The 912,899-nt window shown below is 70.7% G+C and carries 807 protein-coding genes, 20 tRNA genes, 3 rRNA genes, 1 other RNA gene, 28 pseudogenes and 3 riboswitches (2 of these 862 only partly in view); of the genes and pseudogenes, 434 read left to right on the top strand and 425 right to left on the bottom strand.

Annotated elements, in window-relative coordinates; genetic code table 11:
* Nucleotides 1-835 carry the 5' portion of a DEAD/DEAH box helicase gene (locus OHB00_RS27220; RefSeq protein WP_406438396.1) on the bottom strand. It extends 656 nt beyond the left edge of the window, so 835 of the gene's 1,491 nt are visible here — the first part of the coding sequence; the start codon lies at nt 833-835; the stop codon falls past the left edge of the window.
* A 177-nt stretch (nt 836-1,012) separates the two neighbouring features.
* Entirely contained in the window at nt 1,013-1,216 is a 204-nt protein-coding gene (locus OHB00_RS27215) for a cold-shock protein (RefSeq protein ID WP_030939356.1), read from the bottom strand.
* Between the two features lie 901 nt (nt 1,217-2,117).
* On the opposite strand from OHB00_RS27215, the gene OHB00_RS27210 reads away from it, so the two are divergent.
* Nucleotides 2,118-4,088, top strand: a complete 1,971-nt coding sequence (locus OHB00_RS27210; protein ID WP_406438394.1) for a protein kinase domain-containing protein — start codon at nt 2,118-2,120, stop codon at nt 4,086-4,088.
* 280 nt (nt 4,089-4,368) lie between these two features.
* Nucleotides 4,369-5,103, top strand: coding sequence for a DUF4232 domain-containing protein (locus tag OHB00_RS27205; RefSeq protein WP_406438392.1), 735 nt, complete (start codon nt 4,369-4,371; stop codon nt 5,101-5,103).
* A gap of 124 nt (nt 5,104-5,227) precedes the next feature.
* On the opposite strand, the gene OHB00_RS27200 is transcribed toward OHB00_RS27205, so the two are convergent.
* From OHB00_RS27200 to OHB00_RS27190, 3 genes are all read right to left on the bottom strand, one after another.
* Nucleotides 5,228-5,806: a hypothetical protein gene (locus OHB00_RS27200; RefSeq protein WP_406438391.1), complete on the bottom strand. Its 579-nt coding sequence runs from the start codon at nt 5,804-5,806 to the stop codon at nt 5,228-5,230.
* A gap of 95 nt (nt 5,807-5,901) precedes the next feature.
* Nucleotides 5,902-7,896, bottom strand: a complete 1,995-nt coding sequence (locus tag OHB00_RS27195; RefSeq protein WP_406438389.1) for an FtsX-like permease family protein — start codon at nt 7,894-7,896, stop codon at nt 5,902-5,904.
* On the bottom strand, nt 7,893-8,642 hold the full coding sequence (locus OHB00_RS27190; protein ID WP_406438387.1) for an ABC transporter ATP-binding protein: 750 nt from the start codon (nt 8,640-8,642) through the stop codon (nt 7,893-7,895). Before OHB00_RS27190 ends, OHB00_RS27195 begins: the two co-directional genes overlap by 4 nt.
* 118 nt (nt 8,643-8,760) lie before the next feature.
* Here OHB00_RS27190 and OHB00_RS27185 point away from each other — a divergent pair, with 118 nt between their 5' ends.
* Together OHB00_RS27185 and OHB00_RS27180 are read left to right on the top strand one after the other, a co-directional pair.
* Nucleotides 8,761-10,017: a sensor histidine kinase gene (locus OHB00_RS27185; RefSeq protein ID WP_406438385.1), complete on the top strand. Its 1,257-nt coding sequence runs from the start codon at nt 8,761-8,763 to the stop codon at nt 10,015-10,017.
* Entirely contained in the window at nt 10,014-10,715 is a 702-nt protein-coding gene (locus OHB00_RS27180; RefSeq protein WP_406438383.1) for a response regulator, read from the top strand. Before OHB00_RS27185 ends, OHB00_RS27180 begins: the two co-directional genes overlap by 4 nt.
* Before the next feature lie 7 nt (nt 10,716-10,722).
* On the opposite strand, the gene OHB00_RS27175 is transcribed toward OHB00_RS27180, so the two are convergent.
* Nucleotides 10,723-11,061 (bottom strand): DUF4333 domain-containing protein, encoded by a 339-nt coding sequence (locus tag OHB00_RS27175; protein WP_406438381.1) that lies wholly within the window; start codon nt 11,059-11,061, stop codon nt 10,723-10,725.
* A 430-nt stretch (nt 11,062-11,491) separates the two neighbouring features.
* On the opposite strand from OHB00_RS27175, the gene OHB00_RS27170 reads away from it, so the two are divergent.
* Nucleotides 11,492-12,112 (top strand): RNA polymerase sigma factor, encoded by a 621-nt coding sequence (locus tag OHB00_RS27170; RefSeq protein ID WP_406438379.1) that lies wholly within the window; start codon nt 11,492-11,494, stop codon nt 12,110-12,112.
* Complete coding sequence (locus OHB00_RS27165; protein WP_406438377.1) at nt 12,109-13,077, top strand: hypothetical protein; 969 nt, start codon at nt 12,109-12,111, stop codon at nt 13,075-13,077. The genes OHB00_RS27170 and OHB00_RS27165 overlap by 4 nt, the downstream gene beginning before the upstream one ends.
* A 353-nt stretch (nt 13,078-13,430) precedes the next feature.
* Here OHB00_RS27165 and OHB00_RS27160 read toward each other — a convergent pair whose 3' ends face one another.
* Nucleotides 13,431-14,474, bottom strand: a complete 1,044-nt coding sequence (locus tag OHB00_RS27160; RefSeq protein ID WP_406438376.1) for a LacI family DNA-binding transcriptional regulator — start codon at nt 14,472-14,474, stop codon at nt 13,431-13,433.
* Between the two features lie 603 nt (nt 14,475-15,077).
* Between OHB00_RS27160 and OHB00_RS27155 the strand changes: the two genes are divergently transcribed.
* The 9 genes from OHB00_RS27155 to OHB00_RS27115 all read left to right on the top strand — a co-directional run bounded on the left by OHB00_RS27155 (nt 15,078) and on the right by OHB00_RS27115 (nt 26,537).
* Nucleotides 15,078-16,430, top strand: coding sequence for an ABC transporter substrate-binding protein (locus tag OHB00_RS27155; protein ID WP_406438374.1), 1,353 nt, complete (start codon nt 15,078-15,080; stop codon nt 16,428-16,430).
* 97 nt (nt 16,431-16,527) lie between these two features.
* Complete coding sequence (locus tag OHB00_RS27150; RefSeq protein WP_406438372.1) at nt 16,528-17,511, top strand: carbohydrate ABC transporter permease; 984 nt, start codon at nt 16,528-16,530, stop codon at nt 17,509-17,511.
* Nucleotides 17,508-18,410 (top strand): carbohydrate ABC transporter permease, encoded by a 903-nt coding sequence (locus tag OHB00_RS27145; RefSeq protein ID WP_406438370.1) that lies wholly within the window; start codon nt 17,508-17,510, stop codon nt 18,408-18,410. Before OHB00_RS27150 ends, OHB00_RS27145 begins: the two co-directional genes overlap by 4 nt.
* A 56-nt stretch (nt 18,411-18,466) precedes the next feature.
* Nucleotides 18,467-19,987 (top strand): alpha-N-arabinofuranosidase, encoded by a 1,521-nt coding sequence (locus tag OHB00_RS27140; RefSeq protein WP_406438368.1) that lies wholly within the window; start codon nt 18,467-18,469, stop codon nt 19,985-19,987.
* 95 nt (nt 19,988-20,082) lie between these two features.
* Nucleotides 20,083-22,128 carry an RICIN domain-containing protein gene (locus OHB00_RS27135; RefSeq protein ID WP_406438366.1) on the top strand — a complete coding sequence of 682 codons (2,046 nt, stop codon included), beginning with the start codon at nt 20,083-20,085 and terminating at the stop codon, nt 22,126-22,128.
* Nucleotides 22,129-22,223: 95 nt separating this feature from the next.
* Nucleotides 22,224-23,888, top strand: a complete 1,665-nt coding sequence (gene araB / locus OHB00_RS27130) for a ribulokinase (protein ID WP_406438364.1) — start codon at nt 22,224-22,226, stop codon at nt 23,886-23,888.
* An 11-nt stretch (nt 23,889-23,899) separates the two neighbouring features.
* Nucleotides 23,900-25,417 carry an L-arabinose isomerase gene (gene araA, locus OHB00_RS27125; protein ID WP_406438362.1) on the top strand — a complete coding sequence of 506 codons (1,518 nt, stop codon included), beginning with the start codon at nt 23,900-23,902 and terminating at the stop codon, nt 25,415-25,417.
* A 14-nt stretch (nt 25,418-25,431) separates the two neighbouring features.
* Nucleotides 25,432-26,157 carry an L-ribulose-5-phosphate 4-epimerase AraD gene (gene araD, locus OHB00_RS27120; RefSeq protein ID WP_406438360.1) on the top strand — a complete coding sequence of 242 codons (726 nt, stop codon included), beginning with the start codon at nt 25,432-25,434 and terminating at the stop codon, nt 26,155-26,157.
* Complete coding sequence (locus OHB00_RS27115) at nt 26,154-26,537, top strand: VOC family protein (RefSeq protein WP_406438358.1); 384 nt, start codon at nt 26,154-26,156, stop codon at nt 26,535-26,537. Before araD ends, OHB00_RS27115 begins: the two co-directional genes overlap by 4 nt.
* Nucleotides 26,538-26,732: 195 nt before the next feature.
* Here OHB00_RS27115 and OHB00_RS27110 read toward each other — a convergent pair whose 3' ends face one another.
* Nucleotides 26,733-27,611, bottom strand: a complete 879-nt coding sequence (locus OHB00_RS27110) for a helix-turn-helix domain-containing protein (protein ID WP_406438357.1) — start codon at nt 27,609-27,611, stop codon at nt 26,733-26,735.
* 195 nt (nt 27,612-27,806) lie between these two features.
* On the opposite strand from OHB00_RS27110, the gene OHB00_RS27105 reads away from it, so the two are divergent.
* Nucleotides 27,807-28,730 (top strand): alpha/beta hydrolase, encoded by a 924-nt coding sequence (locus OHB00_RS27105; protein ID WP_406438355.1) that lies wholly within the window; start codon nt 27,807-27,809, stop codon nt 28,728-28,730.
* A 385-nt stretch (nt 28,731-29,115) separates the two neighbouring features.
* Here the strand turns inward: OHB00_RS27105 and OHB00_RS27100 are convergent, their stop codons facing one another.
* The 6 genes from OHB00_RS27100 to OHB00_RS27075 all read right to left on the bottom strand — a co-directional run bounded on the left by OHB00_RS27100 (nt 29,116) and on the right by OHB00_RS27075 (nt 36,969).
* Nucleotides 29,116-29,298, bottom strand: coding sequence for a hypothetical protein (locus tag OHB00_RS27100; protein ID WP_406438353.1), 183 nt, complete (start codon nt 29,296-29,298; stop codon nt 29,116-29,118).
* A 132-nt stretch (nt 29,299-29,430) separates the two neighbouring features.
* Nucleotides 29,431-30,915, bottom strand: a complete 1,485-nt coding sequence (locus OHB00_RS27095) for an MFS transporter (RefSeq protein ID WP_406438351.1) — start codon at nt 30,913-30,915, stop codon at nt 29,431-29,433.
* A gap of 87 nt (nt 30,916-31,002) precedes the next feature.
* The gene (locus tag OHB00_RS27090) at nt 31,003-32,046 is read right to left on the bottom strand and encodes a zinc-binding dehydrogenase (protein WP_406438349.1); all 1,044 of its coding nucleotides are present in this window, start codon (nt 32,044-32,046) and stop codon (nt 31,003-31,005) included.
* A 55-nt stretch (nt 32,047-32,101) separates the two neighbouring features.
* Nucleotides 32,102-32,863: an SDR family NAD(P)-dependent oxidoreductase gene (locus OHB00_RS27085; protein ID WP_406438347.1), complete on the bottom strand. Its 762-nt coding sequence runs from the start codon at nt 32,861-32,863 to the stop codon at nt 32,102-32,104.
* A gap of 253 nt (nt 32,864-33,116) precedes the next feature.
* Nucleotides 33,117-33,470: a hypothetical protein gene (locus tag OHB00_RS27080; RefSeq protein ID WP_406438345.1), complete on the bottom strand. Its 354-nt coding sequence runs from the start codon at nt 33,468-33,470 to the stop codon at nt 33,117-33,119.
* Between the two features lie 688 nt (nt 33,471-34,158).
* Complete coding sequence (locus OHB00_RS27075; RefSeq protein WP_406445999.1) at nt 34,159-36,969, bottom strand: AAA family ATPase; 2,811 nt, start codon at nt 36,967-36,969, stop codon at nt 34,159-34,161.
* 31 nt (nt 36,970-37,000) lie between these two features.
* Between OHB00_RS27075 and OHB00_RS27070 the strand changes: the two genes are divergently transcribed.
* Nucleotides 37,001-39,673 (top strand): LuxR C-terminal-related transcriptional regulator, encoded by a 2,673-nt coding sequence (locus OHB00_RS27070; protein WP_406438343.1) that lies wholly within the window; start codon nt 37,001-37,003, stop codon nt 39,671-39,673.
* 309 nt (nt 39,674-39,982) lie between these two features.
* Here the strand turns inward: OHB00_RS27070 and OHB00_RS27065 are convergent, their stop codons facing one another.
* From OHB00_RS27065 to OHB00_RS27055, 3 genes are all read right to left on the bottom strand, one after another.
* Nucleotides 39,983-41,182, bottom strand: coding sequence for a HupE/UreJ family protein (locus tag OHB00_RS27065; RefSeq protein ID WP_406438342.1), 1,200 nt, complete (start codon nt 41,180-41,182; stop codon nt 39,983-39,985).
* A 137-nt stretch (nt 41,183-41,319) separates the two neighbouring features.
* Nucleotides 41,320-42,321: a DUF3500 domain-containing protein gene (locus OHB00_RS27060; RefSeq protein ID WP_406438340.1), complete on the bottom strand. Its 1,002-nt coding sequence runs from the start codon at nt 42,319-42,321 to the stop codon at nt 41,320-41,322.
* A 1,131-nt stretch (nt 42,322-43,452) separates the two neighbouring features.
* Complete coding sequence (locus OHB00_RS27055; RefSeq protein WP_406438338.1) at nt 43,453-45,114, bottom strand: carboxylesterase/lipase family protein; 1,662 nt, start codon at nt 45,112-45,114, stop codon at nt 43,453-43,455.
* Between the two features lie 790 nt (nt 45,115-45,904).
* On the opposite strand from OHB00_RS27055, the gene OHB00_RS27050 reads away from it, so the two are divergent.
* Nucleotides 45,905-46,713 (top strand): IS5 family transposase gene (locus tag OHB00_RS27050; protein ID WP_406438336.1). Its coding sequence is split into 2 segments (ribosomal slippage): nt 45,905-46,252 and nt 46,255-46,713, totalling 807 coding nucleotides; the frame shifts between segments, so codons are not numbered across the junction.
* 431 nt (nt 46,714-47,144) lie between these two features.
* Entirely contained in the window at nt 47,145-49,799 is a 2,655-nt protein-coding gene (locus OHB00_RS27045) for an RICIN domain-containing protein (protein WP_406438334.1), read from the top strand.
* Nucleotides 49,800-50,329: 530 nt separating this feature from the next.
* On the opposite strand, the gene OHB00_RS27040 is transcribed toward OHB00_RS27045, so the two are convergent.
* From OHB00_RS27040 to OHB00_RS27025, 4 genes are all read right to left on the bottom strand, one after another.
* Nucleotides 50,330-51,481: an ABC transporter substrate-binding protein gene (locus tag OHB00_RS27040; RefSeq protein ID WP_406438332.1), complete on the bottom strand. Its 1,152-nt coding sequence runs from the start codon at nt 51,479-51,481 to the stop codon at nt 50,330-50,332.
* A gap of 117 nt (nt 51,482-51,598) precedes the next feature.
* Nucleotides 51,599-51,979 (bottom strand): nuclear transport factor 2 family protein, encoded by a 381-nt coding sequence (locus OHB00_RS27035; protein ID WP_406438330.1) that lies wholly within the window; start codon nt 51,977-51,979, stop codon nt 51,599-51,601.
* 35 nt (nt 51,980-52,014) lie between these two features.
* Nucleotides 52,015-52,425, bottom strand: coding sequence for a nuclear transport factor 2 family protein (locus OHB00_RS27030; RefSeq protein ID WP_406438328.1), 411 nt, complete (start codon nt 52,423-52,425; stop codon nt 52,015-52,017).
* Nucleotides 52,426-52,427: 2 nt separating this feature from the next.
* Complete coding sequence (locus OHB00_RS27025; protein WP_406438326.1) at nt 52,428-53,234, bottom strand: MBL fold metallo-hydrolase; 807 nt, start codon at nt 53,232-53,234, stop codon at nt 52,428-52,430.
* 609 nt (nt 53,235-53,843) lie between these two features.
* Here OHB00_RS27025 and OHB00_RS27020 point away from each other — a divergent pair.
* Together OHB00_RS27020 and OHB00_RS27015 are read left to right on the top strand one after the other, a co-directional pair.
* A complete protein-coding gene (locus tag OHB00_RS27020; protein ID WP_406438324.1) occupies nt 53,844-54,281 on the top strand; it encodes a MarR family winged helix-turn-helix transcriptional regulator in 438 nt (145 codons plus the stop codon).
* A gap of 657 nt (nt 54,282-54,938) precedes the next feature.
* Complete coding sequence (locus tag OHB00_RS27015) at nt 54,939-55,280, top strand: hypothetical protein (protein WP_406438322.1); 342 nt, start codon at nt 54,939-54,941, stop codon at nt 55,278-55,280.
* Between the two features lie 18 nt (nt 55,281-55,298).
* On the opposite strand, the gene OHB00_RS27010 is transcribed toward OHB00_RS27015, so the two are convergent.
* Nucleotides 55,299-56,252, bottom strand: coding sequence for an ester cyclase (locus tag OHB00_RS27010; RefSeq protein WP_406438320.1), 954 nt, complete (start codon nt 56,250-56,252; stop codon nt 55,299-55,301).
* A 436-nt stretch (nt 56,253-56,688) separates the two neighbouring features.
* Between OHB00_RS27010 and OHB00_RS27005 the strand changes: the two genes are divergently transcribed.
* From OHB00_RS27005 to OHB00_RS26995, 3 genes are all read left to right on the top strand, one after another.
* A complete protein-coding gene (locus tag OHB00_RS27005; protein WP_406438318.1) occupies nt 56,689-56,898 on the top strand; it encodes a hypothetical protein in 210 nt (69 codons plus the stop codon).
* A gap of 156 nt (nt 56,899-57,054) precedes the next feature.
* The gene (locus tag OHB00_RS27000) at nt 57,055-57,585 is read left to right on the top strand and encodes a SigE family RNA polymerase sigma factor (protein ID WP_406438316.1); all 531 of its coding nucleotides are present in this window, start codon (nt 57,055-57,057) and stop codon (nt 57,583-57,585) included.
* Nucleotides 57,582-58,367 (top strand): hypothetical protein, encoded by a 786-nt coding sequence (locus OHB00_RS26995; protein ID WP_406438314.1) that lies wholly within the window; start codon nt 57,582-57,584, stop codon nt 58,365-58,367. The genes OHB00_RS27000 and OHB00_RS26995 overlap by 4 nt, the downstream gene beginning before the upstream one ends.
* A gap of 354 nt (nt 58,368-58,721) precedes the next feature.
* Here the strand turns inward: OHB00_RS26995 and tnpA are convergent, their stop codons facing one another.
* Nucleotides 58,722-59,102 carry an IS200/IS605 family transposase gene (tnpA, locus tag OHB00_RS26990; RefSeq protein WP_406445997.1) on the bottom strand — a complete coding sequence of 127 codons (381 nt, stop codon included), beginning with the start codon at nt 59,100-59,102 and terminating at the stop codon, nt 58,722-58,724.
* Between tnpA and OHB00_RS26985 the strand changes: the two genes are divergently transcribed.
* Nucleotides 59,052-60,278, top strand: a complete 1,227-nt coding sequence (locus tag OHB00_RS26985) for an RNA-guided endonuclease InsQ/TnpB family protein (protein WP_406438312.1) — start codon at nt 59,052-59,054, stop codon at nt 60,276-60,278. The two genes, tnpA and OHB00_RS26985, sit on opposite strands and share 51 nt — an antisense overlap.
* A complete protein-coding gene (locus OHB00_RS26980) occupies nt 60,268-60,606 on the top strand; it encodes a non-reducing end alpha-L-arabinofuranosidase family hydrolase (protein ID WP_406438310.1) in 339 nt (112 codons plus the stop codon). Before OHB00_RS26985 ends, OHB00_RS26980 begins: the two co-directional genes overlap by 11 nt.
* A 126-nt stretch (nt 60,607-60,732) precedes the next feature.
* Here the strand turns inward: OHB00_RS26980 and OHB00_RS26975 are convergent, their stop codons facing one another.
* On the bottom strand, nt 60,733-62,430 hold the full coding sequence (locus OHB00_RS26975; protein WP_406445996.1) for an RICIN domain-containing protein: 1,698 nt from the start codon (nt 62,428-62,430) through the stop codon (nt 60,733-60,735).
* Between the two features lie 755 nt (nt 62,431-63,185).
* On the opposite strand from OHB00_RS26975, the pseudogene OHB00_RS26970 reads away from it, so the two are divergent.
* Nucleotides 63,186-64,232: pseudogene (locus OHB00_RS26970) on the top strand (helix-turn-helix domain-containing protein).
* A pseudogene (locus OHB00_RS26965) lies at nt 64,229-64,420 on the top strand (YdcF family protein); the annotation flags it as partial. The pseudogenes OHB00_RS26970 and OHB00_RS26965, both read left to right, overlap by 4 nt.
* 332 nt (nt 64,421-64,752) lie before the next feature.
* Here the strand turns inward: OHB00_RS26965 and OHB00_RS26960 are convergent.
* Together OHB00_RS26960 and OHB00_RS26955 are read right to left on the bottom strand one after the other, a co-directional pair.
* Entirely contained in the window at nt 64,753-64,953 is a 201-nt protein-coding gene (locus OHB00_RS26960; protein ID WP_406438308.1) for a hypothetical protein, read from the bottom strand.
* A 587-nt stretch (nt 64,954-65,540) separates the two neighbouring features.
* Nucleotides 65,541-65,614 (bottom strand) — tRNA-Gly (locus OHB00_RS26955).
* Nucleotides 65,615-65,898: 284 nt separating this feature from the next.
* Between OHB00_RS26955 and OHB00_RS26950 the strand changes: the two genes are divergently transcribed.
* The 3 genes from OHB00_RS26950 (at nt 65,899) to OHB00_RS26940 (ending at nt 67,252) form a co-directional block, all read left to right on the top strand.
* Nucleotides 65,899-66,060 (top strand): hypothetical protein, encoded by a 162-nt coding sequence (locus OHB00_RS26950; protein WP_177233016.1) that lies wholly within the window; start codon nt 65,899-65,901, stop codon nt 66,058-66,060.
* Nucleotides 66,061-66,159: 99 nt separating this feature from the next.
* On the top strand, nt 66,160-66,735 hold the full coding sequence (gene dcd / locus OHB00_RS26945; protein WP_406438306.1) for a dCTP deaminase: 576 nt from the start codon (nt 66,160-66,162) through the stop codon (nt 66,733-66,735).
* A 10-nt stretch (nt 66,736-66,745) separates the two neighbouring features.
* A complete protein-coding gene (locus OHB00_RS26940) occupies nt 66,746-67,252 on the top strand; it encodes a phosphoribosyltransferase (RefSeq protein WP_406438305.1) in 507 nt (168 codons plus the stop codon).
* A 74-nt stretch (nt 67,253-67,326) separates the two neighbouring features.
* Here the strand turns inward: OHB00_RS26940 and OHB00_RS26935 are convergent, their stop codons facing one another.
* From OHB00_RS26935 to OHB00_RS26920, 4 genes are all read right to left on the bottom strand, one after another.
* Nucleotides 67,327-68,358: a YIP1 family protein gene (locus OHB00_RS26935; RefSeq protein WP_406438303.1), complete on the bottom strand. Its 1,032-nt coding sequence runs from the start codon at nt 68,356-68,358 to the stop codon at nt 67,327-67,329.
* A gap of 35 nt (nt 68,359-68,393) precedes the next feature.
* Nucleotides 68,394-69,818, bottom strand: coding sequence for an FG-GAP-like repeat-containing protein (locus OHB00_RS26930; RefSeq protein ID WP_406438301.1), 1,425 nt, complete (start codon nt 69,816-69,818; stop codon nt 68,394-68,396).
* Between the two features lie 50 nt (nt 69,819-69,868).
* Entirely contained in the window at nt 69,869-71,338 is a 1,470-nt protein-coding gene (locus OHB00_RS26925; protein WP_406438299.1) for an FG-GAP-like repeat-containing protein, read from the bottom strand.
* Between the two features lie 130 nt (nt 71,339-71,468).
* A complete protein-coding gene (locus OHB00_RS26920) occupies nt 71,469-72,947 on the bottom strand; it encodes an FG-GAP and VCBS repeat-containing protein (RefSeq protein WP_406438297.1) in 1,479 nt (492 codons plus the stop codon).
* Nucleotides 72,948-73,276: 329 nt separating this feature from the next.
* On the opposite strand from OHB00_RS26920, the gene OHB00_RS26915 reads away from it, so the two are divergent.
* From OHB00_RS26915 to OHB00_RS26900, 4 genes and pseudogenes are all read left to right on the top strand, one after another.
* Nucleotides 73,277-73,606 (top strand): antibiotic biosynthesis monooxygenase family protein, encoded by a 330-nt coding sequence (locus OHB00_RS26915; RefSeq protein WP_406438295.1) that lies wholly within the window; start codon nt 73,277-73,279, stop codon nt 73,604-73,606.
* 664 nt (nt 73,607-74,270) lie between these two features.
* On the top strand, nt 74,271-74,576 hold the full coding sequence (locus tag OHB00_RS26910; protein WP_406438293.1) for a hypothetical protein: 306 nt from the start codon (nt 74,271-74,273) through the stop codon (nt 74,574-74,576).
* A 14-nt stretch (nt 74,577-74,590) separates the two neighbouring features.
* Nucleotides 74,591-74,830, top strand: a complete 240-nt coding sequence (locus OHB00_RS26905) for a hypothetical protein (RefSeq protein WP_406438291.1) — start codon at nt 74,591-74,593, stop codon at nt 74,828-74,830.
* A gap of 57 nt (nt 74,831-74,887) precedes the next feature.
* Nucleotides 74,888-75,193: pseudogene (locus OHB00_RS26900) on the top strand (hypothetical protein); the annotation flags it as partial.
* 46 nt (nt 75,194-75,239) lie between these two features.
* Here the strand turns inward: OHB00_RS26900 and OHB00_RS26895 are convergent.
* Complete coding sequence (locus tag OHB00_RS26895) at nt 75,240-75,842, bottom strand: hypothetical protein (protein ID WP_406438289.1); 603 nt, start codon at nt 75,840-75,842, stop codon at nt 75,240-75,242.
* Between the two features lie 365 nt (nt 75,843-76,207).
* On the opposite strand from OHB00_RS26895, the pseudogene OHB00_RS26890 reads away from it, so the two are divergent.
* Nucleotides 76,208-76,279 (top strand): annotated as a pseudogene (locus tag OHB00_RS26890) (antibiotic biosynthesis monooxygenase); the annotation flags it as partial.
* Nucleotides 76,280-76,300: 21 nt separating this feature from the next.
* Here the strand turns inward: OHB00_RS26890 and OHB00_RS26885 are convergent.
* The 3 genes from OHB00_RS26885 to OHB00_RS26875 form a co-directional block, all read right to left on the bottom strand.
* Nucleotides 76,301-77,524 carry an NAD(P)/FAD-dependent oxidoreductase gene (locus OHB00_RS26885; protein WP_406438287.1) on the bottom strand — a complete coding sequence of 408 codons (1,224 nt, stop codon included), beginning with the start codon at nt 77,522-77,524 and terminating at the stop codon, nt 76,301-76,303.
* A gap of 163 nt (nt 77,525-77,687) precedes the next feature.
* Nucleotides 77,688-78,632 carry an RNA polymerase sigma-70 factor gene (locus tag OHB00_RS26880; RefSeq protein ID WP_406438285.1) on the bottom strand — a complete coding sequence of 315 codons (945 nt, stop codon included), beginning with the start codon at nt 78,630-78,632 and terminating at the stop codon, nt 77,688-77,690.
* 10 nt (nt 78,633-78,642) lie between these two features.
* On the bottom strand, nt 78,643-79,671 hold the full coding sequence (locus tag OHB00_RS26875; protein ID WP_406438283.1) for a hypothetical protein: 1,029 nt from the start codon (nt 79,669-79,671) through the stop codon (nt 78,643-78,645).
* A 198-nt stretch (nt 79,672-79,869) separates the two neighbouring features.
* Here OHB00_RS26875 and OHB00_RS26870 point away from each other — a divergent pair, with 198 nt between their 5' ends.
* Entirely contained in the window at nt 79,870-81,984 is a 2,115-nt protein-coding gene (locus OHB00_RS26870) for a SpoIIE family protein phosphatase (protein ID WP_406438281.1), read from the top strand.
* Between the two features lie 392 nt (nt 81,985-82,376).
* Complete coding sequence (locus OHB00_RS26865) at nt 82,377-84,776, top strand: SpoIIE family protein phosphatase (RefSeq protein WP_406438279.1); 2,400 nt, start codon at nt 82,377-82,379, stop codon at nt 84,774-84,776.
* Nucleotide 84,777: 1 nt separating this feature from the next.
* Here the strand turns inward: OHB00_RS26865 and OHB00_RS26860 are convergent, their stop codons facing one another.
* Together OHB00_RS26860 and OHB00_RS26855 are read right to left on the bottom strand one after the other, a co-directional pair.
* Nucleotides 84,778-85,176, bottom strand: a complete 399-nt coding sequence (locus tag OHB00_RS26860) for a hypothetical protein (protein ID WP_406438277.1) — start codon at nt 85,174-85,176, stop codon at nt 84,778-84,780.
* Nucleotides 85,177-85,223: 47 nt separating this feature from the next.
* Nucleotides 85,224-86,405 (bottom strand): MFS transporter, encoded by a 1,182-nt coding sequence (locus OHB00_RS26855; RefSeq protein WP_406438275.1) that lies wholly within the window; start codon nt 86,403-86,405, stop codon nt 85,224-85,226.
* 137 nt (nt 86,406-86,542) lie between these two features.
* On the opposite strand from OHB00_RS26855, the gene pip reads away from it, so the two are divergent.
* Nucleotides 86,543-87,523, top strand: coding sequence for a prolyl aminopeptidase (gene pip / locus OHB00_RS26850; RefSeq protein ID WP_406438273.1), 981 nt, complete (start codon nt 86,543-86,545; stop codon nt 87,521-87,523).
* A gap of 36 nt (nt 87,524-87,559) precedes the next feature.
* On the opposite strand, the gene OHB00_RS26845 is transcribed toward pip, so the two are convergent.
* Nucleotides 87,560-88,579, bottom strand: coding sequence for an aldo/keto reductase (locus OHB00_RS26845; protein ID WP_406438271.1), 1,020 nt, complete (start codon nt 88,577-88,579; stop codon nt 87,560-87,562).
* A 130-nt stretch (nt 88,580-88,709) separates the two neighbouring features.
* On the opposite strand from OHB00_RS26845, the gene OHB00_RS26840 reads away from it, so the two are divergent.
* A complete protein-coding gene (locus tag OHB00_RS26840) occupies nt 88,710-89,288 on the top strand; it encodes a TetR/AcrR family transcriptional regulator (protein ID WP_406438269.1) in 579 nt (192 codons plus the stop codon).
* 528 nt (nt 89,289-89,816) lie between these two features.
* Here the strand turns inward: OHB00_RS26840 and OHB00_RS26835 are convergent.
* The gene (locus OHB00_RS26835; RefSeq protein ID WP_406438267.1) at nt 89,817-90,365 is read right to left on the bottom strand and encodes a MarR family winged helix-turn-helix transcriptional regulator; all 549 of its coding nucleotides are present in this window, start codon (nt 90,363-90,365) and stop codon (nt 89,817-89,819) included.
* A gap of 151 nt (nt 90,366-90,516) precedes the next feature.
* Between OHB00_RS26835 and OHB00_RS26830 the strand changes: the two genes are divergently transcribed.
* Together OHB00_RS26830 and OHB00_RS26825 are read left to right on the top strand one after the other, a co-directional pair.
* Complete coding sequence (locus tag OHB00_RS26830) at nt 90,517-90,774, top strand: hypothetical protein (protein ID WP_406438265.1); 258 nt, start codon at nt 90,517-90,519, stop codon at nt 90,772-90,774.
* Nucleotides 90,775-91,030: 256 nt separating this feature from the next.
* On the top strand, nt 91,031-92,929 hold the full coding sequence (locus OHB00_RS26825) for a chloride channel protein (RefSeq protein WP_406438263.1): 1,899 nt from the start codon (nt 91,031-91,033) through the stop codon (nt 92,927-92,929).
* A 384-nt stretch (nt 92,930-93,313) separates the two neighbouring features.
* Here the strand turns inward: OHB00_RS26825 and OHB00_RS26820 are convergent, their stop codons facing one another.
* Nucleotides 93,314-93,907 carry a TetR/AcrR family transcriptional regulator gene (locus OHB00_RS26820; RefSeq protein ID WP_406438261.1) on the bottom strand — a complete coding sequence of 198 codons (594 nt, stop codon included), beginning with the start codon at nt 93,905-93,907 and terminating at the stop codon, nt 93,314-93,316.
* 96 nt (nt 93,908-94,003) lie between these two features.
* Between OHB00_RS26820 and OHB00_RS26815 the strand changes: the two genes are divergently transcribed.
* A complete protein-coding gene (locus OHB00_RS26815; RefSeq protein WP_406438259.1) occupies nt 94,004-94,435 on the top strand; it encodes a 4-oxalocrotonate tautomerase family protein in 432 nt (143 codons plus the stop codon).
* The gene (locus OHB00_RS26810) at nt 94,428-95,483 is read left to right on the top strand and encodes a zinc-binding dehydrogenase (RefSeq protein WP_406438257.1); all 1,056 of its coding nucleotides are present in this window, start codon (nt 94,428-94,430) and stop codon (nt 95,481-95,483) included. Before OHB00_RS26815 ends, OHB00_RS26810 begins: the two co-directional genes overlap by 8 nt.
* 24 nt (nt 95,484-95,507) lie before the next feature.
* On the opposite strand, the gene OHB00_RS26805 is transcribed toward OHB00_RS26810, so the two are convergent.
* On the bottom strand, nt 95,508-96,671 hold the full coding sequence (locus tag OHB00_RS26805; protein WP_406438255.1) for an FAD-dependent oxidoreductase: 1,164 nt from the start codon (nt 96,669-96,671) through the stop codon (nt 95,508-95,510).
* A 117-nt stretch (nt 96,672-96,788) separates the two neighbouring features.
* Between OHB00_RS26805 and OHB00_RS26800 the strand changes: the two genes are divergently transcribed.
* The 3 genes and pseudogenes from OHB00_RS26800 to OHB00_RS26790 all read left to right on the top strand — a co-directional run.
* Entirely contained in the window at nt 96,789-97,700 is a 912-nt protein-coding gene (locus OHB00_RS26800; protein ID WP_406438253.1) for a TetR family transcriptional regulator, read from the top strand.
* Between the two features lie 29 nt (nt 97,701-97,729).
* Nucleotides 97,730-98,605 carry a PhzF family phenazine biosynthesis protein gene (locus OHB00_RS26795; protein ID WP_406438251.1) on the top strand — a complete coding sequence of 292 codons (876 nt, stop codon included), beginning with the start codon at nt 97,730-97,732 and terminating at the stop codon, nt 98,603-98,605.
* Nucleotides 98,606-98,690: 85 nt separating this feature from the next.
* Nucleotides 98,691-99,101 (top strand): annotated as a pseudogene (locus OHB00_RS26790) (ATP-dependent endonuclease); the annotation flags it as partial.
* On the opposite strand, the gene OHB00_RS26785 reads toward OHB00_RS26790, so the two are convergent.
* Entirely contained in the window at nt 99,088-99,540 is a 453-nt protein-coding gene (locus OHB00_RS26785; RefSeq protein ID WP_406438249.1) for a hypothetical protein, read from the bottom strand. The pseudogene OHB00_RS26790 and the gene OHB00_RS26785 sit on opposite strands and share 14 nt — an antisense overlap.
* 126 nt (nt 99,541-99,666) lie before the next feature.
* On the opposite strand from OHB00_RS26785, the gene OHB00_RS26780 reads away from it, so the two are divergent.
* On the top strand, nt 99,667-100,839 hold the full coding sequence (locus tag OHB00_RS26780; RefSeq protein WP_406438247.1) for a right-handed parallel beta-helix repeat-containing protein: 1,173 nt from the start codon (nt 99,667-99,669) through the stop codon (nt 100,837-100,839).
* 75 nt (nt 100,840-100,914) lie between these two features.
* On the opposite strand, the gene OHB00_RS26775 is transcribed toward OHB00_RS26780, so the two are convergent.
* Both OHB00_RS26775 and OHB00_RS26770 read right to left on the bottom strand, forming a co-directional pair.
* Nucleotides 100,915-103,449: a YncE family protein gene (locus OHB00_RS26775; RefSeq protein WP_406438245.1), complete on the bottom strand. Its 2,535-nt coding sequence runs from the start codon at nt 103,447-103,449 to the stop codon at nt 100,915-100,917.
* Between the two features lie 188 nt (nt 103,450-103,637).
* The gene (locus tag OHB00_RS26770) at nt 103,638-104,696 is read right to left on the bottom strand and encodes a chitinase (protein ID WP_406438243.1); all 1,059 of its coding nucleotides are present in this window, start codon (nt 104,694-104,696) and stop codon (nt 103,638-103,640) included.
* A 198-nt stretch (nt 104,697-104,894) separates the two neighbouring features.
* Between OHB00_RS26770 and OHB00_RS26765 the strand changes: the two genes are divergently transcribed.
* Nucleotides 104,895-105,935 (top strand): NlpC/P60 family protein, encoded by a 1,041-nt coding sequence (locus OHB00_RS26765; protein WP_406438241.1) that lies wholly within the window; start codon nt 104,895-104,897, stop codon nt 105,933-105,935.
* A gap of 187 nt (nt 105,936-106,122) precedes the next feature.
* Here OHB00_RS26765 and gndA read toward each other — a convergent pair whose 3' ends face one another.
* A complete protein-coding gene (gndA, locus tag OHB00_RS26760) occupies nt 106,123-107,562 on the bottom strand; it encodes an NADP-dependent phosphogluconate dehydrogenase (RefSeq protein WP_406438239.1) in 1,440 nt (479 codons plus the stop codon).
* A 79-nt stretch (nt 107,563-107,641) separates the two neighbouring features.
* A complete protein-coding gene (locus OHB00_RS26755; protein WP_406438237.1) occupies nt 107,642-108,607 on the bottom strand; it encodes a zinc-binding alcohol dehydrogenase family protein in 966 nt (321 codons plus the stop codon).
* A 95-nt stretch (nt 108,608-108,702) separates the two neighbouring features.
* On the opposite strand from OHB00_RS26755, the gene OHB00_RS26750 reads away from it, so the two are divergent.
* The 3 genes from OHB00_RS26750 (at nt 108,703) to OHB00_RS26740 (ending at nt 111,235) form a co-directional block, all read left to right on the top strand.
* Nucleotides 108,703-109,191, top strand: a complete 489-nt coding sequence (locus OHB00_RS26750; RefSeq protein WP_406438235.1) for a MarR family winged helix-turn-helix transcriptional regulator — start codon at nt 108,703-108,705, stop codon at nt 109,189-109,191.
* An 88-nt stretch (nt 109,192-109,279) separates the two neighbouring features.
* Nucleotides 109,280-110,191: a peptidoglycan DD-metalloendopeptidase family protein gene (locus OHB00_RS26745; RefSeq protein ID WP_406438233.1), complete on the top strand. Its 912-nt coding sequence runs from the start codon at nt 109,280-109,282 to the stop codon at nt 110,189-110,191.
* A gap of 96 nt (nt 110,192-110,287) precedes the next feature.
* Complete coding sequence (locus OHB00_RS26740; RefSeq protein ID WP_406438232.1) at nt 110,288-111,235, top strand: glycoside hydrolase family 26 protein; 948 nt, start codon at nt 110,288-110,290, stop codon at nt 111,233-111,235.
* A 112-nt stretch (nt 111,236-111,347) separates the two neighbouring features.
* Here the strand turns inward: OHB00_RS26740 and OHB00_RS26735 are convergent, their stop codons facing one another.
* The 8 genes from OHB00_RS26735 to OHB00_RS26700 form a co-directional block, all read right to left on the bottom strand.
* Entirely contained in the window at nt 111,348-112,214 is an 867-nt protein-coding gene (locus tag OHB00_RS26735) for an NADase-type glycan-binding domain-containing protein (protein WP_406438230.1), read from the bottom strand.
* 596 nt (nt 112,215-112,810) lie between these two features.
* Complete coding sequence (locus OHB00_RS26730; RefSeq protein ID WP_406438228.1) at nt 112,811-113,371, bottom strand: phage tail protein; 561 nt, start codon at nt 113,369-113,371, stop codon at nt 112,811-112,813.
* A 28-nt stretch (nt 113,372-113,399) separates the two neighbouring features.
* On the bottom strand, nt 113,400-115,361 hold the full coding sequence (locus OHB00_RS26725) for a putative baseplate assembly protein (protein WP_406438226.1): 1,962 nt from the start codon (nt 115,359-115,361) through the stop codon (nt 113,400-113,402).
* Between the two features lie 5 nt (nt 115,362-115,366).
* Nucleotides 115,367-115,810 carry a GPW/gp25 family protein gene (locus OHB00_RS26720; protein ID WP_406438224.1) on the bottom strand — a complete coding sequence of 148 codons (444 nt, stop codon included), beginning with the start codon at nt 115,808-115,810 and terminating at the stop codon, nt 115,367-115,369.
* A gap of 40 nt (nt 115,811-115,850) precedes the next feature.
* Nucleotides 115,851-117,761, bottom strand: coding sequence for a VgrG-related protein (locus tag OHB00_RS26715; RefSeq protein WP_406438222.1), 1,911 nt, complete (start codon nt 117,759-117,761; stop codon nt 115,851-115,853).
* Nucleotides 117,761-118,483 (bottom strand): LysM peptidoglycan-binding domain-containing protein, encoded by a 723-nt coding sequence (locus tag OHB00_RS26710; RefSeq protein ID WP_406438220.1) that lies wholly within the window; start codon nt 118,481-118,483, stop codon nt 117,761-117,763. Before OHB00_RS26710 ends, OHB00_RS26715 begins: the two co-directional genes overlap by 1 nt.
* Before the next feature lie 42 nt (nt 118,484-118,525).
* The gene (locus OHB00_RS26705) at nt 118,526-118,948 is read right to left on the bottom strand and encodes a phage tail protein (protein ID WP_089100302.1); all 423 of its coding nucleotides are present in this window, start codon (nt 118,946-118,948) and stop codon (nt 118,526-118,528) included.
* Between the two features lie 39 nt (nt 118,949-118,987).
* Nucleotides 118,988-119,530: a hypothetical protein gene (locus OHB00_RS26700; RefSeq protein ID WP_406438218.1), complete on the bottom strand. Its 543-nt coding sequence runs from the start codon at nt 119,528-119,530 to the stop codon at nt 118,988-118,990.
* Between the two features lie 1,528 nt (nt 119,531-121,058).
* Here OHB00_RS26700 and OHB00_RS26695 point away from each other — a divergent pair.
* On the top strand, nt 121,059-122,558 hold the full coding sequence (locus OHB00_RS26695) for a hypothetical protein (RefSeq protein WP_406438216.1): 1,500 nt from the start codon (nt 121,059-121,061) through the stop codon (nt 122,556-122,558).
* On the opposite strand, the gene OHB00_RS26690 is transcribed toward OHB00_RS26695, so the two are convergent.
* The 4 genes from OHB00_RS26690 to OHB00_RS26675 form a co-directional block, all read right to left on the bottom strand.
* Nucleotides 122,498-122,665, bottom strand: a complete 168-nt coding sequence (locus tag OHB00_RS26690; RefSeq protein WP_355721179.1) for a DUF6760 family protein — start codon at nt 122,663-122,665, stop codon at nt 122,498-122,500. The two genes, OHB00_RS26695 and OHB00_RS26690, sit on opposite strands and share 61 nt — an antisense overlap.
* Nucleotides 122,662-123,132, bottom strand: a complete 471-nt coding sequence (locus OHB00_RS26685) for a hypothetical protein (protein ID WP_406438214.1) — start codon at nt 123,130-123,132, stop codon at nt 122,662-122,664. Before OHB00_RS26685 ends, OHB00_RS26690 begins: the two co-directional genes overlap by 4 nt.
* Nucleotides 123,132-123,575: a phage tail protein gene (locus OHB00_RS26680; protein WP_351494137.1), complete on the bottom strand. Its 444-nt coding sequence runs from the start codon at nt 123,573-123,575 to the stop codon at nt 123,132-123,134. The genes OHB00_RS26685 and OHB00_RS26680 overlap by 1 nt, the downstream gene beginning before the upstream one ends.
* Before the next feature lie 62 nt (nt 123,576-123,637).
* Nucleotides 123,638-125,221, bottom strand: a complete 1,584-nt coding sequence (locus OHB00_RS26675) for a phage tail sheath subtilisin-like domain-containing protein (protein ID WP_406438212.1) — start codon at nt 125,219-125,221, stop codon at nt 123,638-123,640.
* A 235-nt stretch (nt 125,222-125,456) separates the two neighbouring features.
* On the opposite strand from OHB00_RS26675, the gene OHB00_RS26670 reads away from it, so the two are divergent.
* The 3 genes from OHB00_RS26670 to OHB00_RS26660 all read left to right on the top strand — a co-directional run bounded on the left by OHB00_RS26670 (nt 125,457) and on the right by OHB00_RS26660 (nt 130,565).
* Nucleotides 125,457-127,595 carry a DUF4157 domain-containing protein gene (locus OHB00_RS26670; protein WP_406438211.1) on the top strand — a complete coding sequence of 713 codons (2,139 nt, stop codon included), beginning with the start codon at nt 125,457-125,459 and terminating at the stop codon, nt 127,593-127,595.
* Between the two features lie 95 nt (nt 127,596-127,690).
* A complete protein-coding gene (locus tag OHB00_RS26665; protein ID WP_406438209.1) occupies nt 127,691-129,115 on the top strand; it encodes a hydrolase in 1,425 nt (474 codons plus the stop codon).
* A gap of 4 nt (nt 129,116-129,119) precedes the next feature.
* Nucleotides 129,120-130,565 (top strand): RICIN domain-containing protein, encoded by a 1,446-nt coding sequence (locus OHB00_RS26660; protein WP_406438207.1) that lies wholly within the window; start codon nt 129,120-129,122, stop codon nt 130,563-130,565.
* Nucleotides 130,566-130,659: 94 nt separating this feature from the next.
* On the opposite strand, the gene OHB00_RS26655 is transcribed toward OHB00_RS26660, so the two are convergent.
* The 3 genes from OHB00_RS26655 to OHB00_RS26645 form a co-directional block, all read right to left on the bottom strand.
* Nucleotides 130,660-132,630: an ATP-binding protein gene (locus OHB00_RS26655; RefSeq protein WP_406438205.1), complete on the bottom strand. Its 1,971-nt coding sequence runs from the start codon at nt 132,628-132,630 to the stop codon at nt 130,660-130,662.
* A complete protein-coding gene (locus OHB00_RS26650; RefSeq protein WP_406438203.1) occupies nt 132,627-133,286 on the bottom strand; it encodes a DUF4255 domain-containing protein in 660 nt (219 codons plus the stop codon). The genes OHB00_RS26655 and OHB00_RS26650 overlap by 4 nt, the downstream gene beginning before the upstream one ends.
* Nucleotides 133,287-133,421: 135 nt before the next feature.
* Nucleotides 133,422-134,072 (bottom strand): LuxR C-terminal-related transcriptional regulator, encoded by a 651-nt coding sequence (locus OHB00_RS26645; protein WP_406438201.1) that lies wholly within the window; start codon nt 134,070-134,072, stop codon nt 133,422-133,424.
* Nucleotides 134,073-134,507: 435 nt separating this feature from the next.
* Between OHB00_RS26645 and OHB00_RS26640 the strand changes: the two genes are divergently transcribed.
* Nucleotides 134,508-137,240 (top strand): LuxR C-terminal-related transcriptional regulator, encoded by a 2,733-nt coding sequence (locus OHB00_RS26640; RefSeq protein ID WP_406438199.1) that lies wholly within the window; start codon nt 134,508-134,510, stop codon nt 137,238-137,240.
* Between the two features lie 56 nt (nt 137,241-137,296).
* Here the strand turns inward: OHB00_RS26640 and OHB00_RS26635 are convergent, their stop codons facing one another.
* Nucleotides 137,297-138,532 (bottom strand): amidohydrolase, encoded by a 1,236-nt coding sequence (locus OHB00_RS26635; protein WP_406438197.1) that lies wholly within the window; start codon nt 138,530-138,532, stop codon nt 137,297-137,299.
* Between the two features lie 173 nt (nt 138,533-138,705).
* Between OHB00_RS26635 and OHB00_RS26630 the strand changes: the two genes are divergently transcribed.
* Nucleotides 138,706-138,921 (top strand): antitoxin, encoded by a 216-nt coding sequence (locus OHB00_RS26630; RefSeq protein WP_406438196.1) that lies wholly within the window; start codon nt 138,706-138,708, stop codon nt 138,919-138,921.
* Nucleotides 138,922-138,970: 49 nt separating this feature from the next.
* On the opposite strand, the gene OHB00_RS26625 is transcribed toward OHB00_RS26630, so the two are convergent.
* Together OHB00_RS26625 and OHB00_RS26620 are read right to left on the bottom strand one after the other, a co-directional pair.
* Nucleotides 138,971-139,906, bottom strand: a complete 936-nt coding sequence (locus tag OHB00_RS26625) for an MIP/aquaporin family protein (RefSeq protein WP_406438194.1) — start codon at nt 139,904-139,906, stop codon at nt 138,971-138,973.
* Nucleotides 139,907-140,039: 133 nt separating this feature from the next.
* The gene (locus OHB00_RS26620; protein ID WP_406438192.1) at nt 140,040-140,705 is read right to left on the bottom strand and encodes an SDR family NAD(P)-dependent oxidoreductase; all 666 of its coding nucleotides are present in this window, start codon (nt 140,703-140,705) and stop codon (nt 140,040-140,042) included.
* 103 nt (nt 140,706-140,808) lie between these two features.
* Between OHB00_RS26620 and OHB00_RS26615 the strand changes: the two genes are divergently transcribed.
* Together OHB00_RS26615 and OHB00_RS26610 are read left to right on the top strand one after the other, a co-directional pair.
* Nucleotides 140,809-141,162, top strand: coding sequence for a VOC family protein (locus tag OHB00_RS26615; RefSeq protein WP_406438190.1), 354 nt, complete (start codon nt 140,809-140,811; stop codon nt 141,160-141,162).
* A 202-nt stretch (nt 141,163-141,364) separates the two neighbouring features.
* On the top strand, nt 141,365-141,700 hold the full coding sequence (locus OHB00_RS26610) for a helix-turn-helix domain-containing protein (protein WP_406438188.1): 336 nt from the start codon (nt 141,365-141,367) through the stop codon (nt 141,698-141,700).
* 18 nt (nt 141,701-141,718) lie between these two features.
* On the opposite strand, the gene OHB00_RS26605 is transcribed toward OHB00_RS26610, so the two are convergent.
* Both OHB00_RS26605 and OHB00_RS26600 read right to left on the bottom strand, forming a co-directional pair.
* Nucleotides 141,719-142,513: a hypothetical protein gene (locus OHB00_RS26605; RefSeq protein ID WP_406438186.1), complete on the bottom strand. Its 795-nt coding sequence runs from the start codon at nt 142,511-142,513 to the stop codon at nt 141,719-141,721.
* 488 nt (nt 142,514-143,001) lie between these two features.
* Nucleotides 143,002-143,670, bottom strand: coding sequence for a hypothetical protein (locus tag OHB00_RS26600; RefSeq protein ID WP_406438184.1), 669 nt, complete (start codon nt 143,668-143,670; stop codon nt 143,002-143,004).
* 179 nt (nt 143,671-143,849) lie between these two features.
* On the opposite strand from OHB00_RS26600, the gene OHB00_RS26595 reads away from it, so the two are divergent.
* Nucleotides 143,850-144,797 (top strand): formylglycine-generating enzyme family protein, encoded by a 948-nt coding sequence (locus tag OHB00_RS26595; protein WP_406438183.1) that lies wholly within the window; start codon nt 143,850-143,852, stop codon nt 144,795-144,797.
* A gap of 16 nt (nt 144,798-144,813) precedes the next feature.
* Here the strand turns inward: OHB00_RS26595 and OHB00_RS26590 are convergent, their stop codons facing one another.
* Entirely contained in the window at nt 144,814-145,554 is a 741-nt protein-coding gene (locus OHB00_RS26590; protein ID WP_406438181.1) for a DUF4232 domain-containing protein, read from the bottom strand.
* Nucleotides 145,555-145,696: 142 nt separating this feature from the next.
* Complete coding sequence (locus OHB00_RS26585) at nt 145,697-146,416, bottom strand: DUF6445 family protein (RefSeq protein WP_406438179.1); 720 nt, start codon at nt 146,414-146,416, stop codon at nt 145,697-145,699.
* Nucleotides 146,417-146,630: 214 nt separating this feature from the next.
* Here OHB00_RS26585 and OHB00_RS26580 point away from each other — a divergent pair, with 214 nt between their 5' ends.
* Nucleotides 146,631-147,455 (top strand): DUF4142 domain-containing protein, encoded by an 825-nt coding sequence (locus tag OHB00_RS26580; RefSeq protein ID WP_406438177.1) that lies wholly within the window; start codon nt 146,631-146,633, stop codon nt 147,453-147,455.
* A gap of 6 nt (nt 147,456-147,461) precedes the next feature.
* Here the strand turns inward: OHB00_RS26580 and OHB00_RS26575 are convergent, their stop codons facing one another.
* Nucleotides 147,462-149,108: a glycoside hydrolase family 13 protein gene (locus tag OHB00_RS26575; protein WP_406438176.1), complete on the bottom strand. Its 1,647-nt coding sequence runs from the start codon at nt 149,106-149,108 to the stop codon at nt 147,462-147,464.
* 349 nt (nt 149,109-149,457) lie between these two features.
* Here OHB00_RS26575 and OHB00_RS26570 point away from each other — a divergent pair, with 349 nt between their 5' ends.
* A complete protein-coding gene (locus tag OHB00_RS26570) occupies nt 149,458-150,408 on the top strand; it encodes an LAETG motif-containing sortase-dependent surface protein (protein ID WP_406438174.1) in 951 nt (316 codons plus the stop codon).
* Nucleotides 150,409-150,496: 88 nt separating this feature from the next.
* Here OHB00_RS26570 and OHB00_RS26565 read toward each other — a convergent pair whose 3' ends face one another.
* The 4 genes from OHB00_RS26565 to OHB00_RS26550 form a co-directional block, all read right to left on the bottom strand.
* Entirely contained in the window at nt 150,497-150,988 is a 492-nt protein-coding gene (locus OHB00_RS26565; protein ID WP_406438173.1) for a hypothetical protein, read from the bottom strand.
* 92 nt (nt 150,989-151,080) lie between these two features.
* Entirely contained in the window at nt 151,081-152,103 is a 1,023-nt protein-coding gene (locus tag OHB00_RS26560) for an ArsR/SmtB family transcription factor (RefSeq protein WP_406438172.1), read from the bottom strand.
* A gap of 110 nt (nt 152,104-152,213) precedes the next feature.
* Nucleotides 152,214-153,197: a nucleoside hydrolase gene (locus OHB00_RS26555; RefSeq protein ID WP_406438171.1), complete on the bottom strand. Its 984-nt coding sequence runs from the start codon at nt 153,195-153,197 to the stop codon at nt 152,214-152,216.
* Between the two features lie 483 nt (nt 153,198-153,680).
* Nucleotides 153,681-153,986 (bottom strand): hypothetical protein, encoded by a 306-nt coding sequence (locus OHB00_RS26550; protein ID WP_406438169.1) that lies wholly within the window; start codon nt 153,984-153,986, stop codon nt 153,681-153,683.
* A gap of 188 nt (nt 153,987-154,174) precedes the next feature.
* Between OHB00_RS26550 and OHB00_RS26545 the strand changes: the two genes are divergently transcribed.
* The gene (locus OHB00_RS26545; RefSeq protein WP_406438167.1) at nt 154,175-154,957 is read left to right on the top strand and encodes a hypothetical protein; all 783 of its coding nucleotides are present in this window, start codon (nt 154,175-154,177) and stop codon (nt 154,955-154,957) included.
* 6 nt (nt 154,958-154,963) lie between these two features.
* Here the strand turns inward: OHB00_RS26545 and OHB00_RS26540 are convergent, their stop codons facing one another.
* Together OHB00_RS26540 and OHB00_RS26535 are read right to left on the bottom strand one after the other, a co-directional pair.
* Nucleotides 154,964-155,089: a hypothetical protein gene (locus OHB00_RS26540; RefSeq protein ID WP_406438165.1), complete on the bottom strand. Its 126-nt coding sequence runs from the start codon at nt 155,087-155,089 to the stop codon at nt 154,964-154,966.
* 32 nt (nt 155,090-155,121) lie between these two features.
* A complete protein-coding gene (locus tag OHB00_RS26535; RefSeq protein ID WP_406438163.1) occupies nt 155,122-156,465 on the bottom strand; it encodes a tetratricopeptide repeat protein in 1,344 nt (447 codons plus the stop codon).
* 111 nt (nt 156,466-156,576) lie between these two features.
* Between OHB00_RS26535 and OHB00_RS26530 the strand changes: the two genes are divergently transcribed.
* Nucleotides 156,577-156,786, top strand: coding sequence for a hypothetical protein (locus tag OHB00_RS26530; protein WP_406438162.1), 210 nt, complete (start codon nt 156,577-156,579; stop codon nt 156,784-156,786).
* 536 nt (nt 156,787-157,322) lie between these two features.
* Nucleotides 157,323-158,087 (top strand): NPP1 family protein, encoded by a 765-nt coding sequence (locus OHB00_RS26525; RefSeq protein ID WP_406438161.1) that lies wholly within the window; start codon nt 157,323-157,325, stop codon nt 158,085-158,087.
* A gap of 34 nt (nt 158,088-158,121) precedes the next feature.
* Here the strand turns inward: OHB00_RS26525 and OHB00_RS26520 are convergent, their stop codons facing one another.
* Nucleotides 158,122-159,177: a hypothetical protein gene (locus tag OHB00_RS26520; protein WP_406438159.1), complete on the bottom strand. Its 1,056-nt coding sequence runs from the start codon at nt 159,175-159,177 to the stop codon at nt 158,122-158,124.
* 721 nt (nt 159,178-159,898) lie between these two features.
* A complete protein-coding gene (locus OHB00_RS26515) occupies nt 159,899-161,020 on the bottom strand; it encodes a PP2C family protein-serine/threonine phosphatase (protein ID WP_406438157.1) in 1,122 nt (373 codons plus the stop codon).
* A gap of 123 nt (nt 161,021-161,143) precedes the next feature.
* On the opposite strand from OHB00_RS26515, the gene OHB00_RS26510 reads away from it, so the two are divergent.
* The 3 genes from OHB00_RS26510 (at nt 161,144) to OHB00_RS26500 (ending at nt 163,562) form a co-directional block, all read left to right on the top strand.
* Nucleotides 161,144-161,584 (top strand): hypothetical protein, encoded by a 441-nt coding sequence (locus tag OHB00_RS26510; RefSeq protein WP_406438155.1) that lies wholly within the window; start codon nt 161,144-161,146, stop codon nt 161,582-161,584.
* Nucleotides 161,585-161,873: 289 nt separating this feature from the next.
* Nucleotides 161,874-162,854: a hypothetical protein gene (locus OHB00_RS26505; protein WP_406445994.1), complete on the top strand. Its 981-nt coding sequence runs from the start codon at nt 161,874-161,876 to the stop codon at nt 162,852-162,854.
* Nucleotides 162,855-162,968: 114 nt separating this feature from the next.
* The gene (locus OHB00_RS26500; protein ID WP_406438154.1) at nt 162,969-163,562 is read left to right on the top strand and encodes an HAD family acid phosphatase; all 594 of its coding nucleotides are present in this window, start codon (nt 162,969-162,971) and stop codon (nt 163,560-163,562) included.
* Here the strand turns inward: OHB00_RS26500 and OHB00_RS26495 are convergent.
* On the bottom strand, nt 163,541-164,905 hold the full coding sequence (locus tag OHB00_RS26495; protein ID WP_406438152.1) for a PLP-dependent aminotransferase family protein: 1,365 nt from the start codon (nt 164,903-164,905) through the stop codon (nt 163,541-163,543). The genes OHB00_RS26500 and OHB00_RS26495 overlap by 22 nt on opposite strands.
* Nucleotides 164,906-164,981: 76 nt before the next feature.
* Between OHB00_RS26495 and OHB00_RS26490 the strand changes: the two genes are divergently transcribed.
* The 7 genes and pseudogenes from OHB00_RS26490 (at nt 164,982) to OHB00_RS26460 (ending at nt 174,557) form a co-directional block, all read left to right on the top strand.
* Nucleotides 164,982-165,770: an alpha/beta fold hydrolase gene (locus OHB00_RS26490; protein WP_406438151.1), complete on the top strand. Its 789-nt coding sequence runs from the start codon at nt 164,982-164,984 to the stop codon at nt 165,768-165,770.
* Nucleotides 165,771-165,933: 163 nt separating this feature from the next.
* Nucleotides 165,934-166,854, top strand: a complete 921-nt coding sequence (locus OHB00_RS26485) for an endonuclease/exonuclease/phosphatase family protein (protein WP_406438149.1) — start codon at nt 165,934-165,936, stop codon at nt 166,852-166,854.
* A gap of 26 nt (nt 166,855-166,880) precedes the next feature.
* On the top strand, nt 166,881-168,836 hold the full coding sequence (locus tag OHB00_RS26480; protein WP_406438148.1) for an FUSC family protein: 1,956 nt from the start codon (nt 166,881-166,883) through the stop codon (nt 168,834-168,836).
* Between the two features lie 289 nt (nt 168,837-169,125).
* Nucleotides 169,126-170,877 carry a VWA domain-containing protein gene (locus OHB00_RS26475; RefSeq protein WP_406438146.1) on the top strand — a complete coding sequence of 584 codons (1,752 nt, stop codon included), beginning with the start codon at nt 169,126-169,128 and terminating at the stop codon, nt 170,875-170,877.
* 108 nt (nt 170,878-170,985) lie between these two features.
* On the top strand, nt 170,986-172,602 hold the full coding sequence (metG, locus tag OHB00_RS26470; RefSeq protein ID WP_406438144.1) for a methionine--tRNA ligase: 1,617 nt from the start codon (nt 170,986-170,988) through the stop codon (nt 172,600-172,602).
* Between the two features lie 89 nt (nt 172,603-172,691).
* Nucleotides 172,692-172,910: pseudogene (locus OHB00_RS26465) on the top strand (methionine--tRNA ligase); the annotation flags it as partial.
* A gap of 144 nt (nt 172,911-173,054) precedes the next feature.
* Nucleotides 173,055-174,557 (top strand): polysaccharide pyruvyl transferase family protein, encoded by a 1,503-nt coding sequence (locus tag OHB00_RS26460; protein WP_406438143.1) that lies wholly within the window; start codon nt 173,055-173,057, stop codon nt 174,555-174,557.
* On the opposite strand, the gene OHB00_RS26455 is transcribed toward OHB00_RS26460, so the two are convergent.
* Together OHB00_RS26455 and OHB00_RS26450 are read right to left on the bottom strand one after the other, a co-directional pair.
* Nucleotides 174,466-174,750, bottom strand: a complete 285-nt coding sequence (locus OHB00_RS26455) for a DoxX family protein (RefSeq protein WP_406445992.1) — start codon at nt 174,748-174,750, stop codon at nt 174,466-174,468. The two genes, OHB00_RS26460 and OHB00_RS26455, sit on opposite strands and share 92 nt — an antisense overlap.
* 34 nt (nt 174,751-174,784) lie before the next feature.
* Complete coding sequence (locus tag OHB00_RS26450) at nt 174,785-176,137, bottom strand: polysaccharide lyase family 1 protein (RefSeq protein WP_406438141.1); 1,353 nt, start codon at nt 176,135-176,137, stop codon at nt 174,785-174,787.
* 210 nt (nt 176,138-176,347) lie between these two features.
* On the opposite strand from OHB00_RS26450, the gene OHB00_RS26445 reads away from it, so the two are divergent.
* On the top strand, nt 176,348-176,821 hold the full coding sequence (locus tag OHB00_RS26445) for a hypothetical protein (RefSeq protein WP_406438139.1): 474 nt from the start codon (nt 176,348-176,350) through the stop codon (nt 176,819-176,821).
* A gap of 249 nt (nt 176,822-177,070) precedes the next feature.
* Nucleotides 177,071-177,403 (top strand): annotated as a pseudogene (locus OHB00_RS26440) (hypothetical protein); the annotation flags it as partial.
* Here OHB00_RS26440 and OHB00_RS26435 read toward each other — a convergent pair.
* Together OHB00_RS26435 and aspS are read right to left on the bottom strand one after the other, a co-directional pair.
* Nucleotides 177,313-178,227: an intradiol ring-cleavage dioxygenase gene (locus OHB00_RS26435; protein ID WP_406438137.1), complete on the bottom strand. Its 915-nt coding sequence runs from the start codon at nt 178,225-178,227 to the stop codon at nt 177,313-177,315. The pseudogene OHB00_RS26440 and the gene OHB00_RS26435 sit on opposite strands and share 91 nt — an antisense overlap.
* Nucleotides 178,228-178,360: 133 nt before the next feature.
* Nucleotides 178,361-180,124 (bottom strand): aspartate--tRNA ligase, encoded by a 1,764-nt coding sequence (aspS, locus tag OHB00_RS26430; protein WP_406438135.1) that lies wholly within the window; start codon nt 180,122-180,124, stop codon nt 178,361-178,363.
* A 169-nt stretch (nt 180,125-180,293) separates the two neighbouring features.
* On the opposite strand from aspS, the gene OHB00_RS26425 reads away from it, so the two are divergent.
* Nucleotides 180,294-182,408, top strand: a complete 2,115-nt coding sequence (locus OHB00_RS26425; RefSeq protein ID WP_406438133.1) for a SpoIIE family protein phosphatase — start codon at nt 180,294-180,296, stop codon at nt 182,406-182,408.
* Here OHB00_RS26425 and OHB00_RS26420 read toward each other — a convergent pair.
* The 4 genes from OHB00_RS26420 to OHB00_RS26405 all read right to left on the bottom strand — a co-directional run bounded on the left by OHB00_RS26420 (nt 182,405) and on the right by OHB00_RS26405 (nt 187,706).
* Entirely contained in the window at nt 182,405-183,463 is a 1,059-nt protein-coding gene (locus OHB00_RS26420) for an AI-2E family transporter (RefSeq protein ID WP_406438131.1), read from the bottom strand. The genes OHB00_RS26425 and OHB00_RS26420 overlap by 4 nt on opposite strands.
* Before the next feature lie 501 nt (nt 183,464-183,964).
* Entirely contained in the window at nt 183,965-184,942 is a 978-nt protein-coding gene (locus OHB00_RS26415; RefSeq protein ID WP_406438129.1) for a pirin family protein, read from the bottom strand.
* Nucleotides 184,943-185,054: 112 nt separating this feature from the next.
* Nucleotides 185,055-186,995 (bottom strand): YncE family protein, encoded by a 1,941-nt coding sequence (locus OHB00_RS26410; protein WP_406438127.1) that lies wholly within the window; start codon nt 186,993-186,995, stop codon nt 185,055-185,057.
* Between the two features lie 237 nt (nt 186,996-187,232).
* Nucleotides 187,233-187,706, bottom strand: coding sequence for an SseB family protein (locus tag OHB00_RS26405; RefSeq protein ID WP_406438125.1), 474 nt, complete (start codon nt 187,704-187,706; stop codon nt 187,233-187,235).
* Between the two features lie 175 nt (nt 187,707-187,881).
* Here OHB00_RS26405 and OHB00_RS26400 point away from each other — a divergent pair, with 175 nt between their 5' ends.
* The 5 genes from OHB00_RS26400 (at nt 187,882) to OHB00_RS26380 (ending at nt 192,888) form a co-directional block, all read left to right on the top strand.
* The gene (locus OHB00_RS26400; protein ID WP_406438123.1) at nt 187,882-189,708 is read left to right on the top strand and encodes an acyl-CoA dehydrogenase; all 1,827 of its coding nucleotides are present in this window, start codon (nt 187,882-187,884) and stop codon (nt 189,706-189,708) included.
* A 76-nt stretch (nt 189,709-189,784) separates the two neighbouring features.
* Nucleotides 189,785-191,083 (top strand): M18 family aminopeptidase, encoded by a 1,299-nt coding sequence (locus OHB00_RS26395; RefSeq protein WP_406438121.1) that lies wholly within the window; start codon nt 189,785-189,787, stop codon nt 191,081-191,083.
* A gap of 77 nt (nt 191,084-191,160) precedes the next feature.
* The gene (locus tag OHB00_RS26390) at nt 191,161-191,409 is read left to right on the top strand and encodes a DUF6458 family protein (RefSeq protein WP_406438119.1); all 249 of its coding nucleotides are present in this window, start codon (nt 191,161-191,163) and stop codon (nt 191,407-191,409) included.
* A 183-nt stretch (nt 191,410-191,592) separates the two neighbouring features.
* Nucleotides 191,593-192,699, top strand: coding sequence for a glycosyltransferase family 2 protein (locus tag OHB00_RS26385; RefSeq protein WP_406438117.1), 1,107 nt, complete (start codon nt 191,593-191,595; stop codon nt 192,697-192,699).
* 30 nt (nt 192,700-192,729) lie between these two features.
* Complete coding sequence (locus OHB00_RS26380; RefSeq protein ID WP_384045606.1) at nt 192,730-192,888, top strand: hypothetical protein; 159 nt, start codon at nt 192,730-192,732, stop codon at nt 192,886-192,888.
* Between the two features lie 93 nt (nt 192,889-192,981).
* Here OHB00_RS26380 and OHB00_RS26375 read toward each other — a convergent pair whose 3' ends face one another.
* Both OHB00_RS26375 and OHB00_RS26370 read right to left on the bottom strand, forming a co-directional pair.
* Entirely contained in the window at nt 192,982-194,811 is a 1,830-nt protein-coding gene (locus OHB00_RS26375; protein ID WP_406438115.1) for a thioredoxin-like domain-containing protein, read from the bottom strand.
* Between the two features lie 103 nt (nt 194,812-194,914).
* Entirely contained in the window at nt 194,915-195,760 is an 846-nt protein-coding gene (locus OHB00_RS26370) for a calcium-binding protein (protein ID WP_406438113.1), read from the bottom strand.
* A gap of 191 nt (nt 195,761-195,951) precedes the next feature.
* On the opposite strand from OHB00_RS26370, the gene OHB00_RS26365 reads away from it, so the two are divergent.
* Complete coding sequence (locus OHB00_RS26365) at nt 195,952-196,446, top strand: LURP-one-related/scramblase family protein (RefSeq protein WP_406438111.1); 495 nt, start codon at nt 195,952-195,954, stop codon at nt 196,444-196,446.
* Here OHB00_RS26365 and OHB00_RS26360 read toward each other — a convergent pair.
* Nucleotides 196,443-197,240, bottom strand: a complete 798-nt coding sequence (locus OHB00_RS26360) for a carbon-nitrogen family hydrolase (protein ID WP_406438109.1) — start codon at nt 197,238-197,240, stop codon at nt 196,443-196,445. The two genes, OHB00_RS26365 and OHB00_RS26360, sit on opposite strands and share 4 nt — an antisense overlap.
* Nucleotides 197,241-197,423: 183 nt before the next feature.
* On the opposite strand from OHB00_RS26360, the gene OHB00_RS26355 reads away from it, so the two are divergent.
* Together OHB00_RS26355 and OHB00_RS26350 are read left to right on the top strand one after the other, a co-directional pair.
* Entirely contained in the window at nt 197,424-198,248 is an 825-nt protein-coding gene (locus OHB00_RS26355; protein ID WP_406438108.1) for a maleylpyruvate isomerase family mycothiol-dependent enzyme, read from the top strand.
* 93 nt (nt 198,249-198,341) lie between these two features.
* Complete coding sequence (locus OHB00_RS26350) at nt 198,342-199,106, top strand: SAM-dependent methyltransferase (protein ID WP_406438106.1); 765 nt, start codon at nt 198,342-198,344, stop codon at nt 199,104-199,106.
* A 295-nt stretch (nt 199,107-199,401) separates the two neighbouring features.
* Here the strand turns inward: OHB00_RS26350 and OHB00_RS26345 are convergent, their stop codons facing one another.
* Together OHB00_RS26345 and OHB00_RS26340 are read right to left on the bottom strand one after the other, a co-directional pair.
* Complete coding sequence (locus tag OHB00_RS26345) at nt 199,402-200,703, bottom strand: nitrate/nitrite transporter (protein ID WP_406438104.1); 1,302 nt, start codon at nt 200,701-200,703, stop codon at nt 199,402-199,404.
* Nucleotides 200,700-201,350 (bottom strand): GntR family transcriptional regulator, encoded by a 651-nt coding sequence (locus OHB00_RS26340; RefSeq protein ID WP_406438102.1) that lies wholly within the window; start codon nt 201,348-201,350, stop codon nt 200,700-200,702. Before OHB00_RS26340 ends, OHB00_RS26345 begins: the two co-directional genes overlap by 4 nt.
* A gap of 197 nt (nt 201,351-201,547) precedes the next feature.
* On the opposite strand from OHB00_RS26340, the gene OHB00_RS26335 reads away from it, so the two are divergent.
* The gene (locus OHB00_RS26335; protein WP_406438100.1) at nt 201,548-202,447 is read left to right on the top strand and encodes a D-alanyl-D-alanine carboxypeptidase family protein; all 900 of its coding nucleotides are present in this window, start codon (nt 201,548-201,550) and stop codon (nt 202,445-202,447) included.
* A gap of 67 nt (nt 202,448-202,514) precedes the next feature.
* On the opposite strand, the gene OHB00_RS26330 is transcribed toward OHB00_RS26335, so the two are convergent.
* Complete coding sequence (locus tag OHB00_RS26330; protein WP_406438098.1) at nt 202,515-203,321, bottom strand: dienelactone hydrolase family protein; 807 nt, start codon at nt 203,319-203,321, stop codon at nt 202,515-202,517.
* Nucleotides 203,322-203,403: 82 nt separating this feature from the next.
* Nucleotides 203,404-203,694 (bottom strand): Scr1 family TA system antitoxin-like transcriptional regulator, encoded by a 291-nt coding sequence (locus tag OHB00_RS26325; RefSeq protein WP_406438096.1) that lies wholly within the window; start codon nt 203,692-203,694, stop codon nt 203,404-203,406.
* Between the two features lie 372 nt (nt 203,695-204,066).
* Between OHB00_RS26325 and OHB00_RS26320 the strand changes: the two genes are divergently transcribed.
* From OHB00_RS26320 to OHB00_RS26310, 3 genes and pseudogenes are all read left to right on the top strand, one after another.
* Complete coding sequence (locus OHB00_RS26320; RefSeq protein WP_406438094.1) at nt 204,067-204,414, top strand: hypothetical protein; 348 nt, start codon at nt 204,067-204,069, stop codon at nt 204,412-204,414.
* Nucleotides 204,411-204,665, top strand: coding sequence for a type II toxin-antitoxin system RelE/ParE family toxin (locus OHB00_RS26315; RefSeq protein WP_406438092.1), 255 nt, complete (start codon nt 204,411-204,413; stop codon nt 204,663-204,665). Before OHB00_RS26320 ends, OHB00_RS26315 begins: the two co-directional genes overlap by 4 nt.
* Nucleotides 204,666-204,880: 215 nt before the next feature.
* A pseudogene (locus tag OHB00_RS26310) lies at nt 204,881-205,816 on the top strand (Bro-N domain-containing protein).
* A gap of 180 nt (nt 205,817-205,996) precedes the next feature.
* Here the strand turns inward: OHB00_RS26310 and OHB00_RS26305 are convergent.
* The 3 genes from OHB00_RS26305 to pdhA (OHB00_RS26295) are packed head-to-tail and all read right to left on the bottom strand — an operon-like array spanning nt 205,997 to nt 209,635.
* Nucleotides 205,997-207,418 carry a dihydrolipoamide acetyltransferase family protein gene (locus tag OHB00_RS26305; RefSeq protein ID WP_406438091.1) on the bottom strand — a complete coding sequence of 474 codons (1,422 nt, stop codon included), beginning with the start codon at nt 207,416-207,418 and terminating at the stop codon, nt 205,997-205,999.
* A 10-nt stretch (nt 207,419-207,428) separates the two neighbouring features.
* Nucleotides 207,429-208,409 (bottom strand): alpha-ketoacid dehydrogenase subunit beta, encoded by a 981-nt coding sequence (locus OHB00_RS26300; protein WP_406438089.1) that lies wholly within the window; start codon nt 208,407-208,409, stop codon nt 207,429-207,431.
* Between the two features lie 2 nt (nt 208,410-208,411).
* Nucleotides 208,412-209,635, bottom strand: a complete 1,224-nt coding sequence (gene pdhA / locus OHB00_RS26295) for a pyruvate dehydrogenase (acetyl-transferring) E1 component subunit alpha (protein WP_406438087.1) — start codon at nt 209,633-209,635, stop codon at nt 208,412-208,414.
* Between the two features lie 545 nt (nt 209,636-210,180).
* Between pdhA (OHB00_RS26295) and OHB00_RS26290 the strand changes: the two genes are divergently transcribed.
* The gene (locus OHB00_RS26290) at nt 210,181-211,197 is read left to right on the top strand and encodes a phosphotransferase (RefSeq protein ID WP_406438085.1); all 1,017 of its coding nucleotides are present in this window, start codon (nt 210,181-210,183) and stop codon (nt 211,195-211,197) included.
* 105 nt (nt 211,198-211,302) lie between these two features.
* On the opposite strand, the gene OHB00_RS26285 is transcribed toward OHB00_RS26290, so the two are convergent.
* Nucleotides 211,303-212,895 (bottom strand): protein kinase domain-containing protein, encoded by a 1,593-nt coding sequence (locus OHB00_RS26285; protein ID WP_406438083.1) that lies wholly within the window; start codon nt 212,893-212,895, stop codon nt 211,303-211,305.
* Nucleotides 212,896-213,213: 318 nt separating this feature from the next.
* Here OHB00_RS26285 and OHB00_RS26280 point away from each other — a divergent pair, with 318 nt between their 5' ends.
* A complete protein-coding gene (locus OHB00_RS26280; RefSeq protein WP_406438081.1) occupies nt 213,214-214,851 on the top strand; it encodes a protein kinase domain-containing protein in 1,638 nt (545 codons plus the stop codon).
* Between the two features lie 109 nt (nt 214,852-214,960).
* Here OHB00_RS26280 and OHB00_RS26275 read toward each other — a convergent pair whose 3' ends face one another.
* Nucleotides 214,961-215,500, bottom strand: coding sequence for a bacterial proteasome activator family protein (locus tag OHB00_RS26275; RefSeq protein ID WP_406438079.1), 540 nt, complete (start codon nt 215,498-215,500; stop codon nt 214,961-214,963).
* A gap of 188 nt (nt 215,501-215,688) precedes the next feature.
* Between OHB00_RS26275 and OHB00_RS26270 the strand changes: the two genes are divergently transcribed.
* Complete coding sequence (locus OHB00_RS26270; protein ID WP_406438077.1) at nt 215,689-216,315, top strand: hypothetical protein; 627 nt, start codon at nt 215,689-215,691, stop codon at nt 216,313-216,315.
* 4 nt (nt 216,316-216,319) lie between these two features.
* On the opposite strand, the gene OHB00_RS26265 is transcribed toward OHB00_RS26270, so the two are convergent.
* The 7 genes from OHB00_RS26265 to pdhA (OHB00_RS26235) all read right to left on the bottom strand — a co-directional run bounded on the left by OHB00_RS26265 (nt 216,320) and on the right by pdhA (OHB00_RS26235) (nt 224,394).
* Nucleotides 216,320-217,300 carry an NAD(P)H-quinone oxidoreductase gene (locus tag OHB00_RS26265; RefSeq protein ID WP_406438076.1) on the bottom strand — a complete coding sequence of 327 codons (981 nt, stop codon included), beginning with the start codon at nt 217,298-217,300 and terminating at the stop codon, nt 216,320-216,322.
* 47 nt (nt 217,301-217,347) lie between these two features.
* Nucleotides 217,348-218,445, bottom strand: coding sequence for a potassium channel family protein (locus tag OHB00_RS26260; RefSeq protein ID WP_406438074.1), 1,098 nt, complete (start codon nt 218,443-218,445; stop codon nt 217,348-217,350).
* A complete protein-coding gene (locus OHB00_RS26255; RefSeq protein WP_406438072.1) occupies nt 218,442-219,827 on the bottom strand; it encodes a molybdopterin molybdotransferase MoeA in 1,386 nt (461 codons plus the stop codon). The genes OHB00_RS26260 and OHB00_RS26255 overlap by 4 nt, the downstream gene beginning before the upstream one ends.
* The gene (locus OHB00_RS26250; protein ID WP_406438070.1) at nt 219,824-220,750 is read right to left on the bottom strand and encodes an NTP transferase domain-containing protein; all 927 of its coding nucleotides are present in this window, start codon (nt 220,748-220,750) and stop codon (nt 219,824-219,826) included. Before OHB00_RS26250 ends, OHB00_RS26255 begins: the two co-directional genes overlap by 4 nt.
* 193 nt (nt 220,751-220,943) lie before the next feature.
* Complete coding sequence (locus OHB00_RS26245) at nt 220,944-222,248, bottom strand: dihydrolipoamide acetyltransferase family protein (RefSeq protein ID WP_406438068.1); 1,305 nt, start codon at nt 222,246-222,248, stop codon at nt 220,944-220,946.
* Nucleotides 222,248-223,252, bottom strand: a complete 1,005-nt coding sequence (locus OHB00_RS26240) for an alpha-ketoacid dehydrogenase subunit beta (RefSeq protein WP_406438067.1) — start codon at nt 223,250-223,252, stop codon at nt 222,248-222,250. The genes OHB00_RS26245 and OHB00_RS26240 overlap by 1 nt, the downstream gene beginning before the upstream one ends.
* A complete protein-coding gene (gene pdhA / locus OHB00_RS26235; RefSeq protein WP_406438065.1) occupies nt 223,249-224,394 on the bottom strand; it encodes a pyruvate dehydrogenase (acetyl-transferring) E1 component subunit alpha in 1,146 nt (381 codons plus the stop codon). The genes OHB00_RS26240 and pdhA (OHB00_RS26235) overlap by 4 nt, the downstream gene beginning before the upstream one ends.
* 175 nt (nt 224,395-224,569) lie before the next feature.
* On the opposite strand from pdhA (OHB00_RS26235), the gene OHB00_RS26230 reads away from it, so the two are divergent.
* Entirely contained in the window at nt 224,570-225,070 is a 501-nt protein-coding gene (locus tag OHB00_RS26230; protein ID WP_406438063.1) for an Lrp/AsnC family transcriptional regulator, read from the top strand.
* Nucleotides 225,071-225,072: 2 nt separating this feature from the next.
* On the opposite strand, the gene OHB00_RS26225 is transcribed toward OHB00_RS26230, so the two are convergent.
* Complete coding sequence (locus OHB00_RS26225; protein ID WP_406438061.1) at nt 225,073-225,660, bottom strand: TetR/AcrR family transcriptional regulator; 588 nt, start codon at nt 225,658-225,660, stop codon at nt 225,073-225,075.
* Entirely contained in the window at nt 225,657-227,171 is a 1,515-nt protein-coding gene (locus OHB00_RS26220) for a 3-hydroxyacyl-CoA dehydrogenase (protein WP_406438059.1), read from the bottom strand. The genes OHB00_RS26225 and OHB00_RS26220 overlap by 4 nt, the downstream gene beginning before the upstream one ends.
* Before the next feature lie 147 nt (nt 227,172-227,318).
* Here OHB00_RS26220 and paaN point away from each other — a divergent pair, with 147 nt between their 5' ends.
* On the top strand, nt 227,319-229,025 hold the full coding sequence (paaN, locus tag OHB00_RS26215; protein WP_406438057.1) for a phenylacetic acid degradation protein PaaN: 1,707 nt from the start codon (nt 227,319-227,321) through the stop codon (nt 229,023-229,025).
* 243 nt (nt 229,026-229,268) lie between these two features.
* Here paaN and OHB00_RS26210 read toward each other — a convergent pair whose 3' ends face one another.
* The 4 genes from OHB00_RS26210 to pepN all read right to left on the bottom strand — a co-directional run bounded on the left by OHB00_RS26210 (nt 229,269) and on the right by pepN (nt 234,842).
* Nucleotides 229,269-230,012, bottom strand: a complete 744-nt coding sequence (locus OHB00_RS26210) for a TrmH family RNA methyltransferase (RefSeq protein WP_406438056.1) — start codon at nt 230,010-230,012, stop codon at nt 229,269-229,271.
* Complete coding sequence (locus tag OHB00_RS26205) at nt 230,009-231,220, bottom strand: HTTM domain-containing protein (RefSeq protein WP_406438054.1); 1,212 nt, start codon at nt 231,218-231,220, stop codon at nt 230,009-230,011. The genes OHB00_RS26210 and OHB00_RS26205 overlap by 4 nt, the downstream gene beginning before the upstream one ends.
* Complete coding sequence (locus OHB00_RS26200) at nt 231,217-232,002, bottom strand: DUF5819 family protein (RefSeq protein WP_406438052.1); 786 nt, start codon at nt 232,000-232,002, stop codon at nt 231,217-231,219. Before OHB00_RS26200 ends, OHB00_RS26205 begins: the two co-directional genes overlap by 4 nt.
* Nucleotides 232,003-232,406: 404 nt before the next feature.
* Nucleotides 232,407-234,842, bottom strand: a complete 2,436-nt coding sequence (gene pepN, locus OHB00_RS26195; RefSeq protein ID WP_406438050.1) for an aminopeptidase N — start codon at nt 234,840-234,842, stop codon at nt 232,407-232,409.
* Nucleotides 234,843-235,002: 160 nt separating this feature from the next.
* Between pepN and OHB00_RS26190 the strand changes: the two genes are divergently transcribed.
* A complete protein-coding gene (locus OHB00_RS26190) occupies nt 235,003-236,169 on the top strand; it encodes an acyl-CoA dehydrogenase family protein (protein ID WP_406445990.1) in 1,167 nt (388 codons plus the stop codon).
* 135 nt (nt 236,170-236,304) lie between these two features.
* Here OHB00_RS26190 and OHB00_RS26185 read toward each other — a convergent pair whose 3' ends face one another.
* The 6 genes from OHB00_RS26185 to OHB00_RS26160 form a co-directional block, all read right to left on the bottom strand.
* Nucleotides 236,305-236,634: a rhodanese-like domain-containing protein gene (locus tag OHB00_RS26185; protein ID WP_406445988.1), complete on the bottom strand. Its 330-nt coding sequence runs from the start codon at nt 236,632-236,634 to the stop codon at nt 236,305-236,307.
* A gap of 49 nt (nt 236,635-236,683) precedes the next feature.
* A complete protein-coding gene (locus OHB00_RS26180) occupies nt 236,684-237,496 on the bottom strand; it encodes a hypothetical protein (RefSeq protein ID WP_406438049.1) in 813 nt (270 codons plus the stop codon).
* A 9-nt stretch (nt 237,497-237,505) separates the two neighbouring features.
* A complete protein-coding gene (locus OHB00_RS26175; protein WP_406438047.1) occupies nt 237,506-237,970 on the bottom strand; it encodes a hypothetical protein in 465 nt (154 codons plus the stop codon).
* Between the two features lie 43 nt (nt 237,971-238,013).
* Nucleotides 238,014-239,477, bottom strand: coding sequence for a DUF2252 domain-containing protein (locus tag OHB00_RS26170; protein ID WP_406438045.1), 1,464 nt, complete (start codon nt 239,475-239,477; stop codon nt 238,014-238,016).
* Between the two features lie 283 nt (nt 239,478-239,760).
* Nucleotides 239,761-240,420 (bottom strand): response regulator, encoded by a 660-nt coding sequence (locus OHB00_RS26165; RefSeq protein WP_406438043.1) that lies wholly within the window; start codon nt 240,418-240,420, stop codon nt 239,761-239,763.
* Entirely contained in the window at nt 240,393-241,658 is a 1,266-nt protein-coding gene (locus OHB00_RS26160; protein WP_406445986.1) for a sensor histidine kinase, read from the bottom strand. Before OHB00_RS26160 ends, OHB00_RS26165 begins: the two co-directional genes overlap by 28 nt.
* 257 nt (nt 241,659-241,915) lie before the next feature.
* On the opposite strand from OHB00_RS26160, the gene OHB00_RS26155 reads away from it, so the two are divergent.
* The 3 genes and pseudogenes from OHB00_RS26155 to OHB00_RS26145 all read left to right on the top strand — a co-directional run.
* Nucleotides 241,916-242,647, top strand: coding sequence for an ABC transporter ATP-binding protein (locus tag OHB00_RS26155; protein WP_406438041.1), 732 nt, complete (start codon nt 241,916-241,918; stop codon nt 242,645-242,647).
* Nucleotides 242,641-245,097: an ABC transporter permease gene (locus tag OHB00_RS26150; RefSeq protein WP_406438040.1), complete on the top strand. Its 2,457-nt coding sequence runs from the start codon at nt 242,641-242,643 to the stop codon at nt 245,095-245,097. The genes OHB00_RS26155 and OHB00_RS26150 overlap by 7 nt, the downstream gene beginning before the upstream one ends.
* A 236-nt stretch (nt 245,098-245,333) precedes the next feature.
* Nucleotides 245,334-245,546 (top strand): annotated as a pseudogene (locus OHB00_RS26145) (site-specific integrase); the annotation flags it as partial.
* 64 nt (nt 245,547-245,610) lie between these two features.
* On the opposite strand, the gene OHB00_RS26140 reads toward OHB00_RS26145, so the two are convergent.
* Entirely contained in the window at nt 245,611-246,435 is an 825-nt protein-coding gene (locus OHB00_RS26140; protein WP_406438039.1) for an SDR family oxidoreductase, read from the bottom strand.
* A gap of 392 nt (nt 246,436-246,827) precedes the next feature.
* Here OHB00_RS26140 and OHB00_RS26135 point away from each other — a divergent pair, with 392 nt between their 5' ends.
* Both OHB00_RS26135 and OHB00_RS26130 read left to right on the top strand, forming a co-directional pair.
* Nucleotides 246,828-247,808, top strand: a complete 981-nt coding sequence (locus tag OHB00_RS26135; RefSeq protein WP_406438038.1) for an IS110 family transposase — start codon at nt 246,828-246,830, stop codon at nt 247,806-247,808.
* Nucleotides 247,809-247,878: 70 nt separating this feature from the next.
* Entirely contained in the window at nt 247,879-248,427 is a 549-nt protein-coding gene (locus tag OHB00_RS26130; protein WP_329600405.1) for a helix-turn-helix domain-containing protein, read from the top strand.
* A 280-nt stretch (nt 248,428-248,707) separates the two neighbouring features.
* On the opposite strand, the pseudogene OHB00_RS26125 reads toward OHB00_RS26130, so the two are convergent.
* From OHB00_RS26125 to OHB00_RS26115, 3 genes and pseudogenes are all read right to left on the bottom strand, one after another.
* Nucleotides 248,708-249,506 (bottom strand): annotated as a pseudogene (locus OHB00_RS26125) (transposase family protein).
* A 64-nt stretch (nt 249,507-249,570) separates the two neighbouring features.
* Nucleotides 249,571-249,900, bottom strand: coding sequence for a hypothetical protein (locus tag OHB00_RS26120; RefSeq protein WP_406438037.1), 330 nt, complete (start codon nt 249,898-249,900; stop codon nt 249,571-249,573).
* Nucleotides 249,901-250,055: 155 nt separating this feature from the next.
* Nucleotides 250,056-250,907, bottom strand: coding sequence for an alpha/beta fold hydrolase (locus OHB00_RS26115; protein ID WP_406438035.1), 852 nt, complete (start codon nt 250,905-250,907; stop codon nt 250,056-250,058).
* A gap of 174 nt (nt 250,908-251,081) precedes the next feature.
* Here OHB00_RS26115 and OHB00_RS26110 point away from each other — a divergent pair, with 174 nt between their 5' ends.
* The gene (locus OHB00_RS26110) at nt 251,082-251,693 is read left to right on the top strand and encodes a TetR/AcrR family transcriptional regulator (RefSeq protein ID WP_406438034.1); all 612 of its coding nucleotides are present in this window, start codon (nt 251,082-251,084) and stop codon (nt 251,691-251,693) included.
* Nucleotides 251,694-251,826: 133 nt separating this feature from the next.
* Nucleotides 251,827-252,042 (top strand): hypothetical protein, encoded by a 216-nt coding sequence (locus tag OHB00_RS26105; RefSeq protein WP_406438033.1) that lies wholly within the window; start codon nt 251,827-251,829, stop codon nt 252,040-252,042.
* A 350-nt stretch (nt 252,043-252,392) separates the two neighbouring features.
* Here OHB00_RS26105 and OHB00_RS26100 read toward each other — a convergent pair whose 3' ends face one another.
* Nucleotides 252,393-253,430, bottom strand: coding sequence for a hypothetical protein (locus tag OHB00_RS26100; protein ID WP_406438031.1), 1,038 nt, complete (start codon nt 253,428-253,430; stop codon nt 252,393-252,395).
* Between the two features lie 266 nt (nt 253,431-253,696).
* On the bottom strand, nt 253,697-254,515 hold the full coding sequence (locus tag OHB00_RS26095) for an SDR family NAD(P)-dependent oxidoreductase (RefSeq protein ID WP_406438029.1): 819 nt from the start codon (nt 254,513-254,515) through the stop codon (nt 253,697-253,699).
* A gap of 406 nt (nt 254,516-254,921) precedes the next feature.
* Between OHB00_RS26095 and OHB00_RS26090 the strand changes: the two genes are divergently transcribed.
* The gene (locus OHB00_RS26090; protein WP_406438027.1) at nt 254,922-255,791 is read left to right on the top strand and encodes a hypothetical protein; all 870 of its coding nucleotides are present in this window, start codon (nt 254,922-254,924) and stop codon (nt 255,789-255,791) included.
* A 126-nt stretch (nt 255,792-255,917) separates the two neighbouring features.
* Here OHB00_RS26090 and OHB00_RS26085 read toward each other — a convergent pair whose 3' ends face one another.
* Both OHB00_RS26085 and OHB00_RS26080 read right to left on the bottom strand, forming a co-directional pair.
* Entirely contained in the window at nt 255,918-256,340 is a 423-nt protein-coding gene (locus OHB00_RS26085; protein ID WP_406438025.1) for a hypothetical protein, read from the bottom strand.
* 91 nt (nt 256,341-256,431) lie between these two features.
* Complete coding sequence (locus tag OHB00_RS26080) at nt 256,432-256,884, bottom strand: hypothetical protein (RefSeq protein ID WP_406438023.1); 453 nt, start codon at nt 256,882-256,884, stop codon at nt 256,432-256,434.
* Between the two features lie 167 nt (nt 256,885-257,051).
* Here OHB00_RS26080 and OHB00_RS26075 point away from each other — a divergent pair.
* Nucleotides 257,052-257,513, top strand: a pseudogene (locus OHB00_RS26075) (TniQ family protein); the annotation flags it as partial.
* Between the two features lie 500 nt (nt 257,514-258,013).
* Here the strand turns inward: OHB00_RS26075 and OHB00_RS26070 are convergent.
* From OHB00_RS26070 to OHB00_RS26025, 10 genes are all read right to left on the bottom strand, one after another.
* The gene (locus OHB00_RS26070) at nt 258,014-258,931 is read right to left on the bottom strand and encodes an enoyl-CoA hydratase-related protein (protein WP_406438022.1); all 918 of its coding nucleotides are present in this window, start codon (nt 258,929-258,931) and stop codon (nt 258,014-258,016) included.
* A gap of 199 nt (nt 258,932-259,130) precedes the next feature.
* Nucleotides 259,131-260,630: an MFS transporter gene (locus tag OHB00_RS26065; RefSeq protein ID WP_406438021.1), complete on the bottom strand. Its 1,500-nt coding sequence runs from the start codon at nt 260,628-260,630 to the stop codon at nt 259,131-259,133.
* Nucleotides 260,631-260,728: 98 nt separating this feature from the next.
* Nucleotides 260,729-261,742: an NAD(P)/FAD-dependent oxidoreductase gene (locus tag OHB00_RS26060; protein WP_406438019.1), complete on the bottom strand. Its 1,014-nt coding sequence runs from the start codon at nt 261,740-261,742 to the stop codon at nt 260,729-260,731.
* A 196-nt stretch (nt 261,743-261,938) separates the two neighbouring features.
* Nucleotides 261,939-262,127, bottom strand: a complete 189-nt coding sequence (locus OHB00_RS26055; protein WP_406438018.1) for a hypothetical protein — start codon at nt 262,125-262,127, stop codon at nt 261,939-261,941.
* Nucleotides 262,128-263,109: 982 nt separating this feature from the next.
* The gene (locus tag OHB00_RS26050; RefSeq protein ID WP_406438017.1) at nt 263,110-263,625 is read right to left on the bottom strand and encodes a DUF302 domain-containing protein; all 516 of its coding nucleotides are present in this window, start codon (nt 263,623-263,625) and stop codon (nt 263,110-263,112) included.
* Between the two features lie 52 nt (nt 263,626-263,677).
* Entirely contained in the window at nt 263,678-264,556 is an 879-nt protein-coding gene (locus tag OHB00_RS26045) for an alpha/beta fold hydrolase (protein WP_406438015.1), read from the bottom strand.
* Nucleotides 264,557-264,784: 228 nt separating this feature from the next.
* A complete protein-coding gene (locus OHB00_RS26040) occupies nt 264,785-265,135 on the bottom strand; it encodes a UBP-type zinc finger domain-containing protein (protein WP_406438014.1) in 351 nt (116 codons plus the stop codon).
* Nucleotides 265,132-266,616 carry an ATP-binding protein gene (locus OHB00_RS26035; RefSeq protein ID WP_406438013.1) on the bottom strand — a complete coding sequence of 495 codons (1,485 nt, stop codon included), beginning with the start codon at nt 266,614-266,616 and terminating at the stop codon, nt 265,132-265,134. The genes OHB00_RS26040 and OHB00_RS26035 overlap by 4 nt, the downstream gene beginning before the upstream one ends.
* Complete coding sequence (locus OHB00_RS26030) at nt 266,613-268,253, bottom strand: FAD-dependent oxidoreductase (protein WP_406438011.1); 1,641 nt, start codon at nt 268,251-268,253, stop codon at nt 266,613-266,615. The genes OHB00_RS26035 and OHB00_RS26030 overlap by 4 nt, the downstream gene beginning before the upstream one ends.
* Before the next feature lie 114 nt (nt 268,254-268,367).
* A complete protein-coding gene (locus tag OHB00_RS26025) occupies nt 268,368-269,183 on the bottom strand; it encodes an oxidoreductase (protein WP_406438010.1) in 816 nt (271 codons plus the stop codon).
* A 139-nt stretch (nt 269,184-269,322) separates the two neighbouring features.
* On the opposite strand from OHB00_RS26025, the gene OHB00_RS26020 reads away from it, so the two are divergent.
* Together OHB00_RS26020 and OHB00_RS26015 are read left to right on the top strand one after the other, a co-directional pair.
* A complete protein-coding gene (locus tag OHB00_RS26020; protein ID WP_406438009.1) occupies nt 269,323-269,946 on the top strand; it encodes a TetR/AcrR family transcriptional regulator in 624 nt (207 codons plus the stop codon).
* A 198-nt stretch (nt 269,947-270,144) separates the two neighbouring features.
* Nucleotides 270,145-270,915 carry a methyltransferase domain-containing protein gene (locus OHB00_RS26015; RefSeq protein ID WP_406438008.1) on the top strand — a complete coding sequence of 257 codons (771 nt, stop codon included), beginning with the start codon at nt 270,145-270,147 and terminating at the stop codon, nt 270,913-270,915.
* 216 nt (nt 270,916-271,131) lie between these two features.
* On the opposite strand, the gene OHB00_RS26010 is transcribed toward OHB00_RS26015, so the two are convergent.
* Entirely contained in the window at nt 271,132-271,410 is a 279-nt protein-coding gene (locus OHB00_RS26010; protein ID WP_406438006.1) for a hypothetical protein, read from the bottom strand.
* An 89-nt stretch (nt 271,411-271,499) separates the two neighbouring features.
* Between OHB00_RS26010 and OHB00_RS26005 the strand changes: the two genes are divergently transcribed.
* Nucleotides 271,500-271,715: a hypothetical protein gene (locus tag OHB00_RS26005; protein WP_406438005.1), complete on the top strand. Its 216-nt coding sequence runs from the start codon at nt 271,500-271,502 to the stop codon at nt 271,713-271,715.
* Nucleotides 271,716-272,079: 364 nt separating this feature from the next.
* On the opposite strand, the gene OHB00_RS26000 is transcribed toward OHB00_RS26005, so the two are convergent.
* The 3 genes from OHB00_RS26000 to OHB00_RS25990 all read right to left on the bottom strand — a co-directional run bounded on the left by OHB00_RS26000 (nt 272,080) and on the right by OHB00_RS25990 (nt 274,678).
* A complete protein-coding gene (locus OHB00_RS26000; RefSeq protein WP_406438004.1) occupies nt 272,080-273,102 on the bottom strand; it encodes an NAD(P)H-binding protein in 1,023 nt (340 codons plus the stop codon).
* Nucleotides 273,103-273,458: 356 nt separating this feature from the next.
* Nucleotides 273,459-274,286: an alpha/beta fold hydrolase gene (locus tag OHB00_RS25995; protein WP_406438003.1), complete on the bottom strand. Its 828-nt coding sequence runs from the start codon at nt 274,284-274,286 to the stop codon at nt 273,459-273,461.
* 104 nt (nt 274,287-274,390) lie between these two features.
* On the bottom strand, nt 274,391-274,678 hold the full coding sequence (locus OHB00_RS25990; RefSeq protein WP_406438001.1) for a hypothetical protein: 288 nt from the start codon (nt 274,676-274,678) through the stop codon (nt 274,391-274,393).
* 136 nt (nt 274,679-274,814) lie between these two features.
* On the opposite strand from OHB00_RS25990, the pseudogene OHB00_RS25985 reads away from it, so the two are divergent.
* The 5 genes and pseudogenes from OHB00_RS25985 to OHB00_RS25965 form a co-directional block, all read left to right on the top strand.
* Nucleotides 274,815-274,946: pseudogene (locus OHB00_RS25985) on the top strand (TetR/AcrR family transcriptional regulator); the annotation flags it as partial.
* A gap of 80 nt (nt 274,947-275,026) precedes the next feature.
* Nucleotides 275,027-275,224 (top strand): hypothetical protein, encoded by a 198-nt coding sequence (locus OHB00_RS25980; RefSeq protein WP_406445985.1) that lies wholly within the window; start codon nt 275,027-275,029, stop codon nt 275,222-275,224.
* A gap of 48 nt (nt 275,225-275,272) precedes the next feature.
* Entirely contained in the window at nt 275,273-275,461 is a 189-nt protein-coding gene (locus OHB00_RS25975) for a hypothetical protein (RefSeq protein WP_406438000.1), read from the top strand.
* A 58-nt stretch (nt 275,462-275,519) separates the two neighbouring features.
* Nucleotides 275,520-276,314, top strand: coding sequence for a maleylpyruvate isomerase family mycothiol-dependent enzyme (locus OHB00_RS25970; protein ID WP_406437998.1), 795 nt, complete (start codon nt 275,520-275,522; stop codon nt 276,312-276,314).
* Between the two features lie 224 nt (nt 276,315-276,538).
* Complete coding sequence (locus OHB00_RS25965; RefSeq protein ID WP_406437997.1) at nt 276,539-276,769, top strand: hypothetical protein; 231 nt, start codon at nt 276,539-276,541, stop codon at nt 276,767-276,769.
* A 310-nt stretch (nt 276,770-277,079) separates the two neighbouring features.
* On the opposite strand, the gene OHB00_RS25960 is transcribed toward OHB00_RS25965, so the two are convergent.
* Nucleotides 277,080-278,321: an FAD-dependent monooxygenase gene (locus OHB00_RS25960; RefSeq protein WP_406437995.1), complete on the bottom strand. Its 1,242-nt coding sequence runs from the start codon at nt 278,319-278,321 to the stop codon at nt 277,080-277,082.
* 426 nt (nt 278,322-278,747) lie between these two features.
* On the bottom strand, nt 278,748-279,689 hold the full coding sequence (locus tag OHB00_RS25955) for an alpha/beta fold hydrolase (protein ID WP_406437993.1): 942 nt from the start codon (nt 279,687-279,689) through the stop codon (nt 278,748-278,750).
* A gap of 294 nt (nt 279,690-279,983) precedes the next feature.
* On the opposite strand from OHB00_RS25955, the gene OHB00_RS25950 reads away from it, so the two are divergent.
* A complete protein-coding gene (locus tag OHB00_RS25950) occupies nt 279,984-280,604 on the top strand; it encodes a TetR/AcrR family transcriptional regulator (RefSeq protein ID WP_406437991.1) in 621 nt (206 codons plus the stop codon).
* A gap of 1,536 nt (nt 280,605-282,140) precedes the next feature.
* Nucleotides 282,141-282,533 carry a hypothetical protein gene (locus OHB00_RS25945; protein ID WP_406437989.1) on the top strand — a complete coding sequence of 131 codons (393 nt, stop codon included), beginning with the start codon at nt 282,141-282,143 and terminating at the stop codon, nt 282,531-282,533.
* 251 nt (nt 282,534-282,784) lie between these two features.
* Here OHB00_RS25945 and OHB00_RS25940 read toward each other — a convergent pair whose 3' ends face one another.
* Complete coding sequence (locus tag OHB00_RS25940; RefSeq protein ID WP_406437987.1) at nt 282,785-283,009, bottom strand: multiprotein-bridging factor 1 family protein; 225 nt, start codon at nt 283,007-283,009, stop codon at nt 282,785-282,787.
* Between the two features lie 183 nt (nt 283,010-283,192).
* Between OHB00_RS25940 and OHB00_RS25935 the strand changes: the two genes are divergently transcribed.
* Complete coding sequence (locus tag OHB00_RS25935; protein ID WP_406437986.1) at nt 283,193-284,116, top strand: hypothetical protein; 924 nt, start codon at nt 283,193-283,195, stop codon at nt 284,114-284,116.
* A complete protein-coding gene (locus OHB00_RS25930; protein ID WP_406437985.1) occupies nt 284,113-285,912 on the top strand; it encodes a hypothetical protein in 1,800 nt (599 codons plus the stop codon). The genes OHB00_RS25935 and OHB00_RS25930 overlap by 4 nt, the downstream gene beginning before the upstream one ends.
* 194 nt (nt 285,913-286,106) lie before the next feature.
* Here the strand turns inward: OHB00_RS25930 and OHB00_RS25925 are convergent.
* Nucleotides 286,107-286,190 (bottom strand) — tRNA-Leu (locus OHB00_RS25925).
* A gap of 418 nt (nt 286,191-286,608) precedes the next feature.
* Between OHB00_RS25925 and OHB00_RS25920 the strand changes: the two genes are divergently transcribed.
* From OHB00_RS25920 to OHB00_RS25890, 7 genes are all read left to right on the top strand, one after another.
* On the top strand, nt 286,609-287,478 hold the full coding sequence (locus OHB00_RS25920; RefSeq protein ID WP_406437983.1) for an FhaA domain-containing protein: 870 nt from the start codon (nt 286,609-286,611) through the stop codon (nt 287,476-287,478).
* A 10-nt stretch (nt 287,479-287,488) separates the two neighbouring features.
* Complete coding sequence (locus OHB00_RS25915) at nt 287,489-288,013, top strand: FHA domain-containing protein (protein WP_406437982.1); 525 nt, start codon at nt 287,489-287,491, stop codon at nt 288,011-288,013.
* A gap of 98 nt (nt 288,014-288,111) precedes the next feature.
* Nucleotides 288,112-289,677 (top strand): Stp1/IreP family PP2C-type Ser/Thr phosphatase, encoded by a 1,566-nt coding sequence (locus OHB00_RS25910; protein WP_406445983.1) that lies wholly within the window; start codon nt 288,112-288,114, stop codon nt 289,675-289,677.
* Nucleotides 289,678-289,704: 27 nt separating this feature from the next.
* Nucleotides 289,705-291,144: an FtsW/RodA/SpoVE family cell cycle protein gene (locus tag OHB00_RS25905; protein WP_406437980.1), complete on the top strand. Its 1,440-nt coding sequence runs from the start codon at nt 289,705-289,707 to the stop codon at nt 291,142-291,144.
* Nucleotides 291,141-292,631 carry a peptidoglycan D,D-transpeptidase FtsI family protein gene (locus OHB00_RS25900; protein WP_406437978.1) on the top strand — a complete coding sequence of 497 codons (1,491 nt, stop codon included), beginning with the start codon at nt 291,141-291,143 and terminating at the stop codon, nt 292,629-292,631. Before OHB00_RS25905 ends, OHB00_RS25900 begins: the two co-directional genes overlap by 4 nt.
* A 169-nt stretch (nt 292,632-292,800) precedes the next feature.
* Nucleotides 292,801-294,789, top strand: coding sequence for a Stk1 family PASTA domain-containing Ser/Thr kinase (pknB, locus tag OHB00_RS25895; protein WP_406437977.1), 1,989 nt, complete (start codon nt 292,801-292,803; stop codon nt 294,787-294,789).
* A 203-nt stretch (nt 294,790-294,992) separates the two neighbouring features.
* On the top strand, nt 294,993-296,024 hold the full coding sequence (locus OHB00_RS25890; protein WP_406437975.1) for a restriction endonuclease: 1,032 nt from the start codon (nt 294,993-294,995) through the stop codon (nt 296,022-296,024).
* Between the two features lie 96 nt (nt 296,025-296,120).
* Here the strand turns inward: OHB00_RS25890 and OHB00_RS25885 are convergent, their stop codons facing one another.
* The 6 genes from OHB00_RS25885 to OHB00_RS25860 are packed head-to-tail and all read right to left on the bottom strand — an operon-like array spanning nt 296,121 to nt 300,302.
* On the bottom strand, nt 296,121-296,870 hold the full coding sequence (locus OHB00_RS25885; RefSeq protein WP_406437973.1) for a class E sortase: 750 nt from the start codon (nt 296,868-296,870) through the stop codon (nt 296,121-296,123).
* 13 nt (nt 296,871-296,883) lie between these two features.
* The gene (locus OHB00_RS25880) at nt 296,884-297,954 is read right to left on the bottom strand and encodes a class E sortase (protein ID WP_406437972.1); all 1,071 of its coding nucleotides are present in this window, start codon (nt 297,952-297,954) and stop codon (nt 296,884-296,886) included.
* Nucleotides 297,951-298,589: an aminodeoxychorismate/anthranilate synthase component II gene (locus OHB00_RS25875; protein ID WP_406437970.1), complete on the bottom strand. Its 639-nt coding sequence runs from the start codon at nt 298,587-298,589 to the stop codon at nt 297,951-297,953. The genes OHB00_RS25880 and OHB00_RS25875 overlap by 4 nt, the downstream gene beginning before the upstream one ends.
* On the bottom strand, nt 298,586-298,747 hold the full coding sequence (locus tag OHB00_RS25870) for a hypothetical protein (RefSeq protein WP_351956793.1): 162 nt from the start codon (nt 298,745-298,747) through the stop codon (nt 298,586-298,588). The genes OHB00_RS25875 and OHB00_RS25870 overlap by 4 nt, the downstream gene beginning before the upstream one ends.
* A 52-nt stretch (nt 298,748-298,799) precedes the next feature.
* Complete coding sequence (locus tag OHB00_RS25865; RefSeq protein WP_406437968.1) at nt 298,800-299,486, bottom strand: class E sortase; 687 nt, start codon at nt 299,484-299,486, stop codon at nt 298,800-298,802.
* A gap of 27 nt (nt 299,487-299,513) precedes the next feature.
* Complete coding sequence (locus tag OHB00_RS25860; protein ID WP_406437966.1) at nt 299,514-300,302, bottom strand: DUF881 domain-containing protein; 789 nt, start codon at nt 300,300-300,302, stop codon at nt 299,514-299,516.
* Between the two features lie 153 nt (nt 300,303-300,455).
* Between OHB00_RS25860 and crgA the strand changes: the two genes are divergently transcribed.
* Complete coding sequence (gene crgA, locus OHB00_RS25855; RefSeq protein WP_046727637.1) at nt 300,456-300,710, top strand: cell division protein CrgA; 255 nt, start codon at nt 300,456-300,458, stop codon at nt 300,708-300,710.
* Between the two features lie 285 nt (nt 300,711-300,995).
* Here crgA and OHB00_RS25850 read toward each other — a convergent pair whose 3' ends face one another.
* Entirely contained in the window at nt 300,996-301,895 is a 900-nt protein-coding gene (locus OHB00_RS25850) for a rhomboid family intramembrane serine protease (RefSeq protein WP_406437965.1), read from the bottom strand.
* A 98-nt stretch (nt 301,896-301,993) separates the two neighbouring features.
* A complete protein-coding gene (locus tag OHB00_RS25845; RefSeq protein ID WP_406437963.1) occupies nt 301,994-302,527 on the bottom strand; it encodes a peptidylprolyl isomerase in 534 nt (177 codons plus the stop codon).
* A gap of 292 nt (nt 302,528-302,819) precedes the next feature.
* On the opposite strand from OHB00_RS25845, the gene OHB00_RS25840 reads away from it, so the two are divergent.
* Nucleotides 302,820-303,521, top strand: a complete 702-nt coding sequence (locus tag OHB00_RS25840; RefSeq protein WP_406437962.1) for a DUF5324 family protein — start codon at nt 302,820-302,822, stop codon at nt 303,519-303,521.
* Between the two features lie 128 nt (nt 303,522-303,649).
* Here the strand turns inward: OHB00_RS25840 and OHB00_RS25835 are convergent.
* Nucleotides 303,650-303,722: transfer RNA gene (locus OHB00_RS25835), tRNA-Ala, on the bottom strand.
* Nucleotides 303,723-303,907: 185 nt separating this feature from the next.
* On the opposite strand from OHB00_RS25835, the gene OHB00_RS25830 reads away from it, so the two are divergent.
* Together OHB00_RS25830 and OHB00_RS25825 are read left to right on the top strand one after the other, a co-directional pair.
* Nucleotides 303,908-304,456, top strand: a complete 549-nt coding sequence (locus OHB00_RS25830; protein ID WP_181803462.1) for a DNA-binding protein — start codon at nt 303,908-303,910, stop codon at nt 304,454-304,456.
* Nucleotides 304,457-304,620: 164 nt separating this feature from the next.
* Complete coding sequence (locus tag OHB00_RS25825) at nt 304,621-306,246, top strand: protein kinase domain-containing protein (protein WP_406437961.1); 1,626 nt, start codon at nt 304,621-304,623, stop codon at nt 306,244-306,246.
* Here the strand turns inward: OHB00_RS25825 and OHB00_RS25820 are convergent.
* Together OHB00_RS25820 and OHB00_RS25815 are read right to left on the bottom strand one after the other, a co-directional pair.
* Nucleotides 306,210-307,541: a hypothetical protein gene (locus OHB00_RS25820; RefSeq protein ID WP_406437960.1), complete on the bottom strand. Its 1,332-nt coding sequence runs from the start codon at nt 307,539-307,541 to the stop codon at nt 306,210-306,212. The genes OHB00_RS25825 and OHB00_RS25820 overlap by 37 nt on opposite strands.
* Nucleotides 307,542-307,761: 220 nt before the next feature.
* Nucleotides 307,762-307,890, bottom strand: coding sequence for a DLW-39 family protein (locus OHB00_RS25815; protein WP_003999697.1), 129 nt, complete (start codon nt 307,888-307,890; stop codon nt 307,762-307,764).
* A gap of 350 nt (nt 307,891-308,240) precedes the next feature.
* Between OHB00_RS25815 and OHB00_RS25810 the strand changes: the two genes are divergently transcribed.
* The 3 genes from OHB00_RS25810 to OHB00_RS25800 all read left to right on the top strand — a co-directional run bounded on the left by OHB00_RS25810 (nt 308,241) and on the right by OHB00_RS25800 (nt 310,315).
* Entirely contained in the window at nt 308,241-308,579 is a 339-nt protein-coding gene (locus OHB00_RS25810) for a DUF6344 domain-containing protein (protein WP_406437958.1), read from the top strand.
* Between the two features lie 189 nt (nt 308,580-308,768).
* Nucleotides 308,769-309,557 (top strand): GntR family transcriptional regulator, encoded by a 789-nt coding sequence (locus tag OHB00_RS25805; RefSeq protein ID WP_406437957.1) that lies wholly within the window; start codon nt 308,769-308,771, stop codon nt 309,555-309,557.
* Nucleotides 309,554-310,315 (top strand): glycosyltransferase family 2 protein, encoded by a 762-nt coding sequence (locus OHB00_RS25800; RefSeq protein WP_406437955.1) that lies wholly within the window; start codon nt 309,554-309,556, stop codon nt 310,313-310,315. Before OHB00_RS25805 ends, OHB00_RS25800 begins: the two co-directional genes overlap by 4 nt.
* A gap of 73 nt (nt 310,316-310,388) precedes the next feature.
* On the opposite strand, the gene OHB00_RS25795 is transcribed toward OHB00_RS25800, so the two are convergent.
* The 3 genes from OHB00_RS25795 to OHB00_RS25785 are packed head-to-tail and all read right to left on the bottom strand — an operon-like array spanning nt 310,389 to nt 312,784.
* Entirely contained in the window at nt 310,389-311,315 is a 927-nt protein-coding gene (locus OHB00_RS25795) for an FkbM family methyltransferase (RefSeq protein WP_406437954.1), read from the bottom strand.
* A 3-nt stretch (nt 311,316-311,318) separates the two neighbouring features.
* Nucleotides 311,319-311,534, bottom strand: a complete 216-nt coding sequence (locus OHB00_RS25790; RefSeq protein ID WP_406437953.1) for a ferredoxin — start codon at nt 311,532-311,534, stop codon at nt 311,319-311,321.
* A 38-nt stretch (nt 311,535-311,572) separates the two neighbouring features.
* Nucleotides 311,573-312,784, bottom strand: coding sequence for an amidohydrolase family protein (locus OHB00_RS25785; protein WP_406437951.1), 1,212 nt, complete (start codon nt 312,782-312,784; stop codon nt 311,573-311,575).
* 214 nt (nt 312,785-312,998) lie between these two features.
* On the opposite strand from OHB00_RS25785, the gene OHB00_RS25780 reads away from it, so the two are divergent.
* The 4 genes from OHB00_RS25780 (at nt 312,999) to OHB00_RS25765 (ending at nt 319,173) form a co-directional block, all read left to right on the top strand.
* Nucleotides 312,999-313,448 carry a DoxX family protein gene (locus OHB00_RS25780; RefSeq protein ID WP_406437950.1) on the top strand — a complete coding sequence of 150 codons (450 nt, stop codon included), beginning with the start codon at nt 312,999-313,001 and terminating at the stop codon, nt 313,446-313,448.
* Nucleotides 313,449-313,602: 154 nt separating this feature from the next.
* On the top strand, nt 313,603-314,070 hold the full coding sequence (locus OHB00_RS25775; RefSeq protein ID WP_406437949.1) for a hypothetical protein: 468 nt from the start codon (nt 313,603-313,605) through the stop codon (nt 314,068-314,070).
* A gap of 374 nt (nt 314,071-314,444) precedes the next feature.
* On the top strand, nt 314,445-318,512 hold the full coding sequence (locus OHB00_RS25770; protein ID WP_406437947.1) for a hypothetical protein: 4,068 nt from the start codon (nt 314,445-314,447) through the stop codon (nt 318,510-318,512).
* 292 nt (nt 318,513-318,804) lie between these two features.
* Nucleotides 318,805-319,173 carry a hypothetical protein gene (locus OHB00_RS25765; protein ID WP_406437946.1) on the top strand — a complete coding sequence of 123 codons (369 nt, stop codon included), beginning with the start codon at nt 318,805-318,807 and terminating at the stop codon, nt 319,171-319,173.
* Nucleotides 319,174-319,266: 93 nt separating this feature from the next.
* Here the strand turns inward: OHB00_RS25765 and OHB00_RS25760 are convergent.
* The 9 genes from OHB00_RS25760 to dnaA all read right to left on the bottom strand — a co-directional run bounded on the left by OHB00_RS25760 (nt 319,267) and on the right by dnaA (nt 332,109).
* Nucleotides 319,267-319,343 (bottom strand) — tRNA-Ile (locus OHB00_RS25760).
* Between the two features lie 111 nt (nt 319,344-319,454).
* The gene (locus OHB00_RS25755) at nt 319,455-320,222 is read right to left on the bottom strand and encodes a DUF3566 domain-containing protein (protein ID WP_406437945.1); all 768 of its coding nucleotides are present in this window, start codon (nt 320,220-320,222) and stop codon (nt 319,455-319,457) included.
* A gap of 19 nt (nt 320,223-320,241) precedes the next feature.
* Nucleotides 320,242-322,836: a DNA gyrase subunit A gene (gene gyrA, locus OHB00_RS25750; protein ID WP_406437944.1), complete on the bottom strand. Its 2,595-nt coding sequence runs from the start codon at nt 322,834-322,836 to the stop codon at nt 320,242-320,244.
* A gap of 42 nt (nt 322,837-322,878) precedes the next feature.
* A complete protein-coding gene (gene gyrB, locus OHB00_RS25745; protein ID WP_406437942.1) occupies nt 322,879-324,948 on the bottom strand; it encodes a DNA topoisomerase (ATP-hydrolyzing) subunit B in 2,070 nt (689 codons plus the stop codon).
* A gap of 385 nt (nt 324,949-325,333) precedes the next feature.
* Nucleotides 325,334-325,867, bottom strand: a complete 534-nt coding sequence (locus tag OHB00_RS25740; RefSeq protein ID WP_406437940.1) for a DUF721 domain-containing protein — start codon at nt 325,865-325,867, stop codon at nt 325,334-325,336.
* Nucleotides 325,864-326,985, bottom strand: a complete 1,122-nt coding sequence (gene recF, locus OHB00_RS25735) for a DNA replication/repair protein RecF (RefSeq protein ID WP_406437939.1) — start codon at nt 326,983-326,985, stop codon at nt 325,864-325,866. Before recF ends, OHB00_RS25740 begins: the two co-directional genes overlap by 4 nt.
* Before the next feature lie 50 nt (nt 326,986-327,035).
* Nucleotides 327,036-327,911 carry a phosphogluconate dehydrogenase (NAD(+)-dependent, decarboxylating) gene (gene gnd, locus OHB00_RS25730; RefSeq protein ID WP_406437937.1) on the bottom strand — a complete coding sequence of 292 codons (876 nt, stop codon included), beginning with the start codon at nt 327,909-327,911 and terminating at the stop codon, nt 327,036-327,038.
* Nucleotides 327,912-328,089: 178 nt separating this feature from the next.
* A complete protein-coding gene (gene dnaN, locus OHB00_RS25725) occupies nt 328,090-329,220 on the bottom strand; it encodes a DNA polymerase III subunit beta (RefSeq protein ID WP_181801349.1) in 1,131 nt (376 codons plus the stop codon).
* Between the two features lie 921 nt (nt 329,221-330,141).
* Complete coding sequence (gene dnaA, locus OHB00_RS25720; RefSeq protein WP_406437935.1) at nt 330,142-332,109, bottom strand: chromosomal replication initiator protein DnaA; 1,968 nt, start codon at nt 332,107-332,109, stop codon at nt 330,142-330,144.
* Between the two features lie 374 nt (nt 332,110-332,483).
* On the opposite strand from dnaA, the gene rpmH reads away from it, so the two are divergent.
* The 9 genes from rpmH to OHB00_RS25675 all read left to right on the top strand — a co-directional run bounded on the left by rpmH (nt 332,484) and on the right by OHB00_RS25675 (nt 339,463).
* Entirely contained in the window at nt 332,484-332,621 is a 138-nt protein-coding gene (gene rpmH / locus OHB00_RS25715; RefSeq protein WP_015659252.1) for a 50S ribosomal protein L34, read from the top strand.
* 21 nt (nt 332,622-332,642) lie between these two features.
* Entirely contained in the window at nt 332,643-333,014 is a 372-nt protein-coding gene (rnpA, locus tag OHB00_RS25710) for a ribonuclease P protein component (protein WP_089100455.1), read from the top strand.
* Nucleotides 333,011-333,373: a membrane protein insertion efficiency factor YidD gene (gene yidD, locus OHB00_RS25705; RefSeq protein ID WP_406437933.1), complete on the top strand. Its 363-nt coding sequence runs from the start codon at nt 333,011-333,013 to the stop codon at nt 333,371-333,373. The genes rnpA and yidD overlap by 4 nt, the downstream gene beginning before the upstream one ends.
* A gap of 3 nt (nt 333,374-333,376) precedes the next feature.
* Complete coding sequence (gene yidC / locus OHB00_RS25700; RefSeq protein WP_406437931.1) at nt 333,377-334,690, top strand: membrane protein insertase YidC; 1,314 nt, start codon at nt 333,377-333,379, stop codon at nt 334,688-334,690.
* Between the two features lie 15 nt (nt 334,691-334,705).
* Complete coding sequence (locus tag OHB00_RS25695) at nt 334,706-335,218, top strand: protein jag (RefSeq protein WP_406437929.1); 513 nt, start codon at nt 334,706-334,708, stop codon at nt 335,216-335,218.
* A gap of 118 nt (nt 335,219-335,336) precedes the next feature.
* A complete protein-coding gene (gene rsmG, locus OHB00_RS25690; protein WP_406437928.1) occupies nt 335,337-336,053 on the top strand; it encodes a 16S rRNA (guanine(527)-N(7))-methyltransferase RsmG in 717 nt (238 codons plus the stop codon).
* Nucleotides 336,054-336,351: 298 nt separating this feature from the next.
* Nucleotides 336,352-337,425: a ParA family protein gene (locus tag OHB00_RS25685; protein ID WP_406445982.1), complete on the top strand. Its 1,074-nt coding sequence runs from the start codon at nt 336,352-336,354 to the stop codon at nt 337,423-337,425.
* Entirely contained in the window at nt 337,422-338,540 is a 1,119-nt protein-coding gene (locus OHB00_RS25680; RefSeq protein WP_406437926.1) for a ParB/RepB/Spo0J family partition protein, read from the top strand. Before OHB00_RS25685 ends, OHB00_RS25680 begins: the two co-directional genes overlap by 4 nt.
* A gap of 305 nt (nt 338,541-338,845) precedes the next feature.
* Complete coding sequence (locus OHB00_RS25675; RefSeq protein ID WP_406437924.1) at nt 338,846-339,463, top strand: GNAT family N-acetyltransferase; 618 nt, start codon at nt 338,846-338,848, stop codon at nt 339,461-339,463.
* Between the two features lie 61 nt (nt 339,464-339,524).
* On the opposite strand, the gene trxA is transcribed toward OHB00_RS25675, so the two are convergent.
* The 7 genes from trxA to OHB00_RS25640 form a co-directional block, all read right to left on the bottom strand.
* Entirely contained in the window at nt 339,525-339,857 is a 333-nt protein-coding gene (trxA, locus tag OHB00_RS25670) for a thioredoxin (protein WP_181801339.1), read from the bottom strand.
* A gap of 46 nt (nt 339,858-339,903) precedes the next feature.
* A complete protein-coding gene (gene trxB, locus OHB00_RS25665) occupies nt 339,904-340,872 on the bottom strand; it encodes a thioredoxin-disulfide reductase (RefSeq protein WP_406437922.1) in 969 nt (322 codons plus the stop codon).
* Between the two features lie 204 nt (nt 340,873-341,076).
* On the bottom strand, nt 341,077-341,970 hold the full coding sequence (locus OHB00_RS25660; protein ID WP_406437920.1) for an anti-sigma factor family protein: 894 nt from the start codon (nt 341,968-341,970) through the stop codon (nt 341,077-341,079).
* The gene (sigM, locus tag OHB00_RS25655) at nt 341,967-342,692 is read right to left on the bottom strand and encodes an RNA polymerase sigma factor SigM (RefSeq protein WP_406437919.1); all 726 of its coding nucleotides are present in this window, start codon (nt 342,690-342,692) and stop codon (nt 341,967-341,969) included. The genes OHB00_RS25660 and sigM overlap by 4 nt, the downstream gene beginning before the upstream one ends.
* Before the next feature lie 35 nt (nt 342,693-342,727).
* Nucleotides 342,728-344,449 (bottom strand): protein kinase family protein, encoded by a 1,722-nt coding sequence (locus OHB00_RS25650; protein WP_406437917.1) that lies wholly within the window; start codon nt 344,447-344,449, stop codon nt 342,728-342,730.
* Between the two features lie 119 nt (nt 344,450-344,568).
* Entirely contained in the window at nt 344,569-346,905 is a 2,337-nt protein-coding gene (gene murJ, locus OHB00_RS25645) for a murein biosynthesis integral membrane protein MurJ (protein WP_406437916.1), read from the bottom strand.
* Nucleotides 346,906-346,950: 45 nt separating this feature from the next.
* Nucleotides 346,951-349,431: a DUF6049 family protein gene (locus tag OHB00_RS25640; RefSeq protein ID WP_406437914.1), complete on the bottom strand. Its 2,481-nt coding sequence runs from the start codon at nt 349,429-349,431 to the stop codon at nt 346,951-346,953.
* A gap of 288 nt (nt 349,432-349,719) precedes the next feature.
* Between OHB00_RS25640 and OHB00_RS25635 the strand changes: the two genes are divergently transcribed.
* On the top strand, nt 349,720-351,186 hold the full coding sequence (locus OHB00_RS25635) for a CCA tRNA nucleotidyltransferase (RefSeq protein ID WP_406437912.1): 1,467 nt from the start codon (nt 349,720-349,722) through the stop codon (nt 351,184-351,186).
* A 99-nt stretch (nt 351,187-351,285) separates the two neighbouring features.
* Here the strand turns inward: OHB00_RS25635 and OHB00_RS25630 are convergent, their stop codons facing one another.
* The 3 genes from OHB00_RS25630 to OHB00_RS25620 all read right to left on the bottom strand — a co-directional run bounded on the left by OHB00_RS25630 (nt 351,286) and on the right by OHB00_RS25620 (nt 354,530).
* Nucleotides 351,286-352,581, bottom strand: a complete 1,296-nt coding sequence (locus OHB00_RS25630) for an MFS transporter (RefSeq protein ID WP_406437911.1) — start codon at nt 352,579-352,581, stop codon at nt 351,286-351,288.
* 139 nt (nt 352,582-352,720) lie between these two features.
* Complete coding sequence (locus tag OHB00_RS25625) at nt 352,721-353,803, bottom strand: inositol-3-phosphate synthase (RefSeq protein ID WP_406437909.1); 1,083 nt, start codon at nt 353,801-353,803, stop codon at nt 352,721-352,723.
* Nucleotides 353,804-353,846: 43 nt separating this feature from the next.
* The gene (locus tag OHB00_RS25620; protein ID WP_406437907.1) at nt 353,847-354,530 is read right to left on the bottom strand and encodes a PadR family transcriptional regulator; all 684 of its coding nucleotides are present in this window, start codon (nt 354,528-354,530) and stop codon (nt 353,847-353,849) included.
* A 746-nt stretch (nt 354,531-355,276) separates the two neighbouring features.
* Between OHB00_RS25620 and OHB00_RS25615 the strand changes: the two genes are divergently transcribed.
* Both OHB00_RS25615 and OHB00_RS25610 read left to right on the top strand, forming a co-directional pair.
* Nucleotides 355,277-357,532, top strand: coding sequence for a transglycosylase domain-containing protein (locus OHB00_RS25615; RefSeq protein WP_406437905.1), 2,256 nt, complete (start codon nt 355,277-355,279; stop codon nt 357,530-357,532).
* Nucleotides 357,533-357,661: 129 nt separating this feature from the next.
* Nucleotides 357,662-359,161: a glycosyltransferase family 87 protein gene (locus OHB00_RS25610; RefSeq protein ID WP_406437903.1), complete on the top strand. Its 1,500-nt coding sequence runs from the start codon at nt 357,662-357,664 to the stop codon at nt 359,159-359,161.
* Nucleotides 359,162-359,239: 78 nt separating this feature from the next.
* Here OHB00_RS25610 and OHB00_RS25605 read toward each other — a convergent pair whose 3' ends face one another.
* From OHB00_RS25605 to OHB00_RS25595, 3 genes are all read right to left on the bottom strand, one after another.
* Nucleotides 359,240-360,271: an alanine racemase gene (locus tag OHB00_RS25605; protein ID WP_406437901.1), complete on the bottom strand. Its 1,032-nt coding sequence runs from the start codon at nt 360,269-360,271 to the stop codon at nt 359,240-359,242.
* 84 nt (nt 360,272-360,355) lie between these two features.
* The gene (gene femX / locus OHB00_RS25600; RefSeq protein ID WP_406437900.1) at nt 360,356-361,477 is read right to left on the bottom strand and encodes a peptidoglycan bridge formation glycyltransferase FemX; all 1,122 of its coding nucleotides are present in this window, start codon (nt 361,475-361,477) and stop codon (nt 360,356-360,358) included.
* Between the two features lie 163 nt (nt 361,478-361,640).
* A complete protein-coding gene (locus tag OHB00_RS25595) occupies nt 361,641-361,943 on the bottom strand; it encodes a hypothetical protein (protein ID WP_406437898.1) in 303 nt (100 codons plus the stop codon).
* Nucleotides 361,944-362,206: 263 nt separating this feature from the next.
* Here OHB00_RS25595 and rpsF point away from each other — a divergent pair, with 263 nt between their 5' ends.
* The 4 genes from rpsF to rplI all read left to right on the top strand — a co-directional run bounded on the left by rpsF (nt 362,207) and on the right by rplI (nt 363,909).
* Nucleotides 362,207-362,497, top strand: coding sequence for a 30S ribosomal protein S6 (gene rpsF / locus OHB00_RS25590; protein ID WP_005482942.1), 291 nt, complete (start codon nt 362,207-362,209; stop codon nt 362,495-362,497).
* A 77-nt stretch (nt 362,498-362,574) separates the two neighbouring features.
* A complete protein-coding gene (locus OHB00_RS25585; protein ID WP_406437896.1) occupies nt 362,575-363,159 on the top strand; it encodes a single-stranded DNA-binding protein in 585 nt (194 codons plus the stop codon).
* A gap of 48 nt (nt 363,160-363,207) precedes the next feature.
* Entirely contained in the window at nt 363,208-363,444 is a 237-nt protein-coding gene (rpsR, locus tag OHB00_RS25580; protein ID WP_003949403.1) for a 30S ribosomal protein S18, read from the top strand.
* 18 nt (nt 363,445-363,462) lie between these two features.
* Nucleotides 363,463-363,909, top strand: coding sequence for a 50S ribosomal protein L9 (rplI, locus tag OHB00_RS25575; RefSeq protein ID WP_355929535.1), 447 nt, complete (start codon nt 363,463-363,465; stop codon nt 363,907-363,909).
* A gap of 193 nt (nt 363,910-364,102) precedes the next feature.
* Here rplI and OHB00_RS25570 read toward each other — a convergent pair whose 3' ends face one another.
* A complete protein-coding gene (locus OHB00_RS25570; protein WP_406437894.1) occupies nt 364,103-365,440 on the bottom strand; it encodes an MATE family efflux transporter in 1,338 nt (445 codons plus the stop codon).
* 458 nt (nt 365,441-365,898) lie between these two features.
* Here OHB00_RS25570 and dnaB point away from each other — a divergent pair, with 458 nt between their 5' ends.
* Both dnaB and OHB00_RS25560 read left to right on the top strand, forming a co-directional pair.
* Entirely contained in the window at nt 365,899-367,374 is a 1,476-nt protein-coding gene (gene dnaB / locus OHB00_RS25565; protein WP_406437892.1) for a replicative DNA helicase, read from the top strand.
* A gap of 82 nt (nt 367,375-367,456) precedes the next feature.
* On the top strand, nt 367,457-368,842 hold the full coding sequence (locus OHB00_RS25560) for a serine hydrolase domain-containing protein (RefSeq protein WP_406437890.1): 1,386 nt from the start codon (nt 367,457-367,459) through the stop codon (nt 368,840-368,842).
* A gap of 80 nt (nt 368,843-368,922) precedes the next feature.
* Here the strand turns inward: OHB00_RS25560 and OHB00_RS25555 are convergent, their stop codons facing one another.
* Together OHB00_RS25555 and OHB00_RS25550 are read right to left on the bottom strand one after the other, a co-directional pair.
* Nucleotides 368,923-369,375, bottom strand: a complete 453-nt coding sequence (locus tag OHB00_RS25555) for a GNAT family N-acetyltransferase (RefSeq protein WP_406437888.1) — start codon at nt 369,373-369,375, stop codon at nt 368,923-368,925.
* A gap of 9 nt (nt 369,376-369,384) precedes the next feature.
* Nucleotides 369,385-369,843 (bottom strand): MarR family winged helix-turn-helix transcriptional regulator, encoded by a 459-nt coding sequence (locus tag OHB00_RS25550; RefSeq protein ID WP_406437886.1) that lies wholly within the window; start codon nt 369,841-369,843, stop codon nt 369,385-369,387.
* Nucleotides 369,844-369,984: 141 nt separating this feature from the next.
* Here OHB00_RS25550 and OHB00_RS25545 point away from each other — a divergent pair, with 141 nt between their 5' ends.
* Complete coding sequence (locus OHB00_RS25545; protein WP_406437884.1) at nt 369,985-371,193, top strand: MFS transporter; 1,209 nt, start codon at nt 369,985-369,987, stop codon at nt 371,191-371,193.
* 46 nt (nt 371,194-371,239) lie between these two features.
* A complete protein-coding gene (locus tag OHB00_RS25540; RefSeq protein ID WP_406437882.1) occupies nt 371,240-371,659 on the top strand; it encodes a heme-binding protein in 420 nt (139 codons plus the stop codon).
* A gap of 68 nt (nt 371,660-371,727) precedes the next feature.
* On the opposite strand, the gene OHB00_RS25535 is transcribed toward OHB00_RS25540, so the two are convergent.
* Nucleotides 371,728-372,594, bottom strand: coding sequence for a GNAT family N-acetyltransferase (locus OHB00_RS25535; protein ID WP_406437880.1), 867 nt, complete (start codon nt 372,592-372,594; stop codon nt 371,728-371,730).
* Nucleotides 372,595-372,785: 191 nt separating this feature from the next.
* Between OHB00_RS25535 and OHB00_RS25530 the strand changes: the two are divergent.
* Nucleotides 372,786-373,417, top strand: a pseudogene (locus OHB00_RS25530) (HAD family hydrolase).
* 306 nt (nt 373,418-373,723) lie between these two features.
* The gene (locus OHB00_RS25525; RefSeq protein ID WP_406437878.1) at nt 373,724-375,145 is read left to right on the top strand and encodes a globin domain-containing protein; all 1,422 of its coding nucleotides are present in this window, start codon (nt 373,724-373,726) and stop codon (nt 375,143-375,145) included.
* Nucleotides 375,146-375,149: 4 nt separating this feature from the next.
* Here OHB00_RS25525 and OHB00_RS25520 read toward each other — a convergent pair whose 3' ends face one another.
* The 5 genes from OHB00_RS25520 to OHB00_RS25500 all read right to left on the bottom strand — a co-directional run bounded on the left by OHB00_RS25520 (nt 375,150) and on the right by OHB00_RS25500 (nt 378,886).
* Nucleotides 375,150-375,632 (bottom strand): NUDIX domain-containing protein, encoded by a 483-nt coding sequence (locus OHB00_RS25520; RefSeq protein WP_406437877.1) that lies wholly within the window; start codon nt 375,630-375,632, stop codon nt 375,150-375,152.
* Between the two features lie 109 nt (nt 375,633-375,741).
* The gene (locus tag OHB00_RS25515) at nt 375,742-376,647 is read right to left on the bottom strand and encodes a LysR family transcriptional regulator (RefSeq protein WP_406437875.1); all 906 of its coding nucleotides are present in this window, start codon (nt 376,645-376,647) and stop codon (nt 375,742-375,744) included.
* A 229-nt stretch (nt 376,648-376,876) separates the two neighbouring features.
* A complete protein-coding gene (locus tag OHB00_RS25510) occupies nt 376,877-378,007 on the bottom strand; it encodes a cystathionine gamma-lyase (RefSeq protein WP_406437873.1) in 1,131 nt (376 codons plus the stop codon).
* The gene (locus OHB00_RS25505; RefSeq protein ID WP_406437871.1) at nt 378,004-378,501 is read right to left on the bottom strand and encodes a low molecular weight protein-tyrosine-phosphatase; all 498 of its coding nucleotides are present in this window, start codon (nt 378,499-378,501) and stop codon (nt 378,004-378,006) included. The genes OHB00_RS25510 and OHB00_RS25505 overlap by 4 nt, the downstream gene beginning before the upstream one ends.
* A 7-nt stretch (nt 378,502-378,508) precedes the next feature.
* Nucleotides 378,509-378,886 (bottom strand): phage holin family protein, encoded by a 378-nt coding sequence (locus tag OHB00_RS25500; RefSeq protein WP_365799312.1) that lies wholly within the window; start codon nt 378,884-378,886, stop codon nt 378,509-378,511.
* A gap of 59 nt (nt 378,887-378,945) precedes the next feature.
* On the opposite strand from OHB00_RS25500, the gene OHB00_RS25495 reads away from it, so the two are divergent.
* The 4 genes from OHB00_RS25495 (at nt 378,946) to OHB00_RS25480 (ending at nt 381,177) form a co-directional block, all read left to right on the top strand.
* Entirely contained in the window at nt 378,946-379,263 is a 318-nt protein-coding gene (locus OHB00_RS25495) for a cupin domain-containing protein (protein ID WP_181808054.1), read from the top strand.
* A gap of 165 nt (nt 379,264-379,428) precedes the next feature.
* The gene (locus tag OHB00_RS25490; RefSeq protein WP_089100495.1) at nt 379,429-379,641 is read left to right on the top strand and encodes a DUF5326 family protein; all 213 of its coding nucleotides are present in this window, start codon (nt 379,429-379,431) and stop codon (nt 379,639-379,641) included.
* 262 nt (nt 379,642-379,903) lie between these two features.
* On the top strand, nt 379,904-380,641 hold the full coding sequence (locus OHB00_RS25485) for an IclR family transcriptional regulator (protein WP_406445980.1): 738 nt from the start codon (nt 379,904-379,906) through the stop codon (nt 380,639-380,641).
* A gap of 98 nt (nt 380,642-380,739) precedes the next feature.
* Nucleotides 380,740-381,177 carry an SsgA family sporulation/cell division regulator gene (locus OHB00_RS25480; RefSeq protein ID WP_365799309.1) on the top strand — a complete coding sequence of 146 codons (438 nt, stop codon included), beginning with the start codon at nt 380,740-380,742 and terminating at the stop codon, nt 381,175-381,177.
* Nucleotides 381,178-381,316: 139 nt separating this feature from the next.
* Here OHB00_RS25480 and OHB00_RS25475 read toward each other — a convergent pair whose 3' ends face one another.
* Nucleotides 381,317-382,900 carry a YibE/F family protein gene (locus tag OHB00_RS25475; protein WP_406437868.1) on the bottom strand — a complete coding sequence of 528 codons (1,584 nt, stop codon included), beginning with the start codon at nt 382,898-382,900 and terminating at the stop codon, nt 381,317-381,319.
* 71 nt (nt 382,901-382,971) lie between these two features.
* Nucleotides 382,972-383,148, top strand: a riboswitch (TPP riboswitch).
* Here OHB00_RS25475 and thiC point away from each other — a divergent pair.
* Nucleotides 383,141-384,943, top strand: coding sequence for a phosphomethylpyrimidine synthase ThiC (gene thiC / locus OHB00_RS25470; RefSeq protein WP_406437866.1), 1,803 nt, complete (start codon nt 383,141-383,143; stop codon nt 384,941-384,943). It overlaps the preceding riboswitch by 8 nt.
* A gap of 63 nt (nt 384,944-385,006) precedes the next feature.
* On the opposite strand, the gene OHB00_RS25465 is transcribed toward thiC, so the two are convergent.
* On the bottom strand, nt 385,007-385,444 hold the full coding sequence (locus OHB00_RS25465) for an NUDIX domain-containing protein (RefSeq protein WP_406437864.1): 438 nt from the start codon (nt 385,442-385,444) through the stop codon (nt 385,007-385,009).
* 34 nt (nt 385,445-385,478) lie between these two features.
* Nucleotides 385,479-386,417, bottom strand: a complete 939-nt coding sequence (locus OHB00_RS25460; protein ID WP_406437862.1) for an NADP-dependent oxidoreductase — start codon at nt 386,415-386,417, stop codon at nt 385,479-385,481.
* Nucleotides 386,418-386,511: 94 nt separating this feature from the next.
* Between OHB00_RS25460 and OHB00_RS25455 the strand changes: the two genes are divergently transcribed.
* Nucleotides 386,512-386,928 (top strand): winged helix-turn-helix transcriptional regulator, encoded by a 417-nt coding sequence (locus OHB00_RS25455; protein WP_406437861.1) that lies wholly within the window; start codon nt 386,512-386,514, stop codon nt 386,926-386,928.
* Nucleotides 386,929-386,972: 44 nt separating this feature from the next.
* On the opposite strand, the gene OHB00_RS25450 is transcribed toward OHB00_RS25455, so the two are convergent.
* From OHB00_RS25450 to OHB00_RS25440, 3 genes are all read right to left on the bottom strand, one after another.
* Nucleotides 386,973-387,842: a hypothetical protein gene (locus tag OHB00_RS25450; protein ID WP_406437859.1), complete on the bottom strand. Its 870-nt coding sequence runs from the start codon at nt 387,840-387,842 to the stop codon at nt 386,973-386,975.
* Between the two features lie 180 nt (nt 387,843-388,022).
* Nucleotides 388,023-389,111 carry a metallophosphoesterase gene (locus OHB00_RS25445; RefSeq protein WP_406437857.1) on the bottom strand — a complete coding sequence of 363 codons (1,089 nt, stop codon included), beginning with the start codon at nt 389,109-389,111 and terminating at the stop codon, nt 388,023-388,025.
* 255 nt (nt 389,112-389,366) lie between these two features.
* Nucleotides 389,367-390,479 (bottom strand): LacI family DNA-binding transcriptional regulator, encoded by a 1,113-nt coding sequence (locus OHB00_RS25440; RefSeq protein WP_406437855.1) that lies wholly within the window; start codon nt 390,477-390,479, stop codon nt 389,367-389,369.
* Nucleotides 390,480-390,917: 438 nt separating this feature from the next.
* Between OHB00_RS25440 and hisC the strand changes: the two genes are divergently transcribed.
* The 4 genes from hisC (at nt 390,918) to cydD (ending at nt 398,644) form a co-directional block, all read left to right on the top strand.
* Nucleotides 390,918-391,997, top strand: a complete 1,080-nt coding sequence (gene hisC / locus OHB00_RS25435; protein ID WP_406437853.1) for a histidinol-phosphate transaminase — start codon at nt 390,918-390,920, stop codon at nt 391,995-391,997.
* 235 nt (nt 391,998-392,232) lie between these two features.
* Entirely contained in the window at nt 392,233-393,741 is a 1,509-nt protein-coding gene (locus OHB00_RS25430) for a cytochrome ubiquinol oxidase subunit I (protein WP_406437851.1), read from the top strand.
* A gap of 18 nt (nt 393,742-393,759) precedes the next feature.
* Entirely contained in the window at nt 393,760-394,767 is a 1,008-nt protein-coding gene (gene cydB, locus OHB00_RS25425) for a cytochrome d ubiquinol oxidase subunit II (protein WP_406437849.1), read from the top strand.
* Nucleotides 394,768-394,858: 91 nt separating this feature from the next.
* Nucleotides 394,859-398,644, top strand: coding sequence for a thiol reductant ABC exporter subunit CydD (cydD, locus tag OHB00_RS25420; protein ID WP_406437847.1), 3,786 nt, complete (start codon nt 394,859-394,861; stop codon nt 398,642-398,644).
* 19 nt (nt 398,645-398,663) lie between these two features.
* Here the strand turns inward: cydD and OHB00_RS25415 are convergent, their stop codons facing one another.
* The 7 genes from OHB00_RS25415 to OHB00_RS25385 form a co-directional block, all read right to left on the bottom strand.
* Nucleotides 398,664-399,551: an HAD-IIB family hydrolase gene (locus OHB00_RS25415; RefSeq protein ID WP_406437846.1), complete on the bottom strand. Its 888-nt coding sequence runs from the start codon at nt 399,549-399,551 to the stop codon at nt 398,664-398,666.
* A gap of 114 nt (nt 399,552-399,665) precedes the next feature.
* Nucleotides 399,666-400,568, bottom strand: a complete 903-nt coding sequence (locus OHB00_RS25410; RefSeq protein ID WP_406437845.1) for an LLM class flavin-dependent oxidoreductase — start codon at nt 400,566-400,568, stop codon at nt 399,666-399,668.
* A gap of 64 nt (nt 400,569-400,632) precedes the next feature.
* On the bottom strand, nt 400,633-401,115 hold the full coding sequence (locus OHB00_RS25405) for a hypothetical protein (protein WP_406437843.1): 483 nt from the start codon (nt 401,113-401,115) through the stop codon (nt 400,633-400,635).
* Nucleotides 401,116-401,133: 18 nt separating this feature from the next.
* Entirely contained in the window at nt 401,134-401,709 is a 576-nt protein-coding gene (locus OHB00_RS25400; protein WP_406437841.1) for an RNA 2'-phosphotransferase, read from the bottom strand.
* A 400-nt stretch (nt 401,710-402,109) separates the two neighbouring features.
* On the bottom strand, nt 402,110-402,319 hold the full coding sequence (locus OHB00_RS25395) for a hypothetical protein (RefSeq protein ID WP_406437839.1): 210 nt from the start codon (nt 402,317-402,319) through the stop codon (nt 402,110-402,112).
* 154 nt (nt 402,320-402,473) lie between these two features.
* The gene (locus OHB00_RS25390; protein WP_406437838.1) at nt 402,474-404,234 is read right to left on the bottom strand and encodes an SDR family oxidoreductase; all 1,761 of its coding nucleotides are present in this window, start codon (nt 404,232-404,234) and stop codon (nt 402,474-402,476) included.
* A complete protein-coding gene (locus OHB00_RS25385) occupies nt 404,231-405,079 on the bottom strand; it encodes a M24 family metallopeptidase (RefSeq protein ID WP_406437836.1) in 849 nt (282 codons plus the stop codon). The genes OHB00_RS25390 and OHB00_RS25385 overlap by 4 nt, the downstream gene beginning before the upstream one ends.
* A 228-nt stretch (nt 405,080-405,307) precedes the next feature.
* On the opposite strand from OHB00_RS25385, the gene OHB00_RS25380 reads away from it, so the two are divergent.
* The 6 genes from OHB00_RS25380 to OHB00_RS25355 all read left to right on the top strand — a co-directional run bounded on the left by OHB00_RS25380 (nt 405,308) and on the right by OHB00_RS25355 (nt 409,497).
* Nucleotides 405,308-406,273, top strand: coding sequence for an ABC transporter ATP-binding protein (locus tag OHB00_RS25380; protein ID WP_406445978.1), 966 nt, complete (start codon nt 405,308-405,310; stop codon nt 406,271-406,273).
* Nucleotides 406,263-407,171 carry an ABC transporter permease gene (locus OHB00_RS25375; protein WP_406437834.1) on the top strand — a complete coding sequence of 303 codons (909 nt, stop codon included), beginning with the start codon at nt 406,263-406,265 and terminating at the stop codon, nt 407,169-407,171. The genes OHB00_RS25380 and OHB00_RS25375 overlap by 11 nt, the downstream gene beginning before the upstream one ends.
* Nucleotides 407,168-408,079 (top strand): ABC transporter ATP-binding protein, encoded by a 912-nt coding sequence (locus OHB00_RS25370; RefSeq protein ID WP_406437833.1) that lies wholly within the window; start codon nt 407,168-407,170, stop codon nt 408,077-408,079. Before OHB00_RS25375 ends, OHB00_RS25370 begins: the two co-directional genes overlap by 4 nt.
* Nucleotides 408,080-408,089: 10 nt before the next feature.
* Nucleotides 408,090-408,809, top strand: a complete 720-nt coding sequence (locus OHB00_RS25365) for an ABC transporter permease (RefSeq protein ID WP_406437831.1) — start codon at nt 408,090-408,092, stop codon at nt 408,807-408,809.
* 79 nt (nt 408,810-408,888) lie between these two features.
* The gene (locus OHB00_RS25360; protein WP_406437829.1) at nt 408,889-409,086 is read left to right on the top strand and encodes a hypothetical protein; all 198 of its coding nucleotides are present in this window, start codon (nt 408,889-408,891) and stop codon (nt 409,084-409,086) included.
* A 306-nt stretch (nt 409,087-409,392) separates the two neighbouring features.
* A tRNA-OTHER gene (locus tag OHB00_RS25355) sits at nt 409,393-409,497 on the top strand.
* 119 nt (nt 409,498-409,616) lie between these two features.
* Here the strand turns inward: OHB00_RS25355 and OHB00_RS25350 are convergent.
* From OHB00_RS25350 to OHB00_RS25310, 9 genes are all read right to left on the bottom strand, one after another.
* On the bottom strand, nt 409,617-410,414 hold the full coding sequence (locus OHB00_RS25350; protein WP_406437827.1) for an HAD family hydrolase: 798 nt from the start codon (nt 410,412-410,414) through the stop codon (nt 409,617-409,619).
* Nucleotides 410,411-411,688 carry a serine--tRNA ligase gene (gene serS, locus OHB00_RS25345; protein WP_406437825.1) on the bottom strand — a complete coding sequence of 426 codons (1,278 nt, stop codon included), beginning with the start codon at nt 411,686-411,688 and terminating at the stop codon, nt 410,411-410,413. The genes OHB00_RS25350 and serS overlap by 4 nt, the downstream gene beginning before the upstream one ends.
* A gap of 530 nt (nt 411,689-412,218) precedes the next feature.
* Nucleotides 412,219-413,154: a prephenate dehydratase gene (gene pheA / locus OHB00_RS25340; protein ID WP_406437823.1), complete on the bottom strand. Its 936-nt coding sequence runs from the start codon at nt 413,152-413,154 to the stop codon at nt 412,219-412,221.
* Nucleotides 413,155-413,277: 123 nt separating this feature from the next.
* The gene (efeB, locus tag OHB00_RS25335; protein ID WP_406437822.1) at nt 413,278-414,558 is read right to left on the bottom strand and encodes an iron uptake transporter deferrochelatase/peroxidase subunit; all 1,281 of its coding nucleotides are present in this window, start codon (nt 414,556-414,558) and stop codon (nt 413,278-413,280) included.
* 8 nt (nt 414,559-414,566) lie between these two features.
* Nucleotides 414,567-416,600, bottom strand: a complete 2,034-nt coding sequence (locus OHB00_RS25330) for a copper resistance protein CopC (protein WP_406437820.1) — start codon at nt 416,598-416,600, stop codon at nt 414,567-414,569.
* A 14-nt stretch (nt 416,601-416,614) separates the two neighbouring features.
* Nucleotides 416,615-417,085, bottom strand: coding sequence for a copper chaperone PCu(A)C (locus tag OHB00_RS25325; protein ID WP_406437819.1), 471 nt, complete (start codon nt 417,083-417,085; stop codon nt 416,615-416,617).
* Complete coding sequence (locus tag OHB00_RS25320) at nt 417,082-417,735, bottom strand: SCO family protein (protein WP_406437818.1); 654 nt, start codon at nt 417,733-417,735, stop codon at nt 417,082-417,084. Before OHB00_RS25320 ends, OHB00_RS25325 begins: the two co-directional genes overlap by 4 nt.
* Before the next feature lie 106 nt (nt 417,736-417,841).
* Nucleotides 417,842-418,591 (bottom strand): YcnI family protein, encoded by a 750-nt coding sequence (locus tag OHB00_RS25315; protein WP_406445976.1) that lies wholly within the window; start codon nt 418,589-418,591, stop codon nt 417,842-417,844.
* Nucleotides 418,592-418,820: 229 nt separating this feature from the next.
* On the bottom strand, nt 418,821-419,690 hold the full coding sequence (locus tag OHB00_RS25310; RefSeq protein ID WP_406437817.1) for a hypothetical protein: 870 nt from the start codon (nt 419,688-419,690) through the stop codon (nt 418,821-418,823).
* A gap of 261 nt (nt 419,691-419,951) precedes the next feature.
* Here OHB00_RS25310 and OHB00_RS25305 point away from each other — a divergent pair, with 261 nt between their 5' ends.
* From OHB00_RS25305 to OHB00_RS25290, 4 genes are all read left to right on the top strand, one after another.
* Complete coding sequence (locus OHB00_RS25305; RefSeq protein ID WP_089100542.1) at nt 419,952-420,401, top strand: ATP-binding protein; 450 nt, start codon at nt 419,952-419,954, stop codon at nt 420,399-420,401.
* A gap of 38 nt (nt 420,402-420,439) precedes the next feature.
* A complete protein-coding gene (locus tag OHB00_RS25300) occupies nt 420,440-421,015 on the top strand; it encodes a GNAT family N-acetyltransferase (protein ID WP_406437815.1) in 576 nt (191 codons plus the stop codon).
* 99 nt (nt 421,016-421,114) lie between these two features.
* Nucleotides 421,115-422,059 (top strand): intradiol ring-cleavage dioxygenase, encoded by a 945-nt coding sequence (locus OHB00_RS25295; RefSeq protein WP_406437813.1) that lies wholly within the window; start codon nt 421,115-421,117, stop codon nt 422,057-422,059.
* A gap of 10 nt (nt 422,060-422,069) precedes the next feature.
* Complete coding sequence (locus OHB00_RS25290) at nt 422,070-422,891, top strand: triphosphoribosyl-dephospho-CoA synthase (protein WP_406437811.1); 822 nt, start codon at nt 422,070-422,072, stop codon at nt 422,889-422,891.
* Nucleotides 422,892-423,010: 119 nt separating this feature from the next.
* Here OHB00_RS25290 and OHB00_RS25285 read toward each other — a convergent pair whose 3' ends face one another.
* Together OHB00_RS25285 and OHB00_RS25280 are read right to left on the bottom strand one after the other, a co-directional pair.
* On the bottom strand, nt 423,011-424,480 hold the full coding sequence (locus tag OHB00_RS25285; protein ID WP_406437809.1) for an aminopeptidase P family protein: 1,470 nt from the start codon (nt 424,478-424,480) through the stop codon (nt 423,011-423,013).
* A 158-nt stretch (nt 424,481-424,638) separates the two neighbouring features.
* Nucleotides 424,639-426,033, bottom strand: a complete 1,395-nt coding sequence (locus tag OHB00_RS25280) for a PP2C family protein-serine/threonine phosphatase (RefSeq protein ID WP_406437807.1) — start codon at nt 426,031-426,033, stop codon at nt 424,639-424,641.
* Nucleotides 426,034-426,679: 646 nt separating this feature from the next.
* On the opposite strand from OHB00_RS25280, the gene OHB00_RS25275 reads away from it, so the two are divergent.
* A complete protein-coding gene (locus OHB00_RS25275; RefSeq protein WP_406437805.1) occupies nt 426,680-427,354 on the top strand; it encodes a bifunctional DNA primase/polymerase in 675 nt (224 codons plus the stop codon).
* 54 nt (nt 427,355-427,408) lie between these two features.
* Nucleotides 427,409-427,975, top strand: a complete 567-nt coding sequence (locus OHB00_RS25270) for a hypothetical protein (RefSeq protein ID WP_406437803.1) — start codon at nt 427,409-427,411, stop codon at nt 427,973-427,975.
* A gap of 245 nt (nt 427,976-428,220) precedes the next feature.
* Here OHB00_RS25270 and OHB00_RS25265 read toward each other — a convergent pair whose 3' ends face one another.
* The 3 genes from OHB00_RS25265 to OHB00_RS25255 all read right to left on the bottom strand — a co-directional run bounded on the left by OHB00_RS25265 (nt 428,221) and on the right by OHB00_RS25255 (nt 431,118).
* The gene (locus OHB00_RS25265; protein WP_406437801.1) at nt 428,221-429,210 is read right to left on the bottom strand and encodes a DUF5926 family protein; all 990 of its coding nucleotides are present in this window, start codon (nt 429,208-429,210) and stop codon (nt 428,221-428,223) included.
* Nucleotides 429,211-429,425: 215 nt separating this feature from the next.
* Nucleotides 429,426-430,064: an ATP-binding protein gene (locus OHB00_RS25260; protein WP_406437799.1), complete on the bottom strand. Its 639-nt coding sequence runs from the start codon at nt 430,062-430,064 to the stop codon at nt 429,426-429,428.
* 226 nt (nt 430,065-430,290) lie between these two features.
* Nucleotides 430,291-431,118, bottom strand: coding sequence for a glycerophosphodiester phosphodiesterase (locus OHB00_RS25255; RefSeq protein ID WP_406437798.1), 828 nt, complete (start codon nt 431,116-431,118; stop codon nt 430,291-430,293).
* A gap of 257 nt (nt 431,119-431,375) precedes the next feature.
* Between OHB00_RS25255 and OHB00_RS25250 the strand changes: the two genes are divergently transcribed.
* Complete coding sequence (locus tag OHB00_RS25250; protein WP_406437796.1) at nt 431,376-432,854, top strand: S1C family serine protease; 1,479 nt, start codon at nt 431,376-431,378, stop codon at nt 432,852-432,854.
* Between the two features lie 60 nt (nt 432,855-432,914).
* Nucleotides 432,915-432,999: transfer RNA gene (locus OHB00_RS25245), tRNA-Ser, on the top strand.
* A 137-nt stretch (nt 433,000-433,136) separates the two neighbouring features.
* Here the strand turns inward: OHB00_RS25245 and OHB00_RS25240 are convergent.
* The gene (locus OHB00_RS25240; RefSeq protein WP_406437794.1) at nt 433,137-433,415 is read right to left on the bottom strand and encodes a hypothetical protein; all 279 of its coding nucleotides are present in this window, start codon (nt 433,413-433,415) and stop codon (nt 433,137-433,139) included.
* 41 nt (nt 433,416-433,456) lie between these two features.
* On the bottom strand, nt 433,457-434,212 hold the full coding sequence (locus OHB00_RS25235; RefSeq protein ID WP_406437792.1) for a GntR family transcriptional regulator: 756 nt from the start codon (nt 434,210-434,212) through the stop codon (nt 433,457-433,459).
* Between the two features lie 78 nt (nt 434,213-434,290).
* On the opposite strand from OHB00_RS25235, the gene OHB00_RS25230 reads away from it, so the two are divergent.
* The 5 genes and pseudogenes from OHB00_RS25230 to OHB00_RS25210 form a co-directional block, all read left to right on the top strand.
* On the top strand, nt 434,291-434,569 hold the full coding sequence (locus tag OHB00_RS25230; protein ID WP_366357908.1) for a hypothetical protein: 279 nt from the start codon (nt 434,291-434,293) through the stop codon (nt 434,567-434,569).
* 593 nt (nt 434,570-435,162) lie between these two features.
* Complete coding sequence (locus OHB00_RS25225; RefSeq protein ID WP_406437790.1) at nt 435,163-435,477, top strand: hypothetical protein; 315 nt, start codon at nt 435,163-435,165, stop codon at nt 435,475-435,477.
* Between the two features lie 853 nt (nt 435,478-436,330).
* The gene (locus OHB00_RS25220; RefSeq protein ID WP_406437789.1) at nt 436,331-436,975 is read left to right on the top strand and encodes a DUF6000 family protein; all 645 of its coding nucleotides are present in this window, start codon (nt 436,331-436,333) and stop codon (nt 436,973-436,975) included.
* A 37-nt stretch (nt 436,976-437,012) separates the two neighbouring features.
* Entirely contained in the window at nt 437,013-437,636 is a 624-nt protein-coding gene (locus OHB00_RS25215; protein ID WP_406437788.1) for a hypothetical protein, read from the top strand.
* A 303-nt stretch (nt 437,637-437,939) separates the two neighbouring features.
* Nucleotides 437,940-438,677, top strand: a pseudogene (locus OHB00_RS25210) (tyrosine-type recombinase/integrase); the annotation flags it as partial.
* A gap of 232 nt (nt 438,678-438,909) precedes the next feature.
* On the opposite strand, the pseudogene OHB00_RS25205 reads toward OHB00_RS25210, so the two are convergent.
* Nucleotides 438,910-438,996: pseudogene (locus OHB00_RS25205) on the bottom strand (GntR family transcriptional regulator); the annotation flags it as partial.
* A 57-nt stretch (nt 438,997-439,053) separates the two neighbouring features.
* Here OHB00_RS25205 and OHB00_RS25200 point away from each other — a divergent pair.
* Complete coding sequence (locus OHB00_RS25200) at nt 439,054-439,932, top strand: GNAT family N-acetyltransferase (protein WP_406437786.1); 879 nt, start codon at nt 439,054-439,056, stop codon at nt 439,930-439,932.
* Nucleotides 439,933-439,985: 53 nt separating this feature from the next.
* Here the strand turns inward: OHB00_RS25200 and OHB00_RS25195 are convergent, their stop codons facing one another.
* Together OHB00_RS25195 and OHB00_RS25190 are read right to left on the bottom strand one after the other, a co-directional pair.
* Nucleotides 439,986-440,420 carry a hypothetical protein gene (locus OHB00_RS25195; RefSeq protein ID WP_406437784.1) on the bottom strand — a complete coding sequence of 145 codons (435 nt, stop codon included), beginning with the start codon at nt 440,418-440,420 and terminating at the stop codon, nt 439,986-439,988.
* Between the two features lie 43 nt (nt 440,421-440,463).
* Entirely contained in the window at nt 440,464-441,339 is an 876-nt protein-coding gene (locus tag OHB00_RS25190; RefSeq protein ID WP_406437782.1) for a bifunctional DNA primase/polymerase, read from the bottom strand.
* 372 nt (nt 441,340-441,711) lie between these two features.
* On the opposite strand from OHB00_RS25190, the gene OHB00_RS25185 reads away from it, so the two are divergent.
* From OHB00_RS25185 to OHB00_RS25150, 8 genes are all read left to right on the top strand, one after another.
* On the top strand, nt 441,712-442,029 hold the full coding sequence (locus tag OHB00_RS25185) for a hypothetical protein (RefSeq protein WP_406437780.1): 318 nt from the start codon (nt 441,712-441,714) through the stop codon (nt 442,027-442,029).
* A gap of 218 nt (nt 442,030-442,247) precedes the next feature.
* Entirely contained in the window at nt 442,248-443,435 is a 1,188-nt protein-coding gene (locus tag OHB00_RS25180) for an acyl-CoA dehydrogenase family protein (protein ID WP_406437778.1), read from the top strand.
* Nucleotides 443,413-444,369: a bifunctional MaoC family dehydratase N-terminal/OB-fold nucleic acid binding domain-containing protein gene (locus OHB00_RS25175; protein WP_406445974.1), complete on the top strand. Its 957-nt coding sequence runs from the start codon at nt 443,413-443,415 to the stop codon at nt 444,367-444,369. Before OHB00_RS25180 ends, OHB00_RS25175 begins: the two co-directional genes overlap by 23 nt.
* 1 nt (nt 444,370) lies before the next feature.
* Entirely contained in the window at nt 444,371-445,441 is a 1,071-nt protein-coding gene (locus OHB00_RS25170; RefSeq protein WP_406437776.1) for an acyl-CoA dehydrogenase family protein, read from the top strand.
* Nucleotides 445,431-445,883 (top strand): MaoC family dehydratase, encoded by a 453-nt coding sequence (locus OHB00_RS25165; RefSeq protein WP_406437774.1) that lies wholly within the window; start codon nt 445,431-445,433, stop codon nt 445,881-445,883. Before OHB00_RS25170 ends, OHB00_RS25165 begins: the two co-directional genes overlap by 11 nt.
* The gene (locus OHB00_RS25160; protein ID WP_406437772.1) at nt 445,880-447,046 is read left to right on the top strand and encodes a lipid-transfer protein; all 1,167 of its coding nucleotides are present in this window, start codon (nt 445,880-445,882) and stop codon (nt 447,044-447,046) included. The genes OHB00_RS25165 and OHB00_RS25160 overlap by 4 nt, the downstream gene beginning before the upstream one ends.
* Before the next feature lie 194 nt (nt 447,047-447,240).
* Nucleotides 447,241-447,810, top strand: a complete 570-nt coding sequence (locus OHB00_RS25155; RefSeq protein WP_406437770.1) for a SigE family RNA polymerase sigma factor — start codon at nt 447,241-447,243, stop codon at nt 447,808-447,810.
* 135 nt (nt 447,811-447,945) lie between these two features.
* Nucleotides 447,946-449,589 (top strand): long-chain fatty acid--CoA ligase, encoded by a 1,644-nt coding sequence (locus OHB00_RS25150; RefSeq protein WP_406445972.1) that lies wholly within the window; start codon nt 447,946-447,948, stop codon nt 449,587-449,589.
* Nucleotides 449,590-449,715: 126 nt separating this feature from the next.
* On the opposite strand, the gene OHB00_RS25145 is transcribed toward OHB00_RS25150, so the two are convergent.
* Nucleotides 449,716-453,810, bottom strand: a complete 4,095-nt coding sequence (locus tag OHB00_RS25145) for a PAS domain-containing protein (protein ID WP_406437768.1) — start codon at nt 453,808-453,810, stop codon at nt 449,716-449,718.
* A 315-nt stretch (nt 453,811-454,125) separates the two neighbouring features.
* Nucleotides 454,126-454,542 carry an SSI family serine proteinase inhibitor gene (locus tag OHB00_RS25140; protein WP_406437766.1) on the bottom strand — a complete coding sequence of 139 codons (417 nt, stop codon included), beginning with the start codon at nt 454,540-454,542 and terminating at the stop codon, nt 454,126-454,128.
* 172 nt (nt 454,543-454,714) lie between these two features.
* On the opposite strand from OHB00_RS25140, the gene OHB00_RS25135 reads away from it, so the two are divergent.
* Together OHB00_RS25135 and OHB00_RS25130 are read left to right on the top strand one after the other, a co-directional pair.
* Nucleotides 454,715-454,805 (top strand) — tRNA-Ser (locus OHB00_RS25135).
* Between the two features lie 291 nt (nt 454,806-455,096).
* Nucleotides 455,097-455,169: transfer RNA gene (locus OHB00_RS25130), tRNA-Arg, on the top strand.
* Nucleotides 455,170-455,564: 395 nt separating this feature from the next.
* On the opposite strand, the gene OHB00_RS25125 is transcribed toward OHB00_RS25130, so the two are convergent.
* Nucleotides 455,565-458,153 (bottom strand): ATP-binding protein, encoded by a 2,589-nt coding sequence (locus tag OHB00_RS25125; protein ID WP_406437764.1) that lies wholly within the window; start codon nt 458,151-458,153, stop codon nt 455,565-455,567.
* A 313-nt stretch (nt 458,154-458,466) separates the two neighbouring features.
* On the opposite strand from OHB00_RS25125, the gene OHB00_RS25120 reads away from it, so the two are divergent.
* Nucleotides 458,467-458,976, top strand: a complete 510-nt coding sequence (locus OHB00_RS25120; RefSeq protein WP_406437762.1) for a hypothetical protein — start codon at nt 458,467-458,469, stop codon at nt 458,974-458,976.
* Between the two features lie 87 nt (nt 458,977-459,063).
* Here OHB00_RS25120 and OHB00_RS25115 read toward each other — a convergent pair whose 3' ends face one another.
* Both OHB00_RS25115 and OHB00_RS25110 read right to left on the bottom strand, forming a co-directional pair.
* Nucleotides 459,064-459,369, bottom strand: coding sequence for a hypothetical protein (locus OHB00_RS25115; RefSeq protein WP_406437760.1), 306 nt, complete (start codon nt 459,367-459,369; stop codon nt 459,064-459,066).
* A 320-nt stretch (nt 459,370-459,689) separates the two neighbouring features.
* Nucleotides 459,690-460,181 (bottom strand): MarR family winged helix-turn-helix transcriptional regulator, encoded by a 492-nt coding sequence (locus tag OHB00_RS25110; RefSeq protein ID WP_406445970.1) that lies wholly within the window; start codon nt 460,179-460,181, stop codon nt 459,690-459,692.
* Between the two features lie 146 nt (nt 460,182-460,327).
* Between OHB00_RS25110 and OHB00_RS25105 the strand changes: the two genes are divergently transcribed.
* From OHB00_RS25105 to OHB00_RS25070, 8 genes are all read left to right on the top strand, one after another.
* Nucleotides 460,328-460,726 carry an HGxxPAAW family protein gene (locus OHB00_RS25105; protein WP_406437758.1) on the top strand — a complete coding sequence of 133 codons (399 nt, stop codon included), beginning with the start codon at nt 460,328-460,330 and terminating at the stop codon, nt 460,724-460,726.
* 102 nt (nt 460,727-460,828) lie between these two features.
* Complete coding sequence (locus OHB00_RS25100; RefSeq protein WP_406437757.1) at nt 460,829-461,701, top strand: DUF2797 domain-containing protein; 873 nt, start codon at nt 460,829-460,831, stop codon at nt 461,699-461,701.
* A 265-nt stretch (nt 461,702-461,966) separates the two neighbouring features.
* A complete protein-coding gene (locus OHB00_RS25095) occupies nt 461,967-462,707 on the top strand; it encodes a response regulator transcription factor (protein ID WP_046583764.1) in 741 nt (246 codons plus the stop codon).
* Complete coding sequence (locus OHB00_RS25090; protein ID WP_406437755.1) at nt 462,704-464,383, top strand: ATP-binding protein; 1,680 nt, start codon at nt 462,704-462,706, stop codon at nt 464,381-464,383. Before OHB00_RS25095 ends, OHB00_RS25090 begins: the two co-directional genes overlap by 4 nt.
* A 14-nt stretch (nt 464,384-464,397) precedes the next feature.
* A complete protein-coding gene (locus tag OHB00_RS25085; RefSeq protein WP_406437754.1) occupies nt 464,398-465,903 on the top strand; it encodes a glycosyltransferase in 1,506 nt (501 codons plus the stop codon).
* Nucleotides 465,900-468,185, top strand: coding sequence for a glycosyltransferase family 39 protein (locus OHB00_RS25080; RefSeq protein WP_406437753.1), 2,286 nt, complete (start codon nt 465,900-465,902; stop codon nt 468,183-468,185). Before OHB00_RS25085 ends, OHB00_RS25080 begins: the two co-directional genes overlap by 4 nt.
* A 107-nt stretch (nt 468,186-468,292) precedes the next feature.
* Nucleotides 468,293-469,675 carry an MFS transporter gene (locus OHB00_RS25075; protein WP_406437751.1) on the top strand — a complete coding sequence of 461 codons (1,383 nt, stop codon included), beginning with the start codon at nt 468,293-468,295 and terminating at the stop codon, nt 469,673-469,675.
* A 155-nt stretch (nt 469,676-469,830) separates the two neighbouring features.
* Nucleotides 469,831-470,649 carry a TetR/AcrR family transcriptional regulator gene (locus OHB00_RS25070; RefSeq protein ID WP_406437750.1) on the top strand — a complete coding sequence of 273 codons (819 nt, stop codon included), beginning with the start codon at nt 469,831-469,833 and terminating at the stop codon, nt 470,647-470,649.
* Between the two features lie 17 nt (nt 470,650-470,666).
* Here OHB00_RS25070 and OHB00_RS25065 read toward each other — a convergent pair whose 3' ends face one another.
* Nucleotides 470,667-471,140, bottom strand: coding sequence for a PPOX class F420-dependent oxidoreductase (locus OHB00_RS25065; RefSeq protein WP_406437748.1), 474 nt, complete (start codon nt 471,138-471,140; stop codon nt 470,667-470,669).
* A 115-nt stretch (nt 471,141-471,255) separates the two neighbouring features.
* Here OHB00_RS25065 and OHB00_RS25060 point away from each other — a divergent pair, with 115 nt between their 5' ends.
* Entirely contained in the window at nt 471,256-471,777 is a 522-nt protein-coding gene (locus OHB00_RS25060) for a hypothetical protein (protein WP_406437746.1), read from the top strand.
* Here the strand turns inward: OHB00_RS25060 and OHB00_RS25055 are convergent.
* The 3 genes from OHB00_RS25055 to OHB00_RS25045 all read right to left on the bottom strand — a co-directional run bounded on the left by OHB00_RS25055 (nt 471,774) and on the right by OHB00_RS25045 (nt 475,891).
* Nucleotides 471,774-472,595, bottom strand: a complete 822-nt coding sequence (locus OHB00_RS25055) for a YceI family protein (protein WP_406437745.1) — start codon at nt 472,593-472,595, stop codon at nt 471,774-471,776. The genes OHB00_RS25060 and OHB00_RS25055 overlap by 4 nt on opposite strands.
* Nucleotides 472,596-472,727: 132 nt before the next feature.
* Entirely contained in the window at nt 472,728-475,280 is a 2,553-nt protein-coding gene (locus OHB00_RS25050) for an MFS transporter (RefSeq protein WP_406437744.1), read from the bottom strand.
* Nucleotides 475,281-475,300: 20 nt separating this feature from the next.
* Complete coding sequence (locus OHB00_RS25045; protein ID WP_406437742.1) at nt 475,301-475,891, bottom strand: MarR family transcriptional regulator; 591 nt, start codon at nt 475,889-475,891, stop codon at nt 475,301-475,303.
* Nucleotides 475,892-476,095: 204 nt separating this feature from the next.
* On the opposite strand from OHB00_RS25045, the gene OHB00_RS25040 reads away from it, so the two are divergent.
* Nucleotides 476,096-476,302, top strand: coding sequence for a hypothetical protein (locus OHB00_RS25040; RefSeq protein WP_181808630.1), 207 nt, complete (start codon nt 476,096-476,098; stop codon nt 476,300-476,302).
* 69 nt (nt 476,303-476,371) lie between these two features.
* Here OHB00_RS25040 and OHB00_RS25035 read toward each other — a convergent pair whose 3' ends face one another.
* From OHB00_RS25035 to OHB00_RS25015, 5 genes are all read right to left on the bottom strand, one after another.
* A complete protein-coding gene (locus OHB00_RS25035; protein ID WP_406437740.1) occupies nt 476,372-477,160 on the bottom strand; it encodes a hypothetical protein in 789 nt (262 codons plus the stop codon).
* A 50-nt stretch (nt 477,161-477,210) separates the two neighbouring features.
* Nucleotides 477,211-478,137, bottom strand: a complete 927-nt coding sequence (locus OHB00_RS25030; protein ID WP_406437739.1) for an RNA polymerase sigma factor SigF — start codon at nt 478,135-478,137, stop codon at nt 477,211-477,213.
* A gap of 329 nt (nt 478,138-478,466) precedes the next feature.
* Entirely contained in the window at nt 478,467-479,324 is an 858-nt protein-coding gene (locus tag OHB00_RS25025) for an RNA polymerase sigma factor SigF (protein ID WP_406445968.1), read from the bottom strand.
* 184 nt (nt 479,325-479,508) lie between these two features.
* Nucleotides 479,509-479,802, bottom strand: coding sequence for a Dabb family protein (locus OHB00_RS25020; RefSeq protein ID WP_406437737.1), 294 nt, complete (start codon nt 479,800-479,802; stop codon nt 479,509-479,511).
* A 17-nt stretch (nt 479,803-479,819) separates the two neighbouring features.
* On the bottom strand, nt 479,820-479,996 hold the full coding sequence (locus OHB00_RS25015; RefSeq protein ID WP_406437736.1) for a hypothetical protein: 177 nt from the start codon (nt 479,994-479,996) through the stop codon (nt 479,820-479,822).
* A gap of 255 nt (nt 479,997-480,251) precedes the next feature.
* On the opposite strand from OHB00_RS25015, the gene OHB00_RS25010 reads away from it, so the two are divergent.
* The gene (locus OHB00_RS25010) at nt 480,252-480,464 is read left to right on the top strand and encodes a PLDc N-terminal domain-containing protein (protein ID WP_406437734.1); all 213 of its coding nucleotides are present in this window, start codon (nt 480,252-480,254) and stop codon (nt 480,462-480,464) included.
* A 60-nt stretch (nt 480,465-480,524) separates the two neighbouring features.
* On the opposite strand, the gene OHB00_RS25005 is transcribed toward OHB00_RS25010, so the two are convergent.
* The 4 genes from OHB00_RS25005 to OHB00_RS24990 all read right to left on the bottom strand — a co-directional run bounded on the left by OHB00_RS25005 (nt 480,525) and on the right by OHB00_RS24990 (nt 482,287).
* Nucleotides 480,525-480,609 (bottom strand) — tRNA-Ser (locus OHB00_RS25005).
* 66 nt (nt 480,610-480,675) lie between these two features.
* Complete coding sequence (tadA, locus tag OHB00_RS25000) at nt 480,676-481,107, bottom strand: tRNA adenosine(34) deaminase TadA (RefSeq protein WP_406437732.1); 432 nt, start codon at nt 481,105-481,107, stop codon at nt 480,676-480,678.
* A 56-nt stretch (nt 481,108-481,163) separates the two neighbouring features.
* Nucleotides 481,164-481,691 (bottom strand): hypothetical protein, encoded by a 528-nt coding sequence (locus tag OHB00_RS24995; protein ID WP_406445966.1) that lies wholly within the window; start codon nt 481,689-481,691, stop codon nt 481,164-481,166.
* 389 nt (nt 481,692-482,080) lie between these two features.
* Nucleotides 482,081-482,287, bottom strand: coding sequence for a hypothetical protein (locus tag OHB00_RS24990; protein WP_406437731.1), 207 nt, complete (start codon nt 482,285-482,287; stop codon nt 482,081-482,083).
* A gap of 115 nt (nt 482,288-482,402) precedes the next feature.
* On the opposite strand from OHB00_RS24990, the gene upp reads away from it, so the two are divergent.
* On the top strand, nt 482,403-483,038 hold the full coding sequence (gene upp / locus OHB00_RS24985) for a uracil phosphoribosyltransferase (RefSeq protein WP_406437729.1): 636 nt from the start codon (nt 482,403-482,405) through the stop codon (nt 483,036-483,038).
* 281 nt (nt 483,039-483,319) lie between these two features.
* Here the strand turns inward: upp and OHB00_RS24980 are convergent, their stop codons facing one another.
* Both OHB00_RS24980 and OHB00_RS24975 read right to left on the bottom strand, forming a co-directional pair.
* Nucleotides 483,320-483,982, bottom strand: a complete 663-nt coding sequence (locus OHB00_RS24980) for a LytR C-terminal domain-containing protein (RefSeq protein ID WP_406437728.1) — start codon at nt 483,980-483,982, stop codon at nt 483,320-483,322.
* Between the two features lie 111 nt (nt 483,983-484,093).
* Entirely contained in the window at nt 484,094-484,390 is a 297-nt protein-coding gene (locus OHB00_RS24975) for a type II toxin-antitoxin system VapB family antitoxin (RefSeq protein ID WP_003955420.1), read from the bottom strand.
* 174 nt (nt 484,391-484,564) lie between these two features.
* Here OHB00_RS24975 and OHB00_RS24970 point away from each other — a divergent pair.
* Nucleotides 484,565-484,876: pseudogene (locus OHB00_RS24970) on the top strand (helicase HerA-like domain-containing protein); the annotation flags it as partial.
* Between the two features lie 41 nt (nt 484,877-484,917).
* On the opposite strand, the gene OHB00_RS24965 reads toward OHB00_RS24970, so the two are convergent.
* The 4 genes from OHB00_RS24965 to OHB00_RS24950 all read right to left on the bottom strand — a co-directional run bounded on the left by OHB00_RS24965 (nt 484,918) and on the right by OHB00_RS24950 (nt 487,260).
* A complete protein-coding gene (locus tag OHB00_RS24965) occupies nt 484,918-485,052 on the bottom strand; it encodes a hypothetical protein (RefSeq protein WP_406437726.1) in 135 nt (44 codons plus the stop codon).
* Between the two features lie 59 nt (nt 485,053-485,111).
* Nucleotides 485,112-485,456 (bottom strand): hypothetical protein, encoded by a 345-nt coding sequence (locus tag OHB00_RS24960; RefSeq protein ID WP_406437725.1) that lies wholly within the window; start codon nt 485,454-485,456, stop codon nt 485,112-485,114.
* 459 nt (nt 485,457-485,915) lie between these two features.
* Nucleotides 485,916-486,566, bottom strand: a complete 651-nt coding sequence (locus OHB00_RS24955) for an HdeD family acid-resistance protein (RefSeq protein WP_406437724.1) — start codon at nt 486,564-486,566, stop codon at nt 485,916-485,918.
* Nucleotides 486,567-486,654: 88 nt separating this feature from the next.
* Nucleotides 486,655-487,260, bottom strand: a complete 606-nt coding sequence (locus OHB00_RS24950) for an HhH-GPD-type base excision DNA repair protein (protein WP_406437722.1) — start codon at nt 487,258-487,260, stop codon at nt 486,655-486,657.
* A 134-nt stretch (nt 487,261-487,394) separates the two neighbouring features.
* On the opposite strand from OHB00_RS24950, the pseudogene OHB00_RS24945 reads away from it, so the two are divergent.
* Both OHB00_RS24945 and OHB00_RS24940 read left to right on the top strand, forming a co-directional pair.
* Nucleotides 487,395-487,656: pseudogene (locus tag OHB00_RS24945) on the top strand (penicillin acylase family protein); the annotation flags it as partial.
* Nucleotides 487,657-487,915: 259 nt separating this feature from the next.
* On the top strand, nt 487,916-489,829 hold the full coding sequence (locus OHB00_RS24940; RefSeq protein WP_406437720.1) for a copper resistance CopC/CopD family protein: 1,914 nt from the start codon (nt 487,916-487,918) through the stop codon (nt 489,827-489,829).
* A 27-nt stretch (nt 489,830-489,856) separates the two neighbouring features.
* Here the strand turns inward: OHB00_RS24940 and OHB00_RS24935 are convergent, their stop codons facing one another.
* The 3 genes from OHB00_RS24935 to OHB00_RS24925 form a co-directional block, all read right to left on the bottom strand.
* On the bottom strand, nt 489,857-490,366 hold the full coding sequence (locus OHB00_RS24935) for a DinB family protein (protein ID WP_406437719.1): 510 nt from the start codon (nt 490,364-490,366) through the stop codon (nt 489,857-489,859).
* Between the two features lie 178 nt (nt 490,367-490,544).
* Nucleotides 490,545-491,354 carry a hypothetical protein gene (locus OHB00_RS24930; RefSeq protein ID WP_406437717.1) on the bottom strand — a complete coding sequence of 270 codons (810 nt, stop codon included), beginning with the start codon at nt 491,352-491,354 and terminating at the stop codon, nt 490,545-490,547.
* A gap of 88 nt (nt 491,355-491,442) precedes the next feature.
* On the bottom strand, nt 491,443-492,075 hold the full coding sequence (locus OHB00_RS24925) for an RNA polymerase sigma factor (RefSeq protein WP_406437715.1): 633 nt from the start codon (nt 492,073-492,075) through the stop codon (nt 491,443-491,445).
* A gap of 146 nt (nt 492,076-492,221) precedes the next feature.
* Here OHB00_RS24925 and OHB00_RS24920 point away from each other — a divergent pair, with 146 nt between their 5' ends.
* From OHB00_RS24920 to OHB00_RS24910, 3 genes and pseudogenes are all read left to right on the top strand, one after another.
* Nucleotides 492,222-492,701, top strand: a complete 480-nt coding sequence (locus OHB00_RS24920) for a DUF1877 family protein (protein WP_406437713.1) — start codon at nt 492,222-492,224, stop codon at nt 492,699-492,701.
* Between the two features lie 151 nt (nt 492,702-492,852).
* Complete coding sequence (locus tag OHB00_RS24915; protein ID WP_406437712.1) at nt 492,853-493,614, top strand: hypothetical protein; 762 nt, start codon at nt 492,853-492,855, stop codon at nt 493,612-493,614.
* Nucleotides 493,611-495,863 (top strand): annotated as a pseudogene (locus OHB00_RS24910) (bifunctional polysaccharide deacetylase/glycosyltransferase family 2 protein). The gene OHB00_RS24915 and the pseudogene OHB00_RS24910 overlap by 4 nt, the downstream one beginning before the upstream one ends.
* A gap of 29 nt (nt 495,864-495,892) precedes the next feature.
* On the opposite strand, the gene OHB00_RS24905 reads toward OHB00_RS24910, so the two are convergent.
* Nucleotides 495,893-496,492: a cation transporter gene (locus OHB00_RS24905; protein WP_406437710.1), complete on the bottom strand. Its 600-nt coding sequence runs from the start codon at nt 496,490-496,492 to the stop codon at nt 495,893-495,895.
* Between the two features lie 37 nt (nt 496,493-496,529).
* On the bottom strand, nt 496,530-497,963 hold the full coding sequence (locus OHB00_RS24900) for an ATP-binding protein (protein ID WP_406437709.1): 1,434 nt from the start codon (nt 497,961-497,963) through the stop codon (nt 496,530-496,532).
* Between the two features lie 628 nt (nt 497,964-498,591).
* Between OHB00_RS24900 and OHB00_RS24895 the strand changes: the two genes are divergently transcribed.
* The gene (locus OHB00_RS24895; RefSeq protein ID WP_406437707.1) at nt 498,592-501,444 is read left to right on the top strand and encodes a SpoIIE family protein phosphatase; all 2,853 of its coding nucleotides are present in this window, start codon (nt 498,592-498,594) and stop codon (nt 501,442-501,444) included.
* Nucleotides 501,445-501,698: 254 nt separating this feature from the next.
* On the opposite strand, the gene OHB00_RS24890 is transcribed toward OHB00_RS24895, so the two are convergent.
* Complete coding sequence (locus OHB00_RS24890) at nt 501,699-501,971, bottom strand: hypothetical protein (protein WP_406437706.1); 273 nt, start codon at nt 501,969-501,971, stop codon at nt 501,699-501,701.
* Nucleotides 501,972-502,240: 269 nt separating this feature from the next.
* On the opposite strand from OHB00_RS24890, the pseudogene OHB00_RS24885 reads away from it, so the two are divergent.
* A pseudogene (locus OHB00_RS24885) lies at nt 502,241-502,527 on the top strand (tyrosine-type recombinase/integrase); the annotation flags it as partial.
* 303 nt (nt 502,528-502,830) lie between these two features.
* On the opposite strand, the gene OHB00_RS24880 reads toward OHB00_RS24885, so the two are convergent.
* Nucleotides 502,831-504,066, bottom strand: a complete 1,236-nt coding sequence (locus OHB00_RS24880) for an SWIM zinc finger family protein (protein ID WP_406437704.1) — start codon at nt 504,064-504,066, stop codon at nt 502,831-502,833.
* On the bottom strand, nt 504,063-506,909 hold the full coding sequence (locus tag OHB00_RS24875; RefSeq protein ID WP_406437703.1) for a DEAD/DEAH box helicase: 2,847 nt from the start codon (nt 506,907-506,909) through the stop codon (nt 504,063-504,065). Before OHB00_RS24875 ends, OHB00_RS24880 begins: the two co-directional genes overlap by 4 nt.
* A 264-nt stretch (nt 506,910-507,173) precedes the next feature.
* Here OHB00_RS24875 and OHB00_RS24870 point away from each other — a divergent pair, with 264 nt between their 5' ends.
* From OHB00_RS24870 to OHB00_RS24855, 4 genes are all read left to right on the top strand, one after another.
* Nucleotides 507,174-507,485, top strand: a complete 312-nt coding sequence (locus OHB00_RS24870) for a calcium-binding protein (protein ID WP_406437701.1) — start codon at nt 507,174-507,176, stop codon at nt 507,483-507,485.
* A 150-nt stretch (nt 507,486-507,635) separates the two neighbouring features.
* Nucleotides 507,636-507,884: a hypothetical protein gene (locus OHB00_RS24865; RefSeq protein ID WP_406437699.1), complete on the top strand. Its 249-nt coding sequence runs from the start codon at nt 507,636-507,638 to the stop codon at nt 507,882-507,884.
* Nucleotides 507,881-508,282 (top strand): DNA-binding protein, encoded by a 402-nt coding sequence (locus OHB00_RS24860; RefSeq protein WP_406437697.1) that lies wholly within the window; start codon nt 507,881-507,883, stop codon nt 508,280-508,282. Before OHB00_RS24865 ends, OHB00_RS24860 begins: the two co-directional genes overlap by 4 nt.
* A gap of 1,457 nt (nt 508,283-509,739) precedes the next feature.
* On the top strand, nt 509,740-510,186 hold the full coding sequence (locus tag OHB00_RS24855; RefSeq protein ID WP_406437695.1) for a hypothetical protein: 447 nt from the start codon (nt 509,740-509,742) through the stop codon (nt 510,184-510,186).
* 554 nt (nt 510,187-510,740) lie between these two features.
* On the opposite strand, the gene OHB00_RS24850 is transcribed toward OHB00_RS24855, so the two are convergent.
* Nucleotides 510,741-510,935 (bottom strand): hypothetical protein, encoded by a 195-nt coding sequence (locus tag OHB00_RS24850; RefSeq protein WP_406437693.1) that lies wholly within the window; start codon nt 510,933-510,935, stop codon nt 510,741-510,743.
* A 1,001-nt stretch (nt 510,936-511,936) separates the two neighbouring features.
* On the bottom strand, nt 511,937-512,641 hold the full coding sequence (locus tag OHB00_RS24845) for a hypothetical protein (RefSeq protein WP_406437692.1): 705 nt from the start codon (nt 512,639-512,641) through the stop codon (nt 511,937-511,939).
* Between the two features lie 492 nt (nt 512,642-513,133).
* Here OHB00_RS24845 and OHB00_RS24840 point away from each other — a divergent pair, with 492 nt between their 5' ends.
* The 7 genes and pseudogenes from OHB00_RS24840 (at nt 513,134) to OHB00_RS24810 (ending at nt 517,643) form a co-directional block, all read left to right on the top strand.
* Nucleotides 513,134-513,784 (top strand): DUF2637 domain-containing protein, encoded by a 651-nt coding sequence (locus tag OHB00_RS24840; RefSeq protein ID WP_406437690.1) that lies wholly within the window; start codon nt 513,134-513,136, stop codon nt 513,782-513,784.
* A 266-nt stretch (nt 513,785-514,050) separates the two neighbouring features.
* Nucleotides 514,051-514,242 (top strand): mobile element transfer protein, encoded by a 192-nt coding sequence (locus tag OHB00_RS24835; RefSeq protein WP_406437688.1) that lies wholly within the window; start codon nt 514,051-514,053, stop codon nt 514,240-514,242.
* Nucleotides 514,243-514,258: 16 nt separating this feature from the next.
* A pseudogene (locus OHB00_RS24830) lies at nt 514,259-514,452 on the top strand (hypothetical protein).
* A 25-nt stretch (nt 514,453-514,477) separates the two neighbouring features.
* Complete coding sequence (locus OHB00_RS24825; RefSeq protein ID WP_406437686.1) at nt 514,478-514,726, top strand: SpdD protein; 249 nt, start codon at nt 514,478-514,480, stop codon at nt 514,724-514,726.
* 159 nt (nt 514,727-514,885) lie between these two features.
* Nucleotides 514,886-516,173: pseudogene (locus OHB00_RS24820) on the top strand (replication initiator).
* The gene (locus OHB00_RS24815) at nt 516,166-516,393 is read left to right on the top strand and encodes an excisionase family DNA-binding protein (RefSeq protein WP_406437684.1); all 228 of its coding nucleotides are present in this window, start codon (nt 516,166-516,168) and stop codon (nt 516,391-516,393) included. Before OHB00_RS24820 ends, OHB00_RS24815 begins: the two are co-directional and overlap by 8 nt.
* A 10-nt stretch (nt 516,394-516,403) precedes the next feature.
* Nucleotides 516,404-517,643: pseudogene (locus OHB00_RS24810) on the top strand (tyrosine-type recombinase/integrase).
* A 332-nt stretch (nt 517,644-517,975) separates the two neighbouring features.
* Here OHB00_RS24810 and OHB00_RS24805 read toward each other — a convergent pair.
* Nucleotides 517,976-518,182 (bottom strand): hypothetical protein, encoded by a 207-nt coding sequence (locus tag OHB00_RS24805; protein ID WP_406437682.1) that lies wholly within the window; start codon nt 518,180-518,182, stop codon nt 517,976-517,978.
* Nucleotides 518,183-518,568: 386 nt separating this feature from the next.
* On the opposite strand from OHB00_RS24805, the gene OHB00_RS24800 reads away from it, so the two are divergent.
* The gene (locus tag OHB00_RS24800) at nt 518,569-519,189 is read left to right on the top strand and encodes a restriction endonuclease (protein WP_406437680.1); all 621 of its coding nucleotides are present in this window, start codon (nt 518,569-518,571) and stop codon (nt 519,187-519,189) included.
* 178 nt (nt 519,190-519,367) lie between these two features.
* Here the strand turns inward: OHB00_RS24800 and OHB00_RS24795 are convergent, their stop codons facing one another.
* The 3 genes from OHB00_RS24795 to OHB00_RS24785 form a co-directional block, all read right to left on the bottom strand.
* On the bottom strand, nt 519,368-519,862 hold the full coding sequence (locus OHB00_RS24795) for a hypothetical protein (RefSeq protein WP_406437678.1): 495 nt from the start codon (nt 519,860-519,862) through the stop codon (nt 519,368-519,370).
* A 21-nt stretch (nt 519,863-519,883) separates the two neighbouring features.
* Entirely contained in the window at nt 519,884-520,273 is a 390-nt protein-coding gene (locus tag OHB00_RS24790) for a hypothetical protein (RefSeq protein ID WP_406437676.1), read from the bottom strand.
* A 231-nt stretch (nt 520,274-520,504) separates the two neighbouring features.
* The gene (locus OHB00_RS24785) at nt 520,505-521,569 is read right to left on the bottom strand and encodes a hypothetical protein (RefSeq protein ID WP_406437675.1); all 1,065 of its coding nucleotides are present in this window, start codon (nt 521,567-521,569) and stop codon (nt 520,505-520,507) included.
* 350 nt (nt 521,570-521,919) lie between these two features.
* Here OHB00_RS24785 and OHB00_RS24780 point away from each other — a divergent pair, with 350 nt between their 5' ends.
* Nucleotides 521,920-523,077 carry a hypothetical protein gene (locus tag OHB00_RS24780; protein ID WP_406437673.1) on the top strand — a complete coding sequence of 386 codons (1,158 nt, stop codon included), beginning with the start codon at nt 521,920-521,922 and terminating at the stop codon, nt 523,075-523,077.
* Nucleotides 523,078-524,306: 1,229 nt separating this feature from the next.
* Here OHB00_RS24780 and OHB00_RS24775 read toward each other — a convergent pair.
* Both OHB00_RS24775 and OHB00_RS24770 read right to left on the bottom strand, forming a co-directional pair.
* On the bottom strand, nt 524,307-524,558 hold the full coding sequence (locus OHB00_RS24775; protein ID WP_406437671.1) for a DUF397 domain-containing protein: 252 nt from the start codon (nt 524,556-524,558) through the stop codon (nt 524,307-524,309).
* The gene (locus OHB00_RS24770; protein WP_406437669.1) at nt 524,555-525,436 is read right to left on the bottom strand and encodes a helix-turn-helix domain-containing protein; all 882 of its coding nucleotides are present in this window, start codon (nt 525,434-525,436) and stop codon (nt 524,555-524,557) included. The genes OHB00_RS24775 and OHB00_RS24770 overlap by 4 nt, the downstream gene beginning before the upstream one ends.
* Before the next feature lie 224 nt (nt 525,437-525,660).
* Between OHB00_RS24770 and OHB00_RS24765 the strand changes: the two genes are divergently transcribed.
* The gene (locus tag OHB00_RS24765) at nt 525,661-527,001 is read left to right on the top strand and encodes a hypothetical protein (protein WP_406437668.1); all 1,341 of its coding nucleotides are present in this window, start codon (nt 525,661-525,663) and stop codon (nt 526,999-527,001) included.
* Nucleotides 527,002-527,056: 55 nt separating this feature from the next.
* The gene (locus OHB00_RS24760; protein ID WP_406437666.1) at nt 527,057-527,761 is read left to right on the top strand and encodes a 2'-5' RNA ligase family protein; all 705 of its coding nucleotides are present in this window, start codon (nt 527,057-527,059) and stop codon (nt 527,759-527,761) included.
* Here OHB00_RS24760 and OHB00_RS24755 read toward each other — a convergent pair.
* Complete coding sequence (locus OHB00_RS24755) at nt 527,642-528,202, bottom strand: ATP-binding protein (protein WP_406437665.1); 561 nt, start codon at nt 528,200-528,202, stop codon at nt 527,642-527,644. The genes OHB00_RS24760 and OHB00_RS24755 overlap by 120 nt on opposite strands.
* A 212-nt stretch (nt 528,203-528,414) precedes the next feature.
* On the opposite strand from OHB00_RS24755, the gene OHB00_RS24750 reads away from it, so the two are divergent.
* From OHB00_RS24750 to OHB00_RS24720, 7 genes are all read left to right on the top strand, one after another.
* Nucleotides 528,415-528,822: a hypothetical protein gene (locus OHB00_RS24750; RefSeq protein WP_406437663.1), complete on the top strand. Its 408-nt coding sequence runs from the start codon at nt 528,415-528,417 to the stop codon at nt 528,820-528,822.
* Nucleotides 528,822-528,998 carry a hypothetical protein gene (locus OHB00_RS24745; RefSeq protein ID WP_406437662.1) on the top strand — a complete coding sequence of 59 codons (177 nt, stop codon included), beginning with the start codon at nt 528,822-528,824 and terminating at the stop codon, nt 528,996-528,998. Before OHB00_RS24750 ends, OHB00_RS24745 begins: the two co-directional genes overlap by 1 nt.
* A 197-nt stretch (nt 528,999-529,195) precedes the next feature.
* Nucleotides 529,196-529,414: an FxLD family lanthipeptide gene (locus tag OHB00_RS24740; RefSeq protein WP_406437660.1), complete on the top strand. Its 219-nt coding sequence runs from the start codon at nt 529,196-529,198 to the stop codon at nt 529,412-529,414.
* Between the two features lie 80 nt (nt 529,415-529,494).
* Nucleotides 529,495-532,548, top strand: coding sequence for a lantibiotic dehydratase (locus OHB00_RS24735; RefSeq protein WP_406437658.1), 3,054 nt, complete (start codon nt 529,495-529,497; stop codon nt 532,546-532,548).
* Entirely contained in the window at nt 532,545-533,720 is a 1,176-nt protein-coding gene (locus OHB00_RS24730) for a lanthionine synthetase C family protein (protein WP_406437657.1), read from the top strand. The genes OHB00_RS24735 and OHB00_RS24730 overlap by 4 nt, the downstream gene beginning before the upstream one ends.
* 87 nt (nt 533,721-533,807) lie before the next feature.
* Nucleotides 533,808-535,031, top strand: a complete 1,224-nt coding sequence (gene fxlM / locus OHB00_RS24725) for a methyltransferase, FxLD system (RefSeq protein ID WP_406437655.1) — start codon at nt 533,808-533,810, stop codon at nt 535,029-535,031.
* A 251-nt stretch (nt 535,032-535,282) separates the two neighbouring features.
* Nucleotides 535,283-536,203, top strand: coding sequence for a DUF4238 domain-containing protein (locus tag OHB00_RS24720; RefSeq protein WP_406437653.1), 921 nt, complete (start codon nt 535,283-535,285; stop codon nt 536,201-536,203).
* A gap of 120 nt (nt 536,204-536,323) precedes the next feature.
* Here the strand turns inward: OHB00_RS24720 and haaN are convergent, their stop codons facing one another.
* From haaN to OHB00_RS24690, 6 genes are all read right to left on the bottom strand, one after another.
* Nucleotides 536,324-536,803 (bottom strand): cyclophane-containing RiPP N-acetyltransferase HaaN, encoded by a 480-nt coding sequence (gene haaN, locus OHB00_RS24715; protein ID WP_406437651.1) that lies wholly within the window; start codon nt 536,801-536,803, stop codon nt 536,324-536,326.
* Nucleotides 536,804-536,895: 92 nt separating this feature from the next.
* Nucleotides 536,896-538,056, bottom strand: a complete 1,161-nt coding sequence (locus OHB00_RS24710) for an FxsB family cyclophane-forming radical SAM/SPASM peptide maturase (RefSeq protein WP_406437650.1) — start codon at nt 538,054-538,056, stop codon at nt 536,896-536,898.
* A 13-nt stretch (nt 538,057-538,069) separates the two neighbouring features.
* Nucleotides 538,070-538,273, bottom strand: coding sequence for a HaaA family cyclophane-containing RiPP peptide (gene haaA, locus OHB00_RS24705; RefSeq protein ID WP_393794232.1), 204 nt, complete (start codon nt 538,271-538,273; stop codon nt 538,070-538,072).
* Nucleotides 538,274-538,400: 127 nt separating this feature from the next.
* A complete protein-coding gene (gene haaT / locus OHB00_RS24700) occupies nt 538,401-541,169 on the bottom strand; it encodes a cyclophane-containing RiPP biosynthesis TPR protein HaaT (RefSeq protein ID WP_406437648.1) in 2,769 nt (922 codons plus the stop codon).
* Nucleotides 541,170-541,760: 591 nt separating this feature from the next.
* On the bottom strand, nt 541,761-542,312 hold the full coding sequence (locus tag OHB00_RS24695) for an ImmA/IrrE family metallo-endopeptidase (RefSeq protein ID WP_369223967.1): 552 nt from the start codon (nt 542,310-542,312) through the stop codon (nt 541,761-541,763).
* Nucleotides 542,309-542,842: a helix-turn-helix domain-containing protein gene (locus OHB00_RS24690; protein ID WP_406437645.1), complete on the bottom strand. Its 534-nt coding sequence runs from the start codon at nt 542,840-542,842 to the stop codon at nt 542,309-542,311. Before OHB00_RS24690 ends, OHB00_RS24695 begins: the two co-directional genes overlap by 4 nt.
* A gap of 137 nt (nt 542,843-542,979) precedes the next feature.
* On the opposite strand from OHB00_RS24690, the gene OHB00_RS24685 reads away from it, so the two are divergent.
* From OHB00_RS24685 to OHB00_RS24670, 4 genes are read left to right on the top strand one after another with little or no spacing between them, the layout of a single operon-like run.
* Entirely contained in the window at nt 542,980-543,243 is a 264-nt protein-coding gene (locus tag OHB00_RS24685; RefSeq protein ID WP_393794229.1) for a hypothetical protein, read from the top strand.
* A gap of 15 nt (nt 543,244-543,258) precedes the next feature.
* Nucleotides 543,259-543,702: a hypothetical protein gene (locus OHB00_RS24680; protein WP_406437643.1), complete on the top strand. Its 444-nt coding sequence runs from the start codon at nt 543,259-543,261 to the stop codon at nt 543,700-543,702.
* Entirely contained in the window at nt 543,699-544,199 is a 501-nt protein-coding gene (locus OHB00_RS24675) for a hypothetical protein (protein WP_406437641.1), read from the top strand. The genes OHB00_RS24680 and OHB00_RS24675 overlap by 4 nt, the downstream gene beginning before the upstream one ends.
* Nucleotides 544,189-545,670 (top strand): ThiF family adenylyltransferase, encoded by a 1,482-nt coding sequence (locus OHB00_RS24670; RefSeq protein ID WP_406437639.1) that lies wholly within the window; start codon nt 544,189-544,191, stop codon nt 545,668-545,670. The genes OHB00_RS24675 and OHB00_RS24670 overlap by 11 nt, the downstream gene beginning before the upstream one ends.
* 130 nt (nt 545,671-545,800) lie before the next feature.
* On the opposite strand, the gene OHB00_RS24665 is transcribed toward OHB00_RS24670, so the two are convergent.
* The 4 genes from OHB00_RS24665 to OHB00_RS24650 all read right to left on the bottom strand — a co-directional run bounded on the left by OHB00_RS24665 (nt 545,801) and on the right by OHB00_RS24650 (nt 551,129).
* Complete coding sequence (locus OHB00_RS24665; protein WP_406437637.1) at nt 545,801-547,525, bottom strand: relaxase/mobilization nuclease domain-containing protein; 1,725 nt, start codon at nt 547,523-547,525, stop codon at nt 545,801-545,803.
* Nucleotides 547,522-548,151: a plasmid mobilization protein gene (locus tag OHB00_RS24660; RefSeq protein WP_406437636.1), complete on the bottom strand. Its 630-nt coding sequence runs from the start codon at nt 548,149-548,151 to the stop codon at nt 547,522-547,524. Before OHB00_RS24660 ends, OHB00_RS24665 begins: the two co-directional genes overlap by 4 nt.
* A 123-nt stretch (nt 548,152-548,274) precedes the next feature.
* Entirely contained in the window at nt 548,275-549,228 is a 954-nt protein-coding gene (locus OHB00_RS24655; RefSeq protein WP_406437634.1) for a DUF2637 domain-containing protein, read from the bottom strand.
* A gap of 374 nt (nt 549,229-549,602) precedes the next feature.
* Complete coding sequence (locus OHB00_RS24650) at nt 549,603-551,129, bottom strand: DnaB-like helicase N-terminal domain-containing protein (protein ID WP_406437632.1); 1,527 nt, start codon at nt 551,127-551,129, stop codon at nt 549,603-549,605.
* 330 nt (nt 551,130-551,459) lie between these two features.
* Between OHB00_RS24650 and OHB00_RS24645 the strand changes: the two genes are divergently transcribed.
* From OHB00_RS24645 to OHB00_RS24635, 3 genes are all read left to right on the top strand, one after another.
* Complete coding sequence (locus OHB00_RS24645; RefSeq protein WP_406437630.1) at nt 551,460-551,984, top strand: helix-turn-helix domain-containing protein; 525 nt, start codon at nt 551,460-551,462, stop codon at nt 551,982-551,984.
* Nucleotides 551,985-552,107: 123 nt separating this feature from the next.
* A complete protein-coding gene (locus OHB00_RS24640; RefSeq protein ID WP_261678392.1) occupies nt 552,108-552,407 on the top strand; it encodes a helix-turn-helix domain-containing protein in 300 nt (99 codons plus the stop codon).
* 10 nt (nt 552,408-552,417) lie between these two features.
* Complete coding sequence (locus OHB00_RS24635; protein ID WP_406437627.1) at nt 552,418-554,184, top strand: tyrosine-type recombinase/integrase; 1,767 nt, start codon at nt 552,418-552,420, stop codon at nt 554,182-554,184.
* A 102-nt stretch (nt 554,185-554,286) separates the two neighbouring features.
* Here the strand turns inward: OHB00_RS24635 and OHB00_RS24630 are convergent, their stop codons facing one another.
* The 3 genes from OHB00_RS24630 to OHB00_RS24620 form a co-directional block, all read right to left on the bottom strand.
* Nucleotides 554,287-556,863, bottom strand: coding sequence for a DEAD/DEAH box helicase (locus OHB00_RS24630; protein WP_406437626.1), 2,577 nt, complete (start codon nt 556,861-556,863; stop codon nt 554,287-554,289).
* Complete coding sequence (locus OHB00_RS24625; RefSeq protein ID WP_406437625.1) at nt 556,863-558,962, bottom strand: site-specific DNA-methyltransferase; 2,100 nt, start codon at nt 558,960-558,962, stop codon at nt 556,863-556,865. The genes OHB00_RS24630 and OHB00_RS24625 overlap by 1 nt, the downstream gene beginning before the upstream one ends.
* A gap of 347 nt (nt 558,963-559,309) precedes the next feature.
* Nucleotides 559,310-559,394, bottom strand: a tRNA-Ser gene (locus tag OHB00_RS24620).
* Nucleotides 559,395-559,466: 72 nt separating this feature from the next.
* Between OHB00_RS24620 and ffs the strand changes: the two genes are divergently transcribed.
* The 6 genes from ffs to OHB00_RS24590 all read left to right on the top strand — a co-directional run bounded on the left by ffs (nt 559,467) and on the right by OHB00_RS24590 (nt 568,325).
* Nucleotides 559,467-559,565: signal recognition particle sRNA small type (ffs, locus tag OHB00_RS24615), an RNA gene on the top strand.
* A 45-nt stretch (nt 559,566-559,610) separates the two neighbouring features.
* The gene (locus tag OHB00_RS24610) at nt 559,611-561,803 is read left to right on the top strand and encodes a DNA polymerase III subunit gamma and tau (protein ID WP_406437623.1); all 2,193 of its coding nucleotides are present in this window, start codon (nt 559,611-559,613) and stop codon (nt 561,801-561,803) included.
* Between the two features lie 358 nt (nt 561,804-562,161).
* Nucleotides 562,162-563,418, top strand: a complete 1,257-nt coding sequence (gene purD, locus OHB00_RS24605) for a phosphoribosylamine--glycine ligase (protein WP_406437622.1) — start codon at nt 562,162-562,164, stop codon at nt 563,416-563,418.
* A 276-nt stretch (nt 563,419-563,694) separates the two neighbouring features.
* Nucleotides 563,695-565,494: a hypothetical protein gene (locus OHB00_RS24600; RefSeq protein WP_406437620.1), complete on the top strand. Its 1,800-nt coding sequence runs from the start codon at nt 563,695-563,697 to the stop codon at nt 565,492-565,494.
* Nucleotides 565,495-565,836: 342 nt separating this feature from the next.
* Nucleotides 565,837-567,333 carry a N,N-dimethylformamidase beta subunit family domain-containing protein gene (locus tag OHB00_RS24595; protein WP_406437618.1) on the top strand — a complete coding sequence of 499 codons (1,497 nt, stop codon included), beginning with the start codon at nt 565,837-565,839 and terminating at the stop codon, nt 567,331-567,333.
* A gap of 92 nt (nt 567,334-567,425) precedes the next feature.
* Nucleotides 567,426-568,325 carry a phosphoribosylaminoimidazolesuccinocarboxamide synthase gene (locus OHB00_RS24590; protein WP_406437616.1) on the top strand — a complete coding sequence of 300 codons (900 nt, stop codon included), beginning with the start codon at nt 567,426-567,428 and terminating at the stop codon, nt 568,323-568,325.
* Between the two features lie 102 nt (nt 568,326-568,427).
* Here the strand turns inward: OHB00_RS24590 and OHB00_RS24585 are convergent.
* The 8 genes from OHB00_RS24585 to OHB00_RS24550 all read right to left on the bottom strand — a co-directional run bounded on the left by OHB00_RS24585 (nt 568,428) and on the right by OHB00_RS24550 (nt 572,986).
* Nucleotides 568,428-568,500, bottom strand: a tRNA-Gly gene (locus OHB00_RS24585).
* Nucleotides 568,501-568,522: 22 nt separating this feature from the next.
* Nucleotides 568,523-569,137 (bottom strand): response regulator, encoded by a 615-nt coding sequence (locus OHB00_RS24580; RefSeq protein ID WP_406437614.1) that lies wholly within the window; start codon nt 569,135-569,137, stop codon nt 568,523-568,525.
* Nucleotides 569,134-570,375 (bottom strand): sensor histidine kinase, encoded by a 1,242-nt coding sequence (locus tag OHB00_RS24575; protein ID WP_406437612.1) that lies wholly within the window; start codon nt 570,373-570,375, stop codon nt 569,134-569,136. The genes OHB00_RS24580 and OHB00_RS24575 overlap by 4 nt, the downstream gene beginning before the upstream one ends.
* Nucleotides 570,376-570,392: 17 nt before the next feature.
* Nucleotides 570,393-571,223, bottom strand: a complete 831-nt coding sequence (locus OHB00_RS24570) for an ABC transporter permease (RefSeq protein ID WP_406437610.1) — start codon at nt 571,221-571,223, stop codon at nt 570,393-570,395.
* Nucleotides 571,220-572,149, bottom strand: a complete 930-nt coding sequence (locus tag OHB00_RS24565) for an ABC transporter ATP-binding protein (RefSeq protein WP_406437608.1) — start codon at nt 572,147-572,149, stop codon at nt 571,220-571,222. The genes OHB00_RS24570 and OHB00_RS24565 overlap by 4 nt, the downstream gene beginning before the upstream one ends.
* 156 nt (nt 572,150-572,305) lie before the next feature.
* Nucleotides 572,306-572,381, bottom strand: a tRNA-Gly gene (locus tag OHB00_RS24560).
* Between the two features lie 80 nt (nt 572,382-572,461).
* A tRNA-Gly gene (locus OHB00_RS24555) sits at nt 572,462-572,533 on the bottom strand.
* Nucleotides 572,534-572,668: 135 nt separating this feature from the next.
* Entirely contained in the window at nt 572,669-572,986 is a 318-nt protein-coding gene (locus OHB00_RS24550) for an Lsr2 family protein (RefSeq protein WP_181803544.1), read from the bottom strand.
* Between the two features lie 326 nt (nt 572,987-573,312).
* Here OHB00_RS24550 and purS point away from each other — a divergent pair, with 326 nt between their 5' ends.
* The 3 genes from purS to purL are packed head-to-tail and all read left to right on the top strand — an operon-like array spanning nt 573,313 to nt 576,508.
* Complete coding sequence (purS, locus tag OHB00_RS24545) at nt 573,313-573,576, top strand: phosphoribosylformylglycinamidine synthase subunit PurS (RefSeq protein WP_007383088.1); 264 nt, start codon at nt 573,313-573,315, stop codon at nt 573,574-573,576.
* Nucleotides 573,573-574,253, top strand: a complete 681-nt coding sequence (gene purQ / locus OHB00_RS24540; protein WP_406437605.1) for a phosphoribosylformylglycinamidine synthase subunit PurQ — start codon at nt 573,573-573,575, stop codon at nt 574,251-574,253. The genes purS and purQ overlap by 4 nt, the downstream gene beginning before the upstream one ends.
* Nucleotides 574,250-576,508, top strand: a complete 2,259-nt coding sequence (purL, locus tag OHB00_RS24535; RefSeq protein WP_406437604.1) for a phosphoribosylformylglycinamidine synthase subunit PurL — start codon at nt 574,250-574,252, stop codon at nt 576,506-576,508. Before purQ ends, purL begins: the two co-directional genes overlap by 4 nt.
* 55 nt (nt 576,509-576,563) lie before the next feature.
* Here the strand turns inward: purL and OHB00_RS24530 are convergent, their stop codons facing one another.
* Nucleotides 576,564-577,148 (bottom strand): Uma2 family endonuclease, encoded by a 585-nt coding sequence (locus OHB00_RS24530; RefSeq protein WP_406437603.1) that lies wholly within the window; start codon nt 577,146-577,148, stop codon nt 576,564-576,566.
* 145 nt (nt 577,149-577,293) lie between these two features.
* Here OHB00_RS24530 and OHB00_RS24525 point away from each other — a divergent pair, with 145 nt between their 5' ends.
* On the top strand, nt 577,294-577,806 hold the full coding sequence (locus OHB00_RS24525; RefSeq protein ID WP_406437601.1) for a GNAT family N-acetyltransferase: 513 nt from the start codon (nt 577,294-577,296) through the stop codon (nt 577,804-577,806).
* A gap of 12 nt (nt 577,807-577,818) precedes the next feature.
* Here the strand turns inward: OHB00_RS24525 and OHB00_RS24520 are convergent, their stop codons facing one another.
* Nucleotides 577,819-578,283 (bottom strand): Clp protease N-terminal domain-containing protein, encoded by a 465-nt coding sequence (locus OHB00_RS24520; protein WP_406437598.1) that lies wholly within the window; start codon nt 578,281-578,283, stop codon nt 577,819-577,821.
* 7 nt (nt 578,284-578,290) lie between these two features.
* Nucleotides 578,291-578,494, bottom strand: a complete 204-nt coding sequence (locus OHB00_RS24515) for a helix-turn-helix domain-containing protein (protein WP_351485525.1) — start codon at nt 578,492-578,494, stop codon at nt 578,291-578,293.
* A 230-nt stretch (nt 578,495-578,724) separates the two neighbouring features.
* On the opposite strand from OHB00_RS24515, the gene OHB00_RS24510 reads away from it, so the two are divergent.
* The 6 genes from OHB00_RS24510 (at nt 578,725) to purM (ending at nt 585,304) form a co-directional block, all read left to right on the top strand.
* Complete coding sequence (locus OHB00_RS24510; RefSeq protein WP_406437596.1) at nt 578,725-579,069, top strand: hypothetical protein; 345 nt, start codon at nt 578,725-578,727, stop codon at nt 579,067-579,069.
* Nucleotides 579,066-581,084, top strand: a complete 2,019-nt coding sequence (locus OHB00_RS24505) for an esterase-like activity of phytase family protein (protein ID WP_406437594.1) — start codon at nt 579,066-579,068, stop codon at nt 581,082-581,084. Before OHB00_RS24510 ends, OHB00_RS24505 begins: the two co-directional genes overlap by 4 nt.
* A 24-nt stretch (nt 581,085-581,108) precedes the next feature.
* On the top strand, nt 581,109-581,906 hold the full coding sequence (locus OHB00_RS24500) for a sterol carrier family protein (RefSeq protein WP_406437592.1): 798 nt from the start codon (nt 581,109-581,111) through the stop codon (nt 581,904-581,906).
* An 83-nt stretch (nt 581,907-581,989) separates the two neighbouring features.
* Complete coding sequence (locus OHB00_RS24495) at nt 581,990-582,421, top strand: META domain-containing protein (protein WP_406437590.1); 432 nt, start codon at nt 581,990-581,992, stop codon at nt 582,419-582,421.
* A gap of 242 nt (nt 582,422-582,663) precedes the next feature.
* Nucleotides 582,664-584,193, top strand: coding sequence for an amidophosphoribosyltransferase (purF, locus tag OHB00_RS24490; RefSeq protein ID WP_406437588.1), 1,530 nt, complete (start codon nt 582,664-582,666; stop codon nt 584,191-584,193).
* Nucleotides 584,194-584,233: 40 nt separating this feature from the next.
* The gene (gene purM, locus OHB00_RS24485) at nt 584,234-585,304 is read left to right on the top strand and encodes a phosphoribosylformylglycinamidine cyclo-ligase (RefSeq protein ID WP_406437586.1); all 1,071 of its coding nucleotides are present in this window, start codon (nt 584,234-584,236) and stop codon (nt 585,302-585,304) included.
* A gap of 139 nt (nt 585,305-585,443) precedes the next feature.
* Here purM and OHB00_RS24480 read toward each other — a convergent pair whose 3' ends face one another.
* Both OHB00_RS24480 and OHB00_RS24475 read right to left on the bottom strand, forming a co-directional pair.
* Entirely contained in the window at nt 585,444-585,707 is a 264-nt protein-coding gene (locus tag OHB00_RS24480; RefSeq protein WP_046733692.1) for a DUF3073 domain-containing protein, read from the bottom strand.
* Nucleotides 585,708-586,007: 300 nt separating this feature from the next.
* Nucleotides 586,008-587,099 carry a Leu/Phe/Val dehydrogenase gene (locus OHB00_RS24475; RefSeq protein WP_406437584.1) on the bottom strand — a complete coding sequence of 364 codons (1,092 nt, stop codon included), beginning with the start codon at nt 587,097-587,099 and terminating at the stop codon, nt 586,008-586,010.
* A gap of 255 nt (nt 587,100-587,354) precedes the next feature.
* Here OHB00_RS24475 and OHB00_RS24470 point away from each other — a divergent pair, with 255 nt between their 5' ends.
* Nucleotides 587,355-588,197 (top strand): hypothetical protein, encoded by an 843-nt coding sequence (locus OHB00_RS24470; RefSeq protein WP_406437582.1) that lies wholly within the window; start codon nt 587,355-587,357, stop codon nt 588,195-588,197.
* Nucleotides 588,198-588,827: 630 nt separating this feature from the next.
* The gene (gene bldC, locus OHB00_RS24465; protein WP_003949541.1) at nt 588,828-589,034 is read left to right on the top strand and encodes a developmental transcriptional regulator BldC; all 207 of its coding nucleotides are present in this window, start codon (nt 588,828-588,830) and stop codon (nt 589,032-589,034) included.
* A gap of 505 nt (nt 589,035-589,539) precedes the next feature.
* Here bldC and OHB00_RS24460 read toward each other — a convergent pair.
* The 4 genes from OHB00_RS24460 to OHB00_RS24445 form a co-directional block, all read right to left on the bottom strand.
* A complete protein-coding gene (locus OHB00_RS24460; RefSeq protein ID WP_406437580.1) occupies nt 589,540-589,731 on the bottom strand; it encodes a DUF6274 family protein in 192 nt (63 codons plus the stop codon).
* 947 nt (nt 589,732-590,678) lie between these two features.
* A tRNA-Asp gene (locus OHB00_RS24455) sits at nt 590,679-590,753 on the bottom strand.
* 93 nt (nt 590,754-590,846) lie between these two features.
* Nucleotides 590,847-594,791, bottom strand: a complete 3,945-nt coding sequence (gene hrpA / locus OHB00_RS24450) for an ATP-dependent RNA helicase HrpA (protein WP_406437578.1) — start codon at nt 594,789-594,791, stop codon at nt 590,847-590,849.
* Between the two features lie 296 nt (nt 594,792-595,087).
* Entirely contained in the window at nt 595,088-595,381 is a 294-nt protein-coding gene (locus tag OHB00_RS24445) for a hypothetical protein (RefSeq protein WP_406437577.1), read from the bottom strand.
* A gap of 382 nt (nt 595,382-595,763) precedes the next feature.
* Between OHB00_RS24445 and OHB00_RS24440 the strand changes: the two genes are divergently transcribed.
* Nucleotides 595,764-596,246 (top strand): PH domain-containing protein, encoded by a 483-nt coding sequence (locus OHB00_RS24440; protein WP_406437576.1) that lies wholly within the window; start codon nt 595,764-595,766, stop codon nt 596,244-596,246.
* Nucleotides 596,247-596,284: 38 nt separating this feature from the next.
* On the opposite strand, the gene OHB00_RS24435 is transcribed toward OHB00_RS24440, so the two are convergent.
* The 5 genes from OHB00_RS24435 to OHB00_RS24415 form a co-directional block, all read right to left on the bottom strand.
* A tRNA-Phe gene (locus OHB00_RS24435) sits at nt 596,285-596,358 on the bottom strand.
* Between the two features lie 24 nt (nt 596,359-596,382).
* Nucleotides 596,383-596,457: transfer RNA gene (locus OHB00_RS24430), tRNA-Asp, on the bottom strand.
* 37 nt (nt 596,458-596,494) lie between these two features.
* A tRNA-Glu gene (locus OHB00_RS24425) sits at nt 596,495-596,567 on the bottom strand.
* 80 nt (nt 596,568-596,647) lie between these two features.
* Complete coding sequence (locus tag OHB00_RS24420) at nt 596,648-598,228, bottom strand: metallophosphoesterase (RefSeq protein ID WP_406437574.1); 1,581 nt, start codon at nt 598,226-598,228, stop codon at nt 596,648-596,650.
* Between the two features lie 51 nt (nt 598,229-598,279).
* On the bottom strand, nt 598,280-598,630 hold the full coding sequence (locus OHB00_RS24415; protein WP_406437573.1) for a metallopeptidase family protein: 351 nt from the start codon (nt 598,628-598,630) through the stop codon (nt 598,280-598,282).
* Between the two features lie 202 nt (nt 598,631-598,832).
* Here OHB00_RS24415 and OHB00_RS24410 point away from each other — a divergent pair, with 202 nt between their 5' ends.
* Nucleotides 598,833-599,762 carry a TolB family protein gene (locus tag OHB00_RS24410; protein ID WP_406437571.1) on the top strand — a complete coding sequence of 310 codons (930 nt, stop codon included), beginning with the start codon at nt 598,833-598,835 and terminating at the stop codon, nt 599,760-599,762.
* Nucleotides 599,763-599,766: 4 nt separating this feature from the next.
* Here the strand turns inward: OHB00_RS24410 and OHB00_RS24405 are convergent, their stop codons facing one another.
* Entirely contained in the window at nt 599,767-600,354 is a 588-nt protein-coding gene (locus OHB00_RS24405) for a hypothetical protein (protein ID WP_406437569.1), read from the bottom strand.
* A 134-nt stretch (nt 600,355-600,488) separates the two neighbouring features.
* Between OHB00_RS24405 and OHB00_RS24400 the strand changes: the two genes are divergently transcribed.
* The 9 genes from OHB00_RS24400 (at nt 600,489) to OHB00_RS24360 (ending at nt 610,847) form a co-directional block, all read left to right on the top strand.
* The gene (locus tag OHB00_RS24400; RefSeq protein ID WP_406437567.1) at nt 600,489-601,013 is read left to right on the top strand and encodes a hypothetical protein; all 525 of its coding nucleotides are present in this window, start codon (nt 600,489-600,491) and stop codon (nt 601,011-601,013) included.
* 418 nt (nt 601,014-601,431) lie between these two features.
* Nucleotides 601,432-603,591 (top strand): DEAD/DEAH box helicase, encoded by a 2,160-nt coding sequence (locus tag OHB00_RS24395; RefSeq protein WP_406437565.1) that lies wholly within the window; start codon nt 601,432-601,434, stop codon nt 603,589-603,591.
* 140 nt (nt 603,592-603,731) lie between these two features.
* The gene (locus tag OHB00_RS24390) at nt 603,732-605,852 is read left to right on the top strand and encodes an FG-GAP repeat domain-containing protein (RefSeq protein ID WP_406437564.1); all 2,121 of its coding nucleotides are present in this window, start codon (nt 603,732-603,734) and stop codon (nt 605,850-605,852) included.
* 82 nt (nt 605,853-605,934) lie between these two features.
* The gene (locus OHB00_RS24385; protein WP_406437562.1) at nt 605,935-607,464 is read left to right on the top strand and encodes an amino acid permease; all 1,530 of its coding nucleotides are present in this window, start codon (nt 605,935-605,937) and stop codon (nt 607,462-607,464) included.
* A gap of 109 nt (nt 607,465-607,573) precedes the next feature.
* Nucleotides 607,574-607,646, top strand: a tRNA-Lys gene (locus OHB00_RS24380).
* Between the two features lie 318 nt (nt 607,647-607,964).
* Nucleotides 607,965-608,978 carry an STAS domain-containing protein gene (locus OHB00_RS24375; RefSeq protein WP_406437560.1) on the top strand — a complete coding sequence of 338 codons (1,014 nt, stop codon included), beginning with the start codon at nt 607,965-607,967 and terminating at the stop codon, nt 608,976-608,978.
* 105 nt (nt 608,979-609,083) lie between these two features.
* Nucleotides 609,084-609,212, top strand: a complete 129-nt coding sequence (locus OHB00_RS24370) for a hypothetical protein (protein ID WP_406437558.1) — start codon at nt 609,084-609,086, stop codon at nt 609,210-609,212.
* 28 nt (nt 609,213-609,240) lie between these two features.
* Entirely contained in the window at nt 609,241-609,573 is a 333-nt protein-coding gene (locus OHB00_RS24365; protein ID WP_406437556.1) for a DUF5994 family protein, read from the top strand.
* 80 nt (nt 609,574-609,653) lie between these two features.
* Nucleotides 609,654-610,847, top strand: coding sequence for a PP2C family protein-serine/threonine phosphatase (locus OHB00_RS24360; protein ID WP_406437554.1), 1,194 nt, complete (start codon nt 609,654-609,656; stop codon nt 610,845-610,847).
* A 41-nt stretch (nt 610,848-610,888) separates the two neighbouring features.
* Here OHB00_RS24360 and OHB00_RS24355 read toward each other — a convergent pair whose 3' ends face one another.
* Complete coding sequence (locus OHB00_RS24355; protein WP_406437552.1) at nt 610,889-611,371, bottom strand: DUF5994 family protein; 483 nt, start codon at nt 611,369-611,371, stop codon at nt 610,889-610,891.
* A 243-nt stretch (nt 611,372-611,614) separates the two neighbouring features.
* On the opposite strand from OHB00_RS24355, the gene OHB00_RS24350 reads away from it, so the two are divergent.
* On the top strand, nt 611,615-611,899 hold the full coding sequence (locus tag OHB00_RS24350) for a hypothetical protein (RefSeq protein ID WP_406437550.1): 285 nt from the start codon (nt 611,615-611,617) through the stop codon (nt 611,897-611,899).
* Nucleotides 611,900-612,120: 221 nt separating this feature from the next.
* Here the strand turns inward: OHB00_RS24350 and OHB00_RS24345 are convergent, their stop codons facing one another.
* The 3 genes from OHB00_RS24345 to OHB00_RS24335 all read right to left on the bottom strand — a co-directional run bounded on the left by OHB00_RS24345 (nt 612,121) and on the right by OHB00_RS24335 (nt 614,139).
* Complete coding sequence (locus OHB00_RS24345; protein WP_406437548.1) at nt 612,121-612,708, bottom strand: O-methyltransferase; 588 nt, start codon at nt 612,706-612,708, stop codon at nt 612,121-612,123.
* A gap of 89 nt (nt 612,709-612,797) precedes the next feature.
* On the bottom strand, nt 612,798-613,439 hold the full coding sequence (gene ribA / locus OHB00_RS24340) for a GTP cyclohydrolase II (protein WP_406437546.1): 642 nt from the start codon (nt 613,437-613,439) through the stop codon (nt 612,798-612,800).
* A gap of 178 nt (nt 613,440-613,617) precedes the next feature.
* Nucleotides 613,618-614,139, bottom strand: a complete 522-nt coding sequence (locus OHB00_RS24335; protein ID WP_406437544.1) for a MarR family winged helix-turn-helix transcriptional regulator — start codon at nt 614,137-614,139, stop codon at nt 613,618-613,620.
* 66 nt (nt 614,140-614,205) lie between these two features.
* Here OHB00_RS24335 and OHB00_RS24330 point away from each other — a divergent pair, with 66 nt between their 5' ends.
* The 4 genes from OHB00_RS24330 to OHB00_RS24315 all read left to right on the top strand — a co-directional run bounded on the left by OHB00_RS24330 (nt 614,206) and on the right by OHB00_RS24315 (nt 618,116).
* The gene (locus OHB00_RS24330; RefSeq protein WP_406437542.1) at nt 614,206-615,327 is read left to right on the top strand and encodes a dihydrofolate reductase family protein; all 1,122 of its coding nucleotides are present in this window, start codon (nt 614,206-614,208) and stop codon (nt 615,325-615,327) included.
* Nucleotides 615,328-615,504: 177 nt separating this feature from the next.
* A tRNA-Met gene (locus tag OHB00_RS24325) sits at nt 615,505-615,578 on the top strand.
* 310 nt (nt 615,579-615,888) lie between these two features.
* A riboswitch (cyclic di-AMP (ydaO/yuaA leader) is annotated at nt 615,889-616,049 on the top strand.
* A gap of 7 nt (nt 616,050-616,056) precedes the next feature.
* Nucleotides 616,057-617,073, top strand: coding sequence for a M23 family metallopeptidase (locus tag OHB00_RS24320; protein ID WP_406437540.1), 1,017 nt, complete (start codon nt 616,057-616,059; stop codon nt 617,071-617,073).
* A gap of 80 nt (nt 617,074-617,153) precedes the next feature.
* Nucleotides 617,154-618,116 carry an aldo/keto reductase gene (locus tag OHB00_RS24315; protein ID WP_406437538.1) on the top strand — a complete coding sequence of 321 codons (963 nt, stop codon included), beginning with the start codon at nt 617,154-617,156 and terminating at the stop codon, nt 618,114-618,116.
* Between the two features lie 350 nt (nt 618,117-618,466).
* Here the strand turns inward: OHB00_RS24315 and OHB00_RS24310 are convergent, their stop codons facing one another.
* The 4 genes from OHB00_RS24310 to OHB00_RS24295 all read right to left on the bottom strand — a co-directional run bounded on the left by OHB00_RS24310 (nt 618,467) and on the right by OHB00_RS24295 (nt 623,526).
* Nucleotides 618,467-619,783, bottom strand: coding sequence for a PrsW family intramembrane metalloprotease (locus OHB00_RS24310; protein WP_406437536.1), 1,317 nt, complete (start codon nt 619,781-619,783; stop codon nt 618,467-618,469).
* 10 nt (nt 619,784-619,793) lie between these two features.
* Complete coding sequence (gene trmB, locus OHB00_RS24305; RefSeq protein ID WP_406437534.1) at nt 619,794-620,660, bottom strand: tRNA (guanosine(46)-N7)-methyltransferase TrmB; 867 nt, start codon at nt 620,658-620,660, stop codon at nt 619,794-619,796.
* Between the two features lie 41 nt (nt 620,661-620,701).
* Complete coding sequence (lhgO, locus tag OHB00_RS24300; RefSeq protein WP_406437532.1) at nt 620,702-621,922, bottom strand: L-2-hydroxyglutarate oxidase; 1,221 nt, start codon at nt 621,920-621,922, stop codon at nt 620,702-620,704.
* 179 nt (nt 621,923-622,101) lie between these two features.
* Entirely contained in the window at nt 622,102-623,526 is a 1,425-nt protein-coding gene (locus OHB00_RS24295; protein WP_351485478.1) for an MFS transporter, read from the bottom strand.
* Nucleotides 623,527-624,263: 737 nt separating this feature from the next.
* Here OHB00_RS24295 and OHB00_RS24290 point away from each other — a divergent pair.
* Complete coding sequence (locus OHB00_RS24290; protein ID WP_406437529.1) at nt 624,264-626,342, top strand: asparagine synthase-related protein; 2,079 nt, start codon at nt 624,264-624,266, stop codon at nt 626,340-626,342.
* A gap of 345 nt (nt 626,343-626,687) precedes the next feature.
* A complete protein-coding gene (locus tag OHB00_RS24285) occupies nt 626,688-629,984 on the top strand; it encodes a BTAD domain-containing putative transcriptional regulator (protein ID WP_406437527.1) in 3,297 nt (1,098 codons plus the stop codon).
* On the opposite strand, the gene OHB00_RS24280 is transcribed toward OHB00_RS24285, so the two are convergent.
* Entirely contained in the window at nt 629,971-631,806 is a 1,836-nt protein-coding gene (locus OHB00_RS24280) for a sigma-70 family RNA polymerase sigma factor (protein WP_406437525.1), read from the bottom strand. The two genes, OHB00_RS24285 and OHB00_RS24280, sit on opposite strands and share 14 nt — an antisense overlap.
* Before the next feature lie 280 nt (nt 631,807-632,086).
* Nucleotides 632,087-632,866: a TetR/AcrR family transcriptional regulator gene (locus OHB00_RS24275; protein ID WP_406437523.1), complete on the bottom strand. Its 780-nt coding sequence runs from the start codon at nt 632,864-632,866 to the stop codon at nt 632,087-632,089.
* A gap of 399 nt (nt 632,867-633,265) precedes the next feature.
* On the opposite strand from OHB00_RS24275, the gene OHB00_RS24270 reads away from it, so the two are divergent.
* Nucleotides 633,266-634,645, top strand: a complete 1,380-nt coding sequence (locus tag OHB00_RS24270) for an NAD(P)/FAD-dependent oxidoreductase (protein WP_406437521.1) — start codon at nt 633,266-633,268, stop codon at nt 634,643-634,645.
* 192 nt (nt 634,646-634,837) lie between these two features.
* Nucleotides 634,838-636,484, top strand: a complete 1,647-nt coding sequence (locus tag OHB00_RS24265) for a SpoIIE family protein phosphatase (protein WP_406437520.1) — start codon at nt 634,838-634,840, stop codon at nt 636,482-636,484.
* 190 nt (nt 636,485-636,674) lie between these two features.
* On the opposite strand, the gene OHB00_RS24260 is transcribed toward OHB00_RS24265, so the two are convergent.
* Nucleotides 636,675-637,961, bottom strand: coding sequence for an MFS transporter (locus OHB00_RS24260; RefSeq protein ID WP_406445965.1), 1,287 nt, complete (start codon nt 637,959-637,961; stop codon nt 636,675-636,677).
* Between the two features lie 128 nt (nt 637,962-638,089).
* Here OHB00_RS24260 and OHB00_RS24255 point away from each other — a divergent pair, with 128 nt between their 5' ends.
* From OHB00_RS24255 to rrf, 4 genes are all read left to right on the top strand, one after another.
* Nucleotides 638,090-638,638 (top strand): MarR family winged helix-turn-helix transcriptional regulator, encoded by a 549-nt coding sequence (locus OHB00_RS24255; protein WP_406437518.1) that lies wholly within the window; start codon nt 638,090-638,092, stop codon nt 638,636-638,638.
* 662 nt (nt 638,639-639,300) lie between these two features.
* Nucleotides 639,301-640,825 (top strand): 16S ribosomal RNA (locus OHB00_RS24250).
* Nucleotides 640,826-641,116: 291 nt separating this feature from the next.
* Nucleotides 641,117-644,223 (top strand): 23S ribosomal RNA (locus tag OHB00_RS24245).
* A gap of 93 nt (nt 644,224-644,316) precedes the next feature.
* Nucleotides 644,317-644,433: ribosomal RNA gene (gene rrf, locus OHB00_RS24240) — 5S ribosomal RNA — on the top strand.
* Together the 16S, 23S and 5S rRNA genes form the textbook arrangement of a ribosomal RNA operon.
* 72 nt (nt 644,434-644,505) lie before the next feature.
* Here the strand turns inward: rrf and OHB00_RS24235 are convergent.
* Nucleotides 644,506-645,054 carry an isochorismatase family protein gene (locus OHB00_RS24235; RefSeq protein WP_406437516.1) on the bottom strand — a complete coding sequence of 183 codons (549 nt, stop codon included), beginning with the start codon at nt 645,052-645,054 and terminating at the stop codon, nt 644,506-644,508.
* A 72-nt stretch (nt 645,055-645,126) separates the two neighbouring features.
* Here OHB00_RS24235 and OHB00_RS24230 point away from each other — a divergent pair, with 72 nt between their 5' ends.
* Nucleotides 645,127-645,699 carry a GNAT family N-acetyltransferase gene (locus OHB00_RS24230; protein WP_406437514.1) on the top strand — a complete coding sequence of 191 codons (573 nt, stop codon included), beginning with the start codon at nt 645,127-645,129 and terminating at the stop codon, nt 645,697-645,699.
* Here OHB00_RS24230 and OHB00_RS24225 read toward each other — a convergent pair.
* The 9 genes from OHB00_RS24225 to OHB00_RS24185 form a co-directional block, all read right to left on the bottom strand.
* Nucleotides 645,696-647,219: a type VI secretion protein gene (locus OHB00_RS24225; protein WP_406437512.1), complete on the bottom strand. Its 1,524-nt coding sequence runs from the start codon at nt 647,217-647,219 to the stop codon at nt 645,696-645,698. The genes OHB00_RS24230 and OHB00_RS24225 overlap by 4 nt on opposite strands.
* A gap of 12 nt (nt 647,220-647,231) precedes the next feature.
* Entirely contained in the window at nt 647,232-648,647 is a 1,416-nt protein-coding gene (locus OHB00_RS24220; protein ID WP_406437510.1) for an ATP-binding protein, read from the bottom strand.
* Nucleotides 648,648-648,661: 14 nt separating this feature from the next.
* A complete protein-coding gene (locus tag OHB00_RS24215) occupies nt 648,662-650,221 on the bottom strand; it encodes an SCO6880 family protein (RefSeq protein WP_406437508.1) in 1,560 nt (519 codons plus the stop codon).
* Nucleotides 650,218-651,576: a hypothetical protein gene (locus tag OHB00_RS24210; protein WP_406437506.1), complete on the bottom strand. Its 1,359-nt coding sequence runs from the start codon at nt 651,574-651,576 to the stop codon at nt 650,218-650,220. The genes OHB00_RS24215 and OHB00_RS24210 overlap by 4 nt, the downstream gene beginning before the upstream one ends.
* Nucleotides 651,566-652,399 (bottom strand): hypothetical protein, encoded by an 834-nt coding sequence (locus tag OHB00_RS24205; RefSeq protein ID WP_406437504.1) that lies wholly within the window; start codon nt 652,397-652,399, stop codon nt 651,566-651,568. Before OHB00_RS24205 ends, OHB00_RS24210 begins: the two co-directional genes overlap by 11 nt.
* A gap of 141 nt (nt 652,400-652,540) precedes the next feature.
* Entirely contained in the window at nt 652,541-652,849 is a 309-nt protein-coding gene (locus OHB00_RS24200; protein ID WP_181804900.1) for a hypothetical protein, read from the bottom strand.
* Between the two features lie 335 nt (nt 652,850-653,184).
* Nucleotides 653,185-654,492, bottom strand: a complete 1,308-nt coding sequence (locus OHB00_RS24195) for a peptidase S8 (RefSeq protein ID WP_406437502.1) — start codon at nt 654,490-654,492, stop codon at nt 653,185-653,187.
* Between the two features lie 423 nt (nt 654,493-654,915).
* Nucleotides 654,916-656,289, bottom strand: a complete 1,374-nt coding sequence (locus tag OHB00_RS24190; protein ID WP_406437500.1) for a peptidase S8 — start codon at nt 656,287-656,289, stop codon at nt 654,916-654,918.
* A 296-nt stretch (nt 656,290-656,585) separates the two neighbouring features.
* Nucleotides 656,586-657,188, bottom strand: a complete 603-nt coding sequence (locus OHB00_RS24185; RefSeq protein WP_406437498.1) for a TetR/AcrR family transcriptional regulator — start codon at nt 657,186-657,188, stop codon at nt 656,586-656,588.
* 54 nt (nt 657,189-657,242) lie between these two features.
* On the opposite strand from OHB00_RS24185, the gene OHB00_RS24180 reads away from it, so the two are divergent.
* From OHB00_RS24180 to OHB00_RS24160, 5 genes are all read left to right on the top strand, one after another.
* Nucleotides 657,243-658,151 (top strand): oxidoreductase, encoded by a 909-nt coding sequence (locus OHB00_RS24180; RefSeq protein ID WP_406437496.1) that lies wholly within the window; start codon nt 657,243-657,245, stop codon nt 658,149-658,151.
* A 114-nt stretch (nt 658,152-658,265) separates the two neighbouring features.
* Nucleotides 658,266-659,033 carry an SDR family oxidoreductase gene (locus OHB00_RS24175; protein WP_406437494.1) on the top strand — a complete coding sequence of 256 codons (768 nt, stop codon included), beginning with the start codon at nt 658,266-658,268 and terminating at the stop codon, nt 659,031-659,033.
* Between the two features lie 135 nt (nt 659,034-659,168).
* Nucleotides 659,169-659,942, top strand: a complete 774-nt coding sequence (locus OHB00_RS24170) for a trypsin-like serine peptidase (protein ID WP_406437492.1) — start codon at nt 659,169-659,171, stop codon at nt 659,940-659,942.
* 87 nt (nt 659,943-660,029) lie between these two features.
* Nucleotides 660,030-661,049, top strand: coding sequence for an NlpC/P60 family protein (locus OHB00_RS24165; protein ID WP_406437490.1), 1,020 nt, complete (start codon nt 660,030-660,032; stop codon nt 661,047-661,049).
* Between the two features lie 193 nt (nt 661,050-661,242).
* Entirely contained in the window at nt 661,243-661,935 is a 693-nt protein-coding gene (locus OHB00_RS24160; RefSeq protein WP_406437488.1) for a phosphatase PAP2 family protein, read from the top strand.
* Between the two features lie 144 nt (nt 661,936-662,079).
* Here the strand turns inward: OHB00_RS24160 and OHB00_RS24155 are convergent, their stop codons facing one another.
* Nucleotides 662,080-663,642, bottom strand: coding sequence for an FAD-binding oxidoreductase (locus OHB00_RS24155; protein ID WP_406437486.1), 1,563 nt, complete (start codon nt 663,640-663,642; stop codon nt 662,080-662,082).
* Between the two features lie 362 nt (nt 663,643-664,004).
* Between OHB00_RS24155 and pstS the strand changes: the two genes are divergently transcribed.
* The 4 genes from pstS (at nt 664,005) to pstB (ending at nt 668,160) form a co-directional block, all read left to right on the top strand.
* The gene (gene pstS, locus OHB00_RS24150) at nt 664,005-665,135 is read left to right on the top strand and encodes a phosphate ABC transporter substrate-binding protein PstS (RefSeq protein ID WP_406437485.1); all 1,131 of its coding nucleotides are present in this window, start codon (nt 664,005-664,007) and stop codon (nt 665,133-665,135) included.
* A 144-nt stretch (nt 665,136-665,279) separates the two neighbouring features.
* Complete coding sequence (pstC, locus tag OHB00_RS24145; protein ID WP_406437483.1) at nt 665,280-666,290, top strand: phosphate ABC transporter permease subunit PstC; 1,011 nt, start codon at nt 665,280-665,282, stop codon at nt 666,288-666,290.
* Nucleotides 666,287-667,345, top strand: a complete 1,059-nt coding sequence (pstA, locus tag OHB00_RS24140; protein ID WP_406437481.1) for a phosphate ABC transporter permease PstA — start codon at nt 666,287-666,289, stop codon at nt 667,343-667,345. The genes pstC and pstA overlap by 4 nt, the downstream gene beginning before the upstream one ends.
* A gap of 38 nt (nt 667,346-667,383) precedes the next feature.
* Nucleotides 667,384-668,160 (top strand): phosphate ABC transporter ATP-binding protein PstB, encoded by a 777-nt coding sequence (pstB, locus tag OHB00_RS24135; protein ID WP_406437479.1) that lies wholly within the window; start codon nt 667,384-667,386, stop codon nt 668,158-668,160.
* A gap of 110 nt (nt 668,161-668,270) precedes the next feature.
* On the opposite strand, the gene OHB00_RS24130 is transcribed toward pstB, so the two are convergent.
* From OHB00_RS24130 to OHB00_RS24120, 3 genes are all read right to left on the bottom strand, one after another.
* On the bottom strand, nt 668,271-668,651 hold the full coding sequence (locus OHB00_RS24130) for a hypothetical protein (RefSeq protein ID WP_406437477.1): 381 nt from the start codon (nt 668,649-668,651) through the stop codon (nt 668,271-668,273).
* A gap of 148 nt (nt 668,652-668,799) precedes the next feature.
* Nucleotides 668,800-669,798: an anion permease gene (locus OHB00_RS24125; RefSeq protein ID WP_406437475.1), complete on the bottom strand. Its 999-nt coding sequence runs from the start codon at nt 669,796-669,798 to the stop codon at nt 668,800-668,802.
* 7 nt (nt 669,799-669,805) lie between these two features.
* Nucleotides 669,806-670,426: a DUF47 family protein gene (locus OHB00_RS24120; protein WP_366364526.1), complete on the bottom strand. Its 621-nt coding sequence runs from the start codon at nt 670,424-670,426 to the stop codon at nt 669,806-669,808.
* A gap of 197 nt (nt 670,427-670,623) precedes the next feature.
* Between OHB00_RS24120 and OHB00_RS24115 the strand changes: the two genes are divergently transcribed.
* Nucleotides 670,624-670,965, top strand: coding sequence for a metal-sensitive transcriptional regulator (locus OHB00_RS24115; protein ID WP_406437473.1), 342 nt, complete (start codon nt 670,624-670,626; stop codon nt 670,963-670,965).
* 25 nt (nt 670,966-670,990) lie between these two features.
* Here the strand turns inward: OHB00_RS24115 and OHB00_RS24110 are convergent, their stop codons facing one another.
* The 10 genes from OHB00_RS24110 to OHB00_RS24065 form a co-directional block, all read right to left on the bottom strand.
* Complete coding sequence (locus OHB00_RS24110; RefSeq protein ID WP_406437471.1) at nt 670,991-671,158, bottom strand: hypothetical protein; 168 nt, start codon at nt 671,156-671,158, stop codon at nt 670,991-670,993.
* Nucleotides 671,159-671,262: 104 nt separating this feature from the next.
* Complete coding sequence (locus OHB00_RS24105) at nt 671,263-672,117, bottom strand: hypothetical protein (RefSeq protein ID WP_406437469.1); 855 nt, start codon at nt 672,115-672,117, stop codon at nt 671,263-671,265.
* Nucleotides 672,118-672,539: 422 nt separating this feature from the next.
* Entirely contained in the window at nt 672,540-672,956 is a 417-nt protein-coding gene (locus OHB00_RS24100; protein WP_406437467.1) for an NUDIX hydrolase, read from the bottom strand.
* Nucleotides 672,953-673,975, bottom strand: coding sequence for a CHAD domain-containing protein (locus tag OHB00_RS24095; protein WP_406437465.1), 1,023 nt, complete (start codon nt 673,973-673,975; stop codon nt 672,953-672,955). Before OHB00_RS24095 ends, OHB00_RS24100 begins: the two co-directional genes overlap by 4 nt.
* Nucleotides 673,956-676,313, bottom strand: a complete 2,358-nt coding sequence (locus OHB00_RS24090) for an RNA degradosome polyphosphate kinase (RefSeq protein WP_406437463.1) — start codon at nt 676,311-676,313, stop codon at nt 673,956-673,958. The genes OHB00_RS24095 and OHB00_RS24090 overlap by 20 nt, the downstream gene beginning before the upstream one ends.
* Before the next feature lie 195 nt (nt 676,314-676,508).
* Nucleotides 676,509-676,643: a hypothetical protein gene (locus OHB00_RS24085; RefSeq protein ID WP_406437461.1), complete on the bottom strand. Its 135-nt coding sequence runs from the start codon at nt 676,641-676,643 to the stop codon at nt 676,509-676,511.
* Between the two features lie 100 nt (nt 676,644-676,743).
* Nucleotides 676,744-677,616, bottom strand: a complete 873-nt coding sequence (locus OHB00_RS24080; RefSeq protein ID WP_406437459.1) for a hypothetical protein — start codon at nt 677,614-677,616, stop codon at nt 676,744-676,746.
* 8 nt (nt 677,617-677,624) lie between these two features.
* Entirely contained in the window at nt 677,625-678,539 is a 915-nt protein-coding gene (locus OHB00_RS24075; protein WP_406437457.1) for an ABC transporter permease, read from the bottom strand.
* Entirely contained in the window at nt 678,536-679,417 is an 882-nt protein-coding gene (locus tag OHB00_RS24070; protein ID WP_406437455.1) for an ABC transporter ATP-binding protein, read from the bottom strand. Before OHB00_RS24070 ends, OHB00_RS24075 begins: the two co-directional genes overlap by 4 nt.
* A complete protein-coding gene (locus OHB00_RS24065) occupies nt 679,414-679,800 on the bottom strand; it encodes a GntR family transcriptional regulator (RefSeq protein WP_406437453.1) in 387 nt (128 codons plus the stop codon). The genes OHB00_RS24070 and OHB00_RS24065 overlap by 4 nt, the downstream gene beginning before the upstream one ends.
* Nucleotides 679,801-679,911: 111 nt before the next feature.
* Here OHB00_RS24065 and OHB00_RS24060 point away from each other — a divergent pair, with 111 nt between their 5' ends.
* From OHB00_RS24060 to OHB00_RS24045, 4 genes are read left to right on the top strand one after another with little or no spacing between them, the layout of a single operon-like run.
* Nucleotides 679,912-680,472: an RNA polymerase sigma factor gene (locus OHB00_RS24060; protein WP_406437451.1), complete on the top strand. Its 561-nt coding sequence runs from the start codon at nt 679,912-679,914 to the stop codon at nt 680,470-680,472.
* Nucleotides 680,469-681,278: a zf-HC2 domain-containing protein gene (locus OHB00_RS24055; protein ID WP_406437449.1), complete on the top strand. Its 810-nt coding sequence runs from the start codon at nt 680,469-680,471 to the stop codon at nt 681,276-681,278. Before OHB00_RS24060 ends, OHB00_RS24055 begins: the two co-directional genes overlap by 4 nt.
* Before the next feature lie 36 nt (nt 681,279-681,314).
* Nucleotides 681,315-682,175 (top strand): ABC transporter ATP-binding protein, encoded by an 861-nt coding sequence (locus OHB00_RS24050; RefSeq protein ID WP_406437447.1) that lies wholly within the window; start codon nt 681,315-681,317, stop codon nt 682,173-682,175.
* Complete coding sequence (locus OHB00_RS24045; protein WP_406437445.1) at nt 682,172-683,713, top strand: ABC transporter permease; 1,542 nt, start codon at nt 682,172-682,174, stop codon at nt 683,711-683,713. The genes OHB00_RS24050 and OHB00_RS24045 overlap by 4 nt, the downstream gene beginning before the upstream one ends.
* Before the next feature lie 33 nt (nt 683,714-683,746).
* Here the strand turns inward: OHB00_RS24045 and mshD are convergent, their stop codons facing one another.
* The gene (gene mshD, locus OHB00_RS24040) at nt 683,747-684,676 is read right to left on the bottom strand and encodes a mycothiol synthase (protein ID WP_406437443.1); all 930 of its coding nucleotides are present in this window, start codon (nt 684,674-684,676) and stop codon (nt 683,747-683,749) included.
* A 169-nt stretch (nt 684,677-684,845) separates the two neighbouring features.
* On the opposite strand from mshD, the gene OHB00_RS24035 reads away from it, so the two are divergent.
* Complete coding sequence (locus tag OHB00_RS24035; RefSeq protein ID WP_406437441.1) at nt 684,846-686,642, top strand: bifunctional metallophosphatase/5'-nucleotidase; 1,797 nt, start codon at nt 684,846-684,848, stop codon at nt 686,640-686,642.
* Nucleotides 686,643-687,465: 823 nt separating this feature from the next.
* On the top strand, nt 687,466-689,253 hold the full coding sequence (locus OHB00_RS24030; protein WP_406437439.1) for an ABC transporter ATP-binding protein: 1,788 nt from the start codon (nt 687,466-687,468) through the stop codon (nt 689,251-689,253).
* Nucleotide 689,254: 1 nt separating this feature from the next.
* Here the strand turns inward: OHB00_RS24030 and OHB00_RS24025 are convergent, their stop codons facing one another.
* Both OHB00_RS24025 and OHB00_RS24020 read right to left on the bottom strand, forming a co-directional pair.
* Nucleotides 689,255-689,968, bottom strand: a complete 714-nt coding sequence (locus tag OHB00_RS24025; protein WP_406437437.1) for a response regulator transcription factor — start codon at nt 689,966-689,968, stop codon at nt 689,255-689,257.
* Nucleotides 689,969-690,035: 67 nt separating this feature from the next.
* Nucleotides 690,036-690,779, bottom strand: coding sequence for a PH domain-containing protein (locus OHB00_RS24020; RefSeq protein WP_406437434.1), 744 nt, complete (start codon nt 690,777-690,779; stop codon nt 690,036-690,038).
* 555 nt (nt 690,780-691,334) lie between these two features.
* Here OHB00_RS24020 and OHB00_RS24015 point away from each other — a divergent pair.
* The 3 genes from OHB00_RS24015 to OHB00_RS24005 all read left to right on the top strand — a co-directional run bounded on the left by OHB00_RS24015 (nt 691,335) and on the right by OHB00_RS24005 (nt 692,401).
* A complete protein-coding gene (locus tag OHB00_RS24015) occupies nt 691,335-691,556 on the top strand; it encodes a DUF397 domain-containing protein (RefSeq protein ID WP_406437432.1) in 222 nt (73 codons plus the stop codon).
* Nucleotides 691,557-691,691: 135 nt separating this feature from the next.
* Complete coding sequence (locus OHB00_RS24010) at nt 691,692-692,042, top strand: hypothetical protein (RefSeq protein ID WP_406437430.1); 351 nt, start codon at nt 691,692-691,694, stop codon at nt 692,040-692,042.
* Nucleotides 692,039-692,401 carry a hypothetical protein gene (locus OHB00_RS24005; protein WP_406437428.1) on the top strand — a complete coding sequence of 121 codons (363 nt, stop codon included), beginning with the start codon at nt 692,039-692,041 and terminating at the stop codon, nt 692,399-692,401. The genes OHB00_RS24010 and OHB00_RS24005 overlap by 4 nt, the downstream gene beginning before the upstream one ends.
* On the opposite strand, the gene OHB00_RS24000 is transcribed toward OHB00_RS24005, so the two are convergent.
* The 6 genes from OHB00_RS24000 to OHB00_RS23975 form a co-directional block, all read right to left on the bottom strand.
* A complete protein-coding gene (locus OHB00_RS24000; RefSeq protein WP_406437426.1) occupies nt 692,364-693,797 on the bottom strand; it encodes an ATP-binding protein in 1,434 nt (477 codons plus the stop codon). The two genes, OHB00_RS24005 and OHB00_RS24000, sit on opposite strands and share 38 nt — an antisense overlap.
* Nucleotides 693,794-694,528: a response regulator transcription factor gene (locus OHB00_RS23995; RefSeq protein ID WP_406437424.1), complete on the bottom strand. Its 735-nt coding sequence runs from the start codon at nt 694,526-694,528 to the stop codon at nt 693,794-693,796. Before OHB00_RS23995 ends, OHB00_RS24000 begins: the two co-directional genes overlap by 4 nt.
* Before the next feature lie 102 nt (nt 694,529-694,630).
* Nucleotides 694,631-694,891 carry a hypothetical protein gene (locus OHB00_RS23990; RefSeq protein WP_406437422.1) on the bottom strand — a complete coding sequence of 87 codons (261 nt, stop codon included), beginning with the start codon at nt 694,889-694,891 and terminating at the stop codon, nt 694,631-694,633.
* 39 nt (nt 694,892-694,930) lie between these two features.
* The gene (locus OHB00_RS23985; RefSeq protein ID WP_406437420.1) at nt 694,931-696,073 is read right to left on the bottom strand and encodes a S1C family serine protease; all 1,143 of its coding nucleotides are present in this window, start codon (nt 696,071-696,073) and stop codon (nt 694,931-694,933) included.
* Nucleotides 696,074-696,401: 328 nt separating this feature from the next.
* Nucleotides 696,402-697,424, bottom strand: coding sequence for a LacI family DNA-binding transcriptional regulator (locus OHB00_RS23980; protein WP_406437418.1), 1,023 nt, complete (start codon nt 697,422-697,424; stop codon nt 696,402-696,404).
* Between the two features lie 107 nt (nt 697,425-697,531).
* Nucleotides 697,532-698,311 (bottom strand): response regulator transcription factor, encoded by a 780-nt coding sequence (locus OHB00_RS23975; RefSeq protein WP_406437416.1) that lies wholly within the window; start codon nt 698,309-698,311, stop codon nt 697,532-697,534.
* A gap of 179 nt (nt 698,312-698,490) precedes the next feature.
* Here OHB00_RS23975 and OHB00_RS23970 point away from each other — a divergent pair, with 179 nt between their 5' ends.
* From OHB00_RS23970 to OHB00_RS23935, 8 genes are all read left to right on the top strand, one after another.
* Nucleotides 698,491-699,327 (top strand): alpha/beta hydrolase, encoded by an 837-nt coding sequence (locus tag OHB00_RS23970; RefSeq protein WP_406437414.1) that lies wholly within the window; start codon nt 698,491-698,493, stop codon nt 699,325-699,327.
* 62 nt (nt 699,328-699,389) lie between these two features.
* Entirely contained in the window at nt 699,390-699,644 is a 255-nt protein-coding gene (locus tag OHB00_RS23965) for a MoaD/ThiS family protein (RefSeq protein WP_093501288.1), read from the top strand.
* A 9-nt stretch (nt 699,645-699,653) separates the two neighbouring features.
* The gene (locus OHB00_RS23960; RefSeq protein WP_406437412.1) at nt 699,654-700,724 is read left to right on the top strand and encodes a hypothetical protein; all 1,071 of its coding nucleotides are present in this window, start codon (nt 699,654-699,656) and stop codon (nt 700,722-700,724) included.
* 406 nt (nt 700,725-701,130) lie between these two features.
* Nucleotides 701,131-701,868, top strand: coding sequence for a DUF2993 domain-containing protein (locus tag OHB00_RS23955; RefSeq protein ID WP_406437410.1), 738 nt, complete (start codon nt 701,131-701,133; stop codon nt 701,866-701,868).
* A gap of 201 nt (nt 701,869-702,069) precedes the next feature.
* Complete coding sequence (locus OHB00_RS23950) at nt 702,070-702,150, top strand: Ms5788A family Cys-rich leader peptide (RefSeq protein ID WP_350751515.1); 81 nt, start codon at nt 702,070-702,072, stop codon at nt 702,148-702,150.
* Between the two features lie 119 nt (nt 702,151-702,269).
* Nucleotides 702,270-703,109, top strand: coding sequence for a sulfurtransferase (locus tag OHB00_RS23945; RefSeq protein ID WP_406437408.1), 840 nt, complete (start codon nt 702,270-702,272; stop codon nt 703,107-703,109).
* Nucleotides 703,110-703,166: 57 nt separating this feature from the next.
* Complete coding sequence (locus tag OHB00_RS23940) at nt 703,167-703,454, top strand: DUF1416 domain-containing protein (protein WP_093501297.1); 288 nt, start codon at nt 703,167-703,169, stop codon at nt 703,452-703,454.
* Nucleotides 703,455-704,058: 604 nt separating this feature from the next.
* Nucleotides 704,059-704,322 (top strand): DUF3099 domain-containing protein, encoded by a 264-nt coding sequence (locus OHB00_RS23935; RefSeq protein ID WP_406437407.1) that lies wholly within the window; start codon nt 704,059-704,061, stop codon nt 704,320-704,322.
* Between the two features lie 12 nt (nt 704,323-704,334).
* On the opposite strand, the gene OHB00_RS23930 is transcribed toward OHB00_RS23935, so the two are convergent.
* Nucleotides 704,335-705,240: an alpha/beta hydrolase gene (locus OHB00_RS23930; RefSeq protein WP_406437405.1), complete on the bottom strand. Its 906-nt coding sequence runs from the start codon at nt 705,238-705,240 to the stop codon at nt 704,335-704,337.
* 41 nt (nt 705,241-705,281) lie between these two features.
* Here OHB00_RS23930 and OHB00_RS23925 point away from each other — a divergent pair, with 41 nt between their 5' ends.
* A complete protein-coding gene (locus tag OHB00_RS23925) occupies nt 705,282-705,770 on the top strand; it encodes a MarR family winged helix-turn-helix transcriptional regulator (protein ID WP_406437403.1) in 489 nt (162 codons plus the stop codon).
* Here OHB00_RS23925 and OHB00_RS23920 read toward each other — a convergent pair.
* Together OHB00_RS23920 and OHB00_RS23915 are read right to left on the bottom strand one after the other, a co-directional pair.
* The gene (locus OHB00_RS23920) at nt 705,767-706,129 is read right to left on the bottom strand and encodes a DsrE family protein (protein WP_406437401.1); all 363 of its coding nucleotides are present in this window, start codon (nt 706,127-706,129) and stop codon (nt 705,767-705,769) included. The two genes, OHB00_RS23925 and OHB00_RS23920, sit on opposite strands and share 4 nt — an antisense overlap.
* A 72-nt stretch (nt 706,130-706,201) precedes the next feature.
* On the bottom strand, nt 706,202-706,570 hold the full coding sequence (locus OHB00_RS23915; RefSeq protein WP_406437399.1) for a hypothetical protein: 369 nt from the start codon (nt 706,568-706,570) through the stop codon (nt 706,202-706,204).
* A 176-nt stretch (nt 706,571-706,746) separates the two neighbouring features.
* Between OHB00_RS23915 and OHB00_RS23910 the strand changes: the two are divergent.
* The 3 genes and pseudogenes from OHB00_RS23910 (at nt 706,747) to OHB00_RS23900 (ending at nt 708,233) form a co-directional block, all read left to right on the top strand.
* Nucleotides 706,747-707,587, top strand: a pseudogene (locus tag OHB00_RS23910) (helix-turn-helix domain-containing protein).
* On the top strand, nt 707,569-707,841 hold the full coding sequence (locus OHB00_RS23905) for a DUF397 domain-containing protein (RefSeq protein ID WP_406437397.1): 273 nt from the start codon (nt 707,569-707,571) through the stop codon (nt 707,839-707,841). The pseudogene OHB00_RS23910 and the gene OHB00_RS23905 overlap by 19 nt, the downstream one beginning before the upstream one ends.
* Complete coding sequence (locus tag OHB00_RS23900) at nt 707,841-708,233, top strand: maleylpyruvate isomerase N-terminal domain-containing protein (RefSeq protein WP_406437395.1); 393 nt, start codon at nt 707,841-707,843, stop codon at nt 708,231-708,233. The genes OHB00_RS23905 and OHB00_RS23900 overlap by 1 nt, the downstream gene beginning before the upstream one ends.
* Here the strand turns inward: OHB00_RS23900 and OHB00_RS23895 are convergent.
* Nucleotides 708,224-708,460, bottom strand: a pseudogene (locus OHB00_RS23895) (LysR family transcriptional regulator); the annotation flags it as partial. The gene OHB00_RS23900 and the pseudogene OHB00_RS23895 sit on opposite strands and share 10 nt — an antisense overlap.
* Nucleotides 708,461-708,753: 293 nt before the next feature.
* On the opposite strand from OHB00_RS23895, the gene OHB00_RS23890 reads away from it, so the two are divergent.
* From OHB00_RS23890 to OHB00_RS23865, 6 genes are all read left to right on the top strand, one after another.
* Nucleotides 708,754-709,491, top strand: coding sequence for a hypothetical protein (locus OHB00_RS23890; protein WP_406437394.1), 738 nt, complete (start codon nt 708,754-708,756; stop codon nt 709,489-709,491).
* A complete protein-coding gene (locus tag OHB00_RS23885; RefSeq protein WP_406437392.1) occupies nt 709,488-710,504 on the top strand; it encodes a hypothetical protein in 1,017 nt (338 codons plus the stop codon). The genes OHB00_RS23890 and OHB00_RS23885 overlap by 4 nt, the downstream gene beginning before the upstream one ends.
* Nucleotides 710,501-711,361, top strand: coding sequence for a hypothetical protein (locus OHB00_RS23880; protein WP_406437390.1), 861 nt, complete (start codon nt 710,501-710,503; stop codon nt 711,359-711,361). The genes OHB00_RS23885 and OHB00_RS23880 overlap by 4 nt, the downstream gene beginning before the upstream one ends.
* Before the next feature lie 232 nt (nt 711,362-711,593).
* Nucleotides 711,594-712,169, top strand: a complete 576-nt coding sequence (locus OHB00_RS23875) for an FABP family protein (protein WP_406437388.1) — start codon at nt 711,594-711,596, stop codon at nt 712,167-712,169.
* Between the two features lie 34 nt (nt 712,170-712,203).
* On the top strand, nt 712,204-712,671 hold the full coding sequence (locus tag OHB00_RS23870) for a Fur family transcriptional regulator (protein WP_406437386.1): 468 nt from the start codon (nt 712,204-712,206) through the stop codon (nt 712,669-712,671).
* Nucleotides 712,672-712,681: 10 nt separating this feature from the next.
* Nucleotides 712,682-713,647 (top strand): YgfZ/GcvT domain-containing protein, encoded by a 966-nt coding sequence (locus tag OHB00_RS23865; RefSeq protein ID WP_406437385.1) that lies wholly within the window; start codon nt 712,682-712,684, stop codon nt 713,645-713,647.
* 130 nt (nt 713,648-713,777) lie between these two features.
* Here the strand turns inward: OHB00_RS23865 and dtd are convergent, their stop codons facing one another.
* Nucleotides 713,778-714,203: a D-aminoacyl-tRNA deacylase gene (gene dtd / locus OHB00_RS23860; RefSeq protein WP_406437383.1), complete on the bottom strand. Its 426-nt coding sequence runs from the start codon at nt 714,201-714,203 to the stop codon at nt 713,778-713,780.
* Between the two features lie 156 nt (nt 714,204-714,359).
* Between dtd and OHB00_RS23855 the strand changes: the two genes are divergently transcribed.
* The 3 genes from OHB00_RS23855 (at nt 714,360) to OHB00_RS23845 (ending at nt 717,647) form a co-directional block, all read left to right on the top strand.
* Complete coding sequence (locus OHB00_RS23855; RefSeq protein ID WP_406437381.1) at nt 714,360-714,953, top strand: aerial mycelium formation protein; 594 nt, start codon at nt 714,360-714,362, stop codon at nt 714,951-714,953.
* A gap of 130 nt (nt 714,954-715,083) precedes the next feature.
* Nucleotides 715,084-716,364, top strand: coding sequence for a GNAT family N-acetyltransferase (locus tag OHB00_RS23850; protein ID WP_406437380.1), 1,281 nt, complete (start codon nt 715,084-715,086; stop codon nt 716,362-716,364).
* Between the two features lie 368 nt (nt 716,365-716,732).
* Nucleotides 716,733-717,647, top strand: a complete 915-nt coding sequence (locus OHB00_RS23845) for a winged helix-turn-helix domain-containing protein (RefSeq protein WP_406437379.1) — start codon at nt 716,733-716,735, stop codon at nt 717,645-717,647.
* A gap of 14 nt (nt 717,648-717,661) precedes the next feature.
* Here the strand turns inward: OHB00_RS23845 and OHB00_RS23840 are convergent, their stop codons facing one another.
* Nucleotides 717,662-717,853: a hypothetical protein gene (locus OHB00_RS23840; RefSeq protein WP_406437378.1), complete on the bottom strand. Its 192-nt coding sequence runs from the start codon at nt 717,851-717,853 to the stop codon at nt 717,662-717,664.
* Nucleotides 717,854-717,998: 145 nt separating this feature from the next.
* Between OHB00_RS23840 and OHB00_RS23835 the strand changes: the two genes are divergently transcribed.
* The 5 genes and pseudogenes from OHB00_RS23835 to OHB00_RS23815 all read left to right on the top strand — a co-directional run bounded on the left by OHB00_RS23835 (nt 717,999) and on the right by OHB00_RS23815 (nt 724,406).
* Nucleotides 717,999-718,868 (top strand): FadR/GntR family transcriptional regulator, encoded by an 870-nt coding sequence (locus OHB00_RS23835; RefSeq protein ID WP_406445963.1) that lies wholly within the window; start codon nt 717,999-718,001, stop codon nt 718,866-718,868.
* Entirely contained in the window at nt 718,817-719,656 is an 840-nt protein-coding gene (locus OHB00_RS23830) for an HAD family hydrolase (protein ID WP_406437376.1), read from the top strand. Before OHB00_RS23835 ends, OHB00_RS23830 begins: the two co-directional genes overlap by 52 nt.
* Before the next feature lie 450 nt (nt 719,657-720,106).
* Nucleotides 720,107-722,287 carry a phosphotransferase family protein gene (locus OHB00_RS23825; RefSeq protein WP_406437375.1) on the top strand — a complete coding sequence of 727 codons (2,181 nt, stop codon included), beginning with the start codon at nt 720,107-720,109 and terminating at the stop codon, nt 722,285-722,287.
* Between the two features lie 24 nt (nt 722,288-722,311).
* Nucleotides 722,312-722,911 (top strand): TetR/AcrR family transcriptional regulator, encoded by a 600-nt coding sequence (locus OHB00_RS23820; RefSeq protein ID WP_406437373.1) that lies wholly within the window; start codon nt 722,312-722,314, stop codon nt 722,909-722,911.
* 50 nt (nt 722,912-722,961) lie between these two features.
* Nucleotides 722,962-724,406 (top strand): annotated as a pseudogene (locus tag OHB00_RS23815) (hypothetical protein).
* A 206-nt stretch (nt 724,407-724,612) separates the two neighbouring features.
* Here the strand turns inward: OHB00_RS23815 and OHB00_RS23810 are convergent.
* Complete coding sequence (locus OHB00_RS23810) at nt 724,613-725,113, bottom strand: NUDIX hydrolase (protein ID WP_406437372.1); 501 nt, start codon at nt 725,111-725,113, stop codon at nt 724,613-724,615.
* 221 nt (nt 725,114-725,334) lie between these two features.
* Here OHB00_RS23810 and OHB00_RS23805 point away from each other — a divergent pair, with 221 nt between their 5' ends.
* The 3 genes from OHB00_RS23805 (at nt 725,335) to OHB00_RS23795 (ending at nt 726,951) form a co-directional block, all read left to right on the top strand.
* On the top strand, nt 725,335-725,778 hold the full coding sequence (locus OHB00_RS23805) for a helix-turn-helix domain-containing protein (protein WP_406437371.1): 444 nt from the start codon (nt 725,335-725,337) through the stop codon (nt 725,776-725,778).
* 77 nt (nt 725,779-725,855) lie between these two features.
* Nucleotides 725,856-726,491, top strand: a complete 636-nt coding sequence (locus tag OHB00_RS23800) for a hypothetical protein (protein ID WP_406437369.1) — start codon at nt 725,856-725,858, stop codon at nt 726,489-726,491.
* A 109-nt stretch (nt 726,492-726,600) separates the two neighbouring features.
* Entirely contained in the window at nt 726,601-726,951 is a 351-nt protein-coding gene (locus OHB00_RS23795; RefSeq protein ID WP_351498124.1) for a DUF2516 family protein, read from the top strand.
* Nucleotides 726,952-727,109: 158 nt separating this feature from the next.
* Here OHB00_RS23795 and OHB00_RS23790 read toward each other — a convergent pair whose 3' ends face one another.
* The 3 genes from OHB00_RS23790 to OHB00_RS23780 all read right to left on the bottom strand — a co-directional run bounded on the left by OHB00_RS23790 (nt 727,110) and on the right by OHB00_RS23780 (nt 730,799).
* Nucleotides 727,110-728,420, bottom strand: coding sequence for a PP2C family protein-serine/threonine phosphatase (locus OHB00_RS23790; protein WP_406437367.1), 1,311 nt, complete (start codon nt 728,418-728,420; stop codon nt 727,110-727,112).
* A 289-nt stretch (nt 728,421-728,709) separates the two neighbouring features.
* The gene (locus OHB00_RS23785; RefSeq protein WP_406437365.1) at nt 728,710-729,822 is read right to left on the bottom strand and encodes an NlpC/P60 family protein; all 1,113 of its coding nucleotides are present in this window, start codon (nt 729,820-729,822) and stop codon (nt 728,710-728,712) included.
* Between the two features lie 182 nt (nt 729,823-730,004).
* Nucleotides 730,005-730,799: a class I SAM-dependent methyltransferase gene (locus tag OHB00_RS23780; RefSeq protein ID WP_406437363.1), complete on the bottom strand. Its 795-nt coding sequence runs from the start codon at nt 730,797-730,799 to the stop codon at nt 730,005-730,007.
* A gap of 290 nt (nt 730,800-731,089) precedes the next feature.
* Between OHB00_RS23780 and mshA the strand changes: the two genes are divergently transcribed.
* The 3 genes from mshA (at nt 731,090) to OHB00_RS23765 (ending at nt 734,698) form a co-directional block, all read left to right on the top strand.
* On the top strand, nt 731,090-732,427 hold the full coding sequence (gene mshA, locus OHB00_RS23775) for a D-inositol-3-phosphate glycosyltransferase (protein WP_406437361.1): 1,338 nt from the start codon (nt 731,090-731,092) through the stop codon (nt 732,425-732,427).
* Nucleotides 732,420-732,920, top strand: a complete 501-nt coding sequence (locus OHB00_RS23770) for a YbjN domain-containing protein (protein WP_406437360.1) — start codon at nt 732,420-732,422, stop codon at nt 732,918-732,920. The genes mshA and OHB00_RS23770 overlap by 8 nt, the downstream gene beginning before the upstream one ends.
* A gap of 146 nt (nt 732,921-733,066) precedes the next feature.
* Complete coding sequence (locus OHB00_RS23765; protein WP_406437358.1) at nt 733,067-734,698, top strand: glycosyl hydrolase family 28-related protein; 1,632 nt, start codon at nt 733,067-733,069, stop codon at nt 734,696-734,698.
* A gap of 145 nt (nt 734,699-734,843) precedes the next feature.
* On the opposite strand, the gene OHB00_RS23760 is transcribed toward OHB00_RS23765, so the two are convergent.
* Nucleotides 734,844-735,080, bottom strand: a complete 237-nt coding sequence (locus OHB00_RS23760) for a hypothetical protein (protein WP_406437357.1) — start codon at nt 735,078-735,080, stop codon at nt 734,844-734,846.
* A gap of 19 nt (nt 735,081-735,099) precedes the next feature.
* On the bottom strand, nt 735,100-735,717 hold the full coding sequence (locus OHB00_RS23755) for a TetR/AcrR family transcriptional regulator (protein WP_406437355.1): 618 nt from the start codon (nt 735,715-735,717) through the stop codon (nt 735,100-735,102).
* Between the two features lie 84 nt (nt 735,718-735,801).
* Between OHB00_RS23755 and OHB00_RS23750 the strand changes: the two genes are divergently transcribed.
* From OHB00_RS23750 to OHB00_RS23735, 4 genes and pseudogenes are all read left to right on the top strand, one after another.
* Nucleotides 735,802-736,539 (top strand): SDR family oxidoreductase, encoded by a 738-nt coding sequence (locus OHB00_RS23750; protein ID WP_406437353.1) that lies wholly within the window; start codon nt 735,802-735,804, stop codon nt 736,537-736,539.
* A gap of 244 nt (nt 736,540-736,783) precedes the next feature.
* The gene (locus OHB00_RS23745; RefSeq protein ID WP_406437351.1) at nt 736,784-736,918 is read left to right on the top strand and encodes a helix-turn-helix domain-containing protein; all 135 of its coding nucleotides are present in this window, start codon (nt 736,784-736,786) and stop codon (nt 736,916-736,918) included.
* A gap of 12 nt (nt 736,919-736,930) precedes the next feature.
* Nucleotides 736,931-737,353 (top strand): annotated as a pseudogene (locus OHB00_RS23740) (helix-turn-helix domain-containing protein); the annotation flags it as partial.
* 83 nt (nt 737,354-737,436) lie between these two features.
* A complete protein-coding gene (locus OHB00_RS23735; RefSeq protein WP_406437349.1) occupies nt 737,437-738,243 on the top strand; it encodes a hypothetical protein in 807 nt (268 codons plus the stop codon).
* Nucleotides 738,244-738,256: 13 nt separating this feature from the next.
* On the opposite strand, the gene OHB00_RS23730 is transcribed toward OHB00_RS23735, so the two are convergent.
* Entirely contained in the window at nt 738,257-739,072 is an 816-nt protein-coding gene (locus OHB00_RS23730) for a helix-turn-helix domain-containing protein (protein ID WP_406437347.1), read from the bottom strand.
* 49 nt (nt 739,073-739,121) lie between these two features.
* On the opposite strand from OHB00_RS23730, the gene OHB00_RS23725 reads away from it, so the two are divergent.
* On the top strand, nt 739,122-739,577 hold the full coding sequence (locus OHB00_RS23725; RefSeq protein WP_406437346.1) for a DUF2000 family protein: 456 nt from the start codon (nt 739,122-739,124) through the stop codon (nt 739,575-739,577).
* 111 nt (nt 739,578-739,688) lie between these two features.
* Complete coding sequence (locus tag OHB00_RS23720; RefSeq protein ID WP_406437344.1) at nt 739,689-740,804, top strand: hypothetical protein; 1,116 nt, start codon at nt 739,689-739,691, stop codon at nt 740,802-740,804.
* Nucleotides 740,805-740,906: 102 nt separating this feature from the next.
* Here OHB00_RS23720 and OHB00_RS23715 read toward each other — a convergent pair whose 3' ends face one another.
* Nucleotides 740,907-742,166, bottom strand: coding sequence for an MDR family MFS transporter (locus tag OHB00_RS23715; protein ID WP_406437342.1), 1,260 nt, complete (start codon nt 742,164-742,166; stop codon nt 740,907-740,909).
* Nucleotides 742,167-742,343: 177 nt separating this feature from the next.
* Between OHB00_RS23715 and OHB00_RS23710 the strand changes: the two genes are divergently transcribed.
* The 3 genes from OHB00_RS23710 to OHB00_RS23700 all read left to right on the top strand — a co-directional run bounded on the left by OHB00_RS23710 (nt 742,344) and on the right by OHB00_RS23700 (nt 744,458).
* Nucleotides 742,344-743,105, top strand: a complete 762-nt coding sequence (locus OHB00_RS23710; RefSeq protein ID WP_406437340.1) for a phosphoglyceromutase — start codon at nt 742,344-742,346, stop codon at nt 743,103-743,105.
* 281 nt (nt 743,106-743,386) lie between these two features.
* Entirely contained in the window at nt 743,387-743,794 is a 408-nt protein-coding gene (locus OHB00_RS23705) for an NUDIX domain-containing protein (RefSeq protein WP_406437338.1), read from the top strand.
* 166 nt (nt 743,795-743,960) lie between these two features.
* Nucleotides 743,961-744,458, top strand: coding sequence for a GNAT family N-acetyltransferase (locus OHB00_RS23700; RefSeq protein ID WP_406437336.1), 498 nt, complete (start codon nt 743,961-743,963; stop codon nt 744,456-744,458).
* On the opposite strand, the pseudogene OHB00_RS23695 reads toward OHB00_RS23700, so the two are convergent.
* A pseudogene (locus OHB00_RS23695) lies at nt 744,445-744,558 on the bottom strand (winged helix-turn-helix transcriptional regulator); the annotation flags it as partial. The gene OHB00_RS23700 and the pseudogene OHB00_RS23695 sit on opposite strands and share 14 nt — an antisense overlap.
* Nucleotides 744,559-744,819: 261 nt before the next feature.
* Between OHB00_RS23695 and OHB00_RS23690 the strand changes: the two are divergent.
* Nucleotides 744,820-745,266, top strand: coding sequence for a peptidoglycan-binding protein (locus OHB00_RS23690; protein WP_406437334.1), 447 nt, complete (start codon nt 744,820-744,822; stop codon nt 745,264-745,266).
* Nucleotides 745,267-745,659: 393 nt separating this feature from the next.
* On the opposite strand, the gene OHB00_RS23685 is transcribed toward OHB00_RS23690, so the two are convergent.
* The 5 genes from OHB00_RS23685 to phoU all read right to left on the bottom strand — a co-directional run bounded on the left by OHB00_RS23685 (nt 745,660) and on the right by phoU (nt 748,927).
* Complete coding sequence (locus OHB00_RS23685) at nt 745,660-746,034, bottom strand: hypothetical protein (protein WP_406437332.1); 375 nt, start codon at nt 746,032-746,034, stop codon at nt 745,660-745,662.
* Nucleotides 746,035-746,065: 31 nt separating this feature from the next.
* Nucleotides 746,066-747,310 carry a lanthionine synthetase LanC family protein gene (locus tag OHB00_RS23680; protein WP_406437331.1) on the bottom strand — a complete coding sequence of 415 codons (1,245 nt, stop codon included), beginning with the start codon at nt 747,308-747,310 and terminating at the stop codon, nt 746,066-746,068.
* A gap of 202 nt (nt 747,311-747,512) precedes the next feature.
* Nucleotides 747,513-747,761, bottom strand: a complete 249-nt coding sequence (locus tag OHB00_RS23675) for an SCO4226 family nickel-binding protein (RefSeq protein ID WP_406445961.1) — start codon at nt 747,759-747,761, stop codon at nt 747,513-747,515.
* A gap of 173 nt (nt 747,762-747,934) precedes the next feature.
* Nucleotides 747,935-748,090: a hypothetical protein gene (locus OHB00_RS23670; RefSeq protein WP_167391710.1), complete on the bottom strand. Its 156-nt coding sequence runs from the start codon at nt 748,088-748,090 to the stop codon at nt 747,935-747,937.
* 147 nt (nt 748,091-748,237) lie between these two features.
* Complete coding sequence (gene phoU, locus OHB00_RS23665) at nt 748,238-748,927, bottom strand: phosphate signaling complex protein PhoU (RefSeq protein ID WP_365791522.1); 690 nt, start codon at nt 748,925-748,927, stop codon at nt 748,238-748,240.
* 224 nt (nt 748,928-749,151) lie between these two features.
* Between phoU and OHB00_RS23660 the strand changes: the two genes are divergently transcribed.
* Both OHB00_RS23660 and OHB00_RS23655 read left to right on the top strand, forming a co-directional pair.
* Nucleotides 749,152-750,408 (top strand): sensor histidine kinase, encoded by a 1,257-nt coding sequence (locus tag OHB00_RS23660; RefSeq protein WP_406437328.1) that lies wholly within the window; start codon nt 749,152-749,154, stop codon nt 750,406-750,408.
* Entirely contained in the window at nt 750,405-751,085 is a 681-nt protein-coding gene (locus OHB00_RS23655; protein WP_010358452.1) for a response regulator transcription factor, read from the top strand. The genes OHB00_RS23660 and OHB00_RS23655 overlap by 4 nt, the downstream gene beginning before the upstream one ends.
* 183 nt (nt 751,086-751,268) lie before the next feature.
* Here OHB00_RS23655 and OHB00_RS23650 read toward each other — a convergent pair whose 3' ends face one another.
* Nucleotides 751,269-751,928 (bottom strand): DUF461 domain-containing protein, encoded by a 660-nt coding sequence (locus OHB00_RS23650; protein ID WP_406437326.1) that lies wholly within the window; start codon nt 751,926-751,928, stop codon nt 751,269-751,271.
* 628 nt (nt 751,929-752,556) lie between these two features.
* Here OHB00_RS23650 and OHB00_RS23645 point away from each other — a divergent pair.
* The 6 genes from OHB00_RS23645 (at nt 752,557) to OHB00_RS23620 (ending at nt 758,909) form a co-directional block, all read left to right on the top strand.
* Nucleotides 752,557-753,039, top strand: coding sequence for a CarD family transcriptional regulator (locus tag OHB00_RS23645; RefSeq protein WP_003953493.1), 483 nt, complete (start codon nt 752,557-752,559; stop codon nt 753,037-753,039).
* Between the two features lie 244 nt (nt 753,040-753,283).
* Nucleotides 753,284-754,048, top strand: a complete 765-nt coding sequence (ispD, locus tag OHB00_RS23640; protein ID WP_406437324.1) for a 2-C-methyl-D-erythritol 4-phosphate cytidylyltransferase — start codon at nt 753,284-753,286, stop codon at nt 754,046-754,048.
* Nucleotides 754,038-754,529: a 2-C-methyl-D-erythritol 2,4-cyclodiphosphate synthase gene (ispF, locus tag OHB00_RS23635; protein ID WP_406437322.1), complete on the top strand. Its 492-nt coding sequence runs from the start codon at nt 754,038-754,040 to the stop codon at nt 754,527-754,529. The genes ispD and ispF overlap by 11 nt, the downstream gene beginning before the upstream one ends.
* Nucleotides 754,530-754,647: 118 nt before the next feature.
* On the top strand, nt 754,648-756,045 hold the full coding sequence (cysS, locus tag OHB00_RS23630) for a cysteine--tRNA ligase (protein WP_406437320.1): 1,398 nt from the start codon (nt 754,648-754,650) through the stop codon (nt 756,043-756,045).
* Nucleotides 756,046-756,143: 98 nt separating this feature from the next.
* On the top strand, nt 756,144-757,085 hold the full coding sequence (gene rlmB / locus OHB00_RS23625; RefSeq protein WP_406437318.1) for a 23S rRNA (guanosine(2251)-2'-O)-methyltransferase RlmB: 942 nt from the start codon (nt 756,144-756,146) through the stop codon (nt 757,083-757,085).
* Nucleotides 757,086-757,235: 150 nt separating this feature from the next.
* On the top strand, nt 757,236-758,909 hold the full coding sequence (locus OHB00_RS23620; RefSeq protein WP_406437316.1) for a DoxX family protein: 1,674 nt from the start codon (nt 757,236-757,238) through the stop codon (nt 758,907-758,909).
* A gap of 348 nt (nt 758,910-759,257) precedes the next feature.
* Here the strand turns inward: OHB00_RS23620 and OHB00_RS23615 are convergent, their stop codons facing one another.
* The 3 genes from OHB00_RS23615 to OHB00_RS23605 form a co-directional block, all read right to left on the bottom strand.
* Complete coding sequence (locus tag OHB00_RS23615) at nt 759,258-759,989, bottom strand: NDP-sugar synthase (protein WP_406437314.1); 732 nt, start codon at nt 759,987-759,989, stop codon at nt 759,258-759,260.
* A 95-nt stretch (nt 759,990-760,084) separates the two neighbouring features.
* Nucleotides 760,085-760,546: a hypothetical protein gene (locus tag OHB00_RS23610; RefSeq protein ID WP_406437312.1), complete on the bottom strand. Its 462-nt coding sequence runs from the start codon at nt 760,544-760,546 to the stop codon at nt 760,085-760,087.
* A 237-nt stretch (nt 760,547-760,783) separates the two neighbouring features.
* A complete protein-coding gene (locus OHB00_RS23605) occupies nt 760,784-761,920 on the bottom strand; it encodes an ABC transporter ATP-binding protein (protein WP_406437310.1) in 1,137 nt (378 codons plus the stop codon).
* Between the two features lie 231 nt (nt 761,921-762,151).
* On the opposite strand from OHB00_RS23605, the gene OHB00_RS23600 reads away from it, so the two are divergent.
* Nucleotides 762,152-762,225 (top strand) — tRNA-Thr (locus OHB00_RS23600).
* Nucleotides 762,226-762,336: 111 nt separating this feature from the next.
* On the opposite strand, the gene OHB00_RS23595 is transcribed toward OHB00_RS23600, so the two are convergent.
* From OHB00_RS23595 to OHB00_RS23580, 4 genes are all read right to left on the bottom strand, one after another.
* Nucleotides 762,337-765,555 (bottom strand): Tat pathway signal protein, encoded by a 3,219-nt coding sequence (locus OHB00_RS23595; protein ID WP_406437308.1) that lies wholly within the window; start codon nt 765,553-765,555, stop codon nt 762,337-762,339.
* Between the two features lie 105 nt (nt 765,556-765,660).
* Complete coding sequence (locus tag OHB00_RS23590) at nt 765,661-767,091, bottom strand: NAD(P)/FAD-dependent oxidoreductase (protein WP_406437306.1); 1,431 nt, start codon at nt 767,089-767,091, stop codon at nt 765,661-765,663.
* Nucleotides 767,092-767,100: 9 nt separating this feature from the next.
* Nucleotides 767,101-767,757, bottom strand: coding sequence for a rhomboid-like protein (locus OHB00_RS23585; protein ID WP_406437304.1), 657 nt, complete (start codon nt 767,755-767,757; stop codon nt 767,101-767,103).
* 333 nt (nt 767,758-768,090) lie between these two features.
* Entirely contained in the window at nt 768,091-769,617 is a 1,527-nt protein-coding gene (locus tag OHB00_RS23580) for an MFS transporter (RefSeq protein ID WP_406437302.1), read from the bottom strand.
* 234 nt (nt 769,618-769,851) lie between these two features.
* Here OHB00_RS23580 and OHB00_RS23575 point away from each other — a divergent pair, with 234 nt between their 5' ends.
* Nucleotides 769,852-770,538 carry a pentapeptide repeat-containing protein gene (locus OHB00_RS23575; RefSeq protein WP_406437300.1) on the top strand — a complete coding sequence of 229 codons (687 nt, stop codon included), beginning with the start codon at nt 769,852-769,854 and terminating at the stop codon, nt 770,536-770,538.
* A gap of 142 nt (nt 770,539-770,680) precedes the next feature.
* Here the strand turns inward: OHB00_RS23575 and OHB00_RS23570 are convergent, their stop codons facing one another.
* Nucleotides 770,681-775,765, bottom strand: a complete 5,085-nt coding sequence (locus tag OHB00_RS23570; RefSeq protein ID WP_406437298.1) for a hypothetical protein — start codon at nt 775,763-775,765, stop codon at nt 770,681-770,683.
* A gap of 231 nt (nt 775,766-775,996) precedes the next feature.
* Entirely contained in the window at nt 775,997-776,497 is a 501-nt protein-coding gene (locus OHB00_RS23565; RefSeq protein WP_406437296.1) for a hypothetical protein, read from the bottom strand.
* Between the two features lie 7 nt (nt 776,498-776,504).
* Here OHB00_RS23565 and OHB00_RS23560 point away from each other — a divergent pair, with 7 nt between their 5' ends.
* Nucleotides 776,505-777,920, top strand: a complete 1,416-nt coding sequence (locus tag OHB00_RS23560; RefSeq protein ID WP_406437294.1) for a M1 family metallopeptidase — start codon at nt 776,505-776,507, stop codon at nt 777,918-777,920.
* 52 nt (nt 777,921-777,972) lie between these two features.
* Here OHB00_RS23560 and OHB00_RS23555 read toward each other — a convergent pair whose 3' ends face one another.
* Nucleotides 777,973-778,539 carry a dihydrofolate reductase family protein gene (locus OHB00_RS23555; protein ID WP_406437292.1) on the bottom strand — a complete coding sequence of 189 codons (567 nt, stop codon included), beginning with the start codon at nt 778,537-778,539 and terminating at the stop codon, nt 777,973-777,975.
* 253 nt (nt 778,540-778,792) lie between these two features.
* Complete coding sequence (locus tag OHB00_RS23550; RefSeq protein WP_406437291.1) at nt 778,793-779,368, bottom strand: TerD family protein; 576 nt, start codon at nt 779,366-779,368, stop codon at nt 778,793-778,795.
* A gap of 169 nt (nt 779,369-779,537) precedes the next feature.
* Between OHB00_RS23550 and arfB the strand changes: the two genes are divergently transcribed.
* Entirely contained in the window at nt 779,538-779,966 is a 429-nt protein-coding gene (gene arfB / locus OHB00_RS23545; RefSeq protein WP_406437289.1) for an alternative ribosome rescue aminoacyl-tRNA hydrolase ArfB, read from the top strand.
* 292 nt (nt 779,967-780,258) lie between these two features.
* On the opposite strand, the gene OHB00_RS23540 is transcribed toward arfB, so the two are convergent.
* Nucleotides 780,259-780,750, bottom strand: a complete 492-nt coding sequence (locus tag OHB00_RS23540) for a flavin reductase family protein (protein ID WP_406445959.1) — start codon at nt 780,748-780,750, stop codon at nt 780,259-780,261.
* A gap of 408 nt (nt 780,751-781,158) precedes the next feature.
* Between OHB00_RS23540 and cdgB the strand changes: the two genes are divergently transcribed.
* Nucleotides 781,159-782,814: a diguanylate cyclase CdgB gene (gene cdgB, locus OHB00_RS23535; protein ID WP_406437287.1), complete on the top strand. Its 1,656-nt coding sequence runs from the start codon at nt 781,159-781,161 to the stop codon at nt 782,812-782,814.
* A 118-nt stretch (nt 782,815-782,932) separates the two neighbouring features.
* Nucleotides 782,933-783,883, top strand: a complete 951-nt coding sequence (locus OHB00_RS23530; protein ID WP_406437285.1) for a carbohydrate-binding protein — start codon at nt 782,933-782,935, stop codon at nt 783,881-783,883.
* Here OHB00_RS23530 and OHB00_RS23525 read toward each other — a convergent pair.
* From OHB00_RS23525 to OHB00_RS23515, 3 genes are all read right to left on the bottom strand, one after another.
* Nucleotides 783,880-784,809 (bottom strand): 1-phosphofructokinase family hexose kinase, encoded by a 930-nt coding sequence (locus tag OHB00_RS23525; protein WP_406437283.1) that lies wholly within the window; start codon nt 784,807-784,809, stop codon nt 783,880-783,882. The genes OHB00_RS23530 and OHB00_RS23525 overlap by 4 nt on opposite strands.
* 107 nt (nt 784,810-784,916) lie before the next feature.
* Nucleotides 784,917-786,170 (bottom strand): N-acetylglucosamine-6-phosphate deacetylase, encoded by a 1,254-nt coding sequence (nagA, locus tag OHB00_RS23520; RefSeq protein ID WP_406437281.1) that lies wholly within the window; start codon nt 786,168-786,170, stop codon nt 784,917-784,919.
* Complete coding sequence (locus OHB00_RS23515) at nt 786,170-787,108, bottom strand: ROK family protein (protein WP_406437279.1); 939 nt, start codon at nt 787,106-787,108, stop codon at nt 786,170-786,172. Before OHB00_RS23515 ends, nagA begins: the two co-directional genes overlap by 1 nt.
* Before the next feature lie 130 nt (nt 787,109-787,238).
* Here OHB00_RS23515 and OHB00_RS23510 point away from each other — a divergent pair, with 130 nt between their 5' ends.
* From OHB00_RS23510 to otsB, 3 genes are all read left to right on the top strand, one after another.
* Entirely contained in the window at nt 787,239-788,507 is a 1,269-nt protein-coding gene (locus OHB00_RS23510; RefSeq protein WP_406445957.1) for an extracellular solute-binding protein, read from the top strand.
* 17 nt (nt 788,508-788,524) lie between these two features.
* Nucleotides 788,525-788,758, top strand: coding sequence for a DUF3263 domain-containing protein (locus OHB00_RS23505; protein WP_365791439.1), 234 nt, complete (start codon nt 788,525-788,527; stop codon nt 788,756-788,758).
* A gap of 175 nt (nt 788,759-788,933) precedes the next feature.
* Nucleotides 788,934-789,785: a trehalose-phosphatase gene (gene otsB, locus OHB00_RS23500; protein WP_406437277.1), complete on the top strand. Its 852-nt coding sequence runs from the start codon at nt 788,934-788,936 to the stop codon at nt 789,783-789,785.
* A 107-nt stretch (nt 789,786-789,892) separates the two neighbouring features.
* On the opposite strand, the gene OHB00_RS23495 is transcribed toward otsB, so the two are convergent.
* Nucleotides 789,893-791,344 carry a trehalose-6-phosphate synthase gene (locus OHB00_RS23495; protein WP_406437275.1) on the bottom strand — a complete coding sequence of 484 codons (1,452 nt, stop codon included), beginning with the start codon at nt 791,342-791,344 and terminating at the stop codon, nt 789,893-789,895.
* Nucleotides 791,345-791,463: 119 nt separating this feature from the next.
* The gene (locus OHB00_RS23490) at nt 791,464-792,408 is read right to left on the bottom strand and encodes a glucosyl-3-phosphoglycerate synthase (RefSeq protein WP_406437273.1); all 945 of its coding nucleotides are present in this window, start codon (nt 792,406-792,408) and stop codon (nt 791,464-791,466) included.
* A 157-nt stretch (nt 792,409-792,565) separates the two neighbouring features.
* Nucleotides 792,566-792,727, top strand: a riboswitch (SAM riboswitch).
* An 18-nt stretch (nt 792,728-792,745) separates the two neighbouring features.
* On the opposite strand from OHB00_RS23490, the gene thrC reads away from it, so the two are divergent.
* The 5 genes from thrC (at nt 792,746) to OHB00_RS23465 (ending at nt 798,395) form a co-directional block, all read left to right on the top strand.
* On the top strand, nt 792,746-794,029 hold the full coding sequence (gene thrC / locus OHB00_RS23485; RefSeq protein WP_406437271.1) for a threonine synthase: 1,284 nt from the start codon (nt 792,746-792,748) through the stop codon (nt 794,027-794,029).
* A gap of 43 nt (nt 794,030-794,072) precedes the next feature.
* A complete protein-coding gene (locus OHB00_RS23480) occupies nt 794,073-794,348 on the top strand; it encodes a MoaD/ThiS family protein (RefSeq protein WP_406437269.1) in 276 nt (91 codons plus the stop codon).
* Nucleotides 794,349-794,816: 468 nt separating this feature from the next.
* Nucleotides 794,817-795,023 (top strand): cold-shock protein, encoded by a 207-nt coding sequence (locus OHB00_RS23475; protein ID WP_019057200.1) that lies wholly within the window; start codon nt 794,817-794,819, stop codon nt 795,021-795,023.
* 381 nt (nt 795,024-795,404) lie between these two features.
* Nucleotides 795,405-797,027, top strand: a complete 1,623-nt coding sequence (groL, locus tag OHB00_RS23470) for a chaperonin GroEL (protein WP_406437267.1) — start codon at nt 795,405-795,407, stop codon at nt 797,025-797,027.
* A 240-nt stretch (nt 797,028-797,267) separates the two neighbouring features.
* Complete coding sequence (locus OHB00_RS23465; protein ID WP_406437265.1) at nt 797,268-798,395, top strand: NADH:flavin oxidoreductase; 1,128 nt, start codon at nt 797,268-797,270, stop codon at nt 798,393-798,395.
* 21 nt (nt 798,396-798,416) lie between these two features.
* Here OHB00_RS23465 and OHB00_RS23460 read toward each other — a convergent pair whose 3' ends face one another.
* The gene (locus OHB00_RS23460) at nt 798,417-798,581 is read right to left on the bottom strand and encodes a hypothetical protein (RefSeq protein WP_406437263.1); all 165 of its coding nucleotides are present in this window, start codon (nt 798,579-798,581) and stop codon (nt 798,417-798,419) included.
* Between the two features lie 237 nt (nt 798,582-798,818).
* Nucleotides 798,819-799,277, bottom strand: coding sequence for a hypothetical protein (locus OHB00_RS23455; RefSeq protein WP_406437261.1), 459 nt, complete (start codon nt 799,275-799,277; stop codon nt 798,819-798,821).
* Between the two features lie 384 nt (nt 799,278-799,661).
* On the opposite strand from OHB00_RS23455, the gene OHB00_RS23450 reads away from it, so the two are divergent.
* From OHB00_RS23450 to OHB00_RS23440, 3 genes are all read left to right on the top strand, one after another.
* Nucleotides 799,662-800,255 (top strand): GNAT family N-acetyltransferase, encoded by a 594-nt coding sequence (locus OHB00_RS23450; RefSeq protein WP_406437260.1) that lies wholly within the window; start codon nt 799,662-799,664, stop codon nt 800,253-800,255.
* 49 nt (nt 800,256-800,304) lie between these two features.
* On the top strand, nt 800,305-801,177 hold the full coding sequence (locus OHB00_RS23445) for a metallophosphoesterase family protein (RefSeq protein WP_406437258.1): 873 nt from the start codon (nt 800,305-800,307) through the stop codon (nt 801,175-801,177).
* Nucleotides 801,178-801,313: 136 nt separating this feature from the next.
* Entirely contained in the window at nt 801,314-802,867 is a 1,554-nt protein-coding gene (locus OHB00_RS23440; RefSeq protein ID WP_406437256.1) for a carboxylesterase/lipase family protein, read from the top strand.
* On the opposite strand, the gene OHB00_RS23435 is transcribed toward OHB00_RS23440, so the two are convergent.
* The 5 genes from OHB00_RS23435 to OHB00_RS23415 form a co-directional block, all read right to left on the bottom strand.
* Nucleotides 802,850-803,755, bottom strand: a complete 906-nt coding sequence (locus tag OHB00_RS23435; RefSeq protein WP_406437254.1) for a GNAT family N-acetyltransferase — start codon at nt 803,753-803,755, stop codon at nt 802,850-802,852. The two genes, OHB00_RS23440 and OHB00_RS23435, sit on opposite strands and share 18 nt — an antisense overlap.
* Before the next feature lie 42 nt (nt 803,756-803,797).
* Nucleotides 803,798-804,376, bottom strand: a complete 579-nt coding sequence (locus OHB00_RS23430; RefSeq protein ID WP_406437252.1) for a hypothetical protein — start codon at nt 804,374-804,376, stop codon at nt 803,798-803,800.
* Between the two features lie 168 nt (nt 804,377-804,544).
* Nucleotides 804,545-805,426, bottom strand: coding sequence for a hypothetical protein (locus tag OHB00_RS23425; RefSeq protein WP_406437250.1), 882 nt, complete (start codon nt 805,424-805,426; stop codon nt 804,545-804,547).
* 117 nt (nt 805,427-805,543) lie between these two features.
* Nucleotides 805,544-805,756: a DUF397 domain-containing protein gene (locus OHB00_RS23420; RefSeq protein WP_406437248.1), complete on the bottom strand. Its 213-nt coding sequence runs from the start codon at nt 805,754-805,756 to the stop codon at nt 805,544-805,546.
* Entirely contained in the window at nt 805,740-806,579 is an 840-nt protein-coding gene (locus OHB00_RS23415; RefSeq protein ID WP_406437246.1) for a helix-turn-helix domain-containing protein, read from the bottom strand. Before OHB00_RS23415 ends, OHB00_RS23420 begins: the two co-directional genes overlap by 17 nt.
* Nucleotides 806,580-806,695: 116 nt before the next feature.
* Between OHB00_RS23415 and OHB00_RS23410 the strand changes: the two genes are divergently transcribed.
* The 3 genes from OHB00_RS23410 (at nt 806,696) to OHB00_RS23400 (ending at nt 808,389) form a co-directional block, all read left to right on the top strand.
* A complete protein-coding gene (locus tag OHB00_RS23410; protein WP_406445955.1) occupies nt 806,696-807,088 on the top strand; it encodes a hypothetical protein in 393 nt (130 codons plus the stop codon).
* Between the two features lies 1 nt (nt 807,089).
* Nucleotides 807,090-807,983: an acyl-CoA thioester hydrolase/BAAT C-terminal domain-containing protein gene (locus OHB00_RS23405; protein ID WP_406437244.1), complete on the top strand. Its 894-nt coding sequence runs from the start codon at nt 807,090-807,092 to the stop codon at nt 807,981-807,983.
* 151 nt (nt 807,984-808,134) lie between these two features.
* Nucleotides 808,135-808,389, top strand: coding sequence for a hypothetical protein (locus OHB00_RS23400; protein ID WP_406437242.1), 255 nt, complete (start codon nt 808,135-808,137; stop codon nt 808,387-808,389).
* On the opposite strand, the gene OHB00_RS23395 is transcribed toward OHB00_RS23400, so the two are convergent.
* The 3 genes from OHB00_RS23395 to OHB00_RS23385 all read right to left on the bottom strand — a co-directional run bounded on the left by OHB00_RS23395 (nt 808,340) and on the right by OHB00_RS23385 (nt 812,003).
* Nucleotides 808,340-809,980, bottom strand: a complete 1,641-nt coding sequence (locus OHB00_RS23395) for a PTS transporter subunit EIIC (protein ID WP_406437240.1) — start codon at nt 809,978-809,980, stop codon at nt 808,340-808,342. The genes OHB00_RS23400 and OHB00_RS23395 overlap by 50 nt on opposite strands.
* 16 nt (nt 809,981-809,996) lie before the next feature.
* Nucleotides 809,997-810,926: an N-acetylmuramic acid 6-phosphate etherase gene (murQ, locus tag OHB00_RS23390; RefSeq protein WP_406437238.1), complete on the bottom strand. Its 930-nt coding sequence runs from the start codon at nt 810,924-810,926 to the stop codon at nt 809,997-809,999.
* A 141-nt stretch (nt 810,927-811,067) separates the two neighbouring features.
* Nucleotides 811,068-812,003 (bottom strand): MurR/RpiR family transcriptional regulator, encoded by a 936-nt coding sequence (locus OHB00_RS23385; RefSeq protein WP_406437236.1) that lies wholly within the window; start codon nt 812,001-812,003, stop codon nt 811,068-811,070.
* A gap of 55 nt (nt 812,004-812,058) precedes the next feature.
* Between OHB00_RS23385 and OHB00_RS23380 the strand changes: the two genes are divergently transcribed.
* Both OHB00_RS23380 and OHB00_RS23375 read left to right on the top strand, forming a co-directional pair.
* Entirely contained in the window at nt 812,059-812,445 is a 387-nt protein-coding gene (locus tag OHB00_RS23380) for a hypothetical protein (protein ID WP_406437235.1), read from the top strand.
* 24 nt (nt 812,446-812,469) lie between these two features.
* Nucleotides 812,470-812,739, top strand: coding sequence for a DUF4031 domain-containing protein (locus tag OHB00_RS23375; protein WP_406437233.1), 270 nt, complete (start codon nt 812,470-812,472; stop codon nt 812,737-812,739).
* Between the two features lie 38 nt (nt 812,740-812,777).
* Here OHB00_RS23375 and OHB00_RS23370 read toward each other — a convergent pair whose 3' ends face one another.
* Together OHB00_RS23370 and OHB00_RS23365 are read right to left on the bottom strand one after the other, a co-directional pair.
* The gene (locus OHB00_RS23370; protein ID WP_406437231.1) at nt 812,778-813,848 is read right to left on the bottom strand and encodes a GNAT family N-acetyltransferase; all 1,071 of its coding nucleotides are present in this window, start codon (nt 813,846-813,848) and stop codon (nt 812,778-812,780) included.
* Between the two features lie 10 nt (nt 813,849-813,858).
* Entirely contained in the window at nt 813,859-814,524 is a 666-nt protein-coding gene (locus tag OHB00_RS23365) for a hypothetical protein (RefSeq protein ID WP_406437229.1), read from the bottom strand.
* Nucleotides 814,525-814,571: 47 nt separating this feature from the next.
* Between OHB00_RS23365 and OHB00_RS23360 the strand changes: the two genes are divergently transcribed.
* Both OHB00_RS23360 and OHB00_RS23355 read left to right on the top strand, forming a co-directional pair.
* On the top strand, nt 814,572-815,246 hold the full coding sequence (locus tag OHB00_RS23360) for a maleylpyruvate isomerase family mycothiol-dependent enzyme (protein WP_406437227.1): 675 nt from the start codon (nt 814,572-814,574) through the stop codon (nt 815,244-815,246).
* Nucleotides 815,247-815,394: 148 nt separating this feature from the next.
* A complete protein-coding gene (locus tag OHB00_RS23355; protein WP_406437225.1) occupies nt 815,395-816,174 on the top strand; it encodes a copper homeostasis protein CutC in 780 nt (259 codons plus the stop codon).
* Here OHB00_RS23355 and OHB00_RS23350 read toward each other — a convergent pair.
* The gene (locus OHB00_RS23350) at nt 816,171-818,225 is read right to left on the bottom strand and encodes a HelD family protein (RefSeq protein ID WP_406437223.1); all 2,055 of its coding nucleotides are present in this window, start codon (nt 818,223-818,225) and stop codon (nt 816,171-816,173) included. The genes OHB00_RS23355 and OHB00_RS23350 overlap by 4 nt on opposite strands.
* Before the next feature lie 354 nt (nt 818,226-818,579).
* Between OHB00_RS23350 and OHB00_RS23345 the strand changes: the two genes are divergently transcribed.
* Together OHB00_RS23345 and OHB00_RS23340 are read left to right on the top strand one after the other, a co-directional pair.
* The gene (locus OHB00_RS23345; RefSeq protein WP_406437221.1) at nt 818,580-818,765 is read left to right on the top strand and encodes a hypothetical protein; all 186 of its coding nucleotides are present in this window, start codon (nt 818,580-818,582) and stop codon (nt 818,763-818,765) included.
* 18 nt (nt 818,766-818,783) lie between these two features.
* Entirely contained in the window at nt 818,784-820,043 is a 1,260-nt protein-coding gene (locus OHB00_RS23340) for a glycosyltransferase 87 family protein (protein ID WP_406437219.1), read from the top strand.
* On the opposite strand, the gene OHB00_RS23335 is transcribed toward OHB00_RS23340, so the two are convergent.
* Nucleotides 820,001-821,644, bottom strand: a complete 1,644-nt coding sequence (locus tag OHB00_RS23335) for a DNA repair helicase XPB (protein WP_406437217.1) — start codon at nt 821,642-821,644, stop codon at nt 820,001-820,003. The genes OHB00_RS23340 and OHB00_RS23335 overlap by 43 nt on opposite strands.
* A 231-nt stretch (nt 821,645-821,875) precedes the next feature.
* On the opposite strand from OHB00_RS23335, the gene OHB00_RS23330 reads away from it, so the two are divergent.
* Complete coding sequence (locus tag OHB00_RS23330; protein ID WP_406437215.1) at nt 821,876-822,421, top strand: hypothetical protein; 546 nt, start codon at nt 821,876-821,878, stop codon at nt 822,419-822,421.
* Between the two features lie 42 nt (nt 822,422-822,463).
* On the opposite strand, the gene OHB00_RS23325 is transcribed toward OHB00_RS23330, so the two are convergent.
* From OHB00_RS23325 to OHB00_RS23315, 3 genes are all read right to left on the bottom strand, one after another.
* Nucleotides 822,464-822,772 (bottom strand): hypothetical protein, encoded by a 309-nt coding sequence (locus tag OHB00_RS23325; protein ID WP_406437213.1) that lies wholly within the window; start codon nt 822,770-822,772, stop codon nt 822,464-822,466.
* 8 nt (nt 822,773-822,780) lie between these two features.
* Entirely contained in the window at nt 822,781-824,424 is a 1,644-nt protein-coding gene (locus OHB00_RS23320; RefSeq protein ID WP_406437211.1) for a M6 family metalloprotease domain-containing protein, read from the bottom strand.
* Between the two features lie 89 nt (nt 824,425-824,513).
* On the bottom strand, nt 824,514-827,048 hold the full coding sequence (locus OHB00_RS23315) for a helicase-associated domain-containing protein (RefSeq protein WP_406437209.1): 2,535 nt from the start codon (nt 827,046-827,048) through the stop codon (nt 824,514-824,516).
* Between the two features lie 190 nt (nt 827,049-827,238).
* Here OHB00_RS23315 and OHB00_RS23310 point away from each other — a divergent pair, with 190 nt between their 5' ends.
* Both OHB00_RS23310 and OHB00_RS23305 read left to right on the top strand, forming a co-directional pair.
* A complete protein-coding gene (locus tag OHB00_RS23310; protein WP_406437207.1) occupies nt 827,239-828,165 on the top strand; it encodes a hypothetical protein in 927 nt (308 codons plus the stop codon).
* Between the two features lie 471 nt (nt 828,166-828,636).
* Nucleotides 828,637-829,266 (top strand): HAD family hydrolase, encoded by a 630-nt coding sequence (locus tag OHB00_RS23305; protein ID WP_406437205.1) that lies wholly within the window; start codon nt 828,637-828,639, stop codon nt 829,264-829,266.
* Here the strand turns inward: OHB00_RS23305 and OHB00_RS23300 are convergent.
* Nucleotides 829,239-829,493, bottom strand: coding sequence for a hypothetical protein (locus OHB00_RS23300; RefSeq protein WP_406437203.1), 255 nt, complete (start codon nt 829,491-829,493; stop codon nt 829,239-829,241). The two genes, OHB00_RS23305 and OHB00_RS23300, sit on opposite strands and share 28 nt — an antisense overlap.
* A gap of 188 nt (nt 829,494-829,681) precedes the next feature.
* Here OHB00_RS23300 and OHB00_RS23295 point away from each other — a divergent pair, with 188 nt between their 5' ends.
* A complete protein-coding gene (locus OHB00_RS23295) occupies nt 829,682-830,065 on the top strand; it encodes a cold-shock protein (RefSeq protein ID WP_093501504.1) in 384 nt (127 codons plus the stop codon).
* A gap of 50 nt (nt 830,066-830,115) precedes the next feature.
* Here the strand turns inward: OHB00_RS23295 and OHB00_RS23290 are convergent, their stop codons facing one another.
* From OHB00_RS23290 to OHB00_RS23275, 4 genes are all read right to left on the bottom strand, one after another.
* Nucleotides 830,116-830,970, bottom strand: coding sequence for a 1,4-dihydroxy-6-naphthoate synthase (locus tag OHB00_RS23290; protein ID WP_406437200.1), 855 nt, complete (start codon nt 830,968-830,970; stop codon nt 830,116-830,118).
* Nucleotides 830,957-831,724, bottom strand: coding sequence for a futalosine hydrolase (locus OHB00_RS23285; RefSeq protein WP_406437198.1), 768 nt, complete (start codon nt 831,722-831,724; stop codon nt 830,957-830,959). The genes OHB00_RS23290 and OHB00_RS23285 overlap by 14 nt, the downstream gene beginning before the upstream one ends.
* Nucleotides 831,694-832,167 (bottom strand): DUF2771 domain-containing protein, encoded by a 474-nt coding sequence (locus OHB00_RS23280; RefSeq protein WP_406437196.1) that lies wholly within the window; start codon nt 832,165-832,167, stop codon nt 831,694-831,696. Before OHB00_RS23280 ends, OHB00_RS23285 begins: the two co-directional genes overlap by 31 nt.
* A gap of 62 nt (nt 832,168-832,229) precedes the next feature.
* Nucleotides 832,230-833,630, bottom strand: a complete 1,401-nt coding sequence (locus OHB00_RS23275) for an MFS transporter (RefSeq protein ID WP_406437194.1) — start codon at nt 833,628-833,630, stop codon at nt 832,230-832,232.
* Between the two features lie 577 nt (nt 833,631-834,207).
* Here OHB00_RS23275 and OHB00_RS23270 point away from each other — a divergent pair.
* The gene (locus OHB00_RS23270) at nt 834,208-835,134 is read left to right on the top strand and encodes a DUF3027 domain-containing protein (protein WP_406437192.1); all 927 of its coding nucleotides are present in this window, start codon (nt 834,208-834,210) and stop codon (nt 835,132-835,134) included.
* Between the two features lie 153 nt (nt 835,135-835,287).
* Here OHB00_RS23270 and OHB00_RS23265 read toward each other — a convergent pair whose 3' ends face one another.
* Complete coding sequence (locus OHB00_RS23265) at nt 835,288-835,443, bottom strand: hypothetical protein (protein WP_406437190.1); 156 nt, start codon at nt 835,441-835,443, stop codon at nt 835,288-835,290.
* Between the two features lie 336 nt (nt 835,444-835,779).
* Between OHB00_RS23265 and OHB00_RS23260 the strand changes: the two genes are divergently transcribed.
* The 3 genes from OHB00_RS23260 to OHB00_RS23250 all read left to right on the top strand — a co-directional run bounded on the left by OHB00_RS23260 (nt 835,780) and on the right by OHB00_RS23250 (nt 840,919).
* Nucleotides 835,780-838,896: a sacsin N-terminal ATP-binding-like domain-containing protein gene (locus OHB00_RS23260; RefSeq protein ID WP_406437189.1), complete on the top strand. Its 3,117-nt coding sequence runs from the start codon at nt 835,780-835,782 to the stop codon at nt 838,894-838,896.
* Nucleotides 838,897-839,027: 131 nt separating this feature from the next.
* Nucleotides 839,028-839,951 (top strand): hypothetical protein, encoded by a 924-nt coding sequence (locus tag OHB00_RS23255; protein WP_406437187.1) that lies wholly within the window; start codon nt 839,028-839,030, stop codon nt 839,949-839,951.
* 182 nt (nt 839,952-840,133) lie between these two features.
* Entirely contained in the window at nt 840,134-840,919 is a 786-nt protein-coding gene (locus OHB00_RS23250; RefSeq protein ID WP_406437185.1) for a hypothetical protein, read from the top strand.
* A gap of 116 nt (nt 840,920-841,035) precedes the next feature.
* Here the strand turns inward: OHB00_RS23250 and OHB00_RS23245 are convergent, their stop codons facing one another.
* Nucleotides 841,036-843,435, bottom strand: coding sequence for an HAD-IC family P-type ATPase (locus OHB00_RS23245; protein WP_406437183.1), 2,400 nt, complete (start codon nt 843,433-843,435; stop codon nt 841,036-841,038).
* A 424-nt stretch (nt 843,436-843,859) separates the two neighbouring features.
* Nucleotides 843,860-844,114: a DUF2530 domain-containing protein gene (locus OHB00_RS23240; RefSeq protein ID WP_406437181.1), complete on the bottom strand. Its 255-nt coding sequence runs from the start codon at nt 844,112-844,114 to the stop codon at nt 843,860-843,862.
* Nucleotides 844,115-844,226: 112 nt separating this feature from the next.
* Between OHB00_RS23240 and OHB00_RS23235 the strand changes: the two genes are divergently transcribed.
* On the top strand, nt 844,227-845,678 hold the full coding sequence (locus OHB00_RS23235; protein WP_406437179.1) for an NCS2 family permease: 1,452 nt from the start codon (nt 844,227-844,229) through the stop codon (nt 845,676-845,678).
* Between the two features lie 9 nt (nt 845,679-845,687).
* On the opposite strand, the gene OHB00_RS23230 is transcribed toward OHB00_RS23235, so the two are convergent.
* Nucleotides 845,688-845,882, bottom strand: coding sequence for a ribbon-helix-helix protein, CopG family (locus OHB00_RS23230; protein ID WP_383700907.1), 195 nt, complete (start codon nt 845,880-845,882; stop codon nt 845,688-845,690).
* Between the two features lie 153 nt (nt 845,883-846,035).
* On the opposite strand from OHB00_RS23230, the gene OHB00_RS23225 reads away from it, so the two are divergent.
* Nucleotides 846,036-846,473: a MarR family transcriptional regulator gene (locus tag OHB00_RS23225; RefSeq protein WP_351702944.1), complete on the top strand. Its 438-nt coding sequence runs from the start codon at nt 846,036-846,038 to the stop codon at nt 846,471-846,473.
* Nucleotides 846,474-846,502: 29 nt separating this feature from the next.
* Complete coding sequence (locus OHB00_RS23220; protein WP_406437176.1) at nt 846,503-847,852, top strand: MFS transporter; 1,350 nt, start codon at nt 846,503-846,505, stop codon at nt 847,850-847,852.
* A 42-nt stretch (nt 847,853-847,894) separates the two neighbouring features.
* Here OHB00_RS23220 and OHB00_RS23215 read toward each other — a convergent pair whose 3' ends face one another.
* Nucleotides 847,895-848,428, bottom strand: coding sequence for a GNAT family N-acetyltransferase (locus tag OHB00_RS23215; RefSeq protein WP_406437175.1), 534 nt, complete (start codon nt 848,426-848,428; stop codon nt 847,895-847,897).
* A 60-nt stretch (nt 848,429-848,488) separates the two neighbouring features.
* Here OHB00_RS23215 and thpR point away from each other — a divergent pair, with 60 nt between their 5' ends.
* A complete protein-coding gene (gene thpR, locus OHB00_RS23210; protein WP_406437173.1) occupies nt 848,489-849,082 on the top strand; it encodes an RNA 2',3'-cyclic phosphodiesterase in 594 nt (197 codons plus the stop codon).
* Between the two features lie 248 nt (nt 849,083-849,330).
* Here the strand turns inward: thpR and OHB00_RS23205 are convergent, their stop codons facing one another.
* Nucleotides 849,331-850,323: an aldo/keto reductase gene (locus OHB00_RS23205; protein WP_406437171.1), complete on the bottom strand. Its 993-nt coding sequence runs from the start codon at nt 850,321-850,323 to the stop codon at nt 849,331-849,333.
* A gap of 106 nt (nt 850,324-850,429) precedes the next feature.
* On the opposite strand from OHB00_RS23205, the gene OHB00_RS23200 reads away from it, so the two are divergent.
* Nucleotides 850,430-850,861 (top strand): VOC family protein, encoded by a 432-nt coding sequence (locus OHB00_RS23200; RefSeq protein ID WP_406437169.1) that lies wholly within the window; start codon nt 850,430-850,432, stop codon nt 850,859-850,861.
* Nucleotides 850,862-850,951: 90 nt separating this feature from the next.
* Here the strand turns inward: OHB00_RS23200 and OHB00_RS23195 are convergent, their stop codons facing one another.
* On the bottom strand, nt 850,952-851,635 hold the full coding sequence (locus OHB00_RS23195) for a GDSL-type esterase/lipase family protein (RefSeq protein WP_406437167.1): 684 nt from the start codon (nt 851,633-851,635) through the stop codon (nt 850,952-850,954).
* Nucleotides 851,636-851,729: 94 nt separating this feature from the next.
* On the opposite strand from OHB00_RS23195, the gene OHB00_RS23190 reads away from it, so the two are divergent.
* From OHB00_RS23190 to OHB00_RS23180, 3 genes are all read left to right on the top strand, one after another.
* Nucleotides 851,730-852,728 (top strand): WD40 repeat domain-containing protein, encoded by a 999-nt coding sequence (locus tag OHB00_RS23190; protein WP_406437165.1) that lies wholly within the window; start codon nt 851,730-851,732, stop codon nt 852,726-852,728.
* A 134-nt stretch (nt 852,729-852,862) separates the two neighbouring features.
* Nucleotides 852,863-853,375 carry a hypothetical protein gene (locus tag OHB00_RS23185; protein ID WP_406437164.1) on the top strand — a complete coding sequence of 171 codons (513 nt, stop codon included), beginning with the start codon at nt 852,863-852,865 and terminating at the stop codon, nt 853,373-853,375.
* A gap of 151 nt (nt 853,376-853,526) precedes the next feature.
* On the top strand, nt 853,527-855,053 hold the full coding sequence (locus OHB00_RS23180) for a cellulase family glycosylhydrolase (RefSeq protein WP_406437162.1): 1,527 nt from the start codon (nt 853,527-853,529) through the stop codon (nt 855,051-855,053).
* A 54-nt stretch (nt 855,054-855,107) separates the two neighbouring features.
* On the opposite strand, the gene OHB00_RS23175 is transcribed toward OHB00_RS23180, so the two are convergent.
* Nucleotides 855,108-855,590, bottom strand: coding sequence for a hypothetical protein (locus OHB00_RS23175; protein ID WP_406437160.1), 483 nt, complete (start codon nt 855,588-855,590; stop codon nt 855,108-855,110).
* 157 nt (nt 855,591-855,747) lie between these two features.
* Nucleotides 855,748-856,866 carry a phosphoserine transaminase gene (gene serC / locus OHB00_RS23170; protein WP_406437158.1) on the bottom strand — a complete coding sequence of 373 codons (1,119 nt, stop codon included), beginning with the start codon at nt 856,864-856,866 and terminating at the stop codon, nt 855,748-855,750.
* 142 nt (nt 856,867-857,008) lie between these two features.
* Between serC and OHB00_RS23165 the strand changes: the two genes are divergently transcribed.
* From OHB00_RS23165 to OHB00_RS23135, 7 genes and pseudogenes are all read left to right on the top strand, one after another.
* Nucleotides 857,009-860,026: an FAD-binding and (Fe-S)-binding domain-containing protein gene (locus OHB00_RS23165; RefSeq protein WP_406437156.1), complete on the top strand. Its 3,018-nt coding sequence runs from the start codon at nt 857,009-857,011 to the stop codon at nt 860,024-860,026.
* Nucleotides 860,027-860,080: 54 nt separating this feature from the next.
* A pseudogene (locus OHB00_RS23160) lies at nt 860,081-860,216 on the top strand (nucleotidyltransferase family protein); the annotation flags it as partial.
* A 127-nt stretch (nt 860,217-860,343) separates the two neighbouring features.
* Nucleotides 860,344-861,471, top strand: coding sequence for a lipid II:glycine glycyltransferase FemX (locus OHB00_RS23155; RefSeq protein ID WP_406437154.1), 1,128 nt, complete (start codon nt 860,344-860,346; stop codon nt 861,469-861,471).
* Nucleotides 861,472-861,757: 286 nt separating this feature from the next.
* The gene (locus tag OHB00_RS23150) at nt 861,758-861,886 is read left to right on the top strand and encodes a hypothetical protein (protein WP_388922044.1); all 129 of its coding nucleotides are present in this window, start codon (nt 861,758-861,760) and stop codon (nt 861,884-861,886) included.
* A gap of 93 nt (nt 861,887-861,979) precedes the next feature.
* Nucleotides 861,980-864,154 (top strand): ABC transporter ATP-binding protein, encoded by a 2,175-nt coding sequence (locus OHB00_RS23145; protein ID WP_406437151.1) that lies wholly within the window; start codon nt 861,980-861,982, stop codon nt 864,152-864,154.
* A 175-nt stretch (nt 864,155-864,329) separates the two neighbouring features.
* Complete coding sequence (locus OHB00_RS23140) at nt 864,330-865,217, top strand: hypothetical protein (RefSeq protein WP_406437149.1); 888 nt, start codon at nt 864,330-864,332, stop codon at nt 865,215-865,217.
* A gap of 197 nt (nt 865,218-865,414) precedes the next feature.
* Nucleotides 865,415-866,485 (top strand): EamA family transporter, encoded by a 1,071-nt coding sequence (locus tag OHB00_RS23135; RefSeq protein WP_406437148.1) that lies wholly within the window; start codon nt 865,415-865,417, stop codon nt 866,483-866,485.
* Here OHB00_RS23135 and OHB00_RS23130 read toward each other — a convergent pair.
* Both OHB00_RS23130 and OHB00_RS23125 read right to left on the bottom strand, forming a co-directional pair.
* Nucleotides 866,455-867,237, bottom strand: a complete 783-nt coding sequence (locus OHB00_RS23130) for a TIGR03943 family putative permease subunit (protein ID WP_406437146.1) — start codon at nt 867,235-867,237, stop codon at nt 866,455-866,457. The two genes, OHB00_RS23135 and OHB00_RS23130, sit on opposite strands and share 31 nt — an antisense overlap.
* Complete coding sequence (locus tag OHB00_RS23125) at nt 867,234-868,298, bottom strand: permease (RefSeq protein ID WP_406437144.1); 1,065 nt, start codon at nt 868,296-868,298, stop codon at nt 867,234-867,236. Before OHB00_RS23125 ends, OHB00_RS23130 begins: the two co-directional genes overlap by 4 nt.
* A gap of 211 nt (nt 868,299-868,509) precedes the next feature.
* On the opposite strand from OHB00_RS23125, the gene OHB00_RS23120 reads away from it, so the two are divergent.
* The 8 genes from OHB00_RS23120 (at nt 868,510) to OHB00_RS23085 (ending at nt 878,671) form a co-directional block, all read left to right on the top strand.
* Nucleotides 868,510-869,304 carry a TIGR03084 family metal-binding protein gene (locus OHB00_RS23120; protein WP_406437142.1) on the top strand — a complete coding sequence of 265 codons (795 nt, stop codon included), beginning with the start codon at nt 868,510-868,512 and terminating at the stop codon, nt 869,302-869,304.
* The gene (locus OHB00_RS23115; RefSeq protein WP_406437140.1) at nt 869,301-870,998 is read left to right on the top strand and encodes an acyclic terpene utilization AtuA family protein; all 1,698 of its coding nucleotides are present in this window, start codon (nt 869,301-869,303) and stop codon (nt 870,996-870,998) included. The genes OHB00_RS23120 and OHB00_RS23115 overlap by 4 nt, the downstream gene beginning before the upstream one ends.
* Nucleotides 870,995-872,593 (top strand): acyl-CoA carboxylase subunit beta, encoded by a 1,599-nt coding sequence (locus tag OHB00_RS23110; protein ID WP_406437138.1) that lies wholly within the window; start codon nt 870,995-870,997, stop codon nt 872,591-872,593. The genes OHB00_RS23115 and OHB00_RS23110 overlap by 4 nt, the downstream gene beginning before the upstream one ends.
* An 8-nt stretch (nt 872,594-872,601) precedes the next feature.
* Nucleotides 872,602-874,446 carry a biotin carboxylase N-terminal domain-containing protein gene (locus tag OHB00_RS23105; protein ID WP_406437137.1) on the top strand — a complete coding sequence of 615 codons (1,845 nt, stop codon included), beginning with the start codon at nt 872,602-872,604 and terminating at the stop codon, nt 874,444-874,446.
* An 82-nt stretch (nt 874,447-874,528) separates the two neighbouring features.
* Nucleotides 874,529-875,695 (top strand): acyl-CoA dehydrogenase family protein, encoded by a 1,167-nt coding sequence (locus tag OHB00_RS23100; RefSeq protein WP_406437135.1) that lies wholly within the window; start codon nt 874,529-874,531, stop codon nt 875,693-875,695.
* Nucleotides 875,696-875,742: 47 nt separating this feature from the next.
* A complete protein-coding gene (locus OHB00_RS23095) occupies nt 875,743-877,338 on the top strand; it encodes a 4-coumarate--CoA ligase family protein (protein ID WP_406437133.1) in 1,596 nt (531 codons plus the stop codon).
* Nucleotides 877,335-878,069 carry an enoyl-CoA hydratase family protein gene (locus tag OHB00_RS23090; protein ID WP_406437131.1) on the top strand — a complete coding sequence of 245 codons (735 nt, stop codon included), beginning with the start codon at nt 877,335-877,337 and terminating at the stop codon, nt 878,067-878,069. The genes OHB00_RS23095 and OHB00_RS23090 overlap by 4 nt, the downstream gene beginning before the upstream one ends.
* Entirely contained in the window at nt 878,057-878,671 is a 615-nt protein-coding gene (locus OHB00_RS23085; protein ID WP_406437129.1) for a TetR/AcrR family transcriptional regulator, read from the top strand. Before OHB00_RS23090 ends, OHB00_RS23085 begins: the two co-directional genes overlap by 13 nt.
* A 79-nt stretch (nt 878,672-878,750) precedes the next feature.
* Here the strand turns inward: OHB00_RS23085 and OHB00_RS23080 are convergent, their stop codons facing one another.
* Entirely contained in the window at nt 878,751-879,851 is a 1,101-nt protein-coding gene (locus OHB00_RS23080) for a citrate synthase 2 (protein ID WP_406437127.1), read from the bottom strand.
* Between the two features lie 139 nt (nt 879,852-879,990).
* Here OHB00_RS23080 and pdxH point away from each other — a divergent pair, with 139 nt between their 5' ends.
* Complete coding sequence (gene pdxH, locus OHB00_RS23075; protein ID WP_406437126.1) at nt 879,991-880,683, top strand: pyridoxamine 5'-phosphate oxidase; 693 nt, start codon at nt 879,991-879,993, stop codon at nt 880,681-880,683.
* 583 nt (nt 880,684-881,266) lie between these two features.
* Nucleotides 881,267-882,022, top strand: coding sequence for an SIS domain-containing protein (locus tag OHB00_RS23070; protein WP_406437124.1), 756 nt, complete (start codon nt 881,267-881,269; stop codon nt 882,020-882,022).
* Nucleotides 882,023-882,053: 31 nt separating this feature from the next.
* On the opposite strand, the gene OHB00_RS23065 is transcribed toward OHB00_RS23070, so the two are convergent.
* From OHB00_RS23065 to OHB00_RS23055, 3 genes are all read right to left on the bottom strand, one after another.
* The gene (locus tag OHB00_RS23065; protein WP_406437122.1) at nt 882,054-883,475 is read right to left on the bottom strand and encodes a PAS domain-containing protein; all 1,422 of its coding nucleotides are present in this window, start codon (nt 883,473-883,475) and stop codon (nt 882,054-882,056) included.
* Nucleotides 883,476-883,613: 138 nt separating this feature from the next.
* Nucleotides 883,614-884,030 (bottom strand): GNAT family N-acetyltransferase, encoded by a 417-nt coding sequence (locus OHB00_RS23060; protein ID WP_406437120.1) that lies wholly within the window; start codon nt 884,028-884,030, stop codon nt 883,614-883,616.
* A 20-nt stretch (nt 884,031-884,050) separates the two neighbouring features.
* Nucleotides 884,051-884,449 carry a RidA family protein gene (locus OHB00_RS23055; protein ID WP_406437118.1) on the bottom strand — a complete coding sequence of 133 codons (399 nt, stop codon included), beginning with the start codon at nt 884,447-884,449 and terminating at the stop codon, nt 884,051-884,053.
* A 196-nt stretch (nt 884,450-884,645) separates the two neighbouring features.
* Between OHB00_RS23055 and OHB00_RS23050 the strand changes: the two genes are divergently transcribed.
* Complete coding sequence (locus tag OHB00_RS23050; RefSeq protein ID WP_406437116.1) at nt 884,646-885,338, top strand: metal-dependent transcriptional regulator; 693 nt, start codon at nt 884,646-884,648, stop codon at nt 885,336-885,338.
* A gap of 505 nt (nt 885,339-885,843) precedes the next feature.
* On the top strand, nt 885,844-886,704 hold the full coding sequence (locus OHB00_RS23045) for an alpha/beta fold hydrolase (protein WP_406437114.1): 861 nt from the start codon (nt 885,844-885,846) through the stop codon (nt 886,702-886,704).
* A 28-nt stretch (nt 886,705-886,732) separates the two neighbouring features.
* Here OHB00_RS23045 and OHB00_RS23040 read toward each other — a convergent pair whose 3' ends face one another.
* The 3 genes from OHB00_RS23040 to OHB00_RS23030 all read right to left on the bottom strand — a co-directional run bounded on the left by OHB00_RS23040 (nt 886,733) and on the right by OHB00_RS23030 (nt 889,938).
* The gene (locus OHB00_RS23040; RefSeq protein WP_406437112.1) at nt 886,733-888,325 is read right to left on the bottom strand and encodes a transporter; all 1,593 of its coding nucleotides are present in this window, start codon (nt 888,323-888,325) and stop codon (nt 886,733-886,735) included.
* Nucleotides 888,322-889,095 (bottom strand): ABC transporter ATP-binding protein, encoded by a 774-nt coding sequence (locus OHB00_RS23035; protein ID WP_406437111.1) that lies wholly within the window; start codon nt 889,093-889,095, stop codon nt 888,322-888,324. Before OHB00_RS23035 ends, OHB00_RS23040 begins: the two co-directional genes overlap by 4 nt.
* Before the next feature lie 180 nt (nt 889,096-889,275).
* On the bottom strand, nt 889,276-889,938 hold the full coding sequence (locus tag OHB00_RS23030) for a bifunctional DNA primase/polymerase (RefSeq protein ID WP_406437109.1): 663 nt from the start codon (nt 889,936-889,938) through the stop codon (nt 889,276-889,278).
* Nucleotides 889,939-890,212: 274 nt separating this feature from the next.
* Between OHB00_RS23030 and OHB00_RS23025 the strand changes: the two genes are divergently transcribed.
* Nucleotides 890,213-891,598, top strand: coding sequence for a transcriptional regulator (locus OHB00_RS23025; protein WP_351484207.1), 1,386 nt, complete (start codon nt 890,213-890,215; stop codon nt 891,596-891,598).
* Nucleotides 891,599-891,797: 199 nt separating this feature from the next.
* Entirely contained in the window at nt 891,798-893,456 is a 1,659-nt protein-coding gene (locus tag OHB00_RS23020) for a hypothetical protein (protein WP_406437108.1), read from the top strand.
* A 48-nt stretch (nt 893,457-893,504) separates the two neighbouring features.
* Here the strand turns inward: OHB00_RS23020 and OHB00_RS23015 are convergent, their stop codons facing one another.
* Nucleotides 893,505-894,818: an ABC transporter substrate-binding protein gene (locus tag OHB00_RS23015; protein WP_406437106.1), complete on the bottom strand. Its 1,314-nt coding sequence runs from the start codon at nt 894,816-894,818 to the stop codon at nt 893,505-893,507.
* Nucleotides 894,819-894,936: 118 nt separating this feature from the next.
* Between OHB00_RS23015 and OHB00_RS23010 the strand changes: the two genes are divergently transcribed.
* Nucleotides 894,937-895,437, top strand: a complete 501-nt coding sequence (locus OHB00_RS23010) for a hypothetical protein (protein ID WP_406437105.1) — start codon at nt 894,937-894,939, stop codon at nt 895,435-895,437.
* An 84-nt stretch (nt 895,438-895,521) separates the two neighbouring features.
* The gene (gene purU / locus OHB00_RS23005) at nt 895,522-896,406 is read left to right on the top strand and encodes a formyltetrahydrofolate deformylase (protein WP_406437103.1); all 885 of its coding nucleotides are present in this window, start codon (nt 895,522-895,524) and stop codon (nt 896,404-896,406) included.
* Between the two features lie 211 nt (nt 896,407-896,617).
* Here purU and OHB00_RS23000 read toward each other — a convergent pair whose 3' ends face one another.
* On the bottom strand, nt 896,618-897,904 hold the full coding sequence (locus OHB00_RS23000) for a maleylpyruvate isomerase N-terminal domain-containing protein (RefSeq protein WP_406437101.1): 1,287 nt from the start codon (nt 897,902-897,904) through the stop codon (nt 896,618-896,620).
* On the bottom strand, nt 897,901-898,482 hold the full coding sequence (locus OHB00_RS22995; RefSeq protein ID WP_406437099.1) for a sigma-70 family RNA polymerase sigma factor: 582 nt from the start codon (nt 898,480-898,482) through the stop codon (nt 897,901-897,903). Before OHB00_RS22995 ends, OHB00_RS23000 begins: the two co-directional genes overlap by 4 nt.
* 317 nt (nt 898,483-898,799) lie before the next feature.
* Between OHB00_RS22995 and OHB00_RS22990 the strand changes: the two genes are divergently transcribed.
* Together OHB00_RS22990 and OHB00_RS22985 are read left to right on the top strand one after the other, a co-directional pair.
* Nucleotides 898,800-899,174, top strand: a complete 375-nt coding sequence (locus tag OHB00_RS22990) for an STAS domain-containing protein (RefSeq protein WP_406437097.1) — start codon at nt 898,800-898,802, stop codon at nt 899,172-899,174.
* A 166-nt stretch (nt 899,175-899,340) separates the two neighbouring features.
* Nucleotides 899,341-899,853 carry an EF-hand domain-containing protein gene (locus OHB00_RS22985; protein WP_406437095.1) on the top strand — a complete coding sequence of 171 codons (513 nt, stop codon included), beginning with the start codon at nt 899,341-899,343 and terminating at the stop codon, nt 899,851-899,853.
* Here the strand turns inward: OHB00_RS22985 and OHB00_RS22980 are convergent.
* Nucleotides 899,837-901,381, bottom strand: a complete 1,545-nt coding sequence (locus OHB00_RS22980) for a class I adenylate-forming enzyme family protein (protein WP_406437093.1) — start codon at nt 901,379-901,381, stop codon at nt 899,837-899,839. The two genes, OHB00_RS22985 and OHB00_RS22980, sit on opposite strands and share 17 nt — an antisense overlap.
* 131 nt (nt 901,382-901,512) lie before the next feature.
* Here OHB00_RS22980 and OHB00_RS22975 point away from each other — a divergent pair, with 131 nt between their 5' ends.
* The 3 genes from OHB00_RS22975 (at nt 901,513) to OHB00_RS22965 (ending at nt 904,549) form a co-directional block, all read left to right on the top strand.
* Nucleotides 901,513-902,643: an acyl-CoA dehydrogenase family protein gene (locus tag OHB00_RS22975; RefSeq protein WP_406437091.1), complete on the top strand. Its 1,131-nt coding sequence runs from the start codon at nt 901,513-901,515 to the stop codon at nt 902,641-902,643.
* 6 nt (nt 902,644-902,649) lie between these two features.
* Nucleotides 902,650-903,522, top strand: coding sequence for an acyl-CoA dehydrogenase family protein (locus OHB00_RS22970; protein WP_406437089.1), 873 nt, complete (start codon nt 902,650-902,652; stop codon nt 903,520-903,522).
* A 550-nt stretch (nt 903,523-904,072) separates the two neighbouring features.
* Nucleotides 904,073-904,549 (top strand): ATP-binding protein, encoded by a 477-nt coding sequence (locus OHB00_RS22965; protein ID WP_406445953.1) that lies wholly within the window; start codon nt 904,073-904,075, stop codon nt 904,547-904,549.
* A 378-nt stretch (nt 904,550-904,927) separates the two neighbouring features.
* On the opposite strand, the gene OHB00_RS22960 is transcribed toward OHB00_RS22965, so the two are convergent.
* A complete protein-coding gene (locus OHB00_RS22960) occupies nt 904,928-905,863 on the bottom strand; it encodes a cyclase family protein (protein ID WP_406437087.1) in 936 nt (311 codons plus the stop codon).
* A gap of 86 nt (nt 905,864-905,949) precedes the next feature.
* On the opposite strand from OHB00_RS22960, the gene OHB00_RS22955 reads away from it, so the two are divergent.
* From OHB00_RS22955 to OHB00_RS22945, 3 genes are all read left to right on the top strand, one after another.
* A complete protein-coding gene (locus tag OHB00_RS22955) occupies nt 905,950-906,864 on the top strand; it encodes an SDR family NAD(P)-dependent oxidoreductase (RefSeq protein ID WP_406437085.1) in 915 nt (304 codons plus the stop codon).
* A 336-nt stretch (nt 906,865-907,200) separates the two neighbouring features.
* A complete protein-coding gene (locus OHB00_RS22950) occupies nt 907,201-908,355 on the top strand; it encodes an acyl-CoA dehydrogenase family protein (protein WP_406437083.1) in 1,155 nt (384 codons plus the stop codon).
* Entirely contained in the window at nt 908,355-909,404 is a 1,050-nt protein-coding gene (locus OHB00_RS22945) for a Zn-dependent alcohol dehydrogenase (protein WP_406437081.1), read from the top strand. Before OHB00_RS22950 ends, OHB00_RS22945 begins: the two co-directional genes overlap by 1 nt.
* Nucleotides 909,405-909,438: 34 nt before the next feature.
* On the opposite strand, the gene OHB00_RS22940 is transcribed toward OHB00_RS22945, so the two are convergent.
* Entirely contained in the window at nt 909,439-910,425 is a 987-nt protein-coding gene (locus tag OHB00_RS22940) for an oxidoreductase (protein ID WP_406437079.1), read from the bottom strand.
* A 374-nt stretch (nt 910,426-910,799) separates the two neighbouring features.
* On the opposite strand from OHB00_RS22940, the gene OHB00_RS22935 reads away from it, so the two are divergent.
* A complete protein-coding gene (locus OHB00_RS22935; RefSeq protein ID WP_406437077.1) occupies nt 910,800-912,056 on the top strand; it encodes an MFS transporter in 1,257 nt (418 codons plus the stop codon).
* On the opposite strand, the gene OHB00_RS22930 is transcribed toward OHB00_RS22935, so the two are convergent.
* Nucleotides 911,955-912,899, bottom strand: partial view of a GlxA family transcriptional regulator gene (locus tag OHB00_RS22930; protein WP_406437075.1) — the 3' portion only. The gene runs 84 nt beyond the window's last position; the window shows 945 of its 1,029 coding nt (coding positions 85-1,029); its start codon lies off the right edge, out of view; it ends in the stop codon at nt 911,955-911,957. The genes OHB00_RS22935 and OHB00_RS22930 overlap by 102 nt on opposite strands.

The following is a 912,899-nucleotide window of genomic DNA, read 5'->3' as shown; positions in this document are numbered from 1 at the left end:
GGTGCTCCATCGTGGTGACGGCACCGGCCGACGGGTCGACGGAGTGAACCACCGGGTCGGTCAGGTAGCGGCGGACCAGCAGATCGACGTTGCGGTCCAGGGTGGCTGAGAACAGCATCCGCTGACCCTCGGGACGCACCTGGTCGAGCAGGGCGGTGACCTGGGGCATGAAGCCCATGTCGGTCATCTGGTCGGCCTCGTCGAGAACCGTGATGCCGACGTCGGCGAGCCGGCAGTCGCCCCGGTCGATGAGGTCCTTGAGCCGGCCGGGTGTCGCGACGACCACCTCCGCGCCGGCGCGCAGCGCACCGGCCTGCCTGCCGATGGACATCCCGCCGACGACGGTGGCGAGCCGCAGGTTCACGGACCGGGCGTAGGGAGCGAGCGCGTCGGCGACCTGCTGGGCCAGCTCACGGGTGGGGACGAGGATCAGGGCCAGGGGCCGGCGCGGCTCGGCTCGCCTGCCGGCCGTGCGGGCCAGTACCGCGAGGCCGAAGGCGAGGGTCTTGCCCGAACCGGTGCGCCCACGACCGAGTACGTCACGGCCGGCCAGGGAGTTCGGCAGAGTCGCCGCCTGGATCGGAAACGGTACGGTCAGCCCTTCTTGGCGGAGCGTGGTCAGCAGCGGCGCCGGCATGGCGAGACCGGCGAACGACTCGACGGCGGGCAACGCGGGCGTAGCCGTCCTGGGCAGCGCGAACTCGCCCTGCGCGGGCTGTCGGTTGCCGCGTCCGCCAGAGCGGCGCGGAACGCCGGGGCGGCCCGCCGCGGCACTTCCTCCGAAGCGGTCGTATGCGCGATTGGCGCGTGCACCAGTGGCACGTGTGCGGTTCATGAGGAACCTTCCTTGATGCGGGCACGTATCAAGGAATTTCCGCAGCAGAATGAGCCGCGCAGAGAATCGCGAGAACGGGCCGTCAGCGGGGTCGAATCACCCTGGAAAGAAAGCGAGCTGGGGCCCGCACCCCATGGTGCGGGCCCCAGCTGCGGAGTATGTGTCAGTGCCGGCGTGTCAGGCGGGAACGATGTTCTCGGCCGTCGGGCCCTTCTGGCCCTGCGCGATGTCGAACGACACCTTCTGGCCTTCCTGCAGCTCGCGGAAACCCTGGGCGGCGATGTTCGAGTAGTGGGCGAAGACGTCCGGGCCGCCGCCGTCCTGCTCGATGAAGCCGAAGCCCTTTTCCGCGTTGAACCACTTCACAGTGCCAGTAGCCATTTTGTTTCTCCTTCGGAGACGGTGTCAGGAATACTGTGTGCATTCCGTGTCGCCGTGATGATCAGCCGTCGGAAAAACCTTCTGGCAACCACACCTGCAACTGATGACGACAGTAGCACGTCGACTTCGGCCCTGCGCGGCAGATAATTCTGTGCCGCCTGTGGTCACAGGAATATTAATCATGCGCCGCGCCGATTTCTTATGTCGCGACCACAGATATTGGTTCCCGGGGGTGCAGTACTGCCGTTGAGTGTTTCCGCTCGCAGCGCTGTGACCTGCCACGACGGTCCGGGACGCCGACGAGCGCGCGCCGGGACCCTGGGAGGCAGGCGAAGGCCACATGGCGATTCCCGCGGGCGGGTGAGACGACCGCACCCCGTTGCCGGGCCGGCCCGCGGTGGCGGGTGGCCCTCGGGCATATGTTTCGCCCATGACTCCTGGCCTGTTCGGCCGAACTCACGCCGTTCCGTGAGGAAGCACTGAGGCGCGGCATAGCACCCCAGGACATCGAACGGTGGACAGCCACCGCACGTCCGTCCGGGACACTCGTCACGCGTGGGCAGGGGCCGGTCGTCGGCCGGTTCAGCGGTCGTTGATGCTGCCCGTCGATGTCCCCGACCTCTGGTACCCCGTGCTCGCCACCCTCGACTGCGCAGCCCCGCCCAGGAGGTGACGGTCCTTCCGCTGCCGGTCGACGGTCACTTGCTGCTCTTCGGCTTCCCCGAGACGACGTACTACCGCGCCGGCGCAGGCGAGATGGTGTACATCCCTGCCAGGCGACGCGGGACCCGGTCGAATCGAACACCAACTCGCCTTTATCGAAATGATGTTGCGATAGTCTCCCCGCTGACCGACGTCAGTCGCGCACGTCGCACATGTCACGCGAGAGACCGGGATTCCCATGTCTGTCCCCCACCACAGCCGGTCCAGCGCGCTCGCCTACGAGGCGGCCGGCATGGAGCCCCCGCCTCCGCGCCCGCTCAAGAAGACCGACCCCACTCGGGTCGGCCCGTATGTGCTGGTGTCGGTGCTCGGCAGCGGGGGGATGGGCCGGGTCTATCTGGGCCAGGACACGACCGGCGGGTCGGGCCTTGCGGCGGTCAAGGTGATCCGGCCCGAATACGCGGAGGACCCCCAGTTCCGGAAGCGTTTCGAGCGGGAGGTCGGCGCGCTCGACCGCGTCCAGGGGGCGCACATCGTGCGGCTGCTGGGCAGCGGCTGCGACGAGGACCTGGTGTGGGTGGCCACCGAGTACGTACCCGGGCCGACACTCGCGGAACTCGTCGACGCGCGGGGGCCGGTCGACGCGCCGGCCGCCTGGCGGCTGCTGGCCGACCTGGGGCGTGCGGTCGAGGCCATCTGGCGCGCGGGGATCGTCCACCGTGACCTCAAGCCGTCCAATGTGATCCTGGCGTCCGACGGCGCCCGCGTCATCGACTTCGGTGTCGTCCAGGCCACCGACGGCACCTCGATCACCGTCACGGGCCAGAACGTGGGAACGCCCGCCTTCATGTCCCCCGAGCAGGTCAGGGGCAAGGAGGTGACCGCTGCCTCCGACATCTTCGCGCTGGGCTCCGCCCTCGCCTACGCCGTCACGGGGCAGGCACCGTTCGGCGACGGCACGGGTGTCGACGTCCTGCACCGGGTCGCCTTCGAACCGCCGAAGGAGGAAGTCCTCGACAAGGTCGCGGCCGTCGACACGGAACTGGCCGCGTTCATCCGCACCTGCCTGGACAAGGAACCCGAATCGCGCCCGTCACCGGAGACCGTGTTCCGGACGGCCATCGGACACCAGTTGCCCGCGCCGACCGGGCGGCCGTCACGGTCCGCGCCGAAAAAGGCACCGCTCCTCGGTGGACGACCCACCGCCGCCCCCGCGCCACCCGCGGACCCTCCCGCCGGCTCCGTCGCCTCCGACTCCCCTGCCACCCCCGCTCCCAGAAGGCGCAGGAAGCTGATCGTGGGCGCAGCCGCCACGGTATGTGTCGCGGTCGCCGCGGCCGTCACCGTGGCGCTGTTGCCGCAGAGCCACTCCTCCGCGACCGCCGCCCCCGGGCCGGACACGCCGGCGACCGCGACGGCCGACCCGGCCGCCACGCCCAGCAGTGCGCAGAAGGCGTCGGCGTCCTCCCCGTCGCAGGCGGACCAGGCGGCGAAAGAGTCGCCGAGTGCGGCAGCGACGAAGGACCCCACCACGCAGGCTCAGGGTTCCGGCACACCGGACCTCCGCACCGCCGCGTGCCCCGCCGAGCTCGCGTCGGGAGCCACCGGCGCCTGCGTCAAGGCCCTGCAACTCCTCCTCGACGGCCACGGCCTCTACGTCCCGGTCAGCGGGGACTTCGACGCCGCGACCGTCGCCGCGGTCAGGGCCTTCCAGACCGAGGCCGGCCTCACCGCCGACGGCAAGGTCGACGCCCAGACCAAGAAGCTCCTGTACGCCCTGCCCCGCGGAACCGTCCGGGCCGGCTCGGTCACGGTGACCGAGAGTGTCAACGCCATCTCGGTCGCCCGGTGTCTCGACAACCGCGGCTCGGACGTCCAGGTGTGGGGGTGCAACGGCACGGACGCCCAGAAGTGGGCCCTGTACCGCGTGTCCGGCCAGGACTCCCGGTACCGCGTGGTCAATCGGGGCAGCCATCTCTGCCTGGACGCCGACGCCGGCACGACCGGCCGGAACGGCCAGGAGATACAGGCCGCGAGCTGCGACGGGCTGAGCGCCCAGACGTGGCGGCTGGGCGGCGGCGGAACGCTGGTCAGCGTCCCGGACGGCCTCTGTCTGGACGCGGAAGCCTCCACCTCCGGGCAGGACGGTCAGCAGGTACAGGGCTGGGGATGCGCGGGCAGCGTCAACCAGGTGTGGCACTGGTCCTGACGTCTCTGCCGAGGGGTGGACACGACGTCGCCCCGCGGTACTGACCACCCTGCCCGACGAATCACCACGTGTGCCCTCGGGTCCCGGCACCCGTCGCCATGGGCACGTTCTGTCCGCGTTTCTCCGCTTCCCCGTAACGGCGCATCAACTCGCCTGTCACAGCGGGGTCTTGGTGCAACTCCTACGGCAACGCATGCCCCGGTATCGGCCTCCTATGAAACAACCGTGGCCGCTCAGCCGGAGCGAGCGACCGATACCACACCGCTTCCCAGGAGTATCGATGCGCGTCAAGAAGATGCCCGCCCTCGCCCTCGTCGTCGCTGCCGCCGCCCTCTCACTGAGCGCATGCAGCAGCAGCGACGGATCGAGCGGTTCCGCCAACACCAGCGCGTCCACCGCCGCGAGCAGCTCCACCGGCACGAGCAGCTCCACCACCGGCGGCACCTCCACCGGCGGCCAGGGCTCGACCTCGGGTTCCTCCTCGTCCTCCTCGTCCGGCTCCAGCGGCTCCAGCGGCTCCAGCGGCTCCAGCGGCTCCAGCGGCTCCAGCAAGGGCAGCGCACTCTCCGCCAAGACCCAGTCCTCGACGTCGGGCTCCATGTGCAAGACCGACAATCTCGCCCTCAGCGCCTCCTCCACCGGGACCAAGAACGAGATAGTCGTCAACCTGAAGAACACCGGTTCCAGCAAGTGCAGCACGCACGGCTTCCCGGGCGTCCAACTCGTGGGCCCCGACGGACTGGGCGACACCGGCCCCGACGCCGCCCGCGCCGACGCCTCGGCGTCCACCGTCACCATCGGGCCCGGCGAGGAGACCCGCTTCCTGCTGCAGTACAGCCCGGACACCAGCGGCTCCGGCAAGACCTACACCCGGCTCTCCGTCACCCCGCCCAACGAGAAGGTCTCGGAGATCGTGAACCTCAACGGTCTGAGCATCACCGTCACCGCCGCCAGCAGCAGCGTTCCGGACGTCGTCGTCGACCCCGTCGGCTACCACGTCGGCTCGGGCAAATAAGCCCAGCAGCCACGCCCCGGCGCCGACTCTTCCCGGTGCAAGCACTCAATTGCCTTCGCCCCCGGAGGCGCCGAGCAGGCCCTCGCCCGCATGACCGCCCACCACCGGCACCCGGCGCCGCCACTCAACCGAACGCGGCCAGGGAGACCGGCTGCCACCGGCGCCAGGTGCTCAGACGCTCCTCGTAGAGGGCGGCGACGTCAGTGAAGGACTTGCCGAGGAAGAAGCGCTTCGGTGCCCGCCCGTCCATACCGCCGGCGATCGCCGCGCCGGCCACGGAGACGCCGAGGCCGGCCCAGGTCGCGCGCGGCAGCCGGTGGCCCTGGAACGTCGAGATGAGGGCCTGCCAGACGGGCTGGGTGGCGACCAGGGCGGTCGCCATGGCGACACTCGTCATCCGGGTGCTGGACATGAACGTGGCGAAGTGCGCGGCCAGCGCCGTACCGGCGAGAGCGCCCAGGAGAGCACCTCGGCGTTGCTCCTTGCGTACGAGAAAACGCTCGCTGCGGAAGACCTTCCTGAACTCGCGCCGGCGGATCAGCGCGACCACCGGTCCGAGCGTCAGGAGCCCCAGCGCGTTGCGGCCCAGCACCAGCGCGAGCGCGGAGCCGGTGGCGAACGCGGTGAGCGGCGCGGTCGCGGAGAACGCGCCGACCGTCACCACCACGGCGGTGAGGGAGATGACATCGAGCCTGGTGCGCATGGCGCGGGGGAACCTTCTTGCGATAGGGGGTTCAACACCTGCCCATGACAGGTGGATTGGCTTGAGCGAGGTCGAGGTCCGCGATACAGGTCCGGCTAGTCCGGGCGCGGGCCCGCTTCTCTCGTGACCGAACGCAGCAGCGGGCGGCTCGCCGCACTCGCGCCGGCCAGGCCCGCGAAGCCCAGCGCCAGGCAGCCGGCGAGGAGCGCGGTGCCGGGCCCGTCGAACTGCGGAGCACCCCCGGCGAGCGTCAGCGGCGCCGCGCAGAACAGCCCCGTGAGCACCGCGCCGCCCGCGAGCACGGCGGCGGGCAGCACCGCCTCCGTACGCCTGGCCGCGTCCAGGATCCGCAGCGGGGTGCCCGCGAGGTGCAGCAGGCCGTATGTGCGGCGGCGGTCCAGGACGGACGAGGCGGCCGTGATGCCCGTGGCGGCGATGGCGACGGCGAAGCTCGCACCGAGCACGGCCAGTGTCACGAGGTGGAAGTCGCGGTCGAACTGCCGTGACTGCCAGGCGACATCGGGGCCCGTGACCGGGTACTGGCCGGGCACGAGGCCGGTGAGCACAGCGCGCGCCGCGTCCAGTCGGCCCGGGTCCGCGACGGTCGCGGTGACCTGGCGCTCGCCGGCTCCGCCCGCGCCGGTGGCGACCCAGTCGTCGTCCGTGCCGACGGTGGCGCGGATGCCCGCGTGCTCCAGGCGTTTGGTGGCCTGCTGCCGTACGGCGGCGACGCGCTCCTTCGGCACGGACAGCGCGAGCTGGTCCGCGCTGCCCCACGGCGAGTCGCCGCCGAGGCTGAACAGCGCGAAGAAACCGGCCACGAAGGCCGCCAGCGTCAGCGCCGACACCGCACGCCACACGGACTTGGGGTCGCCGAGCAGCCGGCGCCCCGCGAGCAGCGTCGCCGGTCGCCGCGCCGACCCGGCGACGAGAGCGCCGAGCACGCCGACCACCCAGGGACCGATGACGGACAGCGCGGCGAAGACGGCGGCGCAGCAGTACACCACCGCGTCGATGTCCATCGGCTTGCCCTTGGACAGTTGCCCGTAGCCGAGCAGTACCGCGACGAACAGCAGGGCGCGTACGGCCCTCGGACGGGGGGTGCGCGAGCGGCGTACGACGCCGAGCGGGCCCACGACCACCTGTCGCAGTCCGGCCAGCGCGCTGGCCGCCACCATCAGCACCACGCCGGCGAGTACGGCGAGCAGGACTCCCGTACCGACCCAGAGATCGGAGACGTACCAGCTACCGCCCGCCAGGGGGACTTCGGCCGCGAGGGGCAGCAGGAGCGTGTAGCCCAAGGCGCCCGCTACGGCCCCCGCCGTACCGGTCAGCGCCGCCTCGGCCACCGCGATCCCCGCGATCCGGCCCGGCGCCGCGCCCAGCAGCCGCAGCGTGGCCAGCCGGGTGTCGCGACGCGAGACGGACAGCCGGGCCGAGGAGGCGCCGAGCACGAGCAGCGGCACGATGAGCAGGACCGTGGCGATCTTCACCAGGGCCTGGTACTGCGCACCGAGGCCGTCCGCCGTGCGTTTCCCCCCGAAGTCCGCGACGGGCGTGGGCGTGACGATGTCCCCCGGACGGCGCGGGTCGGAGCCGCGCTTCACCGTCATCGCCTGGTCTTCGGCGCGGTGCCCGACGACGGCGACCTTCTCACCGGGCCGGACCAGCGCGGCGCGGCCGAGCGTGCCGGAGGTGTTCGTGGTGCCGGGCAGTCTGCCGAGCGCGGGCGACGTCCACACCTCGCCCGGCTCGGGGAAGTGCGGCATACCGGGAGGCGCGGGCGGCTCGCCGCTCCGGCCCCGCAACGCCGCGACATCGACGACGGTCACGGGCTCACCGCCGACGAAAGTGGTGCCCACCGTCTCGACGGCCACCGCGCGCGAGAGCCCGGCCCTGGCGGGGGTACGCCAGTCGGCGTGCGCGGCGCGTGCACCGAAGCCGAGGTTGGCGCCGACGCACAGGAGGAGCAGGGTGGTGCAGATCGCCGAGGCGGCGACGGACAGTCCGGCGCCGAGACGGCCGTGCCTGCCGCCGCCGCGGAGCAGCCGCCAGGTCAGCGTCCAGGTGGTGCGGTCCAGGGTCCTCATCGCACACCTCCGGCAGCCGCACCGGTCACGCCGGTCCGGACCGACTCGGGCGGCGCTTCCGCCTCCCGTACGATCCGGCCGTCCCGCACCTGCACCGTACGGTCGCACCAGCGGGCCACCGTGCGGTCGTGGGTGACCACGACCAACGCCGTGTTCTGCGTCCTGGTGACCTCCGTCAGCATCCGGATCACGTCCTGCCCGGTGGCCTGGTCGAGCGCGCCCGTAGGCTCGTCGGCGAAGACGACCTGGGCGCCCGCGACCATCGCCCGTGCGATCGCCACCCGTTGAGCCTGCCCTCCGGACAGCCGGCCGGGGCGGCTGTCCTCCTTGCCCTCCAGGCCCAGCGGCGCGAACCACTGCCGCGCGCGCCGCTCCGCCTCGCGGCGCGGGGTACCGCCGAGCATCAGCGGGAGCGCCACGTTCTCCACTGCCGGCAGTTCGGGCAGCAGCTGCCCGAACTGGAAGACGAAGCCGAAGCGGGTACGGCGCAGCTCGCTGCGGTGCGGCTCGCGCAACTGGTCGATGCGCTCCCCGTTCAGCAGCACCTGGCCGCCGTCCGGGCGCTCGATGTTCGCGAGGCAGTGCAGCAACGTCGACTTGCCGGACCCGGAGGGGCCCATCACGGCCAGCGACTCGCCCGCTCGCACGGCGATGTCCACGCCGTCGAGCGCGTGGGTGGATCCGAAGGACTTGGACAGTCCGATGCCGCTCAACACGGTTGGCGGAGCTGAGGTGTTGTTGGTCATGTGCTCCAACATCCGCGCCCGGTACGGCCCGTCGCCTCGGCCGGCCGACCGGTTGGGAGCCACCGCGTCGTCCTTTTGGCCGAGGCCGCTCGGCGGGGCCGCCCCTACGCTGCGAGATGTGCGAGACGCGAGAGACACAGACGATCACACCCCGAACTCCCCGCTGCCCCACCGCACCGCCCTCACCGCACTGGGGGTGCTCATGGCGCTGTTGTGGGTCGTCGACGTGGCCGGCGTCGCGTCCGATGCCGGACTCGAAGGCGGCAGCGCATGGTTGAGGCCGGCCCCGGGCCTCGTGGCGGCCGTCGCACTGCTGCTGCCGGGCAGACGTCTCGCGCCGGCCTGGGGCGCGGTGGCCGCGGTGCTCGTCTCCTGGACGGTGACGCTGCTCCTCTTCACGTCCGTGAAGCCGTGGCTGATCGCCGACTGGGGTGTGCTGGAGACGCTGTGTCTGCTGCTCCTGCTGGTGCGCACCGCGAGGGACACACCGCAGCCCTGGCTGGCCGCCACGCTGGGCACCGCACTCGCCTCCGCCGTGATCGCGGCACCGATGCGGATGCATGGCAGCGGCAACATCTACTTCTCCTTCCTCCTGATCTTCTTCACGGGCGGTGCCGTAGGCATCGGCTCCTACCTCCGCGGCCTCGACGACCGCAGAAGCCGTGCCGTCGCCGAGACGCGTCAGAACGAACGCCTGGAACTCGCCCGCGAACTGCACGACTTCGTCGCCCACCACGTCACGGGCATCGTCGTCCAGGCCCAGGCGGCCCGTACGGTCCGCGAGATCGCACCCGAGCAGGTGGAGCCGCTGCTGCGGGGCATCGAGCAGGCCGGGGGCGAGACCCTGCAGTCGATGCGCAAGCTGGTGCGCGTGCTGCGCGACGACACCACACGGGCGGTGCGGCCGGGGGAGCTGTACGCCGAACTGGGTGAACTGGTCGCCACGTTCTCCGAACGCGACGTCCCCGCCACCCTCCAGGTCGCGGCCGAGGCCCGGCAGGCGCGGCCGGCCCCCGAGGTGGAGACCTCCGTGCGGAACGTCGTGCGCGAGGCACTGACGAACGTACGCCGTCACGCGCCGGGATCACCGTCCGTCTCCGTGCGGGTCGCGCTGTCGTACGACGACGGCGGCGGCGATGTCGACCGTGCGGCTGCCCGGCGGCTTCGGGTCGAAGTGCACAACGCACCACCACCGCGGCAGGCGGCACCGAACGCCGAACCTCTCGGCGGGCGCGGCGGCCTCGGCCTCATCGGGCTGACCGAACGCGCCGAGGCGGTCGGCGGCACGCTCCACGCGAGCCGGGCCGAGGACGGCGGCTGGAGGCTGACGGCGGAATTCCCGGTGAGAGGGGCTGTGGCAGGATCCCCCGCATGACCAACGCCAGCGGATCAAGCGCGTCAGGCGGATCAAGCGGATCAGCGATACGGGTCCTGATCGCCGACGACCAGGAAATGGTGCGCACGGGCTTCCGGTTGATCCTCCAGACACAGCCTGGCATCGAGGTCGTGGGCGAGTCGGCCGACGGCGCGGAGTGCGTGGAGATGGCCAGGAAGCTGCGCCCCGACGTGTGCCTGGTCGACATTCGGATGCCGAAACTCGACGGGCTGGAAGTGACCCGGCTGCTCGCGGGCCCGAGGGCCGTCGACCCGCTGCGCGTGGTGGTCGTGACCACCTTCGACCAGGACGACTACGTGTACGGGGCGTTGAGCAACGGTGCCTGCGGGTTCCTGTTGAAGGACGCGGGCCCCGGACTGCTGGTGGAGGCCGTCCGCGCGGCGGCGCGCGGCGACGCGCTGATCTCCCCCTCCGTGACCGTACGGCTCCTGAAGCGGATCGGCGAGCAGCGGCCCGCCGCCGACGAGGTGTCTTCCGGCCCGCTGACGGAACGGGAGTTGGATGTGGCCCGGCTGGTCGCCGACGGACGGACCAATCAGGAGCTCTGCGCCGAGCTCTGCGTCTCACTCTCCACCGTCAAGTCCCATCTGACCAACATCCAGACCAAGTTGGGGGTACGGAACCGCGTGGAGATCGCCGCCTGGGCATGGCGCCGCGGCGTGGTCGGCGACCGCTGAACCCTGCTTACTTCTCCAGGCCGTAGTCGAAGCTCACCCGGTCGCCGTTCACCCCGGTCACGGAGATCAGCATCGTCTTCGTCTCGCCCTTGAAGACGGCGGTGCACTTCACGGTGTAGTCCATCTTCGCGTGCAGCCCGCTCGGACAGCTCACGGACTGCGGGCCGTCCTGGACGAAGGGGATGCCGTAGTTCTCCTTGGCCAGCCTCTCGACCTCCGCGCGCGAAACCGTGTGATCCGCTCCCCCCGCGGTGGCGACCGACGAGTTGTCGAAGACGTTCCACGCCGTCACCACGCCTGCCGCCAGTACGGCAGCCGCTGCCAGGGCTATGACGATGCGCTTCATGGGGTGCTCCTTCGATTCCCGTGACGGCCGGACCCTACCGGCTGCTCCCCTCAGAGATTCCTCTCCCGCTAGCTCAACTGCCTCGGCACAACGGCCGGTTGTGACCCCCCGGACCCGGCCGAAAGGACGACGGCCGAGCAGCAGGCAGGATTCGTGACGGCAGTCCCGCCGTCAAGCGTGAGTTGGCCTCATCGAAGGTGGGCCGCGGCTGTCGGTATGCGGTCTGTCGGCACCACGTGGCGGCGGTGTCCGCCCGGACCGCTGGGTTCAGAGTGCCCGCACGGGGCATCGCCGTCAGCGGCGACCCGCGCCGGCGAAAGACGGGGCCACTCCGACGGGGAGCCGCTCTGGCAAGGGGTGCGAACGGATCCGCGACTTGATGACAAGTACAGGGTGAGACCGTCGTCCGGCGGTCGGAGACGGAGATTCCGTGAAACCGGATACCCGGCAACACGAGAAACGCGGCGACGGCGCCCCCGACCGTGACGTCGGCAGCGACGCCCAGCTGACACGGTCGGCGGCAGGGGACGCGGCGGCGTTCACCCCGCTGGTGGAGGCGTACTCGCCCGCCCTGCACGGCTACTTCGCCCGGCGCGTGCCCGGCGCGGCGGACGATCTGCTGGCCGAGGCGTGGTTGCAGGCGTTCGCCGCGCGGCGCACGTTCGACCCCGCGCGCGGCTCGGCGCGGGGCTGGCTGTTCGGGGTGGCCCGCAACGTACTGGCCCAGCACCTGCGGCGGGCGGGGCGGCAGGAGGCCGTACCGGGAGTGGAGATCACCGATCCCTGGCAAGCGGTGGACCAGCGGCTCGACGCGGCCGCGCTGGCTCCCGCGCTGCGCCGGGCGCTGGCCGAACTGCCCGTCGAGGAGCGGGAGGTGCTGCTGCTCGTCAGCTGGGAGCAGCTCACCCCCGCCGAGGCGGCCGCCGCCGTGGGCATCCCGGCGGGCACCGCCCGCTCGCGGCTGCACCGGGCACGGGGCCGGCTGCGCGACCGGCTCACACCGACGCGCCCCGCCGGACGGCACCTGAGCGTGACGGGAGACATGGCATGAGTACGTACGACGACGTGGAGCGGACCGGCATGAGCACGCAGGACGTGGAGGAGACCGGCATGACCGAGCGGGCGGTGTTGCTGGACTTCCCCGGCGCCGATGAACTGGTGGCCGCAGGGCGGGTCGAGCCACCGTCGGCACAGGCGCTGGCCAGGGCGCTGGAGGGGATCGAGGCGGCGGTGGCCGTGCAGGAGGCCGGGCACGCCGCCCAGCGCGAGCGGGGCGCCGTGGTGACCGCACCGCTGCGGGGGATGTCGGGGCGCCGCCGGGTCCTCGTCGGCCTGTTCACCGCCGCCGCGGTCGCGGTCGGCGCGGTGACGTACGCGAACACCGGTGAGACACCCACGGACACGGGCACGCGGAGCGAGGCCCGCGCGGACACCGCGTCCGTCTTCCTCGACGACGTCGCCACGGTGGCCGCCACCCGGTCGGTCTCCTCGGGGAAGTACTGGAAGACGCACCTGACGGTCGGCGACTCGTACCTCTCGCAGTCCATGGACTTCTACGTCGTCAACGACGGCAAGGCGTACAAGAAGGGGCGCCGGCCCGACTGGCAGCTGGGGCCGAAGGACCTCGACTGGAAGTCCCTGGACCAGCTGACCACGGACCCGGCGAAGCTGCTCCAGCTGCTCCGGACTCCGCCGAGGCCCGACAGCATCTCCCCCTTCGACCAGGCGGTCACCCTGCTCGGCGAGTCCCCGGCGAGCCCGAAGCTGCGGGCAGGGCTGTTCAAGGCGATGGCTGGACTGAAGGGCGTCAAGCTCGTCGGGACCGTCAAGGACAGCACCGGGCGCGGCGGCACCGCCCTGGAGTTCGCGGAGGCCAAGAGCGTCGGCCGGGTGATCGTCGACCCGAAGACGAGCTCCATTCTGGAGTACACCTTCACGTGGACGGCGGGAGCCAGCAAGGGCAAGGTCACCCATCAGACGTACCTGTCGGTGGGCTTCACGGACAAGATCGGCTGACACCGGACCGGCGGGGCGATCCTCGAAACGGCCGTCGTTCTTCTGGCCGAGGCTCGGGGGTCGCTACCGGCCGTTGTGCCGAGGCAGTCGCGCAGGGCGGGAGAGGAAGCTCTGCGGAGAAGAGCCGGCAGGCACCGGGTGGTGCATCCGAGCACCTCCTGGGCGACTGCCCTGCCTGGAGGGCACGCAGAGGGCGCGCCACCACCAAATCGGACCAGACAACACCCCAAACCCCAGGCCACTGACCTGGGGTTTCTCTCTGGAGCGGGTGACGAGAACCGAGCGCGGTCGTAGGCGCCGTCGTCGACCGGGGCCGGTGCGCGAAGTACCGGCCTCCGCATCCGCCCCCATGCTCATGATCCGTCAGCTGCCGCCGCCTGTCGGCCGATGGTGCTGGCTCGTGGGATCAGCCGGTGCGGCGCCCGGATCTCCATGCCCGGGACGGGGGTCGAGCTGCCGATCCGCTTGAGCAGTCGCTCCACCGCCGTCTCCGCGATCACCCTCTTGTCCGGGGAGACCGTGGTGACGGAAGGGTTGGAGTAGCGGCCGTCCTCGATGTCGTCGTAACCGACGACGGCGACGTCCTCGGGGACGCGCAGTCCGCGGGAGGCCAGGGTGTGCAGAGCGCCCAGGGCGACCAGGTCGCTGTAGCAGAAGACCGCGTCGGGCGGTTCCTCCAGGTCGAGCAGGTGGGCCATGGCCGTCGCGCCGTCGGCGCGGTTGAAGCGTGGGGTGGAGACGACCAGTTCCTCGCGGACGGGCAGACCGGCCCGCTCGTGGGCCAACCGGTAGCCCCGGGTGCGCAGTTGGGCCGCCTCGCCGGTGCGGTAGGGCTGGTCGCCGATCGCGGCGACGTGGCGTCGGCCGAGGCCGAGCAGGTGCTCGGTCGCCTCCAGGGAGGCGGCGACGTCGTCGATGCCGATGTGGTCGAAACTGCCGTCGCTGACCCGCTCGCCGAGCACGACGAGCGGCAGGCTCGGGTCGCGTTCGGTCAGGTCGGACTGGGCGAGGCCGAGAGGGCTGAAGATGACGCCGTCGAAGAGCAGGTGCTGGGAGCCGCGGCTGAGGAACAGCTTCTCGTGCTCGGCGTCGCCGTCCGTCTGGTCGATCAGGACGTTGTAGCCCTGTACGCGGGCCGCGCGGATGATGCCCTGCAGCAGTTCGGCGAAGTACGGCGTGTCCAGGTACGGCACCACCACGGCGATCTGGCCCGAGCGCCCTGCGGCGAGGTTGCGGGCCAGGACGTTGGGCCGGTAACCGAGCTTGTCCACGGCCTGCTGAACCCGGAGGCGGGTGGCCTCGGCGACGGGCGCGTAGCCGTTGACCACGTTGGAGACGGTCCGGCTGGAGACGCCGGCGAGCTCCGCGACGTCGCGGAGTGTGACGCCCTTTGCCATATGCCACCTTCATCCCGGATGTCGGTTTCAGCGCTGAAATTTTCCTCGAAGAGGCCCCCTGCGCCTCTTGCAGCGCGGCAACTTCTCGGTTAACACTTTTGCAGCGCTGCAGAGCGTAGCAGAAGGGCCTGATCCGGTCGGATCAAGTGCCCAGGGACCGTGACGTCGCCGCGCCACGGACCGGATCCCCGAGAGCGATCACGGGGATGAACAGTAGGAGCCGCAGTGGGACCAGCAACCTCACACGGGCCGGGAGCCGCACCCCGTCCTGACCGGGCATCACTCTTTACTCACCGCGGTCTGAGCCGCTGCCCGGCGCACCCGCCGCGCTGATCACCGAGCCGTCTCTCCCCCCTCACCGACGTCACGCACGCCCACCCTCCCGCGTCGACCGACGTCCGCCCGCCGGCATCCGTAGGCGGGCAACCCCCTGAGCGCTTCGCGCCTGAAGCGCCCGCCCTTCACCCGAGCCGGCGTGCCCGCACGCCCTCGCCCCCTTCACCGCCTTCACGCCGGTCCTCCGTATGCCCGGCGCGCCTCCCCGCACCCCCGCACCTCCCGTACTCCGTCCTGCCCTCGGGCACCACACCCAGGAGATCGCTCATGTCGTCCAGCAGAAAGCCCCAGCTCCGTTCCGTCCGGCGGACCGCGGTCGCGGCGACCTCCGCCGCCCTCGCCGGTGTGCTCCTCGCGGCCTGCGGCGGCGGGGGCGGCAGCGCCGGCGGCGCGCAGAGCGGCCCCGTGCACATCAAGGTGTGGGCCTGGTACCCGCAGTTCAAGCAGATCGTGGCCCAGTTCAACAAGACCCACAAGGACGTCCAGGTCGACTGGGTGCAGGCCGGCGTCGGCCAGGACGAGTACACCAAACTGAAGACCGCGCTGAAGGCCGGCCAGGGCGCCCCGGACGTCGTCATGCTGGAGTTCCAGGAGCTGCCCACCATCCAGCTCACCAAGGGCCTGCTCGACATGGGCAAGTACGGCGCGAACGCCGACAAGGGCAACTACGTGTCCTGGGCCTGGAACCAGGCCTCCGACGGCGACCACGTCTACGCCATCCCGGTCGACGGCGGCCCGATGGCGATGATGTACCGGGCCGACCTCTTCAAGAAGTACGGCCTGAAGGTCCCGACGACCTGGGCGGAGTACAAGGAGGAGGCGGCCAAGCTGCACAAGGCCGACCCCAGCGCCTACATGACCGACTTCGGCAGCGACGAGACGGCCGCCGGCTGGCGCCAGGGCCTCACGTGGCAGGCCGGCTCCCGCCCCTACACCTACTCGGCGAGCAAGCTGCCGAACATCGGGGTGAAGCTCAACGACGACAACGCCAAGAAGGTGTACGAGTACTGGGGCGACCTGGTCAAGAACAAGCTGGTCGACACCGCCTCATACGCCACCACCGACTTCTACAACGGCCTCAGCACCGGCAAGTACGCCACCTACATCGCGGCCGGCTGGGGCCCGGGCTACCTCTCCAGCGTCGCCGCGAAGACCTCCGGCAAGTGGCGCGTCGCCCCGCTGCCGCAGTGGACGGCCGGCGACAACGCCCAGGGCGACTGGGGCGGTTCGAGCTTCTCGGTGACCTCGCAGACCAAGCACCCCAAGGAGGCCACCGAGGTCGCCCGGGAGCTGTTCGGCACCTCCCAGGCGGCCTGGAAGATCGGCATCGACCAGGCCTACCTCTTCCCGCTGTCCAGCCCGATCCTCAACGGGGCGTACTTCAAGTCCAAGAAGTACGACTTCTTCGGCGGCCAGCAGATCAACTCGGTGTTCGTGCCCGCCGCGAACGGCATCTCGACCTTCGACTGGAGCCCGTTCCAGGACTACGCCTACAACACCGACACCAGTGAGGTGGGCAAGGCCCTCCAGGGCCAGACCGCCTGGTCGTCCGTCAACGACAACGTCCAGCAGCAGGTGACCTCCTACGCGAGCAAGCAGGGATTCAAGGTCAGCAAGTAACCGGCCCGAGTCCCGACTCCCCACCGCCCCCGCCGGCGCACCCGCGCCCGACAGCTCCGCCGCCGGCGGGGGCCCGCACCACGCGCAAGGAGAAGTGATGAGCCTGCTCCGACAGCAGGGATCCACCGCGACGGCACCGCCACGTGCCGTCCCCGCGAGGGGACTTCGCACTCCCGTGGCGGGCCGGCGCCCCGGCGGGCTGTCCGCCCGCACCCGGCACAAGGGCATGGGCCTGCTGCTGGTCAGCCCGTTCCTCCTGCTCTTCCTGGCCTTTCTGGTGGCCCCGCTGGCTTACGCCTTCTGGCTGAGCCTGAGGACCTCCACCCTGGTCGGCGGCGACCACTTCAGCTGGTTCGCCAACTACCAGCAGACCTTCACCGACCCGCAGTTCCTGTCCGGCGTGCGCAGAGTCGTCGTCTTCGGTGTGGTCCAGATCCCGCTGATGCTCGGCCTCGCTCTGCTGGGCGCGCTGATCATCGACGAGGTGACCAGCAGGCTCGCCAGGGTCTTCCGGATGACGCTGTTCATGCCGTACGCCGTGCCCGCGGTGATCGGCGCCCTGATGTGGGGCTTCCTCTACAGCCCGACCTTCGGCCCGGTGAACTCGATCAGCAACTCGCTCGGCCTCGGCAAGGTAGACCTCCTGTCGCACGGTCTGATGCTGACCTCGCTCGGCAACATCGTGACCTGGCAGTGGACCGGCTACAACATGATCGTCCTGTACGCCGCCCTGCAGGGCCTGCCCCGCGAGGTCTACGAGGCGGCGAAGCTCGACGGCGCCGGCCAGCTCCAGACGGCCCTGCGCATCAAGATCCCGATGATCTCCTCGGCACTGGTGCTCACCCTGATGTTCACCCTCATCGGCACCCTGCAGTTCTTCACCGAACCGCGGGTCCTGGAGCACAGCGCCTCCTCGGTGATCACGCCGGACTACACGCCGAACCTGTACGCCTACAACCTGGCGTTCCAGTACTCGGAGTTCAACTACTCCGCCGCCATCTCCTTCTCCCTCGGAGCGGTGGTCTTCATCGGCTCCTACTTCTTCCTGTTCGCCACGCGCAAGAGGAGCGGACTGAAGTGACCACCGTCGCCGCACCCGCCGTAACCGCCGCCCCGGCCACCGGCCGTCGCCCGTCCGCCGCCCGTGGACGCGTCACCGTCAACGTGGTGATGGTGGCGATGATCCTGTACTTCCTGCTGCCGTTCTGGTGGCTGGTCGTCGCCGCCACCAAGGGCAACGACGCGCTGTTCTCCACCGCCGCCCTCTGGTTCCACTCGCCGGGCTCCTTCTTCACCAACCTCCAGCAGCTGTTCACGTACAACGACGGCGAGTACCTGCGCTGGATGGGCAACACCGCGATCTACGCCGGTGTCAGCGGCGTCGGTGCCACCGCCGTGGCGACCCTCGCGGGCTACGCCTTCGCCAAGTACCGCTTCCCCGGCCGCAACCTGCTCTTCTCCAGCCTCCTCGGCGCCATCATGGTGCCCGCCACCACGCTGGCCATCCCCACCTATCTGCTGCTGAGCAAGGTGGCGCTGACCAACACCATGTGGGCGGTCATCCTGCCCCAACTGCTCAACCCCTTCGGCGTCTACCTCGTACGGGTCTACGTCCAGGAGTCCCTGCCGGACGAGCTGCTGGAGGCGGCCCGCATGGACGGGGCCGGCGAGCTGCGCGTGCTGTGGTCGGTGGCACTGCCGACCCTGAAGCCGGCGCTCGTCACCGTGCTGCTGTTCTCCATGGTCGGCACCTGGAACAACTTCTTCCTGCCGTTGGTGATGCTCAACAACGACAAGCTGTTCCCGCTCACCGTCGGCCTGCAGTCCTGGTACGAGGGGGCGATGATCCAGTCCGGCGCCAACGCGCTGTTCACCCTGGTCATCGCGGGTTCCCTGGTGGCGATCCTGCCGCTGATCGTCACCTTCCTGCTCCTCCAGCGGTACTGGCGAGGCGGTCTGACCGTCGGAAGCCTCAAGTGACCTGACGGGCCCGCCCGTTCTCCCCTCTTCTTCGCGCACCTCCCGGAGCGACCTTCATGCTGCACGCCTCCCTGACCGTCGACCCCGCCTTCCGCGTCGCCGACGTGAGTCCCCGTACCTTCGGCTCGTTCGTCGAGCACATGGGCCGCTGCGTCTACACCGGCATCTACGAGCCCGGCCATCCCCTCGCCGACGAGGACGGCCTGCGCCGTGACGTCCTGGACCTGGTGCGCGAGCTGGGCGTGACCGCCGTGCGCTATCCCGGCGGCAACTTCGTCTCCGGCTTCCGCTGGGAGGACAGCGTCGGCCCGGTGGCCGAACGGCCCACCCGTCTCGACCTGGCCTGGCACAGCACCGAGACCAACGCGTTTGGCCTGCACGAGTTCCACCGCTGGGCCGAGAAGGCCGGCGTGGAGCCGATGATGGCCCTCAACCTCGGCACCCGGGGCGTCGCCGAGGCCCTGGACCTGCTGGAGTACTGCAACCACCCGGGCGGCACCGCCTGGTCCGACCAGCGGATCAAGAACGGCGCCCCCGACCCCTTCGGCATCCGCATGTGGTGCCTGGGCAACGAGATGGACGGCCCCTGGCAGACCGGCCACAAGACCGCCCAGGAGTACGGCCGTATCGCCGCCGAAGCCGCCCGGGCCATGCGCATGATCGACCCGAAGCTCGAACTGGTCGCGTGCGGCAGCTCCAGCTCCGCGATGCCGACCTTCGGCGCCTGGGAGGCCACGGTCCTGGAGGAGGCGTACGACCAGGTCGACTACATCTCCTGCCACGCCTACTACGAGGAACTCGACGGCGACCTCGGCAGCTTCCTGGCCTCCGGTGTCGACATGGACCACTTCGTCGACTCGGTGGTCGCCACCGCCGACCACATCCGGGCCAAGCTGCGCCGCAAGAAGCGGATCAACCTCTCCTTCGACGAGTGGAACGTCTGGTACAACTCCCGGTTCGAGGCGGCGGAGAAGCCCACCGAGTGGGCCGTCGCCCCGCGCGTGATCGAGGACGAGTACAACGTCGCCGACGCCGTCGTCGTCGGCGGACTGCTGATCAGCCTGCTGCGGCACAGCGACCGCGTCACCGCCGCCTGCCTCGCCCAGCTCGTCAACGTCATCGCCCCCATCCGCAGCGAGGCCGGCGGCCCCAGCTGGCGGCAGACCACCTTCCACCCCTTCGCCCAGGCCGCCCGGCACGCCCGCGGCACGGTCCTGCGCGTGGAGCCGGTGGCGCCGACGTATGAGACGAAACGTTTCGGCGAGGTCTCCGTCGTCGACGCAGTGGCCACGCACCTCGCGGAGGCGGACGGCGCCGACGAGCTCACCGTCTTCGCCGTCAACCGGCACCAGAGCGAGGACGTCGAACTCGCCCTCGACCTGCGGGCGTTCCCCGGCTACACGCCGGTCGAGCACTCGGTGCTGAGCGACCCCGACATCCGCGCGACCAACACCCAGGACGACCCCGACCGGGTACGGCCGTACACCGCCGGCACCGGTTCCGTCACCGACGGCCGCCTCACCGCGAGCCTGCCGCCGGTCTCCTGGAACGTCATCCGGCTGCGCCGCGCCGGCTGACCCACCCCCTCGGACACCCGCCGTTCCTTGTTCTCCCTGAAGAACGGCGGGCCCCGCACCACCCCCTCTTCCCGGACATTCCTTGGGAGCCGCCCATGTCCACCACCAGGGAAGGCGCCAGACTCCGCGCCGTACCCCGCACCCAGGCGATCACCCTGCTGCTGGCCCTGCTCGCAGCCGCCGTCGCCCTCGTCCTCCCCGCCGCCGGCCAGGCGCACGCCATCTCGCGCGCCTCGCAGACGATGTACACCCCGCCGTCGAACGCCCCGTCGCCCGGCTCGCTCTACCCGCGCGCCGTGCGCCTGCAGTACAGCGGTTCGTCCAACGGCACCCTGCTGGCCACGTTCGAGCAGTACAGCTCGGGCACCCCGGTCTTCCCGATCTACCGCAGCACCGACAACGGCAACAGCTGGACGCAGATCTCCAGCATCACCGACACGCACAACGGCTTCGGCATGCGCTACCAGCCGTTCCTCTACGAACTCCCCACCGCCGTCGGCAACTTCCCGGCCGGCACGATCCTCGCCGCCGGCAACTCCATCCCCGGCGACCTTTCCTCGACCGAGCTGGACCTGTACGCCAGCACCGACCACGGCACCAGCTGGTCCTACGTGAGCACCATCGCCACCGGCGGCAAGGCCGACCCCACCAACGGCCAGACGCCCGTGTGGGAGCCGTTCCTGATGGTCTCCGGCTCCAAGCTGATCGTGTACTACTCCGACCAGCGTGACCCCAACAACGGCCAGAAGATCGTGCACCAGGTCAGCACGGACGGCCTGACCTGGGGCTCCGTGGTGAACGACGTCGCCACCTCGACCTACGGCGACCGCCCGGGCATGCCGGTGGTCGCGAAGCTCCCCAACGGCAACTACGTGATGACGTACGAGTTCTGGGGCGCCCCCGAGGGCGGCTTCGCCGTCTACTACAAGATCTCCTCCGACCCGGAGGCCTTCGGCTCGGCGACCGGCATCGCCCTCAAGGCGACCGACGGAACGGTGCCCACCAGCTCCCCGTACATCACCTGGCTGCCGACCGGCGGCGCCAACGGCACCCTGGTGGTCAGCGCCAACAGCACCGACGACCTGTTCCTGAACACGCAGAACGGCGCGTCCGGCCAGTGGACGCGCGTCGCCTCCACCGTCCCGGGCGGCTACAGCCGCGGCCTGCTCCCGCTGGCCGACGGCCACAGCCTGCTGGTCCTCAGCGGCGGCCACCTGACCAGCACCGGCCTCAACCCGGTCAGCTACGGCACGATCGACCTGGGCGGCGGCATCTCGGACGGGGCCACCTACACCATGTCCAACGCCAACAGCCATCTGATGCTGGCCATCGCGGGCGGCTCGACGACCAACGGCGTCAACGCCACCCAGCAGAACGCCGACAACGCCACCGACCAGCAGTGGAAGTTCGTCCAGCAGACGTCCGGCTACTTCAAGATCTTCAACGTGGCCAGCGGCAAGGTCCTGGGCGTGCAGAACCAGTCCACCGCCAACGGCGCCAAGGTCCTGCAGTGGGACGACAACGGCACCCTCGACCACGAGTGGGCGATCGCCCCGAACCCGGCGGGCGGCTTCACGGCCACCAACCGGATCAGCAGCAAGTTCCTGGAGATCCCCAGCGCCTCCACCACCGTCGGCACCGCAGCCGGGCAGTGGTCCGACACCGGCTGCGCCTGCCAGCGCTGGAACCTCACCCAGACCGCGCTGCCCACCCTGTCCACCGGCCAGTACCGGCTGGTCAACAAGAACAGCGGCAAGTTCCTGGAGATCCCCGGCGCCTCCACCACGGCGGGCAAGCAGGCCGGCCAGTGGGTGAACACCGCCAACAACTGCCAGCTGTGGACGTTCCAGTCGCAGAGCGGCGGGGCGTGGACCGTGAAGAACGTCAACAGCGGTCTGTTCCTCGACAACAACGGCTCGACCTCGTCGGGGGCGGCGGTCGTCCAGAACTCGTCGTCGGGCGCGAGCTCCCAGAAGTGGACGCTCACGGACGCGGGAGGCGGCTACTTCAAGCTCGTCAACTCCGCGAGCGGCCTGGTCGCGGACGTCGCGTCCGCCTCCACCGCCAACGGCGCGCTGATCGTCCAGTCGGCGGACAACGGCGCCGATGACGAACTGTGGCAGGTCGTGCGGGTCAACTGACCCGCCAGGGGGCCCGGCCGCGGCCGGGCCCCCACCCTTCTGTCCAGCATCCCGAACGATGACTGTCATACCGAACGAGAGAGGTGGGTCGCCCCGTGTCTGAAGAACCCTGTGTCGTGGGCGTCGACTTCGGCACCCTGTCCGGCCGTGCCGTGGTGGTACGGGTCAGCGACGGCGCGGAACTGGCGTCGGCGGAGCACGTCTACCCCCACGCCGTCCTCGACCGGACGCTGCCCGACGGCACCCGGCTGCCCCCCGACTGGGCCCTCCAGGTCCCCTCGGACTACATCGACGTACTCCGCAACGCCGTACCCGAGGCTCTCGCCCGCGCCGGGGTGCGGCCGGAGCACGTCATCGGCATCGGCACCGACTTCACCGCCTGCACGGTGCTGCCGGTCCTCGCCGACGGCACGCCGCTGTGCGAACTGTCCGGCCTGGAGAACCGTCCGCACGCCTACGTCAAGCTGTGGCGCCACCACGCCGCCCAGGGCCAGGCCGACCGGATCAACGCGCTGGCCGCCGAGATGAAGGAGCCGTGGCTGGAGCGGTACGGCGGGAAGATCTCCTCGGAGTGGGAGTTCGCCAAGGCCCTCCAGGTGCTGGAGGAGGACCCCGAGATCTACCGGCGCACCGAGCGGTGGCTGGAGGCGGCCGACTGGATCGTGTGGCGGCTGTGCGGGACGTACGTCCGCAACGCCTGCACGGCGGGCTACAAGGGCCAGTACCAGGACGGGAGTTACCCCTCGTCCGAGTATCTGGCGGCGCTGCACCCGGACTTCACCGGCTTCGTGACCGACAAGCTGGACCACCCGATCGGCCAACTGGGCGACGCAGCAGGGGCGTTGACGGCCGAGGCGGCCGCCTGGACCGGGCTGCCGGAGGGCATCACCGTCTGCGTCGGCAACGTGGACGCCCATGTCACCGCCCCGGCGGCGGTCGCCGTGGAACCCGGCCGGATGGTCGCCATCATGGGCACCTCCACCTGCCACGTGATGAGCTCCGACCAGCAGGGTGCCGTGCCCGGCATGTGCGGGGTCGTGGACGGCGGCATCCTCCCCGGGCTCTGGGGCTACGAGGCCGGGCAGAGCGGCGTCGGCGACATCTTCGGCTGGTTCGTCCGCACGGGCCTGCCCGCCGAGTACGCGGAGCGCGCCGCCGCGGCCGGCCAGACCCCGCACGAGTACCTGACCGCCCTCGCGGCCGGGCAGAAAGTGGGCGAACACGGCCTCCTCGCCCTCGACTGGCACAGCGGCAACCGGTCCGTCCTGGTCGACCACGACCTCAGCGGCCTGCTGATCGGCCAGACGCTCTCCACGCGCCCGGAGGACGTCTACCGCGCCCTGCTGGAGGCCACCGCCTTCGGCACCCGCACCATCATCGACGCCTTCGAGTCCGCCGCCGTACCGGTGACGGAACTGATCATCGCGGGCGGCCTGACGAAGAACGCCCTGCTCATGCAGATCTACGCCGACGTCACCCGCCGCCCCCTGAGCATCATCGGCTCCACCCAGGGCCCGGCCCTCGGCGCCGCGATGCACGCCGCCGTCGCCGCCGGGGCGTACCAGGACATCCGCACCGCGGCCCACGCCATGGGCAAGGTCCACCGCCGGGTCTACCTGCCGGACCCGCAGCGAGCGGCGGCCTACGAGCGCCTCTACGCCGAATACCGCACCCTGCACGACTACTTCGGCCGCGGCACCAACGACGTCATGCACCGCCTGCGCCGCATCCGCACGGAAGCCTCACTGCCTTCTTCGTGAAAGGAACCCTCATGACCACTTCCGAAAGGCCCTACGACAGCCAGGAGATCTGGTTCCTCACCGGAAGCCAGGGCCTGTACGGCGACGATGTGCTGCGCCAGGTCGCCGACCAGTCCCGCAGCATCTCCGAGACCCTCGGCCGCCCCGGGAAGGTCCCGGTCAGGATCGTGTGGAAGCCGGTCCTGACCGATGCCGAGTCGATCCGCCGGATGTGCCAGGAGGCGAGCGCCTCCGACGCCTGCGTGGGCGTGATCGTCTGGATGCACACCTTCTCCCCTGCGAAGATGTGGATCGCCGGACTCAGTGCCCTGGACCGGCCGTTGCTGCACCTGCACACCCAGTACAACCTGTCGCTGCCCTGGCCGAGCATCGACATGGACTTCATGAACCTCAACCAGGCCGCTCACGGCGACCGGGAGTTCGGGCACATCGAGTCCCGCGTCGGCGTCGACCGCAAGATCGTCGCCGGTCACGCGACCGACCCGAGGGTGATCGGGCGCGTCGCCGCCTGGGCCCGGGCCGCCGTCGGCCGCCACGCCTCGCGCACGCTGCGGCTCGCCCGCTTCGGCGACAACATGCGCGACGTCGCGGTCACCGAGGGCGACAAGGTGGAGGCCCAGCTGCGGTTCGGCTTCTCCGTGAACACCTATGCCGTCAACGACCTGGTCGCCGTGGTCGACGACGTCGAGGACAAGGCGGCCGCCGAACTCGCCGACGAGTACGTCCAGTCGTACGACGTCGTCCCGGCCCTGCGCCCCGGCGGCATCCGCCACGACTCGCTGCTCTACGCCGCCCGCCTCGAACTCGGCCTGCGCGCCTTCCTCACCGACGGCGGCTTCACCGCCTTCACCACCAACTTCGAGGACCTCGGCGGCCTGCGCCAGCTCCCCGGCCTGGCCGTGCAGCGGCTGATGGCCGACGGCTACGGCTTCGGTGGCGAGGGCGACTGGAAGACCTCCGCGCTGCTGCGCACGATGAAGGTCATGGGCGCGGGGCTGCCCGGCGGCACCACGTTCATGGAGGACTACACCTACCACCTCGGCCCCGGCACCCCGCGTGTCCTCGGCGCCCACATGCTGGAGGTCTGCCCCTCGGTGGCCTCCGGCCGCCCCAGCTGCGAGATCCACCCCCTGTCCATCGGCGGCCGCGAGGACCCGGTCCGCCTGGTCTTCAACGCCTCCGAAGGGCCCGCCGTGGTCGTCGGCCTCTCCGACCTCGGCGACCGCTTCCGCCTCACCGCCAACGCCGTCGACGTCGTCGCCCCCAGCGAACCCCTGCGCCGCCTGCCGGTCGCCCGGGCCGTGTGGAAGCCACGTCCGTCCCTGGCGGAGTCGGCGGAGAGCTGGCTGCTGGCCGGCGCCCCGCACCACACCGTGCTCAGCTCGGCGGTCGACGTCGAGACCCTGACCGACTACGCCTCCATGACCGGCGTCGAGCTGCTCACCATCGACGAGAACACCGCCACCGAGCAGTTCGCCAAGGAAATCCGCTGGAACGCCGCCTACCACCGCCTCGCCCAGGCCCTGTGACGAAGGAGACCACGATGACCACAGTTGTCCGGGAGGGCCTGCGCCAGGAGGTACTGGAGGCGAACCTTGCCATCCCCCAGGTCGGCCTGGCGACCCTGACCTGGGGAAACGTCAGCGGGGTCGACCGCGAGGCGGGCGTGTTCGTCATCAAGCCCTCCGGGGTCCCCTACGAGGCCCTCACCATCGACGACCTGGTGACGGTCCGCCTGTCCGACGGCGCGGTGGTCGGGGGCCACCTGCGCCCGTCCACCGACACCGAGACCCATCGCTGCCTGTACCTGGCGTTCCCGTCCCTCGGCGGCGTGACCCACACCCACTCCACCCACGCGGTCGCCTTCGCCCAGGCCCGCCGGGACATCCCCGTCCTCGGCACCACCCACGCCGACACCTTCAACGGCCCCGTGCCCGTCACCCGCGACCTCACGAAGGAGGAGTGCGCGAAGGACTACGAGTACAACACCGGCCACGTGATCGTGGACCTCCTCGACGGCGACGACCGGCGGGCCGTCGAGGTCCCCGCCGCCCTCGTCGCGGGACACGGCCCCTTCACCTGGGGCGCCACCGCTCGCAAGTCCCTGGAACACGCGATCATCTGCGAGGCCGTCGCCGACATCGCCCTGCACACCATGTCCCTCTCACCGACGAGTCCGCCCCCTCCCCACCTCCTGAACCGCCACTACACCCGCAAGCACGGCCCCGACGCCTACTACGGCAATCCGGCCGCCCCGGTGACACGGTGACGCACAGAAGCCGCGTATACGCCGTACTGATCGACACACCCCAGGCCGAGGCCGGCCGGGCAGCGGACTTCTGGTCGGCCGCTCTCGGTGCGACCGCCCGACCGTTTCCGCCGGCACCGCAGTTCACCACGCTCCACCAGGCCCTGCCAGGGCTGATCACCGCAGTCCAGGCGGTCGACGACGCACCTCGTATCCACCTCGACATCGAGACCGACGACGTCGAATCGGAAACCGCGCGCTTGATCGCCCTGGGCGCCGAGCAGGTTTCGCAGTGGCAGGAGTGCCGCGTGCTGCGAGTCCCTGGCGGTCATCTGCTGTGCGTCCTGCCTGTGGAGAGCGACACCGACACTTTCCGGGCACAGGCCAACGTTTGGCCATGACGAGCACTCGCGCGGTCTCGGGCGACCTGCCCCTCACCCCCAGGTCGGCCGAGACGGGCGAGGAGATCGTGGTTCAGAGGGCGGGGACGAGGGGGCGGGGACGAGGGGGCGCCGGTCGGGGGTGGTCGTGTGCTGCTGCGCGCCGACGTTGCCCGGAGCTCCGGCGAGGGGCGAGATCTTCGTGTGCCCATGCGGTCATCGCGTCCGGTCTCCCGTCCGGTCGGCGCCCGGTTGCCGGGTGGTCCATGAGGTGAGGATGCGCAGCGCGTCGTGGGAGGGGCTGCCGGGTTCCGCGGTCAGGATCATCAGTCGCTGTCCGGAGCCGTCGGGGCTGGTCCAGGTATCGCAGTCGAGGGTGAGGTCGCCCACCAGGTGGTGGCGGTAGTGCTTGGTGCCGTAACTGTCGCTGCTGACGCGGTGTTCGGCCCACCAGGTGCGGAAGTCGGGGTCCTGGAGGGACAGTTCGCCGACGAGCTGGGCGAGGTCGGGATCGTCGGGGTCGGCCGCGGCCTCCATGCGCAGCGCGGCGACGGCTTCCCGGGCGTCGTGGGCCCAGTCCCGGTGCAACTGCCGGACCACAGGGTTCGTGAACAGCAGCCGCAGGTAGTTGCGCCGGTTCGCCGGGAGGGCGGCGAAGTCGGTGTAGAGGGCTGTGGCGGCGGGGTTCCAGGCCAGGACGTCCAGGCGTTTGCCGAGGACGAGCGCGGGTGTTTCGGTGAGCTGGTCGAGCAGACGTCGCATGGCCGGACGCGGCCGTTGGGCGGGGCGGCGGCGGCGCGGGTGGGCGTCGCTTCGGCCGGCGAGTTCGTAGAGGTACTTCTGCTGGTCGTCATCGAGGCGCAGGGCGCGTGCCAGGGTGGTCAGCACGGGTACGGATGCCCGGACGCGGCCCTGTTCCAGTCGCGTGTAGTAGTCCACGCTGATGGCGGCGAGCTGCGCGGCCTCCTCGCGGCGCAGTCCGGCGACTCTGCGAGTGGCGTCCGTCTCGGGAAGACCGCACTCCTGCGGTGTCAGTTGGGCACGGCGGGCCTTGAGGAAGGCGCCCAGCGCCCGGGAGTCGGAGTCTGCAGTCATGCCCTCAAGTGTCGTCGCGCCGCGATGGCCCCGGCACATGTGTGAGGGGGCAAGTTCTTTCCCAGGCAGAAACCTGGCTCTCCCGCTCGTGCGGAGACTGACAGAACGTGGATGTGCGCCCGGCAGGGTGCGGGCCCCAGGTCCGCCGCGCCGGTGCGTTACGACACGTCATCACTGTCTCAGGGAGAGTTCCTCATGGCACGGACCACCGTCAGCTTCGACAGCGCCGGCATCCCGCTCGCCGCCCACCTCTACACCCCCGACACGCCGGCGTCGGGTCCGCGCCCGGCGCTCGTGGTCGGTCACCCCGGCACCAGCGTGAAGGAACAGACCTCCGGCACATACGCGCGGCGGATGGCCGAGCGCGGGTTCGTCACCCTCGCCTTCGACGCCGCCTACCAGGGCGAGTCCGGCGGCCTGCCCCGTGGCCTGGAGGACCCCGCCCAGCGGGTGGAGGACTTCAAGGCCGCCGTCTCCTACCTCACCACCCGCGACGACGTCGACGCCGACCGGATCGGTCTGCTGGGCATCTGCGCCTCCGGCAGCTATTCGCTGGCCGCCACCGGCGGCGACCACCGCGTCAAGGCCGTGGCCACCGTGTCCACCGCCGAGCCCGCCCGTCAGTTCCGTCTCGGCGCCGATGGCACCCAGGACCCGGCCGTCTTCCAGACCCTGCTGGACGCCGCCGCCGCAGCCCGCAGCGCGGCCGCCCGCGGCGATGACCCCGGCGCGATGACCATGTTCCCGGAGACCGCCGAGCAGGCCCGCGCGCTCGGCGGCCAGCACGGCGTCGAAGGCTTCGAGTACTACTGCACCCCGCGCGGCCGGCACGAACGCTCCGCGAAGACCCTCGCCTGGGAGAGCATCGACCGGATGGCCTTCCACGACGCCTTCTCCGCCGTCCCGCTGATCGGCCCCCGCCCCATCCTCCAGATCATCGGCGAACGCGCCGTCACCGCCTGGATGGCCATCGAGGCCCACCAGCGCGCCGCCGGCCCCAAGGAGATCCACTGGATCAAGGGCGCCAGCCACGTCGACCTCTACGACAAGAAGGAGTACACCGACCCCGCCATCGACAAGCTCACCGACTTCTACACCACTCACCTCACCACCGTCTGACGAGCACTCCGCGACGGGTAAGGGCCTTGAGGACGCACGATCTGCGCGCCCTCTCCATGGGAGTCGCCCTAGCGGCGTCCTTCTGACTCAAACTCGACGAGCGCTTCGCAAAGGGCTCACGAGTCGTCGAGTGCGCAGCGACGGCAACCGCAACGCCTGCCAGGCATGGGAGTCGGCCGGTGCCAAGAACGTCGTCCGCGTCCGGAGGTCGCTTGGAGCGGCCTGCGCAACCCGGGCCTGCTCGGGGTGGACTCCGCCAAGTGGGCCGCGTTCGGGCGGTCGGCCGACCCGAAACGGCACAACGCCGGCGCCACCGCCCCGGACGTGGACCGGCCGGAGCTGGGCTGCTTCGGTGGTGGCGGTGATGGTGTGTCTCCTCCATGAGTCAGGCATGCCGACTGCGGCTCCGGAGGAGACCACTGCCCGCGCCGAGGGCTACGACGCCCATGCCGACGCCGGTGAGGATGCCTCGGCTGCCGTCGACGGCGAAGGGTGCGACCGCGGCGACGGTGAGGTTGAACAGGAACAGGAACCACAGGACGGGACGGGAGGAGAGGAGCGCCTTCATGGGACTTTCCTTTCGGGAAACTGCTTGTCTGCCTGAGTGCCGAGACGTACTGGCGGCGGCACTGGAGCCGTGCGTTCGGTGGTGAGTGGCCGGGCGAGCGGCTGCGACGACGCGGAGTCGGTGTTCGCGTGCCTAGACATTGGCCTCGGTGAACTTCGCGGCGTCCGTCGGGCCGCCGGCGGCCGGTGCCTCCTGGGCGGTGGTTTGCCGGCGTGGGATGAAGGAGGCGATGACGAAGGCGAGGAGGGCCGCGCCCGCTCCGATGCCCATGACCACCTTGAAGCCGTTCTCGGCGGGCAGCGGGTGGCCGCCGAAGTCGGTGGTCATCTGGGCGAGGATGACGCCGGCGATGGCGCCGGCGAAGGAGGTGCCGATGGACCGCATGAGGGTGTTGAGACTGTTGGCGGCAGCCGTCTCGGAGGCCGGCACCGCGTCCATGATGAGGGCGGGCATGGCGCCGTAGGCGAAGCCGATGCCGGCGCCGATGGTGCAGGCGATCAGCGTGATGTGCCAGACCTCGGACATCAGCACGAGGCTCAGGCCGTAGCCGGCGGCGACGATGACGGCACCGCACATCAGGGTGATCTTCGGGCCTTTCGCCTTGGTGAGGCGCGCCGACACGGCGGACATCGTCATCATCACCAGGCCCTGCGGCGCCAGGACCAGGCCGACGGCCAGCATGGACTTGCCGAGGCCGTAGCCGGTCGCCTCGGGCAGCTGGAGCACCTGCGGCAGCACCAGGGACATCGCGAACATCGAGAAGCCGATCGCCACCGAGGCCAGGTTGGTGACCAGCACCTGGCGGCGGGCGGTGGTGCGCAGGTCCACCAGTGGCCGGCTGGTGCGCAGTTCGTAGTAGCCCCAGACCGGCAGTACGACGATCGTGGTGGCGAACAGACCGATTGTGGGGGTGCTCGTCCAGCCCCAGTCGCTGCCCTTGGAGACGGCCAGCAGCAGGCAGACCAGGCCGACCGCCATGCCGAAGGCGCCGATCAGGTCGAAGCGCCCGCCGGTGCGGACCTCCGACTCGGGTACGAGGACCAGGACGAGCACGAGGGCGACGGCGCCGAGGGCAGCCGAGGTCCAGAACAGTACGTGCCAGCTGAAGTTGTCGGCGATGAAGGCGGACGAGGGCAGGCCGAGGGCGCCGCCGACACCGAGGGAAGCGCTCATCAGCGCGGTGGCACCGGCCAGCCGCTCGGCGGGCAGCACGTCCCGCATGATGCTGATGCCGAGCGGGATGACACCGGCGGCCAGGCCCTGCAGAGCCCGTCCGGCGATCATCGGGATCACGGAGTCGCTCAGCGCGCAGACGACCGAGCCGGCGATCAGCAGGACGATGCTGACCAGCAGCATGCGGCGTTTGCCGTACATGTCGCCGAGGCGGCCGATCACCGGCGTGGCGACGGCGGCGGCGAGCAGGGTGGCGGTGACCGCCCAGGCGGTGTCCGACGCAGAAGCGTCGAGGAGCCGGGGCAGTTCGGGGACGATCGGGATGACGAGCGTCTGCATCAGCGAGACGACGATGCCGGCGAAGGCCAGCACCACCACCACGGTGTTCGACTTCAGCGGGTCGGAGCGCCCGGCGGCTGAGGGCCGGGCAGGAGCGTCGGACATGAAACGGCCTCCATGGAGAAGAAGAAGGGGAAGAGAGCAGAGGGGGACGTGACGGCGGGAACTCGGTACGTCTTCCGCCGTCCTGGGCTATTCGTCGAAGACGACGACGACCTTCTCCGCGGCGCCCGGCGTCAGCGCGAGCTCGAAGGCGCGGTCGGCCTCGGCGAACGGGACGCGGTGGCTGATCAGTTTTTCGAAGCGCTCGTGGTGCTCCACGATCTCCGGGGTGACCTCGAAGATCTCCGTGGGGTAGCCCTGAGAGGCGACGAGGGTCAGTTCGCTGCGGAGCATGCCGCCCAGATCGATGTCCGAACCCTTCTTCTGTACGGCGACCATGACCAGCTTGGCGCCCCACTTCGCGGAGTCGACGGCGGTCTGGAAGACGGCGGGCGCACCGGCGGCGTCGATGTAGATGTCGGTGCCGGCGCGGGGCTGGCCGAGCGCGTTGGCGGCCTGTCCGTGCAGTTCCGTCAGCCGGGCGGTGACGTCCTCCTCGGCCGGATTGAGAACCGCGTCCGCACCCACGGAGAGCGCGGTGTCCAGCCGGGACGGGATGACGTCGGCGACGACGACGTGCTCGACCCCGCGCAGCTTCAGCCAGATCGCCGCGCCCAGACCGATGGGCCCGGCACCGAAGACGACCACCTTGTCACCGGGCCCCGCCTGGGAGCGGTTGACGGCGTGCCGGGCCACGGCCATCGGCTCGTTGAGCGAGGCGACGGCGAAGGGCACGGTGTCGGGGAAGACCGCGAGGCTCCTGCCGACGACGGCGTTCTCGATGAGGAGGTACTCGCTCATCCCGCCGAACTTCCCGCCGCAGCCGATGATCCCGGTCGGGGCGTCCTGCGGGTTCACGACCACCCGGTCGCCGACCTTGAGGTCCGTCACCTCGGCGCCGACCTCGACGATCTCACCGGCCGGCTCGTGGCCCAGCGGCACGGGGACCATGTCCCCGCCCAGATGCGCCCGGGCCGGCATGCCGCCCATGTGGATGAAGGTGACGTCGGTGCCGCAGATGCCGCCCGCGCGGATCTTCAGCAGCACGTCCTTGGGGCCGGGCGCCGGTCGCTCGACGTCGACCGTCTCGATCTTGCCGACGCCACCGGTCCGTACCGACTTCATCGTGGCCATGGGGATCTCTCTTTCTCGAGCTGCTGGACAGGGGAGTCGTGGGGCAGATGGCTCGTCAGGCGTCGGACCAGCCGTCGTCGACAGGCAGCACGGTGCCGTTGATGTGGGCGGCGGCGTCGGAGGCGAGGAAGACGATGGCGGCGGCCTGCTCCTCGGCGGTGGCGACACGGCTGGTACCGCCGAAACAGGGAGCAAAGATGTTGTGGCCGTGCGTCTTGGCCAGGGCGACGATCGGAAGGTCGGTCCCGGTGCCCCCTGGGGCGATGGCGTTGGCACGGATGCCAACGCCGACGTAGGTCACGGCGAGCGACCTGACCAGACCGATGACGCCGTGCTTGGAGGCGGTGCAGGCGGCCCCGGCGATGCTGCCGCGCAGGCCGGCCTCTGCCGCGGTGAAGACGATCGAGCCGCGCTCCTCGGCCATCATGTGCGGCAGCACCGCGCGGGTCAGCAGGAACGGTGCCGTCAGGTTGACCTCGATGACGCGGTGCCACTCGGCGTCGCCGGTCTCGCTGACGACCGACATCCGGTCCATGATCGCGGCGTTGTGCACGAGGACGTCCACACCCCCGAAGACTTCGACGGCGGTGTCGACGACCTGGTCCACGACCTGCTGGTCGCTGAGGTCGCCGACGACCGCGAGGGCGGTGCCTCCCACCTCCGCGACGGCCTTGGCGGTCTCTTCGGCACCCGCCCGTCTCAGGTCCGCGACCAGCACGTACGCGCCCTCGCGCGCGAACCGGACGGCCGTGGCCCGGCCGGTGCCGGACCCGGCGCCGGTGACGATCACGCTGCGCCCTTCAAGACCGGTGCTCATGGCGAGTGCTCCTTCTCATCCAGCTGGATGTGGGGTGTTCCGTATGCGTAAGGGATGGCCGGTGCGCCCGGCCGCGGTGTCGTCGGTGACTCGGACCCGGTGGCGGACGGGGCACCCCGTCCGCCACCGGGTCCGAGGAGAGCGCCGATCCCCGTCCCCACGGGTGCGGCGCTGCGGGGACGCCTCCGCTCAAGGCGTCCCGGTCTGCTGGTCGGTGAAGGTGTTGCCTGACGTACTGCGGTCAGGACGCGAGTCAGCCGAACTTGCTCTGGTCCGTGCCGTGGCCGATGTGCGCGACGACGAGTCCGGCGGCTGACACCTCGGCGTATTCGGCGGTGTGGTCGTGGAAGCTCTGTCCGGCGTTCGCGTCCTGGCGGGCCTCGACCGTCCACCGGAGCTCAGGGAAGAAGAACCAGTCGTCGAAGTGCCGGTTGACGACCTCGATCGAACGGACGGAGTACTCCTCGTAGCGGGTTTCGAGGTTGGCCCGCAGGTCGTCCCTGGTGTGCCTCTCGGGCAGGATCCCGGAGGACGAAGGTGTACGAGGGGGAGTTGATCTCCGCCATGGGGCGGATTGCCCCCACGGCGGCGTACCGGTGCATGCCACGGTAGGACGCGGCGATCTCGTCGAACGTGGTGACGATGCGCTGGGTCGGAAGTTCCTTGCCCTCCTCGACCGACGGTCTTCGAGGACTGCACCTGCAGGTCCGACGCTACGAGCAGGTCCTCGACCTTTGGTCCGGTCCTTCATGATCTTCCCTTCTGGCGGACGGGGGCCTCGGAGGTGTGGGGGAAAGGGGGAAGGTTTGAGCGAAGAGCCGTACGTCACCGGAGCGGGGCAGAGCTCCGCTCCGGCGGGGAACTCTCCGTCGGGGTGCAGAAGGTGATCGCCGGGTCGGATCCGCTGGCTCGACCGTGCGCGGACCGGCCGACCGGCATGGGGATTCAGGTGACCGCGTGGTCATCGGATCGGCGACGCCGATGAGCCTGTCGCCGGCTTCGCCCGGCCGCCGGTCTTCACCGTCGGCTCCTGGGCGCATCGAGTCGGTGGGGTGTACGGGGGTGGCCGTCAGGTCGGCGAACATGACGCGCGGCCCGCGGTCCGCGCTACTTCACGGGTGCCCGCTTCGGAGTCGTGCTGTGCGTGTGGGGGTAGTACCTCCGTGCTGTGTGGGGGTAGTACCTCCGTGCTGTGTGCTGGAAGTCCTATGAGGTCGCTGGGGCGCCTCTGTGAGACATCTTGGTGGACTGGACCTTCTGGTCAGAGAGCACGGCCTGTTCCCGGGGGGAATCCCTCACGAACGCGGGAGGAGCGCGCCGAGGCGGCCCTCCATCACAGCCAGCGCCAGGTCCAGCCGTGACCGGCAGCCCGTCTTGGCGAACACCTGGGTGAGGTTGTTCTCGATGGTCTTCTCGCTCACCCCGAGTTCTTTCGCGATCTGCCGGTTGGTCAGGCCCCGTCCGACCAGGATGGCGATGCGCCCTTCGAGTCCGGACAGGGCGGCGGGGCTGTGACGGTCGGTGTCGTCGCGGGGTGGAGTCATGCCGGACGCCCGCATCGACTCCGCGATCGTCGTCCGATGGAGGCCATCGCCGACACTCCGGGCGATCTCGTGGGCCTCTTGGTACCAGGGACGCGGGTCGTCGGCCAGGAGCGCGACGGTCATGCACGCCCGCAGCAACTCGCTCCGGCCGCCGCGCTCGCGCAGGACATCCACCGCCTTGTACGCGCTGACGACGTCGTGCTCGGCGAAGGCGCGGGTGATGAGCGCTGCCGCTCGTAGCCCGGGCCCTCCCAGTCGGGCGTACCACTGTTCGGTCTGGTCTCGCAGGCGAGGCAGCAGTTCCCGTCGACCGTCCTGCCCCCACTCGGCGAACGCGAGCCGGACGAGCAGCCAGCCGATGCCCACCACGCTCCCCTCACCGGCCTGTTCCGCCGGCCTTGCGCAGTGGGCCCAGCCCAGTTGTCGGGCCCGTTCCCAGTCCCCGGTCCGGTAGGCGAGGCCCATGGAGGCCCAGGACCGCAACGCGGGGAACGGGCAGTCCTCGTCCGTCAGCTCCAACCATGCGGCGCTCCGCTCGAAGTCGCCCAGGGTCGAGTGCACCTCGGCGGCGATCAGGCGGACGGCGTGGTGGACGGCGATGTGGGGCGGGCCCGCCAGTTCGAGTGCCCGGGCCCCGGACGGGATGCCGGCCCAGTTCCCGTCCCGATAGTCGCGCATGATGCGGGCGTGGGCCGCCAGCGGGCCGGTGACCGGTTCGCCGTAGCCCGCCGTGCCGAGCACCCGCCGAAAGAGTGCCACCGGGGCGAAGCAGTCGCCGTCGTCATTGGTCGCGTTGGCAGGAGCCGTATCGCCATGGGCCGCGTCAGCGCTGGTTACCTCGGTGTCGGGCGGCAAGGCCCCGGAGCGGCCGTCGAGGCGGAGGCAGGTGAAGGCAGATACGACCTCGCCCACCCGGAGCGGTTCCCGGCCGGTGAACCAGTGGGCGGCGAACTCCAGCGCACCGGTGACCGTCGGGTCGTCGGCCAGGGCCTCGCGCACCGGGACCGGCACCGGACAGCCGGTGTGGACGGCGGCCAGTGCCGCGTAAGCCGCGAACTCTGTGCGCCGGGGGTGGCCACCGTCGGCGCGTGCTGCTTCTGCCGGGGAGCCGACGCGCACTCCCTCGGCCACTGCCTCGGCGAGGCCCTCGTAGTCACCCGTCCGCACCAGCAGCGGCAACAGGGTGGCCAGGATGCGGGAGTACGCGGTGCCACCGGGCTCGCAGTGGCGCAAGGCGGCCCGGTACCGGCGTGCGGCCCGGATGGGGCAGGTCCCGAGGGCCAGGGCGGCCTCGCGCTCCAGGAGCGGCACGACGGAGGGGATGGGCGGCAGCGCGGAGCCTGCGAGCACGATGTGGTCGAGCGCCACAGTCGGGTCCGGTGACGATGTGCGGTCGCCGCACAGGACGTGTTCGGCGAGGGCGCGATGCGCCTGGGCCGCCTCGTCCCGATACGTGCCGGGCAGCACGGCGGGGACCAGCGCGGGGCAGGAGACACGCAGCACGCCGTAGTCGTCACACACCAGGGCTCCGGCGGCGACGAGCCGGTCGACGGTGCGGCCGCAGGCTGCGAGATCGCGGCCGACGGCCACCGCGAAGTCAGACAGGTCATCCAGGGCGAAGCGGCCGGCCGAGGCGGTCAGCGCGAGCAACTGCCTGCCGGTGGCGCCGCACTCCGCGACCCGCCGCACCAGGGCATGGTCGTCGGGCAGCGCCGGCCCGGTCGCCGGATCGCTCAGACACAGATGGCCCTGGAACCGTACGAGACGGCCTTCGCGCCGCAGTGCCTCGAAGGTGTCCAGCACGGTGCCCGGGTTTCCGGCCAGTGGTCCCAGGGCGGCGCGCAGCGCATGTACCACGGCCTCGTCCACCGGCTCGCGGGCGACGGCGGCCACCAACTCGTCGATTCGATCGTCCGGCAGGGGGCCCAGGTCGATGACGCGATCCGCGAACGTGCGCGGTGAGGCCGAAGCGGTCGGCAGGGCGGCCCAGCCGTCCTCGTGGTACGTCGCCACGACCGTGCAGCCGACGCGATGGGCAGCGGCCACGACGAGCGCGGGGTCGGGGGCGGCGTGCAGGTCGTCGATCAGTACGGCGCCGGGCGCGCTCTCGGCGAGATGCGTGAAAAGCCGTACCAGTTCGGCGAAGAGGGCGGATCGCGCGCGGGCCGAGCCGTAGCTTTCCGGTAGGCAGAGCCGGTTCACAGCGGCCACCGCATCGGCCGACGGCGAATTCCCGATGTCGGGGAAAGAACCGCGGAACCCTTTCACCACCGCACGTGCGCCGAACAGATCCCAGCGCGGAATGGCGGCAGAGCAGTGAATCCGTACGATTCCGGGGCCGCGTGTGCGCCAGGTTCGGTGGACTTCCCGCAGCAGGGTTGTTTTCCCCATGCCGGGCTGTCCACGGACGATGAACAGCAGCGGACGGCCGTATGCCTCTTCGACGGCCGACAGCTCGGTCTCCCTGCCGGACACGGGTCGACCCCCTCTCTGTGCCACAGCTCCCGTTCTCCCCGCTGTCGTATCGGCTCCCCTCGCTGGACAGACGCGGCCGGTTAACATCTGGTTGACCCCTGTCACCCTGCGAGGATCCATGCATGCAGCGCATAGCGTCCCGCCCTACGCACGTGTCGCGGTCGACACGCTCGAAGCGATCCGCGCGCCCGGCTCCCCGAGACTCGTCGTGCTGAGCAGTCCCACCGGCATGGAACTCGGGGCCGTTCTCGGTGAATTGGCGGCACACGACAGGGGATACGGGGCGGAGGCACTCGGCACAGCTCCACAAACGGTGCGGATTTCCTTCGCCGATTCTTCACCAAAATTTCAACTTTCCGACTGGCTGGTCCCGCGCGCTGTCGCCGACGGAAAGCAGGGAACGGTGCTGGTGTTCGAACATCTCCAGCACCTCCCCCCGGACGAACTGGCCTCGCTGGAAGGCGCGATCCGGCAGTTGGGCGGGACTGACACACGCTGTGTGTGCACCGTGACGCTGCCCCTGCCCTGGGCGTCCCGCGCCGCGTTCGCCGCCGTGTTCACTCGGCTGCGGCAGGACGGGCTGGTCCACCACGTGAACCTGCGCCCCCTCTCGCCGCGCCGGCTCGGGGACATGATCGCCGCCGAGATCGAGGCCCGGGCCGAACCGGCCCTGGTCTCCTGGCTGTGGCGCCTCACCCGCGGCTGGCCCGCCGCGGCCCGCGCGGTACTGCGGACCGCCCGGGAACAGGACCTCGTCAGGGTGGTCGACCGGCACGCCCATCTCGTCGGCGGCGACTCCTGCACGCTTCCGTTCGCCATCGACGAACTGGTGCTGCCCGTCCGCGAGACGGACGGCCCGGCCTGGGAGGTTGCGAAGGCGGTGGCCGTCCTTGGCCCGTTGGGCGAGGCCGTGCCAAGACTGACGGCCGAGGCCGTCGCCGTCACCGAAGAGGAGGCCCGTGTTCTGCTCGCACGGCTGGAGGAAGCAGGCGTCCTGCGCTACCGCCGGTCGGACTGCGCCTGGGAGTACCGACTGCCACTGGCCGGGGCCGCGGTCACGGCCTCGCTGGGCCCCTACGAGCGGCGGAACCTGGCCCGGATCGCCGTGTCCGCGCTGTGGCAGGGCACCGCCCGCTGCGCCGATCCCTCCTACCTCCCCGAGCAACTCGCGGCAGCAGGGAAACTGGTGGACCCTGAGCGGGCGAGAACCGAACTGCTCGCCGCGGTAGAGCGGTTGGACCACCACAACGACGACGACGCGTACGACGACCCTCGCGGCGCCCGGTGGCTGCGGGTGGTCGCCGAGCTGACCTCCGACCCGGTGGAGCGGCCCCGTCTCCTGCTGGAGCACGCGAAGATCTGCCTGGCGCAGGGCAAGCCCGAAGAGGGCCTGGGCTCCCTGCGGCTCCTGCAGCGGGCCCACCGCGAACACCTGCGTCCGGACCAACTGCTCGACGTCTGCTTCGCCCACCTGACCGCTCTGTACCGGGCGGGTGAACTCTCCAAGCTGGAAGAGATCGCGGCTTACGGCTCGCTCCAGCACCCCGGCCCGGACGGGCCGCTGGAACGAGCCGTCACACGCGGGTGTGCCCTGCTGCTGCTCGGCCGTTGGCATGAGGTCCGTGACCTGCTGGGGGCGGTCCGGCGACGCGACATGAGCGGACTGGTCGAGTGGAAGGCCGACTTCCTCATCGCGACGGCGGAGTTGTGGCTGGGTACCACGGAAGGGGTGGAGCGCAGCCGGGCGACCCTTCCCGCTCGTCATCGCGCCGGCGAGGCGACGGCCGCCGAGGTGCACTGCCGGGTCGGCGAGCTGCTGACGCTGGGCGAGATCCGTCAGGCTGAACAACTGCTCGCCGACACCGGGAGAAACCTGCGGCAGTTGGGCCTGCCCAGCCGGATGCTCATCGCCCTCCACCGGGGGCGTCTGCGGGAAGCGATGGACCTGGCTCGCAGAAGCGCCGTCACCGGCGTGCGCACCTGCGACGCCGTCCAGAGCGAGATGTACCACCACGCGGCGGTCCTGCTGGTGAGCGGCGGCAGGCTCACCCGCGCCGGCGAACTTCTCGGACTGGCCCGCGCCAGGCAGCCCATGCTGCCCCACCTGCTCGCTTCCGCCCAGGCTCTGTGCGAACTGGTGTACGGAGAAGTCGAACGGGCGGAGGACCTGCTACGAGCGGCCGTACACCGCGCCGAGTCGGACGGCGTCGTGGCGGGGACCGACCTGTTGTGGCTGCGGGTGGCCGACGTCGCGATGCACGCCGGGCGGCCCGAGGTCCTGAAGGAGTGCCTGGCGAAGGTCGAGGGAGTCGCCCGCAGGCTGGGCACCGAGCGGTCCGAGATGGCCCGGCTCGTCCTGTACGCGGCCGTACACGTCGACCACGGCGCGGCACGGGCCGCGAGGCGGCTGGCCCAGCAGCGGCAGCAGCCTCTGGAGGAGAGCGCCGTGCTGTATCAGCTGATCCGCTACGGCATGGGTGAACCGGCGATACTGCGGGACACCTACGCCCTGCTCGGCGAACTCGACGCTCTGATGCCCCGGTTCTGGCTGCGCCTCCTGATGCGCACGCACGGAGTGGCCGTGCCGGGCCGACAGGCCACCGCGGAGGAGAACGAACGGCTGCTCGCCGTGCTCGTCTCCGAGGGACTGACGAACAAGCAGATCGCCAAGGTCCTCCGGACCAGCGAGAAGAGCGTCGAGGGACGGCTGTCGCGGCTGTTCGCCCGCACGGGGCACGGCTCACGCGTCGAACTCGCCATGGCGATGCTCGCCGGTCGACTCCACTTGTGAGCCCACGGAAACCACACGTCGAAGAGCACCAGGGGCTCGTTCGCCCCCTCAGCGGCTCACGTCAACAGCACCACAGCAGATCCCTGCACCGGTCGGGCGTCCCAAGAACCACCACAAGAAGCGATGTCCTATCTGCACGCCATGGGCACGATGCCTTGCCGGGCCGTGCCCGCGCGGGACGCGTGCGGCCCTGGTCGGGCGGGGACACTGCACGGCTGAGCCCCGGGCACAGGCGTGGTCGCGGCGGCGATGTCGTCCATCGGTGCGGCTTGATCCGATGATCGAGTACCTGCCGTCGGACGCTGTCCCTCAGGTCTTGGCTGTGCGTAGGTCGGGTACGGACCAGCTGGCTGCTGCTACGGCCGCGAGGGCGCCGGCGACGAGGAACGGATGGGCGATGAGCGCGTCGGAGACGTGGTTGAGCGGGTTGTTCGGGAGCAGGGTGGTGCGTTCGGCGAGCCATGCCGCGGCCAGCACGATGCCGATCGCCGCGACGGTGAGGCGAGCCACCGGGTAGATCCGGGTACGGCTGAGGACCAGCAGCGACGGCATGAGCAGGGCGACGACCATGAGTTGGGTCAGCTCGATGCCGAGGTTGAAGCCGAGCAGGGTCACGACCAGGGATCCGCGGCCCAGGTCGAGACCGTTGAGCAGTGCGGCGAAGGCGAGGCCGTGCATCAGCCCGAATCCGGCGGCGATCCATGTCTCGCCGCCGGGGACGAGCGGCCGGACGGCATGGATGCCGGACACCAGGATGGACAGGGCGATCAGGCTCTCCACCACGCGCGTGGGAGCGCTGATGTAGCCGAGGGCGGCCAGGGCGAGAGTGATGGAATGCCCGACTGCGAACGCGGTGACGACGTGCACGACGCGCCAGGAGTTTCGGCGCAGGTCGTCGGCGCGGACCCATCGACCGCGTCGGGCGAGGAGCGGTGCGGGGAGGAGGAGCATGAGCAGGAACAGCAGGTGGTCGGCGCCCGAGGCGATGTGCCGGATGCCCAGACGTACGGCGGCGGCGAAGCCGTGCTCGGTGGAGGCGCCTGCGGCAGGTACCGCGATGGTGTGCGACTGCCAGTCGAGCACACCCAGGGTGGTGTAGCTGCCGGATGCGCCCGGGCGCAGTGAGACGAGGATCTGGTGGGACAGCAGGTGGTGGACGATCGCGTCGTAGGTGAGCCGGAAGTCGTGGACCGTGCCGCTCGGCGGACGCAGCACCAGATCGAAGACCAGGTGGTCGACACCGTCGATCTTCTCGACACGGCCGCCGCTGACGGCGGTGGTCCAGCGTGTGCCGTCGGGGTCGGCCGCGGAGGTGTGGCTGAGCACGTAGCGACGCAGTTCTTCGAGCTTGGCCGGTTGGACGACGGTCTTCGCGGTGAGGGGCTGGTCGAGGGCGAGGGCGAGCCGGTCGATGGGCAGTTCCACCTTGCCGGTCACCCGGTCCGGTGCCGCGTCGAGCAGGATCGCGGTGGTGCTGAGGGGGTGGGCGTCGGCGCGGGTCGGGGCCATGACCGTTACCGTGGCCGTCAGGGCCGCGAGACAGGCGAGCAGTGTTCCGACACGGGCCGCCCACCTGCCGAGCGGGTCGTGCCGGAGGCGCTGCCTCGTGCGGGGCGCCGCTCGGAGAGGTGTGATGGCGTGCATGGTCACTTCGGCTTGCTGCTGCCGTAGTCGTTGGTCTTGTCCCGGTACACCGAGTGGTAGTGGATGTTGGGCGTGCTCTGGCTGCGGGTGTTGATGAACTCGATCCACACGCTGGGGCCGTCGATGCGGATGTAGCTGTTCTCGTCGGTCGGGCCGGTGTTGTTGGACCAGCCGATACGCGTCTTGTCCAACTCGGACTCGTACTTGGCCAGCAGCTTGTCGGCGGCCGTGCGGTTGAGGTCGCCGACGTACGTCTCGATCGCCGCGGTGACCAGCTTCTTCTGAGCGGCGGTCAGCTGCGACCCCAGCAGCCCCTCGGAGGTGGGGAAGGTTCCTGAGTCCTTGCCGGGGCCCATGACCAGGTCGTCGAACGTCCCGGAGGTGATCTCCGCGGTCTTCTTCTGCGCGGCGGTGAGCCCCGCCAGCATGGCGAACATGGCCGTCGACTCGGCCTTGACCGGCTCGACCGTGGTGCCGCCGACCTTGAACGACGTCGGCTCGGAGCCCACGAACTGCGGGGTCTCGCTGACCTTGTCGCCGTTGTAGGTGAGGTTGCGGGCCAGGTGGTGCCCGCCGAACTGGACCATGAACGGCTGCGTCGTCGACGGTGTCCCGTACACGGCGAAGTAGTAGTCCTTCAGGCTGCCGAAACCGTCCGCGCCCTGACCCCCGAGGCTGTTCAGATCGTTGTCGGCCTTCCGGATGTCGGCGTCCTCCTGCGCACCGCTGGGGCTCAGCGCCACCTGGAGAACCGCGTCGGCGGCCTTCTGCTGCGCGGTGGTGAGTGCGGACATCTCGATGCCTTCGCGGGGCACCGTGGTCGCGGGGAAGTTCGACCAGGTCTGCCGCTCCTTGTTGTCCGAGAAGTCGTACTCGACCTTGTCCCGCTCGGTGTCGTCCAGCGTGGCCAGGAACGCCTTCACCGCCGTGACGACCGCCGCGGTGTTGGCGCCGCCGGGGCTGGCTCCGTCGGTGTTGAGGTTGACCTCCGTGACCTGCTGCATACCAGTGCCCCCTGGGCCCCCCTGGCCGCCACTCTGCTGCGTCGAAGGACTCGACGACGACGTCGTGGAATCACTGGAGCCGCAGCCGCTGACGACGAGAGCCGCCGACAGGACAGCGCCGGTTGTGAGGGCAAGGTTTTTGCGCATGGTCGGAGAAATCTCCTCTGGTCGGGAGGGGAAAGACGCATTGGGGCTTGCCTGTCTATCACGCCGAAATCAGGATCCGCGCTCTCCAACCCCTCTGAATTTCCTATGATGTGGGCCTCTGGGGCGGATGAGTGATCTTGTTTTTCCGTGTTTCCGACCGAACGGTCGATTCTGCTGTGGTGGGTCATGCGCTCAGAGCGCTCGAAGGATCTCCACGAGTCGCGTGGCCGCGGTCTGGGCCGGGCTCATCGCATTGCTTGAGGCGACTGCCATGCATGTGCCCGTTCCGGTAGGAGGTCCGAGGCGCTGGTGGCGTCGGCAGGCATGGTGACAGTGCTGGGACGTCGGTGCTGATGTGTTCGCTGCCCTGGACGGTTATCCTCGCGAACCGGACCCCCATGAGATGCGGAGCTCGGTCGCCGGCCGCCTGTAATTCAGAAAAGTGGCATCGCGCCCTCGCTTGTTGCGGTCGGCGGTTGCGAGGTCCGCGGTGGCTCCGGCGTTCGCCGCTTGCTTTCACCGAGTCGTTCATCAAAGAACCACCGCACGACGTATTTCACGAGTATGCCGATCGGCCGGTCCGCTGCCCGGGCGGTCGATCCGGGGGACGTCGAAAATGCCGTCCGTCGTGGAGGCGTCATCGGCACCGAGCCACCATCCGCGCGGCGTGGGTACGTCCCGTTGGGTGTCCACGAGGCGGGTGCCGCGGCCGGAAGCCGGTGCCGTCGGAGCTCCACCGCCCGTACGGCGTTGCTCACGGCTCGTGTCACAGCCGTGTCGACGGGGGCGAGCAGAGCGTTCCCTGCCCGCCCGGCCTCAGGTATCCGGTCGAGTGACAGGACGTGGGGATCGGAGAACGTCTGGCCCGTCACGATCACACGAGGACCCGGCTCCACCGCACATGTCCGCCAGGGAACCAGCCCTACAGGACGAGTGCTGTCGCGGGTACGGCCGCTGGTGGGAAGGCCGTACCCGCGACGGGGATCACCACGCTGGTTGGCTGGGGAAGTAGTCCCTGACGTAGAAGTCCAACCGGTCCCCGGTGGCGTCGGCGATGGGGCCCCAGCCGTCGCCGAGTTCCATGGTTGTGTAGGTGCGCGGACGGGCGGGCGCCCAGTGGGTCAGGCCTTTGCCGTTGGGGTCGCCGTGGGTGGCGAAGTTGACCACGTAGGCGGAGAGGGTGTCGGCGATCTCCTGGTCGGTGTCGGTCCACCCGCTGCCGCTGGAGTAGAGGTTGTCGAAGACGTACTGGATCTCCGAGCCGTGGAAGGCGCCCCGGTCCTGTCCGGGCGGGGCATGCGTCCAGAAGTAGGTGAAGACCGGGCTCTTGGCCTTGCTCTGCCACTCCGTGGCCCACAGTGTGGTGGAGATCCGGGAGCTGTCCCGGGCGGAGGCGTTGGTCTGCTCCCATGCCTCGGTGTCGCTGCTCGCCGGGTAGAGCGCGAGGAACTGCGACTCCAGTGAGCCGTACTTGGTCTTGGCCATCGCCTCGTATGCGGCCAGTGTGGTGTCCGCGGTGGGGGTGGCGCCGCTCTCGTCCTTGTTGTTGCCGGTGATGATCGGGACGTCGTTGTGGCGGCCGAGGGCGAGCGCCTCCTGGTAGCTGCGGGGCTGCACATAGCCGTCCAGCACCGGGCGGAACAGCGGGGGGTTGCCGTTCATCGGCGCGGACACCGTGGTGTCGTTGGCGTTCTCGCCCGCTATCACCTTCGTGTAGTCCAGGGCGCGGGCCTCGGCGACGGTGCTGACGCCGAGCGCCGTGAGGTAGGCGGTGCCCTGCGTCTCGGCCCCGGAGAGGGTCGGGCGGTAGGAGGTGGCCAGTCCGGCGGTCTCGGGGTCGCGCGGGTAGCGTGCCCCGCTCTCCGCGATGGCTCCGTGGAACAGTCCCCTGCCCAGCGGGGAGTACACCAGCTCCAGGACGGAGGCGGAGCCGGCGGACTGTCCGGCGATGGTCACCTGGTCCGGGTTGCCGCCGAAGGCGTGGATGTTGCGCCGCACCCACTTCAGCGCCGCGATCTGGTCCAGCAGCCCGTAGTTCCCGGAGGAGCCGTGCGGGTCCTCAGCGGTCAGTTCGGGGGTGGACAGGAAACCGAGGGCACCCTCGCGGTAGTTGAGGGTGACCACGACCAGGCCCTTGGCGGCCAGGCCCGCTCCGTCGAAGGTGGGGTCCGCTCCGGAGCCCATGGAGAAACGGCCGCCGTAGATCCAGACGAGGACCGGGCGGCGCTCGTGCGAGGAGGTCGCCGCGGTCCACACGTTGAGGTTGAGGCAGTCCTCGCTCTGCGCCGGGGTGGTCGAGGAACCTCCGGGTCCCATCGACGGCTGCGGGGGGATGTCACCGAAGGCGTCGGCCTTGCGCACGCCCGACCAGGACGCGGCGGGCTGCGGCGGCCGCCAGCGGTTCTCTCCGGCGGTGGAGGCCGCGTAGGGGATGCCCAGGTAGGCGGTGACACCGGAGAGCTTGGCGGCGGTCCCGGCGAGCAGACCGGTGTCGACCCGTACGGGCCCGGGCAGCGGTCCGGCCTTGCTCGACGTGGTGGACGACGACGCGGAGGTGGCGGCGAAGGCCGGGTTCGCGCCGCCGGCCAGGGCGCCCACCCCCGCGGCGGCGGCCAGCGTGCCGCCGAGGAATCCGCGCCGGCTCACCGGTCCCCCGCGGGGGCGCTGTGTTTTCTCCGAGGTCAAGGCATCCTCCAGGTAGTGGGATCACCGGTCGGAGTGAACGGGGCGCAGGGGCCTCGACTTCCGGACCACTTCTCTCCGGGTAACTCGGACCGAGTGAATGGACTGGTCGGTCGTAACGCTTTCCTGGACGGTAGTATCGGTCGGCGATTTTGAGCAAGCGGAATGCATTGGACATATGCAATTCTCAGGCCATCGATAACAAGTTCACAGGATGACGTTCGATGGCCGATAATCGACCGTACGGCCGTCGCGTCCGGGTCAGGCATATTCCGATGGGTGCATCCTGCGGAGGTGCGCAGCATGCAAGCTTAGGTTTCCGGAATGGAGCGGTAGGCGCTCTGGTGATTGTGCCGCCGCGGGCAGAGGCTGCGATGTGACCTCGCGGGAAGTCCGCACGATTCCGCAACCAGATGGAGCGGCGCCCTACGGCCAGGCCGTCTGTGCGTCAGATGCTGCAAAGACGGGTCCGCGCGTACCCCCGGCACTGTGATTCACAGTCGGCGCACAAGGAATCAGCGGAGCTGATTGACCGACACTGTGATCCCTTACGGATATCGGCTCGATAAGCAGTCACTGTTTGACACCAGTCGATCCGGTCCGGTTTAGTGACGGCCGTTCCCCATTCGGCGCATCGTGCACATCCTGGTCACGGCGGAGAGTGAGGAGAATTTCTCGTTCGATAGCCCGCGTTCTGGCGATGCGCCATATAGACGTCATTTCAGTTGGTGTGATCTTGCGGCAGTCTGGGGTGATGACTGCCGCGCTTGTCGAACGGTTGGCGCCGGAAGACCTGTGGGAGCTGTTCCAGCGGGTGGTCCCGCCGGCTCCGGAACGCCCGCAGGGCAGAGGGCATCGTCGGCGAGGGGACCGTGAGGTGCTGGCCGCGATCATCTTCGTGGCCACCTCGGGCTGCACCTGGAACCAACTACCGCCGGGCTTCGGGCTGTCGGGCGTGACCGCCTTCCGCCGGTTCACCGAATGGAGCCAGGCCCGGGTGTGGGCCAAGCTCCACCGCCTGGTCCTGGACGAACTCGGTTCCCGCGGGGAGCTGGACTGGTCGCGGTGCGCCATCGACCTCGTCAGCGTCCGGGCCCTCAAAGGGGGCAGCTGACAGGACCGAATCCGACCGACCGCGGCAAGAAGGGATCGAAAATCCACCTCATCGTGGACCGCCGTGGTCTGCCCCTGTCGATCGGCATCTCCGCGGCGAACCTCCACGACAGCCAGGCCCTGATCCCGCTGGTCCGCGGCATCCCGCCCATCCGTTCACGCCGCGGCCCCCGACGCCGCAGGCCCGGCAAGCCGCACGGGGACAAGGGCTACGACTACCAGCACCTGCGGCGTTGGCTATCCTCCCGCGGCATCCGGCACCGCCTCGCCCGCAAGGGCATCGAGTCATCCCGGCACCTGGGCCGGCACCGCTGGGCCGTGGAACGGACCGTGTCCTGGCTGTCCGGCTGCCGACGCCTCCACCGCCGCTACGAAGGCAAGCCCGAACACTTCCTGGCCTTCACCGCCATCGCCGCGACCCTCATAAGCCACCGTCGGCTCACCAACTGAAATGACGTCTAAGGCACCCGGCCAAGAGGCATGCCAGTCGAGGAAGCTGTCGCGCGTCGGCGGTGCAGCCGACACTTGTTCTCCCTGCTGCGATGGCCGGAAACGGTCGACCGGTGGGCCTGGCTGATCACCGCCGCCCGCACACAGCTCCGACTCGCCCGCCCTCCCCTGGCCAAGGACCTGCACCACCCGTGGGAGAGCCGGCCGTCCCCGGCCGGCTCTCCCGGCCCGGGTCCGCCGGACGTTTCGGAACCTCCGCCAGCACATGCCCTGTCCCGCCGAAGCATCCCCGACAGCGTCAGACAGTGAAAGGTTTCCGGCTCGCGGCAACCTTTGCGGTGCCTGTGACCACAAGGAGTCGGATCCGGCCAGTCCCGGTGGCCGCGATCCGCTTTTCCTCCGTGATCGGTATGCAAGGAGAGCACCTCCCCATGAACAACCCCACGCACGGCGGGCGCCGCGGGCGTCACCGCCGTCGCTGGACTGTCACCGCTGTGCTGCTCGGCGCGCCCCTCGCCGTCGTGCCGTACCTCCTGTTCGTGCAGGAGGACTCGCAGGCCGCGACGGTCGACGGCAGTGCCTACTACGAGTTGGTTTCCGTGCGCAGCGGCAAGGTGCTGGACGTCAACGGCTTCTCCACCGCCGACGGCACCCGGATCCAGCAGTGGACCGACCAGCACACCGCCAACCAGCAGTGGAAGCTGAAGCCCGCCGGGGACGGCTACTACGAGCTGGTGAACCGCAACAGCGGCAAGGTGCTGGGCGTAGCCGGCGCATCGACCGCCCAGGCGGCCGCCGCCGAGCAGCAGACCGACAGCTCCGCCACCTCCCAGGAGTGGCGGATCGACGATGTGAGCGGTTCCGACGCCGTCACCCTCACCTCCCGCAGGAGCGGCCAGGTCCTGGACGTCTCCGGAGGCTCCACGGCCGAGGGCGCGCCAATCATCCAGTATCCGGGCCACGGCGGCACCAACCAGCAGTGGAAGCTGGTGAAGATGGCCGAGAGCCAGGCGTCCGGGACCGGCAGCGCGCAGACCACGGCCGCGTCCGGACCGTATGTGTGGAAGAACGCCCAGGTGGTGGGCGGCGGTTACGTCACCGGGCTGGTGTTCAACCAGAAGGAGAAGGGTCTGCTGTACGCCCGCACCGACATGGGCGGCGCCTACCGCTGGGACACCGGGGCCGAGCAGTGGATCCCGCTGACCGACTGGCTCGGCGAGAAGGACTGGAACCTGCTGGGCATCGACTCGCTGGCCACCGATCCCGTCGACCCGGGCCGGCTCTACCTCGCGACGGGCACCTACACCAACGACTGGGCGGGCAACGGCGCGATCCTGCGCTCCACCGACCGGGGCCGTACCTTCCAGCGGACCGACCTGCCGTTCAAGCTGGGCGGCAACGAATCCGGCCGGGGGGCGGGCGAGCGGCTCGCGATCGACCCCGCCGACCACTCCACCCTGCTGCTGGGCACCCGCAAGAACGGCCTGTGGCGCAGCACCGACTACGGCGTGACATGGAGTCAGGTCTCCTCGTTCCCCGTCAAGGACGGGGCGGGCAGTGGCGCGGGCATCTCCTTCGTGACGTACGGCCCGGCCGGCAGCAAAACGGTCTACGTCGGCGTCAACGACACGTCCACACCCCTGTACCGCTCCACCGACGGCGGCAGCAGCTGGCAGGCTGTTGCCGGGCAGCCCACCGGCCAGATGCCGCAGCACGGTGTGGTCACCGCTGACGGGTCGCTGTACCTGTCCTACAGCAACAGCATCGGCCCCATGGACGCGACGGCGGGCTCGGTGTGGAAGTACACCCCGACCAGTGGCGCGTGGAGGAACATCTCCCCCTCGCAGGGCGGCTACGGGTTCTCCGGTCTGGCCGTCGACCCGCAGAAGCCGTCCACGGTGATGGTCACCACCCTCGACCGCTGGTGGCCCGAGGACGAGATCTACCGCACCACCGACGGCGGTACGACCTGGAAGGCGCTGGCGGACAAGTCGGCGCGGGACGCCTCCGGCGCGCCGTACGTCGGCGACCACACCGGGCACTGGATGACCGCGCTGGCCATCGACCCCTTCGACTCCGGGCACGCGCTGTACGGCACCGGCAACGGCATCTGGAGCAGCAAGGACGCCAATGCCTCCGACAGCGGTGGCACCAGTCATTGGGTCTCCGGGGCCCGCGGGCTGGAGGAGACCTCGCTGGCGGACGCGATCGCCCCGCCCGGCGGCGCCACCCTCATCACCTCCATGGGCGACCAAGGCGGTTTCCGGTACGGCGGCTCCCTGACCGAGGTACCCGCCGGGAGGCTGAAGAACCCGCTGATGAGCAGCAGCACCGACATCGACTTCGCCCAGTCCAACCCCTCGATGATGGTCCGCGTCGGCCGTGGCGGCGAACAGGACGGCGCCTACTCCACCGACGGCGGCAGCACCTGGAACGGCTTCAAGGCGGAGCCGGTCAGCAGCTCCCAGATGGGCCATGTCGCGCTTGCGGCGGACGGCTCCACCATCGTCTGGACCGAGGACGGTCAGGTCCCGTACCGCTCGACCGACAAGGGTTCGAGCTGGTCGAGGGTCAGCGGCCTGGGCACCGACGCCGAGGTCGTCGCCGACCGCTCCTCGGGCAACACCTTCTACTCCCTGTCCGGCGGCACCCTCTACGCCAGCACCGACGGCGGCGCGACCTTCACCGCCCGGGCCGGCAACCTGCCCTCCGGCCGGCTCAAGGCCGTCCCCGGCATCGCCGGGGACCTGTGGATCGCCGGCGGTGACAGGGGGATGCTGCACTCCACCGACGGCGGCCGCACCTTCACCACACTCGCCACGGTGAAGTCCGCCTCCGCCCTCGGCTTCGGCAAGGCCGCACCGGGCGCCAACTACCAGGCCCTGTACCTGATCGGCACCGTCAAGGACGTCACCGGAGTCTTCCGCTCCACCGACAAGGGCGCCACCTGGCTCCGCATCAACGACGACGCCCACCAGTGGGGCGCCATCGGAAGCGTCGGCGTCATCACCGGCGACCCCGACACCTTCGGGCGCGTCTACATCGGCACCAACGGACGCGGTCTGCAGTACGGCGACCCGTCCTGACCCCGACACCCGAGCGGGGCCGCAGGCACAACAGCCTGCGGCCCCGAGTATCCGCAGCGGCGTCGTAGTGCGTCGCCCCGGACCCACAGTGAAAGTCCACGAAAGAAGCTGTCCCAGCCGCCGTGCGGCTGGGACAGCTCAACCCGGTCAGACACCGGACCTCATGGCACCGCACATCACACTCGCCATGCTCGCCCCGGCCTTCCTGGCCGTCTTGCCGCCGGCGCCGACCAGGACCGGCCCACCGGCCACTCCACCCCAGCTGCACCAACACACCTGTCCCAGTGAGGCTGCTGCACTGGTCCAACCGGCGCAGACAACACCAGGCCACAGCCCGGCGCTGCCACTACCAACGACGATCCGCCGACGAACTCGCCAGACAGATCATGAAACCGCACCGGAGTACTGGGGAGGAGCGTCGGCAGGGCCGGAGTCGCTGAGTCTGTCCGTCGCCTGTAAGGCGGCCAGGAGTTGCCGGGCCGCCGGCCCATCGCGCGGGGAGTGCGGGGCCGGGCGGCACCGGTCGGCGGTCAGGCTCCGGGGTGCAGTCCGAGCCAGCCCGGTGACGGGTCTCCCTTGACCTCGCCGAAGTACAGGGCGAAGGTCTGCTTCCAGCGCTCGATGGCCGCGCGGTCGGCCATGAACTTGGGGAAGCCGTCGAGGTTGCCGTTGGGGTACTCCCAGACGGGCTTCAGCCCGCTCGGCGGGGTGACATCGGTGCGGACCGACCAGCCGTTGGTGGCGGCCTTCTGCTGCTCGACGGAGAGCCGCCAGTTCAGGTACAGCTTGGCGGCGGTGGGGTTCTTGGCCTGCTTGAGGATCGCGGCCCGCTGTCCCCAGGACATGAACGGCGCCTCCTCGGGCAGCACCCACTTGACCGGCCCGGTGGACAGCGGCGCGCCGGAGCCGCCGATGCCGATGGCCTTCTGGCCGCTGGTGACGGCCGCGCTCGGGGTGTAGCTGCCGCGGGCGAACTGAAGGTCCTGGGTGGCCAGTCGAGCCAGCCAGTCCCAGCCGTACTTCTCCACGTAGAGGGTGTAGAGGTAGAGGACCGCGTCGTCGTCGTGCGGGTAGGAGGAGGCGATCTTCCCCTTCCAGCGGGCGTCGGCCAGGTCGAGGGGACCGCTGGGGATGTCGGAGCCGACCGCGGCGGGACCGTACATGTAGCTGAAGGCACTGACCTGGACGGCGACCCATGCGCCGTGCGGGTCCTTGAAGGGAGCGTAGAGCTTGGAGAAGCCGGCCGGCTTGTAGGCGAGCAGGCGGCCCTGCTCCTTCCAGCGCACGAAGTCCTGCACGGTCTGGAGCTGTACGACGTCGGGTATCAGGGTGTCGGTCGCGAACTGGTTGTCGACGCGGACGTCGTGGTACTTGCTGTAGTCGACGACCACCGTCAGGTCGATGTCCGGGAACCGGCTCTTGAAGCCGTTGCGGATTCCGTCCGCCTGGCTGGAGATGTCACCACCGGCGTAGAGCACGAGCTTGCCGCCCTCCGCGAGGGCTGCCTGGTAGAGCTCGTCAAGAGTCCGCTTCTCCTCGGCGCCGCCCGTCGCCACGCGCCCCGCGGAGGCTTGGCCGGTGGCGGCCTGAGCGGGGGTGACGGAGGCAGCGGCGACACCGAGACCGAGAGCGGCGCCCGCTCCGGTGGCAAGCAGGCGGCGTCGGCTGGGAAGGCTGGTCATGGTGGGGGGAGCCTCTCTGTCTGTTCTGTTCGGTTGTCTGTGTGGTGCGGCTGGACCACGGCAGCGGAGCAGCACGGCGCCCGGGTACGGCACGGATGCCGTGCTGCTGCTGTGGGGTCAGAACATGGTGTTGTCGTTGGCGCTCTTCTCGGGCACCTCCTGGATCACGTCCCAGTGCTCGACGATCTTTCCGTCGGCGACGCGCCAGAAGTCCGCGACGGCCATGCCCCGGTCGCCGGGCTTGAGGTGCAGGTTGCTGTGGGTGACCACCAAGTCCCCTTCGGCGATCACGCGCTTGATGTCCAGGCGCAGGTCGGGGAACTGCCCGCGCAGCCAGTGCACATAGCCGACGAAGGCACCCGGGCCGTCCTGCGCCTCGGGGTTGTGCTGGGTGTAGCTCTCGCCGAGGTGTGCGGTGGCGGCCGCCTCGGGCTCGTAGTCGTTGAATGCCTGCTCGTAGAAGGCGGTCACGAGTGCCTTGTTGTCCGCAGCGGACATGTCTGTCTCCTGCCTCACGGTGGGTGCGGTACGACTCAGTCGTTCATGGCCTCGCGGACGAGCGCCGTGTCGACGAACTGTTCGAAGCGGACGATGAGTCCGCCCCGGACGACGAAGTGGTGCGCGACCCGAACGTCGATCGGCTTGCCCGTGGCCTTGTTGGTCGCGGTGTAGCGGGCGAGGACGACGACGTTCTCGCCGTCGACGACGTAGGTGTCGTCGTGGGCGGTCCAGCCGTCCCACTCCTTGCCGAGCTGCTCCATGACGTTCGAGGTGACGCCCTCGGGCGTGCGATAGGTCCCGGCCAGCGGCAAGCCCGCCATCTCCGTCCACTCCACGTCCGGGGCGAGGGTGGCGCGCAGGGCGTCCAGGTCGCCGGCGGCCGAGGCCAGGTACTGGCGGCGGACGACGTCGGCGGGAGCCGTCGACGAGGCGAACTCGCTCATGGTCAGCCCCACTTCATCTCGCCCTTGGCGACCTTCGAGCCGATCTGGGCGGCGATCAGCATGCCGTTGTCCGGGAAGCGCTTGACGAGGGCGTCGTTCAGCGCGGCGCCGTCGGCGGCCTTGCCCAGCTCCTCCTCGAAGGCGATCAGGTAGTCGCGGGTGGCGGTGATGGCGGAGACGTCCGCCGCGGTGCCGGGGAGGCGGTGGCCGGGGACGACCAACTGCGGGTCGAGGGCGGCCATCTCGTCGAGGAGGTCGATCCAGGCGGCGCGGTCGCCGGGGGTGGGGGTGTCGGCGACCCAGACGTGCTCCTGCTGGAAGAGGAGGACGCCGCCGAGCAGGGCGCGGTGCTCGGCCTGCCAGAGGTAGTGGCGGTCGGGCAGGCCGGCCGGGCCTCCCTTGAGCTCGAAGCGGTGGCCCTCCAGGGTGAGGTCGCCGGTCAGCGGCTCCAGGTCGACCAGGCGGGTGGGGAGGTTCGGGCCGAGCGCCGCCCAGGCCTTGAGCTTGCCCTCGTAGGAGTGGGCGATGTGCTCGATGACGATCGGGGTGGCGACGAACCTCGCCTCGGGGAAGGCGTCGGCGATCACCTCGGCGCCGAAGTAGAAGTCGGGGTCGCCGTGGGAGACGAAGACGGTGGTCAGCGTCTTGCCGGAGTCGAGAATCTCGGCGACCAGGCGGTGGCCGTCGGCGCGGGTGAAGGCGGCGTCCACCAGCAGGGCCTCGCTCTCGCCTGTGACGAGGGTGGCCGTCTTGTTCTTGCTGCCGGCCGGGAAGTCGAGGTCGAGGACTTTGAAGGAGAGAGTGCTCATGCGTGCTTCCTCGGGTGAAGGGTGATGGTCGGGGAAATCGCCTCGCGGCGAGGTGTACGGCGTGAACCGGGTCGAGGCGGGCAGCCCGTGTCGAGCGGGGGTTCAGCCTTGGGTGCCCTGCTGGTCGATCGGGTGGAGGCTGAGGACGTGGGGTCGGACGAGTTGGCGCCGTGTACATCGCCGATGCAGAGGCTGAGGCGGGCCTTGTAACGGTCGAGGGCAGCGCGGCTTCTTCTCGAACGCGTTCTTGAGGTAGTCGTCCTGCCCGGACCTGTCACCACCGGTGAAGACGACGTGCCGGCCGCCTTCGGCCACGGCCTGCCGGTACAGCGCCCGCAACCGGGCCTCCTCGTTTGAGCCGGTCCGCTCGGCGGTGGAGGAGGTGGCGGCGTCGGCCGAAGTGGGCGCGCCGCAGACAGGCCGGACGCGAGGACGCCGTCCATGGGAGCTACGACGCCGAAGGCGGCCAGGACGCGCTTTCCCATGGGGGGACTCCACATCTGTGGGGTGGACACGGCGAAGTATCTGCCGACGCAGACAATATATCTGCTGCAACAGATATTGCAACGGCAGATTCTTCCGCTCATGTCCTTCTGTCATCCTTGAGGAGTGAACGAGCAACTGCTGAACGACGACGACGTGACACTCTTCGGTCTCTTCGTGGAGGCCCACAGCCGCATCAAGCCCCTGGTGAACCGCGATCTCGATATACCGCACACCTGGTTCGAAGTGCTGCTGCGACTGGGCCGCACCCCCGGCCACCAGCTCCGCATGACGGACCTGGCAGAGGCCGTGTCCTTCAGCTCGGGCGGCTTCACCCGGCTCGCCGACCGCATGGAAAAGGAAGGACTCATCCGCCGCGACCCCGATCCTGCCGACCGACGAGCCGCACTCGCCGTACTGACCGACAAGGGCGGTCAGGCGCTCGACCGCGCACTGACCACCCACGTCTCCCACCTGCGCAACCACCTCGCCGGACCACTCTCAGCCGAGGACCGCCGCCACCTCGGGCGCATCCTGCGCACGCTCCGCGACGCGAACGCGTAAGTTCCTGCCCTTGATCCGGATCACCGTCGCGGGCTTCGGACGCTCGGCGGTATTGCCGGGAGTGCGGTGGTCCGCTGCCGCAGACGATGGCGGCGGAGGCGTCAGCAGACCCGTGAGCGAGTCATCGCGACGCAGCGTGGTGAGCAAGCGGAGTGCCCGGTATGTGGCAGGTCGTGGACGGTGCGGGTGGAGCGGTCGAGGACGGCTGTGTACCGCTCGGACCGTTGCCGGGTGCGGGCATGCCGTCAGCGACGTGCGTCGCGGAACGGCGTCACGGAAACGCCGCGGCCGAACGCCTCGCGAACACCTTGAACACCCGCTGTTCTGCAGGGCAGTTGGGGACGACTGACGGGTGCTTCGAGCACCCCGGTCGCGGAAGAACGCGCGAGGCACCTTGACGTAATCGGACTTCGGCTCAGGCGTGAGCGGCTTGCCCAGGCGTCCTTGAGAGCGCATGCCGTGCGTCCACTGCGAGAAGTCGCCGACAGCCATCCGGTCCACCGCGGCGGCCCAGGACGCGCAGGTCTGGCGGGTCCACTGACTGGGTGTTCGGCGTCCAGCCGGCGACCGATCTCGGCGAGCACGCTGCGGTCAGCTGCTTCCCGGCGTCCTGGGTCCCGCTGGGCCCCGCTGGGCCTAGGCGGCTGTCACGACCCGGTGCTGTACGCCCAGCTCCTCGCGCTGATCGAGGGCCGCGTCCAGGCCCAGACCCAGAGCCTCACCGACACCCCCGACCACGAGGTCACCCGTTCCCGCGCGGGCGCCGCTCTCCCCTCCCCGCCGTGGCCCGTCGAGGTCACCGACGACGAGCGGAGCACCGTCCTGACCGCCGCGGACGGCAGGGCCCTGCGCTTGCACCCCGTCCTGGACCCCACCGCACCCGGCACCCGCCCCGAGACGGCGGCCGGCCAGGTCAGCGGCGCCTGGGAGGCGGCCGACGGCACCCGCGCCCGGGCGGTGTTCGCCACCGCGCGCATCGACGGACCGGCACGGGGCTGACGGGCGGGGCCTCGGCCTCTAGAACATGCCGTTGCCGTTGGCGGAGGTCTCCGGGACGTTCTGGATGACATCCCAGTGCTCGACGATCTTGCCGTTCCGCACCCGGAACAGGTCCAGGATCGCCGTGCCCCGGTCTCCCGGATAGTTGACGTAGTCGCTGTGGATGGCCACCAGGTCGCCCTCGGCGATGATCCGCTTCGGGGTGACCGTCAGCTGCGGTGCCGAGGCGAAGTAACCGCCGAGGCCGACCTTCGCGGCGGGCACGCCGCTCTGCATCTGCGTGTTGTGCTGGAGGTAGCCGGGGTCCCAGTAGCGGTCGAGGGCGGTCAGGTCCTTGTGGACTATGAGCTCGTCGAAGGCCTTGACGACCAGTGCCTCGTTGGCCTGGGTGAGCCGGTGGTCCAGGGGCTGCGAGACCTGCGGTGAACTCAGCGTCGAGAACATGTCGTTGCCACTGGCCGTCGTGTCCGGCACGTTCTGGATCACGTCCCAGTGCTCGGCGATCTTCCCGCCCTGGAAGCGGAAGATGTCGATGACGGCCGCGCCCTTGGTGCCCGGGACCAGCACCACGTTGGAGTGGAGCATCACGAGGTCGCCCTGGGAGATGACCCGCTTGACGTTGTAGCGGGCGTCGGGGAACTGCTGGTGGATCGAGGTGGCCAGGGCCTTGAGGCCCGCCGCCCCGTCGGCCGCGGTCGGGTTGTGCTGGATGTAGTCGGGCCGTACGAAGCGGTCGACGACCGCGGTGTCACCGTGCTCGAACACCCTCTTGGTGACGGTGATGGCGACGGTCTTCTGGTAACCGAGGCGGGCGGCATCGCCGTAGCCGCCCTGGCCGTGCGCCGCGTGCCCGGCGGCCGGGCCGTGCGGGGCCGCCACGGCGGGTACGGCGGTCGCGCCCAGGACCGCGGCGGCGGCGAGGAAGGCGACGACGGCCCTGCGGGCGGGGGTGGTGGGGGCAGTAGGGGGCATGGTGCGCTCCAAACGTCTCATGCGTGCCAAACCGGGAAGTAGCTTGAAGTTTCAAACTCTGCATCGGCAGATAACCACCATGGAGCAGTCCATGTCAACCGCCTTTGCCGCCCCTCGGCGTTCCTTGCCCCTCCTCGACGCGCTTGCCTGGGGCGCACTCGAAGCCGTGGGCTAGGTGGTCAACAGGTGGTTGCCGCCCGGGATCCGGACCCTCTGGTGCTGCCGGGAGTGCGGCAGGGTGAAGGTGCTGTCCTTGGTGAGGACCAGCGTGCCGGTGCCGGACACGCGAAGGGCTCCTTCACCGCTGATCACGCCGATGTACGTGTGGGTTCCCTGCGGGACGCGCACGACCGCGTCGCGTCGGGGGCGGCAACCTTCTCGTCCTCTGCGGCAACTGGGAGCCGGAAGGCCGAGTCGAACTACCGGATGGACGGGCATGAGGGAAACGAAGCACGCCGCGCCGCAACCGTGGCGCAGGCGCGGACCGGTCCCGGGCATTCCCTCGGGGCTGCTGGTCGTCGGCGTGCCGGCGTGCCGTCCCACCGGGAGCGGAACCGGTGTAAGGATCACCGACATCTACAGGGAGCGGCTGACCGTCGACGGCACCGCCGTGCAGCCGGCCGACGTCCAGTTCGCCCAACATTGACCAGCCCACATGACCAGCCCACCGGTCCGCCTTCACCGCCCCGCAACCGAGCACGACCGCCGTTCGAATCCAGGGCTGGCCACTGTTAGGCTGCGCTCCCCGTTGTTGAACGCGCAACCAACGCGCACATCATTGCCAGGAGAGGGCGACCGAGGGATGGTCCTCGATGACGCGTCCGCGGAGTTCCACGAATTCTTCGAACGCCACTATGCCGAACTCGCCCGTCTGGCTTACCTGCTGACCGGCGAGACCGACGCGGCGGACGACCTCGCGGCGGATGCCCTGGTCGCCCTGTGGCAGCGCTGGGACCGGTTGCGGCAGGCCGACCACCCGCTCGCCTACGCCCGCGGTGTGGTGGCCAACCTGGCGCGCGGACGGATCCGCAGCGCGGTGCGGGAGCGACGTCGGATCACGCTGTTCTGGTCCCGCAGCCCCGAGAAGGTGGAGGGGCCGGACACGGCGGCCGTGCTGGACGTCCGCGCGGCGCTCGCGCGGCTGCCGTTCCGCAAACGCGCCTGCGTGGTGCTGCGGCACGCATTCGACCTGTCGGAGAAGGACACCGCGGTGGCGCTGGGCATCTCGGTCGGCACGGTGAAGAGCCAGACCTCGAAGGGAATGGCCGAGCTGGAAAGGACACTGGGCGCACGAGCGGCCGGGGACCTGGTGGCAGGAAGGAGGAACCGGTGAACGAGGAGATCGACCGTCGGCTGCGCGAGGCCGCCGAGGCTCACCGGCCCGACCGTGCCAGGATGCTGGCCCGGGTGCAACGCGGCATGGCCGGCCCCGCCGTCCGTCACCGCGCACGGCCGTTCGCGAGGTCCGGGATCAGGATCGCGCTCGCCGGGCTCGCCGCCACCGGCATCCTGGCGACCGGCGGCCTAGCCGTCGCCGCCATCGTCGCCACCTCGTCGCCGTCGCCCACCGTGACCACGCCTGCCACCCCGTCCCCGACCGCCGGCTCCCCCCATCCGACATCGGCCCGCCCCACCCCCGTCGCGCCGGCCCCGGCCACCACCCCGAGCAGCGCGCGCCCGACTCCGCCGGCCCCCAGTCCATCGCCGGCCGCCGGCGAGAGCCAGCACGGGCCGCTGTGGGCGGCCGGCTCGGTGGACCCGGGCAGCACCGTCTACTGGACGCAGAGCAACCTCGCCCTCAAGACGACCCAGCCGCTCACCTCGCTCACGGTCGAGATGCGGATCGTGCAGACCGGCGGGGTGAAGAACACCGGCACCTGGCAGACCCTGCCGAGTGGTGACTTCACCGTCACCGTCCAGGAGGCCGACGGCACGCTGGTCTACCGCTGGGTCCTCAAGCCGGGCCTGACCGTGCCGGCCGGGAGCCATGAGTTCGCCGCGCAGTTCAACAACGGCACCAGTGTCCGCAGTGCCGCGGGCGACGGCTACCGCGTCGACGGGCAGGGTTCGGGCGGCTCCGCGTCGGTCCGGGGAGGGTTCGTCCGGACCCGGTGAACGCAGGCGGGCCGCCGTGGCACCGGGTGGGGACGGTGACGGCGGCCGTGAAAATCTTCCTCGATCGCGGCAACGTTCGTGTGCGTGGCGGCAACTGGCAGGTAACCGGGTCCGGATCAGGGCCCGCTGTGCCAGAAGGACATGCCGTTGTCAGATCAGAACCGCTCTCATCGCCGCCGGCCGGCCACCCGCCGCGTGCTCGCCGCCGCCGTGGTCCTCGCCGCCGCGGCGTCCGGCAGCGGCCGCTACCGGGATTCATTCGAAGTGCCCCGGCGTGCACGCCGGGGGTGAAGCGGATCTGATGGTGGCGACGCGCAGCGTCGCCGCATCTCCTTTGGCGGAGCCGGAGAACGCTCATACCGGCCGGTTCTGCCGTTCGATGTACTGCCTGACCACGGAGAGCGGGGCGCCACCGACGGTTCCGGCGAAGTAGGAGCCGGACCACAGCTTGTTGGCCCGCCAGTAGTGGCGTACCAGGTCGGGGAACTCCTGGCGCAGACGGCGCGAGGAGACACCCTTGAGGGCGTTGACCAGCTTGGTCACGGCGACCTTGGGCGGGAAGTTCACCAGCAGGTGGACGTGGTTGTCCTCGCCGTTGAACTCCACCAGATCGCACTCGAAGTCCGCGCACACCGACCGCATGATCTCCTCCATCCGCCTCAAGTGGGCATCGGTGAACACCTTGTGCCGGAACTTGGTCACAGCTTCCGCCTGTACCCGGACCCTGGCCAGCAGACCGCGTTGGCGAAGGCGTTCGGGTGCGCCCGTGTCGTGTTCAACGACGCGGTCCGCACCCGTGAGGACGCCAGAGCGGCCGGGCAGCCGTTCCCCACGGCCGCAGAGCTGTCGAAGAGGCTGATCACCGAGGCGAAGCAGACGGTGGAGCGGTCCTGGCTGAGCGAGGTCTCCGCGGTCGTCCTGCAGCAGTCCCTGCGGGACGCCGAGACCGCGTACCGCAACTTCTTCGCCTCCATCAAGGGCACCCGCAAGGGCCCCAGGACCGGCCCGCCCCGCTTCAAGTCCCGCAAGGGCGCCCGGCAGTCGATCCGGTTCACCGCCAACGCCCGCTGGAACATCACCGACAGTGGCCGGCTGAACCTGCCGAAGATCGGTCCGGTGAAGGTGAAGTGGTCCCGTGCCCTGCCCGCCACGCCCTCCTCGGTCACCGTCGTCAAGGACGCGGCCGGCAGGTTCTTCGCCTCCTTCGTCATCGACACCGATCCCGCCGCCGACCAGGCCCGGATGCCCGACACCGACCGCACCATGGGCATCGATCTCGGCCTAGCACATTTCGCGGTCCTGTCCGACGGCACGAAAATCGGCTCCCCCAGGTTCCTGCGCCGCGCGGAGAAGAAACTGAAGAAGGCCCAGCGGGAACTGTCCCGCAAGCAGAAGGGATCCAAGAACCGGTCCAAGGCCCGCCTGAAGGTTGCCCGCGCCCACGCCAAGGTCACCGACGCCCGCCACGAGTTCCACCACCAGCTCTCCACCAGGCTGATCTCCGAGAACCAAGGGATCGCCGTGGAGGACCTGGCGGTGGCGGGACTGGCTCGCACCAGGCTGGCCAAGTCCGTCCACGACGCCGGATGGTCATCCTTCATCAACATGCTCCAGTACAAGGCGGAGCGGTACGGACGCACCCTGGTGAAGATCGGCCGGTTCGAGCCGACCTCCCAGACCTGCTCCACCTGCGGCGTCAAGGACGGACCCAAGCCCCTCGATGTCCGGGAGTGGACGTGTGCCGCCTGCGGCGCGGTCCACGACCGGGACCACAACGCCGCGATCAACGTGAAGACGGCCGCCGGACTGGTGGTATCGGCCTGCGGAGCGCCGGTAAGACCAGGAGCAGTCCCGGCACAGCGCGAAGAAACAGGAAGCCGCGGATTCCCGACCGGAAACCGTGCCGCGTAGCGGCACAGCCTCCAGTCGAGAAGGCCAGAATCCTCGGGCCTCAGCCCGAGGAGCAAGTCAATTCCGCTCTTTCACCGCCACCGGCCTGAACGGTCCGTGGGCCCCGCAGGCCGCCACCGAGAGCAGCCCGTTCGCGGGCAAGGCCAACAGCGGTGCCACCTGGACCAACGACATCAGCCACGGTGACCTGGTCCGCACCGACCCCGACCAGACCATGACCATCGACCCCTGCCACCTGCAGTTCCTCTACCAGGGCAAGTCCCCCACCGGGACCGGCCCCTACGACCGACTGCCGTGGCGGCCGGGCGTCCTCACCCTGCAGCGCTGACCGCTGCTCACTGCCTCGTCGAGGAACCCCAGCCGTGCGCCGGCTGGGGAATCCCTTGTCCGCAGCCCGGCGAAGACGACGAAAGCGCCCCCCATCGGGGAGATGGGGGCGCATTCGTGCCTTCGCCTACTTGAGCGCTGTACCGCCCGAGTTGTGGTACGCGATCGTCTTGTTGATCAGGTTTCCGCCGTCGGTCTCGACCGATGTCTGCTCCTGCTGCCCCGGACCGAACAGCAGCCCGGCGACATGGGCGTTCGCCACCTGGTCCATGTGGGCGAAGAACCAGTCCACCTTGTCGTCCTTGTAGTGGTTGAGGGTGTTGTTCTGCGCCATGTTGCCCACGGGGATCTGCCACAGGACCACCGGCTTGCCCACGGACTCGGCCATCGTCTTGTAGAACTTCAGCGTGGCGGCGGCCTTCTGGTCGTTCCAGAAGTGGTCACTGCCGCCGTGGGCCGGCTGTGCGTACCAGCCCGCGTCGCGGTCCGACACGTCGGTGGCCAGGAAGTCGGCGTTCTTGGCCCCGAAGCTCTCGTAGGACTTGACGCAAGCCTGCGTGTTGGTCTCCCAGTCGAAGCAGGAGAGGTGCATCCCGACTTCGGTGTTCGGCGCGTACTTGTGCGCCATCGAGATCAGGCACTGGGCGAGCCCGGTGGCGCTGTTCTCCTGCGATCCGCAGTCCTTCGAATTCGCGCTCTTGACCTGTGCGGGAACCTGGTGCGGATCGCCGAGCGACCGGACGTAGCCCCAGAAGTCGGGCTCGAGGTCGATCGCTTCCTGCGACGTGCCGATCTTCTGGAGGAAGAAACGGTAGTCGTTCAGGTACCGGGTGAGCAGGTCGACCCGGTTGATGGCCTTGACCTCGCCCGGACCGTCGCCCTCGCCCGCCGCATCGCCGAGGTCGCGCAACGAGTACCAGGTCCAGAGCATCTTCTGTGGACGCGATTTGCCCTTGTACGTCGCCTGGGACACCACGTCGTCCCGCCAGGTCACATACGTGCCGGGCGCCGTGGTGCTGCCGTTCCAGCAGCCCCACCAACCCGACCACCCGTCCTGGCATTTCGCTGCCGTGTAGTAGTCCGAAGAGGGCGCGGGCTGGCTGTGCACGTAGGCGTACCGCACGTCGAACGGCGCGGCGGCCGCAGAGGCGTCGGACATCGAGCCGCCGATGAGCACCGTGCCGCTGCCCATGAAACGTGTCGTCGAGCTGCCGCCACCGGCCACGGGAGACGGGGTGGACGACGGCGTGGACGACGGGTGCGAGCCGCTCGGAGCCTGGCTGGTGGGAACGCTGCTGCTCGGCGCGGTGGGTGTACCGGAGCCGCCGACGCTCCCGGCCGGGACGAGCTGCCACTGCTGATCGGCGCCGCCCCGGTCGCGGTTCTGGACGACACCGCTCCCGTTGGCTTTGGCGGCGTTGTGGACATCGACGGCCATCCCACTGAAGCGATTGACCAAACGCACGTAGCCGTCCGCCGACTTGGCCAGTTTGAACTGCTGGTTGGTGCCGTTCAGGTCTTTCCACTGCACGATGGCGGAGCCGGCGGTCTTCGACCAGCCGAGGTCGTCCAGGACCTTGCCGGAGTTCCGGTTCTGCAGCCGGTAGTACCCGTCACCGGCGTCGATGAACCGCCACTGCTGGTTGGGGCCGCCGTGACGGCTCCACTGCACCACCGCCGCGCCGTCGTTCTTGGCGGAGGCGCGGTCGTCCAGCACCTTGCCGCTGTTGCGGTTGACCAGCACGTACCACTTCTTCAGATCCAGGGTCTTTTGCTGCGCCGAAGCCTGGCTGACCGCGACAGCCGAGCCGGCCACGACCACCATGGTGAGACCCGCCCAGAGGCCCCGACGCGCGAGCAACCGCCGGCCACGATGCTTCGGGCGGCCACCGCGCGCGCCGCCGTCGGCACGGTGGCCGCCGACGCGGGACGCCACTGATGACGTGGGTGGGCCGGGGACATGTCTGTGCTCTCGTTCCAGGGACATGCCTGTGCTCTCTTTCAGCCGTTGCATCTGACCGGACCACCTGGCCGGACAACGCTGAGTGGTCCGAGAGGCCGAAAAGGTTGCCGCGAAGAGCCACAGAATTCTCTTTCGCCTTGACCGCTTCCCGTTCGCTGCGGAGTGCGGCACGGCTGACGTCGGCGGTGGCGAACGCCTGATGGCCGCTCCCGGCCCTCGCTGCAGGCGAGTTCACGGGCCAGGGCCACGACGGAGGGTTCGGCGGGCAGTTCCCAGGTGGCGACCTGGCTGGTGCCAAAGGTCCTGGTCCGGGTCAGAAGGAGAGCGACGTCGTCCGTCTGGGGCTGAGGGAGTAGGTCGTGCAGGATCCGGTCGCAGGTACGATGCGCTGCTGTCTTGGGGCTGGGTGCTGCTCGCTTGTTGCTTCGGCAGATCCGGGGACTCCTGTTGGATGTTGGGTCCATCGTCCGCGCGTGGCATGACCTTGTACGTACGGTGCGAGGCCCGGCGACGATCCGCGGCGGAACACGTCGGCGTCGGCACTGACACGGCCCCAGCACTTCGCGCCCCAGGCCATCACTGAGAGTGCTTCCGTACGTGACAGAGGGAGGTCGTCCGTGGTCAGCGTGCAGCAGTGGACAGGCCGGGAGGCAAGCGCCTTGCGCGCCGCCCGGCGCATGAGCACCCGTGCCTTCGCCGAGCACCTCGGTGTCGCGCTGCGCACCGTGGCCAAGTGGGAAAGCCTCGGCACGGAGACCCAGAGCCCCGACCGGATACGCAGGCCATTCTCGACACCGCGCTGTCCCGCGGGGACGCCGCCGCCCATGCTCGCTTCGAAGCGCTGCTGTTCCCCGGGCGGAGGGCCGCGCGGCCGGCGGACTACGAGACCTGGACCGAGGACATAGAGCGCGCCGTGGTCTGCGTCAGCCGCCAGGACTTCCCGTTCGCCTCGACCCTGCTGAACCGCTGGCTGGGCAGTCACGACCCGCGCGACCTCGACGACACGGGCCTCTACCTGTACGGGCGTTCCCTCGTGCTGCTCGGTGATGTGCAGCGTGACCAAGGAGCGATCCTCGGTCCGCTGTCCGCACGCCAGTCCTACCTGACCGCGCGCGCCATGTTCTCCGAACTCGACATCCCGCGCCGACTGGCCCAGATCGAGCTGTCCCTCGCCGTCGTACAGGAGATGTCGGGCCGGCTCGACGCGTCCGCCCGCTGGTACGAGCAGCTCGCCGCAGACGAGCGCCTCAGCAGGCGTGACCGGGCCCGGGCACGCCTGTGGATCGGGACGGCCCTGAGCAAGGAGGGCAACAACGCCTACGCCACCACGGTCATGACAGCCGCCACCCGCGAGTTCGAGGAACTCGGCGAACCGGAGGACTGGTCGGTCGCCCACCAGGAACTGGCCCTGGCCCATCGCGGCGCCGGCAACCTGACGCAAGCCCTGCACTGCATCGACATCGCACGCACCACCGGCACGGTCGACTCCCCCATGCAGCGGGTGCGGGTTGGACACCGCGTAAGGGCACATCCTTCTGTCGGACGCGGCGACCCGGAATGATGGGCTGTCCGTCCTCGACCAGGCGGCACAGATGGCACGCCAGTACGGGCTGAGCCACCAGCTGCGCAGCATCGAGGGCATCCGAAAGGGCCAGCAGGGATGAGCCAGGGAGTGCCAGTGCCGGAGCACGAGCAGCGCCAGAGCACCGACGAGCAGTTCCGCGACGCGACGCTGATCTGGAACTTCCACCAGATGGGGCACGAACAGCGGCCCTGCTCGGCGGCGATCGGCCTCGGCAGCCACGACCTGGGCGTGGCCACCGCGGCCGTCGACCTCTACCGTGCCGGCCTCCAGAGCCCTGCCCCACCGAGGAAACGCTGCCCGTACAGCGGGCCGAGCAACTGGTAGCCGGCAGCCCTGCGGGCCCGGTCAACGCGGCCTGGCACACCAGCACACCCAGCCACCGTCGACAGCGCACCTCGTACCAGCCCTGGCGTAGGTCGTCGACGGCCAAGCGCGTCCGGGGCCGCGCGGGACGGGGCAGTGTCCCGGCCCGCGCGAACAAGAGCGCCGACGCAACGAAGGTGACCGCGTCCCAGCCGATCGCCCACGCCGGCCAGCCGCCGCGTCCAGCACACCGCCCAATGCCGGGCTCGCCGCCTTCCCCGTGTTCTGCCCGAACTTCAGCAGTGCGTTGGCGGTGTGCCGTTGCCCGGCGGATACGACCTCGGCGACGGCACCGTCGGCCGCCGGGGCGAAGAACCCGCCCGCGGCCCGCACACCCCGGCCATCAGTGGCAGCTGCCACACCTGGGCCGCACCGGACACCAGCAATACGACGGCCAGCGCCTCGGCGAGCGCGCAGGCGAGGTTCGACCACACCATCACCGAGAGCAAGGGGAGCGACCGCCGAGCCCGTCCACGACAGCAGCCGAGCGGTGAAGTGCAGCCGGAAGCCTCGGTGAGCGAGCGGCGCCCCGGCCGCGTGGAGCCTGACCCGCCAGCCGATCCGCAGGACCGCCGGCCTCGCGTCTCCCGAGTTCAACGGCCGCATCCTGACCAGTTCCCCACTCCACCACCAGGCCCATGGAATCCCGATGGCGAAGCCCTTCGGGAAGATCGCTGCGACTCCAGGGCAGCGACCCGGCCGGAGCCCGCAGCACTGCATCCCGTCGGGTGAGCACTTCCGGTGAGCGAAGCCCAACGAGCCCCGTCCACAGTCCGGCCGCCCCTTGGCCGCGAACTCGCCATTTGCTATGGCGACTTCACACGCACCCCGCAATACAGTGACGCAGGGCACAGAAAATGCGTCTCGCCATTCGAGATGACTCGGCGTCAGTGTTGCCAGAGTGGCGACTTGGGGCCGCCGTCGCGCCCACCTGGGGGCGACTTAGGGCACGCGGAGGGCACGGAGCCCCCGAATTGGACTAGACAACAAACAAACCCCAGGCCGTTGACCTGGGGTTTCACTCTGGAGCGGGTGACGAGAATCGAACTCGCGCTCTCAGCTTGGGAAGCTGATGTTCTACCATTAAACTACACCCGCGTAAGACGCCGACGGAGTCGGTGTCCGAACGCTCGCTCACTGTACCTCATGACGGACCCCCGGTGCTCGGACCGTGGGGTTCGCGTGCGTTTCCGGGGTGGGCCGGGGAGTGGGATCCGGGTGCGGGCGGCGGGAGTTGGGGCGTACCGTGGAGGTGTGGGAGAGGGTCCGGGCGAGGTCGGAGTGCCGCCTGGAGAGCCGTCCCTTTGATCCCGTAATGTGGCTTTCCGTCGTCACGGCAGTAAGCCCGACGCGGCTCCTGGGGAAGGGACTTAAGGGACTTGATGGAACGCACCGTCGTCCGCTGTGCCGAAGGGCACGTGTTCAGCACCGCTTCGTTCCCGATGCAGCAGGCCGAGCGGCTCGGCCCCGGTCGGCTCGTCCGGTGTCCCAAGTGCGCCCGGCTGCGCAGCGTCGTGCCGGTCGCTCTGGAGAAGCAACAGTAGAGAACAGCGGTAGAGAGCAGCAGCAGAGAACGGCACCAGCTGGGCGCGTGGACTCGTCATGGTTTTCGTCGGTCCGCGCGCCTTGCGTATCCTCGGGGCGTGCTTCTCTCAGACAAGGACATCCGGGCCGAGATCGACGCCGGGCGGGTACGGATCGATCCATACGACGAATTCATGGTGCAGCCGTCGAGTATCGACGTCCGGCTGGACCGCCTCTTCCGGGTGTTCGAGAACCACCGGTACCCGCACATCGACCCCTCCGTCGAGCAACCGGACCTCACCCGGCTCGTGGAGCCCGAGGGCGACGAGCCCTTCATCCTCCACCCCGGTGAGTTCGTCCTCGCCTCGACGTACGAGGTCATCACGCTGCCCGACGATCTCGCCTCGCGGCTGGAGGGGAAGTCCTCGCTGGGGCGGCTCGGGCTGGTCACGCACTCCACCGCCGGGTTCATCGATCCCGGGTTCAGCGGTCACGTGACCCTTGAGCTGTCGAATCTCGCGACCCTCCCCATCAAGCTGTGGCCGGGCATGAAGATCGGGCAGCTCTGCATGTTCCGGCTCTCCTCCCCCGCCGAGCACTCCTACGGCAGTGAGCGCTACGGCTCCCGCTACCAGGGGCAGCGCGGGCCCACCGCCTCCCGCTCCTACCTCAATTTCCATCGGACCCAGGTGTGAGGGATCAGGCATGAGCAGCGGTAGCGACGTCCGGGAGAATCTCAGCTACGAGCAGTTCGGCGTCGCCGTCCGCGAGCTCGCCCAGAGCATCGCCGACGACGGGTACGAGCCGGACATAGTGCTCTCCATCGCCCGCGGCGGGGTGTTCGTCGCCGGCGGGCTGGCCTATGCCCTCGACTGCAAGAACGTGCACCTGGTCAACGTGGCCTTCTACACCGGGGTGGGGACCACGCTGGAGATGCCGGTGATGCTCGCGCCCGTCCCCAACGTCATCGACTTCAGCGACAAGAAGGTCCTCGTCACCGACGACGTCGCCGACACCGGCAAGACGTTGAAGCTCGTCCGCGACTTCTGCCTCGACCACGTGGCCGAGGTCCGGTCCGCCGTGATCTACGAGAAGTCCCAGTCACTCGTGAAGTGCGAGTACGTGTGGAAGCGGACGGACGACTGGATCAACTTCCCGTGGAGCGTCCTGACGCCCGTGGTGAAGAAGCCCGGGCAGGTTCTCGACGCCTGAGGATGCCCCCGCATCCGAGAAGACGAGAAGGGCCCCGGCGTGGCAGCCGGGGCCCTTCTCGTGTGCGGTCGGTGTCAGAACGTGCCGAGCTTCACGATCGACAGCAGGGCGATCAGCTGGATCGCCGAGGCGCCCAGGGCCTTCGGCCAGGGCAGGTCGTGGGACTTGCCGACCATCAGGGTGAGGAGGATACCCGCCGCGACCCAGGTGGCCCAGCCGAGGAGCTGGACGAAGCCCGCGTTGCCGCCGAAGAACATGGCGAACAGGAGACGGGGGGCGTCGGTGATCGACATGATCAGCATGGAGAGGCCGACCGTCGGCTGCCAGGCGCCGTCGCCGCCGAGCTGGCGGGCCAGGGTGTGGGTCACCACGCCCAGGACGAAGGCGGCGAGCACCATCGCGATCGCGGTCACCAGGACGATCGGGACCGCGTTGCTGAGGGTGGCGTTTATGGCGTCCGCGCGGGCGCCGTCGAAGCCGAAGACGGCGAGCAGGCCGTAGAGGAACGTCACGATGAGGGCGGGGCCCCACATCGCGTAGTCCCGCATCTGGAGGAACGTCCGGTTCGGGGCGAGGACGATCCCCTTCAGCAGGTCCTTCCAGTGCAGGCGCGGGCCGATCGGGCCGGACGGCGCCGCCGAGCCGGCGTGGTAGGTGGCGCCCTGCGTGTAGGCGCCGGCCTCGTCCACCGAGAAGGCCTGGGTGTGGCCCGGCTGGTTCGCCGCGTACGGATCGGGGCCGCCTGAGCCGGATCCCCCGCCGTAGCCGTGGTCGTCGCCGAAGTACTCCGGGCCGTCGCCGCCGCCCTGTCCCGGCTGGCCGCCGCGCGCCTGCGCCTGCGGCCAGCCGGACCCGCCGCCGCGCTGCGGGTACGGCTGCGGGGCCGACGGGTACCCGTACGACGGTCCCGCCGGCTGCCCGCCGAAGCTCTGCGGCGGTGCCTGCTGCCCGTACGCGGGTTGTTGCGGTCGCGCTTGCGGGGCACGGTCGTACCGGCCGCCGCGTCCGTTCCTGAATCCAGCCACGTCATCGAACGTACCCGGTCCCGGAGATCCGTGTGGCGGGCTCGGGCACCCGAGCCCGCCATTGCGGCAGAGCTGTGACATCCCCTAGGGGGCGACTCAGGGCCGCTCGGTGCGGCTCACTGCGCGAACAGGAAGCCCAGCTGCGACCAGGTGCCCGGCAGGCCCGCCTGCGCCGCGGTGAAGCTCACCGCGCCCGTCGTCGTCAGGCCCGAGGAGGAGCCGCGCAGGGCCCACACGGCACCCCGCCCGCCGTTCTCGTGCCGTGCGCCGACCGCCAGGTCGGCCTTGTCGTCGCCGTCGAGGTCGGCCAGGTGGACGGCGGTGCCCCAGAAGTCGTTGTCCTCGTTCGTGTCCGGTACCCCGGGCGTGTTCTGGGTCCAGCGGGTCGCGCCCGCGCCCGTCAGGCCGGCCGCGGAGCCGCGCAGCAGCGTGACGGTGCCGGTCTGCCGGGCCGAGGTGACCCCTTCGTAGGGCGTGCCGACCGCCACGTCCGCGTAGCCGTCGCCGTCGACGTCGCCGACGGAGAGCGCGGCGCCGAACGAGGAGGTGCCCGGCGCCCGGGTGGCGCCGGGGACGCCGGGGCTGTCCTGGGTGAGGGCCGCCTGCGGGGTGGGGCTCACGCCGTGGGCGCCGCCCAGGTAGGCGAGGACCTCGCCGGGCCCGACCGTGTCGCCGTAGACGAGGACGTCGGACGTGACGATGTCGTCGTAGCCGTCCCCGTTGACGTCACCGAGGACCGCCCGCTGCTTGCCGCCGTCCACCAGCATCCGCAGAGCCTTCGGCCGGGAGTCCGCGCCCAGGTACACCAGGTTGCCGTCGACGTACTCGCCGCTCCCCGTCCGGAACCTGCCGCTGATCACCAGGTCGTCGACCCCGTTGCCGTTGATGTCGCCGGCGGCCAGGGACCGGGAGCCGTAGCTGTCACCGGTGGCCAGGGAGGGCACCACCCAGGTCCGGGACGCGGCCCCGGCGGTCTTGGTGAATCCGCCCCGGAAGATCTGCACGTCGGCGCCGGTGCTGCCGACGGCCAGGTCGGCCCGGCCGTCCGCGGTGAAGTCTCCGACGGCCAGGGACATGCCGAACCGGTGGTGGGAGGAGCGGGCCGGGTCGGAGGCGATACGGCCCCCGGACAGGCCCTTCTTGCTCCCCCAGAGGATCGTCACCGACCCGGCCTCGCCGTCCTCGCCCTCGGAGCCGACGACCAGGTCGGCGTACCCGTCCCGGTTCAGGTCGCCGAAGGCGAGCGCCGAGCCGAACTCGTCGTCCTTCTCGGCGGTGCCGGGGACGCCCGCCGAGTTCTGGGTGACGACCGTACGGTTCGACGCCCTGATCCCGGACCTGGAGCCGTAATTGACGACCACCGCGCCGGCGTCCGCCCTGCCGCCGACCGTGGCGCCCGGGGCGGCGGTGGCGAGGTCGTGGTAGCCGTCGCCGTTGAAGTCGTCCGCGTAGCGGGCGGGGGCGGCCGAGGCGGGGGTGGCGAGCGGGACGAGGCCCGCGGTGAGGAGTGCGGCGAGGAGCAGGGTGGTCCGCTTTGGCATGGATGTCCCCCGTGAAGTGGTGAGGTGGCGTGACGCCGGATGAGGGTGTGTCAGCCGGTCAGGCCCGTGCCGAACGCGCCGTACGTGCGGGAGAGTCCGAACGTGCCCGGGCCGAAGGACTTGGCACCCGTGGTGGTGATGCCGGAGGCGCTGCCGCGCAGGGCGGTGACCGCGCCGACCCCCTCGTCCTCGAAGCCGGCCGCGACGGTCAGGTCCGCCTTGCCGTCCTTGTTGACGTCCGAGAGCACCAGGTCCGAGCCGAAGTAGTCCATGGACTCGGCGGTGCCGGGGACACCTGCGGTGTTCTGGGAGATCGTACGGGCGCCGGTACGGGAGACGCCGTCGCCGGAGCCGTTCATCAGCACGACGAGGCCGGTGTCCTCGGCCGCGCCGATGTCCTTGAAGACGACGCCGATGGCGAGGTCGCCGTAGCCGTCGCCGTTGGTGTCCCCGATGGAGACGGCGCCGCCGAAGCCGTCGCCGGCCTTGTCGGTGCCGGGGACGCCCGTGGCGGACTGGGTGAGCTCGGCCATGGGGGCGTCGCCGTTGACCGGGCCGCCCCTGCTGCCGCGGATGACGACGACCTGGCCGCCGAGGGTGCCGGTGTGGTCGTCGTCCTTCGAGAAGACGTTGCCGATGGCGATCTCGTCGTAGCCGTCGCCGTCGATGTCGCCCAGGGCGAGGGAGGTACCGCCGTTCAGCGGGCGCGGCTGGGTCGTGACCACGCCCGTGGACGCGCCGAGGTAGGCGGCGCCCTTGGACCAGCTGCCCGAGGGGTCCGAGGTGAGCGCGGTGCGGTAGGTGAGGACGAGGTCGGCCTTCTTGTCGCCGTTGGTGTCGCCCGCGGCGAGCGCGTCGATGCCGAACTCCGCCTTCTCCGGCGTGGGGACCTTCTGGGTGCCGCCGGTGGTGCCGGACTTGGTGAAGCCGCCCTTGACGATGTAGGCGTACGACGCGGCCGTGCCGGACGCCAGGTCGGCCTTGCCGTCGCCGTTGAAGTCACCGGCGGCCAGCACCGAGCCCCAGGCCTCGTGCTTGGCCGCCGAGGGGTCCTTGACCGTCGTGCCGTTCTTCAGGCCGCTCGCCGAACCCCACAGGATCGTGACCGAACCGCCGTCGGTGTCCGTGCCGCTGTCCTCGCCGGGGGTGCCGACGGCGAGGTCGGTGTAGCCGTCCTTGTTGAAGTCGGCCACGGCGAGCGCGTCGCCGAAGAAGTCCTCGGTCTCGGCGGTGCCGGGGACGCCCGCGGTGTTCTGGCTGACGATCGTGCGCTTTGCGGTGTTGAGTCCGGAGGCGCTGCCGTAGACCACGGCGACGTACCCGGCCATGCTCTTGCCGCCGACCTTGGCGTAGGGGGCGGCGAAGGCGACGTCGCCGTAGCCGTCGTGGTTGAAGTCGGCCTTGTAGGCACGGGCCGTGGCGGCGGACGCGACGGGGGCCGAGAGGGTCAGCAGACCGCCGGTCAGCGCGGCGGCGGTGGCTGTCGCGAGGGCGAGGCGGCGGCGGTGATGTGCGTTCACGGGGAGGGAGCTCCTGGGATCGGCGACAAGGAACGTCAAGGCACGTCAGGCAGGTCAAGCAGGTCGGACAGGTCGGGCACACGGAGGAATGAGGTGTCCCGACCTGTCCTGGCCCGTCCGGGCCTGTGGGTCACTCGGCGAAGATCGCGCCGAGCTGCGGCTCGCCGGTCGTGGACACGCCCAGCTTGCTCGCGGCGAGGGCCCGGGAACCGGTCGTGGTGATCTTCGAGCCGTTGGACGGCAGGTAGGTGACCGCGCCGTCGCCACCGTTCTCGTACGAGCCGACGATCAGGTCGGCCTTGCCGTCGCCGTTGACGTCGTCGAGCTTGACGTCGGCGCCGAACAGGTCGTTCTTCTCGTCGTCGCCGGGGACGCCGGCCGTGCTCTGTGCGAAGGACTGGGCGCCGGAGGCGAGGTTGATCCCGGTCTTCGAGCCGTAGAGGACGGCCACCTGGCCGGTGTTGGTGTTGCTGCCGATGTCCTCGTTCGGGGCGGAGACGACCAGGTCGGCGTAGCCGTCGCCGTTGACGTCACCGAGGTCGATCTCCCAGCCGAAACCGTCGCCCTTCTCGGAGGTGCCGGGGACGTTGCTGCTGTTCTGGTTGAACATGGTGGCCTTGGCCGGGCCGGAGGCGCTGCCGTAGGTGATGGCCACCCTGCCCCCGTTGGCGGAGTCCGGGAAGACGGTCCCGCCGCTGCTGGCGTCCCAGGCGGCGCCGCTGACGATGTCGCCGTAGCCGTCGCCGTTGATGTCGCCGACGCCGGTGACGATGCCGCTCTTCAGCGTCTTGGCGCCGGTGACGGTCAGGCCCTTGGAGCTGCCCGGCAGCCAGTAGTTGGTGTTCCAGTGGTCGCTGGTCTTCGTCTCGTACCCGTCGACGACGAGGTCGGTACGGCCGTCGCCGTTGACGTCACCGGCGGTGAGCTTCATCGGGCCGTAGGGGTAGGAGCCGGTGCCCGGCTGGATCGGCGGCTTGACGGTGTACCGGCCGCCGGGCGTGCCGCTGGTGGAGAAGCCGCCCTTGAAGACCCACAGGGTGGCGGCGGAGCTGCCGACGGCGAGGTCCGCCTTGCCGTCGCCGTCGAAGTCGCCGGCAGCGAGCTGCAGCCCCCAGTAGTCGTGGCTGCTCGGCGACGGGTCCTTGATGTCGACGCCCTTGCCGGTGAGGCCGCTCTTGGAGCCCCACAGGAGGGTGACGGTACCGCCGTCGGTGTCGGTGCCGACCTTCTCCGACGGCGAGCCGACGGCGAGGTCGTCGTAACCGTCGGCGTTGAAGTCGGCGTACGCCAGGGTCTCGCCGAAGTGGTCACCCGCCTCGGCGGTGCCGGGGACACCGGCGCTGTTCTGGCTGAGGGTGGTGCGCTTGGCGGTGGTGACACCGGTGGCGGAGCCGTAGAGGGCGATGACCTGGCCGGCGCCCTTGTGCCCGTTGACGTAGGCGGTGGTGGCCGAGGTGGCGATGTCGCCGATGCCGTCGCCGTTGAAGTCGGCGCGGGCGACCTTGACGGAGTCCGCGGCCGACGCCGAGGCGGCGGAGAAGGTGAGCAGACCGCCCGTCAGAGCGGCAGCGGTGGCCGTCGCGAGGGCGAGGCGCGGGAACGTGTGCATGCGGGTCGTCTCCTGCGGCATGCGGGGGCCGCCCGCACCCGGCGGACGGCCGGAGTCAGTGATGTCCAGCGATCAGGAGACCCGCGCCAAGGAGTAAGGGTTGTGCATGAGTTCGGTGAATTCTCCGGGGCGGCTGTGACTTACGGGGAGTTCGGTCGCCGCTGATGCAGGAGGGGCCCATGAGCGTAGTCAAGATCAACGTGCTGGCCGCATGCGGTGGAGAACTCGGACGGGCTCGAGTGGTTCGAGCTGCTGCGGCCGCAACGGGTGGGCTGATGTAGCACTAGTCGCTCACGCGCTTCTGATCACGCCTCCGGCAGGATGGGAGCATGAGCGTAGTCAAGATCAACGTACTGGAAGTGCCGGCGGAGCAGCGGGAGACGCTGGAGAAGCGGTTCGCCCATCGCGCCCATGCCGTGGAGAGCTCCGACGGGTTCGAGTGGTTCGAACTTCTCCGTCCGGTCGAAGGAACTGACAGCTACCTCGTCTACACGCGGTGGCGCGACGAGGAGTCGTTCCAGGCGTGGATGGAGGGGCCCATGAAGGCGGCGCACCAGGGCGGCGGCGAGGAAGGCGGCGAGAAGCCGAAGCCAGCAGCGTCGGGTTCGACCCTGTGGTCCTTCGAGGTGGTTCAGCAGGCCGAACCAAAGAACGCCTAGACCAGAGGCCACCCAGCCTTCATCACCGACCGGGTGCACGTTGACATAGACCATGAGTTCTCCGACTGCGCCATCTGTCGGCTCCCCTCATACGCCGCGGCCAAGCTCTGGAGGCGCCCTGCGGATCGCCTCAGAGATGTGAGTGGGTCTGAGCCTGTCCTCGGTCGAGGATGGAGCGCATGCAGCAGGGCCTCTTCCTCGCCAAGGGAAGGGGCCCAGTCGTGTCGGGCCTGAACAGCCGCAGAATACGGCCGGACTCCACGTATTGAGGGCATGCCCGCCGGTGCCGGTCCCTCAAGTTGAGCTGCGGTGCCTGAACCGCTGGAGTCAACGCTTTCATGGATGTACCACAACTCCCAGTGCGTCCTGCTTGCATAGCCGGGCTGCGCGTGGGGACATTGACGGCTACGGCCTACCGCTACACAGAGGAGAACGGATAGAGGCGGCTGGGCGGTTTACGCAAGGCGAGAAGAGCGCTGACACTGCAGATACGCTATGCGGGTGGCTTTATTGAGCGCGCCGTTACATCGATCTATCCCTGCGGCATACTGAAAACGCGCAATTATTCAACCTGCGCAATACGGCATTTCCTCTATAGCAATTTCCTGGAAAAGGAGATTGCCGGAAACGCTTCGGCCTTCGAACATCATCGCTGGAGGGTGTAATGGCGTTGACGATGGAAAAGCTTGGATCTGAGGAGCTTTTCTTGGCTCCAGGAGAACCTCGCGCCTTCGCTTTTGGTATGGGTGGTGCGGAGGGGACTGCCTTTTTTTCCGAGGCGTTCCCAACTAGGCCGCAGTCAGGTAAGCAGTCCCTGTGGACAATCGCGCACGGGATCGAGACCGACGGAGTCGTTGGCGGAGGCGAATTTCGCGAACACGACAAGATTACGCACTGGGTGACCGTTCAAGTCGCCGATCCTCAGATTCCTACGCCATTCAGGATCAACACCGTCGTATTTTTTGAATGAGAGGTTCGAGCGATATGACCAGACTGATTGTCGTCGCCGACAAGAACGGCCACATCAAAGCCGCCGCGAAAGTCAATCCGGAAAACAAGTATTCGCCAAAAACGATCGAGGTGAAGTCAGGAAGTGGCGAGTCGCTACACGAAGTCACAATCCCCGAAGAGTTGCAGGCCAAGGGGCTAGAGGCCCTTGTCGATTATCACGTGGTGGCCGACGCGGAACCACGGCTTGTAAAGCGAACCGGAGCGCCGTCGTAGTCGTTCCATCGTGTCCACGCCGTCGGCGGCCGCTCGGCAGGACCTCGATTCCAGGCATGCGGCTCCACCCGCTTCATGACCGAGGTGACCGAGGCCGATCTGCGGGAGGCCGAAACCGGAAAGATTGTCGTCAAACCGGGTTGCGACATGAAGTCGCCGCACGAACTCTGGTCCGATCCTGTCGAGGCTGAGGCGCTGAAGGTTCGACTCGACGATCTGCACCGGGCGAAGATCCGGCTCGCTGATGAGGTGCTCATAGTCGGCGACTACATCGGAGACAGCACCCGAGCCGAAATCGCCTACGCCCGGTCGCTGGGCAAGCCCGTGCGGTTCACTCACCCCGAAGTCGACCCCGACGCCTGACCGCCCACCCCCACACCCTCCGCAGGCACACCTTGGAATTGATCATCTAGGCGGGCTTGCCCGGGGTCCCCTTCCACGGCCAGTAGGAGAAGCCGTTGCCGGTGTACCAGTCCAGGCGGGTGTTGCCGCAAGCACCGCTGTGCACGTCGAGGAAGTCGTAGTCGACAGCCTTGATGGACTTCTTGGGGAAGGTCACGGAGATCTCCGTGGTGACGGTGCCGCGCGAGGGGATCGTGCCCACGGCCAGAGCCTGGGAGTTCCACAGGGGCAGCGTGCCGTTGGTCTTGCTGTTCCAGTGCAGCGCCATCGCGTGCCAAGCGCCCTTGCCGACGCGCCACCGAACATGCGGCGCGGGACCCCGGTTCTTCATGAGGTTGCCGATGGCGAAGACATACGAGGCCTTGGTGAGCGCTGTGTTCTCGGTGTTGTGGAGCCGGAGCGTGGCGTAGAGCGGCACGCCGGGCTTCCGTGCGGTGGGTACAACCGATCCGGCCGCGTCCGAGACCGATACCGCTCCGTACCGGCAGTTGTACCCGGTGGCGGCGTCCTTGGGCCGAACGGCAGCCGCGGCACCGTGGGCGGCGAGCGCGCTGAGGACGCCGGCGGTGGCGGCGAGAACCGCGCCGTGGCGCATAGTGGTGTTCAACATCTCCTCCTCATCGCCTCGATGGCACAGTGACCGCGGCCTGCCGTCAATGATCTTTGCGGGATCATTACGTACTGGCGGCCTAACCAGGCGTCGTCCTCCGTCCGGAAGAGCGGGGTCAACCTCGTCCGGACTGGCTTACGGCGACCGGCTGCCGGGCTGACCAGTACCGCTGTGAGCGTCTGCTCCACGTACGCCCGCTGTTCCGCCAGGGTGAGCCCCTCCCACTCCGCGCGTAGGTCGACCGGCTTTCCGTGCGCGGCAGACTGCTGCTTGATCCACCGGTTTCGGTCTCGCGTCAACCGCCGTTCTTGAGCAGTGAGTTCCTGGAGCCTGGCGAAGTAGCGTTCCTTGGTGAGCAGGCGTGGCCGAAGCCCGCGGCTTGCGGGTCGACGCTGTGGTCCTTCGAGGTGGTGCAGTCGGCGGGGCCGAAGGGCTGACAGGCTCCCCCGCGCGCGTGGTCAGGCCGGGGTCGTGGCCGTCAGGGGCGCCTCCGCACGGGCTGGTTCCGGTACGACGCGGCGGCGCCGGGCCGGGAGGCCGAGCATCGGGTGGGCGACGGCCCAGGCCGCGCCCCTGCAGATCAGTTCCTTGTAGCGGGCGGCGGTCCGGCCCGTCAGGGCCGCCCGTACGGCGCGGTCGTCGGCCGTGACGTACTGGATCAGGCCCTCCCGGCGGCCCAGCGACACGCACTGGTTGACGTAGCGCAGCGGTGTGTTGGGGAGTTTCCCGCCGGTCAGGCGGGCCGCGACGGCGTCGGCGGCCTGCCAGGCCATCGGGAGGCCCGAGGCGCAGGACATACGGAGCGGTTTGCCGCCCGCGCCGGTCGCCGAGGCCGCGTCGCCGATGGCGTACACGTCCGGGTGCGAGACCGAGCGCATGGTCCGGTCGACGACGATCCGGCCGGCGCCGGTGACCTCCAGGGCGGTGGCCCGTGCGATGGGGTGGGTGGCGAAGCCGGTGGTCCACACGGTGACTTCGGCGGGGAGGGCCGCGCCCTCGGCCGTGGTGACATGGCCGGGCGCCACGGCGGTGACGGCGGTGTGCTCGTGCACGGTGACGCCGAGCCCGTCGAGGACCTTCCGCAGGTGCCGGCGGCCCTTCGGTGAGAGCCGGTCGCCGAGGGCGCCACGGGCGGCGAGGGCGACGTCGAGGTCCGGGCGGGCCTCGGCGATCTCGGTCACGGCCTCCAGGCCGGTGAGTCCGCCGCCGACCACGACCACGGGCGCTCCGGCCGCCAGAGCGGCGAGGCGCTCGCGCAGCCGGAGCGCTCCGGGCCGGCTCGCGATCTGGTCGGCGTGCTCGGCGGCACCGGGGACGCCCTGGTCGTGCCAGTCGCTGCCGAGGGCGTACACGAGGGTGTCGTACTCCAGTTCCGGTACGGCGTCGTCGCCGGTGCCGGCGCCGTCCACCGCGGTGGTGGTGACCGTCTTCCGGTCGACGTCCACGGCGGTGACCCTCGCGAGCCTCAGCTCCACGCCGGTTCCCGCGAACATCTCGGCGAAGGGCCGGGGCCTGAGCTCCTGGCCGGTCGCGAGCTGATGCATCCGGACGCGCTCGACGAAGTCGGGTTCGGCGTTGACGAGGGTGAGGGCGACGTCCTCGCGGCGCAGCCGCCGGGCGAGGCGGCCGGCGGCGACGGCTCCGGCGTATCCGGCGCCGAGGACGACGATGCGGTGCTGCATGTCCGTGCTCCTGTCATCCAGCTCTTCAGCGGTTCGCCCCCTGAACCGGGCGGCCCGCCGTTTCCTGACAGGGGAGCGGTGTGAAGCGGGTCACATCGGACTGTGGCTCACGCCGGACTGTGGCTCACACCGGGATGTGGCTCACACCGGGATGCGGACGGGGTCAGAAGAGGCGGAGCAGGGGATCGCCGTGGCCGGTCGCCGCCCACCGTGCGGTCGCGCGCTCCAGCTTGTCGGGGTTGAGCTGGTTGCGGAACGCGGCGATGCCGTCGGCGGTGATCTCCAGGCACATCACGCCGAAGACCCGGCCGTCGACGACCGCCACCAGGGCGGGGCCGCCGTTGGCTGTGGTGAGGTACAGCTCGACGGTGCCGCCGGCCAGGGCGCGCTGGGCGGGGCCCTGTTTGAACAGGCCCCGCATGAACTTCGCGACCGCGAGGGCACCCTCGAACGCCCTGGCGGCGGCCGGGACCTTCCCGCCGCCGTCGCCGACCGCGACGGCGTCCTCGGTGAGCAGCCGGACGAGTGGCTCGGTCCGGCCGCTGGTGGCGGCCGCGAGGAACTCCTCGATGATCTGCCGGGCGGCGGCCTCGTCGACCTCGGTGCGGGCCCGGCCGTCCGCGACGTGCTTCCTGGCCCGGTGCAGGATCTGCTGGCTGGCGGCCTCGGTGAGGCCGAGGATCCGGGCGATCTCGCGGTGCGGGTAGTCGAAGGCCTCCCGCAGCACGTACACCGCGCGTTCGGCCGGGGTGAGGCGTTCCAGCAGGACCAGGACCGCGTACGACACCGACTCCCGCCGTTCCGCGGTGTCGGCGGGGCCGAGCATCGGGTCGCCGGCGAGCAGCGGTTCGGGCAGCCACTGGCCGACGTAGGTCTCGCGTCGGGCACGGGCCGAGGTGAGCTGGTTGAGGCAGAGGTTGGTGAGCACCTTCGTCAGCCAGGCCTCGGGGACCTCGACGCGGCCGGTGTCGGCGGCCTGCCAGCGCAGATACGTCTCCTGCACGGCGTCCTCGGCCTCGCTCGCGGAACCGAGGAGACGGTAGGCGATGGCCGCCAGGCGCGGCCGGGCCGCCTCGAACCGGTCGACGTCGCTCACGGTCAGGGCCATGGGCCGGATCCTAGTCCGGGTGGTCTGCGAGGGCTCGACCGTCGTGGCGGTAGTAGGTGACCGTGTCCGTCGTCGAGTAGTTGCCGGTGTCGACGTCGAGGACCTTGACCACCGCGATGTCGCCGTTGACCGTGTCGCGCAGGCAGAAGGCCCGGCCGGGCGGGGAGTCGCGGAAGTGCAGGCGGTCCTCGGCGGGGTGGTGGACGGCCTTGGCTGCGCACTGCGCCGCGGACGGTGCCGCCTTGCCGGGCACGACGTAGGCGTCGGTGAGCGGCGGGATCTCGAAGGCGCCGTCGCCGTCGCCGCCGGCGTTGGTGCTGATGCTCCACTCGGTCTCCGAGCGGCTGGACCGACCTGCGCGCAGGTCGAAGTAGTAGTGGTAGTCCTTCAGGAACAGCCTCCGGTCGGCGTACACCCGCGTGTAGCCCTTCGAGACCGAGGAAGCCGTGTCGGCGTGGCCCTTGTCCGGTGCCACAGCCCCGTAGACGATCCCGCTCGCCGTGGCCGTGAGGGCCACCGCCACCACGGCGGTGGTGACCCGGTCCCGGGCCAGTACCCGACGCCTGGGACCGGACGGCTCCGGCGTACGACCGGAAGGGGCTCCACCCGGACTGCCGGACGGGTCCCCGGCCTGGGGTTCCCCACCCGGACTGCCGGACAGGTCCCCGGCCTGGGGTTCCCCACCCGGACTGCCGGACAGGTCCCCGGCCGGTGGGGGGCCGGAAGGGGCTCCCGCCGGATCCCCGGCCGGGCTTGCGGAGGGGTCCCCGGACGGTGCGGGGCCGGACGGGGCTCGCGCCGGGCCCCCGGCCAGGGCGCCCGGCGGCTCTCCGGGCGGGACGGCCTGGTCGGCCCACGGTGACACCGCCTTGTCCACCGCCCCGGACGCCGCGACGGCGAAGGCGATGGCGATCGCCCACCGGTCGGCGGAGTCCTGGGCCGTCCACAGGCCCGTCAGCGCGTACGACCCGGCCAGCGCCGTGCCGAACGTCGCCAGTGTCGCGAGGAGTAGAACCGCTCTCCGGCGCCCTGCGCTCACATCCGCTCCCCCTGCCTCTCACGGCCCACCCAGCTTGGCATGAAACCGACAAGCCGGGGAGTGGTGCCCCGCGCCACTGTTGCCATAAGAACGTATGCGCATATTGTCGGGAATGAGTGGTATACGCCGCGTAGCGGGCCCGGGACGGGCTCCGGGTGGCGTCTGCCGCCCCTCGCACACGACCGGAGGACGAACGTCATGCGGCTCCGTGCCCGGCCCCGGCCCAGGGGCGGCCTCTCGGTCGACGATGCCCTGGGGGTGGCGCTGGCCGACATGGTGCGCGGGACGGGGGCGGCGATGGGCGGCGTGTATCTCATCGACGAGCCGGCCGCGCTGCTGCGTCTGGTGGCGGTGTGCGGCCTGCCCCTCGGCTTCACCGCGCCCTGGCAGCGGATGCCGCTGTCCGCCCCCGTCCCGGTGGCCGACGCGATCGAGGAGGACCGCCTGGTCTGGATCGGCTCGCAGGACGAGATGGCGCGCCGCTATCCACGGGCGGCGACCGTCCTGCCGTATCCCTTCGCGCTCGCCGCGGCCCCGCTGCGCGGGGTGCGCCGCCGCTGGGGCGGGGTGGTGCTGATGTGGCCCGCCGATCATGCGCCCCGGGCCGCCACCCGCGAACGCCACCACATCAGCGCGAGCGTCCGCCGGCTGGCCCGGCTGCTGGACGACTCACCGGTGCCGCCCGCCCTCCCCGACCGGCCGCGCATCATCCCCGCGGACTCCCGGCGCCACCCCGCCCAGACCGCGCTGGCCGCCGTCGACTACCTGGACCGGCTCCCGGAGGGCGCCCTGGCCCTGGACCTGGAGGGCAGGGTCACGTTCATGTCCACGACGGCCGCGCGGCTGCTCGGCCGGGACGCCGACCGGATGCTGGGGACGCGGCCCTGGCAGTCGCTGCCGTGGCTGGACGACCTCAGGTACGAGGAGCGGTACCGGCTGGCGGTCATCTCCCGGGCGCCGGTGTCCTTCAGCGCGCAGCGCCCGCCGGACCAGTGGCTGACCTTCCACCTCCACCCCGACGCCAGCGGCATCAGCGTGCGCATCACCCCCGGCGAGGAGACGGCGGCCGCGGCGAGCGGGCGCGTGGAGCCGGCGCCGACCGCGCCCGGACGCCTCTACCAGCTGGTCCACCTGGCCGCCGCGCTCACGGAGACGGTGACCACCCAGGACCTCGTCGCGCTCATGGCGGACCAGGTCCTGCCCGCGTTCGGCGCCCAGGGACTCGTGCTGAGCATCGCCGAGGCGGGCCGCCTGCGGATCGCCGGCCAGCACGGCTATCCCGCCGACGTCGTCGAGCACCTCGACGCCCTCCCCCTCGGCACCGGCCTCACCCCGGCCGGGCAGGTCCTCGCGAGCGGGGTCCCCGCCTTCTTCGGCAGCCCGGCCGAGCTGGCCCACAGCTACCCCCGGGCACCGCGGCTCAGCGGGAAGCAGGCGTGGGCCTTCCTGCCCCTGGTCATCTCGGGACGCCCGGTGGGCTGCTGCGTCCTCTCCTACGAACAGCCCCACACCTTCACCGCCGACGAACGCGCCGTCCTCACCCCGCTGGCCGGTCTGCTCGCCCAGGCCCTGGACCGGGCCCACCTCTACGACACCCAGCACCACCTCGTCCACCAGCTCCAGCAGGCGCTCCTGCCGCGCAGCCTCCCCACCGTGCCCGGTCTCGACATCGCCGTCCGCTACCTGCCGGCCGGGCACGGCATCGACGTCGGCGGCGACTTCTACGACCTGCTGCGCCTGGACGACACCTGCGTGGCCGCCGTCATCGGCGACGTGGAGGGCCACAGCATGGCCGCGGCCGCCCTGATGGGCCAGGTCCGCACCGCCATCCACGCGCACGCCACCGCCGGAGCCGCCCCGGACCAGGTCATCGCCCGCACCAACCGGCTGCTCACCGACCTCGCCCCGGACCTCCTGGTGACCTGCCTCTACGTCCACCTCGACCTGGCCCGCCGGGAGCTGACCCTGGCCGGCGCGGGCCACGTGCCGCCGCTGCTGCGTCCGGCACCCGGCCTGGCCCACCCCCTCCACCTCGACCCCGGCCCGCCGCTCGGCGTCGACGCCTGCGCCCGCTACCCCGTCACCCGCGGCGCGCTCCCCGCGGGTGCCGTCCTCGCCCTCTACACCGACGGCCTCGTCGAACGCCCCGGGACCGACGTCGGCGGCGCCACCGCCGCCCTCACCGAGCACCTCGCGCACGCCGACGCCGACGACCTGGAGCACCTCGTCGACAGCCTCGTCCACCAGGCCTGGCCGGCCGGCGGCCACACCGACGACCTCGCCGTGCTCCTGCTGCGCGCCGGACACCCGTAGTCCCCGGCCCCGCCGCGGCAGCGGGGGGGCGGCCGTCAGGCGGTGGGCGTCGCTCTCCTGGCCGGCTGCTCCACCCGCTCGTGCAGGTGCTCGACGTGGCACTCGGACTCCGGCCAGCCGGAAGGTGAGCCACAGGGCCGCCGCCGCGGCACCCGCGCGGGAGCACTCCGCGCTGGCCGCGACAGACCGGGCGCTCCGCGAGGGCACCGGGTGACGGCTCCACCAGCCTGATACCGGCCCCGACAAGGGGTGGAACGGGGCGTACGACCCAGGGAACCGTCATGGCACCGGCGCGGTCAGTAGCGGCGAAGTGCCGGCCGGTGTCGGTTGAGCGGAGTACGGCGGGGCGGGATCCTGGGACGGAGCGGGGTACACGGACGTCCGGAGGCACCATGACGGGACGCGTACCGGAGGATTTGGCCGTCGTCGTGGACGCCGGCGGAGCGGTCCTGGTGTGGAGCGCGGGCGCCCGGCGGCTGCTCGGGTACGAGCCCGCCGAGGTCGTCGGCCGTTCCGCCCAGCTGCTGCTCGCCGCCGAACTGCCCGCGTCCGCGCGCCGGCACCTCGCCGACGGGCAGGGGTGGTCCAGCGAGGTGGCGCTGCGGCACCGCAACGGCGACCGGATCGTCGTGCACCTCCAGGGCACCCCGCTGGAGGCCGGCGGCGGCCGGCCGCTGTGGCTGGTGACCGGTGCCGCGCGGGCGCCCCTGTCCGGAAGCGAGCAGCCCGGGGCGGCCACCCTGTGGGACTACACACTCGCCCAGCTGCCGATGCCGGTGGCGATCTACGACCGGCAGGCCCGGTTCGTCGCCGCCAACGAGAGCATGACCCGGATCATGGGCCTGCCCGTCGCGGAGATGCGCGGCAAGACCCTGTGGGAGATCGAGTCCAGCCCGCCCTTCGACGAGTACGACCGCCTCCAGCGGCAGGTCCTGCGCACCGGGCGGACGGTCTTCCACGAACAGCACGGCCAGGCGCCCGGCGAGATCCGGGAGCACTCCTGGTCGATGTACTTCTCCCCGCTGAAGGACGAGAACGGCACGGTGCAGGGCCTGTCCGCGGTCGTCTTCGACACCACGGAGCAGTACTGGGCCCGCCGCCACCTGGCCGTCCTCAACGACGCGAGCATGCGCATCGGCACCACCCTGGACGTGACCCGCACCGCCGAGGAACTCGCCGAGGTGGCCGTGGGCCGGTTCGCGGACTTCGTCACCGTCGACCTGCTGGAGTCCGTCGTCCTCGGCGACGAGCCGGAACCGCTGCGGCCGGGCGAGCCGGTCGCCGTCCGCCGGGCCGCGCAGCGGTCGGTGCTGGCGGGCTGCCCCGAGGCGGTGGCCGACCCCGGGGACGCGTTCCGCTACCCGGTGGAGACGCCCCCGATGTGGACCCTGCTCGCCGGCCGCGGCACCCGCCACCGGCCCGGCGACCCCGGCATGCAGGAGTGGCTCCGGGCCTCCCAGGCCCGCGCCGAGTCCGTCGCCCGGCACATGATCCACTCGGTGCTGCTGGTCCCGCTGCGGGCCCGCGGCGTCACCCTCGGCCTCGCCCACTTCCTGCGGCACCGCACGGCCGAGTCGTTCACCGAGGACGACCAGCGGCTCGCCGAGGAGATCGTCGCCAGGGCCGCGGTGAGCGTGGACAACGCCCGCCGCTACACCCGCGAGCGCCGCACCGCCCTCGCCCTGCAGCGCAGCCTGCTGCCCGGCCGGCCGCCGGGCCTGGCGGCGACCGAGGTGGCCTACCGCTACCTGCCCACCGGGTCCGGCGCGGACGTCGGTGGCGACTGGTTCGACGTGATCCCGCTCTCCGGCGCCCGGGTCGCCCTGGTCGTCGGCGACGTCGTCGGCCACGGCATCCGCGCCTCGGCCACCATGGGCCGCCTGCGCACCGCGGTACGGACGCTGGCCGACGTCGACCTCGCCCCCGACGAACTCCTCACCCAGCTCGACGACCTGGTCATCCGCCTCGACCGCGAGGAGGGCCCGGAGGTGCCCGGCCGGGCGGAGACGGCGTCCTCCGGCGAGGTCGGCGCGACCTGCCTGTACGCCGTGTACGACCCGGTGACCCGCCGCTGCACCATGGCCCGCGCCGGCCATCCGCCGCCGGCCCTGGTCACCCCCGGCGGCGACGTGCGCTTCCTCGACCTCCCGGCCGGCCCGCCGCTCGGCCTCGGCGGGCTGCCCTTCGAGTCCGTCGAGGTGGAACTGGCCGAGGGCAGCCTGCTCGCCCTCTACACCGACGGCCTGGTGGAGACCGCCGACCACGACATCGAGGTGGGCCTCGGGCTGCTGCGCCGGGCCCTGGCCGATCCGGCCGCGCCCCTTGAGGAGACCTGCGACCACGTCCTGCGCACGGTCCTGACCGACCGCCCGGCCGACGACATCGTCCTGTTGCTCGCCCGCACCTCGGCCCTGGACACCGCGAGCGTCCGCACCTGGCAGCTCCCCCAGCACCCGTCCGCCGTCGCCGGGGCCCGCAAGATGGCCTGCGAACAGCTGGCGGTCTGGGGCCTGACGGACGCGGCCTTCGCCACCGAACTGATCGTCAGCGAACTGGTCACGAACGCGGTCCGCTACGGCGACGGCCCGATCTCCCTCCGCCTGATCCGCGACGCGTCCCTCATCTGCGAGGTCTCCGACGGCAGCAGCACCGCCCCGCACCTGCGCCGGGCCCGCGTCTACGACGAGGGCGGCCGGGGCCTGCTGCTGGTCGCGCAGATCTCGGAACGCTGGGGCAGCCGCCAGACAGCCACCGGCAAGACGATCTGGGCGGAACAGCCGCTGCCCGCGTGACCTACCGGGTGAGCGGCCGGTCCCGCCGCAGCGTGTCGATCACGGCGGACACCACCGCGGAGGCGACGAAACTCCCCACCATGACCAGCACCACGCCGACCATGAACAGCCCACTGGCGTCGTCCGACCAGTCGACGTAGGCGGCGAGGGTCAGCCCCACGGTCGTACCGCCCACGGCCGCGGCACAGTGACCCCGGGCGGCCGCCTGGCACACCGCCGCGAACAGGGTCACGGCCAGCCCGGCCACCTGCCACACCTGGTACGGCCCGCTCACCGACCCGTCGCCCCGCACGTCGTACCCCGTGTCCCAGCCCAGCCAGGCGGCCCAGGCCGCCACCGCCACTCCGGCCACCACGAGCGCCGGCCCCATCGCCCGGAGAACGGGCCTGTGAAGTCCCATGCCTCAAGCGTTCCGGCCGGGCCGGGCGCCGAACAGAGTACGGATACTCAGACCGACACCGCGGCGGCGACAGCGGCGGCGGCGAGCGCGACGAGCACGGCCAGGGCGCCGTAGCCGTGGGCGAGGGTGGTGCCGGAGGCGACCGCGGCGACCAGCAACGGGCCGCCCGCGTCGCCGAGTTCACGGCCGAGCTCGGCGGCGCCCATGGTCTGGCCGAGGCGTTCGGCGGGGGTGCTCGTGGCCAGGGCGGCGAAGCCGAGCGGGGTGATCAGGCCGGTGCCGGCGCCGGTCAGAACGGCGGCGGTGAGGATGCCGGTCAGGCCGGGCAGCATGGCGCAGGCCAGGCCGGCCGCGGTGAGCAGCAGTCCGGCGGTGAGGCCGGTGCGTGTCGTCAGGCGTCCGGCGTCCAGGGCGTGTCCGGCGCGCGGCTGGACCAGCGCGGCGGTCGCGGCGAGCAGCGACACGGCGGCGCCGGTGGCGACCGTGCCCAGCCCTGCCACGCGGCCGGACACGGGCAGGAAGCCCACTCCGACCGACAGCGCGGCGGTCGCGGCGGCCAGCGCGGCGGTCGGTGCGAGGAACACCGGGTCGGTGAGCCGGCGGGCGAGGTCGAGGAGCGTCTGCCGGGCCTTGGGCAACGGCGGTACGACGGGGACGGCGAGCGCGGCCCAGACGGCGACCGTCGCGCCGAGCACCGCAAGGACGGTGAACAGCAGGCGCAGGCCGCCGGCCCACACCAACACACCGCCGAGCAGGGGGCCGAGGGTGTAGCCGACGGACTTGCAGAAGCCGTAACTGCCGAAGGCTCGGCCGTGTCCGGCGGCCGGGTTGAGGCGGGCGACCAGGGCGGAGGCCGCCGGGGAGAAGGCGGAGGCCGCGGCGCCCTGGCCGAGGCGGGCGGCCCACAGCCAGCCGGGGCTGCCGGCGACGGCGTACAGCCCGGAGGCGAGGGCGAAGGCGACCAGCCCGCCGAGCAGGACGGGCCGCGCCCCGATCCGGTCGGCGAGGCTGCCGAACACCGGCTTCAGCACCACCTCGGCGCCGTCGTACAGCGCGAGCAGGCCGCCCAGCACCAGCAGCGAGGTGACCGCGTCCGCACTGTGACCGCCGAGGTTGGCGGCGATGCCGTGCGCGCCGAAGGCGGTGGTGAACCCGGCCGCGTACAGCGGCCACATCGGCCCTTTCCGCTGCCCGCTTCCCTGCCCGCTCCGCCTGCTCGGCCCGGTCATGGCGGTGACGGTACAGGACCCGTCTTCGCGCAGGTTGCCGCTTCGGCCTGCGCGAAGACGGGAAACGCAGGGTGGGGCCGGTCCGACTCGGGGAGGATGGAGGGCCGTTCCCTCCCACTTTCCGGAAGGAGAGCCCTGTGTCCGAGCAGAGCTCCGGTCCCGAGGAGTTCCCGCCCGTCGAGCCCTACGCCCATGGCCTTCTCGATGTCGGGGACGGGCAGCGGGTCTACTGGGAGACCAGCGGCAACCCCGGGGGAAAGGCCGCCCTGTGCGTGCACGGCGGCCCCGGCAGCGGGGGGCGGCGCGGCAGCCGTCGGCTGTTCGACCCCGAGGTCTACCGGATCGTCCTCTTCGACCAGCGTGGCTGCGGCGAGAGCCGGCCGCACACCTCCGACCCGTCGGTCGGCCTCGCGCACAACACCACCGACCATCTGATCGCCGACATGGAACGGCTGCGCGAGCACCTCGGCATCGAACGCTGGCTTCTCTACGGCGGCTCCTGGGGCTCCACGCTGATCCTCGCCTACGCCGAACGCCACCCGGAGCGGGTCTCCGAGATCGTCATCTCCGGTGTCACCATGACCCGCCCCGAGGAGACCGACTGGCTCTACCACGGCGTGGGCCGCCTGCTTCCCGGCCCCTGGGAGGCCTTCCGCGACGCCCTGCCGCCCGCCGACCGCGACGGCAGCCTCGTCGCCGCCTACAACAGGCTGCTGAACAGCCCCGACGACGCGGTCCGGGTCGCGGCGGCGCGTGCCTGGGTAACCTGGGAGGACGCCGTCATCGCCCACGAGGTGCTGGGCAGTCCCGGCGCCTACAGCGACCGGCCCGACGACGCTCTCATGGCCTTCGTCCGCATCTGCGCGCACTATTTCGCCCACGATGCCTGGCTGGAGGACGGCCAACTGCTGCGGGACGCCCATCGGCTGGCGGGCATTCCAGGGGTCCTGGTCCATGGCCGGCTGGACATCGGCAGCCCGCTGAAGACGGCGTGGGAGCTGGCGAAGGTCTGGCCGGACGCGGAGCTGAAGGTGATCGACGATTCCGGTCACACCGGCAGTCCGGCGCTGCGGCGGGCGGTGCTGGCGGCGATCGCACGCTTCGGCGAAGGCGGGTGACCGGGGGCCGGACCGGGCCGGTCTGCCCCTGAGCCGTCAACGGCGGCGCAGGGCCGCATCGAGCAGGGCGGGCGGGGTGTCGAACTTCTCGTGTGCGGCCAGGTCGGTGCCGGGGGCGACGATCGCGTCGATCGCGTCCAGGACGTCGGCGGAGAGCACGGTGTCGGCGGCGGCCAGCTGGGAGCGCAGATGGTCCACGGTGCGGGGCCCTATGAGGGCGCTGGTGACGGCGGGGTGCGCGGTCACGAAGCCGAGGGCGAGCTGGATCAGGGTCAGCCCGGCTCCGTCGGCGACAGCCGCCAGTCGCTCCACCGCGTCGAGCCGGGCCTGGTTGGCCGGGAGGGCGAGGTCGAAGAGGTCGGGCAGCATCCTGGCGCGGCTGGTGGCGATGGCCTGCCCCCTGCGCACGGCACCCGACAGCCAGCCGGAGGCCAGCGGGCTCCACACCAGCACGCCCATCCCGTACTCCTCCGTCACCGGCAGGACATGGGCCTCGACGCCCCGCTGGAGGAGGGAGTAGCTGGGCTGTTCGGTGACATACCGGCCCACGTGGTGCTCACGGGCGGCCCACTGGGCCTGCACGATCCGGTACGCCGGGTAGGTCGAGGAGCCGAAGTGGCGGATCTTCCCGGCGCGTTGCAGATCGGTCAGTGCCGACAGGGTCTCCTCGTCACTCGTGGCCGGGTCCCAGCGGTGTATCTGATAGAGGTCGACGTGGTCGACGCCGAGCCGCCGCAGGCTGTTCTCCAGCTCGGTGACCAGCCACCGCCGTGAACCGCCCCGGTGGTTGCGCTCGTCCCCCATCGGCATGCCGGCCTTCGTGGCCAGCACGATGTCGTCACGGCGGCCGGCGATCGCCTTGCCGACCATCTCCTCCGACTCGCCCTGCCCGTACATGTCGGCGGTGTCGATCAGATTGATCCCGGCGTCCAGGGCGGCGTCGACGATCGCGGTCGCCTCCTCCTGGGTGGTCCGCCCGATGGCCCCGAAGTTCATCGCGCCGAGCCCGAGCGCGCTGACCTGCACGCCGGTACGGCCCAAGGTGCGGTACTGCATGGTTGGTTCTCCTCACCCGACATAAACGGAACGACGTCCCGCTTCACGTCTTCGACGATACGGAACACTGTCCCGTTTCGCAACGCCCCGATAGAGTGACGGCCGAGGGACTCCCGATGAAGGACACGCGATGAAGGACGAGGAGCGGGCGGTCCGGCCCCGGCGGGCGGACGCGCGGCGCAACGAGACGACGCTGCTGGAGGCGGCCGCGGCGGCGTTCGTCGCCGCGGGCGTGGAGGCGCCGGTGCGCGACATCGCGGCCCGGGCGGGCGTCGGCACCGCGACGATCTACCGGCACTTCCCGACCCGCGCCGACCTGATCATCGCCGTCTACCGGCACCAGGTGGAGGCCTGTGCCGAGGCCGGCCCGGCCCTGCTGGGCAGTGCTCCGACCGCGTACGCGGCGTTGCGCGAGTGGATCGACCTCTTCGTGGACTTCCTGGCCACCAAGCACGGCCTCGCCGCCGCCCTGCACTCCGACCAGGCGGGCTTCGACGCCCTCCACGAGTACTTCCTGGACCGGCTCCTCCCGGTCTGCGACCGGCTCCTCGGCGCGGCGGCCGATTCCGGCGAGATCCGCTCGGACCTGACCGGGTACGAGCTGATGCGCGGCGTCGGCAACCTCTGCATCGGCGCGGAGAACGACCCCTGCTACGACGCCCGCCGGCTGGTGGGTCTCCTGGTCACGGGGTTGCGGGTGCCACGCTGAGGCGGTTGCCGGAGACCGTGGCGGGGGGCGGCCGGGGATGTCGCGGCACCCTGCCGGGACGCGTCCGGCCCAGGGGACGGCAGGAGCGGGAGCCACATCGACCCGCCGACGGGCGCCCGCACCACCGGGCCTCGGGTTACGGCGCCGGGCTACGACCTCGGGCCGGGCTACTGCGCCGGGGCTTCGAACTCGGATCGGGCTACTGCGCCGGGGCTTCGAACTCGGGCCGGCTACTGCGCCGGGGCTTCGAACTCGGATCGGGCTACTGCGCCAGGGCTACGACCTCGGGTCGGGTAACGCGCCAGGGATACGACCTCGGGCCGGGTAACGACGCCGGGCTACCGCCCCGGGCCACAGTGCCGACCACGACCTCGAACGCCGGACCTCGGACGCCGAACGTCGGTCTCGGGCCACGGCGGCGGCCACGACTCGGACTACGACGCCGGACCATCGCCCCGGGCCAGCGCGTCGGCCACGACCTCGGCTTACGGCGGGCGCCGGGTCACAGTGCCGGGTCACGGCGTCGCGTCACGGTGTCGGATTGAGGGGGTCGTCGAGGATGCCGGCGAGGCGGTCGGACTCCTCGGTCGGGTTGATGCCCAGGTCGAGGGTGTCGGCGGCCTCGGTCAGGGCACGGAGGGCGGGGACGAGGGCGGCTCGCTGCTGGGCGGGCAGCCGCTCGACCAAGGTGCGGATCTCGGCCCGCCGGTGCCCGAGGACCTCCTCGACCAGCCGCTGTCCGGCGGGGGTCAGGCTCAGCACCACCTCACGCCGGTTGTCGGGGTTGACCTTGCGGTCGATGAGCGCCAGCGACTCCAGCCGTTCGGCCATGCGCAGGGCGGTGGAGGGGGTGACACCGAGGGTGGCGGCCATGGCGACGAGCTTGATGGGGCCGCAGCCGTGCAGGGCCACCAGGGAGCGCAGTTGCGGCAGCGTCAGCGGTACGTCCACCGCGGCCAGGGCGCGCGCGGAGAGGGCGACGACCAGCCGGGAGGCCGCCATCACCGCGAGGGTGACCTCCTCGGCCTCGCTGTCCAGCGCGTCCTCGGCGGCACGGCCGTTGCGCTGCTCGCTCATGGACCCCTCACTCCGGCCGCATTCCGGCCATTCTTCCCAACGAACCGAATTTCACCCATCACCCGGGGTGACCATTGCAGAGTGCAATGATAATATGGTCGCCATACCGGAGACGTGCGGGCGCGACGCTCCGGCGATGAGGGTGATGACCATGAGAACCGAACCGATCCACGAAGCCTATTCCTTCGTGTGCCTGCGCTGCGGGCACGCATGGGAGGGCACCTACGAGATCCGGCACTGCCGGGACGGCTCCGGACGGCTCCGCGCCGACTACTACGTCCGCGGCGGCATGAAGGTGCCGTCCCCGCTCACGGACAACGCCTGCCGGGTGTGCGCCGGGCGCCGCATCCGCATCCTGCGCCAGGGCCGCGTCGACTCGGCCCGCCCCACGCCCACGCAACTCCCCTGACTCACAGACCCGCTTGAGAGTTCGGCTCGCCTGAGGGTCCGGCTCGCACGAAGACCGCGTCTTCCTCCCTTCCCGCACGGGCAACGGCGCCCGTGAACTGCGCCATGCCTCATGCGCATGCGCCGCCCGGGGCCCACAGCCGGGCCCAGGCCGCACCCGCACCCGCACCCGCACCCGTGCCTATACCCCGAGGCCGCCGCGCCCTCGTACCCCCGCCCCGCCCTGCCCCATCCCCATCCCCATCCCCGGAGCCACCGTGCCCTCTGAGCCGACGCTCGCACCGTCAACCGAGTCCAGCGCCGACCCCGACCGCGCCCCCTCCTCCCCCCTCAAGATCCCGCACCTGGGTGACTTCCACGTCCCGCCCCGCGTTCTCCTGATCTCGCTTCTCGCCGTCCCCGTCGGCGTCGTCGCCGCGCTCGTGGCCGCCGGGCTGCTCAAGCTGATCGCGTCGATCACCAACCTCGCCTTCCACTGGCGGTTCGGTTTCGGTACGGCCGTCCCCGGCGACACCCCGCACCGCTGGCTGCTGCTGGCGATGCCGGTCGTCGGCGGGCTGGTGATCGGGGTGATGGCCCGCTACGGCTCCGAGAAGATCCGGGGCCACGGGATGCCGGAGGCCATCGAGTCGATCCTGGTCGGCGGCAGCCGGGTGCAGCCCCGGGTGGCCGTGCTGAAGCCCGCGTCGGCCGCGATCTCCATAGGCACCGGCGGACCGTTCGGCGCGGAGGGGCCGATCATCATGACCGGGGGCGCGGTCGGCTCCCTGTTCGCCCAGTTCCTGCGGGTCACCACCGACGAACGCAAGGCTCTGCTGGTCGCCGGTTCCGCCGCCGGCATGGCCGCCACCTTCAACGCCCCGCTCGCCTCGATCCTCCTCGCCGTCGAACTGCTGCTGTTCGAGTGGCGCCCGCGCTCCTACCTCCCGGTCGCGGTGGCCGCCGTCACGGCCACCCTGGTCCGCGGCCCGCTGCTCGGCACGGCCCCCCTCTTCGGCGGCGCCCACGTACCGACGCGCATCTCCCTCTCCGCCTACGGCCTGTGCGTGGTCGCCGGTGCCGCGGCCGGCCTGCTCGCGCTGCTCGCCACCGCCCTCGTCTACTTCTCCGAGGACTTCTTCGCCCGCCTGCGCATCCACTGGATGTGGTGGCCGGCGATCGGCGGGGCGATCATCGGCACCGGCGGCCTGGTCGAACCGCGCGCGCTCGGCGTCGGCTACGACGTCATCGGCGCGCTCCTCACCGGTCACGCCACGGTCGGCCTGATCATCGGCATCCTGGTCGTCAAGACCCTGATCTGGGGGCTGTCGCTGGGCTCGGGCACCTCCGGAGGAGTCCTCGCGCCGATGTTCATGGTCGGCGGGGCGCTGGGAGCCGCCGAGGCCCTGGTCTTCCCACACGTCAGCCCCGGCTTCTGGGCGCTGGTCTCGCTGGCCGGCGTGCTCGGCGGTGTGATGCGCTCCCCGCTCACCGGCATCGTCTTCTGCCTGGAGCTGACACACGAGGTCAACGCCCTGATCCCGATGGTGATCACCGCGACGGCGGCGTACCTGCTGTCGGTCGTCCTGCTCAAGCGCTCGGTGCTGACCGAGAAGCTGGCCCGCCGAGGGCTGCACCTCACCCGCGAGTACAGCGTCGACCCGCTGGAGGTGCATCTCGTACGGCAGTTGGAGACCCCGGCTGCGGTCACCTTCCGCACCGACGACCCGGCAGGCGAGATCACCGCGCTGTTCCGCGCCGCGCACGAGGCGGGTGACCCCGACCGGCTGCTGGCCCAGCGCCTGTACCCGGTGCTGGACGCGGACGGCGCACCGGCCGGCGTGGTGACCCGGAGCCAGTTGGTGCACGCCGTCCCCGACGACCGCACGCCCCTCGGCGAACTGGCCGCCGTACCCGTCACCGCCCATCCCGACGAGACCCTGCGCACGCTGGCCAACCGCATGGCCCGGCACGAGGTGACCCGCCTCCTCGTGGTCAGCCGCGCCGCGGACGGCGAGCACCGGCGGCTGGAAGGCATCATCAGCCTCCGCGACCTGCTGACCGCCCGCCGCATAGACCATCACGAGGAACACCACGCCGAACGGATCCTCACCCTGCGCTCCCGGCCCGAGCCCGCACCGGCACCGGCACCGGCACCGGCACCGGCCACGCCTTGACCGCCCCGACCGCCCCGACCGCGCCGACCGACCCGCGCCGGACGGCCGGCGCGGTCGCCGGGTGCGGACGTGCTCCCGGGCCAGGGTGACGGCGGCGTCCCCGAAGGCGGCCGGGAGGCAGCGAGCAGCCGAGACGGGCAACGTCGTGAACCAGGCCGACGCCCGGGCACCACGGACGAGCGCCACGGACGGGCACCGCGTCCGGGCACCACGGACGAGCACCACGCCCGAGCACCACGCCCGAGCACCACGGACGAGCGTCGCACCCGGTCGTCGCACCCGGGCACCGCACCCGAGCGCCACACCTGAGCCGCGTTGGCGGTGAAGCAAGGGCGTCGACGTGTTCAGCAGTGGGGCGAGCGGCGCGGTATCGGTCGGGAGGCGTCAGGCGGGGCGGGCGAGTTCGGCTTCGAGCAGTGCCTCGAGCCGGCGTGCCACCCGCTCCAGCGGCTCCATGTCGCGCCGGGCGCGGCACATGGCGATGGCGCCCTCCACCGAGGCCACGACGAGGGTCGCCACCTCGGGGGCCCCGTCCGGATCGGCTCCGTGGTCCCGCAGGGATCCGGTGAGCAGCCGCTCCCAGTCCTGGAACGCCTCGGCCGCCGCGAGAAGCGCGGGCGGGATCTCCCCACCAGGCGGCGGCTCCTCCACGGAGACCGCCAGCACGGGGCAGCCGGCCCGGAAGTCGCTCCGCACGACGATCCCGCGCCACAGGTCGAGGAAGGCGCGCAGCCCGGCGACCGGCCCCGCGTCCAGCTCCCTGGTCAGCAGCCGCTCGACGGCCGTACCCGCGTACCGCACCGCCTCCGTCGCGAGCTGCTGCTTGCCGTCGGGGAAGTAGTGGTACGTCGAACCGAGCGGCGCCTCGGCGTGTTTGGCCAGCTCACGGATGCTCGTGGCGTTCAGTCCGCGTCTGCTGATGAGGTCGGCGGCACCGGCCACGATGCGTTCGCGCGACGGCGGACCCGACCTGGCCATGCTGGTGCTCCCCTCTGGTTATAACGCTCGTCATAGTCTAGCGTGGCCTCGCTTTATAACGACTGTCATAAAGTCCGTTCTCCCGAGGAGGCACCCATGCCGATGATCCGGCTCACCGTCCCGTCCGGCGCCCTGACCGACGAGGGCAGCAGGACCGTGCGACGCGACCTGGCCGCCGTACTGCTGCGCTGGGAGGGCGCCCCCGACACCGCCTTCTTCCGTGCGCAGGCCTGGAGTTACCTCGTCGAACTGCCCGACGGCGCCCAGACCACCGCCGAGGACGACGCGCCGCGCTTCCTGGTGGAGGTGACCGTCCCCGCGGGCGCGCTGTCCGAGCGCCGCAGGGCCGGGCTGGTCGAGGACGCCACCCGGACCGTCCTGGCGGCGGCCGGGCTCACCGCCGACGACGCGCCGCGGGTGTGGGTGCTGGTGCACGAGCAGCCGGACGGGACCTGGGGTGCGGGCGGCTCGGTCGTCCGGTACGCCGACCTGGCGGCGCTGGCGAAGGGTGCGCGGGCCGGTGCGTGAACTGACCTACGTCGCCCGCGACACCGTCGAGTGGCGCGAGGCCCCGGACCCGAAGCTGCGCGGCGACGGGGAGGCGATCGTGACTCCCGTGGCGGCGACCTCCTGTGATGTGGACACCGCGATCCTGGCGGGGCACGCCACGCGGCGGCAGCCGCACATTCGGTTCAGCCTGGACCCGCCGTTCGCCCTCGGGCACGAGTGCGTGGCACGGGTCGTGGAGACCGGCGACGGAGTGACCTCCGTGGCCCCGGGTGACCTGGTGGTCGTCCCCTGGTCGATCAACTGCGGTGCCTGCGACCACTGTCGCTCCGGTCTCACCGCGCACTGCACGGCCGTACCGCACATGGCGATGTACGGCGCCCCCATCGGCGGTACCTGGGGCGGCCTCTTCTCCGACCTGGTCCGGGTGCCGTACGCCGACGCCATGCTCGTACCGCTCCCCGCCGGTCTCGACCCGGTGGCGATGGCCTCGGCGAGCGACAACTGGTCGCTGGCCTGGCGCCTGGTGGCCCCGCACCTGAGGAACCGGCCGGGCGCGCGGGTCCTGGTGGTGGCCCGGGGCAGCATCGGTCTGTACGTCGCCGACATCGCCCGCGCGCTGGGCGCGTCCACCGTCCTCCACGTCGACCCCGACCCCGGACACCGGGAGCTCGCCCGGGAGTTCGGCGCCGCCACGGCCGAGACCCTCGACCCGCCCGTCCACCACGGCTTCGACATCGCGGTGGAGGCGACGGGCCGGGTCGACCAACTGGCCCTGGCGCTGCGGTCGCTGGCGCCGGAGGGCGTCTGCGAGTCGGCCGGCAACCACTTCCGCCCCGGCGAACTCCCCCTCCTCGACATGTACCTCACCGGTGTGACCCTCCGCATCGCCCGCGACAACGTCCGCGCCCACATCCCCGACGCCCTCGCCCTGGCCCGTTCCGGCAAGGTCGATCCGGCCCGCGTCGTCTCCCACGTCCTCGACTGGGAACAGCTCCCCGAGGCCCTGCCGGAGAAGCACCTCAAGCCGGTCTTCGTGCGGGGTGAAGGCGGCGCGGGCGAGGGCTGACCCCGGCCCCGGGCGATCAGGAAGTCAGTCTGAACCGGATCCGGCTCCGGTGAACATGGCGATCAGGCCGTGCGGGGAGTCGTCGCCGAACATGTGCTCGTGGAGGTCGGCGGCGTCGGCGGCCTCCGCGGCGCTGCGCGGGAACATGGCCTGCTCGTACGCGGCGAGCGCGGCCTCGGTGTCGTCGGAGTGCGCGGCGAGCGCCTTGCCGAGTTCGGCGCCGTCGTACATCGCCAGGTTGGCGCCTTCGCCGTTCGGGATCATGAGGTGGGCCGCGTCGCCGAGCAGGGTCACCCCCGGCACCCGGTCCCATCGGTGCCCGGCGGGCAGGGTGTGCAGGGGGCGCAGCACCGGAGTGGTGTCGGCGTCGGTGATCAGCGCGGTGAGCTCGGGAGCCCAGCCGGCGAACTCGCCCGCGATCCGCGCGGCGACCGCCGCAGCCCCGGCGGGATCGAAGGGCTCGGCGGGACCGGTGAAGCCGGCGTCGGCGAACCACTCCTGCGACCGGCGCAGCGCCACGTAGGTGTGGAGGGTCCCGCCGGCCTCCCGGTGGGCCTGGATCCCCCTGCCCGGCGCGAGCGCGAACATCGCCCCGCCGCCGACCGCCTTCGCGGCGGCCGGGTGCCGGGTGTCCGCGTCGAACAGGTAGGTCTCGACGAACGAGGTGCCGGTGTACTCCGGTACGGCCGCGGACAGCAGCGGCCGCACCCGTGACCAGGCGCCGTCCGCACCGACCAGCAGGCTCGTGGTGACGGCGGTCCCGTCGGCGAACGTCACCTCGTGGCGGCCCTCGCCGAGGGCGCGGACGGCGCCGGCCTTGTGGCCCCACCGGACGGTGCCGGCCGGAAGTGATTCGAGCAGGATCCGGCGCAGCTCGCCGCGCAGCACCTCGGGTCGGCCGCCCGTGCCGTCGTCGGCCTCCTCGAACAGAACGGTGCCGTCGGCGGCGAGGGCCCGGGTCGCCTCGCGCCCTTCCAGGATGAGGTCGCGGAACTCCTCGTACAGGCCTGCCTCCCGGAGCGCCGGCTGGCCGTTGTGCTCGTGGATGTCGAGCATCCCGCCCTGTGCGCGTGCCGTCGGGGAGGCGTCCGCCTCGTAGACGGTGGCCGGGATGCCGTGGACATGCAGGACGCGGGCGAGCGTGAGGCCACCGAGTCCGGCTCCGATGATCGTGACAGGCGTGCGCATGGGACTCCTCAAGGAGTGGCGGGGCCGGTCCTTCGAGACCGGCACTCTGGAACGACATTCCAGTCTGGAATGCCGCTCCATGTTGGAACGACGCTCCAGTCATGTCAAGATGGCGCCATGGCAACGCGGACACGCCGGTCACAACGGCGCACAGAGGCGCTCTCCCGCGAGCGCATCGTCGAGGCCGCCGTCGAGCTGCTCGACATGGCCGGCGAGAGCGGGCTGACGTTCCGGGCACTGACCGAACGCCTCGCCACCGGGCCCGGGGCGATCTACTGGCACGTGGCGAACAAGGAAGAGCTGCTCGGCGCGGCCACGGACGCGGTCGTCGCCGCCGCCGTGGCCATCGAACCCACCACCCCGGCCGTCCCCGCCACCACGACCACCCCGTCCGCCGGAACCACCGGGACCACCGGGTCCGCCGCCGAAGCCCCGCTGTCGCCGTCGCTGTCGCCGTCGCTGTCGCCGTCGCTGTCGCCGCCGTCGCCGTCCGCGGAGCCCAGGAGCCCGGCCTCGCCGCAGGCCGGGATCCGGGTCGTGGCGCTCAGGCTGTTCGACGCGATCGTGCGGCATCCGTGGCTCGCGACGCAGCTCGCCGCACAGCTCTCCCGCAGCCCCTGGGGGACGGTGACGCCGCGGATCTTCGAGAGCATCGGCCGTCGGGTGCGCGCCCTCGACGTGCCCGAGAGCAGCTGGTTCACGGTGACCTCCGCCCTGGTGCACTACATCCTCGGCGCCGCCGGCCAGAACGCCGTGAACAGCGCGAGCGCCCGCGCGCTCGCACCCGGCGTGGACCGCGCCGAGTTCCTGGACACCGTGTCGACGGCGTGGGAGGAACTCGACCCCGACGAGTACCCGTTCACCCGGGCCGTCGCGGAGCAGATACGCGGGCACGACGACCGCGAGCAGTTCCTCGCCGGCGTCGATCTCGTCCTCGCCGGCATCACCGCCACCCACCCCCACCGGCAGGACCACCCGCACCATCCGGACCACCCGGACCACCCGGACCCCGCCCGCGGCCAGGAATAGCCGCCGGCCGGGGCACCGTTGCCGTGACCATGACGACGAACGCGCCACGGCCCGAGATCCTGCGCTACACCGCCTTCTCCGGCTCCCCCGACGGCGGCAACCCCGCCGGCGTCGTACTCGACGCCACCGGTCTGGACGACGGCGACATGCTCGCCATCGCCGCCGAGCTCGGCTACTCCGAGTCCGCGTTCCTCACCGCGCCCCCGGCGGGTCTCGGCGGCCAGGCCGGACGGGCGTACACCATCCGGTACTTCAGCCCCAAGGCCGAGGTGCCGTTCTGCGGACACGCCACCATCGCGACCGCCGTCGCGCTCGCCGAGCGGACCGGCCCCGGGGAGCTGGTCTTCGCCACCCGCGCGGGCACGGTGCCGGTGGCGGTGACCGAGGAGGGCGGGGCGGTCCGGGCGACGCTCACCAGCGTCGAGCCGCACACCGGGGAGATCGCCGACGCGGACCTCGCGGAGGCGCTGGCCGCGCTCGACTGGCCGGCCGCCGATCTCGACCCGGCCTTCCCGCCCCGCATCGCCTTCGCCGGCGCCCGCCATCTCGTGCTCGCGGCGGCGACCCGCGCCCGCCTCGCGGATCTCGCGTACGACTTCGCGCGCCTCGAAGCGCTGATGCACCGCCTCGACCTGACCACGGTCCAGCTGGTGTGGCGGGAGTCGGCCACCGTCTTCCACGTCCGTGACCCGTTCCCGGTCGGCGGTGTCGTCGAGGACCCGGCGACCGGAGCCGCGGCCGCCGCGTTCGGCGCGTACGCCCGTGAGCTCGGCCTGGTCCCCGAGGACGCCGTCCTCACCCTGCACCAGGGCGAGGACCTGGGCCGCCCCGGCGAACTCACGGTGACCCTGCGCGCGGGCGACCCACGCGTCCACGTCGGCGGCACCGGAGCGCGCATCGCGTGAACCACCGGCCCTCGCCCGGCGGTGCCACGGACATTCCGTGGCACCGCCGGTGCCGGGCGCAGACTCACCCCATGACGGAGCCGACGGGGCGATGGACGTCGGCCGGTTCGCCCGTCTCCTCGGACCGCCCGGCCTCGGCCTGCGCCTGGCGGGGCTCTCCGACGCACGCGAATGCCCCTACTGCACCCGCGGCCTGGAGCGGGCCGGCGCAGCGCGGCACGGCGTCTTCGTCTGCGCGGCCGACCTGGAGGACGAGCTGATCCGCGCCCTCGGACCGGCCCGGGTCGCCGAACTCGCCCGCACCGAGGGCGACGAGCGCGCCCTGCGCGCCTTCCTGAACCAGCCCGCCCAGCGTGGCCGCGCCGCGCAGCAGCAGGTGCGCCGCTTCCTCGGTACGACATCCGGCCGCAAGATCCACTACGGCCGGGTCCTCGTCGAGGCCCTGGACCCCGACCACGCACCAGCACCGCTGGACGCCCTGCTCACGGCGCTCTGAGCCCCTCGGCCCACGCGCCCTTCAGGTGCGGCGCCTCCGGGTCGGTGCCGTCGGCGTGCAGCACCTGGAGCGCCACATGGTCGGCGCCCGCGTCCAGGTGGGTCCGGGCACCCTCCGCCACCCGGGCCGTGTCACCGTGCACGATCAGCGCGTCGAAGAGGCGGTCGCCGCCGCCGTCCGCGAAGTCGGAGTCGTCGACGCCCAGGTGGAGGTGGCCGACGTGGTTGGTAAGGCCCAGGTGGAAGCCGAGGGTGGCGTACCCGATGGCGCGTGGCCGGGCGGGGTCCGTCTCCAGGACCACCTTCTGTTCGGGGGCGAGGAGCGGACCGGCGCCGAGGAGGTCGGGGGCCCGGCGGGTGTGCTCGGGGGTGACGAGGCAGGGGTGCGCGGCCGCCGTGCGGCCGCCGGCCAGGCGCCCTGCCGAAGCGTCCGCGACCACGACTGTCGATCACACTCATGAACTGGTTTTACATACATGACTATTGACGCGCTCACGCCACCCTCCTAGCTTCGCAGAGAAAGCGCTTTCCGCAATGTCCCGCATGGAGACGAACGGAGACGAACAATGCACGTGAGGCCAGTCATCGCGGCCGTCGGCCTGCTCGCCGGCACGCTCGTCGCACTGTCCGGCGGCCCCGCCCAGGCCGCGTCCACGGTGCTGTACGTGTCGCCGAGCGGCACCGACAGCGCGGCCGGCACCCAGTCGGCGCCGACCACGCTCACCTCGGCGATCAGCCGTATCGCCGCGGGCGGCACGATCTACCTGCGCGGCGGGACGTACAACTACTCGTCCACCGTGACCATCCCGGCCGGCGCCAACGGCACCTCCGGCGCGCTCACCACCCTCTCCGCCTACCCCGGCGAGAGCCCGGTCCTGAACTTCTCGGCGCAGAGCGAGAGTTCGTCGAACCGGGGGATCCAGCTCTATGCCAACTACTGGCATCTGTACGGCCTCACGGTCGAGCACGCCGGGGACAACGGCATCTACGTCGGCGGCAGCAACAACGTCGTCGAGCGTGCCGTGACCGCGTACAACCGCGACACGGGGCTGCAGCTCGGCCGGATCTCCTCCAGCACGTCCAGCAGCGCATGGCCCTCGAACAACCTGATCGTCAGCTCCGAGTCGCACGACAACGCCGACAGCGACGGCGAGGACGCGGACGGGTTCGCGGCCAAGCTGACCACCGGCACCGGGAACGTCTTCCGGTACGACGTCTCGCACAACAACATCGACGACGGCTGGGACCTGTACACCAAGACCGACACCGGCGCGATCGGCCCGGTCACCATCGAGTACTCGCTCTCCTACGGCAACGGCACGCTGAGCGACGGCAGCCAGAGCGGGGACGGCGACCGCAACGGCTACAAGCTCGGCGGCGACGACATCGCCGTCAACCACGTCGTCCGGCACGACATCGCCTACGGCAACGGGCACCACGGGTTCACCTACAACAGCAACCCCGGCACGATGACCGTCTCGAACAACGTGGGCATCGACAACGCCGAGCGCAACTTCTCCTTCGACACGGGGACTTCGGTGTTCCGGACCAACACCTCGTGCCGGTTCGCCGTCAGCGGCTCCAACGACAAGACGGTCGGCGACGCCGACAGCTCCAACCAGTTCTGGACGGGTACCAACGGCTCCCGGTGCTCCTCCTACTCGGGCGCCCTCGGCTGGTCCTTCGCCTCGTCGGGCAAGCTGAACGTCACCTTCGGCGGAACGGTCGTGAACCCCTGATCCGGTCCCGCGGATGACTCGGCCCGGGTGTCCACAGGGTGTGGACGCCCGGGCCGAGCGGGTCGTGGGCGGGGCTCAGTTGCGTACCGTCAGGTACAGCCAGCCGCCCCAGGTGTCCGCGTTGCTCGTGTCCTTGGAGCTGTGGACGTACTCCGTCCGCACCCGGAACCGCTGGTTCACCGCGTGGGTGAGGACCAGGTGGGTCACGCCGGTGCTGCCGGGGGCCATGGAGAAGCACGAGGACGTGCCGATGGTGTGCCAGGCGCCGCTGTAGTACTCCTGGGCCTGGAACTTCATGCACTGCCCGGACTTGTCCGGGGTCACCGTGCCGACCACCTGCGGCTGCACGGTGTGGTGGTAGACGCGGTAGGTGACCCCGTTGTAGGTGGTGCTGGTGTAGTAACTCCCCAGCTTCTCCGCGATCTTCACCTGGGCGGCGGCGGAGTGGGTGGCCGTCGCGGGGGCGTAGCGGTAGTCGCCCGCGAAGGACGCCGTGAAGGTCGTGTTGTGCGTGAGCTTGTACGTCGCCTTCAGGTTGCCCTTGCTGTCGACCGTGCCGGTCTTCAGGAGCGTCTTCTTGCCGCCGACGGGCGTGGCGTAGACCGAGACCGTGCGGCCGTTGTAGGTCGTGCCGAGGTGGGCCGTGACGGTCGCCGTGCCGTCGTACGCGTAGGTGGCCTTGTCGGTGGTGACGGTCACCGTCGACTTGGCGCGGGACACCTGGACGATCGCCGAGGCGGTGGCCGCCTGGTGGGCCGCGTCGCCCGGGTAGCTCACGGTGTAGGTGTTGGCGCCGCCGATGGCCGGGGTGTCCTTGACCGTGACCGTGCCGTCGGCGGCGACCGGCGCGGTCCAGGTCGCCGGGGTGGTGGTGTGGGCGGCGTCGGTGCGGGTGACGGTGACCGTCTCGCCGGCCGGGTAGGGCGCGTCGCCGAGGGTGCCGGTGAAGGAGAGGGCGGCGGCGCGGGTGGCGGCGGCGGGGGCCTTCAGGGTGAGGGCCGGGGCGTAGGGGGAGACCTGGATGCTCGCGTCGCTGGTGGTCGGCGCGTGGGTGGCGTCGCCCGCGAAGGAGAGGTGGTAGGTGAAGCGTCCGGCGGCCCCCGGGTCGTCGGTCACCGTGAACTCGGTGGTGTCCGGGTCGACGGTCACCGACGGGAGCTGGACGGTCTCCTGGGTGTCCTCGTTCGTGCGGGTGACGTCGACCTCGGTGCCCTCCTTCAGGCTGCCGAGGCGCAGTTCGGTCGTGAGCGTGTCCTTGAGGACGACCGAGTGCGGGGTGGCGGAGTCGATCTCCGGGAACGCGATGTCCGTGGACAGCCGGGCCACGTAGAGCGTCAGGGTGGCGGTGGTGGGGCGGTGGGTGGCGTCACCGGCGTACGACACCTGGTACGTGTACGTCCCCGCGTCCGGCCGGGTGTCGCTGATGCTGAACGTGCCGTCGGCGCCGACCGTGGCGTCTGGCAGGGCCGCGCCGTCGCGGGTGACCTGCAGGGCGGCACCGGCCGGGAGGAAGCCCCTGGTGGCGAGGGCGCCCGTGACGGTGAACTGCTCGGTGGGGGCCGCGTACCGCGGCGGGTTCAGGGTGAGGGTGGTGTCGCTGAGCTTCGCGGAGCCGAGCACGTCGAGGGTGTAGGCCCCGGAGGAGTCCCGGGTGACGGCGTAGAGGGTGGTGCCGTCGCCGCCCCAGGTCAGGCCGTCGGGGGCGACGGTGGTGCCGGAGGGGAAGGTGACGTGGTTCTCCGCCAGCTTGGAACCGGCGTAGAGGTACAGGCCCGCGGTACTGGCAGAGGCGATCGTGCCGTCGGTGTCGAGCGCGAGCGAGGCCGGGCCCACGGCGCCGGTGTAGTACGGGGCGGGTTCGGCGCTCAGCAGGTCCGAGGTGCGGTAGACCTCCAGGGCGGCCTGCTGGGTGGCGGCGAGCAGGACCCTGGCACCGTCGGCGGTGACCCGGAACCCGGTCGCGGTGCCGCCGCCGACGTCCGTGTCGGCCACGGCGGTCGCGGTGCCCGAGGAGACGTCGAAGGTCGCCACATGGCTGAGGCTCTGCAGCGGCTCCTCGGCCGCGAGCACCCCGCCGCCGGCCGCGAGCAGCGGCGGGACCGACCAGTGGGACAGCGAGGGCGTGGCCACCGTGCCGGACGCGTCGACCGAGCCGATCGCACCCTTGCCGTCGGCCGTCTCGTAGCCGTACCAGACCTTGCCGCCCGCCACGGCGACGGAGACGGGCGCGCTGCCGGAGCCGGTCGCGTAGCGGGCGGACTCGGTCAGGGTCGCGGTGTCGATGGCGGCGACCGCGTCGCCGTCGGCGAGGGCCGCGTAGAGGGTCGAGCCGTCGGCGGAGAGCGCGAGGCCATTGGCACCCTGCTCGTCCGTGAGGGTGGTGACCGGGGTGCCGGACAGGTCGGTCACCAGGATGCCGTTCGAACCGGCGCCCTGGCTGAAGAAGAGGTGCTGGTGGGCGGTGTCGGCCACCATGTGCGCGTAGTGCGACAGCGGCAGTGACGCCGTGCTGTCGGCCCGGGCGGCGGGGCCGGCGAGGCCGACGGTGGCGGTGGTCAGCCCGGCGACGACGGATATCGCCGCCGAGAGCGAGACCTGCTTGAGGCGCATGAAGCTCCGGGAACGGGGTGGTCAGTGTGTGAGGTGGCTGTGCGGACCATAACCGGGCCCGGCGGCCGGATCGTTGTCCGAAAACCTGATCTTCACCATGATCCGGCAAAGACTCGGCCCGGCGGGTCCCGCCGGCCGGCCGGGGCCGCCCCGGCGCGTGCCCCGACGACGGCCACCGCGCCGGGAGGTCAGTGGCGTGGGCCGCCGAACCTGGCGAAGGTGTGGCTGAAGTACCAGGGGTCCTGGGCGATTCCGGAGCAGGCGTTGGCGCCGCCGGTGCCGACGCAGTCGCCGTTGTCGCGCTGGAGGGCCCAGAAGGAGAGGGTGTCGATGCCCTGGGCGGCGGCCCAGCGCTCGACCGTCGCGGCGTTCTGGGTGGTGAACGTCTCCGCGGGCCCGAAGTCGTCGATGCCGGGCATCTCGGTGACGCCGACCATGCCCCACAGCTCCTTGGCGCTCTTGTGCGGGTAGAGGGCGTGCAGTTGGGCGTGCAGACCGTCGGCCGCGGTCTCGGTGTCGGCGGCCATGTCGTGGGCGGCGCCGTCGTAGTAGTCGAAGGTCATGATGTTGACGACGTCCACGCGCGCGTGGTCGGCGACGGCGTTCTGGAGGACGGCCAGTGCGTTGTCCTCCAGGCCCTTGGTGGTGGTCGGCAGGGTGTAGGAGAACTGGAGGGGGCGGCCGGTGCGTTCGGCCCAGCGCTCGGCCTTGGCGATCGCCTTGTTGCGGCGGTCGATTCCGGCCGTGTTGGCCAGGGAGTCCGCCTCGACGTCGAGGTCGATGCGGCTGATGCCGTACGTCGTGACGAGCTTCTCGTAGACCCCGGCGATGGCGTCCACGTCGGTGCAGCTGTCGGCGAGTTCGGTGCCGGTGGTGTCGGCGCTGTAGCCGCCGAAGGAGGGTATGGCGTTGCCGCCACGGGCCTGGAGGGCGGCGATGTCGGCGCCGAAGGTGCCCGGGGCGACGGGCTGGGTGGCGTCGCCGTTCCAGTCGGCCGTGCAGGAGCCCGCGGTGGGTGTCTGGAGGAAGGCCAGGGTGAGGTACCTGTTGCCGGACTCGGCGGCGAGCGCGGCGGGGCTCTCACCGGTCCAGGCCTCGAAGTAGGGCGCCGCGACATGGGCGGGCATGGGCTTCACATGGTGCGAGGCGGCGTGTGGTTCGGCGTGCGCGGCGCCTGCCCCGAGGGCGACGAGCGCGGCGGACAGGGCGGTTGCGGGCAGGGCGTGCAGGGCACGAGTGCGTCTCATGGACGCCCATATTTGGACTAGACCAATTAACTGTCAAGGTTCTTTACAACCACCAGACCCTTTTGTTCGATGCGCCATCAGAAGGCGGCTCCATCCAGTCAGTTCCAGCCAAGAATTTTCATGCGAAGATTTGAACTGACCATAAGAGAGTCATTAGGGTCTGTTGCCCGAACCCCTGCTCGGAAGGAGCTCGCCTCCGTGGCGTCCCATCGTCGTGCCAAGCAGCCGGGCCGTGCCCGTGTCACCGTGCTCACCTCCGCCGCCGCTGCCGCCGTGGCACTCAGTTCCCAGGCAGCCAACGCCGCGCCCAGCGAGAAGCCGAGCAAGGACGAGGTCAAGTCCCGGGTCGACAAGCTGTACGAGCAGGCCGAACAGGCCACCGAGAAGTTCAACGGGGCCAAGGAGAAGCAGGAGAAGCTCCAGAAGCAGATCTCCGCGCTGCAGGACTCCGTCGCACGCGGACAGGACGAGCTGAACGAACTCCGGGACGGCATCGGCTCCATGGCCACCGCCCAGTACCGCAGCGGCGGCCTCGACCCCTCCCTCCAGCTGTTCCTCTCCTCCGACCCGGACAGCTACCTGGACAAGGCCGCCACGCTCGACCAGCTCAGCGGCCAGCAGGTCGAGACGCTGAAGAAGATCCAGGCCAAACAGCGCGAACTGGCGCAGGAGCGGGCGGAGGCCACCGGCAAGCTCAAGGACCTGGCCGCCACCCGCACCGAACTCGGCGCGAAGAAGAAGGAAGTCCAGGCCAGGCTGGCCGAGGCGCAGAAGCTGCTCAACAGCCTCACCGCCGCCGAGAAGGCCGCCCTCACCGCCGAACAGGACCGCGCCAGCCGCTCGTCCAGCGCCCGCGTGGACCTCGGCAACGACACCTCCGCGACCGGCAGGGCCGCCGCCGCCTTCGCCGCCGCCAAGACCAGGCTCGGCACCCCGTACGTCTACGGCGCCACCGGCCCGTCCTCCTTCGACTGCTCGGGCCTGACCTCCTGGGCCTACGCGCAGGCCGGCGTCTCCATACCCCGTACCTCCGAGTCCCAGTCGACGATCGGCACCAGGATCTACTCGACCTCGGACCTCCAGGTCGGCGACCTGGTCTTCTTCTTCAACGACCTGCACCACGTGGGCCTGTACGCGGGCAACGGCCAGATCCTGCACGCCCCGCGCACCGGCACCGTCGTCCGCTACGAGTCGATGAGCACCATCGGCGGGCCGTTCATGTTCGGCGTCCGCGTCTGACCTGCCCGTCCGCAGCGCCCCGTAAGGGGCGCGGGGAACTGCGCGATCAGCCACGACGAGGCGTCGGGCCGCTGACGGCGTCTCGCGGCACTCCAGGTCGTGCCACCGTCCGGTGGGTGTCGGAGCGTGGCCCGCTGCGAGTCCTTCGTGGCTTGTCGCGCAGTTCCCCGCGCCCCTAAAGACCTGCTCAGTCCTCTGTTTCCGGGCGGCCCGCCGTCGCCCAGTGGGTGTGGAAGGTGCCGGGGCGGTCGATGCGGGCGTAGGTGTGGGCGCCGAAGTAGTCGCGCTGGCCCTGGAGGAGGGCCGCCGGGAGTCGGTCGGCGCGGAGCGTGTCGTAGTGGGCGAGGGCCGCCGAGAACGCGGGGACGGGAATGCCCCGGCGGGCCGCGGACGCGACGGTCTCCCGCCACGGCACCTGCGCGTCCGCGATCTCCTTCGCGAACTCCTCCTGGGCGAGCAGGCTGACGAGGTCCGGGTCGGCCCGGTAGGCCGCGCGGATGCGGTCCAGGAAGGACGCGCGGATGATGCAGCCGCCCCGCCAGATCCGCGCCACCGCGCCGAGGTCGATCTTCCAGCCGTACTCGGCGGCCGCGTCCTGGATCATCGTCCAGCCCTGGTCGTAGGCGATGACCTTCGAGGCGTACAGGGCGTGTTCGACGCGGGAGGCGAAGCGGTCGGCCTCGGTGGCGCTGAGTGGTGGGGTCGTGCCGCCGGGCAGACCGGCGTAGGCGGCGCGCAGCGCGCCGCGGCCGGAGGCGGCACGGGCGAACGTCGCCTGGGCGATCGCGGTGACCGGCGAGGCCAGGTCCAGCGCGGTCTGCACGGTCCAGCGGCCGGTGCCCTTCTGCCCGGCCGCGTCGGTGACGATGTCGACGAAGGGCGCGCCGGTGTCGGCGTCGACGTGCGAGAGCACCTCCGCCGTGATCTCGATGAGGTAGGAGCCGAGGCGGCCGCCGTTCCACTCCCGGAAGACGCCGGCTATCTCGGCCGGGCCGTACCCGCCGACCTGGCGCAGCAGGTCGTAGGCCTCCGCGATGAGCTGCATGTCGGCGTACTCGATGCCGTTGTGGACCATCTTCACGAAGTGCCCGGCGCCGTCCGCGCCGACGTGCGTGGCGCACGGCTCGCCGCCCACCTTCGCGCTGATGTCCTCGAACATCGGCCCGAGCACGGCGTACGACTCCGCGGACCCGCCCGGCATGACGGACGGCCCGTGGAGCGCGCCCTCCTCGCCGCCGGAGACGCCCACCCCGACGAAGTGCAGGCCCTTCTCACGCAGGGCGGCCTCGCGGCGGCGGGTGTCGGCGAAGTGGGCGTTGCCGCCGTCGATGACGATGTCACCGGGTTCGAGGAGCGGCACGAACTCGTCGATGACGGCGTCGGTGGCGGCGCCCGCCTGGACCATGATCATGAGCCGGCGGGGGCGTTCCAGGGCGGCGACGAAATCGGCGGCGGTCTCGGCGCCGACGAAGTCACCCTCGCTGCCGTACTCCTCGATCAGCGCGCGGGTGCGTGCGGGGGTGCGGTTGTGGACGGCGACCGGGTAGCCGTGCCGGGCGAAGTTCCGGGCCAGGTTGCGGCCCATCACGCCCAGGCCGGTCACGCCGATGGCTGCGGATGCGTTCACGGGAGGACTCCGTTCTGCGGACGCGTGCTGTGCCCGGAGGTACGGGCGGACCGCGGCCGGGCGTTCAGTTCCAGGACGATCACCTGGGGGATGCGGTGAGGACCAGGCGCCGGCCGGGCTCGGCGGGGGCGGTCCAGGCCGCCTCGACGTCGGCGAGCGGCACCGGCCACGCGTCGGCGGTGAGGGTGCCCCGGGTCAGTTCGGCCATCAGGGACGGCAGTTCGGCGACGATGCCGCGGGCGGTGACCGAGCCCTGGCCGCTGCCCATGAGCCGCAGGTCGGCCGCGCGCAGCACGGCGGAGGGAAGGGTGATCTCCAGGCCTGCCATGGAGCCGATCTGGATCCAAGCCAGCGGGGCGCTGCGGTCGGTGCGGCGGGTGAGGACGGCCGGGAGGGCCCGCTCGGTGGGCGTGCCCCAGGTGTAGTCGAGGACGACGTCGACGTCCGCGGCGGCCTCCCCGAGCCGGGCGTCGGCCTTCTCCGGCTCACCGGCCAGGGAGACCACGTCGGTGGCGCCGAGGCCGCCGAGCAGCTCCAGGCGCTCGGGGTCGCGGCCGGCGGCCACGATCCGGCCGGCGCCGAGGTGCCGGGCGATCTGTACGGCCATCCGTCCGGCGTTGCCGGTGGCGCCGAGGACGAGGACGCTCTGGCCGGGCTGGAAGGTGATCCGGCGGCGCAGCGCCACCCATGAGGACATGGCCGGGTTCATGGCCGCGGCGATGGTCACCGGGTCGGCGCCCTCGGGCAGCGGGACGGCCCGGCGCGGGTCGGCGACCGTCCGCTCGGCCATGGTGCCGGGGTCCCCGTCGCCGGCCACGAAGTACACGATCCGCCCGTCGGGCAGCCGGCCCACCCCGTCGACGCCGGGGATCAGGGGAAGGCGGCCGTCGCTGGTGTAGTGCGTGCCGTCGGCACCGGAGCGGACCCGCGGGTGCAGACCGACGGCGATCATCTCCACCGGCAGCCTGCCCTCGCCCGGCTCGGGGGCGGCGAACTCCTCGAAACGCGGCGGGCGGTCGAACGAACGGACCACAGCAGCATGCATGACGTCTCCTTAGTTCGTGGCACCAATTAAATTAGTTGGTGCCACGTACCAAGTCAAGTAGTTGGGGGCGCGTACTAAAGCCGTAGGATGGGGTCATGCAGAACAAACCGGCGACCGCCGCCGAGACATCGCACACCGCGCCCGCGCCGCGGACGGACCAGGCCGTCGAGGACCTGGGACTCGTGGACAGCCTCGCCCAGTTGTCGTTCCTGGTGCAGGGCGCGCTCGGGAAGGTCGCGGCGGAACACGGGCTGTCGGTCGTCCAGTTGCGGCTGCTCGGCGTACTGCGCGACCGGACGCCCGGCATGCAGGAGCTCGCCCACCACCTCGGCCTGGACAAGTCCAGCATGACCGGCCTCGTCGACCGCGCCGAGCGCCGGGTCCTGGTCCGCCGCACCCCCTCACCGCACGACCGGCGCAGCTTCCTGGTGTCGATCACCCCGCAGGGACAGCAGCTGGCCCGGGAGTGCGAGGCACTCGCCGACCGGCAGATCCGGGACCTCACGGCCCACCTCACCGAGAGCCAGCGCGCCCGTCTCTCGCAGCTCGCGAGCGCACTGGTCGGCCACCACGCCCCGCTCTGAGCCGGGCCGATCATCCGAACAGGCGAAAGTCGCGGCGCCGGGCGCGTGGGGCCGCCTCCCGGCGAGCCGGTCGTCAGAGGATCCGAAGATGCGAACGGATGATCTACGGCTCCTCACCGCCGCGCTGGTGCTCCTCCTGACCGGCGCGTTCCTCACCACGCCCGCCAAGGCCGACGAGCGCCCGGCCCACTGCGCCTTCGGCCCGCACAGCAGCCGGCCCACCGCCGCGCACAAGAACGGCGCCCCTCACAAGAACGGCACCGCCCGGAAGGACGGCCCCGAGCGCGCCCACGGCAGCCGTCGCACCGGTCACACCGATCGCACCGCCCACTGGACGGCGCCCACCGTCCGCTACCGGCTCTCGGCCCGTTACGCCGCCAGGGGCCGCCTCTGGAGACACCGGCACACCGGCCAGGACTTCGCCGTACACACCGGGACCCCCGTGTACGCCGTCGGCCCGGGCCGCGTCGTGGCCGCGACCTGCGGCGACGCCTTCGGCAACCAGGTCGTGTTACACCACCCCGACGGCTACTACACCCAGTACGCCCACCTGTCCGTCATCAACGTCCGCCGCGGCCAGCGGGTCTCGGCGGGCCAGCGGATCGGCGCGGCAGGCGCCACCGGCAACGCGGACGGCCCCCACCTCCACTTCGAGGTCCGCACCACCCGGCACCTGGGCTCCGAGGTACCGCCGCTGCCGTGGCTGCGGCACCACGGCGTGAGCGTGCCAGGAACGCCGACCCCGGCACACCACCACCCGGCCGCGAGCGCCTCGCCCACCCCGACCGCCTCGGCCACCCCCACCAGGAGCGCGGCGCCGCCGACGGACAGACCGACATCCACACCGTCGCCGAGACCCGTCAAACCGGCCGCCCACGCGAGGCCGCACGCGACCCCGGTGCCGGCCGGCACCCCGGCACCGGTCCGGGCCCCGGCGAGACAGTGGGTCCCGACCGGAATGTGGGATCCGACGACAGTGTGGGACCTGTCGGCACGGTGACACGGCCGGCCCGGTCGTATCACGACAGCAGCGCACAGGGTCACGGTATGAACACATAGCGTGGCCACGGTGCGCGGAACGGCCAGACTGCCTCCCATGGCACGTCTGAGGTTCCTGTGGGTCGCCGCGCTGGCCGCCCTGCTGCTGCTGCCCGTCTCACGACCGGAGACCCCACGGCCCGCCGTGCCCGGGCCGTTCGGGGCGTACGTCGGGTACGGCGCGGACGGGGTACGGCGGGTGGCGGCGCTCGGGAGCTGGCTGCGGGACCAGCCCCGGGTCGGGCACACCTACCTGCCCGGCGACGTGTGGCGGAACATCGAGGGCGCCCCGGACTTCGTACGGCTGTGGGCCCGTTGGCGGCGGGCCGAACCCGGCCGGCTCCTCGTCCTCAACGTGCCGATGCTGGAACACACCGAGGCGCACGTCCCGGACGCCGAGGTGCGCCGCCGACTCCGCCTCGGGGCGGCCGGCTCGTACGACGTCCACTTCCGCGCCCTGGCCCGCCGGCTGGTCGCGGTCGGCGCGCCGGACACGGTCGTCGTGCTCGGCTGGGAGATGAACGGCGACACGTACACCCATCGCTGCGGACCGGACCCGGCCTCCTGGCGGGCGTACTGGCGGCGGATCGTGACGGCCATGCGGTCGGTGCCGGGGGCCCGGTTCCGGTTCGACTTCGCGCCCAACCGGGGCCGGGACGCCATCCCCTGGACCGCGTGCTATCCGGGGGACGACGTCGTGGACGTGCTGGGGATGGACGCGTACGACGCCCCGCGGGGGATGTCCTTCCAGGAGCAGGTCACCGAGCCGTACGGGCTGCGGGCCCAGGTCGACTTCGCCCGGGCCCACGGCAAACCGGTCTCCTACCCCGAGTGGGGGCTGTACGAGAACGGCGACGATCCGGCGTATCTGCGGGGCATGCTGGACTGGTTCGCGGACAGCCGCCCGCTGTACCAGACGATCACCGACTACTGCCCGCACGGTGTGTGGCGATGCCGCGGCAACCCCAGGTCCACGGCCGTGTACCGGTCCCTGATGAGGAACTGAGCGCCCCGCCGGAAGCGCCGCGACATGCCGGCTGCCGGCCGCGGCGCCGTCGTGGCCGGTCGCGCCCGCACCGCGGACTTCACCGGACCCGCTTGGCCGGCCTCCGCCGTCACTAGGAGTTCGCGCTGGACGGGCCGAAGAACTCGATCTCGGCGATGGCCACCTGGGTGCGGCCCGACGTCTGGTACGACGAGTCGATCGTGAAGCGGACGGAGACGACGTCCGCCGCCCGGAAGTCGCGGGTCTGGCCGCCGGCCGACTGGTCGAGGGTCACTTCGCGGGTCACGGTCTTGCCGTCGGCGGTCTTGATGGTCGCCGTCATGCGGTGCGGCAGGGCCGACTTCGTCAGCTGGTCGTTGTGGGTCGACTCGCCGGACGTGATGACGACGTTCAGCAGGCGGGTCGGCTCGTCGAAGTGCGCCTCGACCCACTCGCCCTCGCCGCCCCCGGCGATGCCGGGGCCCCACCAGGTGTTGTTCAGCTTGTCGAAGAGCAGCTCCGGCTTGTGGCCCGCGTACGAGCGGGAGGCGCGGTAGCTGTCCGGGGAGACCTGGGCGCGTTTGGCGAAGTGGTCGCGGGTGGCGCTGATCGCCTTGGGCGTGTTGATCGCCAGGACCGTGACGGCGGTGAGGACGACGGCGGCGACGATCCAGGTGAGGACGCGGTCGAAGGTGCGGCGGAGGCGGGGGCGGTCGCCTGCCCAGGGGGTCTCTCTGCGGCGGAAGTCGAAGATGCGGCGCCACCAGGGGCGGTGGGCCGCGGCGGCGGTGCCGGGGTGGCCGGCCATGGGCATGGCGCAGCGGGTGCAGAAGTGGCGGTCGGGGCGGTTGGGGGTGGCGCACCAGGGGCAGGGGGTGCCGCCGTGGGCGCCGAGGTCCTCGCCGGGGGCGCGGACGGTGGCGGGGCGTTGGGGGGTGGGGCGGCCGGGGAGGACGGGAGCGACGGGTTGGGGGGCCGGGGTGGGGGTGGGCTCACTCACCGGGATGAGGAGGCGGCGGGCTCGGTCCTGATCGGAGGTGGGCGTGGGGGTGGGGGTGGGTGCGGTGCCGACGTCAGCGGCGATCTGCGGGTGGGGGGTGGGGAGGGGGGTGGTTTCGGCTGTGGGGGACGTGGCGGTGAGTGGGGGCTGGTCGCGCAGTTCCCCGCGCCCCTGGTGGGGCGCTGTCGTGGGCGGAGTTGACAGGTCGCCGTGGCCCGGACGGGGCGCTGTTGGGGCCGGAGTTGACAGGTCGCCGTGGCCCGGACGGGGCGCTGTTGGGGCCGGAGTTGACAGGTCGCCGTGGCCCTGGCGGGGCGCTGTTGTGGGCGGAGTTGACAGGTCGTCGTGGCTTGGGAGGGGCGCTGTTGTGGGCGGTGCTGTCGGGGCTGTCGCTGTCGTTGCCCGGGGGGCTCGTTCGGGGAGGCCGGTGCCGCCGTCTCGGCGGGTGAAGGCGTCCCAGCCGGGGGCGGTTGAGGGTGTCGGCTGTGCGGGCTCCTCGTTGGTGGCGGTCCAGCTCAGGACCGCGCCGCACGCGTCGCAGAAGGACTGGCCCGGGTCCGCGACCGTGCCGCACTCCGTGCAGTTCCGGTTGGTCGTCATCGCTGCGGGGTCCTCTCGGCGGACGCGGTCACCTGGACCGTGTAGGGCATGTGAGCGGGGCGGGCGACGGCCACGAGGTGTTCCAGGCGGACCTCGTCGGCCGGGGTGGGGGCGGGGAGCGTGAGGTGGACGTGCAGGCGGGGGCGGGGTTCGCCGGGGAACGGGCCCAGCGGGCGGGCGCTCCAGTCGGCGCCGCCGCTCTCCGTGATCTCCGGTGCCACGCCGAAGGCCAGGCGGACCGCCTCGGACAGGCCCCAGCGGGTGCCCCGGATGCGGTGCAGGTAGGCGGCCGCGGCCACGGCCGCGCGGAGCAGGGGCTCCGGTTCCGTGCCGTCGGTCTCGGCGCCGACCCAGGTGCCGAGCCACTCCGCGAAGTCCAGCGGGGCCAGGGCCGGGTCGAAGTAGCTGGGCAGGCAGTCGAGGACGTTCGGGATCGGGGCGATCACGTCGTCCAGGCCGGCGACGAAGCGCAGCGCCAGGTCGTCGTCGGCGAAGACCGCGGGAAGCATCGGGCCGATGGGGACGGAGGAACCGAGGCCGTCGATGGAACCTCTCAACGGACGCCTCCTGTCGGGTCGTTGACGGTCATTCGCCGATCACCCGGACCCGGTGGTCGAAGGAGAAGACCAGGGACGGGGCGTCCAGGTCGATACGGTCGGTCGGGTCGCCGCGCTTGCCGGTCAGCGGGTCGGCGGGGTGCAGGACGACCTCGTCGACGAGTTCGACGCCGGGGACGCGTTGCAGTACCGCGAAGACCTCACCGGACTGCACCGGGCGCCCGAACGGCCAGCCCTTGCCGTCCGCGCCGCCGGTCAGCGGGTCCAGGTGGCGGTAGAGGGCGTCGTGGGCCTGGCGGCGCACCCGGTCGACGTCCACACCACGGAAGGCGTGCACGGTGGCGACGACCGTGACGCCCTGGTAGAAGGGCGGCCCGACCGCCAACCGGGTGCCGATCAGCCGGCGTTCGTCCAGGTAGCGGGTGATGCGGTCCAGCAGCGCGTCGCCGGGGACGAGTTGCTCGAAGCGGAGCCGGCCGCCCGGGTCGGACACGGCCTGCGGCACCACCAGGACCCGTACCGCGTACGCCCCGTGCTCGCCCTCCTCGCCCTCCAGGCAGGTGATCCGGGCCGTCTCGGGAGCGGCGCGGCGGGCCAGCTCCTCGTAGTCGCGCAGGGTCACCGCCCGCTCCTGGGCGCGCAGCGTGATCGGGGCGCGGACCTTCGCCTCGGCGACCGTCTCGCCGTCCACTCCGCCGCGCGCTGCCTCCCGGTTGACGACCTCCGCCACGTACGGGATGGAGGAGCGCAGGATCTGTACGGCCCCCCGGGCCACGTTGCCGTCCCGGCCGCCGCCGGTGCGGTAGCGGCGGGCCCGGACGACCGCGCCCTTCGGGGCCACCGCGCCGTACTGGCGCAGGGAGCCGTCCGGTTCACGGACCGCGGGGCCGAAGGCGATCTCGCCGGTGGTCGCGTCGAGAGTGAGGTGCCGGTCGTACGGTCCCGAGGCCGCGAAGTGCGGGACGACCTGCCAGTCCACCCAGCCGCCGTCGCCGTCGTGCTCGGCGGTCTGCAGGAGCAGCGGCGGGGTGTCCCCGACGACGGGGGCGTGGGCGAGCCGCAGGCGCTGGCCGGGCAGGCCCGTCGACTCGCCGAGCGCCTCGTCCTCCACGGTCTCCGCGTGCACGGCGCCGGTGGTGCCGCCCACGGTGCAGGCCTCGGCGAACCGGACCGTCGGGGAGGTGGTGTAGAAGGGCTGGTCGGCGCGTGGTTCGGTGACCCGGCAGCGCAGCCAGCTCGCCTCCAGGCCGCCGTTGCGGGACAGCACGTGACCGCCGGGGACGTGCAGGACGACCTCACCGGGGCGGTTGAGGCCACCGGTGCCGTCCCGGTCGACCTCGCACTCCCGCCAGCCGTCCTCCGTCCACGCCTCCCACACCAGCGGCGGCTGCCGCGGGTCCACGCCGACACCGTCGACCCGGCTGTCCAGGTCCAGGGCGACCGCGCAGTGCGGGACGGCGGCGGAGAGACCGAGCAGCATGCAGTCACCGGGGTTCGGGGACTCCGTGAAGCACAACAGGTCCTTGCCCTCGGCGAGTTCATGGGTGAGGTCGACGACGGCCGAGCCCTGCTGCTGCCGCAGCAGGTGCCGCAGCTCGCTCGGCACGATGGTCAGTTCGCGCTCGGTCGCGAAGACGACCGCCTCCTGCGTCTCGGTACGGCGGGTCGCCACCTCCGTGCCGACCGGCACCGGGACCGGGTCCTCCTGGGCAGCCGACAGCCAGAACGTCACGTCCGTACGGGCCGCGGACGGCGGGAACAGCGTGATGCCGACCAGGTCCAGGAAGGCCAGGTGGTTCTTCTCCGGGACCCGGTTGAGGCGGTACACGATCTGGTCGGCCATGTGCGCGACCGTCTCCACCAGCGTGATGCCGGGGTCGGAGACGTTGTGGTCGGTCCACTCCGGGGCGCGTTGCTGGATGTAACGCTTGGCGTCGTCGACGAACTGCTGGAAGCGGCGGTCGTCGAGGTTCGGGGAGGGCAGGGCCATCGGGATCAGCGGTCGCTTTCGGAGGAGTCCGGGGAGGCGGGGGGCAGGTCCGGCTCGTCGTGGGAGGGGATGACGTAGAAGGGGAAGACCAGGCTGCGCGGGTTGTTGGTGCCGCGGATCGAGTAGCGGACGTCGATCATCAGCACGCTCGGGTCGGCGCCGGTGGAGACCTCGACGTCCTCGACCTCGATCCGCGGTTCCCAGCGGTCGAGGCTGGCGTACACCTCGTGCTGGATGCGGCCGGCGGTCTGCTCGTTGACCGGGGCGAAGACGAGGTCGTGGATGGCGCAGCCGAACTCCGGCCGCATCGGTCGCTCGCCGGGGGCCGTGGAGAGGATGAGGCGGATGGCCTCCTCCACCTCCTTCTCGCCGCTGACCAGGGCGATGCCGCCGGTGGGGCCGATGCGCAGCGGGAACGACCAGCCGGCGCCGACGAACTGCTCCGCCATCAGCCCCGCACCCGCCTCTCGGGGAAGCCCTGCCGCCCGCTCATGCCGGGATCACCATCACCGTCAGTCCGCCCATCATCAGGTTGCCCAGGACCGGCACCTCGGGGGCCTGGATGCCCACCGTGGTGAAGGAGCTGATCGCGACGGCGGCGTTGCCGCGCAGCGACAGCGCGGCGTTCGCCATCACGTTCACGGCGGCGGCGTTCACGGAGACCGCGCCCGCGGGGGACTTGATGTCGACGAGTTCCGCGCTCTGCAGGGACAGCGGCCCCCCGCTCCTGATGCTGAGCGCGCCCGCCGCCTTCAGGGACAGGTTGGCGCCGGCCTCGACCGACACCGACCTGCTGCCCTTGATGGAGACGCTGCCCTTGCTGTCCACGGTGATCTCGGTCTTCTGCCGGTCCAGGAAGACGGTGAGCTTGTCGTCGCCGCTGGCCAGCCGGACGCCCTGTTTGCGGCCCCGCTGGTCGAGCAGGTCCATCCGGTTGCCGACCCGGTCGGAGACGGTGTGCCGGGTGGCCCGGCCGCGCATGCCGTCGTGCAGCGGTACGTCCTTGACCCGGGTCGGCTTGTCCTTGCCGTTGTAGAGGCCGCCGATGACGTACGCGTGGTCCAGGGCGCCCCGGTCGAAGGCGACGAGCACCTCGTCACCGACGTCCATCGGGAAGACCCCGCCGCCGCGGACCCCGCCCCACTGCATGGTCCGGGTCCAGTCGCTGACGTAGGTGTCGTCCAGCCACGGGAACTTGAGCTTCACCCGCCCCTGCTGGAGCGGATCCTGCACGTCGGTGACGAGGGCCTGCGCCACGCTGAGCTGCCGGTCCCCGCCGGCGTCCCCGCCGCCGCCCGAGGCGACGCCGTAGAGCGACCGCCACTGGCGGCCGCTGACGGTCACCCAGGTCTCGTAGTGCTTGGCGTCGCCGAAGACGTGCCGTACCGAGGTGACCGTGTACTTCCCCTCGAAGGGGTCCCCGACGTCCGCGAGCGCCACCGGAACCCCGGGCCGCAGCTTGGGATTGCCCCGCACGACCACCTCCACCTCGGCGAACGTCGACGTGACGTCGTCGGAGAGGGCGTCGGCCGCGAACTTCACCTCGGTCTGCTTGTCGTACGGCGTACGCGTCTCGACCAGCTTCGACGTCTTGAACTCGCCGGCCGCCGCGCCCGGGGTGGTGCCGATGCTGTAGCCGGTGTTGTCGGCGGGGGTCACGGTCGCCGTGAGCGTCTTCTTCGTCCGTACGTCCCAGCCGCGCGACTCGACCTTGTTCACCTGGTCGGAGGCGGTGACCGCGGTACGCAGCCGCAGGATGTCGTGGCCGGCCTCCAGCACGAACGGGCTCTTGTCGCCGTCGGTCTGCGGCGAGGGCGCCCCCGAGGCGCTCTTCGGCTTCACGAACTGGAACTTGCCGTCCGCGTCCACCGACATGACCATCTCGTTCTCGTCGGCGAGCCGGGACAGGAAGTCCCAGTCGGTGATGTTCGACTGGCTGATGAACTCGTAGACGGTCTTGGTGGCCTGGATCCGGCCGATCGGCACGCCGTCCTGGGCGGCCAGCTTGCGGGCGATGTCCGAGGCGGTCTGGTTGCGGTACGCGACGACACGGCGCTGCCGCATCAGCCGGAACCCGTAGTCGTACCCCCGGACGACCGCGTAGCTGCCGGTGCCGTCGTACTCGGCCTCCATCCCCGTGACCTCGCCGGTGAGCAGCGGGTCGCCGGTGCCCTGGCCGTCGGAGACGGGCGTGATCACCACCGGGGTGCCGAACTGGACGCCCAGTTTGCCGAGCAGCTTGCGGGCCGGGTCGCGGAAGGTCAGCTGGAAGGCGGCGGGCACCCCGACACCCTGGTCCACGTGTGCGTCGACGAGATACCGCCCGTACTCCGAGGTGGCGGTCAGCTCCTTGCCGCCGATGACGACCTTGACGACGTTCGAGAAGGCATGCTTCACCATCAGGACCGCACCTCCTCGGCGGCCGGCAACACCAGTTCCGTCCCCGCGGGCAGCCACCCGGGGTCGTCGATGTCGTTCGCGTCCGCGATCGCCCGCCAGGCGGCCGCGTTGCCGTACTCCCGCCAGGCCAGCGACTGCAGCGAGTCCCCGGCGACGACCCGGTGCACGCGCTGCGCGGTGAGCGCGCCGGACGTCGGGTTCTGCCCGGCGGTCTTGCTCGGGATCTCGTGCAGCTGGAGCCGGCAGCTGGCCCGGATCGGCATCCCGCTCGTTCCGAAGAGGGAGTAGGAGACGTCTGCGGAGGCGACGTACGCCGTGAAGTTGGCCGTCGAGAACGAACCCCACTGGAAGACCACCCAGGGCGGCGACGGCTGCTTGGCGGCGATGCTCTTGCTGGTCACCTCGCAGCAGGCCAGCAGCGACTCCACCTTCTTCATCACGTCGTTGCTGTCCGGGTCGTCGGACCGGTCCAGGAAGATCTCCACGCTCATCTCACGCGGATGGGTGCCGAGGAACTCCGGGAGCGCGCCGTCCCGTTCGATCGGCGCCGCCGACGACTTCCAGTCCGCCCGGCGGGTGATCGACAGCTGTGCCGGGTTGAACTCGAAGCCGAACGTCTTGATGATGCCGCCCGGGCTGGTGCTGGTGCCCACGGGCGGTTCGTGAATCGCGAGGGTGGCCCGCACGAGGCTCTTGCCGGCGCCCCGGCTGCTCCTGGCCATGATCTGATCTGCCTCTCAGTCCGCTCTGCTCGCTCTGGCCGCTCAGTCGGTGAAACCGTGGTGGGCGATCTCCAGGACCTCCGTGGCCACGGACGGACTGCCCGCGTCCAGGGAGGGCCCCTGCCAGCTCACCGGCAGGACGTCCAGCAGCCCCCACCGGGCCACCTCCGAGCCGTCCGCGCGCAGCGCCGTGATCTGCCCGGTGGGCCGCTCGATCCCCGTCTGCACGGACGAGATCCACTTCGCGACCTTCGAGGTGTCCGGGGTGAGCGGGCGGGTCAGCCGGATGTGGGAGAAGGTGACCCGGGTCGGCAGCTGCCACACGAACCCGTTGTTCCCGCCCTCCTGCCGCTGCTCGATCTCCACCTGCGACGACAGTCCCTCGCACCCGTTGAAGTAACCGAGGTCCTCGCCGTCGATGGAGAGGCTGAACCAGACTGTGGTTCCCGGGTCCTGGCGATCCATCGGGAGGCCTTTCTGTGGGGTGGTGCGTGGTCGTCGTGATCAGGGGCGGAAGTCGCGGAGTTTTCCCACGCGTTCGCGGTCGCGGCGGAGCTCGGTACGGACGTGCCGGGTGATCCGGTCGATGATCCGGTGGACGAGGGCGTCCACCTGGAACTCGGTGAGGGCACGGGGGTCGAACCCGCCGCCCTCGACCGCCGTGTAGCCGGGCGGCGGATCGTCGGCGGCCGAGGCGGAGGCGGAGTACCCGGGTGGCGGCGGGTCGTCGGGGGGCGGTGGCTGCCTGGGGGTCCGGGTCCGGGGCGCCACGGCGCGAGCGGTGTGGGCGGCCGGCGCCTTTTCCAGGGAGGTCGTGGGGTGGCTGACGGGGAGCGCGGTGGTGAGAGCGTCGCGCTGGACGGTGAGGCGGCCCGTGGGCACCACGGGAAGAGGGGTGCTGGCGGAGATCGGGGTGGTGGGGTGCAGGGGGACGGGCCGAGCGGGCGCGGAGGTGGCGCCGGCCGGCCGGAGCGGCTTGACCGGATTGACCGGCAGGGCGGCAGGCGCGGTCGCGGCTCGCTGCACGAAGAGAGGCAGGGGTGCCACCGGTCCGGTGGACGACGGGGCGTTCGCGGGGAGGGGCGCCTGTGCCCGGCGCTGCACGACGGCTGCCGCGCGGCCTCCGGGGCCGGGAGGGGTGGGGGCACCAGTTCGCTGGACGAAGGGAGGGACGGGGGAAGGAGGTACGGCCGACGCCGGAGGGCCCGCCGGAGCGGGGCCGGGAAGTACCGGTGACGGCGTCGGCGCAGGGTCGGTCGGGGCGGGCTGGGCACGCTCGGCCGCCGTCGCCGGCAGGTCGGGTGCCGAAGCGCGCTGTACCGGCCGGGGCGCTTCGGGCGCCGGACGGGAAGAGGCGGCCGGCCGGTCTGCCGCAGAACCACTCGACGTACCGCTCGCTGAAGCACTCGCCGAAGCACTCGATGCCCGCTGCCGCTGCACGGACGGCACCGCCGCCTGACGGCCGGCGGACCTCACGGCAGCCGGGCCCGTGAAGGGGGCGCCGAGGCCGAGGCGGGGGGCGCCGGGGGTGTTGGTCGTACCGGCGGCACGCTGTACGGAGGGGGAGGCGGAGGCGGGAGCCGGCGTCGGAGCGGGCCGGGCCGCCATGGCCGGACCGGCCGGACCGGCCGGACCGGAGGACGACGGGGCGGGTCCCTGCTCGCGCGGCCCTGGCGGTGCCGGCACATCCGGCCCGACGACTCCCGGCCCGACGGCCCCTGGCCCGGCCGCTCCCGGCCCGACGGCCCCTGGCCCGGCCGCTCCCGGCCCGGCCGCTCCCGGCCCGACGACTCCCGGCACGGCGACTCCCGGCACGGCGGCAGCGGAGGAGGCCTGCGGCCCCTCCGTCATCCCCGCGGCCGTCCGCCGCTGTACGGACACCTCACGACCACCGTTACGGGCAGCGCGCGCAAGCGGAGCGCCGAGGCCGAGGCGAGGGGCGTCCGAGGTCGTCGCGGCACGCTGAACGGGAGCGGGCGTGGGAGCGGGAACGCGAACGGGCTTGGCCGCCGCCGTCGGCGAGGGGCCGGCCGCAGCGGCCTGGCCGGGCTCAGCCGGTGGCGTCGGCACGGCCGCCGGTACGGCTCCCCTCCCTGCCGGACGGGGCGCTTCCCGCACGGCGTCGGTCGCGCCCGCACTCTCTGCCGCCCTTCGCTGCAAAGCCACCTCGCGGCCACCGCTCGCGGCCGCAGGCGCCGTGGGTCCGGCGCTCCGCGCGGCAGACGGGCGTGGGGCACGGGGCGTTGCTCCCGCGGCTCCCGCACCGGGCGATCCGGCTGTGGCCGTCATCGGCGTCGGCGCCGAACGCGTCTCCGTACGACCGCTTTCCTGCGACGGCGGCGTGTGCCGGGCGGCCGGGCCCGGGACGGTACCGCGTTGTACGGCAGGCGTCCCGGGGCTGCCGGGCGGCTGCTCCGGGACCGCCGCCGACTCGCCGGGCACGGTCGGAGAGACCGGGGCGCGGCCCCCGCTCACCGCCTGCCGTTGCACAGGGGTCCGCGCGCCGGCGCCGGAAACACCGGAAGACCCGCCGTAGCCCGGGGGCGCGGCGGACACCGAGGGCGGCACAGGGGCCGTGGAAGGGACAGAAGGGGGTGTCGTCGCGGGCGACGCGGGAGCCGTACGAGCCGTGGCCCCGGGCGACATGGGTACCGCGGCCGTACCACCGCCGCCACCGCCCGAGGACACCCTGGCCGGACCCGGACCAGCCGTGCTCGGCCGGGCCGGTGCCGGTCCGCCGCCGGACGCGTTCCGCTGTACGACGGCAGGTGCGGGCGCCCGTCCGGAGGCAGCGCCCCGAGGAGCGCGCGGGGCGCCGCCCGAGGAGGTACGGCCGTCACCGCGCGGGCGCGGCCAGCCCCCGCTCACCCGCACCGGATCCCCGCCGCCGCCCTCGACCGCCCGCTGTACGAGCCCGTCCGCCGCCGTCTCGCCACCGGCTCGGTCACCCTCACCCGACGCCGTCACCGCGCCCTCGGCGGCCGTCGCCCTCGGCGCCGACGGCAACGTACGCCGCTGCACGGCCGTCACCGAGGTGCCGGCCGGCGCCTGCGTCAGCGCGCCGCGGCGCGGCGCGACGGGAGGTGCCGGCGCGACGCGCGGACCGGTGGCCGGAGCCGGCACGACGGGGGTCGGCTGCGGCGCCCATGCCACGGGCACCGCGCTCGAAGCGGCAGGAGCAGCAAAGGCCGAGGCCGCGGTCGTCGGCGTGACCGACCGCTGGACAGCAGGCGTCGCCCGCCGCCCCGCCCCCGCCACGGAGGGCGCCGCTCCCTCGGCCGAGGCGGCCGGGACGGTCGAGGCCGCCGAGGCGGCCGACGGAGTCGACGGGAGCGCCGGGCTCGGCGCGCCCTTCGCGTTCCGTGCCGTTCCTGCCGTCGCCCCTGGCGGCTGCGCGGCCGCACCACCACCGCGCCGCCCCGCCAACGGCACGCGCTGCACCGCCGGCGCCACCGAACCACCCGAACCGGCCGAACCGGCACGTCCCACAGACCCAGCCGAACCAGCCGACCCGCCCGATCCCACCGATCCAGCAGATCCCGCAGACCCGGCCGGGCCGCCCCCGACCGTCCGCAACGGCACCACCGGGACCGACGGCCTGCGGCCGGCCGGCGGTCCCGTCTGTCCCGCCGCTGCCGTCGGCCCCGCCAACGGCAGTGACTGCACCGGGCGTTCGAGGCCGGACACGGCCCCCGCACCCGTCGTGGTGCCCGCAAGGCCGCCACCGGTGAGCCCCGCGCTCGACGCGCCGTCCAGGACCGCGTGCGAGCGGGTGCCCATGAACGACGGGTTCTGCCAGGTCGGCAACCGGCCGCCGAACCCGGCGTCCGCGACCGGCCCGCCCGCTCCCAGCGCACGCTGGATCGGCGGCAGCCCGGACCAGGCCGCCGCCACCACGGGACGCGGCGCCTCCGCGGGACGCGGCATCTGCGCCGGGACCTCAGGCCCGTTCCCGGACTCCTCGGCCCCGGGTCCCCGTCCGCGCCCCCGTATCCGATCCCACAGCCCCACCCGTCAGCCCTCCGCGCCTGCGGAGGCCGCCCTGGTCACCAGGGACGCGATCTCCGCCGTGTAGCGGCGGCGGTCGGCGTGCTCCAGGTCCAGGATGTCCTCCAGGTTCCAGTGGAAGTGGTAGGCGACGTACGCGATCTCCTCGTGCAGCCGGTCGGTCGCGTACGTCACGATTCCCCCAGGCGGCTCCCGCCGAGTTCCACCTCGAAGGGCTCCGAGCAGTGCGGGCAGTTGACCGCGGCCCGGGTGTGTCCCTCGGCGTTGATCTGGCGGTAGAAGTCCTGCAGGAACGCCAGGTCGGAGGCGAACATGTTCTCCACGATCCCGTCGTGGACGAGGGGGAGCGTGCCGAGGCGGGTGATGACCCGGCCCAGCAGCACCACCGACAGGAACGCGGGGTTCTCCTGGACGCGGACGTCCCGCAGCGGGATCAGCTCGTCCCGGGCCGTCGACAGGCGCATCACGCCGTCGCGGTGGACGGTGCCCTGCTCGTCGACGTACCCGCGCGGGAGCTGGAACGGGAACTCCGTGCGCAGCACCTCGACGGGCGTCTCCGGTTGCTGAGGGGCCTGGGGCGCCGCAGCCTCCGGTGCGAGCGGCGCCCCCACGCCTCCGGCCCTGACAGCCGAACGCCTCATTACTCGATGACCAGTTCTTCGAACGTGATGGTCACCGACTCGGTCAGCGCGGACGCCTCGCCCGCCTTGACCGTGCTGGTGTCGATCTTGCTGCACCAGGCGTTGCGCAGGTTGTAGCGCTTCACCGGGTTGTTCTCGAAGTCCATCATGATGATGGAGGCGTTCTTGCGGGCCGTGGCCATCTGGCCGTTGATCGACTCGTTGATCCACTGGGTGAACGACGAGGACTGGGTCATACCGCGTACGACCGTGCAGGTGCCGTTCTTCTTCACGCCCGGCAGGTTGCGGACGTGGTTCTTCCCGTCCGGCGTGTTCTGCTGGTAGGTGATGACGTCCTGTTCCATCGTCATGCCGCTGACCTCGGCGAGGTACTCGACCATCACGCCGTCGATCTGCAGGCCGAAATTGTGCGATGTGAGGGCGTCACCCGGCTGGAGACTCATGTGTTACTGCCCGTTCTTCTCAAGGTGCCTGGAAAACAAGTGGGTTGGGACCCGGGGGTCCGCTACTCCTGGAGCTCGCCGCTGCCGCTGGAGAACTGGGCCAGCCGGAAGATCACGAACTCGGCGGGCTTGACCGGTGCGATGCCGATCTCGCAGATCACGCGGCCGACGTCGACCGACTCCGGCGGGTTGGTCTCCTCGTCGCACTTGACGTAGTACGCCTCCTCGGGCCGCTGCCCGAACAGGGCGCCGCTGCGCCACTCGTTGACCAGGAACGCGGAGATGTTGCGCCGGATCCGGGCCCAGAGGTTGTGGTCGTTGGGCTCGAAGACCACCCACTGGGTGCCGATCAGGATCGACTCCTCCAGGTAGTTGAAGTACCGGCGGATGTTGAGGTAGCGCCAGGCCGGGTCGGAGGAGAGGGTGCGGGCGCCCCAGATCCGGATGCCGCGGCCCGGGAAGGCGCGGATGCAGTTCACGCCGATCGGGTTGAGCAGGTCCTGCTCGCCGCGGGTGATCTGGAGCTCCAGGTCGACCGCGCCGCGGATGACCTCGTTCGCGGGGGCCTTGTGGACGCCGCGCTCGGCGTCGTTGCGAGCCCAGACGCCGGACACGTGGCCGGACGGCGGGATCAGCCGGGACTGACCGGAGGACGGGTCGAAGGTCTTGATCCAGGGGTAGTACAGAGCCGCGTACTTGGAGTCGTAGCCGGCCGTCTCCTGGCGCCAGACGCGGATCTGGCGGGCGTTGAGGCCCGGCGGCGGGTCGATGACCGCGACCCGGTCGCCCATCAGCTCGCAGTGCGCGATCAGACCGAGCTGGACGGCCTTGACCTGCTCCAGGTCGATCGCGCCACGCTGGTAGGCGGCCATCAGGTCGGGGACGGCCACCATGGACACCTCGTCGACGGCCTCCAGGCCGCCGAAGCCGGTGCGGTCGGCCGAGTCGCCGAGGTACTCGGCGGGGCCGGGGTGCGAGCCGGCGCCCGCGACGGGGGACGCGGACGCCGGCGCCTGGGTCGGGGCCGCGAGGGCCACCGTCTGGTTCTCCGGACGGGCCAGCTGCGCGGCGGGCGCGGCCTCGGTCACCGTGATGAGCCTGGAGCGCTCCTTGACCTGGGTGACCACGTAGTTGCGGCCGCCCTTCTTCGCGGTCACGTCGAAGGTCTCGGCGGTCTTGCCGCCGTCCTTGACGAGCAGCCGGAAGCGTTCGACGGGGCCCTCGCCCTCGGGGTCGGCGACCTCGACGCTCAGATCGCCGGAGGCGATGGCGCTGACGGTGAAGGTGCCGAGCTGCTTGGCCTCGCCGGGCGGCAGCGCGGCCGGGGCGGCCGAACTCCCCACCGCGGCGGGTGCGTTGACGGAGGCTTCGGCGCCCTCGACGGAGCCGCCGACGCGGACGACGTACGCCGCCGTGCCGCCGTTGTTGAAGAAGCCGTAGACGGAGTGCGCGAGGTAGTACCCGTCGGTGAACTCACCGAAGGACGCGACGTACTGCGTCCAGTTGGTCACCAGCGTCGGCTCGTTCAGCGGACCGGTCGGGGCCAGGCCCACAAAGGCCGCCACCGACGTGCCCACCCCCTCGATGGGGCGCGAGCCGCTGGCCACCTCCTCGACGTAGACGCCGGGCGACAGGTAGGACGGCATGCTCTGCTCTCCTCGGGGTACGAGACAGGAACGCTTCCCACCCTCACGCGCGAAGCGCGTCCGCCGAAACGTCCTCCGGTGCCTGTCCGCGGGCAACCTCGTTGCCCCCAAGGGCAGGTGAGCCGTTCGCTCTGCCCTGCGGCCGGACGGTTCTGCCCCCGGGTCTGCCCCGGCGGCCCTCCCGCTCCCGCACCGGGGCGGTTAAGGCTGGGACGCTCATCGTGAGGGGAGCAGCGTGCGCGCACAGGAGTCCCAGGACCGGCAGAACCCGAAACAGCGGCAGAACCGCGGTGCCCAGGCGCCCATGGACACCACCGCGCGACGGATGCTCGCACTCCAGCGCCGGGTGGGCAACGCGGCCCTGTCCCGGGCCTTCGAGGAGGAGCGGCACGAGCACGACGCGAACTGCGGGCACGGCGGGAAGGACACCGCCGTACAGCGTTCGTCGGTGCTCGGGGTGCTGGCCACGCCCGGCCGCCCGGTCGACCCGGTGATCCGCGGCAAGGCGGAGCGGGGTCTGAACACCGACCTCAGCGACGTGGTCATGCACACCGGACCCGAGGCGGAACGCTCGGCGGCCGAGTTCGGGGCCCGTGCGTACACCTCCGGCCGGCACATCGTCGTCGGTGCGGGCGGCGCGGACGAACACACCATGCTGCACGAGCTGGCGCACACCTGGCAGCAGCAGCGCGGCCCGGTGGAGGGCACCAGCACCGGCGGGGTGCACCTCTCCGACCCGAGCGACCGGCACGAGCAGGAGGCCGAGTCGATCGCCCACCGGATCAGGAACGGCGGCAGCGGGCCGGCCGCACCGCCGCAGCCCGCGGCGGCCGCCGCGCCCGCGGGCGCCGCTCCGGTGGTGGCCCGGATGCCCAGGGGGCGCGGCCGGAGCAGGCCCCCGGCCGTGCGGATGCACCCACGGGACGCCGGGCAGTCCTTCGAGTTCCTCTTCGACGGCCACAACGTGGTCGGGCGGTACGTCCGTGCCACTTCGGGCGGCTACGAGGTCTTCGACACCGAGCGCTTCGGCCGGGTCGAGGTCCACCCGGAGGACGTCCTCGGACCTCGCGCCCGGGTGGGCGGTCTCCATCCGCCGGGCCGGGCCCGTACGGCCGAGGAGCGGCTGGAGGGCCGCAGCACGGTCTATCTGTCCGAGGCCGACGCCTCCGCGGCCCGCGCGCGGCTGCGCAAGGACCCCAGCAGGGCGGACGAGATCGGCATCACGACGTTCGAGGAACACCCCGAGGACGAGTACCAGGAGTACCAGGGCAACAGCGAGGCCCTGCGCCGTCTCGGAGTGCCGATCCTGAACAACATGGACCTGAGCCGGCCGGACGCCGCGGAGCGGCTGCGCCACGTCGACGAAGGCGCCAAGCTGCACTTCCAGATGCCGCGCACGGGGCGGATGAAGGGCTACTCCACCCAGAAGCTGGTCGGCGACACCAACCGGCTGCCCGGGCGAATGAACCGCGACGACGTCTCCGTGAGCATCACGGCTCCGGACCCGCGCCAGTACAAGAAGCGCAGCACGCACGACAGCTTCTACGGCCTGGAGAACAAGAAGGCCGTGCCCCCCGGGATGCGGGTCAGGTCGGGTCCCGACCCCGAAGGGGACCTGGAGGAGTACGGCTACTCGCACCGGATCTCCGGCAAGGACAAGAGCGCCGACGTGGCCACCCGGCGCAGGACGTACTACGTGGAGGCCGACCGGCGCAGCGACAGCCCCGAGGAGCGCGGTGGCCCGTCGAACTACCGCGAGCGCGAGGACGACCGTGCGTCCCGCAGGCGCTCCCGGAGCCGCCGGCGGGCGGCGAGCAGGGCTCCGAGCCTGGCTCCGAGCCGTGCGGACACCGAGTACTACGAGGACGAGCAGCCACGCGGCCGGCGGCACAACCGGGGCAGCCTCTACGAGGAGGACATGGCCGCCGGAGTGGCCGAGCCCGCCCGCAGCCGGAGCCGGCGGCGCCCGGCGGAGGTCGACCCGTACCGCGACGACGACCTGTACGCCCCGCCGACACCCCGGCAGCGCAGTCGCAGCCGGCGGCGGGTCGAGCGCAGCCGGAACCGGGGTCCCGCCGTCCTGACCCAGGCCGACCTCGACGCCTATGTCGAGTACGGCGGTGGTGAGGACTACCTGGAGGAGGAGTCCCGCCCCTCGCGCGGTTCCCGTCGCGCCCGCAGCCAGAGCCGTGCCTCGCGCCACCGCAGCCGGGCGGCCTCGCGACGCCCCAACTACGCGGCCCCGCCCTCCGACTACGACGAGCCGGTGAGCAGCCAGCAGGTGTTCGAGGACGAGTACGACGCTCCCCTGACGCCGCGCTTCCGGAGCCGGCGGCGCCGGAACGTGATCCTCGACTCGGACGACGAACTCTGACGATGCCCCCCGGGGCAACACGGGCGCGGGCCGGGGCAACCTGGCCTGCCCCGTGGTCCGCTGACCGGTCGCCGTGGTTCCCCTAGCGTTGCCGTGTGAGCCTGTGGACCTCCCTCGAACCCGCCTCCGCGACCGTCGACCCGGGGTCCTCCACCCGTGTCGGTCTGCGGCTTCGCAACACCGGTGACGTGGTCGACGAGTACCGCTTCGAACCGGTGGGCCCCATCGCGCCCTGGACGACCGTCGAGCCCCGGACGCTCCGGCTCTACCCGGGGACGACGGGCACGGTGGAGCTGACCTTCGCCCCGCCCCGCACCCCGGACGCGACGGCCGGACCGAACCCCTACGCGGTCCGCATCACGCCCACCGAGCACCCCGAGGCGGTCACCGTCCCCGAGGGCAACCTCACCATCACGCCCTTCACCGAGCTGCGTGCGGAGCTGGTCCCGCCGACGGTCAAGGGGCGTTTCCGGGGCCGCCCGAAGCTGGCGATCGACAACCTCGGCAACACGAAGCTGACGGCCTCGGTCAGCGGCAGCGACAACGGCGACCAGCTCGTCTACGACCTGCACCCCAGCAACGTCCAGATCGAGCCGGGCCGCGCCGCCTTCGTCGACGCGACACTGAAGCCCCGGAAGATCATCTGGTTCGGGCCGAAGGAGCAGCGGCCCTACCGGCTCACCGTGCAGCGGTCGGGGGTGCAGCCGGAGCCCGTCGACGGGACGTACATCCAGCGCGGCTTCCTGCCCCGCTGGCTGGCGACCCTCTTCGGCACCCTGATGGCCCTCGCCCTCACCTTCGCCCTGATCTGGTTCAACTACAAACCCCACGTCCAGAGCCTCGCCCAGGAACAGCCCGTGGCCGCCGGGGTGACCAGCATCGCGCCCAGCCCCTCGACGACCCCGACCCCGCCCCCGGCGCCCAGCCAGACAGCGGCCGCCGCGCCCGCCGCTCCGTCCACCGAGGCCGGAAACGACAACGGCGGCGGCGGAGGGGGAGGGGGCGCGACGGCCACCGTCACGGCCAAACCCAAGCAGGACACGGCCGCGACCGCCGTGAACCGGCTCGCCGCCGCCGACCCGGGCGGCCGGCACATCTGCTACCGCGCCTACATCCAGGGCACCGGCTGGTCGAAGCCCGTCTGCGACGGCACCATCGCCGGCACCATCGGCAAGAACACCCCGATCAAGGACATCAACGTCGCGGTGTACGGCGTCGACGGCTCCGCCGGCAACTCCTTCGTCTACGACTCCCAGTCCACCAACGGGCAGGGCAAGTGGATGACCTGGACCAAGATCGTCGGTGACGGCAAGGACAACTACATCGGCAGCACCAAGCCGGCCGACCCCTACCTGGAGACCTTCACCGTCAACGTCGGCAACGGCCAGATCTGCGGTTACGCCCATGTCCGCAACGTGGGCTGGGGCAACCAGGCATGCAGTGACGCCCGACCGGCCCTGCTCACCCTGGGCACGTGGGACAACACGCTCTGGCTCGAAGCCTTCAAACTGACGGTGTGAACCCATGACTCTCTGGACCTCCCTCGAACCCGCCTCCGCGACGGTCGACCCGGGCGCCTCGACCCGGGTGCGCCTGCGGCTGCGCAACACCGGTGACGTCGTCGACGAGTACCGCTTCGAACCGGTGGGCCCCATCGCGCCCTGGACGACCGTCGAGCCCCAGACGCTCCGGCTCTACCCGGGCACCACCGGCACGGTCGAGCTGACCTTCGCCCCGCCCCGCACCCCCGACGCGACCGCCGGTCCCAACCCGTACGCCATTCGCATCACGCCGACCGAGCATCCCGAGGCGGTCACCGTCCCCGAGGGCAACCTCACCATCACGCCCTTCACCGAGGTCCGCGCCGAACTCGTGCCGCCGACGGTCAAGGGGCGTTTCCGGGGCCGCCCCCAGCTCGCCATCGACAACCTCGGCAACACCAGGCTCACCGCCTCCGTCAGCGGCAGCGACAACGGCGACCAGCTCGTCTACGACCTGCACCCCAGCAACGTCCAGATCGAGCCGGGCCGCGCCGCCTTCGTCAAGGCCACCCTCAAACCCCGGCGGATCATCTGGTTCGGGCCCAAGGAGCAGCGGCCGTACGCCCTCACCGTCCAGCGGTCGGGCGTCAATCCACAGCCTGTGGACGGCACCTACGTCCAGCGCGGCTTCCTGCCCCGCTGGCTCGCCACCCTCTTCGGCACCCTGCTGGCCCTCGCCCTCGCCTTCGCCCTGATCTGGTTCAACTACAAACCCAAGGTCGGAACCCTCGCCCAGGAACAGGTCCAGGAGGCCGGGGTGAGCAGCATCGCGCCCAGTCCCTCGGTGAGCGCACCCCTGGCGGCCGCGCCGGCACCCTCCCCGACCCCGGTGGAGCAGCAGCCGGCGAACGACGGCGACGGCTCGTCCGACACCCAGGCGGGCGGAAGCGGCGGCCAGTCCCAGCCGACCCCGCAGGCCACGAAGAAGAAGACCGCGAAACCGGTCGTCCCGGCGACGAACATCCTGCTCCGCAACACGACCACCAAGAAGTGCGCGGACGTCCCGGGCTACGGCAACGGCACCAGCAACGGGCCGGTGCGCGAGTACACCTGCGACGAGACCACCAACGACAACCAGCTGTGGAACCTGGAGGTGCGGTACGCGAAGGGCGGCCCCGGCTCGGCCGCGCTCTTCCAGATCCGCAACGCCAAGGACCAGTTGTGCATGGACCTGCCCAACTACGGTTCGGCCAAGCTGTCCTCGCCGATCACCGAGTACAAGTGCGACGGCACGAAGGCCGACAACCAGCTGTGGTGGATCGACAAGCAGCCCAGCGGCGCCTACTGGATCCGCAACTTCGCCAGCGACAACCTCTGCCTGGACGTGGCGGGCTTCAGCACCGGAGGCAACGACACCAACCTGACCCTGTACTACTGCTCGAACACCGACGACCAGGAATGGCAGATCGTCCACCCGTCCGGGGACTGACCGCCCCGCCAGGGGCGCGGGACCGTATGTGATCTGCGGCTGCCGCCGCACGGGCGCGACCAGCCACGACGGCACCGCAGACAACCGACGGCGCTCACCCCCACGTGCCCGGCACCAGGCGCCCCGCCTTCCGGTACTCGCGCCGCGCCCCTTCGAGCAGGTCCGCCGCGCCCACGGATTCGCCCCGGCCTGCCGCGAGGTACGCCGCAGTCACCACCGCGCTCCGGATGGAACCGCCGGCGAGCTCGAACTCCGCTGCCAACGGGCGGAGTTCGAGGCCCTCGTCGCTCGGCACGTGCACCAGGCCGTGCCGCCACAGGGCCAGCCGCTGCTCCTCGTCCGGGAACGGGAAGTCGATCACCAGGTCGAGGCGGCGGGTGAAGGCCTCGTCGATGTTGGCGCGCAGGTTGGTGGTGAGCAGCGCGATGCCGTCGAAGGCTTCCAGGCGCTGGAGGAGGTAGGCCGACTCCAGGTTGGCGTACCGGTCGTGGGCGTCCTTGACCTCGGAGCGCCTGCCGAAGACCGCGTCGGCCTCGTCGAAGAGCAGCACGGCGTCGGTGCGGTCGGCCTCGGTGAAGATGCGTTCGAGGTTCTTCTCGGTCTCGCCGACGTACTTGTCGACCACGGAGGAGAGCTGCACGACGTAGAGGTCCAGGCCCAGTTCGGCGGCGACGACCTCCGCGGAGAGAGTCTTGCCGGTGCCGGACTCGCCCGCGAAGAGGCCGAGCACCCCGCGTCCCCTGCCGCCGCCCGCGCTCAGCCGCCAGTCGCCGAGCACCCTGTCGCGGTGCCGGGCGCGCAGCGCCAGTTCGCGCAGTTCCGTGAGCGGCCGTTCGGGCAGCACCAGGTCCCGCCAGTCGACGGCGGGCCGGATCCGGCGGGCGTGCTGCTCCAGGCCGGAGGCGGACTGCAGGCGGGCGCCGAGCCGCAGATGAGCGGCGGTGAGCGGGGTGCCGTCGAAGGCGGCGAGGGCCTGCGCGGCGCGGGCCGCCCGGGTGAGGCGCTCGCCGCCGAGGTGGTACGGGGCGACGGTGGCCGCGAGGTCGAAGCCGGGCTCGCCGGGCAGGACGGCCGCCCAGGCGTCCAGGGCGGCGGCGCGCCGGGAGGGCACCTCCAGCACCAGCGGGTCGCGGTGGTCGCACCACTGGGGGTCGTACGGGCGGGCGGTCGTGACCAGCACGGTGACGTCCGCGGTGGCGACGCCGATGCTCAACGCCTCGACGAGAGCGCCTGGTTGATCGCTGTCGACGACTACCGCACGGCCGCTCAGGCGGGCCTCCCGCAGCAGTTCCGGGATCCGCTCCTCGGGCCCGGTGTAGTGCAGCGCCGCCCGGCCCGCGAGCCGCAGCGCGGCCGTGGCACAGCCGAGGCCCTCGCCCTCCCGCCGCTCCCGCAGGAAGGCGAAGAGCGGGCCGGCCGCGATCCGCGCGGCCAGCCGGCGCACGAACTCCGCGTCGGCGGGTTCGCCGTCGTGCGACGGCACCCGCAGGCATCCGGTCAGCGCCGGGTCCGGCGTGTCGTCGCCGAGGAGGTGGGCCAGGACCCGGTCGGGGACGCGCAACGAGCGGCTGAGGAAGGGGCGTTCGGGCTCCTCGACGGTGAGCAGGCCGAGCGCGGGGAGCGGGGCGGTGGGGTGGAAGCGGGCGCGGGCCGCCGCGAGGTGTGCGGGGGCGCCGTACAGGTCGAGGGCGAGGCCGACGGTGGCGCGGCGGCGGCCGACGTCGTCGTTGAGGTAGCCGTACAGCGGCTCGAAGGTGCGGTCGAGGTCGGGGGCGAGGGCGATGAGGAGGAGGCCGGTGTCGAGCGGGGTGAGGCGCAGCCGGGTCGCGAGGGCGGCGAGCTGGTCGGTGAAGTCGTCGTCCAGGGCGGGGAGTTCGGCCGGTTCCGAGGGCGGGCGCAGCAGGTGCCGTACCGCTTCCTCGGAGAGGTAGAGGCCGCGCAGCGGGTCGGTGGCCGTCGGGTCGTCGGCCGAGCGGTGGGCGACGAGGGCGGCAACCCGGTCGCGCAGCGCGGACAGCCGGACGAGGAGCGGGGCGGCCGGCTCCAGGGAGACGTCCAGGGTCACGCCCGGCCCCTGCGGGCGGCCGCGGCCTCGGCGATCTGGCCGGGCCGGTGGGCCCGCTCCTCCAGCACCGGAGCGGTGTCGTCCAGCCCGTCGCGTACCCGCACGGCGGCACCCTCGGTGACCGGCGGACCGGCGTCGTACTCGGGGTAGGCCGGGAACGGCGCCGTGATCACGACGTCCAGGGACGGCTTGAGCTCGCCGCCGAGCGCCGACCAGATCTCGGCGAGGGAGCGGGCCTCGGTCTGGATGCCGGCGCACGAGAGGGGGACCGTCAGACCCAACGCGCCCAGTGAGCCGGGGAGTTCGGCCGGGTGGATCAGCTCGCGCGGGATCAGGGTCGCGAGCACCGCGCTGATCAGGCGGTGCTCGTCCTCGGGCCGCTTGGTCCACGCCGTCACCAGGTACGACAGCCGGAACCACCGGGGCGGCTGGCGGCGCTTGACCACGATGTCCCGCTCGTCCCGGATGTCGACGTGCCCGCGCTGGCGCCGGTTGACGTCCTCCCGGATGTCGTACAGGTAGCTGTTGATCACGGGCCCGTTGCGGCGGGCCGCCCAGTCACGGGTCGGGGCGTCGAAGGAGACCTCGATGCCGGAACCCTCCAGCGCACCGCCGGTCAGCAGGCTCCGCAACACCTGGTCCACCTCGTGGATCACGCCGTACTCACCACCCCATGGCCCCGCGCGGACCCCTCGGCACTCACACCCATCCTGCCCTTCGCCCCGGCCGCCCCCGCAGGCACGGCCGGGCAGACCGGCCTGCCCCGGAACCGGTGCCCGCTGCCCGATCGGTCAGATGTAGCCTTCCCGGAGGGCATGGGCGACGGCGTGCGCCCGATTGCGCAGATGCAGTCGGGTCGTCAGCCCGTGCATCACGTTCTTGACGGTGCGCTCGGAGTAGGACAGCTTGCTGGCGATCTCACCGGTGTCGAGTCCCTCGGCGACCAGCCGCAGTACGTCCACCTCGCGGGCGGACAGCCCGGCGGCCGGGGCACCCGGGCGGCCGGCCGCACTGCGGTGCAGGGTGCCGACCTGGTTGATGAGCCGGCCGAGCAGGTCGGCCGGCAGGTCGCCGTCGCCCCGGGCGGCCGCCAACACAGCCTGTACAAGCCGGAGTTCGGTGGCCTCGTGGCGCCATACGATGGCCCCGACCCCGCACTCGATCACATCGAGCAACTCGGTCTCGCGCAGCGCCCCGACCACGAGTACGGCCCGCGCCCCCTCGCTGCGCACCACCCGGCGCAGCCGGGTCAGTTCCGGTTCGTCCAGGCTGTCGCTGATGAGCAGCGCCACCGTGCCGGGGCCGGTCTCGGACTCGTCCCGCACCTCGACCTCCGGGTGGCGCCGCAACTGGCTGAGCGCGCCCTCGCGGGAGATCGGGTCGGGTGCGTACACCGCGACGGGCGTGCGGCCGCCCGACGCGAATGAGCTGTTGCTGACCAACCGCTTCCCCTATGTCCACGTGCCCGTCACCCCTGAGGGAACAGTGACGGACGGGAGTAACCAGCCTGCTGTGGCCGAAGGGGCAAGCACAATCGTGGACCACCACGAGAAGGACCACGAGATGTTCGGGCGCCGGGGGTGTGCCTGGGGTTGTGGGCGCGCTGCGGGCCGGTGGGGGTTGCTCGCGCAGTTCCCCGCGCCCCCAAGAAGGTGGGTCCACTGGGCCCGCCCTTCTCGGGGGCGCGGGGAACTGCGCGACCAGCCACGACGCATCCGCAGCGCACCCACAACCCCAGGCACCCCCAGATCCACAACCCCGCACCAAATGTGCCACCCACGCAACAAAAACCGCCGCACCCCCACCGCCTCACAACCTCTCCCACCCCCGCCCGCTCTAACCCCCCGAACCCACCAGCGCACCGCGAGGAGCCAGGCATGACCCGTCCGTCCCCTGAACTCGCCGCCGTCACACACCTGTTGGCCGAGGAAGCCGAGCGCACGCGAACCGGCGGCGGTCGGCTCGTGCTGCTGCGGGGCGCCACCGGAACCGGACGCACCACCGTCCTGGAGGCCGCCGCCGATCAGGCGGTCACCCTCGGCCTGAAGGTCCTGCGCGCCCGCTGCTCACCCGGCGACACCGCCATCTCCTTCGCGACCGTCCTGCAAATCCTGGGCCCGGTACCCGAGTTCGCCGACATCGCGGTGGACGGCGACGAGCGGGCCACCGCCGCGGGGCTCTGGCGGGTACTGCGCGCCTACGCCGAGGACTCGCCCCTGCTCGTCGCCGTGGACGATGTCCACCTCGCCGACGCCCCCTCGCGCCGCTGGCTCGTGGAGTCCGCCCGGCACATAGACCGCTTACCGATCCTCCTCGTCGTCAGCGAACGCAGCCAGTACGACCTCGATCCGCCCGCCCCCGGCTTCGCCCACACCCTCCCGCCGGCGCTGGTGCGCACCCACACCCTCGCTCCCCTCGCCCCGCCGGCCGCCACCGCCCGCGTGCTCGCCAGGTTCCCCACCGCGTCCCGGTCCTGGACCGACGCCTGTGTCCAGGCCGCGGCCGGCAGCCCCCTGCTGCTGGGCGCCCTCCTCGACGACCTCGACGAGAGCCGCCACCCGAGCGTGCCCGAGACGACCGCCGCCCTCTACCCGGGCGCCTACCCGGCCGCCGTCCAGTGGTGGCTGGACAGTGCGGGACCGGCCACCACCGAGGTCGCCCGTGCCCTCGCCGTCCTGGAGGAGGATCCCGGCACCGGCCTGCCGGAGAACGAGATCACCCCGCTCCTCGCCGAACTCGCCGACGCCGACCCCACCCGGGTGGCCGGCTGGCTCACCGCCATGACCAACCTCGGCCTGCTCACCCTGGGCGCCGACGGCCGCCCGCACTTCCCGCACCCCCTGCTGCGCGACGCGATCCTCACCGGTGTCCCCGCGGCCCGCCGCCGCACCGCCCACCGGGCGATCGCCGAGGCGATGCTGCACCAGGACGCCCCCGCCGAGGCCGTGGCCCGCCAGTTACTCGCGACCGGCCCGGTGGACGCCCCCTGGGCGCTGCCCCTGCTCCAGGACGCGGCCGCCGTCGCCCTGTACGAGGACCGCGCCGAGGACGCCGTCGCCTATCTGCGCCGCGCCCTGGAGGAGCCCCTCTCCGACGACCGCCGGCAGCGGCTGCTGACCGAGCTGGGCTCACTGGAGTACGCGGCGCCCCGCTCGACCGCCGCGATCCCGCGGCTCGCCGAGGCGGTCCGGCTGCCGGCCGCCCCGCAGGACCGGGTGCGCGCGGCCGTCGCCCTGGGCACCGCGCTGACCGGCCGGGGCCGTACCCGCAAGGCCGTCGAGCTGCTGCGCTCCGTGGACGGCGAGCTGGACGGCCACCCCGACCTGGTCCGCACCCTGCACACCGCCTCGGTGCTCCTGTCCGACCAGGACCAGGAGGTGCGCCAGGAGGTCTACCGGCGGCTGTCCGAGACCGCCGACCGCTCCCCGGAGCTGGTCGGTACGGCCGGCCAGGCCCTGCTGGTGCGGCACGCGGCCTCCGCGGGTCTCACCTCGGCCCGGGACGCCATGCGGCGGCTGCGCGGCCTGCTCGCCGAGCCCGCCGACCCGCTCACCGAGCCGTTCCTCGTGGGCACGGCCGCCACCGTCGCCCAGTGGGCCGACGAACTCGACGAGGCGGACCGGCTGGTGGACCGGGGCCTGGCCGGACAGCGCCCCGATCTGCTGCACCCCATGCACCAGGCCCTGCTCAACAGCCGTACGGACATCGCGGCGGCCCGCGCCGACTACGCCCGCCTGGCCGACGTGCCCGACGTGGTCGCGCCGTCCAACGCCCACGCGCACGCGCTGATCGCGCTCGTGGAGACCGGCCGCACCGCGCAGGCCGCGGGCCTGGTCGCCGGGATCGACCTGCGGGAGGCACCCGACTCCTGGGAGCTGAACCGGTTCCTGTACGCGCGGGGCGTGGTGCGGGCCGCCGCCGGTGACCCGGCCGCCGCGCTGCACGACTTCCTGGAGTGCGGCCGTCGCCAGACGGCCCGTGAGGTGATCAGCCCGGTGGTCACCCCCTGGCGGACGGCCGCCGCCGAGTGCCGACTGGCCCTGGACCGCCCGCTGGAGGCCATCGCCCTGGCCGAGGAGGAGCTGCGGCTGGCCCGCGTCTGGGACACCCCGCGCACGGTCGGCCGGGCGCTGCGTGTCCTCGGTACGGCGGTCGGCGGCCGCCGCGGCCTGGACCTCACCGAGCAGGCGGTACGGCTGCTGCGGGACGGCGGGCCGGCCGGTACCGAGCCGGTGCTGGCCCTGATCGCGCTGGGCCGCCGACTGACCGCCGCCGGTGAGGCGGCCCGCGCCCGCGACTGCCTGCGGGAGGCCGCCGAGCACGCCGAACGGCTCGGCGCGGTACGGCTGTCGGAGCTGACCGAGGGGATCCTGCGGAAGGGGGGCGCCCGCTCCCCGCGACGCCGGACGGGCGCCGCGTCGCTCACCGGCAGCGAGCGGCGGATCGCCGAACTCGCCGCCGAGGGCCGCACGAACGTGGAGATCGCGGCCCTGCTCCATCTGGCCCGCCGCACCGTGGAGACCCATCTCACGCACACCTACCGCAAGCTGGGCATCCGCCGCCGCACGGATCTGCGCCCGGCCCTGGACCAGCCCGCCGCCCGTCCGTAGCGGACGAGGCCCGCCGCCACCGGCCGCCCGGGGCGCGCCGCGCGGAGCCTGGCCCGTCAGGGGGCGAGCCAGTGGGCCGCCGCCGCGAGCAGCGCCCGTACGCCCGTCTCGAGGGTCGGCGCGGGGACGGGGGCGAAGCGCGGGGAGTGGTTGGAGGGGATCTGCGGGGGGATGCCGTCGCGGATCAGGGCCTCCAGGTCGACGCCCTCGTAGAGCTTGTGGTCGGCGCCGCCGACGAACCAGAAGACCGAGGGCACCCCGAGCGCCGTACCGAAGGCCCCGAAGTCCTCGCTGTTGGGCACCGGGGAGGTCAACTCGAAGGTGAGACCCGGGAACTCCCCGTCCAGCGCGGCCTGGACGGCCTCGGTCGCGGCGGGGTCGTTGTGGGTGACCGGGAAGGAGTCGATGGGGACGATCTCCGGCTCCCTGGGCGCGGCGGAGGCGGCGGCCTCGGCCCGTATGATCCGCTCGACCGCGGCCAGCACCCGCTCCCTGACGGCCGCCGTGGTGGACCGTACGTTGATCTTCAGTTCGACGGTGTCCGGGATGATGTTCTCCTTGGTCCCGCCGTGGATCGAGCCGACCGTGACGACGGCCTGCTGGCCCGCGGCGACCTCCCGGGAGACGACCGTCTGCAGCCGCAGCACCACGGCGGCGGCCAGCACCACGGGGTCGACGGTCGCCTCCGGCGTGGACCCGTGCCCGCCCCGCCCGAACAGCGTGACCCGCATGCTGTCGGCGCCCGCCATCAGCGCCCCCGCCCGGGTCCCGACCAGCCCGGCCGGCGCCGCCGCCACATGCTGGGCCAGGCACACCTGAGGCCTCGGGAACCGCTCGGCGAACCCGTCCGCGAGCATCTTCGGCGCCCCGCCCACCTCCTCGGCCGGCTGGAACACCGCGACCACCGTCCCGTGCCAGCCGTCCCGGGCGCCGGCCAGCTGCCCGGTGGCCCCCAGCAGACAGGCGACATGAATGTCGTGTCCGCAGGCGTGCATCACCCCGTCGGTCTTCGAGGCGTACGGCAGCCCGGTCTCCTCCTGGACCGGCAGCGCGTCCATGTCGGCCCGCAACAGCACGACCGGCCCGTCCCCGTTGGCCAGCACCCCGACCACCCCGGTGCCGCCGACCCCCTCGGTGACCTCCCAGCCCTGCTCCCGCAGCCGCCCCGCGACGACGCCCGCGGTCCGCTCCTCCGCGAAGGACAGCTCCGGATGCGCGTGCAGATCCTCGTACAGCGCGCGCAGCTCGGGGAGCCTGTCGCTCAGGCCGGTCAGGAGGGGGCTGGTGCTCATGACGTCGTCTCCCGGGGTGTGTGCGTCGTGTGGCTGCCGAGTCAAGGATCAGGATGCCTCGCGTCCGGAGTTCGCGCGGAAACGCGGGAAAACGACGACGCCCCTCGCACGCCCCGCCGAACGCCCCGGGCGCCGTCTTGTGGCCGCCGGCCGCCGCCGGGGACGATTCCCGCATGTTCGAGGGAATCGACGGGCTCAGGAACCTGGCGGACAAGGCGAAGGACATCGCCGAGGAGCACGGTGACGCGATCGGCACCGGGCTGGAGAAGGCGGGCGACCTGGTCGACGAACGGACCGACGGCAAGTACACCGAGCAGATCGACACCGGGGTCTCCCAGGCGCAGCGACTGGTGCGGCGCCTGGGCGAGCAGGGCACCGAGAAGCCGTGACGGCCACGGCGGCCGCCGGTAGCGGCGGCCGCAGTGTCAGCGGCGGCCGCTAGTCGTCGGTGGTCGGGCGGGTCCGGCCCGGCTCCGGCAACTCGCCCAGCTTGAGCCGGGCGTGCAGGATGTCGCCGATGAACAGGTCGTAGATCAGCACCCCGATCACGCCGCCGATCAGCGGTCCGACGATCGGGATCCACCAGTACCCGCTGAACCACGCCCCGTTCCCCGGGAACGCGTAGCTCTTCCACCCGGCGAGCCAGGTGAGCAGCCGCGGTCCGAAGTCGCGGGCGGGGTTGATGGCGTAGCCGGCGTTCGCACCGTAGGACATACCGATGGCGGCGACGGCGAGGCCGATGACGAACGGGCCGAGGTTGGACCCCACGGCCGTGTTGCGCAGGTCGATCACCGCGACGACGAACATGACGAGGAAGGCCGTACCGACGATCTGGTCGATCAGCGGCCCCCAGGTCCCGCCGTGGAAGAACGGCGCCGGGAAGGTGGCGAAGATCGAGAAGGTGGCCTCGGTGTGCCCGCCGACCTTGGGCGGCTTCGAGGCGGCGTCGAACGCGTTGATCGCGTCGTGGTAGACGAGGTAGACGAGGGCGGCGCCGGCGAGCGCGCCGAGCACCTGGGACACCCAGTAGGGCACCACCTTCACCCACGGGAACCTGCGGCGCGCGGCGAACGCCAGCGTCACCGCCGGGTTCAGATGGGCGCCGCTGACGCCGCCGGCCACGTAGATGCCGAAGGTCACGGCCATGGCCCAGCCCCAGGTGATCAGGAGCCAGTCACCGGCGGCGAGGAAGATCGTGGTGGGCGTCGCCGCGCGCCCGGAGCCGGGCAACGCCGCGACGGCCATCGCAACGACACCGCACCCGAAGGAAATGAGGACGAAGGTCCCCAGGAACTCTGCCAGGCACTCGCCGAGCAGGCCTCCACGACTTCTGAGCTTGGAGGGCTTGAGGAGAGGAGTTATTTCCACAGCCATCGCTGGCCCCCTTAGCCAACCCTGGCTCCCTGCGGGGAGCAATCAGGCGAACACCATTTTGTCCCACACATGATGTTCGCGCAGATCGACCCTTTTGCGCATATCGGAGCCCGGGTGGGGCGGCCGTGACCGCTCAGCTCTCCAGGTCGTCGGCGTAGTGCCGGAACCCGTGCCGGTCGCGGTGCATCCCCCACAGCGTGTCGGCGAGCACGGCGGGATCCTTGCGGGCGTGCCCGGCCACGATGGCCCCCGGGATGACCAGCTGCGCCACGTGGATGCCCTCCCCCGCGAGCCGGTCGTGCAGCAGATGCCCGTACGCACTCTCGGCGGCGAAGGCGATGGAGGTCCCGGCCCGGTCGGGGTGCGGGATGACGGCCGTACCGCCGTTGACGAACAGGATCGTCCCCCGCCCCAGCTCCCGCATCCCCGGCAGCACCTGCTGCACGGCGGCGACCGGCCCGTACACCGAGAACTCGACCGGCCCGAGCAGGTCCGCGTGGGTGGTCTCAAGGACGGGCCGCATGAAGTCCCGCTGCGGTACGGGGCTGTACTGCAGGACCTCGACGGTCCCGAGCTCCTCGGCGGCCCGCGCCAGCGCCCCCGCGAGGGCGAGCGGATCCCTGACGTCGGCGGAGTACCCGCGAGCGCGCACCCCTTCCGCGGCGAGCTCCCCGGCCAGCGCCCCGAGCCGCTTCCCGTCCCGCGCCACGAGCGCGACCCCGTACCCCTCCCGCCCGAACCGCCGGGCGACCGCGGCCCCCAGCCCGGGCCCGGCCCCCACGATGGCAACACTGCTCACGACGACTCCCGACGGCTGTCCCGACACGCTTGCCCCTACGTCCGTACCGCGCGTCCCGCGACTTCACACGTCCAGGCCGGCTCCGCCCTGGCACCATGGCGGCATGGAACGTGTGCTTGGCATCGGCGGGTACTTCCTGCGGTCCGCGGACCCGGCGGCCCTGAGCGCGTGGTACCGCGACTGCCTGGGCCTGGACGCCGACGACAACGGCCTGTGGCAGCCGGCGGCCGGGCCGACGGTGTTCGCGGCCTTCGAGTCCGGGACCGACTACTTCGGCTCCCGCACCCAGCAGACCATGCTCGACTTCCGCGTCCGCGACCTGGACGCGATGCTCGCCCAACTGCGGACCAGGGGCGCGGACGTCGCCGAGGAGATTCAGGAGATGGCCGGCGTCGGCCGCTTCGGCTGGGTCACCGACCCCGACGGCAACCGCATCGAGCTGTGGCAGCCGGCCTGACCCCCGTTGGAGTGACGTCCAAGCAGCCGCACACCGGTTGCCCGGAGAACTCATACCCGCAGGTCACAGACGTTTCTTCGGGACGGCTCGGGCCCACGCGGCCGGAGTTGCCGGCGGAATCGAGTGTTTAGCTAGACCTAAAGGTGGCATTCTTGGAGCAGCGGCAACATCCGCTGCCGCAGCATGAGTTGGGGGTCGTTCCATGAGCTTCTTCGCCCGCGGCGAAAACAACGTCGAGTTAGCCGGAGCCCAATTGGCGCGGCAGGCGTCGGCCTCTCTCGCCGGCCTGCTGGCAGGGCTCGGCACGTCACGCGCCGACCTCGCCAAGGCCATGGGTGTCAGCCCCGGCCGGGTCAGTCAGATCATGTCGGGTGATGCGAACCTGACGATACGGACGTTGGCGGCCGCGGCGGAAGCGCTGGGAGTCGACGTCGAGATCAAGTTCTCTCCCCGCAGGCCGCACTCCGCGCAGCCCCTGCCCGCGAGCACCCCAGAGCCGTTGTCCCCGCGCAAGAGCGGCGTCCCCTCACATCGGTGAGCGTGCCGACAGCCGCCGCTAGGTGCGATCGCGGTGCAGGCCGAAGCGTCGCCGTGGGGCGGGCAGCGCCGGACTGTGGAAGGCGTCGTTGGGCAGCGCCTTGGTGCGCAGTGTCTCAAGCTCGGTCTGTTCCGTGCGGCGGCCGTGCACATAGGCGCAGAGCAGCAGGTCCCCGCAGCGGTTGACGGCTTCACCGAACGCACTGCGGCACTGGTAGACCTCCTCGTCGGTCGGCTCGCGCATCCAGCCGTCGATGTCACGGCGGGCCTCATCGGTCCTCGTCTGCACATCCAGCGCGTGGATCATGGCCTTGTCGGCCGCGTCGAACAGGTTGGTGATCGTCTTGCCGAGGGTGGGATGCCGGTCCGCGAGGTAGTTCCTGAGGTCGTGCACGAAGACGCGTAGCTGTGTCGACTTCTCGAAACCGTCCAGGAACTCGGCGGTCCAGCTGTGGGCGTCGAGCCACATGCGGTATTCGAGCCGTTCCCTGAACCAGGCGATGCCCAGCGTCATGAACCTGACGTAGGGCTGGCTCGTCTCGCCCTGCCTCTTGCGGGGCATGGCGGTGACACCCGTCGCCAGGCCCGCGGCCACCGGCGGCAGCTCGGCCAGGTGGGGAAGTGCCAGGCCGGCGGCGATCCCGACCGCACCCGTCAGGGCGAGCACCAGAAGGGTGAGGCCGGCCGATCTCCAGCTGCCCAGCAGCCAGCCCTTGCCGACGGAATGGCGGACCAGGCCGATCCACGCCAGGCCGGCGCTCAGCATGGCCGGTAACGCGTAACCGGCGAGCCAGCCGTGGTGGTACCAAGTCATGAACGGCCCCAAGTCGTGCATGGTCAGGAAGGACCGTCGCAGGCGAGCAGAAGGCGAGCCGGGCTCCCCCTCGGCGTGTGCGCCCAGCCCTCTCACGGCAGACCCCAAGGTGAGTCGGCTGCAGCGAGTACCGGAGATGATGTCACCCGCCGCGGCCTGGAAGCATTACTTTGCGCAACACGTGGCCACGGAACGCAGTGATCCAGCCACTTCGGTGTCTCGCACGACCGGGTGAATCCGGGTGCCGGGCGACGACAGCGGTCATCCGCGATCTGCCGGTTTCCCCCTCGGGGCGCCCGCCACCGCAGGCCGCGGAAGGCCTTCCCGCCGTCCGGTTCCCGACCACGGTGTCCGAGCCGCCGGGCGCCCCGGCGCGACACTCGCGGCCGCTGTGATCCGCCGCATCGGCCCCCCCCCCACGGGCACGCGACGAAAGCGTGCCACCCCCCACCCACGCGGCCCCCTCCCCGGCACCGCCCCGCCAGAGGTCAGTCCTGTGGCGGCTGGGCCTCCATCAGGCGTTCCGCGATGTCGTCGGCCCAGGACAGGGCCCACCGGCGCAGCGCGGTGATGGCCTCGTCGTCCAGACCGCAGACGGCGAACTCCCGGTCGTCGATCCACTCCGTGCCGGTCAGGCGGGCCTGGAGGTCGGTGAGGTCGAAGGTGTCGCGGGCGTGCCGGCGGCCGAGGTCTTCGAGGTCGGGGAGGGTCCAGCGGTCCGCGGCGGCGTGCACGACCAGGAGGTCGCGGGGCAGACCGCGGTCGGCCAGGGCCCAGACCCGCATGCCGACCACGTCGTCGAGGGCGAGGGTCAGGCCGAGTTCCGTCCGGACCGGCGGGTGCCAGAGGGCCTCCTTGAGGAGGTTGACCTCGGCGTCCTCCGCCGAGACCGCTTCGGTGACGACGAGCTGCGCGGAGAGGGGGTCCGTCTCGCGGGCGACGACCTGCCAGCCGCGTTCCCGGAGGCCGGACGCGATCGTCCCGGCGATCGTCCGCAGGGGCTCCGGACTCTGCGTGGCCGCGTCCACGGTCCGGCCGGCGCGGTCGAACAGGCCGTGCGCCTGGGCCGCGTAGTCACCGGTCAGCGCCAGGGGGTACCCGGCCCCGACCGACAGCAGATCGGGCAGCAGGCGGCGGTGCAGGTGAGTGATGTTCACGCGGCGGCCGCCGAGGGTGGTGCCATGGGGCGATTATCGCTGGCCGGTGGCGTGCGGTGCCACGACTACGCGCCGCCCGGCGCCGCGCCGTGGGGCCGGTGCGGCCCGCACGGCGCCGGGACCGGGTCCCGGGACGCCCCCCTGGCCGGTGTCACAGGCGGCTGCGGCACACTCCGGGCATGGAGCCCACCCAGCCGCCGCCCTCCGCCTGCTGCGCACCCTCCGCCCCCGCGGGCCCCGGCGATTCGGTGCGGGCCCTGCCCGTCGCCGACGGCACCGCCCCCGGGCGCACCGGCATGGTGGCGCTGCCCGGCGGTGAGTTCCTGATGGGCGCCGAGGACGCAGACGGTTTCCCGGCGGACGGGGAGGGGCCGGTACGGACCGTGCGCGTGGCGCCGTTCCTCGTCGACGCCTGCGCGGTGCGCAACGACGAGTACGCCGCGTTCGTCGCCGCCACCGGTCACGTCACCGACGCCGAACGGCTGGGCTGGTCGTACGTCTTCGCCGGGTTCCTGCCCGCCGCACTGCGCCGGGACGCGCCGCGGCCTCCGGAGACGCCGTGGTGGTGTGCGGTCGCGGGGGCCACCTGGCATCAGCCGGCCGGGCCGGGCAGCGGGCTGGAGGGACTCGGCGACCATCCCGTCGTCCACGTCTCCTGGTACGACGCCGCCGCCTACGCCTCCTGGGCCGGCAAGCGGCTGCCCACCGAGGCGGAGTGGGAGTACGCCGCCCGGGGCGGCCTGGAGCAGGCCCGCTTCCCGTGGGGTGACGAGCTGGACCCGGACGGGGAGTACCGGTGCAACATCTGGCGCGGGACCTTTCCGACCCGGAACACCGCCGCCGACGGATACCGCGGGACCGCGCCCGTCGACGCCTTCGCACCCAACGGCTACGGCCTCCACAACACCTCCGGCAACGTGTGGGAGTGGTGCGCCGACTGGTGGACGACCGAGCACAGCGGTACCGGCGGCGGTACGGGTCACGGCACCGCCCGCGTCATGCGGGGCGGCTCCCACCTCTGCCACGCCTCCTACTGCAACCGCTACCGGGTCGCCGCCCGCACCGCCAACACCCCCGACAGCTCCACCGGCCACACCGGCTTCCGGTGCGTACGCGACGCGGGCTGAACCAAGGGGGCCGAAGTCACTCGCCGACCGGGCCGATGAACGTACCCGGGTGGGTGGCGCCGTCCTGGAGCACCACGGCACCGCCGTGCCAGGGCAGGTCGAACGACGTGCGCTGGTTCGGCGCGGTGACGACGACCGTGGTCGGGGTGAACGTGCCGGAGTCGCCCTGCGCCGGCACCAGGAAGGTGATGGCGAAGTTGGCGGAGGCGCCGTTCGCCAGGGTGACCCGCTTCGGGGTGGCGTTCGTGCGCTGGAGCGACCACTTCTGACCGCTGTTGACGAGGTCGACGCCCGCGAAGCCGTACATCGTGCAGGAGTGGCCGCTCTTGTTGGTGAACGCCACGACCGCGTGCTTCTGCTGGCCGGTGCCGCTGCCGGGGTCGGCCCAGGAGTAGCCGAGCTGGGACGCCTGGCAGGCGGGCACCGAGCCGGTGGCGGAGGAACCGCCAAAGGAGCTGCCGCCGGAAGCGGAGGAGCCGCCGGAGGAAGCGGAGCCGGACGTGGACGAGCCCGAGGTGGTCCCGCTGCTCCCCGTGCCGGAGGAGCCGCTGCCCGAGGAACCGGCGCCCGAGCCGCCCGTCGAGCCTGGGGCCGTGGTGACGTCGCCGGAGGCCGGGGCCGCCGTACCGCCGTCGGCGCTGAGGGAGCCGCTCGCGGTGCCGTTGCACGCGGTCAGCAGGGCCAGCAGCGCGGCGGCTCCGGTCACGGTGACGGCGGTACGGCGGACGTTCGTGCGACGGGTGCGAAGCTTCGACATGGGGTCCCCCAGCGGTGGCGGTCGATCTGCCCGGCTCTCTGCCGGACACCTCTTTCGATGCCGCCCCCGGAAGGGAAGTTCGGGGATCGCCGTCACGGGCCCGTCGTGGTCGTGTCACACGCGTCGTTACAGACGCGTCCGCTCACGCCATCCAGAAGAACACCGCCGTCATCCGCTTCTCCTCCAGCGTCCTGCCGGCGTAACCGGTCGCGCTGTGCACCAGGTTGGCGTTGTAGAGGAGCAGCCGGTTGTACCTGTGCGGGACCCGGACGTCCTCCTCGAAGTGGTCGCCCGGGACGAACCGCGTCCCGAGCGCCTCGACGAGGTTGTTGTGCGGTGCCTGCACGATGTTGCCGCCGAGCCGGCCGCCGGGCAGCGACTGGCGGTAGAACGCGGTGCCGCAGTCCTTGGCCACCCCGGGGTTGAGGTACAGCACCGCCGCGTACCGGCACAGCGCCCGCGAGTCGGTGTGCGGGCGCGGCTCGCTCTCGCCCTCGCCGACCACCTGCACGCAGTTGTGGTTGAGGGTGCCGCCGCCGGGCGCCTGCTGCACCCACAGCTTCCCGGCCCCGGTCGCCTTCCTCACCAGCTCTTCCACGACGGCCAGTTCGGCGGGTTCCAGGCCCGGCATGGTGCGCAGGCCGGGCCAGGTCTCCGAGGTGTACGGGTATCCCTGGACCCAGTCGTCCTTGGCCAGGCACCGCTCCCGTACGGCGTCCACGTCCGGCAGGACGTCGTCGAACACCCAGTAGTCGCGGCCCTTGGTGGGCTTGCGGTAGGGCAGGACGGGAAGCGCGGCAGGGCCCCGCGTGGCCGCTCCGTTGGGCAGCCGGGGGACTCGGGGGGATGAGTGTGGGGGCATGCGGCGAAGCCTGCCCCCGACTTTGTCATGACCACTCTCATCAGGGGAAATCATCACCCTCTCCTGGCCAAGACATGGGAAGGCGACGCCCCGGACAGGGCCGACCCTCACAAGTTCTTTGCCAAATCAAAAGGTTTCCGGCGCTTCCCCGTCCGTATTTCCCTGGGAACCGACCCCGCCTCGCGCGGGACCCCCGACCGGTCAGGAGGCACTGGTGCGCTTTTCGCGGAACGCGACGGGAACGCTCTTCGTGGGCGGTGCGCTGAGCTTCACTCTCGCCGCGCTCGCCTACCCGAGCATGCTGGGTGTGAACACCACCTCCAGCTCGGCCACACGGGTCATCGCCAACACCCAGTGGGGGCCCTTGACCGAGGGCGACCGGGACTTCGTGGTGAAGGTGCGCGCGGCCGGACTCTGGGAGTACCCCGTGGGCCAGCTCGGCCTGAAGAAGGGCCAGTCCCAGGCGGTCATCACGGCGAGCAAGCACCTGGTCGACGGCCACGCGGCGCTGGACAGCACCGTCCGCAAGATCGCGCCCATGCTCAACATCACCATCCCGAACCTGGCCTCCCCCCAGCAGCAGGGCTTCGTCAACACCCTGAGCGCGGACACCGGCAAGAAGTTCGACACCGACTTCGCCAACATCCTGCGCGTGACGCACGGTTCGATCTTCAACACGATCGCGAAGATCCGCTCGACGACCGAGAACACCCTGGTGCGGATCCTGGCCGACCAGGCCAACGCCACGGTCCTCGACCACATCACGGTGATGGAGCAGACCGGCCTGGTCGACTTCCCCTCGGTCCTCTTCCAGGAGACGACCGCGCCGAAGCTGCCCGCCACCGACCTGACCCCGCCGCCCCCGGCCGCGGGCCAGCCCGAGGTCGTCCTCACCCCGCCGGTCAACAGCACGACCAGCCCGCCCGCACTGCCGGGCGAGAGCGGCTTCACGGGCAGCGGTGCCGGTGTCGGCGGCGGTGCGAGCAGCCAGACCAGCGGAGTGAACGTGACGCCGGGCGCCACCCCCACCGCCGGCTGAGTCACATCAGGCGCCCAGCCACACGGTGGTGTCGGGCGGCAGCGTGCCGTCATGCGGCAACGGCACGCTTGCCAGCAGTACTTCGCCCGGCGGCAGCGGCACCGGCGCGTCCGACACGTTCGTGACGCACCGCCAGCCCTCCGTCCGGGCGAAGTGCAGCACCCCCACCGGCGCCTCGGCCCAGGTCAGCCTCTCGCCCTCCAGCAGCTTGCGGCGCAGCCGCAGGGCGGTGCGGTAGAGCTCCAGGGTGGAGCCGGCCGCACCGGCCTGCGCCTCGACGGCGTACGACCCGAACCACTCCGGCTGCGGCAGCCAGGCACCGCCCGGCCCGAAGCCGTACGAGGGACCGTCCGCCGTCCACGGCAGCGGCACCCGGCAGCCGTCGCGGCCCTTGCGGGCATGGCCGGTCTGTTCCCAGATCGGATCCTGGAGGACCGAGACGGGCAGGTCGGCGGCCTCGGGCAGGCCGAGTTCCTCACCCTGGTAGACGTACGACGAGCCGGGCAGCGCGAGCATGAGCAGGGTGGCCGCGCGGGCGCGCCGCAGGCCGTGGGAGTCGTCGACGGGCGGGGTGCGGCCGCCGGACAGCAGCCAGGCGTTCTCGTCCGTGCCCGGCGGCAGCGTCAGCCGGGAGGCGTGCCGTACGACGTCGTGGTTGGAGAGCACCCAGGTGGCGGACGCGCCGGCCGCGTGGGCGGTGGCGAGCGAGCCGGTGATGACCTCGCGGAGCGCGTCGGCGTCCCAAGGGGTCTGGAGGTACTCGAAGTTGAAGGCCTGGCCGAGTTCGTCCGGGCGGGCGTACAGGGCCCGGCGGGTGTCCGGTACCCAGGCCTCGGCGACGGCGGTGCGGGGCGGGCTGTAGGTGTCGAAGATCTTGCGCCAGTCGCGGTAGATCTCATGCACCTCGTCGCGGTCCCAGTAGGGGTGGTGGCCGGGCGGTACCCGCTCCAGCGCCTCCTCACCGGTCGGGCCGAACTCCGCCACGTCCCGCAGCGGTTCGGCGAGGTCCTTCACCAGGGCATGCGCCACGTCGACGCGGAAGCCGTCCACGCCCCGGTCGGACCAGAAGCGCAGGGTGGTGCGGAAGTCGGCACGGACCTCCTCGTGCTCCCAGTTCAGGTCGGGCTGCTCGGGGGCGAAGAGGTGCAGGTACCACTCGCCGTCCGGGACCCGGCGCCAGGCGCTGCCGCCGAACACCGACTGCCAGTCGGAGGGCGGGAGTTCGCCGTGCGCGCCGCGGCCGGCCCGGAAGACGTAGCGTTCCCGGGCCGCGGAGCCAGGGCCGGACAGCAGCGCCTCCCGGAACCACGGATGCAGGTGCGAGGTGTGGTTCGGGACGATGTCGACGATCACCTTCAGGCCCAGCCGGTGCGCCTCGGCGACCATCGCGTCGAAGTCGTCCAGGGTGCCCAGGCGCGGGTCGACGTCCCGGTGGTCGGCGACGTCGTAGCCGCCGTCGGCGAGCTCGGACGGGTAGAACGGGCTCAGCCACAGGGCGTCCACGCCGAGCGCGCCCAGATGGGACAGCCGCTCGGTGACGCCCCTGAGGTCGCCGAGGCCGTCACCGTCCGCGTCGGCGAAGCTGCGCGGGTACACCTGGTAGATCACGGCCTGACGCCACCAGTCGGGGTTCCTGGAGGAGAGGTCGACCACGCGCGTTCCTTTCGGGCTTTCGGACGGGACACACACCGATCGGACGGAGAGACACCGAAGGGAAGTCTGTCCATATTGCCGAGAAAGCGAAACTTCACACCGGCCGGAGCGGATCGTTCCCTGTGTGAGGGAGTTGTGATGGCGCCCGAACAGCCCTTGATCCGCCGCAGGTTGACAGGGTTCGGCAAGGCCAACCACCATGGGCCGCACACTGTGGCGCATGTGACCAATGAGCCCGGTGTCTCTTCGCTTTCCACTGCCCTTCCGCCGCCCGCCCGCCGCCCGTCCGCTTCTCACGACGAGCGGCGCCGGGCCGGCGAGAGATGAGCACCCCACGGATGGGATATCCATGTCCATAGCCAGACATGTCACCGCGCGTCGCCTGCTGGGGACGGGCGTCGCGTCGTTCGCCCTGTGCGCCGCCTCCGTCGCCGGCGCGTCCGGCGCCTGGGCGCACGGCGCTTCCGGCGGTGACGGCTGGAAGTCGGGCGGCCACTACAGCCCCGGCACCGGCGCCGGCACGGAGACCGGCACCGACAAGTGCCAGTTCTCGATCGACGGCTCGAACTTCTTCGACTCGGTGAAGGTCGACGACCAGAACCTGAAGGTCACCGACGACGGCAAGGTCCACCTCAAGGTCCGCGCCGCCGCCGACGCCGCCTCCTGCACCGCCTCGCTCGCCTCCTACATCGCCCACGGCCCCACCTTCGCCACCTCGGGGCAGCAGATCTTCGTCGACTTCGACTCGGTGACGGTCAAGCAGGGCCAGACCGACTCCCTCGACATCGCGGTCCCGGACGCCGGCTGCTTCGCGCAGATCGACCTCTACCGGGGCGCGACGAAGTTCGACGGGAAGACGGACGCGAACGACGGCTTCGACCACGGTGACCTGCCGGCCGGCCCGGACCACGCGGTCATCAAGGACAAGCTGATCGCCTCCTGGAACGGCGGTACGAAGGACTGCTCGACCACCGAGTCGTCCTCGCCGTCCCCGTCTCCCTCCGCCTCGGAGTCGGAGTCGACCCCGGCCCAGCCGTCCACCCCGCCGGCCGCGGAGACCACCGCCCCGGCGCCCTCGGAGAGCTCGGCGACCGGCACGGCCAGCGCGTCTCCCTCCCCGTCCGACTCGACGACCTCCCCGGCGTCGGCCCCCAGCACCGACTCCGGTGGTGGCGGCGACCTCGCCCACACCGGCGCCAGCTCCAGCACCGGTTACATCGCCGGCGGCGCGGCCCTGCTGCTGGCCGGCGGCGGCGCGATCGTCGTCGCGACCCGGCGCCGCAAGGCGACCCGCGCCTGATCCCTTCGGGTCTCCTCGGGTCGCTTCGAGCGCAGACGTACGCCCCGGCCGTCGTGGACGGCCGGGGCGTACGCGCGTTCCCCGTGGGTCAGCAGTTGCGGATGGACCAGACCGGCGTCCAGTCGTAGCTGTACACGGTGTTGTCCGGCGTGAACTGCTTGAGCACGTTGCCGCTCTGCCCGTAGAAGTACGAGGTGACCCCGCCGGTCTGCGAGTCGACGTAGTAGCCGCCGCCGTTCCAGTACGACAGCGAGTACCGGGCGCAGTTGTAGAGGAAGAAGACCTTCCAGTCACCCGTCGTGGGGTCCCACGCCGCGGTGCAGAGGCTGCCGCTGGTGCAGCTGACCGTGGAGCCGGCGGCCACGTGGACGACCGTGCTCGCGGCCGGCGAGGTGGTCGGTGAGTTCGCCGCGGCGGACCTGGGCGTCACCCCGGCCGGTGCCGCGGGCAGCACCAGCGTGTGGGCGCCCTTGGCGGTGGCCTGCCGCGGAGCGGCCTGGGCCGGACCCGTGACGAACAGCACCGCCAGCGCCACCGCCAGCGCGCCGATGAGCCCGGCGATGAATCGTTTGTCGCGCATTCTGTCTTCAACCCCCTGTGAGAAACGGCGACTTGGACACCATCAGGCTGTCCGCGGCCGCCGTTGCCCCACCACACGTTTAAGCCGTGGCTTCAGGGTCGGCCGGTGCCCGGCGCGCCGGGCGGCCGGGGCCGGGCTTCGAGCAGGGTGATACCGGCCGGGGTGATGGTGTGGACGACGTACTTGCTGTGCCGGACGCTGAGCAGCAGCCCCGCCCGGCGCAGTACGGCGGTGTGCTGGCTGGCGGCGGCGCCGGAGATGCCGAACCGCGCGGCGAGCTCGCCGGTGGTCCGGCCGGTGACGACGTCCTCCAGGATCGCGGCGCGGGTCCTGCCGAGCAGCGCGCCCAGCTCCGTACCGCGCGGGTTCCCTGCGCCCGCCCAGTCCGGGGTGTGCTCGATCGGGTAGACCACCACCGGCGTCCAGTCGGGCGCGGGGAAGGCCAGGGTGACGGGTCTGCGGGTGCAGAAGAAGGAGGGCTGCAGCACCACCCCTCGCCCGTTCAGGCGGACTTCACGGTCGACGGGGTAGTCGGCCTCCAGCACCGGCGGGCGCCAGCGCAGCACGGGACCGAAGCTCGCCAGCAGCCCGTCGGTACCGCCCGCCAGGACGGCGCGGGCGCGGGCGGCCCGGTCGGCGTCGATCTGGGCGCGGATCTGCGGCCAGAACGGGGCGAGGGCCCGCCGGTGGTGGCCGTGCAGGGCGGTGCCCAGCCGGCGCAGGGCCTCGGGTTCGCCGTCGGCGAGCGACCGGGCCAGGTCCGGTAACGGGCGGCGCCGCTGGGGGGAGGCGGCGAGCAGCGTGAGGTCGCGGCGCAGGGCGGTACGGGGCGTGCCGAGCACGGTGTCGAGGGCGGCGGCCAGTTCGCGGCCGGTGCCCGGGGCGGGGGTGAGGAAGTCGGGCAGGTAGCCGCGCCCGGGCAGCAGTCCGGCGAGCAGCCGGTCCGCCGGTCCGCCGAGACGGGGCCGCACCAGGTGCCGCCACTGCCCGAAGGTCGGGGCGTCGCCGCCGTCGAACAGGCCCTGGAAGCTGTTGACGATCTCCCAGAGATGGTCCGGCCCGGCGGCGACGCGCACCCGCGCGATGTCGTCGGGCGTGAAGTGCACGCGCAACATGGGGGGTTCTCTCCGATGGTGGTCGGTCATCGGGGGTGGTGGTCACGGCGATGACCACGGGATCGCCCCATGAGAGTCACCCGTCCCATTCGATCCGGACAAGGGTGTTTTCAGTTGGCTTGGGGCCGCCCGCCCGTGACGGTCTCCAGGTACAGCTTCACGTACCGTGCCACGTCGACGTCCAACCCCACGTCCACCATGGCCTGTTCGCGGGCACCGCCGTGGATCTCGGCCTCGCCGGGGCGGGGGCGGCGGTCGACGACGGTCTGGCCCCGGGTCGGCCCGGGGGCGAGGGAGACCTCGACCGGAAGGAGCCGGGTGGTCAGACCGGCCGGATCGGCCACGGCGCACACCGCGCCCGCGTCGCCGAGGCCGCCGGCGGCCTCGGCTTCCGCGTCCGAGCCGGGGGTGGCCGGCCGGTGTGCGAGCAGTTCCCCGGCGAGCCGGGCCCCCGGTTCCGCGCTCGCGCGCAGCCGTCGTACCTCTTCCCCTGGCACCACGACCCGCTGGAAGACGTCCAGGCCGTACATCGTGATCGGCACGTCGGCGGTGAGCAGGACGGCGGCCGCCTCGGGGTCGTGCCAGACGTTGAACTCGGCGACCGGGGTGGCGTTCCCGGTGGCGACCGCGCCCCCCATGAACACGATCCGCTCGATGTTCCGGGTCACCTCCGGGTGGGTGCGCAGCAGCAGGGCGATGTTGGTGAGCGGGGCGGTGGGGACGAGGGTGACCGGGCGGGGCGAGCGGAGGATCTCGCCGCGCAGCAGGGTGACGGCGTCGACGTCGGCGGGGCGCCGGGTGGGCGCGGGCAGCCCGAGGTCCCCCATCCCGTCCGTCCCGTGCACATGCCGCGCCGACCGCGCCGGCTCGATCAACGGCCGCTCGGCACCCCGGGCGACGGGAACGTCCCCGGCCCCGGCCCGCTCCAGCACGGTCAGGGTGTTCCGGACCACCCCGTCCACGTCCGTGTTCCCGGCGACACAGGTCACCGCCCGCAACTCCAGCCCCGGATGGCGAACGGCGAACAGCAGGGCGAGGGCGTCGTCGACACCGGTGTCGCAGTCGACAATCACGGGGATGCGCTGACCGGCCACGGGGGCTCCTTCCGTCGGCCCCGACTCTAATCGCCGGCGTGCACCCCTCACCGGACGGGGCCTTGTGGCCGACGGCACGGCAGCCGCCCACAAGGCCGCGCACCGGTGCCTGCACACGGCTCCCCGGCGGCGCCTTCTCCAGCGCCGGCCGGTAGAGCCGCGCGAGGTCCAGCGTGTGCACGGCGGACCACTGGTTCGCGCCGTCCCCGACATGGCCGGAGACCCCCGTGGCCCGGGCGATCCGGATCAGCATCGGCAGGAACCCGCTCCGGTCCCGCGCGCTGTGCACGACCGGCGGCATCCCGACGAGCACGGTCCGTACCCCCTGCTCGGCGAACTCGCCGAACAGCCGCCCCGTGGCCGACCGCGGATTGGCGCCGTACGCCGCGCCGGGATGCTCGTTGCCGTCGCCGTGCCCCATGCCGACGCCCAGGAGCGCCTTGCCGGTCCCGGCGAGCGCCTCGCCGAACGCCCGCGCCGCGGTCAGGTCGGTCGCCGCCGCCCCGGCCATGTCCCCGGCGGCCATCCGAGCAGCGGGAGTTCGGCCCCCGCTTCCGGAGTGTCGTCGCCGGCCACGCCGAACTGCGGGAGCGCTCCGCGTTCAAGGAGTTCACCCTCGCCGCGGCCCTGACCGGCGCCCTCCGGCAGCGCGGGGTGCCCGACCCGGCCGCGAGCCTCGCCGCCGGCCTGGGCGTCCGCGCGTTCGCCACGGCCTTCACCCAGTGGATCGCCCCCGCGAACGACCAGCCCTTCCCCACCCTGGCCCGCCACGGCCTCACCGAACTCCACCAGGCGGCGACCACCCTCACCTGGCACGGGCGTGGTGAACCTCCCCGGCGGCCGGTCCGAGCCTCGTTCGGCGGCCGACCGGCGGACCCCCCTCACCCGGACGGACCGGAGCGGTGGTGGGCGGGGGCGAGGGATGGTGGCGTGGGAGCACGCGTTCCGCTGTTCCTGGTTCCCGGGGAGGCCCCGTCATGAGAGTCACCGCCTGCGGCCTTGTCGTGGCCGGCCTCCTCGCCGCCGGCGCCTGTACGGCCACCGAGCCGCCGCAGGCCGACGCTCCCGCCTCCGCCCCGGCCGGCAACGCGACCACCGCCGAACGGGCCGCCCCGGCCAGCCCCGGCGCCGCGGCCGGCACCCCGGCGCTCACCGTCGAGCAGGCGCAGGCCGCACTGATCGGCGAGAGCGACCTGGGCGTGCCGTGGACGGCGACCGACGGCACCGCCACCTGGCACGACGGGCTGCTCAAGGCGGCCACCGGACAGCCGGACTGCCAGCGTCTCCTTGAGGCCCTCTACACCGACGAACTGCTCGGCGCCCCGGCCGGCCCGCAGGCCGCCACCGCCCTCGACGACGGCGACGACGCGGCCCAGCTCCGCTACCAGGTCGACGCGAGCCACTCCGCCGACGTCGACCGGACCCTGGCCTGGCTGCGGGCCCTGCCCCGGATCTGCGCGCAGTTCACCGCGCAGACGACCGCGGCCGGCACCGCGGCCGTGCGGGTCGCCGACGCCGGGCTGCGGGACTTCGGCGACGCGCGGCAGGGGCTGCGGATCACCCTCACCGCGCAGCCCTCCGCCGCCGACGACCCCACCATCCTGACCCTCGACGTCGCCGTCGTCCGCGTCGGCGACGACGCGATCGTCCTGACCGCCGGCGCCCTGGGCACCCTCCCCGACGACACCACCGAGCAGGCCCTCGACATCGGCGTCCGCCGCCTCGCCCAGGTACGGGAACAGGGGCGCGCGCAGGCCTAGAACGGGTCACGGGGTCTCGTACGGGTCGGACGGCTGCTGCACCGTCCTCGCCGACCTCGCGTCCAGCACCGGCGGCCACGCCGCGTCCGAGCCGAGTGTGCCCTTGGGGTGCCAGGTGCCGGTGTGTGCCACCCCCGCGAGGTCCGGCGCGGGGGCGGCCCTCGCTACAGCGGTGGCTGGGCCGGTGCCGGTCCCAGGGTCGTGGTGCCCGGGGCCGTACGGTGGCCGAGGCCGGTGCGGTACGCGTCCAGTGCCGCCTCCACCCGGCCGGTGCGGCGCAGCAGGTCGCCCAGCAGGCGGCACAGGTCCGCCAGGTCACCCGCCGCGCCCGCCCGTTCCAGCAGGCTCAGCGCCCGTACGTAGTGCTCCTCCGCCGCCTCCGTGTCCCGGGCGTCCTCGGCGATGATGCCGAGGAGGCGGTGCGCGGCGGCCGAGTGGACCGCGCCGCGCTCGGAGCTGAAGTCGCCGAGCACGTCGTGCAGCAGCTCGGCGGCCTCGTCGGACTTGCCGCGGCGGTGCAGGACGTCGGCCAGTTCGACCGCCGCCTGACTGCGGTACAGGGCGGCGCGGGTCTCGGACAGCATCGCGAGGGCGTCCCGCAACTCCCCTTCCGCACGCTCCAGTTCGCCGTTCTGGGCGTAGACGTAGCCGCGCATCCAGTGGCAGTTGGCGAGTTCGGTACGGAGCTGGAGCTGGCGGTACAGCTCGGCGGCCTTGGCCAGGGAGGCGTCGGCCTCGGCGACCCGGCCCTCGGCGAGCAGGGTGCGGGCGACGGAGCGGTGCATCCGGGCGATCAGCGCGGGGTCGCCGGCCTGCGGGGCGAGGGCGAGGGCGAGTTCGGCGGCCTGGGCGGCGCGGGCGTGGGCGCCCATGTCCATGTACGGGCCGATGGCGGAGGCGTACAGCAGCAGCAGCGCGTCGGGGTCGTGCAGGCCGCTGCGGTTCAGTTCGTCGAGCGTGGACTCAAGGAGGTAGACGGCATAACGAAGCTCACCCGCGAGGTAGTGGCTGACCGCCCGGCCGCGGATCGCTGGTACCCGCACCGGCAGCGGCTCCTCGGCCGTCCACAGCTCGGCCCGCTCGAAGTACTCCCTGGCCTGCCCCAGCTCGCCGGTGTCCAGGGCGCATTCGCCCATCCCGAGCAGCGCGGTCGCCTGCTCGACCGCGAGCCCGTGCGCCTCCGCCTCCTCGAAGAGGGCCGCGTACTGGGCGGCGGCCGCCTCGGCCGCGCCGGTGGCCAGGGTGCGCTGGGCCTCGGTGAGCCGCAGCCTCAGGTCGGTGGCGAGGTGGGCGGGGCGCCCGCTGGCCAGCTCCTCGAAGCCGACGCCGAGCCGGCCCGCGATGTGCCGCAGCGCCTCGTCGGAGGCCCGCACCCGCCCGGCCTCCAGCGTGGAGATGTACGCCGGCGTGTAGGCCGGTTCGGCCAACTGCCGCTGGGTCAGACCACGTCCGGTGCGCAGTTGCTGCACCCGCCGCCCTATGGTCTCCGGATCGTCCCGTTCCTGCATCCTGCCATTCCCCCCAACTCCCCCAGTACCCCTTGCCGTTGCGCTCTGACACCCCTAGGTTAAACCGCGAATTAAACGTGCTTAACCCGCCCCTGTTGTTGCGAGGTCGCCGTGCCCGGACGCACATCCGCACGCCCCACCGCGCTCCGCCGGTCCCGGATCCGCTCCCTCGGGGGGACCCCCACCGCCCGCAGTGTCGTGGCAGCGGTGATCGCCGTGGGGGCGCTGATCACAGCCGCCAACGCCGGCCCGGCACGGGCGACGGACGGCTCCCCCGGTTCCCCGGCTCCGGCCACGGCACAGCACGCCGTCGGTCACTAGGGACTGGCCCGTGATCCCGTCGGCGAGCAGGACACCCGTCGGGTCACAGGATGACAGCCGGTTCACTTGCCGGTAGGCAGTTTCGCCGTGATGGACCGGGCCACCTGGACCACCTTGTCGTCCGACTCGCCATCGTCCGGTACGAGGGGCCGCCCGCCGTCCGGCGCAGCTCGTGGGCGAACCGCTGCACCGGACCGGAGGTCGGGTCGAGCGGTCTCGCGGGACGCCCCATACCGTCGTACCTCCGTACACCCGGTGAAAGCGGTATCAGGAGCGACGACCATACGGGTCAGCGGAGAACAGGAGGGTTGACCCCAGGTGACGGACGGGTGTCCTCGAACGGTCCGCCACCTGCGGACACAGGCATCCGGAGGGCGGCCGCAGCGGACCGTCGTTGATCAGTTCCGCGAAAAGCCGTCGCGAGTTTCACGGAAAGCCCTTCCATTGAACGCTCAACAGGCGCCAGGCTCTGTCTCCACACCCCCGGATGTCATGTCCGGGGCGATTGTCGTGTGCACTGTCGACTGGAGCCCCCGATGTCCCGAACCAGGACCCGCCGCCTCGGCCGAGCCGCCGCCGTCGTGGGCAGCGCCGCCGCGCTCACCCTCGCCCTCCCCTTCAGCGCCTCCGCGAGCGTGCTGCAGAACCTCCCCGAGAACGCGACCACGTTCCAGAAGTTCTTCGAGCCGCTGTACGACTACGACACGGACGCCTGCTACCCCGCCGCCGCCATCGACCCGAGCGGCAACCTCAACGGCGGCCTGAAGCCGACCGGCTCCGTCACCGGCAGCTGCCGCACCGGCCACCTCGACCACGCCAACACCTACTCGCGGGCGAAGTGCAACAACGGCTGGTGCGGAATCATCTACGCGAGCTACTTCGAGAAGGACGAGGCCTCCCCGGGCATCGGCCACCGCCACGACTGGGAGTGCATCGTCGTCTGGGTCCAGCAGGGCGCGGACTACCCGTCGTACCTGTCCGCCTCCCAGCACGGCGACTTCGAGACCGAGGCCGTCGCCGACGTGCCGATGAGCAGCCAGCGCGTCCAGGTCGTCTACCAGAAGGACGGCCTGAGCACCCACGACTTCCGGTTCGCCAAGTGGGGCGAGACCCCGGAGAACGACGACGCCGCCTGGCACCAGGAGAACCTGCTGACCTGGGACAACATGGCGTCCAACCTGCGCGACATCCTGAACGCCTCCGACTGGGGCGACGCGAACTTCCCGCTCCAGGACGCCAAGTTCGACGACCACCTCAACAAGGCCAAGCCGAGCGCGATCACGTTCGACCCGTACGCCTGACCCGGGCACCGGATCCGGGCCCCGGGCCGAACCTCTAGTTCGTCTGAAGCTGCCGCAGGTGCTGCTGGACGTTCTCCAGCGCGCCCTCCCGGCGACCCGGCACCCTCAGTCTCAACTCCGCCAGCGCGGGCCCGAGTTCACGGGCCCGCGCCGTGTCCTTGATGGCGCCCCACTGGTGGTGGGCGCGGTCCACGGCCGCCTCGACGGCCGGGGCGTCGGCCGGCTGCCCCGCGGCCAGCCGGGCGTGCGCCACGGTCAGCCAGGTACGGCAGCTGCGCGCCGCGTCGCCCGCGAACATCGCCAGGTCGGCCCGTACCTCGGACCAGTGCAGGGCGTCCTCGCAGGCCGGCCCGTGCGCCCGCGCGGCCGCCTCCTCCCAGCGGGCGGCGAGCACGTCCGCCTCGGCGTACCGCCCGTCCCGCACGGCCGCGCTGATGGCGTCATGGGGATCCCCGCTGTCCTGCGTGTGCGTGCTGAGCAGCATGTCGGCGGCGACGTCCGCCCCTAGCCGCGCGAGCACCTGCCGGTGCAGCTCCGCCATCGCCGGCCGGTGCCCGCTCCTGAGCAAGGTCGCCACGGCCTTCATGTACGACGGTGCGCCGACCTCCCGCCGGGCGGGCGGCGGGGCGATCCGCCCGTGCACGGCGTTGTTCCGCCCGGAGTCGAGCGGCACGGTGCGCAACTGCTCCCAGGTCTCCGGATCCGCGTGCAGATCGAGCACCAGGGTCGTCGCCCCGGCCGGCCGCAACCGCAGCTCCTCCCGGACCCAGTGCCAGGGCAGGCCGGTGTACCGGACGGTGGCGGGCGTGGTCCGGGCCAGCGCGAGATGCGGCAGCCGCTGCTTGCGGTCCAGGTGCAGCTGGCCCGCGACGAACACGGTCAGCGGACCGGGCGCGGCCGCGGCGGCCCGCAGCCGTGTCAGCACGGCCTGCGGCTCCAGGGGGTCGGCGAGTTCGACGACGTTGGCGGTCTCGGTGCCGGAGAGTATCGCCGGGGGCACGGCCGCGAGCACGGGGAGCACGGAGGCCGCGTCCACCAGACGACCTTTGCCGGTCGGCGAGGCCGCGAGCAGCAGCACGGTTCCGGGCATCGGGCCCTCCCCCTTTGTTCCCCGGTTTCACTTACGCCCAGCACGGTAACCGCTGCGCTTGCAAAGCGGGGCCCACGAAGGAGCTTTGGGCCGGGTAACGACCGGTACGCCCACCCCAGGCGTCCACCGGCCCCACCCCCTCTGCCCCCACTCCCCTTGACACCCGACCCTTCCTTCTCACCACCATCCCCTCTCTGCCGCCACTCTCCGCCGCCGGCACCCCCTCCCCGCCGCCACCCCCTTCCCGCCGCGACGGCGCTCAGCCACGGCGTTGCGGTCCGGCGGTGCCCAACCGCCGGCCACCCGCCATCGGTCCGCCGACCCGTTGCGGAGTGCAGCACCATCGTGGCTGGTCGCGCAGTTCCCCGCGCCCCTAGGGAGTTGCGGTCCGGCATGCTGCCATCTCACCGCCCCTATCACTCTCCGCCGTCCCCCCTACCCGCCAAAACCCCCTCCACCGCAACCCCGCTCCACCGCAACCCCGCTCCACCGCAACCCCCTCCACCGCACCCCCCCACCGCCCACCTCTCCACCGCACCCCCCACCGCCCACCTCTCCACCGCACCCGCCATCGCCCACCTCTCCATCGCACCCCCACCGCCCACCTCTCCACCGCACCCCCCTTTCGCCGCCATCACTCTCCGTCGCGGCGGCGCTCAGCCACGGCGTTGGGGCTCGGTGGTGTTGAACTGCCGGTAGCCGGGGTCGCTCTGCGCGGTCCCTAGGGAGTTGCGGTGCGGCGTACCGCGAAGATTGTGGTGTCGTCGGAGAGGCGGCCGTGGGTGTGGCGGAGTACGCCGTCGCGGATGTGGGCGACGAGGGGGGCCGGGTCGGAGGTGGGGGCGTGGGCGGCCTCCTCGGGGAGGCGGTAGAAGTCGCCGTCGGCGTCTCTCGCCTCGGTCACGCCGTCCGTGGTGATGAGGAGGGTCTCGTCGGCGGCGAGGGTGACGGTACGGGCCGGTGGCGGGCCGGTCGTCGTCAGGTCGGTCATGCCGAGGGGGAGTCCGCCGCCCGGGGGCAGCGGTCGTACCACCCCCGTCGGCCCCACCGCCAGCGGCGGCTCGTGGCCGAAGTTGATGAGTTCCACGACGTCCGGGGCGTCCGGCGGGAAGCCCAGCAGCACCGCCGTCGCGAAGCGGTCGCCGTCATCCCGGCCCAGCGCCACCGTGTGGCCCCGGTGCCGGATCATCCGAGTCTCCAGCCGGTCGGCCACCGTCGCCAGGTCCCGTTCGTGGTACCCCGCCTCCCGGAACGTCCCCAGCAGCGCCGCCGCCGTCTCCACCGCTCCCAGCCCCTTGCCCTGGACGTCCCCGACCAGCACCCGTGTGCCGTGCGGTCCCGGCTGGATGTCGTAGAAGTCGCCGCCCACCCGGGCCTGGGTGTCGGCGGCCAGATACACCGCCGCATGGTCCAGCCCGGCCCACCCCTGCGGCAGCGGCCGCAGCACGGTACGCCGGGTCGTCTCGGCGATGTCCCGCATGTGCAGCATCCGCCGTTCGCCGTTCCTGCGGACCACGCACGCGAGAAGGGCCAGCAGCCCCGCGAAGGCGACCAGTATGAAGTCGGGCAGCGTGGCCTGGTACTCGCGTGGCCAGGCCCGGTCCACGGCGACGTAGTCGAGGAGCGACAGCGCCGCGAAGACCGCCGTCGTCCAGACCCCGCAGAGCGCCGCCGCGATACCGGGGACCAGGACGATCCAGGAGACGATCCGGAACCGCTCCGTGGTGTTCAGGTCGACCGCCGTGATCCCGGCGAGCAGCAACAGCGGCGCCGCCCAGGAGATGCTCCGCCCCCGGGCCCGCAGCAGCTCCTTCCGCCGCCGCTGCGCCTGGTGGTCGGTCACGAGAGTCAGGGAAGCACGGGCGGGGACACATCGCATGTCGTACGGGATGTGCTGACCGACTTGCCAGGGGGTACCCGCAGGTGTGCCCTGGAAGGTGCGGGGTGAGGAGAGAGGAGCACGCTCATGGCTCAAGCGGCACCCACGTCCGGCGGGATGCCCCGGAGCGGCCGTACGCCCGACGTGTTCAGCGCACGGATGCACGCCAGGGCCCGGGTGGCGATACCGATCGTGACCGGGCTGATCTACGGCGACTGGGCCGCGGCCAACCGTCGCAGCGGCGGGCCCATCACCGGCTGGAACCTGCTGTTCGGCTTCGTGACGGCGTTCGTCTTCGCGGTGGTGCTGTTCGCCGTGCTGACCTACTCCCCACGGCTGCCGCGCGAACTGCACGCGGTGGTGTGGACGGCGTTCATGGGTATCGCCTTCGGCTTCCTGTACAGCCAGACCGGCGAGGCGATCATCCGGTCCATCGGCATGTCGGTAGCGGTCGCGCTGGTGACGTTCATCTTGATGTTCTACCGGTTCTACACACACGAGGACGCGGCCGGACACCGTATCCGCTAGCCGCTCACCCCGGTGTACGCGCGGGCCCCGGTCCCACGACCGGGGCCCACGTGTTCCCCTTTGTTCCCCTCACCGGCCGCCGGGGCCACCGCGGGCGCCCGGCGACGCTCCCAGGCCAGGAAACACCCGTTCGGCCCAGCCCTCCACCGGAGCGCGGCGCCCCAAGGGCCGCGCGCGCCAGGACCGTCGTACCGCCCGTTCGGCCCGACCCGGCCCCCGCCATGCCCCGAATGCAGTCGCCCCGCTCGCCCGACCGGCGTTCAGGGGCTTGCCTTGAGGCGTGCCCTCCGTGCCCTCCGTGCCCCCGGCGTCGCCAGGGTCCTCCTGGCCCGCGCCGTCCGCACGTCTTCGGCGCGCCCTGTCGGCCCTGCTGATCGCGCTGGCCTGCCTGCTGCTGCCGTTCGGCGCGCTCGCGGCCTGGGCGGCGTACGGGCTGGCGGACAGCGGACAGTACGTCAGCACGATGGCACCGCTGGCCGACGACCCGGATGTCCGGGACGCCGTGGCGGACACCGTCGGCGACGGCATCATGCGCGAGGTGGACGTCGGCCGGCCGATGCGTGGCACGGTGGCGCCGTTCGTGCGCGAGGCGGTCCGGTCCTTCACCCAGACCCGGGCGTTCCGGCTGGCCTGGGACGCCGGCAACCGGGCCACCCATGACGCCGTGCTGCGCGCGCTTGAGGGTGAGCGCGAGGAGCCCGTGACCGTCGACCTCGCTCCGGTCACCGCCCAGGTCAGGGACCAGCTCACCCAGGACCATGTGCCGCTCGCGGCCCGTATCCCGGTCCAGCACACGGCCGTCGCGGTACTGCCGGCCGCCGAACTGGACCGGCTCCGGAAGGGGTTCCACGTGCTCGAAGTCGCCGGCTTCTGGCTTCCCGTCGCGGCCGTGGTCTTCGCGGTCTGCGGCATCGCCCTCGCCGTCCGCCGCCGCCGCGCCGTCATGGCGACCGCGCTGGGCACGGCTCTGGGCGGCGCCCTGCTCGGCCTCGCCCTGACCATCGGCCGCCGGCTCACCCTGGCCGACCTGCCGCCGGACGTCTCGCACCCGGCCGCGGCCGCCGTCTACGACGCCCTGACGTCCACGCTGCGCACGGTCTCCTGGCTGCTGCTGGCGCTCGGCCTGACGGTGGCCGCGGTGGCCTGGGCCGGCGGCAGGCTGCGCCGGTCCGGGCGGCGGGAGGCGCGGCCGCCGGCTGCCGGCACAGCCGATTCCGCGTCCTACAGAGCCGATTCACAGACTCCTGACCAGAACATGCCAGTCATGTAACCGGCTGCTCGTCCGGGTGTCACCCGGCGGGCGCACCGGCCGACCACCGTGGCGGAACGACGGCCACCGGTACGGAACACCGGCGGCCGACGTGACCTGAGGAGCCCCCACCCGATGAACCGTCTCACCGCGCGCCGTGCCGCCGTCGCCGCCACGGCCGGCCTCGCCCTGTCGTTCGCCGCCGCCCTGCCCGCACAGGCCGCGGACTCGACCGTCACCGAGGCCCAGTGGCTGTCCGACGTCGCCGCCGTCACCGGCCCCGCGCAGACCTACATCGACGGCCGCGCCGCCGCCAACACCTCCGGGGCCAAGCTGGCGATCGTCCTCGACATCGACAACACCTCGCTGGAGACCCACTTCGAGGGCGGCATCACCATCCCCGCCACCCCGCCGGTGCTCGCCCTCGCCCAGGACGCGCACGCCAAGGGCATCAGCGTGTTCTTCGTCAGCGCCCGCAGCGACCTGTACAACGTGGTGACCAAGGCGAACCTGAAGTCGGTCGGCTACACCGTCGACGGCCTCTCCGCACGCACGGTCGCACAGCTGCTGACCGAGTCCGTCGCGGACTTCAAGACCTCGCAGCGCAAGGCGATCGAGGCGAACGGCTACGACATCATCGCCAACGTCGGCAACAACACGACAGACCTGACCGGCGGTTACGCCGACACCACCTACAAGCTGCCGGACTACGACGGCCTGCTGGACTGACCGTCCGCCGGGGGGTGCCGCGGGCCGTGCGCCGCGAGTCCGGCCAGCGTCCGCAGCGCCCCCACCAGTTCCGGCTCCCTCGCCGACGCGAGCCCGAGCCGTACCGCGTCCGGCGTCCGCTTCGGGTCGACGCGGAACGCGGTACCGGGCGTGACCGCGATCCCGCGGGCGGCCGCGGCCGCCGTGAAACCGTCGGCCCGCCATGGCTCGGGCAGCTCCCACCAGGCGAAATACCCTGAGGGATCGGCCCGTACGGCGAACCCCGCCAGCGCCTCGCGGACCAGCCGCTGCCGCCGCGCGGCCTGCTCCCGCTTGGCCGTCACCAGCCGGCCCACGGTCCCGTCGCCGATCCACCGCACGGCGGCCTCCAGCGCGAACGCCCCCGCGCTCCATCCCCCGGCCCGGACGGCGGCCGCCACCGCGTCCACCCGGTCCTCCGGTACGACCGCGAACCCCGCGGTGAGACCGGGCGCGACCCGCTTGGAGAGCCCGTCGACGAGATGGACGAGCCGGGGCGCGAGGGCGGCGAGCGGCGGCTCGGGGCCGTCGCGCAGGAACGACCAGATCCGGTCCTCCACGACCGGCAGCCCCACGTCGCTCACCGCACGGGCCAGTCGGAGCCGGCGCTCGGCCGGGACGGTCACCGAGGTCGGGTTGTGCAGGGTCGGCTGGAGGTAGAGCGCGGAGAGCGGCGCGGACCGGTGCACGGCCAGGACGGACTCGACGACCGGCCCCTCCTCGTCCGCCCGCACCGGGACGAGCGTCACGCCGAGCCGCCCCGCGATCTCCTTGACCAGCGGATACGTCAGCGGCTCGACCCCGACCCGGCCGCCCGGCCGTACCAGGGACCCCAGGGTGGCGGCGATGGCCTGCCGGGCGTTGCCGGTGAAGAGGACGCGGCCGGGGTCGGGCCGCCAGTCGCCGGTGGCGAGCAGCGCGGCGGCAGCCTCCCGGGCGTGCGCGGTGCCGTCGGCGGCGGCCGGCCGCAGGGCGTCGGTGAGCGCGTCGGGCCGGAGCAGGGCACCGAGAGCCGGCGCGAGCAGCTCCGACTGCCCTGGTACGGAGGGGTAGTTGAGCTCAAGATTGACCCGGGCCGCGCCGTCCTCGACCAACGCCCGTCCCTGCGGCGCCGCCTGTGCGGCCCGCACGAAGGTGCCCCGCCCGACCTCGCCCACCACCAGCCCGCGCCGCACGAGTTCGGCGTAGACCCGCCCGGCGGTCGAGGCGGCGATCCCGTGCCGCCGTGCGAACGCCCGCTGCGGAGGCAGCCGTTGCCCGGCCCGCAGCCGCCCCCGCGCGATGTCCAGCGCGATCCTGTCCGCGATCCCCCGGAAGTCGTCCACGGTCCCCGTCCCCTCATTGCACCGAGGGCAAAGATTCTATTGCACCGAGGAGTCGAGGCTCCCTAGGGTCGATCACATGCCGCCCTTCCTCGCATATGACGACAACAACTCACAAACCACCCGCACTCCTCTCCTCCTCGTCCACGGCCACCCGTTCGACCGCACGATGTGGCACCCCCAACAAAGGGCCTTCGCCCGCACCCGCCGGGTCATCGCCCCCGACCTGCGCGGCTACGGCGCCTCCCCGGTCACCCCGGGCCTCACCCCGCTCTCCCGCTTCGCGGCGGACCTGGAGGAACTCCTCGACGCGCTGGGCGTGACGGCCTGCGTCCTCGCCGGCCTCTCCATGGGCGGCCAGATCGCGATGGAGTGCTACGACCGCCTCGGCCCCGCCCGGATCCGGGGCCTGGTCCTGGCGGACACGTTCCCCGACCCGGAGACCCCGGAGGGCAGACGCACCCGGAACGCCATGGCCGACCGCCTCCTCCGCGAAGGCATGCGCGGCTACGCCGACGAGGTCCTGGAGAAGATGGTCGCCCGGCACGCCCACCCCGACGTGAAGGCCCACGTCCACCGCATGATGACGGCCACCGCCCCCGAGGGCGCGGCAGCAGCCCTCCGCGGCCGCGCCGAACGCCCCGACTACCGCCCCCTGCTGCCCAGGGTCACGGTCCCCGCCCTGGTCGTGGTGGGCGCGGACGACGAGTACACCCCCGTCTCCGACGCCGAGGCGATGCACGGCCTCCTCCCCGACTCGACCCTGCACGTCATCGACAACGCGGCCCACATGCCCAACCTGGAACGCCCCGAGCAGTTCAACCGGGTGTTGCGGGAGTTCCTGGCACAGGTGGACGAAGCCTCGTAATCTCGGGCAAGTGACGCACCAGTCCACCGATGCCCCGAACCCGAAGGCCGGTCAGCACCACCTGTTTCAGCCCGCCCGCCGTTTGAGGACGAGGCCGTTCAGGCCGAAGCGGGGGTCCGGGGGCGGCAGCCCCCGAAGCGGTGCCCGCGGCCTCGCTGCCGGCGTGGCCGCCCTGCTGCTCCTCGGCATCACCGGCGTGGCCGCCTGCCGGGTCGCCGGCACCGACGGCGTCACCCCGGTCCCCCAACTCCTCGCCTTCCTCCCCTGGCTGCTCGTCCCCACCTCCCTCGGCCTGCTCCTCACCCTTCTCAGCCGCTGGTGGCCCGGCCTCTTCTGGGGTACGGCCGTGCTCGCCGTGCTCGGCTGGTTCACCGTGCCGCACGGCTACGGCGGCGCACCGACCGGCGCCCCGCTCGCCGAACTCCGCGTCCTGACCTCGAACGTCGAGTTCGGTGGCGGCGCCCCCTCCCTGGTCCCGCAGATCCGTCACTGGAAGCCGGACCTCGTGTTCGTGGAGGAGTGCGAGTACACCTGCCAGGCCACCCTGAAGAAGGAGACCGACTACCCCTACCGCACGGCCGTCGTCGCCGGCGGCTCGACCGGTTCGCTCCTGCTCTCCCGCTTCCCGCTCCGCGCCACCGACGGCGTCCCCGGCACGATGGGCATGCCCGGCGCCGTCGCCGACGTGGACGGGCACCCCGTACGGCTGCAGCTCGCCCACCCCATGCCCCCGCTGCCCGGCCAGGTCGCCCTGTGGCGCCGGGAGCTGGGCCGGCTCCGGGACTTCGCCGCCGCCGACACCCGGACCCCCACCGTCCTCGCCGGCGACTTCAACGCCTCCCAGGACCACGCTGCCTTCCGCCGCATCCTCGCCGCCGGAGACCTGCGGGACAGCGCCCGGCTCAGCGGCGCCGCCCGCACCGCCAGCTGGCCCGCGCCGACCGCGGCCGTCTTCGGCACCCAGATCGACCATGTCCTGGTCTCCCCGGACTTCTCGGCGAGCGGCGCCCGATTCCTCCGCCTGAGCCACACCGACCACCGTGCCCTCCTCGTGGACATCACCCTCCACCAGCAGCGTCCGTGATCCCCTGACCCCCCGATAATGGGCTCATGTCCCGCGAGCTTCCCATCGGCCTCACCCCTCCCGACTGGCTGGTAAGGAACCTCCGGCCCCAGCAGGCCGCCCCTCTCAACTGGCCCGCCCTCGCCCGCGCCGCCCTCGCCATGAGCCTTCCGCTCACCGTCGGGCTCGCGGCCGGACAGCCCGCGTACGGGGCGCTGGCCTCGATGGGCGCCCTGTCCGGGGTCATCGGCGACACCGCCGACGCCTACCGGATGCGGATCCTCAACATCGCGGTCCCGCAGCTCTTCGGCGCCGTCGGTGTCACCGCCGGCTCCCTGGTCTACGGCCAGGGCTGGCTGACGGTGGCCGTCGTCACCGGCGTCGCGCTGCTCTCCGGGATGATCTCGACGATCGGGGCGGTGTCCTCCGTCTCCGGCCTCCTCCTCCTGCTCAACTCCGTGATCGGCGCGGGCCTGCCACTGCCCGGCGCCTGGTGGCTCACCCCCGTGCTGATGACCGGCGGCGGCCTGCTGGTCCTGCTTCTCGCCCTGCTGGCCTGGCCGCTGCGCTCGGGCGTACCGGAACGCTCGGCGGTCGCCGCCGCCTACCGCACCGTCGCCGACCTGCTGTCCGTCAGCGACTCCGACGACGGCGAGGCGTACGACCGCGCCCGGCACACCGTCACCCAGTCCCTGAACCAGGCGTACGACCTGATCCTGGCCCGGCGCGCCCGGTACCACGGCCGCAGCCGCGAACTCGCGCGGCTGCTGGCCCAGTTGAACGCGATCACCCCGGTGGTGGAGGCCGCCCCCGCCGTCCGGTTCGCCCGCCTCTCCGGAAAGCCGCTGCCACCCGAGGTACCGGCGGCGGTGCTGCACATCGCCGACGCCATCGAGACCGGCTACACCGGCCCGACCGGGCTGAACCTGCCCGAGCCGGCCAACGAGACCGGGCGCGCCGTCGACCACGCCCTGCGGCACGTGGCCGAGGTCGCCACCACCCCCGACGTCGACCCCCGCGGTATCGACGACCGCCTCGGCCGCCCCGCCGCCCTCGGCATCCGCACCGCCCGAGCCGCCCGCAACGTGATCCTGTCCGCCAACTCCTGGCGCTACGGCATCCGCCTCGCCCTGTGCATCGGCATCGCCCAGGCCCTGGTCTCCCTCGTCCCGGTCCCGCGCTCCTACTGGGTCGCCCTCACCATCACCTTCGTCCTCAAGCCCGACTTCGGCTCGGTCTTCTCCCGCGCCCTGCTGCGCGCGGTGGGCACGGTCGCGGGGCTGGTGGTGGCGGCGACGGTCCTCACCGTGGTGCCGCGCGGCTGGTGGGACGTACCGGTGATGATGATCCTGGCCCCGCTGGTCCCGGCGCTGACCCCACGGGGCTACGGCTTCCAGACCGCCGCCATCACCCCGGTCATCCTGCTCCTCTCCGACGTCCTGAACCACCAGGGCACGGCCCTGCTCCTGCCCCGCCTCCTCGACTCCCTGATGGGCTGCGCGATCGCGCTGATCGCCGGGTACCTGCTCTGGCCGGAGAGCTGGCGCACCCGGGTCGGCGACCGGCTGGCCGACGCGGTGGCGGACACGGCGGCCTATGTCGAGCTGGCCTTCACGCCGGACGCGGACCCCGCCGCCCGCGCCCGGATGCGCCGCCGTCTCTACCGCGACCTGTCCGTCATCCGCACCGAGTTCCAGCGCGCCCTGACCGAACCGCCGCCCACCGGCCGCCGGGCGGCGGCCTGGTGGCCGCTGGTCGTCGCCGTGGAACGCATCGTCGACGCGACGACGGCGGCCCGGGTCCGGGTACGGCACGGGGCACCGCCCCCGGACCGGGCGGAGGTCGATCAGGTGGCCCTGCAACTGCGCGAGCTGGCGGAGGGCGTCCGCCGCTCGGAGACCCTCGTCGCGGTCCGCACGGACCTCACCGGCCCACCGGACAGCGTCCTGGAACCGCTGCGCCAGGAGGTGGCGGCGGCCAGAGCGATCGCCTCCCCACGCTGACGCCCCGCCACACGGCAATAACGACAGTTTGCGCCCTTAACTCCCCGATTACGGCTACTGCCGCGATGGTGGCGTCATGCGCATGACTGTGCGCACGAGGGCAGGCCGACCGAACGGAAGATTAACTGGACGCGCCCGGAAGGTAATTGAGAGCGGCTCGGAACTCGACCGCCGTACGCCCGACAGGAGTCATCGACCCTCCCCAAGATCGCAACCTGGGGCCGCTAACCTTACGTGTCCGTCCTGGCCAGCGGTTGACGGGTATCAACTGACGCGAAGGGTTGCGCACATGGGCATTCTCACTCTCCTGCGGAACGCATTCGGCAGGTCGCGAAAGCCGCGCCCCGCCGAGGCAGAGGGTGCGGACCAGCTCCCTTCGCAGTCGAAGCAGGAAGCGCCGACACCGGAGCCGGAAGCCCCGGCGGCGGTCCCGGAGCCCCGCCCGGCTACGACCGACGAGCACGATCTGGTCTCAGCGGCCTTCGACAACGTAACGGTTCCGAAGCAGGCGACCCGCCTCATCGAACCAGAGGTGGACCTCACGACGGACGCCACGCCGAAGCCGGTCCCCGAGCCCGAAGCCGCCCCGACGGCAACGACCGAGTCCGAGACGGCGCCTGCGGCTGAGGCCGACGCGGCGCCTGCGGCTGCGGCCGAGACCGAGGCGGTGGCTGAGGCTGAGGCTGAGGCGGCGCCCGAGGTTGAGGCCGAGCCGGCGCCCGAGACTGCGGCTGAGGTCGCGGCTGGGGCTGCGGCTGAGGTGACGGCGGAGGCGGAGGCTGCCGCCGAGGCTGAGGCGACGGCGACCGAGGACGCGCCGACAGCGGAGCCGGTCGCTGAGGCCGAGCCGGTCGCTGGGGCTGCGGCCGCGCCGGTGGCGGAAGCCGAGGCCGAGGCGGCAGTCGAGCCGGAGCAGGCAGCAGAGGTGGCCGAGGAAGCGGCCGTGGAGCCGGAGACCGAGGTCGAGGTCGAGCCGGTCGCCGAAGTGGCCGCGGAGCCGGTGGCCGAGCCGGTCGCTGAGGCCGAGCCGACGCCGGAACCGGAGACCGGCGAGGCCGAACCCACTCAGGGGACCGAGCCGGTCGCGACGTCCGGCGCCGACGCCGAGGTGACGCCGGAGCCGGTCACCGAGGTGGCTGCCGAACCCACTCCGGAGCCCGAGACCGAGCCGGTCGCGACGTCCGGAGCCGACGCCGAGGTGGCGCCGGAGGCGGTCGCCGAGGTGGCTGCCGAACCTACGCCCGAGCCCTCGTCCGCCCCTGCGGCGGATGACGAACCGGCCGCGGCGGTCGAGCCCGAAACCGCCCCCGAAGCGGTCGAGGCGCCGGCCGAGACCACCGCCCCGGAACCCGCCGCTGCCGCCACAGCCGCCGACGGCGAGTCCGCCCCACAGGGGCCACCCGCACCCGGGAACACTCCCGCCGAAGGCGAAGCCGAGGCGGCTCTCGCCAAGGCCGGCCTCACCGGCACCCACGCCGTCACCTACCTCGTCCTCGACCGCTCCGCGAGCATGCGCCCGTACTACAAGGACGGCTCCGCCGCGGCCCTCGCCGACCAGACCCTCGCCCTCGCCACCCGCCTCACCCCGCCCGGCGGGACCCCCTCCGTCCACGTCGTCTTCTTCTCCACCGAGGTCGACGGCACCACCGACCTCACCCCCGCCTCCCCGGAGAACGCGATCGACGAGGCCCACGCCGGCCTCGGCCGCATGGGCCGTACCAGCTACCACGCCGCCGTGGAAGCCGTACTCGCGCACTACGACAAGACCCAGGCCCCCGGCACCCCCGCCCTCGTCGTCTTCCAGACCGACGGCGCCCCGGACGCCAAGACCCCCGCCACCCAGTCCCTCACGGGAGCCGCGGAGTCCCACCCCTCCGTCTTCTTCTCCTTCGTCGCCTTCGGCGACCACGAGAACAAGGCCTTCGACTACCTCCGCAAGCTGAAGACCGGCAACGCGGCCTTCTTCCACGCGGGCCCGACCCCCCTGGAGCTCACGGACGCGGAGCTCTACGACGGCCTCCTGATCGACTGGCGCCCGTAAGGGCCGCAGCGGCACGCAACGCACCCCGGGGGGTGGACCGGAAGCTGCCGGTCCACCCCCCGAAACGCGTGTGAGTCGATCTCCTCGGGCCAAGTAGGATTTCGACTCATGGCGGCCACTGGATCCGAGAAGCAGGGTGGAAAGGCGTACTACGTCACCACCCCCATCTATTACGTCAACGACGCTCCTCACCTGGGCCACGCCTACACGACCGTCGCAGGCGACGTGCTCTCCCGCTGGCACCGTCAGCGTGGCGAGAAGGTGTGGTTCCTCACCGGCACGGATGAGCACGGTCAGAAGATCATGCGCACCGCCGAGACCAACGGGGTCACCCCGCAGGCCTGGGCCGACAAGCTCGTCACGGAGGCCTGGAAGCCCCTGTGGGAGCACCTGGAGATCGCGAACGACGATTTCATCCGCACCACGCAGAAGCGGCACACGGACCGCGTCCAGGAATTCGTGCAGGACCTGTACGACAAGGACGAGATCTACAAGGGCGGCTACGAAGGGCCGTACTGCGTCGGCTGCGAGGAGTACAAGCTCCCCGGTGAGCTCCTCGACGGCGAAGGTGACTTCGCGGGTCAGAAGCTCTGCCCGATCCACAAGACGCCCGTGGAGATCCTCAGCGAGGAGAACTACTTCTTCAAGCTGAGCGAGTACGGCGAGAAACTCCTCGCCCACTACGAGGCGAACCCGGACTTCATCCAGCCCGAGTCGGCGCGCAACGAGGTCGTCAACTTCGTCCGCCAGGGCCTCCAGGACCTCTCCATCTCCCGCTCGACCTTCGACTGGGGCATCCCGATCCCGTGGGACGCGAAGCACGTGATCTACGTGTGGGTCGACGCGCTGCTGAACTACGCCACGGCGGTTGGTTACAACGAGAACCAGGCGAAGTTCGAGGACACCTTCCCGGCCGACGTGCACCTCGTCGGCAAGGACATCCTGCGCTTCCACGCGGTGATCTGGCCGGCCATGCTGATGGCCCAGGGCCTTCCGCTGCCGGGCAGGATCGCCGCGAACGGCTGGCTGATGGTCGGCGGCGAGAAGATGTCGAAGTCGAACCTGACCGGTATCAAACCGCAGGACCTGACCTCGCACTTCGGCGTGGACGCGTACCGCTGGTACTTCCTGCGTGCGATCGCCTTCGGCCAGGACGGGTCGTTCTCCTGGGAGGATTTCTCCGCCCGCTACACCAGCGAGTTGGCGAACGACTACGGCAACCTCGCCTCCCGGGTAGCGGCCATGGTCGGCAAGTACTTCGGCGGCGAACTGCCGGCAGCCACGGCTGACGGCGAGGCCGAGAAGGCCGTCCACGACGGCCTGGCAAAGGCCGTCACCGAAGCGGATCGCCGTATCGGAGACGAGCTGGACTTCCAGGGCGGCATCCTGGCCGTCTTCGACTTCGTCAAGCAGGTCAACGGCTACCTCACCGAGCAGGAGCCGTGGAAGGTCGCCAAGGACGACTCCGCCGAGGGCAGGGCCCGTCTCGCGACGATCCTCTACACCGCCGCGGAGTCGCTCCGCGCGGTGGCGGTACTCCTGAACCCGATCATGCCGGACACCTCCCAGAAGCTCTGGGACTCCTTGGGCGCGGAGTCGGGCCTCGGCACTCTCGCAGACCAGAGGGTCCGAGAGGCCAGCGCCTGGGGCCGGCTGCCAGCCGGTTCGTTCGTCACCAAGGGAGCGATCCTCTTCCCCCGCCTCGAAGAGAAGCCGACCGCCTAGCTTCAGGGCAGGGGTGAACCGCTGAGCAGGGCAGGGGATGCCGGATCGCCGTCAGGGCGATCCGGCATCGTCGTCCAGGATGGTGAGGACTTTACGCGTCGGAACCCTTCATCCCGGCGACGGCGAAGACGATGCGCGAGGCGTTCGCCCTTCCCGCCGACACCGCGACCTGGATCACCGCCGACGATGCGAAGTCACTGACCGCGGTCCCCGCCGGCACCCCCTTCACCGTCCCGCCGGTCCTGTTCGCCAAGCTCACGGACGAGGACCTGGAGACGTACAGGACCCGCTTCGGCGGCGAGACCGCCGCGCAAGCACTCAGCACCACCGAAGGGCCGGCGGGAGGACCCCCTCCGCCGGCCCTTCGACGTGAGGTAAATCCCAGGCAAGAGACCGATCAGTCTCTTACCGATCCTTCACTCTGCATTTACCTTCAGGTTAGTGTGCCCTTCGTGAAACGAATCCTGATCCGCTCCGGGAAGAGCCCGTTCCATGTCGCCACTCCTGCGGAGTTCATCCACCAGGACCTGATCGGGACGAACACCGGGAACCTGCTCTTCAGCGACTCGGCACACAAGATGCTGACCACCCCGGACACCGAGGTGACGTCCAACGGCATCCGCACCGACCCCTCGGCCCGCCGGGCCGCGGAGATCAACGAGCAGTACGACGTCTTCGTCGTCCCGCTCGCCAACGCCTTCCGGCCCACCTTCCACGCCTCCCTGGACCGGCTGACGACGCTGATCGAGCAGCTCACCATCCCGGTCGTGGTGTTCGGCGTCGGCGCCCAGGCCCCCGCGGACTACGACACCGCGTGGCTGAACCCGATGGCCGACTCGGTCCGCCGCTTCGCCCGCGCGGTCCTGGAGCGCTCCGCCTCCATCGGCGTACGCGGCGAGCTGACCTCGGACTACCTCAAGGGCCTCGGCTTCCACGACGTCGACATCATCGGTTGCCCGTCGATGTTCCTGTACGGCGAGACCTTCCCGGAGATGCGGGCCACGGAGCTGACCGCCGCCTCACGCATCGCCCTCAACCTGTCGCCGGACGCGATACCCGTCGGCGACATAGCGGGGATCGCCCGGCACGCCTGGGAGCGCTACCCCCACCTCGCCTACTACGCGCAGAACACCGTCGACGCGGAAGTGCTGATGTGGGGCGACACCTCGCCGGAGTCCGGGCACACGGACCCCTTCCCGCTCCAGCTCAGCCACGCCCTGTTCCAGGAGAACAAGGTCCGCATGCCGCTGGACCCGGCCACCTGGATCGACGAACTGCGCGGCTTCGACTTCGCGTACGGCACCCGGATCCACGGCAATGTCGCCGCCCTGCTGGCCGGTACCCCGAGCGTCGTCCTCACCCACGACTCGCGCACCCTCGAACTGTGCCGCTACTTCGACATCCCGCACCGCTCGCTCACCGAGCTGGACGCCGGCACCGACCCGCGTGACCTGTACGAGGACGCCGACTTCTCCGCGATGGCCAAGGGCCACGGCGAGCGCTTCGAGCGCATCGTCGCCTTCCTCGACCGCAACGACCTGCGGAACACCTACACCCACGGCGACGGCGGCGCCGCCTTCGAGGCCCGGCTGGCCGCGCTTGACCTGCCCGCGTCGATGCCGGTCTGGGACGGCGGCGACGACGGCCAGATGCGCTACCGGATCAGCCGCCTCCGCGAGCGGATCACCGCGGCCGACGCCAGGGCCGACCGGCACGCCAAGGAGAACGGGGAGCTGCGCAGCCGCCTGGCCACCGCCGAGAAGCGCGCCGCCGAGACCACCCGCCAGCTCGAAGCCGTCCGCAAGGAACTGACCGCCGCCACCAAGCAGCTCTCCAAACAGCTCTCCGCGGTGGAACGCCGGGTCACGGGCATCGACAAGCGCCTCCTGGTCCGGGTGGGCCCGGCCCTGCGCCGCCGCGTCCGCCGCTCGAAGCCCCAGACACCCCACAGCTGAGTCCCGCGACCGGGCGTCGGCTCACCAGGTCCAGCACCAGCGCTCCGGCGACCGGGGCGGCGTACACCAGCGGGAACGGGATGTGCGAGTACCACTTCGCCCGGGCCACGGTGATCGCGGCCCCGGTGAAGTAGAGCAGCAGACCCACCGCGGTCGGCACCCCGGCGACCGGCACGACCAGCCCGACCAGCAGGCCGACCGCGCCGCTTTCCGCGGTGCGGGACGGCTCAGCTCGCCGTCAGCACGCCCGCGCCGGCCGTCTTCGCCAGCTCCGCCGGCAGGTTCTTGGCGCTCGACTCCAGGCCGGCCGTCAGGGTCGGCGTCCAGTTGACGGTCGGCTTGATCTTCTTGGAGTTCGCGGCGTTGTAGGCGGCGACCAGGTTGGTCGTCGTGCCGTTGACGAGGTTGCCGCTGCCGGCGACGGAACCGGTGCCGTCGCCGCTGAGGAGCTTGGAGACCTTGATGGAGCTCGGCACGGTCCAGTAGTTGTCCTGGGCCACGACCTGGGCCTTGGCGCGCGAGTTGATGCTGTACTGCAGCGCGTAGCCGTTGAGGGGCGTCACGTCGTAGACGTTGTTGTAGATGTGCACCTGGCCGACACGGGTGAGCGGGGCGCGCTGGACGATGCCCTTCCAGATGTTGTGGTGGAGGGTGACGCGCAGCTTGCCGCTCGGCTCGCTGTCGCTGCTGCCGATCAGCATCGTCTTGTCGTGGCTGGTGAACTGGTTGTGCTCGACGGTCACCAGGTCCGAGCTCTTGGTGATGTCGAGTTCACCGTCGTGGACCTGGTACTCACGGCCGTAGTACTTCGGGTTGAGGCCGTCGAAGTGCCCGGCGTCGGTGAACGTGTTGTGGTCGGCCCAGACGTGCGTGGCGCCGCGCAGCGTGACCGCGTCGTACTCGGAGTTCCAGTTGCCGCTGTCGCCGTCGGTCGGGTCCCACTGCGGGAAGCAGTCCTCGGCGTCGGAGAACGTCAGGTTGCGGACGATGACGTTGCCGACCTTCTGGATCTGGAGCATGCCGCCGGTGATACCGGCCTTGGTGCCGGGGACGCCGACGACCGTGGTGTTGGCGGGCACCTTGAAGACGATGTTCTGCGCCTGCTTGGCCTGAGCGGCGGCGCGGGCCTTCTCCTGGGTGCCGGAGGGCAGCTTGGAGCGGCCGTACGTCGACGGGTCGAACGCCTTCAGGTAGGCGCTCAGCGAGTAGCCGGTGCCGGCCGCGTAGTCGGCGCAGGTCAGCTTCTTGCCACTGGCGTCGGTGTTGGCGTCGATGGTTCCCTTGATCTTGATGATGCGCGGCGTGGTGTCGCTCGCCGAACCCAGCGCCTTCACCAGCTGGGCGCGGGTGGAGACGGTGAAGGTGTGCGCGGTGTCGGCCTTCGCACCACCGGTCGTACCGGAACCGGACGACGCCCAGCCGTCCTTGGCGGCGAGCGTCTGGTGGTAGAGGTCGACGGCCGACGTGGCGTTCGCGCTGAGCACGAGCGCACCGGCACCGACCCCGGCGGCCACGACGGCGGCCGAGACGACGAGGGTACGGCGCTTGCGAAGAGACCGGCGGTGAGAGACAGAGGCCACGGAGGAGTCCTTACGTACTTCCGAAGTGCTGGGGACGGGCCCGCCGGGGCGGGCTTCACTCCTCTGTGGTTGTGGAGATCGAAAAGGTTGCCGTGAATTTTTCTGCGGTGTGGTGCCCATCCCGGAAGAGAGCGGCGAAAGTTGACGCGGGCAGCCTTTCCCCGACGCCCCGACATCCGCATGTCCACAACACATCCGTATGGTTTCGCCATGGCACCTGAGCTCATCCCGATCGCCTACGAGCCGCACGGCCGTACCGAGGCCATCGGTCACTACACCGGCGGGCAGTTCCTGGCGTCGGTCACCTACGCGTTCCCCGAGGGGTTCCGGCTCGACGAGGGCTGGGAGGAGCAGAAGCGGCTCTACTCGGTGCTGCATCTCTTCGACGCCGAGGGGCACTACCACGACTCGCAGATCTGGTGCGCGGGCAGCTGGGCCGAACAGCAGCGCGATCCGGACGGCGCCGGGTCGGTGCTGGCGCGGGCCCGCGCCCACCTGGCGGGCATGCTCCGCAGCCTGCCGAGGCGGACGTACAAGGACATCGCGATACGCCCGTTCCAGCTCGTCGTGGACGGCGTGTTCTTCGGTCTGGTGGCGAAGGAGGACGAGGACGGCGGCTGGGCCGAGCTCTACCCGGACCACCTGGGCTTCGGCGAGCCCTGGGACGGCCGGTACGACACCTGACCGGCATGGGCCCGCCCAAGCACTGGTAAAGCCCGTTCACCTGTGCGAGGGCGGGGGAGGGCGCGGACGGGAGTCCACGTGGCCCCAGGGCGCGGACGCGGTCGTCGTGCTGTAGGGCTCCGCCTCGGGGCTGTCGGCGAGCCGCCGTAGGACCATCACCCAGAACACCGCGGGCGTCCCAGGTGCCTCCGAGCCGACGGCTTCTTCGGTACGACGGTCTCGGTCGGGGACGTCGACAAGAACGGCAGGCCGGAGCTGTTCGTCGGCGCGGCGGGCGAGAACAACTCCACCGGAGCCGTCTGGGGCCTCCCCGGCGGCTCGGCCAGGCCGACGGCCACGGGCAGCCGCGCCATCACGCCGAACGGCGCCGGCCTCACCCAGGGGTGGGGGGGCACCATGCGGCGACGGACTGCTCCCGGTGATCTGAACACGCCGAAGGCGCCCGGGGTCTGCCATCCGAGTCCCGGGCGCCCGTGTCACGGATGTCGGGGTCAGCCGTCGTTCGTCTCGTCCGGCTCCACGCCCAGGGTCAGGTGGGCGCGGACGCCCCGGGCGATGTGGTGGCGGTCGTACCTGAGGTAGAGCAGGCCGCCCTCGTGGCCGTTGTCCGGGTAGATGGAGTCCTCGTCAAGGGTGGTGCGGGTGGTGGCGTTGCTCGCGTACGGCTCCACCTCGGCCGACAGCAGTACCGACTTCTCGTCGAAGAAGAGCTGGCCGGTGTGGCAGGTGTGCCCGCCCTCGTAGCCGGCGTCCGTCCACTCGCCGTCCACGTGGACCTTGACGTGGATGTGGACGCAGCGGCCCTGGTACCAGCCGGGGAAGACGGTCCTGAAGCTGACCTGCCCGTGCCGGTCGGTGTGCCAGGTGCCGCGCAGGTAACGCGTGTCGTCGGTCGGCTCCTGGTGGCCGCCGCCACCGCCGGGCGGGGGCCCGGTGGGGGTACCGGTGGGCGCGTCGGTCGGCGGGGTGCCGGTCGGCGGGGTGCCGCCTCCGCCGCTGCCCACCGCCTCGTACCCCGAGTAGACGCCCGAGGCGTTGCAGTGCCAGATGTCCACGGCCGCGTTCCTGAGCGGCTTGCAGGTCTCCGCGTCGATCACCTTGAGGGTGAGGTGCAGGGGGATGCCCGCCTGGTCCTCGGTGACGTCCTGGCGGAGCTTGTCCGCGTCGATGTAGTAGGGGCCCTCGACCAGTTCGGAGGTGAGCGTGTAGCAGGCGCCCTCCGAGGCCGAAGCCGAGGTCGCGGCTCCGGTGGCCGCCTCCGTGGCGGTACCGCCGCTCGCGGCGAAGGCGCTGCCGACGCCCACCGCGGTCACGGCCACGCTGCCCGCCGCGAGAACCGAACGACGGGCCAACTTCCTTCTTTCTTCGGGGGATTGAGCCCCTGTGGGGGTGTGGGTGTCTGTCATGGTCAGGGACCGTAGACAAGGCCGGGCCGGTGCGAACATCGGAGAGAGCTGTGAATGCGCGGTGGACAGGCGAAAGGCTCGAAACCGACGCCGGTTTCGAGCCTTTCGTTCAGCTGTGCCGTTCCCTCGTGCCTTACTTCGGCTGCGGCTTCCGGATGGAAAGGTGCAGCTCGCGCAGGCGGGCCTCGTCCAGCTCGGTCGGAGCGCCCATCATCAGGTCCTGGGCGTTGCCGTTGAGCGGGAAGGCGATGGTCTCGCGGATGTTCGGCTCGTCGGCGAGGAGCATGACGATGCGGTCGACGCCCGGGGCGATGCCGCCGTGCGGCGGGGCGCCGAAGCGGAACGCGCGCAGCATGCCGGCGAACTCGCGCTCGACGGTCTCCTCGTCGTAGCCCGCGATGCCGAAGGCCTTGAGCATGATGTCGGGCTCGTGGTTCCGGATGGCGCCGGAGGACAGCTCGACGCCGTTGCAGACGATGTCGTACTGCCAGGCAAGGATGTCCAGCGGGTCCTGGGTCTCCAGGGCCTCCATGCCGCCCTGGGGCATCGAGAACGGGTTGTGCGAGAAGTCGATCTTCCCGGTCTCCTCGTCCTTCTCGAACATCGGGAAGTCGACGATCCAGCAGAACCGGAAGACGTCCTCCTCGAAGTGCCCGGCGCGACGCGCGGCCTCGACCCGGACCGCGCCCATGATCTTGGAGACCTCGTCGAACTCGCCCGCGCCGAAGAAGACGGCGTGCCCGGCGGCCAGCGAGAGCCGCTTGGTCAGCTCGGCGACGTTCTCCTCGGTGAGGAACTTGGCGATCGGGCCGGAGAGGGAGCCGTCCTCGGCGACGCGCACCCACGCCAGGCCCTTGGCGCCCTGCGAGACGGCGAAGTCGCCGAGCTGGTCGAAGAACTTGCGGGGTTGGTCCTGGACCGCCGGGACGGGCAGGGCGCGGACGTGCTTGCCGGCGAAGGCCTTGAACTCCGAGCCCTCGAAGATGTCGGTGATGTCGACGAGCTCCAGCTGGGCGCGGAGGTCCGGCTTGTCGGAGCCGTACTTCAGCATCGCCTCGCGGAACGGGATCCGCGGGAAGGGGGACGTGACATGACGGCCGCCCCCGAACTCCTCGAAGAGCTCGGTCATCAGCTGCTCGATCGGGCGGAAGACGTCCTCCTGCTCGACGAAGCTCATCTCGACGTCGAGCTGGTAGAACTCGCCGGGCGAGCGGTCGGCGCGGGCGTCCTCGTCGCGGAAGCAGGGCGCGATCTGGAAGTAGCGGTCGAAGCCGGAGATCATCAGCAGTTGCTTGAACTGCTGCGGGGCCTGCGGCAGGGCGTAGAACTTGCCCGCGTTCAGGCGGGACGGGACGACGAAGTCACGGGCGCCCTCGGGAGAGGTCGCGGTGAGGATCGGCGTGGCCATCTCGTTGAAGCCGAGGGCGACCATCTTGTGACGGATGGCCGAGATCACGGCCGTACGCAGCATGATGTTGCGGTGCATGCGCTCGCGGCGCAGGTCCAGGAAGCGGTACTCCAGGCGCCGCTCCTCGTTGACCCCGTCCTCGGTGTTGATCGTGAACGGCAGCGGGGCGGCCGCGCCGAGCAGCTCGACCTCGCCGACCTCGACCTCGACCTCGCCGGTGGGCAGGTCGGCGTTGATGTTCTCGGTTCCACGTGAAACAACGCGGCCGTCGACGCGGACCGTGGACTCCTTGGAGAGCTTGTCCAGGGCCTCGTACGCCGGGGTGCCCGGGCGGGCGACGAGCTGCGTGATGCCGTAGTGGTCGCGCAGATCGATGAAGAGGATGCCGCCCAGGTCGCGCCGATTGTGCAGCCAGCCGCTCAGCCGGACGTCGGTGCCGACGTCAGAGGCGCGGAGCTGGCCGCAGGTGTGGGACCTGTACCGATGCATCGTCGGATGTTCCTCTTCTTCGGGTTCTGCCGAGGTGCTCTCCTCGACCGGGACGGGCCACGGGGCCCGGACCCATCAAGGGTACCGGGCACCCAAAGATCGCCTCCCCACCATTAATCCGGTGCAGAAACAGTGGCACTCTGCGATCTCATCTTCCTAAAGTGGGGCAATGCGAACTGGCGAGCCCCTGCCCGCCGTGGAGGACGTGCTCGCCGCCCTCGCGACCGGGCTGTGGCACTGGGACACCGCCACCGGGCTGGTCACCGCGGACGCGGAGGCGGCCCGGCTGATCGGGCTGCCCGCCGAGGCGTCCGTCATGTCGGAGGCCCTGGTCCGGTCCCGTTTCCACCCGGTGGACTGGAACGAGAACACCAGCATCACCCGGCTGGCCGCGGTCGAGGGCACCCTCGGGGAGGTCCGGCTGCGGGTCATGGACGAGCGGGGCCGGCTGATCCGAACCGTACGCAGCCGTTTCCGGCCGGTGTACGACTCCGAGGAGCGCGTGTACCGGGTGACGGGCACCATCCAGGAGGTCTCGGAGCCGTCCCCCGGCACCGCCGCCCAGCACCCGGTCACCGGTGACTGGCGGCGCTCCCGGGAGGCGTTCCTGCTGGACGCGGGCCGGGCGCTGGCCGAGGCACGGTCCACCGAGGAGGTGCTGCGGGTCGCCGCGGGCCTGTCCATGCCCGGGTTCTCCCCGGACGGGCTGGTGGTCTTCGGGGTCAAGGGCGACCGGCTGATGATGATCGGCCACCACGGCCAGGACATCGACGAGGACAGCCCCTTCACCAGCATGCCGCTGGACACGGACTACCCGGCCGCCGAGGTGGTGCGCACCGGGCGGGCCGTCTATCTCTCCTCCGCCGAGCAGTACCAGTCCCGCTACCCGGTGACCTGGCCGCTCGCCGAGCGCTTCGGCCGCCGGTCCTGGGCCTTCCTGCCGCTGACGGTGGCCGGGCGGACCATGGGTGCCTGGATGGCGGGCTTCACCTACCCGGTCTCGTTCACCCCCGACGAGCGGTCCGTGCTCACCACGGTGGCCCGGATGCTGGCGCAGGCCCTGTCCCGGGCCGGGATCGCGGACTCGGAGCGGGAGCTGACGGACGGCCTGCAGCGCTCCATGCTGCCGACGCTGGGCCCCGAGATACCCGGCATGGACACGGCCGCCCGCTACATACCGACCGGTGGCGGCCTCCAGGTGGGCGGCGACTGGTACGACATGATCCCGCTGCCGTCCGGCCGGCACGCCCTGGTCATCGGCGACGTCCAGGGCCATGACGTACGGGCCGCGGGCCTGATGGGCCAGCTGCGGATCGCGCTGCGCGCCTACGCCGCCGAGGGTCACCGCCCGGACGCGGTGCTCTCCCGGGCCTCCCGTTTCCTGCACGGGATCACCTACGCCGAGGACGACGCCGACCTGCGCTTCGCGACCTGCCTGTACGTCGAGGCGGATCCGGTGAGCGGGGTGCTGGAGATCGCCCGTGCGGGGCATCCGGACCCGACGATCCGGATGGCCGACGGCACGGTGCTGCGGCGTCCGACGGCGGGCGGGCTGCCGCTCGGCATCGACCCGGACGCCGACTATCCGACGACGCGGTTCGCCCTGGAGCCCGGCGAGACCATGATGATCTGCACCGACGGTCTGATCGAGACCGGCGGCCACGACATGGAGAGCGGCTGGCAGCGGATCCGGACGATCATGGAGGAGCACGCCGACGGCGACCTGGAGAAACTGGCCGACGGGCTGGTCCAGGCCGTGCACGGTCCTTCCTCCCACCACACCACCGGGCCGCTGGCCGACCGCCGCGAGGACGACATAGCGGTCCTGCTGCTGTCCCGGCCGGGCACCGGCCTGCCAGGCGACGAACGCCTGGCGGTACGGCCGCGGATCCGCCGCACCCTGCTGTCGGTGGCCCAGGACGAGCCCGAGCGGATCGCCGAGGCCCGCCAGCACGTGCGCGAGCTGCTGCACGACTGGGGCTCACCCGACCAGGTCGACTCCGCGGTCCTCCTGGTCTCCGAGATGCTCACGAACGTCCTCGTCCACACGGACGCGGACGCGCTGCTGCTCGCCGAGGTCTCCGGCCGGGCCCCCGAACGCCGGCTGCGGGTCGAGGTCACGGACGCCGGCGACGACCTCCCGCACAAGCGCCGCCCCGGCGAACTGGCCTCCTCCGGCCGCGGTCTGGTGCTGATCGAGATCCTGGCGGACGCCTGGGGCGTCGACCCGCGCGGGCAGGGCAAGAGCATCTGGTTCGAGCTGTACGAGAGCGACAGGTCCTAGCGGGTGGCGTCGGCCGGTCCCGTCGGGCCGGTGGCGTAGCGGGCGCGCAGCTCGTGTACGACCCCGAAGGCGGCCGAGGTGAGCGGTACGGCCAGCAGCATGCCGAGGATCCCGGCGACGGAGGCGCCGCCGGTGATGGCCAGCATCACCACCGCCGGGTGCATCTGCATGGTGCGGCTCTGGATCATGGGCTGCAGCACATGCCCCTCCAGCACCTGCACGGCGAGCACGACGCCCAGCGCCCACAGCGCGATGACGAAGCCGCGGTCGGCGAGGGCGACCAGGACGGCGACGGCGCCGGAGATGAAGGCGCCGAGGTAGGGGATGTAGGCGCCGACGAGGACGAGTGCGCCGAGTCCGACGGCCCCTGGTACGCGGAGGACCAGCAGGCCGACGGTGATGCAGACGGCGTCGATGAACGCGATGACGGTGGTGCCGCGCATGAACCCCTCGATGCCCTCGAAGGCACGGCGGGCCATGGCCTCGACCATGTCGGCAACGGAGGCGGGCGCGAGGGCCCGGATGGCGCCGACGACCCGGTCCGAGTCGCGCAGGAAGAAGAAGACGAGCAGCAGTGCGAGGACGGCCATGGCGATGCCCTCGCCGACCACGCTCACCCCGCTGATGACGTTGGAGGCGGCGGTCCCGGCGAACTTGCCCAGCAGGTTGCGGGCGTTGCCGGCCAGGTCGCCGACCGAGGTCCCGGCGGCCCCGAAGTGCTTGGCGAGGGACTTCGCGGCCGACTTGAGGGAGGCGACGATCTGGTCGCCGGTGTCGACGAGGGCCGCGACGACGATGTAGACGGCACCGCCGACCACGGCGACCACGGCGACGCAGGTGAGTCCGGCGGCGACGGAGCGGTGCACGCCGACCTGGACGAGCCGTCGGTACAGGGGGCCGAGCAGTGCGGTGCCGAGCAGGGCGAGCAGCACCGGGATCACCGCGGTGCGGAACTCCGAGCAGAGCTGGATGCCGACGTATCCGACTCCGGCGGCCAGCAGCAGTACGGCACACCACGCGGCGAAACGGCGCACGGGCTCGGGCAACAGCTGCACAGGTCCTAGCGGACCACGCGAGGCCGACCAACGCCGCGCCGTACACCCCCTGCCGAGTGAACGCACCCTCCAGCCGCCGTACCGGGGGGGGGGTCCGCCCCCTGGACCCCCAAAACCTCCGCCCACCCGCCACCCGACTCGGTCGCTGACAAGGCGAGGCCGAAGGAAAGACAGAAGGAACGACAGGAGGGGGGCGACTCGGTCGCTGACAAGGCAAGGCCGAAGAAAAGACAGAAGGAACGACAGGAGGGGGGCGACTCGGCGGCCGACAAGGCGAGGCCGAAGAAAAGACAGAAGGAACGACAGGAGGGGGGCGACTCGGTCGCTGACAAGGCGAGGCCGAAGGAAAGACAGAAGGAAGGACAGGAGGGGGGCGGCTCGGCCGGCGAGAAGGCGAGGTCGACGGAAAGGCGGGAAGGGGGCTCGGTTGCCGAGTGGGCGAGGTGGGAAGGCGGGAGGCCCGGCGGGTGGTTGTGCCGGGCCTCTCTGGGGTTCTGTCGGCTACGCCTGCGGGCCCGTTTCGGTCATGCCGTGTACGGCCGGGATCGTGCCCAGGCGGCCCTTCTGGAAGTCCTCGAAGGCCTGCACGAGCTCGTCCTGGGTGTTCATGACGAACGGGCCGTAGTGGGCCATCGGCTCACGGATCGGCTGCCCGCCGAGGAGCACGACCTCCAGGTCCGGCGTGTGCGAGTCCTGCTTTTCATCGGCCCGAACCGTCAGCGACGAGCCCGCGCCGAAGACCGCCGTCTGACCCAGGTGGATCGGCCGGCGATCCGCGCCCACGGAGCCCTTTCCGGCGAGGACGTACGCGAGGGCGTTGAAGTCCTCACGCCAGGGCAGCGTGATCTCCGCGCCCGGCGCCAGCGTCGCGTGAACCATGCTGATCGGAGTATGGGTGATACCGGGACCCTTGTGACCGCCGAGCTCACCGGCGATGACCCGCAGCAGGGCACCACCGTCCGGGGTGGTGAGCAGCTGGACCGAGCCACCGCGGATGTCCTGGTAGCGCGGCGCCATCATCTTGTCCTTGGCCGGCAGGTTCACCCACAGCTGCAGGCCGTGGAAGAGGCCGCCGGACACCACCAGGGACTCCGGCGGGGCCTCGATGTGGAGGAGACCTGCGCCCGCCGTCATCCACTGGGTGTCACCGTTGGTGATCGTGCCACCGCCGCCGTTGCTGTCCTGGTGGTCGAAGACGCCGTCGATGATGTAGGTGACGGTCTCGAAGCCGCGGTGGGGGTGCCAGGGGGTGCCCTTGGGCTCGCCCGGCGCGTACTCCACCTCCCCCATCTGGTCCATCATGATGAACGGGTCGAGATGGCGGTAGTTGATCCCCGCAAACGCCCGGCGCACCGGGAAACCCTCGCCCTCGAAACCACTCGGCGCGGTCGTGACGGCGCGCACGGGACGGGACACCGCGTCGGCCGGGGCGGCCACCCGAGGCAGGGTGAGCGGGTTCTCGACAGTCACTGCAGGCATGTTGGCTCCTCCTTGTGCGCCCAGTTTAGTTGAGCGTTGAACTTTCTGCCACCCTTAACGGAGAAGGCCCGGAGGACATTCCCTCCGGGCCCGGTCATCCCCGAACGGGGGATCAGTTGCTGAAGTAGAGGTACTTCCACGCGCCGTACGTCGTGGAGTTCACGGTGTCGCCGGACGAGCCGTTGACGTACACCGAACGCACCCGCGCCCGGATCCCGGACTCACCCGGCGCCCCGAGGCGCACGCCGGACTTGCCGTTCGAGGCGACCGGGAAGTACTCGGAGTCCGTGGCGTACCACGTGCCCTGGTAGTAGACCTGCACGTCCAGACGCTGCTTGCGGCCCGGGTAGTAGGTCATGGTCGTGGTCAGGACCGGGTCGGTGTTCTTGTGGAACCAGTAGTACGACGTCGACCCGATCTTCGCCGTCCGGTAGTGCTTGGAGACGGCGGTGGAGACCTTGACCCGCGCGTACGCCGTGGCCTTCACGGTCTTCGGCGCGTAGCGGGCGTCCCCGTCGAAGACCGCGGAGACGGCCGTGTCGCGGGTCATGTCCACCCAGGCGGCGATGTTCCCGTGCGAGTCCACCTTGCCGGTCTTGATCAGCTTCTTCGGCTTGTCGCCGCCGAAGGGGTCCGCGTAGATCCTGACCGAGCGGTTCTTGTACGTCGTGCCCAGGTGCGCGGTGAACTTCACGTCGGCGCCGTAGTCGTAGAGCTTGCCGTTGTTGTTCAGGCTCAGGCCGGTCGCCGCGCGGGAGACCGTGACCTTGTCGGAGGCGGTGGCCGCGGTGTGGCCGGCGTCGCCCGCGTAGCCGACCTTGTAGGTGACCGTGCCGCCGGCCGGCGGGGTGTCGGCGAAGGAGTAGGTGCCGTCCCCCTTGACCGTGACGGCGGGCAGCGCCTTGCCGTTCGGGGACTCCAGGTCGGTCCGGGTGACCGCGAGCGGTGTGCCGGCCGGGAGGGGGACGGTCGCGGTGACCTTTCCGGTGACCGTGAGCTTCTTGGCGCGGGGCGCGGACGACGGCGCGTTGACGGTGAGGGCCGGGACGCTGAGCGCCGGGTCCGCGAACGCCTTCAGGGTGTAGGTGTTGTCCGCGTTGCCGGCCAGGGCGAACAGCCGGGAGGAGTCCGGTGCCCAGGCGACCGCGCCCATGGTGGAGCTTCCGGCGTCGAAGCGGCGCACCGGCGTGCTGGAGCCCGTCCGGTAGACGTTCACATGGCGGTCGTAGACCTCGGCGATCTGGCCGGTCGGCGAGACGTCGCCGAACCAGCCGGTCTCGGTGAGGCCCGAGCCCTCCGTGAAGGTTCCGTCGGCGTAGTCCAGCTTCCGGTAGCCGTTCCACAGCACCTGGGAGGTGCCGGGCACGAGGTCGATGTCGTTGGAGTAGCGTCCGCTGTCCGTCTTGGCGACCAGCTTCGGAGTGGCGCCGGAGACGTCGAGGAGGTTGATCGCGCCCGGGCTGGTCCCGCTGTCGGTGTAGGTGAGCAGGCCGGGGGCGGCCGGGTCGGCGTCGAGGAGTCCCGAGTTGTAGTAGGGGGCGACCTCGTCCGGCAGTTGCCCCAGCGTCACCGCGGCGGCCGGGTCGGCCGCGGCCGGGTCGACGGAGCCCAGATTGCCGTGCATGCCGTCCTCGGCCTGGGTCCGGTAGGAGAACCAGAGCCGGCCGCCCGAGAACGCGACCTCGTGCGGAGCGACGCCGGCCCCGACGTCGTAGCGGGACGTGACCTCCAGGGTGGCCGCGTCGAGCGCCACGATCTCGTGGCCGGAGGGCAGGGCCGCGTACAGGGTGGCGCCGTCGTCCGACAGCGCCAGACCGCTGACGTCACCGAAGCCGACGTTCAGGTCGACGAGGGTGCCGTTGTAGTCGGTCGCCAGGATGCGGCCGTTGGCCTCGTCGGCGACGAAGACACGCTTCACGGCACCGTCCGCGACCAGACCGACGGGCGTGGTGAGAACGGCCGAGGCGGCCGAAGCGGTGCCGGCCGAGACGACGCCCAGGGCCGCCGAGCCGAGCAGGACCGCGAGCGCCGTCGCGACCGAAGTGCTGCGCATGCGCACAGTGATGAGACCCCCAGTGAGAACCCGGGTTCGCCGGGTGGATGAGAGCGCCGCGCGGCGCCCGAGCACGACCGCGGAACGAGCGGTTGCGCGCGGGGCGCGGCTGCCACCGGGCAGCCTATGGCATGGCTGTGACAAACAGGGGGTGGGTTTCCAGCGGGTGCGCTGCCCGGCCGGGATGCCCGGGGGTGCCCGGCCGGGATGTCCGGGTGGGTGCCCGGCGTTCGGCGACTAGCCGTACATCCGCCGCATCGCGAAGTCGACCATCTGCTCGACCGCCTTCGCGTCGAAGACCATCCGGTGTTCGCCCTCCATGTCCAGGACGAAGCCGTAGCCGGTCGGGAGGAGGTCGATGACCTCCGCGCCGGTGATCACGAAGTACTTGGACTCCTTGCCCGCGTACCGGCGCAGCTCCTTCAGCGAGGTGAACATCGGGATCACCGGCTGCTGGGTGTTGTGCAGGGCCAGGAAGCCGGGGTTGTCGCCGCGCGGGCAGTACACCTTGGAGGTGGCGAAGACCTGCTGGAAGTCCTCGGCGGTGACCTGACCGGTGGTGAAGGCACGGACCGCGTCCGCGAGGGACGGCGGGGACGGCTCGGGGTAGAGCGGCGCCTGCTGGCCGTAGCCGCCCGGCATCTGCTGCTGCGGCTGGGCGTACTGCTGCTGAGCGGCCCCACCGTCCATGGGCTGGCCGTATCCATACATGCGCGCAAGCCTACCGAGACACGCGGCGTCCGCGAGAAGGTAGACCCTTCTCACACTTAACCGATGGGGGTTGCGTCTTATTACCGACGGGTAGCATCATCGGAGCTACTCGTTGGTATGTGAAAGCTTGCGCGAGGATTCAGTGCCTCGCCGATCCGGATACGGAGCCGTCACCATGGGGCACTACAAGTCCAACCTCCGCGACATCGAATTCAACCTGTTCGAAGTGCTCGGGCGCGACAAGCTGTACGGCACCGGCCCGTTCGCCGAGATGGACACCGACACCGCGAAGAGCGTCCTGGAGGAGCTGACCCGGCTCGCCGAGAACGAGCTCGCGGAGTCCTTCGCCGACGCCGACCGCAACCCGCCGGTCTTCGACCCGGAGACCAACACCGCCCCGGTCCCGGCGTCCTTCAAGAAGAGCTACAAGGCCTTCATGGACTCCGAGTACTGGCGCCTGGGCCTGCCCGAGGAGATCGGCGGCACCACCGCCCCGCCGTCGCTCATCTGGTCGTACGCGGAGCTGGTGCTCGGCGCCAACCCGGCGGTGTGGATGTACTCCTCCGGCCCGGCGTTCGCCCGCATCCTCTTCGAGGAGGGCACCGAGGAGCAGAAGAAGTGGGCGCAGCTCGCCGTGGACCGGACCTGGGGTTCGACCATGGTGCTCACCGAGCCCGACGCGGGTTCGGACGTCGGCGCCGGCCGTACCAAGGCGGTCCAGCAGGAGGACGGCTCCTGGCACATCGAGGGCGTGAAGCGCTTCATCACCTCGGGTGAGCACGACATGGAGGAGAACATCCTCCACTACGTGCTGGCCCGCCCCGAGGGTGCCGGTCCGGGCACCAAGGGCCTGTCCCTCTTCCTCGTCCCGAAGTACCTGTTCGACTTCGAGACCGGCGAGCTGGGCGAGCGCAACGGCGTCTACGCCACGAACGTCGAGCACAAGATGGGCCTGAAGGCCTCCAACACCTGCGAGATGACCTTCGGCGACCGCCACCCGGCCAAGGGCTGGCTGATCGGCGACAGGCACGACGGCATCCGCCAGATGTTCCGGATCATCGAGTTCGCCCGCATGATGGTCGGGACGAAGGCCATCTCGACGCTCTCCACCGGCTACCTGAACGCCCTTGAGTACGCCAAGGAGCGCGTCCAGGGTCCGGACCTCGCGAACTTCATGGACAAGACCGCGCCCAAGGTCACCATCACCCACCACCCCGACGTCCGCCGCTCGCTGATCACGCAGAAGGCGTACGCCGAGGGCATGCGCGCCCTGGTCCTCTACACCGCCTCCATCCAGGACGCCATCGCGGTCAAGGAGGCGACCGGCGAGGACGCGAAGGCCGAGCACGCGCTCAACGACCTGCTCCTGCCGATCGTCAAGGGCTACGGCTCCGAGAAGGGCTACGAGCAGCTCGCCCAGTCGCTGCAGACCTTCGGCGGCTCCGGCTTCCTGCAGGAGTACCCGATCGAGCAGTACATCCGCGACGCCAAGATCGACACCCTGTACGAGGGCACCACCGCCATCCAGGGCCAGGACTTCTTCTTCCGGAAGATCGTCCGCAACCAGGGCGCGGCGCTGAACTCGCTCGCCGAGGACATCAAGAAGTTCCTGGCGCTCGGCACCGGCGGCGAGGAGCTGGCGGGCGCCCGCGAGCACCTCGCGAAGGCGGCCGTCGAGCTGGAGGCGATCGTCGGCCTGATGCTGACCGACCTCGCGGCCACCGAGCAGGACGTCAAGAACATCTACAAGGTGGGCCTGAACACCTCCCGCCTGCTGCTCGCCTCCGGTGACGTGATCGTCGGCTACCTGCTGCTCAAGGGCGCCGCGATCGCCGCCGAGAAGCTGGAGACGGCGTCGAGCAAGGACAAACCGTTCTACATCGGAAAGATCGCGGCGGCGAAGTTCTTCGCGGCCAACGTGCTGCCGGGTGTCACCCTGGCCCGCAAGATCGCGGCCGACGTGGACCTCGACCTGATGGAGCTTGACGAGTCGGCTTTCTGACCGGCCGGAGTTCCGCTCACGGTGGCCCGCTCCCTCGCCGGGGAGCGGGCCACCGTACGTCGTTAAGGTGAAGAACATGAGCGAACCCTCCCGCTTCGATCGCGGCCACACCGACGACCTGATGTCCTTCCTCGCGGCCGGTCCCACGCCGTACCACGCCGTGGCGAACGCCGGCGCCCGGCTGGAGAAGGCCGGTTTCCGGCAGGTCGCCGAGACGGACGCCTGGGACGGCACATCGGGCGGCAGGTACGTGCTGCGCGGCGGCGCGATCATCGCCTGGTACGTCCCGGAGGGCGCCGCGCCCCACACGCCGTTCCGGATCGTCGGCGCCCATACCGACTCCCCGAACCTGCGGGTCAAGCCCCGGCCGGACACCGGCGCGCACGGCTTCCGCCAGGTCGCCGTGGAGATCTACGGCGGCCCCCTGATGAACTCCTGGCTCGACCGGGACCTGGGCCTGGCCGGCCGGCTCACCCTGCGCGACGGCTCCACCCACCTCGTCGACGTGAACCGGCCGCTGCTGCGGGTGCCCCAGCTCGCCATCCACCTGGACCGTTCGGTCAGCAGCGAGGGCCTCAAGCTCGACAAGCAGCGCCACCTCCAGCCGATCTGGGGCCTCGGCGACGACGTCCGCGACGGCGACCTGATCGCCTTCCTGGAGCAGGAGGCGGACCTGCCGGCCGGCTCGGTGACCGGCTGGGACCTGATGACCTACGCCGTGGAACCGCCCGCCTACCTGGGCCGCGACCAGGAACTGCTGGCCGGTCCCCGGATGGACAACCTGCTCTCCGTGCACGCCGGCACGGCGGCCCTCGCGGCCGTGGCGACGGGCGGCGCGGAACTGCCGTACATCCCCGTCCTCGCCGCCTTCGACCACGAGGAGACCGGCTCCCAGTCCGACACCGGCGCGGACGGGCCGCTGCTCGGCAGCGTGCTGGAGCGCTCGGTGCTGGCACGCGGCGGGTCGTACGAGGACCGGGCGCGGGCCTTCGCGGGCACCGTCTGCCTCTCCTCCGACACCGGTCACGCCGTCCACCCCAACTACGCGGAGCGGCACGACCCGACGCACCACCCCCGCGTCAACGGCGGTCCGATCCTCAAGGTCAACGTCAACAACCGCTACGCCACGGACGGTTCGGGGCGCGCCGTCTTCGCCGCCGCCTGCGAGAGGGCCGGGGTGCCCTTCCAGAATTTCGTCTCCAACAACTCCATGCCCTGCGGCACCACGATCGGCCCGATCACCGCGGCCCGCCACGGCATCCGGACCGTCGACATCGGCGCGGCCATCCTCTCCATGCACAGCGCCCGTGAACTGTGTGGTGCCGACGACCCGTTCCTGCTGGCGAACGCGCTGGTGGCGTTCCTGGAGGGCTAGTTGCACATGACCCGCCCGCCCCTGGGTACCCGGTGTGGACCGGAACCACCACCGAACCTGAAGGGGAGGCAACGCTCATGGGGCTCGGCGGGTGCATCATCCTCATCGCCGTGGGGGCCATCCTCACGTTCGCGACCGACTGGCACATGCAGGGCGTCAACCTCGACGTCGTCGGCCTGATCCTGATGGCCGTCGGCATCATCGGAGTCGCCACGTTCAGCAGCATCGCCAGCCGTCGGCGGGTCATGGTGCCGCCGACGACGGTGGTCGAGGAGGAACGGCACCATCACGGCCGTGACGGCTACAGCGATGGATACGGCGTGTAACGGACAGAGCGGCCAGAGGGTCCAGAGCCGCACTCACAGGGGCATCACAGGCAACCGTGAGCAATCCGTTACAGCGTTCAACTATCGGAGTTGTACGGATTTCGTGGAGACTGTGGATCACCGATGGTCCGGAACATCAACTTCCGGATCCACCACGGCCTTCACGACAGGGGGTACCGAGCCGTGCGCCGTCATGCCACGCGCCGTGCCCACGCCGCCCCGGACGAACCGGACGGCAGACCCAGGCTTGCCGTCCTGATCCCGGCCCACAACGAGCAGGAACGTATCTCCGCCGCCGTCGACGGCCTCTGGGAGCAGACCCGGCGACCCGACCTGATCGTCGTCGTCACCGACAACTGCACCGACGACACGGCGGCCGTCGCCGCCGCCCACGGCGCCCAGGTCTTTCCCACCCAGGACAACACCCACAAGAAGGCCGGTGCCCTCAACCAGGCCATCGCCTGGGTGCTGCCGCACCTGGACGACCGGGACCTGCTGCTCGTCCAGGACGCCGACACCGTCCTCAACCCCTGGTTCGTCGAGACCGCGCTCGCCACCTTCAACCGCAAGGTCGGCGCCGTCGGCGGGGTCTTCTACGGCGAGGACGGCGGCGGCTTCCTCGGCCTGCTCCAGCGCATGGAGTTCCACCGCTACGCCTGGGAACTGGAACGCACCGGCGGCAAAGCCCAGGTCCTCACCGGCACCGGCACGATGTTCCGCGCCCGCGTGCTGCGCGAGGTCCGCGCGGCACGCCGGGCGGGCGAACTCGGCGGCGGCACCGGCTACTACAGTCTCGCCTCGCTCACCGAGGACGACGAGATGACCAAGGCGGTCAAGACCCTCGGCTACCGGGCGATGTCCCCGGCGGGCTGCGCGGTCACCACCGAGGTCATGCCGAGCCTGCCCAAGCTGTGGCACCAGCGGCTGCGGTGGCAGCGCGGCGCGCTGGAGAATCTCCGCGACTACGGCTGGACCCAGGTCACCGCCCGCTACTTCCTCCAGCAGTTCCTGATGGGCTTCGGTGCGCTCTCCTTCCTGGTCTACCTGACCTACATGGCCACGTACACCTCGCTGTACGGCTGGCCGGGGCTCTCGCCGTTCTGGACGGCGATCGGCCTGATCTTCGTGGTCGAGAAGACCGTCTCCGTACGGCGGGCAGGGCCGAAGGCCGTCCTGGTCGCCGCGCTGATGCTCCCGGAGATGCTCTACGACCTCTTCCAGCACGCCGTCTACTTCACCTCGCTGTGGGGGCTGGTGCGCCGCAGCGAGGAGAAGTGGGTGGCGACGTGAGATCCCCTCAACCCTCGTAGGAGAAAAGCGATGTACGGCAGAGTGATCGGCGCGGGCACGGCAGGTGCGGGCGGAGCGACCCTGGCCGCCACCGGGCTGTGGATCAACAGCATGGCGATGGTGGTGGCGGCCACGACACTGGTGGCGGCCGGGGTGGCGCTGTTCAAGTTGGTTCCGCGGAGGCGGTAGCCGGGTCGCCGGTTGGGCTTCGGCCGCGGGTGCGTGGGGGGCTGGTCACGCCCACGCGGCGGTAGCCGCAGATCGACACAGCCCCGTGCCCCTTTACGTCGGCTGCTGCTGATCCATTCCTGCAAGGACCAGCGGAAGCCGGTCCGCCCCACTCTCCGTGATGCGTACCGGGACTCCCCAGTCCTGCTGGTGCACATGGCAGGCCGGGTATTCGTTCGCCGGGTCGTCGTCGCAGGACGCGGCCATCGCCGAGACGTGCAGGACGCCGTCCTCGACGGCCGGGTTCAGGTCCAGGTCTCTCGACAGGTCGGTGTCCGCGCCGTCGCCCTTGAGCAGCAGCTCGGGTGGGGTCGAGGAGACCAGGAGGCGGGTCGACGGGCCGTAGCGCGTGTCGAGCTTCTGGCCCGCCGGGGCCTGGAAGATCACGTCCAGGCGGAGCCTGCCCGGAGCGACCTCGGTCGCCGCGCGCTGGGTGCGGTGGGCGACCGACGCCACCCGGACCGCCTCCTCGGGCAGCCGCAGCCGGGTCAGACGGTGGCGGGCCGACTCGACCACCACGATGTCGTCGCCGGCCAGCACCGCGTCGCTCGGCTCTCTCAGGTCCGTCGCCAGCGTGGTGACCTCGCCGGTCGCGGGGTCGTAGCGGCGCAGCGCGTGGTTGTAGGTGTCGGAGACCGCGACCGAGCCGTCGGGCAGGGCGGTCACGCCCAGCGGGTGCTGGAACAGGGCCTGGTCGGCCGCGCCGTCCCGGTGGCCGAAGTCGAAGAGGCCGGTCCCGACGGCCGTGTGCACCTGGCCGTCCAGGTCGACCCAGCGCAGGGCGCTCGTCTCGGAGTCGGCGAGCCAGAGGCGGTCGGCGGTGGCCGCGAGGCCGGACGGCTGCGCGAACCAGGCCTCGGCGGCAGGGCCGTCCACCAGCCCTTCGTTGGTGGTGCCCGCGGCGACCGCCACGGTCCCCGCCTGCGGGTCGTACGCCCACAGCTGGTGCACTCCGGCCATGGCGATCCACACCCTGCCGCCGAAGACCGCCACGTCCCAGGGGGAGGACAGGTCGATCTCGCGGGCCGGACCAAAGGTCGCCGAACCCTGCCACCACTGGCGGCCGGTGCCGGCGAGAGTGGTCACCTGACCGGTGGCGAGGTCGAGGCGGCGCAGGGCGTGGTTGACGGTGTCGGCGACGGCCACCGAGCCGTCGTCGAGGAGCGCCAGGCCCTGCGGCTCGTTGAAGGAGGCTTCCGTCGCCGGGCCGTCCGTGAGACCGCGCGTGCCGGAGCCGATCCGCCGCACGACCGTCTCCGCGTCCTCGGCCAGCTCCACCAGCTGGTGCCGGGTGGTGTCGCTGACCAGGAAGTTCCCCGAGGGCAGCAGCAGGGCCTTGCCGGGGAAGCGCAGGGCGGTCGGCTCGGGCTCCGGCGGCACGTACGGGCCGTCGCCGCGCCGGAGGGTGCCCTTCGCCTCGTGCTCCGCCTCCAGCTCCGCCACCAGCCGCGCGATCGCGTGCGCGTGTCCCTCGCCGGCGTGCTGGGCGACGACATACCCCTCGGGGTCGATGACGACCAGTGTCGGCCAGGCCCGGACCGCGTACTGCTTCCAGGTGGCGAGCTCCGGGTCGTCCAGCACCGGGTGCTCCACGCCGTACCGCTCCACGGCGTCGACGACCGCCTGGTGCTCGGCCTCGTGCACGAACTTGGGCGAGTGCACCCCGATGATCACCACCGTGTCCCGGTGCTGCTCCTCCAGCTCACGCAGCTCGTCCAGGACGTGCAGGCAGTTGATGCAGCAGAACGTCCAGAAGTCGAGGATGACGATGCGTCCCCGCAGGTCCGCGAGGGTGTACTGCTTGTCACCGGTGTTCAGCCAGCCGCCCTTGCCGATCAGCTCGGGGGCACGGACGCGTACGCGTCGGGGTGCGGAGTGGGTCATGGCTCCAAGGGTGCCACCTGTCTCCGACAGCCGTTCAGACGCCTGTGGACAAGCCGTTCAGACGCCTGTGGACAAGCCGGCCAGGCGCCTGCGACGGGCGGCCTCAGTCCTGGTGGACCACATCCGTGCCGGGGCCACCGGACAGCGTGTCCCTGCCGGCGCCGCCGTACAGCTTGTCGTTCCCGCTGTTGCCGTACAGCTTGTCGCTGCCGCTGTTGCCATACAGCAGGTCGTTGCCCGTGCCGCCGTACAGGGTGTCGTTCCCGGTACCGCCGGTGATCGTGTCGTTGCCGGCGTCGCCGGACAGGTACTGGGCCCCGTTGCCGCCGTGCAGCTTGTCGTCGCCCTTGCCGCCCTGGACGATGTTGTCGCCGCCGCTCGCGTTGATCGTGTCGTTGCCGTCGCCGCCCCAGGCCAAGCCCTCCGCGCCGACGGTGACGGTGTCGTTGCCCGCGTCGCCCGAGACGTACGCGCCGTCGAGGCGTCCGGAGTCGGTGGCCTTGTCGTTGCCGGTGCCGAGGGAGATCTCCGCGTAGGAGTAGACCTGGTCGGTGGCGTTCTTGTAGGCGAGCGTGTCGTCCCGGTCACCGAGGCTCACGATCAGCGCGGCGTACGGGTCCTGGCTGTCCACGAAGTCGACCCGGCAGGAGACCTTGGTGTGGTCCGCGCTGTCGGGATAGGCGCAGCCGTGGCCCGCGCTGATCGGGACGACGTCGTCGATCACGTAGGCAATGCCCGCGCGGTCCACGGTGAGGGACGCGGTGACCGTGGCCTTGTTGGCCTGACCGGCGGCGGCCCTGTAGGTGAGCTGCCAGTCGTACTGGTTGACCGCGGCCGTGGCGGAGGACGTGGCCGCGGCGGCGGTACCGGCCAAGGTGAGCGGTGCGGCCACAGCCGTGCCGAGGGCGAGGGCCGCGACGGCCGCGCGCACACGGGATATACGTGTCATACGGGGTACCTCCGGGAGGAACGGGAACGCACGGATCGTTCGTGACGACTTACGTACCGTTCGACTCGGGACCCCCGCCGCTGGTTGGGCGGCATTCGCGTCCCTGCGGAAAGTTCACCTGCGCGACACCCGCCCGGCAGTTCGGCCGGCCGAACGGTGATGTCCGGCGCCCGGCGGGGAACGGTAGCGATATGAGATTCCTGGTACGCGACCGGCTCCTCGGCTTCGGCGAGGACTACTGGATCGAGGACGAGCACGGCGACAAGGTGTTCCTCGTCGACGGCAAGGCCATGCGGGTGCGCGACACGTTCGAGCTGAAGGACCGGCACGGGCGCGTGCTCGTCGACTTCCACCAGAAGATGTTCGCCCTGCGCGACACGATGGTGATCGAACGCGAGGGCGAGCCCCTGGCGACCATCAGGCGCAAGCGGCTGTCGCTGCTGCGCAACCACTACCGGGTCCACCTGGTCGACGGCACCGAACTCGACGTCAGCGGCAAGATCCTCGACCGGGAGTTCGCCGTGGAGTACGACGGTGAGCTGCTGGCCGTGGTCTCCCGGCGCTGGCTGCACGTGCGGGAGACCTACGGCGTCGACGTCGTCCGGGACGACGCGGACCCGGCACTGCTGATCGCGGTGGCGGTGTGCGTGATCCACCTCGCCGACAAGGAGCGGGACGAGGACTAGCGGTGGCGTGGGGGCTGAAGGCCCAGGAGGCGGTCCTTGAGGGCCGGGAACTGTTCGCGGGTCGCGGCGACCTTGGACGGGTCCAGGTCGACGGTGAGGATCTCCTCGCCGGCGCCCGCCTCGGCCAGCACCTCGCCCCACGGATCCACCACGATCGAGTGACCCGCCTGCGGAACTCCGGCGTGCGTCCCGGCCGTTCCACACGCGAGCACGAACGCCTGGTTCTCGACCGCCCGCGCCTGGGCCAGCAGCGTCCAGTGCGCGCGTCGCCGCTCGGGCCAGCCCGCCGAGAGCACCAGCGTCTCGGCGCCGGCGTCGACGAGTCCGCGGAAGAGTTCGGGGAAACGGAGGTCGTAGCAGGTGGCCACGCCAAGGGTGGTCCCGGGCAGCCGGACCGTCACCAGCTCCTGTCCCGCGCCCATCAGCACCGCCTCGCCCTTGTCGAAGCCGAAGCGGTGGATCTTGCGGTAGGCCGCGGCCAGCTCACCGGAGGGGGAGAAGACGAGAGCCGTGTTGTAGAGGGGGCCCTCCGGGTCCCGTTCCGGGATCGAGCCGGCGTGCAGCCAGACGCCCGCGTCGCTCGCCGCCTTCGCCATCGCCTCGTACGTCGGGCCTTCGAGCGGCTCGGCCTCCGCCGCGAACTGCTCGTAGGCGAACGCCCCCGTCGTCCACAGCTCTGGCAGTACGACCAGATCGGCATCCGCCTGCTCGCGCACGAGTGCGGTCACGCGTTGCCGACGAGATTCGACCGATTCATCCTCGTTTACATCGATCTGGATGAGCGAGGCGCGCACACTACCACCGTCCTGGCATTCGAGCCGTTCACACGGGCCTACGATCGTCACACGAAAGCACTGCCGGGGTGCCTCACAGCAGCGTAACTTAGCGTCTCAAGACACCCGCCGACAGCAGCCAACCTCCCACTGGCAGCGCCGCCACCACCTGCCCGAGTACCGACCGCCGAGGGGTCCCGTTCCGTGAGTCTGCATCCCACCCTCCAGCCCTACGCCGACGCTTGGACCCACTCCATCGAAGCGATATCCGAGCTGGTGACGCCGCTTGTCGAGGGCGAGTGGAACCGGCGGACACCGTGCCCGGGCTGGTCGGTGCGGGACGTGGTCTCCCATGTCATCGGCCTGGACTGCGAGATGCTCGGCGACCCGCGCCCCATCCACACCCTGCCGCGCGACCTCTTCCACATCACCAACGAGCACCAGCGCTACATGGAGATGCAGGTCGACGCCCGACGCCACCACACGGCACCCGAGATGACCTCGGAGCTGGAGTACACGGTCATCCGCCGCAACCGCCAGCTGCGCAACGAGTCGCGGGAGCCGGGGCACCTCGTGCGCGGGCCGATGGGCAAGGAGATCACCCTCGAAGAGGCCATGCGCAACCGCGCGTTCGACGTGTGGGTGCACGAGCAGGACCTGCGGGCGGCGCTGGGGCGGCCGGGCAACCTCGACTCGCCGGGCGCGCAGGTCGCCCGGGACGTGCTGCTCGGCGAGCTGCCCCGGGTCGTCGCCAACGACGCGGGCGCCCCGCGCAGTTCGTCCGTCATCTTCGACGTGCACGGCCCCATCGAGTTCCTGCGCACGATCCGCATCGACATCCAGGGCCGCGGCACCCTGGAGGCCACCCCCGCCCTCGGCCCCGCCGCCATCTTCACCCTCGACTGGGAGACCTACGTCCGCCTGGCCTGTGGCCGCACCACCCCGGACGCGGTCGCGGACCGGGTGAAGGCGGAGGGCGACCAGGAGCTGACGGCGGCGATCCTGCGCAACTTCGCGGTCACCCAGTAAAAATCGGGAAAGAAACGGGAGAAGGTACGCCGGTGATCCGGTGTGCCGATAATGCGGTGCCCGCAGCGGCTGCCGAGACCTATCTTTCCCCGCATGACCACAGCCACCGCACCGCAGGACGACCTCCCGCCCCGCCTCACCCGGCTCACCTTCCACGGCCCGCTCTCCGAGGCCCGCGCGGCCGCGATGGTCCGGCGCCTCGCCGGCCCGCGTCCCGGCAGCGTGCTGGACATCGGCTGCGGATGGGGCGAGTTGATGCTCCGGCTGCTGACGGCCGTACCGCAGGCGCGGGGCGTCGGAGTGGACGTGAACGCGGCGGACCTGTTGCGGGGGCGGCGGGCCGCCGCGGCGCGGGGGCTGGCCGACCGGGTGGAGTTCGTTGAGGAGTCGGCGGTGGGCACCGGCCGGGGGCCCTCCGCCGTGGTGCTGTGCCTCGGGGCGAGCCAGGCGCTGAGCGACGACCTGGTGCCGGCCCTGCGGGAGCTGCGGCGGCTGGTGGCCGACGGCGGGCGCGTCCTGCTCGGTGAGGGCTTCTGGCAGCGCACCCCGTCCGAGGCGGAGCTGGCCGCGATGTGGCCGGGCGCCTCGGCCACCGACCACCACGACCTGGCCACCCTGGTCGACCTGGCGGTGGCCGCCGGCTTCCGCCCGGAGTGGATCGAGACGGCGAGCCTGGACGAGTGGGAGGAGTTCGAGTCGGCGTACCAGGCGGACACCGAGGTATGGCTGGCATCCAACCCGGGCCACCCCCTGGCCCCGGAGACCCGCGAACGCCTCGACACCCACCGCAAGGCCTGGCTGACGTACCGAGGCGTACTTGGCCTGGCCTACCTGACCCTGACCCCGACACAGCAATGACCACCCCACCGCCAGCACCCCACCGGCCTCCGCGCCGACGCGCAAGGCGGCCGCCGCACCGACGGCTGACCGACCGGCCACACATCCGGGCTGACGGACCGCACATCCAGGCTGACCGACCGCACACCCCGACCGACGGCACACCCCGACCGACCAGCCGCACACCCTGACCGACCGGTCGCAAGTCCCGGCTGACCGGTCGCACTTCCGGAAAGCCGCCGACGGCGATCGCCCCCGCAGGTCGCCCGGCCTCTCCGCCGACGGTGAACGGGTGGTGCGCGGGTGGGAGAAGAAATCACGCAGGCACGTGCACGGTCTCCACCCGGCTCGCCACCAACCGTTCCCGCTCCCGCCGAACCGCCCGCCCCCGCAACCGCAGAATCTGGCTCACCCCCAGCGCCTGCAGCACGAACACGCACGAGAAGGCCACCGTGTAGTTGTCGCCGGTGGCATCCAGCAGCACACCCACCGCGAACAACGTCGTCATCGAGGCCACGAAACCACCCATGTTGGTGATCCCGGACGCGGTCCCCTGTCGCTCGGGCGGGTTGGCGGGACGCGCGAAGTCGAACCCGATCATCGACGCCGGCCCGCACGCCCCCAGCACCGCGCACAACACCACCAGCAGCCACATCGGCGCATGCTCGGCCGGATACACCAGCGTCGCCCCCCACACCACGGCCGTCGCCGCGACCGTGCCGAGCGCCAGCGGCAGCCGCGCCGTGTGGTGCCGGGCGACGATCTGACCGTAGACGAGACCGATCATCATGTTGGACAGGACGACCAGGGTGAGCAGCTCACCGGCCGTGGCGCGGGACAGCCCCTGCGCCTGGACCAGGAACGGCAGCCCCCACAGCAGCAGGAACACCATCGCAGGGAACTGTGTGGTGAAGTGCACCCACAGACCGAGCCGGGTCCCCGGCTCCCGCCAGGACGCGGCGATCTGCCTGCGCACGTACACCGCCCCCTGATGCGGGAAGGGCTCCGGCTCGTACCCCTCGGGGTGGTCCTTCAGGAACAGGAACACGAGGACCAGGACGACCGCACCGGCCAGGGCGCTGCCCGCGAACGCCGGTGTCCAGCCGACGCCGTGCAGCAGCCGGGCCAGGACCAGCGTGGAGACGAGGTTGCCCGCCATGCCGACCAGACCGGCGAGCTGGGCGACGAGCGGGCCGCGCCGGGCCGGGAACCAGCGGGTACCGAGCCGCAGCACGCTGATGAACGTCATCGCGTCGCCGCAGCCGAGCAGCGCGCGGGAGGCGAGCGCGGTGCCGTACGACGGGGAGAAGGCGAAGCCCAGCTGACCGACGGTGAACAGCACCGCGCCGATGGTCAGCATCCTCTTCGTGCCGAGTCGGTCGACCAGCAGGCCGACGGGTATCTGCATGCCGGCGTAGACCAGCAGCTGGAGGATCGAGAACGTGGACAGCGCCGAGGCGCCCACGTGGAAGCGGTCGGCGGCGTCGAGGCCGGCGACCCCGAGGGAGGTCCGGAAGATGACGGCGACGAAGTAGACCGAGACGCCTATGCCCCAGATCGCGGCGGCCCGGCGGCCGCCCGGCGGATCACCGGGCAACGACGCGCTGCCGCGGCTCATCGGACCTCACCCCGCGCCAGGTGCGAGAACCAGTCGACGTGCCGGTGCACCAGCTCGACCGCGCGCTCGGCGTCCCCGGCGCGCAGCGCGTCCAGGATCTCCTGGTGCTCGGTCAGCGACTTGGCGATGCGGTCGGGGTGTGCGTGCATGATCGCGACGCCCATCCGCAACTGGCGGTCGCGGAGCTGGTCGTAGAGGCGGGAGAGGATCTCGTTGCCGCCGTCGCGGACGATCGTGGCGTGGAAGCAGCGGTCGGTGACGGCCGCGGCGGCCAGGTCGCCGGCGGCGGCCTCGGCCTTCTGCCGGTCGAGCAGTTCCTGAAGCCGGGCCACCAGCCCCGCGGACGCCGGTACGGCCTTGCGCATCGCGTGTTCCTCGACCAGCATCCGCGTCTCCACCACGTCCGCGATCTCCTGCGCGGAGACGGGCAGCACCATGGCGCCCTTCTTCGGGTAGAGCTTGATCAGGCCCTCGACCTCGAGACGCAGCAGCGCTTCCCGTACCGGGGTGCGGGAGACTCCCACGGCCTCGGCCAGCTCGCCCTCGGTGAGGAGGGTGCCGCCTTCGTAGTGGCGGTCCAGGACGCCCTGCTTGACGTGGGAGTAGACGCGGTCGGCGGCGGGGGGCTGCTTGACGGCCAGGCTCATGCCCACAGCTTAGATACAACACGTACGCAAGCGGCACGGGCGTCCATCATCCGGACGTGACGTAAATCGCTCTCAGCAGCCGCACAACCATCTGTGCTACTTACGTGTCACACACGTGCGGCCCCACTTGCTTCGGCACCCCCAACTCGGCCGCACGCCAGGGGCATTACGACTCGACTCGACTCGGGGTATTTCAGTTGATTACCGGTATTAAGGGCACTCGCCTCCGCAAGGCCGTCGCCATCGCCGTCACGTCCGGCGCGATGCTCGCGACCGGGGCCCTCACCGCGGCGCCCGCGCAGGCCGTCACCAAGCCCTCGATCGTGGCCAAGGGCGGCTACGCGATGAACAACGCGAACGCGAAGACGCTGTACACGAAGGCGGCGGACACCAAGCTGTCCACCGGTTCGACCACGAAGGTCATGACCGCCAAGGTCGTCCTCGCGCAGTCGAACCTGAACCTCGACAAGAAGGTCACGATCCAGAAGGCGTACAGCGACTACGTCGTCGCCAACAACGCCTCCCAGGCGCACCTCATCGTCGGCGACAAGGTCACCGTCCGCCAGCTGCTCTACGGGTTGATGCTGCCCTCCGGCTGCGACGCCGCCTACGCGCTCGCGGACACGTACGGGTCGGGCACCACCCGCGCCAAGCGCGTCGCCAGCTTCATCTCCAAGATGAACACCGCGGCGAAGAACCTGGGTCTGACCCACACCCACTTCGACTCCTTCGACGGCATCGGCAACGGCAACAACTACTCGACGCCGCGCGACCTGACGAAGATCGCCAGCAGCGCGATGAAGAACTCCACCTTCCGCACGGTCGTCAAGACGAAGAAGTACACGGCGAAGACGATCACCAAGACCGGTTCCACCCGCACCATGGGCACGTGGACCAACACCAACACGCTGCTCAGCAGCTACAGCGGCGCCATCGGCATCAAGACCGGCTCCGGCCCCGAGGCCAAGTACTGCCTGGTCTTCGCCGCCACCCGCAACGGCAAGACGGTCATCGGCACCGTCCTCGCCTCCTCCTCGATCACCCAGCGCGCGACGGACGCCACGAAGCTTCTGAACTACGGCTTCTCGACGATCTGATACACCGCACACCGATCCGACGAAGGCCCGCCGCAGCGATTGTCCTCGCGCGGCGGGCCTTCGCCGTTCAGCCGCGCCCGGCCTGAAGATGGCGGCACACGAAGTCACGCCACAAGTCGACAGCAACATCCTGGGTCTCGCCATGGCGACCGGTAAACCCGATCAGCATCTTCTCCTTCGCCCCGAACATGTCGAAGAGGGCCAGTTGCCCGTCCCGGGGAAAGATCTCGTCATCCCATTGGACGTGGAACAGGACGGGGGCGGTTGTCCGTCCGGCGTCCGTCGCGACGCGTTCCGGGGCAGCCAGGCCGCTGTGCAGGGCCGGGGCCTGGCTGAGGCCGAACTTGCCCAGAACCGCACAGCGGAGCCGGTCACCCAGGGCAGCCGCCAAGGGGAGGCCGAACCGGGTTCCCATGGACATCCCGAGGTAGGCGAGGTTGTCTTCGTCGGTAACACCCAGGCCGGCGAGAGCGTCCACACACGCCTGCCAGTCCTCGGCCATCCGGTCGAGAACGACGTCGATCCCTTCTTCGACCACGCGAGACTGATACTCCGCGACGCTCAGCAGACCGGGAACTCGGTCGCCGTGGTACGGCCCGTCGATCGCGACAGCGGCGATGCCCCGTGCGGCGAACCAACGGGCCAGGCTGACGATGCGCTCACTTCGCTTGTGCCCGCTGCCACCGTGCCCCAGCAGGACCAGGGCGGGCGGCGACGAGAGCGACGCGGACGGCAGCCAGAGCACGCCCGGCACAGCGCCGGCCTGTCTGTCCAGAAGAAACGTCCGCTCCACGGCGCCGCCATCAACGGCGTGACGGTCGCCCCACTCGATTGCCGAGCCGGGTTCTACGACCCGTGTGCGGCGAGCGCTCATACCCGAGAGCGTCCTGCGGATATCGCGAACGATGCCCAGGCCGACGGAGAGACCCGGATGGACTTGACGAACTCGAACTCGTTCACTGGGTCTCCAACTCCTTGCGAATGGTCTCAATCAGATCGACGGCGTTGCGTTCCGCCAGCCCGACCCGCGCGATGCGGTCGAAGGTCCGGCCATGACGGGCGGCGTCCTCTTCACTCTCAAGCCAGAGGGTGGAAGAAGGTACATCCATGTGTACGACGTCCAGTGCTGCGGGTTCAGCGAACGAGACGATACTGAACGCCCCGATCATGTCGGGATTGGCCCCTGCCAGGAACGGCACCCTCGCGCCCGCAGACACGTCGCTCAATTCGCCGTCGCCTGGGGACACCCCGGCGTCGCTGGTGACGCAGCTCTACTGGCCGGCGAGTCGTGCACGAACGCCTTATTGCACGGGTGCCTGCAGGACCGCCTGTTCCGCGTCGAGACGTCACCAACCGGCACCGCGCTCCGCGGCTCCGTCACCGACCCGAGAGGCGAACGGCTCCCTGACGCCGCCGTCTCCGCCGCCCCGGTGATCAATCCGGCCGTGGCCTGCTCATCGTCCACACGCTTGCCTCCCGCTGGTCCGTGGAGAAACCCGCTGTCGGGAAGAGCGTCTGGGCGGAACTCGGCATCGCGAGGGTCCCCGATGCGTAACTTGCTCAACCGTCTCCGAAGGTGTCCTGCCCGTACCGTGGCCCCGCGGCGAAAGGAGACACAGATGGCAGCCGAATGGCACGGCGCGGTGACGGAGGCCAGGCAAGCCACCGGGTTCACGGGGGACGTCGTCCAGCGCACGGTCGACGGCATCGGGACGGCGCTGCGCCTCGACCATCGAGCCGACTTCTACACAGAACTCGGCACCCTGTCCGACTCCGGCCGTTTCGAGGCCTTCCTCAACCACTGGTGGACCCAGTCCCTCGCCGACTCGGCACCGGACGAGGACACACGCGAGCAGGCGATCGACTTCGCCGACGTGGCCGTATCGCTGTACGCCCGGTTTGCGGACGGCTCTACCGCCACCCAGGCCGAGATCGAAGCCCTTGTCACCGGAGCGGAAGCCTCTTGAACTACACCATCGTCTGGAAACGGATGGCTTCCGAAGGCCTCAAGCGGCTCCGAGCACGAGACGGCGACGCCGTGAAGCCGCTCGCGAAGGCGATCAATTCTCTTGCCACCGACCCTGAGCCCTCCGCCAGCAGCAAGCTTGGTGGGACCAGCCTCCGGCGGTTGCGCATGGGCATCTACCGGGCTACCTACGAGATCGACGGAACCACTGTCGCCGTCAAGGTCCTCATGGTCGGCAGTACCGCTGCCTGATCCTAACGCCGAGAGATTCCGCGCAGGTCAGCGAAAGGCGAGAGAGTGACTGGAAGTCACTCTCTCGCCTCCTCCCAGTTCCCGGTGGGTCTGACATACCCCAGCAGCCCAGCGCAGCAGAACGCAGGTTCTTCCCTCGCATTCATGAACATTGCGGTATTTAGCTGGCATATTCGATTTTCTCCGCCTTAGGTTCCGCGGCGGAGGTGGTTCAGATGAACGAACCAAGCAAGAAGGCGACACCCGCCGGCCGCCACGAGGCCATCGACGTCAGCGACTTCGTGTACGCGGCGACCGGAGCGCGAGTACGACGACTGACCATGCCGGACGGGAGGCACTGGTTTCCGGCGGTGGATGTGTGCAAGGAGCTGGGGTACGCCAACTCTCGGAAGGCTCTCGCCGACCACGTTCCAGAAGAGCACCGAGAGTGTATTGAGAGCGTAACTGGAGGTTACGCTCTCAGCATTCCCGCAGGTCGGGACTGGCGCCGAGACATGAATCTCATCGATCTCTAGGGCCTGATCATCCTCGTCAACGGCTGCACGAAGCCCGCCTGCGCCCCCTTCAAGCAGTGGGTTGCGGAGGTCATCGAGACAGTGCAGCGCGAGGGTTCTTACACTCTCGAAGAGGCCGAGGTGCAGCCGACCGAACCGGGCGCGCCCGTCGCGTACGCCATGCCGGAGCAGGTCGCGGATGCCATCGTCCGGCTTGAGGCACACAACCTTCAGCTGGACGAGCAGCTGGTGAGCGGGCAGCGCGAGCTGATCGAGCTGTAGAGGAGCACGCTCGCCGTGCAGCAGGCCATGGTCCGGGCCATGGAACGCATCGCGGACCGGCTCGACGACCTCGTCCTCGAAAGGCGTAAGCCGTACGGCCCGCCCACGGCGCTGCCGACCACCGAGTCCGTACTCGCCGACTGGCGGCGGCGGTTGTCGGTGACCGAGGACGTATGGACGGTGGCCGTCGTGATCGCCCCTGTCCTCGTCGAGAAGGGTGAGCTGCGAGAGCCGCTCGAATCGATCGCCGCGCGTACCGGCCTGACGGTGCACCGGGTCAACGAGTGTCTCCGTCTGCTGCGCAAGCACGCCTGCATTCACTCGCGGGGTGGGACGGAGGAGGGGGCGCCGGTCTACGTGCTCAACCAGCTCTAAAGGGAGTGGGCGGTCGCAATCGGAACTTGCGGCCGCCCGCTGTCACCCTATTCCTCTCAGGCCGAGAGTGTCCGCGAGACCGTAACCAGAAGTTACACTCTCAGCGTTTGCGCAGGTCAAAGAAGGGCGAGAGCGTGACTGGAAGTCACTCTCTCGCCCTTCTCTCACTTCTCCCGGGGCTCACCCCCAGGTGATCAACCGCTTCGGCTGCTCCAGGATCGCGGCGATGTCCGCCAGGACCTTGGAGCCCAGTTCTCCGTCCACCAACCGGTGGTCGAAGGACAGGGCCAGGGTCGTGACCTGACGCGGCTTCACCTTGCCCTTGTGGACCCACGGCTGGAGCTTGATGGCGCCGACGGCCAGGATCGCCGCCTCACCCGGGTTGAGGATCGGCGTGCCCGTGTCGATGCCGAAGACGCCGACGTTGGTGATGGTCACCGTGCCGCCCTGCATCGCGGCGGGTGACGTCTTGCCGTCCCTGGCCGTGACGACCAGCTCACCGAGCGCCTCCGCCAGTTGCGGGAGCGTCTTCGCGTGGGCGTCCTTGATGTTCGGGACGATCAGGCCGCGCGGGGTAGCCGCGGCGATGCCCAGGTTGACGTAGTGCTTGAGCACGATCTCCTGGTTCGCCTCGTCCCAGGAGGCGTTGACGTCCGGGTTGCGCCTGATGGCGACCAGCAACGCCTTGGCGATGAGAAGGAGCGGGTTGACCCGAAGGCCCTGCAGGTCCTTGTCCTGCTTCAGCTCCTCCACCAGCTTCATCGTGCGGGTCACGTCCACCGTGACGAACTCGGTGACGTGGGGTGCGGTGAACGCGGAGCCGACCATGGCCGCCGCCGTCGCCTTGCGGACGCCCTTGATGGGGACGCGGGTCTCGCGCGCGGTGTCGTACGACGTTGCCGCGGGGGCTGTCGTGGGAGCGGCGGGCGCCGGCTGTGGGGCCGCCACCGGTTCCGGCACCGCCACCGCCGCGTGCACGTCCTCGCGGGTGATGATGCCGTCCGGGCCGGACGGGGTCACCGTGGTCAGGTCGACGCCCAGGTCCTTCGCCAGCTTGCGCACCGGCGGCTTCGCCAGCGGGCGGGAGCGGTCCTCCGCGGCCGGGGCGGGAGTGGAGACAGGGGCGGGGACCGGGGCGGCGCCGTGGCCGTTCAGCTCGTGCTGGACCGCTGCCTGGACCGCCGTCTCCGCGACCGTGACCTCCGGGCCCTTGCGCGGGCGGCGCTTGGTGGACGAGGCCGCCACGCCGTAGCCGACGAGGACCGGCTGGCGGCCCTCCGGCTTCTTCGCCGGCTCCGGCTCCGGGGCCGGAGTCACGGCGGGCTCGTCGGCCGGCGCCCCGCCTGTCACGTCCACCGCGATGATCGCCGTGCCCACGTCCACCGTGGTGCCCTCGGCGAAGCGCAGTTCGCGGACCACGCCGTCGTAGGGGATGGGGAGTTCGACGGCCGCCTTCGCCGTCTCGACCTCGCACACCACCTGGCCGTCGGTGACCGTGTCACCGGGCTGGACGTACCACTTGAGGATCTCCGCCTCGGTGAGCCCCTCGCCCACGTCCGGCATCTTGAACTCGCGTACGGACGCTTCCGTCATCGTCGTCACGACCCTCTCCTCAGTACGCCAGGGCACGGTCGACGGCGTCGAGCACCCGGTCAAGGCCCGGTAGGTACTCCTCCTCCAGGCGGGCCGGCGGGTAGGGGGCGTGGTAGCCGCCGACCCTGAGGACCGGGGCCTCCAGGTGGTAGAAGCAGCGCTCGGTGATGCGGGCGGCGATCTCCGCGCCCGAACCGAAGAACACCGGCGCCTCGTGGACCACGACCAGGCGGCGGGTCTTCTCGACCGAGGCCTGGATGGAGTCGAAGTCGAGCGGGGAGACGGACCTGAGGTCCAGGACCTCCAGGGACTTGCCCTCCTCGGCCGCGGCGTCGGCCGCCTCCTGGCAGAGCTTCACCATCGGGCCGTAGGCGACGAGGGTCAGGTCGGTGCCCTCACGGACCACGCGCGCCTTGTGCAGCGGACCGGGGATCGCCTCCGTGTTGACCTCGCCCTTGTCCCAGTAGCGGCGCTTGGGCTCGAAGAAGATCACCGGGTCGTCGCTCTGGATGGCCTGCTGCATCATCCAGTAGGCGTCCGAGGAGTTGGCCGGGGTGACGATCTTCAGGCCGGCCACGTGCGCGAACAGCGCCTCGGGGGACTCGGAGTGGTGCTCGACCGCACCGATGCCGCCGCCGTAGGGGATGCGCACGACGACCGGCATCTTGACCTTGCCCAGCGAGCGTGCGTGCATCTTGGCGAGCTGGGTGACGATCTGGTCGTACGCCGGAAAGACGAAGCCGTCGAACTGGATCTCCACCACGGGGCGGTAGCCGCGCAGGGCGAGGCCGATCGCGGTGCCGACGATGCCGGACTCGGCGAGGGGGGTGTCGATGACGCGGCTCTCGCCGAAGTCCTTCTGGAGGCCGTCGGTGACCCGGAAGACGCCGCCGAGCTTGCCGACGTCCTCGCCCATGACGAGGACCTTGGGGTCCGAGTCCAACGCGCGGCGCAGCGACTCGTTGATCGCCTTGGCCAGAGCCATCTTTTCCGCTGCCATGGTCAGACCCCCTCTACGTCCGCGAACGACGCCTGGTAGGCGGCGAACTGGGCTCGCTCCTCGTCGACGAGCGCGTGCCCGTCGGCGTACACGTTCTCGAAGACGGCGAAGTTGTCCGGGTCCGGCATGGCCCGCACCGCTTCGCGCACTCGCCTGCCCAACGCCTCGGACTCGGTCTCCAGTTCCGCGAAGAATCCCTCGGCCGCGTGGTTTGAGGCCTCCAGGTACCGGCGAAGGCGCAGGATCGGGTCCTTCGCCTCCCAGGCCTCGCGCTCCTCGTCGGCCCGGTACTTGGTCGGGTCGTCGGAGGTGGTGTGGGCGCCCATCCGGTACGTGTACGCCTCGACGAGCGTCGGTCCCTCGCCGCTGCGGGCGCGCTCCAGCGCCCACTTGGTGACCGCGAGGCAGGCCAGCACGTCGTTGCCGTCGACGCGGACGCCGGGGAAGCCGAAGCCCTGGGCGCGCTGGTAGAGCGGGACACGGGTCTGCTTCTCGGTCGGCTCGGAGATCGCCCACTGGTTGTTCTGGCAGAAGAACACGACCGGGGCGTTGTAGACCGCGGAGAAGGTGAACGATTCGGCGACGTCGCCCTGGCTGGAGGCGCCGTCGCCGAAGTAGGCGATCACCGCGCTGTCCGCGCCGTCCTTGGCGATGCCCATCGCGTAGCCGGTGGCGTGCAGCGTCTGGGAGCCGATGACGATCGTGTAGAGGTGGAAGTTGTTGCTGTTGGGGTCCCATCCGCCGTGGTTGACGCCGCGGAACATGCCCAGCAGGTTGGTCGGGTCGACCCCGCGGCACCAGGCGACGCCGTGCTCGCGGTAGGTCGGGAAGACGTAGTCGTCCTCGCGGGTGGCCCGGCCGGAGCCGATCTGGGCGGCCTCCTGGCCGAGCAGGGACGCCCACAGGCCCAGCTCGCCCTGGCGCTGCAGGGCGGTGGCCTCGGCGTCGAAGCGGCGGGTGAGCACCATGTCGCGGTACAGGCCGCGCAGCTCCTCGGGGGTGATCCCGGCGACGTATGCGTCGTACTCGGCGTTCTTGACCCGCTTGCCCTCGGGGGTCAGCAGCTGCACGAGTTGGGGCTCGGTGCTCTTCTTCGAGACGGTGCGGGTGGTGGTGCGACTGGCGGTGCGAGTGGTGCGCTTGGTGCCGGTCTTGCTGCCGGTGGTACCGGCCTTGCCTGCGGCGCTGCGTCGCGGTTCACTCGCGGCACTGCTGTCCACGGTCACGTGTGCTCCTCCGTCGGTCCGGCCCCCGGGGTTGCCGGGTGAACCAGTGCGGCTCACCTGCTTCCGACACCCGTGGCACGGGGTGGGTGCCACTCGGCCGGGAACAGGCGTGACAGGTGCCCCGGCGAGCGCCCTGCAACAAGCACGTTACCCAGTGCTCCACATTTCTGTGAAACCCCTCCTGACCTGCGTTTTTGCTTGGAAATCCAAGTACTTTCCACTTGGGTTCCCCAGGAGATCGACGCGGGCCGGAAGGTCGCTGGTCAGAGCCTTGCAGGAGGCCGGAGCAACGGCACGTTATCCCGCCGCCCGGGGCCACGGGAAGACTTCGCGGGGTCCTGCCTGCGCGCCGGACACGGCGCGCGGCGCCGCGAGCCTACGCCCCGCACCCCGCCCCGGGGGCCAAACTTTCGCACTTGCATTCGCCACGGTCCATGGCGTGACCGAAGGCGACCATCGGCGACTGACTGTGACAACGCCCAGCTCACAGGGGTGATGCGTGCCCTAGCATCTGGCGCGTGCCGCGCCCATGTGTACCACCCCCAGTGCCCCACGCGCCCCCTCTGGGCACCCTGCTCCGGCTGTACGCCGCCGGTTCCGCGCTCGCCTGCGAGCCGGTCGAACAGGGCCTGCTCAACCGCGGCTACCGCCTCTGCACCACCCGCGGCCGCTACTTCCTGAAGCACCACTTCGATCCGGACACCGCCGACCCGGCCGCCATCGAACGGCGTCATCTGGCCACCCTCCGGCTGGCCGCCCTCGGCGTCCCGGTCGCCCCGCCCCTCGCCGGCCGCGACGGCCGTACGGTCGCCGTCGTCGGCGGCCACGCCTACGCGCTGCACCCCTGGATCGACGGCCGGCACCGGCACGGCGGACAGCTCACACGCGGGGAGTGCGCGCGGCTCGGCGCGCTCCTGGGCGCCGTGCACGCCTGTCTGGAGCGCGTGATGCCACCCAAAGGACGTACCAGGCCGGCCACCGGCCCCCATCCCGTCGAGAGCGCCGACCCCGCCGACACCTTCGCGCTCATCGACGACCTGCTCGCCCACGTCAGCCGGCACCGCCCCGCCGACGCCTTCGACGAACTCGCCCGCCACCGGCTGCTCGAACGCCGTGCGCTCCTGGAACAGCACGCCGCGAGGCGCCCGCCGCGCGGCGCCTCGGTGGGCTGGGTGCACGGCGACTTCCACCCGTTCAACCTGCTCTACAAGGACGACGCGCCGGCCGCGATCGTCGACTGGGACCGGCTCGGCGTGCAGCCCCGCGCCGAGGAGGCCGTACGCGCCGCAGTGATCTTCTTCGTGCGCCCGGCGGGGGCGCTCGACCTGCGGAAGGTACGGGCGTACGCGCGCGCGTACCGGCGCGCGGCCGGAGCCACGCCCTCCGAGCTCGCGGCGGCCGTGCACCGCGTGTGGTGGGAGCGGCTCAACGACTTCTGGATGCTGCGCTGGCACTACGAGCGCGGCGACACCCGCGCGGACCCCCAGTTCCCGGCCGCCTCGGCCCTCGCCGTGTGGTGGACCAGGGAGTACGACGCGGTGTGCGACGCCTTCGTCGAGTGACGGCCGGTGAGCCGGTGCCGACCGGTCGGCCGGGTGCGGCCGGTGAGCCTGGTGCGGCCCCGGTCGGCTTGGAGCGGCCGGTCAGCCGAGGGGTGCCGGGGTCCTTCAACCGCCGCCGAGGCCGGCGCCGGAGATCGTGTTGCCGGCGTCGCCGCCGCTGTCGCCGCCGTCGGTGCCGGTCGTGTCGGAGGGCTCCGCGTCCGGGGAGCTCTCGGTGTCGGTGGGCTGCGAGGCGGACGCGGTGTCCGACGGCTCGTCGCTCGGCTCGCTGCTCTGCGTCTGGGACTGGGTGTACGACGGGGTCGACGACGGCGTGTAGCCGTTGTTGTTATTGGTGTCCGAGCCGCTGTCGTCGGTCTCCGTGTCGGTGGCCGTGGCGCTGTCCTCGTCGGAGGGGCTCGCGCTGGCAGTGTCGTCCTTGGTGGTCTGCGAGGTCGTCGGCGACTGCGTCGTACCGGTGCCGCCGTCGCCGCCGCCACCGCCGTTGTTCAGCGCCAGCGCGACGCCCGCCGCGACGGCGATCACCGCGAGGACCGCGAGGATCCACAGCTTGCCGCGGCCGCTGCCCCGGTTGCCGTGCCCCTCGAAGCCGCCGTCGTCGCCGCCCCCGTAGCCGCCCGGCAGGATCGGCTGCGGGATCTGCGTCGTCCCGGCGCCGGTCGTCGGGTGCGGCATCACGGTCGTACCGGCGAAGCCGGCCGCCGGGGTGTGCCGGCCGTCGTGCACGTTGACCGGGCCGGTGTTCCAGGTGCCGGTGTGGCCGCCCTGGTCGTACAGCATCTGCAGGCCGTACTGGACCAGGCCGCGCATCTCCTCGGCGGTCTGGAAGCGGTCGTCGGGCTCCTTGGCGAGCGAGCGCATGACCAGACCGTCCAGCTCCGGCGGGGCGGCGCCCTCGGAGGTCTGGGACGGCGGCACCGGAATGTCCTGGACGTGCTGGTAGACCACCGCCAGCGGGGTCTCGCCGATGAACGGGGGCCGCAGGGCGAGGAGTTCGTAGAGCAGGCAGCCGGTGGCGTACAGGTCGGAGCGGTGGTCGACGGCCTTGCCGAGCGCCTGCTCCGGGGAGAGGTACTGGGGCGTGCCCATGACCATGCCGGTCTGCGTCATCGTCGTGGACGCGCCGTGCAGGGCGCGGGCGATGCCGAAGTCCATCACCTTGACGGCGCCGTTGTGCGTGATGATCACGTTGGCGGGCTTGATGTCGCGGTGCACGATGCCGTGCTGGTGCGAGTAGGCCAGCGCCTCCAGCACCCCGGAGACGATGATCAGCGCCTGCTCGGGGCCGGGCGCCTCGGCGTTGATCAGCAGGTCGCGGATGGTGCGGCCCTCGACCAGCTCCATCACGATGTACGGCACGGACTGGCCGCCGACCACGTCCTCGCCGGAGTCGTACACCGCCACGATCGCGTGGTGGTTGAGCCCGGCGACGGACTGTGCCTCACGCGTGAAACGGGCCTTGGAGACCGGGTCCTCGGCGAGATCTGCACGGAGCAGCTTCACGGCCACGGTCCGGCCGAGCCGTACGTCCTCGGCCGCGAACACCTCGGCCATGCCGCCCCGCCCGAGCCGGTGGGTCAGCCGGTACCGGCCGTCGCCGACCAGGCCCTGGTTGCCCCACATCTCCGGCGCGTCTGACATGCCGCCGCCAGTCGCCTCGGGGTCGGACGGGCCCTGGGCGCTGTGCGTCTGTGCCATCGGTCCTCGCCGTCGTTTCTGCCCGCGGTGCGCGCGGTGTTGTCACGGTCTCCGTCGGCCACGCTACAGCCTCCGCGCAACCCGTCGGTCCGGGTTCCGGCCCGTGGACGGACCGGCCATCAAACCCCTACCACGCACTGTCCTGCAAATTCTGTGTACCGGACGTACGGCAGCCGTAACGCTTCCGCGGCTCTTCTTTCCCGTACGGTCACGGAACGGGCACCGTGCTTGACGTGTCAGTGCCCTCGGGCAGACTTGGCCGGGAATGAGACATTCGATCAACAAGGGTGCCTGAGTGCCGGGCGGGGGACGGGGAAAATGAGCCAGGACGGCGCACACGGCCGTTACGCGGGGCGGGCGCTGGCCGGTGGCCGCTACCAGCTGCGCGACCTGCTCGGCGAGGGCGGCATGGCCTCCGTGCACCTGGCGTACGACGCGGTCCTGGACCGGCAGGTCGCGATCAAGACCCTGCACACCGAACTCGGCCGGGAACAGGCCTTCCGCGAGCGCTTCCGCCGCGAGGCCCAGGCAGTGGCCAAGCTCACGCACACCAACATCGTCTCCGTCTTCGACACGGGCGAGGACGAGTCGGACGGTTCGACCATGCCGTACATCGTCATGGAGTACGTCGAGGGCCGCCCGCTCGGCTCGGTGCTGGAGGAGGACGTCCGGCAGGCCGGCGCGATGCCCGCCGACAAGGCGCTGCGGATCACCGCCGACGTACTGGCCGCCCTGGAGATCAGCCACGAGAAGGGGCTGGTCCACCGCGACATCAAGCCCGGCAACGTGATGATGACCAAGCGCGGGGTCGTCAAGGTGATGGACTTCGGCATCGCCCGCGCCATGCAGTCCGGGGTCACCTCGATGACCCAGACCGGCATGGTCGTCGGCACCCCGCAGTATCTTTCGCCGGAGCAGGCCCTTGGCCGGGGCGTGGACGCCCGGTCCGACCTCTACTCGGTCGGCATCATGCTGTTCCAGCTGGTCACCGGGCGGCTGCCGTTCGACGCGGACTCGCCGCTGGCCATCGCCTACGCGCATGTCCAGGAGGAGCCGGTCGCGCCCTCCTCGATCAACCGTGCCCTTCCCCCGGCCGTGGACGCGCTGGTCGCCCGCGCGCTGAAGAAGAACCCGAACGAGCGCTTCCCGACCGCCGAGTCCATGCGCGACGAGTGCCTGCGGGTCGCCGCCTCGCTCCAGCCGGCCGCGCCGAGCATCGTCCCGGGCATGCCGCCGACGCAGAGCGGCGCCGGAGTCGGCTCCGCGGTGTTCCCGCCGGTCGGCCAGGCGACGCCGGTGCCTCCCGGGCCGGTGCAGACGCCGTACCAGCCGGCTCCGGCCCCGAACCCGTACGGCACTCCGGTGCCTTCCCCCGCCTACGGCTATCCGCAGCAGGCGGGCTACCAGACGCCGGCCGGCTACGCCCAGCAGGCGCCGTCCACTCCGCCGCCGTACAACCTCACGCCCTCGGCTCCCTCCGTCGGCGGCGGGAAGAGCAACCGGCCGGTGGTCATCGGGTCGATCGCGGTGTCGCTGGTCGCGGTGGTCGGCCTGATCGTCGCGCTGGCGCTGAACAACGGCCGTGAGGACGACAACACCGGCGGCACCGGCGGCAGCGGGGGCGGCACCGCGAGCGCCACGGCCTCGCACGCGTCCGGCTACCGCGGGCCCGACACCTCGAAGACCATCGAGAAGACCGAGTGCACCGAACCGCAGGAGTCCTACGACGACCCGGACAAGGTCCAGGTCCCGGACTTCAGGTTCAAGTACATCAAGTCGGTCAAGGAGTGCTTCCAGGCCGCCGGATGGCAGATGAAGATCGTCTCCGTGGACGAGAACACCTACGGCGACGGCACGATCATGGAGCAGTTCCCGTCCTCGGGCACCGACGTCGACCCGAAGGACATGCCGACCATCGAGCTCAAGGTGTCGACCGGGAACCCGGCGACCGGCTGAGGCTAAGGACGTAGTGAGGGCCCGGCGGTCGTACGCCGGGCCCTTCGCCGTCTCGGGAGAATCCAGGGGGTCTGGAGGTCCAGGGAGTATCTGGAGGTCCAGGCAGTGTCTAGAGGTACGGCCCACCGGAGCGGCCGCCCGGGCCGTGCTCCTCGCCCTCGTGGCCGACGCCCGGCGGCAGCGCGCGCCGCATCTGTTCAAGCTGGGCGCGGGCGGCCATCTGCTGGGCGAACAGGGTGGTCTGGATCCCGTGGAACAGCCCCTCCAGCCAGCCCACCAACTGGGCCTGCGCGATGCGCAGTTCCGCGTCCGAGGGGGTCGAGTTGTCGGTGAACGGCAGCGAGAGCCGCTCCAGCTCCTCCACCAGCTCGGGCGCCAGACCGTCCTCCAGCTCCTTCACCGAGCTGGCGTGGATCTCCTTGAGCCGGACCCGGCTGGCCTCGTCGAGGGGAGCGGCGCGCACCTCCTCAAGGAGCTGCTTGATCATGCTGCCGATCCGCATGACCTTGGCGGGCTGCTCCACCATCTCCGTCACCGGGATCTCGCGGGAGTCCTCGTCCCCGTTGCCGCCACCGAGTGCCATCCCGTCCTGGCCCACGACCAGGATCTGCGGATTCTCGGGCGACCGTTCGTTCCTCGGCATCTCCATGCCGCCATTCTCTCGCACCCGTAGACCTCACCACCGCGGTGCCCCCCATCGGGGCTGATCCACCTTTCCGAACCGCTCGGGACCGGCCGTAGACCCATCGGCCGAACAATTAATGCCGGGTTTGTCGGTGAATGTGAGGCTGGTGATCGTCGGCCCTGACGACGACTGTGCTCCAGGAGGTCACCGAAGTGACTCCAAGGCTGCGACTCCCCCGCGCCGATACCCGGCCGCTCGGCCCGGTGCGGCCCGCGTCCGTGCGTCCGCTGCCCGTGCGTCCGCTGCCCGTGCGTCCGCTGCTCGTGCGTCCGCTGCTCGTGCGTCTGCTGCTCGTCCTCGCGGCGGTCCTGCTGCCGTGCGGCACGGCCGTCGCGAAGGCCCCCGAGCCGCTGCCCTCGGACTCCGCCAGCGCCTCGGCCACCCCCGAAGCGTCCCTGGCCGGCACGCTGGCCGGCGAGGGCCGGATGCGACCGGGGCGGCCCCAGGGCCCGGCGACGAAGGTCGAGGGCCAGGACGCCGACGACCCGGACGACTCCACAGGCCCCGCCGACTCCGCCGATCCCGACGAGGGGACGGCGACGGAGTCGCCGGTGAGCGGCGCCGAGAGCCCGGCGGCCACCTCCTCGCAACCGCCCCGGGAGGCCGTCCTGGCCCCCACCGCGCCCCAGCCGAACCCTGCCACGGGCCAGGCCCTCGGCCCGGGCCAGGACGACGACACCGAGCCCGTGCTGCACATTCTTCCGCTCGGCAGCGGACTGGTCCTGATCGGCCTCGGGCTCGGCCTGGCCTTCGTCGGCCTGCGGGTGCGGCGGGGATAGGTCGCTATCCGGCGACCAGCAGGACCTTGCCGATGTGCTCGCTGGCCTCGACCACCCGCTGGGCCTGCGCCGCCTCCGCCATCGGCAGCTCCCGGTCGACGACCGGGCGGACATGCTCCTGGGCGATCAACGGCCACACGTGCTCCCGCACCGCGGCGACGATGGCCGCCTTCTCGGCGAGCGGCCGGGCACGCAGCGAGGCCGCGCTGATCGCGCCCCGCTTGCCGAGCAGCGCGCCGATGTTCAGCTCGCCCTTGACGCCGCCCTGCATACCGATGATCGCGAGCCGTCCGTTGACCGCGAGTGCCTGCACGTTCCGGTCCAGGTACTTGGCGCCCATGTTGTCCAGGATGACGTCGGCGCCCGCGCCGTCGGTGGCCTGCTTCACCTCGGCGACGAAGTCCTGCTCGCGGTAGTTGACGAGGATGTCCGCACCCAGCTCGGCGCAGAAGTCCAGCTTCTCCTTCGTGCCCGCGGTGACCGCGACCTTGGCGCCGATCGCCTTGCCCAGCTGGATCGCCATGGTGCCGATGCCGCTGGAGCCGCCGTGCACGAGGAGGGTCTCGCCGGGGCGCAGGTGGGCGATCATGAAGACGTTCGACCAGACCGTACAGGCCACCTCGGGCAGCGCGGCGGCCTGCTTCAGGTCCAGGCCCCCGGGTACCGGCAGCAGCTGCCCGGCCGGCACGACGACCTTCTCGGCGTAGCCGCCGCCCGCGAGCAGTGCGCACACCTCGTCGCCGACCGACCAGCCGGAGACTGCGGGACCGATCGCGGCGATCCGCCCGGAGCACTCCAGACCGGGGTACGGGGAGGCGCCCGGCGGCGGGTTGTAGTTGCCCTGTCGCTGCAGGATGTCGGCACGGTTGACGGCGCTGGCCACCACCTCGACCAGAACTTCGCCCTCTCCGGGCACGGGATCGGGAACCTCGTCCCACACCAGCGCCTCGGGCCCACCAGGTTCGGGAATCGTGATCGCATACATGCGGCCGACGCTACTCCCCGCCCGGCCGCGCTCCAGGTCAGTCCCGGTCAGGCACGCGGCAGGGGTCGTACGTCCGGCGCGACCCGGCTGCCCGGCGAGGCCCGCACGATCGTGATCAGCCGGTCCGTCGGCTCGATCGTGCCGACGGCCGGATCGTCATACCCGAGCACCCGGTGCCCGCGTATGACGCTCACCACCAGGTCGGCCGTCTCGCGCGGGGTCTTGCCGACCTCGGCCTTGACCGCCGGGCGTTCCACCAGGTCCAGACCGCTGCCCTGCTGGATGAGGTCCTCTATGACCATGCCGGCGGCCGGGCTCAGCACGGACAGCCCGAGCAGCCGCCCGGCCGCGCTGGCGCTGGTGATGACGGCGTCGGCGCCGGACTGCTTGAGCAGGGGAGCGTTCTCCTCCTCGCGGACCGCTGCCACGATCTTCGCGGCTTTGTTGAGCTGCCGTGCCGTCAGCGTCACCAGCACGGCCGTGTCGTCCCGTTGGGTCGCGATGATGATCTGCCGCGCCCGCTGCACCTCGGCCCGCTTCAGCACCTCGCTGCGGGTCGCGTCGCCCACGACCCCCGCGTATCCGTCGGCGGTGGCCGCGTCGATCACTTTGGAGCTCGGGTCGACCACGACCACCTGCTCGTTCTTCAGGCCGGTCGCACAGACCGTCTGGATCGCCGACCGCCCCTTCGTCCCGAACCCGACGACGACGGTGTGATCCCGCAACGTGGACCTCCAGCGGTTCAGGCGCCATTCCTCCCGGGTGCGTTCGGTGAGGACTTCCAGCGTGGTGCCGACCAGGATGATCAGGAACAGCACCCGCAGGGGCGTGATGACGAAGATGTTGGTGAGCCGTGCGCTGTCACTGACGGGTGTGATGTCGCCGTAACCGGTGGTGGAGAGGGTGACGGTCGCGTAGTAGAAGGCATCGAGGAGGTCGACGGAGCCGTCGGAGTTGTCGCTGTAGCCCTCGCGGTCGGCGTAGACGATCAACGCGGTGGCGACCAGCACCAGCAGGGCCATGGAGAGCCGTTTGGCGACCTGGCGGATCGGGCGCTCCACCACTTCGGTCGGGAGTTTCACCCGATGGGTCACCAGGTGTTCGTCCGCCTGGCGGGCGATGGCGTCATGGCCCGGAAGTTTCACGTGAAACACACCTCGATGCCCGCGGCCGCCCACGGCAGGTCGAGCATCTCCGTCTCCTCGCCCTGGCGGGCTCCGCCCGGCGGTACGACCGCGAGCGCGTCGGCGGCGGCGATGCCGCGGAGCATGGCGGGGCCGTTGTAGTGGAGCGGGATCGCGGTGTCGCCACGCAGGACGACCGGGATGAGCCGGGTGTCGTACGGGTGACCGTGCGTCGCTTCTGCCAGCGGCAGCGCGTACGGCTCGGGGGCCGGACGGGCGGCGAGGGTGCGCAGCAGGGGTTCGGCGAGGGTGAGCAGGCCGGAGACGGCTGCGAGGGGGTTGCCGGGGAGACCGACGAGGTGCTGGTTCTCCTTGGTGCGGGCCAGCAGCATGGGGTGGCCGGGGCGCACCTTGACGCCGTCGACGAGGAGTTGGGCGCCGATGCGCTCCAGGGTGGGGTGGATGTGGTCGACCGGGCCGGAGGCGGTGCCGCCCGTGGTGACGACGAGATCCGCTGTCGAGGAGGCGATCGCCTTCTGCAGGGCTTTGGCGTCGTCGCCGAGCCGTCGTACGGCGGTGACCTCGGCGCCGAGCGCGCGCAGCCAGGGGGGCAGCATCGGACCGAGCGCGTCCCGGATGAGTCCGTCGTGCGGGAGCCCTTGGGTGAGCAGTTCATCGCCCAGGACCAGGACTTCGGCGCGGGGGCGGGGGACGGCGGTGACGGTGTCGTATCCGGCGGCCGCGGCGAGGCCGAGAACGGCCGGGGTGGCCAGGGTGCCGATGGGCAGCAACTGGTCGCCACTACGGCACTCCTGGCCGCGCGGGCGGATGTCCTGGCCGTGGACCACCTCGCGGGTGGGGTGCAGCCGGCCCTGGGTGTCGAGACGTCCGTGCTCGCTGCGCAGCACCGCGGTGGTGTCCGCCGGGATCCGGGCGCCGGTGGCGATCCGGACCGCCTCGCCGTCGGTGAGGGGCTCGGGCTGCGCGTGCCCGGCCAGGACGCCGTTTTCGCGTACGTCCCAGGGGCCGGGGCCGGCGACCGCCCAGCCGTCCATGGCGGAGGTGTCGAAGGAGGGAAGGTCGGTGAGGGCGTCCAGGGGGGCGGCGAGGGTCAGGCCGAGGGCGTCGGCCAGTGGCACGGAGACGGGGGCACCGCGGCCGCCGGACCGGGCGGCGCGGGCGGCGGTCTCGCGGGCCTGGGGCCAGGGGGTGGCGCGGTGGCGGTGCGCCGATGGTCCTCCGGGGTCGTGCTCGGCGTGGGGGGTGGGTGCGGGGGTCGTGCCCTGCCGGGGCTTCCTGGGCTCCCTGGGCTCTCTCACGAGGGCGAGCGCCTCCTCGACGTCGAGATCGTCGTCGGTGTCCGCGGCGGCGGGGGTGCCGGCCCGAGTACCGGGGGCGGTCACCGGCCGGGCCCGGCGGCGGGGGTGCCGGGGCCCGGTTCGGCGGAGCCCGGTCCCTCGGTGGCGGCCTGCCCGGCGGAAGGGTTCGCCTCCTCCGCCCAGCGCAGGGCCAGCGCGGCGGCCTTGTGGGCCGCCTCGACGACCGCCTCGGGGCCGCCCTTGGCCTGTGCGGCCGCGTAGCCGACGAGGAAGGTGGTCAGCGGGGCGGCCGGGCGGTCCACGCCGTGCGCGGCGTCCCTGGCCAGGTCGAGCAGAAGGCGGATGTCGACGTCCAGGTCGATGCCCAGTTCGTCCTTGACTGCGGAGATCCATTCATCCAACACGTGCCCATGCTCCCTGATGCGTGCCCTGGCGTCGGCGATGTCGTCCCAGGTGTCGCAGTCGAAGGACGCGAGGGGGCCCGGGACACGGGTGAGGTTCAGTGCGGCGGTGAGGCGCCGAAGGGGGAGGCCGGTGAGGCCGCGGTCGCCTTCGGCGAGAGCCGACAGTGCGTGGCGCAGCGCCGCTGTCCGGTAGGCCGCCACGAGGGGTTGGTCCCTGCCGTCGGCATCGGTGAGCAGCGCCGCGTCCGCGCCGGAGGCGTGCAGTACCGACAACAGGCGCCCCACCGTCGCCTCTTCGAGGAACGGGAGGTCGGCGGAGAGTACGAGCGCGCAGTCGGCAGCGGTGTGGCGCAAGCCGGCGTCGAGGGCGGCGACCGGGCCGCCGCCCGGGGGGTCCTCGCGGGTCCAGTGGACCGGGCGGGAGGTGGGGCGCGGGGCTGCCACGACGACGGTCCGCCGTGCGCCGGCGCAGGCCGCGAGGACGCGGTCGAGGAGGGGGCGGCCGCCTACCCGGACGGAGGGTTTGTCGGCCCCGCCGAGGCGCCGGGCGGCGCCGCCGGCCAGCACGATCGCGTCGTAGGGCGGGGGGTCGGTGGCGGTCACCTTTCGAGTATGCGGGGCGTTCTGATCACGGGGAACCGATGAGGCGGTGTGTGATGCGCAGGGTGTGGTTGCGTGCGCCCGAGGGGCGGGGGCGGATCGTCCGTGGGCGAGTGCGGGTTGTTCGTGGTTGGTCGCGCCCACGCGGCGGAGCCGCATATTGATACGGCCCCGCGCCCCTTGCGGGCCGCTGTCGCTAGAGCGTCCTGAGAAGCACCGCCGGGTTTTCCACGCAGTCGGCCACGTACCTCAGGAAGCCGCCCGCTGTGCCGCCGTCGCAGACCCGGTGGTCGAAGGTGAGGGAGAGCTGGACGACCTGGCGGATGGCCAGCTCGCCCTCGTGGACCCAGGGCTTCGGGACGATGCGGCCCACGCCCAGCATCGCTGCCTCGGGGTGGTTGATGATCGGGGTGGAGCCGTCGACGCCGAAGACGCCGTAGTTGTTCAGCGTGAAGGTGCCGCCGGTGAGTTCGGCCGGGGTGAGGCTGCCGGCGTGGGCCGCCTCGGTCAGTCGGGCGAACTCCGCGGTCAGGGCCTCGGCGTCGCGGGTGTGGGCGTCCTTGACGACAGGGACGACCAGGCCCCGGTCGGTCTGGGCGGCGAAGCCCAGGTGGACGTGGTCGAGTCGGACGATCTCGCGGGCCTCGACGTCGACGTAGGAGTTCAGCTCGGGGTGGCGGGCCAGTGCGGCGGTGCAGATCCGGGCCAGGAGTGCCAGGAGGGAGATCTTCGGGCCCGCCGCCGCGTTCATCGCGGTGCGCGCGCGCATCAGCTCGGTCGCGTCCGCGTCCACCCAGCAGGTCGCGTCGGGGATCTCCCGGCGGCTGCGGGAGAGCTTGTCGGCGACCGCGCCCCGGATGCCCTTGAGGGGGGTGCGGGTGCCGACGGGCTCCGGAGCGGTCCTGGCGGTGACGCGGGCCGCGTGGGCGCGCAGGGCGTCCTCGACGTCGGCGCGCAGGATGAGTCCTTCGGGGCCGGAGCCCTCCAACTGGCGCAGGTCCAAGCCGTTGTCGCGGGCGAGGCGGCGGACCAGCGGGGAGATCACCGGGACGGGGCTCTCGGTGACCGGGTGCGGGGCGGGCACGCGCGCGTGGGCGGTCGGTGGCGCCTTGGTCGTCACGGCGCTCCGGTCGGCCGTGCTGTTGGCCCGGTCCGGGGCGGCGTTGCGGATCCGGCGGCGGCGCGCCGGAGGCGTTCCCGTGCCGTATCCCACCAGGACGTTGCCGGAGCCCTCCGCCTCGGGGACCGTGGTGGCCTCGCCGACGGCGACCGTCAGGAGCGGGGCGCCGACGGGCAGTTCGGTGCCCTCCTCGCCGAAGCGGGCGGTGACCACACCGCCGTAGGGGCAGGGGACCTCGACCATCGCCTTGGCCGTCTCGACCTCGACGACCGGCTGGTCGATCGCGACGACCTCGCCGACCTGGACCAGCCAGGTGACGATCACCGCCTCGGTGAGCCCCTCCCCGAGGTCGGGCAGTTTGAACTCCAGCACCTGTGCCATCAGCCTTCGGCCTCCCATTGCAGACGCGCCACCGCGTCCAGGATGCGGTCGACGCCGGGCAGGTGGTGGCGCTCCAGCATCGGCGGCGGGTAGGGAATGTCGAACCCGGCCACGCGCAGCACCGGCGCCTCCAGATGGTGGAAGCAGCGCTCGGTCACGCGTGCCGCGATCTCCCCGCCCGGGCCGCCGAACCCGCCCGACTCGTGTACGACGACCGCGCGCCCGGTGCGCCGTACCGACGCACAGACCGTCTCGTCGTCGAACGGCACCAGGGAGCGCAGGTCGACGACTTCCAGGTCCCAGCCCTCCGCCTGGGCGGCCTCGGCGGCTTCGAGGCAGACCGGCACGGACGGGCCGTAGGTGATGAGCGTGGCGCTGCGCCCGGTTCGGCGCACCACCGCGCGGCCGATGGGTTCAACGTCCGTCGGCTGCTCGGGGTTCCAGGTGTCCTTGGACCAGTACAGGCGCTTGGGTTCGAGGAAGACGACCGGGTCGTCGGAGGCGATCGCCCGGCGCAGCAGGCCGTAGGCGTCGGCGACGGTGGCGGGGGTGACGACGTGCAGGCCGGGGGTGGCCATGTAGTAGGCCTCGGAGGAGTCGCTGTGGTGCTCGACGCCGCCGATGCCGCCGCCGTAGGGGACGCGGACGGTGATCGGGAGGGGCATCCGGCCCCGGGTGCGGTTGCGCATCCGGGAGACGTGGCTGATGAGCTGCTCGAAGGCGGGGTAGGCGAAGGCGTCGAACTGCATCTCCACGACCGGGCGCAGCCCGTACATGGCCATGCCGACGGCGGTGCCGAGGATGCCGGCCTCGGCGAGGGGGGTGTCGGTGCAGCGGGTCTCGCCGAACTCCTTGGCGAGACCGTCGGTGACCCGGAAGACCCCGCCGAGGGTGCCGACGTCCTCGCCCATGACGTGCACGGCGGGATCGGCGGCCATGGCGTCGCGCAGCGCGCGCGTGAGGGCCTGTGCCATGGTGGCGGGCTTGACGGCGACGGTCGTCATCGCGGCCCGCCTTCCTGGTCCTGGCGCTCGGCCTCCAGCTCGGCGCGGAGCAGGGCGCGCTGTTCGCGCAGTTGCGTGGTGGTCTCCGCGTAGACCTGGTCGAAGAGGTGCATGGGGTCGAGTTCGGGGTCGCGGTTCATGCGTGCGCGCAGGTCGGCGGCCATGGTCTCGGCGTCCTCGCGGGCGCGCCGGACGGTGTCCTCGTCGAGGAGTCCGCGGTCGGTCAGTTCGCGCTCGAGGAGCAGGACCGGGTCGTGGTCGCGCCAGGCGTCGACCTCGGTGTCACCGCGGTAGCGGGTGGCGTCGTCGGCGTTGGTGTGGGCGTCGATCCGGTAGGTCACCGCCTCGACCAGGGTCGGGCCGCCGCCTTCGCGCGCCTGCCGTACGGCGTCGGTGAGGACCTCGTGCACGGCTGCCGCGTCGTTGCCGTCGACCAGGCGGCCCGGCATGCCGTATCCGACGGCCTTGTGGGCCAGGGAGGGGGCGGCGGTCTGCTTGGCGAGCGGGACGGAGATGGCGAAGCCGTTGTTCTGGACCAGGAAGACGACCGGGGCCTGCCAGACGGCGGCGAAGTTCAGGGCCTCGTGGAAGTCGCCCTCGCTGGTGCCGCCGTCGCCGACCATGGCGAGCGCGACCACGTCGTCGCCCTTGAGGCGAGCCGCGTGGGCGAGGCCGACGGCGTGCGGGAGCTGGGTGGCGAGGGGGGTGGAGAGCGGGGCCACCCGGTGGGCGTAGGGGTCGTAGCCGGTGTGCCAGTCGCCGCGCAGCAGGGTGAGCGCTTCGACGGGGTCGACGCCCCGGGCGATCACCGCGAGGGTGTCCCGGTAGCTGGGGAAGAGCCAGTCGCGCTCTTCGAGGGCGAGTGCGGCGGCGACCTCGCAGGCCTCCTGGCCGGTGCTGGAGGGGTAGACGGCGAGGCGGCCCTGTTTGGTGAGGGCGGTCGCCTGGGCGTTGTACCTGCGGCCGCGTACGAGCTGGGTGTACAGCCGGCGCAGCAGCTCCGGATCGGCCTCGGCGGCCGCCTCCGTCCCGAGGACGCGGTACGGGCGCTCGTCGGGCAGCAGCGGCGCGGGGTCCGTCCGGGGCTGCCAGGCGGGCGGCGGCGACGGACGATATGCGCCGCGCTGCTCCATGACCGTCATGACGGCACCTCCTTGTGGGGGTGGCTACGGGAGACGGATCGTCTGTGACCCGTCCCACCTACCGATTGTTCGGTCGTCGGCACATTTTGGCTACAGGCGGCTTCACGCTGTGGACAAACGGTTCTCCACAGCCTGGAATGAACGCAGTACGTCCATGGTAGGGAGGCGGGGGGACATGGCACCTGAACAAATGGCCGAGGGCCCGCAGGATCGCGCCGCACTGTCGCCCGCCCGTCCGTTGGACGCCATTGATCAGGACATCCTGCAGATCCTCCAGGCGGACGGCCGGGCGTCGATACGGTCGGTCGCCGAACGGGTCCATGTCTCGCGGGCCAACGCCTACGCGCGTATCAACCGGCTCATCGAGGACGGGGTGATCCGCGGTTTCGGGGCCCGCGTGGACCATGAGCGGGCCGGTCAGGGCACCTCGGCCTACATCACCCTGAAGATCGTCCAGAACAGCTGGCGCACGGTCCGCGAGCAGTTGCGGCAGCTGCCCGGCGCCTCCCACATCGCCCTGGTGGGCGGGGACTTCGACGTGCTGCTCCTGGTGCACACGCCCGACAACCGGGCACTGCGCGAGCTGGTGCTGACCCGGCTCCAGGCCATCCCCGAGGTGCTCAGCACCCGCACGCTGCTGGTGTTCGAGGAGGAGGACCTGGAGCCGCAGGGCTGAGGTCAGTGCGCGCGCAGGCCGGAGAAGGCCATCCGGACGACCGCGTCCGCGACTTCGCGCGCGCTCGCGCCACGCCCGTCCGGGCGGTACCACTCCACGATCGAGTTGACCATGCCGAAGACCAGCCGGGTCGCGAGGCGCACCTCGACGTCACCGCGTATGTCCCCCTCGGCGGCGGCCGCCTTCAGCAGGTCGGCCACCCGGTGGTCGAAGTCCCGGCGCCGCTCCAGCGCCCAGCGCTCGGTGTCGGTGTTTCCCCGCACCCGCAGCAGCAGCGTCACGTACGGCAGTTCGGTGATCAGCACCTCGACCATGCGCCGTACGACGTGCTCCAGGCGGTCGGCGGCGGGGCCCACGCGCGCGTGCTCCTCGTCGAGGATTCCGAACAGGCCGTCCAGGGCGCGGCTGACCGCGCGGCGCAGCAGCTCCTCCTTGCCGGAGACGTGGTGGTAGATCGACGACTTGGAGATGCCCGCGGCCTTGGAGAGGTGCTCCATGGATGTGCCGTCGTAGCCGCGCTCGTTGAAGACCTGGACGGCCACCGAGAGCAGGGTCTCGGGGGTGTAGGTGTCCCGCTTGGCGGTCGTCATGACGCGCCCTCCCGCTTCTCGGTGGCGTAGGCGTGGCGGTAGAGCGCCAGGGACGGCGCGTAACGGCCGCTCGGGTCGCGCAGGTGCAGGTCGTCGAGGAGGTCGTAGGCGAAGTCGCGGCCGAGGCGGCGGCTCCACTCGAAGGGGCCGAGCGGATAGTTGACGCCCAGGCGCATCGCGGTGTCGATGTCCTCCTCGGTGGCCACCCCCTTGGCGACGGCGTCGTGCGCGAGGTCCACGATGCGGGCGACCGTGCGGGCGACGATCATCCCGGGGACGTCACCGATGACGCTGACCTGCTTGCCGAGCGCCTGGAAGAGGCCGATGGCCTCGCTGAGCGTCCTGGGCAGGGTGTCGTGTCCGGCGGACAGGGCGATCCGGGTCGCGCGGCGGTAGTCGAGGGCGAGGTCGAAGTAGACGACGTCCCGGAACTCCACCGAGGTCTGGCCGTCGGCGAGGACCAGCTGGCCGCCGCTGGGCAGCACCAGGCGGGTGCCGTGGTCCTCGTCCTCCTCGCGGACCTGGATGCCCGCCTCGCGGATCATCGCGAGCACCTCGGCCGCGGGGCCCAGGTCGCCCTCGGCCACGACGTAGGCGGGCCGGTCGGCGGGCTCGGCGGTGTGCGGCTCGGCGGGCTCGGCGTCGTCCGCGTAGTCGTACCAGCCGTGCCCGGTCTTCCGGCCGAGCCTGCCGGCCTCGACCAGCCTGCGCTGGGCCAGGGAGGGCGTGAAGCGGACGTCCTGGAAGAAGGCCTGCCACACGGAGTGCGTGACGGACTCGTTGACGTCCTGGCCGATCAGGTCGGTCAGTTCGAAGGCGCCCATCCGGAAGCCGCCGCTCTCCCGCAGCACCGCGTCGATGGTGGCCGGGTCCGCGGCCTGTGCCTCGTAGACCGCGAACGCCTCGGCGTAGAAGGGCCGGGCGATGCGGTTGACGATGAAGCCGGGGGTGTCGGCGCAGGCGACCGGTGTCTTGCCCCAGGAGCGCGCGGTCTCGTACGCGCGCGTGGCCGACGTGACGTCGGTGGCGAACCCGGAGACGACCTCCACCAGCGGCAGCAGCGGGGCCGGGTTGAAGAAGTGCAGGCCGACCAGGCGGGAGGCGCTGCGCAGGGCGCCGCCGATGGCCGTGACCGACAGGGAGGAGGTGTTGGTGGCGAGCAGGCAGTCCTCGCCGACGATGTCCTCCAGGGCACGGAACAGCTCCTGCTTGGCCTCCAGCCGCTCCAGGACGGCTTCCACGACCAGCGTGCAGTCGGCGAACTCGGTGAGCTCGCCTGCGGGCAGCAGCCGGGCGCGGGCGGCGTCCCGGGCGGCGGCCGTCATCCGGTCCTTCTCGACGAGCCGGTCGAGGCGGGCGACGATCGCCGCGGCCGCCTCCCCGGCCCGTCCGGGGACGGTGTCGTACAGCCGTACGGGATGGCCCGCGACGAGTGCGACCTGGGCGATGCCCTGGCCCATGGTGCCGGTGCCGACGACTCCCACGGTGCTGCTGAGGTCGAGTGCTGTCATGTGCGCGATCCTCCCGCACGGGGTTTTCCACAGATGCGGCAGGCCCCCTTGTCCCGACCGATCGTTCGGTTACTCTAACTCTGTCCGGCCGTTTCCGCCCAGGTCATGAGCTTCGAGGGAGCTCATCAGACGAGGAGTTGGTCCCGCATGACCGCCGAACTCACCGCGCACGAGCTGATCGCCAAGCACCGGCCCACGCTTGACCAGGCGCTGGAGGCGATCCGCACGCGCGCGTACTGGTCCCCCCACCCCGAGCACCCCAAGGCCTACGGGGAGCACGGCAGTCTGGACGCGGCGGCGGGCAAGGCCGCCTTCGACGCCCTCCTCGGCACCCGCATCGACCTCGGCCAGCCCGGCACCGACGGCTGGACCGGCGGCGAGGTCTCCCCGTACGGCGTCGAGCTGGGCGTGACCTACCCGCATGCGGACGTCGACACACTGCTGCCGGCGATGCGGGCCGGGCAGCGCGCGTGGCGCGACGCGGGCGCTGAGGCGCGCGCGGTGGTGTGTCTTGAGATCCTCAAGCGGATCAGCGACCGGACACACGAGTTCGCGCACGCGGTCATGCACACCAGCGGCCAGGCCTTCATGATGGCGTTCCAGGCGGGCGGCCCGCACGCCCAGGACCGCGGCCTGGAGGCGGTGGCCTACGCCTACGCGGAGCAGGTCCGCACCCCCGAGACGGCCGAGTGGACCAAGCCGCAGGGCAAGCGCGACCCGCTCGCGTTGACGAAGACCTTCAAGCCGGTCCCGCGCGGCATCGCGCTGGTCATCGGCTGCAACACGTTCCCGACCTGGAACGGCTACCCGGGCCTGTTCGCCTCCCTCGCCACCGGCAACGCGGTCCTCGTGAAGCCGCACCCGCGCGCGGTGCTGCCGCTGGCCCTCACCGTGCAGGTCGCCCGCCAGGTCCTCGCCGAGGCCGGCTTCGACCCGAACCTGGTGGCCCTGACGACGGAACACCCCGGCGAGGGCATCGCCAAGGCGCTCGCGACCCGCCCGGAGATCCGGATCATCGACTACACCGGCTCGACCGCCTTCGGGGACTGGCTGGAGGCCAACGCCCGGCAGGCGCAGGTCTACACGGAGAAGGCCGGCGTCAACACGGTCCTGGTGGAGTCGACCGACGACTACAAGGGGATGCTCTCCAACCTGGCCTTCTCGCTCTCCCTCTACAGCGGCCAGATGTGCACGACCCCGCAGAACCTGCTGATCCCCCGCGACGGCATCCGCACCGACGCGGGCCCGAAGACGTACGACGAGGTGGTCGCCGACATCGCCCGCGCGGTCGACGGCCTGCTCGGCGACGACGCCCGGGCGAACGCGCTGCTCGGCGCGATCGTCAACCCCGACGTCAAGGCCCGCCTGGAGGCCGCGGCCGGGCTCGGCGAGGTGGCCCTCGCCTCCCGCGAGATCGCCAATCCCGAGTTCCCGGGCGCGGTCGTGCGGACGCCGGTGATCGTGAAGCTGGACGGGGCGCGGAAATACTGGGAGGGGGCGGACGACGAGGCCGCCTACATGGGCGAGTGCTTCGGCCCGGTGTCCTTCGCCGTCGCCGTCGACTCCGCCGCCGACGCGGTGGAACTGCTGCGGCGGACGGTCCGCGAGAAGGGTGCGATGACGGTCGGCGCGTACACGGTCGACGCCGACGTGGAGCGCGCGGTGGAGGAGGTCTGCCTGGAGGAGGCGGCCCAGCTGTCGCTGAACCTGGTGGGCGGGGTGTACGTGAACCAGACGGCGGCCTTCTCCGACTTCCACGGCTCGGGCGGCAACCCGGCAGCGAACGCCGCGCTGTGCGACGGGGCGTTCGTGGCGAACCGGTTCCGGGTGATCGAGGTGCGCAGGGAGGCATAGCGCGCGGGACCGGCGACCGGCCGACATCAGCGGCAGGCGCCGATCCTGGCCGGCACCGCCACGCTTCCGGCCGCCGCAACGGCGTTCCGCCACGACGGTGGTGATCGGCGGTGCCGAGCCGGGCGGTGCCGCCGTAGGGCGGACGGTCATGGGGCGGGTGCAGCGCCGTTGTGGCTGGTCGCGCCCACGCGGCGGTAGCCGCAGTTTCAATACAGCCCCGCGCCCCTGACGGGGCGCATCGGCTCACGCCCCCTGCGAGGCGCTCCAGTGGTAGAGCGCCATCGCCACGCTCGTTGCCAGGTTGTAGCTGCTCACCTGGGGGCGCATCGGCAGGCGGAGGAGATGGTCGGCACGCGCGCGTAGCTCCCTCGACAGGCCCGTCCGTTCCGAGCCGAAGGCGAGGATCGCGTCGTCGGGAAGCTTCGCGCTTCTGATGTCCTCGCCCTCCGGGTCGAGTGCGTACAGCGGGCCCTGCGGCAGGTCCGCCACGGCCATCCGCTCCACCGCCGTGGCGAAGTGGAGGCCCGCGCCGCCGCGGACGACCGTCGGGTGCCAGGGGTCGAGGGTGCCGGTCGTGATGACGCCGGTCGCCCCGAAGCCCGCCGCCAGGCGGATCACCGCGCCCGCGTTGCCCAGGTTGCGCGGCTCGTCGAGGACCACGATCGGCGCCGTGCGCGGGACGCGCGCCAGCTCACGCAGGTTGGTCTCGCGGGACGGCCGTACGGCGAGGGCGGCCACGGCCGTGGGGTGCGGGCGCGGGACGAGGGACGCGTACGTCTGCGACGGCACCTCCGTCAGCAGCGCGCCCAGCACCTCCTCCACGTCCGGCGCCAGCTCCCGCGCCAGGGTCAGCGCCGCCGCCCGGTCCGTCGTGACCGCCACCGGCACCTGTGCGCCGAAGCGCAGCGCGTGCTTGAGGGCGTGGAAGCCGTCGAGGAGGACGGCGGAGCCGGCCAGCCGCGCCCAGTGGTCCAGGGGGTCGGTCATGCCCCGAAGCCTACGCGGGGCTGTTCGTCGGCCTCCGGGAAGCGCTGCACCGGCAGCTCGGGGTCGCTCCGGCGGAACAGGCGCCCACGCGCGCGTGCCGCCCAGCCGCCGAGCCGGTACAGGAAGGACGTCGGCAGGAAGACGGAGTCCGCCGCGATCATGGCCAGCGAGAAGAAGGGCAGGCCGAGGACGACCGCGATCACCGCGTGCTCGGTCATCATCGCGGCCAGCAGCACGTTCTTGACCCGACGGTTGAACAGCGTGAACGGGAAGGCGACCTGCACGATGACCGTCCCGTAGGTCACCAGCATCACCAGCGTGCCGTTGGCGGACAGCAGGTCGGCGAGGGCCGGCCAGGGCGAGAAGTAGTCCAGGTGGAGCGGGTAGTAGACGGCGGTGCCGTCCTGCCAGCGGGATCCCTGGATCTTGTACCAGCCGGCGGTGGCGTAGATCAGGCAGGCCTCGGCCATGATCACGAACAGGGCGCCGTTGTGCAGGATGTTGGCGATGACGTCGAGCAGGATCCGCGGCTCGGGCGTGCGCGCCCAGCGGCCGGCGGCCCACCACAGGGCGGCGCCCGCCCAGGTCGCCCACATCAGGGCCGGGACCAGCCAGCCGCCGCCGGTGCGGCCGGTGAGAGCCGCCGTCAGCAGGACGAGACCCGACACCGCCCACAGGGCGGGGCCCGCGCGGTCGGGGACCACTCGCGCCGCACGCGCGCGTGCGGCGCTCGCGCGGGCCGCCCTGCGCGCGTCCAGGGACCACACCTGGCCGCAGCGCGTGAACACCAGGTAGATGGACATCAGGTGCAGCACGTTGTCGCCGCCGTCGCCCACGAAGACGCTGCGGTTCTGCAGGGACAGCACGCCGATCATGAACAGCACGGACGTGGCCCGGGTGCGCCAGCCCAGCAGGAGCAGGGCGCTGGAGAGCACCGCGAGGAAGTAGGCGACCTCGAAGAAGGTCCGGCTGTCGGAGGAGAGCAGCGCCGTGAAGGCGTGGTTGTCGGCGGTCAGCTGCTGGGCGAGGTCGAAGCTCCAGGGGGCGTCGGGTCCGTACAGCTCCTGGCGGTGCGGGTACTCGCGCAGCAGGAACAGCAGCCAGGTGGCGGCGAAGCCGATGCGGACGACGGCCGTCTGGTACGGGCCGAGGGCCGCCTCGGTGACGCGGGCGATGGCACGGGACAGGCACAGGGCGAGACGGTTCACCGCACACCGCCGTTCGCCTCGTCCGTCGTGACCGTCCACCAGGACAGCACCCGGTAGACGGGGGTGTCGGAGACCTTCTCACCGCTCCAGTCCGGGGGCGCCACGTTGGTGGTGCTGGAGCGCACCTGGACCCGCTCGATGGTGCCCTTCTGACTCGTGGCGTCCCCCGCGTACATGCGCATCACGACGATCCGGCGCAGGTACTGCTCCGACAGGGAGCCGCGCAGGCCGATCGGACGGTTGTCGCCGCCGTGCGTGGTGACGAAGAAGTCCCAGGCGCGGCGCAGCTCGTTCTGCACGGTGTGGCTGGGCAGCAGGCTGCCGTCGATGGCCCTGCCGTCCTGTGCGGACAGGTCGTTCCAGCCGGTGGTGGTCGTGGTGCCGTCCTGCATGAGCACCTCGGCGCGCACCTGCACGGCGATGTTCTGCTGCAGCGGGTTCGGCGCGAAGAGCTTCCAGTTCTGTTCGAACTCCGGGTACACCCACTCCTCGATCGCCTTGCCGTGCTGTTTGGTCACCGTGTTCGCCGGGGCCACGCTCAGGAACACCATCCCCAGGTGCACGCAGGCGGCGACCGCGACCAGGGCGAGGGCCAGGGCCGCGCCGACCTGATAGCGGGGGGAGAGGGCGGCGACGCCGGTGCGAGGGAGGCCGGGTGACTCCCCCGCGGGGGCCGGTGGAATCGGTGGCGACGGTGGGACGGACTCCGGCTCCGGACGCGTCCCGCTCGGGCCGCCCGGCCCGTGCCGGGCGTCCGCGCCCTCGTCGTACGCGTCGTCCATGCCGCCCCGTTCCCCGATCCCGCATCGTCGTCGGCCCGCCGATCCGGGACCGCCCGGTGTGCCGCTGCCCGGCACTCGCACGGAACGGTACTCAGCACCGGCCACCGGGCGCAGCCCCGTGGACGAGGCCGACGGCGTGGCCATCGCCACTCCGGTCGGGGCCGCCGGCCTCCCGGCCCTCGGGCACCGGTGCCCTGCGGGCGAGAGCGTCCCAGGTCATACGGCGGCAGGGCCCGGCCCCCGGCCGCGCTCCCGGGAGTTTTCCACAGGCCGCGGCCGCCGTTTTCCACAGGGGTTGATCGCTTGTACGGGCCCGGCCACCATGGAAATCACCAGGACCGAACGATCGGACGGGAGGACGAGGAACGCAACGGGACACCAGGACGCCGGGGCGGTGTCCGGGGTCAGGCGGTCACGGCCCGGGCGTGGAGCATGCGGCGGACGGCGTCCGAGCGTTCCAGAAGGGTGGTGCGGACCACGGGGGCCGCTTCCAGGGCCGTCTGCCGGGCCTTCTCGATGTACGCGGGATCGATGGCGTACGGCGGGAAGAGCTGGGAGGCATAGGTCATCGCCGGGATCATGCCGCCCACGTGCAGCTGGGGGACCGCGGCCAGGTAGCGGTCGGCGTAGGGGGCGAGGTGGGCTTCCTGGCCGGGACGCCAGAAGGCGGCCGCAACCGGGGCGACCGCGTGGACGGGCACCTCGCGGTCCACGGCCAGCCGCTGCCAGACCTCGGCCTTCGCGGCCGGGTCGGGGAGGGCGGCACGGACGGTGAGGGCGCGGACCCAGGCGTCGGGGTCGGGGTCGCGTTCGAGCAGGGCGGCGGACTCGGCGGTGATGTCGCCGCCGAGTTCGGCCTCGCGGACGAGGGCGCGCCAGTGCAGGTCGACGTCGTCGCCGGCCTGCTCGCGGAGCCAGGCCAGCTCCTCGGCGCCGGTCGCGGTGCGGGCGAAGCCGCGCAGGGCGACCTGGCGGCGGCCGGGGTCGGCGGCGAGCCGTCGGCAGGCCGCGGCCACGGCCTCGGTCAGCGCGGGGCGTTCGGTGGAGGGGGCCCAGAGCTCGGCGATGTTGGTGACGAGCGTGAGGTAGGGCTCGATCACGGCGTCGGAGGTCTCGGCCGCGAGGACCGCGGTGAGGCAGCGTCCGGCCTCGGCGGCCGTGGCCTCGCCGGCCGTGAGCATGTCCCAGACGGTGGCGGCGGCCGCGCCCCGGGAGATGGCCGTGGGCAGCTGGGCCGCCGCGCGGAAGAGAGTGTCCCGGGTGGTGGGGTCCGGGCGGGTGGTGGCGAAGGTGAGGTCGTCGTCGTTGATCAGGAGGAGGCCCGACGTGGCGGGAAGTCCGGTGACGGGGGTACGGGCCCCGGTCACCTCGACGCGGACCAGCGCGGTGCGTCGCAGGGCGTCGTCGGCTCGGTCGTACGCGCCGACCGCCAGGACCTGGGGGCGCGGGTCGCCGTCGGCGACCAGGGTGACGGTGTCGCCGTCGTGCTCCAGGGTGAAGCGGTCGGTGCCGGCGGTCTCCAGCCAGGCCTTGCGCCAGGCGGCCAGATCGCGGCCACTGGCCTCGGCGAGGGCGTCGATCAGGTCCTGGAGGGTGGTGGTGCTCCAGGCGTGACGGGCGAAGTAGGCGGCCATGCCGGCGCGGAAGAGGTCCTCGCCGACGTAGGTCATCAGCTGCTGGAGGACGGAGGCGCCCTTGGGATAGGTGATGTTGTCGAAGATCGACGCGGCCTGGGCGACGTCGTGGATGGGCTGGTGGATCGGGTGCGAGACCGGGCCCTGGTCGGAGAGGTACGCCCTGACCTTGCCGCCCAGGAGGTGGCCGGCCCAGGCGTCGGTGTAGCGGGTGGCGCCCTCCGCGGCCCAGTGGCAGGCGAACTCGGCGAAGGCCTCGTTCAGCCAGAGGTCGTCCCACCAGCGCATGGTGACGATGTTGCCGAACCACATGTGCGCCATCTCGTGCAGCAGCACCACCGCGAGCCGCTCGCGCTCGGCGGGCGTCGGCGTGGCCCGCCGCAGGAAGCCGTCCGACCAGGTCACACAGCCGTAGTTCTCCATCGCGCCGCCGAACTCGGGCATGAAGACCTGGTCGTACTTGCGCTGCGGGAAGGGCATCGCGAAGGCCTCGGCGTAGAAGGCGAGACCCTGACGGGTGAGGGTGAAGATCTCGTCGGCGTCGCGTTCCAGGACCTCGGCGAGCGAGCGGCGGGCGTAGATGCCGAGGTCGTGGCCGTCGGCCTCGCGGCGGATCTCGTGGAAGGGGCCGGCGTTGACGACGGTGTTGTACACGGACAGCGGCGGGGTGTCCGGGAAGCTCCAGCGGCGGGCGGTGCCCTGCTCCTCGATCCGCGGGTCACCGGAGTTGCTGAGGACGGTCCAGGCGGCCGGGGCCGTGACCGTGAAGGCGTGCGGGGCCTTGAGGTCGGGCTGGTCGAAGCAGGCCCAGACGAAGCGGGCCTCGTCGGGCTCGAAGCTCGTCCAGACGTACACCTCGCCGTCGGCGGGGTCGGTGGCCTTGTGCACGCCCTCGCCGGTGGCGGTGTCGGCCTGGACGCTCTCGACGCGCAGCACGTTGTGCGCGGCCAGACCGGGCAGCGGGATCCGGCCGTCGCCGGAGGGGGTGAGGGGGGTGCCGTTCAGGGTGGCGGCGCGGACCTCTGCCGCGCAGTCGACGAAGGTCTCGGCGCCCGGTTCGGAACAGGTGAAGGTCACCGTGGAGACGCAGCGGATCTCCGGCCCGGCGGGCAGGGCCGTGAGGTCGATGTCGACGTCGTACCGCTCGACCGTGATCAGTGCGGCCCGGCGTTCGGCCTCGGTACGGGTCAGGCTGCGGATCCCCATGTGTCCTCCCTCGTGTGTCCGTCCCCCATCGGCGGACAGCGGCCGTCAGCCTACGACGGGAGGAGCTGGTGATCGCAGGGGTTTTAGGTTCCCTTCTTCTAGAACCTGTTCTATCTTGACGGACCGTCAGATCAGCTGGACCCGCCGGGAGGACAGGACCGTGGACTTCACCTTCACCGAGGAGCAGTTGGCGGCGGCCGAGGCGGCGCGCGGGGTGTTCGCGGGGGTGGCGCCGGACGCGGTGCCGAGCCCGGCGCTCACCACCGGTGCCGTGGCCGAGGGCTTCGACCGGGAACTGTGGGACAGGCTGGCGGGCGCGGATCTGCTGAGTCTGCTGCTGGGCGAGGAGTACGGCGGAGCCGGCCTGGACGCCATCGCGCTCTGCCTGGTGCTGCGGGAGTCGGCGAAGGTGCTGGCCAGGGTGCCGTTGCTGGAGCACAGCGCGGCTCTGGCGGCCGTACAGAGGTATGGGGCGGCGGAGTTGCGGGACCGGCTGGCGGCGCGGGCCGGGCGGGGCGAGCTGGTGCTGACCGTCGCCGCGAGCGGACGCACCGGGCACGACCCGGCCGAGCTGGCGGTGACCGCGCGGCGGGACGGTGACACCTGGGTGCTGGACGGGGTGCAGACGGCGGTGCCGTGGGTCTACGGCGCCGATCTCGTCGTCGTACCGGCGCGCACGGAGGCGGACCGTATAGTGCTGGCGCTGGTGGCGCCGGAAGGCGAGGGGGGCACGGCGGGCGCGGCCGAGGTCGGGGGCGGGGTTGCGGTCGCCGAGCAGGTGTCGACCAGTGGGGAACGGCTCGGGGAGCTGCGGCTGGAGTCGGCGCGGGTCGCGGGGCGGGACGTGGTGGTGGCGGAAGGGGCCTGGGAGTGGCTGCACGAGCTGCTGGTGACCGGGACGTGTGCGCTGGCGCTCGGGATCGGTGAGCGGGTCCTGCGGATGACCAGCGAGTACGCGGGGAAGCGGGAGCAGTTCGGGTATCCGATCGCCACGTTCCAGGCGGTTGCCGTGCAGGCCGCCGACCGGTACATCGACCTGCGGGCCATGGAGGCGACGCTCTGGCAGGCGGCGTGGCGGATCGCGTCGGGAGCGGCCGGGGCGCTGCCGGCGGCCGGAGATGTGGCGGTGGCGAAGATCTGGGCGGCCGAGGGGGTGCGGCGGGTGGTGCAGACCGCGCAGCATCTGCACGGAGGGTTCGGGGCCGACACCGAGTATGCGTTGCACCGGTATCACGCCTGGGCCAAGCAGATCGAGCTGGCGCTCGGAGGGGCCGGGGCGCACGAGGAGGCGCTGGGGGATCTGCTCGCCGCGCATCCACTGGGGTAGGGGAGAGAAAAGGCGGGGGCGGCTCGGTCGTAGGGGATCTGCGGGGCGGTGGCGGGCTGGTCGCGCCCACGCGGCGGAAGACGCCTGTCGAATACAGCCCCGCGCCCCTTACGGGGCGCTCAGTGCGGGGTCCCCTCAGACGACGAAGCCCGGTTCGCCGCTGTCTGTGGTCACCTCTCGGCCCGCTGCCTGCCATACCTGCATGCCGCCGTCCACGTTCACCGCGTCGATGCCCTGCTGGACCAGGTACATCGTGACCTGGGCCGAGCGGCCACCGGAGCGGCAGATGACGTGGACGCGGCCGTCCTGGGGGGCCGCGTCGGTGAGCTCGCCGTAGCGGGCCACGAACTCGCTGATCGGGATGTGCAGGGCGCCGGCGGCGTGGCCCGCCTGCCACTCGTCGTCCTCGCGGACGTCCAGCAGGAAGTCGCCGTCCTTGAGGTCCGAGACCTCGACCGTGGGCACACGCGCTGCGAAGTTCATGTCCCCGACGCTACCCGACCGGGGCCAGGCGCTACTCCTGGGTCAGCAGGGCCGTCAGTTCCGCCTCGCGTTCGGTGACGTCCTGCTGGAGCCGTTCGGCGATCTCTTCGAGGAGGCCGTCGGGGTCGTCCGGGGCCAGCCGGAGAAGGCCGGCGATGGGGCCGTTCTCCAGTTCCTTGGCGACCAGGGCGAGCAGCTCCTTGCGTTCGGAGAGCCATTCGAGGCGGGCGTAGAGCTCTTCGGCGCGGCTCGGCCTGCGCTCCGGCGGGACCGGGCCGGCCGCCCACTCCTCGGCCAGCTCCCGCAGCAGGGCCTCGTCGCCGCGGGCGTAGGCCGCGTTGACCCGGCTGAGGAACTCCTCGCGCCGCTCCTGCTCGGCCTGGTCCTGCACCAGGTCGGGGTGGGCCTTGCGGGCCAGCTCGCGGTAGAGCCGGCGGGCCTCCTCGCTGGGGCGGACCCGCTGCGGAGGCCGGACCTCCTGCTCGGTGAGCATCGCGACGGCCTCCGGGAACAGGCCGTTGCCGTCCATCCAGCCGTGCAGCAGCTCCTCGACACCGGGGATGGGCAGGACCCGGGCCCGGGCCTCCTCGGCGGCGCGGATGTCCTCGGGGTCGCCGGTGCGGGCGGCCTTGGCCTCGGCGATCCGCGCGTCCAGCTCCTCGATGCGGAGGTAGAGGGGGCCGAGCTTCTGTTCGTGCAGGCGGGAGAAGTTCTCCACCTCGACGCGGAAGGTCTCTACCGCGATCTCGTACTCGATCAACGCCTGCTCGGCGGCCCGCACGGCCCGCTCCAGCCGTTCCTCGGGCCGCGGTGCCTGGGACTGCTCAGCTTCCGGGGTCGTCACCCGACCAGCCTAGGGCCTGTCGCCGTCGGCGGTGGCCGGGATCCACTCGGCGACCAGATCGGTGCAGGCCATGACGAGGGTGCCGGGCCGGCAGGCGAGCTCGTGGGTGCAGCCGTCCGGGTGCGGCAGGATCTCGTCGAGGATCACCTCGCCGACCGAGGTGAGGTCGCAGGCGCCCAGGATGTCCGTCTGGAAACGGGAGACGCCCGTGTAGCGGACGATCAGGTCCTCGTCGTGTGCGCAGCAGTCGTGGCGGAAGCGGATCTCCACGTCGGCGGGGGCCGTGCGGCGCATCTCCAGCGGGCGCAGGTCCTGCACGCAGCGGCGGTCGCCGAACTCGTAGTGGCGCGGGTCGGTGGCGAAGGCGCGGGCGCCCGGCGGCAGGCCGGCGGCGAGTTCCGGCAGCCGCGCCAGGTAGGGGCCGGGGTCGACGGTGACCGCAGTCGCTCCTTCGTCGATCTCGACGTACTTCACATCAGCACCTCTCCGAAAGCCCGGGACCGGCAACCGGCACGGATCACACCCCGAGCTCCGCCGCTATCCGCCCGGTCCGCACCGCGGTCACCAGTTCCTCGTGGTCCGCTTCCGTGCGGTCGGCGTAGGTCACCGCGAACGCGGCGATCGCCTCGTCCAGTTCCTCGTTCTTGCCGCAGTAGCCGGCGATCAGGCGTGGGTCGGCGCTGTGGGAGTGGGCGCGGGCCAGCAGGGCGCCGGTCATCCTGCCGTAGTCGTCGATCTGGTCGGGGGACAGGGCGGCCGGGTCGACGCTGCCCTTGCGGTTGCGGAACTGGCGGACCTGGAAGGGGCGGCCGTCCACCGTGGTCCAGCCGAGCAGGATGTCGCTGACCACCTGCATCCGCTTCTGGCCGAGGACCACCCGGCGGCCCTCGTGGTCGACGGCCGGCGTCTCGAAGCCTGCCGTGGCGAGATGGGGGACGAGCGCGGACGGGCGGGCCTCCTTGACCTGGAGGATCAGCGGCTCGCCGCGGTGGTCGAGGAGGAGGACGACGTAGGACCGGGTGCCGACGCTGCCGGTGCCGACGATCCGGAAGGCGACGTCGTGCGGGGTGTGCCGGGCGAGCAGCGGATGGCGGTCCTCGGAGAGCGTGCTGACGTAGTGCTCCAGAGCCGCGGTGACCGCCTCCGCCTCGGCGTCCGGGACCCGGCGCAGCACCGGCACGGCGTCCACGAAGCGGCGGCCGCCGTCCTCGGTGGGCTCGGTGGAGCGGGCCGCGAACCGGCCGCTGGTGTTGGCACGGGCCTTCTCCGAGACGCGGCGCAGGGTGCCGATCATGTCATGGGCGTCGGAGTGGGAGACCAGTTCCTCGTCGGCGATCGCGTTCCACGCGTCCAGCACCGGTAGTTTGGCCAGCAGGCGCATGGTGCGGCGGTAGGCGCCGGCCGCGTCACCCGCGGCCTTGCGGCAGGTGTCCTCGTCGGCGCCCGCCTCCCGGCCGGCCAGCACCAGGGAGGCGGCGAGCCGCTTGAGGTCCCACTCCCAGGGGCCGAGCACCGTCTCGTCGAAGTCGTTCAGGTCGATGACGAGGTCGCCGCGCGGGTCGCCGTACAGGCCGAAGTTGGCCGCGTGGGCGTCGCCGCAGATCTGGGTGGCGATCCTGGTCATCGGGGTGCGGGCCAGGTCGTGCGCCATCAGGCCGGCCGAGCCGCGCAGGAACGCGAAGGGGCCGGCCGCCATCCTGCCGACCCTTATCGGGACCAGCTCCGGGATGCGGTCCCGGTTGGACTCCTCGACCGCGCGGACCGCGTCGGGACGGGAGCCGTCGAGGTCCAGCGCGGCGTGGCCGCGGCGCGGGACCGCCGAACGCAGCGCCTTGCCCTCTTCCTTGGGGGAACCCTTCGAGGGCCACTGCGCAAAGCCCTTCGGCGCGGGCAGCTTGCGCCCGCCCGGCGCCTTCGGCTCTTCCAGTTCGGTCACGTCGACCGCCTCCCCCGCACTCCACGCACGCACACGCACGAACATCAACTCGTGGAGACGGTACAGGTGGGGGCCGAAACCCGTCAGACCCTGTGGACAACTGCGGGGCGGTGCGGGAAGGGAGGGTCCCGTCGTCGTATATCCGCCGGCCGGTGGGGGTTGTTCGCGTCCACGCGGCGGCAGCCGCACATCGACACAGCCCCGCGCCCCCAGACAGGTGGGTCCACTGGTCCCACCTCGATGGGGGCGCGGGGAACTGCACGAGCGACCACCACGCACCCGCGGCCGAAACACCACGGGACGCCCCAAAGAACAAAGTGAAGACGCCTCACGCCCTCAAATACGCCAGCACAGCCAGCACCCGCCGGTGCGAATCCTCCGTCGGCGGCAGGTCGAGCTTCGCGAGAATCCCCCCGATGTGCTTGCCCACCGCCGCCTCCGAGACCACCAGCTCTCTGGCGATGGCCCCGTTCGACCTGCCCTCGGCGACCAGCGCCAGCACCTCCCGCTCGCGGGGGGACAGCCGCTCCAGCGGATCCCGGCGCCGGCGCAGCAGTTGCCGTACGACCTCGGGGTCGACCACCGTCCCCCCGTCGGCCACCTCCCCCAACGCCGCGACGAACTCCGTCACCTGACCCACCCGGTCCTTGAGCAGGTACCCGACGCCCGACCCGTCGCCGGAGTCGAGGAGTTCGGCGACGTAACTGCGCTGCACGTACTGGCTGAGGACCAGGATCGGCAACGTCGGCCGCGCCGCCCGCAACCGCACCGCCGCGTGCAGTCCCTCGTCCTGGAAGCCCGGCGGCATCCGCACATCCGTCACCACGACGTCGGGCACGTCCTCCTCGACCGCCGTGACCAGCGACTGCGCGTCCCCCACCGCCGCGACCACCTCATGGCCGAACCGGCTCAGCAGCCCCGCGATCCCCTCCCGCAGCAGCACGCTGTCCTCGGCCAGGACTACTCGCAGAGGTCGATCGGCTCGCACGGCAACTCCACACGCAGCAGGGTCGGTCCACCCGGCGGGCTGGACAGGGAAAGTCTGCCATCGAGGACGGACACCCGGTCCGCGAGCCCGGTGAGGCCGGTGCCCGCCGCGGCGTCCGCGCCGCCCCGGCCGTCGTCGCGCACCTCCAGGTGCAGCCGGCCGTCCCGGTGCCCGCCGGTCACCTCGGCGCGGCCCGCGCCACTGTGCCGGTCGACGTTGGCGAGCGCCTCGCGCACCACGAAGTACGCCGCCGCCTCGACCGACTCCGGCAGCCGCACGGGCAACCGGAAACCGACGTCCACCGGAACGGCCGTCCGATCCGCCGCATCCGCCACAGCCGCCTCCAGACCATGGTCGGCGAGCACCTTCGGATGGATCCCGTGCACGATCCCGCGCAGCTCGGCGAGCGCCTCACCGGCCTCCCGCTGGGCCTTGGCGAGCTGGTCGGCGAGCGGTCCCGGCGGGGCGTCCAGACGAGCCAGACCCAGGGTCATCGAGAGGGCGACCAGGCGCTGTTGGGCCCCGTCGTGCAGATCGCGTTCGATGCGCCGCCGTTCCGCCTCGAAGGCGTCCACCAACCGCGCCCGGGACCGCGCCAGTTCGACCACCCGGTCCCCCAATCCGGCCTCGCGCGGCGCGATCAGCAGCCGGGTCAGCCCGGCCCGCGCCCCGGCCACCACACCCAGCGCATAACCGCCGAGGGCCAGCAGGAACACCCCGGCCAGCGCGACCCCGAAGGCGGTCGGCCAGCCGGTGACCGTCCACATCTTCAGCACCTTCGTCTCCCGGCCGGGGCCGTCGGCCGTGGCCAGCAGCAGCGGGGCGGCGGCCAGCGACAGCGGACAGAGCAGGGCGAGCACCACGGCCAGCGCGTCCACCGGCCACAACAGGCCCGCGAACAGCAGCGCGTGGCCGAGTTCGCGCCAGGTGGCCCGCTCCCGCAGCCGGGTCGCGAGCCAGGCCCGCAGTCCCGCGGCGGCCGGCCGCACATGGGGGTCGTACACCCGCTCCCGGTCGACCAGCCGCAGCCGGTGCCGTTCGAGCCAGGCCACCGGAAGACCCGCGAGCGCCACGAGGAGCAGCAGCGGCAGCCCGACCAGTACGACGGCGAGCGCACCGCCGGCCACCACCGCGACGACCAGCCCCGCAAGGAGCACGGCACCGGTCACCGCGCCGGTCGCCACATAGCCGACGGCACGCCAGGGCCACGGGGAGAGCAGGTAGCGGGGCGCCGCCATGGCCTGCCAGACGGTGCGCGGAGGGGGCTGCATGCCGGTCACCGTAGGCGGCGGCCGGGGAGGCGGCCATCCGTCCAGCCACCGTGGCCGGGGTATGCCTGGCCCTACCCCAGGTCTCCGCCCTGCCGCACTGCGCCACCCCGCCCCCGGACGGTTTCGTGAAACCGGCGAACACAGGACACAGGTGAACGCCGGCACGAGAACCCCACCACCCCCGTGTCCGAGAACCCGAGAACACGGCAGGAGAACGAGGCTTCATGACCGCCATCACCTTGCGTTCCGTCAGCAGACGCCACGGCTCGGGCGACCGCGCGGTCACCGCGCTCGACGAGGTCTCCCTGGACTTCCCGAGGGGGACGTTCACCGCCGTCATGGGGCCGTCCGGATCCGGCAAGTCGACCCTGTTGCAGTGTGCGGCGGGCCTCGACCGGCCGACGTCCGGCTCGGTCCTGCTGGGCGGGACCGAGCTGACCGGGCTGAGCGAGACGAGACTGACCTTGCTGCGCCGGGAGCGCATCGGCTTCGTCTTCCAGGCGTTCAACCTCCTTCCCTCGCTCACCGCCGAGCAGAACGTGGCGCTGCCGCTCCGCCTCGCGGGCCGCCGTCCGCCGCGCGCCCGGGTCCGCGAGGTGCTCGACCGGGTCGGGCTCGCCGGCCGCGCCCGGCACCGGCCGAGCGAGCTCTCCGGCGGCCAGCAGCAGCGGGTGGCGCTGGCCCGCGCCCTGATCACCCGCCCCGAGGTGCTGTTCGGCGACGAGCCGACCGGCGCCCTGGACTCGCAGAGCGGCCACGAGGTGCTGACGCTGCTGCGGGACATGGTCGAGGGCGAGGGCTGTACGACCGTCATGGTCACCCACGACCCGGTCGCCGCCTCCTACGCCGACCGCGTCGTCTTCCTGGTCGACGGCCGCGTCGGCGGCGAACTGACGGGCGCGCACGCCGACGACATCGCCACGCGCATGACCAGGCTGGAGGCCCCGGCGTGCTGAGCATCGCGGTGCACACCCTGCGCAGCCGCTGGGTCACCTTCGCCGGCAGCTTCGTCGCCCTCGCAGTCGGCGTCGGCCTGCTCACCGTGTCGGGTCTGGCGCTCGCCTCCTCCCTGCACGCCCCGCAGCGCGCCCCGGAACGGTTCGCCGCGGCCCCGGTCGTCGTCAGGGGCACCGACACCCTGCGCGTCTCCACCCCGGCCGGCACCCGCACCCAGCGACTCGCCCAGCCGCGCGCCGTACCCGCCGCCGCCGTCGCCGAGTTGAGAAAGCTCGGCACGGTCACCCCCGACCGCACGTTCCCCGTGCAGGCGGAGAGCGGGCCCGGTGATCTCGTCGGCCACCCCTGGTCGGTCGCCGCCTTCGCGTCGTACAGGGTCACCTCGGGCCGGGCGCCCCGCGCCGCCCGCGAGGTCGTCGTCACCGGGACCTGGGCGAAGCCCGGCCGCACCCTGCGCACGGAGCACGGCAGCGTGACCGTCGTGGGCACGGTCGCCGACCGCGGCTTCGAGCACGCCGTCTTCTACACCGACGCGCGGGCGGCGCGGCTGGCGCCCCGCAGCACCCAGGCGGTGGTGGCCGCGGGCCCGGCGGCCGTACGGAAGGCGGTCCGCGGCATCCCCGGCGTACAGGTCCTCACCGGTGCCGACCGGCGCCTCGCCGATCCGGACCCGGACCGCGACCGCGAGGCACTGACCGCGCTGAACGCCCTGTTCGGCACGGCCGGCGGGGTCTGCGCCTTCGTGTCGGTGTTCGTGGTGGCGTCGACGTTCGCGTTCGCGGTCGCCCAGCGCCGCCGCGAGTTCGGCCTGCTGCGCACCGCCGGGGCGACACCCGGGCAGCTCCGCCGGACGGTGGCCGCCGAGGCCCTGCTGGTCGGGGCGCTCGCCTCGGCGGTGGGCTGCGTGCTCGGCCGGTACGGTGCACCGCGCCTGGCCCGCTGGACCGTGGACGGCGGACTGGCCCCGGCCTGGTTCCGGATCGGCGACCAGACCTGGCCGTACTGGGCGGCCTTCCCGGCCGGCCTGCTGGTCGCCCTGTGCGGAGCTCTCGCCGCGTCCTGGCGGGCGGGCCGGACCGGGCCGGTGGAGGCGCTGCGCGCGGCGGCCGCCGACGGCAGGCCGCTGACCCGGGGCCGCCTGCTGTCCGGAGGCGCCCTGCTGCTGACCGCGGTCCTCCTGCTGGTCCTCGACTACCTCGGCGACCCCGGTGACCTGCTGCACCGCAAGACGTACGTGAGCCGCCCCATGCTGCTGATCACGGCGGTGGCGCTGCTCGCCCCCGTCCTGGTCCGCCCGCTGATCCGGCTGCTCACCTGGGCTCCGGCCCGGCTCCCCGGCGCCGGCGGCCTGCTGGTGCGCGAGAACGCCGCCGCCCAGGTCCGCCGTACGGCCGCCGTCGCCGCGCCCGTGCTGGTCACCGTCGCCCTCACGGGCTCGCTGCTCGGCGCCACCGCGACCCTGAACGCGACCCGGGCCGCGGAGATGCGCGACCGGACCACGGCGGCCTTCGTCGTCACGCCCGCGGGCGGCGCCGGGTTCGGGCAGACGACCCTCAGGGCACTGCGTTCCGTACCCGGCGCCGAGGTCTCCGCGACGTCGGCGAGCGCGGTGTACGTCCAGGAGGACGGGGTCGCCCTGATCAGGTCCGAGGCCCGGGCCGCCGATCCCGCCGCGCTGGCCGCGACCACGCGTCTCCCGCTCGCTGCCGGCACCACCGCCGGCCTGGACGACGGCTCGATCATCGTCAACGAGGAGTGGGAGCGGCACAGCGTCGGCCAGCGGGTCCGAGTGTGGCTCGGCGACGGCACCCGGCGGACCCTGCGCATCGCCGCCGTGCTGCGGACCGGCACCGGGGACAACGGCGTGTACGTCACCCCGGCCAACGCCTCGGGCGCGGCGGTCGACCGCGTCGACGTGGCGCTGCGGCCCGGCGCGGACGCGGGCACGGTGGCCGCCGGGCTGCGCGCGGCGACCCGGGCGTCCGGCGCGCACGTCCTGACCAGGGACCGGTGGATCGCGGAGAGTCTCCCGCAGACCGACCGGACCACCCGGCTCGGCCTCTTCCTCGTCCTCGGCATCGCGCTCCTCTACACCGGGATCTCGCTGGTCAACACCATGGTGATGGCCACCTCCGACCGGGCGGCGGAGTTCGCCGCGCTGCGGCTGGCCGGAGCCACCCGCCGGCAGATACTGCGGCTGGCCGGGGCCGAGGCGCTGACGGTGGTCGTGGTCGGGGCGCTGCTGGGCCTGCTGGTCGCGGTGCTCGACCTGGCGGGGATGTGGGGCGCCTTGCGGCTGCTGTCGGCGCCGGCCGCGGTCCGGGTGCCGTGGACGGCCATGGGCGCGGCGGCCGGCGCCTGCGCGGCCCTCGCCTCGGCAGCCGCCGTCGCCCCCGCGTGGCCGGTCCTGCGCCGGAGGGCGGCGGAACTCGCGGGGGTACGGGAGTGAGCCGCCCGGCCCTGAGCGGTGATCCGGTGGGCCGGAGACCGCTCGGTGCCGCTGGTGCTGTGCTTGATCGCGGTGCCCTGTCGGGGCACCGCGACATGGATCGAGCGGGCCGCCCGGACCGGGTCCACGGCATGATCACCCCCTTCCGTGATCAAGTGATCAGTCTGGCTCCGTGGGAGTCAGGTGGAAGCCCCGCCTGCTGCGCGGCCGGACCCAACGCTCGGGGTTCGTCACCCACCGCCGTACGCGGGCCGGGCACCGGCTGGGACCTGCACGAGTACCGCCATTCCGCCCTGCCCCACCTCGGCGGGCATGGAACCTAGCTGCTGATGCCGATGGCGAAGTCACGGCACAAGAAGCCGGGAAACGTCCGCCGCTACTCCAAGCCGTCACCCGAGGCGATCTCGGAGCTGACCAGCCTGCTCGCGCCTGGCGACGCGCGCCGCTGACCCTGCTGTGACTGGTGTGCCCTACCGTTGAGGGTCCACGGGCAGACGCGTACCGCCGCTCATTTCACGCCGGGTTGCCCTGGGCCAGGGCGGAGACGCCGGCCCAGTCCTGCCAGGTCTTGAGGCGGTCGGCGTAGACGTGGGGGATCATGTCCAGTCCCGCGGTGCCGAAGAAGACACGCAGGGGCGGGGTGTCGGCGTCGACGACCTTCAGAAGTGCCGGTCCGACCGCGGTCGGGTCGCCGAGCTTCACGTCGCGCCAGCCCTCGGCCAGGGCCGCGCGCAACCCGTCGTAGACGGGCAGCTGCTCGGCGAAGCTGGCGGAGGCACCGGACCAGTCCGTGGCGTAGCCGCCGGGCTCGACCAGGGTGACCTTGATCCCGAATGCGGCGACTTCCTGGGCGAGGGCCTCGGTCAGTCCTTCCAGGGCCCACTTGGAGGCGTGGTAGCCGCCGAGGTGGGGGTAGGTGGTCACGCCGCCGATGGTGGAGATCTGCACGATGTGGCCGCTGCCCTGCTCGCGCAGCAGGGACAGCGCGGCCTGGGTCACCCACAGGGCGCCGAAGAAGTTGGTCTCCATCTGGTCGCGGATCTGCCGCTCGGTCAGTTCCTCGACGGTGCCGAACAGGCCGTAGCCGGCGTTGTTGACGACGACGTCCAGGCGGCCGAAGTGTGCGTGTGCCCGCTGGACGGCCTCGGCGGCGGCGGCCTTGTCCGTCACGTCCAGGGTCAGCGGAAGGATCGCCTCGCCGTGGGCGGCGACCAGGTCCTTCAGGGAATCGGTGTTGCGGGCGGTGGCCGCGACCCGGTCGCCGCGCTCCAGGGCGGCGAGGGCGAACTCGCGGCCGAAGCCGCGCGACGAACCGGTGATGAACCAGACCTTGCTCATGACGTAAACCTCCTGTGGGGATGGACAGCCACCCATAAGCGGGACGGCTATCCCGATTAACTATACGGGATGAGCGTCCCGTTTTCGAGTTCGTTGTTTGGGTGGGCGGCGGCAGCGGCCCGCAGCTCCACGGTCAGCGGCCTTGCACTGCTGTCATCTGGAGCCGGACTCTCGACTCAGGGCCTGGATCTCCTGCGGGGAAGTTCGCCCCGGTGAGCCCATTACCTTCGTTCGTAGAGTCGGGTCCGTGGCCTCCGGGGCCGGTATGACTCTTTGCCCCTGCCCTCGCTGATGGAAGCGTGTCCGCCCACGGGCAGGGCTGCGTAATGTGGCTGCCGATCCCCGGTGCCCCGGCGGGCCGCCCGTTGTGCCGGGAGGGGAGAGAAAGCCCGGTGACCAGCAACGACTTCACCTCGATCGATATCTTCTGCGCCCCGGACGTCGGCAAGTCCACCCATCACGGCACAGCCCTGCTACGCGATGGCCGCACGACCTTCGACAAGCCGCTGCCCAACGGTGAGCCGCAACTGCGGGAGCTGTTCGCCTGCCTGGGGTGCAAGGGGAAGGTCCTGGTCGTGGTCGACAAGCCGGCCTCCATCGGCACCCTGACGGGGACCGTCGCCCGCGCTTGCGGATGCGAAGTCGCCTACCGGCCAGGCCTGTCGATGCGCCGGCTGGCCGATCCGCACCCCGGCACCGGCAGGACCGACGCCCGCGATGCCTACGTCATCGCCGATGCCGCCCGCACCACGCCCCACCTACTGCACTCCATCGACCCCGACGAGAGCGTGCGGGCAGAACTGACCATGGTCCTGGGATACGACGACGACCTCGCCCAGGAGGCCACCCGCACCTCCAACCGGCTGCGCGGACTGCTCACCTCCATCCACCCCGCCCTCGAACGCGTCCTCGGATCCCGTCTGCGGCACCCGGCCGTCCTGGCCCTGCTGCAGACCTTCGGCTCCCCGGCCCAGCTCGCCCAGGCCGGCACCGAGCAGATCACGCAGGTCATGCTCCAGGCGGGCCCACGGATGGGCAGCGCCCACACCCTCGCCGAGCAGATCAGCACCGCGCCGGCCGAGCAGACCGTCACGGTTCCCGGCACGGCCTCGGCAGGGGAGATCGTCTCCGGTCCGGCCGAAGCCCAGCCGGTTCGTGCGGCGGTGTCAATCCCTGAAAACAGAAGCCGTCGGGGGCAACGGCGCCGCTCCGGTCGCAGATACCTCTTCCACCTGTGGTGCCCGGCGGCCCTGTTGCGTGGGCCGGGCACCGTTGGTGTGGGGGTGTCAGGTACGAGGAGTGCCCCAACGCGCCTCCCGCAACCTGGATGCCTGCCCGACTCACTATACGGGACCACAATCCCGTTTCTGTGATGATCCCGGAAGACCGGTCCACTACAATCGGGACAGTTGTCCCGCTTGGTCGGAAGTCTGAGGGTCTTTGATGCGTGCTGATGCCGAGCGCAACCGCAAGCGTGTCCTGGAAGTGGCGTTGGAGACGTTCGCCACCGAGGGGCTGTCGGTGCCGGTGGCGGAGATCGCCCGGCGGGCCGGTGTGGGCACAGGGACGGTCAGTCGGCATTTCCCGACGAAGGACTCGCTGTACGAGGCGATCGTGATGCATCTGGTGGCCGAAATCGTCGACCGGGCCCGGCAACTGGCCGCGACCCGCGATCCGGGCGCAGCGTTCTTCGAGTTCTTCGCCCTGTTGGTCGAGCACAGCGCGGTCAATCTCGGTCTGTCGCAGGCGATGAGCGGGACGGGCTTCGACGTCCACTCGGTGGCCCTGGCCCCCGAGCACAATCTGCTGGCCGTGGAAGAGGAGCTGCTCGTCGGTGCGCAGAAGGCCGGCGCCGTGCGGCCGGACGTCGTGCCCGGCGACGTCAAGGCGCTCATGGTCGGCTGTCTGGCCCGGGAGCAGCAGGGCCCCGACCCGGAGGCGCGCAAGCGCATGATCGACCTGGCGTGCGCGGGGCTGCGCGCCCAGCGGTAGCGGCGTCGGCCGACCGCGTCGAGGATCGGGGAAGCGGCGCCCGCTTGCTTCACTTGCAGGGTGCCATCAGTGTGTCGTCGTCCGACTGCGCGAGAGTCGTCGACTGCGCCTTGAGCGGTGGTTCAGCGGCATGCTGTCGCGCCGACTCTCGACGCAGTCGAGCAGAACGGCGGTCAGTGACCAGTGTGCATCGTGAAGTTGCAGGTCACGGGTCTGGTGTGCGCGGGGTTCTCGATGCTCGTGCCGGTCGCGGGTGGATGGCTTCGGTGAAGATCGTCGGTCATCGGGAGACTTCGCGGTTCGTCAGGACCAGCAGGGCCCTGACCAGTGCGGTCGCCCACTTCGGGTCGGTACGGACCTTGCCGAGGACCCGCCAGTTCTTGAGATGGGCGAAGCCGTGCTCGACTGGTGCGCGGACGGCGGCGAGCGCCGTATTGGACAGTTTCCGCCCTCGGGTCAGGGGCCGGTTGCGGGCGGCCTCGTAGCCGGTGATCACCGCCAGGTCGGCGTCCGGGCCGCCGTCGTCGAGGCCGACGAAGCCCAGGTCGGCGATGGCGCCCAGCCCGGCCGCCCGCAGTTTCGCGGTGAGCTGGTCGTGGCGGCAGACGGTGATCTCCGAGGATCGTCCGGGGCGGGCCACCGAGACCCACAGCAGGCGGCCCCTGTCGTCGATGAGCGCGATCACCAGCAAGCCATGGCACTTGTGCTTGTAGTTCTTCCGGTTCGCCGTGCCGGTGGGCCGCCTGGTCCGTATCAGGGTGCCGTCCAGTGAGTGCGCGGTCCAGGCGCGGGGCGCGGGCGGCGAGCAGGCCGACGGCTTCCCGCACCCACCGGGTGACGGTGGTGCGGTGCACTCCGTTGCCGCCGGCGAGATCGCCGGGCCGCTGGTCACAGCGCAGCACTGCGAGCACGATGCCCGCGATCTTCCCGGCGGGCAGGGCCCGCCACCGCGAGCCGATCTTCTTCAAGTGGCCGCGTATCAGGTCGGCGAGATAGTTCAGAGTGACGCTCGGCAGGGGCAGGCGGGCGGTGCAGACAAGGCCGTCAGGGCCCTCAACGGTACTGTTGGCTTTCTTCACACCAAACTCAACTGCCGCCGAGGGCCCGCTGGTTACGTCCTGCTGGCAGCGGCCTGCGACGTCGTCACCGACGTGCGGCAAAGCGGCCGTCGGGTCGTTTGTGCAGCCAGCCGCGGTCGGCGAGCTTGGTCATCTTCGCGCGCAGGGGCTCCAGCTTGCCGCGCACCGAGGTGTCCAGCCCCAGCCGTTCGCCGACTGCCCCGACCTGCACCGGTCCGTCGGCCTCCCGCACCAGCACCAGGATCTTGCGGTAGTCCTCGGGCAGCGCGGCCTCGTCAGGATTCTCGCCGCGGTGCGGGATCAGCAGCACCGCCCGCCCCGCCACCCGGGGCGGGGCTACGGCCGCGACCCGGTCCTGCTGGGCCAGCCGGTTCAGGACCCGCTCGGCGATCACCAGTTCCTCCCGCTCGGCCTGGGCCTCGTGGGAGCGGCCAGGCGGTCGGCGCAGCAGAACCCGACAACGGCTTCGACCGACAGGTCAGACGACGCGAGTATCCCGACCGCCCCTCACACCAGACCCGTGACCTGCAACTTCACGAGGCACGGGTCTCAATCGGCGAGGAAGTTGGTCACCTGGGTGACGAACTCCTTGGCGTACTGGAAGAGGAAGGCGTGGCCTGCGCCGGCGTAGAGGACGAGGGTGGCGTTCTGCAGGTGCTGGACTGCGACATAGGAGGCCAGGGCGGGGATCATCACGTCGTCCACTCCGTTGGCGTACAGCACGGGCTGCGTGATGGCTTCCAGGCCGGCCTGCACCTGCTCCCACGGGGTCGACCCGCTCTTGGCTAGGGCGGTGAGCTGGCCCGCGGCCGCCTCTTCGGATACATAGGGGCGCCCGTTGGGGAACCGGGTGGAGACGTGGGCGATGTGCCGCCGTCCGGCGGCGGTAGCCGCCTCGGTCTCCGGGTAGAGCAGGTAGATCATGTCGTCCGCGTCAGCCTTCGGCTTGGTCGCGATGCCGAGGACCTTCTCGGTCAGCTCCGGCACGCCGGGCACCTGGCCGCCGGGGGTGCTGCTCGCGACGATGAGCTTGCGCACCAGGTCGGGACGCTTGAGGGCGACGTGCTGGGCGACGATGCCGCCCAGGGACCAGCCGAGCAGGTCGGCCTGGGCGAGGCCGAGGGCCTCGATGAACTCGATGGCACCATCAGCGAAGCCCTCGATGGAGTCACTCGGGGTGCCGTCGGTGTAGCCGGTGCCGACGTTGTCGAACAGGATCACGTCGTGGTCGGCGGCCAGGAGGTCCAGGAACTCCGGGTCCCACCAGTCGAGGGTGCCGCGGAAGCGGTTCAGCAGGACCAGCGGGGTGCCCCCCTGTGGGCCCAGTCGCCGGTAGGTGAACGTCGCGGAGGAGCTCTCCACGGTCAGATCGTCGGCCTTGTCTGCCAGAAACGTGCTCATGACCTGGTTCTCTTTCCTGTTTGGCGCACTTGCCGGTGGAGGTGAAGGGGGTGTCGTCCGCTCGCGGCGACGATCGCGCATCCTCGGCCCACCAACTAAGTAAGACGATCGGTTTACTTAAGGGGACCGTAGCATGCGCGTCGGGCTATGTAAAACGATCGGTATCCTTAAGCCATGACCGAACCCATCCCCGTACGGCGGCGCCGCGGTCGCGGCGCCCGCGAGCGGATCCTCAAAGCGGCGACCGAGCTGTTCACCGCCCAGGGGATCAACGCGACCGGAATGGACCAGCTGTCGACCGTGGCCGACGTCTCCAAGCGCACCCTGTACACGCACTTCCCCAGCAAGGATGAGCTCGTCCAGGCGTACTTGCAGGCGCTGGAGGACAGCGACCTCCCGCCCCTTGGGCCTCCCGACGGGCCGGCGCTGGACCCGCGAGCGCAGCTCCTCGCCGTCTTCGACTGGGAGCCGCCGGAGCCGACCGCTCCGCTGCGAGGCTGCCCGTTCCTGAACGCCAGCGTCGAGGTGCCCGACCCCGACCACCCCGTGCACCAGCTGGCCGCGGCGCACAAGAGGGAATTCGCCCGCCGCCTTGCGGTCATCGCACGACAGGCCGGAATCGCTGCCCCGGAAACCCTCGGCGAGCAGCTCGCCCTGCTCTACGACGGCGGGGCCGCCCGCGCCACCGCGCTCAACAGCGGTCAGACCGCTGCTTGTGCCCGATCCATCGCGGAGCTCCTGATCGATACCGCCCTTGCCGCCGCTCACCCGGCATCCCGCCGATGAGGCCGACAGTCTGGGCTCGGCCACGTGCGTGGCACGGCCAGCTCAGGTAGAAGCTGCGAACGGCCAGACCCGGAGCCGTCGCCGACCCGGGATTCGTCGGACGGGACGACACCGCCCGGATACCGGCCCGGCGGTGATCACCGGCTACAAGGCGGCACGGAACAGGCCCCTGACGCGTGGTCAGAGGCTGTCCGACAAGGCGCTGGCGGCCGTGAGGGCCCCGGTCGAGCACGGCTTCGCGCACCTCGAGAACTGGCGCGTGCTCGGCAAGGTCCGCACTGACCCGGCGTGGGCGACTGCCCTGGTCAGGCCCCTGCTAGTCCTCACGAACCGCGAAATCTCCCGGTGACCGACGATCTTCACCGAAGTCATCCGCCCACGACCAGCATGAGTACCCCGAACCCCACGCACCCGTGACCAGAAACGTCACGATGCACACTGCTCAGTGAGGTCCACAGTGGCTCGTCGCGCCGGACCTCCAGCAGGGCGCGCCACTGGTCGTGTGCTTCCGGGTCCGGGACGGTGGCTTTCTTGCCGGAGCGACAGCCCGGCATCGCACGGTGCCGCAGGACGTCCGGATCGTCGAGGCGTATCTGCTGGCGGAACTCAGGAGGCGGGACGTATCGGCCCGCCTCCGTACCTGTCCCGTCTGTTCGACCGTGTCGTCGGCCGCCTGGCCGGCACAGTGTGTGGTCGCCGCTACGCGCTCGCCTGCTCGCTGCTGGTCGGGCGGGAAGCGGGGCTGTGGGTGAGGATGCTGCGGAGTTCGGCGGTCTGCTTGTCGATGGCCTGGGGGCCGTTGCCGGTGAGCAGCCGCACGGACGGCTCGTAGGCCGTTTGCGGGGCGGACATGTTGAGGGAGGACGCGACGGTGAAGCCGGCTTCCTTGATGGCCACGTCGACGAAGTAGGGGAGCCGGGTCTTGCTGCCGGGGACGTGCGGGTAGAGAAAACTCAGCGCGAACAGCTCGCCCATCTTGGGGACGGTCGCGATGGCGGCGGCGAGGAACGGGTTGTCCTTCACGGAGTAGGCGGCGCCCTGCGCGTCGATGCGCTGCCGGGTGGAGGTCACCGCGATGGGCGCGTGGCAGATCAACGAGATGGTGACGCCGTTCTCCCGGGCCACGTGGAGGGTTTCGCCGAGCCACGGGTTGTCGCGGAAGTCGACCATGGGAGCGTGACCGCCGGGGGTGTGGATGAAGTCGAAGTCGGCGAAGGTGAACGCATCGGACGCATCGCGGTGGCGCTGGACGAGTTCCTGCAGTGAGTGGAAGGTGGCCTCGGGCAGCTTGTCGAGGCGGCGGATCAGTTCGGGGCGGTACTCGGCGAGCTCCGTTTCGCTGTTGGGCAGTAGCTCGGAGACTGGGATCCGGCCGATGTGCCGCTCCAGCAGCCGCACTTCCTGCTCGCGGCGGGCGACCAGCTCCGGGTGGCGCGCCCGGAAGCCGTTGACGTCGAACGAGCGGCGGCGCTGCTGCCTGCGCAGGGGGATGGTCTTGGCGCCGATCTTCTCGATGTAGTGCATGCCCAGGGCCATGCCGTTGATGTCGAGTTGCGGGGCGTTGCCGTCGGGGGTGGCGAAGGTGAACTCGTAGTCGTTCTCGAACTCCTTGAGCATCTGAGCCATCTCGACCAGGAAGAACCCGGTCGAGATCGACTTGACCTCGACCGGCTTGGCCAGCGGCAGCTGGCGGCCGGACGAGATGATGATCAGTGCGCGACGCTTGGTAGTGGGCATGGCGGGGGCTCCTTCAGCGAGCCTCGGTGGTGTGGGACGGGTGAGCCCGTCCGGCCCACTCCTGATTGCATTGCTGTTGGTTGTGCGGGGACGAATTGCCTGGGCCGCCGGCCGAGAGGCGTCCGAAGGTGCTTCGCTGGAGAAGGACCTGCCGCCTTCCGGTGAGGGGGCCTGGGCGGGTGTGCCGCCCAGGCTCTCTCAGGCGCCGGCGGTACGGATGCACGCCGTGGAGTGGGCGCGTGTCTGGCCCGAGGGCCGGAAGTTCTTTACTTGCCTTCCGCGGCCTTGGACACGTGCGCCCACTCGGCCCAGGTCTCCAGGCGCTGCTCGTACACTGCGGGTACCCACTGCGTGGGCTGCTCACCGAAGAGCACGCGCAGCGGCGGCTCCTCGGCGTCGACAAGCTGGAGGATCGCTCCGCCGACACCCTCGGGGCCGGGCATCTGGGCGGTGGCGCTCATCTCGGTCAGCGACGCGTGCAGGGGGTCGTAGGCGTCCTGGCGGTGCGCGGTGAAGACCGACGAGTTCTTGAAGTCGGTGGCGAAGCCGCCGGGCTCGATCACCGTGACCTTGATCCCGAAGGGCGCGACTTCCTGGGAGAGTGCCTCGCTCAAGCCTTCCAGCGCCCACTTGGAGGCGCTGTAGCCGCCCGCGCCGCCCATGGTGGTCAGCCCCATGACCGAGGAGATCTGGACAATGTGGCCGCTGCCCTGCGCACGCAGGACGGGCACTACCGCCTGCGTGACGTGGAAGACACCGAACACATTGGTCTCCAGCTCATCGCGCAGTTCCTGCTCGCCCAGCTCCTCCACGGCGCCGACCAGCGCGTAACCGGCGTTGTTGACCACCACGTCCAGCCGACCGAACCGCTCCTTGGCCGCCGCGACCGCCTCGAACACCTGCGCACGGTCGGTGACATCCAGACGCAGCGGCAGCACCGCGTCACCAAACCGCTCGACCAGGTCGGCCAGCGCCTTGGCGTCCCGGGCGGTGGCCGCGACCTGGTCGCCGCGCTCCAGGGCCGCGAGGGCGAACTCGCGGCCGAAGCCGCGCGACGAACCGGTGATGAACCAGACCTTGCTCATGGCGTAAACCTCCTGTGGGGATGGACAGCCACCCATAAGCGGGATAGCCATCCCGATTAACTATACGGGATGAACGTCCCGCTTTCGAGTCGGCTGCGGAGGCGGTGACGGCAGCAGCCCTCAGCCCCACGCTCAGCGGCCTTGCACTGCTGTCACCTGCAAACAGACTCTCGACTCAGGGCCTGGATCTCCTGCGGGAAGCTCGCCCCCGTGGGCTCCCCAACGGCGTCCACAGGCGGCGGGCGGCATCCGGGTCGCCGGCCGCGACCGTGCGGCCCACGCGGGTCGGGGCGCCCTTCGACTCGCCGCGACCGGCAGGACATGGCTCGGGCCCGGAAGGCCCTGCGTCGCCGCATACAGGGCCGGCAGTGCGCCGTCCTTGTCGTCCTGGGCGAGGAACTGCGCGGTGCAGACGAAGGGCTACAACCCGATCGTCGCCGGCCTGCGGGACCGCGATCCGGTCGCCCGCAAGGCACAGGAGGACAAGCACTCCGAGGACTTCCTAGGAAATACCTGGCTCCGGCTCGCCTGGAGACGCGAGAAGGACCTTGGGCTGTTCACGTACGAAGGCACGCTGGTCACGACCTCACATGCTGCTGCGTTCCACCTTGGAGTTGAGGCAGACAAACTCCTTCAGGAGGATAACGGCGCATACATGTTCGGCATTATGCGCCAAATAGGCCGCTGCTTCGGAGCACTCGGCGCCTGTATGGATACCCAAGGAGGTGCGACGTTCGTACGCCACCTCTCCGGGGCACATTTGAGGTCTGCGGATGTACGGGCTTCAACGTACTACGCGCAGGCTTTTAACGGAGCAGCCACACAGGCGATCAACGGCACCTTGACCGACTTCCAGGTCAGGATGAACTTCATCGACAAGATGATCGCCAATGGCGCCGATATACGCAACCTTGAGTACTCGGTTTTCAAGATTCGCTACGTCACCCTATATCAGGTGCTGCTGAGCCTCAAACTTCTTAAGAGTGACGCGCGCTATCCACTGTCGCCTTCGTCCAACGCGATGCTAAAAATAATCCTGGACACTGATGCCGTGCGTGTCGTCACGGATGGTGCGGCGAGAGGATTCCGGAACACCTTGATGCACTACAACTTGCTGAAGGGAGCCGACACCACGAAGGTAGACCTGACGCAGCCAGTCTTTGGTCTAGTACCGCAGTACTTTCCTGGATACGATTTCGAAGAACTGAGCAACTTGGTCGATATCTGCATTCACGAAACCGCCGGCACCCTGAATAGCTGGGCAAACGGTACGTGACGGCACCATACTGACTAAAGGAGTTGGTCGGCCAAGAACCCTGCGAGATATTCAGAACGGGCCAGCAGGTCAGTACGGGAACAGAGGGAGCGGTGCCATGCTCCCGAGGAGCACCGGCACCCGAGATCACCCACCGATCCGCCGTGCGGCTGCCCCGGCGACCTCCTCGGGGCTGTATCTGCGCAGCAGCCCGTTCAACGAGCATTCCAACTGTGCGCGGCGCGCGGATCGGTCACGTGCGAGCGCTTCCGCGATCGCCTCCCCCAGGTACTCCTCCGGGGTCTCCCCCTCGGCGGCGGCACCCGCCCGGATCCGCTCATGGGTCTCCTCACTCATGGGAATGCTCATCAAGTACTTGCCGTCCGGCCCCGGAAAGAGACTGCAGAGCACGTCGATCGGAAGCGCGTCCTCCAGCCGTTTCCAGATCTTCCGCATTGCCCGCCTTTCGTTCTTGGCCGACACGAGGACCACGAGCCGTCTGCGGTCGTCGGCGGATGCCAGCGGGAAGTCGCTTTCCTGTTGAGCGACCCTTATCTCAAGGGTGTCCACGGCGCGGGTCAGGGTGATCTCGATGGCATGCCAGGTCACTGCTTGTCCTCCTACGGCTGTGAGTTGACAGCGAGAACTGCGGCGTGGTTGGTCACTTCAGCGAGATCTCTCCGTCCGGCAGCCATCCCTCCCAGTAGCCGTCCATGAAGTCGAGCAGCTCAGCGGGATCAACCACCGCGCCGGCTGACCGCAACTCGGCCGTTGTCCACCAACAGGCTTCCGGTGAGAGTGCGAAGCGGACGGATGGCGGCCAGTTTCCCGCCGCGGGGCGGACTACGAGGATGTACTGGACCCCTCGTGGTAGGTCCTCGCGGGAGAGCCGGCCGATGATCGGCGAGATGCGCATTGCCGGGAGATGAGCAACCTTTCGCAGATGGCGAGTTGCCGCCCGGCGGCTGGTCTCACCGGAGCGCATGGGGACTGTCGGCAGGGTCCAGCAGATGTCCTCGTCGGGCCCGTACGGGATCAGCAGGAGCATGCGCTTCGGGGAGTCGATGACGACGGGGCGTACCACGTCGTAGGCATCCAGGTGGGGGTCGTTCATGCTCCAACGCTTCCATGATGCTATTCGAATAACACAGTGGAGGCGTCCTGACGGGTGACATGCCGCCGGCCGGCAGTGAGTAAACGACGACGTGCTTCGGTCACCCACACTGGTGGTCCGCCATCAAGCCACGGTTCGACAGAGCGCACCTGTCACAGGATTCGCGCGTGAGCACCGTGAAGAAGACCGCGCAGAAGCGTCGCCCGCCGCGCCGCACGCTGACTGGACCAGTGGTTCAACCGGTCCCCGGGGAGTCACTGACCAGCTGGATCGGCACACTCGCCCATCAACAGGATTTCGAGATGAAGCCGCTCCTGCGGGAGCTTCACCTCGACAGAGTCGGCGGACTTTCCGGGGCAGAAATGCGGTTGTCCGATCCCGTGGTTCGGCGGATGGAAAAACTGACCGGGATCGACGCCGAGCGCCTGCACGCGACGACCCTGGCGCGCTACGCCGGTAACGCGCTCCCGCATCTGCCGATGTTCTCATCTGATCATGTGGCGGTTCAGCAGTGGCACAAGGGTGCGTGGTTCCACCGGTCACAGGCACGCTGGTGCACCAAGTGCCTACGCGGCAACGACAGCCGCTGGCTCCTGCGCTGGAAACTTCCCTGGTCGTTCGCGTGCGTTGACCACGCCGTGTACATGGTGACCGAGTGCCAGGCCTGCTGGGATCCTGTCCATTTCCGGCACGACACCCCACCTGAGCGAACCTGCGACAACATGACCGACGAGGGCGAGTGGAGTACTTACGACCTTAGAGAACCATGCGGCTTCTCGCTGAAAATGTGTCAGCCGGTGCCGGTGAGTGACGACTCTGTTGTGGCCTTGCAGGCGCGTGTCAACGCATGGCTCGATGGGACTCCCACGCATGAGGACAGGCAGCTCGTGGCCCTGGCGGCCGTGCTGATCCCGCTCCTGTCACCGTCGATGGTGCGGCACGGTGACCCGCTCCTGCGCTATGCGGTGCGCTCCCCGAGGGGCACCTCGCAAGAGCTGAGGAAACGCAGAAGGCCGTGGACCGACTCACTTCGGGTGGCGGCCGCCGTGTATGCCGCGGATTCGTTTCTACGCCACAGGTTTTCCGCCGACCAGCTCGCAGACTGGATCGTCGACCTACGGCTCCTGGATCACCGGCGCAGGCCATGGCACATGGACGTCACGGAGTTGGCGTACGGGCCTTCGCTCCGGCCCAATCCCTTCGTCGAGCCGCTGGTGCACCGCGGGCTGATCACTCTCGGCGGCTGGCTCTGATCGGACCAGCGCCGCAGCTCCGGCGAACGGTTGTCAGTACAGCGGCCGGACGTCGTCGTACGCCCCGCTGCCGACCGGTGGTGGCGGCGCGGGCGCACCGGGTTCCGGCCTGGGCACGTAACCTCGGCGGTAAGCATCCACCGCATCGCGTTGCCCCAGCCGACGGCCTTCGGGAAGCGAAGGGTGCCCCCGCCAAAGGGGAAGATGCCACGGCTGATCTCCAGTTGAGCGAAGGTCGCTGACTCCGCGGCGACGGCGATGTCGGCGGCCAGCATCAGTTCGATGACCAGGGTCGGACAGGAGCCGTTGACCGCGGTATTCATCGGCTTGGACAGCCGAACGCCCGGGGGCTGGCAGTAGTCGAGGATCTGGCGGTGGACCGTGTGGGTGGCGCTGTCACGCAGGGTGCAGCCCTGGCCGCGTCGTACGGTCCCGCCCTGGTCGAGCGCGGCCCGCTCGACTTCGTCCAGGTCGGCGGCACGGAGGAAGTCGGCGACCTTGCCTGACATGTCGAGGGTGACCGGCAGCTCCGGGGCTGGGGTGCTCGGGTCGGCGACCGTGTACTGGGGCAGGAGGTCAGCGACGGCGGTGCGGATAGCGCCGCGGCTGACGTCGTGGTCGCGGGCGAGGGTGGCGATGGACCGGCCTTCCAGGTACGCGGTGTGCACGGCGTCGGTCTTGTCGGCCGCGCTGGCGGGGCGGCGCCCGCCCTTGTTGCCCTTGGCCTCGACGGCCCGCAGTCCGTCATAGGTCAGCTCGCGCTGGAGGTCGCCGGCGGCGAGGGTCTGCACCATGAACTTCACCGTGGACAGCAGTTCTCCGGAGCGCGGGCGGCGGGCGGTGAGGTCGATCGCGGAGAAGGGCCCGTCGTGGATGCGCAGGGCGAGACGGTCGCGGTGGAAGCATGGAGATGCCCTGCTTTCCTGCGCTGTTTCGTGTCCTGAGAACGACAGTCATCGCAGCTAGCGGGGCATCTCTTGGGCGGATCCAGGCTCAGTGAGCCATCACGGGCTCACCCTCGGACGGCTCCAGAGCCCGATTCGGGATCAGGAACGCGGCGATCACCGCACCGACCACGAAGAACCCGGAGCCCCACGCCAGGGTGGCCGTGTAGCCCTCGACCCCGGCCTGCGCCGCGGCCAGCGCGCTGGGCTTGTGCGAAGTCAGGTAGTCGGTCGCGGCCGACGAGGCAACGGTGGTCAGCAGGGCCGTACTGATCGAGCCGCCCACCTGCTGACCGGTGTTGATCAGCGCCGAGGCGACACCCGAGTCCTCGTGGTGCAGGCCTGAGGTCGCCCCCTGGAACGCGGTGGTCATCACCGCGCCGATGCCGAGACCCATCAGGATCATGCCGGGCATGATGTGGGCGGCGTAGGTGCTGTCCAACTCGATCTGGGTCAGCATGGCCATACCGACTGCGGCGACCAGGAAGCCGGCGGTGATCACGATCTTCGGGCCGACCCTGGGCAGCACCAGCACAGGCATGGTGGTCGACGAGGCGACGACGGCCGCGACCATCGGCAGGTACACCAGACCGGTCTTGATCGGCGAGTAGCCGAGGCTGGCCGCGAAGTAGTAGGTCAGGAACAGGAAGATCGAGAACATCCCCATGCCGATGACGAACACCGCCATGAACGAACCACCGCGGGTCCGGTCCAGCACGACGCGCAGCGGCAGCAGCGGATGCGCGACCCTGGTCTCCAGCCAGACGAACACCGCGAGCAGCACCGCGCCGGTGATCATGGAGCCGAGGGCGACCGGGTCGGTCCAGCTGGTGGACTCGACGTGCGCGAACCCGTAGACGACGGCGAACAGCGCGGCACTCACCACGAGGATGCCAGGAATGTCGAGTTTGGGCTTCTTGGTGATCGCGGGCTTGGCCAGCAGCAGCAAGGCACCGATCAGGGCGGGGACCGCGAAGACGACGTTCACGTACATCACCCAGCGCCACGACGCCCATTCGGTGAGCATGCCGCCGACCAGCAGCCCGACCGCGCCGCCCGCCCCGCCCAAGGCACTGAAGATACCGAAGGCCTTCGCCCTTTCGGACGGTTCGGTGAAGGTCACGCTGAGCAGGGAGAGTGCCGCGGGCGCGAGCAGTGCGGCGAAGAGACCCTGGGCCACACGTGCCGCGACGAGGATCTCGAAGCTGCCGGCCGAGCCGCCGACGACGGACGCGGCCCCGAAACCTGCCAGGCCGATCACGAAGAGGGTACGTCGGCCCAACAGGTCACCCAGTCGGCCGCCGAGCAGCAGCAGGCTGCCGAACGCCAGGGCGTACCCCGTGATGACCCACTGCCGGCTGCCGTCACTGAAGCCGAGGGCTTGCTGCGCCTCGGGCAGCGCGATGTTCACGACGGTCGCGTCGAGCATGACCATGAGCTGTGCCATGCCTATGACGACCAGCACCCACCAGCGCACGGCATGTGAGCCGCGAAGGCCCGCGTCTTTCTTTCCGGGGGCGGGCGCCCCGCGGTCGATGGTGGTACTCATTTTCTTCCCTTGCTTGGTGGGCATGACTGAACGCCGTCTGGAATCTGATTGGCTTCCTCGCCGGTGAAGGTGAGGGTGGTGGGTGGTGGATGGGGATTTCAGCCCTGGAGGACCGCGTCGGTGTCCGCGATGGCCAGCTTCTTGTTGATGTCGATGCCGGCCAGTGCGCCGGCCGCTGCGGAGGCCCCGACCTGGGCGACCGGATCGGTGACGTTGCCGGCCACCCACACGCCCGGCACCTCGGTGGCGCCGTCCGGGCCGGAGGCGAAAGCGCGGCCCACATTCGGCAGGTCCCGCACCGGCAGGCCCAGACCTTCCAGGCCCTGGGTTCGGGCCTGCATCTGCGGGACGACCGCGAGGACGCGGCGGGCCACGACCTGGCCGTCGGCCAGGCGCACCCCGGCGAGGGCACCGTCCTCGTCGTCGACGATCTCGGTGACCGGGGTGTCGATGACGCGGATGCCGCGGGCGGCGAAGCGGGCGCGGGTGTCCTCGTCCAGGTCGGTGCCGTGGGTGAAGTAGGTCAGGTCCTCAGTCAGCTGGCGGAACAACAACGCGGGGCCGATGGAGGCGGGGCCGGTGGCGAGGATGCCGATGGGCTCGTCGCGCACCTCCCAGCCGTGGCAGTACGGGCAGTGCACGACACTGTGTCCCCAGTGCTCGGCGAGCCCGGGCACCTCCGGCAGCACATCCTTCAGGCCGGTGGCCACCAGGACGCGGCGGGCGGTGATGCTGCGGCCGTCGGCCAGGGTGACGGTGAACCGAAGGTCCCCGTCCGCAGACGGGGCGGCAGGCTCGGCGGAGACCACCTTGCCGAACACGACGCGTCCGCCGTACTGGCGCACCTGCTCCCGGCCCCGCCGAAGGATCTCGGAGGGCGGGGTGCCGTCCAGGGCGATGAGGCCGTGCACGGCGTCCGCAGGTGCGTTGCGCGGGGAGCCGCTGTCGATCACGACGACCGAGCGGCGGGAGCGGGCGAGGATCAGTGCACCGTTCAGGCCCGCGGCGCCCCCGCCGATCACCACCGCGTCGACGGTCCCCTCGGCAAGTGCGTCGCTCGCATACGCAGGAGTCGTCACAGCTGTCGCCTCCTGCTTTTCCTTGTCAGTCATGGTTCGCTCAACCCTTCGAGTTCCGGGTGGTTTGCAGGGGGGGCAGCTGTTCGGGAAGCCCAGGAAATGGCGGGCGACCGTCTTGGGCTGTTGTGGAGGGCTGCGCAGAGGAGTTCAAAGGCATGGGTTGCCCTCGATCGCGCCAAGCGTGCACGCAGCCTGTCCGGTGAGCTCAGGACCGTTGTGTACTGAACAGTCAGAAACGTAGACGGTTCTGTACTGAGTTGTCAACTGCGGCAGGTCGACCCTCGCTCACTACGACGATGCCCGGAATGTCAAGTTTGGACTTCCGGGCGATCACGGGCTTGGCCAGCAGCAAGGCACCGACCAGGGCGGCGCCGTGAAGGCGGCGGTTACGTACATCACCCACCGCCACGACGCCCATTCGGTGAGCGTGCCGCCGGGCAGCAGCCCGGAAGGCTCGATGGTTCCGGGCCCGTAGATGCCGGCGAAGTCCTCGCGAGGCGAACAGCAGAAGACCGCAGTGCCACGCTCTGATCGAGACTCAGTGCGTTGCGGGAAAGGGGGTTCCTGTTCGACGAGCGGGGGCTTCTTCGTGTGCGGGGCGTGATCGCGACGGGGTAGGGGCAGGCAGGGGCGGCTTGTTGTGGATCGAGGAGGATGCGATGCCGTCGGTGCTGGGGTTGATGGAACGGCGTGAGGCGCGGGCGCGGCAGGAGTTGGACTCCTGGACGGAGGTCCTGGAGCAGGCTCAGGCGGAGGTACACGCCGCGCGGGAGCGGGTCGAGCCGGCCCGGGTGGGGCATGAGGAGCCCGTGTCAGTGCTGGCCGGGGAGAACATGGTGAGTTCGCCGGTTTCCGTGCCGTCCGGTGGTGACGCGGTTACCGCTGTGGGGTCGAGTGGCTCCGGCGCGGGGCATGGCGAGAGGCCGCCGGTGTGGCGGTCGGGCGGCCGAACGGGCGGTTCCTGACGGCTGCGGCGTGAGAGGCCCAGCCGAACGGCCGATGTCAGCCGGGAACACCTCGGCAAACAGTTCACACGACGGTCGGCGATACGCCGATGCCGCGGGCTCACAGAGCAGATGCGCCACCGTTCGCGCCGGGGCGGGACACGGCCCGCCGCACCGCCGGCGCGCTACCCACCCCGAACGGAGACGCCACCCTCATGAACGCTGACGCGGTCGCGGTCACCGCGACCGCGTCAGCGTGTTGCGGGCGACCCCCTCGTCGCCATGGCGTTCGCCGGGCAAGCGACATCGTCGATCGAACTCGGCACCGCCGTCCTGCAAACCTATCCGTGCCATCCGCTGCTGCAGGCCAACCGTGCGGCATCCGTGGTGAACGCGATGGGCCGGCCGATGTCTCTAACCAGGTCAGACAGCGAAACGGTGCTGGAGTGCCAAGGGTCAGGCCGTGATCAGCTCCGGTGGTACCGGCAGTGCCATGAGGCGGAGCAGTTCAGCGACTTTGGCGTCGAGTTGTGCTCCGACCTCGGCGATGCGGGGATCACCGAAGCTGGCGAATTTGCTCGACGGCTGGTCGATGCTGATCTGTACGCGGCCGGAGGCGGTCTCGTAGATCGCGGTGCGCAGCGGGGCGTACAGGATGCTGCCGGGGTCGTGGCGGAACATGGTTTCCGCGATGACGTTGTTTCCCATCATGTAAGTCACGGCGCGCAGCCGGTGTCCCGACAGTCGCATCACCGGCATCGGATCCAGCGTCCAGTAGATGGCGAACGAATGAGGCGTGTGTGTGGCGATGTAGGCCTGCAACGCCGCGAGGTCGCCTGCGCCGGCCACCTCGGCGAGTTCGGCAAAGTCGATGGCGGGTATCAGCGATTCGTAGCGCCGGCGGACGTCGTCAAAGGTGTCCTCGGCGTCGATGACAAGGCGGTTGACCACGTGGGAGACGGCCTGAGTCATGGCGCTTCCTCATGTCCTGACGGGGATGGGCGGAGGTGCCGGTCGTCTGGGGTCAGGCCGCGCCGAGCAGGATCCGCGCCATCTCGTCGGGGCGCTCCAGTGCCGAGAAGTGGCCGGTGCGGGGCACGGTGATGCGGTGGACGTCCGTCAGCGCGTTGGCCACGCGGTCTCGCTCGGCGGGCTTGGACCAGTCGTTCTCGCTGTAGACGAGGGTGACGGGCGCCGACACGCGCGGGTAGCGCTCGCGGGCCCGGTCGAATCCCTTGAGGCTGCGGAAGATCCCTCGGCCCACCTTGTCGTAGCCCTTGCGACGGCCGCTCCTCAGCAGCTCGGTGATGAAGTCCTCGGGCAGCTTGGTCTTGTCGACGTAGCCGCCCTGCAGGATGGCCCGGAAGATCGGCCGGGGCTCCTGGGTGGCGAAGAAGGGGCCCAGCACGGGCATCCGCACGCTGGAGATGATGAGGCGGGCGATCAAGTTTCCGCGTTCGCCTCCTTGGGGGTAGTCGTAGCTGTTGAAGGCCACGACCCGGCTGACCCGGTCCTTCAGGTCGACCGATGCCGACAGGGACAGGGCGCCCCCGAGCGATTCGCCCGACAGGGTGACGTCGTGCAGGTCCAGTCCGCGGACGAACTCGACAACCGCGGCCCGCAGCTGCGGCTCCTCGTACTGGGCGCCGGGGACGATGTCGGACCATCCCATCCCGGGCAGGTCCAGCGCGTAGATCGTGTAGTGGTCCCACAGCAGCGGGATCACGCGCTGGAAGTAGTCGAGCTGGCCGCGCACGGTGTGCATCAGCACGAGGGCGGGGCCGGTGCCCACCGTGTAGTAGCGCAGCCGCGAGCCATCGGCCCGGGTGAAGAACCGCACCCCGCCGCGGCCGTTGCTCCAGGTTCTCGCGTACGCCGCGTCGGGAGACTCGTTGCGTTCCATGGTTCTGCCCTTTCAGGTAAGGAGAATGCCTCAATACGGGCATTCTCCTTATTTCGCCGACCTGTGAAGTTGATCAAGTGCAAAGAGGTGCGGTCGCCCGAAGTGTCCTGTCTCAGCGGCCCGCGAGGGCCGTGTCGGTGATCCGGTGGGGCGTCGGCCGGTCGCACGTCTTGGCCATGTCCCGCAGACCGGCGCGGATGTTCTGCAAGAGACCCTGGTCGGCCAGGCTCAGCGCAGCGTGTCCGCCCAGTTCGCCGGCACGCGCCCCGCCGGTCCCGGGGAGGGCTGGTCGGCAGGGTGGGCGTCCGGCGGAGCCAGGGCCGGACCGGACTCGTACAGCTCGGATGTCTCGTAGTTCCAGAACCAGGCCTCACCCGGCTCGTAACTGCGGATCACCGGATGGCCGGTGTCCCGGAAGTGGCCGGAAGCGTGCTTGGCGGGTGAGTCGTCGCAGCAGCCGATGTGACCGCACTGGGCGCAGCGCCGCAGATGGAACCACCAGCCGCCGTTGGCGTCGCACTCGACGCAGCCGGTACCGCTGGGCGGGACGCTGGGGTCGATTCCGGTGTCCTTGGTCATGAGGGCTCCTGGGCCGGGTCAGGGACGGCATCGGGCTCGGTGTCGGGGTCGGTGGCGGTGAGGGGGAGCAGCACCTGGAATCGGGTGTCGCCGGGTACGGACTCGACTTTCAGGTCACCGTGGTGCTTGTTGACGACGATCCGCCAGGAGATGTCGAGCCCCAGCCCGGTGCCCTCACCCACCGGTTTGGTGGTGAAGAACGGGTCGAAGATCCGGTCGCGGATGTCGGCCGGCACTCCCGGGCCCGTGTCGCGGAACTCCACGAGCAGCCGGTCGTGTTCGAGGGCCGTCCGTACGGTCAATGTCCCTTCGCCGCCCGCGCTCTTGATGGCGAAGACGGCGTTGTCGATCAGGTTGGTCCACACCTGGTTCAGTTCGGCCGGGTAGGCCGGAATCCTCGGCACCGAAGGGTCGTACTCCTTCACGACCTCGATCTGGGGACCGATCTTGCCCGACAGCATCAGCAGCGTGCTGTCGAGGAGTTCGTGGACATCGGCGACCTGATAGGGGGCGCGGTCCAGCTGCGAGTACTGCTTGGCGGCGTCGACGAGGTGCGAGATACGGTTGGTGGATTCCTCGATCTCGGACATCAACAGCTCGGCCTCGACCGTGTAGGTGAGCCACTCGATGGCACTCGGCAAGATTTCCTGCTCGACGACGGCCGCCGCGATCTGCTCCAGCCAGTCGACGTCGAGACCGCCCTGCACGAAGGTCGGCGCGATCTGCCAGCCGTTTGGCACACCGTGGTCGTCCAGCCAGTCGGCGAGTTCGTCCTCCCGGTCGGACGCTTCGAGCGGGCTCAGTGCCGGCGCCTTGGAGACCCGCTCGGCCGTACGCTCCTGGAGGTCGACCAGGGTCTTCAGGGCATCGCCGTCGTAGGGGCCCGAGGCGATGGCGCCGAGCTTGTTGCGCATGTGCGCGACCCGGTCCCTGAGCGAGGAGGTGGCCCGGACGGCCGCCGCGGCCGGGTTGTTGAGCTCATGGGTGAGACCCGCGGACAACGAGCCCAGCGCCAGCAGCCGTTCGCGCTGCCCGACGGCCCGCTGAAAGGTCTGCGAACCGAGGACGAGCCCCTCCAGGAGATGGATCGCCATCGGAAACCACTCGTGCATGAAGTTCGCGAACGCTTCGGCGGGCAGCACGAAGAACCGCGTCGGCTCCGACACCCGCAGCGAGTTGATGTACCGCTGCGGTTTCCCGTCCCCGACGTAGGCCCGCAGGGCCCCCGCGTACACCCCTGGCTGGGACGTGCGGCTCACCTCGATGTCGTCGCTGCCCACCCGGCGCGACATGACGACCGTGCCCTCGATCATCACGTAGAAGTCGGTCGCCGGGTCACCTTCGGTGAACACCGGCCCGGGGTCGAACAGTTCGACCCGTCCCTCCCCGCACAGCCTGCCGAGCTGCTCGGCGCTGAGCTTCTCGAACAGGAACAGCGAACTGATCTCCGCCGCGTCGCACGGCATCACCTGCCCGTTCACGACTGCTCCCGATACCGGTGTACGAGCATCACGGCCATGGCTCCCTCTCCGACGGCGGACGCGACCCGCTTGGCGGACTCCGCGCGCGCGTCCCCGGCGACGAACACGCCGGGGATGTTGGTCTCCAGGTGGTACGGCGGCCGGTCCAGCTCCCAGTCCGCCGGTGGCCGCCCGTCGGCGGTCAGATCGGGCCCGGCGAGGATGAACCCGCGCTCATCCCGCAACACGGTGCCCTCCAGCCAGTCGGTCAGCGGAGCCGCACCGATGAACACGAACAGCCACTGCGCGTCCACGAGTTCGGTCTGCCCGCTCACCGTGTCGCGCAACGTCAGCTGTTCCAGCTGGTTGTCGCCGTGCGCGGCCTCGACGACCGTGTGGGCCCGCACCGAGATGTTCGGCGACTGGGCGATCTGCTGGATCAGGTAGTGCGACATCGACGCGGTGAGGTCCGCTCCGCGCACCAGCAGGGTGACCGACTTGGCGCCCCTGGACAGGTACATCGCCGCCTGTCCGGCCGAGTTGGCGCCGCCGACGATGTACACGTCGTGGCCCTGGCAGGCGGCGGCCTCGGTGAGCGCCGAGCCGTAGAACACCCCGCGGCCCGACAACTCGTCGGCACCCGGCGCCTCCAGCTGCCGGTACGACACACCGGTCGCCAGGATCACGCTGTGCGCCGAGATCTGCGACCCGTCCGCGAACCGTACGAGCCGTGCCGCCCCGCTGCTCTCCAGTCCCGTCACCTCACGGGCGGTGAGGATCTCGGCGCCGAACTTCGTGGCCTGGCGTCGCGCCCGGTCGGTGAGCTGGCCGCCGGACACCCCGTCCGGGAAGCCCAGGTAGTTCTCGATCCGCGAACTCTGCCCCGCCTGCCCGCCGGTCGCCGACCGCTCCACGAGCACCGTACGCAGCCCCTCCGAGGCCCCGTACACGGCCGCGCCCAGCCCGGCCGGTCCGCCGCCGATGACGACCAGGTCGTAGAAGTCGGCCGTGGGTGTGGTCGCCAGCCCCACGTGCGCGGCCAGTTCGGGCACCTCCGGCTCGACGAGCGCCGTACCGTCCGCCGTGATCACCACCGGCAGCCGCTGCCCGTCCTGCCCCGCGGCCATCAGCAGCCGCTGCCCCTCGGGCTCCTCCGTGGAGTACCAGCGGTAGGGCACCTGGTTGCGGGCCAGGAACTCCCGCACGTCCGACGAGCGCGCCGACCACCGGTGACCGACGACCTTGGTGCTCGGCACCGGCCGGAAGTCACTGCACCGCCACGCCTCCAGCAGGTCGTCGAGCACCGGGTAGAGCTTCTCCTCCGGCGGGTCCCACGGCTTGAGGAGGTAGTGGTCGAGGTCGACGACGTTGATCGCGTCGATGGCCGCATCCGAGTCCGCGTACGCGGTCAGCAGCACGCGCCGGGCACCCGGGTAGACGTCCATGGCCTGTTCGAGGAACTCGATGCCGTTCATCTGCGGCATCCGGTAGTCGGCCAGGATCACCGCGACCAGATCGCCACGCAGCTTCAGCTCCCGCAGCGCCTCCAGCGCGGACTCGCCGGACTCCGCACGCACGATCCTGTACGAACCGCCGTATCGCCGCCGCAGGTCACGGGCGACGGCCCGGGACACCCCGGGATCGTCGTCCACGGTCATGATGACGGTCCGCGCGGCCTCCAAGAGCGGTCGGACGAGAGGTGGGGATGCCGGCTTCGGTGTCTCTGGTTCGAACATGTGCGTCTCCTCGGGCGCCGCCCCGTACTTGAGGGGTCAGCCGGCCAGTCGGTTGAGCTTGCGGATCTGTCCGTCGAAGGCGCGCGAGGGCACGATCCGGCGCAGGAGGCTGACGCGTTTGGCCATCGAGCCGGCGGTGTACCGGAGCTTGGGCCTGGAATCGGTGGCGGCCGCGACGATCACCTTCGCGACGACGTCCGGGCCGTCGGCGTTGCGCACGGCCGTGGCCAGCACGTCTCGGGAGACCTCCCGCTGTGCGGCGTAGACCGGCAGGGGCGAGTCGGGGGCCATGCTGCTCGCCTCGAAACTCGTCTTTGTGTAGGCCGGCTCGACCAGCAGCACCCGGACGCCATGCTCGCGAAGCTCGTGGTCGACGGACTCGGAGTAGCCCTCGACCGCATGCTTGGTGGCGGCGTAGACGGCCATGAAGGGGGCGGGGATCAGACCGAGTACCGAGGAGACGTTGATCACGCGGCCACCGCCCTGGGTGCGCATGCGGGGCAACACTGCGTTGGTCATCCGCATCACGCCGAAGACGTTGATGTCGAAGACCTCCTTGGCCTGGCTGGTCGAACTCTCCTCGCCGGCTCCGACCGCGCCCACGCCTGCGTTGTTGACCAGGACGTCGATCCGGCCGAACCGATCGATCACCTCCCCGACCAGCGCGCGGACCGACTTGTCGTCGGCCACGTCGAGATCGAGGAACGTCACCCCGGCGAGCGGCTCGGCCTTCGCCGCGTTGCGGCTCGTGCCGACCACCGTGAAGCCGGCGCCCACGAGAGCGAGCGCCGCCGCCCGCCCGATCCCGGAGGAGGCGCCCGTCACGAGGGCCACTCGGTGAGCTGTCTGCATGGTGGTTCCTTGGGTTGTGGGCATGGCTTCGTCGGGCGCTGTCCGGTGAGTTCAGGACGGTTGTTTACTGAACAGTCCGGAACCTACGCAGTTCTGTACTGACTTGTCAATAAGGGTGGGTCGGCTTTACCGTCTTTGTATGGCCAGACCACGAAGCTTTGACCGCGACCACGTCCTGCATGCCGCTGAGCGGCAGTTCCGGACCTCGGGCTACAACGGCACGAGCGTCGACGACATCAGCGCCGCCACCGGCCTGGGCCGCGGCAGCCTCTACGGAGCGTTCGACGGCAAACACGGCGTGCTGCTGGAGGCGATGTCCGGCTACTTCGGTCGGCTGGCGCAGGGTCCGCGGAAGATGCTCGACGGACCGGACGAGGGCGCCCTGGAACGACTGCACGCATACCTGCTCCGCGCCGTCCACGGGGTGCCACTCGCCCCCGACGTAGCCCCCGCCTCCGACCGGGCGGGGGCGGCCTGCTTCGCCGCCAAGATGGCCCTGGAGATCGGCGCCTCCGACCCCGAGGTGAAACGCCTGGCCAAAGAGTGCTTCTCCGTGGTCCGGGCGGCGGTGGCCGAGTGCGTGCGAGCGGCGCAGCGCAACGGCGACCTCGACCCCGACGCGGACCCCGACGACCTCGCGTACCTGCTGCTGACCGTCATCCGCGGCAGCGATGTCGTGGGAGCGTACGGCCACAGCCCCGAGCGCCTGACCTCGATAGCGGAGAGCGCGTTCGCCCTGCTGCCTCGCCCGCACCACCACTGACAAGGGCACGGCGCCGTCCGCGCCGTAGCGACGGCGTCAGCCCGCGTCCCGTACGGGCTGCAGCAGGCCCATCGACTCCCAATACCGCAGGACGTGCGTGCGAGACCCAACCGTGCCGCGAGAGCGCCGATACTCATCGCCCTCGCGCCGTTGTCTCCGCTCGACTTCATGTTGACATCAAGTCGGAGCCTGGCGTCCATGTCCAAGAACCAGGAAGCTGTGGAAAAGCACCGAGACACCGAGGCCATGCTGGCCCTCCTCGACGCGATGGACCAGATGCCGAGCGCAAGCCTGCTGCGGGCCCGCTCCTACGAACTGTTGTCTCTTGTCCCGGGCTCGTCTGTCGTGGACATCGGCTGCGGTGCCGGGCGGGCCGTCGCCGAGCTGGCCGAGCGTGGCGTCCACGCGGTGGGCGTGGATCCCGATCCGTGGATTCTGGCCGCGGCCCGGGAACGGTGGCCGGGGGCCGAGTTCTGGGAGGCGGGGGCGGAGGATCTGCCGTTCGCCGACGGAAGCGTGCGCGGCTACCGTGCCGACAAGGTCTTCCAATTTCTTCAGGAGCCGTGGCGCGCGGTGGCGGAAGCGCGGCGCGTCCTCTGCCCGGGCGGCAGGATCGTCCTGGTCGGGCAGGACTGGGACGCCATCATGGTCGACTCTGATGACGCGGCGCTCACCCGCACGATCGTGCACGCCCGTGCCGACCTCCTGGGCACGCCCCGCGCCGGCCGCCAGTACCGCAACCTGCTCCTGGACGGCGGCTTCAACGACGTCACCGTCGAGGTGCACACGAGCGTGTTCACCGATCCTGCGATGCTGTCGTTGGCCACCATGCTCTCCGAGGGGGCCTGCACGAGCGGTGCGGTCGGCCGCGGCCAGGCCGATGAATGGGTCGCCGAACAGCGCCGACGCGCCGAGGCCGGCCGCTTCCTCATCGCCATTCCGTTCTTCGTGGCTGCCGCCTCCGCCTAGAGAGCAGATGGAGCACGGGCTGCGGGAATCCGCTTGACCGGGGAACGGTGACCACGCCTGTCAGGCACTCGTGGCCGATACGGGTTTCCTTGGCCGGCTGGGGGTGGCCCCCTTCCGTGCGAGACGCCTGGGCATGAGGGTGATGACGGCCCAGGTGTTCAGGGTCTCAGTACTGGATGAGCCGTTCTCAGTCCCGGGCATGGCGGCGTGCGTGCATCATCCACGCGACGACCTGTCGACGCCCCGGCGGCGGGGCAGCATGACGAAGCCAGAGGCGTCCTTGGGGCGGCTGACCGGCTTGACGGTCAGGTTGAAGTGCTGTTTCGCCCGGTCGACGAGCTTTCCGGTGGAAGCGGGCGAGGGCCGGGCCGAGCAGATGCCCGAGGAGAACGCGGTGCTCGTCACCGGCCCCGTCGAACAGCCGGTCAGCTCGACGAGTTCACGGCGGGCCTCCGCCTGGTCGTCGAGTACGACGGCGACGATCCCGATCCGCACGAGCAGTGGCGCGACCTGGCGTCCGCGCCGGTCGCCGACGACGAGTACCGCGTGGTCACTCCGGCCGACTGATCACCGTCGCCCGCGCAGTGAAGGACAAAGGCGTCCCCGTCCTCGAGATCGCGAAGAAGCTGACCATCAAGACCGATAAGAACGCCGGGCAGCACCCCTCGGCCGCCTCCGTCTGCCGCGCGCTCGCCGAAGCCGAGGAGACCGGCGCCCCGGCCGGGCCGGAGATCATCGCCCCGCGCCGACCGACCCGCGTGGACCTCATCGGTCCGGAAGCGGCGCCACCGACGCGGTGAACACGGTCGTTGAACAGACCGAGGACCAGGCGAACGACGTCGCGGCCGCGCTGCTCGCGCACACCCGACACCAAGGGGAGCACGCGTGATCCCCTTGGTGTCGCACCGTGCGAAGGGCCCCGGGGGCACTCGGAGCCGAACGCCCTGGCCAGATCGGCCCGTTCGGCCGCTGGCCCGATCCCCGCGAGGAGGAGGGCCACGACGAGTCCCACGAGGAAGAACCGGCTCCGAAAGTTACTCGGGGTTTATTTGTCACCTGGTTCGCCGCACGTCAACAGCGCCCCGTGTTCGCCCGCCCCGACGCCTGAGAGCCACCCCTCAGGCTGGGGACTCCGGTGTGGCGTCATGTTCTGCTCCGGAGCGCTCACTGGCTCGGGGCACCCACCAGTTCGCGCAGGCGAGTGTTGTTCTGCAGCACCCACCGCATGGTCCGCGGTGGGCGCCCGAGCAGGGTTTCCAGTTGGTCGGAGACTTCGTCGTACCGCCCGCTGGCGATCAGACTGGTCTGGATCCTCAGGTGCGCCGCCACGTGCCGGGCCGTACCCGGATCGCCCAGGTCCTTCTGCAGGGCGGTCTCGTCGAGGAAGGTATCTTGCCAGGCCTCCAATTCCTCAGGGATGTAGGCGACCTGGCGTCCCAGCACGGCTGCGTAGTCCTCAGCGAACCCGTACATGTCCTTCAGCTCCGGGCCGGTGAGCGTGTAGGACTTCGAGATGTGCGGTGCGGGGTCGACCAGCGTCTTCACGCACACCTCTGCCACGTCGTGCACGGCGATGGGCGCGAGCCGCTGGTTGCCGAAGGGCAGGCGCAGTTCACCGTTGCTCAGCGGGCCCGCCAGCATCCAGGTCAGATGGGGGTTCTCGGCGAACAGGGTCGCACGCACGTTGACGGTCGGGAGGCCGGACCACTCCAGCACCCGCTCGCAGACCCAGTGCGCCCGCTGCTGCGGTGAAAAGTCCGTGACCAGTCCGCCGAGCCATGAACGCCGCTCCTCATCCGGTGCGGTCATCTTCTCGAACGTCATGTACGACTGCTCTTGGTTGGACATGTGCACGAAGGCCTCGATGTCGCCCTGCGCTCGCGCCGCCGTGGCCATCAAGGTGAGGGCATCGACGTAGTACGGCTGCGGGGTCATGCTGAAGTAGATGCGCTTGACACCCTTCAGCGCGGCGGCCACGTCCGCGAGTTTGAACAGGTCACCGACGAAGACCTCGGCCCCGGCCTCGCGCAGCGACTGCGCGCGTTCGTCGTCCCGTCGCACGAACGCGCGCACCGGGTGGCCCTGTTCGAGCAGCATGTCGATCATCACCCTGCTCACGCCACCGACATGACCGCCGGCGCCGGTGATCAGAATGGGATTGCGCTCCGACATTGTTGTGTCCTCCATCTGGTTGGGGTGGGTCGGCCGTTCAGGAAGCCGAAGATGTGAAGTCGTCCCAGACGGGCGAGGAAGTCGAGGAGTGTGGCATTGACCTCGGCGCGACGCTCCTGCTGCCTGCTCGCTGGGCATGACTGAAAGCCGTCTGGAATCTGATGGGTTTCCTCGCCGGTGAAGGTGAGGCGAGTGGGTGGCGGGCTGGGATCTCAGGGCTTCGAGATCATCGTGTGGCCGCTTTGGGGCTTGCCTCGGCGGTCTTCTGGAGGGCCGCGTCGGTGTCCGCGATGGCCAGCGTCTTGTTGATGTCGGCGCCGGCCAGTGCGCCGCCCGCTGCGGAGGCCCCGACCTGGGCGGGCGGAGGAGGGTCAGCTGTTCAGGAAGCCGAGGATGTGGTCGGCGACCGTCGTGGGCTGTTCGACGTGCGGGAAGTGCCCCGCGCCGGGTATGACGATGCGTTCGAGGCCGTTCGTGAACAGGTCGTCCATGCCGTCGCTCAACTCCACGGAAAAGCAGTTGTCGTCGGCACCGTGGAGGTAGAGCGACGGGACGGTGATGGCGCCGAAGGCCCGGGCTTGCAGGGATTGGGCCGCCTCGTCCGCGGGGGGCGTGAACAACTGGCGGTAGTAGCCCAGGATCTCGGTCAGGACTCCTGGAGCACCCAGGGTTTCCTTGAGCGCGGCACGCTCCGCGTCCGGCAGCTCGTAGCCGGGTGACCATTCCCGCCAGAGCCGGTCGATGAAGGCGAAGTCGTCGTGCGCGACGGCCGCCTCCGCCAGGGCTGTCTGGAAGAAGAACATGTACCAGCTGCGTCGCTGCTGGTCACCGTCGGTAACCAACGCGTTCAGCAGTTGACGGCCATGGGGAGCCGCCACGGTGACAAGCTTGCGGACACGCCTCGCGTCGAGGCTCGCAGCCCCGTACGCCGCCGCGGCTCCGAAGTCGTGGCCGATGAGATCCGCCTGCTCGCGCCCGAGCGCTTCGATCAGGGTCAGGACGTCCTGGCCGGTCGAGGCGATGCGGTAGGAGCCGTCGGGGGCCGCGCCGCCGGGCCAGTATCCGCGCTGTGCGGGCGCGACCGCCCAGTACCCTTCCTGCGCAAGGCGGTCGAGGACCCCTGCCCAGCTGGCGGCATGGTCGGGAAACCCGTGGAGGCACACAACGAGCGGCCCGCTGCCGGCCTCAAGGATCGGCACCTCCAGTCCACCTGCCTGAACCGTCCGATGCCGGACGCGGTCGGTCGTCTGGGACCCCCTGGCCGGGGAGTCCTCGCCAAAGGGCGGTCGCTGGGTCATCTGTGTCATGAGTTCAACCCCCAAGCCGCCTTCGCGGCGTCGCGGTCCGGCAAGCCCGGACCAAGTAGCACGTAAGCGGCGTAGGTGATCGCGTACGCGCTGAGCACCCAGCTCAGGTTCGACAGCGAGGCCTCGCGGACACCGCGGCCGACGGAGGACAGCCCGACGTTCGTGAGGTACAGATCCAGTACGGCGATGCAACTCGCCGTCGCCAGGATGGCGAGGATCAGACCGGGCCTTGCCGATCTGGAAGGCGTCGCAACGCCGAGCGGCGCGGAGGAGTTCAAAGACATGGGTTGCCCTCCATCGCGCCAGGCGTGCACGCAGCCGGTCCGGTGAGCTCAGCACGATTGTTTACTGAACAGTCCGAAACCTAGATAGTTCTGTACTGGGTTGTCAAATACGGTGGGTCGGCTTTACCTTCGGCGCATGGCCAGACCACGCAGCTTCGACCGCGACCACGTCCTGCATGCCGCCGAGCGGCAGTTCCGCACCTCGGGCTACAACGGCACGAGCGTCGACGACATCAGCGCCGCCACCGGCCTGGGCCGCGGCAGCCTCCCGCCGGAACCATGCCGGACGGCGAACCGGTCCACCAGCACGCCGGCCGAGGGCTCGACCACGGGGCCTGGGTGCCGCTGATGGTCATGTACCCGCTGGCCGACATCCCCGTACTACAGCTCAGCATGCCCACCCAGGATCCCGACCGGCTCCTCGACGTCGGCGCGCGGCTGAGGCCGTTGACCGACGAGGGCGTGCTGGTGATCGGCTCCGGCTTTATGACGCACGGGCTGCCGTTCATCACCCGTGCGATACTCGAAAGCCAAGTCCCGGGCTAGTCCGCCGACTTCGACGCCTGGGCTGCCGACGCCCTCGCGCGCGGCGCTGTGGACGAACTCGCCGCGTTCCGGACGAGGGCGCCCGGTACGCCGTACGCCCATCCGACCGTCGGCCACTACATCCCGCTGTTCATCACCCTGGGCGCCACCGCCGCGCACCCCGACCGGTCGGTGCGGACCACCGTCGAGGGGTACACGGTCGGCTTCTCCAGGCGCTCGTTCCAGACCGCCGTGTGACACCGACAGCCTTGTGACGACAACACCGAATCAGATCGCCTTCATTGGGGAAACGAACATGACCGAAGCCGCAGACCGGATCATCGAGGCCCTGCGCAGCGGGCACGACCACCTCGCCGCTGTGGTGCACAGACTCACCGCAGCCGATCTCACCCGCCCGTCCGGCGCGTCAGAGTGGGACGTCTCCCAGGTGCTCAGCCATCTGGGCAGCGGCGCCGAAATAGGCCTGGCCGTACTGGAGGGCGCGACGGGCGGTACGGGTGCCCCCGACGGCGACTTCAACAAGTCGGTGTGGGCCCGCTGGGACGCGATGCCCCCGGCCGAGCGCGCCGAAGGCTTCGTCACCGCCAACCAGGCGCTGGTCGAACGCTACGAGGGCCTCGACGCGGGGGCCCGCAGCGACCTCCGGATCGACCTCGGCTTTCTGCCCGCGCCAGTGGACGTCGCGACCGCGGCGGGGCTCCGGCTCAGTGAGTTCACCCACCACTCGTGGGACGTCGAGGCGGCCTTCGACCCGTCGACGACCCTGGCGTCCGCCGCGACCGGGCCGCTCCTCGACCAGGCCGGCATGATGCTGGGCTTCATCGGCAAGGCGGACGCCCTGGAGAACCGCCCCGTCGCCGTCGCGGTGCACACCACCGCACCCGAGCGCACTTTCGGTCTCTCGGTCGGCGAGACGGTCGCACTCACCGGCGAACCCGAGAACGCCGACGCCGTGCTGACGGCCCCCGCCGAGTGGTGGCTGCGACTCGTCACCGGCCGGCACGCCCCCGCCCACACCCCGCCCTCCGTGACACTCACCGGCGACACCGTCACCCTCGACGACCTGCGCAGGGTCTTCCCCGGGTTCTGAGCCCGGCGGCGCGGCAACGGGCACGGAAACACGCCCTGGCCTGCGCGTTTCACTTGGGGTCGTGTCCGGATCATTGGCGACAACGAGAAAGTGCCTTCCGACCTGGGACGATAGGGCTTGTCCAAGGCTTCTGTCGTCTCGCGGGGAAGGCACTTTCTGCGTGCTCACTGCCGGATCACGTTCCCGACTTGTCGTCTCGGCCGACGGTCGCGGGGTGGTCAGCCATGCCGGATCCCGTCTGCTGGCCGAATCCAGCCGAAGTCACCGGGCTGACCAGCGCCGTCACCTGCGCGTTGCGTCGGCTGCGGCCGCACGGCACGGGGCACGCCCCCGGCCGGGTGGCGGTCGACCTGGCCGTGATGCTCGCCGACGCCGACGAGACCAGCACTGACCTCGCTGTCCTGGGTGACCAGCGCGAGGTGTTCGGCCCGGTCGCCTCCACACCCACCGCCTGACGTCTTCTCGCCGACATCGGCCCTCCAGCACTGGCCGCCCTGCAAGAAGCCCAGGCCACCGCCGGTGCGGCACCCGTAGCCAGACCACGGTAGTCGCCACCCTCGACGCAGACCGGACCAGGCTCGTCGACCGCGGCTGCTACGACGCGTGGAGCGAGCAGCTCGGGTGAACCCCGATGTACCGGAAAACAGCCTGTTCTCCGGTACATGACCCTCCCTGCCAGCCCCGCGGCCTGCGTCCGAGCATTCGTTCGATGAAGGTGCGGGACCGGACGACCTCGTTCTCCCGCTCGTGTCCGAGGAACTCCACTCACGCCGCAGCGGCGGCGATATCCAGGCTTTTCATCCGCGCCCTGTTGGCCATCACCTTGGCGAGCAGCCGGCCGGCGATCGGCAGCCGGGCGACGCGGATCATCATGGACCGAAGCAGCAACTCGGCGCGGTTGCCCGGGGTGAGGAAGGCGCGCATGCTCACAGCGTTGCCGAGGTGGTGGGCGACGAACGGGCGCAGGTGGTCCTCCCAGTCCTGCAGCGCTCGTGGCACGTCGTGGGGGTGGCGTTCCAGCATGGTGCCGAGCAGGTCCGCCCCGGCCAGGCCGGTGGATGCCCCCATGGCGGAGTAAACGGTCAGGCACCACGCGGCGTCGCCGACGAGCACGACTCGGCCGCGGTGCCAGTGGTCGAGGTGCACCTGCTCGGCGGAGTCGAACAGGTGGTCCGGGGCCTTCTCGAACTGGTCGAGCAGCCAACCGAGCGTGGAGCCGGTGGGCTCGGGGCCGTAGGCGGCGCGCAGCGAGTCGATGGCCGGCCGGGTGAACTCGGCGTCCACGTCGTCGGTGCGGTAGGAGAACAGCACCGTCGGCAGACGGTCGGCGAAGGGGAACACCCATACCGATCGGCCCGCTTCGGCCATGGTCAGCCCGTCCTGTGGGAGGTAGCCGGGTATCGGCTCGGGCAGGCTGCACACGGCGACCATGTAGTTCAGCCGACGGGTCGGGCTCTGCTCGGGCTCGAACGCAAGCCGGCGCACCGTCGAGCGCAGTCCGTCTGCCCCGACCACCAGGTCGAACCGTTCGACGGTCGTCGTCTCCGTCGTCAGGTCGCGGATCTCGACGTCCACCCCGTCGAGGTCCTGGTCTAGCCCGATCGGCACGTTCGAGTACCGGATCTCGACCTCGTCGGGCAGGGCGGTGAAGGCCGCTTCTTCGACGTCGCCCCGCACCACCAGTCGAGACCCGGGGAACACATCGGCGTAGCTCACACCGAGGCGGCGCCGGCCCGTGCGGGCGACGTCGTAGTTCACGCCATCCGGAGCGAGGCGATCCGGCATCGCATCGGCGAAGCCCAGCCGTTCGGCGGCGGCGAGCCCGGTCCCGAACACGGCGATGAAGTATCCGCCGCGGCGCCGCTCGGGGGCCTTCTCCAGCACCACCACGTCCCAGCCCGCGCGATGCAGTCGCAGCGCGGAGGCGGCCCCGCTGATCCCGAGGCCGACCACCAGGGCCCGCGGTCGCGATGTCGTGTTCTTGTCCATGGGATTGCGCTCCGACATGGTCGTGTTCTCCATCTGGTGGGGGGCGGTGGGGGCGGCCGTTCAGGAAGCCGAGGATGTGGAGTCGTCGTGGCGGGCGAGGGCGTCGAGGAGTGGGGCGTTGCCTCGGCGGGACGCTCCTGCTGCTTGCTTGCTGGGCATGGCTGAAACCGGGTGGAAACTGATCGGTTTTCAGGCAGGAAACAGGTCGGCTTCCTCGCCGACGAAGGTGAGGCGAGCGGTGACGGGCCGAGATCTCAGGTCTTCAAGATCACCCTGCGGCCCCTCGTGGGCTTGCCCCGGTGATCCCCTGGAGGGCCGCGTCGGATGTCCGCGGCGGCCGGCATCCTGTTGATGTCGGCGCCGGCCGCTGCGGAGGCCCCGACCTGGACGACCAGATCGGCGGCGTTGCCGGCCACCCACACCGCGGAGCCGGCCGTTCGGCCTTCAGGTGCGCGCGGACGTCTGCAGGAACAGCTCAAGGAGTGCCAGCAGCGTCTCGGGAGCGTCCTCGGTCGGGAAGTGGCCGGCGCCCGGAATCTCAACCACAGGTGCGTCGGGGTAGCTGAGCCTGAACGACGGGATGACGTACTCGGGTAGCAGCGCCGTGTCCCGCATCCCGACCGCCAGCATCGCCGGCACGGCGCGCAGCGCGGCGACGGCCTCCATGGGCGGTGGTCCGGGCGGGGGGCCCTGTGGGCCTTCCAGGACCTGCCGGGGGAAAGCGATGACACCGCGGCACTCCGCCGGGGTCGGGAAGGGGCTGGAGTAGGCGCGGATCCAGGTCGGCGTGGCGATCTCGGGCCGGGCGACATGCTGCAGGTCGATCATCAGGTGGGCGATGGTGTGACCCGCGTTGCCCAGGATCTGCTCGAACGAACCGTCCGAGAGCGCCGAGTGGGCCCACTGGAACCATCGGCTCTCGACGCCGTTGGCCTTCATGAGAGGGGCGATGTCGTCTGCGAGCGGCAGCACGGTGTTCGTGGCGAAGATCCGGGAGATCCGGTCGGGGTGACGCAGCGCGAACCCGGTGCCGATGGGGCCACCCCAGTCACGGAGCACCAGGGTGATGTCCGTGAGGTCGAGCGTGTCGACGAGCAACGATTCGAGATTCAGGATGTGTTCGCTCGCGTCGTACATGCGATCCTGCGGTGTCTCACTCTTGCCGAAGCCCATGTGGTCGGGAACGACCACGCGATGGTGACGCGACAGCGGCCCGATCAGGTGGCGCCACTCGTAGCCCCACGTGGGCTCGCCATGCAGCATGACGATCGTCTGATCGGGCCGTGATGGGCGCTCGTCGACATAGTGCTGACGGAAGCCGGCAGCCTCGTTGAAGCGGGCGGGATACGGCCACGTGCCGTCGAACGTCTCGTCAGCAGCAATCACGGGATATCGCGCCTTCCGGTGCGGTGTTGTCCGTACCGACCGCGGTCATGAGGTCCTCCGAAGTATTGGTTCTGAAGCAGCCTTCACCGGCTGGCTCGTTCTTGCGCCGAGCCGCGTCCCACGCCCCGAACGTCATGAGTTCAACCTCCAAGCCGCCTTCGCGGCGTCACGGTCCCGCGCGCCCGGACCAAGCCGGTCCGGTGAGCTCAGCACGGTTGTTTACTGAACAGTCCGAAATCTAGATAGTTCTGTACTAGGTTGTCAAATACGATGGATCGGCTTTACCTTCGGCGCATGGCCAGACCACGAAACTTCGACCGCGACCACGTCCTGCATGCCGCCGAGCGGCAGTTCCGCACCTCGGGCTACAACGGCACGAGCGTCGACGACATCAGCGCCGCCACCGGCCTGGGCCGCGGCAGCCTCTACGCCGCGTTCGACGGCAAGCACGGCGTGCTGCTGGAGGCGATGTCCGGCTACTTCGGTCGGCTGGCGCAGGGTCCGCGGAAGATGCTCGACGGACCGGACGAGGGGGCCCTGGAGCGACTGCACGCGTACCTGCTCCGCGCCGTCCACGGGGTGCCACTCGCCGCCGACGTACCCGCCTCCGACCGGGCGGGGGCGGCCTGCTTCGCCGCCAAGATGGCCCTGGAGATCGGCGCCTCCGACCCCGAGGTGAAACGCCTGGCCAACGACTGCTTCTCCGTGGTCGCCACAGCGGTGGCCGAGTGCGTGCGAGCGGCGCAGCGCAACGGCGACATCGACCCCGACGCGGACCCCGACAACCTCGCGTACCTGCTGCTGACCGTCATCCGCGGCAGCGAGGTCGTAGGCGCCAACGGCCACAGCCCCGACCGCCTGACCTCGATAGCGGAGAGCGCGTTCGCCCTGCTGCCCCGCCCACGCCACACCTGAGAAGGACACGGCCGACCTCGTTGCACAGGCATCTGTGAGCGGTCGGCCCACTTCGACGCCGCTGAGGGTTTGCGCGCCGCCGAGCGGTTGCCTGGGCAGGCGAAGAACTGCGCTCAATTCCAGCAGCGTCACCCGGCGCTCGCGGCACAAAACAACTAGCCACTCACTAGCCACCCCAACCGCCACGGTCCCCGCGATGCCAGTAGGCGCCCCGGGCACGCCCGGCTGCCTTACGCCTCCACCCACTCCCTGGCCTCCGAGGACGATTGCGCCTTGCCCCCGTGGAGAGCACCGCCCCCACGTTCAGCGACCCGCCTTCAAAGACCGACGGGTGCCAGCGCATCCACCATCCGCCCGGGACCCCTGTCGCCGCGGACACGGTCCTGCCGGGCCGCCTCGTCGCACCGCGCCCCGGTCACCGGGGGCCGGACATCCGCAGAAACGCCTCGAAAACGCAGCCCCGTCAGGTCCGCAACCTCCGTTTGAGGCACTCACTCTCATTTTCGCGTGCCACGTTCACGGGCGGCCGCCATCGCCGGGCGCTCTGTCCGCCTCCCCCGCCATCAAACCCGGGCAGGGGTAATACGGGGATGCCGGCCTCGTGTCACGGTATGCCTCCTTGCCGACTATCCCTGTGCCTGCCGCGGCGCCCCAGACGGGCAGAACCCGCTCACCACGAGGTACTGCGGAGGACTTGACGGCACCACAACCGACACCCATCCCTGTGCTGCTGAGCCCTGCCATTTCCCCCGCCTTGCAGGCAAGGGCGCCCCTCAGAATCGTCGCCATCCGTACCAGCCTTCCTTGCACAGCCCTATCTCCGTCGTCCGCCACCTACTGCCCGCCAACGGGGCGTCCCCTGGCCCCAGGCCATGACTTACGGCGCCCCTCTCGGTTCCGTCGCCGCCTCGGACGCTCTGCCCCCTCCGTTCAACCCAGGACTACACGTGTGGTTCAGCACAGAACCTCTGCGCCGCCAGCGGGTCCTGCCCTGAAGCGCCCATACCTGTTCCCGGACGCCAATCCTCCGTACCCAGGACTCCTGATCAGCTACCCATTGCCAAGACAAGCGCAGAGGCCCCTATCCGACGCCCCTATCGCCTGACAGAGCAATTGCCCCCGGGCGGCGCTCAAGGCACAAGCCCCCACGACAGGGCTACCTCTCCATGCTCAACGGAACGAACAGGGGTTACCGGCTCAAGGAAGAGAGAACCATGAAGCAAAACATCACCCCCCCCTTCCAGAAATTACCTCCGCACCACAGGGCAGGGAATACAAGCCCGATTGAACAGCCCTTCCTTTCAAGCGAGACAGCGAAACGTTCCTCCACCCCAGACAGGCCCTGGATAACAAAACGGGAATTTTCGATACCGTTCGGCCAGGTAACCCGACAGGTAATTGACCTTGTCGCCACTTCGAGTGAAGCAACCCTTGCGAGAGGGGTAACTTGTGCACTCTCATAGGTAGGGTTCTGCAATGATCGAAACCCTTCCATGAGAAGAAGTAGCCGGTAATCCCGATAAGTACATCCAACTCTTGGAGGAGAAGGAGGTCGAACTGCAGCGCGATACGTTCAAGGTCCGCCAGGAGCTTCGCCTCGTGCGTCAGGTGAAGAAGCAGATGCAGATCGCAGACGAGTGGCGGACATCGGGCATCCCTGAACAGCGACACTCCGACACAGACATCGACGACGCCGAGCCGACGACAGCAGCCGGCGGCCTTCAGACAGCGCCCCGCAAGACCCGGATCCTGCGACTCATGGCCCAAGACCCACTGCGACAGTGGAAAGCACTGGAAGTAGCCAACGCACTCAACGAAGCCGACAAGATCAAGAGCGTTCGCGTGGCAGCCGATGAACTGGCAAGAGCCGGATCTCTGATCAAGCTGCCGAATGCCTTCTACCAGTACGCACCACCCCAGCAGCCTTAAACAAAAGAAGGCCGCCACCAAGGAGTCCAGTCCAAGGTGACGGCCAACGGCGACGAACCCACCTAGAACCTTCCACAGTGCCGGATCAGTTCGTCACGTTGCATTTTACGAGCGGTCGAAGGCCGCCGGTAGCGCACGACGAAATATGGTCCCGCCCTTCGCCCGAAGGGATGACCGCCCGCATGTTCGGTTTCGAACAGCCATTCCGTGCCCCATGTCCGTATACCGGCGGCTCCCCGCAGCGGCCCGCTTCACACTTCCCGGCCGGGCCAGAGATCGCAGTCCAGCGCCTTTTCGAGATTGGCAATGGTCAGCAGGTCGGGCCACGCCTCACCGGCGAGCGCCTTGGCGATCGTGAAGCGGGCCACGCCACTCTCGCGCGACAGTTGAGCGACGGACCAGCCCCGCCCGTCGAGCGCAGCCCTGAGCCGGACAGCCATGGCCTGGGCGACCCGCGCCCCGTGGTGCTCCTCCATGACGGCCTCAGGCCACGCGCCGCTGGCGCAGTACGCGCGCGGCGGCAGTCGGCGGGCATCTCCTTGGGGCATGAGGTGAAGTCTGCCCCATCCGGTCCTCCCCGGTCGCGCGCGGCTGCTGCCACAGCTACATGTTATTCGAATAACACCCCTCCGGCTGGGGTGTTGGTTTGGCGACATGTGATGAGTCAGCGGATTGATTCCTACGGCCCGTCCGGCTCCCCCGCGGGGTGGAGCCGCGTCGGCGACGAAGTGCGCCGTGTCGTCCGCCTCGCCGACCCCCTGCTGCCCTACCAAGCACGTGAACTGCTTTCTGCACTGGCCCAGTTGGCGCTCTTCTGCAACGGCGAGGGACTTCCCGGAACAGCCGAGGTGTGGCTTTCCCGAGAGGTGATCGAGCGGTTCATCGCGGTCGGCTGCCCCACGCTGAAGGACAGCACCCGCGGCAACTACCGGACCAGGCTCCTGCGGCTCAGCGAAATCGTGCTGGGCGGCAAATGCCGGACCGGGAAGCCCGCCAAGCTGTCAGCCTCGGTTCCCAACAGCCCCTACACCCGAACCGAGCTCGCGGACCTGTGGGGCTGGGTAGGTGGACTGCCCACCGACGAGCTTCGCTGGGGCTGCAAGACGCTCATGGCACTCGGGCTCGGTGTCGGCCTCGACTCACCGGAGATCATCCGGGTCCGCGCCCATGACATCCACCGGTCATCAGGAGGTGGCGGCCCGGTCGTTGTGGTCACTCGCGGATCCCGGAAACGGGAGATCCTGTGCCACCGTCCCTGGGAAGGAGTTCTGGCCGCCGCTGCTGACCGTCTCGACAACACGGGCGCCGCGCAGTACCTGTTCCGCCCCAACTCCTACAGCCGCGGCACCAACACCGTCACGAACTTCCTGGCCCGCGCCCAGCCGAGCCCGAACGTCCCGCGCCTGGTCATGGGCCGCCTCAGATCCACGTGGTTGGTGGAGCTCTTCGAAGAGCGGCTTCCCATCACCGTCATCGTCGCGGCGGCCGGCGTCGACACCCTCCACGGCCTCTCCCGCATCCTGCCGTTTCTGAGCGCCGTCCCAGCCGAAGAAGCCGCCCGCCTGTTGCGGGGCAGCCAATGACCACGCCCCGCAGCCTGTCCAGTGATCGCCACGAGCGCCTCCTGGCGATGCGCGCCAAGCGCAGATTCATCGACGACGCCGACGCCGAGGCCGCGATCGAGGAAGTCGACAACAGCCAACTCGTCCCTCTGCTGGAGGAGTTCGTCCACCTCCCACGCGGCCGACACCGCACCCTGCACCTCCGAAGCCTCCTGGTCGGCCTCCACCTCTGCACCCAGGACACCGGCGGGAAGATTGTCCTGGAACGAGTCACGGACATCCTGTACTTCCGCGTCAACCCGCAGCTGCGCGCCCGTCTCGACATAGCCGAGTACGAGGACCACGACCAGGGATTCGAGGCGGCCTACGCCGTGGTCCGGCGCATCTTCCACGCCATGAAGGACGCGATGAACCCGTCCCCGCTGCCGCCCAACGGGCACCTCTCACGCACGGAGGCGAGCACGCTGACGGCGGCAGCCGACGTGGACGAACTGGCGGAGCGGGAACGGCGGCTGGCGCTGTTCACCGAGTTCGTGCTGGACGCCTCCGTACGCCCCCTCCACGACCTGCTGACCGAACTGGCAGAGGTCTCCCTGGGCATCGACGCCACCCCTGTCCGCACGTTCTCCCGAGGCCGCCGCACGAACGGACCCGAGCTCGCCACTGACCCGGACGCCGGCTGGTACGTACGCGACGGCGACCACCGGGACCCCGACGCAGCGGTCGCCGACTCCATGCGCCCGCCTCCGCCGCCCGCCAGGAAAGGCAAAAACCCGACCTCCAAGCGCAGGAAGAAGACCTCGCTCAAGAAGAAGTACCTCTACGGCTACGACGCCCACCTCGTCGTGGCCCGGGACACCGAGCACGACGCCGTACTCCTCGACGACGGCACCCCGAACCCCGACGTCCTCCCGGCCCTCGTCCTCGGTGTCGCCCTCGACAAGCCCGGGCAACGCCCGGCCTACAACGGCATGAAGGTCCTCAACCGACTCCAGAAACGGGGATACAAGCCCGGCTACCTTGCCGGTGACCGCGCCTACAACAACTCTGAGCCCGCGGAATGGCAGATCCCCGTCCGAGCCATGGGCTACAAGCCCGTCTACGACTACCGGGCGGACCAGCTCGGCAAGCAGGACGGAACGCAGGGCGCGATCCTGGTTGAGGGCCGCTGGTACTGCCCGTCCATGCCGGAGCCCCTCGTCAACGCCACCGTAGACCTGCACGCCGAGCGCATCCACCGGGAGACGTGGGTCCGGCTTATCGCCGCCCGCCGCGGGTACCGCCTCATGCCGAAGCAGAATGCCGACGCCGACGGCTACCAGCGGATGATGTGCCCCGCCGAAGCGGGCAAAGCCCAGTGCCCCCTCAAGCCCCACACCATGGGCCGCGGCATCCACCTCCCCCTCATCGACCCGGAACCCAGCCCAGCGGGCCCGGTCAAGATCTGCCGCCAGAACACCATCACCGTCAGCCCGGAAGCCGGCGCCAAGCAGTGGCAAGCCCTGGAGTACGGCGGCCCGGAATGGCAGAAGATCTACTTCCGGCTCCGCAACAGCGTCGAGGGCTACAACGGCTACGCCAAGAACCCACTCGCCGAAGGCATCGAAGCCGCCGGCTCCCGACGCATCCGCGGCATCGCAGCCCAGACGATCCTCCTGGCCTTCCAACTCGCCCACGCCAACCGCCGCAAGATCAAGAAATGGCTGGAGACGCTCGCGCTCGGCGGCGAACGCCCCCGGCGCCGCACCCACCACAGGCGGAAGACCAAGGAACCCGGGACCTGGACACCTACCGGCCATCTGTCGTCGGCCGCATGAACCGGCCGAGGTCACCACAGCACCACCCGGAGAACGACCAGCAGCTCAAATAGCAGGGCCCCGACCGTGAGATACCTCACCGCCGGGGCCCTGCCACGTCCCTGTCCGGGCCAGATCCGGCCCGACAACGAGGAACGGGCCCCCACCGGTGACTTTCGTCACTGGTGAAGACCCGTTCCGTCGGTTCTTCTCTGTGCGCGAGGGGGGAGTTGAACCCCCACGCCCTTGCGGGCACTGGAACCTGAATCCAGCGCGTCTGCCTATTCCGCCACCCGCGCATTGGGTGTGTCTTCCGGCTTCAGCCCCTTGTTTTCCTTGGGACGGCCCCTTCCGACATCGAGAACATTAGCACGTGGGACAGGGTGGGTTCACATCCCTTCTCCGGGGGCAGCGCTCACCTGACGGCCACGTACCGAGCAGTCGGCCATCACGTATCAACCTCGTACCGGTCGTGGCCATCTGTCCAGGAGACGGATCGGGTCCACAGTCAGGTGCGGGACACTGGTCGTGGCCCACCTCTACGATCCATGGCAGAAGGAGCGCCGATCCCGGACGATCCCGGACGGGAGAAGCACCCCGAGGAGTTCGAAGGGGGGCCGCTGGGGGAACCGGCTGATTGCCGGGCGCGTAGATACGATCAGTGAGCGGTAACGGCAACGGCAGGCAGTACGGGCAAGGCGACAGAGGAGGTGCCCTGTGGGAGTCCTGAAGAAGTTCGAGCAGCGTCTCGAAGGTCTGGTCAACGGCACCTTCGCCAAGGTGTTCAAGTCCGAGGTCCAGCCCGTGGAGATCGCCGGCGCGCTGCAGCGCGAGTGCGACAACAACGCGACCATCTGGAACCGGGACCGGACCGTCGTACCCAATGACTTCATCGTGGAGCTGAGCGCGCCCGACTTCGAGCGGCTCAGCCCCTACTCCGGACAGCTCGGCGACGAGCTCGCCGGGATGGTCCGCGACTACGCCAAGCAGCAGCGCTACACCTTCATGGGGCCGATCAAGGTCAACCTGGAGAAGGCCGAGGACCTCGACACCGGCCTGTACCGGGTGCGCAGCCGTACGCTCGCCTCCTCCAGCAGCCAGCAGGCCCCCGAGCGCGCCCCCGCCGGCGGTGCCCCGCAGCGTCCGGGCGGCTACGGCCACCCGCAGCAGAGCGCGGCCGCCCCGCCGATGCCGAGCGCCCCGCCGCCCGGCGCCCGCCCCGGCGGCTACGGCTACCCGCAGCCGGCCCAGCCGGCCGCCCAGCGCCCGCCCTCGGGTCCCGTCGGCGCCTCCGCGCCCGGCTCCCGCACCCGCTACTGGATCGAGATCAACGGCGCCCGCCACCAGATCTCCCGCGCGACGCTGGTGCTGGGCCGCAGCACCGAGGCCGACGTGCGGATCGACGACCCCGGCGTCTCCCGCCGGCACTGCGAGATCCGGACCGGAACGCCCTCGACGATCCAGGATCTCGGGTCCACCAACGGCATCGTGGTGGACGGGCAGCACACCACCCGCGCTACGCTCCGCGACGGCTCGCGGATCGTCGTGGGCAGCACCACCATCATTTACCGGCAAGCCGAAGGGTGAAGCGGGGGCAATGTCAGAGCTGACCCTCACGGTCATGCGGCTGGGTTTCCTGGCCGTACTGTGGCTGTTCGTGATCGTGGCCGTGCAGGTCATCCGCAGCGACCTGTTCGGTACGCGCGTCACCCAGCGCGGATCGCGTAGGGAAGAAGGGCGCCGGCAGCAGCCCGCCGCCCGGCAGCAGGCCGCGCCTCCGCAGCAGCGCGGCCAGCAGCCCGCCGCCGGCGGCGGCCGCCGCCGCAACGCCCCCACCAAGCTGGTCGTCTCCGAGGGCACCCTCACCGGTACGACGGTCGCCCTCCAGGGCCAGACCATCACCCTCGGCCGCGCCCACGACTCGACGATCGTGCTGGACGACGACTACGCCTCCAGCCGTCATGCCAGGATCTACCCGGACCGCGACGGCCAGTGGATCGTCGAGGACCTCGGCTCGACCAACGGCACCTACCTGGACCGGTCCCGGCTGACGACCCCCACGCCGATCCCGCTGGGCGCGCCGATCCGCATCGGCAAAACCGTCATCGAGCTGCGGAAGTAGTGCTACATCATGGATAGGCGCGAGCGGAGCGAGCACGCGGCGGCGGACCGGACGCCGGTCCCCGGCGCGCTCCCGACCGGAGGGTGGGCACCGTGCGGATGTACCCGGAGCCGACGGGCGAGGTGCGCATGAGTCTGTCACTGCGCTTCGCCGCCGGATCGCACAAAGGCATGATCCGGGAGGGCAACGAGGACTCCGGTTACGCCGGTCCCCGCCTGCTCGCCATCGCCGACGGCATGGGCGGCCAGGCCGCCGGCGAGGTCGCCTCCTCCGAGGTGATCTCCACCCTGGTCACGCTCGACGACGACGTGCCCGGCTCCGACATCCTCACCTCCCTCGGCCACGCCGTGCAGCGCGCCAACGACCAGCTGCGCGCCATGGTGGAGGAGGACCCGCAGCTGGAGGGCATGGGGACCACCCTCACCGCCCTGCTGTGGACCGGGCAGCGGCTCGGTCTCGTACATGTCGGCGACTCCCGCGCGTACCTGCTCCGTGACGGCGTGCTCACGCAGATCACCCAGGACCACACCTGGGTGCAGCGGCTCGTCGACGAGGGCCGGATCACCGAAGAGGAAGCCACCACCCACCCGCAGCGCTCGCTGCTCATGCGTGCCCTCGGCAGCGGCGACCACGTCGAGCCGGACCTGTCGATCCGCGAGGTGCGTGCGGGCGACCGCTATCTGATCTGCTCCGACGGGCTCTCCGGGGTCGTCTCCCACCAGACCCTGGAAGAGACCCTCGCCAGCTACCAGGGGCCGCAGGAGACCGTGCAGGAGCTGATCCAGCTCGCGCTGCGCGGCGGCGGCCCCGACAACATCACCGTCATCATCGCGGACGTCCTCGACCTGGACACCGGCGACACCCTCGCGGGCCAGCTCTCCGACACCCCGGTCGTGGTCGGCGCCGTCGCCGAGAACCAGCAGCACCTGCACGACAACGGCTTCATGCAGACCCCGGCGGGCCGCGCCGCCAACCTCGGCCGCCAGGGCCCCCGGCACGGTGGCGGCGGCGAGTTCGGCCCGCCCGGCTCCGGCGACACCACCGGCTACGTCCCGGCCGGCAGCTTCGGCGACTACACCGACGACGACTTCGTCAAGCCCCGCAGGGGGCGCAGGTGGCTGAAGAGATCCTTCTACGGCGTGCTCGCCCTCGCCGTCATCGGCGGGGGCCTGTACGGCGGCTACCGCTGGACGCAGACCCAGTACTACGTCGGCGCCAACGGCGAGCACGTCGCGCTGTACCAGGGCATCAGCCAGGACCTGGCCTGGGTGTCGCTGTCGAAGGTGGAGACCGACCACCCCGAGATCGAACTCAAGTACCTGCCGCCGTACCAGCAGAAGCAGGTCAAGGCCACCATCGCCGAGGGCGGTCTCAAGGACGCCCGGTCGAAGGTCCAGGAGCTGGCCGTGCAGGCCTCCGCCTGCAAGAAGGAGTCGGAGCGCGCCGCCGCCGAGTCCAAGTCCAGCTCCAAGACCGGCCAGGGCGAGGCCGGAGGCACCACGGGAACCACCAAGACCTCTCTCACGTCCAAGGCCTCGCCAAGCCCTTCGAAGTCGGCGTCCGCCACGGCGTCACCGTCCCCGTCCCCCTCAGCGACCCCCAGCCCCGGCCCCACCCTCTCGGAGGATGAGCAGAAGGTCGTCTCGCTGTGCGGTAAGCAATAGGCAAGCCGTGAGAGGCCCCGTCACACGATGAGCAGTACTACCAACACGTCGACGAACCACACGTCCACGATCGGCTCCATCGGCACCCCGAGCCGGCGCAACACCGAGCTCGCGCTCCTGGTGTTCGCCGTCGCCATCCCGGTGTTCGCCTACGCCAACGTGGGCCTGGCCATCAACGACAAGGTCCCCGCCGGCCTGCTGAGCTACGGACTGGGCCTCGGCCTCCTGGCCGGCGTCGCCCACCTCGTCGTCCGCAAGTTCGCCCCGTACGCGGACCCGCTGCTGCTGCCGCTGGCCACCCTGCTCAACGGCCTCGGCCTGGTCGTCATCTGGAGACTCGACCAGTCCAAGCTGCTCCAGTCGATCCACGTCTCGGGCGGCAAGGCCACCAACCAGCTGCTGTACACCGCGATGGGCATCGCGCTGTTCATCGTCGTCCTGATCTTCCTCAAGGACCACCGAGCGCTCCAGCGCTACACCTACATCTCCATGGTGGCCGCGCTCTTCCTGCTGCTGCTCCCGCTGGTCCCGGGCCTCGGCCTGAACGTCTACGGCGCCAAGATCTGGATCTCCATCGGCGGCTTCACCATCCAGCCCGGTGAGTTCGCGAAGATCGTCCTCGCGGTGTTCTTCGCCGGCTACCTGATGGTCAAGCGGGACGCCCTCGCGCTCGCCAGCCGCCGCTTCATGGGCCTGTACCTGCCGCGCGGCCGCGACCTGGGCCCGATCCTGGTCGTCTGGTTCATCTCGATCCTCATCCTGGTGTTCGAGACGGACCTCGGTACCTCGCTGCTGTTCTTCGGAATGTTCATCATCATGCTGTACGTCGCCACCGAGCGGACCAGCTGGATCGTCTTCGGTCTGCTGATGTCCGCGGCCGGCGCGGTCGGCGTGGCCAGCTTCGAACCGCACGTCCAGCAGCGTGTCCAGGCCTGGCTCGACCCGATGAAGGAGTACACCCTCTCCCGGCAGGGCGTCGCCGGCCACTCCGAGCAGGCGATGCAGGCCCTGTGGGCGTTCGGCTCCGGCGGCACCCTCGGCACCGGCCTCGGCCAGGGCCACTCCGACCTGATCCGGTTCGCCGCCAACTCCGACTTCATCCTCGCCACCTTCGGCGAGGAGCTCGGCCTGGCCGGCATCATGGCGATCCTGCTCATCTACGGCCTGATCGTGGAGCGCGGTGTCCGCACCTCGCTCGCCGCCCGCGACCCGTTCGGCAAGCTGCTCGCCGTCGGCCTCTCCGGCGCCTTCGCACTCCAGGTGTTCGTCGTCGCCGGCGGTGTGATGGGCCTCATCCCGCTGACCGGCATGACGATGCCGTTCCTCGCGTACGGCGGCTCCTCCGTGATCGCCAACTGGGCGCTCATCGGTGTGCTGATCCGCATCAGCGACACCGCCCGCCGCCCGGCCCCGGCCCCCGCCAGCAACCCCGACGCCGAGATGACCCAGGTGGTCCGCCCCTCATGAACAAGCCCCTGCGCCGGATCGCGATCTTCTGCGGCCTCCTGGTCCTCACCCTGCTGCTGCGCGACAACTGGCTCCAGTACGTCAAGGCCGACACCCTCCGCGAGGACCCCGCCAACCGCCGCGTCACGATCGCCCGCTACTCCACCCCGCGCGGCGACATCATCGTCGACGGCAACCCGATCACCGGCTCCACGGCGTCCGGCTCCTCCGGTCTCAACGACCTGAAGTACAAGCGCACCTACAAGAACGGCCCCATGTGGTCGCCGGTCACCGGCTACGCCTCCCAGGCCTTCGGCGCCAACCAGCTGGAGAGCCTTGAGGACGGCATCCTCACCGGCAACGACGACCGGCTCTTCTTCCGCAACACCCTCGACATGATCACGGGCAAGCAGAAGCAGGGCGGCAACGTCGTCACCACCCTCAGCGCGGCCGCGCAGAAGGCCGCGTACAACGGCCTGAAGGCACAGGGCGGCAAGGGCGCGGTCGTCGCCCTGGAGCCCTCCACGGGCAAGATCCTGGCCCTCGCCTCCTACCCGTCGTACGACCCCTCCGCCTTCGCCGGCACCTCGGACACCGACGCCGAGGCCTGGAAGAAGCTGCAGAAGAAGTACAACCCGAACGACCCGATGCTGAACCGGGCGCTGCGCGAGACCTACCCCCCGGGCTCCACCTTCAAGGTGGTCACCGCCGCGGCCGCCCTCCAGAACGGGCTGTACACCTCCGCGGACCAGGCCACGAAGTCGCCGCTGCCCTACGTCATGCCCGGCACCACCACCGAGCTGAAGAACGAGGGCAGCATCCCCTGCAAGAACGCGACCATGCGGAACGCGCTCAAGTACTCCTGCAACACCGTCTTCGGCAAGATCGGCGCCGACCTCGGCAACGACAAGATGCTCGCCGAGGCGAAGAAGTTCGGCTTCGACTCCGAACAGTTCACCCCGGTCCGCTCCAGCGCCTCGGTCTTCTCCGACAACATGAACCAGTCGCAGACCGCGCTGTCCTCGATCGGCCAGTACAACACCGCCGCGACCCCGCTCCAGATGGCCATGGTCGCCTCCGCGGTCGCCAACGACGGCAAGCTGATGAAGCCGTACATGATCGACAAGCTGCAGTCGTCGAACCTCGACACGATCTCGCAGACCGACCCCGAGGAGATGAGCCAGCCGCTCTCCTCCTCCAACGCCCAGGTCCTCCAGTCGATGATGGAGACGGTCGTCAACGAGGACGGCGGCACCGGCAAGAACGCACGGATCAGCGGCGTCACCGTCGGTGGCAAGACCGGCACCGCCCAGCACGGCGTGGAGAACAGCGAGAACCCCTACGCCTGGTTCATCTCGTACGCCAAGCTCCCCGACGGCAGCAAGCCGGTCGCGGTCGCCGTCGTGATCGAGGACGACCAGGCCAACCGCGACGACATCTCCGGCGGCGGCCTCGCGGCCCCGATCGCGAAGAGCGTGATGGAGGCAGTCATCAACTCCAAGAAGTGACCCCGCTCACGTTCCCCTCACATCGGTGCACGTTGCGATACCGGTCCTGTATCGGGTTACGGGCTTGGCCAGGTCACACAAACACAGCCGGGTACGGTAGGCCCGGACGGCAGCCTCCGACCGCACACCCGTGCCGGTCGGGACCGACGGAGAGGGCTGGTAGGGAACTATGGAAGAGCCGCGTCGCCTCGGCGGCCGGTACGAGCTGGGCCACGTGCTCGGCCGTGGTGGCATGGCGGAGGTCTACCTCGCCCATGACACGCGGCTCGGCCGCACGGTGGCGGTGAAGACGCTGCGCGCGGACCTCGCGCGCGACCCGTCCTTCCAGGCCCGGTTCCGCCGGGAGGCCCAGTCGGCCGCCTCGCTCAACCATCCCGCGATCGTCGCGGTCTACGACACGGGCGAGGACTACATCGACGGGGTCTCGATCCCGTACATCGTCATGGAGTACGTGGACGGCTCGACGCTGCGCGAACTCCTCCACTCCGGCCGCAAGCTCCTGCCCGAGCGCGCCATGGAGATGACCATCGGCATCCTCCAGGGCCTGGAGTACGCCCACCGCAGCGGCATCGTCCACCGGGACATCAAGCCGGCGAACGTCATGCTCACGCGCAACGGCCAGGTCAAGGTCATGGACTTCGGCATCGCCCGTGCCATGGGCGACGCCGGCATGACCATGACCCAGACGGCGGCCGTCATCGGCACCGCCCAGTACCTCTCCCCGGAGCAGGCGAAGGGCGAGCAGGTCGACGCCCGCTCGGACCTCTACTCGACGGGCTGCCTCCTCTACGAGCTGCTGACAGTGCGGCCGCCCTTCGTCGGCGACTCGCCCGTCGCCGTCGCCTACCAGCACGTCCGCGAGGAACCCCAGCCTCCCTCGGTCTTCGACCCCGAGATCACGCCCGAGATGGACGCCATCGTCCTGCGCGCCCTGGTCAAGGACCCGAACTACCGCTACCAGTCGGCCGACGAGATGCGCGCCGACATCGAGGCATGCCTGGACGGCCAGCCGGTCGCGGCCACCGCGGCGATGGGCTCCGTCGGCTACGGCGGCTACCCGGACGACATGCCGACCACGGCCCTGCGCTCCGACGCCGGCGCCACCACCATGCTCCCCCCGATGAACCCGGACGACGGCGGCTACGGCTACGACGAACGCCCCGACCGCCGCCGCCAGCAGAAGAAGAGCAACACCTCCACGATCCTGCTGGTGGTCGCGGGCATCCTGGTGCTGGTGGGCTCGGTCCTGATCGGGAAATGGGTGGTCAGCGGGGGCGGGGCCGGGAACGACACGGTCAGCACGCCGAACTTCATCGGGCAGACCAAGGCGACGGCCACACAGATGGCCGACAACATCGGCCTGAAGCTGGCCTTCACCCAGAAGACCTGTGCCAACCAGCCCAAGGGCAGCATCTGCGACCAGGACCCGACCTACAAGACCGAGGTCAAGAAGGACTCCACGGTCAACCTGGTGGTGTCCACGGGTGCCCCGAAGGTGGTCGTGCCGAGCGTCGTCGGCCAGAACATCGACGACGCCAAGACCACGCTTCAGGGTGACAAGTACAACTTTGTCGTCAAGACGAAGCAGCAGGTCTCCGGTGAGGACCCGGGCACCGTCCTGGACCAGGATCCGGCCCTCGGCGCGGAAGTCCAGAAGGGCTCCACGATCACCCTCACGGTCGCCAAGGCCCAGGAGAAGTCCACGGTCCCCGACGTCAGCGGCAAGACCTGTGACGAGGCCAAGGTCCAGATGACGGCCAACAACCTGACCGGCAACTGCACCGAGGTCGACACCTCGGACTCCAACCTGGTCGGCAAGGTCGTCTCGACCGACCCGCAGGCCGGCAGTCAGGTCGACAAGAACACCACGGTGAACATCCAGATCGGCAAGGCCCAGCAGCAGACGCCCGTGCCCAGCGTCCTGGGCCAGACCGTCAAGCAGGCCAAGCAGACCCTGCAGGCGGCCGGCTTCACCAACATCCAGTTCAACGGCGACTCCAGCGACAACGCGCTCGTCACCAACCAGGACCCGCAGGCCAACACCGGCGAGGACGATCCCGGCAACACGACGATCACCCTCACCACGGTGAGCACCGGCAACGGAAACAACGGCGGCAACAACGGCGGTACCAACTTCTTCGGCGGTACCTTCGGCTGACACCCCGGTCACCACGGCGGAGCCCCGGCCCCCTTCCCACGGAAGGGCGCCGGGGCTCCGCCGTCGTCGGCACTCACGCCATCCCGTACGTGAGTTCCCTCATCGCTCGTGTCCTCGTATGCCAACCCTCGTTGACCGGATGGGGTGGGGACTCTGTTCGCTGCCCCGGGCCATGTGGCCACGAGACGAATGAGGGGCAGAACATGATCGACCAAACGGCCTTGCTGGAGTCCCAGACCCTGCGCAGCAGCGTGCTGGACCGCACCGACGTCCTCGACAGGGTGAAGGCCCTGTCGCTGCTGCCGGACGGGATGCACGTGACCACGGCGATGGTGGCGGCGTACTTCGAAGTGAGCCGCAAAGCCATCGAGTCACTGGTACTCGATCACCGCGAAGAACTGGTGACCAACGGCTACCGCGTTTTGGCAGGTACAGAACTGACCTCCTTCAAGGAGGTCAGTGGGTTTCAGTCACGGTCCCGATCCCTTGCACTGTACCCACGCCGAGCCGTCCTCAACGTCGCCATGCTGCTCCGCGACAGCGAAGTCGCACGTCAAGTACGTGTCTACCTCCTCGACATGGAGTACCTGGCCCGGACACAGCCTGTGGATAACCCCGTCCACAAGGAGTCCGAATGCCTGGACGACCGCATCGACCAGCGCATCACCCACATCCTCGGCAAGACCGTCGTGCCGATGTTCAACGCCCTGATCGAAACCTCGGGCGAGCACCGTAAGGAACTGATCGCGCTGCGGGCGGGAGTGCAGCGCATCGAGCGACGACTCCACCAGCACCACGCTCGCCTGCAGAGGCTCGAAGGGGTACGAGACGACCGGCCCGCCGTCGGAGTCATGGCCGCCATGGACGCCATGAACGGCCGCACCTTCGAGCGCCATATCGCCAAACTGCTGATCCGAGACGGATGCACCAACGTCGTCGTCCAGGGCGGTCATGGCGACCGGGGCGTCGACATCATCGGGCTGACGGCCGACGGACGACGCCTCGTCGTGCAGTGCAAGAGGTTCGCGCCTTACCTCAACATCACCAGCCCGGACATCCAGAAGTTCGTCGGGTCGGCCAAGGTTCTGTACAGCGCGGACGTGGCACTCTACGTCGCGACCTGCCCGTTTACCCCTGAGGCTCTGAGCATCGCCGCCGAGGCCGGTATCACCGCCGTACACCGCGGAGTGCTGGAGGAGTGGAGCGCCGGGGAACCCCTCAGGATTCTGGAGTAAGTACGGCGTGACGTGAAAGGGCCCGAAGTCGCAAAGGTTGGTTGCGGCTTCGGGCCTTCGCCATGCTAGGTGACTGAGCTCCCGCAAGGAGCTCAGTCAGCGCAGTTCCTTCGGCAACGTCCGCTTGCTGTCCACCTTCTGCACCCGCACCAGCTCGCCCCACACCACATACCGGTAGCGGCTCGTGTACACCGGCGTGCACGTCGTCAGGGTGATGTAGTGGCCCGGCTTGGTCTTGCCGGACTCCTTGGGGACCTGGGAGAGGACCTTGACGTTGTACTTGGAGGTCTCGGGGAGGATGTCGTAGACCTTGTAGACGTACCAGTCGTCGCGGGTCTCGAAGACGACCGGGTCGCCGACCTTCACCTTGTCGATGTTGTGGAACTTCGCGCCGTGGCCGTCGCGGTGGGCGGCGACGGCGAAGTTGCCGGTCTTGCCGGTGGTGGGGAGCATGGCCTTGACCGGGTCCGTGTAGTAGCCGGCCACACCGTTGTTCAGGACATCCGTCGACGTGCCCTTCTCGACCAGGACCTCGCCGTTCTTCATCGACGGCACATGCAGGAAGCCGATGCCGTTCTTCGTGTTCAGCGCGCCCGGGCCGGTGTCCTGCTGAGCCCAGGTGTCCCGGACCTTGTCGCCCTCCCGGTCGGCCTTGCGGTCCGCGACGACGTTCGTCCACCACAGCGAGTAGACGACGAACAGGCCCAGCACCAGGCCCGCGGTGATGAGGAGTTCACCGAAGACGCTGACCGCCGTCGCGATCCGGCCGATCGGCCGCCGCCCCGGCACGGGCGCCGTGTCAGGCGCGTCGGTCTGCTCTTCGGTGTCGTCGGCGGTCGCTGCCACTGTTCTTCTGCCCCTACTCGACGAGCGCGTCCGGCTTGCCCTTGCTGCGCGGGCGTTCCTCGACCATCTTGCCCCACACGATCAACCGGTACTTGCTGGTGAACTCCGGCGTGCAGGTGGTCAGAGTGATGTAGCGGCCCGGCTTGGTGAAGCCGGAACCCTTCGGGACCGGGTCCAGCACGCTCACGTTGCTGGGCGACGTCACCGGCAGCATCGACGTCACCTTGTACACGAAGTACTCGTCCTGCGTCTCGACGACCACCGCGTCACCGGGCACCAGCTTGTTGATGTACCGGAACGGCTCGCCGTGCGTGTTGCGGTGCGCGGCCAGACCGAAGTTACCCGCCTTGTCCTGCGGCATCGCGGTCTTCAGCGCACCCTCGCCGTAGTGCCCGACCATGCCCTTGTCGAGGACCTTCTTGTTGCTGACGCCCTCGGCGATCGGCGCCACCACGTCCAGCTTCGGGATGTGCAGGATCGCGAAGCCCTGCCCCGGCGCGAAGACGCCCGGCGCACGCTTGCCGCTCGCCCAGTCCTGCTGGAGGCTGCTGGCCTCCTTGCCGGCCTGCGCGTGGGCGCGGACGTTCGTCCACCACAGCTGGTAGGTGACGAACAGCAGCATCAGCACACCGGTGGTGATGAACACCTCGCCGATCGCCCGGCTCGCCACGACCGCCGGGCTCGGCTTGCGCAACCGCGCCTGCCGCCGAGCCTCGACCCGGGAGAGCGAACGGCCCGGAGCGGCGCGCTCCTGCGACACCGCCTCCTGCGACACCGCCTCCTGCGGCACCGCCTCCGCTGCGCCGCCGTGCCGCCCGCCACGCCGCCTGGCAGCCTTTCTGCGGGCCGCGCGGCCACCCCCCGGGGTTCCGGTGCCGTAAGGGGCTGCTGTGCCCGCAGAGGCCGATACAGGCGGCGGATCCGGGATCCGCAACGCCACGGTCTCCTCGTCGATCGGCGGCACATATGCCGTCCGGTCGTCGACCGGCGGGAGAAACGCCGTCTCCCCGAGCGCGCTCGACCCCCCGTACGGCTGATCCCCGTACGAGGCACCGGTCTCGCGCTCGGGGCGCAGCGCGGTCACGCCGAGGCCCTGCCCACCACCGGGGCGAGCCCCGCCGACCGCGCCACGGCTCCCTGGTCACCGCACTCCACCAGCCAGTTGGCCAGCATCCGGTGCCCGTGCTCGGTCAGCACCGACTCGGGGTGGAACTGCACGCCCTCCACCGCGAGTTCGCGGTGCCTGAGCCCCATGATGATCCCGTCGTGGGTACGGGCGGTCACCTCCAGCTCGGCCGGGACCGTCGCCGGCTCGGCCGCGAGCGAGTGGTACCGGGTTGCCGTGAAGGGCGAGGGCAGTCCCGCGAAGACACCCCTGCCGCCGTGCTCGACCAGCGAGGTCTTGCCGTGCAGCAGCTCCGGCGCCCGGTTCACCACACCGCCGTACGCCACCTGCATCGACTGCATGCCGAGACAGACGCCGAAGACCGGGACACCGGTCGCGGCGCAGTGCCGGACCATGTCCACGCAGACCCCGGCCTCCTCCGGCGTGCCAGGGCCCGGCGACAGCAGCACGCCGTCGAAACCGTCCTGGGCATGCGCCGTCGACACCTCGTCGTTGCGCAGCACCTCGCACTCGGCGCCCAGCTGGTAGAGGTACTGGACCAGGTTGAAGACGAAGCTGTCGTAGTTGTCGACGACGAGAATCCGCGAGCTCACTGGTTGTCCACCGTCACATCGTTGAAGGGCAGCAGCGGTTCGGCCCAGGGGAAGACGTACTGGAAGAGGACGTAGACCACGGCCAGGACCAGCAGGAGTGAGACCAGCGCCTTCACCCACGCGTTCCCCGGCAGATGCCGCCAGATCCAGCCGTACATGCCGTCCCTTCCGTTCCACTACGGCACCAGAATCCCGCCGTACTGCACCAGACTAACGGCGCAGCGCCTTAGGTCTGCCTGACTCCACAGGCTGTGTGGAGTCCAAGTGCGCCCAGACGATCAGCCGATGGCTGTGCCCCCACTCCGGATCGCACGTGGTCAGCGTGAGATAGCGCCCCGGACGCGTGTACCCCGACTTACGTGGCACAGGGTCGATCACTTCAACGTCCGTCGGAACTGTTTTGTAAGGGCCTTTGTCGATCCGATACGTGAACCAGGTCGTCCCGTCCGTCAGCACGATCGCATCGCCCTTGCGCAGCTCCGGGAAGTCGAGGAACGGATCACCGTAGGTACGCCGGTGCCCGGCGACCGCGAAGTTGCCCACCTGCCCGAGCCGGGCGGTCCGGGCGTAGTGGGCGAGGCCCTTCTGCAGCACATCGGTGCCGGTGCCCTCCAGGACCGGCTTGTTCCACGTGAAACCGAACCGGGGGATGTACATGATCGCGAAGGCCCTGCCGTAGTGGTACGCGGCGGGTTCGGCCGGGACCGCAGCGGTCGCCTGCGCGGAGGGGTGCACCGTGGCCTTCGCCGACCACTGCCGCTGCAACTGGTCGATCTGGTCGTGCATCACGCTGTCGGCCTTCACACCGGTCCAGAACAGCACGTACGCGACGAAGAGCACGATGAGCGTGCCGACCGTGATGCAGAGCTCGCTGACGGTCCTGACGATCACGCGCACCGGCGGCTCCAGAAAGTGACGAGCTGCTTACCCCACGGGCTTCGCGTAGTGCAGATCCACTGTGCCCGAGTAGCCCGGCAGAGTCACCGTCCCGTCCTCGGTCACTTTCCAGCCGAGGCCGTACACGTTCACGTACACCATGTAGTTCTGGATGGCCTCGGAGTCCGCGAGCGACTTCTGCATCTTCGCGGGGTCACCGATCGCCTGGATCTTGTACGGCGGTGAGTAGACCCGGCCCTGGAGGATCAGCGTGTTGCCGACGCAGCGCACGGCGCTGGTGGAGATCAGCCGCTGGTCCATGACCTTGATGCCCTGGGCGCCGCCCTGCCACAGGGCGTTCACCACGGCCTGCAGGTCCTGCTGGTGGATGACCAGGTAGTCCGGCTGCGGCTCGGGGTAGCCGGGGAGCTTGGCGGTGGCGTTCGGCGGAGCGTCGTTGAGCGTGACGGTGATCGCCTTGCCGGTGAGCTTCTGGGTGCCCGCGTCCTTCTCCAGGCCGGTGAGCTTGTCGTCCTGGGCCTTGCTGGAGCCGTCGTCGCGCTCGGCGAGCTTCTCGTTCTGGTCGCGCGTGCTCGCGTTGGACTCGTCGAGGTCCTTGTTCTTGCGGCTGCGCTCCTGGATCAGGTCGGAGAGCTTCAGCAGGTTGTCGTCCGAGCGGATGTCGGTGCCCTTGGCCGTGTTGAAGCTGGTGAAGAAGAGGAGACCGGCGAGGGCGAAGACGGCCACGGTGAGAATCCGGACCGGCCGGAAGCCGTTCCTGCGGCCTGGTCCGGCACCCGTTGATCCGGTCCCCTGGGAGTCGGCAGAATTGCTCAACGTACCCTTATCTCCTTCGGCGCCGCGGAAGCACTACGCTAACGGACGCCCGGGGGAGCGCTCAGCGTGCCCTTATCTGTCCCCTTGTACGCTGCCCCGAGCCCGACCCAGTTACCTGCGCGGCCACGCAGCGCATCGACAGGAGAGACCCTCGTGCCGAAGTCACGTATCCGCAAGAAGGCCGACTACACGCCGCCCCCGGCGAAGCAGGCGACCGCCATCAAGCTCAACAGTCGTGCCTGGGTCGCGCCGGTGATGCTGGCGATGTTCCTCATCGGGCTGGCCTGGATCGTCGTCTTCTATGTGACCGACGGTTCGCTGCCGATCGACAGCCTCGACAACTGGAACATCGTCGTCGGCTTCGGCTTCATCGCGGCCGGCTTCGGCGTCTCCACGCAGTGGAAGTAACCCGGCCGACAGCTCTGCCCAGGGCTGTTCGCTGAGTTATCCACAGGCCTGATCTGCTGTCCACACCCTCCTGGGGAAAAGACGACGATCTGTGGATAACCCGTCGAGTGTTGACGCCGGTACGACTACCACAACACCCGCCGTAAAACGCTCGCCCCCTCCCTGACCTGCGACAACGCAGGTGAGTAAGAGGGGGCGCAGTTGTGCGCGCACGTTGTGCACAAGATCGGCCACCGACTGTGGACAACGGTTCGGTATCGGTGCGGTGCGCCGCCGTGATCGGGCTCAGGTGAGCTGAGCGGTCCGGATGACCGTGATCGCCACGGCCACGACCAGCACCAGCGCGCATGTGCCGTACTGGATCAGGTTCCGCCGCTCGCGTGGGGCGTGCACCATCGCATAGCCGGTGACGACACCGGCGACCAGGCCGCCGATGTGGGCCTGCCAGGCGATACCGCCGCTGAAGGTGAAGATGAGGTTGATCACCAGCAGGGCGATGATCGGCCGCATGTCGTAGTTGAGGCGGCGGATGAGTACCGCGGTCGCGCCGAAGAGGCCGAAGATCGCGCCGGACGCGCCGAGCGAGGGCTGGTTCTGGGCGGCGAGCAGGTAGGTGAGGGCGCTGCCGGCAAGGCCGGAGACCATGTAGAGCGTGATGTAGCGGGCGCGGCCGAGGGCGGTTTCCAGGGGGCCGCCGATCCACCACAGGCTGAGCATGTTGAACACGATGTGCATGGGGCTGGAGCTGTCATGCAGGAACATCGCGGTCAGCATGCGGTAGTACTGGCCCTGGGCGATGCCTTCGACATCGCCGTACTGCGGGAACCAGGCCTGGCCGATCAGGTCGAAGCGGTTGATGAAGCTGTCCCCGACGGAGAGCTCGACCAGGAAGACGGCGATGTTGATGCCGATCAGGATCTTGGTGAGCAGTCGTGGGTCGGCGGTCATGGTGCCGCCGGCGAGGGTGCGGGGCCGGGAGGCGGCCGGGGGCGGACCGCTGTGGCCCTCGGTGGCGCCGCGGACGCATTCGGGGCACTGGAAGCCCACGGAGGCGCTGACCATGCACTCGGGGCAGATGGGGCGCTCGCAGCGGGTGCAGCGGACGCCGGTCTCCCGGTCCGGGTGCCGGTAGCACTTGGGCAGGCTGTGGGCGTCGCGCGCGCTGCCTGTCGCCTGGTCCTCCATGGGGTCCCCTCGCTTGTTGTGGGCAGTGTTCGGCCCCGCTCATCCTTACGGACGAGCGGGGCGTTTGGTTCCCTTCGGGCGCTGCCCTTTCGGACCGGTCAGCCGGCGCGCTTTTCGACGACGATCGTCTGGATGACGACGTCGGTCACGGGTCGCTTGTTGGGGCCGCTGACGGAGACGGCGGCGATGCTGTCCACGACCTTCTGGCCGGCCGGGTCGACGACCTCACCGAAGATGGTGTGCTTGCGGTTGAGGTGGGGAGCGGGGTTGACCGTGATGAAGAACTGGGAGCCGTTGGTGCGAGGGCCCGCGTTGGCCATGGCGAGCAGGTAGGGGCGGTCGAAGCGCAGGTCGGGGTGGAACTCGTCCTCGAACTTGTAGCCGGGGCCGCCGATGCCGGTGCCGAGCGGGTCACCGCCCTGGATCATGAAGCCGCTGATCACGCGGTGGAAGACCGTGCCGTCGTACAGCGGGTCGGTGGAGACGGTGCCGGTGGCGGGGTGGGTCCACTCACGCTCACCCTGTGCCAGTTCGACGAAGTTCCTGACCGTCTTGGGAGCGTGGTTCGGGAAGAGCCGGACCTCGATGTCGCCGAGGCTGGTCTTCAGAGTGGCGTAGAGCTGCTCGGCCACGGTCCGCCTTCCGTTGTGCTGGTATTTCAGTGCCCCGATCCTTGCACGGTACGGCAGGTCCGACGCCCGTCCGGTGGCTCCGGGCCCGGATCCTCACGAATCACTTGCGGAACCCCTATCTGTCATGCGGGGGCGCCGGGCGCCGATCCGTGGCATTGTCGTCGACAAGCCCCTCTTAGCTCTGGTTGCACCCGTATGCCCGTCCTCGCGCGCCGCTCGGCCCGCTGGCAGGCATGATCCGTAAAAGGGTGGAAAGTCGAAATACCGTACGCCACCGAGGAGGAGGAAACCCGTGACCCGCAAAGAGAGCGTGCGCGCCGCGACCAGTTCGGCGAAGGACAGCGTGCGGCACGCCGCGGAAGCGGTGGCGCCCTACGCCGACACGGCCAAGGAGCGTGCCGCGTACTACGCACAGGAGGCACGCGTACGGCTCGCGCCCGTGGTGTCGCAGGCCGCCGAGCAGGCCCGCGTCCAGTACGACGCCCGTCTCGTGCCGCGCTTGGAGCAGGCCCGTACCCATGTGCCGCCGATGGTGGAACAGGCCGCGCACGACACCGCCGATCTGACCCGTAAGGCGGCCCGGCAGGCCGCCGACTACTCGCGTCCGAGGATCGAGCAGGCGGTGGCGGCGGCCGGTCCGGTCCGCGAGGAGGCCACCGCCCGGGGTGCTGCCGCGCTGGCGGCGCTGCGCGGCAATGTCTCGGCCGAGGACATCGAGAGGCTGGCGCGCCGGAATCGGCGGCGCTCGGCGTGCGGCCGCGCGTTCAAGGCGTTCGCCGTGGTCGGTGCGGTGGCCGGCGCGGCCTTCGCCGCCTGGAAGTGGTGGGACAAGCAGGCCAACCCCGACTGGCTGGTGGAGCCGCCGGCTGCCACGGAGGTCCCGGATCCGGGCCGTCTGAACTCGGTGGACGGCAGCTCCCCCCTTGACCCGGAGGTGCAGGCCAAGGAGGCGGAAGAGCAGGGATCCCGGTCCCGGGATGACAAGAACGGCTGAGCCCGGCGCGCCCCACGGCCGCGGTCCCTCGCCCCTCTCGGCCGTTTCACGTGAAACCGAAGGCGTGACCGCGAGAGCGAACAAAAACCCCTCTGACCCGCGTTTACGCAGGTCAGAGGGGTTTGTTGTGGAGCCTAGGGGAGTCGAACCCCTGACATCCGCCATGCAAAGACGGCGCTCTACCAACTGAGCTAAGGCCCCGTACGGGAAGCGACCGGCCAAGCGAAAGGTCCGCAGGGTCGGTGCCGCAGACCAGAGTACCGGGTCACCCCCCGTACCTCGCAAAAAGATTGGGGGTCCCCGCAGATGACCACTCTCCGTAAGATGCTCGACGGGGTTCGCTGTAGCGAACCGTGGTTTTTTTGGGGAAGCGATGGGGAGACGCAATGGACGCCGCACAGCAGGAAGCCACCGCCAGAGCGCGGGAGCTGCAGCGGAACTGGTACGGAGAGCCGTTGGGGGCGCTCTTCCGTAAGCTCATCGACGACCTGGGACTCAACCAGGCACGTCTCGCGGCGGTCCTCGGACTGTCCGCGCCCATGCTGTCGCAGCTGATGAGCGGCCAGCGGGCGAAGATCGGCAACCCGGCCGTGGTCCAGCGGGTGCAGTTGCTCCAGGACCTGGCGCAGCAGGTCGCGGACGGCAGCGTGAGCGCGGCCGAGGCGACCGAGCGGATGGACGAGATCAAGAAGTCCCAGGGGGGCTCGGTGCTGAGCAACACCACGCAGACGACGAGCGGCTCAGGGGCCCCGACGGTCAAGCGGGTGGTCCGCGAGATCCAGTCACTGCTGCGCTCGGTGGCCGCCGCCGGTGACATCATCGACGCGGCCGACACGCTCGCTCCGACCCACCCGGAGCTGGCGGAGTTCCTCCGGGTCTACGGTGCCGGCCGCACCTCGGACGCGGTCACGCACTACCAGTCGCACCAGAGCTGAGCCGCGGCCCGGCGCACCGGAGGGGGTCCGGTGAACCGGGCGGGGTCAGGCCCTGGCAGCAGGGGGCACGCGAGAGGGGTCGTATCGCTCATCCGGGGGAAGCAAGGGGGGTAACAGGCAAGGGGGTGGCAGGGGGGACCAGAGGGGGAGGGGTACGGGCAGTCATGGGTGAGGTCTTCGCGGGCCGGTACGAACTGGCCGACCCGATCGGTCATGGCGGAGTGGGCGCCGTCTGGCGTGCCTGGGACCACCGGCGCAAGCGCTATGTGGCGGCCAAGGTGCTCCAGCAGAGCGACGCCCACGCGCTGCTGCGCTTCGTGCGGGAGCAGGCGCTGCGCATCGATCATCCCCATGTCCTGGCTCCGGCCAGCTGGGCCGCCGACGACGACAAGGTCCTGTTCACGATGGACCTGGTCGCCGGCGGCTCGCTGGTCCATCTCGTCGGGGACTACGGACCGCTGCCCCCGCTGTTCGTCTGCACGCTCCTCGACCAACTGCTCTCCGGTCTCGCCGCGGTGCACGCCGAAGAGGTGGTGCACCGCGACATCAAACCCGCCAACATCCTCCTGGAGGCCACCGGCACCGCCCGGCCCCGCCTCCGCCTCTCCGACTTCGGCATCGCCATGCGGCTCGGCGAGGCCCGGCTGACCGAGACCAACCTCGTGGTCGGTACGCCGGGTTACATCGCTCCCGAGCAACTCCTGGGCGCAGAGCCCGACTTCACGGCCGACCTGTTCGCCGTCGGTCTGGTCGCCCTGTATCTCCTGGAAGGCGCCAAGCCCGACGCCAAGGCGCTCGTCCAGTACTTCGCCGAACACGGCACCCCGGGAGCGCCCAAAGGCATCCCGGACCCGCTCTGGGAGGTGGTGGCCGGCCTCCTCCAGCCCGACCCCCATGCCCGCTTCCGTACGGCCGTCGGAGCCCGCAGAGCGCTCGCTCAGGCCAGGGAACTCCTCCCGGAGACGGGCACTGACGACGACTCGATCGAGATTTTCGACCAACTGGGCCCCTTGCCCACGGGGTTCGGGCCGGATGGTCCGGTGCGGTTGGCTTCCGGGGTCGACACACGGACCTCAGGAGAGCCAGGAGTGCCGGGGTCGGGAACGGCACCGGGAGCGGGAGCGGAAACGCCCGGTACGGGCAGCGCGGCGAGTGTTGCAGAAGCGCGGGCGGCCGGGGCGGCTCCGGGCCCGGCGAAGGCTGCGGAGACGGCCGGGGAATCAGCCGGTGTGGCGGGGCCGGGTGCGGGTACGGGCCCAGGCGTGGGCCATGGTGCCGGGACTGGCCGAAGTACGGGCCCGGGCGCCGGGACAGGCCGAGGTACGGGCTCGGCGGCCGCGGCCGGCGGCGCCGTCGGGTCCTCGGCGGTCTCCGCCACCGACCGGACCGGCGGCGCCGGGACCTCGTCGGCCCCCGCCTCCCTGTCCGACACCGGCAGTTTCCGGCTCCCGCCGCCCCAGGTGCCGGTCGCCCCGGACCCCGCTGCGCTGCGGCCCCAGCCGGTACCGCCGTATCCCCCGTACGCCCAGCAGCAGGCCGTCCCGGCCGCGCGGCCCCGCACACCGTGGTCCCCCGCGCAGCCGCTCCCCCCGGCCCGGCCGGACACCGACACCACCACCGCCACCTACACCGCGCGTGACCCGCAGACCCCACCGCCGTCGGTCCGCACCCACGGCCGGCGTCGGCGGCGGGCGCCCCGGCCCGGCCCTTCCGCCAGGGCGGCCGTGCCCATCCTGCTCCTCGCGCTTGCCTGTTACGCCGTCGGCTTCTGGGCGCTGGCCCGGATCTGAGCGCGCCGGGCGGTCAGGGTCCACACGCCGAGGACGAGCAGCAGGGCCGTGCCCGTGCCGATGCCGCCGGCCGCGAGCGCCCGCATCGCCGTGTGGTCGTCGCCGGCCCCGCTCACGAGGCCTGCCCCGGCCGAGGACACGTCGAAGACGCCCTTCGGGACCGGCGAACCGGCATACCCGGGGCCGGAGTTCGGGGTGCCGTCGACGCGGACCCGGAGCGTGACGCCGTACGGCCCCTTGCCGAAGGTGGCCGCGGTCTGCCCGGTGAGGTGGACGACGAGGTAGTAGGCGCCGGCGAAGCGGACGGAGCTCTCCATGCCGGAGCCGGCGTACCGGTTGGCGTACGCCACGGGTGGCAGGGGTTCGAGGGAGGACGACTTCTGGGTGCCGTCATAGCCGAGGGAGACGTCGTCGACGTAGCCGCGGACCGGGTTGTAGAGGGAGAGGTTGAGCGCGGCGCTGACGTAGCCGTGGAGGTCGCCGCTGGTGCTGCCGAGGTCGACGGTGGCGTGGAGCTGCTGGCCCCAGTCGACCGGGACGGCGTAGTAGAGGGTCTGGCCTGGCGTGATGTCGGTCTGCCAGATGCCCTGTTCCAGGGGGCGGGCCGTGGTGAAGCCGGCGCCCGCGGCGCGGCGGTGGGGGGCCGAGGTGAGCGGCTCGGGTGACGCGGAGTTCCAGGTCCCGGGGGCGGTGGTGGCGCCGGTCGCGGCCAGGGCCGGTTCGGTGACGGGGGCGATCTCCAGGTCCCAGCTGCCCGGGGAGGTGGTCGTCGAGCCGGACACGGCCCGCTCGACGACCACGTAGTAGGTGCCGGCGTCCTTGCACAGCGCCCTGCCCGGGTCCCGCCGTCCCACCGCTGTGACCGGCCGGGGGCTGAGCCCGGCGCCGAAGCGGCCGCTGTCGTAGTCGCAGGCGGTGCCGTTGGCGTCCTCGATCGAGACCTCCACGCCGTCGCTGGCGGAGACGGTGGCGTCGGCGGGCGGGATGGCGGTGACCGGGACGTAGGCCGTGGTGTCGGCGGCGAGTTCGAGGCGGAAGTACAGCGAGCCCTTGTCCGGGAGGGTGCTGCGGTAGGTCGTGCCGGGCTCCAGCGGTACGGCGTCCGTGGTGCCCGTCGCTCCGGTGACCGTACGGGCGTCGGGAGCGAAGGCGTATCCGCTGTCACTGCCGCTGGACGCGGAGGCCGCGGAGGCCGCGGAGGCCGGCAGCGGTGCCGTCAGCAGTGCTGCCAGTGCGAGTGCGGCCGTGCCTCCGAGGCCCCGCCGTGCTGCCGTATTGCACCACCGCCGTATCACGCGCGCCCCCCAGCCGTCGTCCGCCGGCCGCCCGAGTCCCGGACGGGCCGGGCCCATACTGCCCCGTGCGCCCGTGCGCCACCCGGCGATCCGTACGACCGTCCGAAACGCCCCCGTCGCGCCACGGTCCCAGCCCCCCGGCAACGCCCCCCGGCCCCCCGGCAACGCAAAACCCCGACCGCTCGGCGGCCGGGGTCTCAGTCTCGTCTGTGGTCGGTACTCACGAACCCGTGGGCACGGAGTCAGTCGCCTCCGTCCACAGATCCTGCTCGGCGCGATCCGCCTGGATCTGGCGGTACACGAGGAGCCCGCCGATGGCGGCCAGTGCGACCAGGAGAAGCTTCTTCACCGCGCGACCTCGTCTCTTCCTTGACGTAGGGGACCTCTGGCGCCCGACTATACACACCGACCGATATCGATCGGTGACCTGGCATCCGACCCCAACTCCGGTCCGCCACAAGGCGTTGCGCGAGGTCCGGCCGCTCCGATCGGAGGGTGATCACACCTCCACGGACGGTGACTTTGCTCCGTCTCGACTCCCTTCATGGGCCTTTCTTGGGATTTTTCCCACGCCATGCACCCATCCGTGTGGTGTTCATCAGAACATCGACGCGCCACAGGCCGACGTCCCCCACTTCGGGATCCCCATACACATCATGAGGAAAGTACGCAAATCGCCCAACCCGAAAGTGAGGGGCCATGGCCCGGAACTCCAAGGTCATGACGCTGTGGACCGCCATCGTCACCGCCTTCCTCGCGCTGTGCACGGCGCTCGGATTCGTCTCCGCCACCACCGCCGCCGCGGTACCGCAGACCGAGACCCCGCGCAACAGCACCGGCGACGACCACAGCACGGACCGGGTGACGATCCCGGCACAAAGCCACTGGCTCTGGTCCCACGCAAGGTCCCTGCCGCCCACGATGAAGCAGCGCATCCGGGCCGAGGCCCACGGCAAGACCCCCAGCTGCCGCCACCGCCCCCTGGACACCGAGTCGGATAGCCCGGCCGAGCCCCCCGCGGCACCGCTGGACTGCTGAACCCGCCGGTACAGACGGCTCGGACGCAACGGCGCAAGGGCGACTTGCGTACGTACCAGCGCCTACTGCGACACAGACCCGTGACCGGGACCGATCCGGCCGCGGGTCTCCGCACGTCCGGACATGCTTCGCCCAGGGGCGAAGCGGCTCGACTCATCAACTCCTCTTGAGGAGTCGTACGCTGATCGTGTGCCCAAGGCCTACGAGGAGATCGCCGACGACCTCCGTCGCGCCATCCGTAACGGCGAGCTCAGCCCCGGCGCGCGGCTGCCCTCCGAGGCGGAGCTGGCCCGGCACCACGGCCGTAGCGTGCCCACGATCCAGAACGCGCTGCGGCTGCTGAGCGCGGAGGGCCTGATCGACAAGCGGCACGGGAGCGGCACCTTCGTGCGCCGCCCGCGCACCCGCGCGGTCCGCGACAACGAACGGCACCAGTGGGAGAAGGACCGCGCCCTGATGCCGGAGGCCACCCGGGCCAGGACCGGTGCGACCGAACGCGAGACCGGCCTGGTCATCGACGACCTGGTCTTCTTCGCCCGCTACCGCGAGCTGACCGCGCCCGCCGACCTCGCCGGCGCGTTCGGCGTGCCCGAGGGCACCGCGCTCCTGGAGCGCACCTACCGGACCCGGCACTCCGCCGAGACCGCCCCTTTCAGCCTGGTGACCTCGTACCTCGTCCGCGACATGATCGCGGCCAACCCGGATCTCCTGGACGAGACCAACGAACCCTGGCCGGGCGGCACCCAGAACCAGCTGCACACCGTCGGCATCGAGCTCGCCCGGGTCGAGGAGCGTTTCACCGCCCGCCCGCCGACGCCCGAGGAGGCCCGGGAGCTGGACCTGCCGGCCGGCACCTCGGTGATCCTGCTGCGCAAGCGGTCGTACGACATCCACGACCGGATCGTGGACATCACCGCGGTCACGCTCCCCGGCGACCGCACCGAGCTGCTCTTCACCACCCACCTGGAAAGGTGGTGAGCGCTGCCGTGACCCGGCGCATCACCGTCGTCACCGCGGTCCACTCGCCGTCGGCCCGCTTCCTGCCCGAGGCCTACAAGTCGCTGTGCGGGCAGGCCCTGCCGGACGGGTGGGAGTGGCAGTGGCTGATCCAGGAGGACGGCTACGGCGACGAGGTCGGCCCCTACGTCCCCGACGACGCGCGGGTGTCGTTCCGGCAGGGCCGCGCCGGCGGTCCCGGGGTCGCGCGCACCATCGCGCTGGCCCGGGCGGAGGGCTCGTACGTCAAGGTCCTCGACGCCGACGACCGGCTTTCACCGGGTGCCCTGGGCCGTGACCTGGCCGCGCTGGAGGCTCGCCCGGACCTCGGCTGGGCCACCTCACGGGCCCTGGACCTGCTGCCGGACGGCTCCACGGCCCACTTCCCGGGCGACCCGGAGGAGGGCCCGGTCGAACGCGGGACAGTGCTCGGCCACTGGACGGCGAACGGCTTCCGCGCCCAGGTCCACCCGGCCACCCTCTTCGTCCGCCGTGAGCTGCTGCTCGCCCTCGGCGGCTGGATGGCGCTGCCCGCCTCCGAGGACACCGGGCTGCTGCTCGCTCTCGACGCCGTGAGCCGGGGCTGGTTCTCGGCGGAGGTCGGGCTGCTGTACCGCAAGTGGGAGGGCCAGGTCACCGGCCACCCCGCCCATACCGACCCGGCGGAACGGGAGGCCCGGATGGCGGTCGTGGCGGCCCGGGCACGGGCACTGGCCGAGCTCGGCTGGCGCTACGGGTGACCTGCCCGGCCCGACCGCCCCGCTGGGCGGTGCGGCGGTCTCCCCCAGCGATACGACCGTCCTTCGGGGGCGCTCACAAGGTCGCCGCGTCCACTCGTGAGAACACCAGGTCGCTCTCCTCGGTCACCGGACGGTCCCAGCGGACCGGGACCACCGGTTCGCCGTACAGGGCGCGGGGGTAGCTGTCGGCCGCGTAACTGTTGGCGAGCCGGTAGACGTGGTAGCCGGCGTCGGTCATGGTGCGCAGCAGGTCGTCCGCACGGTCGCCGAGCTGGGCCATCCGGTCGGGGGTGACCTCGACGGTGAGCTCGGCGTCCGGGCGCAGCTTCTCCAGCAGCGGCGCGAGCCCGCGCACCACCGCGCCCTCGGCGCCCTCCACGTCGATCTTGATGACCCGCGCGGTCTCGATCTCCTCCGGCCCGAGCAGTTCGGGCAGCGGCACGGCCTCGATGTCGAAGCTGGACTCGGCCGGTCCGTCCCACGGGACGATGCTGTTGGCGCCCATGTTGCGGGAGCTGGCGAGCACGAAGGTCAGGGTGCGGTGGGCGTCGGAGACGGCGGCGTTGACCGCGCGGATGTTCCGGCAGCCGTTGAGCGCGCTCTGCTGTTCGAGGCGGCGGTGAAAGGCGGGGGAGGCCTCGACGGCCACGACCCGGCCCTGCTCCCCGACCAGCCGGGAGGCGAGGACGCTGAAGACGCCGATGTTGGCGCCGACGTCGACGAAGCAGTCCCCCGGCGCCAGCCGGCCGCGCAGCCAGCGGGTCATGTGCGGTTCCCACACCCCGAAGAGGTAGAGGTAGCGCTGGATGAGGTCCTGGGTGTCGACCGCGAACCGGTCGCCGGAGAGCGTCTCGACGACGCGCCGCCGGGGGTGGTCGCGCAGGTACGGGTTGAGCGCGCGGGCCGCGAGGGTCTTGCCCCACGGGCGGGGGAAGTCGCGGACGTAGCGGCGGCCGAGGGTGGCCAGAAGTTCGGTGAGTTCGGTGGGGGCGGTGCTCATCCGCTAGTCGGTGACCCTTCGGCCGTCGATCCGGATCGCCTGCGACGGGCAGCGCTCGGCGATGTCCCGGATCAGTTCGTCGTCGTTGCCGGGCTCCCCGGGCTCCTCGCGTCCGGGCAGGACGAAACCGTACCCGTCCTCGAAACCGAACACAGCGGGTGCCCGGAACGCACACTCACCCGACCCATAACAGACGTCGGCGTCGACGGAGACCTTCATGGAAGGTCCCCTGCCCAGCAGGGGACCCGCTGAACCGGCTACTTGAACGGCAGCTCCAGCATCCGGATGGCGTTGCCGCGCAGCAGCTTGTACGCCACCTCCGGCGCCAGGCCGCCGACATGCTCCTGGGCCACCCGCTTGGTATCCGGCCAGGTCGAGTCGACGTGCGGGTAGTCCGTCTCGAAGGTCGCGTTGTCCACGCCGATCGTCTCGATCGCCTCGATGCCGTGCCGGTCGCGGAAGAAGCAGCAGAAGATCTGCCGGTAGTAGTACGTCGAGGGCGGTTCGGGGATCAGGTCCTTCACCCCGCCCCAGGCGCGGTGCTCCTCCCAGACGTCGTCGGCGCGTTCCAGGGCGTACGGGATCCAGCCCATCTGGCCCTCGCTGTACGCGAGTTTCAGCCGGGGGAACTTCACCAGGACGCCGGAGAAGAGGAAGTCCATCATCGAGGCCATGGCGTTGTTGAAGCTGAGCGAGGCCTGGACGGCGGGCGGGGCGTCCGGGGAGGCGGCCGGCATCTGGGAGCTCGACCCGATGTGCATGTTGACGACCGTCCCGGTCTCCTCGCAGGCCGCGAAGAACGGGTCCCAGTAGCCGGAGTGGATGGACGGCAGGCCCAGGTAGGTGGGGATCTCGCTGAAGGTGACCGCCCGGACGCCCCGCTGGGCGTTGCGCCGGATCTCGGCGACGGCCAGGTCGATGTCCCACAGCGGGATCAGGCACAGCGGGATCAGCCGGCCCCCGCTGTCCCCGCACCACTCCTCGACCATCCAGTCGTTGTAGGCGCGGACACAGGCCAGCGCGACCTCCTTGTCCTCGGCCTCGGCGAAGGTCTGCCCGCAGAAGCGGGGGAAGGTGGGGAAGCAGAGGGAGGCCTCGACATGGTTGATGTCCATGTCCTTGAGCCGTTCCCTGGGGTCCCAGCAGCCGGGCCGCATCTGCTCCCGGGTGATGCCGTCGAGCGTCATCTCGTCCCGGGAGAAGCCGACGGCGGCGATGATCCGCTTGTACGGGAAGAGCAGGCCCTCGTACTCCCACCAGTCGGTGGTCTGGCCCTCGGGGTCGGTGGTGAAGCGGTACTTGCCGCCGACGTAGGCGAGTTCGCCGATGCCGGCGGTGAAGGGCTTGGGCCCCTTGTCGCGGTACTTGCCCGGCAGCCACTTCTCGAAGAGGTGAGCGGGCTCGATCACGTGGTCGTCCACGCTGATGACCCTGGGCAGATCCTGGGTGCCGGTTGCGTTCTCTGCCATGCCTACCCCCTGCTGCCTGCGGAGTTCCGAATTTATCTGACGGTCCATCAGATAAGCCGTCGGCATTAAGGCTAGGCCCAGGAGCCTGCACCAGCAAGGCCCACCACGCTCCACTCGGGCGAACCACGTGGCGCGCAGCCCCTTGCGGCACGCGCCGCCTTCCGCTGAACTGACGGTCCGTCAGGTGAGTTCGGGGATCCGGGGAGGGTGCGGGATGCGATCAGCCTTGCTGAGCGGTGCCGAATGGTTCGCGGTGCTCCGCATCGGGCTCGGTCTGTGGTGGCTGGAGAGCTGGCGGCACAAGGACAAGAAGCAGTGGTTCGGCGGTGGGGGCATCCGGTGGGCGGCCGGTGTCGCGGAGAAGCACCGCTGGCCGGTGGTCCGGCGGGGCTTCGACACCGTCGTCGCGCCGCGCCCCCGGCTGATGGCCTACGTCGTGGCGTACGCGGAGCTCGCCCTGGGCCTCGGCCTGGTCTCCGGCTTCCTCACGCCGATCGCGCTGGCGGCCGGGTTCCTGCTCAACCTGATCTACCTGGTCCTCATGATCCACGACTGGGCCGAACAGGGGCAGAACCTGATGATGGCCCTGATCTCCCTGGCCGGCCTCTTCGCGATCAGCTGGCAGAGCTGGTCGGTGGACTCGGCACTGGGCCTGTTCGGCTGACCGACAGTCCCGTCGGGGCGGGCCCCTGGAGAGCGCCCCGCAGGGGCGCGGGACTGTCTCCGATATGCGGCTGCCGCCGCGTGGGCGCGACCAGCCCCCACGTACCCGCAGCAACCCTCAGCCCCGTCACGGCGCTCCCCACAAGGAGGCACAGATGACGACCAACCCCTCGGCTGACTCCCCTTCGGCGGACACCCTGAGAAAGCTGCACTCGGCGCGCGCCCGCAGCGCGTACGAACGTGCGGTGGCCGCCTGTCGCCACGCGGGGATCGCCCCCGACGCGGCGCAGACCGTCCCGACGACTCCGGTGGGCCGGGCCGCCAACGCGCTCCGGCTGTCGGCCCAGTCCCTCACCGCCCTGGCCGGCACCGCGCCGGACCCGGCGGCGGACGCCCGCTGCGCCCGCAACGCAGCCGCCACGGCGGCACTGGCCGCACAGGTGGCCGCACAAATGGCCCGCTCCGGGGCGGCGACGGCCCTGCGCGCCGCCCTCACCGCGTCCCAGGCGGCCGCGAAGGCGGCCGGCGGCACGGCGGCGGGACAGGACACGGCTCTGAACGCGATCGCCGACGACGCGGAGGAAGGGGCGGTCGAGGCGGCACGGGCGGCGGGCTGGATGTGATCCCGTGCGGTGCGGTACCGGCACCGTGCCCCCGTGCCGTTCGGCTCCGGTCCCTCCCCACGTGGGGACCGGTGCCGAACGGCGCGGGTGGTGTCGGACCGCGCACTGAGCCCGTAGACCTGCTCGGTGTGCGGAAGCAGCTCGCGTCATACGGCCACTGCGGCGGAAGGACGCCGGTCGAAGGTGACCGAGAACGTGCGGTGCCGTGAGCTGTCTCTGCGAGTGCTGAGCTGGTCGGCCGGTCGGGGCGAGACCCGATGACTGCGTTGCTGCGGCGAAATCCTGCCAGCCGATGAGCCCGTCTGAGGAGGGCAGGACGTCCGGTCCGGAGCTTTGCCGCAGGTCAGCCGTATAAGGTGAGTTTTCCGGTCCGGATGACCAGCAGCGGGGGAAGTAAGGGGTGGAGAGCCTTGGGTCCCGATGCAGGGGCACGCACAGCCTTCGCGGAACGCCTCGCGTTGCTGTACAAGGAGGCCGGTAATCCTCCACTCAAACGCGTCGCCGAAGCGGTCGACCGACTGCATCGCGTCGATGAGCGAGGCCGTCCGGTGCGGGTCTCCGCCCAGCGGATCAGCGACTGGCGGCGGGCGAAGAACGTGCCCGCCCAGTTCGTCGCCCTCTCCGCCGTCCTGCAGGTCCTGATCCCACAGGCGCGCCGCGTCCAGCCGGCGCCGGTGTCCAGCGGGCTCTACGACATGGCCCAGTGGCAGAAACTGTGGGAGCGGGCCGTGGCCGATCCGGTCGGCGAGCTGCCCGCACCGGAGACGGCAGAGGAGACGGAACGGCCGCCATCGGTCGACAGCGTCTGCCCGTACCGTGGTCTGGCCTCCTACCGCCGCGAGGATGCCCGCTGGTTCTTCGGCCGGGAGCGCAGCACCGACGCGCTGGTCACCCAGCTCCGTTCCGCGAAGGCGGGCGGCGGCCTGGTGATGCTGGTCGGCGCCTCGGGAGCGGGAAAGTCCTCACTGCTGAACGCCGGCCTGGTCACCGCGCTGCAGAGCGGCGCCCTGGACGACGACAAGGCCCGCCCACGGCACATCCTGCAACTCGTCCCGGGCGCGGACCCGGTGAAGGAGCTGACCCGCCGAATACCCGACCTGGCCGAACTGGCGGACCTGGACGATCCGGACGCCGTACGGAAAGCGATCACGTCCTGGGCCCGCCGCGAGACCGAGTCCGGGTCAGCCGTCGGTGGTCCAGCCGATGTTTCACGTGAAACATGGCCGCCTTCGGGTCCCGAGCCAGCCCGTCCGGTCGTGATCGTCGACCAGTTCGAGGAGACCTTCACCCTCGATACCGACGAGACGGACCGGCGCACCTTCGTCCAGCTCCTGCACTCGGCCAGCACTCCCGCCGCCCCCGGCGAGCCGGCCCCCGCCCTGGTCGTACTCGGCATCCGGGCCGACTTCTACGAGCAGTGCCTCGGCTATCCGGAGCTGGCCGACGCGCTCCAGCACCGGCACATGGTGCTCGGCCCGCTGTCCACCACCGAACTGCGTGAGGCCGTGACCGGCCCGGCGAAGGCGGTGGGCCTGGAGCTGGAGCCCGGCCTCGCCGAGCTGATCGTCCGGGAGGTGAGCGCGGACGGTCCACGCGGCGCCCATGACGCGGGCGTCCTCCCGCTCCTGTCCCATGCCCTTCTCGCCACCTGGCAGCGCCGCAAGGCCGGCCGGCTGACGCTGGCCGGCTATCGGGCCGCCGGAGGCATCCAGGGCGCCGTAGCCGCGACCGCCGAGCGCGCCTGGTCCAGCCTGGACCCGGCCGCCCGCGGGGCCGCCCGGCTGCTGCTGCTCCGCCTGGTACGGCTCGGCGAGGACACCCAGGCGACCCGCAGGCGCGGCACACGGCGCCAGCTGGCCGCCGAGTCCACCGACCCGGACAAGACGGAGGAGTCGCTCGAAACGCTGGTCCGGGCCCGACTGGTGACGCTGGACGCGGACACCGTGGAGATCACCCACGAGGCGCTGCTGCACGCCTGGCCCCGGCTGCGCGAGTGGCTCGACGAGGACCGCAAGGGCAATCTGCTGCGCCAGCGCCTGGAGGAGGACGGCCGGGCCTGGGACGAGTCGTCCAAGGACTCCGCGCTGCTCTACCGGGGTTCGCGACTGGAACAGGCCCACGCCTGGGCGAAGTCGGCCGGTGACACCTCCCTGACCCGCAGCGCGGTGGAGTTCCTGGCAGCCTCGGTGCGGCTGCGCCGGCGCACGGTGTGGATCAGCCGGGCCGCCGTGTCGGCGCTGGTCGTGCTCGCGGTGCTGGCGGCCGGCTCCGCCGTGATCGCCCGGCAGCAGCGGGACGACGCGGTGTTCGAGCGGGTGGTCGCGGAGGCCGACCGATTCCAGTACTCGGACCCGTCACTGTCCGCCCAGCTCGACTTGGTGGCCCACGACCTGCGCCCGGACGACGAGGGTGCCGGCAACCGCCTGATCTCCATCGTCAACGCCCCGCTGGCCACCCCGCTGCTCGGCCACACCGGCGCCGTCTACCTCACCACCTTCAGCCCCGACGGCAGGACCCTGGCCACGGCCGCCTACGACCGCACGGTCCGGCTGTGGGACGTGAGCGACCCGACCCGGCCGAAGGCCCTGGGCAAGCCCCTGCTCGGCCACACGAGCTGGGTCTCCAGCGCGGTCTTCAGCCCGGACGGCAAGACCCTGGCCAGCGCCGGCGACGACGGCACCGTACGGCTGTGGGACGTCTCCGACCCGAGGCACCCCGTCTCCCTGGGCTCCCCGCTGGCCGGCCACGACGGCACCGTCTACCTGGTCGCGTTCAGCCCGGACGGCCGTACCCTGGCCGCCGCCGACGAGGACCACACCGTCCGCCTGTGGGACGTGCACGACCCGCGCCACCCCGCTTCGCTGGGCACCCTCACCGGCCACACCGAGGCCGTGCGCTCCATCGCGTTCAGCCCCGACGGCCGCACCCTCGCGGCCGGCAGCGACGACAACTCGATCCTCCTGTACGACGTCTCCGACCCCCGGCACCCCGAGCGCGTCGGCGCTGCGCTGACCGGGCACACCGCGACCGTGCACTCGGTGGCCTTCAGCCCGGACGGCCGCACCCTGGCCAGCGGCAGCAAGGACGACACCGTACGGCTGTGGGACGTCACGGACCGGGCGCACGCCAAGGCGCTCGGCGGGCCGCTCACCGGCCACACCGGACCCGTCTGGTCGGTGGCCTTCAGCCCCGACGGATCCATGCTCGCCGCGGGCAGCGCGGACTCCACGGCCAGCCTGTGGAACGTCGGCAACCCGGCCTTCCCCTCCCAGGTCGGCGAGCCGCTCGCAGGCAGCAGCGGCGAGATGTACGCCGTCGGCTGGAGCCCCGACGGGCACACCCTCGCCACCGGCAGCGGTGACGGCAAGGTGCGGCTGTGGTCGATCCCGGGTGCGGACATGATCGGTGCGGCGGGGGCGTTCAGCCCGGACGGCCGCGTCCTGGCCACCGGGGGCGGCGACAGCAGGATGCGGCTGTGGAACATCACCGATCCGGGCCGGCCCACCGCGCTCGGCGAACCGTTCCGCACAGGTTCAAGGGACCTGCGCTCGATGGTGTTCACCCGGGACGACCGCACCCTCGTCATCCTCACCGGCGAGAACAACATCAACTGGGTGCAGCTGTGGAACGTCTCCGACCCCGCGCACCCCGCCCAGTACGGTGCTCCGGTCCGGCTGAACACCCGGTACGCGGGCGCCGAGGCGCTGGCGCTGAGCCCCGACGGACGCACCGTGGCCGCCGACTACGACGACCGCACCGTGCAACTCCTCGACATCAGCGACCCCGCGCACCCCAGGCGCCTCGGCGAGCCCCTCAAGGGCCACACCGGTTACGTCAACGCGCTCGTCTTCAGCCCGGACGGCAGGACCCTGGCCAGCGGCAGCGCGGACGGCACGGTCCGCCTCTGGAACGTCTCCGACCGGACTCGTGCCAGGCCGCTGGGCGCCCCCCTCAAGGGCCATCTCGGCCCCATCAACACCCTCGCCTACAGCCCCGACGGGCACGCCCTGGCCAGCGGCAGCGACGACGACACGGTCCGCCTGTGGAACGTCTCCGACCCCGCGCACGCGACCCGGCTGGGCGCGGTCCTCACCGGCCACACCGAGGCGGTCGTCTCCCTGACCTTCAGCCGGGACGGCAGGACCCTGGCCAGCGGAGGCAACGACAACACGGTCCGCCTGTGGAACGTGGCGTCCCCCTCCTCGGCGCATCCGATCGGCCAGTCGATGAGCCCCAACGCCAAGACGGGCAACTTCCTCTCCTTCAGCCCGCGCAGCAACATGCTGGGTGTCTCCAGCGGCTCCGACACGGTCCGGCTGTGGAGCCTGGACGCCGACCACGCGGTCGACCGCATCTGCTCGGTCACCCGCAACGTCCTGACACCCGCCAAGTGGCGCGAGTACCTCCCCCGGCTCGCCTACGACCCGCCCTGCGACGCCTGATCCACCCCACCCCTGACCGCCTTTGAGTGATCCCGATCACAACTGCTCACGACGGCCGAGAAGTTGACTCCCGTCGCACAGGCCACCTTGTTAGTCTGACCACGACCCGGTCGCTGGTGCATCCCCCGTCGCCAGCGACCGGGTCTTTTCATGTCCGCGGCCGCGCCGCCGTCCGCCGCAGTGAACAGTGCCGTCACCCGGACAGATCTTCCAGCAAGCAGCTGGTCACCAGGTCGCACACGATTCTCTTGCAGTCACGACACGCCAACCGCCCCACTGCGAGGGAGTCACCATGTCCCGCATGCCCAGGATCGCCGCTGTCGGTGCCGCCGTCGGCGTCGTACTCGCCGCGAGTGCCGGAGCCACAGCCGCCGGAGAGGGCGGGGGCGGCTTCACCACGCAGCAGGTCGAGGGACCCGCCGTCCTGGTGGCGCCGAACTCGTTCGGCAGCGCTGACGCCACCTGCCCGCGCGGAACCACCCTCACCGGCGGCGGCTTCGGAACGGTCAGCCCAGATCTGGTGATGACCGGCTCCTATGCCGCGGGGCCGGACGGCCTGCCGCCGAACGCGTGGCGGGCAGTTGCCGTCAACAAAGGCCAGACCGGCCAGAGGCTCACCGCTTTTGCCATCTGCGCCACTCTCAAGGACCCACACAAGTGATCCCCCTCGCGGCCTGCAGTCCCGCCGGCGCCGGCTGATGTCGGCCGTTGATGCCAGAAGGCCCCCAGCCGAATCGACTGGGGGCCTTCGTGCTGGTGGGGCTAACAGGATTTGAACCTGTGGCCTCATCCTTATCAGGGATGCGCTCTAACCAACTGAGCTATAGCCCCGCCGCGCTCTGCGGTGTGTGTGCCGCGCGCTGACTCCTGAAGATTAGCGCACGACCGGGGCAGTCCCAAAATCGGTTGTCGGGGGATCGTCAGGAGAGGTTTGAGCCCCGGTCACTCGTCCTCGGCCAAGGTCAGCTCGATGCCGCCGACGAAGCCCGCGGAGAGGTTGTAGATGAACGCGCCGAGGGTCGCCAGCGCCGTCGCGAGGACGACGTCGATGACCGCGATGATCGACGTGAACATCAGGACGTGCGGCAGGGAGAGGAACGACTGGAGGTCGAAGCCATTGGACTCGTTCGAACCGGTGGCCTCCGAGATCGTGCCGCCGACCGTCGAGAACACGCCCATCGCGTCCAGGACCATCCACAGCACCGCCGCCGCCACGATCGAGCAGATGCCCAGCGCGATGGAGAGCAGGAAGCTGACCTTCATCACCGACCAGGGGTCGGCCTTGGCGACCCGCAGCCGGGCCTTGCGGGTGCGCGGCGCGGTGCGCGTCCCGGCGCCGGTGCGGGGCCGTCGTACGCCTGCCGCGGGGGGCGCCTGTGCGGCCTGCGCCGCCGGGTAGGCCTGCGGCGGGTGGTAGGGCCCGGAGGGCTGCTCGGCGTGCCGTTCCCCGGGCAGCGGGGAAGCGCTCTGCGGCTGCGCGGGCGCCGGCCGGTCGCCCGGTGCGGCCTGCCCTCGGGTGTCGGTCACAGATCCCCCCTGCGATCCCTTCGCATCCGGCGCGGGCGCCTTGATCGCCTTCAGCTGGGTCGTGTGCGTGTCCGCCTGCTGCGGCGCACCGCCCCCGTCGGACGCGGCGGAGCCACGGCCGCCGCCGTCCGCATCCGTACCCGTAGAGGTACCGGCCGATCCGGCGCCCGTGGCTCCGCTCACGATGACTCACTCCTCGTGCCTACTCGGCCGAGGGCGCCTCACCCTCGTCCGTGCCGCTGGTCGCGACACCCTCGACGGTCTCGTCCACGGCGTCCTCGCCGTCGACTTCCTCCGCCTCGCTGCCGGCCTCGGCGTTACGTGCGATGCCGACGACGGCATCGCGCTTGCCCAGGTTGATCAGTTGGACGCCCATGGTGTCACGGCCCGTCTCCCTGACCCCGCTGACTCGCGTACGAATCACACCGCCGGACAGGGTGATGGCGAGGATCTCGTCGTTCTCCTCGACGATCAGCGCGCCGACGAGCGAGCCACGGTCTTCCACGATCTTGGCGGCCTTGATACCGAGGCCGCCGCGGCCCTGGACGCGGTACTCGTCGACACGGGTCCGCTTCGCGTACCCCCCGTCGGTGGCAGTGAACACGAACGTACCGGGTCGAACAACATTCATCGACAGAAGTTCATCCGCCTCACGGAAACTCATGCCCTTGACACCCGAGGTGGCCCGGCCCATGGGACGCAGAGTGTCGTCGGAGGCGGTGAACCTGATCGACTGTGCCTTCTTGCTGATCAGAAGCAGATCATCGTCTGCCGAAACCAGCTCGGCACCGATCAGTTCGTCGTCGGAACCGTCCTCGCGCTCCCGCAGGTTGATCGCGATGACACCGCCGGAGCGGGGCGAATCGTAATCCTTCAGAGGCGTCTTCTTGACCAGACCGGCCTTGGTGGCCAGCACCAGGTAGGGCGCCGCGTCATAGTCCCGGATCGCGAGGATCTCGGCGATCGCCTCGTCCGGCTGGAAGGCCAGCAGGTTCGCCACGTGCTGACCGCGCGCGTCCCGGCCGGCGTCCGGCAGCTCGTACGCCTTCGCCCGGTACACCCGGCCCTTGTTGGTGAAGAACAGCAGCCAGTGGTGCGTGGTGGAGACGAAGAAGTGGTCGACGATGTCGTCTTCCTTCAGCTTCGCGCCCCGCACACCCTTGCCGCCGCGCTTCTGCGCCCGGTAGTCGTACGTCTTGGTCCGCTTGACGTAGCCACCGCGCGTGACGGTGACCACGATGTCCTCCTCGGCGATCAGGTCCTCGATGGACATGTCACCGTCGTAGGGCACCAGCATGGTCTTGCGGTCGTCGCCGTACTTCTCGACGATCGCGGCCAGTTCCTCGCTGACGATGCCGCGCTGCCGCACCGGCGAGGCGAGGATCGCGTTGTACTCGGTGATCTTCGCCTGGAGTTCGTCGTGCTCCTGGATGATCTTCCGGCGCTCCAGAGCGGCCAGCCGCCGCAGCTGCATCTCCAGGATGGCGTTGGCCTGGATCTCGTCGATCTCCAGGAGCTCCATCAGGCCCGTACGCGCGATCTCGACCGTGTCACTGGCCCGGATCAGCGCGATGACCTCGTCGATCGCGTCCAGCGCCTTCAGCAGACCGCGCAGGATGTGCGCCCGCTCCTCGGCCTTGCGCAGCCGGAAGCGCGTCCGCCGGACGACGACCTCGATCTGGTGCGTCACCCAGTGCCGGATGAACGCGTCCAGCGACAGGGTGCGCGGCACGCCGTCGACCAGCGCCAGCATGTTGGCGCCGAAGTTCGTCTGCAGGTCGGTGTGCTTGTACAGGTTGTTCAGGACGACCTTGGCGACCGCGTCCCGCTTCAGCACGATGACCAGACGCTGGCCCGTACGCGACGACGTCTCGTCCCGCACGTCCGCGATGCCGCCGACCTTGCCGTCCTTCACCAGGTCGGCGATCTTCTGCGCGAGGTTGTCGGGGTTCACCTGGTACGGCAGCTCCGTCACCACCAGGCACTGGCGGTTCTGGATCTCCTCGACCTCGACGACGGCACGCATGGTGATCGAGCCGCGGCCCGTGCGGTAGGCCTCCTCGATGCCCTTGCGGCCGACGACCAGCGCCCCGGTCGGGAAGTCGGGGCCCTTGATCCGCTCGATCAGCGCGTCCAGGAGCTCCTCGTGCGAGGCCTCCGGGTTCTCCAGGCACCACTGGGCGCCGGCCGCGACCTCGCGCAGGTTGTGCGGCGGGATGTTGGTCGCCATGCCGACCGCGATCCCGGCCGAGCCGTTGATCAGCAGGTTCGGGAAACGGGCCGGCAGGACGGTCGGCTCCTGGGAGCGGCCGTCGTAGTTGTCCGTGAAGTCGACGGTCTCCTCGTCGATGTCGCGGACCATCTCCATCGACAGCGGCGCCATCTTGCACTCGGTGTACCGCATGGCGGCCGCGGGGTCGTTGCCCGGGGAGCCGAAGTTGCCGTTGGAGTCGACGAGCGGCATCCGCATCGACCAGGGCTGGGCGAGCCGGACCAGGGCGTCGTAGATGGAGGAGTCGCCGTGCGGGTGGTAGTTGCCCATGACGTCGCCGACGACACGGGCGCACTTGTAGAAGCCGCGCTCGGGGCGGTAGCCGCCGTCGTACATCGCGTACAGCACCCGGCGGTGGACGGGCTTGAGACCGTCACGGACGTCGGGCAGCGCGCGGGACACGATGACGGACATCGCGTAGTCGAGGTACGAGCGCTGCATCTCCGTTTCGAGCCCGACGGGCTCGATACGCATCACGACGTCGCCGCCCTCTTCAGGGGTGACGGGGGTGTTCTCGTCGGCCATAGCTGGTGAGGATCCTTCCTGGTGCGGTCAGCTGAGACCGACTCAGATGTCGAGGAAGCGGACGTCCTTGGCGTTGCGCTGGATGAACTGGCGGCGGGCCTCGACGTCCTCGCCCATCAGGACCGAGAACAGGTCGTCGGCCTGGGCGGCGTCATCGAGGGTGACCTGGCCGAGGACCCGGTGGTCGACGTCCATGGTGGTCACGCGCAGCTCCTCGGCGTTCATCTCGCCGAGACCCTTGAAGCGCTGGATCGAGTCCTCCCTGACGCGCTTGCCGCGCTGACGGCCGAGCTCCAGCAGCGCGTCGCGCTCACGGTCGGAGTACGCGTACTCGACCTCGTCCCGGCCCCACTTGATCTTGTAGAGCGGCGGACGCGACAGGTACACGTGCCCCTGCTCCACCAGGTCGCGCATGAAACGGAACAGGAACGTCAGCAGCAGGGTGTTGATGTGCTGGCCGTCGACGTCGGCGTCCGCCATCAGGATGATCTTGTGATAGCGGAGCTTCTCGATGTCGAAGTCCTCGTGCACGCCCGTGCCGAACGCCGAGATCAGCGCCTGGATCTCCTGGTTCTGCAGGATCTTGTCGATCCGCGCCTTCTCGACGTTGAGGATCTTGCCGCGGATCGGGAGGATCGCCTGGTACTGCGGGTTGCGGCCGGACTTGGCCGAGCCGCCGGCGGAGTCACCCTCGACGATGAAGATCTCGCACTTGGTGGGGTCGTTCGACTGGCAGTCGGAGAGCTTGCCCGGCAGGGACGCCGACTCAAGCAGGCCCTTGCGGCGGGTCAGGTCACGGGCCTTGCGGGCCGCCACGCGCGCGGTGGCCGCCTGGATGCCCTTGCGGATGATGTCCGCCGCCTCGACCGGGTTGCGGTCCAGCCAGTCGTTCAGGTGCTCGTAGACCGCCTTCTGCACGAAGGTCTTGGCCTCCGTGTTGCCCAGCTTGGTCTTCGTCTGACCCTCGAACTGCGGCTCGCTCAGCTTGACCGAGATGATCGCGGTCAGACCCTCGCGGATGTCGTCACCGGTGAGGTTGTCGTCCTTCTCGCGGAGCAGCTTCTTGTCCCGCGCGTACTTGTTGATCAACGAGGTGAGCGCCGCGCGGAAGCCCTCCTCGTGGGTGCCGCCCTCGTGGGTGTGGATGATGTTGGCGAACGAGTACACGCCCTCGCTGTAGCCGCTGTTCCACTGCATGGCGACCTCAAGGGACAGGCTCTTGTCCCTGTCCTCGGCCTCCAGGTCGATGATCGTGGGGTGCACCACGTCTCCCTTGCGGGAGTTGAGGTACTTCACGTAGTCGACGATGCCGCCCTCGTAGTGGTACGTGACGGTCTTGACCTCGGCCTTCTCGTCGGCACCCGCCTCGTCCGCGCCGGCCACGGCCTTCGCCTGCTCGCGCTCGTCGGTGAGCCGGATCGTCAGGCCCTTGTTGAGGAACGCCATCTCCTGGAAGCGCCGCGACAGCGTCTCGAAGGAGTACTCGGTGGTCTCGAAGATGTCCGGGTCGGCCCAGAACGTGACCGAGGTACCGGTCTCGCCGGTCTCCTCGTGTTTGGCCAGCGGCGCCGTGGGGACGCCCAGCTTGTAGTCCTGCGTCCAGCGGTGGCCGTCGGTCTTGATCTCGACGGACACCTTGGTCGACAGGGCGTTCACGACGGAGACGCCGACGCCGTGCAGACCGCCGGAGACCGCGTAACCGCCACCGCCGAACTTGCCGCCCGCGTGCAGCACGGTCAGCACGACCTCGACGGCCGGCTTGCCCTCGGACGCCACGATGCCCACGGGGATGCCACGGCCGTTGTCGACGACGCGCACGCCGCCGTCGGCCAGGATCGTCACGTCGATCGTGTCCGCGTGGCCCGCCAGGGCCTCGTCGACAGAGTTGTCCACAACCTCCTGCACCAGGTGGTGCAGGCCACGCTCGCCGGTCGAACCGATGTACATACCGGGTCGCTTGCGGACCGCGTCCAGCCCTTCGAGCACGGTGATGGCACTGGCGTCGTACGAAGCGGAGGCGGTGGCCTCACCGTGCGCGCCGGCGTCGGTGGACGGGATGTTCTCGTTGGGGTTGCCGGAATCGGCCACGAAGCGCCCTTTCTGGCACAGCACGAGCCAGGCTCGTCGGCGGGTTGCCGGAGCGGCTGCGGCATGTTGCGTTGGTAAGCCTTGATCAGCGTTGCTCAGCTTTTCCCGGACGGTCCCCACGGTCGGGGCGGGATTGGCTCCCAGTCTACCGGTAGCGCCGACAGTGATGGGGGTTTGCCGGTACCTGAGTCCGCATGTGCCGCCCTGAACCGGCCTGTGCCGACTCCCGATATGCGGATGGGGGCTCCAAGAGGCTCACGGAGGCACTCAGCGCTTCCGGCTGTCAACCCTTGGCTACTCCGGGGTCAGGTCGCGATTCGCAGCCGCGTGCGGTCGTACGACGATCAGCCGGGCCGGCCGTACAACGGCACCGCACCCGGCTGCGATCGTGACGCAAGTCACCCTCAAGTCACCCGTAGGTGTCCCCGGGACCCGTGCTCCCAGGGGCGCGCAGCGGACCGTAGCGCCGGGGCGGGCCCCCGGGATTGAGCACCTTGATCAGACGTACGGTGCCGTGCCCCAGGTCCTCGTTCAGGCGGGCGACCAGCGCCGGCGCGAGGTGGCGCAGCTGGGTCGCCCAGGCCGTGGAGTCGCACTGGACTACCAGCACCCGCTCGTCCTCGTCGTACCGCTGGGGCACACAGTGCTTCGCCAGATCCTCGCCGACGATCTCCGGCCAGCGGCCCATCACCCCGCCCACCGCGGCCGGCGTCTCCCAGCCGCGCTCGGTGATCAGCCGGTTGATCGCGGAACCCAGCGCCATGGGATCACGGCCGTCGGCGCGCGCGCCGGAGCGGAGGCCGCCGCGCCGCGCCTGCTTCTTCTGCTGCGCCGCGTCCCCACGCGCGCGCGCCGCCTCTCTGGCCGCTCTGAGCGCCACGCGCGCGAGGTCGACACCGGAGGGTTCGTCCTTGGGCGCGGGTCCGGGTCCGTCGGTGCTCATGCGCGCTCCACCGTCCCGTCGGCCACCGCGTACCGCGTCCCCGTGAGGATGTGCGGCACGTCGTCGTCCACGGCAGCGGTGACCAGCACCTGCTCCCCGGGGGCGACCAGCTCCGCCAGCCGCTCCCGGCGCCGGGCGTCCAGCTCGGCGAACACGTCGTCGAGCACCAGCACCGGCTCGTTTCCCTCGGCCCGCAGCAGGTCGTACGACGCGAGGCGCAGCGCCAGCGCGTACGACCAGGACTCGCCGTGCGAGGCGTACCCCTTGGCGGGCAGCTGCCCGAGCTTGAGAACCAGGTCGTCGCGGTGCGGACCGACCAGCGTCACACCCCGCTCGATCTCCTGCTTGCGGGCGTCCGCCAGGGCCGCCATCACCTGGGTGTACAGATCCTCGCGCGTGTGCGCCTCACCGGGCGCCGACGGCCTGTACTCCAGCGCGATCGGACCACCGCCCGGCGCCAGCTGCTCGTACGCCTTGTCGGCCAGCGGCTGGATCGCGGCGATCAGGTCGAGCCGCTGGGCGAGCAGCTCGGCACCGGCCCGCGCGAGGTGCTGGTCCCACACGTCGAGGGTGGACAGGTCCATGGAGCGGCCGCCGTGCCGCCGCGCGAGGGCCGCGGACTTCAACAGGGTGTTCCGCTGCTTGAGGACACGCTCGTAGTCCGACCGCACACCGGCCATCCGCGGCGACCGCGCGGTGATCAGCTCGTCCAGGAAGCGGCGCCGCTCACCGGGATCGCCCTTCACCAGCGCGAGGTCCTCGGGCGCGAACAGCACGGTCCGTACGATCCCCAGCACGTCACGCGGCCTGACCTGCGAGGACCTGTTGATGCGGGCGCGGTTGGACTTGCCGGGGTTGAGCTCCAGCTCGACCAGCTGCTGCCGGTCGCCCTGCCGGACCTGGGCCCGGATGATCGCCCGGTCGGCGCCCATGCGGACCAGGGGAGCGTCGGAGGCGACCCGGTGGCTGCCGAGGGTGGCCAGATAGCCGACGGCCTCGACGAGGTTGGTCTTGCCCTGGCCGTTGGGGCCGACGAAGGCGGTGACGCCCGGGTCGAGCGGGACCTCGACCTGGGCGTAGGAGCGGAAGTCGGCCAGCGACAGATGCGTGACGTGCATAGGTGTTTCGCCGACCTCCCCGTGACCTGCTACTTCGTCTCTGCCTGGTGCTACTTCGCCGCTACGGCGTGGCCGCCGAACTGGTTGCGCAGCGCGGCGATCATCTTCATCTGCGGCGAGTCGTCCTGCCGGGAGGCGAACCGCGCGAACAGCGAGGCGGTGATCGCGGGCAGCGGTACCGCGTTGTCTATGGCGGCCTCCACAGTCCACCGGCCCTCACCGGAGTCCTGTGCAAAACCCTTCAGCTTGTCCAGGTGCTCGTCGTCGTCGAGGGCGTTGACCGCCAGGTCGAGCAGCCAGGAACGGATGACCGTCCCTTCCTGCCAGGAGCGGAAGACCTCGCGCACGTCCGTGACGGAGTCGACCTTCTCCAGGAGCTCCCAGCCCTCAGCGTAGGCCTGCATCATCGCGTACTCGATGCCGTTGTGGACCATCTTCGCGAAGTGGCCCGCGCCGACCTTGCCGGCGTGCACCGAACCGAAGTCGCCCTCCGGCTTGAGCGCGTCGAAGACCGGACGGACCTTCTCGACGTGCTCGGCGTCGCCGCCGTACATCAGCGCGTAGCCGTTCTCCAGGCCCCAGACACCGCCGGAGACCCCGCAGTCGACGAAACCGATGCCCTTGGCGGCCAGCTCCCCGGCGTGCCTCTCGTCGTCCGTCCAGCGCGAGTTGCCGCCGTCGACGACCACGTCACCGGGGGCCAGGAGCTCGGCCAGCTCGTCGATCGTGGACTGCGTCGGCGCCCCGGCCGGGACCATCACCCACACCACGCGCGGCCCGCTGAGCTTGCCCACAAGCTCTTCCAGGCTGTGGACATCGGCGAGGTCCGGGTTGCGGTCGTATCCGACGACGGTGTGGCCCGCGCGGCGGATCCGCTCGCGCATGTTGCCGCCCATCTTGCCGAGGCCGACGAGACCGAGCTCCATCAGTTGGTTCCTTAGGTTGCGGTGTGGCAGGAGAGGCACGTTCGTGCCCGCGTCCGAGCCTAATCGCGACCCCTTGCGCACAGTTGTGGGCATAGCCGCTCACCTGGGGAAACCCACCGTGCCTCAATGCCGGGTACCCACAGGGGGCGCCCCGGCACCATGCACAGCTGTGGACAACTCAGCCGCTGAGGCGCACCGGCATGATCAGGTACTTGTAGGCCTCGTCCGCCTCCGCGTCCAGCGCCGGCTTGCCGCTGAGCAGCGCGGGCTTGGTGGACGTCGTGAACGACAGCTGGGCGACCGGCGAGTCGATGGCGCTCAGGCCGTCGAGCAGGAAGGTCGGGTTGAAGGCGATCGAGATGTCGTCGCCGTCCAGCTGCGCGTCGACCCTTTCCACAGCCTGTGCGTCGTCGCTGGAACCGGCCTCCAGGATCAGCACGCCCTGCTCGAAGCTGAGCCGCACCGGTGTGTTCCGCTCGGCGACCAGGGCGACGCGCTTGACGGCCTCCACGAAGGGGGCGGTCTCGATCACCGCCACGGAGTTGAACTCGGTCGGGAACAGCGTGCGGTACTTCGGCAGGTCGCCTTCGAGCAGCCGCGTGGTCGTACGCCGGCCCGCGCCCTCGAAACCGATCAGCCCCTCGCCCGCGCCGGAACCGGACAGGGCCAGGATGACGCTGTCGCCGCTCGTGAGGGCCTTGGCGGTGTCCAGGAGCGTCTTGGCGGGCACCAGGGCGACCGCGGAGGCCTCCGGGTTCTCCGGCTTCCACAGGAACTCACGCACCGCGAAGCGGTAGCGGTCGGTGGAGGCCAGGGTGACCGTGTCGCCCTCGATCTCGATCCGCACACCGGTCAGCACCGGCAGCGTGTCGTCACGCCCGGCGGCGATGGCCACCTGGGAGACCGCGGAGGCGAAGACCTCGCCGGGGACCGTGCCCGTCGCGTTCGGCATCTGCGGCAGGGACGGGTACTCCTCCACCGGCAGGGTGTGCAGCGTGAACCGGGACGATCCACAGACCACCGTCGCTCGTACACCGTCTGTGGAAATCTCCACCGGCCGGTTGGGCAGCGCACGGCAGATGTCGGCGAGCAGCCGGCCGGAGACGAGGACGGTGCCCTCCTCCTCGACCTCGGTCTCGACGCTGACCCGCGCGGAGACCTCGTAGTCGAAGCTGGACAGGCTCAGCTGGCCGTCCTCGGCCTTCAGCAGCAGGCCGGCGAGGACCGGCGCCGGCGGACGGGCCGGGAGGCTGCGTGCCGCCCAGGCCACTGCCTCCGCGAGTACGTCGCGTTCCACCCGGATCTTCACCGTAAGCCCGCCTCCTGCTGTTGCCGGGGCTTCTCGCCCTGCTGCGTCTTCGTCGTCTGTCCCGGTGTCGCCGGCCCCGGGGAGGGGGAGAACACCGGGGACCAGTCTGACGCACCGCACTGACAGCTGGTGCCCGTCGGGGTCAAGTCGTGACGAGGCGCGGTCAGAGGCCGGAGAGCGAGTTGTGCACAGGGCCCTCTTCGAAACGGATTCCGAGCTCTCTCTAGTTGTCAGTAGTAGTAGGGCCTGTGGATACCGTGGATAACCTCGTTTGCCCAGCTCAGGGCCAATATTTTGTCCACTGCCCCTGTGGGTGGAGCCGGTGGACAACTGACTGTCGCTGTGGAGAACAGAAAGTTCTGCACACACCGTGCACAGCCTGAGGGGAGTTCTCCCCAACGCCGTCCCCAGCTTTACCCACCTTTCCCACAGGCCAACCCGGCACCTTTGTGTGACGCCTTTCACTCGACTCGGTGAGCGGGCGCGTCGTGTTGCCGAACAGTGGACAGCCATGTGGAGAAGCTGGGGATTGCTGGGGACAACCGCCCCTCAGCCTGTGGGGTACCGGTGGACAACTTCATGCACAGCCTGTGGAAGCTTCCGTCGTCCACAGTCTGTGGAGATCCGTCGTCCACCATTCCACAGGCACCTGAGCTGCCACGATGCTCTTTCGACCGCCAGCCTGTGGACAGCGTTCGGGACAACTTCACAGTCCCCAGGGTGTGGACGCAAGAAAGTCAGCAAATCTGTGGAGGACGGCCGTAACCGGGGCGGTAATCGAACAGCACAGCGTCCCGAAGGGGGCATGGGGAACCGCGCGACGAGCCCCCACCGACGGGCACTGGCCCCCCTCCGAACCACCCCAGGACGCCAAAAGGCGCCCTCGGGATCTCTCCCAAGGGCGCCTGAGGCGTCGTACAGCTATCCGTTCTTGATGCGGTTGGTCAGCTCCGTCACCTGGTTGTAGATCGACCGCCGCTCGGCCATCAGCGCCCGGATCTTCCGGTCGGCGTGCATCACGGTCGTGTGGTCGCGGTTGCCGAACTGCGCCCCGATCTTCGGCAGCGACAGATCCGTCAGCTCCCGGCACAGGTACATGGCGATCTGTCGCGCCGTGACCAGCTGCCGGCCCCGCGAGCTTCCGCACAGGTCCTCGACGGTGAGGCCGAAGTAGTCGGCGGTCGACGCCATGATGGCCGTCGCGGTGATCTCGGGCGTCGTGTCCTGCCCGCCCGGGATCAGGTCCTTGAGGACGATCTCCGTCAGCCCGAGATCGACCGGCTGCCGGTTGAGCGAAGCGAACGCCGTCACCCGGATCAGTGCGCCCTCCAGCTCACGGATGTTGCGCGAGATGCGGGAGGCGATGAACTCCAGCACCTCCGGCGGCGCGTTCAGCTGCTCCTGCACCGCCTTCTTGCGAAGGATCGCGATCCGCGTCTCCAGTTCCGGCGGCTGGACGTCGGTGATCAGCCCCCACTCGAACCGGTTGCGCAGCCGGTCCTCCAGCGTGACCAGCTGCTTGGGCGGCCGGTCGCTGGAGAGCACGATCTGCTTGTTGGCGTTGTGGAGCGTGTTGAAGGTGTGGAAGAACTCCTCCTGCGTCGACTCCTTGTCCGCGAGGAACTGGATGTCGTCGACGAGCAGGATGTCCATCTCGCGGTAGCGCTTGCGGAAGCTGTCGCCCTTGCCGTCGCGGATGGAGTTGATGAACTCGTTGGTGAACTCCTCCGAGCTCACGTAGCGCACGCGCGTGCCCGGGTAGAGGCTCCGCGCGTAGTGCCCGATCGCGTGCAGCAGGTGGGTCTTGCCGAGTCCCGACTCCCCGTAGATGAAGAGCGGGTTGTAGGCCTTCGCGGGTGCCTCGGCGACGGCGACCGCCGCCGCGTGCGCGAAGCGGTTGGACGCGCCGATGACGAACGTGTCGAAGAGGTACTTCGGGTTCAGTCGGGCGGTCGGCTCACCGGGGCCGCCGGCCGGCGCGGGCTTCGCGCCGAGCGGCCCGGGACCGCCGGCGCTCGGCATGTTCGGGAGATTCGGCAGGTCCGGCCGTCCGGGACCGCCGCGGTGCCCGGGGCCCGGCCCGCCGGGGGGCTCGGGCAGCTCACGGCGTCCGGAGTCCCGGTCGTAGTCGGCCCGGTCATGGGCGGCGCGGTCATGGGCGGCGCGGTCATGGGCGGCCCGGTCATGGGAGGGTCGCTCGTAGTCGGACCGGTCGTAGTCGGACCGCGGCGGTTCGTACTCCGCGCGCTGCTGGTCGTACAGCGGCCGGTCCAGCGGCTGTTGCGGGCGGTACTCCTGGCCGTACGAGTCGCCGTAACCGTCCGAGCGGTACGTGTCCTGGGACGGCGAGGCATACGGGTCGCGCTCGGGGAAGCCGAGCCGCGGCTGCTGCCAGCTGTACTCCTCCTGTCCCGGGCGCGGCCAGGCGCCGGGTTCGGGGCGCTGGTACTCGGAGGGGTAGGCGGGCCGGGCGGTGGGGAGCTGGTCGCGGCCGCCCTGGTCGGGCAGTGGGTCGGCGCGGTGACGGCCGTACCCGCCGTCGTACTGCGACGGCGGGAGCTCCGGGTCCTCATAACGCTGCTGCTGCGCGGGCGGCGTCGGCGGGGGCTCGCCCGCCGACTCGTCCACGGTGATCGCGATCCGGATCGGCCGTCCGCACTCGCGGCTCAGCGTCTCACTGACGATCGGCGCGAGACGGCCCTCCAGTACGTTCTTCGCGAATTCGTTCGGTACCGCGAGGAGGGCGGTGTCCGCGACCAGCGCGAGTGGCTGGCAGCGCCGGATCCAGTGTTCGTCCTTCGCCTCCACACCCTGACCGCGGCCCTCACCGAGGAGCTGCTCCAGTACTCGTGGCCACACTGCGGCAAGATCGGCAGGTACGTCAGCCACAGGGCACGCTCTCTCACAGGTCCCACGAACGTGTGGTTCGAGGACGGGTCGGGATGAATATCAGGTCGGGCGGGGATAAAGGAACGAATCGGAGTTCAGCCACGGTAGTCAGCGTGGCGGGTGCGGTTCAAGTTGTTGTCCCCAGCCTGTGGATAGTGTCTCTCCGTCACTGCTGGTTTGACCGAATGGCGTAGCCCCGCGTACCGTAACCAGGTCGAGTTGTCGATGGCTGCTGCCGCCTGCCTCCGATGGGCACAGATCGCTGAAGGTGATCGGGAAGCGGTGCACTCGGGCGTGATGCGAGCTACTCGTGGGCGCACGGTGACAGCCAGGACGGCACCCGCCACACCCGATTTGATTTCTGGAGCCCCCGAGTGAGCAAGCGCACCTTCCAGCCGAACAACCGTCGTCGCGCGAAGACCCACGGCTTCCGCCTGCGGATGCGCACCCGTGCCGGCCGCGCGATTCTCGCGAACCGTCGCGCAAAGGGTCGCGCCAGCCTGTCCGCCTGATCCCGATCAGGTCATGACGTCGTGCTGCCTACCGAGCATCGGCTGAGGCGGCGCGAGGACTTCGCGACCGCGGTACGACGGGGGCGCCGGGCAGGTCGCCCGTCCCTCGTCGTCCACCTTCGTAGCGGTGCCACGGACCCGCACGCGCCTGGGGAGAGCGCTCCCCCGACGCGTGCGGGTTTCGTCGTGAGCAAGGCCGTGGGTGGTGCCGTTGTGCGCAACACAGTGAAGCGCAGACTGCGTCATCTGATGCGTGAACGAGTCGCCCTGTTCCCCCCCGGTAGCCTGGTAGTCGTACGAGCGCTGCCCGGAGCGGGTGACGCCGACCATGCACAGCTGGCCCGAGACCTGGATGCCGCCATCGAGCGGCTGCTGGGAGGGGGCGCGCGATGAAGTACCCGCTGCTGGCTCTGATCAAGCTGTACCAGTGGACGATCAGTCCGCTGCTGGGTCCGGTGTGCAAGTACTACCCGTCGTGCTCCCACTACGGCTACACGGCCATCGACCGGCACGGTGCGATCAAGGGCACGGCACTCACGGCCTGGCGCATCCTGCGGTGCAATCCGTGGTCGCTCGGCGGTGTGGATCATGTCCCGCCGCGCAAGCGCCCGCGGTGGCACGAAATGCTGCGTGACGCCTGGCGTGCACGCAGGGGCGGGTCCTCCGCCGCCGAACCGGCCACCGAGGAGAAGTCTTCCGAGCTTCCTTCGAGCCCGGCCGCAGAGACTTCGTCCCATGCCCAAGGAGCATGATTAGTGGACACGATTGCCAGTCTGTTCAGCTTCATCACGACACCCGTCTCATGGGTCATCGTCCAGTTCCACTCGGTGTACGGGAAGATCTTCGGTCCCGACACGGGCTGGGCCTGGGGCTTGTCCATCGTGTCCCTGGTGATTCTGATCCGTATCTGCCTGATCCCGCTTTTCGTGAAGCAGATCAAGGCGACCCGGGCCATGCAGACGCTCCAGCCCGAGATGAAGAAGATCCAGGAGCGCTACAAGAACGACAAGCAGCGCCAGTCCGAAGAGATGATGAAGCTGTACAAGGAGTCGGGTACCAACCCGCTCTCCTCGTGCCTTCCCATCCTGGCGCAGTCCCCGTTCTTCTTCGCCCTGTACCACGTGCTCAACGGCATCGCGACGGGCACCACGATCGGCGTCATCAACGAGTCGCTGCTCGCCAGCGCCCGTAACGCCCACATCTTCGGTGCCCCGCTCGCCGCGAAGTTCACGGACGGTTCCGCGAAGGTGGAGGCGCTCGGTGCCTCCCTCACGGACGTCCGGGTCGTCACCGCGATCATGATCGTCCTGATGTCGGCGTCGCAGTTCTACACGCAGCGCCAGCTGATGACGAAGAACGTCGACACCACGGTGAAGACGCCGTTCATGCAGCAGCAGAAGATGCTGATGTACGTCTTCCCGGTCATGTTCGCCGTCTTCGGTATCAACTTCCCGGTCGGTGTCCTCGTCTACTGGCTGACCACCAACGTGTGGACCATGGGCCAGCAGATGTACGTCATCCGCAACAACCCGACTCCGGGTTCCAAGGCCCAGGCCGCGTACCTGGAGCGCCTGACCAACCACGTCACGCACCACGGCAAGACCCGTCGGCGCAGCGAGAAGACCATCATCAAGGCGATCGTCGCCAAGGGCCGTGATCGTAACGAGTTCGAGCGCAAGTTCATCAACGCGCTGACCAAGGCGGGCCTCGTGGCCCAGGCCGACGGCAACGTGGTGAAGGGCGAGGCCCAGGCCGACGTACAGACCGAGGACGGCGTCACGAGCACCAGCGCTGCCGCCAAGCGTCAGCAGCCCAAGCGTCAGACCAAGGCTCAGCGGCAGTCCGGTGCAGCGAAGGCGGCCGGCGACTCCACGTCGGACTCGTCGGATTCGGATGACGCGTCGGCCGTGGCGGACACGACGACCTCGCTCGAGAAGTCCGACGAGCCGCAGGACGCCAAGCCGGCTGCCCAGCAGGCCCCGAAGGGCGGCTCCAACGGCCGCAGCAGGGCCCAGTCCGGTCAGCGCAAGGGCGGTCCGCAGCGCCCCAAGTCCCCGTCCAAGAAGTAAGAAGGAGCCCATCCCGTGACGGAAGGCACCACCTCCGCCGCTGCCGAGGGTGCAGACACCCTGACTCGCCTGGAGCAGGAGGGCGAGATCGCGGCGGACTACCTCGAAGGTCTGCTGGACATCGCCGACCTCGACGGCGACATCGACATGGATGTCGAGGCCGACCGCGCCGCCGTGTCGATCATCAGCGACTCGGGCACCCGGGACCTGCAGAAGCTGGTCGGCCGCGACGGCGAGGTGCTGGAGGCGCTCCAGGAGCTGACCCGCCTGGCCGTGCACCGGGAGACCGGTGACCGCAGTCGGCTGATGCTCGACATCGCGGGCTATCGTGCCAAGAAGCGTGCCGAGCTCTCCGAGCTGGGCGCCAAGGCCGCCGCCGAGGTGAAGAACACCGGCGAGCCGGTGAAGCTCAAGCCGATGACCCCGTTCGAGCGCAAGGTCGTGCACGACGCGGTCAAGTCCGCCGGGCTGCGCAGCGAGTCGGAGGGCGAGGAGCCGCAGCGGTTCGTCGTCGTGCTGCCCGCCTGAGCGGCCTCCCCGTTGTACCGGCCCCGTCTGTTGAGCAGGCGGGGCCGAACTTTGTCAGCCTGGTAGTTCTGGTGGCCGGTGCGCGAAGCGCCGGCGCTGTACGGAAGGACGGTCCCCCGTGACGGAGGCTGCGGAGCTCCCCCCGGCGCCCGAACAGGCCCGGGAAGTGTTCGGCGAGCGCTTCGCCGACGCGGTCCGCTACGCGGAGCTGCTCGCCGAGGCGGGCGTGCAGCGTGGTCTGATCGGCCCGCGGGAAGTGCCCCGCCTGTGGGAGCGGCACCTGCTGAACTGTGCGGTGCTCTCGGAGGCCGTCCCCGAGGGGGTGACCGTGTGCGATGTGGGCTCCGGAGCCGGCTTGCCGGGGATTCCGCTGGCGCTGGTCCGGGAGGACCTCAACATCACCCTCCTGGAGCCCCTGCTGCGGCGCACCAACTTTCTCACCGAGGTGGTCGAGCTGCTCGGCCTGGACCACGTGACCGTGGTGCGTGGTCGTGCCGAAGAGGTCATGGGCAAGCTGCCTCCGGTGCATGTGGTGACGGCCCGTGCCGTGGCCCCGCTGGACCGGCTGGCCACCTGGGGCATCCCGCTGCTGCGTCCTTACGGCGAGATGCTCGCCCTCAAGGGGGACACGGCGGAGGAGGAGCTGAAGGCGGCCGCCACCGCCCTGGCCAAGCTTGGTGCGGTCTCCACGTCGATCCTGCATGTGGGTGAGGGTGTGGTGGATCCGCTGTCGACCGTCGTCCGTGTGGAGGTCGGGGAGAGCCCAGGCGGCGTGCGTTTCGCGGCCAAGAAGGCAAAGGCGGCTCGTACGGAGAGGACACGTAGGCGCCGCTGATCCGTCCTGACGGCCAGACGTACTCCACACAAGCTGCCAAACCTACGCATGACGGAGTGTCGCGGCTTTTCGGTACTGCTCGCTGTGCATCGTGTTTCACGTGAAACGTCGCTCACTGCTGCACGGCATCATCAGTCGGGGCCGCGCCGCGGCCGAACCGCGCGACCGAAAGCCTCTTGGATCCCTCGGAGAGGGGGCATCTGGTGACACTCCGTCCTCCCTGCGGGGCACGGAGTTGTCCACAGAGGTGGATTTCTCCACAGAACACCAGGCCTCACTGGTTCACGACCCCGAAGACATGGGAGGCTCTGTTCATTGCGAGCCTGAAGTCGAGGAGAGTGAATCCTTGCGGTCCGACGCCAACATCGCGGGACCGATGACCGATCCGGTCCCCGGTCCCCGTACCGAGTCGATGGGGGCGGATGTTTCACGTGAAACACCGCCTCCGATGGACGACACTCCCATCGGTCGTGCTGCCCAACTCGCGGTGGAGGCTCTGGGCCGCGCCGGCGAAGGACTGCCACGTCCGGAGCAGACCAGAATCATCGTGGTCGCCAACCAGAAGGGCGGCGTAGGCAAGACGACGACCACCGTCAACCTTGCCGCGTCCCTTGCCCTGCACGGTGGCCGCGTCCTGGTGATCGACCTCGACCCGCAGGGCAATGCGTCCACTGCGCTGGGGATCGACCATCACGCCGAAGTCCCGTCCATCTACGACGTGTTGGTCGAGAGCAAGCCACTGGCCGAGGTCGTCCAGCCGGTGGTGGACGTCGAAGGTCTCTTCTGTGCCCCTGCCACGATCGATCTCGCCGGTGCGGAGATCGAGTTGGTCTCCCTGGTGGCCCGGGAGAGCCGGCTGCAGCGGGCGATCCAGGCGTACGAGCAGCCGCTGGACTACATCCTCATCGACTGCCCGCCTTCGCTAGGCCTGCTGACGGTCAACGCACTCGTCGCGGGTGCCGAGGTGCTCATCCCGATCCAGTGCGAGTACTACGCGCTGGAAGGCCTTGGCCAGCTGCTGCGCAATGTCGACCTGGTGCGGGGGCACCTCAACCCCGACCTGCACGTGTCGACCATCCTGCTCACCATGTACGACGGCCGGACGCGTCTTGCCTCCCAGGTCGCGGACGAGGTGCGCAGCCACTTCGCTGACGAGGTGCTGCGGACGAGCATTCCCCGCTCGGTCCGCATCTCCGAGGCGCCGAGCTACGGGCAGACGGTACTGACCTACGATCCTGGATCGAGCGGTGCCCTCTCCTACCTTGAGGCGGCCCGAGAAATCGCGCTGAGGGGTGTCGGGGTCAGCTACGATCCCACGCAGGCCCACATCGGCGCTCAGACCAACCCGAGCATGGTGGAGGGGATCCAGTGAGCGAGCGACGGAGGGGGCTGGGTCGTGGGCTCGGTGCACTGATCCCAGCTGCCCCGACCGAGAAGACCCCGGCCCAGACGGCCATGGGGGGAACGGCAGCTCCGTCCCCCGCGGCGGTTCCGGTGCTGACGACCGACCGTGGGGTTGCCGCGGCGAAGGTGACGACGCTGCCGGCCGTCTCACGTGAGACCGAGGAAACGTCGGTGTTCGGAGTCGGAGGCGGCGTGGAGACGCCTGCTCCTCCGATGGGCGCTCACTTCGCGGAGATCCCCCTCGACGACATCGCGCCGAACCCGCGCCAGCCGCGTGAGGTCTTCGATGAGGACGCTCTGCAGGAGCTGGTCACCTCCATCCAGGAGGTCGGCCTGCTCCAGCCCGTTGTCGTGCGGCAGTTGGGTCCCTCCCGCTATGAGCTCATCATGGGCGAGCGGCGCTGGCGGGCTTGCCGTGAGGCCGGCCTGGAGGCGATCCCGGCGATCGTCCGGGCGACGGACGACGAGAAGCTTCTCCTGGACGCGCTGCTGGAGAACCTGCACCGTGCTCAGCTGAACCCGCTGGAAGAGGCCGCCGCCTACGACCAGCTGCTGAAGGACTTCAACTGCACGCACGACCAGCTGGCCGACCGTATCGGGCGCTCCCGCCCGCAGGTCTCCAACACCCTGCGGCTGCTGAAGCTCTCCCCGGCGGTCCAGCGACGAGTGGCCGCCGGAGTCCTGTCGGCCGGGCACGCCCGCGCCCTGCTCTCCGTCGACGACTCGGAGGAGCAGGACCGGCTGGCTCACCGCATCGTGGCCGAGGGGCTGTCGGTACGGGCCGTCGAGGAGATCGTGACCCTCATGGGCTCGCGGCCCCAGACGGCGACGCGCGCCAAGGGACCGCGGGCCGGCACCCGGGTCTCCCCGGCGCTGACCGATCTCGCGACCCGGCTCTCGGACCGCTTCGAGACACGGGTGAAGGTCGACCTGGGCCAGAAGAAGGGCAAGATCACCGTCGAGTTCGCCTCGATGGAAGACCTTGAGCGGATCCTCGGAACGCTCGCCCCGGGCGAGGGGCCGGTCCTGCACCAGGGCCTCCACGACGGCGACTCCTCGGCCTCCGAAGAGCCCGAGGACTGACCCTCGCTCACAGCGGAGCGGATCGTTTCCGGCACGTTTCGGAACACGGTCCGCTCTTTGCTTTGAGGCGGTGTCGATGTAATCGCTGTGTGGATACGATGCGAACGGTATGGCGCATCCACCTGGCAGCTGGCAGCACCTCTGAGAGAGGCGGGGGCCATGCGATCGATGAGCCGCACCGGACTGGTGAGCGCGGGTCTGGGACTGGGCGCGACCGTCGGATTCTTCGGCAGTCTGCTCAGGGAACGCAGTGCTCTGACAGCCGCTCGCGACGCCGCGGGCGAAGGAAGCGAGGAACAGCCTTCATGGGGCGTCGGCTCGTACCGCTCACGCTGGACAACCTTCAGGACCTTCCCCAGCGCTGTCGCTCGTGTGTCTTCTGGGAACTGGACCCCGTCAGCAGCGAAGCAGCGGTGAGAGCAGGCACATCCGTGCTGGAGAAGGAATCCTGGATCTCCGCCGTCCTGCTCGACTGGGGGTCGTGCGGGCGCGTGGTCTACGTCGACGACGTACCGGTGGGCTTTGTGCTCTACGCGCCGCCCGCCTACGTCCCGCGCTCCACGGCGTTTCCCACGAGTCCGGTCTCACCGGACGCGGTGCAGCTCATGACGGGCTTCATCATGCCCGGCTATCAGGGGCAGGGGCTCGGACGCGTGATGGTGCAGACGGTCGCCAAGGACCTGCTGCGTCGGGGCTTCAAGGCGATCGAGGCGTTCGGTGACGCCCGCTACAAGGAACCAGCCTGCCTTCTCCCTGCCGAGCACTTGTTGGCCGTGGGCTTCAAGACGGTCCGGCAGCATCCCTCGTACCCCCGGCTGCGGCTGGAGCTGCGGACGACGCTCTCCTGGAAGGAAGACGTGGAGCTGGCGCTCGACCGGCTTCTGGGGGCCGTACAGAAGGAGCCGGCGCTGCGGCCGCTGTGAGTGCCTCAATGCGAATGGGCCAGCCCCGAGGGGCTGGCCCATTCGTGTTTCACGTGAAACATCACTCGGCGATGAAGTCCTCAAGGTCGCGGAGCAGTGCGGCCTTCGGCTTGGCACCGACGATGGTCTTGGCGACCTCGCCACCCTGGTAGACGTTCAGGGTCGGGATCGACATGACGCCGTACTTGGCCGCCGTGTTCGGGTTCTCGTCGATGTTCAGCTTGACGATCTCGATCTTCTCGCCGTGCTCGGCGGCGATCGCCTCAAGCGAGGGGGCGATCTGGCGGCACGGACCGCACCACTCGGCCCAGAAGTCCACCAGGACGGGCTTGTCGCTCTTGAGGACGTCCTCGTCGAACGTCGCGTCGGTTACTGCCTTCAGGGTGCCGGCCACGGCGGGCTCCTTTACTAGATCGTGCGGTGGGGCGGAAGGGGAAAGCTCAGACGGCGGTCTTCTCAGGCTCGGCCTTCTCCTCGTCCGCCAGGGCGGAGAGGAAACGCTCGGCGTCGAGAGCGGCGGAACAGCCGGTGCCGGCCGCGGTGATCGCCTGGCGGTAGGTGTGGTCCACCACGTCACCGGCGGCGAACACACCCGTCACGTTGGTGTGCGTCGAGGGGGAGGCGACCTTGAGGTAGCCCTCCTCGTCGAGGTCCAGCTGGCCCTTGAAGAGCTCGGTACGCGGGTCGTGGCCGATCGCGATGAACAGGCCGGTCACCGCCAGGTCGGAGAGTTCGCCGGTCTTGACGTTGCGCAGCTTCAGGCCGGCCAGCTTCTGCTCGCCCTGGACCTCGGCGATCTCGCTGTCCCAGGCGAACTTGATCTTCGGGTCGGCAAAGGCGCGCTCCTGCATCGCCTTGGAGGCGCGCAGGGTGTCCCGGCGGTGGACGATCGTCACGGACTTGGCGAACCGGGAGAGGAAGGTGGCCTCCTCCATAGCGGTGTCGCCGCCGCCGATCACGGCGATGTCCTGGTCCTTGAAGAAGAACCCGTCACAGGTGGCGCACCAGGAGACGCCACGTCCGGAAAGGGCGTCCTCGTTCGGCAGGCCGAGCTTGCGGTGCTGGGAGCCCGTGGTGACGATGACGGCCTTGGCCCTGTGGACCGTACCGGCGGTGTCGGTGACGGTCTTGATCTCACCGGTCAGGTCGACGGAGACGATGTCGTCCGGGATCAGCTCGGCGCCGAAGCGCTCGGCCTGCGCCCGCATGTTGTCCATGAGGTCGGGGCCCATGATGCCGTCGCGGAAGCCCGGGAAGTTCTCCACCTCGGTGGTGTTCATCAGGGCGCCGCCCGCAGTGACGGCCCCCTCGAACACCAGGGGCTTCAGCGACGCGCGCGCGGTGTAGAGCGCCGCCGTGTAGCCGGCGGGCCCGGAGCCGATGATGATCACGTTACGGACGTCGCTCACGGCTTGATTCCTCGTCTCTGGTCTACGTCATTCGACCGGTGAGAGCTTCTGTCAGAAGCTCTCACCCCACCCAACGGATCCTAAGGGGCGCGCATTCCCGGTGTGTCCGGGCACACGGGCATCCTCACCGTACGGATTTCCATGCGGGGGCGAGACGATGCGTTCTCTCTCCGAGCCTTCTCCGAGGCCATCCGGAAAGCAGGCTCAGGGGTGAGCCAAAGACTCCGTGAGGAGGATCTTGCCGGGGGAGGCGGACGTCTTGTCGACGCAGGACGCATCGACGACGTACGCCGTCACCCGGGAGGCGTCGGAGGCGTCGGCCAGGACGACAAGGTAGACGTCCTTCCCTTGGTACGTCCCCTCCTTCGCTCCGAGGGCATCGCCGGTCTGACTGATGCCCTGGCGGACGCATGCAGGCACCCGTACCGAGGGCTGGATCAGGACCTTCGGGGTTTGCGACGAGCCCGGCTGGCCGGTGGCCTGGGACTCGACGCTGAAGGGCTTCTGGGAGCCCCGCTGGGTGCTCGTCTTGGTGCCGAGGAGGTCCTTCACCTGGCTTGGGAGGGTGCTCTTGGAGAAGGTCCCGGCGGACTTCGTCGGCTTGCCCTGAGCTGTCGTGGACCCATTGGAGCCGAGTGACTGAAGAAAGAAGGAACCGGCGCCCAGGACGGCGGCGGTGAAGACAGCGCCGAGGACGACCGTCCGGCGGCGTCGGCCGCGGTCCCGTCCTCGGTTCTTACGGCCGGGACCGGCGGAGGCACTCGGCCGCCCGGCAGGGCGCTCCCCCGGGGACGACACCTCCCGGGGTGATGTTTCACGTGAAACATGTGCCGTGGGTGCCGTGGCGTTCAGCAGGGCCTCGGCGGCGAGTGCGGCGTCGATCCGGCCTGCGACATCGGCCGGCATGCGTGGCGGCCCCGGCAGTGTGCCCAGCAGACCCTGGATCTCCTCCAGCGAGGCGTGGACGTCGGCACAGAGCTCGCACTCGTCCAGGTGCCGTCGTACTTCCGCGGTGCGGGCCGGTGGCAGCAGGCCCTCGGTGAGGTCGGAGATCTCCGCGACGTCCGGGTGCCCGGTCGTGTCTGTCGTCGAAGTCACGCTCGCCCACCTCCGCCCTTCACTGCGGCTGAATCACTCGGCCCGGTGTCCTGTGGACCCCCGTCCTGAGGACCCGCTGCGGGTGGGACGGATGTCCCCTCCGCCCGGTTCCGTGCCGGGTCCGGATCCTTTTCGTCACCGGTGCTTTCCGGCCGCAGATGGGTGAGCAGCGGCAGGAGTCTGGCTCTGCCGCGGGCACAGCGGCTCTTCACCGTCCCCGTGGGCACATCGAGGATCCGGGCCGCCTCGGCGACCGGGTAACCCTGCATGTCGACCAGGACGAGGGCGGCCCGCTGGTCGTGGGGCAGAGTGCCGAGAGCTTCCAGGAGCTGGCGGTGCAGATCGTTCCGCTCGGCCGGAGCGGAGGCCGATTCGTGCGGCTCCAGCAGCTGCTCCAGCCGCTCGGTGTCATCGACGGGCGCGGTCTTGCGGGAGGCCGCCTTGCGGGCACGGTCGAGGCAGGCGTTGACCGTGATCCGATGCAGCCACGTTGTGACGGCCGACTGCCCTCGGAAGGTGTGGGCGGCCCTGTAGGCGGAGACCAGAGCGTCCTGGACGGCGTCAGCGGCCTCCTCGCGGTCCCCCAGAGTCCGCAGGGCGACCGCCCAGAGCCGGTCCCGGTGCCGGCGCACGATCTCACCGAAGGCATCGGGGTCGCCCTCCACATGGCGGGTGAGCAGATCCTGGTCGCTCACTCCGCCGTATCCGGCGCCCTCCGCCATCTGCCCCCTCCGCCTTCGGTGCCGCCGGTGAGACGTCAGCCTGTGAACTTCACTTCGGTGACGGCCTGCTTGTAGCCGGCTTGTGCGTACGCGTCGGGGTCCGCGCCCGAATGCGGTACGGCGGTGATCCACACGAGCACGTACTGGCTCTTCAGCTTCTTGCTGACCTTCACCGTGGCGGTGTTCCCGGTGGTGGTGACACTGCCGATCTGCGTCATCGAGCTGATCGACCCCGGGTTCAGCGAGTCGGCGGCGTACAGCGCGATCGTTGTGTGATCGCCAGAGTAGCGAAGGGAGATGGTTCCCGTGGCGAGTTCCTTCGCGGAGCCCAGGTCGTAGACGATTCCCACACCCGGCTTGTACGGCGCCAGCTTCGGACCGCTCACGAAGGTGTTGGTCCTCCAGTACGTCGAAGTGCTGCCGTCGTACGTCTTCTTGACGTCGTTCGGGTGCTGGGCGTCGCCCTCGGCGACGTACTCCTGTGCGTTCTGGATCTTTATCGTGGCGGCGGGCGCGGGGCTGGCGCTGTTCTTGTCGCCGTCGTCCGTCGTCTGGGTGTTGGTGGTGTCGCCGGGCTTGTCGCCCTGGTCCATCAGGGCGTCCGCGAGCTGCCAGCTGCCCAGGCCCAGGGCGGCGATGAGGAGGGCCGAGACGGCCCACTTCAGCGCCTTGCCGGTGCGGCTCTGGAGCGGGAGCGGCGGGGCCTGGATGGGCTGCGTCGCGCCGGGAGGCGTGGGGCGGCCGTAGGTGCCCTGCTGGTACGTGGTGCGCTGGTACTCGGGCGGTGCAGTGAACGCCGGCTCCGGCGGGCGGATGCGGGGCATCTCGCCGATCGCCTTCACCAGTTCCTCCGGCGTGGTGCACGCGGACTCGTGGCGGGAGGCGGTCGCGCCGTCGTTGACCAGAGCCCGCATGGCGAGCTCGGACAGGCCGCGGTGGACACCGGCCCGCACCTGGTCGGGGGCGATCAGACCGATGTCCTTGGGCAGACCGGCCAGACCGTAGGCGTCGCTCTCGTACGGCCAGCGCTGGGTCAGCGCCGCGTACAGCAGGGCGCCGATCGCCTCGGTGTCGGTGCGCTGGGGGGTGTCCGAACTGATGCCGCGCAGCGCCGCGTTCACCGCGAGGCCGCGGATGCGCCACTGGCCGGTGGAGGCGCGCAGCACGGCGTTCGGGTTGAGGCGGAGATGGGCCAGGCCCTCGCGGTGCGCGGCCGCCATGGCCGAGGCGATCTGACTGACCATCTGGTAGGCGTCGTGCGGCTCCAGCGGTCCGGCCGCGAGCAGCGCGGTCAGCTCCGTGGCGTCCGGCAGCCACTCGTGCACCACGTAGACGAGGTCGTTCTCCTCGACGGCGTCCAGGACCTGCACGAACCTGGGGTCGCCCAGCAGCGCCGCCGAGCGGGCGGCAGCCAGCACAGCACGGGTCCGCGGATGATCAGCGGGCAGGATGTGGACGCCGACGGCACGGCGAAGTTTCTCGTCGACCGCGCGCCAACTGCTGAATCCGTCCAGACGGGTGACGCACTCCTCAAGGCGGTAGCGTCTGGCCAGCTTGTGGCCGCTGTGCAGTTCCGGGGGTGAGGGCTTCTTCTCAGCACCCGCGTTTGTGCCGCTTCCCTGTGCCTCGTCGCTGTCCGTGTCCCGCTCCGGGTTCTGGGCCACCCCGTCGGCCGTGGACTGGTCCGCCTTGGCGGTCAGCGGCTCGTCACCGCTGTTGTCTGCCACGTCGACGGCAGCCGTGCTCCGTTCCGCCACCGTCGTTCCCTGCCTCCCCATCCGTTGCACGCTGTCCGACGCCGAAACCAATTGTGCCCACAGTCCCCCGCTATGCACGACACGCGGCGGCGAACGATGGTTGTGCGCTTACCCCCGCCTCAGCGCCCCAGACGCCCGCGCACCATACCCACGAGGGAGTTGAGCTCCTCGATGCGCATGCGGCGCGCGGCGACGTAGAAGACGCCGAGCAGTACGGCTCCGCCGGCCAGCAGCGCGGCGAAGGAACCGATCACACCCTGCCCCAGAGTGTGGCCGATGCCGTAGCAGGCCGCACCACTGAGCACCGCCGCCGGTACGGAGGCGATGCAGAGCCTCGCGTAGGTGCGGGTGACCCGGGAGCCGTCCAGGTCGCCGCCGAGCCGCTTGCGCAGCCGCCGCCAGGCGACCCCCACGCCGATCGCGTAGGCCAGGCCGTAGGAGGCGGCCATGCCGGCCACCGCCCAGCGGGCCGGGAGCAGCAGGTAACAGGTGACCGAGGCACCCGCGTTGACCGCCGCGACGATCACCGTGTTGTAGAAGGGCGTACGGGTGTCTTCGTACGCGTAGAACGCGCGCAGGACCACGTACTGCACCGAGTAGGGGATCAGGCCGAGGGCGAAGGCCATCAGCATGTATCCCATGTTGGTGGCCTCGCTGATGCCCGAGGAACCGAAGATCAGGGTGCACATCGGGATGCCGAGGGCCAGGAACCCGAAGGCGATGGGGACGATCGCGACGGCGGTCGTCCTGAGGCCCTGGGAGATGTCGTCGCGGACGGCGCCCGTGTCGTTCTCGGCGGCCGAGCGGGAGATCCGCGGCAGCAGGGCGGCCATGAGGGAGACCGTGATGATGGCCTGCGGCAGACCCCAGATCAGCTGGGCGTTGGCGTAGGCGGCGAAGCCGGTGCCGTCGACCGGGGAGCTCTTGCCGGCCGAGGTCGACAGCTGGGAGACGACGAGCGCGCCCGCCTGGTTGGCGAGCACGAACAGCACGGTCCACTTGGCGAGCGTGGCGGCCTTGCCGAGGCCGTGGCCCCTCCAGTCGAAGCGCAGCCGCAGCCGGAACCCGGTCTCGCGCAGGTAGGGGATCATCGCCAGGGCCTGGACCATGAGGCCGAGCAGTACACCGAGGCCGAGCAGCCGCTGGCCTTCCGGCGGGATCGTGGTGACCTTCATACCCGAGTGCGCGGCCGTGCCGTACACCCAGATGAACAGGCCGAGGGTGACGATGATGACGATGTTGTTGAGGACCGGGGTCCACATCATCGCGCCGAACTTGCCCCGCGCGTTGAGGATCTGACCCATCACCACGTGGATGCCCATGAAGAAGATCGAGGGCAGGAAGTAGCGGACGAAGGTGATGCCGACCTGGTTGGCCGCCGGGTCGCTGGCGACCGAGTCGGACAGCAGACGGATGAGGAAGGGCGCAGCCGCGATGGTGGCCGCGGTGAGCAGGCCCAGCGCCACCATGACGAGGGTCAGCAGACGGTTGGCGAAGGCCTCGCCGCCGTCCTCGTCCTCCTTCATGGCGCGCACCAGCTGCGGCACGAAGACCGAGTTGAGGCCGCCGCCGACGGTCAGGATGTAGATCATCGTCGGCAGCTGGTAGGCGACCTGGAAGGTGTCACCGAGCAGGCCGACGCCGAGCGCGGACACGATCAGCGCGGAGCGGACGAAGCCGGTGAGGCGGGAGACCATCGTGCCCGCCGCCATCACGGCGCTCGACTTGAGCAGGCCCCCGGCCTTTCCGCCCTTCTTCGCGGGGACGGGCACCGCAGCCGCGGCGGGGACGGCACCGAGGTTCAGCGTCTGGTCGACCGCGGCAGCCGGAGCCGGCGGGGCCTGGTACGGCGGCACCTGCGCCGGCCCACCCGGGGCGGCCGCCGGACCCGGCACCGCCGGGGGCTCCGGCGGCAGCTGACCGCCGCCCTGCTGCGGCTCCCGGTACCCGCTCTGCTGCGGCTCCCGGTACCCGCTCTGCTGCTGGTCACGGAAGCCGCTCTGCTGCTGATCGCGGAAGAGATGTGCGAAGGCGTCCGGCTCGTGGCGCTCCTCACCGGAGTTCGAGACCAGGTCGTCCACGCCCACGAACTGGGTCGTGCGCGGATCGTCGCCATACGGCAGGTACTGGCTCGGGCCGTCCGGCTCCGGCGCCGGCGTCTGGGCCCACACATGCGGGTCGGGGGCGTACGGAGACTGGGCGGGCTGCCCGTACAGCGGCTGCTGCGGGTAGCTGCCCGGAGCCGGCGGGGGGTGCGCGGCACGGTCGTAGAGCGCCTCGGCGACCGGGTCCTGGGCGGAGAGGTCCCGCGCACGGTAGGGGTCCTGGTCGTAGGCGTCCTGGAGGTACATGTCAGCCGCGTGCTGCGGCGGGACCTGGCCGGGCTCCGGCGGCGGCTCGGGGTAGCCCGAACCGGCCGCGCCCTGGCCGCGTTCACCGTCGTACGGCGCGTTCATGGTTACCCCACCTCATCGTCCCGGGCCCACCGGCCACGACATCGCTCAACGGTCCACTCTCTCACCCGTCTCGGACGGGTCGGCGCTTTCCGGTGCGGTGTCCGGTGTCGGGTCACTCGGCTGCTCCGGGTCGTCTGCCCGGGACCGGCCGACGGACTCCTCCTGGAGACGATCCCCGTGCGCAGCGGGGTTCCCCGGCCCGTCGGTGCCCTCTGAGGTCTTGGTCTCCGGGGCGGCGGGTGTCTCCGGGCCATCGGGAGTCTCGGGGGTGCCGGGAGTCTCGGGGTCGGCCGGAGTGCCGGGGGCGCCGGGAGCGTCCGGGGTGTCCTCGTCCGCCTCGTCGGGGCCGTCGTCCTCCTCGGCCCGCCGGGCGGCCGCCCGCTTGCGCTGGGTGTACATCCGGAAGCCGGCGAGCACCAGCAGCAGCACACCGCCGCCGATGACCAGCATCACCGTCGGTGTGACCTCGGTGACCTTCACGTCGAACCTGACGGGTGCGCCGTACTCCTGGCCGTCCTCGGTGTACAGCTGGGCGGTGACCTCCACCCGGCCGTTGGCATTGGCCGAAGTGGAGAACTTCACGGACTGGCTGTGGCCGCCGGAGACATCGACGGGCTGCTCGTAGTAGGGCTTGCCGCCGATCTCCAGTCGGGTCGGCATGGTCGAGGTGAGTCGCAGGACGAGGTGGCCGACGCCCTGGACCAGGTTGTTCTGGACGGTCACCGGGATGGTGGCGCTGCGTCCGGAGAGCTTGGTCTCGGACTTGTCGATCAGCTTGACCTGGCCGATGAGGTCGTCCAGCCAGGACTCCACGTTCGTGCGGAAACTGTCCGCCGCGCTGCCCCGGCCCCGCCACGACGTGGACATCTCGCGGTTTATGGCCCGCCCGAAGGGGGTCACCACCCGGGACTCGTCGGTGAGGATCACCTGGAAGTTGTCGAGCTTGTCCTGGGTTCGGGCGATCTGTTCGAAGGCCGTCCGGGGCAGCTCCTGCTTGCGCAGCGAGGACGGGTACGCGGACGACGAGGGGATCTTCGTGGTCGCGCCGGGGTCGGGCTTGGCCTTGGCGGCCGCCGAGAGGTCCTGGGACTGCGACCAGTTGCTGTCCTGCAGGGCCGTGATCGCCGTCGCCATCGCCTGGGCCTGGCTCGCCGACGGCATCCGCTGCGGGGCGACGACGATGCTGCGCTGCTTGCCCGTCTGGGTGTTCAGCGCCAGGCTCTGCGCGAGGAACTGCTGCACCGCGAGAGTGGCCGAGTCGGCGTTGGTCAGATCGCCCTCGAACGCCGTGGACATGCGGGCGTCGGCGACCACCGCCGTCGTGCCGCCGCCGATCGGGCGCGCCGCCGAAGGCGTGTAGGTCAGCCCGCCCGTCTCCTGGAGGCTGTCGCTGCGGGCGATCACCTTGTCCGCGCCCCCCGAGGTGGCGACCTTGATGATCGAGGGGTCGACGGCGCCTTCCACGGGCCACGCGAAGTCGGTGTTCGGTGTGACATGGAGCACGGTCGTGACGGTGGTGGCGGCGACGTCGGTGGCGTCCTTGAGGTGGCTCAGCGAGCCGGTCACGCTGGTGCCGTTGTGAGCGAGGGAGGCCAGGTCCGGGTCGGCGAAGGGAAGGGCCACCACCTCCTTGTCCGCCACCGCGTCCTGCAGGTCGTCCAGGAACTGCTTGGCCGCCGCCTGGTGGGTGCCGGCCGTGGTGGTGGTGCCGTTGCCCTGGATCCGGTAGTTGCCGGTCATCGCGTCCACGGAGGCCAGCAGATCCGGGTCGATCACCCAGGTGACGTCCAGGTCCTTGCCGAGCGCCAGCATCTGGGCCAGCCGGCCGCCGGGTGAGATCTCCTTGGCGAGGTCGTCGTTCTCGAAGACGGGCGTCTGCAGCTCACCCGCGCCGGTCTTCGCCGTCACATGGACGGTGGAGATCAGCGGCCACAGATATGTCGTCTTCGTCTTCGTGTCGGCCTCGGAGGACTGCCACGGCAGGAACGTCCGCTGGATGCCGAGGACCTGGTCCCACTGCTGCGTGGACGTCTTGCCGGACAGCGAGACCCCGAACTGGTACACGCCGTCCTGGCCGAGGTCGAGCTTGTCGACCGGCACGGCGATGCTGAAATGCTCCGCGACCCCCGGGCCGAGCGAGTCGAAGTCCTCGGTGTACTTGCCGCCGACATCCGTGCCCAGGCTCGACTGGAGGTCGTCGGAGTGCCGGGCGGCCGTGTCGATCTCGGAGCGCGTGCTGAGCAGGGAGCCCACCCGCAGGTCCACGTGTGCGTCCGTGACCGCCTGCTTGCTGTTGTTGGTCACCGTGCCGGAGACCGTCAGCGTGTCCCCGTCGGTGGGGGCGCTGGGGCTCAGCGAGTCCAGGGCGACGGACACGGTGTCCGAGCCGGCCGCCTGCGCCGGCGCCGCGGCCGGCAGCTGCATCAGTCCGGCCAGCAGGGGCGCACCCGCGAGCAGTGCCCCGGTGCGCCGCAGCCAGCGGCGGGCAGGTGAGGGCGTCCCCTGGAAGTCTGCCGCCTCGGCCACGCGCTCGTCCGTCCCTCGTCGTCGTCAGTGGTCGTCGGAATGTGCGTCCACGCATGGTAACGAGGCGCGCTGAACGGAAGTGCCGCGGTCCGCTTCACAAGATCGGGAGAGCAGATCGGACCGTCCCCTTTATCCAGTATTGCCGTGAGACTCTGTTAAGCGGCGATCGCTCTGCTTGTTCGGGTACGGAGTGAGCTGTCCCACCCTCTCCGCGGCGAGGCCTCACCTGGGGCGCTGCCGGAATATGGAGGCGCTTCGGACCGTCCGGGGCACGTACCCTGTTCTGTTGTGCCGAACGCCAACGAAGACACTCCCTCTGCCCTGAGCCAGGCGCAGCAGCGCGCGGTGAGCGAACTGCTGCGGGTGGCGCCCGTCGCCGACGATCTCGCCCGCCGATTCCAGGAGGCCGGGTTCTCGCTTGCCCTGGTCGGCGGCTCGGTCCGGGACGCGCTGCTGGGCCGGCTCGGCAACGACCTGGACTTCACGACCGACGCCCGCCCCGAAGACGTGCTGAAGATCGTCCGGCCCTGGGCGGACGCCGTCTGGGAGGTCGGGATCGCCTTCGGCACCGTCGGTGTGCAGAAGGAGGCCCGTGTCGGAGACGACACCAGGCACTTCCAGATCGAGGTGACCACCTACCGGTCCGAGGCCTACGACCGGACCTCGCGCAAGCCCGAGGTGTCGTACGGGGAGTCCATCGAGGAGGACCTCGTCCGCCGTGACTTCACGGTCAACGCGATGGCGGTGGCGCTGCCGGAGAAGGAGTTCATCGATCCGCACGGCGGTCTGGAAGACCTGGCACAGCGGGTGCTGCGCACCCCGGGGACTCCGGAGGAATCCTTCTCGGACGACCCACTGCGGATGATGCGGGCCGCCCGCTTTGCCGCCCAGCTCGACTTCGAGGTGGCCCCCGAGGTCGTCGCGGCGATGAAGGACATGGCCGGACGGCTGGAGATCGTCTCGGCCGAGCGGGTCCGGGACGAGCTGAACAAGCTGGTCCTCTCGGCCCACCCCCGTAAGGGACTGACCCTGCTCGTCGACACCGGCCTCGCCGACCATGTCCTGCCCGAGCTGCCCGCCCTGCGCCTGGAGAGCGACGAGCACCACCGGCACAAGGACGTCTACGACCACACGCTGATCGTCCTGGAGCAGGCCATGGCGCTGGAGGGGAACGGGCCTGACCTCACCCTCCGCCTCGCCGCGCTGCTGCACGACATCGGCAAGCCGCGCACTCGCCGCTTCGAGAACGACGGCCGGGTCTCGTTCCACCACCACGAGGTGGTCGGAGCGAAGATGACCAAGAAGCGCATGACGGCGTTGAAGTACTCCAACGAGCTGGTGAAGGACGTCTCGCAGCTGGTCGAACTCCATCTGCGCTTCCACGGCTACGGCACCGGGGAGTGGACTGACTCGGCGGTCCGCCGCTACGTCCGCGACGCGGGTCCGCTGCTGGACCGACTGCACAAGCTCACCCGGTCCGACTGCACCACCCGCAACAAGCGGAAGGCCGTGGCGCTCTCCCGTGCCTATGACGGCTTGGAGGAGCGCATCGCCGAACTCCAGGAGAAGGAGGAGCTCGACGCGATCCGCCCGGACCTCGACGGCAACCAGATCATGGAGATTCTGGGTATCCGCCCCGGCCCGGAGGTCGGCAAGGCCTACAAGCACATGCTGGAGCTGCGGCTGGAGAACGGCCCGATGCACCACGACGCCGCAGTGGCCGCACTCAAGGAGTGGTGGGCTGAGCAGAGCTGATGACGCGGAGCGGGGTCATGTTTCACGTGAAACATGACCCGGTCGCGACGCAGCAGCACGAGGCGATGTTTCACGTGAAACATCGCCTCTTTCTCTTGGTCACTGTGGCGCTGGGTGATTCTGTTGTGGCCGGCGATCGTGCTCGAAGCGGGCCATGGCCACAGCGACGGCTGCGTAGACCACGGCGACCGTGATGACGAGGACCGAGGAGCGGCCGTCCGGCGGGAGCATCAGCGCGGCCACGGCGGCGGCCCCGACGAAGGCGACGTTGAAGAGCACGTCGTACACGGAGAAGATCCGGCCGCGGAAAGCGTCGTCGACGGACGACTGCACGATGGTGTCCGTGGCGATCTTCGCGCCCTGGGTGATGAGTCCCAGGACGAAGGCGGCGATGAGCATGGGGAGGGTCGTGAACGGGAGGCCGAGGGCGGGCTCCAGTACGGCGGCGGACGCGGCGCACACGACGATCCAGCGGCCGGGGCCGAAGCGCCCCGCCGTCCACGGCGTCACCACGGCGGCGGCGAAGAAGCCCGCGCCGGAGACCCCCAGAGCCAGCCCCAGCAGTCCGAGTCCGTCGGCCGGGTCGGAGGCGAGGGCGTACCGGCACAGCATCAGCACCAGGACGAGCAGTGCGCCGTAGCAGAAGCGCATCGCGGTCATGCTGGCCAGCGCCCAGGCCGCCTCACGGCGCCGGGGCGCGGCGAGATGCCGTAGCGCCTCCAGCAGGTCACGGGCGGTGCTGATCACGGCTATTCGCAGACTCGGCTGACTGGGATGCCGGTCCGGGCCGAGAAGGTCGGGGGCCATGGTCAGGGAGGCGAGGGCCGCGCACAGGTACAGCGTGGCGCCCAGCACTACAACCGCGGCATCGGAATCCGAGGCGACCAGCCGTACAGCGAAGGCGAGGCCGCCGCCGGCAGTCGCGGCGAGAGTGCCGGCGGTCGGGGACAGTGAGTTGGCGAGCACCAGCCGGTCAGTGTCGACCACTCGTGGTAGCGCGGCGGACAAACCCGAAAGTACGAAGCGGTTGACGGCCGTGACGCACAGGGCGGAGGCGTAGAAGAGCCAGTCGGGGACGTGGCTGACCATGAGGACGCCGGTGGCCGCGGCCAGCAGGGCCCGCAGCAGATTGCCGTAGAGGAAGACCTGGCGCCGCCGCCAGCGGTCCAGCAGGACGCCGGCGAAGGGGCCCACGAGGGAGTACGGGAGAAGCAGGACGGCCATGGCCGAGGCGATGGCGGCCGGCGAGGTCTGCTTCTCCGGGGAGAAGACGACGTAGGCGGCGAGGGCGACCTGGTAGACGCCGTCGGCCCCCTGGGAGAGCAGGCGTATGACGAGTAGACGGCGGAAGTTCCGCAGGCGCAGCAGGACACGCAGGTCGCGGACGACGGGCATGGGGCACAGCCTCACATATGGGGCCGCGCGCAGGAGAAGGGTCCCCGGATCGTATGACCCGGGGACCCCTTGAGCCCTGGCAGGAGCGTTTTTTGGCGAGCTTGATCTATGGAGCTTCAGCGTCCGGCGGTGTGCCGGGTCAGCGCTCGACGTCGCCGCGGATGAACTTCTCCACGTTCTCGCGGGCCTCGTCGTCGAAGTACTGGACCGGCGGGGACTTCATGAAGTAGCTGGACGCGGAGAGGATCGGTCCGCCGATGCCACGGTCCTTGGCGATCTTCGCGGCGCGCACGGCGTCGATGATGACACCCGCGGAGTTCGGGGAGTCCCAGACTTCGAGCTTGTACTCCAGGTTCAGCGGGACGTCACCGAAGGCGCGGCCCTCCAGACGGACGTACGCCCACTTGCGGTCATCGAGCCAGGCGACGTAGTCGGACGGGCCGATGTGGACGTTCTTCTCGCCGAGGTCCCGGTCGGGGATCTGGGAGGTGACGGCCTGCGTCTTGGAGATCTTCTTGGACTCCAGGCGCTCGCGCTCCAGCATGTTCTTGAAGTCCATGTTGCCGCCGACGTTCAGCTGCATCGTGCGGTCCAGGATGACGCCCCGGTCCTCGAACAGCTTCGCCATCACGCGGTGCGTGATGGTGGCGCCGACCTGCGACTTGATGTCGTCACCGACGATCGGCACACCGGCCTCGGTGAACTTGTCCGCCCACTCCTTGGTGCCGGCGATGAAGACCGGGAGGGCGTTGACGAAGGCGACCTTGGCGTCGATGGCGCACTGGGCGTAGAACTTCGCCGCGTCCTCGGAGCCGACGGGCAGGTAGCAGACGAGGACGTCGACCTGCTTGTCCTTGAGGATCTGGACGACGTCGACCGGCTCGGCCTCGGACTCCTCGATGGTCAGGCGGTAGTACTTGCCGAGGCCGTCGAGGGTGTGGCCGCGCTGAACGGTCACGCCGGTGTTGGGGACGTCGCAGATCTTGATGGTGTTGTTCTCGGAGGCGCCGATGGCGTCCGCGAGGTCGAGGCCGACCTTCTTGGCGTCCACGTCGAACGCGGCGACGAACTCGATGTCCTTGACGTGGTACTCGCCGAACTGCACGTGCATCAGGCCGGGGACCTTGGACGCCGGATCGGCGTCCTTGTAGTACTCGACTCCCTGTACCAGCGACGCGGCGCAGTTGCCCACGCCGACGACGGCTACGCGAACCGAACCCATTCCGGTTGCTCCCTGTGTGTACGAGTGAGGCCCTGAACGGGACTCACGTGGCGGTGTCGTCGGGCGTATCCGGTCCAGGGAGATCCCCGGACCGGGGCAGGACGCCCGGCGCTCCATTGGTGGTGTTCTGCTGAGCGGCCCCCCCCGAAGCGGGACCCTTCAGGTCCCGCCCGGCCCGCTCGCTCTCGATGAGCTCGTTCAGCCAGCGCACTTCGCGCTCCACGGACTCCATCCCGTGGCGCTGGAGCTCAAGCGTGTAGTCGTCGAGGCGCTCCCGGGTGCGTGCCAGCGAGACGCGCATCTTCTCCAGACGCTCCTCCAGCCGGCTGCGGCGGCCCTCCAGCACCCGCATCCGCACATCGCGCGAGGTCTGCCCGAAGAAGGCGAACCGCGCCGCGAAGTGCTCGTCCTCGTACGCGTCGGGGCCGGTCTGGGACAGGAGCTCCTCGAAGTGCTCCTTACCTTCGGCCGTCAACCGGTAGACGATTTTGGCGCGGCGGCCGGCGAGCGGCGCGGCGAGGGCGTCCTCGGCGGTGTTCCCCGGCTCCTCGATCAACCAGCCGTTGGCGAGCAGCGTCTTGAGGCAGGGGTAGAGCGTCCCGTAGCTGAACGCACGGAACACGCCCAGCGACGTGTTGAGCCGTTTCCGCAGCTCATAGCCGTGCATCGGCGACTCGCGCAGCAGGCCGAGGACGGCGAACTCAAGGATGCCGGAGCGCCGGCTCATGGTCGCCTCCTCTCGTCCGCGGCTCGCTTATGTCGCTCTGATGTATCGACTCGATACATCCCGACGATAGATCGGCCTTCCCCGTGCGACAAGAGGAGCGACGGTGAACGGGATCACATCACCGATTCGTAGGAGGTAAGTTGCCTGATTTGGGGTGAACTTCAGGGCTCGGCGGGTTTTGGCGGTGCGTAGTCTGTGCGGCATGCACACCACCGGGAACCAAGGGACGCCTGGGGAGCGTCCACGTCCCCGGTGCAGTACGGGTGAATGCAGGACCGACCACATCCGTATTTGGGGGGGACCGGAAATCAGCCGCCGTTCCAGGCGCCCACGGGTGCGCCTGCCCGAGGAGTAATCGTTCGATGAGCGAGCACCGTCGCAAACCGCCGCCGCCGCAGGGAGGCGGACGTGCCGCGGCCCGACGCGGCCAGTCCGAACCGTCCTCCGGCCGCCGTGCGGCACCGCGAGGCGCCACCGGGTCTCTTTCCGACTCCTATGGGTCCAGCTCCTATGGGTCGGACTCGGTCCCGGGAGGTGAGGAGCGCCCGTACGGTGGCCGTGCCGAGGCACGCCGGGCGGCGCAGAGAAGCACGGGAAACAGCCGTCGCAGAACGGCCGACAACGGGAGTCGCGGTCCGGGCGGTCCCGCCGGGCCAGGGCGCGGCAGAGGCCGCGCTTCGACCGCGCCCGGCAGAAAGCGCCTCATCGACTACCCCAGGGCGAACAGATTCGGCTGGCGACGCTGGGTGCCGTCCTGGAAGCTCGTCTCCGGGCTGTGCATCACCTTCTTCGGCAGCCTGGTGGCGTTGGTCGGCGTCAGCTACGCGATGGTGACCATCCCCAACGAGAACGACGCGGCCAAGTCCCAGAACAACGTCTACTACTGGTCCAACGGCGACCAGATGGTCGCCACGGGCACGGGCGCGAACCGGCAGAACGTCACCATCGACCAGATCCCGGAGGCCATGCAGAACGCCGTGATCTCGGCCGAGAACAAGAGCTTCTACTCGGACTCGGGCGTCGACCCCATGGGTATCGCCCGCGCGCTGGTCAACATGGCCCGGGGTGGTGAGACGCAGGGTGGTTCGACGATCACCCAGCAGTTCGTCAAGAACACCTACCTCAGCCAGGACCAGACGATCTCGCGGAAGTTCAAGGAGATGTTCATCTCCATCAAGGTGGGCACCAAGCTCACCAAGCAGCAGATCCTCCAGGGCTATCTGAACACCTCGTACTTCGGTCGTGGCGCCTACGGCATCCAGGCCGCCGCGCAGACCTACTACGGCGTGGACGCGAAGGACCTTCAGCCGAGCCAGTGCGCGGTTCTCGCGGCCCTGCTCAAGGGCGCCACGTACTACGACCCCGCGGGCAACCCGGACATCGACCCCGCGGCCACCAAGGAGGCCAACTACCAGCGCTCGCACGACCGCTGGTCCTGGATCCTTGAGGAGATGCACAAGGACCAGCACCTCACCGACGCCCAGTACCAGGAAGCCGTCAAGAAGTACCCGATGCCCCAGGGCCGTAAGGCGATCAAGGGCATGACCGGCCAGATCAGCTACCTCGCCGACACGGCCAAGAAGTACGTCCTCGCGCACTCCAACATCACGGAGGCACAGTTCGACCAGGGCGGCTTCCAGATCTACACGACCTTCCAGAAGGACAAGGTCAACGCGCTGAGCGCGGCCGTGGAGAAGGTCCAGAAGGCGCGTCTGGATCCGAAGAACCGGGACAAGGACAAGTACGTCCAGTTCGGTGCCGCGTCGGTGGTGCCCAACGACGGCGCGATCGTCGCCCTGTACGGCGGTGCCGGCTACGAGAACAACCACTTCACCAACAACGCCGACACCTCCGGTGTCCCCGTCGGTTCGACGTGGAAGCCGTTCGTCCTGGCCGCCGCCATGCAGTACGGCACCTACAAGTCCTCCCCCGAAGGCGTCTCGCCGCTGAGCAAGTACAACGGCAACGACCATCTCAAGGTCATGAACGAGGACGGCACCGCCGTCCTGAACAAGGACGGCTCGACGTTCTTCCAGAACAACGAGAGCAACTATCGCTGGGGATACATCACCCTGCGCAAGGCGATGGAGCAGTCGATCAACACGCCCTTCGTACAGCTCGGCTGGGACGTCGGCATGTCACACGTGCGGGACGTGGCCAGCCGGTCCGGCATCCTCGACAGCAGCTTCGCGACCCTCAACCCGTCCTTCGCCCTCGGTACCTCGACTCCGAGCGCGATCCGCATGGCCGACGCCTACGCGACCTTCGCCGCCTCAGGCAAGCACGCGGACCCGTATTCGGTGACCGAGGTCAAGCAAGACGGAGCCGACCTGCAGGGCTTCAGCAAGCCGAAGGTCACCACCGCGATGCCCGAGAACATCGCGAACAACGTCACGGACACCCTGGAGAACGTCATCCAGAACGGTACGGGTACCAACGCCAAGGCCCTGGGCCGTACGGCGGCGGGCAAGACCGGTACCACCGACAGCAACAAGTCCGCCTGGTTCGTCGGCTACACCCAGCAGCTGGCCACGTCGGTGGCGATGTTCCGTGAGAACCCGAAGGACGCCGAGCTGCTCTCCATGAACGGCACCGCCGGCGTGGCGTCCATCCACGGTGGTGACATCCCGACCTCGGTGTGGACCGAGTACATGAAGTCCGCGCTGAAGGGCAAGAGCGACCCGGGCTTCCCGGAGGCCACCAAGGTCGGCGAGATCGCCGACGAGGCGGGGGCTCCCTCTCCGACGCCGACCGTCAGCATCACGCCGAGTGAGACGCCCAGCGATACGCCGAGCGCCACGCCCAGCGAGACGGTCACCGCGCCGTCGCCCACGGCGACGGAGACCTGCCAGTTCGCCTGGAACTGCTCGACCGACGGCGGCAACACCGGCGGCACATCGGGTACGACGTCCTCGCCGACGGCCACGGATACGACCGGCGAAGGCAACACCAGAGGCAATGCCAACGGCGGAGGGAACCTCTTCGGAGGAACGGGCGGCTAGCCGCGTTCTGACCGGTTGGTGACTATTTCACCCGCCGAAGTCTGTTTCACGTGAAACATGGGCCGCCGCACCCGGCGAGGTGCGGCGGCCCTCGGCGTATTCCTAGAGAGGTACGGCAGGATGGGCCCCATGCCCAGTGCAGAGACGACGCCCGCGGGCGTGCGCGAGCCGGAGCCGGTGCGGCCGACCAGGGAAGACGAGGTCGCCGCGGCCGGAAGTGAGCTGATCGGCGGCCCCATCGGGCGACGTGCCCTGCTCGGGACGTCGTGGTGGACGCCGCTACGGGTGGTCGTCATCGTGGCCGTCGGGATGTTCGCCCTTGGCATGGTGCAGAAGATGCCCTGCTACGACAGCGGGTGGTTCTTCGGCGCGAGTTCCCAGTACACCCACGCCTGCTACTCGGACATCCCGCACCTCTACCAGGGGCGCGGTTTCGCCGACGGTCTGGTGCCGTACTTCGACAAGCTCCCGGGCGACATGGACTACCTCGAATACCCGGTGCTGACCGGTGTGTTCATGGAGGTGGCCGCATGGCTCACGCCGGGCAGCGGCAGCATCATGCTCCAGGAGCAGGTGTACTGGTTCGTCAACGCCGGGATGCTGATGCTGTGCGCCGCCGTCATCGCGGTGTGCGTGGTCCGGACCCACCGCCGGCGCCCCTGGGACGGTCTGCTGGTCGCGCTGGCACCCGCCTTCGCCCTGACCGCCACCATCAATTGGGACCTCCTGGCGGTCGCTCTGACGGCCGCGGCGATGCTGATGTGGTCCCGGAGCCGTCCCCTTGCCTTCGGCGTCCTCCTGGGGCTTGCCACGGCCGCCAAGCTGTATCCCGTGTTCCTGCTGGGACCGCTGTTCCTGCTGTGCTGGCGCGCGGGCAAATGGCGGGAGTTCTTCGTCGCCGCGGGCGGTGCGGTGGCCGCCTGGCTCGTCGTCAACCTGCCCGTGATGATCTTCGCCTTTGACGGTTGGTCGAAGTTCTACACGTTCAGCCAGGAGCGGGGCGTCGACTTCGGCTCCTTCTGGCTGATCTGGGCGCAGAACACCACCACCCCGCCCAGCACCGACTTCGTGAACACCGCGGCCACGGTCCTGGTGCTGCTCTGCTTCCTGGGCATCGCCGCCCTGGCCCTCACCGCCCCGCGCCGGCCGCGCTTCGCCCAGTTGGCCTTCCTGGTGGTGGCGGCCTTCATCCTCACCAACAAGGTCTACTCCCCGCAGTACGTGCTCTGGCTGGTGCCGCTGGCCGTCCTCGCCCGCCCCAAGTGGCGCGACTTCCTGATCTGGCAGGCGTGCGAGGTGGCGTACTTCCTGGGCATCTGGATGTACCTCGCGTACACGACCAGCGGAGACGCCCACAAGGGCCTGCCGACGGACGGCTACCACTGGTCCATCGCCGTGCACCTTTTGGGCACGCTCTACCTGTGCGGCATGGTCGTGCGTGACATCCTCATGCCCGAGCGGGACGTGGTGCGCCGCACGGGGGACGACGATCCTTCTGGCGGGGTTCTGGACGGCGCCGAGGACGTCTTCGTGCTCGGCGCGGCGGCTCATCCCCCGCGCCACGCCTCCCAGTTCGAGGGCCCGCAGGTGGAATGGGGAAGCCGATCTTCCGCGGGTGGTTCGCTCTGAGCGAACAGCGCAGGTCTGGGTCGTGAGAAGGGCCGCACACGGACTCCGTGTGCGGCCCTTCTGCGGTCCTGCGAACGGTCAGCGGTCCATGAGACGGTCGAACTGGGTCGTGGTGTGCCGGAGATGGGCCACCAGCTCCTCGCCGACCTTCGGTTCCGGGGCGTCCGAGGGCACGAAGAGGATCGACACCTGCATGTGCGGCGGCTCGGCGAACCAGCGCTGCTTGCCGCCCCACACGAACGGAGAAAGGTTCCGGTTCACCGTGGCCAGGCCCGCCCGTGCGACGCCCTTGGCGCGCGGCATGACGCCGTGCAGGGCCTTGGGAGCCTCCAGGCCCACCCCGTGCGACGTACCGCCCGCCACGACCACCAGGTAGCCGTCAGAGGCTGCCTTCTGCTGCCGGTAGCCGAACCGGTCGCCCTTGGCGACCCGGGTGACGTCCAGGACAGCCCCGCGGTACTCGGTCGCGTCATGGTCCCCGAGCCACAGCCGGGTACCGATCCGGGCCCGGAACCGGGTCTGCGGGAACTGCTGCTGCAACCGGGCGAGTTCGTCGGCCTTGAGGTGGCTGACGAACATCGTGTGCAGCGGCAGCCGGGCCGCGCGCAGCCGGTCCATCCAGCCGATGACCTCCTCGACCGCGTCCGAGCCGTCGGTGCGGTCCAGCGGCAGATGGATGGCGAAGCCCTCCAGGCGGACGTTCTCTATGGCCGAGTGCAGCTGCGGCAGGTCCTGCTCGCTGATGCCGTGCCGCTTCATCGTGGACATCACCTCGATGACCACCCGGGCGCCCACCAGGCCGTACACACCGTCGATGGACGACACCGAGCGGATGACCCGGTCGGGCAGCGGCACCGGCTCCTCGCCGCGCCGGTACGGCGTCAGCACCAGCAGGTCGCCGCCGAACCAGTCCTTGATGCGCGCGGCCTCGTACGTCGTGCCGACGGCGAGGATGTCCGAGCCGAGCCGCGTGGCCTCCTCCGCCAGTCGCTCGTGCCCGAAGCCGTAGCCGTTGCCCTTGCAGACCGGGACCAGGCCCGGGAACTGCTCCTGCACGTGCTTGTGGTGCGCCCGCCAGCGCGCGGTGTCGACGTAGAGCGTGAGCGCCATGGCCGGACCTGGAACCTTTCTGGGTGGCTGGGCTGTGCCAGAGGACAACGGTGTGTCAGGGCTATAGAAGCACGGAGCGTGACGTCAGCGGCGCGACATGTAGATGTCGAGCGCCTTGTGGAGCAGCTTGTTCAGCGGGAAGTCCCATTCGCCGAGGTATTCGGCGGCCTGTCCACCGGTGCCCACCTTGAACTGGATCAGGCCGAAGAGGTGGTCCGACTCGTCCAGCGAGTCGGAGATGCCACGCAGGTCGTAGACGGTGGCGCCGAGCGCGTAGGCGTCGCGCAGCATCCGCCACTGCATGGCGTTCGAGGGACGCACCTCACGGCCGATGTTGTCGGAGGCGCCGTAGGAGTACCAGACATGCCCGCCGACGATCAGCATGGTCGCCGCGGACAGGTTGACCCCGTTGTGCCGGGCGAAGTACAGCCGCATCCGGTTGGGGTCCTCGGTGTTGAGGGCCGACCACATGCGCTGGAAGTACGAGAGCGGGCGCGGCCGGAAGTGGTCGCGCACAGCGGTGATCTCATACAGCCGCTGCCACTCGTCCAGGTCCTGGTAGCCGCCCTGGACGACATCGACGCCGGCCTTCTCGGCCTTCTTGATGTTGCGCCGCCACAGCTGGTTGAAGTTCTTGTGGACCTCTTCCAGCGAACGGTTCGCCAGCGGCACCTGGAAGACGTAGCGGGGCTGCACGTCACCGAAGCCGGCGCCGCCGTCCTCGCCCTGCTGCCAGCCCATCCGGCGCAGCTTGTCGGCCACTTCGAAGGCGCGCGGCTCGATGAAGTCGGGCTCGATGTCGCGCAGCCGCTTCACGTCCGGGTTCTGGATGCCCTGCTTGATGGAGTTGGCGTCCCAGCGCCGGATGATCACCGGCGGACCCATCTTCACCGAGAACGCGCCCTGCTGCTTGAGGTGGGCCAGCATCGGCTGGATCCACTCGTCGAGGTTCGGCGCGAACCAGTTGATGACCGGGCCTTCGGGCAGGTAGGCGAGGTAGCGCTTGATCTTCGGCAACTGGCGGTACAGCACCAGGCCCGCGCCGACCATCTCGCCGGTGCGGTCGTCGAACCAGCCGAGGTTCTCCGAACGCCATTCCGCCTTGACATCGGCCCAGGCCGGGACCTGCATGTGGCTCGCCGCCTGCAGACTCTGGATGTACGCCAGATGCTGCTCGCGGCTGATGGTCCTCAGGGTCAGGCTCATGTCGGGGCGCTCCTCGGGCTGGTGTGTCCCCATGGGTACAGGGGCTCCGGCTCTCGCGCCGAAGCCTACTGCGCCTTGTCCACGACCCGACTGGGCGTACACCACCTACGCCCCGGCTCCTGTCCGGCCGGGGCGCTCCACGGTGCTGTTGAGGGCGCCGGACTCAGCCGAACAGGCCGCCGTGCGCCATACCGATGAAGAAACCGATGCCCGAGGCACCGAGACCCAGGATCAGACCGAAGCGCTCGCGCGTGGTGATCGAGATCCACTGCCCGTACAGACCGGTGAAGATACCGATCAGGCCGGTCCAGGAGCTCAGCAGGTGCAGGCTGTCGAAGAAGCAGGTGATGAAGGCGATCAGCCCGAGCACGAGCGTCACTGCCATCAGTGAGTCCTGGAGCGGATGGGTCTTGCCGTCGGTGGCGAACAGGGATCCGGCGGTGTTGGGTCGCAATGCCTGTGCCATAGGGCACCTCCTGCGGAAGGCGGCGCATCGTAGCGCCGTACACACCCGATGCGTACAGATTGAGGGTCCCGGCGGCCTGATTTCAACCGGAAGCGTGTGTGCGGGTACTCTGTACCCTCTGCACCGGTGTCTGCCCACGCCCTGACCGGGATCCCAGCGGGAACCCCCGAATGTCAGTGGCGGCCGATACCGTTGCGCACGCATCACAACCCTCCTGCCACGGAACGACCGTGGCCGCTGAGTCCAAAGGAGGTGGGTTCCACATGCGTCACTACGAGGTGATGGTCATCCTCGACCCCGATCTGGAGGAGCGCGCTGTCGCCCCCCTGATCGAGAACTTCCTCTCCGTCGTCCGTGAGGGCAACGGAAAGGTCGAGAAGGTCGACACCTGGGGCCGTCGTCGTCTCTCGTACGAGATCAAGAAGAAGCCCGAGGGCATCTACTCGGTCATCGACCTGCAGGCCGAGCCTGCGGTCGTCAAGGAGCTCGACCGCCAGATGAACCTGAACGAGTCGGTCCTCCGGACCAAGGTCCTCCGTCCCGAGACCCACTGAGCTCACCGCTCAGCCGATATCGGGATTTCGAGTAGCAGCACAAGCAGCCAGCAGCAAACCCGCCGAGAGGTTCCCCCATGGCAGGCGAGACCGTCATCACGGTCGTCGGCAATCTTGTCGATGACCCCGAGCTGCGCTTCACCCCCTCCGGTGCGGCGGTCGCGAAGTTCCGTGTCGCGTCCACCCCCCGCACCTTCGACCGTCAGACGAACGAGTGGAAGGACGGCGAGAGCCTGTTCCTGACCTGCTCGGTCTGGCGTCAAGCGGCGGAGAACGTCGCGGAGTCGCTCCAGCGAGGCATGCGCGTCATCGTGCAGGGCCGGCTGAAGCAGCGGTCCTACGAGGACCGTGAGGGCGTCAAGCGCACGGTCTACGAGCTGGACGTCGAGGAAGTCGGCGCCAGCCTGCGGAGCGCCACGGCCAAGGTCACCAAGACTGCCGGTGGTGCAGGCCGCGGTGGCCAGGGCGGTTACGGCGGCGGTGGCGGCCAGGGCGGTGGCGCCTGGGGCGGCGGCTCCGGCGGCGGCCAGCAAGGCGGCGGCGCTCCCAACGACGACCCCTGGGCTTCCGGCGCTCCCGCCGGTGGCGGCAACCAGGGTGGCGGCGGCTGGGGCGGCGGCTCCGGCGGCGGTGGCGGCTACTCGGACGAGCCTCCCTTCTAAGGGGCAGTGGCTCGTATCCCCACTTCTTGATCACACAGGAGAGACACCATGGCGAAGCCGCCTGTGCGCAAGCCGAAGAAGAAGGTCTGCGCTTTCTGCAAGGACAAGGTCACGTACGTGGACTACAAGGACACGAACATGCTGCGGAAGTTCATTTCCGACCGCGGCAAGATCCGTGCCCGCCGCGTGACCGGCAACTGCACGCAGCACCAGCGTGACGTCGCCACGGCCGTCAAGAACAGCCGTGAGATGGCGCTGCTGCCCTACACGTCCACCGCGCGCTAAAGGAAGGGTGACCGACTCATGAAGATCATCCTCACCCACGAGGTCTCCGGCCTCGGCGCTGCCGGCGACGTCGTCGACGTCAAGGACGGCTACGCTCGCAACTACCTGATCCCGCGGAAGTTCGCAATCCGCTGGACCAAGGGTGGCGAGAAGGACGTCGAGCAGATCCGTCGTGCTCGCAAGATCCACGAGATCCAGACCATCGAGCAGGCCAACCAGGTGAAGGCCCAGCTTGAGGGCGTCAAGGTCCGTCTGGCCGTCCGTGCCGGCGACGCCGGTCGCCTCTTCGGTTCCGTCACCCAGGCCGACATCGCTTCGGCGATCAAGGCTGCCGGTGGCCCCGAGGTCGACAAGCGCCGCATCGAGGTCGGTTCGCCGATCAAGACCCTGGGCGCTCACGAGACGTCCGTGCGTCTGCACCCCGAGGTTGCCGCCAAGGTCAACATCGAGGTCATCGCGGCCTGACGCTGCGCTCGGATTGAGCAGTAGCTGAAAGGGGCCGCACCCGCGAGGGTGCGGCCCCTTTGGTTTGACGTCTTTACCCTGTCCCCTCGGTTGGGCTCTTTGGTTTACCGCCGATGGTGCGAGCCGTTGGTGTTTCACGTGAAACGTGACAGCCCGCGATGTTTCACGTGAAACCGGCAGCAGGGCATATCGGTTACCGCGTCGCGCCGGTCACGATCCAGCGTCCGGAGCGAGCGCGTAGCCAGAGGGTGAGCATCCGGACGGTCATCATCAGCGTCAAGGCTCCCCAGAGCGCTGTGAGCCCGCCGCCGAGGGCGGGCACGAGCAGCGCCACCGGCGCGAAGACCGCGAGAGTCAGGACCATGGCCCCGGCGAGATACCGCCCGTCTCCAGCACCCATCAGTACGCCGTCAAGGACGAAGACCACGCCGGAGATCGGCTGGGAGAACGCCACGATGAGCAGCGCGGGCAGGGCGGTGTCCTTCACCATGGGGTCACCGGTGAACAGGGGAAGGAAGAGCGGCCGGGTGGCGATCACGAGCAGACCCAGGGCCACTCCGGTGGCGATGCCCCACTGGACCATGCGACGGCAGGCTTCGCGGGCGCCGACAGCGTCATCCGCCCCCAGGTAGCGGCCGATGACGGCCTGCCCCGCAATCGCGATCGCGTCCAAGGCGAAGGCCAGCAGACTCCACAGGGAGAGCACGATCTGATGGGCGGCGATCTCTGCATCACCCAGCCTGGCTGCCACGGCGGTGGCAATCACGAGGATGGCCCGCAGCGAGAGCGTCCGGACGAGCAGAGGTGCGCCGGCCTGCGCCGAGGCCCGGATCCCGGCGGTGTCGGGACGCAGCGAGGCCCCGTGTCTGCGTGCGCCGCGCACGACGACGGTCAGATAGACCGCCGCCATCCCGCACTGGGCGATGACCGTGCCCCAGGCGGAGCCGGCGATACCCAGCCCGGCACCGTAGACGAGCGTCGCGTTGAGCCCGGCGTTCGCGACGAACCCGGCCACGGCGACGTACAGCGGCGTGCGGGTGTCCTGTAGGCCGCGCAGGACGCCCGTGGCAGCGAGTACGACCAGCATGGCCGGGATACCCAGGGAGGAAATCCGCAGGTAAGTGGTCGCATAGGGGGCTGCGGTGGCCGAGGCGCCGAAGACGTTCACGATGCCGGGCGCGAGAGGCAGAACCACGGCGATGACCGCGGCGCCGAGCAGCAGTGCCAGCCAGATGCCGTCCAGGCCCTGGCGGACCGCCGCCTGGAGATCGCCGGCGCCGACTCTGCGGGCGACGGCGGCCGTGGTGGCGTAGGCGAGGAAGACGAAGACGCTCACGGCGGTGGTGAGGAGGGCCGAGGCGACCCCGAGACCGGCGAGCTGTGCGGTGCCGAGATGGCCGATGATCGCGCTGTCGGCCATGACGAAAAGCGGCTCGGCGACGAGTGCGCCGAAGGCCGGGACGGCCAGTGCGACGATCTCTCGATCGTGCCGCCGCCGGGTGGCCTTGGGGATCGCGGGAGCCTGTGACATGGGCGCTAATCTAATCGTCCACAGGTAAGAGATGCAATCCGATAGTGATCCTTACAGTTGCCTGCATGACCCACGCTGTCGCGCGCTGTTCGAACCGATCTTGGTCCGACTGGGAAAGTTTTTCTTCTGCACAGCCGGTGGATGGGAAAAGTGCAGGTCAGGAGCAGTTGTGGACGAAAGTCGAGGGCTTGTTCACAGGGCTGTCCACCGCGTCGTGCACAGGTTTTGGCGGGTTCTCCACAGCATACGGGCGGTCGTCCACATGGCCTGTGGATAACCAGATTGGCTGACGGTGCCCGCGGGCCTACCGTGGTCCGGCACCCGCTCCTTGTCACGGCCTCGGAAACCTCACAAAACCGACGCGTCCAGAACCGGAATGGGGCGTCTCAGTTGTCAGTGCCGTGCCGTAGAAAGAGGGCATGGCGAGGTCCGCGGTGCGGACGGGAGGAGGTGGCTCGGTGAGCATTTCCGAGCCCTTGGACGATCCGTGGGCCGACGCCGGTCCCAGTGATCGTCTGCCCGCCTCCCGCCGCCGGGGCGAGGGCGGCCGCGGCCGGGACGACCGCCACGACCGGGGCCGGGACAGCGGGGAATGGGACGGCGGAGGCGCCACCTTCGAGCGAGTTCCCCCACAGGACCTGGACGCCGAGCAGTCCGTGCTCGGCGGCATGCTGCTCTCCAAGGACGCCATCGCCGACGTCGTCGAGATCCTCAAGGGCCACGACTTCTACAAGCCCGCGCACGAGACGATCTACCAGGCGATCCTCGACGTCTACGCGAAGGGTGAGCCGGCCGACCCCATCACCATCGCCGCTGAGCTCACCAAACGCGGCGAGATCAACAAGGTCGGCGGCGCCTCCTATCTGCACACCCTCGTCCAGACGGTGCCGACGGCGGCCAACGCCGAGTACTACGCGGAGATCGTCCACGAGCGGGCCGTACTGCGTCGCCTGGTCGAGGCCGGAACGCGCATCACGCAGATGGGATACGCGGCCGACGGCGACATCGACGAGATCGTCAACAGCGCCCAGGCCGAGATCTACGCCGTCACCGAGCAGCGGACCAGCGAGGACTACCTGCCGCTCGGCGACATCATGGAGGGCGCCCTCGACGAGATCGAGGCGATCGGCTCCCGCACCGGCGAGATGACCGGCGTCCCCACCGGCTTCACCGACCTGGACTCGCTCACCAACGGCCTGCACCCCGGCCAGATGATCGTCATCGCCGCCCGTCCCGCCATGGGCAAGTCCACCCTCGCGCTGGACTTCGCGCGGGCCGCCTCGATCAAGCACAACCTGCCCAGCGTCATCTTCTCCCTCGAAATGGGCCGCAACGAGATCGCGATGCGTCTGCTGTCCGCGGAGGCCCGGGTCGCCCTGCACCACATGCGGTCCGGCACGATGACGGACGATGACTGGACCCGGCTGGCCCGCCGGATGCCTGACGTCTCGGCCGCGCCGCTCTACATCGACGACTCCCCGAACCTGTCGATGATGGAGATCCGTGCCAAGTGCCGCCGGCTCAAGCAGCGCAACGACATCAAGCTCGTGATCATCGACTATCTCCAGCTGATGCAGTCCGGCGGCAAGCGCTCCGAGAGCCGCCAGCAGGAGGTCTCGGACATGTCCCGAAACCTCAAGCTGCTGGCGAAGGAGCTGGAGGTCCCGGTGATCGCGCTCTCGCAGCTGAACCGTGGTCCGGAGCAGCGTACGGACAAGAAGCCAATGGTGTCCGACCTCCGTGAGTCCGGGTCCATCGAGCAGGACGCCGACATGGTCATCCTGCTCCACCGCGAGGACGCCTACGAGAAGGAGTCGCCGCGCGCGGGCGAGGCGGACATCATCGTCGGCAAGCACCGAAACGGCCCTACGGCGACGATCACCGTGGCCTTCCAGGGCCACTACTCCCGCTTCGTGGACATGGCACAGACCTGATCCCCGCCGGGACGGGGCTGACCTGATCAGCGGTACCCCGAATGGACTCGACGCCGGTCCGCCCACCGGGTGGACTGGGCACATGACGACATTCCAGGAAGAGCTGCTTCCCGCCACCCGGCGGGCGCTGCTGCATCGAATCGCCGTGGCTCAGTCCGAAGGCCGGGCGCCGTCGCTGGTGGCGGCGGTCGTGCGAGGCGGGCGGGCCGTCTGGCACGGGGCGCGAACCTCGGTGGCCGGGCACGGACCGGACGAGGACGTGCAGTACCGGATCGGCTCGATCACCAAGACGTTCACGGCCGTTCTGGTGCTGAGACTGCGTGACGAAGGGCTGCTCGACCTCGGTGATCCCTTGGAGAAGCACCTACCGGGCACCGGTGCGGGGGAGGCGACCATCGCCGAACTCCTCGCGCACACCGGGGGCTTGGCGGCGGAGTCGCCGGCTCCCTGGTGGGAGCGCACCCCGGGCTCGCTGCGGCCCGAGCTGAGTGATGTCCTCGGTGAGCAGCCTTTGGTGCACCCCGTCGGCCGGCGGCACCACTACTCGAACCCCGGCTACACCCTGCTCGGGGCGCTGGTCGAGGAACTCCGCGGTGCCCCGTGGGAGGAGGTGCTGCGGCGGGAGGTCCTCGAACCTCTGGGCCTCGCCCGCACGAGCGCCCAGCCGCGGGCGCCACATGCCGGTGGCTGGGCAGTGCATCCCTGGGCTGACGCCATGCTCCCGGAACCGTTGGAGGACCTCGGCCGAATGGCACCGGCCGGGCAGCTCTGGTCGACCACCGGCGACCTGGCCCGCTTCGCGGTGTTCCTGGCGGCAGGGGATGACCGGGTGCTGAGCGCCGAGTCGGTGCGGGAGATGCGTACTCCGGCCGCCCCCGCGGAGTCCGCCGACGTACTGGACGGTGCCACCTACGGCCTCGGCCTGCAGATCCAGCGTCGTGACGGCAGGCTGCTCGTCGGGCACTCCGGCTCGCTGCCCGGCTTCCTGGCCAACCTCACCATCAGTGTGGATGACGACGTGGCGGCCGTGGTGCTGGCGAACTGCACCTCGGGCCCGTTGCTGTCGGCCACCGGTGCCGACCTCGTCCGTATCGTCGCGGAGGCCGAGCCGCGCATCCCTGAGCCGTGGCGTCCTCTGACCCAGGTCGAGCCGTCTGTGCTGGAGTTGGCGGGCCCGTGGTACTGGGGCACACACGCCTTTGTGCTGCGGGTGACGGCCGACGGGCTCATCTCGCTGGGGCCGCTGGCCGGCGCCGGCCGCCGGGCCCGTCTCCGTTCAAACGGCGATGGCACCTGGACGGGTCTGGAGGGCTACTACGCCGGGGAGCTGCTGCGGCCGGTACGACGGCCGGACGGCACCGTGAGCCACCTGGACCTCGGTTCATTCGCGTTCACACGTCAGCCGTACGACGAGACGGCTGCCGTACCCGGTGGAGTGGACCCCGAGGGATGGCGGGGGATCGGCTAGCGGACGAGAAGACCGGGGGGTGTTTCACGTGAAACGCCCCCCGTGAGATGTCCCACCAGTCGGCTACGAGCCGCTGTGAGTCAGATTTCGAGCTTGAAGCCCACGTGCGAGGCAGTGAAGCCGAGACGCTCGTAGAAGCGATGGGCATCGATCCGTGACGCGTCCGAGGTCAGCTGGACCAACCGGCAGCCCTGGCGGCGGGATTCGTCGATCGCCCACTCGATGAAGTGGGTGCCCAGCCCGCTGCCGCGCTCATCGGCATGGATTCGCACTGCCTCGATGATCGACCGGGTGGCACCGCGCCTCGACAGTCCGGGGATGACGGTGAGCTGGAGCGTGCCGACGACGCGGCCTTCGCGGACGGCGACGACCAACTGCTGGTTGGGGTCGGCGCTGAGCCGCTCCAGGGCGCTCAGATAGGGCGTCAGGTCGTCCGGCGATTCCCGCTGGGCGCCCAGCGGGTCGTCGGCGAGCATGCCGACGATCGCCGGGATGTCGTCGGCCACCGCGGCGCGTATGTCAAGGTCTCCCATACCCGCAGCCTATGCGGGCACGTGCAGCGACTCCACGGCCCGGACCAGGGGAGCAAGCTCCGGGTTCCTGGCCGCCTCGTCGAGGGCCTCGCGCAGCGCCGTGTCGTTGGTGGGGCGGGCCTCTTCCAGTAGCAGGAGGCCCGCCTCGGTGACGTTCGTGTAGATGCCACGGCGGTCGGTCGGGCAGAGATAGCGCTCCAGAAGACCGCGGTCCTCCAGGCGTGTGACCAGCCGAGTGGTGGCGCTCTGGCTGAGGACGACCGCATCGGCCACCTGCTTCATCTGCAGGTGGCCCCCTTCGCCGTCGTGCTGCCGGCTGAGGACGTCGAGCAGGGAGTACTCCCGCACGCTCAGGTCGTGCCTGGACTGCAGTGCGCGTTCGATGTGTGCCTCGATCCTCCCGTGCAGCAGGGAGAGGGCGCACCAGCCCTGGGCGAGGGCGGTGAGCGCGGGGTCTGTCGCTGTCATTGGCGTCTTCCTCTGTCCCGGAGCAGCTGAACCCAGGATAGGGCAAGCGTGCAATATCCCTCGTTTGCATGTAGCCAGCGTCTGCAACTATTGTGGGCGCACGTAAAGTGCACCTGCAATCGTCTGGAAGGTCGTATCCCCATGCCGCTCGCGCTTCTCGCCCTCGCGATCGGGGCCTTCGGAATCGGAACGACCGAATTCGTGATCATGGGCTTGCTGCCCGAGGTCGCCGGTGACTTCGGAGTCCCCATCCCCACCGCCGGCCTGCTCGTGACGGGCTACGCGCTGGGTGTGGTCATCGGCGCTCCGCTGATGACCGTCCTGGGCACCAAGGTCCCGCGCAAGCGGATGCTGATGCTGCTGATGGGTCTGTTCATCGCCGGCAATCTGCTGTCCGCCGTGGCTCCCTCCTTTGCCGTCATGTTGATCGGCCGTGTGGTCGCCTCCCTCGCCCATGGTGCCTTCTTCGGCATCGGCTCGGTCGTGGCGGCCGAGCTGGTCGCCCCGAGCAAGAAGGCGGGAGCCATCGCGATGATGTTCACCGGCCTCACCGTCGCCAACGTCATCGGCGTCCCACTCGGCACCCTCGTGGGGCAGCACGTCGGCTGGCGTGTCACCTTCGCCATTGTCGCGGCCCTCGGCTTCGTCGGCCTGGCCGGTATCGCCAAGCTGGTCCCCGAGCTGCCCAAGCCGCAGGGCGTGCACCTGCGGCACGAGCTGGCCGCGTTCAAGAACACCCAGGTCCTGCTCGCCATGGCAATGACCGTCCTCGGCTTCGGCGGGGTCTTCGCGGCCATCACCTACATCGCGCCGATGATGACCCATGTCACCGGCTTCGCCGACGGCTCCGTCACCTGGCTGCTGGTGCTCTTCGGCCTCGGCATGGTCGGCGGCAACCTCATCGGCGGCAGGTTCGCCGACCGTGCCCTGATGCCCATGCTGTACGCGTCCCTGGGCGCCCTGGCCGTGGTCCTAGCTCTCTTCACGCTCACCGCGCACAGCAAGATCACGGCCGCTGTGACCGTCGCCCTCATCGGCGCCCTGGGCTTCGCCACCGTCCCGCCGCTCCAGAAGCGCGTCCTCGACCAGGCCCATGGCGCCCCCACCCTGGCCTCGGCCGTGAACATCGGCGCGTTCAACCTCGGCAACGCCTTGTCCGCCTGGCTCGGCGGCATCGTGATCACCGCGGGCTTCGGCTACACCTCACCCAACTGGGTCGGCGCCGCCCTCGCCGCGGCCGCTCTGGTCCTCGCTTTCCTGTCGGCCGCCCTGGAGCGCCGCGGCAGTGCCCCGAGCACGGTGGCCGCCGGCGGCACGCCCGCCGGACAGCGAGCGTCGGTCCACCACTGATCCCCCCCCACTTCTCAGCACAGGTCAGCAGCATCCAAGGAGAACCATGAGCACCACCACTTTCGCCCCGCTCACCATTCAGGACGCCGAGTTCCTGATCGCCGAGGCAAGCCGCGCCGCCGAGACCGCCGGGGCAACCGTCAGCGTGACCGTCCTGGACGCCGGAGGCCACCTGCTGGCCTTCCGGCGAGACGACAGCGCCGTGCTGATCTCCGGCGAGACCAGCACTCGCAAGGCCTACACGGCGCTCCAGCTGAACGCCCCCACTGCCGACCTTGTCGACGCCGTCCAGCCCGGCGGCCTCTTCCACACCCTGCCCACGGCCCTCGACCGGCCGTTGCTGTTCATCGCCGGCGGGGTCCCGGTCCGGCGGGACGGCCGGCTCATCGGGGCGATCGGCGTGGGCGGCGGTGCGCCCGACCAGGATCATGGCTTCGCCTCCGCCGCCGTACAGGCACTCTCCTGACGGCAGCCCGCTCCACGCGAAACGCGGACTCCCCCGGGGAGCCCGCGTTCGCCGTTGTCGATGGCTTCTCAGCCCGCCGCGACCGTCAGGGGCGCGAACCGCCGCGTCCAGTCTCCCGGCAGCTCCGTGATGCCGTAGGTCATGACGGAGTTCATGGCGACGGAGGCGAGCCCACGCGCCTTCGCCCAGGTCAGCAGTTCCTCGTGCCGGACGTCGACATCGGTGCGGAGCGGGCGATCGGTGTGGGCGGCGAGCGAGGTGATCAGGGACTTCGCGGTCTCGGTGTCACGGGCGATGAGCGGCCCGACAACATGCGTCTCCATGTTGGGCCAGACGGCCGCGTACCCGACGATCCGCCCGTCGTCCACGGCGACGCGCAGCAGGTCAGAGAAGGCGGGCAGCCGAGTGATGAGCGGGGTCCGGTCAGCGCCGAACACCTCCTCGTCCAGCCTGAGGATGGAACCGAGGTCCTCCGCGGTGGCCGCCCGGGTCGCCACCCCGGGCTCGGACCCGCCCGGTGTGAAGAGCCCGGACAGCATCTCCGAACCACCGGTGACCTTGAACCCCAGCTCCTCATAGAGCGGACGTCCGTGCGGCGTCGCGTACAGGGTCAGGGGAGTCGTTCCCATCGCCGAGACGATGTGCCGCATCAGCCCGCGTCCGATGCCCTGACGGGCGTGCCGTTCAGCGACCAGGACCATGCCGACGGCACCGAGATGCGGGCGTTCCCTCGGGCCGTACTCCGTGATGACACAGGCGGCGACCAGGCCTCCGCCGGGATCGTCGATGCCGTATCCCTTCCCGGCCGTGAGGAGCAAGCGCCACTTGTGTTCCTCGCGGGGCCACCCCCGATCCTCGGACAGGTCGGCGCACGCGCTGAGATCGCGTGGCGTCAGTCGGCGAATGGGCAGAGCGGCGTCGGAAGGAGTTGACACGCAGGTCAGGCTTGCCGACCGGCACCCCCGACGTCCACCGCTTTCAGAGCAGACGACGCGCTTTTGGCCATGTCGTAGCCCTGAGCCCGCCCCCTGGGCAGACCCGGGACGTTTCACGTGAAACATCGCCGTAGGCCGCCGTCCGTGGCCACGCCGAGGAGCTGTGACCGCCTCCCATCAGCCTCGCCCCCATGGCGAGACTTCATCTCTTCGATCTTGACGGCACTTTGCTGCACGGCACTTCCGCACCCGTTGAGATATCCCGTCAACTCGGCCTGGAAGCAGAGACCATGGAGCTCGATCGGGCGATGTCGGCGGGACGGACAGATCCGCCGGAGTACACGTCGCGGGTGTACACCCTCTGGGCCGAGCTGACCGACGCGCATGTGGTGGCGGCATTCGACGGCGCGCCGTGGCTGGCCCGTATCCGGGATGTGTGGGCCGAGATCAGAGCATCGGGGGACTACGGCGCGGTGGTCTCGTTGTCGCCCTCGTTCTTCGTGGAGCGTCTGCTGGACTGGGGAGCGCATGCCCCTTCGGGTCGCGCTTTCCGGCCGTGCCGTTCATCGAACCGGTGGACCCGGCGGGAGCGCTCACTGTGGCCGCCAAGGTGACGATCGCGGACCGCCTGTGCGAGCAGTTCGGGGTCGCCCGGACGGACTGTGTCGCCTGTGGCGACTGGATGTCGGACAGGGACTTGTTCGCTGCGGTTCCGGTGTCCGTGGCGGTCAATGCGGACGGACATCTCGCCGGTCTCGCGACGTACTCCTACACGGGCAGGGACCTCTGGGATGCCTATGAATTGGCGTGTGGTGCGGGGTAATTGAAGGAACCGATGGTTTGCTCGTTGCCAGTTTCCCGGCGAAGACAGGGGCGACTTGTGCGCGTGGTGACGGCCGGTAGGGTCGACTCCGGTTCACGGTCGGGAAGGGACACCCACGCGGAAGTGATTGCGGCCCATGTCACACTCTCGCCTTACTTGTCCGTACACGGGGGAATCGCGGGTTGAATGTGGTCGTGTCGGCCACGGGGCCTGACCGGGGGGAGCTGGCCGTCAGCGGGGGAAAGCAAGCACCTTCCGAGTGAAGCGCGCAGACCGACCGCAAGATGTTCGAGGCGAGGGCACACCATGGACGCTCCGACCACCACGTCGGCGAACAACGACGGGGCCGGCGGAGACGGCTGGTTCACGTCCCACGACAGGCCCGCGGGCGCCCCCTCTTCAGAGTCTCCGGCCGGGGCGCCGGGAGGCGGGCAGGAAACGCCCCAGGATCGCCCTCCCGTGCCCGCAGAGCCCTTGCAGCGAATACGGCCCACAGCAGAGCCGACACGCCTTCACGCGGCCACCCAGGCCCCGCTCGGCGTGCAGCACCCTGCCCCCGGCACCTTCGAACAGCGCGTCCCGCCGCAGCGCGGTGCACAGCAGACGCGGAACGCCTCCCCGGACGCGATCCGTATCCGCGGCACCATGGCCGAGATCGGTCCGATCGCCGACAGGGTCACCTCGTACTTCTATGCGCTGCTCTTCGTCCGCCACCCCGAACTGCGTTCTCTGTTCCCGGCCGCCATGGACACCCAGCGGGACCGGCTGCTCAAGGCGTTGCTCACCGCGGCCGAGCACATCGACAACAAGCCCGTCCTGGTCGAGTACCTCCAGAACCTGGGTCGCGGCCACCGCAAGTACGGCACCCGGCCCGAGTACTACCCGGCCGTCGGCGAGTGCCTGATCGGCGCACTGAGCAAGTACGCCACGGGCATCTGGGACCGCGAGACGGAGGCAGCCTGGGTGCGGACGTACACGACGATGTCCCAGGTCATGATCGACGCGGCGGCCAAGGACGAGTTGCGCGCCCCGGCCTGGTGGCACGCGGAGATCGTCGCCCACGACCTCAGGACGGCGCACATCGCGGTGGTCACGGTCCGTCCGGACCAGCCCTACCCCTTCCTCGCCGGCCAGTACACAAGCCTGGAGACACCCTGGTGGCCACGGGTGTGGCGGCACTACTCCTTCGCCTCCGCGCCCCGCTCGGACGGTCTGCTCACGTTCCATGTGAAGGGCGTCCCGGCGGGCTGGGTCTCCAACTCGCTGGTGCACCGTGCCCGCCCCGGTGACGTCGTCCGTCTCGGCCCGCCCGGCGGTTCGATGACCGTGGACCACACCAGGGACAACGGGCTGCTCTGCCTGGGCGGCGGCACCGGCATCGCCCCGATCAAGGCGATGGTCGAGGACATCGCCGAACACGGTTCGCGCCGTCCGGTCGAGGTGTTCTACGGCGCCCGCACCGAACACGACCTGTACGACATCGGCACCCTGCTCCGGCTCCAGCAGAGCCATCCCTGGCTCGCGGTCCGTACGGTCGTCGACCGGCAGGCGCGGCTGCAGCTCCCCGACGCCATCCGCGGGTACGGCCCGTGGACCGAGTGCGACGCCTATGTCTCCGGCCCGCCCGGGATGATCCGCAACGGGATCACCGCGCTGCGGGACGCCGGCATCCCGGCGCACCGCATCCGGCACGACTCGGTCGAGGAACTGGTCGTCGTCGGCGACTGATCCCTCAGCCGAGATCCGGTGCGTGCATGGCCCGCACACCCTCGATGTTGCCGTCCAGGTAGTGCCGCAGCGACAGCGGTACGAGATGCACGGAGGCGATCCCCACACGGGTGAAGGGGACGCGTACGATCTCGTACTCACCGGCGGGTTCATCGACTTCGGGACCGTGCCGCAGAGCAGGGTCCATGGACTCCAGCCGACAGACGAAGAAGTGCTGCACCTTCACACCGGTCGCACTGCCGCTGTCGCCGATGTGCTCCACGGTGTCGACGAAGCAGGGCACCACGTCGGTGATCTTGGCACCGAGCTCCTCGTCCACCTCGCGGTGCAGGGCGTCGACGACGGTGGTGTCCTCCGGCTCGACCCCGCCACCGGGGGTGATCCAGTAGGGATCGACACCAGGCTTGGTGCGCTTGATCAGAATCAGGTCGTCGCCATCCAGGAGAACGGCACGGGCGGTGCGCTTGACCACGGGTCGGACGGTCATGGGAGAAATGTGGCCCAGCTGGTTCCACGTGAAACATCGCGCAGTGCCACGGCGCGAACGCAGTGCGTCAACCCCGCCGAACATGGTCGGCTCTTGCACTGCCCCATGGTCAGCCCCAGTCCGCGGCCACGTGCTGGAGCCACTCGTGCGCCCGCGCGACGTGCGGCATGGCGAGCGTGCCGGTGCGCACCACGAGGAAGTACGTCCGCAGCGGGGGCACCGCGGGATCGTGCAGCGCCACGACCTCACCACGCTCCAGGGCAGCGGTGCACAGATACCGGGGCAGCACCGCGAGGCCGGCGCCCGCGACCGTACAGGCGAGGACCGCACGCAGATCGGGCGCCACGACCGTGCCCGAGGCGGCGGGACGCGTGTCGAAGACGGAACCCCAGTAGCGCGAGACGAACGGCAGCGACTCATGGACCTCGACGACCGGCAGGTTCTCCAGGGCCGCCGCGCCCTTGCCGCTTACCCTGCCGGCATCCGTCTCCTCGGCCCAGTGCGGAGCGGCCACCAGTACATGCTCCTCGTCGCAGAGCGCGCTGGCGGTGAGCAGGGCGCCACGCGGCCGGACCGTACTGATGGCCAGGTCATGGTGGCCGGCGGACAGCCCCTCCAGGGTCTCCTCGGCGTTCCCGAACGAGGCGCGCAGCGCGAAGCGCCGGCCGTCGTCGCCGGTGAGCTCGGTGAGAGCGGGAAGGGCGCGTTCGGCGGTGAACTCGGGCGGGCCGGCGAGATGGAGGGTGCGTACCGGGGAGTCGTCTTCGAGGCCGCGTTCCGCTATCTCCACGAGGGCGTCGAGATGCGGAGCGGCCTTGTGGGCGAGTTCGTCGCCGATGGGAGTGGGAGTGACCCCGCGGGCCTGGCGCAGGAAGAGCGGGCGGCCCAGCTGTCGTTCCAGGGTCCGGATCTGGGAGGTCACGGCCGGCTGCGAGAGTCCGAGCAGGGCGGCGGCGCGAGTGAAGGAGCCGGCCCGGTGCACGGTCACGAAGGTGCGCAGCAAGGCCAGATCCATCGCACACCCTTCCCTTCGCCCTGCCCCTTTCCGGCCCTCGGGCAGGTCCCCAACTATAAATAAGTCGATAGGTCTCTGCCGCTACAGTGATTGGACACTGACGCAGAGTCAACTAGCCTTGGTCGCGTGGTTCTTGGCGCGCGAGAACCGGGACGGTTCGAGCCACGAGGGGGGAGGCTCGGACCGTCCGTTATGCGTAGCAGTGCCTGCGGGGCCGTCCGTAATCCGGTCACCGATCCGACTCGTCGAGCGCGCGCAGCACATCGGTCACAAGATCTCCGGGATCCTCGGCCCCGACCGACAGCCGGATGAAGCCCTCGGGTACGTCGTCTCCGCCCCAGCGCCGGCGCCGCTCGGCCGTGGAACGCACTCCGCCGAAGCTCGTCGCGTCGTCGACCAGCCGCAGCGCCCGGAGGAACTGCTCAGCACGTGCGCGCGTGGGCAGCGTGAAGGAGATCACCGAGCCGTAGCGGCGCATCTGCTGCGCGGCGATCTTGTGTGCGGGGTCTTCGGGCAGTCCCGGGTAGCGCAGCCCGGTCACCTCGGGCCGCTCGCGCAGCGCCTCCGCGAGCAGCAGGGCGGTCGCGTTCTGCCGGTCCACCCGCAACTGGAGGGTGGCCAGGGAGCGATGGGCCAGCCACGCCTCCATGGGCCCGGAGATCGCCCCGATGATCTTGCGCCAGCGGCGTACGGCCGCCATGGCCGCCGCGTCGCGCCCGGTGACGTACCCCAGCAGGACGTCCCCGTGGCCGGTGAGCTGCTTGGTGCCGCTGGCCAGGGAGAAGTCGGCGCCCAGCGCCAGCGGCCGCTGACCGAGCGGGGTGGCGAGGGTGTTGTCGACGGCGACGAGGGCGCCACGCGCGTGTGCCGCCCCGGCGAGGCGCCGGATGTCGCAGACGTCGAGCCCGGGATTGCACGGCGACTCGATCAGCAGCAGCTTCGCCCCGTCCAGGACGTCGAGCTGAGCGTCGCCGGCGGTGGGCGCGGTGCGGACCTCGATGCCGTATGCCTCCAGCTGCGCGCGGACCAGGGGCAGCACCTGGTAGCCGTCGGACGGCAGGACGACCGCGTCCCCGGCGCCGAGCTGGGAGAAGAGCACCGCCGAGACGGCCGCCACACCGGAGGCGAACACCAGCGTCTCGACCTCCTCGCCGGGTGCCTCCAGCTCGCCGATGGCCCGTTCCAGATGGGTCCAGGTCGGGTTCTCGTCGCGCCCGTAGGCGTACGGTCCGCTCACCTCCCCCGGCAGATGGAAGTGCGCGGCGAAGACCGGCCCGGGCAGGGCCGGCTCGTTCTTGACCGGCTCGGGCAGCCCCGCGCGCACCGCGCGCGTGCCCTCGCCCATGGCCGCCTCGCTCATGCCGCCGTTCCCTCCAGTTCGTCCCGTACCGCGGCGAGCAGGCCCTCGCTCGCCGCCTCCACCATCTCAAGACATTCCTCGAAGCCGTCCAGACCGCCGTAGTACGGATCCGGTACGTCCAAGTCGTCGCCCGCCGGCGACGGGCGCGTGTACGAGCGCAGCAGGCGCACCTTGCGCGCGTCCTCCTCGGTGGGGGCCAGGCGCCGCAGGGCCTTGAGGTGGCCGGAGTCGAGAGCGATCACGAGGTCGAGGCGGGCGAACCAGGACGCCTGGAACTGACGGGCGGTGTGGTCGCTGTCGTAGCCGTGCTCCGTGAGTACACGGACGGCGCGCGGGTCGGCGCCGTCGCCCTCGTGCCAGCCGCCGGTGCCGGCGCTGTCGGCCTCGACACGGTCGTCGAGCCCGGCCTCGGCCATGCGGGCACGGAAGACGGATTCGGCCATCGGGGAACGGCAGATGTTGCCGGTGCAGACGAAGCAGACGCGATAGGTCATCAGGCGCTCAGTCCGTGTCGGGAAGGATCATGTTGAGGGCCCAGGACACGATCGAGATGATCAGACCGCCCAGGACGGCCGTCCAGAACCCCTCCACGTGGAAGCTCAGGTCGAGCTTGTCGCACACCCACGACGTCAGCAGCAGCATCAGCGCGTTGACCACCAGGGTGATCAGGCCGAGGGTGAGGATGAACAGCGGGAAGGTCAGGATCTTGACGATCGGCTTGACCAGGAAGTTCACCAGGCCGAAGACCAGGGCCACCAGGATCAGCGTCCAGACCTTCTTGGCGGTGCTGTCGCCGGTCAGGGTGATCTTGTCGAGCAGCCATACGGCGACCGCCAGGGCGCCCGCGTTGGCGATCGTCTTGACTACGAAATTCATCATGTGTCTGATCGTGGCAGACGAGATCGGATACGAGCAGTGGGGCGAGGGCGGCAAAGGCGATGAAGGCATTCCGGCTGGACGAACTGGAGGCGGAGCGGGCCGCCAACGACGGGGCCTACCTGCAGTTCCTGCGGGAGCGGAACATGTCGGTCGGCCTGTACGCCCTCGACGCGGGCTCGCACGACCCGCAGCAGCCGCACAACCAGGACGAGGTCTACTTCGTCGTCAGCGGCCGTGCCGCGATCACCGTCGGTCTGGAGACCACCCAGGTGGCGCGGGGCAGCGTGGTGTACGTGCCGGCCGGGGTGGCCCACAAGTTCCATCACATCAGCGAGGATCTGCGGGTTCTGGTCGTCTTCTCTCCCCCTGAGGCCTGACCTCACCCCTCGGGGTTCCCTAGGGGAAGGGTCAGGGGAGGACAAGGGATCCAAGGCCCCCGTACGACCCCTTCGCGGCTCTAGCATCGGGTGCAGGACATCGCATCGTGCGGCACGCACGAGACCGTACGTGCCGGAGCGCACGAGAAAGCGGAGGACAGGGCAATGCGAGAGATCTTCACGGGTCTGCCGTGGTGGGTGAAGTGGATCGCGGTGCCGGTCATCGCGCTGGTGGTGTTCGGCGGTCTCATCACCGCCGTGATCAGCTGGGTGGTCTTCCTGCTCTTCAAGCTGCTGATCTTCGTCGCGCTGGTCGGCGGACTGATCTACATCGTGCGGAAGTTCATGTCGAACTCCTCGTCGAAGAGCGACTGGTGAGATCAGTGGGAATCGGTGGCCGGTAACAGGAATCACCGGTTCCCTCGGGGGAGGGAAGTTTCCCGCACGGGCCGACCGGAAGCGCCGGCGGACGGTTAGAGTCGCTGACCCCCTCGCGCTCCGGGAGTGACCCTTGGCCACGCTTGACGCCACCTCCGCACCCACGGAACATCCCCCACCCCCGACCCAACGCCGTTCCGGCACACCGCCCGTACAGCGGCCCGCCGCCCCGGCCGACCCCGCACAGCCGCATTCGGCCACCCTGATCGGCTCCGTGCAGCGTGCGATGCGCCTGCTGGAGTGCGTCGCCGGGCACGAACACGGCGCCCCCGCCAAACAGCTGGCCCGGGAGACCGGCCTCGCCCTGCCCACCGCCTACCACCTGCTGCGCACCCTGGTCCACGAGGGCTATCTGCGCCGTGAGAAGGGGTTGTTCTTCCTCGGTGAGGCGGCGGAGCGGCTGAGCAGCAGTGGAGCGCAGCAGAAACGTCGCAGCGCGGTCGTCGAGACCCTCGCCGACTGGCGGGATTCGATCGGGGTCCCGGTGTACTTCGCCATGTACCGGGACGGCGAGATCGAGGTCATGTGCGTCTCCGACTCCCCGGGTACCCCGGCGGTCGAGGAGTGGGCCGACTTCCGCGAGACCGGCCACGCGCACGCCATCGGCCAGTGTCTTCTCTCCCAGCTGGACGAGGACGTCCGCCGCGACCATCTCGGCCGCTATCCCGTGCGGCCCCTCACCCCGTACACGGTCCGTGACGGCCAGACGCTGCTGCGACGGCTGGAGCGGACGCGGCGGATGGACCCGGTGGTGGAACGCCAGGAGTACGCGCTGGGGACGGTCTGTGCCGCGATTCCCCTCACCGTCGGGACCACGGCCGCCACGATCGCCATTTCCCTCCCCCTGCACCAGGCCGACCGGCTGCTGCCGGCGGTCCAGCAGTTGCAGGCCGGAGTGGGCCGGCATCTGGGGTCCCTGGCGATCGCTATCAGTATCTGAAAACTCACTCCTTGTGATCTCCCGTGTACGTTCAGCAAGATTTGACCACCATCAAGGGATAAATCCCGGCCAGTCGGTGTCATATGACGGGGTAGGCAATGCGCGAGTCCGTACAAGCAGAAGTCATGATGAGCTTTCTCGTCTCGGAGGAGCTCTCCTTCCGCATTCCCGTGGAGTTGCGCTACGAGACCTGTGATCCCTATGCCGTCCGGCTCACCTTCCACCTGCCCGGGGACGCGCCGGTGACCTGGGCCTTCGGACGGGAGCTGCTGATCGACGGGGTGGGGCGGCCGTGCGGCGAGGGAGATGTGCACATCGCGCCCGCCGACTCAGAGGTGCTGGGCGAGGTGCTGATCCGGCTTCAGGTCGGCGGCGACCAGGCGATGTTCCGGTCCTCCGCGCCGCCGCTGGTGGCTTTCCTGGATCGCACGGACAAGCTGGTGCCGCTTGGTCAGGAGGGCTCGCTCGCCGACTTCGACGCCCATCTCGACGAGGCTTTGGACCGCATCCTGGCCGAGGAGCAGAGCGCAGGCTGAAGCGTCACGGCACGGTGCGCGCACCGCTCCGCCGAGCCGCGTGTGGACGCGCAGGAACGCTTCTGCGCGTCCACGAGGCCCTTACCGGGCCAGTTGTCCTCGCCCGCGCCGTCCACGGCTCACCCCCGTAGTCCGTGCCTCACCGCTTCCGGCGCCGACCCCGTCCACCGCGCGCCGACGCCGATGCGGTTGGCCCCGTTGACGCGGCCTCCATGGCCACGGCCGTCTCCGCGCCCGGCCGGTCGGCCGACACCACCAGGGCCGCGAGCAGCGTGGTGACCGGCACCGAGGCGACCAGGCCGATCGAGCCGACCAGCGTGCGCACGATCTCCTCGGCCACCAGCTCGCTGTTGGCAACCGTGGCCACACTGCTCTGCGCGATCGAGAAGAGCAGCAGCAGCGGCAGTGCGGCGCCCGCGTAGGCAAGCACGAGGGTGTTGACGACGGAGGCGATGTGGTCGCGGCCGATGCGGATGCCCGCCCGGTACAGCCCGCGCCAACCCATCGTGGGGTTGGCGTCGTGCAGTTCCCAGACGGCCGAGGTCTGGGTCACCGTCACGTCGTCCAGGACACCCAGCGAACCGATGATGACACCGGCCAGCAGCAGTCCGCTCATGTCGATCGACGGATACAGGCCGTGGATCAGGCCGGTGTTGTCGTCGGTGTTGCCGGTGAGCGCGGCCCAGTCGATGAACTCCGAGCCGAGCAGGCCGATCAGGCACAGCGAGACCAGCGTGCCGAGCACCGCCACCGAGGTCCGGGCGGACAGCCCATGGCACATGTACAGGGCGATCAGCATGATGGCGCTCGATCCGACCACCGCCACCAGCAGCGGATTCGAGCCCTGCAGGACGGCCGGCAGGATGAACAGGGTCAGCACGAGGAAGCTGACGGCCAGCGCGACCAGCGCCATCACACCGCGCAGCCGGCCCACCACCACGACCGCGAGCGCGAAGATCCCGGCCAGCAGTGCCATCGGGAACTTCCGGTTCACGTCGGTGACCGAGTACTGCAGGTCCTTGGGCGCGGAGGGCTCGTACGCGGCCACGACCTTCTCGCCCTCGTGCAACTGCCGGGACTGGTCGGGCTGCACGATCTCGGTGAAGGTACGGCCCTCGTCCTTGCCGGCGTCGACCCGGACCGTGGCCTTCTTGCAGGTGCCGCCGTCCTCCTGCTTCGAGGAAGTGCCCTCGGCGGTGGAGGTGTCGCCGGTCGAGCCCCCTCCGGAGGCGTTGACCGACTTGCAGCTGACCGAGACGACCTTGGTGACCGTCGCCGCCTGTGTCTGGCGGTCGAAGCCGACCCCGGTGCGCTCGTGCGGCGGGGCACCGCCGGGCCACAGCACCACCAGGCCGACCACGACCGCAGCAGTGAAAGGGATGAGGATCGCCGCGATGACCTTGCGCAAATGCTTGGAGACGGGTGCGGCGGGGCCGTGGCTGTGGCTGTGCCCATGTGAGTGGCCTGGGGCCTGGCCGTTGGCCGAGTGGTCATGGGTCTGACGAGGGCCGGGGCCGGGTTGGGGGCCGTGGGCGTGAGCGTGGCCGTTGTCGTCATGGTGGGCATGGCTGGGAGCGTGTCGGTGGTCGTACTGCTCGCCCTGCCCGTGGATGTGGCCGTCACCGGCACCATGGCCCCCGTGGCCGGGTCCACCGCCCTGCGAGGCGCCGTTGCCGCGCCGCGGCTCGGGGGGCGGATAGGGGTGCTGCTGTGTCGAGGTCACCGCCAGATCATCGCAAGAACGACCGGGGCCCTCTGTTCACCGCGCCCGAATTGACGCTAGCGTGGAGGCACCTTTGCACACGCGGGAGCTCGGAGCACCGGGCTGAGAGGGCGCTGACCTCCGTATTCGCGATGTTTCACGTGGAACGAGTGATGTTTCACAGGAGCGTCGCCCGACGGAAGCCGCTGCGTCGACCGCCGAACCTGTTACCGGGTAATGCCGGCGTAGGGAGTAGGTCTCATGACCAACAAGGACGCACGCACGCCTGCCTCCAACCAGGACGAACAGCCCATTGCGGACGAACCGTCCCCGGAAGGCGGGAAGTCCATCGGCTGGCACAAGGGGTACGTCGAGGGCACGCGCCCCGATCTGCGGGTGCCGGTCCGTCAGGTGCATCTCACCAACGGGCAGTCGGTGACCCTCTACGACACCTCTGGGCCGTACACCGATCCGCTTGTCGAGACCGACGTCCGCAGGGGCCTGCCGCCGCTGCGGGAGAACTGGATCATCGCCCGCGGCGACACCGAGGAGTACGCGGGCCGGCCCGTCCGTCCCGAGGACGACGGGATCAAGCACACCTCGCCGCGCGGCGGCCTGCGCAACCTGGACGCTGTCTTCCCGGGCCGCCCGCGTCAGCCCCGGCGTGGCCGGGACGGCGAGGCGGTGACGCAGCTCGCGTACGCACGCCGGGGCGAGATCACCCCGGAGATGGAGTACGTGGCCATCCGCGAGAACGTTTCTCCCGAGGTGGTCCGCGAGGAGATCGCGGCGGGCAGGGCCGTACTGCCCGCCAACGTCAACCACCCGGAGATCGAGCCGATGATCATCGGCAAGCGGTTCCTGGTGAAGGTCAACGCCAACATCGGCAACTCCGCGGTCACCTCCTCCATCGAGGAGGAGGTCGAGAAGATGACCTGGGCGACCCGCTGGGGTGCCGACACGGTCATGGACCTCTCCACCGGCCGCAACATCCACACCACCCGCGAGTGGGTGCTGCGCAACTCCCCCGTCCCCATCGGCACGGTGCCGCTCTACCAGGCCCTGGAGAAGGTCGACGGCAGGGCCGAGGAACTGACCTGGGAGATCTACAAGGACACGGTCGTCGAACAGGCCGAGCAGGGCGTGGACTACATCACCGTCCACGCGGGCGTGCGCCTGCCGTACGTGCCGCTCACCGCCAACCGCAAGACCGGCATCGTCTCGCGCGGCGGCTCGATCATGGCGGCCTGGTGCCTCGCGCACCACAAGGAGTCGTTCCTGTACGAGAACTTCGAGGAACTCTGCGAGATCCTCGCCGCCTACGACGTCACGTACTCCCTGGGCGACGGCCTGCGCCCCGGCTCCATCGCGGACGCCAACGACGAGGCCCAGTTCGCGGAACTGCGCACGCTCGGGGAACTCAACCGGATCGCCAAGCGTTTCAATGTACAGACCATGATCGAAGGCCCGGGCCACGTCCCGATGCACAAGATCAAGGAGAACATCGACCTTCAGCAGGAGATCTGCGATGAAGCTCCGTTCTATACGCTCGGCCCGCTGACCACGGACGTCGCACCGGCGTACGACCACATCACCTCCGGCATCGGTGCCGCGATGATCGCCTGGTGGGGCACGGCGATGCTCTGCTACGTCACGCCCAAGGAGCACCTGGGCCTGCCCAACCGGGACGACGTCAAGACCGGTGTCATCACCTACAAGATCGCAGCCCATGCGGCCGACCTCGCCAAGGGCCACCCGGGCGCGCAGGAGTGGGACGACGCGCTGTCCGACGCCCGCTTCGAGTTCCGGTGGGAGGACCAGTTCAACCTCGCCCTGGACCCGGACACGGCCCGCGAGTTCCACGACGAGACGCTTCCGGCGGAGCCGGCGAAGACGGCCCACTTCTGCTCGATGTGCGGGCCGAAGTTCTGCTCGATGAAGATCTCCCAGGACATCCGCCGCGAGCACGGCGGCAACCGGGCCGAGGTCGAGGCGGGTATGGCGCAGAAGTCCAAGGAGTTCGCGGCTGCGGGCAACCGGGTCTATCTGCCGATCGCGGAGTGACCGCGGGCCCGGGAGCGTGCCGGAGTCCGGGGAAGCGGCTTCCGGCACGTGCCCCGGGCCCGGCTATCTGGCTCGCCAGGCCTCGGCCTGGTCCAGGACGTACGCGGCGAGTTCGGGCGGGTGCAGGGCGAGGGCGCTCACGGCGGCCCGGTCCAGCGGGATCCGGACCGGCTCGAAGTCGCCGGTGTCAGGGGCGGCGAGCTCGGGGCCGTCGCGGCGGTCCAGGCGCATGTCCAGCAGATCGGCGAGGAAGAAGTGCTGCGTGACGGTGAGCGTCTCGCCCGGTTCGGTCACGGTCGGAAGGGGGGTGGCGGGACCGATCGTGGCGCCGATCTCCTCCATCACCTCGCGGCGCAGTGCCGCTTCGAGGCCGGTGTCATCGGGTTCGACGCTGCCGCCCACGGTCGTCCAGTACGGGGAGCCGCACGGCCAGCCCCGGCGCAGGAGAACCAGGTGGTCACTGTCGAGCAGGACGACACGCACCTTGTGACGGGCCTTCATTGACGGGCCTTCACAGGGGGCACGGTAGTGCGTCTCAGGGTACCAGGACGAGTTTTCCGGTGGTGCGCCCGGCCTCGATCGCGCGATGGGCCTCCGCGGCCTCGGACAGCGGGTAGGTCTCCTGGACGAGTACCCGCAGCCGGCCCGTCTCGATACGTTCCGTGATCCGTTCCAGCAGCTCACCGGAGGGAGCAGCAGTGACCCACACATAGCGCACCCCGCGCTCGGCCGCCTGGCCTTCGTCCGTTCCCGGGTCGATCGACGCGCCCACGAGCAGACCGCCGGGGCGAAGCACGTCGAGGGAGCGCGGTCCGTAGGAGCCGCCGACCAGGTCCAGAACCGTGTCCACCGGAGCCACGGCGGACTCGAAGGCCGTGGTCGTGTAGTCGATCAGCTCGTCGGCACCCAGCCCGCGCAGCAGTTCGTGCCGGCCTGGCCGTGCCGTGCCGATGACGTAGGCCCCCAGTTCCTTGGCCAGTTGCACCGCGACATGGCCGACGCCACCGGCCGCCGCATGGATCAGCACCCGGTCACCGGGCCGGACCCGCGCCAGTACGGCCAGCGCCTGCCAGGCGGTGACCGCGACCAGGGGCACGGCAGCCGCGAGCGCGAGCTCCAGGTTCCCCGGAGCGGGGGCCAGCGCCCCGGCCGGCGCGACGGTGAACTCGGCGTAGGCACCGCGCCGTGAGACCGGCAGCATGCCGTACACCCCGTCGCCCGGGGCGAACCGTGTCACCCCCTCGCCGACCTGCTCGACGACACCGGCGACATCGTTGCCCGGCGTCCACGGCAGTTCGACCAGCTCCGGCACCCGGCCGGAGCGGAGCACCGCGTCCCCGGGATTGACCCCGGCCCCGGCGACCCGCACCAGCACCTGGCCCGGCCCCGGCTCGGGTATGCCGGTCCCGGCGTACTCCAGCGTCTCGGGGCCACCGAACACGGACTGGACGACAGCATGCATACGGGCGGACATCAGGACTCCTCGTCGGTGGGGCGCGTCGCGTCCCATGCTCGGCCCGGACGACAGCCCTGTGGAAGAAGGCACTTTCCTGATATCGAGGTTCCTCATGGATACCGGCTTCGACCTGAGAGAACACGGCGGCGTGGACGTCTTCCTGCGCGACTGCCCGACCCGTGCCGTGCTGGACGTGATCGCCGGCAAGTGGACCATGCTGGTGCTGGTGGCCCTTGCGGACGGCCGGCTCATGCGCTTCGCGGAACTGCGCAGACGGCTCGACGGCGTGACGCCGAAGGTGCTGACGCAGACCCTGCGCGCGCTGGAGCGGGAAGGACTGCTGACCCGCACGGTGTATCCGACGGTGCCGCCGCGCGTGGAGTACCGGCTGACCGAGCTGGGTCAGGAGGCGGGCGGGCTCGTGCAGCGCATCACCGACTGGTCGCAGGCGAACATGGCCGCCATGCAGGAGGCACGGGAGGAGTTCGACGGGCGCGCCGCCCGTCAGTCCCCCGGTGCGGCCTCGTAGACCGGGTGTCCGGCCTGCGCCCCCTGGGAGGGGCGCAAGCCGGGCTATTCCGGCTGGTGTTCCGGGCCTCCGAAGTCCGGGCTGGTGTAGTCCGGGCTGGTGAAGCTCGGGCGGGGGGCGGGGGCTGTGCCGTCGTCGGTGCTGAAGCCGGGACGGTCGTAACCGAGACGCGGCATCCGGCCCGCCGGGCCCGACGGAGCGGTACTGGGCAGCCCGGCCGTGCCGGTCTCGGTGGCCAGGGCTTCTCGGAGGAAAGGCAGGATGCCCCGCTGCAGCAGGGCGTCCCGCCAGGCCTCCCGGGCCTTGGCCACCTCCCCGCCGGGTTCGCCGTAGGCTCCGGCCTCCAGCGAGGGGCTGTTGCGCAGTGCGGTGAGCAGCAGTCCCGTGCCGGCCATGACGACGGTCGCCGCGGTCACGGCGCCGAACACCCAGCCCGCGGTGAGCATGGTCTGGGCGAACGCCGGAGCCGGGTCCAGCATCTTCAGGACGTAGCCGACGAGGAGGAAGATCGCCGCGGCGGTGCCGGCGAGCACGGGCGCCAGGACCAGGGCGAGGGCGAAGCCTCCGGCGCCGGTGGTCTCGGCAGCCTCGCCGAGGGTGGTGGCGAGCCCCATCGCGCCGCCCGTGCCCGGCTCCGCGGAGCCGGAATCCTGGACGGTGGCCGGGGTGGACCGCGCCGGATTGCGCAGTTCCTCGCGGACCTTCACATAGTGCTGGTACTCGGTCGCCGCGGCCGCCGTGATCAGTGCGGTGGCGTTGAGCGCCATGGTGCGCAGCTGTTCGGTGTTCAAATGCTGGCCTATACCGGCCAGTTCGGAACGGTACTGGGCGGAGCGCAGCGCCTCATCGAGGATCCGCTCGTATTCCTGGCGGTCCTCGCTGTGCAGGTGCTGCGGAACGCTGTTCATGTGCATCCCCCGATGCTCCGTAGGGCTTGTGCTCGCACGCCGGCGAGCCGTCGGGCAGAAACGGAGGGGAGCCTGCTACGGATAAACCGATGGTAGAGCCGTTACGGCACGCGGTGACAGGGGGTTGCCGGAAATTGGGGGTGGCCCGCGTGTGACGTCGCGGGGATGGAACAGCTCCGCGAATGCTCAGTTGTCCAGCGGAAGTTCCCTCACCAGCAGCTTTCCGGCCATGGTCACGCCGCCGTCCATGGCGATGGCCAGCCCGTCGGCGTACACGTGCGGTCCCTCCACAACCGGGCCGGTGCCCTCTTCGCCCTCCTCGGAGCCGACTTCCCCCAGCAGATAGGGAATCGGGCTGTGCCCGTGAACGATGCGGGTGCCGCCGTACGTATCGAGAAGGGAACGGACGGCGTCTGCACCCCCCTCGTCGCGGAAGGAGAAGCGCTTGGTGAATTTCCGGAACAGGTCCCACACTTCGTCCGCGTCGTTACGCGTGATGGTCTCGCGGATCGTGTCGTTGACCGCCTCGATCGAGTCGCCGTAGTCGAGGTAGGAGGTGGTGTCGGAGTGGACCAGCAGGTAGCCGTCGACCTCCTCGACGGCGTCCAGGCGGGCCATCCACTGGAGGTGGTGGTCCTGGAGCCGGTCCATGTCGGTCTTCTGGCCGCCGTTGAGCAGCCAGGCCGCCTGAAAGGTGGCGGTGCCCGCGCCGGAGTTGACGGGCGTGTCGCCGAACCGCTTGGCGCCGAGCAGCAGCAGTTCGTGGTTGCCCATGAGTGCCTTGCAGTAGCCGCCGGCCGCGGCCGCCTCGGCGGACAGCCGCATCACCAGGTCGATGACGCCGATGCCGTCCGGGCCCCGGTCGGTGAAGTCGCCGAGGAACCACAGCCGGGCGGTGCCCGCGCACCATTGGCCGTCAGCGTCGACCAGGCCCTGCTCCCGCAGCGCGGCGACCAGCTCGTCGAGGTAGCCGTGCACGTCACCGACGACGTACAGCGGGCCGGGGCCGTTTCCGGGCTGCGCGGCCGGGCCTGCGGCCGGTTCGACGGGCGTCTGGAGCGTGTCGCCTCGGTTGATGACGGGCAGGTCCCGCTGGGTGGGCGTGTAGCCGTCCGGATGCCCTTCGGGGTACACGTCGTCGAGCGGCGGGACGACGTCGCCGGGGTGGGTGCCGGAGGCGTACGGACCGGTCTCGTTGACGTACCCGGGCACCCGGAAGTCGCGCAACGTCGCCGTCCGCTCCGCCTCGGGTCCCTGACCGGCCCCCTGAGTCATCAGACCCCTCCACCATCGCGCCGCATCTGCACCGCTTCGGACTGCCTGGTCGCAGCGGCCCGCGGTGTCGTGGGCCCATCATAGGAATGCGCGTCGCGCCGTGTGATGACCCAGGGGTGGTGAATCCGGGCAGGACTCCAGTTCAGCGTGGCTTTCGCCCCGGTTGGGCAGGGGTTCGACCACGCGCTGTTCGGCTGCCGGCCGCCGTCGGACGACGCCCGGCTGCCGAGCCGCCCCGCTCTCCGCGCGCTCGTGCTACTCCTCCTCCGGTGCCCGCGGCGGGCTGACCGTGGTGCGCTGCGGACGTCGCTGGGAGGAGGTACGCACGATCAGTTCGGTCGGTATCACCTGCTCGACCGGCTGGTCCGAATCGACGCCCTCGATCGCGTCGATGAGCAGTTGCACCACTGCCGTGCCGATGCGGCGCGGCTTCAAGGAGAGCGTGGTGATGGGCGGCTCGGTGTTGGCGTACACGGTCGACTCGCTGCAGCACACGAGGAGCAGGTCGTCGGGGACGCGCAGCCCGTAGCGGCGGGCGGCGGCCAGCAGGTCGGTGCCGTTGGGGTCGAAGAGGCCGTAGACGGCGTCGGGGCGGTCGGGGCGGGCGAGCAGGCGGTCGGCGGCGACGGCGCCGGCGCACGGGTCGTGCGCCGGGTAGGCCTCGTAGACCGGGTCCTGGCCGACGCGCTCGCACCAGCGCAGGTAGGCGCTGGTCGACAGGTGCGTGTACGTGTCCGTCGTGGTGCCGGTGAGCAGGCCGATCCGGCGGGCGCCCGCGTCGGCGAGATGGTCGAGGATGCCGAGGACGGCGGCCTCGTGGTCGTTGTCCACCCAGGCCGTGACCGGGAGCGGGCCGGCCGGGCGGCCGTCGGAGACCACCGGCAGCCCCTGCCGGACCAGTTCGCTGACCACCGGGTCCTGGTCGGAGGGGTCGATGACGACCGTGCCGTCCAGGGCGACGTTCGACCACACGTCGTGGCGTGAGGTCGCGGGGAGGATCACGAGGGCGTAGCCGCGGGCGAGCGCGGCCGAGGTGGCGGCCCGTGCCATCTCGGCGAAGTACGCGAACTCGGTGAAGGTGAAAGGTTCATCCCCGTACGTCGTCACGGTCAGGCCGATGAGTCCCGACTTGCCGGTACGGAGGGTGCGGGCGGCGGCCGAGGGACGGTACCCCAGCCGGTCGGCGACCTCGCGGACATGGCGCCGGGTGGCATCCGGGAGCCGGCCCTTGCCGTTCAGGGCGTCGGAGACGGTCGTGATGGAGACTCCGGCGGCGGCGGCCACGTCTCTGATGCCCGCCCGGCCCGGCCGGCTGCCTCGCCGAGAGGTTTCCGCGCGGCTCACCTGGTGCTTCCCTGCTGCTGTCATGGCGAGCCGATAGTAGGGCTCATGCGGTGGGGTAGTGCGGACGCATATGCACGCGTTGACAGGCACGTTTCTGCAAGGTCAATTAGGGTCAACTGCCTTAGAAAGAAAGTCAGTTGAACGATCCAATAGTGAGACGTGACTTGTCGGCGCGGATGGGCCTGCCAAGTGCCCGATGTTTCGAAGAGGTCTCAACTCACCTGCACGGGTGATGCGCGCCAGGGCGTGAGCCACCGGCGCGTAGATATATGTAGGGCGCGCCCCCGATAAATGCGCCTTCGTACGGTGATGCCCGTGATGGCAGTGGGACGGATGAGGTTCGCAGGTCCGGCTCAGTGCACGCGCTCCCGCTGTTCGCAGCGAGGCCGAATCCTCATAGGGTGAGCAGTATTGGATGCCGGCGGCGCGGACGGTCCGCCGGTGGTCGCGAGGAGGACTGCGGTGAGCGAGACGAGCCCCAAGCTGCGCGCCGAGCTGGAGGGTATCCCCACCTACAAGCCGGGCAAGCCTGCCGCGGCCGACGGCCCTGTCGCCTACAAGCTCTCCTCCAACGAGAACCCGTATCCCCCGCTGCCCGGCGTGATGGAGTCCGTCACGGCGGCCGCCTCTTCCTTCAACCGCTACCCGGACATGGGGTGCACCGGGCTGATGAACGAGCTCTCGGACCGCTTCGGCGTTCCGCTCGGCCATCTGGCCACCGGTACCGGCTCGGTCGGCGTCGCCCAGCAGCTGGTCCAGGCCACCAGCGGCCCAGGCGACGAGGTGATCTACGCCTGGCGGTCCTTCGAGGCTTACCCGATCATCACGCAGATCAGCGGCGCCCGGTCGGTCCAGGTGCCGCTCACGCCCGGTGATGTGCATGACCTGGACGCGATGGCGGACGCCATCACGGACCACACCCGTCTGATCTTCGTCTGCAACCCCAACAACCCCACCGGTACGGTGGTCAGGCGGGCCGAGCTGGAGCGGTTCCTGGACCGGGTGCCGGGTGATGTGCTGGTGGTGCTCGACGAGGCCTACCGGGAGTTCATCCGTGACCCCGAGGTGCCCGACGGTGTCGAGATCTACCGTGAGCGGCCCAACGTCTGCGTGCTGCGGACCTTCTCCAAGGCCTACGGCCTCGCCGGGCTGCGCGTCGGCTTCGCGATCGCACATGAGCCGGTGGCGGCGGCGCTGCGCAAGACGGCTGTCCCCTTCGGCGTGAGCCAGCTCGCCCAGGACGCGGCGATCGCCTCGCTACGGGCCGAGGACGAGTTGCTCGGCCGGGTCGGCTCGCTGGTGTGCGAGCGGCAGCGCGTGGTCGAAGGGCTGCGCGGCCAGGGCTGGACGGTGCCCGAGACCCAGGCGAACTTCGTGTGGCTGCGGCTGGGGGAGCGTACGACCGCCTTCGCGCAGCTCTGTGAGGGGCACGGCGTGGTCGTCCGGCCGTTCCCGGGCGAGGGCGTGCGGGTGACGGTCGGCGAGACCGAGGCGAACGACATCTTCCTGAAGGTGTCGGAGGCGTTCCGCAAGGAGCTGTAGCGCGTCCACGTGTACGGGGTCGCACGGCCGACAAAGGGCCGGGCGGCCCCGTACGCATGTCCGAGTAGGTGCCGAACGGCCCAAGTGCGACCCCCCTTCGAACTTCGACAATCGGTGCGTCATAATGGCTTGTGAATGTGAATGCATTCACAAGCGTGTCCCATTAGTCCCGTGATGTACGCGACAAAAGGGGCAGAGTGCCGCTGTACCACGGCGACGTAAGGAGACTGACGACGTGTACCTGGCTCTGGCGCCGGAGACACTGGCGCGCTGGCAGTTCGGCATCACCACCGTCTACCACTTCCTGTTCGTCCCGCTGACGATCTCCCTGGCCGCGCTCACGGCCGGCCTGCAGACCGCCTGGGTTCGTACGGAGAAGGAGAAGTACCTCAGGGCGACCAAGTTCTGGGGCAAGCTCTTCCTGATCAACATCGCGATGGGTGTGGTCACGGGCATCGTGCAGGAGTTCCAGTTCGGCATGAACTGGTCCGACTACTCGCGGTTCGTCGGCGACATCTTCGGTGCCCCGCTCGCCTTCGAGGCGCTGATCGCGTTCTTCTTCGAGTCCACCTTCATCGGGCTGTGGATCTTCGGCTGGGACAAGCTGCCCAAGAAGATCCACCTGGCCTGCATATGGATGGTCTCCATCGGCACCGTCCTGTCCGCGTACTTCATCCTCGCGGCCAACTCGTGGATGCAGCATCCCGTCGGCTACAAGATCGACAAGGCGAAGGGGCGGGCCGAACTCACCGACTTCTGGGCCGTCCTCACCCAGAACACCGCGCTGGCCCAGGCCTTCCACACGCTGTCCGCGTCCTTCCTGACCGGCGGCGCGTTCATGGTCGGCATCGCCGCCTTCCACCTGTTCCGCAAGAAGCACATCACTGTGATGAAGACCTCGCTGCGGCTCGGGCTCATCACCGTGGTCATCGCCGGCATGCTCACCGCGATCAGCGGTGACACCCTCGGCAAGGTCATGTTCAAGCAGCAGCCGATGAAGATGGCCGCCGCTGAGGCCCTGTGGGACGGCCAGCACCCCGCGCCCTTCTCGATCTTCGCCTACGGCGACGTCAGCAAGGGCCACAACACCGTCGAACTGTCCGTCCCCGGCCTGCTGTCGTTCCTGGCCGACGACGACTTCAACTCCTATGTCCCCGGCATCAACGACACCAACAAGGCCGAGCAGCAGAAGTACGGCGCCGGCGACTACCGGCCCATCATCCCCGTCACCTTCTGGGCGTTCCGCTGGATGATCGGCTTCGGCATGGCGTCCTTCGCCATAGGGCTGGCCGGACTCTGGCTGACCCGCAAGAAGTTCATGCTGCCGCAGCATCTGAGGGTCGGCGAGGACGAGGTGCCGAACCTGGTCCTCTTCAAGAACAAGGTGCTCAGCCCCAAGCTCGGCAGGCTGTACTGGCTGGTGGCGATCTGGACGCTCGGCTTCCCGCTGATCGCCAACTCCTGGGGCTGGATCTTCACCGAGATGGGCCGCCAGCCCTGGGTCGTCTACGGCGTCCTGAAGACCAGTGCCGCGGTCTCCCCCGGTGTCTCCCAGGCCGAGATCCTCATCTCGATGATCACCTTCACCGCGCTCTACGCCGTCCTCGCCGTCGTCGAGGTCAAGCTGCTCGTCAAGTACGTGAAGGCCGGCCCGCCGGAGCTCACCGAGGACGATCTCAACCCGCCCACGAAGATCGGCGGCGAGACCCGTGACGCCGACAAGCCGATGGCCTTCTCGTACTAGGCCGAGGGAGACGCAGTCATGGAACTTCACGACGTCTGGTTCGTCCTGATCGCCGTCCTGTGGACCGGCTACTTCTTCCTGGAGGGCTTCGACTTCGGGGTCGGCATCCTCACCAAGCTGCTGGCCCGGGACCGCCTGGAGAAGCGGGTGCTGATCAACACGATCGGCCCGGTCTGGGACGGCAACGAGGTGTGGCTGCTCACCGCGGGCGGCGCGACCTTCGCCGCCTTCCCCGAGTGGTACGCCACGCTCTTCTCCGGCTTCTACCTGCCCCTCCTGGCCATCCTGGTCTGCCTGATCGTCCGGGGCGTCGCCTTCGAGTACCGGGCGAAGCGGCCCGAGGAGAAGTGGCAGCGCAACTGGGAGACCGCGATCTTCTGGACCTCGCTGGTCCCGGCGTTCCTGTGGGGCGTGGCCTTCGGGAACATCGCGCACGGCGTGAAGATCGACCGGAATTTCGAGTACGTCGGCACCGTCTGGGACCTGCTCAACCCGTACGCCCTGCTCGGCGGACTGGTGACGCTGACCCTGTTCACCTTCCACGGCACGGTGTTCACCGCACTCAAGACGGTCGGCGACATCCGGGTACGGGCGCGGAAGCTGGCGACCAAGCTCGGTGTCCTCACTGCCGCACTGGCGCTGGTCTTCCTGCTGTGGACCCAGATCGACAGTGGTGACGGCAAGAGTCTGGTGGCGCTGGTCGTGGCGGTCGCCGCCCTGCTGGCCGCCCTCGGGGCCAACCTGCGGGGCCGCGAGGGGTGGGCGTTCGCCCTGTCCGGCGCGACGATCGTGGCCGCCGTGGCGATGCTCTTCCTGTCGCTCTTCCCGAATGTCATGCCGTCGTCGCTCAACAGCGACTGGAGCCTCACGGTCACCAACGCCTCGTCGAGTCCGTACACCCTGAAGATCATGACATGGCTGGCCGCGATCGCCACCCCGCTCGTCCTGCTCTACCAGGGATGGACCTATTGGGTGTTCCGCAAGCGGATCGGTACGCAGCACATAGCGACCGAAGCCGCGCATTGAGTCCGAGGGGAGGGTGTCTCATGGCGATGATCACGCCGATCTGTGATGTTTCACGTGAAACACCCTCTCCGGGCCGAAGGGCATGTTTCACGTGAAACCAATCGATCCCCGTCTGCTGCGTTACGCCCGTGCCACCCGCGTCTTTCTGGTGGCCGTCCTCGGCCTCGGTGCCGTCGGTGCCGGACTGGTCATCGCTCAGGCCATGCTCATCGCCGAGGTAGTGGTCGGCGCCTTCCAGCACGGTCACTCGGTCTCCGGACTCCGCACGCCTCTGCTGCTGTTGGCGGCTGTGGCGGTCGGCCGGGCGCTGGTCTCCTGGCTCACCGAACTCGCCGCGCACCGGGCGAGCGCGGCGGTCAAGTCCGAGCTGCGAGGGCGGCTTCTCGACCGGGCGGGGGCGCTCGGTCCCGGCTGGCTGAGCGGCCAGCGGACCGGGTCGCTGGTCACCCTTGCCACGCGCGGTGTCGACGCCCTCGACGACTACTTCTCGCGTTACCTGCCGCAGTTGGGGCTGGCGGTGATCGTGCCGGTCGCGGTGCTGGCGCGGATCGTCACCGAGGACTGGGTGTCCGCGGCGATCATCGTCGGAACCCTGCCGCTGATCCCGCTCTTCATGGTGTTGATCGGCTGGGCCACCCAGTCCCGGACGGACCGTCAGTGGCGGCTGCTGTCCCGGCTCTCCGGCCACTTCCTGGATGTGGTCGCCGGGCTGCCCACGCTGAAGGTGTTCGGCCGGGCCAAGGCGCAGGCCGAGTCCATCCGCCGGATCACCGGCGAGTACCGGCAGGCGACCATGCGGACCCTGCGGATCGCCTTCCTCTCCTCCTTCGCGCTGGAGCTGCTCGCCACACTGTCGGTGGCGCTGGTCGCCGTGACCATCGGCATGCGGCTGGTGCATGGCGACATGGACCTGTACATCGGGTTGGTCATCCTGGTGCTGGCGCCCGAGGCGTATCTGCCGTTGCGGCAGGTGGGGGCCCAGTTCCACGCGGCGGCGGAGGGGCTGTCGGCGGCGGAGGAGATCTTCGCGGTGCTGGAGACACCGGTGCCGGTGTCCGGTGCCGGTGCGGTGCCTTCCGGTGCTTCGCTGGCCTTTGAGGGAGTGACGGTCCGTTATCCGGGGCGGTCGGCGGACGCGGTCACCGACGTCTCGTTCACCGTCGAACCCGGGGAGACCGTCGCGCTGGTCGGCCCGAGTGGCGTGGGCAAGTCGACGCTGCTGAGCGTGGTGCTGGGGTTCGTACGGCCGGTGGAGGGCCGGGTGCGGATCGGGGGAGCCGACCTTGCGGGCCTCGACCTGGAGGAGTGGCGGTCGTGGATCGCGTGGGTACCGCAGCGGCCGCATCTGTACGCCGGGACGATCGCCGAGAACGTACGGCTTGCGCGTCCCGACGCGGACGACGACGCCGTCCGGAGGGCGTTGCGGGACGCCGGGGCGCTGGAGTTCGTGGATGCGCTGCCGGAGGGGGCGGAGACGGTTCTCGGGGAGGACGGGGCCGGGCTTTCCGCGGGGCAGCGGCAGCGGCTGGCGTTGGCTCGGGCGTTTCTGGCAGACCGGCCTGTGCTGTTGCTGGATGAGCCGACGGCTGCGCTGGACGGGGGGACCGAGGGGGAGGTGGTGGCGGCGGTACGGCGGCTGTCCGAGGGGCGGACGGTGTTGCTGGTGGTGCACCGGCCGGCGTTGCTCTCGGTGGCGTCCCGAGTCGTGCGGCTCTCCGGCAGCGAGGCCCCCAGGGGGCTCCGCCCCCTGGACCCCCAGAACCTTTGCCCACCCACCGCCCGACTCGGTCGGTTGGAAGGCGAGGTCGGGGGTCGGATCGGTGGGTTGGAAGGCGAGGTCGGGGGTCGGATCGGTGGGTTGGAAGGCGAGGTCGGGGGTCGGCTCGGTGGGGTGGAAGGTGAGGGCGGGGGTCGGCTCGGTCAGTTGGAAGGCGAGGTCGCGGGTCGGCTCGGTGGGTTGGGAGGCGGGGCTGCGGGTCGGCTCGGTGGGGTGGAAGGTGAGGGCGGGAGTCGGCTCGGGCGGTTGGGAAGTCGGGCCGTGGACCGACTCGATCGGTTGGACGGTGAGCCCACGGAGGGACTTGGGTGGTCTGTCGGGGGTTCCGTGGAGCCGGTGGGCGAGGGTCGGCGGAGTGTTCTTGGGCGGGTTCGTGCTGCTTCTGGGGCCCGGCGGGGGCGGTTGTTGCTTGCGCTGGTGCTCGGGGCTCTCGCGCTTGGTAGTGCCGTTGGGCTGATGGCGACCTCCGGGTGGCTGATCTCGCGGGCCTCGCAGGAGCCGCCGGTGCTGTATCTGATGGTTGCCGTGACGGCGACACGGGCCTTCGGGATCGGGCGGGCGGTGTTCCGGTACGGCGAGCGGCTGGTGTCGCACGATGCCGTGCTGCGGATGCTGGCCGAGACCCGGGTTGCCGTGTACCGGCGGCTGGAGCGGCTGGCGCCCGCCGGGCTGCGGACGACCAGGAGGGGTGATCTGCTCAGCCGGCTGGTCGCTGATGTGGACACTCTGCAGGACTACTGGCTGCGGTGGCTGCTGCCTGTCGGGGTCGCGGTGGCCGTCTCCGCGGGGTCCGTGGGGTTCACGGCCTGGTTGCTGCCCGAGGCCGGGGCCGCGCTCGCGGTGGGGCTGCTAACGGCCGGTGTCGGTGTTCCGCTGGTGACCTCCGCCGTGGCCCGGCGGGCCGAGCACCGGCTGGCGCCCGCCCGCGGGCTGCTCGCGACCCGGGTGACCGACCTGCTCACCGGCACCGCCGAGCTGACGGTCGCCGGCGCGCTGCCCGCCCGTACCGACGCGGCCCGGCGGGCCGACGGCACGCTCACCCGGATCGCCTCGCGGGGAGCGACCGCCACCGCACTCGGCGACGGGCTGACCGCACTGCTGACCGGCCTGACCGTCGTGGCCACCGCGCTGCTGGGCGTCCAGGGCGTCGCCGACGGCCGGCTGAGCGGGGTGACGATGGCGGTCGTCGTGCTCACCCCGCTGGCCGCCTTCGAGGCCGTACTGGGGCTGCCGTTGGCCGTGCGGCACCGGCAGCGGGTGCGCAGGAGCGCCGAGCGCATCTATGAGGTGCTGGACGCGCCCGAACCCGTGCGTGAGCCGGAGCGGCCGCGGCAGGCGCCCGCCGCGCCCTTCCCCGTCGTCCTGAAGGGCCTGACGGCTCGGTACCCGGGGCAGCGGAGGGATACGCTCGACGGGGTGGACCTTGCCCTGCACGAGGGGCGCAGGGTCGCCGTGGTCGGGGCGTCCGGCGCCGGCAAGTCGACCCTCGCGCAGGTCCTGCTGCGGTTCCTCGACCCGGGCGCGGGCTCCTACACGCTCGCCGGCGTGGACGCGTACGGCATGGACAGCGACGACGTACGGCGGCTGGTCGGGCTGTGTGCTCAGGACGCGCACCTGTTCGACAGTTCCGTACGCGAGAACCTCCTGCTCGCCCGGAAGGACGCGACCGAGGAGGAGCTGCGGGACGCGCTCGGCCGGGCCCGCCTGCTCGACTGGGTGGACGGGCTGCCCGACGGACTCGACACCCTGGTCGGTGAGCACGGGGCACTGTTGTCCGGCGGGCAGCGGCAGCGGCTGGCCCTCGCCCGGGCGCTGCTCGCCGACTTCCCGGTACTCGTGCTGGACGAGCCCGCCGAGCATCTCGACCTGCCCACGGCCGACGCGCTCACCGCGGATCTGCTGGCCGCCACCGAGGGGCGTACGACGCTGCTCATCACGCACCGGCTGGCGGGCCTGGAGGCAGTGGACGAGGTGATCGTCCTCGACGCGGGCCGGGTGGTGCAGCGCGGGACCTACGCGGAACTGGCCGCCGCGGCCGGACCGCTGCGCGACATGGCGCAGCGGGAGGCGGCGGCCGAGTCGCTGGTGGGAGCGCGGTAGCCCGGCGCGGCGGGCGGTCTCAGGCGCGGGCGGCCAGCAGCTGCTCGATCACGACGGCCACCCCGTCCTCGTTGTTGGCGCCCGTACGGCCGGAGGCGGCGGCGACCGCGGCGGGGTGGGCGTTGCCCATGGCGTAGGACCGGCCGGCCCAGGTCAGCATCTCGACGTCGTTGGGCATGTCACCGAAGGCCACGACCTCCTCGTGCGAGATGCCGCGCTCGGCGCACTCCAGGGCGAGCGTGCTGGCCTTGGAGACGCCCGGGCCGCTGATCTCCAGCAGGGCGCTGGGGCTGGACCGGGTGACGGTGGCGCGGTTGCCGACGGCGAGGCGGGCGAGGGTGAGGAAGGCGTCCGGGTCGAGGTCGGGGTGGTAGGCGAGGATCTTGAGCACGGGCTCGCCGGCGCTCGGACCGTCGGTCGCCAGGATCTCCTCGGCCGGCAGCAGATGGTCCGGTATCTCCAGGTGCAGCTTGGGATAGGCCCGCTCCTGGTGGAAGCCGTACGTCTGCTCGATCGCGTACACCGTGCCGGGCGCGGCCTCGCGCAGCAGCCGTACCGTGTCCAGCGCGTTCTCCCTCGCCAGGTCGCGCACCTTCACGAAACGGTGGGCACCCGGGCCGCCGTGCAGGTCGACCACGGCCGCGCCGTTGCCGCAGATCGCCAGGCCGTGGCCGTGGACGTGGTCGCTGACCACGTCCATCCAGCGGGCCGGGCGGCCGGTGACGAAGAAGACCTCGACACCCGCCTCCTCGGCGGCGGCCAGCGCGGCGACCGTCCTCGGGGAGACCGACTTGTCGTCGCGCAGCAGGGTGCCGTCGAGATCGGTGGCGATCAGCCGGGGCGGGGTCGCGAAGGCAGGGGTCTCGGGCTGTCGGGTCGCTGAGGTCACCGGGCCATTCTCGCGCATATGCCCGCACGGTCGGGCGGGCGGGCACACAGATGAGACACAGACGACTTCAGAGCGCCACCGCCGCTGCCCTGTTCGGCTGTGCGGTCCAGCCGGGCGGCACGGCTGCGCCGTTCAGGCCAGCTGCGCCAGGGCCTCCATGGCGATCAGCTCGAAGACCTTCTCCTCGGCCGCGAACATCGAGTCAGGGATGGGCCAGTGGATCACCAGCTCGGTGAAGCCCAGCTCCTGGTGACGGCCGGCGAAGTCGACGAACGCGTCCAGGGACTCCAGTGGACGGCCGCGGTCCGGGGTGAACCCGGTGAGCAGGACCTTGTCCAGCTCCGACACGTCCCGGCCGGTCGCCGCGCAGGTCTCGACGAGCTTGCCCAGCTGTCCGCGCAGCGCCTCGAACGACTGCTCGGGCGTGCCGGTCTCGTACAGCTTCGGGTCGCCGGTGGTCACCCACGCCTGGCCGTACCGCGCGGCCAGCTTCAGCCCGCGCGGTCCGGTGGCGGCCACCGCGAACGGCAGCCGGGGCCGCTGCACACAGCCCGGGATGTTGCGCGCCTCGGCGGCCGAGTAGAACTCGCCCTCGTAGGTCACGGCGTCCTCGGTGAGCAGCCGGTCGAGCAGCGCCACGAACTCCGCGAACCGGTCGGCCCGCTCCCGCGGGGCCCACGGCTCCTGGCCCAGCGCGGTGGCGTCGAAGCCGGTGCCTCCGGCGCCGATTCCGAGCGTCACCCGGCCGTCGGAGACGTCGTCGAGAGAGATCAGCTCCTTGGCGAGGGTCACCGGATGCCGGAAGTTCGGCGAGGTGACCAGCGTGCCCAGCCGCATCCGGTCGGTGACGGAGGCGGCGGCGGTCAGCGTCGGTATCGCACCGAACCACGGGTCGTCCCGGAAGCTGCGCCAGGACAGGTGGTCGTACGTGTACGCGGCGTGGAAGCCCAGCTCCTCCGCGCGCGTCCAGGCGGAACGGCCGCCCTCGCTCCAGCGGCGGTACGGGAGGATCACGGTGCTCAGACGCAGACTCATGGGTCCGAGACTAAGGGGACCCACTGCCGGCGGACGAAACGGTCACCGACGGGCGAGGGGACGGTCACCGTACGCGGCTGCTCAGCCAGGGCGTGAGCAGGTGCGCGGCAAGGTGCTCCTTGTAGGTACGGTCCCCGTGCAGCGGCACGATCAGCGAGGCGGCCGGCGGGAAGCGGCGGGCCCGGACATGGGTCAGGCCGCCGAAGACGGAGTGCAGGAAGGCGGGCACGTCCTCGCGCGGGACGTCGTGGAACTCGACGCCCTCGACCGTGATCAGCGCGTCGTCGTCCGGGTAGAGCCGCACGCTGACCTTCGGCAGGCCGCCGAACTCGGCGAACGCCTCGTGCGGCAGCGAACCGTCCGGGTCCGTGGTGACACCGAAGCCCGCCGCGCTGCGCCGCGACGTCCGGTCGGCACCGATGTCGTGCGTGACCTCGATCTCACGTCCGTGCTCGGCGGCGACCGCGCGGAGCGCGCCGACGGCCGCCTCGGTGGTGGGAAGGTGTTCCTGGTGCTCCCGGAACTCCCCGGGCTCGGAATGGTCCATACCACTCATGATGCCGGGTCAGTGCGGATCGGGGAAGCGCAGGTAGCGCGGTGGTACGGCCTGCGTCAGCCACACGCCGTTCGCGCTGATGTGGAAGACGTGCCCGTCCCGGTGCATCGCGCCCGCGTCGACCGACAGCACGACCGGCCGCCCGCGCCGGGCACCGACCCGGGTCGCGGTCTCCCGGTCCGCCGACAGATGCACGTCGTGCCTGTTCATCGGCGTGAGTCCCTCGCTCCGGATCGCGTCCAGGTTCCGTGCGACGGTGCCGTGGTAGAGGTACGGCGGTGGGGTCGCCGGAGGCAGCCCGAGATCGACGTCGATGCTGTGGCCCTGGCTGGCGCGGATCCGGGTGCCTTCGATCGCGAACCGCTGCTTGTCGTTGGCGGCGACGACGTGGTCCAGTTCCTCTCGGGTGACCGGGAAGCCGTGTGCCGTTGCCGCCGCGAGCAGCGTGTCGATCTCCACCCAGCCCGCTTCGTCCAGGCTGAGCCCGATGCGTTCGGGCTGGTGGCGCAGGTGTTTCGAGAGGTACTTCGACACCTTCACGGTGCGCCGCTCGTCCTGTGCTCCTTCTTTGTGTCTCGCGTTCATGCCACCAGCGTGCCGGGCGAGACGCGGATCACGCAGATATTTTTCGCCGCAGGTTTGATCCACAACCAAGTGCGGTTATCCACAAGGAAATTGGCCGAGTTGTGGACAAGTGCTGGGCAATTCGCGGTGGTTCGTCAAGATCGTTAACGAGGCTGTGATCTGGGGTGAGGGCGCCCAAACGCCGTGCTGTCACCTCGCGTTCGGCGGCGACGGCGAGGGACTCCGCGAGGCGGCACGGGCCAACGAGGCGCCTGACGGTGAGAATCGGGTCGGCGGGCAGAGACATCCCACGCGTCTCGTCCGGGGTACTCGGCTGCTCCCCGCGCCGAGTCGCCGGCGCACCTCGCGGGCGGGAACAGGCGTATGGCACGGGTGAGTTCGGCGTCCGCCGTCTGCTGAGTCAGGGGGCGAGAGCGGCGCATGAGCAGACCGCTTCGGTCGCGCCGACGTCGGTGCGGCGGTCTGGGGCGTCGAGATCGCGGGCGAAGACGTGTTCAGAGGCGAACTCCAGGGAGCGGACGGCGATGTGCCTGCGCTGCGTGATCAACTCCCGCCGGTGCTCCGCGATCACGGGGATCGGGACGCCGACCGCGCGCAACTCCGCTGCCACGGCGAGCCGTAGGGGGCTCGGAGCGAGATGAGCCAGGTCCTCGAAGCGTGGTGATGCCGGCCGCGGCTTGGAAGAAGCGCCGGCTGTAGTGTCCCGTCAGGGCGTTGGGAACTGCGCGCTCAGCCCCACGCAGCCGCGGCCGAACAACGACGTCCTACAACCTCGGCTCCACGCGCGCGATTCTCCGCAACACCCCCGGCGCCAGCCGCGACAGCACCCGCGCCCCCCGCGCCTCCGGAGTCACCGGTACCACCGCGCGGTTGTGCTCCACCGCCTCCAGGATCGCCGAAGCGACCTTCTCCGGAGGGTAGTTACGCATGTCGTACAGCCGTGCGGATCGCTTCTGCCGGCGTCGTTGTTCCTCCTCGTCGACCCCGGTGAACCGGGCCGTCGACGTGATGTTGGTGTTGATGAAGCCGGGGCAGATCGCCGTCACCCCGATGCGCTGGGAGGCGAGTTCGGCGCGCAGGCACTCGGACAGCATCAGGACCGCCGCCTTGGAGGTGCTGTAGGCCGGCAGCGCGCGGGAGGGCTGGTACGCGGCGGCCGAGGCGACGTTCACGATGTGGCCGCCCTGAGCGCGCTCCGCCATCCGGGCCCCGAAGAGGCGGCAACCGTGGATCACGCCCCAGAGGTTGACGTCCAGGACCCGCCGCCAGTCCTCCGTCGTCGTCGTGAAGAAGGACCCCGACAGGCCGATGCCCGCGTTGTTGACCAACACGTCCACGACGCCGTACGCACGGTGGACCTTCTCCGCGAGCTTCTCCATGCCCTGCTCGTCGGAGACGTCGGCGGTCTCGGCCCACGCGTCCGCCGCGCCGACCAGCCGGGACAGCTCGGCGGTGCGGGCCGCCGCCTCCGCGTCCCGGTCCACCGCCACCACCCGTGCGCCCGCCTCCGCGAACGCGAACGCCGTCGCCCGCCCGATCCCGCTACCCGCGCCGGTGACCAGGACCAACTGGCCCCCGAACCGCTGGGCATGGCGGTCGGCGCGCTTCGGCTCCGTCTCCCGGCCGTCCTCCACCGACATCACGAACTCCTCGACCCAGGAGGCCACCTGGTCCGGTCGGGTGCGCGGGACCCAGTGCCTGTCGGGCAGGGTGCGGCGGGTGAGCCGCGGCACCCAGCGCTCCAGGTCGTCGTAGAGCCGCTCGGAGAGGAACGCGTCGCCGAGGGGGGTGATGAGCTGCACGGGCGCGTGCGCGTACGCGTCCTCGCGCGGGCGGCGCAGCCGGGCCCGTACGTTGTCGCGGTACAGCCAGGCGCCGTGTGCCGCGTCGGAGGGCAGGGAGGCCGTCGGGTAGTCCCCCGCGGGGAGCTTCTCGGCCCGTCGCAGGATCCCCGGCCAGGCTTTGCCGAGGGGGCCGCGCCAGGCCAGTTCGGGCAGAGCGGGGGTGTGCAGCAGGTACACGTACCAGGACTTGGCGCCCTGGCCGAGGAGCTGGCCCACCCGCCGGGGCGTGGGGCGCCGCACGCGCGCGTTGATCCAGTGCCCGAAGTGGTCCAGGGACGGCCCGGACATCGACGTGAAGGAGGCGATACGGCCCTGAGTCCGCCCCACCGTGACGAACTCCCAGGACTGCACCGAACCCCAGTCGTGGCCGACGAGGTGCACCGGCCGGTCCGGGCTGACCTCGTCGATCACCGCCAGGAAGTCGTCCGTGAGCTTGGCGAGGGTGAAGCCGCCGCGCAGGGGCTTCGGGGCGGTGGAGCGGCCGTGGCCGCGCACGTCGTACAGGACGACGTGGAAGCGGTCGGCGAGGCGGGTCGCGACCTGGGACCACACTTCCTTGCTGTCCGGGTAGCCGTGGACGAGGACGACCGTCGGGGCCGCCGGGTCGCCCAGCTCCGCCACGCACAGCTCGACGCCGCCGGTACGCACCCGCCGCTCGCGCGCGCCTTCGATGTCCGTCACCTGTCCTCCGCCCAGCGCCGCGTGTGCGGCAGATCGTCGTCCAGCCAGAAGGCGCTCTGCTCGGGATCCCGGGAGTCGGTGACCACGAGGATCTCCTCGAACTTGGCGCCCGTGCCCCGGAAGCCGAGATGCGGTTCGACCGCCCACAGGCCCGGCCTGGGCGGGTGGTCGGAGAAGCGGTACGGCGACCACAGGGGCGACCAGCCCTCGCGGTGACCGTGCAGCGCGTCGGCCGCGAGGCCCTTCAGGGACTGGGTGCCGAATCCGAAGAGGTGCGGTGACCAGCGGCGCTGTTTCACCCGGTCCACCTTGTGGGCGATCACACCGAAGGGGTACGCGCGGTGCCGGTTGGCGTAGCCCTGGCGGACCATGAGGCGGTCCACGTCCTCGTAGATCTCGCGCAGCGGGCGCCGCTCGCGCACCTCGCGCAGGATCAGCTCCCGGTGTGCCTCCAGGTCGGCCATCAGCCGGGCCTGCACGGGGTTCGGCCCGAGGGAGCCCGAGTAGCCGACGTCGGCGGTGCGGCCCTCGTACACCGGGGCCAGGTCCAGGATGAACGGCATGCCCGGTGCCAGCCTGCGGTCGGTGGGGAAGAACTGCAGCGGTGTGCGGAAGCCCGTGAACGCCGTGCGGTCACCGAACCAGGCGAAGGGCAGGTGGAACCAGTCCCGCACGCCCCGCGCGCGCAGCCACTCGCGCTGCATCCGGGCCGCCTCGCGTTCGGTGACCCCGGGCTCCAGCCGGGCCGCGACCGCCTGGGCGCACTCGTAGGCGAGCCGCTGGACCCGCCGGAAACCCTGGAGCTCCGTGGCGCGTTCCTTCTTCGATGCCACTGCCGTCGTCATCCGCCCCGTCTCCGTCGACTGCGGTACGTGCCCGTAACTTGACACTGCTGAATGTGACAGTTGTTAGAGGCCACGTCAACAAGGGGTGGTGCGGGCCTGTGGATAACTCTGCGTAGCTCTCAAGGAGGGGGTTCCCCTAGGGTCCCGTAATACTGGAGTCTGAGGAGAAGACGGCTCCGAGGTCTGACGACCGCAGTGGCGCGGGTCACTACCTTCTATGACGTGACTGTGATCGCGACCGAAAGCCTGAGCAAGCGGTTCCCCCGGGTGACCGCGCTCGACCGGCTGTCCGTGGACATCGGACCCGGTGTGACCGGGCTCGTCGGTGCCAACGGCGCCGGCAAGTCCACCCTGATCAAGATCCTGCTGGGTCTGTCCCCCGCGACCGAGGGCAGCGCCGAAGTGCTCGGCCTCGACGTCGCGACCAAGGGCGCCGCCATCCGCGAGCGGGTGGGCTACATGCCGGAGCACGACTGCCTGCCGCCCGACGTCTCGGCCACCGAGTTCGTCGTGCACATGGCCCGGATGTCCGGCCTGCCGCCCGCCGCCGCCCGCGAGCGCACCGCCGACACCCTGCGCCACGTCGGCCTCTACGAGGAGCGGTACCGCCCCATCGGCGGCTACTCGACCGGCATGAAGCAGCGCGTGAAGCTCGCCCAGGCTCTGGTGCACGACCCGCAGCTGGTCTTCCTCGACGAGCCGACCAACGGCCTCGACCCGGTCGGCCGCGACGAGATGCTCGGCCTGATCCGCCGCATCCACACCGACTTCGGCATCTCGGTCCTGGTCACCTCCCACCTGCTCGGTGAACTGGAACGCACCTGCGACCACGTGGTCGTCGTCGACGGCGGGAAGCTGCTGCGCTCCAGCTCCACCACCGACTTCACCCAGTCCACGACCACCCTCGCCATCGAGGTCACCGACAGCGACGAGCACCCGGACGGCACCCGCGCGGTGCGCGACGCGCTCCACGCGCGCGGGGTGGACACGGACAACGAGGGCGGCGGCCTCCCCGGCGCCGGCCACATCCTGCTGCTCACCGCGCAGGGCGAGGAGACGTACGACCTCGTCCGCGACGTCGTCGCCGACCTCGGCCTCGGCCTGGTGCGCATGGAGCAGCGCCGGCACCACATCTCCGAGGTCTTCAGCAGCAGCGACGAGCAGCGGAAGGAGGCTACCGTCCATGGCGGTTGAGCATCCCCTGACCACCCCCGCGGGTGACCAGTCCCGAATCCACGACATCGGCTACCGCGGCTACGACGGCCCACGCCTCGGCCGCGGGTACGCCCGTCTCTCCCTCTACTCGCAGACCCTGCGCGGCTCCTACGGCCTCGGCCGCTCGGTGAAGTCCAAGGTGCTGCCGATGCTGCTCTTCGCGGTGATGTGCGTGCCGGCGGCCATCATGGTCGCCGTCGCCGTCGCCACCAAGGCGCACGACCTGCCGGTGCCCTACACGCGGTACGCGATCATCATGCAGGCGGTCATCAGCCTGTACGTCGCCTCCCAGGCACCCCAGGCCGTCTCCCGCGACCTGCGCTTCAAGACCATCCCGCTGTACTTCTCGCGGCCCATCGAGACCGCCGACTACGTCCAGGCCAAGTTCGCGGCCCTGGCCTCCGCGATGTTCATCCTCACCGGCGCCCCGCTGGTCGTGCTGTACGTGGGCGCCCTGCTCTCCAAGATGGACTTCGCCCACCAGACCAAGGGGTTCGGCCAGGGACTGCTCTCGGCCGCCCTGCTGTCCCTCCTCTTCGCCGGCATCGGCCTGGTCATCGCGGCGGTCACCCCGCGCCGCGGCTTCGGCATCGCCGCCGTGATCGCCGTCCTGACCATCTCCTACGGCGCGGTCTCCACCCTCCAGGCCATCGCCGACTCCCAGGGCAGCACCGGTGCCATCCCGTGGATCGGCCTGTTCTCGCCCGTCACCCTGATCGGCGGCGTGAGCACCGCTCTCCTCGGCGGCACCAACACCTTCCCGGGCGGCGACGGGCCCTCCCATGCCCAGGGCGCGGTGTACCTGCTTGTCATCGTCGGCCTCATCGCCGCCTGCTACGGCCTTCTGCTGCGCCGCTACAAGAAGGTGGGACTGTGACCACGCTCTCCATCGACCACGTCTCCCGCTGGTTCGGCAACGTGGTCGCCGTCAACGACATCACGATGACCATCGGCCCCGGAGTCACCGGCCTCCTCGGCCCCAACGGCGCCGGGAAGTCCACCCTCATCAACATGATGGGCGGCTTCCTGGCCCCCTCCACCGGCACGGTCACCCTCGACGGCCAGCCGACCTGGCGCAACGAGGCCATCTACAAGCACATCGGCATCGTCCCCGAGCGCGAGGCCATGTACGACTTCCTGACCGGCCGCGAATTCGTCGTCGCCAACGCGGAGTTGCACGGCCTCGGCGCCAAGGCCGCCCAGAAGGCCCTCGCCACGGTCGAGATGGAGTACGCGCAGGACCGCAAGATCGCGACGTACTCCAAGGGCATGCGCCAGCGCGTGAAGATGGCGTCCGCACTGGTCCACGAGCCGTCGCTGCTCCTCCTCGACGAGCCCTTCAACGGCATGGACCCGCGCCAGCGCATGCAGCTCATGGAACTGCTGCGGCGCATGGGCGACGAGGGCCGCACGGTCCTGTTCTCCTCCCACATCCTCGAAGAGGTCGAGCAACTCGCCTGGCACATCGAGGTCGTGGTCGCCGGCCGCCACGCGGCCAGCGGCGACTTCCGCAAGATCCGCCGTCTGATGACCGACCGCCCGCACCGCTACCTGGTCCGCTCCAGCGACGACCGCGCCCTCGCGGCCGCGCTGATCGCCGACCCGTCCACGTCGGGCATCGAAGTGGACCTCACGGAGGGCGCGTTGCGCATCCAGGCCGTCGACTTCGGACGCTTCACCGCCCTGCTGCCCAAGGTCGCCCGCGACCACGGCATCCGGCTGCTCACGGTCTCGCCGTCCGACGAGTCCCTCGAATCCGTGTTCTCGTATCTGGTCGCGGCGTAGGAGGCCGAAGATGTACGACCCCACAGTCGCCCGGCTCACCTACCGGGCCCTGCTCGGCCGTCGCCGGGCCCTCATCCTGGGCGCGCTGCCCATGCTGCTGATCGCGATCTCCGTCGTCGTCCGCGGCCTGGCCGGCGCCGACGACCAGACGGCCTCCGACCTGCTCGGCGGCCTCGCTCTCGCGACCATGGTGCCGATCATCGGCGTCATCGCCGGCACGGGTGCGATCGGCCCGGAGATCGACGACGGCTCGGTGGTGTACCTGCTGTCCAAGCCGATCAAACGGCCGACGATCATCTTCACCAAGCTGATCGTGGCGATCGCCGTGACGATGGTCTTCTCGGCCCTGCCGACCCTGATCGCGGGCTTCATCCTCAACGGCAACGGTCAGCAGATCGCCGTCGCCTACACGGTCGCCGCGCTGGTCGCCTCCATCGCCTACGCCGCGCTCTTCCTGCTCCTCGGCACGGTGTCCCGGCACGCCGTGGTCTTCGGGCTCGTCTACGCCCTGGTCTGGGAGGCCCTGTTCGGCTCCCTGGTTCCGGGGGCGCGGACGCTGAGCGTCCAGCAGTGGGCCCTGGCGGTCGCCCACAAGGTGACCGGCGGCGAGCTGGTCACGTCCGACGTGTCGCTGACGACGGGCACGGTGCTGCTGGTCGTGGTGACCGTCCTGGCCACCTGGTACGCCGGCCAGAAGCTGCGCTCGCTGACGCTGGCGGGCGAGGAGTAGACGTCCGCCTTGTTGACGGGGGCTTCATCCGGGTCCGGGCACACTGGGCAAAGGGGATGTTCCGTGGAGAGGAACGGGGATGGCTGAGGACTGGGACGGCGTCGTGCTGAACGAGGACTTCATACGGTCGGCCGAGACCACGGAGCCTTCTGCGCGGGCGCGAATGCTGGCGGCGCGGTGGAAGGCCGCGGGACCGGAGCCTCAGCCGTGGCGGTCGGACGAGGCGCCCGCGGGGTGGTTCTTCAGCAAGGCGCGCCGGCGATGGTGGCGCCGGTAGGTCGTCTTTCGGCCGCGGGCCGGTGGGGGCCGGTCGCGCCCACGCGGCGGAGCCGCATATCGACACAGCCCCGCGCCCCTGAAAGGGCGCGGGCAGTGGGCGCCTCCCAAATAATCGCTGGCGTCCAACTCGGCTCAAAGGCACAGTTGTCGTGTCACCCCACCATCTGGGAGAGGAGCCGGACGATGTCCATGCACGACAGTACGTCCCGCTCCCGTCAGGGCAGCCCACGGCGGATCGCCGTGTAGCTGCCCGGGGCGGCCGCTTCGAGCACGCGATGGTCGCTCTCGCGTGGGCCGCCCACCCGGAGGATTGGCCGAGTGGTAAGGCACTGGCTTGCGCTGTGTTTGATCAAAGCGAGTCACGGTCGGGCCTGGAAAACCCGCGCACGTTCGATCCGTGCATCCTCCGCGAGACGTTGGCACTGAGATTCGGCCGACAGGCAGGGCTGGGGCTGGTCAACAAGGTCCCGGCGCTGCAGCCTGTGCCCACCCTCCCCCACCGCCCTGCGGAAAGACCGCCCACGGCGGTTATCCCAGCAGACGCTCCAACACCACCGCGATCCCGTCCCCCTCGTTGGAAGACGTCACCTCGTCGGCCACCGCGCGCAGCTCCTCATGGGCGTTGGCCATGGCCACCCCCCGAGCCGCCCAGGCGAACATCGGGATGTCGTTCGGCATGTCGCCGAAGGCGATCGTGTCGGCGGACTTGAGGCCCAGCCGGCGCGCGGCCAGGGACAGGCCCGTCGCCTTCGAGAGACCGAGCGGGAGAAGCTCCACGATGCCCTCGCCCGCCATGGCGACGCCCACGAAGCCCCCGGCCGCCTGCCGGGCCGCTTCCGCCAGCTCGTCGTCGGACAGCTCCGGGTGCTGTATGTAGATCTTGTTCAGCGGCGCCGCCCAGAGGTCGGCCGCGTCCGTGAAGGGGGTCGACGGGAGGTGACCCGTCACCGCGTACCCCGGCCCCACCAGCACGTCGCCGTCCAGGCCGTCGCGGCTCGCCGCGAGGTACAGCGGGCCGACCTCCGCCTCGATCTTCGCGAGTGCGACCCCGGCCAGCTGCCGGTCCAGCGTCACGGACGTGAGCAGGCGGTGCGACCCGGCGTCGTACACCTGCGCCCCCTGGCCGCAGACGGCGAGGCCGTCGTAGCCGAGGTCGTCGAGGATGTGCCGGGTCCAGGGGACCGCGCGGCCGGTGACGACGATGTGCGCGGCGCCCGCCGCGGTGGTCGCGGCGAGCGCGTCACGGGTGCGCTGGGAGACCGACTCGTCGGAGCGCAGCAGCGTCCCGTCGAGGTCGGTGGCGATGAGCCCGTAGGGGAAGCTCACCGGGACACCGGCTCCAGGACCTCCCGGCCGCCCAGGTACGGGCGCAGCACCTCGGGCACGTACACCGAACCGTCGGCCTGCTGGTGGTTCTCCAGGATCGCCACGATGGTGCGCGGTACGGCGCACAGCGTGCCGTTGAGCGTGGCCAGCGGCTTGACCTGCTTGCCGTCGCGGACCCGGATCGACAGCCGGCGGGACTGGAACTCGGTGCAGTCCGACGTCGACGTCAGCTCGCGGTACTTGCCCTGCGTCGGGATCCACGCCTCGCAGTCGAACTTGCGGGCGGCCGAGGCGCCGAGGTCACCGGTGGCGACGTCGATCACGCGGAACGGCAGTTCCAGCGAGGTCAGCCACTGCTTCTCCCAGGCCAGCAGACGCTGGTGCTCCGCCTCCGAGTCCTCGGGGGCGACATAGGAGAACATCTCCACCTTGTCGAACTGGTGGACGCGGAAGATGCCCTTGGTGTCCTTGCCGTGCGAACCGGCCTCGCGGCGGAAGCAGGGCGAGAAGCCGGCGTACCGCAGGGGCAGGCGCTCCACGTCGATGATCTCGTCCATGTGGTACGCGGCGAGCGGGACCTCGGAGGTGCCGACCAGGTAGAGGTCGTCCTTGTCGAGGTGGTAGACGTCCTGGGCCGCCTGGCCGAGGAAGCCGGTGCCCGCCATGGACTGCGGGCGGACCAGGGCCGGGGTCAGCATCGGCGTGAAGCCGGCCTCGGTGGCCTGCGCGATCGCCGCGTTGACGAGCGCCAGCTCCAGCAGGGCGCCGACACCGGTCAGGAAGTAGAAGCGGGAGCCGGAGACCTTGGCGCCGCGCTCGACGTCGATCGCGCCGAGGAGCTGGCCCAGCTCCAGGTGGTCCTTGGGTTCGAAGCCCTCGGCGCCGAAGTCGCGGATCGTGCCGTGCGTCTCCAGGGTGACGAAGTCCTCCTCGCCGCCGACGGGGACGTCGGGGTGGACGAGGTTGCCGAGCCTGAGCAGCAGCTCCTGGGTCTCGGCGTCGGCCGCGTCGCGCTCGGCGTCGGCGGTCTTGACGTCGGCGGCGAGCTGGCCGGCCTTCTTCAGCAGCTCGGCCTTCTCGTCACCGGCGGCCTTGGGGATGAGCTTGCCGAGCTGCTTCTGTTCGTTGCGCAGCTCGTCGAAGCGGACGCCGGACGACCTGCGCCGCTCGTCGGCGGAGAGGAGGGCGTCGACGAGCGCGACGTCCTCTCCACGGGCGCGCTGGGACGCGCGCACACGGTCGGGGTCCTCACGGAGCAGGCGAAGGTCAATCACGGAGCCAAGGCTACCGGTGCGGGGTTGCCCCCCACGAATCACTATTCGCATGTGTCCCGAATAGTGGCTTACGTTCCGTTACGGGGCAATTGCCGAGCGTGTCAATAAAAAGCGTCTCACTCCCCGAGACGGGGCAAGTGTGCGGCCCGCGGTTGACTGGATTTCCTTGGGGGGAGCGGGACTTGGGGGTGCCGTTGTCCACAGGGACTCGCACCCTTCCGAGAGTTATCCACAGGGTGTGTGGATGGGGTGTGGACTTCGGAATTGATCACTCCGCAAGCGGCGTGTGAAGAGAGGAATTCCCACCCCAAACCGGGGCAACACCCTCTTTCGAGTGGAAAGGCGTCGCTCCAAAAGATGAACCAAGGGAAACGAGTGGACGAAGGGTGACGTGAGCGGGCGGGGCCGCACCCGTGGCCTGTAGAGCGATTTGTCGACAGACTCATGCGTAGCTGTCGACTTATCCCCAGGTCGAGATCGATGCCTGTGGATAACTCCTGTGGATAACGAAGATAGGAGGGTGTGACCGGCTAGAAGCGGCCGTCCTGGCAGCGCGCCACCCAGTCCGAGGCCGCCACGAACTCCTCGTCCGACGTCCCCAACAGGGTGGGGCCCGTGGCCTCGCCCGGCCTGACGTCCGCCCGCGGGTAGGAGCCGAGGAAACGCACCTGGCGGCAGATCCGCTTCAGCCCCATCAGGGCCTCCGCCACCCGACGGTCGGAGATGTGGCCCTCGGCGTCGATGCAGAAGCAGTAGTTGCCGATGCCGGCACCGGTCGGCCGGGACTGCAGCAGCATGAGGTTGATGCCCCGGGTGGCGAACTCGCCGAGCAGGTCGCGCAGCCCACCGGGATGGTCGTCGTTCTGCCAGAGCACGACCGAGGTCTTGTCCGCGCCGGTCGGGGCGGCCGGCCGGGCCGGGCGGCCCACCAGCACAAACCTGGTCTGCGCGTTCTCCGCGTCGTGGATCTCCGTCTCCAGGGCCTCCAGGCCGTAGCGCGCGGCCGCGAACTCGCCGGCGAAGGCGGCGTCGTAACGGCCCTCCTGGACCAGCCGCGCGCCGTCCGCGTTGGAGGCCGCGGACTCCCAGACGGCCTCCGGGAGGTGGGCCCGCAGCCAGTTGCGGACCTGCGGCTGGGCAGCCGGGTGGGCGGTGACCGTCTTGATGTCGGAGAGCTTGGTGCCCGGCCGGACCAGCAGCGCGAAGGTGATCGACAGCAGCACCTCGCGGTAGATCATCAGCGGCTCGCCCGCGACCAGCTCGTCCAGGGTCGTGGTGATGCCGCCCTCGACGGAGTTCTCGATCGGCACGAACGCGGCCTCGGCCTCGCCGCCCCGCACGGCGTCCAGCGCGGACTGCACGGAGACGTACGGGATCAGCTCCCGGGTCGCGGTCTCCGGGAGGGTGCGCAGGGCGACTTCGGTGAAGGTGCCTTCGGGACCGAGATACGCATAGCTCGCTGGCATGTCCCTCACCCTAACGGGCGCAGGGAGAGGCGGCTCCCTTGTCTCATGGGATCCACTCGACCGGGTGGTTTGAAACCCGGAAACGCACCAATAGTGATCAGAAACCACTCCGGTATCCGGGTATCACCCCTCCAGCAGCCGCTGCCCCACATACTCCCCGGCGGCCGCGCCGCCCGGCACCGCGAACAGGCCGCTCGCCTCGTGCCGGATGTACTGCGACAGCGCGTCCCCGCGGTCCAGCTTCCGCTGCAGCGGCACGAACCCGCGCAGCGGATCCGCCTGCCAGCAGACGAAGAGCAGCCCCGCGTCCGGCGTCCCGTCCGTGTCGATGCCGTCGTGGTACGAGAACGGGCGCCGCAGGATGGCCGCGCCCCCGTTCTGGTCGGGCCGGGTGATCCGGGCATGGGCGTTGATCGGGACGATGTACTCCCCGTCGGCCTTGGCCTTGTCCAGGTCCATCGCCGTCGTCTCGGTGCCCCCGGACAGCGGCGCCCCGTTCGACTTCTTCCGCCCGATCACGTTCTCCTGAGCCGTGAGCGACAGCTTCTCCCAGTCGTCGAGGAGCATGCGGATCCGGCGTACGACGGCATAGGAGCCGTTGGCCATCCATGCCGGGCCGTTCGAACCGCTCGCCGGCACGAAGATCCGCTGGTCGAAGTCCGAGTCCGTCGGCTTGGGATTGCGCGTGCCGTCCAGCTGGCCCATGAGGTTGCGGGCCGTCATGGGATGGGCGGTGGCGCCCGGGGTGCGGTTGAAGCCGTTCATCTGCCAGCGGACCTTCGCCGCACTGCCCGCGTCCTTCTGGATCGCGCGCAGGGCGTGGAAGGCGACGAGGGCGTCGTCGGCGCCGATCTGCACCCACAGGTCGCCGTTGCTGCGCGACTTGTCGAGGTGGTCGGAGGAGAAGTCGGGCAGCGGGTCCAGGGCGGACGGCCGTTGCTTCTCCAGACCGGTACGGCTGAAGAAGCTGTTGCCGAAGCCGAAGGTGACCGTCAGCGACGAGGGCCCCGCGTCCCGGGCCACGTCGGTGTCGTCCTGCGTCATCGGCTCGCCGGCCATCAGCCGCTCGGCCGTCGCCGACCAGCGGCGCAGCAGCGCGGCGGCCTCGGTGCGGCCCGCGCCCGCCGCCAGGTCGAAGGCGACGAGGTGGCCGCGCGCCTGGAGGCCCTCGGTGATGCCTGGCTGATGTTTCCCGTGAAACATCGCGTGGTCGGAGCCCACCGAGCTGAGCGGGGTGGCCTGGGCGGGGGCGGCCGCGTAGCCGACGCCCGCGCCCGCGGCGCCGAGCACGAGTCCGGTGGCCCCGGCGGTGCCGAGCAGCGCGCGCCGGCTGACGCCCCCGGCCGGGGGAGCCTCGGCGGCTGCGGTGCGGGGTTCGGTGAGGGACTGGGACTGTTCGGGCATGGGGCGGTTCAGCCGATCTGCGCGCTCTTGGAGACGGTCACCTGGTCGATGTCGGAGGTCCGCACGGTGACGGAGATCTGCCAGTCGCCGGCCATGGGGATCTGCACCCCGTTCGCGGCCCAGTGCCCGGTGGTGATGTGGTCGGGGGCCACGGGGAGCGGCCCGATCTTCTTGGCTGCGAGGGTGAAGGCGACCTTGACCTCGGGGATGTCGAAGGCACGGCCGTTGGGCCGCTGGACGTAGACGTGCATCTCGTTGCTGCCCACGGTCGCGGGGTCGAGGTCGACGCGGACGACGCCCTTGCCGTCCTTGCCGCCGGTGTCGAAGGACATGTCGAGGGTCAGCGCGCCCGAGGACGAGTTCGACGCCGAGGAGGACGAGGAGGCCGAGGTGGCGGTCTTCGCGTCCTGTTCGGTACGGCCGGGCTCGGTCTGGGTCAGTACGGTCGTGACGGCGAGCAGGACGACGGCGACGCCGGCCTCGGCCAGCACGGAGCGGCGCAGGCCGAAGCGGTGGGGGTCGGCGTCCCGGACGCGCTTCTGCCGGGCGGTGTCCATGGCGGTCCGCTGCCGGGCCAGTTGGGCGGCGCGCTCGGGGTCGTCATCGGCGGACGCGAGCCTGCCGGAGACGCCGGAGACGGCCGTGCCGGCGGCGCTGGAGACGGCCTTGCCGGACGTGGTGGACGCCTCCTTCGTGGCGGCGGACGCCTTGACCGTCTCCTTCTCCTCCTCCATCACCTCTTCCGAGGCCTCTGCCTCTGCATCGGCCTCTGCCTCTGCCTCTGCCTCCGTCCCGGTCTCCGTCACCGAGGCATCCGCGAGCCGTCCCGTCCACCGTCGCGAGATGGACGCGATGCCGACGAGCAGCGCCACGAGCCCGATCTTGACCAGCAGCAGTTCGCCGTACGTCGTGTCGGTGAACGCCGACCAGGAGCCGAGCTGGCGCCAGGACTGGTAGATGCCGGTGGCGACCAGCGCGAGCACCGATCCGAAGGCGACGCGGGAGAAGCGGCGTACCGCGGCGGACTCGACCGGGGCGCCGGCGGGTGCCCGGTAGAGGGCGACCAACAGGGCGGTGAGGCCGCCCAGCCAGGCGGCGACGGCGAGCAGGTGGATGACGTCGACCGGCATCGCGATGCCCGGCTGGAGCCCGGTGGAGGCGTGCTCGGCCATGGCCCAGCTCGCCGCGAGCCCGGCGGCCACGACGGTCCCGCCGATGGCGAGCCCGAAGGTCAGGTCGCGCTTCTCCTCGCCCTCCTCGCGCTTGTCGTAGGCGCCGAAGAGGACGGCGATGAACAGTGCGGCCGCCGCGAGCAGCAGCAGCCGGGAGACCAGGGCCGCGCCGGCCTTGGTCTGCAGGACCTGCCCGAGGAGGTTCAGGTCGAAGATGTCGCCGACGCTGCCGGAGGTCGTGTAGGAGCCGCGCAGGAGCAGCAGCCAGAGGGTGGCGGCGGTGAGCGTCAGCCAGCCACCGACGACAAGGCGTTGCATGGCCCGCACTCCGGAGCCGCGCTGCCAGCAGGCGAGGACGAAGGTGGCGCCACCGACGAGCACGATGTACCCGGCGTAGGACATGTACCGCCCGAAGCCGTACAGCCAGCCGACGACCCCGCCGCCGACGTCCTGGTCACCGACCGAGGCGACGGTCTTCGAAGGCGTTCCCACGGAGAAGGTGAAGGCGCCGGCGACGGGGTGGCTGTCCGCCGAGACGACCTGCCAGGCGACGGTGTACGTGCCCTTGCTCAGCCCGCTCTTGAGCCGCACGCCGTACGTCGTCCCGCTCAGGTCGTCCGGCTTGGCCAGGTCGACCCGTTTGCCCTTGGGGTCGAGGACCCGGATCGAGTTGTCGTTCATCGACACGTTCTCGGAGAACGTGAGCGATACCTGGTCGGGCGCCTTGGTGACCACCACCCCCTGGGAGGGGTCGCTGCCGGTCAGCGCGGCGTGCGCGGAGGCCGGCCCGGCGCCGGCCAACAGCGCGCCGGTGACGGCGAGGAACAGCAGCACCAGGGTGCGCAGGCGGGGGGTGATGGTCCGCGTCAAGGTCGGTCCCTCCCTCAGTGTCCGGTCGACGGGTTGTACGTGGCGGACTTCACCGGCATCTCGACGGTGAGCGGACCGGATTCGGCGAACTTGAGTCTCAAGGTGATCGTGTCGCCCTGGGCCGGGCGGCGCTTCAGCTTCTCGAACATCAGATGGTTGCCGCCGCTTTTGAACACGAGTTGACCATGGGCGGGCACCTCGAAGGCGCTGACCTGCTCCATCGCCCCGCCGTTGGTCTCGTGCATGGTGATCTCACCGGCGGATTCACTGGTGACGGAGGTCAGCTCGTCCTTCGTGCCGCCCCTGTTGGTGATCGTCAGGAATCCGGCGGCCATGTCGGCGGAGACCGGCTGGGGCATGTAGGAGGCGCCGACGGACAGTTCGGCGCGTGAGGAACCCGAAGGATCCGAACCGCCGCAGCCCGCCAGGGCAAGAGCCCCCGTGATCGCTATCCCGGTCACGGCAAGGTGCTTCACGGGTTTCACGGGTTCTCCCCCTTGATCAGCTTGGGGAGGTCCTTGGTGTAGTCGTCGACGGTGGCGTCCTCGCCGTACAGGACGTATCCACCGTTGGTCTTCGGCGAGAACGCGATGACCTGGGTGCCGTGCACCGAGACGACCTTGCCGGTCTTCTTGTCCTTGTGGGTCGGCTCGATGGAGATGCCGAGGGTGCGGGCGCCGGCCTGGATGGTGGCGAAGTCGCCGGTCAGTCCGACGAAGCTCGGGTCGATGCCCTTGAGCCACTTGCCGAGTTCGGACGGGGTGTCGCGGGCCGGGTCGGTGGTCACGAACACCACCCGCAGCTTCGCCTGGTCGGCCTTGGACAGCGCCTTCTTGGCGACCGCGAGGTTGTTCATGGTCAGCGGGCAGACGTCGGGGCAGTGCGTGTAGCCGAAGTAGATCAGCGTCGGCCTGCCCTTGGTCTCCGCACGCAGGTCGTACTTGTCGCCGTGGGTGTCGGTGAGCACCAGGTCCGGCTTCTCGAACGGGGTGTCGAGGATGGTCGCGGCCTTGTTCGAGGTGTCCCCGGCGACCACGGTGACGGGTGACTTCGCGTCGTCGCCGCTGCCGCAGGCGGAGAGGGTCAGGGAGGCGGCGGCGAGCAGCGCGGCCGCGGCGAACGTCTTCTTGCGCATACGAAAATGTCCCAGATGTGAGAGATCCGGCGCGCACCGGGGTCGTACGACGGTCGTGGGAGTACGACAGCCTCGCACGGCCCCCTGTGCGCTACGGACGCGGAACTCAGGCCTCGGTGCCGGTGGTGGGCCGGCGGCGGCCGGCGAGGACGCCGTAGGCGACCCCGGCGGCGCCGACGACGATGCCGACGACGCCGAGGACGCGGGCGGTGGTGTCACTGCCGCCGGCGGAGCCGGAGTCGTCGGAGGCGGTGGTCTCGGTCCTGGCCGAGGTCTCCTCGGCCGTGTCCTCGGCCGTGGCGGACCCGTGGTGGTCGTCGGTGGCGGCGGACAGCGCGAGGACCGGGGCCGGGTTCTCCGGCTCGTCCTGGCCCTCCTGCTGTACCTCGATCCAGCGGACGACCTCCTTGTTGGAGTACGTCTGGACCGCCTTGAAGACCAGTTCGTCGGTGTTCTCGGGCAGGGCGCCCACGGAGAGCGGGAACTTCTGGAAGTAGCCCGGCTCGATGCCCTTGTCCTCGGCGGTCCAGGTGACCTTGGTGACCGCCTGGTCGATCTTCTCGCCGTGCATCTCCAGCGGCTTGGCCAGCTTGGACTTGGTGACCTCGATCTTCCAGCCGGCCATCGGCTGCGGCATCACGGACGCGATCGGATGGTCGGCGGGGAAGTTGACCTCGACCTTGGTGGTCGAGGCGTCGTCCCGCTCGTTGGGGACCTTGAAGTCGATGACCGCGTAACCGCCCTTGGCGGCGGTGCCCTCGGGCTGCACGCTGACATGCGCGAACGCGGGCGAGCAGACGGCCAGTACGGCCGTACCCGTGACGGCGGCGACGGCGGCGATCCGAGAGGCCTTCACGGCGGACACGGCCTTCACGGCGGACACGGCGGACATGGCGGAAGCCTTCATTGCAGGGAGCACTCCACTCCGAGTGAGTTCTGTCGTCGAGGGGCGCGTGGCAGACCGGAGGCCGGAAGCCGACAGGGGAACCGGAAGCGGCCATCGAAAGCACGCGCGCGTGCCGCACGACGATGGCCGGCTCCTCCGGATCCGGGCAGATCCCGGGGAGTGCGCTGGTCGCGTCGTGTCAGGCGGCGAGAACGAGTACGGCGGTGGCCACGGGCGGCCCGCGCCGGATCACGGAGTGCTGGAGCGCGACGGTGCGCGGGGCGGCCGGGATGTCCCAGGTGCTACGACGGCCGCGCGCGGGCGCCTCGGGTACGGACACGAGCCCGGCGCACAGGGCGCACGCCAGCGCGAGCGCCCGGTGCAGGGAACGGACGAGCGCCCCCTCGGCGACCCCGTGCGCCGAATCGGCCGACAGCCGCATCAGCCGCAGCAGCGCCAGGTCGCCCCGGCGCAGCAGCCACCCGGCCACCACGGCCGCGAGGACGTGTCCGAGCAGCATGGGCACGGAGGGCAGCAGCGAGCCGGAGGCCCCGGTGGCGTCCGCGGCGTGGGCAGCCCCGCTCGTGCCGGTGGCGGGCGCGGAGGTGCTGAGATGGGCGTCCACGAGGATCTTGTACGCGTGGGCGGGGCTGATCTGAGCGGCCCCGGCCCCGCACACCAGCCTCGCGGCCCGCTCCACCAGCGAGGCATCGCTCATGGATGTCGACGACATGGACGACATGGACGACATCGATGACATGGACATCGAGCCGCCGGCCAGCACGGAACCGCCGTGCTGGCCCAGCCCGAACAGTGTGTGGAGCACGGTCTGCGCCACCGCGAGCAGAGCCACGATCCCCGGCAGCGAGCGGGCCCGGCCGGTCAGCGGGGCGACGAGCGCCAGGGTGCCCAGGAAGCCCGCGCCGAGTGTCCACAGCGGAACGGTCGCGCAGGAGGCCAGGGTGTGCCCCGCAGCTGCCAGCACGACGCAGAGCGCGGCGAACACAGCGGCCCGCAGGAGCCGCAGTCCGCTTCCGGTGCGCGCCGCGCGCGGGTGGGGGGCAGTCATGGCGCGCTCATCATCGCACTGGACCCCCACCCGCTTGACGCCAGGTCCGGAAGATGCCGTTACGTGCGGAAACGCTGGGCGGCAGAAGGTGATCGAGAGAGAGAACCGAATGATCACCTTGTGCCGAACCACCCGCTCATACACCGAAACCTCCCCCCGCGCATCCCCCGGATGGGCGTTCTCACATGAACGGAGTGCTTACACCCGCGCACGGGTGGCAATAGGTATCGGTATGTCGAGCCGCGGCCAGGAGGCTGGAGCATGAGCATCTGGTGGTCACTCCATCTGCGGCGTGAGGCCGCGAGCGTGCCGCTCGCCCGTCGGTTGCTGATCGGCACGATGGAGACGGCGGGCGTCGACCCCGACATCTCCTACGACCTCTCCGTCGCCCTCAGCGAGGCCTGCGCGAACGCCGTCGAGCACGGCGGGGCGGGCCGTACCTCGGAGGCGTACCGGGTCACCGCCTACCTGGACGGTGAGAAGTGCCGTATCGAGGTGGCCGATTCGGGGCCGGGACTCGGTCCGGGGTTCGCCCGCACCCAGGACCTCAGGCCAGCCCGTCCCGACGCCGAGCACGGGAGAGGCCTCTGTCTCATCAGAGAACTCGCGGATCACGTCCACATCGGCAACAAGCCGGGCCGCGGTGGCACCGTGGTCAGCTTCGACAAGATCCTCAAGTGGAAGAAAGATCCTTCCCTGCTTTCGGCATGACTCTCGCCCCCGCATAACACCCGCGCTAGGGTGCGCGCATGATTCCCAGAAAGATTAAAGAAAGCCTGCTCACCCCAGGTGTGATATTGCGTCCGATTGCCGTCGGCGATGCCAAAGCGCTGTGCACCGCATACGTCGGCAACCGAAGCCATCTCGAACCCTGGGAACCGGTCAGACCCGATTCCTTCTTCACCGTCGAGGGCCAGACCGAGCGCATCGAATGCCTGCTGGGACAGGTCGCCGACGGCCTCATGGCGCCCTGGGTCATGGAGTCGGCCGAAGACGGCCGTATCGTCGGGGCGATCACCCTTTCCGGAATTTCGCTGGGGCCTTTCTGTAGTTCCTACGTCGGCTATTGGGTGGCCGCCGATCAGCAGGGCCGTGGTCTGGCCACCGCCGCTCTGGATCGGGTCTGCGAGATCGCAAGGGATGTCGTGGGACTTCACCGGATCGAGGCGTCCACCCTGATCGAGAACACGACGTCCCAACGCGTGCTGAAGAAATGCGGGTTCGAGACGATCGGTGATGCGCCGCAGTATCTCCACATCAATGGAGAATGGCGGGACAGCCGGTTGTTCCAGCGGATCCTGCACGACCGTGCCCCGGCCCTGTGACCAGCGGCTTCCCGGCTGGTTCAGTTTCCTGGGCGTTCACAGGCCGTTCCCAGCCCCTGCCCATGCCCCTGACAAACGGCGTTCCTAGCTTCGTCGACCATGACGGGAAACCACAAAAACACGTCGATCACCCGCCGCCGTGCCCTCGCGGTCTCCGGCGGCACGGTGGCGGCCGGCGGCCTCGCGGTCGCCGGCTTCCAGTCGGCCTTCGCCGACACGACCGACACCAGCACCGACGCGGAAGCCGCAGCCTCCGCGAGTTCGACCAGTGGCGAGTGCATGACGCTGATGAGCAGCGTCACGGAAGGGCCGTACTACCTCGATGGTGCCTTGGTGCGCAAGGACATCACCGAGGGCAAGGCCGGTGTTCCGCTGACCCTGCGCCTGACCGTCGTGGACGCCACCGACGGCTGCACCCCGGTCAAGGGCGCGGCGGTCGAGATCTGGCACTGCGACGCCTGGGGCTACTACTCCGGCTACACCACCGCCAACCCCGGCGGTTCCGCCCCCGCGGAGAGCGAGGAGGGCGACTCCGCCGACGACAACACCTACCTGCGCGGCTACCAGATCGCCAATGCCAACGGGGTCGTCAAGTTCGAGACGATCTTCCCCGGCTGGTACACCCCCCGCACCTGCCACATCCACGTGAAGGTGCACACGGGCGGCGAGAAGGAGGACGGCACCTACGAGGGCGGCAAGGTCAACTACACCGGCCAGCTGTTCTTCGCCGACGACATCGCCGAGGAGATCTTCACCCTTGAGCCCTACTCGAAGCACACCGGCGACTACACCGTCCTCGCCAAGGACATGGTGTACGACGGCGGAGGCGCCGCCAGCGGTCTGCTCACCCTGAAGGCCGTGCACAAGAAGGACCCTTCGAAGGGCTACAAGGGATCCCTGACCCTGGCCGTCGACCCGGACGCCGAGAGCACGGGTGCCGGCAGCGGTGGCGGCGGTACCCCGCCGAGCGGCGCTCCCACGGGCGCTCCGCCGAGCGACGACCCCAGCGACAGCGCCTCCCCTTCGGCCTCCGCCTCCTCATAAGGTAAGGGACATGACAAGTCGCGAGGACGACGCGCTGGCGCGGGCCGCGGTGGCCGCGCTCACCGGTCAGCTGGCACTGGCCCCCAAGCCGGGCCTGCCCGACCCGCGTGACCTGGACGCCCGCAGTACGCGCCGGGAGCACGACAGTCTGCGCTGGTCGGCCAAGGCGCTGGCGCCCGGCCTCGCGGCGATGGCCGCCTCCGCCCGCCGTACCGGCGAGGCCACGCCGGCGCTGCGGGCGGAACTGGGCGCGATCGGCCGGTGCACCGAGCACTCGGTCGGCCTGGCCGGCGGCGGTCACCGGGGAGCCCTGTGGGCCCTCGGCTTCCTGGTCGCCGCGGTCGCCCTGGAGCCCCGCGCCAAGGCCCGCGAGATCGCCGCGAACGCACGGAAGATCGCCGCGTTCAACGACAAGGGCGCCCCCAAGCGCCCGTCGCGGGGCTCGTCGATCTCCGTCAAGTACGGCGCGGCCGGCGCCCGGGGCGAGGCGAGGGCCGGATTCCCGCACGTACGCAGGGCGTTGGACGCGCTGGCAACGGCCCGCAAGGCCGGGGCCACCGAGAACCAGGCCCGCCTGGACGCCTTACTGACGGTGATGTCCACCCTCCAGGACACCGAACTCCTCTACACGGCGGGCCCGTTGGGCCTGCGTCAGGTGCAGGCAGGGGCGCGGGCAGTACTGGAGGCGGGCGGTACGGCGACGGAGGCGGGTGCGACCGCACTCCGCACCCTGGACGCGGACCTGTACGAAAAGGGCTGGAGCCCGCGAGGCAGTGCGGGCCTGCTGGCCGGCGCACTGTTCTTGGATGCGCTGCCTACAGCGACCCGTTAGGGGCGCGGGGCTGTATTCGATGTGCGGCTACCGCCGCGTGGGCGCGAGCGACCACACACGACCCGCAGACCGACGACTGGCCGGGCACCCCCTTGGTACCCGGCCAGTCGCATCACACGTCAGCCCTTGAGCGAAGCCATCCAGCTCTCGACCTCGTCCGACCGCCGAGGCAGCCCGGCGCTCAGGTTCCGGTTGCCGTCGGCCGTCACCAGGATGTCGTCCTCGATCCGGACGCCGATGCCCCGGTACTCCTCGGGCACGGTCAGGTCGTCGGCCTGGAAGTACAGTCCCGGCTCGACGGTGAGGACCATCCCCGGCTCCAGGACGCCTTCCACATACGTCTCGGTCCGCGCGGCGGCGCAGTCGTGGACGTCGAGGCCGAGCATGTGCCCGGTGCCGTGCAGTGTCCACCGGCGCTGCAGACCCAGCTCCAGCACCCGCTCCACCGGCCCCTGGACGAGCCCCCACTCCACGAGCCGCTCGGCCAGCACCCGCTGCGCGGCATCGTGGAAGTCGCGGTGCTTCGCGCCCGGCTGCACCGCCGCGATCCCGGCTTCCTGGGCGTCGTAGACGGCGTCGTAGATCTTCTTCTGGATCTCGCTGTAGGTGCCGTTGACGGGCAGCGTGCGGGTGACGTCGGCGGTGTAGAGGCTGTGCGTCTCGACGCCGGCGTCGAGCAGGAGCAGGTCGCCGGAGCGGACCGGGCCGTCGTTGCGGACCCAGTGCAGCGTGCAGGCGTGCGGGCCGGCCGCGCAGATGGAGCCGTAGCCGATGTCGTTGCCCTCCACGCGCGCGCGGAGGAAGAACGTGCCCTCGATGTAGCGCTCGCTGGTGGCCTCGGCCTTGTCGAGGACCTTCACGACGTCCTCGAAGCCGCGCACGGTGGAGTCGACGGCCTTCTGCAGCTCGCCGATCTCCCACTCGTCCTTGACCAGCCGCGCCTCGGAGAGGAAGACCCGCAGTTCCTCGTCGCGCTCGGCGGTGACCTTGTCGGTCAGCGCCTCCTGGATGCCGGCGTCGTAGCCGCGGACGACCCGCACCGGGCCGGTGGCCTCGCGCAGCTTGTCGGCCAGCTCGCGGACGTCGGCGGCGGGAATGCCGTACAGAGCCTCGGACTCGGTCAGCGAGTGGCGGCGGCCCACCCACAGCTCGCCCTGCCCGGAGAGCCAGAACTCGCCGTTCTCGCGGTCGGAGCGGGGCAGCAGGTAGACGGTGGCCACATGGCCGTCGTCCTTCGGCTCCAGGACCAGGACGCCGTCCTCGGTCTGGTTGCCGGTCAGGTAGACGTACTCGACCGACGCCCGGAACGGGTAGTCCGTGTCGTTGGAGCGGGTCTTCAGATTGCCGGCCGGGATCACCAGGCGTTCGCCCGGGAAGCGGGCGGACAGCTCGGCACGGCGGCGGGCGGTCTGCCCGGCCTGCTCGATGGGCTTGAGATCGCGCAGCTCCGTGTCGGCCCAGCCGGACTTCATGTTCTCGGCGAGCTCGTCGGACACGCCCGGGTACAGGCTGTTCTTGCGCTGCTTGATCGGCTCTTCCGACTCGGTCTCCGGGGTCTCCGGAGTTTCCGGGGTGAGCTGGTCGGACACGGTCATCCTCCTCGACACTGCAGTGGATCCCGCCCATCGTACGGTCGTACCGAACGGCGTCCCAGGGACTGGGGGACCCGCAGCCGTGTGAGGTGTCTCCGCCTGCGCCTTCCGCCTCTCCTCCTGGCTTTCCTCCCGGCTTCCTTCTGACTGACCGGTCAGTCGAAGCGGGCCGCCAGCAGGACCACGTCCTCCTCGCTGTCGGCCTCGTCCAGGCCGTCCGGCAGCACCGTGCGCAGGACGTGGTCGGCGATCGCCCCGGGGTCGTGGCGCAGCGCGCGCGGGACGCTCGCGGCGGCCGTGTGCAGCCGGGCGAAGGCGCGGTCCATGGGGTCGCCGGTGCGGTGCAGCAGCCCGTCGGTGTACAGCAGAACGGTTTCCCCGGATTCCGCCTCGATCTCCACGCTGGGCGCCTCCCAGCAGGCGAGCATGCCCAGCGGCGCGGACACCGAGGTCTCCGCGAACTCCGTACGGTGCTCCCCGATCAGCAGCGGCGGACTGTGGCCGGCACCGGCGAGGGTGACCTTGCGCAGCGCGGGCTCGCAGTAGGCGAACAGGGCGGTGGCGGAGCGGGCCGGTTCGGTCAGCCGCAGCAGCAGTTCCAGGTCGGAGAGGACCGCGACCGGGTCCTCGCCCTCCATCACGGCGTACGCCCGCAGGGAGGCGCGCAGCCGTCCCATCGCGGCGACCGCGCTCGGCCCGGAACCGGTGACCGAGCCGACGGCGAGGCCGAGGGCGGCGTCCGGCAGCGGCAGCGCGTCGTACCAGTCGCCGCCGCCGCGCGGCCCGGTGCGGTGCCGGGCGGCGAGCTGGACGCCGGCCACCCGGGGCAGCCGGGAGGGGAGCAGCTCCTCGGCGATGGTCGCCATGCACGCGCGCGTGCGCTCGACTTCCAGCAGCCGGACCAGGTGCTCGGCCGCGTACCGGACGTACAGGCCGATGAGATGGCGGCGGCGCTCGTGCGGTTCGGCCGGCTCGTCGTACAGCCAGGTGACCGCGCCCAGGCGGTCGGCCGCGTCGGTGACGAGGGGGAGGGCGTAGCTGGCGGCGTAGCCGAGACGGGTGGCGACCTCGCGGTGGCGCGGGTCGAGGCCCTCCTCGGCGAACAGGTCGGAATGCACGATCTCGGCGGCGCCCCCGCTGTCGTACGGCAGCGGGCCGCGCGGGACGGTCTCCAGGTGGCCGAGGTCCGCACGGCCGAGCCCGAGGCCGAGCGTGGTGTGCGGACCGAGCCCGTCGGCGGGCTCCAGCGCCACGAGACCGCGCCGGGCGCCCACGAGGGCGGCACCGGCGCGCAGCAGTTCCTGGAGGGCCGGCTCCAGCGTGCCGGTCCTGGCGAGCCGTTCGGTCAGTTCATGGAGGGTGGTGAGGTCGGAGACCCAGCCGGCGAGCCGGTCCTGGAGGACGGTGCCGGGTGCCGGTGCGGCCGGGGCCTTGGGCACGGCAGGGGCGACAGGGGCTGCCGGGGCGGGGGGAACCGGCGCGACAGTGTGGGCGGGAGTGGGGACCGTTGAATCGATTCCAGCCACTTTCGGAGGGTGCGGGGCGCTCATCGTGTCCGGCTTTCAGACCTGTGCGTATTGCTCAAAAGCATCGCAAACCCCCATGTCTTTCTGCGCCGCTAGCAGTGTCTCCACATGTACACGCACTCGTGAGGAGATGTCCAGCATTGTCCTGCCGGGATTCCTGGTGTCCGTGGGCCTCTTGGGGTCTCCGTGAGGTGTTCTCCCGGACGGCTTGCACAAAGGCAAAGTTGGCTTAAAACTGACTCGGGCAACGGAGCATTGCGGTCGACTGGCCTTGCTCCACGGAGCGTCACAGCGGTCGTGATGGGTACGTACTCGGAGAAGGCCAGGGGTGGTTGGGGGCCACCCGGAACCTGGCGACGGACCCGGGCGTCTTAACCACCGACGACCGTGCCCCATCCTCCCGTGGCGGCGGCGGAGAGAAACACTCGGAACGGCAAAACGCCAGACTTCGCCACCCCACGCCGTGGCCGTGCTTTTGATAGACGCAGTACGAGCAGTACGACGCAGTTCTTGTGAACGCGGGCGCGGCCTCCGCTCGACCCCCAGGGGGTTCCCCTTGCCCAGGGCAGGGGTGTGATGCGCCAACAGGTACGCACAGTGAAGTGATCGACACATGGTGTGATGTGGTCCACGGTGTTGCCAGCGGTGCAACGGAAAGGAACGAGCGCTCATGCGCGAGATCCTCGGAAGGCGACGCAGGCTCCTGTCCCAGCGGAACGACAAGGGGCCTGATTTTCTCGGCGCGGCCCTGACCTTCGCGACGGAATGGCAGTGGCCCGTACTCCCGGGTGTGGCTCCCGATCCCCAGGGGCGGGCCAGGTGCGCGTGTCCCGACCCGGAGTGCACGGTGCCCGGTGCCCACCCCTTCGACCCCGGCCTGCTCGCCGCCACCACCGACGAGCGCATGGTCCGCTGGTGGTGGGGCAACCGGCCGACGGCCCCGATCGTCCTCGCCACCGGGGCCTCCGGTGGAAAGGCGCCCTGCGCGGTGAGCCTGCCGGCCCTCGCCGCCTCCCGCGCCCTCGCTCTCCTCGACCGCCGCGGCATGCGCCTCGGTCCGGTGGTCGCCGCGCCCACCCGCTGGGCGCTGCTCGTCAAGCCGTACTCCATGGAGCAGTTGGGCGAGCTGCTCTACGCCAAGGACTTCGTCCCCGGTTCGCTCCGCTTCCACGGCGAGGGCGGCTATCTCGCCCTGCCGCCCTCCGAGACCGGCCAGGGCGCCGTCCGCTGGGAGCGGGCCCCGCTGCCCGGCTCGGCCAAGCCCTGGGTGCCCGACGTGGAGGCCGTGGTGGACGCCGTGGTCGACGCCCTCACCCGTACGGGTGTGAGCGCGCCCGAGTTGTAAGGGTGTCGGGCGCGAGAACCCGACTTGCCGCGTCCGCCTGGTTACCCTCCGCACATGAACGTGCGTCTACTCGCCCTCGCGGGCGTCATGGTGTGCGCGGTCGCGCTGCCGCTGGCCGTGGCGTCCGCAGGACAGGTGGGTGAGGCCGCCGTACACCGTGCCCGGCACGACGACGAGAAGCTGCCGGCGCCGGTCCGGTCCCCGCTGGTGCTCGGCCTGGGCCTGGCCACGGCCGCCCGCTGCGGTCCCGAACTCACCTCACCCGACGGCGTCGAGGCGCAGACCTGCGTGATGGCCCAGGGCGCGGACACCTGGGCGCGCACCTACTACCGCAACGCCACCGGGGCGGCCCTGGAGGGCGTGCTCAGCCTCCTGGGTCCTCGCGGCCGCACCGTCCAGACGCACTGCGCCGCGGACGCCGACGACGAGCCCGCCACCTGTGAGACGCCCCGGGAGCGCACCCGGGGCGCGCTGGACGCCTACACGGCCGTCACGGAGTTCGCGGCACGCGGCGGCGACGGACCTCTGCTGCTGCGCTCCGCGAGCAACTCCGGGGACGCCTCGGCGGACAAGGCCGCGGACAAGAGCGCGGGCAACTCCCAGCAGTCAAACGGGAGTTGACGAATCCTGGCGGCCCGTACACCGGGCGCGGGCATGAAAAGGCCCGGTTGCTGGCGACGGGGGATGCACCAGCAACCGGGCTACTGAGACGGTAACAAGAGATCGGCGGTTCGCAAATTCGATCTCGGCTATTCGGACACGTATTTGCTTGCCGTGTAGGGAAGTTGTGACAGGAGTCACCTGGTTCGACGGGCCTGGAGCGGCTGACCGACCGGTCAGCCGCGACCCTGTGCCCGCACTGATCGTCAGCTGAGTGTGACCTGCCGGTTGGTCAGTCCGCCGCGGGCCCGCCGCTCGTCCGCCGTCAGCGGTGCCTCCGAGGCCAGGGCGGTCGCGAGCCGCTCGGCGAACTCGGCCGCCGGCTTCTCGATGTCCTCAGCGCCGACCCCGCTCGGCAGGTCCCAGACCGGCACGGTGAGACCGTGGGCACGGAAGGAACCGACCAGCCGGGTCCCCTCGCCGAGGCTGGACCGGCCCGCTGCGTGCAGCCGCGCGAGAGCGTCCAGAAGCTGCTCCTCGGGATAGGGCATGACCCACCGCAGATGGTTCTTCTCGGGCGTCTCGCACCAGTAGGCGGAGTCGACGCCGGTCAGCCTCACCGTCGGGATGGCCGCCGCGTTGGCCCGCTCCAGGGAGGCGGTCACGTCCGGGGTGGCGTTCTCCGCGTCCTGCACCCAGAACTCGAAGCCGTCGTGCACAACTGGCTCGAACGGGCCCTTCGGGTCGAGCAGGTCCTGCAGCCGCGGGCTGTCGGCGGGGGCGCGGCGGCCCTGCACCGGGGTGCCCGGCTCGGCGGCGAGGGCGCGCTGCAGGGTGTCGGCGAGGTCGCGGCTGATGTCGCCGGACGCCGTGTCGTTCTGCAGGCCGAGCAGGACCGAGCCGTCGTCGCGGCGCAGCGCCGGCCAGGCCATCGGCAGCACCGTGGCAAGCGTGACCGAGGGGACGCCCTCGGGCAGACCGTCCTTCAGGGTCAGCTCGACCGTGGCGGCGGGGACCAGCTCGCGCAGCGCCACCCAGTCGCCCTCACCGGCCAGCCCTTCGAACGGGCGGTGCACCAGCTCGGTCACCGCGTGCGCCGCGGCCCGGCCGTGGCACGCCTTGTAGCGGCGGCCGCTGCCGCAGGGGCAGGGCTCACGGGCACCGACGACCGGAAAGTTCCCATCAGCGCCTTCGGCGCGGGCTCCATCGCCGAGCTGCGGCCGCGTGGCCTTCGTCTGGGGTCGCTTCTTGGCCATCTGGGTGTCTCCCGGTTACGGCTCGTCTCGTACGACGGGAGCCTAGCCGTTCACACCCCGGGGCACGGGAACCTGTGGACGACGGCGCCGACAAGGGGGTACGGCCGCACTCCCGGCCGCACTCCCGGTGGGCGCTTCCAGTGGCGCTTCCTGTGGACGAAATGTCGGCGGAAGTCGCCGGCAGCCGTGGGAATTCCTCCAGGTCGGTCGAAGCCTCAGTCCATCTCGTCGAACGCGTCCGCGAAGTCCAGGCCGGGCAGCTCCGGGACCGGGGGCGTCATGACGCGCGTGGCGAAGGTGTCGCGGCGGTCCCGGGTTTCGGGGTCGTGCACGTCCCTGTGGATCACGACCCAGACCGTCACCTCGCCCCGGGCGTCGTCGCGGACACCCCAGTCGTCGGCCAGGGCCGTGATGATGTTCAGCCCGCGGCCGCCGTGTGCCGTGACCGACGGGGTCATGGGGGCCGGGCGGGTCGGGCCGCCGCCGTCCGTCACCTCGACGACCAGCCGGCCGCGGGTGTCCACCCGCCAGGCGGCCCGGACGTCGCCGTCTCCGGCCAGTGCGTCGCCCAACGGGCGCCCGTGTTTGCAGGCATTGCTCAAAAGTTCGGAAAGGATCAGTACGGCATCGTCGATGACCGATTCCGATAGACCACCCGTGCGCAACTGATCGCGCATGCGGTGTCTCGCCTTACCCACGCCCGCAGGGCCATGGGGTACGGCCATGCTCGACGACGTGGGCACCTCCTGTGCCACCACCAACGCCACCCCCGAGACCTCCTTTGCCCCACGCCACGGTGTGGATGCCCCATTGGCCTGAACCGGAAACCGGCCGATGAATGTCCGGTGACGCACTCGCAACCAACGAATACGTGCCGAACGCGCCGGAGCACTCCCTGTGACGGGCCGTCGTCCTGTCCCCCCGGACAGGGCTTCGGATATGGCTTCGTGTGGCTTGATTTCGATGGTATGGCCGAGAAGTGAGGATGCTGTGAGTGGGCTTTCGGGTCAAGAGGTACGAGGTGTCCTTACTTGACTCTTTATCTGAGCCCTGGTCAGGACAGTTCCGATTTCCCGCCCCTCACCGCCCGAGGCGGCCCAGTACCGCCGCCGGCCGGTTGGTGATGATCGCGTCGATGCCGAGCTCCACACAGAGGTCCACGTCCTCCGGCTCGTTCACCGTCCACACGTGCACCTGGTGGCCGTTCCGCTTCAACCGCTCGACATAGGCCGGGTGATTGCGCACGATCCGCATGGAGGGTCCCGCGATCCGCACGCCGGCCGGCAGTCGCCCGTCGCGCAGCCGGGGCGAGAGGAACTGCAGCAGGTAGACGGTCGGCAGCGTCGGCGAGGCCGCCCGGACCCGGGCCAGCGACCGCGCGGAGAAGCTCATGACCCGCACCGGCGACTCGGCGGGGGTGGCCGGGGCGTCCAGCCCGAACCGCTTGAGCAGGGCCAGCAGCCGCTCCTCGACCTGCCCCGCCCACCGCGTGGGGTGCTTGGTCTCGATCGCCAGCTCCACCCGCCGCCCGGCGTCCGCGACCAGCTCCAGCAGCCGCTCCAGCGTCAGTACGGAGGTGTCCCCGCGGTCCTCCGGCCGGAACTCCCAGTCGGGCTCCTCGTCCCGTCCGCGCCAGGCCGCGCCCTTCTTCCATGCCCCGAAGTCCAGGGCGGCCAGGTCCGCGAGCTCCAGGGCCGAGACCGCGCCCCGCCCGTTGGACGTACGGTTGACGCGTCGGTCGTGGACACACACCAGGTGGCCGTCGGCGGTCAGGCGCACGTCGCACTCCAGGGCGTCGGCGCCGTCCTCGATGGCCTTCTTGTACGCGGCCAGGGTGTGCTCGGGGGCGTCTTCGGAGGCCCCGCGGTGCGCGACGACCTGGATGCGATGCTGTGGTGCGTGGGTCACCGCGACATGGTGCCACCGAGCGGGGGTACCTGGGGTCACCCCGGATGCCGCTAAAGAGAACTTTTGTCAGACAGGCCCTATATAAAGGTTGTCAGTGTACCCACAGCAACGGCTTATGGTGCTCTGACGTCCTGTGGGAAAAGCTGACGGCATACAAAAGCACATGCACAGCCGAATCGCGCCGGACCGACAGCAAGCGTGAAAGAGCGTGACCGAGTGCGACCGAGAAGAAAAGCCGTGGACCGAGGAGAGAAGCTGTGAGCACCGAGAACGAGGGCAACCCGGTACCTCCGGCCCCGTCGGCACCTCCTGTGCCGCCATCGTCTCCCGCTGCCTCGCCGCAGGCGGCCGCGTCCGACGGCGGGGAAGCACCGACCGCCCCGATCCCGCCGACGCCCCAGGGTGCCCCCGGCGCACCTGCCGGTGACCCTTACGGCACCGCTCCGCAGGCTCCCGACAGCTCCTGGCCGCCGCCGCCCCCCGCGACCCCCTCCTACGCGGACCCCGGCGCGGGTGCCGCCCCCGCCTGGGGGTCTTCTTACGATCAGCAGCACCAGCATTACCAGCAGCACCAGCCGTTCCAGCAGCCGCAGCACGCGCCGAAGAAGGGCAGCGGGCGCGGCGGTCTGATCGCCGCCGTCCTGGTGGCCGCGCTGTTCGCGGGCGGTCTCGGCGGCGGCCTCGGCTACACGCTGGCGAAGAACGACGACAGCGGCGGCTCGACGACCATCTCCGCGTCCTCCGACACCGGCGCCACCCAGGTCAAGCGCGCCGCCGGCACCGTCGCGGCGGTCGCCGCCAAGTCGCTGCCCAGCACGGTCACCATCGAGTCCGAGTCGACCAGCGGCGAGGGCGGCACCGGCACCGGCTTCGTCTTCGACAAGCAGGGCCACATCATCACCAACAACCACGTGGTCGCGGACTCCCTCGACGGCGGCAAGCTGACCGCGACGTTCCCGAACGGCAAGAAGTACGACGCCGAGGTCGTCGGCCACGCGCAGGGCTACGACGTCGCGGTCATCAAGCTCAAGAACCCGCCGTCGGACCTGCAGCCGCTCGCCCTGGGCAACTCCGACAACGTGGCCGTCGGCGACGAGACGATCGCGATCGGTGCCCCCTTCGGCCTGTCCAACACGGTCACCACGGGCATCATCAGCGCCAAGAACCGCCCGGTCGCCTCCAGCGACGGCAGCTCCACCAGCAAGGCGTCCTACATGAGCGCCCTGCAGACCGACGCCTCCATCAACCCGGGCAACTCCGGCGGACCGCTGCTCGACTCCGCCGGCGCGGTGATCGGCATCAACTCCGCGATCCAGTCCGCCTCCAGCGGCGGCCTGGGCAGCAGCGGGCAGTCCGGCTCGATCGGCCTCGGCTTCGCCATCCCGATCAACCAGGCCAAGTACGTGGCCCAGCAGCTGATCAAGACCGGCAAGCCGGTCTACGCGAAGATCGGCGCGTCGGTGTCGCTGGAGGACGGCTCTTCCGGCGCCCAGATCACCGACTCCGGTTCGGGCGGTGCCGCCGCGGTGGAGTCCGGCGGCCCCGCGGACAAGGCCGGCCTCAAGCCCGGCGACGTCATCACCAAGCTGGACGACTCGGTCATCGACAGCGGCCCGACCCTGATCGGCGAGATCTGGACCCACAAGCCCGGCGACAAGGTCGAGATCACCTACAAGCGCGGCGGCTCGGAACACACGGTCACCGTCACCCTCGGCTCCCGCGTCGGCGACAACTGACCCGCACACGCCCGCAGGAACCGGTTACTCTGTTCCCCGCGCCGATCTCGGTCGGCGCGGGGTGGGTTGCCCGAGCGGCCTAAGGGAACGGTCTTGAAAACCGTCGTGGCGAGAGTCACCGTGGGTTCAAATCCCACACCCACCGCATGACGCGAACGGCCCCTGACCAGGTATGACGGTCGGGGGCCGTTGGCGTGTCCGCTCCCCGCCGGACACCGCTGTTCCCCCTGGTTTCCCGCTCTATCGGGCACGGAAGGGGCACGGGCGGGACTGCACAGACGATCATGCGAGAGGAGATCGAAACAGTTCCGCGTCGTCTACGGGGTCGTAGATGGCCGCGACGGAGTTGGTGCTGAAGAGGTCGACAGGACTGCCCGCGACACCCGGGCTGATATTGGTAGTGACGTGGGCGTACTCGTCTCCAAAGTCATATCCCCAGGCGATGTTGAAGACGGTTAGCCTCGTGCCATCACCCAGCACCACCTCCGAGGCAAGTCCGTCCCGGTCTTGGAGCACCTTGAGGATCGCCACGTCTTTGGGTGGCTGCTGATCTCCGGTCATCTCAGCATCGTGCCTCACGGGCCTCGTCGTAGGGGCCCTCGCTATCGGGTGATCGGAATCTCGTAGACGATCTCGCAGTGAGCGGCGGGCACGATGATGTCCGCGGTCTCCACGGGCCGTCCCTGGTCGCTGTAGTAGGTCCGCCGGATGTGGGTGACGAGAGCGGCCTTCTGGATGCCGAGGAGCGATGCCTCCTCGGCGGTCGCCTGCCTGGGCTCGGGCTGCTCCACGGCGTGGCTGACGCTGATCCCGATGGCGGCCATGCGGTTCACGACTCCGGTCCCGGCGTGCGGGCCTCCCTCAGGGAGGACGACGAGGGTGCCGGCCGTGAGGTCGTAGGGCTCCCAACTGGTGGACAGCTGCACGGGCCTGCCGTCGGCCAGGAATTCGTACGCGGTCCGCACGCACAGGTCGCCTTCGGCGATGCCCAGCCGTGCGGCGATGTCGGCGGGAGCGGGGACCTTGGCGTCGGTCCGGCTCTCCCAGTCCCCCTGCTTGCCGAGGGCCTTCATGTCCGCGCGGAACGGCGACCCGTGGGGTTGCTCGCGCGCCGAGGACCGGACGACCCGCACGCGTTGCCGGGGCTCGGCGACGTACGTACCCGATCCGGCTCGCCCTTCCAGCACGCCCTGTGAGATCAGCAGTTCCTGCGCCCGGCGGACGACGTTCTCGCCCACGCCGCACTCCTGGCCGATCTGCGCGCGGGAGGGAAGGCGATCCCCTGGCTCCCACACATGCTCCGCGATCCGCCGCCGGAGTTCGTCGGCGATGCGGAGGTAAGGCGGCTGCTCAGACATGTGGAAAATCTAGTCCACTAGCTCTAATCTAGTTAACTAGCTTCACTGAAAGTGATCGCTGGTGACGGAGGCTGCCCTGTGCCCGCTTCGGGAGTTAGCGCGGCGGCCATCGCCGCCCGGCTGTCCGCCGTCGGGCTCCCCACGCGCGTGGAGGAACGCGCCGGCTTCACGTCGGTCGAAGCGGAGTTACCGGAATCGCTCTCCACCGAGTCGTGGAGGGAGGTCCTGGAGGTGGTGGCCGAAGCCGATCGGTTCGGGCTCCACGCCACCAGCCTGAGCGGCCGCACCCTCTGGGCGGTCGTACGCAAAGCGGTCCCCACGGCGGGCGATGCCGGGGGACCGAGCCATCAGCGATAGGAGCTGATTCAGCGTGCTCAACCGTATCCGCCGCGCCGTCGACCGCACCAGGGCGCGGTACGTCCCCAGGGGCAGGCACCGCCGCTGCTTAGCGCCGCCTCGACTGCCAGCTGCCTGTGTTACCTCCGCGCCTGTTGACGGGCCAACGGTCGCTCTGGGAATGGTCTCCGACCGGACGGGCCACCACGGCTTGCTCAGAGGCGAGGACACCCCGCTTGTGCGCCCTTACTTGCTGGCGTGGGAGAAGCGCGTAGGACAGCACTCGGTGGATGTCGTGACCGGTGATGCGTCGGGCGACGTGAGGTCCGTCCTTCTGGGGGTTGGCTGATGCCCCCGCAACAGCAGCCGGGCGACCTGGACGCTTCGGCCGCCCCATACCGCTCAGCTGCCTGCCGCGTCGGAACGCACCACGAGTGCGCGGAGTCCTCTCCGGCTTCGGCACCAGTCGACGTCCCACTGATCTACGAAGCGTGTGACTGCTCGTGCCACTCGACGTCCGCACCATCCGTTCCCGGGGCGTCCCAGTGGTGAGCGCCGGGGACTCTGGTGGTCAGTCGGCATCCAACATCAGTGATCGAGAGGCAGGCGCAGGGATGACGGCACGCAGCGGGCTAAGGCTTCTTCCGTGGGTGGGGCCGGAGGGTAAGCCTTGCTACCTGAACACCGATGACTCGGAAGGCTTCATGTCTCGCCTCGCGGACCACATCGAGTCGATTCAACTCGGTATGGCATCCGAGCTGCTGGAGCAAGCGGCTTCGGTACTGGATGACGGGACTGCGAAAGAGGAGCAGCTGAGCCTCCTCGCCGCACAGTTGGCTGGCGCTTTGCGGGACGTGTTGCGCGTGGCCACAAGTCGTGGACGCTGTCGCGCAGTCGGACAAAATACGAATGCCGACTTCGACCTATAACACCGCGGCGTCGAAGTCCTGTTGCTGACCGAGCACATGGAACCGAAAGCTAGGTGAGACGACCCGCTGGAGACCAAGCCGGTCGTCTTACTGAGCAAATCTTCTGATCCGTAGCTCTACAGAGATCGGTCATTGGAGGTCATACAGGCTGCGGGGAAGGGCTTGGCGGCCGGTGGTGGTCCCTGCCGGTTGCTGGGGTTGCTGTACCTCGTTGCTGTACAGCAGGATCCCGACCGGGGGTGTGGTCATGGAACGGGAACAGCTCGAACGGCTGCTGGGCGGTGGCGACGACACGTCATCGGCCGCTCTGGCTGCACTCCGCGCCGGCGCTTCTTACGTCGTCTGGGACGGAACGACGTCACCCAAGTCGCTCGCGACGGTCTACAGACGCCGACTCCGTCACACCCTTCGGAGGGGCGTCGAGACCTCCGGCTTGGCCCAGGCCGTACAACGCCTCGACCTATACGGTCGACCGGTTCGCCTGGGGCAGATCCGGACTGCCGACGGATCTTGGATCTTCATGCTGTTCCTCGACGAGGACAGCAGCACGCTGGTGGCGTGTACCGGCGTCCGGCAGACCCAACCGGGCCCACCACGACCAGACGCCTGCTGAAGCTTTGCAGCTTTAACACGCTTTCCAACTGTGGTGGTGCCTCGTGAGGCCGCGTCCAGGGGCGTTCACCTGGGTTCATGAGCGGCCCACTCGTGGGCTACGTCCGGCTCTTGGTCTCACCTGAACAGCCGTGAACGGGGCTGAATGAGACGGAAACTGAGACGGATGAACACGCAGGGCTGGGGCGCCCGACCGGCCAGATTGCTGTTCTGACAGCTTCGTTTCCACGAGGATGCTGCCATGCGTGGCACCGACGAAGAGGACGAGCGGCTCAAGTTGATCCGCCGCTACGTCACGCCCGACCGGCGGTACCTCAAACTAGGGGGCGTTCTTCTCGGTATGGGTGGGCGTGACCGTGCCAAGTTCATGCGGAAGCTGGGCCAGGCCGCCGGTGAGATCAGTCCTCGTGAACTGGGCTTGCTGCTCGACGGAGGATGGCGCGAGCGCAAGACGGCAGCTTGGCTGATCGCGGTCGCCGGCCGATCCGAGTTCCGGGACCGTCTGGGCGAACTCCTTCTCGCCAGTGAAGGGCCGTACGCGGGGCAGGCGTACTGTGTCGCCCTGGCTACCTTCGGCACCTCGGCCGACGCAGACCCCCTGGTCGCCTACCTCGACCGCTACCTGCCGCGCCATGACCTCTACTACGACCAGACGGCCGCCCTCGGCGCGCTCTTGTTGCTCGATGCCAAGCTCGGTGCCGACCACGCGGCCCGGTTCCTCACCCCGAACGGACTCTGGCAACAGTGGATCGAAGGGCCGCCCCCGAAAGACCGCGATGCCCACGACAGCTACCGAGAGTTCATCGGCCAGCTCTGCTCTTTCGCTGATGAAAGTGCCGAGCACTGCCAGAAGAGCAGGCACGGTGTGACATTTCGCCGCAGATAGCCACCACACGGCGCCGCTGTCATGACCAGAGGGGAGCATGATGGAGCAGCTTCACAAGCTCGTCGACCGCTACGGCGATTGCGAACAGAAGCCCGTGCGCTTCCGCCCAGGAACGTGGCGCTCACGGCTGGAGCCGCACGACGCGGCGCACGTACTCGACATCGGCGTTGAATGCGCAAACGGACCGAGCGCTGACCGCCTCATCGGCAGAGTAGACCTGACACATCTTCGTGACCGTGTCGGCGACGATCCCGACACCCTGCGTGACCTGTTCGTAGCCGTCATGATCTGGGGTTCGGGCACTACAAATGGACGCGGGCCTCGGTACACCGAAGTGGCCCTGTCCGACGTCCGCATGCCCACGGTCCTCCGGGCCACGCGCGAAGCGGTCCGAGATGGCGACCTGAGCGGGGCCTACCGGCAGTTCGTCCTCAACGGGGTGGGGCGGTCCTTCTTCACCAAGTGGTTCGCGGCGGTCGACGACCGCGACGCCACGTGTGACCGGGCCTTGATCCTCGATGACCGGGTTTTTCGCTCGCTGAACGCCCTTGGGTGGTCCAGTTGGAAGGCGGCCGGCACTCGCCATTGGCCCACCCGATACGCCACCTATGTCAGCTCCATGCACCGCTGGGCCTCGTCGTTGGGAGTCACCGCGGACTAGCTTGAGTGGCTTCTCTTCCATGTGAATGGTCACGTAGACGAGCACTGAGCTTGGGAAGCTCGGGTTTTCGGCTACGGGGTGCTGCGTTGACCTGCTGCGGAGTGGTGTTAGAACTCCAGTCGGACCTGTGGCGAGTCCCGGCTGTTCCCTATGGTTGCCCGCAGGATCTGGTACGCGAATGGCATGGTCTCTTCGCCGTGTACGTCCCACGGCGGAGCTGAGTCCCGGAGTGTTTGGGCCTCAGCCAACGAAAGTCAGCCACGATGGTGGGTCAGTCGACCGCGCCGGCGCGCGTGTGCCTCGCTGCGGTCCGCCGTCGACAACGACATGATCCCGCAGACGCCTTGCCGGGGCGTGAAGTTGCCCAGGATGCCGCAGACCGAACCGCACATACTGACCCCGCTCGAAGCCTCCCGGATCGTCCGGAGCGCGGCCAAGCCGCACGACCTGCTGATCGCGCTCCTCGCCTACGCGGGGCTGCGGGTCGGTGAGGCCTTCGCCCTCCGGCGCGCCGACATCGACGTCTCCGGCGGCCTCGTCCTGGTCGACGAGAACCTGGCCGAAGCCAACGGCACTCTGGTCTTCGACACCCCGAAGTCTCATCAGAAGCGACTTCTCCGCATCGGGCCGTCCCTCGCCAAGCGGCGGGACCGGTACCTGGAGACGCTTCCGGGCGGTGATGACGCGCTCCTCTTCACGACACCCGCCGGCAAGCCCCTGCGCTACAACCAGTGGCGTAAGGCGTACTTCGATCCCGCCGTCGCGGCGGCCGGGCTGGCCGACGTCACCCCGCATGATCTCCGGGCCTCGCACGGCACGTGGGTCGCCGACCGGTACGGCGTCATGACCGCTGCGCACCGACTCGGCCATTCGAACGCGAGCGTCACGACGCGGCACTACGCCCGTCCCGTCGCTGGTCGTGACGACCAGGTCGCCGAGGCGGCCGACTCCTGGCTCAGCGGGCACGACCCCGCCCCTGGGGCACGTAGCGGGCACGACGAGGATGACGACGGCTCCGCGGGGGTGCTCGCACCCGTCTGACCTGCTGGGGAAAGGCGGCCGCCCTTGATCATCGAAAGATCTTGAAAACCGTCGTGGCGAGAGTCACCGTGGGTTCAAATCCCACACCCACCGCAGGTGATGGACGGCCCCTGACCAGGCAAGACGGTCGGGGGCCGTCGGCGTATCGGCTCCTCCTCGGCTGTTGTGGTCTCCCGCCCGGTCGGGCCGGAAGGGGCACGCCGCAGGCGCGGTTTTCGACGGCTGTCGCCCACCGGTCGCCGGGGAGCTCGTAGACGATCTCGCAATGGGCGGCGGGGACGACGACGTCCACGGTCTCGGCGGGCCGCCCCGCACGGCTTGTCGGCATCACGCACGCGGTCAGGATGTACGCCGTCGGACGGGGAAAGCATCGGGCATGCCTTCAGCCGACTGGTACCTGACCGACGACGTCGACGACTTCCTCTCCAGGGCCGGGGACTTCCTGCGCTCGCGTCCGGGCCTCCACGTCATGCAGTTGACGTGGGCCGAGAGGGTGCGGGCGCGGGGCGCGGAGGCGTTCGGCGCCGAGGTCCCCGTCTTCGGCGTCCTTGAGGGGGCCGACGAGGTCCGCGCCACCTTCTACCGCCTCCGGCCCCGCGGTTTCGGCCTCTCCCCCCTCACTCCCGAGCAGGCCGACTCCCTCGCCGCCCGGCTGGCCGCCCTCGGCCACTCCGTCCCCTCGGTCAGCGCGGACCACGGCACGGCCACCGCGTTCGCCGAAGCGTGGCAACGGCGCACCGGCGCGACGCCGAGACTCCGTGACACGCGGTTGCGCCTGTACCGCCTCGGCACGCTCACCCCACCCGACCCGTGGCCGGCCGGCCGGGGCCGTGTTCTGGGCGAGCGGGACCTCGAACAGGCCATGTTCTGGTGCGGTGAGTTCGCCAAGGCCGTCGGGGAGGACGTCACCATCGACGCCGACACGTGGGTCGGCACCCGCTTCGCCGACAAGGGCTACACGCTCTGGGAGACCCCGGACGGCACGCCCGTCTCCGTCGCGGGGCTGAACCCGATGATCGGCGGCCAGATCCAGGTGGACGTCGTCTACACCCCGTCCCACCTCCGCGGCCGCGGCTACGCGGGTGCCGTCACGGCGGAGGTGAGCCGGGCCGCGCTGGCCGCGGGCGCACGGGACGTCGTCCTGTTCGCGGACCTGTCCAACCCGACCAGCAACGCCCTCTACCAGCGCCTCGGGTACACCGGGCTCACCGACTGGGGTGTGTACGACTTCTCAGGTGCGGCGGCTGCGGGGTAGCCGGCCATCCATGGGAGGGCGGGGCCCTCCTTTCAGCAGGCCTCCGCCAGAGCTCAGAGTTCGTGGTCCTGCGCCAGCTCCTCCCAGGCGACCTCCCGCAGCCCTTGGTTCGCGTCGTGTCCCGACGGTGGCTGCGGGGTGGGCTGGAACCAGACGATCGTGAGGGACGAGCGGTGCAGGACCGGATCGGTGTCCGGGGTGACGGGTGTGGATTCGAACGAGCCGATGCAGGCGACCGGCGGGAGCATCTCGACCGGGCCGAAGGGGCCCGCGTGGCCGTCGTCGGGGTGTTCGCGCGGAGGTGGGACCAGATGGGTCGGGGTGTGCGGAAAGGCGGCTGCGGCCGAGGAAAGGAGGCCCTTGACGCGGCGGTCGTTGAGGGCCTGGTGCGGATAGCCCTCCAGTAGCCCGCCGTACGTCGAGGAGAGCCGGAGGTGCGAGAGGCCGATCGGGCGGCCGGAGGCGAGGACGACGTGGGTCAGGGGCATGCGCGGCAGGTTAGGGGGTCTGGCGGCTGAGGGCGTTCGATTTTCAGGGGCGGTGGCCCGTCATACGGGCCGCCGATGCGATCGTCGCGCGGGCCTCGTGTTCCGTCAGGCCGGTGTGGACCGCCGCGTCGATCAGGGGGGCCCGCAGGGCTCGGCCGATGCCGTTCTCGTAGGCGCGGCAGGCCGCCCAGAAGAGGCGGGTGTTGCGCTGGCCCTCGTGGGCGGAGAGCACGAACTGGACCAGGCCCTGGCCGCGGTTGCCGACCGAGGGGTGGGTCGCGGGGTGGGGCGGGCGCGGGGGTGGCAGCAGGAGACGGAGGAGGGACGGGGGGCAGGGGGCGGGGACCAGGTGTTCGGTGCCGGGGGCGGTGGCGTAGACGCCGTGTTCGGTGCGGGAGCCGGGGCCGACGAGGTAGCCGCCGGCGCCCCGGATGTCGATGCCGGGGGCGAGCCGGCCGGCCGAGTTGGGGACGACGGCCTCCGGCGGCCCGGTGAGCCAGAGGTGGCGGCCGCCGCTCGGGGTGAGGACGACGACCGTCGGCGGGATGGTGAACAGGTGCCGCAGGGCCAGTTCGCGCAGGGCGGCCGTGGCGTCCGTGCCGGACTTCACGTCCAGGTCGATGCCGATGAGGCCGTGCGGGGGCAGCCCGCAGGCGATGCCGTAGCCGGTCGCCCAGGGCGCCGCGGCGAACAGCTCGCGGATGCGGGCCGGGTCGGTGGTGGCGTCGTACACCCCGTGGCCGGGACGGCCGCACTCGCCATGGCAGGGCGGCAGCGCGGGTTCCGGTTCGTGGCGGTGCGGGGAGCGCAGGGCCGGGAGTTTGGTCCGGGACAGCGGGATGACTGCCAGGCCGCGCTCGGCGGCTGACAGGGCGTGTGCGAGGGCCAGCGTCGTGGCCTGCCGATCGGTGGTGGCCATGACTCCATGTTCGTACGTGCGTTCGAAAAAGGGAAGAGGGGGCCGGTGTGACACGCCGGGGGACACGCCGAAGGCGGTGGCGTGGTCGCGGATCGCGGCCGGAACGGTTTTTCCCTTGGGGCGCTTGATGGGAGTCGATGTCCTGAGTGGTGACGGCTGGGGCAGAAGTCGACCAAAGATGGTGAAAGGGGTTTATCGACTTGTCATCACGCTTGAGGGGGAATAGCGGCTTCCGGGCTGGTTCGCCGGGGATTCGGTGGGCAACTCTGATCTCGCGACGTCGATGACAACCACCGGGGCGGTCGGCCAACTACCCCGAAAAAAGCATTACTTGACGTACTTCCGGCACAGCCGGGTCTGAGAGGAAACAACATGGCAAGCATCCGTACCGCCCGCGTTCTGGCCGCCGTCTCCGCCCTCCCGCTCGCCGCCGCCCTCTTCGCCGGTGTCGCGGCGGCGGACAACGGTGCGATCGCGGACAACGGATCGAGCGCCAACGTCGGCACGGCGGGCATCATCGGCAGCGGTGTCGGCCACGACAACAACGGCAACTCCTCCACCACCCAGCAGAACGCGGTGGGCAACGGCGCCTCGAACCAGAGCAACACCGCTCAGGTCAAGGGCTCCGCATGGACCGCGATCCAGCAGGGCAACGACAACGTCGCCGTCCACTTCGCCCAGCTGTGGTAAGCCCCGTCTGAGCCCGTGGGGTGTGGTCTGTGGGGATGGGCAGTGCGTCCGCGCGGCGGTGCTTCGGCACCGCCGCGCAGGCGTTTTCCAACCCCGCCGGGCCCTGCCGTCCCTCCCCGCCGGGCCCGGCGCCCCCCGGTCGGGCCCCGCCGCCGACCCCCCTCCGTCGGCCTGTTCGACCTTGACAGTGAGCCGTATCTGACGGACAGTCAGAAACCATGCATCTGGCTCCCACCGAACGCCAGCAACGGCTGCGTGCCGAACTCCGTGCCTACTTCCGGAGCTTGATCCCGACGCCCGCCCCCGAGGACCCCGCCGAACGCCGTGCCCTGCTGCGCCGCATCGGCGCGGACGGCCTGCTCGGCCTCGGCTGGCCCGTCGAGTACGGCGGCCAGGGCCGGGGCGCCGACGAGCAGTTCGTGTTCTTCGACGAGGCGTACCGGGCCGGTGCCCCCGTCTCGATGGTCACCCTGAACACCGTCGGGCCGACGCTGATGAAGTACGGCAGCGCGGAGCAGAAGGCCCGCTTCCTGCCCGGCATCCTCCGCGGCGACCTCGTCTTCGCCATCGGCTACAGCGAACCCTCCGCCGGCACCGACCTGGCCTCGCTGCGCACCCGGGCGGTACGGGACGGCGACGGCTGGCGGATCGACGGGCAGAAGATCTTCACCTCCGGCGCCCAGCACGCCGACTGGATCTGGCTGGCCTGCCGCACCGACCCCGAGGCGCCCAGGCACCGCGGCATCTCGATCCTCCTGGTCCCCACGGACACGGCCGGGTTCTCCTGGACGCCGATCGAGACGGTGGGCGGCCAGGTCACCACGGCGACGTACTACGACGGCGTGCGCGTCCCCGCCGGGAACCTGGTCGGCACCGAGCACGACGGCTGGTCGCTCATCACAAACCAGCTCAACCACGAGCGGGTGGCCCTCGCCGCGACCGGCATGCAGGCCGAGGACTTCTACGCGGCCGCGCTCACCGCCGCCCGCACCCCCGATCCGGTGACCGGGCGGCGCCGTGTTGACGAGCCCTGGGTGCGTTCTCGGCTGGCCGAAGCGCATGCCCGACTGGCGGCGAACCGCCTGCTCAGCTGGCGTCTGGTGGGGGATGCGGGGGCGGGCCGGGTGGCCCCCGCGGAGGCCAGCGGGGTGAAGTTCGCGGGAACGGAATCGGCAGTCGCGACGTATCGCATGTGTCAGGAGATCGTCGGCGAGACGGCATTGGTCCGGTCCGGCTCGCCGGGGGCGTTCGGGGACGGCGAGCTGGAGCGGCTCAACAGGGCGGCGCAGATCAACACGTTCGGGGGCGGGGTGAGCGAGGTGCAGCGGGAGATCGTCGCGACGATGCGGCTCGGGATGCGGAGGACGGGGAGGGGTGGCGACCGTGGCAGTGGCCGGGGGGAGTGACGAGCCGGGGGCGCGGCCTCCGGCGGATGATCTCGGAGCGCGGCTCAAGGTGTACGAGGGGCAGTCGGCGGCCCGTGCCGGCACCGGCAGGGACCCGGTCAACCTGCCCATGATCCGGCACTGGTGCGAGGCGATGGGCGACACCAACCCGGCGTACGAGGGACCGGGCGCCGTCGCCCCGCCCACCATGCTCCAGGCCTGGACGATGGGCGGCCTCTCCGGGCACACCGCCCGCACGGGCGCGTACGACGAGATGCTCGCCCTCCTCGACGAGGCGGGCTGCACCTCGATCGTCGCCACCGACTGCGAGCAGGAGTACCTCAGGGCCCTGCGGCCGGGCGACGAGGTCGCCTTCGACACGGTGATCGAGTCGGTGTCCGGGCGGAAGACCACCAAGCTGGGCACCGGGTACTTCGTCACCACCCGCACGGACGTCCGCGTCGGCCGCGAACTCGTCGGCACCCACCGTTTCCGCGTCCTCAAGTACGCGCCGGGCGGCCGGAAGCGCAAGCCGCCGCGCCCCCGCCCGGTGGTCAACCGGGACAACGCCGGCTTCTGGGAGGGCGTGGCCGAGGAGCGCCTCCTCATCCAGCGGTGCGCGGACTGCGGCACCCTGCGCCACCCCTGGCTGCCGGGCTGCAACGCCTGCGGTTCCCTCGACTGGGACACGGTCGAGTCGTCCGGCGAGGGCACGGTCTGCTCGTACGTCGTGATGCACCACCCGCCCTTCCCGGCCTTCGCCCCGCCGTACGCGGTCGGCCTGATCGAACTGGCCGAGGGCGTGCGGATGGTGAGCAACGTGGTGGGGGTGCCGTACGACAAGGTGCGGATCGGGCTGCCGGTACGGGTGGAGTTCTGCCGGTACGAGGACGAGGGCGGCGTTCTGACCCTGCCGGTCTTCCGGGTCGTGGACCTTCTCGGCGAGGAGGCCTGACATGGACTTCACGCCCACCGAGGCCCAGGCCGAGGCCCGTGACCTGGCCGCCAGGATCTTCGCCGACCTCGCCGGCCATGAGCGGCTGCGGGCCGCCGGCACCGGCAGCGACCCGGAGCTGTGGAAGGCCCTCACCGCGGCCGGCCTGGTGGCCGCGGTGGAGGAGCTGGGGTTGCTGGGGCTGGTGCTGCTTCTCGAAGAACAGGGGCGCACCACGGCCCAGGTGCCCTACGCGGCGAGCTGTGTGTACGGGCAGCTGGCGATCGCCGCGCACGGCACGGTCGAACAGCGGGAGCGGCTGCTGCCGGGGATCGGGGACGGCTCGGTGGTGGTGACCGGCGCGTTTCCGGCACAGCCCGCGGTACGGCCCGCGGCGCACGGCGGGTTGAGCGGCACCGTCCCCGTCGTCCCCTGGCTGCGCGACGCCACGCACGTCCTGGTCGCCGATGCCGGACGGCGGCTGTGGCTGGTCCCGGTCGGCGCGGGCACCGACGTCGAGGAGGTCGAGCTGACCGCGCCCTGGTCGGCGGGGCGGCTCACCCTCGACGAGGCCCCGGCCGAGCCCCTCGGCCCCGCCCCCGGTACCGGCCCCGGCACCGACACCGGCTCCACCCCAGGCACCGACGCCTACGCCGACGTCCTGGCCACCGCCCGCACCGCCTTCGCCGGACTCCAGGCGGGTGTCTGCGCCGGCTCCCTCGCCCGGGCCGTGGCCCACACCAACGCCCGCGAGCAGTTCGGGCGCCCCCTCGCCACCCGGCAGGGCGTCCAGCTCCGTGCCGCCGACGCCCACATGGACACCGAGGCGATACGGGTGACGGCGTACGAGGCGGCCTGGCGGCGGGACACCGGGCTGCCGTACGCCACGCACGCGCTGACCGCGGCCTGGTGGGCGTCCGAGGCCGGGCAGCGGGTCGTGCACACGGGCCAGCATCTGCACGGTGGCGCGGGCGCCGACGTCGACCACCCGGTGCACCGGCACTTCCTGTGGGGCCGGCAACTGGACGCGTATCTGGGCAGTGGCGGCGAAGTACTACAGGAGCTGGGGGAGTTGATCGCGAGTGGGAGTTGAGACGACGCGGCCGGGCGTGGGCACCGAGCTGCCGGCGCTGGAGATCCCGATCACCCGGACGCTGATCGTGGCGGGGGCGATCGCGTCCCGGGACTACCAGGACGTGCACCACGACGCCGAACTGGCCCGCCGCAAGGGCTCGCCGGACATCTTCATGAACATCCTGACGACGAACGGCCTGGTCGGCCGGTACATCACCGACTTCTTCGGCCCCACGGCAGAGCTCCGCAAGGTCGCCATCCGGCTGGGCGCGCCCAACTACCCCGGAGACACGATGGTGCTGACCGGCCGGATCGAGGAGCTGGACGACGAGACCGGCATGGTGACCATCCGCGTGGTCGGCGCCAACAGCATCGGGAACCACGTGACCGGCACGGTGACCGTCGCCCTCACCGAAAGCGCCGAGGACGGGGTCACGGTCACCGACGAGGTGGACTCATGAGCGTGCGGGGCCGGGACTCGCTCGGCGGGCGGGCGGCGATCGTGGGGATCGGGGCGACCGAGTTCTCCAAGGACTCGGGGCGCAGCGAACTGCGGCTGGCGGCGGAGGCGGTGCGGGCCGCGCTGGACGACGCGGGGCTCACTCCGGCGGACGTGGACGGGATGGTGACGTTCACGATGGACACCAGCCCGGAGATCACCGTGGCCCAGGCCTGCGGGATCGGCGAGCTGTCCTTCTTCTCCCGCGTCCACTACGGCGGCGGCGCGGCCTGCGCGACCGTCCAGCAGGCGGCCCTCGCCGTGGCGGCCGGGATCGCCGAGGTGGTGGTCTGCTACCGGGCCTTCAACGAGAGATCGGGCCGCCGCTTCGGCTCGGGCGTGCAGCACCGGGAGCCGTCGGCGGAGGGCGTGGCGCTCGGCTGGGTGCTGCCGTTCGGGCTGCTCACCCCGGCGTCCTGGGTGGCGATGGCGGCGCAGCGCTACCTGCACACGTACGGGCTGACCCCGGAGGCGTTCGGGCACGTGGCGGTGGTGGACCGCGGGTACGCGGCGACGAACCCGGCCGCCTACTTCCACGGCCGCCCCATCACCCTCGCGGACCACGCGGCGTCCCGCTGGATCGTCGAGCCGCTCCGTCTGCTGGACTGCTGCCAGGAGACGGACGGCGGACAGGCCGTCGTCGTCACGTCGGTGGAGCGCGCGCGCGATCTGCCGCGTCCGCCGGCCGTGATCGCGGCGGCCGCGCAGGGCGCCGGCCGGGCCCAGGAGCAGATGACCAGCTTCTACCGGGACGACCTGACCGGACTGCCGGAGATGGGCGTGGTGGCCCGCCAGCTCTGGCGCACCAGCGGACTCGCCCCGGCCGACATCGACGTGGGGATCCTGTACGACCACTTCACCCCGTTCGTGCTGATGCAGCTGGAGGAGTTCGGGTTCTGCGGTCCCGGCGAGGCGGCGGACTTCGTGGCCGAGGCGCGGCTGCCGCTGAACACGCACGGGGGACAGCTCGGTGAGGCGTACCTGCACGGGATGAACGGGGTGGCGGAGGGGGTGCGTCAGTTGCGCGGCACGGCCGTGAACCGGATACCCGGGGCGCACCGGGTCCTGGTGACGGCGGGGACGGGCGTACCGACGTCCGGACTGGTCCTGACCTCGGACAACTGAGGTCTCCTGGCCTCGGAGGGGTGAGGTCGCGACCCCCGTCGTACTCCCCCCTCAGGGGTAAACCCGCAGGAGTTCTGCATCCGTACTCCACCTTCAGGAGGTGTAGGCAGCCCCACCCCTACAACCTGAGGGGGAGTCGGCTTCGGGACCTGCGGCCGATCCGCCGTGACCTCGCTCGCTCATAGCGTGGAGCCATGACCACACCCGTCTGCACCAGCGCTTCGGACGCCGCTGTTTCGGCGAGGCAGACCCGCGCACACACCCGCCCGTATCCGTCGTTCGCGTCGTACGTCAGGGCCCGCCAGCCGGTCCTGCTGCGCACCGCCCGGTCGCTGACCGCGAACCCGAGCGACGCCGAGGACCTTCTCCAGACCGCGCTCGCCAAGACGTACGTGGCCTGGGAGCGGATCGAGGACCACCGGGCGCTCGACGGCTATGTGCGCCGGGCCCTGCTGAACACGCGGACCTCGCAGTGGCGCAAGCGCCGGGTCGACGAGTTCGTCTGCGACGAGATGCCCGAGCCCGAGCCGGTGGGTGGCGAGGACGACCCGGCCGAGCGGCAGGCGCTGCACGACGCGATGTGGCGGGCGATCACGAAACTGCCCGCGCGGCAGCGGGCGATGGTCGTGCTGCGGTACTACGAGGACCTGAGTGAGGTGCAGACGGCCGAGGTGCTCGGGGTGTCGGTGGGCACGGTGAAGTCGGCCGTGTCGCGTGCGCTCGGCAAGCTGCGCGAGGACCCTGAGCTGGACCTCGCGCGATAGCGGCCGGGGCGGCCGGACGGGCTTTGTTGGCTTTCTCCTAGTGACATACCGATTGGTATGTGCGCAGAATCAGCGCAGCCCCTTTACCGCCGAGTAGGCAATGTCGCCCCCCGGGAGGACGCCGTGCTGAGCACCATGCAGGACGTACCGCTGCTGATCTCAAGGATCCTGACCCACGGGTCGAGGATTCACGGCGCGTCACAGGTCACCACCTGGACGGGCGAGGGCGAGCCGCACCGCCGCAGCTTCGCCGGGATCGGCGACCGGGCCGCCCAGCTGGCGCACGCCCTGCGGGACGACCTCGGGGTCCGGGGCGACGACCGTGTGGCCACCCTGATGTGGAACAACGCGGAACACACCGAGGCGTACTTCGCGATTCCCGCCATGGGCGCGGTCCTGCACACCCTCAACCTCCGCCTGCCCGCCGAGCAGCTGGTCTGGATCGTCAACCACGCGGCGGACAAGGTCGTCGTCGTCAACGGCTCGCTGATCCCGATGATCGCGCCGTTGCTGTCCAAGCTGCCGACCGTCGAGCACATCGTGGTCTCCGGTCCGGGCGACCGTTCCCTCCTCGACGGCGCGACCCCGGCCGTGCACGAGTACGAGGAGCTCATCGCCGGCAAGCCGACCGGCTACGACTGGCCGGAGCTCGACGAACGCCGGGCAGCCGCCATGTGCTACACCTCCGGCACCACCGGCGACCCCAAGGGCGTGGTGTACAGCCACCGTTCGATCTACCTGCATTCCATGCAGGTCAACATGGCCCAGTCGATGGGCCTGACCGACCAGGACACCTCCCTGGTCGTCGTACCGCAGTTCCACGTCAATGCCTGGGGCCTGCCGCACGCCACCTTCATGACCGGCGTCAACCTGCTGATGCCGGACCGTTTCCTCCAGCCCGGCCCGCTCGCCGAGATGATCGAGCGCGAGCGCCCCACGCACGCGGCCGCGGTCCCCACCATCTGGCAGGGCCTGCTCGGCGAGCTCACCGCCCGCCCCCGGGACGTCTCCTCCCTCACCCAGGTCACCATCGGCGGCGCCGCCTGCCCGCCCTCGCTCATGACGGCCTTCGACAAGCTGGGCATGCGGGTCTGCCACGCCTGGGGCATGACGGAGACCTCCCCGCTCGGCACCATCGCCCGCCCGCCGGCCCATGTGGTCGGTACGGACGAGGAGTTCGCGTACCGCCTCACGCAGGGCCGTTTCCCCACGTCCGTCGAGGCCCGGCTCAGCGGCCCAGCCGGCGAACGCCTCCCCTGGGACGGCGAGTCGGCGGGCGAGCTGGAGGTGCGCGGCCCCTGGATCGCGGGCGCCTACTACAACGGTCCCGACGCCGAACCCCTTCGCCCCGCCGACAAGTTCAGCGAGGACGGCTGGCTGAAGACCGGTGACGTCGGCACCATCTCCGCCGACGGCTTCCTCACCCTCACCGACCGCGCGAAGGACGTCATCAAGTCCGGCGGTGAGTGGATCTCCTCGGTCGAACTGGAGAACGCGCTGATGTCCCACCCGGACGTCGCCGAAGCCGCGGTCGTGGCCGTACCGGACGAGAAGTGGGGCGAGCGCCCGCTGGCCACGGTCGTCCTGCGTGAGGGCTCCACGGCCACCTTCGAGACCCTGCGCGTCTTCCTCGCCGAGGAAGGCAAGATCGCCAAGTGGCAGCTGCCGGAACGCTGGACGGTGATCGAGTCGGTGCCGAAGACGAGCGTGGGCAAGTTCGACAAGAAGGTCCTCAGGAGGCAGTACGCCGACGGGGAGCTGGACGTCACCAGCCTGTGAGCGACCCGCACTGAGGCGCCCCGTAAGGGGCGCGGGGCGGCAGTCGATCTGCGGCTGCCGCCCCGCGGGCGCGACCAGCCACGGACAACCCGCGGCCGAGGGGCGGCAGTTCCCCGAAGGGCGCTCTCAGTTCGTACCGATCCGGGCCAGCAGATCCACGATCCGGCTCTGCACCTCGTTGCTCGTCGACCGCTCCGCCAGGAACAGCACCGTCTCCCCCGACGCCAGCCTCGGCAGATCCGCCTGATCCACGGCCGCCGTGTAGACGACCAGCGGCGTCCGGTTCAACTGCCCGTTCGCCCGCAGCCAGTCGATGATCCCGGCCTGTCGGCGGTGCACCTGCATCAGGTCCATCACCACCAGGTTCGGCCGCAACTGCCCCGCCAGCGTCACCGCGTCCGCGTCGCTCGCCGCCCGCGCCACCTGCATCCCGCGCCGCTCCAGCGTCGAGGTCAGCGCGAGCGCGATCTCCGCGTGTTCCTCGATCAGCAGCACCCGCGGCGGATGCTGCTCGCTGTCCCTGGGCGCGAGCGCCTTCAGCAGGACGGCGGGATCGGCGCCGTACGCCGCCTCACGCGTCGCCTGTCCCAGCCCCGCCGTGACCATCACCGGCACCTCGGCCGCCACCGCCGCCTGCCGCAGCGACTGCAGCGCGGTCCGCGTGATCGGCCCGGTCAGCGGGTCCACGAACAGCGCCGCCGGGAACGCGGCGATCTGCGCGTCGACCTCGTCACGGGAGTTCACGATCACCGGCCGGTAGCCGCGGTCGCTCAGCGCCTGCTGGGTGGTGACGTCCGGCGCCGGCCACACCAGCAGCCGGCGCGGGTTGTCCAGCGGCTCCGGAGGCAGTTCGTCGTCCATCGGCTGCGGGCGCGGCGGGTCCGCGACCTCGATCGCCCCGCCCGGACCGTCCAGCGGCTCCGGGCCCTCGGCGGCGTTCACGTCCGGTGCGCCTATCGCGTACGACCGTCCGGCGTCGTCGATGGCTCCCGCCAGCCGGGACTGCCCGGCCGGCGACGGCTGCGGCAGCGGCTGGGCGGCGACCGGCTGCTCGGCCTGCGGATGCGGCCGGGCCGACTGCTCGGGCTGCGGCTGTTCGGCACGCGTGCCCGGGTCCGGGGGCGTGCCCAGCTTCCGGCGCCGGCCGTTGCCGCCCGGCTGGTGCGGGGGCGGGGTCGCCGTCGGCTGCTGCACCTGCGCGGCCTGCCGTGAGAACGGCACCCCCTGCCCCAGTGTGCGCACGCTGAACGCCCGGCCCTGCGTGGAGTCCGGGTCGACCGGTACCGCCGGCGGTGCCGGTGCCGGTGCCGGTGCCTGGGCCGGCGTCGCCGTCGCCTCGGCGGGCAACGGCTGGGCGGCACGGGCCGGTTGCGGGGTGGCAGGGGCGTGGTCGGCGCCGGGCCACTGCTGCGGCACGGGGGCGGCCGTCGGCGCGGCCTCCGCCGGAAGCGGAAGCGGCACCGACTGGGCGGGAGCCGGAACGGCCCCCTGCGGCTGCGGCGGTGTCTGCGCCGGTACGGCCGCCGCGCCCGGCAGCGCCTGCGGACCCGGAAGTACGGGCTGGCCCTGCCCCACCGGTCCGGGCTGCTGCCCGCCGGCCGCCTGGGCGACGGGGATACCGGCCGGCGCGACGACCTGTGCCGCCGGGCCGGCCTGCACGGGAATGCTCTGCGGCTGTCCGGGCTGTCCGGGCTGTACCTGCTGCACCGGCTGTCCGGGCGCGGCCGCCTGCGCGGGCACCGTCGGCACAGGCGACCCGTCGGGAACGGCCGGAGTGTGCTCCGCCGCGGGCTGGCCCACGGCCCGCCGCCGACGGCCGGTCGGCGCGTTGGTCGGGTGCGGCTGCGGCGGCGTGTGGTCCTCGGCCTGGTCGTGCGCCACGGCGTCGTGCCGGCCCTCGTCGCCCGCCTCCTCGACGGCCGCGACCGGCTCGGGTGCGCGGTCGGCGTCGGCGGGCGGCAGCGCGAAGACCGGGCGAGGCCCCGCCTGCTGCTGCTCGGCCCGCTCGGCTCGCTCGGCCGCGGCGGCCAGCGCGCGGCGCCGTCGCCCGCCGCTCTGCGCCTCGTCGGCCGCAGGGTCGGAGGGGACCGAGGGCAGCGCGGGCGGCAGCGCCTGACGCTCGTCGGGCTCACGCCGGGCGCGCCGTCCCGACGCCGGTACGGGTACGCCCTGCGGCGGAACGGTGCCACCCAGCCCCGTACCCGAGGCGGCCGCTCCGGCGCCCTGCTCGGCCGCCGTCATCACGGCACCCTCGGAGACCCCCGGGTCACCGTCGGCCGGGCGCCCACGCCGCCGTCCGGTACCGCCGGACGCCGACTCCGCGCTCTCGATGGCGGCGGGCCCGCTCTCCGTGCCGTCCGCCGCCTCGGCGGCACGCCGTCGCCGCCGCCCGGTCGGCGTGACCGGGACCTCGCCCTCGCCGCCGGCCTCGCCGGGCACGTCGCTCTCCAGGAAGGCGTCCACGGAGGACCGCCGGGCCCGCCGCCGTGCACCGGCACCGGTCTCGTCGGCGGCGGCGACCATGGCGATCTCGGTACCGGGCGGCGGGGGCACCGCGCCGGCGCCGCCCCCGATCGGCACCTCCAGCACGAACGCGCTGCCGCTCATCCCCGGCACCTCGTGGGTCTGCAGCACCCCACCGTGGGCCCGTACGATCCCGCGCACGATCGGCTCGTGCACCGGGTCGCCCCCGGCGTACGGCCCGCGCACCTCGATACGGACGACCTCGCCGCGCTGCGCCGCCGCGACCACCACCGTGTTGTCCATGTAGCCGCCCGCCGAGACGGGCGCGTTGCCGGTCGCGTCCACACCGGCCACGTCCGCGATGAGATGCGCGAGCGCGACGGCGAGCCGCTGCGGGTCCACCTCGGCCTCGATGGGCGGCGCGTGCACGGCGAACTGCACCCGCCCGGGCCCGATCAGCTCCACCGCCCCGTCCACGCCCGCGGCGACGACGGCGTCGAGCATGACCTTCGTCCGGGTGATGTCCTCGGTCCCCGCGTCCAGCCGCTGGTACCCGAGCACGTTGTCGATGAGCTGGGTGATCCGCGAGTAACCGGCCGAAAGGTGGTGGAGCACCTGGTTGGCCTCGGGCCACAGCTGCCCGGCGTCGTCGGCGGCGAGCGCGGCCAGTTCCCGGCGCAGCTCGTCGAGGGGGCCGCGCAGTGACTGCGCGAGCAGCGTCAGAAGCTGCTCGTGCCGCCCGGCGAGGGCCTCGTACCGGTCCTTCTCGCGCTCGCCGAGGGCCGCGTACCGGTCCTCGTCGGCCGCCAGTTCCTCGGCGTGCCGTTCGAGCAGCTCCTCCACCTCGGTGACGTGCTTCTGCCGCAGCGCGGTCAGGTCGGAGGCGTGCTCCTCGGAGAGCCGCTCCAGCTCGTCGGCGTGCGCCTTCTCCAGGGCCGCCTTCTCGTCGACGACGGAGTCGTACGGTCGCCGGTCGGTGAACGTCATCACGGCGCCGACCAGCTGGTCGCCGTCGCGCACCGGCGCGGTCGTCAGGTCGACCGGCACCTTCTTGTCGCCCTTGGCCCACAGCACCTGCCCGCGCACCCGGTGCTTGCGACCGGAGCGCAGGGTGTCGGCGAGCGGCGACTCGGCGTACGGGAAGGGCGAGCCGTCGGCGCGCGAGTGCAGCACGAGGTTGTGCAGCTCCTTGCCGCCCAGCTCACCGGCCCGGTAACCCAGTATCTGAGCGGCGGCGGGATTCACGAGGACGATCCGTCCGTCCGTGTCCGTCCCTACGACACCCTCGCTCGCCGCCCGCAGGATCATCTCGGTCTGCCGCTGCGAGCGGGCCAGCTCGGCCTCGGTGTCCACGGTGCCGGTCAGGTCGCGGACGACCAGCATCAGCAGCTCGTCGCCGCTGTAGCCGTAACCGTCGTACGCCTGCTGCCCGTTCTCCAGATTGGCGCTGGTGACCTCGACGGGGAACTCGGTCCCGTCCGTCCGCCGCGCCACCATCCGGGTCGGCTTGGTCCGCCCGCGCGGATCCATGTGGTCGGGCCGCCGCATCGACCCCGGGATCAGCCGTGAGTCGAACTCCGGCAGCAGATCGAGCAGCCCTCGTCCGACCAGCGCGGTACCCGGCGCCTCGAAAGCCTCCAGGGCGATGGTGTTCGCGTTGACGACGGTGCCGTTGGCGTTGACCAGCACCAACGCATCCGGCAGCGCGTCCAGTATGGCTGCGAGGCGAGCAGCGCCTCGGGATGGCCTGCTGCTCACGAGACGCTTCCTCCCTGTTACCGCACCTTGCCGACCGTTCGGGCCATCTTGCCAACCGGCCCGCGACGTGTCACGCGAGGGAGTCTAAAGGCACCGGTTGCGCTCGCGACGCCGGATGAGAGGGAGGTCGCACGACGAAGTGACGGCGAACATGTGACCGACACGCCTCACCTCCGCCATACCTTCGCGAGCCTTTTACGCAAGCGGAGCCGCCCCTCTGAAACGCCTGTGCCGCCCTTGTGCCCCGACGGCACGTGAGGACCCACGGACCTACGGGCCCACGGACCTACGGGACGGGCCCACGGACCTACGGGCCTACGGGCCGAGGTCGGGGAGCAGGGGCACCATCCGGTCCCAGCGCCCGATCTCGCAGCCGTCGCTGCGGTCGTACGTGGCGTCGACCGGGCGGCCGGCCCAGGTCCCGGTGACATGGGCGGTGGCCGGGCCGCCGTAGAGCATGGTGCAGACGCTGCCGGGGGCGACCGGGGCGAAGGTGTCCCGGCCCCAGCGGGTGTTCCGGTCGAGCACCTGGCAGGACCCGTCCACGTCCGGGTGACTGCCGGCGCCGGGGTGACAGGACAGCTCGTACGTCCCGTCCCGCCCGTCTCCGGCGTGGCGCACGGTGACGGTGAGGTGGTCGGCCGCGACGGCGGCGGAGGCGGGCAGGGCGGGGGCGGACCCGAGGACGGCGGCGACGGCCCCGAGGGCGCCCCGCACGGCGAAGTGAGTCATGCCCTGCCCAACGCGTGGCCCGCCCGGATGTTGCGCGACGCCTCATGGCCTCGGGGAAAGGGCTTTGCCCTGTGGCCCGACTGCCTAGTACCGTGGGAGCCGATTGGTGACAGCACGCTCGACTGTGTCATCATCTGCACGCACCACTCGCGCTCACGCGGGCGGCTGTGCGGGAGGCGTCGCCTAGTCCGGTCTATGGCGCCGCACTGCTAATGCGGTTTGGGTCTTAAAGCCCATCGAGGGTTCAAATCCCTCCGCCTCCGCACCTGACTCAGGGAGTCCAACCGTTTCGGTCTGGGCTCCCTGATTCGCGTTCACGCCCTTGCCGCCACGCATCCCACACCGGCACCGCCGCGCCCCCGGGCAGGCGCACAGGCCCTCCCGCCCCCCAGTCGGCCGATCCCCTCCGGAACCCGCCCGATCCGACGTTTCCGCAGCTCACAAGGGGTGCGCCTAACGGATTTCACATGGCGGCGGCAGTCATGTAATGTTCTTCCTGTCGCCGCGAGCGGGCCGAAAGGGTCAGAAGCGAAGGCAGAAAAACAGCAGAACACGCACTCGTAGCTTAACGGATAGAGCATCTGACTACGGATCAGAAGGTTGCAGGTTCGAATCCTGCCGAGTGCACACAGGTGAGAGGCCCCGGAGAGATCCGGGGCCTCTTGCGTTTCGGGTCGTGCGGTGGAGGAGTGTCGGGGTCAGGCTGACGACGGGTGGATGTCGTTCAGGCTGTCGACGATCCTCACCGAGGGCGGATGCGCGGGCGTGGGCACCTGGATGAGGATGGGGACGTAGACCACGTTTCCGTGCCTGTACTCGGCCTTCCATGAATTCCGGTAACACACGATCACGTTCGGACTGCGGTGGGCCGCATAACACTGAAGTGCCGACTCGGCGGGTACGGCCTGCGATTCCTGTGACGGGAGGAGCGCCGTACAGCAGAGGGCCGCGACCACAAGGCTGACGCTCAGAGAGGTTGCGTTGCGCATGCTCGTTCACCTCGCCCCTTTCAGGAAGACTTGTCAGCGTTTTGAGTCGTGGAGTTTGCGGGCGGCTTCCTGCCGGGAGTGGACGCCGAGTTTGGCGAGTACTGCCCCCACGTGGTGCCCGGCGGTCTTGGGCGTGATGTAGAGGCGGGCGGCGATCTCGGCATCCGACAGGCCCTCGTTCAGCAGCTTCAGGACCTCCATCTCCCGGATGGTCAGCCCGTACGGATTGGCCAGGGTGGCCGCCCGCGGGCCACGCCGGACCGGGCGGACACCGCGCGTACGCATCACGGCGCGGGTGCGTGCCACGAGCGGCCGGGCGTCGAGGGCCTCGAAGGCGGCCAGAGCCTGGTGCAGCGCCGGCGCGTCGCCGGACAGACGGGCCAGCGCGGCCTGGTACGGGCAGCCGAGCCCGTCCCACTGGGCCGCGGCGCCCGCCCAGTCGCCGGCCAGTTCCAGCGCGTAGGGTCCGGCCCCGGGCACCTCCGGAGGCGCTCCTCCGACACGGCCGATCCAGCACGCCAGGGGCCCGGACAGCCAGGGATGGCTCCGCTCCGCCAGGGCGTCCAGGCCGCGTTGTGCCTCCGTCCGCGCCAGCTCGTGATCGCCGGTCAGCCAGGCCGCCTCGACCCTGGCCTCCCACCCCAGTCCCGTGTCCAGCAGGCAGTCCGAGTCGACCAGACCCGCCGCCTCCTCCAGCAGCGGCCACGCCCGGGCCTTGCCCTGGCGGGCCCGCACCAGGCCCAGGACGGTCAGGGCCAGGGCCCGGACGACCGGTGGTGAGCTGGGATGGGAGAGGACCTCCTGCGCGGCATCGGCGGCCTGGGCCCACGAGCCCCGGCTCAGCAGCCCCCAGCTGCCCCAGGCCCTCGTGCACAGCAGGTAGGACAGCAGATCGTGGTCGAGGCAATAGGCTTCCGCCCGGTCCACGGCCGCAGCAGTCCGGGCGGCATCGTGTTGCAGCGCGGCGAACCAGCACATGATGAGCGCCAGGAAGCCCGCGTCCTCCGGCAGCGCCTGCGCCATCGCGCTGGACACCGCCTGTTCGCACTCCCCCCAGCCGGACCCCTCGCTCAGCATGTTCGCCGCCGCGGCATGGAAGCGGGCCTGGACGACCACCCCCGCGTCGCCGAACCGCTCGCCCAGAGCGATCGCCTTCTCGGCGTAGGCGGCGGTCACCCGCACATCCTCGTGCTCGTAGCAGGCCAGCTGGCAGAGGTTCAGGTAGGCCCGGGCCAACTCCCGGCTCGGACCAAGCCCTTCGAGCACCCGCACCGCGTCCAGGCCGGTCCGTCCGGCCTCGACGGTCCGCCCGAACGGCCACAGCCAGCACGACAGCCAGCGAAGGTCCTCGCCCTCGCGCAGCCGGTCGCCCAGGACACGGCGCAGCTTCACCGCCTTACGGCGAGAGGCGATCCCCTCGTCCAGCCGGCTGGACAGCAGACAGGCCTGCGAATGGCCCTCCAGCAGGGAGGTCCTTCGGCCGAGCGGCAGCAGGTCGGCGTACCGCAGGGCACGGGCGTACTGGGCGGCCGCCTCCCGGTGCGCGCCCAACGCTGCGGCATGGGCGGCCGCGGCGGGCGCGTACTCCAACACGGCGACCGGATCCCCGGCACCCTCGGCGTGATCGGCCAGCAGCGCCAGATCGTCCGCGACGACCGGGCGGGACCGCATCGCCGTCAGCACCTGCCGGTGTACCCGCAGACGGTAGGCGGCCGGGACGGACTCCAGCACCGCCAGCCGGGTCAGCTCATGGCGGAACTCGGTCACCTGCGCGTCGGTCCGCACGATTCCACCGGCCACGGCTTCGTCGAGTGCCTCCTCCGAGGCCGGCAGCATGCCGGCCAGCAGCGGCAGCGGGACCCGGCGCCCCAGAACCGCCAGCACGTCGACGACCCTGCGCGCCGCGGCCGACAGGCCGGCCAGGCGGCCTGCGGCGGCCTCGCGCACCGTGGCGGGGATGGACTCCCCGGGTGCGGCCAGGATCTCGGTGACGATGAACGGGTTGCCGGCGGAGACGTGGTACAGCTCATCGGCGTCGACGGTGTGTCCGCCGGCCAGCCGGGCCACGGCGCGACGGCTCAACGGGGCCAGGTCGTGGCGGTACACCCACGGATAGCCGGCCAGGGTGCCCAGGAGAGCGGTCACGTCGTGGGTACGGCCGATCTCGTCGTCGCGGTAGGTGGCGACCACCAGCGCGGGAACGCTGGGCAGGCGCCGGGCCAGGTAACGGAGGATGTCCATGGTGGCCTCGTCGGCCCAGTGGACGTCCTCCACGACCAGCAGGCTGGGGTACGAGGTGAGATCGGCGAGCAGGCAGTCGAAGACCTCGTCGGAACGGCAGGTGCCGGCCAGCGCCCCGGTCAGGGCAGTGCGCACCGCCTGGCCCAGGCGCGGGGCCAGGTCCGTCAGAGGGCCCAGGGGGCGGGGCGTGGCCAGCGGGTCGCAGGCGCCGACCAGGATCCTGATCCGGGGATCGGCCAGCTGGGCCAGGCGGTTCACGACGCTGGTCTTGCCGATGCCGGCCTCGCCGCGCACAAGGGCCAGTCGTCCAGGGCCGGTCACTGCTGCCTGTAGGTGACCGGTGAGGTCCTGGAGTACGGCCTCTCGCTCTAGCAGGTCCATCACCAGCCATTTTCCCTCCGCGGCCGGAGCCGCGCAAAAGATCCAGACCGAGCAGGACAGCTCGGCGGATGGGGATGTGGGGGAATTCCGGCCTCAGATGTGGGGTGTGCCGGGTGGAACTTGGGGTGCCCACCCGATGTGCCCCAACTGCGGCAGGAGCATGCTGGCGAAAGAGTTCCGCTACCGGTTTTCCCGGTTTATGCGGCTCAAACCGGCGTCCCCCGGGGCCGACTTCGGAAGAAATTGTCAAGTCCCGGGATTCCGGGGGCCGACGCGACCCACTCGCATCGAAACTCATCGAAAAGGGATCACCATGCTCAAGAAGATCGCAAAGCGTACAGCGGTGCTGACCGCATCGGCTGCTCTGGCCGCGGGAGGCGCGCTGGTCCCCTCCGCCGCCTTCGCGGCCCCGACGCCGACAGTCGCGCACGAGATGGCGCCGAGTGACAACGGCGGCGGGAACAACAACAACAACAACAATAACAACAACGGCGGAGGCGGAAACAACAACAATAACAACAATAACAACAACAGCCACCACAAGGGTGGACACCACAACAACAACAATAACAACAACAACGGCCGAGGCGGGAACAACAACAACAATAACAACAACAACGGTGGCGGCGGGAACAACAACAACAACAATAACAACAACAACGGCGGCGGAGGTGCAAACAACAACAATAACAATAACAACAACGGCGGAGGTGCAAACAACAACAATAACAACAATAACAACGGCGGGGGTGGCGGGAACAACAACAATAACAACAACAACGGCGGAGGCGGGAACAACAACAATAACAACAACAACGGCTGAACTTCACGGCTCGGCGGCCGGTGAGGTGCTGTGCTCACTCGGTCGCCGGGCTGTCGTGCGTTGCCGCTCCCTGTCGGGGCGGCGCCCTCAGTTCTGGTGGCAGTTGATGTTCTGGTTTCCGGTGAGGGTGTTGGTCGACCCGACCTGCCCCTTGGGGTAGCAGATCTGGAAGTTGATGAGCGACTTGCCCAGAAGCGGCAGGCTGCCTGCCGTGCCACCCTGCGCCTGGCTGTCGCCGTTGTTGTTGTTATTGTTATTGTTCGTGCCGCCCCCGTTGTTGTTATTGTTGTTGTTCGGTCCGCCCCCGTTGTTATTGTTATTGTTGTTGTTATTAGTGGTCTGGGCTCCGGTCGAGGCGGGGCCTTGTCCGGCCAGCCCCAGCGAGTAGGGCATCCGCAGGAGAGGGATGTTGCTCAGAATTGACAGGAGACCTCCGTCGCTTTGAGCCTGGGCGCCGCCAGCGCTGAGGAGAATCGCCGCCGTCACGGCAGTGCTGATCGTGGCAAAACGCTTGGCGAGCTTCAATCGACCGACCTTTCGTCGTTCCTGGTGCCGAATCTCGGGCTTTAGTGGACAGGATGACGAACGGTAGGCTTCGAACGATTACTAGGCACGCTGCGTCGTCCCTCTTTTCCCCCGTACAGCCCCAGTGCAGCCCCAGCACAGCCCCAGAACTCCTGTCGCTGTTCGATGGGATGGGGGAAATGGAGGGCTCAGCAGGGCTCCGCCGAGTCGTTCCCGTTGAGTTTCTCCAAGTACTCGTGGGCCAGGGCGGTGGCGCGGGTGAACCAGTCCGTGAGAACGGCGAGTTCGTCGGCGGTGTAGCCGGCGAACAGTTCGGTGAGACGGGCGTAGTGGCCGGCGTAGACCGCCTCGACCCGGGTGACGGCTTCCGGGACCGCGGCCACGCGGACCCGGCGGCGGTCGTCGGGGTCGGGACGGCGGGTGACGTAGCCCGCGCGTTCCAGGCGGTTGAGGATGCCCGTCACCGCGCCCGTCGTCACATGGGCGCGCGCGGCCAGGTCGCCCGCCGTCAGCAGGTCGGCGCCCGCCTCCAGGACGAAGGCGAAGCAGGTGAGGTCCGTGACGTTCACCCCGAGTCGCCGGGCCAGCTCCTGCTGGCCGATCACATGGGCTGCGATGAGGTGGTCCATGGCGGACAGCGCCCGGGCCGGGTCCGCGGGCGGTCGCGACGTGGCGTGGATGGCCGCTCCCGTTTCCTTCGTCGAGATTCCGAGATTCCCTTAGCACGTGAGAGGTATGGGGGGTAAATTTCTCACTCGGTGAGGGATTCTAGTCGCCCTCGCGTCGGACCGGGTGTTTCCGCTGCCTGTGAAGGGGAGACGGGTACGTGAGTCAGCACGACGAAGGCCACACGGTGGCAGGGTGGACCGGTACCGCGATCGCGACCGTCGGCAGCGGTCTGCTGGGACTGGGCGTGTGCACGGTCTCGGTGGCCGCCCTGGTGGCAGGGCTCGCGGTGTGTGCGGTGAGCGTCCTGGTCACCTGGTATCTGCATCTGGCCGGGTGGGGCAAACCGCCGGGGCCGCGGCCCAGGGCGCAGTGGCCCCTCCGGGCGCGGGACACCGGCGCCCGTGACGGCCACCCCGGGTGCGTCTCGTGCCGGCTGGCGGGCCGGGGGCGGCGTACCGCTTCGGCGCTCCGGCCGGTGTCGCCCGCCGGCGGGGCGGAGCCGGTGGCCGCGCGGCCGGTGGCCACGGAGGCGGCGTCCGCGGAGGCCGGCGGCTGAGCGGGCGGGCCTGCCCCAGGACCTCCCGTCCTTCCTGAGCGCAGCTCCTCCGGGCCGGCCGCGCCGGGCCGTTGTCAGTGCCGCCCTCTACGCTCGCGAGTGATGGCACAGATGTGGAAATGCTCGGGGCTGCGCTGGTCGGACGGCGGGCCCGTGCTGGTGTGGAGCGGTGGGCGGCGCAGTCCGCTGGTCCGGGGGAAGCGGGTGGCCTTCGGGGTCGTGGGAGAGGGGGTGCGGGAGTGCGTGGGGGCGCGCGGGCACGCCTGCCCGACGCGGGCGCGCGTGTCGGGGCGGAGTACCGGCGCCCGGTGCGAGGAGTGTGCGCGGCTGGACCGGACGCACTCCGTGGCCGCCGACACCTTCGCCGACGATCCCCGGCCGTACCACGTGTATCTGGCGTGGTTCGGGCCGGGAATGGTGAAGGTGGGGATCACGGCCGTCGAGCGGGGGCCGGCCCGGTTGTTGGAGCAGGGGGCCGTGTGCTTCAGCTGGCTCGGCGCCGGGCCGCTGATGGCCGCCCGGCGGGCCGAGGAACTGCTGCGGGCCGCGCTCCGGGTGCCGGACCGGATCCCGTACGGCCACAAGCGCGTCGTACGCGCCCTGCTGCCGGTGACCCGGGCCGAGCGGGCGGCCGAGATCACGGAACTGCACGCGCTTGCTCTCGCGCTCGGCGGCTGGCCCGAGTCGCTCCTCCCGGAGCCCTGCCAAGTCGTCGATCACATGCGGGTGTTCGGCCTGGACGGCGTGTCCGCCGCCGTCGGCGAGGTGGCCGAACTGGTGCCGGGCGGCCTGGTGAGCGGTGAGCTGGCCGCGGCGGCCGGGCCGGATCTGCATCTCGCCACCGGGCGCGGGGTGGTCGTCCTTGACACGCGGTTGCTGCCGGGGTGGGAGCTGACTGCTGCCGGGGCGCGGGAGGAAGACCGACTGCGGGTGCCGGTAAGGGAGTTCGAAGCTCCCCAGGACGGGCTCTTCTGAGCGTCGACGGTCCGGCGAAGTCCTCGGCGCGCGGGACCCGTTCCGGGTGGGTACGCTCTCATCACCGGTTCATCGGCACTTCATCAGCGGGCGGAAGCGCGGCCCGGAAGGACATGATCCGCACAGCTCGGCACGAGCGTGGTCACGAGTTCATGCACCCCTGATGGGATTCCCAGGCGTTCCCTGAGAGGCGCCTGTGTGTTTCTTAGGGAAATCACAGATTAGTGAAAGCGTGTTCTCAGAGGACCCCGACAAGGTGTCCACCATGACCACGACCTCGCCCCAGGGGCGCACCGAACTGCTGAGGCCGGACGGGAGCCCCGTCCGAGTGCTTGTGGTGGACGACGAGCTGTCGATCACCGAACTCCTTTCCATGGCCCTCCGTTACGAGGGCTGGCAGATCCGGAGTGCGGGTGACGGCCAGGGTGCGATACAGACCGCGCGGGAGTTCCGCCCCGACGCCGTCGTCCTCGACATGATGCTGCCCGACATGGACGGCCTCACCGTGCTGGGGCGCCTGCGGCGCGAGCTGCCGGACGTGCCGGTGCTCTTCCTGACCGCGAAGGACGCGGTCGAGGACCGGATCGCGGGTCTCACCGCCGGCGGCGACGACTACGTCACCAAGCCCTTCAGCCTCGAAGAGGTCGTGGCCCGGCTGCGCGGGCTGATCCGCCGCTCCGGTGCCGCCGACCGGCGGTCCGACTCGGTGCTCGTCGTCGGTGACCTCACCCTGGACGAGGACAGCCACGAGGTCTCGCGGGGCGGGGATTCGATCCACCTCACGGCCACCGAGTTCGAGCTGCTGCGCTTCCTGATGCGCAACCCGCGGCGCGTGCTCAGCAAGGCCCAGATACTCGACCGGGTCTGGTCGTACGACTTCGGCGGGCAGGCCAACGTGGTCGAGCTCTACATCTCGTATCTGCGACGGAAGATCGACGCCGGCCGGGAGCCGATGATCCACACCCGGCGTGGCGCCGGCTATCTGATCAAGCCAGCCGCCTCATGAGCGGGCGACGACGGCCGCGTACGCAGAAGCGACGAGCGGGAAAGCCGCGCACCCTGCGGACTCGGCTCGTCGTCGTCTCCGTGACGCTGATCGCCGTGGTCTGCGCGGTGATCGGGACCGTCACCACGCTCGTGCTGCGCGACCATCTGTACGGGCAGTTGGAAGGCAAACTGGGTGAGGTCGCGGCGCGCGTGGCGCCTCGCGACTTCGGCGGCCCGCTCGGCGACCGGCCCAGCAGTAACGGCACCGGGACCGGCTCGACCACTGGCCGCACCGGGACCGGCTCTACCACCGGCAGCACCGGGCCGAATCAGCAGCAGAACGCCGACGGCACGACCGACCTCTCCAAATTCGTGACGGGCCCGCAGCCGGACGGCACCATCGCGGCCACGGTCCAGAACGGCAGCGTCACCGACTCCGAGCGGGGCGTGAAGTCCAGCGACGACTTCTCGATGAGTGCCAAGACACTCACGACCGCCCAGGTGAAGGTGGTCAACTCCGTCTCCCAGGACCAGAAGATCCACACCGTGGAGATGCCCGGCCTCGGCACGTACCTCGTCAAGTACGCGAGCAACGGCACCAGCGGCTACTACGTCGGTATCCCGACCGCCGACGTCGACGGCACCATCAACACCCTGATCATCGTCGAGATCAGCCTCACCGCCTCCGGTCTCATCGCCGCCACCCTGGCCGGCACCGTGATGGTCAACGTCGCCACCCGCCCCCTCCGCCGGGTCGCCGCCACCGCCACCCGCGTTTCCGAACTCCCGCTGCACACCGGCGAGGTGAACCTCAGCGAGCGGGTGCCGGACACCGAGTGTGATCCGCACACGGAGGTCGGACAGGTCGGATCCGCGCTCAACCGCATGCTCAACCACGTGCACGGGGCGTTGCACGCCCGCCAGCAGAGCGAGATGCGGGTACGGCAGTTCGTCGCCGACGCGAGTCACGAGCTGCGGACCCCCCTCGCGTCCATCCGCGGCTACGCCGAGCTGACCCGGCGCGGGCGGGAGCAGGTCGGGCCCGACACCCGGCACGCCCTCGGCCGTATCGAGTCCGAGGCCGGGCGGATGACCCTGCTGGTGGAAGACCTGCTGCTGCTCGCCCGGCTCGACGCGGGGCGTCCGCTGCAGTTCGAGCACACCGATCTCATCCCGCTCGTCGTCGACACGATCAGCGACACGCGTGCCGCAGGCATGGACCACAACTGGCGCCTCGACCTGCCCGACGAGCCGGCGCTGGTCGCCGCCGACGCGGCCCGTATCCAGCAGGTGCTGATCAACCTGCTGGGCAACGCCCGCAAGCACACCCCGCCGGGGACCACTGTCACCGCCCGTATCCAGCGGCGCGGGCCGTGGATGTGCGTGGACGTCGAGGACAACGGGCAGGGCATCCCGCAGGATCTGCTGCCGCACGTCTTCGAGCGGTTCGCGCGCGGCGACTCCGCGCGCTCGCGGTCCACGGGTTCCACCGGTCTCGGCCTCGCCATCGTGCAGGCCGTCGCGACCGCGCACGGCGGTGCCGTCACCGTGGACAGCGTGCCCGGCCGTACGGTGTTCACCCTGTATCTGCCCGCGCTTGCCCCGTCGGCTCCCCAGCCGGACCCCGAAACCAACTGGCAATCGCACTCACAGGCACAGCACAGTGCCACCACATGGGTGCAACAGGGCGCTTGACGAGAGTCGGTGCCATGCGAACCGACTCTTCTCCCGGCACCCTGCCGGCGCGGGAGCACCTCCCGGCCGGTAACGCCGGTACGCCTGTCCTGGACGTAGTGATCCCCGTCTACAACGAGGAGAAGGACCTCGGCCCATGCGTCCTCAGACTGCATGAGCACCTCAAGCGCACCTTCCCGTACGCGTACCGCATCACCATCGCGGACAACGCCTCCACGGACACCACCCCCCGGGTGGCGAAGCAGCTTGAGGCGGAGATCGCCGAGGTGAAGTCGTTCCGGCTGGAGCAGAAGGGCCGCGGTCGTGCGCTGCGGACCGTCTGGTCGGCGTCGGACGCACCGATCCTCGCGTACATGGACGTCGACCTGTCGACCGACCTGAACGCGTTGCTGCCGCTGGTGGCGCCGCTCATCTCCGGCCACTCCGACCTGGCGATCGGGTCCAGGCTGGCCCGCTCGTCGCGCGTGGTGCGCGGTGCCAAGCGGGAGTTCATCAGCCGCTCGTACAACCTGATCCTGCGCGGTTCGCTGCAGGCCCGTTTCTCGGACGCGCAGTGCGGCTTCAAGGCGATCCGCCGCGATGTCGCACAGGTGCTGCTGCCGCTGGTCGAGGACACCGGCTGGTTCTTCGACACCGAGATGCTGGTGCTCGCCGAGCGCGCGGGGCTCCGTATCCACGAGGTGCCTGTCGACTGGGTCGACGACCCCGAGTCGACCGTGCACATCGTGAAGACGGCCACCGACGACCTCAAGGGCGTGTGGCGGGTCGGCAAGGCCCTGACCACCGGTTCGCTGCCGCTGGACCGGCTCACCCGCCCGTTCGGCGACGACCCGCGCGACCGCGACATCCAGGACGTGCCCAAGGGCCTGGCCCGTCAGCTCGTCGGGTTCTGCGTGGTCGGCGGCCTGTCGACCCTCTTCTACCTGCTCCTCTACAGCGTCTTCCGGGAGTTCTCCGGTTCGCAGATCGCCAACGCGCTCGCGCTGCTGGTGTCGGCGGTGGCGAACACGGCCGCCAACCGGCGTCTCACCTTCGGGGTGCGCGGGCGGGGCGGGGCGGTCCGGCACCAGGCGCAGGGCCTGGTCGTCTTCGGGATCGGCCTCGCGCTGACCGCCGGCTCCCTCGCCGCCCTGAACGCGGCGAGCAGCGACCCCTCGCACTCCACCGAGCTGGCGGTGCTGATCGCCGCCAACCTCGCGGCGACCGTGCTGCGCTTCCTGCTCTTCCGCGCCTGGGTCTTCCCGGACCGCGACGGCACCGGCGAGCACGAGTCGACGGTGGTGGCGACGCACAACCCGTCGTCCCCGACGTACCCGGCCGGCGGATACCAGTCGTACCAGCAGCCGTACCAGCCGCAGGGCCCCCTTCCGCAGCGCCCGGCGCACCAGCCGTACGCCCAGAACGGCACCACGACCACTCAGTTCCGCGCCGGTGAAGCCGCGGACGGCACCTGGAGGGACAGCACCATGCAGTTGCAGCCGGTGCGCCCCCACGACAGCGACCCGGGGGAACCCCGATGAGCACGAACACCGACCACCCGGCCCAGTGGGGCCCGCCCCCGACCGCGCCGCCCACGGCTCCCCCGCAGCCGCAGCACGCACCGGACCTCCACGGCGCCCATGACGTCCCGGAAGCGCCGGTGCCGCAGACGGGCTCGGGCGAACCCAAGCAGCCCCTCGTACGGAGACTGTGGCGCGGCCGCCCCGAGGACCCGCGCTGGGCTCGCCCGGCCTTCCTCGGCCTGCTGGTCGCCACCGCGGTGCTGTACTTCTACAACCTGAGCGTCAACGGCTACTCCAACTCCTTCTACTCGGCCGCCGTCCAGGCCGGCACCAAGAGCTGGAAGGCGATGTTCTTCGGCTCGCTGGACGCGGGCAACGCGATCACCGTCGACAAGCCCTCGGCGTTCATGTGGCCGATGGAGATCGCGGCCCGGATCTTCGGCCTGAACTCCTGGACGATCCTCGGCCCCGAGGTCCTCATGGGCGTCGGCACGGTCGCGGTCGTCTACGCCTCCGTACGCCGCCGGTTCAGCCCCGCGGCCGGCCTGATCGCGGGTGCCGTGCTCGCGCTCACCCCCGTCGCGGCGCTGATGTTCCGGTTCAACAACCCGGACGCCATGCTGGCCCTGCTGATGGCGCTGGCCTGCTACTTCGTGGTCCGCGCCGTCGAGGACGGGCGTACCAGGTGGCTGGTGTGGGCGGGCGTGGCGATCGGTTTCGCCTTCCTCGCCAAGACGCTCCAGGCCTTCCTGATCCTGCCGGCGCTGGCGTTCGTGTACGCGGCCGTCGGTCCGCACACGTGGAGGAAGCGGATCGGGCAGCTGGCCCTGGCGACCGGCGCGCTGGTCGTCTCCGGCGGCTGGTGGGTGGCGATCGTCGAGCTGTGGCCGGCGTCCTCCCGCCCCTACATCGGCGGCTCGCAGGACAACAGCTTCCTGTCGCTGACCTTCGGCTACAACGGCCTCGGCCGCATCAGCGGCGACGAGACCGGCAGCGTCGGCGGCGGTGGCGGCGGCACCGGCTCGGGCCAGTGGGGCGCGACCGGCTGGGACCGGATGTTCAACTCCGAGATCGGCAGCCAGATCTCCTGGCTGATCCCGGCCGCGCTGATCCTCCTGGTCGCCGGCCTGGTGGCGACCCGCAAGCTGAAGCGGACCTCGGTGACCCGGGCCTCGTTCCTGGTCTGGGGCGGCGCGCTGCTGATGACCATGATCGTGTTCAGCTACATGGCGGGCATCTTCCACCAGTACTACACGGTCGCCCTCGCCCCCTACATCGCCGCGGTGGTCGGCATGGGCGCGGGTCTGCTGTGGGAGAAGCGTGCCGAGCTGTGGGCGTCGATCACCCTCGCCGCCGCCGTGGTCTCGGCCGCGGTCTGGGGTTACGTCCTCCTCAACCGCACCTCCACCTACCTGCCCTGGCTGAAGTACCTGGTCCTGATCGGCGGTCTGGCCGCCGCGCTCGGCCTGATCTTCGCGGGCCGGATCTCGCGGCAGCTCGCCCTCGGGGCAGCCGCGGTGGGCCTGGTGGCCGCGCTGGCGGGCCCGACCGCGTACACCTTCAGCACGGTGAACTCCGCGCACACCGGCTCCATCCCGACGGCCGGTCCGGCGGGCGCCAGCACGATGGGCTTCGGCGGCGGTGGCGGTCCCGGCGGCCGGGGCGGCTTCGGCGGCGGCACGGGCGGCGGTACGGCCGGTGGCTTCGGCCAGAACCAGCAGGGCGGCAACGGCACCACGCAGGGCCAGGGCCAGAACGGCACGGGTGGCTTCCCGGGCGGTGGCACGGGCGGCGGTACGGCCGGTGGCTTCGGCCAGAACCAGCAGAACGGCAACGGCAGCACGCAGAACGGCACCGGTGGCTTCCCGGGCGGTGGCCAGATGGGTGAGGGCGGCGGCATGGGCGGCGGCGGTGGCGTCGGCGGCCTGCTGAACGGCGCGACCGTCTCCTCCGAGGCCAAGAAGCTGCTGCAGACGGACTCGTCCAAGTACACCTGGGTCGCGGCGGCCATCGGCGCCCAGAACGCGGCGAGCTACCAGCTCTCCACCGGCGACGCGGTGATGGCGATCGGCGGCTTCAACGGCACCGACCCGTCCCCGACGCTGGCCCAGTTCGAGAAGTACGTGGCGGAAGGCAAGATCCACTACTTCATCTCCTCCGGCACCGGCGGCGGCATGATGGGCGGCAGCAGCAGCGGCACGTCCTCGCAGATCAGCTCCTGGGTCGAGAAGAACTTCAAGAAGGTGACGGTGGGTTCGTCCACCTTCTACGACCTCACACAGAAGGCGAGCAGCAGCTGACGGACTCCTGAGCGGCGCAAGGGCGGTGACCTCCTCGGTCACCGCCCTTTGCCGTGTCCGGGAAACCGCGTTGTACACCGTATAGGGTCTGTCTTACGGTGTAGAACATGACTTCTCAGGGCCACCCCCGACGCTGGCTGATCCTCGGTGTCATCTGCCTCGCGCAGCTCACCGTGCTGCTCGACAACACCGTCCTGAACGTGGCCATCCCCTCCCTCACCCGGGAACTGCACGCGGCCACCGCCGACATCCAGTGGATGATCAACGCGTACTCGCTCGTCCAGTCCGGCCTGCTGCTCACGGCGGGCAGTGCGGCCGACCGCTACGGCCGCAAGAGGATGCTGATCGCGGGCCTGGTCCTGTTCGGCGCGGGTTCGCTGGCCGCGGGCCTGGCCGGTTCGACGGGCCAGTTGATCGCGGCGCGGGCCGGTATGGGAGTGGGCGGCGCACTCCTCCTGACGACCACGCTCGCCGTGGCGATGCAGATCTTCACCCCCGACGAGCACCCCAAGGCCATCGGCATCTGGAGCGCCGTCAACGCGCTGGGCTTCGCCGTCGGCCCGCTGATCGGCGGGTTCATGCTCAACCACTTCTGGTGGGGCGCGATCTTCCTGATCAACCTCCCGGTGGCGGCGCTCGCCCTGGTGGCGGTCGTGGCCCTGGTCCCCGAATCGAAGAACCCCCAGGGCGACCGCCCCGACCTGCTCGGCGCGCTGCTCTCCACGATCGGCATGGCCGCGCTGGTCTTCGCGATCATCTCCGGCCCCGCACACGGCTGGACGTCGGTGCGGGTCCTGGCCCCCGGAGCCGTCGCGGTCGTGGTCCTGGCCCTGTTCGCGCACTGGGAGAACGGGATCCCGTACCCCATGCTCGACCCGCACTTCTTCAGGGACCGCCGCTTCACCGGCGCCGTCGCCGGTGCCGTCCTCATCACCTTCGGCATGGGCGGAGCGCTGTTCCTCCTCACCCAGCAGCTGCAATCCGTCCTCGGCTACGGCCCGCTGGAGGCCGGCCTGCGCACGGCGCCGCTCGCACTGACGGTCGTCGCCCTCAACTTCTCGGGCCTGTCGGCGAAATGGGCGACGCGACTGGGGACGCCGGTGGCGATAGCCCTGGGCATGCTGCTGATGTCGCTGGGCCTTGTCTCCATCGCCGTACTGGATGCCGGCGGATACGGCGGCACGCTGCTCGGTCTGCTGCTGATCGGTGCGGGGTGCGCGATCGCCAACCCCGCGATGGCGCACGCCATCATGAGCGCGATTCCTCCGGAGAAGGCCGGGGTGGGCGCCGGGATCAACGGCACGCTGGCCGAGTTCGGGAACGGGCTCGGGGTGGCCGTGCTGGGAGCTGTCCTGAGCTCTTCGGTGGCGTCGGGGAAGTCGTTGTCGGCGGGGTTGGGGGCGGGGCAGTTGGTGGGGGCCGCGGCTGTCGTCGCCGGGGGGTTCGTGGCCGCGGGGCTTCTCAGGAGGGCGCAGAAGAATGTCGCCTGAGGGGGAGGGGGGTACTTGGGCATCGGCGTGTGCGGGTGGGACGTGGCTGGTCGCGCCCACGCGGCGGAGGCGCATATCGGACACAGTCCCGCGCCCCTGAAGGGGCGCTGAAGTTCTAGCATCTTGAGAAGTGATCGTGGAGGAGGGTGTCGCTCATGGCGCGGGCCAGTGTGTGGCTTGAGGGGAAGGACCGCCGCGGCGGCCGTAGCGGTCAGCCGTCCGGGCTCGACCGGGCCAGGATCACTTCCGTCACCGTGCGCCTTCTCGACGCTGACGGGCTCGACAAGTTCTCCATGCGGCGGCTGGCGGCCGAGCTCAAGGTGACTGCCATGTCCGTGTACTGGTACGTCGACACCAAGGACGACCTGCTCGAACTCGCCCTCGACGCGGCCTTCGGCGAGCTGCGCCTGCCCGATGCCGACGCCGGCGACTGGCGGGAGCAACTGCGGGCGCTGGCCGCGGAGTACCGCGCCCTGCTGGTCCGCCACCCCTGGCTCTCCCCGCTCGCCGGCCGGTACCTCAACATCGGCCCCCACTCGCTCGCGTTCTCCCGCGTGGTCCAGCGGGTCGTCCGCCGCGCCGGCCTGCCCGCACACGGCGTGACCGGCGCCATCTCGGCCGTCTTCCAGTTCGTCTACGGCTACGGCACGATCGAGGGCCACTTCGCCGCGAGGGTGGCAGCGGCCGGCATGACCCCCGACGAGTACTTCAACTCCGCGATGGACGCGGTGACCGAAACCCCGGAGACGGCAAAGATCATCGAGGAGTCCAGAGACCTCATGGCAGCCAGGGGCGGCGACACGGTCGCCGACATGTTGGACAGGGACTTCACCTTCGCGCTGGACCTACTGATCGCTGGAATCGAGGCGATGGTGCAGCGCCCCGAAAGGGGCGCGGGGAACGGCGCGACCAGCCCCAATCCACCCGCACCCGCACCCGCACCCGCGAACGAGGACGCACCCCCGAGCTCATAGGCGCCCGGCCCGCCCCCTTACGCGCCCGGCGAAGCCAACCGCGCCGGAAAACCACCGGTGGCCACCGGCCCCCACTTCTCCGGCGTCACCCGGATGATCGACTTTCCCTGCTTCAGCATCGCCGCCCGGTACTCGTCCCAGTCCGGATGCTCCCCGGCGATGTTCCGGTAGTACTCCACCAGAGGTTCCACCGACTCCGGTGCGTCGAGGACCTCGGCCCTTCCGTCCACCTGCACCCACGGCCCGTTCCAGTCGTCGCTCAGGACGATCACGCTCACCTGCTCGTCCCGCTTCGCGTTCCGCGTCTTCGCCCGCTCGGGGTACGTGGAGACGACGATGCGCCCGGAGTCGTCGACCCCGCAGGTCAGCGGCGACCCCTGCGGGCTGCCGTCGGCGCGTCGGGTGAGCAGGATCGCGCGGTGGCGGGGTCGTACGAAGTCCAGCAGTTCGTCGAGGGAGACGGCGGTGTTCGTCGCGATGTTCGGTGCCATGGCGCCAGCCTAGGGCCGCGGGGGCCGCTCAGCCTGACCCTGCGGTGCATACCTTCACGCACGTGGCGTAAGCAAGGCGCGGACGGCGGTAAGCCCGGCGTGCTTCGCTGACCTCATGCAAGCTGTAGCGACCAGCCTCATAGCCGTGCTCGGCACGCTGCTCGGCTCCGCCCTGACCTACCGGTTCCAGCGCCGTGCCGAGACCCGCGCGGAGCAGTTCACCCGGGGGGAGTGGCTCCGGCAGGAACGCATCGACGCGTTCAGCGAGTTCGGCGGTGCGCTGGCCAACTACCGGCGCGGACAGATGGATTACTGGTTCGCCAAGCACGACGGCCGCACCGTCGAGGAGGAGTCGCTCCGGGAGCTGCGCCGGGAGGCCCAGCGGCTGAGGGCCGCGGCCATGGAGGCGATGTTCCGGTCCGAACTGCTGACGCACTCCGCGGAGCTCGACGCGCTGGGGCGGCGCGCTCTCAAGTCGGTCGAGCGCCTGGCCGGTGCCGGGTCGCGGGTGGAACTGGCTCCGGCCCGGGAGGCGTCACGGACCCTGATCTACGAGTTCATCGCGGTGTCGCGGTCGCACATCCCGCGGGTGTACGGCGCTGAGCAGCCCGACCGGTCCGGCCCCGGCCGGGACTAGGCCTGCGGCAGCGACTCGCCCTGGACCGCCTGGATCTCCAGCTCCACCTTGAGGGTCGTGCCGATGGCGGCGATGCCCGCCTGCACGACCTGGTTGTAGTTCATGGCGAAGTCCTCGCGGTGCAGCTCCGTCGTCGCACGGAACGCGGCGCGCGTGCCGCCCCACGGGTCGGAGCCGGTGCCGAGGTAGGCGAGGGTGAGGTCGACCGGTCGTACGACACCGTGCAGGGAGAGCTCGCCGTGGACCGTCCAGCGGTCGGAGCCGGCCGCCGTCAGGCCCGTCGAGATGTAGGTGATCTCGGGGTGGCGTTCGACGTCCAGGAAGTCGGCGGAGCGCAGGTGGGTGTCGCGCGTGCCGTTGCCGGTGTCGATGGAGGCGGCACGGATGACCGCCTGGACGCGGGACTTGGTGACGTCGTCGGGGGCGATCTCGATGCCGACGGAGAAGTCCGTGAAACGGCCGCGGACGCTGGAGATGCCCAGGTGCTGGGCGACCGCGCCCACGGTGGAGTGGGCGGGGTCCACCGTCCACGGGCCCGGCGGGGGCAGTTCGGTGCCGCCCTGCCGCGCCAGCGTCACCGTGCCGACCTCGGCGCGGCCGCTCGCGGTCACGATGGCGCTGGAGGCGGCGGGCGCGTAGCCCACGGCCGTGACGATGACGGTGTACGCCCCCGGCGCGAGCGGATTCGGGTCACGTACCGTGCCTTCGTCGTCGGCCTCGGCGCGCAGCACCTGGCTGCCGGTCATGTCGGTCACCGTGACGACCGCGTGCGACACGGCCCATCCGTCCCGGGTGCGGATCCTCGCGGTCAGTCCCATCCCGTCTCTCCCTGCGAACACTCAGAAAACTCAGAAAACTCAGACAGTCAAACGATTACAAATCGGCCTTGTGGAACCGGCCCGCGGCGGGCGCCTCCTTGTGGGCGCGCCCGCCACGGGCCGGAGTGTGAACTACTCGCCCGGGTGGGAGAGTTCGATGTCGTGGCCGTCGACCCCGGCACCGGTGACGTTCAGGGCCGTGGCGACCGGCGGGTAGCCCGTCGCGATCACGGTGTAGTCGCCGCCGTCCAGGTCGGCGAAGGCGTACGCGCCGTCCACGCCGGTGGTGGCCGTGCCGACCACGTTGCCCGCCGCGTCCACGAGGGTCACGCGGGCGTCGGCCAGCGGGCCGTGCGGGGCCCGCACGACACCCTGGAGCTGGGCGCCGGCGTCCAGGTCGACCTCGATCCGGGTGACCCCGGTGCTGCCGATCTCGACCGGCACCGCGCGGGGCCGGTACCCGGCCGCGTTCACCGCGACCGTGACCACGCCCGGGACCAGTTCGCCGAAGCGGAAGTCGCCCTGCTCACCGGTGGCCGCGGTGGCCAGCAGATCGCCGCGCACGTCGGTGACGATGACCATCGCGTCCTTCACCGGGAGCGCGTTGCCGGCACCGCGGACCACACCGCTGAGGCCGCTGGTACCGCTGAGCAGGATGTCGTACGGCACCGGCTCCTCGCCCACCGTGATCGTGGAGGCCTGCGGCTGGTAGCCGTCGGCGGAGGCGATCAGGACGTACGAGCCCGCACCGGGCGCGTCCAGGCGGTAGGAGCCGTCGTAACCCGCGACCGAGCGGCCCAGCTGGCGACCGGACAGCGAGATCAGGGTGACCGCGGCCTGGGCGACCGGGGCGCTCTCGGCGCCGCGCACGAAGCCGTGCACCGGGATGCCGGCGCTGCCCGCCGACTGCTCGGGGGCGGCGATGGTGGCCACGGCGGCGAACTGCCGGGTGGCTTCCGGCGCGGCCGCGGCTTCCACGGCGCTGCTCCCGACCGGGGCGGCCCAGCTGGGGACCTGCTGCTCCTCGACCGGAGCGGCGACGGCGGCAGCGGCAGGCGCCGTCTCCGGGCTTCCCGCGTTCTCCGCCTCGGCGGCCTGTGCGAGCCCACCCTTGGTCTTCAGCGGAACCTCCTTGATGAACAGGCTGACCAGGAACGCGAGGGCGGCGAGACCGCCGGCGATCAGGAAGACGTCGGCGATGGCGTGGCCGTAGGCGCTCTCCATGAGGGTGCGCAGCGGGGCCGGCAGCTTGCCCAGGTCCGGGAGGCTGTCGTCGGACGAGCTGGAACCGGCCAGGGCGGCCTGGTACTTGTGGGGGAGGGCGGCGGCGCCCTCGGTCACGTAGTGCGTGATCCGGCGGGCCATCACCGCGCCAAGGGCGGAGACGCCGACCGCACCGCCGAGGGAGCGGAAGAAGGTGACCGTGGAGCTGGCCGAGCCGAGGTCGGACGGGGCGACCTGGTTCTGCGTGCAGAGCACCAGGTTCTGCATCATCATGCCGATGCCGAGACCCAGCAGCGCCATGAAGATCGACATCTTCCAGTACGCCGTGTCGTAGCGGATGGTCCCGAGCAGGCCGAGACCCGCCGTCACCAGGACGCCACCGCTGACCAGCCACGCCTTCCAGCGGCCGGTGCGGGTGATGAACTGGCCGGAGACGGTGGAGGAGACGAACAGACCGCCGATCATCGGGATCGTCATCACACCGGACATCGTCGGGGACTTGTCGCGGGCCAGCTGGAAGTACTGGCTGAAGAACACCGTGCCGGTGAACATCGCGACACCGACGAACAGGGAGGCCAGCGAGGCCAGGGTGATGGTGCGGTTCTTGAACAGCCGCAGCGGGATGATCGGCTCCTTGGCCTTCGACTCGACGAGCACGAAGATCAGACCGAGGACGATCGAACCGCCGATCATCGTGTACGTCTGCCAGGAGATCCAGTCGTACTTGTCACCGGCGAAGGTGACCCAGACCAGCAGCAGCGAGACGGCGGCGGCCACGAAGAACGCGCCGGCCCAGTCGACCTTGACGTCCCGCTTCACGACGGGCAGGTGCAGGGTCTTCTGCAGCACGATCAGCGCGATGACGGCGAAGGGCACGCCGACGTAGAAGCACCAGCGCCAGCCCAGCCACGAGGTGTCGGTGATGACACCGCCGAGCAGCGGGCCGCCGACGGTGGCGACGGCGAAGGTCGCGCCGAGGTAGCCGGAGTAGCGGCCGCGCTCACGCGGCGAGATCATCGCGGCCATGACGATCTGGGCGAGCGCCGACAGACCGCCGACGCCGACACCCTGGACGACACGGCAGGCGATCAGCATGCCGGCGTTCTGCGACAGACCGGCCGCCGCGGAGCCCAGGACGTAGATGACCAGGGCTATCTGGACGAGCGCCTTCTTGCTGTAGAGGTCGGCGAGCTTGCCCCACAGCGGGGTGGTCGCGGTCATGGCCAGCAGGGAGGCGGTGACGACCCAGGTGTAGGCGGACTGGCCGCCGCCGAGGTCGGTGATGATGTGCGGCAGGGCGTTGGTGACGATCGTGGAGGACAGGATCGCCACGAACATGCCGAGCAGCAGGCCGGAGATGGCCTCCATGATCTGCCGGTGGGACATCGGGGCCTGCTCGGCGGAGCCGCCTCCCCCGTGCTTGGCGTGAGCCCGCACACCGGCTGGTGTGGTCGTTGCCATGGGCTTCCTTTTCTTACGTCTTATGCGGGTGTACGGGTGGTCGGTTCGAGAACGGGAGCGTCGAGTACGGGGGTGGGGGCGCGGGCGGCGGAGGCGAGCGCGGACCCGGTCGCGGCCTTCGGGGACCCCGGGGCCGGGACGGGTGCCGTGCCGGCGGAGGGCCGCGGGTGCGGGGCCGTGGCCCGGCAGTCGCCGAAGCTGGCGCGGAGCCGGGTCATCAGCCTGATCAGCTGGTCGACCTCCTCGTCGCTCCAGTCGCTCAGCCGTTCGGCGAGCAGTTCGGTGCTGCGCCGGGACAGTTCCACCACGGTCGCCTCGCCCGCGGGGGTGAGGTGCAGGATGCGGGAACGCTTGTCCGCCGGGTCGGGGGAGCGCTCGATCCAGCCGCGCTCGGCGACATGCGCCACGTGCCGGCTGGTCACCGACATGTCCACGGCGAGCAGCTCCGCGAGCTTGCTCATGCGCATGGAGCCGTAGCGGCCGACCAGCGTCAGCACGGCCGCGGAACCGGCCGGGCAGTCGTGCGGCAGGATCCGCGCGAGGTCCCGCTTCACCGCTCCGACGGCGCTGAGCTGACGCGCCAGCTCCTCGAACTGCGTCTGCTCCGCCATCACTCACCCTCCTCACGACCGTATTCGTTGCTTGGGGCAACCATAGAACTGCTTGGTTGCCACAGGCAAATAAAACGGCGGAGGTGCACACAAAAACTTGGCAAAGGCAAGTATTACGAAAGTAAACACGCAGGTGGGGTGTGTCGCCCGCAGTGGAGGCCCCCCACTTGGGCCACACTCCCGGATTCGCTAGTGTCTCGGGCCATGGCTAACACCGAGGGCCCCCAGGGCAACTACGACCCCGCCGGCAGCACCCAGATGTTCCGCGCGTTCGTCGACGAGGCCCCGCAGACCTCCCAGCAGACGGCGACCACCTACTCCTCCTCCTCCGGCCCCCGCCTCGGCCTGATCCTCGGCGTCGTCGCCGTGGTGGTCGTGGTGGCGGCGGTGGCCTGGCTCGCGCTCATGTAGGTACGGCGGCCACGCCGGCGGTGCGACGAAGAGGAACCCGGGGCCCGGTGCCCCGGGCTTTCGTCGTGCTCAGCTCCAGTCGACGGCCGCGACCCGGGTCTCGATGTGCATGCCCAGGGGTACCCGCCAGTCGTCCACGCACACGGTCCATGTCCTGCTCGTGCGGGAGCCGGGCGCTATCGGCGCCGGCAGGGGCTCGGTCGACGTGACGGTCGACCAGTCGATGCCGAGGAGGTCGATGATGTGCGTGCCGAGGGTGACCGTGCCGGAACGGACCGCCGTGCCACCGGAGTTGACGAAGGTGACGGTCGCCTTCTCGCACCACCGCTGGTCCGTGGCCTCGCGGGTGGGAGTGCTCCAGGTGAGCGCGGCGGGTGCGGGGGGCGCCGAAGAGGCGCCGGGTTGCGGTGAGTTCGGCACCGCCGGGCCGGAGACCGGTGGCCGGGCGCCGTCGCCGCGGGAGGAAGAGGGCGAGGACGGCGACTGAGGTGAAGTCGCTGTGTCGACGGCGGTGTTGGTCCCGCCGGGCGATCCGCCGGACGCGGATGCCGCGCCGGCCGGCTCGTCGGCCGTCGTACCCGGCCCGGCCACCGTGCCGCCCCGCGTGCCGGTCGCCCCGTCCAGCGGGACCAGCGTCACCGAGCCGGTCGGTCTTGCCGATGTCACGGGTGTGCCGCCCGCCGCGCCCACGGCCGTGTAGCCGTCGGCACCGCCCCCTCCGCACGCCGTGAGTGCCGAGGCCAGGCAGGCGGCGACCGCCGAGGCCGCCGTGACGGTGCCCCACCGGCCGCCCGATGCCCTGCGTCGAGGGGTCGGGCCGGCCGCCGGTGCACCGCTGGCTGTGCTACGGAGAAGCATCGCGCCAGTGTGGCTGACGCCCCGTCAGTAGGGAAGCGGTGGGCGCTGCTTCAGTCCGAGATCAGGCCCTCGCGGAGCTGGGCCAGGGTGCGGGTCAGCAGGCGGGAGACGTGCATCTGGGAGATGCCGACCTCCTCGCCGATCTGGGACTGGGTCATGTTCGCGAAGAAGCGGAGCATGATGATCCGGCGCTCGCGCGGCGGGAGCTTGGCGAGCAGCGGCTTGAGCGACTCGCGGTACTCGACGCCCTCCAGGGCGGTGTCCTCGTAACCGAGGCGGTCGGCCAGGGAGCCCTCGCCGCCGTCGTCCTCGGGGGCCGGGGAGTCGAGGGAGGAGGCGGTGTACGCGTTGCCGACGGCGAGGCCGTCGACCACGTCCTCCTCGGAGACGCCCAGGACGGCTGCGAGCTCCGTCACCGTCGGGGAGCGGTCCAGCTTCTGGGAGAGCTCGTCGCTGGCCTTGGTGAGGGCCAGGCGCAGCTCCTGGAGGCGGCGCGGCACGCGCACCGACCACGAGGTGTCACGGAAGAAGCGCTTGATCTCGCCCACGACCGTCGGCATCGCGAACGTCGGGAACTCCACGCCCCGTTCGCAGTCGAAGCGGTCGATCGCCTTGATCAGGCCGATGGTGCCGACCTGGACGATGTCCTCCATCGGCTCGTTGCGGCTGCGGAAGCGGGCCGCCGCGTAGCGCACGAGGGGGAGGTTGAGTTCGATCAGGGTGTCCCGGACGTAGGCGCGCTCGGGGCTGTCCTCCTCGAGTGCGGCAAGGCGCAGGAACAGGGAACGGGACAGGGTGCGGGTGTCGAGGTTCTCCGAGACCACCGGGGCTTCCGGGGTCGGCGGGGCCTCCAGCGCCGGAGCGCCGTCGATGGCGCCATCGATGCTGTCGAGCACGTCGATGGCGTCGAGCTCCTTGGGCGCTGCCTCGCTTTTCGTGGGCGTGAGCACCTTCGAGCTGCCCTGTTCTGCGGACATGCCACCCCCTTTGGGTCGCGGGACGGTCGCGGCGGCGTTCCCTGCGAGGAACGATGCCTTCACCTGAATACCGGAGCCGGAGCTCCGGCAAACGCGCTTCCCGCAGAATGTCACATGTCGGCAACACGCTGTAGTGACATGTCGACATGCGAGACGCGAATCCGCCCTGGATGAAGGGGGTCTGACGCCTTTTCGCCGCTCAACTGTCGGGAAGTGCGCTGGTGAGCGATTCGCTCTCGCCGGTGATGGCTCGATCCTGTTTGCGGTTACGGTCGCACCAAGCCGTGCGAGGCTGGTCTCGGGCCGGTAACGGGCCTGCCGGACGGCCCCTACGCCTCGATGCGGTTCGCCGAGCGCAGGCGCTGGAAGCTGCGGGCGAGGAGGCGGGAGACGTGCATCTGGGAGACGCCGAGCTCCGCGCTGATCTGGGACTGGGTGAGGTTGCTGTAGTAGCGCAGCAGGAGGATCCGCTGCTCGCGCTCGGGGAGTTGGACGAGCAGGTGGCGGACCAGGTCGCGGTGTTCCACGCCGTCCAGGGCCGGATCCTCGTAGCCGATGCGGTCGAGGAGCCCCGGCAGTCCGTCGCCCTCCTGGGCGGCCTCCAGGGAGGTCGCGTGGTACGACCGGCCGGCCTCGATGCAGGAGAGCACCTCCTCCTCGCTGATCCGCAGCCGCTCGGCGATCTCGGCGGTGGAGGGGGAGCGGCCGAAGGCGGTGGTCAGGTCCTCGGTCGCGCTGTTGACCTGGACCCACAGCTCGTGCAGCCGGCGCGGGACGTGCACGGTGCGGACGTTGTCCCGGAAGTAGCGCTTGATCTCGCCGACGACGGTCGGCATGGCGAAGGTCGGGAACTGCACGCCCCGGTCCGGGTCGAAGCGGTCGATGGCGTTGATGAGGCCGATGGTGCCGACCTGGACGACGTCCTCCATCGGCTCGTTGCGGGAGCGGAAGCGGGCGGCCGCGTAGCGCACGAGCGGGAGGTTCGCCTCGATGAGCGCCGCGCGCACGCCGTTGTGCTCCGGCGTGCCCGGCTTGAGCTCCTTGAGCTGGCCGAAGAGCACCTGGGTCAGTGCCCGGGTGTCGGCGCCCCGCCGCTTCTCGGGGGCGGGGGCGGCGGCTTGGGCGGGAGGCTGGGTGGGGGCGGGCGCCTCTTCCTGGGGCGGCGCAGAACTGGCCGACACGGTCAACGCCACCTCTTCATCGGTCAATCATCCGTCAAAAGCGGTCATAGCATCACAAGACATGTGCACTGTGTGCAAGCACCCCATAACCTCGTGTTGGGTATTAATACTGGCAAGTTGAGGCATAAGGCGCAGTAAAGCCCCCCGCCGTCGCAGGCGAGGGGCTCAGGACCGGAGGCCGCCGTACGGCTCAGAACTCGTAGTCGGCGATCACCCACGTGCCGAACTCCCGCCACTGTGCCGCGGCCGCCTGGTGGGCCGGGTGCTCCAGGTACCGCTTCAGCGCGTCCCCGTCCTCGACCGCCGAGTTGATCGCGAAGTCGTACGCCACCGGGCGGTCGGTGATGTTCCAGCCGCACTCCCAGAAGCGCAGCTCCTCGATCTGGTCGCGGAGTGCGAAGAAGGCCTCGGCTCCCGCGGTGACACGCGGATCGTCACGCCGGACGCCCTCGTTGAGCCTGAAGAGGACCAGGTGGCGGATCATGGGTACTCCCGGTGGGTCTACTTCGCCCCGTTGGCCAGCCAGGTGAAGAAGTCGCCGACCGCCTTCGCGGCGTCCGATATGCCCTGGAAGACTATCTGGACCCAGTCTGCCGCCCTGGGCGGGTCCGTGATGATCACGTACAGCGCGAAGATCACGAGTGCGTAGACGGCGATCTTCTTGGCGTTCACCGCCACCTGGCCTCTCCCCTGTCACTTCGCCCGGTTCCCCCGGTTGCCGGGCGCGAGTGTAACCCTCCGATCGTTTTGTATGACCAGCGGCGCGTTGGATGCAGGGTTTTTTTCTCCGGATCTCCGGATCTCCGGATCTCCGGATCTCCGGATCTCCGAAGCGTGGACCGATCGCGTGAACCGATCGCGGAGGCTGATCCGATGAAGGGGCGAGCGAACGGAAGCGAACCCGGGTCATCCGGAGTCAGAGGGAGAACGCGGATGCTCATGACAGCGATGGCCTTCGGCCTTGTCGCCCTGCTGATCGTGCTCGTCGTGGCGGCGCTGCTCGACTGCGTCCGCACACCGAAGGAGCGGGTCAGGTACGTCCCGAAGTGGCTCTGGCTGGTGTTCCTGTTCCACGCCCCGGTCTTCGGAGCCCTCGTCTGGAACTACGCGGGCAAGCGCCCCGAGCCGCTGGCCTCCCGGCCGTGACGCTCCGGCCGTAACCGAACGAAGGGCGGCTCCGATGCGGAGCCGCCCTTCGTTCGACAGCGGTAGCGGAGGGATTTGAACCCTCGGTGACTTGCGCCACACTCGCTTTCGAGGCGAGCTCCTTCGGCCGCTCGGACACGCTACCGAGGGAGACCTTACAGCACCGGAGGCCGTGCTCCGAAATCGGTATTCGGGGGCCGCGGAGGGCGCGTCAGCGGGTGCGGAAGAAGTCCGTGAGGAGGCGGGCCGATTCGTCCGCCAGGACGCCCTCGACGACCTCGGGGCGGTGGTTCAGGCGCCGGTCGCGGACGACGTCCCAGAGGGACCCGGCGGCTCCGGCCTTCTCGTCGCGGGCGCCGTAGACCACCCGGTCCACCCGGGACTGCACCAGGGCGCCGGCGCACATCGTGCAGGGCTCCAGCGTGACGACCAGGGTGCAGCCGGTCAGCCGCCACTCCCCGAGCGCCGCGGCGGCCCGGCGCAGGGCGAGGACCTCGGCGTGCGCGGTGGGGTCGCCGGTGGCCTCGCGCTCGTTGTGCCCGGCCGCGAGGACCGTCGTACCGTCCGGAGACAGCACGACGGCGCCGACGGGGACGTCCCCGCCCCGGACGGCCCGGCCGGCCTCGTCCAGGGCGAGCTGCATCGCGGCCCGCCAGCGGTCGCGTACCGGGTCGTGGGACCCGTGCGCCTCGTGGAAGGTCAGCGGACGGTCTCCAGGACGTCGGAGGCGCCCAGGGCGTCGGCGATCTCGCCGAGCGCGTCCTCGTCCAGGGACAGCAGCTCCTTCGGGCTCACCCCCAGGTCGTCCAGGATCGCGGCGTCGCCGACCGGGCCGGCCGGCACGGCGGAACCGTCCGCGTCGTCGTCCTCCTCGGCGTCGGGCTCACCGTCCTCGGTGCCGTCGAGGTCGAGGGCGTCCAGGGCGTCGGCGTCGTCCTTGGGCTCCCTTCCGAGCAGTTCGTCGGTGAGCAGGAGCTCGCCGTACGAGCTGCGGGCGGCGGCGGCTGCGTTGGAGACGAAGACCCGGGGGTCCTCCTCCCCGTCGACGCGGACGACGCCGAACCACGCGTCCTCCTGCTCGATGAAGACGAGCACCGTGTCGTCGGCCTCCGAGGCCGATTCCCGGGCCAGGTCGGCCAGGTCCGACAGGGTCTCCACATCGTCGAGATCTCTGTCGCTCGCTTCCCACCCGTCTTCGGTGCGCGCGAGCAGTGCGGCGAAGTACACCGTGACTCTCCCACTGGTCATAGGCGTGCCGGTTGGGGGTCCCCCCGGCGGAGGTTCTGGGCGGGAGAGCTGTGCTCCGAGCCCCGCCCACTCGGAATCGTGGCAGAAACAAGGCGTTCAGGGGACGTCTTCGGCTCCCTGTGTCTGGCAGTTTTGATCGCACGTATGCAAAGAGGCATCCATGCGTGCGTCCACGCAGTCACCAGCGCACTCGTTGCCGCCACCTGCGGATCGTACGCGGGTTTTCCCGCAGCCCACGCAAGGCCTTCCCCGTGACGGACCGCAACGTGCCACACGCAGTGGATCTTTGCCGAAGGATTCGGTTCACGACTCTTGCCGAGGCCGACTCCTGGCGACTCTCGGCGAGTCCGGTGGGCTCTCACCGATTCCTACCAGCGGAACGTCCGCATGCGCATCGCGTGCCGCAGCCGGGCAGTCTTGGCGCGGCGGGGCTGGACCCGGTCGCGCAGCGCCCGCGCCTCGGCGAGCTCGCGCAGGAACCGGGCCCGGCGGCGCCGCCGCTCGGACTCCGTCTCGCCCTCGGGCGCGCCGTAGGCACGGTCGGGCCGCTCCGGCGGCCCAGGCAGTTCAGGCACGGTCACACCACCCCAGTCCGACACCTCCACTTTCCCCCGGATGGGGGGTTTGATGCCAGGGTCCACCTGAGCGGGCCTGCACGAGGTGGGCGGGGGCGCGGTTACTGTTGTGGACATGCGTCTCCACGTCGTCGACCACCCTCTGGTCGCCCACAAGCTCACCGCGCTGCGCGACCAGCGCACCGACTCCGCGACGTTCCGGCGGCTCGCCGACGAACTGGTCACCCTGCTCGCCTACGAGGCGACGCGGGACGTGCGGACCGAGGCCGTCGACATCCAGACCCCGGTGGCCGCCACGACCGGCGTCAAGCTCGCCCGGCCGCGCCCGCTGGTGGTGCCGATCCTGCGGGCCGGGCTCGGCATGCTGGACGGCATGGTCCGGCTGCTGCCGACCGCCGAGGTGGGCTTCCTGGGCATGATCCGCAACGAGGAGACGCTGCAGGCGTCCACGTACGCCTCACGGATGCCGGAGGACCTCTCCGGGCGCCAGGTGTACGTCCTTGACCCGATGCTGGCCACGGGCGGCACGCTGGTCGCGGCGATCCGCGAGCTCATCAAGCGCGGCGCGGACGACGTGACGGCGGTCGTCCTGCTGGCCGCGCCGGAGGGCGTCGAACTCATGGAGCGGGAGCTGGCGGGAACGCCGGTCACCGTCGTGACGGCGGCCGTGGACGACCACCTCAACGAGCACGGGTACATCGTGCCGGGGCTGGGGGACGCGGGGGACCGGCTGTACGGGGCGGCCGAGTAGCAGCCGTCCGTTCTGCCGGGCCGAGCCGAGGTCTTGTGTCCGCCGCGACGGCACTCAGCCGTGACGGCGGTGCCCGGCGGCCCGTTCGCTTCGGCGCCGAAGGCGTGGCGGGTGCGTCGGCGGCTGCGGGTTCGCCGTGGCCGGCCGTGCCCCGCGGCGGTAGCCGCAGATCCAACGCTGCCCCGCGCCCCTTCGGGGCGCTGCAGCTGTGACCGCTTCTGGGTTCCTGACCGCCGCGATGGCGCTCGGCCACGACGGTGGAGTCCGGCGGTGTCCCGCTCTCAGCAGCCCTTCTTGGCCGCCGTCGGCCTGGGGGCGGACAGGGCCGTGATGGCCTTTGTGGCCGTTGCCCGGGGGGTCAGGGCCTTGAAGGCGTCGCCGATGATCAGGTCCACCGCGGCGCCCTTGCGGCCGGCCTCCGTGCGCTGGTCGGCGGCTGTCACCTGGGTGGCGAGGACCGGGAGCGAGGTCTTCAGGGCGGAGGCCGGGCCGAGCAGTATCGCCGTGCCCTTGACCTTCTGGTCGAACTTCGCCGGTGCGTTGCCGATGTCGCCGATCTTGAAGCCGCGTTTCTTCAGCTCGTCCGCGGTGTCCTTGGCCAGGCCCGCGCGGGTCGTGGCGTTGTAGACGTTCACCGTGATCTGGGCCGGCTTCGGCAGCACCGTGGCCGAGGTCCCGGCCGACGCCCCGGCCGCGGGGGTCGCGCTGGCGGCGGCCTGCTTGACGCAGTCGCCCGACGAACCGGCCGCCGAGGCCGTTCCGCCGTCGCCCGTGAAGACGTCGATGAGCTGCAGTGTGCCCCAGCCGACCAGGCCCAGCGCGGTGACGGAGGCGACCACGGAGAGGACGAGCCGGGCACGCCGACGGCGTGGGCGCATGCGAGGGTGTTTGTCCCCTGTGATCCGGTACTGGCCGCCCATGCCGGGGGGAGTCAGCATGCTCATGAGCGCAGCGTAGTGCGCCACGGGTGCATTGACTAATAGATGATCATCCGACGGTGCCCGGTCCAACCCGAAAGGGTCAACCGGCGGCAAATGCCGGGTGGCTGACGGGTGTCAGCCGAGTTCGAGCACGCGTGCGTGCAGCACCTGACGCTGCTGGAGGGCGGCGCGGACCGCACGGTGCAGCCCGTCCTCCAGGTACAGGTCGCCCTGCCACTTCACGACGTGCGCGAAGAGGTCGCCGTAGAACGTCGAGTCCTCGGCGAGGAGGGTCTCCAGGTCGAGCTGCCCCTTGGTCGTCACGAGCTGATCGAGGCGGACCGGGCGCGGTGCGACGTCCGCCCACTGCCGGGTGCTCTCCCGGCCGTGGTCGGGGTACGGCCGGCCGTTTCCGATGCGCTTGAAGATCACACGGAAAGCCTACCGGTCCTGACGTTCCGGGCGCAGCCATGGCGACCGAGTGCGACGCTGGAAAAGACATCCTAAAGGTCACCAAACGGGCTGAACGGGGACAGGGACCGGCTTTCCCGTCGAGTTCCTCGCCCTCGGCGGTCTCGGCCACGGCATCCCCGTCCGCGCGACGCGGTCGCGGCGACCCGGCTGCGGGTCCCCGAGTCCCTGATGGGGCCGGTGCCCGCGGCGGAGCTGGACGCGGCGGTGCGGGGGGCCGCGCTCCACGGGCGTTATGCACAGGCTGTGGACCGGGAGTCGGCGTACGAGAAGCTGCGGCGGACGCCGGCCGAGCCGAAGGCCGCCGCAGACCGGAAGGACGAGCCCTCTCTCGTCGAACAGGTGGTCAGCAGCGGGATGTTCAGGTCTCTCGCCCGGTCGGTGGGCACCCGGTTCGGCCGGGAGATCACGCGGCCGCTGTTCGGTACGGCCCGCAGGCGCAGGTGAGCCGAACGCCCCGCACGGGCCGTCGGCTCACCTCCGGGAGGTCAACCGCGTTTCTGCTCCTGCGGCCGCGGCTGTTGTGCCGTCTGTGCCGTCTTCGTCTCCTCCGGCTTCGGCGTGCTGCGAACGGCCTCCGCGCGCAGCAGGGCGCGCAGGACCGCGTACGGGTCTGAGGACATGGCTGTGTTCCTTGCGTCGGGCTGACTGACCTGGGGGAGTGCGGGAACAGGCCGGTCGGTCAGCAGCGCAGGACCACGGTGCGCAGGAGGAACGAGGCGTACGGCGGACGCGGTGCCGTCGGGCAGGGACGGTGGTGGTCCGCCGGGCCGGCGGGCGCCGGGCCGGGCAGCGGCGCGGGGCGCTGGGGCAGGTCGGCGCGGTGCACGGCACGCGTGGGTGGCCGTAGCGGGATGTCGAGGACGTCGTGCTCGGCGCTCTCGGCCGATACGGCCGGACCGGCCGCCGCGAGCGCCTCGGCCGCCGTCGGGACACCGGCCAGCAGCAGGGCGAGCAGCAGCACGAACGCCCGCGGCCAGGCGAGGCCTGGCCGCGGGCGACGTCCGGCCGGGAGACCGCTGCTCATGGCGGTCATCTCCCCGCGTGGTGGCCGGTGTTCATCGCCCGGAACACGAGATCCGCTCACTCGGCGTACCGACGGGGCGCGAGGTTGACGAAGCGGACGGGTTGGCGCCGAGAGGGCCTGTGTTGACGGGGCCGGTGTGGAGAGGGCCTGTGTTGACGGGGCCGGTGTAGAGAGGGCCTGTGTTGACGGGGTTCGGGCTTGTGAGGCCCGCGCCTGTGGGGCGGCCCGTGCCTGTGAGGCCCGCGTCCGCGAGTCCCGCGTCTTCGGGGCCTGTGCCCGCTGGGCCCGCGCCCGCGAGGCCCGCGCCCGCGAAGCCCGCCGCCCCCGTGAGGCCCGCCCCCGCCAAGCCCGCGCTCACGAAGCCGGTACCGATGAGGCCCGCCCCCATGAGGCCCGCGCTTGCGAGGCCCGTGTCCACGAGGTGTGCGGCCAGGAGGCCCGCGTCCACGGAGCCCGCGTTCATACGGTCTGTGGGATCTGCTTGGCGCGGCCGCGGATGCCGAAGGCCGTGACGATCTCGACGATGCCGACGACGACCAGCCAGATGCCGGCGACGAGGGTGAGCACCGCGACCGACTTGAACGGCGAGACGATCAGCACGATGCCGGCGATGAACGTGACGATCCCGAGGAAGACCTGCCAGCCGCGGGCGGGCATCCGGGAGTCGGAGACGGCGGCCATGGTCTGGGTGATCCCGCGGATCAGCCAGCCGATGCCGATCCACAGGGCGAGCAGCAGGATCGACTCCATGGGGCCGCGGAAGCAGAAGAGGCCCAGCAGGATCGACAGCGCGCCGCTGATGAACGCCAGCACGCGCAGCGAGGTCGCCCGGTGCGTGCCGAACGCGGCGACCAGCTGGAAGACACCGCTGATCAGCAGGTAGATGCCGAAGAGCACACCGGCGGCGAGCAGCGAGGCGCCTGGCCAGACGAGGACCAGGACGCCGAGGATCAGGGAGGCGATCCCGGTGAGCAGGACGGTCTGCCAGGCGGCCCGGGAGAGGGCGTGCAGCGGCCCTTCGAAGGGCGGTTCGGGCTCATGCCGAGCGGTGCCGGTGGCATGCGCCTTCCGGTCGTCGTCGGCGGGGCCGGTGCTGGGGGGCTCGGTCATGGTTCCAGCTGAGACCGAGGGAGGCGGACGAGCCAGCAGGGAGCGGCTGACCGGGTGACCGCACCGCGCACCGCCTCCGTCCTGCTCGCTACTGGCCCCCTTTCGCCGCCTTCGCCGCCGCCTTCATCTCCTGCTTGTGGGCCCGCACCTTCGCCAGGGACTCGGGCCCGGTGATGTCGGCCACCGACCGGAACGCCGCCGCCTCCCCGTACGCCCCCGCCGCCTCCCGCCACCCCTTCGGCGTCACCCCCAGCTGCTTCCCCAGCAACGCCAGGAAGATCTGCGCCTTCTGCTTCCCGAACCCCGGCAGTTCCTGGAGCCGCTTGAGCAGCTCCGCCCCGCTGTCGACGTCCCGCCAGATGCCCTTGGCGTCACCGTCGTAGTGCTCGACGAGGTACTGGCACAGCTGCTGGATGCGCTTCGCCATGGAACCGGGGTACCGATGCACCGCCGGCTTCTCGGAGAGCAGTGCGGCGAACGCCTCCGGGTCCTGGGCGGCGATCTCATGGGCGTCCAGATCGTCCGTACCCATGCGCTGTGTGATGGTCGCCGGCCCCTTGAACGCCCACTCCATCGGCACCTGCTGGTCGAGCAGCATGCCGGTGAGCGCGGCGAGCCTGCTGCGACTCAGGAGTTCGTCGGCCTCGGGGTCCTGGGCCAGGTGCAGGGCGGGGGTGTTGGCGTTGGCGTCCATGGCTCGATGATCCCGCGCCGGGACCGGCCTCGCGCGCCCGCCATCCCCCGCCCCTCCTGCCGGTCTCCCCTTCACGTACGATTCCTCCGCGATTCGGCCCAGGTAAGGCTAACCTCGGACAAGAGGGTCACCGGGTGACCATCGAGACGTACCGCGACGCCTGGGGCATCCCGGATCTGCGGGCGGACGACGCCCGTGAACTCGCCCGTGCGCAGGGCCGGGTCACGGCCCATGACCGGGCCAGGCAGCTGGAGATGGAACGGCACCGCGCGCAGGGCACGTCGGCGTCCTTCCGCGGCGCCGAGGCCGTCGCCCGGGACGTCTTCGCCCGCCGGGCCCGCCTGGCGGACACGGCGAGACGTTGCTTCGGGACACTGGAGAGACGGGACCCGGACGTCCGCACGAGAAGGCGATCGCCCGCTTCCGGCGCCAGGGCTTCGAGCTCGGACCCGCCGTCGTACTCCCCGAGATCGACCTCCCCGATGTCCACCTGCCCGAAAAGCGCGCTCAACTGGCTTTTCTCACCCGGTCGGTAGCCTTCCCTGACGTCCTCCCGCAGCCGATCCCCCGCGAACACGGCCTGTTCAAATGAGCAGTACAGGCCTCTCGGCCGTATGACCCATGAACGCGTGTTTCCGAACTCGGAGCGGGTGACATGAGCGAAGGACACGACAACGGACACGGCGAGCGGCGGGCGCCGACCGGCAACCACCGGACCCTGCGCGCCCTCGCGTTCCTGGGCGCCCTCCTCGCCGCGCTTCTCCTGGCATCGGCCGGCCCCGCCGCCGCGCACGCGGCCCTGCGCGGCAGCGACCCCGCCGACGGCGCCGTACTCAAGTCCTCGCCCCGCTCCGTCACCCTCACCTTCACCGAGTCCGTCGGCCTCCTCGACGACTCGTTCCGGGTGTACGACCCCACCAACCACCGGGTGACCACCAGCGACGCCGAACACGGCCCGGCCGGTTCGGACACCGCCCGGATCACCTTCCCGAAGAAGCTCGGCACCGGCACGTTCACCGTGGCGTGGCGGGTCGTCTCGGCGGACAGCCACCCCGTCTCCGGCGCCCTCACCTTCTCCGTGGGCAAGCCGTCGGCGACCACGGCGACCGTCTCCAGCGGGCCCGTCGAGAACCCGCTCACCGGCGCCCTCTACAACATCGGCCGCTACGTCGCGTACGCAGCCGTGGCGCTGCTCCTCGGCGCCGTCGCCTTCATCGCCGTCTGCCGCCCGCCGGACCCCGCTCCCCTGCGCCGACCGATCCGCGCCGCATGGTGGGCTCTGCTCGCCTCCACTCTCTTCCTCTTCGTCCTCCGCTCCCCGTACGAGGAGGGCACCTCCCCGGCGACGGCCTTCGACCTCTCCGCCCTCGCCAAGTCCGCGACCGGCCGCCCGGGCCTCGCCCTGCTGGCCAGGGTGGCGCTGCTGGCGCTCACGGCAGCCCTGTACCTCGTCCTCCGCAGGCGTGTGAGCGGGACCCGCCCACCACGCCCTCTCCTCGCCGGGGCCGTCGCCCTCTCCCTCGCGCTCGCCCTGACCTGGGCGGCTGCGGAACACGCCTCGGCCGGCATCCAGGTCCCGCTGGCGATGACGTCCTCGGTGCTGCACCTGCTGTCGATGGCGCTCTGGCTGGGCGGCCTCACGGCCCTCCTCATCACCCTCCAGCGCTCCGCCACGCGCCTGGCCGCCACCGTCGTCGCCCGCTTCTCCCGCGTGGCCTTCGCCTCGGTGACGGTCCTCGTCGGCACCGGCGTCTACCAGTCCTGGCGCGGCCTCGGCTCCTGGCAGGCGCTCACCGACACGTCGTACGGCCGGCTCCTCCTCCTCAAACTCGCCGCGGTGACCATGCTGCTGGCGGCGGCCTCGCAGTCCCGCCGCTGGACCGCGAAACTGGCGAAGGCCCCGGCCGTGCCGGCCCCCGACCGCGTCCCCCTGCCGGTCGGCGCCCCGGCCCCGGCGGGCCCACCGACTGCCGAGAACGCACCGCCCCTGGGGGAGCCGTCGACCGTGGGGGAGCCGCCCCTGGCCGAACCGTCGACGCCGGACGACCCGCCCGCTCCCCCCTCCGGCGATCGCCCCCAGGCCGCCCTGCGCCGCTCGATCCTCGCCGAAGTGGCCATCGGCGTCGCCGTCCTGGGCATCTCCACGATCCTCACCGGCACCCTGCCCGGCCGGGCCGCGGCCGAGGCGGCCGAGTCGGGAACGGTCTCGGGCGCGACCGGCATCCCCGCGGCCGCCGTCGCCGTCGTCCCCTTCGACGTCGGCACCCCGAACGGCCACGGCAAGGTACAGATCACCCTGGACCCGGGCCGGGTCGGCGCGAACTCGGTGCAGGCGGTCGCCTTCGGCCCCGACGGCGGCATCTCCACCGTCCCCGAACTCCGCCTCTCCTTCACCCTCGCCGCCCAGAAGATCGGTCCCCTCCCTGCCAACGTGACCGACCGCGGTGGCTATTGGGCCGCCGACTCCGTCAACATCCCCATCGCCGGCGAGTGGACGATGACGGTGACGGTACGGGTGTCCGACCTGGAGCAGGTGACGGTGACGAAGAAGATCCGGATCGCCGCCTAGCCGAACGTGGGCGCGGTCCGTGGCCGCTCAGGCGCCGACGGTCCCGTCGACACCCTCGCGCAGGAAGTCGGCGTGCCCGTTGTGGCGGCCGTACTCCAGGAGGACGTGCAGCATCACCATGCGCAGCGACACCTCCTCCTCCCACCTCGGCTGGTATCCGGCCTGGTCCAGGGAGCCGGCCGCACGCTCGATACGGCGTGAGGCCGCCACCTCGGCCTCCCAGGCGGCGAACGCCTCCTGCCTGGTCGACTCGCTCGCGTCGTACGCCGCCTGGAAGTCGATCTCGTCGGACCACACCATGGGCGCGTCCCTGTCCTCGAACACCCGGCGGAACCAGGCACGTTCCACTTCCGCCAGGTGCCGCACCAGACCGAGCAACGACAACGTGGACGGCGGCATCGACCGCCGCCGCAACTCCTCGTCGGTGAGCCCCTCGCACTTCATGGCGAGGGTCGCCCGGTGATAGTCGAGAAAAGCCCGCAGCATCTCCCGTTCACCACCGAAACCGGGCGGCCCCACCCGCTCATCACCACTCACTGACCACGCTCCTCATCCAGTGCGTCCCCCCGCCGACCCGTCCGGCTCCCGGGCGCACCAGCAGTATCCAGGAGCCTCCACGGACGAAGAACTCCAGCCGCTCCCGGCCCAGTTCCTGCGCACCCTCTGCGCCAGGCACTGAGCGGCCGTGGATGCCGTCGGCCGTGCGCTTCGCCTGCTATTTGTTCTTGCCGTTGCCCTGGCCGCCGTTGCCCTGGCCGTTTCCGGGTGTGCTGTTGCCGGAGGCGCCGGTGTTGCCTCCTGTGGCGTTGGCGGAGTCGGCGGCGCCCTTGTCGGACTTGCCCGCGCCGGTCGACCTGGTCGGTGTGGCCGTCGCCGTGGTCAGCTGCCCGGAGCAGTAGGCGGCGACCTTGCCCTCGCCCCCGGCGGCCGCGATGAGCCGCTGCCAGGCCGTCGCGTCGAGTGCCTTGCCGTTGCCCTTGACCTGCTCGTAGGCGCGGCAGTGGGCTTCGGTGTCCTGGGCGGCGGCGGGCCGGTCCGTCGGCCGGACGCTGCCGGAGGACGGTGACGGGGCCGCGTCGCCCGGGCGGTTCGGGGCGGTGGCCGACGGGTTGCTGGTGCCCTGGCCGGTGTCGGCGTGGTCGGCGGAGGAGCCCGCGGAACCGATGGCCGCGACCGCGACGCCCCCCAGGGTGAGGCTGGCGAACACGACGCCGAGCGTCAGCTTCACCGGGCGCCGGGCCCGCCGTTGCTCCGCCGGCCGCCAGTCGTCCCGGCGCCGGGTGCGTGCCCGGTGCGCGCCCGCGGCATGGGCGGCCCGGAAGGCGGCCACGGCCTGCTGCTCGGCCTCGGGGGCGAAAGCGTCGGCGCGTATGGCGGCGGCGAGGGCCGTCTCCAGCGCGGCGGCGTCACGTGTGTCTGCGTCACGTGTGTCTGCGTCACGCGTGTCGGGGGAGCCGTGCCGGGCAGCGCCGGGCTGCGCATGCCGACGGCCCCGCACTCCGTCGCCGCTCAGCCGCTCGCCCATGTTCGTTTCCGTTCCTGTCCGACCGTTTCGATTGCGTTCGGTGTACTGGGTCCGGTGCCTTTCCGTCGGCCACCGCCACCACTGTTGTTCATGCCGACTCCCCCAGCGTCCGGGAAGCCCCATCCGTCACACCTTCCTCCGCCTCACCGCCGATGCCCAGTTGGCGTGCGAGGCGTTTCAGACCGCGGTGGGCGGCCGTGCGGACCGCCCCCGGGCGCTTGCCCAGGACACGGGCGGCGGCGGGACCGTCCAGGCCGACGACGACCCGCAGGAGCACGGCCTCGGCCTGGTCCCGCGGCAGCCCGCGGACCAGTTCCAGGGCCCGTTCGGTGGAGATGGACTCCAGGGCCTGCTCGGGCGTGCTGTGCGGGCCGGCCAGGTCCAGTACGTCCTGGTCGGTCCCGGCCGACTGGGGCCGTACACGTCGGCGGCGCAGATGGTCCAGCGCCCGGTGCCGGGCGATGGTCGCGGTCCAGCCGCGGAAACCGGCCCCGTCGCCCTTGAAACGTCCCAGGTCGCGGGCTATCTCCAGCCAGGCGTCGGACGCCACGTCCTCCGCTTCGTCGCCGACGATGCCGTGCAGGAAGCCGAGCAGGCCCGGCTGCACGATCCGGTAGGCGACCGCGAACGCGGCCTCGTCACCGTCCTGGGCCCGCGCGACCGCCGCGCCCAGTTCCCCGTCGTACTCCTGCACGCGCCGGGGTTGCCGTACCTGGCCCAAGATTGCCCTCGTTCGCACCGATCACAGCCGAGTCCACGCCGTCCGTCCGTGCTCCGGTCGCACCGACGGCCCCATGGTGACCAGCGTGCGTGCGCACAGAAATGTCACAACGTGATGCTTCGGCTTCCCCGTGCGCTCCTCCTGGCATGAGCGCGTACCTCCGTCTGCGAGCGGTGCCGGCCCCGGCACTGCGCAACAGTCCGACCTGGCTCGACCGGCTCTTCACCAACGACTCGGAGACCGTCCCGCACGGGACCGGTCGCCACCGCGAGGGGGTGCTGGACCAGCGCTGCCCGGACCAGGAGCGCATCTACGCCGGTGCGCTACCGCACGGTCCCGACGTGGTGCTCGGTGGCCGCCCCGTGTTCCGCGCCGACCGGCACAGCCCGCCGCTGCTGGTGCTGACGGCCGCCCAGGCCCACCGGGTGGCCGGGTTCCTGACGGCGGCCGACTTCGATGCCCTCTGGGACACGGCCCGGGACACCCTGCTGCCCCGCTACGGCGGCGAGAGCGCGGAGCCCGAGCAACGGCGGCTGTTCGCCGCGACGCACCGGGAGCTGACGGCGTTCTACGCCCACACGGCCGAGCACGGGGACGCGGTGGTGAAGTGGCTGGCCGAGGCATGAGGGACGGCCGTCCGCGGCCGGAGACGTGAGTGCCTGATGGGGGATGTGTGGCTGTTCGAGACGGGAGGTGTAACAGTTTCGGGCTCTCGCGCTCTGTCCATGCCGACGACCACATCGGTCGTCGGCCAGGAACAGGGGCGGGCTCGTGCAGGTGACGGACGAAAGAGGCGGAGCCTACGGCGAGGAGTCGTACGGCGGTGTCGGGTACGCGTATGCCCACGGCCCCGGGGGCTCCGGCAGCACTGCCACGCCGCAGCCGCAGCCCGAGCCGGTGCCAGTGCCGTTGTCCCGGGGTGCCGGAACGCCTCTCTCCGGGGCCGTGCCGGCCCACCTCGCCGCCACGGACTCTCCGCACGGTGACGTCATCACCGTGCTGCCCCCGGGCCAGGACATGCCGGAGGGCGATCCGGTGCGGCCGGTCTTCGTGGACGCCTCGGGCCGCCGTCAGCACCGTGTGCGCCGCGCCGCACAGCTGCTGGTGATCCCCGCGGCCTGCTATGTCGCCCTTCTCGTCAGCGCGGTCCTCGGCGGCCCCACCATCAGCGCTCCGTTCGTTCCGCTGCCGGACACCCCGCACCCGGCCACCTCCCGCGCGACCAGCCCCGACCCCCGGGCCGCCACCGGCAACGCGGCAGGGAGCGCGAGCTCCGCCGAGGCGTACGACAGCTCCCGTGCCGGTGCGCGTCAGGCGGCCTCCGGCCCGACCGGTGCTCCGACGGCCTCGGCCGCCGCCGTGTCCACATCCAGGGGCACGGGCACGGCTGAGGCCGCCACGACGCCGTCCGGCACCACCACTCCGACCCCGGCCGCCACCCCGACCGCCGCCACCACCACGACCCCCAGCGCCACCCCCACCACCGCGCACTCCACCAAGGGGCGCTCCACCGCCGCGTCCCACAAGCCCGTGAAGTGATCCAGGGCCCTGACGTGACCGATCGCCGAAGCCGCCCCGCTCCGCCCCGCCCGCGCGGCCGGAGCGCGAGCCGTAGCCGCCGGATCACCCCCCGCACCCACTGGCTGCTGCTGTGCGTGCTCGTGGTGACCCTGTCGGCGGCCCTGCTGCTGCAGGGCTACACCCATCACATGTTCGGGATCACCTCGGACGACGAGTCCGGTCCCCGCGGCCGTGACGAGACGGTGCCCAGCCAGGTGGCCCACGGCGGACCCGTGATCGCGGACGCCGCCGGCTCCCCGCACACCGCCCGGCCCAGGGCCCGTACGATCGCCCTCACCTTCGACGACGGCCCCGATCCCGTCTGGACCCCGCGCATCCTGGACGTGCTGCGCCGCAACCATGTGCACGCGACCTTCTTCGTCGTGGGAACCGAGGTCGTGAACCACCCGGAGCTGGTCCGCCGGATCGTGGCCGACGGCCACCAGATCGGCATTCACACCTTCACCCACCCCGACCTGGCGCGCCTCGCCCCGTGGCAGCGTTCCCTGGAACTGCGCGAGACCCAGCTCGCGGTGGCCGGCGCGGCGGGAGTCACCACCGCGCTGCTGAGGCCACCGTACTCGTCCGAGAACGACGCGCTGGACGACGCCGACTGGTCCGTTCTGAAGCAGGCCGGCGCGGCGGGCTATGTCACCGTGCTCTCCACCCAGGACGCCCAGGACTGGCAGCGTCCCGGCACGGCCCGCGTCCTCGCGAACGCGACACCGCACGGCACCGCCGGGCAGATCCTGCTGATGCACGACGCCGGCGGTGACCGCTCCCAGACCGTGGCCGCCCTGGGCACCCTGATCCCCCGGCTCAAGGCACAGGGCTTCCGGTTCACGACGGTCGGCGCCGCGGTCGGCATGACCGCCCCCGTCCGGCCCGCCGGGCCGGGCGACCGCCTCCAGGGAATCGCGCTCATCAAGATGCTGCAGCTCGGTGACTGGACCGTCCGGCTGCTCGGCGTGCTGATGTACGCGGCCGGAGCGATCAGCGTGCTGCGCGCGGCGGTCGTACTGTTCGCGGCCCGCCGGCACCGGCGGCAGCGGACAGGGCGACGCAGCAGGCCCTGGGGTCCCTCGGTGACCGAACGGGTCAGCGTCATCGTCCCCGCGTACAACGAGAGCGCCGGGATCGAGGCGGCCGTACGCTCCCTGCTCGCCTCCGACCATCCGGTCGAGATCATCGTGGTGGACGACGGCTCCACCGACGGCACCGCCGACCTGGTGGAGTCGCTGCGCCTGCCGGGCGTGCGGGTGATCCGGCAGCAGAACGCGGGCAAGCCAGCCGCGCTCAACACCGGACTCGCCGCGGCCACCTGCGAGCTGGTGGTCATGGTCGACGGCGACACGGTCTTCGAACCCGGCACGGTCCGCACCCTGGTGCAGCCCTTCGCCGACCCCCGGACGGGCGCCGTCTCGGGCAACGCGAAGGTTGTCAACCGGGGTGGTCTGCTGGGCCGTTGGCAGCACATCGAGTACGTGATCGGCTTCAACCTCGACCGCCGTCTCTTCGACCTCGCCGAGTGCATGCCGACCGTGCCCGGCGCGGTCGGTGCCTTCAGGCGCCGGGCCCTGCTCGCCCTCGGCGGCGTCAGCGATGCCACCCTTGCCGAGGACACCGACCTCACCATGGCCCTGTGCCGGGCCGGCTGGCGCGTGGTGTACGAGGAGGGCGCGGTGGCCTGGACCGAGGCGCCGGCCTCCCTGGACGCCCTGTGGCGGCAGCGGTACCGCTGGTGCTAAGGCACCCTGCAGGCGATGTGGAAGCACCGCGGGGCGTTGGCGCAACGCGGCGCCGCAGGCAGACTCGGCCGCCGGGGCCTGGGCTACCTTCTCCTCTTCCAGGTGCTGCTGCCCCTGCTCGCTCCCGTCGTCGACGTCTTCGCCGTCTACGGCCTGGTCTTCCTCGACCCGCTCCGGATCACCGCCCTGTGGCTCGCCTTCCTGTTCCTGCAACTGCTGATGGGCCTGTACGCGTTCCGCCTGGACGGCGAGCGGCCCGGTCCGCTGTGGAGCCTGCCGCTGCAGCAGTTCGTCTACCGCCAGCTGATGTACCTGGTGGTCATCCAGTCCGTCTTCACCGCCGTGTCCGGCTCACGGCTGCGCTGGCAGCGCATGGAGCGGTACGGCAGCCTCCAGGCGCCGACGGGCCCGCAGCCGTCCACCCCGCTGCTCACGGGCAGTCACCCGGAGAACGGCACCGTCGGCAGTGAGCGGCGCTGAAGCGCGCCGTCGGCCGCTCCAGGCCGTCCTCAGTGCTCGCCGAAAAGGATGTCCCTGACCTCGCGCAGCGCGTAGAGGACCAGGACGTACCCGGCGGCCGGATCGGCCCACCACAGGCCGGCCAGGGAATTCAGCAGGAGTCCGAGCAGCACGGCGGCGGCCAGCAGGCCGTCGATCAGGGTGACCCGGCCCTCGGTCTTCAGCACCGGGTTGTCCAGCGCGGCGCCGGTGCGTGCCTTGCCACGGGCGAGCGCGAACATCACCGCGGCCGTCACCGCGGTCCAGCCGACGCCCAGCGGTGAGTGGTGGGGGCGGAAGCCGACGGCCAGCACCCAGGTGGACTGCACCAGCAGGTACACCGCCAGGAGCCCGAAGCCGACCCCGATGAGCTTCAGCGCGAGGCGCCGGCGGTCCTCGCCGGTACCGGACAGCTCCCAGATCACCACGGTGGAGGCGCCGATCTCGATCAGGGAGTCCAGCCCGAACCCGGCCAGCGCCACGGACCGCGCCGAGGCCGCGGCGACCGCGAGCACGACGATGCCGATCACGTTCCAGCCGAGGGTCACGTACTCCAGGGCGAAGCCACGGCGGACGAGCGTCCGACGGTCGCCACTCTCACCACTGATCACCGCGAGATCCTCCCAGACGCGAAGAGGGCCCCGGAATTCAGCTTCCGGCTCGCGTCCTGCGCCAGGCGCCGAGCAGTTCCTCGGGGCCGTACACCGCCTGAAGGCCGGAACAATCGACCCCGCTACGAGAGACCGCCACGAGCGGTACCGGCTCGTCGGTGATCGCTGCCCGGTGTTTCTGCAGCGCGGCCAGGTCGTGGCTGTCGAAGGCGGTGTTCTCCAGCCACTTGACGGAGCCGAGAAAGTGCAACTCCTTGGCCACCGGCTGCCGGTCGGCGCCCACCAGGTCGATTTCGACGTCGTTGCTGCGGGTCCAGTACCCGCCGATCGCCGGTGCGGCGGGCAGGACCCCGTCCGGCAGAAGACGGGCGAGGGATTCCCGGACGAGGGGTTCGATCGCACGCCCCCGCCAACTCGTCCACCGCTCCTTGATCCGGCTCAGCGTGAGGTCTCCTCGCATACGCTCGATCTCTGCCATGTGCGGGTCCAGAAACGCGAGCCAGAAGCGCAGGTAGGGGTCGGCAACCCGGTAGCGGCGTTCCTTCGACGGACGCAGGGAGAGCGGCAGCTCGGCAGCCACGACTCGTTTCTCGGTCAGGACGTCGGTGGCCCGGGTGAGAGTGGTGTGGGCGATGCCGCCCGCGGCACGCGCGATGTTGGTGAAGGTCCGCTCTCCGCTTCCGATGGCCCTCAGGACTTCCCTGCTCATCGCCTGCGGCGGGAATTCTGCGGCCAGTGAGCGCTCGGCCGAGACCAGCAGCGCCGAGATCGGGTTGTCCAGCGAGTCGCGGAGGAACTCCCAGGTGTCCGCTCCTGGCCGCCACTCCGCACAGATGAGCGGCAGACCGCCCGTGACCAGGGCGGCATCGAAGGCGGCTGCCGGCTCAAGCCCGAGCATCTCGCCGATGTCGGCAGGGTTCAGCGGGCCCACGACCATTTCCCGGCCCCGCTGATGGAAGGGGCGGTCGTAACTGTTCAGCGCCTCCATCATCGACAGGTCGGATCCGACGAGGAGGAGCAGTACGGGTTTGCGGCTGAGCAGGCGGTCCCATGCCCGCTGGAGCATGCCCTCGAAGGCATCGATGCGGTCCATGAGATACGGGACCTCGTCGATGACGACGACGCTCGGTTTGTCGTCGGGAAGGACCTCCGCGAGCAGCCTCAAGGCCGCGTTCCACTGTGTCGGGGTCTCCTCGGAGAACAGTTCCCGCTCCGGGAGTGTGGATCTGGTGACGGCGTCGAGCAGTTCGGCCAGTTCGTCCTCCGCGGTGCCGCCCGCAGCGGTGAGGAAGAGGTACGGCGTCTCGGTGCGTCGGAGGAACTCCTCGACGAGGCTGGACTTGCCGACCCGCCGCCTTCCCCGCATGAGGATGCACTGCCCCGGCTTCGCCGACCCGACAGCATCGCGAACCGCCTGCAAGGCGTTGCCGAGCACGGTCAGCTCGCGGTCCCGCCCGATGAAACGACGCACGGAAAGCCTCCCTCTGTGGATAGTATCGACAGGGATACTATCTGCATCGCTACCATCTTCCCTTCGGGCCGGGCAGGCCCTCATGGCGCCGTGGGCGCGGGACAGGGTGAAGGCGTTGTCGTCCCGCCTGTGGTGTCGGTGAGGACGGCCAGGTGGACCGCGGAGCGGTACGGGCGGGGACGGCTGCCCTGGACAGCGGCTTTGACCTGACCGGGTGCGATGGTGACCGGGCCCGCCATGTCCTTGCGAGTGCCGGTGCGTCCGCGGGACAGGAGCCTCACGTCCAGGTGGAGTCCTCCAGGGCGCGGTCACCCGTGCCCGTCCCCACCCGGCCAGGGGTGCATCGCCGGAGCCGACGACGGTGTCGGCGGCAGCAGACCCCAGTTCCTGCAGGAGTTGGCGTACTCCCTCGGTGTCGAAGTGGTCGCGGCGGTGGCCGACATGGGCATGACGCGGGTAACTCGTACTGATGTTCTCATTTTCGATGCTTTTAACTTTTTGTCGGATATATTGTCTTTCGGGTGGAGGGTGGCGGCTGCATGAGGAGGAGGAACGTTGTGCGCACAGTCGAGTTGTGCAGGCTGAGCACATAGTGCAGGCGGGGCGGACGGTGTCGGAGCAGCACATCATGTCCGTACAACTCGCTGGCGGGCTGCGCCAGTACGAAGCACTGAGGCTGCTGCTGGGTGACGTCGTCGAGGCGCTCGGTGCGACAGGCGGCATGGTGCATGTGGGCGGGGCGGGCATCGGCCATCTGTACCTGGCCGCGAGCAGCGGGCTCAGCAGGTCACTGGCCGAAACCTGGAGGGAAATCGGCTGGGACGCGCAGGCGCCCCCGGCCCTGGCCGCGCGGGACAACGCCTATGTGTGCACGCCCGGCACCGGCACGCCTGGGCCTATGGGCGGCCGGTACTGCGCTGCGGTGGTCGGCACCGGCATGGCGGCTACCCCGGTGCCCGCTCCGCACGGGCCGCTGGGGGCGCTGTCAGTGTTCACCGCGGCCCCCGACGGGCTCGACGCCAAGGAGCGGTCATTGCTCGCAGCGACCGCTGAGCGGATCGCCGAAGACCTGCGGAGCGCGCCTGCCACGCCGCGTACGAGTACCACGGCGGCAGACAAGATTTCCGGGATCGGCACCTGGCAGTGGGACTTCGCCGGAGGCACCGTCGAGTGGGACAAGGCTGCGCTGACGATTCTGGGGGTGGCCGGCGACACCCTGGGCAGCACCGTCGAGTCCTGGATGGACATTGTGCACCCGGACGACCTCGTGCAGGTCATCGCCGCCAGCGAGCAGGCGATCCGGACCCGCCGAGCCTTCGGCCTGGAGTACCGGGTACGCCGTCCCGACGGGAGCCTGCGCTGGGTGGAGTCCCGCGGTCATGTGCTGCCCGACGACAGCGACAGGCCGTACCGCGCTATCGGCACGCTGCGGGACATCACCGATGACCGCCTTGCCCAGCACTCGGTGGGCCGTGCCCTGCAGCACATGAGCGACGGCCTGCTGACCGTCGGCAAGGACTGGCGGATCACCTTCGCCAACATGGCGGCCGAGCACCTGCTCGGCCCGTCCGGCGAGCTGATCGGCCGGGTGCCGTGGAAGGCACTGTCCGGTATAGACCCACGCTGCCTGGAAGCCGCCTGCCGACGTGCCATGGCCGAGGGCAGGCCGACCGGCCTGGACGCGCAACTCGCCGCCACCCGGCGCTGGCACCACCTCCGGCTGGTCCCGATACCCGACGGTCTGATCATCTACTTCACCGATGTGCACGACGCCCGGCAGCGCGAAGCGGAACAACTCGCCGCCGAGCACGCCGCCGCCACGCGCACCGCCCGGATCGGGGAGCTGACCGGCGCCCTCGCCGTGGCCGTCACCACCACGGACGTCGTCGACGCCGTCGCCGACCACGTACTGCCGCTCTTCGGCGCGGTCGGCCTGAATGTCTTCACCAAGGAGGCCGAGCACCTGGTCCTGGTGGGTGCCGTGGGATATTCCAAAGAGTTCCTCGACCGCGTCAACGGACTGCTGGTGCAGGACAGCACGCCGGTCAACCAATCGCTGCACAGCCGTTCCCCGATCTTCGTACCTTCACAGGAGGAGTTCCTGCGCCGTTACCCGGAGCTGGCCGACTTCCCGGCCGAGGGCGAAAAGCAGGCATGGGCGTTCCTGCCGCTGATCGCCTCCGGGCAGCCGATCGGGGCCTGCGTGATCTCCTTCGACCGGCCGCAGGCGTTCACCAGCGAGGAACGCACCCTGTTCACCGCCGTGAGCGGGCTGTTCGCCCAGGCGCTGGCGCGGGCCCGGCTCTACGACACCGAGCACACACGTGCGCAGACACTGCAACGCGGCCTGCTGCCCCGCGCCCTGCCGGACCTGCCCACCATGACCGCCGCCGCACGCTATCTGCCGGCCACCGCGGGGATGGAGATCGGAGGCGACTGGTACGACGTGATCCCGCTCTCGGGCGAACGGGTCGCCCTGGTCATCGGCGATGTCATGGGCCACGGGCTCGCCGAGGCCGCCACCATGGGGCGGCTGCGCACCGCCGTCCACACCCTCGCCGACCTCGATCTACCGCCGGGAGAAGTGCTCTCCCACCTCAACGACACGGTCAGCAGCCTCGGAGACGAGTTCTACGCCACCTGCCTGTATGCCGTCTACGACCCCACCAGCGGCGTCTGCACGGTCGCGAGTGCGGGCCACCCCGCACCCGCCGTGGTCCTCCCCGACGGGGCCGTTCGCTTCCCCGACGTGCCGGTCAATCCGCCGCTGGGCGCGGGAGTCCCGCCCTTCGACGCCGGAACGCTGGAGCTCCTCGACGACAGCCTGCTGATCCTCTACACGGACGGCCTGGTCGAGTCCTCCACCCTGGACATCGACCAAGGCAGAGCTCGTCTTGCCCAACAGCTCGCGCACGCTCTGCCCCTGCCCCCGCAGCACCCGGCCGGGAAGGTATTCCGGGCCTCTTGGCCATCGGGACGCGGCGGGACCGGGCGGCTCGAGCGGCTGTGCGACGCCCTGGTCGACAATCTGCTCCCGGCCCAGCAGCAGACCAGTGACGACACCGCACTGCTCATCGCCGCCCCGCACCCCCTGGCCCCGGGCGACATCGCGTCCTGGCCGCTACCCCTTGAACCCGAGGCGGCAGGCCAGGCGCGCGGGCATGTCCGCGACCGACTCGCCGCCTGGGGTCTTGACGGGCTGACAGCCACCACCGAGCTGCTGGTCAGCGAGCTGATCGGCAATGTCGTCAGACACGCCGAGGGACCGATCGCACTGCGCATGTTGCGCGGCCGGACTCTGGTCTGCGAGGTCTCCGACGGCAGCTCAAGCACACCTCGCATCCGGCGCGCGGCCGAAACCGACGAGGGCGGCCGGGGGCTGCAACTGGTCGCCGCCCTGGCTCAGCGGTGGGGGGCCCGCTACACGGCCACCGGCAAGTGCATCTGGACGGAGCAGCCACTGCCGGCGCGCCACGAGTGACACCCGGTGGGGCGCCACACCTCCGGCACAGCCGCCGTGACGGATCGGTACCGGAGGCAGCCCTTGATGGCTGCCCACCCCATGTGCCCAGAGGATCCCTGCCGACGGCGATTGAGGGGTTGCCCCCAACACGCTTTCCCGATGTTCGTCTGCGGGTTCGGGGCGGGACGGGGGCGTTCTGACCTGGGGTGGAGTAGGCCGTCGGACGGTTGGTGGACGGAGCCGGACGGCGACGAATGAGACCAGGGCGCCGGTCATACTCGCTTGACGACGATCGATTCCGGAACCAGCTTCTCCAGGTCGTCCACGTTCGATGTGAAGATGGTGACCTGCCCTTTCTGCTGTCGGGCGATGATGGCGAGCACCGCGTCGATCGCGTACTTGTGGCCGTGAAGCTTGGCGTCGGACAGGAGCCGGCGGGCCTGGCGGGCCTCGTCCTTCCCGATGCCGGCGACTTTGAGCCGGGAGAGCACCCAGTCCCAGCGCTGCTCGGTGGTTCTGCCGTCGTACGCCTCCACCAGCGCCATGGGCGACGTGACCGCCGGAGGACACAACGCCGGAGAGGCCGCGTGACCAAGCGAGCCAGTGAGCACGGGCAGCGGCCACTGCGCGCCTTCGTACTCGACTGCGAAGCCCTGTCCCTCGCTGTGCGTGGCGACCGGAAGATGATCGCCTGGCTCGATCTCGCAGCACGGGGCGAAGCCCGCTGTTGGGCCGCCCCGTTGACCGCGCATCGAAGGGTTCCACCCCGCGGTGGGCCCCTTCGGAGTCGTGCCCGGTGAGGCACTGGCGGAGGAGTGACCATCACTACTGGAAGCGGCTGCTCGAAGACGCGGGAGTCCGACCGCCCGGCTGCACGACGCCCGGCACACGGCCGCCCCTGTGCTCATGCTGCTCGGTGTCCCGGATCGCGTCATTGATCAGATCATGGGATGGGAGCCGGGCACCTCCGCCAGCATGCGGGCGCGGTACCTGCATGTGCCGGACGCCATGCTCAAGGAAGTGGCCCGGAAGATCGCCGAGGCCATCTGGGGACCCTCCCGAGACACCGCTGTGGACAGAAACCAGGACAACGAGGTCTGAGGACAACGTCGAAGGGCCCCACCGCGAACAGTGGGGCCCTTCGACGTATTGCCCGGTGAGAGCAATGGCGGAGGATACGAGATTCGAACTCGTGAGGGGTTGCCCCCAACACGCTTTCCAAATGTTCGTCTGGGGGTTCTGGGGCATACGGGAGCGTCCTGACCTGTGGTGCAGCAGGTCCGGGCGGAGGTTTTGAACGGTGCTGTACGCCGGTGAATGCCACCAGAACTGCAACCACGGAAGTGGAGCCGCGTGAGTGCGTCCAGCTTCTGCTCGTGGCGCGGTCAGCGGGGAACCGCCTCCTTACTCCCCGTTCCGCGACCAAACCGCGGTGAGCGCGGTGACCGGGTCACTGTCGGCTGGTGCCGCGGGCCACCATTCGCCGTCGTCGTCCTGGCGGTAGGGGTACCAGCGGGTGTCGGGGCCCAGACGCAACTGGATGCCGTGGTGGGTGAGGGTGAGGCGGTTACGCCAGGCCCTGAGGTGTGCGGGGGAGTCGGTCATCTCGGCGAGGGCCGCGTCCAGGGCGGTGCGGGCGGCCTTCATCACCGTCGGGTCGGGAGTGTGGGGCTGTTCGGCGACGGTGATGCCCGTGGGGCCGCCGTGGCGCCAGGCGCTGGTGAGGCGTGCGAAGGCAGTGGGGTTGGTGCCGGTGTTCTGGATCAGGTGGTGGAACCACTCGGGTCCGGGGTTGCTTGCGGCGATGCGCACGGCGTCCTGGTGCTGGGTCAGGTGCAGGTCGGCGGTATCGCCCGCGAGGAGCCGGGCGGCGCGCGCGGTGGCGTCGGCCATGAGGCGTTCCAGGTCCGCGGCGGTCAGGCCGCTGCCGGGTGGCGGGGCGACGGGCAGTGCTGTGGTGTGGGCGGCGGGGTCCGGGAGCTCGGGCAGTTCGGGGGACTCTTCGGCCCAGTGGGCGTACGCGGCGGCGGCCGGGACGCCGGCCGGTGCCAGCGGGGCGGCGGTTTCCTGTGCTGCCGTACGGAGTGCGCGCAGCTGGGCGAAGACCTCCTCGCGACCGCGGCCGCGCAGCGTGAAGAGGACGAACGGGTCGGTGTCGATGGTGGCGGCGATGGCGTAGCAGAGCGCGGCGGCGTGCTTGCAGGGGTGTCCCCAGTCGGGGCAGGAGCACTCCGGATCGAGCTCGGTGGGCAGTGGGAGCAGTGGGACGCCTGCGTGCCGGGCGTCGTCGACGAGTTCGGCGGGCATCTCGCCGTCGAGAAGTGCTGCGAGATGCCCGGCGCGGGCCGCGATCGTGTCGAGCAGGGTGTCCCACTGAGGATCGGTGAGGACGGGCAGGTGGACCGATGAGCGGTACGGGCGCGGGCGGCTGCCCTGGACAGCGGCCTTGACCTGGCCCGGAGCCACGGTGACCGGGCCGACCATGCCTTTGCGGGCGTAGGTGCGTCCGCGCGAGAGCCGTCCGGCGTCCAGGGTGGAGTCCTCCAGGGCGGCCACCCATGCCTGGCCCCACCAGGTCGCGGCGAAGGCTCGCTTGCTGCGGGCGGGCGCACGGCGCGGGCCGGGGACAGCGGGGCTCATGACTGCCTCCCCAGGGCGACGAGTTCGGCGAGTTCGGCGTCGGACAGTTCGGTCAGGGCTGCCTCGCCGGAGCCGACGACGGCGTCGGCGAGGGCGCGCTTGGCTTCGAGCAGCTTCGCCACCTTGTCCTCCACGGTTCCCTCCGTGAGGAGCTTGTGTACCTGGACGGGTTTGCCCTGGCCGATGCGGTAGGCGCGGTCGGTGGCCTGGTCCTCGACGGCAGGGTTCCACCAGCGGTCGTAGTGCACGACGTGAGTGGCGCGGGTGAGGTTGAGTCCGGTGCCCGCCGCCTTCAACGACAGCAGGAACACCGGTACTTCACCGCGTTGGAAGCGGTCCACCATTTCCTCGCGCTGTGCGACGGGGGTGGCACCGTGCAGGAAGAGAGTGGGGACGCCGCGCTCGGCGAGGTGCTTCTCCAGCAGAGCCGCCATCTGTTTGTACTGCGTGAAGACCAGCACGGATTCGCCTTCGGCGGTGATGGTGTCGAGGAGTTCGTCGAGCAGGTCGAGCTTGCCGGAGCGGCCCCGCAGGGGAGTGGACTGGCGCAGGCCGTGCTCTTTCAAGTACTGGGCGGGGTGGTTGCAGATCTGCTTCAGCGCGGTGAGCAGCTTGAGTACCAGACCGCGTCGGGCGATGCCCTCCGTCTCCGCGATCTTCGCCATGGTCTCGCGGACCTGTGCCTCGTACAGGCTGGTCTGCTCGGCCGTCAGCGGGACGACGTGGTCGGTCTCGGTCTTGGGCGGCAGTTCGGGCGCGATGCCGGGGTCGGACTTCTTGCGGCGCAACAGGAAGGGACGTACGAGACGGGACAGGCGCTCGGCTGCCTTGGGATCCTCGCCCGCCTCGATGGCGCGGGCATGCCCGTCGCGGAAGGCGGCGAGTGTGCCGAGGAGCCCGGGGGTGGTCCAGTCGAGCAGGGCCCACAGCTCGGAGAGGTTGTTCTCCACGGGGGTGCCGGTGAGAGCGACGCGGGCGCGGGCGGGCAGGGCGCGCAGTTCGCGGGCGGTGACGGCGTAGGGGTTCTTGACGTGCTGGGCCTCGTCGGCGGCCACCAGCGACCAGGCTGTCTCGGCGAGCACTTCGCGGTCGCGGCGTAGCACCCCGTAGGTGACCAGGACGATCTCGTCGCCGGCCAGGTCCCCCAGGTGGCGGTCGCCGCCGTGGTAGCGGCGTACGGGGGTGGACGGTGCGAATCTGGCGGCCTCGCGCTGCCAGTTGCCGAGCAGGGAGGCCGGGCAGACGACAAGGGTGGGGCCCGCGGTGGTGGGGTCGCTCTGGCGGTGCAGGTGCAGAGCGAGCAACGTGATGGTCTTGCCCAGGCCCATGTCGTCGGCGAGACAGCCGCCGAGGCCGAGTGCGCACATCTCGGCCAGCCAGGCCAGGCCCCGCTTCTGGTACTCGCGCAACGTGGCCTTGAGTGCGGCGGGCTGGGGCACGGGGGTGCGGGACTCGGGGTCGCGGATACGAGCGACCAAGTCGCCGAGCGCACCGACCGCCGCACAGGGGACCCGGTCACCGTCCCTCCCCCAGCCTCCGGCCGGGGGGACCCCCATCTCGCTTCGCTCGGCCTCGCCGGTCAGCGCGGCGCTCAACGCCTCCATGGGGGTGAGCGGTCCCATCCGGCGCCGCTTGGCACGGGCCACCAGCTTCGGGTCGGCGACCACCCACTGGTCGCGAAGCCGGACGAGGGGACGGCGTGACTCCGCGAGGGCATCCATCTCAGCCTCGGTGAGCGGCTCGCCGCCAAGGGAGACCTGCCAGCGGAAGTCGAGGAGGGCCTCGGTGTCCAGCAGGCCGCCCGCGGTGGAACCGGGGGCGGTGCGCTGCCCGATCTCCGCGGTCGCGGTGAGTGCCTTGACCAGTTCGCGCGGCCAGTGCACGTCGACACCGGCCGCGCGCAGCGCGTCCGTGGCGTCCCCAAGGAGTTCGAAGGCTTCGTCGTCGGTCAACCGGAGCTGATCGGGAGCGGCATCGTCGAGCAGCCTGCGCAGCGGGGGCCAGGCGCGGGCGCCGCGGCGCAGGGCGAGCAGGGTCTCGGTCTCGGCGCGCGGGCCGAGCAGCCGCTCCACTTCGGTCGGCTCGCTCCACAGCCGTGCGGCCTCGACGACGAGCGCCGGGTCCGCAGCGGTGTGCAGTTGCAGGACGGCCCGGAACTGCCGTCGGCGTCCTTCGGGTACGTCGACGCGCAGGGAGACACTGACCTCGGCGGTGAGCGCCGCTTGGGTTTCCTCGGCCCATTCCCGCAAGCTGGGCACGGCACGGGCCTCGCGCCAGGCGTACGGCAGCGCTCCCATGGCGAGCGGCGCGGCCGGCGTACGGACCAGATCATCGGCGACCGCGTCGCAGAACTCGCGTACCAGCGCAGCCGGTTCGGCGATCCGTACCGGCGCAGGGCCTGGCTCGGGCAGGCAGTGGGCGTGTGGCGGGAAGGCGGCGGCCAGGGCGTCCAGCGTCTGGCGCTGGGCGGCTGTGAAGGGACCCACCTGCCAGGTGTCGTAACCGGCGGGGGTGATGGCCGGGTGGAGACGGCCGTCGACGAGCAGTCGCAGCGCGAAGCGAGTGGCGGCCTGCCAGGCGGCGCCGGAGGGATGCGTCGGCTCCGCATCAGCCAGGGCGGAGACAGCGACGGCGACAGGCAGCGCGTAACCCTCGACCCTGCGCCGCCTGACCGAGCGGCCGTGCGGCAGGACCAGCTCCACCGCCTCGGTCTCAAGGCCGGTGGGCGCCATACCGTCTCCGGCTGCTGCCCCGGTCGGCTTCCACAGCAGCAGCCGCCCAAGGCGGGCGGGCTCACCGGGCAGGAACACCGCCGCCCAGCCGGCGCCGAGCAGTTCCCTCACGAAGGCGGATGTTTCCTGCCGGGCCAGCGGCGGTGTGCTTCTCGCGCCCGTACTCGGCTCTCGTACGACGACTCGTGCCACTCTCTTCCGCCCTGTCGCGTGCCGGACCCTCCCCAGGCCCGCTCACTACTGAACCCCACCAGGCAACGTCACACGCTGGCAACCGCGGGCCCTTGCTTGACTGCCGGCGACGGCGCCACGGCGGATACGCCGCTGCTGAACGCACCGGTCCTCAACCGTAAGGCGCAGCGCTACGGTGAGGCCATGAGCACCTGGGACCCAGCCGTGCCGGAGGCATTGATCGAAGAGGCCACCGTCGACGCCTACGGCGAGGATGAGCAGCTCACCGGCTTCTTCACGATGATCGAGGAGAGCCTTGCCGTGCCATTCACCACGACTGTTCTCGGCGTCGAGGTGAGCGTGGTCGGTGTCGATCTGGCCGAGGACGGGCGCGTGGTCGCACGCTGCGCCCGGGGGTCGGTCCGACAGGACATCGGAATTCTGGACCTGCCGCTGCCGGAACCTGCCCCCGAGGGCTCGCAATGGATCGAGGCATACCGCTACTGGGCCCGCTGAACTGGCGCGCCGCACAACTGCCCAGCTGAGCCCGTGCTCGAACCCACCTGAGCTCGTGCTCGAACGGGCAGTCGCCGCGACCGCCGCTGACCGGACCGACTGCGGGAAACAGAAAGCACGTAGCGCGCATACCGCAGTATGCTTACCGGTATGGCTGACACCACGCGCATCACGGTGACGCTCCCCACCGAGCAGGTGGCGGAGCTGAAGAAGATCACGGACAACGTCTCCGGCTATGTGGCCGAAGCGGTCGCCAGGCAGATCCGGCACCAGCTTCTGGGGGCCGACCTGCGCAGCCACACAGACGAGCACGGCGCCTTCAGTGAGGAAGAGCTGGCCGAGGCGCGGGCGCGGATCTTCGGCACGACCCAGGACGCTGGCGGCGCGAGCGCCGCGTGAGCGGGCACATTGAGACCGTCGTCCTGGACAGCGAGGGGCTGTCGGCCTGGGTGGCGCAGGACCGGAAGGTTCTGGCGATGTTCCAGGTGTTCCACGACATGGGAGCGGACCTTGTCGTCAGCGCCAACACCATCGTGGAGGTGAGCCACTCCAGGGTGAACCTGCCCCGACTGCAATGGGCGCTCTCCCGGGTCAAGGTGGAGCCGGTCACGGAGGCGGCGGCCAAGGCGGCGGCACAACTGCTCAAGGTTGCCGGTCTGCACGGACACGAGTACGCGATCGACGCCACCGTCGCCGAAGCGGCCTCGCGTCAGCCCGGCCCGGTCGCCGTCCTCACGTCGGATGTCGATGACATGACCCGGCTGTGCGGCAGCAAGGTCCGGATGATCGGGCTGTGACCGCTGCCGTGACTCCCTCGTCAGTCGCCCCACGGATGCGAGCGTGCGTTTCGTCTGCTTGGCAGGTATGTCCCGAATGTCGCCTATAAATGCAACCGAAACTGCAACCAGGGCATGCCAAAGAGTCGGACCGCAATGAGCGGTCCGACTCTTCGTTTCGCCTGGTCAGGCGGGAGCGGAGGATACGAGATTCGAACTCGTGAGGGGTTGCCCCCAACACGCTTTCCAACTGTGTTGGTGCCTCGCAGTGCCGCGTACAGCGCCGTTCACCTGCGTTCATGGGCCGCTGGCCTGCGGGGTAAGTCCGGCTGTTGGTCTCGCCTGAACGGCCGCGAACGGGGCTGAATGAGACGGAAACTGAGACGGCCGCCTGTGATCCTAGAGTTGACCTCGCCACCATGGCACGTCCAGGCTGTCAGCCGGGATCACCTTGGCTCTGGCCAGGATCTTCCTGTCGAGGGCCCATACGAGGGCGCGTAGCTCACGCGCGCTCTTCCTCGGCAGTGCGTGAAGCACGGCTTCGAGGTGGCCGCGGAAGTCGACGCCGTAGCATCCGCACTCGAGGATGCCGCAGTCAGGACCTACGAGTGGGTCCACAAGTTGTCTGAGAGGACCGTGGGCCAGGGCCTTCCAATGCCAGAACGCTTCTTCCGTGGCTTCGGGCCAGAAGCGGGTCCGCTCAAGCCGACGCAGGTCAGCTGTGCAAGACCCTAAGAGGCGGTCAATGAACGGGTACCGTCGCTGCCTCGGCCGGCGGGTAGGAATGTCGCCCCGCAGGGCTGACGGGCGCCTACGCGGCATTGCCCCTTCGGTAGTCGATCATGGGGGCAAGGTACAGAACGACGTGTTCGGTGGCCACCGCGTATCCGGTGGCCGGAAGCCCTGAGCTTGGGAAGCTAAGGTGATCTAGGGTGCGCTGCTTGGCTGACCTGCGGTGGAAGGGTATCGGCGCCCGGCGGCCGGGCCGTTGATTCCCCGGTGTTCCCCGTGATTCCCCGCTGGATCTGGCACGCGTCTGGCACGAGCCACCGCCCTCAGATGCTCACGAAGTTGGCTTCACTACGTGACCCAAGGCAATGAGGCCGATTCCGACCGCTGACAACGACGGATGGTCGAACCCGCTGCACGCAACGAGTAGTGCACCCGCTCCCCAGAGTCTCGGCTGTCGAACGTGGTGCTGGAGCCATCGGCCCGGCAAGCGTCCGAGTAGCAGGCCGTGCAGGCCTAGGACAACGCACGTAAGCCAGAGCGCCCCGACCAGAATCAGCATCGGAAGCAGGAGGTCGGCAGACGATGTCGACATGGTCGTCCCCCTGGTGAGCTGGTTCCCCGTACCCCTCACGAAAGTCTGGCACGTCGGTGCGGATGCCCCAGGGTCCCCGGGGATGTTTGCCGTCTCTCGGTGGTATCAGTCATGAGCAGAGCTTGTTCGCCAACGCCAAGCATCGGGGGCGCAGATGACGGCGCAGCCGAGTCTGGACGAGCGCCTTGTCATGTACCAAGTTGTCGCAGCCGGGCATGCGGGTCTCGATCAGATGGTCTGGCAGGTACCGGGCATTGCCCTGACGGCCCAGGCGTTCCTTATGACAATTGGCCTCGGGCCTGGATCCGGTCAACTTGCGCGGCTCGGGTCTGGACTTCTCTCGGTGGTGGTCGCCTTCATGTCCGTCGAGTTGCTGATGAGGCACCGACTCAGTGCGATCGCGGATGCGGTGTGGTTGGAGAGGTTCGAGCGAGACCAGGGGTTGGAGGTGCTCCACAGGCCATTGAACGACCGGTGCGCCCAGCTCGGCGTGCCCATGCCGCGCGTGGCCCGTCCTCGCGCCTATTCCGTATGGATCGCGGGTCTCTCAGCCTTCGGCCTCGTGGGTGCTGGCATCGCGGTCAACGCGCTCGTTGGGTAGCTGTCGGTTCCTCAGCTTGGGAAGCTGCGGGCATTCAGGGCCGGTTCTTCCGCTGACCCGGGCGAACGGCGACGGGGCGACCTCGGCAGGCTCGGCCCGTTTCACCGTGGTTCCCCGGTGTTCCCCGCCTGATCTGGTGTGCTTGTGGTGCAGCCCGCCTCCCGTGCGAAGCCGGAAGACGTGCGTTCCTTCGTCCTTCGTCGGCGTCGGTGCCAGCGGTCCGACAGGAGCCTGGCCGCGATGGAAGCAGCAGCCACCGCGGCACACGTCCGCCAACTGTTGAAGTCGCTGATGACCAAACCGATGAAGCGGACCACGACTGTCGTCAGGATCCACTGGACAACAGACCAGGCCGCAGCTTTGATCCGTTTGCCTATGCCGCTCATGAGCCCAAGGTAGCTGGCCTCTGACCGACGTCCGGTTGCGTCTGGACGGCCTTCTGATCCGTAGCTCTGTAGAGATCGGTCATTGGAGGTCATACAGGCTGCGGGGAGGATCGTGAGTGTCGGTGTCGGTCGCTGGCGGTTGCTGTACTTCGCTGCTGTAGGGCCGATTCAGCTAACTGGGTCTTCAGTGTCGCTGCGCGGATCTTCGCTGGGTTCCGACTGCGGTCGTTTGGCGGAGCGGAAGCCGATCACGTACCCAAGGGCGTAGGCGCCGAACGCCAGCAGAGCGACCAGCGTAACCAGTGCCCCCTTGTCACCGTCGGCGATTGCCTTCCACGCCGTCAAGGCCAGGAGAATGGTCAACAGTGCTAGTTGGAACCCGTGTCGCTTGCGCAGTCCACGTCGTTCCGCCACAGCAACCCCCCTCATGTCTGCACAGCCCGTAGCGCAGGTTACGTCGTAAGTCCCCGTCCTCTGTAGCACGAGAGCGGTACGGCCAGCGGATGGCCAACCGGCCCCGGCCGGCGCTCTCCGGCAGTGCTCAACTCATGGGCCGTAGTTCGCTGCGGCCCCAGGGCACGGCCCCGGCGCCGAAGGCGCAGAGGGGTCCCGGCAGGATTCGAACCTGCGACACCCGCTTTAGGAGCGAGGTTGGGGCCTCTGGGCCTGACCTGGGAATCCCTGCGTTGGACGGCGTAGGGCCGTGCGCAGCCCGGGAAACCGCGATTCCCCGTGAGTCCCCGTCCGTTCTGGCACGGATGTGGCACGCCACGGGCCCCCTCGATGCGAACTGGGAACGGTGCTTGCTGACGTCTCTCGGGCACGTCGGACGGGTCTTCAGGGCCGTTTCTTGGTCGGCGGCTACCCCGGCATGCCACCCTCCTGGTGACGACCGGCAATGGCCGCGGCAATAGCCAGAAGAGCCTCCACTTGGGCCATCTGCAAACGATAGTCCGGCTGGGCTGCTCCAACCATGGCGCCTCTCAGGGGTGCCAGGAGTTCGATGGCAGCTCGCTCGTGCTCTTCGTAGGTAGCCACACATACCTCCAGGTCAAATGCTGTGACGCGGCACGCTACCGTGCGGCCAAGACCAGCTTTGGACTGGAGCTGCTTGCGCACGAGCGGCGGGCGCCGGCCGGTGGTGCGGCTGGCGCCCGTCTAGGCCAAGCTTTGAGGTCTGGCCTCATCCTTATCAGGTCGATCACTGGGGACCGTCGACGTCGGCCAACCAGTCCTCCCCCTCGGCAGATCGTCCAGTGAGGTCCGACGTCGACCGCTGCTGTTCGCGCATGTTGGTGTCAGTCGCTGGTGTCAACCGCCGTGAGCGGTCTCGACAAGTTCGGTTATCCCGTCGATCACCGCTTTCAGAATGGCGGGTCGTCGGAATAGCCGCCCGCCCAGGGGTCGGGATCTGAGATCCGCGAGTCAGGCAGGGGGCCGGGCTCTACGCCCCAGGTAACGAGGCACCGCTTAGCAAGGTATCGGTAACCCCGGTACTCGCTGGTGCTTAGCGTGCTGCGTACCAGCGGCACGAACTCCGGGATGTGTACGGCCAGCTCGGGCGCGCCGAGCGTCATCGCAGCTGCGTGCACCGCAGCTTCCCGGATCAGAGGGTCCGCATCGGTAAGGTACGGCCGCGCCGCCTCGTAGATCAGCGGGAGGATGGCACGCACCGCGGCAACGTCGTCAGGTTCTCCCGGGCCGTCTTCGTCGTAGGTTGCGTCGTCAGCGAGGTCACCCAGCCATTGCAGGAGTGCCGCGCGCATAGGTCGGTGTCGCTCCTCGTGGAAGTAGACCCCTGAGGTCATCGTTCGGGGGTGGCCGAGGATGGCGGTCACGAAGCGAGCGGCCGGGGCGGTGGCGCCATAGATGCTGTTCTGGTGGGTCACGACCTGGCCGAGGTTGTGTACGGCGGTTCGCTGAACATCCTCGTCGTCATTGAGTAGCCCTGCCAGGATGACGGGGGTCGCCGGGGCTGTGTTAGGGCAACAGTGGTCGACGCTGCTCCAGTCCGTCTCCAGGAGGAGTGCCCAGGGGTCGATCGTCCCGCTGCCATCGTTGATTGTCACGGCCCAAGTGTGGCTTGCGGGCCTCCCTCCTTCACCCACCACTCACCCCAGCTCCCATCCCGTCCGCCGTCGACCCACACACCGTGGAGCGGGCGTGGTTCAGGGGCGTCAAGGTGGAGCGCACCACTGTACGAACGACCTTGACGCCCCTGGGCCGCGTCTGCTCGGCTCTGCCTGGGTCGACGGCGGACGGGATGGGAGCACCCGCGCACGCCACTACGTGTCCGCGGTCGGCGACGGCGCCCCCTCCATCCCGGTGCCGGCCGATCACCCGCCGGAGGCATCGTTTTGACCTTGGGCCGTGCTCCACGGTGCTCGACTCATGGCCACCGGCCCTATCCACATGTGCGCGTGCGTCGGCGCAGCGCGGGCGGAGCGGGCCGAAGGCAGGAGCGGCGCCCGCGGCGGAGCCGGGAGCGCGCCCGGCGGAGCGGAGCGCAGCCGGCTTGAACCAGTAGAGAAGGTTGTAACTCAGTCTGAGCCGAGGGGCTGTTGAGCCTCCGCCTGGATGCGGATGCTGGTCCCTGGCTCGTCCTGGAGTTGGTGGTTGGTGGGCGGAACTCGTCCACGAGCTCGAAGAACATCTCCGTGGCGGGCCTGCCAAGTCGCTCCGCTTCGCGCTCGATCTCCGTTGGCCAGCCGAGGGCGGAATGGCGGCCCAAGCGCGCCGCCTGGCGCCGGCTGCGCACCGGCACCACCAAAGCCGCCGCCTGGTGCTGGTGCGTCATCGCCCTCGTCGCATCCCTCGGCGCGAACGTCGCCACCGCCGGCCTCCTCGACCTCGGCAACGTCCCGGCATGGCTTCGCATCCTCGTCGCCGGATGGCCAGCCGTCGCCTTCCTCGGCGGCACGCTCCTCGCCCACTCAGCGCCGAAGGCGGAGACCAACGAGATCGGCGCTGACCTCATCGAGGACCAGGAGCACGAACCCGAAGCCACCCCCGACCCACCGCCTGCCCCACCCGCCATTGAGGCGCTGCCGGAATGCCCGCCCGTCCCGGTCCCGACCGCCCTGGTCGACCACGCCCGAAAGGTCGCCGCCGAACACCACACCCGCACCGGTACACCGATCGACACGCCAACCCTTCGTGCCCGCCTCGGCGTTCCAGCTCCCATGGCCGAAGCCATCGCCGCCCAGCTCTGAAGGCGAACCCTGGCGGGAGGCTTTACCGCTTCCGCAGCACTCGCCGCGTTCCGACAACGGCCGAAACGATCAGCACCTCAAGGCAGCACGTGGTGATCGCGGTGGCCCAGGACTCGCCCAACCACCACTTTCCCCCAACACACGCGAGCCCAAGTACCAACGCGGCCGAACCGAAGGCGGCCAGCCGCCGCGCCCCCTGTGACATGCCGCTCATCTACGCACGCCCCCGCGCCCCAGGCAAGCGAACAAAGGAAAGGAAACCGGCTGTGCCAGCCAACCGTCACTTCCGCAACCTCACCCGCATCGGCCCCGTCCAGGTAGGCACCGCCTACGACGACCGCGGCCGCGAGAAGCACACCGCCGCCTGCACCGCACCCCGCTGCGGCTTCTCCGCCGACTACGACAGCCGCGCCGCCGCCGAACTCGCGGCCCGCACCCACCGCTGCCCCGTGCGCTGAAAGGACCCCGAACACCGTGACCCTCAACCTGCCGCTCGTCGTCGTCCTCGGCTTCTTCGCCTGGGCGCCGTCAGGTTCCTGGGCGTCCGCACCTGGATCGTCGTCCTGGTCGCCCTCTTCGGCTTCTGGCTCTCCCACACCTTCCTGGCCCCCGCCATCGAGACCGGTACGCGCTCCGGCGTGGACGTCATAAACGGCTCACACGACTAGACGAGTAGATAAGGAGAAGCTCGCCGTGTTCCTGCCCAAGTACCCCGACAGCCCCACTCCGCCGCCCGCGCACACCCACACCCCGACCGACCCGGCCCCCGTCCGGCGCTCCGCCCTCCCGGCCGTCTCCGTCAGTACCGGCGCAGTAGTCGCCGTGCTCACGGGTGGCGTGGTCCTCACCGCGCTCCTGACCGCCGTCGCCGTCTCGGCCATCTCCGTGGCCATCGCCGCCGTGGTCCTGCGCTCCCTGCTGCGCGAACACAACCGGCGCTGAACCGTGCCCGACCCCTGGGGCGGCCACGACACCGCCAAGCATCCGGCCGCCCCGGGGCCCGTCACTCCTGACCGAGCCAGCCAGAAGGAGCCAGCCATCTTCACCCGCACCACCCCGCCCCCGCTTAGCGAACTCACCAACCTCGCCTCCGGCGGCACCCTGCCCGGTATCCTCCGCCAACTCTCCGGCCTCGGCGGCTGCACCAACCCGATTCGTCTCGACGGCCACCGCACCGAGTACGACGTCGACACCACAACCGGCGAGATCGGCCGCATCCTCCAGCACCTCGACTCCACCGACCTGCCCGCCGGCCAACTCCTCGTCCGCTGCAACAACCGCCGCATCACCCGCTGCCCGGCGTGTGCCGAGGTCTACCGCCGCGACACCTTCCACCTCATCACCGCCGGACTCCGGGGCGGCAAGGGCACCCCGGAACAGGTCGCCGCCCACCCGCGCGTCTTCGCCACCTTCACCGCCCCCGGCTTCGGCCCGGTCCACAACCGCCGCACCGACGGTCGTCCCTGCCGCTGCGGCACCCACCACGACCAGGACGACGACGCCCTCGGCACCCCGCTCGACCCCGACACCTACGACTACGAAGCGGCCGTGCTCTGGAACGCCCACGCAGGCGCCCTCTGGCGGCGCCTCTCGATCTACCTCCGCCGGGAGGTCGCCAAGCGCGCAGGCCTGTCACAACGCCGCCTCCGCGACCATGCCCGCGTCTCCTTCGCCAAGGTCGCCGAATACCAAAAGCGCGGCGCTGTATCCACTTCCACGCCGTCATCCGCCTCGACGGCCCGCAAGGCGGCGACACCCCACCCCCGCCCTGGGCCACCGCCGAACTCCTCACCGACGCCATCCAAACGGCCACCGCCAAGGTCCGCGTCGACGGCCCCACCCTCGACGGCCGCACCCACGCCTTCACCTTCGGCCGCCAACTCGACGTCCGCACCATCCGATCCGCCGACTTCACGACGGCCAGGAACTCACCGAACGCGCCGTCGCCGCCTACATCGCCAAGTACGCCACCAAGGGCGCAGAAACCGCCACCGGGGCTCTCGACCGCCCGTTGAAGTTCGCCGCCGAACTCGCCCAGCTCGACATCAGCGACCACGCCCGCCGCCTCATCCGAACCGCCTGGACCCTCGGCGCCCGCAAGGACCTCGAACACCTCCGCCTGCGCGCCTGGGCCCACATGCTCGGCTTCCGCGGCCACTTCTCCACCAAATCCCGCCGCTACTCCACCACCCTCGGTGCCCTCCGCGACGCCCGCGCCGAATGGCGCCGCGCTCAAGCGGCAACAGCCAACAGCCCCACGATCGCCGGGACGACACACGTCCTCGCCCACTGGCTCTTCGCCGGCACCGGCCTCAGCGCCGCCGAGACCTGGCTTGCCGCGTCCCTCGAACCGGCCCCCGGAACGGAAGGAGAACCCACCCGTGGCTGAACCCCGAGCCGTCGTCGCGGACCCCGATGACCCGGACCTGGTCCTCCTGACGGTCGAGGAGGCCGCACGGCGTCTCCGTATCGGCCGTACGACGTGCTTTCGGCTCGTCCTCGCCGGAGAGATCGAGTCCGTCACGGTCGGGCGGCTGCGTCGGGTCCCGTCCGATGCCGTTCCGGCCTACGTGGCCAAGCTGCGTCATCTATCTGCCGAAGCTGCCTGAGGGGGCTGGAGTGACAGACAAGAAGCGCACCCGCCAGCCCAACGGGGCCTCGACCATCTATCTCGGCAAGGACGGCAAGTGGCACGGGCGGGTGACGGTCGGCGTCCGTGATGACGGCAAGCCGGACCGCCGACACATCGAGCGCAGGACCAAGGCGGAGGTGACCAGAGCCGTCCGCGAGATGGAGCGGGCGCGGGACGACAAGAAGCTCAGGAAGCCGGGGCAGAGCTGGACGCTCCAAGCCTGGCTTGAGCACTGGGTCGAGAACATCGCCAAGCCGTACGTCTCGGAGAACACGTACGACGGGTACGAGGTCGACGTACGCGTTCACCTCGTGCCCGGCCTGGGTGCTCACAAGCTCGACCGCCTGGAACCTGAGCACCTCGAACGCTTCTACCGGAAGATGCAGGAGGCTGGAAGCTCCGCCGGCACCGCCCACCACGCGCACCGGACGATCCGGGTCGCCCTCGGTGAAGCCGTACGGCGCGGGTACGTCGCCACGAACGCGGCCGAGATCGCCAAGGCTCCCCGCCTGGAAGAGGAGGACATCGAGCCGTACACGATCGAGGAGGTACAGAGCCTCCTCGTCGAGGCGGCCAAGCTCCGCAACAGTGCGCGCTGGGTCGTCGCTCTGGCGCTCGGCCTTCGCCAAGGTGAGGCGCTCGGCCTGCACTGGGAAGACGTCGACCTCGATGCGGGGTACGCCCGCATCCGCAAGAACAGGCTCCGGCCGAAGTACGCCCACGGCTGCGGCGGCGAACCCTGCGGCCGGAAGGGCGGGCTACTGCCCCAAGCGGGAGCAGACGCGCCGCGAGCACAAGTCCACCAAGTCCCGCGCGGGCCGGCGCACCATCGGCCTGCCCGATCGGCTGATCAGGATTCTCCGTCAGCACCAGGAAGCCCAGGAGCGGGAGCGGGTCGCGGCCGGTGCCGACTGGGAGGGCAAGGGGTACGTCTTCGCCTCGCCGCTCGGCGGGCCTCTGAGCCCGAACACCGACTTCCACACCTGGAAGCGGCTGCTTCGGGATGCCGGGGTCCGGAACGGCCGTCTCCATGACGCTCGCCACACCGCAGCGACCGTCCTCCTGATCCTCGGCGTCCCGGACGTCGTGATCGACTCCATCATGGGTTGGGAGCCCGGGGGAGCGGCCCGGATGCGCGCCCGGTACATGCACGTGACCGGGACCATGCTCCGCAAGGTCGCGCAGCAAGTTGGCGACGCTCTCTGGGAGCTCCCGAAAACGAACTGAGACGGAAACTGAGACGGACAACGTCGAAGGGCCCCACTGCGAACAGTGGGGCCCTTCGACGTATTGCCCGGTGAGAGCAATGGCGGAGGATACGAGATTCGAACTCGTGAGGGGTTGCCCCCAACACGCTTTCCAAATGTTCGTCCGGGGGTTCGGGGACGCTCGGCAGCGTCCTGACCTGCGGCGGAACGGGTGGCAGTGGCGGTTTCGGACGGTGCTGAACGGAGGTGAATGCAACCAGAACTGCAACCAGAGAGAGCCGCGTAGTGCCTCGTCAACGGCAGTGCCAGGGCGGTGTCAGAACCGCATGGCAATGAGCTCTTGCGCGAGGATCAGCTTGCGTTCTCCTCGCCGTTCAGGTGCCGCATTGCAAGGGGGAGCTCGTCCGGGTGCTGCGCCAGCCGTGCCATCGCCCAGGCGGTCCGGGCATCCATGCCCGGAGCGAACTCGGCTGCCAGGCGGCGGGCCTGCCACGTCGTTCGAGGCGCGAGCACCCAGCGCCACAACTGGAGCCGTATGCGGCCGGTGCGGGCAGCCACCCTTCCTCCCGGGCTGGTGGCACCCTGCGAAGGAGGGCCGGTTTCACCCGGCACGTTCGTTTTGTCGGCCACCCTGCGAGTGTTGCCGCGTGCCCCGCGTCTACGGAGTCGATCAGCTCGGTGATCACTGGAAAGAGCTGCGGAGAAGGCCGTCGTTGACGTCCGAGGTTGTTGGGTCACCCACGGCCACCATGCCCATGCCCCTTCTGGCCATCCGATCCGGCCATGGCCGACTCGCGCCCTTCTCGTGCTGCCTCGGTCGGCTCACACTGCGGTACACGGACCTGTGGGGGAGGGCTTCGACCGTGACGAGGCGTGGACGGGGTGCGGCTGCTCGCAGACGACGAGCGGCGCGGCTGAAGTCGGTGGCGGTCGGCGGGGGCTTGGTGCTGGTCCTGCTCGTCGTCTTCTGGTCGGTCGTGTGGCCGTACGTCACGGGAGCTGTGCTACTCGGCGGCGTCGTAGCGGCGGGATGGTGGCTTTGGCGTACGGACCGGCTCGTGCGTGGGCGGGACCGTCTCTGGCGGCAGGAGGAGGCGGTGAAAGCCGGCCACCGGACACTTGCCGAGGTGGACGCGATGACCGGCACCGAGTTCGAGGATCTGGTCGCAAGCCTGTGTCGACGTGACGGATGCACCGAGGTCCGGCGCGTGGGTGGCGCTAACGACAACGGCGCCGATGTTGTCGGCCGCCTCCCGGACGGCCGGAGCATGGTGATCCAGTGCAAGCGCTATGCGCCGAACAACACGATCGCGAGCCGCGAACTGCGCGATCTGCTGGGCGCCAAGGTGCACTTCGGGGCCGACCTGGCCGTGTTCGTCACGACCACGCGGTTCAGCCGCCCCTCCGAGAAGTTCGCGCTGCAGCACGGAATCCTCGCCGTGCATCGGGATCACCTCGGACTGTGGAACAACGGGGCCTCGTTGCTGTCCCTGGGTGACGTGAATGGCCAAGGGCAGGGCGACTCCCGTCACCGAGCGCGCTGGAAGCAGGCGTACGGGAAGTGATCCGTCCTCGTGAGGGGACGTGGCCGGTCACGCTCCTCGGCCGTCTTGGCGCTGTACCGCCTCTCCGCCGCGCAGGCAGAACACGGCTCCACCGCCGTGCTCTGCCGTCGTCCAGAATCCCCGCGATGTAGCAGGTTCGCAGTGAGCTGAGGCCGGCGGTTCGTCCAGGGGCGCGCGGTTACACGCGGGCCGGTACACCGGCCAGGCCATCGTCGCCATCCTCACCGTCTTCACTCTGTTTCTTGCGGTCGCGTGCTCCGTCGAGGCTGTCCAGTCCCACGCGGAGGAAGTCCGCGAGGGTGCTGGCGGTCTCCGCTCCGGCCGAGGCGCCGGGTAGGCCCTCGATACGCAGGCCGGAGGTGGTGTGGGCTACCGAGTACCCCAGTTCCTGGAGGACGCCAGTGAGCGCGTGATGCACGTAAGCGCGTGTGCTGCGGTGCAGAAGGCCGGCTCGTCCGTCTGCCAGTCCTTCGGTCTGTTCACGGGCTGAGGCTGAGCGTGCGGTGATGGAGATGAACCACTCCAGTGACGCGGCCCTTGTTCCGGCTGACGAGATCAGCACGCCGACGGCCCGAGTGCGGTCGTCCGTGTCAGCGACGGGGAGTCCCATGCCTTTGCACAGGATTTCGAGTTCGGTCGCGATGTGGTTGCCGTCGTGGCGGTGGGTACCCATGTGGGAAGCGCCTGTCAGGAATTACTGGGCGGCGACTCTGCCGGGTGGCCTCTGTCCCATGTAGTACTCCAAGGTTACCTGCATCCCCTGGAGTGTTTCCATCAGCCGTTCAAGCTGGGTCTTGGTGTCCTCCAGCTCGCTTCGGTAGGACTCCGCGCGCCGTTCGGCCGCAACTCGCCCCTGTTTCTCCTTGGCGACTCGACGCAGGGCGGCAGGGGGGAGGGTGCGGTCTCCGCCCATGGGAGACCCCGGAATACCGAGTTGTCGCTTACGCCGCTGCACCCAACCGTTCACGGTCTTGCGTGAGACCCCGTACTCGATGCTCACCTCCGCCACGGTCTTGGTCTCGGCGATCACGAGATCCGCCAGTTCAGCACGCTTCTCCTGCGACCACTTGGACTGAAACGCCACTGCGCGTACCTCTGCCTTTCGATCAAGGACTGTGTCACGCGAAGTAACTCAGCCTCGGCGGGAGAGATGCGAACGTAGGTGGAATCCCATCCGACTGTGCGACAAACGCCGCTGAGGGTGACGCATCGTCAACAGCACGAGCAATGTTCAGCTCGTCCGCCACTCTGACGAGCCCGCTACCAGGAGCGGACTCAACGCCCCCTCATGGGTGGCCCTGGTTGCAGTTTCCGGTTACTGCCCGTTGAGGACGGCCCGGCACACGCGGCAGTACATTGCCGCGTACCGCCCGTACCTGCGCATCAGCTGGCCGCACCCGGCGCATGGCCCGAGCTCCCACGTCGGGCATCCCAGCGCGGCGGAGGCGGCGGCCCGCTCGACTGGGGTGATCCGCATCGGATCACGGGAGCCTCGCACGGGCATGCGAGGAAGGGTGAAGCCGCCAGTCGGCTGGCCGAGGTCGCGGAGGGGGCGGGCGTCGCTGACGAACCACCCTTCTTCTCCTGCCCGGCAGGTGCGGTCGATCTCCTGCTCGGCGAAGGTGATCACGTCGTCATCCTCTTCGACCGGCACCGGAGGAAGAGGCGTTCGTTCACCGGCGATCTCCTCCCACAGCATGCGGTCGTCGACTGACACCCACATGTGCCGACCGGCCCGGCCGTTGCCGCAGCTGGGCACGTAGACCGGGACGCTCTCCCCCGTGGCGCTCCGCAAGACCAGGTCCTCGATGTGGACCGGCTTCTTCTCGGGCAGGCACAGCGCGGGAACGAACCAGTCGGCGTGCATCGCGCCACAGTGGCCGGCGCCCTCGCTGACGAGGCAGTGGCGGTCGCTGCTCGGTACGCACTTCCAGACCTGGAGGTGGCGGTACCCACCACGGATCACCATTTCCTTGCCGTCGGCGATGTCCTTCCACGGCATGTCGTCGACGCGTGCCCACGGCGCACGGTCGATTAGGGAGGCCGTCCGGTCCTTTGCGACCCAGAGGGGTGTGATGCCGTTCTCCACGGCGTTGACCGAGCGGCGGTGCACGCTGCTGGGGCTGATGTGGTGGTACTGGATCTCCCAGCCGATCCGTATGCCGTTGGGACCTGTGACGACGGCGTCCGTGACGCTCCGCCGGTCGGCTACGGGAACCTCGGCTTCGGAGTCGAGCCCGTACCGCGTAGCGGTCTCGACGACGCGCTCCTTCGTGGCCTTGTGCTGGGCGCTCTCCGCCGGGGTCGGCTTGTGTGTAACCGGTAGGTGAGAGGCCACCAGGGGCCGACGGCCACCCACCCGGCCTCGACGGATGAACATCCACGGGGACTTCCCGCCTGACTCCGATTGGCACTCTCGCCCTTCGTGGTGCGCCAGGCATTCGAGCAGTTGCGGGTCGCGGTCGGTGATGCTTGCGGTGATCTCCCGGAGCAGCTCCGGACTGCCCGGATGTCCGAGATCGGGTACCGACAGATTGATCTCTATGCCATATCTGGTGTGCCACACACCGTTCGCCATTCCTCCACGATAGGAACGACCACTGACACTCAACAGGGCGTGAAGCAAGCGGACTTGGCCGAGCGAAGCCTCTTGACCGCCCCGCAGCGGTATCAATGGACAGGCAAACGATCGCTGACCACGGTCTCGGGATCACAGGGGTGGGGAAGCACGTGACTGATCAGTCGGTATTCGTCTTGGGGAACGACCTGCAGACGCTGGAGCCGGCCGCGTTCGACAACGAGGCGGAGTTCCAGGAGCTCCTCGCGCGCCATCCGCGAGTGCTGGATTTCGGTTCGCTGGCCGATGGCCAGCCCTTGCGGCTGGTGCTGGTGGCGCGGGAGATGGGCGTTCCGACGAACGCGGAAAGCGGTCCGGCGTACTGGCTGGACCACCTCTTCGTCGACGCAGACGGGGTGCCGACGCTGGTGGAGGTCAAGCGGGCGAGTGACACCCGGATCCGGCGCGAGGTGGTGGGCCAGATGCTGGACTACGCGGCGAACGGGGCTCGCTACTGGCCCGGAGCGCTGCTTCAGCGCTCCTTCGAGGAGACCTGCGTCGCGGATGGCCGATCGCTGGAAGAGGCATACGGGGAACTGCTCAGCGACCGATCCCCGGAAGAGTTCTGGGCGATGGTCGAGGAACGGCTGACAGCCGGGCAGATGCGGCTGCTGTTCGTCGCGGACTGGATCCCGCTGGAGCTGAGGGCGATCGTCGAGTTCCTGAACCGGCAGATGCGCCAGACCGACGTATACGCGGTCGAGCTGACCCAGTACCGAGGCGACGGAGACCTCCGCGTCCTGGTCCCGCGCGTCCACGGGGAAGTCGCCACGGCAGCGAAGTCCCCCTCTGGCCGTCGCACCACGCAGCGGACCACACGGGACGACATGGAATCGGAGATCCGGGCTCGGCTCGCCCCGGAGCCGAGGCGGATCGCGACCGCTCTTCTCGATCATGCGGCAGCCAAGGGACGGCTGGAGGGCGGTACGGCCACCTACCCGAGCATGTCCGTCCACTATTCCGTCGCCGGCCGCCAGGTGCCGCTCTGGACGCTGTCCCTGTACGACACGCCCTCCAAGGAAGAACTCGCCTTCAGCTTCGGGTCGATCACCCATCACCTCGGCCTCGACCGCGCAGCGGCGTTCGCGGATTCTCTGCCGGCCGTTCCCGAGTTGCAGAAGAAGCTGGAGGCGCAGCGGGAAAAGGGATACAAGGGCTGGCCGTCGGTCCCTCTCACCGCCCTGGCAGCTGAACCCGGTGCTGTGGAAGCGATCCTCGCTGCGATCCAGGAGCTCATGGACGGTCGGGGAGCGTCCGAGAGCGTTGGTTGAGCGGGGAGTCGGCGGCAGGCGAGGTCCACGCTGATGACGGGGGTCGTACGCGAGCACCGTGCCGGCCGAAGGGGTCTCGCCCGGCTATTCGTCCGTTCGCACGGTCGACCTCCACGGTGCCGGAACCGGGGTGCCACACGGGTGCCGGCGCTGTGGGCCAGTCCGGAGCCTCAGGCCGTAGGGCCTCGATGCCCTCCACCCCCATCCCGTGGTTCATCCCGCCACACATGCAGTCGCATGGCGTTTCCGGTGAGGCGAGGGCGCAACTCGGCGAGCCGCAGGAGGACGTATCGCCGTCGCCTGAATGCTGTCGGCACAGGGGGGACCAGCACGGTGTCCGCAGGTACCAGTCGAGGCAGCCGACTGCACCGGTCAGCTCGCGATCGAGGACCGCCAGCATGACGGGAATGGCGTCTTCCCGCATGGCGACGGTGCTCCAGTAGGACACCGGTGGTGTGTTGCCGACGACCCACTCTCGGTAGCCAGAGGCGAAGGTACGGGCCATCGCGTGGTCACTAATCGCGCAGAGGTCCGTGCTGAGTCCGAAGGGGCGGAAGTCGCCGATCGCCAGTGAGTCGTCGGAGATATGAGCCCACCGGTTGCCGGTGGGGTGACACCCGAAGCTGCCGCCACGTACCTCCTCCCACTCGCGGACCATGCCGATCAGGACGGCCTCCGTCTTACGGCCGTCCGCGAGCCGTCTCTGCTCAGGGGGCGCCTTGGCCAGGGCGCGGTTGATGGCGGCTTCGGCCTGCTGGGCATTCTGTGAGCTGGTGCCTGTCCTTCGCGGCGACGAAACCAAGCAACACACCTCTCACGACGGCGTACACGATGTTGAACAATCAGGTCATTGTCTCCCTGTCCGCCGCCGCGAAACCAGGAGCCGATGCAAAAGGCTTGTCCCAAGTCCGAGCGCCTGTACGGGAATTAGCGTGGCCAGTCTCCGAGGGACGTCTCGCGATGCTCGACCGTTCGGGCAGATCATGAAGCCCAACCGTGCCGCAGGGGAGCAGGCCGACCCGGAGTGCGTCACGCTGTTCGAGCATGTGCAGGCCGGAGGGAGTTGGGGCTGCAGAGTAGTAGCCCAGCCGCGAGTGACGTGCGCCCGGGTATTTCATCGGCCACCAACCGCACGGAGAACCCAGCCTCCAGCAGCGGCACGCCCGTCGTGAGACCGAGACACCTGCGCCCACCACGACGTCTGCCGCCGCTCCCTTCTCACTTCGGCATCAACGGTCAATGATCGACCCGTTAGCGATCCCGCTGACCAGCGCGCGCATCGCCGCCGTCGAGAAGAGCAACGGCCCACGGCTGATGTCCTTGGAGTCGCGCACTGCGGCGCCCTTGTCCAGTTCCGCGACTTCCACGCAGTCGTTCGCGCCCCCGCTGTACGAGCTCTTCCGCCACCGAGCGTGCGCGAGGTCGACGTCGTACTGGGCTGTCGTGACGTCGTGCGGGGCGGCCATGCTGGGCGTGCTCACTCTTCGAGCTCCTTGCTGATGCGTGCGATGTGGGTGCGAGTCTCCGACGGGTCGAGGGCGCTGTCTCTCAACTGATCGAAGATTTCCGTGTAGTTGTCCACGTCCTCCGTGGACTCCAGATACACGGAGTTCTTGGGGTTCTCCAGCCACACCAGGTCCGGCGTCGGGTGCGGGAAGGCGAGGATGACGAACGGGCCGTACAGCCCGGGATGCGCGCCGAGCGAGAACGGCAGCAGCTGCACGGTGACGTTTGACTGCTCGCTCGCCTCCACCAGTTTCCGCAGCTGGTCGCGCATCACTTCTACAGAGCCGACCCTCCTGCGCAGCACGGCTTCGTCGAGGATCGCCCAGAGTCTGGCGGGGGCCTCGCCACCCAGGCGGCTGTTCTGCCGCTCCAGGCGGACCCTCACCAGGGACTCGACCTGTGGCGGGGACAGGTCCTTCCTCATCTGGGAGATCACGGCACGTGCGTAGTCCTCGGTCTGGAGCAGCCCTGGCACGAGCATCGGCTGGTAGCTGGCGAGGTGCGTCGCGCCGGCCTCCAGTGCGAGGTACCCGTCGTAGCGGGTTGGGGTGAGCACCGTCGAGTACTTCCGCCACCAGGGCTTCTGCTGTTCCTTGTCCGCTCGCACGAGGTCGAGCACGTCGGCGCGCCGGCCTTCGTCCTCGACGCCGTACAGGTCCAGCAGAGCGCGGACGAGGACCGGTGTCGTACCGCGTTCGCCGTTCTCGATCCGGCTCAGTGACCCCTGGTTGACCTCCAGTTGGTCGGCGACCTCGGTGAGGGTGAGCCCGGTCGCGTCACGCAGTTCCTTCAGCCGTGCCGCGAGCTGTCGCCGGTAGACCGACTGCGGGACCAGGCTTCTCTTCAAGGCCATGCCGGAAGTCTCTCCGTACCGGCGCCGCCTCGACAAGCCCGTACGGGTCAACTTCTCAAGACATATTGCCTAGTTGGTGGTTGCATCGGCATGCTGTCAGGAGTCACGACGCGCGTTCGTACGGGTGCGCGCCGCAGCAGACCGATGGGCGATGCCTCGCCACGACACCGTCACCGGCGCGCGCCTCGACGTCGGTCCCGCACGCCGTACCAGGAGGGTGGGCCATGCCACGGACAACGCTGCTCCGGCAGCTGCTCCAGCAGCGGCACCTGACGACGCACGAGGCTTTCGCCGCCCAGTACGAGCGGGCCGCCGTGCGGCTGGCGGAACTCGACCGAGACCCTCGCCTGGCGTCCCTCCAGGTCTCTCCACGCCAGTTCGACCGTTGGTACGGCGGGGAGCTACTGACTCTGCCCCGTCCTGACGCTTGCCGGGTGCTGGAGCACATGTTGGGCAGATCGGTGTCCGAGCTGTTCTCCGCGGTGTACGACGGCGACTCCGAGTCCGGCCGCTCCGAGGAGCCGCCCGCACGCCAGCAAGCGCCGAGTCCTCTTCCGCCACGAGAGGACGATGAGAACCCCCTGGACATCATCGCCCGGACCCGGCAGCTCACGGCCAGCAACGCCGACGCCGCGACGCTCGCGTTCCTGGATTCCTCCCTGGAGGGCATTGCCGGCCGGTACGAGCAGGACGGGCCGTACGCCCTGCGCCCCCAGGCTCGCCAGGTGCGGCAGCTCGCTCACACCCTCCTCGACGGTCGCCAGCCCCCAGGCACACGCCGCGAGCTCTTCCACCTCGCCGCTCGCGCCTCCGGCCTGCTCGGCTACATGGCGGTGAACACGGGCGACTTCACGCTCTCGGAGGCGTACTGCACCGAAGCCCGCGATCTCAGCCGTGAGATCGGCGACCTGGACACAGAGCTCTGGGCCCGCGGGACCCTCTCCTTCGGCCTCTACTACGCTGGCCGGTACGACGAGGCCGACGCTTGCGCCGCCGCTGCCGTCGAGCGCGCGCCACGCCACGCCCAGTCCATCCGCCTGCTCGCCAACGGCCGAGCCCGAGCCCTTGGCAAGACCGGCGACCGGCGTGCCGTCGAGCAGGCCATCGGACAGGCACTCCGCCTCTCCGACCTCCACGAGGTACCCGTCGGGCTTACCTCCTGCATTTCCTTCGAGCCGTACGGACGGGCCCGGACGCTGGCCAACGCCGTCACGTCACACGTGGCCCTGCGCAACACGGCCCAGGTACTGCGTGACGCCGAGCACATCGACGATCTGGTGGAGCACTCGACCTCCTCCTGGAGCCGTTCGCTCGTACGCCTCGACGTCGCCACCGCGCTGCTGCAGCAGCGCACGCCCGACATCGACCACGCGATGGCGCTCGGGGGTGAGGCCCTACGGCTGTGCGGAGACACCCCGATCAGCTCCGTCTACCAACGCTCCCGTGACCTGCGCGAGCAGGCCGGGCCGTGGCGTGATCACCCGGCGGTGCGCGATTATGGCGAGGAGTTCCGGGCCTGGAGCTCGCAGCCAGCCGTCCTGGCCATGGCGTCATCCGCGTCGTAGGCGCCGTCGGTGTCGTCGTACCCCGGGGCGGTGTGAAGCCGAAGGAGTTCGACGGGTGCCCCTGCTCAGCGCCGATCCCGCCGCGTTCCCAGCCGAGCCTCCCGCCGACACACAGGATCCGGCGGTCACCGCGGCCCACGACTGGGCGGCGTTCAGCGCACTCGACGAGATGACCGACCACTGGGCACGCCCCGGCTGGTCGGACGGCAGCCGGGCGTACTACTGGATGCTGACCTTCCCGGACGACCAGCCGCTCGGGACCCTCGCCGGACACTGCCAGGAGGAGCTGGCGCCTCTCGGCCTCGACCCGGTGCCGACGGACGGACTGCACATCACCCTCGCCCGCGTGGGCAGGCCGGGCGCAGTCGCCCCCGATCAGCTGGACAGCCTGGCGCGGGACGTCGAGGCGCTGCTGCCCCCCGCGTTCTCCATACGCGCCATGCCGCTGGCCGGCTCCCGCGGTGCCGTCCGCCTGTCCCTCGGCCCGTGGGAACCCCTGCTTCGGCTGCACCACGCGCTGTCCAAGGGCGGAAGCAGCGCCGGTCTCGCCCCGAAGAAGCCGACGTCCGCTTTCCGACCGCACTTGAGCCTCGCCTACAACAACCGTCGGCGTCCCGCCGCCCCCGTCGTGGAGGCGGTCTCAGGTCTTCGCGCTCTCCCCGCTGTCGAGCTCTCCGTGGCCGCCGTTCAGTTGGTGGAGCTCCGGCGCGAGGGGCGGACGTACCGCTGGGATGTACAAAAGAGCGTCCCGCTCGGTTAGCCCACGGGCATCCAGGGGGAAGACCACGACCACTTCCTTGCCGATCGCGGTCGGCCGGACCGACCATTCGGAGGCCAGCGCCCCGACGAGCAGCAATCCGAGACCATTTCCCGTCAGCTCACCCAGCGACGCCTGCGCTGATCGCGCCTGGACCTTGGAGACATCCCGTCCGGCGTCGTGGACTCGCAGTACCGCAACGTCCCGGTAGACCTCCACGCACATGCAGTCCGGTCCGCCGGCGGTGTGTCTGACCGCGTTGCCCACCAATTCCGAGGCGATTAGAACGGCGTCGTCCACGCGCTCCGGTGAGGCACGTCCCTTGAGGGACTCGTGTACGTGTCGGCGTGCGAGGCCCGAAGGCTCGGCGCAGTCGGCCAGCTTCACCCAATGACGCCTCAATGGTGTCTGCCTGCAGAGGCGCTCTTCGTCTACCGCGTCCATCGCCGCTCTCGTTTCCGGTTGGGCACTGGACCGATCAGCCTCGCCATCCGTGAGCCGCGACGGTACGCCGCAGCTCCGCCTCTTCGCGCGCCGCCGGACGGCGGACGAACGGCGCCCTGACGGCGTACCGCCGTCGGCCGCCCCCAGCGAGGCTCTTCTTCGAGGCGCCGGCCCTTGGCGTCTCGACCACGACCGGCTGGAGGTAACTCGAAATGAGCGGCAGCGCAAGGCAGACCGCACCGCACGAGGTGCCCCCGGGCACGCGTCTGGTGCTGTACGCCTGCCTGCCCGCGTCGCTCGGTGAGATCGCCGACCACAGCCTGGCCAGCACACGGCGGTACGTCGCCGATGCCAGCTGTGAGGTGGCCGAGGCGTACGTCGACCGAGCGGCACCGTTCGAGAGCCGCGCCCTGTGCGAGGGCTGGCACAACGCCCTGGCCGCGGTCGAGCAGGGGAGGGCGGCCGGGATCGTCACCCCCCTGCTCGTGATGCTGGGGCATCTGGAGGAGGACAGGACGAACCTCGCAGCCTGGCAGGCCCGGACCGGGGCGTTGATCACGACGCCGTGGGCGGTCGTCGACGCCGCCGACCCGACGCTCTTACGGAGGACGGCGGCGTGATGACCACCATGCGGCTACGGCCTCTGCGGCAACTGCTCAGCCAGATCGGATTGGTGCTGCGGCACCCGGCGAGGTATGTCGGCCGGTTCGGCTTCGGCGCCTTCCAAGTGCTGTTCCTGCCCGTCCTGGTGACCGGCACAGCGTTGACCACGCTCTACGCAGGCCAGATCCGGTAGCTACGGCCCGCGTTCCTCGACTCCCTCTCCGGATGCTCCGAATCCCCGTCCCCCACGGAATCCGATCAGCCGGAGAGGGGCCGCACCGCAAGGTGCGAATGCAGGAACCCGACCGGTGTGCGGCGCGGCGAGCCGCACACCGGCCGGCCAGCAGTACGACGAACCGTTCGAACCCTTCCGACACGAGAGGAAGTGCGATGACCGCAACCACATTCAGCTCGATCAGCGCGCCGCCGCCGGTAACAGCCGGCGCCAAGGCGTCCGTCGTGGCAGGCGCCCTCGACCTACCCGCCGACCCCTTCGACATCGACCTCACCATCATCACGGAGGTCGACGCCGACCTGCTTCCCAGGGCCTGCGACACCGGTGACGGCTGCAAGCCGTCCTGCGCCTCGTCCTGCGCGAGCGCCGTCTGACAGCGGCTCGTATTTGGGGCCGGGGGCACTTTCGCTCCCGGCCCCGCCCCGGTCACAGCACTATGGCGGAGGCACTGGAAATGGGAAGTGACGGAAAGCTCTACCAGCACACGGGCACGGCCCTGCTCCGGGCCGCCGCGATGCCGTTGACGAGCCTGCCGGGATGGTGGCCCGATCCGGCCGACACGGACGCCTGCCGCAGATGGCTGAAGCAGGTGTGGGCCGACGAGCGGTTCGCCGACGCCGTCCGGCAGACGAGTGGTGACCTCGCCACGCGGGTCGACGCGATCCGCGCGGGGCAGCCGGCACGTCCCAAGCAGGTCCGGCGCGCCGCCCTGGCCACCGTCCGCTACGCGCTGCGAGCCACCGGGCGGTCGACCCCGTTCGGCCTTTTCGCCGGGGTGGCACCGGCCAGCGTGGGTTCCACACCGCACGCGAGATGGGGAGACGCGCACCGGGCCGTGGCGCGGGTGGACACCGAGTGGCTGGACGACGTCGTCGCTCGTCTGGAGGCGTGCCCCGACCTGCTGGAGCGCCTGGACGTGGTCCTGAACAACCTGGCGGCACGCCGAGGCGGACGCCTGCACGTCCCGCACGGTGGACCGATGGGGGCCACTGTCCGGCGCACCAGCGCGGTCCGCTGGATTGAGGACCTCGCGCGCGAGCCGGTCCGCTTCGCCGCCCTCGCCGAGCAGTTGGCCTCCGCCTTTCCCCGAACCGAGCAACGCCACATCACCACACTGCTCGGCACGCTGGTGCGCGAGAAGTTCCTGATCACCAGCCTGCGCTCTCCGATGACCGACACCGATCCGCTGTGCCACCTGATCGAGCGGCTGCACGGCGTGGACGCGGGTACGGTGCCCGAGGTCGCGCAGGTCCTACACGAACTGGAAGCGGTGCGACGCGCCGTGCACGAGCACAACCGGCTTCCCGCGAACCACCAAGCGCCCCAACGGGAGGCGCTGACGCCGCTCTTGCGTCGGCTCTCCGGCGCGGGCCGAAGTCCTCTCGCCATCGACCTGCGGCTGGACGCCGACGTACGGATTCCCGAGAGCGTCGCGCGCGAGATGGAGCGGGCCGCCGATGCGCTGCTGCGGTTGACGCGCCGACCGGCGGGCCAGGGTGTGTGGAAGGAGTACCAAGTCGCGTTCTGGGAGCGGTACGGCACCGGCACGCTGGTGCCGGTGAAGGAGGTCGTCGACCCGGCGGCCGGGCTCGGCTACCCGGCCGAATACCCCGGCAGCCGCATGACCCCGCCGCCACCAGTGGTCTCCGAGCGGGACGAGCGGCTGCTGGCCCTGGCCTGGCAGGCACTGGCCGACGGCGGCAGGGAGATCGTCCTCACCGACGACCTGATCGACAGCCTGACCGACGAGACGATGGCCACGCGGGAGGCGCCGCCCCACGTGGAGATGTGCGCGCGCCTGCACGCCGACAGTCTGCCCGCGCTGGAACGCGGGGACTTCACGCTCACCGTGACGCCGGCCCGCGCCGCAGGAACGCTCACGTCCCGGTTCTCACCAGTCGCCACCGGCTCGGGACTCGACAAGATCTACCGCCAGGTCCCCGCGAGCGTCGAAAACGCGCTGACCGCGCAACTCTCCTTCCCGCCCCTGTACCCGCACACCGAGAACGTCGCCCGTATACCCGCCTATCTCCCGCACGTGATCCCGTTGGGTGAACACCGCGGCGCTGCCGACACTGCGCCGACGCTCATCGGGGTCGACGACCTCGCGGTCACTGCCACGCACACCCGCCTGCACATGGTCAGCATCTCCCGCCGTTGCGTCGTGGATCCGCAGGTCTTCCACGCCATGGCCCTGGACAAGCAACCTCCTCCCCTGGCCCGGTTCCTGGCGCACCTGACCCGCGCCTTCGGCCCCGCCTGGACCGGCTTCGACTGGGGTCCGCACGGCGCACGGCTGCCGTTCCTGCCACGCGTCCGCTACGGGCGAGTGATCCTCTCTCCTGGCCGCTGGAACCTGAGCGCCGACGACCTCCCAGGCCGAGGTACGGATACCCAGGAGTGGGCGGATGCCCTCGGCCGCTGGCGGAAGCGGTGGCACTGCCACGATGCCGTCGAGCTGCGGGAGGACGACCGCACACGGCGACTGAGGCTCGACGTGCCCGCCCATGTCGCCGTCCTGCGCGCCCACCTGGCCCGGGAAGGCCAGGCCGTGCTCACCGAGGCGCCGCCCGAGGAGAGCTACGGCTGGATCGGCGGCCACGTCCACGAGATCGCCTTGCCGATGACCAGCACCAGCCCGCCGGCCCCTGACCCGCTCTGCGGCCCCCTCCCCATGCTCACCAACAGCACCCTCGGGCCCGTACCGGGGTCGGTGTGGGCACCCTGGCTGAACGCCAAGATCTACACGCACCCCGACCAGTTCGAGGAGCTGATCGCCACCCACCTCGCGCGGCTCATGGGCCAGCTCCAGGGCGCACCCGAGTGGTGGTTCGTCCGCTATCGCACCCTGCACGACCCCGACCACCTGCGCCTGCGCATCCGCACCCGGAGCCCCGGGCAGTACTCCGCCCACACCGAGCTCGTCGCCCGATGGGCCGCCGGGCTGCGCCACGAGGGGCTCAGCAGCAGGCTCGTGTTCGACACGTACACCCCGGAGATCGGCCGCTACGGCCCCGGCGCCGCCCTGCGCGGGGCGGAGGCGGTGTTCACGGCCGACTCGGCCTACTCCCTCGCCGTCCTGCGGGGCCTGGGAGCCGACGGCGTCGACGGACGCGCGCTGGCCGCGGCCGGCATGGCGGACATCGCCTGCGGTCTGCTCGGTCCGGACGAGGGCATGCGTTGGCTGGCCAACCGCCCCGCTCCTCCGGCCCGAGTCGAGCGAGGCGTCAGAGACCAGACCATCGAACTCGTTCGCCACACCACGCCCCGCGCCCGCGGCTGGGGCGAAGCGCTCGCACATGCGTGGCACCGCCGCGCCGTGGCCCTGACGCTGTATCGCGAGCACCTCGCCGAGGACATGGACCTCGACTCGGTTCTGGAGTCCCTGCTGCACATGCACCACAACCGCCTGCGCGGCCTGGACCGGGAGGACGAGCGGATCTGTCGTCGCCTGGCCCGTCAGTCCGCTCTCGCGTGGGCCGCCCGGGCGGGGGAGAGCCACTCATGAACCACGACGCGTCGCCCACACCCACCAGGCCCGGCTGGGGCCAGTCGCTGTACTCCGGAGCAGCGGGAGCCGCCCTGCTGCACGCCGTCAGGGCCCACACCGGCGAAGACGACACGGACGCGCTCCGGCCGTGGGCCGCCGCCATGGTCAAGGGCCCGATACAGGCCGCCCCGGAGGCATGCGGCCTGTACGAGGGCGCGCCAGCCGTCGCGTACGTCCTCAGCTTCACGCACACGGACACCGCCACCCGCGCCCTGGCGACCCTGGACGCACACCTCGCCGAGGTCACCCGCGACCGCCTCAAGCGGGCGAACGCCCGCATCGACCGCGGCGCGCCGCCCAGCCTGGGCGAGTACGACCTCATCAGCGGACTGACCGGCCTGGGGGCCTACCACCTGCACCGCGGTCACCGGACGGAACTACGAGACGTCCTCGCCTACCTGGTACGCCTGACTGAACCGATCACCATCGAGTCCCAGCTCCTGCCCGGCTGGTGGACCAGCGACAGCCCCGACCTGCGCCCGTCGCCGCGATGGCCCGGCGGACACGGCAACCTCGGTCTGGCCCACGGCATCAGTGGACCCCTCGCACTGCTGGCCACCGCCGTGCGCCACGGCCACACGGTGCCCGGACAGAAACGAGCCATCATCCGGATATGCGGCTGGCTCGACCAATGGCGCGACGGTACGGGCTCGCGCGCCTGGTGGCCGGGTCTGGTCACCCGGGCCGAACACCGACGCGGCGCTCTCCAGCACTCGGTACCGGGACGTCCGTCCTGGTGCTACGGCACCCCCGGCATCGCCCGCGCCCAACAACTCGCCGGCATCGCCCTCGGCGACCGGGACCGGCAACGCCGAGCCGAACAAGCCCTGGCCGGCTGCCTGGCCGACGACCAGCAACTCGCCCAGCTCACCGACGCATCCCTCTGCCACGGGTGGGCGGGGCTCGTACAGACCGCCTCCCGTACTGCCGCCGACGCCGTCGATGACGAACTCGCGGCGCATCTGCCCCGTCTGCGGGCCCGGCTCGACGAGCACCTCGACCACAGCGGACTGCCGGACGGCGTCGGCCTGATGGACGGTACGTCGGGCATTCATCTGGTCCGTCTCACCGACCGTGTCAACACGGCGACCACCGCCTCCTGGGACCGCTGCCTGCTGCTGGCGGGATGACGTGCGTGAACCGCACCCCGCACCAGATCACCTGAGTACGATCTGCCCCTGCCGTACGCACGGCCGGGCACCTTCCGGAAGGACGCGATGAACACCACCTCCGGCGCCTCTCCCGAGGACCTGCGCAACCGCCTGGTCGACGCCATCCTGCAGCAGGAGGTCTCTGGCCTCCGCGACGCACGCGTCGAAAGCGCAATGCGGGCCGTACCGCGCCACGCCTTCCTCCCCGGCGCGCCGCTCCACGAGGCGTATGCCAACAAGAGCGTGACTATCAAGGAGAACCCCGACGAGGACGCACTCCCGCTGAGCTGCGCCTCCCAGCCCGACGTCGTGCACTTCATGCTGGTCCAGCTCGCTGTCCGCGAAGGCGACCACGTCTTCGAGATCGGGGCCGGCACCGGCTACAACGCCGCCCTGCTGAAGCACCTCACCGGGAAATCCGGACAGGTCACCACATGCGACATCGCCCCCGACGTGACGGCCTACGCCCGCCGGATGCTGGACGCGAACGGGTACGCCGAGGTACGCGTGGTCACGAGGGACGGCGCCCTCGGCGCCCCGGAGTTCGGCCCCTACGACCGAATGATCGCGGCGGTCGGCATGTGGGACCTTCCCGGAGCCTGGTGGGACCAGCTCGCCGTCGGCGGACGCCTCGTGGTTCCGCTGCGATGGCGAGGGCTGTCCAGGTCCGTGGCGTTCCGACGGGAGAAGGACCGGATGCGGTCCGACTCCGTCAGGATGTGCGGTTTCCTCCCGGTGATCGGCCAGGACGGCGAGCGGAACGGCTACATCGACGACAACCGATTCGTCAGGCTCTACTGGGACGAGGACCAGTCGATCGCCCTGGACGTCCTGCGCGACGCGCTCACCCAACCGAAGTCGGTCGCTTGGACCGATGCGACCGTCGGACCCGTCGAGTCGTTCGACGGCGTTTGGCTGCGGTTGAGCGCCACGGAGCGAGCGACTTGCCGCATCACCGTCAAGCCTGAAGCGATGGAGGCCGGTCTCCACCGCCCCGCCTCACCCGCCCTGAGCCCCGCCCTTGTTGAGGGAAACTCCATCGCGTACCTCACCCTGGAGCGGACCGCCGAAGATGCGGGGGGAGAGCCCCGATTCCGGCTGGGAGCCGTCGGCTACGGCCCGGCCGGCGCCGATCTCGCCCAGCGGATCTGCGCGCAGATCCGCGCCTGGAGCCCTGCCCGGACCGTCGAACCAGTGGTCACGGCCTACCCCGCAGACACACCGGACAGCGATCTCGCCGACGGAGCCTTGATCCCCCGGCCCTCCGTGCGGATCGTCATCGCCTACTGATCCTGACGCAGGTGGGCGTGGCCGTTGGCAGGTGCGGCCGCGCGCACCGAACGAGACCAGAGCGGCGCTGGAGGACGGTGGTCAGCCTTGGGCGTGGTTCGCCTCGCAGTCGGAACACCGCCGCACGGTCCGTCGCCTTGGATCGCCTGGGGTGGCGTTCGCTGGAAACGCTGAATGGCTTACTGTGCCGACACCAGGCGAATGTGTTCCGGGTCGCCAGGAGCGCCAGGGGCACCGCTACAGTCCCCCATATGCCGCCGCACCCGGTCAGACACCACTTTGTCCCCCAGTTCCTGCTCAAGTACTTCGCCGGACAAGGCGGACAGCTGTACGTGCACCAATGGGCCAGCGGACGTGCCTTCCAAAGGAATGTGAAAGAGACAGGTCAGCGCAAGTACGGGCATTCGATCTACCGGCCTGGGCAAGATCCCGACCACTCGTCGATGGAAGCCGCCATGGGCGACATCGAAGGAGAGGCTGCCACCGTCGTCAAGGAGCTCGTGCAACGCCGTGAACGTGCCGTGTCCGAGCATGCCCGAGAGGCTCTGGCCTGGTTGCTGGCCCTGCAATGGCAGCGCAGCCGCTTCCTACGGCACGTGGTCAACCAGTCCGTAGGCGTCGACGACTACGACCTGGACGAGGAAGAAGTCCAATCCAGCATGATGCGCCTGATCGCCCGGTCGGTGATCTGGCCATGGCAGGCACGCAACGACGAGGACGCCCACTACAAGGACCAGTGGAACCACCTGGTGTCGCTCCTGCTATACAGCGGCATGCACTGGGCGTGCTACCGGCCACGCGGCGGCGGCCTGATCGTCAGCGACAATCCTCTGTGCATGTCAGGGATCGTGGGCCCCACGCCGCCGGGCATACCTCCGGGCTTCTTCGATCACGGCGTCGGCATTGGCTTCTCCAACTTCCGGAGGATCACGGTGCCGCTCGGCAACAGCCTCGCCCTCATCATTTCCCGTGACCCGAACGAGGTCTCCCGCCTGGATGTGGCCGCCATCAACCGGTTCACCGTGTTCAATAGCCGGGAGTTCGTGGCGCACTCCCCTCAGTGGAGGCAGACCCACCCCAAGCTCGCACGGGAGCTGCCTCACCTGCTGCGGCGGCAACAACTGGTCGCGCCAGCATTCCTCCAGGGCTACAAGCCCGGATCCACCGCGTAAGGCAAGCCAGCCCCGCCCGTGACCGCCCTCTCAACGGCACCGAGTTTTCCGTGTTGCGGAACGCTGGCTCATCACCCGATCAGTGGCCACGTTGAAAACGCTCACGGTCTCGTATCACCTTCACGCGGTGCCGGAGTCGACCCGGTAGACGATCTTCCCTTCGGACTCGCTGAACCCGAGTGCCTCGTAGAAGGCCGGTGCGCCTGGGTTGTCGCGGTCAGCCATCCATTCCACCCGGCTGCACCCGGGGCGCGCGGCGGCCAAGGCGCGGAGTTCGCCCATGAGGCGAGCACCGATGCCCTGCCGACGCAGGGTGCCGCGGACGTAGAGCTCCTTCAGGAACAGGGAGTGCGAGGAGCCGGCGGCCGGCCATAGGTAGGAATAGGCGGCGAGACCCACGATGTCCCCGGCCTCGTCCTCGACGAGCAGGGCGGACGCGAGCGGTGGCGCACCGAAGAGGGCTTCTTCCACCTGGAGGCGGCGCTCGTCGATCGGCTGGATATCTGTGTCGGCCGCTCCGTAGTACCGCTCGATCTCTTCGATCAGCTCGGCCAAAGCCGGGACGTCCCGCTTCTCCGCGGGACGGATCGTCACGGTCATCGGCGCCTCCTGTCCTTCCTCGATTGCTTCGATGTCTGCTGCATTCGCTCTTTCCAACGCGTGATCCTCTCCTTGCTGTACGGCACATGCGCCTACGGCGACGCCGCAGCCCGCGCGTATGGGTTCCAGCCGTGCTGCCGCAGGGAGCCCTGCACGTGTCGGATGACGTACTCCAGGTCCGCGCAGTAGACAGACGGGTTCCGGTAGCTCTGGGCTTCGCTGAAGCGGTGTGGGAGGTAGCCACCGCCGCACACGTCCACGAGTGGGCAGGCGCGGCACTGTTCGGCGAGCGCATCCTTGCCATGCTGCCGGTGCAGCAGCTTCGGATGCGACAGAGCTTCGTCGAATGAGTGGCGCAGGACGTCGAGCCCGAGCCAGGAGGCGCCCTCCTCGACCGACCGCAGGGTGTCCACCGCTTCGATGGAGCCGTCGGACTCGATCACGACGCTCGTCGGCGGGGCCAGTCCGAGAGTCTCCACCGAGCCGCGCACGCCAGAGCTGAGGGCCACGATGTCCTCCAGCATCCGGACGCTGTGCCCGTACTCGGGCCGGGCGAGCCAGGCGTCGTAAACCCTGCTCATCCACAGCCCGTACTCGGGCACGCTGGGGTCGGCGCGGTGCGGCGGGTCGTCGTGAGTCGCGTGCGGCAGACCGAAGTCGATCACTGGAGGTTCGAACGCCGCCAGGTAGTCGTGAACCTCCACGGGATCGTTGGCGAGGTCCACGACGGCAAGCAGTCCCGCGAACAGGTGAGGCCGCGACCGCAAGAGTTCGATGCCGTGCACGGCGGAGGCGGCGCTCGACCGCCCGGCGTGGGTCAGCCGGTGCCGGTCGTTCGCCCGCGGCGGTCCGTCGAGGCTGACGCCTACCGCGACCTCGTACCGCTCGAAGAGGTCCAGCCACGCTCCGGACAGAAGAGTCCCGTTCGTCTGGAGCTCGAAGAGCACCCGGGTCCCGGTCGGCGCACCGTCCCGAACGGCCTCCAGTAGCTCGGCCATGTGCTGGACGCCAGCAAGAAGTGGCTCTCCGCCGTGCAGGACGACGTGGATGGTTCGAAGACCATGTGTGGAGGCGTGCTCACCGATCCGCCGGGCCGCAGCTCGGGCCACAGCGAGGTCCATCCGGGCGGGCAGGCGCCGCGCCGCCTGGTCCCTGGAGTTGAAGACGAAGCAGTAGTCGCAGTCGATGTTGCAGCGGTTGGCGACCTTGAGGATGAACGTCCGGAAAGGAACGGGGCCTTCGGGTTCTGTCATCGAGCAGATGCGCCTACAGCGGCCAGGGCCAGATGAGCGAAGCCGCGTGGGCACCGTCACCGAACCGGCCCGTCGCGCCCTCCTCTGCCTCAAGCCGTTGCCGGACGCGGGCGGCCACGCGGTCCAGGACGGCCGTGCCAGCCGCCGTCGGCTCTGCGGACGCCGTGCCAACGGGCGTGATGGTGCGTAGCTCGGTGACGGACGTGGGTGACGGCATTCAACGCTCCTCGTGAGGAACGTGCCAGAGGCGGCACGGTGCGACGGGGTTGAAGCGACAGATCAGCCGGAAACGTAGCATCCGCAACCACCCACCCGGCACTGGGAATTCGGCCACATGGTCGGCCTCAGCCGGACCGCGGCACCAGCAACCGCTCGATATCGTCCACGGCTGCGCTAACTCCCAACCGCCGGTACACCGTCAGGGCGGCTCGCAGCGAGCCCACACCGTGACCAGGACCGTCAACCGTCCAGTCGCAGCGACCGATGCCCTCCAGCGCCCGCGCCTCCTCCAGCGGGCAGCGGATGTCCCGCGCGAGTGTGAGGGCCTGATCGAAGTGCCGGCGGGCGGCCGTCGGTTCATCGGAGGTGAACAGCAGCATCCCCCAGTGGTTCAGCACCTCCGCCTCGCCGCACCGGTCGCCCAGGCCCCGCAGGATCTCCACACCGCGTTGGAACGCCTCGATCGCGGCGTCGCGCTCACCGACGATGCCGCGCGCCGCGCCCAGCTCGCTCAGCGAGGCGGCCTCACCCCCGTGGCTGCCGAGCTCACGGTAGGCGTCCAGGGCCTCCTCCAGAAGCCGGATCGCCTCTGCCGCATCCCCGGAAACACGGTCCACGACCCCAAGGTGGCGGACGCTGGTCGCTTGGCCGAACCGTTCACCGAGCTCGGTGAAGTGCGTCAGGGCCTGGCTGTGTGCCGTCCGCGCTCCTTCAATGTCTCCGGTCTGCCGTCGGACGACGCCCATCTCGTTCAGCGCGTAAGCCTGGTGCGTGCGGTCGTCCAGCTCCAGGTAGATGTCGAACGCCTCCTGGTGATGCCGTGCGGCCAGGTCGTACGCGCCCATGAGGCAGTGCACGACGCCCAGGTCGCGCAGGGAGTTTGCCTCCCCGTACCGGTCGCCGAGTCCTCGGTAGATCGTCAGGGCCTCGCTCTGTGCCTCCACAGCGGCGTCGAACCGGCTCATCTGCCGATGTGTCATGCCGAGATCGGCGAGCGCGTTCGCCTGTCCGAGCCGATAGCCCAGCTCTCGATAGAGGACGAGAGCCTCCGTCTGGGCGCGGGCCGCGTCCTCGTTTTCGGCGGTCAGGTACCAGACGATGCCCAGCTGGTTGAGTGCGTCCGCCTTGCCGCGCCGTTCGTCGACCGCTTCGTACGCCGTCACGGCGTCGCCGAGGGACTCGATCGCCTGCGGGTAGGCAGCCATGAAGCGGCGCACGACACCGAGTTCGGCGAGAGCGTCACCGCGGGCCCGCTGGTCGCCGGCTTGGCGGGCGGCCTCGGAGGCGGTCCGATGGAGCCCGACGGCCTGGTCCCAGGGACCGGCCTGGCGCAGGAAGGGAGCCATGGCCGCCGCGAGCCGGACGACGAGGTCGTACAGGGCGAGGCCGTTTGCCCGCCGGACACAGGCGAGGATGTTGGCCCGCTCGGTCTCCAGCCAGCTCATAGCGTCCGCCCGCGACTCCAGGGCCGGAGTCTCCACCCGCGAGACGCCGTCCGGCGCCGGTGGCACTACCGCACCACTGCGCCCGATGTGCCCGTTTACGACGGCGAGAGCGGCCAGGTAGTAGGTGCACACACGCTGTACGGCCTGTACGTGGTCCATGCTGTCCCCCTCGGTGGCGAGACCGCGAGCGTAGTCACGGAGGAGATCGTGCAGCCGGTAGCGACTCCCCGGTTGCTCGTCGATCAGGTGGTCGTCGTAGAGCGCTTCGAGGTGCCCACGAGCCACCACGACCGATACCTCACCAAGAGCCGCGCCGACCTGCGGGTCGAGATCGCTGCCGGGGAAGAAACCGAGCCGCTGGAAGAAGCGCTGCCGCTCCGGCGCCAGGTCCCGATAGGAGAGATCGAACGTCGCGGTGACGGCGCGCTCCCCGGCCCGCAGCTCTCCCAGCCGGTCCCGCGCCGCCAACAGCCGCCCGCGCAGGTCCTCCGCGGTCCAGGACGGATGATGCCGCAGCCGTGCCGCGAGCAGAGACACCCCCAACGGCAGGCACCCGCACAGCCGGACCAGCTCGTCCACCACATCCCGGTCCAGCGCATCGGCCGGCCGCCCGCTGAGCCGCACGAAGAGATCGACCGCGTGATCCGGCGGCAGCGCGTCCACCGACATGACCACCTCCTCGTTCGCCACCAGTCGCTTGCGGCTGGTCACCAACACCAGGCACCCGCTCCCACCAGGGAGCAGCGGCTCCAGCTGCCGATAGCTGGCCGCGTTGTCGAGAATCAGCAGCGCCTTCTTGTCCGCGAGTCTGCTCCGCCACATGGCGGCCCGGGCCTCCGTGACCGCTCCGACGTCGTCTCCGACGGGTATCTGCTGTGTCGGCACGCCGGCGGCCGCAAGAAGAGAGGCGAGCGCCTCGCCGGCCTGCACCGGAGTGCGACCCGGCGTGTACCCGTTGAGATTCACGAAGAGCTGCCCGTCGGGGAACCGCTCGGAGAGCAGGTGGCCGGCGTGCACGGCGAAAGTGGTCTTCCCGACACCCGGCATCCCGTCGATCACGTGAACGGGCAGCCCCTCGCCCTGCTCCTGTGAGGCCCGCACCGAGCCCACCAGCAGCTCCAGCTCCGCGGTACGGTCGGTGAACGCTGCGGTGTCGCGTGGCAGCGAACGCAGTACTTGGGCGGCCCCCGGCGGCCCCGTTCCATCCTCCGGCCTCGCGGATGGCGCGGGAGGCCGAGACTCGGAAAGCCCGGCGAGTAGAGCCGTCATCCCCGCCATCGCCACGCCTAACACGACGAACGAGAGCCAGGCGTGCGCCTGTAACCACCCCAGCCAGCCGGGCCACCGTGACTCATTGGACACGGCGTTCGTGACGAGCCCGACCAGCAGCGTGGTCACAGCGCCGCCTCCGGCGACGACGGCGATCGCGATCCCGCGCCGGAGTCTCATACCCGGGCCCCAGCGGCCGGGGGAGCGACCGGTTCCCCCGCGGTGCCGCTGATGAGACACCACGCACCGCCAACCGACCTGGTCACGAAGGCCACCCCCGAGTCCGACGCCCCAACTTTCCTAACGGAACAGCCCTCGTAGACCTTGGTCAAGGGCGCGTCTGAGCCACCGCGTGCACCGCGAAGGCCGCTGGCGATCAGGGGCAGGAGCTGCGAGGGCGCGGCTCGCTTCTTCAGGTAAGCCTGTTCATGTAGGACTTCAGGTCGAGTGTCACCCAGCGGCGCTACAACCTGCGGTTGTGCCTGGTGTCTCACGTGGTGTCCCGGCTACGTAGCCTCCCGGTCGTATCCGAATCTTCGGATCCGACGGCACCGCTGGGCAGTGTGGTCCGCTACCACTACGGGTGAGCCGGGCAGGCTGGCGGGCGAGGCTCCCGGCGGAGCGGGCGAAGGGAGCTCGTCCTCGCACCCCGAGCGTGTACGTCGTCCAAGCTGGCCTCGGCAGTCGTTGAGACCGGCGGGCGCGTGGGGGAATCGAGCACCAACGTCCCGGCGGTAAGGGGCAGACCGACAGCGCCTACTTCCGGCACCGTCAGCGGCCTCGGACCTGTTTGGCCACCCCAGTGGTGTTGTACCGGTACCGGGCCATCTCCTCGGTCACCCCGTAGTGCTCAGCGATTTGCACCGGCCCCCACTGGCGGCGGACTGCGCCGAGCAGCAGGGGGCGGGGAAGCATGAGTGTTCCGCCAAAGGCAGTGGCTTGTTCTTCCTCGTCGGGGCGGCAGGTCCTGAATGGCATGCCATTGACTTCGCGGATCTCGGTCAGGTCATGCTTCAGGACGAGGTGGGAGAGCTCGTGGGCCACGTCGCTGGCCCTGCGACCCGCTGTTCGGAGCGGGTTGGTGACGACGATGTTCCTGCCGGAGACCTGGAAGGTCGCGGCGGAGAAGGCGTACGCCTGGACCCGTTCGAGTTCTTCGAGGCGGGTGCGGCTGACGAGCTTCTCGGCGCTGACGATCTTGACCTTGAGGTGGTCGGCGAGGTCGTCGACGTTCAGGGCATCGGTGTCGCCGAGGTCGAGTTCGCGGCGCAGTCGGAGGGCTTCTCGTTCGGCGTTGGCCTTGAAGCCTCGGGGGAGGGTCACAGTTCGCCTGCTTCGACGAGTCGTTCGAGTTCGGTGTTCATGTCGGTGAGCAGGTCGGCGAGCCGCTGAGGGACACCAGGGCGCAACACCGAGGCAGCCCGGAGGTGGCAGGCAAGGGCGGGTACGGCGGGGACCGCCTCCTGCGCTAGGGCGTCGTAGAGGTCGCGCAGAACGGAGCTGATCTTGTTCGCCGCGTCGTCGGTGAGTCGAGGGTCTGCGTGGAGGTGGGTGATGGCCTGATCGAGGGGCGAGATCTGGCGGGTGGCGGTCGAGGTGAAGAAGCGGCTCGGGGAGACGCCGAGCCAGGCGCAGAGGCGGGTGAAGGTGGCGAGGTCGGGCTGGGCGCCGGCCTCGACCCGGGTGAGGGTGCTGAAGCTGACGCCCGCTTCGGCGGCGGCCTGCCGGAGGGAGAGGGGGCCGCGGTGTTCCTTCAGGAGGCGTCCGAGTTCGGCGATGTCGAACTGCTCGACAGCGTCCAGTCCGGTCGTCTCGGGGTCCGGGAGGGGGAGCTGGCTCCGGTCGGGGCTCATACGGGCAGCGTAACGCGCAGCAATACGGCGATGAAGCTTGACTGCATCGACCCGAGGTGATCACACTGGACTCACTGACGCTTTGCTGAATCAGCAGGGTGCTCCCGTACCACCCTCGAACGACCTAGGAGATCGGCATGCCCCAGCCCCAAGAGATCAAGATCACGGTGACCTCCGCCCTCGCCGAGCACCCCTACCAGCACGACTACGCCCCGCAGGTGACCACCGCGAGCGTCCTGTCCGACACCCTCACCGCCTTCGGCTTCGCCAGCGACGGCACCACCCGCTACTACCTGTTCCACGACGGGCACGAGATCCCGCCCGAGGCAACGGTGGGCGAACTGGCCGGGCACGCCCAGGCCCTGCACCTGAAGCTGCGCACCGAGACCACCAACGGCTAGAACCGGGAGTCAGTCGTGGATCTCGAAAGCCGTCTGCGGCTGGCGGGCGACGTCCCGGCGGTCGAGGAGTTCCTCTCCTCGACCGCCGGCCGCCTCCACCACCGCGACCAGGACCCCGACGGCCTGTTCTGGGCCGAGGTGCAACCGAACAACGGTGAGCGCGCAGCGTTCATCGCACGGATCGAGTGGACGGTCTACCCGGACCGGCCGCCCTCCCTTGTCTTCGCCGAGTCGATCGGCGCATCCGGAGTCGGAGCGCCCAGTGTCTGGCCGGGAGCGGATGGCTACCGCTACGGCTCCAACGATGTGTGCAAGCCGTTCACCGCCGAAGGCCAGAAGCTCCACCCCGAGTGGAGCAGCGGGCCGCACTCCTGGCGGAGCACCGGCAATCCCTTCCTGTACGTGGTGGAGAACGTGCAGGACGACATCGATCGCATTGACGGGAGGCGCGCCGCATGACCACCGACACGAGGAAGCTGGTGCTGCCCGCCGGCGCGGTCGACCCGGTGCTCCAGGAGATTCAGCGTCACGGGCTGGCAGACCAGGAGACCGGCGCGCTGCTGCTGACCGGGCAGTCGGACATGCACGTGCTGGTCGTGGCGGTAGCCGGGACGGTGGGGATCGTGCGGGAGCCGGACCTGTTCACGGTGAGCGCGGTCGCGTACGACCGGCTGTTTACCTTCGCCGAGGAACGGTCCTACCGGGTGCGGGCGATGATCCACTCGCACCCCGAGGAGGCATTCCTGTCGCGGACCGACCGCACGTACTCGCTGCGGGTGCCAAGGTTCATCAGCGCTGTCGTCCCGACCTACGCGGCGCCGCCCGCCGACCCGGTGTCGTGGGGGTGGTGGCGTTTCGAGCAGGACTGGGTGCCCTGCACCGCTCCGGTTGTCGACCCGGCGCTGCCCCCGGTGCGCACGGTGGTGTTCGACGAGGAGGGTGTCCGTGAGTACTGACTACAGCCGCAGCGTACGCCTGGGCGGCCTGGCCGCCGGCGTAGAAGAGACCACCTTGCGGGAGCGGATGGAGGGCATCCTGATCCACCTGACCGCGGACGGGCACCTGCCCGCGGCCGCCGAGACTCTAGAAGTGCTGGTGGCGGACCTGCGCCGGTGGCCGGTCCGGCTGAGTCTGGGCCCCGGCCGCGGACCGGGACGGCTCGACGACGAACTCATCCGCAGGCTGGTGGAAACGGCGACCGGGATCGATCCGGACCGGCCGCTTCGCATCGGCGAGGCCCAGGACAAGGCGCAGCTGCATCTGCACGTGGGAACCGCACCACCGCTGGGTACTGCGGTGGCCGGTGCGCCGGACGGGCACGGGGTCCGTCTGCGGCACACCGGTCATCCTTTCCCCCGGCTCAACGCGCCCGGCACCGGGCTGGGCGCGGTCCTCACTGCAGCGATGCTGGCCGGCGAGGCGTTCAAGGTCGTTGCCGGGCTGCCGGAGGGGAAGTTCCAGGTGACCCCGGTGGTGGACTTCTGCCCCGTCCTCCCCGGTGAGCAACCCGGGATCGTCGTCGCCCCGCTGCCCGCGCTGGAGCAGGTGCTGCTGGGCGGGGGCGGTGCAATCGGCACCGGCATTGCCCTGATCCTGGACCTGCTGCAGGTCTCCGGCGAGTTGACGGTGGTGGACAGAGAGGTCTTCGAGAAACCGAACGTCACCTCGTACAGCATCGGTACCCTGGCCGACGCGGCTGCGGGCCTGCCGAAGGTGCGGTTGATCAATGCACGCCTACGGCGGATCGAGGTGACCCCGTTTCACGGGACGATCCAGGATTCCATCGAGGCCATCGATGCGGGCACCCTTCCGTGGCCCCGGATCGTCCTCGGCGGGCTGGACAGCGTCGAGGCCCGGCACGACCTGCAGCGGCTGCAGGCCGATCTCACCCTGGACGGCAGCACCGGCGGCCCGGTCGGCACCACTGTCGCCCTGCACGAGGCACTGCCCACCGGCCCCTGCCTGCGCTGCTACTTCAAGGCCAACCACACCGGGAAGAGCGCGGAGCAGCGACTGCATGAACTGACCGGGCTCCCGCTTTCTCGAATCGCCCGCGGGCAGGAGCCCCTGACCGAACGGGACCTGGAAAGCCTGGACAATCAACAGCGGGAACTCGTCAGGCAGTTCCTCGGACGGCCGGTGTGCGGGCTGATCAACTCGGCTGAGCTGACCGGTAGAGCGGACGACGGGTTCCGTCCTTCGGCCGCGTTCGTGGCCCAGCAGGCCGCTTGCCTGGTCGTCGGCGCCTGGATCGCACGTAGCACGGGCCTGGTCAGCGGACCTCCACGACGCATCGAGTACGACACCCGCTTCGGCCCCCGGCCCGACGAGATGATCGACCACCGGCTTCCCACCCCTGGGTGCGTGTGCAAAAAGGACACTGCTCGCATCAACTTCGTCCGAGAAACCCGACGCACCCGCCGTTGATGCCCGGTTGGAGGTGGCAGCAAGGAGCGGAGTGTGCAGGTGGTGACGGGCCCGACCACGGTGCGGTCGGGCCCGTCATCTGTTTACCGGGAGCTATTCAGGCACCCTCAATGCGTTCGTCGTGCCGTGATCAACGGCGCCGTGCCCGCGATGCCGGTGATATCGGCATTGTCTGCGCGGCAGACGTGTGATCGTTGGGGCGGTTGGCCCGGGTGGCTTCCTGGGCTGGGGCGTACAACGGGAGATCCACGGTGCGGCGTAGACGCCAGACGAGAACGTCGCTGACGGAATCGGCGGTGTCCAGTTCCCGGCCGGCGGCGGCCTCGGCGAGCAGAGCGCGGGGATTGTGGCCGGCGCGTTCGGCGTCGGCGAGGGTTGCGGCCAGGGCGTCCCAACCGGGCTCGGCCAGGGCGGTCTCTGCTAGCTCGGGCAGGGCGGCGCGCACGGTGGTGGCGTGGTGGCGGCGCAGGGACGGGACGATACGGCGGCCACGTTCGCGCAGCACGGCGAGGGGCTCGGCGGCTGCCTGGTGATAGGCGCCCCGCAGGTGCTCGGCGGCCCGGCGCGCGGCCTCGGCCTGCTGGGCGTGCTGACGCTGGGCGTGCCAGTGGGCGGCGGCGATGGCGAGGAAGACCAGCGTGGCCAGGACCATCGCGGTGCTGGCCCCGTCCTCGCCCCGGCTGAAAGCGGGCCCGCTGTAGACCAGGTCGCGGGCCGCCCGGCGCAGGTCTTGCGCGTGGCGGAACTCGGCTCGGGTATGCGAGCGGGAGGCCCGCTCGAACTCCCAGGCCGCCCGGCGTAGTTCGTCACGAGTGTGCAGTGCCGAGGTCTTGGCGAGAGCGTCGAGGACCTCGCCGGTGGCGGAAATCTGGGCGGCAGCTGCGCCATCGTCACCGCTGCGGTCGAGGACGAGCAGTGCTGCCCAGGCCGCGCGAGCGGTGGTGCGCCGTGCCACGGCGGGTGCCGAGGGCGCGGTGGGGCGTTCCGGCCGCTGGCTGTCGGTGGTCCCCGGTGAGGCGGAGTCGGTGGTGAAGCGTGCCTGGATGCGGGGCAGGGACAGGTCGGGGGCGAGCGTGGAACCGGCGTAGAAGATCGGCTCCTTCTCCCTGTTGCGGTCACCGGGCAAGGCGACCGTGTAGCCCTTCAGGTCGCCGGAGGGCAGCACTTTGGTGCGCACGAGAAGCCCGGCGTCCTTGAGTCGTTCGAGGAACTCGTCCGTGGAGGCGGCACCGGCCACCGCGCGACGCACGGTCTCGCGCAGTTCCTCGCGCGCGGCGCGGTCCCAGCCCAGGCGTTCGGCCTTGTGTTGCTCGGCGCTGGTGGTGCGCTTGGCGGCGGTGCCGTCCCCGGGGGTGACGCGGTGGAGGTCGTAGTCGGCTTCGATGAGGCGGGCTTCGGCCTGGGCGCGTTTGCCGGAGCGGTGGTGGTCGGGACGGCGGCCGTCTTCGCGGACGAGGGTGGCGATGATGTGGATGTGGTCGTCGGCGTGGCGGACGGCGGCCCAGCGGCAGCCCGCGCCGTCGCGGGGGTCGATGCCGGTGGCCGCGACGATGCGGCGGGCGATGTCGGCCCACTGGTCGTCGGTCAGGACCGGGTCGTCGGGGGCGGCGCGCACCGAGCAGTGCCACACGTGCTTCTCGGGTCGCTGGTCTGCGTCGAGCAGATGGAGGGGCTGGTCGAGGAGGTGAGCGAGGTCCTTCTTCGTCGCCGAGGGGTCGCGGCCCGGGTCGGGGGCCATGTGGTCGAAGGAGGCGACCAGGTGAGGGTCGACGTGCTCCTCGTGCGTGCCCTTGCCGTAGAGGTAGTGGAGCAGGCCGAGGGTGCTGCTGCCCTGCCGGTGGATGCTGGGGATCAAGCCGCCTCACTCTCCTCGCGGTTGGCCGTCCGGTCGACTGCCTTCTTCGTGGCGTTGGCCGCGCGGTGGATGTCGGCGAGCACTTCCTTGAGGTAGGGCACATCGCCACCGGAGTTGAGCGCCTTGGCCACCTGGTTGAGGTTGCTGCCGGCCCAGCCGAGCTGACGGCGCATGGCGAACAGCTCGGTGAGCACATCGCGTTCGGTAGCGATGGTGGCGGCGGTGCGGGACTGGTCGCGGGCGGCGGCAAGAGCGGAGTGGGCGAGGAAGCCGGCCATACTCATGCCGACGGCATCGGCGCCTGCCTGGATGAGGGCGTGCTCGTGATCGCTGAGGCGGACGCTCTGAGCGGGACGCTGCTTCTTCGCGCGCGGACGCGCCTTTCCCTTGATCGTGGTCCGGCGTACACGGCCGGCCTTTCCCGGCTGCGATCCGCCCTCGGTCGCAGCCTCCCCGTCCGGCGCCCCCTGGCGCCGGACGGGCCCCGCCACCCCCGGGGCGGGTTCGGGTTCGGGCGCTCCCCCTACGGGGGAGTGTCCGAACCTCCAACTTGCTGGGCTGTCTGGGGCCGGAGTGGTGGTTGTCACCTGCTGGGTGGAGGGTGTTTCGCGGTGCGGGTCGTGCATGGATCGGTTCTCCGTGGGGTGCTGGTGCCGGGTGCTTCGCTGTGCGCGGCCCCGCGCCCTGTGCTGTTCTGCGCGGGGCACGGGGGCTCCGGAGGGGTGAGGCGATCGGTGCGTTTGCGTCGATCAGGTGGTGCCTACGGGGGCTGTGTCGAGTTCCCTCTGCCGCTCCGAGGTGGCTTCGTTGAGTCCGTCGAGAGACTCGGCCTGGCCAGTGCGCTCGGCCTGCAGTTGGTCGCGCAGGGCGCGGGCACGGTTCTGGCCGATCCGTAGTGCGCTGCGCAGGCGCTCGGCGCTCAGCCGGTCATCGCTCCAGTCGGCGGTCAGACGCCGGGCCTCGTCGAGGACTTCGGCGTCGGTGCGCGTGCGGTCGGCGGTCGACTTTGCCGTGGCGGGGACCCGACCGGTCGCCCGACGCGGCGCGGCTCCGGTCGACTTCGCCGCGGTGGCCGACCGGGGCGGTCGGGGAGTGGGAACCGACTCGTCGGCCACCGTCGGCCTCGTCACGGGCGCCTTGGCGCCCTTCACGGAGGTCGACTCGATCAGCTGCTCGGGGGACGATGCGACCTGGTCAGACCTCGACCGTGCGGCCTGCTCGTCAGCTTGCTGACTCCCCGACTCGGTACAAGCTGCTTCGGCAGACTCAACCGACTCGGGGTTGTGGTGCAGCACCTTCGCCACGAGGTCCGACCCGAAGTAGATCGACCCGACCGGGAGCGAGGTCCCCAGCAGGACAAGGGCCCAGTTCGCAGGGGCCCAGTCGGCCAGCCTGCCCCACTGGATCGACGTGGTGTGCAGGGCTGGCATGAGGCCGTGCACGTAGTTCAGCAGGAGGCTGGCGATCGTGTAGGTCGCCAGGACCCGCAGCGCGAACGTCCGGTCGGTACCGGTCAGCACGAGCGTGGCGACCAGCGCGAGGGCCATCAGCCCGTCGACGACGATCGGGTACAGCAGGGCGGCGGTGGAGTCGGCGCCGATGGCACGGGCCACGTCGGACAGCGCGTTCCACGAGACCCGGAAGGCCATGAGGACGACGGCCAACAGGCCGACGACGAGGGTGATGCGTCCCAGACGGTTCACGCGTCAACCCCCAGAGGGTGTGAGTGCGCGGCGGGCGGGAGCAGGACGATGCCGGAGCGGATGTTGCGGCTGCCGCGTATGGCTGCCGGGGTGCTCGGGGCAGGGAAGTGCAAGGGCGGGCTCCAGGGCGGGGGAAGTGAGGCTGTGGTGCCGGGGTGAGGGGCGTTCACGGAGGGAGCGTTCACGCGGGCCCCCTTCTAAAGGGGGCCCCGCGCGTGATCGCTTGGGTGCGTGTACGGCGTGGACGCCCCCGTGATCGCTTGACCTGCGGTTTTACGGTGAGCGTGTGCGCTGTGAGCGGTTCACGGCAGTGCCTGTGCGCGAGGGCCGCGTGTACGGTCGCGTGATCGCTCCGCGCGGGTACCGGTGAGGGTTTAGCCGACGGCGGTGAGGTGGCGTGCGGAGGCGTAGTAGCGGGTCTGCTGCCCGCCTCCGGCTCCGCCGGCGACGCCGTCGGCCTTGGTGGCCAGGCCGCTGTCGACGAGGCGGGCGAGGTGGCGGCGTGCCTTCTCCACGTCGGCGCGTTCGGGGTCGCCGCCGATCAGGATGGCTGCCAGGTCGCGGGCGGTCAGGCCGCCTGGGGCGTTGCGGAGCAGGACGGCGGGGTCCTTGCTGGGGTCGACCGTGGTGGTGCCGCGCACGTGGTCGTGGGTGACGTCGAGCGGGCCGATCTCCCCGGTGGGGGTCTTGAGGTGGTGCAGGGTGACGGCGGGGTCGCCTGCCCGGCCGGTGACGAACAGGACGCTGCCTGCGCCGGCGGTGATCCAGGTGGAGCCGTAGACCTGGTCCAGGCTGGGGCGTTGGCCGCGCGGGGCGTCGGCGGTGGCCTTGCGCTGGTGGTGCAGCTCCAGGATCTCCACGCCGCCTCGCAGGGCGCGCATGCGGGCGTTGTGGAAGGCGACCGCGAGGCTGTCGTCGACCATCGTACTGACGGCGTCCTTGAGGCTGTCGATCACGATGGTGTCGGCCCGGTGGGCTGCGGCGAGGTCGGCGAGGAGGTCGGGTTCCTTGTCGAGGGTGGCGGGCAGCGGGCCCTCCCAGACGACGAGTCCCTCGCGCAGGATCTTCTCGTCGCTGGGGAAGACGCGGCGGTCCATGGCCCGGGCGATCTGCCGGGGCCGATCCATGGCCAGGTAGAGAATCCGCCTGCTCGGGGCGACCGGCATCTCCAGGACCGTCTCCTGCAACCCGAGGCGGGCGAAGACCACCTGGTGGGCCAGGGTGGTCTTGCCGACCCCGGGCGCGCCGACGATCATCAGGCTCTCGCCCGGCGCCCAGACGGTCTTCTCGCGAGTCCCCCACAAAGGCTCGGCGTCCGCGCCGGTCTCTTTGACGAAGGACCATCCGTCGGTGGCGAAGCGGTTCAGACGGCCTTGTCCCGAGGCGAGGGCACGCTCGCGCTCGGCCCGCATCTCCGCTTCGACCTCGCTGCGTATCGCCTCGGGGTCGGCGCCGGGCTCCTGGGCGCGTTGGACGGTGCGGACCGCCGAGGCGAGCAGGCGACGGAGGTTCGCCTTTTCCCGGATGATCTCCGCGTGGTGCTCCGCGCTGCCGCTGCCGTAGTGCACGTCGGCGAGCTGGTGCAGATAGACGGCGCCGCCGACGCGCTGCAGGTCCCCTTGCTGCTGGAGCAGCTCGGTCAGGACGATCGGGTCGGTCGGCTTGTCCTCGCGGCGCTGGGCGAGCAGTGCGCGCCAGATCGTCTCGTGCGCAGGCCGGTAGAAGGCGTCCTCGCCGAGTATGGGCCGGACAGCGTCGATCACGTCCGCGCTGTGCATGCAGGCGCCTAGGACCGCACGCTCGGCATCGATGTTGAACGGGGCGTGGAGTATGTCCGTCGGCGGCTCGGCGTCGGTGGAGGGGGATGGCGGCTGTGGGGTCAGGGGCGTACCCTGAGGCATGAAGCTCCTCTCCTGCAGGGCCATGTGGGACGGCAATCCCGGCCAGGCAGGTTGATCGCTAGGGATGGCGGTTGCAGAGGTTTGCGCTTTGAACCCCTCGGCGTTGCGCCGAGGGGTTTTTTGCGTGGGGGTCTCCGGTCGGTGTCTGGGCAGGACTACCAGGATGCCACATGACCTGCAAAATGCAATGCACCTATGCGTGATGCAGAGAGTGTCGATGATCACTGACTATGCATGATGCATTGATGCCCTGCGAAAGGCAGAGCATGTGCTACAGTTTTGGTTCCCTGCGTATTGCAGGGGTGTCCTGCGATAGGAAGGATGGGGTGGATGGCAGACGACGAGACCCCCCGGGGGATCTTGCTCAGCGGCGAGGAGAACGCCGCTGTACGGATCAAGCTCGAACGCGAGCGGCGCGGCTGGAGCACGACCGCCCTGTCGGACCGCCTGAACGAGGCCGGCTTCGATATGAACCCGTCCGCGGTCTGGCGAATCGAGAACCGCAAGCGACGCATCAATCTCGATGAGGCGATCGGGTTCGCCGAGATCTTCGGGGTCGACCTCCGAAACCTTGCTGGCCCTCCGCAGCTCGCTGCGAAGGGCCGCGCCATGGAACTCATCGACAAGGTCGTCGCCGCCCACCAGGAAACCCAGCGCGCCCAGCACGTGTTCACCCGCGCTCGCGACGACTTCGACGCCTACATCGCTGAACACCCCGACATCCGCGAAGAGGCGGAAGTGATGGTCTCCAACGCCATCGCCGAAAGCCTCATGAAGATGAACGCGGAGATCTACGGGCCCCCGCCCGACACGCAATCCGACCCTGAACATGCGGACTCGGCTCCCGACGCGTAGCGCCTCCGCCACCTGACCTGGGCCCCGCAAACCCCCAGGCACGGAACCCACTGCACACATCCCGAGATCAACCGGCCAGGCCGGGGTTGCCGCCCCACCGCCTGCCAGGAAACGGACTTCTCCTTGCCCGAAAACGCTCTGCCCGTCACCCAGATTGCCCAGCTTCTCGGCGTCTCCGAGACTGAGCTGCGCGCTCTGATGAACCAGCGCGACGCCTCCCACGGCGATGCCACCCTCGTCGGACTCACCGTCGCCGAAGCCGCACGGCGGATCGGCATCGGCCGCACCAAGCTGTACGAGTACGTCTCCTCCGGCGAGATCTCCTCCGTGAAGATCGGCCGACTGCGCCGCATACCCGCCGAGGCGTTGAACGACTTCCTAGCCAGGCGCCCCGACTCGGCGGACTACACGACCGCGGCTTGAAGGGGGCGGAATGACCAAGCCCCCGAAGTCCCGCCAGCCCAATGGTGCCTCCACCATCTTCCTCGGCAAGGATGGCCGCTGGCACGGCTACGTCAGTGTCGGCGTCAAAGACGACGGCAGCCCGGACCGCCGCCACGTCAGCCGCAAGACCCGCCCCGAGATCACCAAGGCCGTACGCGACCTGGAGAAGCAGCGTGACTCCACGGGCGTCCGTAAGGCTGGTCAGACCTGGACGGTCGAGTCCTGGCTGATCCACTGGGCGGAGAAAATCGCCGCGCCCAACGTCGGTGAGAACACCATCGACGGCTACCGCGTGGCGGTCTACCACCACCTCATACCCGGCCTGGGCGCCCACCGCCTGGAGAAGCTGGAGCCCGAGCACCTGGAGCGCTTCTACCAGAGGATGCAGGCGAACGGCAGCGCCGCCGGCACTGCCCACCAGGTGCACCGCACGGCCAACACGGCACTCAACGAGGCCGTGCGTCGCCGTCACCTCTCCATCAACCCGGCCTCCATCGCCAAGGCCCCCAAGGTTGAAGAGGAGGAGGTCGAGCCGTACACCCTTGAGGAGATCCAGCGTCTCCTCCTCGAAGCGGGTAAGCACCGTAACCACGCTCGCTGGGTCATCGCGCTCGCGCTCGGTCTTCGTCAGGGCGAAGCTCTGGGGCTGAAGTGGGACGACGTGCACTTCGAGGAGGGCGTGCTCGTCGTGCGCCGGGGTCGCTTGCGGCCCCGCTACAAGCACGGCTGTGGCAACAAGTGCGGCCGCAAGCCCGGTTACTGCCCCCAGAAGATCAACACCCGACGCGAGACGAAGGACACCAAGACCCGCGCCGGCAAGCGTTCGATCGGCGTACCCGAGCAGTTGCTGACCCTGCTGCGACGGCACAAGGAGGAGCAGGACAGCGAGCGGACCCTTGCCCGTGACCTGTGGGTGGAGAAGGGGTACGTGTTCACCTCGCCGACCGGCGAGCCCCTCAACCCCAACACCGACCACCACAGGTGGAAGGATCTGCTGAAGGCCGCCGGCGTCCGAGAGGGCCGACTCCACGACGCCCGCCACACCGCCGCCACCGTGCTGCTGATCCTCGGCGTCCCCGAGGCGGTCGTCGACCGCATCATGGGCTGGGAGCCCGGCAAGTCCGCCCGGATGCGCCGCCGGTACCAGCACCTCACCGGCCAGGTGCTCCAGCAGACGGCAGCGAAGGTCGGCGCCCTGCTCTGGGGAACGGGGTCCTCTGTGCCCGCATCGGCCCCTGGAGGCCCCGTGCCCGGCCCGAGCCAGGATCCCGTCCCGGCGGGCCCGACGGTGTACGTCGCCCGACTCGGCGAACGCCTCATCCCGTTCCTGCACCGCGAGTACGCGGAGGCGGTGGCCGTGCAGTGGGGCGCTGACCATCCCAATCACGCGGCAGAGGTGGAGGAATGGGATCGGGAGAAGTGGGAGGACAAAGGCCCCGGCGGCGCGCGGGCCATCCGCGACAAGATGCCCGACCACCGGATCGTCCACCACGCCCTCGCGGTGTTCATCCCCGGCGGCGAGCGGCTCAACATCGGCCGCGAACCCCAATGGTCCGTTATGGCCTGGGAGTTCGAGCCCGACCTATACACGGACCTTCCGGTCCGCTGGCATACCACCTGCCGCCCCGGCCAGGAGGTCGAGGCCCAGGTGCGAGGCACGGACGAGGACGCCGTCGCTGCGGCCTACGCCGAGGCTTGTGCACAGGCTGTGGATCGCGCGAGGGACCCCCGCAAGTACGGCGATCTGGGCGGCTGAAGGTTCTCTGCGTGGCCCACGACGTGGGCCACGCAGAGAATTGCAGAACTTTCGCCTGTTGCAGTCCGACCAGTTGCAATTCGACCAGCGGAACCAGACCCGCTACTGGCCGAACCCCTTCAGGTGTTCCCAGGATCCCTGAGCGTCTTCAACATCTCGCTCGCTGGCGAGGAGATAGTTCCAAGTGATATCCGCGATCTCTGGTGACGAATTTGCTGTGTTGACCCACTTCTTGGCTGCTTGGCGCTTAGACCTCACTTCAGAAATGGTCATGTCCTTGTCTGCTTTCGTCTCCACGAGCCAGCCGAAGCGCTTCCCATCCACTTCTTCTATGACGACGAAGTCCGGATTGTATTGACGCCCGTCCGAATTCCAGGTGATCGGCACATCGTTGATGTGCAAGCGTGCCCAAACTACGACTGTTTGGCCGCTATCAATAGCGTTGGCGGCCTTGAACTCTGGCGAAGTATCAAACCATGCGTGGCTGTATAGATTCTTAGTCCAGCCATTGAATGCCACGGCTTTGTCGAATGAACCATCGGCGTGTCCCGAGTCCTTGCGCTTGCGCGCCAGTCGAGTTTTGTCGAGAGCTACTAGCTTTACCTCATCAGAGTAGGTGACCTGAGTCGGGCTGAATTTTCGGAGAGTGTTGCTGACTTCTGTAGCGAGGCGCTGTCCGCACAGCTCACCAAAGGCTGAGAGATGTTCCTCGGCCTCCGGTCCCATCGCTTCGATGAGGCAGTCAACGATCCGCTCTGCTGCCCCGATTTCTGCCGGACGATTAGGCACACCCTTGACAGAAATCACGCGACGGATGAGCCCTCTCCGGGACTCTTCGAGTGGGATGTCAAGTGGAAGTGCAGCCTTTATCGCGTCGCTTGCCGTCGCGGTGCGCACCTCCGCTGTGCGCCAGTTGTGACTGGCCGTAAGCTTGGTTCGTCTCAATTCATCAGAGTGATCCGCAGCGAGGGCGCGGCCGAGTCGCTTGAATGGCCCGTAGTCTTCTGGGTTGATGTCGTTGAGGCTTACCACGGCAGGTTGAGGAACCGAGACCAACCGTGGAATCAGGATAGGTTCCCGATCCGGCAACGGGTCGTACTGATCGGTGGCTGAGGTCTTCTTCGCGGATTCCTGTGCCTCTCGTGTGCGGGTCTCCATGTCCACGATCCCGCTAGTTGGGTTGGATCCGTCCGATGCAGTTGGCCCCTCAGAGGGGTTCGACGCTTCTGCAGAGGGCTTTGCTGCACCAGGAGATGACCCCTCCTCGGCGACTTGCCCACTGCCTGCCGCGGCTTGCTGTTCGCTTGTGGGCTCCCCGATGACCGTTGCTTCTGTCTCGGTCGTCTTCTGGCGGACAACCTGACTGCCGTCGGCGAGTTGGCGGAGCTCAGCGTACGTGCCGTAGTCGATGAAAGCCTCGTTGAGGACTTTCCTCTTACTCAGCAACTCGCTGTACTTTTCGTGGGCCAGAACTTCGAGGGTGTCGAGGATTTCGGTCCGAGTGTACTTGCCGAACGGAAGGCGCATACCACGGCCAAGTGTCTGCTCAGTCATGACTTCGGAGACCGAGGCGCGCATGGAGGCGATCACGTAGACGTTTTTGACGTCCCAGCCTTCCTTGAGCATCCCGACACTGATGATGATCCGGACAGGCGAATCAGAGTCCTCCACAGCCTGGAGATCGGAGAGCGCCTTCTCTTTGGCCTCACCGGTCAACTTTGAGTGGATCAGCAGGGTTGTCCCGACCCACTGGCCCCCATCAAAAGTCATCGAGTCAAGGACGGCCTGAAATTCTTCGGCTTCCTCGATGTTCTGGGCGATGACGAGCATTACGGGGTTCACACGGCTCAGGCCGTTCTCGTCACAGTAGGCATCGGCCGACTGAGCCTTGTACCGCAGCAAGTTGACTCCGTCGAGCAATTTGGTCTCAATGTCAGACCGATCGTCGCGGCGGGCCACCATCACGGGGGTTTTCACAAGTTCGTCTGCGATTGCGGCAGCCAGCGGGTAACGGAACGCCACCAGAGACTCGTCTGCTCGTACAGGGGTAGCGGTCATTCCGACTACGAGCTCGGGCTTCAGGTCGTGGATGGTGCGGGAGAACGCTGGCCCTCGGTAGCAGTGGTGCTCGTCTGCCAAGATGACGAGGTCGCTTAGCCGCGCGAGGTGGTCGAAGAAAGACATGCCGAGGTTTTCGGTCGGCACGTGTGTAGCGCGGCCCTCGCCTGTGGCCGACGTCAGTGCCTGAACGGTGAAGATGTAGAGCTTTGTTATGGCCGGGTCATCGATCGCGATTCGCGTGGACTGTGCGTCGAAATTGTCCGCCGTGACGACGTACGGGTTGGACCGCATCAAATGCCGCAGCGACTTCGAGTTGCCGGGGGTGAAATTGAGAATCGACTTGTCGCGGATCGTCCGTCCGGGTGCCAGTAGCAGAAAGTTCCGCACCGGCTCCTCGGCGCCGGCCAAGTACTCAATCAGGCCGGCCATCACGTACGTCTTCCCTACGCCGGTGGCCGAGTCCACGATGCACTCATAGGGCTCGGTCTGTTCCTGCACGTCGTAGTGGTCGGAGGTACGGAGGATCACCGACTCGATGGCCTTGCGGTTCGGCTCGCGCAGGTCGAGGCGGTGGGCGACCTCATTGAGGAGGTCAGGCTGGAATCGCAATTCGCCCATCAGGCGCTCTCCCTTTCGGTCGTTGCCGCAACGGCGGTCTCGGTCGGTTCGTCTGTGGCTTGTGAGGGCAGCGTCGAGCGGCCGGCGCCAAACGGGGACACGCGGGCCGACTTACGCCGGTAGTTGTCGAGCACCTTGTCGGGGATGAGCTCCAGGCGGCATCCCCGTCGGGCTTTCTTCAACGCCTCGGCGGCGCCGTCCTGGATCTGGGTCGCCCACACCTCGACCACCTCGTCCTCGGCGAGCCTGTCGAGGATGGACGCCACGGTGCCCGTGCCGACCATGCCGTCGATGACGACGTATCGGGTGCGGCCCTGCTTACCCGCGAAGATGCTGTCCGGCTCGTAGGGGACGGACAGCTGGGCGCACATAGCCTCGGTCAGGGCGCCCTGGGCGGCCCAGTCAGCCAGGAGGACCAGCCCCGCCATCTCGACGAACATGGACTCGCCGACTTGGAGGTGGGTGAAGCTTCCACCTCCGTGCCAATTCTGATTTGTGACGTCCTTGGTTCTGGTGGCTGCCCTGAGGGTCTTGATCGTGGAGGCGTCGAGGTCCGTTCCGATGGCCTTGGTCACCTTATTGAGAAGCCGGTTGAACTCCTGAGCCTCCTCGGGAGGCATCCCAGTCGGCAGACCGCCCTCGTCATCCTCGTCGTCATCCACCGCTGCGACCCGCTCGGTGATGGTGGTGATGCCCCCTGGGTCCTGTCCGTTAACGACCTTGGCGAGTCGAGGCAGTGTGTATCGGGCCACGGTGTCGGCCAGCAGCTCGCTGGTCACCCATCGGCGCCCCATCTTTTGGGCGACGGCTGCGGTGGTACCTGAGCCTGCGAAACAGTCCAGGACGATGTCGCCGGGTTTGGAGGCGATGTGGATGATGCGGGCCAACAGGGCTTCTGGCTTCGGCGTCGCGAACGGATGCTCGTCCGGGAAGAGGTTCTTGATTTCGATCTTCCCGCGCAGGTTCCCTCCGACTTCACTTCCCAGCCAGAGCGTCTCAGGCACGCGGCCGTTGTCCTCTAGGTGCTTCTTACGCTGGATCCGTTCCCGAAGCCCGAGCATGACGATGTCGGGCCAGTGCCCGGCGTCGTAGCGGGCTTGGGCGAGCTTGGCGGCGTCCTCGATGGGTACCGACAGCATGATCGCGGGTACGCCAGTCTTGACCTTCTCTGCTGTTGTCCCGCAGATGCGTGCGCGCTCCGCCTCATCGCCGATATCCCGCAGTTCGTAGGGCGCGTACTCCGACATCTGTTCCAGCATCCAGGACTGCGCCTTCCCCCAGCAGCGGCCCGCAGTCGGATACATCAGCCCCCCGGTGACAGGGTGCTGGATGGCATAGACCATCGGATGGTTGGTCGCCGCCTTACCGGCGGTCGCATCTCCATCACGCCACGGCACCGGGTCTCCATCACGCGACTGGTAGCGGCTCGTGTTCGAGGCCGCGAGCCTGCGCATCCTGTTTGGGACCCACGACTCGGACTTGCGATAGACCAGGATCGTGTCCTGCGATGTTGAAAGAAGCCTTGTGTCGTTTCGGGGAGAGTCCGCCTTCTGCCAGGCCACCTCGGCGACGAAGTTGCTCTCGCCCAGTTCTTCATCGAGGACAACGCGGCACCGATGCGACTCCATGTGGTCAAGGTGTACCCACACGGATCCGTCGTCCGAGAGCAGCGGCCTGATCTGGCGGATACGGTCACGTAGGAGCGTGAGCCAGATCGAGTGCTGGATGTTGTCCTCGTAGTTGGCAAACGCCTGTCCCGTGTTGAACGGCGGGTCGATGTAGACCAACTTGACCCGGCCCAGGTACTTCTCGGAGTAGGCGGGGATCTTGGCCAGCGCGTCCAGCGCATGCATCGCGTCGCCTGTGATGAGGAGATTGCCGTTGGTTGGCTCCGGTAGATCCTCCGGGCGCTCCGCCGGTGTCGGTGCCTCGATTCGATCTACCTCGTGTAGGAGCCGGACTTCGGAGACGCGGTAGTCCGACGGATCCACGAAGGTGTAGTCGTACTTGCCGTCCCCGGTCGACAGAAGCGTTTTGTCTTTGTCGGTCCAGGTCAGTTCGAGGCGACCCTGGTGTCGGGGCGTCGAGTTCGAGGCCATGCGGCAATCCCTTGCGATGCGGAGATAACGGTGTCCATCCTGTCGGAATCCCGACAGCCAGGGCGGGGAACCGGCGAGATGATCCACGACGCGGATCCAGCGGTCGGGGCATTGATGTACGAGACGTAGGGCTCCGTCGGCATCGTGTCCCCCTCTCTAGTGCCGCGTGCGGACCCGTGGCCGGGTGCGATGGTGATGGATGCAGCTCGATCATGGAGATGCGCAGAGTCTCCGGGTCGTCCGCGACTTGCGGTGTCGGGCAACTGCAACCAAAACTGCAACCACGGAACGCCGAAGGTCCCGGCCGCTGAGCGGCCGGGACCTTCGTTTGCCCAGGTGGGCGGCTGCGGAGGATACGAGATTCGAACTCGTGAGGGGTTGCCCCCAACACGCTTTCCAAGCGTGCGCCCTAGGCCTCTAGGCGAATCCTCCGGTGGGAACATTACATGACCGAGCGGAGTGCTCGCGAACTCGTTCCCACCCGCTGACGTCGGGTACTCTGTGTGGAGCCCCTCACGCGGCGCTATCTGACTGAACTCCCCCAGGGCCGGAAGGCAGCAAGGGTAGGTCGGCTCTGGCGGGTGCGTGGGGGGCGCTTGCGTTTGCGGGCGGGGCTGGTTGTCAGTGGGCGCCTATAACCTCGTAGGTGTGTCGTCTCTCGCGCTGTACCGCCGCTATCGCCCGGAGTCATTCGCCGAGGTCATCGGGCAGGAGCATGTCACCGACCCGCTGCAGCAGGCGCTGCGGAACAACCGGGTCAATCACGCGTACCTGTTCAGCGGGCCGCGTGGCTGCGGGAAGACGACCAGTGCGCGGATCCTGGCCCGGTGCCTGAACTGCGAGCAGGGGCCCACTCCGACTCCGTGCGGTGAGTGCCAGTCCTGCCAGGACCTGGCGCGCAACGGGCCGGGTTCCATCGACGTCATCGAGATCGACGCGGCCTCTCACGGTGGTGTGGACGACGCCCGTGAGCTGCGCGAGAAGGCCTTCTTCGGGCCCGCCTCCAGCCGCTACAAGATCTACATCATCGACGAGGCCCACATGGTCACGTCGGCCGGCTTCAACGCGCTGCTCAAGGTGGTCGAGGAGCCGCCGGAGCATCTCAAGTTCATCTTCGCCACGACCGAACCCGAGAAGGTCATCGGGACCATCCGGTCGCGGACCCATCACTACCCGTTCCGGCTGGTGCCGCCGGGGACTCTGCGGGACTACCTCGGCGAGGTCTGCGGCAAGGAGGAGATCCCCGTCGAGGAGGGCGTGCTGCCGCTCGTCGTGCGGGCCGGCGCCGGATCCGTGCGTGACTCCATGTCCGTCATGGACCAGCTCCTCGCCGGGGCCGGTGCCGAGGGTGTGACGTATGCCATGGCCACCTCTCTGCTCGGGTACACGGACGGATCGCTGCTCGACTCCGTCGTCGAAGCTTTCGCGACGGGGGACGGCGCCGCCGCCTTCGAGGTCGTCGACCGGATCATCGAGGGGGGCAACGACCCGCGCCGCTTCGTCGCCGACCTGCTGGAGCGGCTGCGGGACCTGGTGATCCTCGCCGCCGTCCCGGACGCCGCCGAGAAGGGGCTGTTCGACGCCCCCGCCGACGTCCTCGAGCGGATGCAGGCCCAGGCCGGCACCTTCGGGGCCGCCGAGCTCAGCCGCGCCGCCGACCTCGTCAACGAGGGCCTGACGGAGATGCGCGGCGCCACCTCCCCGCGCCTCCAGCTGGAGCTGATCTGCGCCCGCGTGCTGCTGCCGGCGGCGTACGGCGACGAGCGGTCCATGATGGCCCGCCTCGACCGGCTGGAGCGGGGCGTCAGCTTCTCGGGCGGGGGCGGTGCGCCCGCCATGGGGTACGTCCCCGGTCCGGAGGCACACATGCCGGCGCCCCCGGCTCCTGCGCAGCAGGCGGGCGGTCCGGCCGCGGCCCGGGCGGCTGTACGAGGGGGAGTGGCACCGGCCCCGGAGCCGTCGGCGTCGGCGCCGACTCCGGCTGCGGCTGCGGCAGCCGCGCCCACGCCGCCTCCGGCCACACCGCCCGCCGCCCCCGCCTCTGCCGCTTCCGCGCCCGGTGCCTGGCCGACGGCCACCCCCGCGGGTGGCGGTACCCGGCGCCCCGGTGGCTGGCCGACGGCCACGGGCGCGCCGACGGCCCAGCAGGCCCCGGCGGCCCCGGCGGCCCCGGCAGGGCAGCCGGCCCCGGCCCCGGTCGTGACTGCCGCTCCAGCTCCCGCTCCCGTTCCGGCCGCCTCCGGTGGTCTCGACCCGCGTGTGCTGTGGCCGAACATCCTGGAAGCGGTCAAGAACCGCCGTCGCTTCACCTGGATCCTGCTCAGCCAGAACGCCCAGGTCGCCGGTTTCGACGGCACCACCCTCCAGCTCGGCTTCGTCAACGCCGGCGCCCGTGACAACTTCGCCGGCAGCGGGAGCGAGGAGGTGCTGCGGCAGGCGCTGGGCGAGCAGTTCGGCGTGCAGTGGCGGGTCGAGGCGATCGTCGACCCGACGGGCGGCGGTGGCGCGGCTCCGCCGCCGAGCGCCGGGTACGGCGGCGGGCAGTCCGGCGGCTACGGCGCGCCCGCGGCGTCCGGGTACGGCAGCGCCGCCCCGGCGTCCCCGGCCCGCCCCGCGCCCACCCAGCAGGTCCCGTCGGCGGCCCCGGCCCAGAGCCCGCCGCGGCCCACCCCGACGGCACCGGCCCCCGCCCTCGCCGCCCCCGAACCGCCCCCGGTCGCCCCCGAGGACGACATCCCGGAGGAGGACGACCCCGACCTCGACGAGTCGGCCCTCTCCGGCCACGAACTGATCGTGAAGGAACTGGGGGCGACGGTGGTGGAGGAGTTCCAGAACGAGTGACACGTGGCGCCCTCGGAGGCCCGGGGGCGGCTTGTCGGGTGGCTGCGGGCCGGGGTTGCCCGCGCAGTTCCCCGCGCCCCTGGGTTTCTCAGCGCACCCGGAGCCGGAGAGCGAAGGCCCCTCGACCTCCCAGCCGTCCTACGCCCCCGGCGTCTGAGGACGAGGGCCGACTGCTGAGGACGTAGTCCGACCGCATCTCCCACCAGCCCGTCCGGCGTTTGAGGGCGAGGTTGTTCAGGACGGGGCGGGGGTTTGGGGGCGGTGGCCCCAAGGGCGGCCGTCTCAGCAGGCGGCCATTCCTCAGCCCCGGCCCCCTTGGAGGAACCTCCAGTCGGCCCATCCGGCTACGCTGGCCCCCGTGAAGGTCCTCGTCATCGGCAGCGGCGCCCGCGAACACGCCCTGTGCCGCTCTCTGTCCCTCGATCCCGACGTCACCGCGCTGCACTGCGCCCCCGGCAACGCCGGCATCGCCGAGGTGGCCGAGCCGCACCAGGTCGATGCCCTGGACGGCGCGGCCGTCACCGCGCTGGCCCGGGAGATCGACGCCGACCTCGTGGTCGTCGGCCCGGAGGCCCCCCTCGTCGCCGGGGTCGCCGACGCCGTGCGCGAGGCGGGCATCCCGGTCTTCGGTCCCTCCGGGGAGGCCGCGCGGATCGAGGGGTCCAAGGCGTTCGCCAAGGACGTGATGGCGGGGGCCGGAGTGCCCACCGCCCGCTCGTACGTATGCACAAACGCGGAGGAGGTCGCCGAGGCGCTGGACGCCTTCGGCGCGCCGTACGTCGTCAAGGACGACGGCCTCGCCGCCGGCAAGGGCGTCGTCGTCACGGACGACCTGGACGCCGCCAAGGCGCACGCCGCCGCCTGCGAGCGCGTCGTCATCGAGGAGTTCCTGGACGGCCCCGAGGTCTCCCTCTTCGCGATCACCGACGGCGAGACGGTCCTCCCGCTCCAGCCCGCGCAGGACTTCAAGCGCGCCCTGAACGGGGACGAGGGCCCGAACACCGGCGGCATGGGGGCCTACTCCCCGCTGCCCTGGGCCGACCCCAAGCTCGTCGACGAGGTCCTGGAGACCGTCCTGCAGCCGACCGTCGACGAGATGCGGCGCCGCGGCACCCCGTTCTCCGGTCTCCTCTACGCCGGCCTCGCGATCACCTCGCGCGGCGTGCGGGTCATCGAGTTCAACGCCCGCTTCGGCGACCCGGAGACCCAGGTGGTCCTCGCCCGCCTGAAGACCCCGCTGGCCGGTGTCCTGCTGGCCGCAGCGAACGGCACCCTCGGTGATCTCCCGCCGCTGCGCTGGAACGACGACGCGGCCGTCACCGTCGTCGTCGCCTCGCACAACTACCCGGACACCCCGCGCACCGGCGACCCCATCACCGGCCTCGACGAGATCGCCGCCGTGGACGCGCCGCACGCCTACGTCCTGCACGCGGGGACCAAGCGCGTCGGCGACGACGTGGTCAGCGCCGGCGGCCGGGTCCTCTCCGTCACGGCGACCGGCGAGGACCTGACCCAGGCCCGGGAGCGGGCGTACACGGCGGTGGCCCGGATCGGCCTCGACGGCTCCCAGCACCGCACGGACATCGCCGCCAGGGCGGCGGCCGAGGAGGCCTGACGCCGGTCCCCGCAGACCCGTTCCTGATCAGGCCCCGGACCCTCAAATCCGGGGCCTGATCATTGCTGTCTGTCGATCACCTCTGACCAAGGCCATTCCATCGAGTGACCGATGCCCCATCCGGCTGACGGGGGCCGAGGCCCCAACTATGGTGCGGCGCAGGCGTTCCGGCACTTGGCCCACCGGCATTGCGATGTCAGTCGTGGGTGCCACAGTGGGGGAGTGAGCAACAGCCAGGACAGGCCGAGGACAGCAGGGAGGGGGTGAGGTCCGGACGTGACCAGTACCGGTATCGGCGCGGAGGCGGGAGCGCAGGCGGCGCGTACCCGGGCGCTCGCCGTGCTGCGCATCCGCGGCCGGGCCCTGGCCGTGGCCCTGCTCCCCGCCGCGGCCACGGTGATCCTGCTGACCGGCGGTTCCACCGGTCACTTCGTCGGACACGGCTGGGACACTGCCCGCTGGATCGTCGGCGCCCTCGCCGTGCTCGTGCTGCTGGCCGCCGCCGGCATCGCCCTGGTCGTGGCCCGCGCCCGGCCGGCCGTGAGCCCCACGGTCCCGATCCCGGAGGAGTCCGCTCCGGACCTGTACCGGATGATGCGCGACCTTGCCGACCGCCTCGACGTGCCGGTGCCCTCCGCCATAGCGCTCACCCCGGACTGCGACAGCTGGCTGGAGGACCGCACGCACCCGGCGCACGGCCCGCCCGCGCCCAAGGGCGGCGACGAGCTCGGCACTTTGGGCCCGCACCGCCGCACCCCGGCCGCCCCCGTCCTCGTCATCGGGTCCCCGTTCCTGTGGTGGATGCGCGTCGGCGAGCTCCGCGCGGTGCTCGCCCCGGTCGTCGCCGGTACGGGACCCTCGGCGCAACCTGACATAGCCGCCGCCCGCCGTTTCGTGCGGGGCCTGGACGCGGCGGTGGGCGTCTCCGCGACGCCCGCCCGATGTCCCGGCACCCGCCTGGTCTGCGCGGGCATCGGATGGGTGGCGCGGCTGCTGCTGCGCGGCTGCCGGGAGCACGCGGCGCTGATGGAGCGCGGGGTCGCGGCCGCGGCCGCCGAGCGGGCCCAGGCCGTGGACTACGGGCTGCGGATCGTCGCCCAGGAACAGGTCGGCCTCGCGTATGCCGGCTGGGACCGCCTGCTCACCCGGGTCGCGCTGCCCGCCTGGCGGATGGGCCGCTGGCCCTCCCGGCTGGACGCGGGCGTGGTCGCGGCCCTCACCGAGCTGTCCCGGCGTGACCGGCTCGCCGAGGGCTTCGCCTCCCGGCTGGGCGAGCGGCCCGCCTGCGACCTGCTGGAGGAGCCGGGGCTGGTGGACGAGGCCGCCTCGCTGCTCGCCGCCCGCCTCTTCCACGGCGGCCCCGCCGAGCCCGGCCCGGCCTGGTCGCCGGTGGCCTGGCAGGAGTATCCGGACGAGGTGGTCGACCGCACCTGGCGCACCGAGGCGGCCCGCCTGCACCGCGTCCTGGACGCCCTCGGGGTCCGCGCCACCCTGGATCCCGCCGCCCCCGATCCGGGCGGCCCCACCCTGGCCCGCGTCCTGGACCACCTGACCGACCCGTCCGCCGCCGGCAGGCGCCCGCGCCTTCCCGCGTACGACGAGGACTCCCGCACCCCCGGCTGTGACGAGGAAGCCGGCGAGCCCACCGGCACCGAGCGCAGCACCGCCCTCGCCGTCGGTCTCACCGCGGCCCTCGCCCGTGAGGAGCACGCGGGAGCGACCGGCATCGCGCCCCCCGGCGGCCCCGCCCCCGCCGGTCAGGGTGCCCCAGGCCCCGGCAGCCCCCTCTGGGACGACGGCGCACTGCCCCTCTTCCCCCTCCAGCCCCCGCGCACCGCTCGCGAACTCCTCGCCGACCACGTCACGGCGATGGTGTGCTGCGCGGCCGTGGACACCGCCGGAGCCACCCCCGGCCTGGACTGGCTCGACGGTCCGTCCCTGCTGGTCGGCGGCGAACGGGCCGTCGACCTGACGCCCAGAGTCCTCAGCCTCATCGAGGAGGGAGATCCGGCCCCGCTGCGGGCCTGGCTGGTCGAGTCCGGAATACGTCCCGAGAAACCGGTCCGGCTGGTCTGACCTCGGCGTCTCGGCGCTTTGGCGGAGCAAAGCGTTCCACTTCAGGCAAATTCGCAACGAACCGTGACCGGACGCGTGCGTTATGTGATGTGCTGGGACCGTTCGCGGTTGTGGCAAGCGCATCCGACATAAGACAGACGCCACAGTCACGGCACGGCGCGGCGCCACCAGCGGGATCGGAAACGCCCGAAACCAGGCACAACGGCGCAGGGCGTCGGCATAACGGCACAGGACGCGGCACAACAGCACCAGACACCGGCACGACAGCACCAGACGCACGCTCACTTCGCACATCGGCTCGTATCAGCACACTTCACGGGGGCACGAGGGAGGGGAGCCACCATGGCATCGGACCAGATCCGCCGCTGGGAGTCGGGAGCACTCGCGCACGCCGTCACGGACCCCTTCGGCCAGGGACCCGTCCCCTGGCTGCGCGGCAGCGAGACCTACTTCGACGACACCGGTCATGTCGTCCCCTGGTACGTGGACCCCAGCCGGCCACAGCCCACCGGCGAGAACCCCCGGGTCCCCGCACCGCGCACCGCCATCGGCGGCCCGCGCTCGGCGGACGACGTGCACCGCCAGATCAAGGGATTCACCTCGACCGGCGCGGTCGCCCCGGGCGAGGCCGTCGACTTCCACATCACCGTCGACCCGCCACAGGAATTCAGCGTCGACATCTACCGCATCGGCCACTACGGCGGCGACGGCGCATCCAAGATCACCACCAGTCCCCGGCTGTCCGGCATCGTCCAGCCGCCGCCGCTGGCCGCCGACCGCACGGTCTCCTGTCACCACTGGTGGCTGTCCTGGCGGCTGCAGGTCCCGTCGTACTGGAGCGTCGGCGCGTACGTCGCGGTACTCACCACGACCGACGGCTACCGCTCCCACGTGCCCTTCACGATCCGCGACAACCACCCGGCCGACCTGCTGCTCCTGCTGCCGGACATCACCTGGCAGGCGTACAACCTCTACCCCGAGGACGGCCGCACCGGCGCCAGCCTCTACCACGCATGGGACGAGCGGGGCCGGCTGCTCGGCGAGGCCGACGCGGCGACCACCGTCTCCTTCGACCGGCCGTACGCGGGCGCCGGTCTGCCCCTGCACGTCGGCCACGCCTACGACTTCATCCGCTGGGCCGAGCGCTACGGCTACGACCTCGCCTACGCCGACGCCCGCGACCTGCACGCCGGCCGCGTCGACCCCACCCGGTACCGGGGCCTGGTCTTCCCGGGCCACGACGAGTACTGGTCGCCGCAGATGCGCCGCACGGTCGAACTGGCCCGCGACAGCGGCACCAGCCTCGTCTTCCTCTCCGCCAACACCATGTACTGGCAGGTGGAGTTGGGGCCTTCCCCGTCCGGTGTCGCGAACCGGCTGCTGACCTGCCGAAAACGCAAGGGCCCGGGAAAGCCCCTGCTCTGGCGCGAGATCGACCGGCCCGAGCAGCAGACGGTCGGCATCCAGTACGCGGGCCGGGTACCCGAGCCCCACCCCCTGATCGTGCGCAACGCGGGGCACTGGCTCTGGGAGGCCACAGGCGCCCACGAGGGCGACGAACTCCCGGGCCTCGTGGCCGGCGAGGCCGACCGCTACTTCCCGCGCACCGCGCTGCCCGAGCACGAGGAGCGCATCCTGCTCGCCCACTCCCCCTACACCGACAACGACGGCGCGCTGCGCCACCAGGAGACCTCCCTCTACCGCGCCCCCTCGGGCGCCCTGGTCTTCGCCTCCGGCACCTTCGCCTGGTCCCCGGCCCTGGACCGCCCCGGCCACATCGACCCCCGGGTCCAGCGCGCCACCGCCAACCTCCTGGACCGCATCTGCAAACACGACTGACCCGCACAGGTGTCCGCGCGGCCCCCCTGTCCGTGCGCAACCCGGCATACGGGAGAATCGAGGGCACCTGTACAGAACCACGGGGAGGAACCGTGTCCGGATTCGTCGAAAAGCCCGAGCCCGTGGAGGTCCCGGGTCTGGTGCATCTGCACACCGGCAAGGTGCGCGAGCTGTACCAGAACGAGGCGGGCGACCTCGTGATGGTGGCCAGCGACCGCATGTCCGCGTACGACTGGGTGCTGCCGACCGAGATCCCCGACAAGGGCCGGGTCCTCACCCAGCTCTCCCTGTGGTGGTTCGACAAGCTCGCCGACCTGGTCCCCCACCACGTCATCAGCACCGAGCTGCCCGCGGGCGCCCCCGCCGACTGGGCGGGTCGCACCCTGATCTGCAAGTCCCTGAAGATGCTCCCGGTCGAGTGCGTGGCCCGCGGGTACCTCACCGGCTCGGGCCTGGCCGAGTACCAGGAGTCCCGCACGGTCTGCGGCCTCGCCCTCCCCGAGGGCCTGGTCGACGGCTCCGAGCTGCCGGCCCCGATCTTCACCCCGGCCACCAAGGCCGAGGTCGGCGAACACGACGAGAACGTGTCGTACGAGGAGGTCGCCCGCCAGGTCGGCGCCGAGACCGCCGCCCAGCTGCGCCAGGCCACCCTCGCGGTCTACGGGCGGGCCCGGGACATCGCCCGGGACCGGGGGATCATCCTGGCCGACACGAAGTTCGAGTTCGGCTTCGAGAACGACACACTCGTCCTCGCCGACGAGGTCCTCACCCCGGACTCGTCCCGTTTCTGGCCGGCCGACGAGTGGCAGCCGGGCCGCGCCCAGCCGTCGTTCGACAAGCAGTACGTGCGCGACTGGCTGACCTCGGCCGAGTCCGGCTGGGACCGCAGGAGCGAGCAGCCCCCGCCGCCGCTGCCCGAGCAGGTGGTCGAGGCGACCCGCGCGAAGTACATCGAGGCGTACGAGCGGCTGACGGGCAACACCTGGTCGTGACGGAGGCGTCCCCGGGCCCCGGCCCGGGGACGCGGACGGCCCCGAAGCGGACGGCCGCGAACGCCGAAGGCCCCCGGCGGAAACCGGGGGCCTTCTCTTCTGAGCGGACGACGAGGCTCGAACTCGCGACCTCAACCTTGGCAAGGTTGCGCTCTACCAACTGAGCTACGTCCGCATGCGCCGTGGCGCGAGAGCAACTATACCCAACCTCGCTCCCGCGCGAGACGCACTGCGGCATGACGGTTCTCCGCACCGAGCTTGGTGACGGCCGAGGAGAGATAGTTCCGCACGGTCCCCGGCGACAGCGCGGCCCGCTCGGCGATCTCCGCGACCGGCGCGCCGTCGGCCGCCAGCTCCAGCACCTCGGCCTCCCGCGCGGTCAGCGGCGAGTCCCCGGCGGAGATCGCGTCGGCGGCCAACTCCGGGTCGATGTAGCGGTTTCCGGCGTGCACGGTCCGGATGATCTCCGCGAGCCGCTGCGCGCTCACCGTCTTCGGGACGAACCCCCGCACACCGGCGGCCAGGGCCCGCTTCAGATGGCCGGGCCGCCCGTGACCGGTGACGATCAGCACCTGGCAGCCGGGCAGTTCGGCACGGAGCGATGTGGCGACCCTCACACCGTCCGCGCCGGGCATCTGGAGATCGAGCACCGCGACATCGGGGCGATGCGCCCGCGCCATGGCGAGCGCCTCCGGGCCGGTGGCCGCCTCGGCGACCACGGCCAGATCGTCCTCAAGTCCGAGCAGCGCGGCCAGCGCGCCCCGGATCAGATGCTCGTCGTCCGCGAGCAACAGCCGTACCGGAGACGTCATGAAGTGACTCCGCTCACAGTCGCATCGGCCGTCGTACGACCGGAGAGCGGCACCGAGGCGACCACCCGGAACCCGTCCGCCCCGACCGGGCCCGCCTCCAGCGTCCCGTCCACCCCCGCCAGCCGCTCCCGCAGCCCGGCGAGCCCGGAGCCGCCGCCCGTGCCGCTCCCGCGCACCACGACCCCGTCGTTCTCCACCGTCAGCACCACGCGTCCCTCCCGCACCCGCAGCCCCACCGCACACCGTCCCGCGTCCCCGTGCCGCAGCACGTTGGTGGTGGCCTCCCGCATCACCCATCCGAGCGCCGACTGCACCTCGGCGGGCAGCCCGTCGGCGTCCCCGGTCACCTCGCAGGCGATCCCGGCGGCGGCCAGCACGCCCTGCGCACCGGCGAGTTCGGCCCCCAGGTCGGCGTCCCGGTATCCGCGTACGACGTCCCGTACCTCCCGCTGCGACTCCTGTGCGATCCGCTGCACCTCGATCATCTGCTCCACTGCCTCGGGCCGTTCGCGCCGGGCCAGCTGGACCGCCAGTTCGCTCTTGAGGGCGATGACGGCGAGGTTCCGGCCGAGCACGTCGTGCAGATCGCGCCCGAACCGCAGTCGTTCCTCGGCGACGGCGAGCCGGGCGCGGGTCTCGCGGGCCTCGTCGAGTTCGTAGACGGCGTTCAGCAGCCAGACGGAGAAGATCGAGGTGAAGGCGAGGAACGCACCGCCGAGGAACACCACGAACGCGGTGAACAGCGCGGTCGCCCCCGGGTAGCCGAGCGGGAAGGAGACCGCTCCGGCACCGCAGGCGAATCCCGCGACGAGCGAGAGCACGCGCTTCCGGTTGTGCACCCCGAGCGCCATGGTCCCGGCGCCGAAGGCCAGCACCCCGGTGAACACTCCACCGCCGGCGGCGTCCATGTCGGGACCGGACCCGTGCTTGCGCAGGACCAGGGCGACGACGGCGAAGACGTATGTCGCCGCGGCCAGCACCCACAGCAGCCGCACCGGCTGCTCCCGCCGGCCGCGCGTCCAGTCCAGCGCCCGGGAGGCGGCCAGCGCGCAGAGCAGCGCGTGGACGACGACCATCGCCATCAGCCGGCCCGCGACCCCGGTCGCCGCCTGCGAGAACACCGGCAGCCCGATCGCCGCGACCTCGATCACCGCGAAGAAGTGGAACGACCACCGCGTGTACGTCTCGACCTTGGCGGGTGTGGTCTTCTCCCGCCACCAGCCCCCTGCCCCGCTCATCCCGGTCCCGTCCTCGCTCAGCGCCGAGGTTCCCAGCGGAACCACCGCCGTACAGCAAACACCGCGACCACGGTCCAGGCCAGCGCGGTGAGTACCGTGCCCAGGGCCTCGTGCGCGCTCAGCTCCCCGGTCCAGCCCGCGCGGACGAGCCGCACGGCCGGGGACAGCGGGAGGAGTGCGCAGACGGCGGCGGCCCGGTGGGGCAGGACGTCCGGCGGGAGGGCGATGCCCGAGCCCAGCATGGACACGAAGACCAGGGGCAGCGCGGTGATCTGGGCGCTCTCGGTGGTCCGGGTGAAGGCCGAGGTGAGTGCGGCGAGCGCGGCACTGAGCAGCAGGCCGAGCAGGAGTCCGAGCAAGGTGAGGTACGGCGCCTTCGGCGTCCCCGCGTGGAGCAGCGTCGCGCAGCCGACGGCGAGGACGAGGGCCTGGGCCAGGCCCAGGCAGACGGCGGGCAGGGCGGTACCGGTCAGGATCTCGATGTCGTCCAGTTCGCCGGTGCGCAGCCGTTTGAGGACGAGTTCCTCGCGGCGCGACACGAACGCGCCGACCAGCGAGCTGTAGACGGCGAAGAGGAAGGAGAAGCCGATCGCGGCGGTCAGCATCAGCGTGCCGATGCCCACCCCCTTGAGATCGGCCTGGTCGATCGCCGGCCGCACGGTGACCGGCAGCGCGAGCGGTACCAGCAGGGCGGTGAGCACGGCGCTGCGGTTCCGGCCGAACAGGGTGAGCTCCGCCCCTGCCAGCGCGCGCAGCCGCGGCCAGGACCGGGCGAGGGCCCGCCGCGCGCCGCCGCCTGGCACAGCCGGACCGGCCGCCACTTCCACGCGGTTCCCCGGCCCGCTCATACCGCCGCCTCCTGCTCCCGCGCGATGCCCAGAAACGCGTCCTCCAGAGAGGCCGACCGCACGTCCAGGCCGGGCAGCTCCACCCGTGCCGCCTCGGCCCACACCAGCAGTCCGGTGGCCGCGCGCTGCAACTCCCGGGTCCGCAGCCGTACCAGGTCCCCGTCCACCTCGTGTCCGCATATCCCCAGCGGGCCGAGCGGCGGCAGGTCGCCCAGGAAGTAGCCGTGGGGGAGGCGGAAGGAGATCCGGGAGGGCTGAGCGGCGGTCACCTCGCCCGGTGTTCCGGTGGCCGCGATGCGCCCCTCGTGCAGGATCGCGAGCCGGTCGGCGAGGTCCTCGGCCTCTTCCAGGTAGTGCGTGGTGAGCAGGACGGCCGTCCCCGCGTCACGCAGCGCGCGCACCAACTCCCAGGTGTCCCGGCGCCCTTCGGCGTCGAGTCCGGTCGTCGGCTCGTCCAGGAAGAGCACCTCGGGCCGTCCGAGCAGCGCGAGTGCCAGGTCGAGGCGGCGCCGTTCGCCGCCGGAGAGCTGCCTGACCCGGACGTCCGCCCGGCCGCCGAGCCCGACGAGGCCGAGCGCCTCGGCGGTGGGCCGGGCTCCGGTCGTACAGCCGGCCCACATCCGTACCGTCTCGCGGACGGTGAGCTCGGAGGGGAAACCGCCCTCCTGGAGCATCACGCCGGTGCGCGGCCGTACGGCGGCCCGCTCGCGGTGCGGGTCGTGGCCGAATACCCGTACCCGGCCCCCGTCCGGTGGTGCGAGTCCTTCCAGCAGTTCGACCGTGGATGTCTTTCCGGCGCCGTTGGTGCCGAGCAGTGCGAAGATCTCGCCGCGGGCCACGGAGAAGGTGATTCCGCGGACCGCCTCGAACCCGCCCCCGTAGACACGTCGGAGATCTGTGACCTCAATCACGTGTTCGTAGTCCATGACTCCAGCGTCCCCGCGGCCGGGGCCCCGGAGCAGTGCGCGGTGTCATCACTCCCCATGACAAATGTCAGGGGGCTGTAGGGGACCGGAACTGCTGCAGGGGACCGGGACACACGAAAAAACCCCAGTCATATGACTGGGGTTTCCTCTGTGAGCTGGAGCGGACGACGAGGCTCGAACTCGCGACCTCAACCTTGGCAAGGTTGCGCTCTACCAACTGAGCTACGTCCGCACTGCTCCCGACCGGCTCCCACCGATCGGCGCGAGCACCAGCCTACCTGATCCACAAGCATGCTCAGGACGGCGGTGCAGAGCGGGTGACAGGAATTGCACACTGCGCCTTCCCCCTGGAAGGGGGATGTTCTGCTACTGAACTACACCCGCATGTACTCCGTGGGTTCCGGCTTTTCGGCCCGGTCCCTCGGCGTGCTCCAGACATTAGCTGATCAGCAGGGGGGTAGCGCAAGTCGGCTGCCCCCAGGGGTGGCTGACACACCCTGAGGGCAGCCGGCCGCCCTGTCACTGGGCGGCGCTGAACGCCTCGTACACCTTCTTCGGGATACGGCCGCGGGCCGGGACGTCCATCTTGTTCGCCTGTGCCCAGGCGCGGACGGCCGCCGGGTCGGGGGCGACCTCCGTCTGCTTGAACGCCTTGCCCGACTTCGACCGCTTGCGGCCGGCCACCACGTACGGCTCCAGGGCCTTGCGCAGTTGCTTGGCGTTGGCTTGATTCAGATCGATCTCGTACGACTTGCCGTCGAGTCCGAAGGCGATCGTTTCCGCCGCTTCCGAGCCGTCGATGTCGTCAAAGAGAGTGACCACGACCTTCTGCGCCACGAATATCGGTCCCTTCGTGTGGCACGTCTTTACAGCTCATCGGCGATGACGGCGATGGCGATGACGTGCCGAGTATCGGCTATTGCCAATTCATTTGTACAGTGCCTGGCAATACAAAGTGAAGCCCGACTAAATCCGTCCGCGTGTCCCGGCGCAATAGATGTCGTGGGCGAACCCGGGGAACTTTCCCAGAACTTTTCGTGTGGATCCCCCGCTGTCACCCGATCGTGATGCGGCTCACGTAGTTTCCTACAACTCTACCCGCGTAGAAATTTTGTGCGGGTAGTCTGAAGGAACCAGCTCAGCACCACACACCGGGAGTGCCAGTGGCACGCGTCGTAGTCGACGTCATGCTCAAGCCGGAGATCCTCGACCCCCAGGGCCAGGCGGTCCAGCGTGCGCTGCCGCGCCTGGGTTTCGACGGCATCTCCGATGTACGTCAGGGAAAGCGATTCGAACTGGAAGTTGACGGGCCGGTCGACGAGGCCGCGCTCGCCCGCATCCACGATCTTGCGGAATCCTTCCTCGCCAACACCGTGATCGAGGACTTCACCGTCAAGGTGGAGGAAGTCGCGGAGGCGGCGAAGTGACCGCTCGTATTGGCGTCGTCACTTTCCCGGGAAGCCTTGACGACCGTGACACCCAGCGGGCGATCCGTCTCGCGGGTGCGGAACCGGTCGCCCTCTGGCACAAGGACAAGGATCTTCACCAGGTCGACGCGGTGGTCCTGCCCGGCGGATTCTCCTACGGTGACTATCTGCGGGCCGGCGCCATCTCCCGCTTCTCGCCCGTGATGGAGACGGTCATCGAGCAGGCGAAGGCCGGGCTGCCGGTCCTCGGTATCTGCAACGGCTTCCAGATCCTCACCGAGGCGCACCTGCTCCCGGGCGGCATGCTCGGCAACGACCATCTCCACTTCATCTGCCGCGACCAGAAACTGCGGGTGGAGAACGCGGACACGGCCTGGACGGCGGACTACCGCGCGGGCCAGGAGATCCACATCCCACTGAAGAACATGGACGGCCGGTACGTCGCCGACGAGTACACGCTCGACCAGCTGGAGGCGGAGGGACGGGTGGTCTTCCGCTACCTCGACTTCAACCCCAACGGCTCGCTGCGGGACATCGCCGGCATCACCAACGGGGCCGGCAACGTCGTGGGCCTCATGCCGCACCCCGAACACGCGGTCGAGCCCCTCATCGGTTCCGGCCGCACCGACGGCCTCCCCTTCTTCACCTCGATCCTCAAGAAGCTGGTGGGCGCATGAGCCGGACGCCTCTGGACACGGTCGAGCACGCGGCCGCGACCCCCGACGTCGAGCTGCCCTGGGCCGAACTGGGCCTGAAGAAGGACGAGTACGAGCGGGTGGTGGAGATCCTCGGCCGCCGCCCGACCGGCGCCGAGCTCGCCATGTACTCGGTCATGTGGTCCGAGCACTGCTCGTACAAGTCCTCCAAGGTCCACCTCCGCCAGTTCGGCGAGAAGGCGCCCCAGTCGGACGCCCTGCTCGTCGGCATCGGCGAGAACGCGGGCGTCGTGGACGTCGGCCAGGGCTACGCGGTCACCTTCAAGGTCGAGTCGCACAACCACCCGTCGTACGTGGAGCCCTACCAGGGCGCCGCGACCGGTGTCGGCGGCATCGTCCGCGACATCATCGCGATGGGCGCGCGTCCGGTGGCCGTGGTCGACCCGCTGCGCTTCGGCGCCGCCGACCACCCCGACACCAAGCGCGTCCTGCCCGGCGTCGTCGCCGGCATCGGCGGCTACGGCAACTGCCTGGGCCTGCCGAACATCGGCGGTGAGGTCGTCTTCGACGCCTGCTACCAGGGCAACCCGCTGGTCAACGCCGGTGCCATCGGCGTCATGCGGCACGAGGACATCCACCTCGCGAAGGCCTCCGGCGCGGGCAACCAGGTCATCCTGTACGGCGCCCGGACCGGCGGCGACGGCATCGGCGGTGCGTCGATCCTGGCCTCGGAGACCTTCGACGACGCGAAGCCCTCCAAGCGCCCCGCGGTCCAGGTCGGCGACCCCTTCCAGGAGAAGCTCCTCATCGAGTGCACCCTGGAGGCCTTCCGGGAGAAGCTGGTCGTCGGCATCCAGGACCTCGGCGCGGCCGGCCTGTCCTGCGCCACCTCCGAGCTCGCCTCGAACGGCTCCGGCGGCATGACCGTCACCCTGGACGACGTCCCGCTGCGCGACTCGACCCTCTCGCCCGAGGAAATCCTCATGAGCGAGTCGCAGGAACGCATGTGCGCGGTGGTCGAGCCGGCCAAGGTCGCCCGCTTCCTGGAGATCTGCGAGAAGTGGGACGTCATCGCCACCGTCATCGGTGAGGTGACCGACGGCGACCGCCTGGAGATCTTCTGGCACGGCGAGAAGATCGTCGACGTCGACCCGCGTACGGTCGCCCACGACGGCCCGGTCTACGAGCGCCCGTACGCCCGCCCGTCCTGGCAGGACGAGCTCCAGGCGGACGACGCGAACAAGCTGCCGCGGCCGGCGACGGCGGAGGAGCTGAAGCAGCAGGTCCTGAAGCTGGTCGGCTCCCCGAACCAGGCCTCGAAGAAGTGGATCACCTCGCAGTACGACCACTTCGTGCAGGGCAACACGGTGCTGGCCCAGCCCGAGGACTCGGGCATGATCCGCATCGACGAGGCCACCGGCCTCGGCGTCGCCATCGCCACCGACGGCAACGGCCGGTACGCCAAGCTCGACCCGTACGCGGGCGCCCAGCTGGCCCTCTCGGAGGCCTACCGGAACGTGGCGACCACGGGCGCCAAGCCGCTCGCGGTCTCCGACTGCCTGAACTTCGGCTCGCCCGAGGACCCGGCGGTGATGTGGCAGTTCGCGGAGGCCATCCGCGGTCTCGCCGACGCCTGCCAGCAGCTCGGCACCCCGGTGACCGGCGGCAACGTCTCGCTCTACAACCAGACCGGCGAGGCGGCCATCCACCCGACCCCGGTGGTCGCGGTCCTCGGCGTGATCGACGACGTGGCCCGCCGCACGCCGGTCGCCTTCCAGGAGGAGGGGCAGCTGCTCTACCTCCTCGGCGACACGCGGGAGGAGTTCGGCGGCTCGGCCTGGTCCCAGGTCGTCCACGACCACCTGGGTGGCCTGCCCCCGAAGGTGGACCTGGAGCGCGAGCGCCTGCTGGCCGAGATCCTGATCTCCGCCTCCCGCGACGGCATGATCGACTCCGCGCACGACCTGTCCGACGGCGGTCTGATCCAGGCCGTGGTGGAGTCCGCGCTGCTCGGCGGCAAGGGTGCGCGCCTGGTCGTCCCGGACGGGCTCGACGCGTTCACCTTCCTCCTCTCCGAGTCGGCCGGCCGCGCGATCGTCGCGGTACCGCGCTCGGAGGAGGTCCGCTTCAACGACATGTGCGGCGCGCGGGGCCTCCCGGTGACCCGCATCGGTGTCGTGGACGGCGACGCGGTGGAGATCCAGGGCGAGTTCGCCCTCTCCCTGGCCGAACTGCGCGAGGCCCACGAGGGCACGATCGAGGCGCTGCTGGCGTAACCGGCCGAGAACGACGAAGGCCCCGCTCGGAAGCATCCGGGCGGGGCTTCTCGGCTCACCGGACGTAGTTCTTGAGGATCTCCGTGTCCAGCTCGATGTTCATGGGGCCGGGCACGCACACCTTCTCGCCGAACTTCGAGGTCTGGACGGTGCGGTAGCCACCGACCTGCCGGTCCGGGCCGCTGTGCACCGTGACCGTGCACGAGTCCCGGTCGATCAGGAGGTACAGCGGGATCCCGGCCTGGCCGTACGCGGTCGGTTTCTCATGCCGGTCCCGTCGGTCCGTGTCCGAGTCGTACGAGGTGATCTCGACGACCATGAGCGCGCCGTCCGGGTCGGCCCACTCGCCGTGCCCCGCGAAGTGGGCCTCCGGCGCGAGTACTGCGTCCGGCTTGGCTCTGCCTTCCCGGTACGCATCGACCCGGAGCCCTTGGCCCTGGTACAGGTCCAGGTCGGGCCTGCTCTGCATACAGCGCCGGGCGAGCCAGGACACGATGGTGCTGTGGTCCCCGTCCGTCACCTTCTTGACTCCGATCCGTCCGTCGATGAACTCCAACGTGACGGTCTCGGGAGCGGCGGAGGCGATCGTTTCGAACTCTTCCACCGACATCTGAGACGTGCGCTCGGCCATAACCGTCATGTTGCACCCCCTTTCAGGCGAAGGCCAGCGTTGCCCGGTTCCGGCGGTGTGGGGGCGGGTGTCGCCGTCGATCACTCGCACGAGTGATCGGTTCGGACTCTCCCGGAACCTTTCGGGTTCGAGCCGGACACCGCATCCTTCTGGCATGTACTTGCGTGACGTCACCCCGGACGACGTGGACGTCCATGTCCGCATGCGCTGCGACCCCGTGATGATGAGGGACCTCGGCGGGCCGTTGCCCAGGGAGGGGATGAGGGACAAGGTGCGCCGGGACGCCGAGGAGGCGGCGGCCGGTATCTCGTGGATCCGGATGATCGTTCCTGATCCCGACGCCCCCGAGGTCGTCGCGGGAAACGTGTGCATCTGGGCGCACGACGAGGGCGGGGAGCCGGTCTCGGAGATCGGGTGGATGGTGCTGCCCGAGTTCCAGGGGCGCGGGCTCGGCAAGCTCGCCACCCGCGCGCTTCTCGAACGGGCCCGGGACGAGGACCGCTGGGGCGACATCCACGCCTTCCCGGCGACGGCCAACGGCCCCTCGAACGGCATCTGCCGGTCCCTCGGCTTCCGCCTCCTCGGCGAGATCGACGTCGACTTCGCCGACCGGGTCATCCACAGCAACCACCGGGTGATCACCCCGGCTTCCGACCTGGCCCCCTGACCACCCCGGGGTTCAGCGGCCCGGCTGCCTCAGGCGTGCCCGGGCCGCGGTGCGGTCGATACCGAGCTCTGCCAGGAGTTCCGCCACGGGATCCGGCCGCCGGCAGTCGAGCAGGGCCAGCAGCAGGTGTTCCGGTGTGATGCGGCGACTGCCGGCCTTCCTCGTCTCGGCCAGGGCACGGGGGAGCACGGCGCGGGCGCCCGATGTGAAGGGCGTGCGCTTGCGTGACGCGGGAATCGGGGCCCGATCGATCCCCTGGACGTCGATGCCGACCACGGCCAGCGCGGCCCGGTCGAGGGTGTCGAGGGCGGCGCGTGCGGTCTCCAGGCCGGTTCCGAGAACCCGGACCGCGCCGGGCTCGTGAAGCACTCCCAGGAGGAGGTGCTCGGTACCGATGCGGCGGTCGCCGCGCAGCTTGGTTTCGTCGAGCGCCGACGCGACGGTCGCCCGGGCCTCTGCTGCGAACTGCTCGAACATGGTCGTCTCACTTTCCGTACTTGGCGTGGACGGACTGCCGGGACACGCCCAGGGCGTCCCCGATCTGTTCCCAGGACCATCCCTGTTCCCGTGCGCGCACCACGGCCGCCGCTTCGACCTGCTCGGCCAGTCGGTGCAGGGCCCCCACGGCCCGCAGTCCCACCGCGGGGTCGTGCGACCTGAGACGTTCTGAGAGATCTCCTGCGTTCATGTGTGTCAGTCTGGATTGACGGATCGCGGTTGTCAACCCAGGCTGACAGAGGGCCTTCGGGGCGTTGCCCTTGGAAGGGCCTGTGGGGATATGCGGTGAAGGAGTGGAGACGCCTCTTCGGACGCGGCCGTCTCGCCGCTACCCTCCGGAAAAGTCACTTGCCAACTGCCGATGCTCGTGGGGTAGTTGGAGGGGTGGCACATCCGTGAGCGAGCTGGGGGAGCAGCCGGATGGAGATCAGGTTCGAAGCGGCGGGATCTGCCCGCGAGGACGAACTACTTTCCCTGTACGACTGGTTGGCTGCCGACCGTGCCCTGCGCGGCCAGGTCCGGGTGACCCGGGTCGCGGAAGCCGGTGCGGGCGCGGGCCGGATGGGCCCCGGCCTGGACGCCGTGCTCGCGGTGCTGTCCACCGTGAGCAGTGTGGGCCAGCTCCACCTGTCGTATCTGGCCTGGCGGCGGAGCCACCGGCCGCGCAGCCGGGTCAGCGTCGAGATCACCGGGGATCCCGACCAGGTGGCGGACCTCATGCGCAGGTTCGCGGAGGCCGACGACGCGGACGGAGATCCGCAGTGACGGACACCACGTCCGTCGAGAGCTTCGGCCGGATCGACCCGGAGCGCTCCGCCTGCGTCCTGATCGGCGTGGACGACTACACCCACCTGGACCCGCTGCGCAGCGTCAGGCTCAACCTCAAGGAGCTGCGCGCCGCGCTCACCGACCCGGACATCTGGGGCATCCCCGACGACGAACGGAAGCGGATCCGTACGGTCGCCAACCCGGCCTCCCCGGCCGAGCTGGTCGGCCCGATCCGCGAGGCCGCCGCACTCGCCGAGGACACGCTGATTGTCTACTACGCCGGTCACGGGCTCATCGACCGCCACGAACGGCAGCTGCTGCTCACCCTGCCGGACTCGGTCGAGGACCAGCCGGACACCTGTGTCCGCTCCGGCGACGTCCGCCGCGCCATCCGCGACACGGGTTCCGCGCTGCGCCGGGTACTGATCCTCGACTGCTGCTTCAGCGGCCATGTGCTGACAGAGATGACGGACGGCCACGGCCAGGACGTCCAGGTGGCCGTGGAGACGCTGCGGGACGTCGAAGGGTCGTACGTGATGACCTCCGCCCCGCGCGACCGGCCCTCTCACGCCCCCGACCCCAAGCGCTGCACCCTGTTCACCGGCGCCCTCGTCGACGTCATGCGCCAGGGCCTGCCGGACGGCCCGGAGATGCTCGGCCTGCGCGACCTCTTCCTGGAGGCCAAGAGCCGTATCCACGCCCTCAGGCCCGAGGTCCCGCAGGAACCGCAGGACGAGGACCACAACGGCGTCGGCGGCCTCGACTTCGTCCGCAACGTCGCCAAAGGGCCCCGGTGGCCCCTCCAGGTCCCCCTGCCCCCGCCCACGCGCTGGCAGCGCATCCGCACCCCCGTTCTCTCCGTGACCGCGGGCGCCCTCGGTCTCGCCCTCGGCCTGGGCGCCCCGCCCCTCGTCCACTGGTGGCACGACACCCACCCGGCCGCCGCCGCCGGCCCCTGCGCCGCCCCCTCACCGGACGACGCGGCGGCGCCCCGCGCCGTACTGCTCGATCACTCCGACGCGCTGAACAAGAAGAGCGTCGACTACGAGGACATCTACGGCCTGTCCGCCCTGGCCCTCGTCTCGCAGGGCAAGGACGTCAGGGCGCTCGCGCTCGCCGACAACGCCCCGGGCCGGGTCTGGCCCGTCACCCTCGGGTCCCCGTTCAAGCTCGGTCCCAGTGCCGGCACGGCCGTGCCGCTGCGCCGCGCGGACGGCACGAAGTTCCCGATCGACGGCGACTGGTACGACGGCGAGGGCATGGTCGTCGAACAGGGCGGCAAGACCATGCTGGTCTCCTCCGAGACCGGCCCGGCCATCCGCCGCTTCGACGTCGCCACCGGCCGGCAGGTCGGCAAGGACCTCCTCATCCCGAAGAAGCTGCGCTACGCGCCCGACGGTTCTGCGCAGACCGGCCGCAGCATCGAGTCCCTCGCCGTCTCCCCGGACGGCCGCCACCTCTACGCCGGCTGGGAGGGGCCCCTGGCCGACGACGGCGACACCCGCGGCCGGGGCATCATCCGCATCCAGCGCTACACGGGAACACCCGGCGGCGACTACACCCCGGACGGGCAGTACGCGTTCCTCGCCGACGACGGCATGTACCTGTCCGAGCTGACCGCCATCGACGACAACGGCGACCTCCTCGCGCTGGAACGCCAGTACGTCGCCGGTCTCGGCTCGGAGATCCGGATCGTCCAGCTCTCCCTCTCCCACGCCCAGGACGTCACGAAGCTGAACTCGCTGTGGCACCAGTCCGCCAACATCTACGCCGCCGACGAACTGGTCGTCGACATGGCGACCTGCCCCGCGGGCGGCCCCGGCGCGGTCGCCGTCTCGGCCTCGAACCCGCAGCACCCGCTCCTCGACAACGTGGAGGGCATGGCCCTCGGCGCCCCCTGGACCTCCGGCAGGTACAAGGGCTGGCACCCGCTCTACCTGGTCTCCGACGACAACGACAGCGAAACCCAGATCACCCGCTTCTACTCGCTCGCCGTGAAGCTGCGCCGCTGAACGCCGATGAATAGGCTCACCGCCATGCCCCAGGCCAAGAAGCGCGCCCGCAGTTACGACCCGGTCAGGACCCGTACGGCCGTCCTCGCCCAGCTCTCGAACGTGCGGGACGCCGTCCGCACCCTCACCCCCGAGCAGCTCGCGCTCCCCACCCGGCTCGGCGGGTGGACCGTGCGGCACCTCGTGGCCCACATCGGCATGGCGCTCACCGCCGTCCACCGGGCCCTGGACCAGCCCGAGCCGGCCCGGGCCGACGCGGTCCTCCTCGACTGGCCGTTCGGGACATCCGCAAACGCCGCCGCCATCGACGACTTCACCCGGCGCCTCGCCGCCGACCAGTCCGATCTCGGCGCCTGTCTCACCGACGTCGACGCCGACCTCCGCGCCCTGCTCGACGCGCACCCCGGCACCCGGCTGCTCGCCACCAACGTCGGCGCCCTGTCCCTCGACGACTACCTCGTCACCCGGGCCGTGGAGCTGGTCGTCCACACCGACGACCTCAACGCGGCCGTCGCCGGACTGGAGGTGCCCCACGACCGGCAGGCCCTCGCCGCCTGCACCCGGCTGCTCGCCGACGCGCTCGCGGTCAGGGCGCCCGGCGGCTCCACCGAGGTGCGGGTGCCGCCGTACGCCGTGGTGCAGTGCGTCGAAGGGCCCCGGCACACCCGGGGCACCCCGCCGAACGTCGTCGAGACCGACCCGCTGACCTGGATCCGGCTGGCCACCGGACGGCTGGCGTGGCAGGAGGCCGTGGCGGACGCCAGGGTCAGCGCGAGCGGGGAGCGGGCGGACCTCGGGGCCTACCTGCCCGTCATGCGGTGAGGGAACACGTTGAGGGAACACGTTGAGGGAACCGATCACCCTGTGCGTTCCGTCGAATCGGTATGTACGGGTTGAAACAGCGCATGCGCCGTATGACCCTGACGACGGCGGCGGCCGCCCTGCTCGTCCTGCTCGCGGTGGCCTGTGGCAGTGAGGGAGGTGGGTCCGTGGCGAGCCGGCCGCCGGTGACCGGGATCGACTGGACCGTCGACAGCGTGACCGTCGACGGCACCACCCACCGCTCCCCCGCGCACGCCCACGTGCGGATCGAGGACGGCCGGGCGGCCGGCAGCCTCGGGTGCAACCAGTTCAGCGCCACGGCACAGATCACCGACGACCGGATCCGGCTGAGTCACACCCGCACCACCCGGATGGCCTGCGACAACGCCCGGATGACCTTCGAACGCGCCCTCGCCCGCACGCTCACCGCCGGACCGCTGACCATGAAGAGCGAGGACCGGAAACTCATCCTCACCACGGCCGACGGCGACCGAGTCCAGCTGTCCAGGACGTGACCGCGACACGAGCGCGGCTCCCGCGACCGGCCCCGAATGATGTGCGACACCTCACTCAGGGATACGGTGCCAGGGGGTTGCGCAGGCACCGGTCTTCACGAACCGGCGCCACCTGGAGAAACCTCTCACCGCGCTGACCTGCGGAAATGGAGAAAGCCACAAGTGCGTCCGCGGTCGTAGATCCATTACGGCTGTGTATCCCCAATTCGGACCAGTGGTCGACCTCGCCTACACTCGGTGTCGTGCCACGTGGTGACGGTCTCCTCAATCACGATCTGCTCCCCGGTGAGAAGGGCCCCCAGGACGCTTGCGGTGTCTTCGGTGTCTGGGCTCCGGGTGAAGAGGTCGCCAAGCTCACGTACTTCGGGCTGTACGCCCTCCAGCATCGGGGCCAGGAGTCCGCGGGTATCGCGGTCAGCAACGGCTCCCAGATCCTCGTCTTCAAGGACATGGGCCTTGTCTCCCAGGTCTTCGACGAGACCTCCCTCGGCTCGCTCCAGGGTCACATCGCGGTCGGTCACGCCCGCTACTCGACCACCGGCGCCTCCGTGTGGGAGAACGCCCAGCCGACGTTCCGCGCCACCGCGCACGGCTCGATCGCGCTCGGCCACAACGGCAACCTGGTCAACACGGCGCAGCTCGCCGAGATGGTCGCCGAACTCCCGAAGGACAACAACGGCCGCTCCACCCGGGTCGCGGCCACCAACGACACCGACCTGCTCACCGCTCTCCTCGCGGCCCAGGTCGACGCCGACGGCAAGCCGCTGACCATCGAGGAGGCCGCGCACGCGGTCCTCCCGAAGGTGCGCGGCGCCTTCTCCCTCGTCTTCATGGACGAGCACACCCTCTACGCCGCCCGCGACCCGCAGGGCATCCGCCCTCTCGTCCTCGGCCGTCTTGAGCGCGGCTGGGTGGTCGCGTCGGAGTCCGCCGCCCTCGACATCTGCGGCGCCAGCTTCGTCCGCGAGATCGAGCCGGGCGAGTTCGTCGCCATCGACGAGAACGGCCTGCGGACCTCCCGATTCGCTGACGCGAAGCCCAAGGGCTGCGTCTTCGAGTACGTGTACCTGGCCCGCCCCGACACCGACATCGCCGGACGGAACGTCTACCTCTCCCGCGTGGAGATGGGCCGGAAGCTGGCCAAGGAAGCCCCGGTCGACGCCGACATGGTGATAGCGACCCCGGAGTCCGGCACCCCCGCCGCCATCGGCTACGCGGAGGCCTCCGGCATCCCCTTCGGCAACGGCCTGGTCAAGAACGCCTACGTCGGCCGGACCTTCATCCAGCCCTCGCAGACCATCCGGCAGCTCGGCATCCGCCTGAAGCTGAACCCGCTGAAGGAAGTCATCAAGGGCAAGCGTCTGGTCGTCGTCGACGACTCGATCGTGCGCGGCAACACCCAGCGGGCCCTCGTGCGGATGCTCCGGGAAGCGGGTGCGGCCGAGGTCCACATCCGGATCTCCTCGCCGCCCGTGAAGTGGCCGTGCTTCTTCGGCATCGACTTCGCCACCCGCGCCGAGCTCATCGCCAACGGCATGACCATCGAGGAGATCGGCACCTCGCTCGGCGCCGACTCCCTGGCGTACATCTCCATCGACGGCATGATCGAGGCGACCACCATCGCCAAGCCGAACCTCTGCCGCGCCTGCTTCGACGGCGAGTACCCGATGGAGCTCCCGGACCCCGAGCTGCTCGGCAAGCAGCTCCTGGAGACCGAGCTGGCCGCCGGTCCGGCAGCCACGGCCGCGGCCGACGCGATCCGTCGCCCGTAAGCCTCGCCAGCCCCGTCATCAACCCGAAAGATCCCAGGCAATGTCTGAGAGCCAGCCCTCCGGTGCCTCCTACGCGGCCGCCGGCGTCGACATCGAGGCGGGCGACCGCGCCGTAGAGCTGATGAAGGAGTGGGTGAAGAAGACGCAGCGCCCCGAGGTCCTCGGCGGCCTCGGCGGCTTCGCCGGCCTCTTCGACGCCTCCGCGCTGAAGAACTACGAGCGTCCGCTGCTCGCGTCAGCGACCGACGGCGTGGGCACGAAGGTGGACATCGCCCGGCAGCTGGGCGTCTACGACACCATCGGCCACGACCTGGTCGCCATGGTCATGGACGACATCGTGGTGTGCGGCGCCGAGCCGCTGTTCATGACCGACTACATCTGTGTCGGCAAGGTCCACCCCGAGCGGGTCGCCGCCATCGTCAAGGGCATCGCCGAGGGCTGTGTGCTGGCCGGCTGCGCCCTGGTGGGCGGCGAGACGGCCGAGCACCCGGGCCTGCTCGGCGCGGACGACTTCGACGTGGCGGGCGCCGGTACGGGCGTGGTGGAGGCCGACCGGCTGCTCGGCGCGGATCGTATCCGTACGGGTGACGCGGTGATCGCCATGGCGTCCTCCGGGCTTCACTCGAACGGGTACTCCCTGGTCCGGCACGTCCTGCTGAACCAGGCCGGCCTCGCGCTCGACGCCCACATCGAGGAATTCGGCCGCACCCTCGGCCAGGAACTCCTGGAGCCGACCAAGATCTACTCGCTGGACTGCCTGGCCCTGATGCGTACGGCGGAGGTCCACGCCTTCAGCCACATCACCGGCGGCGGACTCGCCGCGAACCTGGCCCGGGTGATCCCGGACCACCTGCACGCGATCGTCGACCGCGCCACCTGGACGCCGGGTCCGGTCTTCGACCTGGTCGGCCGCACCGGCAGCGTCGAGCGGCTCGAACTGGAGAAGACGCTCAACATGGGCGTCGGCATGATCGCGATCGTCCCGCAGGAATCGGTGGATGTGGCGCTGACCACACTGGCCGACCGCGGGGTCGAGGCATGGGTCGCCGGCGAGATCACCGAGCGCGGCGAGCACACCACCGGTGCGGAACTGGTGGGGGACTACGCATAAGCCCAGCCCCTCCGGCCTCCGAGGAGCAGGGTCCGGGGCTCAGGGTCCCGGGGCGTAGCCCCGCGAGGCCAGCACAAAACCCGGTCCGGCATGAAAACCCCGGACCGGGCAAGTGGAAGCGGCTCAGCAGCCGCTGAAGTCAAGCACCGCGACGATGCTGGGAGTGCGGACCGGACTGATCGTCCTCGTCCTCGTCCTCATCGTCGTCGTTGTAGAGATCCGCGTACTGGGCGTACGGGTCGTCGTCCTCGTCGTCGTCCTCGAACGGCTCGCCATTCGGCGGCTGGCTCGAAGTCGATGCGCCCAGCTCGCTGGCCAGACGTGACAGGTCAGTCCCACCGCTGTTGTACTTCAGCTGGCGGGCGACCTTCGTCTGCTTGGCCTTGGCCCGGCCGCGCCCCATGGCTCGACCCCCTCGGTGACGGGGCTCGGTGGCCCCAGAGTCTGACACGCGTTCATGATCCGGAACGGGCTCTCCTCGGAGAGACCGGTCCGTAGGGCTTCCACGGTACCTGAGCCCGCGCCCATACGGTACGTCGCCCGCACCACGCGCCTGACTCGATGACCCGCGAGGCGCCCCGTCCCCGCTGGTCAACCACGATTTTAACCACTTCCTGGCGGGCGACCCGCCGACGAACGTGAGAGTTCTCTCCAACTGTCCGCCGGCAGGTACCGGAAATCCGTCCGGAAACCCGGCGTCCGATCAGCGTCCACCCGCCGTTGCCGCTTCGTGCATCCGCTGTTCGGCGATCCTGTCGGCCGCCGCCGCCGGGGGGATTCCGTCATCCTTCGCACGTGCGAAGATCGCCAGTGTGGTGTCGAAGATCTTCGCCGCCTTCGCCCTGCACCGGTCGAAGTCGAACCCGTGCAGTTCGTCGGCAACCTGGATGACCCCGCCGGCGTTCACCACGTAGTCCGGCGCGTAGAGGATCCCGCGGTCGGCGAGGTCCTTCTCGACACCCGGGTGGGCGAGCTGGTTGTTGGCCGCCCCGCACACCACCTTGGCGGTCAGCACCGGCACGGACTCGTCGCTCAGGGCGCCGCCGAGCGCGCAGGGGGCGTAGATGTCGAGACCGTCGACGCGGATCAGGGCGTCGGTGTCGGCGGCGACCTGGACCTGCGGGTGGCGGTCGGAGATCCGGCCGACGGCCTCCCGGCGCACGTCCGTGACGACCACCCGGGCGCCCTCCTCCAGGAGGTGCTCGACCAGGTGGTGGCCGACCTTGCCGACGCCCGCGATGCCGACGCTGCGGCCGCGCAGCGAGGGGTCGCCCCACAGGTGCTGGGCGCTGGCCCGCATGCCCTGGTAGACGCCGTAGGCGGTGAGCACGGAGGAGTCGCCGGCGCCGCCGTTCTCGGGGGAGCGGCCGGTGGTCCAGCGGCACTCCCGGGCCACCACGTCCATGTCGGCGACGTACGTGCCGACGTCGCAGGCGGTGACGTACCGGCCGCCGAGCGAGGCCACGAACCGCCCGTAGGCGAGCAGCAGCTCCTCGGTCTTGTCGCGGTCCGGGTCGCCGATGATCACGGCCTTGCCGCCACCGTGGTCGAGCCCGGCCATGGCGTTCTTGTACGACATCCCGCGCGCGAGGTTGAGGGCGTCGGCGACGGCCTCCTCCTCGTTGGCGTACGGGTAGAAGCGGGTGCCGCCGAGGGCGGGGCCCAGCGCGGTGGAGTGGATGGCGATGACGGCCTTGAGGCCGCTCGTGCGGTCCTGGCAGAGCACGACCTGCTCGTGACCGCCCTGGTCCGAGTGGAACAGGGTGTGCAGGACGCCGGTGGAAACGTCGGTCACTGTGGTGACTCCCGGTTGTGTCGCGTGTGTCGCGGCGGGTGGAAGCGGGGGGCTCCCGTAAGGGTGGCGGGGGCCTGGCATGAGCGTAGAGCCATTGCCCGCACACCATCCGCGCAGTGTTAAGGATCACTCTCCCGTGCCGCGAGCGCACGTATGAGCGTGGGACGATTTGCTGTGGTTTCCGCGGCCGGCCCCGGCTGACTCCGGCGTGGGCCGCGCTGGTTTCGAGCCCGGTCCGATGGGGAGGGAGCAGGCGTGCCCAAGGTGTCCTCGGTGGTCGTCCCGTACGCGACGTACCTGCGTGTGTACGAGCCGCTGGCCGCCTTCCCGGATCAGGAGCGCGACCACTGGACGCGCTACGCCCGCCGTCCGGAGCACCCGTCCTACCAGGACGAACTCCGCCGCTCCCTGGCCGACTTGCTGCCCACCCCACCGATCCCGGTGCCGGTGCAGGAGAGCGCCGACGCCTTCGTCCTGGAGGTCGACGGGGTGGTGTGCGTCTGCCCGTGGCGGACCCGGCTGCGCGGCTGGCAGGCCCTGCAGGAGCTCTCCGACGAACTGCCGAAGCCGGTCCTGGACGCGATGCTGCCGCCGGTCGTGCGCCGGCAGGCCACGATGGACTACGAGCGCTGGCTGGCCCGCAACCCCGACTGCCGGCCCTGGATCCGCACCGCGACCTGGCAGGTGCCGTTGAACTGGTTCGTGCTGGTCTCCGACGAGGAGCGCCGGTACGAGAAGGGCACCGGGGAGATCCCGCCGATGCTGCGCTACCGCACGCCGATGGTGCAGGCCCGGCGCCGGGTGGCGCGGGCGTTGCGCACGCTCAAGGACACCGTGGAGGAAGGGCCGCTGATCGACGGCCTGCTGGACGTCGGGCGCTGGCTGGAGGAGTTCCACCCGCGCTCGCTGGTCGAACTGGACTACGGCGGTCTCGTGCACGCCGTGCCGGCCGGGGACCTGGAGGACGACCATTCGGCGGCCGACGTGGCGGCCGGCATCGAGGCGCTGCGCCAGGGCGACGGGGCCGCGGCCGGGGAGGCGTACGGGCGGCTGGTGGAGCGGTGGCGGACGGTACGGGATCGCCGTTCGGCGAACTGAGTCCGGTCCGGGTGCCGGTCTGAGCGCGGACGCTCCCCGCTCCGTACTAGGTGACGGGACGTCTGATGCGGTTTACAACCGGATGACACCTGCGTGACGCATGTGCGGTGAGTGATGTACGTCACGGCCCAGAAGCCACGAAACAACGTACCTTGACGGCACTTCAGTGAACGCACTGGACGTTGGATGCCGATCCGGGCTTTTGCGTCAAGGGTGACGGATAGCACTTACACGGCTCTTGCGCCTCTTGCCACTCCTCGTGCCAAAATAGGACAAGGAGTCCGGGGAGGGCTCCATCCGTCCAAGTGTGGTGCACTGTGGGCGGATTCTCAGCATTACGTGCTTTGGGGGGTCTGGTGACTCCTGATCGTCCTGTGACTGATCGTCACAGAGGCGTGACTGTCCGCTATGGCATGGTCCATCGGCTTCCGCGGCTGATGCCTACCTGGGAGGGCAATTCCATCGGTTTGGCCGACGCGGCTGGACAGATGGTGTAGTTGTAGTGCCGAGGACAAGCCGTTCGTCCTATAACCGACTCGACTCGCGTCCGCCATTTCGGGCAACGCGGGTCAAGGTGCAGAATTTAGAGGAAAGAACCGAGAAGGTTCGGTTCTCCCGAGGAGGCCGCTCATGACCGCTCGCACCCCTGATGCCGAGCCGCTGCTGACCCCGGCTGAGGTCGCCACGATGTTCCGCGTCGACCCCAAGACGGTCACGCGGTGGGCGAAGGCCGGCAAGCTCACGTCGATCCGTACGCTCGGCGGGCACCGCCGCTACCGCGAGGCTGAGGTGCGCGCCCTGCTGGCGGGCATCCCGCAGCAGCGCAGCGAAGCCTGACCAACTGAATAGCGGGCAAACCGACCGGTCCCCCAACTGGCCGAGACGCCCGCAACCCTAGCTACAAGCGACGCGGGACCTGCCCCAACAGGGCCCACGCCCAGGCCGACAAGAACTTCTCAGGCAAGCGACACAGGGTGCGTCGTAGATCGCGCTGGACTCCGCCGGGTCCAGCGCGATCTTTTTTGTGCGTCCATGGCGTCTTCGGGGTCCCTGGCCGGCGGCTCTGTGGGCAGCCTTGTCGGAGTCTGGGGGGCGCTGTCGGATCTGCTGTGCGTGCCCCCCTGCGGGGGGCCGGGACGGGTCCACAGGGTGGTGCAATTGCACATATTAAATTGACCAGTTGTAGGAAGGGGGTAAGTACCGTCGTTTCGGAAACTCATGCGGTGACACCCGTCACATACCGCATGGGTTGTTTGTACTCCGCAGGGTGCGCTAGAGGAGCCTCGCGAGGAACCGGCCCCGCCGCAACGGCTGTTGACCCGGTTGCCCCTGCCGGCGTCGGTCACACCGCCACGGGACCTTCGTCCTCCACGGCGTCCTCGGGGGCGTCCACGGGGTGTGGGGCCGCGTCCATGGCCAGCCGCAGCAGCCGATGGCAGACCGGACAGTGCCGGGTCAGATGCCGGTACGACGAGGCGGCCGCCAGGTGGGCCCTCAGTAACGCCCGCGTCTCGTGCCGCACCGAAGCCGCCATACGCCACCTCCCGCAGGAAACCGAGCCCTCCCTTCTGGGTAACCACCGAATGTGACCCCGTCAAGGGCCCCGACACCCCCACCCGCGACTGCATACGACCGACCCGTCCCCACCCCCGCCCACGCACGTCCGCCCCGACCCCTTCCCGTGCCTCTCACGGCGCCCTTTCCGGCCCCGCGAGCCCGGCCGGTCTGCGGCCTGCGGCCTGCGGCCTGCGGTCTGCGGTCTGCCGCGAGGCCGGCCCGCGTGGCGTCTGCCGTCTGCCGCGTGGCGCGTGGCGCGTGGCGTCTGTCGCGTGCTGCGTGCTGCGTGCCGTCTGCCGCGTGCCGCGTGCCGCGTGCTGTCTGCCGTCTGCCGCGTGCCGCGTGCCGCGTGCTGTCTGCCACCTGCCGTCTGTCGCGTGCCGCGTGGCGTCTGCCACCTGCCGTCTGCCACGTGGCGTCTGACGCCTGCCGCGTGCCGTCTGTTCGCGTGCCGCGTGCCGCGTGCCGCGTGCCGTCTGCCGCGTGCCGTCTGCTGCGTGGCGCCTGCTGGCTCCCGCCTCCTGCGTGGCCCGCCGCTGCCTGCCTGCCGCGCATGGTCTGTCTGCCTGTGCGTCCGCGCCTGCCCTGCTTCCTTCGCCGCACACCCTTTCCCGCCGCGACGGTGCTCAGCCAGTGCGGCGGTCCCCGGCGGTGCCGGACCCGCCGGCTGCGGGGCGGTTCGGCACCGCCGGTCTGCGTCGTTGTGGTGGCTCGCCGTTGCGGCGGGAGAGGGGGCGGCGGGGCGGGTACGCGAAAGGCCCGCTTCCCTTGACCGGTTGCGGGCCTCAGCCGTGTGCGGTCCTGGCGGGATTTGCTGGGTTGATCGCGGCTGCGCCGCGGGCGCGGCCTTCGGTCCGGCGTCGCCTCGGCGTTGATATGCGAAAGGCCCGCTTCCCTCGACGGGATGCGGGCCTCAGCTGTATGCGGTCCTGACGGGATTTGAACCCGCGGCCTCCACCTTGACAGGGTGGCGAGCACTCCAAACTGCTCCACAGGACCAGGTTTCGCGGCACTTTGTCTGCGCTGTGCTGCGAGAAGGACTGTACAGGAGGGGGAGGGCGCCGGTCGAACTCACCCAGCGTGCCCGGTCGGTTACGGAGCCGCCGTGTCGATGGCCTTCACGATCCGCTTGTCGGAGACCGGGTACGCCGTGCCCAGCGCATGCGCGAAGTAGCTGACGCGGAGCTCCTCCAGCATCCAGCGGATGTCCAGGACCTGCTGCGGCACCGGCCGGCCCCTCGGGAGCTGCTCCAGGAGCCAGGCGTACTCGTCCTGCATCTCGTGGACCTTCTCCATGCGGGTGGTGTCCCGCTGGACGTTCGTCGGCATCTGCTGGAGACGGCGGTCCGCCGCGACCAGATAGCGCATCAGGTCGGGCAGGCGTCGTATCCCGGCCCACGTCACGAAGCCCGGCTTCACAAGGGCGTCCAGCTGCTTGCGGACGTCCGTCAGGTTTGCCAGCAGGGCGGGGCTCCGGACGCCCTTCAGACGCCGCTCACAGGCCTGCCAGGCGGCAAGCACCTGCTGCACCTGCCCGACCGTCCGGACCGTCGTGTCGACGATCTCCGCGCGCACCTTGTCGTACAGCTTCCGGTACGACTCCTCGTCCCACACCGGCCCCCCGAAGTCCGCGATCAGCTTGTCCGCCGCCGCCATCGCGCAGTCGTCGAACAGGGCCTGGATCGTGCCGTGCGGGTTCGCCGACAGCGCGAGCTTCTGGGCGTTCGTCAGCTTCTCCGACGCGAACTTGGCGGGGTTCACCGGGATGTTGCGGAGGATGAGCCGGCGCGTGCCCTTCCACATCGCCTCGGTCTGCTCCTCCTCGGTGTCGAAGAGGCGCACAAAGACCGTGTCGCCGTCGTCGACCAGGGCCGGGTAGGCCTTGACCGGCTGGCCCGCCCGGCGGGTCTCGAAGACGCGGGTGAGGGTGCCGATCGTCCAGTCGGTGAGGCCCTTGCGTTCCAGGGACTCGCCGCCCTGACGCTCCGCGGTGGCCGCGGCGGCCTGGGAGAGGGCCTGGCGCGCCTTCGGCTTCAGCCGGAGCTTCAGCGACTCCAGGTCCTTGTCCTCGGCCAGCTTCCGGCGCCGCTCGTCGACGATACGGAAGGTGATCTTCAGGTGATCGGGGACCCTCGCCCAGTCGAAGTCCTTGGCCTCGAAGGGCACGCCGACCATCCGCTTGAGCTCACGCGCCATGGTGGTGGTGAGGGGTTCCTGGAGGGGGACCGCGGCGTCCAGGAAGCGCTTCGCGAAGTCCGGCGCGGGCACGTAGTTGCGGCGAATCGGCTTGGGGAGGGTGCGGATCAGCTCCGTGACCACCTCTTCCCGCAGGCCCGGGATCTGCCAGTCGAAGCCCTCGTCCTTGACCTGGTTGAGCACCTGGAGCGGGATGTGGACGGTGACGCCGTCGGCGTCCGCCCCCGGCTCGAACTGGTACGTCACCCGGAACTTCAGCTGTCCCTGCCGCCAGGAATCCGGGTAGTCGGTCTTGGTGACCGCCTCCGCCGACTCCCGGATCAGCATCTCCCGCTCGAAGTCGAGGAACTCCGGCTGCTCGTGCCGTTTCCGCTTCCACCAGGAGTCGAAGTGGGCGCCGGAGACGACGTGTTCGGGCACCCGCTGGTCGTAGAAGTCGAAGAGCGTGTCGTCGTCGACGACGATGTCCCGGCGCCGGGCGCGGTGTTCGAGCTCCTCGACCTCGCTCAGCAGCTTGCGGTTGTCGGCGAAGAACTTGTGGTGGGTGCGCCAGTCACCCTCCACCAGCGCGTTGCGAATGAAAAGCTCGCGGCTGATCTCGGGGTCGATCCGGCCGTAGTTGACCTTCCGGTCGGCGATGATCGGTACGCCGTACAGCGTGACCTTCTCGAACGCCATCACGGCCGCCTGGTCCTTCTCCCAGTGCGGTTCGCTGTACGTCCGCTTGAGGAGATGCCCGGCGAGCGGCTCGACCCACTCCGGTTCGATCCTGGCGTTGACCCGGGCCCAGAGGCGGCTGGTCTCCACCAGTTCGGCCGACATGACGAACCGCGGGGTCTTCTTGAACAGCGCCGAGCCCGGGAAGAGCGCGAACTTGGCGTTGCGCGCGCCCAGGTACTCGTTCTTCGCGCCGTCCTTCACGTCCTTCATGCCGATGTGCGAGAGCAGGCCGGCGAGGAGGGAGACGTGCACGCGGTCGCCGGGGGCGTCCTCCTCGTTGAGGTGGATGCCCATCTGCTTGGCGACGGTCCGCAGCTGGGTGTAGATGTCCTGCCATTCGCGGATGCGCAGGAAGTTGAGGTACTCCTGCTTGCACATCCGGCGGAAGGAGCTGGAGCCGCGCTCCTTCTGCTGCTCCCTGACGTACTTCCACAGGTTGAGGAAGGCGAGGAAGTCGCTGGTCTCGTCCCGGAAGCGGGCGTGCTGCTGGTCGGCCTGGGTCTGCTTCTCGGCCGGGCGCTCGCGCGGGTCCTGGATGGAGAGCGCGGCGGCGATGACCATGACCTCGCGGACACAGCCGTTCTTGTCGGCCTCCAGGACCATGCGGGCGAGCCGCGGGTCGACGGGCAGCTGGGCGAGCCTGCGGCCGGTGTCGGTGAGCCGCTTGCGCGGATCCCTCTCGGCCGGGTCGATCGCGCCCAGCTCCTGGAGCAGCTGCACACCGTCCCGGATGTTGCGGTGGTCCGGCGGGTCGATGAACGGGAACTTCTCGATGTCCCCGAGATCGGCCGCGGTCATCTGCAGGATGACGCTCGCCAGGTTGGTACGGAGGATCTCCGCGTCCGTGAACTCCGGCCGGGAGACGAAGTCGTCCTCGCTGTACAGCCGGATGCAGATGCCGTCGGACGTACGTCCGCAGCGGCCCTTGCGCTGGTTCGCGCTGGCCTGACTGATCGCCTCGATGGGCAGCCGCTGCACCTTGGTGCGGTGGCTGTAGCGGGAGATACGGGCGAAGCCGGGGTCGATGACGTACTTGATGCCCGGCACGGTGAGCGAGGTCTCGGCGACGTTGGTCGCCAGAACGATCCTGCGACCCGTGTGCGGCTGGAACACCCGGTGCTGCTCGGCGTGCGAGAGCCGCGCGTAGAGGGGGAGGACCTCGGTGAACCTGTAGTTCTTCCTGGTGAGCGCGTCGGCGGTGTCCCGGATCTCCCGCTCTCCCGAGAGGAAGACGAGGATGTCGCCCTGCCCCTCGCCCTGGAGCTCCTCCACCGCGTCGCAGATGGCGGTGATCTGGTCCCGGTCGGCGTCCTCGGCGTCCTCTTCGAGGAGCGGCCGGTAACGCACCTCGACCGGGTACGTCCGGCCGCTCACCTCGATGATCGGGGCGTCGCCGAAGTGCTGGGAGAACCGCTCGGGGTCGATGGTCGCGGAGGTGATGACGACCTTGAGATCGGGCCTGCGCGGCAGCAACCGCGCCAGATAGCCCAGCAGGAAGTCGATGTTGAGGGACCGCTCGTGGGCCTCGTCGATGATGATCGTGTCGTAGGCGCGCAGTTCGCGGTCGGTCTGGATCTCGGCGAGCAGGATGCCGTCCGTCATCAGCTTGACGAAGGTGGCGTCGGGGTTCACCTGGTCGGTGAAGCGGACCTTCCAGCCGACGGCCTCCCCGAGCGGGGTGCGCAGCTCCTCCGCCACCCGCTCGGCGACGGTCCGGGCGGCGATCCGGCGGGGCTGGGTGTGCCCGATCATGCCGCGCACCCCCCGCCCGAGCTCCAGACAGATCTTGGGGATCTGGGTGGTCTTGCCGGAGCCGGTCTCACCGGCCACGATCACGACCTGGTGATCGCGTATCGCCTCCGCGATCTCGTCCTTCTTCTGGCTGACGGGCAGCTGCTCGGGGTACGACACGGCGGGCACGACGGCGCGTCGGCCGGCCATCCGTTCCTCGGCCCTGGCCACCTCGGCCTCGATCTCGGCGAGGACGGCGGCCCGGGCCTCCGGCTTACGGATCTTGCGCGCGCCTTCCAGCCTGCGCCCGAGCCGGTGCGCGTCGCGCAGTGAGAGCTCGGTCAGGCGAGGGGCGAGGGGGCCGAGGGCGGGGGCGGGGTGCGTAGACATACGCGGTCCAGGATCTCACCTCGGGGAAATTCATGGCGAACGCTTTTGCCTCCGGCGGTTCGGCCGGGGCGTGGGGGCTGACGTCTTGGTTCGGGTGCGGGTGGGTGGGGGCTGGTCACGCCCACGCGGCGGAGCCGCAGATCGACACCGCCCCGCGCCCCTTACGGGGCGCTTCGCCCGCCGCTTCCTCCCAGCCGCGGGCCGCGTTGCCCCTTGTCAGCCGCGGGCAGTCGTGCCGCTGGGACGGCACGGGTGGGCGCGGGCGGTGCCCTGGCGGCGCCGGTGGGTGAGACCCCTCACGGGGTTCGCTGGGCCGGAGTGGTGGGGGTTTCGGTGGGGGGTCTGGAGGAGGCTGCTGCGATCGACTTCGCCGTGTTCGATACGGCCTTGATCCCCAGGTAGGCCGTGGTCATGCTGCTGACCGCGGTGAAGGCGGCGGTCAGGACGCCGATGATCACGGACTCGTTGCCGTTGAGCCGCCAGACTCCGAAGACCGCGACCGCGGCGATCGCGAGGTTGCTGACGACGACGGCGAGGAGGCCGTAGCGCGCACGGTCCTTCTCCAGCTGTATGTCCTGGTCCCGGCTCATCTTCCCCACCCTGGTGACGTGTTGACCCGCCAGAACCTAGCGGGGGCGGGCCGCGCCGCCAAGGAGATTCAGGACGCGGCGGGGAAGACGTCGTAGTCGCCCAGCAGGTCGGTGATCACGGTGGTCGAGTCATGGTTCACGTACAGCGTCCCGCCGGGCCCCGGGTCCGCCACCGCCGCGCCGGTCCCCAGCCACTCACCACCCCTGCCACGACGATCGCGGCGAGGGACAGTCCTACGGCGGGGCGGGGTCTGTGCACTTGCTCGGCTCAGCGCTGGCACGCGGCCGTCATGCTCGCAGCCCGACCTCAAAGGGATGCCATGATCCGCTCCGGTCTTGCTCAAAACGGAGTCGCCCGGCGGAGCGCTGTCAGGCTGCGCATATGAGTGAGACGGTCTTTCGGTACACGCGCAGGCAGCGCTTGGCGATGTGGGCGTTCGCGGTGGGGATGGCGGTGTGGGCCGGGGCGGTGAGCCTGCGTGCGGCCAGGTACCTGGCTGATGGCCAGACCGGCTCCGCCGTGGGCCTGTGGCTCATGCTCGGGCTGATACCGACCGTGCTGTTCGTGCCACTGGCGGGGATGCCGACGGGCTGGACGCGCATCGACGCGGAGGGCCTGCGTACCCGCGGGATGACCGGGCGCCGACGCGTGGCCTGGAGGGACATCGAGAGCATTCACGCGCTCGCGGGCCGTGGGCGCAGCGGGTCCATCACTCAGATCGGGGTCACCCGGACCGACGGCAAGTCGTTCCTGCTGCCCATTCCCTTCAGCTCGGGGACCATCGCCGAGGACCCCGACTTCTACGAGAAGCTGGAGTTGATGCGCCGGGAGTGGAAGAAGCACGGCGGACGGGGCACGGAATGAGAACAGCCCCTCCGGAATCCCGGAGGGGCTGTCTGTTGTGGCTGGGGCCGGGGTCGAACCGGCGACCTATCGCTTTTCAGGCGATCGCTCGTACCAACTGAGCTACCCAGCCACGAGGTTTCACGTGAAACCTCAGCGGTCCTGACGGGATTTGAACCCGCGGCCTCCACCTTGACAGGGTGGCGAGCACTCCAAACTGCTCCACAGGACCAAGCTGTGTGTGCAACAGTGTTGCACACGATCTTGCGTGCCCCCAACGGGATTCGAACCCGTGCTACCGCCTTGAAAGGGCGGCGTCCTAGGCCGCTAGACGATGAGGGCTATCGGCCCGCCTGGGCGCTTCTCAGCGCGTCGGGGACGTGAGAAGCATATGGGATGGCGGGGAGTATCGCCAAAACGGTTTACGGCGCCGAGGGCGAGGCGGTGCCGGCCGTGCCTCCCGAGGGTGACGGGCTCTGTGAGGGGGACGGGGTCGCGCCGGGCTGGTTGTCCGCCGGAAGGTGGCGGCTGACCTCGGCCGTCGTCTGGCCCAGACCGCCCAGTTTGATCTCGTCCCAGGCCTGGAGCCGGTGGCTGTCCCGGTCGAAGTAGAGGATCGAGGCCTCGATCGGGTCCGGGTACTTGCCCTCGACGGCCCTGAGTCCGCTGCCGCCCGTGGAGCCCTCGACGCGGAGCCGGGTGCCGTGCGGGAGGAGCTCCGTCTGCTCGTGGTGGAGGTGGCCCGCCAGGACCAGCGGCACCTCGCCGTCCGTCATCCGGGCCGCCGACGGCTCGTGGACGACCGCGACGTCCACCGGGGTGCCGGCTGCCCGCTGCTCCCGCAGGGCCGTGGCGAGGCGGTCCCCGGCCCGGTCCTCGGCCTCGTCGCCGCCGGGGACGGTCGAGCGGTCGGGCGTGAACTGGGGGTCGCCGATCCCGGCGAAGCGCAGCCCGCCGATCGTCTCGGCGCGGCCGTCGTCCAGGACGTGCACGTTCTTCATGCGGGAGAGGTAGCGCTGGGTGGTGCCCGAGTCGTGGTTGCCCCGGACCCAGACGTAGGGCACGCCCAGGTCGGCGATGGGGTCCAGGAAGCCGTTCTCGGCCGCCGTGCCGTGGTCCATGGTGTCGCCGGAGTCGACGATCACGTTCACCTTGTACTGCGCCACCAGCGAGGCGATGATCTTCCAGCTCGCCGGGTTCAGATGGATGTCGGAGACGTGCAGGACACGGAGGGTGGCCGGGTCCGGGGAGTAGGCGGGGAGCGTCGAGGTGACGTCGTACAGCTTCGTCACGTTCGTCACCAGGCGGGCGAGCTCCTTCTGGTAGACGTCGAATTCGGTGACGATGCTGCGCGCGTTGCCGACCAGGGCCGGGGCGGAGGAGAGCAGCCCGGAGAACCTCGGCTCCAGGACGGACTCGGGGTTCCAGGTGGCGTACGCGGTCGCGCCGGAGCCGGCGAGCAGGGTCAGGGCGAGGCCGCCGGCGGTCAGGGCGCGGCGCGGGCGGCGGTAGACCGCGAGGCCCAGGGCGGTGGCGCCGGCGACGACGGCCACGCAGGAGCGTACGGCCAGGTCGAGGGTGCCGTGCTCGACATCGTGGGCGACCTCGTCCTGGAGTCCGGCGAGGCGCTCGGGATGGTCGACGAGGGCCTGGGAGCGGACCGGGTCGAGCTGGTCGACGTTGACGTCGAGGCGGACGGGACCCGTGTGGGTGTCCAGGTAGAGGGCGCCCAGCGGCGAGACGTTGATCTTCGTGCCGCCGGTGAGGGACGGGCGCAGCGTCATCGTCGTGTCCATCGGGCCGACCTGGGCGGGGACGTTCCCGACGATCAGCAGTCCGAGCCAGGCGCCGACGAGCACGACGGCGGCCAGACCGAGGACGCGGCTCCAGGCGGGCGGCCTGTGTGCCTCGGAGGTGAGTTCCAGGACGGGGAGGCGGGGTTGGCTTCGGGCTTTCCTCTGGGCTTGGCTTCGGGCTCGGGCTCGGGTACGGACGCGGGCCATTGATGCCGTATGCCCAGGATTGCGGGCTCGTATGCGGTGGTTCGCGGCGCGCTACCCCCAGCCCAGTTCGTGGAGCCGGGCGTCCCCGATGCCGAAGTGGTGCGCGACCTCGTGGACGACGGTCACGGCGACTTCGTGGACCACGTCGTCCGGCGTCTCGCAGTGACGCAGGGTCGGCCCCATGTAGACGGTGATGCGGTCGGGGAGGACCCCGGCGTACCACTCCCCGCGCTCGGTGAGCGGCGTCCCCTCGTACAGGCCCAGCAGCTCGGGGTCGTCGGCGGACGGCTCGTCATCCACGAACACGGCCACGTTGTCCATGACCCGCGTCAGTTCCGGCGGGATCCGGTCCAGGGCCTCACTCACCAGTTCTTCGAACCTGTCGCGTGTCATCTCCAGCACAGGGCCATTGTCGGGGACGAACGCGGCTGTGGCCCTATTGCACGCCTGTGACAGCGCACGCACACCGCTGTCACCCCCCGTGGGAAGACTCCCGTACTGACCACGGAAGTACTGACCACGGAAGTACTGGCCGCCGAAGTGCTGGCCGCCGAAGTACCGACCACTTGCCTTGCCGCAGCGCCATCCACCCTGGGGGAACCCGATGTCCGCACGTTACCGTCGTCGCACCGCAGCAGCCGCAGCCACCGGTGTCGCCGCCCTGCTGGCCGTGGCCGGCCTGTCCGCCGCCGCGACGGCCGCTCCCGCCGCCAAGGCGGTGAGCGTGCCCCGGGGGCTGACCGTCAGCGACGGCACCCGGCACGTTCTCGTCGGCGGCAAGTCGATCGACTTCGGTACCGTCGTCCGCGACCTGGCCTGGAACCCCAGCGGCAGCAAGGCCGCCTTCGTCGACGGCCACGGCAACCTCGTCGTCTCCGACCCCGACGGCAGCCACCGTGTCACCGTCGCCGCCAACCCGGGCAACCAGACCTGGTCCCACCCGACCTGGCAGGTCGCCGCGGCCGACCGGACGAACGGCATCCCCGCGAAGAACAACATCATCTTCGCCGCCAAGATCCACGGCAGCACGGTGCTGGAGCGCGTCAAGGCCACCAGCAACCACGGCAAGCCGGCCAAGATCAGCCTGAACAGCGACGACCCGGAGGCGGGCGCGCTCCCGCAGACGAACAACGCCTGGCCGAACGTCGGCGGGACCTACGGCACGGCCGTCTACGACAACACCCACACCGGCCAGGTCTACATCCGGGACGACTACCTGCGTCAGCAGGGCGGTGCGCTGACCAAGGGCTCCGAGCCCGCGCTCGCCCCGGACGCGGAGGAGGTCGTCTTCGTCCGCTCGGTCGGCGGGCACGACCACCTCTTCGTCGACGACCTGCGCGCCGGCACCAACGCCGTCAAGGACATCACCCCGCACGCCACCACCGACTACACCGAGCCCACCTGGTCGCCCAACGGCAAGACCATCGCCTTCCGGACCCCGGGCGGCACCTACACCGTCACCAGGACCGCCCACGGGTTCGGCAACCCCGTCAAGGTCTCCGCGCACAAGGGGCTGCCCGCCTACCGCGGCTGACCGCCTAGTCCTGTTGGCCGCCGCCCAACCGGCCGTCGGTGCGGGCGAGTTCGGCCCGCAGCGCCGCCAGGTGCTCGTCGGCCGTGTCGTGCGGCAGGAACTCGACCACGTCCAGAAAACGGAACAGGACCTGGGACTTGGTGACGGCGAACTCGTAGTCGGCGAACCCCACCACGGCACCCAGCTTCCCTCGCACGGCACCCCGGACGACATGCGCGGTCATGTCGTCCGGGGTTTCCGCGCTCGTGCCCCGCCTGGCGTTGGGGCGGGCCAGATACGGGCAGACCATCGAGGCGTAGAGCATGCACGCGCGGTGCCCGGGAGCCTCCAGGGTCGGTGCCAGGTTCCGGTACGGCCGCCCGGCGGCCAGCGCCTCACGGATCGCGGAACTCTCGGCGGCGCCGACCACCCGCCACACCGGGCCCCTGGGCATCAGGGTGTTGCAGACGGAACAGAGCCGGTTCCGGGCGCACTCCGCGCTGCGCTCGTAGTCGGTGAGCGCGAACTGCGGGGTGTCGTCCTCCCACGGGGTGATCGCGGGCACCGGGTAGCCGCGGCCGTCACGAGGCCTTGCCTCGACGCTCGCCGGCATGGGAACGGAGTCGAATCGCACACTCCATGGTGAACCACACACCCATGCCCCCGCGACGGCCGGGGGCGTGTCCTCTTGTGGGCGGCGGGAGTTGGGCAGGTTGACTCCTTTCTCCGCCCCCGGAGGTGGCCGCCGTGCGCCCTTTGAACGTGCCCGTCCGTCTGGTCGTCACGGTGATGGCGGTCGCGGCCGCCGCCGGCTGCGTGAACGTGGGTGACGACGCGGGGAAGGCCAAGCCGTCGCACTCGGCGGGGCACCGGGGCGGTGACATGGCCGACGGCGGTTCCGGGGTGTCCGGCGAGGGCGGTGCGGGGTACGGCGGTGCGGTGGCCGACGGGAAGCGCGGGCGGGGGGAGAAGGCGAAGCCGGGCGAGTCGGCGTCGGCGTCCGCGAAACCGTCCAAGGGGGCGAGCGCGGTCCCGGCCGGGCCGGCGAAGCCGGGCAGGAGCGCGGCGCCGGGGGTGCCGGCCGGGCCGACCGGGGCCCCGACGACCCCCGCGCCGCCGGCGGCCTCGCCCACCCCGCCGCCGGACTCGCCCACTCCGCCGCCCCCGGCGACGGACCCACCGTCGGCCGAGCCGTCCTCGTCGGCCCACGAGGACACGGGCACCCAGCTGGTCCGGCGCGAGCCGGCCCCGCAGGCGGGCACACCGGCGTAGAGCGGCGACCGGTTGCCCGAGCACCGCCGGGCCGTGGACGACTCCCGCGGGGCGCGAATCCCAGGCAGTGGGCGAAGGTGTTTTCGGGGGGTGGAAGAAGATGGGTGGGTCGGGTGTTGGAGGGTGTGTAGGGCTGCGCGTCCGGTCTGTGCGAGCTGTGTGGCGGCGGATTGGCGTGAGCGTCGTTGGGGTGGGGCAAGCCTGCTGTGAGCTGCGTGGTTGGCGCTCGGTTTGCCTTCCGGGGTGTTGGGTGCGTATGGTGGTAGATCGTTTGATCCCATTTGCCCGGCGCCACCGCAGAGCGCGCCGTGTGGCGCGTACTCTCCCTTGCCGTGGCGGACCGCATTGAGGCGGTCGTGAGCGAATCACGGAGTTGACGGGCGCGTGCCGAAGAGACTCCGGAAGGTTTCGCATTCGCATGTCCGTGTCCAGTAATGATCAGATCGTCGTGCCCGAGAACATCCAGGACGACGAGCTGGTGACCCAGGTCTCCGAAGAGGCCGCTGACACCACCGACACCACCCCCCAGACCACCTTCGCCGACCTCGGCCTCCCCGAGGGCGTCGTGCGCAAGCTCGCGCAGAACGGCGTGACGACCCCCTTCCCGATCCAGGCCGCGACCATCCCGGACGCCCTGGTCGGCAAGGACATCCTCGGGCGGGGCCGCACCGGCTCCGGCAAGACCCTCTCCTTCGGTCTGCCGACCCTGGCGCGTCTCGCCGGCGGCCGCACCGAGAAGCACAAGCCGCGCGCCGTCATCCTCACCCCGACCCGTGAGCTCGCGATGCAGGTCGCGGACGCGCTGCAGCCGTACGGCGACGTCGTCGGCCTGAAGATGAAGGTCGTCTGCGGCGGCACGTCGATGGGCAACCAGATCTACGCCCTGGAGCGCGGCGTCGACATCCTCGTCGCCACCCCGGGCCGACTGCGCGACATCATCAACCGTGGTGCCTGCTCCCTGGAGAACGTCGAGGTCGCCGTCCTCGACGAGGCCGACCAGATGTCCGACCTGGGCTTCCTGCCCGAGGTCACCGAGCTGCTCGACCAGGTCCCGGCCGGCGGCCAGCGCATGCTGTTCTCGGCCACGATGGAGAACGAGATCTCCACGCTGGTCAAGCGCTACCTGGTCGACCCGGTCTCGCACGAGGTCGACAGCGCCCAGGGCAACGTCACGACCATGTCCCACCACATCCTGATCGTGAAGCCCAAGGACAAGGCGCCGGTCACCGCCGCGATCGCCTCCCGCAAGGGCCGCACCATCATCTTCGTCCGCACCCAGCTGGGCGCGGACCGTATCGCGGAGCAGCTGCGCGACGCCGGTGTGAAGGCCGACGCGCTGCACGGCGGCATGACCCAGGGCGCCCGGACCCGGACGCTGGCCGACTTCAAGGACGGCTACGTCAACGCGCTCGTCGCCACCGACGTCGCCGCCCGCGGTATCCACGTCGACGGCATCGACCTCGTCCTGAACGTGGACCCGGCCGGTGACCACAAGGACTACCTGCACCGCGCGGGCCGTACCGCCCGCGCCGGCCGCACCGGCACCGTCGTCTCCCTCTCCCTCCCGCACCAGCGCCGCCAGATCTTCCGGCTGATGGAGGACGCGGGCGTCGACGCCGGGCGTCACATCATCAACTCCGGTACGGCCTTCGAGCCCGAGGTCGCCGAGATCACCGGCGCCCGTTCGATGACCGAGGTCCAGTCCGAGTCCGCGGCCAACGCGGCGCAGCAGGCCGACCGCGAGGTCGCCCAGCTCACCAAGCAGCTGGAGCGGGCGCAGCGCAGGGCCGCCGAGCTGCGCGAGGAGGCCGACCGCCTGGTCGCCCGGGTCGCCCGCGAGCGCGGTGAGGACCCGGAGACGGCGGTGGCCGAGGCGCAGGCCCAGGCGGCGGAGGCCGCGGTGGTCGAGGAGACCGTCGTGGCGGCTGAGCCGGCGGCCCCGGCGGCGCGGGAGACCGAGCGCCGGGACAGCAGGGAGCGCGGCTTCGAGAAGCGCTCCTTCGACCGGGACCGGGACCGCGGCGAGCGCCCGTTCAACCGCGACCGTGATCGCGACCGTGGCTTCGAGCGTCGCGACGACCGTGGTGGCCGCCCCTTCGAGCGCCGGGAAAACCGCGAGCGCGGTTTCGAACGCCGTGACGACCGTCGCCCCTTCGACCGTGACCGCGACCGCACCGACCGTCCCTTCAACCGCGATCGCCGTGACGACCGTCGTGACGAGCGCCGTGACGACCGTGGTGGCTTCCGCCGTGACGAGCGCCGTGACGACCGAGGCGGCCGTTCCTTCGAGCGCCGCGACGAGCGCCGTCCGTTCGACCGTGACCGTGACGACCGAGGCGGCCGTTCCTTCGAGCGCCGTGACGATCGCGGTGGCTTCCGCCGCGACGACCGTCCGTCCGGCCACCGGGGCAGCGACCGCCCGTTCAACCGCGACCGCCGCGACGACCGCCCGGGCTTCCGCAGCGCCGGTCACAGCGGTCACGAGCGCCCCTACGGCCGTCGTGACGACCACCGTGGCTCGTCCTCCGGCTCCGTCGGCCGCCGCGACGACAAGCCGCGCTGGAAGCGCAACGGCTGACACCGAGTGAGCTGAGCAAGGGCCCGTACGACGACCTGTCGTACGGGCCCTTCGGCGTTGTGTTCACGGGCAATTCACTGTTGATGTCTGTGTGCCGCTTGTTAGCATCCTTTGACTTTTTGACTTCCTGGGGGGTTTCTTTGAGCCGGCATGCCCGGATCACGCTCGCTCTTGTCGCACTGGCCGCCCTCGGTGCCGGTTCGCTGACCACCGCGGGCACGGCCGCCGCGGACGCCACCCCGACGCCGATCACCACGGACGGCGTCTACGGCATCGACTACGCGGGCGGCTTCCTGACCACCGTGGAGAACACTCCGAGCGGCGACCAGTGGGTGATCGGCCGGCAGATCTCGGCCGACGGCTCCACGGTGCTGGGGAAGACGGACCGGGGATTCGCCGGCACGTTCGCGGTCGGCAGCCATGTCCAGCGGGTGCCGTGCGACGCGGGTGCGCAGGGCTGTGTGCCGATGCGCACCTTCGGCAACACCTACGTCGGCGACTTCATGGACGACGGCACGGGCAGGCAGACGGCCCAGATCTACCTGACCGACGACGAGATGGACGGCGGGCCCGAGCCCACCGTCACCGGCGGCCGTTTCGTCGACGCCACCGGCCGCTACTACGTCTACCAGGCCACCTCCACCGGCAAGCAGTACGTCGACGCGGTGAACCCGTACCGCTACGAGGACGTCCGGCTGACCCGGTCCATCACCGCCGCCTCCGTGTGGGGTGCGACGCTGTGGACGCCGGGCACCGGCAACGGCGTCGTCACCGGATACGGCCTGGAGGCGAAGAAGACGGTCGCGACCGTCTCCACCGGCGCGCCCTGCACGGTCAAGGAACTCCAGGTCGTCGGCCGCTGGATCTACTGGAACTGCGGCCCGACGGGCGCCGCGGGCGTGTACGACCGGACGGCGAAGAAGAACATCGAGGTGCCCTCCGGCCCGGCGCTCGTGGGCGACGGCTACCTCGTCCGGCACGACCGGACCGCGGGCGAGCTCATGCTGACGGACTTCCACACCGGGACCGCGGCCGCGGCCCGCGCGATCGCCGACCTGCCCGCCGGGCACACCGCCGACCAGCGGCGGCTGACCTGGTCCGTGGACAAGTTCGGCGGGGACATCGCGTACGCCGGCCCGGACAACGTGATCCGGATCGTGCCGAGCGGCGTGCCGACGCAGTCCCTGACGGGGATCGAGTCGGACGTGGACGACTCGGACGAGGACGCCCGGGGCGCCACGGGCAACACCACCTGGAACAGCCTCTGGCAGCTCAGCAAGCCCGCGAACTGGACCTTCACCGTGAAGGACGCGCACGGTCACGCCGACCGCACCATCAAGGGCAGCGGTACGTCGGTCGACGTCGACTGGGACGGCACGAACAACACGGGCGGCTACCCGCTCAACGGGCCGAAGACCTGGACGCTGACCGCCACCGCCGTCGAGGGCCCGGGGACGTACACGACGAGCGGGAAGTTCGGGTACACCGGCGGCACGCAGGGCTTCCACGACCAGAGCGGGTACAGCTACGGCGACCTGGCCACGCTCAGTTCCTCCGGCGGCCTGACGCTGCACTCCACCACGGGCGACGGCAGGTTCAGCGGCACGTGGACGGCCTCCGGCTGGTCGGCCGGCACGACCGCCGTGCCCTTCGGGGACATGACCGGCGACCGGTGCGCCGAGATGCTGGTGCGGATGCCGAACGGGGAGCTGCGCCGGTACACCGGCAAGTGCGGCGGCTCGTACAAGCCGTCCGACAAGCACATCTCCCTCGGCACCGGCTGGAGCGCGTACAACGTCCTCACCGCCCCCGGCGACCTCACCGGCGACGGCCGTACCGACCTGCTGGCCCGCAAGGCCTCCACCGGGGACGTGTACCTGTTCGCCGACAACGGCAGCGGCAAGCTGAAGGCCGGGGTCAAGATCCGCGCGTGGTCGGCGTACACGAAGATCGTCGGCGCCGGGGACCTGAACGGCGACGGTTTCGGGGACGTGCTGGCGGTCGACAAGTCCGGAACCCTGTGGCGCTACGACGGCACCGGGGCGGGCCAGGTGAAGGAGCGGGTGAAGGTCGCCGCGCACTGGAACGCCTCGTACAACGCGGTCGTGGGCGTCGGCGACATCACCGGGGACGGCAGGAACGACCTGGTCATGCGGGACACCGCGGGCAACCTGTACCGGCAGACCGGCACCGGCAAGGGGACGTTCGCGGCGCGCGTGAAGATCGCGACGGGCTGGCAGGGCTACAAGGCGCTCTTCTAAAGCCTGTTTCAGGCCCGTTCCAGCCGGTTTTCGGCCACGCTGTGACGCATGTCATGCCCCCGGCGAGGGAATCGCTGGGGGCATGACAGAAGATGCGACAGCCAAGTCGCCCTCCGGCGCACTCTCCGACGAGGAGCGTCTCGCCCAGCTCGGCTACACCCAGGTCCTGGCCCGCCGTATGTCGGCCTTCTCGAACTACGCGGTCTCCTTCACGATCATCTCGGTCCTCTCCGGCTGTCTGACCCTCTACCTCTTCGGCATGATCACCGGCGGCCCGGCCGTGATCACCTGGGGCTGGGTGGCGGTAGGCCTGATGACCCTCTTCGTGGGCCTGTCCATGGCCGAGATCTGTTCCGCCTATCCCACCTCCGCAGGCCTCTACTTCTGGGCCCACCGGCTGGCCCCGCCGCGCAGCGCGGCCGCCTGGGCGTGGTTCACGGGCTGGTTCAACGTGCTGGGCCAGGTGGCGGTGACGGCGGGCATCGACTTCGGCGCCGCGTCCTTCCTGGGGGCGTACCTGAACCTCCAGTTCGACTTCACCGTCACCCCCGGCCGCACGATCCTGCTCTTCGCGGGGATTCTCGCGCTGCACGGCCTCCTCAACACCTTCGGCGTCCGGATCGTCGCGATCCTGAACAGCGTCAGCGTGTGGTGGCACGTGCTCGGCGTCCTGGTGATCGTCGGCGCGCTGACCTTCGTCCCCGACCACCACCAGTCGGCGTCCTTCGTCTTCACCAAGTTCGTGAACGAGACCGGCTGGAGCAGCGGCCCGTACGTCGTCCTCCTCGGTCTTCTGATGGCCCAGTACACCTTCACCGGGTACGACGCCTCGGCGCACATGACCGAGGAGACCCACGACGCCTCGACGGCGGGCCCGAAGGGCATCGTCCGCTCCATCTGGACGTCCTGGATAGCCGGCTTCGTCCTCCTCCTCGGCTTCACCTTCGCCATCCAGTCCTATGGTGACGAGCTGAAGTCCCCGACCGGCGCGCCCCCCGCCCAGATCCTCCTGGACGCGCTCGGCGCCACCACCGGCAAGCTCCTCCTCCTCGTCGTGATCGGCGCCCAGCTCTTCTGCGGGATGGCGTCGGTGACGGCCAACAGCCGCATGATCTACGCCTTCTCCCGTGACGGCGCGCTGCCGTTCTCCCGCGTCTGGCACACGGTCAGCCCCCGCACCCGCACCCCTGTGGCCGCGGTCTGGCTGGCGGCCCTCGCCGCCCTCGCGCTGGGCCTTCCCTACCTGATCAACTACACCGCCTACGCCGCCGTGACGTCGATCGCGGTGATCGGCCTGTACGTGGCCTACGTCATCCCGACGCTGCTGCGGGTACGGAAGGGCGACGCGTTCGAGAGGGGTCCCTGGCACCTGGGCCGCTGGTCGCTGGTCATCGGCGTGATCTCGGTGACGTGGGTCGTGGTCATCACCATCCTCTTCATGCTCCCGCAGGTCTCCCCGGTCACCTGGAAGTCCTTCAACTACGCCCCGGTCGCCGTCCTCGCCGTCCTCGGCTTCGCCGCGATCTGGTGGCAGGTCTCGGCCCGCCACTGGTTCCTCAACCCGGACCGGGCGGCACGCCCCGAGGACACCGGCAAACTGGTCGATCTCTGACCCACCGGACCACTTCCGTCCCACTTCCGCCACGCGACGCGGCCACGACCCCGATACCCGATCGGCGAGACGCCTCCGTCCGGCTATGCTCGGGGAGGCAACATCGCCTGGGCCGTTAGCTCAATTGGCAGAGCAGTGGACTTTTAATCCATTGGTTGTGGGTTCGAGTCCCACACGGCCTACCGGATGTGTCCGGGGGAGACGACCCCTGACCTGCTGTGCAGCGCCTGAGCCGACTTCGGTCGGGTCGGGCGCTGCTTCGTTCCCGGGCCCGTGCGTGGGCGATGCGTGAGCGGATGTGCCTTCGGTCGGTGGAACGTGCTTGGGCCTGGGATCGGTGGTTACCCCGTAGGTATGGGGTCAGGCAGAGCGCCCCACGGGCGGCCCGTCTGCCGTGGACGTGTCCATGGACCGGTTCGGCAGGCGGTGTGCTCGGTCAGCGAGCCGAATCCCGGGCCGCCCGGGTGGACGACGCGGAGACGGGTCGGCAACATGCCGCCGTGAACGGCAACTCCACGACGGTGGCCAGTCGTTGCGTCTTCCTGCCAAGAGGCGAGGTGAGGGTCGTGCAGCGGCTGGACATCCACCGGCGTGACCGGGGGGAGCGGGCCCTCGTCACGCTCGCCGGCGCGATCGGTCCGGCCACGGCTCCGCTGCTGCGGGCCGCGCTGGAGCAGTGCCTGCGCGACGGCATGACCGCCATCGACGTCGATCTCGCCACCGTCGGATCCTGTGACGCCAAGGGCCTGGACGTCTTCCTGACGGCATCGGACCGCGCCGACCGGGTGCACTCCTGCTTGCGGCTGAGCCATCCGTGCGCGCAGATCGCCCGGCTCCTCGCCGTCACCGACTCCGCCTCTCTGCTCAGCGACCCGCCGAGCGCGTCTCCGCCGGCCGACGAGCGGCACGGGGAGGGCGACCACACCGGTGGACCAGCCCTCAAGGACGGGATCCGTCTCCGCCGCCTCTCCCGTGAGCAGGCGGAGGGGTTGAGCGAGGACATCGCAGACCTGGCCGTGGAGCCCGCTGCGGGTCTGTCCGCGCATGCGGACCGACAGCGGGACGCCTTCTTGGACCGGCTTGCCGTCAGTGCCCGACGGCCCGGCTTCGCGCTGCTGGTTGCCGAGACGACGGTGCTGGTGGGGTGCGCGTTCGGATTCCCGGTGGGCCCTGGCACCCGCTCCGAGCGCGGTTTGCAGGGGAGTGTCCAACGGCTCACCGGATGTGCCCGGTTCATGCTCCTCACCCAGGTCGTGGCACATCACCACGCCCAGTACCGCGACATCGGCCACCGTCTGCAACAGCGTCTGCTGGCCGACCGGCACGTCGCCCTCGGAGCCGTCCTGCTCCGTCCGGCGGACCAGGCCGGGCAGGCCGCCTTCGAGTCCTGGGGCTGGCGGAACTGCGGGGAGATGGTGGGGCTGCCCGGTCGGGGCGCGCCCTGCCTACTGGTGTTGTATGGGGAGAACGGCCCGGTACTGGCGCCTCGGGTCGGCAGCCCAGGCCGGGCGTAGCCTGGGCCGTACCGAGAGCATCTCGGGCGCACGCTCCGAGCGGCGCCGTTCCCGGCGAGTGACGAACGAGGGCAGCGGCGTGGCTGCCCGGGACCGGACCGCGCGATGGACTCCGTCACACCGCCCACCAGAGATTCGCCGACGGACGACGACGCGCACACGATGCCGCTGCCCCGTCTGAGCCTCACGCCGGAGGCCGGTCACGGTCCACTGGACGTGGCGGCCACGCTGTGACGCCCTGCCCCTGGAGCTGCCCGCGCTCGTGGGTTCGCCGGACCCCGGCCCCGGCACGGTCACCCGCGACACGGTGGGCGCTGCGGACTGGCCTGACGCCCCGCAGACGGTGCCGGCGCCCGACCACGTGATCGACGTCGTCCTGGGCGACGACACCGACGAGGCGCATGCCATCACCCTGGAGTGCGGCACCGTCGGGTGCTGGGAACGGCTGGTCGTCCCACCCGAGGAACCCGCCGGAACAGCAGGTCGGCTGGTGACGGCCGCCGCCGGTCCCTGGAACACGCCGTCGGCCGGGCGCGTCCCAGCCCAGGTCGAGGGCGGTGCCGGCCAGGAGAGCGCCGGGGAGTGGAACGGCTGATGATGGAGTGATGGGACGGGCAGCTTCCTTCGCCGGCCACCTCCGCCGCCCGGGTTCGAGTGGATCCGTCCGGTGAGGGCATGACGGCCGAGCCGCGCACGGACCGCTCCGAGAGCTTCGGGGAAGCACTGCTGGGGGCGGTTCTCGATCGCGCGCACGAACTGCCGCCCCACCTCATCGGCCCGCTGGTCGCCGACGTGGTGGAGCGGCTGGGGGGCCGCTGCCCGCAGGTCCTGTTGCAGGACTACGGCCAACTGCGGCTCGTACCCCTACCCGGCGAGGGCCTCGTGGACGGAGAGCCGCCGGTGATCGACGACTCCGCCGCGGGCCGCTGTTTTCTCGACGGGGTGTCCGTGGAGCTGCCTGGGGAAGACGGCGTACGGATTTACTTGCCGCTGCTGGACGGCGGCGACCAGGTCGGTGTCCTGGCCGTGACGCTGAACCGTGCCGATGACGACGTGCGTCGCATCCTGCGTCGGCTCTCCGGTCTGGTGGCCGACCTGCTGGTGACCAAGCACGGATACTCCGACCTGTTCTTCCGCACCCGGCGCGGTCAACCGATGAGCGTGGCCGCCGAGATCCAGTGGTCCCTGCTGCCGCCCCTGGCCATGATCATGCCGCGCGTGGCCCTGGCCGGGGTCCTGGAGCCCGCGTACGACGTGGCGGGGGACAGCTTCGACTACGCGCTGAACGGCGACGTCCTCCACCTGGCCATGATCGACGCGATGGGGCACGGCCTCGACGCGGCCACCATGGCCACCGTGGCCATCGGCGCCTACCGCCACGCCCGCCGTCTCGGCACCGGCCTGACGGAGATCTACGCCTTCATGGACGAGGCCGTGGCGAAGCAGTTCGGCACGGAGCACTTCGTCACCGCGCAGATGATGCGGCTGGACACGACGACGGGCCACCTGCAGTGGGTCAACGCCGGCCACCCGGCGCCGATACTCGTCCGCGACCACCGTGTCACGGGCCGGCTTGTCGCGCCGACGACGCTGCCGGTCGGCCTGGGCGGTGCGGAGCCGGAGATCAGTGCGCTGGGGCTGGAGCGGGGAGACCGCGTCCTGTGCTTCACCGACGGGCTGATCGAGGAGCACGCGGCGGGCGAGGAGCAGTTCGGGGAGGAGCAGTTGATCGACTGGGTGAACAGGCTGGAGGGGGCCGGCCGTGGGGTCCGGGCGGTGGCGCGCTCCCTGTCGCACACACTCATGCGGGCGCGGGGCGGCCGGACCACAGACGACGCCACACTGCTCCTGGTGGAGTGGCGCGGCTGACCGCGCCGTCGCGCTCTGCGGCCGCCGGGTGGGACGACCCGTCAGCCCGACGGCGTATGCCCGCCTCCTGTGTCGATGAGGATCTGCTCCGCCGAGCTGACGTTGCCGGCCAGGGCAGCCTGGGCCATCGCCGTACGAGCTTCCTCGGGTGTGGCCTCCGGCGGGACGACCAGCAGCGAGAAGTGGTCCCTGGCGCCCCGGGTGATCAGGACGGTGTCATCACCCACCGGGAAGGAGTCCACGTGCACTACACGGTCGTTCACGACGATCCGCGTGGGGAGCCCCTCCCAGGCCGCGGCATCCAGCCCGACCCGGCTCACCGGGCCGAGGTGCTCGGTCAGAGCGCTCAGCAGGGCGGGCAACTCGGCCCCGATGTCACGCGACCGCGGCCACCAGGCACCGTCGAGGACACCTTCGCGAGATGCCATCGTCTCCATCCGGAGCAGTGCGCTGCCCGGCCTCACCGCATGGTGTACACCGCTCGGCAGATGCCGGGAACCACGGGATGTGTCGGACTCGGTCATGAGGACCATCCGTTCGGGATCCGGCGCGAACACAGGATGCGCCTCGCTCCTGAACCACGCTACTCCCCATCACCGCGAGCACCGGCGTCGCCGGGACCGCCGGGACGTCCCCACACAGCGAGAGGAAAGCCGCATGAGGTGCTGCGCAGAGGGGCACCCGGACGGCGGAGACTGTGAGCGAGCCGCAGGGTCGGCTGCTGGTCCGGATCAGCAGCCTCGGTGACCAGCCTGAGAGCGCCAGCCATGACGACACTCCGTGAACGCAAGACCCACCGCAAGGCCATCCTCCGGCAACTCTACGGAGCCATGGAGCGCAACCGGCCTGAGGTCAGCGGGGCGGCACTCCGCGAGGAGCTCCGGCTGCCCGACGACGACCTGTCCGCAGCCTGCGCCTACCTGGCCGACGAGGGCCTGATCACCGTCGAATGGACGTCGCACAAGACGCCCGCCACCGCCTCACTGTCCCATGACGGCATCCGGTACATGGAAGAGGAAGAGGAGTGGGGTGCCCCCAGGCCGAGCGAGTGACCCGGCCTCCACGCTCCGCTGCCGTTCGGGCCGGGACTTCGATCCCCGTGTGACCAACGCGCGGGTGAGTCGGTGGCCTGCGGATCGAACGCCGCGGGGGCGGAGGGCTCGGCGGCTGCCGGACGGGACCGGGGGATCGGCGCCGTCCGTCTTCGGCTCCGACGCGTAGGGGTCCCAGCCGTCCACCACGGCTCCGTCCACCTGCGCGGCCGGGCCGGGGTTCAGCGCACCCGGATCCCGGTCAGTACGCCGTCGCCCACCTCGTGCAGGGCGACGGCGAACTCCCCCTCCCCGACGCGCAGTTCATGGAAGGCGGCCACCTGGTCCCGGTGACTCACCGCGTTGTCGACGGCCAGGACGCCGTACGGCGTCAGGACGCGCCGCAGCTGCGACCAGTAGTCCGTGTACGCCGGGCGCTCGGCGTCGAGCACGACCAGGTCGACGGACGCGTCAGGGGTCTTGGCCAGGGTTTCGGCCCCGTCGCCGTGGACGACGTCGGCGTACTCGCCTACGCCCGCCCGCTCCAGGTTGGCCAGCGCCGCGGCGACCCGGTCCGCGTCGGTCTCCACGGTCGTCAGCCGGCCGCCGGTGTCGCGGGCGGCGTCGGCGAACCAGATCGCCGAGTAGCCGTTGGACGTGCCGATCTCCAGGAAGGACGTGGCGCGCCGGGCCCGGATCAGCGTCGAGATCAGCCGGGCCGCGTCCGGGGTCATGTTGCGCAGCCTCAGCAGCCGGTCGGCCAGCGGGCCGTCGTGCGCCCGCCCCTCCTGGTAGAGGTCGTCGAGGACACGCGCCAGCTGGTCGTCCACCAGGGCTCCCTTCGTCGTCGGTGTGCCCGTTGTTGCCAGCACGTCCGGCGGGGAGCCGTACATCGGAACAAGGGGCCGGCGAAGAGGGCTCAGCCCGCGTTGAGTTCCGTCAACTCGGCCAGCGGCAGCGTGTGCTGGGTGTGCAGGACCTTGGCGCGCAGGTAGCGGACGTTGTGGGCGGTGCTGAAGACGCCGGTCGGGACGCGGTCGCGGACGGTGACGCCGAGGCCGCGCAACTGCTCCGCCTTGTCGGGGTTGTTGGAGAGCAGGTCGAGGTCGGTGATGCCGAGGGCGGCCAGCATCTGGGCGGCGGCGGTGTAGTCGCGGGCGTCCTCGGGCAGGCCGAGGGCGGCGTTCGCCTCGTAGGTGTCGAGGCCCTGGTCCTGGAGGGCGTAGGCGTCGAGCTTGTTGTAGAGGCCGATGCCCCGGCCCTCCTGGCGCAGGTAGAGCAGGACGCCGCCGCGGTCGGCGATGCGCTCGACGGCCTCGCGCAGCTGGGGTCCGCAGTCGCAGCGGGCCGAGCCGAAGACGTCGCCGGTCAGGCACTCGGAGTGCAGGCGCACCAGCGGAAGGGCGCCGGGGGCGGGCTCGCCCAGGACCACGGCGACATGCTCCTGGCCGTCGGTCAGGCCATGGAAGGTGACGAGCTCGGCGTTGACGCTGTAGCCGTCGTCGAAGCGCAGCGGGACCCGGACGCGGGCGCGCTGGGTGGCGGCGGGGAAGTCGGTCATCGGGTTCTCCAGTGTCCGGGTGCAGGACGGCAGTCCCGGTACGGGACGTCGCGGGCGTCTGCTTCAGATTTGAAGCAGACCCACGGACGGAACCCTACTCCATGTTTTAAATTTGAAGCAACAGGTTTCTGTGGGGTTTCAGAAGTCCGGCTTCACGATCGGCGACGGAAGCCGGGGCTCAGGAGCCGGAACAGGGGGACGACCGGCGCCGCCACGGCACCTCGTCCGGCGTCGGCCTGGGAGTCTCGGCGCCCTCCAGCGCCCGCGCGATCGCCGAACTGATCGTCTCCAACTGCTCCACCTGCTCGTCGGAGAGCTGGTCGAAGACCGCCGCCCGCACGGTCTCCACATGGCCGGGCGCCGTGCGCTCCAGCACCGCCATGCCCTCGTCGGTCAGGATCGCGAAGCTGCTCCGCTTGTCCCACTGGCAGTCCTCGCGCCGGATCAGCCCGTCCTTCTCCAGTCGCGTCACGGCGTACGTCAGCCGGCTCCGGGTGATCTTCGACTTCTCGGCGAGATCGGTCATACGCAGCTTGCGCTCCGGCTCCTCGGAGAGGTTGGCGAGGATGCCGTAGTACAGGTGCGGCATGCCGGCGTCCTGCTGGAGCTGCCGGTCGATCGCGTCCTCCAGGAGGTTCGTCGCCGCCATGAACGCGCGCCACGCGCGCTGCTCCTCCGGAGTGAGCCAGCGAGTCTTCATGCACCCAGTGTAGGTTTGTTTCAAACTTTAACCAAGCCTGCCCGTCCCCGGGAGTGAGCGCGTCCGATGCCGTACCCCTACGTCCTGCTCTCCGCCGCCGTCTCCCTCGACGGCTACCTCGACGACACCGGCCCCGACCGGCTGCTGCTCTCCTCGCCGGCCGACTTCGACCGCGTCGACGAGGTGCGGGCGTCCGTCGACGCGATCCTGATCGGCGCCGGCACCATCCGAGCGGACAACCCGCGGCTCCTGGTGAACGACCCGGAGCGGCGCGCGGCCCGGGTCGCGGCGGGAAAGCCGGAGTACCCCCTCAAGGTCACCGTCACCGCGACCGGTGAGCTCGACCCGGCGGCCAGGTTCTGGCACACGGGCGGCGCGAAGGTCGTCTACACGACGGACGAGGGCGCGGAGCGGGCCCAGGTCGCGGCGGACGTCGTGGCACTGGGCCCGGAGCTGGACTGGCGGCTCCTCCTGGAGCACCTGCACGACGTGCGGGGGGTACGGCGCCTGATGGTCGAGGGCGGTGGCACGGTCCACACCCAGCTCCTCCAGCAGGGCCTGGCCGACGAGCTCCAGCTGGTTCTGGCCCCCCTCTTCGTCGGCGATCCGAAGGCACCGCGGCTGTTCGGTCCGGGCGGGTACCAGGGTGGGCGGCTGCGGCTCCTGGAGACCCGCCGTATCGAGGACGTCGTCCTGACGCGGTACGCGCCCACGGCCCCCGGCACGGGCGGGTCGCCGTCCGCCGCCGACCGCCACTGGATGCGGCTCGCCTGCGAACTGGCGGCCGACTGCCCGCCGTCCCGGACCGCGTTCAGCGTGGGCGCGGTGGTGGTCGCGGCCGACGGCACGGAACTGGCCCGCGGCCACTCCCGGGAGGCCGGCGACCCCGTGGTCCACGCGGAGGAGGCGGCCCTCGCCAAGATCTCCCCGACCGACCCCCGGCTGCCTTCCGCCACGGTCTACACCAGCCTCGAACCCTGCACCCACCGCGCCTCCCGCCCGCACCCGTGCGCCGAGCTGATCCTGCGGGCCGGGGTACGGCGGGTGGTGACGGCGTGGCGCGAGCCGGACACGTTCGTGACGGCGGCCGACGGGACGGGGACGCTGCGGGAGGCGGGGGTGGAGGTGCTGGTCCTGGGGGAGTACGAGGCGCAGGCGAAGGCGCCCAACGGGCATCTTCTCGGCTGACAGGGGCGGCCGAGGAGGGGGCTGGGGTGGTTTCGCGGGTGCGGGTGCGGATGCGTGGGGGTTGCTCGCGCAGTTCCCCGCGCCCCTTCGGGGGCGCGTTGCTCCAGCGCCCCGGAACCTGCCGGTTTTAACCCGTGTGACTTCCACTCTTCGGATGGCGTATGCTGGTGTCAACGACGCGGGGTGGAGCAGCTCGGTAGCTCGCTGGGCTCATAACCCAGAGGTCGCAGGTTCAAATCCTGTCCCCGCTACTGAAACTCAGGGCCGGAATCCGATATCAGGATTCCGGCCCTGAGTCATATCCGGCTCCAGACGGCCGCAGTCACTTTGGGTGCCCGGACGGCCGCCCTCCGCATAACAACTGAGTCACCATCGAAACGCGTGTGACTCCTGAGTTGACCCGCGCACACCGTCGACTCGACCGCTTTTGATCGGTCGTGGCTGGTAAGTCCAAGCTTTAAAAGCTTAATGATCAAGGCGAACTGCTTGGAAACTGACAGCCGGGTCTATTAACGTTCGATAACGCAGCGCGGTCGTCCCAGCCGTCACCCGCGACGGCTCCGTGCGCACGCGCCGAATCCCGCAAGGGAACCGGGGAACCACCACCTTGGGGTGAATCGCGAGGCTACCGCCGGGTACAAAACGGTCGGTATACGCGCGTAGGAGACCTTCCCGCTCCGAACCCGTCAGCTAACCCGGTAGGCAGCGGAAGGAAAGGAGTGCGCCCGCGTGGCGTCCAACCCGCCTGCTCCGGCAGCCCCGTTCGTGCCCAGCCAGCGCCAGCCCGACACCTTCGGCTACGGCGGCCACCGCACCGACGAGGGCCCCTTCGAGGAGTGGAACCCCACCGAGGAGTCTCTCTCCGCGGCCCGCGGCCGGCACCGGGTCGCCAAACAGAAGGGCGGCGGGCTCGCCCGCAGCTCCACGGTTCTCGGCGTCGGCGTCATCGCCGCCGTCGGCGCGGGCGGCATGGCCAGCGCCAACACCGGCAAGCCGCCGGTCTCCATCTCCCTGCCCGACCTGCCCTCCTCCGTCAGCTCCCTGCTCGGCGAGGGCAGCGGTCACCAGGCCACCCAGACCGCGCTCAGCAGCGTCACCACGACGACCGCCACCGACGCGGACTCCTCCTCCTCGGACGCCGGTGAGGCGCTGCGCAGCCGGATCATCTCCCAGGCGGCGCAGCAGCAGAACCAGCTCGACACCAAGGCCAGCGCCAAGGCCGTCGCCGCCGCCGAGGCCAAGGCGGAGAAGGCGGCCGCCGCGAAGGCCGCCGACGCCAAGGAGAAGGCCGAGACCTCCGCGAAGCAGAAGGCCGAGCAGGCCCGCCTCGCCGAGCTGGCCAAGCAGTACACGCTGCCCGTCGTCTCGTACACGATCACCGGCACCTTCGGCCAGGCCGGCTCCATGTGGTCCTCCGGCTACCACACCGGCCTCGACTTCGCCGCGCCGACCGGCACGCTGATCAAGGCCGTGCACGGCGGCACGGTCACCGAGGCGGGCTGGGCCGGCTCCTACGGCTACCGCACGATCATCACCCTCGACGACGGCACCGAGCTGTGGTTCTGCCACCAGTCCTCGATCGGCGTGAAGGTCGGCCAGAAGGTCGCCACGGGAGATGTCATCGGCCGCGTCGGCGCCACCGGCAACGTCACGGGTCCCCACCTCCACCTGGAGGTCCACCCGAACGGCCAGGCCACCGCCATCGACCCGATGACCTGGCTGCGCGGCAAGGGCCTCAACCCCTGACCCGGACGGGCGGGGCGCCTTTACAAGAACTTCGTGTTGCGTCGGCATGGGGCGCCCGGCCCTGCGTGTTGAAGTGAGGCATGACTGCTTCTTCCGCTTCCCCTTCCCTCCGCAAGCTCGGCGCCTCCGACCTGGAGGTCTTCCCGCTCGCCCTCGGCGGTAACGTCTTCGGCTGGACCGCCGACGAGGCCACCTCCTTCGCCGTCCTCGACGCCTATGCCGCCGCGGGCGGCAACTTCGTCGACACCGCCGACTCGTACACGGCGTGGATCGAGGGCAACACGGGCGGCGAGTCCGAGACGATCATCGGCAAGTGGGTCAAGGCACGCGGCAACCGCGACGACGTCGTCATCGCGACGAAGGTCAGCCAGCACCCCGAGTACCCGGGCCTGTCCGCCGGCAACATCAAGGCCGCCGCCGACGCGTCCCTGCGCCGCCTGGGCACCGACCACATCGATCTGTACTACACGCACTTCGACAAGCCCGAGGTCCCGGTCGAGGAGATCATCGGCGCGCTGGACGAGCTGGTGCGGGCGGGCAAGGTCCGGCACATCGCCGCGTCCAACATCACGCCGGAGCGGCTCCAGGAGTCCCTGGACTTCTCCGACCGCGAGGGCCTCGCCCGGTACGTCGCCCTCCAGCCCCACTACAACCTGGTCTCCCGGGACACCTACGAGGGCCCCCTCCAGGACCTGGCCTCCCGCACCGGCCTCGCGGCCGTCCCCTACTTCTCCCTGGCCGCCGGTTTCCTCACCGGCAAGTACCGGCCCGGTACGACGGTCGACAGCGCGCGAGCGGGCCGAGCCGCCCAGTACGCCGAGTCGGACCGCGGGCAGAAGGTGCTGGCGGCCCTGGACGAGGTCGCCGCGGCCCACGAGGCCCCGGTCCCCACGGTCGCCCTGGCCTGGCTGGCGGCCCAGCCCACCATCGCGGCCCCGATCGCCTCCGCCCGCGCCCTCGAACAGCTCCCGCCCCTGCTGGCTGTGGCGGACCTGGACCTGACGAACGAGGACCTGACCAAACTGACGACGGCTTCCGCCTGACGGCTCCCGCCGGCCTGCCGGTTTTCGCCTGCTGGCTTCCGCCTGACGGCTCCGGCCGGCCTGCCGGTTTTCGCCTGCTGGCTTCCGCCTGACGGCTCCGGCCGGCCTGCCGGTTTTCGCCTGCTGGCTTCCGCCTGACGGCTCCCGCCTGCTGGCTTCCGCCTGTCGGTTTTCGCGTGCGGGCTCCGTCGGACTGGCGGCTGATATCCGGCGGCCCCCGGCTGACGGCTTTCGCGTGCCTTCGCCGGCTCGTTCTCCTTTTCCCGCCGCTCACAATTTTTTCCGCCGCCTCGGCGCTCAGCCACCACGGCGCATCCCGGCGGTGCCGGACCCTCCGCGACCTCGAAGCGCTAGCTCCGGTACGGGTTGTAGGACGGGTACGGCACCGCCGCCCCGGGCCACCCCGGCCCCGCCGCCCCGTAGGCGGGCGGCGCATGACCGGCGTACCCCGGCCACCCACCCGGCGCGGCCGTCCTGGCCGCGTACTCCAGGGCAGGCCGCACCAGCTCCCGCCGGCTCCACAGCTCCGTGAGGAGCTCCCGCTCGCGCACCACGAAGTCGGCCCCCGCCCGCCCCGCCTGCCCCCGGCGCCGCAGCAGCGCCAGCGTCGTCGCGTACCCCTCGTACTCGGCGACCGCCCTCCCCGCCGCCTTCCCGAAGTGGTACGCGGCGTACTCCCTGGCCATCTGCCGGGCCCGCATCGAGCCGAGGACGAACGGCTCGGCAGCCCCCAGCCACCCCGCGTAGACGTACGCAGGCAGCTCCTCCCGCACGGTCCGCAGCTCCCGCTGCCGCGTCCACACGGCCAGCCAGATCAGCAGCCCGAACGTCGGCACCATGAACATGCTGTACACGGCGAAGAACCCGTACTGCCCGAACGTCGACGACCCGTTCCAGAACGCGTGCATGCTCATCGCGAGCAGCAGCCCGGCGAGCGGCACCAGTACGCGCCGCGCCCGCTGCCGCTCCCCGGAGAACGCGGCGATGCCGAAGCCGATGCCGGTGAGGACGGTGAAGAGCGGGTGCGCGAAGGGGGACATCACGATGCGCACGAAGAAGGTCGCGGCGGTGACGGAGGCGATCCCGCTGTCACCGGTCAGCTGGTCGGTCCCGAAGGCCGTGCCGAGGTAGAGGATGTTCTCGGTGAACGCGAACCCGGTGGCGGTGACCCCGGCTATCACCACCCCGTCGACGATCCCGGTGAAGTCCCGCCGGCGGAAGAGGAAGACGAGGAGCACGGCTGCCGCCTTCGCCGACTCCTCCACGATCGGCGCTATCACGGTCGCCCCGAGCGTGTCCGCGCTGCTCGGATCCGCGGTCGCCGTCGCTATCCACTTCGTCGCGAAACTGTTGGCGACGATGGCTATCAGCGCGGCCGCGCAGGCGCCCCAGGCGAAGGCGAACAGCAGGTTCCGCCAGGGGCCGGGCTGCACCCGGTCGAGCCACCGGAACGCGCCCACGAGCAGCGGCACGGGCAGCACGGCGAGCCCGAGCCCGACGAGGAAGCCCTCCGTCCCCGTCTGCTCCCGCACCAGCGCGAGGATCACCAGGCCGGAGAGTGCCAGCAGCGTGCCCAGCGCCCCGTACCGCACCCAGCGCCGCTGCCACCAGCGGGGCGGACAGTGTGGCGGGTACGGCGGCGGGTACGGCGGCGGAAAGGTGGCCACGGCATCGACCCTAACGAGGTGACTCCTGACGGTGCTGCTCGCTCTGCGGCACCCGGTGCTGTACGCGGCGGAAGAGCAGATCGTTCACCACATGTCCCTTGTCCAGTCCCTGGCCCTCGAAACGGGTCAGCGGCCGGTGCGCCGGACGTGGCGCGAAACCGCCGTCGGCCTGCGTGTTCTCGAACTCCGGGTGGGCTTCGAGCACTTCGAGCATCTGCTCGGCGTACGGCTCCCAGTCCGTCGCGCAGTGCACGATCGCCCCGGGCCGCAGCCGGGTCGCGACGAGATCGAGGAACTCGGGCTGGATCAGCCGCCGTTTGTGGTGCCGCTTCTTGGGCCACGGGTCCGGGAAGTACACCCGCAGTCCGTCCAGCGAGTCCGGTGTCAGCATCTCCCGGAGCAGGATGATCGCGTCGCCGTTCCCCACCCGGATGTTGGACAGCCCGTTCTGGTCGGCGAGGTTCAGCAGGTTCCCCTGCCCGGGTGTGTGCACGTCGACGGCGAGGATGTTGACGCCCGGGTCCCCGGCGGCCATCTGCGCGGTCGCCTCGCCCATCCCGAACCCGATCTCCAGCACCACCGGGTCGCCGTTCCCGAACAGTTCGCCGAGGTCGATGACCCGCTGTCCGTCGATGTCCAGGCCCCACTTGGGCCACAGCCGCTGCAGCGCGTCGGCCTGCCCGGCGGTGACCCGGCTGCGGCGCGGCTGGAAGCTGCGGATCCGCCGCTCGAAGTGCGACCCGGCGGGATCGGCCCTGGGGCCGTCCGGGAACCGGGGCTCGCCCTTGGTCCGGGTGTGCCGGACGGGCACCCCGGGGGCGTGGTGGGGCCGCTCGTCGGGCTGGGGGGTTTCGGAGGCATTGAGGAACTCAGACACAGTGCGTCGATTTTACGGCCCCTGCGGGACGGCCGACGGGGTCACACCGCGTCCAGTATCGCCAGCGCCCGCCGTGCCACCTCCCGCCCGATCGGCAGCGAGGCCGTCGCCGCCGGCGAGGGCGCGTTCAGCACATGGACCGCTCGTGGCGCCTCCTTGATCAGGAAGTCGTCGACGAGCGTCCCGTCCCGCAGCACGGCCTGCGCCCGCACCCCCGCGGCCGCCCGCACGAGGTCCCCCTCCTCCGCGGCGGGCAGCAGCCGCCGTACGGCCGTCGTGAACGCCTTCTTCGACACCGACCGGCGCAGCTCCCCGCCCCCGTACCGCCAGTGCCGCCGCGCCAGCGCCCAGGCCCCCGGCCAGGCCAGTGTCCCGGCGACCTCCCACGGCCGCACGACGCCCCAGCCGTAGCCTTCCCGGGCCAGCGCCGGCACCGCGTTGGGCCCGATGTGCACGCCGCCGTCGATCCCGCGCGTGAGGTGCACCCCGAGGAACGGGAACGCCGGGTCCGGCACCGGGTACACCAGCCCCCGCACCAGCTCCGGTCGCGCCAGCTCGTAGTACTCGCCCCGGAACGGCACGATCCGCATCCCCGGCTCGTCCCCGGTCAGCCGTGCGACCTCGTCGCAGTACAGCCCCGCGCAGTTGACCAGCACGCGCGCGCGTACGACGTCACCGCGCGAGGTGAGCACGGCCACCCCCCGCTCCGGCCGCCGGTCCACGCGGACCACCCGCGCGCCGTACCGGATCTCGGCCCCCGAGGCCTGACCGAGCTGCCGGGCGACTCCGACGAAGTCGCACACCCCCGTCGTCCCGACGTGTATGGCGGCGAGGCCCTGCACCTCGGGCTCGTACTCCCCGATCTGCGCGGCCCCGAGCTCCCGCACCGGAATCCCGTTCTCCCGGCCGCGCTGCACGAGCCCGTGCAGCCGGGGCAGCTCCGACCGCTCGGTGGCGACGATCAGCTTGCCGGTGACCGCGTGCGCGATGCCGAACTCCGCACAGAACTTGACCATCTCGGCGGCACCACTGACGGCGTACCGCGCCTTCAGCGACCCCGGCCGGTAGTAGATCCCGCTGTGAATGACCCCGCTGTTCCGGCCCGTCTGGTGCCTGGCCGGCCCGGCCTCCTTCTCCAGCACGGTGACCCGGGTGCCGGGCGCGGTCCGGGTGATCGCATACGCGGTGGACAGCCCGACGATCCCCCCACCGACGACGAGCACATCACAGTCGTAAGCAACCCCGGCAGACACCTGCACCACCTTCCACGCTCGATAGTGCACTGCGCCACTGACATCGCTTTCAAACGCGGGTGCGTGCAGCGCGCCCCGAAGGGCCGCGGGGCTGTGTCCGATCTGCGGCTGCCGCCGCGTGGGCGCGACCAGCCCCACGCCCGCGCAGCCGCATGATCACATCGGCCCGGCAGTTGCCTGGGCGCCCCTCACGCCGGCGCCATCAGCAACGGCCGTGCCCGCTCCCGAAGCTCCACCACCCTCGGCTCGTCCCCGTACGGCTCCAGCCGATGCAGCAGATCCTTCACGTACTCCGTGGTCCGCGCCGAAGATATCCGCCCGGCCACCTCCACGGCCCGCACGCCCTGCTCGCAGGCCGCGTCCAGGTTGCCCGACTCCAGTTCCGCGACGGCCGAGACGACCAGCCGCAGCCCGTGCGACCGCACGAACTCCTCCGTCGGCTTGGAAAGAGCCTGCTCCGTGAAGCGCCGCACCTGCCGCGGGGCCTTCAGGTCCCGGTAGCACTCGGCCGCGTCCGCCGCGAACCGGTCGTAGCCGTAGAAACCGAGCCAGGAAGGGTCGTTGTCCCCCTCCCGCGCCCGCTCCAGCCACCCCTCCGCCGCCTTCAGCGCGGCCCCCGCGGCCTGGGCGTCACCGGCGCGCGCGTGTGCCCGAGCCTCGACCAGCCGGAAGAAGCTCATGGTGCGGGCGGTCGCCAGCCCCCGGTTCCGCTCCACGGCGGCCTGCGCGAGGTCGACGCCCTCGTCGCCGAATCCCCGGTACGTCGCCTGCAGGGACATCGATGCCAGGACGTAGCCGCCGAGCGGCACATCCGCCGCCGCGCGGGCGAGCCGCAGCGCCTGGATGTAGTACCGCTGCGCGGCCTCCTGCTGTCCGGTGTCGAAGGCCATCCACCCGGCCAGCCGGGTCAGTTCGGCACTCGCCCCGAACAGCGCCCGCCCGACCTCGTCGGAGTACGCGCCGAGCAGCAGCGGCGCCGCCTCCACGCGTAAACACTCCGGCACCATCGACGACCGCCAGTCGCCGCCGCCGTACTTGGAGTCCCAGCGCCTGGCGTCCTCGGCGGCCTCCCGCAGCTTCTGCACGTCGCTGTGGCCGACTTTGAGCGGTGCGCCCGAACCGTCCACGGTGTTCGCCTCGCGCGCCACCGAACTGTCGGCGGGAGTTATCAGCCAACGCGAGGCGGGCGTTGCGTATGCGCTTACTGCGAACGAACCGGCCAGAGACTGCCAGATGCCGCCGGAGCCGGCCCGGCGGCCGGCCAGGTCGAGGCGGTACAGCTCCGTCGCCGACCGCACCGCCTGCCCGACATCCCTGGGGAAGGCGAGGCCCACTTCGGGGGCGGGATCCGCGTCCGCCAGGCCGATCTCGTGGAGCGGCACCGGGCGGCCGAGCTTCTGGCCGATCGCGGCAGCGATGAGGTGCGGGGCGGCACCCTGCGGCACCATGCCCTTCGACACCCAGCGCGCCACCGACGTCTTGTCGTAGCGAAGAGTCAACCCGCGTTGAGCGCCAAGATCGTTGACGCGTCGCGCGAGTCCTGCGTTGCTGATTCCCGCGAGGGCGAGAACGGCGCCGAGTTTTTCGTTCGGCCCGCGTTGCTCCCTGGACATGCGCCACCCCTCGACACAGACGGCTGCCGCGCTGGCATAACCACGCGGCATTCGTAAACCCAGCGTAGTTCGCCGCATCCCAAGCGTTAAGGGGCATTGTTCCGGATGGCGGGATTGTGGTCCGTACGCGAGTGCGGCCCAGATACGCACCGTGCACGAGCTGTCGCGGCGTGCCCCCGTCGTGTGGCCGTGCGCCCGGCCGTGCGCTCTTCTCCGGCCATCAGGGGAGCGGTTCCATTGCTGGTGCGTGGGTCGGCCCGCTGTACTGGATCCAGTGGGCTGGGGGACACCGCCACCTTCATCCCCGCGGGTGGCGGACCGGTCCGGGAGGCGATGCCCGCCTCCCGGACTGTGCGCGTTCGAGCACGCGCGCGTGCGATGCGCAAAGCATGTACGGAGCGTGCGCAAGTCCGCGCGGCCATCTCTGATTTGGCCGAAAATCGACCCCGCCTTTCGCGGGTGATCAACGCTCCTACCACGGCAATTGAGGGCGCGAAGGGCGTTTTGGGGGAGCGTACAGGGGGCGCATTCGCGTCGCAGTCGCCCGGTGGCGTACGGCCGTCGGCGCTCGCCCCGGCTCTTCCGCGGCACGCGCGCATGGCCGGTCCTGCGGCAACTCCGGTAAATCTTCCAGGGATCAAAGGCGGCCCCACCGCCCCTCCGGACCGCCTCCTTCATGGCAGCATGGGGACCCGGTTCATACCGTGCATGGTTGTCCACAGCCTGTGGAGGCGTCGATGCGGTGGTTGGTGGGATGGAGCAGCACCGCCTCCGGTGCCGCCACGCTCGGCTCCGCCGGCGCCATGGGCTACGACGGCGAGACCGTCCAGCCCATCGGCTCCCAGCTCCTGTGGGGCGACCCCGATCCGCTCTGGGCGGTCGGCGACTGGCGCCCCGACGAGGTGCGTGTCATCAAGGCCGACGCGCAGAACCGCATCGCCGTCCTCGGCACCTGCGGCGCCACCGACGAGGAGCTGCGCCTCGGCCTCTTCACGGCGCGCGGGGGCGCACTCCGGCATCTGACCGCCTGGCCCGGCAGCTACACGGCCGTCGTCCAGGTCGGCCGCCGGGTCACGGTCTGCGGCGACCTCGCGGGCGCCCGCCCGGTCTTCTACAGCCCCTGGGCAGGCGGTACGGCCTACGCCACGGCCGCCCTCCCCCTCGCCGACCTCATCGAGGCCAACCTCGACTACGGCCACCTCGCGGCCCTCCTCGCCGTCCCCGACGTACCGGCCGCGCTGCACGACTCGACCCCGTACGAGGGCGTGCGGCGCATTCCGCCGGGACATGCGCTGATCCTGCGCACCGGGGCGCGCGAGGTCGCCGGATACGAGCAGGTCGCCTCGCTCGCGGTCGCGGCACCCTCCGCGGATCCCGACCGCGCGGTGGACGCCGTACGGGACGCGCTCGTAGAGGCGGTACGCGCGCGGCTGTCGGCGCCCCGGCACGTACCGGACATCGACCCGGGTCCGGTACCCGGCATGGGCCCCGCCGAGCGTCGCGCGGCGCGCGGGATGCCGGTCCCGGGCATCGGCGCGGACCTCTCCGGCGGGCCGGCGTCGGGCACCCTCGCGCTGCTCGCCGCGGGGCTGCCGGGGATGCCCGGCACGATCCTCGGCCACGGCACGGGCGCCGGCGAGCGCCTCCTCGCCGTCACCTTCAACGACCTGGCCGTGGGCGGCCGCGAGGCCGAACTCGAACGTGCGGGCACCCTCGCCGCCAACCCGCGCCTGCACCATGTGGTGGTCACCGGCGGCGAGGAGATGCTCCCGTACGCCGACCTCGACGGCCCCCTCACCGACGAACCGGGTCCGTCCCTGGTCTCCGCCGCCCGGCACCGCGCCCGGCTCGCCGCTGGCAGCGCCGACCACTTCACCGGCTACGGCGCCCGCCAGGTCCTCGACGCGCACCCCGCGCGCCTCGCCGACCTGCTCATGGACCGCAAGCGCCGCCACCTCGTCCGCCCGGTCGCCGCGCTCGCCAAGGCCGACGGCTCGGTGATGGTCCCCGCGCGCGTGTACGGCGCGGCGCGGCGCCTGGCGCGTACGCCGTACCGCGCGGGCGTCGAGTCCCTCGCCGAGCGCCTGCTGCGGCGCCGGTTCGACGACCCCGGGGGCGCGGTGGGCGCGTCCCTCGCGGCGCTCACCTGGGCGAGACCGGGCCCGGCGGCGCGCTGGCTGACCGGCGAGGCCCTCGCTGAAGTATCGGTTCTTCTCCAGGGTTCGGCGAACCGCTCCGGCGTCGGCCCCGGGCAGCGCCCCGGAGACTACCGCGCGCGTGCGGTGCTGACCCGTCACGCGGCCGACATCCGGGTCCTGGAACAGGCCGCCGAAATCCGCTCCCAGCGCCTCCACGCCCCCTTCCTGGACAACCAGGTGGTCCGCGCCTGCCGCGACCTCCCCGAGGCGCTGCGGGTCCAGCCGGGCGCCCGCGCGGCCATCCTCCGCACGGTCCTGGAGGGCGCCGGCGTCACCGACCTCCCACCGGGCTGGGGCGCCCCCTCCCACGCCTCCTCGGCAGCCGCCACCCGTACGGGGCTGCGCGTGGCGGCCGACGACCTGATCTCCCTCTTCTCGACACCGCTGCTGGCGCAGGCGGGCCTGGTGGAGGCGAGAGTGGTCCGCAAGGCGCTGCGCTCGGCGGCCGCGGGAGAGCCGTTGCCGCTGGACGGCCTGGCCGACCTGGTCTCCCTGGAACTCTGGCTGCGGCGGCTCCTCTCCCGCCGGGGCACGTGCTGGACGGGGACGCCGGCGCGGGCCCGTGCGGTCCCTGCGGGGGTGACGCCGATGAGAGGGGCGTTGGCGTCCGGGGCGTGAGGGTGTGCGGGGGACCGCCGTATCCGGGGGCTGCCGCCCCAGGGCCCTCGCATCAGGGGTGCGGCCTTTGTGTTCCGTCCACGGGCCGGTGGGGGTTGCTCGCGCCCACGCGGCGGAGCCGCACATTGATACAGCCCCGTGCCCCTTACGGGGCGCTGCCCAGCCGCTTCTTCTCAGCTACTCAGCTGCGGGCAGTCGTGCCGCTGGGGCGGCACGGGTGGGCGCGGCGGCACCGGGCCAGCGCCGTGAGCGAAACCCCCCGGCTCCCGCTCCACCCCGGGCAACCTGCGACCCGCGGCGCTGAAACTGCCTGACCCATCCCCCGCCCCCGGCGACAATGACCCGGTGCGGTACCGAATCCTGGGTGTGACCCAAGCCATCGACGACCAGGGCGCCCCCATACCCGTCGGCGGCCCCCGTCTCCGCGCCCTGCTCACCGCCCTCGCCCTCCACCCCTCCCGCACCCGCACCCCCGACACCCTCATCGAGGAGATCTGGGCGACGGACGACGACCCGCCCCAGGACGCCCCGGCCGCCCTGCAGGCCCTCGTCGGCCGGCTCCGCCGCGCCCTCGGCAGGGACGCCATCACGTCCGGCCCCGGCGGCTACCGCCTGGAGGCCGTCGAGGACGACATCGACCTGCACGTCTTCGAGCGGCAGGTACGCGACGGCACCCAGGCATTGACCACCGGCGACCCGGCGACGGCCCACCGTCTCCTCACCGAGGCCCTCGCCCTCTGGCGCGGACCCGCCCTCACCGACCTCCCGGACCGCAGTGCGGCCGCCGCCCGCCCGGAGGCGCTCCGGCTGGAAGCCACCCGCACCCGCGCCGACGCCGCCCTCCGCCTCGGCCGCGCCGCCGACGCCGTACCGGAACTGACCGAGCTCACCACGGCCCACCCCTACGACGAGCCCCTGCACGCCCTGCTCATCCGCGCCCTGCGCGACACCGGCCGCCCGGCGGACGCCCTCGCCGCGTACGAGACCGCCCGCCGCACCCTCGCCGAGGGCCTCGGCACCGACCCCGGTCCGGAACTCAAGGCGCTGCACACGTCGTTGCTCAGCCAGGAGCCCGCACCCCTCGGCGCACCCCCGCCCCGGACCGGCAACCTCCGTCCGCGTCTTACCTCTTTCGTGGGCCGGGAACCCGAACTCGAAGCCGTTCGTTCCGAATTGCACAGGGCCCGTCTCGTCACCCTCACCGGACCGGGCGGCTCCGGAAAGACCCGTCTCGCCGAGGAGGCCGCCGCCGGGCTCCCGCAGGCATGGCTCGTCGAGCTCGCCCCGCTCGACCGGCCGGAGGCGGTGCCTGGCGCGGTGGTCAGCGCGCTCGGCCTGCGCGAGACCGTGCTCATGACCAACGAGCTGGCGACGGTGCAGACCGACCCCACGGCCCTGCTCGTCGAGTACTGCGCCCCGCGCAGCCAACTCCTGATCCTTGACAACTGCGAACATGTCATCGAAGCGGCGGCCGCCCTCGCCGAGACCCTGCTCACCCACTGCCCGGGACTCACGGTCCTCGCCACCAGCCGCGAACCCCTGGGCGTCCCCGGCGAGTCGGTGCGCCCGGTCGAGCCCCTCGCCCCCGAGCAGGCACACCGCCTCTTCGAGGAGCGCGCCGGCACCGTCCGTCCCACCACCGGCGCCGCCGTCGCGCCGGGCGACGCGGCGGCGGTCGACGAGATCTGCCGCCGCCTGGACGGCCTGCCCCTGGCCATCGAGCTCGCGGCGGCCCGGCTGCGGCTGCTGACGCCCCGGCAGATCGCCGACCGGCTCGACGACCGCTTCCGCCTGCTCACCGCCGGCAGCCGCACGGTCCTGCCTCGCCAGCAGACCCTGCGTGCGGTCGTCGACTGGTCCTGGGACCTGCTCGACGAGCGGGAGCGGACGATGCTGCGTGAGGTGTCCGTATTCGCCGGCGGCTGGGACCTCACGGCGGCCGAGGCCGTCTGCACCGGACCGGCCGCCGAGCTCGTCGGAGCGCTCGTCGACAAGTCCCTGATCATCGCCACCCCGGACGGTCCGGACGGCACCGGCGGCATGCGCTACCGCATGCTGGAGACCATCCACGAGTACGCCGTCGAGCGCGCGGCGGAGGTCCCCGGGCTGCGCGCGGCGGCCGAGCGGCGGCACGGCGCGTGGGTGCGCGCACTCGTGGAGGAGGCGGAGCCGAGACTGCGCTCCGCGGAGCAGCTCTCCTGGATCCGCCGCCTGGAGAGCGACCTCGACAACATCCGTGCCGCCCTCGACCGGGCACTGCGCGCGGGCGACGAGGTACAGGCGGGCCGGATCGTCCTCGCCGTCGGCTGGTTCTGGTGGCTGCGCAACTACCGCCAGGAGGCGACGGCCTCGGTGCGCGCGGTACTGCGCCTGGGCGTCGCCCGGGACGCCCTGCCCGCGGACGCCGGCGCGGACGAACTGCGCGCGTTCGCCGACGCGGCGGACCCCGTGGGCGCACTCCTCGCCGCTCCCGACGCCGAGGCCGGGCACCCGCTGTACGAACTGCGCTACGACCTCAGGCTGCTCGACCTGTTCCTGGCGTCCGAGTCCGGCCAGCCGGACCTGGTGACGGACGAGCGGACTCCGCGGTATGTCGCCCGCGTCCGGGCCGCCTTCGAGGCAGGCGGTCCCCGGGCCGCCCGGATGCCGGGCCTCATCTGGCCGCTCACCGCGTGGACCCTGGGCGGCTCCGCCGTGGACATCACCCCGGACATGTCCGCCGTGGTCGCCAACTGCCGGGTGTACGGCGGTGAGTGGGAGATCGGCGTCACCCTGATGTACCGCACCCACATCCTGGTCGACTCACCCGGCAACCTGCGCGGCGTCGACGAGGACCTGGCCGAACTGCGCATCCTCAGCCGGCGGGTCGGGGACCGCTGGATGGGGGCGCAGGTGTGCAGCGCGGCCGGCGAGGCGGACATGGCGCGCGGCCGGTTCGTGGCGGCGGAGGGCGAGTACCGGGAGGCACTGCGGCTCGCCCAGGAGGTCGGCGCGTACGCGGAGACGCCCTTCCTGCTCGCACGGCTCGCCGAGATCGCCTTCCGCTCCGGCGACCGGGCGGGCGCCCACGCCGTCCTCGACCAGGCGGGCGAGGTCGCCGACCGGTACGCGGTGGCGGAGTCCAAGGCGTACGTGGCGCTGCTCCGGTCGCACCTGGCCCTCTACGAAGGGGAACTGCAGCGGGCGCGCGAGTACTACCGGACCGCCCGGGCCACGACGTTGGCCGGCTCCGCGCCGCCGCAGTTCATGGCCGCTGTCCGCGCGGTCGAGGCCCTGCTCACGGCGGCGGAAGACGGACCCGCGAGGGGGTTGCCGATCGTCGCCGAGGGGCTGCGCGAGGCGGTGGAGTACCACTGCGCCGAGGTGATCACGGCGGCGCTGGTGGACATCGGCGCCGACCTGCTGGCCCGGCTCGGCGATCTGGCGGGGGCGGTACGGCTGTACGCCGCCGCCGACCACTGGCGCGCCGGGAGCGTCCGCCCCGAGCCGGAGCGCACCCGCGCCGAGGAGGTCGACGCGGCCGCCCGCGCCGCACTGACCCCGCAGCGCTACGCGGCCGAGCGCTCGCGCGGCGCCTCCCTCACCGAGGAGGGCGCTCTGCGCGAACTGAGCAGAACACCGACCGCCGCTACCGGCACGTGAACCTCGACTCGGCCCAGTCGGCGAGCGCCACCGTGTCGAAGTCGGTCTGCGGTTCGGCCACCAGACGCACGGTCCGGTGGCCGGTCAGGTCCACATGGACGGGCACGGCCGCCTGCCCGCCCTCGACCACACCGGACCGCCACAGCCGCACCCCGTCCGCGTAGAGCGCGAACGTGACCTTGCCGAGGCCGAGGGTCATGTCGTCGACGCCGGCCATCGCGTCGTAGGCGGTGCACTGCCGGTTGAGGTCGATGGTGACGGAGGACCTGCCGTGCACGGTGACGCCGTGCGCGTACTCCTTGCCGGCGACCGTCACGCCGTACCGCTGCCACACCCAGCTGCTGCCGCCGAGCCGCATCTCGGGGCGGGTGCCGTCGCCGGTGACGTCGAAGCGCAGCTCGCTCCACTGGTAGACGACCGGGTCGGGCGCCGGAGGGGGTGTGGGGGTGGGGGTCGGTCTCGGGGACGGCGTGGGTGTCGGAGTGGGGGTCTGGGGCGGCTTCGGGCTGGGGGTGGGCCGGGGGCTCGGACTCGGGGTCGGCGTCGGGGTGGGTGTGCGGGTCGGTTCAGCGGCGAGGGCGACCGGCTCGGGGGCCGGTTTCCTCTTCGACGGCGTGGGGGTCGGTACCCCGGGCTGGACGACCGGCGTGGACGGGGTGGGTCCGGCGGCCTCCTTGGCCGGGTGGCTGTCGTTCGTCAGGGCGAGGGCCACCACGGCGATCGCCGTCGCGACCAGCCCGGCGGCGATACCGGCCTTCACCGGCCCGGCGAGCCCCTCCGAGGCTGCGGCACCCCCGGCACCACGGCCCGCCCCGCCTGACGAACCGCTCGCCGCGGCGGCCGCCCCCGCGGCCCCCACTCCGGCGCCCCCGGCGATGATCCCGAGCGCCTTGGCGTACCCGGCAACCCCGAACCAGCCGATGACCGCGACGGGTACGACGGCCGGGATACCGCTCGCGACCTCTTCGATCTGGGCCGCGGCCAGCCGGCACCTGGCGCACTCCTCCAGATGCTTGCGCAGCCCCCGTTCGGCGCGTACCCGCAGCTTGCGGCGGGCGTAGCCGCCGAGCCGGTCGGCGTAGCGGGCGCACTCCTCGTCGTCGACGAGGGCGGCGCTCACATGGGCCTGGAGGTAGGCCTGCTTGAGACCCTCACGGGCCCGACTGGCAAGGACGCGGGTGCCGTTGGCGTCCAGTCCGAAGAGGACGGCCACCTCGCTCGGCGACTCGTCCTCGACCTCGGTGTGCCACAGCACGGCCTGCCAGCGCTCCGGCAGCGAACGGAAGGCCTGCATCGCCATCGACTGCTCGGCCTCGTGCATCGCGTGCACATCCGCGCCGAGGTCCAGTGTGTCGTTGTCGGACCCCTCGGCGGCGCGCGCGGAATCCGCCGCGAACAGCGCGAAGTCGTCGACCAGTCGCTCACGCCGGGCCGACTTGATCCACTGCGCGGCGACCCGGCGTACGGAGGTGAGCAGGTAGGGGCGCACGGCGTACTCGGGCCCGGACCCACCGCGTACCGCCTGCAGCATGCGGGCGAACACCTCGGCGGTCAGGTCGTCGGCCGTGTGCCCGTCCCGGCAGCAGGTCCGCGCGTAGCGCCGTACCGCGTCCGCGTGCCGCCGGTACAGCTCCTCGTACGCCGAGTCGTCACCGGCCCGCATCCGCTCGATCAACCGGCTGTCGGGGTGGGGCAGTTCCCTGGGCGGCGGCAGCACACCGCCGTCGCGCTGCGCCGGGACGTCGCCCCGCCCGCCCTGGCTGGGCACCTGCGGCGAGGTCAGCCCCTCACCGACGGACTCGTCCCACCCGTCAACGCTCATCGCGGAACGCCCCCGATGCCTGCCCGCCCGACCGGATCACCGGCTCAGACTGCCACACTGCCTTTTGTCCGGACTCCCGAGCGACGAAACGGTCACCCGGAAGAGGAAACGCCGACGGGCATGCGGGACTGCAGCGCCCCGCAAGGGGCGCGGGGCTGTGTCCGATCTGCGGCTGCCGCCGCGTGGACGCGACCAGCCACAGGCAACCCGCACCCGCCCACGGTCATGGCACGGCACATGCTCGCGCGAAGGCCACCCGCCCGACCGAGCAAGGCCACCGTCAGGTCCGCGACCGCAGCCCCTCCAGCAAGATCTCCAGCAGCCGAGCCGAAGCCGCCGCCTGCTGCGCCGCATCCGGCAGGGACGGCGCCGCGGTCGCGATCACCAGCAGCACGTCGGAGACGGAGACGTCCGGCCGCAGCTCACCAGCCGCCCGAGCCCGTTCCACCAGCCGCCCGACGACTTCGAGCAGCGCGGCCGCCCCCGCGTCATCGGCGTCGGCCACCGGCTCCCGTTCCTCCGCCACCAGCCGCAACTCCCCGGCCCCCGGCTGCGTCCGCTGCTGCGGCACCCGGGCCGCCTCGGCCTGGGAGCCGGCCCCGGCACCGCCGCCGACCTCCTCCGGCACTCCGACCCGGAGCACCTGCGGCGGCAGCAACCGCCCCGCCCCCGATGCCACCGACGTCCGCAGGAAGCGCGACAGCGCCGACCACGGCTCGTCCTCCTGCCCGAGCGCGGCCCGCGCCTGGTCGGTCAGCCGGGAGGTCTCCTCCTCGGCTATCCGCCGTACCAGCACGTCCTTGCTCGGGAAGCGCCGGTACACGGTGCCGACCCCGACCCGCGCCCGCCGCGCCACGTCCTCCATCGGCGCGCCGTACCCCAGCTCGCCGAAGACCTCGCGCGCCGCACGCAGCACGTGCTCCAGATTGCGCTGTGCGTCCACCCGCAACGGCGTCGTACGCGGCCCGTCACCGCGTCCGTTGCCCGCCGTCGCGCTCACCGTTCCGCCACCGGCCGCCAGAGCGGATGCCGACGACCAATGCGTGTCCTGAATATGCATCTGTGTTCCCCCGGTTAACGACGTCTCCCCCCGGAGACTCCCCGTCATTGATAGCCGGAGCGAGCGGAACTGCGGCCGACCCATGACCGATCATGGACCGCGGGCCGGTGGACCGCCTGTCGCGGACCGTTCGGCCACATCCTCTGCACCCCGTCGACACACGAACATAGTTGAGAGGCTGTCAATTCAGAAGGGGGACGTTCCGCACGGTGCGCCCCCCGATCGGAGTACGGGTCGTTTACCTCCCGATTCGGTACCTTCGCGCCCCCCTGCCCGCCCCCGCTGACCTGGCCCCTTTCGTCCGGCCCGGGACGCGCGCCCGGCGCCGGGCAAAGCCGCCCGCCGGTCACACAAATTGCCGGGGCTGTGGACAAACAAGAGTCACGGGTGCGTCATGGGATGGTGAAGGAACGTGCGCGCATTCTCGTTGTCGGCGGCGGCTACGTCGGGATGTACACGGCCCTGAGGCTGCAGCGGAAGCTGAAGCGGGAGCTCAGGCAGGGTGAGGTCGACATCACTGTCGTCACCCCTGATCCCTATATGACGTACCAGCCGTTCCTTCCCGAAGCGGCCGCGGGTTCGATTTCCCCTCGTCATGTCGTCGTACCCCTGCGGCGCGTTCTGGACCGGTGCCATGTCGTCATCGGCGAGGTGACGGCCGTCGAACACGCCAAGCGCACCGCCGAAGTAGCCACCCTCGCCACCGCCGAGGAGCGAAAAGGCGCCACTTTCCTGGAGTACGACGAGCTGGTCCTCGCCCCCGGCTCGATCGCGCGCACCCTGCCCATCCCCGGTCTCGCCGAGCACGGCATCGGCTTCAAGACCGTCGAGGAGGCCATCGGCCTGCGCAACCACGTCATCGAGCAGATGGACATCGCCTCCTCCACCCGCGACCCGGCGATCCGCGACGCGGCCCTCACCTTCGTCTTCGTCGGCGGCGGCTACGCGGGCGTGGAAGCCCTCGGCGAACTGGAGGACATGGCCCGCTACACCGCGCGGTACTACCACAACATCCAGCCCGAGGACATGAAATGGATCCTCGTCGAGGCCACCGACCGGATCCTCCCCGAGGTCGGCCCCGAGCTGGGCCGCTACACCGTCACCGAACTGCGCCGCCGCAACATCCAGGTGCTGCTCGACACCCGCCTGGAGTCCTGCGCCGACCGCGTCGCCGTCCTCAGTGACGGTCAGCGCTTCCCGACCCGCACCCTCGTGTGGACGGCCGGCGTCAAACCGCACCCGCTGATCGAGGCCACCGACCTGCCGCGCACCCCGCGCGGGCGGCTGAAATGCAGCGCCGAACTGACGATCGACGGCGTCGACCACGCATGGGCCGCGGGCGACGCCGCCGCCGTCCCGGACGTCACCGCCGCCGAACCCGGCACCGAGATCGCCCCCAACGCCCAGCACGCGGTCCGCCAGGCCAGGGTCCTCGGCGACAACGTCGTCCACGCGCTGCGCGGCGAACCCCTCGACACGTACGCCCACAGATACGTCGGCTCGGTCGCCTCCCTCGGCTTCCACAAGGGCGTCGCCCAGGTCTACGGACGCAGGCTGAAGGGCTACCCTGCCTGGTTCATGCACCGCGTCTACCACTTGAGCAGGGTGCCCACCGTCAACCGCAAGGCCCGCGTCCTCGCCGAATGGACCCTCGCCGGGCTCTTCAAACGAGAGATCGTCTCGCTCGGGTCACTCGAACATCCCCGAGCGGAGTTCGAACTCGCGGCCGGTGGAAAGCCTCCACACAGTCCTTCCGACGACTCGAACGGGTCGTCCTGACGGAACTCAGGAACTCCACGGACCGCCCCGGCGTCTGACGGATGTCGTCGCCGACGGCCACCCTGCCAGACTGCCCCCCGACCGAGCACAAGGCTTCGCCCCACCTTCTCCCCAGAACTGCACCGGGGGACTTCCCCCGGACCCCGGCCGCTCCCCGAGCAGGCCGGAGACGACGACACGAGGCAAGGTTTCGTGAACTTCACGCGCTGGAGCGCCCGGCTCCCCGGAACGCAGCGCCGCGCCGCAGCGCGGACCGAGCACGCCGTCACCCCGGACCGACGGGGGGAAGGCTCCGTGCCCGCGGCCCGCGCCGAACAACTGACCGACGACTCGCCCTGTGTGCCCGCGGTCGACGAACTGCCCGCCCGTGGCGTCCTCGACCACGTCCCGGCCCTGGTCGCCCTCGTCCACGGCCCCGACCACCACATCGCGTACGTCAACGACGCCTATACGACGGCCTTCGGCGTACGTCTCCCGGGCACCCCCGCCCGCGAGGCACTGCCCGAACTCGCCGAACTGGGCCTCCTCCCCCTCCTCGACCAGGTCCTGCGCAGCGGCAAGCCCCGCACGCTCAAGTCCCGCAAGGCGCTCGACGGCCGCACCTACACCTTCACCTGCACCCCTGTCGCCGAGAACGGCGACCGCGACGGCGGCGTCCTCCTCTTCGCCACTGACGTCACCGACCACGCCGAGGCGGCAGAGCGACTGCGCGCGAGCGAACGCCGGCAACGCGAGACGGCCGTGACCCTGCAGCGCAGCCTGCTCCCGCAGGAGCTCGAACAACCCGACGACCTGCGCATCGCCGCCACCTACCAGCCCGGCGGCACCGAGGCCGCGGTCGGCGGCGACTGGTACGACGTCATCACCCTCGGCGGCGGCCGCACCGCCCTCGTCATCGGCGACGTGATGGGCCGCGGCGTCCGCGCGGCGGCCGTCATGGGCCAGCTCCGCACGGCGGTCCGCGCCTACGCCCGCCTGGACCTGCCCCCGCACGAGGTCCTCCAGCTCCTCGACGGCCTCGCCACCGAGATCGACCCCAACCAGATCGCCACCTGCGTCTACGCCGTCCACGACCCCAACGAGGGACGGCTGGTGTACGCCTCCGCCGGCCACCTCCCGATCCTGGTCCGCGACGAGAACGGCAGCGTGCTGAGCACCGAGGAACCGACCGGACCGCCGCTCGGCACCGGCGGCTGGGTCCACGCGTCCGCCTCGGTACCGCTGGGCCCCGGCTCCACGGCCGTCCTCTACACGGACGGCCTGGTCGAACGCCGTGACGAGGACCTGGACGAGGGCATCGCGGCGCTGGAGCGCGCGCTGGCGGGCGCCACCGGCTCTCCCCAGGTCATCTGCGACCGCCTGGTCCGCTCGGCCGGCGTCACGGCCGACCACGACGACGACGTCGCCGTCCTGGTCCTCCAGCATCCGGCCCGTACGGGCCCGGACAGCGAGCTGTTCCGCAACGCCGCACTGGAACTCCTCGGCGGCATCGAGGCGGCGCCACGCGCCCGTGCGTTCGCCTCCGGCGTGCTGACCAGCTGGCGCTTCCCCGCCGATCTCCATGACCTGGGCGTCCTCGCCACGAGCGAACTGGTCGCCAACTCCCTCCAGCACGGCACCCCGCCCATGCGGTTGCGGCTCCGCCGTACCGACCGCCGACTGATCATCGAGGTGACGGACGGCGACGACCACCTCCCGCGCCGGAGACGCGCGGAACCGGGCGACGAGTCGGGAAGAGGCATCGCGATCGTGGCGACGATCGCTTCGGGGTGGGGGTCACGGCGGACGCCCGGGGGCGGGAAGGCGGTGTGGTGCGAGTTCGTACTGCCGAAGGGGTAGCGACATAGGGGGTGCTGCCCCTGTGGTTCGGCTGCGGGTGAGTGGGGGCTGAACGCGCAGTTCCCCGCGCGCCTTACGGGGCTCGTTGTCCGCGGGCAGTCGTGCGGGCGGCACGGGTGGGCGCTGGGGGTACCCCCCTCTGGGGGAGGCATCCTGCCGGCGCCGGTAAGCGTCCCCACCCCTGCCCCCACTACGCGGACACGGACTCCGCAGCCGCGCCACCCCGCGCGACGATCCTGCTCCTCGCGGCGTGCCAAGGCCGGTCCTGCGCATCCGTCAGCCGCTTCCCCAGCCGCACCGCCAGGACACTGATCCCCAGCGAGAACAGCAGGAACGTCACGACGTACGGCGCGGGCAGCGAGGCCGCCAGCGGCCCGCCCACCGCCGGCCCGACCGCCAGCGCCAACTGCTTGACCAGGGCGAACGCCGAGTTGTACTGGCCGGCCATCCCCTCCGGCGCCAGGTCGGCCACCAGCGGAGCCACGGTCGGCGACAGCATCGCCTCACCCAGCCCGAACAGCGCGTACGTCGACACGAACGCGGCCGTCGCCATCTCCTGGCTGCCATGCCCCAGCCCCGCGTACCCGGCCGTGACCCATGCCACGGCCCAGATAAGGCCGACCCCGGCGATCACCCGCGACCGCCGCCGACGCTCCACGAACCTGAGCACGGCGAACTGCGCGACGACGATCATCAGGGTGTTCGCGGCCAGCGCGCTGCCCAGAGCGGACGTGGATATCCCCGCCGCCTCGACGCCGTAGGCGCTGAGCCCGGACTCGAACTGTCCGTAGCACGCGAAGAACAGCACAAAGCCGAGCACGGACAGCTGCACCATCGCCCGGTTCCCGAGCAGCTGCTTCCAGCTGCCCTTCGCGGACGACGAGGCCGGCGTGTCCGTGATCCGCGGTGAGTGCGGCACCCGCACCGTCGCCATGACGACCGCCAGCAGCAGGAACATCGCCGCCTCGATCGCGAAGAGCAGGGTGAAGGAGGACACCCTGGTCGTGTCGACCAGGTGGCCGCCGATGAGGCCACCGACCCCCAGCCCCAGGTTCTGCAGGAAGAACTGGGTCGCGAAGGCCCGGGACCGGGTCTCCGCCGTCGAGCAGTCCACGATCATCGTCGCGAGCGACGGCTGCATCACGGCCTGGCCGGCGCCCAGCAGCGCCGCCGCGGCCAGCACGGACGGGCCGCTCCCCGCCAGCCCCAGGCTCAGCGCCCCGATCGCGGCCGTCACCAGGGCGGTGAGAAGGACCGGCAGTGGGCCGCGCCGCACGATCGCCCGGCCGGCGAACGGCAGCACTATCAGCGCGGCCACGGCGAAGACGGCGAGCACGAACCCCGCCGTCATGGCACCGAGCCCCCGCACCTGCGCCACGTAGACGTACAGGTAGGGGACGGTGAAGCCGAGCCCGAACGCGCTGAGTGCGTTGCCCACGTGGATCCGGCGCATCGCTGCGCCCATCGCCCTGGTCACGTTCACCTCTCTCAGGTCGTTAAGTCAGCGGACTACTGAAGCCTGAAGACTTAGAAGCTAAAGTTCGAAGCTAAAGAGTACATCGCGAAGGACTTCAACGCCAAGCGTGTCCATGCGATACTTCGGCCATGGCCGACTCCACCGGCGCCGGCGAGCCGACACTCGACGAACAGATCGCCGCCTACCAGCGCGAATTCCAGGACCTCGACCCCCAGGTCGAGAAGATCGTCTCGGCGCTGTCCCGGCTCAACCGCCGCATGAACGTCGCCTACGGCCGCCAGACCGGCGCCCTCGGCATCAGCAACGCGGAGTGGGAGGTCCTCAAGGCCCTCGTCCTCTCCGGGGTCCCCTACCGCATGGGCCCCAGCGAACTGGCCAAGCGCCTCGGCCTCACACCCGCCGCGATGACCCATCGCATCGACCGGATGGTCGCCGAGGGGCTCGTCACCCGGGAGAGGGACGAGTCCAACCGCGTTCGGGTGATCGTCGAGCTGACCCCCGAGGGACGCGAGAAGTGGCTGGAGGCCATGCGCCTCGCCTCCGGCTTCGAGGAGGATCTGCTCCAGGACCTCTCCCCGGCGGAGCGGCTGGTGCTCGGCGAGGTCCTCACCAGGCTGCTGCGCCGTGTCGAGCACGCCCAGCCCGACGCCGGCGGCCGGCTCACTGACCTGGACTGACGTCGGGGCGTGCGGGCCACGGAAAAGATCTTGACAGGGGGTGCTTGACACCCCCTTGCCCGACCCGTAATGTTCTTCGGGTTGCCGCGGAGCCGTAACGGTTCTGCGACAGCACCTCCGCCGCATGAGCGGCACTCCAAACCACCAGCACGATCTCCCGGCCGGGTTGATTTCGGCGTGCCCGAATTCAATTCGATTTCGGGACTCAGTGGTGCTCGGTCGGACCGCAAGGCCCGATTGGGAATCGCGGAGCGGATCCGCTAGGGTTTGGGACGTCGGAACGGCCCAACGGCCGGGAAGGCAACTCCCGCTGACTGGGAATCAGACACCGAGCAGGATCTGGTAGAGTCGGAGCCGCCGGAAAGGGAAACGCGAGAGCGGGAACCTGGAAAGCACCGAGGAAATCGGGTCGAGAAAAGATCTGATAGAGTCGGAAACGCAAGACCGAAGGGAAGCCCGGAGGAAAGCCCGAGAGGGTGAGTACAAAGGAAGCGACCGTTCCTTGAGAACTCAACAGCGTGCCAAAAGTCAACGCCAGATATGTTGATACCCCGTCCGTCGGACACTGTCCGATGGTCGAGGTTCCTTTGAAGAAAAATACAGCGAGGACGCTGTGAACGGTCGGATTATTCCTCCGGCCTGTTCCGCTCCCGTGAGAAGCATTCACGGAGAGTTTGATCCTGGCTCAGGACGAACGCTGGCGGCGTGCTTAACACATGCAAGTCGAACGATGAACCACTTCGGTGGGGATTAGTGGCGAACGGGTGAGTAACACGTGGGCAATCTGCCCTGCACTCTGGGACAAGCCCTGGAAACGGGGTCTAATACCGGATATGAGCCTGGGAGGCATCTCCCGGGTTGTAAAGCTCCGGCGGTGCAGGATGAGCCCGCGGCCTATCAGCTTGTTGGTGAGGTAGTGGCTCACCAAGGCGACGACGGGTAGCCGGCCTGAGAGGGCGACCGGCCACACTGGGACTGAGACACGGCCCAGACTCCTACGGGAGGCAGCAGTGGGGAATATTGCACAATGGGCGAAAGCCTGATGCAGCGACGCCGCGTGAGGGATGACGGCCTTCGGGTTGTAAACCTCTTTCAGCAGGGAAGAAGCGAAAGTGACGGTACCTGCAGAAGAAGCGCCGGCTAACTACGTGCCAGCAGCCGCGGTAATACGTAGGGCGCAAGCGTTGTCCGGAATTATTGGGCGTAAAGAGCTCGTAGGCGGCTTGTCACGTCGATTGTGAAAGCCCGAGGCTTAACCTCGGGTCTGCAGTCGATACGGGCTAGCTAGAGTGTGGTAGGGGAGATCGGAATTCCTGGTGTAGCGGTGAAATGCGCAGATATCAGGAGGAACACCGGTGGCGAAGGCGGATCTCTGGGCCATTACTGACGCTGAGGAGCGAAAGCGTGGGGAGCGAACAGGATTAGATACCCTGGTAGTCCACGCCGTAAACGGTGGGAACTAGGTGTTGGCGACATTCCACGTCGTCGGTGCCGCAGCTAACGCATTAAGTTCCCCGCCTGGGGAGTACGGCCGCAAGGCTAAAACTCAAAGGAATTGACGGGGGCCCGCACAAGCGGCGGAGCATGTGGCTTAATTCGACGCAACGCGAAGAACCTTACCAAGGCTTGACATACACCGGAAACGTTCAGAGATGGGCGCCCCCTTGTGGTCGGTGTACAGGTGGTGCATGGCTGTCGTCAGCTCGTGTCGTGAGATGTTGGGTTAAGTCCCGCAACGAGCGCAACCCTTGTCCCGTGTTGCCAGCAGGCCCTTGTGGTGCTGGGGACTCACGGGAGACCGCCGGGGTCAACTCGGAGGAAGGTGGGGACGACGTCAAGTCATCATGCCCCTTATGTCTTGGGCTGCACACGTGCTACAATGGCCGGTACAATGAGCTGCGATACCGTGAGGTGGAGCGAATCTCAAAAAGCCGGTCTCAGTTCGGATTGGGGTCTGCAACTCGACCCCATGAAGTCGGAGTCGCTAGTAATCGCAGATCAGCATTGCTGCGGTGAATACGTTCCCGGGCCTTGTACACACCGCCCGTCACGTCACGAAAGTCGGTAACACCCGAAGCCGGTGGCCCAACCCCTTGTGGGAGGGAGCTGTCGAAGGTGGGACTGGCGATTGGGACGAAGTCGTAACAAGGTAGCCGTACCGGAAGGTGCGGCTGGATCACCTCCTTTCTAAGGAGCATCTAGCTGCCGTAAGGCAGTCAGAGCCACTACGTCGGCAAACGTCCGACGGTGGTCAGCTCGTGGGTGGAACGTTGACTACTCGGCACGGTAACTTTGATGGATCACCAGTACTGCTTCGGCGTGGAACGTGAGTCTGGATGAGGAACGTGTCGGGCACGCTGTTGGGTGTCTGAGGGAATGAATTCCCTCGATGCCGGCCCCAGTGAACTCCGGTTTCTTCCGGGGGTGATGGGTGGCTGGTCGTTGTTTGAGAACTGCACAGTGGACGCGAGCATCTGTGGCCAAGTTTTTAAGGGCGCACGGTGGATGCCTTGGCACCAGGAACCGATGAAGGACGTGGGAGGCCACGATAGTCCCCGGGGAGTCGTCAACCAGGCTTTGATCCGGGGGTTTCCGAATGGGGAAACCCGGCAGTCGTCATGGGCTGTCACCCGCTGCTGAACACATAGGCAGTGTGGAGGGAACGAGGGGAAGTGAAACATCTCAGTACCCTCAGGAAGAGAAAACAACCGTGATTCCGGGAGTAGTGGCGAGCGAAACCGGATGAGGCCAAACCGTATGCGTGTGAGACCCGGCAGGGGTTGCGTATACGGGGTTGTGGGATCTCTCTTCTGTCGTCTGCCGGCGGCAGGGCGAGTCAGAAACCGTTGATGTAGGCGAAGGACATGCGAAAGGTCCGGCGTAGAGGGTAAGACCCCCGTAGCTGAAATATCAACGGCTCGTTTGAGAGACACCCAAGTAGCACGGGGCCCGAGAAATCCCGTGTGAATCTGGCGGGACCACCCGCTAAGCCTAAATATTCCCTGGTGACCGATAGCGGATAGTACCGTGAGGGAATGGTGAAAAGTACCCCGGGAGGGGAGTGAAATAGTACCTGAAACCGTGTGCCTACAAGCCGTGGGAGCATCCTTGTGGTGTGACTGCGTGCCTTTTGAAGAATGAGCCTGCGAGTTTGCGGTGTGTTGCGAGGTTAACCCGTGTGGGGTAGCCGTAGCGAAAGCGAGTCCGAACAGGGCGTTTCAGTAGCACGCTCAAGACCCGAAGCGGAGTGATCTAGCCATGGGCAGGTTGAAGCGGAGGTAAGACTTCGTGGAGGACCGAACCCACCAGGGTTGAAAACCTGGGGGATGACCTGTGGTTAGGGGTGAAAGGCCAATCAAACTCCGTGATAGCTGGTTCTCCCCGAAATGCATTTAGGTGCAGCGTCGTGTGTTTCTTGCCGGAGGTAGAGCACTGGATAGGCGATGGGCCCTACCGGGTTACTGACCTTAGCCAAACTCCGAATGCCGGTAAGTGAGAGCGCGGCAGTGAGACTGTGGGGGATAAGCTCCATGGTCGAGAGGGAAACAGCCCAGAGCATCGACTAAGGCCCCTAAGCGTACGCTAAGTGGGAAAGGATGTGGAGTCGCACAGACAACCAGGAGGTTGGCTTAGAAGCAGCCACCCTTGAAAGAGTGCGTAATAGCTCACTGGTCTAGTGATTCCGCGCCGACAATGTAGCGGGGCTCAAGCGTACCGCCGAAGTCGTGTCATTCGTACAATAGGGCCAACGCCTGTACGGATGGGTAGGGGAGCGTCGTCTGCCGGGTGAAGCAGCCGCGTAAGCGAGTTGTGGACGGTTGACGAGTGAGAATGCAGGCATGAGTAGCGATTCACACGTGGGAAACGTGTGCGCCGATTGACTAAGGGTTCCTGGGTCAAGCTGATCTGCCCAGGGTAAGTCGGGACCTAAGGCGAGGCCGACAGGCGTAGTCGATGGATAACCGGTTGATATTCCGGTACCCGCTGTGAAGCGTCAAACATCGAACCCATTAATGCTAAGGCCGTGAAGCCGCCCTGATCTCTTCGGAGTTGAGGGGAGTGGTGGAGCCGCTGACCCAAGGTGGTAGTAGGTGAGTGATGGGGTGACGCAGGAAGGTAGTCCAGCCCGGGCGGTGGTTGTCCCGGGGTAAGGGTGTAGGCCGTGCGGTAGGTAAATCCGTCGCACATCAAGGCTGAGACCTGATGCCGAGCCGATTGTGGTGAAGTGGATGATCCTATGCTGTCGAGAAAAGCCTCTAGCGAGTTTCATGGCGGCCCGTACCCTAAACCGACTCAGGTGGTCAGGTAGAGAATACCGAGGCGTTCGGGTGAACTATGGTTAAGGAACTCGGCAAAATGCCCCCGTAACTTCGGGAGAAGGGGGGCCACACCTGGTGAGGGAATTTACTTCCTGAGCTGGGGGTGGCCGCAGAGACCAGCGAGAAGCGACTGTTTACTAAAAACACAGGTCCGTGCGAAGCCGTAAGGCGATGTATACGGACTGACGCCTGCCCGGTGCTGGAACGTTAAGGGGACCGGTTAGCTCCATTTCGGTGGGGCGAAGCTGAGAACTTAAGCGCCAGTAAACGGCGGTGGTAACTATAACCATCCTAAGGTAGCGAAATTCCTTGTCGGGTAAGTTCCGACCTGCACGAATGGCGTAACGACTTCTCGACTGTCTCAACCATAGGCCCGGTGAAATTGCACTACGAGTAAAGATGCTCGTTTCGCGCAGCAGGACGGAAAGACCCCGGGACCTTTACTACAGTTTGATATTGGTGTTCGGTTCGGCTTGTGTAGGATAGCTGGGAGACTTTGAAACGCGGACGCCAGTTCGTGTGGAGTCGTCGTTGAAATACCAGTCTGGTCGTGCTGGATGTCTAACCTGGGTCCGTGATCCGGATCAGGGACAGTGTCTGATGGGTAGTTTAACTGGGGCGGTTGCCTCCTAAAGAGTAACGGAGGCGCCCAAAGGTTCCCTCAGCCTGGTTGGCAATCAGGTGTTGAGTGTAAGTGCACAAGGGAGCTTGACTGTGAGACCGACGGGTCGAGCAGGGACGAAAGTCGGGACTAGTGATCCGGCGGTGGCTTGTGGAAGCGCCGTCGCTCAACGGATAAAAGGTACCCCGGGGATAACAGGCTGATCTTCCCCAAGAGTCCATATCGACGGGATGGTTTGGCACCTCGATGTCGGCTCGTCGCATCCTGGGGCTGGAGTCGGTCCCAAGGGTTGGGCTGTTCGCCCATTAAAGCGGTACGCGAGCTGGGTTTAGAACGTCGTGAGACAGTTCGGTCCCTATCCGCTGTGCGCGTAGGAGTCTTGAGAAGGGCTGTCCCTAGTACGAGAGGACCGGGACGGACGAACCTCTGGTGTGCCAGTTGTTCTGCCAAGGGCATGGCTGGTTGGCTACGTTCGGGAGGGATAACCGCTGAAAGCATCTAAGCGGGAAGCCTGCTTCGAGATGAGGACTCCCACCCACTTGATGGGGTAAGGCTCCCAGTAGACGACTGGGTTGATAGGCCGGATCTGGAAGCCAGGTAACTGGTGGAGGTGACCGGTACTAATAGGCCGAGGGCTTGTCCTCAGTTGCTCGCGTCCACTGTGTTGGTTCTGAAACCACGAACAGCCCCATGCCCCGTTTTTCCGGGGTGTGGTGCGGCTGAGAGTTTCATAGTGTTTCGGTGGTCATAGCGTGAGGGAAACGCCCGGTTACATTCCGAACCCGGAAGCTAAGCCTTACAGCGCCGATGGTACTGCAGGGGGGACCCTGTGGGAGAGTAGGACGCCGCCGAACAAATATTGAGAAAGGCCCACGCCGACACGGCATGGGCCTTTCTGCGTTTTCAGAACGGTGGAGAAGGGCCGCTCAGAAAGTGATGTCCGTGGTCTCGACTGTGCCGCCCTTTCGGCCCGGGGCCTCCTGCCAGCTCCAGTAGAGGTTCGTGTGCGAGACGACCTGTTCCGGAGCCGGCGCGCCGTACGCGGTGAGGTCCTCCGTGGTGTGGGCGTCGGCGACCAGGGTGGCGTCGTAGCCACGGACCATCGCGCCGTGCAGCGTGGAGCGGATGCAGGCGTCGGTCTGGGCGCCGGTGACGACCACGCGGCCCACGCCGTGTTCGGCGAGCACGGACTCCAGCTCGGTCTCCTCGAAGGAGTCTCCGTAGCGCTTGTGGATGAGGGGCTCGGTCGCTTCGCGGATCAGCTCCGGTACGTACCGCCAGGGGGCGCTGTCGGGCTTCAGCTCGTCGCTGGAGTGCTGGATCCAGACGACAGGGACCGCCTCGGAACGGGCCTTGGCGAGCAGGGTGTTGATATTGGCGATGACCTCGTCGCGATTGTGGGAGCCGTCCACCACCCCGTTCTGCACGTCCACGATCAGCAGGGCGGTGTTCGGCCGGTTCGGCAGAGTTGTCATGGCGCCCACCGTAGACGGCGGCACTGACAAAACGGGGTGAGTGCGGTGGCTGCCCCGTACTAGCGTGGCCGCATGAGTGCTACGACCAGCGGTGACTACGTGATCCGGGCGATACGGGCCGACGAGTGGGAGGCCGTCAAGCGGTTGCGGCTCGCCGCTTTGCGGGACCCTTTGGCGGACATCGCGTTCCTGGAGACCTATGACGAGGCCCTGGGACGGCCGGACTCGTTCTACCAGGACCGGGCGGCGGGTTCCGCCGCGGAGCCGAGTGGTGCACGGCAGTTCATCGCGGAGGCGGCGGACGGGGAGTGGGCCGGGACCGTGACCGTGCTGATCGAGGAGGCCGGGACGACGGACTGGGCCGGGTTCCCGGTCGAGCGCCGGCAGGGGCATCTCGTGGGGGTGTTCGTACGGCCCGAGCACCGGGGGAGCGGGCTGGTCAAGGCGTTGTTCGACGCCGGGGTGGAGTGGGCGCGGCAGCGGGGCGCGGAGCGGGTGCGGCTGCTGGTGCACGCGGACAATCCGCGGGCCCAGGGCGCCTACCGCAAGGCGGGGTTCGTGCCGAGCGGGGTGCTCGTGCCGTTCTTCAAGGACGAGGCGGAGACCGAGGTCGAGTTCGTTCTGGAGTGGCCGGAGCGGCCCTAGACCGGCAGTTCCCGGTGCGGCCAGCGGGAGCGGGCCTGTTCGTGGGAGCGGAGCAGGGCGAGGGTCGGCAGGCCCTGGTCGGTGCCGGCGGCCAGGAGGTCGGGGAGCTGGGGGAGCGGGGCCACGGCCGCCACGTCGTCCAGGACCAGGGTCAGTGGTGGGTCGAGCCGACCGGAGGATGACCGTTCGGCCATGCGCCGGCCGTGCTCGACCACGCTGGAGACGAGGGCCGTCAGGAGGGGCATCGCGCCCGGGTTGGTCCTGGGGTCCTCGATGGATTCACCGACCACATAAAGCGTGCCCCCTTCGGCGATGAAGGAATCCAGGACGAGGGCATCGGATCGGTTGGGTGTGCAGGCCTCGCGGATGTTGACCGTGAAGAGGGCGGCGAGCGCCCGTGCCGTCAACTCCTGTGCGATGTCCCGGCGTTCGGGGTGGGAGGTGAGAGCGGCTTCCAGCTCGCCGGCGGCGCCTGGGGCGGCCTTCGGGTGGGTGCGGAGGGTTCGTACGGCGTCCTGGACGCCGATGCCCTGTGCCCAGCGGTGGACGTGGCGGACCGTGCGGTTCTCCAGCGCGGCGGCGTGCAGATAGCTGCGCAGGAGGGTCTCCGCCGTGTCCGTGACCGCCTGGTCGATCTTCGCGGTGGGCTTGACCGGGGTGAGGAGGGCCTGGGCGCGCAGGATCGCGGTGTGCCTGTCCTCGCAGTGGGCGGTGGGGGACCAGTGGAAGCGGTCGGGGGTGTCGCAGAGGTGGTTCGGGTCGTAGAGGAGGGCGGGGCCGAGTTTGGCTCTGGCGTCCTTCGTCTCCGACCAGAGGGTGGCGTTCGAGGTGACGACGAGGGCGGGTCCGAGCGCGTCCTGGACCGCCTGGATCGCGGTGGCCTGCCGGGCTTCCCGCGGTGCGAGGTGGATCCTGCTCCAGAGGCGGGTGTCCTGCGAGGTCTGTCCCACAAGAGTGGGCGCTACGACCGGGGGTTCAACGACCGGGGGTTCCACGACGGGTTGTCCGACGACGGCCGTCGGGATCGTCGGCACCATCGGGCGAACCGTCTCCTGGACCGTGTTCGGCTCGAAGCGTGGCTCCGGCACCGCGGCCGCCCGTCTGTGCTCTGCCGTCCCCGCCGTCCCCGCCGTCCCCGCCGTCTGCGCCCGTCTTCTCCGCCGCCCGGCCCGCCAGCGGGCCACCGTCCCCAGCACGAAGACGGTGAGGACGACCAGGAACATCAGCTGGCCGATGAACAGGCCCCAGAACAGCCCCCAGCCCGCCAGCTGACCCGCCGGTGTGTCCGGCCAGGCGCCCGTGATGTCGTGCGGGGCGCCGATGAGATGGCGCATCGCGAGCGGGGTGTGGGAGAGGCTGACCGTCGACGGCCAGCTGCCGCGGGCGAACCAGGCCGCCAGACCCGTCGCCGTCCACACCAGGAACGTGATGCCGAGCAGGAACCCGAGTATGCCGATCAGCAGGCCGTCGGGAATCCCGCCGCCCTGCTGTTCGCGCTCCTGCCGAGGGTCCGGTCTCACGAACGGTCCTCCCTACGCCACCGTCGATTCGGAGTCGCCGAGGTGCTGCTCCACGAAGGCCGCCGCCCGTTGCTCCGCCTCCAGTTCGGCGGCGACCAGGGCGTCGTCCGCGGTCTGGAGGTCGCTGGACGACTCGGTCATCGCGCGGTCCGTGAAGACGAGAGGGCGTTCCGTCTCGGTGACCAGGTGTTTGACCACCTGGACGTTGCCGTTGACGTCCCAGACGGCGATGCCGGGGGTGAGGGTCGGGATGATCTCGACCGCCCAGCGGGGCAGGCCGAGCACCCGGCCGGTGGCCCGGGCCTCGTCCGCCTTCTGGGCGTAGACGGTCCGGGTCGACGCCATCTTCAGGATCGCCGCCGCCTCCTTCGCCGCCGCGCCGTCCACGACGTCGGAGAGGTGGTGCACCACGGCCACGAACGACAGGCCGAGCCGTCGGCCGAACTTCAGCAGCCGCTGGAACAGCTGGGCCACGAACGGGCTGGCGATGATGTGCCAGGCCTCTTCCACCAGGAAGATGCGCTTCTTGCGGTCGGGGCGGATCCAGGTGTGCTCCAGCCACACGCCGACGATCGCCATCAGGATCGGCATGGCGATGGAGTTGCGGTCGATGTGGGAGAGGTCGAAGACGATGAGCGGGGCGTCGAGGTCGATGCCGACCGTGGTCGGGCCGTCGAACATGCCGCGCAGGTCACCGTCGACGAGGCGGTCCAGGACCAGGGCGACGTCCAGGCCCCAGGCCCGTACGTCGTCTATGGCGACGTTCATCGCCTCGGCGGACTCCGGTTCGGGGTGCCGTAGCTGCTCGACGATGTCCGTCAGGACGGGTTGGCGGTCGAGGATCGTCTCGTTGACGTAGGAGTGGGCGACCTTGAGCGCGAAGCCGGAGCGTTCGTCGAGGCCGTGGCCCATCGCGACCTCGATGATGGTGCGCAGAAGTGCCAGCTGGCCGGTGGTGGTGATGGCCGGGTCCAGCGGGTTGAGGCGGATGCCGTGGTCCAGGGCCGCCATCGGGTCGAGCCGGATCGGCGTTATCCCCAGCTCTTCCGCGATGAGGTTCCACTCGCCGACGCCGTCCTCGCCCTGGGCGTCCAGGACGACGACCTGGCGGTCGCGGAAGCGCAGTTGGCGCAGGACGTAGGTCTTCTCCAGGGCCGACTTGCCGTTGCCTGACTCGCCGAGGACGAGCCAGTGCGGGGCGGGGAGCTGTTGGCCGTAGAGCTGGAAGGGGTCGTAGATGTAGCCCTTGCCGGAGTACACCTCGCGGCCGATGATCACGCCCGAGTCGCCCAGGCCGGGGGCGGCCGTGGGGAGGTAGACCGCCTGGGCCTGGCCGGTGGAGGTGCGGACCGGGGAGCGGGTCGTCTCGACCTTCCCGAAGAGGAAGGACGTGAAGGCTTCGGTGAGGACGGACAGCGGGTCCCTCATCAGCGCATCAGCCTCTACCTTCGGATTCCGGTGGCGAAGGGAAGTGTGTTCACGAAGGCGCGGTGGTGCTCGCGGTCGCACCACTCCAGCTTCAGGTACGACTTTCCGGCGGACGCCCTTATCGTGCGCTTGTCGCGGTTGAGGGCCTCCGGGGTACGGGAGGAGACGGTGATGTAGCCGACCAGGTTGACGCCGGCCGCGCCGCTGGCCAGGTCCTCGCCGCGCTGGTCGAGGCGGGTGTGGGCGGCGATGTCGCGAGGGTCGACGGTCCGGTTCATCTTGGCGGCGCGGGACGCCTCCGCCTCGTCGTTGGTCTTCTCCGTGAGCATGCGCTCGATGGCGACCTCGGTGGGTTCGAGGTCCATGGTGACCGCCACCGTGCGGATGACGTCCGGGGTGTGGACCAGCAGCGGGGCCAGGAAGTTGACGCCGACCGGGGTCATCGGCCACTCCTTCACCCAGGCCGTGGCGTGGCACCAGGGCGCGCGGGTGGAGGACTCGCGGGTCTTCGCCTGGAGGTACGTCGGCTCCATGGCGTCCAGTTCGGCCGGCCAGGCGTTGCGCTGGGTCATCGCCTGGATGTGGTCGATGGGGTGGTCCGGGTCGTACATGGAGTGGATGAGGGAGGCGAGGCGGCCCTGGCCGAGGGGCTGGCGGACGCGGATGTCCGCCTCCTGGAGGCGGGAGCAGATGTCGGTGAGCTCGCGGGCCATGACGACCGCGAGACCGGCGTCGCGGTCCAGTTTGCGACCGGCCTGGGGGCGGGCCGCGCGGGCCATCACCTGGGCCTCGGCGGCCAGTTCGCGGGAGTAGTGCATGCACGCGACGAGGTAGGCGCGGTGCTGCTCGCTGCTGGTGGAGACCATGGACTGGAGCTGGTCGTAGGAGTGGGACAGCCAGTCTGGGGCCTTGTCGTCGCCGCGCTGGGCGACGTCCTTGGCGTGGGCGTCGGGGTCCGCGGGGAGGGTGCGGGCGAGCATCTGGAGGCGGGTGACGAAACCGTCGCCGTTGGCCACGTGCTTGAGGAGGGTGCCGAAGCGGTCGACGAGGGCTTCCTGGTCCTCGGAGTCGCGCAGGCCGACGCCGGGGCCTTCGATCTCGATGGCCGCTGTCACCGTCTTGCGGTCCGCGTGCAGGAGCACGGCGATCTCGTCGGGGCCGAAGGGTGCGGCGAGCCAGGTGATGCGGCCGATGCCGGGCGGGGGGCCGACCTCGACCTCGCGGCCGTCGAGGCGGGTGCCGGCCTCGGCCGCGGTGGAGCGGTAGGCGGTGCCGTTGCGCAGGTTCCGCTTGTAACTGCGGTTGATCTCGAACCACTTGTAGAACGTGCGGCGTTTGTACGGCACGTAGACCGCGGCCAGTGCGATCAGCGGGAAGCCCATGAGCAGCACGATCCTGAGGGAGAGGACCGGGACGAGGAGCCCGCACATCATGCCGAGGAACGCGCCCACGATGATGAGCGCGATCTCGCCGGACTCACGGTTCCTGCCGATGATCGCGTTCGGCCGGGCACGGCCGATGAGATACGTACGGCGGGGCGTGATCGGATGGGACAGGTGGGACTCTGTCGTCAACGCCCTTCACCTCCCGAGCTGTTGTTGCGGGTGTTGCTGGCGTGCGGGGTGTTCGCCGGACTGGGCGCGCGGGGTGCGGGTGCGGCGGAGGGGACAGTTCCGCCGCCACCACCGTTCGAGGTGCGCGTGCTGTGCGCGGCGACGCCGCCCGAGACGGGGTTGGACGGGCGGGCACCGGAGGAGCCGGAACCGCCGCCGCCCCCGCCGCCGTTGTTGTCGGCGCGGGCGCTGTGGGTTCTGATGCCCTGGGCGACGAGGTTGGCGGGGCTGCTGATGACGGCGGCGGCCTTGCCTTCGGCGCCCTGCATGATGCGGTTGCTGCGGCCGGCCGCGATCTCGTCGCCGAAGCCCGGGACGAAGCGGTAGATCATCGCGCTGGCGAAGATGGCGAGCAGGATGATGGCGAGGCCGGAGACGACGGCGGAGAAGGAGTCGGGGCCGCCGTCGGAGGACAGGGCGCCGGCGAGGCCGAGCACTATCACGATGACCGGTTTGACGAGGATGACGGCGATCATGATGCCGGCCCAGCGGCGGACGTGGCCCCAGAGGTTCTTGTCGACGAGGCCGGCGTAGACGACGGTGCCGAGGAGGGCGCCGACGTAGAGCAGGGCGGCCCTGATGACGAGCTCCAGCCAGAGGACGCCGGCGGCGAGGATGCTGACCAGGGAGACGACGATCAGCATGATGGGGCCGCCGCCGATGTCGCTGCCCTTGCTGAGGGCGCCGGAGAAGGTGCCGAAGAACGTGTCGGTCTGGTTGCCGGTGGTCTTGGCGAGGACGTCGGTGACGCCGTCGGTGGCCGAGACCACCGTGTAGAGGATCAGCGGGGTGAAGGCGGAGGCCAGGACGGTGAGCCAGAGGAACCCGATGGCCTCGGAGATGGCGGTGGTCAGGGGGACCCCGCGCACCGCCCGCTTGGCCACGGCCAGCAGCCACAGAAGGAGGGTGAGGATCGTCGACGCGGCGAAGACCACGGCGTACTGCTGGAGGAACTTCTCGTTCGTGAAGTCGACGTTGGCGGTCTCCTTGACGGCGCCGCTGAGCTTGTCGATGGTCCACGAGGCGGCTTTGGCACAGCCCTGGCCGAGGGAGGTGAGGGGGTCGAGGGTGGAGGTGAGGGGGTCGGTGGTGGAGCCGCCGCCGCTGCTGCCGCCGGAGCCGCTCTCGCAGAGCTGCAGGGAGGGGCCGGTCATGCCCGCGCAGTTGTTGCTGCTCGCCGTGGCGGACGGGCTCGCGGAGGGGGAGGCGCTCGGCGACGGGTCGGCGAAGGCGCGGGTGGCCAGGAGGACGGCGGAGGCCTGCACGGAGGCCACCAGGCCGGTCAGCTTGAGCACGTGGTGCTGGCTAGCGGGCATAGGTGAACCCTCCGAATTCCTGGACCGCCTTGCTGATCTCGTCGGACCCGGACACGGGATTGTCCCCGTTGACCGGGGTGGGGCCGGTCTTCTGGCTGGATTCCAGGACCTTCCAGTCGCCCTCGCTCCAGCTCAGCTTCATGGTGACGGTGAACCAGTTGCTGGTGACGGGGTTGGTGGAGGTCTGGCTCGCCATGCCGAACAGGCCGTTGCACCAGACCTCGACGGTGGCGGCGCTGTCGCTGTACGACGTGACCGTGGTGCCGGCCGGCAGGGTGCGGCTGACGAAGGTGCTGCCCTTGGGGGCCGTACCGTCGGCGTTGAGGCCGGCCTTCTTCAGGAAGTCGGCCGAGTAGTCGGTGTCGAAGCCCGACTGCATGCTGTTCATGACGCTGGAGTCGGCGACGGTCTGCACGATCGCGTGCCGGGTGGCCGTGGTGAACATGCCGTCGGAGCCCAGCGCCGTCGCGTAGTTGGCGGCCGCGCTCTGCGCTCCCTGCTCGCTGTGTGCGAAGCCCGTCGGGATGCCCTGGCTCTTGGTCTCCACCGGCTTCGTTCCGCTGGCCGCGGTCGAGGACGTCACCGGCCGGCTGCCGTTCGTGGTGCTGCCGGTGTCGGTGTCGTTCGAGGAGCCGTCGTTGCCGCCTCTGTTCGCGAAGGCGATCGCTGCGATCAGGAGGACGACCACGCTGACGACCGTGACCAGGCTCCGGGAGGAGGACCGGCCGCCGCGGCGGGCGGCGCCGCCGTACGGGTCGCCCTCGGGCAGGCGGGTGCGGGTGTGGCCGGTCTCCGGGTAGCCGGGCTCGTCTCCGATGCTCATGCCGGGTGCTCCCCCTCCACGTCGTACCAGAACGCGTAGCAGTACGACGGTAGCCGTGCTGGTTCCCGCGCGGGCGCGGTGTGGTGACTCGACATCAGGGAAACGCAACCTCGGAGCGGGGGAAAGGGAGGTGCAAGTCGGCTAGACGGCCATGCCGTACACGATGGTGAACAGGGTGCCGAGTGAGCCGATGATGAAGACTCCGGTCAGGCCGGCGATGATGAGGCCCTTGCCTTGTTCGGCGCTGAAGGTGTCGCGGAGGGCGGTGGCGCCGATGCGCTGTTTGGCGGCGCCCCAGACGGCGATGCCGAGGCAGATGAGGATGGCGACGGCCATGACCACCTGGATCATCGTCTTCGCCTCGTTGCCCAGGCTGCCGAAAGGCCCCCAGTCCGGAGCGATTCCGCCGATGATGGTGTTGATGTCTCCCTTGTCGGCCGCAAGGAACATGTAAGTCACCGCCCCTGGTGGGTAGTTCTGTCCGCCTCTGCCGAGTGCAGAGGTCACGCATCATTGTCGCCGACAACGTCGCCGGAGTATGTCGACTTGACGTCATTGATTGGCGGGTTTCGTACGAAGGTATCGTACGGTCACTCTGTGTATCACGGCAGGTCACGCCGGGCAATGAGGACTGGGCGGAACCTGTGGTGTGGTTCCGTCGTTGACCCTCTTCACGGCCTGGCGGGGGTTTTGACGGCCAGTCGGGTGAATAGCCACCGTCCCGATGTTCTCATGACGAACGGGCCGCGGCTGGTTGCCGCGACCCGTGAGAGGCAGGAGCCGGACTAGTTGGCGAAGGCGCTGATGCCCTCGGGGGTGCCCCAGCCGGTCGGGCCGTCGTAGCCGGTGGTGGCGGTGCAGTAGTACGAGACGGAGCAGGTGCCGTTGTTGCCGCTCGTCACGTCGTTGAGGGACGAGGTGCCCGCGTAGTCGTACGGGTACTGGGCGGGGTAGGTGCCGCTGGCCGGGGTGCCGGCGAGCGCGTAGACGCCGGCGATGATCGGCGCGGAGACGCTGGTGCCGCCGAAGGTGTACCAGCCGGCGGTGACGCCGTAGGAGTCGTAGACGGAGACGCCGGTGGCCGGGTCGGCGACCGCGGAGACGTCGGAGATCATGCGCTTGGTGCAGCTGGTGTCGGTCTGCCAGCTGGGCTTGGCGTCGTAGGAGGAGCAGCCGGAGCCGGTGCCCTCGGTGCTGGACGTCTTCCAGACGGTCTCGGTCCAGCCGCGGGTGGTGGAGGACGTGGACAGCTTCGTGCCGCCGACCGAGGTCACGTACCGGGAGGCGGCCGGGTACTCGGCGCCGTAAGCGCTGTCACCGGCGGAGACGGTGATGGCGACACCGGTGTGGTTGAAGTACGAGGAGTCGTACGAGGTGTCGGAGGAGGACTCGCTGCCGCCGTAGCTGTTGGACACGAACTTGGCGCCCAGGGTGACGGCCTCGTTCACCGCGGTGCCCAGGTTGGCCATGGTGGCGCTGGTGGCCTCGACCAGCAGGATCTTGCAGTTGGGGCAGATCGCGGAGGCCATGTCGAGGTCGAGGGAGATCTCCTCGGACCAGCCCGCGTCGCTGCTGGGCAGCGAGGTGGTGGAGCCGGTCTGGCTGACCTTCTTGAAGCAGCCGTTGGCCGTGGTGCAGGCGGAGAGGCCGTAGTACGAGCGGTAGGTCGCGAGGTCGGTCTCGGCGTTCGGGTCGTTGTACGCGTCGACGATCGCGATGGTCTCGCCCGAGCCGTTGGAGGCGGCGGCGGAGGTCAGGCCGTAGGCCGACCGGAGGTTGGTCGGGCTGTAGCCGGAGGGGGTGGAGGCGTCGGCGGCCTTGGGGGTGATGCCGGTCTTCGCGGCCTGCTGCTTCTGGTAGGCGGTGAGGCCGCCGGTGACGCGGTAGGAGTTGCAGGCGAGTTCACCCGTGTGCTTGGGCGTGGCACAGGGGGTCGCGGTGTAGGTCACCTTCGAGGACGCGGAAGGTGCCGCGTCGGCCTGGACGGCGGTGCCGAAGCCGGCGAGGACCAGTGCGGCCGTGGCCGCTGCGGCGGCGCCGATGCGGCGCCAGCTGCCGCGGGTGGACGGTCTGTTGGGGGGAGTGGAACGCATGCGTGCAGCCTCCTGAGTTCCGGTACTGGGGTTGGAACAGGGGCGGTGCGGGTGCGATCTGGTGCGTTCGCCGTCGGTACGGGTTCCCCGGCGGCGGGGCGGCGGCCCGCGAAGAGAATCCATTGTTGAGTACGCGACAACAAGAGGCTGCTGGAATCCTGACTTCCGCTTTGCCGAACGGGGCCTTCGCCTGACCTTTCGATGGCCGCCCGTTGTCTTGCGAGTGACGGGTGCTTGACTCAACTCACAGGCAACGCACGGGAGTTGCAAAGGGCGTACAAGCGGGGTCGTCGGGGGAACGAAAAACGGGCCACGGCCGGCTGCCGTGGCCCGTCTCTCTTTCCCTGCCGCCGAGGGGACCCCACGTCCCCCTCACGGTGGCGGCTCCCCGTGACCCGACGGGGAGGTCATTCTGCGAAGGGCTCAGCCGGTGAAGGCGTCGGTCCCCTCGGGGGTGCCCCAGCCGGTCGGGCCGTCGTAGCCCGACTTGGCGGTGCAGAAGTACGAGGTCGAGCAGGTGCCGTTGTTGCCGCTCGTCACGTCGTTGAGGGCGGAGGTGCCGGCCGCGGCGTACGGGTACTCGGCCGGGTAGTCGCTGCTGCCCGGGGTGCCGGCCAGGGCGTAGACCGAGGCGATGAGCGGCGACGAGGCGCTGGTGCCGCCGTAGGTGTTCCAGCCGGTGCCGTCGTCGCCGTAGGAGTCGTAGACGGAGACGCCGGTGGCCGGGTCGGCGACCGCGGAGACGTCGGCGATCATGCGCTTGGAGCAGCTGGCGTCCGTCTGCCAGCTGGGCTTGGCGTCGTAGGCGGAGCAGCCGGAGCCGGTGCCCTCGGTGCTCGACGTCTTCCACACCGACTCGGTCCAGCCGCGGCTGTTGGAGGCGGTCTTCAGGGCGGTGCCGCCGACGGCGGTCACGTACCGGGAGGCGGCCGGGTACTCGGCGCCGTAGCCCTCGTCACCGGCGCTCGCGGTGATGGCCACGCCCGCGTGCTTGTAGTACGAGCTGTCGTACGTGGTGTCCGAGGACGACTCGGAGCCGCCGTAGCTGTTGGACACGAACTTGGCGCCCAGCTTGACGGCCTCGTTCACCGCGGTGCCCAGGTTGGCGTCGGAGGCGGACTTGGCCTCGACGAGCAGGATGTTGCAGTTCGGGCAGGTCGCGCTGACCATGTCGAGGTCGAGGGACTCCTCACCGGCCCAGCCGCTGTCGGCGGAGGGCAGCGAGGTGGTGGAGCCGGTCTGGGAGACCTTGGTGAAGCAGCCGTTGTCGGTGGTGCAGTCCGACAGGCCGTAGTACGACCGGTAGGTCGCGAGGTCCTCTTCGGCGTTCGGGTCGTCGTAGGCGTCGACGATGGCGACGGTCTCGCCCGAGCCGTTGGAGGCGGCGGCGTCCGTCAGGCCGTAGGCCGACTGGATGTCCGAGGGACCGTATCCGGTGGGGGAGTCGGAGGCGGCGTTCGGCTTGACGGTCTTCGGCGTGATGCCCTTGAGGGCGGCCTGCTTCTCCATGAAGGCGGTGGTGCCGCCGGTGACCCGGAGGGCGTTGCAGGCGGCGTAGCCCTTCTTCGGGGTGGCGCCGCAGCCGGCCTTCTCGTACTGGACGTGGGCCTTGGCGACCTGGGCGGCGATGGCCTTGGCGCTGACCTTGTGGGTCGTGGTGGCGGTCGCGGTGGCCGCGCTGGCGTGGGCCGCGGTGCCGAAGCCGGCCACGAGGAGCGCGGCGGTGGCGGCGGCTGCCGAACCGAGCTGGCGCCATCTACCGCGTATGTGGGGGGAGTTGGGGGTGGTCGTACGCAAGGTACTGCCTCCTGGGAGAGGTTGGGACAGAGGCCTGCGGGTGGGGGACCACCGGTGTGGTTGCCGGTGGGGGCGGCGGCCCGCGACGAACCATTCCCTTGTTGAGTACGCGACAACAAGGTGGGTTTCGGAATCCTGACTTCCGCGTTACTGAAGGGCGGGAAGGGCTTACTGATCATTGGGGGCTGGATGGCCGGAAGTTGGGGTCCGGTTGACCTGAACCCCGGTACGGGCGGGACTCAATGCGCGTTGATCGGGGCGTACCGAGCCCTCGCCGGGCCACAACGGGCCCTGGATCAGCGGGGCTTGAGGCCGTGCAGCAGAAGGTGGATGTGCCGGTCGAGGCCGGCCAGGACCGCGTCCGGCCGGAGGGTGCCGTTGGTGGCCAGTACGGCCAGGCCGTGGATGCCGGCCGCGGCCGCGAGCATGACGGTCTCCGGGTCGCCCTCGACGATCTCGCCGCGCCGCTGGGCATCGGCGACCAGCTGGACGAAGTAGCCCATGGAGTGTTCCGCGGCGGCGGCCAGTTCGGTGTCGATGTCCGGGTCGTGCTTGCGGGAGTACATCAGCTCCAGCAGCTCGGGGTGGTCGACGGCGAAGGTGACGTAGGCGCGGGCGAGTGCGGTGATGCGCGGTTCCAGGGGGTTGTCCGGGAGCTCCGCCGAGTCCAGGGCCTGGTTCAGGCGCTCGAACCCGCTGCGGGCGAGCGCGTCCAGCAGGGCCTGCTTGTCCTTGAAGTGCCGGCCGGGGGCGGCATGGCTCACCCCGATGTCGCGGGCCAGTTCGCGCAGGGACAGGGCGGCGCTGCCCCGCTCCCGCAGGGTGCGCTCGGCGCTGGCGAGCAGGGCGGCGCGCAGGTCTCCGTGGTGGTAGGGGCGGCTTGCGGACATGGGGACCATCGTAACCCGATGTTGCCGTTGACATCATTGTTGTCGACGCCTACATTGGCGGGCATGGCTGAGAAGAATGACAAATGGAACGCTTCCGACCTCCCCGGTCTCTCCGGTCGCACGGCCGTGGTCACCGGCGCCAACAGCGGCCTCGGCTTCACGGCCGCGGACGCGCTGGCCCGGGCGGGTGCGCATGTGGTGTTCGCGGTACGGGACCCGGAGCGCGGGCGGGCGGCCGCGGCGAGGGTGACCGGCAGCACCGAGGTCCGCCGCCTGGACCTGGCCGACCTGTCCTCGGTACGGGAGTTCGCCGCGGGCTGGGACCGGCCGCTGGACCTCCTGATCAACAACGCGGGCGTGATGATGCTCCCGGAGCTGCGCACCAAGGACGGCTTCGAGATGCAGTTCGGCACCAACCACCTGGGCCACTTCGCGCTGACGAACCTGCTGCTGCCCCATGTCACGGACCGCGTGGTGACGGTCTCCTCGAGCCTCCACCGGGGCGGCGACGGAGCGATCCACTTCGACGACGTGAACCTGAAGGGCAACTACAACCCGACCCGCGCCTACGCCCAGTCCAAGCTGGCGAACCTGTTGTTCGTGCTGGAACTCCAGCGCCGGCTGACGGAGGCAGGCTCCCGGGTCCGCGCCCTCGCCGCCCACCCCGGCTACGCGGCCACCAACCTGCAGAGTCACACCGCCAACCCGCTGGCCCGCCTGGGCATGCGGCTCGGCAACCGCCTCGTCGCCCAGGACGACCGCGCCGGCACCCTCCCCACCCTGTTCGCGGCGACCCAGGACCTGCCGGGCGCGAGCTACGTCGGCCCCGACGGCCTGGGCGAGATGCGGGGCGCGCCGACCCTGGTCGGCCGCAGCGCGGCCGCGAGCGACCCGGCGGCGGCCCGCAGGCTGTGGACGCTGTCGGAGGAGATGACGGGGGTGCGCTGGCCGCTCGGCGTCGAGACCGCGTGAGCGGCGGGGCGGCCGGGTGACCGCCCAGTCACCGGACGCCCGGCAGACCCGTCGAGGCGCCCGGATACGGTGAGCGGAAACGACGGACACGACGGCTCTCCGGGAGGTGGCCGGATGAGCGGCGGCGCCGTGGACTTCACGCTCGACGGGCGAACGGCCCTGGTGACCGGCTCCGTGCGGGGGCTGGGCCTGGAGATGGCGCGGGGACTGGCGGGCGCCGGTGCGCGGGTCGTCCTCAACGGCCGGGACGCGGTGGCGCTGGCTCAGGTGGTCTCCCGGCTGCGGGAGGACGACGGCCTGGACGTGACGGGCGCCGCCTTCGACGTCACCGACCGCGAGGGAGCCGAGGAGGCGGTGACCGCCCTCGGCGCGATCGACATCCTTGTCAACAACGTGGGCCACCGGGACCGCAGGGGCGTCGAGGAGATGACCCCGGACGAGCTGTCCGCGCTGCTCGACGTCCACCTGACATCGGCGTACGCGCTCAGCCAGACGGTCGCCCGGGGGCTGGCCGCGCGGTCCACCGCGGGCCGCATCATCAACGTCTCGTCCGTCGTCGGCCAGCTCGGCCGTATCGGGGACGTCGCCTACGCCACGGCGAAGGCGGGCCTCGACGGCCTGACCCGGGCGCTCGCCGCCGACCTGGGCCCGAGCGGCACCACCGTGAACTCGGTGGCCCCGGGCACCTTCGCCACGGACGTCAACGCGGAGCTCGCCGAGGACCCGGAGTGGGGCCGATGGCTGCGCACCCGCACGGCACTGGGCCGCTGGGGCCGCCCGGCCGAGATCGCCGGCATCGTCGTCTTCCTGGCGGGCGACGCCGCGTCCTTCATCACCGGCCAGACGATCGCGGTGGACGGCGGGATGACGACGACGTTCTGAGCGCCGGGGCGCCCGACGGGATCCCGCTCCACGGCGAGGCAGCGGCGAGGCCGGTCGGCCGCAAGGGCGGTTCCCAGAAAAATCTCAGTGAAGTCGGGAACCGTTTCTCACCTTCGTAGGAGACAGTGGGCGCTGATGAAGCGCACCTCACGCATCTCCGTCACCTCGCGACGCGTCGCGCTCTGCGCCCTGCTCGTGCTGACCGCCACGTCGGCCTCCGTCGCGGCCGCCGACGAGGCCGCGGGGCCGTTCGGGGTGACCGCGGTGGTCGGGGACACCACGGAGAGCGCCCGGGTCGGGGCGCTGTTCGGCGCCGACAAGGCCGGGAGCCTGTCCGGCAACCACTTCTGCACCGCCTCCGTCGTCCACAGCCCGCAGCGGGACCTGATCATCACCGCGGCGCACTGCATCGACGGGGAGGGCGACGCCACCGGGCTCGTGTTCGTGCCGGGGTACCGGGACGGGCAGGCACCCTACGGAGTGTGGAAGGTGGGGAAGCGGTACCTGCCCGACGGGTGGTCCCACGGGCAGGACGAGGACAGTGACATCGCCTTCGCCGTCGTGGACGAGCTGGGCGGCAAGCGGGTCGAGGACGTGACCGGCAGCAATCGGTTCGCCGCCGGGGTGGCCACCGGCGCCACCGCCGTCACCGTCACCGGGTACCCCGACTCCCGTGAGGTGCCGGTCAGCTGCACCAACAAGCCCGTCGCCCACAGCGCCACCCAACAGCGCATCGACTGCCCCGAGTTCACGGGCGGCACGAGTGGGAGTCCGTGGGTGAACGGGGACCACGAGGTGGTCGGGGTGCTGGGCGGGCACGAGCAGGGCGGGTCGACCCCCGACGTCTCGTACAGCGTGGTGCTCGGCCGGGAGGCCGCCGAGCTGTACAAGGACGCCACCGGCGGCTGAGAAGGCCGCGCTGAGGGGGCGTCATGTGCGCCGTCTTCCTGTGAAATAGCGCCACTCTCTGCCGAAATGGCGTTGAACAGCCCTCCTATGGGGGAGGGTTGGGGCGTGCGGAAAGTATGGGTGATCGGTGGCGCGGCGGCGGCGCTCGGGCTGAGTTTCGTCATGCTGCTCGTCGTCGGCGTGTACGTCGTCGCCGGGAACCTGCTGGGCGGGGTCGACGGCGCCGGCAAGAGCCTGGCCAAGGGCGCCGTACCGGCCGCGTACTCCACCCTCGTGCAGAAGTGGGGCAACCTCTGCTCCGCCCTCAACCCCGCCCTGCTCGCCGCACAGCTCTACCAGGAGAGCGGGTTCAACCCGAAGGCGCAGAGCCCGGCGGCCGCGCAGGGGATAGCTCAGTTCATCCCGGGCACCTGGGCCACCCACGGCATCGACGGGAACGGCGACGGGGTACGGGACGTCTGGGACCCGAACGACGCGATCCCGTCGGCCGCCTCCTACGACTGCGAGCTCGCCTCGTACGTCAAGGACGTTCCCGGCGACATCTCCGAGAACATGCTCGCCGCCTACAACGCGGGGGCGTACGCGGTCATCAAGTACAAGGGTGTGCCGCCGTACAAGGAGACCCAGAACTACGTCAAGACGATCACCACCCTTGAGGCCAGCTTCGCCGCGCCCGTCAGCCGGCTCTCCCCGACCAAGCAGGCCGCCGGGGCCATCAACTACGCCCAGAACAAGCTCGGCACGCCCTACCTCTGGGGCGGCAACGGCACCGCCGCGGACGGCGGCCGCTTCGACTGCTCCGGGCTGACCAAGGCGGCGTACGCCAGTGTCGGGATCACGCTGCCGCGAGTCGCCAACGACCAGTACAACGCGGGGCCGCACCCCTCGCGCAGCGAACTGCTCCCCGGGGATCTCGTCTTCTTCTCCACCGACCTCTCGAACTCCCGCGCCATCCACCACGTGGGGATCTACGTCGGCGGCGGATACATGATCGACGCCCCCTACACCGGGGCCGTGATCCGTTTCGACCCCATCGACTCGGCCGACTACTTCGGTGCCACCCGCGTCACCGAGGATGGCGCGAAAGCGCTCCCCACGACGGTGTGAACGGAGCGTATAACCCACCCCCTGAGCTGGGGCTTTGTGTCTCTCTTCGATAACGTCTGCGTGATCATTCGGTGGAACCTGGAACGTAGTGGTGTGGGCCGTGCGTTCCTGTTGACGTAGCCGACCACGGGGGTGGCAGCGAGCGACGCACACCAGGTGCGTCCCGGAACGACGACGAAGGGGCCGCAGCGCGATGGCTGTAATCGCCGAATCCGGATCGAACCCCGACGTCGACCTGCTCTACGACATCAACGGCCTGGCCAAGGACGCGCCGCACTGGTTCGACCGGGCCATGGAGTTCGTCGGGGAGTACGGGCTGCTGGTCGCGATGGTGCTGCTGGTGGGGTGGTGCTGGTGGTCCGTGCGGCGCCGGGCGGACGAGGACGCGCCGGCCACCATGGCCGCGCTGGTGTGGGCACCGCTCGCCGCCGCGATCGCCGTCCTCGTGAACGTTCCCATCCGCGGCTTCGTCGAGCGGCCCCGGCCGTTCCTCACCCACCAGGGACTCGACGTCCTGGTCTCCGGCAAGACCGACTACTCCTTCGTCAGCGACCACGCGACGATCACCATGGCGCTGGGGGTCGGGCTGTTCGTCGCCCACCGGCGGTTCGGGATGGCGGGGATAGGGCTGGCGCTGGCGGAGGGGTTCTGCCGGGTGTACATGGGGGTGCACTATCCGACGGACGTGATCGGGGGGTTCGCCCTGGGTACGGCGGTCGTCCTCCTGCTGTCTCCACTGGCCACGGCTCTGCTGACGCCGGTGATGAAGGCGGTGGAGGGGTCGCCGAGGGTGGGGTGGCTGGTACGGCCACGGTCGGCACGGGTGGGACTGGTGCCGGGGGGCCGTACGCCGGTGGAGTCGGAGGAACGTGACCTGGCGGCGTAGCCGGGGGCTGGTGCCGGGGGTGGCGACGCTTACCGGCGCCGGCCGGGTGCCTCCCCCAGAGGGGGGACCCCCAGCGCCCACCCGTGCCGCCCCAGCGGCACGACTGCCCGCGGCTGAGTAGCTGACGCGACTGCCGAACGTGCTCTACAACCCCTGCGCGTACGAGAAGAACCTCTCCGGGTCGTACTGCTGCTTCACCTTGCCCAGCTTTGTCACGGCGTCGCCGTAGTACGCCTTCTTCCAGCCGGTCAGCGTCGGGTCCGTGTAGTTCTGGTAGGCCGCGCCGGAGGCGTACGGCTTCATCGCGGCGTGCGCCGCGTTCAGCCAGGACTGCCCCGTGCTGCCGGAGGCCCCCGCCCCCCACGACACGATGTACTGCGCCAGCATCCGCGACCGCCGGTGCACGAACGCCGTCGCCGTCGGCGCGACCCTGTTCACCGCTCCGCCCAGCGCCGTGAACGCGATGCTGCCCGCGCCGCCCCGGACGGCGGCGATCTGCCGCAGCGCCGTCTGGATGCCGGCCGCCGACAGCGAGCGGTCGAAGAAGTCGGAGCGGGCCGCGTACGTCTCCCGGCCGAGCTTGCCCTGCGGCGAACGGCCGGGCGTCGAGCCGGGCAGGTGGCACTGGGGCTCGGTGGCGAAGGAGGAGCAGCCGGCGTAGATCTCCATCACCTCCTCGTAGGCGTGGCGGCGCAGGGACACGGAGGAGGCGTCGGCGCCCGCCGTGTGGGCGAGCGCGTCGACGGCGTTCTGCAACTCGCCGTACGTGCCCATCGAGAAGCAGGCCACCGACACGCGCGGTCCGCTGCCCGAGTTCTCCAGGTGCAGGGAGGACCAGATCTCGTCCGGCTGGGACGGACCCCACTCCTGCCAGGCCTTGAGCACCTGCGCCGCCTTGGACCACGGCCAGGTCAGGTACGCCGTCACGCCCTGCGGGGTCGGGTGGGTCTTGAACTGGAGTTCGGTGACGACGCCGAAGTTGCCGTTGCCGGCGCCGCGCAGCGCCCAGAAGAGGTCCGTGTGGTGGCTCGCGTCAGCGGTCACCTGCGTGCCGTCGGCGGTGACGATCGTCGCGCGCGTGAGGCTGTCGCAGGTCAGCCCGTACGCGCGGGAAGCGACCCCGTGGCCGCCGCCGAGGACCAGGCCGGAGACACCGACCGTGGGGCAGGAGCCCGCCGGTATCGTCACGCCCTTGGCCGCCAGGGCCCGGTAGACGTCGATCAGTTTGGAGCCGGCGCCGACGACCGCGGTGCCGCCGCTGACGCGGATGCGGTTCAGTTTCGAGACGTCGACGATCAGGCGGCCGTCGCCGGAGGAGTAGCCCGCGTAGGAGTGGCCGCCGTTGCGTATCGAGACCTTCAACGCGTGGGCCTGGGCGTACGACAGCGTCGTGCGGATGTCGTCGGCGTGCGCCACGTAGGCGACCGCCGCCGGCTTCAGGCCGTCGAAGCGGGTGTTGTAGAGCTGGTGGGCCGTCGTCCAGGAGGCCTCGCCGGGGCGGACCAGGGTGCCGTCCAGGGCGTGTGCCAGGGCCGTCCAGTTGGCCGCGGCCGCTGCGCTGGTGGTCTTCAGCGCCGTACGGGAGGATGTGGTCGCGAGTGGCGCCCCGGTCGTGTGGGTCGCGGTGGCGCCGCCGGAGCTGCACCCCGTCAGTGCGGTCGCCGTGAGGGCGGCCGCCCCGCCCGATATGAAGGTGCGCCGTTCCATGCCCGTGCCTTTCGTCGGCTGTCGTGGGACGAGACGGCGTCCGTCGCACACGGGTTCCCGTGCGGTGTAACGAACGCTGTGACGTCGTAACGGCTGTGATGGCGAACGCCGAAGACTTGTTCGCTTAACCCGCCCGTTGGAACCGGCATGTGCCCTCACCGTAAGCGTTCCGTGACCTAACCGGGTCGACGGCAGGGGTTCACCCCCCGTTCACCTATGGCCATCGGCGGCTTCACCTGTTCTGCCTAATTTCGGCCGTACCGGGTGCGGTGAGCGGCCATGGATGCCCTTCCAGGAGGCCCTCGCCCACCACTTACTCCGCACGCCGCCGAAGGTGGCGCCTCTGGAAGGAACTCCCGAAAGTGAAGCTTCAGCGCAAGAACCGGCTGCGCGCCCTGTCTCTCGGTGCTGTCGCCGTCTCCGGCGCCCTGGCCCTTACGGCGTGCGGCTCCGACGACAACGGTGGCGGCAGCGGTTCGAGCACGTCCTCGGCCTCCGCCAACGCCAGCTCCATCAAGTGCGACAACGCCAAGGGCCAGCTGCTCGCCGACGGCTCCTCCGCGCAGAAGAACGCGATCGACGCCTGGGTGAAGAACTTCTCGCAGGCCTGTGGTGTGCAGATCAACTACAAGGGCTCCGGCTCCGGCGCCGGTGTGACCGCCTTCACGCAGGGTCAGATCGCCTTCGCCGGTTCCGACTCCGCGCTCAAGCCGGAAGAGGTCACCGCCTCCAAGAAGGTCTGCTCCGGCGGCCAGGGCATCGACCTCCCGATGGTCGGCGGCCCGATCGCCCTCGGCTACAACGTCCCGGGTGTCGACAACCTGGTTCTTGACGCGCCGACGATCGCCAAGATCTTCGACAGCAAGATCACCAACTGGAACGACGCGGCGATCAAGAAGCTGAACCCCACCGCGAAGCTCCCGAACCTGAAGATCCAGGCGTTCCACCGCTCGGACGAGTCGGGCACGACGGACAACTTCACCAAGTACCTGATCGCCGCCACCCCCTCCAACTGGAAGTACTCGGGCGGCAAGGCCTGGCAGGCCAAGGGCGGCCAGTCCGCTCCGCAGTCCGCGGGTGTCGCCCAGCAGGTCAAGCAGACCTCCGGTGCCATCGGCTACTTCGAGCTCTCCTACGTCGCGGACGGCGTCAAGGCCGTCTCGATCGACACGGGCGCCAGCAAGCCGGTCGCCCCCTCCACCGAGTCCGCCACCGCCGACATCGCGGCCGCCAAGGTCGTCGGCACCGGCAAGGACCTGTCGCTGCAGCTCGACTACAACACCAAGGCCGAGGGCGCGTACCCGATGACCCTGGTGACCTACGAGATCGTCTGCGACAAGGGCAACAAGGCCGACACCCTCCCGGCGACCAAGGCGTTCCTGCGCTACATCGCCTCCGAGGACGGCCAGAAGATCCTCTCCACGATCGACTACGCCCCCGTCCCCGACGAGATCATCGCCAAGGTCCGCACCACCATCGAGGGCCTGAGCTAAAGATCCGCGAGTGCGGCCGGGTTCCGTACCGGAGCCCGGCCGCACCGTCCGGTGCACCGCCGCCCGGAGTCGTACGCCCTTACGTGTGGGGTGTACGGCTCCTCCGAGCCGCCCCCCAGGCGACTCCGCAGACCGGAGAACCCGATGGACATATCAACGCAGACAGCAGACGCCTCTCCCCCGACGCCCCCACAGCCCTCCGTGGCCGAGCAGAAGCGCAACGCGCGCGGCGCGACCCGGGCCGGTGACCGAGTCTTCCTCGGTCTCTCCCGCGGTTCCGGCGTCCTGCTCCTGGTGATCATGGCCGCGATCGCGGTCTTCCTCACCTACCGGGCCGCCCTCGCGATCAATCGCGACCACAGCAACTTCCTCACCACCTTCGAGTGGAACACCAACCTCATTCCGCCGAGCTTCGGCATCGCGGTCCTCGCCTTCGGCACGATCGTCTCCTCGATCATCGCGATGGCCATCGCGGTCCCGATCGCGGTCGCGATCGCGCTGTTCATCACGCACTACGCGCCGCGCCGCCTGGCCGGCCCCGTCGCGTTCGTGATCGACCTGCTCGCCGCCGTGCCGTCCATCGTGTACGGCCTGTGGGGCGGACTGGTCCTCGTGCCGCACATGACCGGTCTGTTCGGCTGGCTGAACGACTACTTCGGCTGGACCGGGATCTTCTCCTGGGACGGCGGTGCCCCGCGCTCGATCCTGACCGTCTCGATCCTGCTCGCGATCATGATCCTGCCGGTCATCACCAACGTGAGCCGCGAGGTCTTCCGCCAGGTCCCGCAGATGCACGAAGAGGCCGCCCTGGCCCTCGGCGCCACGCGCTGGGAGGTCATCCGCATGGCGGTGCTGCCCTTCGGGCGCTCCGGTGTGATCTCCGCCTCGATGCTCGGCCTCGGCCGCGCGCTCGGCGAGACGATGGCCGTCGCCACCGTGCTCTCCCCGGACTTCGACATCCACGCCAGCCTGCTCAACCCGGGCGGCGGCACCTTCGCCCAGAACATCGCCAGCAAGTTCGGCGAGGCGACCTCCGACGGCCGTGACGCGCTCATCGCCTCCGGTCTGGTCCTCTTCGTCATCACCCTGCTGGTCAACGGCGCGGCCCGCATCATCATCCAGCGCCGCGCGGAGTACTCGGGGGCCAACGCATGAGCACCGCAGCAGTCGACAGGCCCGCCAGCACCCTGCGCGGTGCCAGCCTCCCGAAGTGGTCCCCCTACGCCATCGTCGGCGGATCCCTCGTCCTCGGTGTGCTCATCGGCCTCGTCGCCGGCCTGGACAGCAAGGTCCAGTGGGGCCTGATCGCCGGCCTCCTCTACGTCCTCGGCACCTACGGCATCGCCGCCCGGGTCGAGGGCAGCCGCCAGGCCAAGGACCGCGTCGCCACTTCTTTGGTCTGGGTCGCCTTCATCGTCGCCGTGGTCCCGCTGGTCTCTCTGCTCTGGGTGACCATCTCGCGCGGTGTGAAGGTCCTGGACCCCTACTTCCTCAGTCACTCCATGGGCGTCGTCGCCGACTCCCAGCCCGGTGGTGGTGCCTACGCGGCCATCATCGGCTCCCTGGAGCAGGTCGGTCTCGCCACCCTGATCGGCGCCCCGATCGGCATCCTCACCGCGGTCTACCTCGTCGAGTACGGGCGCGGCCGCCTCGCCAAGTCCGTCACCTTCTTCGTGGACGTGATGACCGGTATCCCGTCGATCGTCGCGGGCCTGTTCATCCTCAGCCTCATGCTGATCTTCGACATGCAGCCCTTCGGCTTCGCCGGATCGCTGGCCCTGGCCATCCTGATGATGCCGGTGGTCGTGCGCTCCACGGAGGAGATGCTCAAGCTCGTCCCGAACGAGCTGCGCGAGGCGTCGCTGGCGCTCGGCGTGCCCAAGTGGCGCACCATCCTGAAGGTGGTCCTGCCGACCTCCATCGGCGGTATCACGACCGGTGTCATGCTGGCCGTCGCCCGTATCGCGGGCGAGACCGCACCGGTGCTGCTGCTGGTGTTCGGCAACCCGTTCATCAACAACAACCCCTTCGAGGGTGCGCAGTCGTCGCTGCCGCTGTTCATCTACCAGCAGTACGCGAACAGCGCCGGTGCCAACGCGGCCTACGACCGTGCCTGGGCGGCCTCGCTCACGCTGATCGCCTTCGTGATGATCCTGAACCTGGTGGCCCGCGGCATCGCCCGCTGGAAGGCCCCCAAGACCGGTCGCTGACCGGCCGACAGCGACCGACTCCTGGAAGTGAAGAAGTAATGTCCAAGCGAATCGACGTGAGCGGGCTCACCGCCTACTACGGCTCCCACAAGGCCATCGACGACATCTCGATGAACATAGAGCCGCGCACCGTCACGGCGTTCATCGGCCCCTCCGGCTGCGGCAAGTCGACGTTCCTGCGCACGCTCAACCGCATGCACGAGGTCACCCCCGGCGGCCGCGTCGAGGGCAAGGTCCTCCTCGACGACGAGAACCTCTACGGCGCCAACATCGACCCCGTCGCGGTGCGCCGCGAGGTCGGCATGGTGTTCCAGCGCCCCAACCCCTTCCCCACGATGTCGATCTTCGACAACGTGGCCGCGGGTCTGCGGCTGAACGGCAACTTCAAGAAGAGCGAGCTCGGTGACGTCGTCGAGAAGTCGCTCAAGGGCGCGAACCTCTGGAACGAGGTCAAGGACCGCCTGAACAAGCCGGGTTCCGGCCTCTCCGGTGGTCAGCAGCAGCGTCTGTGCATCGCCCGCGCGATCGCGGTCGAGCCGAAGGTGCTGCTCATGGACGAGCCCTGCTCCGCCCTCGACCCGATCTCCACCCTCGCCATCGAGGACCTGATCGGTGAGCTCAAGGAGCGCTTCACGATCGTCATCGTGACGCACAACATGCAGCAGGCGGCGCGTGTCTCCGACCGCACGGCCTTCTTCAACCTGGCCGCCGTCGGCCAGCCCGGCAAGCTGATCGAGATCGACGACACGGAGCGCATCTTCTCCAACCCGTCGGTCCAGGCCACCGAGGACTACATCTCGGGCCGCTTCGGCTGAGCCGGACCTGACCCCTCGCGGTGCTGCATGGCGGTGCCACCGCGAGGACGCAAGAGGGCCCGCCCCTGGCTCCCGGGGGCGGGCCCGCTTCTGTCTGCCGTCCTGCTGGTCTACGGCACGCCGTCGGCGTAGGCCTTCACCCAGGAGCTGCAGGTGCCTTCCTTGACGTCACCGTCGTCGCGGATGCAGGCCTTGAGGTAGATGGTGGCCGACTCGGCGAAGTCCTGGTTGGACGGCACGCACGTGCCCAGGCCGTCGCCGTCGTAGATCGAGTGGACCGTGCCGGAGCTGCCCACCTTCCAGTAGCCGATGACGCCGGCGCCGTCGGCGTCGTTGTCGCAGACCTGGAAGTTGTCGCCGTCGCTGAAGAAGTCCTCCTCGCCCGCCCTGGCCAGGTACTTGCCGGACGAAGCGGTGTCGGCGTAATAGGTCGTGTCCGCCGCGGAGGCGGGCAGCGCCACGTAGAGCAGGGCGGCGGTGGCGGCACCCACCGTTCCCACGCCGGACAGAAGTCGCCTACCAAGAGTCGCCAAGAAGCGCCCCTCCCCGTTCCGATAGTCGAACACGCGTCCGTCAAACGCGTGACTGACGTCATCCTAGGAGGGTGCAGAGGCGTGTGAGGGTGGGTTTTCGGGATCCCTACAGGAACACCAGATTCACGATTCCGTACGCCGCCGCCGCCACCAGGGCCGCCGCGGGCATCGTGATGAACCAGCCCAGGACGATGTTCTTGGCCACGCCCCAGCGGACCGCGTTCACGCGCTTCGTCGCGCCGACGCCCATGATCGCCGAGGTGATGACGTGGGTGGTGGAGATCGGTGCCTTGAAGAGGTACGCCGTGGTGAACATGATCGACGCGCCCGTCGCCTCGGCCGCGAAGCCCTGCGGGGGGTCGAGTTCGATGATCTTGCGGCCGAGGGTGCGCATGATGCGCCAGCCGCCGGCGTAGGTGCCGAGGGAGAGCATGAGGGCACAGACGATCTTGACCCAGGCCGGGATCGGGTCCCCGTACGTCTCATGGCCGGAAATCACCAGGGCCATGACCACGACGCCCATCGTCTTCTGGGCGTCCTGGAGGCCGTGACCGAGGGCCATGCCGGCCGCGGAGACCGTCTGAGCTATCCGGAAGCCCCGCTTCGCCTTGTGCGGGTTGGACCTGCGGAACAGCCACATGATGGCCGTCATGACCAGGTAGCCGAGGATCAGGCCGACGACCGGCGACAGGAACATCGGGATGATGACCTTGTCGACGACACCGTTCCAGAGGACGGTCGTGCCGCCGGCCAGGGCCGCGCCGACGAGCCCGCCGAACAGGGCGTGGGAGGACGAGGACGGCAGGCCGAAGTACCACGTGACCAGGTTCCAGACGATCGCGCCGATCAGTGCCGCGAAGAGGATGCCCAGGCCCGTGGAGCCCTCGGGGGTCTCGATCAGGCCCTCGCTGACCGTCTTGGCGACCCCGGAGCCCAGGAAGGCGCCCGCGAGGTTCATCACGGCCGCCATCGCGAGGGCCGCGCGCGGCGTCAGCGCCCGGGTGGAGACCGAGGTGGCGATCGCGTTCGCCGAGTCGTGGAAGCCGTTCGTGTACGTGAAGAAGAGCGCGACCAGGATGGTCACGATGAGCGCGAAGGTGTCCATCTACGGCTCAGGACTCCTTGACGGCGATGGTCTCCACCGTGTTCGCCACATGTTCGAACGCGTCCGCCGCCTCTTCCAGGACGTCCACGATCTGCTTGAGCTTCAGCACCTCGATCGCCTCGTACTTGCCGTTGAAGAGGTGCGCGAGAAGCTTGCGGTGGATCTGGTCCGCCTGGTTCTCCAGACGGTTCACCTCGATCCAGTACTCGGTGAGGTTGTCCAGCGTGCGCAGGTGGGGCATCGCCTCGGCCGTCAGGTCGGCGGCCCGCGCCAGCACCTCGATCTGCTGCTCGACGCCCTTCGGCAGTTCCTCGACGTTGTAGAGGACGACCAGGTCGACGGCCTCCTCCATGAAGTCCATGATGTCGTCGAGGGACGACGCGAGGTTGTAGATGTCCTCGCGGTCGAAGGGCGTGATGAACGAGGAGTTCAGCTGATGGAAGATCGCGTGCGTGGCGTCGTCACCCGCGTGTTCCGCTGCCCGCATACGCTCTGCGATCTCGGCCCGGGCGGACGGGTCCGCCCCGAGCAGTTCCATCAGGAGCTTCGAGCCCGTGACGATGTTGTCCGCGGAGGCGGCGAACATGTCGTAGAAGCTCGTCTCCCTGGGGGTCAGACGAAAGCGCACTTGGGGTCCTCGGTATGCATGGGTTTCGGTCAGGCTGATGCTAAGCGCATCATCCGGCCACGGCTAATGGGCCGCCCTCCAGTTTCGCCCATCGGGCATGGTGATCAGCACGGGGGCGTCCCGAGGGCCCTATACCCAGCAAAGTTCGTTACCATATACCCACCAGGGGTATATGTATCGACGATGCGGAGGACGCGATGACGACCACCGAGGCCGGCGCCACGACACCCTCCGGAAGCGGAGTGCCGGCGGCGACCACGCATGGTTACCACAAGCAGAAGAACGAGCACCTCAAGCGGCTGCGCCGGATCGAGGGCCAGATCCGGGGTCTGCAACGCATGGTGGACGAGGACACCTACTGCATCGACATACTCACCCAGGTCTCGGCGTCGACCAAGGCCCTGCAGTCCTTCGCCCTGCAACTCCTTGAGGAGCACCTGCGGCACTGTGTCGCCGACGCGGCGGTCAAGGGCGGAGACGAGATCGACACCAAGGTCGAGGAGGCCACCCAGGCCATCGCCCGCATGCTGCGGACCTGACCGCGCCTGACCCGTCTGGCCTGAATCAGTGGGCCTCGCGCTCCTCGCCCACGCGCAGCACCTCGTCGATGCTCTCCAGGCTGAGCCGGTCCTCGGCGGCCGACGCCGCGATGATCAGTTCTCCGCACAGCTCGATCTCGGCGAGGGCCACGTGGTCCTGAACTGCCGTACCGCCGACCGGAGCCACGTGCATCACCTCTTCTCTGCCGTCACCGACTTCCTAGAGTAGGCAGCGGTCTACACAACGCGCATGGCACGGACGGGCTAGTTCACAGGTTGTACGACGCCGTCGCCTGACTAGTGCGTCGGCTGGTTTTCGGCGATCCGGCCGGCGTAGATGTCCGCGGAGCGCGGCAGCTTCACGTCCACCGGAGTGCCGAAACCGTACAGCAGAGTTGTCGAGGCGACCGCCACCGTGCCCTTGCCGCTGTCGTTGACGAAGCTGAACCGCTGCCGGAGTTTCCGGATCCGTCCCTGGTCGTCGAGGTACACGTCGAACGGGACCTCGGCGGTGGCGAACCCTTTCGCCGCGGCGGCCAGGGCCGCCCTGTCGCCGGCGGACGCCGAGCGGGCGGCGACCGCGAGGTCGGCGGTGCCGCGGTAGTGCCGGACGTCGGTCCCGGCGAGCTCGGTCCTGCCCACGTACGTCGCGGTGCGGGTGCCGCGCAGCAACTCGGCCGCGGCGAACGGGTCGGTGGCGCCGCCGGTGACCAGGTTGCCGTCGGAGAGTGTCGCGGTCTCCACGCGGACCCATTTGTCGGCGGGCACCCCGGCGCCCCGGTTCTTCATGAACAGTGCGCCCGGGGCGAGGAGTTCGGTGATCGGGCGGTGCTCGGAGGCGCCGGCCGGGTCCTGCGGGAGGACGACCGTGAGCCTGCCGAGCTGCCGGACGTAGTCGTAGACGCCCTTGCCGCGGATGGTGACCCGGGTGCCGCCGGTGGCCATCTCCATCGAGGTCGTCGCCTGGGAGGTGCGGGTGGCGCGCAGGGTGTCCGCCGTGCGCTTCAGGAGGGTGACCGGGTTGTGGCCGGGGGTGCCGCCGGCGCCTTCCGCCGTGGCGCCGCCGCAGCCGGTGGCGCATGCGCCGAGGCCGACCACGAGCCCTACGGTGACGGCCGTCTTTCCAGCGCGCCAGTGCTGCCGCCGTTCCATCGCCTGCCTACCCCCAGCCGGTACGTCCGTCACGGGTCCCGCGTTGTTCCGCTTAACGAGGGGTGGGTGGGGCCGTCACGCATACCAGTGCTTTACCGGGCGTGGGTAACGTTGTCGGTGTGGCGCAGGAAGACGGTTCCGGGCGGGCCCTGCAGGGTGCGGGACACGACGCGAGCACGGTTGAACATGGGCGGTTCTGTTTCGCGCGGTGCACGTGTGGGTGGCGGGGGCCGGCGAGAAGGGCGAGAAGCCTGGCGCGAACCGATGCGGAAGGGCACTTGGCCGGGGGGTGAGTCGCGGTCGTGTGGTGACCGCGGGCCGGTGGGGCTTCTCACGCAGTTCCCGCGCCCCTTACGTCGGCTGTTCTCGCGTCGGCTGCGTTGTGCCGTGTGTCGCGTCCGCGCGGTGGGAGTCGTATGTGGCTACTGCGTGTTGTGCAGTGAGGCCAGTAGTTCGTCCACCAGTTCGGCGTCCCTGGGCTGTGTGAGTTGTCGGCGGGCTTGCGCGGGGCGGAGCCAGAGGATCCGGTCCACCTCGTGGTTCGGGGTGAAGTGGCCCTCGCCTGCCTCGCCGGACCAGTAACGGACTTCCTTGGGGCGGCCGTTGGCGTAGTAGTGGGCGGTGGAGAGTTCGCTGCCGAGGGCGGCTGTGTAGCCGGTCTCCTCGGCCACCTCGCGCAACGCGCCCGTGCCCGCGTCCTCGCCGCGCTTGAGCTTGCCCTTGGGGTGGGACCAGTCGTCGTACTTGGGGCGGTGGACGAGGCAGACCTCCAGGTCGCCGTCGACCGGCGAGCGGCGCCACAGGACGCAGCCCGCCGCCTGGACCGGGGTGTCGTTCACACCGCCTCCAGCGGCTGCTTCTGCCACGCCTGCTGGAAGGCGAAGCGCGCTGCCTCGACCTCGTGCCGCTGGTCGGCGTGGAGGACGCCGAGGGCGTAGGCCGTCGCGGGGGCGATGCGCGGGGTGCGGGCCGCCGCGGCGGCCGCGGCGGCGGCTTCCGAGGCGTCCCGGTGCCGGTTCAGGGCCTGGCCGGCCGCGAGCAGCCGCACGTCCACCGGTGCGCCCTCGCCGCAGAGCACCTCGCGGGCGTAGCGGTGCAGGCGCAGCAGGAGGCGGACCTGGTGCCAGGGGCCGTCCTGCGGGTGCGGGGCCGGGTCCGGGGACAGGCCGTGGACCAGGGCCTCCGCGTTGTAGGGGTGGCCCGCGGTGACCAGGGGGAGCGCGGCGATGGCGTCGGTGAGGCGTTCCTCGGCCGCCGCCGCCTGCGGGCGCAGGTCGGTGGCGGGCGCCGCCGCGGTCAGCGGTACCTCGCTGGCCAGCACCGCGACCTTGTCGGCGACCGCGTGGAAGCGGGAGGAGCCGAGCGCCTGGAGGGCCGTGGAGTGGGCGCGGGTGCGGGCGAGGGTGAGCTGGCGGTCCAGCAGGGCGCCCGCCTTGGCCGCCCCGACCGTGAGGTTGCCGCGCTCCTGAGGCGCCTCCGAAGTCGCCTGACCCGGCAGGGCCGTTGAGCCGGAGAGGCGATGCAGAGCCAGCAACAGGCGCTCCAGCCGGGCCTCGTAGGCGTGCTCAAGGCCCAACGTGCCTGACAGCCAGGCCAGTTCCGGGCGGATCTCCTCGGACCAGTCGGTGTCGAGGAGCGGACGGAAGGTGTGCAGGCTGCCGCTGATGCGCCGGGCCGAGCGGCGCAGGGCGCGGGCCGCGTCGACGGACTCCTCCGCCGCGCTCGCCGTCCCGGTCTCCCGGTGCAGGCGCAGCGCGCGGAGGAACTCCGTGGCCCGGGCGCGCAGGTAGGCCGCCAGGGCTTCCCCGGTCACGGCCCGGGTCGTGGGGTCCGTCGGTTCAAGGTGTTGCTGTGCCACGCCGGCGCCTCCGGGCGTCTATGAGCATCTCCTGGATGTTGCGCAGCGGCTGTCCGTCGGCGTCGGTCGCGTGCCGGGTCCATTCGCCGTCCGGGCCCAGGTGCCAGGAGGAGGTGGAGTCGGACATGCCGCTTTCGAGGAACCGGTTGAGCGCGGCCCGGTGGGCCGGGTCGGTGACCCGGACGAGGGCCTCTATCCGGCGGTCGAGGTTGCGGTGCATCATGTCGGCGCTGCCGATCCACACCTCGGGTTCGCCGCCGTTGCCGAAGGCGAAGACCCGGGAGTGCTCCAGGAAGCGGCCGAGGACCGAGCGGACCCGGACGTTCTCCGACAGGCCGGTGACGCCCGGCCGTATCGCGCAGATGCCGCGGACCCAGATGTCGACCGGCACGCCCGCCATGGACGCGCGGTACAGGGCGTCGATGATCGCCTCGTCGACCATCGAGTTGACCTTGATGCGGACGAACGCGGGGCGCCCGGCCTTGTGATGCTGGGTTTCCTTCTCGATACGCGCGATCAGACCGTCGCGCAGCGACTTGGGGGCCACCAGCAGGCGGCGGTACGTCTCCCGGCGGGAGTAGCCGGAGAGGCGGTTGAACAGGTCGGACAGGTCCGCGCCCACCTGCGGGTCGGCGGTGAGCAGGCCGAGGTCCTCGTACAGGCGCGCGGTCTTCGGGTGGTAGTTGCCGGTGCCGACGTGGCTGTAGCGGCGGAGTGTCTCGCCCTCCTGGCGGACCACCAGGGACAGCTTGCAGTGGGTCTTGAGCCCGACCAGGCCGTAGACGACATGGCAGCCGGCCTCTTCCAGGCGCTTGGCCCACTTGATGTTGGCGTGCTCGTCGAAGCGGGCCTTGATCTCGACCAGGACCAGGACCTGCTTGCCGGCCTCGGCGGCGTCGATGAGCGCGTTGACGATCGGGGAGTCGCCGGAGGTCCGGTACAGGGTCTGCTTGATCGCGAGGACGTCCGGGTCCTCGGCGGCCTGCTCGACGAAGGCCTGCACGGAGGTGGAGAAGCTGTCGTACGGGTGGTGCAGCAGCACGTCCCGTTCGCGCAGCGCGGCGAAGATGTCGGGCGCGGAGGCGGACTCGACCTCGGCGAGGTCGCGGTGGGTGCCCGCGATGAACTTGCGGTACTTCAGCTCCGGCCGGTCCAGGCCCGCGATGCGGAAGAGACCGGTCAGGTCGAGCGGACCCGGCAGCGGGTACACCTCGGCCTCGGAGATCTTCAGCTCGCGGACCAGCAGGTCGAGGACGTCGCGGTCGATGGACTCCTCGACCTCCAGGCGCACCGGCGGCCCGAAGCGGCGCCGCATGAGCTCCTTCTCCAGGGCCTGGAGCAGGTTCTCCGCGTCGTCCTCCTCGACCTCCAGATCCTCGTTCCTCGTCAGCCGGAAGGCGTGGTGCTCCACGACCTCCATGCCCGGGAACAGCTCCTCCAGGTGGGCGCCGATGATGTCCTCGATCGGTACGTACCGGCCCGGGGAGCTCTCCAGGAAGCGGGACAGCGACGGCGGCACCTTGACCCGGGCGAAGTGCTTGTGGCCGCTGACCGGGTTGCGTACGACCACGGCCAGGTTCAGGGACAGGCCGGAGATGTACGGGAACGGGTGCGCGGGGTCCACGGCGAGCGGGGTCAGGACCGGGAAGATCTGATGCCGGAAGAGCGTGAAGAGCCGCGCCTGCTCCTTCTCCATCAGCTCGCTCCAGCGGACCAGGTGGATGCCCTCCTCCGCGAGCGCGGGGGCGACGTCCTCGTGGTAGCAGGCGGCGTGCCGGGCCATCAGCTCACGGGAGCGGGCCCAGATCATCTCCAGCACCTCGCGCGGCTGCAGCCCGGAGGCGGACCGGGTGGCCACGCCGGTGGCTATCCGGCGCTTCAGTCCGGCCACCCGGACCATGAAGAACTCGTCCAGGTTGCTCGCGAAGATCGCCAGGAAGTTCGCCCGCTCCAGCAGCGGCGTGTTCGGGTCCTCGGCGAGCTCCAGCACCCGCTCGTTGAACGCGAGCCAGCTGCGCTCCCGGTCCAGGAAGCGGCCCTGCGGCAGCTGGGGCCCGTCGTACGGCGACTCCTCGTACCCGTCGAGGTCGGCGTCGATGTCGGGTTCCAGATCGGAGACGGCGGCGGCCACCGTGTGCGGGCGGTGCGCGGCGATGGAGCCCACGGAAGGCTGTGTGTGCTGAACCTCGGCTGCCTGGGCGTTCTGCTGACTCATGACCCCATTCTTCCGCGCCCGGGCCGTCACAGGCGCGTCGGAACGCGCGGGTGGGAGCTGGACGACCCCGTTTCCCTCGAACCCCTCCGGGGGCGGCGAAGACTCTGGCACGGCGGGCTTCATTGGCTGAGCGTCGCAAGTCCGTCTGAACCAATGGTTACGAAGACATGGCGTGCGGGATAGCGGGGAGCGGCTCGCGGGCGTCCGAGATCAGCCCGTGCGGGCGCGGAGGATCACGAAAGTGACGATCCTGTACGACCTTCCTGCCGCACCGCATGTCCTTCCGCCGTCCGGGGGACGCGCGGGACCGACGGTCCCTCAGCGGGCCCGGCGCCGCAAGAGGCAGCACGCGCTGGCGACGGCCGCTGCGGCGAGGACGAGCACCATGCCGGTGGCGGCGAGGTGGACGGCCCAGAAGCCGTGCAGCGGCTTCCACGCCTCGCGCAGGTACAACCGTACGACGAGGGTGACGGCCGCGGCCGCGGCGAGCGCCGGCAGGGTGCGGCCGAGCGCGATCCCGGCGAGGGCGCCGGGGGAGCGGCGACCGGGGCGGTCATGCGGCGGACTCCGTGCGGTGCCTGAGGAGGCGGAAGGACAGGAGGGCGGCGAGGGCGGCGACGGCGAGCACGATCCCGGTCTCGGTGAGGTGCAGGGGCCAGTAGTGGGAGGCGGGGTGGTAGGTGGCGAAGCGGCCGTGGGTGTTCGAGCCCTCGCTCACCGGCCAGGCGCTGTCCGGGAGGTCGAAGGCGTGCGGCCCGGTGCGGGTGAGGGTGGGCCACAGGTACGGCCGGCAGTACGTCAGGACGGAGCCGAACAGCCACATCGCCCCCACCGCCGTGCCCAGCGCGGCCAGCGTGCGGCCCAGCAGCAGCGCGGTCAGGGTGCCGACGGCGAGCGCGCACAGGGGGTACGCCACCACCAGCGGGCCGCGCGCGGCGAACATGGAGGCGCCGTACCAGTTCTCGGCCCAGACCGGGTCGGGCCGGGCGGCGAAGGCCCAGCGGAAGACCAGGACGAGGGCGGTGGCGCCCAGGGTGAGCGCGAGGGCGGGCAGCGCCAGTTTGGCGGCCAGCCAGCGGGCCGGGGTGACGCCCTGGGTCCATGCCAACTGCGCGGTACCGGACTCCAGTTCACGGCCGATCAGGGCACCGCCCGCGAACGCGGCGACGCCGACGAAGGCGTAGCCGATCAGGGTGCCGGCCCAGTCCAGCTGGGTCGGGTAGTCGAGCAGGAGGTAGAGCCGGTCGCAGGGATCGGTGCAGGGCAGGCCCTGCAGGTCCGGGTCCTTCGCGGCGACCTTCGTCAGCCACACCAGCCAGCCGCACGTCCCCGCCACGAACACGGCCCAGGTCAGCAGCGCCGGGCGGTGCAGGCGCAGCACGGTCCGCGGCAGCCCCCCGCCGACGGTCGCCGCAGGGGTGCTCATCGGGGTGCTCATCGGGTCGCCGCCCGTCCGGTGAGGCGGCGCAGCACCAGGTAGCAGGCGGCGGTGAGCACGGCCGTGACGGCGAGGAGCAGGGCCGTGGCGGTCAGCTGGAGCGGCCAGTAGTGGGAGTAAGGGTGGTATGTGACATGGTACTGAGCCGCGTTCCCGCCCTGGCTCACCGTCCAGGAGCCGGCGGGCGATGTCACGTAGCCATGTCCGCTGCGGCTCAGCGTCGGCCACAGATGGGGCAGCAGCAGCAGGGTGGTGCCCCAGATCAGGCCCGACAGCAGCAGGCCGACGCCCAGCGCGGGCAGCGACCGCCGCAGCACCAGCCCCGCCAGTGCGCCCGTCGCGAGCCCGGCCAGGGACAGGGCGACGAGGGTGGGGCCGCCGGTGTGGAAGGTCCCGACGTCGTACCAGTCCTTGGCGCTGTGGACACGGCCACGGCCCGCGGCCCAGGCCAGATGGTGCAGCCAGGCCAGCAGAGCCGTCCCCGCCGTGACGAGGGCGGCCGGGGTGGCCAGCCGCACGGTGAGCCAGCGGACCGGGGTGCTGGACTGGGCCCAGGACAGCTGCGCGGTCCCGGACTCCAGCTCGCTGCCGAGGAGCGCGCCGCCCGCCCAGGCGCCGGTGAGGAAGGGCACCGCGGCCGCGGCCAGGGTGGTGTAGTTGTACCAGTCCTTGTAGCGCAGGATCGCGCTCTGGTCGTACGAGCACTTGGCGCTGAACCCGCAGCTGTCGTACTGCCGCCAGCCCTCGGCCGCCGCGTCGGCGAACGGGCCCTGCAGCAGGATCAGCACGGTGGCGGTGAGGAGGACGAGGGCCGCCCAGACGTACAGCGCGGGGCGGTGCAGGCGCAGCAGCCAGCGGGTCAGGTGGGGCCTGGCCGTGGGCGCGGGTGCGGGTGCGGACAGGGCGGTCACGCGACGGTCTCCTCGGTCGGGGCCAGGGCCGGGGCCTCGGGGTTGCGGAGGTGGCCGAGGACCAGGTCCTCCAGGGAGGGGGTCTCCGGGTTCCAGCCGTCGGGGAGCGGGCCGGCCGGGCGGATCAGGGCACTGAGCCGGCGGCCGGTGGTGCGGGACTCGACGACGGTGTGCGGGGCGAGGTCGGTGTCGGCGGTGGCGGCGACCCGGGTGTGGGCGGCCAGCAGGTCGTCGATCTCGCCGGCCAGCCGGACCCGGCCGCCGCCGATCAGCAGCAGATGGTCGCAGGAGTCCTCCAGCTCGGCGACCACGTGCGAGGACATCGCGATGGTGGTGCCGTGCTGGGCGGCCTGCACCATCAGCACGCCCATCAGCTCGTGCCGGGCGAGCGGGTCGAGGTCGGCCATCGGCTCGTCCAGGAGGAGCAGTTCGGGCCGCTTGCCGAGGGCGAGGGCGAGCGCGACCCGGGTGCGCTGGCCGCCGGAGAGGGTGCGGACCCGGGACTTCGGGTTCAGGTCGCCGGCGGCCACGATCCGCTCGGCGGTGGCAGCGTCCCAGCGCTCCGGGTTGAGGTCGCCGCCCATCCGCAGGGTCTCCTCGACCGTGAGCTGCGGGTAGAGCGGCTTGTCCTGGGCGACGTAGCCGATCCGGGTGCGGGCCTCGGCAGGGGTGGTGCCGAGGACGGTCAGCTCGCCCTCGGTGGCGCCCAGCAGACCGGCGGCGAGGGCGAGGAGCGTGGACTTGCCCGCTCCGTTGGGCCCGACGACGGCACAGACCCGCCCGGCGGGCAGCCGGAAGGTGCAGTCGCGCAGCGCCCAGCCCCCGCGCCGGCCGAACCGCTTGCCGAGCGCGGACGCCGCTATCGCGGTGTCGGTCATGAACTCTCTCCTTGGAAGTGCTTTTCGAGTACGGCGGTGAAGAGCGCGGCCACGTCGTCGCGGTCCAGGCCGCCCGCCCGGGCCCGGGCGGCCCAGTCGTCCAGCTCCCCGTGCAGGGGGGACTCGGCCGGGGCGGTGCCCAGGGAGCGCTTCACGAAGGTGCCGAGGCCGCGCCGGGCCTCCACCAGGCCCTCGCGTTCCAGCTCCCGGTAGGCCTTCAGGACCGTGTTGGGGTTGATGGCGGTGGCCTCGACCACCTCGCGGGCGGTGGGCAGCCTGTCTCCCGGCTGGAGGTGGCCCAGACGGAGGGCCTGCTTGGTCTGCTGGACGATCTGGACGTAGGTGGCGACGCCGGAGCGCCGGTCGATGCGGTACTCGACCACCCGTACAACCACCCTTTCACTAATTGAGTAGTGAAAGGGTGGTGCAGGACTGTTCGGAAAGTCAAGGCCGGTTCCGTGAACCGATCGGCAGGGCCCGTGCGATGAGGGGACGTGAGCGCAACGAGAAGCGACGGGGAGTTGCTGCGGGCCATAGCCGCGGACTCGGACCGGCGCGCCTTCGAGGAGCTGTACCGGCGGTACGCGCCGTGGCTGACCGCGCGGCTGCGCGGCCGGTGCGCGGATCCGGCGGTCGTCGACGACGTCGTGCAGGAGACGTTCCTCGCGGTGTGGCGGGGGAGCGCCCGGTATCAGGAGACCACCGAGAACGGTGTGAACCCCGACGCGGCCGGGTGGCTGTGGCGGATCGGCTCGCGGCGGCTGGTCGACGTGGCGCGCGGCGACGGGGCGCGGGGCCGGCTGCGGCAGGCACTGGCCCGGCTGCGGCACCGGGACGAGGTCTCGGCGGAGGAACGCGTGCTCGCGGGGGTGGAGCACGGGGACCTCGCCGGGGCCCTGGTCCGGCTCTCGCCCGAACTGCGGGCGGTGCTCCAGGCGACGGTGATCGACGGGCTGACCACCCGGGAGGCGGCGGTCCTGCTCGGCATCCCGCCGGGAACGGTCAAGACCCGCGCGATGCGGGCGCGCAAGCAGCTGCGGGAGGAGCTCGCATGACCTGGCATGTGTCTGAAGTGGATCTACGGGCCTACGCGCGCGGCGAGTTGGCGGCGCCGCTGCTCTGGTCGGCCGACACCCACGTCGGCTCCTGCGCCGACTGCCGTGCGGTCCTCGCGTCGGTGTCCGACCCGGCCGCGCTGGAGGCCGGCTGGGAGCGCCTGGACGCCGAACTGGACGCGCCGCGGCCAGGACCGGGGGAACGGCTCCTGGTGCGGCTCGGGGTCGCCGCGCACACCGCACGGCTGCTCACCGCGACCCCGGTGCTGCGCCGCTCCTGGCTGGTGTCGGTGGCGTCCGTGCTGGCTGCGACGGTCCTCGTGGTCCACGCGGTGGACGCTCCGGCCCTGTTCCTGGCCCTCGCCCCGCTGCTTCCGCTCGCCGCGGTGGCACTGTCGTACGGACCGGTCCTCGACCCGACGTACGAGATGGCCGCGGTCGCCCCGACGCACGGTTTCCGGCTGCTGATGATCCGCACGGTGGCCGCGCTGACCGCCTCCCTCGGCCTCAACTGCCTGGCCGCGCTGGCCCTTCCCGGCTACGGTCTGCTCGCCTTCGGCTGGTTGCTGCCCGCCCTCGCGCTCACCGGGGCCGGCCTCGCCCTCTCCGCACGGCTGGGCCCGCTGCTCGGGCCCGGACTGGTCGGCGTGGCGTGGACCGCCCTGATGGCGGTGGCCGCGCTGCACCCGACGCAGACACCGGCCGCCTTCACCACGGCCGGGCAGTCGGTGGCCGCCGCGCTCGCCGCCCTGGCGACGCTCCTGCTGCACCAGGTGCGCGACCGCTTCGACGCCAAGCCCTACTGACCGACCGTCCGATCGACCGATCGCTGGAGTCCTACGTTGAACACCACTGTCTCCGCCGCCGGCCTCTCCGTGCGCTACGGCGGCACCCCGGCGCTCGACGGCGTCACCCTGTCCCTGACGGACGGCGTCACGGGCCTGCTCGGGCCCAACGGGGCCGGTAAGACCACCCTGTTGAAGGTCCTCGCCACCGCCGTGCCGCCGGACGGCGGCGCCTTCACGGTGTACGGCGAGGACCCGGCCACCCAGGCCGGCCGGCTCGCGGTCCGCCGCACGCTCGGCTACCTTCCGCAGACCCCCGGCTTCCACCCGGACTTCACGGCCTTCGAGTTCGTCGACTACGTCGCCATCCTGAAGGAGCTCACCGACCGCGGCGGCCGCCATCGCGAGGTGCGGCGCGTCCTCGACCAGGTGGGCCTGGCCGACGTGCGCGGCAGGCGGATCAAGCGGCTGTCCGGCGGGATGCGGCAGCGGGTCGCGCTGGCCGCCGCGCTCGTCGGCGACCCCCGGTTCCTGGTCCTGGACGAGCCGACGGTCGGACTCGACCCCGAACAGCGCATGCGGTTCCGGGAACTGATCGCGGAGGCCGGCGAGGGCCGCACGGTGGTGCTCTCCACCCACCAGACCGAGGACGTGGCGATGCTCTGCAACCGGGTGATCGTGCTGGCCGGCGGCCGGGTCCGCTTCGACGGCACGCCGGCCGAGCTGACCGCCCGCGCGGCCGGACGCGTGTGGAGCAGCGCGGAACGCGCCACGGGCGCCCGGGCGGGCTGGCGCACCGGCACCGGCACCTTCCGCAACGTCGGCGACCCGCCCACCGGCGCCGACCTGCTCGAACCCACCCTGGAGGACGGCTACCTGCTGGTCCTCGACACCGAGACCACCGAGGTGGCGGCATGACGACGGCACTCGTGAAGGAGCCGGAGACGGCCGGCCCCGTGGACCACGAGCGCGACAACGCGTCCGCGTCCGTCTTCGCCCTGGCCCTGTTCGAGGCGCGCCAGCTCCTCCTGCAGGTCCCGCTGCTCCTCTTCGGCCTGCTGTATCTCGCCTACGTCGGTTACGGCCTGTTCGGCCGGGACGAGGGCATGGACGCGTATCCCGTCCTGCACGACGTGGACCGCTCCACCCAGGGCGGCCCGGAGCTGTTCGCCGTCGCCCTGCTGGTGTGCGTGCACCGGGCGGCGCTGCTCAACCGGCGGCGGAGCCTGGAGGAGCAGTTCGGGGTGCTGGCGATGGCGCCCGCGCGCCGCACGCTGGCCCACGCCCTGTCCGTCGTGCCCTTCGCGCTCGGTGTGGCCCTGGTGGTCGGCGTCCAGTTCGCCCGGGCGGCGCTGCGGCCGGGCGCGGTCGGCCACGGCTCGGTCTTCGAACTGGCGGTGGCCCCGCTGGCCGTCCTGCTCGCCGGCGCGGTCGGTGTGCTGCTGGCCCGGGTCCTGCCCCACCCGGCGGCCCCGCTGCTCCTTCTGCTCGTGATCGGGTTCGGCACCAGCCTGCTGCCCGGCGGCTCGGGCACGCACGGCGTGGACTGGCTGTGGCCGGCCGTGCTGGAGAACGGCGGCACCCCGGTCCCCGGCGAACTGCTGGGCCGCCCGGCGGGCTGGCACGCGCTGTACCTGCTCGGGCTCACGGTGCTGGTGGTGTGTGTGGCGATGTGGGTGGCCGGCGGCCGGGCGCGGGTCCTGAAGGCGGCGGCGGCCGTGGCCCTGGCGGCGGCGGTGGCCGGGGCGGCAGGTCAGACACCGGGGGACTCCGCCGGTCTGCAGGCCGCGCGGAAGGCGGAGGCGGACCACCCGGCGAAGTTCCAGACGTGCGTCGAGCGCGCCGGCTCCCGCTACTGCGCGTACCCGGACTGGGAGGGCTGGACGGTCGACTGGGCCGCGGTGGTGCACCGCGTCCGGTCCGAGGCGGGCGGCGACGCGGCCACCACCCGGCTCACCGTCCGCCAGCGCATCCAGGAGATCACCGACCTGACCACGGACGCCACCCTCCCGACGAGCTCCACCCCCGGCACGGTCACCGTCGGCACCCAGTGGGGCGGCAACCGGGTCCCCGAGTTCGCGGTCGGGGTCGCCCGGGTCCTGGTCGCGGGCAGCGAACACGCCTCCGAGGACATGTGCGACGCCCGCGTGGTGACGACGATGTGGCTGGCCCTGGCCACCGACCCCACCCCCACGGCCACCTTCCGCCACCTCCGCATCGACGACAGCCTCAAGGGCTCGGCCGCGGTCCTCACCCCGGACGGCGGCAGCATGTCGGTCTCGGCCCAGCAGACCCAGGTCGTACGGGAACTGCTACGGGAGCCGCACGACACGGTCGCGTCCCGCGTCAGGTCCCACTGGCAGCAGCTGACCTCCCCGGACACGACGACCGCCGAGGCGGCCCGCCTGCTCGGCGTGAAGGCACCGAAGGGCCCGGACGACTGCCCGGCGGGCTGAGCCCTGTGGTGCGGGGCGGCCGGTGAGGGGGGCTCAGGTCTCCGTGCGGTACATCAGGTCCGTCTCGTGAGTCGTGAAGCCCAGGCGTTCGTAGACGGCGACCGCCGCGGTGTTGTCGGCGTCGACGTACAGCATCGCCGTCGGCAGGCCGCGGTCGGCCAGGTGGCGCAGGCCGATGGTGGTGAGGGACTTGCCGAGGCCACCGCCCTGGGCGGCGGGGGAGACGCCGAGGACGTAGACCTCGCCGAGGCGTTCCGCGTCGTGGACCTTGGTCCAGTGGAAGCCGAGGAGTTCGCCGTCGCGTTCCGCGAGGAAGAAACCGGCCGCGTCGAACCAGGGCTGGGTCTTGCGGTCGTCCAGGTCGCGCTGGGTGAGCGAGCCCTGTTCCGGATGGTGGGCGAAGGCGGCGGCGTTGACGGCGAGCCAGGCCGCGTCGTCCTGGCCGGGCACGAAGGTGCGGACGGTGACGCCCTCGGGCAGCTTCGGGTCGGGCAGGTCCAGGTCCGTCAACGGGCGGCGCATCTGGCGCAGTTCGCGGAACAGGGTGAGGCCGAGGACCTGGGCGAGGTGGCGGGCCGCCGAGTGGCCGCCGTGCGCCCACACCCGCAGCCGCTTGCCGGAGGCCGCCAGCAGGGCGGAGCCCAGCGCGCGGCCGTGGCCGTGGCCCCGGTGGGCCGGATGGACGACCAGTTCCGCGGCCGGCGCCTCCACCGGGTCGGTGTCCTCCAGCTGGGCGTAGCCGACGAGTTCGTCGCCGACGCAGAGGAGCAGATGGGAGACGCCCTCCCGGGCGCCGCCGTCGAGCTGGAGGCGGCCCTGCTCGGACACCGGCTGCTGGCCGTCGGCCCGCGCGGCCTCCGCCAGCAGTTCCCGTACGGCGTCGGCCTGATCCGGGGTGAGCGCGGAGTAGGTGTCGATGGAGCGGGAGTACATGGGCGGCCGTGCGGTGTCGTCGCTGGTCATGCGTACGAGGGTACGGGGCCGGATCGGCAAAGTGGGGACACCGGGGGAAGGTAAAGGGAAGGGCAACCGGAAACCAAGATGTAACCATGAACACCCTGTTGCGCTACGCGCGTTGACCCTAGGCTGCGCCGGACCGGGCCACTTCTCAGCAGACCCACAGGGGGGTTCCATGCACGCGCAGTCCAGACCGTCCGGACGCCGTACCTACACGCTGCTCGCGTCGGCCGCAGGCCTCGCCGCCGTCGCCGCCCTGGCGAGCGCGCTGCCCGCCGACGCGCACTCCGGCGAGGGCCACGGCCACCACGGCCCCAGCCGCTACCAGGACGTTCAACTGCTCTCCTTCAACGACCTGCACGGCAACCTGGAGCCGCCGTCCGGCTCCTCGGGCCGGGTCACCGAGACCCAGGCCGACGGGACGACGAAGACCGTCGACGCCGGTGGTGTCGAGTACCTCGCGACCCATCTGCGGCAGGCCCGCAAGGGCAAGGCGTACTCCGTCACCGCCGCCGGCGGCGACCTGGTCGGCGCCTCCCCGCTCATCTCCGGCCTCTTCCACGACGAGCCGACCATCGAGGCGCTCGACAAGCTCGACCTCGACGTGACGACGGTCGGCAACCACGAGTTCGACGAGGGCGCCGGCGAACTGGCCCGCCTCCAGAACGGCGGCTGCCACCCCACCGACGGCTGCTACACCGACAAGAGGTTCAAGGGCGCCGACTTCCCCTACCTGGCGGCCAACGTCCTCGACGAGAAGACGGACAAGCCGATCCTCAAGCCCTACTGGGTGTGGAAGAAGAAGGACGTCAGGATCGGCTTCATCGGCGTCACCCTTGAGGGCACGCCCGGCATCGTCTCCGCCGACGGCGTCAAGGGCCTGGCCTTCAAGGACGAGGTCGAGACCATCGACAAGTACGCCAAGGTGCTGCAGCGCCAGGGCGTCCAGTCGATCGTGGCGCTGGTCCACGAGGGCGGCTTCCCGTCCTCGTCCAACTACGACTACGACTGCGACTCGCCGGGCGCCGGCAGCGGCATCTCCGGCCCGATCGTCGACATCGCGAAGAACGTGACCCCGGCCGTGGACGCGCTGGTCACCGGCCACACCCACACCGCGTACGCGTGCACGATCGACGACCCGGCCGGCAACCCCCGCACGGTCACCTCGGCCGCCTCGTTCGGCCGCCTCTACACCGACACCACCCTCACCTACGACCGCTACACCGGTGACATCGCGCGTACGGCCGTGAAGTCGGCGAACCACGTGGTCAGCCGGGACGTCGCCAAGGCGCCCGACATGACCGAGCTGATCGGCAGGTGGAACACCCTCGCCGCCCCGATCGGCAACCGCGCCATCGGCTACGTCTCCGCCGACGTCAACAACACCGGTACCGAGTCCCCGATGGGCGACCTGATCGCCGACGCCCAGTTCGCCTACGGCAAGGAGCTGGACCCGGAGACCGACCTCGCGCTGATGAACCCGGGCGGGGTGCGGGCCGGGCTGACGTACGCGGCCAAGGGGAGCGAGGGCGACGGCGTCGTGACGTACGCCGAGGGCTTCACCGTGCAGCCGTTCGCCAACACCGTGAACCTCCAGGACTTCACCGGCGCGCAGCTCATCCAGGTGCTCAAGGAGCAGGTGAGCGGCAGCAACGCGGCTGCCCCGAAGATCCTGCTGCCGTCCAAGGGGCTCACCTACACGCTGGACCTGACGAAGACGGGCGCGGACCGTGTCGTCACCGAGTCCGTGAAGCTGAACGGCACGGCCGTCGACCCGGCCGCCACCTACCGCGTCGCCACCAACTCCTTCCTCGCGGGCGGCGGCGACGGCTTCACCACCCTCGGCCAGGGCACCGACGACGTCGTCGGCACCGACGACCTCTCCGCCCTCGCCCAGTACCTGACGGCCAACTCCTCGGCCACCAGCCCGCTCGCGCCGCCGGCCACGAACCGGATCACGATCGTGCAGTAGTCACCCCTCCCAGCCCTACCGAGGGCCCGGTACGCACCCGTGCGTACCGGGCCCTCTCTGCTGGATAAAACCTATGTGAAGCGCCCTTCGGTTCCCCGTTGCTCCTGAAAATTCATCTCAGCCGCAATTCATCGAGGTCTAACTGAAAATGGCTTTCTCGGCCTCTTTGGTCGCGTAATGTTTTCCATGTCGAAAGCGAACGGCGCGGACGACAGAACGAAGGAGAAGGACATGAGCTTCCACAAGATCGTCCCGGTGAAGAAGGCCGAGAAGCCCGCCCCGAAGCCGGCTCCGAAGAAGAAGGACTGCAAGAAGTCCCAGCCCAAGCGCCCTGTGGGTCACCGGTAAGTCGCCAGCACCAAGGAGGGAATCATCATGAGCTTCCACAAGATCGTCCCCGTCAAGAAGCACCGCAAGCCCGCTCCGGCTCCGAAGAAGCCCGCGCCGAAGAAGCCGGCTCCGAAGCGCCGCCCGGTCGGCGACGAGCGCTGACAAAGAATTTACAGAAGTAATTCAAATCAATTCACAGGTTGTTGCAGCGGCCCAGCAGAGAAACTGTTGCAGAACCACGACAGAAGTCACCGGAGAGAGGAACATCACCATGAGCTTCCACAAGATCGTCCCCGTCAAGAAGCACCGCAAGCCGGCCCCGGCCCCGAAGAAGCCCGCGCCGAAGAAGCCGGCTCCGAAGCGCCCCATCGGCGACAAGCACTGAGGCACGCCTTGAGGCGGGGTCACCGGTTACGCGTGGTCGCACCGGTGGCCCCGCCTCGGCCATGTCCGCCCCCGTCCCCCCCGACACCCCTGAAGGGAGTTGCCGACCATGAGAGAAGCCCGTGCGGCCTTCCGCCGTTTCTGGCCGCTGACCCGTGGCGACCGCAAGTGGCTGTGGATGATCATCGCGTGTGTCGTGGTGTCCGCGCTCGCCGAGACCGCCGCGATCCTGCTCTTCGCCGACCTCACCGACAACGCCCTGCAGGCCGGTTCGCTCTCCGCCTTCTGGGGACCGGCCGGCGCCTGGCTGGGCGTCGCCGCGCTCGGCGCGTTCGTCGGCTACCTCGGCAACTCACTGGCCACCTGGACCGCCGAGAGATTCGTGCTGCGCCTGCGCGCCAAGGTCTTCCGGCACGTCCAGGACCTGCCCCCGCACTTCTTCCAGCAGCACCGCCAGGGCGACCTGGTGGAACGCCTCACCGGCGACGTCGAGGCCATCGAGCAGATGGTGGTGTCCGGTGTCGTCGGCACCGTCGCCGCCGCCTTCTCCGCCGTCTTCTACGCGGCCGCCGCCTTCTGGCTGCGCTGGGACCTGGCACTGGTCACCTTCGTCCTCGCACCCCTGTTCCTGTTCGCCGCCCGCCGCTTCTCCGGCCGGATCAGGACGGCCTCCCAGGACGAGCGGGTCGCCGACGGCGCGATCACCTCCGTGGTGGAGGAGTCCCTCGGCAACGTCGTCCTCACCCAGGCGTACAACCGCCGCCGGGACGAGGAGAAGCGCCTCGACGTCGAGGCCCGCGCCTGGATGCGGGCGAGCGTGCGCGGGGCCCGGCTCAGCGAGATGTACGCGCAGTTCGTCGAGGTCGTGGAGACCTTCTGCGTGCTCGCCGTGATCGGCCTGGGCGTCTGGGAGATCTCCGCCGGCCGGATGAGCCTCGGCGAGCTCCTCGCCTTCGCGGCCTTCCTCGGCTACCTCTACCCGCCGATCCGCAACCTCGGCCAGCTCGGCCTCACCCTCACCGCGGCCACCGCGGGCGCGGAGCGCATCGGCGAGATCCTGGACGCCGAGCCCGCCGTCACCGACCCCGCCCAGCCGGTCGGCCCCTGGCCGGTGCGCGGCTGGGTCAGCTTCCACAACGTCTCCTTCCGCTACCCGGAGTCCCGCCGCGCCTCCCTCCGCGACATCGACTTCACGGCGGGCCCGGGCGAGCTGGTCCTGGTCACCGGCAAGAGCGGCGCCGGCAAGTCCACCCTCTCCAAGCTCCTCACCCGTTTCTACGACCCCTCGGCCGGCGTGGTCTGCCTGGACGGCGTCCCGCTCACCGACGTACCCCTGGAGTTCCTCCGCGAGAAGGTCGCCCTGCTCCCGCAGCAGACGCTGATCCTCAACGGCACGGTCCGCGAGAACATCGAGTGCGGCCGGCCCGGAGCGACGGACGAGGAGATCGAGCAGGCGGCGCGGGACGCGGCGGCGCACGACTTCATCGTCATGCTCCCCGAGGGCTACGACACCCACATCGCCCCCGGCACGGCCGCCCTCTCCGGCGGTCAGCTCCAGCGGATCGCCATCGCCCGCGCGATGCTCCGCGCCGCCCCGGTCCTCGTCCTCGACGAGCCGACCGCGGGCCTGGACGCGATCGCCGCCCGCCAGGTGGTGGCCCCGCTGCGCAGGCTGATGGCGGGCCGGACCACCATCATGATCACGCACGACCTCACCCTGGCCCCCGACGCCGACCGCATCCTGGTCGTCGACCGCGGCCGCCTGGTGGAGGCCGGCACCCACGCCGAACTCCTCGCCCGGGGCGGCGCCTACGCCACCCTGGCCCACCCGCTCCCCGAGGCCATCGCGGCACAACCGGCACCGGCCCCCGACGAGACGATGATCCTCAGGTGGTAGTTCAGGAGGCAGGAGCCGTCCGCAGGGTGTACCCCGTCCCGCGCACGGTGTGGATGAGCCGCGGTTCGCCGCGGCTCTCCAGTTTCCGCCGCAGGTACATGATGTAGACGTCCAGCGTGTTGGACGCGGGCGCGAACTCGAAGTCCCACACGTCCCGCAGGATCCGCTCCCGGCCGAGCACCCGCCCGGGATGCCGCAGCAGGAACTCCAGCAGCGCGTACTCGGTCTTGGTCAGGTCGAGGGCCCGGTCCCCGCGGTGCACGCTCCGGGTCCGCAGATCCATCGACACGTCGTCGTAGGCGAGGAACCGGTCCCCGGGCGGAGCCGTCTCCGCCTCCCGCCGCGGGTTGCGCCGGAGCAACGCCCGTACCCGGGCGAGGAGTTCCTCGGCGGCGAACGGCTTGGCCAGGTACCCGTCCGCGCCGTTGTCGAGGGCGACGATCCGGTCCCCGACCGCGTTCCGGCCGGTGATCATGAGAATCGGCACGGTGGACCCGGACGCCCGGATCCGCCGGGTGGCCGCCAGACCGTCGAGACCCGGCATCTCCACGTCCATCAGCACCAGGTCCGGCCGGCTCTCCGGAGCCCCGAGCAGGTCGAGGGCCACTCTGCCGTCGTCGGCGAAGACGGTCTCGTAACCCTCGAACCTGAGCAGCCGCCCGATCCCGTCCCGTACGGCCGCGTCGTCGTCGGCCAGCAAAATCTTCCTCGCCATCTGACTCGCCATCTGACAAAAGTGTGACGAGCGGCTGTGACGGGGCTGGGTGAGGGATGTGGATGGGCTACGGCTGCCGGGCCGGGGAGCGCGGCGGCCGGGTGCTCCAGTACCACTGGAGCACGGCGGCGAGGACGACGCCCGAGGCCAGGGGCACGCACACGAAGAGCACGAACGGATGGTCCGGACGCCCCACCACGATCTGCCAGATGTCGACCATCAACATGAGGAAGAAGACCAGCAGCCCGCCGTACGCCCCCCACGTCCAGGCCTTCCGCCGCGCCGCCCCGCGCAGGATCAGCTCCTCGACGTCCGGGCGGCGCTCCCAGGTGAGGCTGCGCAGCGGTGCGGCGGCCAGGCACAGCTCCGCGACCTCGGCGTAGGGGTCGTCCAGCTGCCAGTCGTTGAGCTGCCACAGCAGGAAGCGGCGGCCCTGGAAGTCGTACAGGTAGGTGAGCCACTGGGGGGCCATCCGCCCCGAGCCGCGCGGCGCCTGCTCGACCCGGATGTCGTACACCTCGGACCAGGCCCAGGTCCGCGCACGGACCGGCCCCTGCGCGGTGATCCCGGCTGCCGTGACCCTGGTGCGCGCCCGGAACTGCTCCAGCGCGATCCGCGCGATGGTCAGGGCCATCAGCAGCGCGAAGGCCGGCGGCCCCCACCAGAACCCGCTGCCGCCCCCGTCCCCGTCGTGGGAGACCCGGCTGGTCTGGATGAACGCGTTCATCATCAGCAGTCCCGGCAGGAGCAGGTACGCCAGGGGCGGCTTCCGGCGCCTTCGGTACTCCCGTTCGACTCCACTCTCGTCCACGAACCGTGCCCCTCCCCAGGCGCACCGAACGGATGCGCGACTGGGGAGAGGATAAGACCGCCCGCTGTGGCCTCAGGAGGCGGTGGGCGTCCCGTTCCGTCCTCGCTCGAACGGGTGACCTGGAGCCGATTCCCCTGGTCACCCGTGGCGCTTTACCTACCGTGATCAGCCCACCCTTGCGCAGAAGGTGTCACCTTGACTGCTGTCGCACCGGAGCTCTCGAACCGACCCACCCTGGACCAGGTCCTGTGGCGGGCCTGGAAGGCCATGAAACTCCCCGAGGGCTACCGCGCTGAGATCATCGAGGGAGCCATCGAGGTGTCGCCCACCGGTCGTCTGTCCCACGCTCAGATCGTCAACCGGCTCCGCGACGCACTGGTGCGGTTCCTGGGAGAGGGAGAGTCCGCGGCGTTTCAGGGCACGAACGTCATCCATCAGCGCAAGGGATGGATCCCTGACCTCCTCATCGCCGTCCTACGATCGGCTCCGCGACCTGGCACTGTCCCCGCCGGACTCGCTCGCGTTCATCAGGGGCCTACTGGAGGAGCACCAATCATGACCCGCACGCTTGACCTCAGCACCCCCGTGTGGCGAAAGTCGAGCTACAGCGACGGGGGAGACAACAACTGCGTCGAGGTCGCCGACGGCCACCCCGGCCTGGTCCCCGTCCGGGACAGCAAGCTCCCGGCCGCCTGTCCTCTCTTCTTCTCGGCCGCGTCCTGGTCCATGTTCGTGGACGGGGTCAAGGAAGAGGTGGGTCGGCGCACGTTCGGGTGACAATGCCCGAAGTCCTGATGTTCGAGGCGTTGCCGCCCACACGCTGAATCCCGTGACCACGACACGAACGACTGATCCACGGAGTGCGGGGCGGCTATGGTCGTAGACCTGAAGCGCCGAAGGAGGGCATCGGTCATGACCGCTCACGCCACGGAGAACGACCAGGTCATCCCGCCGATGCCGGAGCGGACGCCGAAGGCGCTGCGCGCGGCCATCGCCGAGCACGTGCCCGTGCTGCTTCCGGATTTTGACGCGCACTGGAAATGGGCGATCGCCGACGCGTACGACGTGGGTCCCCTGTGGGCATTCATGGCCTTCTGGTGGGGTGAGTACGCCCTCGCACGCGACCCCAAGCTGGACGCGCATGTGCGTGATCTTGAGTACCGGGCCGGGAACGCGTGCACCGACATCAACGAGGCCAAGGCCCTCCTTGAGGAGGCGGCGCGGATCCGCCATCGGATGCGGGCCGTGGAGCCCGGGGAGTGACCGACGGTTTCATGGGGCCGCCCTGGCAGATGGACTGGCGGCTCGATGCTCTGGCTGCTCTGGAAGCGCTGCCTACGCACGTGCGGGAAATGGTCTACGCCGTGCGTGCCGAGCTGGTCACTGCCAAGGACCCCTGCTTCCGCGGCATCGAATCCGACGCAGGCCTCCCCGAGGGCATGAAAGTCCGGCCGATCCGTAGCACCCAGCCGAAGGGCGCCTACGCGCTCTACTTCGACCACGGTAATGGTTGGCTGAAATACACCTTCACCCGTCGGACTCAAGATCCGCAGATCCTGATTGAGGAGGTCTTCTGGGCGGAGTTCAAACCCCCTCCCCCGCCGTCTCCGGCGGAGCCGTAGGCGCCCCCGGCAGCCGTACCGTCGCCACCGTGCCGCCGCCGTTGGCGCGGGCCAGGGTGACATCGCCGCCCGCCTGCTGGACGGTGCGCGCCACGATGGACAGACCCAGCCCCGAGCCCGGCAGGGCCCGTGCGCTCGGGGAGCGCCAGAAGCGGTCGAAGACGTGGGGGAGTTCGTCCTCGGCGATGCCGGGACCGTGGTCGCGGACCGTGAGGACGCCGCGCTCCAGGGTGACCTCGATCTTGCCACCCTCCGGGCTGAACTTCACCGCGTTGTCGAGGATGTTGACGATCGCCCGCTCCAGGGCGGAGGGCTCCGCCCGTACGAACCACGGCTGGACGTCCGCCGCGATCGTCAGCTCCGGCCCGCGCAGGCGGGCGCGGCGCAGGGCCGCCTCGACCGTGTCCTGGAGGGCCACGACCTGGACCCGCTCGCCACGCTGCCCCTCCGAGCGGGACAGCTCCTGGAGGTCGCCGATCAGCGACGCCAGCTCCGTCATCTGCGCCTTCACCGAGGCGAGCAGCGCCTTGCGGTCCGCCGGGGGGAGGGGGCGGCCGGTCTCCTCGCTGCGGGTGAGGAGTTCGATGTTGGTGCGGAGGGAGGTCAGGGGGGTGCGGAGTTCGTGACCGGCGTCCGCGATGAGCTGTTGCTGGAGCTCCCGGGAGCTGGCCAGGGACGTGGTCATGCTGTTGAACGAGCGGGACAGCCGCGCGATCTCGTCGTCCGACTCCTCCTCCACCGGGATGCGGACACTCAGGTCCTCGGTACGGGCGACGTGCTCGACGGCCTCCGTGAGCTTGTCGACGGGGCGGAGACCGGCGCGGGCGACGGCGAGACCGGCGGCTCCGGCGCCGAGGACGCCGATACCGGAGACGAGGAGGAGGATCAGCGCGAGGTCTTTGAGGGTGTCCTGGGTGCTCTTCAGGGGGACCGCGGTGATCAGTCCGACGTAGGAGCCGCTGTCGGTGGCGAACACCTGGGTCATCACGCGCAGCGGGTTGCCGTCCGTGTCGGTGCCGTTGCCGAAGTACAGGGTGTCGGTGTTCCCGGCCTTGATGAGGTCTTTCTCGGCCTGACTGACCTTGATCACGCCCGTGGCGTCGTGGGTGAGGCAGAACGAGCCGTCCGTCTTGACCACCTGGCCGTAGCCGATCCGCAGGCCGTTGGTGTCCTGAACCGTGCTGGTGCAGTCGATGAGTGCGTTCTGGGCGACCATGTTCGCCGGCCCCCGCACCTTCTGCAGGTCGCTCTCAAGCTGCTCGTACAGCTTCCCCTGCACGATGAACCAGCAGGTCACCGAAACCGCCGCCACCGCGAACGCCACCGCTGCCGCGACCAGCATCGACAGGCGGGCGCGGATCGGCAGGGTGCGGAAGCGGGTGGCGAGCCTGTTCACTCGGCGCCGCCCTGGCGCAGGACGTACCCGACGCCGCGCACGGTGTGGACGAGGCGGGGCTCGCCGCCGGCCTCGGTCTTGCGGCGGAGGTACATGACGTAGACGTCGAGGGAGTTCGAGGACGGCTCGAAGTCGAAGCCCCAGACGGCCTTCAGGATCTGCTCGCGGGTGAGGACCTGGCGCGGGTGCGCCATGAACATCTCCAGGAGGGTGAACTCGGTGCGGGTCAGCTCGACCTGGCGGCCGGACCGGGTGACCTCGCGGGTCGCCAGGTCCATGCGCAGGTCGCCGAAGGTGAGCGCCTCGTCCTCCTGGGCGCCGTCGGCCACGGAGGCCGCGTAGGAGCTGCGGCGCAGCAGGGCACGGATGCGGGCGAAGAGTTCGTCGAGTTCGAAGGGCTTGACCAGGTAGTCGTCGGCCCCGGCGTCGAGTCCGGTGACGCGGTCGCCGACCGTGTCGCGGGCCGTCAGCATCAGGATCGGGGTGGTGTCGCCGGCCCCGCGGATGCGGCGGGCGGCGGTCATGCCGTCCATGCGGGGCATCTGGATGTCGAGGACGATCAGGTCCGGCTTGTAGGCCGTCGCCTTCTCCAGCGCGTCCGCGCCGTCGACCGCGACCTCGGTCTCGTACCCCTCGAAGGCAAGGCTGCGCTGGAGGGCTTCGCGTACGGCCGGCTCGTCGTCGACGATCAGGATGCGCTGGGATTCACGGTCGCCATCGGCGGGGCTCATCGCTCGCGGTTCCTCGGGGTGCGGTGGGTCTTGGTCGGGACGCCTCTCAGCCTCGCATGTTTCCGGGCTGTCGGGTATGCACGCTGGTGAGGCGGTACGCCCCTAGCCGCGCACCAGGGTCATGCGGCTCAGCGGAACCTTGCGCTGGTGCGGCCGGGCCGCGGACGTCCGCAGCCCCATCAGCTGCGGGGCCGACGCCACCTCCGGGGCGCGCGGGGCCGACGCCACCTCCGGGGCGCGCGGGGCCGGGGTCGGTGCCACCACCGCCTCGGTCGGTGCGTGGAGCTCGTACGCCACGGCAAGGGCCAGGCTGAACCCGGCCGGGCTGTCGGCGGCCATCGTGTGCGAAACCTGCTTGATCATGACGTACTCCCTTGCTCTGGTGCTCTGGTGCCGGGTGGTTCAGCTGGTGGAGCCGGCCCGCAGCTTGGCCAGGTCGGACTTCACGGTGTTGATCGGGATGGCGAAGCCAAGGCCGACGCTGCCCGCGTCCGAGGAGGACGACGAGGAGTCGGAACTGGCCGAGTACATCGCGGAGTTGATGCCGACGATGTTGCCGCTGGCGTCGATCAGCGCGCCGCCGGAGTTGCCGGGGTTGAGGGACGCGTCGGTCTGGATCGCCTTGTAGGTCGTGGTGGACGAGCCGGTGTCGCCGTTGAACTGCTGGCCGCCGAAGGAGAACGGCCACTGGCCGCTGCCGTCGCCCTGCTGTTGCTGCTGGCCCTCGTCGGTGGAGACGGTGACGTCCCGGTTGAGCGCGGAGACGATGCCGCTGGTGACGGTGCCGGTCAGGCCCTCGGGCGAGCCGATCGCCACGACCTGGTCGCCGACCTGGACCCCGTCGGAGTTGCCGAGGGTGGCGGCCGTGAGGCCGGAGGCGCCCTGGAGCTTGAGGAGGGCGAGGTCCTTGGCGCTGTCGGTGCCGACGACCGTGGCGGTGTACGACTTGCCGTTGCTGGTCGTCACCTTGATCGACTGAGCGCCGGAGATGACGTGGTTGTTGGTGACGATCTCGCCGTTGCTGGTGATGATCACACCGGAGCCGGTGGAGGTGCCGTTGCTGAGGGTCGCGTTGACCTCGACGACGCTCGGGCTGACCCTGGCGGCGATCGTGGCGACGTCGCCCTTCTTGCTGGAGGGCACCACGCTGGTGGTGGTGCTGCTGGAGACGACGTCGTTCTTGCCGGTCAGCTCCTGGAAGGCGTACGCGGTGCCGCCGCCGACGGCCGCCGCGACGATCGCGACCGCGGCGAGCAGGGCTATCGGGCCCCGGGTGCTCTTCTTCTTGGCGTGGGCCGAGTACTCCGAGTGCTCCGCCGGGTGCTCCGCGTCGGTGCCGACGGTGGGGAGTACGGCCGTACCGCCGCCGTGGCCGCCCTGGCCGGCGTCGACCGTCGGCTGGTGGGCGGGCGGGGGAGGCCACTCCGGGTTCACGGGGGAGGGGGAAGAGGCGTGCTGCTGCTGGGGGTACGCGCCCTGGTAGGCGTCACCCTGGGGACCCTGCGGGTTCTCGTACTCGCCGCTGCGGCGGAAGCTCTCGGTCATGACAAGTAGCTTGTCCCGTGACCATGAGAGCTCCCTGAGTGCCCGCTGAGAACGCCGCGAGAAGCTCGTTTGCCCGATATAAAGAACCTTCTCGCAGGTCGCGGCCGGTTCTCAGACGAGGTTCATGAAGCCTTTGCTGTGAGTCCGCGAGTTTGGCGGGTGCGGGCCGGTGGGGGCTGGTCGCGCCCACGCGGCGGAGCCGCATATCGATACAGCCCCGCGCCCCTTTGGGGGCGCGGGGAACTGCGCGAGCAATCACGACGCACCTGCGGTCAAAGAACGACCCGCACCACGGTCGGAAAACCACTGCGCACCCGCGGCCGAAGAACTACGCGCACCCGCAGGACCCACGCACCACCAGCCTCGAAGGAAACGTCTTCAGACGCTCCCTCCGCGACCCGGCCACCCGCAGCCCGTCGTCCAGGACCAGGTCCACCGCCGCGCGGGCCATCGCCGGGCGGTCGGAGGCGATCGTCGTCAGCGGGGGATCCGCGAGCGCCGCCTCCTTGATGTCGTCGAAGCCCGCCACCGCCAGCTCCCCCGGCACCTCGATCCGCAGCTCCCGCGCCGCCCGCAGCACGCCGAGTGCCTGGTCGTCGGTGGAGCAGAAGATCGCCGGGGGACGGTGGGGGCCGGAGAGGATGTCAAGGGCGACCCGGTACGCGTCGTACCTGTTGTACGGCGCCTCGAACAGCCGGCCCTCCGTGGGCAGGTCCGCCTCTGCCATGGCGCGTCGCCAGCCCTCGACGTGGTCGGAGACCGGGTCGCCGACGGCCGGCGTGTCCGCCGTACCGCCCATACAGGCCACGTAGTCGTAGCCGTGCTCCAGCAGATGGCGGACGGCGAGCTGGGCGCCGCCGAGGTCGTCCGTCACCACCGCCACGTCGTCGATCGCCTCCGGCCGCTCGTGGAGCAGCACCACCCGGGCGTCCCAGGCCTCGATCTCGGCGGCCGCCGAGTCGTTCAGCGCGTGGGAGACGAGGATGAGGCCCGAGACCCGCATCCCGAGGAACGCGCGCAGGTAGTGGACCTCGCGCTCGCCGACGTAGTCGGTGTTGCCGACCAGCACCATCTTTCCGCGCTCGGACGCCGCCTGCTCGACCGCGTGCGCCATCTCGCCGAAGAACGGCTGGCGGGCGTCCGGGATGATCAGACCTATGAGGTCGGTGCGCCGGGACGCCATCGCCTGGGCGACCCGGTCGGGGCGGTACCCCAGCTCCTTGATCGCGGCGAGGACGCGCTCGCGCGTTGCCGGGGCGACCGGCCGGGGTCCGTTGTTGATGACATAACTGACGACGGCGGTGGAAGTCCCCGCCAGCCGCGCCACATCATCCCGAGTCACCTTGGCCACGCGCGGAGTCTACGCGGATGGACCGGCTCTGGGCAGGGCGAATCGAGCCTTCGCTTGCGGAAGCAATGCCCCGTCCGGGCGACGGCCATGCCTCGCCCGGACGACGACTACGCCTCCGTCGGCACCTCGACCGCGTCCAGGGCCGCCGATGCGTCCGCATCCTCCGGCTTTGGCCGGTCCGCGTGCGCCTTGGCCGTGTCACCGGCCCGGTCGCCCTTCTCGGGTGTAACGAATCGATAACCGACGTTCCGGACGGTTCCGATCAAGGACTCGTGCTCCACGCCGAGCTTGGCGCGCAGCCGTCGTACGTGCACGTCGACGGTCCGGGTGCCGCCGAAGTAGTCGTACCCCCAGACCTCCTGCAGCAGCTGTGCGCGAGTGAACACCCGGCCGGGGTGCTGGGCGAGGTATTTCAGCAGCTCGAACTCCTTGAAGGTGAGGTCGAGGACCCGTCCCTTCAGTTTCGCGCTGTAGGTCGCCTCGTCCACCGACAGGTCGCCGTTGCGGATCTCCATGGGCGAGTCGTCGTTGACGATCTGCTGGCGGCCCATGGCGAGCCGCAGCCGCGCCTCGACCTCGGCGGGGCCCGCGGTGTCGAGGAGTACGTCGTCGATGCCCCAGTCGGCGGTGACGGCGGCGAGCCCGCCCTCCGTCACGACCAGGATCAGCGGACAGCCGGGGCCGGTCGAGCGGAGCAGCTGGCAGAGGCTGCGGACCTGCGGGAGGTCGCGGCGGCCGTCGATCAGGATGACGTCGGCGCCCGGGGTGTCGACGAGGGCGGGTCCCTCGGCCGGGGCGACCCGCACGTTGTGCAGGAGCAGGCCGAGGGCCGGCAGCACCTCTGTCGATGGCTGGAGGGCGTTGGTCAGGAGCAGCAGAGAACTCATATGTCTGGTTCCTCCTCGGTCCCTGCGAGGACTGTGTGCAATGACACTGCGCTGCGCTCCCGAGATTCCATACACCGGCGGTCACCTGGAGTTTCCCGCTTCGTATACAACCCTTACGAAAGCACAAAAGGACCCGGTGGCGGCGCTGCCCGAGTCCTCTGCCCAGCAGAATAGCCCACATGAGCATCGGTTCGGCAGGTCATGTGGCCCGTTCCACCGTTCGTCCGGCATATGAGACGAGCAGAAACGCCCCTATGCGGACGTTTCTGCGCACGGACGACGGGGTTTCCATCGATTCCGTATACGATCCCGCCTCCGCCGTATACGACGGCTCCCGGCCACCTTCCAGTGACCTGGTGTTCGTCATGGCCCACGGTTTCACGGGAGACGTGGACCGGCCACACGTACGACGGGTGGTGGCCGCCCTGACGGATCACGCGCCGGTGGTCAGCTTCTCCTTCCGCGGTCACGGCCGGTCCGCCGGCCGCACCACCGTCGGCGACCGCGAGGTCCTCGACCTGGCGGCGGCGGTGGCGTGGGCCCGGGACCTCGGCCACACGCGCGTGGTCACCGTCGGCTTCTCGATGGGCGGCTCGGTGGTCCTGCGGCACGCGGCGCTGCGCCCCGGTGTGGACGCCGTGGTCTCCGTGTCGTCCCCCGCCCGCTGGTACTACCGGGGCACCGCCCCCATGCGCCGCGTCCACTGGCTGGTCACCAGGCCGGAGGGACGGCTGGTCGGCCGCTACGGCTTCCGCACCCGTATCCACCACCGCGACTGGGACCCGGTGCCGCTCTCCCCGGTGGAGGCGGTGCCGAAGATCGCCCCGACCCCGCTGCTGATCGTGCACGGCGACAGCGACGGCTACTTCCCCGTCGACCACCCCCGGATGCTGGCCGACGCGGCGGGCGGCGCCGCCGAGCTCTGGCTGGAGCCGGGCATGGGCCATGCCGAACACGCGGCGAGCGACCGGCTGCTGGCCAGGATCGGCGACTGGGCGGCCGCCCGGGCGGGCTAGCCTGACCCTGTACACAGGTACACAGCCGACTGAATGTTCTATCGAGTCTCTTGAGGAACCGGATGCCCAAGGTCACGGTGCGCTACTGGGCCGCCGCGAAGGCAGCGGCCGGCATCGCCGAGGAGCCGTACGACGCGGACACCCTCGCCGAGGCGCTGGCCGCGGTGCGCACGCGACACCCCGGGGAACTGGCGCGCGTCCTGCGGCGATGCTCCTTCCTCATCGACGGTGACCCCGTGGGCACGCGCGGACATGAGACGGTACGGCTGGCCGAGGGCGGCACGGTCGAGGTGCTCCCGCCGTTCGCAGGAGGGTGAGCGAGAGCGATGACCAACCAGCCGTACGAGGGCTACGACCCCTACCAGCAGCAGCCCCCCGCCCAGCCGCAGTGGGGGTACGACGAGCAGCAGTACGCCACCCAGCAGTGGCAGGGGCAGACCTGGGAGACGCAGACGCACGCCCCGGTGCAGGAGGCCCCCGCCACGCCTTCGGCGGCCGCCGAGGCGGCGTACACGCCACCGCGGTCGTACGAGCGGCCGTACGTCACCGAGCAGCCGCAGGCGTACAGCGCGCCGCAGGCCGCCCCGGCCGCGGCCCCCGCCGCCGAACCCGACACGGGCTACGGCCCCGCGACCCTGTCGGGCAACGCCCGGATCACCGACGCCCAGCGGGCCCGGCTCGAAGGCCGCTCGCCGATCATCGAGCCGGGCATGCAGCCGGCGCTGCTCACGGCGGTGCTGGGGCTGCTGCTCGCGGTGGCGGCGCCGGTCTCCTCGTACGCCCTGGTCGTCCCGCTGGTGATCCTCCAGGCCGTGACGGCGGCGGGCTGGTTCCGCCTGAACGGCATGTGGCCGGCCCGGCAGGGCATCGCGCTCGCCTTCCTGGGCGGGGTCACGGCGGACGTGACGGTCCTGGTGGCGGGCCGCGACCAGGCCCCGGCGGCGATCCTCGGCCCGCTGGGCGTGTGGGTGCTGCTCACCCTCGTCCTGCAGCTCCGCTCGCACGCGGACCCCGACACCCGGATGTACGGCCTGATGGCCACGGTCGCCTCCTCCGCACTGGCGATCATCGCGACCGGTTACCTGGGCGCGGACCCCGACGCGGTGTCGGTCGGCGCGGTCGCGGTCGCGGTGGCGGTCCTGGCACGGGCGCTGCCGCTGCCGACCCCGGCCTCGGTGGCCGTGTCCCTGCTGGCGGCCGCCGGGGCGGGCATCGCCGTGGGCGGCATGACGGGGCTGGGCACGAAGGGCGCGCTGATCGGAGCGGCGGCCGCGGTCTGCGCCCTCGTCGGCCACCGCGCGGCGAGCTACGACTACCCGTCGAGGTTCGTCCACTTCACGGCAGGCGTGGCGCTCCCGCTGACGGCGGCGGCACCGGTGGTCTGGATCCTGCACTAGCTTTCCCGCCCACCCACCCGTCTCGGTTGCTGAAGCGGCGAGGTCGAAAGGCCTCTCCCGCCCACCCACCCGTCTCGGTTGGTGAAGCGGCGAGGTCGAAAGGCCTCTCCCGCCCACCCACCCGTCTCGGTTGGTGAAGCGGCGAGGTCGAAGAGAAGCGGTCGAGCTTCGAACACCGGTTGGGCAGCGCCCCGTAAGGGGCGCGGGGAACTGCGCGACCAGCCCCCACCGGGCCCGCGCCCGAACACCGACCGGCGCCCGATGCGGGGGTCTGGGGGCGGCCGCCCCCAGAACCGCGGCCGCCCCCCACTGTCACAGCTGCTCGACAATCCCCCGTCGGCCCGCTCCCGCAGGGTTAGCGTGTCGGGACCGTCCTGAGCACCCGACCCCTGGGGAAACCGACCACATGCGTGCCCTGCGTATCTTTCTGATCGTTGTCGTCGTCATCGGCGTCCTCTTCGTGATCGTCGACCGGGTCGCCGTGCACTTCGCCCAGGGCGAGGCCGCCGACAAGCTGAAGACGACGGAGGACCTCGCGAGCACCCCCGACGTCTCCATCAAGGGCTTCCCGTTCCTCACCCAGGTCGCGAGCGGCACCCTCGACGACGTCCATGTCGGCATCAAGGAGTACGACGCCACCACCGGCACCGCCGGCAAGACCATCCGTGTCGAGGACCTGAACGCCGACATGAAGGACGTCACCTTCACCGGCGACTACAGCTCCGCCACCGCGAAGACCGCCACCGGCACCGCGCTCGTCTCCTACGGCGAGCTGCTGAAGAACGCCCAGACGGCACCCGCCGACCTGGGTCTCGGCTTCACCGGCCAGGTCGTCGGTCTCGCCGACGGCGGCAACGGCAAGATCAAGGTCACCGTCGACGTCAAGGTCCCCGGCGTCAGCGCCCACCAGAAGGTGACCGTCCTGAGCACGGTCACCGTCAGGAACAACACCGTGCAGGTGCACGCCGACAACCTCCCCAAGCTCGCCGGTGTCAGCCTCGCCGAGGACCGCTTCCGCCAGGCCTCCGACTTCCGGCAGGCGATCGACCAGCTCCCCGGCGGCATCAAGCTGGCCAAGGTGGAGGCCGTGCAGGACGGTGTGGAGATCGCGGTGAAGGGTTCGAACGTCAAGCTGGCCGGGTAGGAAGCGGCACGGCGGGGACCGGCGCTGTTCCAGCACGCGAGACGGCTGCGTCCGTACAGTAGATGTGATGACCGATACAGGAGCCCGGCCGCCCCGGAACCACCCCCCGGGCCCTCATCTCGTCTCACAGTTCGGACGATCGCGTCTCACCATACGACATGCCGGTGACATGCCCGCTTATCCGTCCCTACGATCGAGCCCATGAAGCGTCAGGCGGATCTCACGAAGCGGCGGGCAGTCGACCTGTGCCGCGTCGCCGCCATGCTCTGTCGCCCCTTCTGACGGCGGAGGCCGCTGCCTCCGCATCCCCCTGCCCTCCCACGCCGAGGGCATTCGTGCGCGCCGACGCGCACCCACCGCACTCGCACGCCCCGCCGCAACTGCCCCGGAGGAGAAAGAGCATGAGCCGCAGCGACGTCCTGGTCGACGCCGACTGGGTCCAGGACAACCTGGACAACCCCGAGATCGCGATCGTGGAGGTGGACGAGGACACGTCCGCCTACGAGAAGAACCACATCCGCAACGCGATCCGCATCGACTGGACCAAGGACCTGCAGGACCCGGTCCGCCGCGACTTCATCGACCAGGAGGGCTTCGAGAAGCTCCTGTCGGCGAAGGGGATCGCCAACGACACGCTGGTGATCCTCTACGGCGGCAACAACAACTGGTTCGCGTCCTACGCCTACTGGTACTTCAAGCTCTACGGCCACGAGAACGTCAAGCTCCTCGACGGCGGCCGCAAGAAGTGGGAGCTGGACGCCCGCGAGCTGGTCGAGGAGGTCCCGGAGCGCACCGAGACCACCTACAAGGCCAAGCCGCAGAACACCGCGATCCGCGCCTTCCGTGACGACGTCGTGGCGGCCATCGGCTCGCAGAACCTCGTCGACGTCCGTTCGCCCGACGAGTTCAGCGGCAAGCTGCTCGCGCCGGCCCACCTGCCGCAGGAGCAGTCGCAGCGTCCGGGCCACGTCCCGTCCGCCCGCAACATCCCGTGGTCGAAGAACGCCAACGACGACGGCACCTTCAAGTCGGACGACGAGCTCAAGGAGCTCTACGCCGAGGAGCAGGTGGACCTCGCCAAGGACACCATCGCGTACTGCCGCATCGGCGAGCGCTCGGCCCTGACCTGGTTCGTCCTGCACGAGCTGCTCGGTGTCGAGAACGTCAAGAACTACGACGGCTCCTGGACCGAGTACGGCAGCCTCGTGGGCGTCCCGATCGAGCTCGGCGCCAACAAGTAGGACCCCCGGCAAGACCCTCAGCCCGACCTTTCAAGACCCCATCCTCAGGAGTACGACATGTGTGGAGCGAAGGCCGGCGGCCCGGACCCCTCGACGATCAAGCCCGGTGAGACCACGATCCAGGGTCAGGTGACGAAGGACGGCGAGCCCGTGGTCGGCTACGTCCGCCTGCTCGACTCGACCGGCGAGTTCACCGCGGAGGTCCCCACCTCCGCCACCGGACAGTTCCGCTTCTACGCGGCGGAGGGCACCTGGACCGTCCGCGCCCTCGTCCCCGGCGCCACCGCCGACCGCACGGTCGTCGCCCAGCAGGGCGGCCTGGCCGAGGTCGCGATCGCGGTCTGAGCAGAGCGGCAACACGACGGCCGAGGGCCGCACCCCGGGGGCCCAACCCCCTGGGCGCGGCCCTCCGCCGTACCCACCCCGTGGTTTCCGTCGTGGCGCCGGAGTGGCTGTGCCGACCTACCCTGGATGCATGCTGGCCCGTCGTCGTCGCGTGGGTTCCTCTTGACGCGTCCCTCGCACTGCTTCGCAGGCTTCGGGTCGCTGCGCCGGACTCCGTCCGTCGGCCCTGCCCCGTACGCACGTTTCCGTCGTGGCGCCGGAGTGGCTGTGCCGACCTACCCTGGGTGCATGCTGGCCCGTCGTCGTCGCGTGGGTTCCTCCTGACGCGTCCCTCGCACTGCTTCGCAGGCTTCGGGTCGCTGCGCCGGACTCCGTCCGTCGGCCCTGCCCCGTACGCACGTTTCCGTCGTGGCGCCGGAGTGGCTGTGCCGACCTACCCTGGATGCATGCTGGCCCGTCGTCGTCGCGTGGGTTCCTCCTGACGCGTCCCTCGCACTGCTTCGCAGGCTTCGGGTCGCTGCGCCGGACTCCGTCCGTCGGCCCTGCCCCGTACGCACGTTTCCGTCGTGGCGCCGGAGTGGCTGTGCCGACCTACCCTGGATGCATGCTGGCCCGTCGTCGTCGCGTCTACTTCGTCATGATGGGGATCTGCATCGGTCTCTTCGTCCTGGCGTGGGGGGTCGTGCGTCTCTGGTCGGTTCCCGCCGCGGTGGGGATGTGCGTGGTGGCCATGGTGATTCCGCCGGTCGCCGCGATGGTCGCCAACCGCCGGGGGCCCGACGACCGCTGGTGGGACGACCCCTCGGGTGATCCCAAGTCCGACGAGTGGTGGGACGAGCTGGACGGGAAGAAGCCCCCGAGGTCCTAGCTGCTGCTCCGCCTACGCGCTCGCGGTGCTGATGCGCTGGGTGAGGAAGAGTGCCGCGCGGTCCAGTGCCTCGTCGGCCTCGTCGAGGACGCCGGCGTACGCCTGGAACACGTGCGGTACGTCGGCGGTGATGTCGAGGACGACGTCCACTCCCGCGGCTCGCGCCCGTTCGGCCATGCGCGTGGAGTCGTCCAGGAGGACTTCGTTGGTACCCGCCTGGAGCAGAATCGGCGGGAGGCCGGCCGGGTCGGCGAGGACGGCCGGGCTGAGCAGCTGGTGGTGGGGGTCCTGCCCCGCGAGGTACATGGCCCCGGTGTGTTCCAGGGTCTCCCGGGTGAAGAAGGGGTCGATGCCCGCCTTGGTGTCCATGCTCTCGCCGGTCCGGGTCGCGTCGAGTCCCGGCGAGAACGCCACGATCGCCGCGGGCATCGGGAGGCCCGCGTCACGGGCGGCGAGACAGGTGGTGATGGACAGGCCACCGCCGGCGGAGTCGCCGGCGAACGCCACGCCCGAAGGGTCCGTGCCGCTGTCGAGCAGGGCACGGTAGGCGCTCAGCCCGTCCTCGATCGCGGCCGGGAACGGGTGCTCGGGGGCGAGCCGGTAGTCCAGCGAGAAGGCCCTGAAGCCGGTTCTGACCACGAGATTGCCCGTCAGTGACAGCGCGGTCTCGGGGGAGCCGAACACGAAGCCGCCGCCGTGGAAGTACATAAGTGTCCCGGCCCGTGGCTCCTCGGCGGCTTCGACGAGCAGCGCGGGGCGCGGGCCCAGCGTCGTGGCCGTGGTGCGGATCCCCGCCGGGACGATCATCTCGGCCATCAGCGCCCTGAACCCGGCCCGGATCCCCTCCACCGACGGGGTCCCCACGGGACGTGGCTGTCGCAGCCTCGCGTCGAGCAGCGCACGTTGTTCCTTGCTCATCCCTGCTCCCCTCTGAAGTGCATGCCGCTACACTATATGCCGTGGCATATAGATCGGGTGACGACGGCGCCGACCTCCTGGGTCTCTTCCATGACCTCGTCCGTTGCGAGACGCGTCTGTACAACGCACTCAACGACCGTCTCCGGGAGCGGCACGGGATCGTCACGTCGCAGTTCGAGCTGCTGCGTCACCTGCGGGACCGTCCCGGGTCCCGGGTGGCGGACCTCGCCGCCGCGTTCGCCATCGGCATCGGGGCGACCAGCAAGGGTGTCGACCGTCTGGAGAAGCAGGGCTGGGTCGTCCGGCAGCCCAATCCCTCGGACCGCAGGTCGTCACTGCTGGCGCTCACCGGCGACGGCACGGCCCTCGTCGACGCGGCGGAGGCCACGGCCGGCGAGCGGCTCGCCGAACTCTTCGCCGGACTGCTCGCGGACACCCTCGGCGAGTCCGCCCTGCCGGCCGTCGCACAGGCCCTCTCGGACCTCCGCTCCACACTGGAACGCGACGACGTCGGCACCCCCACCGGCTAGTACACGAGGGCCTGCGTGGCGTCCGCCATCGCCTCCTGCACGAAGACCTGCGCGCCCGCGATGCGTACGCCCTCGATGACGTCCTTCTCCGTGATGTCGCGGCGGGCCGCGCACTGGGTGCAGAGGGTGACGCGACCGCCCGCGAGGAGGGAGTCGAGGAGGTCCGGCAGGGGGGCCGCGTGCGGGAGCTCGAACTCGGCGGCGCGGCCCGGCAGGGCGAACCACGCGGACTCGCCGGTCAGCCACAACGACACCTCGACGCCACTGGCCACGGCCACCGCCGCCACCGTGAACGCCTGCGAGCACCGCTCAGGGGCGTCCGCCCCCGCCGTCACCTTGATAACCAGCTTCTTCGCCATACGAGCAGCGTAGTCGCGGGAGAGTATCGGGGGTTTTCCCCTCGTGGACGGCACGGCGGAAGACCCGGCGGGTCACGGGTGCTCCGTCCGCTGGTGCTGGCGCAGCAGCACGTTGGCGTCGGTGGCCGCGCTGTGGTCGTGGGCGGCGCGGGCGGTCTCGCGGCGGCCGTCGAGGTGGCCGCACTCGGCGCAGCCGGGCACGGGGCGGGGCGGCCGGCTGAGGTCCTCGGGATCCGGCGGCACCGCCCACGTACGGTCGTTCGCCGCGCGCACGCCCGCACTCAGCCGCTCCCTGTCGGTGGCGGGCCGCAGCGTCGAGGGGTGGGCCTGCCACTCTCTCCCTCCCCCCACAGGACGCAGCATCGCGTACGGCCCCGACCGGTCCCGGTACTCGCCGACCTGGTCGGTGGCGGTGTCGTAGAGCAGGGTTCCGGGCTCCATGGCATTCGCTCCTTTTGTCCAACATCTATACGAAATGCGAGAGTTGGACTACTCTGCGTGTCGAGGCTGCTACGAGGATGGCCGGGAGACGGGGGCGGCGCGCCGAGGAGGACCGGTTCTTCCCCGTCTGGCGGCGCTAATTCCACACATTCCACGGCGAATCAGGGAGGGGCGCGGTGCCGCAGCGGCGCGTGGTGACGGGACGCAGTCAGGAGCCGAGGCAACGGTTCGCGGAGGAGCTGCGGTTGCTGCGGGCGGACAGGGGGGTGAGCTTAAAGGGGCTGGCCGAGGAACTGGGCTGGGACGCGTCCAACTTCGGGAAGATGGAGAGCGGGCGGACACTGGGGAGCCCGGAGGTCGTGGAGGCGCTGGATCAGTTCTATGGGACGCCTGGGCTGCTGCTGGCCTTGTGGGAGCTGGCGGTTGGGGATCCGTCGCAGTTCAAGGAGCAGTACCGGCGGTACATGGCGTTGGAGGCGGAGGCGGTGAGCTTGTGGCAGTACTCCGTGAGTAGGCCTCCAGGGTTGCTTCAGACGGGTGGGTACGCGCGCGAGGCGCTCGCGGCTGGTGGCTTGAAGGACGAAGAACTCGACCAGCAGGTCGATGCGCGTATCGGCCGTCGGACCGTGCTGGAGGGTGTAGATGCGCCGCCGTTTCGCGTCATTCTTTTCGAGGCGGCTCTGCGCAACTCGGCTAGGGATCCCCAGGATTGGCGTGTGCAACTGGAGTATCTGCTGGAGGCTGCCGGGCGCCCGAACGTCACTCCATGTGCTGCCGTTCGGCACCGGGCTGCACGGCTTGGACAGCACCGACACCATGTTCCTGCGTCTGCTTGACGGCCGCACTGTCGCCTATGCCGAAAACGACGTGCGGGGCGAACTCATCGAAGAAACAGGCAAGGTTGAGCGCCTGCACCGCACATATGATGACGTACGTGACCGGGCCCTGACCCCCGCCGAGTCGCGGACGTTCATCTTGCGAGCGTTGGAGGAAGTTCCGTGCGAGCCATCGACCTGAGCAATGTGACGTGGCGTAAAAGCAGCTACAGCAACTCCGACGGCGGAAACTGCATCGAAGTCTCCGACGACCTCCTCCGCGCCGCCACCTGGCACAAGAGCAGCTACAGCAACACGAGTGGCGGCGAGTGCATCGAAGTCGCCGCCGGTCTCCCCTCCCTCGTCCCCGTTCGTGACAGCAAGGACCCCTCCCGCGGTGCCCTCCTCTTCGAAGCCGCCGCGTGGTCGGCCTTCGTCGACGGCGTCAAACGCTGATGTTGGACTACGGCCTGGACACGTCCCGGTTGGATTCCGGCCTCGCTCTGCCCGGCCTGGTCGCCGAAGGCGATGAGCTCGACGCGCTGGTGTCGGCGCAGGACGACTGGTCCCTCCCCACGCCGGCGGCGGGCTGGACGATCGCGCACCAGATCGCTCACCTCGCGGCGGCCGATGCGAACGTCCTCGTCGCCCTGCGCACCCCCGACGCGTTCGACGCGGGCGGCCGGGACGCGGATCTCGTCGCCGCCGAGGGAGCGGCCAGACCCCGCTCGGCTTCTGCCTTCGGGTCACCCACCGCAGGTCCCTGGCCGGGACCGGCCTCACGGCGGTCGGCGCGGACGCGCGGACGTGGCTTGAGGTCGCTCGCGTCTTCCTCTGATCACCGGTAGGCGGCGACCGCCACCCGCAGGAACGACGGCAGCAACGGGTTGCCGTTCCTCTCGGCCCACGCCACCGCCGCCCGGCTCGGCGGCATGTCGACGACCGGCAGCACCGTGAGCCCGGCCCCCGGGTCGTGGCCGGCCAGTGTCATGCCGACCGTGCCGTTCCACAGCACCGCCTGCCGGCATTCCTGGACGGCCCGCACCACCGGCCCCGACCGGGTCTCCCCGCCGTCGGGTTCGTGCTGCTGCAGATCGGGGCGGTCCGGATCCACCTGCGGATGGGGGACCGTCAGGTCGCCCTCGACCTCACGCTCTTGCTCGTGGCGGGGGTGACTGTGTGGCCGGCGGCGGTGTCCTGATCGTAATTAATGCTTGTACAACTCATTGAGTCGACCATGAGTCTCCTGTGGCGCGCGGATCAAGGAATCCGCGCTCCCGTTGTGTACAGGGGGCCGAAATGGACGTACCAGACACACCGCCGGAACCCCGGCCAGAAGCGCCACCGGAAGCACCGCCGGAGACGCTTGTGCAAGCCACGCCCGAGGGCGGGCGAAAAGGGCGCCGTACCGTCGCGTTGATCGCCGGTGCCGCCGTGCTCGGCGTCGTGGCCGGTACCTGTGCCGGTTACCTCGTCCAGGCCGACCGTGAGCCCACCGCGCTGCCGCCCCTCTCCCAGCCGTCGCTCGCGCAGGCGAAGGGTGCCGGGCCGGAGCCGCTGTCGGCCGCCCAGGACCGGAAGGTGAAGGTCGACGGCGATCTGCGCAAGCTGCTGCTGAAGAAGCCGGGCGGGGCGCGCAAGGGGCTGGTCGAGGAGGGCGAGGACGGGTGGATGGACCTCGGCGAATACGCGGAGACGTACAAGTCTCCCGCGGGTGCCTTCCGGAACCTGGCCGCGGACAACGAGTTCCGCCGGGCCGCCGTCACCGACTGGCGTGAGGGCAGCACGTACAGCGTCGAGATCCGGCTGGTCCAGTTCCGCCAGGAGGAGAAGGGCGCGGAGGCCGCCGACGAGGCGAGCGACGGCTACTACTACGCCCAGCCGTCGGACGACTACGACACCGAGAGCTGGCCGATACCCGGCACGGGCGACGGCATGGCGTACGTCCACCCCAAGCCCGACACCTCCTACGGCGTGAGCCTGTACTCGGCGGAGGCGCACGCGTGGCGCGGGGACATCGAGATGCAGGTCTGGATCTACGACACGAAGCCGATCCCGAAGGCGAAGGTACTGGACCTGGCGAAGCGGCAGATGGAGCAACTGTGAGCGAGCACCCGCAAACCTCCAAGACCCCTGAGCCGACGGCCCCTGAGCCGACGGCCCCTGAGCCGACGGCCCCCGAGCCGACGCTCGCCGAGCCGACGGCCCCCGAGCCGACGCTCGCCGAGCCGACGCTCGCCGAGCCGACCGTCGTCGAGCCGGCGGCACGCGCCGAGTCGGCCCCCGCCACCCCGGCCCCTGCAGACCCTTCGGCCCCCGTCGAGCCCTTGGCCCCCCTGGACCCCCCGGCCCCCGTCGACGCCCCCGCCCCCGCCCCGAAGCGGCCGCGTGACCCCCGTCGTGTTGCCGCCCTCGTCGCCTCCGGCGTTCTGGCCCTGGCCGTTGTCGCCGCCGGAGCCGTCACCGTCGTCACCGTGCGCGGCGCCGACCGCGATCCCGGCGCTCCCGTCTGGAGCCTGCCGAAGGCTGCCAAGGAGACGAAGGCGGCCGCGGCCACCGGCCTCCAGGGGATGCTGCTGCCGTACAAGGCCGACACGTACGGGCGGGGCCCGGACATGGCCGAGTTCGGGTCGGACGCCGCGCTGACCGGCGCGCAGGCGACCCTGCTGCGCAAGGAGTCGGTCAAGGACCTGCCGCGTTCGCAGCGGCGGGAGCTGGAGCGGCAGATCGACCGGGACCCGGTCAAGGGCATGGCGATGCGCAGCTACATGAGCACGGACACCAGCCTGAGCTCCCCGTACACGATGGAGATCGTGCTGGCGCGGATGGGGAACCAGCGGACGGTCCGTTCCATGGCGGGCGTCCAGAAGGAGCTCTTCGACGCGCTGAAGGTGTTCCGCAAGGGCCCGGAGATCAAGGGGTACAAGGACTCGACCGCGTGCTTCCTGACGCCGGCCGACAAGGACGTGCACATCGACATGATGTTCTGCTCCGGCTACGTGGGCGACATCCTGGTCACCGCCACGGCCACCGCGGGCAAGCCGCTGGACAAGCAGAGCGCGGCGGACATGCTCCGCGCCCAGTTCGACCGTATCAAGGAGCCGGGGGCGGCCGTATGACCATGGAAGTGAACCAGCGGCCGGAGCCCGTCGCCGTCGTCGTCGCCGACGCCCCCGAGGCCGGCTCCGTGCCCCCTCAGAAGGAGCACAAGGACCGGCGGCTGCTGCGGGCCGCGCTCCGCTGGGGCTCCGCGGTGGCCGTCTTCGCCGTCGTCGGCTGCGGGACGGCGTACGGCATCACCCGCCTCGACCGCACCGACGTCCCCGGTCTCGCCACGCACTCCGACGGCCGCTGGGCGTACCCCGTCCTCGTGCGGCCCCCGCTGCCCTCCGGCAGCCCCGGCCCGAACGACGACGCCCGCAACCCGGCCGGCACCCACTTCGCCGACCTGCGCGAACTCGTCCTGCCCGCGCCGAAGGGCGCCACCGTCGACGCGTCGCTCAAGGGGACGGACGGCTGGCTGCCGACGAAGGGCTTCCTCGCCGAGTTCGCCACCGCGGACGACCGCGCCGAACTGCGCCAGACGCTCGTCGACAACGGCCTGCGGCACATCACCGCCCGCGGCTGGACCACCCCCGACGGCACGCACACCCGGATCTACCTGCTCCAGTTCGACACGGCCGCCGTCGCGGAGGCGATCCTCAACGGGAAGCTCATGAGCCAGGCGGCGCCGACCTACGCGCTGCGCGACGGCGACCTGTACGAACTCGACGGGAAGTTCCCGGACCCGGCCAGGATCGAGCACGTCCTGCTGGCGCCCTACACGGAGCTCAAGCCGTACGGCGCCCGGCAGGCCCGGCAGGCCTACCTGGCCTCCGGCGACACCGTCGGCGTGATCATCCAGTCCCGCAGGGGCAGCGCGCCCGCCGTCCCCTTCGAGCAGACGGTGACCCTGCAGAGCGAACTGCTGGACTGACCCCGCGGGGGTACACCTCGCCAAGAGGGCCGGGTCCGGGCCGCGTAAGCTGGGGCCCGGCTCTTGTACGTCCGCCCGTCCTCGCTCAAGGAGCACCCGTGGAAGCCTTCTTCGAAACCCTGCTGGTCCTGGTCTGCGTCGGCGTCATCGCCTTCGCCTGGCTGACCGTGAAGAAGCTGTACCAGGGCCAGCGCTGAACCGAGTCCGAGTCCGAGTCTAGGAACCACCACTCATGATCGAGATTCCGTCCGACCTCCACAAGGACCTGGTCCCGCTCGCCTTCCTGCTCGGCGACTGGGCCGGCGCGGGTGTCCACGACTTCCCGGGCTCGGAGAAGTGCAACTTCGGCCAGGAGGTCACCTTCAGCCACGACGGGCGGGACTTCCTGGAGTACCACTCCCAGAGCTGGGTGCTGGACCACGACGGGAACAAGGTCCGCCCGCTGGAGACCGAGCACGGCTTCTGGCGTATCGACGCGAACCGCAAGGTCGAGGTCACGATGGTCCGCGACGACGGCGTGATCGAGATCTGGTACGGCGAGATGGCCGACCAGAAGCCCCAGATCGACCTGGTCACGGACGCCGTGGCCCGTACGGCCGCCTCCGCCCCGTACAGCGGCGGCAAGCGCCTCTACGGCTACGTCAAGAGCGACCTGATGTGGGTCGGCGAGAAGCAGACCCCCGAGGTCGAGCTGCGCCCCTACATGTCGGCGCACCTGAAGAAGGTCGTCACCCCGGAGGACGTCGAGCGCTGGGCCAAGGCCCTCCCCGACGACATGCCGGACGACGGCATCGCGTTCTTCAAATAGTTCTGGATTTCAGAAGTAGTCCTAGACTTTCGGTGTGGTGAGCACCGACTGGAAGACCGACCTCAGGCAGCGCGGCTATCGGCTGACGCCGCAGCGGCAGCTCGTGCTCGAAGCCGTGGACACCCTTGAGCACGCGACCCCCGACGACATCCTCGGTGAAGTGAGGAAGACCGCGTCGGGGGTCAACATCTCCACGGTCTACCGGACCCTGGAGCTCCTGGAGGAGCTGGGGCTGGTCAGCCACGCCCATCTCGGGCACGGTGCGCCGACGTACCACCTCGCCGACCGGCACCACCACATCCACCTGGTCTGCCGCGACTGCGAGAACGTGATCGAGGCGGACGTGGCGGTGGCCGCGGAGTTCACGGCCAAGCTGCGGCGGGAGTTCGGCTTCGAGACGGACATGAAGCACTTCGCGATCTTCGGGCGGTGCAAGGACTGCACGCTGAAGAGAGCCAGGGCCGCGTCCGCGTCCGTCCAGACTTCAATTACCGAGTCGTAGGCTTACGTATATGAAGAGCCCCCTGCTGTCCCTGTCCGGCGCGGTGCCCGCCGAGGGTGTGGACGAAGGCGTCGCCGCGCACTACGGCGACCTGTTCCGCGAGCAGCGCGCCCTCGCCGACGGCGCCGGTTTCGTCGACCTCTCCCATCGGGGGGTGGTGGCCGTCACCGGTGAGGACCGGCTCAGCTGGCTGCACCTGCTCCTCACCCAGCACGTCAGCGAGCTGCCCGTCGGCGAGGCCACCGAGGCGCTGATCCTCTCCGCGCACGGCCACATCGAGCACGCGCTGTACCTGGTCGACGACGGCACGACGGTCTGGGCCCACGTCGAGCCGGGCACCCAGGAGGCGTTGATCGCCTACCTGGAGTCGATGAAGTTCTTCTACCGGGTGGAGGTCGCCGACCGCACCGCCGACTTCGCGGTCGTCCACCTGCCCGCCGGCTCCATCGCCGAGGCCCCGGAGGGCGTCGTCGTACGCGAGACGGCGTACGGCCGTGATCTCTTCCTGCCCCGCGCCGACCTGGAGCCGTACGCCGCGAAGGCGGGCCCGGCCGCCGGGCTGCTCGCCTACGAGGCGCTGCGCGTCGAGCACCACCGGCCCCGGCTCGGCTTCGAGACCGACCACCGGACCATCCCGCACGAGCTGGGCTGGATCGGCACCGCCGTGCACCTGCAGAAGGGCTGCTACCGGGGCCAGGAGACGGTGGCCCGGGTGCAGAACCTCGGCAAGCCGCCGCGCCGCCTGGTCTTCCTGCACCTCGACGGCAGCGAGGTGTACCTGCCGCCGCACGGCACCGAGATCCGCGTGGCCGACGAGGGCGCGGACGGCCGGAAGATCGGCGTGGTGACGACGTCGGTTCGCCACTTCGAACTGGGGCCGGTGGCCCTGGCGTTGGTCAAGCGCAACGTCCCGACGGACGCCCGGCTGGTCGCGGGGGAGACGGCCGCGGCACAGGAAGTGATCGTCGAGCCGTAGCCGCGGCACATGCCCTCGGCACTCCGCGCCCGGCAACGGACGGCGACCACCTGGACACGGCGTGCACGTGTTCTCCCCCCGATGAGCAGCGGGCCCTCGGGGGGAGCCGCAGGGAGGGGCCGGGAGCCGCTCACATCTCCAGCAGGACGGTGAACGGGCCGTCGTTCGTCAGCGACACCCTCATCTGCGCCCCGAACCGCCCGGTCGCCACGGTCGCCCCCAGCGCCCGCAGCTGCGCGACCACCTCGTCCACCAGCGGCTCCGCCACGTCGCCGGGGGCCGCCGCGTTCCAGGTCGGCCGCCGCCCCTTGCGCGCGTCGCCGTACAGCGTGAACTGACTGATGACGAGCAGCGGCGCGTCGATGTCACTGCACGACCTCTCGTCCGCCAGCATCCGGATCGACCAGAGCTTCCGGGCCAGTTGGGCCGCCTTCTCCTTCGTGTCCTCATGCGTGACGCCGACGAGCACGCACAGCCCCTCGCCCTCGATCGCGCCCACCGTCTCGCCGTCCACGACGACGCTCGCGCCGTCCACCCGCTGTACCACCGCTCGCATGCGCACCATCATGCCCGGTGGTCCCGTGGCTTCACAGGGGCCCATTATTGATCCTTAACGTCCCAACTAGGGCCGTTCGGGGGCACTCGGTCACATTGCGGCCACTTGGGGTGGCACCATGCTTCCACACGCCGGTCGAGGGGACGGTAGAGGCGTATGAGCACACCGAGTACCGGGCGACTGAGGACGCAGGGCACGCAGAGCGTGCAGAGCCTGCACCGGCCGCCCGCACAGCGCGGCGATGACATCCCGCTGCCCGCGGAACCACCGGAGCACGACCTGGGCCGTCTGAGCCTGCCCGAACTGCGCGTCCTGCGCCGGGACGCGCAGCGCGACGAGGCCGACCTGAGCTATGTACGACGGCTGCTCCAGGGCCGTATCGACATCCTGCGCGCGGAACTGGCGCGCCGCTCCCCGGCGGGCGCGGCCTCCGTCGTGGACCGCCTTCCGGAGATCCTCACGGACGCCCCGGCCCGCCACCGCTCCTCCGCCCGCCACGTCACCCTGGGCACCCCGCACAACGAGGAGTACGGCAGGCTGGCGGCCGACATGCTGTCCGAGGTCGAACTCTCCGACCTGGAGGCCCGCACGGACACCGAACTGACGACGGCGATGGGCCGCCTGGTCCGCTACGAACAGGAGGTGTCGAGGAGAAGGCAGCGTCTGCAGCGGACGGCGGATGATTCGAGCGGAGAGATCACCCGCAGGTACCGGGAGGGCGAAGCCCAGGTCGACGATCTACTGACGTGAGACGAGCGCCCCTTTGGGGGCGCGGGACTGTATCGGCATGCGGCTCCGCCGCGTGGGCGCGACAAGCCCCCACCCACCCGCGCCCGAAATCGAATCGGCACCACCCCCATCGAACACCTACGGTGCTGTCATGACCGACGCCGTCGAAGTCCGCCCCATAACCGAACCCGAGTTCCAGGACTGGCAGAGGGCCCTGTCCATTGGCTTCCTCCGCCCACCCAACTTCACAGCCGACCAACTCGACGCCCGCCGAAGGCAGTTCGTGCCAGGCCGACTCCTCGGCGCCTTCGACGGCCCCCTCCCCCATTCTCGGCTTCGCTCGAACGGTGGGACCCCCATCGTCGCAACGTTCCGCTCCTTCGACCAGGAGCTGACCGCCGTCGGCGGGGCCACTGTCCCCGCCGACGCCATCTCCAACGTCACCGTCACCGCCACCCACCGCCGCCGCGGCCTGCTCACCCGCATGATGAGCCAGGACCTGGCCGCGGCGAAGGAGCGCGGAGACGTGGTCGCGACCCTGATCGCCGCCGAGTACCCGATCTACGGCCGCTACGGCTTCGGCCCGGCGACCACGCTGACGGAGTGGACGATCGAGGTCCAGCGCGCCGGCCTGGACGCGCGCTGGTCGCGCCCCGAGGACGGCGGCCGGATCGATCTCGTCGACGGCGAGGACATCCGCAAGCTCGGCCCCGACCTGCACGAACGCTTCCGCCGCAGCACCCCTGGCGCGATCAGCCGCAGCGACCTGTGGTGGCAGTTGCGCACCGGCGTGGTCCGCTTCGAGGACGACTGGAAGGAGCCCTGCTTCGCGGTGTACCGCTCGGCGGCCGGCGAGGTGGAGGGCATCGCGTCCTACGAGTCGGACGACAACTGGCAGGGCAAGCAGCCGTACAACACCGCCGAGGTGCACTGGCTGCTCGGCACGAGCCCGGCGGCCGAGCGCGCGCTGTGGCACTACCTGTGCTCGATCGACTGGATCACCCGGGTGAAGAGCGGCCGGCGGTCGCCGGACGACCTGCTGCCGCACTACCTGCCCGACCCGCGCGCCGCGCGGATCACCGACCAGGCGGACTGGCTGTGGGTGCGGATCCTGGACGTCGTACGGGCCCTGGAGGCGCGGACGTACGACACGGCGGGGTCGCTGGTGCTTGAGGTGGCGGACCGGCAGGGGCTGGCCGGCGGCCGGTTCCGGCTGGACGCCTCCCCCGATGGGGCGTCCTGCACCCCGACCACCGACACCCCCGACCTCGCGCTCGACATCGCCGAGCTGGCGAGTGTCTGGCTCGGTGACCAGTCCGTGGCGCGGTTGCACACCCTGGGACGGGTCCAGGAAGAGCGAGTGGGCGCCGCCCGGGAGGCCGACGCCCTGCTGCGCGCGTCCGGGCGGCCTTGGTGCCCGGACATCTTCTGAGGCGGGCCTCCTTCCTCCCGGGGACGGGTGCCTGAATCACCTGTGTTCACTTGTGACTGTGCTGGGCTGTTCTGTGCTGCTCATCCGTAGCGAGCTGTGAAGTTGTGGCTGTGCGGGTCTGCCTGTGTTCGGTTGTCGGTGTTCAGTTGTGACTGTGCTGACCGTGCTGGTCGTGCGCCCCGACAGCCGGCCTGGTGGACCGGGCTCCCGGCTCCCCTCCGGAAGGGAACCCGGATGGCCAACGGGTCGAGGAAGTATGACCATGTTGCTTGAGTTGGTGACCAACTCCACAGTACTTATCTCCACTTGGATGCGACTCATAACCACCTTCCCGTGAACTGCCGGAAGATGGCGGGAAGTTGTACTGTTTGTCCGTGGACCCGGAACTCGCCTCCGTCAATGGACGGAAGAGGTCACAGCGGCCCCAGGCGTCACACCACATGGTGGCCGACGAACTGCGCACCCGGATCAGGTCCGGGGAGCTGCGGCCGGGCCAGCGCATGCCCACGCAGGCCAAACTGGCCGACGAGTTCGGCGTCGAGCGCGGGGCGGTGCGGCAGGCACTGCGCATCCTGCAGTCGGAGCACCTGCTCACCAACGTCTCCAAGGGCGCTCCGGCGACGGTGGCAGCGGGTTTGGGTCCGGCGCCGCTCGCCGTGGGCCCGGCGGCACCCCCGCAGCCGACCATGGTGGCCCTCACCCCCCGGATAGAGGCGGCCTTCGCGGCCTCGCACGTGAGGATCGACGCGCTCTGCCTGACCTCGGTCTCGCTCAACCTCGCCCTCGGCGGGCCGCTGCGGCTCATCCACGCGGGGCACCTGGAACCGGCCAAGATCGACGTCCGGGTGCTGCTGCCGAGCCGGAACATCGACCTCGCGTTCCCGACGGCGCTGGACGCCTCGGCCGAGGACGCGGTGCACGACCGCTGGCTGGCCCAGCGCAACGCGCAGGGCCAGGTGCTGCGGCACAACCTGCTGGCGCTGCGCGCCACGCACGGCATCGACGTGCACGTCACCTTCCGGGCCCTGCCGTTCACCCCGCCGGTCAAGCTGTACCTGCTCAACGGGGCGGAGGCGCTGTTCGCGTACTACACGCTGGGGCGCCACGAGCGGGAGATCGACCACGAGCACCTGCAGACGTACGACGCCGAGGGCACGCGGTCGATGCTCTTCGCCTTCGAACAGGGCGCGGGGCTGCGGGACACCACGTTCGTGGACCAGTCCACACGGTGGTTCGACGCCCTGTGGGAGACGATCAGTTCGGAGCTGCACCTGACGTCCTAGGCGCCCCCTCGGACTTACAGGGCGGGCCCGGCGAGCACCAGGGCGAGCAGGACGGCGCCGGCGGAGCTGAACGCCGGGTTCTTGGCCTTGATCCCCACGGTGAGCAGCAGCAGACCGATAATGCCAGTGGCACCGTACTTCGACTGGATGATCTGCTCGAAGCCGACGACGAAGGCGGCGGAGAGAAGAGCGAGGGCGGCAGGCATGGTGGTTCCCCCCATCGGTCGGGAAGCAAGGCTTCCGCCAACTCAAGCGAGTTGGTTGCCAACTCTGATTAAGTTGTCCCCAGTTGGCTACTACTTATAAACAACCTTCAAACAACTCCCGCGAGATGGATCAAAGTTGTAGCGTCTGGTCGTGACTCAGGAGAACGTGGCAGTGAACGCCGGCAGCACACCTCAGGAGATCGCCGACACCCTGCGGGAACGCATCCGCTCGGGCGACCTCAAGGTGGGCGACCGCCTGCCCACCCAGGCCGAGCTGGCCGAGCAGTTCGGCGTGGAGCGGGGGACCGTGCGCCAGGCCGTGCGGGTCCTGCAGGACGACGGCTTCCTCGTCGACGTCGGCAAGGGCAGCCCGCCGCGCATCGCCGAGCCACGGCCCCCGGCGCTCGACGAGCCCCAGCCGACGATGGTCGGCCTCGGGCCCCGCATGACCGCGGCGTTCGCCGCCGCGCACGTCCGCATCGACGCCGCCTGCCTCACCGCCCAGAGCCTGCTGCCGGCGCTCGCCGAACCCCTGCGCATGATCCACGAGGGCCGGTTCCGCCCCGACCGCATCGACGTCCGCGTCCTGCTGCCCAGCCGGGACATCCCGCTCGCCTTCCCGACGGCGGTCGAGGGCGACGACGACACGGTCCACAACCGCTGGCTCGGCATGCGCAACGCCCAGGGCCAGGTCCTCCAGTACAACCTCCAGGGCCTGCGCTCCACCCACCAGATCGACGTGAACGTCACCTTCCGGGCCCTCCCGTTCACCCCGCCGATCAAGCTGTACCTGCTCAACGGCGCGGAGGCGCTGTTCGCGTACTACACGGTCACCCGCCGTGAGGAGCAGACGGAGGACGGCCCGCTCGACATGTACGACGCCGTCGGCTCGGAGTCCCTCCTCTTCTCCTTCGAGAAGCGCGCCGGACACCGCGACGCCGCGTTCGTGGAGCAGTCGCAGAAGTGGTTCAACGCCCTCTGGGAAACCATCACGACGGACCTGACACTCTTCTAGTGACTTCTGATACGACGCAGACTGAACCGGTGCGGAAAGCGACGGCAAACGAGACCGAGGAACTGCGGAAGCTGATCACCCGTGCCCAGGTGGTTCTGTGGGACTTCGACGGGCCGATCTGTCACCTGTTCGCGCAGCACCCCGCGGCGGGGGTCGCCGACGAGTTCGCGAAGTGGCTGGCGAGCCGGGGTCTGCGCGGGCTGGTCACGGACAGCGAGCGCGACACCCTCGACCCGCAGGTCCTGCTGCGCGCGGTGGACCGCCGGCACCCCAAGAGCGACCTGGTCGCGGAGCTGGAGGAACGTCTCACCACCGAGGAACTGCGGGCCACCAGGACGGCGTTGCCGACGGCGTACGCGGACGTCCTCATACAGACCTGGCGGGCGGGGGGCGCCCGGATGGCCGTCACCACCAACAACTCGCCCCGGGCGGTCCGCGCCTACCTGGACGTCCGAGGCCTCACCCCGTGCTTCGCCCCGCACGTCTACGGCCGCACCCAGGACCTGCACCGCCTCAAGCCCGACCCGCACTGCCTCAACCGCGCCCTCACCGCGATGGGCGCCGCTCCCGCCGCGGCCCTGATGATCGGCGACTCCCTCTCCGACCTGGAGGCGGCCGACCACGCCCGGGTTCCCTTCCTGGGCTACGCGCGTAACGAACGAAAGGCGAAGCTCCTCGCCGAGGCCGGCGCGGACCACGTCGTCGACTCACTGGAGCCCCTGCTGGAGATAGTGCAGCGCCACGCGGTCCCCGGATCCCCCACCAGCCCGTCCGCCGGCCCGAACTGACCCACCCCGGAAACCCCGGACTCGACCGGTTCCGCCTTCGTCACCTTGGCCGGACGGCTGCCGCGGTGCGCCGGCTGCCGAGGTGCCCCGGCGGGCCGCTCGACCGCGTCTGTGCCCGCCCGCGTCGCGTGGGTCCCCGCGCGGCACGCTGGCAACTTGCGTAACTGGATTTCGCGGCGCCTGCCGTGCGTTAGCATGCCCGAACCGGAAGAGCAACCGCTCGGATTCGGGGCAGGAGGTGGCGCAAACGCGGCCTCGGCCGGCATGGCACGTACGAAGAGCACGCCACCGTTGGGCTACTTCGCCGCGCCGGTGGTCGTGCCGTTCTCATACACCTGGGAATAGCAGTTCTTTCCCGTCCTTCCCTCAGCGCGTGTCTCGAACCTTCCGGAGCGGCAAGTGGGCGCACCGTTTCTCCCCCTCGAAAGCGGGGGACGCTCCGGCAGACCCGTGCGCGAAGCCGTACTTGAGGCTTTCGCCCGCCGGGCGGTGCGGCAGGGGCAGGCGAGCGACGGCTTCCACAACCGCAACTACGTCCTGCCCGTGTTCGACGAGGTGGCCACCGCGCTGCGGGTCGAACCCGGCACCACCGTCACCGTACGGGTGCGCAAGTCAGACGCCCTGCCGGTGGTGATAAGGACCTGGAAGAGCGAGGCGGGGATCCTCCGAGCGGTCCAGCGCGTGCTGCCCGACGTGCCCCGCTGTCTCTTCGAGGGCAAGGACTTCGCCATCCACAGCCATGTGGAAGGTGTCCCGCTCTCCAGCGTCTGCGGCGACGGAAAACCCGTCGACGCCCTGCTCGTGACGGCACTGGCGGCCCAGCTCGCCCGCACGGCCCAGCTGCGCGGCGGCGCCGACCTGCCGCCCCTGCCCGCGCTGTGGCCCAGGAACTACACGGACAGCCAGTCCTTCCTGCGGATCCTGGCCCGGCTGGCCGACACCCAGATCCGCCAGCCCAACTGGCCGCTGTTCGGGGGCCTGTTCACCGCACTGGGCGTCCCCGAGGACGCCCTGCTCCGGTACGCCGAACGAGTGCCCGCGATGTCCCGCCGCCCGTACAGCCTGCTCCACGCCGACCTGCACCGCGACAACGTGATCATGTCGTACGACGGTGTCCCGCCCCTCATCTGCGTCGACTGGGAACTGGCCACCTTCGGCGACCCCCTGCACGACCTCGCCACCCATCTCGTCCGGATGCGGTACCCGGCCCACCAGTGGGACGAGGCCGTGGCGGCCTGGGCGGCCGCCATGCGGCAGGTGCGGCCCACCGCGGTGCACGGCGTGGCGAAGGACCTGCGGCACTACGTGGACTTCGAGCGCGCGCAGTCCGTCTACCCGGACGTGATGCGGGCCGCGAAGTCCCTGGAGGAGTCCTTCGACCAGAAGAGCCTGGACGAGGCGACCGCGGCCGTCCGCCGCGCGCTGGAGGCCGGTGCCGAACCGTTGCGGCTGCGCACGATCCCGCAGGACCGGGAGATCGAGCGGATCCTGTTCCGCTGGCGGGCGTCCTCACGGGCGGCCGGCGGGCGGCGCGGCCCGGTCGCCGAGGTCATCGACTGGAAGCCCGACCCGCGCGTCCCCGAACAGTCCGGCTTCCCCCGCACCGCGGTCACCGACGCGCTGTTCCTGGAGGGCGCGGCCCCGGCCCGCCGGGTGTTCAAGGGCACCGCGCACCTCAACTCCGTGGTCTGGGTGCCCGGCACCGGCTTTCCCGTGGTGGTCCGCCGCAAGGTGCCCCACCTGCTGCGCCGCGAGCCCAGCTTCCTCAGCGAGCACGCGGTGCTGCGCGCGATCGAGAAGTCCAGGGCCGAGGTGGCGGCCCCCCGCATCCTGGCGCTGGGGGAGAGCCACTCGCACCTGCTCTTCGACATCCGCACCTACTCCCGGGACCGCTTCGCCATCCACACCTACGAGGGCCCGAGCGACATCGACCGCACCCCCGACCACCCCGTCAACGGCCTCCGCCCGCACGAGGCCGACGCCCTCGTCGACCAGCTCGCCGAACTGACCCGGGTCGCCTACCGTCAGCTCGACCCGGCCGCCGACGCCCCCGGTTTCTCCTTCTACGGCTGGCTCAGCGACCAGCTGGTCGCGCTGGTCGGCGCGCTCCCCACCGAGTCCCGGCAACTCGCCCGTGTCCTCGGCCTGCCCGAGGCCTCCCGGCTGCGCGAGATCCTCGCCCGGCACCACGTCAGCCACCGCGATCCCGTCCTGCTGCACGGCGACCTCAACCCCTGGAACCTGGTCCGCCGCGACGACCGGCTCGCCCTCACCATCATCGACTGGGAGATGGCCCTGGTCGGCGACCCGCTCTACGACCTGGTGCGGCACATGCACCTGACCCCGACCCGGCCGGAGATCCGCGACCGCATGTTCCGCCGCTGGGAGCGCACACTGACGCCCCGGTTCACCAAGGACTGGCAGCGGGACTGGCGGGTGTACCGCTGGATCGAGATCGTCCGCTCCGCCTACGTCGACCTGGACCGCCTGGTCACCGGCGCGGGCCTGGACGCACCGAACGTACGCCGCGCGGTCGACTCGTACGCCATGACCCTGGCCGCCGCCACTGCCTCCCTCGGCCTCACGGCCCGCCACCGGGCCAACCCCTACCTCACCCGCGCCCTCGGGTGAGCGGCGCTGCGTAGGCTCGGCCCCATGGGTGAGATGGGCCTGCGTGAGCGCAAGAAGCGGCGGATGTACGAGGACGTGTCGGACATCGCCGTGCGGCTGTTCCTGGCGAAGGGGTTCGACGCGGTGTCGGTCGCCGAGGTGGCCGCCGCGGCCGGGATCTCCAAGCCGACGCTGTTCCGGTACTTCCCGGCCAAGGAGGACCTGGTCCTGCACCGGATCGCCGATCACGAGACGGAGGCGGCCCGGCTGGTCGCGGGCGCCGAGTCGCCGGTCGGCGCGGTGCGGGCGCACTTCCTCGACGGGCTGCGGCGGGGCGACCCGATCACCGGGCTCAACGACCACCCCCAGGTGCTCGCCTTCCACACCCTGCTCAACAGCACCCCCACGCTGGTCGCCCGCCAGCACGCCTACCTGGAGCGCTCGGAGGCCGCGCTCGCCGAGGCCCTCGGCGGCACCCTGGACGCCCGGCTGGCCGCCGGCCAGATCATCGCCGTACAGCGGATCCTCGCGCAGGACAACTGGCGGCGGATCGCGGCGGGGGAGCGGGTCGAGGACGTGCGGGAGGACGCCGTGCGGGCGGCGGAGCGGGCGTTCGGGCGGCTGGAGCGGGCCATGGCGGACTGACCTGAGTAAAAAATGTGACTCAGTTAAATATTTTCGCTTAGGCTGTCTCCATGCAGCAGGAACTCGACCGTGAACGCGCCTACCACGACACCTGCCGGGCAGCCCTCGCCCGCATGGTCGACGGCGCCGTCGAACACGTCGTCACCGGCGAGGACGTCTCCGCGTCCGGTGCCGACGCCGAAGTGCTCGGATACCGGCTGCGCAGCCGGGCCAAGGAGATGCGGGAGCTGCCGGAGGGACCCCTCTTCTTCGGCAAGCTGGACTTCGAGGCAGGCGAACACGCCGGGCAGAGCTACCGCATCGGGCGCCTGCGCATCAGCGAGGAGCCGACCGCCCCGCCCCTCGTCGTCGACTGGCGCGCCCCCGTCTCCCGCGCCTTCTACCAGGCCGGCCCCGACGACCCGCAGGGCGTGGCGGTACGGCGGCGGTTCGGCTGGGCGCCGGGCAGCCGCGGCGACTCCGCCGATCTGACCGGCCTTGAGGACGAGCGTCTGGGCAAGGGCGAGTCCGGGGGCGGCACGCTGCTCACCCACGAGATCGAACGGCCGCGCGTCGGACCCATGCGGGACATCGCCGCCACCATCCAGCCCGACCAGGACGACCTGGTCCGCGCCGGTCTCACCGACTCCGTCTGCGTCCAGGGCGCCCCCGGCACCGCGTGGTGACCGGACTCCTCACCGACGGCGGAGTGCTGGCGGCGGCTGCCGAGGGGCTGCTGACCCCCGGCGAACAGCGGGAGCTGCTGTGGGCCCGCCCGCCGCGCTCGTACAAGTCCGCCCGCTGGTCGGCCGCCGACCTGGTCCTCCTCGACGAGGTCGCGGGGCTGGTCGAACACCCCGAGGGGTACGGCCACATCGTCGTGGACGAGGCCCAGGACCTGTCTCCCATGGAGTGCAGGGCGATCGCCCGCCGCGCGGTCTTCGGCTCCCTCACCGTCCTCGGCGACCTCGCCCAGGCCACCACACCCTGGGCGGCGCGGAGCTGGGACGCCGTACTGGGCCACCTGGGCAAGCCGGACGCGGCCGTCGTCCCGCTCACCACCGGCTTCCGCGTCCCGGCGGCGGTCGTCGCCCTGACCAACCGGCTGCTGCGGCGCCTGGGCACGGACGTACCGCCGGCCAGGTCCTACCGCGGCGACGGCGAGGTACGGATCCGCCCGGCGGACGACGTGCACGCGGCGACGGTCACCGCCGTGCGGGAGGCGCTGGCCCACGAGGGGTCGGTGGGGGTCGTGGCGGCGGACGCGCAGGTGGCCGCCGTACGCGAGGCGCTGACGGCCGCCGGTGTCGAACCGGCGGGACCGGACGAGCTGGGCGCGAGGGTGGCCCTGGTCCCGGCGAGCGTGGTCAAGGGCCTGGAGTACGACCACGTGGTGGCCGTGGAACCGGCGGCGGTGGCGGAGGGCGAGGAGCGGGGGCTGCACAGGCTGTACGTGGTCCTGACCCGAGCGGTGTCCCGCCTGGACGTGGTGCATGCGAGGCCTTTGCCGTTCTGAAGAACAGCCGGGGCAGCGCCCGGCTTTTGGCTTTTAAGGGGCGCGAGGCCGCATCAATGTGCGGCTCCGCCGCGTGGGCGCGAGCACCCCCCGCAGCTGCCAACAAGCGGGAGTCGACCAAGCATCCGTACTCCCTAGCACGAGCATCTCCTCTCACAAGGGGCGTTGGCCGCAAGCAGGCGTCCCAGCCCGAGAGGCGAGAGAGGTCAGGACTGCGCGCTCCGGAACGCGAGATACCGGCTGAAGGCTTCGTGGCTGTCGGGGGTGAAGCGCCACTCCAACAGGGCCGAGCCGAGCTCCGGCTCGGTCAGCCAGCCATGCCAGGCGACCTCATCGGGATCGGGGACCACGGCGTCCGGCACCACGGCTTCGTGCACGCCGAGCCAGTGAGGGCTCAAACCGCTGCGGCTGATGAACGTGAACAGCAGGCGCGGCAGCGCATGAATGCCCAGCTCCTCGGCCAGCTCCCGCGCGGCGGCCTGTTCATAGGACTCGCCGACATTTGCGGCGCCACCGACCTCGACCTCATAGAGCCCGGGGAAGCGCGACACCTGCTCCGACCGCCGGTGGACGAGGATCCGGCCACGATCATCACGGCACACGGTCACGGCGACCCGATGCAGCCAACCCTCCCGGATGGCCTCCCGACGGCTGACCACCCCCAGCACGCGATCCTGACCGTCGACACGCTCCACCCATTCATCCACGACGCACACCCTGGCAGAGCCGACCGACAACGCCGTTTCTCGGCGACTTGCAAAGGTCAGCCCAAAGCAGCTGCACCAGGAGGCCGCACGCAGATGACGGCAGTTGTCGTGCAGATACGACACCTGTCGTGCTCAGGCTCATCGGCCATCCGGGTATGACGCGGCACACTTTTGCAAGCAGGTGCTTGCAATTGTTAGCGGGGGTGGGGCAGGGTGGAGGTATGGCATCGCTGAACGTCGGCAATCTCGGTGAGTATCTGCGTGAACAGCGGCGCAACGCGCAGCTGTCGCTCAGGCAGCTCGCCGATGCCGCCGGGGTGTCCAATCCGTACCTGAGCCAGATCGAGCGCGGGCTGCGCAAGCCGAGCGCGGAGGTGCTGCAGCAGGTCGCCAAGGCCCTGCGGATCTCCGCCGAGACGCTGTACGTCCGCGCCGGAATCCTCGACGCCGAGCGGGATCTGAACGAGGTGGAGACCCGTGCGGTCATCCTCGCCGACCCCACCCTCGACGAGCGGCAGAAGCAGGTGCTGCTGCAGATCTACGAGTCGTTCAGGAAAGAGAACGGCTTCGGGTCGGGCGAGGAACGCGCGAGCGACACGGACACCCCAGGCGCCGAGGACGACGACGCCGACAGCGAGACCGATCCGCGGCGGACGGCCGGATGAGCCGGCCAAGCGCGCCGGCCGCCGCGCCGCGGACCGAAAAACCCTCAACCGAACTTTAATACGGGAGGACCATCACCATGGCCATCACCGACGACCTGCGCAAGACCCTCAGCGACCCGACTCCGCTCTACTTCGCCGCCGGCACCGCCGACCTGGCCCTCCAGCAGGCCAAGAAGGTCCCCGGCCTGGTCGAGCAGCTGCGCGCCGAGGCCCCGGCCCGCATCGAGGCGGTCCGCAAGACCGACCCGAAGGCCGTCCAGGAGAAGGCCACCGCCCGCGCCAAGGAGGCCGGCGTGAAGGCCAAGGAGGCGCAGGCCAGCCTTCAGTCCAAGGTCAACGACTTCATCGTCTCCCTCGACGGTGACCTCAAGAAGCTCGGCGAGTCCGCCCAGGACTTCGCGCTGCGCCAGGTCGGCGTGGCCGCCGAGTACGCCGTCAAGGCCCGCGAGACCTACGAGAAGGTCGCCGAGCACGGCGAGCAGGCCGTGAAGACCTGGCGCGGCGAGGCCGCCGAGGAGATCGAGGACCTGGCCATCGTCGTCGAGGGCAAGCCCGAGCCGGTCGAGGTCAAGCAGGACGAGAAGAAGGCGGACGGCCCGAAGGCCGCCGAGGCCAGGCCGGTCGCGGCCAAGAAGGCCCCGGTCGCGGAGAAGAAGGCCCCGGCCCCCCGCAAGGCCACCCCGGTCAAGAAGACCACCCCGCCGGCCAAGTAACCGTCGCGCGCGTCAGCAGAACGCACGGGCCGGGCACCTTGAGGGTGCCCGGCCCGTTCTACGGGTACGGTGGCCGCGTAGGGATCGGGAGAGAGCGGGTGGTGACAGCATGCTGATGCTGGGGTTCGCGGGGTTCCTGGGACTGTTGAAGATCGTCCTGATGGCCCTGGCCGCGTTCGGGCTGGTCGACGCCGTGTTCCGGCGCGAGGACGCCTTCCGCGCGGCCGACAAGCAGAACAAGATGTTCTGGCTGATCATCCTGGCCATCGCCCTGGTCGTCAGCTACCTCTTCTCGATCCTCTCCATCCTGCCGATCGCGGGCGTGGTGGCGAGCATCGTCTACCTCGTCGACGTCCGCCCCGCGGTCAAGCAGGTGTCGGGCGGTGGCGGCGGCTGGCGAGGCCGCCGCGGCGGCAGCAGCAGCGACGGCCCGTACGGCCCGTACAACGGCGGCCGCTGACCGATCTTCCAAGGGCGCCCGTTTCAAGGGGCGCCCGCTGAGGCGCCCCGTAAGGGGCCGCGGGGCTGTGTTGATATGCGGCTCCGCCGCGTGGGCGCGGCAAGCCACGACCTGCCCGCTCCCGGCGCACTACAGTTCCCGCGACGGCGCGTGGCCGATCAAACGCCCCGATCCAGCAGCACAACGGCCACGTCATCCGTCAGCTCGCCCCCGTTGAGCTGCCGCACCTCATTCACCGCCGCCCGCAACAACGCCTCCCCGGTCAGGCCGGAGGCCAGTTGCCGACGGACCATCTCGACCATCCCCTCCTGCCCCAGCCGCTCGCCGCCCGAGCCCACCCGGCCCTCGATCAGCCCGTCGGTGTAGAGCATCAGGCTCCACTCGGCGCCCAGCTCCACCTGCATCCGCGGCCACCGGGCCCCCTTCAGCAGCCCCAGCGCCGGGCCGTTGTTCTCGTACGGCAGCAGCTCGGCCGGACGTCCGGGCCGGGCGACCAGCGGCGCCGGGTGCCCGGCCAGGCACAGCCCGGCCCGGCGCCCGTCCGGCGCTATGTCGACGGTGCAGAGCGTCGCGAAGATCTCCTCGTCGGAGCGCTCGTGCTCCAGCACCTCCTGGAGCGTGGAGAGCAGCTCGTCGCCGCACAGCCCCGCCAGGGTCAGCGCCCGCCAGGCGATCCGCAGCTCCACGCCGAGCGCGGCCTCGTCCGGGCCGTGCCCGCAGACGTCACCGATCATCGCGTGCACGGTCCCGTCGGGCGTGCGCACGGTGTCGTAGAAGTCACCGCCGAGGAGCGCCCGGGAGCGGCCGGGGCGGTAGCGGGCGGCGAAGCGCAGCGAGGAACCCTCCAGCAGAGGCGTGGGCAGCAGGCCCCGCTCAAGGCGCCGGTTCTCCTGCGCCCGCAGCCGCCCCTCCGCGAGCTTGCGCTCGGTCGTGAGGGAGCGTTTGCGCTCGACGGCGTACCGGATGGCGCGGCTCAGCAGCCGTCCGTCCAGTTCGTCCCGGAAGAGGTAGTCCTGCGCGCCGACGCGCACGGCCTCGGTGCCGCGCTCGGCGTCGCCGGAGGCGGTGAGCGCCAGCACGGCGTGCCGGGGCGCGAGCTCCAGCACGTGCTTGAGCACGGCAAGCTCGCCCTCCGCGTCCTTGCCGCCCGGCGCCGGCAGCGCCAGGTCCAGCAGGATGCAGTGGACGTCGTCGGTCAGCAGCCGCTCGGCCTCGGTGAGGTTGCGGGCGGTGCGGACGCGGATCGAGGTGCCGGACGCGTCACGCAACTCGGGCAGGACCGGCGAGCCGGCCGGATCGTCCTCGATCAGCAGCAGGGTGAGAGTGGTGCCGCCAGTGTTCGGGGTGACGGCTTCCGTGCGGTTGGCCTCTTCCTTGAGGGGGCCGCCGGCCTGTGCGGGCGCGGCGGCCGGCGCCTGACCACTCTCCACGGCCGGGATCGCTCTCTGCCGCGGTACGGGTACGGGCATCGTGTTGGGTTCCTTCCCTCCCCCCGAGGGCATGGCGGGGCGAGGGACCTCGACCCACCCGACGGGGACCATAGCGGTACTGGCCGCCGCAGCGGAATGGTGTGAGCCGCGTCGCTCTGTCTCAGGCCAATGTCATATGCCGCGTGCCGTACCGCAGTTGGGCAAGAAGGCCGCCCGACGGGAATGACGAAGGTCACGTGCCCCCGGAGTTTGAGCGGCCGTTGGCGTGCACTCGGTCACATGACTCAGCTCACGAAAGGGACATCACACCCAAAGCACCTGGCGCTGCTCAGGCGTCCGGTCGTACCACCCCGAGGATCGGCATCGACCCCGCGCCGCCGATCGACACCGTCCGCCCCGGGCGCGGGGCCTGGATGATCGCGCCGTCCCCGATGTACATCGCGACATGGCTGGCGTCGTCGTAGTAGATGATCAGGTCGCCGGGCCGCATGTCCTTGACGTCGATGTGCCTGAGCTGCTTCCACTGCTCCTCGGAGGTGCGCGGAATCGGCTTCCCGGCGCTCGCCCAGGCCTGCGAGGTCAGCCCGGAGCAGTCGTACGAGTCCGGGCCCTCGGCGCCCCACACGTACGGCTTGCCGAGCTGGGCGGTGGCGAACGCGACCGCCTTCTGGCCCGCCGCGGACGCCTTGCTGTGGATCTCGTCGAGTATCCCGGTGTCCAGCCAGGCGGTCTGCGCCTTGTAGGCGGTCTCCCGCTCCAGTTCGGCGAGCCGCTCCTTCTGCTTCTTCTCCAGCTTCGACTGGAGCTCCTCGGCGGCGGCGATCCGCTGCTTGATCTTCTTCTTCGCGGCGGCCTTCGCCTTGCGGCCCGCCTCCAGCTTGTCCCACTGGTCGGCCGCGTCCGCCGCGTACTGCGTCAAGTCCTGCTGGGTCTGGGTCAGTTCCCTGATCAGGGCCTTGGTGGCGCGCTCGCCCTGGAGCACCCGCCCGGCCCCGTCCAGGAACTCGGAGGGGTCGTCGCTCAGTATCAGCTGGGCGGTGTCCGGCAGTCCGCCGGTGCGGTACTGGGCGGCGGCCGCCCGGCCCGCCCGCTCCTTCAGCTCGTCGAGCTTCTGCTGTCCCTTGACGATCTTCTTCGCCAGGTCGACGATCTCGGCGGACTGCTTCCGGGCCGCCTCCTCGGCGGCGTTGTACGCGTCGGTGGCGACGGCCGCGTCGTGGTAGAGCGTGTCCAGCTTCTCGCGTACGGCCTCAAGGTCCTTGTCCGGCGGGAGAGTCGCGGAGGTGCCGGCCGAGGCCGAGGCGGTGGGGGAGGTGGTCGGGCCGGGCGCCGCGAACGCCGTGCCGGGTGCTGCCAGCACCGTCACCGCGCAGACCACGGTCACCGCCGTCGCCAGGATCCCGCGCCCACCTGCCCGGACGGTGCGCTTGTCCGGTCCCATGACCCGTCCCCCAAAACTGATTAACCGTCAGTAACTTACGACACGTGGAGGATCGTGCCACGGCGTGCCGCAAAGCGACAGAGGTGACGGCAGGTGGATTCCTCCCCGGTTTCCCCCCGAGCATGACGATCTTCCCGCCTTTGTGACGAACGACTCATCGAGATCGTTCCCACCCCGTCCCATCAGGCCTTCGGCGCCAAGGCCCCCCACGCCACCGTCACTTCGCCCTGCCGCCAGCGCGCCGCCGAGTCCGTCACCGGCCAGTCGGCCGTGAGATCCCGTACCGCCCGGATCCACCGCTGCCGGGCGCCGTACGACGCGTAGGGCGCGGCCGCCGCCCACGCGCGGTCGAAGTCCCGCAGGAACGCGTGCACCGGCTCGCCCGGCACATTGCGGTGGATCAGCGCCTTCGGCAGCCGCTCGGCGAGGTCCGAGGGCCGGTCCAGGGAGCCGAGCCGGGTCGCGAAGGTCACCGTCCGGGGCCCCTCTGCCCCGAGCGCCACCCACACGTGCCGCCGACCGATCTCGTCACAGGTCCCCTCCACCAGCAGCCCGCCGGGCGCGAGTCGCCCGCACAGTCGCCGCCACACCTCGGCGACCTCGCTCTCGTCGTACTGCCGCAGCACGTTGGCCGCGCGGATGAGCAACGGCCGCGCGGGAACGGGGATCTCGAACCCGCCGTGCCGGAAGGTGAGCCCCTCCCGCTCGTACGGCCTGGCCGCGGCGACCCGCGCGGGCTCGATCTCGATCCCGACGACACGCGCACGTGACGCGACGGTACGGAGCCGGCCGAGAAGTTCGACGGCGGTCCAGGGTGCGGCGCCGTATCCGAGGTCGATGGCGACGGGGTCGCCCGCGCGCCGCAGCTCGGCCCCGTGCGCGGCGGCGATCCACCGGTCCATACGACGCAGCCGATTGGGGTTCGTGGTCCCGCGCGTCACCGTTCCCACGGGGCGGGAAGCGGCGCGGGCTGTCATGTCTAAGAGGGTAGACAGTGACGCGCCCCGCACTGACGCGCCCCACAGGGGTGCGGGCGTGCCGGTATGCGGCTCCGCCGCGTGGGCGCGCTCAACCCCCACCCCGCGCGCACCCGAAACCACAACCGCACCACCCCACGCATCCCACCCTCGAACGGTTGAGCGACTCCAGGCAATGTGTCAGTAAAATTGGCCGCCGCTGGAATGGGAAACCGCCCCTCCGCTGTTGCACACCCAGAGGACCCCCGAGGTCCTCCCGATGGCATGCCCGCACCAAGGAGGACCGCCACGTGAGCCAGTACATCAGCAGGCTCGCTCGCCACTCCCCGTCGGCTGCCTCCCGGCTCCGCCGGGCCCGCAGGCCACGCCGCATCGCCATGCTCTCGGTACACACCTCACCGCTCCACCAGCCCGGCACCGGCGACGCCGGCGGCATGAACGTCTACATCGTGGAGCTCGCGCAGCGCCTCGCCGCGCTCGACATCGACGTCGAGATCTTCACCCGGGCCACCTCCGGCGGCCTCCCGCCGACCGTCGAACTCGCCCCCGGGGTCCTCGTCCGGCACGTCGACGCCGGCCCGTACGAGGGCCTCGCCAAGGAAGACCTCCCCGCCCAGCTGTGCGCCTTCACGCACGGCGTGATGCAGGCCTGGGCCGGCCACCGCCCCGGCTACTACGACCTCGTCCACTCGCACTACTGGCTCTCCGGCCACGTCGGCTGGCTCGCCGCCCAGCGCTGGGGTGTCCCGCTCGTACACGCCATGCACACCATGGCCAAGGTCAAGAACGCCAGCCTGGCCGACGGCGACGCCCCCGAGCCCGCCGCCCGGGTCATCGGCGAGACCCAGATCGTCGCCGCGGCCGACCGCCTCATCGCCAACACCTCCGAAGAGGCCGACGAACTCGTCCGCCACTACAGCGCCGACCCCGCCAAGGTCGCCGTCGTGCACCCCGGCGTGAACCTCGACCGTTTCCGCCCGGCGGACGGCCGCGCCGCGGCCCGCGCCCGCCTCGATCTCCCCCAGGACGCCCTGATCCCGCTCTTCGCGGGCCGCATCCAGCCGCTCAAGGCCCCCGACGTGCTGCTGCGCGCCGTGGCCGTCCTCCTCGACGAACGCCCCGAACTCCGCTCCCGGATCCTCGTGCCGATCGTCGGCGGCCCCAGCGGCAGCGGTCTCGCCAAGCCCGAGGGCCTGCAGAAGCTGGCCGCGCGGCTCGGCATCGCGGACGTCGTACGATTCCGTCCTCCCGTCGGCCAGGAGCAGCTCGCGGACTGGTTCCGGGCGGCCTCCGTCCTGGTCATGCCGTCCTACAGCGAGTCCTTCGGCCTGGTGGCGATAGAGGCCCAGGCGGCCGGCACCCCCGTCCTCGCCGCCTCGGTCGGCGGCCTGCCCGTGGCCGTACGGGACGGCGAGACCGGCTTCCTGGTGTGCGGGCACGATCCGGCCGACTACGCGCGCGTACTGCGCCGTTTCGCCGACGACGCGTCCCTGACGGACCGTTTCGGCAGCGCCGCCGCCCGGCACGCCCAGTGCTTCGGCTGGGACACTGCTGCCGCCGCCACCGCCGACGTCTACCTTGCCGCGACCCAGTCCCACCGCCGTCGCGTACGCTCGGCCCATGGGTGATGTCGACAAGGCCGCGCAGGTCATCGAGGGTGTCCTCAAGGACGCCGAACTGGAGTGGGAGAGCCCAGAGTCCGGCACCTACGTCGTCCAGCTCCCCGGCACCCGCAAGCTGAAGACGACCGTCTCCCTCCTCGTCGGCCGGCACTCCCTCTCCCTGAACGCCTTCGTCATCCGGCACCCCGACGAGAACGAACCGGCCGTGCACCGCTGGCTCCTGGAGCGCAACCTCAAGCTGTACGGCGTGAGTTACGCCGTCGACCGCCTCGGCGACATCTACGTCACCGCGAGGCTCTCGGTCGGCTCCGTCACCGCCGACGAGGTCGACCGCCTCCTCGGCCAGGTCCTGGAGGCCGCGGACGGCGCCTTCAACACGCTCCTGGAGCTGGGCTTCGCCTCGGCGATCCGCAAGGAGTACGCGTGGCGGGTGGCGCGGGGCGAGTCGACCCGGAACCTGGATGCGTTCACCCACCTGATCCAGCGTCCCGCTGACTGACTTCAGGTCCATACCTGATTGACCTCTGCACGACTCTTTCGAGGTGCCGGGCCGTCGTGGCATGCTCACGGCCGACGCAGATCTGAACGTCGTTCACAACCATGAAAGCCACCATGGGAAGGACGTACGGAATGAGCACCACGCGCATGACCAGACGGACCCTGCTTGCCGGTGCCACGGCGGTGGCCGCGTCCGCCGTGGCGGGCGGCGCGGCCCACGCCGCCGACGCGGACGGCCAGGTCCCCTCCCTCTGGCGGGAGTTCCGGCGCACCCCCTTCACGCACCCGCAGATCCCCTACGTGGGCCGGGCCGGAGCGGCCCGCGTCCGCCGCCTCCCCGTCGTCGCCGACGTCCGCGCGTTCGGCGCCGTGGCCGACGGCGTCACCGACTGCGCCCCCGCGATCAACCGTGCCATCGCCGCTGCCGCCAGGGCCGGCGGTGGCACGGTCACCATTCCGCCCGGTACGTTCCGCATCGACGGCCTGATCCTCCTCGGTCACGACAACGTGGTGCTGCGCGGCGCCGGCAGCGGCCGTACGACGCTGTACGCGACGAAGAACCTCACCGAACTCATCGGCCCGTACGGCTCCCGCTACGGCGGCACCAAGTCGGCGTGGTCGTGGGCCGGCGGGCTCATCTGGCTGGCCCCGAAGGCCCGTTGGGACTCCCTGGTCGCGGCCGTCAAGGCGCAGGCCTGGCCCTTCGAGGGCTGGACGGGCAACAAGCGGGACGAGTGGGAGCGGCTGACGCCCGTCGAACCGGCCCGGCAGGGCGACCGGACGGTCACCGTCACCGACCCCTCACGCCTGCGCCCCGGCCGGCTCGTCCTGCTCCGCGTCTTTGACGACACCACCCACACCCTCCTCCAGCACATGTCCGGCGGCGGCCCCGGCCCGGCGTCGTACTACTGGGAGGACAAGACCAAGCTGCTGTCGTACGTCCCCTACGAGTGGCCCGTCCGGGTCACGGCCGTCCGCGGCCGCCGGGTGACCCTGGAACGCCCGCTCCCGCTGGACCTCCGCCCCGAATGGAACCCCCAGCTCACCACCCACGTCCGGGAACTGACCGGCGCCGGCGTCGAAGGGCTCACCCTCGACGTCATGGAGACCCCGCAGTCCCCGCACCTCCTCGACAAGGGCTACAACGGGGTCGTCCTGCAGTGCGCGTACGACTGCTGGGTGGACGACGTCACCGTCCGCAACGTCGACAACGGCTTCGGCCTGGTCGCCGCCTCCGCCTGCACCCTGCGCCGCACCCGGGTCGGCGGCCGGGGCGAGCACCACCCCTACTTCTGCCGCGAGGGCTCGCACGACAACCTGATCGAGGACTTCACCGTCGAACAGCGCACGGTCCCGGCCCCCGCCGACACCCAGCTCCACGGCATCAACGTCGAGGGGCTCTCCTCCTACAACGTCTGGTCGCGCGGCGAGATGCAGATGGGCACCTTCGACTCCCACCGAGGCCTGCCCTTCGCCAACGTCCGCACCGACATCACCGTGAACAACAACGGCCGCCACGGCGGCGACGCCAACGCCGGGCCGCTGTTCGGCGCCCGCTTCACCCACTGGAACATCCGCGTGACCAACGGCCGTGCGGGCCTGATGCGCCTCGACGCCCTGGCCCCGTACTCCGCCACCGTCGGCCTCGACACGGTCACCGACTTCGACCAGATCGACGTCCCCGACTTCACCGGCGACCTGCACTCCCGCCTGGAGCTGTACGGCACCTGGGACGCGGTACGGCCGCGGAACCTGTACGAGGCCCAGCGCGGGCTCTAGTGCGGCGCGTCGCAGGTCTTGCTGGTTGAGTGTGCGGGGTCCGGCTACGCGTGGTGGTCAGCGAGGTGGACGAGGGCGGCGGTGCCGAAGGCTGCCGTCGGGCTGCCGGTGCGCGAGACCGCGTCGGTGTAGGCGTCGCTGGCACTCAAGTACATGGCGAAGCCCAGGCGTTGTCGTCGCCGAGGTATTCGATGCGGCACAGCGGGATGCGCACGTCCTCGCCCTCTTCCTCGACGATCGCCGTGAGGTAGCCGAACGAACCGCGCGACCGGGTGTCAACCTCGGCCAAGGCGGGCCGGCTTTGCAGCTGGAAGGCGTGGTGGTCGACGGTGTCGTCGACCACTTCCTTCAGGCGTTTGGGGGGAGCCGGCATGGTGATCACCCAAGCTCCCGGCTGGTGCTCACGTCACGTTGCCGCGCAGCAGCGCCGTCGCCGCGCGCGTGGCGCGTGTGGCGACATCCTCGGGGGAGAGGCGGGAGCGGGTCAGGAAGTCCTCCGTGTCCAGGGTGACGTAGCCGTGGGCCAGGACGAAGAGCTGTTCAAGTAGGAGCAGTGCCTGGGAAGGGTCGGCGTGGCCCGCCTCCCGGGCGAGGTTGAGCAGCAGCGCCATCAGGGCCCGGCCGGCCCGGGCCACGTCGGCGTCGCGCAGTGGCCTCAGCTCCCGGGCGAAGATCACGTCGAGGCCGGCGCCGCGGTCGGACACGTGGCGCACGTATGCCCCCGCGGTGGCCGCGAGCCGGTCGATCGGATCGGGGCCGGCCGCCTGCGCGGCGGCCTCCATGGACCGGGTGAGCTCGTCGGCGGCCTGTGCCGCGACGGCAGCGAGCAGCGCGTCACGGTTGGGGAAGTGACGGTACGGGGCGGCCGTGCTCACCCCGAGCCTTCGGGCGAGTTCGGCGACGGAGAAGCCGGCCATCCCCGTCTCGGAGAGCAGCACGAAGCTCTCAGCGATCAGCGCCGAGCGGAGCTGCCCCCGGGCAGGGCGCTCACTCCCCGCCCCAACTGCTGCGTCAGTCACTCGGCCCACCTTCCTTGACCATAAGTAAGAGACCACTTACTTTAGAAGTGATAGCCCTCTTACTTCTAGCACTGGAGGCCGCGCATGACGGGGATCGACGGCAAGGTGGTGGCCATCACGGGCGCGGGCAGCGGGATCGGCGAGGCGAGCGCGCTGCTCCTCGCGTCGCGCGGCGCGAAGCTCGTCCTCGGAGCGCGTCGGAGCGACCGGCTGGAAGCGCTCGCCGCCCGCATCGAGGCCGATGGCGGCACGGCCGCCTGGACGACGACGGACGTGCGTCGCCGCGGAGACCTCGCGGACCTGGTGGCGTACGCCTGCGGGCGCTATGGCGCGCTCGACGTCCTCGTCAGCAACGCCGGGATCGGCCCCATCTCGCCGTTCGACGAGCTGCGCGTCGAGGACTGGGACCAGATGATCGACGTCAACTTCCGCGGCGTGCTGCACGGGACCGCGGCAGCGCTCCCCGTGTTCCGCAAGCAGGGCAGGGGGCAGTTCGTCAACGTCGTCTCGACCGCCGGGCTGCGCATCGTGCCGAACCAGGCTGTCTACGCGGCGACGAAGAACGCAGTCCGCACCGTCTCCGAGGGACTGCGCCAGGAAGCCGGGCCCGACCTGCGGGTCACCATGGTCTCGCCCGGCTACGTCGCGACGGAGTTCGCCGACTCGGTCACCAGCCCCACCGTCAAGTCGCAGGCCCCGGCGGTCGACTTCTCCCTCTCCCTCTCCCCCGACGACATCGCCCGCGCTGTCGCCTTCGCGATCGAGCAGCCGTCGAACGTCGACGTCGGGGACATCGTCGTCCGCCCCACGGCACAGAGCTGACGCCTCGCCGGCCTCGCCGGGCGAACTCATCGACGCCCAGGTGCGTTTCCTCCGGAGGGACGGGCCTGACCGGGGATCTCCCGGCTTCGCCCGCCTGTCCGGCAGGGAGCGAAGCGCCAGAAGGCTGTCAGCGATTGATGATCACCCCAGCTTCCGGCTGGTGCTTACCCCAAAGGAAACGCACCCCTTCGTGGCCCATCCACCCGCACCGCCGTTGCCGCTTTCACGCAAGCAGGAACGCAATATGCGCACGCTCGTGGCCGCTGCCGGGCAGGCGGTGGTGCGGCGCGCACGGATCGTACTGCTGGCCGCCGCGGGCCGGCCCACCACCGCCATCGCCGCCGAGCTCGGCTGCAGGGTGCCCACCGTCCGCACCTGACGCGAACGCTTCCGCCGCCGTGGGGTGGCGGGCCTGTTCGACCGCCCGCGCAGCGGACGCCCCGAACAGCATGGTCCCAGCGCGCGCCTGGCCGTGGTGGCCACCGCTACCAGCGTGCCGCCCGAGGGAGCCACGCTATGGACCGGCGTCACCATCGCCGCCCACCTGGCCGAACGCGGCCTGGTGCTCTCGCCCTCCACGGTCGGCCGGGCCCTGGCCGAGGCGAAGGTGCGCCCGCACAGGGTCCGCGGCTGGCTCAACCGGGCCGACGACGACGCGTTCTGGTCCCAGGCCGGCGCGGTGTGCCGTCTCTACCTGGACGTCCCACCCGGCACGCTGCTGGTCAGCGTGGACGAGAAGACCCGGCGACCACCAGCAACCGGCAAAGGACCTGCGACGCGCTGCACTGGGCATCCCCGTGGGGCCTCGAACTGACGTCCGTCCGGCTGCTGTTAGCCTGCCGTAGCCCGGGCTCTTACCCGGCATTCACCTTCTCTCTCGTCAGTGAAGAGGTGCGCATGCGCGCAGGCAGATCATCCGGTCCGGCGGTGGTGCTCGCGGGGGCGCTGGCCCTGGGGGCCTTCGCGGCACCGTCGGCGGCGGCGGCCGACACCGGGATCACGGTGACCAAGATGGCCGTGAACAAGGGCAGGCCCATCGTGGTGGGCACCTCCGCGACGGTGCAGCCGGGCTTCACCTTCCGCATGACCTGGCCGTCCGGCGTCAAGCTCGCCGACGCACAGGTGCTGCCGTTCCTCTACCACGACACCACGGCCGCCAAGGGCGACGCGGACGGCGGTATCTACGTCAGCTCGGTCGGCTGCGGCGACAACGGCTCCGACGTCGCCGACTGCGGCGGCGAGTTCTCCATCGAGCCGCGCTACACCCTGGACTCCAACAACGACGCGACCACCTGGAAGATCGCGGCCGGCGCGAAGATCTGGGGCTCGGACGACAAGCTCAAGAGCCAGGAGATCCTGATCGGCCTCGGCACCGTGCAGGTCCTGCGCGCGGCCAGGGTCACCGCCAACGCCACCCCTGAGCCGGTCGCCAAGGGCAGGACGCTCACTGTGAAGGGCGCGATCACGCGGGCGGACTGGGTGAAGCACAAGTACGTCGGTTTCGGCGGCAAGTCCGCCAGGCTGCAGTTCCGCAAGAAGGGCAGCAGCACGTACACGACGCTGAAGACGGTGCGGGCCGACTCGGCCGGCGCGCTGAAGACCACGGTCAAGGCGTCCGTCGACGGCTACTACCGGTGGACCTTCGGCGCCACGGCCACCACCGGCGGCGCGACCGCCGCCGGCGACTACGTCGACGTCAGCTGACGTCAGCTGTAGGTCAGACGACGTCCCGCGCGCTGTCGCGATAGCGCCCCGGGGTCACCCCCACCAGCTTCCGGAAGTGCCGGGTGAGATGGGCCTGGTCGTAGAAGCCGGTGGCGGTGGCCGTTTCGCCGGGCGGCACGCCGTCGAGTAGCAGCCGGCGGGCCCGGCCGACCCGGCGGGACATCAGGTACTGGTGCGGTGCGATGCCGTACGCGCCGCTGAACGCCCGTACCAGGTGGGTGGGATGGGCGTGCAGCAGCCGCGCCGCCTCCTCCAGGGCGAGCCCGTCGGCGACCCGCTCGTCGAGGAGTTCGCGCAGGGCGCGGGCGAGAGACGGGTCTGCGGGCTCCCGTCTCAGGAGCCGGGGGCGGAGCAGGCCCCGCAGCCGGTCGCCGATCAGGGCGAGCCGGCTCTCGGCCTCCAGTTCGTCGCCGGGGCGGGCGAGGGCGGAGTGCAGCCGGCCGACCCGCTGCCGCAGCAGGGGGTCGCGCAGGTCGGGCCCGTCGACGGCGGCTCCGATGAGATCGTCCCCGAGCAGGGTCCCGTCCAGGTAGACCACGCGCTTGCGGAACCCGTCGGCGGTGGCGGGGGAGCCGTTGTGCGGCACGTGCGGCGGCAGCAGGGTCACGGTGTCGGCGGGGGTGCCGTGCTCGTGCTGGTCGAGGTCGTACCGGACGGCGCCGTCGTCCACGATGAGCAGCGTCCAGGCGTCATGGACGTGCATCGGATACGCGTACTCGGTGAAGCGGGCATGGAAGACCTCGGTGACGCCCGGGACACGGGGGCGCCAGGCGGTGACTTCCTGTGCGACGGACTGCCGGGCGGCCATGCAAAGAACGTACAAGACGGGGTCGTACGACGTTCGGCAGTCTCAGGGCATGAGTTCCACGAGCCCCCTGAACACCGCCCCGGCCCCCGCCCCCGTCCGTTTCGACACGAAGATCGCCGTGCTGCTGCGCGCGGACCTGGAGCCCTGGCAGCGGCTGAACGTCACCGCGTTCCTGGTCAGCGGCCTGGGCGCGACGCTTCCCGAGGTGGTCGGGGAGCCGTACGAGGACGCGGACGGCATCGCCTACCTGCCGATGTTCCGGCAGCCGGTGCTGGTCTTCGAGGGCGACAAGGAGACCCTGAAGGCCGCCCATGAGCGGGCCCTGAGCCGCGCCCTGCCCCGCGCCGTCTTCACCATGGACCTGTTCTCGACCGGCAACGACCGAGACAACCGAGCGGCGGTACGGGCCGTACCCACGGCGGAGCTCGACCTGGTCGGGCTCTCGGTGTACGGGCCGCGGAACGCGGTGGACAAGGTGCTGAAGGGGGCGCGGATGCATCCGTGACCTGCCGTGCCGGCCGATCACGTCGGCCGACCGGAGGAATCCCGTCGAGTAACCGGGTGATCTGATCATCGCAATTGCTGCGGTCCGGGCTGAATGTCGTATGTGAATGTCATGCGATACATCAGATTCTGCAGTGTGGCCGCGGCTACGGCGGCGATCGTCACGGGCCTGGCGGGTGGACCGGCGGCTGCCGCGGACCCGGATTACGTGCCCTGCAGCGGGACGGCACTGGCCCTTGCCGTCAACAACGCGCGCAACGGCGAGACCCTCGATCTTCGCCGTGACTGCATCTACCACCTGAGCATGGCTCTGCAGCCCATCCTCAACCGGGAGCTGACGATCAGGGGCAACGGCGCGACGATCGTCCGTGACGGGGCGAGCACCCTTGCTTTCCGGATCTTCGATGTGGCCTCGGGCGGCGACCTGCGCCTGAAGGACCTCACTGTCCGCGGTGGGGTCACCGCCGGGGACGGCGCCGGGATCCGCGTCAACGGCAACGGCGGGCTCAGGCTGACGAAGGTCGACGTACTCGACAACACCGCCACGGGGAACGGCGGCGGTGTCGCGGTGGCGCCGGGCGGCTCGGCGGACATCAGAAGCAGCTATGTGGCGTTCAACAACGCGGCCAACGGCGGTGGCCTCTACACCGCCGGGTCCGTGACCATCGAGAACTCCGAGTTCGCCCGCAACCACGCCCAGGCCTCCGGCGGCGGGATCCATCAGGGCGGCGGTATGACCTTCGTCGGCACGAGTGTGGTCCGGCGCAACACCGCGGCCGGGTCCGCGAGCGGCGGCGGCCTCTACATCGGCAACGGCACGATGGACATCAACCAGAGCAAGATCACGAACAACACCGACACGGGCAGCAGGGGCGGCGGGATCTACAACGGCGGGAACCTGACGCTCACGAAGTCCGAGGTCAGCGGCAACGTCGTCGGAGGCACGGCGGGCCAGGGCGGCGGCATCTACAACACGGGCACGCTCACGCTCAAAGGCACCGAGGTCTTCCGCAACAGCGCGAACGGCAGCGGCCTCTCTGTTGCCGGCGGCATCTACAACGCCGGCGGAACCGTCTCCCTCGACCACAGCACCATCCGCGACAACGCCTCCACGACGGCACCCGGAGGCCTCCGCACGAACGTCCCGATCATGCTCAGGGACTCGACCATCACCCACAACATCCCGACGAACTGCTTCCCGTCGGTGATCCCGGGCTGCACGGACTGACGCGTCCCGGCAGCCGGGCCCCTGCCCAAGGTCTTCAGGGTCTTCGAAGCCTCCCGAGGTCTTCGAGGGCTCCATCTCCAAGGGCAGGGGCCCGCCCCGCGTTCAGCCCGCCGGCACCCCCGCCTCCGCACTCGCCGTCGGAGCCGCAGCCGCGGCCCGTTCCGCCGGCGGTCGCCGCATCAGCAGCCCGTACCCGAGAGCCGCCGCCGTCCCCACGAGCGCGCACACCCCCCACAGCCATCGCGCCCCGAACCGGTCGATGACGATCCCGGACAGCAGCGGCGCGATGAGCGCGGCGGCGGACCAGGACAGTGTGTACATGCCCTGGTACCTGCCCCGCCCGTGCACCGGCGAGAGCCGCACCACCAGCCCCGTCTGGGTCGGCGCGTTGACGATCTCGGCGAGCGTCCACACGCACACGGTGAGCGCGAACACCCCGACCGACCCGGCGAACGCGGTGAGCCCGAAGCCGTACCCCGCGAGCAGGGACGAGACGACGAGCAGGGACCGCGGATCCCGGTGCTGGATGACCCGGGTCACCGGAATCTGCAGCACCACGATGAGGATCCCGTTCACGGCGATGGCCATGCCGTACTCGGCGGGCGAGAACCCGGCCTCGCCCATCGCCACCGGCAGCCCGACCGACCCCTGCTGGAAGACCAGGGCGACGAGGAACGACAGCCCGACGACGCTCATGTACCGCCCGTCGCGCACCACGGTTCCCAGGCTGACCTCGTCGTTCCTGGCGCCCTCCGCGGCGGCACGCACCGGCCGCGACTCGGGCAGCTTGGCGAAGACGAGGACGGCACAGACGGCGGTCATCCCCGCCTCGATCAGGAACCCGGCGCGGTAGCTGACCTCGGCGATGAACCCGGCGCCCATGGAGGACACGGCGAACCCCAGATTGATCGCCCAGTAGTTGAGCGAGAAGGCCCGTACCCGGTCCTCGGGCCGCACGATGTCGGCCATCATGGCCTGCACGGCCGGCCGGGAGGCGTTGGAGGCCACGCCGACCAGGAAGGCGACGGCGGCGATGGAGACGGGATCGCGCACGAACCCGAGCAGCGCGACGGCCGCGGCGGTGGAGCCCTGGGCGACGAGCAGGGTGGGCCGCCGCCCCAGCCGGTCGGCCATCACCCCGCCGCCCAGGGAGGACACGACCCCGCCCAGCCCGTGCAGGGAGGCGACGAGACCGGCGTACGACGCGCTGTACCCGCGGTCGAGGGTCAGGTACAGCGCCATGTACGTGGCCACGAAGGCGCCCAGCCGGTTGACGAGGGTGCTGGTCCACAGCCACCAGAACTCCCGGGGCAGACCGGAGACGGTCTCCCGGACGGCGCGTCGCAGGGCGGCGGACGACATGGTTCTCCCGGAGCAGGCGTGAGCGACAGGTGTAAGTGACGCAGGGCGTGACGGCAACTTACATACCTGCTGCTCGCCTGAGCCAGTCAATTAACAGATGCAGTCGGCTGTCCGCCCCCTGGGACGGCCCCCGGGCGCCCGCCCTCCGCCCCGAATACGTGGATTACGCTCTGACCCATGGCCGACGCACCGTACAAGCTGATCCTCCTCCGCCACGGCGAGAGCGAATGGAACGCGAAGAACCTGTTCACCGGCTGGGTGGACGTCAACCTCAACGAGAAGGGCGAGAAGGAGGCAGTCCGCGGCGGTGAGCTCCTGAAGGATGCCGACCTGCTCCCCGACGTGGTCCACACGTCCCTCCAGAAGCGCGCGATCCGCACCGCGCAGCTCGCGCTGGAGGCCGCCGACCGCCACTGGATCCCGGTCCACCGCAGCTGGCGCCTGAACGAGCGCCACTACGGCGCCCTCCAGGGCAAGGACAAGGCGGCGACGCTGGCCGAGTTCGGCGAGGAGCAGTTCATGCTCTGGCGCCGCTCGTACGACACCCCGCCCCCGCCGCTCGCCGACGACTCCGAGTTCTCCCAGGCCGCGGACCCGCGCTACTCCTCCATCCCCCCGGAGCTGCGCCCCCGCACGGAGTGCCTCAAGGACGTCGTCAACCGCATGCTCCCGTACTGGTACGACGGCATCGTCCCCGACCTCCTGGCCGGCCGCACGGTCCTGATCGCCGCCCACGGCAACAGCCTGCGTGCCCTGGTCAAGCACCTGGACAACATCTCGGACGCCGACATCGCCGGCCTGAACATCCCGACGGGCATCCCCCTCGCCTACGAACTGGACGCCGACTTCAAGCCGGTGACCCCCGGCGGCCAGTACCTCGACCCGGCCGCGGCAGCCGCGGCCATCGAGGCGGTCAAGAACCAGGGCAAGAAGAAGTAACCCTGCACGATCAAGCCCTCTACCTGCGGGTTCTCCGCGAGTAGGGGGCTTGATGCTGTGCTGGGGTCGTCTCCGGGTCGTGACGCTCAGATGCGCGTGATCCTCATACGAACCGGGACGAGCAGCGCCGCCTGTGTGACAACCGCCGCGAGCGGCGGCGAGCAAGTGAGAGGCACACCGCCCCAGGGCCAGGCGCCCGCCCAAGTTGCTTCGGGACGAAGCGGTCGTTCCCCGGACTCACCGCTGCGCTCAGGCGCTGCCCTCCGATACGGTCCCGAGCCATGGCGAATGGCAGCGATGTGCCGGAGAAGGTGGCGTGGATCCTGGTTCGGGACGGCCGGGTGTTGGTAACGCGTAGTCACGGCAGAGATCGCTTCTACTTCCCGGGCGGTCATCGTGAGCCGGGCGAGTCCGACGGCGAGACCCTGGTGCGGGAGATCGACGAGGAACTGCAGGCGGCGATCGACCCCGGCTCCATGGTGCACTTCGGCACGTTCGAGATCGGCGAGGGCCATCCTGATCACGGCCCTTTCCGGATGATCTGTTACACCGCTGATCACCGCGGCGAGCTGACCCCGTCGAGGGAGATTGCCGAGAAGGCGTGGTTCCGCTACGCCGATCGGGATCGAGTCTCGGCCGTCGACGAGCTGGCTTTCGACGCGCTTCACGAGGCCGGGCGGCTTTCCTGATCCCTTGACCGCTGCACAGGCGCGCCGGCAAGCACGGGAGTTGCCCATCAGCTCGCGAGCCATCGGATGGGCCGTCGGGCCACTGTCCGGGCCGTCTCTGGGCTGTCGGAGCAGCGCCATGGAAAACCGGTAGCGTCCGTGAAGGGCCGTCGTTACCGTCCCAGGGATGGAAATCGAGGTCAGGGAAGTCCTGGGCGGTCGCTCCGAGGACGACCTGGTGTGGGCACTGATCGAGGAACTCGGCCAGAGCGACTGGGTGCGCTTCACCGCGGGATTCCACCTGAGCTCCCACCTGCTCGCCGCGTACTCACCGGACGCGCTGCTGCTGGGCTTCTGCCGCTACGTCGTGCAGCCCATAGGCCCTGACACGGGCTGCCCGCCCATCACCGTCCAGGGGCAAGCCGTACACGAAGCCAAAATCCTCGCTTTCGGCGTTCCCGAGCGGTGGCGTCGACGGGGTGTGGGGACCGCCTTGCAGCGAGCGGTCATCGCGGCGGCCGGCGACAAGGGCTGCCACCAGGTCAGGTCCCACAGCTCGGGCGAGAACGTCGAGAACCACCAGCTCAAACTGCGGCTCGGCTTCGCTGTTCACCCGACCGTCCGGGACGACGATGACAGGGGCTGCTATTTCATCCTCCCGCTGCCCCTCCCCCCAGCGGGGTGAGCCCGTACTCGACGCGGGGCGGCACCTCGGCGTGGGCGTGGCGGCGGATGAGTCCGTGCGCCTGGAGCCGCCGGAGCGTCTGGGTGAGCCTCTTGCCGGAGGGCAAGCTCGTCCTCACCATCTGATTCTGCAGGAGGCGGCCAGAAAAGCAGGACGACTGCTCGGAAGTAACTCCCTGCTTTCCTTTCCCGCCCGTCTCAGGTTCGGAGCCGACAATATGGCCCGAAGTAAGTCATACGAGAAATCAGATCGCATTTTCCCAAGATTTGGGCGCCCGCCCCTGGCACGCTTTGGGGCGGTGCGGACGGCCCCTGCGGGCGGTCGCGCCGAAGCCTGCACAGTCGATCGGAAAGAGGAAGCAATGCGATCTTCTCTGGCCAGGGCACTCGTTGCCGCGACTGCCGTCGTCGGCATTGCCGCTGGAGGTCTTGCGGGTGCGAGTGCGAGCGTGGCGGCCCCCCAGCAGGCCACCAAGCCCGCGGTCAGCAGCCGGCAGATCCTCGCGGTGAACAACCTCGGCCTGGACACAGCCCGGGCCAGGAACTGGCAGAGCTGCCTGAACGCCTGGCACTTCAACGCCGGCACCGAGGACGGACAACTGGGCACCAACAGCTGGATGGCGGCACAGAGGATGCTCAACGCCTGGGGCTACAACGCCGGTGACGTCGACGGAATCGTCGGTCCCAACACGATCACGGCGCTGCAGAAGTTCCTCAACGCCGTCGGCGAGAACGCCGGCACCCCCGACGGGATCGCCGGACCGCAGACCAGGGCCGCGTTCTGGAACTACAACGCCACGGGCTGCTGAGCCGATCCTGCATGGTGCGTCGTGCCGGCCGAGCAGCGAACCGGCTGCTCGACCGGCACGGCACCGGACGCCGACTTCCGAGTCGAACTCACCGACTGCCCCGCCAGGATTTCGAGTCCACTCGATTCCACATAACTGAACGGCTTGCTTTTACACCTCGTTGAAACCACGCGACGCGTCATAGATGTCAGCCTCGACAACGGCCACGAAGAAGCTCGTCACGACGTAGTGGACCATTACGCGGTCTTCCCAGGCCGCGCGCGCCAAAGCGTCTCTTCATCGAGCGGAATTCTATGGACACGGCGCAGGCCCCCGCATGGAACGTCGGTGGGGGCCACGACGGCGGATTTGGCCCGTGCCGCGGAGGGGCGCCTTTTCCGCGCTCGCGACCCGTCACGGGTGGATCGGGGGCAGTTTCCGGCGCTTTCGGCTGCGGGGACCGTTGCGGTACGTGTCCCGGTCGCGGGCCAGCAGGAGGTAGCCGACGATGCTGAGTGCCGCACAGCAGCCGGCGAGGATGAGGCCGAGTGGCTGGCGGTCGCCGGTCAGAGAGTTCGCCGCGTGTGTCAACTGCGCTGCCCCGAGGGCGAGTCCGCCCCACCCCGCGAGGGTGCTGGCGCGCCTGCGGTGCTGCCGCCGGACGAACCACATGCCAATGGCAAGGCAGATGACACCACCAGCGCCGAAAGCCACCGCAATGAACATCCCCGCCTCCGGGGCAAGCGTACCGATCCGGAAGACGGAGCAGGAGTGCGCGCCGACGGTCACTTCGGGGGTCGTTGGCGGCGTGCCCGAAAGATCACCCGAAGCCAGGGCCGAAGCCAGGGCCGAAGCCAGGGCCGAAACCGTGGCCGTGCAGGAGTGCGAATCGCAGGAGTTCGCCGACGATGCCCGCGTTGCCCATCGCCCAGCCGGTGCAGGGTTCGAGGTCGGCAGGGGTGGCCCGGTGCTCGACGTTGGACCAGCGGGCGCCCTCGCTGTCGCGGGTCGCGCGGGCGGTGAGGTCCGTGACGAGGACGTGGGCGAAGTCGTACGCGTCCTGTTGCTCGGCGATCCGGTCGCAGGCCAGGGCGAGGACGCCGGCGGTGCCGCAGCAGCGGCCGTTGTTGTCCCAGAAGCCGGGGCGCAGCCGTTGGGGCAGGCCGGAGTGGGTGACCGTGTGCCAGCAGCGGTCGGCGAGGGCGGCCCAGGAGGGGTCGGCGGTGATGTCCCGCAGCAGCCGGAAGACCTCGGCGTCCCCGGCCGGGCCGTGGCACCAGCCGTAGCTGAACGGCTCGATCAGCTCGGGGCGGTACTGAGGTGTGGAGTGCCGCACCAGGAAGCCCTCCGGACCCGCTTCGTCGCGCGCGACGACGTCCGCGGCGCCGGCCAGGGCCAGTTCGAGCAGGTCCGGGCGTCCGGTGGCGTCGCCGACGCGGGCAAGCGCGAGGACGATGCCGAGCGTGCCGTGCGAGATGTGATGCAGACGCGCCTCGACACCGGTGCGGTGGGGCCAGTGGACGCCGGCCGGAGTCTGCTCCGCCGTGCGGAGGTAGGGCTCCACGGCGAGGACGGCCAGTTCGGGGTCGCCGGACAGGAGTGCGCCGAGGCCGATTCCCGCGTTGCCGCCCAGCAGCTCGAACAGGTCGCTCCAGCGGGTGCCGTCGAAGCGTGCCCGCACGAGACGCAACGCGCGGTCGGCGGCGGTTCCGGCGGCCGCGTCGCCGAGTTCCTCGTGAACGGCCCGCAGGACGAGCGCCATTCCGGTACGGCCGAAGTAGAGGGAGTCGCCGTCCATGCCGTCGACCGAGTCCGCGATGCTGCGGGCCGCGCGCAGGGCGGCGTCGGCGTAGGAGTCGTCGTCGAAGTACCGCCATGCCTCCAGGAGTACGGGGACGATCCCGGCCGTACCGCTGTAGAGGCTCGGGTTGAGGCTGTCGTCCGAAGGCCTCGTCGCCCAGGCGAGACCGCCCCCGGCCGTCTCCCGCGCAACCCCGGTCAGCCACCGCAGCCCCTCCACCGCGAGTTCCTCGACCTCGTGGACCACTCCCGGTGCTGCCGTCATGGGCCCACTCTCGCATGGTCGAAACCGGCCGGCGGAACCGTGGGCGGAAGTGAGGTCGTCGCGTGACCGTGACGAACTCTCGGCTGTTGTCGCGGCCCGCGCATCCCGACGACGTGGACGGGATCACCGACCTCCACACACCGGCCCTGCGGCGTATCTGCCGGGCGGGCGCCTGTCGGACGGGGACGGTCCGCGGGCTTCGCTAGATCGACAACGGCACCTGGTGAATCTCGTCCGCCGGATGGCCCGCGCGTTCGTGGACGCGCTTGACCGCCTCGGCCGAGGGGGCCTCGGAGAGGCAGTAGACGTTGCCGGAGTCCGGGTCGGCCCAGGCCCGCTCGAAGTGCACGCCCTCGTCCTTCTCGATGGCGAGGTCGGCCTCGTGGGCGTCCTTGAGCTGGTCGGCGGTGAGACCCGTCATTCCATGATGTACGTCCATGAACTGGGGCATGGCTGCCACCTCCTGTTCTGCTCCTCCTCCATGCTGCGCCCGCCGGGTCCGCCCCGCGCGCTACCGCAGCACGGGTATCCCTTCGGGGACGCGCCACCACGGGAGTCGTCCTCAGGGTGTACGAAGGGCCCCGGACCTGGGTCCGGGGCCCTTCGCCCAGCTGATGTGTCCGCTCAGCCGCACTGGCAGGGGCTGCCCGACTGGCAGCCGCAGCCGCAGCCCGAACCGCAGCCGCAGGCGCCGATGACCAGGAGGTTCTTGATCTCGGCGGGCTGGTCGGTCTCTCGCTCCTGCGTGGGGTCGGGCGTGGTGCTGGGGGATTCGGCCATGGATCCTCCCGGAGTTCCCTGGATGCCCTAGAGGTAGGGCCTTGACCATTCCATGCCCGTTTCTCCGGGCGCATCAACAGCGCACGGCGGCGCATGGGGGTGCCCCGCGCCCGTTCCGCACCCCGTGAGCCCCACTCCGCCGGGCGGTTACGCCCCCTCTGTGCCCGTCACCGGCTGGATGTCGGGCTGCAGGTCGTCCGCGTGCTCGCCGGTGACCAGGAAGACGACGCGCTTGGCGACGGCGACGGCGTGGTCGGCGTACCGCTCGTAGTAGCGGCCGAGGAGGGTCACGTCGACGGCGGTCTCGATGCCGTGCTTCCAGCGGTCGTCCAGCAGGTGCTGGAAGATCGTGCGGTGCAGCAGGTCCATCTCGTCGTCGTCCTGCTCCAGCTGCAGGGCCAGGTCGACGTCCTTGGTGATGATCACCTCGGCGGCCTTGGCCATCAGGCGCTGCGCGAGCTGCCCCATCTCCAGGACGGTCGCGTGCAGGTCGTGGGGGATGGCGTTCGCCGGGTAGCGGAGCCGGGCCAGCTTGGCCACGTGCTGCGCCAGGTCGCCGGAGCGCTCCAGGTCGGCGGACATGCGCAGCGAGGTGACGACGATCCGCAGGTCGGTCGCCACCGGCTGCTGGCGGGCGAGGAGGGCTATCGCGCGCGCCTCCAGGTCGTGGTGGAGTTCGTCCACCTTCTGGTCGGCCTCGATGACGCTCTCGGCGAGCTTGAGGTCGGCGTCGAGGATCGCCGTCGTGGCGCGCCCGATCGCCGATCCGACCAGCCGGGCCATGTCGACCAGGCTGTCGCCGATCGAGTCGAGTTCCTCGTGGTACGCGTCCCGCATGGGTTCCCTCTCCTACGTGTGTTCCAGGGGGCTCCGTGGGCCGGGGCCGCCCGTGGCCGAAACCAGCTGCGAACCCCACGCTTCCACGTTCCGGTCTCAACGCGACCGTTTCTGCCACCCCAAATGAACCAATACTGGCTCCAAGGTGAACTCTGGGCGACGAGTGTTCGAGCTGACACCTCGCGGACTGTGGGGATGTCGTACCCCCTGCTTAACCTGTTTGCATGGACGTGAACGCGGCGGTCGCCGCAGCGGCAGCGATCGCCGGGGTGCTCACCGGTGTCATCGCCATGCTGGCGTTCCGCTGGAGCGAACGCGACCAGAAGCGACCGACCAGGACTTCTCTGCACACCGACCCCGTACTGCCCCCGGGCGTGGACACCGTGCTGAGCGTGCTGCGCTCCTCCGCGGTCGTTCTGGACGAGGCCGACGCGGTTGTCAAGGCGAGCTCGGCGGCCTACGCCCTCGGACTCGTGCGCGGCGGGAAACTCGCCATCGAGCCGATGCTCGGAATGGCCCGGGACACCCGGCGCGACGGCGAGATACGACAGGTCGAGCTGGACCTCCCGAGGCGGGGGACCGGGCGGGGCGAGGCCCTGGCCGTCTCCGCCCGGGTGGCACCCCTCGGCTCCCGGCTCGTGCTGCTCCTCGTCGAGGACCTCACCGAGGCCCGCCGCATCGAGGCGGTACGCCGCGACTTCGTGGCGAATGTCAGCCACGAACTGAAGACCCCGGTCGGCGCGCTCTCCCTGCTCTCCGAGGCCGTCATGGACGCCTCGGACGACCCGGAGGCCGTGCAGCGCTTCGCCGGTCGCATGCAGATCGAGGCCACTCGCCTGACCAACCTGGTCCAGGAGCTGATCGATCTGTCGAGAGTGCAGAACGACGATCCGCTGGAGGACGCCGAGCCGGTCCGGGTCGACGAGCTGGTCGCCGAGGCGATCGACCGGTGCCGGCACCAGGCCGGCGCCAAGCAGATCACCATGGCCGCCGGCGGCACCGCCGACCTGCATGTCTGGGGCAACCGCGGCCAGCTGGCCGCCGCCCTCGGCAACCTGGTCGAGAACGCCGTCAACTACTCGCCGGCCCGCACCCGGGTGGGGATAGCCGCCCGCCGGGTCGGCGTGCCCGGTGGCGACATGATCGAGCTCGCCGTGACCGACCAGGGCATCGGCATCTCCGACAAGGACAAGGAGCGCATCTTCGAGCGCTTCTACCGCGTCGACCCGGCCCGCTCACGGGCCACCGGTGGCACCGGTCTCGGTCTCGCCATCGTCAAGCACGTGGTCGCCTCGCACGGCGGGGAGGTCACGGTGTGGAGCGCCGAGAACCAGGGCTCCACGTTCACCCTCAGGCTGCCGGAGGCGGGCGTGGCCCGCGACCGCGCGTCGCAGCACCCCGACCCCGACCTCGACGACGAGGCCGGTACCACCGAGTCATCCCCGTACGAACCGCTTCCCGCCCCGGAGGTCCTTCCGTGACCCGAGTGCTCGTCGTCGAGGACGAGGAGTCCTTCTCCGACGCCCTGTCGTACATGCTCCGCAAAGAGGGCTTCGAGGTCGCCGTGGCGGCCACGGGCCCCGACGGACTCGACGAGTTCGAGCGCAACGGCGCCGACCTCGTCCTCCTCGACCTGATGCTGCCGGGGCTGCCCGGTACCGAGGTCTGCCGCCAGCTGCGCGGCCGGTCCAACGTCCCCGTCATCATGGTGACGGCCAAGGACAGCGAGATCGACAAGGTTGTCGGGCTCGAAATAGGAGCCGATGACTACGTCACCAAGCCCTTCTCCTCCCGCGAGCTGGTCGCCCGCATCCGCGCGGTGCTCCGCCGCCGGGGCGAGCCGGAGGAGGTCACCCCGGCCGCCCTCGAAGCGGGCCCGGTCCGCATGGACGTCGACCGCCACGTGGTGACGGTCTCCGGCTCCAAGGTCGACCTCCCGCTCAAGGAGTTCGACCTCCTGGAGATGCTGCTGCGCAACGCCGGCCGCGTCCTCACCCGCATGCAGCTCATCGACCGTGTCTGGGGCGCCGACTACGTCGGCGACACCAAGACCCTCGACGTCCACGTCAAGCGCCTGCGCGCCAAGATCGAGCCGGACCCGGGCGCCCCGCGCTACCTGGTGACGGTCCGCGGTCTCGGCTACAAGTTTGAACCGTAAAAACCCGCCCGTGCCGAGTCGGCGGACGGAGTCCGGCGCAGCATCCCGAGGCCCGCGCAGCGGTGCGAGGGGTGCGTCGGGGACGGTGTCCGGGCCGTGAACCGCTGAGCTGTGCCTGCGGCCGTACGGAGAAGGGCGGCACCCTCAGGGGTGCCGCCCTTCCCATGTTGCCGGTGCGGCTGGTCAGCCCGCGTTCGTCGACTCGGAGGCCGAGTCGGTCGGGGTGGCCGAGGCGCTCTCGGACTCCTTGTTCTTCTTGCCGGGCTTGGCGCTCCCGCTCGCCGTGGAGCCGGCGGCCGGGGTGGTGGAAGTGGACGGCGAGGCGGACGGCACCGCGCTCGGGCCCCAGCCCGTGAAGTAGTTCTCGGCCGGCACGACGAACGCGCGCAGGCTCACGTCACCGGTCTTGCTGAAGGTGAACGTGATCTTCTGCGCGTTGCCGTCGCTGACCGCCTCGCGGCTGCTGGCCAGCACCGCGGAGGCGTTGTCCTTGCCGCCGAGGATCAGCCGGCCGCCGCCCTGGATGGTCAGCGGCTGCGACTTGGTGGCGTGCAGCTCGGCGGTCTTGCCGGTGCCGGCGACGACGATCGACTGGAGCGTCTCCGGCTCGGTGCCGGTGTTGAAGATCGTCGCGGAGATCACGGCCGGCCCGGTCGACGTGAGGTCGGGCTGGGTGATCACGGTCGCGTTCTGGACCTTGATGTCGCCGACACTCGTCGCCGCGTTGTCAGGCTTGATCTCCAGCGTCTGGGAGTCGTTGCCGGCGCCGCAGGCTGCGAGCGCGGCGACGGAGAAGGCGATGGCGGAGGCGGCGAGGGCGCCGCGTCGAAGGCTGCTGCTCACGGCGGCGGCAACTCCTTGAACGCACGGGCGGCCCCCTGATAAAGCCGCCCTAAGTGTCTGTCAGCGGCCTTAGGTTACCGAGCCGTTCCCGCGCCGCCGCACCCGACCCTCCCCAAGCCCCTCGCTTCCCTCGAGCAGGGGGTACCCACGGGCATCCGCAAGTGCCCCTGCGGTCACTTTGGTGCGACGCTCGTGCGGCATTCACATAACCCGTCCACAACACCGCGCGCAAAATTTCCGTGAAGGAATGCGCGGCCGGCGGGAGAATTGATCACACAGTGCTTCAGGAGCGGCTTCACGTACCGTTCAGTCGGACCCCGTGATCAATTCCGGAAACGTCCGGGATCCGGCTCCGGCAACCGAACGGAGTAGCGGAAGTCGTACGCCTGGAACCGGACATATGTGGACGTTCGACCGCTTGGGCGAGCCTCCGGATGTGTGTAACGTGTGCGTTTCACCTCGCCCGGAGAGCGGCTCCGACCTGCGAATACCTGTTTCCGGACGGCTCGCGAAGCACGTTCCTGTTGCTGTTGTCAAGCCCCGAGATATGCCCTGACCTGCGAAAACGCCATTCAGAACCGCCGGTTTCCGTGTTACTCTGGATAGCCACGGAAGGGGTACCTGTCACATGACGTTCAAGGTTGGCGACACCGTGGTCTATCCCCATCACGGGGCCGCGCTGATCGAGGCCATCGAAACTCGCCAGATCAAAGGCGTGGACAAGACCTACTTGGTGCTGAAGGTCGCCCAGGGTGACCTGACGGTACGTGTGCCAGCGGACAATGCGGAGTTCGTCGGCGTGCGTGATGTGGTCGGTCAGGACGGGCTGGACCGGGTCTTCGAGGTGCTGCGCGCGCCGTACGCCGAGGAGCCCACGAACTGGTCGCGTCGTTACAAGGCAAACCTGGAGAAGCTCGCCTCCGGCGATGTCATCAAGGTCGCGGAAGTCGTGCGTGACCTGTGGCGTCGTGAGCGCGAGCGCGGACTCTCCGCCGGTGAGAAGCGCATGCTCGCCAAGGCCCGCCAGATCCTGGTGAGCGAACTCGCCCTCGCGGAGAACACGAACGAGGACAAGGCCGAGGCCCTGCTCGACGAGGTCCTCGCGTCCTGACGCAGTCCAGCTCAGCACGCTGAAGCTCCGCACCACCCGAGATGCCGCGGTGCCCGATGACACTTCCTGTCGCCGGGCGCTGCGGCATGTTTGCGTACGCCCTCGGGAAACCCCCGATACTAAGCGTGCCGGGCCCGGGCTGCTGGCTCGACCAGTGTCACGGAAGGGTCCGGTCAAGGCGTCGCGCCCGGCACTTCCCAGGCCATACCCACGCCAGGCCCGCACACAAACCTGACAGGAACCGATGTCTGACGATTCGCGTCCTTCGCGTACGGAACCGCGTACCGCACTGCGCACGGCAGCCGTGATTCCCGCCGCCGGCCGGGGCGTACGGCTCGGTCCGGGCGCCCCCAAGGCGCTGCGCGCGCTGAACGGCACGCCCATGCTCATCCACGCCGTGCGTGCCCTCGCCGCCTCCCGCGCCGTCTCCCTGGTCGTCGTCGTGGCCCCGCCCGACGGCGCGCCCGAGGTCAAGTCCCTCCTCGACGCCCACGCGCTTCCCGACCGCACCGACTTCCTCGTCGTCCCCGGCGGCGAGTCCCGCCAGGAGTCGGTCAAGCTCGGCCTGGACGCGCTGCCCCCCGACTACGACATCGTCCTGGTCCACGACGCCGCCCGCCCCCTCGTCCCCGTCGACACGGTCGACGGGGTGATCCAGGCGGTCCGCGACGGCGCCCCGGCGGTCGTCCCCGCTCTCCCGCTCGCCGACACGGTCAAGGAGGTCGAGCCGGCCACCACTCCGGGCGACCCCGAGCCGGTGCTGGCCACCCCCGAGCGCGCCCGCCTGCGTGCCGTCCAGACCCCGCAGGGCTTCGACCGTACGACGCTGGTCCGCGCCCACGAGACGGTCACCGACAACGTCACCGACGACGCCAGCATGGTCGAGCAGCTCGGCGAACGGGTCGTGGTCGTCCCCGGCCACGAGGAGGCCTTCAAGGTCACCCGTCCCCTCGACCTGGTCCTCGCGGAGGCGGTCCTGGCCCGCAGGAGGCTCAACGATGGCTTCTGAGGTGATCCTCCCCCGGGTGGGTGTCGGCACCGACATCCACGCCTTCGAGGAGGGCCGCGACCTGTGGTGCGCCGGCCTCAAGTGGGAGGGCGAGGGGCCGGGCCTGGCCGGCCACTCGGACGCCGACGTGGTCGCGCACGCGGCGTGCAACGCGCTGTTCTCCGCGGCGGGACTGGGCGACCTGGGGCAGCACTTCGGCACGGGACGACCGCAATGGTCGGGCGCGTCGGGGGTGACCCTGCTGACGGAGGCGGCCCGGATCGTCCGCGCCGCGGGATTCGTGATCGGAAACGTCGCCGTACAGGTCGTAGGCCCACGCCCGAAGATCGGAAAGCGGAGGGACGAGGCCGAGAAGATCCTTACGGAGGCGGCGGGCGCGCCCGTTTCGGTTTCGGGGGCCACCACGGACGGCCTTGGATTTCCCGGCAGGGAAGAGGGGCTTATGGCCATTGCGACGGCCTTGGTCATCAGACAGGGATGACTGGTCCCACTCAAAGGGCGCGGGGAACTACGCGCCCAACCCCCACGAATCCGCACACGACCACAGCGCTTCACATACCGGTGCCATCCACTACCGTCGGCCCACTACCCTAGGTCCCGTGACTATTCGCCTGTACGACACCAACGCCCGGCAGATCCGTGACTTCACCCCGCTCGCCCCGGGCTGTGTCTCGATCTACCTCTGTGGTGCCACCGTGCAGGCGGCGCCCCACATCGGGCACATCCGCTCGGGCCTGAACTTCGACATCATGCGCCGCTGGTTCGAATACCGCGGCTATGACGTGACGTTCATCAGGAACGTCACGGACATCGACGACAAGATCATCACCAAGTCCGCCGCCCAGGGCCGCCCCTGGTGGTCGATCGGCTACGAGAACGAGCGCGCGTTCAACGACGGCTACAGCGCGCTCGGCTGCCTCCCGCCGACGTACGAGCCCCGTGCGACGGGACACGTGCCGGAGATGATCGAGATGATGCGCGGGCTGATCGAGCGCGGACACGCCTACGAGGCCGACGGCAACGTCTACTTCGACGTGCGCTCCTACCCGGACTACCTCCAGCTCTCCAACCAGGAGCTGGACAACCTCCGTCAGCCCGAGGGCGAGGGCGAGACCGGCAAGCGGGACCAGCGGGACTTCGCGCTGTGGAAGTCCGCGAAGCCGGGCGAGCCCAGCTGGGAGACGCCGTGGGGGCGCGGCCGGCCCGGCTGGCACCTGGAGTGCTCGGCGATGGCCCACAAGTACCTCGGCGAGGCCTTCGACATCCACGGCGGCGGCCTCGACCTGATCTTCCCGCACCACGAGAACGAGATCGCCCAGGCCAAGGCGTTCGGCGACGACTTCGCCCAGTACTGGGTGCACAACGCGTGGGTCACCATGAGCGGCGAGAAGATGTCGAAGTCCCTCGGGAACTCGGTGCTCGTCTCGGAGATGGTCAAGCACTGGCGCCCGATCGTGCTGCGCTACTACCTGGGCACGCCGCACTACCGCTCGATGATCGAGTACAGCGAGGAGTCGCTGCGCGAGGCCGAGGCCGCGTTCGCGCGGATCGACGGGTTCGTACAGCGCGTGGTGGAGCTGGCCGGCGGAGCCGTCGAGCCCTCGCCCGAGGTCCCGCCTGCGTTCGCCGAGGCGATGGACGACGACCTGGGCGTCCCGCAGGCGCTCGCGGTCGTGCACACCACCGTCCGGCAGGGCAACTCCGCCCTCGCCGCCGACGACAAGGAAGCGGCCGTCGCCCGCCTCGCCGAGGTCCGGGCCATGCTCGGCGTCCTCGGTCTGGACCCGCTGGACGCGCACTGGTCCGGCGAGGCCGAGAAGGGCGAGGACCTGCACACCGTGGTCGACACCCTCGTACGCCTCGTCCTCGACCAGCGCGAGTCCGCCCGCGCCCGGAAGGACTGGGCGACCGCCGACGCCATCCGCGACCGGCTGGGCCAGTCCGGCCTCGCGATCGAGGACAGCCCGTCGGGCCCGCGCTGGACCCTCAAGGCTTAGCGGCCCCAGCCATCAAGATCGACTGTGCCGCCCGGCCCCCGGGCGGCACACTGCATAAGACGTACGTACGAAACGAAGCTCACGGAGACGGGTAACTCATGGCAGCCAACAACCGCCGCATGTCCGGCAAGAAGGGCGCGCAGGTCGGCAGTGGCGGCCAGCGGCGCCGGGGCCTGGAGGGCAAGGGCCCGACCCCGCCCGCCGAGATGCGCAAGGGCCACAAGAAGAACCGCATCGCCACCGCCAAGACCAAGCAGACCCAGCGCCGTCCGGTGGCGCGCGGCCGGGGCGGCAAGGGCACGTCCGAGCTGGTCGTCGGCCGCAACCCGGTCGTCGAGGCGCTCCGCGAGGGCGTTCCGGCGTCCACCCTCTACGTCCAGCAGTTCATCGACAACGACGAGCGGGTCCGCGAGGCCCTCCAGCTCGCCGCCGAGCGCGGTGGCATCAACCTCATGGAGGCGCCCCGCCCCGAGCTGGACCGCATGACGAACGGCCTCAACCACCAGGGCCTGGTCCTCCAGGTCCCGCCGTACGAGTACGCGCACCCCGAGGACCTGGCCGAGGCGGCCTACGACGAGGGCGAGGACCCGCTGATCGTCGCCCTGGACGGGGTCACCGACCCGCGCAACCTGGGTGCCGTCGTCCGCTCGGTCTCCGCGTTCGGCGGGCACGGTGTGGTCGTCCCCGAGCGGCGCGCGGCCGGTATGACCGCCGGTGCCTGGAAGACGTCGGCCGGTACGGCGGCCCGCACCCCCGTCGCCCGCGCCACGAACCTGACCCGGGCCCTGGAGTCGTACAAGAAGGCCGGCATCGTGGTCGTCGGCCTCGCCGCGGACGGCGAGCACGAGATCGGCGACCTTGAGGCGCTCGGCGGCCCTGTCGTCATCGTCGTCGGCAGCGAGGGCAAGGGCCTGTCCCGGCTGGTCGGGGAAACCTGCGACTTCCGGGTCCGGATCCCGATGCCGGGCGGTGCCGAGTCGCTGAATGCGGGTGTGGCGGCGGGGATCGTGCTGTATCAGGCGGCTCGGCAGCGGGGCTGACGGCGGTACGAAGTGGCGCGCGGCCGGAGCTGAACAGGCGTCCGTAACCTCACCCGCGCGGGGTAATTCCGGCGTCCGGGACATCCTTGACGGGGTCCGGACACATCCGGGCGGTCAAAGCAGTGTCCTAACTCCACGTCACTCGGTTAGATGAGTGTGGACACCAGAACACCCCGCACGCCCACGGGGGACCGCTCGCCGGGATTCCGCTCCGGATTCGCTTCCGGGCCCGACGACGCTCCCGCGCTGAGCATGGTGAAGGTGCCGAGCGATCCGGCGCAGGTCATCGTCAACCACGCGAGCTTCCGCGTGCAGCTGGGCGTATCGACACGGCGTACCCAATCCCCCCGGGTCGCACGGCACCTGAGCGCCACCGAGGACACCACGCGCATCCCGGTCGTCGGCACGGCGGGCAGAGCGGGGGCGGCTCCCGGCCGGCGCCGCCCGGTCGTCTGGAGCGGCAAGTCCGCGCCCGACGACACCGGCGCCCACCGGCTGCTCCAGGCCGTCCGGGGCGGCAGCGTCCGGCATGTCGAGGAGCCCGCGGAACCGGCAGGCGCGACCCAGGTCATCCCGCGCCTCGACGACGGCTACGGCATGCTCGAACAGACCGTCGAGACACCGCTGGTCGGCCACCCGCGCTCCCCGGCCTCCGGCGAGAACCGACTGCTGCCGAACATGCCGGCGGTGGGCAGCGCCTACGACGACCTGGCCTACGGCGACCCGGGCTACGGCGAACCGGCCTACGGCGACGGCGAGTTCGAGGACTTCGAGGAACCGCGGTCTTCCCGGCGGGCCGGTGACGGCGACCCGGCCCGGCACGCGTACTACCCGGGCCGCCGGATGAACCTCGGCGTGGTCCTCCTTCCCCTCCGCGTCTTCCTCGGCTTCATCTCCATCTACGCCGGCATGGGCAAGCTCTGCGACCCCGTCTACTTCGACGGCGGCAAGCGCGGCTCCATGGTCAAGTGGCTCAACACCCTGCACCCCTGGGAAGTGGCCGAGCCGCTGCGCCAGTTCGCCCTCCAGCATCCGGTCGGCTCCGGCCTGGTGATCGCCTTCCTCCAGGTGATCGTCGGCGTCCTGACCGTCCTCGGCTGCTGGCAGCGGGTCGCCGCGGTCGTCGGCGCGCTGCTCTCCGCCGCGCTCATCGTCACCGTCAGCTGGAAGACCGTCCCCGCCTACGACGCCCCCGACATCATCTACCTCGCCGCCTGGTCGCCGCTGATCATCGCCGGTGCCCCCGTCTACTCCGTGGACGGCCGCCTCGCGGGCAGCGCCTGGCGACGCCTCGGCCCCCATTCCGACATCTGGGACCTGCGCGCCTACGTGCTCCGCCGGGGCGCCCTGATCACCGCCGTCACCATCGGCCTCACCCTGCTGGTCGGCTCGCTCCTGGGCGGCGCGGTCCGCGACTCCAGCCGCGTGGTCGTCCCCGGCCCCGGCGAGGCGCCCCGCAACAACCTCCCCGGCTCCACGCTGCCCGGCGAGTCGACCAAGCCGCGCCACCGGACTCCGCCGGCCTCCACGGCTCCCTCCGGGGGCGCCACGTCCAGCCCCTCCCAGTCGGCGACCACCCCGAGCGCCGACAGCAGCACGAGCGGCGCCACCACCACAACCCCCAGCGAGACCCAGGGCACCACGGGCCAGGCCCCGCCCCGGCACACCGCCCCCGCACCGACCACAGCGGGCCCCACCTCGGGCGGCACCGCAACCGGCGGCACCTCCTCGACGACCGGCGGGACCGGCAACAACACCGGCAGCACCGCCGGCGGCGCCTCCTCCTCGGGCCAGCCAGGCCTGGTGGGCGGCCTCCTCGGCTGACAGTCGGTTCACTCGGACGCAGCCCCGCGCTTCAGAGGCGCGGGGCTGCGGCGTACCAGGCGCACCGAAGGGGTGCCGTCTGCCGTCTGCCGTCTGCGGCGCCGTCGTGGCCGGTCGCGCAGTTCCCCGCGCCCCTCACGGGGCGCTGCCGAACCGGGGCGGCCTTCACCGACCCCGCAGCAGACGACGGCGCACCACCCCCGAAGGGGCGCGGGGAACTGCGCGCCAAGCCCCCACGAACCGACAGTCGACCGTGGCGGTTCGCGCGCCCGAAGGGGCGCGGGGAACTGCGCGACCAGCCCCCACGAACCGACAGCCGACGAACCGGCCGTCACCACCCCCCTCGGCCTACCTCCCCAACGCGGCCAACTCCTTCGCCGCCTCCGTAAGATCCTTCGCCGTGTCGATCGCCCGCCAGTACGCCCCCTGCGGAATCGGGAACCCGGCCAGCTGCCGGCTCCGGGCCAGGTGCGGGAACGTGGTCCGCTCGTGGTCCCCGCGCTCGGGGAGCATCGCGGCGAACTCGGGGGAGAAGACGTAGACGCCCGCGTTGATCTCGAACGTGGACGGCGGCGCCTCGATGAAGTCCGTGATGTGGCCGAAGCCGTCCGTCTTCACGGCGCCCCACGGAATCCGCGGACGCGCCAGCGCCAGCGTCGCCACCGCGTCCCGCTCCGTGTGGAAGTCGGCCATGTCGCGCAGCGAGAACCGCGTCCAGATGTCGCCGTTCGTTGCATACCAGGACCGGTCGGCATGCGGCAGATGCGCGGCCGCGTACCTGAGGCCGCCGCCCCGGCCGAGCGGCTCGGTCTCCACCACCGTCGTGACGGACAGCGGCAGGTCGGCCGTCGCCAGCCACTTCTGCAGGACCTCGGCGAGATGGCCGCAGGAGACCACCACGTCGGTGACGCCCTCCTCGGCGAGCCAGGTCAACTGGTGGCCGATGATCGGCGTGCCCGTACCCGGGATCTCGACCATCGGCTTGGGCCGGTCGTCGGTGTACGGACGAAGCCGTGAGCCCTGGCCACCGGCCAGGACCACGGCTTGAGTGGGGCGCAACGCGGCGTTCGGATGGGTCATGCCCGAACTGTACGACGCGCCCCGGGGTCGGCTTCCCGCCGCGGGCGGCCCCTTAAGGAGCCGTTACCCACTTCCCAACCGGCGTTGGGCCCGTGCTAACTGTGCGCGGCCAGCACACCGGACGCGAAGGACGTGTCGCAGACCGGGCGGGCGTACGACTGGGCGCGCGAGGCGCCGTAGATGCGCACCGCGGCCCGGCCCAGCGCGCGGGCGATGGACGTGCAGTGCTGCGCCAGCGACGGGTGGCCGTTCACCGCCTGCTGGAGGTGGGTGAGGACCTGGCCCGGGTTCTTGTCCTGGAGCTCGGTCATCAACTGGTCGCGCAGCACGTCCTGCGGGGCCTGGGAGACGGCCTTGGAGGAGACGTGCGCGTCGGTCACGTCGGTCGCGGTGAGCACCGAGCTCCGCGGGGACCCGGTCCAGTTGACGCGGGTGACCGCGAGGGTCCCGGAGAGCACCAGGACGACGGGCAGGACAAGGGCGAGCGTGCGGCCGATCCGGCGGGCAGGGCCGCCCCGGTGGCCACGTCGCGTCTGAGGGGTGGTGGAGTGCTTCACGCGTGTGAGGGTAGCGTGCGGTAATGATTTGGCGACATTTGGTCACCGGTTCGGGGGACGGGGAAGTGCCGTGTTTCGGGTACGGGGTTGACGCACGCTGCTCGAAAACCACCCGCTTGCCGGGGTAAATCGGGGCAACGGAAAGGGCCCCGCAGCAGGCCGCGGGGCCCTTTCCGTCAACCTGGGTGAATTCACCCTGGTCAGAGGTTTCTCTGCTTGATTACCCGGCTTGATTACTCAGTCGGACAGACGCTCGCCCGTGGACGTCGAGAACACGTGGGTCTCGCCCGGCCGCGGCACGACGTGCAGCGTGGCGCCCTTCTCCGGGACCGCGCGGCCGCTGACGCGGACGACCAGGTCCTTGAGGTCCTCGCCGACCTTGGCGCTGCCGTAGACGTAGCCGTCGGCGCCGAGCTCCTCGACGACGTTCACGGAGACCGCGAGACCGGCGGGGGCGTCCTCGGCGTCCTTGGACAGGGCCGACGCGGCCTCGCCGTTGTGCTCGACGATGTCGAAGTGCTCGGGGCGGACGCCGACGGTCACCGTGCGGTCGCCCTTGTCGCTGGCGGCCTTCAGCGCGTCGCGGTTCACCGGCACCACGCTGTTGCCGAACTTCACGCCGCCGTCGGTGATCGGGACCTCGACCAGGTTCATGGCGGGGGAGCCGATGAAGCCGGCGACGAAGAGGTTGGCCGGGCGGTCGTACATGTTGCGCGGCGAGTCGACCTGCTGGAGCAGACCGTCCTTGAGGACCGCGACCCGGTCGCCCATCGTCATGGCCTCGACCTGGTCGTGGGTGACGTAGACGGTGGTGATGCCGAGACGCCGCTGCAGCGACGCGATCTGCGTACGGGTCGAGACGCGGAGCTTGGCGTCCAGGTTGGACAGCGGCTCGTCCATGAGGAAGACCTGCGGCTCACGGACGATGGCGCGGCCCATCGCGACACGCTGGCGCTGACCACCGGAGAGCGCCTTCGGCTTGCGGTCCAGGTACTCGGTGAGGTCGAGGATCTTCGCGGCCTCCTCGACCTTCTGCCGGATCTCCGCCTTGTTGACGCCGGCGATCTTGAGCGCGAAGCCCATGTTGTCGGCGACCGTCATGTGCGGGTAGAGGGCGTAGTTCTGGAACACCATGGCGATGTCCCGGTCCTTCGGCGGCAGGTGCGTGACGTCGCGGTCACCGATGCGGATGGCGCCGCCGTTGACGTCCTCCAGGCCCGCGAGCATCCGCAGCGAGGTGGACTTTCCGCAGCCCGACGGGCCGACCAGGACGAGGAACTCGCCGTCTTCGATCGCGATGTCGAGGCCGTCGACGGCGGGCTTGGTGGAACCCGGGTAGATCCGGGTCGCCTTGTCGAACGTGACAGTGGCCATGGCTCAGAGGCCCCCTTCTACCGGCAGGAACGTGCCGGACGATCCGTTGTAGGAAGGTGGTTGGTGTAGCCCACTCGGGTAGACCACGCGAGTGAACCGGATCAGGACGGTACCTGGCGTTCACCCTGTATGTCAGTACCTGGAGCCCTGTGAACTTCGCGGAAATTTTCGACAGGCCCCGCCGGGGACGTGGGTACACTGCACGAGGCACACACCCTGGGTGTGGGGCACGCCTCCTTAGCTCAGCTGGTCAGAGCGCCGCTCTTGTAAAGCGAAGGTCGTCGGTTCGAATCCGACAGGGGGCTCTGTCTGTACCGCGCCGATCCGGATTTCATCCCGGAAGAGGCGCTCCACGAGGCCCCGGACGTCTCGTCCGGGGCTGTTTACGTGGGCGACCGGCGGGTGTGCACCAGCAGTCAGCCGGTGACCGCCTTCGTCGGTCTGCTGGTCGCCGTGCCGTCCTTGTGGCCTGTGCGGTGGGCCGTGACCTTCACGGTGATCTTCTTGCCCTTCTGGGCTGCTTTCAGGGTCAGCGTGGACTTGGTGGCACCGCTGATCGCCTTGCCGTTCGCATACCACTGGTACGCGTACGAGGTCGCCGCCGGGCTCCAGGTGCCGTGCGCGGCCGTCAGCTTCTTCCCGACCTTCGCCGTGCCGCCGACGGTCGGTGCCCTGGTCGCCTTCGGTGCGTCCCCCTTGGCGACCGTCACGGCGGCCGAGGTCGCGGTCCCGCTGATCCAGCCGCTCTTCACGGCCGTCACGGTCACGGTGAGCTTCTTGCCGAGGAGGGCGGCCGGGACGGTGTACGCCGCGGCCGTCGCCCCGGAGATCGCCTTGCCGTCGGCCTTCCACTGGTACGTGTAGGACGTCGGGGTCGCCGACCAGCTCCCGGTCGTGGCCGTCACCCTGGCGCCGACCTTGGCCGTCCCGGTGATCTTCGGGGCGGCCGTGCCGGTCAGCCGGGGCTGGGTCACCGTGAAGGTGCCGCGCGGGTACTCGCAGCACGTGGTGAACACGCTGACGTTCCAGGTGCCGGCCGCCACGCCCGTCAGGTCCAGGGTGGCCGTCACGGAGCGGTTGTCGGCGGCGACCGAGTCCGCCTTCGCGGAGACGGTCTTTCCGGCGAGGCCCAGCCGTACCTCGGTGTTCGGGCCGAGGGCGGTGCCGGTGACGGTCACCTTGACCTTGGTGCCGCTCACGCCGGTGGCCGGGCTGATCCCCGTGACACTCACGCTGTCGGGGCCGCACGGCGTGGACATGCAGGTCAGCCCGGCGCTGTAGGAGGTGCTGGAGGCGTTCGCCGGCAGGCCGAGCAGGAGCACGGTGGGTGCGGAGCCGTTGGTGGAGCCGCCGGCCGAGCAGTCGACGCCGTCGGTGAAGCGCGTGCAGTGGTCGGCCCACTTGACGGTGTCGTAGAGGAAGGGGACGGCGGTGGCGGCGGCGCCGGTGGTGTCCTTGATGTCGGTGGAGAAGTAGTCGAGCCCCTTGGTGGGCAGGACCGCGCAGACGGCGGTACGGGTCTCGTCCAGCCTGCCCGTGACCGGCCCGTACCCGTACGCGACCGACGGCACCCGGGTGCACTCGGGGGCGGGCCCGTCGGCGGTGGCCAGGCGCAGGGCGTCGAGGCGGTAGTCGGACGTCGCCTGGACGAGGACCTGGTAGCTGGTGGAGCCGGTGACCGAGCAGGCGTTGTTCCGGACGGTGCAGGCGCCCTTGCCGTCCGCGCCGTACACGCCGACCTTGACGGTGCCCTGCGGGACGCGCACGCCGAGGTGGAGCACGTCGGTCGTGGCGCCGGTGGTGACCTGGCGGCAGGAGAGGGCGCCGCCGGACTCGCCGTGCGCGGACGGGCCGCCGACCGGGACGGCCGCCGCGGCCGCGCAGCCGGAGGCGGTCGCGGTGACGTCGCGCCGGGTGAGGGTGTAGGTGGCGGCCCGGTCGCTGCCGGTCACGAACACGGTGTGGGCCTTGCCCGGGGTGAGCGGGCAGACGCCCCAGCTGGTGCCCGCCCGCAGCCGGCACGTCTGGTTGCCGCCCGAGTCCACCACCGTGATCTCGGCCGGTGCGTCACCGGAGACCGCGGTCAGCTGGAAGACCTCGTCGGCGGTGTGCGCGTCGGCGGGGATGCTCAGGCAGTGCGAGAAGACGCCGTCGCCCGTGGTCAGCGTGGCCTTGGCGCCGTCCGCGGCGAAGCTGCCCGCGGGCAGCACGGGGCACTCGCTGAGGGCGTCGGTGCGGTGGAAGGCGATCGCGTAGGGACCCGTGGCGGTGTCGCCGGAGGCGCTGGTGTGCACCAGTGCCCGGAAGGGGGCCGTGCCGGTGAGCGCGCAGTTGCCGCCGCGCAGCTTGTCGCTGCCGCACTGCACGGTGCCGTCCCGGTCGACGACCTCCACCTCGGGCTGTACACCGCCAGAGGAGAGCGGGGTGAGCGCGGCGAGCGAGGCGCCCTGCGGGGACGCGAGCGTCAGGCAGTCGTACTGGCCCACCGCGCTCAGCTCGCCCTTGTACAGTCCGGTCCCGGTCGCCGTGCAGCCGGTGTCGGCGGCGCGGTCGTAGACCACGAGCCCGTCGCTCTCGTCGTGGTAGGGGTAGCCGCTGAGGCCGTTGACCACCGCCGTGTAGGTGCCCGCGGCGGGCAGCCGGCAGGGGTCCTCCTTGCACACGGTCTTCCCGGTGGCGTCGTAGACCCGCGTCCAGCCGGCGGAGCGGTCCTGCTCGTCCACGTAGTGGACGGTGTACGGGCCCGCCGCGGCGGCGGTGAAGGTGAAGCAGGGGTTGGTCGTGACGTCCGGCGCGGTCAGGGTGCCGTAGGCGCGGACGGGCACGGGGGTGCAGCCCTGCGGGTCGTCGAGCCGGCGGGCCTTGACCGTGTACTCGGCGGGGAAGCCGTTCTCCGTGTACGTGACCTGGGAGATCACCCGGTACGGGCCGTCGCCGGGCAGTACGCAGCTGTCCTCGCCGTCCTCCGGGAAGTGCGGGCAGATCCGGGCGCCGGTCGCGTCGGTGATCCAGGCGCGGGAGGTGCCGTACACCTTGGAGCCGTAGGTGAGCCGGATGCGTTCGCCCGGCCGTGCCTCGATCGGCAGGCAGTCGACCTCGGCCGCGCTGACGGTCGTGCGGCTGGTGTCGGGCTGGTCCCAGTCGGTACCGGCCGGGTCCGCGCAGCCGCGGGTGGACGCGAGGGGTACGACGGTGAGCGTGGTGTCGGCGGTGGACCAGCCGTTGTTGACGATCTTGAGGGTGTAGGCGCCGGCGGTGGGCAGATCGCACCAGCCCTTGTCGCCGTACTCGGTGTCGTAGCAGTTCAGTTGGGTGCCGTCGGCGGTGTACAGCTGCGGGTAGAGGTCGCTGCTGCCGGCGCCCAGGGACACCAGGTGCAGGCCGGGCGCGGTGGCGGTGACGGTGTAGCAGACCGAGCCGTCCGCCGGGACGGAGGCCCTGCCCTCCGCGTCCCCGGGGTCGCCGAAGGACGCGAGGGCGAGCGGCGCGCACACCGGGTCGTCGGCGCGGGCGGACCCGGCGCCGGTGAGGGTGAGCAGCGAGGCGAGCAGGGACACGACGAGGACCGTCACGGCGGTGATCCGCCCGGGTCTCGCCGAAACGCCGAAACCGGTGCCCGGCACGGGATGCGCCATCAGTTCCCCCCTGGAACGCGGATGTTGAGGCGATGGTCGCACACAGGTGTGACACAGCCTCAACGGGATTCCGGGGCGGGCCGGGGCCCGCGCGGGGGTGTGGGCTCAGTGCCGCCCGGCCACCCGGTCCGCGACCCGGGCCAGCCGGGAGGAGCCGGTGCTCGGGTGACGGCGTTCGCGCTGGTCGGCGGCGCGGTAGGTGGCGTACATGCCCTGGACGCCGAGCCAGCGGAAGGGTTCCGGCTCCCACTTGCGGACCTTGTGGCCGACCCAGGGGAGCTCGGTCAGGTCGGTGCGCCCGGCCTGCCCGGAGTCGAGCTGCACGAGGTCGGTGAGGGTGCGGGCCGCCAGGTTGGTGGTGGCGACCCCGGAGCCGACGTAGCCGCCCGCCCAGCCGAGCCCCGTCGCACGGTCCAGGGTGACGGTCGCGCACCAGTCCCGCGGCACCCCGAGCACCCCGGACCAGGCGTGCTCGACCGCGACACCCGCCAGCGACGGGAAGAACCGCACGAGGATCTCCCGCAGCGCCTCGATCGTCGCCTCCTGCGTACGGCCGTCGTTGTCCGTCCGCGACCCGAACCGGTACGGCACCCCGCGCCCGCCGAGCGCGATCCGCCCGTCGGCCGTGCGCTGCGCGTACATGTAGGCGTGCGCCATGTCCCCGAGGGTCTCCCGGCCCTCCCAGCCCACCGACGCCCACTGCTCCGCCGTCAGCGGCGCGGTGGCGATCATCGAGGAGTTCATCGGCAGCCAGGTGCGCTTCTGGCCCTTCAGGTTCGCGGTGAAGCCCTCGGTGCAGCGCAGGATGTAGGGGGCGCGGACCGTGCCGTACGGGGTGACGGCGTGCTTCGGGCGGATCTCGGTCACCGGCGTGGACTCGTGGATGACGACGCCGAGTGCTTCTACGGCCGCCACGAGCCCCTTCACCAGCTTCACCGGGTGCAGCCGGGCGCCGTGCGGGGTCCAGGTGGAGCCCACCGCGTCGGCGACCCGGATCCGCTCCCGGGTCTCCCCGGCGCCGTACAGCTCGCGGTCCTTCTCGCCGTACGACAGCTCGTGCTCGTGGAAGGCCTTCAGGCGGGCCAGCTGGGCCGGGGTGGTGGCGACCTCAAGGACCCCGCCCTTCTGCAGGCCGGCGTCGATGCCCTCGGCCGCGGCGACCGCCACGACCTCGTCGACGGTCTCGTTCATGGCCTTCTGCAGGCGTACGGCGGCCTCGCGGCCGTGCAGCGCGGCGTACCGGTCGCGGCCGGCGATGCCGTTGTAGAGCCAGCCGCCGTTGCGGCCGGAGGCGCCGTAGCCGCAGAACTTCTGCTCCAGGAGGGTGACCCGGAGGAAGGGGGCGGCCTTCTTCAGGTAGTACGCGGTCCACAGGCCGGTGTAGCCGCCGCCCACGATCACCACGTCCGCCGACGCGTCACCGGCGAGCGGCTCCCGCACGGCGGGGAGGCCGTCGTCCGCGAACCAGAAGGAGATGCCGCCGTTGACGACACCGCCGGCCGAACTGCTTGCCGAACTCCTTGCCGAGCTGCTCATGACCGGACGCTAACTCTTGAGACCGGCCAGTGTCTCCTTCGGATTCCATGCTTTTCCGCGCCCCCTGACCAGCGGATAGCAGCCGAGACCGATCAGCGCGGCGACGAAATGTCCCAGGTCGGTGAAGGTGGGCGACTCCGTCAGCGGCAGCCCGTAGACCAGCAGGACGGCCGCGAGGTACGGATACCGCCAGGGCGTCACGATCCGGTACGCGAGCACCGCGATCACCCCGGCCAGCGCGTAACTCACCCCGATGTCCAGGGTGTTGACCGCGGAGTGCGGGGCGATGCCGTCGTGGATCCCCTTCAGCAGCGCGCCCTCGCTGATCAGGGTGGCCAGGACGTGCGCGGTCACGCACACCGCCAGCCAGCGCGCGGAACCCAGCCAGCGCTCCGCCGGCGCGTGGAAGACGGTGTACAGGAAGGCGTACGGCACCCAGTGCCCGCCCTCGATCCACATCGCGCTGGCGACCAGCACCCGCAACGGGTTGTCCGACAGTTCGCGGATGTTGGTGGACCGCTGCCGCAGGAACTGCTGCTCGAACTCGGGTGACATGTGGTGCAGCGCGACGGTGGTCACGAAGAGAATCGCCAGCCAGACGTACGTGCCGGGGGCGCTGCGGACGTACGCCCACACCTTGCCGCCGAGTCCCCGGAAAAATCCCATGAGGCGATTCATGCACGACCGCGACGGCGGGTGTGTGATTGACATTCCGGATGAGCTGATCACCTGACACGAGCGCTTCCTGGACCGGTGGGGGCTGCCGCCGGACGGCCCGTCGATGTACGGCCGCGCGGCGAGTGGGACGCCGAACGCCTGAGAACTCGGGGTGCGATGCGGTCCGGCGGCTGCGGCGCCGTCGTGGCTGTTCGCGCAGTTACCCGCGCCCCTTGGTCGGCCTGCGCTTCCGTGCTTTCAGGGGCGCGGGGAACTGCGTGAGCAACCTGGACGCTGGGCCGGGTCCTGCAGAACGCGCTCTCGACTGCTGCTCTGACTCGGTCAGCCGATCGGCTCCGGTACCGGGGCCTCGGCCGGGACGTCGTGCCTCGGCGGCTTCGCCGTCACCAGCAGGCCCGCGACCAGCGCGGCCAGCAGCATCACACCGACCGCCCACCAGATGGCGACCGTGTAACCGTGCACTACGGCCTCCGGGACGACGACGGCCTTCTGCGCGGGGTTGTGGAGGTGCGCGGCGAGGTAGGTGGCGGAGCTGCTGGTGGCGATCGTGTTGAGCAGCGCCGTGCCGATGGAACCGCCCACCTGCTGCGAGGTGTTCACGGTGGCCGAGGTGACGCCGGAGTCCTGGGGGGCCACGCCCGCGGTCGCGGTGGCGAACACCGGCATGAAGGTCAGGCCCATGCCGAGGCCCATCAGCAGCAGGGCGGGCAGGATCTCGGTGGGATACGAGGAGTGGACCGTGATCCGGGTCAGGAGCAGCAGGCCGCAGGCGGCGAGGAGCATGCCGGGGACCATGAGCAGGCGCGGGGCGACCCGGTGCAGCAGCCGGGCGGATATCTGCGTGGAGCCGGTGATGATCGCCAGGGTCAGCGGGAGGAAGCCGAGACCGGCCCTGACCGGGGAGTAGCCGAGGATGATCTGGAGGTAGTAGGTCAGGAAGAGGAACAGCCCGAACATGGCGACGGTGGCGAGCGCCATCGTCAGGAAGCTGCCCGCGCGGTTGCGTTCCCTGACGATGTGCAGGGGCAGCAGCGGGCTCGGGGCACGGTTCTGCCACCAGGCGAACCCGGCGAGGAGTACGACTCCGGCCGCGAACAGGCCGAGGACCAGCGGGTCGCTCCAGCCGCGCGGCTGGGCCTCGCTGAAGCCGTAGACAACTGCGACGAGTCCGCCGCAGCCGAGCAGCGCACCGGGTACGTCGAGTCGGGCGCCAGTGTTGCCCGGGCGGTCGTGCAGCAGCACGGTGGCGCCGGCGACGGCGAGGATCGCGATGGGCACGTTGACGTACAGGCACCAGCGCCAGTTCAGGTACTCGGTGAGCAGCCCGCCGACGATGAACCCGATCGCCGAGCCGCTGCCGGCGAGGGCGCCGTAGATGCCGAAGGCCTTGCCGCGCTCCCGGGGGTCGGTGAAGGTCGTCGTCAGCAGGCTGAGCGCGGACGGGGCGAGGACGGCGGCGAAGACGCCCTGGAGGGCGCGGGCGCCGAAGAGCATCCCCTGGCTCTGCGCGGCACCGCCGAGCGCGGAGGCGGCGGCGAAGCCGACGAGCCCGATGACGAACGTCCGCTTGCGGCCGACGAGGTCGGCGATCCGGCCGCCGAGTAGGAGCAGTCCGCCGAAGGCCAGCGTGTAGGCGGTGACCACCCATTGCCGGTTCCCGTCGGACATGCCCAGGGCGCGCTGTGCCGAGGGGAGCGCGATGTTCACGATCGTCGCGTCCAGGACGACCATCAGCTGGGCGAGCGCGATGACGACCAGGCCCCACCAGCGGTGGGGGTCGGCTGCGTCCTTGCCGGTGTTCGTACCGAGGTTCATACCGGGCGTGTCACCCGTTCGGGCGCTGCTCATTCGGTCAGAGGACCACGAATCCGGACGTGTCGCGTCCCGGGGTGAGCTGTTCCTGGTCATGGCTCCAAACCACCTTTCCGGTTGCCGCCCTGGTTTCCAGGGCGCGGAGTCCGACGGTCCCGACTCTCCGGCCGTACGACGGATCGAGCCGACGGAATGTGACATGGCACCGGTCGTGCGGGGTGTTCTCGCGGGCCGCGGTGATTGTCAGTGGGGGCCTGCACTATGGAGGGCATGGCGAGGACAGGGGCCGGTGGGACCGGTGGCGGCAGGGTGAAGGGTGCGCGGCGGCCGGAGGTGCGGTTGCCCGAGCTGGAGCCGTGGGGCGGCGGTGAGCTGGAGCCGGACGGGGATTACGACGGGCAGGAGTTCCGGGAGGCGGACTTCGTCGGTCAGGACGGAGCGGGCGCCCGCTTCATGGACTGCGCGCTGAGGGACTGCGCTTTCGACGAGACGGGGCTGCGGCACGCGCGCGTGCTGGACACGGTCCTCACCGGGATAAGAGGCGTCGGCACCGACCTGGCCGAGGCGACCCTGCGCGATGTCGAGCTGGTCGACGCCCGGCTGGGCGGCACCCAGTTGCACGGTTCCGTCCTGGAACGGGTGGTGATCCGCGGCGGCAAGATCGACTACCTCAACCTGCGCACCGCGAAGCTCAGAGACGTGGTCTTCGAGGGCTGCGTCCTGGTGGAACCGGACTTCGGCAACGCGGTGCTGGAGCGCGTCGAGTTCATCGGCTGCACGGTGAAGGCGGCCGACTTCAGGGGGGTGACGATGAAGGACGTCGATCTGCGGGGCGCCGCCTCGCTGGAGATCGCGAGCGGGGTGGAGCGGCTGTCGGGGGCGGTGATCAGTATGTCCCAACTGCTGGACCTGGCACCGGTGCTGGCGATGCAGCTGGGGATCCGCGTGGAGGATTGACCAACCCCACGGAAGCGCCCCGTGGGGGCGCGGGGCCGTGCCGATGTGCGGCTGCCGCCGCGTGGGCGCGACCAGCCCCCACCGACCCGCAGCCGCGAACCGGCCGTAGCACCCAGGTCGCCGCTGCTCAGGTCGCCGGCACTCAGGCCGGGGGTGCGGGCGCGGCCTTCTTCCGTAGGTCCAGGTGGTCGTCCGGGTCCTGGAGCCGGTCCGGCTGAGCGGTCAGCATGCGGCGGACCACCGGTTCCGGCATGCGGACCACCACCGGCCTGGGCAGGGTCAGCTCCCGTACGGCGGTGCCGGTGCGGCCGGAGCGCACGCGGTTGGCCACCCGCGCCACCACCCGCACGTCCAGCGTGAACTGGACCAGGACCGACGCGGACTTGGGCTTGTGCAGCGGCATCGAGCCGGACGCGTTCACCGTCGCGTCGGCCGCGCCGCCCGCGCCACCGGCGTTTCCCATCAGCTGGTTGAGGCGGAACTCGTCGGCGTTGAGCAGCCCGGCCCCCGCGAGGCCGCGCGCCGAACGGCCGTGGTCGGCGGAGCTCAGGCCGTCCGTCTGGGTGGGCCGGGGCGCGTCCAGACGGCTCTGTCCCACCGTCTCGAAGGTCATCTTGTCGCCGACGCCCAGTACCCGGCCGTCCCGCAGCCGCGCGTGCAGGGACGCCCGCAGGTCCTGGCCCTCCACCCCGGTGGCGTGCACCGGCGGCAGCTCCGCCCCGGCCGACGTCAGCAGCGGCAGCGCCGCGATCAGCCACTCGGTGGAGACGGCCTCGTGCAGGGTGTAGGCGGCGGCCTGGCCCTTGGAGCGGAAGCGGTCACCGCCACCCGCCTCCCGGACCGCGGAGCTGACCAGCTCCCGTACCTGCGGGGCCCCCTGGAAGCCGTTCACCTGCGCCTCCATCGGCAGCCGCACCCCCGCGGAGCGCCAGGTGCCGAGCGCGGCCGGGCGGTCGCCGCCCGGGCCGGGAGCGGGCGCCGCCGGCTGGTGGCGGGGCGCGGGCAGCCGGGCGAGGGCGGCGAGGTCCTGGTCCAGGACGCGGTGGGTCAGCGTCTGGCGGCCCAGCGAGACCAGCGCGATCCGGCGGTCACCCCGGTGCAGTTCGAGGGTCGCCTCGATCGGCACCCGCGTCCTCGACGACTTCGCGGTCTTCGCCTCCGCGACGGTCTTCATGCCGAGCTGGCCGCGGCTCGCCGTGCCGGAGCGCCGCGAGCCGCCCGAGCCGGCGCCGAGGCCCGCCGCACCGCCCGTGCTCTTCAGCTGTCCGGCCCCGCCGTCCGGTTTGCCGGAGCCGGCGAAGATCCCCTCCACGCCGGTCGTCACGCCCTCGTCGTGGGAGGCGGCCTGCTGGGCGACGGCCGCGGTGATGTACTCCATGTCCCGGCCGTCGTCCGCCGCCCCGTCGTAGGCGCCGTCGCCCAGCCGGTTGACCTTGAACACCGCCCAGTAGGGGGTCCTGCGCCCGTCGAACAGTTCGACGGTGACCCCGCCGTCCATCGCGCCCGACAGCAGTCCCGCGCTGCCGTCGCGGTCCAGGACCCGCAGCAGCCGTTGCACGTTGTCGTTGCGGTCCGCCAGTTGCCGCCGGGGCAGCAGGTCGTCGGCGAGGCTCTGCTGCCCGCTCTGAGCGAGGCGGGTGCGCAGCCGGGCCAGCAGCGGCACGAAGTTCGGCAGGTTCTCGACCATCCCGAAGCCGAGGGGCAGCGCGCGGGAGAAGGCCGGGCCGCCGGTGCGCGGCGGCGCGGCCGTGGTCGACCCGGCCGCGGCGGACCCGGCCGGATCCGTGGCGCGGGCCCCGCCCCGGGTCCCCTCCCGGGCCTCGCGCTCGGCACCCGCCCGGGAGCTCTCCGCCGGCCGCTGCCCCGGCCGGGAGCTCTCCGCCGGCCGCTGCCCCGGCCGGGACGACGGCGCCATCAGCTCCGGTTCGGGGTCGAGCTTCAGCTGTCTGCGGATCGATGCCGGAAGCTGCGCCTCCGTCAGCCAGACCGCCGCCTCGGCCGGCAGGGTGCGGGCGGCCGTCGCCACGTACGGGCCGCCGCCGGTGACCTTGACCTCGGCGACCATGGTGACGAGCAGGTCGCACTGGACCAGGTAGAGCGGCGCCTTCTTCGGGGTGTGGGCGTTGCGCTCGACTGTCCCGGACAGGGCCGACGACCGGGCGTCGCCCGCGCTGGTGGTGCGGCTCCCGGACAGGCCCTGGCCCACCCGCCACTCGGCGCCGTTCTCCGAGCCGGTGGCGCCGAACTGCCAGGTGCTGGTGGTGCCCCGCCCCTCCTGACCGGCCGCCTGGTGACCGCCGAGCACGAAGGTCTCCGTACCGGGACCGGCGCCCCGGTGCACGAACTTCGGGTTGGCCAGCGTGAGCCGGGTGCCCACGGCCCCGTTCAGCGCGGCGAGCCGGCGCGGATAGCGCAGGTTCTTCACCACCCACCCGGAGGACGCGGCCTGCCGCAGCGAGGCCGTGATGGCCTGCGGCCCGAACCGCTCCTCGATCGCCAGCCGCGGTGCGAGTCCCTCCGCCTGCAGCGCGGGATCCTCGCGGACGCCCTCGTTGCGGGCGGCGGCCCGGGACAGCAGCTGGAAGGCGAGGTCCCGGACGGCCTGGCCGTCGCCGACCGTCTCCACCAGCTGCCAGTCCCGCAGCGGCTGCCCGGCCGACGGCCGGGGCACGAGGCCGGCCAGGTCGCCGATGCCCTCGGCGGTGACGGCGTGCTCGGGCCGCGGCGCCTGCGCCCGCCGCCCGTCGCGGACCGCGTCCCGCCGCCTCCTGCCCTCGTCGTCGAGGGTGAACTCGGCCGGGGTGACCAGTCGTACGTCCTGCTCGTCCAGATGCAGTCCGGCCAGCCGCTTCGCCTCGGGCGCGTCCTGGCCGGGCGAGCCGGGGGTGAGGGCGCGGCCCAGCTTGCGCTGCCGGGACGTCATGGTGACGTCGACGTCGAGACGCAGGGCCGCCCCGAAGGTGCTCGCCTTCTCGGAGCCGTTGGTGAGGACGTCCGTACGGGTGGTGGGGCCGGCCTGGTTGCGGCGGGTGCCCGAGTGGTGCTTCTCGTAGCGGGCCGAGCCGGTCAGGATGCCGGGGACGAGCCTGGCCTGCCCGAGCACCAGACCGCCGATCGAGCGCGAACTGGCGCGGCCGCTCTGCGTGTTGCCGGTGACCCCGGAGTGGCTGCGCACCAGCCAGTCGTCGGTGTCGCCGAGGTAGCCGGTCTCGCGGAGCTGCCCTCGGACGCGGATCTGCACGTCGTGGGAGTGCAGGGTGGTCTTGCGGCGCAGCCGTACCCGGATGCCGGTCGAGGTCAGCTGGTCCTTGTTCACCCGCAGGTTGGTCTCGGACAGGGCGGCCATCAGCTCGCGGTGGTTGCGCCGCTGGAGCGCGGCCTCCTCCCTGCTCGGGGCCGAAACCGGCGCATCCGTTCCGAACTCGGGCAGGTAGCCGGTCAGCCGGGGATCGGTCGCGAACAGCTCCTGCACGGCGCGCACCATGGGCCCGGTGTCGAGTTGGCTGAGGGTGACGCTGGAGCCCATGGCGCCGAAGGGCAGGTGCCGTTCGACGTCGGCCTCGTCGCCGTTCTCGTCGGTGCGCTTCGGCTTCTCGACGAACTCGCCGGCCTCGGTGCCGGGCGGCAGCGGCAGCCCGACGGACCGGGCCTCGTCGGCGCGCAGGCTCATCCACACCCGCATCGAGTGCCGGGCGACCCGGCTCCCGGGGCGCAGGATCATCTCGGCCGACCGCGGCCCCGTGCCCTCCGCGGTGAACCGGACCGTCGCCAGGTAGAGCACCTTGTCGCCGCGCACCTCGGCGCCCTGGCGGCTGGACACGGTCTGCTCGGCCACGGTGAACCGCGCCTTGCGGGCCGCCGCGACCGGCATCGCCGTACCCCGCAGGACGGCCGCGTTGCCGACCGCCCCGACGCCGACGGCCGGTCCCAGGCCGCCGGTGGCGGCGCGCCCCTTGCCGGCGCTCTCGGTGACCGTGTGCTGGGTCTGCTGATGGGTGCGCAGCTGGGTCCCGCCGGTGCCCCAGGCGGGCGACATGCCGGTGATCTCGGCGTGCATGCGGTAGCTGCCCACGGTGCTGCCGTCCTTGGCCGCCAGGTCCTCGCCGGTGACGCCGTCGCGCAGCAGCCGGGGCATGTCCTCCAGGACGGTCGCCGTGGAGGTCGCCTCGTGCAGCCGGGCCCGGCCGGGGGCCCCGGCCGCCGTCAGCGAGGGGTGCAGGACGGACGCGACCGCGTCGAAGAGACCGCCGCCGCCCTGGTGCGGGGCGGCGGTGTCGGTGACGGCGACCGGGGCCAGGGAGTCGGCGAGCGAGACGCGCCGGGCGGTGTCCGCGTCGACGGCCTGCGGGGCGGCGGGCGCCCGGGTGCCGGCCGGCACGAGGTGCTCGGTGGGCACCCGCTGGGTGAGGGTGCCCGAGCCGTGGAAGGTCTGCGCCCGCTGAGTGCCCTGCTTCTTGATCCGAACGCCGTACCGCACCTTGCGCGGCGCCTCGACGGAGCCTTTCTCGCTGCGCAGCACCCGTGGCTCGGCCACGTTGCGCTGGCCGCGGGACTCCCGGGAGGACTGCCAGGGCTGCGCGTTCGCCAGTCCGGCGCCGCCCAGCCACAGCCCCGGCGCGACGGGCGCGAGCCCGAACGCCATGCCGCCGGCACCCTTGCTCGATCCGCCGCTCGCGGTGGTCGCGACGGTGGCGGCGGTGTTGTGCTGCACGTCGACCTTGGTGTCCTTGCCCTCGGTGTCGTCCACCGCGGCGAGCGGGGCCCCGTCCGGGTCGGGCACGGTGTTCGTGAGCAGGTCCTTCGGGTGGAAGACCGGCGGCCGGTCGTCGGGGGCGCGGGAGACGGCGACGGTGACGTCGTACCACTCCGTGCCGTCCTTGCCCTTGACCGCGAAGGCGCGGCCCTGCCCGTAGAACGACTCGGGGCGGCCGGCGAGTTCGGCGCCGATGTCGGCGACCGTGCCGTCGCCGTGTCCGACGACCGCGGCCACCGCGTTCCGCACGAACTCGTGCCCGGTCAGCGCGTACGCCGTGGACAGCCCGGCGGCCTGGAAGTCCATCAGGTACGGCGGCAGTACGAGGCCGGGATCGGTGTGTTCCTCCGGGATGGCGGCCACGGGTGCCACCGGCCGGCTCCGTACCGCCGGCCGGGCGACGCCCTTGCCCTTCGCGTCCCGCAGCGCCTGCGAGGTGGCCGCGTTCCCGGCGGTTCCCTGGAGGGCGAGCATCACGTGTTCCGTGGGCCCGAGGGGTACGGCGGTGGCCGGTGCCCGGGAGGCTTCCGTAGACGCGCCTTTTCCGCTGTCGCCTGCCTGTCGCTGCGTCCGCACGGAGTCAACGTAGGCGCGGCCGGGACAGGCGGACCGGCTTCCGCCGACTCCGGCCCCACTTGTCACGCCCGGCTCGACAGGTGGTCAACTCCCGTACATCCAAGGGTCGTTCAACAACCCCCGGCCAGGCTACGGCACCCTCGGGAAGCGGGCCTGGAGCGTCCAGATCGCCGGATTGTCGGCCAGCCCCTCGTGCATGTCGGTGAGGTCAGCGATCAGGTCGTGCAGGAAGTCCCGTGCCTCCCGGCGCAGTTCGGCGTGGGAGAAGGTGAGGGGCGGCTCCTCGGCCGGCATCCAGTCCGCCTCGACGTCCACCCAGCCGAAGCGGCGCTCGAAGAGCATGCGGTCGGTGGACTCGGTGAAGTCGAGTTCCGCGTGCTGGGGCCGGGCGGCCCGCGAGCCCGCCGGGTCGCGGTCGATCCGCTCCACGATGTCGCACAGCGCCCACGCGAAGTCGAGCACCGGCACCCATCCCCAGGCTGTGGACAGTTCCCGGTCCGCCTTGGTGTCCGCGAGGTACACGTCCCCGCAGAACAGGTCGTGTCGCAGCGCGTGGACGTCCACCCGCCGGTAGTCGGTCTGGGGAGGGTCCGGGAAGCGGTTGGAGAGGGCGTAGCCGATGTCGAGCACGTAGCCGATGGTGTCATGGCGTCTTACGATCACGTGCGTGCCCCGACGCGCCCCGCTGGTCCCCTCCGCCCTGCTCTGCCTCGCGCTCACCGCCTGCGGCGGCGGTGTGCACGGCACCCCGGGCGGCGCGGGCCTGCGCGACCCCTACTTCCCGAAGGCGGGCAACGGCGGCTACGACGTCGGCCACTACGCGCTGGACCTCCGCTACGACCCGGGCACCGGCGACCTCACCGGCACCGCCGTCGTCACCGCCCGCGCCACCCAGGACCTGACCGCCTTCGACCTCGACCTCCAGGGGCTGCACGTGGACAAGGTCACCGTCGGGGGGAAGCAGGCCCGCTGGAACCGCGCGGGCCAGGAGCTGACCGTCCGCCCGCACGACGACCTGCGCAGGGGGGAGACCTTCCGGACGACCGTGCGCTACTCGGGCCGGCCGCAGACCATCACCGACCCCGACGGCTCCAAGGAGGGCTGGCTGCGCACCGCCGACGGCGCGCTGGCCCTCGGCGAACCCGTCGGCTCGATGGCCTGGTTCCCCGGCAACGACCACCCCTTTGACAAGGCCTCGTACGACGTCACGGTGACCGTCCCGAAGGGCCTGCAGGCCGTCTCCAACGGTGAGTTGAAGAGCGAGACAACGAAGAACGACCGGACCGCCTTCGTCTGGCACACCGCCGAGCCGATGGCGACCTACCTCGCCACGGTCGCCGTCGGCCACTACACGGTCACCCGCACCACCCTCCCCGACGGCCTGCCGGTGTACACGGCCGTCGACCCCACCCAGGTGAAGGCGAGCCGGGCGGTACTGGCGAAGCTCCCCGCGATCATCGAGTGGGAGCAGGACAACTTCGGCCCCTACCCCTTCTCCTCCACCGGCGTGATCGTCGACCGCCCGGGGGACGCCGGGTACGCGCTGGAGACCCAGAACCGGCCCGTCTTCCCCGGCGCCCCGGACACCGACACCCTCGTCCACGAACTCGCCCACCAGTGGTACGGCGACTCGGTCACCCCGCGGACCTGGCAGGACATGTGGCTCAACGAGGGCTTCGCCACCTTCGCGGAGTGGCTGTGGGAGGAGGACCACGGCGGGCGGACCGTCCAGCAGATCTTCGACAAGGTCTATGCCACCCCGGCGGACGACGCGACCCTCTGGGGTTTCCCGCCGTCGAAGCCGCCGAGCGCCGCGTACATCTCGGAGCGGCCGGTGTACGAGCGGGGCGCGATGGTCCTGCAGAAGATCCGGCAGACGGTCGGCGACGACCGCTTCCACGACATCATCCAGGGCTGGGCAGCCGCCCACCGCCACGGCAGCGCGGACACCGCGGAGTTCACCGCGTACGTGGAGAAGAAGGCACCGGGCAAGGACTTCACCGCGATCTGGAAGGACTGGCTGTACGGCGACGGAAAGCCGCCCAGCCCCTGATCGCCGGTACCCGGCGTCCTGCGCGGACGGCAGACGGGTGTCCTGGCCGGGATCAGCGCTGGCTGGCAGGCTTGCCCGGAAGTCCGGTGCGGCTGCCCCGGCAGGAGTACACGATCTCCACCGCACCGCCGGGGAGGGCCCGCTGACGCTGGAAGGCCAGCCCGGTGTCGGGGCTGAGCGCGGGGGTCAGCCGCATCCCCTCGCCGAACAGCATCGGCAGGACGACCAGTTCGAGGGTGTCGAGCGCGCCGAGCGCGTGGAACGTGCCGATCGTCCGCGGACCCCCGATGAGGTGGACGTCACCGCCCCGGTCGGCCGAGCGGATCCTCTCCAGCAGGCGCACCGGGTCGCTGTCGGTGGTGACGTGGTCGGGGGTGCCGTCCGGGCGGTGTGAGCCGAGCACGAACACGTCGAGGCTCGGCCACGGCCAGCGGTCGTTGGTCAGCGCGGGCTCGAAGGTGGTACGGCCCATCAGCGCCGCCTCGCAGCCTTCGAGGAACTCCCGGATCCCGTGACTCTCGCCGGAGACGAACGCGGGGTCGGCGGTCAGCGCGGGCCACCCGTTCGGCGTGGTCACGTAGCCATCGGCACTCATGCTCATACGGGCGCGGATCTGCATGGTCTCTCCTCGGGGCGTACGACGGCCGACTGCGCGGTCGGCTTGCCTAGCGGGCAGCTCTCTGCTGAAGCGTCGAACGGGAGATGCGCGGATCGACACGCTGCCCCCGACAATTACGCCGCAGGGCGTGGGCCCCGCGCCCCAGGCGCGCTCCGTGCCTGTCTGGCCGGGGTCGTGTCGGCGGGCTGAACGGAAGACGGGAGCCCCCGGCGTCGCACCGGGGGCTCCCGTACAGCGCAGCGTGCCGCGTGGGTCAGACGTTGACGCCGAAGTCCTGGGCGATGCCGACCAGGCCGGAGGCGTAGCCCTGGCCGACCGCGCGGAACTTCCACTCGGCGCCGTTGCGGTACAGCTCGCCGAAGACCATGGCCGTCTCCGTCGCCGCGTCCTCGGAGAGGTCGTAGCGGGCGATCTCGGCACCGCCGGCCTGGTTGACGATGCGGATGTAGGCGTTGCGGACCTGGCCGAAGTTCTGGTTCCGGTTGTCCGCGTCGTAGATCGAGACCGGGAAGACGATCTTGTCGATGTCGGCCGGCAGGGCGGCCAGGTTGACGTTGATCGCCTCGTCGTCGCCGGCGCCCTCACCCGTGCGGTTGTCGCCGGTGTGGACGATGGAGTTGTCGGGGGTGTTCTTGTTGTTGAAGAAGACGAAGTGGGCGTCGGAGTACACCTTGCCCTGGGTGTTGACCGCGATGGCCGAAGCGTCCAGGTCGAAGTCCGTGCCGGTGGTGGTGCGGACGTCCCAGCCGAGGCCCACGGTGACGGCGGTCAGGCCCGGAGCCTCCTTGGTGAGCGAGACGTTGCCACCCTTGGAGAGGCTTACAGCCATGGTCGGGGGTCCTTTCCCTCGTGTGCGTACGGCCGTGCGGCGTACGGGCTTGAAGCTACAGCTACCGGTATGAACGCCACGAGGGGTACCGAAGGTTCCAGCTCGCTTTACCTTCTTTGCCAAACTTATTCGCGTGACGTGTGCCGGTCAGGCGCGCGACCATGGGGGCATGTCCGGTCCTTACGTCATCCGCGGCTCCGTCTCGCTCCCCGAGGCCGAGCTCCACTGGCGTTTCTCCCGTTCGTCCGGGCCCGGCGGGCAGCACGTCAACACCAGTGACTCGCAGGTGGAGCTGCGCTTCGACCTCGCGAACACCGAGGCGCTGCCGCCGGTGTGGAAGGAGCGGGCGCTGGCGCGGCTGGCCGGACGGCTGGTGGACGGCGTGATCGTCGTACGGGCGTCCGAGCACCGCTCCCAGTGGCGCAACCGCGAGACCGCCGCCGTACGCCTCGCCGCCCTCCTCGCCGAAGCCACCGCGCCCCCGCCCAAGCCGCGCAGGCCGACCCGCATCCCGCGCGGGATCAACGAACGCCGGCTGCGGGAGAAGAAGCAGCGCTCGGAGACCAAGCGAGGGCGGACCGGCCGCGACTGGTCGTAGCGGCAGCCGCCGCCGGGGCGGGGCCCTGCCGCCTTTCCGTCCCTCGTTCCGTCAGCCCTTCGCGGGCCACCGAGGGACTACGACGTGAGGTGCGTTCGCGATCGCATCGTCGTGCCGGGCATCGTGACCGATCCGGCGCGGCTCGCGGAATTGGATCTCGATCTCGATGGTGCGGGGCCGGATCCGGGTTAAGGAATGCGCCGTGGCGGCGGATTGGCGGAATTGGCGGCGGTGGGTCCTGTCGGGGCGTCGGGTGGCGGCCCGTCAATTTCGAAAAACAGACCGCGCGGTTTTATCCCAGCTGCCGGTAGCGGCCCCGGAAATACATCAGCGGTCCGCCTTCCGTGCTCGGCAGTTCGGCGGTGAGGACGCGGCCGATGACGAGGGTGTGGTCGCCGGCCGGCACCCGCTGTTCGGTGCGGCACTCCAGGGTCGCCAGGGCGCCGCCGACGAGCGGGGCGCCGCTGACCTCGCCGCGGACGTACGGGATGTCCTCGAAGAGCAGGCGGTCGCTGATACGGCCCTTCATCGCGAACCGGCCGGCGATGTGCCGCTGGCTCTCGGTGAGCACGGAGACCGCCCACCGCGGCTGTTCGTCGAGCAGGTCGTCCATCCGGGCGCCCGCACGCAGGCTGACCAGCACCAATGGCGGGTCGAGTGACACCGACATGAACGCGGTTGCGGTCATGCCGACGTCCTCGCCGGCCGGTGCCAGCGGGTCGTCCGGGTCCAGTGGCGGCTCCTGTGCGGTCACCAGGACCACGCCGGCGGCCAGCCGGGCCATGGCGGCCTTGAACGCTTCGTTGCTCACCCCCACAGCATGCCCGGTGGCTTCTGCGGCGGCGGGGGAGGGAGTCTTCAGCACGCCGAAAACGCTAGTCTCGGACCCGGCGCCGTCACATCGGCCATCGGCCCGAGCCGGGTCCTAGGACCAAGGGCGGGGCATGGACGGGGTGAAGGGCCGTAACGTGCATCATGTGCACACACCCGCAAAGGCTGTGTTCAGTAAACGCACAGGTAAAACGCAGAAACTCCACGCAATTGTTCACGTTCTCCTGTGACTTGAGTCACAAGGGACGGTAATTGTTGACCCTGTGTACCGAGTGGGCAGCGCGCTGTGATTCAGTGGCGGGGAAAAGTAGCGCCGAAGCAGACCCTTGATTCGCTGCGAGGTCTCGGGGGGAGGGCGAGCATGGAGACCGAGTCGGAACCCTACGTCCGTCTTGCGTCCCTGCGACAGCTGCACCAGGTCATGGCCGACATGAACACGGCCCGCAGCCTGGCGGACACACTGCAGACCGTCGCCGACGGCGTCATCACCGCACTGGGCTACGAAATGGCGTGCGTCAACCTCGTACGCCCCGACGGCGATCTCGTGGTCGCCGCCTTCTCCGGCAACTCCGCCGCCGAGGCCCTGATCACCGGCCGCGTCGGCTCCCGTGACTCCTGGGAGCGGCGGCTGGCCATGGGCGAGAAGTGGGGCGACCTCGTCTTCATACCGCACACCGAGGGCTGGGTCCTCGACGACGACGACGTCCCGCAGTGGTACACCGACGGCCCCGCGCCCCGGTTCGAGGACGAGTGGCACCCCTCCGACCGGCTCTTCGCCCCGATGTACACGCCCGGCATATCGGGCAGCTCCTGCGGCGAACTGCTCGGCGTGATCTCCGTCGACCGCCCGCGCAACGGCCGCCACCCCGGCGCCTGGGGCCGCGAGGCCCTGCAGATGTACGCCTTCCAGGCCGCGATCGCGATCAGCAACGCGCGACTGCGTGCCAACATGCAGCGCGCCCTGGTCAGGCTGGAGCGCGAGCAGCAGGCCCTGCGGGCCAGCGAGGAGAGCTTCCGGCAGGCCTTCGAGTACGCCCCCTCCGGCATGGCGATAGCCGAGATGGGCGGCGACCAGCACGGCCGGATACTGCGCTCCAACGACGCCCTGTGCCGGCTCCTGGGCCGTCCCGCCTCCGCGATGCGCCGCTACTCCTTCTCCGACCTGGTCCACCCCGAGGACATCGGCACCCTGCTCCGCACCTCCGCGGAAGGCGGCCGCGCCGAGCTCCGCCTCGGCCGCCGCGACGGCACCTACGTCTGGGTCTCGCTCCGGAACTCCGTGGTCGCGGACGCCGCCGACGGCCCGCGCTTCCTCCTCACCCACGTCGAGGACATAGAGGAACGCAAGCGCCGCGAGCTCCAGCTCGCCCACCGCGCCTCCCACGACTCCCTCACCGGTCTCCCGAACTCCGCCGAGCTGCGCTCCCGGCTCTCCTCCCGGCTCTGCCGGCGCGCCGACACCGGCGGCGCCCTGGAGTCCCTGGACGCGGCCTACGGCCATCCCGCCTACGACGTCAACGGCCACGGCTTCGACTTCGCCGGCACGTCACCGTCGTACGACGGCGGCTACGACCACCACGTGCACACCGTCGCCCCCGAGGAGGGCCGCGACGACGGCGCCAAGGGGCTCGCGGTGCTCTTCTGCGACCTCGACGGCTTCAAGTCCATCAACGACCGGTTCGGGCACAACGCCGGAGACGCGGTCCTCATCGAGGTCGCCCGGCGCCTCGGCAGGGCGGTCCGCGACGGCGACACGGTGGCCCGCCTCGGCGGCGACGAGTTCGTGATCCTCGCCGACGGCCTCGGCAAGGCCGACGCCCAGGACCTCGCCGTACGGCTGCGCAACGAGATCATCCAGCCGATCCGCGCCGAGGGCCGGGCCGTCCGGGTGGGAGCCAGCTTCGGCATCGGGTGGGCGCACTGCGGCATGACGGCGGACGAAGTCCTGAAATCCGCCGACGAGCGGATGTACGTAGAGAAACGATCTCGTCCCAAAGCTCATCGCCGTGCCGGATGATCCGCAGGTCATCGCACTGATGCGGTACGAGTCACCCGTTTGGCTCAGCCAGAGCGGGTAGGCTCGACTCTCAATACCTGTATCGCATCCGCCCGCACCTGTTGAGGAGTACCAAGGGATGACGCCCGGCGACAACGGCGCGAGCACGCCCGAGGACGACGACCCGTTCGGCTACCTGTACGCCGATGGTCAGGCCAGAGGGGCCCAGCCGCCGTCCGGCTCCGGTGGTTACGGCTACCCGAACGCCGTCAGCAGAGTGCGTCCGGTCGGCGAGCGCACCTACGGCGGGCAGCAGCAGGCGGCACCGCAGTACGGCGGCCAGACCATCCCCCAGCAGCCCGGCGGCGGCTACGGCCAGCAGCCGAACGCGGCCTACCAGGCCCCGGAGACCTTCCCGGGCGGCGCCCCGGCCACCCGCCAGGCCCCGCCCAACCCGGGCCGCGGCCGGGGCCCGAACACCAAGGGCCTCCTCATCGGCGCCGTCGCGGTCGTCGCCGCCGTCGTCATCGGCATCAGCCTCGCGATGATGAACGGCAACTCCGACGACAACAAGGCGAGCGGCGGAGCCTCCACCACTCCGACCCAGTCCCAGAGCGTGTCGCCTTCGCCGTCGAGCACGAGCTCGGCGTCGGCCACGGGCGACATCCCGCCGATCGACGCGAAGGCCCTCCGCCTGGACGGCGGCGCGAGCCTGGCCTCCGACGTCAAGGGTGCCAAGGCCGAGGGCGGCATCTACGTCACGAACCTGAACCAGACCGGCGCCGGCGTCACCTGGACGGTCAACGGCATCCCGGCGGACGGCCTGTACACCGTCTTCGCGCACTACAGCGCGACACAGGACGAGAGCATGACGCTCACCATCAACGGCAAGACGTTCGGCAGCAAGTTCCCGCTGCAGAACTACACGCACCAGAGTGACCCGGCCAACGCCTGGACGACCAGCTACACGTACCCCACCCTCACCAAGGGCACCAACACGATCTCCCTGTCCTGCCAGAGCGGGGACAGCTGCGACGTCCTGCTGGACCAGCTGTGGGTGAAGCAGGGCAAGCACACGAACAAGAGCTAAGCAGCCGTCGTCCCGCCGGTCACCGTGACCCGGTCGAGCAGCTTCTCGTAGGCCGCGCGGTCGAACTCGCCCGCCGCCGGGGCACGTACCGTCGCCGCGGACAGGGCCACCGCGCGGGTCAGCCGGTCCGGCCAGGGGAGTTGTTCCACCAGGCCGGAGAGGAGGCCGGCGAGCGCCGAGTCGCCCGCGCCGGTCGGGTTGCCGTGTTCGTGGGTGGGCGGGACGGCGCGCCAGCGGCCCTCCGGGGTGAGGGCGAGGAGGCCCTGGGGGCCCAGGGAGGCGACCACCGTGCGGGCGCCGCGCCGGCGGGCGTCCTGGGTGGCGCGGGACGGGTCGTGGGAGCCGGTGAGTTCGGCCAGTTCGTCGGCGTTCGGCTTGACCAGGTCCGGGCGGGCCGCGACCCCGCGCCGCAGCGGCTCCCCGCTGGTGTCGAGGAGGACAGGGACCCCGGCGGCCCGCGCGGTCTTTATCAGCCCCGCGTACGCCCCCACCGGCACCCCCGGCGGAAGACTCCCGCACAGCGCCACCACCGAGGCCCCGCCCAGCAGTTCCTCGTAGTGGTCGAGGAAGGCGCCCCATTCGGCCGGAGCTGTCTGCGGGCCCGGCTCGTTCAACTGCGTCGTGTCGCCCGTGAGTTCGTCCACGACGGCGATCGTGCGGCGGGTCGCCCCGGCGACCGGCAGCAACGCATCCCGTACGCCCGGCGTCTCCGCGAGCTGCTCCCGTACGGCCCGCCCGGTGGCCCCGCCCGCGAAACCGGTGACCGTCGTCTCGTGCCCGAGCGCGGCCAGCACGCGGGCCACGTTCACCCCTTTGCCGCCCGGCCGTTCCGTCACGTCCGAGACGCGGTGGGAGGTGTGCGGGCGCAGGGCGCCGACCCGGTAGGTGATGTCCAGAGCGGTGTTCAACGTGACGGTGAGGATCACCGGGCGACCTCCCTCGCATGTGCCCGTGCCGTCGTCCGGGGGGCCTCGATCATGCCAAAGAGACGGCGACCCGGCCTAGGTCGCCGTCTCTCAAACCATGGTCATGATCAGGGAAGTTCGGGTGCGACCACCCAGTCGCCCTTCCGCATCACGCCCTTCAGCGTGAAGTCCGCGTCCAGCACCAGCAGGTCCGCGTCCTTGCCGGGCTCCAGGGAGCCGACGCGGTCGTAGAGGCCCAGCAGCCGGGCCGGGTTGGCGGACAGGGCGGCGACGGCGTGCTCGACGGGCAGCCCGTCGAGCGTCACCGCCCGCCGCAGCGCGCGGTCCAGCGTCAGCGTGGAGCCGGCGATCGAACCGCCCTCCACCAGCCGGGCCACCCCGTCGGTGACCTCGACCTCCAGGGGGCCGAGGAGGTAGCGGCCGTCACCGCTGCCGGCCGCGTCCATGGCGTCCGTGATGAAGGCGACCCGGTCCGGCCCCGCGTGATGGAAGGCCAACTGGAGTGATGCGGGGTGGAGATGGGTGCCGTCGTTGATGAGCTCGACGGTGATCCGCTCGTCCTCCAGGAGGGCGGCGATCGGGCCGGGGGCGCGGTGGCCGAGCTGCGGCATCGCGTTGAAGAGGTGGGTGGCGACCGTGGCGCCCGCGTCGATCGCCTCCACCGTCTGCTCGTACGTCGCGTCCGTGTGGCCGACGGCGGCGATCACGCCCTGCTCCACGAGGAGCCGTACCGACTCGATGCCGCCGGGGAGTTCGGAGGCGAGGGTGACCATCCGGGCCTGGCCGCGCGCCGCGTCGACCAGCTTGCGGACCTCCGCCGGGTCCGGGTCCCGCAGCAGCGCCTCGGAGTGGGCGCCCTTGCGGCACGGGGAGATGAAGGGGCCCTCGAAGTGGATGCCGGCGATCTCGCCCTGCTCGGCGAGCTCGGAGAGCAGACCGGCCTGGCGGGCGAGGACGTCCATGTCGTCGGTGACGGTGGAGGTGATGAGGGTGGTGGTGCCGTGCACGCGGTGCGTGCGGACGCCGGTGAGGATCTCTTCCGCGGTGCCCGAGCTGAAGGAGGCTCCGCCGCCGCCGTGGTTGTGGATGTCGACGAAGCCTGGGAGGAGCCAGTGGCCGGTCAGGTCGATGAGGTGGGCGTTCTCTGGGGCGTCGGCGGCGATTTTCGTGCCGTCGACTGAGAGTCGGCCATTTTCGACTACTCCGGTAGGGAGGACTACCCGGGCACCGGAGAGGGTCAGTCCGTGGCCTGCGGGCTGCGGGTGCTTGGGGGCCGGTCGCGCCCGCGCGGCGGTAGCCGCAAATCGGACACTGCCCCGCGCCCCGGACGGGGCGCTGTAGTGCGGCTCGGTCGCAGCCATCAGGGGGTTACCTCCGGTGTGGTCGTCGTCAACAGGTCCTGGGCGAGCAGGCCCGCCCCCAAACAACCGGCCGTGTCACCCAGCTCGGCCGGGACGATCGCCGGGAGCTTCTGGAACGTCACCCGGTGTTCCACCGCCTCCCGCAGCGGGTCGAAGAGAACGCTCCCCGCCTCCGCCAGGCCACCGCCGATGATCAGGACCCGGGGGTCCAGCAGGGTGAGGGCTGTGACCAGGCCGTCGGCCAGGGCGGCCACCGCCTCCCCCCACACCCGGACGGCGTTCGGGTCGCCGGACATGACGGCCTTGGCGCAGTCGGCCGCGTCGGCGTCCGGGTCGCCGCAGGCCCGCGCCCAGGCCTCGCTCACCGCGGCCGCCGACGCGTACCGCTCCAGGCAGCCGCGCTGCCCGCACGGGCAGGGGGCGCCCTGCGGACGCACGACGACGTGGCCGATCTCGCCCGCGAAGCCGTGCGCGCCCGACTCCACCCGGCCGTCGAGGCCGAAGCCGCCCGCGATCCCGGTGCCGAGGGCCACGAAGAAGAAGCGGTCCGCGCCCCGGCCCGCGCCCAGCCGGCCCTCGGCCAGGCCACCGGTGCGCACGTCGTGGCCGAGGGCGACCGGGATGCCGAGGCGGTCGGCGAGGAGGGCGCGCAGCGGGACGTCGCGCCAGCCGAGGTTGGCCGCGTAGACGGCGACGCCGGCGGGCTCGTCCACGATTCCCGGCACGGCGAGGCCGGCCGCCGACGCCGGCTCGCCGAGGTGCTGCTCGCCGTACGCCCGCAGGTCGGCGGCGAAGTCGAGGATGGCGGTGACGACGGCGTCGGGGCCGCGCTCCCGGCCGGTCGCGCGGCGGTCCTGGTGGAGCAGCTCGCCGTCCGGGCCGACCAGCGCGGCCTTCATTCCGGTGCCGCCCACGTCCAGGGCGATGACATGTCTCACGGGAACAGTGTGGCCCGCCGACCCGCAAGAGGTCTAGTCCACTTGCGTGGTGTAGACCTTATAGGTCAGACATATTGAACGGCGAGACAGTTGGACAGGGGTAGTACACGTGCGGCGGCGTAGGGCAGGAATGATCGCGGTGGTGTCCGCAACGGGCATGACGGCGCTCCTCGGTGGATGCGGGACGACGGGATCCTCGGATGTCACCCTCAGACTCGTCGCCGCCGACTACGGAGACTCCGCCGCCAACAGCTCCCAGAAGTACTGGGACAAGCTGACCAAGGCGTACGAGGCCCAGCACTCCGGAGTGAAGGTCGACGTCACCGTCTACTCGTGGAACGACGTCGACCGCAAGGTCAAGGACATGGTCGACGCCGGCCACGCCCCCGACCTGGCCCAGATCGGCTCGTACGCCGACTACGCGGCCGCCGGCAAGCTGTACGAGGCCGGTGACCTGCTCTCCATCCCGGTCCAGGCCGACTTCCCGTCCCAGCTCGCCGAGGCGGGCCAGTGGAACCACGCGCAGTACGGCATACCCTTCGCCGCGTCCACGCGCGTCCTCTTCTACAACAAGACCCTCTTCGCCAAGGCGGGCATCAGCTCCCCGCCCACCACCTGGGACGAGCTCGCCGCCGACGCACAGGCGCTCAAGGCGGACGGCGTGAAGTACCCGTACGCGCTGCCGCTCGGTCCCGAGGAGGCGCAGGCGGAGACCATGCAGTGGCTGCTCAGCGGCGGCAGCGGCTACACCGACGACACCGGCACGTACACGATCGCCTCCTCGCAGAACATCGACACCCTGACCTGGCTCAAGGACGAGCTGGTCGGCAAGGGCCTGACCGGCCCGGTGGCCCCCGGCAAGCTGAACCGCGCGACCGCGTTCGCCGCCTTCGCCGACGGCCAGGTCGGCATGCTCAACGGCCACCCCACGCTCATCAAGCAGGCCGAGGAGAAGGGCGTGAAGTTCGGCACGGTCCCGATGCCCGCCCGGGCCGGGCAGAGCACCAGCACCGCGTCCATGGGCGTCGCCGACTGGATGGCGGCCTTCAAGCAGAACGGCCACGCCGAGCAGGTGGGCGACTTCCTCGACTACGTCTACAGCGAGAAGAACGTCCTCGCCTTCTCCCGCGAGTACGGTCTGCTGCCCGTCACCACGTCCGCGTCCCAGACGATGGACGACTCCACGCAGGCCGAGGACAAGCAGCTGCGCCCGTTCCTGGAACAGCTCCCGACCTCCGAGCTCTACCCCGCGGGCAAGACCTCCTGGGCCGCCATCAGCGCCGACATCAAGAAGCAGATCGGTACGGCGGTGAGCCCGGCCGGCAACCCGACCACCATCCTCACCCGGCTCCAGGCGGAGGCCGCGACGGCTGACAGCCGTACGGCGACGACCGGCTGAGCGCTACGGTTCTCGCCATGGACCGGCACGAACTCGGCATGCGCGAGCAGGCCATCCTCGCCCTCGAACGCCGGGGCTTCGCGAGCCCCGGCGCGAAGGAGCGCGCGATCCGTGAGGAACTGGACCTGGCTCCGGTGCGCTACTACCAGCTGCTGAACGCCCTGCTGGACGACGAGCGTGCGCTGGCGCACGACCCGGTCACGGTGAACAGGCTGCGCCGGGTACGGGAGGCGCGCCGCTCGGAACGCTGAGCGTCCTCCAGGGGGCTGTGCGCCCTTCGACCCCTCATCGGTGGACATTGGTCTGCGCGCCTGTGGGGGCTGGTCGCGCCCACGCGGCGGAGCCGCAAACCGACACAGCCCCGCGCCTCTGACGGGGCGCTGTCCTGGCCCCCTCACGGGGCGTTGCTCGGATAGTGTCGGGTGCATGGGAACCCACATCACGGAACCCCTCCCGACGCCCCGCACCTCCGCCGGTCGTGACGGTCTTGCCGCGCTTGTCTCGCAGCCCGGCTCCGCCCTTGTCGGCCTCGACTTCGACGGCACCCTTGCTCCGATCGTCGCCGACCCCGAGCAGGCCCGGGCCCACCCGGACGCCGTACCGGTGCTGGCCGCGCTCGCCCCGAAGGTGGCCGCCGTCGCCGTCATCACCGGCCGCCCGGCCGAGGTGGCCGTCCGCTACGGCGGCTTCGCCGGCGTACCCGGCCTGGAGCACCTCGTCGTCCTCGGCCACTACGGCGCCGAACGCTGGGACGCGGCCACCGGCGAGATCACCGCACCGCCCCCGCACCCCGGCATCGCCGCCGTCCGCGCCGAACTCCCCGCCCTCCTCGACCGTGCCGGTGCCTCGCAGGGCACCTGGATCGAGGAGAAGGGCCGGGCGATCGCGGTCCACACCCGCCGCGCCCCCGACCCCCAGGCCACCTTCGAAACCCTCCGCGCCCCCCTCACCGACCTCGCCACCCAGCACGCCCTGATCGTCGAACCGGGCCGCCTGGTCCTGGAACTACGCCCCCCGGGCATGGACAAGGGGACGGCGCTGCGCGAGTTCGCGAGGCAGACCGGCGCGGGCTCGCTGCTCTACGCGGGCGACGACCTCGGCGACCTCCCGGCCTACGCCGCCGTGGAGAAACTCCGCACGGAAGGCGTCCCCGGCCTCCTGGTGTGCAGCGGCAGCACCGAGGTGACAGACCTCGCAGACCGCGCGGACGTGGTCACGGAGGGCCCGGAGGGAGTCGTACGACTGCTGAGGAGCCTGGCAGCCCTGAGTGCTTCATGACTTGCAGCGCCCCGTACAGCAGCGCCCCGTAAGGGGCGCGGGGCTGTATCCATTTGCGGCTCCGCCGCGTGGGCGCGCCCAGCCCCCACCGTCCCGCAGCCGAACCTCTACCCGGCCTGCCCCTCCAACGCCCCCAACTGCTCAAGAAACCAAGCCGCAGGGGGCAACGCCGTAGCCGCCGCGGCCAGCCGCTTGCACCGCTCCGCCCGCTCCTCCACCGGCACAGCCAGCGCCAGTGCCAACGCGTCGGCCGTCCCCCCGATGTCGTACGGGTTCACGACCACCGCGTCCTCGCCCAGCTCCTCGTACGCCCCCGCCTCCCGCGACAGCACCAGCACGCATCCCTCGTCCGACACCACCGGCATCTCCTTCGCCACCAGGTTCATGCCGTCCCGGATCGGGTTCACCAGCGCCACGTCGGCCAGCCGGTACGCCGCCAGCGACCGGGCGAAGTCGTCCTTCACATGCAGCACCACCGGCGTCCAACCCGCCGTCCCGTACGCGGCGTTGATCTCGTCCGCCACCCGCCGCACCTCGGCCGTGTAGTCCCGGTAGACGGCGAGGTCCTGCCGCGACGGATACGCGAACGCGACATGCACCACCCGCTCCCGCCACTCGGGGTGGTCGTCGAGCAGCTGCCGGTACGCCAGCAGGCCCCGCACGATGTTCTTCGACAGCTCCGTCCGGTCGACGCGGACGATGGTCTTCCGCCGCTCGCCGCCGGCCGCCGCGCCGCCGATCTCCTCGCGCAGCGCCCGCATCCGCTCGTCGACGTCCGGCTCGTGCGCCCGCTTGCGCAGGAAGTCCGCGTCGGCCCCCAGCCCGTGCACCCCGATCCGGGTCTCCCCCGAGGAGGGGATCCCCGGCCCCAGCACCGCATGGCAGCAGGCGACGAACGCGTCCGCCCACCGCCGCGTCAGGAACGCCGCGTGATCGGCGCCCAGGATCCCGCTCAGCAGCTCCGCCGCGATGTCGTCGGGCAGGAGCCGGAAGTAGTCCGGCGGTGCCCAGGGGGTGTGGGAGAAGTGGCCGATGCGCAGGTCCGGGCGCAGGCGGCGCAGCATCCGCGGGGCCAGTGCCAGGTGGTAGTCCTGGATGACCACCACCGCGCCCTGGGCCGCCTCCTCCGCCAGTGCCTCGGCGAAGGCGCGGTTGTAGGCCTGGTACGACGCCCACTGCCGCCGGAACTCCGCGTCGAAGACGGGCTCCAGCGGGGTCTGGTAGAGCATGTGGTGGACGAACCACAGCACCGAGTTCGCGATGCCGTTGTACGCGTCGGAGAACACGTCCGCGTCGATGTCGAGCATCCGGACCTGCTGCCCGCCGGTGTCCCCGGCCGGCAGCCGGCCGCCCTCGGCCCGCCGCACCGCCTCCCGGTCGCCGCCGCTCAGCGCCGCGCACACCCACACCGCGTTCGCGTCCGGCCCGATGGCCGAAAGCCCCGAGACCAGCCCGCCACCGCCCCGTCTGGCGTGCAGGGAACCGTCTTCGCGCAGCTCGTACGAGACCGGGCCGCGGTTCGAGGCGACCAGCACCTCGGCACCGCCGGTGGAAGCCATGGGAGAAGCCATACGCCTGAACCTAGCCCGGCCCGTAAACGCTCAAACGTACGGCCGCGCCCGACGCGCCGCCGTATACGGCCGTACGGCGAAGTCACGCCACGACGTCGGCCATGACGTCACGCCACCCGGCGCTCGGCGTACTCCGTGATCTCCACCATCGGCGGCCGTTCCTCCGTGTCCACGGAGTACGTGCGCGGTTCGAAGCCGTCCTCGCCCCTTTCGAACTGGGTGAGGGAGGGGCGGATCAGGTGGCCGCGGGCCAGCCGCAGCTGGGCGGTGCGGTAGATCGCGGCGGACATCCGGCCGAGGGCCTGGCCGTCCTGGTGGCGGTGTTTGCGGACCCCGACATCGACCTGGGCGAGGGCGTCGAGGCCCACCAGGTGCAGGGCGTCGACCAGCATGCCGAGCTCCACGCCGTAGCCGACCGGGAAGGGGAGCTGTTCCAGCAGGGAGCGCCGGGCCGCGTACTCGCCGCCGAGCGGCTGGACGAAACCGGCCAGCTGCGGCCAGTGCATGTTCAGCAGCGGGCGGGCCATCAGTTCGGTGACCCGGCCGCCCTGTCCGGCGGCGCCGCCGAGCGGACGGTCGTACATCGCCTTGACCAGGTCCACGTCCGGGTCGGTGAGGAGCGGGCCGACGATGCCGGCGACGAAGTCGGAGGAGAACTCCCGCAGGTCGGCGTCGATGAAGCAGACGATGTCCCCGGTGGTGACCAGGAGGGAGCGCCAGAGGACCTCGCCCTTGCCGGGCACGGCGGGGATGCGGGGCAGGATCGCGTCGCGGTGCACGACGCGGGCGCCGGCCGCCGCGGCGACGGCTGCGGTGCGGTCGGTGGAGCCGGAGTCGACGACCACTATCTCGTCGACGAGCGGCACCTGCTGCATGAGGTCGTGGCGGATGATCGCGACGATGTCGCCGACGGTCTCCTCCTCGTTGAGCGCGGGCAGCACGACGCTGACCGTCTGCCCGGAGGACCGTTTGGCGGCCATGACCCGGTGCAGGGGACGATCGGATACGGACCAGGAGCGGGTGGCCAGCCAGCGCTCGACTTCTTCCAGCACGGTCAGCGGCTCCTCACTGTCACGGTCACACGACGAGGTGTGATCCATCTCGCGGTTCGGACGACTCTCTCAACTGTCCTGGCCTTCGGTTACAGTCTTGAACAACGCCGATGACCATCGCATGTCCTGGGGTCACCGGCCGTTGACAACCGCATACAGCTCATCCAGAGGGGCAGAGGGATACGGCCCGATGAAGCCCCGGCAACCCTCCAGTCGGTTCTCGTAGATCGCCGATCAGTGTCGATCGCCCGCGAGGCTCCCGGCTAGGGAAGGTGCCAAATCCGTCTCACGGCGAGATGCGTCGTGAGGAAGATGAGGAGAAAGGGCCTCGCCTCACATGGCTGTGCAGACTGTTGCAAGCACCACGGATTCCACCGTCGACCTCGGCCCCGCCGCTGCCCTCAGCTGCCGCGAGTGCAGTCACCGGGTGCCGCTCGGCCCGGTGTTCGCCTGCGAGGAGTGTTTCGGCCCGCTGGAGATCTCGTACGACTTCTCGGCCTACGACACCGAGGAGCTCCGCAAGCGGATCGAAGCGGGTCCCGCGAACATCTGGCGCTACGCGCCGCTGCTGCCCGTCCCCGCGGACGTGGCGACCAAGCCGAACATCAACCCCGGCTGGACCAAGCTCGTCAAGGCCGACAACCTCGCCCGTGAGCTCGGGGTGACCGGCGGGCTGTACGTGAAGGACGACTCCGGCAACCCGACGCACTCCTTCAAGGACCGCGTCGTCGCCCAGGCCGTCGAGGCCGCCCGTGCCTTCGGCTACACCACCCTCTCCTGCTCCTCCACCGGCAACCTGGCCGGGGCGGTCGGCGCCGCCGCCGCCCGGGCCGGCTTCCGCTCCTGCGTCTTCATCCCGCACGACCTGGAGCAGGGCAAGGTCGTCATGGCCGCGATCTACGGCGGCGAGCTCGTCGGCATCGAGGGCAACTACGACGACGTGAACCGTTTCTGCTCCGAGCTGATCGGCGACTCGGCAGGCGAGGGCTGGGGCTTCGTCAACGTCAACCTGCGGCCGTACTACGCGGAGGGCTCCAAGACCCTGGCGTACGAGATCTGCGAGCAGCTCGGCTGGCAGATCCCGGACCAGCTGGTCATCCCGATCGCGTCCGGCTCGCAGCTCACGAAGATCGACAAGGGGCTGCGGGAGCTGATCAAGCTCGGGCTCGTCGAGGACAAGCCGTACAAGATCTTCGGTGCGCAGGCCGAGGGGTGCTCGCCGGTGTCGGTGGCCTACAAGGAGGGCCACGACGTGGTGCGGCCGCAGAAGCCGAACACCATCGCCAAGTCCCTCGCCATCGGCAACCCGGCCGACGGCCCGTACGTCCTCGACATCGCGCGCCGCACCGGCGGTGCCGTGGAGGACGTCACCGACGAGCAGGTCGTCGACGCCATCAAGCTCCTTGCGCGGACCGAGGGAATCTTCGCGGAAACCGCCGGCGGAGTGACGGTTGGAGTCACCAAAAAGCTCATTGAGAATGGGTTGATTGATCCGGCGAAGTCGGTCGTTGTACTCAACACCGGTGATGGACTGAAGACGCTGGACGCGGTTGCGGGAACCGGACTCACCGCGACCATTCGCCCGAATCTGGAGTCTTTCCGTGAGGCCGGGCTCGCCTGAGTCCCCTGAGAAATAGGGCGTTGCCCAGACCGGAGGTAAAAACGTGAGCGTCACCGTTCGCATCCCCACCATCCTGCGCACCTACACCGGCGGCCAGGCCGAAGTCACCGCCGAAGGCGCCACCCTCGGCGAGGTCATCTCCGACCTGGAGAAGAACCACACCGGGATCTCCGCGCGCGTCCTCGACGACCAGGGCAAGCTGCGCCGTTTCGTGAATGTGTACGTCAACGACGACGACGTGCGGTTCGAGCAGGGCCTGGAGACCGCCACCCCGGACGGGGTCGGTGTCTCCATCATCCCGGCCGTGGCCGGCGGCTGACGTGCTGACCTGCTTGACAGGCTGATCGAATGACCGAACATTACCTTCGGTAACGCCGATCACCGACTGTTCATCGGATTGCCCCCTCCGTGAGAGAAGCGGAGGGGGCAATTCTGTGTGGTTGAGCGCGGTACAGTTGGGGAACACGGTCCCGATCTCCAGGTCGGGGGCCCTGTATTCGATACCGCGAGCCCGACAAGAAGTAGCCAAAGTGTGCGGGTTATATGCGGCTTTTGCGGCCTTTATGGGGCCCGACTTGCCCTGAATTCGGCCGAATTCTTGCTACATTCCGGACCCTTCCCGTCCAGAATTCTCGTCCGATTGACCTGTTGCAGACGGCAGTTGGACAGATACATTCAGCCGCGGTCGACGCGTTCCGGCGCACGCCCCCAACCAATGGGGGGTGAGGTCTGACCCGGATCCGCGAAGTGTGGATCTGTGCAAGGGCCAGTAATAGGGGAGTTAGGCATGGCTCAGGGCACCGTCAAGTGGTTCAACGCGGAGAAGGGGTACGGCTTCATCGCGGTCGACGGTGGTGCGGATGTATTCGTCCACTACAGCGCGATTCAGATGGACGGCTACCGCACCCTGGAAGAGGGTCAGCGGGTCGATTTCGAGATCTCGCAGGGCCAGAAGGGGCCGCAGGCGGACATGGTCCGGCTGGCGACCAGCTGAAGCACGCGCCGACTGTCAGCGACGTTCTTCTGTATTTCTTCGAAGGGCTCGTGCCTCCCGGGGCACGAGCCCTTCGGCATGCCTGGGCACGAGCCCGGGCGGGCCGACTCCGGGGGCCGATCCCCGGGGGCGCTCGCGGCCGCCCGTCACCCGACCGCCGCCCCTCGACGAGCACTCGCTTCGCGAGCGCGCCTTGCACTCTCGATGGGCGAGTGCTAATCATTGGCGTTAGCACTCTGAAGGTGAGAGTGACAAAGAAGGACCGGGTCGGTGAGGCCCGCAGGCCGGGTGGGGCAAGGAACCCACGGGTCGGCGAGCCGTCCGTCGCGGGCGCGGGCGCGGTCCGAAGACTCACCCCCAGTCCTGGAGGGACCACTTCACATGGCCAAGATCATCGCGTTCGACGAGGAGGCGCGGCGCGGCCTTGAGCGCGGTATGAACCAGCTCGCCGACGCCGTCAAGGTCACCCTCGGCCCCAAGGGCCGCAACGTCGTCCTTGAGAAGAAGTGGGGCGCCCCCACGATCACCAACGATGGTGTGTCCATCGCCAAGGAGATCGAGCTGGAGGACCCGTACGAGAAGATCGGCGCCGAGCTGGTCAAGGAAGTCGCCAAGAAGACGGACGACGTCGCCGGTGACGGTACGACCACCGCGACCGTGCTCGCCCAGGCCCTGGTCAAGGAAGGCCTGCGCAACGTCGCGGCCGGCGCCAACCCGATGGCCCTGAAGCGCGGTATCGAGAAGGCCGTCGAGGCTGTCTCCGGTGCCCTGCTTGAGCAGGCGAAGGACGTCGAGACCAAGGAGCAGATCGCCTCCACGGCCTCCATCTCCGCCGCCGACACCCAGATCGGCGAGCTCATCGCCGAGGCCATGGACAAGGTCGGCAAGGAAGGCGTCATCACCGTCGAGGAGTCCCAGACCTTCGGTCTGGAGCTGGAGCTCACCGAGGGTATGCGCTTCGACAAGGGCTACATCTCGGCGTACTTCGCCACCGACATGGAGCGTATGGAGGCGTCCCTCGACGACCCGTACATCCTGATCGCCAACTCCAAGATCGGCTCCGTCAAGGACCTGCTCCCGCTCCTGGAGAAGGTCATGCAGTCGGGCAAGCCGCTGCTGATCATCGCCGAGGACGTCGAGGGCGAGGCCCTGTCGACCCTGGTCGTCAACAAGATCCGCGGCACCTTCAAGTCCGTCGCCGTCAAGGCCCCGGGCTTCGGCGACCGCCGCAAGGCGATGCTGAACGACATCGCCATCCTCACCGGTGGCGAGGTCATCTCCGAGGAGGTCGGTCTCAAGCTGGAGAACACGACCCTCGACCTGCTGGGCCGCGCCCGCAAGGTGGTCATCACCAAGGACGAGACCACCATCGTCGACGGCGCCGGCTCCACCGAGCAGGTCCAGGGCCGGGTCAACCAGATCCGCGCCGAGATCGAGCAGTCCGACTCGGACTACGACCGCGAGAAGCTCCAGGAGCGCCTGGCCAAGCTCGCCGGTGGCGTCGCCGTCATCAAGGCCGGTGCCGCGACCGAGGTGGAGCTCAAGGAGCGCAAGCACCGCATCGAGGACGCGGTGCGCAACGCCAAGGCGGCCGTCGAGGAGGGCATCGTCGCCGGTGGTGGCGTGGCCCTGCTGCAGGCCTCCCAGGTCTTCGAGAAGCTGGAGCTGGAGGGTGACGAGGCGACCGGCGCGCAGGCCGTGAAGCTCGCCCTTGAGGCCCCGCTGAAGCAGATCGCCGTCAACGCCGGCCTTGAGGGCGGCGTCGTGGTGGAGAAGGTCCGCAACCTCACCCCGGGCCACGGCCTGAACGCCGCGACCGGTGAGTACGTCGACCTGATCGCCGAGGGCATCATCGACCCGGCGAAGGTGACCCGCTCTGCCCTGCAGAACGCCGCCTCCATCGCCGCGCTCTTCCTCACCACCGAGGCCGTCATCGCGGACAAGCCGGAGAAGGCCGCCGCGGCCGCTCCGGGCGGCATGCCGGGCGGTGACATGGACTTCTGAGCCTGACGGCTCGGCAGTTCCGACGCGGTATCGAGGGCGGCACTCCTGTTCGGCAGGGGTGCCGCCCTTCGCCGTACCCCGTGTCCCGGGTCACACGGCACGCGCGCGGGGCCGGGAATGCGTACGAGCGGGCAGTTCGTTGTGCAGAGACGTGCGCTCGATGCGTGTGCACATACCGTCCGGTATACGGCCCAGGGCTACGACCTGGGCACCCGAGCTACTCACGAGGAGCCCCCCCACGTGACCGTCACCACGTCACCCGCCTCCCGCGCGGCCGAGATCCTCTCCCGTCCCATCGCCCTGAACGGGCTCACGGTCCCCAACCGGATCGTGATGGCGCCGATGACCCGCCAGTTCAGCCCCGGCGGCGTCCCCGGCGAGGACGTGGTCTCGTACTACTCCCGCCGGGCCGCCGCCGGTGTCGGCCTGATCGTCACCGAGGGGACGTACGTCGGCCACGACTCGGCCGGCTACAGCAGCCGCGTCCCCCGGTTCCACGGCGAGGAGCAGCTGGCGGGCTGGGCGAAGGTCGCCGAGGGCGTGCACGCGGCCGGCGGCACGATCGTCCCGCAGCTGTGGCACATCGGCATGGTCCGCAAGCAGGGCCAGCCGCCGTTCGCGGACGCCCCCGCCGTCGGTCCCTCCGGCATCCGCCTGGACGGCACCGAGGGCGAGGGCAAGGCCATGACCCAGCAGGACCTGGACGACGTCATCCGCGCGTTCGCCGAGGCCGCGGCCGCCGCCGAGCGCATCGGCTTCGACGGCGTCGAACTGCACGGCGCCCACGGCTACCTGCTCGACCAGTTCCTGTGGGCGGGCACCAACCGCCGCACCGACGGGTACGGCGGCGACCCGGTCGCCCGCACCAGGTTCGCGGCGGAGATCGTGGCCGCCGTGCGCGAGGCGGTGTCCCCGGAGTTCCCCGTCATCTTCCGCTACTCGCAGTGGAAGTCCGACAACTACGACGCCCGCCTCGCCGAGACCCCCGAGGAGCTGGAGGCGATCCTCACCCCGCTGGCCGCCGCCGGCGTCGACGTCTTCCACGCCTCCACGCGCCGCTACTGGCTCCCCGAGTTCGAGGGCTCCGACCTGAACCTGGCCGGCTGGACCAAGAAGCTCACCGGCAGGCCCACCATCACCGTCGGCTCCGTCGGCCTCGACGGCGAGTTCCTCAAGGCCTTCACCGGTGAGGGCTCCGCGACCAAGGGCATCGACGACCTCCTCGACAGCCTGGAGCGCGAGGAGTACGACATGGTCGCCGTCGGCCGCGCCCTGCTCCAGGACCCCGAGTGGGCGGCGAAGGTCCTCGCCGGCCGCGCGGACGAGCTGAAGCCGTTCGACGGGGCGGCGCTCAAGACCCTGAGCTGACCCCACCCGTCCGCCCTCGGGTCAGCCGGCGACCAGCCAGAAGAACCCGAGGGCGAACGCGTACGGGACGACGATCAGCAGGGCGGGCCGCAGTGCGCGGGGGCGGGGGCGGTCTGCGCGCGCGAAGGCGTCGTACGCGTATACGACCGCACTGGCGCAGCACCCCGCCGCGAACATCGTCGACAACAGCCCGGACACCCCGCCCCAGCGGCCGACCACGGCGGTCGCGGCCAGTGCGTGCCCGGCGAGGGCGGCACCCGAGGCGATCCAGCAGACCGGATCGTCCCCGGGCCGCCAGGGCGGGCGCCCCCCCGCGCCCCCGCCCGGTGAGCCGGGTGACGAACGCGTACCCCACCGCGGGCAGCCCGGCGAGCATCAGCAGGACGGCCCACATGGCGCCGGTGTCCTCGGAGACGGTCATGATCACCCCACGATGGCCATGACCAGGGCGACCACACCCTGCACGAACAGGGACAGGACGCCGAAGAGCAGGGCCCACCAGCGCGCGACGTCCGCTCCCAGGCCCCGGTACCTCGCCAGGCCCCAGCTCCCGGCCGCGGTCAGGACAGGTATCAGGGCCAGCACGACCTGACCCGCCACGACCAGCGGGACCACGTCGAGCGCCAGCAGCACCCCCAGTCCGGCCCGGACGCCCCGCGCCTCGCGCGTCTCGGGACGTCCGAAGCGCATAGCGCCGTAGACCAGCGAGTGGACGAGGGCGACGAGGGTGCAGATGATGACCAGTCCGGAGGCCTGGTCGCCCAGGGCCGCGAGGAAGTCGCCGTGCACCAGCCCGTCCAGAAGGTGGTCCGACACGGTGAAGGACGACACCCCGAGCGTGATCAGGAGCGACACGCGCAACTGCCTGAGCAGGCCGCTCATCGGCGTTCGCCTGCGGCACGGCTCGCGTACGTCATCACGGCTCGGCTCTCCGGGTCGGCGGCTGACTGGGACATGGGACGCCAGGAACCTGTGAGAGCGCCGTCCTTACTCCTTGCCTGGCCGAAAACCGCCGGCCCAGGTGCGCGCAGTCTATGCGGCGGCCGTGCGCCTCCTGTCGGGCAAACCGGTTCCGGCCTGCCAGAACGCCCCAAGTGGTGAGCAGGTACGACCCACTTGCCGCGCGCACTTCGTTATGGGCTTGTGATGGCCGCGGGCGCCGTCGTCCCGGTGCCGCGCCACGCGGACCTGCCCTTTTTCGGCCACCCGCCCGGAGTGTGCCGACGCGGTGGGCACGGCGGGGCCTTTCTCATTACCTTCGTCGTCATGAGCGACGCCTCCCGCCCGGCCACCCCCGCCGATCTCGACGCCATCGTGTCCACCCTCACCAGCGCCTTCTTCCACGACCCGGTGTGGGGTCCGGTCTTCCCCGACGAGAGCCGGCGGGCCGCGCAGGCGGCGGTGCTGTGGCGGGTCTACGCCACCTCGGCGCTGCGCTATCCGTGGACGTTCGTGACGCCGGGCGCGGAGGCGGTGGCCGTGTGGATCCCGGCGGGCGGCGTCGAGCTGACCGAGGAGGAGGAGCGGGGGCGGTCCGGGCTGATGGAGCGGGTCGCGGGTGCCGGCGTGGCACGTGCGGTCGAGGCGGCCGAGGCGAGCTTCGGGGCCGCCCACCCCGACGAACCCTTCTTCCACCTGACCATCCTCGGCACCCATGCCGACCACCGGGGCAGGGGACTCGGCATGGCCCTCCTGTCCGACACCCTGACCCGTCTCGACGCCGTGGGCGCGGCCGCCTATCTGGAGTCCACCAACCCGGCCAACGACCGCCGGTACGAGAGCGTCGGCTTCACCCCGCTCGCCAAGATCACCATGCCCGGCGGCCAGACCGTGACCAGCATGTGGCGTCCGGCCCGCTGAGCGTCCTTTCCCTGGCCCGTATCCACAACTGCCCTCTAACCTGCGGAAGATGAGGATCCTGCATCTTTCCGACACCCACCTGGACCGCACCGCGGGCCCCAACGGGCGCGGGGTCGACGCCACCGCGTCGCTGCGGCTGCTGCTCGACGAACTCCGCCATCTCGGCGGTCTCGACGCGGTCGTCGTCACCGGCGACCTCGCCGACGACGGCGCCGTGGAGGCGTACACCGCCCTGCGCACCCTGATCGGCGCCTACGCGCGGGACCGGAACATCCCCGTCCTGTGCACCACGGGCAACCACGACGAGCGCGAGGCCTTCGCCAAGGTGCTGGGCAGCGGGCATCTGAACGCCGACGGCACCGACCGCGCCGAACTCTCCTTCGACTCGGCGCAGCGGGCCGCGGTGAGCACGGTCGGCGGCTGGCGCTTCGTCACCCTGGACTCCCTCGTACCGGGAAAGGTGTACGGCCGCTTGGGCGCGCCCCAGCTGGAGTGGCTGCGCGAGGTGCTGCGCACCCCGGCCGAGCAGGGGACGGTCCTCGCCTTCCACCACCCGCCCGTCGCCCTGGACATCTCGGCGACCCAGCAGGTCTTCGGGCTGCGTGACCCCGGTGAGCTGGCGGCGGCGGTCCGGGCCAGTGACGTCCGGGTGATCCTCACCGGGCACTACCACCTCCAGCTCTTCGGCCTGCTGGAGTCGGTGCCGGTGTGGGTGACACCGGGGGTGGTCAACCGGATCGACCTGACCGTGGCGGCCGGGGGCGAGCGGGCGGTGCGCGGGGCGTCGGCCTCGCTGGTGGAGCTGGGCGGGCCGGCGAGCCCGATGTTCCACACCTTCCATGCGCGGGATCCACGGGCGCATGAGACGGTGTACGAGATCGACGAGGCGGAGGCCAGAGCGTTCGTGGCCCGGCACGGCTGACCTGGATTCACCCCAACGGGTGAGGGATGTTCGGCACTCGTGCGAAGCGCCGGACGTTTCATCGGTGACCGGCTGTGAAACCGGCAGCGGTCAGTCGCAGGAAGTGGCAGCAACCAGCCGTCGAAAGCGAGCGATCATGATCACGAACGAGTCCGCCGAGCCGGCGCCCGTGGCCGAGGGCCCCGTCGTGCGCACCACCGCCGGTGCCGTGCGCGGCCTGCGGGAGGACGGCCTGGCGGTCTTCCGCGGCATACCGTTCGCCGATCCCCCGGTGGGAGCGGCCAGGTTCGCGGCGCCCCGCCCGGCCCGGCCCTGGGAGGGCACGCGTGAGGCGTACGCCTTCGGCCCGCCGCCCCCGCAGGACCTGGGCATCCAGGGGTTCACGGGTGCTCTGGAGGCCCCCGAGGGCGACGACTGGCTCACGGTGAACGTGTGGACACCCGACCCTGACCCGGCCGCCCACCGCCCGGTGATGGTGTGGATCTACGGCGGCGCCTACAAACTGGGCCACTCCGGCAGCCCGGGCTACGACGCCCAGCACATCGCACGCGACGGCGACGTGGTCGTGGTCTCCCTCAACTACCGGGTCGGCATGGAGGGTTTCGCCCACATCGAGGGTGCGCCCGCGAACCGGGGCCTGCTGGACCAGGTGGCGGCGCTGGATTGGGTGCGGGAGAACATCGCGGCGTTCGGCGGCGACCCCGACCGGGTCACGGTCTTCGGCGAGTCGGCGGGCGCCGGGTCGGTGGCGTCCCTCCTGGCGATGCCGAGGGCGCGCGGCCTGTTCCGGCGGGCGATCGCCCAGAGCGTCCCGGGCACCTTCTTCTCCGCCGAGCTCGCCGAGGACATCGGCAGGGCCCTCGCGACCGAGGCCGGCCTGCGCCCCACGGCGGCCGACCTGGCGACGACCGACCCGCGCCGGCTGACCGAGGCCGGGCAGGCGCTCGGCGCCAAGATGCCGCAGTACGTGGACCGTTGGGGCCAGATAGCACCGACGGTCACCCCGTTCTCCCCGGTGGTCGACGGCGAGGTGCTCCCCGCCACCCCCTGGCAGGCGCTCGCGTCCGGCGCCGCGCGGGACGTGGACCTCCTCGTCGGTCACAACCGCGACGAGTTCCGGCTCTTCCTGGTCATGAGCGGGATGTACGGCAAGATCACGGAGGAGCAGGCGACCGGCGCCCTGCGCCTGTTCGCACCGGGCGGCGCGGCGGGCGACCGTGCCTACCGAGCCGCCCACCCCGACGCCTCGCCGAGCGACCTGTACGAACGGGTCCAGACCGACTGGCTGTTCGCGATACCGTCCCTGCGCCTGGCGGAGGCGCAGATCGCGGGCGGCGGCCGGGCCCACCTCTACGAACTGACCTGGGGCGCCCCGGGCAACGGCGGCCTCCTCGGCGCCTGCCACGGCCTGGACATCCCGCTCCTCTTCGGCACGTTCGAGGCGGACCTCGCCAACCTCCTCTGGGCGGACACGGGAGTCACCCCCGAGGCCAAGGCCCTCTCCGCCCGCTTCCGCACCGCATGGACGTCCTTCGCGGCGACCGGCGACCCGGGCTGGCCGGCCTACGACACCGAGGGCCGCTCCACCCAGGTCCTGGACACCACACCGACGGTCACGGCGTACCCGGAGGAGACGAGCAGGCGGCTGTGGGAGGGATACGACTTCGCACCGTCACCGCTGCTCGGCTGACGGCCCGGTGATCCGCTTCTCGAACCAGTGATGGGCGTACGGCTCGTCGTTGAACGCGGGGACCTCCTCGAAGCCGAAGGAGTGGTAGAGGTTGATCGCGGAGCTGAGCGTCTTGTTGGTGTCCAGGCGCAGGGTGTCGTAGCCGTGCCGGGCGGCCCGCTCTTCCAGCTCGTTCAGGAACCGGCGGGCGAGGCCGAGCCGCCGGGCCTGAGGGGCGACCCACATGCGCTTGATCTCCGCCGGCGCCCCGGACGGCAGCTTCACGCCCGCACAGCCGACGGGGTCGCCGTGCAGCCGGGCGACCAGGAACAGACCGTGCGGCGGCCGGAGTTCACCGGCGTCGGGCAGCAGGCTGCGCGCGGGATCGAAGCCGGTGTCGAAGCGCTCCTGCAGTTCGGCGAAGTAGGACAGCAGGCAGTGCCGGGCATCGGGGTGGTCGGGGTCGACGACGTCCAGGGTGACCGTGCCGGCGGTCAGCAGCCGGTCGACCTCGGCCATGGCCGCGACCAGCCGGGCACGCTGCGCGGCGTTGAGCGGCTGGAGGAGGGAACCGGCCAGGTCGTCACTGCGGTCGTCGAGCAGGGTGCGCTCCGCCCGCCCCTTCTCCGTCAGCCGCACGGTACGCACCCGCCTGTCCTGCGGGTGCGGCTCCACCGCCACCAGGCCGTCGGCCTCCAGGGAACGCAGCAGTCGGCTGACGTACCCGGAATCGAGTCCGAGCCGTTCGCGCAGCCGCCGTACGTCCTGGCCCTGCTCGCCGATCTCCCAGAGCAGCCGGGCCTCGCCGATCGGCCGGTCGCGGCCCAGGTAGCGGTCGTGGAGCACGCCCACCCGCTCGGTGACGGTGCGGTTGAACCGCCGTACCTGCTCGATCTGCGCCCCATCCATTCTCTGACCTTAGTCAGAGAATGGATGGGGCGCCACCAGCCACTACAGATTGCCCAGGGGCTCGATGTCCACGTGCACCGGAGTGCCCCACACCCGGAGCACCTCGTAGTCGGTGAACTCGTGGACCAGCCGGTAGGCCATCGCCGGCCGGGATCCGCGCCGCTGGGCGGCGAGATACAGCTCGGCCTCCCGACGGTCGCGCCGGGGGGTGCCGCACAGCTCCCACTCCCGGCCGTTCCACGCCTCCGGCAGCCAGCGCTGCTGGGGCTGTGGCCGGTCGGCGCGCACCCCGTACCGGGACATGGACGGCCCGGCGGCCTCTCCCTGCGCGGACGGCCGGGGGCCGCCCCCGTACTCGGACCTCCGCGCCGCCCGCCGCCGCGTCTCGCACAGCAGGCACAGGTCGGGGGCGCTCTCGTCCACGGGGCCCTGCGGATGCTCGGCACACCGGGTGGTGGGCGCGGCCGCGCTGACGCTCTCCTCCAGCAGGTCGAGAGCGCGCCGCAGATCATCCTTGACCTCGTGCAACTTCGCGTCGGGCGTGTCCCCGGTCAGCGCCTCCCCGTGCTCCCCGAGCAGACGAAGGGCCCGGCCGAGGGCGGTGAGCTGGGCGTGGTTCATACGGACCAGCGTGGCATACGGCGCTGACAGCACCGCGGGAGCGCGATCGTACGGAGCCTCCGGAACTCGTTCATGCGTGGTGCTCGCACACCACCGCGTGGATCACGCGCGTGTGCTTCGGCGTATCCGCGACGTCCCGCAGCCTCTGAAGCTCTGCAGGCTCGCTTGTCATGCGGGTGTCCTCTCCCGTCGTTCGTTCATCGCGCCACGGATCTCCGCGACCCGCGAGCGGACCTCGGAAGGTGACAGGAGTGCGTGGTGGCTGCCGGGGGCGCGTTCGCCGCGGCACGCGCCGCAGATGCCGCCCGGCAGCGCCTCCGGGCGGCCCGGCGCCCCGCACTTCGCGCACTCCAGGATCCGCAGCGGCGGGCGGGCAGCGGGCCGCACCGGCTCGGGCGGGAGCTTGTCGGTGAGGCGTCTGCGGAGCAGGGCGGCCGGGTGGTGGACGGGGGAGGGGAGGCCGCTGGTCAGGGCCTGGAGGGCGTACTCGTCGGTGGCGCCGCGGGCGAACCACTCCGTGAGCAGCGGGGCGAGGGCCGCGCAGTCGGCCTGGGAGAGGGAGAGGGCCGGGGCGGTGCGGCCGAGGGCGGCGAGGAGGATGTGGGCGCGGGAGCGGGTGGGGCGGGCCCGGTCGGGGGGCTGCTCCGGTTCCGGTACGGCGCCTCGCGTGAACGCCGCCCACCAGTCATCGTCGCGTGCGGTACGGGACCACCACGATCGGGTGATCCAGCGACAGCTACCGGAGTCGGCGAGGTGTTCCCGGCCCCGCCGCAAGTGCCCAGCCCGCTGGAGGTTGTTGAGGGCGGTGCGGAGGGCGCACTGCCCGTAAGGGAGCTGCTTGGCCAGCGTCTTCACGGAGATGTCGGCGCCGTCGGGGAGCCGGTCGACGTACGCGGCGATGGCGGCTTCGCGGGGCGGGAGGTGGGCGAAGTCATGCGCGGTGCGACGGTGTTGGTCCGGCGCGGACCGCTTTCCGTAGCCGGGGTTGGCCATGGGGTGCGGGGCGGCGTGCGCGGACAGGGGGGCAGCACTAAACTGGCTGACAGCCATGGGATCGCTTGTTCCGATCTTGTTGGTCAAGCCCCCGCAGGTGTTGGTAGCGCCTGACGGGGGCTGTTCTGTTCGTTGTGCGGGCACGCTAGACGATCGCCCGAGGCTCAAGCCGGGTCAGGCGCCGAGGTCCTTGAGGTTTTCGACGAAGGCTGACCATGCCGCCGACCGGAACACGAGCTCCGGGCCGAGGGGGGCGGTCTTGGAGTCGCGGACGGGGATGAGGGTGGGGTGGCCGACAGCTACTTCGAGGCAGTTGTCGCCCCCCTGGCTGTAGCTCGACTTGATCCACATGGCCGTGCTCAGGTCGTGGTTACGGATGTTCCTCATGGGCGTAATCCTCTGCCAGCGCCTCGACCAGGGCAAGGGACTCCTGCTGCGAGAGGGCGGAGGCGGCGAGGAGATCAAACAGGAACCTCAGTTGGGTGACAGTGGCAGGGTCATCCTCCAGCCGCCCCTTGCGCACCGCTTCGAGGTAGGCCAGCGCGGGAGCATCCTCGAACTCCATCAGCTTGAGGGCTCCCGCCATGCCTGCGTGCGCGCCCGCGCTGAGCGGCAGCACCTGCATGATGACCCGGTTCCGGTGGGACAGACCGGCGATGTGACGCAGGGCTTCCGCCATCACCGCCCGGCCGCCGGTCTCCCGGCGCAAGGCCGCCTCGTCGAGCACGGCCCACAACAACGGCCTTGTTGGGTGGTCAAGCAGTCGGGTTCGCTCCAACCGGCCTTCCGTCCACTCCTCGATGACCTCTTCCGGCGCGGTCGGCGCGTAGGCGCGGTTCACGATCCGGGCATACGCGGGCGTCTGAAGCAGCCCAGGGATCAGGAGTGGTGCGTATTCCCTGATCGCCGCGGCTTGAGCCTCGATCTCCGCTACGTCTGCGAAGTGATCCGCGTATTTCGACTTGGCCGCCGCCTTGCAGTTCCGCTTGAAGAAGCCACCGGTCTCCAGGACTTCGTCCAGCAGACGGGCGAGATCCGGCAGCATCCGCCGCGTCCCGGCCTCCAACTGCCCGATGTAGGACCCGCTCACGAACACCAGCTGGCCCAACTCTGCCTGGCTCATCCCTTTCCGCTCCCGGGCATGCCGTAACTCGGCGCCCAGCAAGGCCCGCGGCGATGACGACGGATCCAGATCCTTCGGTCCTGCCATGCGTACGCCCCTGTCCAACAGACGAGGTTGTTGGGATGCCGTATCTGGCCAGGTTAGAGGCGCGGCAGCCACGCTGTGTCGTGAACCGCAAACTCAGCGTGGAGGTAGGAATGGTGCTGCGGACCACCGAAGAGGTCGTGGAGTCGCTGCGGGCGGCCCTGAAGGGCGCCGGTGTCGTACTGCCGTCGCTCTGCGTCGACCCGGTGACCGGTGCGAGCGACGAGCCGTTCGCCCTGGTCGAGCTGGGGCGGTGCAATGTGCGGGTCGCTGAGCGGCTCGCGTCGGTGGTGCGAGGGGAACGGCCCCCCGTCGGGACGTATGTGACGGACGCACGGGACGGGCGGATCGGCGAGGTCAGGGGACATGTCGGCGGGAGGGTGCAGGTGCGGCCGGTGGCCGGGGGCCGGGAATGGGACTGTCCGGCGGGGTCGCTGGAGCCGGCGCCACCGGAGGAGGTGCTGCGGGCACAGGTGCGACGGATCAACGGGGCTCGGCGGCTACCCTGTTGAGGTGAGCGGAGCCGTACCGACGGACGTCAGCGAGCGCGAGCTGTCCCATCCCTGGGAAGGCGTTCTGATCGCTCCGGCGCACGGGAGCGAGATCGGCGTTGTGGTCCTGGCGGGATCCAGCGGGCGCGTCGAGCGGGAGCGGGCGCGCATCCTCGCTCGGCAGGGCTTCGCGGCCTTGGCGATCCGCTGGTTCGGTGGGCCTGGGCAGCCGCCGGGGATTTGTGAAGTTCCCCTGGAGACCTTCACCGCCGCCGTCGACTTCCTCCGGCTGGGCGGAGCGCGGCGCATCGGAGTTCTCGGCGTCTCCAAGGGGGCCGAGGCGGCCCTGTTCACGGCTGTGCTCGACGCGCGCGTGGACGTGGCCGTCGCCCTGTCGCCCACCTCGCGAGTCTGGTGCAATGTCGGCCCGGGCCGCGACGGAGCGCACCACCCGTATCGCTCGTCCTGGACCTGGCGGGACCGGCCGCTGCCTTTTGTCCCGATGGACGATTCCTGGGTTCCCGCGGAGCCGGACAGCGGTCCCGTCGCCATCCGGGGATGGTACGAACTGAGCGAGCGGACCTTCGCTCACTCGATTCCGTCGGCGGAGATCCCCGTGGACACGGCCAGAGCCGATCTCCTGCTGGTGGCAGGCGGCGATGACGCGATGTGGCCGTCACTTCCCTTCGCCGAGCGGCTGGCACAGCGCCGACGGTCGGCCGGGGCGTCCGTGCGTCTGGTCGCTCGCGACGACGCCGGCCACCGGCCACGCCTCCCTGGTGAGAACCCCGCGCCGACGTCCCCGCGCTTCAGGTACGGAGGCACTCCCGAAGCGGACGTGCTCCTCGGCAGGGCGGCATGGCCGCACATCCTCGACGCGCTCGGCGGCGGAAGAGCCGGTACCGAAGACCGCTGAAACCGGCCAACTTCTTGCGTCGGCTCTCCCATCCACCAGGCTTTGTAGACGATTTGTCGGCAACCCATCGGGGTTCACCCTCTACAGCCTTCGGCACGCGGAGGGCGACAGCGCGCGCCTCGACGCCGACATCCCGAAGAACCGCGACCAGATGAACGCGAAGTACCACGTCGCGGACCAGGTCAACCCGGACCGTGCCCGGCACTGGTGGATCCGCCTCGGCACGAAGGACAGCGGCACCTCGCTCACCGTCGCCGCCAACTTCGCCGCCAGGCTGAAGAACCTCGGCGACGACGTCGACATCAAGTACTACTGGGACGCCGGGCACGGCGCCGACGACGACCCCGGTGACTTCATCACCTGGATCGCCGAGGTGACGGGTCACCCGGGCTACCGGCGGCGCTGAAACCGACGTAGGTCGCCAGGAACCCCACGGCGTAACCGGTCAGCAGGCCGCCCGCGTAGATCGCCGCCGCCAGGGCCGGGCCCCTGTTCCCCGTGAGGAGAGGGAACAGGGCCCAGCCCGAGGGACCGATGGCGGTGGCGCCCACCCGGTCGCCGAGCACCGCGAAGAAACCGACGAAGGCGCCGCCCGCCGCGCCGCCCGCGCAGGCGGTCAGGAAGGGGCGGCCCAGCGGGAGCGAGACCCCGTAGATGAGGGGCTCGCCGACGCCGAGCAGGCCCGCCGGGAGCGCCGACCTGATCGTCGTACGCAGTGAGGTGTCGTGGCGGAGGCGGGCGTAGACGGCGAGGGCGGCCCCGACCTGGCCCGCGCCCGCCATGGCCAGGAGGGGGAGCAGGACGGTGTAGCCCTGCTGCTGGATGAGGGTGGTGTGGATGGGGATCAGGGCCTGGTGCAGGCCCAGCATGACGAGGGGGAGGAAGAGGCCGCCGAGGACGAGCCCGGCGAACGGTCCCGTGGTGGCGAGCAGCCAGTTGGCGGCGGTGCCGATGGCGGAGGAGACGCGACCGGCGGCGTACATGAGGCCGTAGAGCGTGGCGAGGCCTGCGACGAGGACGGTCACGGTGGGGGTGAGCAGGACGTCCAGGGCGTCCGGGACGCGGCCCCGGCACCACCGTTCGACGTACGTCGCGAGCAGCGCCGCCGCCAGGGCCCCGAGGACTCCGCCCTGACCGGGTACGAGCGTCACCCCGAAGGCCGTCACCTTCGCGACGCCCGGACAGACGACGATCGCCGCGACCGCGCCCCCGAGGATGGGCGTCCCGCCGAACACCTTCGCCGTGTTGTATCCGACGAACACGCTGATCAGCGCCATGAAGCCGGAGGCGATGGCGGCGAGGGCAGGGGTGAGCCAGGAGAGCCGGCCGGTGTTCACGAGCAGCCCGTTGAGCCCGGCGAGCACCCCGCAGCCGATGAGGGCCGGGATGAGCGGCACGAACACGTCGGCGATGCGGCGCAGGGCGGTCTTGACGGGGGTCGCGTTGCGCCGTGCCCGGGCCGCCCGCAGCTCGACTCCACGAGCGGCGAGCTGCCCGGCCCCGGTGGTGTCCGCGTGCGGGGCCCCGCAGGTTTCCGGCTGCCCGGTCCCGTGGACGGCGGGTTGCCCGGTCCCGCCGGCGGGCGGTTGCCCGGTCCCGTCGACGGCAGCATGCCCGGCGCCACCCATGGCATGCTGCCCGCCGCCACCGATGGGGGGTTGCCCGCCGCCACTGGTGGGGGGTTGTGCGCCGCCACCGACGGGCGGTTGCGCGGCGCCGCCGACGGCCGGGGTCGGCTGTCCGGCGGCGAGCAGTTGTTCGAACTCGGCGGTCACCTGGACCACCGTCCCCGGGCCGAGTACCACCTGGAAGCTGTCGCCGTCGGCCACCACCCCCAGCACACCCGGCACGGCCCGTACCGCCTCCGCGTCCACGAGCGAGCGGTCGTTCACCGTCACCCTGAGCCGGGTCATGCAGTGGGCGGCCAGGGTGACGTTGGCGGGGCCGCCCACCAGGGGCAGCAGCGCGGCGGCGGTGTCGTACGGCGATCTCTGCACTCTCCGAGCGTGCGGGTCAGCCGCCCGTCGTGGCGAGCGCCGCGCGCAGATGGCCGCCGGACTCCTCCAGAAGGCGGGCGGCGGTGGGCCCGTCGACGCCGGCCAGGATCACCAGGACGGCGTTCTTCACCTCGCCGCCGGTGGCGGTGAGGGCCGCCTCGATCTCCGCGTCCCCGGCGCCGGTCGCCAGCGCCACGATCCGCCGCGAACGGGCCCGCAGCTTCTCGTTGGAGGCACGGACGTCGACCATCAGGTTCCCGTAGGTCTTGCCGAGCCGGATCATCGTGATCGTCGACAGCATGTTGAGGACGAGCTTCTGGGCGGTGCCGGCCTTGAGCCGGGTTGAGCCGGTGAGCAGCTCGGGGCCGACGACGACCTCGATACCGTGCTCGGCGGCGGTCGCGAGCGCGCTGCCCGCGTTGCAGGAGAGGCCGACGGTCAGGGCGCCGAGGGCACGGGCGTGCTCGACGGCGCCGACGGCGTAGGGGGTGCGGCCGGAGGCCGAGATCCCGACCACGGTGTCGCAGACGCCGATGCCGAGCGCGTCGAGGTCCGTACGGGCCAGTTCCGCCGAGTCCTCGGCCCCTTCCACGGACGTGACCATGGCCTCCGGCCCGCCCGCGATCATCCCTACGACCTGACCGGGACGGGTGTTGAAGGTGGGCGGACACTCGGACGCGTCCAGCACCCCGAGCCGCCCGGCGGTACCGGCCCCGGTGTAGACCAGCCGGCCACCCTGGGCCATCCGGGCGGCGATGCCGTCGATGGCGGCCGAGATCTGGGGCAGCCGCAGAGCCACGGCGGCGGCCACCCCGGCGTCCTCGCCGTTCATGAGGCGGGCGATGTCGAGCGTGGGGAGCGTGTCGATCTCGGCCAGGTCCGGCCGGAACGCCTCGGTGGTGAGCGCTTCGAGTTCGGTACGGAGAGCACGGTGTTCGGTGGTCATGGGAGAACAGCTCTTTCTGATGCGGTCCGGTGCAACCCCCCAGGGGCGCGGGGCTGTGTGCGATTTGCGGCTACCGCCGCGCGGGCGCGACCAGCCACACTCAGCCCGCGGATTCCCACAACAGTCAGCCATACGGTCTCTCTACCTCGGCACACTCCGGTGCCGATGAGCCAACGCCTCGTACGACGCCGCCAACGCCGGCGCGGCCGCCTCGTACGTCCGCTGCGCCACCCCCACGAACAGGCAGTCCACCACCAGCAACTGACTGGTCCGCGACGACATCGCCGCCGGCCGCAGCTCGCTCTCCCGCGAGGTCGACGTCGTCAGCACATGGTCGGCGTACCGCGTCACCGAGGACCCCGGCCGCCCGGTGATGGCGACGGTCGTGGCCCCCCGCTCGAAGGCCACCCGCAACGGCTCTATGACATCCCCGGTCGCCCCGGAGTGCGTGATCGCTATCGCCACGTCCCCGGCCCGCAACTGCACCGCGTTGGTGACCGCGAGATGCGGATCGCTGTGGGCGTGCGCTATCAGCCCTATCCGCAGCAGCTTCTGCGTGAGGTCCTGGGCGACCAGCCCCGACGCCCCGATGCCGTACACATCGGTCCGCCGCGCCCCGGCGAGCGCGCTGACGGCGGCCCCCAGCTGCACCGTGTCGAGACCGGCCGCCGTGTCCGCGAGGGTCTGCTGCTCGTCGTGGGCGAGTTTCGCGACGACGTCGGCGATCGGGTCGTCGACCGCGATGTCGGTGGTGATCGCGGGCGCCCGCCCCGACTGCTGGTGCGCGGCCAGCCCGGCGAGGGCGAGCCGCAGGTCGCGGTAGCCGGGATAACCGAGCAGCCGGGCGGTGCGGACGACGGTCGCCTCGCTGGTGCCGGTGAGCTCCGCGAGGCCGGTGACCGTGAGGGCCGCGCAGCCGGCGGGATCGCCCGCGACGGCCTCGGCGACGCGCTGCATGGAACGGGTCATGGAGGGCGCGAGGGTCCGCACCTTGGCCGCGAGGGCGGCGGGAGCCGGTGGCGCGGTGCCGCTGCCGGTTCCCTGGCTGCCGAAAATTTCCTTCACGTTCTCGGTCACTCTTGAAAGATATTTTCGGTTCGGTCGTCCGGTCAAGACCGCGCACAATGGGTCCATGGACCCCGTAAGCCCCCTGGAACAGGCGTTGCACGCAGCCCGCGCCCTGGTGCTCGCCGACCTGGTCGCCGGTGAGGTCGCCGAGGCGGACGTGGTCTCGCTGGTGGAGGACTCCGTCGTGCAGCGGCGCTGGTGGGTCCAGCAGTGGCCGGAGGGCGCGGAGTACGTGGCGGGGCTGGTGGCCCAGGACGTCCAGGACGCGCTCCTGGAGCGGTACGGCCGCTGGCCGCTGTGCCCGGTGTGCGGCTCCGGCGACCCGCACGCCCTGGACGTCGAACCGGAACTCGGCCCGGACCCGCACTGGGTGTGCCACAAGGCGGGCGTGAAGGTCGCCTCCGTCGGCTCCCTGGGCGGCTCGCTGGGCGGCGGGATGTCGTCCTCATGAGGGAGCTCTCATGAGGGGGTTCATATGACGGTGTACATCGACCCGCCGAACTGGCCGGGCCACGGCCGGATGTGGTCCCACCTGGTCAGTGATGTGTCGTACGCCGAACTGCACTTGTTCGCCGAGGGGCTGGGTGTGCCCCGCCGCGCCTTCGAGCGCGACCACTACGACCTTCCCTCCCACCGCTACGCGGACGCGGTGCGGGCCGGCGCCGTGGAGGTCAGCAGCCGCGAGGTGGTGCGGCTGCTGCACGGGGCGGGGCTGCGCCGGCGCAAGAGCGACATGCCGAGGTGACGACGCCCGGACGACGGCGTGACGGCCGCTGACGGCGGCTACTTCGCCCGCAGTTCGAAGGCCAGCCCCTCCTCGTCCTCGCTCACCTTGGTGAACCCGGCGCGCGTGACGACCGCCTGGGAGGGGGTGTTGGCCGCCTCTATGGTCGCGAACAGGGACCGTACGTCGTCCCGGGCGGACGCCCAGTCGGCCAGGGCGCGGAGCGCCTCGGTCGCGTAGCCGTTGCCGCGGGCGGCCTCGGTCAGGTCGTAGCCGATCTCCACCCGGCCGTCCTCGTCGGGGACGGAGTGGAAGCCCATGCCGCCGATCGCCCGGCCGTCCTCCCGGCGGACCAGGGCGAAGACGCCGAACTCGGGCCGGTGCACGCCTCCTTCGTACGCCTTCAGCAGGAAGCCCGCCGCGTCCCGGGTGCCCTCGTAGGGGCCGCCGTCGGTCCACTCGAAGCCGCCGTCGCCGCCGAGGCGCAGGTCACGGGCTTCGGCGGGGCGGATGCCGACGAGGTCGAGGCGTTCGGCGGGGATGACGAGGTTGTTGTTCCAGCGCCACTGGGTGACCGGGGCGCGGCCGGGCAGCTCGCCGCGGCCGGTGGCCCAGAGCAGGGTCTGCCAGGGCGTCGGACCGGGCTGGACGTGCGGGAAGAGGTGGGCGAGGACGGACTCGGCGAGTTCCTCGGCGGGCTGGTAGGGGAGCCCCAGTCCCTGCGTCATGTCATGGGTGTGGAGCAGTACTTCGGCGATGCCCATGCCGGCGAAGCCCACGCGGTCGGCGCTGCGGAAGGGGTACGGGTGGAAGGCGCGGACGTGCCGGGAGGTGGTGCGGACGGTGGCGGCGAGCAGGGCGCCGGTCGTCTCGATCACGTGCAGCAGGCCGGAGTTGTCGGTGCCGTCGTCCAGCCTGAGCTCGAAGGGCACGTACGCGTCCTGGGCGCGACCGGCCAGGTTGGCGGCGTACGCCACGAGGTCGTCGGCGACGTGGACCGCCGTCTCGTGGCAGTTCCAGTCCAGCCCGCCCGCCCGCACCTCCGTCCAGTCCCGTGCCACCGCCGGTCGCAGCGCCGCGACACAGCCGGCGACGGCCTCCGTTATCCGATCCCCGCCCAGTTCACGCATGAGCCGCACCCTAGGACGCCGGCTCCTCGGCGGTCGACAGCATTTCCAGCTCGCCGGTGAGGTTGTGGCGGGCGGTCGGCTCCCACTCCGTCCGGCCGTACGGCGTTCTGAACAGCTGGGGCAGGTCGAGGAGTTGGCGCAGGACCGCGGAACGGCCCGCGCGGAAGGCGTCGTTCGGGACGAAGTGGTACTCCTCGCGTACTTCGACGGTGTAGGCGGCGTACGCGGCGGGCGGAGCGGCGAGGATCGCGAGGTCGGCGTCGCACAGGACCTCGCCGTTGCGGTCGCCGGGGGCCGGGTCGTGGGTGACGGTGAGCCGGACCAGGCGGGCGACCTCGGCGGTCTGCCGTGCCGGGAGCCCGGCCTCGGGGAGAGCGCGTTCGGCGAGGCGGGCCGAGCGCTCCTCGTTCTCCGACCGGTCCGGCGCGTACACCGCGTCGTGGAACCAGGCGGCGAGCCGGACCAGGTCCGGGTCGTCCGCGTACTTCTCCAGTACGTCGACGTGGTCGAGGACCGCCGTCAGATGGGCGAGCGTGTGGTACCGGCGCTGGGGCTCCTGCCAGCGGCGGAGCAGTTCGTCGGCGTACCGGTGCGGGGAGGGCGCGCAGGAGTCGTCGTCCCGCGACCTGAGGAGGGCGGTCAGCCAGCGGGAGCGCAGGGCGTCGAGATCGGCCATGCGCCCATTCTCCCGCGCCCCACTGACATCCCCCTAGCGTGGGACGCATGACTTCTGCTGTGAACGACGTACGCGACCCCCTGCTGCCCGGACGTCTCCTCACCATCGAGCGCGACGCGCTGCTCCCGCTCCTCCGGTCGCGGCCGGACCCGGACTTCGCGCTGCCTGCCGCCGCCTGCCCGGGGTGGACGGTGCGTGATGTGCTCGCGCACTGTTCGTCCGCGCTGATCCGGGTGGTGGAGAGCCGCTTCGAGCGGGGGGTGTTCTCGCCCGAGTCGAACGACCGGGACATCGCCGAGCGCGCCGACTGGACGAACGCCCGGGTCCTCGACGAGCTGGAGCGCGGGATGACCGAGGCCGGGGACGTGATCGCGGGGCGGGCGGACGGGGCCCTGGACCCGGTCGCCCTGGGCGAGTGGGTGCATGCCGGTGACGTCCGCGACACCCTCGGGGAACCCGGCGCCTACACGGGCGCGGGCCTGCCCGACGCGCTCTCCCTGCTGGCCCGGGTGACCCGGGTGCGGGGGCATCTGCGGCTCCACGCCGACCTGGACGACGTGGACGAGCCGCTGCAACTGGGCGAGCCGAGCGGCACCCGGACCCCGGCCCGTTTCATGGGGGACGCGGCGACGCTCGTACGGCTGTACACCGGGCGGTCGGTGGACGGGGCGTCGTACGAGCTGATGGGGGCGGAGGCGGCGGAGCTGAACCTCTACGGCTGAATGCGGCCGGTGTGGGACGGGGCGGTCTCGCGGCCGTTCCCGTTCCCCGCGTACCCTGGATTGGACTAGACCTCCGGACTAGACCTCTTGTGGTCGGCCGCGGGGGTCGGTCGCATGGGTACACGGGGAACACCACGGAAGGGGCCCTATGAGCACGCGTGCAGTCCTGGAGGTGATCGCCCTCGACGCCGAGGACGCGGTCGCCGCCCAGGCCGGAGGCGCGGACCGCCTCGAACTGGTCACCGACATGGCGGCCGACGGGCTGACCCCGCCGCCCCGGACCTTCACCGCGGTCCGGGCCGCCGTCGACATCGACCTGCGCGTGATGCTGCGGCTGGCGGACGGGTTCGCGGCGGGCGACGCCGACCGCCTGGTGGAGGTGGCCGGGGAGCTGCGGGCGGCCGGGGCCGACCAGTTCGTGCTCGGGTTCCTGGACGCGGACGGCGGGGTGGACCTGGACGCGGTGGAGCGGGTGGTGGCCGGGCTGGACGGCTGCCGCTGGACCTTCCACCGGGCCATCGACAGGGCCGCGGACCGGGACGCCCTCCGCAAGCAGCTCGCCGACCTGACGGGCCTCGACACCTACCTCACCGCGGGCGCGGCGGAGGGTGTGGACGAGGGCCTGCCCAGGCTGCTGACCGAGGCGGGGCGGCGGGGAGAGCCGGGGTACGAGCAGACGCTCCTGGTGGGCGGAGGCCTGCGCCTCGATCACGTCCCCGAGCTGCGAGCGGCAGGCATCGACGCCTTCCACATCGGCGGCGCGGCCCGGCCCGGTGGCTGGGACGGGCCGGTGTCGGCGGCAGCGGTACGGGAGTGGCGCCACGTGCTGGACCGACCGTCAGTGGTCCCACCCGGGGGCGCGGGGAACTGCGCGACAAGCCCCCACGCACCCGCACGCGGCGACGATCCCCGCGTGGCACCCCACTAGCCCCCGACCGCTCGGACCAGCTGCGCCGGCAACGGGGCCGCGTGGGTCACGATCAGGCCGGACACGGCCCGGGTGAGGGCCACGTACAGACGGCGCAGGCCGGTGCGTTCGTCCGGTTCGCCGTCGACCACGGCGCGGGGCTCGTCCAGGACCACGTAGTCGTACTCCAGGCCCTTGGCCAGGGACGCCGGGACCAGGGTGAGGCGGGTCTCGGCCGTGGTCTCCTCGCCGGGGGCCAGGTGGCCGATGCCCGCCGCCGTCAGCGCCGCCGCGAGCGCGGGCACGCGCGCGTCCGCCGCGATCAGGCCCGTCGACCCCTCGTTGCGGAGCAACTCCTCGCACGCGGCGACCACTTCGGCGGTGTCCGTGATGGGGCGCAGGGCGAAGAAACCGGGGTTCTCACGGACCGAGGCGACCGGCGTGAGGCCGGGGGCGATGTGCGGGAGGAGCCGGGAGGCGTAGGTGATGACGTCCGTCGGGACGCGGAAACCCGCCGTCAGTTCCTCGATGACGCCGTCCGGCTTGCCGAGGTGGGACAGGGCCTCGGCCCAGCTCCGCGTCGCCCAGGGCGTGGTGCCCTGCGCCAGGTCGCCGAGGACGGTCGCCGAACCGGTGGTGCACCGGCGGCCGACCGCGCGGTACTGCATGGGGGAGAGGTCCTGTGCCTCGTCGAGGACGACATGGCCGAGCGAGTGCGTGCGCTGGACGAGATCCGTCGTCTCGTCGATCAGCACGGCGTCCGCGGCCGACCACTTCGCCGCCTTGACGCTGCGCACCGGCTTCGTCCACACGATCGCCTTCTGCTCGTCCTCGTCGAGGATCCCGGCGGCGTGCTCCGCGAGGTAGTCCGCGTCCGTGAGCAGGCGCAGGACGAGTTTCGCCGGATCGACCGGCGGCCAGATCTGCTTGACGGCCGCCTTCACCGCCGCGTTGCGGGCCACCGAGTCCTGCACGCGGTCGTCGGGCGCCTCTCCCGACCGCTCCATCTGGACCAGCACGACATGCGCGATGCGCTGCGGCAGGGCCTCCCGAGCCGCGCCGTACCGGATGCCCCGGTCCAGCAACTCCCGGACGATGTCCTCCAGTTCGTACGCCGGGACGCGCCACCGGCGGGAGCCGCGCACGACCACGACCGGTTCGGTGGGCAGGGTGACGTGCGCGTATACGGCCCTGCGCAGGACCTCCGCCATCCGGGCGTCGCCCTTGATGATCGCGGCGGGAGCGTCGTCGGCCCCCTTCAGATCGACGTGGGCCACCAGGTCGTCCACCGTCGCCTGCTGCACGGCCAGCTCACCGAGCGCGGGCAGCACCTGCTCGATGTAGTGCAGGAAGGAGCGGTTCGGCCCGATGACCAGGGTGCCGGTGCGGGCGAGCCGCTCCCGGTGGGCGTAGAGGAGGTAGGCGACCCGGTGCAGGCCGACGGCCGTCTTCCCGGTGCCCGGGCCCCCCTGCACGCACACCGTCCCGCCGAGCCCGCTGCGCACGATCTCGTCCTGCTCGGGCTGGATGGTCGCCACGATGTCCCGCATCGGGCCGACGCGCGGGCGCTCGATCTCCTGCTGGAGCAGCTTGCTGGTGCGCACCGCCTCGGCCGGGTCGGAGAGGTGCTCGTCCTCGTACGCCGTGATCTCGCCGCGCGTGTACCCGAAGCGGCGGCGCAGCGCGATGTCCATCGGGTCCTTCTTGGACGCCCGGTAGAACGGCTGCGAGACCGGCGCCCGCCAGTCGATGACCATCGGGTCGCCGTCGTGGTCGTGCACGTGCCGGCGCCCGATGTAGAAGCGCTCCCCTTCCGCGCCCTCGGCCTGTTCGGCGCCAGGGGAGTGCAGGTAGTCGAGGCGGCCGAAGAACAGCGGGGTGTCGCTGAGGTCGGCCAGCGCCTTGATGCGCTCCTCCATCTGGCGGGCGAGGACCTCGGCGTTGACCCAGTTCGCGGTGACGTCGCGGATGTCCAGCGACTCGACGTCCTCACGCATGGCGCGCAGGGCGGCGCGGGACTCGGCGAGGTGGGAGCGTTCGCGGGAGAGCGGGTCGTGGGTGGGCGTGGACAAGGGGGTGCCTCCGAAGGCCTGCGAGTCGATGGCGCTCAGGTGTGGATGGCGCACAGATGGCGATCAGCCGACCGGTTTCCGTCCGGCCGACGGCACTCCGGGGGGCGGAGGCGGGCAAGAGCGGAGATTCTAGTGAGGTGGGGGCGAGGGAGGCCAATGGATTTTCCTGCGGCCGGTCGTCCCTTCCGGGGAGCGGCCGCGCCCCTGAACGCCGGTAGTCCCCTAGGGGGAGCGTCACCCGGAGGGTGGGGCGGGGGTACGGGGCGGGGTCCACCGAAGGGTGGACCGGAGATTGCCGAAAACTGGGCCCGTGGACCGATGCCCTGCTTGTGCCCGAAGTTCCACCATTGAGGCATGAGCGCAGCAACCATCCACCCAGCCCCCAGCCGTCCCCCGGGCGCCACCGCCCTCGACGGAGTCCCGCACACCCACCACCGCCTGGGCGACGCCCTGCGCGCCGTCAAGGTCTTCGTCAGCGCGGCGTTCAGTGTCGCCGTCCTCGGTGAGTACGGCGAGGAAGCGGGCATACGCCGCAAGTAACGGCATAGGGTCGCCGTCGTGCCGAACCGGACGGTGACGTCACCCTCTGCCTCCCCCGCCACCCCGTTCCTCTTCCTGTCCCTCTCCTTACTGACGGTCTCCCTCTGCACCTTCGCAGCCCTCTGCGTCCTGCTGCACGCCCCGATGGCCGACCTGCTGGTCTACCGGGCGGAGGGCGAAGCCGTGGTCCATGGCGGTGATCTGTACGGCTTCACGGTCACCGAGTGGCGGCTGCCGGCGACGTATCCGCCCTTCGCGGCGGTCCTGTTCGTCGCGACGACCTGGCTCCCCGTCCCGGCCCTGAAGGTGGCGTTCCTCGCGGGCAACGCGCTCCTGCTCGCCTGGCTCGTCACCCTCTCCGCCCGCCTGGCCGGCCGCCCGGCACCCCTTCCGCTGCTGTGCGCGGCCACCGGGCTCACCCTCTGGCTGGAGCCGGTCTTCCAGACCCTGCTCTTCGGCCAGGTCAACCTCGCGATCGCCTGCCTGGTCCTGTGGGACCTGACCCGGCCGCCCGGCGCCCGCGCCAGGGGTCTCGCCCTGGGCATCGCGGCGGGCGTCAAACTCACTCCGGCGATCTTCATCGCCTACCTGTTCCTCACCGCCCGCAGAAAGGAGGCGGCCACCGCGACGGCGTCCTTCGCGGGCACCGCCCTGCTCGGCGCCCTGCTCCTCCCCGCGGACACCGTGGACTTCTGGACCCGGCGCCTGTTCGAGACCGGCCGGGTCGGCAAGGGCTGGATCATCGACAACCAGTCGCTCCAGGGCCTGATCGCCAGAGCGACGGGCACCGCGGCACCGGGCCTGGCCTGGACCCTCCCGGCGGCCGCGGTCGCGGTGACGGGCCTGTGGCTGGCGACGCACCGGCGTGACGCGACCGGCGACCGCGCCGCCGCCCGCGACCGCTGGGGCATCCTGCTCACCGCGGTCACGGCCCTGCTGGTCTGCCCGATCAGCTGGTCCCACCACTGGGTGTGGTGCGTCCCGCTGCTGGCGGTCCTGCTGGCGGAGGGCCGGACGCTCCTCGCGGCCACGGCCGCACTCGTGTTCACGGCGCGCACGATGTGGCTGCTGCCCCACGAGGGCGACCGCGACCTGCACCTGCCGTGGTGGCAGCAGCCGCTCGCCTCGCCGTACCCGCTCCTGGGGCTGGCGCTGCTGGCGGGCGCCGCGACCGCCCTGCGAAGGCACGGCGCCGCCCCGCCGGACGGGACCGGCGCCGCCCCGCCGGACGGGTCTCAGCTCTCCGCGAGGAGCTCGTCCGCGTCCATGATCCGGTAGGCGTACCCCTGCTCCGCCAGGAAGCGCTGGCGGTGGGCGGCGAAGTCCTGGTCGATGGTGTCGCGGGCGACCACGGAGTAGAAGTGGGCCTGGTGACCGTCGGCCTTCGGGCGCAGGACGCGGCCGAGGCGCTGGGCCTCCTCCTGGCGGGAGCCGAAGGTGCCCGACACCTGGATGGCGACCGTCGCCTCCGGCAGGTCGATGGAGAAGTTGGCGACCTTCGAGACGACCAGCACGCTGATCTCGCCCTCACGGAAGGCGTCGAAGAGCTTCTCGCGCTGGGCGTTGGAGGTCTCGCCCTTGATGACGGGGGCGTTCAGGTGCTCGCCCAGCTCGTCGAGCTGGTCGATGTACTGGCCGATGACGAGGATCTGCTGCCCGGCGAAGCGCTTCACGATCGCCTCCGTGACCTTCCGCTTGGTCGCGGTGGTCGCACAGAAGCGGTACTTCTCCTCGGTCTCGGCGGTGGCATAGGCCAGCCGCTCCGAGTCCGTCAGGTTCACCCGCACCTCCACACAGTCGGCGGGTGCGATGTAGCCCTGCGCCTCGATCTCCTTCCACGGAGCGTCGAACCGCTTGGGCCCGATGAGGGAGAACACGTCCGATTCCCGGCCGTCCTCGCGCACGAGGGTGGCCGTCAGTCCCAGCCGCCTGCGCGCCTGCAGATCGGCGGTGAACTTGAAGACAGGAGCCGGCAGCAGATGGACCTCGTCGTAGACGATCAGCCCCCAGTCGCGGGAGTCGAAGAGTTCGAGGTGCGGGTAGACGCCCTTCCGCCTGGTCGTGAGGACCTGGTACGTGGCGATCGTGACGGGCCGGATCTCCTTGCGCGTCCCGCTGTACTCCCCGATCTCGTCCTCGGTGAGACTCGTCCGCTTCACCAGCTCGTGCTTCCACTGCCGGGCCGAGACGGTGTTGGTCACCAGGATCAGCGTGGTCGACTTGGCCTGCGCCATGGACCCGGCCCCGACCAGGGTCTTCCCGGCCCCGCAGGGCAGGACGACGACCCCGCTCCCGCCGTGCCAGAAGTTCTCCACGGCCTGCTTCTGGTACGGCCGCAGCGCCCAGCCGTCCTCGGCGAGCTCGATCGGGTGGGCCTCCCCGTCCACGTACCCGGCGAGGTCCTCGGCGGGCCAGCCCAGCTTCAGCAGGGTCTGCTTGATCTGCCCGCGCTCGGAGGGGTGCACGGCGACGGTGTCGGGGTCGATCCGGGCGCCGATCAGCGGGATGATCCGCTTGGAGCGCAGGATCTCCTCAAGGACCGGCCGGTCGGTGGTGGTGAGCACCAGCCCGTGCGCCGGGTGCTTGCTGAGCGTCAGCCGGCCGTACCGGTCCATCGTCTCGGCGATGTCGACCAGCAGCGCGTGCGGCACCGGATAGCGGCTGTACTCGACCAGCGCGTCCACGACCTGCTCGGCGTCGTGCCCGGCCGCCCGCGCGTTCCACAGCCCCAGCGGAGTCACCCGGTAGGTGTGGATGTGCTCCGGTGCCCGCTCCAGCTCGGCGAAGGGCGCGATCGCCCGACGGCAGTCGTCGGCCCGCTCGTGGTCGACTTCCAGGAGCAGCGTCTTGTCGGACTGGACGATCAGCGGACCATTCACGCGCGGCACCTCTCCCTTCGGCTCGTGCGGCCATCGCCATGGCGGCCATCGTCACGGGCCAAAGTTCCAGTGTGCCTCATGCGCGAGCGATCACCTTCGCTGCTGGACGGAACGTGCACCACCTGTGCCCGGTTTCTGGGAGCACCTGATCGCCCGATGCAACCTTGGGTCCGTTTCGGGTGTCATGTCCGAGGGAGCCGCGTATGAGCGTGGCTCGGTGGGGAGGTTCGGGTGACGTCCGTACGCATCTGGGGACCCGGCGCGGGGGCCGTGGTGGTGCTGGTGGCGGCCGGGGTGTGGGCGCGCGGGTCGAGCGCCGTGGACGCCGGGCTGTGGGCGCAGGTGCGTCCCGCGATCGAGGCACGGCTGGTGGCGCAGTCCGCCGGGACCGGGGCCGGGGAGAGCGAGCCCCAGCTCAGGTCACGGTGGTTCTGCCGGGCGGAGGCGCTGGACCTGGAGGAGAGCGGGGACCGGGTGCGGGCCGGCGTCAACACCCTGTGCGAGGAGTACGGCGAGCACGCGGGCGCCCTGGTGCTGTGCGGCGGCTCGCAGACACCCCAGGTGATGCGGCTGGAGCGGGATCCGGCGAACGGCGGCTTCCGGGTCGTCTCCGCGCAGCAGCCGCCGGACGGCGAGGGCTACGGCGAGTGGGAGGGGAACCACTTCAGCCGCTCTGCGGTGTCCCGCCTCGACGGGGAGATGTCCTCCGCGGGACTGCGGACCGCGGCCCGCACCCACTTCGGCCTGCCCGCCGATGCGCCGGTACGGGACTGCTGAGAGGGCCGGTGGAAGACCGGCCCCCTCAGCGACGGCACCGCCTCAGCTCGGAGGTTCGACGGCGAAGGTGCCCGGTGCGGGGTTCTTCTCGGCCATCGCCTCGCCCGGGGCGGCCAGTCTGGCCCGGACGCGCAGGACGGACCCCGCCGCCACGTCCGCCAGGAGCGGGCTGGGCACGGCGAGCAGCAGGCGCTGTCCGACGTTGCCCGACAACAGGTCGGCGTATCCGGTCACCGGCTCGGCGCCGACCACGTCCACCTCCGCGAGGTCCCAGCCCGCCAGCCGCGGATGGGGCCCGGTCCTGACCAGCCGCGCGGTCAGATCCGTGCGGTTCTCGACCACCTGCACCATGCCGGCGGTCACCGCTGGGGCGGACCCTCGTGGCGGTGCCCGCGGTACCCGTCGCCGGCCTTGAGGAGCGGCTCCGGAGCGGGCGCCGTACTCCGCTGGTCGTGCCGCGCGGTCTGCTCCAGGTACGCCTCGGCGCCGGCCCAGGGCACGACGGCCTGCTCCAGGGCGGCGAGCCGGTCCTGGAGGTCATGGATCGTCCGGACCAGGCCGGGCGTCTCCGCCTCCCGCTTGGCCGAGGCCAGGGCAGGGGCGGGCGCGCGCACGCCGGCCGCGGACGAGAGCGACACCGTGGCGGTCATCGTGGCGGCGGGTGCCGAGATCTCCGTGACGGACACACCGGTCGGAGTGCCGGCGTAGGACTGGGAACTGGGCCTGCTCGACGGAGTGAACGAGCTGTTGCCCGTGCTCCCGGGGTAGGTGTCGCCGGCGTCGCCGCGGTTCTTCGCCGACTCCAGGTCCTGCCGGTCGTCCGCCTGGACCAGGCCCACCATGTAGTGGTTCTCGTTCGTGTTGTCGGGCTGGCTCATGTCGACGTGCCAGATGTTCAGGCCCGGGGCGGGCAGTGAGGCGTCGTACCCCGATTGCTGGCGGTTCTCCAGCAGGAAGTACTCCCTGCCGGGCCGGCCGTCGGTCCACAGCCGGTACGCCTCGAAGCCGTGCTTGATGTCGGGGATGGACAGTTTCCCGTTGACCGTGATGTCGACGGCCTTGGCCCAGCCCTGCTGGACCTTGCACCAAGCCGAGGGATGCGTCGGTATGTCACCGCCGCCGCCCCACGAACCGGCGCCCATCAGGCACCAGTTGCCGACGCCCTCCGACGAGCCGTCGACGTCGTACAGGTCGGGGAAGCCGAACAGCAGGTGGCCCAGCTCGTGGGCGCAGACCCCGATCTTGGCGTCCTCGGGAATGGTGAGGTAGCCGTAGATCTGGGCGCCGTCGGCGGGGTAGGCGTTCGGCAGGACGAACTTGTGCGACCAGATGTCCCCCCGGTGACCGGTGGCCTCGCCGCCGGGACCGGCGTGCACGACGATGAAGGCGTCCACGAAGCCGTTGCCGTCGTTGTCGTACGGGGCGTAGTTGACGAGGGGGTCGGCTCCGACGGCGGCGTCCCGGGCCAGGATCTGCGCGCGGGCCTCCCCGCTCGGGCGGCCGATGCCGAAGTTGTCGTTGGCGTACCAGGAGAGCTTCTGCGGCATCCGGACCGGGCCGATGACCTCGCCGACGATGTCCACCAGGCCGTGCGTCACCTCGCGGTAGTAGTCCCGGACGCTGCCGTGCGGGAGTTCACCGACGGAGAAGAACAGCTTCTCGAAGTGCTCGTTGTCCGCGGTCATCGGCTTGTCCGCGAAGTCGGCCAGGACGACGACGACCCGTATCGCGCCGGTCAGCGGGGTACGGGCGGCGGACGCGGCGCGGATGGCTTCGAGCGAGGTTCCCGGGGCGAACGCCTCGGGCGGCATATGGACGGCGTCGCCGTAGCCGAACTTGCGGGGGTTGCCACCGAGCCGGAAGAGACCCGCCACGTCCGATTCGCCGCGGACCCGCTCCAGTTCCTGGAGCATCCTGTCGCGAAGCTCAGGGCTGGGTGCGATGGCGCAGAACTCCGACCAGACCGCGACCGAGGAAGGCCGTGAAGTGCAAGCGTCAACCATGCCAAATCCTCCCACAGGGGGGTTTATTGGTTGTTTCTACGCCAGTGACGCACGCATGTACGACGCCTGCAAGACGATCACCCTGCCCGCTACTCGTCCGCGAGTTCGGCCACGCCGGTCACGCGGTGCAGGGGATAGGTGCGGACCTCGTCGGCCGTGTGGTCGTACGCCGTGACGAAGCCGCCCTCGACGCGGATCGGGGCGATGACCCGCTGGGTGGCGGTGCCCTCGGCGTTGACGTAGCCGATCCAGACGGTGTCGCCGGTGAGGACGGCGGCCTGCATGGTGGCGAGGGTCTCGGCGGGGCTGGTGCGGGGGAGTTCGCCGCCCTTGACGGGGGTGCCGGTGGACTTGCGCGGGGTGGTGGCGGCGAGGTCGCCGGCGCGGATCGCGCGGATCGCCGCCGCCAGGAGGGTGGAGTCCGGTGACGGCGGGCCGTCCGGGACCGGCTCGGGGGCCGTGCGCGGCGGGGTGCGGTGGGCGTGGGCGCGGGTGATCAGGACATCGCCCTCGGCGGACTCGGCGGCGGGCGCGAAGCCCATCGCACGCAGGCCTTCCAGGAGGGCGGCCGGGTCGGCCTGAGTGGCGAGCACCGTAGGGGCCAGCCGGCGCAGGCGCAGACCCGACGCCCGCTTGTCGGCCATGATCTCGTTCAGGACGGTGTCGTCGTCGCAGCGGACGTATGCCGAGGCCGCGCCCACCCGCAGATGGCCGTGCCTGCGGGCCACGTCGTCGATCAGGTAGCTGAGCGGCTGCGGGACCGGGGTGCGTGAGTGGCCGACGAGGAAGGCGTGCAGGTCGGCGGCGGTCTGACCGGCGTCCAGGGCGCGGCGGACGGAGGCGGGCGTGAAGCGGTAGACCGTGGCGCCGCCCTTGGACTCGACGTCGGCGAGGACGCCCAGCGCGTCGGCGAGCGGGCGGCGCAGCGGGCCCGGGGCGACCGCCGTCAGGTCGGCCTGGAGCAGCACGTGGTCGAGGGGCTCGGGGAGGAGCGGGGCGAGCAGCCGGCCGGCGGCCGCGGCGGCGACGGCCTGTTCGGGCGGCGACAGGGGAGCAGGAGTGGGGGCGGGGGCGGGATGGTGGTGGTGCACGGGGAGCTTGTCGCCGGGGCCGGCGGACTCGGCCGCGGCGGGGGACGCGGGCGCGGGCGGTGCGCCGAGAAGCGCGCGGCCGTGGGCCGACAGCGCGCCGCGTCCCGTCACGCCCAGCAGCTCGGCCTCCGACAGGGTCCAGCGGGCCAGCCGGCCGCGCAGGTCGTCCTGCTGCTGGGGACCGCGCAGCGGGCGTTCCCAGCGCAGCCGGGCCAGCACCGAGTCGGCGGCCGGGGCGGTGCCCTCCGGGAGCCCGGCGAGCAGGGTCAGCACCCGGTGCCGTACCTCGGGCGCGGCGGAGCGGTCCAAGCCGGGGCCGAGCGCCGACAGGGCGCGTTCCTTGGCGTCCCGGCCGCCGACCAGGCCGGCGGTGCGGGTCGCGGTCAGCCAGGCCTCCGCCAGCTGGGCCCAGCGCTCGGCGGGCGGGCGGTCCAGCCACTCGTCGTAGGCGGGGGTGGCCGCGTAGCGTTCGTCGGCCTCGCCGTCGGAGGCGAGCAGCCCGGCCGCGTACGCCAGCTCGACCCAGAACGCGGCGATCGGCTCGGACACGTCCAGGGCGACGGCCGTCCGCTTGAGGTCCCGGACGCTGAGACCGCCGGCCCGCAGCACCGCAGGACCGCCCTCGTCCCAGTCCTTCAGCAGCTCCTCGACGGTCGCGAGGGCGGTGTACGCCTGCCCGGCCGCGGTCGCGTCCACAACCTGTGGACGGTGCGCGGCGGCCGGCTCGACGGCGGGCGGCGCGGGCTGCGGTTCGCGGTGCGCCCGGCCCTCGCGCAGATGCAGGGCGACCTCGCGGGGCAGGACCACGGTGCCGGGCGCGGTCGGCAGCAGCAGCCCGCGGTCCAGGAGCCAGCGCAGGTGAGCGGCCGGTTCGGGGGTGATCTGGCCGTACGGCGGCCCCCAGAGCAGCCGGGTGAGGACCTCGCGGGACTCGGCGGGCGCGGCGGCGAGCAGCTTCGCCATCTTCCTCCGGTGGCCGAACAGCTTGGTGAGCGCGTCCACCGCGGACACCGAGTCGTGCGTCGAGGGCAGTCCGGCGGTGGCCACGATCTCCTGGATCCGGCCCGGCGACATCCCCGAGGTGGCCTCCCGCACGGTCGGGCCCAGCCCGGTCGGCGACGGGTGCTGCGGGGACGGGGCGAGCACCTCGCGCGCGGTCCGCACCAGCCGCAGCCGGTCGTCGTCACCCCACACCAGCGCCTGGTCCCGGAGCGCGGTGACGGCACGCGGCAGCGCCCCGGCGACGGCCGGGTCCCCGCCGTCACCGGCCATCAGACCCAGCAGCTCCTGGTACGGCGCCGGGTCGCCGGCCACCGCCAGCGCCTCCGCGGTCTGCAGGGCGAAGCGGTCCAGGCGTTCCAGGGCACGCAGCACCGAGGCGCGGGTGCCGGCCCGGGTGGCCAGCTGGGTGAGGTCGGTGGGAACGGGGGTGATGAGGTCGGGGCGGGCACGCAGCAGTACGGCCAGGGATGCGTCGTCCCTGGCGCGAAGCGCCTCCGCGAGGGAACGCGGCGGGGTGGCCGGGTTGCTCATCCGACCCACGGTAGCGGGTAGGGGGTGGACAGCGGGATCACCTGTCCCGTCACCGCCGCCTTCCTGCGCGACCGGCCGTGCGCCGAGACCCGCTGTCGGCGGGAGTGCCGGCCGACCTGAGCCGTGGCCTGCGCTACCGTCGTTCCGACGGGGGTATCCAACGCAACGCACCGGCCCCGGAGGGGACTTCGTGGGTATCGAAAGCGACCAGGTCGTCTACGAGTATCTGAGCCGCGTCGGGGACATCGCGCACCAGCGCCAGTTGTCGTCGGCCGAGCGGATGCGGCTGGTCTCCGGGCTGCGCAACGAGATCGACCGGCACCGGGCGAAGTCGACCGTCGACAGCCCCGCCGCGGTACGGCGCATCCTGGACCGGCTGGGCACGCCCGACGAGGTCGTCGAGGCGGCGGGCGGTACGGCGGGCGGCGCGGCCGGCCCGCGCAAGCCGCCGCCCGGGGTCCCCGCCCAGCGGGACGCGGGGCCCGCGGTACCGGCCGAGGACCTGCGCCGGGTCGTGCCGCGGCCCCGGCCCGCCGAGCCGGACGATTCGGGCCCGCCCACCGACTGGTGGCGGGTGGGCAGCAGCCCGTTCGGGGACGGGGACGAGGTGCCGGGGTTCGTCGGCGGGGTGGAGATTCCCGAGCTGCTGAGCAGGCCGCGGCTGCGGAAGGCGGAGCCGGAGGACGAGCCGGCCGAGCCGGTGGAGGCGGTGGCCCCTGTGGTGGAGGAGGCCGCGCCGCCCGGACGACGTCGGCTCCGCGTCGTGCCCCGCCCTGCCACCGGCTGGAGCAACCCCCTCCTCCTGCTCGCCGCCGGCGCACTCGTGGTGGGCGCGGTCCTCGGCAACTGGTTCGCGCTCGTCCTCGGCTGGGCCATCGCCTACGGCTCCCGGCGACTCACCCCGACGGAGACGAAGCTGGCGGTGATGTGGGTACCGGGGCTGTCCGTCGCGGCCGGGCTGGTCTGGCTGTGGGGCCGCAGCGCGGGGCGGTGGGGCGCGCCGATCGCCCAGGGCCAGATGAGCGGTGCGGTGGGGGAGACCTGGCCGTGGGTGGTACGGGGCGCTGCGCTGGCCTCGGCCGTTTATGTGGTGTGGCGGTCACAGAGGACGCGGTAGGGGGGCGGGCCGGGCGCGGTAGGGGGTGGGGCGGTCGGTCGCCGGGCGGGTGCGGGTGCGTGGGGGGCTGGTCGCGCCCACGCGGCAGAGCCGCACATCGATACAGCCCCGCGCCCCTTTGGGGCACGCTGCCCAGCCGTGTCTCGTACAGCCACGGGCAACGTCCCAGCTCCTCAGCCGCGGGCAGTCGCGCAGGTACACAGCCGCGTGCAGCCGCGCAGCTCTCCAGCCGCGTGCAGCCGCGCAGTTCCTCAGCCGCGGGCAGTTGCGCAGTTCCTCAGCCGCGGGCAGCCGCGCAGTTCCTCAGCCGCGGGCAGTCGTGCCGCTGGGGCGGCACGGGTGGGCGCGGCGGCACCCGGCAAGCGCCGGTAAGCGTCCCCACCCCCGACCTCAGCCCCCATCCACCCGAGCGTTCCCACCCCCGACCCCACCCCCCGCTCACGGTTGCCCCCACCCTGCACAATGGCCCACATGACTCCGCGCCCCCTCACCGTCGGCTTCGATCTCGACATGACGCTCATCGACTCGCGTCCCGGTATCCACGCCACGTATCTGGCGCTGGCCGAGCGGACCGGGACGTACATCGACGCCGATCTGGCGATCACCCGGCTGGGGCCGCCGCTCGCCGAGGAGCTGGTGAACTGGTTTCCGGCCGAGCGGATCGCGGAGGTGAGTGATCTGTACCGGGCGATGTACCCGGAGATCGCCATCGCGGCGACTCCCGCCATGCCAGGTGCGCGGGAGGCGATCGCGGCCGTGCGGGACGCCGGCGGGAAGAGCGTGGTGGTCACCGCGAAGTACGAGCCCAATGCGAAGCTGCACCTCGGCCACCTCGGCATGGTCCCGGACGCCGTCGTCGGCGACCTGTGGGCCGAGCAGAAGGCGGTGGCGCTGCGCGAGCACGCCGCGGGCGCGTACGTCGGCGACCACGTCGGAGACGTACGCGGGGCACGCAAGGCGGGAGCCCTGTCGGTGGCGGTGGCCACCGGGCCCTGCGCTGCCGAGGAGCTGCGCGCGGCCGGCGCCGACGTGGTGCTCGCCGACCTCACCGAGCTGCCCGCGTGGCTGGCCGGCTACCGGGAGGACGCCTCCCGCGCCTGACGGCGGCCGGCCGCGACCGACTGGAGTACTCCGGCGGCCGCGACCAGGAAGCCGACGCCCATGAGCATGCTCAGCAGGTACATGTACGTCGGAAAAGGCTTCGCGCCGAGGAACAGCGGTATCACGGTGACGAGTGTGGCCACCGCACCGATGAAGAAGACCACGGCTCCGGCACGGATCAGTCGGTCGCCGGGCCCGGCGGAATTCGCTTGGGTTTTGTCACGCACTCGACCAGGGTAGTTCCCTGCCCGAAGGAACAACCGGGCGACGTCTTGTCACGCGCCCGAAGACCATTAGCCTTGGTACCGGCGGGTCATGGTCGACCCGCCCGAGTGCTATCAAGAGCCGTTCCAGAGCTGTTGCATTCAGAAGTTTCCCGAGCAGTTTCCGACGAGATACGAGGACGAGGACAGACGTGCCTACCGGCAAGGTCAAGTGGTTCAACAGTGAGAAGGGCTTCGGCTTTCTCTCCCGCGACGACGGCGGTGACGTCTTCGTCCATTCCTCGGTTCTCCCCGACGGGGTCGACGCACTCAAGCCGGGCCAGCGCGTGGAGTTCGGCGTCGTCGCCGGTCAACGCGGTGACCAGGCACTCTCCGTGGTCCTGCTGGACCCCACCCCGTCGGTCGCCGCGGCCCAGCGCAAGAAGCCGGACGAGCTGGCCTCGATCGTGCAGGACCTGACGACCCTGCTCGAAAACATCACGCCGATGCTGGAGCGCGGCCGTTACCCGGACAAGGCCGCCGGCGCGAAGATCGCCGGGCTGCTGCGCGCGGTCGCGGACCAGCTGGACGTGTAGTCGGGTTAGAGGCATATGCCTCTCGGAAGTGGGTAAGTCCCGTGAGTTTTTCACGGGAAATCGAGTGCGTGCGGGCCGAGGGGCGGTACGAGTCCCTCGGCCGCCGCGCGGGTGAGCAGTCCGCGGACCGCCGCGTAACCGTCCTCGCCGAGTTCCGAGGTGAACTCGTTGACATAGAGCCCGATGTGCTGGTCGGCGACGGCCGGGTCCATCTCCTGGGCGTGTGCCATCACATAGGGCCGGGAGACCTCGGGATCGTCCCAGGCCGCGTGGACGGACGTACGGATCGAGCCGGCGAGGCGGGTGAGCGTCTCGGCGCCCAGCGACCGCTTGGCGATGATCGCGCCCAGCGGGATCGGCAGGCCCGTCGTGGTCTCCCAGTGCTCGCCCATGTCCGCGAGCTTGTGCAGGCCGTAGTTCTGGTACGTGAAGCGCGCCTCGTGGATCACGAGCCCCGCGTCGACCTTCCCGTCCCGCACGGCCGGCATGATCTCGTGGAACGGCATGACGACGATCTCGCCCACCCCGCCGTCCGCCAGCGTGTCCGCCGCCCAGAGGCGGAACAGCAGGTACGCCGTCGACTTCTCGCTCGGCACGGCCACGGTACGGCCGGTGAGGTCCGCCCCCGCCTCCCGGGTCAGCACCAGTGGCCCGCAGCCCCGGCCCAGCGCGCCCCCGCAGGGCAGCAGCGCGTACTCGTCGAGGACGTACGGCAGCACGGCGTACGACACCTTCAGCGCGTCCGACTCGCCGCGCTCGGCCATGCCGTTGGTGATGTCGATGTCCGCGAAGGTCACGTCGAGCGCGGGCGCGCCCGGGATCCGGCCGTGGGCGAGGGCGTCGAAGACGAAGGTGTCGTTCGGGCAGGGCGAGTACGCGATGCGCAACGAGTCAGCGGTGGTCATGTGGATTCCAACTCTCCAGGACGGGCGTGAGCTTCCCGAACGCCTCGGTCAGCGCGGTCAGGGCGTCGCCGATGCGCCAGGCGGCACGGTCGCGGGGGCCGACGGGGTTGGAGACGGCGCGCAGCTCCAGCACGGGCACGCCGTGGGCGGCGGCCGCCTCGGCGACGCCGAAGCCCTCCATGGCCTCGGCGAGGGCGCGCGGGTGCCGGGTCCGCAGTTCCGTCGCGCGGGCGGCGGTTCCGGTCACCGTGGAGACGGTCAGTACCGCTCCGGGGCGAGCTCCGGTGGCCTGAGTTAGCACTCGTACGAGTGAACTCGGTGGACGGTGGCTGACGGTCCCGAAGCCCAGTTCGGTGACCGGCAGGAACCCGTCGGCCGTCTCGGCGCCCAGGTCGGCCGCGGTGATCTCGTCGGCGACGACCAGGGAGCCGACGGGGGCCTCCGGCTGGAAACCGCCGGCGATCCCGGCGGAGACGACCAGCGTGTAGGGGCGGCCGTCGAGGGCGGCGGCGGTGAGGGCGGTCGCGGTGCCGGCGGCGGCCAGGGCCGGTCCGACCCCGGCGGCTAGAAGGTCGTACCCCCCGGCGGTGCGCAGCAGCGTCGCGGCCGGCAGCCGTACCTCCGTCGGGACGTCGGTGAACGCCCGGGCCACCGCGTCCCGTTCGGCGGGGACCGCGGTGGCTACGAGGACGCGCGCGGCGGACGTGGTCGCTCCTGTGGCCGTCAGGCGTCCTTCTTGAGCTTGAAGGACCACAGGCCCAGCACCGACTTGTCGCCCTCCTTGATGGAGACCAGGGTCGAGTTGCCGGAGGCGCCGTACTGGGCGTTGAAGAACACGCTGCCCGGGATGGTGCGGTAGGTCTTGGTGCTGGAGTCCGTGAGCGCCTGACCGTTCATCAGGATCGTCCAGCCGTTGTCCGCGATCTTCGGATCGACGCCGAAGCGGACCGTGTCGTCCGGGTCCACCTTGATGGACTTGATCCCGGTGTCCTTCAGGCACTTCGTGAGGGAGGCCGTGTCCAGGGCCTTGCCGTCGTTGTAGCAGGTGGCCTCGGAGTTGACCGAGTTCGTGCCGACGGTGATCGTGGCGATGGGCGTCGGCTTGTCACAGGCCGACAGGACGAGCAGTCCGGCGGAAACGGCGCCGGCGGCGGCGACGACGCGGCGGCGTCGCGAGCGGGATTGCAGCGTGGTCATGGCCGAAGGCTATCGGGCGCTCCGGGCCGTCTCCCCATGTGGGGTACGGCGTGCCCGGTTCGTTACGCCACTCGCGGTCGGGGGTGGGTGCCGTGCCGGGCGGAGCTGAGCAGACCGCGCAGGGTGGCCAGCCAGCCGGCCGCCACGATCGAGGCGGCCACCACCAGGCCCAGGGTGCCGTTCAGCGGCATCACGATGCCCACCGCGCCGCCGAACACCCAGGCCATCTGCAGCAGCGTCTCCGAGCGCGCGAACGCCGAGCTGCGCACCGTCTCCGGGACGTCCCGCTGGATCAGCGCGTCCAGGGACAGCTTGGCCAGCGCCTGCCCGAAACCGGCCACCGCCGCCAGCACCGCCACCAGGAAGGCGCCGAAGAACAGCGCCGCGACGATCGCCGTGCCCAGCACCACGGCCACCACCGTCACGATGATGATCTCCGGCGCCCGGGAGCGCAGCCATGCCCCCACCGCCGTACCGAGCGCGTTGCCGACGCCCGCCGACACCCCGACTATCCCGAGCGACACCGCCGCGCTCTCGCCGGTCAGCGGGTGCTCGCGGAGCAGGAACGCCAGGAAGAAGATCAGGAAGCCGGAGAGGCAGCGCAGGGCGGCGTTGGCGCCGAGGGCGTGGGTGACGGCGGGCCCCACCGTGCGCAGCCCCGGCCGTTTCGTCCCCTTGCGGTACGGCCCGTGCAGGTGCTCCTCGTCGGCGGCGAGCAGCGCCACGTCCTCGCCCTTGGCCGAGTCGACCTTGGGCGGGAGGGAGAAGGAGAGAAAGGTTCCCGCTACGAAGATCACGAAGGCGCCGTAGAGCGGCCAGGGGTCGCCGACGGCGTGCAGTCCGGCCCCGATCGGGGCGGCGATGCCGGTGGCGAGCAGACCGGCGAGGGTGACCCGGGAGTTGGCCTTCACCAGTGAGAACCGGGGCGGCAGGAGTCTGGGCACGACGGCGCTGCGCACCACGCCGTACGCCTTCGACGCGACCAGCACCCCGAGCGCGGCCGGATACAGCTCCAGGCTGCCGCTGGCCACCGCGCCCGAGATGATCAGCGCGAGCAGCGCCCGGGCGAGCATGGCGCCGGCCATCGCGGCCCGGCGGCCGTGCGGGAGGCGGTCGAGGAGGGGGCCGATGACGGGGGCGAGGACGGTGAAGGGCGCCATGGTGATGGCGAGGTAGAGCGCGACGCGGCCGCGGGCCTCGTCGGTGGGCACGGAGAAGAACACGGTCGAGGCGAGCGCGACGGTGATCATCACGTCCCCCGCGCCGTTTACCGCGTGCAGTTCGATCAGTTTCCCCAGCCCGGACTCGCCGGCGCCGTGCGCGTGGGTGGCCTTGCGGATGCCGCGGGCGGTACCGGTCACCGGGAGGTGCAGGGCACGGCCGACCGAGCGGACGGCACCGCGCACCCGGCCCGCACCGCTACCGACCCCGACGGCGCGTTGGGGTGACCTCGCGGTTGCCACGTGCTTCATAGTGCCCTGAGAGTGCTGTTCCTAGTGCACTTTGTGACCAAGCGAGTCGTGGGGGCCCGTGGGGCTGGGGCCGGGGCTGGGGCCGGGGGTGGGGACGCTTACCGGCGCTTGCCAGGTGCCTCCCCCGGCCTTCGGCCTGGGGGTCCCCCGGCGCCCACCCGTGCCGCCGTGAGGCACGCCTGCCCGCAGCTGGGTGGCTGTGAAGCGCTGTGTAAGGGGCGCGGGGCTGTATCGATGTGCGGCTCCGCGGCGTGGGCGCGATCAGCCCCCACCCACCCGCACCCGCCCCGCAACCGTCACCACCCCGGAACACACCCCTGCCCCGCCTCAGAACCGGCCCTCGCTCCACCCACGTCGGCTCTACCCCGCCCCGCGCGCACGCCGGACTGTCCCCCACCACCGGCGACGAGGTAGCGTGCCTATCTCAGCCATAAAGCAGAATGGATGGCATAGGTGCGCCCGAGCGCGATCGGACGCGGACGTCGATGCGGCCCACAGGTCCGCTCCGTCCGCCCCACCGCCGGAGGCAACCGCACTCGTGAGACGGCGTAGGAGAGAAGCGATACCTGTGAGCGCAGCGACAACGCGAAGCCGCACCCCTGACCGTCTGTGCGCCGAGGCCGTCGACCTCGCCCGTGGAGCCGCCGAGGAGGCAGCCGCCCCGGGGGTGGTCGGCGAGCACGCCGGCGCGGTGGCCGAGGGCGATCGCGTGGTCACGCACTTCTTCGAGTGCAAGGAACTGGGGTACCGCGGCTGGCGCTGGGCGGTGACGGTGGCCCGCGCCTCCCGCGCCAAGGTCGTCACCCTGGACGAGGTGGTCCTGCTCCCCGGCCCCGACGCCCTCCTCGCCCCCGAGTGGGTGCCGTGGAGCGAGCGGCTGCGCCCCGGCGACATGGGCCCCGGCGACCTGCTGCCCACCGAGGCGGAGGACCTCCGCCTGGAGCCCGGCTACACCGGCGAGGACGAGCCGGAGCCGAGCTCCCCGATCTCGGAGGAGATGGAGGAGCTGGCGGAGGCGGAGGACGCCGAGGTCACCGCGGGCACGCCCGCGCACCTGCCGACGGTCCCCTCCCGCGGCACGATCGCCTCGATCGCCGAGGAACTCGGCATGCGCCGTGCCCGGGTGCTGTCCCGCTACGGCCTGCACATCGCCGCGGACCGCTGGGAGGAGTCGTTCGGCGCCAAGACCCCCATGGCGCAGGCGGCCCCCGCGACCTGCGTGAGCTGCGGCTTCCTCACCCCCATCGGCGGTTCCCTCGGCCAGGCCTTCGGCGTCTGCGCCAACGAGTTCTCCCCGGCCGACGGCCGGGTCGTCTCCCTCTCCTACGGCTGCGGCGGCCACTCGGAGGCCGCGGTCATGCCGAAGACGCCCCAGCCGGCCCCACCGGTCATCGACGAGACCAGAGTCGACCCCTTCCCCCTGCGGCCCGCCCCCGACTCCGGTTCGGTACCGGCGACGGAGGACGAGGCGTCGGCGGAACTGGGGCACTCGTAGCCGACGGGTGGCTTTCAGCCCCGGCAGCCGCGCGAGGCGGGCCCCGCGTGGCGTGCGGGGCAGCTGCACGCCGAAGTGGCGGACGGGGTTGGCGAATTGCGCCGTGACCTCGGCGGTTCTCCTCCGTCGGCCCCGCCACCTGGCCCGCCTTCGTCACGTACGCCTCAGAGTGCTGACCCCGGCCGCCAGCAGGAACGCACCGGCCGCCGCCCCGAGGGCCACCAGCAGGCCGCCCTCGGTCCCGTGGCTCTCGGCGAGGCTCCCGGCCTGGGCCTGACCGGCGGCCGTACCCAGGGACCGCCCGCGCACAGGGCGGTCATCGCGGCGGTGGCCCGCTCCGGTGGGGCGAGGCGTTCGGTGAGGGCGTAGAGGGTGATCATGTACGGCGCGACGGTGACGCTCGCGACGGGCACCATGGCGGACAGAGCCCGATTCTGGGCGCCAAGGTACGGCAGGGCCGCCCGGGCCGACAATCAGCAAGGCGCTGCTGGGCGGGTGCGGGGCCCAGGGCGTTCGATTCCTGGGCGTGTGGGCGTGTGGGCGTGTGGGCGTGTGGGCGGGTGGGTCGGCTGGGCGGGCGGGTGGGCGGACAGGCGGGCGCCCGGCGCGCGGTACCTTCTCCTCACGCCGATGAGGAGAGTGAACGTGAGCAAGTTCGTGCGGCCCGCCGCCGAGGGCGCCGACCCCTTCGGCACCGCCCGCCTGCGCCGCGGTGTCCTCGACGCCTGGGCCACCAGCCCCGCCCGCTTCCGGGAGGACGCCAACGCCGAGGAGGACCTGGTCCTCGGCGGCTACCGGGACCGGCTCGTCGTGGAGCTCGCCCAGAACGCGGCCGACGCGGCGGCACGGGCCGGTGTCCCCGGACGGCTCCGTCTCACCCTCCGCGACGGCGTCCTGTTCGCCGCCAACACCGGCGCCCCGCTGGACGCCGCCGGCGTCGAGTCCCTCTCCACCCTGCGCGCCTCCGCGAAGCGGGGGGACAGCGAGGGGGCGGTGGGGCGGTTCGGTGTCGGGTTCGCCGCCGTGCTGGCCGTCACCGACGAGCCGGCGGTCGTGGGGCGGCACGGCGGGGTCCGCTGGGCCCTCGCCGAGGCCCGGGAACTGGCCGAGGAGACCGCCCGGCACAGCCCGGGGCTGGGGGACGAGATCCGTCGGCGGGACGGCCATGTCCCCCTGCTCAGGCTCCCGTTCGCCGCCGAGGGCACCGCCCCGGACCCGTACGACACCGTCGTGATCCTGCCGCTCAGGGACACCGCCGCCGCCGATCTCGCCGAGCGCCTCCTCGGCGCCCTCGACGACGCCCTGCTCCTCGCCCTGCCGGGTCTTGAGGAGGTCGTGGTCGAGACGGCCGACGACACCCGCACCCTGCGCCGAAGCGCCGACGGCGCGCTCACCGTCGTGGAGGACTCCCGGGAGGGCACGACCCGCTGGCGTACGGTCTCCGCGCACGGCCCGCTCACCCCCGACCTGCTCGCCGGCCGGCCGGTCGAGGAGCGGTTGCGGCCGCACTGGTCGCTGACCTGGGCCGTGCCCACGGACGGCCAGGGCGCCCCCGACCGGCCGCGCACCGCCGCCGTCGTACACGCCCCCACCCCCAGCGACGAGCCGCTCGGCGTGCCCGCCCTGCTCATCGCCTCCTTCCCGCTCGACACCACCCGCCGGCACGCCGCCCCCGGCCCGCTCACCGACTTCCTGGTGCAGCGCGCGGCCGACGCGTACACCGAACTCCTCGCCGACTGGCGGCCGGTGGGGGAGGGGATCATCCACCTGGTGCCCGGTCCGCTCGGCAAGGGCGAGCTGGACGGCGCGCTGCGCCAGGCGATCCTGGAGCGGCTGCCGCGCACCGCGTTCCTGCCGCCCGCCGTCGAGATCGAGGACTCCGACCTTCCGGAGGCGCTGCGGCCGCGCGACGCAGAGATCGTGGAGGGGGCCGGTGCGGAGACCGTCCGGGTCCTCGCCGAGGTGCTGCCGACACTTCTGCCCGCCGGCCTGGAACGCCGCGTCGAGCTGCGTACCCTCTCCGTCGCCCGGTTGCCGCTCGCCGACGCCGTCGACCGCCTGGCCGGTCTGGAGAAGGACCCGGACTGGTGGTGGCGGCTCTACGACAGCCTCGCGGGCGTCGACCCGGACCGGCTCTCCGGCCTGCCGGTGCCCTTGGCGGACGGCCGGACCACGATCGGCCCCCGGCAGGTTCTGCTCCCCACCCCCGACGCGACCGCCATCGGCCCGGAGGTGCTCGCCCGGCTCGGCCTCAAGGTCGCCCACCAGGACGCCGCCCACCCGCTCCTGGAGAAGCTCGGTGCCCTGCCGGCCTCGCCGCGCGCGGTCCTGACCACCCCGCAGGTACGGGCCGCCGTGGCCGCCTCGCTCGACGACGAGGGGGGTGCGCTCTGGGAGGAAGACGCCCCGGACGCCGAGGAGTTGGCGGACACCGTGCTCGCGCTGGTCCGGGACGCCGGGCTGGAGCCCGGTGACGAGCCCTGGCTGGGCGCGCTGGCCCTCCCGGACGAGGACGGTGAGCTGGCCCCGGCCGGCGAACTGGTCTTCCCGGGCAGCCCGTTCGCCCGGGTCATCAGGGAGGGTGAACTTGCGGCGGTGGACGCCGAGTTGGCCGAGAAGTGGGGCGAGGGTCCACTCGCCGCCTGCGGGGTCCTCGCGAACTTCGCGCTCGTCCGCGCCACCGACGTCGTCCTGGACCCGGACGAACTGGAGCCCCGCGAGGGCGACTTCGCCGAACCCGACGACGCGGGCCTGCTGGACGCCGTGGACGTCTGGTGCGAGGACATCCTCGACCGTTTCCCGGAGACCCCCGTCCCCCCGGTCGCCACCGAGCTGGTCGCCGTCCGCGACCTCGACCTCGTCGACGAGGACCACTGGCCCGAGGCCCTCGCCCTGCTCGCCCGACCGCCGCTGCGCGACGCCCTCACCCAGCCGGTCCGCATCCTGCTGCCCGACGGCACGCACGAGGTGGTACGGCCGTACACCGCGTGGTGGCTGCGCGGCCACCCGGTCCTCGACGGCCGCCGCCCCGCCGGCCTGCTGGCCTCCGGCGGCGACCCGCTGCTGCGCGGCCTCTACGAGGAGGCCGACGCGACCGGTTTCGAGGACGAGCAGGTGCTGCGGGCGCTGGGCGTACGGACCTCGGTGGCCGCCCTCCTGGACGAGCCGGGCGGTGCCGCCGAGCTCCTCGACCGCCTCGCCGACCCGGACCGCCTGGTCACCGGCGCCCAGCTGCACGCGCTGTACGGCGCGCTGGCGGATCTGGACCCCGAGCAGGTGACGCTCCCCGACGAGGTGCGGGCGGTGACCGACGGCCGGGTGGAGGTCGTGGACGCGGCGGACGCCGTGGTCGTCGACTCGCCCGACCTCCTGCCCTTCACTTCCGGCATTCCCCTGCTCCCCGTACGGCCGTCCCGGGCCGCCGAGCTGGCCGAGCTGTTCCAGGTGCGGCGGCTGAGCGAGTCGGTGACGGGTTCGGTCGACTCGCAGGGCATGGAGCACGACGTCCCCGAGCCGGTGCACGTCCTGCTCGGCCCGCGCACCCCGCGGACGTACGTCGAGCACGAGGAACTGGTGGTCGACGGTGTCGAGATCGACTGGCGCCTCACCGGCGACGGCGTCCTGCACGCCGCGACCCTGGAGGGCGTGGCGGCCGGGCTGGCCTGGGCGGCGGGCCAGTGGCCGCGCCGCTTCGAGGTGGCGGCCCTCCTGGAGGACCCGTCCCGGACGGAGGAACTGGCACGGGACCGCTGGTTCGACTGAGCCGCGATGCGCAAGGGCCTGAGGCAGGTTCAGCACACAACTTTCAAATCGCGTACAACCTTTGTTCTCCGGTGGGGGTCTGATCGGGGGAGTCATCCAGACTCCCCGATCACTTCCATGCAGGGGAACGCATGCGTATACGCGCCACCGTGGCCGCCGTCTCCGGCGCCCTGGCCCTCTCTGCTCTCGCCGTACCGGCCGCACAGGCCTCCGGCGGCTCGTCCTTCGGTGCCGACGCGGCGAAGCTCTTCGCGGCCGCTCACCCGGCGTCGGGCAGGACCGCTTACACCGCCGCCACCGCGGACGACGACGCTCCGTACGCCATGGACGTCACCTTCTCCAACGTCAAGATCGCCAAGGCGGTCAAGGTCGGTACCACCGCCCACGTCGCGACGTCGGTCACCTACACGCTGACGCACGGCGCCGACGTGGACATCACCGCCGCCGACTTCTTCTCCGGCGCCTACATCTACAAGGGCTCCTACACCGACCCGGCCAACTTCCTGATCGGTGACGACCCGGCGAAGTGCACGGCCACCTCGGCGACCACCGCCAGCTGCAAGGGGAACATCGACGTCTACCCGGGCGACGGGGAACTGTTCAACTCCGACGCCGGTCTCTGGCACGCCGGTGCCCTGGCCGTCGCCTACAACGGCCAGGACCCGACCAGCAGCGACTTCGACATCACCAAGGTCGGGTACGCCGACCAGGGCGCCCTCGGCAGCACCCAGGTCCAGCGCCTGTCGAAGCTGACGGTCAACGCCGCCCCCGAGCCGGTCAAGAAGGGCAAGACCGTCACGGTCACCGGCAAGCTGTCCCGGGCCAACTGGGAGGACAACAAGTACCACGGCTACACCAACCAGTCCGTGCGGCTGCAGTTCCGCAAGAAGGGCACCAGCACCTACACCAACGTCAAGGGCATCAAGACGTCCTCGACCGGCACGCTGAAGACCACGACCAAGGCGACGGTGGACGGCTACTACCGCTTCTCCTTCGTCGGCACGTCCACGACCCCGGCGGTCAACGCGACGGGTGACTACGTCGACGTGAAGTAGCGGGCCGCGCGGGATCAGCGATCCCCAAGGAGACGTAATCCGGTCGCAAAGGAAACAAAATCTGGCCGGATTACGTCTCTCCCGTACAACCCTGCTCACCCCTTGTGGATCTGATCACCCGAGTCAACAGACTCCCTAGATCACTTGGGCCTCGTGCCCACTGTTCTCCACCTGGGGAATCCATGCGCATTCGTGCCACTGTGGCCGCCGTCTCCGGCGCCCTGGCCCTCTCCGCGTTCGTCGCCCCGGCCGCGCACGCCGCCGGCAGCACGCCGGACGTCACCTTCTCGAACATGAAGGTCAACAAGGGCAGCAACTTGGTCGTCGGTACGGCCAAGACCTCCTTCTCGGTCACGTACACCGTGACGCACCCGGCGAGCCTGCCCGCGAGCGACTTCGCCACCGGCCCGGTCCTCTACCGCGGCAGCTCCGTGACGTCGCCGAGCGACCTCTTCGCCACCGACGACGAGGGCACCTGCACCGCCGCGTCCTCGACCGTTCTCAACTGCAAGGCCACCCTCGTCTTCACGGTCAACGGGGACTGGGACCTGGACAACTCGGAGGCGGGCTCCTGGACCCTCGGCGGCATCGCCGCCGACAAGGACAGCCACGTCAAGTGGGTCGGCGGCCTGGGCACCACCAAGATCCTGCGCGCCACGAAGCTGACGGTCAACGCCACCCCCGAGCCGGTCAAGAAGGGCAAGACCGTCACGGTCACCGGCTCCCTGACCCGCGCCAACTGGGACACCCACAAGTACGGCGCCTACGGCAGCCAGTCGGTGAAGCTCCAGTTCCGCAAGAAGGGCTCCAGCACCTACACCACGCTGAAGACCATCAAGTCGTCCTCCACGGGCGCCCTGAAGACGACGACCACCGCGACGTCCGACGGCTACTACCGCTACTCCTTCGCCGGCACCTCGACGACCTCGGCGGTCAACGCCACGGGCGACTACGTCGACGTGCAGTAGGAAGAGCCCTTAGGGGCAGCGCCCCGTAAGGGGCGCGGGGCTGGTTCGACATGCGGCTGCCGCCGCGTGGGCGCGACCAGCCCCCACCGGGCCCGCGCGGTCCTCCGCAAACCGCATCACACCGGGTACTTCCGCTCCACCCACTTCCACAGAAGCTCCAGCACAGCCGACCCCACCACGGCCACGCCGACGGCGGTCCACGGCATCGCCACCCCCACCAGCTTCAACGCGAAGAAGCTCTGCAGCGCGGGTACGGCGAGGACGAACACGAAGGCCACGCCCATCGCGGCCACCAGGGCGACACGCCACCACGTGTACGGGCGGGCGATGATCGCCAGCACCCACAGCGAGATCAGGAACAGGGTCAGGGTCGCGGCACTGGTCTCGGCGTCCAGGGACCCGGTCCCCGTGTAGTAGTGCCGGGCGATCAGATACGTCACGAAGGTCGCCACACCGGCCACCACGCCGCCGGGGATCGAGTACCGCATCACCCGGCGGACGAAGTGCGGCTGTGCCCGTTCCTTGTTCGGCGCCAGGGCGAGGAAGAAGGCGGGGATGCCGATGGTCAGGGTGGACAGCAGGGTCAAGTGCCTGGGCAGGAAGGGGTATTCGACCCGCCAGCAGACCACCAGCACCGCGAGCAGCACCGAGTACACCGTCTTGACCAGGAACAGGGTGGCGACCCGGGTGATGTTGCCGATCACCCGCCGCCCCTCGGCCACCACCGAGGGCAGCGTGGCGAAGCTGTTGTCGAGCAGGACGATCTGGGCGACGGCCCTCGTCGCCTCCGAGCCCGATCCCATCGAGACCCCGATGTCGGCGTCCTTCAGCGCGAGTACGTCGTTCACGCCGTCGCCGGTCATCGCGACCGTGTGCCCACGGGACTGCAGCGCCCCCACCATGTCCCGCTTCTGCTGCGGGGTGACCCGTCCGAAGACGGTGCCGGAGTCGAGGGCCTCGGCCATCCCGGCCGGCTCGGCGGGCAGCCGGCGCGCGTCCACCGTCGTACCGCTGAGGCCGAGTTTCGCGGCCACGGCACCGACGGACACCGCGTTGTCGCCGGAGATGACCTTCGCGCGGACGTCCTGGTCGGCGAAGTAGCGCAGGGTGTCGGCGGCGTCCGGGCGGAGCCGTTGCTCCAGGACCACCAGCGCGGTGGCGTCCGCGCCCCGCACCACCTCCGGGTCGTCGAGGTCCCGGCCGGCGCGGGCGAGCAGCAGCACCCGCAGGCCCTGCTCGTTGAGGCGTACGGTTTCGGCCAGCGCCGGGTCGTCGGCGCCGAGGAGCACGTCCGGGGCCCCCAGCAGCCAGGTGCTCAGCTCCCCGTCGCCCTCGCTGAAGGTCGCCCCGCTGTACTTGCGGGCGGAGGAGAAGGGCAGCGACTCCACGCACCGCCAGTCCTCGCTGTCCGGGTAGGCGTCGATGATCGCCTGGAGGGAGGCGTTGGGACGCGGGTCGGACTCGCCGAGCGAGCCCAGCACCTTGCGTATGTGCGTCTCGTCGGCACCGTCCAGCGCCCGCAGCTCGGTGACGTCCATGCCGCCCTCGGTGAGGGTGCCGGTCTTGTCGAGGCAGACGGTGTCGATGCGGGCGAGGCCCTCGATCGCGGGGAGTTCCTGGACCAGGCACTGCCGGCGGCCCAACCGGATCACGCCGATCGCGAAGGCTACGGAGGTGAGCAGGACCAGGCCCTCGGGGACCATCGGGACGATGCCGCCGACCGTGCGGGCGACCGCGTCCTTGATGCCGTTGTTCTTCACGACCAGCTGGGTGGCGACCAGGCCGATCGCGGCCGGGACCATCATCCAGGTCACGTACTTGAGGATGGTCGAGATGCCGGTGCGCAGTTCGGAGTGGACCAGCGTGAAGCGGGAGGCCTCCTCGGCGAGCTGGGCGGCGTAGGCCGCCCGGCCGACCTTGGTCGCCGCGAAGGCGCCACCGCCGGCCACCACGAAGGAGCCCGACATCACCTGGTCGCCGGGGCGTTTGACGACCGGGTCGGCCTCGCCGGTGAGCAGCGACTCGTCGATCTCCAGCCCGTCGGCCTCGGCGCACACCCCGTCCACGACGACCTTGTCGCCCGGGCCGATCTCCATCAGATCACCGAGCACGATCTCAGTCGTGCTCACTTCGACGGCGGCCCCGTCCCGGCGCACCGTCGGCCGTGCCTCGCCGATCACCGCGAGCGAGTCCAGGGTCTTCTTGGCCCGCCACTCCTGCACGATGCCGATGCCCGTGTTGGCGAGGATCACGAAGCCGAACAGGCTGTCCTGGATCGGCGCCACGAACAGCATGACCAGCCACAGCACACCGATGATCGCGTTGAACCGGGTGAAGACGTTCGCGCGCACGATCTCGCCGAGGGAGCGGCTGCTGCGTACCGGTACGTCGTTCACCTCGCCGCGTCTGACCCGCTCCGCGACCTCGGCGGCCGTCAGGCCGGTCGCGCGGACCGGCGCCGGCAGCGGTACGGGGTGCACGGGGTCGAGCTCGGCGCCCGCGTCGATGTGCTGCATGCATTCGACGGTACGTGCGGATTTGCGCGTTCACCTGCCGAGTGCCCGGAAGATCCGACCAGGGGAGGACCGAACTCGTGCGCTGGTTGTAGACGCCGGGACCCTTTGCCCACCCACCCACCCGACTCGGCGAGCCGAAAAGTCACGCCGAAGGCACGAAGCCCGCCCGGCAACCACGAGCAAAGCCTGATCCGCACCCCCCTCCACCCTGCCCGGCATCCGAGGGCGAAGGGCAGGGCCGTATCCCCTTCAGCCCGTCCGGTGTCCGAGCGCGAAGGCCGTGCCGCACCCCTTTACCCGGTCCGGCATCCGAGGGCGAAGGGCGGGCTCGCGTCCCCTTCAGCCCGTCCGGCGGTTGAGGGCGAGGCCGTTCAGGCCGATGTCGTGAGGAGGGGGCGCTTCTGGCCGGCCTCGCGGAGGTGCCCTACTCGGCCGTCGCGCGGTGCGCCTTGATCGCCGCGTCCCGGCGTTTCACGTAGTAGACGCCGATCAGGCCCAGGCCGCCGCCGGCCAGGCAGGTCCAGATCCACCAGGTGTGGCCGTGGTCGGAGTACCAGCCGTAGAAGGGGAGCTGGACCACGAAGAGGACGAACCAGATGATCGTGCCGCCGATGATCGTCGGGACGACAGGGCCCTCAAGGGGCGCCGGTGCCTCGTGCCGGGGTGTCCACTTCGCCATGACGCTCAGCTTACGCACTCACTCGGTCTACGCGCGGAGATAGCGATCCGGACATCATACGTTCATACTGAAACCGTTTGTGTTTGACCACTTCTGATCGTAGGAACCTCCAATGTCGACCCCGGCTTCCACTCAGGCCCCCGCCCCCGAACAGCCGGGTGCGACCCCCGCGTACGGCGCGCTGGATCGTTACTTCAAGATCTCCGAGCGGGGCAGCACCCTGGCCCGCGAGGTGCGCGGCGGCTTCGCCACGTTCTTCGCGATGGCGTACATCATCGTGCTGAACCCGATCATCCTCGGCAGCGCGAAGGACATGTACGGTCACCAGCTCGACCACGGTCAGCTGGTCACCGCCACGGTCATCACCGCGGCCTTCACGACGCTGCTCATGGGCGTCATCGGCAACGTCCCGATCGCGCTCGCCGCCGGCCTCGGCGTGAACTCCGTCGTCGCGCTCCAGCTGGCCCCCCGGATGTCCTGGCCGGACGCCATGGGCATGGTGGTGCTGGCCGGCATCGTGGTGATGCTGCTGGTCGCCAGCGGTCTGCGCGAGCGCGTGATGAACGCCGTGCCCTACAGCCTGCGCAAGGCGATCTCGATCGGTATCGGCCTGTTCATCATGCTGATCGGTCTGGTGGACTCCGGCTTCGTCACCCGCATCCCGGACGCCGCCCAGACCACCGTCCCGCTCCAGCTCGGCGCCGACGGTCACCTCAACGGCTGGCCGGTGCTCGTCTTCGTGCTCGGCGTGCTGCTCACCCTCGCGCTGATCGTCCGCAAGGTCTCCGGCGCGATCCTGATCTCGATCGTCACGATGACGGTGCTCGCGCTGATCATCAACGCCGTCGCGCATGTGACCACCTGGGGCCTGACCGTCCCGACGTGGCCCGGCAACCCGGTCTCCAGCCCGGACTTCGGCCTGCTCGGCAAGGTCAGCCTCTTCGGCGGCTTCGGCAAGGTCGGCGTGCTGACCGGCATCCTCTTCGTCTTCACGGTCCTGCTGTCCTGCTTCTTCGACGCCATGGGCACGATCATGGGCGTCAGCGACGAGGCCAAGCTGACCGACGCCCAGGGCTACATGCCGGGCATCAACAAGGTCCTCTTCATCGACGGTGTCGCGGTCGCGGTCGGCGGTGCCAGCTCGTCCTCCGCCACCACCTGCTTCGTCGAGTCGACGGCCGGCGTCGGCGAGGGTGCCCGCACCGGCTTCGCCAACGTCGTCACGGGCGGCCTGTTCGCCGTGGCGCTGTTCCTCACCCCCGTCGCCACGATGGTCCCGTCGCAGGCGGCCACCCCGGCGCTGTTCGCGGTCGGCTTCCTGATCCTGGCCGGGTCGATCAAGGAGATCGACTGGGCCGACTACACCCTGGCGATCCCGGCCTTCGTGACCATGGTGATGATGCCGTTCACCTACTCGATCACGAACGGCATCGGCATGGGCTTCATCACCTTCGTGCTGATGCGCCTGGCCGTCGGCCGGGCCAAGGACGTCCCGGTCGCGATGTACGTGGTCTCGGCGGTGTTCGCCTTCTACTACCTGATGCCGGCCCTGGGACTCACCTGACCGCCGGGGTCAGGTGACCTTGACCTGGTCGCCGTAGAACCTCTCCGTCTCCTCGACGGCGGCCGAGAACCGCTCGTCGAAGTCGTCTCGAATGAGCGTCCGGACCACGTAGTCCTGGACGCTCATTCCTCTTTTGGCCGCATGACACCGGAGCCGGTCGAGCAGCTCCTTGTCTATCCGCAGGCTGAGCACACTGGTCCCCATGGATACGAGGGCGCCACATCCGCGCGCCCGATGCGTCACTTTCCGGATGCGGCTCACCCATAAGGGTGAGGATGGGGTTCAGTGGCCGAGGTCACGGGCATATCGGCGTGTCCGGGTGGTCTTTAGGAAGGGTAATGAGTTACTCTAAAGAACATGCCGGACCTTACCCATGGCGACGACGCGGCCGCCGTGAACTCACTCCGCTCCGCCGTGATGCGACTCTCGCGACGGCTCAAGCACCAGCGGGTCGACGAGTCACTGAGCCCCACCGAGATGTCGGTGCTGGGCACCCTCTCCAACTGCGGCCAGGCCACCCCCGGTGAGCTGGCCCGCAAGGAGCACGTCCAGCCGCCCTCGATGACCCGCATCGTGGCGCTGCTGGAGGCCAAGGGACTGGTCCGGCTGGAGCCGCACCCCGAGGACCGGCGCCAGAAGGTCGTCACCAAGACGGAACAGGCCGAGGCGATGCTCGAAGAGAGCCGCCGCAAGCGCAACGCGTTCCTGGCCGGCCTGGTCGACGGCCTCGACGAGGACGAGTGGGCGAAACTCCGCGCCGCCGCCCCCGTGCTGGAGAAGCTCGCACACCTGTAAGACCCGATAGAAGGAGGAGGCGAATCCGTTTGAGTACGGGACCCGGAACACCTTCCGCCCCCGCACCGACCGCCCCTACTACCCCCGCAGCCCGCAGGTCCTCGATGTTCAGCTCGCTGAAGGTCAGGAACTACCGGCTGTTCTTCGCCGGCCAGGTCGTCTCGAACATCGGCACCTGGATGCAGCGCATCGCGCAGGACTGGCTGGTCCTCAGCCTCACCGGCTCCGCGACCGCCGTCGGCGTCACCACCGCCCTGCAGTTCCTGCCGATGCTGCTCTTCGGCCTCTACGGCGGGGTCCTGGTCGACCGCCTGAACAAGCGCCGGGCCCTCCTCGTCACCCAGACCTCGATGGCCCTCACCGGCATCGCGCTGGCGCTGCTGACCCTCTCCGGCCATGTCCAGGTCTGGCACGTCTACCTCGCCGCCTTCGTCGTCGGCCTCGCCACGGTCGTCGACAACCCGGCCCGCCAGTCCTTCGTCTCCGAGATGGTCGGCCCGGACCAGCTGCAGAACGCGGTCAGCCTGAACTCCGCGAACTTCCAGTCCGCCCGTCTGGTCGGCCCGGCCGTCGCCGGCCTCATGATCACCGGAGTGGGCACCGGCTGGGCGTTCCTCTTCAACGGCCTGTCCTTCGTCGCCCCCCTCGTCGGTCTGGTGCTGATGCGGGGGCGTGAGCTGCACGTCGTCGAGCGCGCGCCGAGAGGGAAGGGCCAGCTGCGGGAGGGCCTGCGCTATGTCGCCGGGCGCCCGGACCTGACCTGGACGATCATCCTGATCGGGTTCATCGGCACCTTCGGCTTCAACTTCCCCGTCTACCTCTCCGCCTTCGCGGACGACGTCTTCCACGCGGGCGCCGGCTCCTACAGCCTCTTCAACACCCTGATGGCGGTCGGCTCCCTGGCCGGCGCCCTGCTCGCGGCCCGGCGCGGCACCGCCAAGCTACGGGTGATGCTCGCGGCGGCGGTCGCCTTCGGCGGCCTGGAAGTGGTGGCCGCGACCGCGCCCTCCCTCTGGCTGTTCTCGCTCCTCATGGTCCCCATCGGCATGTTCGGGATGACCGTCAACGTCACCGCCAACACCACCGTCCAGATGGGCACCGACCCGGCCATGCGAGGGCGGGTGATGGCCCTCTACATGATGGTCTTCATGGGCGGCTCGCCCATCGGCGCGCCCATCGCCGGCTGGATCACGGACGCGTACGGCGTCCGCGCGGGCCTCGCCGTCGGCGGCACGATCGCCGCGGCCGCCGCCGTCGTCATCGGCCTGGTCCTGGCCCGCGTCGGCAACCTCCGCCTGTCCGTCGGCTGGCACGGCGGCCACCCACGGGTCCGCTTCGTGCCGAGAGAACAGCAGGAACAGCTCGCACCGGCCGCGTGACCCACGCACCCGCATGGCGACCGGCCCGGAGGCAGGCCGTGACTACAGCCTCCGGGCCAGTACCTGTCCCGGCCAGGCGTCGTCGCCCGGCACGCCGACGGTGAAGGACTCGGTCGCGGTGAAGCCGTTGCTCTCGTAGAAGGCGACCAGCTTGCGGTCGTCGCCCGCGTAGCAGTCGACCCGCAGCAGCGAGATCCCGGCCCGGCAGGTCTCCGCGGCCGCGTGGGCGAGCAGCGCGGCGCCGACGCCGGTGCCCTTGAACCGGCGGTCCGAGGCCAGGATGTGGATGTACCGCTCGGGTTCGTCCGCGGGCGTCAGGTAGGGGCCGGGCGAGTCGGTGACGGTGAGGGTGGCGGCCGGTACACCGTCGTACTCGGCTATGTACGGGCTGCCCCCGGTGAAGTACCGGGTGATCATCTCCACGGCCTTCGGATTCTCCGACCACGGGGTGACCCCCCACTGGCGGGTCCGGCCCTGAGCCACCAACCACGCGACGGCACTGTCGAACATCCCGAGAACCACCGGGATGTCATCGACGCGGCCGTCCCGGATCCTGATCTTCCCGTCGCTCTCCATGCAGCGATTCACGCCGTCGAACGTCCCGTACGCAAGCGTTTTTTTGGCAGGGTTGCCCCCATGAGACTCTTCGCAGCCGTGCTGCCCCCGCCGGAGGTGGTCGCCGAACTCGCCGCCGAGGTCGACCGGTTGCGGCGGCTGCCGGGCGCGGAGGAGCTGCGCTGGACCGGTCGCCCCGGCTGGCACTACACGCTCGCGTTCTACGGCGAGGTGGACGACGACGTCGTACCGGCCCTGTCGGACCGCCTGGCCCGCGCCGCCCACCGCACCCCGCCGTTCGAACTGTCCGTCGCGGGCGGCGGGCAGTTCGGGCACGGCAGGGCCCTGTGGGCGGGCGCCGACGGCGATCTGGACACCCTCCGCCTGCTGGCCGACCGCGCGGAGGCGGCGGCCAGGAAGGCCGGTCTGCCGATGGCGGAGCACCGCCGCTACAAGGCCCACCTGACGGTGGCCCGCAGCCGGGACGCGGTGGCGGCAGGGCCGTACGTCGCGCTGCTCGCGGAGTTCACGAGCCGGACCTGGACGGTCGGGGAGCTGGCGCTGGTGCGGAGCAGTCTGCCGACGTCCGGGGTGCCGGGGGAACAGCCGCGGTACGAGGTGGTCGCCCGCTGGGGGCTGGGGCCGGCCGGGGTGCCGGAAACCGGCGGTACCTGATCGGCGCCGGTGAGCCATGCGCCAGCGGCGGGATCCGCCGGACGGGTCCCCAGGGCGGGCGGTTAGGCTCGTTGCCGTGGACCCGAAGACCCGGAACCGGATCATGGCCGGTGCGCTTGTGTTGTTGTTCGTCGTCGTCGCGGTGGCTTCTGCGATGAGGTGAGGGCCGACGGGGAACTGCGGCCGCCGATGTCGGCTGCGGGCAGTCGGTGGCTGGTCGCGCAGTTCCCCGCGCCCCTGCGGGGCGCTTACCAGGCGAAGGCCTCCGGGGAGGGACCCGGGCCCGGGAAGATCTCGTCCAGGCCCGCCAGCAGCTCCTCGCTCAGCTCAAGGTCCACCGCCCTCAGCGCCGACTCCAGCTGCTCGGCGGTCCGCGGGCCGACGATCGGGCCGGTCACTCCCGGACGCGTCAGCAGCCAGGCCAGGGCGGCCTCGCCGGGCTCCACGCCGTGCTTGTCCAGCAGGTCCTCGTAGGCCTGGACCTGGGCGCGGAGGGTGGTGTTGGCGAGGGAGTCGGCGGCCCGGCCACTGGCCCGGCGCCCGCCCTCGACCTCCTTCTTGATCACGCCGCCGAGCAGCCCACCGTGCAGCGGCGACCAGGGGATGACCCCGAGGCCGTACTCCTGCGCGGCCGGGACGACCTCCATCTCGGCACGGCGCTCGGCGAGGTTGTAGAGGCACTGCTCGCTGACCAGCCCGATGGTCCCGCCGCGCCGGGCGGCGATCTCGTTGGCCTGGGCGATCTTGTACCCGGGGAAGTTGGAGGAGCCGACGTAGAGGATCTTCCCCTGCGTGACGAGGGTGTCGATCGCCTGCCAGATCTCCTCGAAGGGGGTCCGGCGGTCGACGTGGTGGAACTGGTAGACGTCGATGTAGTCGGTCTGCAGCCGCCTGAGGCTGGCGTCCACGGCCCGCCGGATGTTCAGGGCGGAGAGCTTGTCGTGGTTGGGCCACGCCTCGCCGTCGGCGGCCATGTTGCCGTACACCTTGGTGGCGAGCACGACCTTGTCGCGGTGGGCGGGGCTCTTGGCGAACCAGTTGCCGATGATCTCCTCGGTCCGCCCCTTGTTCTCACCCCACCCGTACACGTTGGCGGTGTCGAAGAAGTTGATGCCGGCGCCGAGCGCCGCGTCCATGATCGCATGACTGTCGGCCTCGTCGGTCTGCGGGCCGAAGTTCATGGTGCCGAGAACGAGTCGGCTGACCTTGAGTCCGGTACGTCCGAGCTGCGTGTACTTCATGGTCACCAAGCCAACGGCGTGGAGTGCGCTCTAGGCAAGCGAGTACGGGGCGTCGGTTCGCTCCGCCGTGCCGGTGCGCCGACAGCGGCCCTGCTAGGGTGCGCCGATGCCATCGATCAAGAAGTTCCAGGTCACCTTCGACTGTGCGGAACCCGAGCGCGTCGCCCGCTTCTGGTGCGAGGTGCTGGGGTACGAAGTGCCGCCGCCGCCAAAGGGGTTCACCACCTGGGACGACTATGACCGGGCACAGCCGCCGGAGGAGCGGGGATCGTGGTCCGCCTGCGTCGATCCGTCGGGGGTGGGTCCGAGGCTGTACTTCCAGCGCGTTCCCGAGGGGAAGGTCGTCAAGAACCGGGTGCATCTCGATGTGCGGGTCGGCACCGGTCTCGTGGGTGAGGAACGCCTGGCCGCGCTGGAGGCCGAGTGCGCCCGGCTGCTCCCGCTCGGCGCGGTACGCGTGCGGCTCCTGTACGACGGCGGCGACGATTCCTGCATCGTGATGCAGGACATCGAGGGCAACGAGTTCTGCATCGACTGAGGCCCGGCCCCCCAGCCCGGCCGCTCTCCGCACGAGTGCGGCCGCGCGGTCCAACGATACGCACGGTGACCGGGCAACGGCGGAATCCGGTCAGTCCGTTCCGGCCCGGTACTCGTCGCCCAGTCCCCACCCCTGCCGCATCGCCTCCGCGAACGCCTCAGCGATCCGGTGTTCGCCGCTCGCGTTCGGGTGGGTGCCGTCGTAGGTGTCGGTGTGGATGTCGTACGAGGCCGGGAGCGAGGCCATGAGGATCGGGGAGCGGGGCTCGTCCAGGTCGGCCGCCGCCTTGGCCAGCAGTTCGTTGAAGAGGGTCACCTGTTCCGCGAACGGCTCGTCCGACGCGGCCCGGATGTTCCGGATCACCGGCAGCAGCACCATGTGGATGCCGGCGTTGGCCTCCCGCGCGTTCGCGACGAAGGCCCGTACGTTCGCCGCCGTCTGCTCCGCGTTCGTGTAGAAGCCCAGGTCGATCAGGCCGAGGGAGACGAGCAGGACGTCGGCGCGGCAGGAGCGCACCGCCTCCCCGATCAGCGGTGCCATGTGCAGCCAGCCCTCGCCCCAGCCGGCCAGGTGGGCGCGCGGGAAGGCGGGGTCGGCGTAGGCGTGCGAGACGGGCGCCTCGGCCCGCTTGTCGTACAGCGTCTCGCGGGGGCCGACCAGCGTGGACGGGCCGCCGTACGTCCCGCACAGGTGCTGCCACATGCGGTACCGCCATGTGTGCTCGCCCGCGCTGCCGATCGTCATCGAGTCCCCGACGGGCATGAACCTGAGCATCCGCTCATGATGGACGATCAAGCAGAGGGGTGGGGTGTGAGGACCGACACGTCCCCCGCGATCGAACACAGCGCGGGATGGCAGGCTTGGGCCCATGCGTCCACGATCGCTCGCCCTCCTCGCCGGTGTCCTGCTCACAGGTGCCCTCGCCGCCGCGCCCGCCTCCGCCGCCGACGGCACCGGCGACAAGGGGTTCACGATCAAGGACCCGCGCATCGCCGAGTCCAGCGGTCTCGCCGCCTCCCACCTGCACCCCGGCATCTACTGGACGCACAACGACAGCGGCGACGGACCGTACATCTACGCCGTCGACAGCGCGACCGGCAAGACCGTCGCGAGGATCACGCTCAGCGGGGTCGGCACGCCCCGGGACGTCGAGGCCATCTCCATCGGCCCCGGCAACCAGATCTACGTGGGCGACATCGGCGACAACCTCGACGGCAGCTGGCCGTACGTCTGGATCTACCGGCTGCCCGAGCCGAAGAAACTGGTCGACCAGACCGTCCGGGCCACGCAGTACGTCGTCAAGTACTCGAACGGCGCCCGGAACGCCGAGTCACTGATCGTCCAGCCCAGGACCGGGCGGGTGTACATCATCGACAAGAAGGAGGACGGCGGGCATCTCTACGAGGGCCCGGCGACCCTTTCCCCGACGGGTACCAACATCTTCAGGCCCATCGCCGCCGTCGACCTCTGGGCCACCGACGCCGCCTTCTCGCCCGACGGCACGCAGCTCGCCGTACGTGGCTACTTCGGCGGCATCTACTACGCCTGGAACGGCGGCAGGATCAAGCGCGAGGGGCGGCTCGACGTGCCGCTCCAGAAGCAGGGCGAGTCGGTCAGCTACTCCGCCGACGGGACCAAGCTGATGTACGGCAGCGAGGGTGCCGACAGCCCGGTGCAGGCCGAGGACGTGCCCGGGGGATCGGGCAAGGCGTCGCCGTCGGGTGGCGGGAGTTCGGCGGCCGCGAGCAAGGACGACAGCGGATCCGTGGGGGGCGGGGCCAAGGTCGGCGCCGTCGTCCTCGGGGTCGCCGTGCTCGCCCTCTTCGGGCTGCGGCGGCTGCGCCGCCCGTCCACGCGCCGTCACTGATCCCGCTGCGTGCGTCACCCGCCCGGGTCACCGGCGCGGCGGCGGCGCGCCGGTCCGTGCAGGCTGGGAAAGGTCCCGCGGGACGGGGGCGGCAACAGGCGATCGGGTCCCGCTGCACGGAATCTGGAGCACCCATGCGCCGCGACACCCTGCGCCTGGCCGGGAACGTCTGCCTGCTCACGGCAGCCCTGGGCCTGGCCGTCCCCGCCACCGCCGTCCCCGCCACGGCCGCCGCGCCCGCCCGGACGGTCCGGGCCGCAGCCGCCGCCCTCCCGCAGTTCCGGTCGGTGAGCGTGCCGATCGACGGCAGCTTCGCCGTACCGGGCGAGACGGTCCACATCAAGGGCACCGTCGACGTCACCGTCGTCACCCTCCCCGCCGCCACCGGCGGCGGCACCGCCCAGATCATCGGCAGCCTGGACGACATCACCGCCACCGGCGTCCCCAGCAACCGGAAGTACTACCTCGTCGGCGCCCAGCGGATCAGCGCCCCCTTCTCGGCGGCGGCGACCACGACGCTCAACGTCAAGCCGGCCTTCGTGCTGGTCCCGCCCACCGGGACGCCCAGCCGGGTCCAGCCCGGCACGGTGACGGCCGTCGTCACGTCGACCGGTGCGATCAACTCCGTCACCGCCACGGTCGGCTGACCCCGCACCCCGACGCGGGGCGGACCGGGCTGCCGTACGTCTTGACGTGATGACGGTGTCTCAGTTTCCTGGGAGGTGCGCGGTATATGGGAGCGCTCCCATCATGTTCCGGGGCCGCGCCTCCCAGTGGAACTCCGAGAGGAACAGGCACATGTTCCGCTTACGCAGCCCGCGAAGAGCGCTGTGTGCTGTCGCCGCCGCGCTCCTCCTGCCCCTCTTCGCCGGTCTCGCCGGCGCGACGGACTCCGCGCACGCGGCGGACGCCCCCGGCGCCGGCTACTGGCACACCAGCGGCCGGCAGATCCTGGACGCGGCCGGGCAGCCGGTCCGCGTCGCAGGGATCAACTGGTTCGGCTTCGAGACCGCCAACCACGTGGTGCACGGCCTCTGGTCACGCGACTACAAGAGCATGATCGACCAGATGAGGTCGCTGGGCTACAACACCATCCGGCTCCCCTACAGCGACGACATCTTCAAGAGCACCACCGTCCCCGACAGCATCGACTTCAGCAACGGCAAGAACACCGACCTGCAGGGCCTGAACTCGCTCCAGGTGATGGACAGGATCGTGGCCTACGCCGGGCAGGACGGACTCAAGGTCATCCTCGACCGGCACCGGCCGGACGCCGGCGGCCAGTCGGCGCTCTGGTACACCTCGTCCGTCCCGGAGTCGACCTGGATCGCCGACCTGAAGGCGCTCGCGGCGCGGTACGCGGCCGACCCGACCGTCATCGGCATCGACCTGCACAACGAGCCCCACGATCCCGCCTGCTGGGGCTGCGGGGACGCCTCCATCGACTGGCGGCTGGCCGCCCAGCGCGGCGGGAACGCCGTGCTGTCCGTCAACCCCGACCTGCTGGTCTTCGTCGAGGGCGTGCAGACGTACAACGGCGTCTCGGGCTGGTGGGGCGGCAACCTGATGGGCGTCGGCCAGTATCCGGTGCAGCTGTCCGTGCCGAACCGGGTGGTGTACTCCGCCCATGACTACGCCACCAGCGTGGCCCAGCAGAGCTGGTTCAGCGATCCCACCTTCCCCGCCAACATGCCGGGGGTGTGGGACTCGTACTGGGGCTACATCTTCAAGCAGAACATCGCGCCCGTGTGGGTCGGCGAGTTCGGTACCACGCTCGCCTCGACGGTGGACCAGAAGTGGCTGGCCGCGCTGGTGGGTTACCTGCGGCCGACGTCGGCGTACGGTGCCGACTCCTTCCAGTGGACCTTCTGGTCCTGGAACCCCAACTCCGGTGACACCGGCGGGATCCTGAAGGACGACTGGGTGACCGTGGACACGGTGAAGGACGGGTATCTGGCGAGCATCAAGGCGCCGTTGTTCCCGAGCAGTGGCGGTGGTGGCGGAAGCGGTGGTGGCGGTACGGCTGCTTCCTGCTCGGCCTCCTACGCCGTCAGCAGCGACTGGGGAAGCGGGTTCAACGCGGACGTGACGGTCACCAACACCGGGTCCACCGCGCTCAGTTCATGGAGGGTGACCTGGACGTGGAGCGGGTCGCAGCAGGTGACCACCATGTGGAACGCGTCGTACACCCAGAACGGCGAGACGGTCACCGCGGTGAACGCCGCGCACAACGGGGCGGTGCCGGCGGGCGGTTCGGCGAGCTTCGGGTTCGGGGGCGCGCCGGGCGGCGGGGGAGTGCCGAGCGTGAGCTGCGCGGCGACGTGACAGAGAACAGGGCGCCCGGTGCCGGTCACCGGGCGCCCCTCGTCTTCCCGGTGCTCAGTCCTTCACCGGCCTGAGTCCGTGCACACGGCGTGGTTTGGGCGCGTCCAGCAGGCTGACGCCGTTGTACACACGGCTGTGGATGAAGAGCGCGGGAGTGATGGCGAACGTGACGAAGACCGAGACGACGCTGACGGGGAACAGGGTCGGCAGCGACTGGCCTTCGGGCAGGGTCTTGCCGCCCTCGTGGATGGTGTAGGCGAGGGCCGCGAAGAAGACGATCACGCAGAGGGCGGCCAGGGTGCGCAGGACGATCCTGGTGCGCCGGGTACGGGCCTCGGTGCGGACCTCGGCCAGCAGGGAGGCGTCACAGACGGGGCAGGTGAGCTCCACGGTCTGCTTGCCGGCCTGCGGACGGCGTACCCGGAAGACGTTGTCCTTCCAGGTCATGCGGCGGGTACGGACGAGGAAGCCCGTCACCTTGTCGCTGAGGATGTGGCGCACCGCGACCTCGACGGTGCCAGGTATCGGTCTGTTCATGTACGCGTGGATCTCCTTCGGCGCACGGCCCGGCAAGGGCGCATGGGGCACATAGTGTCCGGTGTGCGACGAAGGAGACTCAACGGGCCGCGGAAGGCTTTGCCTTGATCATGCCTTCCGCGTAAACCAGCAGCTTGTTACGGGAGTTGCGCCTGCCCTACAGCTTCTCGATCACGTAGTCGATGCACTTGGTGAGCGCCTCGACGTCCGCGGGGTCGATCGCAGGGAACATCGCGACGCGCAGCTGGTTGCGGCCGAGCTTGCGGTAGGGCTCGGTGTCGACGATCCCGTTGGCGCGCAGCGCCTTGGCGACGGCGGCCGCGTCGATCTCGTCGGCGAAGTCGATCGTGCCGATGACCTGCGAGCGCTTGGCCGGTTCTGAGACGAACGGGGTGGCGTACTTCGACTCCTCCGCCCAGGTGTACAGGCGGGTCGAGGAGTCCTTCGTGCGGGCCGTGGAGAAGGCGAGGCCGCCCTGCCCGTTGAGCCACTCCAGCTGCTGGTTGAGCAGGAAGAGGGTGGCGAGGGCCGGGGTGTTGTACGTCTGGTTCTTGCGGGAGTTGTCGATCGCCGTGGGCAGGCTGAAGAACTCCGGGACGTGGCGGCCGGACGCGTGGACGCGCTCGGCGCGCTCGATCGCGGCGGGGGAGAAGACGCCGATCCACAGGCCGCCGTCGGAGGCGAAGGACTTCTGCGGGGCGAAGTAGTAGACGTCGGTCTCGGCGACGTCGACCGGGAGGCCGCCCGCGCCGCTCGTGGCGTCCACGAGGACGAGCGCGCCCTCGTCGGCACCCGCGACCCGCCTGATCGGCATGGCGACACCGGTCGAGGTCTCGTTGTGCGTGAAGGCGTACACGTCGACGCCGGCCTCGGCCCGCGGCTCCGGGTGGGTGCCCGGGTCGGAGGCGATGACGGTGGGCTCGGCCAGCCAGGGGGCGAGCTTGGCCGCCTTGGCGAACTTGGACGAGAACTCGCCGAAATTGAGGTGCTGCGACTTGTTGTCGATCAGACCGTGGGTGGCGACGTCCCAGAAGGCGGTGGAGCCGCCGTTGCCGAGGACGACCTCGTAGCCGTCCGGGAGGGAGAACAGGGCGCTGATGCCCTCGCGGACCTGGCCGACCAGGTTCTTCACCGGGGCCTGGCGGTGGGAGGTGCCCATCAGGGAGGTTCCGGTGGCGGCCAGCGCGTCCAGCGCTTCCGTCCGCACCTTGGAGGGGCCCGCGCCGAAGCGTCCGTCGGCGGGCTTGATGTCAGCGGGGATCTGGATGTCAGCCACGGGGTGAGGTTAGCCGGTGGAGGAAACCTGGGCGAAACCTCGTCCGTCGGGTGAGACGCGTGCGCGGGACGGGCCCGCCTCCTGCTCCGGCCCGGGCGGCGGGCCTGTCCTCAAACGCCGCGGGGGCTGGTTGAGTGGACGTATGTCGGAATTCGCGGAATTCGAGACGGAACTGCGGGGCGCCGTCCGCGGTGAGGTCGGTTTCGATGTCACGTCCCGGGCCCTGGTCACCATGGACGCGTCCAACTACCGGCGGGTTCCGGCCGGGGTGGTGGCCCCTCGGGACGCGGACGACGTGGCGGCCGTACTGGAGGTGTGCCGGACCCACGGTGTGCCGGTGGTCGCCCGGGGCGGCGGCACGTCGATCGCGGGGCAGGCGACGGGCACCGGAGTGGTGCTGGACTTCACCCGGCACATGAACCGCCTGCTCGCACTCGACCCGGACGGGCGTACGGCGGTGGTCCAGCCGGGGCTGGTCCTGGACCGGCTCCAGGAGGCCGCCGCCCCGCACGGCCTGCGCTTCGGCCCGGATCCCTCCACCCATGGCCGCTGCACGCTCGGTGGGATGATCGGCAACAACTCCTGCGGCTCGCACAGCGTGGCCTGGGGCACGACGGCGGACAGCGTCCGGGAGCTGGACGTGATCACCGCGCGGGGCCGGCGGCTGCGGCTGGGCCGGGACTGGGCCGGGGCGCCGCGAGGCCTGCGGGAACTGGTGGCCGGGGACCTGGCCCGGCTTCGCACCGGCTTCCCGGACCTGCCCCGCCGGATCTCCGGCTACGCCCTGGACGCCCTCCTCCCCGAGCGGGGCGCGGACGTCGCCCGGTCCTTCTGCGGCAGCGAGGGCACGCTCGGGATCCTCACGGAGGCGACCGTACGACTCGTGGCGGCGCCACGCGCGCGTGCGCTCGCGGTGCTCGGGTACGCCGACGAGAGCGCGGCGGCGGACGCGGCGGCGGGGCTGCTGGCCTTCGCGCCGCTGACGGTGGAGGGCATGGCGGCCGACCTGGTGCCGGCCCCGGCCCGACTGCCCCGGGGCGGTGCCTGGCTGTTCGTCGAGACGGGCGGGGAGACGGCGGCCGAGGCACGCGCACGTGCGGAGACGATCGTCGGGGCGGCGGACGTCCTCGACGCGCTGGTCGTCACCGGCACCACCGCCCAACGGGCGCTCTGGCGCATCCGCGAGGACGCCTCCGGTACGGCGACGCGGATGCCGGACGGCAGCGAGGCATGGCCGGGCTGGGAGGATTGCGCGGTACCGCCGGCCCGCCTGGGCGCGTACCTGAGGGACTTCCGTGCCCTGCTGACCGCCCACGACCTGCGGGGCACGCCGTACGGCCACTTCGGCGACGGCTGCATCCACGTCCGTATCGACTTCGACCTGCTGAGCGAGGCGGGCGTGGCCCGCTTCCGCCGCTTCTCGGAGGAGCTGGCGGACGTGGTGGTGGCGCACGGCGGCTCCCTGTCCGGGGAGCACGGGGACGGCCAGGCGCGGGCGGAACTCCTCCCGAAGATGTACGGGGACGAGCTGGTGACGCTCTTCGAACGGGCGAAGGGTATCTGGGACCCCGACGGCCTCCTGAACCCCGGCATGCTGGTCCGGCCCGCCCCCCTGGACGCGAACCTCCGCTTCGCCGTCCTGCCCCGGGAGCCGGTGCCCGTGGCCTTCGGCTACCCGGCCGACGGCGGCGACTTCTCGGCCGCGGTCCGCCGCTGCGTGGGCGTGGCGAAGTGCCGTACGACCGAGACGGGCGGCGCCTCGGTCATGTGCCCGTCCTTCCGGGCGACCGGCGAGGAGGAGCACTCGACCCGCGGCCGGGCCCGGCTGCTGCACGAGATGCTGGCGGGCGAACTGGTGACGGACGGCTGGCGCTCCACGGAGGTCCGGGACGCCCTCGACCTCTGCCTGTCCTGCAAGGGCTGCCGGTCGGACTGCCCGGTCGGGGTGGACATGGCGACGTACAAGGCGGAGTTCCTGCACCACCACTACGCGGGCCGGCGCCGCCCGGCGGCCCACTACAGCATGGGGTGGCTGCCGAGGTGGCTGCGCCTGGTGGCCCGCACCCGCACGGCGGCCCTCGTCAACGTACTCGCCCGGGTACGCCCCCTGGCATCGCTCGCCGGACACCTCGGCGGCATCGCACCGCAGCGGCGGATCCCGCGCCTCGCGGCGGAGCCCTTCAGCCGGTGGGAGCGGCGACGGGAGCGCGGGCGGCTGCGGGAGTGGCGGGCCCAGGCGCGGGCGGGACGGCGGCCGGAGCTCCCGAAGCGGCTGGCCTTCCTGTGGCCGGACACCTTCACGGAGTACCTGTCACCGTCCGTGGGCCGAGCCGCCGTACGGGTCCTGGAGGCGGCGGGCGTGGGCGTCATGGCACTGCCGACCCGGCCGTGGAAGGTGTCGCGGTCGCCCGACGGCGAGGTGCGGGGCATGGGCGTGTTCCCCTGGGGGATCCGCCGGACCCGCGCGTGCTGCGGCCTCACGTACCTCTCTACGGGCCAACTGGACCGGGCCCGCGCGGTGTTGCGCCGGACGCTGGACCTGCTGGAGCCGTTGCTGCTGCCTTCGGACGCGGACGCGGACGTGGACGTGGACCTGGACCTGGAGGCGGAGGGGGGCGCGGAGCCGGAGCCGGACGACGAGTTCCCGTACCCGCCCCCGTTCGTCGTCCTGGAGCCCAGCTGCGCCGCCGCCCTCCGCGCCGACCTGCCGGAGCTGCTCCCGGACGACCCCCGGGCGGCCCGCCTCGCCGCGAGAGTGCTCACCTTCGCGGAGGCACTGGAACGCCTGGCCCCCGGCTGGACCCCGCCCCACCTGGACCGTCCGGTCACCGGTCAGACCCACTGCCACCAGCACGCGGTACTGGGCGACGCCCCCGACCGCCGCCTGCGCGCGGCCGCCGCCCTCACCGGCGACCTCGTCGGCGGCTGCTGCGGCCTGGCCGGCAACTTCGGCTTCGAGAAGGGCCACTTCGAGGTGTCGAAGACCTGCGCGGAGGAACAACTCCTGCCGGCGGTACGGGAAGCCGAACCGGACACGCTGATCCTGGCCGACGGCTACTCCTGCCGGACCCAGCTGGAACAACTGGCGGGGGTACGGGGGAGACATCTGGCGGAGGTGCTGGCGGAAGGGCTGGACCACCAGGTGTCCAGGCGGCGGTAGCGGTCGAGGGCCTCGCGGGCGTCCGGGACGAAGGAGTCGTGGGCGGCCAGGGCGGCCGAGGACCGGGTGATGCGGCGGGGGCGGGAGGTGTTCGCCGGGGTGGCGGCCGAGGTCGAGATCCGCAACGAGGCCCGGGTGCATCTCTGGTACGAGGAGAAGTTCGGGGTGCCCTGCCCGCCGTACGCGTCGACCGACCGTCCTGGGGTGGCCGTAGGCGACACGCTTTGCGAACTGTGCGAAAGGGTTCGGGAGGGGGGTGTCTGTTGTTCTTGACGTGCCACCGGTCCGAGAACAGGAACCCCAGGAGCCCCCAGCCCATGACATCAGCCCTCAGCCTCCGGCCCGTCTCCCGCGCCGAGCACCTCGCCTTCGTCGGCTCCCGTCCCTCCGTCAGTCATATGCAGCTGCCGTCCTGGGGCGAGGTGAAGCCCGACTGGGAGGCGGAGAGCCTGGGGTGGTTCGACGAGGAGGGACGCGTCGTCGGGGCCGGGCTGGTGCTGTTGCGGGCGGTGCCCCGGGTGAAGCGGTATCTGGCGTACCTGCCGGAGGGGCCCGCCATCGACTGGCACGACCCGGAGCCGGAGCGGTGGCTCGGCCCCCTGCTGGCGTACCTGAAGGGGCGCGGGGCGTTCGCGGTGAAGATGGGCCCGCCGGTCGTCGTACGGCGGTGGAGCGCGGAGGCGGTGAAGGAGGCCATCGCCGACCCCGCTGCCCGGCGGCTGCGGGATGTCCCGGAGACGTCGTACGAGGCCGGTGCCGCCGGCCTCGCCGACCGGCTGCGCCGGGCGGGGTGGCGGCAGGCGGCGCCGGGCGGGGAAGCGGGCTTCGCGGCCGGGCAGCCCCGGTACGTGTTCCAAGTTCCGTTCGCCGGGCGGTCGTTGGACGAGATCCATCGCGGGCTCAACCAGCAGTGGCGGCGCAACGTCAAGAAGGCGGAGAAGGCCGGGGTCAAGGTCGTACAGGGCGGATACGACGACCTGCCCGCCTTCTACGGCCTGTACACGGAGACCGCCGAGCGCGACCGCTTCATCGCGCGCCCCCTGTCCTACTTCCAGCGCATGTGGACCGCGCTCACCGCCGAGCACCCCGACCGCATGCGCCTCTACCTGGCCCAGCACGACGGCGACCTCCTCGCCGCGGCCACCATGCTCACCGTCGGCGACCACGTCTGGTACTCCTACGGCGCCTCCACCGGCCGCAAGCGCGAGGTCCAGCCCAACAACGCCATGCAGTGGCGGATGATGTGCGACGCCCACGACCTCGGCGCCGCCGTCTACGACTTCAGGGGCATCACCGACACCCTGGAGGAGTCCGACCACCTGCTGGGGCTGCTGCGCTTCAAGGTGGGGACCGGCGGCGAGGCCGTCGAGTACCTCGGGGAGTGGGACTTCCCGCTCAACAAGCTGCTCCACAAGGCGTTCGGCCTGTACATGGCCCGCCGCTGAGGCCTGCCCGGGGCTCACCGGCCCCGGCTTCATAAGCCGGCTCTCAGGTTCATAAGAGAACTCTCAGGTTCGGGGTCGTTATACAGCCGTTACATAGGTATTCACAGCACCTGCTTGCCGTTTGCGGGCCGACTTTGCCGTTGCTTGGGAACTGGGCCGTGTAAGTTCTTCGATGTCGGGCGGCGGGGATTGCCGAGGATGACGATCCAAAATCCCCGGACGTTGCCCCGAGAGAATTCTCGTACCATCCCGCACCACTTGCACTTCGAACTCTCAAGGAGTCGGAATGAGCCTCAAGAAGCTCGCCCCGCTGCCCCCCAAGCCCAAGAAGCAGCTGCCCCCGCCGCCGCCGAAGCCGAAGAAGCGCGCGCCGAAGCCGGCCCCCAAGCCCATCCCCGGCGACCGGGACAACTGAGTAAGCCGTAAAAAGGACCGACGGTTCGCCGTCGGTCCTTTTTCGCTCCTGTATTTCGGTAATTCCAGCGTCGGAGAGCGGAGGTAGTGCGAAATGCGCGTGAAGGAGAGTGAAGGCGCAGAATACGAGTACGAAGTCGACGACTCGAAACACGAGGACGATGACGAGGAGTACGACGACGAGTACGAGGGCGAGTACACGCCCACCATCCCGGCCCGTGTCGCCTTCCGCCGCTTCTGGCCGCTGACCCGGGGACTGCGCGGCTGGCTGGTGATCGTCTGGGTGTGCACGGTGATCGCCGCGCTCGCCGAGACCGAGGCCATCCTCCTCTTCGGCGACCTCACCGACCACGCCCTGCAGAAGGGTTCGCTCAGCGCCTTCTGGAGCCCGGCCGGCAAATGGCTGGCCATCGCGGTCGTCGGTGCGATCGTCGCGTACGCCGGCAACTCCCTGGCCGCCTGGGTCACCGAACGCTTCGTCATGCGGCTGCGTGAGCACGTCTTCGACCACGTCCAGCAACTGCCCCCGCACTTCTTCCAGCGCCACCGCCAGGGCGACCTGCTCTCCCGTCTGACCAGCGACGTCGAGGCCATCGAGACCATGGTCGTGTCCGGGCTGGTCGGCGCCGCGTCCGCCCTGTTCAGCGCCGTCTTCTACGCGGCCGCCGCGTTCTGGCTGCGCTGGGACCTGGCCGCGGCCACCTTCGTCCTGGCCCCCCTGTTCTGGCTGGCCGCCCGCCGCTTCTCCGGCTCCATCAAGGACGTGTCGCGTCAGGGCCGGGTCGCCGACGGCGCGATCACCTCCGTCGTCGAGGAGTCCCTCGGCAACATCGTGCTGACCCAGGCGTACGACCGCCGCGACGCCGAGCGCCGCCGCCTGAACGAGGAGGCGAGCGCCTGGTTCCGCGCCTCCGTCCGCTCCACCCGGCTCAACGAGGCCTACGAACAGCTCGTCGCGGTCATCGAGACCGTCTGCGTCCTCGCCGTCATCGGCATCGGCGCCTGGGAGATCTCCACCGGCCGCATGACCCTCGGCCAGCTCCTCGCCTTCTCCGCCTTCCTCGGCTACCTCTACCCGCCGGTGCGCGGCCTCGCCCAGTTGGGCCTCACCGTCACCGCCGCCACGGCGGGCGCGGAACGGCTGATCGAGATCCTGGACGTGCAGCCGTCGGTCAGCGACCCGCGCCGCGGCACCGGCACCGACACCGGCCGCCCCGACGGCGCCATCGAGGTCCGCGACGTCGGCTTCAGCTACCCCGGCGCCGACCGCACCGCCCTGGAGGGCCTCTCCTTCACCGTCAGCCCCGGCGAACTCGTGATCATCACCGGCCCCAGCGGCGCCGGCAAGTCCACCGTCTCCAAGATGCTGCTCCGCTTCTACGACCCCGACAGCGGCGAGATCCTCCTCGACGGCGTCCCCCTCCGCGACTTCCCGCTGGCCCGGCTGCGCGAGTACATCACCCTGCTCCCGCAGGAGACCCTCGTCCTGCACGACACCGTCCGGGCCAACATCGCCTGCGGCCGGCCCGGCGCCAGCGACCAGGCCATCGAGGACGCGGCCAAGGCCGCCGACGCCCACGACTTCATCGTCCGGCTCCCCGACGGCTACGACACCAGGGTCGACCCCAACTCCGCCCGGCTCTCCGGCGGTCAGCTCCAGCGCCTGGCCATCGCCCGGGCGATCCTGCGCGACGCCCCCGTCCTCGTCCTCGACGAGCCGACCACCGGCCTGGACGCGATGGCCGCACGCCGGGTCGTCAAACCGCTGCGCCGCCTGATGACCGGCCGCACGACCATCATGATCACCCACGACCTCAACCTCGCCCCCGACGCCGACCGCATCCTCGTCGTCGACCGCGGCCGTATCGTCGAGAGCGGCCGGCACGACGAACTCCTCGCCCGCGGCGGCGCCTACTCCCGGCTGCACCGCTCCCAGAACAACGCGGTGATGGACACCGGCGAACTGCGGCTGCCGCTGTTCGTGGAACAGGGCGGCGCCGCAGCGGCGGCAGGCGCCGTGGGGGCGGGGGTGCCCCAGGCCTCCTACGCGGCGGCGCAGGGCGGCGGGGACGGTGGGTACGCCTACCAGCAGCCGTACGGGAACATGTACGACTACGACGTGTACGCGGCCGCGAGACTATGGCCCCAGCCCATGTACGAAGCCCCCATGGAGACCTACGCGGAGGCCGACTACAGGGCGAACGTGCCCACCACGCTCCCTGACGGCCTCCCTCTGTTCCGCGACGAGGAGCCCTGGCCCGGCATCTGAGCAGCCGCCCCCGGACGGGCCGCAACTCTGGTGAGTGCCCGTCACATGAGTGTTGTTACACACCTATTGCACAGGGGATCTTCAAGAATCCTCCACTTGGTTCGTAGGCTGCATACGCCAATGGGCTCGGCCGGGGGCGACCCGCCGGGCTCCTCGCGATCCCAGGGGGATTCACATGCGTATACGCGTCGCGGCCACCGTTCTCTCCGGTGCGGTCGTACTGTCCGCGCTCGCTGTTCCGGTGGCCGCCCAGGCGGCGTCGCGCCCGAGCGCGGAGGCGCAGCTCAGCTCCTTCTCCGCGAACTCCGCGCCCGCCGGGCACGCGGCGAACTCCGCGCAGACCGTCCGGCCGAAGACCGGGATAGGGACCATCACCTTCTCGAAGGGCGTCGTCAACGGCGGCAAGGACATCGTCCTCGGCACCACCACGAACAAGTCCGTCACCGCGACCTACACCGCCACCAGCTCCAGTGGCGTCGCGCTCACCGAGGCCTTCCTCTGGCAGGGCACCGACCCCTCCAGCACGGACACCATCACCGGCGCCCTGGGCACCGACGACGACCCGGTCTGCACCGAGTCGACCACCCAGACCGGCGTCTACAGCTGCACGGCCGTCTTCAACATCCACGCGGCCACCGACATGAAGAACAACGGCGCCGCCGGCACCTGGAAGCTCGCCATCGGCGGCTACGACCTCAACGCGAGCGCCAGCTTCGACGACAACATCGGCACCGGCAAGATCAAGAAGGCGTCCAAGCTGACCGTCAACGCCACCCCGGAGCCGGTGAAGAAGGGCAAGACCATCACCGTCACCGGCAAGCTGACGCGCGCCAACTGGAACACCGGCACGTACGCGGGTTACGCGTCGCAGAAGGTGCAGCTGCAGTTCCGCAAGAAGGGCAGCACCACCTACACCACCCTCAAGACCATCACCGCCGGCACCGGCGGCGCCCTCAAGACCACCACCAAGGCCACCGTCGACGGCTACTACCGCTACTCGTTCGTCACCAACGCCACCACCGGCGCCGCGACGGCGACCGGCGACTACGTCGACGTGAAGTAACGTCCGGCCGCCACTCGAAGATCTCTGAAGATTCGTTTCACTGCCGTTCGGCCTCGCCCCGCACCCGGGGCGAGGCCGAACGCGTGCCGACTCCCGGTGTCGGCTCCACGGCTCGGTATCTCAGCATCCAGGACAGTTCCATAGGGGGTTCACGCGCCTGTCGGAGTCCATTACCCTGGACTGAGAAGTGCATCGTAATGAACGACGAATCCCCTGGACCGCCCGTGACCACCGCCAGCACCTCGCAGCCGACGTCGACGCCCACGACCACTGCGGTGTCCGCGCCCGCCGCCACCGGCCTCCCGGGCCGGTTCGGTTCGCTCGGGCCCGTCGGGCTGGTCCTCGCCGGAGGGATCTCCGTGCAGTTCGGCGGCGCCCTCGCGGTGACCCTGATGCCCAGGGCGGGCGCCCTCGGCGTGGTGACCCTGCGCCTGCTCGCGGCCGCCGTGGTCCTGCTCGTCGTCTGCCGGCCCCGGCTGCGCGGCCACTCCCGCACCGACTGGGGCACGGTGATCGTCTTCGGCGGCACCATGGGCGCCATGAACGGCCTCTTCTACGAGGCCGTCGACCGCATCCCGCTGGGCCTCGCCGTCACCCTGGAGGTCCTGGGACCGCTCGCCCTGTCGGTGCTGGCCTCCCGGCGCGCGATCAACGCACTGTGGGCGGGGCTGGCGCTGGGCGGCGTCTTCCTGCTGGGCGGCGGAGACTTCAGCGGCCTCGACCCCGTGGGTGTCGGCCTGGCCCTGGCCGCCGGCGCCATGTGGGCCACCTACATCATCTTCAGCGCCCGAACCGGCCGCCGCTTCCCGCAGGCCGACGGCCTCGCCCTGGCCATGGCGGTCGCGGCCCTGCTGTTCCTCCCGCTGGGCGTCGCCGAGGCCGGCGGCAAACTCCTGAACCCGACCACCGTCGCCCTGGGCTCGTCGGTCGCGATCCTCTCCTCCGTCCTGCCCTACACGCTCGAACTCCTCGCGCTGCGGCGCCTTCCCGCCCACACCTTCGCCGTCCTCATGAGCCTGGAACCGGCCATCGCCGCCATCGCCGGCTTCCTCGTCCTCGGCCAGGCCCTGACGGCCACCCAGGCGGGCGCCGTCGCCCTCGTCATCGCGGCGAGCATCGGCGCGGTCCGCTCCCAGGTGGGACGCGGCCGGAAACCGGCGGGCGCTCAGCCGGACTCGGCGGGCGGCGTTCAGCCGGAGCCGGTGGCCGGCCCTCAGCCGGAGCCGGTGGCCGGCCCTCAGCCGGAGGGGAACGGCAGCGCGTCCTGATACCCGTTCGACGGCCGCTGGATCTTCTTCACGGTCTGGGCGTCCAGCGCGACCGGCGCGGACCTCGTGCCCAGCTTCCCGCCGGGATGCCAGTTCCCCGTGACGGAGACCCAGGTGTTGGCGGGCGGGATGCTGTCGCTGTAGATCCGCACCTTCACGGACTGCGCGTCGGCCGCGCAGCAGGAGATGATGATCCGGGTCAGATCCCAGCTCCCGCCCCCCGGCACGGGCGTGACCAGCCCGCTCATCTCCACGGTCCGCGCCTTGATGGCCAGTGAGCGGTCCTGCTGCACCCGGGTGGTGAAGTCCGTGAGCGTGATGGGCAGCGGCGAGGTCCTCGGCAGCGGATCGAAGTCGTCCTGTTCCGCGATGACCTTGGCCGGCTGCCGGGAGGCGGTGTACGCGCCGAGCGCCGGCGGGGCGTAGAAGAGCAGGCTCAGCGCGGGGAGCAGCAGCAGCCAGGCCACCCGGGGGACGGCCGAGTGGTCGTGACCGTGGTGCCGTTCGAGTTCGTCATCCGGTGCGGCCACATGTGCCTGGCCACCATGCCTGCCGTGGCCCTTCCGCTCGCTCCGCCCGTCGCGCGCCGCCGCCTCCACGACGCCCAGCACCAGCAGCACGACCCCGGACACGATCAGCAGCGGCCGCATCCCGGGCTTGACGTAGCGCAGGCACAGGTCGGTGAAGAGGGAGGCGTGCAGCAGGCCGAGGCCGCTGAGGACCAGCAGGGTCACCTGAAGCGGACGTCTCACAGCAGTACCCCTCCGACCAGCACACTGCACAGGACCGCGACGACCGTCGTGGCGGTCGAGAAGCGGGCAGCGAACGCCCGGCCGAACGTGCCCGCCTGCAACGCGATCAGCTTGAGGTCGACCATGGGCCCGACCACCATGAACGCCAGCCGGGCGGTGGGCGAGAAACCCGTGAGCGACGACGCCACGAACGCGTCCGCCTCCGAGCACACCGCGAGGATGATCGCCAGCGCGGCCAGGAACAGCACCGACAGCCAGGGCGAACCGGAGAAGGTGTCGAGCACCGACCGCGGTACGGCCACGTTGAAGGTGGCCGCGGCCATCGCGCCGACCACCAGGAAACCGCCGGCCTGGAGGAAGTCGTGCTGGAACGCGCGCCGGAACTCCGTCCAGCGGTTGTGCCCCGGCTGGTGCCCGGTGTGCCGTACGGCGGGCCGCAGCCACTCCTCCCGGCCCAGCCAGAGCCACAGCCAGCCCATCACGGCGGCGGTGACCAGCGAGGCGAGCAGCCGGGCCAGCACCATCAGGGGAGTGCCGGGAAAGGCGATGGCGGTGGCGGTGAGCACGACCGGGTTGATGGCGGGCGCGGAGAGCAGGAACGCGAACGCGGCGGCCGGGGTGACCCCGCGTCCGATCAGGCTGTTCGCCACCGGCACCGACGCGCACTCGCACCCCGGCAGCACCACTCCGGCGACCCCGGCGACCGGCACGGCGAGCGCGGGCCGCTTGGGCAGCAGCCGCGTGAACACCCGCTCCGGCACGAACGCGTTGATCGCCCCCGACAGCGCCGTACCGAGCAGCAGAAACGGTGTCGCCTGCACGATCACGGCGAGACACACCGTCTGCCAGGCCTGCAGCGCGGCCTTGCTGACGCCCTGGCCCACGAGGAAGAGGGCGGTACCCGGCAGGACGGCGGCGGCCACCAGGAGAAGGGGCCACAGGCGTGGAGGTTCGCGTGGCGGCGGGTCCTCGGTGTCCGCGTCCACCGGGTAGCCGTTCGCCGGGGGCTCGACGACGGCGGTCGCCTCCGCCCCCATGGCGAGTTCATCTGTCCTACGCACGCCCCGCACCCCCCGCACGCCTCACACATCACTCCGTCGCCGGATGTTCGCATCGAACATAGGGCATGACGGTGCCCCCGCCGCGACGGGCTGCGCCAAGGATTGACCCAGGGTGACCCCAGATGTCGCCAAGAAGCACCGCCTCCCGCAGCGGACCAAATTCATGCAAGCGTGCTTGATTGTTTCCGGGGTCGCTGCCATGCTCCTCCCCATGTCCGATCCGACGCCCGTCATCGACGACCTGCGTGAGGAGGGTGCGGAACTCGACCGGCTGGTAGCCGAGTCGGGTACCGACCAGTGGGCTCTCACCACCCCCGCGCCCCGCTGGACCGTCGCCCACCAGATCGCCCACCTCGCCTGGACCGACCACTCCTCGCTGCTGGCCGTGACCGATCAGGACGCCTTCGCCCGCGAGGTGGAGAAAGCACTGGCCGCACCCGGGGACTTCGTGGACAACGGGGCGGAGGACGGCGCCGCGAAGCCCCCCGCCCAGTTGCTCGCGGACTGGCGAGCCGGGCGCGAGGCCCTCGACCAGGCGCTGCGCGCGGCACCCGCCCGGGCGCGTTTCCCCTGGTACGGCCCCCCTATGTCGGTCGCCTCCATGGCCACCGCCCGGCTGATGGAGACCTGGGCGCACGGCCTGGACATCGCGGAGGCGCTGGGTGTGGCCCGCGCCCCCACCGACCGGCTCCGGCACATCGCCCGCCTCGGCGTCCGCACCCGCGACTTCGCCTTCGGCGTGCACGGACTGCCCGTGCCCTTCGAGGAGTTCCGCGTCGAACTGACCGGCCCGTCCGGCGACATGTGGACGTACGGCCCCGAGGACGCCGACGAGCGCGTCACCGGTCCCGCCGTCGACTTCTGCCTCCTGGTCACCCAGCGCGCGAACCGCGCCGACCTCGCCCTCGAAGCCGTCGGCCCCGACGCCGACCGCTGGCTGGACATCGCGCAGGCCTTCGCCGGCCCGCCCGGCCCCGGCCGTCGCCCGAAGGGGGGCACCGGGTGACCCTCCGCATAGGCAACGCCTCCGGCTTCTACGGCGACCGCTTCGACGCGCTGCGCGAGATGCTCACCGGAGGCGAACTCGACGTCCTCACCGGCGACTACCTCGCCGAGCTGACCATGCTCATCCTGGGCCGCGACCGGCTCAAGGACCCCGGCTCCGGATACGCCCGAACCTTCCTGCGTCAACTGGAGGACTGCCTGGGCCTGGCCCACGAGCGGGGCGTGCGGATCGTCACCAACGCCGGCGGCCTCGACCCGGCCGGACTCGCCGACGCGGTACGGCAGCTCGCCGACCGGCTCGGCATCCCGGTGCGCGTCGCACATGTGGAGGGCGACGACCTCACCGCCGCCCACCCCGGCAGCCTCGCCGCCCACGCCTACCTCGGCGGCTTCGGGATCGCCGAGTGCCTGCGGGCCGGCGCCGACATCGTGGTCACCGGCCGGGTCACCGACGCGGCCCTGGTCACCGGGCCCGCCGCCGCGCACTTCGGCTGGCGGCCCGGGGAGTACGACCGGCTCGCGGGCGCCGTGGTCGCCGGGCACGTCCTGGAGTGCGGGACCCAGGCCACCGGCGGCAACTACGCCTTCTTCGCGGAGGCGGGGGCCGACGGCCGGGACCTGCGGCGGCCCGGCTTCCCGCTCGCCGAACTCCACGAGGACGGCAGCTGCGTCATCACCAAGCACCCCGGCACCGGCGGCCTCGTCGACGTCGGCACGGTGACCGCCCAGCTCCTCTACGAGACCGGCGGCGCCCGGTACGCGGGACCCGACGTCACCGCCCGCCTCGACACCGTACGGCTCAGCCAGGACGGCCCGGACCGGGTACGGATCGAGGGCGTCCGGGGCGAGGCACCGCCCCCCACCCTCAAGGTCGGCCGCAACCGGCTGGGCGGCTTCCGCAACGAGGTCGTCTTCGTGCTCACCGGGCTCGACATCGAGGCGAAGGCCGCGCTGGTGCGGGAGCAGATGACCGACGCGCTCGCGCTCGCCGCAACGGCCCCCGCACAGGTCCGCTGGGAGCTGGTCCGCACCGACCGCCCCGACGCCGACACCGAGGAGACCGCCAGTGCGCTGCTCCGGCTCGTCGTACGGGACCGCGACCAGGAGGCCGTGGGCCGGGCACTGAGCGGAGCCGCCGTCGAACTGGCGCTCGCCAGCTACCCCGGCTTTCATGTGCTCGCACCACCGGGGAAGGGCGCCCCCTATGGGGTGTTCGAGGATGTGTACGTCCCCCAGGGCGAGGTGCCCCATCTGGCCGTGCTCCATGACGGCCGCCGGATCCCTGTGCCGCCGGCCCAGGACACCCTCGTACTCCAGGATCCGCCCGCACCGCCGCTGCCCGAGCCGTACCCGGCCGGCGGTCCCACCCGGCGGGCCCCGCTCGGGCTCGTCGCCGGGGCCCGCAGCGGGGACAAGGGCGGGAACGCCAACGTCGGCGTCTGGGCGCGCTCGGAGGAGGCCTGGCGCTGGCTCGCGCACACCCTGACCGTCGACACCTTCCGCCGTCTCCTGCCCGAGACCCGCCAGTTGCCGGTCACCCGGCACCCGCTCCCGGGCCTCCGCGCCCTCAACTTCACCGTAGAGGGCGTTCTCGGCGAGGGCGTGGCCGCCCAGCATCGTTTCGACCCCCAGGCCAAGGCCCTCGGCGAATGGCTCCGCTCCCGCCACCTGGACATCCCGGAGGCTCTGCTGTGACCGTCCTCTCCTCGGCGCTGGACACCTCCTCGCCGGACTACCGGGCGAACCGCGACGCCATGCTCGCCAGACTCACCGACCTGGAGAACGAGCACGCCAAGGCCCTCGCGGGCGGCGGCCCGAAGTACGTCGAACGGCACCGGGGGCGCGGCAAACTCCTCGCCCGCGAGCGCATCGAACTCCTCCTCGACCCCGACACCCCCTTCCTGGAGCTGTCCCCGCTGGCCGCCTGGGGCAGCGACTACGCCGTCGGCGCCTCGCTGGTCACCGGCATCGGGGTCGTCGAGGGCGTGGAGTGCCTGATCACCGCCAACGACCCGACCGTGCGCGGCGGCGCCAGCAACCCCTGGTCGCTGAAGAAGGCCCTGCGCGCCAACGACATCGCCCTCGCCAACCGGCTGCCCTGCATCAGCCTGGTGGAGTCCGGCGGCGCCGACCTGCCCTCCCAGAAGGAGATCTTCATCCCGGGCGGCGCCGTCTTCCGCGACCTGACCCGGCTCTCGGCCGCGGGCATCCCCACCATCGCCGTCGTCTTCGGCAACTCGACGGCCGGCGGCGCCTACATCCCCGGCATGTCCGACCACGTGATCATGGTCAAGGAGCGCGCGAAGGTCTTCCTCGGCGGACCGCCCCTCGTGAAGATGGCGACCGGCGAGGAGAGCGACGACGAGTCGCTGGGCGGCGCGGAGATGCACGCACGCGTGTCGGGCCTCGCCGACTACTTCGCCGTCGACGAACCGGACGCGCTGCGCCAGGCACGGCGCGTGGTCGCCCGCCTCAACCACCGCAAGGCCCACCCCGACCCCGGCCCGGCCGAGCCGCCCGAGTACGCCCCCGAGGAGCTGCTGGGCGTGGTCCCCGGCGACCTCAGGATCCCCTTCGACCCGCGCGAGGTGATCGCCCGGCTCGTCGACGCCTCCGACTTCGACGAGTTCAAGCCGCTGTACGGGACGAGCCTCGCCACCGGCTGGGCAAGCCTGCACGGATACCCCGTCGGCATCCTGGCGAACGCGCAGGGCGTGCTGTTCAGCGAGGAGTCCCAGAAGGCCGCCCAGTTCATCCAGCTCGCCAACCAGCGCGACATCCCCCTCCTCTTCCTCCACAACACCACCGGCTACATGGTCGGCAAGGAGTACGAGCAGGGCGGCATCATCAAGCACGGCGCGATGATGATCAACGCGGTCAGCAACAGCCGCGTCCCGCACCTGTCCGTCCTCATGGGCGCCTCCTACGGCGCCGGGCACTACGGCATGTGCGGCCGCGCCTACGACCCCCGCTTCCTGTTCGCCTGGCCCAGCGCCAAGTCCGCCGTCATGGGCCCGCAGCAGCTCGCCGGCGTCCTCTCCATCGTCGCCCGCCAGTCCGCCGCCGCGAAGGGACAGCCGTACGACGAGGACGGCGACGCGGCCCTGCGCGCCATGGTCGAGCAGCAGATCGAGTCCGAGTCGCTGCCGAAGTTCCTGTCCGGGCGGCTGTACGACGACGGCGTCATCGACCCGCGCGACACCCGCACCGTCCTCGGCCTGTGCCTGTCCGCCATCCACACCGCCCCCTACGAAGGCGCGCGGGGCGGCTTCGGCGTCTTCCGGATGTGAGGGACCACGTGATTTCGACCCTGCTCGTCGCCAACCGAGGCGAGATCGCCTGCCGGATCTTCCGTACCTGCGCCGAACTCGGCATCAGGACCGTCGCCGTGCACTCGGACGCCGACGCGAACGCGCTCCACGCGCGCGTGGCCGACACCGCCGTACGGCTGCCGGGCGCGACACCCGCCGACACCTACCTGCGCGCCGACCTGGTGGTGAAGGCCGCCATCAGCGCCGGCGCGGACGCCGTGCACCCCGGGTACGGCTTCCTCTCCGAGAACGCCGACTTCGCGCGCGCCGTCCTCGACGCCGGCCTGGTCTGGATCGGGCCGCCCCCGGAGGCGATCGAGGCGATGGCGTCCAAGACCCGCGCCAAGGAGCTGATGGGGATCGCGCCCCTGGGCGAGGTGGCCGAGTCCGACCTCCCGGTGCTGGTCAAGGCCGCCGCCGGCGGCGGCGGGCGCGGCATGCGCGTCGTGCGCCGCCTCGACGAACTGGGCGCCGCACTGGAGGGCGCGCGCGCCGAGGCCGCGAGCGCCTTCGGTGACGGCGAGGTCTTCGTCGAGCCCTACATCGAACGCGGCCGCCATGTGGAGGTGCAGATCCTCGCCGACACGCACGGCACGGTCTGGCCGCTCGGCACACGCGACTGCTCGCTCCAGCGCAGGCACCAGAAGGTCATCGAGGAAGCACCCGCACCCGGCCTCCCCGAGGGCCTCGTGAAAGAGCTGCACGCGCTGGCCGTGCGCGCCGCACGCGCCGTCGCCTACGCGGGTGCCGGCACCGTCGAGTTCCTCGTCGCCGACGGCAGGGCGCACTTCCTGGAGATGAACACCCGTCTCCAGGTGGAACACCCCGTCACCGAGGCCGTGTTCGACCTCGACCTCGTCGCGGAACAGATCCGCGTCGCCGAGGGCCACGCCCTCCCCCTCGACCCGCCACGCGCGCGTGGCCACGCGATCGAGGCCCGCCTCTACGCCGAGGACCCCGCCCGCGACTGGGCCCCGCAGACCGGCACCCTGCACCGCCTGGCCGTACCGGACAGCGTCCGCCTGGACACCGGCTACACCGACGGCGACGAGATCGGCGTCCACTACGACGCCATGCTCGCGAAAGCCGTCGCCCACGCCCCCACCCGCGCGGAAGCCCTGCGCAGACTGGCCCACGCCCTGGAACGGGCCACCCTGCACGGCCCCACCACCAACCGCGACCTCCTCGTCCGCTCCCTGCGCCACGAGGAGTTCGCGACCGCCCGCATGGACACCGGCTTCTACGACCGCCACCTCCCGGAGCTGACCCCGCCGGCCCCCGACCCGCACGCCCCCCTCGCCGCCGCCCTGGCCGACACCCACGGCCGCTCCCGCTTCGGCGCCTGGCGCAACCTGCCCTCCCAGCCGCAGACCAAGCGCTACCTGATGGCCGGCGAGGAACACGAGGTCCACTACCGGCACACCCGCGAGGGCCTCACGGCAGACGGCGTACGGATCGTGTACACGGACGCGCGTCTCGTCGTCCTCGACATCGACGGCGTCCACCGCAAGTTCGAGGTGGCGCGGTACGGCGACCAGGTCCACGTCAACAACCTCACCCTCACCGCCCTGCCCCGCTTCCCCGACGCCAAGGCTCAGCCGGCACCGGGGTCCTTGCTGGCACCGATGCCGGGAACGGTCGTACGGGTGGCGGAAGGGCTGGAGGCGGGCGCGACGGTGGAGGCCGGCCGGCCCCTGATCTGGCTGGAGGCGATGAAGATGCAGCACGTCATCTCGGCTCCGACGACGGGAACGCTTGAGGCCCTGCACGTGACCGAGGGCCAACAGGTAGAGCCCGGCTCTCTACTGGCGGTAGTACAGGCGCCCCGATAGGGGCGCGGGGCTGTATTCGACATGCGGCTGCCGCCGCGTGAGCGCGACCGGCCACGACTCACCCGTACCCGAAGGAGCCACCATGCCCCCCCAAATCGAAACCGACGAACACAAGGCACTCCGCGAGGCGGTAGCCACCCTCGGCAAGAAATACGGCCGCACCTACATGACCTCGGTGATCGCCGCCGGAGGCCACCCCACCGAGCTCTGGCAGGAGGCGGGCAAGCTCGGCTACCTCGGCGTCAACCTCCCGGAGGAGCACGGCGGCGGAGGCGGCGGCATCACCGAACTCTCCATCGTCCTCGAAGAACTCGGCGCGGCCGGTTCCCCCCTCCTCATGCTCGTCGTCTCACCCGCGATCTGCGGCACGGTGATCGCCCGCTTCGGCACCGACGCCCAGAAGCGGGCCTGGCTGCCCGGACTCTCCGACGGCTCCCGCCTCATGGCCTTCGGCATCACCGAACCCGACGCAGGCTCCAACTCCCACCGCATCACCACCACCGCCCGCCGCGACCCCGACACCGGCGACTGGCTGCTCACCGGCCGCAAGGTCTTCATCTCCGGCGTCGACATGGCCGACGCGGTCCTGATCGTCGGCCGCACGGAAGACGCCCGCACCGGCCGCCTCAAGCCCTGCCTGTTCATCGTCCCGACGGACGCCGCCGGCTTCCAGAAACGCCCCATCGACATGGAACTCGACGCCGCCGAGAAGCAGTTCGAGCTCATGCTCGACGACGTACGGCTGCCCGCGGACGCGCTCGTCGGCGACGAGGACGCCGGCCTGCTGCAACTGTTCGCGGGCCTCAACCCGGAACGGATCATGACGGCCGCGTTCGCGATCGGCATGGGCCGCTACGCCCTCTCGAAGGCCATCGAGTACGCGCGCGACCGCACCGTCTGGAAGGCCCCCATCGGCGCCCACCAGGCCATCGCCCACCCCCTCGCCCAGGCGCACATCGACCTCGAACTCGCCCGCCTGATGATGCAGAAAGCGGCACACCTGTACGACGCGGGCGACGACGTCGGCGCAGGTGAGGCCGCCAACATGGCGAAGTACGCGGCAGGGGAGGCGTGCGTGAAGGCCGTCGACCAGGCCGTGCACACCCTCGGCGGCAACGGCCTCACCCGGGAATACGGGCTCGCCTCGTTGATAACGGCCGCGCGCGTGGCTCGTATTGCTCCGGTGAGCAGGGAGATGATTCTCAACTACGTCTCCCACCAGACCCTCGGCCTGCCCAAGTCGTACTGAGGTCGTACCGAAGTCGTCCCCAGGCTCAAGGCCGCCTTGGAGGAACCGTGTTCCGCAGCGAGTACGCAGACGTTCCGCCCGTAGAACTCCCCATCCACGAGGCCGTGCTGGGCCGCGCCGCCGACTTCGGTGACGCGCCCGCCCTGATCGACGGCACCGACGGCACCACCCTCACCTACGCACAACTGGACCGGTTCCACCGGCGGATCGCGGCCGCGCTCGCCGACGCCGGCGTCCGCAAGGGCGATGTACTCGCCCTGCACAGCCCGAACACGGTCGCCTTCCCCACGGCGTTCTACGCGGCCACCCGCGCGGGGGCCGCCGTCACCACCGTGCACCCGCTCGCCACCCCCGAGGAGTTCGCCAAACAGCTCAAGGACTCCGCGGCCCGCTGGATCGTCACTGTCTCGCCGCTGCTGGAGTCCGCCCGCCGGGCCGCCGAACTCGCCGGCGGCATAGCGGAGATATTCGTCTGCGACAGCGCACCCGGACACCGCTCCCTGATCGACATGCTGGCCAGTGAAGCCCCCGAGCCCGAGGTCGACATCGACCCCGTCGAGGACGTCGCCGCCCTGCCGTACTCCTCCGGCACCACCGGCGTCCCCAAGGGCGTGATGCTCACCCACCGGCAGATCGCCACCAACCTCGTCCAGCTGGAACCCGCCGTCCCGGCCGGCCCCGGCGACCGCATCCTCGCCGTCCTCCCGCTCTTCCACATCTACGGCCTCACCGCGCTCATGAACGCGCCGCTGCGCAAGGGCGCCACCGTCGTCGTCCTGCCCCGCTTCGAGCTGGAGACCTTCCTCGCGGCGATCCAGAACCACCGCATCACCGGCCTGTACGTCGCCCCGCCGATCGTCCTCGCCCTCGCCAAGCACCCCGCGGTCGCCGACTACGACCTGTCCTCCCTGAAGTACGTCATGAGCGCCGCCGCCCCCCTGGACGCCCGCCTCGCCGCCGCCTGCTCACAGCGGCTCGGCCTGCCGCCGGTCGCCCAGGCCTACGGCATGACGGAACTCTCGCCCGGCACCCACGTCACCCCGCTCGCCGCCCTGGAGAAGGCGCCGCCCGGCACCGTCGGCAAGCTCATCGCCGGCACCGAGATGCGGATCGTCTCCCTCGACGACCCCCGCAAGGACATCGGCATCGGCGAACCCGGCGAGATCCTCATCCGCGGCCCCCAGGTCATGAAGGGCTACCTCGGCCGCCCCGACGCCACCGCCGACATGATCGACCCCGACGGCTGGCTGCACACCGGGGACGTCGGCCATGCCGACGCCGACGGCTGGCTGTTCGTCGTCGACCGGGTCAAGGAACTCATCAAGTACAAGGGCTTCCAGGTGGCCCCCGCCGAACTGGAGGCCCTCCTGCTCACCCACCCGGGCATCGCCGACGCCGCCGTCGTCGGCGCCTACAACCAGGACGGCAACGAGATCCCGCACGCCTTCGTCGTCCGCCAGCCCACCGCCGGCGACCTCACCGAGAACGAGACCATGCTCTACGTCGCCGAACGCGTCGCGCCCTACAAACGCGTCCGCAAGGTCACCTTCATCACCGGCGTGCCCCGCGCGGCCTCCGGAAAGATACTCCGCCGCGAACTGCGCGCCCTCGCCAAGGCCGGGGAACCCGAGGAGGGCCCATGACGTTGATCGGACAGGCACACGCACGTGCCGTCACCACCCTCAGCCTCGACGCCACCGCCACCCGCAACGCCCTCTCCGCCGCCCTCGTCGCCGAACTCGCCGAGGCCCTCACCGACTGTGCCAAGGACCCCGACGTCCGCGCCGTCGTCCTCACCCACACCGGCACCACCTTCAGCGCCGGCGCCGACCTGCGCGACCCGCCCGACCCCGACGCCCTCGTCCGGCTCCTCCGCCAGATCGTCGAGCTGCCCAAACCGGTCGTCGCCCGCGTCACCGGCCATGTCCGCGCGGGCGGCCTCGGCCTGCTCGCCGCCTGCGACATCGCGGCCGCGGCCACCGGGTCCACCTTCGCCTTCACCGAAGTACGCATCGGAGTCGCCCCCGCGGTGATCTCCCTGCCCCTCCTGCCGCGCACCGACCCCCGCGCCCTCGCCCGCCACTACCTCACCGGCGAACGCTTCGACCCGCCCGAGGCCGTGCGCCTGGGCCTGATCACCACCACCGCCGACGACGTCGACACCGCCCTGGCCCCCATCCTCGACGGCCTCCGCCGCTCCTCACCCCAGGCCCTGGCCGAGACGAAACGGCTGCTCACGGCTAGGGTGCTGGAGACATTCGACCGGGACGCGGCCACCCTCACCGCGCTCTCGGCCCGGCTGTTCTCCTCCGACCAGGCCCGCGAGGGGATGACGGCCTTCCTCGAACGACGGGACGCGGCGTGGGTGGTGTGAACACGGGGGTGAGCACGGCGGAACGCGCCCCCAAACAGGACCGCAGCCGGGCCACCCGGCAGCGGCTCCTGGAGGCCGCCGTGGCCTGCCTCGCCGAGCACGGCTGGACGGGCTCCACGGTCGCCGTCGTCGCCGAACGCGCCGGCGTCTCCCGGGGCGCCGCCCAGCACCACTTCCCGACCCGCGAGGACCTCTTCACGGCGGCCGTCGAATACGTCGCCGAGGAGCGCTCCACGGCCCTGCGCGCCCTCTTCCCCGAGGGCACCACCGGCGACCGCCGAGCAGTCGTGTCCGCCCTCGTCGACCTCTACACCGGTCCCCTCTTCCGCGCCGCCCTCCACCTCTGGGTCGCCGCCTCCAACGAGGACCAGCTCCGCCCCCGCGTGACCGAACTGGAGGCCCGAGTGGGCCGTGAGACCCACCGCATCGCCGTGGACCTGCTCGGCGCCGACGAGACCCACCCAGGCACCCGCGAGACGGTCCAGGGCCTCCTGGACATGGCACGCGGCCTGGGCCTCGCCAACCTCCTGACCGACGACAAGGGGCGGCGGGAGCGGGTGGTGACGCAGTGGGCGCTGCTACTGGACGAGACCCTGGGCTGAAGCACCCCGTCAGGGGCGCGGGGAACTGCGCGACCAGCCACAACGCACCCGCAGCCGCCCATGCACCGCCGCACCCCCTCTAGTGGGCGATATCCACATACCCCTCGATGTCCTGAGGCTTCCGCACCCCCGGCCCCACATACTCCGCCGACGGCCGCACCAACCGCCCCGTCCGCTTCTGCTCAAGGATGTGCGCCGACCACCCGGCGGTCCTCGCACACGTGAACATCGACGTGAACATGTGCGCCGGCACCTCCGCGAAGTCCAGCATGATCGCCGCCCAGAACTCCACATTGGTGGCCAGCACACGATCCGGCCGACGGTTGTGGAGCTCCTCCAGCGCCGCCTTCTCCAACGCCTCCGCGATCTCGAACCGCGGCGCCCCCAGCTCCCGCGCCGTCCGCCGCAGCACCCGCGCCCGCGGATCCTCGGCCCGGTACACCCGGTGCCCGAACCCCATCAGCCGCTCACCCCGGTCCAGCGCCCGCCTGACGTACCCCACCGCGTCCCCGGTCCGCTCGATCTCCTCGATCATCCCGAGCACCCGCGAGGGCGCACCCCCGTGCAACGGCCCCGACATCGCCCCCACCGCACCCGACAACGCGGCCGCGACATCCGCACCGGTCGACGCGATCACCCGCGCCGTGAACGTGGACGCGTTCATCCCGTGCTCCGCGGCGGACGTCCAGTACGCGTCCACGGCCGCCACATGCCTGGGATCCGGCTCCCCCCGCCACCGGATCATGAACCGCTCGACCACCGAGTGCGCCTTGTCGATCTCCCGCTGCGGCACCATCGCCAGCCCCTGCCCACGCGCGGACTGGGCGACGTACGACAGCGCCATCACCGCGGCCCGCGCCAGGTCCTCCCGGGCCTGCTCGGCATCGATGTCGAGGAGCGGCTTCAGCCCCCACACCGGCGCGAGCATGGCCAGCGCCGACTGGACGTCCACCCGGATGTCACCCGAATGGACGGGGATCGGGAACGGCTCGGCCGGCGGCAGCCCCGGATTGAAGGCCCCGTCGACGAGCAGCCCCCACACGTTCCCGAACGAGACGTGACCGACCAGATCCTCGATGTCGACGCCCCGGTACCGCAGGGCGCCTCCCTCCTTGTCCGGTTCGGCGATCTCCGTCTCGAACGCGACGACTCCTTCGAGCCCGGGTACGAAGTCGGACATGGGGCGGCTCCTCATGGGTGTAGGCGGAGGCAATGGCACCATAACCCCGAGTGCCAGAATTGGGGAGTCCAGCGGCACTCAGTGCCACACTCCGTGCCATCGTCCGGTGCCGCACAGGGCGATACGGCAAGATGACCGGGTGACCGATCGCGACGCCACCGCCTCCGACGAACCCGTCCTCGACCCCGCCGCGATGCGCAAGCACTACCGGGCCGAGGGATTCGAAGAGCACGACCTGGCCGCACACCCCATGGACCAGTTCACCCGATGGTTCGAACAGGCCGCGCGGGCCGCCGCCGACGGCATGATCTACGAACCCAACGCGATGGTCGTCGCCACCGCCGACGCCGAGGGCCGCCCCAGCTCACGCACGGTCCTGATGAAGCAGTACGACACCCGCGGCTTCGTCTTCTACACCAACTACGACTCCCGCAAGGCCCAGGACCTCGCCGCCAACCCGTACGTCTCGCTGGTCTTCCCCTGGCACGCCATCGCCCGCCAGGTCGTCGTCACCGGCACCGCCCGCCGCACCGGCCGCGACGAGACCGCCGCCTACTTCCGCACCCGCCCGCACGGCTCCCAGCTCGGCGCCTGGGCCAGCACCCAGTCCACGGTCATCTACTCCCGCGCCGAACTCGACGCCGCCTACGCGGAGCTCAGCGCCCGCTACCCCGAGGGCGAACAGGTCCCGGTCCCTCCGCACTGGGGCGGCTTCCGCATCGCCCCCCAAACGGTCGAGTTCTGGCAGGGCCGCCAGAACCGCCTCCACGACCGCCTCCGCTACGTGGCCGACCCCGACGGCACCTGGCACGTGGAACGCCTCAGTCCCTGACGTCCCGGTGGCCCCCGAAACGCAGACGACCCGCGAGCTCGGGTCCCTCCGCCGTACGGCGGAGAAGCCGGCCGGACGTACCGGCGAGCTCGCGGGTCGGGTGACTGCTTGGGATTGGGCCGGCTGCGTACGTCTCGCGTACGCCGGTCCGGCACCGCACATCGTGTGGTGGCGAGCCGCTAGCCCGCAGACACCTCGCGCGTCCGGGTTTCACTCATTTACCCGATCACCTCCTCTCAGCGTGCTCGCCAGCCTAAGAAGCTTCTGGGGCAGACTCAACTGCTTTTTGAAATGCTTGCGGAGGCGCTTCGCGCCGGGTGCTGTAGCCGTACCCGTCGCCCCGCTGTAGAAGCCGTGGATTCCAGTGCGAGACGTTGAGGCGGCCGTGCGGCGTGCTGAGGCTGTGCTGCCCCCTGCCCGACCGCCGGGTGCACGGGCGCGGTTCAGTACGGCGAACAGCAGGACGGCATCAGCCCCCACCCACCCGCACGGAACCGCCGCCGTATTGACACCACCCTGGTCCAGACCTGAGGGTGATCGGCAACACGAGAACACAGACGCTGACGCCGCGAAGGGGCACCGCATGAGCGACGGCACGCCCGCCGACCTGTTCTTCGACGCCGCCATCGGCCTCCTGCAACGGGCCCGCGACGAGGAGGCCGAGGCCATCACCGCCGCCGGCACCCTCCTCGCCGACACCGTCACCTCCGGCGGCCGGCTGTTCGCCTTCGGCGCCGGCCACTCCTCCCTCGCCGCCCAGGACGTCGTCTACCGCGCCGGCGGCCTCGCCCTCATGAACCTCCTCGCCGCCCCCGGCCTCGTCGGCGTCGACGTCATGCCCGCCACCCTCGGCTCCCGCCTAGAACGCGTCGACGGCCTCGCCACCGCCGTCCTGGACACCTCGCCCCTGCGCACCGGCGACGCCCTCGTGATCATCTCCCTGTCCGGCCGCAACGCCCTGCCCGTCGAGATGGCCGTCGAGGCCCGCCGGCGCGGCGCCAAGGTCATCGGCGTGACGTCGGTGGCGTACGCCACCGAGACCACCTCCCGGCACAGCTCCGGCACCTACCTCAAGGACCACTGCGACATCGTCCTCGACTCGAAGATCGCCGTCGGGGACGCCGAGCTCACCCTCGACACCATCCCGGCGCCCTTCGCACCCGCCTCCACGGTCGTCACCAGCGCCCTGCTCCAGGCCGTCCTCGCCACCACCGCGGCCGCCCTCGCCGACCGCGGCACCGAACCCCCGCTGCTGCGCTCCGGCAACGTCGACGGCGGCCACGAATGGAACGCCCGCGTGTTCGAGGAGTACCGCGACCGAATCTTCTACCAGCACTGAAGCACCACAGCTGGCCCGGCCGGCACGGCCGCTACGACTGCCGGTCCTTCGCGAGATGGGCGAGATCCAGCGCGATCGCGATGCGTACCGCCACGTCCTCGGCGTACGTCGCGTCCGCGCGCTCGAAGCGGTTGCGGCCCGACCCGCGCAGGAACGTCACCACACCCAGCGTCCGCCCCCGGCTGCGCAGCACCGCGCACAACGCGTGCACCGCGTCGCCCGGCCACTGCCGGTCCAGTGCCCAGGCCCGCGCCCGGTCCAACGGCACCGACCCGGCATCCGCCCGCACACTCCCGGCCCGCACCACGCACTGCAACGCCGGATGCCCCTCCTCGTAACGCACCGGCAGCCCCGCCGCGCCCGTCAGCATGCTCGGCCCCGGTGTCCCCGACGGCGTGGCCGCGATCCGCACCAGCCGGACCGGCCCCACCTCCCCGTCGGCCCGGGAACCGCCCACCACCCGGTCGATCACCGCATGGTCGGCGAACCCGGCCAGCGCGAAGTCCAGATGGACGGTGGCCGCCTCCGCCGGGTCCTCGCACTCGGCGGCCGCACGGGCCGCACGATGCAGCTGGTTGGCCCGGAAGCGCAGCATCGCCGCCTCCTGCTCGGCGTGCTTGGCCTCCGTGACGTCCTGGAACAGCCAGCCGACCCCGAGCGGCACCGGCTCCTCCGCCAGCGGTGACGCCAGCCGCAGGAACCCCGACCGCCAGCAGCGCCGCTGCTCGCCCTCCGCCGTCCGCACGCTCACCCACATCTCGGCCGGCGCGGGCGGCGCCCCCTCGGCCAGCACATGCGTCAGCGCGCTCTCCAGGTCCTCCACACCCAGCGCCAGCAACTCGCCCAGTGGCCGCCCGAGCGCCGACGTACGCCCGATACCGAGCGCCCGCGCGGCATGCGCGTTGACCACGGCGGGCCGCAGATCGGCGTCCACGAGTACGACACCCCAGGCCGCGTCCTCGAACAGCGCCTCGCTCAGCGCGATCGACCGCTCCAGGTCGATCTGCGCGTGCACCTCGCTGAACGCGCAGTACACACCCGCCGGCTTCCCGTCCGGCCCGCGCACCGCCGCCGACTGCGTCCGCACGAGGACCCGCCCACCGTCCTTCGTGAGCAGGGCGAACTCGTGCACCTGGCGCCCCGGGGCATGCATGGCGGACAGCAACCGCCCCTCGACCTCGTCGGCGTCCGCCTCACGCACCGCCCACCCGGCGAACCCGTGACGGCCCACCGCCTCGGCCGCCGTCCACCCCAGGATCCGCTCGGCCTCCCGGTTCCAGTGGGTGACGAACCCGTCCGCGTCGAAGGCGCACAGGGCCGCGTCCATGCCGTCGAGCAGCGCGGCGAGCAGGTCGGAGCCACCCGAGTCCTCCGGAGCATCCCGCTCCGGTTCCGGCTCGGGCTCGTCGGGCCCCAGCTCGTCCGTGGCCCCACTACGCCGGGAAGCACTCACCTGGACCCCCATCAGGCTGCGTCCGCACGCACGGCGCGTCGGTTCACTCACTGCCTTCATTCAACTCGAACGTGACGCAGCCCACACTGTGTTCCCGCAAGATTGAAGGAATCGTTGCAAGCGGACACCTGCCCCACCTCACAGCGCGAGCCGCAGATCCACCCACTCGTCGCTCTCCCCGTCGAGCACATACCGCTCGACCTCGACGAACCCGTGCGACTCGGCGAACCGCAGGCCGCCCTCGTTGACCGCCAGCACACACGTCTCGACGGCCTCGACACCCGGCACGCGCGCGTGCCCGAGCGCATGCTCGTACAGAGCCGTACCGAACCCCCGCCGCCGGAACTCCGGCAGCACCCGGGCGATCACCGTCACCACCCCGCCGACGGCAGGCCGCACGGTCGAACACCCCACGAGCACATCCCCGTCGTACGCGTTCTCCAGCCGGTATCCCCGCGCGAGCCGCTGCCCCGCCTCCTCCGCCGACATCGCGGCCGGCGGTACGACGACGTTGTGCACGTACCGCCACCGCTCCAGCGCCTCGTCCCCGGCCACGGGAACCACCCTCAGACCACTCACGCGCCGTCCCCCGCCGGCCGCCGCGCGCAGACCTCGATCTCGATCCTCATCCGGGGATCGGACAGCCCGCACACCATCATCGTCGCGGCCGGCCGCACCTCCCCGAACACCCGCCGCAGCACCGGCCAGCACGGCTCGAAGTCCTCCCGCACCGGCAACAGGTACCGCACCCGCACCACATCCCCGAACCCGCACCCGGCCTCCGCCAGCGCCGCCCCGATGTTCCGCAGACACTGCTCGGCCTGCTCCACCACGTCCTCGGAAATGGTCATCGCCGCATAGTCGAACCCCGTCGTCCCCGACACATGCACCCACTCCCCGTCCACCACCGCCCGCGCATACCCGATCTCCTCCTCGAACACGGACCCACTGAGAATCACCCGCCGCTCTGTCATGCACGGAACGCTAGGGGGTGACACAGCCGTACGCTGCACGCGCATGAAAGATCGCCCCCACCGGCCCGCAGGCGAAGGTCGGCCCGCACCCGCCGTTTTTCCGGTGTCCCCCGCTTGTCGGTGGGATCCGGCAGAATTGGGGGCAGGGCCAGCGCACGCCGCCGGGGCTTCCGGCAGAGGTAATCGAGGGGCACGAATGTCCGGACTGATCGACACCACGGAGATGTATCTCCGCACCATCCTCGAACTCGAAGAGGAAGGCGTTGTCCCCATGCGCGCCCGCATCGCGGAGCGGCTCGACCAGAGCGGGCCGACGGTGAGCCAGACGGTGGCGCGGATGGAGCGGGACGGTCTGGTGTCCGTCGCCACCGACCGTCACCTGGAGCTGACCGACGAGGGCCGCCGGCTGGCGACGCGCGTGATGCGCAAGCACCGGCTCGCCGAGTGCCTGCTGGTCGACGTGATCGGCCTGGAGTGGGAGCAGGTGCACGCCGAGGCGTGCCGCTGGGAGCACGTGATGAGCGAGGCCGTGGAGCGGCGCGTCCTGGAGCTGCTGCGGCACCCGACCGAGTCGCCGTACGGCAACCCGATCCCGGGTCTGGAGGAGCTGGGCGAGAAGGACGGCGCGGACCCGTTCCTCGACGCGAGCATGGTGTCGCTGGCCGACCTGGATCCGGGTGCGGACGGCAAGACGGTGGTCGTGCGCCGGATCGGCGAGCCCATCCAGACCGACGCGCAGCTGATGTACACGCTGCGGCGGGCGGGTGTGCAGCCCGGTTCGGTGGTGAGCGTGACGGAGTCGGCCGGCGGGGTGCTGGTGGGCAGCGGCGGCGAGGCGGCCGAGCTGGAGGCGGACGTCGCCTCGCACGTGTTCGTCGCCAAGCGCTGAGCGACGGCTGGGTGTACGGCTGGGTGTAGTTCAACTTCCCTTGCTCGTGGGGAAGTTGAAGCCTCTGTTCGAGGTCTCGCCGGTGTGTGTCGAACGCGTCGAATCCAAGATTCAGTGCGCGGAATCGCAGCGCTGGAACGTTTCGCGTGCAAGGCTGTCGCGAGAGGCATATGACCTGAGGGGGCGGGGAGGATGTGCCGAGGACTCGGGCGTGGGTTTGGCCCCGGCACCTTTCGGTGCCGGGGCCTGTCCTCCCCAGTGCTGACCCGGAGCCCCGAGCTCCCAGGGTCATCCCCGCGGACCGTTTTCCCCGAGCGGCCCGCCCCCCGCAGAAGAAATCCCCCCGGCGGCGCCGATCATGCCTGGAGAGGGGTCACTCGAATGAGGGGTGTTGTCGGCCGGAGCCCGATTTTCGAATAGGAGTTCGATAGTCTGGGGTGGTACCTGAGTACCACGAAGCGATACGAGGACACTAGGCACGCGGAGCTAGGGGGGTGCCAGGCCCATGGCACGGCGCATCGACGTGACAGGAGCCGGCGGCGTACACCTCGCCGCCTGGGAGTTCGCGGACCCGCCCAAGACGGAGGAGCCGGACCACTCGTTCCCCGGCGTGCTGTTACTGCACGGCCTGATGGGCCGCGCCTCGCACTGGGCGTCCACCGCCCGCTGGCTCTCCGAGCGGCACCGTGCCGTCGCCCTCGACCAGCGCGGCCACGGCCAGAGCGACAAGCCCCCGCAGGCCGCCTACACCCGCGAGGCGTACGTCGAGGACGCCGCGGCCGCCGTCGAGCAGCTGGGCCTCGCACCGGCCGTGCTCATCGGCCACGCCATGGGCGCGCTGACCGCCTGGCAGCTCGCCGCGAAACGCCCCGAACTGGTGCGGGGTCTGATCATCTGCGACATGCGGGCCTCCGCGCTCGGCGCGGCCTCGCAGCGCGAGTGGGCCGACTGGTTCAGATCCTGGCCCGTCCCCTTCGCCACGCTCGCCGACGTACGCAAGTGGTTCGGCGAGGACGATCCCTGGGTGGAGCGGCCGAACCCGGCGCGCGGGGAGTTCTACGCAGAGGTGATGCACGAGGGCGCCGACGGCTGGCGGCCGGTGTTCGACCCCGACCGGATGCTGAAGTCCCGGGAGACCTGGGTGTACGACGCGCACTGGGAGGAGCTGGCGCAGGTGCCGTGCCCCACGCTGGTCGTGCGCGGGGTGGACGGGGAGCTGGGGCGGGCGGAGGCGCAGGAGATGGTCCGCGTGCTGCCGAAGGGGGAGTACGCCGAGGTGGCGGACGCCGGGCATCTGTTGCCGTACGACCGGCCGGAGGCCTGGCGGGCGGCGGTGGAGCCGTTTCTTGATCGGGTGGGGGAGTGAGGGGCGCGAGCGGAGGGGGGCGCTGTAGTCAGCCCTTGCTGACAGCGGTGAGGATCTCCGGCAGGCGGCTCGCCGTCCGCGGGGCCGCCATCCGCAGCCCCGCCCAGGTGATCGCCGCCCCGTAGCCCGCCCCCACCGGCAGCAGCAGCCAGGTCCACTGCTCGCCCCCCGCGCTCACGTTCAGCGCGATCGCCAGGGCGATGACGGGGGCGCACAGCAGGGCCGCTGAGACCATGCCGCCGAAGATGGCGATCCAGGCGAGGCCGGTCTGGCCGGGGGCGACGTTGCGGTGGCCCTCCTGGGGGATCGAGTAGGGGAATCGGGCGGAGGTCCAGGCGCCGGTCGCCAGCATCGCGCCGAGCAGGGCGAAGGAGAGACCGAGCACCTCGGGGAGCCGGGGCCAGTCGCCCAGCATGGCCGTGGTCAGGACGGTCACCAGCGTGGCGTACGGCAGGGTGATCACCAGCAGGGCCAGCGCCCGCCCGCGCAGTTCGACGTAGGCGTCCCGGGTGGACGAGATGGTCGTCGCGACCATCCAGAAGGCGGAGGTGTCCTGCCCGAACTGGTTGTACATCTGGATGCCGAGCATCCCGGCGGCGAAGCACGCGAAGTAGATCGACCCGGTGCCCTGCAGGGCGTTGAAGACGGGCACGATCAGGCCGATGGCCAGCGAGGTCACCCATGCGGCCTTGGTCTTGGGGTCGCGCCAGACGTAGCGCAGACTGCGCGCCATGACCGTACCGGTACGTCCGCCGGGCAGTAGCCGTCCGAGGCCGCCGCCCTCGGAGGAACGGCCCTGGGCGGCCGAGTCGGGTGCCTGGAGCGTGGAACCGTCGGGTGAGGTCATCAGCCGGGTCAGCGTCCGCGCCCACGCGCCGACGAGCAGCGCCAGCGCGGCGAGGGACAGGCCGAGCTGGAGGACCGCCGTACCGTACGACCCCTCGCTCGCCGCGTGCACCGCGCCGATCGCCGACGCGGGCGGCAGCCACCGCACCACGTCGGCCACCGGCGCGAGCCGCCCGAGCCCGGCCGTACCGAGGCTCTGGGCGCCGAAGTTGACGAGCTGCGCCCCGACGGCGATGACCAGGCCGCTCAGGACGGCCAGGTCACGTCCCTTGCGGCTGCTGAGCAGCCGTACGTTCGCGGCGGCCACGGCGCGCGCGAGGGCCACGCAGACCAGCAGCGCGAGGGCCACGGCGACGACCGCGACGCCGTAGCCGGCCGCGCCGTGCGCCACCGACACCGCACAGCCCACCAGCAGCAACAGGCTGAACAGGGGGCCGATGCCGACCAGCGAGGCGGCCAGCAGGGCCCGTGCCAGCGGCCGGGGCCGCAGCGGGAGCATCACCAGCCGGGTCGGGTCCAGGGTCTCGTCGCCGCCGGGGAAGAACAGCGGCATGAAGGCCCACCCCAGCGCCAGCACGGCGGCCCCCGGTACGGCCACCGCGTCCGCGTGCGCGTGGCCGCGCAGGAGGACCAGGCCCAGCAGCTGCAGGGCCGCGAACAGCAGCGCGAGGACCGCCGACGCGACGAACGCGGCCCGCCGGCCGCCGGACTGCCGCAGTCCGTTCCGCAGCAGCGACAGCTTCAGCCGTACGACGGTGGCGGTCACGTCCGTCATCGGGCCGCCCCGCCGCCCAGCCAGTCCAGGTCGGAGGCCGCGTCCCGCCCGCTCGCCCCGACCAGTTCCAGGAACGCGGCCTGGAGGGTGGGATGCGTCCCGCGCACCTCTGCCAGCGTCCCGGTCGCGCGGATCCGCCCGGCGGCCAGCACCGCGACCCAGTCGCACAGCGACTCGACGAGCTCCATCACGTGGGAGGAGAAGACGACGGTCGCGCCGGAGGAGGTGTACCGCTCCAGCACGCCCCGGATGGTCTGCGCGGACACCGGGTCGACGCCCTCGAACGGCTCGTCCAGGAAGAGGACTTCGGGATTGTGGAGGAGAGCGGCGGCGAGCCCGATCTTCTTGCGCATGCCGGTCGAGTAGTCGACGACGAGTCTGTGCTGGGCACCGGAGAGGTCGAGCACGTCCAGGAGCTGGGTGGCCCGCTTGTCGACCTCGGCGCCGGGGAGGCCGCGCAGGCGGCCGGAGTAGCCGAGCAGTTCGCGCCCGGAGAGCCGTTCGAAGAGACGGAGGCCTTCGGGAAGGACGCCGATGCGGGCCTTCACGGCCACCGGGTCCCGCCACACGTCGTGGCCGACGACCTCGACGGTGCCCTGATCGGGGCGCAGCAGGCCCGTCACCATGGAGAGGGTGGTGGTCTTTCCGGCCCCGTTGGGCCCGACCAGCCCGACGAACTTCCCGGCGGGCAGCGACAGGTCGATCCCACCGACGGCCACCTGTTGCCCAAACCGCTTCCAGAGCCCACGAACACGCACGGCATCGGTCATGGGTGAACCCTACGGGGGCGGCGAGATTTGGAAGGTGCGGGTGGACGAGCTGTCACGAGTGCCCGCGGCTGGGAAGAAGCGGCGGCTGCAGCGCCCCGTACGGGGCGCGGGGAACTGCGCGATCAGCCACGAAGTACCCGCAGTCGCCGGCGAAACAGGCACCCGGCAGCCCAACAGGCGCTACCGGTCCCTCCCGCACGCATAGGCCAACGCCGAGATCAGCTCCTCCGCATCCGGCAGCCACCGGTTCGCGGCCGTCGGCCGGCACGCCCACTGCACCGCCCCCCGCGAGCCGTACCGCGTGGGCGGGGCGGGGACATACGCGCCCTCCCCCAGCGCCGTGAGGTCCAGGGACGCCGGCGACCAGCCCAGCTTCCGCACCAGATCCGGCACCTTCGCCGACGCCCCCGGCAGCACGAAGAACTGCATCCGGCGGTCGGGCGTCAGCGTCACCGGCCCCAGCGTCAGCTCCATCCGCTCCATGCGTGCCAGCGCGAGAAACCCCGCCGTCTCCGGGACGGACAGCGCGTCGAAGGTCCGCCCCGTCGGCAGCAGGATCGACGCCGTCGGCTGCTTCTGCCACATCCGGCGCGCCACCGTCGCACTACCGGTCGCCTGCGTCGCCCAGTCCGGGCGCGCCGCGTGCGCGCCGGGCGCCGCGCACGCGACCTCCCCGCAGGAACAGCGCTGCACCCCCTCGACCGCTTCCAGCCAGGTGCCGGGAAAGACGTCCCAGTGGCGCTCCTCGGCGTAGCGTACGGCGGTGTCCAGCAGCGATTCCCCACGCTGCTTCGGAATCTGAGCGGCTTCGGCGCCGACGATCGTCTCTTCCACGCTCAACACAACTCCCGCGCCCACCTGGAGTTACGGGCGTAGCGCGCGCGGGGGAGGAGCATCCTCTCGGTAACTGGGGCGCATGGATGCACGTGTGGGGGCGCGCGGGAGGAACCGGGGCGTGAGCGGGTAGTCACACATGGGGGGTTGGCGGCGGCCGTACCCGCGATTCCGCCGCCTTTACCCGGCAATCCTCGCATGTCCCGCATTTTCGGTATGTCCGCTGGGCAGTGATCGCAAAGGCCGGATCTTTTCCCTACAGGGAGTTCGCAGGGGGTACGCCATGGCCGCAAGGCCGCTTGTCGCGCGGCAGCCGAACGAACGGTTGCAGGCGCTCATCCAGGAGGCGGGGTGCTCGAACGCCGGGCTTGCCCGCCGGGTCAACATGTGCGGCGCCGAGCACGGTCTCGACCTCCGGTACGACAAGACGTCCGTGGCGCGCTGGCTGCGCGGCCAGCAGCCGCGGGGCCGGGCGCCGGCGATCATCGCCGAGGCGCTGGGGCGCAAGCTGGGCCGTACGGTCACGATCGACGAGATCGGCATGGCCAACGGCAAGAACCTCGCCTCGGGTGTCGGTCTCCAGTTCTCGCCGACGGTGCTGGGGGCCATCGAGCAGGTCTGCGAGCTGTGGCGCAGTGACGTGGGGCGCCGGGACTTCCTGTCCGGTTCCTCGGTCGCCGCCTCCGCGCTGGTGGAGCCCAGCCGGGACTGGCTGATCTCAGCGCCGGACGCGCAGGTGGCGCGGCAGGCGGGGCCGCGGGTCGGGCAGTCGGACGTCGCGGCGGTGAAGGCGATGACGCAGGCCCTCACCGACCTCGACCACCAGTTCGGCAGCGGGCATGTGCGCCCGGTCGTCGTGCACTACCTCAACAGTGTCGTCTCCGGCCTGCTGGCGGGTTCCTACCGGGAGTCCGTGGGGCGGGAGTTGTTCGCCGCCGTCGCGAGGCTCACCGAACTGGCCGGGTACATGGCCGTCGACACCGGTCAACCCGGACTCGCCCAGCGGTACTACATCCAGTCGCTGCGCCTCGCGCAGGCGGCAGGCGACCGTGGCTACGGCGGCTATGTGCTCGCCTCCTCCATGAGCCACCTCGCCGCGCAGCTCGGAAACCCGCGCGAGATCGCCCAGTTGGCGCGGGCGGCGCAGGAGGGGGCGCGCGGTCGCGTGACCCCGCGTGCGGAGGCGATGTTCTTCGCGGCCGAGGCCCGTGGCCATGCCCTGCTCGGCGATGTGCGGTCGGCGCAGCTGGCGTCAGGGCGGGCGGTGTCGGCGATGGAGGCGGCCGATCCGGCGTCCGGGGACGACCCGGCGTGGATCAGGCACTTCGACGAGGCGTACCTGGCCGACGAGTTGGCGCACTGCCACCGCGACCTGGGTCAGGCCGAGGCGGCCGCCAGGTGCGCGCAGCAGTCGCTGGACGGGCATCCGGAGACCCGGGCCCGGCGCCGGGCGATCGGCTATGTGCTCCTCGCCACAGCGCAGGTGCAGCAGCGGGAGATCGAACAGGCCTGTGCCACCGGGACGAAGGCCGTCGAGCTGCTGGAGACGGTCCGCTCGAACCGGGGCGCCGAGTACCTGGAGGACTTCCAGCAGCGGCTGGAGCCGTTCCGGGACGAACCGGTGGTCAGGGAGTTCGGGGCGCGCCTGGATCTGCAGGCGGCCGCGTGAATTCCTGCCCCGCGGCTGCGTGAACAGGTGGGAAACCACACCTTGCCGTGCAGGAAGCGGCATGGACAGCGCACCGCGGGGCGGTTTTGTTACTGCTGTCACAGGGGACAAGATCGCGCCCTCGGCTGCGTGGCACCCTGCCGAGGTCACCCGGTAGCGTGAGCCTGATTCACAAGGTCCCCCATTAGTAGGAGTCCCGGTGACGCAGAGTGGACAGGGCGAGCCCGCGCGCGAAGGCATCGTGCTGCCCTCCGACGGTGGCGAGCCGCTGCTGCCGGGTATGACGGGCGTCCCCGTCCCCGTCGCACAGCCACCCGCCCCGGCCGCCGCGCCGCCCGAAGGCCAGTCCTGGGGCCAGCCGTGGGGCCCCGGCCACCAGCAGAGCCAGCAGCCACAGCCGCCCGGCCAGGGCTGGCCGCAGGCGGCCGGCCAGGAGTGGGCCGCCCCCGAGCAGCAGCTGCCGCCGGCCTGGACCGCCCAGTCGCACGCCGCCCAGACCCACGCCGACCAGGCCCAGGCCCCCGGTGCCGGTCCGCTGCCGCCGGAAGGGGCGCCGGCCCCGTCGTACGGCGGCGGCTACGAGCAGTCGTACGGCTACGGCGCTCCCCAGCCCCAGCAGTCGTACGGCGCCCCGCTGCCCCCGGCCGCCGGCCACGACCCCTACGGCACTCCGGGCGCCGCGCTGCCGCCCGCCGTCCCGCAGGGGGGCCACGGCGGCTACGGCGGTGCGCTGCCGCCCGCCGACGAGGGCGCCACCCAGTTCATACCGCCGGTGCCCGCCGCGCCGGTGGACGAGGGCGCCACGCAGTACATACCGCCGGTGCCCGCGGCCTCCGAGGGCGCCACCCAGCTGATCCCGCCGGTGGGCCCCGGTGCGCTGCCGCCGGAGATGTCCCACGGGCAGAACGCGTTCCCCGGCGGCCGGCCCGCCCCCGCGGCGCACTCCGACGCCGACGCCACGCAGTACATCCCGCCGTACCCGCCCTCCGGCGGCCCGCAGGACGGCGGCGACCGGCAGCCGCCCGCCGAGTTCGACAACCTCTTCCGCAGCGCGCCGGGCGGCGAGCCCCCGGCCGCGTCCACGGCCCAGCTGCCGCGCTTCCAGCAGCAGCCCCAGAACGGCTACCAGCAGCAGCCCCAGAACGGCTACCAGCAGCCGCCGGCGTACACCCCGCCCCCCATGTCGTTCGACCGCGCCGACGACGGCGACGGTGGCGGCGGCCGGGGCGGTGGCGGCAGGTCGAAGGTGCCGCTGATCGCGGCCGTGGGGATCGGCATCGCCGTGCTCGGTATCGGCGCCGGTGCCCTGTTCAGCGGGGGCGGCGGGGGTTCGGGCGACGACAACAAGACGGTCGCCGCCTCCGCGCCGGCCTCCGAGGGGTCCTCGTCGGCCGCGGCCGACCCCGCGAAGGCGCAGGCCGTCGCCCTGGACAAGCTGCTCGCCGACAGCGGCAGCAGCCGGGCCTCGGTGATCAACGCCGTCGCCCAGGTGAAGCAGTGCAAGAACCTGGACGGCTCCGCCTCCGACCTGCGCGACGCCGCCCAGCAGCGCACCGAGCTGGTCACCCGGCTGTCGAAGCTGTCGATGGACAAGCTGCCGGACAGCGCCGAGCTGAGCACCGCCCTCACCAAGGCCTGGCAGGCCTCCGCGAACGCGGACAACCACTACGCGGCCTGGGCCGACCAGGCCAAGGGCAAGCACGGCTGCCGCAAGGGCCAGGCCCGCACCACCGGCCAGACCGCCGCCGGCAACCGGGAGAGCGGCACCGCCAGCAGCCAGAAGGTGAAGGCGGCCGCGCTGTGGAACACGATCGCGAGCAAGTACGGACTGACCCAGCGGCAGCCGACCCAGCTGTGACCGCGGCCGGGCCGTGCGCGCGGGCGGGCGTGCCTGCGGGCGGGCCCGTCAGCTGAGGTCGGCGTTCTCCAGGATCTTGGTCATGTCCAGGGCCTGCTTGTTCGCCGACTGCAGCAGGCCGTCCTTGACCGTCTGGACGTTCACGTCGGCGTTGACCAGCCGGGCGAAGCCGGCCGCGGCCAGCTTGCCCTGGTAGGGCCAGGACAGCGACGGGGTGAGGCCGCCGGTGGAGACCTTCAGGCCGTCGTTGAGGGTGCGCCGCACGCTGTCGGCGCTGACCTCGCCGTCGCCGATCTTCTCCAGCGCGGCGGTGAGGACCTGGTAGGCGATCCAGGTGGTCTGCACCCCGGCGTCGGCCGGGTCGATCCGGTCGTCGTCGAAGGCCTCCTTGCTGATGACCTTCTTCATCTCGTCCCAGCGCGCGTCCGAGGCCACCGGGTACCAGCCGGTGATGTACGACCCCTCGTAGGGGCCGCGTGACCCGCCCGTGGAGTTGATCACCGTCTGGTCGACACTGCCGATCTCGGCGGCCGTCTTCACCGTCGGGTGGCCCTTGCGGGCCCGCTGGAAGCTGTCCATGAAGGTGGCCGTGCGGTCGCCCAGCTCGGGCACCACGCAGCCCGTCTTCAGCAGGTCCGAGGAGGCGCTCTCCACAGCCTTCTGGGACTGCGCGTCGTACTCGGTGAGGTCCTCCGCCGCGAGCTGGTCGATCGCCTTGGCGTGGCCGCCCGCCGTGAGGCCCGAGTCGAGCAGCTGGGGCAGCTGGTCGCCGGCGATGCTGTCGGGGCGGACCAGGGTGACCGGGCCGCAGGAGTCGGCCAGCGTCTCCCCGAGTCCGGCCAGCAGGGTGAGCGAGCCGCCGTTGACCGGGTAGGAGACGGGGCTGGTGAACTCCTCGTTCGAGGCCCCGTAGCCGCCTATGTAGGGGACGGCCGCGCCCTCCAGCGGGGCGAAGTAGGAGTCGCCGAACTGGCTGTAGGAGCCGACCACGGCGACGACGTCCTCGTCGACCGCCCGCTGGGCGCAGTTCGCGGCGCCCACGCTGGTGTTGTGGTCGTTGCAGGTGACGAGCTTGAGCTTGCGGCCGTGGATGCCGCCCTGGGAGTTGATCCACTTGACGTAGGCGGAGGCCATGGCGGGCATGCCGGGCTTGTTGGTGGCGCTGGTCCCCTGTGGCGCCCAGGTCATCACCTTGATCGCGTCGTCCGCCGACGCCGACATCCCCGGGATGGCGCCGCAGCCGGCGGCGAGTGACGCACAGGCCGTCATGGCCGCCGCGGAGAGGGCGGTGGCTCTGATGCGCCGGGTCGTGGGGAGGACGCTGCGGAGGGAGGTGCTGGAGGTGGGGCGCCTGCCGGTCATGGACACGCACGATTCCGTCACATCACGAACCGGGAAGTGACCCATGGTCAAGGGAAGGTGACCTAAAGGTGAATTACAGGGGTGTGTCACCGGGGGTGTGACGAGGAACGTACGATCGATGACCGTGCAAGGTTCGGAGAACTCTTCCCGTCGCGGCCGTCGCTCCTCCACCATGGGCGACATGCCACTCAATGACATGCCGTGGTGGCGCTGGCGCAGCAATGTGCGCTCCGCGCTGCACATGCTCTCCGACCCGGAGTTCCAGCGGAACGTCTGGCTGGCCGGTCAGGACGGGTACGGCGACGTGACCGACGCGGTCTACCGGCTGGTCGAGGACACCTGGCTGGACAGCTGGTCCGCGGAGAAATACGTCGGGACGATATTCCGCGACTCGCAGGAGGCGGCGCTCGTCGACACCGCCGTGCTGCGGGTGCTGCGGATCATGCACCAGGTGGGGCCGGACGCGCCGGTCTCCGCGTACCTCGACCACCAGGCGTGGCCGGACGCGGTCCGGGCGGCCCGGGACGCGCACATACGCCTGGCGGCGAGCGACGGCGACGACCCGGACGTCCCGCCGCGCAGCCTCGACGTGCTGCGGATCATGACGCGAGCGGCCTGAGCCGGGCCGGTCGGTCCAGGTCGCGGCGGTCCGCGTTGCGGACAGGAACGGCCGGGGCGGGCGGGGCATGAGATTCTGTGGGGCATGACCGATCAGTCCACCCGAGCCCAGGCCGCCCCGCCCGACCAGTACGTCCTCACTCTCTCCTGCCCGGACAAAAAGGGCATCGTGCACGCTGTGTCGAGCTACCTGTTCATGACCGGCTGCAACATCGAGGACAGCCAGCAGTTCGGGGACCACGACACGGGTCTGTTCTTCATGCGCGTGCACTTCTCGGCCGACGCGCCGGTGACGGTCGACAAGCTGCGGGCGAGCTTCGCGGCGATCGGTGACTCCTTCCACATGGACTGGCAGATCAACCGGGGCGACGAGAAGATGCGCATCGTCCTCATGGTCAGCAAGTTCGGGCACTGCCTGAACGACCTGCTCTTCCGCGCCCGCATCGGCGCGCTCCCGGTGGACATCGCGGCCGTGGTCTCCAACCACACCGAGTTCGCGGAGCTGGTGGAGTCGTACCACATCCCCTTCCACCACATCCCGGTGACGAAGGAGACGAAGGCCGACGCCGAGGCCAGGCTGCTGGACCTCGTCCGCGAGGAGGACGTCGAGCTGGTGGTGCTGGCCCGCTACATGCAGGTCCTCTCGGACGACCTGTGCAAGCAGCTGAGCGGCCGGATCATCAACATCCACCACTCGTTCCTGCCGAGCTTCAAGGGCGCGAAGCCGTACCACCAGGCGCATGCGCGGGGCGTCAAGCTGATCGGGGCGACGGCGCACTACGTCACCGCCGACCTCGACGAGGGGCCGATCATCGAGCAGGAGGTCGAGCGGGTCGGCCACGACGTCACCCCCGACCAGCTGGTCGCGATCGGCCGCGACGTGGAGTGCCAGGCGCTGGCGCGCGCGGTGAAGTGGCACGCCGAGCGCCGCATCCTCCTCAACGGCCGACGGACGGTCGTCTTCGGCTGACGGTTGCGCAAGGGGGCTGCGCCCAAGGGGCGGGGCGGTTCCGTGAGACGGCGGGTGCGGGCGGGTGGGGGCCGTTCGCGCAGTTCCCCGCGCCCCTGAAAGAAGGGGCGCTGCGGTGCGCCCCTTCAGGGGCGCGGGGAACTGCGCGACCAGCCACGAACCACCCGCACCCGCCGTCTCACGGAACCAACCCGCTCCTTGGGCGAACCGCCTACATCCGGCTCAGACTCGCCGCCGCGAACAGGACGTCCCTGATCGCCGCCCGATCCCCGAGCTGCCCCGCGGCTGCCTCCTCCGGTGGCACATGGCCCGCAGCCAACCGGCAGAACTCCACGTCGTCCAGCGCCACGTGCGCCACCTCGAACTCCGCGGAGCCCACCGCCCCGGGCGAGTCCAGCGGGATCAGCCACTGGCCGCCGCCGTCGCCCTCGATCTCCAGCCGCAGGCTGCGGCCGGGCCGTCCCGCAGGGACCAGGTGGGGGGTCTGGCCGGGCGACGCCAGCCCCGCCCGCCGGCGCTCGGCCAGCACCACGGGCAGCATCCGGGCCGCGAGGTCGATCATCCTGCGCAGGTGCCTGGGGGCCGGCGGCCCGTAGGGATAGTCCACGGCCTCCGCGATGTCCTCCGCGTGCACCCAGCACTCGAAGGCACGGTCCAGCATCGCGTCGTGCAAGGGCAGTTCGAAGTCGCCGTACGACACACCGAGGCGCCCGGCGCCGCCGCCGGTGAAGGAGACGGTCTGCACGAGCCGGTGACTCTGCTCCCGCCAGGGAACCCGCACCGCACGCGTCGGCGGGAAGTGCGAGCCCTGCCAGAACGCCTCGGTGCGGGCGGCCGGGCCCTGTGCCCGGGTCTCCCCGAGCGGGTCGTCGAGGCCCAGTGCCGTCGCCACCAGCCCGTCGACGGACAGCAGATGCGCGATCACGCCGGCGACCGTCGTACGACGGCTCGCCGCCGCCTCGCCGTCGTACCAGCGCAGCCGCACCGGCGCGTGCCACTCCGCGTCGCCGATGTCCTGGAGCAGGGCGTCCAGGCGGGCGGTCTCCGCGTCGAAGGGCGCCGCCCACGCGGGGATCGGGATCCTGGCCGGCCGGCGGTCCAGGCAGGCCTCCAGGACCCGGGTGCGCAGGCCGGGGTCGAGGTCGAGGCTCTCCGGCTGGTGCAGCAGGCCGACCGCCTCGCGCAGCCGCCGCGCCTCGTCCGCGCAGGCCCCGCAGCCCCCGAGGTGGTCCTCGACGGCGAGGGACTCCGCCGTCGAGCACGCGGCCAGGGCCCACGCCCCGAGCAGCGATTTCAGGACGTCGTGGGACAACTCCAGCGCTACGGGCGGCAGGTCGGCCGGCTCGGGCAGCGGCTGCCCGCCGTCCTCGACGGAGGCCCGGGGCAGCGGTATGCGCGGCGGGCGGCCCACGCCGCCGCCACCGTCGCGCGGCACGTCACCCGTCCCGTCCCCGGCGCCGGTGCCGTCGTGCGCCTCGAAGAACTCCGGGCCGGTCACACCCCACCTCCAGGGCCGGGCGGCGTCCCGGCGTCATGCGCGGTGGACAGCAGTTGCAGGCCCAGGCGCAGCCGGCGGCGGGCCTCGTCCTCGGTGACGCCGAGGTCCACCGCGGTCTGCCGGTAGTCGCGGCGCTGGAAGTAGGCCAGATCCAGGGCGGCGCGCAGCGGGGCCGGCATGGAGTGCACGATGTAGTCCGCGCGGGCGGCGACGGAGGCCCGCCGCACCTTGTGCTCCAGCTCCGCCGCGGCCTGCGGGGAGCCGCTGTCGCCCGGGGCGAGCGCGGCCGTCTCGGTGGCCCTGAGGCGCTGTACGGCGAGCCGGTGGGCCAGCGCGGCGAGCCACGAGCGCAGCGGCCCCTGCCGGGGGTCGTAGGCGTCGGGGTGCTCCCAGACCTGGGCGAAGACCTCGCGGGTTATGCCGTCGGCGGCCCGCTCGTCCCCGAGGACGCGATGCGCGAGCCCGTGCACGAGCGAGGCGAAGCGGTCGTACAGCTCACCGAGGGCGGCCGCCTCGCCGCGTGCGAGCCGCTGCTGCATCTTGCGGTCCCAGCGGGGCGGTACGTCCTTCTTCGCCATGCGGCCCCCTCTCCGTGCCCGTGTCCAGCGTGTCTCCACCGTCTCCTCGAATGTAGTCGGCACGTCCGGCAACGCACGCCCCTTTATGGCAATGCGCGCCCCCTGACGGACCGCGGGTGATAGTGGGCGCTCTCCGACACCCTCTGCTTCTGATCGAACAGGATCGACAGTGACCGAAACAAGCCCCTCCCTTACGGATGCTCGTTTGTCATCCGGGGTTTCGGGGAACCGCCGCTGGGCAGCCGCGCGAGAACAAGCGTAGGAACTGGCTCCGTTTCCGGGCGGTTCCGGAGATCCGGCGAGCGGAGGGCTGAGCCGTGGCTTTCAAGGTGACCGGCGTCGAACAGGGCGAGTGGGCCGTGCTCGGGGTGTCGGGCGAACTGGACCTGGTGACCTCGCCGGTGCTGCGTCAGCGGGTGCACGACGTGGTCGCCGACGGCCACCACAGCCTGGTCCTCGACCTCTCCGACGTCTTCTTCTGCGACTCCAGCGGGGTCGGCGTCCTGATCGCCGCCCGCCGTCTGATCCGCTCCTGCCGGGGGCGGCTGCGGCTGATACTGCCCGCCCAGGGCGCGAGTGACGGTTCTCACGTCAACCGGGTCCTCGGCGCCCTCGGCGTACGGCGGCTGTTCGACGTGTACGCCGACATCGACAGCGCGACCACCGACGAGGAGGACCCGCTGTCCGCGTAGCCGGGCCGCGCGATCGCACAGCCGACGATCACGACAGTGCCACGTTGTTGTCGCGGAATTCCCCCGGTCTTGGCACAAGCGTCGTTTTCGCGCTCCCCGGCCGCCGCCGCGTCGTACGCTCCCTGCGAGATGAACCCCCACGGCACGTAAGGCGGCCCGAACAGACATGGTCAGCACCGAGTACGAGCGACGGATCGCCGCCCGGTTCGCCACCTTCGACCAGGACGGCAACGGCTGGATCGACCGCGAGGACTTCAACGCGGCGGCCAAGGCGCTGCTCGCCGAGTTCGGCGCCGCCGCCCGTTCCGACAAGGGCCAGGCCCTGTACGCCGGCGCGGAGGCCTTCTGGCAGGGCATGGCCGGCATGGCGGACCGGGACGGCGACCAGCGCATCACCCGCCAGGAGTTCGTGAGCGGCGCTGTCAAGCGGCTGCACGACAACCCCGAGCGGTTCGGCGAGATCGCCCGCCCCTTCCTGCACGCGGCCCTCGCCCTCGCGGACACCGAGGGCGACGGCACGGCGACCGTCGACGGCACCGCGCGTGTGCTGCGCGTCCTCGGGGTCGCCCCGGAGCTCGCGCGGGCGATCGCGTCGGGCCTCGACAGCGACGGCGACGGCAAGGTCGCGGAGGCCGAGATCGTCCCGGCGTTCGCCCGCTACTTCACGATCCCGGAGTAGGGCTTCCGGCCGCCTCGGCGAACCGCTCGCGCAGCTTGTACTTGAGCACCTTGCGCAGCGTCTCGTTGCGCGGCAGGGCGTCCACCACCTCCAGCCGCTCCGGCAGCTTGTGCACCGACAGCCCTTCCGCCCGCAGGTACGACACCACCTCCGGGAGCGTCAGCGCGACGGCTCCCGGCGGCTGTTCGACCACCGCGCAGACCAGCTCCCCGCGCTCCGCGTCCGGCAGCCCGACCACCGCCGCGTCGTCCACCCCCGGATGCGCGGCGAGCAGGTCCTCGATCTCCTTCGCGGAGATGTTCTCGCCCTTGCGGATGATCACGTCCTTGAGCCGCCCGGTGAGGACGAGATGCCCGGTCCCGGTCAGCCGGCCCAGGTCACCGGTGCGCAGGAAGCCGTCCTCGTCGAAGGCCGCGGCGGACTGCGCCGGATCCAGATACCCCTGGCACACCGCCTCCCCGCGCAGCCGCACCTCGCCGCCCTCCGCGATCCGTATCTCCATCCCCGCCGGCGGCCGCCCCTCGGTGGTCGCCAGGTTCTCCGCGGTGTCGTCCGGCGCTCCCATCGTGATCATCGGCACCTCGGTCATGCCGTACCCGTGCGTCAGCTGCACCCCCATCTCGCGCACCACCGCGTGGTACACCTCCGGCGGCTTGGGCGCCCCGCCGCCGGCCAGCAGCCGCAGCGAGGGGATGACCGGCACCCCCGGCTGCTTGCGCTGCTCGGCCAGGAACATCGAGTAGAACGCCGTCGAGCCGCCCGCCACCGTCACCCCGTGCCTGCGGTACTCCGGCAGCGCGTCCGGCAGCGCGAACTGCTCGAACATCACCGCGGGGAAGCCGTACAGCAGCAGCATCACGGTGTAGTCGGGGCCCGCGATGTGCGCGTACGGGAACGCCATCGAGCCCACGTCGTCCGCCGTGAGCCGCAGCGCGTGGGCGAGACACGAACCGCCCGCGACGAGTGAGCGGTCCGTGTGGAGAACGCCCTTGGGGTCGGAGGTGGTTCCCGAGGTCCAGTAGATCCACCGGACGGAGGTGCCCTCGGCGGGCGGGGCGGGCAGCACGGCCGGATCGCCGTCGGGCAGTGCGTCACCGTCGTACGCCTCGAAGACGCCCTTCGCGCCCAGCCGCCGCGCCATCCCGGTGTGGTCGAAGCCGCGCCACACGCCCGGTACGGCGAAGAACTCGGCCCTGGACTCGCGCAGGGCGAAGCCGACCTCGCGGTCCCGGTAGAAGGGGATGACGGGGGACTGGACCGCGCCGAGCCGGGCCAGGGCGAAGGACAGCACGGCCGTCTCGATCCGGGTGGGCAGCTGCCAGGCGACCACCGTGCCGGGGCGTACGCCCATGCCGTACAGCCCGGCCGCCACCCGTTCGGCACGCGCGCGCAGGCCACCGAAGGTCAGGGTGCGGTCGCCCTGGAGGAACACCGGCCGGTCCGGGGTGAGTTCGGCGCGCCGGGCGGCCAGGTCCCAGAGGGTCGGGGCGGTGCTCAGTTCGCGCGCGGTGGCGTTCGTGTCGTCCATGGCCGGACCCCCTGCTCGCGCCGTTGTCTGACGAGTCGTCAGATCGTAGGTCCTGGTGCCTTGCCGGTCCAGGGGTGCGGGGCTAGCCTGCGAGATCTGACGAACCATCAGCTCCGTGGGGGTGCCTGCCGGTGGACCTGTCGTACACGCCCGAGGAGGAGGACTTCCGGGCGCGGCTGCGGGAGTGGCTCGCCAAGGTGCTGCCCGGCCTCCCGCCGAAGCCGGCACCCGAGGACTGGCCGGGCCGCCGCGCCTACGACCTCGGCTGGCAGCGCACGCTGTACGACGCCGGGTACGCCGACGTCCACTGGGACGCCTCGCCGACCACCCGGCTGATCTTCCTTGAGGAGACCGAGCGGGCCGGCGCGCCCTATGTGGGCGCCAACTTCGTGGGTCTGCTGCACGCGGGCCCCACCGTCGCCGCCGAGGGCACCGAGGCACAGCGGGCCCGCTGGCTGGCGCCGATCCTGCGCGGCGACGAGGTGTGGTGCCAGGGGTTCAGCGAACCGGACGCCGGCTCCGACCTGGCCGCGCTGCGCACGCGCGCGTGGCGCGACGGTGACGACTACGTGGTGAGCGGGTCCAAGATCTGGACCTCGCACGCGGAGGTCGCCGACTGGTGCGAGCTGCTGGTGCGCACGGACCCGCAGGCGCCCAGGCACCGGGGCATCACCTGGCTGGCCATGCCCATGGACGCGCCGGGCGTCACCGTACGGCCGCTGCGCACGCTCGCCGGGTCCGCCGAGTTCGCCGAGGTGTTCCTCGACGAGGTGCGGGTGCCCGTGGCCAACCGGGTGGGCGCCGAGAACGACGGCTGGCGCGTCACCATGGTGACCCTCTCCTTCGAACGCGGTACCGCCTTCGTCGGCGAGGTCGTCGCCTGCCGCCGGGTGCTGGGCGAGCTCGCCCGCGCGGCGCGCGCGAACGGCACCTGGGACGACCCGGAGCAGCGCCGCCGCCTCGGCCGCCTGAACGCCGAGTTCCGGGCCCTGTGGCGGCTCACCCAGTGGAACGTCAGCGAGGCGGAGGGCCAAGGCGTGCCCGGCGTCGGCGGCTCGGTCTTCAAGCTGCGCTACTCGCACGCGCGGCAGGAGCTGTACGACGCGGCGGCGGCCGTGCTCGGGCCGGACGCGCTCGACCTGGACCGGTCCTGGGTCCTCGACCGGCTCTCCTCGCTCTCGTACACCATCGCGGCCGGGACCTCGCAGATCCAGCGGAACATCGTGGCCGAGCGGATCCTCGGGCTGCCGAAGGGGCGGTGAGCGGACGTGCGCTTTCGACTGAGCCGGGAACAGGAGGCGTTGCGGGAGGGCATGCGGGAGCTGCTCGGACGCCGGTTCGACGGCGCGGCGCTGCGGGCGGCGGCCGGCGCGCCGGTGCGTCTCGACCGGGGTCTGTGGCGGGAGCTGGGGGCGGCCGGGTTCTTCGCGCTGCGACTGCCGGAGGCCGACGGCGGGGTCGGACTCGGCTTGCCCGAGGCCGTGTTGGTGTTCGAGGAGGCGGGACGGGCGCTGCTGCCCGGCCCGCTGCTGGCCACCCACCTCGCCGCGGCAGACGTGCCCGGCGCGGCCACGGGGGAGGCCGTGGTGGCCCGCGTGGACGGCGTCCTGGCCGAGTGGCTGGCGGAGGCGGACGAGGTGACGGGGGACGCGTCGGGGGCCGTGCCGGTGCGCTCGGTGGACCCGTTGACGCCCCTGCACCGGGTCCCGGGACCGGCTGCCGGGCCGCCCGACCCCGTCGCGGTGCTCCTGACCGCCGCCGAGCAGCTCGGGACGGCCACGCGCGCGTGCGAGCTGGCCGTGCAACACGCCCGCACACGCGTGCAGTTCGGGCAGCCGATCGGGGCGTTCCAGGCGGTCAAGCATCTGTGCGCCGAGATGCTGGTGCGCGCCGAGACCGCGCGGGCGGCCGTCTACGCGGCCGCGGTGACCTCCGCGCCCGTGGACATCGCGGCGGCCCGGCTGCTCGCCGACGAGGCCGCGGTACGCGGCGCCCGGGACTGCCTCCAGGTGCACGGCGGGATGGGCTTCACCTGGGAGTCGGAGGTGCATCTGCACCTGAAACGGGCATGGGTGCGGGCACAGCGTGGTGGTGGGAACACGGAGAGTGAGGAGATACTCGCCGCGGAATTGCTCGGCTGAGCGTTCGAAACGGCTCTGGTCTGCGGAATCATGGGCCCGGGCGGCCGGGATGTCGCGGATTGTGGCATACCGGAGTCACGGAGCGTTGATATCGGGTTGTGTCCAACGCGTGACTCGTCACGGCCTGGAGTCGGCCGTCCCCTCGGGTACCTTCTGTGGGATGCGAGTGGTTCCGAGGACGAGCCATGCCGGCGGAGCCGTCGAAGCGGCCCCGCCACCGATGGTGCGCCCCGCCGCTCGCAGGGCGGTAAGGGCTTGCGCCCCCGCTTGTTCGACTCCCCGCCGCGAGCGTCGCACAGTATGCCGCAGGCGTACTCCTTCGCGCTGGAATATGCCCGAAGCGCTTGTTGGGGTGACTGTACGTCAACCATGCTGTCTCGTAAGGGAATCACGTTCCGTGACCCTTGCTCTGGCCGTTGTTCTGGCCATGCAGAAAATGGCTACGATCGTGGCCCTCGTCGTCGTCGCCGCGGCACTCGCCGTGGCGCCCGCTCGGCGCGGGTTCATGTGTCCGCCGGTTCGGATGGTGTGAGCGGTGCAGGTGCTTCAAGTGCAGCTGGAGATCCGGCCCGACCCCGCGGAGGTGGGGCGGGCCAGGAGGTGGGCGCGCTCGCGCCTCGCCGGGTCCGGTATAGCGGCGGACGAACCGCTGGCCGAGACCCTGATCCTGCTCGTCTCCGAGCTGGTCACCAACGCGGTGGTGCACACCGGCTGTCCGGCCGTGCTGCGGCTCTCGCTGCCGGGCGCGGACCGCGAGGGCGCCGACGGCTCTGCCACCGTACGGCTGGAGGTCGCCGACGCCAGCGAGCGCGCGCCCGTGCCGCGGTGCGCCGACGGCGAAGCCACCGGCGGCCGGGGCCTCGCCCTCGTCGACGGGCTCGCCGACCGCTGGGGCTGGAGCCCGGATGGCGCCGGCAAGCGCATCTGGTGCGAACTCGACCGGTGTGCACAGCCCCGGCAGGGCGCGGCGGTGGCGTACGGGCGCGGTTCGGCCTCGTACGAAGGGCTGGCCTTCGAGGCGGTGTGATCCCGCTGCGCGGCCGTGCGCCGGGGGTTGCATCCGTGCGCGCCCATGGTGAACCGGGGCATAAGCCGTAAAAGCTCGGGTGGGTGTTGACGCCTTGTGACCATGTGCTCACGCTTGAGGCCTGCGATTCGCCGCGAGGGGACGGCGAGGGCTTGCTGACGGGCGCCCTCGCCGAGTGTGGGTCGAGCCGTACGGCGGCGCGCGGGACCGGGCTCGGGGCGGGCCGGTGCGCGCAGCCGTTCGGATGCAGGGGGAATGGGGGAGGGCCGGTGTCGCGCCGCCTCGGGCGTGACACCGGCTTTCGAGACAAGAGGTGATGCTCGCGGGTGCTCTGCGTGCTCTGCGTGCTTTGCGGTGCTCTGGGGTGCTCGGTGGGGGTCAGAGGACGGCCACGGGGGCGACCGGAGTGCCCGTCGCCCCGACGAACGGCTCGGGCATCGCCGACAGCAGGAACGCGTACCGGCCGGTTTCTCCACAGGCTGTGGACAACTCTTCGAGATTCCAGTTCTGCCCCTGAAGCATCCCCATCTCCACGAGGTCCAGGGCATGCACGGGCAGCCAGAGATCTTCGATCTCGGGCGGGAAGATCTCGAACGTGAGGGTGTCGTTGGCGACGGCGGCCACATCGCGCGCGTGGAACCACTCCGGGGTGTGCACCGACAGGCCCGGCGACGGGTAGCCGTACCCGTGCTTGTCCCCGGCGAGGTACACCTGCACCTGCCCGGTCCGCACCAGCACGACGTCCCCGGCCCGCACGGCCGTCCCGGCGAGCTCCTCGGCCGCGTCGAGGTCCTCGGGCGTGACCGCGTGCCCGCCCTCCAGCCGCTGCACGCCACGCGCGCGTGCCACGTCCAGCAGCACCCCGCGCGAGACGATGTGCCGCGCCTTGTCGATCCCGCCGAACTCGGCACCGCCGTGCGCGGTGACGGTGTGCGCCGGGCGGCCGTTGTAGAGCTTCCCCGAGTGCGAGACATGGGTGAGCGCGTCCCAGTGGGTGCCGGCCTGCAGCCCCATGGTCACGGCGTCGTCGCTGCACGCGACGGTGTCCGGGCCGAAGAGCTCCTGGTTGATCTGCACCATGGCGTGCAGGGGGTTGACCCGGCCGGGGATCATCCCGGTCTGCACGCCGTCCTGCTGGAGGGGCAGGGCGAGCGGGACGCGGCGCCCGGTGCGCACCGTCGCCGCCGCCTCCCGCACCACCTCGTCGGTGATCAGGTTCAGCGTGCCGATCTCGTCGTCGGCGCCCCAGCGCCCCCAGTTGTTGACGCGCTTGGCGATGTCGTGGAACGCGGGATGCAGCGCCGGCAGTGACATCTGGGTCCTCCCCAGGCCTTGTGTCCGCACATCTGACGGGTCATAAAATCTAACGGTCCGTCAGAAACCGCGGGAAGGGGCCGGGCGTGGGGAACTTCTTGGCAGGCAAGGTCGTCGCCGTCACGGGCGCGGGGCGGGGTATCGGACGGGCGGTGGCACTGGCGGCTGCGGCCGACGGGGCGAAGGTCGTCGTCAACGACTACGGCGTCGCGGTCGACGGCGCCTCGCCCACGAGCGAGGTCGCCGAGGCCGTCGTCAAGGAGATCGAGGCGGCGGGCGGGGACGCGGTCGCGGTGGCCGACGACATCTCCACGATGGCGGGCGGACAGCGGGTCGTGGACGCGGCGCTGTCGTCGTACGGCCGGCTCGACGGGGTCGTGTGCGTGGCGGGGATCCTGCGCGAGCGGATGCTGTTCAACATGGCCGAGGAGGAGTGGGACCCGGTGGTCGCCACCCACCTCAAGGGCACGTTCACGGTGTTCCGGGCCGCGTCGGCGGTGATGCGCAAGCAACGCGCCGGCACCCTCATCGGCTTCACCAGCGGCAACCACCAGGGCTCGGTCTCGCAGGCCAACTACAGCGCGGCCAAGGGCGGGATCATCTCGCTGGTGCGGAGCGCGGCGCTGGGCCTGCACAAGTACGGGGTGACCGCGAACGCGGTGGCGCCGGTGGCCCGCACCCGGATGTCGGCGGGCGTGCCGACGGAGCTGACGGAGATCGGGGAGCCGGAGGACGTGGCCGCGTTCGTGGTCTACCTGCTGTCGGACGCGGCGCGGGACGCGCAGGTCACCGGGCAGGTCTACACGGTGGCCGGACCGAAGATCGCGGTATGGGCCCAGCCGAGGGAGCTGCGGGCCGCGTACGCCGACGGGGGCTCCTGGACACCGGAACGCATCGCCGAGGCGCTGCCGGGGAGCGTGGGGACGGACCCGATGCCGATGCTGGCGCGGCTGGCGGCGATGGAGGCCGCCGCGCGGGCGGGGGAGCGGCCGAACACATGAGGGAAGCGGGCCGCGCGCCTACTCGCCGGTGCGGGCAGCGGGTTGCGCGCGACTGCGGCACCGCCGTGGCCGCTCGCGCAGTTCCCCGCGCCCCTGAGGGGGTTGTGGTCGCCGGTGTTCGGAGGCTCGGTTGCGGGTCTGGGGGTGTGTGTGGGTGCGGCCCCGTCGTGGTTGCTCGCGCAGTTCCCCGTGCCCCTGCGGGGGGTGTGGTCGCCCCTGCCCTGCCGCCTCCCCGTCGGTCGGTCTTTTCTCTCCGCCGCAGCGGCGATCAGCCACTGCGGCGGTGTTCGGCGGTTTTCGTACGGCCGTAGGCACGACGCGTCTTTGGAGGTCACGGTGGAGTTCGGCTTTGCGTCGGAGGATGAGGAGTTTCGTCGGGAAGTCCGGGGGTGGCTCGACGCGCACGCCGAGCACGGGGTGGACCGGCGGAGCTGGGAGCGCACGCTGGGGGCCGCCGGGTGGATCGGGCTCGGGTGGGCGGAGGGCGGGTACGGCAACCGGACCGCGACGCTCACCCAGCAGGTCGCCTGGGCCGAGGAGTACGCCCGGTCGGGCGCGCCGCCCCGCTCCGGGCACATCGGGGAGAACCTGCTGGCCCCGACGCTCCTCGCGCACGGCAGCAAGGAGCAGAAGGCGCGATTCCTGCCGCCCGTCGCCAGGGGGGAGGAGCTCTGGTGCCAGGGGTACAGCGAACCCGGCGCGGGGTCCGACCTGGCCGGCGTGCGGACCGCGGCCGTACGGGAAGGGGACGGGTACCGCGTCTCCGGGCAGAAGATCTGGACCTCGCTCGCGCATGAGGCCGACTGGTGTTTCGTGCTGGCGCGCACCGACCCCGGCTCACGGCGCCATCACGGGCTGAGCTTCCTGCTCGTGCCCATGGACCAGCCCGGCCGCATCGAGGTCCGCCCGATCCGGCAGATGACCGGCACCAGCGACTTCAACGAGGTCTTCTTCGACGGGGCGCACGCGCGCGCGGAGCACGTCGTCGGCGGCGAGGGCAACGGCTGGCGCGTCGCCATGAGCCTGCTCGGGTTCGAGCGCGGCGTGTCCACGCTCGCCCAGCAGATCGGGTTCGCGCAGGAGCTGGGGCGGGTGGTGCGGGATGCCGTGGCGAGCGGCGCGGCCGACGATCCCGTCGTACGGGAGCGGCTGGTGCGGCAGTGGGCCGAGTTGCGGGTGATGCGCTGGAACGCCCTGCGCACGCTGGGCAGTTCGGCCGCCGAGCCCGGCGCGCCCAGCGTGGCCAAGCTGCTGTGGGGCGGCTGGCACCAGCGGCTCGGTGAGCTCGCCGTGCTGGTGCGGGGCGCGGCCGCGAGCGTCGGCCCGGCCGGCTGGTCGGCCACCGCGCCGTACGAACTGGACGCCGCCCAGCACCTGTTCCTCTTCTCCCGGGCCGACACCATCTACGGCGGCTCGGACCAGGTCCAGCGCACGATCATCGCCGAGCGCGTGCTCGGTCTGCCGAGGGAGCCGAAGGGGGTCGAGTCGTGATGCGTGGAGTCGTGTTCGACGGCAAGCAGGTACAGGTCGTCGACGATCTGGCGGTGCGGGAGCCGGGACCGGGTGAGGTGCTGGTCGCGGTGTCGGCGGCCGGGCTCTGCCACAGCGACCTGTCGGTGGTGGACGGGACCATACCCTTCCCCGTCCCCGTGGTGCTCGGGCATGAGGGCGCGGGTGTCGTGGAGGCGGTCGGTATGGGCGTCAGCCATGTGGCGCCGGGCGACCATGTCGCGCTGTCCACGCTTGCCAACTGCGGTGCCTGCGCGGACTGCGACCGGGGTCGGCCGACCATGTGCCGTAAAGCCATAGGGCGCCCGCAGAAGCCGTTCACGCGCGGCGGCCAGGCCGTGTACCAGTTCGCGTGCAACTCGGCCTTCGCCGAACGTACGGTCGTCAAGGCCGTGCAGGCGGTACGGATCCCGAAGGACATCCCCCTGACGTCGGCGGCCCTCATCGGGTGCGGGGTGCTGACCGGTGTGGGGGCCGTACTGAACCGCGCCCGCGTCGATCGCGGTGACACCGTGCTGGTCATCGGCACCGGCGGGATCGGCCTCAACGTCATCCAGGGCGCGCGGATCGCGGGCGCGCTGCGGATCGTGGCCGTGGACGCCAACCCGGCCAAGGAGGAGGTGGCCCGGCAGTTCGGCGCGACCGACTTCCTGACCTCGACGGAGGCCGTCAAGGACCTGCTGCCGACCGGGGTGGACCACGCCTTCGAGTGCGTCGGCCGGGTGGAGCTGGTCCGGCAGGCCGTCGACCTGCTCGACCGGCACGGCCAGGCCGTCCTCCTCGGCGTGCCCGCCGCCGCCGCCGAGGCGTCCTTCGTCGTCGCCTCCATGTTCCTCGACAAGTCCATCCTCGGCTGCCGGTACGGCTCCTCACGGCCGCAGCACGACATCGCGCTCTACGCCGGGCTGTACCGCCAGGGGAGCCTGCTGCTCGACGAGTTGGTCACCGAGACCTACCCGGTGGAGGACTTCGAGAAGGCCCGCGCCGACGCGGAGGCGGGACGGGTGGCGCGGGGGGTGCTCACGTTCTGAGCGGGCGGTTCACGACGGGACCGGTATCGCGCCGTCAGCCGAGGGCGTCCAGCAACTCGCGCTCCCGTTGCGCGCTGAGGCCTGCGCGCCTTTCCCGGTCCAGCCCCTGCTCGCGTTCCCAGCGCAGGGTGTCGGCCAGCATCTGGGCCGGGGGCCGGTGACGCAGCCCCGCGGCGCGCGCCGCGGACCCGTCCCGGGCCGACCACCCTTCCCAGCCCGGTTCGGCCAGCCACATCGGCAGCGATTCGGGTCCCATGTACTGGGCCACGCCGTTGGCGAGCAGCCACGCCGATTCGGCGGTGACCACCGGACCGGTGTGCCCGCCGGCGGCGCGGGACAGCTCGATCCACTCCCCGAAGGGAACGACCGGGCCGACGGCGTTGTAGGTGCCGGTGGTTCCCGTCTCCGCGGAGTCGAGCAGCCAGGAGGTGAGGTCCCGCACGTCGACCACCTGGGTGGGCAAGGCCGGTGTGGCGGGGACCAGCATCGGCCCTCGCGGGTCGCGCGCGGCGCGGGCGGCCCAGTAGCCGGAGCGCCCGCTGTGATCGCCCGGGCCGCCGATGAGCCCGGCTCGTGCGATGAGGAGACGGTCGCCCACAGCGGCCGCCGACGCCTGCTCGCAGGCGACCTTCGCCTCGCCGTACAGCTCGCGGTCGACCTCGCTCCGGTCGGTCGGGGCGAGCAGAGCCGCCGACTCGTCCGCCCCCGGCGTGGCGTGGGAGGCGTAGGCGTTGGCGGACGAGACGTACACCCAGTGCCCGGCCTTGCCGCCGAGCGCGTCGAGCGCGCCACGGACGAAGCCCGGCTGCCAGGACACCTCGACGACCGCGTCCCATACCCGGCCGAGCAGGGGCTCGTACGCCGACGGATCGCGCCGGTCGGCGGCGATGAGTGTCGCTCCGTCAGCGACCTCTCCGCTCTCGCCACGCGCGAGGCAGGTCACCCGGTGACCGCGTTCGACCGCCTGCCGCGACAACTCCCGAGCCACCCATGCCGTCCCGCCCAGAACCAGGATCTCCATACCGACACACAAGCACCGGCACCACCGCCCGGCCAGCCGGATTCGCTGACAGCAGATGACCGGCCGTCGGGTCGATCCCACCCCTCGGGCAACAACGGCGACCCGCCGAGGCATCCGAACTCCCGCTCACGAGACGACACCGGAGTACCAGGCGCTCGTCCGGCCACCTCGAACAGGTCGTCAACCGCGCAGCCGAGTGCGGCATCGGCCACCGCGGCAGCCGGGGTGTTCGAGGACCGCAGTCCCTGTTCCCAGCGTGTGAGCGTCGTGTCGGGGTTCGGGTGGATCTTCAACGCCTTCAGAGCCGCCACCGAGTGCAGGCGGTCCTTGACGTACTCGTAGGCACTGTCGGTGCGTCCCCCTACCGTCGTCCCATGACCTACCGTGACGTCGCGTCCAAGCAGGTGCTGGTGTGGGCCGGTACCGCCGTGGGCGCACGGATGCCGGTCGCCATGGCGCCGTTGGCGCTGGTGTTCCTGGTGCGTGAGCGGCCCGGCGGGTACTCGCTGGGCGCGCTGCTCGCGGCCTCCTATGTGATCGGCGAGATCGTGGCCGCCCCGGTGCTGGGGATGCGGCTGCGCCCGGAGCGGGCCCGTGCGCAGCTGGCCGTCGGGCTCGCGGTCGGGGCAGCCGGCTTCGCGGGGCTCGGTGGCTTTCCGGCCGCGCCCCCGGCCGTGCTCGCCGCCTTCGCGTGCGTCGCCGGTGCCGCGCCGGCCGCTGCCACCGGGGGCCTGCGCACGCTGCTCACCACACTGGTCCCGGAGCGCGCGGCGGCGCAGGCGCTGTCGGTGGAGTCGATCCTGACGGCCGCCGTGTGGGCCGTCTCCCCGGCCGCGGTGGCCTCACTCGCCCTCGGTGCCGCCCCCGCCGTCCCGCTGCGGCTGGCGGCCGTCCTCATGGCCTCGTCGGTGGCCGGGCTCTGGCTCCTCCCGGCGGCCTGGGGCGCGACCGGGCGCGTGGAGGCGTCCCTCGTGCGCGTCCTGGCCGGTGCCTGGCCGGTGTACGTCACGGGCGCGGCCAGTCTGACCCTGCTCGGGCTCTGCGAACTCGTGCTGCCCGCCCTGCTCGAACAGCGCGGGATCGACATCGGCTGGTCGGGTCCGCTGCTGACCGGGATGGCGGTGGGCGGCGGCCTCGGCGCGTTCCTGCACGGCCTGCGCAGCTGGCCGGGACGGCCGCGTGCGCACAGCGTGCTCCTGATGACCGGCACGGCTGGCTGTGTGACGTGCGCGGCGCTGATACCGCACACCGCCGGGATCGCGGTCGCGCTCGTCGTGGGTGGCGTGCTCCAGTCGGCCGCGATGCTCACCCGCAACCTGTCGCTGCGCGAGGTCCTCCCGCCGGGCGCCCTGACCGCCGGCTACTCGGTCATGTACGCGGCCGCGGGCGCCGGTTACGCGGTGACCGGCTCCTTCGCCGGGGCGCTGCTGCGGGTGGTGGCGCCGGCCACGGCCGTGCTGGCCGGGGTCGGGGTGACCCTGGCGCTCACCGTGGCCGGGTGGTGGGGGGAGGTGCGGCGGGCCCGGAGGTCAGCGCGGGGTGCCGGTGGCGTCGGGGCTGTCGGCGGCGTTCGTGGCGGTCCGGAAGGTACGGCGGTAGGCGGTCGGGGTGACGCCGAGCGCTGCCTGTAGGTGCTGGCGCATCGACTGGGCGGTGCCGAAGCCGGCGTCCCGGGCCACCTGGTCGACGGAGCGGTCGGTGGACTCCAGGAGGTGGCGGGCGCGTTCGACGCGCTGCTGGGTGAGCCACTGGCCGGGGCTGATGCCGGTCTCCTCGCGGAAGCGGCGCGTGAAGGTCCGTACCGACATGGCCTCCTGCTCCGCCATGTCCCGCAGCTGGACGGGCTCGTGGAGGCGGCCCAGCGCCCAGGCGCGGGCGGCCGTGGTCGTGGCCACCTGCGGGTCGGGGACCAGGCGGTGGATGTACTGCGCCTGGCCGCCGTCCCGGTGCGGGGGTACGACCGTACTGCGGGCCACGTTGTTGGCGACGGCCGTGCCGTGGTCGCGGCGGACCATGTGCAGGCACAGGTCGATCCCGGCGGCCACCCCGGCCGAGGTCAGCACGTCGCCGTCGTCGATGAACAGGACGTCCGCGTCCACCTCGATCCGGGGGAACAGCAGCTGGAGATGGTCCGCGTGGGCCCAGTGCGTGGTCGCCGGGCGGCCGTCGAGGTAGCCGGCGGCGGCGAGGACGTAGACACCGGTGCAGATGGAGGCGAGCCGGGTGCCGGGGCGGATGTGGGCCAGGGCGGCGGCCAACTCGGGGGTGAGAACGCCCTCCTCGAAGACCGGGCCGAGCTCGTAGGACGCCGGGACGATCACCGTGTCGGCGGTGGCCAGCGCCTCCGGGCCGTGCTCCACGTGGATCGCGAAGTCGGCGTCGGTCTCGACCGGCCCCGGCGGCCGGATCGAGCAGGTCACGATCTCGTACAGCGGCCGGCCCTGCGCGTCCTTGGGGCGGCCGAAGATGCGGTG

Origin of the sequence: Streptomyces sp. NBC_00631, from assembly GCF_045206895.1 — a bacterium.
Classification (GTDB): Bacteria; Actinomycetota; Actinomycetes; order Streptomycetales; family Streptomycetaceae; genus Streptomyces.
The sequence above is the reverse complement of the archived record's forward strand: the minus strand, read 5'-3'. Positions and strand labels throughout refer to the sequence as shown.

Bases quoted from the DNA above. Each gene is read 5' to 3' on its own strand.
- OHB00_RS27215 (WP_030939356.1), bottom strand. From the start codon at position 1,216: ATGGCTACTGGCACTGTGAAGTGGTTCAACGCGGAAAAGGGCTTCGGC.
- OHB00_RS27210 (WP_406438394.1), top strand. From the start codon at position 2,118: ATGTCTGTCCCCCACCACAGCCGGTCCAGCGCGCTCGCCTACGAGGCG.
- OHB00_RS27205 (WP_406438392.1), top strand. From the start codon at position 4,369: ATGCGCGTCAAGAAGATGCCCGCCCTCGCCCTCGTCGTCGCTGCCGCC.
- OHB00_RS27200 (WP_406438391.1), bottom strand. From the start codon at position 5,806: ATGCGCACCAGGCTCGATGTCATCTCCCTCACCGCCGTGGTGGTGACG.
- OHB00_RS27195 (WP_406438389.1), bottom strand. From the start codon at position 7,896: ATGAGGACCCTGGACCGCACCACCTGGACGCTGACCTGGCGGCTGCTC.
- OHB00_RS27190 (WP_406438387.1), bottom strand. From the start codon at position 8,642: ATGACCAACAACACCTCAGCTCCGCCAACCGTGTTGAGCGGCATCGGA.
- OHB00_RS27180 (WP_406438383.1), top strand. From the start codon at position 10,014: ATGACCAACGCCAGCGGATCAAGCGCGTCAGGCGGATCAAGCGGATCA.
- OHB00_RS27175 (WP_406438381.1), bottom strand. From the start codon at position 11,061: ATGAAGCGCATCGTCATAGCCCTGGCAGCGGCTGCCGTACTGGCGGCA.
- OHB00_RS27165 (WP_406438377.1), top strand. From the start codon at position 12,109: ATGAGTACGTACGACGACGTGGAGCGGACCGGCATGAGCACGCAGGAC.
- OHB00_RS27160 (WP_406438376.1), bottom strand. From the start codon at position 14,474: ATGGCAAAGGGCGTCACACTCCGCGACGTCGCGGAGCTCGCCGGCGTC.
- OHB00_RS27155 (WP_406438374.1), top strand. From the start codon at position 15,078: ATGTCGTCCAGCAGAAAGCCCCAGCTCCGTTCCGTCCGGCGGACCGCG.
- OHB00_RS27150 (WP_406438372.1), top strand. From the start codon at position 16,528: ATGAGCCTGCTCCGACAGCAGGGATCCACCGCGACGGCACCGCCACGT.
- OHB00_RS27140 (WP_406438368.1), top strand. From the start codon at position 18,467: ATGCTGCACGCCTCCCTGACCGTCGACCCCGCCTTCCGCGTCGCCGAC.
- OHB00_RS27135 (WP_406438366.1), top strand. From the start codon at position 20,083: ATGTCCACCACCAGGGAAGGCGCCAGACTCCGCGCCGTACCCCGCACC.
- araA (WP_406438362.1), top strand. From the start codon at position 23,900: ATGACCACTTCCGAAAGGCCCTACGACAGCCAGGAGATCTGGTTCCTC.
- araD (WP_406438360.1), top strand. From the start codon at position 25,432: ATGACCACAGTTGTCCGGGAGGGCCTGCGCCAGGAGGTACTGGAGGCG.
- OHB00_RS27110 (WP_406438357.1), bottom strand. From the start codon at position 27,611: ATGACTGCAGACTCCGACTCCCGGGCGCTGGGCGCCTTCCTCAAGGCC.
- OHB00_RS27105 (WP_406438355.1), top strand. From the start codon at position 27,807: ATGGCACGGACCACCGTCAGCTTCGACAGCGCCGGCATCCCGCTCGCC.
- OHB00_RS27100 (WP_406438353.1), bottom strand. From the start codon at position 29,298: ATGAAGGCGCTCCTCTCCTCCCGTCCCGTCCTGTGGTTCCTGTTCCTG.
- OHB00_RS27095 (WP_406438351.1), bottom strand. From the start codon at position 30,915: ATGTCCGACGCTCCTGCCCGGCCCTCAGCCGCCGGGCGCTCCGACCCG.
- OHB00_RS27090 (WP_406438349.1), bottom strand. From the start codon at position 32,046: ATGGCCACGATGAAGTCGGTACGGACCGGTGGCGTCGGCAAGATCGAG.
- OHB00_RS27085 (WP_406438347.1), bottom strand. From the start codon at position 32,863: ATGAGCACCGGTCTTGAAGGGCGCAGCGTGATCGTCACCGGCGCCGGG.
- OHB00_RS27075 (WP_406445999.1), bottom strand. From the start codon at position 36,969: ATGTTAACCGGCCGCGTCTGTCCAGCGAGGGGAGCCGATACGACAGCG.
- OHB00_RS27070 (WP_406438343.1), top strand. From the start codon at position 37,001: ATGCATGCAGCGCATAGCGTCCCGCCCTACGCACGTGTCGCGGTCGAC.
- OHB00_RS27065 (WP_406438342.1), bottom strand. From the start codon at position 41,182: ATGGCCCCGACCCGCGCCGACGCCCACCCCCTCAGCACCACCGCGATC.
- OHB00_RS27060 (WP_406438340.1), bottom strand. From the start codon at position 42,321: ATGCAGCAGGTCACGGAGGTCAACCTCAACACCGACGGAGCCAGCCCC.
- OHB00_RS27045 (WP_406438334.1), top strand. From the start codon at position 47,145: ATGAACAACCCCACGCACGGCGGGCGCCGCGGGCGTCACCGCCGTCGC.
- OHB00_RS27040 (WP_406438332.1), bottom strand. From the start codon at position 51,481: ATGACCAGCCTTCCCAGCCGACGCCGCCTGCTTGCCACCGGAGCGGGC.
- OHB00_RS27035 (WP_406438330.1), bottom strand. From the start codon at position 51,979: ATGTCCGCTGCGGACAACAAGGCACTCGTGACCGCCTTCTACGAGCAG.
- OHB00_RS27030 (WP_406438328.1), bottom strand. From the start codon at position 52,425: ATGAGCGAGTTCGCCTCGTCGACGGCTCCCGCCGACGTCGTCCGCCGC.
- OHB00_RS27025 (WP_406438326.1), bottom strand. From the start codon at position 53,234: ATGAGCACTCTCTCCTTCAAAGTCCTCGACCTCGACTTCCCGGCCGGC.
- OHB00_RS27010 (WP_406438320.1), bottom strand. From the start codon at position 56,252: ATGCCCCCTACTGCCCCCACCACCCCCGCCCGCAGGGCCGTCGTCGCC.
- OHB00_RS27005 (WP_406438318.1), top strand. From the start codon at position 56,689: ATGAGGGAAACGAAGCACGCCGCGCCGCAACCGTGGCGCAGGCGCGGA.
- OHB00_RS27000 (WP_406438316.1), top strand. From the start codon at position 57,055: ATGGTCCTCGATGACGCGTCCGCGGAGTTCCACGAATTCTTCGAACGC.
- OHB00_RS26975 (WP_406445996.1), bottom strand. From the start codon at position 62,430: ATGGTGGTCGTGGCCGGCTCGGCTGTCGCGGTCAGCCAGGCTTCGGCG.
- OHB00_RS26960 (WP_406438308.1), bottom strand. From the start codon at position 64,953: ATGGTGTGGTCGAACCTCGCCTGCGCGCTCGCCGAGGCGCTGGCCGTC.
- OHB00_RS26950 (WP_177233016.1), top strand. From the start codon at position 65,899: ATGGAACGCACCGTCGTCCGCTGTGCCGAAGGGCACGTGTTCAGCACC.
- OHB00_RS26940 (WP_406438305.1), top strand. From the start codon at position 66,746: ATGAGCAGCGGTAGCGACGTCCGGGAGAATCTCAGCTACGAGCAGTTC.
- OHB00_RS26935 (WP_406438303.1), bottom strand. From the start codon at position 68,358: ATGTCACAGCTCTGCCGCAATGGCGGGCTCGGGTGCCCGAGCCCGCCA.
- OHB00_RS26930 (WP_406438301.1), bottom strand. From the start codon at position 69,818: ATGCCAAAGCGGACCACCCTGCTCCTCGCCGCACTCCTCACCGCGGGC.
- OHB00_RS26920 (WP_406438297.1), bottom strand. From the start codon at position 72,947: ATGCACACGTTCCCGCGCCTCGCCCTCGCGACGGCCACCGCTGCCGCT.
- OHB00_RS26915 (WP_406438295.1), top strand. From the start codon at position 73,277: ATGAGCGTAGTCAAGATCAACGTACTGGAAGTGCCGGCGGAGCAGCGG.
- OHB00_RS26910 (WP_406438293.1), top strand. From the start codon at position 74,271: ATGGCGTTGACGATGGAAAAGCTTGGATCTGAGGAGCTTTTCTTGGCT.
- OHB00_RS26905 (WP_406438291.1), top strand. From the start codon at position 74,591: ATGACCAGACTGATTGTCGTCGCCGACAAGAACGGCCACATCAAAGCC.
- OHB00_RS26895 (WP_406438289.1), bottom strand. From the start codon at position 75,842: ATGTTGAACACCACTATGCGCCACGGCGCGGTTCTCGCCGCCACCGCC.
- OHB00_RS26885 (WP_406438287.1), bottom strand. From the start codon at position 77,524: ATGCAGCACCGCATCGTCGTCCTCGGCGCCGGATACGCCGGAGCCGTC.
- OHB00_RS26880 (WP_406438285.1), bottom strand. From the start codon at position 78,632: ATGGCCCTGACCGTGAGCGACGTCGACCGGTTCGAGGCGGCCCGGCCG.
- OHB00_RS26870 (WP_406438281.1), top strand. From the start codon at position 79,870: ATGCGGCTCCGTGCCCGGCCCCGGCCCAGGGGCGGCCTCTCGGTCGAC.
- OHB00_RS26865 (WP_406438279.1), top strand. From the start codon at position 82,377: ATGACGGGACGCGTACCGGAGGATTTGGCCGTCGTCGTGGACGCCGGC.
- OHB00_RS26860 (WP_406438277.1), bottom strand. From the start codon at position 85,176: ATGGGACTTCACAGGCCCGTTCTCCGGGCGATGGGGCCGGCGCTCGTG.
- OHB00_RS26855 (WP_406438275.1), bottom strand. From the start codon at position 86,405: ATGACCGGGCCGAGCAGGCGGAGCGGGCAGGGAAGCGGGCAGCGGAAA.
- OHB00_RS26845 (WP_406438271.1), bottom strand. From the start codon at position 88,579: ATGCAGTACCGCACCTTGGGCCGTACCGGCGTGCAGGTCAGCGCGCTC.
- OHB00_RS26840 (WP_406438269.1), top strand. From the start codon at position 88,710: ATGAAGGACGAGGAGCGGGCGGTCCGGCCCCGGCGGGCGGACGCGCGG.
- OHB00_RS26835 (WP_406438267.1), bottom strand. From the start codon at position 90,365: ATGAGCGAGCAGCGCAACGGCCGTGCCGCCGAGGACGCGCTGGACAGC.
- OHB00_RS26830 (WP_406438265.1), top strand. From the start codon at position 90,517: ATGAGAACCGAACCGATCCACGAAGCCTATTCCTTCGTGTGCCTGCGC.
- OHB00_RS26820 (WP_406438261.1), bottom strand. From the start codon at position 93,907: ATGGCCAGGTCGGGTCCGCCGTCGCGCGAACGCATCGTGGCCGGTGCC.
- OHB00_RS26815 (WP_406438259.1), top strand. From the start codon at position 94,004: ATGCCGATGATCCGGCTCACCGTCCCGTCCGGCGCCCTGACCGACGAG.
- OHB00_RS26805 (WP_406438255.1), bottom strand. From the start codon at position 96,671: ATGCGCACGCCTGTCACGATCATCGGAGCCGGACTCGGTGGCCTCACG.
- OHB00_RS26800 (WP_406438253.1), top strand. From the start codon at position 96,789: ATGGCAACGCGGACACGCCGGTCACAACGGCGCACAGAGGCGCTCTCC.
- OHB00_RS26795 (WP_406438251.1), top strand. From the start codon at position 97,730: ATGACGACGAACGCGCCACGGCCCGAGATCCTGCGCTACACCGCCTTC.
- OHB00_RS26780 (WP_406438247.1), top strand. From the start codon at position 99,667: ATGCACGTGAGGCCAGTCATCGCGGCCGTCGGCCTGCTCGCCGGCACG.
- OHB00_RS26775 (WP_406438245.1), bottom strand. From the start codon at position 103,449: ATGCGCCTCAAGCAGGTCTCGCTCTCGGCGGCGATATCCGTCGTCGCC.
- OHB00_RS26770 (WP_406438243.1), bottom strand. From the start codon at position 104,696: ATGAGACGCACTCGTGCCCTGCACGCCCTGCCCGCAACCGCCCTGTCC.
- OHB00_RS26755 (WP_406438237.1), bottom strand. From the start codon at position 108,607: ATGCATGCTGCTGTGGTCCGTTCGTTCGACCGCCCGCCGCGTTTCGAG.
- OHB00_RS26750 (WP_406438235.1), top strand. From the start codon at position 108,703: ATGCAGAACAAACCGGCGACCGCCGCCGAGACATCGCACACCGCGCCC.
- OHB00_RS26745 (WP_406438233.1), top strand. From the start codon at position 109,280: ATGCGAACGGATGATCTACGGCTCCTCACCGCCGCGCTGGTGCTCCTC.
- OHB00_RS26740 (WP_406438232.1), top strand. From the start codon at position 110,288: ATGGCACGTCTGAGGTTCCTGTGGGTCGCCGCGCTGGCCGCCCTGCTG.
- OHB00_RS26725 (WP_406438226.1), bottom strand. From the start codon at position 115,361: ATGGCCCTGCCCTCCCCGAACCTCGACGACCGCCGCTTCCAGCAGTTC.
- OHB00_RS26720 (WP_406438224.1), bottom strand. From the start codon at position 115,810: ATGGCGGAGCAGTTCGTCGGCGCCGGCTGGTCGTTCCCGCTGCGCATC.
- OHB00_RS26715 (WP_406438222.1), bottom strand. From the start codon at position 117,761: ATGGTGAAGCATGCCTTCTCGAACGTCGTCAAGGTCGTCATCGGCGGC.
- OHB00_RS26710 (WP_406438220.1), bottom strand. From the start codon at position 118,483: ATGGCCAGGAGCAGCCGGGGCGCCGGCAAGAGCCTCGTGCGGGCCACC.
- OHB00_RS26705 (WP_089100302.1), bottom strand. From the start codon at position 118,948: ATGGATCGCCAGGACCCGGGAACCACAGTCTGGTTCAGCCTCTCCATC.
- OHB00_RS26685 (WP_406438214.1), bottom strand. From the start codon at position 123,132: ATGAGGCGTTCGGCTGTCAGGGCCGGAGGCGTGGGGGCGCCGCTCGCA.
- OHB00_RS26680 (WP_351494137.1), bottom strand. From the start codon at position 123,575: ATGAGTCTCCAGCCGGGTGACGCCCTCACATCGCACAATTTCGGCCTG.
- OHB00_RS26675 (WP_406438212.1), bottom strand. From the start codon at position 125,221: ATGCCGTCCTACCTGTCGCCCGGCGTCTACGTCGAGGAGGTGGCCAGC.
- OHB00_RS26660 (WP_406438207.1), top strand. From the start codon at position 129,120: ATGACTCTCTGGACCTCCCTCGAACCCGCCTCCGCGACGGTCGACCCG.
- OHB00_RS26640 (WP_406438199.1), top strand. From the start codon at position 134,508: ATGACCCGTCCGTCCCCTGAACTCGCCGCCGTCACACACCTGTTGGCC.
- OHB00_RS26635 (WP_406438197.1), bottom strand. From the start codon at position 138,532: ATGAGCACCAGCCCCCTCCTGACCGGCCTGAGCGACAGGCTCCCCGAG.
- OHB00_RS26630 (WP_406438196.1), top strand. From the start codon at position 138,706: ATGTTCGAGGGAATCGACGGGCTCAGGAACCTGGCGGACAAGGCGAAG.
- OHB00_RS26625 (WP_406438194.1), bottom strand. From the start codon at position 139,906: ATGGCTGTGGAAATAACTCCTCTCCTCAAGCCCTCCAAGCTCAGAAGT.
- OHB00_RS26615 (WP_406438190.1), top strand. From the start codon at position 140,809: ATGGAACGTGTGCTTGGCATCGGCGGGTACTTCCTGCGGTCCGCGGAC.
- OHB00_RS26610 (WP_406438188.1), top strand. From the start codon at position 141,365: ATGAGCTTCTTCGCCCGCGGCGAAAACAACGTCGAGTTAGCCGGAGCC.
- OHB00_RS26605 (WP_406438186.1), bottom strand. From the start codon at position 142,513: ATGACTTGGTACCACCACGGCTGGCTCGCCGGTTACGCGTTACCGGCC.
- OHB00_RS26595 (WP_406438183.1), top strand. From the start codon at position 143,850: ATGGAGCCCACCCAGCCGCCGCCCTCCGCCTGCTGCGCACCCTCCGCC.
- OHB00_RS26590 (WP_406438181.1), bottom strand. From the start codon at position 145,554: ATGTCGAAGCTTCGCACCCGTCGCACGAACGTCCGCCGTACCGCCGTC.
- OHB00_RS26585 (WP_406438179.1), bottom strand. From the start codon at position 146,416: ATGCCCCCACACTCATCCCCCCGAGTCCCCCGGCTGCCCAACGGAGCG.
- OHB00_RS26570 (WP_406438174.1), top strand. From the start codon at position 149,458: ATGTCCATAGCCAGACATGTCACCGCGCGTCGCCTGCTGGGGACGGGC.
- OHB00_RS26565 (WP_406438173.1), bottom strand. From the start codon at position 150,988: ATGCGCGACAAACGATTCATCGCCGGGCTCATCGGCGCGCTGGCGGTG.
- OHB00_RS26560 (WP_406438172.1), bottom strand. From the start codon at position 152,103: ATGTTGCGCGTGCACTTCACGCCCGACGACATCGCGCGGGTGCGCGTC.
- OHB00_RS26545 (WP_406438167.1), top strand. From the start codon at position 154,175: ATGAGAGTCACCGCCTGCGGCCTTGTCGTGGCCGGCCTCCTCGCCGCC.
- OHB00_RS26535 (WP_406438163.1), bottom strand. From the start codon at position 156,465: ATGCAGGAACGGGACGATCCGGAGACCATAGGGCGGCGGGTGCAGCAA.
- OHB00_RS26525 (WP_406438161.1), top strand. From the start codon at position 157,323: ATGTCCCGAACCAGGACCCGCCGCCTCGGCCGAGCCGCCGCCGTCGTG.
- OHB00_RS26520 (WP_406438159.1), bottom strand. From the start codon at position 159,177: ATGCCCGGAACCGTGCTGCTGCTCGCGGCCTCGCCGACCGGCAAAGGT.
- OHB00_RS26510 (WP_406438155.1), top strand. From the start codon at position 161,144: ATGGCTCAAGCGGCACCCACGTCCGGCGGGATGCCCCGGAGCGGCCGT.
- OHB00_RS26500 (WP_406438154.1), top strand. From the start codon at position 162,969: ATGAACCGTCTCACCGCGCGCCGTGCCGCCGTCGCCGCCACGGCCGGC.
- OHB00_RS26490 (WP_406438151.1), top strand. From the start codon at position 164,982: ATGCCGCCCTTCCTCGCATATGACGACAACAACTCACAAACCACCCGC.
- OHB00_RS26480 (WP_406438148.1), top strand. From the start codon at position 166,881: ATGTCCCGCGAGCTTCCCATCGGCCTCACCCCTCCCGACTGGCTGGTA.
- OHB00_RS26475 (WP_406438146.1), top strand. From the start codon at position 169,126: ATGGGCATTCTCACTCTCCTGCGGAACGCATTCGGCAGGTCGCGAAAG.
- metG (WP_406438144.1), top strand. From the start codon at position 170,986: ATGGCGGCCACTGGATCCGAGAAGCAGGGTGGAAAGGCGTACTACGTC.
- OHB00_RS26445 (WP_406438139.1), top strand. From the start codon at position 176,348: ATGGCACCTGAGCTCATCCCGATCGCCTACGAGCCGCACGGCCGTACC.
- OHB00_RS26435 (WP_406438137.1), bottom strand. From the start codon at position 178,227: ATGACAGACACCCACACCCCCACAGGGGCTCAATCCCCCGAAGAAAGA.
- aspS (WP_406438135.1), bottom strand. From the start codon at position 180,124: ATGCATCGGTACAGGTCCCACACCTGCGGCCAGCTCCGCGCCTCTGAC.
- OHB00_RS26425 (WP_406438133.1), top strand. From the start codon at position 180,294: ATGCGAACTGGCGAGCCCCTGCCCGCCGTGGAGGACGTGCTCGCCGCC.
- OHB00_RS26415 (WP_406438129.1), bottom strand. From the start codon at position 184,942: ATGCCTGCAGTGACTGTCGAGAACCCGCTCACCCTGCCTCGGGTGGCC.
- OHB00_RS26410 (WP_406438127.1), bottom strand. From the start codon at position 186,995: ATGCGCAGCACTTCGGTCGCGACGGCGCTCGCGGTCCTGCTCGGCTCG.
- OHB00_RS26405 (WP_406438125.1), bottom strand. From the start codon at position 187,706: ATGTATGGATACGGCCAGCCCATGGACGGTGGGGCCGCTCAGCAGCAG.
- OHB00_RS26400 (WP_406438123.1), top strand. From the start codon at position 187,882: ATGGGGCACTACAAGTCCAACCTCCGCGACATCGAATTCAACCTGTTC.
- OHB00_RS26395 (WP_406438121.1), top strand. From the start codon at position 189,785: ATGAGCGAACCCTCCCGCTTCGATCGCGGCCACACCGACGACCTGATG.
- OHB00_RS26390 (WP_406438119.1), top strand. From the start codon at position 191,161: ATGGGGCTCGGCGGGTGCATCATCCTCATCGCCGTGGGGGCCATCCTC.
- OHB00_RS26380 (WP_384045606.1), top strand. From the start codon at position 192,730: ATGTACGGCAGAGTGATCGGCGCGGGCACGGCAGGTGCGGGCGGAGCG.
- OHB00_RS26375 (WP_406438115.1), bottom strand. From the start codon at position 194,811: ATGACCCACTCCGCACCCCGACGCGTACGCGTCCGTGCCCCCGAGCTG.
- OHB00_RS26370 (WP_406438113.1), bottom strand. From the start codon at position 195,760: ATGACACGTATATCCCGTGTGCGCGCGGCCGTCGCGGCCCTCGCCCTC.
- OHB00_RS26365 (WP_406438111.1), top strand. From the start codon at position 195,952: ATGAGATTCCTGGTACGCGACCGGCTCCTCGGCTTCGGCGAGGACTAC.
- OHB00_RS26350 (WP_406438106.1), top strand. From the start codon at position 198,342: ATGACCACAGCCACCGCACCGCAGGACGACCTCCCGCCCCGCCTCACC.
- OHB00_RS26345 (WP_406438104.1), bottom strand. From the start codon at position 200,703: ATGAGCCGCGGCAGCGCGTCGTTGCCCGGTGATCCGCCGGGCGGCCGC.
- OHB00_RS26340 (WP_406438102.1), bottom strand. From the start codon at position 201,350: ATGAGCCTGGCCGTCAAGCAGCCCCCCGCCGCCGACCGCGTCTACTCC.
- OHB00_RS26330 (WP_406438098.1), bottom strand. From the start codon at position 203,321: ATGAGCGCTCGCCGCACACGGGTCGTAGAACCCGGCTCGGCAATCGAG.
- OHB00_RS26320 (WP_406438094.1), top strand. From the start codon at position 204,067: ATGGCAGCCGAATGGCACGGCGCGGTGACGGAGGCCAGGCAAGCCACC.
- OHB00_RS26300 (WP_406438089.1), bottom strand. From the start codon at position 208,409: ATGGCAGCGGAAAAGATGGCTCTGGCCAAGGCGATCAACGAGTCGCTG.
- OHB00_RS26285 (WP_406438083.1), bottom strand. From the start codon at position 212,895: ATGGCACAGACGCACAGCGCCCAGGGCCCGTCCGACCCCGAGGCGACT.
- OHB00_RS26280 (WP_406438081.1), top strand. From the start codon at position 213,214: ATGAGCCAGGACGGCGCACACGGCCGTTACGCGGGGCGGGCGCTGGCC.
- OHB00_RS26275 (WP_406438079.1), bottom strand. From the start codon at position 215,500: ATGGAGATGCCGAGGAACGAACGGTCGCCCGAGAATCCGCAGATCCTG.
- OHB00_RS26265 (WP_406438076.1), bottom strand. From the start codon at position 217,300: ATGTATGCGATCACGATTCCCGAACCTGGTGGGCCCGAGGCGCTGGTG.
- OHB00_RS26245 (WP_406438068.1), bottom strand. From the start codon at position 222,248: ATGGCACAGGTGCTGGAGTTCAAACTGCCCGACCTCGGGGAGGGGCTC.
- OHB00_RS26240 (WP_406438067.1), bottom strand. From the start codon at position 223,252: ATGACGACCGTCGCCGTCAAGCCCGCCACCATGGCACAGGCCCTCACG.
- pdhA (WP_406438065.1), bottom strand. From the start codon at position 224,394: ATGACGGTCATGGAGCAGCGCGGCGCATATCGTCCGTCGCCGCCGCCC.
- OHB00_RS26230 (WP_406438063.1), top strand. From the start codon at position 224,570: ATGGCACCTGAACAAATGGCCGAGGGCCCGCAGGATCGCGCCGCACTG.
- OHB00_RS26225 (WP_406438061.1), bottom strand. From the start codon at position 225,660: ATGACGACCGCCAAGCGGGACACCTACACCCCCGAGACCCTGCTCTCG.
- OHB00_RS26220 (WP_406438059.1), bottom strand. From the start codon at position 227,171: ATGACAGCACTCGACCTCAGCAGCACCGTGGGAGTCGTCGGCACCGGC.
- paaN (WP_406438057.1), top strand. From the start codon at position 227,319: ATGACCGCCGAACTCACCGCGCACGAGCTGATCGCCAAGCACCGGCCC.
- OHB00_RS26210 (WP_406438056.1), bottom strand. From the start codon at position 230,012: ATGACCGACCCCCTGGACCACTGGGCGCGGCTGGCCGGCTCCGCCGTC.
- OHB00_RS26200 (WP_406438052.1), bottom strand. From the start codon at position 232,002: ATGGACGACGCGTACGACGAGGGCGCGGACGCCCGGCACGGGCCGGGC.
- pepN (WP_406438050.1), bottom strand. From the start codon at position 234,842: ATGGGGATCCGCAGCCTGACCCGTACCGAGGCCGAACGCCGGGCCGCA.
- OHB00_RS26170 (WP_406438045.1), bottom strand. From the start codon at position 239,477: ATGTTCGTGCGTGTGCGTGCGTGGAGTGCGGGGGAGGCGGTCGACGTG.
- OHB00_RS26160 (WP_406445986.1), bottom strand. From the start codon at position 241,658: ATGGCGGCGCCCCGCTACCTGCTCTCCCCGTGGCCCTGGCGTGCCGTC.
- OHB00_RS26155 (WP_406438041.1), top strand. From the start codon at position 241,916: ATGACCGCCATCACCTTGCGTTCCGTCAGCAGACGCCACGGCTCGGGC.
- OHB00_RS26140 (WP_406438039.1), bottom strand. From the start codon at position 246,435: ATGAGCAAGGTCTGGTTCATCACCGGTTCGTCGCGCGGCTTCGGCCGC.
- OHB00_RS26130 (WP_329600405.1), top strand. From the start codon at position 247,879: ATGCGTGCTGATGCCGAGCGCAACCGCAAGCGTGTCCTGGAAGTGGCG.
- OHB00_RS26115 (WP_406438035.1), bottom strand. From the start codon at position 250,907: ATGAGCACGTTTCTGGCAGACAAGGCCGACGATCTGACCGTGGAGAGC.
- OHB00_RS26110 (WP_406438034.1), top strand. From the start codon at position 251,082: ATGACCGAACCCATCCCCGTACGGCGGCGCCGCGGTCGCGGCGCCCGC.
- OHB00_RS26100 (WP_406438031.1), bottom strand. From the start codon at position 253,430: ATGCCCACTACCAAGCGTCGCGCACTGATCATCATCTCGTCCGGCCGC.
- OHB00_RS26095 (WP_406438029.1), bottom strand. From the start codon at position 254,515: ATGAGCAAGGTCTGGTTCATCACCGGTTCGTCGCGCGGCTTCGGCCGC.
- OHB00_RS26080 (WP_406438023.1), bottom strand. From the start codon at position 256,884: ATGAACGACCCCCACCTGGATGCCTACGACGTGGTACGCCCCGTCGTC.
- OHB00_RS26070 (WP_406438022.1), bottom strand. From the start codon at position 258,931: ATGGTGCAGACCCTCGCCGCCGGCGACCTCCAGCGCGAGCTGACCTAT.
- OHB00_RS26065 (WP_406438021.1), bottom strand. From the start codon at position 260,630: ATGAGTACCACCATCGACCGCGGGGCGCCCGCCCCCGGAAAGAAAGAC.
- OHB00_RS26060 (WP_406438019.1), bottom strand. From the start codon at position 261,742: ATGACTGACAAGGAAAAGCAGGAGGCGACAGCTGTGACGACTCCTGCG.
- OHB00_RS26055 (WP_406438018.1), bottom strand. From the start codon at position 262,127: ATGGGCGTCGTGGCGGTGGGTGATGTACGTAACCGCCGCCTTCACGGC.
- OHB00_RS26050 (WP_406438017.1), bottom strand. From the start codon at position 263,625: ATGACTCAGGCCGTCTCCCACGTGGTCAACCGCCTTGTCATCGACGCC.
- OHB00_RS26045 (WP_406438015.1), bottom strand. From the start codon at position 264,556: ATGGAACGCAACGAGTCTCCCGACGCGGCGTACGCGAGAACCTGGAGC.
- OHB00_RS26040 (WP_406438014.1), bottom strand. From the start codon at position 265,135: ATGACCAAGGACACCGGAATCGACCCCAGCGTCCCGCCCAGCGGTACC.
- OHB00_RS26030 (WP_406438011.1), bottom strand. From the start codon at position 268,253: ATGACCGTGGACGACGATCCCGGGGTGTCCCGGGCCGTCGCCCGTGAC.
- OHB00_RS26025 (WP_406438010.1), bottom strand. From the start codon at position 269,183: ATGCAGACAGCTCACCGAGTGGCCCTCGTGACGGGCGCCTCCTCCGGG.
- OHB00_RS26020 (WP_406438009.1), top strand. From the start codon at position 269,323: ATGGCCAGACCACGAAGCTTTGACCGCGACCACGTCCTGCATGCCGCT.
- OHB00_RS26015 (WP_406438008.1), top strand. From the start codon at position 270,145: ATGTCCAAGAACCAGGAAGCTGTGGAAAAGCACCGAGACACCGAGGCC.
- OHB00_RS26000 (WP_406438004.1), bottom strand. From the start codon at position 273,102: ATGGAGGACACAACAATGTCGGAGCGCAATCCCATTCTGATCACCGGC.
- OHB00_RS25990 (WP_406438001.1), bottom strand. From the start codon at position 274,678: ATGTCTTTGAACTCCTCCGCGCCGCTCGGCGTTGCGACGCCTTCCAGA.
- OHB00_RS25980 (WP_406445985.1), top strand. From the start codon at position 275,027: ATGGTCATGTACCCGCTGGCCGACATCCCCGTACTACAGCTCAGCATG.
- OHB00_RS25970 (WP_406437998.1), top strand. From the start codon at position 275,520: ATGACCGAAGCCGCAGACCGGATCATCGAGGCCCTGCGCAGCGGGCAC.
- OHB00_RS25965 (WP_406437997.1), top strand. From the start codon at position 276,539: ATGCCGGATCCCGTCTGCTGGCCGAATCCAGCCGAAGTCACCGGGCTG.
- OHB00_RS25960 (WP_406437995.1), bottom strand. From the start codon at position 278,321: ATGTCGGAGCGCAATCCCATGGACAAGAACACGACATCGCGACCGCGG.
- OHB00_RS25950 (WP_406437991.1), top strand. From the start codon at position 279,984: ATGGCCAGACCACGAAACTTCGACCGCGACCACGTCCTGCATGCCGCC.
- OHB00_RS25940 (WP_406437987.1), bottom strand. From the start codon at position 283,009: ATGGAGGAGCACCACGGGGCGCGGGTCGCCCAGGCCATGGCTGTCCGG.
- OHB00_RS25935 (WP_406437986.1), top strand. From the start codon at position 283,193: ATGAGTCAGCGGATTGATTCCTACGGCCCGTCCGGCTCCCCCGCGGGG.
- OHB00_RS25930 (WP_406437985.1), top strand. From the start codon at position 284,113: ATGACCACGCCCCGCAGCCTGTCCAGTGATCGCCACGAGCGCCTCCTG.
- OHB00_RS25915 (WP_406437982.1), top strand. From the start codon at position 287,489: ATGTCAGAGCTGACCCTCACGGTCATGCGGCTGGGTTTCCTGGCCGTA.
- OHB00_RS25910 (WP_406445983.1), top strand. From the start codon at position 288,112: ATGTACCCGGAGCCGACGGGCGAGGTGCGCATGAGTCTGTCACTGCGC.
- OHB00_RS25905 (WP_406437980.1), top strand. From the start codon at position 289,705: ATGAGCAGTACTACCAACACGTCGACGAACCACACGTCCACGATCGGC.
- OHB00_RS25900 (WP_406437978.1), top strand. From the start codon at position 291,141: ATGAACAAGCCCCTGCGCCGGATCGCGATCTTCTGCGGCCTCCTGGTC.
- pknB (WP_406437977.1), top strand. From the start codon at position 292,801: ATGGAAGAGCCGCGTCGCCTCGGCGGCCGGTACGAGCTGGGCCACGTG.
- OHB00_RS25890 (WP_406437975.1), top strand. From the start codon at position 294,993: ATGATCGACCAAACGGCCTTGCTGGAGTCCCAGACCCTGCGCAGCAGC.
- OHB00_RS25870 (WP_351956793.1), bottom strand. From the start codon at position 298,747: ATGTACGGCTGGATCTGGCGGCATCTGCCGGGGAACGCGTGGGTGAAG.
- OHB00_RS25850 (WP_406437965.1), bottom strand. From the start codon at position 301,895: ATGGAGGACCAGGCGACAGGCAGCGCGCGCGACGCCCACAGCCTGCCC.
- OHB00_RS25830 (WP_181803462.1), top strand. From the start codon at position 303,908: ATGGACGCCGCACAGCAGGAAGCCACCGCCAGAGCGCGGGAGCTGCAG.
- OHB00_RS25825 (WP_406437961.1), top strand. From the start codon at position 304,621: ATGGGTGAGGTCTTCGCGGGCCGGTACGAACTGGCCGACCCGATCGGT.
- OHB00_RS25810 (WP_406437958.1), top strand. From the start codon at position 308,241: ATGGCCCGGAACTCCAAGGTCATGACGCTGTGGACCGCCATCGTCACC.
- OHB00_RS25795 (WP_406437954.1), bottom strand. From the start codon at position 311,315: ATGAGCACCGCCCCCACCGAACTCACCGAACTTCTGGCCACCCTCGGC.
- OHB00_RS25790 (WP_406437953.1), bottom strand. From the start codon at position 311,534: ATGAAGGTCTCCGTCGACGCCGACGTCTGTTATGGGTCGGGTGAGTGT.
- OHB00_RS25785 (WP_406437951.1), bottom strand. From the start codon at position 312,784: ATGGCAGAGAACGCAACCGGCACCCAGGATCTGCCCAGGGTCATCAGC.
- OHB00_RS25780 (WP_406437950.1), top strand. From the start codon at position 312,999: ATGCGATCAGCCTTGCTGAGCGGTGCCGAATGGTTCGCGGTGCTCCGC.
- OHB00_RS25775 (WP_406437949.1), top strand. From the start codon at position 313,603: ATGACGACCAACCCCTCGGCTGACTCCCCTTCGGCGGACACCCTGAGA.
- OHB00_RS25770 (WP_406437947.1), top strand. From the start codon at position 314,445: ATGACCAGCAGCGGGGGAAGTAAGGGGTGGAGAGCCTTGGGTCCCGAT.
- OHB00_RS25765 (WP_406437946.1), top strand. From the start codon at position 318,805: ATGTCCCGCATGCCCAGGATCGCCGCTGTCGGTGCCGCCGTCGGCGTC.
- gyrA (WP_406437944.1), bottom strand. From the start codon at position 322,836: ATGGCCGACGAGAACACCCCCGTCACCCCTGAAGAGGGCGGCGACGTC.
- OHB00_RS25740 (WP_406437940.1), bottom strand. From the start codon at position 325,867: ATGAGCACCGACGGACCCGGACCCGCGCCCAAGGACGAACCCTCCGGT.
- recF (WP_406437939.1), bottom strand. From the start codon at position 326,985: ATGCACGTCACGCATCTGTCGCTGGCCGACTTCCGCTCCTACGCCCAG.
- gnd (WP_406437937.1), bottom strand. From the start codon at position 327,911: ATGGAGCTCGGTCTCGTCGGCCTCGGCAAGATGGGCGGCAACATGCGC.
- yidD (WP_406437933.1), top strand. From the start codon at position 333,011: ATGAAGTACCCGCTGCTGGCTCTGATCAAGCTGTACCAGTGGACGATC.
- OHB00_RS25685 (WP_406445982.1), top strand. From the start codon at position 336,352: ATGGGAGGCTCTGTTCATTGCGAGCCTGAAGTCGAGGAGAGTGAATCC.
- OHB00_RS25675 (WP_406437924.1), top strand. From the start codon at position 338,846: ATGGGGCGTCGGCTCGTACCGCTCACGCTGGACAACCTTCAGGACCTT.
- sigM (WP_406437919.1), bottom strand. From the start codon at position 342,692: ATGGCGGAGGGCGCCGGATACGGCGGAGTGAGCGACCAGGATCTGCTC.
- murJ (WP_406437916.1), bottom strand. From the start codon at position 346,905: ATGAACGCGCCGTACGACGGTGAACGCGGCCAGGGCGCGGCCGGTTCG.
- OHB00_RS25630 (WP_406437911.1), bottom strand. From the start codon at position 352,581: ATGCCCGTCGTCCGCGACCTGCGTGTCCTGCTGCGCCTGCGGAACTTC.
- OHB00_RS25625 (WP_406437909.1), bottom strand. From the start codon at position 353,803: ATGGGTTCGGTTCGCGTAGCCGTCGTCGGCGTGGGCAACTGCGCCGCG.
- OHB00_RS25620 (WP_406437907.1), bottom strand. From the start codon at position 354,530: ATGAGCCGGCGCTCCGGCATCCTTGAGTTCGCCGTCCTCGGCCTGCTG.
- OHB00_RS25610 (WP_406437903.1), top strand. From the start codon at position 357,662: ATGCCCAGTGCAGAGACGACGCCCGCGGGCGTGCGCGAGCCGGAGCCG.
- OHB00_RS25605 (WP_406437901.1), bottom strand. From the start codon at position 360,271: ATGGCGCTCACGCTCTACGTCGACACCGCGCGCTGGCGGGCGCACCAC.
- femX (WP_406437900.1), bottom strand. From the start codon at position 361,477: ATGAGCCTGACCCTGAGGACCATCAGCCGCGAGCAGCATCTGGCGTAC.
- OHB00_RS25595 (WP_406437898.1), bottom strand. From the start codon at position 361,943: ATGGCACAGGCATTGCGACCCAACACCGCCGGATCCCTGTTCGCCACC.
- rpsF (WP_005482942.1), top strand. From the start codon at position 362,207: ATGCGTCACTACGAGGTGATGGTCATCCTCGACCCCGATCTGGAGGAG.
- OHB00_RS25585 (WP_406437896.1), top strand. From the start codon at position 362,575: ATGGCAGGCGAGACCGTCATCACGGTCGTCGGCAATCTTGTCGATGAC.
- rpsR (WP_003949403.1), top strand. From the start codon at position 363,208: ATGGCGAAGCCGCCTGTGCGCAAGCCGAAGAAGAAGGTCTGCGCTTTC.
- rplI (WP_355929535.1), top strand. From the start codon at position 363,463: ATGAAGATCATCCTCACCCACGAGGTCTCCGGCCTCGGCGCTGCCGGC.
- OHB00_RS25570 (WP_406437894.1), bottom strand. From the start codon at position 365,440: ATGTCACAGGCTCCCGCGATCCCCAAGGCCACCCGGCGGCGGCACGAT.
- OHB00_RS25560 (WP_406437890.1), top strand. From the start codon at position 367,457: ATGACGACATTCCAGGAAGAGCTGCTTCCCGCCACCCGGCGGGCGCTG.
- OHB00_RS25555 (WP_406437888.1), bottom strand. From the start codon at position 369,375: ATGGGAGACCTTGACATACGCGCCGCGGTGGCCGACGACATCCCGGCG.
- OHB00_RS25550 (WP_406437886.1), bottom strand. From the start codon at position 369,843: ATGACAGCGACAGACCCCGCGCTCACCGCCCTCGCCCAGGGCTGGTGC.
- OHB00_RS25545 (WP_406437884.1), top strand. From the start codon at position 369,985: ATGCCGCTCGCGCTTCTCGCCCTCGCGATCGGGGCCTTCGGAATCGGA.
- OHB00_RS25540 (WP_406437882.1), top strand. From the start codon at position 371,240: ATGAGCACCACCACTTTCGCCCCGCTCACCATTCAGGACGCCGAGTTC.
- OHB00_RS25525 (WP_406437878.1), top strand. From the start codon at position 373,724: ATGGACGCTCCGACCACCACGTCGGCGAACAACGACGGGGCCGGCGGA.
- OHB00_RS25520 (WP_406437877.1), bottom strand. From the start codon at position 375,632: ATGACCGTCCGACCCGTGGTCAAGCGCACCGCCCGTGCCGTTCTCCTG.
- OHB00_RS25515 (WP_406437875.1), bottom strand. From the start codon at position 376,647: ATGGATCTGGCCTTGCTGCGCACCTTCGTGACCGTGCACCGGGCCGGC.
- OHB00_RS25510 (WP_406437873.1), bottom strand. From the start codon at position 378,007: ATGAGCGAGGCGGCCATGGGCGAGGGCACGCGCGCGGTGCGCGCGGGG.
- OHB00_RS25505 (WP_406437871.1), bottom strand. From the start codon at position 378,501: ATGACCTATCGCGTCTGCTTCGTCTGCACCGGCAACATCTGCCGTTCC.
- OHB00_RS25500 (WP_365799312.1), bottom strand. From the start codon at position 378,886: ATGATGAATTTCGTAGTCAAGACGATCGCCAACGCGGGCGCCCTGGCG.
- OHB00_RS25495 (WP_181808054.1), top strand. From the start codon at position 378,946: ATGAAGGCATTCCGGCTGGACGAACTGGAGGCGGAGCGGGCCGCCAAC.
- OHB00_RS25490 (WP_089100495.1), top strand. From the start codon at position 379,429: ATGCGAGAGATCTTCACGGGTCTGCCGTGGTGGGTGAAGTGGATCGCG.
- OHB00_RS25480 (WP_365799309.1), top strand. From the start codon at position 380,740: ATGCGCGAGTCCGTACAAGCAGAAGTCATGATGAGCTTTCTCGTCTCG.
- thiC (WP_406437866.1), top strand. From the start codon at position 383,141: ATGACCAACAAGGACGCACGCACGCCTGCCTCCAACCAGGACGAACAG.
- OHB00_RS25465 (WP_406437864.1), bottom strand. From the start codon at position 385,444: ATGAAGGCCCGTCACAAGGTGCGTGTCGTCCTGCTCGACAGTGACCAC.
- OHB00_RS25460 (WP_406437862.1), bottom strand. From the start codon at position 386,417: ATGTCCGCCCGTATGCATGCTGTCGTCCAGTCCGTGTTCGGTGGCCCC.
- OHB00_RS25455 (WP_406437861.1), top strand. From the start codon at position 386,512: ATGGATACCGGCTTCGACCTGAGAGAACACGGCGGCGTGGACGTCTTC.
- OHB00_RS25450 (WP_406437859.1), bottom strand. From the start codon at position 387,842: ATGCACATGAACAGCGTTCCGCAGCACCTGCACAGCGAGGACCGCCAG.
- OHB00_RS25445 (WP_406437857.1), bottom strand. From the start codon at position 389,111: ATGACTCAGGGGGCCGGTCAGGGACCCGAGGCGGAGCGGACGGCGACG.
- OHB00_RS25440 (WP_406437855.1), bottom strand. From the start codon at position 390,479: ATGACAGCAGCAGGGAAGCACCAGGTGAGCCGCGCGGAAACCTCTCGG.
- cydB (WP_406437849.1), top strand. From the start codon at position 393,760: ATGGAACTTCACGACGTCTGGTTCGTCCTGATCGCCGTCCTGTGGACC.
- OHB00_RS25415 (WP_406437846.1), bottom strand. From the start codon at position 399,551: ATGCGCGAGAATGGCCCGGTGACCTCAGCGACCCGACAGCCCGAGACC.
- OHB00_RS25410 (WP_406437845.1), bottom strand. From the start codon at position 400,568: ATGAGTCTGCGTCTGAGCACCGTGATCCTCCCGTACCGCCGCTGGAGC.
- OHB00_RS25405 (WP_406437843.1), bottom strand. From the start codon at position 401,115: ATGGACCATTCCGAGCCCGGGGAGTTCCGGGAGCACCAGGAACACCTT.
- OHB00_RS25400 (WP_406437841.1), bottom strand. From the start codon at position 401,709: ATGAACGCGAGACACAAAGAAGGAGCACAGGACGAGCGGCGCACCGTG.
- OHB00_RS25385 (WP_406437836.1), bottom strand. From the start codon at position 405,079: ATGACGACGGCAGTGGCATCGAAGAAGGAACGCGCCACGGAGCTCCAG.
- OHB00_RS25375 (WP_406437834.1), top strand. From the start codon at position 406,263: ATGGCGGTTGAGCATCCCCTGACCACCCCCGCGGGTGACCAGTCCCGA.
- OHB00_RS25365 (WP_406437831.1), top strand. From the start codon at position 408,090: ATGTACGACCCCACAGTCGCCCGGCTCACCTACCGGGCCCTGCTCGGC.
- OHB00_RS25360 (WP_406437829.1), top strand. From the start codon at position 408,889: ATGGCTGAGGACTGGGACGGCGTCGTGCTGAACGAGGACTTCATACGG.
- pheA (WP_406437823.1), bottom strand. From the start codon at position 413,154: ATGCCAGCGAGCTATGCGTATCTCGGTCCCGAAGGCACCTTCACCGAA.
- efeB (WP_406437822.1), bottom strand. From the start codon at position 414,558: ATGCCCGAACAGTCCCAGTCCCTCACCGAACCCCGCACCGCAGCCGCC.
- OHB00_RS25320 (WP_406437818.1), bottom strand. From the start codon at position 417,735: ATGCGCAAGAAGACGTTCGCCGCGGCCGCGCTGCTCGCCGCCGCCTCC.
- OHB00_RS25310 (WP_406437817.1), bottom strand. From the start codon at position 419,690: ATGACTGCCCCCCACCCGCGCGCGGCGCGCACCGGAAGCGGACTGCGG.
- OHB00_RS25305 (WP_089100542.1), top strand. From the start codon at position 419,952: ATGAGCATCTGGTGGTCACTCCATCTGCGGCGTGAGGCCGCGAGCGTG.
- OHB00_RS25300 (WP_406437815.1), top strand. From the start codon at position 420,440: ATGATTCCCAGAAAGATTAAAGAAAGCCTGCTCACCCCAGGTGTGATA.
- OHB00_RS25295 (WP_406437813.1), top strand. From the start codon at position 421,115: ATGACGGGAAACCACAAAAACACGTCGATCACCCGCCGCCGTGCCCTC.
- OHB00_RS25290 (WP_406437811.1), top strand. From the start codon at position 422,070: ATGACAAGTCGCGAGGACGACGCGCTGGCGCGGGCCGCGGTGGCCGCG.
- OHB00_RS25280 (WP_406437807.1), bottom strand. From the start codon at position 426,033: ATGAGCGCCCCGCACCCTCCGAAAGTGGCTGGAATCGATTCAACGGTC.
- OHB00_RS25275 (WP_406437805.1), top strand. From the start codon at position 426,680: ATGCGCGAGATCCTCGGAAGGCGACGCAGGCTCCTGTCCCAGCGGAAC.
- OHB00_RS25270 (WP_406437803.1), top strand. From the start codon at position 427,409: ATGAACGTGCGTCTACTCGCCCTCGCGGGCGTCATGGTGTGCGCGGTC.
- OHB00_RS25265 (WP_406437801.1), bottom strand. From the start codon at position 429,210: ATGGCCAAGAAGCGACCCCAGACGAAGGCCACGCGGCCGCAGCTCGGC.
- OHB00_RS25240 (WP_406437794.1), bottom strand. From the start codon at position 433,415: ATGACCGGAGATCAGCAGCCACCCAAAGACGTGGCGATCCTCAAGGTG.
- OHB00_RS25235 (WP_406437792.1), bottom strand. From the start codon at position 434,212: ATGTCTGAGCAGCCGCCTTACCTCCGCATCGCCGACGAACTCCGGCGG.
- OHB00_RS25225 (WP_406437790.1), top strand. From the start codon at position 435,163: ATGACGGCACGCAGCGGGCTAAGGCTTCTTCCGTGGGTGGGGCCGGAG.
- OHB00_RS25220 (WP_406437789.1), top strand. From the start codon at position 436,331: ATGCGTGGCACCGACGAAGAGGACGAGCGGCTCAAGTTGATCCGCCGC.
- OHB00_RS25215 (WP_406437788.1), top strand. From the start codon at position 437,013: ATGATGGAGCAGCTTCACAAGCTCGTCGACCGCTACGGCGATTGCGAA.
- OHB00_RS25200 (WP_406437786.1), top strand. From the start codon at position 439,054: ATGCCTTCAGCCGACTGGTACCTGACCGACGACGTCGACGACTTCCTC.
- OHB00_RS25195 (WP_406437784.1), bottom strand. From the start codon at position 440,420: ATGCCCCTGACCCACGTCGTCCTCGCCTCCGGCCGCCCGATCGGCCTC.
- OHB00_RS25190 (WP_406437782.1), bottom strand. From the start codon at position 441,339: ATGGCCACCACCGATCGGCAGGCCACGACGCTGGCCCTCGCACACGCC.
- OHB00_RS25185 (WP_406437780.1), top strand. From the start codon at position 441,712: ATGGCAAGCATCCGTACCGCCCGCGTTCTGGCCGCCGTCTCCGCCCTC.
- OHB00_RS25180 (WP_406437778.1), top strand. From the start codon at position 442,248: ATGCATCTGGCTCCCACCGAACGCCAGCAACGGCTGCGTGCCGAACTC.
- OHB00_RS25170 (WP_406437776.1), top strand. From the start codon at position 444,371: ATGGACTTCACGCCCACCGAGGCCCAGGCCGAGGCCCGTGACCTGGCC.
- OHB00_RS25160 (WP_406437772.1), top strand. From the start codon at position 445,880: ATGAGCGTGCGGGGCCGGGACTCGCTCGGCGGGCGGGCGGCGATCGTG.
- OHB00_RS25155 (WP_406437770.1), top strand. From the start codon at position 447,241: ATGACCACACCCGTCTGCACCAGCGCTTCGGACGCCGCTGTTTCGGCG.
- OHB00_RS25150 (WP_406445972.1), top strand. From the start codon at position 447,946: ATGCAGGACGTACCGCTGCTGATCTCAAGGATCCTGACCCACGGGTCG.
- OHB00_RS25140 (WP_406437766.1), bottom strand. From the start codon at position 454,542: ATGACTCACTTCGCCGTGCGGGGCGCCCTCGGGGCCGTCGCCGCCGTC.
- OHB00_RS25125 (WP_406437764.1), bottom strand. From the start codon at position 458,153: ATGGACCTGCTAGAGCGAGAGGCCGTACTCCAGGACCTCACCGGTCAC.
- OHB00_RS25120 (WP_406437762.1), top strand. From the start codon at position 458,467: ATGCTCAAGAAGATCGCAAAGCGTACAGCGGTGCTGACCGCATCGGCT.
- OHB00_RS25115 (WP_406437760.1), bottom strand. From the start codon at position 459,369: ATGCCCTACTCGCTGGGGCTGGCCGGACAAGGCCCCGCCTCGACCGGA.
- OHB00_RS25100 (WP_406437757.1), top strand. From the start codon at position 460,829: ATGGCACAGATGTGGAAATGCTCGGGGCTGCGCTGGTCGGACGGCGGG.
- OHB00_RS25095 (WP_046583764.1), top strand. From the start codon at position 461,967: ATGACCACGACCTCGCCCCAGGGGCGCACCGAACTGCTGAGGCCGGAC.
- OHB00_RS25090 (WP_406437755.1), top strand. From the start codon at position 462,704: ATGAGCGGGCGACGACGGCCGCGTACGCAGAAGCGACGAGCGGGAAAG.
- OHB00_RS25085 (WP_406437754.1), top strand. From the start codon at position 464,398: ATGCGAACCGACTCTTCTCCCGGCACCCTGCCGGCGCGGGAGCACCTC.
- OHB00_RS25080 (WP_406437753.1), top strand. From the start codon at position 465,900: ATGAGCACGAACACCGACCACCCGGCCCAGTGGGGCCCGCCCCCGACC.
- OHB00_RS25075 (WP_406437751.1), top strand. From the start codon at position 468,293: ATGACTTCTCAGGGCCACCCCCGACGCTGGCTGATCCTCGGTGTCATC.
- OHB00_RS25070 (WP_406437750.1), top strand. From the start codon at position 469,831: ATGGCGCGGGCCAGTGTGTGGCTTGAGGGGAAGGACCGCCGCGGCGGC.
- OHB00_RS25065 (WP_406437748.1), bottom strand. From the start codon at position 471,140: ATGGCACCGAACATCGCGACGAACACCGCCGTCTCCCTCGACGAACTG.
- OHB00_RS25060 (WP_406437746.1), top strand. From the start codon at position 471,256: ATGCAAGCTGTAGCGACCAGCCTCATAGCCGTGCTCGGCACGCTGCTC.
- OHB00_RS25055 (WP_406437745.1), bottom strand. From the start codon at position 472,595: ATGGGACTGACCGCGAGGATCCGCACCCGGGACGGATGGGCCGTGTCG.
- OHB00_RS25050 (WP_406437744.1), bottom strand. From the start codon at position 475,280: ATGGCAACGACCACACCAGCCGGTGTGCGGGCTCACGCCAAGCACGGG.
- OHB00_RS25045 (WP_406437742.1), bottom strand. From the start codon at position 475,891: ATGGCGGAGCAGACGCAGTTCGAGGAGCTGGCGCGTCAGCTCAGCGCC.
- OHB00_RS25040 (WP_181808630.1), top strand. From the start codon at position 476,096: ATGGCTAACACCGAGGGCCCCCAGGGCAACTACGACCCCGCCGGCAGC.
- OHB00_RS25035 (WP_406437740.1), bottom strand. From the start codon at position 477,160: ATGCTTCTCCGTAGCACAGCCAGCGGTGCACCGGCGGCCGGCCCGACC.
- OHB00_RS25030 (WP_406437739.1), bottom strand. From the start codon at position 478,137: ATGTCCGCAGAACAGGGCAGCTCGAAGGTGCTCACGCCCACGAAAAGC.
- OHB00_RS25020 (WP_406437737.1), bottom strand. From the start codon at position 479,802: ATGATCCGCCACCTGGTCCTCTTCAGGCTCAACGAGGGCGTCCGGCGT.
- OHB00_RS25010 (WP_406437734.1), top strand. From the start codon at position 480,252: ATGCTCATGACAGCGATGGCCTTCGGCCTTGTCGCCCTGCTGATCGTG.
- tadA (WP_406437732.1), bottom strand. From the start codon at position 481,107: ATGCAGCTCGCCCTGGACGAGGCCGGCCGGGCCGTCCGGGGCGGGGAC.
- upp (WP_406437729.1), top strand. From the start codon at position 482,403: ATGCGTCTCCACGTCGTCGACCACCCTCTGGTCGCCCACAAGCTCACC.
- OHB00_RS24980 (WP_406437728.1), bottom strand. From the start codon at position 483,982: ATGAGCATGCTGACTCCCCCCGGCATGGGCGGCCAGTACCGGATCACA.
- OHB00_RS24965 (WP_406437726.1), bottom strand. From the start codon at position 485,052: ATGTCCTCAGACCCGTACGCGGTCCTGCGCGCCCTGCTGCGCGCGGAG.
- OHB00_RS24960 (WP_406437725.1), bottom strand. From the start codon at position 485,456: ATGAGCAGCGGTCTCCCGGCCGGACGTCGCCCGCGGCCAGGCCTCGCC.
- OHB00_RS24955 (WP_406437724.1), bottom strand. From the start codon at position 486,566: ATGACCGAGCCCCCCAGCACCGGCCCCGCCGACGACGACCGGAAGGCG.
- OHB00_RS24950 (WP_406437722.1), bottom strand. From the start codon at position 487,260: ATGGACGCCAACGCCAACACCCCCGCCCTGCACCTGGCCCAGGACCCC.
- OHB00_RS24940 (WP_406437720.1), top strand. From the start codon at position 487,916: ATGAGCGAAGGACACGACAACGGACACGGCGAGCGGCGGGCGCCGACC.
- OHB00_RS24930 (WP_406437717.1), bottom strand. From the start codon at position 491,354: ATGGGCGAGCGGCTGAGCGGCGACGGAGTGCGGGGCCGTCGGCATGCG.
- OHB00_RS24920 (WP_406437713.1), top strand. From the start codon at position 492,222: ATGAGCGCGTACCTCCGTCTGCGAGCGGTGCCGGCCCCGGCACTGCGC.
- OHB00_RS24895 (WP_406437707.1), top strand. From the start codon at position 498,592: ATGTCCGTACAACTCGCTGGCGGGCTGCGCCAGTACGAAGCACTGAGG.
- OHB00_RS24890 (WP_406437706.1), bottom strand. From the start codon at position 501,971: ATGGCGCTGGTGGAGGCGTACGACGGCAGAACCACCGAGCAGCGCTGG.
- OHB00_RS24880 (WP_406437704.1), bottom strand. From the start codon at position 504,066: ATGAGCCCCGCTGTCCCCGGCCCGCGCCGTGCGCCCGCCCGCAGCAAG.
- OHB00_RS24870 (WP_406437701.1), top strand. From the start codon at position 507,174: ATGAGCACCTGGGACCCAGCCGTGCCGGAGGCATTGATCGAAGAGGCC.
- OHB00_RS24865 (WP_406437699.1), top strand. From the start codon at position 507,636: ATGGCTGACACCACGCGCATCACGGTGACGCTCCCCACCGAGCAGGTG.
- OHB00_RS24855 (WP_406437695.1), top strand. From the start codon at position 509,740: ATGACGGCGCAGCCGAGTCTGGACGAGCGCCTTGTCATGTACCAAGTT.
- OHB00_RS24795 (WP_406437678.1), bottom strand. From the start codon at position 519,862: ATGGGTACCCACCGCCACGACGGCAACCACATCGCGACCGAACTCGAA.
- OHB00_RS24785 (WP_406437675.1), bottom strand. From the start codon at position 521,569: ATGTTCATCCGTCGAGGCCGGGTGGGTGGCCGTCGGCCCCTGGTGGCC.
- OHB00_RS24770 (WP_406437669.1), bottom strand. From the start codon at position 525,436: ATGGCCTTGAAGAGAAGCCTGGTCCCGCAGTCGGTCTACCGGCGACAG.
- OHB00_RS24765 (WP_406437668.1), top strand. From the start codon at position 525,661: ATGCCACGGACAACGCTGCTCCGGCAGCTGCTCCAGCAGCGGCACCTG.
- OHB00_RS24755 (WP_406437665.1), bottom strand. From the start codon at position 528,202: ATGGACGCGGTAGACGAAGAGCGCCTCTGCAGGCAGACACCATTGAGG.
- OHB00_RS24750 (WP_406437663.1), top strand. From the start codon at position 528,415: ATGAGCGGCAGCGCAAGGCAGACCGCACCGCACGAGGTGCCCCCGGGC.
- OHB00_RS24745 (WP_406437662.1), top strand. From the start codon at position 528,822: ATGACCACCATGCGGCTACGGCCTCTGCGGCAACTGCTCAGCCAGATC.
- OHB00_RS24740 (WP_406437660.1), top strand. From the start codon at position 529,196: ATGACCGCAACCACATTCAGCTCGATCAGCGCGCCGCCGCCGGTAACA.
- OHB00_RS24735 (WP_406437658.1), top strand. From the start codon at position 529,495: ATGGGAAGTGACGGAAAGCTCTACCAGCACACGGGCACGGCCCTGCTC.
- OHB00_RS24730 (WP_406437657.1), top strand. From the start codon at position 532,545: ATGAACCACGACGCGTCGCCCACACCCACCAGGCCCGGCTGGGGCCAG.
- fxlM (WP_406437655.1), top strand. From the start codon at position 533,808: ATGAACACCACCTCCGGCGCCTCTCCCGAGGACCTGCGCAACCGCCTG.
- OHB00_RS24720 (WP_406437653.1), top strand. From the start codon at position 535,283: ATGCCGCCGCACCCGGTCAGACACCACTTTGTCCCCCAGTTCCTGCTC.
- haaN (WP_406437651.1), bottom strand. From the start codon at position 536,803: ATGACCGTGACGATCCGTCCCGCGGAGAAGCGGGACGTCCCGGCTTTG.
- OHB00_RS24710 (WP_406437650.1), bottom strand. From the start codon at position 538,056: ATGACAGAACCCGAAGGCCCCGTTCCTTTCCGGACGTTCATCCTCAAG.
- haaA (WP_393794232.1), bottom strand. From the start codon at position 538,273: ATGCCGTCACCCACGTCCGTCACCGAGCTACGCACCATCACGCCCGTT.
- haaT (WP_406437648.1), bottom strand. From the start codon at position 541,169: ATGAGACTCCGGCGCGGGATCGCGATCGCCGTCGTCGCCGGAGGCGGC.
- OHB00_RS24690 (WP_406437645.1), bottom strand. From the start codon at position 542,842: ATGAGCCCCGACCGGAGCCAGCTCCCCCTCCCGGACCCCGAGACGACC.
- OHB00_RS24685 (WP_393794229.1), top strand. From the start codon at position 542,980: ATGCCCCAGCCCCAAGAGATCAAGATCACGGTGACCTCCGCCCTCGCC.
- OHB00_RS24675 (WP_406437641.1), top strand. From the start codon at position 543,699: ATGACCACCGACACGAGGAAGCTGGTGCTGCCCGCCGGCGCGGTCGAC.
- OHB00_RS24660 (WP_406437636.1), bottom strand. From the start codon at position 548,151: ATGCACGACCCGCACCGCGAAACACCCTCCACCCAGCAGGTGACAACC.
- OHB00_RS24650 (WP_406437632.1), bottom strand. From the start codon at position 551,129: ATGCCTCAGGGTACGCCCCTGACCCCACAGCCGCCATCCCCCTCCACC.
- OHB00_RS24645 (WP_406437630.1), top strand. From the start codon at position 551,460: ATGGCAGACGACGAGACCCCCCGGGGGATCTTGCTCAGCGGCGAGGAG.
- OHB00_RS24635 (WP_406437627.1), top strand. From the start codon at position 552,418: ATGACCAAGCCCCCGAAGTCCCGCCAGCCCAATGGTGCCTCCACCATC.
- OHB00_RS24630 (WP_406437626.1), bottom strand. From the start codon at position 556,863: ATGGGCGAATTGCGATTCCAGCCTGACCTCCTCAATGAGGTCGCCCAC.
- OHB00_RS24625 (WP_406437625.1), bottom strand. From the start codon at position 558,962: ATGGCCTCGAACTCGACGCCCCGACACCAGGGTCGCCTCGAACTGACC.
- OHB00_RS24595 (WP_406437618.1), top strand. From the start codon at position 565,837: ATGGCATCGGACCAGATCCGCCGCTGGGAGTCGGGAGCACTCGCGCAC.
- OHB00_RS24580 (WP_406437614.1), bottom strand. From the start codon at position 569,137: ATGACGTCTCCGGTACGGCTGTTGCTCGCGGACGACGAGCATCTGATC.
- OHB00_RS24575 (WP_406437612.1), bottom strand. From the start codon at position 570,375: ATGAGCGGGGCAGGGGGCTGGTGGCGGGAGAAGACCACACCCGCCAAG.
- OHB00_RS24570 (WP_406437610.1), bottom strand. From the start codon at position 571,223: ATGAGCGGGCCGGGGAACCGCGTGGAAGTGGCGGCCGGTCCGGCTGTG.
- OHB00_RS24565 (WP_406437608.1), bottom strand. From the start codon at position 572,149: ATGGACTACGAACACGTGATTGAGGTCACAGATCTCCGACGTGTCTAC.
- purL (WP_406437604.1), top strand. From the start codon at position 574,250: ATGAGCCGGACGCCTCTGGACACGGTCGAGCACGCGGCCGCGACCCCC.
- OHB00_RS24530 (WP_406437603.1), bottom strand. From the start codon at position 577,148: ATGACGGTTATGGCCGAGCGCACGTCTCAGATGTCGGTGGAAGAGTTC.
- OHB00_RS24525 (WP_406437601.1), top strand. From the start codon at position 577,294: ATGTACTTGCGTGACGTCACCCCGGACGACGTGGACGTCCATGTCCGC.
- OHB00_RS24520 (WP_406437598.1), bottom strand. From the start codon at position 578,283: ATGTTCGAGCAGTTCGCAGCAGAGGCCCGGGCGACCGTCGCGTCGGCG.
- OHB00_RS24515 (WP_351485525.1), bottom strand. From the start codon at position 578,494: ATGAACGCAGGAGATCTCTCAGAACGTCTCAGGTCGCACGACCCCGCG.
- OHB00_RS24510 (WP_406437596.1), top strand. From the start codon at position 578,725: ATGGAGATCAGGTTCGAAGCGGCGGGATCTGCCCGCGAGGACGAACTA.
- OHB00_RS24500 (WP_406437592.1), top strand. From the start codon at position 581,109: ATGCCCCAGGCCAAGAAGCGCGCCCGCAGTTACGACCCGGTCAGGACC.
- OHB00_RS24495 (WP_406437590.1), top strand. From the start codon at position 581,990: ATGCGCCGTATGACCCTGACGACGGCGGCGGCCGCCCTGCTCGTCCTG.
- purM (WP_406437586.1), top strand. From the start codon at position 584,234: ATGTCTGAGAGCCAGCCCTCCGGTGCCTCCTACGCGGCCGCCGGCGTC.
- OHB00_RS24480 (WP_046733692.1), bottom strand. From the start codon at position 585,707: ATGGGGCGCGGCCGGGCCAAGGCCAAGCAGACGAAGGTCGCCCGCCAG.
- bldC (WP_003949541.1), top strand. From the start codon at position 588,828: ATGACCGCTCGCACCCCTGATGCCGAGCCGCTGCTGACCCCGGCTGAG.
- OHB00_RS24460 (WP_406437580.1), bottom strand. From the start codon at position 589,731: ATGGCGGCTTCGGTGCGGCACGAGACGCGGGCGTTACTGAGGGCCCAC.
- hrpA (WP_406437578.1), bottom strand. From the start codon at position 594,791: ATGTCTACGCACCCCGCCCCCGCCCTCGGCCCCCTCGCCCCTCGCCTG.
- OHB00_RS24445 (WP_406437577.1), bottom strand. From the start codon at position 595,381: ATGAGCCGGGACCAGGACATACAGCTGGAGAAGGACCGTGCGCGCTAC.
- OHB00_RS24440 (WP_406437576.1), top strand. From the start codon at position 595,764: ATGAGTGAGACGGTCTTTCGGTACACGCGCAGGCAGCGCTTGGCGATG.
- OHB00_RS24420 (WP_406437574.1), bottom strand. From the start codon at position 598,228: ATGGCCCGCGTCCGTACCCGAGCCCGAGCCCGAAGCCAAGCCCAGAGG.
- OHB00_RS24410 (WP_406437571.1), top strand. From the start codon at position 598,833: ATGTCCGCACGTTACCGTCGTCGCACCGCAGCAGCCGCAGCCACCGGT.
- OHB00_RS24405 (WP_406437569.1), bottom strand. From the start codon at position 600,354: ATGCCGGCGAGCGTCGAGGCAAGGCCTCGTGACGGCCGCGGCTACCCG.
- OHB00_RS24395 (WP_406437565.1), top strand. From the start codon at position 601,432: ATGTCCGTGTCCAGTAATGATCAGATCGTCGTGCCCGAGAACATCCAG.
- OHB00_RS24385 (WP_406437562.1), top strand. From the start codon at position 605,935: ATGACAGAAGATGCGACAGCCAAGTCGCCCTCCGGCGCACTCTCCGAC.
- OHB00_RS24370 (WP_406437558.1), top strand. From the start codon at position 609,084: ATGGACTCCGTCACACCGCCCACCAGAGATTCGCCGACGGACGACGAC.
- OHB00_RS24360 (WP_406437554.1), top strand. From the start codon at position 609,654: ATGACGGCCGAGCCGCGCACGGACCGCTCCGAGAGCTTCGGGGAAGCA.
- OHB00_RS24355 (WP_406437552.1), bottom strand. From the start codon at position 611,371: ATGACCGAGTCCGACACATCCCGTGGTTCCCGGCATCTGCCGAGCGGT.
- OHB00_RS24350 (WP_406437550.1), top strand. From the start codon at position 611,615: ATGACGACACTCCGTGAACGCAAGACCCACCGCAAGGCCATCCTCCGG.
- ribA (WP_406437546.1), bottom strand. From the start codon at position 613,439: ATGACCGACTTCCCCGCCGCCACCCAGCGCGCCCGCGTCCGGGTCCCG.
- OHB00_RS24335 (WP_406437544.1), bottom strand. From the start codon at position 614,139: ATGAAGACTCGCTGGCTCACTCCGGAGGAGCAGCGCGCGTGGCGCGCG.
- OHB00_RS24330 (WP_406437542.1), top strand. From the start codon at position 614,206: ATGCCGTACCCCTACGTCCTGCTCTCCGCCGCCGTCTCCCTCGACGGC.
- OHB00_RS24315 (WP_406437538.1), top strand. From the start codon at position 617,154: ATGACTGCTTCTTCCGCTTCCCCTTCCCTCCGCAAGCTCGGCGCCTCC.
- OHB00_RS24295 (WP_351485478.1), bottom strand. From the start codon at position 623,526: ATGTCCAGGGAGCAACGCGGGCCGAACGAAAAACTCGGCGCCGTTCTC.
- OHB00_RS24290 (WP_406437529.1), top strand. From the start codon at position 624,264: ATGCGGTGGTTGGTGGGATGGAGCAGCACCGCCTCCGGTGCCGCCACG.
- OHB00_RS24280 (WP_406437525.1), bottom strand. From the start codon at position 631,806: ATGAGCGTTGACGGGTGGGACGAGTCCGTCGGTGAGGGGCTGACCTCG.
- OHB00_RS24275 (WP_406437523.1), bottom strand. From the start codon at position 632,866: ATGCATATTCAGGACACGCATTGGTCGTCGGCATCCGCTCTGGCGGCC.
- OHB00_RS24270 (WP_406437521.1), top strand. From the start codon at position 633,266: ATGGTGAAGGAACGTGCGCGCATTCTCGTTGTCGGCGGCGGCTACGTC.
- OHB00_RS24255 (WP_406437518.1), top strand. From the start codon at position 638,090: ATGGCCGACTCCACCGGCGCCGGCGAGCCGACACTCGACGAACAGATC.
- OHB00_RS24235 (WP_406437516.1), bottom strand. From the start codon at position 645,054: ATGACAACTCTGCCGAACCGGCCGAACACCGCCCTGCTGATCGTGGAC.
- OHB00_RS24230 (WP_406437514.1), top strand. From the start codon at position 645,127: ATGAGTGCTACGACCAGCGGTGACTACGTGATCCGGGCGATACGGGCC.
- OHB00_RS24220 (WP_406437510.1), bottom strand. From the start codon at position 648,647: ATGAGGGACCCGCTGTCCGTCCTCACCGAAGCCTTCACGTCCTTCCTC.
- OHB00_RS24210 (WP_406437506.1), bottom strand. From the start codon at position 651,576: ATGCCCGCTAGCCAGCACCACGTGCTCAAGCTGACCGGCCTGGTGGCC.
- OHB00_RS24205 (WP_406437504.1), bottom strand. From the start codon at position 652,399: ATGAGCATCGGAGACGAGCCCGGCTACCCGGAGACCGGCCACACCCGC.
- OHB00_RS24200 (WP_181804900.1), bottom strand. From the start codon at position 652,849: ATGTTCCTTGCGGCCGACAAGGGAGACATCAACACCATCATCGGCGGA.
- OHB00_RS24195 (WP_406437502.1), bottom strand. From the start codon at position 654,492: ATGCGTTCCACTCCCCCCAACAGACCGTCCACCCGCGGCAGCTGGCGC.
- OHB00_RS24185 (WP_406437498.1), bottom strand. From the start codon at position 657,188: ATGGTCCCCATGTCCGCAAGCCGCCCCTACCACCACGGAGACCTGCGC.
- OHB00_RS24180 (WP_406437496.1), top strand. From the start codon at position 657,243: ATGGCTGAGAAGAATGACAAATGGAACGCTTCCGACCTCCCCGGTCTC.
- OHB00_RS24175 (WP_406437494.1), top strand. From the start codon at position 658,266: ATGAGCGGCGGCGCCGTGGACTTCACGCTCGACGGGCGAACGGCCCTG.
- OHB00_RS24170 (WP_406437492.1), top strand. From the start codon at position 659,169: ATGAAGCGCACCTCACGCATCTCCGTCACCTCGCGACGCGTCGCGCTC.
- OHB00_RS24165 (WP_406437490.1), top strand. From the start codon at position 660,030: ATGGGGGAGGGTTGGGGCGTGCGGAAAGTATGGGTGATCGGTGGCGCG.
- OHB00_RS24160 (WP_406437488.1), top strand. From the start codon at position 661,243: ATGGCTGTAATCGCCGAATCCGGATCGAACCCCGACGTCGACCTGCTC.
- OHB00_RS24155 (WP_406437486.1), bottom strand. From the start codon at position 663,642: ATGGAACGGCGCACCTTCATATCGGGCGGGGCGGCCGCCCTCACGGCG.
- pstC (WP_406437483.1), top strand. From the start codon at position 665,280: ATGGACATATCAACGCAGACAGCAGACGCCTCTCCCCCGACGCCCCCA.
- pstA (WP_406437481.1), top strand. From the start codon at position 666,287: ATGAGCACCGCAGCAGTCGACAGGCCCGCCAGCACCCTGCGCGGTGCC.
- pstB (WP_406437479.1), top strand. From the start codon at position 667,384: ATGTCCAAGCGAATCGACGTGAGCGGGCTCACCGCCTACTACGGCTCC.
- OHB00_RS24125 (WP_406437475.1), bottom strand. From the start codon at position 669,798: ATGGACACCTTCGCGCTCATCGTGACCATCCTGGTCGCGCTCTTCTTC.
- OHB00_RS24115 (WP_406437473.1), top strand. From the start codon at position 670,624: ATGACGACCACCGAGGCCGGCGCCACGACACCCTCCGGAAGCGGAGTG.
- OHB00_RS24110 (WP_406437471.1), bottom strand. From the start codon at position 671,158: ATGCACGTGGCTCCGGTCGGCGGTACGGCAGTTCAGGACCACGTGGCC.
- OHB00_RS24105 (WP_406437469.1), bottom strand. From the start codon at position 672,117: ATGGAACGGCGGCAGCACTGGCGCGCTGGAAAGACGGCCGTCACCGTA.
- OHB00_RS24090 (WP_406437463.1), bottom strand. From the start codon at position 676,313: ATGAAGCCCGCCGTGCCAGAGTCTTCGCCGCCCCCGGAGGGGTTCGAG.
- OHB00_RS24080 (WP_406437459.1), bottom strand. From the start codon at position 677,616: ATGAGCACCCCTGCGGCGACCGTCGGCGGGGGGCTGCCGCGGACCGTG.
- OHB00_RS24070 (WP_406437455.1), bottom strand. From the start codon at position 679,417: ATGACCGACACCGCGATAGCGGCGTCCGCGCTCGGCAAGCGGTTCGGC.
- OHB00_RS24055 (WP_406437449.1), top strand. From the start codon at position 680,469: ATGACCTGGCATGTGTCTGAAGTGGATCTACGGGCCTACGCGCGCGGC.
- OHB00_RS24045 (WP_406437445.1), top strand. From the start codon at position 682,172: ATGACGACGGCACTCGTGAAGGAGCCGGAGACGGCCGGCCCCGTGGAC.
- mshD (WP_406437443.1), bottom strand. From the start codon at position 684,676: ATGACCAGCGACGACACCGCACGGCCGCCCATGTACTCCCGCTCCATC.
- OHB00_RS24035 (WP_406437441.1), top strand. From the start codon at position 684,846: ATGCACGCGCAGTCCAGACCGTCCGGACGCCGTACCTACACGCTGCTC.
- OHB00_RS24030 (WP_406437439.1), top strand. From the start codon at position 687,466: ATGAGAGAAGCCCGTGCGGCCTTCCGCCGTTTCTGGCCGCTGACCCGT.
- OHB00_RS24025 (WP_406437437.1), bottom strand. From the start codon at position 689,968: ATGGCGAGGAAGATTTTGCTGGCCGACGACGACGCGGCCGTACGGGAC.
- OHB00_RS24015 (WP_406437432.1), top strand. From the start codon at position 691,335: ATGACCCGCACGCTTGACCTCAGCACCCCCGTGTGGCGAAAGTCGAGC.
- OHB00_RS24010 (WP_406437430.1), top strand. From the start codon at position 691,692: ATGACCGCTCACGCCACGGAGAACGACCAGGTCATCCCGCCGATGCCG.
- OHB00_RS23995 (WP_406437424.1), bottom strand. From the start codon at position 694,528: ATGAGCCCCGCCGATGGCGACCGTGAATCCCAGCGCATCCTGATCGTC.
- OHB00_RS23990 (WP_406437422.1), bottom strand. From the start codon at position 694,891: ATGATCAAGCAGGTTTCGCACACGATGGCCGCCGACAGCCCGGCCGGG.
- OHB00_RS23985 (WP_406437420.1), bottom strand. From the start codon at position 696,073: ATGACCGAGAGCTTCCGCCGCAGCGGCGAGTACGAGAACCCGCAGGGT.
- OHB00_RS23975 (WP_406437416.1), bottom strand. From the start codon at position 698,311: ATGAGTTCTCTGCTGCTCCTGACCAACGCCCTCCAGCCATCGACAGAG.
- OHB00_RS23970 (WP_406437414.1), top strand. From the start codon at position 698,491: ATGAGCATCGGTTCGGCAGGTCATGTGGCCCGTTCCACCGTTCGTCCG.
- OHB00_RS23965 (WP_093501288.1), top strand. From the start codon at position 699,390: ATGCCCAAGGTCACGGTGCGCTACTGGGCCGCCGCGAAGGCAGCGGCC.
- OHB00_RS23960 (WP_406437412.1), top strand. From the start codon at position 699,654: ATGACCAACCAGCCGTACGAGGGCTACGACCCCTACCAGCAGCAGCCC.
- OHB00_RS23955 (WP_406437410.1), top strand. From the start codon at position 701,131: ATGCGTGCCCTGCGTATCTTTCTGATCGTTGTCGTCGTCATCGGCGTC.
- OHB00_RS23950 (WP_350751515.1), top strand. From the start codon at position 702,070: ATGAAGCGTCAGGCGGATCTCACGAAGCGGCGGGCAGTCGACCTGTGC.
- OHB00_RS23945 (WP_406437408.1), top strand. From the start codon at position 702,270: ATGAGCCGCAGCGACGTCCTGGTCGACGCCGACTGGGTCCAGGACAAC.
- OHB00_RS23940 (WP_093501297.1), top strand. From the start codon at position 703,167: ATGTGTGGAGCGAAGGCCGGCGGCCCGGACCCCTCGACGATCAAGCCC.
- OHB00_RS23935 (WP_406437407.1), top strand. From the start codon at position 704,059: ATGCTGGCCCGTCGTCGTCGCGTCTACTTCGTCATGATGGGGATCTGC.
- OHB00_RS23930 (WP_406437405.1), bottom strand. From the start codon at position 705,240: ATGAGCAAGGAACAACGTGCGCTGCTCGACGCGAGGCTGCGACAGCCA.
- OHB00_RS23920 (WP_406437401.1), bottom strand. From the start codon at position 706,129: ATGGCGAAGAAGCTGGTTATCAAGGTGACGGCGGGGGCGGACGCCCCT.
- OHB00_RS23915 (WP_406437399.1), bottom strand. From the start codon at position 706,570: ATGGAGCCCGGAACCCTGCTCTACGACACCGCCACCGACCAGGTCGGC.
- OHB00_RS23900 (WP_406437395.1), top strand. From the start codon at position 707,841: ATGTTGGACTACGGCCTGGACACGTCCCGGTTGGATTCCGGCCTCGCT.
- OHB00_RS23880 (WP_406437390.1), top strand. From the start codon at position 710,501: ATGACCATGGAAGTGAACCAGCGGCCGGAGCCCGTCGCCGTCGTCGTC.
- OHB00_RS23875 (WP_406437388.1), top strand. From the start codon at position 711,594: ATGATCGAGATTCCGTCCGACCTCCACAAGGACCTGGTCCCGCTCGCC.
- OHB00_RS23865 (WP_406437385.1), top strand. From the start codon at position 712,682: ATGAAGAGCCCCCTGCTGTCCCTGTCCGGCGCGGTGCCCGCCGAGGGT.
- dtd (WP_406437383.1), bottom strand. From the start codon at position 714,203: ATGCGAGCGGTGGTACAGCGGGTGGACGGCGCGAGCGTCGTCGTGGAC.
- OHB00_RS23855 (WP_406437381.1), top strand. From the start codon at position 714,360: ATGAGCACACCGAGTACCGGGCGACTGAGGACGCAGGGCACGCAGAGC.
- OHB00_RS23850 (WP_406437380.1), top strand. From the start codon at position 715,084: ATGACCGACGCCGTCGAAGTCCGCCCCATAACCGAACCCGAGTTCCAG.
- OHB00_RS23840 (WP_406437378.1), bottom strand. From the start codon at position 717,853: ATGCCTGCCGCCCTCGCTCTTCTCTCCGCCGCCTTCGTCGTCGGCTTC.
- OHB00_RS23820 (WP_406437373.1), top strand. From the start codon at position 722,312: ATGGGTGAGATGGGCCTGCGTGAGCGCAAGAAGCGGCGGATGTACGAG.
- OHB00_RS23805 (WP_406437371.1), top strand. From the start codon at position 725,335: ATGGCATCGCTGAACGTCGGCAATCTCGGTGAGTATCTGCGTGAACAG.
- OHB00_RS23800 (WP_406437369.1), top strand. From the start codon at position 725,856: ATGGCCATCACCGACGACCTGCGCAAGACCCTCAGCGACCCGACTCCG.
- OHB00_RS23795 (WP_351498124.1), top strand. From the start codon at position 726,601: ATGCTGATGCTGGGGTTCGCGGGGTTCCTGGGACTGTTGAAGATCGTC.
- OHB00_RS23790 (WP_406437367.1), bottom strand. From the start codon at position 728,420: ATGCCCGTACCCGTACCGCGGCAGAGAGCGATCCCGGCCGTGGAGAGT.
- OHB00_RS23785 (WP_406437365.1), bottom strand. From the start codon at position 729,822: ATGGGACCGGACAAGCGCACCGTCCGGGCAGGTGGGCGCGGGATCCTG.
- OHB00_RS23780 (WP_406437363.1), bottom strand. From the start codon at position 730,799: ATGACAGCCCGCGCCGCTTCCCGCCCCGTGGGAACGGTGACGCGCGGG.
- OHB00_RS23770 (WP_406437360.1), top strand. From the start codon at position 732,420: ATGGGTGATGTCGACAAGGCCGCGCAGGTCATCGAGGGTGTCCTCAAG.
- OHB00_RS23765 (WP_406437358.1), top strand. From the start codon at position 733,067: ATGACCAGACGGACCCTGCTTGCCGGTGCCACGGCGGTGGCCGCGTCC.
- OHB00_RS23750 (WP_406437353.1), top strand. From the start codon at position 735,802: ATGACGGGGATCGACGGCAAGGTGGTGGCCATCACGGGCGCGGGCAGC.
- OHB00_RS23745 (WP_406437351.1), top strand. From the start codon at position 736,784: ATGCGCACGCTCGTGGCCGCTGCCGGGCAGGCGGTGGTGCGGCGCGCA.
- OHB00_RS23735 (WP_406437349.1), top strand. From the start codon at position 737,437: ATGCGCGCAGGCAGATCATCCGGTCCGGCGGTGGTGCTCGCGGGGGCG.
- OHB00_RS23730 (WP_406437347.1), bottom strand. From the start codon at position 739,072: ATGGCCGCCCGGCAGTCCGTCGCACAGGAAGTCACCGCCTGGCGCCCC.
- OHB00_RS23725 (WP_406437346.1), top strand. From the start codon at position 739,122: ATGAGTTCCACGAGCCCCCTGAACACCGCCCCGGCCCCCGCCCCCGTC.
- OHB00_RS23720 (WP_406437344.1), top strand. From the start codon at position 739,689: ATGCGATACATCAGATTCTGCAGTGTGGCCGCGGCTACGGCGGCGATC.
- OHB00_RS23715 (WP_406437342.1), bottom strand. From the start codon at position 742,166: ATGTCGTCCGCCGCCCTGCGACGCGCCGTCCGGGAGACCGTCTCCGGT.
- OHB00_RS23710 (WP_406437340.1), top strand. From the start codon at position 742,344: ATGGCCGACGCACCGTACAAGCTGATCCTCCTCCGCCACGGCGAGAGC.
- OHB00_RS23705 (WP_406437338.1), top strand. From the start codon at position 743,387: ATGGCGAATGGCAGCGATGTGCCGGAGAAGGTGGCGTGGATCCTGGTT.
- OHB00_RS23700 (WP_406437336.1), top strand. From the start codon at position 743,961: ATGGAAATCGAGGTCAGGGAAGTCCTGGGCGGTCGCTCCGAGGACGAC.
- OHB00_RS23690 (WP_406437334.1), top strand. From the start codon at position 744,820: ATGCGATCTTCTCTGGCCAGGGCACTCGTTGCCGCGACTGCCGTCGTC.
- OHB00_RS23680 (WP_406437331.1), bottom strand. From the start codon at position 747,310: ATGACGGCAGCACCGGGAGTGGTCCACGAGGTCGAGGAACTCGCGGTG.
- OHB00_RS23675 (WP_406445961.1), bottom strand. From the start codon at position 747,761: ATGCCCCAGTTCATGGACGTACATCATGGAATGACGGGTCTCACCGCC.
- OHB00_RS23670 (WP_167391710.1), bottom strand. From the start codon at position 748,090: ATGGCCGAATCCCCCAGCACCACGCCCGACCCCACGCAGGAGCGAGAG.
- phoU (WP_365791522.1), bottom strand. From the start codon at position 748,927: ATGCGGGACGCGTACCACGAGGAACTCGACTCGATCGGCGACAGCCTG.
- OHB00_RS23660 (WP_406437328.1), top strand. From the start codon at position 749,152: ATGGACGTGAACGCGGCGGTCGCCGCAGCGGCAGCGATCGCCGGGGTG.
- OHB00_RS23645 (WP_003953493.1), top strand. From the start codon at position 752,557: ATGACGTTCAAGGTTGGCGACACCGTGGTCTATCCCCATCACGGGGCC.
- ispD (WP_406437324.1), top strand. From the start codon at position 753,284: ATGTCTGACGATTCGCGTCCTTCGCGTACGGAACCGCGTACCGCACTG.
- ispF (WP_406437322.1), top strand. From the start codon at position 754,038: ATGGCTTCTGAGGTGATCCTCCCCCGGGTGGGTGTCGGCACCGACATC.
- rlmB (WP_406437318.1), top strand. From the start codon at position 756,144: ATGGCAGCCAACAACCGCCGCATGTCCGGCAAGAAGGGCGCGCAGGTC.
- OHB00_RS23620 (WP_406437316.1), top strand. From the start codon at position 757,236: ATGAGTGTGGACACCAGAACACCCCGCACGCCCACGGGGGACCGCTCG.
- OHB00_RS23615 (WP_406437314.1), bottom strand. From the start codon at position 759,989: ATGACCCATCCGAACGCCGCGTTGCGCCCCACTCAAGCCGTGGTCCTG.
- OHB00_RS23605 (WP_406437310.1), bottom strand. From the start codon at position 761,920: ATGGCCACTGTCACGTTCGACAAGGCGACCCGGATCTACCCGGGTTCC.
- OHB00_RS23595 (WP_406437308.1), bottom strand. From the start codon at position 765,555: ATGGCGCATCCCGTGCCGGGCACCGGTTTCGGCGTTTCGGCGAGACCC.
- OHB00_RS23590 (WP_406437306.1), bottom strand. From the start codon at position 767,091: ATGAGCAGCTCGGCAAGGAGTTCGGCAAGCAGTTCGGCCGGCGGTGTC.
- OHB00_RS23585 (WP_406437304.1), bottom strand. From the start codon at position 767,757: ATGGGATTTTTCCGGGGACTCGGCGGCAAGGTGTGGGCGTACGTCCGC.
- OHB00_RS23580 (WP_406437302.1), bottom strand. From the start codon at position 769,617: ATGAGCAGCGCCCGAACGGGTGACACGCCCGGTATGAACCTCGGTACG.
- OHB00_RS23575 (WP_406437300.1), top strand. From the start codon at position 769,852: ATGGCGAGGACAGGGGCCGGTGGGACCGGTGGCGGCAGGGTGAAGGGT.
- OHB00_RS23570 (WP_406437298.1), bottom strand. From the start codon at position 775,765: ATGCTCGCCCTCCAGGGAACCGCCGGGAACGCGGCCACCTCGCAGGCG.
- OHB00_RS23560 (WP_406437294.1), top strand. From the start codon at position 776,505: ATGGTGTCATGGCGTCTTACGATCACGTGCGTGCCCCGACGCGCCCCG.
- OHB00_RS23555 (WP_406437292.1), bottom strand. From the start codon at position 778,539: ATGCAGATCCGCGCCCGTATGAGCATGAGTGCCGATGGCTACGTGACC.
- OHB00_RS23550 (WP_406437291.1), bottom strand. From the start codon at position 779,368: ATGGCTGTAAGCCTCTCCAAGGGTGGCAACGTCTCGCTCACCAAGGAG.
- arfB (WP_406437289.1), top strand. From the start codon at position 779,538: ATGTCCGGTCCTTACGTCATCCGCGGCTCCGTCTCGCTCCCCGAGGCC.
- OHB00_RS23540 (WP_406445959.1), bottom strand. From the start codon at position 780,750: ATGGCCCGGCTGGCCGCCGGCGTGGTCCTGGTGACCGCACAGGAGCCG.
- cdgB (WP_406437287.1), top strand. From the start codon at position 781,159: ATGGAGACCGAGTCGGAACCCTACGTCCGTCTTGCGTCCCTGCGACAG.
- OHB00_RS23530 (WP_406437285.1), top strand. From the start codon at position 782,933: ATGACGCCCGGCGACAACGGCGCGAGCACGCCCGAGGACGACGACCCG.
- nagA (WP_406437281.1), bottom strand. From the start codon at position 786,170: ATGGCTGCGACCGAGCCGCACTACAGCGCCCCGTCCGGGGCGCGGGGC.
- OHB00_RS23510 (WP_406445957.1), top strand. From the start codon at position 787,239: ATGATCGCGGTGGTGTCCGCAACGGGCATGACGGCGCTCCTCGGTGGA.
- OHB00_RS23505 (WP_365791439.1), top strand. From the start codon at position 788,525: ATGGACCGGCACGAACTCGGCATGCGCGAGCAGGCCATCCTCGCCCTC.
- otsB (WP_406437277.1), top strand. From the start codon at position 788,934: ATGGGAACCCACATCACGGAACCCCTCCCGACGCCCCGCACCTCCGCC.
- OHB00_RS23495 (WP_406437275.1), bottom strand. From the start codon at position 791,344: ATGGCTTCCACCGGCGGTGCCGAGGTGCTGGTCGCCTCGAACCGCGGC.
- thrC (WP_406437271.1), top strand. From the start codon at position 792,746: ATGGCTGTGCAGACTGTTGCAAGCACCACGGATTCCACCGTCGACCTC.
- OHB00_RS23475 (WP_019057200.1), top strand. From the start codon at position 794,817: ATGGCTCAGGGCACCGTCAAGTGGTTCAACGCGGAGAAGGGGTACGGC.
- groL (WP_406437267.1), top strand. From the start codon at position 795,405: ATGGCCAAGATCATCGCGTTCGACGAGGAGGCGCGGCGCGGCCTTGAG.
- OHB00_RS23455 (WP_406437261.1), bottom strand. From the start codon at position 799,277: ATGAGCGGCCTGCTCAGGCAGTTGCGCGTGTCGCTCCTGATCACGCTC.
- OHB00_RS23450 (WP_406437260.1), top strand. From the start codon at position 799,662: ATGAGCGACGCCTCCCGCCCGGCCACCCCCGCCGATCTCGACGCCATC.
- OHB00_RS23445 (WP_406437258.1), top strand. From the start codon at position 800,305: ATGAGGATCCTGCATCTTTCCGACACCCACCTGGACCGCACCGCGGGC.
- OHB00_RS23440 (WP_406437256.1), top strand. From the start codon at position 801,314: ATGATCACGAACGAGTCCGCCGAGCCGGCGCCCGTGGCCGAGGGCCCC.
- OHB00_RS23435 (WP_406437254.1), bottom strand. From the start codon at position 803,755: ATGGATGGGGCGCAGATCGAGCAGGTACGGCGGTTCAACCGCACCGTC.
- OHB00_RS23430 (WP_406437252.1), bottom strand. From the start codon at position 804,376: ATGAACCACGCCCAGCTCACCGCCCTCGGCCGGGCCCTTCGTCTGCTC.
- OHB00_RS23425 (WP_406437250.1), bottom strand. From the start codon at position 805,426: ATGGCTGTCAGCCAGTTTAGTGCTGCCCCCCTGTCCGCGCACGCCGCC.
- OHB00_RS23420 (WP_406437248.1), bottom strand. From the start codon at position 805,756: ATGAGGAACATCCGTAACCACGACCTGAGCACGGCCATGTGGATCAAG.
- OHB00_RS23415 (WP_406437246.1), bottom strand. From the start codon at position 806,579: ATGGCAGGACCGAAGGATCTGGATCCGTCGTCATCGCCGCGGGCCTTG.
- OHB00_RS23400 (WP_406437242.1), top strand. From the start codon at position 808,135: ATGAACGCGAAGTACCACGTCGCGGACCAGGTCAACCCGGACCGTGCC.
- murQ (WP_406437238.1), bottom strand. From the start codon at position 810,926: ATGACCACCGAACACCGTGCTCTCCGTACCGAACTCGAAGCGCTCACC.
- OHB00_RS23380 (WP_406437235.1), top strand. From the start codon at position 812,059: ATGGACCCCGTAAGCCCCCTGGAACAGGCGTTGCACGCAGCCCGCGCC.
- OHB00_RS23375 (WP_406437233.1), top strand. From the start codon at position 812,470: ATGACGGTGTACATCGACCCGCCGAACTGGCCGGGCCACGGCCGGATG.
- OHB00_RS23370 (WP_406437231.1), bottom strand. From the start codon at position 813,848: ATGCGTGAACTGGGCGGGGATCGGATAACGGAGGCCGTCGCCGGCTGT.
- OHB00_RS23365 (WP_406437229.1), bottom strand. From the start codon at position 814,524: ATGGCCGATCTCGACGCCCTGCGCTCCCGCTGGCTGACCGCCCTCCTC.
- OHB00_RS23360 (WP_406437227.1), top strand. From the start codon at position 814,572: ATGACTTCTGCTGTGAACGACGTACGCGACCCCCTGCTGCCCGGACGT.
- OHB00_RS23355 (WP_406437225.1), top strand. From the start codon at position 815,395: ATGAGCACGCGTGCAGTCCTGGAGGTGATCGCCCTCGACGCCGAGGAC.
- OHB00_RS23345 (WP_406437221.1), top strand. From the start codon at position 818,580: ATGAGCGCAGCAACCATCCACCCAGCCCCCAGCCGTCCCCCGGGCGCC.
- OHB00_RS23325 (WP_406437213.1), bottom strand. From the start codon at position 822,772: ATGGTGCAGGTGGTCGAGAACCGCACGGATCTGACCGCGCGGCTGGTC.
- OHB00_RS23320 (WP_406437211.1), bottom strand. From the start codon at position 824,424: ATGGTTGACGCTTGCACTTCACGGCCTTCCTCGGTCGCGGTCTGGTCG.
- OHB00_RS23315 (WP_406437209.1), bottom strand. From the start codon at position 827,048: ATGAGCAACCCGGCCACCCCGCCGCGTTCCCTCGCGGAGGCGCTTCGC.
- OHB00_RS23305 (WP_406437205.1), top strand. From the start codon at position 828,637: ATGACTCCGCGCCCCCTCACCGTCGGCTTCGATCTCGACATGACGCTC.
- OHB00_RS23290 (WP_406437200.1), bottom strand. From the start codon at position 830,970: ATGACCACCGCTGACTCGTTGCGCATCGCGTACTCGCCCTGCCCGAAC.
- OHB00_RS23280 (WP_406437196.1), bottom strand. From the start codon at position 832,167: ATGACCACGCTGCAATCCCGCTCGCGACGCCGCCGCGTCGTCGCCGCC.
- OHB00_RS23255 (WP_406437187.1), top strand. From the start codon at position 839,028: ATGCGTATACGCGCCACCGTGGCCGCCGTCTCCGGCGCCCTGGCCCTC.
- OHB00_RS23250 (WP_406437185.1), top strand. From the start codon at position 840,134: ATGCGCATTCGTGCCACTGTGGCCGCCGTCTCCGGCGCCCTGGCCCTC.
- OHB00_RS23245 (WP_406437183.1), bottom strand. From the start codon at position 843,435: ATGCAGCACATCGACGCGGGCGCCGAGCTCGACCCCGTGCACCCCGTA.
- OHB00_RS23240 (WP_406437181.1), bottom strand. From the start codon at position 844,114: ATGGCGAAGTGGACACCCCGGCACGAGGCACCGGCGCCCCTTGAGGGC.
- OHB00_RS23235 (WP_406437179.1), top strand. From the start codon at position 844,227: ATGTCGACCCCGGCTTCCACTCAGGCCCCCGCCCCCGAACAGCCGGGT.
- OHB00_RS23230 (WP_383700907.1), bottom strand. From the start codon at position 845,882: ATGGGGACCAGTGTGCTCAGCCTGCGGATAGACAAGGAGCTGCTCGAC.
- OHB00_RS23225 (WP_351702944.1), top strand. From the start codon at position 846,036: ATGCCGGACCTTACCCATGGCGACGACGCGGCCGCCGTGAACTCACTC.
- OHB00_RS23215 (WP_406437175.1), bottom strand. From the start codon at position 848,428: ATGGAGAGCGACGGGAAGATCAGGATCCGGGACGGCCGCGTCGATGAC.
- thpR (WP_406437173.1), top strand. From the start codon at position 848,489: ATGAGACTCTTCGCAGCCGTGCTGCCCCCGCCGGAGGTGGTCGCCGAA.
- OHB00_RS23205 (WP_406437171.1), bottom strand. From the start codon at position 850,323: ATGAAGTACACGCAGCTCGGACGTACCGGACTCAAGGTCAGCCGACTC.
- OHB00_RS23200 (WP_406437169.1), top strand. From the start codon at position 850,430: ATGCCATCGATCAAGAAGTTCCAGGTCACCTTCGACTGTGCGGAACCC.
- OHB00_RS23195 (WP_406437167.1), bottom strand. From the start codon at position 851,635: ATGCTCAGGTTCATGCCCGTCGGGGACTCGATGACGATCGGCAGCGCG.
- OHB00_RS23190 (WP_406437165.1), top strand. From the start codon at position 851,730: ATGCGTCCACGATCGCTCGCCCTCCTCGCCGGTGTCCTGCTCACAGGT.
- OHB00_RS23185 (WP_406437164.1), top strand. From the start codon at position 852,863: ATGCGCCGCGACACCCTGCGCCTGGCCGGGAACGTCTGCCTGCTCACG.
- OHB00_RS23180 (WP_406437162.1), top strand. From the start codon at position 853,527: ATGTTCCGCTTACGCAGCCCGCGAAGAGCGCTGTGTGCTGTCGCCGCC.
- OHB00_RS23175 (WP_406437160.1), bottom strand. From the start codon at position 855,590: ATGAACAGACCGATACCTGGCACCGTCGAGGTCGCGGTGCGCCACATC.
- OHB00_RS23165 (WP_406437156.1), top strand. From the start codon at position 857,009: ATGTCGGAATTCGCGGAATTCGAGACGGAACTGCGGGGCGCCGTCCGC.
- OHB00_RS23155 (WP_406437154.1), top strand. From the start codon at position 860,344: ATGACATCAGCCCTCAGCCTCCGGCCCGTCTCCCGCGCCGAGCACCTC.
- OHB00_RS23150 (WP_388922044.1), top strand. From the start codon at position 861,758: ATGAGCCTCAAGAAGCTCGCCCCGCTGCCCCCCAAGCCCAAGAAGCAG.
- OHB00_RS23145 (WP_406437151.1), top strand. From the start codon at position 861,980: ATGCGCGTGAAGGAGAGTGAAGGCGCAGAATACGAGTACGAAGTCGAC.
- OHB00_RS23140 (WP_406437149.1), top strand. From the start codon at position 864,330: ATGCGTATACGCGTCGCGGCCACCGTTCTCTCCGGTGCGGTCGTACTG.
- OHB00_RS23135 (WP_406437148.1), top strand. From the start codon at position 865,415: ATGAACGACGAATCCCCTGGACCGCCCGTGACCACCGCCAGCACCTCG.
- OHB00_RS23120 (WP_406437142.1), top strand. From the start codon at position 868,510: ATGTCCGATCCGACGCCCGTCATCGACGACCTGCGTGAGGAGGGTGCG.
- OHB00_RS23100 (WP_406437135.1), top strand. From the start codon at position 874,529: ATGCCCCCCCAAATCGAAACCGACGAACACAAGGCACTCCGCGAGGCG.
- OHB00_RS23090 (WP_406437131.1), top strand. From the start codon at position 877,335: ATGACGTTGATCGGACAGGCACACGCACGTGCCGTCACCACCCTCAGC.
- OHB00_RS23080 (WP_406437127.1), bottom strand. From the start codon at position 879,851: ATGTCCGACTTCGTACCCGGGCTCGAAGGAGTCGTCGCGTTCGAGACG.
- OHB00_RS23070 (WP_406437124.1), top strand. From the start codon at position 881,267: ATGAGCGACGGCACGCCCGCCGACCTGTTCTTCGACGCCGCCATCGGC.
- OHB00_RS23055 (WP_406437118.1), bottom strand. From the start codon at position 884,449: ATGACAGAGCGGCGGGTGATTCTCAGTGGGTCCGTGTTCGAGGAGGAG.
- OHB00_RS23050 (WP_406437116.1), top strand. From the start codon at position 884,646: ATGTCCGGACTGATCGACACCACGGAGATGTATCTCCGCACCATCCTC.
- OHB00_RS23045 (WP_406437114.1), top strand. From the start codon at position 885,844: ATGGCACGGCGCATCGACGTGACAGGAGCCGGCGGCGTACACCTCGCC.
- OHB00_RS23040 (WP_406437112.1), bottom strand. From the start codon at position 888,325: ATGACGGACGTGACCGCCACCGTCGTACGGCTGAAGCTGTCGCTGCTG.
- OHB00_RS23035 (WP_406437111.1), bottom strand. From the start codon at position 889,095: ATGACCGATGCCGTGCGTGTTCGTGGGCTCTGGAAGCGGTTTGGGCAA.
- OHB00_RS23025 (WP_351484207.1), top strand. From the start codon at position 890,213: ATGGCCGCAAGGCCGCTTGTCGCGCGGCAGCCGAACGAACGGTTGCAG.
- OHB00_RS23015 (WP_406437106.1), bottom strand. From the start codon at position 894,818: ATGACCGGCAGGCGCCCCACCTCCAGCACCTCCCTCCGCAGCGTCCTC.
- OHB00_RS23010 (WP_406437105.1), top strand. From the start codon at position 894,937: ATGACCGTGCAAGGTTCGGAGAACTCTTCCCGTCGCGGCCGTCGCTCC.
- purU (WP_406437103.1), top strand. From the start codon at position 895,522: ATGACCGATCAGTCCACCCGAGCCCAGGCCGCCCCGCCCGACCAGTAC.
- OHB00_RS22995 (WP_406437099.1), bottom strand. From the start codon at position 898,482: ATGGCGAAGAAGGACGTACCGCCCCGCTGGGACCGCAAGATGCAGCAG.
- OHB00_RS22985 (WP_406437095.1), top strand. From the start codon at position 899,341: ATGGTCAGCACCGAGTACGAGCGACGGATCGCCGCCCGGTTCGCCACC.
- OHB00_RS22980 (WP_406437093.1), bottom strand. From the start codon at position 901,381: ATGGACGACACGAACGCCACCGCGCGCGAACTGAGCACCGCCCCGACC.
- OHB00_RS22960 (WP_406437087.1), bottom strand. From the start codon at position 905,863: ATGTCACTGCCGGCGCTGCATCCCGCGTTCCACGACATCGCCAAGCGC.
- OHB00_RS22945 (WP_406437081.1), top strand. From the start codon at position 908,355: ATGCGTGGAGTCGTGTTCGACGGCAAGCAGGTACAGGTCGTCGACGAT.
- OHB00_RS22940 (WP_406437079.1), bottom strand. From the start codon at position 910,425: ATGGAGATCCTGGTTCTGGGCGGGACGGCATGGGTGGCTCGGGAGTTG.
- OHB00_RS22935 (WP_406437077.1), top strand. From the start codon at position 910,800: ATGACCTACCGTGACGTCGCGTCCAAGCAGGTGCTGGTGTGGGCCGGT.